The organism is Phenylobacterium sp. J426 (assembly GCF_024699945.1).
Lineage (GTDB): Bacteria > Pseudomonadota > Alphaproteobacteria > Caulobacterales > Caulobacteraceae > Phenylobacterium.
In genome coordinates, this window is the sequence record NZ_JAJOMY010000001.1 from 1,275,519 (window position 1) to 2,158,758 (window position 883,240).

The 883,240-nt window shown below is 69.3% G+C and carries 858 protein-coding genes, 12 tRNA genes, 3 rRNA genes, 93 pseudogenes and 2 riboswitches (2 of these 968 only partly in view); of the genes and pseudogenes, 509 read left to right on the forward strand and 457 right to left on the reverse strand.

The genetic code is table 11. From position 1 onward, the window contains the following. On the forward strand, positions 1-38 hold the 3' portion of the coding sequence (locus LRS10_RS06660; RefSeq protein ID WP_257836568.1) for an outer membrane lipoprotein carrier protein LolA. It extends 601 nt beyond the left edge of the window; 38 of the gene's 639 nt are visible here — the last part of the coding sequence; its start codon lies off the left edge, out of view; its stop codon occupies positions 36-38. Between the two features lie 229 nt (positions 39-267). Beyond that, positions 268-1,074: an exodeoxyribonuclease III gene (locus LRS10_RS06665; RefSeq protein WP_257836569.1), complete on the forward strand. Its 807-nt coding sequence runs from the start codon at positions 268-270 to the stop codon at positions 1,072-1,074. Positions 1,075-1,096: 22 nt separating this feature from the next. Here LRS10_RS06665 and LRS10_RS06670 read toward each other — a convergent pair whose 3' ends face one another. Genes LRS10_RS06670 through LRS10_RS06680 form a run of 3 tightly spaced genes read right to left on the reverse strand, consistent with a single transcriptional unit; the run spans position 1,097 to position 2,631 of the window. After that, positions 1,097-1,507: a retropepsin-like aspartic protease gene (locus LRS10_RS06670; protein WP_308237927.1), complete on the reverse strand. Its 411-nt coding sequence runs from the start codon at positions 1,505-1,507 to the stop codon at positions 1,097-1,099. A gap of 9 nt (positions 1,508-1,516) precedes the next feature. Further along, positions 1,517-1,897, reverse strand: a complete 381-nt coding sequence (locus tag LRS10_RS06675; RefSeq protein WP_257836570.1) for a hypothetical protein — start codon at positions 1,895-1,897, stop codon at positions 1,517-1,519. 50 nt (positions 1,898-1,947) lie between these two features. Beyond that, on the reverse strand, positions 1,948-2,631 hold the full coding sequence (locus tag LRS10_RS06680) for a response regulator transcription factor (RefSeq protein ID WP_257836571.1): 684 nt from the start codon (positions 2,629-2,631) through the stop codon (positions 1,948-1,950). A 48-nt stretch (positions 2,632-2,679) separates the two neighbouring features. Between LRS10_RS06680 and LRS10_RS06685 the strand changes: the two genes are divergently transcribed. Then, positions 2,680-3,183, forward strand: coding sequence for a L,D-transpeptidase (locus tag LRS10_RS06685; protein ID WP_257836572.1), 504 nt, complete (start codon positions 2,680-2,682; stop codon positions 3,181-3,183). On the opposite strand, the gene LRS10_RS06690 is transcribed toward LRS10_RS06685, so the two are convergent. Next, complete coding sequence (locus LRS10_RS06690; protein WP_257836573.1) at positions 3,180-3,854, reverse strand: YggS family pyridoxal phosphate-dependent enzyme; 675 nt, start codon at positions 3,852-3,854, stop codon at positions 3,180-3,182. The two genes, LRS10_RS06685 and LRS10_RS06690, sit on opposite strands and share 4 nt — an antisense overlap. Before the next feature lie 136 nt (positions 3,855-3,990). On the opposite strand from LRS10_RS06690, the gene LRS10_RS06695 reads away from it, so the two are divergent. Beyond that, complete coding sequence (locus tag LRS10_RS06695; RefSeq protein ID WP_257839097.1) at positions 3,991-4,458, forward strand: thiamine phosphate synthase; 468 nt, start codon at positions 3,991-3,993, stop codon at positions 4,456-4,458. On the opposite strand, the gene LRS10_RS06700 is transcribed toward LRS10_RS06695, so the two are convergent. Then, complete coding sequence (locus LRS10_RS06700) at positions 4,455-4,838, reverse strand: NtrZ family periplasmic regulatory protein (protein ID WP_257836574.1); 384 nt, start codon at positions 4,836-4,838, stop codon at positions 4,455-4,457. The two genes, LRS10_RS06695 and LRS10_RS06700, sit on opposite strands and share 4 nt — an antisense overlap. Positions 4,839-5,258: 420 nt before the next feature. Here LRS10_RS06700 and LRS10_RS06705 point away from each other — a divergent pair. From LRS10_RS06705 to holA, 4 genes and pseudogenes are all read left to right on the forward strand, one after another. After that, positions 5,259-5,582 (forward strand): annotated as a pseudogene (locus tag LRS10_RS06705) (DUF3576 domain-containing protein); the annotation flags it as partial. Between the two features lie 76 nt (positions 5,583-5,658). Next, positions 5,659-8,253, forward strand: coding sequence for a leucine--tRNA ligase (gene leuS / locus LRS10_RS06710; protein ID WP_257836576.1), 2,595 nt, complete (start codon positions 5,659-5,661; stop codon positions 8,251-8,253). Continuing rightward, the gene (gene lptE, locus LRS10_RS06715; protein ID WP_257836577.1) at positions 8,250-8,765 is read left to right on the forward strand and encodes an LPS assembly lipoprotein LptE; all 516 of its coding nucleotides are present in this window, start codon (positions 8,250-8,252) and stop codon (positions 8,763-8,765) included. Before leuS ends, lptE begins: the two co-directional genes overlap by 4 nt. Before the next feature lie 13 nt (positions 8,766-8,778). Beyond that, positions 8,779-9,835, forward strand: a pseudogene (gene holA, locus LRS10_RS06720) (DNA polymerase III subunit delta). 40 nt (positions 9,836-9,875) lie between these two features. On the opposite strand, the gene LRS10_RS06725 reads toward holA, so the two are convergent. The 8 genes and pseudogenes from LRS10_RS06725 to LRS10_RS06750 form a co-directional block, all read right to left on the reverse strand. Beyond that, positions 9,876-10,751 (reverse strand): ParB/RepB/Spo0J family partition protein, encoded by an 876-nt coding sequence (locus LRS10_RS06725; RefSeq protein WP_257836578.1) that lies wholly within the window; start codon positions 10,749-10,751, stop codon positions 9,876-9,878. 6 nt (positions 10,752-10,757) lie between these two features. Continuing rightward, a complete protein-coding gene (locus LRS10_RS06730) occupies positions 10,758-11,585 on the reverse strand; it encodes a ParA family protein (RefSeq protein WP_257836579.1) in 828 nt (275 codons plus the stop codon). After that, on the reverse strand, positions 11,569-12,210 hold the full coding sequence (rsmG, locus tag LRS10_RS06735; RefSeq protein WP_257836580.1) for a 16S rRNA (guanine(527)-N(7))-methyltransferase RsmG: 642 nt from the start codon (positions 12,208-12,210) through the stop codon (positions 11,569-11,571). Before rsmG ends, LRS10_RS06730 begins: the two co-directional genes overlap by 17 nt. Continuing rightward, positions 12,210-14,059: pseudogene (gene mnmG / locus LRS10_RS06740) on the reverse strand (tRNA uridine-5-carboxymethylaminomethyl(34) synthesis enzyme MnmG). The gene rsmG and the pseudogene mnmG overlap by 1 nt, the downstream one beginning before the upstream one ends. A gap of 89 nt (positions 14,060-14,148) precedes the next feature. Continuing rightward, positions 14,149-14,598: a hypothetical protein gene (locus tag LRS10_RS24980; RefSeq protein ID WP_374570930.1), complete on the reverse strand. Its 450-nt coding sequence runs from the start codon at positions 14,596-14,598 to the stop codon at positions 14,149-14,151. 35 nt (positions 14,599-14,633) lie between these two features. Next, positions 14,634-14,801 (reverse strand): annotated as a pseudogene (locus LRS10_RS24985) (GTPase); the annotation flags it as partial. 22 nt (positions 14,802-14,823) lie between these two features. Beyond that, positions 14,824-15,489 (reverse strand): annotated as a pseudogene (locus tag LRS10_RS24990) (tRNA uridine-5-carboxymethylaminomethyl(34) synthesis GTPase MnmE); the annotation flags it as partial. After that, positions 15,486-15,728 carry a DUF6489 family protein gene (locus LRS10_RS06750; protein WP_257836581.1) on the reverse strand — a complete coding sequence of 81 codons (243 nt, stop codon included), beginning with the start codon at positions 15,726-15,728 and terminating at the stop codon, positions 15,486-15,488. The gene LRS10_RS06750 and the pseudogene LRS10_RS24990, both read right to left, overlap by 4 nt. Positions 15,729-15,824: 96 nt before the next feature. Here LRS10_RS06750 and LRS10_RS06755 point away from each other — a divergent pair, with 96 nt between their 5' ends. Together LRS10_RS06755 and LRS10_RS06760 are read left to right on the forward strand one after the other, a co-directional pair. Continuing rightward, positions 15,825-16,520, forward strand: coding sequence for a dienelactone hydrolase family protein (locus LRS10_RS06755; protein WP_257836582.1), 696 nt, complete (start codon positions 15,825-15,827; stop codon positions 16,518-16,520). Beyond that, a pseudogene (locus LRS10_RS06760) lies at positions 16,520-17,489 on the forward strand (quinone oxidoreductase). The gene LRS10_RS06755 and the pseudogene LRS10_RS06760 overlap by 1 nt, the downstream one beginning before the upstream one ends. Positions 17,490-17,630: 141 nt before the next feature. Here the strand turns inward: LRS10_RS06760 and rho are convergent. The 4 genes from rho to hemE all read right to left on the reverse strand — a co-directional run bounded on the left by rho (position 17,631) and on the right by hemE (position 21,838). Next, complete coding sequence (rho, locus tag LRS10_RS06765; protein WP_257836583.1) at positions 17,631-19,064, reverse strand: transcription termination factor Rho; 1,434 nt, start codon at positions 19,062-19,064, stop codon at positions 17,631-17,633. A 238-nt stretch (positions 19,065-19,302) separates the two neighbouring features. Next, positions 19,303-19,764 (reverse strand): CopD family protein, encoded by a 462-nt coding sequence (locus tag LRS10_RS06770; RefSeq protein ID WP_257836584.1) that lies wholly within the window; start codon positions 19,762-19,764, stop codon positions 19,303-19,305. Then, positions 19,764-20,801, reverse strand: a complete 1,038-nt coding sequence (gene hemH / locus LRS10_RS06775; protein WP_257836585.1) for a ferrochelatase — start codon at positions 20,799-20,801, stop codon at positions 19,764-19,766. The genes LRS10_RS06770 and hemH overlap by 1 nt, the downstream gene beginning before the upstream one ends. Beyond that, positions 20,798-21,838, reverse strand: a complete 1,041-nt coding sequence (gene hemE / locus LRS10_RS06780) for a uroporphyrinogen decarboxylase (protein ID WP_257836586.1) — start codon at positions 21,836-21,838, stop codon at positions 20,798-20,800. The genes hemH and hemE overlap by 4 nt, the downstream gene beginning before the upstream one ends. A gap of 473 nt (positions 21,839-22,311) precedes the next feature. Between hemE and LRS10_RS06785 the strand changes: the two are divergent. The 5 genes and pseudogenes from LRS10_RS06785 (at position 22,312) to dnaQ (ending at position 25,968) form a co-directional block, all read left to right on the forward strand. Next, a pseudogene (locus LRS10_RS06785) lies at positions 22,312-23,194 on the forward strand (pyruvate, water dikinase regulatory protein). Next, positions 23,191-23,786 (forward strand): annotated as a pseudogene (locus tag LRS10_RS06790) (nucleoside triphosphate pyrophosphatase). The pseudogenes LRS10_RS06785 and LRS10_RS06790 overlap by 4 nt, the downstream one beginning before the upstream one ends. Next, positions 23,783-24,638, forward strand: a pseudogene (gene aroE / locus LRS10_RS06795) (shikimate dehydrogenase). The pseudogenes LRS10_RS06790 and aroE overlap by 4 nt, the downstream one beginning before the upstream one ends. Further along, the gene (coaE, locus tag LRS10_RS06800; RefSeq protein ID WP_257836587.1) at positions 24,635-25,231 is read left to right on the forward strand and encodes a dephospho-CoA kinase; all 597 of its coding nucleotides are present in this window, start codon (positions 24,635-24,637) and stop codon (positions 25,229-25,231) included. The pseudogene aroE and the gene coaE overlap by 4 nt, the downstream one beginning before the upstream one ends. A gap of 32 nt (positions 25,232-25,263) precedes the next feature. Beyond that, complete coding sequence (gene dnaQ, locus LRS10_RS06805; RefSeq protein WP_257836588.1) at positions 25,264-25,968, forward strand: DNA polymerase III subunit epsilon; 705 nt, start codon at positions 25,264-25,266, stop codon at positions 25,966-25,968. A gap of 31 nt (positions 25,969-25,999) precedes the next feature. On the opposite strand, the gene secB is transcribed toward dnaQ, so the two are convergent. After that, positions 26,000-26,482, reverse strand: coding sequence for a protein-export chaperone SecB (gene secB, locus LRS10_RS06810; protein ID WP_257836589.1), 483 nt, complete (start codon positions 26,480-26,482; stop codon positions 26,000-26,002). Positions 26,483-26,643: 161 nt separating this feature from the next. Here secB and timA point away from each other — a divergent pair, with 161 nt between their 5' ends. The 3 genes from timA to LRS10_RS06825 are packed head-to-tail and all read left to right on the forward strand — an operon-like array spanning position 26,644 to position 28,872. Beyond that, the gene (timA, locus tag LRS10_RS06815) at positions 26,644-27,264 is read left to right on the forward strand and encodes a TIM44-related membrane protein TimA (RefSeq protein ID WP_257836590.1); all 621 of its coding nucleotides are present in this window, start codon (positions 26,644-26,646) and stop codon (positions 27,262-27,264) included. A gap of 5 nt (positions 27,265-27,269) precedes the next feature. Continuing rightward, a complete protein-coding gene (locus tag LRS10_RS06820; protein WP_257836591.1) occupies positions 27,270-28,355 on the forward strand; it encodes an MltA domain-containing protein in 1,086 nt (361 codons plus the stop codon). Positions 28,356-28,365: 10 nt separating this feature from the next. Beyond that, on the forward strand, positions 28,366-28,872 hold the full coding sequence (locus LRS10_RS06825; protein ID WP_257836592.1) for a Smr/MutS family protein: 507 nt from the start codon (positions 28,366-28,368) through the stop codon (positions 28,870-28,872). Here the strand turns inward: LRS10_RS06825 and LRS10_RS06830 are convergent. The 7 genes and pseudogenes from LRS10_RS06830 to nth all read right to left on the reverse strand — a co-directional run bounded on the left by LRS10_RS06830 (position 28,869) and on the right by nth (position 33,649). Then, positions 28,869-29,198 carry a phosphoribosyl-ATP diphosphatase gene (locus LRS10_RS06830; protein ID WP_257836593.1) on the reverse strand — a complete coding sequence of 110 codons (330 nt, stop codon included), beginning with the start codon at positions 29,196-29,198 and terminating at the stop codon, positions 28,869-28,871. The genes LRS10_RS06825 and LRS10_RS06830 overlap by 4 nt on opposite strands. Then, positions 29,198-29,966 (reverse strand): annotated as a pseudogene (gene hisF, locus LRS10_RS06835) (imidazole glycerol phosphate synthase subunit HisF). Before hisF ends, LRS10_RS06830 begins: the two are co-directional and overlap by 1 nt. After that, the gene (gene hisA, locus LRS10_RS06840; RefSeq protein WP_257836594.1) at positions 29,966-30,688 is read right to left on the reverse strand and encodes a 1-(5-phosphoribosyl)-5-[(5-phosphoribosylamino)methylideneamino]imidazole-4-carboxamide isomerase; all 723 of its coding nucleotides are present in this window, start codon (positions 30,686-30,688) and stop codon (positions 29,966-29,968) included. Before hisA ends, hisF begins: the two are co-directional and overlap by 1 nt. Continuing rightward, entirely contained in the window at positions 30,685-31,320 is a 636-nt protein-coding gene (gene hisH / locus LRS10_RS06845) for an imidazole glycerol phosphate synthase subunit HisH (protein WP_257836595.1), read from the reverse strand. The genes hisA and hisH overlap by 4 nt, the downstream gene beginning before the upstream one ends. A 10-nt stretch (positions 31,321-31,330) precedes the next feature. Continuing rightward, positions 31,331-31,921 (reverse strand): imidazoleglycerol-phosphate dehydratase HisB, encoded by a 591-nt coding sequence (gene hisB, locus LRS10_RS06850; RefSeq protein ID WP_257836596.1) that lies wholly within the window; start codon positions 31,919-31,921, stop codon positions 31,331-31,333. A gap of 5 nt (positions 31,922-31,926) precedes the next feature. Next, complete coding sequence (locus tag LRS10_RS06855; RefSeq protein WP_257836597.1) at positions 31,927-32,916, reverse strand: adenosine kinase; 990 nt, start codon at positions 32,914-32,916, stop codon at positions 31,927-31,929. Positions 32,917-32,974: 58 nt separating this feature from the next. Further along, on the reverse strand, positions 32,975-33,649 hold the full coding sequence (gene nth / locus LRS10_RS06860; RefSeq protein WP_257836598.1) for an endonuclease III: 675 nt from the start codon (positions 33,647-33,649) through the stop codon (positions 32,975-32,977). Positions 33,650-33,726: 77 nt separating this feature from the next. Here nth and LRS10_RS06865 point away from each other — a divergent pair, with 77 nt between their 5' ends. Next, the gene (locus LRS10_RS06865; RefSeq protein WP_257836599.1) at positions 33,727-34,203 is read left to right on the forward strand and encodes a DUF2244 domain-containing protein; all 477 of its coding nucleotides are present in this window, start codon (positions 33,727-33,729) and stop codon (positions 34,201-34,203) included. 4 nt (positions 34,204-34,207) lie between these two features. Here LRS10_RS06865 and LRS10_RS06870 read toward each other — a convergent pair whose 3' ends face one another. The 5 genes from LRS10_RS06870 to hslV form a co-directional block, all read right to left on the reverse strand. Beyond that, positions 34,208-34,972, reverse strand: coding sequence for a M48 family metallopeptidase (locus LRS10_RS06870; protein ID WP_257836600.1), 765 nt, complete (start codon positions 34,970-34,972; stop codon positions 34,208-34,210). Positions 34,973-34,976: 4 nt separating this feature from the next. Continuing rightward, complete coding sequence (hslU, locus tag LRS10_RS06875) at positions 34,977-36,281, reverse strand: ATP-dependent protease ATPase subunit HslU (protein WP_257836601.1); 1,305 nt, start codon at positions 36,279-36,281, stop codon at positions 34,977-34,979. 17 nt (positions 36,282-36,298) lie between these two features. Then, a complete protein-coding gene (locus tag LRS10_RS06880) occupies positions 36,299-36,595 on the reverse strand; it encodes a nuclear transport factor 2 family protein (RefSeq protein ID WP_257836602.1) in 297 nt (98 codons plus the stop codon). 72 nt (positions 36,596-36,667) lie between these two features. Further along, the gene (locus LRS10_RS06885) at positions 36,668-37,153 is read right to left on the reverse strand and encodes a hypothetical protein (RefSeq protein ID WP_257836603.1); all 486 of its coding nucleotides are present in this window, start codon (positions 37,151-37,153) and stop codon (positions 36,668-36,670) included. Continuing rightward, positions 37,140-37,691, reverse strand: a complete 552-nt coding sequence (gene hslV / locus LRS10_RS06890) for an ATP-dependent protease subunit HslV (protein WP_257836604.1) — start codon at positions 37,689-37,691, stop codon at positions 37,140-37,142. Before hslV ends, LRS10_RS06885 begins: the two co-directional genes overlap by 14 nt. Positions 37,692-37,744: 53 nt before the next feature. On the opposite strand from hslV, the gene LRS10_RS06895 reads away from it, so the two are divergent. Further along, entirely contained in the window at positions 37,745-38,485 is a 741-nt protein-coding gene (locus LRS10_RS06895) for a molybdopterin-synthase adenylyltransferase MoeB (protein WP_257836605.1), read from the forward strand. Between the two features lie 4 nt (positions 38,486-38,489). On the opposite strand, the gene LRS10_RS06900 is transcribed toward LRS10_RS06895, so the two are convergent. Together LRS10_RS06900 and LRS10_RS06905 are read right to left on the reverse strand one after the other, a co-directional pair. Further along, entirely contained in the window at positions 38,490-40,505 is a 2,016-nt protein-coding gene (locus tag LRS10_RS06900; RefSeq protein ID WP_257836606.1) for a S9 family peptidase, read from the reverse strand. A 78-nt stretch (positions 40,506-40,583) separates the two neighbouring features. Next, complete coding sequence (locus tag LRS10_RS06905) at positions 40,584-41,570, reverse strand: D-glycerate dehydrogenase (protein ID WP_257836607.1); 987 nt, start codon at positions 41,568-41,570, stop codon at positions 40,584-40,586. A gap of 244 nt (positions 41,571-41,814) precedes the next feature. Between LRS10_RS06905 and LRS10_RS06910 the strand changes: the two genes are divergently transcribed. The 5 genes and pseudogenes from LRS10_RS06910 to LRS10_RS06930 all read left to right on the forward strand — a co-directional run bounded on the left by LRS10_RS06910 (position 41,815) and on the right by LRS10_RS06930 (position 45,094). Beyond that, positions 41,815-42,207, forward strand: coding sequence for an SH3 domain-containing protein (locus LRS10_RS06910; RefSeq protein WP_308237928.1), 393 nt, complete (start codon positions 41,815-41,817; stop codon positions 42,205-42,207). 56 nt (positions 42,208-42,263) lie between these two features. Beyond that, positions 42,264-42,779, forward strand: coding sequence for a 3-hydroxyacyl-[acyl-carrier-protein] dehydratase FabA (gene fabA / locus LRS10_RS06915; RefSeq protein WP_257836608.1), 516 nt, complete (start codon positions 42,264-42,266; stop codon positions 42,777-42,779). A 25-nt stretch (positions 42,780-42,804) separates the two neighbouring features. Next, a pseudogene (gene fabB / locus LRS10_RS06920) lies at positions 42,805-44,017 on the forward strand (beta-ketoacyl-ACP synthase I). A 47-nt stretch (positions 44,018-44,064) separates the two neighbouring features. Continuing rightward, positions 44,065-44,214 (forward strand): annotated as a pseudogene (locus tag LRS10_RS06925) (oxidoreductase-like domain-containing protein); the annotation flags it as partial. A gap of 58 nt (positions 44,215-44,272) precedes the next feature. Beyond that, positions 44,273-45,094 (forward strand): enoyl-ACP reductase, encoded by an 822-nt coding sequence (locus LRS10_RS06930; RefSeq protein WP_257836609.1) that lies wholly within the window; start codon positions 44,273-44,275, stop codon positions 45,092-45,094. Here LRS10_RS06930 and LRS10_RS06935 read toward each other — a convergent pair. The 3 genes and pseudogenes from LRS10_RS06935 to LRS10_RS06945 all read right to left on the reverse strand — a co-directional run bounded on the left by LRS10_RS06935 (position 45,091) and on the right by LRS10_RS06945 (position 48,439). Next, complete coding sequence (locus LRS10_RS06935; protein ID WP_257836610.1) at positions 45,091-45,699, reverse strand: TetR/AcrR family transcriptional regulator; 609 nt, start codon at positions 45,697-45,699, stop codon at positions 45,091-45,093. The genes LRS10_RS06930 and LRS10_RS06935 overlap by 4 nt on opposite strands. Next, entirely contained in the window at positions 45,699-47,315 is a 1,617-nt protein-coding gene (locus tag LRS10_RS06940) for a DHA2 family efflux MFS transporter permease subunit (RefSeq protein ID WP_257836611.1), read from the reverse strand. The genes LRS10_RS06935 and LRS10_RS06940 overlap by 1 nt, the downstream gene beginning before the upstream one ends. A gap of 9 nt (positions 47,316-47,324) precedes the next feature. Further along, positions 47,325-48,439: pseudogene (locus tag LRS10_RS06945) on the reverse strand (HlyD family secretion protein). A gap of 156 nt (positions 48,440-48,595) precedes the next feature. On the opposite strand from LRS10_RS06945, the gene LRS10_RS06950 reads away from it, so the two are divergent. Then, on the forward strand, positions 48,596-49,858 hold the full coding sequence (locus LRS10_RS06950) for a UbiH/UbiF/VisC/COQ6 family ubiquinone biosynthesis hydroxylase (RefSeq protein WP_257836612.1): 1,263 nt from the start codon (positions 48,596-48,598) through the stop codon (positions 49,856-49,858). A gap of 3 nt (positions 49,859-49,861) precedes the next feature. Here the strand turns inward: LRS10_RS06950 and LRS10_RS06955 are convergent, their stop codons facing one another. The 4 genes from LRS10_RS06955 to LRS10_RS06970 all read right to left on the reverse strand — a co-directional run bounded on the left by LRS10_RS06955 (position 49,862) and on the right by LRS10_RS06970 (position 52,255). Next, a complete protein-coding gene (locus tag LRS10_RS06955; RefSeq protein ID WP_257836613.1) occupies positions 49,862-50,068 on the reverse strand; it encodes a Trm112 family protein in 207 nt (68 codons plus the stop codon). Positions 50,069-50,077: 9 nt separating this feature from the next. Beyond that, positions 50,078-50,737 (reverse strand): LON peptidase substrate-binding domain-containing protein, encoded by a 660-nt coding sequence (locus LRS10_RS06960; protein ID WP_257836614.1) that lies wholly within the window; start codon positions 50,735-50,737, stop codon positions 50,078-50,080. Between the two features lie 13 nt (positions 50,738-50,750). Continuing rightward, on the reverse strand, positions 50,751-51,659 hold the full coding sequence (locus LRS10_RS06965) for a co-chaperone YbbN (RefSeq protein ID WP_257836615.1): 909 nt from the start codon (positions 51,657-51,659) through the stop codon (positions 50,751-50,753). Positions 51,660-51,733: 74 nt separating this feature from the next. Beyond that, positions 51,734-52,255, reverse strand: coding sequence for a prolyl-tRNA synthetase associated domain-containing protein (locus LRS10_RS06970; protein WP_257836616.1), 522 nt, complete (start codon positions 52,253-52,255; stop codon positions 51,734-51,736). A gap of 57 nt (positions 52,256-52,312) precedes the next feature. On the opposite strand from LRS10_RS06970, the pseudogene LRS10_RS06975 reads away from it, so the two are divergent. The 3 genes and pseudogenes from LRS10_RS06975 (at position 52,313) to LRS10_RS06985 (ending at position 54,609) form a co-directional block, all read left to right on the forward strand. Beyond that, positions 52,313-53,052 (forward strand): annotated as a pseudogene (locus tag LRS10_RS06975) (DUF6065 family protein). A 95-nt stretch (positions 53,053-53,147) separates the two neighbouring features. After that, positions 53,148-53,222: transfer RNA gene (locus LRS10_RS06980), tRNA-Gly, on the forward strand. Positions 53,223-53,325: 103 nt separating this feature from the next. Further along, complete coding sequence (locus LRS10_RS06985; RefSeq protein WP_257836617.1) at positions 53,326-54,609, forward strand: hypothetical protein; 1,284 nt, start codon at positions 53,326-53,328, stop codon at positions 54,607-54,609. Positions 54,610-54,617: 8 nt separating this feature from the next. On the opposite strand, the gene LRS10_RS06990 is transcribed toward LRS10_RS06985, so the two are convergent. The 4 genes from LRS10_RS06990 to LRS10_RS07005 form a co-directional block, all read right to left on the reverse strand. Then, positions 54,618-55,604 (reverse strand): hypothetical protein, encoded by a 987-nt coding sequence (locus LRS10_RS06990; protein WP_257836618.1) that lies wholly within the window; start codon positions 55,602-55,604, stop codon positions 54,618-54,620. A gap of 440 nt (positions 55,605-56,044) precedes the next feature. Further along, the gene (locus LRS10_RS06995) at positions 56,045-56,290 is read right to left on the reverse strand and encodes a glutathione S-transferase N-terminal domain-containing protein (protein WP_257836619.1); all 246 of its coding nucleotides are present in this window, start codon (positions 56,288-56,290) and stop codon (positions 56,045-56,047) included. Between the two features lie 84 nt (positions 56,291-56,374). Further along, a complete protein-coding gene (locus tag LRS10_RS07000) occupies positions 56,375-56,959 on the reverse strand; it encodes a hypothetical protein (RefSeq protein WP_257836620.1) in 585 nt (194 codons plus the stop codon). Between the two features lie 118 nt (positions 56,960-57,077). Further along, the gene (locus tag LRS10_RS07005; protein ID WP_257836621.1) at positions 57,078-57,482 is read right to left on the reverse strand and encodes an MAPEG family protein; all 405 of its coding nucleotides are present in this window, start codon (positions 57,480-57,482) and stop codon (positions 57,078-57,080) included. Between the two features lie 126 nt (positions 57,483-57,608). On the opposite strand from LRS10_RS07005, the gene LRS10_RS07010 reads away from it, so the two are divergent. Further along, positions 57,609-57,815: a KTSC domain-containing protein gene (locus LRS10_RS07010; RefSeq protein ID WP_257836622.1), complete on the forward strand. Its 207-nt coding sequence runs from the start codon at positions 57,609-57,611 to the stop codon at positions 57,813-57,815. On the opposite strand, the gene LRS10_RS07015 is transcribed toward LRS10_RS07010, so the two are convergent. The 3 genes from LRS10_RS07015 to LRS10_RS07025 form a co-directional block, all read right to left on the reverse strand. Beyond that, positions 57,812-59,086 (reverse strand): argininosuccinate synthase, encoded by a 1,275-nt coding sequence (locus LRS10_RS07015; protein ID WP_257836623.1) that lies wholly within the window; start codon positions 59,084-59,086, stop codon positions 57,812-57,814. The two genes, LRS10_RS07010 and LRS10_RS07015, sit on opposite strands and share 4 nt — an antisense overlap. A 68-nt stretch (positions 59,087-59,154) precedes the next feature. Beyond that, complete coding sequence (locus LRS10_RS07020; protein WP_257836624.1) at positions 59,155-59,517, reverse strand: hypothetical protein; 363 nt, start codon at positions 59,515-59,517, stop codon at positions 59,155-59,157. Between the two features lies 1 nt (position 59,518). Beyond that, complete coding sequence (locus tag LRS10_RS07025) at positions 59,519-61,438, reverse strand: potassium transporter Kup (RefSeq protein WP_257836625.1); 1,920 nt, start codon at positions 61,436-61,438, stop codon at positions 59,519-59,521. A gap of 164 nt (positions 61,439-61,602) precedes the next feature. Between LRS10_RS07025 and LRS10_RS07030 the strand changes: the two genes are divergently transcribed. Next, positions 61,603-62,403 carry an SDR family oxidoreductase gene (locus LRS10_RS07030; protein WP_257836626.1) on the forward strand — a complete coding sequence of 267 codons (801 nt, stop codon included), beginning with the start codon at positions 61,603-61,605 and terminating at the stop codon, positions 62,401-62,403. Positions 62,404-62,409: 6 nt separating this feature from the next. Here LRS10_RS07030 and LRS10_RS07035 read toward each other — a convergent pair whose 3' ends face one another. Then, positions 62,410-63,096: a MarC family protein gene (locus tag LRS10_RS07035; RefSeq protein ID WP_257836627.1), complete on the reverse strand. Its 687-nt coding sequence runs from the start codon at positions 63,094-63,096 to the stop codon at positions 62,410-62,412. Positions 63,097-63,159: 63 nt separating this feature from the next. On the opposite strand from LRS10_RS07035, the gene pyrF reads away from it, so the two are divergent. After that, positions 63,160-63,882, forward strand: coding sequence for an orotidine-5'-phosphate decarboxylase (pyrF, locus tag LRS10_RS07040; RefSeq protein ID WP_257836628.1), 723 nt, complete (start codon positions 63,160-63,162; stop codon positions 63,880-63,882). Here the strand turns inward: pyrF and LRS10_RS07045 are convergent. Beyond that, positions 63,879-64,088 carry a DUF1674 domain-containing protein gene (locus LRS10_RS07045; RefSeq protein ID WP_257836629.1) on the reverse strand — a complete coding sequence of 70 codons (210 nt, stop codon included), beginning with the start codon at positions 64,086-64,088 and terminating at the stop codon, positions 63,879-63,881. The two genes, pyrF and LRS10_RS07045, sit on opposite strands and share 4 nt — an antisense overlap. A 90-nt stretch (positions 64,089-64,178) precedes the next feature. On the opposite strand from LRS10_RS07045, the gene LRS10_RS07050 reads away from it, so the two are divergent. The 6 genes from LRS10_RS07050 (at position 64,179) to purH (ending at position 70,085) form a co-directional block, all read left to right on the forward strand. Continuing rightward, positions 64,179-64,577 carry a hypothetical protein gene (locus LRS10_RS07050; RefSeq protein ID WP_257836630.1) on the forward strand — a complete coding sequence of 133 codons (399 nt, stop codon included), beginning with the start codon at positions 64,179-64,181 and terminating at the stop codon, positions 64,575-64,577. Positions 64,578-64,621: 44 nt separating this feature from the next. Further along, positions 64,622-65,920, forward strand: a complete 1,299-nt coding sequence (locus tag LRS10_RS07055; RefSeq protein WP_257836631.1) for an RsmB/NOP family class I SAM-dependent RNA methyltransferase — start codon at positions 64,622-64,624, stop codon at positions 65,918-65,920. 71 nt (positions 65,921-65,991) lie between these two features. Then, a complete protein-coding gene (gene rpe, locus LRS10_RS07060) occupies positions 65,992-66,651 on the forward strand; it encodes a ribulose-phosphate 3-epimerase (protein ID WP_257836632.1) in 660 nt (219 codons plus the stop codon). Positions 66,652-66,658: 7 nt separating this feature from the next. Further along, the gene (locus tag LRS10_RS07065) at positions 66,659-67,804 is read left to right on the forward strand and encodes a heparinase II/III family protein (RefSeq protein WP_257836633.1); all 1,146 of its coding nucleotides are present in this window, start codon (positions 66,659-66,661) and stop codon (positions 67,802-67,804) included. A 46-nt stretch (positions 67,805-67,850) separates the two neighbouring features. After that, positions 67,851-68,378: a heparinase II/III family protein gene (locus LRS10_RS07070; RefSeq protein WP_374570933.1), complete on the forward strand. Its 528-nt coding sequence runs from the start codon at positions 67,851-67,853 to the stop codon at positions 68,376-68,378. A gap of 8 nt (positions 68,379-68,386) precedes the next feature. Beyond that, a riboswitch (ZMP/ZTP riboswitch) is annotated at positions 68,387-68,472 on the forward strand. Between the two features lie 23 nt (positions 68,473-68,495). Continuing rightward, positions 68,496-70,085, forward strand: coding sequence for a bifunctional phosphoribosylaminoimidazolecarboxamide formyltransferase/IMP cyclohydrolase (gene purH, locus LRS10_RS07075; protein ID WP_257836635.1), 1,590 nt, complete (start codon positions 68,496-68,498; stop codon positions 70,083-70,085). 31 nt (positions 70,086-70,116) lie between these two features. Here the strand turns inward: purH and LRS10_RS24995 are convergent. Together LRS10_RS24995 and LRS10_RS07085 are read right to left on the reverse strand one after the other, a co-directional pair. Beyond that, positions 70,117-74,971: pseudogene (locus LRS10_RS24995) on the reverse strand (NAD-glutamate dehydrogenase). 190 nt (positions 74,972-75,161) lie between these two features. Next, positions 75,162-76,280, reverse strand: a complete 1,119-nt coding sequence (locus LRS10_RS07085; RefSeq protein WP_257836636.1) for an AI-2E family transporter — start codon at positions 76,278-76,280, stop codon at positions 75,162-75,164. Between the two features lie 195 nt (positions 76,281-76,475). On the opposite strand from LRS10_RS07085, the gene LRS10_RS07090 reads away from it, so the two are divergent. The 4 genes and pseudogenes from LRS10_RS07090 (at position 76,476) to LRS10_RS07100 (ending at position 80,009) form a co-directional block, all read left to right on the forward strand. After that, a complete protein-coding gene (locus LRS10_RS07090) occupies positions 76,476-77,930 on the forward strand; it encodes a DUF853 domain-containing protein (protein ID WP_257836637.1) in 1,455 nt (484 codons plus the stop codon). Positions 77,931-78,010: 80 nt separating this feature from the next. Beyond that, positions 78,011-78,496 (forward strand): annotated as a pseudogene (locus LRS10_RS25000) (sialate O-acetylesterase); the annotation flags it as partial. 190 nt (positions 78,497-78,686) lie between these two features. Further along, positions 78,687-79,565 (forward strand): type I secretion C-terminal target domain-containing protein, encoded by an 879-nt coding sequence (locus LRS10_RS07095; protein WP_257836638.1) that lies wholly within the window; start codon positions 78,687-78,689, stop codon positions 79,563-79,565. 90 nt (positions 79,566-79,655) lie between these two features. Then, positions 79,656-80,009, forward strand: coding sequence for a hypothetical protein (locus LRS10_RS07100; RefSeq protein WP_257836639.1), 354 nt, complete (start codon positions 79,656-79,658; stop codon positions 80,007-80,009). An 83-nt stretch (positions 80,010-80,092) separates the two neighbouring features. Here LRS10_RS07100 and LRS10_RS07105 read toward each other — a convergent pair whose 3' ends face one another. Continuing rightward, positions 80,093-80,872, reverse strand: a complete 780-nt coding sequence (locus LRS10_RS07105; protein WP_257836640.1) for an SDR family NAD(P)-dependent oxidoreductase — start codon at positions 80,870-80,872, stop codon at positions 80,093-80,095. Between the two features lie 51 nt (positions 80,873-80,923). Here LRS10_RS07105 and LRS10_RS07110 point away from each other — a divergent pair, with 51 nt between their 5' ends. Then, complete coding sequence (locus LRS10_RS07110; protein ID WP_257836641.1) at positions 80,924-81,346, forward strand: YkvA family protein; 423 nt, start codon at positions 80,924-80,926, stop codon at positions 81,344-81,346. Here the strand turns inward: LRS10_RS07110 and LRS10_RS24385 are convergent. From LRS10_RS24385 to LRS10_RS07130, 5 genes and pseudogenes are all read right to left on the reverse strand, one after another. Continuing rightward, positions 81,330-81,560 (reverse strand): DMT family transporter, encoded by a 231-nt coding sequence (locus LRS10_RS24385; protein ID WP_308238016.1) that lies wholly within the window; start codon positions 81,558-81,560, stop codon positions 81,330-81,332. The genes LRS10_RS07110 and LRS10_RS24385 overlap by 17 nt on opposite strands. A gap of 298 nt (positions 81,561-81,858) precedes the next feature. Then, positions 81,859-82,179 (reverse strand): annotated as a pseudogene (locus LRS10_RS24390) (EamA family transporter); the annotation flags it as partial. A gap of 81 nt (positions 82,180-82,260) precedes the next feature. Further along, on the reverse strand, positions 82,261-83,112 hold the full coding sequence (locus LRS10_RS07120) for an SDR family NAD(P)-dependent oxidoreductase (RefSeq protein WP_257836642.1): 852 nt from the start codon (positions 83,110-83,112) through the stop codon (positions 82,261-82,263). 61 nt (positions 83,113-83,173) lie between these two features. Beyond that, the gene (locus LRS10_RS07125) at positions 83,174-84,175 is read right to left on the reverse strand and encodes an NADPH:quinone oxidoreductase family protein (protein ID WP_257836643.1); all 1,002 of its coding nucleotides are present in this window, start codon (positions 84,173-84,175) and stop codon (positions 83,174-83,176) included. A 63-nt stretch (positions 84,176-84,238) separates the two neighbouring features. Continuing rightward, positions 84,239-85,339: a hypothetical protein gene (locus LRS10_RS07130; protein WP_257836644.1), complete on the reverse strand. Its 1,101-nt coding sequence runs from the start codon at positions 85,337-85,339 to the stop codon at positions 84,239-84,241. A 135-nt stretch (positions 85,340-85,474) separates the two neighbouring features. Here LRS10_RS07130 and rlmN point away from each other — a divergent pair. The 3 genes and pseudogenes from rlmN (at position 85,475) to LRS10_RS07145 (ending at position 87,979) form a co-directional block, all read left to right on the forward strand. Further along, positions 85,475-86,651: pseudogene (gene rlmN / locus LRS10_RS07135) on the forward strand (23S rRNA (adenine(2503)-C(2))-methyltransferase RlmN). A 70-nt stretch (positions 86,652-86,721) separates the two neighbouring features. Further along, positions 86,722-87,144: a DUF350 domain-containing protein gene (locus LRS10_RS07140; RefSeq protein WP_257836645.1), complete on the forward strand. Its 423-nt coding sequence runs from the start codon at positions 86,722-86,724 to the stop codon at positions 87,142-87,144. A 4-nt stretch (positions 87,145-87,148) separates the two neighbouring features. Beyond that, entirely contained in the window at positions 87,149-87,979 is an 831-nt protein-coding gene (locus LRS10_RS07145; protein WP_257836646.1) for a serine protease, read from the forward strand. Here the strand turns inward: LRS10_RS07145 and LRS10_RS07150 are convergent. Continuing rightward, positions 87,976-89,676, reverse strand: a complete 1,701-nt coding sequence (locus LRS10_RS07150; RefSeq protein WP_257836647.1) for an MFS transporter — start codon at positions 89,674-89,676, stop codon at positions 87,976-87,978. The two genes, LRS10_RS07145 and LRS10_RS07150, sit on opposite strands and share 4 nt — an antisense overlap. A gap of 61 nt (positions 89,677-89,737) precedes the next feature. Then, positions 89,738-91,291, reverse strand: a complete 1,554-nt coding sequence (locus LRS10_RS07155) for a response regulator (protein WP_308237930.1) — start codon at positions 91,289-91,291, stop codon at positions 89,738-89,740. Between the two features lie 141 nt (positions 91,292-91,432). Between LRS10_RS07155 and LRS10_RS25005 the strand changes: the two are divergent. From LRS10_RS25005 to LRS10_RS07170, 4 genes and pseudogenes are all read left to right on the forward strand, one after another. Continuing rightward, a pseudogene (locus LRS10_RS25005) lies at positions 91,433-91,618 on the forward strand (response regulator transcription factor); the annotation flags it as partial. A 124-nt stretch (positions 91,619-91,742) separates the two neighbouring features. After that, positions 91,743-92,081 carry a hypothetical protein gene (locus tag LRS10_RS07160; protein ID WP_257836649.1) on the forward strand — a complete coding sequence of 113 codons (339 nt, stop codon included), beginning with the start codon at positions 91,743-91,745 and terminating at the stop codon, positions 92,079-92,081. A 190-nt stretch (positions 92,082-92,271) separates the two neighbouring features. Further along, positions 92,272-92,634 (forward strand): hypothetical protein, encoded by a 363-nt coding sequence (locus LRS10_RS07165; protein ID WP_257836650.1) that lies wholly within the window; start codon positions 92,272-92,274, stop codon positions 92,632-92,634. 106 nt (positions 92,635-92,740) lie between these two features. Beyond that, on the forward strand, positions 92,741-93,145 hold the full coding sequence (locus tag LRS10_RS07170; RefSeq protein ID WP_257836651.1) for a hypothetical protein: 405 nt from the start codon (positions 92,741-92,743) through the stop codon (positions 93,143-93,145). Here LRS10_RS07170 and LRS10_RS07175 read toward each other — a convergent pair. Next, a pseudogene (locus LRS10_RS07175) lies at positions 93,097-93,708 on the reverse strand (ATP-binding protein); the annotation flags it as partial. The gene LRS10_RS07170 and the pseudogene LRS10_RS07175 overlap by 49 nt on opposite strands. Before the next feature lie 113 nt (positions 93,709-93,821). Between LRS10_RS07175 and LRS10_RS07180 the strand changes: the two are divergent. Next, the gene (locus LRS10_RS07180) at positions 93,822-94,667 is read left to right on the forward strand and encodes a hypothetical protein (protein ID WP_257836652.1); all 846 of its coding nucleotides are present in this window, start codon (positions 93,822-93,824) and stop codon (positions 94,665-94,667) included. On the opposite strand, the gene LRS10_RS07185 is transcribed toward LRS10_RS07180, so the two are convergent. Further along, entirely contained in the window at positions 94,600-94,863 is a 264-nt protein-coding gene (locus LRS10_RS07185; RefSeq protein ID WP_257836653.1) for a DUF6471 domain-containing protein, read from the reverse strand. The two genes, LRS10_RS07180 and LRS10_RS07185, sit on opposite strands and share 68 nt — an antisense overlap. A 57-nt stretch (positions 94,864-94,920) precedes the next feature. Between LRS10_RS07185 and LRS10_RS07190 the strand changes: the two genes are divergently transcribed. Further along, positions 94,921-95,877 carry an IS1595 family transposase gene (locus LRS10_RS07190; RefSeq protein ID WP_257836654.1) on the forward strand — a complete coding sequence of 319 codons (957 nt, stop codon included), beginning with the start codon at positions 94,921-94,923 and terminating at the stop codon, positions 95,875-95,877. Between the two features lie 248 nt (positions 95,878-96,125). Here LRS10_RS07190 and LRS10_RS07195 read toward each other — a convergent pair whose 3' ends face one another. From LRS10_RS07195 to rsmI, 9 genes and pseudogenes are all read right to left on the reverse strand, one after another. Beyond that, positions 96,126-96,650 carry a hypothetical protein gene (locus LRS10_RS07195; RefSeq protein WP_257836655.1) on the reverse strand — a complete coding sequence of 175 codons (525 nt, stop codon included), beginning with the start codon at positions 96,648-96,650 and terminating at the stop codon, positions 96,126-96,128. Between the two features lie 354 nt (positions 96,651-97,004). Continuing rightward, positions 97,005-97,430, reverse strand: coding sequence for a hypothetical protein (locus tag LRS10_RS07200; protein WP_257836656.1), 426 nt, complete (start codon positions 97,428-97,430; stop codon positions 97,005-97,007). 159 nt (positions 97,431-97,589) lie between these two features. Beyond that, a pseudogene (locus LRS10_RS07205) lies at positions 97,590-98,507 on the reverse strand (YifB family Mg chelatase-like AAA ATPase); the annotation flags it as partial. Between the two features lie 162 nt (positions 98,508-98,669). After that, positions 98,670-99,614, reverse strand: coding sequence for a glutathione synthase (gene gshB, locus LRS10_RS07210; protein WP_257836657.1), 945 nt, complete (start codon positions 99,612-99,614; stop codon positions 98,670-98,672). Positions 99,615-99,678: 64 nt separating this feature from the next. Beyond that, a complete protein-coding gene (locus tag LRS10_RS07215; protein ID WP_257836658.1) occupies positions 99,679-101,247 on the reverse strand; it encodes a hypothetical protein in 1,569 nt (522 codons plus the stop codon). 68 nt (positions 101,248-101,315) lie between these two features. After that, the gene (locus tag LRS10_RS07220; RefSeq protein WP_257836659.1) at positions 101,316-102,758 is read right to left on the reverse strand and encodes an MBOAT family protein; all 1,443 of its coding nucleotides are present in this window, start codon (positions 102,756-102,758) and stop codon (positions 101,316-101,318) included. 132 nt (positions 102,759-102,890) lie between these two features. Further along, on the reverse strand, positions 102,891-103,706 hold the full coding sequence (locus LRS10_RS07225) for a transglutaminase family protein (protein ID WP_257836660.1): 816 nt from the start codon (positions 103,704-103,706) through the stop codon (positions 102,891-102,893). 27 nt (positions 103,707-103,733) lie between these two features. After that, the gene (locus LRS10_RS07230; protein ID WP_257839100.1) at positions 103,734-104,126 is read right to left on the reverse strand and encodes a YraN family protein; all 393 of its coding nucleotides are present in this window, start codon (positions 104,124-104,126) and stop codon (positions 103,734-103,736) included. Beyond that, entirely contained in the window at positions 104,126-104,929 is an 804-nt protein-coding gene (gene rsmI / locus LRS10_RS07235; RefSeq protein WP_257836661.1) for a 16S rRNA (cytidine(1402)-2'-O)-methyltransferase, read from the reverse strand. The genes LRS10_RS07230 and rsmI overlap by 1 nt, the downstream gene beginning before the upstream one ends. A 312-nt stretch (positions 104,930-105,241) precedes the next feature. Here rsmI and LRS10_RS07240 point away from each other — a divergent pair. Together LRS10_RS07240 and LRS10_RS07245 are read left to right on the forward strand one after the other, a co-directional pair. Beyond that, a pseudogene (locus LRS10_RS07240) lies at positions 105,242-105,481 on the forward strand (family 16 glycosylhydrolase); the annotation flags it as partial. Between the two features lie 226 nt (positions 105,482-105,707). Continuing rightward, a complete protein-coding gene (locus tag LRS10_RS07245; RefSeq protein WP_257839101.1) occupies positions 105,708-105,893 on the forward strand; it encodes a hypothetical protein in 186 nt (61 codons plus the stop codon). On the opposite strand, the gene hemW is transcribed toward LRS10_RS07245, so the two are convergent. Next, positions 105,890-107,008: a radical SAM family heme chaperone HemW gene (gene hemW / locus LRS10_RS07250; RefSeq protein WP_374569623.1), complete on the reverse strand. Its 1,119-nt coding sequence runs from the start codon at positions 107,006-107,008 to the stop codon at positions 105,890-105,892. The genes LRS10_RS07245 and hemW overlap by 4 nt on opposite strands. Positions 107,009-107,034: 26 nt before the next feature. Beyond that, positions 107,035-107,634 carry an RdgB/HAM1 family non-canonical purine NTP pyrophosphatase gene (gene rdgB, locus LRS10_RS07255; protein ID WP_257836662.1) on the reverse strand — a complete coding sequence of 200 codons (600 nt, stop codon included), beginning with the start codon at positions 107,632-107,634 and terminating at the stop codon, positions 107,035-107,037. A 392-nt stretch (positions 107,635-108,026) separates the two neighbouring features. Here rdgB and LRS10_RS07260 point away from each other — a divergent pair, with 392 nt between their 5' ends. Both LRS10_RS07260 and LRS10_RS07265 read left to right on the forward strand, forming a co-directional pair. Then, the gene (locus LRS10_RS07260) at positions 108,027-108,557 is read left to right on the forward strand and encodes a DUF2975 domain-containing protein (protein WP_257839103.1); all 531 of its coding nucleotides are present in this window, start codon (positions 108,027-108,029) and stop codon (positions 108,555-108,557) included. 1 nt (position 108,558) lies between these two features. Further along, positions 108,559-108,798 carry a helix-turn-helix transcriptional regulator gene (locus LRS10_RS07265; RefSeq protein WP_257836663.1) on the forward strand — a complete coding sequence of 80 codons (240 nt, stop codon included), beginning with the start codon at positions 108,559-108,561 and terminating at the stop codon, positions 108,796-108,798. Here the strand turns inward: LRS10_RS07265 and rph are convergent. After that, the gene (rph, locus tag LRS10_RS07270) at positions 108,795-109,511 is read right to left on the reverse strand and encodes a ribonuclease PH (RefSeq protein ID WP_257836664.1); all 717 of its coding nucleotides are present in this window, start codon (positions 109,509-109,511) and stop codon (positions 108,795-108,797) included. The two genes, LRS10_RS07265 and rph, sit on opposite strands and share 4 nt — an antisense overlap. Before the next feature lie 125 nt (positions 109,512-109,636). Here rph and hrcA point away from each other — a divergent pair, with 125 nt between their 5' ends. The 3 genes from hrcA to dnaN all read left to right on the forward strand — a co-directional run bounded on the left by hrcA (position 109,637) and on the right by dnaN (position 112,590). After that, positions 109,637-110,704, forward strand: coding sequence for a heat-inducible transcriptional repressor HrcA (gene hrcA, locus LRS10_RS07275; protein ID WP_257836665.1), 1,068 nt, complete (start codon positions 109,637-109,639; stop codon positions 110,702-110,704). Positions 110,705-110,717: 13 nt separating this feature from the next. Beyond that, entirely contained in the window at positions 110,718-111,350 is a 633-nt protein-coding gene (gene grpE / locus LRS10_RS07280) for a nucleotide exchange factor GrpE (RefSeq protein WP_257836666.1), read from the forward strand. Positions 111,351-111,471: 121 nt separating this feature from the next. Continuing rightward, positions 111,472-112,590 (forward strand): DNA polymerase III subunit beta, encoded by a 1,119-nt coding sequence (dnaN, locus tag LRS10_RS07285; protein ID WP_257836667.1) that lies wholly within the window; start codon positions 111,472-111,474, stop codon positions 112,588-112,590. 181 nt (positions 112,591-112,771) lie between these two features. Here the strand turns inward: dnaN and LRS10_RS07290 are convergent, their stop codons facing one another. Beyond that, positions 112,772-113,020, reverse strand: coding sequence for a zinc-finger domain-containing protein (locus LRS10_RS07290; protein WP_257839104.1), 249 nt, complete (start codon positions 113,018-113,020; stop codon positions 112,772-112,774). 154 nt (positions 113,021-113,174) lie between these two features. Here LRS10_RS07290 and LRS10_RS07295 point away from each other — a divergent pair, with 154 nt between their 5' ends. Continuing rightward, a complete protein-coding gene (locus tag LRS10_RS07295) occupies positions 113,175-114,128 on the forward strand; it encodes an ABC transporter ATP-binding protein (RefSeq protein ID WP_257839105.1) in 954 nt (317 codons plus the stop codon). 120 nt (positions 114,129-114,248) lie between these two features. Here the strand turns inward: LRS10_RS07295 and LRS10_RS07300 are convergent, their stop codons facing one another. Then, entirely contained in the window at positions 114,249-115,061 is an 813-nt protein-coding gene (locus LRS10_RS07300) for a GNAT family N-acetyltransferase (RefSeq protein WP_257836668.1), read from the reverse strand. Positions 115,062-115,199: 138 nt separating this feature from the next. Here LRS10_RS07300 and mutS point away from each other — a divergent pair, with 138 nt between their 5' ends. The 20 genes and pseudogenes from mutS (at position 115,200) to trmB (ending at position 137,366) form a co-directional block, all read left to right on the forward strand. Continuing rightward, positions 115,200-117,827, forward strand: a complete 2,628-nt coding sequence (gene mutS, locus LRS10_RS07305) for a DNA mismatch repair protein MutS (protein WP_257836669.1) — start codon at positions 115,200-115,202, stop codon at positions 117,825-117,827. 67 nt (positions 117,828-117,894) lie between these two features. Further along, complete coding sequence (locus tag LRS10_RS07310; RefSeq protein WP_257836670.1) at positions 117,895-118,842, forward strand: glycosyltransferase; 948 nt, start codon at positions 117,895-117,897, stop codon at positions 118,840-118,842. 20 nt (positions 118,843-118,862) lie between these two features. Next, entirely contained in the window at positions 118,863-121,676 is a 2,814-nt protein-coding gene (locus LRS10_RS07315; protein ID WP_257836671.1) for a [protein-PII] uridylyltransferase, read from the forward strand. A 12-nt stretch (positions 121,677-121,688) separates the two neighbouring features. Continuing rightward, a complete protein-coding gene (locus LRS10_RS07320) occupies positions 121,689-123,497 on the forward strand; it encodes a DEAD/DEAH box helicase (protein WP_257836672.1) in 1,809 nt (602 codons plus the stop codon). Continuing rightward, complete coding sequence (gene murJ, locus LRS10_RS07325) at positions 123,494-125,104, forward strand: murein biosynthesis integral membrane protein MurJ (protein WP_257836673.1); 1,611 nt, start codon at positions 123,494-123,496, stop codon at positions 125,102-125,104. The genes LRS10_RS07320 and murJ overlap by 4 nt, the downstream gene beginning before the upstream one ends. A gap of 145 nt (positions 125,105-125,249) precedes the next feature. Then, a complete protein-coding gene (gene trpS, locus LRS10_RS07330) occupies positions 125,250-126,284 on the forward strand; it encodes a tryptophan--tRNA ligase (protein WP_257836674.1) in 1,035 nt (344 codons plus the stop codon). A 54-nt stretch (positions 126,285-126,338) separates the two neighbouring features. Next, complete coding sequence (locus LRS10_RS07335; protein WP_257836675.1) at positions 126,339-126,818, forward strand: universal stress protein; 480 nt, start codon at positions 126,339-126,341, stop codon at positions 126,816-126,818. A 246-nt stretch (positions 126,819-127,064) separates the two neighbouring features. Continuing rightward, positions 127,065-127,640, forward strand: coding sequence for a NifU family protein (locus LRS10_RS07340; protein WP_257836676.1), 576 nt, complete (start codon positions 127,065-127,067; stop codon positions 127,638-127,640). A 32-nt stretch (positions 127,641-127,672) separates the two neighbouring features. After that, positions 127,673-128,317: a tRNA (adenosine(37)-N6)-threonylcarbamoyltransferase complex dimerization subunit type 1 TsaB gene (gene tsaB / locus LRS10_RS07345; protein ID WP_374569624.1), complete on the forward strand. Its 645-nt coding sequence runs from the start codon at positions 127,673-127,675 to the stop codon at positions 128,315-128,317. Between the two features lie 10 nt (positions 128,318-128,327). Next, positions 128,328-128,783: a GNAT family N-acetyltransferase gene (locus tag LRS10_RS07350; protein ID WP_257836677.1), complete on the forward strand. Its 456-nt coding sequence runs from the start codon at positions 128,328-128,330 to the stop codon at positions 128,781-128,783. A gap of 71 nt (positions 128,784-128,854) precedes the next feature. Beyond that, a complete protein-coding gene (locus tag LRS10_RS07355) occupies positions 128,855-129,226 on the forward strand; it encodes a Fur family transcriptional regulator (protein WP_257839107.1) in 372 nt (123 codons plus the stop codon). Positions 129,227-129,267: 41 nt separating this feature from the next. Continuing rightward, positions 129,268-130,612 (forward strand): annotated as a pseudogene (miaB, locus tag LRS10_RS07360) (tRNA (N6-isopentenyl adenosine(37)-C2)-methylthiotransferase MiaB). Further along, the gene (locus LRS10_RS07365) at positions 130,609-131,565 is read left to right on the forward strand and encodes a PhoH family protein (RefSeq protein WP_257836678.1); all 957 of its coding nucleotides are present in this window, start codon (positions 130,609-130,611) and stop codon (positions 131,563-131,565) included. Before miaB ends, LRS10_RS07365 begins: the two are co-directional and overlap by 4 nt. Next, positions 131,562-132,026: an rRNA maturation RNase YbeY gene (ybeY, locus tag LRS10_RS07370; protein WP_257836679.1), complete on the forward strand. Its 465-nt coding sequence runs from the start codon at positions 131,562-131,564 to the stop codon at positions 132,024-132,026. The genes LRS10_RS07365 and ybeY overlap by 4 nt, the downstream gene beginning before the upstream one ends. Beyond that, the gene (locus LRS10_RS07375; protein ID WP_257836680.1) at positions 132,019-132,909 is read left to right on the forward strand and encodes a hemolysin family protein; all 891 of its coding nucleotides are present in this window, start codon (positions 132,019-132,021) and stop codon (positions 132,907-132,909) included. Before ybeY ends, LRS10_RS07375 begins: the two co-directional genes overlap by 8 nt. An 8-nt stretch (positions 132,910-132,917) precedes the next feature. Next, positions 132,918-134,495: an apolipoprotein N-acyltransferase gene (lnt, locus tag LRS10_RS07380; RefSeq protein ID WP_257836681.1), complete on the forward strand. Its 1,578-nt coding sequence runs from the start codon at positions 132,918-132,920 to the stop codon at positions 134,493-134,495. 58 nt (positions 134,496-134,553) lie between these two features. After that, complete coding sequence (locus tag LRS10_RS07385) at positions 134,554-134,976, forward strand: helix-turn-helix domain-containing protein (RefSeq protein ID WP_257836682.1); 423 nt, start codon at positions 134,554-134,556, stop codon at positions 134,974-134,976. Between the two features lie 113 nt (positions 134,977-135,089). After that, a complete protein-coding gene (metK, locus tag LRS10_RS07390; RefSeq protein ID WP_257836683.1) occupies positions 135,090-136,310 on the forward strand; it encodes a methionine adenosyltransferase in 1,221 nt (406 codons plus the stop codon). Between the two features lie 8 nt (positions 136,311-136,318). After that, positions 136,319-136,681, forward strand: a pseudogene (locus LRS10_RS07395) (YkvA family protein); the annotation flags it as partial. Positions 136,682-136,691: 10 nt separating this feature from the next. Further along, positions 136,692-137,366: a tRNA (guanosine(46)-N7)-methyltransferase TrmB gene (gene trmB / locus LRS10_RS07400; RefSeq protein WP_257836684.1), complete on the forward strand. Its 675-nt coding sequence runs from the start codon at positions 136,692-136,694 to the stop codon at positions 137,364-137,366. 1 nt (position 137,367) lies between these two features. Here the strand turns inward: trmB and ppa are convergent, their stop codons facing one another. After that, the gene (gene ppa, locus LRS10_RS07405; protein ID WP_257836685.1) at positions 137,368-137,901 is read right to left on the reverse strand and encodes an inorganic diphosphatase; all 534 of its coding nucleotides are present in this window, start codon (positions 137,899-137,901) and stop codon (positions 137,368-137,370) included. Positions 137,902-138,135: 234 nt separating this feature from the next. Here ppa and LRS10_RS07410 point away from each other — a divergent pair, with 234 nt between their 5' ends. From LRS10_RS07410 to infB, 5 genes and pseudogenes are all read left to right on the forward strand, one after another. Beyond that, positions 138,136-138,534: a GFA family protein gene (locus LRS10_RS07410; protein ID WP_257836686.1), complete on the forward strand. Its 399-nt coding sequence runs from the start codon at positions 138,136-138,138 to the stop codon at positions 138,532-138,534. A gap of 127 nt (positions 138,535-138,661) precedes the next feature. Next, entirely contained in the window at positions 138,662-139,207 is a 546-nt protein-coding gene (rimP, locus tag LRS10_RS07415; protein ID WP_257836687.1) for a ribosome maturation factor RimP, read from the forward strand. 13 nt (positions 139,208-139,220) lie between these two features. Then, positions 139,221-140,945, forward strand: coding sequence for a transcription termination factor NusA (nusA, locus tag LRS10_RS07420; protein WP_257836688.1), 1,725 nt, complete (start codon positions 139,221-139,223; stop codon positions 140,943-140,945). Positions 140,946-140,966: 21 nt separating this feature from the next. After that, on the forward strand, positions 140,967-141,632 hold the full coding sequence (locus LRS10_RS07425) for an RNA-binding protein (RefSeq protein WP_257836689.1): 666 nt from the start codon (positions 140,967-140,969) through the stop codon (positions 141,630-141,632). Between the two features lie 69 nt (positions 141,633-141,701). Beyond that, positions 141,702-144,715: pseudogene (infB, locus tag LRS10_RS07435) on the forward strand (translation initiation factor IF-2). Positions 144,716-144,772: 57 nt separating this feature from the next. Here the strand turns inward: infB and LRS10_RS07440 are convergent. Continuing rightward, positions 144,773-145,285, reverse strand: coding sequence for a GNAT family N-acetyltransferase (locus tag LRS10_RS07440; RefSeq protein WP_257836690.1), 513 nt, complete (start codon positions 145,283-145,285; stop codon positions 144,773-144,775). Between the two features lie 64 nt (positions 145,286-145,349). Here LRS10_RS07440 and LRS10_RS07445 point away from each other — a divergent pair, with 64 nt between their 5' ends. From LRS10_RS07445 to LRS10_RS07475, 7 genes and pseudogenes are all read left to right on the forward strand, one after another. Beyond that, on the forward strand, positions 145,350-145,985 hold the full coding sequence (locus LRS10_RS07445) for a DUF2939 domain-containing protein (protein ID WP_257836691.1): 636 nt from the start codon (positions 145,350-145,352) through the stop codon (positions 145,983-145,985). Continuing rightward, a complete protein-coding gene (locus LRS10_RS07450; protein ID WP_257836692.1) occupies positions 145,886-146,665 on the forward strand; it encodes a dienelactone hydrolase family protein in 780 nt (259 codons plus the stop codon). Before LRS10_RS07445 ends, LRS10_RS07450 begins: the two co-directional genes overlap by 100 nt. Positions 146,666-146,766: 101 nt before the next feature. Then, positions 146,767-147,195: a 30S ribosome-binding factor RbfA gene (gene rbfA, locus LRS10_RS07455; protein ID WP_257836693.1), complete on the forward strand. Its 429-nt coding sequence runs from the start codon at positions 146,767-146,769 to the stop codon at positions 147,193-147,195. Continuing rightward, positions 147,195-148,125 (forward strand): annotated as a pseudogene (truB, locus tag LRS10_RS07460) (tRNA pseudouridine(55) synthase TruB). Before rbfA ends, truB begins: the two are co-directional and overlap by 1 nt. Before the next feature lie 18 nt (positions 148,126-148,143). Beyond that, the gene (gene rpsO, locus LRS10_RS07465; protein WP_257836694.1) at positions 148,144-148,413 is read left to right on the forward strand and encodes a 30S ribosomal protein S15; all 270 of its coding nucleotides are present in this window, start codon (positions 148,144-148,146) and stop codon (positions 148,411-148,413) included. Positions 148,414-148,655: 242 nt separating this feature from the next. Beyond that, positions 148,656-150,797: a polyribonucleotide nucleotidyltransferase gene (gene pnp, locus LRS10_RS07470; protein WP_257836695.1), complete on the forward strand. Its 2,142-nt coding sequence runs from the start codon at positions 148,656-148,658 to the stop codon at positions 150,795-150,797. A 176-nt stretch (positions 150,798-150,973) separates the two neighbouring features. Beyond that, on the forward strand, positions 150,974-151,378 hold the full coding sequence (locus tag LRS10_RS07475; RefSeq protein ID WP_257836696.1) for an HXXEE domain-containing protein: 405 nt from the start codon (positions 150,974-150,976) through the stop codon (positions 151,376-151,378). Between the two features lie 56 nt (positions 151,379-151,434). Here LRS10_RS07475 and dnaA read toward each other — a convergent pair whose 3' ends face one another. From dnaA to mutM, 5 genes are all read right to left on the reverse strand, one after another. Beyond that, on the reverse strand, positions 151,435-152,880 hold the full coding sequence (gene dnaA, locus LRS10_RS07480; RefSeq protein ID WP_374569625.1) for a chromosomal replication initiator protein DnaA: 1,446 nt from the start codon (positions 152,878-152,880) through the stop codon (positions 151,435-151,437). 516 nt (positions 152,881-153,396) lie between these two features. Further along, complete coding sequence (gene rpsT / locus LRS10_RS07485) at positions 153,397-153,666, reverse strand: 30S ribosomal protein S20 (RefSeq protein ID WP_257836698.1); 270 nt, start codon at positions 153,664-153,666, stop codon at positions 153,397-153,399. A 109-nt stretch (positions 153,667-153,775) separates the two neighbouring features. Next, positions 153,776-154,555, reverse strand: coding sequence for an enoyl-CoA hydratase (locus LRS10_RS07490; RefSeq protein ID WP_257836699.1), 780 nt, complete (start codon positions 154,553-154,555; stop codon positions 153,776-153,778). 29 nt (positions 154,556-154,584) lie between these two features. After that, the gene (locus LRS10_RS07495; protein WP_257836700.1) at positions 154,585-155,463 is read right to left on the reverse strand and encodes a TraB/GumN family protein; all 879 of its coding nucleotides are present in this window, start codon (positions 155,461-155,463) and stop codon (positions 154,585-154,587) included. A 7-nt stretch (positions 155,464-155,470) separates the two neighbouring features. After that, a complete protein-coding gene (gene mutM, locus LRS10_RS07500) occupies positions 155,471-156,370 on the reverse strand; it encodes a bifunctional DNA-formamidopyrimidine glycosylase/DNA-(apurinic or apyrimidinic site) lyase (RefSeq protein ID WP_257836701.1) in 900 nt (299 codons plus the stop codon). Between the two features lie 60 nt (positions 156,371-156,430). Between mutM and LRS10_RS07505 the strand changes: the two genes are divergently transcribed. Beyond that, positions 156,431-157,189 (forward strand): class I SAM-dependent methyltransferase, encoded by a 759-nt coding sequence (locus LRS10_RS07505; protein WP_257836702.1) that lies wholly within the window; start codon positions 156,431-156,433, stop codon positions 157,187-157,189. Positions 157,190-157,193: 4 nt separating this feature from the next. Further along, complete coding sequence (gene ubiB / locus LRS10_RS07510; protein ID WP_257836703.1) at positions 157,194-158,705, forward strand: 2-polyprenylphenol 6-hydroxylase; 1,512 nt, start codon at positions 157,194-157,196, stop codon at positions 158,703-158,705. A 2-nt stretch (positions 158,706-158,707) separates the two neighbouring features. Here ubiB and LRS10_RS07515 read toward each other — a convergent pair whose 3' ends face one another. After that, positions 158,708-159,277, reverse strand: coding sequence for a hypothetical protein (locus LRS10_RS07515; protein ID WP_257836704.1), 570 nt, complete (start codon positions 159,275-159,277; stop codon positions 158,708-158,710). Positions 159,278-159,406: 129 nt separating this feature from the next. Between LRS10_RS07515 and coaBC the strand changes: the two genes are divergently transcribed. Both coaBC and dut read left to right on the forward strand, forming a co-directional pair. After that, on the forward strand, positions 159,407-160,603 hold the full coding sequence (gene coaBC, locus LRS10_RS07520) for a bifunctional phosphopantothenoylcysteine decarboxylase/phosphopantothenate--cysteine ligase CoaBC (protein ID WP_257836705.1): 1,197 nt from the start codon (positions 159,407-159,409) through the stop codon (positions 160,601-160,603). Continuing rightward, complete coding sequence (gene dut, locus LRS10_RS07525) at positions 160,600-161,055, forward strand: dUTP diphosphatase (protein WP_257836706.1); 456 nt, start codon at positions 160,600-160,602, stop codon at positions 161,053-161,055. The genes coaBC and dut overlap by 4 nt, the downstream gene beginning before the upstream one ends. A 3-nt stretch (positions 161,056-161,058) precedes the next feature. Here dut and LRS10_RS25010 read toward each other — a convergent pair whose 3' ends face one another. From LRS10_RS25010 to LRS10_RS07540, 4 genes and pseudogenes are all read right to left on the reverse strand, one after another. Beyond that, entirely contained in the window at positions 161,059-161,775 is a 717-nt protein-coding gene (locus tag LRS10_RS25010) for an amidase family protein (protein ID WP_374570940.1), read from the reverse strand. Then, a pseudogene (locus LRS10_RS25015) lies at positions 161,763-162,494 on the reverse strand (amidase family protein); the annotation flags it as partial. The gene LRS10_RS25010 and the pseudogene LRS10_RS25015, both read right to left, overlap by 13 nt. Then, a complete protein-coding gene (gene dapB, locus LRS10_RS07535) occupies positions 162,494-163,264 on the reverse strand; it encodes a 4-hydroxy-tetrahydrodipicolinate reductase (protein WP_257836707.1) in 771 nt (256 codons plus the stop codon). The pseudogene LRS10_RS25015 and the gene dapB, both read right to left, overlap by 1 nt. A 132-nt stretch (positions 163,265-163,396) precedes the next feature. Beyond that, positions 163,397-164,011, reverse strand: a complete 615-nt coding sequence (locus LRS10_RS07540) for a glutathione binding-like protein (protein WP_257836708.1) — start codon at positions 164,009-164,011, stop codon at positions 163,397-163,399. A gap of 138 nt (positions 164,012-164,149) precedes the next feature. Here LRS10_RS07540 and LRS10_RS07545 point away from each other — a divergent pair, with 138 nt between their 5' ends. Continuing rightward, the gene (locus LRS10_RS07545; RefSeq protein WP_257836709.1) at positions 164,150-164,701 is read left to right on the forward strand and encodes a TetR/AcrR family transcriptional regulator; all 552 of its coding nucleotides are present in this window, start codon (positions 164,150-164,152) and stop codon (positions 164,699-164,701) included. Between the two features lie 62 nt (positions 164,702-164,763). Here the strand turns inward: LRS10_RS07545 and LRS10_RS07550 are convergent, their stop codons facing one another. Further along, positions 164,764-165,207, reverse strand: a complete 444-nt coding sequence (locus LRS10_RS07550; RefSeq protein WP_257836710.1) for a hypothetical protein — start codon at positions 165,205-165,207, stop codon at positions 164,764-164,766. Positions 165,208-165,430: 223 nt separating this feature from the next. On the opposite strand from LRS10_RS07550, the gene LRS10_RS07555 reads away from it, so the two are divergent. Further along, positions 165,431-167,722 (forward strand): NADP-dependent malic enzyme, encoded by a 2,292-nt coding sequence (locus tag LRS10_RS07555; RefSeq protein ID WP_257836711.1) that lies wholly within the window; start codon positions 165,431-165,433, stop codon positions 167,720-167,722. 94 nt (positions 167,723-167,816) lie between these two features. Beyond that, positions 167,817-169,123: pseudogene (locus LRS10_RS07560) on the forward strand (Hsp70 family protein). Here the strand turns inward: LRS10_RS07560 and LRS10_RS07565 are convergent. After that, positions 169,092-171,953, reverse strand: a complete 2,862-nt coding sequence (locus tag LRS10_RS07565; RefSeq protein WP_257836712.1) for a pitrilysin family protein — start codon at positions 171,951-171,953, stop codon at positions 169,092-169,094. The pseudogene LRS10_RS07560 and the gene LRS10_RS07565 sit on opposite strands and share 32 nt — an antisense overlap. Positions 171,954-172,041: 88 nt before the next feature. Beyond that, positions 172,042-172,707, reverse strand: a complete 666-nt coding sequence (locus LRS10_RS07570; RefSeq protein ID WP_257836713.1) for a glutathione S-transferase family protein — start codon at positions 172,705-172,707, stop codon at positions 172,042-172,044. A 75-nt stretch (positions 172,708-172,782) separates the two neighbouring features. On the opposite strand from LRS10_RS07570, the gene LRS10_RS07575 reads away from it, so the two are divergent. Next, on the forward strand, positions 172,783-173,811 hold the full coding sequence (locus LRS10_RS07575; RefSeq protein WP_257836714.1) for a LysR family transcriptional regulator: 1,029 nt from the start codon (positions 172,783-172,785) through the stop codon (positions 173,809-173,811). On the opposite strand, the gene LRS10_RS07580 is transcribed toward LRS10_RS07575, so the two are convergent. The 3 genes and pseudogenes from LRS10_RS07580 to acs form a co-directional block, all read right to left on the reverse strand. Then, positions 173,812-174,657 (reverse strand): small ribosomal subunit Rsm22 family protein, encoded by an 846-nt coding sequence (locus LRS10_RS07580; protein ID WP_257836715.1) that lies wholly within the window; start codon positions 174,655-174,657, stop codon positions 173,812-173,814. Between the two features lie 145 nt (positions 174,658-174,802). Further along, entirely contained in the window at positions 174,803-175,225 is a 423-nt protein-coding gene (locus LRS10_RS07585; RefSeq protein WP_257839108.1) for a hypothetical protein, read from the reverse strand. Beyond that, positions 175,199-177,130: pseudogene (gene acs / locus LRS10_RS07590) on the reverse strand (acetate--CoA ligase); the annotation flags it as partial. The pseudogene acs and the gene LRS10_RS07585, both read right to left, overlap by 27 nt. 128 nt (positions 177,131-177,258) lie before the next feature. On the opposite strand from acs, the gene LRS10_RS07595 reads away from it, so the two are divergent. Next, positions 177,259-177,741, forward strand: coding sequence for a hypothetical protein (locus LRS10_RS07595; RefSeq protein WP_257836716.1), 483 nt, complete (start codon positions 177,259-177,261; stop codon positions 177,739-177,741). 9 nt (positions 177,742-177,750) lie between these two features. Continuing rightward, the gene (locus LRS10_RS07600) at positions 177,751-178,500 is read left to right on the forward strand and encodes a creatininase family protein (protein WP_257836717.1); all 750 of its coding nucleotides are present in this window, start codon (positions 177,751-177,753) and stop codon (positions 178,498-178,500) included. A 7-nt stretch (positions 178,501-178,507) separates the two neighbouring features. Here the strand turns inward: LRS10_RS07600 and LRS10_RS07605 are convergent, their stop codons facing one another. The 5 genes and pseudogenes from LRS10_RS07605 to tsaD all read right to left on the reverse strand — a co-directional run bounded on the left by LRS10_RS07605 (position 178,508) and on the right by tsaD (position 182,465). Further along, the gene (locus LRS10_RS07605) at positions 178,508-179,587 is read right to left on the reverse strand and encodes a cell wall hydrolase (protein ID WP_257836718.1); all 1,080 of its coding nucleotides are present in this window, start codon (positions 179,585-179,587) and stop codon (positions 178,508-178,510) included. A gap of 145 nt (positions 179,588-179,732) precedes the next feature. Beyond that, the gene (locus tag LRS10_RS07610) at positions 179,733-180,101 is read right to left on the reverse strand and encodes a Rieske (2Fe-2S) protein (RefSeq protein WP_257836719.1); all 369 of its coding nucleotides are present in this window, start codon (positions 180,099-180,101) and stop codon (positions 179,733-179,735) included. Then, a complete protein-coding gene (locus LRS10_RS07615) occupies positions 180,085-180,372 on the reverse strand; it encodes a YciI family protein (protein ID WP_308237933.1) in 288 nt (95 codons plus the stop codon). The genes LRS10_RS07610 and LRS10_RS07615 overlap by 17 nt, the downstream gene beginning before the upstream one ends. 2 nt (positions 180,373-180,374) lie before the next feature. Then, positions 180,375-181,368, reverse strand: a pseudogene (locus LRS10_RS07620) (NAD(P)H-dependent glycerol-3-phosphate dehydrogenase). Next, entirely contained in the window at positions 181,365-182,465 is a 1,101-nt protein-coding gene (gene tsaD, locus LRS10_RS07625) for a tRNA (adenosine(37)-N6)-threonylcarbamoyltransferase complex transferase subunit TsaD (protein ID WP_257836720.1), read from the reverse strand. Before tsaD ends, LRS10_RS07620 begins: the two are co-directional and overlap by 4 nt. A gap of 74 nt (positions 182,466-182,539) precedes the next feature. On the opposite strand from tsaD, the gene hemC reads away from it, so the two are divergent. After that, positions 182,540-183,517 (forward strand): hydroxymethylbilane synthase, encoded by a 978-nt coding sequence (gene hemC, locus LRS10_RS07630; protein ID WP_257836721.1) that lies wholly within the window; start codon positions 182,540-182,542, stop codon positions 183,515-183,517. 5 nt (positions 183,518-183,522) lie between these two features. Here the strand turns inward: hemC and LRS10_RS07635 are convergent, their stop codons facing one another. Then, positions 183,523-183,666: a hypothetical protein gene (locus LRS10_RS07635; RefSeq protein WP_257836722.1), complete on the reverse strand. Its 144-nt coding sequence runs from the start codon at positions 183,664-183,666 to the stop codon at positions 183,523-183,525. Further along, entirely contained in the window at positions 183,666-184,904 is a 1,239-nt protein-coding gene (locus tag LRS10_RS07640; RefSeq protein ID WP_257836723.1) for an alpha/beta fold hydrolase, read from the reverse strand. Before LRS10_RS07640 ends, LRS10_RS07635 begins: the two co-directional genes overlap by 1 nt. A 189-nt stretch (positions 184,905-185,093) precedes the next feature. On the opposite strand from LRS10_RS07640, the gene LRS10_RS07645 reads away from it, so the two are divergent. The 29 genes and pseudogenes from LRS10_RS07645 to LRS10_RS07780 all read left to right on the forward strand — a co-directional run bounded on the left by LRS10_RS07645 (position 185,094) and on the right by LRS10_RS07780 (position 212,332). Beyond that, entirely contained in the window at positions 185,094-185,798 is a 705-nt protein-coding gene (locus tag LRS10_RS07645) for a uroporphyrinogen-III synthase (RefSeq protein ID WP_257836724.1), read from the forward strand. Next, complete coding sequence (locus tag LRS10_RS07650) at positions 185,795-186,661, forward strand: COG4223 family protein (protein WP_257836725.1); 867 nt, start codon at positions 185,795-185,797, stop codon at positions 186,659-186,661. Before LRS10_RS07645 ends, LRS10_RS07650 begins: the two co-directional genes overlap by 4 nt. Then, positions 186,658-188,169 (forward strand): heme biosynthesis protein HemY, encoded by a 1,512-nt coding sequence (locus LRS10_RS07655; RefSeq protein WP_257836726.1) that lies wholly within the window; start codon positions 186,658-186,660, stop codon positions 188,167-188,169. The genes LRS10_RS07650 and LRS10_RS07655 overlap by 4 nt, the downstream gene beginning before the upstream one ends. Before the next feature lie 53 nt (positions 188,170-188,222). Beyond that, a tRNA-Thr gene (locus tag LRS10_RS07660) sits at positions 188,223-188,298 on the forward strand. A gap of 649 nt (positions 188,299-188,947) precedes the next feature. Continuing rightward, a 16S ribosomal RNA gene (locus LRS10_RS07665) occupies positions 188,948-190,429 on the forward strand. Between the two features lie 190 nt (positions 190,430-190,619). Beyond that, positions 190,620-190,696 (forward strand) — tRNA-Ile (locus LRS10_RS07670). A gap of 85 nt (positions 190,697-190,781) precedes the next feature. Further along, positions 190,782-190,857: transfer RNA gene (locus LRS10_RS07675), tRNA-Ala, on the forward strand. A gap of 242 nt (positions 190,858-191,099) precedes the next feature. Next, positions 191,100-193,886 (forward strand): 23S ribosomal RNA (locus LRS10_RS07680). A 71-nt stretch (positions 193,887-193,957) separates the two neighbouring features. Beyond that, positions 193,958-194,072: ribosomal RNA gene (rrf, locus tag LRS10_RS07685) — 5S ribosomal RNA — on the forward strand. The 16S, 23S and 5S rRNA genes sit together here with 3 tRNA genes alongside, the layout of an rRNA operon. Positions 194,073-194,132: 60 nt before the next feature. Then, positions 194,133-194,209 (forward strand) — tRNA-Met (locus LRS10_RS07690). A gap of 176 nt (positions 194,210-194,385) precedes the next feature. Beyond that, the gene (locus LRS10_RS07695; protein WP_257836727.1) at positions 194,386-194,940 is read left to right on the forward strand and encodes a Plug domain-containing protein; all 555 of its coding nucleotides are present in this window, start codon (positions 194,386-194,388) and stop codon (positions 194,938-194,940) included. Then, entirely contained in the window at positions 194,828-196,720 is a 1,893-nt protein-coding gene (locus tag LRS10_RS07700; protein ID WP_257836728.1) for a TonB-dependent receptor, read from the forward strand. The genes LRS10_RS07695 and LRS10_RS07700 overlap by 113 nt, the downstream gene beginning before the upstream one ends. A gap of 229 nt (positions 196,721-196,949) precedes the next feature. Further along, a complete protein-coding gene (locus LRS10_RS07705) occupies positions 196,950-198,431 on the forward strand; it encodes a hypothetical protein (protein WP_257836729.1) in 1,482 nt (493 codons plus the stop codon). A gap of 70 nt (positions 198,432-198,501) precedes the next feature. Then, positions 198,502-201,237 carry a TonB-dependent receptor domain-containing protein gene (locus LRS10_RS07710; protein ID WP_257836730.1) on the forward strand — a complete coding sequence of 912 codons (2,736 nt, stop codon included), beginning with the start codon at positions 198,502-198,504 and terminating at the stop codon, positions 201,235-201,237. Positions 201,238-201,258: 21 nt separating this feature from the next. Further along, on the forward strand, positions 201,259-202,065 hold the full coding sequence (locus LRS10_RS07715; RefSeq protein WP_257836731.1) for a type II secretion system protein N: 807 nt from the start codon (positions 201,259-201,261) through the stop codon (positions 202,063-202,065). Between the two features lie 62 nt (positions 202,066-202,127). Beyond that, positions 202,128-204,128: a type II secretion system secretin GspD gene (gene gspD, locus LRS10_RS07720; RefSeq protein WP_257836732.1), complete on the forward strand. Its 2,001-nt coding sequence runs from the start codon at positions 202,128-202,130 to the stop codon at positions 204,126-204,128. Continuing rightward, positions 204,125-205,615 carry a type II secretion system ATPase GspE gene (gspE, locus tag LRS10_RS07725; RefSeq protein ID WP_257836733.1) on the forward strand — a complete coding sequence of 497 codons (1,491 nt, stop codon included), beginning with the start codon at positions 204,125-204,127 and terminating at the stop codon, positions 205,613-205,615. The genes gspD and gspE overlap by 4 nt, the downstream gene beginning before the upstream one ends. Next, entirely contained in the window at positions 205,602-206,273 is a 672-nt protein-coding gene (locus LRS10_RS07730) for a type II secretion system F family protein (protein ID WP_257836734.1), read from the forward strand. The genes gspE and LRS10_RS07730 overlap by 14 nt, the downstream gene beginning before the upstream one ends. A 158-nt stretch (positions 206,274-206,431) precedes the next feature. Further along, positions 206,432-206,812 (forward strand): type II secretion system F family protein, encoded by a 381-nt coding sequence (locus LRS10_RS07735; protein WP_257836735.1) that lies wholly within the window; start codon positions 206,432-206,434, stop codon positions 206,810-206,812. A gap of 8 nt (positions 206,813-206,820) precedes the next feature. Next, complete coding sequence (gene gspG / locus LRS10_RS07740) at positions 206,821-207,270, forward strand: type II secretion system major pseudopilin GspG (RefSeq protein WP_257836736.1); 450 nt, start codon at positions 206,821-206,823, stop codon at positions 207,268-207,270. Beyond that, positions 207,242-207,745, forward strand: coding sequence for a GspH/FimT family pseudopilin (locus LRS10_RS07745; protein ID WP_257836737.1), 504 nt, complete (start codon positions 207,242-207,244; stop codon positions 207,743-207,745). The genes gspG and LRS10_RS07745 overlap by 29 nt, the downstream gene beginning before the upstream one ends. Further along, the gene (gspI, locus tag LRS10_RS07750; RefSeq protein ID WP_257836738.1) at positions 207,729-208,094 is read left to right on the forward strand and encodes a type II secretion system minor pseudopilin GspI; all 366 of its coding nucleotides are present in this window, start codon (positions 207,729-207,731) and stop codon (positions 208,092-208,094) included. Before LRS10_RS07745 ends, gspI begins: the two co-directional genes overlap by 17 nt. Then, a complete protein-coding gene (gspJ, locus tag LRS10_RS07755; protein WP_257836739.1) occupies positions 208,091-208,681 on the forward strand; it encodes a type II secretion system minor pseudopilin GspJ in 591 nt (196 codons plus the stop codon). Before gspI ends, gspJ begins: the two co-directional genes overlap by 4 nt. Positions 208,682-208,761: 80 nt before the next feature. Beyond that, positions 208,762-209,242: pseudogene (locus LRS10_RS07760) on the forward strand (general secretion pathway protein GspK); the annotation flags it as partial. Positions 209,243-209,365: 123 nt separating this feature from the next. Continuing rightward, positions 209,366-209,647 carry a type II secretion system protein GspK gene (locus LRS10_RS07765; RefSeq protein WP_374570945.1) on the forward strand — a complete coding sequence of 94 codons (282 nt, stop codon included), beginning with the start codon at positions 209,366-209,368 and terminating at the stop codon, positions 209,645-209,647. Continuing rightward, positions 209,644-210,756 (forward strand): type II secretion system protein GspL, encoded by a 1,113-nt coding sequence (gspL, locus tag LRS10_RS07770; protein ID WP_257836740.1) that lies wholly within the window; start codon positions 209,644-209,646, stop codon positions 210,754-210,756. The genes LRS10_RS07765 and gspL overlap by 4 nt, the downstream gene beginning before the upstream one ends. After that, the gene (locus tag LRS10_RS07775) at positions 210,753-211,235 is read left to right on the forward strand and encodes a type II secretion system protein M (RefSeq protein ID WP_257836741.1); all 483 of its coding nucleotides are present in this window, start codon (positions 210,753-210,755) and stop codon (positions 211,233-211,235) included. Before gspL ends, LRS10_RS07775 begins: the two co-directional genes overlap by 4 nt. 228 nt (positions 211,236-211,463) lie before the next feature. Then, complete coding sequence (gene gspN / locus LRS10_RS25020; protein WP_374570948.1) at positions 211,464-212,039, forward strand: type II secretion system protein N; 576 nt, start codon at positions 211,464-211,466, stop codon at positions 212,037-212,039. Beyond that, complete coding sequence (locus LRS10_RS07780) at positions 211,928-212,332, forward strand: hypothetical protein (protein ID WP_257836742.1); 405 nt, start codon at positions 211,928-211,930, stop codon at positions 212,330-212,332. Before gspN ends, LRS10_RS07780 begins: the two co-directional genes overlap by 112 nt. On the opposite strand, the gene LRS10_RS07785 is transcribed toward LRS10_RS07780, so the two are convergent. Continuing rightward, positions 212,329-212,961 (reverse strand): A24 family peptidase, encoded by a 633-nt coding sequence (locus LRS10_RS07785; protein WP_257836743.1) that lies wholly within the window; start codon positions 212,959-212,961, stop codon positions 212,329-212,331. The two genes, LRS10_RS07780 and LRS10_RS07785, sit on opposite strands and share 4 nt — an antisense overlap. Further along, positions 212,961-213,488, reverse strand: coding sequence for a recombinase family protein (locus LRS10_RS07790; protein ID WP_257836744.1), 528 nt, complete (start codon positions 213,486-213,488; stop codon positions 212,961-212,963). The genes LRS10_RS07785 and LRS10_RS07790 overlap by 1 nt, the downstream gene beginning before the upstream one ends. A gap of 248 nt (positions 213,489-213,736) precedes the next feature. On the opposite strand from LRS10_RS07790, the gene LRS10_RS07795 reads away from it, so the two are divergent. Together LRS10_RS07795 and LRS10_RS07800 are read left to right on the forward strand one after the other, a co-directional pair. Next, a complete protein-coding gene (locus tag LRS10_RS07795) occupies positions 213,737-214,057 on the forward strand; it encodes a hypothetical protein (RefSeq protein ID WP_257836745.1) in 321 nt (106 codons plus the stop codon). Positions 214,058-214,321: 264 nt separating this feature from the next. After that, complete coding sequence (locus tag LRS10_RS07800) at positions 214,322-214,777, forward strand: hypothetical protein (RefSeq protein ID WP_257836746.1); 456 nt, start codon at positions 214,322-214,324, stop codon at positions 214,775-214,777. Here LRS10_RS07800 and LRS10_RS07805 read toward each other — a convergent pair whose 3' ends face one another. Next, positions 214,778-215,734, reverse strand: a complete 957-nt coding sequence (locus LRS10_RS07805) for an endonuclease/exonuclease/phosphatase family protein (protein ID WP_257836747.1) — start codon at positions 215,732-215,734, stop codon at positions 214,778-214,780. It abuts the gene before it with no gap. Positions 215,735-215,884: 150 nt separating this feature from the next. On the opposite strand from LRS10_RS07805, the gene LRS10_RS07810 reads away from it, so the two are divergent. Further along, entirely contained in the window at positions 215,885-217,525 is a 1,641-nt protein-coding gene (locus tag LRS10_RS07810; RefSeq protein ID WP_257836748.1) for an acyl-CoA dehydrogenase family protein, read from the forward strand. Here the strand turns inward: LRS10_RS07810 and LRS10_RS07815 are convergent. From LRS10_RS07815 to LRS10_RS07835, 5 genes are all read right to left on the reverse strand, one after another. Beyond that, positions 217,522-218,493 (reverse strand): CoA ester lyase, encoded by a 972-nt coding sequence (locus tag LRS10_RS07815; protein ID WP_257836749.1) that lies wholly within the window; start codon positions 218,491-218,493, stop codon positions 217,522-217,524. The genes LRS10_RS07810 and LRS10_RS07815 overlap by 4 nt on opposite strands. A 58-nt stretch (positions 218,494-218,551) precedes the next feature. Continuing rightward, positions 218,552-218,965 (reverse strand): hypothetical protein, encoded by a 414-nt coding sequence (locus LRS10_RS07820; protein WP_257836750.1) that lies wholly within the window; start codon positions 218,963-218,965, stop codon positions 218,552-218,554. A 90-nt stretch (positions 218,966-219,055) separates the two neighbouring features. Beyond that, a complete protein-coding gene (locus LRS10_RS07825) occupies positions 219,056-219,799 on the reverse strand; it encodes a Sir2 family NAD-dependent protein deacetylase (RefSeq protein WP_257836751.1) in 744 nt (247 codons plus the stop codon). Positions 219,800-219,994: 195 nt separating this feature from the next. Next, complete coding sequence (locus LRS10_RS07830; RefSeq protein ID WP_257836752.1) at positions 219,995-220,315, reverse strand: DUF167 family protein; 321 nt, start codon at positions 220,313-220,315, stop codon at positions 219,995-219,997. After that, complete coding sequence (locus tag LRS10_RS07835) at positions 220,279-220,584, reverse strand: YggT family protein (protein WP_257836753.1); 306 nt, start codon at positions 220,582-220,584, stop codon at positions 220,279-220,281. Before LRS10_RS07835 ends, LRS10_RS07830 begins: the two co-directional genes overlap by 37 nt. A 107-nt stretch (positions 220,585-220,691) precedes the next feature. Here LRS10_RS07835 and LRS10_RS07840 point away from each other — a divergent pair. Both LRS10_RS07840 and LRS10_RS07845 read left to right on the forward strand, forming a co-directional pair. Further along, a tRNA-Ala gene (locus LRS10_RS07840) sits at positions 220,692-220,767 on the forward strand. A 56-nt stretch (positions 220,768-220,823) separates the two neighbouring features. Further along, positions 220,824-221,603 (forward strand): metallophosphoesterase family protein, encoded by a 780-nt coding sequence (locus LRS10_RS07845; RefSeq protein WP_257836754.1) that lies wholly within the window; start codon positions 220,824-220,826, stop codon positions 221,601-221,603. 48 nt (positions 221,604-221,651) lie between these two features. Here the strand turns inward: LRS10_RS07845 and polA are convergent, their stop codons facing one another. From polA to LRS10_RS07860, 3 genes are all read right to left on the reverse strand, one after another. Continuing rightward, positions 221,652-224,534: a DNA polymerase I gene (gene polA / locus LRS10_RS07850; protein WP_257836755.1), complete on the reverse strand. Its 2,883-nt coding sequence runs from the start codon at positions 224,532-224,534 to the stop codon at positions 221,652-221,654. A 270-nt stretch (positions 224,535-224,804) separates the two neighbouring features. Continuing rightward, positions 224,805-227,300: a TonB-dependent receptor domain-containing protein gene (locus tag LRS10_RS07855; protein ID WP_257836756.1), complete on the reverse strand. Its 2,496-nt coding sequence runs from the start codon at positions 227,298-227,300 to the stop codon at positions 224,805-224,807. A gap of 283 nt (positions 227,301-227,583) precedes the next feature. After that, the gene (locus LRS10_RS07860; RefSeq protein WP_257836757.1) at positions 227,584-229,437 is read right to left on the reverse strand and encodes a methyl-accepting chemotaxis protein; all 1,854 of its coding nucleotides are present in this window, start codon (positions 229,435-229,437) and stop codon (positions 227,584-227,586) included. A gap of 385 nt (positions 229,438-229,822) precedes the next feature. On the opposite strand from LRS10_RS07860, the gene LRS10_RS07865 reads away from it, so the two are divergent. After that, the gene (locus LRS10_RS07865) at positions 229,823-230,869 is read left to right on the forward strand and encodes a DUF2332 domain-containing protein (RefSeq protein WP_257836758.1); all 1,047 of its coding nucleotides are present in this window, start codon (positions 229,823-229,825) and stop codon (positions 230,867-230,869) included. A 10-nt stretch (positions 230,870-230,879) separates the two neighbouring features. Here the strand turns inward: LRS10_RS07865 and gyrB are convergent. The 3 genes and pseudogenes from gyrB to LRS10_RS07880 form a co-directional block, all read right to left on the reverse strand. Next, positions 230,880-233,320 (reverse strand): annotated as a pseudogene (gene gyrB / locus LRS10_RS07870) (DNA topoisomerase (ATP-hydrolyzing) subunit B). A gap of 167 nt (positions 233,321-233,487) precedes the next feature. Next, entirely contained in the window at positions 233,488-234,636 is a 1,149-nt protein-coding gene (recF, locus tag LRS10_RS07875) for a DNA replication/repair protein RecF (RefSeq protein WP_257836759.1), read from the reverse strand. A 9-nt stretch (positions 234,637-234,645) separates the two neighbouring features. Next, a complete protein-coding gene (locus LRS10_RS07880; protein WP_257836760.1) occupies positions 234,646-235,581 on the reverse strand; it encodes a DUF808 domain-containing protein in 936 nt (311 codons plus the stop codon). 128 nt (positions 235,582-235,709) lie between these two features. Between LRS10_RS07880 and LRS10_RS07885 the strand changes: the two genes are divergently transcribed. Next, complete coding sequence (locus tag LRS10_RS07885; protein ID WP_257836761.1) at positions 235,710-236,507, forward strand: isocitrate lyase/phosphoenolpyruvate mutase family protein; 798 nt, start codon at positions 235,710-235,712, stop codon at positions 236,505-236,507. Here the strand turns inward: LRS10_RS07885 and LRS10_RS07890 are convergent. Then, positions 236,504-237,586: a GTP-binding protein gene (locus LRS10_RS07890; RefSeq protein ID WP_257836762.1), complete on the reverse strand. Its 1,083-nt coding sequence runs from the start codon at positions 237,584-237,586 to the stop codon at positions 236,504-236,506. The two genes, LRS10_RS07885 and LRS10_RS07890, sit on opposite strands and share 4 nt — an antisense overlap. A 72-nt stretch (positions 237,587-237,658) precedes the next feature. Between LRS10_RS07890 and dmeF the strand changes: the two genes are divergently transcribed. From dmeF to LRS10_RS07905, 3 genes are all read left to right on the forward strand, one after another. After that, positions 237,659-238,624, forward strand: coding sequence for a CDF family Co(II)/Ni(II) efflux transporter DmeF (gene dmeF / locus LRS10_RS07895; protein ID WP_257836763.1), 966 nt, complete (start codon positions 237,659-237,661; stop codon positions 238,622-238,624). Positions 238,625-238,643: 19 nt separating this feature from the next. Beyond that, positions 238,644-239,264 carry a serine hydrolase gene (locus tag LRS10_RS07900; protein ID WP_257836764.1) on the forward strand — a complete coding sequence of 207 codons (621 nt, stop codon included), beginning with the start codon at positions 238,644-238,646 and terminating at the stop codon, positions 239,262-239,264. 97 nt (positions 239,265-239,361) lie between these two features. Then, on the forward strand, positions 239,362-239,799 hold the full coding sequence (locus tag LRS10_RS07905) for a class A beta-lactamase-related serine hydrolase (protein ID WP_257836765.1): 438 nt from the start codon (positions 239,362-239,364) through the stop codon (positions 239,797-239,799). Here LRS10_RS07905 and LRS10_RS07910 read toward each other — a convergent pair. Continuing rightward, the gene (locus LRS10_RS07910; protein WP_257836766.1) at positions 239,796-240,206 is read right to left on the reverse strand and encodes a hypothetical protein; all 411 of its coding nucleotides are present in this window, start codon (positions 240,204-240,206) and stop codon (positions 239,796-239,798) included. The two genes, LRS10_RS07905 and LRS10_RS07910, sit on opposite strands and share 4 nt — an antisense overlap. A 113-nt stretch (positions 240,207-240,319) precedes the next feature. On the opposite strand from LRS10_RS07910, the gene LRS10_RS07915 reads away from it, so the two are divergent. From LRS10_RS07915 to LRS10_RS07925, 3 genes are all read left to right on the forward strand, one after another. Next, the gene (locus tag LRS10_RS07915) at positions 240,320-240,553 is read left to right on the forward strand and encodes a hypothetical protein (protein WP_257836767.1); all 234 of its coding nucleotides are present in this window, start codon (positions 240,320-240,322) and stop codon (positions 240,551-240,553) included. 93 nt (positions 240,554-240,646) lie between these two features. Then, entirely contained in the window at positions 240,647-240,850 is a 204-nt protein-coding gene (locus LRS10_RS07920; protein ID WP_257836768.1) for a hypothetical protein, read from the forward strand. Positions 240,851-240,852: 2 nt separating this feature from the next. Next, a complete protein-coding gene (locus tag LRS10_RS07925) occupies positions 240,853-241,119 on the forward strand; it encodes a hypothetical protein (RefSeq protein WP_257836769.1) in 267 nt (88 codons plus the stop codon). Position 241,120: 1 nt separating this feature from the next. On the opposite strand, the gene LRS10_RS07930 is transcribed toward LRS10_RS07925, so the two are convergent. Then, complete coding sequence (locus LRS10_RS07930) at positions 241,121-242,245, reverse strand: helix-turn-helix domain-containing protein (protein WP_257836770.1); 1,125 nt, start codon at positions 242,243-242,245, stop codon at positions 241,121-241,123. A 192-nt stretch (positions 242,246-242,437) separates the two neighbouring features. Between LRS10_RS07930 and LRS10_RS07935 the strand changes: the two genes are divergently transcribed. Together LRS10_RS07935 and LRS10_RS25025 are read left to right on the forward strand one after the other, a co-directional pair. Continuing rightward, on the forward strand, positions 242,438-244,399 hold the full coding sequence (locus tag LRS10_RS07935; protein WP_257836771.1) for a TonB-dependent siderophore receptor: 1,962 nt from the start codon (positions 242,438-242,440) through the stop codon (positions 244,397-244,399). Then, positions 244,383-245,219: pseudogene (locus LRS10_RS25025) on the forward strand (PepSY domain-containing protein); the annotation flags it as partial. The gene LRS10_RS07935 and the pseudogene LRS10_RS25025, both read left to right, overlap by 17 nt. Before the next feature lie 804 nt (positions 245,220-246,023). On the opposite strand, the pseudogene LRS10_RS25030 reads toward LRS10_RS25025, so the two are convergent. The 4 genes and pseudogenes from LRS10_RS25030 to LRS10_RS07955 form a co-directional block, all read right to left on the reverse strand. Continuing rightward, positions 246,024-246,710, reverse strand: a pseudogene (locus LRS10_RS25030) (acyltransferase family protein); the annotation flags it as partial. A 44-nt stretch (positions 246,711-246,754) separates the two neighbouring features. Next, complete coding sequence (gene recQ, locus LRS10_RS07945) at positions 246,755-248,593, reverse strand: DNA helicase RecQ (RefSeq protein ID WP_257836773.1); 1,839 nt, start codon at positions 248,591-248,593, stop codon at positions 246,755-246,757. 67 nt (positions 248,594-248,660) lie between these two features. After that, a complete protein-coding gene (locus LRS10_RS07950) occupies positions 248,661-249,131 on the reverse strand; it encodes a BLUF domain-containing protein (RefSeq protein WP_257836774.1) in 471 nt (156 codons plus the stop codon). A 65-nt stretch (positions 249,132-249,196) separates the two neighbouring features. Beyond that, positions 249,197-250,934 (reverse strand): annotated as a pseudogene (locus tag LRS10_RS07955) (amidohydrolase family protein). A gap of 158 nt (positions 250,935-251,092) precedes the next feature. On the opposite strand from LRS10_RS07955, the gene LRS10_RS07960 reads away from it, so the two are divergent. Continuing rightward, positions 251,093-251,218, forward strand: a complete 126-nt coding sequence (locus LRS10_RS07960) for a hypothetical protein (RefSeq protein WP_257836775.1) — start codon at positions 251,093-251,095, stop codon at positions 251,216-251,218. Here LRS10_RS07960 and LRS10_RS07965 read toward each other — a convergent pair. Then, on the reverse strand, positions 251,215-251,718 hold the full coding sequence (locus LRS10_RS07965; RefSeq protein WP_257836776.1) for a COG3650 family protein: 504 nt from the start codon (positions 251,716-251,718) through the stop codon (positions 251,215-251,217). The genes LRS10_RS07960 and LRS10_RS07965 overlap by 4 nt on opposite strands. A 45-nt stretch (positions 251,719-251,763) precedes the next feature. Between LRS10_RS07965 and LRS10_RS07970 the strand changes: the two genes are divergently transcribed. The 4 genes from LRS10_RS07970 (at position 251,764) to LRS10_RS07985 (ending at position 254,927) form a co-directional block, all read left to right on the forward strand. Then, entirely contained in the window at positions 251,764-252,891 is a 1,128-nt protein-coding gene (locus LRS10_RS07970; RefSeq protein WP_257836777.1) for a DNA cytosine methyltransferase, read from the forward strand. 98 nt (positions 252,892-252,989) lie between these two features. Beyond that, positions 252,990-253,979, forward strand: coding sequence for a cysteine synthase A (gene cysK / locus LRS10_RS07975; protein WP_257836778.1), 990 nt, complete (start codon positions 252,990-252,992; stop codon positions 253,977-253,979). Continuing rightward, positions 253,976-254,398, forward strand: a complete 423-nt coding sequence (locus LRS10_RS07980; protein WP_257836779.1) for a very short patch repair endonuclease — start codon at positions 253,976-253,978, stop codon at positions 254,396-254,398. The genes cysK and LRS10_RS07980 overlap by 4 nt, the downstream gene beginning before the upstream one ends. 31 nt (positions 254,399-254,429) lie before the next feature. After that, entirely contained in the window at positions 254,430-254,927 is a 498-nt protein-coding gene (locus LRS10_RS07985) for a GNAT family N-acetyltransferase (RefSeq protein WP_257836780.1), read from the forward strand. Here the strand turns inward: LRS10_RS07985 and LRS10_RS07990 are convergent. The 4 genes from LRS10_RS07990 to LRS10_RS08005 form a co-directional block, all read right to left on the reverse strand. Further along, positions 254,924-255,406 (reverse strand): OsmC family protein, encoded by a 483-nt coding sequence (locus LRS10_RS07990; protein WP_257836781.1) that lies wholly within the window; start codon positions 255,404-255,406, stop codon positions 254,924-254,926. The genes LRS10_RS07985 and LRS10_RS07990 overlap by 4 nt on opposite strands. Positions 255,407-255,429: 23 nt before the next feature. Next, positions 255,430-257,217: an acyl-CoA dehydrogenase C-terminal domain-containing protein gene (locus LRS10_RS07995; protein WP_257836782.1), complete on the reverse strand. Its 1,788-nt coding sequence runs from the start codon at positions 257,215-257,217 to the stop codon at positions 255,430-255,432. Positions 257,218-257,282: 65 nt separating this feature from the next. Then, positions 257,283-257,759 (reverse strand): MerR family DNA-binding transcriptional regulator, encoded by a 477-nt coding sequence (locus tag LRS10_RS08000; protein ID WP_257836783.1) that lies wholly within the window; start codon positions 257,757-257,759, stop codon positions 257,283-257,285. Positions 257,760-257,885: 126 nt separating this feature from the next. Further along, on the reverse strand, positions 257,886-259,568 hold the full coding sequence (locus LRS10_RS08005; protein WP_257836784.1) for a lysine--tRNA ligase: 1,683 nt from the start codon (positions 259,566-259,568) through the stop codon (positions 257,886-257,888). A 139-nt stretch (positions 259,569-259,707) separates the two neighbouring features. Here LRS10_RS08005 and LRS10_RS08010 point away from each other — a divergent pair, with 139 nt between their 5' ends. The 5 genes from LRS10_RS08010 (at position 259,708) to LRS10_RS08030 (ending at position 266,329) form a co-directional block, all read left to right on the forward strand. After that, the gene (locus LRS10_RS08010; RefSeq protein ID WP_257836785.1) at positions 259,708-262,308 is read left to right on the forward strand and encodes a TonB-dependent receptor; all 2,601 of its coding nucleotides are present in this window, start codon (positions 259,708-259,710) and stop codon (positions 262,306-262,308) included. A gap of 344 nt (positions 262,309-262,652) precedes the next feature. Then, positions 262,653-263,123 carry a hypothetical protein gene (locus tag LRS10_RS08015; RefSeq protein WP_257836786.1) on the forward strand — a complete coding sequence of 157 codons (471 nt, stop codon included), beginning with the start codon at positions 262,653-262,655 and terminating at the stop codon, positions 263,121-263,123. Next, entirely contained in the window at positions 263,120-264,112 is a 993-nt protein-coding gene (gene phnD / locus LRS10_RS08020; RefSeq protein WP_257836787.1) for a phosphate/phosphite/phosphonate ABC transporter substrate-binding protein, read from the forward strand. The genes LRS10_RS08015 and phnD (LRS10_RS08020) overlap by 4 nt, the downstream gene beginning before the upstream one ends. A gap of 254 nt (positions 264,113-264,366) precedes the next feature. Next, positions 264,367-264,636: a hypothetical protein gene (locus tag LRS10_RS08025; RefSeq protein WP_257836788.1), complete on the forward strand. Its 270-nt coding sequence runs from the start codon at positions 264,367-264,369 to the stop codon at positions 264,634-264,636. Between the two features lie 34 nt (positions 264,637-264,670). Then, entirely contained in the window at positions 264,671-266,329 is a 1,659-nt protein-coding gene (locus tag LRS10_RS08030; RefSeq protein ID WP_257836789.1) for a VCBS domain-containing protein, read from the forward strand. Here LRS10_RS08030 and LRS10_RS08035 read toward each other — a convergent pair. Together LRS10_RS08035 and LRS10_RS08040 are read right to left on the reverse strand one after the other, a co-directional pair. Next, a complete protein-coding gene (locus LRS10_RS08035; RefSeq protein ID WP_257836790.1) occupies positions 266,326-266,736 on the reverse strand; it encodes a PaaI family thioesterase in 411 nt (136 codons plus the stop codon). The two genes, LRS10_RS08030 and LRS10_RS08035, sit on opposite strands and share 4 nt — an antisense overlap. A gap of 5 nt (positions 266,737-266,741) precedes the next feature. Continuing rightward, a complete protein-coding gene (locus LRS10_RS08040; protein ID WP_257836791.1) occupies positions 266,742-267,161 on the reverse strand; it encodes a PaaI family thioesterase in 420 nt (139 codons plus the stop codon). 73 nt (positions 267,162-267,234) lie between these two features. Here LRS10_RS08040 and LRS10_RS08045 point away from each other — a divergent pair. From LRS10_RS08045 to LRS10_RS08055, 3 genes and pseudogenes are all read left to right on the forward strand, one after another. Then, positions 267,235-268,246 (forward strand): annotated as a pseudogene (locus tag LRS10_RS08045) (ligase-associated DNA damage response exonuclease). A gap of 48 nt (positions 268,247-268,294) precedes the next feature. Continuing rightward, on the forward strand, positions 268,295-268,474 hold the full coding sequence (locus LRS10_RS08050) for a hypothetical protein (protein ID WP_257836792.1): 180 nt from the start codon (positions 268,295-268,297) through the stop codon (positions 268,472-268,474). Positions 268,475-268,556: 82 nt separating this feature from the next. Then, a pseudogene (locus LRS10_RS08055) lies at positions 268,557-270,181 on the forward strand (cisplatin damage response ATP-dependent DNA ligase). Positions 270,182-270,241: 60 nt separating this feature from the next. Here LRS10_RS08055 and LRS10_RS08060 read toward each other — a convergent pair. Continuing rightward, on the reverse strand, positions 270,242-270,871 hold the full coding sequence (locus tag LRS10_RS08060) for an HAD family hydrolase (RefSeq protein WP_257836793.1): 630 nt from the start codon (positions 270,869-270,871) through the stop codon (positions 270,242-270,244). A gap of 92 nt (positions 270,872-270,963) precedes the next feature. On the opposite strand from LRS10_RS08060, the gene LRS10_RS08065 reads away from it, so the two are divergent. From LRS10_RS08065 to argE, 4 genes and pseudogenes are all read left to right on the forward strand, one after another. Beyond that, positions 270,964-272,766, forward strand: coding sequence for a dipeptide ABC transporter ATP-binding protein (locus tag LRS10_RS08065; RefSeq protein WP_257836794.1), 1,803 nt, complete (start codon positions 270,964-270,966; stop codon positions 272,764-272,766). A gap of 70 nt (positions 272,767-272,836) precedes the next feature. Next, a pseudogene (locus tag LRS10_RS08070) lies at positions 272,837-274,030 on the forward strand (threonine ammonia-lyase); the annotation flags it as partial. 112 nt (positions 274,031-274,142) lie between these two features. Next, positions 274,143-274,538, forward strand: a complete 396-nt coding sequence (locus LRS10_RS08075) for an FKBP-type peptidyl-prolyl cis-trans isomerase (protein WP_374570951.1) — start codon at positions 274,143-274,145, stop codon at positions 274,536-274,538. A gap of 33 nt (positions 274,539-274,571) precedes the next feature. Beyond that, positions 274,572-275,738, forward strand: coding sequence for an acetylornithine deacetylase (argE, locus tag LRS10_RS08080; RefSeq protein ID WP_257839112.1), 1,167 nt, complete (start codon positions 274,572-274,574; stop codon positions 275,736-275,738). Here the strand turns inward: argE and LRS10_RS24400 are convergent. Continuing rightward, positions 275,701-276,099: a hypothetical protein gene (locus LRS10_RS24400; protein WP_308237934.1), complete on the reverse strand. Its 399-nt coding sequence runs from the start codon at positions 276,097-276,099 to the stop codon at positions 275,701-275,703. The genes argE and LRS10_RS24400 overlap by 38 nt on opposite strands. Next, the gene (locus LRS10_RS24405) at positions 276,096-276,743 is read right to left on the reverse strand and encodes a glycosyltransferase (RefSeq protein WP_308237935.1); all 648 of its coding nucleotides are present in this window, start codon (positions 276,741-276,743) and stop codon (positions 276,096-276,098) included. Before LRS10_RS24405 ends, LRS10_RS24400 begins: the two co-directional genes overlap by 4 nt. Before the next feature lie 31 nt (positions 276,744-276,774). Between LRS10_RS24405 and rfbC the strand changes: the two genes are divergently transcribed. After that, on the forward strand, positions 276,775-277,329 hold the full coding sequence (gene rfbC, locus LRS10_RS08090; RefSeq protein WP_257836795.1) for a dTDP-4-dehydrorhamnose 3,5-epimerase: 555 nt from the start codon (positions 276,775-276,777) through the stop codon (positions 277,327-277,329). 179 nt (positions 277,330-277,508) lie between these two features. Here rfbC and queG read toward each other — a convergent pair whose 3' ends face one another. From queG to LRS10_RS08105, 3 genes are all read right to left on the reverse strand, one after another. Continuing rightward, positions 277,509-278,651, reverse strand: a complete 1,143-nt coding sequence (queG, locus tag LRS10_RS08095) for a tRNA epoxyqueuosine(34) reductase QueG (RefSeq protein WP_257836796.1) — start codon at positions 278,649-278,651, stop codon at positions 277,509-277,511. After that, a complete protein-coding gene (locus LRS10_RS08100; RefSeq protein WP_257836797.1) occupies positions 278,632-279,321 on the reverse strand; it encodes a glutathione S-transferase family protein in 690 nt (229 codons plus the stop codon). The genes queG and LRS10_RS08100 overlap by 20 nt, the downstream gene beginning before the upstream one ends. A gap of 74 nt (positions 279,322-279,395) precedes the next feature. Beyond that, a complete protein-coding gene (locus tag LRS10_RS08105; RefSeq protein ID WP_257836798.1) occupies positions 279,396-280,337 on the reverse strand; it encodes a cation diffusion facilitator family transporter in 942 nt (313 codons plus the stop codon). A 127-nt stretch (positions 280,338-280,464) separates the two neighbouring features. On the opposite strand from LRS10_RS08105, the pseudogene lpdA reads away from it, so the two are divergent. The 3 genes and pseudogenes from lpdA (at position 280,465) to LRS10_RS08120 (ending at position 282,641) form a co-directional block, all read left to right on the forward strand. Continuing rightward, a pseudogene (gene lpdA / locus LRS10_RS08110) lies at positions 280,465-281,872 on the forward strand (dihydrolipoyl dehydrogenase). Then, the gene (locus LRS10_RS08115) at positions 281,854-282,282 is read left to right on the forward strand and encodes a GNAT family N-acetyltransferase (protein WP_257836799.1); all 429 of its coding nucleotides are present in this window, start codon (positions 281,854-281,856) and stop codon (positions 282,280-282,282) included. Before lpdA ends, LRS10_RS08115 begins: the two are co-directional and overlap by 19 nt. A gap of 65 nt (positions 282,283-282,347) precedes the next feature. Further along, entirely contained in the window at positions 282,348-282,641 is a 294-nt protein-coding gene (locus LRS10_RS08120) for a hypothetical protein (protein ID WP_257836800.1), read from the forward strand. A 7-nt stretch (positions 282,642-282,648) separates the two neighbouring features. Here the strand turns inward: LRS10_RS08120 and LRS10_RS08125 are convergent, their stop codons facing one another. The 3 genes from LRS10_RS08125 to fsa are packed head-to-tail and all read right to left on the reverse strand — an operon-like array spanning position 282,649 to position 284,910. Next, complete coding sequence (locus tag LRS10_RS08125; protein WP_257836801.1) at positions 282,649-283,575, reverse strand: tyrosine recombinase XerC; 927 nt, start codon at positions 283,573-283,575, stop codon at positions 282,649-282,651. Beyond that, positions 283,560-284,243 carry a DUF484 family protein gene (locus LRS10_RS08130; RefSeq protein WP_257836802.1) on the reverse strand — a complete coding sequence of 228 codons (684 nt, stop codon included), beginning with the start codon at positions 284,241-284,243 and terminating at the stop codon, positions 283,560-283,562. The genes LRS10_RS08125 and LRS10_RS08130 overlap by 16 nt, the downstream gene beginning before the upstream one ends. A gap of 13 nt (positions 284,244-284,256) precedes the next feature. Continuing rightward, positions 284,257-284,910, reverse strand: coding sequence for a fructose-6-phosphate aldolase (gene fsa, locus LRS10_RS08135; protein WP_257839113.1), 654 nt, complete (start codon positions 284,908-284,910; stop codon positions 284,257-284,259). A 62-nt stretch (positions 284,911-284,972) separates the two neighbouring features. Between fsa and LRS10_RS08140 the strand changes: the two are divergent. Further along, positions 284,973-287,134: pseudogene (locus LRS10_RS08140) on the forward strand (primosomal protein N'). Positions 287,135-287,137: 3 nt separating this feature from the next. Here the strand turns inward: LRS10_RS08140 and LRS10_RS08145 are convergent. Beyond that, the gene (locus LRS10_RS08145; protein WP_257836803.1) at positions 287,138-287,935 is read right to left on the reverse strand and encodes a TerC family protein; all 798 of its coding nucleotides are present in this window, start codon (positions 287,933-287,935) and stop codon (positions 287,138-287,140) included. 499 nt (positions 287,936-288,434) lie between these two features. Between LRS10_RS08145 and LRS10_RS08150 the strand changes: the two genes are divergently transcribed. The 5 genes and pseudogenes from LRS10_RS08150 to LRS10_RS24425 all read left to right on the forward strand — a co-directional run bounded on the left by LRS10_RS08150 (position 288,435) and on the right by LRS10_RS24425 (position 290,494). Continuing rightward, positions 288,435-289,109 (forward strand): CHAP domain-containing protein, encoded by a 675-nt coding sequence (locus tag LRS10_RS08150; RefSeq protein ID WP_257836804.1) that lies wholly within the window; start codon positions 288,435-288,437, stop codon positions 289,107-289,109. A gap of 167 nt (positions 289,110-289,276) precedes the next feature. After that, positions 289,277-289,471 (forward strand): annotated as a pseudogene (locus tag LRS10_RS24410) (pentapeptide repeat-containing protein); the annotation flags it as partial. Between the two features lie 25 nt (positions 289,472-289,496). Further along, positions 289,497-289,547, forward strand: a pseudogene (locus LRS10_RS24415) (hypothetical protein); the annotation flags it as partial. Between the two features lie 175 nt (positions 289,548-289,722). Then, positions 289,723-290,064 (forward strand): pentapeptide repeat-containing protein, encoded by a 342-nt coding sequence (locus LRS10_RS24420; RefSeq protein WP_308237936.1) that lies wholly within the window; start codon positions 289,723-289,725, stop codon positions 290,062-290,064. Between the two features lie 16 nt (positions 290,065-290,080). Beyond that, entirely contained in the window at positions 290,081-290,494 is a 414-nt protein-coding gene (locus tag LRS10_RS24425; RefSeq protein WP_308237937.1) for a pentapeptide repeat-containing protein, read from the forward strand. On the opposite strand, the gene LRS10_RS08160 is transcribed toward LRS10_RS24425, so the two are convergent. Together LRS10_RS08160 and LRS10_RS08165 are read right to left on the reverse strand one after the other, a co-directional pair. Then, positions 290,491-290,949, reverse strand: coding sequence for a DUF488 family protein (locus LRS10_RS08160; RefSeq protein ID WP_257836805.1), 459 nt, complete (start codon positions 290,947-290,949; stop codon positions 290,491-290,493). The two genes, LRS10_RS24425 and LRS10_RS08160, sit on opposite strands and share 4 nt — an antisense overlap. Then, entirely contained in the window at positions 290,946-291,536 is a 591-nt protein-coding gene (locus tag LRS10_RS08165; RefSeq protein ID WP_257836806.1) for a TetR/AcrR family transcriptional regulator, read from the reverse strand. The genes LRS10_RS08160 and LRS10_RS08165 overlap by 4 nt, the downstream gene beginning before the upstream one ends. A gap of 66 nt (positions 291,537-291,602) precedes the next feature. On the opposite strand from LRS10_RS08165, the gene LRS10_RS08170 reads away from it, so the two are divergent. After that, on the forward strand, positions 291,603-292,877 hold the full coding sequence (locus tag LRS10_RS08170; RefSeq protein WP_257836807.1) for an MFS transporter: 1,275 nt from the start codon (positions 291,603-291,605) through the stop codon (positions 292,875-292,877). Positions 292,878-292,906: 29 nt separating this feature from the next. Beyond that, positions 292,907-293,785 (forward strand): alpha/beta fold hydrolase, encoded by an 879-nt coding sequence (locus tag LRS10_RS08175; RefSeq protein ID WP_257836808.1) that lies wholly within the window; start codon positions 292,907-292,909, stop codon positions 293,783-293,785. Here LRS10_RS08175 and LRS10_RS24430 read toward each other — a convergent pair. The 3 genes from LRS10_RS24430 to LRS10_RS08185 are packed head-to-tail and all read right to left on the reverse strand — an operon-like array spanning position 293,766 to position 294,992. Continuing rightward, entirely contained in the window at positions 293,766-294,266 is a 501-nt protein-coding gene (locus LRS10_RS24430) for a thioesterase family protein (RefSeq protein WP_308237938.1), read from the reverse strand. The genes LRS10_RS08175 and LRS10_RS24430 overlap by 20 nt on opposite strands. 16 nt (positions 294,267-294,282) lie before the next feature. Beyond that, positions 294,283-294,684, reverse strand: a complete 402-nt coding sequence (locus LRS10_RS24435) for a thioesterase family protein (RefSeq protein WP_308237939.1) — start codon at positions 294,682-294,684, stop codon at positions 294,283-294,285. Between the two features lie 53 nt (positions 294,685-294,737). Beyond that, the gene (locus tag LRS10_RS08185; RefSeq protein ID WP_257836809.1) at positions 294,738-294,992 is read right to left on the reverse strand and encodes a hypothetical protein; all 255 of its coding nucleotides are present in this window, start codon (positions 294,990-294,992) and stop codon (positions 294,738-294,740) included. 129 nt (positions 294,993-295,121) lie between these two features. Here LRS10_RS08185 and LRS10_RS08190 point away from each other — a divergent pair, with 129 nt between their 5' ends. Then, positions 295,122-295,943 (forward strand): cytochrome b/b6 domain-containing protein, encoded by an 822-nt coding sequence (locus tag LRS10_RS08190; RefSeq protein ID WP_257836810.1) that lies wholly within the window; start codon positions 295,122-295,124, stop codon positions 295,941-295,943. Beyond that, the gene (locus tag LRS10_RS08195; protein ID WP_257836811.1) at positions 295,940-296,698 is read left to right on the forward strand and encodes a molybdopterin-binding protein; all 759 of its coding nucleotides are present in this window, start codon (positions 295,940-295,942) and stop codon (positions 296,696-296,698) included. The genes LRS10_RS08190 and LRS10_RS08195 overlap by 4 nt, the downstream gene beginning before the upstream one ends. A 38-nt stretch (positions 296,699-296,736) precedes the next feature. Here LRS10_RS08195 and LRS10_RS08200 read toward each other — a convergent pair whose 3' ends face one another. Continuing rightward, on the reverse strand, positions 296,737-297,177 hold the full coding sequence (locus LRS10_RS08200; RefSeq protein WP_257836812.1) for a hypothetical protein: 441 nt from the start codon (positions 297,175-297,177) through the stop codon (positions 296,737-296,739). 244 nt (positions 297,178-297,421) lie between these two features. On the opposite strand from LRS10_RS08200, the gene LRS10_RS08205 reads away from it, so the two are divergent. From LRS10_RS08205 to LRS10_RS08220, 4 genes are all read left to right on the forward strand, one after another. Next, positions 297,422-297,934 (forward strand): MarR family winged helix-turn-helix transcriptional regulator, encoded by a 513-nt coding sequence (locus LRS10_RS08205; RefSeq protein ID WP_257836813.1) that lies wholly within the window; start codon positions 297,422-297,424, stop codon positions 297,932-297,934. A gap of 41 nt (positions 297,935-297,975) precedes the next feature. Then, a complete protein-coding gene (locus LRS10_RS08210; protein WP_257836814.1) occupies positions 297,976-298,809 on the forward strand; it encodes a TIGR00266 family protein in 834 nt (277 codons plus the stop codon). Between the two features lie 17 nt (positions 298,810-298,826). Further along, positions 298,827-299,237 (forward strand): VOC family protein, encoded by a 411-nt coding sequence (locus LRS10_RS08215; protein ID WP_257836815.1) that lies wholly within the window; start codon positions 298,827-298,829, stop codon positions 299,235-299,237. Positions 299,238-299,300: 63 nt separating this feature from the next. Beyond that, positions 299,301-299,612 carry an EthD family reductase gene (locus tag LRS10_RS08220; RefSeq protein WP_257836816.1) on the forward strand — a complete coding sequence of 104 codons (312 nt, stop codon included), beginning with the start codon at positions 299,301-299,303 and terminating at the stop codon, positions 299,610-299,612. Between the two features lie 40 nt (positions 299,613-299,652). Here LRS10_RS08220 and LRS10_RS08225 read toward each other — a convergent pair whose 3' ends face one another. Both LRS10_RS08225 and LRS10_RS08230 read right to left on the reverse strand, forming a co-directional pair. Then, positions 299,653-300,705: a deoxyhypusine synthase gene (locus LRS10_RS08225; RefSeq protein ID WP_257836817.1), complete on the reverse strand. Its 1,053-nt coding sequence runs from the start codon at positions 300,703-300,705 to the stop codon at positions 299,653-299,655. A gap of 102 nt (positions 300,706-300,807) precedes the next feature. Continuing rightward, on the reverse strand, positions 300,808-302,079 hold the full coding sequence (locus LRS10_RS08230; RefSeq protein ID WP_257836818.1) for a type III PLP-dependent enzyme: 1,272 nt from the start codon (positions 302,077-302,079) through the stop codon (positions 300,808-300,810). Between the two features lie 526 nt (positions 302,080-302,605). On the opposite strand from LRS10_RS08230, the pseudogene LRS10_RS25035 reads away from it, so the two are divergent. From LRS10_RS25035 to phnE, 4 genes and pseudogenes are all read left to right on the forward strand, one after another. Beyond that, positions 302,606-302,988 (forward strand): annotated as a pseudogene (locus tag LRS10_RS25035) (ATP-binding cassette domain-containing protein); the annotation flags it as partial. 18 nt (positions 302,989-303,006) lie between these two features. Then, positions 303,007-303,297, forward strand: a complete 291-nt coding sequence (locus LRS10_RS25040) for a hypothetical protein (protein WP_374571069.1) — start codon at positions 303,007-303,009, stop codon at positions 303,295-303,297. Then, entirely contained in the window at positions 303,294-304,307 is a 1,014-nt protein-coding gene (gene phnD / locus LRS10_RS08240; RefSeq protein ID WP_257836819.1) for a phosphate/phosphite/phosphonate ABC transporter substrate-binding protein, read from the forward strand. Before LRS10_RS25040 ends, phnD (LRS10_RS08240) begins: the two co-directional genes overlap by 4 nt. A gap of 2 nt (positions 304,308-304,309) precedes the next feature. Beyond that, complete coding sequence (gene phnE / locus LRS10_RS08245) at positions 304,310-305,113, forward strand: phosphonate ABC transporter, permease protein PhnE (protein ID WP_257836820.1); 804 nt, start codon at positions 304,310-304,312, stop codon at positions 305,111-305,113. Here phnE and LRS10_RS08250 read toward each other — a convergent pair. From LRS10_RS08250 to LRS10_RS08260, 3 genes are read right to left on the reverse strand one after another with little or no spacing between them, the layout of a single operon-like run. Further along, positions 305,110-305,562 carry an NUDIX hydrolase gene (locus tag LRS10_RS08250; RefSeq protein WP_257836821.1) on the reverse strand — a complete coding sequence of 151 codons (453 nt, stop codon included), beginning with the start codon at positions 305,560-305,562 and terminating at the stop codon, positions 305,110-305,112. The two genes, phnE and LRS10_RS08250, sit on opposite strands and share 4 nt — an antisense overlap. 1 nt (position 305,563) lies before the next feature. Further along, a complete protein-coding gene (locus LRS10_RS08255) occupies positions 305,564-306,580 on the reverse strand; it encodes an inorganic phosphate transporter (protein ID WP_257836822.1) in 1,017 nt (338 codons plus the stop codon). A gap of 12 nt (positions 306,581-306,592) precedes the next feature. Next, positions 306,593-307,237 (reverse strand): DUF47 domain-containing protein, encoded by a 645-nt coding sequence (locus LRS10_RS08260; protein WP_257836823.1) that lies wholly within the window; start codon positions 307,235-307,237, stop codon positions 306,593-306,595. Between the two features lie 177 nt (positions 307,238-307,414). Between LRS10_RS08260 and LRS10_RS08265 the strand changes: the two genes are divergently transcribed. Continuing rightward, positions 307,415-308,620, forward strand: a complete 1,206-nt coding sequence (locus LRS10_RS08265; protein ID WP_257836824.1) for an OprO/OprP family phosphate-selective porin — start codon at positions 307,415-307,417, stop codon at positions 308,618-308,620. Between the two features lie 4 nt (positions 308,621-308,624). Here the strand turns inward: LRS10_RS08265 and LRS10_RS08270 are convergent, their stop codons facing one another. The 3 genes and pseudogenes from LRS10_RS08270 to LRS10_RS08280 all read right to left on the reverse strand — a co-directional run bounded on the left by LRS10_RS08270 (position 308,625) and on the right by LRS10_RS08280 (position 310,901). After that, positions 308,625-309,722, reverse strand: a complete 1,098-nt coding sequence (locus LRS10_RS08270; RefSeq protein WP_257839114.1) for a glycosyltransferase family 1 protein — start codon at positions 309,720-309,722, stop codon at positions 308,625-308,627. 126 nt (positions 309,723-309,848) lie between these two features. Beyond that, a pseudogene (locus LRS10_RS08275) lies at positions 309,849-310,031 on the reverse strand (TetR/AcrR family transcriptional regulator); the annotation flags it as partial. A 54-nt stretch (positions 310,032-310,085) separates the two neighbouring features. Continuing rightward, positions 310,086-310,901 carry a UDP-2,3-diacylglucosamine diphosphatase gene (locus tag LRS10_RS08280; RefSeq protein WP_257836825.1) on the reverse strand — a complete coding sequence of 272 codons (816 nt, stop codon included), beginning with the start codon at positions 310,899-310,901 and terminating at the stop codon, positions 310,086-310,088. A 157-nt stretch (positions 310,902-311,058) separates the two neighbouring features. Here LRS10_RS08280 and LRS10_RS08285 point away from each other — a divergent pair, with 157 nt between their 5' ends. Beyond that, positions 311,059-311,694 carry a TetR/AcrR family transcriptional regulator gene (locus LRS10_RS08285; protein WP_257836826.1) on the forward strand — a complete coding sequence of 212 codons (636 nt, stop codon included), beginning with the start codon at positions 311,059-311,061 and terminating at the stop codon, positions 311,692-311,694. Positions 311,695-311,774: 80 nt separating this feature from the next. Here the strand turns inward: LRS10_RS08285 and LRS10_RS08290 are convergent, their stop codons facing one another. Both LRS10_RS08290 and LRS10_RS08295 read right to left on the reverse strand, forming a co-directional pair. Then, complete coding sequence (locus tag LRS10_RS08290) at positions 311,775-313,865, reverse strand: redoxin family protein (RefSeq protein ID WP_257836827.1); 2,091 nt, start codon at positions 313,863-313,865, stop codon at positions 311,775-311,777. 157 nt (positions 313,866-314,022) lie between these two features. Next, entirely contained in the window at positions 314,023-315,777 is a 1,755-nt protein-coding gene (locus tag LRS10_RS08295) for a DUF885 family protein (RefSeq protein WP_257836828.1), read from the reverse strand. A gap of 106 nt (positions 315,778-315,883) precedes the next feature. Between LRS10_RS08295 and LRS10_RS08300 the strand changes: the two genes are divergently transcribed. Beyond that, the gene (locus LRS10_RS08300; RefSeq protein ID WP_257836829.1) at positions 315,884-317,299 is read left to right on the forward strand and encodes an amino acid permease; all 1,416 of its coding nucleotides are present in this window, start codon (positions 315,884-315,886) and stop codon (positions 317,297-317,299) included. Positions 317,300-317,313: 14 nt separating this feature from the next. Here the strand turns inward: LRS10_RS08300 and rfbA are convergent, their stop codons facing one another. The 3 genes from rfbA to rfbB are packed head-to-tail and all read right to left on the reverse strand — an operon-like array spanning position 317,314 to position 320,146. Then, entirely contained in the window at positions 317,314-318,204 is an 891-nt protein-coding gene (gene rfbA, locus LRS10_RS08305) for a glucose-1-phosphate thymidylyltransferase RfbA (RefSeq protein ID WP_257836830.1), read from the reverse strand. Beyond that, positions 318,201-319,100, reverse strand: a complete 900-nt coding sequence (gene rfbD, locus LRS10_RS08310; RefSeq protein WP_257836831.1) for a dTDP-4-dehydrorhamnose reductase — start codon at positions 319,098-319,100, stop codon at positions 318,201-318,203. The genes rfbA and rfbD overlap by 4 nt, the downstream gene beginning before the upstream one ends. Next, positions 319,097-320,146, reverse strand: coding sequence for a dTDP-glucose 4,6-dehydratase (gene rfbB, locus LRS10_RS08315; protein WP_257836832.1), 1,050 nt, complete (start codon positions 320,144-320,146; stop codon positions 319,097-319,099). The genes rfbD and rfbB overlap by 4 nt, the downstream gene beginning before the upstream one ends. A gap of 322 nt (positions 320,147-320,468) precedes the next feature. Here rfbB and LRS10_RS25045 point away from each other — a divergent pair. Next, positions 320,469-320,825: pseudogene (locus LRS10_RS25045) on the forward strand (MATE family efflux transporter); the annotation flags it as partial. Between the two features lie 97 nt (positions 320,826-320,922). Continuing rightward, positions 320,923-321,837 (forward strand): MATE family efflux transporter, encoded by a 915-nt coding sequence (locus LRS10_RS08325; RefSeq protein ID WP_257836834.1) that lies wholly within the window; start codon positions 320,923-320,925, stop codon positions 321,835-321,837. Here the strand turns inward: LRS10_RS08325 and LRS10_RS08330 are convergent. After that, positions 321,834-323,057: a serine hydrolase gene (locus LRS10_RS08330; protein WP_257836835.1), complete on the reverse strand. Its 1,224-nt coding sequence runs from the start codon at positions 323,055-323,057 to the stop codon at positions 321,834-321,836. The two genes, LRS10_RS08325 and LRS10_RS08330, sit on opposite strands and share 4 nt — an antisense overlap. 79 nt (positions 323,058-323,136) lie before the next feature. On the opposite strand from LRS10_RS08330, the gene LRS10_RS08335 reads away from it, so the two are divergent. The 13 genes and pseudogenes from LRS10_RS08335 (at position 323,137) to LRS10_RS08390 (ending at position 333,000) form a co-directional block, all read left to right on the forward strand. Further along, positions 323,137-323,904 carry a crotonase/enoyl-CoA hydratase family protein gene (locus tag LRS10_RS08335; RefSeq protein WP_257836836.1) on the forward strand — a complete coding sequence of 256 codons (768 nt, stop codon included), beginning with the start codon at positions 323,137-323,139 and terminating at the stop codon, positions 323,902-323,904. A 162-nt stretch (positions 323,905-324,066) separates the two neighbouring features. Continuing rightward, positions 324,067-324,570, forward strand: a pseudogene (locus LRS10_RS08340) (acyl-CoA dehydrogenase family protein); the annotation flags it as partial. A 298-nt stretch (positions 324,571-324,868) separates the two neighbouring features. Continuing rightward, entirely contained in the window at positions 324,869-325,339 is a 471-nt protein-coding gene (locus LRS10_RS08345; RefSeq protein ID WP_257836837.1) for an acyl-CoA dehydrogenase family protein, read from the forward strand. Between the two features lie 9 nt (positions 325,340-325,348). After that, entirely contained in the window at positions 325,349-327,100 is a 1,752-nt protein-coding gene (locus LRS10_RS08350) for a class I adenylate-forming enzyme family protein (RefSeq protein WP_257836838.1), read from the forward strand. Between the two features lie 79 nt (positions 327,101-327,179). Beyond that, positions 327,180-327,749 (forward strand): NADPH-dependent FMN reductase, encoded by a 570-nt coding sequence (locus tag LRS10_RS08355; RefSeq protein WP_257836839.1) that lies wholly within the window; start codon positions 327,180-327,182, stop codon positions 327,747-327,749. Beyond that, positions 327,746-328,888, forward strand: a complete 1,143-nt coding sequence (gene ribB, locus LRS10_RS08360; protein ID WP_257836840.1) for a 3,4-dihydroxy-2-butanone-4-phosphate synthase — start codon at positions 327,746-327,748, stop codon at positions 328,886-328,888. Before LRS10_RS08355 ends, ribB begins: the two co-directional genes overlap by 4 nt. A gap of 60 nt (positions 328,889-328,948) precedes the next feature. After that, the gene (locus LRS10_RS08365) at positions 328,949-329,080 is read left to right on the forward strand and encodes a hypothetical protein (protein WP_257836841.1); all 132 of its coding nucleotides are present in this window, start codon (positions 328,949-328,951) and stop codon (positions 329,078-329,080) included. After that, positions 329,077-329,559 carry a pyridoxamine 5'-phosphate oxidase family protein gene (locus tag LRS10_RS08370; protein ID WP_257836842.1) on the forward strand — a complete coding sequence of 161 codons (483 nt, stop codon included), beginning with the start codon at positions 329,077-329,079 and terminating at the stop codon, positions 329,557-329,559. The genes LRS10_RS08365 and LRS10_RS08370 overlap by 4 nt, the downstream gene beginning before the upstream one ends. 31 nt (positions 329,560-329,590) lie before the next feature. Beyond that, entirely contained in the window at positions 329,591-330,316 is a 726-nt protein-coding gene (locus LRS10_RS08375; protein WP_257836843.1) for a DUF72 domain-containing protein, read from the forward strand. A gap of 130 nt (positions 330,317-330,446) precedes the next feature. Next, positions 330,447-331,229 carry a hypothetical protein gene (locus LRS10_RS24440; RefSeq protein ID WP_308237940.1) on the forward strand — a complete coding sequence of 261 codons (783 nt, stop codon included), beginning with the start codon at positions 330,447-330,449 and terminating at the stop codon, positions 331,227-331,229. Beyond that, a pseudogene (locus LRS10_RS25050) lies at positions 331,133-331,585 on the forward strand (M10 family metallopeptidase C-terminal domain-containing protein); the annotation flags it as partial. The gene LRS10_RS24440 and the pseudogene LRS10_RS25050, both read left to right, overlap by 97 nt. A gap of 128 nt (positions 331,586-331,713) precedes the next feature. After that, positions 331,714-331,977 (forward strand): annotated as a pseudogene (locus LRS10_RS25055) (calcium-binding protein); the annotation flags it as partial. Positions 331,978-332,316: 339 nt separating this feature from the next. Next, a complete protein-coding gene (locus LRS10_RS08390; RefSeq protein WP_257839115.1) occupies positions 332,317-333,000 on the forward strand; it encodes a DUF1013 domain-containing protein in 684 nt (227 codons plus the stop codon). A 149-nt stretch (positions 333,001-333,149) separates the two neighbouring features. Here the strand turns inward: LRS10_RS08390 and LRS10_RS08395 are convergent, their stop codons facing one another. Further along, positions 333,150-333,323: a YdcH family protein gene (locus LRS10_RS08395; protein ID WP_257836844.1), complete on the reverse strand. Its 174-nt coding sequence runs from the start codon at positions 333,321-333,323 to the stop codon at positions 333,150-333,152. 130 nt (positions 333,324-333,453) lie between these two features. On the opposite strand from LRS10_RS08395, the pseudogene LRS10_RS08400 reads away from it, so the two are divergent. The 3 genes and pseudogenes from LRS10_RS08400 to LRS10_RS08410 all read left to right on the forward strand — a co-directional run bounded on the left by LRS10_RS08400 (position 333,454) and on the right by LRS10_RS08410 (position 334,734). Then, positions 333,454-334,057 (forward strand): annotated as a pseudogene (locus LRS10_RS08400) (UbiX family flavin prenyltransferase). 2 nt (positions 334,058-334,059) lie between these two features. Continuing rightward, positions 334,060-334,503: a TIGR02444 family protein gene (locus LRS10_RS08405; protein WP_257836845.1), complete on the forward strand. Its 444-nt coding sequence runs from the start codon at positions 334,060-334,062 to the stop codon at positions 334,501-334,503. A 15-nt stretch (positions 334,504-334,518) separates the two neighbouring features. Beyond that, on the forward strand, positions 334,519-334,734 hold the full coding sequence (locus tag LRS10_RS08410; protein WP_257836846.1) for a YdcH family protein: 216 nt from the start codon (positions 334,519-334,521) through the stop codon (positions 334,732-334,734). Positions 334,735-334,743: 9 nt separating this feature from the next. On the opposite strand, the gene LRS10_RS08415 is transcribed toward LRS10_RS08410, so the two are convergent. Further along, on the reverse strand, positions 334,744-335,466 hold the full coding sequence (locus tag LRS10_RS08415; RefSeq protein WP_257836847.1) for a GGDEF domain-containing protein: 723 nt from the start codon (positions 335,464-335,466) through the stop codon (positions 334,744-334,746). Positions 335,467-335,620: 154 nt separating this feature from the next. On the opposite strand from LRS10_RS08415, the gene purE reads away from it, so the two are divergent. From purE to LRS10_RS08435, 4 genes are all read left to right on the forward strand, one after another. After that, positions 335,621-336,112 (forward strand): 5-(carboxyamino)imidazole ribonucleotide mutase, encoded by a 492-nt coding sequence (gene purE, locus LRS10_RS08420; RefSeq protein WP_257836848.1) that lies wholly within the window; start codon positions 335,621-335,623, stop codon positions 336,110-336,112. Positions 336,113-336,120: 8 nt separating this feature from the next. After that, complete coding sequence (locus LRS10_RS08425; RefSeq protein WP_257836849.1) at positions 336,121-337,203, forward strand: 5-(carboxyamino)imidazole ribonucleotide synthase; 1,083 nt, start codon at positions 336,121-336,123, stop codon at positions 337,201-337,203. A gap of 62 nt (positions 337,204-337,265) precedes the next feature. After that, on the forward strand, positions 337,266-337,655 hold the full coding sequence (locus tag LRS10_RS08430) for a hypothetical protein (RefSeq protein ID WP_257836850.1): 390 nt from the start codon (positions 337,266-337,268) through the stop codon (positions 337,653-337,655). Further along, positions 337,652-337,855 (forward strand): helix-turn-helix transcriptional regulator, encoded by a 204-nt coding sequence (locus LRS10_RS08435; protein ID WP_257836851.1) that lies wholly within the window; start codon positions 337,652-337,654, stop codon positions 337,853-337,855. Before LRS10_RS08430 ends, LRS10_RS08435 begins: the two co-directional genes overlap by 4 nt. Here LRS10_RS08435 and LRS10_RS08440 read toward each other — a convergent pair. After that, positions 337,840-338,499: a COQ9 family protein gene (locus tag LRS10_RS08440; RefSeq protein ID WP_257836852.1), complete on the reverse strand. Its 660-nt coding sequence runs from the start codon at positions 338,497-338,499 to the stop codon at positions 337,840-337,842. The genes LRS10_RS08435 and LRS10_RS08440 overlap by 16 nt on opposite strands. A 176-nt stretch (positions 338,500-338,675) precedes the next feature. Between LRS10_RS08440 and rpsU the strand changes: the two genes are divergently transcribed. Together rpsU and ftsH are read left to right on the forward strand one after the other, a co-directional pair. After that, positions 338,676-338,909 (forward strand): 30S ribosomal protein S21, encoded by a 234-nt coding sequence (rpsU, locus tag LRS10_RS08445; RefSeq protein WP_111275467.1) that lies wholly within the window; start codon positions 338,676-338,678, stop codon positions 338,907-338,909. 185 nt (positions 338,910-339,094) lie between these two features. Beyond that, a complete protein-coding gene (gene ftsH / locus LRS10_RS08450) occupies positions 339,095-340,981 on the forward strand; it encodes an ATP-dependent zinc metalloprotease FtsH (protein ID WP_257836853.1) in 1,887 nt (628 codons plus the stop codon). A 3-nt stretch (positions 340,982-340,984) separates the two neighbouring features. Here the strand turns inward: ftsH and LRS10_RS08455 are convergent, their stop codons facing one another. Continuing rightward, complete coding sequence (locus tag LRS10_RS08455; RefSeq protein ID WP_257836854.1) at positions 340,985-341,269, reverse strand: hypothetical protein; 285 nt, start codon at positions 341,267-341,269, stop codon at positions 340,985-340,987. 102 nt (positions 341,270-341,371) lie between these two features. On the opposite strand from LRS10_RS08455, the pseudogene folP reads away from it, so the two are divergent. The 3 genes and pseudogenes from folP to LRS10_RS08470 all read left to right on the forward strand — a co-directional run bounded on the left by folP (position 341,372) and on the right by LRS10_RS08470 (position 343,536). Next, a pseudogene (folP, locus tag LRS10_RS08460) lies at positions 341,372-342,158 on the forward strand (dihydropteroate synthase). A 9-nt stretch (positions 342,159-342,167) separates the two neighbouring features. Beyond that, positions 342,168-342,973: pseudogene (gene thiD, locus LRS10_RS08465) on the forward strand (bifunctional hydroxymethylpyrimidine kinase/phosphomethylpyrimidine kinase). A gap of 47 nt (positions 342,974-343,020) precedes the next feature. Beyond that, entirely contained in the window at positions 343,021-343,536 is a 516-nt protein-coding gene (locus LRS10_RS08470) for a nucleotidyltransferase family protein (RefSeq protein ID WP_257839116.1), read from the forward strand. Here LRS10_RS08470 and LRS10_RS08475 read toward each other — a convergent pair. Beyond that, on the reverse strand, positions 343,533-343,979 hold the full coding sequence (locus LRS10_RS08475; RefSeq protein ID WP_257836855.1) for a GNAT family N-acetyltransferase: 447 nt from the start codon (positions 343,977-343,979) through the stop codon (positions 343,533-343,535). The genes LRS10_RS08470 and LRS10_RS08475 overlap by 4 nt on opposite strands. A 74-nt stretch (positions 343,980-344,053) precedes the next feature. Between LRS10_RS08475 and LRS10_RS08480 the strand changes: the two genes are divergently transcribed. Next, entirely contained in the window at positions 344,054-344,866 is an 813-nt protein-coding gene (locus LRS10_RS08480; protein ID WP_257836856.1) for a PhzF family phenazine biosynthesis protein, read from the forward strand. Between the two features lie 55 nt (positions 344,867-344,921). Here LRS10_RS08480 and LRS10_RS08485 read toward each other — a convergent pair whose 3' ends face one another. Then, positions 344,922-345,314 carry a hypothetical protein gene (locus tag LRS10_RS08485; protein ID WP_257836857.1) on the reverse strand — a complete coding sequence of 131 codons (393 nt, stop codon included), beginning with the start codon at positions 345,312-345,314 and terminating at the stop codon, positions 344,922-344,924. A gap of 59 nt (positions 345,315-345,373) precedes the next feature. Continuing rightward, positions 345,374-345,715 carry a hypothetical protein gene (locus tag LRS10_RS08490; protein ID WP_257836858.1) on the reverse strand — a complete coding sequence of 114 codons (342 nt, stop codon included), beginning with the start codon at positions 345,713-345,715 and terminating at the stop codon, positions 345,374-345,376. Between the two features lie 249 nt (positions 345,716-345,964). On the opposite strand from LRS10_RS08490, the gene LRS10_RS08495 reads away from it, so the two are divergent. Next, positions 345,965-346,243: a hypothetical protein gene (locus LRS10_RS08495; protein WP_257836859.1), complete on the forward strand. Its 279-nt coding sequence runs from the start codon at positions 345,965-345,967 to the stop codon at positions 346,241-346,243. A gap of 213 nt (positions 346,244-346,456) precedes the next feature. Here the strand turns inward: LRS10_RS08495 and LRS10_RS08500 are convergent, their stop codons facing one another. Further along, positions 346,457-348,367 carry an ATP-binding protein gene (locus tag LRS10_RS08500; protein WP_374569629.1) on the reverse strand — a complete coding sequence of 637 codons (1,911 nt, stop codon included), beginning with the start codon at positions 348,365-348,367 and terminating at the stop codon, positions 346,457-346,459. 210 nt (positions 348,368-348,577) lie between these two features. On the opposite strand from LRS10_RS08500, the gene LRS10_RS08505 reads away from it, so the two are divergent. Together LRS10_RS08505 and LRS10_RS08510 are read left to right on the forward strand one after the other, a co-directional pair. Beyond that, positions 348,578-348,907 carry a hypothetical protein gene (locus tag LRS10_RS08505; protein ID WP_257836861.1) on the forward strand — a complete coding sequence of 110 codons (330 nt, stop codon included), beginning with the start codon at positions 348,578-348,580 and terminating at the stop codon, positions 348,905-348,907. Between the two features lie 81 nt (positions 348,908-348,988). After that, complete coding sequence (locus LRS10_RS08510) at positions 348,989-349,417, forward strand: hypothetical protein (RefSeq protein WP_257836862.1); 429 nt, start codon at positions 348,989-348,991, stop codon at positions 349,415-349,417. Here LRS10_RS08510 and LRS10_RS08515 read toward each other — a convergent pair. Beyond that, complete coding sequence (locus tag LRS10_RS08515; RefSeq protein WP_257836863.1) at positions 349,414-350,307, reverse strand: DMT family transporter; 894 nt, start codon at positions 350,305-350,307, stop codon at positions 349,414-349,416. The two genes, LRS10_RS08510 and LRS10_RS08515, sit on opposite strands and share 4 nt — an antisense overlap. Positions 350,308-350,527: 220 nt before the next feature. On the opposite strand from LRS10_RS08515, the gene LRS10_RS08520 reads away from it, so the two are divergent. The 3 genes from LRS10_RS08520 (at position 350,528) to LRS10_RS08530 (ending at position 354,118) form a co-directional block, all read left to right on the forward strand. Further along, entirely contained in the window at positions 350,528-351,676 is a 1,149-nt protein-coding gene (locus LRS10_RS08520) for a phosphoserine transaminase (RefSeq protein WP_374570958.1), read from the forward strand. Between the two features lie 66 nt (positions 351,677-351,742). Then, entirely contained in the window at positions 351,743-353,317 is a 1,575-nt protein-coding gene (gene serA, locus LRS10_RS08525; RefSeq protein WP_257836865.1) for a phosphoglycerate dehydrogenase, read from the forward strand. Positions 353,318-353,380: 63 nt separating this feature from the next. Next, positions 353,381-354,118: a glutathione S-transferase family protein gene (locus tag LRS10_RS08530; RefSeq protein ID WP_257836866.1), complete on the forward strand. Its 738-nt coding sequence runs from the start codon at positions 353,381-353,383 to the stop codon at positions 354,116-354,118. Here LRS10_RS08530 and LRS10_RS08535 read toward each other — a convergent pair. Together LRS10_RS08535 and LRS10_RS08540 are read right to left on the reverse strand one after the other, a co-directional pair. After that, positions 354,115-354,378 (reverse strand): MoaD/ThiS family protein, encoded by a 264-nt coding sequence (locus LRS10_RS08535; RefSeq protein WP_257836867.1) that lies wholly within the window; start codon positions 354,376-354,378, stop codon positions 354,115-354,117. The genes LRS10_RS08530 and LRS10_RS08535 overlap by 4 nt on opposite strands. A 10-nt stretch (positions 354,379-354,388) precedes the next feature. Further along, entirely contained in the window at positions 354,389-354,859 is a 471-nt protein-coding gene (locus tag LRS10_RS08540; protein WP_257836868.1) for a hypothetical protein, read from the reverse strand. An 817-nt stretch (positions 354,860-355,676) separates the two neighbouring features. Here LRS10_RS08540 and LRS10_RS08545 point away from each other — a divergent pair. From LRS10_RS08545 to LRS10_RS08555, 3 genes are read left to right on the forward strand one after another with little or no spacing between them, the layout of a single operon-like run. Next, complete coding sequence (locus LRS10_RS08545; RefSeq protein WP_257836869.1) at positions 355,677-356,465, forward strand: ImuA family protein; 789 nt, start codon at positions 355,677-355,679, stop codon at positions 356,463-356,465. After that, positions 356,380-357,930 (forward strand): DNA polymerase Y family protein, encoded by a 1,551-nt coding sequence (locus LRS10_RS08550; protein ID WP_257836870.1) that lies wholly within the window; start codon positions 356,380-356,382, stop codon positions 357,928-357,930. The genes LRS10_RS08545 and LRS10_RS08550 overlap by 86 nt, the downstream gene beginning before the upstream one ends. Then, positions 357,927-361,112 carry an error-prone DNA polymerase gene (locus LRS10_RS08555; RefSeq protein ID WP_257836871.1) on the forward strand — a complete coding sequence of 1,062 codons (3,186 nt, stop codon included), beginning with the start codon at positions 357,927-357,929 and terminating at the stop codon, positions 361,110-361,112. Before LRS10_RS08550 ends, LRS10_RS08555 begins: the two co-directional genes overlap by 4 nt. 9 nt (positions 361,113-361,121) lie before the next feature. Here LRS10_RS08555 and LRS10_RS08560 read toward each other — a convergent pair whose 3' ends face one another. Both LRS10_RS08560 and LRS10_RS08565 read right to left on the reverse strand, forming a co-directional pair. Then, complete coding sequence (locus LRS10_RS08560; protein ID WP_257836872.1) at positions 361,122-362,306, reverse strand: aspartyl/asparaginyl beta-hydroxylase domain-containing protein; 1,185 nt, start codon at positions 362,304-362,306, stop codon at positions 361,122-361,124. A gap of 41 nt (positions 362,307-362,347) precedes the next feature. Next, entirely contained in the window at positions 362,348-364,567 is a 2,220-nt protein-coding gene (locus LRS10_RS08565; RefSeq protein WP_257836873.1) for a TonB-dependent receptor domain-containing protein, read from the reverse strand. Between the two features lie 124 nt (positions 364,568-364,691). Between LRS10_RS08565 and LRS10_RS08570 the strand changes: the two genes are divergently transcribed. The 4 genes from LRS10_RS08570 (at position 364,692) to LRS10_RS08585 (ending at position 369,432) form a co-directional block, all read left to right on the forward strand. After that, complete coding sequence (locus LRS10_RS08570) at positions 364,692-366,197, forward strand: carboxylesterase/lipase family protein (protein ID WP_257836874.1); 1,506 nt, start codon at positions 364,692-364,694, stop codon at positions 366,195-366,197. 78 nt (positions 366,198-366,275) lie between these two features. Further along, positions 366,276-367,181 carry a Ku protein gene (locus LRS10_RS08575; protein ID WP_257836875.1) on the forward strand — a complete coding sequence of 302 codons (906 nt, stop codon included), beginning with the start codon at positions 366,276-366,278 and terminating at the stop codon, positions 367,179-367,181. A gap of 220 nt (positions 367,182-367,401) precedes the next feature. Further along, positions 367,402-369,033, forward strand: coding sequence for a M10 family metallopeptidase C-terminal domain-containing protein (locus LRS10_RS08580; RefSeq protein WP_257836876.1), 1,632 nt, complete (start codon positions 367,402-367,404; stop codon positions 369,031-369,033). A gap of 69 nt (positions 369,034-369,102) precedes the next feature. Further along, positions 369,103-369,432, forward strand: a complete 330-nt coding sequence (locus LRS10_RS08585) for a hypothetical protein (protein ID WP_257836877.1) — start codon at positions 369,103-369,105, stop codon at positions 369,430-369,432. Here the strand turns inward: LRS10_RS08585 and ligD are convergent, their stop codons facing one another. The 3 genes from ligD to otsB are packed head-to-tail and all read right to left on the reverse strand — an operon-like array spanning position 369,433 to position 374,203. Next, a complete protein-coding gene (gene ligD / locus LRS10_RS08590) occupies positions 369,433-372,048 on the reverse strand; it encodes a DNA ligase D (protein WP_257836878.1) in 2,616 nt (871 codons plus the stop codon). A gap of 59 nt (positions 372,049-372,107) precedes the next feature. Beyond that, positions 372,108-373,508, reverse strand: coding sequence for a trehalose-6-phosphate synthase (locus tag LRS10_RS08595; RefSeq protein WP_257836879.1), 1,401 nt, complete (start codon positions 373,506-373,508; stop codon positions 372,108-372,110). Then, on the reverse strand, positions 373,505-374,203 hold the full coding sequence (gene otsB, locus LRS10_RS08600; RefSeq protein ID WP_308237941.1) for a trehalose-phosphatase: 699 nt from the start codon (positions 374,201-374,203) through the stop codon (positions 373,505-373,507). The genes LRS10_RS08595 and otsB overlap by 4 nt, the downstream gene beginning before the upstream one ends. Before the next feature lie 203 nt (positions 374,204-374,406). Between otsB and zwf the strand changes: the two genes are divergently transcribed. After that, positions 374,407-375,870 (forward strand): glucose-6-phosphate dehydrogenase, encoded by a 1,464-nt coding sequence (gene zwf / locus LRS10_RS08605; RefSeq protein ID WP_257836881.1) that lies wholly within the window; start codon positions 374,407-374,409, stop codon positions 375,868-375,870. Here the strand turns inward: zwf and LRS10_RS08610 are convergent. Further along, a complete protein-coding gene (locus LRS10_RS08610; RefSeq protein ID WP_257836882.1) occupies positions 375,867-376,112 on the reverse strand; it encodes a hypothetical protein in 246 nt (81 codons plus the stop codon). The genes zwf and LRS10_RS08610 overlap by 4 nt on opposite strands. 34 nt (positions 376,113-376,146) lie before the next feature. After that, positions 376,147-378,051, reverse strand: coding sequence for a glycoside hydrolase family 15 protein (locus LRS10_RS08615; protein WP_257836883.1), 1,905 nt, complete (start codon positions 378,049-378,051; stop codon positions 376,147-376,149). A 161-nt stretch (positions 378,052-378,212) separates the two neighbouring features. Here LRS10_RS08615 and pyk point away from each other — a divergent pair, with 161 nt between their 5' ends. The 6 genes from pyk to LRS10_RS08645 all read left to right on the forward strand — a co-directional run bounded on the left by pyk (position 378,213) and on the right by LRS10_RS08645 (position 384,095). Beyond that, positions 378,213-379,625: a pyruvate kinase gene (gene pyk, locus LRS10_RS08620; protein WP_257836884.1), complete on the forward strand. Its 1,413-nt coding sequence runs from the start codon at positions 378,213-378,215 to the stop codon at positions 379,623-379,625. A gap of 18 nt (positions 379,626-379,643) precedes the next feature. Next, complete coding sequence (pgl, locus tag LRS10_RS08625; protein ID WP_257836885.1) at positions 379,644-380,318, forward strand: 6-phosphogluconolactonase; 675 nt, start codon at positions 379,644-379,646, stop codon at positions 380,316-380,318. Positions 380,319-380,413: 95 nt separating this feature from the next. Further along, the gene (gene edd, locus LRS10_RS08630) at positions 380,414-382,225 is read left to right on the forward strand and encodes a phosphogluconate dehydratase (protein ID WP_257836886.1); all 1,812 of its coding nucleotides are present in this window, start codon (positions 380,414-380,416) and stop codon (positions 382,223-382,225) included. Between the two features lie 3 nt (positions 382,226-382,228). Continuing rightward, positions 382,229-383,200, forward strand: a complete 972-nt coding sequence (gene glk, locus LRS10_RS08635; protein ID WP_257836887.1) for a glucokinase — start codon at positions 382,229-382,231, stop codon at positions 383,198-383,200. After that, entirely contained in the window at positions 383,197-383,832 is a 636-nt protein-coding gene (eda, locus tag LRS10_RS08640) for a bifunctional 4-hydroxy-2-oxoglutarate aldolase/2-dehydro-3-deoxy-phosphogluconate aldolase (protein WP_257836888.1), read from the forward strand. Before glk ends, eda begins: the two co-directional genes overlap by 4 nt. Positions 383,833-383,834: 2 nt before the next feature. Next, positions 383,835-384,095, forward strand: coding sequence for a hypothetical protein (locus LRS10_RS08645; protein ID WP_257836889.1), 261 nt, complete (start codon positions 383,835-383,837; stop codon positions 384,093-384,095). Between the two features lie 2 nt (positions 384,096-384,097). Here LRS10_RS08645 and LRS10_RS08650 read toward each other — a convergent pair whose 3' ends face one another. Then, on the reverse strand, positions 384,098-384,880 hold the full coding sequence (locus tag LRS10_RS08650; protein ID WP_257836890.1) for an enoyl-CoA hydratase/isomerase family protein: 783 nt from the start codon (positions 384,878-384,880) through the stop codon (positions 384,098-384,100). Further along, positions 384,877-386,043, reverse strand: a complete 1,167-nt coding sequence (locus tag LRS10_RS08655) for an acyl-CoA dehydrogenase family protein (RefSeq protein ID WP_257836891.1) — start codon at positions 386,041-386,043, stop codon at positions 384,877-384,879. Before LRS10_RS08655 ends, LRS10_RS08650 begins: the two co-directional genes overlap by 4 nt. A 71-nt stretch (positions 386,044-386,114) precedes the next feature. On the opposite strand from LRS10_RS08655, the gene LRS10_RS08660 reads away from it, so the two are divergent. Further along, positions 386,115-387,350: a CaiB/BaiF CoA-transferase family protein gene (locus tag LRS10_RS08660; RefSeq protein WP_257836892.1), complete on the forward strand. Its 1,236-nt coding sequence runs from the start codon at positions 386,115-386,117 to the stop codon at positions 387,348-387,350. Between the two features lie 50 nt (positions 387,351-387,400). Here the strand turns inward: LRS10_RS08660 and LRS10_RS08665 are convergent, their stop codons facing one another. The 5 genes from LRS10_RS08665 to LRS10_RS08685 all read right to left on the reverse strand — a co-directional run bounded on the left by LRS10_RS08665 (position 387,401) and on the right by LRS10_RS08685 (position 391,729). Then, positions 387,401-387,736: a hypothetical protein gene (locus LRS10_RS08665; protein ID WP_257836893.1), complete on the reverse strand. Its 336-nt coding sequence runs from the start codon at positions 387,734-387,736 to the stop codon at positions 387,401-387,403. Between the two features lie 182 nt (positions 387,737-387,918). Continuing rightward, complete coding sequence (locus tag LRS10_RS08670; protein WP_257836894.1) at positions 387,919-388,329, reverse strand: Zn-ribbon domain-containing OB-fold protein; 411 nt, start codon at positions 388,327-388,329, stop codon at positions 387,919-387,921. A 4-nt stretch (positions 388,330-388,333) separates the two neighbouring features. Then, positions 388,334-389,527, reverse strand: a complete 1,194-nt coding sequence (locus LRS10_RS08675) for a thiolase domain-containing protein (protein WP_257836895.1) — start codon at positions 389,525-389,527, stop codon at positions 388,334-388,336. Positions 389,528-389,943: 416 nt separating this feature from the next. Next, positions 389,944-390,633 carry a HEPN domain-containing protein gene (locus LRS10_RS08680; protein ID WP_257836896.1) on the reverse strand — a complete coding sequence of 230 codons (690 nt, stop codon included), beginning with the start codon at positions 390,631-390,633 and terminating at the stop codon, positions 389,944-389,946. Continuing rightward, positions 390,623-391,729, reverse strand: a complete 1,107-nt coding sequence (locus LRS10_RS08685) for a DUF262 domain-containing protein (RefSeq protein ID WP_257836897.1) — start codon at positions 391,727-391,729, stop codon at positions 390,623-390,625. Before LRS10_RS08685 ends, LRS10_RS08680 begins: the two co-directional genes overlap by 11 nt. A gap of 192 nt (positions 391,730-391,921) precedes the next feature. On the opposite strand from LRS10_RS08685, the gene LRS10_RS08690 reads away from it, so the two are divergent. Further along, on the forward strand, positions 391,922-392,545 hold the full coding sequence (locus tag LRS10_RS08690) for a recombinase family protein (protein WP_257836898.1): 624 nt from the start codon (positions 391,922-391,924) through the stop codon (positions 392,543-392,545). Positions 392,546-393,181: 636 nt separating this feature from the next. Here LRS10_RS08690 and LRS10_RS08695 read toward each other — a convergent pair. The 5 genes from LRS10_RS08695 to LRS10_RS08715 are packed head-to-tail and all read right to left on the reverse strand — an operon-like array spanning position 393,182 to position 397,992. Further along, positions 393,182-393,844, reverse strand: coding sequence for a hypothetical protein (locus LRS10_RS08695; RefSeq protein ID WP_257836899.1), 663 nt, complete (start codon positions 393,842-393,844; stop codon positions 393,182-393,184). A gap of 38 nt (positions 393,845-393,882) precedes the next feature. Then, the gene (locus LRS10_RS08700) at positions 393,883-394,230 is read right to left on the reverse strand and encodes a hypothetical protein (protein ID WP_257836900.1); all 348 of its coding nucleotides are present in this window, start codon (positions 394,228-394,230) and stop codon (positions 393,883-393,885) included. Continuing rightward, a complete protein-coding gene (locus LRS10_RS08705) occupies positions 394,187-395,749 on the reverse strand; it encodes a GIY-YIG nuclease family protein (protein ID WP_257836901.1) in 1,563 nt (520 codons plus the stop codon). The genes LRS10_RS08700 and LRS10_RS08705 overlap by 44 nt, the downstream gene beginning before the upstream one ends. Next, entirely contained in the window at positions 395,742-397,349 is a 1,608-nt protein-coding gene (locus LRS10_RS08710) for an Eco57I restriction-modification methylase domain-containing protein (RefSeq protein WP_257836902.1), read from the reverse strand. Before LRS10_RS08710 ends, LRS10_RS08705 begins: the two co-directional genes overlap by 8 nt. A 10-nt stretch (positions 397,350-397,359) precedes the next feature. Next, the gene (locus LRS10_RS08715) at positions 397,360-397,992 is read right to left on the reverse strand and encodes an SAM-dependent methyltransferase (RefSeq protein ID WP_257836903.1); all 633 of its coding nucleotides are present in this window, start codon (positions 397,990-397,992) and stop codon (positions 397,360-397,362) included. A 447-nt stretch (positions 397,993-398,439) separates the two neighbouring features. Between LRS10_RS08715 and LRS10_RS25060 the strand changes: the two genes are divergently transcribed. From LRS10_RS25060 to LRS10_RS08730, 4 genes are all read left to right on the forward strand, one after another. Beyond that, entirely contained in the window at positions 398,440-398,628 is a 189-nt protein-coding gene (locus LRS10_RS25060; protein WP_374570961.1) for a helix-turn-helix domain-containing protein, read from the forward strand. 531 nt (positions 398,629-399,159) lie between these two features. Then, the gene (gene istA, locus LRS10_RS08720) at positions 399,160-400,692 is read left to right on the forward strand and encodes an IS21 family transposase (RefSeq protein WP_257839117.1); all 1,533 of its coding nucleotides are present in this window, start codon (positions 399,160-399,162) and stop codon (positions 400,690-400,692) included. 9 nt (positions 400,693-400,701) lie between these two features. Continuing rightward, entirely contained in the window at positions 400,702-401,442 is a 741-nt protein-coding gene (gene istB, locus LRS10_RS08725) for an IS21-like element helper ATPase IstB (protein WP_257836904.1), read from the forward strand. Between the two features lie 175 nt (positions 401,443-401,617). Continuing rightward, positions 401,618-402,130 carry a hypothetical protein gene (locus LRS10_RS08730; protein ID WP_257836905.1) on the forward strand — a complete coding sequence of 171 codons (513 nt, stop codon included), beginning with the start codon at positions 401,618-401,620 and terminating at the stop codon, positions 402,128-402,130. A gap of 126 nt (positions 402,131-402,256) precedes the next feature. Here LRS10_RS08730 and LRS10_RS08735 read toward each other — a convergent pair whose 3' ends face one another. From LRS10_RS08735 to LRS10_RS08745, 3 genes are all read right to left on the reverse strand, one after another. After that, positions 402,257-403,504: a site-specific integrase gene (locus tag LRS10_RS08735; protein ID WP_257836906.1), complete on the reverse strand. Its 1,248-nt coding sequence runs from the start codon at positions 403,502-403,504 to the stop codon at positions 402,257-402,259. 212 nt (positions 403,505-403,716) lie between these two features. Beyond that, positions 403,717-403,806, reverse strand: a tRNA-Ser gene (locus tag LRS10_RS08740). A 132-nt stretch (positions 403,807-403,938) separates the two neighbouring features. After that, entirely contained in the window at positions 403,939-404,166 is a 228-nt protein-coding gene (locus tag LRS10_RS08745) for a hypothetical protein (RefSeq protein ID WP_257836907.1), read from the reverse strand. 309 nt (positions 404,167-404,475) lie between these two features. Between LRS10_RS08745 and LRS10_RS08750 the strand changes: the two genes are divergently transcribed. Continuing rightward, positions 404,476-404,760 (forward strand): glycine zipper 2TM domain-containing protein, encoded by a 285-nt coding sequence (locus tag LRS10_RS08750; RefSeq protein WP_257836908.1) that lies wholly within the window; start codon positions 404,476-404,478, stop codon positions 404,758-404,760. On the opposite strand, the gene LRS10_RS08755 is transcribed toward LRS10_RS08750, so the two are convergent. The 6 genes from LRS10_RS08755 to LRS10_RS08780 form a co-directional block, all read right to left on the reverse strand. Then, complete coding sequence (locus tag LRS10_RS08755; RefSeq protein WP_257836909.1) at positions 404,751-406,379, reverse strand: peptide ABC transporter substrate-binding protein; 1,629 nt, start codon at positions 406,377-406,379, stop codon at positions 404,751-404,753. The two genes, LRS10_RS08750 and LRS10_RS08755, sit on opposite strands and share 10 nt — an antisense overlap. Positions 406,380-406,418: 39 nt before the next feature. Next, positions 406,419-406,691, reverse strand: coding sequence for an usg protein (locus LRS10_RS08760; protein ID WP_257836910.1), 273 nt, complete (start codon positions 406,689-406,691; stop codon positions 406,419-406,421). Positions 406,692-406,797: 106 nt separating this feature from the next. Next, positions 406,798-407,175 (reverse strand): hypothetical protein, encoded by a 378-nt coding sequence (locus LRS10_RS08765; protein ID WP_257836911.1) that lies wholly within the window; start codon positions 407,173-407,175, stop codon positions 406,798-406,800. 5 nt (positions 407,176-407,180) lie between these two features. Continuing rightward, complete coding sequence (pncB, locus tag LRS10_RS08770; protein ID WP_257836912.1) at positions 407,181-408,446, reverse strand: nicotinate phosphoribosyltransferase; 1,266 nt, start codon at positions 408,444-408,446, stop codon at positions 407,181-407,183. After that, the gene (locus LRS10_RS08775; RefSeq protein WP_257836913.1) at positions 408,443-408,775 is read right to left on the reverse strand and encodes an NUDIX domain-containing protein; all 333 of its coding nucleotides are present in this window, start codon (positions 408,773-408,775) and stop codon (positions 408,443-408,445) included. Before LRS10_RS08775 ends, pncB begins: the two co-directional genes overlap by 4 nt. Next, positions 408,772-409,011, reverse strand: coding sequence for a hypothetical protein (locus LRS10_RS08780; protein ID WP_257836914.1), 240 nt, complete (start codon positions 409,009-409,011; stop codon positions 408,772-408,774). Before LRS10_RS08780 ends, LRS10_RS08775 begins: the two co-directional genes overlap by 4 nt. Positions 409,012-409,082: 71 nt before the next feature. Between LRS10_RS08780 and LRS10_RS08785 the strand changes: the two genes are divergently transcribed. Further along, the gene (locus tag LRS10_RS08785; protein WP_257836915.1) at positions 409,083-410,441 is read left to right on the forward strand and encodes an erythromycin esterase family protein; all 1,359 of its coding nucleotides are present in this window, start codon (positions 409,083-409,085) and stop codon (positions 410,439-410,441) included. A gap of 52 nt (positions 410,442-410,493) precedes the next feature. Beyond that, entirely contained in the window at positions 410,494-410,739 is a 246-nt protein-coding gene (locus LRS10_RS08790) for a DUF2339 domain-containing protein (protein ID WP_257836916.1), read from the forward strand. A 5-nt stretch (positions 410,740-410,744) separates the two neighbouring features. Here LRS10_RS08790 and LRS10_RS08795 read toward each other — a convergent pair whose 3' ends face one another. The 4 genes from LRS10_RS08795 to LRS10_RS08810 form a co-directional block, all read right to left on the reverse strand. Further along, entirely contained in the window at positions 410,745-411,170 is a 426-nt protein-coding gene (locus LRS10_RS08795; RefSeq protein ID WP_257836917.1) for a Dps family protein, read from the reverse strand. Between the two features lie 29 nt (positions 411,171-411,199). Then, complete coding sequence (locus LRS10_RS08800) at positions 411,200-411,421, reverse strand: DUF2061 domain-containing protein (RefSeq protein WP_257836918.1); 222 nt, start codon at positions 411,419-411,421, stop codon at positions 411,200-411,202. A 92-nt stretch (positions 411,422-411,513) separates the two neighbouring features. Next, positions 411,514-412,101, reverse strand: a complete 588-nt coding sequence (locus LRS10_RS08805; RefSeq protein ID WP_257836919.1) for a cyclopropane-fatty-acyl-phospholipid synthase family protein — start codon at positions 412,099-412,101, stop codon at positions 411,514-411,516. Beyond that, entirely contained in the window at positions 412,098-413,426 is a 1,329-nt protein-coding gene (locus LRS10_RS08810; protein ID WP_257836920.1) for an APC family permease, read from the reverse strand. The genes LRS10_RS08805 and LRS10_RS08810 overlap by 4 nt, the downstream gene beginning before the upstream one ends. Positions 413,427-413,613: 187 nt before the next feature. Between LRS10_RS08810 and LRS10_RS08815 the strand changes: the two genes are divergently transcribed. The 3 genes from LRS10_RS08815 to LRS10_RS08825 all read left to right on the forward strand — a co-directional run bounded on the left by LRS10_RS08815 (position 413,614) and on the right by LRS10_RS08825 (position 415,336). After that, positions 413,614-414,009, forward strand: coding sequence for a hypothetical protein (locus tag LRS10_RS08815; protein WP_257836921.1), 396 nt, complete (start codon positions 413,614-413,616; stop codon positions 414,007-414,009). A 28-nt stretch (positions 414,010-414,037) separates the two neighbouring features. After that, a complete protein-coding gene (locus LRS10_RS08820) occupies positions 414,038-414,613 on the forward strand; it encodes an alpha-ketoglutarate-dependent dioxygenase AlkB (protein WP_257836922.1) in 576 nt (191 codons plus the stop codon). Between the two features lie 102 nt (positions 414,614-414,715). After that, positions 414,716-415,336: a YceI family protein gene (locus LRS10_RS08825; RefSeq protein WP_257836923.1), complete on the forward strand. Its 621-nt coding sequence runs from the start codon at positions 414,716-414,718 to the stop codon at positions 415,334-415,336. Between the two features lie 54 nt (positions 415,337-415,390). Here the strand turns inward: LRS10_RS08825 and LRS10_RS08830 are convergent. Beyond that, positions 415,391-416,598, reverse strand: a pseudogene (locus tag LRS10_RS08830) (acetyl-CoA C-acyltransferase). An 83-nt stretch (positions 416,599-416,681) separates the two neighbouring features. Further along, positions 416,682-418,757, reverse strand: a complete 2,076-nt coding sequence (locus LRS10_RS08835; RefSeq protein ID WP_257836924.1) for a 3-hydroxyacyl-CoA dehydrogenase NAD-binding domain-containing protein — start codon at positions 418,755-418,757, stop codon at positions 416,682-416,684. Positions 418,758-418,889: 132 nt separating this feature from the next. On the opposite strand from LRS10_RS08835, the gene LRS10_RS08840 reads away from it, so the two are divergent. The 6 genes from LRS10_RS08840 to LRS10_RS08865 all read left to right on the forward strand — a co-directional run bounded on the left by LRS10_RS08840 (position 418,890) and on the right by LRS10_RS08865 (position 424,915). Then, entirely contained in the window at positions 418,890-419,678 is a 789-nt protein-coding gene (locus LRS10_RS08840; RefSeq protein ID WP_257836925.1) for an SDR family oxidoreductase, read from the forward strand. Between the two features lie 60 nt (positions 419,679-419,738). After that, the gene (locus LRS10_RS08845; RefSeq protein ID WP_257836926.1) at positions 419,739-422,723 is read left to right on the forward strand and encodes a YdbH domain-containing protein; all 2,985 of its coding nucleotides are present in this window, start codon (positions 419,739-419,741) and stop codon (positions 422,721-422,723) included. A gap of 39 nt (positions 422,724-422,762) precedes the next feature. After that, positions 422,763-422,957 carry a YnbE family lipoprotein gene (locus LRS10_RS08850; protein WP_257836927.1) on the forward strand — a complete coding sequence of 65 codons (195 nt, stop codon included), beginning with the start codon at positions 422,763-422,765 and terminating at the stop codon, positions 422,955-422,957. A gap of 5 nt (positions 422,958-422,962) precedes the next feature. After that, on the forward strand, positions 422,963-423,352 hold the full coding sequence (locus LRS10_RS08855; RefSeq protein ID WP_308237942.1) for a DUF1318 domain-containing protein: 390 nt from the start codon (positions 422,963-422,965) through the stop codon (positions 423,350-423,352). 260 nt (positions 423,353-423,612) lie between these two features. Next, the gene (locus LRS10_RS08860; protein ID WP_257836656.1) at positions 423,613-424,038 is read left to right on the forward strand and encodes a hypothetical protein; all 426 of its coding nucleotides are present in this window, start codon (positions 423,613-423,615) and stop codon (positions 424,036-424,038) included. A gap of 352 nt (positions 424,039-424,390) precedes the next feature. Next, complete coding sequence (locus LRS10_RS08865; RefSeq protein WP_257836655.1) at positions 424,391-424,915, forward strand: hypothetical protein; 525 nt, start codon at positions 424,391-424,393, stop codon at positions 424,913-424,915. Positions 424,916-425,163: 248 nt separating this feature from the next. Here LRS10_RS08865 and LRS10_RS08870 read toward each other — a convergent pair whose 3' ends face one another. Continuing rightward, positions 425,164-426,120, reverse strand: a complete 957-nt coding sequence (locus LRS10_RS08870; RefSeq protein WP_257836654.1) for an IS1595 family transposase — start codon at positions 426,118-426,120, stop codon at positions 425,164-425,166. Between the two features lie 87 nt (positions 426,121-426,207). Between LRS10_RS08870 and LRS10_RS08875 the strand changes: the two genes are divergently transcribed. Next, positions 426,208-426,441, forward strand: coding sequence for a DUF6471 domain-containing protein (locus LRS10_RS08875; protein ID WP_257836928.1), 234 nt, complete (start codon positions 426,208-426,210; stop codon positions 426,439-426,441). On the opposite strand, the gene LRS10_RS08880 is transcribed toward LRS10_RS08875, so the two are convergent. Further along, entirely contained in the window at positions 426,374-427,222 is an 849-nt protein-coding gene (locus LRS10_RS08880; protein WP_257836929.1) for a hypothetical protein, read from the reverse strand. The genes LRS10_RS08875 and LRS10_RS08880 overlap by 68 nt on opposite strands. A gap of 119 nt (positions 427,223-427,341) precedes the next feature. Between LRS10_RS08880 and LRS10_RS08885 the strand changes: the two genes are divergently transcribed. The 3 genes from LRS10_RS08885 to LRS10_RS08895 all read left to right on the forward strand — a co-directional run bounded on the left by LRS10_RS08885 (position 427,342) and on the right by LRS10_RS08895 (position 430,242). Continuing rightward, a complete protein-coding gene (locus LRS10_RS08885; RefSeq protein WP_257839118.1) occupies positions 427,342-428,163 on the forward strand; it encodes a DMT family transporter in 822 nt (273 codons plus the stop codon). Between the two features lie 88 nt (positions 428,164-428,251). Then, positions 428,252-429,004 carry a hypothetical protein gene (locus tag LRS10_RS08890; RefSeq protein ID WP_257836930.1) on the forward strand — a complete coding sequence of 251 codons (753 nt, stop codon included), beginning with the start codon at positions 428,252-428,254 and terminating at the stop codon, positions 429,002-429,004. Further along, positions 428,962-430,242 carry a methyl-accepting chemotaxis protein gene (locus tag LRS10_RS08895; protein ID WP_257836931.1) on the forward strand — a complete coding sequence of 427 codons (1,281 nt, stop codon included), beginning with the start codon at positions 428,962-428,964 and terminating at the stop codon, positions 430,240-430,242. The genes LRS10_RS08890 and LRS10_RS08895 overlap by 43 nt, the downstream gene beginning before the upstream one ends. A 23-nt stretch (positions 430,243-430,265) precedes the next feature. Here LRS10_RS08895 and LRS10_RS08900 read toward each other — a convergent pair whose 3' ends face one another. The 4 genes from LRS10_RS08900 to LRS10_RS08915 form a co-directional block, all read right to left on the reverse strand. Then, positions 430,266-430,829: a YidB family protein gene (locus tag LRS10_RS08900; RefSeq protein ID WP_257836932.1), complete on the reverse strand. Its 564-nt coding sequence runs from the start codon at positions 430,827-430,829 to the stop codon at positions 430,266-430,268. Between the two features lie 186 nt (positions 430,830-431,015). Then, positions 431,016-432,617, reverse strand: a complete 1,602-nt coding sequence (gene aceB / locus LRS10_RS08905; RefSeq protein WP_257836933.1) for a malate synthase A — start codon at positions 432,615-432,617, stop codon at positions 431,016-431,018. A gap of 110 nt (positions 432,618-432,727) precedes the next feature. Then, positions 432,728-432,934: a DUF4170 domain-containing protein gene (locus tag LRS10_RS08910; RefSeq protein ID WP_257836934.1), complete on the reverse strand. Its 207-nt coding sequence runs from the start codon at positions 432,932-432,934 to the stop codon at positions 432,728-432,730. A gap of 51 nt (positions 432,935-432,985) precedes the next feature. Further along, positions 432,986-434,578, reverse strand: a complete 1,593-nt coding sequence (locus LRS10_RS08915; protein ID WP_257836935.1) for an isocitrate lyase — start codon at positions 434,576-434,578, stop codon at positions 432,986-432,988. Positions 434,579-434,735: 157 nt separating this feature from the next. On the opposite strand from LRS10_RS08915, the gene LRS10_RS08920 reads away from it, so the two are divergent. Both LRS10_RS08920 and LRS10_RS08925 read left to right on the forward strand, forming a co-directional pair. Continuing rightward, positions 434,736-436,175, forward strand: a complete 1,440-nt coding sequence (locus LRS10_RS08920; protein ID WP_257836936.1) for a short-chain fatty acyl-CoA regulator family protein — start codon at positions 434,736-434,738, stop codon at positions 436,173-436,175. A gap of 92 nt (positions 436,176-436,267) precedes the next feature. Then, the gene (locus tag LRS10_RS08925; protein WP_257836937.1) at positions 436,268-437,500 is read left to right on the forward strand and encodes a TetR/AcrR family transcriptional regulator; all 1,233 of its coding nucleotides are present in this window, start codon (positions 436,268-436,270) and stop codon (positions 437,498-437,500) included. Here LRS10_RS08925 and LRS10_RS08930 read toward each other — a convergent pair. Next, entirely contained in the window at positions 437,497-438,486 is a 990-nt protein-coding gene (locus tag LRS10_RS08930; protein WP_257836938.1) for an NAD(P)H-quinone oxidoreductase, read from the reverse strand. The genes LRS10_RS08925 and LRS10_RS08930 overlap by 4 nt on opposite strands. Positions 438,487-438,580: 94 nt before the next feature. On the opposite strand from LRS10_RS08930, the gene LRS10_RS08935 reads away from it, so the two are divergent. Continuing rightward, entirely contained in the window at positions 438,581-438,784 is a 204-nt protein-coding gene (locus LRS10_RS08935; protein ID WP_257836939.1) for a DUF1192 domain-containing protein, read from the forward strand. Positions 438,785-438,900: 116 nt separating this feature from the next. Then, positions 438,901-439,425 (forward strand): DUF1465 family protein, encoded by a 525-nt coding sequence (locus LRS10_RS08940; protein WP_257836940.1) that lies wholly within the window; start codon positions 438,901-438,903, stop codon positions 439,423-439,425. Between the two features lie 34 nt (positions 439,426-439,459). Here the strand turns inward: LRS10_RS08940 and LRS10_RS08945 are convergent, their stop codons facing one another. The 5 genes and pseudogenes from LRS10_RS08945 to LRS10_RS08965 all read right to left on the reverse strand — a co-directional run bounded on the left by LRS10_RS08945 (position 439,460) and on the right by LRS10_RS08965 (position 441,119). Then, a complete protein-coding gene (locus tag LRS10_RS08945; RefSeq protein ID WP_257836941.1) occupies positions 439,460-439,825 on the reverse strand; it encodes a DUF1801 domain-containing protein in 366 nt (121 codons plus the stop codon). A gap of 10 nt (positions 439,826-439,835) precedes the next feature. After that, positions 439,836-440,240, reverse strand: coding sequence for a DUF1801 domain-containing protein (locus tag LRS10_RS08950; protein WP_257836942.1), 405 nt, complete (start codon positions 440,238-440,240; stop codon positions 439,836-439,838). Further along, positions 440,237-440,437, reverse strand: coding sequence for a hypothetical protein (locus tag LRS10_RS08955; RefSeq protein ID WP_257836943.1), 201 nt, complete (start codon positions 440,435-440,437; stop codon positions 440,237-440,239). The genes LRS10_RS08950 and LRS10_RS08955 overlap by 4 nt, the downstream gene beginning before the upstream one ends. Positions 440,438-440,450: 13 nt before the next feature. Continuing rightward, entirely contained in the window at positions 440,451-440,855 is a 405-nt protein-coding gene (locus LRS10_RS08960) for an SRPBCC domain-containing protein (RefSeq protein WP_257836944.1), read from the reverse strand. Next, positions 440,852-441,119 (reverse strand): annotated as a pseudogene (locus LRS10_RS08965) (ArsR/SmtB family transcription factor). Before LRS10_RS08965 ends, LRS10_RS08960 begins: the two are co-directional and overlap by 4 nt. A gap of 233 nt (positions 441,120-441,352) precedes the next feature. Here LRS10_RS08965 and LRS10_RS08970 point away from each other — a divergent pair. Next, positions 441,353-444,001, forward strand: a complete 2,649-nt coding sequence (locus LRS10_RS08970; RefSeq protein ID WP_257836945.1) for an Ig-like domain-containing protein — start codon at positions 441,353-441,355, stop codon at positions 443,999-444,001. Positions 444,002-444,021: 20 nt separating this feature from the next. Then, positions 444,022-444,885 carry a calcium-binding protein gene (locus tag LRS10_RS08975; RefSeq protein ID WP_257836946.1) on the forward strand — a complete coding sequence of 288 codons (864 nt, stop codon included), beginning with the start codon at positions 444,022-444,024 and terminating at the stop codon, positions 444,883-444,885. Positions 444,886-444,986: 101 nt separating this feature from the next. Here LRS10_RS08975 and rpmE read toward each other — a convergent pair whose 3' ends face one another. Beyond that, on the reverse strand, positions 444,987-445,211 hold the full coding sequence (gene rpmE / locus LRS10_RS08980; protein WP_257836947.1) for a 50S ribosomal protein L31: 225 nt from the start codon (positions 445,209-445,211) through the stop codon (positions 444,987-444,989). Positions 445,212-445,355: 144 nt separating this feature from the next. Here rpmE and LRS10_RS08985 point away from each other — a divergent pair. Then, a pseudogene (locus LRS10_RS08985) lies at positions 445,356-447,207 on the forward strand (ABC transporter transmembrane domain-containing protein). Here the strand turns inward: LRS10_RS08985 and LRS10_RS08990 are convergent. The 6 genes from LRS10_RS08990 to LRS10_RS09015 are packed head-to-tail and all read right to left on the reverse strand — an operon-like array spanning position 447,204 to position 452,370. After that, complete coding sequence (locus LRS10_RS08990) at positions 447,204-448,244, reverse strand: glycerophosphodiester phosphodiesterase family protein (protein WP_257836948.1); 1,041 nt, start codon at positions 448,242-448,244, stop codon at positions 447,204-447,206. The pseudogene LRS10_RS08985 and the gene LRS10_RS08990 overlap by 4 nt on opposite strands. A 31-nt stretch (positions 448,245-448,275) precedes the next feature. After that, positions 448,276-449,076 carry an inositol monophosphatase family protein gene (locus LRS10_RS08995; RefSeq protein WP_257836949.1) on the reverse strand — a complete coding sequence of 267 codons (801 nt, stop codon included), beginning with the start codon at positions 449,074-449,076 and terminating at the stop codon, positions 448,276-448,278. 47 nt (positions 449,077-449,123) lie between these two features. Beyond that, entirely contained in the window at positions 449,124-449,774 is a 651-nt protein-coding gene (gene thiE / locus LRS10_RS09000) for a thiamine phosphate synthase (RefSeq protein WP_257836950.1), read from the reverse strand. Between the two features lie 13 nt (positions 449,775-449,787). Beyond that, positions 449,788-449,934: a DUF2474 domain-containing protein gene (locus LRS10_RS09005; RefSeq protein ID WP_257836951.1), complete on the reverse strand. Its 147-nt coding sequence runs from the start codon at positions 449,932-449,934 to the stop codon at positions 449,788-449,790. After that, entirely contained in the window at positions 449,918-450,943 is a 1,026-nt protein-coding gene (gene cydB / locus LRS10_RS09010) for a cytochrome d ubiquinol oxidase subunit II (RefSeq protein ID WP_257836952.1), read from the reverse strand. The genes LRS10_RS09005 and cydB overlap by 17 nt, the downstream gene beginning before the upstream one ends. Continuing rightward, positions 450,940-452,370 carry a cytochrome ubiquinol oxidase subunit I gene (locus LRS10_RS09015; RefSeq protein ID WP_257836953.1) on the reverse strand — a complete coding sequence of 477 codons (1,431 nt, stop codon included), beginning with the start codon at positions 452,368-452,370 and terminating at the stop codon, positions 450,940-450,942. The genes cydB and LRS10_RS09015 overlap by 4 nt, the downstream gene beginning before the upstream one ends. Positions 452,371-452,529: 159 nt before the next feature. On the opposite strand from LRS10_RS09015, the pseudogene LRS10_RS09020 reads away from it, so the two are divergent. From LRS10_RS09020 to LRS10_RS09030, 3 genes and pseudogenes are all read left to right on the forward strand, one after another. Further along, a pseudogene (locus LRS10_RS09020) lies at positions 452,530-452,716 on the forward strand (bacterioferritin-associated ferredoxin). A 152-nt stretch (positions 452,717-452,868) separates the two neighbouring features. Further along, the gene (bfr, locus tag LRS10_RS09025; protein WP_257836954.1) at positions 452,869-453,354 is read left to right on the forward strand and encodes a bacterioferritin; all 486 of its coding nucleotides are present in this window, start codon (positions 452,869-452,871) and stop codon (positions 453,352-453,354) included. Positions 453,355-453,438: 84 nt separating this feature from the next. Next, positions 453,439-455,092, forward strand: a pseudogene (locus LRS10_RS09030) (MFS transporter). Here LRS10_RS09030 and LRS10_RS09035 read toward each other — a convergent pair. The 6 genes and pseudogenes from LRS10_RS09035 to tkt all read right to left on the reverse strand — a co-directional run bounded on the left by LRS10_RS09035 (position 455,055) and on the right by tkt (position 462,475). Further along, on the reverse strand, positions 455,055-455,333 hold the full coding sequence (locus LRS10_RS09035; protein WP_257836955.1) for a hypothetical protein: 279 nt from the start codon (positions 455,331-455,333) through the stop codon (positions 455,055-455,057). The pseudogene LRS10_RS09030 and the gene LRS10_RS09035 sit on opposite strands and share 38 nt — an antisense overlap. Before the next feature lie 96 nt (positions 455,334-455,429). After that, positions 455,430-456,515 (reverse strand): class II fructose-bisphosphate aldolase, encoded by a 1,086-nt coding sequence (fba, locus tag LRS10_RS09040; RefSeq protein WP_257836956.1) that lies wholly within the window; start codon positions 456,513-456,515, stop codon positions 455,430-455,432. 14 nt (positions 456,516-456,529) lie between these two features. Beyond that, on the reverse strand, positions 456,530-457,732 hold the full coding sequence (gene pgk, locus LRS10_RS09045) for a phosphoglycerate kinase (RefSeq protein ID WP_257836957.1): 1,203 nt from the start codon (positions 457,730-457,732) through the stop codon (positions 456,530-456,532). Positions 457,733-457,878: 146 nt separating this feature from the next. Further along, positions 457,879-458,889, reverse strand: a complete 1,011-nt coding sequence (gap, locus tag LRS10_RS09050) for a type I glyceraldehyde-3-phosphate dehydrogenase (protein WP_257836958.1) — start codon at positions 458,887-458,889, stop codon at positions 457,879-457,881. A gap of 410 nt (positions 458,890-459,299) precedes the next feature. Next, a pseudogene (gene purT, locus LRS10_RS09055) lies at positions 459,300-460,497 on the reverse strand (formate-dependent phosphoribosylglycinamide formyltransferase). Between the two features lie 3 nt (positions 460,498-460,500). Then, positions 460,501-462,475: pseudogene (tkt, locus tag LRS10_RS09060) on the reverse strand (transketolase). A 137-nt stretch (positions 462,476-462,612) separates the two neighbouring features. On the opposite strand from tkt, the gene LRS10_RS09065 reads away from it, so the two are divergent. Both LRS10_RS09065 and LRS10_RS09070 read left to right on the forward strand, forming a co-directional pair. Beyond that, on the forward strand, positions 462,613-462,903 hold the full coding sequence (locus tag LRS10_RS09065) for a DUF4164 family protein (protein WP_308237943.1): 291 nt from the start codon (positions 462,613-462,615) through the stop codon (positions 462,901-462,903). A 2-nt stretch (positions 462,904-462,905) separates the two neighbouring features. After that, entirely contained in the window at positions 462,906-463,241 is a 336-nt protein-coding gene (locus tag LRS10_RS09070; protein WP_257836960.1) for a cell division protein ZapA, read from the forward strand. Here LRS10_RS09070 and LRS10_RS09075 read toward each other — a convergent pair. Further along, a complete protein-coding gene (locus LRS10_RS09075; protein ID WP_257836961.1) occupies positions 463,238-464,194 on the reverse strand; it encodes a fatty acid desaturase in 957 nt (318 codons plus the stop codon). The two genes, LRS10_RS09070 and LRS10_RS09075, sit on opposite strands and share 4 nt — an antisense overlap. A gap of 377 nt (positions 464,195-464,571) precedes the next feature. On the opposite strand from LRS10_RS09075, the gene LRS10_RS09080 reads away from it, so the two are divergent. Next, the gene (locus LRS10_RS09080; RefSeq protein WP_257836962.1) at positions 464,572-465,153 is read left to right on the forward strand and encodes a 5-formyltetrahydrofolate cyclo-ligase; all 582 of its coding nucleotides are present in this window, start codon (positions 464,572-464,574) and stop codon (positions 465,151-465,153) included. Next, positions 465,150-465,986 carry a TIGR00282 family metallophosphoesterase gene (locus LRS10_RS09085; RefSeq protein ID WP_257836963.1) on the forward strand — a complete coding sequence of 279 codons (837 nt, stop codon included), beginning with the start codon at positions 465,150-465,152 and terminating at the stop codon, positions 465,984-465,986. The genes LRS10_RS09080 and LRS10_RS09085 overlap by 4 nt, the downstream gene beginning before the upstream one ends. Here LRS10_RS09085 and LRS10_RS09090 read toward each other — a convergent pair. Beyond that, on the reverse strand, positions 465,983-467,722 hold the full coding sequence (locus tag LRS10_RS09090; RefSeq protein ID WP_257836964.1) for an ATP-binding protein: 1,740 nt from the start codon (positions 467,720-467,722) through the stop codon (positions 465,983-465,985). The two genes, LRS10_RS09085 and LRS10_RS09090, sit on opposite strands and share 4 nt — an antisense overlap. Before the next feature lie 191 nt (positions 467,723-467,913). On the opposite strand from LRS10_RS09090, the gene LRS10_RS09095 reads away from it, so the two are divergent. Next, complete coding sequence (locus tag LRS10_RS09095) at positions 467,914-468,270, forward strand: phage holin family protein (protein WP_257836965.1); 357 nt, start codon at positions 467,914-467,916, stop codon at positions 468,268-468,270. Here the strand turns inward: LRS10_RS09095 and LRS10_RS09100 are convergent. Further along, the gene (locus tag LRS10_RS09100; RefSeq protein WP_257836966.1) at positions 468,267-469,076 is read right to left on the reverse strand and encodes an enoyl-CoA hydratase/isomerase family protein; all 810 of its coding nucleotides are present in this window, start codon (positions 469,074-469,076) and stop codon (positions 468,267-468,269) included. The two genes, LRS10_RS09095 and LRS10_RS09100, sit on opposite strands and share 4 nt — an antisense overlap. An 84-nt stretch (positions 469,077-469,160) precedes the next feature. Here LRS10_RS09100 and LRS10_RS09105 point away from each other — a divergent pair, with 84 nt between their 5' ends. Continuing rightward, a complete protein-coding gene (locus LRS10_RS09105) occupies positions 469,161-469,337 on the forward strand; it encodes a hypothetical protein (RefSeq protein ID WP_257836967.1) in 177 nt (58 codons plus the stop codon). Between the two features lie 7 nt (positions 469,338-469,344). On the opposite strand, the gene LRS10_RS09110 is transcribed toward LRS10_RS09105, so the two are convergent. From LRS10_RS09110 to groES, 3 genes and pseudogenes are all read right to left on the reverse strand, one after another. Next, positions 469,345-469,641 carry a DUF1905 domain-containing protein gene (locus LRS10_RS09110; protein WP_257836968.1) on the reverse strand — a complete coding sequence of 99 codons (297 nt, stop codon included), beginning with the start codon at positions 469,639-469,641 and terminating at the stop codon, positions 469,345-469,347. A 69-nt stretch (positions 469,642-469,710) separates the two neighbouring features. Continuing rightward, positions 469,711-471,354: pseudogene (gene groL / locus LRS10_RS09115) on the reverse strand (chaperonin GroEL). A 57-nt stretch (positions 471,355-471,411) separates the two neighbouring features. Then, entirely contained in the window at positions 471,412-471,699 is a 288-nt protein-coding gene (gene groES / locus LRS10_RS09120) for a co-chaperone GroES (protein ID WP_257836969.1), read from the reverse strand. 368 nt (positions 471,700-472,067) lie between these two features. Between groES and LRS10_RS24455 the strand changes: the two are divergent. The 6 genes and pseudogenes from LRS10_RS24455 to LRS10_RS09145 form a co-directional block, all read left to right on the forward strand. Further along, positions 472,068-472,853, forward strand: a pseudogene (locus tag LRS10_RS24455) (class I SAM-dependent methyltransferase); the annotation flags it as partial. A 118-nt stretch (positions 472,854-472,971) separates the two neighbouring features. After that, positions 472,972-473,265, forward strand: coding sequence for a hypothetical protein (locus LRS10_RS24460; protein WP_308237944.1), 294 nt, complete (start codon positions 472,972-472,974; stop codon positions 473,263-473,265). A 108-nt stretch (positions 473,266-473,373) separates the two neighbouring features. Continuing rightward, a complete protein-coding gene (locus LRS10_RS09130) occupies positions 473,374-473,766 on the forward strand; it encodes a hypothetical protein (protein ID WP_257836970.1) in 393 nt (130 codons plus the stop codon). A gap of 149 nt (positions 473,767-473,915) precedes the next feature. Beyond that, the gene (locus LRS10_RS09135; RefSeq protein ID WP_257836971.1) at positions 473,916-475,238 is read left to right on the forward strand and encodes an acyl-CoA dehydrogenase family protein; all 1,323 of its coding nucleotides are present in this window, start codon (positions 473,916-473,918) and stop codon (positions 475,236-475,238) included. 252 nt (positions 475,239-475,490) lie between these two features. Further along, on the forward strand, positions 475,491-476,246 hold the full coding sequence (locus tag LRS10_RS09140) for a TSUP family transporter (RefSeq protein ID WP_257836972.1): 756 nt from the start codon (positions 475,491-475,493) through the stop codon (positions 476,244-476,246). Between the two features lie 213 nt (positions 476,247-476,459). Then, the gene (locus LRS10_RS09145; protein WP_257836973.1) at positions 476,460-477,056 is read left to right on the forward strand and encodes a GNAT family N-acetyltransferase; all 597 of its coding nucleotides are present in this window, start codon (positions 476,460-476,462) and stop codon (positions 477,054-477,056) included. Here the strand turns inward: LRS10_RS09145 and LRS10_RS09150 are convergent. Both LRS10_RS09150 and tadA read right to left on the reverse strand, forming a co-directional pair. Next, positions 477,049-477,477, reverse strand: coding sequence for a DUF6265 family protein (locus LRS10_RS09150; protein WP_257836974.1), 429 nt, complete (start codon positions 477,475-477,477; stop codon positions 477,049-477,051). The genes LRS10_RS09145 and LRS10_RS09150 overlap by 8 nt on opposite strands. Then, the gene (gene tadA, locus LRS10_RS09155) at positions 477,474-477,923 is read right to left on the reverse strand and encodes a tRNA adenosine(34) deaminase TadA (protein WP_257839119.1); all 450 of its coding nucleotides are present in this window, start codon (positions 477,921-477,923) and stop codon (positions 477,474-477,476) included. Before tadA ends, LRS10_RS09150 begins: the two co-directional genes overlap by 4 nt. Positions 477,924-477,935: 12 nt before the next feature. On the opposite strand from tadA, the gene LRS10_RS09160 reads away from it, so the two are divergent. From LRS10_RS09160 to LRS10_RS09170, 3 genes are all read left to right on the forward strand, one after another. After that, on the forward strand, positions 477,936-479,141 hold the full coding sequence (locus tag LRS10_RS09160; protein ID WP_257836975.1) for a pseudouridine synthase: 1,206 nt from the start codon (positions 477,936-477,938) through the stop codon (positions 479,139-479,141). A gap of 3 nt (positions 479,142-479,144) precedes the next feature. Next, positions 479,145-479,708, forward strand: a complete 564-nt coding sequence (gene rsmD, locus LRS10_RS09165) for a 16S rRNA (guanine(966)-N(2))-methyltransferase RsmD (protein ID WP_257836976.1) — start codon at positions 479,145-479,147, stop codon at positions 479,706-479,708. 107 nt (positions 479,709-479,815) lie between these two features. Further along, positions 479,816-481,384, forward strand: a complete 1,569-nt coding sequence (locus LRS10_RS09170) for an ATP-binding protein (protein WP_257836977.1) — start codon at positions 479,816-479,818, stop codon at positions 481,382-481,384. Between the two features lie 4 nt (positions 481,385-481,388). On the opposite strand, the gene LRS10_RS09175 is transcribed toward LRS10_RS09170, so the two are convergent. After that, a complete protein-coding gene (locus LRS10_RS09175) occupies positions 481,389-481,790 on the reverse strand; it encodes a VOC family protein (RefSeq protein WP_257836978.1) in 402 nt (133 codons plus the stop codon). A gap of 71 nt (positions 481,791-481,861) precedes the next feature. Then, positions 481,862-483,729: pseudogene (mutL, locus tag LRS10_RS09180) on the reverse strand (DNA mismatch repair endonuclease MutL). Positions 483,730-483,780: 51 nt separating this feature from the next. Between mutL and LRS10_RS09185 the strand changes: the two are divergent. Continuing rightward, positions 483,781-484,728: a TraB/GumN family protein gene (locus LRS10_RS09185; protein ID WP_257836979.1), complete on the forward strand. Its 948-nt coding sequence runs from the start codon at positions 483,781-483,783 to the stop codon at positions 484,726-484,728. A 38-nt stretch (positions 484,729-484,766) separates the two neighbouring features. Here LRS10_RS09185 and LRS10_RS09190 read toward each other — a convergent pair whose 3' ends face one another. The 14 genes and pseudogenes from LRS10_RS09190 to LRS10_RS09255 form a co-directional block, all read right to left on the reverse strand. Further along, on the reverse strand, positions 484,767-485,315 hold the full coding sequence (locus tag LRS10_RS09190) for a DUF3035 domain-containing protein (protein ID WP_257836980.1): 549 nt from the start codon (positions 485,313-485,315) through the stop codon (positions 484,767-484,769). A gap of 79 nt (positions 485,316-485,394) precedes the next feature. After that, positions 485,395-485,898: a signal peptidase II gene (gene lspA, locus LRS10_RS09195; protein WP_257836981.1), complete on the reverse strand. Its 504-nt coding sequence runs from the start codon at positions 485,896-485,898 to the stop codon at positions 485,395-485,397. Further along, positions 485,895-488,807: an isoleucine--tRNA ligase gene (ileS, locus tag LRS10_RS09200; protein ID WP_257836982.1), complete on the reverse strand. Its 2,913-nt coding sequence runs from the start codon at positions 488,805-488,807 to the stop codon at positions 485,895-485,897. Before ileS ends, lspA begins: the two co-directional genes overlap by 4 nt. Positions 488,808-488,962: 155 nt before the next feature. Continuing rightward, positions 488,963-489,160, reverse strand: coding sequence for a hypothetical protein (locus tag LRS10_RS09205; protein ID WP_257836983.1), 198 nt, complete (start codon positions 489,158-489,160; stop codon positions 488,963-488,965). A gap of 200 nt (positions 489,161-489,360) precedes the next feature. After that, positions 489,361-490,308 carry a bifunctional riboflavin kinase/FAD synthetase gene (locus tag LRS10_RS09210; RefSeq protein ID WP_257836984.1) on the reverse strand — a complete coding sequence of 316 codons (948 nt, stop codon included), beginning with the start codon at positions 490,306-490,308 and terminating at the stop codon, positions 489,361-489,363. Beyond that, positions 490,305-490,727 carry a MaoC family dehydratase gene (locus LRS10_RS09215; protein ID WP_308237945.1) on the reverse strand — a complete coding sequence of 141 codons (423 nt, stop codon included), beginning with the start codon at positions 490,725-490,727 and terminating at the stop codon, positions 490,305-490,307. Before LRS10_RS09215 ends, LRS10_RS09210 begins: the two co-directional genes overlap by 4 nt. A 30-nt stretch (positions 490,728-490,757) precedes the next feature. Then, complete coding sequence (locus LRS10_RS09220) at positions 490,758-491,621, reverse strand: TIGR01459 family HAD-type hydrolase (protein WP_257836985.1); 864 nt, start codon at positions 491,619-491,621, stop codon at positions 490,758-490,760. A 45-nt stretch (positions 491,622-491,666) separates the two neighbouring features. Then, a complete protein-coding gene (locus LRS10_RS09225) occupies positions 491,667-492,923 on the reverse strand; it encodes an EAL domain-containing protein (protein WP_257836986.1) in 1,257 nt (418 codons plus the stop codon). 139 nt (positions 492,924-493,062) lie between these two features. Continuing rightward, the gene (locus LRS10_RS09230) at positions 493,063-493,485 is read right to left on the reverse strand and encodes a glyoxalase/bleomycin resistance/extradiol dioxygenase family protein (protein WP_257836987.1); all 423 of its coding nucleotides are present in this window, start codon (positions 493,483-493,485) and stop codon (positions 493,063-493,065) included. 75 nt (positions 493,486-493,560) lie between these two features. After that, complete coding sequence (locus LRS10_RS09235) at positions 493,561-494,829, reverse strand: RNA polymerase sigma factor (protein WP_257836988.1); 1,269 nt, start codon at positions 494,827-494,829, stop codon at positions 493,561-493,563. A gap of 4 nt (positions 494,830-494,833) precedes the next feature. Next, positions 494,834-495,226 (reverse strand): YciI family protein, encoded by a 393-nt coding sequence (locus LRS10_RS09240; protein ID WP_257839121.1) that lies wholly within the window; start codon positions 495,224-495,226, stop codon positions 494,834-494,836. A gap of 97 nt (positions 495,227-495,323) precedes the next feature. Next, positions 495,324-496,202: a 3-hydroxybutyryl-CoA dehydrogenase gene (locus tag LRS10_RS09245; protein WP_257836989.1), complete on the reverse strand. Its 879-nt coding sequence runs from the start codon at positions 496,200-496,202 to the stop codon at positions 495,324-495,326. A gap of 268 nt (positions 496,203-496,470) precedes the next feature. Then, a complete protein-coding gene (locus tag LRS10_RS09250) occupies positions 496,471-497,415 on the reverse strand; it encodes an electron transfer flavoprotein subunit alpha/FixB family protein (RefSeq protein ID WP_257836990.1) in 945 nt (314 codons plus the stop codon). Then, a pseudogene (locus LRS10_RS09255) lies at positions 497,415-498,165 on the reverse strand (electron transfer flavoprotein subunit beta/FixA family protein). Before LRS10_RS09255 ends, LRS10_RS09250 begins: the two are co-directional and overlap by 1 nt. A gap of 179 nt (positions 498,166-498,344) precedes the next feature. On the opposite strand from LRS10_RS09255, the gene LRS10_RS09260 reads away from it, so the two are divergent. After that, positions 498,345-498,623: a hypothetical protein gene (locus tag LRS10_RS09260; RefSeq protein ID WP_257836991.1), complete on the forward strand. Its 279-nt coding sequence runs from the start codon at positions 498,345-498,347 to the stop codon at positions 498,621-498,623. Here LRS10_RS09260 and LRS10_RS09265 read toward each other — a convergent pair. Both LRS10_RS09265 and LRS10_RS09270 read right to left on the reverse strand, forming a co-directional pair. Further along, on the reverse strand, positions 498,620-499,192 hold the full coding sequence (locus LRS10_RS09265) for a cob(I)yrinic acid a,c-diamide adenosyltransferase (protein WP_257836992.1): 573 nt from the start codon (positions 499,190-499,192) through the stop codon (positions 498,620-498,622). The genes LRS10_RS09260 and LRS10_RS09265 overlap by 4 nt on opposite strands. A gap of 10 nt (positions 499,193-499,202) precedes the next feature. After that, complete coding sequence (locus tag LRS10_RS09270) at positions 499,203-499,400, reverse strand: twin transmembrane helix small protein (RefSeq protein ID WP_257836993.1); 198 nt, start codon at positions 499,398-499,400, stop codon at positions 499,203-499,205. A 321-nt stretch (positions 499,401-499,721) separates the two neighbouring features. Between LRS10_RS09270 and LRS10_RS09275 the strand changes: the two genes are divergently transcribed. The 3 genes and pseudogenes from LRS10_RS09275 to LRS10_RS09285 all read left to right on the forward strand — a co-directional run bounded on the left by LRS10_RS09275 (position 499,722) and on the right by LRS10_RS09285 (position 501,714). After that, positions 499,722-500,372: a TetR/AcrR family transcriptional regulator gene (locus tag LRS10_RS09275; RefSeq protein WP_257836994.1), complete on the forward strand. Its 651-nt coding sequence runs from the start codon at positions 499,722-499,724 to the stop codon at positions 500,370-500,372. A 34-nt stretch (positions 500,373-500,406) separates the two neighbouring features. Further along, a complete protein-coding gene (locus tag LRS10_RS09280; protein WP_257836995.1) occupies positions 500,407-501,030 on the forward strand; it encodes a TetR/AcrR family transcriptional regulator in 624 nt (207 codons plus the stop codon). A 59-nt stretch (positions 501,031-501,089) separates the two neighbouring features. Beyond that, positions 501,090-501,714 (forward strand): annotated as a pseudogene (locus LRS10_RS09285) (glutathione S-transferase family protein). On the opposite strand, the gene LRS10_RS09290 reads toward LRS10_RS09285, so the two are convergent. Then, positions 501,711-502,505, reverse strand: coding sequence for an alpha/beta fold hydrolase (locus LRS10_RS09290; RefSeq protein ID WP_257836996.1), 795 nt, complete (start codon positions 502,503-502,505; stop codon positions 501,711-501,713). The pseudogene LRS10_RS09285 and the gene LRS10_RS09290 sit on opposite strands and share 4 nt — an antisense overlap. 58 nt (positions 502,506-502,563) lie before the next feature. Next, positions 502,564-503,472 (reverse strand): M15 family metallopeptidase, encoded by a 909-nt coding sequence (locus LRS10_RS09295; protein WP_257836997.1) that lies wholly within the window; start codon positions 503,470-503,472, stop codon positions 502,564-502,566. Between the two features lie 48 nt (positions 503,473-503,520). On the opposite strand from LRS10_RS09295, the gene LRS10_RS09300 reads away from it, so the two are divergent. After that, positions 503,521-504,483 carry a L,D-transpeptidase family protein gene (locus tag LRS10_RS09300; protein ID WP_257836998.1) on the forward strand — a complete coding sequence of 321 codons (963 nt, stop codon included), beginning with the start codon at positions 503,521-503,523 and terminating at the stop codon, positions 504,481-504,483. After that, entirely contained in the window at positions 504,407-504,607 is a 201-nt protein-coding gene (locus LRS10_RS09305; protein ID WP_257836999.1) for a L,D-transpeptidase, read from the forward strand. Before LRS10_RS09300 ends, LRS10_RS09305 begins: the two co-directional genes overlap by 77 nt. A 1-nt stretch (position 504,608) precedes the next feature. Here LRS10_RS09305 and LRS10_RS09310 read toward each other — a convergent pair. The 4 genes and pseudogenes from LRS10_RS09310 to LRS10_RS09325 all read right to left on the reverse strand — a co-directional run bounded on the left by LRS10_RS09310 (position 504,609) and on the right by LRS10_RS09325 (position 509,535). After that, positions 504,609-505,704: pseudogene (locus LRS10_RS09310) on the reverse strand (Rieske 2Fe-2S domain-containing protein). A gap of 17 nt (positions 505,705-505,721) precedes the next feature. Beyond that, the gene (locus LRS10_RS09315) at positions 505,722-507,320 is read right to left on the reverse strand and encodes an alpha-glucosidase family protein (protein ID WP_257837000.1); all 1,599 of its coding nucleotides are present in this window, start codon (positions 507,318-507,320) and stop codon (positions 505,722-505,724) included. 4 nt (positions 507,321-507,324) lie between these two features. Further along, positions 507,325-507,942, reverse strand: a complete 618-nt coding sequence (locus LRS10_RS09320; RefSeq protein ID WP_308237946.1) for an ATP-dependent Clp protease proteolytic subunit — start codon at positions 507,940-507,942, stop codon at positions 507,325-507,327. A gap of 116 nt (positions 507,943-508,058) precedes the next feature. Further along, positions 508,059-509,535 (reverse strand): annotated as a pseudogene (locus tag LRS10_RS09325) (M20 family peptidase). 75 nt (positions 509,536-509,610) lie between these two features. On the opposite strand from LRS10_RS09325, the gene LRS10_RS09330 reads away from it, so the two are divergent. Next, the gene (locus LRS10_RS09330) at positions 509,611-510,357 is read left to right on the forward strand and encodes an extensin family protein (protein ID WP_257837001.1); all 747 of its coding nucleotides are present in this window, start codon (positions 509,611-509,613) and stop codon (positions 510,355-510,357) included. Here the strand turns inward: LRS10_RS09330 and LRS10_RS09335 are convergent. Together LRS10_RS09335 and LRS10_RS09340 are read right to left on the reverse strand one after the other, a co-directional pair. Continuing rightward, positions 510,354-510,983, reverse strand: a complete 630-nt coding sequence (locus tag LRS10_RS09335) for a PQQ-like beta-propeller repeat protein (RefSeq protein WP_257837002.1) — start codon at positions 510,981-510,983, stop codon at positions 510,354-510,356. The two genes, LRS10_RS09330 and LRS10_RS09335, sit on opposite strands and share 4 nt — an antisense overlap. Continuing rightward, on the reverse strand, positions 510,901-512,265 hold the full coding sequence (locus tag LRS10_RS09340) for a PQQ-binding-like beta-propeller repeat protein (protein ID WP_257837003.1): 1,365 nt from the start codon (positions 512,263-512,265) through the stop codon (positions 510,901-510,903). Before LRS10_RS09340 ends, LRS10_RS09335 begins: the two co-directional genes overlap by 83 nt. Positions 512,266-512,426: 161 nt before the next feature. Here LRS10_RS09340 and LRS10_RS09345 point away from each other — a divergent pair, with 161 nt between their 5' ends. Then, positions 512,427-513,212, forward strand: a complete 786-nt coding sequence (locus tag LRS10_RS09345) for an SDR family oxidoreductase (protein WP_257839123.1) — start codon at positions 512,427-512,429, stop codon at positions 513,210-513,212. 102 nt (positions 513,213-513,314) lie between these two features. Then, positions 513,315-514,265, forward strand: a complete 951-nt coding sequence (locus LRS10_RS09350; RefSeq protein ID WP_257837004.1) for a CsgG/HfaB family protein — start codon at positions 513,315-513,317, stop codon at positions 514,263-514,265. On the opposite strand, the gene LRS10_RS09355 is transcribed toward LRS10_RS09350, so the two are convergent. Further along, entirely contained in the window at positions 514,262-515,431 is a 1,170-nt protein-coding gene (locus tag LRS10_RS09355) for an aminotransferase (protein WP_257837005.1), read from the reverse strand. The genes LRS10_RS09350 and LRS10_RS09355 overlap by 4 nt on opposite strands. A gap of 55 nt (positions 515,432-515,486) precedes the next feature. Here LRS10_RS09355 and LRS10_RS09360 point away from each other — a divergent pair, with 55 nt between their 5' ends. Then, a complete protein-coding gene (locus tag LRS10_RS09360; RefSeq protein ID WP_257837006.1) occupies positions 515,487-515,939 on the forward strand; it encodes a GNAT family N-acetyltransferase in 453 nt (150 codons plus the stop codon). A 67-nt stretch (positions 515,940-516,006) separates the two neighbouring features. Then, entirely contained in the window at positions 516,007-516,537 is a 531-nt protein-coding gene (locus LRS10_RS09365) for a hypothetical protein (protein WP_257837007.1), read from the forward strand. On the opposite strand, the gene LRS10_RS09370 is transcribed toward LRS10_RS09365, so the two are convergent. The 3 genes and pseudogenes from LRS10_RS09370 to LRS10_RS09380 form a co-directional block, all read right to left on the reverse strand. Further along, on the reverse strand, positions 516,420-517,103 hold the full coding sequence (locus LRS10_RS09370; RefSeq protein ID WP_257837008.1) for a hemolysin III family protein: 684 nt from the start codon (positions 517,101-517,103) through the stop codon (positions 516,420-516,422). The genes LRS10_RS09365 and LRS10_RS09370 overlap by 118 nt on opposite strands. An 88-nt stretch (positions 517,104-517,191) precedes the next feature. Beyond that, positions 517,192-519,024, reverse strand: coding sequence for a translational GTPase TypA (gene typA / locus LRS10_RS09375; RefSeq protein ID WP_257837009.1), 1,833 nt, complete (start codon positions 519,022-519,024; stop codon positions 517,192-517,194). A gap of 327 nt (positions 519,025-519,351) precedes the next feature. After that, a pseudogene (locus tag LRS10_RS09380) lies at positions 519,352-520,262 on the reverse strand (N-formylglutamate amidohydrolase). A gap of 103 nt (positions 520,263-520,365) precedes the next feature. Here LRS10_RS09380 and cpdR point away from each other — a divergent pair. From cpdR to LRS10_RS09415, 7 genes are all read left to right on the forward strand, one after another. Then, positions 520,366-520,722 carry a cell cycle two-component system response regulator CpdR gene (gene cpdR, locus LRS10_RS09385; RefSeq protein WP_257837010.1) on the forward strand — a complete coding sequence of 119 codons (357 nt, stop codon included), beginning with the start codon at positions 520,366-520,368 and terminating at the stop codon, positions 520,720-520,722. Positions 520,723-520,780: 58 nt separating this feature from the next. Then, positions 520,781-520,855, forward strand: a tRNA-Val gene (locus LRS10_RS09390). Between the two features lie 53 nt (positions 520,856-520,908). Beyond that, positions 520,909-521,472 carry a hypothetical protein gene (locus LRS10_RS09395; protein WP_257837011.1) on the forward strand — a complete coding sequence of 188 codons (564 nt, stop codon included), beginning with the start codon at positions 520,909-520,911 and terminating at the stop codon, positions 521,470-521,472. A gap of 210 nt (positions 521,473-521,682) precedes the next feature. Further along, positions 521,683-522,189 carry a hypothetical protein gene (locus LRS10_RS09400; protein ID WP_257837012.1) on the forward strand — a complete coding sequence of 169 codons (507 nt, stop codon included), beginning with the start codon at positions 521,683-521,685 and terminating at the stop codon, positions 522,187-522,189. A 106-nt stretch (positions 522,190-522,295) separates the two neighbouring features. Further along, positions 522,296-522,475: a hypothetical protein gene (locus LRS10_RS09405; protein WP_257837013.1), complete on the forward strand. Its 180-nt coding sequence runs from the start codon at positions 522,296-522,298 to the stop codon at positions 522,473-522,475. 111 nt (positions 522,476-522,586) lie between these two features. Continuing rightward, positions 522,587-522,775: a DUF3606 domain-containing protein gene (locus LRS10_RS09410; protein ID WP_257837014.1), complete on the forward strand. Its 189-nt coding sequence runs from the start codon at positions 522,587-522,589 to the stop codon at positions 522,773-522,775. A 169-nt stretch (positions 522,776-522,944) separates the two neighbouring features. After that, positions 522,945-523,823, forward strand: a complete 879-nt coding sequence (locus tag LRS10_RS09415; protein WP_257837015.1) for a Ku protein — start codon at positions 522,945-522,947, stop codon at positions 523,821-523,823. A gap of 104 nt (positions 523,824-523,927) precedes the next feature. Here the strand turns inward: LRS10_RS09415 and LRS10_RS09420 are convergent, their stop codons facing one another. From LRS10_RS09420 to LRS10_RS09440, 5 genes are all read right to left on the reverse strand, one after another. Further along, on the reverse strand, positions 523,928-524,080 hold the full coding sequence (locus LRS10_RS09420; RefSeq protein ID WP_257837016.1) for a hypothetical protein: 153 nt from the start codon (positions 524,078-524,080) through the stop codon (positions 523,928-523,930). Next, positions 524,070-524,483: a hypothetical protein gene (locus tag LRS10_RS09425; protein ID WP_257837017.1), complete on the reverse strand. Its 414-nt coding sequence runs from the start codon at positions 524,481-524,483 to the stop codon at positions 524,070-524,072. Before LRS10_RS09425 ends, LRS10_RS09420 begins: the two co-directional genes overlap by 11 nt. Before the next feature lie 82 nt (positions 524,484-524,565). Then, positions 524,566-525,273, reverse strand: coding sequence for an N-acetylmuramidase family protein (locus LRS10_RS09430; RefSeq protein WP_257837018.1), 708 nt, complete (start codon positions 525,271-525,273; stop codon positions 524,566-524,568). Further along, positions 525,270-525,620 carry a hypothetical protein gene (locus LRS10_RS09435; protein ID WP_257837019.1) on the reverse strand — a complete coding sequence of 117 codons (351 nt, stop codon included), beginning with the start codon at positions 525,618-525,620 and terminating at the stop codon, positions 525,270-525,272. Before LRS10_RS09435 ends, LRS10_RS09430 begins: the two co-directional genes overlap by 4 nt. A 3-nt stretch (positions 525,621-525,623) precedes the next feature. Next, the gene (locus LRS10_RS09440; RefSeq protein ID WP_257837020.1) at positions 525,624-526,022 is read right to left on the reverse strand and encodes a hypothetical protein; all 399 of its coding nucleotides are present in this window, start codon (positions 526,020-526,022) and stop codon (positions 525,624-525,626) included. A 66-nt stretch (positions 526,023-526,088) separates the two neighbouring features. On the opposite strand from LRS10_RS09440, the gene LRS10_RS09445 reads away from it, so the two are divergent. Then, positions 526,089-526,328 (forward strand): hypothetical protein, encoded by a 240-nt coding sequence (locus LRS10_RS09445; RefSeq protein ID WP_257837021.1) that lies wholly within the window; start codon positions 526,089-526,091, stop codon positions 526,326-526,328. 224 nt (positions 526,329-526,552) lie between these two features. After that, on the forward strand, positions 526,553-527,662 hold the full coding sequence (locus LRS10_RS09450) for an acyltransferase (protein WP_257837022.1): 1,110 nt from the start codon (positions 526,553-526,555) through the stop codon (positions 527,660-527,662). Here LRS10_RS09450 and LRS10_RS09455 read toward each other — a convergent pair. The 27 genes from LRS10_RS09455 to LRS10_RS09585 form a co-directional block, all read right to left on the reverse strand. Next, positions 527,632-529,812 (reverse strand): hypothetical protein, encoded by a 2,181-nt coding sequence (locus tag LRS10_RS09455; protein ID WP_257837023.1) that lies wholly within the window; start codon positions 529,810-529,812, stop codon positions 527,632-527,634. The two genes, LRS10_RS09450 and LRS10_RS09455, sit on opposite strands and share 31 nt — an antisense overlap. Next, positions 529,813-529,971, reverse strand: a complete 159-nt coding sequence (locus LRS10_RS09460) for a hypothetical protein (RefSeq protein ID WP_257837024.1) — start codon at positions 529,969-529,971, stop codon at positions 529,813-529,815. It abuts the gene before it with no gap. A 15-nt stretch (positions 529,972-529,986) separates the two neighbouring features. Beyond that, a complete protein-coding gene (locus LRS10_RS09465; protein ID WP_374569690.1) occupies positions 529,987-530,667 on the reverse strand; it encodes a glycine-rich domain-containing protein in 681 nt (226 codons plus the stop codon). Continuing rightward, on the reverse strand, positions 530,636-531,541 hold the full coding sequence (locus tag LRS10_RS09470) for a hypothetical protein (protein ID WP_257837026.1): 906 nt from the start codon (positions 531,539-531,541) through the stop codon (positions 530,636-530,638). The genes LRS10_RS09465 and LRS10_RS09470 overlap by 32 nt, the downstream gene beginning before the upstream one ends. Next, on the reverse strand, positions 531,541-532,449 hold the full coding sequence (locus LRS10_RS09475) for a hypothetical protein (protein WP_257837027.1): 909 nt from the start codon (positions 532,447-532,449) through the stop codon (positions 531,541-531,543). The genes LRS10_RS09470 and LRS10_RS09475 overlap by 1 nt, the downstream gene beginning before the upstream one ends. Positions 532,450-535,275: 2,826 nt before the next feature. Beyond that, positions 535,276-536,616: a tape measure protein gene (locus LRS10_RS09480; protein ID WP_257837028.1), complete on the reverse strand. Its 1,341-nt coding sequence runs from the start codon at positions 536,614-536,616 to the stop codon at positions 535,276-535,278. Further along, a complete protein-coding gene (locus LRS10_RS09485; RefSeq protein WP_257837029.1) occupies positions 536,613-536,876 on the reverse strand; it encodes a hypothetical protein in 264 nt (87 codons plus the stop codon). Before LRS10_RS09485 ends, LRS10_RS09480 begins: the two co-directional genes overlap by 4 nt. A 98-nt stretch (positions 536,877-536,974) precedes the next feature. Beyond that, complete coding sequence (locus LRS10_RS09490; protein ID WP_257837030.1) at positions 536,975-537,328, reverse strand: hypothetical protein; 354 nt, start codon at positions 537,326-537,328, stop codon at positions 536,975-536,977. Next, positions 537,328-537,750 (reverse strand): phage tail tube protein, encoded by a 423-nt coding sequence (locus tag LRS10_RS09495; protein ID WP_257837031.1) that lies wholly within the window; start codon positions 537,748-537,750, stop codon positions 537,328-537,330. The genes LRS10_RS09490 and LRS10_RS09495 overlap by 1 nt, the downstream gene beginning before the upstream one ends. 12 nt (positions 537,751-537,762) lie before the next feature. After that, positions 537,763-538,158 (reverse strand): DUF3168 domain-containing protein, encoded by a 396-nt coding sequence (locus LRS10_RS09500; RefSeq protein WP_257837032.1) that lies wholly within the window; start codon positions 538,156-538,158, stop codon positions 537,763-537,765. Positions 538,159-538,164: 6 nt separating this feature from the next. Beyond that, positions 538,165-538,689: an HK97-gp10 family putative phage morphogenesis protein gene (locus tag LRS10_RS09505; protein WP_257837033.1), complete on the reverse strand. Its 525-nt coding sequence runs from the start codon at positions 538,687-538,689 to the stop codon at positions 538,165-538,167. Then, positions 538,689-539,021 (reverse strand): phage head closure protein, encoded by a 333-nt coding sequence (locus LRS10_RS09510; protein WP_257837034.1) that lies wholly within the window; start codon positions 539,019-539,021, stop codon positions 538,689-538,691. The genes LRS10_RS09505 and LRS10_RS09510 overlap by 1 nt, the downstream gene beginning before the upstream one ends. Positions 539,022-539,023: 2 nt before the next feature. Beyond that, positions 539,024-539,203 carry a hypothetical protein gene (locus tag LRS10_RS09515; RefSeq protein WP_257837035.1) on the reverse strand — a complete coding sequence of 60 codons (180 nt, stop codon included), beginning with the start codon at positions 539,201-539,203 and terminating at the stop codon, positions 539,024-539,026. Between the two features lie 29 nt (positions 539,204-539,232). After that, positions 539,233-539,841: a head-tail connector protein gene (locus tag LRS10_RS09520; protein ID WP_257837036.1), complete on the reverse strand. Its 609-nt coding sequence runs from the start codon at positions 539,839-539,841 to the stop codon at positions 539,233-539,235. Positions 539,842-539,846: 5 nt separating this feature from the next. Next, positions 539,847-540,143: a Rho termination factor N-terminal domain-containing protein gene (locus LRS10_RS09525; RefSeq protein WP_257837037.1), complete on the reverse strand. Its 297-nt coding sequence runs from the start codon at positions 540,141-540,143 to the stop codon at positions 539,847-539,849. 54 nt (positions 540,144-540,197) lie between these two features. Further along, positions 540,198-540,611 (reverse strand): hypothetical protein, encoded by a 414-nt coding sequence (locus tag LRS10_RS09530; RefSeq protein WP_257837038.1) that lies wholly within the window; start codon positions 540,609-540,611, stop codon positions 540,198-540,200. Between the two features lie 63 nt (positions 540,612-540,674). Then, positions 540,675-541,970, reverse strand: coding sequence for a phage major capsid protein (locus LRS10_RS09535; protein WP_257837039.1), 1,296 nt, complete (start codon positions 541,968-541,970; stop codon positions 540,675-540,677). 87 nt (positions 541,971-542,057) lie between these two features. Continuing rightward, positions 542,058-542,960, reverse strand: coding sequence for a S49 family peptidase (locus tag LRS10_RS09540; protein WP_257837040.1), 903 nt, complete (start codon positions 542,958-542,960; stop codon positions 542,058-542,060). Beyond that, entirely contained in the window at positions 542,957-543,478 is a 522-nt protein-coding gene (locus LRS10_RS09545; protein WP_257837041.1) for a phage portal protein, read from the reverse strand. Before LRS10_RS09545 ends, LRS10_RS09540 begins: the two co-directional genes overlap by 4 nt. 13 nt (positions 543,479-543,491) lie before the next feature. Continuing rightward, positions 543,492-544,181: a phage portal protein gene (locus tag LRS10_RS09550; RefSeq protein WP_257837042.1), complete on the reverse strand. Its 690-nt coding sequence runs from the start codon at positions 544,179-544,181 to the stop codon at positions 543,492-543,494. Positions 544,182-544,265: 84 nt separating this feature from the next. After that, positions 544,266-544,454: a hypothetical protein gene (locus LRS10_RS09555; RefSeq protein ID WP_257837043.1), complete on the reverse strand. Its 189-nt coding sequence runs from the start codon at positions 544,452-544,454 to the stop codon at positions 544,266-544,268. Next, the gene (locus tag LRS10_RS09560; RefSeq protein WP_257837044.1) at positions 544,454-545,977 is read right to left on the reverse strand and encodes a terminase large subunit; all 1,524 of its coding nucleotides are present in this window, start codon (positions 545,975-545,977) and stop codon (positions 544,454-544,456) included. Before LRS10_RS09560 ends, LRS10_RS09555 begins: the two co-directional genes overlap by 1 nt. Next, positions 545,974-546,450, reverse strand: a complete 477-nt coding sequence (locus tag LRS10_RS09565) for a hypothetical protein (protein WP_257837045.1) — start codon at positions 546,448-546,450, stop codon at positions 545,974-545,976. The genes LRS10_RS09560 and LRS10_RS09565 overlap by 4 nt, the downstream gene beginning before the upstream one ends. Before the next feature lie 103 nt (positions 546,451-546,553). After that, positions 546,554-546,784 carry a hypothetical protein gene (locus LRS10_RS09570; protein WP_257837046.1) on the reverse strand — a complete coding sequence of 77 codons (231 nt, stop codon included), beginning with the start codon at positions 546,782-546,784 and terminating at the stop codon, positions 546,554-546,556. Positions 546,785-546,788: 4 nt separating this feature from the next. Continuing rightward, complete coding sequence (locus LRS10_RS09575) at positions 546,789-547,115, reverse strand: hypothetical protein (protein ID WP_257837047.1); 327 nt, start codon at positions 547,113-547,115, stop codon at positions 546,789-546,791. Between the two features lie 213 nt (positions 547,116-547,328). Beyond that, the gene (locus LRS10_RS09580; protein ID WP_257837048.1) at positions 547,329-547,847 is read right to left on the reverse strand and encodes a transcription termination/antitermination protein NusG; all 519 of its coding nucleotides are present in this window, start codon (positions 547,845-547,847) and stop codon (positions 547,329-547,331) included. Beyond that, on the reverse strand, positions 547,844-548,554 hold the full coding sequence (locus LRS10_RS09585) for a hypothetical protein (RefSeq protein ID WP_257837049.1): 711 nt from the start codon (positions 548,552-548,554) through the stop codon (positions 547,844-547,846). Before LRS10_RS09585 ends, LRS10_RS09580 begins: the two co-directional genes overlap by 4 nt. A gap of 11 nt (positions 548,555-548,565) precedes the next feature. Between LRS10_RS09585 and LRS10_RS09590 the strand changes: the two genes are divergently transcribed. After that, positions 548,566-548,988 carry a hypothetical protein gene (locus LRS10_RS09590; protein ID WP_257837050.1) on the forward strand — a complete coding sequence of 141 codons (423 nt, stop codon included), beginning with the start codon at positions 548,566-548,568 and terminating at the stop codon, positions 548,986-548,988. 17 nt (positions 548,989-549,005) lie between these two features. Here the strand turns inward: LRS10_RS09590 and LRS10_RS09595 are convergent, their stop codons facing one another. The 3 genes from LRS10_RS09595 to LRS10_RS09605 all read right to left on the reverse strand — a co-directional run bounded on the left by LRS10_RS09595 (position 549,006) and on the right by LRS10_RS09605 (position 552,376). Then, positions 549,006-549,713 carry a hypothetical protein gene (locus tag LRS10_RS09595; protein ID WP_257837051.1) on the reverse strand — a complete coding sequence of 236 codons (708 nt, stop codon included), beginning with the start codon at positions 549,711-549,713 and terminating at the stop codon, positions 549,006-549,008. A 306-nt stretch (positions 549,714-550,019) separates the two neighbouring features. Beyond that, positions 550,020-551,483 carry a DnaB-like helicase C-terminal domain-containing protein gene (locus tag LRS10_RS09600; RefSeq protein ID WP_257837052.1) on the reverse strand — a complete coding sequence of 488 codons (1,464 nt, stop codon included), beginning with the start codon at positions 551,481-551,483 and terminating at the stop codon, positions 550,020-550,022. Beyond that, on the reverse strand, positions 551,480-552,376 hold the full coding sequence (locus tag LRS10_RS09605) for a bifunctional DNA primase/polymerase (RefSeq protein WP_257837053.1): 897 nt from the start codon (positions 552,374-552,376) through the stop codon (positions 551,480-551,482). The genes LRS10_RS09600 and LRS10_RS09605 overlap by 4 nt, the downstream gene beginning before the upstream one ends. Before the next feature lie 580 nt (positions 552,377-552,956). Here LRS10_RS09605 and LRS10_RS09610 point away from each other — a divergent pair. The 10 genes from LRS10_RS09610 to LRS10_RS09655 all read left to right on the forward strand — a co-directional run bounded on the left by LRS10_RS09610 (position 552,957) and on the right by LRS10_RS09655 (position 559,747). Then, entirely contained in the window at positions 552,957-553,172 is a 216-nt protein-coding gene (locus tag LRS10_RS09610) for a hypothetical protein (protein WP_257837054.1), read from the forward strand. A gap of 520 nt (positions 553,173-553,692) precedes the next feature. After that, positions 553,693-554,337 (forward strand): helix-turn-helix transcriptional regulator, encoded by a 645-nt coding sequence (locus tag LRS10_RS09615; protein WP_257839124.1) that lies wholly within the window; start codon positions 553,693-553,695, stop codon positions 554,335-554,337. Between the two features lie 74 nt (positions 554,338-554,411). Continuing rightward, positions 554,412-555,710 (forward strand): hypothetical protein, encoded by a 1,299-nt coding sequence (locus LRS10_RS09620; protein WP_257837055.1) that lies wholly within the window; start codon positions 554,412-554,414, stop codon positions 555,708-555,710. Positions 555,711-555,819: 109 nt separating this feature from the next. Next, the gene (locus LRS10_RS09625) at positions 555,820-556,005 is read left to right on the forward strand and encodes a hypothetical protein (protein ID WP_257837056.1); all 186 of its coding nucleotides are present in this window, start codon (positions 555,820-555,822) and stop codon (positions 556,003-556,005) included. Continuing rightward, positions 556,005-556,223 (forward strand): hypothetical protein, encoded by a 219-nt coding sequence (locus LRS10_RS09630; protein WP_257837057.1) that lies wholly within the window; start codon positions 556,005-556,007, stop codon positions 556,221-556,223. The genes LRS10_RS09625 and LRS10_RS09630 overlap by 1 nt, the downstream gene beginning before the upstream one ends. After that, positions 556,208-556,585 (forward strand): hypothetical protein, encoded by a 378-nt coding sequence (locus LRS10_RS09635; RefSeq protein WP_257837058.1) that lies wholly within the window; start codon positions 556,208-556,210, stop codon positions 556,583-556,585. Before LRS10_RS09630 ends, LRS10_RS09635 begins: the two co-directional genes overlap by 16 nt. Next, positions 556,578-557,081, forward strand: coding sequence for a hypothetical protein (locus LRS10_RS09640; protein ID WP_257837059.1), 504 nt, complete (start codon positions 556,578-556,580; stop codon positions 557,079-557,081). The genes LRS10_RS09635 and LRS10_RS09640 overlap by 8 nt, the downstream gene beginning before the upstream one ends. 229 nt (positions 557,082-557,310) lie before the next feature. Then, complete coding sequence (locus LRS10_RS09645; RefSeq protein WP_257837060.1) at positions 557,311-558,546, forward strand: tyrosine-type recombinase/integrase; 1,236 nt, start codon at positions 557,311-557,313, stop codon at positions 558,544-558,546. Continuing rightward, entirely contained in the window at positions 558,543-559,043 is a 501-nt protein-coding gene (locus LRS10_RS09650) for a hypothetical protein (RefSeq protein ID WP_257837061.1), read from the forward strand. The genes LRS10_RS09645 and LRS10_RS09650 overlap by 4 nt, the downstream gene beginning before the upstream one ends. Next, positions 559,043-559,747 (forward strand): hypothetical protein, encoded by a 705-nt coding sequence (locus tag LRS10_RS09655; protein ID WP_257837062.1) that lies wholly within the window; start codon positions 559,043-559,045, stop codon positions 559,745-559,747. The genes LRS10_RS09650 and LRS10_RS09655 overlap by 1 nt, the downstream gene beginning before the upstream one ends. Here the strand turns inward: LRS10_RS09655 and istB (LRS10_RS09660) are convergent. Both istB (LRS10_RS09660) and istA (LRS10_RS09665) read right to left on the reverse strand, forming a co-directional pair. Next, a complete protein-coding gene (gene istB, locus LRS10_RS09660; protein ID WP_257836904.1) occupies positions 559,738-560,478 on the reverse strand; it encodes an IS21-like element helper ATPase IstB in 741 nt (246 codons plus the stop codon). The genes LRS10_RS09655 and istB (LRS10_RS09660) overlap by 10 nt on opposite strands. A 9-nt stretch (positions 560,479-560,487) precedes the next feature. Continuing rightward, entirely contained in the window at positions 560,488-562,020 is a 1,533-nt protein-coding gene (istA, locus tag LRS10_RS09665; RefSeq protein WP_257839117.1) for an IS21 family transposase, read from the reverse strand. Positions 562,021-562,229: 209 nt separating this feature from the next. On the opposite strand from istA (LRS10_RS09665), the gene LRS10_RS09670 reads away from it, so the two are divergent. After that, a complete protein-coding gene (locus LRS10_RS09670; RefSeq protein ID WP_257837063.1) occupies positions 562,230-562,490 on the forward strand; it encodes a hypothetical protein in 261 nt (86 codons plus the stop codon). A 45-nt stretch (positions 562,491-562,535) separates the two neighbouring features. Here the strand turns inward: LRS10_RS09670 and LRS10_RS09675 are convergent, their stop codons facing one another. Both LRS10_RS09675 and LRS10_RS09680 read right to left on the reverse strand, forming a co-directional pair. Then, the gene (locus LRS10_RS09675; protein ID WP_257837064.1) at positions 562,536-563,084 is read right to left on the reverse strand and encodes a GNAT family N-acetyltransferase; all 549 of its coding nucleotides are present in this window, start codon (positions 563,082-563,084) and stop codon (positions 562,536-562,538) included. A gap of 551 nt (positions 563,085-563,635) precedes the next feature. Beyond that, a complete protein-coding gene (locus tag LRS10_RS09680) occupies positions 563,636-564,283 on the reverse strand; it encodes a hypothetical protein (RefSeq protein WP_257837065.1) in 648 nt (215 codons plus the stop codon). Between the two features lie 712 nt (positions 564,284-564,995). Between LRS10_RS09680 and LRS10_RS09685 the strand changes: the two genes are divergently transcribed. Then, positions 564,996-567,968 carry a TonB-dependent receptor gene (locus LRS10_RS09685; RefSeq protein WP_257837066.1) on the forward strand — a complete coding sequence of 991 codons (2,973 nt, stop codon included), beginning with the start codon at positions 564,996-564,998 and terminating at the stop codon, positions 567,966-567,968. A 185-nt stretch (positions 567,969-568,153) separates the two neighbouring features. Then, positions 568,154-571,261 carry a TonB-dependent receptor domain-containing protein gene (locus tag LRS10_RS09690; protein WP_257837067.1) on the forward strand — a complete coding sequence of 1,036 codons (3,108 nt, stop codon included), beginning with the start codon at positions 568,154-568,156 and terminating at the stop codon, positions 571,259-571,261. A 70-nt stretch (positions 571,262-571,331) separates the two neighbouring features. Here LRS10_RS09690 and LRS10_RS09695 read toward each other — a convergent pair whose 3' ends face one another. The 4 genes from LRS10_RS09695 to motA all read right to left on the reverse strand — a co-directional run bounded on the left by LRS10_RS09695 (position 571,332) and on the right by motA (position 574,796). After that, complete coding sequence (locus tag LRS10_RS09695) at positions 571,332-571,751, reverse strand: DUF6491 family protein (RefSeq protein WP_257837068.1); 420 nt, start codon at positions 571,749-571,751, stop codon at positions 571,332-571,334. Between the two features lie 59 nt (positions 571,752-571,810). Further along, a complete protein-coding gene (mnmD, locus tag LRS10_RS09700) occupies positions 571,811-573,532 on the reverse strand; it encodes a tRNA (5-methylaminomethyl-2-thiouridine)(34)-methyltransferase MnmD (protein WP_257837069.1) in 1,722 nt (573 codons plus the stop codon). 79 nt (positions 573,533-573,611) lie between these two features. Then, complete coding sequence (locus LRS10_RS09705) at positions 573,612-573,809, reverse strand: hypothetical protein (protein ID WP_257837070.1); 198 nt, start codon at positions 573,807-573,809, stop codon at positions 573,612-573,614. Positions 573,810-573,926: 117 nt separating this feature from the next. Next, positions 573,927-574,796 carry a flagellar motor stator protein MotA gene (gene motA / locus LRS10_RS09710; protein WP_257837071.1) on the reverse strand — a complete coding sequence of 290 codons (870 nt, stop codon included), beginning with the start codon at positions 574,794-574,796 and terminating at the stop codon, positions 573,927-573,929. Positions 574,797-574,906: 110 nt separating this feature from the next. On the opposite strand from motA, the gene LRS10_RS09715 reads away from it, so the two are divergent. After that, positions 574,907-576,220 (forward strand): MFS transporter, encoded by a 1,314-nt coding sequence (locus LRS10_RS09715; protein WP_257837072.1) that lies wholly within the window; start codon positions 574,907-574,909, stop codon positions 576,218-576,220. Here the strand turns inward: LRS10_RS09715 and LRS10_RS09720 are convergent. Next, positions 576,217-577,512 (reverse strand): lytic murein transglycosylase, encoded by a 1,296-nt coding sequence (locus LRS10_RS09720; RefSeq protein ID WP_257837073.1) that lies wholly within the window; start codon positions 577,510-577,512, stop codon positions 576,217-576,219. The genes LRS10_RS09715 and LRS10_RS09720 overlap by 4 nt on opposite strands. 131 nt (positions 577,513-577,643) lie before the next feature. Here LRS10_RS09720 and ykgO point away from each other — a divergent pair, with 131 nt between their 5' ends. Together ykgO and LRS10_RS09730 are read left to right on the forward strand one after the other, a co-directional pair. Then, on the forward strand, positions 577,644-577,769 hold the full coding sequence (gene ykgO, locus LRS10_RS09725; RefSeq protein ID WP_012523667.1) for a type B 50S ribosomal protein L36: 126 nt from the start codon (positions 577,644-577,646) through the stop codon (positions 577,767-577,769). A 5-nt stretch (positions 577,770-577,774) separates the two neighbouring features. Further along, positions 577,775-578,377 (forward strand): HAD family phosphatase, encoded by a 603-nt coding sequence (locus tag LRS10_RS09730; protein ID WP_257837074.1) that lies wholly within the window; start codon positions 577,775-577,777, stop codon positions 578,375-578,377. Here LRS10_RS09730 and folE read toward each other — a convergent pair. Further along, the gene (folE, locus tag LRS10_RS09735) at positions 578,374-578,961 is read right to left on the reverse strand and encodes a GTP cyclohydrolase I FolE (RefSeq protein ID WP_257837075.1); all 588 of its coding nucleotides are present in this window, start codon (positions 578,959-578,961) and stop codon (positions 578,374-578,376) included. The genes LRS10_RS09730 and folE overlap by 4 nt on opposite strands. A gap of 133 nt (positions 578,962-579,094) precedes the next feature. On the opposite strand from folE, the gene LRS10_RS09740 reads away from it, so the two are divergent. Both LRS10_RS09740 and LRS10_RS09745 read left to right on the forward strand, forming a co-directional pair. After that, positions 579,095-579,364, forward strand: coding sequence for a DUF2312 domain-containing protein (locus LRS10_RS09740; protein ID WP_257837076.1), 270 nt, complete (start codon positions 579,095-579,097; stop codon positions 579,362-579,364). Then, the gene (locus tag LRS10_RS09745) at positions 579,361-579,681 is read left to right on the forward strand and encodes a hypothetical protein (protein ID WP_257837077.1); all 321 of its coding nucleotides are present in this window, start codon (positions 579,361-579,363) and stop codon (positions 579,679-579,681) included. The genes LRS10_RS09740 and LRS10_RS09745 overlap by 4 nt, the downstream gene beginning before the upstream one ends. On the opposite strand, the gene LRS10_RS09750 is transcribed toward LRS10_RS09745, so the two are convergent. Both LRS10_RS09750 and LRS10_RS09755 read right to left on the reverse strand, forming a co-directional pair. After that, positions 579,678-581,153, reverse strand: coding sequence for a sigma-54 dependent transcriptional regulator (locus LRS10_RS09750; protein WP_257837078.1), 1,476 nt, complete (start codon positions 581,151-581,153; stop codon positions 579,678-579,680). The two genes, LRS10_RS09745 and LRS10_RS09750, sit on opposite strands and share 4 nt — an antisense overlap. Before the next feature lie 124 nt (positions 581,154-581,277). After that, positions 581,278-581,886 (reverse strand): YitT family protein, encoded by a 609-nt coding sequence (locus LRS10_RS09755; RefSeq protein ID WP_257837079.1) that lies wholly within the window; start codon positions 581,884-581,886, stop codon positions 581,278-581,280. Positions 581,887-581,950: 64 nt separating this feature from the next. Here LRS10_RS09755 and LRS10_RS09760 point away from each other — a divergent pair, with 64 nt between their 5' ends. Further along, positions 581,951-583,393 carry a PLP-dependent aminotransferase family protein gene (locus LRS10_RS09760; RefSeq protein ID WP_257837080.1) on the forward strand — a complete coding sequence of 481 codons (1,443 nt, stop codon included), beginning with the start codon at positions 581,951-581,953 and terminating at the stop codon, positions 583,391-583,393. A 104-nt stretch (positions 583,394-583,497) separates the two neighbouring features. Further along, positions 583,498-585,651 (forward strand): PQQ-dependent dehydrogenase, methanol/ethanol family, encoded by a 2,154-nt coding sequence (locus LRS10_RS09765; protein WP_257837081.1) that lies wholly within the window; start codon positions 583,498-583,500, stop codon positions 585,649-585,651. On the opposite strand, the gene rocD is transcribed toward LRS10_RS09765, so the two are convergent. Continuing rightward, positions 585,557-587,764, reverse strand: a complete 2,208-nt coding sequence (gene rocD, locus LRS10_RS24465) for an ornithine--oxo-acid transaminase (RefSeq protein WP_308237947.1) — start codon at positions 587,762-587,764, stop codon at positions 585,557-585,559. The two genes, LRS10_RS09765 and rocD, sit on opposite strands and share 95 nt — an antisense overlap. 120 nt (positions 587,765-587,884) lie before the next feature. Here rocD and LRS10_RS09780 point away from each other — a divergent pair, with 120 nt between their 5' ends. Both LRS10_RS09780 and LRS10_RS09785 read left to right on the forward strand, forming a co-directional pair. Then, positions 587,885-588,310 (forward strand): Lrp/AsnC family transcriptional regulator, encoded by a 426-nt coding sequence (locus LRS10_RS09780; protein WP_257837082.1) that lies wholly within the window; start codon positions 587,885-587,887, stop codon positions 588,308-588,310. A gap of 15 nt (positions 588,311-588,325) precedes the next feature. Further along, on the forward strand, positions 588,326-590,116 hold the full coding sequence (locus LRS10_RS09785; protein WP_257837083.1) for a M3 family oligoendopeptidase: 1,791 nt from the start codon (positions 588,326-588,328) through the stop codon (positions 590,114-590,116). Here LRS10_RS09785 and LRS10_RS09790 read toward each other — a convergent pair. Then, positions 590,113-590,826 carry a helix-turn-helix domain-containing protein gene (locus tag LRS10_RS09790; protein WP_257837084.1) on the reverse strand — a complete coding sequence of 238 codons (714 nt, stop codon included), beginning with the start codon at positions 590,824-590,826 and terminating at the stop codon, positions 590,113-590,115. The genes LRS10_RS09785 and LRS10_RS09790 overlap by 4 nt on opposite strands. Before the next feature lie 107 nt (positions 590,827-590,933). Between LRS10_RS09790 and LRS10_RS09795 the strand changes: the two genes are divergently transcribed. The 7 genes and pseudogenes from LRS10_RS09795 to LRS10_RS09825 all read left to right on the forward strand — a co-directional run bounded on the left by LRS10_RS09795 (position 590,934) and on the right by LRS10_RS09825 (position 596,753). Further along, positions 590,934-592,073 (forward strand): acyl-CoA dehydrogenase family protein, encoded by a 1,140-nt coding sequence (locus LRS10_RS09795; RefSeq protein WP_257837085.1) that lies wholly within the window; start codon positions 590,934-590,936, stop codon positions 592,071-592,073. A 56-nt stretch (positions 592,074-592,129) separates the two neighbouring features. Next, positions 592,130-593,164 carry an alpha/beta fold hydrolase gene (locus LRS10_RS09800; protein ID WP_257837086.1) on the forward strand — a complete coding sequence of 345 codons (1,035 nt, stop codon included), beginning with the start codon at positions 592,130-592,132 and terminating at the stop codon, positions 593,162-593,164. 72 nt (positions 593,165-593,236) lie between these two features. Further along, on the forward strand, positions 593,237-593,479 hold the full coding sequence (locus LRS10_RS09805) for an aa3-type cytochrome c oxidase subunit IV (protein WP_257837087.1): 243 nt from the start codon (positions 593,237-593,239) through the stop codon (positions 593,477-593,479). 191 nt (positions 593,480-593,670) lie between these two features. Further along, complete coding sequence (locus LRS10_RS09810; protein ID WP_257837088.1) at positions 593,671-594,801, forward strand: Re/Si-specific NAD(P)(+) transhydrogenase subunit alpha; 1,131 nt, start codon at positions 593,671-593,673, stop codon at positions 594,799-594,801. Between the two features lie 3 nt (positions 594,802-594,804). Continuing rightward, positions 594,805-595,128, forward strand: a complete 324-nt coding sequence (locus LRS10_RS09815; protein WP_257837089.1) for a proton-translocating transhydrogenase family protein — start codon at positions 594,805-594,807, stop codon at positions 595,126-595,128. Further along, on the forward strand, positions 595,125-595,340 hold the full coding sequence (locus LRS10_RS09820; RefSeq protein WP_257837090.1) for a hypothetical protein: 216 nt from the start codon (positions 595,125-595,127) through the stop codon (positions 595,338-595,340). The genes LRS10_RS09815 and LRS10_RS09820 overlap by 4 nt, the downstream gene beginning before the upstream one ends. Beyond that, positions 595,337-596,753: pseudogene (locus LRS10_RS09825) on the forward strand (NAD(P)(+) transhydrogenase (Re/Si-specific) subunit beta). Before LRS10_RS09820 ends, LRS10_RS09825 begins: the two are co-directional and overlap by 4 nt. Positions 596,754-596,771: 18 nt before the next feature. On the opposite strand, the gene LRS10_RS25065 reads toward LRS10_RS09825, so the two are convergent. From LRS10_RS25065 to LRS10_RS09840, 4 genes are read right to left on the reverse strand one after another with little or no spacing between them, the layout of a single operon-like run. Further along, positions 596,772-596,921: a hypothetical protein gene (locus LRS10_RS25065; protein WP_374569716.1), complete on the reverse strand. Its 150-nt coding sequence runs from the start codon at positions 596,919-596,921 to the stop codon at positions 596,772-596,774. 49 nt (positions 596,922-596,970) lie between these two features. Next, positions 596,971-597,399 carry a hypothetical protein gene (locus tag LRS10_RS25070; RefSeq protein WP_374569718.1) on the reverse strand — a complete coding sequence of 143 codons (429 nt, stop codon included), beginning with the start codon at positions 597,397-597,399 and terminating at the stop codon, positions 596,971-596,973. After that, a complete protein-coding gene (locus LRS10_RS09835; protein ID WP_257837092.1) occupies positions 597,293-598,126 on the reverse strand; it encodes a hypothetical protein in 834 nt (277 codons plus the stop codon). Before LRS10_RS09835 ends, LRS10_RS25070 begins: the two co-directional genes overlap by 107 nt. Positions 598,127-598,154: 28 nt before the next feature. Next, positions 598,155-598,481, reverse strand: coding sequence for a helix-turn-helix domain-containing protein (locus LRS10_RS09840; protein WP_257837093.1), 327 nt, complete (start codon positions 598,479-598,481; stop codon positions 598,155-598,157). A 136-nt stretch (positions 598,482-598,617) separates the two neighbouring features. Between LRS10_RS09840 and LRS10_RS09845 the strand changes: the two genes are divergently transcribed. The 4 genes from LRS10_RS09845 (at position 598,618) to LRS10_RS09860 (ending at position 603,635) form a co-directional block, all read left to right on the forward strand. Beyond that, the gene (locus LRS10_RS09845; protein ID WP_257837094.1) at positions 598,618-599,619 is read left to right on the forward strand and encodes a hypothetical protein; all 1,002 of its coding nucleotides are present in this window, start codon (positions 598,618-598,620) and stop codon (positions 599,617-599,619) included. A 1,377-nt stretch (positions 599,620-600,996) separates the two neighbouring features. Then, the gene (locus LRS10_RS09850) at positions 600,997-601,620 is read left to right on the forward strand and encodes an autotransporter domain-containing protein (protein ID WP_257837095.1); all 624 of its coding nucleotides are present in this window, start codon (positions 600,997-600,999) and stop codon (positions 601,618-601,620) included. Between the two features lie 234 nt (positions 601,621-601,854). Further along, positions 601,855-602,745, forward strand: coding sequence for a M23 family metallopeptidase (locus tag LRS10_RS09855; protein ID WP_257837096.1), 891 nt, complete (start codon positions 601,855-601,857; stop codon positions 602,743-602,745). Between the two features lie 38 nt (positions 602,746-602,783). After that, entirely contained in the window at positions 602,784-603,635 is an 852-nt protein-coding gene (locus tag LRS10_RS09860) for an alpha/beta fold hydrolase (RefSeq protein WP_257837097.1), read from the forward strand. Here the strand turns inward: LRS10_RS09860 and tilS are convergent. The 13 genes from tilS to LRS10_RS09925 all read right to left on the reverse strand — a co-directional run bounded on the left by tilS (position 603,610) and on the right by LRS10_RS09925 (position 613,245). Next, complete coding sequence (gene tilS / locus LRS10_RS09865) at positions 603,610-604,836, reverse strand: tRNA lysidine(34) synthetase TilS (protein WP_257837098.1); 1,227 nt, start codon at positions 604,834-604,836, stop codon at positions 603,610-603,612. The genes LRS10_RS09860 and tilS overlap by 26 nt on opposite strands. Further along, entirely contained in the window at positions 604,824-605,666 is an 843-nt protein-coding gene (ybgF, locus tag LRS10_RS09870; protein ID WP_257837099.1) for a tol-pal system protein YbgF, read from the reverse strand. The genes tilS and ybgF overlap by 13 nt, the downstream gene beginning before the upstream one ends. Positions 605,667-605,678: 12 nt before the next feature. Next, a complete protein-coding gene (gene pal, locus LRS10_RS09875; RefSeq protein ID WP_257837100.1) occupies positions 605,679-606,236 on the reverse strand; it encodes a peptidoglycan-associated lipoprotein Pal in 558 nt (185 codons plus the stop codon). A gap of 69 nt (positions 606,237-606,305) precedes the next feature. Next, positions 606,306-607,592, reverse strand: coding sequence for a Tol-Pal system beta propeller repeat protein TolB (gene tolB, locus LRS10_RS09880; RefSeq protein WP_257837101.1), 1,287 nt, complete (start codon positions 607,590-607,592; stop codon positions 606,306-606,308). A gap of 23 nt (positions 607,593-607,615) precedes the next feature. After that, the gene (locus LRS10_RS09885; protein WP_257837102.1) at positions 607,616-607,906 is read right to left on the reverse strand and encodes a hypothetical protein; all 291 of its coding nucleotides are present in this window, start codon (positions 607,904-607,906) and stop codon (positions 607,616-607,618) included. Positions 607,907-608,033: 127 nt separating this feature from the next. Beyond that, positions 608,034-608,507, reverse strand: a complete 474-nt coding sequence (locus tag LRS10_RS09890) for a hypothetical protein (protein WP_257837103.1) — start codon at positions 608,505-608,507, stop codon at positions 608,034-608,036. Beyond that, positions 608,504-608,992, reverse strand: coding sequence for an ExbD/TolR family protein (locus LRS10_RS09895; protein ID WP_257837104.1), 489 nt, complete (start codon positions 608,990-608,992; stop codon positions 608,504-608,506). The genes LRS10_RS09890 and LRS10_RS09895 overlap by 4 nt, the downstream gene beginning before the upstream one ends. Continuing rightward, complete coding sequence (tolQ, locus tag LRS10_RS09900; protein WP_257837105.1) at positions 608,993-609,694, reverse strand: protein TolQ; 702 nt, start codon at positions 609,692-609,694, stop codon at positions 608,993-608,995. A gap of 55 nt (positions 609,695-609,749) precedes the next feature. Further along, entirely contained in the window at positions 609,750-610,202 is a 453-nt protein-coding gene (gene ybgC / locus LRS10_RS09905; protein WP_308237948.1) for a tol-pal system-associated acyl-CoA thioesterase, read from the reverse strand. After that, positions 610,199-611,233 (reverse strand): Holliday junction branch migration DNA helicase RuvB, encoded by a 1,035-nt coding sequence (gene ruvB, locus LRS10_RS09910; RefSeq protein ID WP_257837106.1) that lies wholly within the window; start codon positions 611,231-611,233, stop codon positions 610,199-610,201. Before ruvB ends, ybgC begins: the two co-directional genes overlap by 4 nt. 62 nt (positions 611,234-611,295) lie before the next feature. Beyond that, positions 611,296-611,910 carry a Holliday junction branch migration protein RuvA gene (ruvA, locus tag LRS10_RS09915; protein WP_257837107.1) on the reverse strand — a complete coding sequence of 205 codons (615 nt, stop codon included), beginning with the start codon at positions 611,908-611,910 and terminating at the stop codon, positions 611,296-611,298. 150 nt (positions 611,911-612,060) lie between these two features. Continuing rightward, positions 612,061-612,561 (reverse strand): crossover junction endodeoxyribonuclease RuvC, encoded by a 501-nt coding sequence (gene ruvC, locus LRS10_RS09920; RefSeq protein ID WP_257837108.1) that lies wholly within the window; start codon positions 612,559-612,561, stop codon positions 612,061-612,063. Between the two features lie 63 nt (positions 612,562-612,624). After that, complete coding sequence (locus LRS10_RS09925; protein ID WP_257837109.1) at positions 612,625-613,245, reverse strand: site-2 protease family protein; 621 nt, start codon at positions 613,243-613,245, stop codon at positions 612,625-612,627. Positions 613,246-613,473: 228 nt separating this feature from the next. Here LRS10_RS09925 and LRS10_RS09930 point away from each other — a divergent pair, with 228 nt between their 5' ends. The 3 genes from LRS10_RS09930 (at position 613,474) to LRS10_RS09940 (ending at position 615,716) form a co-directional block, all read left to right on the forward strand. Next, the gene (locus tag LRS10_RS09930; RefSeq protein WP_257837110.1) at positions 613,474-614,124 is read left to right on the forward strand and encodes a hypothetical protein; all 651 of its coding nucleotides are present in this window, start codon (positions 613,474-613,476) and stop codon (positions 614,122-614,124) included. Positions 614,125-614,211: 87 nt separating this feature from the next. Beyond that, positions 614,212-614,958, forward strand: a complete 747-nt coding sequence (locus LRS10_RS09935) for a hypothetical protein (RefSeq protein ID WP_257837111.1) — start codon at positions 614,212-614,214, stop codon at positions 614,956-614,958. Next, positions 614,955-615,716, forward strand: a complete 762-nt coding sequence (locus LRS10_RS09940) for a metallophosphoesterase family protein (protein WP_257837112.1) — start codon at positions 614,955-614,957, stop codon at positions 615,714-615,716. Before LRS10_RS09935 ends, LRS10_RS09940 begins: the two co-directional genes overlap by 4 nt. A 31-nt stretch (positions 615,717-615,747) precedes the next feature. On the opposite strand, the gene LRS10_RS09945 is transcribed toward LRS10_RS09940, so the two are convergent. After that, complete coding sequence (locus LRS10_RS09945; RefSeq protein ID WP_257837113.1) at positions 615,748-615,960, reverse strand: hypothetical protein; 213 nt, start codon at positions 615,958-615,960, stop codon at positions 615,748-615,750. Between the two features lie 168 nt (positions 615,961-616,128). Between LRS10_RS09945 and LRS10_RS09950 the strand changes: the two genes are divergently transcribed. Continuing rightward, the gene (locus LRS10_RS09950; RefSeq protein ID WP_257837114.1) at positions 616,129-617,289 is read left to right on the forward strand and encodes a hypothetical protein; all 1,161 of its coding nucleotides are present in this window, start codon (positions 616,129-616,131) and stop codon (positions 617,287-617,289) included. Between the two features lie 57 nt (positions 617,290-617,346). On the opposite strand, the gene LRS10_RS09955 is transcribed toward LRS10_RS09950, so the two are convergent. Both LRS10_RS09955 and LRS10_RS09960 read right to left on the reverse strand, forming a co-directional pair. Beyond that, entirely contained in the window at positions 617,347-617,982 is a 636-nt protein-coding gene (locus tag LRS10_RS09955) for a peptidylprolyl isomerase (protein ID WP_257837115.1), read from the reverse strand. 9 nt (positions 617,983-617,991) lie between these two features. Further along, positions 617,992-618,477, reverse strand: a complete 486-nt coding sequence (locus tag LRS10_RS09960; protein WP_257837116.1) for a hypothetical protein — start codon at positions 618,475-618,477, stop codon at positions 617,992-617,994. Between the two features lie 44 nt (positions 618,478-618,521). On the opposite strand from LRS10_RS09960, the gene LRS10_RS09965 reads away from it, so the two are divergent. Continuing rightward, positions 618,522-618,653, forward strand: coding sequence for a hypothetical protein (locus LRS10_RS09965; protein WP_257837117.1), 132 nt, complete (start codon positions 618,522-618,524; stop codon positions 618,651-618,653). Here LRS10_RS09965 and LRS10_RS09970 read toward each other — a convergent pair. Continuing rightward, entirely contained in the window at positions 618,650-619,411 is a 762-nt protein-coding gene (locus LRS10_RS09970) for an EcsC family protein (RefSeq protein ID WP_257837118.1), read from the reverse strand. The genes LRS10_RS09965 and LRS10_RS09970 overlap by 4 nt on opposite strands. Continuing rightward, positions 619,411-619,554, reverse strand: a complete 144-nt coding sequence (locus LRS10_RS09975; protein WP_257837119.1) for a hypothetical protein — start codon at positions 619,552-619,554, stop codon at positions 619,411-619,413. The genes LRS10_RS09970 and LRS10_RS09975 overlap by 1 nt, the downstream gene beginning before the upstream one ends. A gap of 109 nt (positions 619,555-619,663) precedes the next feature. Between LRS10_RS09975 and LRS10_RS09980 the strand changes: the two genes are divergently transcribed. The 5 genes from LRS10_RS09980 (at position 619,664) to LRS10_RS10000 (ending at position 621,110) form a co-directional block, all read left to right on the forward strand. Further along, positions 619,664-619,906 (forward strand): hypothetical protein, encoded by a 243-nt coding sequence (locus LRS10_RS09980; protein ID WP_257837120.1) that lies wholly within the window; start codon positions 619,664-619,666, stop codon positions 619,904-619,906. Continuing rightward, on the forward strand, positions 619,903-620,127 hold the full coding sequence (locus LRS10_RS09985; RefSeq protein WP_257837121.1) for a hypothetical protein: 225 nt from the start codon (positions 619,903-619,905) through the stop codon (positions 620,125-620,127). Before LRS10_RS09980 ends, LRS10_RS09985 begins: the two co-directional genes overlap by 4 nt. A 67-nt stretch (positions 620,128-620,194) precedes the next feature. Beyond that, positions 620,195-620,566 (forward strand): hypothetical protein, encoded by a 372-nt coding sequence (locus LRS10_RS09990; RefSeq protein WP_257837122.1) that lies wholly within the window; start codon positions 620,195-620,197, stop codon positions 620,564-620,566. Next, positions 620,566-620,838, forward strand: a complete 273-nt coding sequence (locus tag LRS10_RS09995; protein ID WP_257837123.1) for a DUF5985 family protein — start codon at positions 620,566-620,568, stop codon at positions 620,836-620,838. Before LRS10_RS09990 ends, LRS10_RS09995 begins: the two co-directional genes overlap by 1 nt. After that, the gene (locus LRS10_RS10000) at positions 620,835-621,110 is read left to right on the forward strand and encodes a DUF5985 family protein (RefSeq protein WP_257837124.1); all 276 of its coding nucleotides are present in this window, start codon (positions 620,835-620,837) and stop codon (positions 621,108-621,110) included. The genes LRS10_RS09995 and LRS10_RS10000 overlap by 4 nt, the downstream gene beginning before the upstream one ends. Here the strand turns inward: LRS10_RS10000 and LRS10_RS10005 are convergent. From LRS10_RS10005 to LRS10_RS10035, 7 genes are all read right to left on the reverse strand, one after another. Further along, entirely contained in the window at positions 621,107-621,580 is a 474-nt protein-coding gene (locus LRS10_RS10005; RefSeq protein WP_257837125.1) for an SRPBCC family protein, read from the reverse strand. The two genes, LRS10_RS10000 and LRS10_RS10005, sit on opposite strands and share 4 nt — an antisense overlap. Before the next feature lie 79 nt (positions 621,581-621,659). Further along, the gene (locus LRS10_RS10010) at positions 621,660-622,700 is read right to left on the reverse strand and encodes a sensor histidine kinase (protein WP_257839126.1); all 1,041 of its coding nucleotides are present in this window, start codon (positions 622,698-622,700) and stop codon (positions 621,660-621,662) included. Then, the gene (locus LRS10_RS10015) at positions 622,697-623,134 is read right to left on the reverse strand and encodes a response regulator (RefSeq protein ID WP_257837126.1); all 438 of its coding nucleotides are present in this window, start codon (positions 623,132-623,134) and stop codon (positions 622,697-622,699) included. The genes LRS10_RS10010 and LRS10_RS10015 overlap by 4 nt, the downstream gene beginning before the upstream one ends. Positions 623,135-623,153: 19 nt before the next feature. Next, positions 623,154-624,614 (reverse strand): CHASE3 domain-containing protein, encoded by a 1,461-nt coding sequence (locus LRS10_RS10020; RefSeq protein WP_257837127.1) that lies wholly within the window; start codon positions 624,612-624,614, stop codon positions 623,154-623,156. A 46-nt stretch (positions 624,615-624,660) separates the two neighbouring features. After that, positions 624,661-625,359: an MgtC/SapB family protein gene (locus tag LRS10_RS10025; protein WP_257837128.1), complete on the reverse strand. Its 699-nt coding sequence runs from the start codon at positions 625,357-625,359 to the stop codon at positions 624,661-624,663. A 65-nt stretch (positions 625,360-625,424) separates the two neighbouring features. After that, the gene (locus LRS10_RS10030) at positions 625,425-625,628 is read right to left on the reverse strand and encodes a hypothetical protein (protein ID WP_257837129.1); all 204 of its coding nucleotides are present in this window, start codon (positions 625,626-625,628) and stop codon (positions 625,425-625,427) included. A 3-nt stretch (positions 625,629-625,631) separates the two neighbouring features. Next, positions 625,632-626,378, reverse strand: coding sequence for a YebC/PmpR family DNA-binding transcriptional regulator (locus tag LRS10_RS10035; protein ID WP_257837130.1), 747 nt, complete (start codon positions 626,376-626,378; stop codon positions 625,632-625,634). A gap of 120 nt (positions 626,379-626,498) precedes the next feature. Here LRS10_RS10035 and LRS10_RS10040 point away from each other — a divergent pair, with 120 nt between their 5' ends. Continuing rightward, the gene (locus tag LRS10_RS10040) at positions 626,499-626,729 is read left to right on the forward strand and encodes a hypothetical protein (RefSeq protein ID WP_257837131.1); all 231 of its coding nucleotides are present in this window, start codon (positions 626,499-626,501) and stop codon (positions 626,727-626,729) included. Here the strand turns inward: LRS10_RS10040 and LRS10_RS10045 are convergent. The 8 genes from LRS10_RS10045 to LRS10_RS10080 all read right to left on the reverse strand — a co-directional run bounded on the left by LRS10_RS10045 (position 626,726) and on the right by LRS10_RS10080 (position 634,725). After that, positions 626,726-627,673 (reverse strand): hypothetical protein, encoded by a 948-nt coding sequence (locus LRS10_RS10045; protein WP_257837132.1) that lies wholly within the window; start codon positions 627,671-627,673, stop codon positions 626,726-626,728. The genes LRS10_RS10040 and LRS10_RS10045 overlap by 4 nt on opposite strands. Positions 627,674-627,724: 51 nt before the next feature. After that, complete coding sequence (locus tag LRS10_RS10050; RefSeq protein WP_257837133.1) at positions 627,725-628,297, reverse strand: hypothetical protein; 573 nt, start codon at positions 628,295-628,297, stop codon at positions 627,725-627,727. 53 nt (positions 628,298-628,350) lie between these two features. After that, positions 628,351-629,136, reverse strand: coding sequence for an SDR family NAD(P)-dependent oxidoreductase (locus LRS10_RS10055; protein ID WP_257837134.1), 786 nt, complete (start codon positions 629,134-629,136; stop codon positions 628,351-628,353). Between the two features lie 156 nt (positions 629,137-629,292). After that, positions 629,293-630,465, reverse strand: coding sequence for a DegT/DnrJ/EryC1/StrS aminotransferase family protein (locus LRS10_RS10060; protein WP_257837135.1), 1,173 nt, complete (start codon positions 630,463-630,465; stop codon positions 629,293-629,295). Between the two features lie 51 nt (positions 630,466-630,516). Then, positions 630,517-631,791, reverse strand: a complete 1,275-nt coding sequence (locus LRS10_RS10065; RefSeq protein WP_257839127.1) for an amidohydrolase family protein — start codon at positions 631,789-631,791, stop codon at positions 630,517-630,519. A gap of 73 nt (positions 631,792-631,864) precedes the next feature. Beyond that, complete coding sequence (locus LRS10_RS10070; RefSeq protein WP_257837136.1) at positions 631,865-633,445, reverse strand: AMP-binding protein; 1,581 nt, start codon at positions 633,443-633,445, stop codon at positions 631,865-631,867. An 81-nt stretch (positions 633,446-633,526) separates the two neighbouring features. Then, complete coding sequence (locus LRS10_RS10075) at positions 633,527-633,934, reverse strand: DUF2177 family protein (RefSeq protein ID WP_257837137.1); 408 nt, start codon at positions 633,932-633,934, stop codon at positions 633,527-633,529. Then, positions 633,934-634,725: a DUF1295 domain-containing protein gene (locus LRS10_RS10080; protein ID WP_257837138.1), complete on the reverse strand. Its 792-nt coding sequence runs from the start codon at positions 634,723-634,725 to the stop codon at positions 633,934-633,936. Before LRS10_RS10080 ends, LRS10_RS10075 begins: the two co-directional genes overlap by 1 nt. A 107-nt stretch (positions 634,726-634,832) precedes the next feature. Here LRS10_RS10080 and LRS10_RS24470 point away from each other — a divergent pair, with 107 nt between their 5' ends. The 3 genes from LRS10_RS24470 to LRS10_RS10090 are packed head-to-tail and all read left to right on the forward strand — an operon-like array spanning position 634,833 to position 636,929. Continuing rightward, on the forward strand, positions 634,833-635,270 hold the full coding sequence (locus LRS10_RS24470) for an FAD-dependent oxidoreductase (RefSeq protein WP_308237949.1): 438 nt from the start codon (positions 634,833-634,835) through the stop codon (positions 635,268-635,270). Beyond that, the gene (locus LRS10_RS10085; RefSeq protein WP_308237950.1) at positions 635,212-636,177 is read left to right on the forward strand and encodes an NAD/FAD-binding protein; all 966 of its coding nucleotides are present in this window, start codon (positions 635,212-635,214) and stop codon (positions 636,175-636,177) included. The genes LRS10_RS24470 and LRS10_RS10085 overlap by 59 nt, the downstream gene beginning before the upstream one ends. Continuing rightward, entirely contained in the window at positions 636,174-636,929 is a 756-nt protein-coding gene (locus LRS10_RS10090; RefSeq protein ID WP_257837139.1) for a DUF1365 domain-containing protein, read from the forward strand. Before LRS10_RS10085 ends, LRS10_RS10090 begins: the two co-directional genes overlap by 4 nt. Here the strand turns inward: LRS10_RS10090 and LRS10_RS10095 are convergent. Further along, the gene (locus LRS10_RS10095) at positions 636,926-637,693 is read right to left on the reverse strand and encodes a bifunctional 2-polyprenyl-6-hydroxyphenol methylase/3-demethylubiquinol 3-O-methyltransferase UbiG (protein WP_257837140.1); all 768 of its coding nucleotides are present in this window, start codon (positions 637,691-637,693) and stop codon (positions 636,926-636,928) included. The two genes, LRS10_RS10090 and LRS10_RS10095, sit on opposite strands and share 4 nt — an antisense overlap. A gap of 125 nt (positions 637,694-637,818) precedes the next feature. On the opposite strand from LRS10_RS10095, the gene LRS10_RS10100 reads away from it, so the two are divergent. The 10 genes and pseudogenes from LRS10_RS10100 to LRS10_RS10145 all read left to right on the forward strand — a co-directional run bounded on the left by LRS10_RS10100 (position 637,819) and on the right by LRS10_RS10145 (position 647,659). Then, positions 637,819-638,466, forward strand: coding sequence for a LemA family protein (locus tag LRS10_RS10100; protein WP_257837141.1), 648 nt, complete (start codon positions 637,819-637,821; stop codon positions 638,464-638,466). After that, positions 638,463-639,272, forward strand: coding sequence for a YgcG family protein (locus LRS10_RS10105; protein WP_257837142.1), 810 nt, complete (start codon positions 638,463-638,465; stop codon positions 639,270-639,272). Before LRS10_RS10100 ends, LRS10_RS10105 begins: the two co-directional genes overlap by 4 nt. Beyond that, positions 639,272-639,940 carry a TPM domain-containing protein gene (locus LRS10_RS10110; protein WP_257837143.1) on the forward strand — a complete coding sequence of 223 codons (669 nt, stop codon included), beginning with the start codon at positions 639,272-639,274 and terminating at the stop codon, positions 639,938-639,940. Before LRS10_RS10105 ends, LRS10_RS10110 begins: the two co-directional genes overlap by 1 nt. 174 nt (positions 639,941-640,114) lie before the next feature. Beyond that, positions 640,115-641,506: a sensor histidine kinase gene (locus LRS10_RS10115; protein WP_257837144.1), complete on the forward strand. Its 1,392-nt coding sequence runs from the start codon at positions 640,115-640,117 to the stop codon at positions 641,504-641,506. Positions 641,507-641,601: 95 nt separating this feature from the next. After that, positions 641,602-642,069 (forward strand): (2Fe-2S)-binding protein, encoded by a 468-nt coding sequence (locus tag LRS10_RS10120; protein ID WP_257837145.1) that lies wholly within the window; start codon positions 641,602-641,604, stop codon positions 642,067-642,069. A gap of 16 nt (positions 642,070-642,085) precedes the next feature. Then, positions 642,086-642,529: pseudogene (locus LRS10_RS10125) on the forward strand (molybdopterin cofactor-binding domain-containing protein); the annotation flags it as partial. A 574-nt stretch (positions 642,530-643,103) separates the two neighbouring features. Continuing rightward, positions 643,104-644,291: a xanthine dehydrogenase family protein molybdopterin-binding subunit gene (locus LRS10_RS10130; protein ID WP_257837146.1), complete on the forward strand. Its 1,188-nt coding sequence runs from the start codon at positions 643,104-643,106 to the stop codon at positions 644,289-644,291. 129 nt (positions 644,292-644,420) lie between these two features. Then, positions 644,421-645,656, forward strand: a pseudogene (locus tag LRS10_RS10135) (biotin carboxylase N-terminal domain-containing protein); the annotation flags it as partial. Next, entirely contained in the window at positions 645,601-646,824 is a 1,224-nt protein-coding gene (locus tag LRS10_RS10140) for a carboxyl transferase domain-containing protein (protein ID WP_257837147.1), read from the forward strand. The pseudogene LRS10_RS10135 and the gene LRS10_RS10140, both read left to right, overlap by 56 nt. Next, positions 646,781-647,659, forward strand: coding sequence for a carboxyl transferase domain-containing protein (locus LRS10_RS10145; RefSeq protein WP_257837148.1), 879 nt, complete (start codon positions 646,781-646,783; stop codon positions 647,657-647,659). The genes LRS10_RS10140 and LRS10_RS10145 overlap by 44 nt, the downstream gene beginning before the upstream one ends. A 1-nt stretch (position 647,660) precedes the next feature. Here LRS10_RS10145 and LRS10_RS10150 read toward each other — a convergent pair whose 3' ends face one another. The 4 genes and pseudogenes from LRS10_RS10150 to LRS10_RS10165 all read right to left on the reverse strand — a co-directional run bounded on the left by LRS10_RS10150 (position 647,661) and on the right by LRS10_RS10165 (position 652,696). Beyond that, on the reverse strand, positions 647,661-649,007 hold the full coding sequence (locus LRS10_RS10150; RefSeq protein ID WP_257837149.1) for a VWA domain-containing protein: 1,347 nt from the start codon (positions 649,005-649,007) through the stop codon (positions 647,661-647,663). A gap of 4 nt (positions 649,008-649,011) precedes the next feature. After that, positions 649,012-649,839 carry a MoxR family ATPase gene (locus LRS10_RS10155; protein WP_257839128.1) on the reverse strand — a complete coding sequence of 276 codons (828 nt, stop codon included), beginning with the start codon at positions 649,837-649,839 and terminating at the stop codon, positions 649,012-649,014. A 209-nt stretch (positions 649,840-650,048) separates the two neighbouring features. Then, positions 650,049-651,582, reverse strand: a pseudogene (locus tag LRS10_RS10160) (aldehyde dehydrogenase family protein). Between the two features lie 4 nt (positions 651,583-651,586). After that, the gene (locus LRS10_RS10165) at positions 651,587-652,696 is read right to left on the reverse strand and encodes a saccharopine dehydrogenase family protein (RefSeq protein WP_257837150.1); all 1,110 of its coding nucleotides are present in this window, start codon (positions 652,694-652,696) and stop codon (positions 651,587-651,589) included. A gap of 124 nt (positions 652,697-652,820) precedes the next feature. Here LRS10_RS10165 and LRS10_RS10170 point away from each other — a divergent pair, with 124 nt between their 5' ends. Then, entirely contained in the window at positions 652,821-653,246 is a 426-nt protein-coding gene (locus LRS10_RS10170; protein ID WP_257837151.1) for an Lrp/AsnC family transcriptional regulator, read from the forward strand. On the opposite strand, the gene LRS10_RS10175 is transcribed toward LRS10_RS10170, so the two are convergent. From LRS10_RS10175 to LRS10_RS10190, 4 genes and pseudogenes are all read right to left on the reverse strand, one after another. Further along, positions 653,243-653,629, reverse strand: coding sequence for an NAD(P)/FAD-dependent oxidoreductase (locus LRS10_RS10175; protein WP_257837152.1), 387 nt, complete (start codon positions 653,627-653,629; stop codon positions 653,243-653,245). The genes LRS10_RS10170 and LRS10_RS10175 overlap by 4 nt on opposite strands. Continuing rightward, positions 653,595-654,152, reverse strand: a pseudogene (locus tag LRS10_RS10180) (NAD(P)/FAD-dependent oxidoreductase); the annotation flags it as partial. The pseudogene LRS10_RS10180 and the gene LRS10_RS10175, both read right to left, overlap by 35 nt. 18 nt (positions 654,153-654,170) lie before the next feature. Then, positions 654,171-655,655, reverse strand: a complete 1,485-nt coding sequence (locus LRS10_RS10185; protein WP_257837153.1) for a CehA/McbA family metallohydrolase — start codon at positions 655,653-655,655, stop codon at positions 654,171-654,173. Between the two features lie 194 nt (positions 655,656-655,849). Continuing rightward, entirely contained in the window at positions 655,850-656,539 is a 690-nt protein-coding gene (locus LRS10_RS10190; protein ID WP_257837154.1) for a helix-turn-helix transcriptional regulator, read from the reverse strand. Between the two features lie 101 nt (positions 656,540-656,640). Between LRS10_RS10190 and LRS10_RS10195 the strand changes: the two genes are divergently transcribed. The 3 genes from LRS10_RS10195 to LRS10_RS10205 all read left to right on the forward strand — a co-directional run bounded on the left by LRS10_RS10195 (position 656,641) and on the right by LRS10_RS10205 (position 658,180). Continuing rightward, positions 656,641-657,030: a nuclear transport factor 2 family protein gene (locus tag LRS10_RS10195; protein WP_257837155.1), complete on the forward strand. Its 390-nt coding sequence runs from the start codon at positions 656,641-656,643 to the stop codon at positions 657,028-657,030. A gap of 67 nt (positions 657,031-657,097) precedes the next feature. After that, positions 657,098-657,748 (forward strand): NIPSNAP family protein, encoded by a 651-nt coding sequence (locus tag LRS10_RS10200; RefSeq protein WP_257837156.1) that lies wholly within the window; start codon positions 657,098-657,100, stop codon positions 657,746-657,748. Positions 657,749-657,763: 15 nt separating this feature from the next. Continuing rightward, on the forward strand, positions 657,764-658,180 hold the full coding sequence (locus tag LRS10_RS10205; protein WP_257837157.1) for a DUF1810 domain-containing protein: 417 nt from the start codon (positions 657,764-657,766) through the stop codon (positions 658,178-658,180). 4 nt (positions 658,181-658,184) lie between these two features. Here LRS10_RS10205 and LRS10_RS10210 read toward each other — a convergent pair whose 3' ends face one another. After that, positions 658,185-659,480: a cytochrome P450 gene (locus LRS10_RS10210; RefSeq protein ID WP_257837158.1), complete on the reverse strand. Its 1,296-nt coding sequence runs from the start codon at positions 659,478-659,480 to the stop codon at positions 658,185-658,187. 137 nt (positions 659,481-659,617) lie between these two features. On the opposite strand from LRS10_RS10210, the gene LRS10_RS10215 reads away from it, so the two are divergent. Continuing rightward, positions 659,618-660,691: a hypothetical protein gene (locus tag LRS10_RS10215; RefSeq protein ID WP_257837159.1), complete on the forward strand. Its 1,074-nt coding sequence runs from the start codon at positions 659,618-659,620 to the stop codon at positions 660,689-660,691. 7 nt (positions 660,692-660,698) lie between these two features. Here the strand turns inward: LRS10_RS10215 and LRS10_RS10220 are convergent, their stop codons facing one another. The 5 genes from LRS10_RS10220 to cpaB are packed head-to-tail and all read right to left on the reverse strand — an operon-like array spanning position 660,699 to position 667,451. Continuing rightward, a complete protein-coding gene (locus LRS10_RS10220; RefSeq protein WP_257837160.1) occupies positions 660,699-661,640 on the reverse strand; it encodes a type II secretion system F family protein in 942 nt (313 codons plus the stop codon). Between the two features lie 3 nt (positions 661,641-661,643). After that, a complete protein-coding gene (locus tag LRS10_RS10225; protein WP_257837161.1) occupies positions 661,644-664,019 on the reverse strand; it encodes an ATPase, T2SS/T4P/T4SS family in 2,376 nt (791 codons plus the stop codon). Further along, positions 664,019-665,182: an AAA family ATPase gene (locus LRS10_RS10230; RefSeq protein ID WP_257837162.1), complete on the reverse strand. Its 1,164-nt coding sequence runs from the start codon at positions 665,180-665,182 to the stop codon at positions 664,019-664,021. Before LRS10_RS10230 ends, LRS10_RS10225 begins: the two co-directional genes overlap by 1 nt. Further along, the gene (locus LRS10_RS10235) at positions 665,182-666,507 is read right to left on the reverse strand and encodes a type II and III secretion system protein family protein (protein ID WP_257837163.1); all 1,326 of its coding nucleotides are present in this window, start codon (positions 666,505-666,507) and stop codon (positions 665,182-665,184) included. Before LRS10_RS10235 ends, LRS10_RS10230 begins: the two co-directional genes overlap by 1 nt. A gap of 17 nt (positions 666,508-666,524) precedes the next feature. Continuing rightward, positions 666,525-667,451: a Flp pilus assembly protein CpaB gene (gene cpaB / locus LRS10_RS10240; RefSeq protein WP_257837164.1), complete on the reverse strand. Its 927-nt coding sequence runs from the start codon at positions 667,449-667,451 to the stop codon at positions 666,525-666,527. Between the two features lie 174 nt (positions 667,452-667,625). On the opposite strand from cpaB, the gene LRS10_RS10245 reads away from it, so the two are divergent. Then, complete coding sequence (locus LRS10_RS10245; RefSeq protein ID WP_257837165.1) at positions 667,626-668,561, forward strand: aldo/keto reductase; 936 nt, start codon at positions 667,626-667,628, stop codon at positions 668,559-668,561. A gap of 3 nt (positions 668,562-668,564) precedes the next feature. Then, complete coding sequence (locus tag LRS10_RS10250) at positions 668,565-669,782, forward strand: CoA transferase (RefSeq protein WP_257837166.1); 1,218 nt, start codon at positions 668,565-668,567, stop codon at positions 669,780-669,782. Here the strand turns inward: LRS10_RS10250 and LRS10_RS10255 are convergent. Both LRS10_RS10255 and LRS10_RS10260 read right to left on the reverse strand, forming a co-directional pair. Further along, positions 669,779-671,671, reverse strand: a complete 1,893-nt coding sequence (locus LRS10_RS10255; RefSeq protein WP_257837167.1) for an acetyl/propionyl/methylcrotonyl-CoA carboxylase subunit alpha — start codon at positions 671,669-671,671, stop codon at positions 669,779-669,781. The genes LRS10_RS10250 and LRS10_RS10255 overlap by 4 nt on opposite strands. A 2-nt stretch (positions 671,672-671,673) precedes the next feature. Further along, positions 671,674-673,267: pseudogene (locus LRS10_RS10260) on the reverse strand (carboxyl transferase domain-containing protein). A gap of 216 nt (positions 673,268-673,483) precedes the next feature. Here LRS10_RS10260 and LRS10_RS10265 point away from each other — a divergent pair. Both LRS10_RS10265 and LRS10_RS10270 read left to right on the forward strand, forming a co-directional pair. Then, positions 673,484-674,638, forward strand: coding sequence for an acyl-CoA dehydrogenase family protein (locus LRS10_RS10265; protein ID WP_257837168.1), 1,155 nt, complete (start codon positions 673,484-673,486; stop codon positions 674,636-674,638). A 14-nt stretch (positions 674,639-674,652) separates the two neighbouring features. Continuing rightward, positions 674,653-675,435: an enoyl-CoA hydratase/isomerase family protein gene (locus LRS10_RS10270; protein WP_257837169.1), complete on the forward strand. Its 783-nt coding sequence runs from the start codon at positions 674,653-674,655 to the stop codon at positions 675,433-675,435. On the opposite strand, the gene LRS10_RS10275 is transcribed toward LRS10_RS10270, so the two are convergent. After that, complete coding sequence (locus LRS10_RS10275) at positions 675,432-676,040, reverse strand: hypothetical protein (RefSeq protein WP_257837170.1); 609 nt, start codon at positions 676,038-676,040, stop codon at positions 675,432-675,434. The genes LRS10_RS10270 and LRS10_RS10275 overlap by 4 nt on opposite strands. A 99-nt stretch (positions 676,041-676,139) precedes the next feature. On the opposite strand from LRS10_RS10275, the pseudogene LRS10_RS25075 reads away from it, so the two are divergent. The 8 genes and pseudogenes from LRS10_RS25075 to LRS10_RS10305 all read left to right on the forward strand — a co-directional run. Further along, positions 676,140-676,349, forward strand: a pseudogene (locus tag LRS10_RS25075) (FAD-binding oxidoreductase); the annotation flags it as partial. Between the two features lie 25 nt (positions 676,350-676,374). After that, positions 676,375-677,622 (forward strand): FAD-linked oxidase C-terminal domain-containing protein, encoded by a 1,248-nt coding sequence (locus tag LRS10_RS10280; RefSeq protein WP_257837171.1) that lies wholly within the window; start codon positions 676,375-676,377, stop codon positions 677,620-677,622. Further along, complete coding sequence (gene glcE, locus LRS10_RS10285; RefSeq protein ID WP_257837172.1) at positions 677,622-678,773, forward strand: glycolate oxidase subunit GlcE; 1,152 nt, start codon at positions 677,622-677,624, stop codon at positions 678,771-678,773. The genes LRS10_RS10280 and glcE overlap by 1 nt, the downstream gene beginning before the upstream one ends. Next, positions 678,770-679,042, forward strand: coding sequence for a 4Fe-4S dicluster domain-containing protein (locus LRS10_RS25080; protein ID WP_374569750.1), 273 nt, complete (start codon positions 678,770-678,772; stop codon positions 679,040-679,042). Before glcE ends, LRS10_RS25080 begins: the two co-directional genes overlap by 4 nt. Before the next feature lie 80 nt (positions 679,043-679,122). After that, positions 679,123-680,064: a heterodisulfide reductase-related iron-sulfur binding cluster gene (locus LRS10_RS10290; protein ID WP_257837173.1), complete on the forward strand. Its 942-nt coding sequence runs from the start codon at positions 679,123-679,125 to the stop codon at positions 680,062-680,064. 366 nt (positions 680,065-680,430) lie between these two features. After that, positions 680,431-680,586, forward strand: a pseudogene (locus LRS10_RS10295) (DUF2391 family protein); the annotation flags it as partial. Positions 680,587-680,704: 118 nt separating this feature from the next. After that, positions 680,705-681,142: a TIGR02587 family membrane protein gene (locus LRS10_RS10300; protein ID WP_257837174.1), complete on the forward strand. Its 438-nt coding sequence runs from the start codon at positions 680,705-680,707 to the stop codon at positions 681,140-681,142. A gap of 92 nt (positions 681,143-681,234) precedes the next feature. Next, the gene (locus LRS10_RS10305) at positions 681,235-681,564 is read left to right on the forward strand and encodes a hypothetical protein (RefSeq protein WP_257837175.1); all 330 of its coding nucleotides are present in this window, start codon (positions 681,235-681,237) and stop codon (positions 681,562-681,564) included. A 9-nt stretch (positions 681,565-681,573) separates the two neighbouring features. On the opposite strand, the gene LRS10_RS10310 is transcribed toward LRS10_RS10305, so the two are convergent. After that, positions 681,574-682,647, reverse strand: coding sequence for an NADH:flavin oxidoreductase (locus tag LRS10_RS10310; RefSeq protein ID WP_257837176.1), 1,074 nt, complete (start codon positions 682,645-682,647; stop codon positions 681,574-681,576). A gap of 133 nt (positions 682,648-682,780) precedes the next feature. Between LRS10_RS10310 and LRS10_RS10315 the strand changes: the two genes are divergently transcribed. After that, positions 682,781-683,137: a DUF6152 family protein gene (locus LRS10_RS10315; protein WP_257837177.1), complete on the forward strand. Its 357-nt coding sequence runs from the start codon at positions 682,781-682,783 to the stop codon at positions 683,135-683,137. Positions 683,138-683,139: 2 nt separating this feature from the next. Here the strand turns inward: LRS10_RS10315 and LRS10_RS10320 are convergent, their stop codons facing one another. The 3 genes from LRS10_RS10320 to LRS10_RS10330 form a co-directional block, all read right to left on the reverse strand. Beyond that, entirely contained in the window at positions 683,140-684,186 is a 1,047-nt protein-coding gene (locus LRS10_RS10320) for an SO2930 family diheme c-type cytochrome (RefSeq protein ID WP_257837178.1), read from the reverse strand. Positions 684,187-684,190: 4 nt separating this feature from the next. After that, a complete protein-coding gene (locus LRS10_RS10325; RefSeq protein WP_257837179.1) occupies positions 684,191-685,411 on the reverse strand; it encodes a parallel beta-helix domain-containing protein in 1,221 nt (406 codons plus the stop codon). Between the two features lie 82 nt (positions 685,412-685,493). Next, positions 685,494-686,519 (reverse strand): adenosine deaminase, encoded by a 1,026-nt coding sequence (locus LRS10_RS10330; protein WP_257837180.1) that lies wholly within the window; start codon positions 686,517-686,519, stop codon positions 685,494-685,496. 95 nt (positions 686,520-686,614) lie between these two features. On the opposite strand from LRS10_RS10330, the gene LRS10_RS10335 reads away from it, so the two are divergent. From LRS10_RS10335 to LRS10_RS10350, 4 genes and pseudogenes are all read left to right on the forward strand, one after another. Further along, positions 686,615-687,637, forward strand: coding sequence for a mechanosensitive ion channel family protein (locus LRS10_RS10335; RefSeq protein ID WP_257837181.1), 1,023 nt, complete (start codon positions 686,615-686,617; stop codon positions 687,635-687,637). 65 nt (positions 687,638-687,702) lie between these two features. Beyond that, positions 687,703-688,677, forward strand: a complete 975-nt coding sequence (dgcA, locus tag LRS10_RS10340) for an N-acetyl-D-Glu racemase DgcA (protein WP_257837182.1) — start codon at positions 687,703-687,705, stop codon at positions 688,675-688,677. A 57-nt stretch (positions 688,678-688,734) separates the two neighbouring features. After that, a complete protein-coding gene (locus tag LRS10_RS10345) occupies positions 688,735-690,552 on the forward strand; it encodes a tetratricopeptide repeat-containing sulfotransferase family protein (protein ID WP_257837183.1) in 1,818 nt (605 codons plus the stop codon). Positions 690,553-690,636: 84 nt separating this feature from the next. Next, a pseudogene (locus LRS10_RS10350) lies at positions 690,637-692,718 on the forward strand (TonB-dependent receptor); the annotation flags it as partial. Positions 692,719-692,889: 171 nt separating this feature from the next. Here the strand turns inward: LRS10_RS10350 and LRS10_RS10355 are convergent. Next, positions 692,890-693,762, reverse strand: coding sequence for an enoyl-CoA hydratase-related protein (locus tag LRS10_RS10355; protein ID WP_257837184.1), 873 nt, complete (start codon positions 693,760-693,762; stop codon positions 692,890-692,892). A gap of 87 nt (positions 693,763-693,849) precedes the next feature. On the opposite strand from LRS10_RS10355, the gene LRS10_RS10360 reads away from it, so the two are divergent. The 3 genes and pseudogenes from LRS10_RS10360 to LRS10_RS10370 all read left to right on the forward strand — a co-directional run bounded on the left by LRS10_RS10360 (position 693,850) and on the right by LRS10_RS10370 (position 695,955). Further along, positions 693,850-695,193 carry an anthranilate synthase component I family protein gene (locus LRS10_RS10360; RefSeq protein ID WP_374569757.1) on the forward strand — a complete coding sequence of 448 codons (1,344 nt, stop codon included), beginning with the start codon at positions 693,850-693,852 and terminating at the stop codon, positions 695,191-695,193. Continuing rightward, a pseudogene (locus LRS10_RS10365) lies at positions 695,190-695,540 on the forward strand (aminotransferase class IV); the annotation flags it as partial. The gene LRS10_RS10360 and the pseudogene LRS10_RS10365, both read left to right, overlap by 4 nt. 106 nt (positions 695,541-695,646) lie before the next feature. Further along, positions 695,647-695,955, forward strand: coding sequence for an aminotransferase class IV (locus LRS10_RS10370; protein WP_257837185.1), 309 nt, complete (start codon positions 695,647-695,649; stop codon positions 695,953-695,955). On the opposite strand, the gene LRS10_RS10375 is transcribed toward LRS10_RS10370, so the two are convergent. Further along, positions 695,952-697,364 (reverse strand): short-chain fatty acyl-CoA regulator family protein, encoded by a 1,413-nt coding sequence (locus LRS10_RS10375; protein WP_257837186.1) that lies wholly within the window; start codon positions 697,362-697,364, stop codon positions 695,952-695,954. The two genes, LRS10_RS10370 and LRS10_RS10375, sit on opposite strands and share 4 nt — an antisense overlap. Positions 697,365-697,499: 135 nt before the next feature. Here LRS10_RS10375 and LRS10_RS10380 point away from each other — a divergent pair, with 135 nt between their 5' ends. The 4 genes from LRS10_RS10380 (at position 697,500) to LRS10_RS10395 (ending at position 700,114) form a co-directional block, all read left to right on the forward strand. Further along, entirely contained in the window at positions 697,500-697,871 is a 372-nt protein-coding gene (locus tag LRS10_RS10380; RefSeq protein ID WP_257839130.1) for a MerR family transcriptional regulator, read from the forward strand. Positions 697,872-698,011: 140 nt separating this feature from the next. Next, a complete protein-coding gene (locus LRS10_RS10385) occupies positions 698,012-698,605 on the forward strand; it encodes a hypothetical protein (RefSeq protein ID WP_257837187.1) in 594 nt (197 codons plus the stop codon). 49 nt (positions 698,606-698,654) lie between these two features. Next, positions 698,655-699,353, forward strand: a complete 699-nt coding sequence (locus LRS10_RS10390; RefSeq protein WP_257837188.1) for a cytochrome b/b6 domain-containing protein — start codon at positions 698,655-698,657, stop codon at positions 699,351-699,353. After that, positions 699,350-700,114 carry a molybdopterin-binding protein gene (locus LRS10_RS10395; protein ID WP_257837189.1) on the forward strand — a complete coding sequence of 255 codons (765 nt, stop codon included), beginning with the start codon at positions 699,350-699,352 and terminating at the stop codon, positions 700,112-700,114. The genes LRS10_RS10390 and LRS10_RS10395 overlap by 4 nt, the downstream gene beginning before the upstream one ends. Positions 700,115-700,118: 4 nt before the next feature. On the opposite strand, the gene LRS10_RS10400 is transcribed toward LRS10_RS10395, so the two are convergent. Beyond that, positions 700,119-700,562 (reverse strand): MarR family winged helix-turn-helix transcriptional regulator, encoded by a 444-nt coding sequence (locus tag LRS10_RS10400; RefSeq protein ID WP_257837190.1) that lies wholly within the window; start codon positions 700,560-700,562, stop codon positions 700,119-700,121. A gap of 42 nt (positions 700,563-700,604) precedes the next feature. Beyond that, entirely contained in the window at positions 700,605-701,387 is a 783-nt protein-coding gene (locus LRS10_RS10405) for an SDR family NAD(P)-dependent oxidoreductase (protein ID WP_257837191.1), read from the reverse strand. Positions 701,388-701,719: 332 nt separating this feature from the next. Between LRS10_RS10405 and LRS10_RS10410 the strand changes: the two genes are divergently transcribed. The 11 genes from LRS10_RS10410 to LRS10_RS10455 are packed head-to-tail and all read left to right on the forward strand — an operon-like array spanning position 701,720 to position 712,427. Continuing rightward, positions 701,720-702,871 carry a methyl-accepting chemotaxis protein gene (locus LRS10_RS10410; protein ID WP_257837192.1) on the forward strand — a complete coding sequence of 384 codons (1,152 nt, stop codon included), beginning with the start codon at positions 701,720-701,722 and terminating at the stop codon, positions 702,869-702,871. Next, positions 702,837-703,523, forward strand: coding sequence for a methyl-accepting chemotaxis protein (locus LRS10_RS10415; RefSeq protein ID WP_257837193.1), 687 nt, complete (start codon positions 702,837-702,839; stop codon positions 703,521-703,523). The genes LRS10_RS10410 and LRS10_RS10415 overlap by 35 nt, the downstream gene beginning before the upstream one ends. Before the next feature lie 5 nt (positions 703,524-703,528). After that, a complete protein-coding gene (locus LRS10_RS25085; protein WP_374569762.1) occupies positions 703,529-703,996 on the forward strand; it encodes a chemotaxis protein CheW in 468 nt (155 codons plus the stop codon). Beyond that, positions 703,984-704,952, forward strand: a complete 969-nt coding sequence (locus LRS10_RS10420; protein ID WP_257837194.1) for a chemotaxis protein CheW — start codon at positions 703,984-703,986, stop codon at positions 704,950-704,952. The genes LRS10_RS25085 and LRS10_RS10420 overlap by 13 nt, the downstream gene beginning before the upstream one ends. After that, positions 704,949-706,037, forward strand: a complete 1,089-nt coding sequence (gene cheB, locus LRS10_RS10425; RefSeq protein WP_257837195.1) for a chemotaxis-specific protein-glutamate methyltransferase CheB — start codon at positions 704,949-704,951, stop codon at positions 706,035-706,037. The genes LRS10_RS10420 and cheB overlap by 4 nt, the downstream gene beginning before the upstream one ends. Then, the gene (locus LRS10_RS10430; RefSeq protein ID WP_257837196.1) at positions 706,034-706,873 is read left to right on the forward strand and encodes a protein-glutamate O-methyltransferase CheR; all 840 of its coding nucleotides are present in this window, start codon (positions 706,034-706,036) and stop codon (positions 706,871-706,873) included. Before cheB ends, LRS10_RS10430 begins: the two co-directional genes overlap by 4 nt. After that, positions 706,870-708,807, forward strand: a complete 1,938-nt coding sequence (locus tag LRS10_RS10435) for a chemotaxis protein CheA (RefSeq protein WP_257837197.1) — start codon at positions 706,870-706,872, stop codon at positions 708,805-708,807. The genes LRS10_RS10430 and LRS10_RS10435 overlap by 4 nt, the downstream gene beginning before the upstream one ends. Then, positions 708,804-709,073, forward strand: coding sequence for a hypothetical protein (locus LRS10_RS10440; RefSeq protein ID WP_257837198.1), 270 nt, complete (start codon positions 708,804-708,806; stop codon positions 709,071-709,073). Before LRS10_RS10435 ends, LRS10_RS10440 begins: the two co-directional genes overlap by 4 nt. Positions 709,074-709,121: 48 nt before the next feature. Continuing rightward, positions 709,122-709,502 carry a response regulator transcription factor gene (locus LRS10_RS10445; protein WP_257837199.1) on the forward strand — a complete coding sequence of 127 codons (381 nt, stop codon included), beginning with the start codon at positions 709,122-709,124 and terminating at the stop codon, positions 709,500-709,502. Next, the gene (locus LRS10_RS10450; RefSeq protein WP_257837200.1) at positions 709,499-710,149 is read left to right on the forward strand and encodes a chemotaxis protein CheX; all 651 of its coding nucleotides are present in this window, start codon (positions 709,499-709,501) and stop codon (positions 710,147-710,149) included. Before LRS10_RS10445 ends, LRS10_RS10450 begins: the two co-directional genes overlap by 4 nt. Positions 710,150-710,153: 4 nt before the next feature. Further along, complete coding sequence (locus tag LRS10_RS10455) at positions 710,154-712,427, forward strand: PAS domain-containing sensor histidine kinase (protein ID WP_257837201.1); 2,274 nt, start codon at positions 710,154-710,156, stop codon at positions 712,425-712,427. A gap of 7 nt (positions 712,428-712,434) precedes the next feature. On the opposite strand, the gene LRS10_RS10460 is transcribed toward LRS10_RS10455, so the two are convergent. Next, complete coding sequence (locus LRS10_RS10460; RefSeq protein ID WP_257837202.1) at positions 712,435-713,052, reverse strand: chemotaxis protein CheC; 618 nt, start codon at positions 713,050-713,052, stop codon at positions 712,435-712,437. A 129-nt stretch (positions 713,053-713,181) separates the two neighbouring features. After that, complete coding sequence (locus LRS10_RS10465; protein WP_374569767.1) at positions 713,182-713,631, reverse strand: DUF1134 domain-containing protein; 450 nt, start codon at positions 713,629-713,631, stop codon at positions 713,182-713,184. Between the two features lie 417 nt (positions 713,632-714,048). On the opposite strand from LRS10_RS10465, the gene lepA reads away from it, so the two are divergent. Then, positions 714,049-715,857 carry a translation elongation factor 4 gene (gene lepA / locus LRS10_RS10470; protein WP_257837203.1) on the forward strand — a complete coding sequence of 603 codons (1,809 nt, stop codon included), beginning with the start codon at positions 714,049-714,051 and terminating at the stop codon, positions 715,855-715,857. 56 nt (positions 715,858-715,913) lie between these two features. Continuing rightward, entirely contained in the window at positions 715,914-716,171 is a 258-nt protein-coding gene (locus LRS10_RS10475) for an alkylphosphonate utilization protein (protein WP_257839131.1), read from the forward strand. Here LRS10_RS10475 and LRS10_RS10480 read toward each other — a convergent pair whose 3' ends face one another. Beyond that, the gene (locus tag LRS10_RS10480) at positions 716,172-716,375 is read right to left on the reverse strand and encodes a hypothetical protein (protein ID WP_257837204.1); all 204 of its coding nucleotides are present in this window, start codon (positions 716,373-716,375) and stop codon (positions 716,172-716,174) included. A gap of 44 nt (positions 716,376-716,419) precedes the next feature. Between LRS10_RS10480 and LRS10_RS10485 the strand changes: the two genes are divergently transcribed. The 8 genes from LRS10_RS10485 (at position 716,420) to LRS10_RS10520 (ending at position 721,643) form a co-directional block, all read left to right on the forward strand. After that, entirely contained in the window at positions 716,420-717,013 is a 594-nt protein-coding gene (locus LRS10_RS10485) for a Mut7-C RNAse domain-containing protein (protein WP_257837205.1), read from the forward strand. Between the two features lie 51 nt (positions 717,014-717,064). Further along, on the forward strand, positions 717,065-717,202 hold the full coding sequence (locus LRS10_RS10490; RefSeq protein ID WP_257837206.1) for an entericidin EcnA/B family protein: 138 nt from the start codon (positions 717,065-717,067) through the stop codon (positions 717,200-717,202). A gap of 70 nt (positions 717,203-717,272) precedes the next feature. Then, positions 717,273-717,494 carry a hypothetical protein gene (locus tag LRS10_RS10495; RefSeq protein ID WP_257837207.1) on the forward strand — a complete coding sequence of 74 codons (222 nt, stop codon included), beginning with the start codon at positions 717,273-717,275 and terminating at the stop codon, positions 717,492-717,494. A gap of 56 nt (positions 717,495-717,550) precedes the next feature. Continuing rightward, on the forward strand, positions 717,551-717,955 hold the full coding sequence (locus LRS10_RS10500) for a DUF983 domain-containing protein (RefSeq protein WP_257837208.1): 405 nt from the start codon (positions 717,551-717,553) through the stop codon (positions 717,953-717,955). A 913-nt stretch (positions 717,956-718,868) separates the two neighbouring features. Beyond that, positions 718,869-719,288 carry a hypothetical protein gene (locus LRS10_RS10505; RefSeq protein ID WP_257837209.1) on the forward strand — a complete coding sequence of 140 codons (420 nt, stop codon included), beginning with the start codon at positions 718,869-718,871 and terminating at the stop codon, positions 719,286-719,288. A gap of 84 nt (positions 719,289-719,372) precedes the next feature. Beyond that, positions 719,373-719,531 (forward strand): DUF3309 domain-containing protein, encoded by a 159-nt coding sequence (locus LRS10_RS10510; protein WP_257837210.1) that lies wholly within the window; start codon positions 719,373-719,375, stop codon positions 719,529-719,531. A gap of 72 nt (positions 719,532-719,603) precedes the next feature. Next, the gene (locus tag LRS10_RS10515) at positions 719,604-720,938 is read left to right on the forward strand and encodes an MFS transporter (protein ID WP_257837211.1); all 1,335 of its coding nucleotides are present in this window, start codon (positions 719,604-719,606) and stop codon (positions 720,936-720,938) included. 12 nt (positions 720,939-720,950) lie between these two features. Continuing rightward, positions 720,951-721,643: a DUF599 family protein gene (locus tag LRS10_RS10520; protein WP_257839132.1), complete on the forward strand. Its 693-nt coding sequence runs from the start codon at positions 720,951-720,953 to the stop codon at positions 721,641-721,643. A gap of 92 nt (positions 721,644-721,735) precedes the next feature. Here LRS10_RS10520 and LRS10_RS10525 read toward each other — a convergent pair whose 3' ends face one another. Further along, positions 721,736-721,996, reverse strand: coding sequence for an MmcQ/YjbR family DNA-binding protein (locus LRS10_RS10525; RefSeq protein WP_308237951.1), 261 nt, complete (start codon positions 721,994-721,996; stop codon positions 721,736-721,738). A gap of 9 nt (positions 721,997-722,005) precedes the next feature. After that, complete coding sequence (gene msrA, locus LRS10_RS10530) at positions 722,006-722,656, reverse strand: peptide-methionine (S)-S-oxide reductase MsrA (RefSeq protein WP_257837212.1); 651 nt, start codon at positions 722,654-722,656, stop codon at positions 722,006-722,008. Positions 722,657-722,803: 147 nt separating this feature from the next. Here msrA and LRS10_RS10535 point away from each other — a divergent pair. Together LRS10_RS10535 and LRS10_RS10540 are read left to right on the forward strand one after the other, a co-directional pair. Continuing rightward, positions 722,804-722,893, forward strand: a tRNA-Ser gene (locus LRS10_RS10535). Positions 722,894-723,257: 364 nt separating this feature from the next. Beyond that, a pseudogene (locus tag LRS10_RS10540) lies at positions 723,258-723,449 on the forward strand (IS5/IS1182 family transposase); the annotation flags it as partial. A 12-nt stretch (positions 723,450-723,461) separates the two neighbouring features. Here the strand turns inward: LRS10_RS10540 and glmM are convergent. Next, the gene (glmM, locus tag LRS10_RS10545) at positions 723,462-724,814 is read right to left on the reverse strand and encodes a phosphoglucosamine mutase (RefSeq protein ID WP_257837213.1); all 1,353 of its coding nucleotides are present in this window, start codon (positions 724,812-724,814) and stop codon (positions 723,462-723,464) included. 118 nt (positions 724,815-724,932) lie between these two features. On the opposite strand from glmM, the gene glmS reads away from it, so the two are divergent. Continuing rightward, positions 724,933-726,753, forward strand: a complete 1,821-nt coding sequence (gene glmS / locus LRS10_RS10550; protein ID WP_257837214.1) for a glutamine--fructose-6-phosphate transaminase (isomerizing) — start codon at positions 724,933-724,935, stop codon at positions 726,751-726,753. A 60-nt stretch (positions 726,754-726,813) separates the two neighbouring features. Here glmS and LRS10_RS10555 read toward each other — a convergent pair whose 3' ends face one another. Then, the gene (locus LRS10_RS10555) at positions 726,814-727,077 is read right to left on the reverse strand and encodes a hypothetical protein (protein ID WP_257837215.1); all 264 of its coding nucleotides are present in this window, start codon (positions 727,075-727,077) and stop codon (positions 726,814-726,816) included. Between the two features lie 185 nt (positions 727,078-727,262). On the opposite strand from LRS10_RS10555, the pseudogene LRS10_RS10560 reads away from it, so the two are divergent. The 4 genes and pseudogenes from LRS10_RS10560 to LRS10_RS10575 all read left to right on the forward strand — a co-directional run bounded on the left by LRS10_RS10560 (position 727,263) and on the right by LRS10_RS10575 (position 730,273). Next, positions 727,263-728,133, forward strand: a pseudogene (locus LRS10_RS10560) (UTP--glucose-1-phosphate uridylyltransferase). A gap of 145 nt (positions 728,134-728,278) precedes the next feature. Further along, complete coding sequence (locus LRS10_RS10565) at positions 728,279-729,091, forward strand: NAD-dependent epimerase/dehydratase family protein (RefSeq protein WP_257837216.1); 813 nt, start codon at positions 728,279-728,281, stop codon at positions 729,089-729,091. A gap of 5 nt (positions 729,092-729,096) precedes the next feature. Beyond that, positions 729,097-729,414, forward strand: a complete 318-nt coding sequence (locus LRS10_RS10570; protein WP_257837217.1) for a hypothetical protein — start codon at positions 729,097-729,099, stop codon at positions 729,412-729,414. Between the two features lie 3 nt (positions 729,415-729,417). Continuing rightward, positions 729,418-730,273: pseudogene (locus LRS10_RS10575) on the forward strand (SDR family oxidoreductase). Positions 730,274-730,342: 69 nt separating this feature from the next. On the opposite strand, the pseudogene LRS10_RS10580 reads toward LRS10_RS10575, so the two are convergent. Together LRS10_RS10580 and LRS10_RS10585 are read right to left on the reverse strand one after the other, a co-directional pair. Then, positions 730,343-731,176 (reverse strand): annotated as a pseudogene (locus LRS10_RS10580) (DMT family transporter); the annotation flags it as partial. Next, positions 731,173-731,922 carry an alpha/beta fold hydrolase gene (locus LRS10_RS10585; protein ID WP_257837218.1) on the reverse strand — a complete coding sequence of 250 codons (750 nt, stop codon included), beginning with the start codon at positions 731,920-731,922 and terminating at the stop codon, positions 731,173-731,175. The gene LRS10_RS10585 and the pseudogene LRS10_RS10580, both read right to left, overlap by 4 nt. A gap of 57 nt (positions 731,923-731,979) precedes the next feature. Between LRS10_RS10585 and LRS10_RS10590 the strand changes: the two genes are divergently transcribed. The 5 genes from LRS10_RS10590 (at position 731,980) to LRS10_RS10610 (ending at position 736,997) form a co-directional block, all read left to right on the forward strand. Then, the gene (locus LRS10_RS10590; protein WP_257837219.1) at positions 731,980-733,158 is read left to right on the forward strand and encodes a glycosyltransferase family 4 protein; all 1,179 of its coding nucleotides are present in this window, start codon (positions 731,980-731,982) and stop codon (positions 733,156-733,158) included. Beyond that, entirely contained in the window at positions 733,158-734,144 is a 987-nt protein-coding gene (locus tag LRS10_RS10595; RefSeq protein ID WP_257837220.1) for a glycosyltransferase family 9 protein, read from the forward strand. Before LRS10_RS10590 ends, LRS10_RS10595 begins: the two co-directional genes overlap by 1 nt. Positions 734,145-734,252: 108 nt before the next feature. Continuing rightward, positions 734,253-734,774, forward strand: a complete 522-nt coding sequence (gene infC / locus LRS10_RS10600) for a translation initiation factor IF-3 (RefSeq protein WP_257837221.1) — start codon at positions 734,253-734,255, stop codon at positions 734,772-734,774. Positions 734,775-734,782: 8 nt separating this feature from the next. Then, a complete protein-coding gene (gene bla / locus LRS10_RS10605; RefSeq protein ID WP_257837222.1) occupies positions 734,783-735,643 on the forward strand; it encodes a subclass B3 metallo-beta-lactamase in 861 nt (286 codons plus the stop codon). Between the two features lie 163 nt (positions 735,644-735,806). After that, positions 735,807-736,997 carry an MFS transporter gene (locus LRS10_RS10610; RefSeq protein WP_257837223.1) on the forward strand — a complete coding sequence of 397 codons (1,191 nt, stop codon included), beginning with the start codon at positions 735,807-735,809 and terminating at the stop codon, positions 736,995-736,997. Between the two features lie 2 nt (positions 736,998-736,999). Here LRS10_RS10610 and LRS10_RS10615 read toward each other — a convergent pair whose 3' ends face one another. Further along, positions 737,000-737,212, reverse strand: a complete 213-nt coding sequence (locus LRS10_RS10615; RefSeq protein WP_257837224.1) for a hypothetical protein — start codon at positions 737,210-737,212, stop codon at positions 737,000-737,002. 240 nt (positions 737,213-737,452) lie between these two features. On the opposite strand from LRS10_RS10615, the gene rpmI reads away from it, so the two are divergent. From rpmI to LRS10_RS10645, 6 genes are all read left to right on the forward strand, one after another. Then, positions 737,453-737,653, forward strand: coding sequence for a 50S ribosomal protein L35 (gene rpmI / locus LRS10_RS10620; RefSeq protein WP_257837225.1), 201 nt, complete (start codon positions 737,453-737,455; stop codon positions 737,651-737,653). Between the two features lie 13 nt (positions 737,654-737,666). Beyond that, positions 737,667-738,023, forward strand: coding sequence for a 50S ribosomal protein L20 (gene rplT / locus LRS10_RS10625; RefSeq protein ID WP_257837226.1), 357 nt, complete (start codon positions 737,667-737,669; stop codon positions 738,021-738,023). A gap of 114 nt (positions 738,024-738,137) precedes the next feature. Then, positions 738,138-739,247, forward strand: coding sequence for a phenylalanine--tRNA ligase subunit alpha (gene pheS, locus LRS10_RS10630; protein WP_257837227.1), 1,110 nt, complete (start codon positions 738,138-738,140; stop codon positions 739,245-739,247). Between the two features lie 12 nt (positions 739,248-739,259). Beyond that, complete coding sequence (pheT, locus tag LRS10_RS10635; RefSeq protein ID WP_257837228.1) at positions 739,260-741,686, forward strand: phenylalanine--tRNA ligase subunit beta; 2,427 nt, start codon at positions 739,260-739,262, stop codon at positions 741,684-741,686. A gap of 489 nt (positions 741,687-742,175) precedes the next feature. Further along, positions 742,176-743,036 carry a cytochrome c gene (locus LRS10_RS10640; RefSeq protein WP_257837229.1) on the forward strand — a complete coding sequence of 287 codons (861 nt, stop codon included), beginning with the start codon at positions 742,176-742,178 and terminating at the stop codon, positions 743,034-743,036. A gap of 149 nt (positions 743,037-743,185) precedes the next feature. Beyond that, positions 743,186-743,347 (forward strand): hypothetical protein, encoded by a 162-nt coding sequence (locus tag LRS10_RS10645; protein WP_257837230.1) that lies wholly within the window; start codon positions 743,186-743,188, stop codon positions 743,345-743,347. A 24-nt stretch (positions 743,348-743,371) separates the two neighbouring features. Here the strand turns inward: LRS10_RS10645 and LRS10_RS10650 are convergent. From LRS10_RS10650 to LRS10_RS10665, 4 genes and pseudogenes are all read right to left on the reverse strand, one after another. Further along, positions 743,372-744,677 (reverse strand): annotated as a pseudogene (locus tag LRS10_RS10650) (UDP-glucose/GDP-mannose dehydrogenase family protein). Positions 744,678-744,756: 79 nt separating this feature from the next. Next, complete coding sequence (locus LRS10_RS10655; protein ID WP_257837231.1) at positions 744,757-746,259, reverse strand: phosphomannomutase/phosphoglucomutase; 1,503 nt, start codon at positions 746,257-746,259, stop codon at positions 744,757-744,759. A 122-nt stretch (positions 746,260-746,381) separates the two neighbouring features. Beyond that, the gene (locus LRS10_RS10660; protein WP_257837232.1) at positions 746,382-747,353 is read right to left on the reverse strand and encodes an SIS domain-containing protein; all 972 of its coding nucleotides are present in this window, start codon (positions 747,351-747,353) and stop codon (positions 746,382-746,384) included. Then, positions 747,350-747,595 (reverse strand): hypothetical protein, encoded by a 246-nt coding sequence (locus LRS10_RS10665; RefSeq protein WP_257837233.1) that lies wholly within the window; start codon positions 747,593-747,595, stop codon positions 747,350-747,352. Before LRS10_RS10665 ends, LRS10_RS10660 begins: the two co-directional genes overlap by 4 nt. An 81-nt stretch (positions 747,596-747,676) precedes the next feature. Here LRS10_RS10665 and gpmA point away from each other — a divergent pair, with 81 nt between their 5' ends. The 4 genes and pseudogenes from gpmA (at position 747,677) to LRS10_RS10685 (ending at position 751,356) form a co-directional block, all read left to right on the forward strand. Beyond that, on the forward strand, positions 747,677-748,387 hold the full coding sequence (gene gpmA, locus LRS10_RS10670; RefSeq protein WP_257837234.1) for a 2,3-diphosphoglycerate-dependent phosphoglycerate mutase: 711 nt from the start codon (positions 747,677-747,679) through the stop codon (positions 748,385-748,387). Between the two features lie 9 nt (positions 748,388-748,396). Beyond that, the gene (locus tag LRS10_RS10675) at positions 748,397-748,846 is read left to right on the forward strand and encodes a bifunctional diaminohydroxyphosphoribosylaminopyrimidine deaminase/5-amino-6-(5-phosphoribosylamino)uracil reductase RibD (RefSeq protein ID WP_257837235.1); all 450 of its coding nucleotides are present in this window, start codon (positions 748,397-748,399) and stop codon (positions 748,844-748,846) included. 48 nt (positions 748,847-748,894) lie between these two features. After that, positions 748,895-750,161: pseudogene (locus tag LRS10_RS10680) on the forward strand (pentapeptide repeat-containing protein). 7 nt (positions 750,162-750,168) lie between these two features. Beyond that, complete coding sequence (locus LRS10_RS10685) at positions 750,169-751,356, forward strand: pentapeptide repeat-containing protein (RefSeq protein ID WP_257837236.1); 1,188 nt, start codon at positions 750,169-750,171, stop codon at positions 751,354-751,356. Between the two features lie 61 nt (positions 751,357-751,417). On the opposite strand, the pseudogene LRS10_RS10690 reads toward LRS10_RS10685, so the two are convergent. Next, positions 751,418-751,869 (reverse strand): annotated as a pseudogene (locus LRS10_RS10690) (Hsp20 family protein). A gap of 224 nt (positions 751,870-752,093) precedes the next feature. Here LRS10_RS10690 and LRS10_RS10695 point away from each other — a divergent pair. The 5 genes from LRS10_RS10695 (at position 752,094) to LRS10_RS10715 (ending at position 755,868) form a co-directional block, all read left to right on the forward strand. Beyond that, positions 752,094-752,528: a hypothetical protein gene (locus LRS10_RS10695; protein ID WP_257837237.1), complete on the forward strand. Its 435-nt coding sequence runs from the start codon at positions 752,094-752,096 to the stop codon at positions 752,526-752,528. Between the two features lie 64 nt (positions 752,529-752,592). Continuing rightward, positions 752,593-752,934, forward strand: a complete 342-nt coding sequence (locus LRS10_RS10700; RefSeq protein WP_257837238.1) for a hypothetical protein — start codon at positions 752,593-752,595, stop codon at positions 752,932-752,934. A gap of 100 nt (positions 752,935-753,034) precedes the next feature. Then, complete coding sequence (locus tag LRS10_RS10705; RefSeq protein ID WP_257837239.1) at positions 753,035-753,916, forward strand: class I SAM-dependent methyltransferase; 882 nt, start codon at positions 753,035-753,037, stop codon at positions 753,914-753,916. A gap of 127 nt (positions 753,917-754,043) precedes the next feature. Then, a complete protein-coding gene (locus tag LRS10_RS10710) occupies positions 754,044-754,349 on the forward strand; it encodes an SCP2 sterol-binding domain-containing protein (protein ID WP_257837240.1) in 306 nt (101 codons plus the stop codon). 229 nt (positions 754,350-754,578) lie between these two features. Next, positions 754,579-755,868, forward strand: a complete 1,290-nt coding sequence (locus LRS10_RS10715; protein WP_257837241.1) for an alpha/beta fold hydrolase — start codon at positions 754,579-754,581, stop codon at positions 755,866-755,868. A gap of 3 nt (positions 755,869-755,871) precedes the next feature. On the opposite strand, the gene hisN is transcribed toward LRS10_RS10715, so the two are convergent. Together hisN and LRS10_RS10725 are read right to left on the reverse strand one after the other, a co-directional pair. Beyond that, a complete protein-coding gene (gene hisN, locus LRS10_RS10720; protein ID WP_257837242.1) occupies positions 755,872-756,699 on the reverse strand; it encodes a histidinol-phosphatase in 828 nt (275 codons plus the stop codon). Between the two features lie 32 nt (positions 756,700-756,731). Next, a complete protein-coding gene (locus tag LRS10_RS10725) occupies positions 756,732-757,127 on the reverse strand; it encodes a helix-turn-helix domain-containing protein (protein WP_257837243.1) in 396 nt (131 codons plus the stop codon). 87 nt (positions 757,128-757,214) lie between these two features. Here LRS10_RS10725 and LRS10_RS10730 point away from each other — a divergent pair, with 87 nt between their 5' ends. Continuing rightward, on the forward strand, positions 757,215-758,159 hold the full coding sequence (locus LRS10_RS10730) for a lysophospholipid acyltransferase family protein (protein ID WP_257837244.1): 945 nt from the start codon (positions 757,215-757,217) through the stop codon (positions 758,157-758,159). Here LRS10_RS10730 and LRS10_RS10735 read toward each other — a convergent pair. The 3 genes from LRS10_RS10735 to LRS10_RS10745 all read right to left on the reverse strand — a co-directional run bounded on the left by LRS10_RS10735 (position 758,156) and on the right by LRS10_RS10745 (position 760,504). Next, positions 758,156-758,368 carry a DUF2093 domain-containing protein gene (locus tag LRS10_RS10735; RefSeq protein WP_257837245.1) on the reverse strand — a complete coding sequence of 71 codons (213 nt, stop codon included), beginning with the start codon at positions 758,366-758,368 and terminating at the stop codon, positions 758,156-758,158. The genes LRS10_RS10730 and LRS10_RS10735 overlap by 4 nt on opposite strands. A 28-nt stretch (positions 758,369-758,396) precedes the next feature. After that, positions 758,397-759,854, reverse strand: a complete 1,458-nt coding sequence (xseA, locus tag LRS10_RS10740) for an exodeoxyribonuclease VII large subunit (protein WP_257837246.1) — start codon at positions 759,852-759,854, stop codon at positions 758,397-758,399. Between the two features lie 146 nt (positions 759,855-760,000). Then, complete coding sequence (locus LRS10_RS10745) at positions 760,001-760,504, reverse strand: GcrA family cell cycle regulator (RefSeq protein WP_257837247.1); 504 nt, start codon at positions 760,502-760,504, stop codon at positions 760,001-760,003. Positions 760,505-760,764: 260 nt separating this feature from the next. On the opposite strand from LRS10_RS10745, the gene LRS10_RS10750 reads away from it, so the two are divergent. Then, positions 760,765-761,586, forward strand: a complete 822-nt coding sequence (locus tag LRS10_RS10750) for an ABC transporter permease (protein ID WP_257837248.1) — start codon at positions 760,765-760,767, stop codon at positions 761,584-761,586. On the opposite strand, the gene LRS10_RS10755 is transcribed toward LRS10_RS10750, so the two are convergent. After that, complete coding sequence (locus LRS10_RS10755) at positions 761,583-762,434, reverse strand: AraC family transcriptional regulator (RefSeq protein WP_257837249.1); 852 nt, start codon at positions 762,432-762,434, stop codon at positions 761,583-761,585. The two genes, LRS10_RS10750 and LRS10_RS10755, sit on opposite strands and share 4 nt — an antisense overlap. 179 nt (positions 762,435-762,613) lie before the next feature. Here LRS10_RS10755 and LRS10_RS10760 point away from each other — a divergent pair, with 179 nt between their 5' ends. From LRS10_RS10760 to LRS10_RS10780, 5 genes are all read left to right on the forward strand, one after another. Further along, the gene (locus tag LRS10_RS10760) at positions 762,614-763,105 is read left to right on the forward strand and encodes a hypothetical protein (RefSeq protein ID WP_257837250.1); all 492 of its coding nucleotides are present in this window, start codon (positions 762,614-762,616) and stop codon (positions 763,103-763,105) included. 285 nt (positions 763,106-763,390) lie between these two features. Further along, on the forward strand, positions 763,391-764,575 hold the full coding sequence (locus tag LRS10_RS10765) for an aspartate aminotransferase family protein (RefSeq protein WP_257839133.1): 1,185 nt from the start codon (positions 763,391-763,393) through the stop codon (positions 764,573-764,575). 11 nt (positions 764,576-764,586) lie between these two features. Further along, positions 764,587-765,510, forward strand: coding sequence for an ornithine carbamoyltransferase (gene argF / locus LRS10_RS10770; RefSeq protein WP_374570973.1), 924 nt, complete (start codon positions 764,587-764,589; stop codon positions 765,508-765,510). A 24-nt stretch (positions 765,511-765,534) separates the two neighbouring features. Then, positions 765,535-767,121, forward strand: a complete 1,587-nt coding sequence (locus LRS10_RS10775) for a serine hydrolase (protein WP_257837252.1) — start codon at positions 765,535-765,537, stop codon at positions 767,119-767,121. Between the two features lie 44 nt (positions 767,122-767,165). Further along, entirely contained in the window at positions 767,166-768,059 is an 894-nt protein-coding gene (locus tag LRS10_RS10780) for an Hsp33 family molecular chaperone (RefSeq protein WP_257837253.1), read from the forward strand. Here LRS10_RS10780 and metZ read toward each other — a convergent pair. Continuing rightward, positions 768,056-769,240, reverse strand: coding sequence for an O-succinylhomoserine sulfhydrylase (gene metZ / locus LRS10_RS10785; RefSeq protein WP_257837254.1), 1,185 nt, complete (start codon positions 769,238-769,240; stop codon positions 768,056-768,058). The two genes, LRS10_RS10780 and metZ, sit on opposite strands and share 4 nt — an antisense overlap. Positions 769,241-769,382: 142 nt before the next feature. Between metZ and LRS10_RS10790 the strand changes: the two genes are divergently transcribed. From LRS10_RS10790 to LRS10_RS10800, 3 genes are all read left to right on the forward strand, one after another. Further along, positions 769,383-770,402, forward strand: coding sequence for a 2'-deoxycytidine 5'-triphosphate deaminase (locus tag LRS10_RS10790; RefSeq protein ID WP_257837255.1), 1,020 nt, complete (start codon positions 769,383-769,385; stop codon positions 770,400-770,402). Positions 770,403-770,450: 48 nt separating this feature from the next. Further along, positions 770,451-771,833, forward strand: coding sequence for a TraB/GumN family protein (locus tag LRS10_RS10795; protein WP_257837256.1), 1,383 nt, complete (start codon positions 770,451-770,453; stop codon positions 771,831-771,833). A gap of 119 nt (positions 771,834-771,952) precedes the next feature. Next, positions 771,953-772,144, forward strand: coding sequence for a helix-turn-helix transcriptional regulator (locus LRS10_RS10800; RefSeq protein ID WP_257839134.1), 192 nt, complete (start codon positions 771,953-771,955; stop codon positions 772,142-772,144). Here LRS10_RS10800 and LRS10_RS10805 read toward each other — a convergent pair. Together LRS10_RS10805 and LRS10_RS10810 are read right to left on the reverse strand one after the other, a co-directional pair. Further along, on the reverse strand, positions 772,141-773,322 hold the full coding sequence (locus tag LRS10_RS10805; protein ID WP_257837257.1) for a class V aminotransferase: 1,182 nt from the start codon (positions 773,320-773,322) through the stop codon (positions 772,141-772,143). The genes LRS10_RS10800 and LRS10_RS10805 overlap by 4 nt on opposite strands. After that, positions 773,298-774,089 (reverse strand): tryptophan 2,3-dioxygenase, encoded by a 792-nt coding sequence (locus LRS10_RS10810; protein ID WP_257837258.1) that lies wholly within the window; start codon positions 774,087-774,089, stop codon positions 773,298-773,300. The genes LRS10_RS10805 and LRS10_RS10810 overlap by 25 nt, the downstream gene beginning before the upstream one ends. 1,274 nt (positions 774,090-775,363) lie before the next feature. On the opposite strand from LRS10_RS10810, the gene LRS10_RS10815 reads away from it, so the two are divergent. From LRS10_RS10815 to LRS10_RS10840, 7 genes and pseudogenes are all read left to right on the forward strand, one after another. After that, complete coding sequence (locus LRS10_RS10815) at positions 775,364-775,891, forward strand: SMI1/KNR4 family protein (protein WP_257837259.1); 528 nt, start codon at positions 775,364-775,366, stop codon at positions 775,889-775,891. A 627-nt stretch (positions 775,892-776,518) separates the two neighbouring features. Next, a tRNA-Gly gene (locus tag LRS10_RS10820) sits at positions 776,519-776,593 on the forward strand. A gap of 67 nt (positions 776,594-776,660) precedes the next feature. Next, a pseudogene (locus LRS10_RS25090) lies at positions 776,661-777,119 on the forward strand (LytR/AlgR family response regulator transcription factor); the annotation flags it as partial. A gap of 34 nt (positions 777,120-777,153) precedes the next feature. Continuing rightward, a complete protein-coding gene (locus LRS10_RS10825) occupies positions 777,154-777,546 on the forward strand; it encodes a LytTR family DNA-binding domain-containing protein (RefSeq protein WP_257837260.1) in 393 nt (130 codons plus the stop codon). Positions 777,547-777,708: 162 nt separating this feature from the next. Continuing rightward, positions 777,709-778,944, forward strand: a complete 1,236-nt coding sequence (locus LRS10_RS10830) for a TonB-dependent receptor (RefSeq protein WP_257837261.1) — start codon at positions 777,709-777,711, stop codon at positions 778,942-778,944. A 65-nt stretch (positions 778,945-779,009) separates the two neighbouring features. Continuing rightward, positions 779,010-780,785 (forward strand): TonB-dependent receptor domain-containing protein, encoded by a 1,776-nt coding sequence (locus LRS10_RS10835; RefSeq protein WP_374571072.1) that lies wholly within the window; start codon positions 779,010-779,012, stop codon positions 780,783-780,785. A 205-nt stretch (positions 780,786-780,990) separates the two neighbouring features. Further along, the gene (locus LRS10_RS10840; RefSeq protein ID WP_257837262.1) at positions 780,991-782,082 is read left to right on the forward strand and encodes a sensor histidine kinase; all 1,092 of its coding nucleotides are present in this window, start codon (positions 780,991-780,993) and stop codon (positions 782,080-782,082) included. A gap of 64 nt (positions 782,083-782,146) precedes the next feature. On the opposite strand, the gene LRS10_RS10845 is transcribed toward LRS10_RS10840, so the two are convergent. Further along, positions 782,147-782,314, reverse strand: a complete 168-nt coding sequence (locus LRS10_RS10845; RefSeq protein WP_257837263.1) for a hypothetical protein — start codon at positions 782,312-782,314, stop codon at positions 782,147-782,149. On the opposite strand from LRS10_RS10845, the pseudogene LRS10_RS25095 reads away from it, so the two are divergent. From LRS10_RS25095 to LRS10_RS10870, 5 genes and pseudogenes are all read left to right on the forward strand, one after another. Then, a pseudogene (locus tag LRS10_RS25095) lies at positions 782,238-782,540 on the forward strand (EamA family transporter); the annotation flags it as partial. The gene LRS10_RS10845 and the pseudogene LRS10_RS25095 sit on opposite strands and share 77 nt — an antisense overlap. Before the next feature lie 139 nt (positions 782,541-782,679). Then, a complete protein-coding gene (locus LRS10_RS10855; RefSeq protein ID WP_257837265.1) occupies positions 782,680-783,078 on the forward strand; it encodes a hypothetical protein in 399 nt (132 codons plus the stop codon). A gap of 52 nt (positions 783,079-783,130) precedes the next feature. Next, the gene (locus LRS10_RS10860) at positions 783,131-783,685 is read left to right on the forward strand and encodes a tetratricopeptide repeat protein (RefSeq protein ID WP_257837266.1); all 555 of its coding nucleotides are present in this window, start codon (positions 783,131-783,133) and stop codon (positions 783,683-783,685) included. A gap of 54 nt (positions 783,686-783,739) precedes the next feature. Then, entirely contained in the window at positions 783,740-784,129 is a 390-nt protein-coding gene (locus LRS10_RS10865) for a hypothetical protein (protein ID WP_257837267.1), read from the forward strand. A 45-nt stretch (positions 784,130-784,174) separates the two neighbouring features. After that, positions 784,175-785,011 (forward strand): neutral zinc metallopeptidase, encoded by an 837-nt coding sequence (locus LRS10_RS10870; protein ID WP_257837268.1) that lies wholly within the window; start codon positions 784,175-784,177, stop codon positions 785,009-785,011. A gap of 33 nt (positions 785,012-785,044) precedes the next feature. Here LRS10_RS10870 and LRS10_RS10875 read toward each other — a convergent pair whose 3' ends face one another. The 3 genes from LRS10_RS10875 to LRS10_RS10885 are packed head-to-tail and all read right to left on the reverse strand — an operon-like array spanning position 785,045 to position 787,214. Further along, a complete protein-coding gene (locus tag LRS10_RS10875; protein WP_257837269.1) occupies positions 785,045-785,758 on the reverse strand; it encodes an aspartate/glutamate racemase family protein in 714 nt (237 codons plus the stop codon). Then, positions 785,755-786,771, reverse strand: coding sequence for a D-cysteine desulfhydrase (locus LRS10_RS10880; RefSeq protein ID WP_257837270.1), 1,017 nt, complete (start codon positions 786,769-786,771; stop codon positions 785,755-785,757). Before LRS10_RS10880 ends, LRS10_RS10875 begins: the two co-directional genes overlap by 4 nt. Before the next feature lie 23 nt (positions 786,772-786,794). Then, on the reverse strand, positions 786,795-787,214 hold the full coding sequence (locus LRS10_RS10885; RefSeq protein ID WP_257837271.1) for a DUF6491 family protein: 420 nt from the start codon (positions 787,212-787,214) through the stop codon (positions 786,795-786,797). A gap of 97 nt (positions 787,215-787,311) precedes the next feature. Continuing rightward, positions 787,312-787,418, forward strand: a riboswitch (TPP riboswitch). A gap of 40 nt (positions 787,419-787,458) precedes the next feature. Here LRS10_RS10885 and thiC point away from each other — a divergent pair. Both thiC and LRS10_RS10895 read left to right on the forward strand, forming a co-directional pair. Beyond that, a complete protein-coding gene (gene thiC, locus LRS10_RS10890; RefSeq protein ID WP_257837272.1) occupies positions 787,459-789,294 on the forward strand; it encodes a phosphomethylpyrimidine synthase ThiC in 1,836 nt (611 codons plus the stop codon). A gap of 19 nt (positions 789,295-789,313) precedes the next feature. Then, positions 789,314-789,793 carry a hypothetical protein gene (locus LRS10_RS10895; RefSeq protein WP_257837273.1) on the forward strand — a complete coding sequence of 160 codons (480 nt, stop codon included), beginning with the start codon at positions 789,314-789,316 and terminating at the stop codon, positions 789,791-789,793. Here the strand turns inward: LRS10_RS10895 and LRS10_RS10900 are convergent. Next, positions 789,790-790,353 carry a class I SAM-dependent methyltransferase gene (locus LRS10_RS10900; RefSeq protein WP_257837274.1) on the reverse strand — a complete coding sequence of 188 codons (564 nt, stop codon included), beginning with the start codon at positions 790,351-790,353 and terminating at the stop codon, positions 789,790-789,792. The genes LRS10_RS10895 and LRS10_RS10900 overlap by 4 nt on opposite strands. Before the next feature lie 247 nt (positions 790,354-790,600). On the opposite strand from LRS10_RS10900, the gene LRS10_RS10905 reads away from it, so the two are divergent. The 4 genes and pseudogenes from LRS10_RS10905 to LRS10_RS10920 all read left to right on the forward strand — a co-directional run bounded on the left by LRS10_RS10905 (position 790,601) and on the right by LRS10_RS10920 (position 792,477). After that, positions 790,601-791,008 carry a hypothetical protein gene (locus tag LRS10_RS10905; RefSeq protein WP_257837275.1) on the forward strand — a complete coding sequence of 136 codons (408 nt, stop codon included), beginning with the start codon at positions 790,601-790,603 and terminating at the stop codon, positions 791,006-791,008. Positions 791,009-791,116: 108 nt separating this feature from the next. Then, a pseudogene (locus LRS10_RS25100) lies at positions 791,117-791,632 on the forward strand (acyltransferase family protein); the annotation flags it as partial. Between the two features lie 19 nt (positions 791,633-791,651). Further along, complete coding sequence (locus LRS10_RS10915) at positions 791,652-792,095, forward strand: acyltransferase (protein ID WP_257837277.1); 444 nt, start codon at positions 791,652-791,654, stop codon at positions 792,093-792,095. Between the two features lie 181 nt (positions 792,096-792,276). Beyond that, positions 792,277-792,477, forward strand: coding sequence for a hypothetical protein (locus LRS10_RS10920; RefSeq protein WP_257837278.1), 201 nt, complete (start codon positions 792,277-792,279; stop codon positions 792,475-792,477). A 272-nt stretch (positions 792,478-792,749) separates the two neighbouring features. Here the strand turns inward: LRS10_RS10920 and arsC are convergent, their stop codons facing one another. Genes arsC through LRS10_RS10935 form a run of 3 tightly spaced genes read right to left on the reverse strand, consistent with a single transcriptional unit; the run spans position 792,750 to position 794,621 of the window. Beyond that, positions 792,750-793,157, reverse strand: coding sequence for an arsenate reductase (glutaredoxin) (gene arsC, locus LRS10_RS10925; protein WP_257837279.1), 408 nt, complete (start codon positions 793,155-793,157; stop codon positions 792,750-792,752). 4 nt (positions 793,158-793,161) lie between these two features. Then, positions 793,162-794,232, reverse strand: a complete 1,071-nt coding sequence (gene arsB / locus LRS10_RS10930; protein WP_257839136.1) for an ACR3 family arsenite efflux transporter — start codon at positions 794,230-794,232, stop codon at positions 793,162-793,164. 50 nt (positions 794,233-794,282) lie between these two features. Then, entirely contained in the window at positions 794,283-794,621 is a 339-nt protein-coding gene (locus LRS10_RS10935; protein ID WP_257837280.1) for a helix-turn-helix transcriptional regulator, read from the reverse strand. Between the two features lie 342 nt (positions 794,622-794,963). On the opposite strand from LRS10_RS10935, the gene LRS10_RS10940 reads away from it, so the two are divergent. Continuing rightward, the gene (locus tag LRS10_RS10940; RefSeq protein WP_257837281.1) at positions 794,964-795,452 is read left to right on the forward strand and encodes an ArsI/CadI family heavy metal resistance metalloenzyme; all 489 of its coding nucleotides are present in this window, start codon (positions 794,964-794,966) and stop codon (positions 795,450-795,452) included. Between the two features lie 207 nt (positions 795,453-795,659). Here the strand turns inward: LRS10_RS10940 and LRS10_RS10945 are convergent, their stop codons facing one another. The 3 genes from LRS10_RS10945 to LRS10_RS10955 form a co-directional block, all read right to left on the reverse strand. Continuing rightward, the gene (locus LRS10_RS10945) at positions 795,660-796,613 is read right to left on the reverse strand and encodes a hypothetical protein (RefSeq protein ID WP_257837282.1); all 954 of its coding nucleotides are present in this window, start codon (positions 796,611-796,613) and stop codon (positions 795,660-795,662) included. A 96-nt stretch (positions 796,614-796,709) separates the two neighbouring features. After that, the gene (locus tag LRS10_RS10950) at positions 796,710-796,931 is read right to left on the reverse strand and encodes a hypothetical protein (protein WP_257837283.1); all 222 of its coding nucleotides are present in this window, start codon (positions 796,929-796,931) and stop codon (positions 796,710-796,712) included. Between the two features lie 376 nt (positions 796,932-797,307). Continuing rightward, a complete protein-coding gene (locus LRS10_RS10955) occupies positions 797,308-798,318 on the reverse strand; it encodes a hypothetical protein (protein WP_257837284.1) in 1,011 nt (336 codons plus the stop codon). 394 nt (positions 798,319-798,712) lie between these two features. Between LRS10_RS10955 and LRS10_RS10960 the strand changes: the two genes are divergently transcribed. Next, positions 798,713-800,500 (forward strand): long-chain-acyl-CoA synthetase, encoded by a 1,788-nt coding sequence (locus LRS10_RS10960; protein ID WP_257837285.1) that lies wholly within the window; start codon positions 798,713-798,715, stop codon positions 800,498-800,500. On the opposite strand, the gene LRS10_RS10965 is transcribed toward LRS10_RS10960, so the two are convergent. Further along, positions 800,497-801,987 carry a sensor histidine kinase gene (locus LRS10_RS10965; RefSeq protein WP_257837286.1) on the reverse strand — a complete coding sequence of 497 codons (1,491 nt, stop codon included), beginning with the start codon at positions 801,985-801,987 and terminating at the stop codon, positions 800,497-800,499. The genes LRS10_RS10960 and LRS10_RS10965 overlap by 4 nt on opposite strands. Before the next feature lie 59 nt (positions 801,988-802,046). Between LRS10_RS10965 and uvrC the strand changes: the two genes are divergently transcribed. Further along, entirely contained in the window at positions 802,047-803,942 is a 1,896-nt protein-coding gene (gene uvrC / locus LRS10_RS10970; RefSeq protein ID WP_257839137.1) for an excinuclease ABC subunit UvrC, read from the forward strand. Between the two features lie 63 nt (positions 803,943-804,005). Then, positions 804,006-804,629, forward strand: coding sequence for a CDP-diacylglycerol--glycerol-3-phosphate 3-phosphatidyltransferase (gene pgsA / locus LRS10_RS10975; RefSeq protein WP_257837287.1), 624 nt, complete (start codon positions 804,006-804,008; stop codon positions 804,627-804,629). Here pgsA and LRS10_RS10980 read toward each other — a convergent pair. The 5 genes from LRS10_RS10980 to LRS10_RS11000 form a co-directional block, all read right to left on the reverse strand. Beyond that, on the reverse strand, positions 804,626-805,054 hold the full coding sequence (locus LRS10_RS10980; RefSeq protein WP_257837288.1) for a YciI family protein: 429 nt from the start codon (positions 805,052-805,054) through the stop codon (positions 804,626-804,628). The genes pgsA and LRS10_RS10980 overlap by 4 nt on opposite strands. 76 nt (positions 805,055-805,130) lie before the next feature. Next, the gene (locus LRS10_RS10985; protein ID WP_257837289.1) at positions 805,131-806,501 is read right to left on the reverse strand and encodes an L-serine ammonia-lyase; all 1,371 of its coding nucleotides are present in this window, start codon (positions 806,499-806,501) and stop codon (positions 805,131-805,133) included. 42 nt (positions 806,502-806,543) lie between these two features. Continuing rightward, positions 806,544-807,452: a YwqG family protein gene (locus LRS10_RS10990; RefSeq protein ID WP_257837290.1), complete on the reverse strand. Its 909-nt coding sequence runs from the start codon at positions 807,450-807,452 to the stop codon at positions 806,544-806,546. A gap of 90 nt (positions 807,453-807,542) precedes the next feature. Then, positions 807,543-808,433, reverse strand: a complete 891-nt coding sequence (locus LRS10_RS10995; RefSeq protein ID WP_257837291.1) for a pirin family protein — start codon at positions 808,431-808,433, stop codon at positions 807,543-807,545. Positions 808,434-808,449: 16 nt separating this feature from the next. Next, on the reverse strand, positions 808,450-808,947 hold the full coding sequence (locus tag LRS10_RS11000) for an Lrp/AsnC family transcriptional regulator (protein ID WP_257837292.1): 498 nt from the start codon (positions 808,945-808,947) through the stop codon (positions 808,450-808,452). Positions 808,948-809,088: 141 nt separating this feature from the next. Here LRS10_RS11000 and LRS10_RS11005 point away from each other — a divergent pair. Next, positions 809,089-812,529 (forward strand): annotated as a pseudogene (locus LRS10_RS11005) (indolepyruvate ferredoxin oxidoreductase family protein). A gap of 220 nt (positions 812,530-812,749) precedes the next feature. Here LRS10_RS11005 and LRS10_RS11010 read toward each other — a convergent pair. Then, the gene (locus tag LRS10_RS11010; protein WP_257837293.1) at positions 812,750-813,613 is read right to left on the reverse strand and encodes a lipid kinase; all 864 of its coding nucleotides are present in this window, start codon (positions 813,611-813,613) and stop codon (positions 812,750-812,752) included. 118 nt (positions 813,614-813,731) lie between these two features. Between LRS10_RS11010 and LRS10_RS11015 the strand changes: the two genes are divergently transcribed. Next, positions 813,732-816,356 carry a glycoside hydrolase family 3 C-terminal domain-containing protein gene (locus tag LRS10_RS11015; protein WP_308237952.1) on the forward strand — a complete coding sequence of 875 codons (2,625 nt, stop codon included), beginning with the start codon at positions 813,732-813,734 and terminating at the stop codon, positions 816,354-816,356. An 8-nt stretch (positions 816,357-816,364) separates the two neighbouring features. On the opposite strand, the gene LRS10_RS11020 is transcribed toward LRS10_RS11015, so the two are convergent. Together LRS10_RS11020 and LRS10_RS11025 are read right to left on the reverse strand one after the other, a co-directional pair. Further along, positions 816,365-817,507, reverse strand: a complete 1,143-nt coding sequence (locus LRS10_RS11020; RefSeq protein WP_257837294.1) for a serine hydrolase — start codon at positions 817,505-817,507, stop codon at positions 816,365-816,367. Positions 817,508-817,690: 183 nt separating this feature from the next. Next, positions 817,691-818,650: a tetratricopeptide repeat protein gene (locus LRS10_RS11025; protein ID WP_257837295.1), complete on the reverse strand. Its 960-nt coding sequence runs from the start codon at positions 818,648-818,650 to the stop codon at positions 817,691-817,693. 494 nt (positions 818,651-819,144) lie between these two features. On the opposite strand from LRS10_RS11025, the gene LRS10_RS11030 reads away from it, so the two are divergent. Beyond that, complete coding sequence (locus tag LRS10_RS11030; RefSeq protein ID WP_257837296.1) at positions 819,145-819,795, forward strand: TetR/AcrR family transcriptional regulator; 651 nt, start codon at positions 819,145-819,147, stop codon at positions 819,793-819,795. 38 nt (positions 819,796-819,833) lie between these two features. Further along, the gene (locus tag LRS10_RS11035; protein WP_257837297.1) at positions 819,834-820,952 is read left to right on the forward strand and encodes an NAD(P)/FAD-dependent oxidoreductase; all 1,119 of its coding nucleotides are present in this window, start codon (positions 819,834-819,836) and stop codon (positions 820,950-820,952) included. Here LRS10_RS11035 and LRS10_RS11040 read toward each other — a convergent pair. Genes LRS10_RS11040 through LRS10_RS11050 form a run of 3 tightly spaced genes read right to left on the reverse strand, consistent with a single transcriptional unit; the run spans position 820,949 to position 824,931 of the window. Continuing rightward, positions 820,949-822,202: a PQQ-dependent sugar dehydrogenase gene (locus LRS10_RS11040; protein WP_257837298.1), complete on the reverse strand. Its 1,254-nt coding sequence runs from the start codon at positions 822,200-822,202 to the stop codon at positions 820,949-820,951. The two genes, LRS10_RS11035 and LRS10_RS11040, sit on opposite strands and share 4 nt — an antisense overlap. Next, the gene (asnB, locus tag LRS10_RS11045) at positions 822,202-823,902 is read right to left on the reverse strand and encodes an asparagine synthase (glutamine-hydrolyzing) (RefSeq protein ID WP_257837299.1); all 1,701 of its coding nucleotides are present in this window, start codon (positions 823,900-823,902) and stop codon (positions 822,202-822,204) included. Before asnB ends, LRS10_RS11040 begins: the two co-directional genes overlap by 1 nt. Continuing rightward, a complete protein-coding gene (locus LRS10_RS11050) occupies positions 823,903-824,931 on the reverse strand; it encodes a glycosyltransferase (protein ID WP_257837300.1) in 1,029 nt (342 codons plus the stop codon). It lies immediately after the preceding gene. A 95-nt stretch (positions 824,932-825,026) separates the two neighbouring features. Between LRS10_RS11050 and LRS10_RS11055 the strand changes: the two genes are divergently transcribed. The 9 genes and pseudogenes from LRS10_RS11055 to LRS10_RS11095 form a co-directional block, all read left to right on the forward strand. Then, positions 825,027-825,103 (forward strand) — tRNA-Met (locus LRS10_RS11055). A gap of 41 nt (positions 825,104-825,144) precedes the next feature. Next, positions 825,145-825,285, forward strand: a complete 141-nt coding sequence (locus LRS10_RS11060) for a hypothetical protein (RefSeq protein WP_257837301.1) — start codon at positions 825,145-825,147, stop codon at positions 825,283-825,285. A gap of 195 nt (positions 825,286-825,480) precedes the next feature. Continuing rightward, on the forward strand, positions 825,481-827,769 hold the full coding sequence (locus tag LRS10_RS11065) for a TonB-dependent receptor (RefSeq protein WP_257837302.1): 2,289 nt from the start codon (positions 825,481-825,483) through the stop codon (positions 827,767-827,769). A gap of 3 nt (positions 827,770-827,772) precedes the next feature. Then, the gene (locus LRS10_RS11070; protein ID WP_257837303.1) at positions 827,773-829,104 is read left to right on the forward strand and encodes an MFS transporter; all 1,332 of its coding nucleotides are present in this window, start codon (positions 827,773-827,775) and stop codon (positions 829,102-829,104) included. Continuing rightward, the gene (locus tag LRS10_RS11075; RefSeq protein ID WP_257837304.1) at positions 829,101-830,714 is read left to right on the forward strand and encodes a carboxylesterase/lipase family protein; all 1,614 of its coding nucleotides are present in this window, start codon (positions 829,101-829,103) and stop codon (positions 830,712-830,714) included. Before LRS10_RS11070 ends, LRS10_RS11075 begins: the two co-directional genes overlap by 4 nt. Continuing rightward, positions 830,711-831,805: an AMP-binding protein gene (locus LRS10_RS11080; protein ID WP_257837305.1), complete on the forward strand. Its 1,095-nt coding sequence runs from the start codon at positions 830,711-830,713 to the stop codon at positions 831,803-831,805. The genes LRS10_RS11075 and LRS10_RS11080 overlap by 4 nt, the downstream gene beginning before the upstream one ends. Further along, on the forward strand, positions 831,780-832,283 hold the full coding sequence (locus tag LRS10_RS11085) for an AMP-binding protein (protein ID WP_257837306.1): 504 nt from the start codon (positions 831,780-831,782) through the stop codon (positions 832,281-832,283). Before LRS10_RS11080 ends, LRS10_RS11085 begins: the two co-directional genes overlap by 26 nt. 32 nt (positions 832,284-832,315) lie before the next feature. After that, complete coding sequence (locus LRS10_RS11090) at positions 832,316-833,005, forward strand: TetR/AcrR family transcriptional regulator (protein WP_257837307.1); 690 nt, start codon at positions 832,316-832,318, stop codon at positions 833,003-833,005. A gap of 83 nt (positions 833,006-833,088) precedes the next feature. Continuing rightward, positions 833,089-833,950: pseudogene (locus LRS10_RS11095) on the forward strand (SDR family NAD(P)-dependent oxidoreductase); the annotation flags it as partial. Between the two features lie 106 nt (positions 833,951-834,056). On the opposite strand, the gene LRS10_RS11100 reads toward LRS10_RS11095, so the two are convergent. The 3 genes from LRS10_RS11100 to LRS10_RS11110 form a co-directional block, all read right to left on the reverse strand. Beyond that, positions 834,057-834,794 carry an outer membrane beta-barrel protein gene (locus LRS10_RS11100; protein WP_257837308.1) on the reverse strand — a complete coding sequence of 246 codons (738 nt, stop codon included), beginning with the start codon at positions 834,792-834,794 and terminating at the stop codon, positions 834,057-834,059. A gap of 212 nt (positions 834,795-835,006) precedes the next feature. Next, entirely contained in the window at positions 835,007-835,627 is a 621-nt protein-coding gene (locus tag LRS10_RS11105) for a class I SAM-dependent methyltransferase (RefSeq protein WP_257837309.1), read from the reverse strand. A gap of 33 nt (positions 835,628-835,660) precedes the next feature. Next, positions 835,661-836,704, reverse strand: coding sequence for a DUF2125 domain-containing protein (locus tag LRS10_RS11110; RefSeq protein ID WP_257837310.1), 1,044 nt, complete (start codon positions 836,702-836,704; stop codon positions 835,661-835,663). A 34-nt stretch (positions 836,705-836,738) separates the two neighbouring features. Between LRS10_RS11110 and LRS10_RS11115 the strand changes: the two genes are divergently transcribed. Then, on the forward strand, positions 836,739-837,275 hold the full coding sequence (locus tag LRS10_RS11115) for a gamma-glutamylcyclotransferase (protein WP_257839139.1): 537 nt from the start codon (positions 836,739-836,741) through the stop codon (positions 837,273-837,275). On the opposite strand, the gene LRS10_RS24475 is transcribed toward LRS10_RS11115, so the two are convergent. The 3 genes from LRS10_RS24475 to ftsE are packed head-to-tail and all read right to left on the reverse strand — an operon-like array spanning position 837,272 to position 840,249. Then, complete coding sequence (locus LRS10_RS24475) at positions 837,272-838,624, reverse strand: 1-acyl-sn-glycerol-3-phosphate acyltransferase (RefSeq protein ID WP_308237953.1); 1,353 nt, start codon at positions 838,622-838,624, stop codon at positions 837,272-837,274. The two genes, LRS10_RS11115 and LRS10_RS24475, sit on opposite strands and share 4 nt — an antisense overlap. 1 nt (position 838,625) lies before the next feature. Next, positions 838,626-839,516: an ABC transporter permease gene (locus tag LRS10_RS11130; protein ID WP_257837312.1), complete on the reverse strand. Its 891-nt coding sequence runs from the start codon at positions 839,514-839,516 to the stop codon at positions 838,626-838,628. Then, positions 839,509-840,249, reverse strand: a complete 741-nt coding sequence (gene ftsE / locus LRS10_RS11135) for a cell division ATP-binding protein FtsE (RefSeq protein ID WP_257837313.1) — start codon at positions 840,247-840,249, stop codon at positions 839,509-839,511. The genes LRS10_RS11130 and ftsE overlap by 8 nt, the downstream gene beginning before the upstream one ends. A 56-nt stretch (positions 840,250-840,305) precedes the next feature. Between ftsE and LRS10_RS11140 the strand changes: the two genes are divergently transcribed. From LRS10_RS11140 to LRS10_RS11150, 3 genes and pseudogenes are all read left to right on the forward strand, one after another. Beyond that, on the forward strand, positions 840,306-841,163 hold the full coding sequence (locus LRS10_RS11140) for a DUF3426 domain-containing protein (protein WP_257837314.1): 858 nt from the start codon (positions 840,306-840,308) through the stop codon (positions 841,161-841,163). Then, positions 841,156-841,683, forward strand: a complete 528-nt coding sequence (locus LRS10_RS11145; protein WP_257837315.1) for a phosphoribosyltransferase — start codon at positions 841,156-841,158, stop codon at positions 841,681-841,683. The genes LRS10_RS11140 and LRS10_RS11145 overlap by 8 nt, the downstream gene beginning before the upstream one ends. Before the next feature lie 9 nt (positions 841,684-841,692). Further along, positions 841,693-841,779 (forward strand): annotated as a pseudogene (locus LRS10_RS11150) (hypothetical protein); the annotation flags it as partial. Between the two features lie 25 nt (positions 841,780-841,804). Here the strand turns inward: LRS10_RS11150 and lysA are convergent. The 3 genes from lysA to argH are packed head-to-tail and all read right to left on the reverse strand — an operon-like array spanning position 841,805 to position 844,820. After that, positions 841,805-843,076 (reverse strand): diaminopimelate decarboxylase, encoded by a 1,272-nt coding sequence (lysA, locus tag LRS10_RS11155; protein WP_257837316.1) that lies wholly within the window; start codon positions 843,074-843,076, stop codon positions 841,805-841,807. Next, on the reverse strand, positions 843,073-843,396 hold the full coding sequence (locus tag LRS10_RS11160; protein ID WP_257837317.1) for a hypothetical protein: 324 nt from the start codon (positions 843,394-843,396) through the stop codon (positions 843,073-843,075). Before LRS10_RS11160 ends, lysA begins: the two co-directional genes overlap by 4 nt. Further along, positions 843,393-844,820, reverse strand: coding sequence for an argininosuccinate lyase (gene argH / locus LRS10_RS11165; protein ID WP_257837318.1), 1,428 nt, complete (start codon positions 844,818-844,820; stop codon positions 843,393-843,395). The genes LRS10_RS11160 and argH overlap by 4 nt, the downstream gene beginning before the upstream one ends. A gap of 39 nt (positions 844,821-844,859) precedes the next feature. On the opposite strand from argH, the gene LRS10_RS11170 reads away from it, so the two are divergent. Beyond that, positions 844,860-845,456 (forward strand): TlpA family protein disulfide reductase, encoded by a 597-nt coding sequence (locus tag LRS10_RS11170; RefSeq protein WP_257837319.1) that lies wholly within the window; start codon positions 844,860-844,862, stop codon positions 845,454-845,456. 19 nt (positions 845,457-845,475) lie between these two features. Here the strand turns inward: LRS10_RS11170 and LRS10_RS11175 are convergent, their stop codons facing one another. Further along, a complete protein-coding gene (locus LRS10_RS11175; RefSeq protein WP_257837320.1) occupies positions 845,476-845,889 on the reverse strand; it encodes a helix-turn-helix domain-containing protein in 414 nt (137 codons plus the stop codon). Positions 845,890-846,042: 153 nt separating this feature from the next. Here LRS10_RS11175 and LRS10_RS11180 point away from each other — a divergent pair, with 153 nt between their 5' ends. Beyond that, a complete protein-coding gene (locus tag LRS10_RS11180) occupies positions 846,043-847,020 on the forward strand; it encodes a hypothetical protein (protein ID WP_257837321.1) in 978 nt (325 codons plus the stop codon). A 138-nt stretch (positions 847,021-847,158) separates the two neighbouring features. Further along, positions 847,159-847,359, forward strand: coding sequence for a hypothetical protein (locus LRS10_RS11185; protein ID WP_257837322.1), 201 nt, complete (start codon positions 847,159-847,161; stop codon positions 847,357-847,359). 26 nt (positions 847,360-847,385) lie between these two features. On the opposite strand, the gene LRS10_RS11190 is transcribed toward LRS10_RS11185, so the two are convergent. From LRS10_RS11190 to LRS10_RS11220, 7 genes and pseudogenes are all read right to left on the reverse strand, one after another. Further along, positions 847,386-847,462 (reverse strand) — tRNA-Arg (locus tag LRS10_RS11190). A gap of 50 nt (positions 847,463-847,512) precedes the next feature. Then, the gene (locus tag LRS10_RS11195) at positions 847,513-847,662 is read right to left on the reverse strand and encodes a hypothetical protein (RefSeq protein ID WP_257837323.1); all 150 of its coding nucleotides are present in this window, start codon (positions 847,660-847,662) and stop codon (positions 847,513-847,515) included. A 60-nt stretch (positions 847,663-847,722) separates the two neighbouring features. Then, positions 847,723-848,310, reverse strand: a complete 588-nt coding sequence (locus LRS10_RS11200; protein WP_257837324.1) for a hypothetical protein — start codon at positions 848,308-848,310, stop codon at positions 847,723-847,725. A gap of 187 nt (positions 848,311-848,497) precedes the next feature. Continuing rightward, on the reverse strand, positions 848,498-849,013 hold the full coding sequence (locus LRS10_RS11205; protein ID WP_257837325.1) for a CarD family transcriptional regulator: 516 nt from the start codon (positions 849,011-849,013) through the stop codon (positions 848,498-848,500). A gap of 299 nt (positions 849,014-849,312) precedes the next feature. After that, positions 849,313-849,654: a ferredoxin FdxA gene (gene fdxA, locus LRS10_RS11210; RefSeq protein WP_257837326.1), complete on the reverse strand. Its 342-nt coding sequence runs from the start codon at positions 849,652-849,654 to the stop codon at positions 849,313-849,315. A 67-nt stretch (positions 849,655-849,721) separates the two neighbouring features. Then, positions 849,722-850,030 carry an RNA-binding S4 domain-containing protein gene (locus tag LRS10_RS11215; RefSeq protein WP_257837327.1) on the reverse strand — a complete coding sequence of 103 codons (309 nt, stop codon included), beginning with the start codon at positions 850,028-850,030 and terminating at the stop codon, positions 849,722-849,724. After that, a pseudogene (locus tag LRS10_RS11220) lies at positions 850,027-852,590 on the reverse strand (helicase-related protein). The gene LRS10_RS11215 and the pseudogene LRS10_RS11220 overlap by 4 nt, the downstream one beginning before the upstream one ends. A gap of 228 nt (positions 852,591-852,818) precedes the next feature. Between LRS10_RS11220 and LRS10_RS11225 the strand changes: the two are divergent. Beyond that, positions 852,819-854,648 (forward strand): DUF885 family protein, encoded by a 1,830-nt coding sequence (locus LRS10_RS11225; protein ID WP_257837328.1) that lies wholly within the window; start codon positions 852,819-852,821, stop codon positions 854,646-854,648. A 9-nt stretch (positions 854,649-854,657) separates the two neighbouring features. Here the strand turns inward: LRS10_RS11225 and mtnN are convergent, their stop codons facing one another. The 6 genes and pseudogenes from mtnN to LRS10_RS11250 form a co-directional block, all read right to left on the reverse strand. Continuing rightward, positions 854,658-855,368, reverse strand: a complete 711-nt coding sequence (mtnN, locus tag LRS10_RS11230) for a 5'-methylthioadenosine/S-adenosylhomocysteine nucleosidase (protein ID WP_257837329.1) — start codon at positions 855,366-855,368, stop codon at positions 854,658-854,660. A 28-nt stretch (positions 855,369-855,396) separates the two neighbouring features. Then, the gene (locus LRS10_RS11235; protein ID WP_257837330.1) at positions 855,397-856,530 is read right to left on the reverse strand and encodes an ABC transporter permease; all 1,134 of its coding nucleotides are present in this window, start codon (positions 856,528-856,530) and stop codon (positions 855,397-855,399) included. After that, on the reverse strand, positions 856,527-857,456 hold the full coding sequence (locus tag LRS10_RS11240) for an ABC transporter ATP-binding protein (RefSeq protein WP_257839140.1): 930 nt from the start codon (positions 857,454-857,456) through the stop codon (positions 856,527-856,529). Before LRS10_RS11240 ends, LRS10_RS11235 begins: the two co-directional genes overlap by 4 nt. Then, positions 857,453-857,698, reverse strand: a complete 246-nt coding sequence (locus tag LRS10_RS11245; RefSeq protein WP_257839141.1) for a hypothetical protein — start codon at positions 857,696-857,698, stop codon at positions 857,453-857,455. Before LRS10_RS11245 ends, LRS10_RS11240 begins: the two co-directional genes overlap by 4 nt. A 526-nt stretch (positions 857,699-858,224) precedes the next feature. Continuing rightward, positions 858,225-858,419: pseudogene (locus tag LRS10_RS24480) on the reverse strand (secretion protein HlyD); the annotation flags it as partial. Position 858,420: 1 nt separating this feature from the next. Beyond that, the gene (locus tag LRS10_RS11250; protein ID WP_257837331.1) at positions 858,421-859,056 is read right to left on the reverse strand and encodes a TetR/AcrR family transcriptional regulator; all 636 of its coding nucleotides are present in this window, start codon (positions 859,054-859,056) and stop codon (positions 858,421-858,423) included. A 269-nt stretch (positions 859,057-859,325) separates the two neighbouring features. On the opposite strand from LRS10_RS11250, the gene LRS10_RS11255 reads away from it, so the two are divergent. The 4 genes from LRS10_RS11255 to rpmB all read left to right on the forward strand — a co-directional run bounded on the left by LRS10_RS11255 (position 859,326) and on the right by rpmB (position 861,887). Continuing rightward, positions 859,326-860,018, forward strand: coding sequence for a M23 family metallopeptidase (locus tag LRS10_RS11255; RefSeq protein WP_257837332.1), 693 nt, complete (start codon positions 859,326-859,328; stop codon positions 860,016-860,018). Between the two features lie 43 nt (positions 860,019-860,061). Then, complete coding sequence (locus tag LRS10_RS11260; protein WP_257839142.1) at positions 860,062-860,430, forward strand: BlaI/MecI/CopY family transcriptional regulator; 369 nt, start codon at positions 860,062-860,064, stop codon at positions 860,428-860,430. Next, on the forward strand, positions 860,420-861,322 hold the full coding sequence (locus LRS10_RS11265) for a M56 family metallopeptidase (RefSeq protein ID WP_257837333.1): 903 nt from the start codon (positions 860,420-860,422) through the stop codon (positions 861,320-861,322). Before LRS10_RS11260 ends, LRS10_RS11265 begins: the two co-directional genes overlap by 11 nt. Before the next feature lie 268 nt (positions 861,323-861,590). Then, a complete protein-coding gene (gene rpmB / locus LRS10_RS11270) occupies positions 861,591-861,887 on the forward strand; it encodes a 50S ribosomal protein L28 (protein WP_257837334.1) in 297 nt (98 codons plus the stop codon). Positions 861,888-861,945: 58 nt separating this feature from the next. Here the strand turns inward: rpmB and LRS10_RS11275 are convergent, their stop codons facing one another. Both LRS10_RS11275 and cobT read right to left on the reverse strand, forming a co-directional pair. Continuing rightward, positions 861,946-862,941, reverse strand: coding sequence for an esterase-like activity of phytase family protein (locus LRS10_RS11275; RefSeq protein WP_257837335.1), 996 nt, complete (start codon positions 862,939-862,941; stop codon positions 861,946-861,948). After that, the gene (gene cobT / locus LRS10_RS11280) at positions 862,938-864,890 is read right to left on the reverse strand and encodes a cobaltochelatase subunit CobT (protein WP_257837336.1); all 1,953 of its coding nucleotides are present in this window, start codon (positions 864,888-864,890) and stop codon (positions 862,938-862,940) included. Before cobT ends, LRS10_RS11275 begins: the two co-directional genes overlap by 4 nt. A gap of 133 nt (positions 864,891-865,023) precedes the next feature. Here cobT and LRS10_RS11285 point away from each other — a divergent pair, with 133 nt between their 5' ends. Further along, positions 865,024-865,200: a DUF1328 family protein gene (locus tag LRS10_RS11285; protein WP_257837337.1), complete on the forward strand. Its 177-nt coding sequence runs from the start codon at positions 865,024-865,026 to the stop codon at positions 865,198-865,200. A 59-nt stretch (positions 865,201-865,259) separates the two neighbouring features. Here the strand turns inward: LRS10_RS11285 and LRS10_RS11290 are convergent, their stop codons facing one another. Then, entirely contained in the window at positions 865,260-866,441 is a 1,182-nt protein-coding gene (locus LRS10_RS11290; protein ID WP_257837338.1) for a DUF3089 domain-containing protein, read from the reverse strand. A gap of 164 nt (positions 866,442-866,605) precedes the next feature. Here LRS10_RS11290 and LRS10_RS11295 point away from each other — a divergent pair, with 164 nt between their 5' ends. Further along, positions 866,606-867,004, forward strand: a complete 399-nt coding sequence (locus LRS10_RS11295; protein WP_257837339.1) for an MAPEG family protein — start codon at positions 866,606-866,608, stop codon at positions 867,002-867,004. On the opposite strand, the gene cobS is transcribed toward LRS10_RS11295, so the two are convergent. Next, positions 867,001-868,002, reverse strand: coding sequence for a cobaltochelatase subunit CobS (gene cobS, locus LRS10_RS11300; protein ID WP_257837340.1), 1,002 nt, complete (start codon positions 868,000-868,002; stop codon positions 867,001-867,003). The two genes, LRS10_RS11295 and cobS, sit on opposite strands and share 4 nt — an antisense overlap. 91 nt (positions 868,003-868,093) lie before the next feature. Between cobS and LRS10_RS11305 the strand changes: the two genes are divergently transcribed. Beyond that, positions 868,094-868,966 (forward strand): TauD/TfdA family dioxygenase, encoded by an 873-nt coding sequence (locus LRS10_RS11305; RefSeq protein ID WP_257837341.1) that lies wholly within the window; start codon positions 868,094-868,096, stop codon positions 868,964-868,966. 177 nt (positions 868,967-869,143) lie between these two features. Here LRS10_RS11305 and LRS10_RS11310 read toward each other — a convergent pair. Further along, positions 869,144-870,226: pseudogene (locus LRS10_RS11310) on the reverse strand (MFS transporter); the annotation flags it as partial. Positions 870,227-870,318: 92 nt separating this feature from the next. On the opposite strand from LRS10_RS11310, the gene LRS10_RS11315 reads away from it, so the two are divergent. Both LRS10_RS11315 and LRS10_RS11320 read left to right on the forward strand, forming a co-directional pair. Continuing rightward, positions 870,319-871,461 (forward strand): pyridoxal phosphate-dependent aminotransferase, encoded by a 1,143-nt coding sequence (locus tag LRS10_RS11315; protein ID WP_257837342.1) that lies wholly within the window; start codon positions 870,319-870,321, stop codon positions 871,459-871,461. Positions 871,462-871,587: 126 nt separating this feature from the next. Further along, the gene (locus tag LRS10_RS11320; protein ID WP_257837343.1) at positions 871,588-873,087 is read left to right on the forward strand and encodes a globin-coupled sensor protein; all 1,500 of its coding nucleotides are present in this window, start codon (positions 871,588-871,590) and stop codon (positions 873,085-873,087) included. Here the strand turns inward: LRS10_RS11320 and LRS10_RS11325 are convergent. After that, positions 873,084-874,619, reverse strand: a complete 1,536-nt coding sequence (locus LRS10_RS11325) for an acyl-CoA synthetase (protein ID WP_257837344.1) — start codon at positions 874,617-874,619, stop codon at positions 873,084-873,086. The two genes, LRS10_RS11320 and LRS10_RS11325, sit on opposite strands and share 4 nt — an antisense overlap. Positions 874,620-874,720: 101 nt before the next feature. Further along, positions 874,721-875,581, reverse strand: a complete 861-nt coding sequence (locus LRS10_RS11330) for an MBL fold metallo-hydrolase (protein ID WP_257837345.1) — start codon at positions 875,579-875,581, stop codon at positions 874,721-874,723. A 72-nt stretch (positions 875,582-875,653) separates the two neighbouring features. Here LRS10_RS11330 and LRS10_RS11335 point away from each other — a divergent pair, with 72 nt between their 5' ends. The 3 genes from LRS10_RS11335 to LRS10_RS11345 are packed head-to-tail and all read left to right on the forward strand — an operon-like array spanning position 875,654 to position 877,294. After that, positions 875,654-875,986: a helix-turn-helix transcriptional regulator gene (locus LRS10_RS11335; protein ID WP_257839143.1), complete on the forward strand. Its 333-nt coding sequence runs from the start codon at positions 875,654-875,656 to the stop codon at positions 875,984-875,986. Then, positions 875,983-876,516, forward strand: a complete 534-nt coding sequence (locus LRS10_RS11340; protein WP_257837346.1) for a rhodanese family protein — start codon at positions 875,983-875,985, stop codon at positions 876,514-876,516. The genes LRS10_RS11335 and LRS10_RS11340 overlap by 4 nt, the downstream gene beginning before the upstream one ends. A gap of 4 nt (positions 876,517-876,520) precedes the next feature. After that, the gene (locus tag LRS10_RS11345; RefSeq protein WP_257837347.1) at positions 876,521-877,294 is read left to right on the forward strand and encodes a sulfite exporter TauE/SafE family protein; all 774 of its coding nucleotides are present in this window, start codon (positions 876,521-876,523) and stop codon (positions 877,292-877,294) included. On the opposite strand, the gene LRS10_RS11350 is transcribed toward LRS10_RS11345, so the two are convergent. Next, positions 877,291-877,947, reverse strand: coding sequence for a J domain-containing protein (locus LRS10_RS11350; protein ID WP_257837348.1), 657 nt, complete (start codon positions 877,945-877,947; stop codon positions 877,291-877,293). The genes LRS10_RS11345 and LRS10_RS11350 overlap by 4 nt on opposite strands. A gap of 52 nt (positions 877,948-877,999) precedes the next feature. On the opposite strand from LRS10_RS11350, the pseudogene LRS10_RS11355 reads away from it, so the two are divergent. The 4 genes and pseudogenes from LRS10_RS11355 to LRS10_RS11370 all read left to right on the forward strand — a co-directional run bounded on the left by LRS10_RS11355 (position 878,000) and on the right by LRS10_RS11370 (position 882,041). Continuing rightward, positions 878,000-878,271: pseudogene (locus LRS10_RS11355) on the forward strand (BolA family protein). A 67-nt stretch (positions 878,272-878,338) separates the two neighbouring features. Further along, positions 878,339-878,836 (forward strand): 2Fe-2S iron-sulfur cluster-binding protein, encoded by a 498-nt coding sequence (locus LRS10_RS11360; protein ID WP_257837349.1) that lies wholly within the window; start codon positions 878,339-878,341, stop codon positions 878,834-878,836. Then, positions 878,833-879,780: a xanthine dehydrogenase family protein subunit M gene (locus tag LRS10_RS11365; RefSeq protein WP_308237954.1), complete on the forward strand. Its 948-nt coding sequence runs from the start codon at positions 878,833-878,835 to the stop codon at positions 879,778-879,780. Before LRS10_RS11360 ends, LRS10_RS11365 begins: the two co-directional genes overlap by 4 nt. Further along, positions 879,777-882,041: a xanthine dehydrogenase family protein molybdopterin-binding subunit gene (locus LRS10_RS11370; protein ID WP_257837350.1), complete on the forward strand. Its 2,265-nt coding sequence runs from the start codon at positions 879,777-879,779 to the stop codon at positions 882,039-882,041. Before LRS10_RS11365 ends, LRS10_RS11370 begins: the two co-directional genes overlap by 4 nt. 180 nt (positions 882,042-882,221) lie before the next feature. Here LRS10_RS11370 and LRS10_RS11375 read toward each other — a convergent pair whose 3' ends face one another. Together LRS10_RS11375 and LRS10_RS11380 are read right to left on the reverse strand one after the other, a co-directional pair. After that, on the reverse strand, positions 882,222-882,605 hold the full coding sequence (locus tag LRS10_RS11375) for a response regulator (protein ID WP_257837351.1): 384 nt from the start codon (positions 882,603-882,605) through the stop codon (positions 882,222-882,224). Positions 882,606-882,808: 203 nt separating this feature from the next. Further along, positions 882,809-883,240 carry the end of an HlyC/CorC family transporter gene (locus tag LRS10_RS11380; protein WP_257837352.1) on the reverse strand. The gene runs 858 nt beyond the window's last position, so only the last 432 of its 1,290 coding nucleotides appear in the window; its start codon lies off the right edge, out of view — the gene reads right to left on this strand; it ends in the stop codon at positions 882,809-882,811.

An 883,240-nucleotide genomic window follows, 5' to 3' on the forward strand; every position in this document is an offset into this window, starting at 1 on the left:
ACCCCCGCCCGAAGAATGTCGGCCGCGGCAAAGTGTGATTTGATCACCACACTCAAGGCCAATTTCCCTGGCCTTTGACTTTCTGTCACACTGTTGCGATAGTGCCACTACGTCGCCCGCGCAGCTGTGCGCAGGCGTGTCCGTGCCGGAACCTATCCCCTCCCGGCGGCGGCATGAGAGACAACTTTCAACGCCCGGACGCCAGCCATCGTCCGGGCGTTTCTTTGTCTCGTGGCCCAAGGCGTCGCGACAGCCTAAATGGGCGGCATGCGCCTCCGCCTCTGCACCTGGAACGTCAACTCCGTCCGCCTCCGCGCCGAACAGGTCGCCCGTTTCGTGGCCGAACAGGCCCCTGACGTCCTGTGCCTGCAGGAGATCAAATGCCGTGAGGGCGAATTCCCGCGGAACGCCTTCGTCGAGATGGGCCTGCCGCACGTGCGCATCGCCGGCCAGAAGGGCTGGCATGGCGTGGCCATCGCCTCGCGCCTGCCGATCGAGGACGCGCCGAAGCTCGACGTCTGCCGCGAGGGCCACGCCCGCTGCGTCGGCGCCAAGGTGGCGGGCGTCGAGATCCACAACTTCTACATCCCGGCCGGCGGCGACGTGCCCGACCGCGTGGAGAACCCCAAGTTCGACCATAAGCTCGATTTCTACGAGAAGCTGACGGCGGAGCTTGCCAAGCGCGACAAGGCCCAGCCCCTGGCCGTCGTCGGGGACCTGAACGTGGCGCCCGGCGAGTTCGACGTCTGGAACCACCGGTACATGTCGAAGATCGTCAGCCACACGCCGGTCGAGGTGGAGGCGTTCGGAAAGCTCAAGGCGGCGCTGGACTTCATCGACCTGCCCCGCGAGACGACGCCGGAGCCTGCCAAGATGGCCTCGTGGTGGAGCTATCGCGCCGCCGACTTCCGCCAGTCGAACCGGGGCCTGCGGCTGGACCACATCCTGGTGACGCCCGGCCTGAGAGACGCCGCGTTCCGCCTGGGCGCCGCCGCCAGCCGCGTGCACGAGGACGTCCGCGCCTGGGAACGCCCGAGCGACCACGCGCCGGTGTCGGCGGATCTGGTGCTGTAGGGTTCAGGTCAGCGCAGGACGGTCAATCGACCGGCTTCGAGAAGTGGAAGAGGTCGCTTGGGCCATCATACCTGAAAATGAAATGCTTCAAGAACGAGCGACCTAATAGCACCGTGTGACTCGTCGGGTCCCATGGCACGGCATAGAGAGGAAGAGTTCTTTCGAACTCCAGCTCGGGTACACAGATGGCTCCGCTGTATACTTTAGCCGGAAACTGGCCGCCGCCGATGCCTCCGACAACGTCGTTGTCCACATGTCGCAGTTCGAGTCGCTTGGCGATGCTTGGGCTTAGAAGAACAAAATCTGCACCGGTATCGATCAGGCCGCGCACCTGAATCCCCGCATGGGGACTCCCCGGGAGCTTTACCCGCACATCAATCAGCGGCCCCTTGTACTGGATGGGGAGCGCTACATTCCCACCGGCGTCTCCCACAGCCGGTCTCTAGCCGTGTGAGGCTATGAACGGCGCCATCCCGCGCTGTTCTGAGGTGTGCCTGATCAGCACCTGCTCGTTAGAGAAATACTGGTCGGCGTAGCGTGCAGCTTCCTCGAATTCCGCAAATACGCGCACCAGCGCTTCCCGAGCGACTAGCGCCCACCCAGACTGGTTCTCCTCGATAAGTTTGGGACGCAGCCTATGGTACGCCTCAAGCTGCAGCTCTAGCGCGTCAGGCATGACTTGATCCTCGCGGTTCGGTACAATCCGATTCGCGAGCAAGAAGCGCAACGCTTCTCGCAGAATGTGATCCGCGCACGGGCGGCAACCCAGCGAATCACCTGATCTGAGCAGATCAACGGAATCACTCAACGAGAACAGCCGCAACCCCTCCGAGGGGCCAAGGCGCCGTCAATCGTGTGCGCTCTAGCGATACCTTACGGCGCCAGCTTGTAGCCGCCGGCCTCGGTCAGCAGCAGGCGTGCATTGGCCGGATCGGGCTCGATCTTCTGGCGCAGCCGGTAGACGTGGGTCTCCAGCGTGTGCGTCGTGACCCCGGCGTTGTAGCCCCAGACCTCGGCCAGAAGCTCCTCGCGGGACACGGCCTTCTCGCCCGCCCGATAGAGGTACTTCAGGATGTTGGTCTCCTTTTCCGTCAGCCGGATCTTCTTCTGCTTCTCGTCGATCAGCATCTTGGCGGCGGGACGGAACTCGTAGGCCCCGAGCCGGAAGACCGCGCCCTCGGAGTGCTCGTGGCTCCGCAGCTGGGCGCGGATGCGGGCCAGCAGCACGGCGAACTTGTACGGCTTGGCGACATAGTCGTTGGCGCCGGCCTCCAGCCCCATGACGGTGTCGTCGTCGCTGGTCGCGGCGGTGAGCATGATCACCGGGGCGGCGACGCCGTTGTCACGCATCTGCTTGCAGGCGTGGCGGCCGTCCATGTCGGGGAGGTCGACGTCCAGCAGCACGAGGTCGGGCTTGGCCTCGGCGGCCAGCCGGATGCCGTCGCCGGCCGTGGGCGCCTCGACGGTGTCGAAGCCCTCGGCCTGCAGCTGTTCGGCGATCGCCCCGCGAAGGTCCTGGTCGTCGTCGACGATGAGGAGGGTCTTGCGTTGAGCCATGGTTAGAACAAACACCATATGTCGTGCGTCGGGCAAAGGGTTTGAGCTTTGATCTTCACGGCGACCGCGGAGGGATGGCTGGATCTCGGCGACCGTAGGGTGCGCTGCGCCCTGGGACCCGCAGGGGTGGTCCCGGCGGCGGAGAAGCGCGAGGGTGACGGCGCCTCGCCGGCCGGCGTCTGGCCGATCCGCGAGGTCTGGTACCGGCCGGACAAGGGGCCGCCCCCGGCCTGCGGACTCCGCGTCCACGCCATGAGCGAGCACGACGGCTGGTGCGACGACCCCGCCGACCCGCAATACAACCGGCATGTGACCCTGCCCTACCCCGCCAGCGCCGAGCGGCTGTGGCGGGACGACCACGTCTACGACATCGTCGTCGTGCTCGGCCACAACGACGACCCGCCGGTCCCCGGCCTGGGCTCATGCATCTTCCTGCACCTGTGCAAGCCGGGCTTTCCGCCCACCGAGGGCTGCGTCGCCATCGCGCGCGCCGACCTCGAGGACCTGCTGGCGACCGCCCAGCCGGGCGATGCGGTGGAGATCCGGCCCTAAGCCTCGCCGCGGACCCCGAACACCGCCGAACCCACCCGCACGCTGGTGGCGCCGAAGCGGATCGCGGTCTCGAAGTCGTCGCTCATGCCCATGGACAGCTTCGAGAGGCCGTTGCGCGCGGCGATCTTCGCCAGCAGGGCGAAATGCGGCCCGGCCGGTTCGGCGGCGGGCGGGATGCACATCAGCCCCTCGACCGTCAGGCCGTAGATCGTCCGGCAGGCCTTCAGGAAGTCGTCGGCCTCGCCGGGGATGACGCCGGCCTTCTGCGGTTCCTCGCCGGTGTTCACCTGCACGTAGAATCGCGGCGACCGGCCCTGCCGCTGGACCTGGTCGGCGAGCGCCGTCGCCAGCTTCCCCCGGTCCAGGGTCTCGATGACGTCGAAGAACGCCACCGCCTCCTTCGCCTTGTTCGACTGCAGGGGGCCGATCAGGTGCAGCGTCAGGCCCTGCGACTTGCCCTCCCACCGCGCCATCGCCTCCTGGACGCGGTTCTCGCCGAACACCGTCTGCCCGGCCGCCAGGACCGGCGCGATCGCCTCCCACGGCTGCTGCTTGGAGACGGCGACCAGCGTCACCGTCGCCGGATCCCGCCCGCAGGCTTGCGCGGCGCGCCCGATCCGGGCGACGACATCGGCATAGGCGGCGGCCGACGGTTGAGGGGGAGCGGTCATTTCGGAAGGCTTCTGGACCCTGGAGCGGACGGCCCGGCTCTTACCGGCCCGCAGGCGCCTGCGGAAGAGCCTGCCCCACCTGCTGTTCTTCACCGACCCCGGCCGCACACCGGATCCCGTCGCCGCGGCCCTGCGCCTGCCGCGGGGCGCGGCCGTCGTCTACCGCAGCTTCGGCGCCCCGGACGCCGAGGCCGTGGCCCGGCGGCTGCTGGCGGCGGCCCGGGCGCGGGGGCTGCTCCTGCTGATCGGCCAGGACGCGGGCCTGGCCGCCCGGATCGGCGCGGACGGCGTCCACCTGCCACAGCGGCTCGCGCACCGCGCGCGGCCCCTGAAGCGCGCTCATCCGCACTGGATCGTCACCGCCGCCGCGCACTCGCTGGCCGCCGCGCGGACGCCGGGCCCCGACGCGGTGGTGATCTCGGCCGTCTTCCCGTCGCGCAGCCCCTCGGCCGGGCCGCCCCTGGGAGCCGTCCGCCTCGCAGCCCTGGTCCGCGCGGCGGGCCGACCCGCCTACGCACTGGGCGGCGTGAACATGAAAACGGCCCGACGTCTCAGGGACGCGGGCCTCATCGGTCTGGCGGCGGTGGAGGGCCTTAGGGCCTAGAACTTGAACGCGGTCTCGAGCCGGACCTTCGGCTGGTCGGCCGGCCGGGCCTGGTTCGGGCGCGGGGTGAGCTCCTGCTCGCCCAGCGCCACCGAGCCGCCCACCCGCAGCGACGGCGTGATGCGGTAGTAGGCGCCCGCCTGCACGTCGTTCAGCGTGGATTCGCGGCTTTCGGTCTGCTTCACGCCCAGCGTCAGGCCGAAGCGGCCCTTGCTGGCGTCGTACTGCATGATCTTGCCGGCGCCGGGCGCGGCGGCGGCGGGTTCGGACTTCACGGTGAAGTCGAGGCGCTTGTCCTTGTCGGCCGCATGCGCGACGCCGCTCACGGCGCCGAACAGCGCCGCCGCAGCCATGATCGCACCGGTACGTCCAACCGACATACGCAACATATAGCCCCTGAGCCCCGTCATCGCATCCCCCGGCCGCCCTTCGGCTACTGCACAGGTTCGCGATCTCGAGGCCGATTAGAGAAGCCCAGGCTGGGAGGTCAACCGACTCCGGCGTCACAGGGTCCCGGTTCGACGAAATCGCCTGCAGCTGTGGCAGACTCGCCACGCGATTCCTGTTTGGCGTCGCAGGCGGCGTTGTTATAGAGGGCGCGGCGCGGGGCGGCGCCGTGGCGCGGACGCGCCGCGGAAAGATCTTTGGAGACGGATGCATATGCCGTTTGTGCGCGGTGAGTGGAAGCGTGGCCTGATGATCGGCGCCGCGGCGCTGGGCGCCCTGGGCGTGGCCGCCTGCTCGACCCCCGACTGCCCTTCACCGGCGGCGACCGCATCGAAGCGCCGGCGAACGCCGCCATCTCCGTCAACGGCTACCTGTGGCGCGCGTCGCTCGACACGCTGTCGTTCATGCCGCTGTCTTCGGCCGACCCCTACGGCGGCGTGATCATCACCGACTGGTACTCGGCCCCCGAGACCCCGAACGAGCGCTTCAAGTGCACGGTCTACATCCTGGACTCGCGGCTGCGCGCCGACGGCCTGAACGTCGCCGTCTTCAAGCAGGTGCGCGACGCCTCGGGCAATTGGGTCGACCAGCCGGCCGCTGGCCAGACCGAGGCCGACCTCGAGAACGCCATCCTGTCGCGGGCGCGCCAGCTTCGACTTTCGAACATCCGCGGCTGATCCGCGCCCGTTCGAAGGTCGACGCCCCTGACCGCGGCCGTTGACCGGACATCCAACTCCAGTCCAAAGGCCCGTCATGGCCCGCTACAATCCCAAAGAGACCGAACCCAAGTGGCGTGAGCGCTGGGACGGCGCGAACGCGTTCCGCGCCGAGGCCGACCGCTCGCGGCCCAAGTACTACGTCCTGGAGATGTTCCCGTACCCGTCGGGACGCCTCCACATGGGCCACGTGCGCAACTACGCCCTGGGCGACGTCATCGCCCGCTTCAAGCGCGCCCGCGGCTTCTCGGTGCTGCACCCCATGGGCTGGGACGCCTTCGGCCTGCCGGCCGAGAACGCCGCCATGGAGCGCGGCGTCGATCCCAAGGCCTGGACCTACGACAACATCGCCCGCATGCGCGCCGAGCTGAAGGAGCTGGGCCTGGCGATCGACTGGGAGCGCGAGTTCGCCACCTGCGACGTCGACTACTACGGCAAGCAGCAGGCCTGGTTCATCGAGCTGTTCGAGCGCGGCCTCGTCTATCGCAAGGAAAGCGTCGTCAACTGGGACCCCGTCGACCAGACCGTGCTGGCCAACGAACAGGTCGTCGACGGCAAGGGCTGGCGCTCGGGCGCGCCCGTCGAGAAGCGCAAGCTGGCCCAGTGGTTCCTGAAGATCACCCAGTACGCCGACCAGCTGGTCGACGACCTGCAGGCCCTTGACCGCTGGCCCGACAAGGTCCGGACGATGCAGGAGAACTGGATCGGCCGCTCCAAGGGCTGCCGCGTCCGGTTCCGCTTCGCGGGCGAGGCGCCGGCCGGTCACGAGGCGGGGATCGAGGTCTACACCACCCGGCCCGACACCTTGTACGGCGCGAGCTTCGTGGGGATCGCCCCCGACCATCCGCTCGCCGAGCAGATCGCCGCCTCGGACCCGCGGGCCGCCGCCTTCATCGCCGAGGCCCGCAAGGGTGCGGTCTCCGAGGCCGACATCGAGACGGCCGAGAAGATCGGCTACGACACCGGCTTCACCGTGAAGCACCCGTTCGACCCGAACTGGGAGCTGCCGGTCTGGATCGCCAACTTCATCCTGATGGACTACGGCACGGGCGCGATCTTCGCCTGCCCGGCCCATGACCAGCGCGACCTAGACTTCGCCCGCAAGTACGGCCTGCCGGTGAAGCCGGTGGTGCTGCCGCCCGGCGAGGATCCCGCGACGTTCGACGTGGGCGACGAGGCCTATGTCGGTCCGGGGGCCATCTACAACTCGCCCGGCCTGGACGGGCTGGACGTCGAGGCCGCCAAGGCCCGTGCGGTGGAGCGCATCGAGGCCGCCGGCGAGGGCCAGGGCGCCACGGTCTATCGCCTGCGCGACTGGGGCGTCTCGCGCCAGCGCGCCTGGGGCTGCCCGATCCCGTTCGTCCACTGCGGCAAGTGCGGCGTCGTCGCCGTGCCCAGGGACCAGCTGCCGATCACCCATCCGGCCGATATCGAGTTCGGCAAGTCGGGCAATGCGCTGGAGCGGCACCCGACGTGGAAGCAGACCACCTGCCCCACCTGCGGCGGCCCGGCGACGCGCGAGACCGACACGCTGGACACGTTCGTGGACAGCTCCTGGTACTTCGCCCGCTTCGCCAATCCGCACGCCGAGGAGCCGATCGACAAGGCCGCCGCCGACTACTGGCTGCCGGTCGACCAGTACATCGGCGGCGTCGAGCACGCGGTCCTGCACCTGCTCTACGCCCGGTTCATCACCAAGGCCCTGGCCGACGAAGAGCGCCTGAGCGTCCGCGAGCCGTTCGCCGGCCTGTTCACGCAAGGCATGGTCACCCACGAAACCTACCGCCGGCAGAACGGCGAATGGGTCGAGCCGGGCCAGGTCGAGGTCGTCGTCGAGGGCAAGACCCGCCGCGCGGCCCTGGCCGAGGGCGGCGAGCCGGTGGTGATCGGCGACGTCGAGAAGATGTCGAAGTCCAAGAAGAACACGGTGGCCCCGGAGGAGATCTTCGAGGTCTACGGCGTCGACGCCGCCCGTCTCTTCGTGCTCTCCGACAGCCCGCCCGAGCGCGACTTCCAGTGGTCCTCGGCGGGGGTCCAGGGCGCTTGGCGCTTCGTCAACCGCGTCTGGGACGAGTTCGACGCCCACCCCGCCGGCGGCATCGACTGGAAGGACCCGCAGGAGGACGAGACCGACATCGCCCGCGAGCTGCGCCGCCAGACGCACCGCACGATCAAGGCCGTCACCGAGGCGATCGAGGCGTTCCGCTTCAACTCGGGCATCGCCCGGCTGTACGAGTTCCTGAACGTCCTGAAGGCCGCCCCGGTGATCGACGGCGACCCGGTGCTGCTGGCCGCCCGCCACGAGGCGCTGATGGCCTTCGCCCGTCTCATCGCGCCGTTCACGCCGCACCTGGCCGAGGAGTGCTGGGCCCACATCGGCGGCGAAGGCATGGTGGTCGAGGCCCCCTGGCCCGAGTTCGACCCTGCCCTCACCGAGGACGCGGTGAAGGTCCTGCCGGTCCAGGTGAACGGCAAGCGCCGCGGCGAGATCTCCGCGCCTGCCGGCGCCGAGCCGGCCGAGGTCGAGAAGATCCTGCTCGCCGATCCCGAGATCACCGCGCGGCTGGAAGGCCTGACGATCCGCAAGATCATTGTGGTCAAGGACCGGATCGTGAATATCGTGGCCGCATGACGAAGGCCGCGCTTCTCGCTCTCGCCGTCTCGACCGCGGCGCTCTCCACGGGCCTGGCGGGCTGCGCCGGGTTCACGCCGCTGTACGGCGAGACGGTGGTGTCCAGCCTGGGCGCCATCGATGTCGAGGCGCCGGACGGCCGCACGGGCTTCCTCATCCGCCAGCACCTCGACGACGCCTTCGCCAAGGGACGCAGCGGCCCCAAGGCCTACAGCATGCAGCTCGAGCTGGGCGAAGCGCGGTATCCTCGGGGCGTCCGGATCGACAACGTCGCCACCCGCTACGAATACGTGCTCACCGCCAACTATGTGCTGCGCGCGCAGCCCTCCGGCGCGGTAGCCAAGCGCGGCCGGGTTCGGGTCGAGCTGACCTACGACAGCGCCGACCAGCCCTACGCCTCGATCTCGGCCCAGCAGGACGCCCAGGACCGCGCCGCGGCGGAAGCCGCCCGCCGCATCGAACTGGAACTCGCCGTCTGGCTCGCCAACGGCGCCAGGCCGCCCCGAGCCTAGGCGGCCCCCGCCCGTGATCCTCAGCCGCCGGCCTGACATCGAGCGGTTCATCGGCAAGCCCGACGCCGCCGTCCGCGCGGCGGTGATCTATGGCCGCGACCTGGGCGTGGTGCGCGACCGCGGCCATGCGCTGGCGGCCAAGATCGTCCCCAACCCGGACGATCCCTTCGATGTCGCCATCCTCACGGAGGCCGACGTCGCAGACGATCCGCCGCGGCTCGAGGGCGAGCTTGCGGCGCAGTCGCTGATGGGCGGCCGCCGCCTCGTGCGCCTGCGCCTCTCCAACGAGAAGCCCGCCGCCGTCGACAAGGCGGTGGCCGAGGCCCTGGAGCGCCACGCGGCCGGCGAGCTCAACCCGGACGCCTTCTTCCTCATCGAGGCCGGGAATCTCGAGCGCAGCTCCCGCGCTGCGGAAGACCGGCGAGAAGGCTGCCGCCTGCGCCGTCATCCCCTGCTACGAGGACGAACCCGGCGACGTCGCGCGCCTCGTGCGCGAGCTGCTGGCGCGGGACGGGGTGTCCCTCAACGCCGACGCCCTGCAGATGTTCGTCCAGCGGCTGCCCAAGGAGCGCGGCGTCGCCAGGCAGGAGATCGAGCGGCTGGCGCTCTATCTCGGGCCGGGCAGCGGCGCGACGGCGACGCCGGCGGACCTCGAGGGCTTCCTGGGCGTCGAGCCCGAGGCCTCGCTGTTCGACGCGGCGGCCGACGCCTTCGGCGGCCGCCTCGCCGACGCGCAAGCCGGCCTGCGCCGCGCCGCCCAGGAGGGCGAGAGCGGCCCCGCCGCCGTCCGCGCCATCGGCATGCACCTGGGCAAGCTGCGCCGCACGCTCACCCTCGCCAAGGCCGGCGCCGGCCTGCAGGAAGCCGCCAAGGCCTCCGGCGTCTTCTGGAAACAGGAACGCGAGTTCCTCCGCCAGGCCCGCGCCTGGAGCCTGGAGGAGCTCGACCGCATCCAGCCCGAGGTGCTGGCCGCCGACAAGGCCTGCAAGACCGCCGGCAGCCCCGACCGCCTCATCGCCGAACGCCTCGCGCTCACCGTCGCCGGCCGGGCAAGGCGGCTGGGGTTGTAGCTCAATCAATCCCTCCCCTTCATGGGGAAGGAAAGCGGATCTACCACTTCGTCAGGCGGCGGCAGATCTCGTCCAGCTGCTCCAGGGTTGCGTAGCGGATCTTCAGCTCGCCGGCGCCGCCGCGGTCGGCGATGTCGACGCTCATGCCCAACGCGTCCTCGAGGTCGGCTTCCAGCGCCGCGGTGTCCGCATCCTTCGAACGCTTCGGCCCGCTGGCCTTCTTCGCGCCCTCCCCGCCCACGGGGCCTTGCGGCTTCGCCAGCGCCTCGGCGTCGCGCACCGAGAGGCCCTTGTCGATGATCTGCTCGGCGAGCGCTTCGGGATCGCCCGAGGTCAGCAGCGCCCGGGCGTGGCCCGCCGTCAGCTTGCCGGTCACCACGTACTGCTGCACCCGCTCGGGCAGCTGCAGCAGGCGCATGGTGTTGGCCACGTGGCTGCGGCTCTTGCCGACCCGCTCGGCGGCCTGCTCCTGGGTATAGGCCATCCGCCCCATCAGCGCGGAATAGGCCCGGGCCTCCTCCATGGCGTTGAGGTCGGCGCGCTGGACGTTCTCCACGACCGCGATCTCGAACGACAGGTTGTCGTCCACGTTGCGCACCAGGGCCGGGATCGCGTGCAGGCCCGCCTTCTGGCTCGCCCGCCAGCGGCGCTCGCCGGCGACGATCTCGAACTCGCCCGGCGTCTTCGGCGAGGGGCGCACCAGGATCGGCTGCAGCACGCCGCGTTCCCGGATCGAGGCTTCCAGCTCGGCGATCTCGGCGTCCGAGAAGTGCTGGCGCGGCTGGTCGACGTTGCGGTGGATCAGCTCGATCGGGATTTCCCGCACGCCGGCCTGCGGATCGGCCGCATGCTCGATCTCCTCGGCCTCGCCCAGCAGGGCCGAAAGGCCCCGCCCCAGTCCACGCTTCTCCGCCATGTCGTCCTAGCTCACCGCTTCCGCTTGCGACCGCTTCCGGCGCTCTCGCTCGCGCAGCACCACCTCACGCGCGAGCTTCAGATAGGCCTGGCTGCCGGCGCACTTCAGGTCGTAGACCAGCACCGGACGGCCGAACGACGGCGCCTCCGAGACCCGCACGTTGCGGGGGATCACCGTCTGATAGACCGTGTCGCCGAAGTGGGCGCGGACGTCGCCCGCCACCTGCTCCGACAGCGAATTGCGCCGGTCGTACATCGTCAGGATGACGCCCTGGATCTCCAGCGCCGGATTGAGGCTGCCGCGAACGAGATCGACGGTGCGCATCAGCTGGGTCAGCCCTTCCAGGGCGAAGAACTCGCACTGCAGCGGCACCAGCACGGCGTCGGCCGCGGCCATGGCGTTGACGGTCAGCAGGTTCAGCGACGGCGGGCAGTCAATCAGGACGTAGGTATAGGCGCCGCTCTCGCGGATGGGGCTCAGCGCGTCCCGGAGCTTGAACGAGCGGCGGGCCTGCTGGCCGAGCTCCAGCTCGACGCCCGACAGGTCCGGATCGGCCGGCACCAGGTCGAGGCCGGGGACCGAGGTCTTCACGACGGCCTCCATCACGGGCTTCTCACCCATCAGCACGTCGTACAGGGTGTTTTTGCGCAAGGCCCGTCCGACGCCGAGGCCGGTGGAGGCGTTGCCCTGCGGGTCGCTGTCGACCAGCAGCACCTTTTCGCCGACCGCGGCCAGGGCCGTGCCGAGGTTGATGGCCGTGGTGGTCTTGCCGACGCCGCCCTTCTGGTTGGCGACGACCAGGATACGCAAAGGTCTGTCAGACTTTACGGCCACGGCCCCGCTCCCGTCCCAGACTCTTCACCCGCACGATGCGGCCCCGCTCGTCACTCTTCGACGGTATGACATCCGCCTCGAATTCCCAAGATCTAGCGGCCTCGCTCATTTCGGCTGCTACATCTTGTCCCTTCAGGAAAAGCCCGGTCGCACCGGCCTTCAGGTAGGGCCGGGCATACCCCAACAGCCGCACGAGCGGCGCACAAGCCCGGGCGGTGACGATGTCCACAGCCAAGTCGAGGTTTTCCGCCCTGTCGTTGTGAACCGTGGCGGGCAGGTCGAGCAGGTCGACGATCTCCGCGAGGAACCGGCAGCGCTTGGCCATGCTCTCCACGAGGTGGACGTGGAACCCCTCACGGCCCTTCCCAAGGATCGCAAGCACGAGTCCCGGAAAGCCGGCGCCGGCCCCCAGGTCCGCCCAGACGAGGGCCTCCGGCGCCAGCCGCAGCAGCTGGGCGCTGTCCCACGCGTGGCGGTTCCAGAAGTCCGGGATCGTCTTCGGGCCGACGAGGTTCATCACCTCATTGCCGGCCGTCAGCTTCTCCAGGAACCGGCTCAGGTCGGCGACCTGGGCCTCGGTCGCGCCGGTGGCGGCGGCGAAGCTCTCCGCGTCGGTGACGACCATCAGGCGGCGCGGCGACGAACGTGGGCGAGCAGCGCCGTCAGGGGCCTGGGGTGACGCCCTCGATACGCCCGGCCTGGCCCAGCGTCAGCGGCCGCACCGTCGCCAGCTTCTCGCGCACCTCGTTCGACAGCCCGCCGATGGCCGCGTAGTCCAGATCAGCCGGGAGCCGCAGGTCCTCGTCCCGACGCATGGCCTCGGCGTCGGCGGCCTGGCGATCCAGATAGCCGGCGTAGGACGCGTCGATCTCCACCTGCTCGCGCACGGCCGGCGACCACTCGCCGATCTGCGGCCAGATGCGGGCCAGGTCTCCGAAGGCGATGGTCGGATAGGCGAGCAGCTGCAGCAGGTCCCGACGCTGACCGTCGGCCTTCACCGGCAGCCCGGCCTTCTGCGCCTCCTGGGGCGTGAGCTTGAGTTCCTGCGCCAGAGCCCGCGCGCCGGCGAGTTCGCGCTGTTTCACGTGAAACACGCCGGCCCGGCTGGACCCCACGACGCCCAGGTCGATGCCCTTGCCGGTGAGCCGCTGGTCGGCGTTGTCGGCGCGCAGCGTCAGCCGGAACTCGGCCCGGCTGGTGAACATGCGATAGGGCTCGGTGACGCCGCGGGTCACCAGGTCGTCGATCAGCACGCCGATATAGGCCTCGTCCCGGGCGAACTGGGCGGGCTCGGCGCCCGAGGCGGCGCGGGCGGCGTTGAGGCCGGCGACAAGGCCCTGGGCGCCGGCCTCCTCATAGCCCGTGGTGCCGTTGATCTGGCCGGCGAGGTACAGGCCCGGCAGGCGCTTCACCTCAAGCGTCGGATAGAGCTCGCGCGGATCGACGTAGTCGTATTCGATCGCATAGCCGTGGCGCTTCACCACCACCTGCTCCAGCCCGGGGATGGTCCGCAGGAACAGGTCCTGCGTCTCGGTCGAGACCGACGTCGAGATCCCGTTTGGATACACCGTCGTGTCGTCCAGGCCTTCGGGCTCGAGGAAGATCTGGTGGCTGGTCTTGTCGCGGAACCTGACCACCTTGTCCTCGATGGACGGGCAGTAGCGCGGGCCGCGGCCCGACACCCGGCCGCCATAGACGGCGCTCTCCTCGAGCCGCTCGGCGATGATCCGGTGGGTCTCTTCCGTCGTGTAGGTGATGCCGCACTGGATCTGCGGCACGGTGATCCTGTCGGTCAGGAACGAGAACGGGATCGGCTCGTCGTCGGCCGACTGCATCTCAAGCCGGTCCCAGGCGATGGTCGAGCCGTCAAGCCGCGCGGGCGTGCCGGTCTTCAGCCGCCCCATGTTGAGGCCGAGCGCATAGAGCCGGTCCGACAATCCGATGGCCGGCTGGTCGCCGATGCGGCCTGCGGGGATGCGGGTCTCACCCTGGTGGATGACGCCCTTCAGGAAGGTGCCCGTGGTCAGCACCACCCGGCCGGCGGAATAGGCCTCGCCGCTCGCTCCGACGACGCCGGTGACATGGCCGCCGTCGACCAGCAGGTCCTCGACCGCCTCGGCCTTGATCGTAAGGTTCGGCGTGGCGGCGAGCTCCGCCTGCATGGCCTCGCGATAGAGCTTGCGGTCGATCTGCGAGCGCGGGCCGCGAACAGCGGCGCCTTTCGAGCGGTTGAGCATCCGGAACTGGATGCCGGCCTGATCCGCCAGCCGGCCCATGACGCCGTCCAGGGCATCGATCTCCCGCACGAGATGGCCTTTCCCCAGGCCGCCGATGGCCGGGTTGCAGCTCATCTCGCCGATCGTCTCGATCTTGTGAGTCAGCAGCAGCGTGCGCGCGCCAAAGCGCGCCGCGGCGGCAGCCGCCTCGCAGCCGGCGTGTCCGCCGCCAATGACGATGACATCCCACTGGGTCATGAGGCGGCTCATATAGGGGAAGAGCGCCCGTGTTTCACGTGAAACGTCGCCGCGCACCCCGGGGTGGGTGTTTCACGTGAAACACCAACTCACTTGCCAATGCAGAAGGTCGAGAAGATCCGGCCCAGCACCGCCTCCGGATCGATGCGGCCGGTGATCCGGTCCAGCGCCCGTGCGGCCAGCCGCACGTCCTCGGCGGCGAGCTCGAGCGCCTCATCCTGCTGCAAGGCATGGCGCAGCCGCTGCGCCGCCTCCGCCAGCAGCTCCTTGTGCCGCAGCCGCGTGGCCGCCGGCGGCTCCGCCCCCGCCCAGGGCCTCGACGATCCGCTCGGTGAGCAGCCGCCGGATCCAGGCAACGTCGCTCGGACCCTTGGCCGTGATCTCGGCCGACGGGATGTCCATCCGACGCGCGACCTCGGCGGCCCAGGGCGCCGGCTGGCCCCACCGGCTGATCGCGCTTGGTGATCAGGCAGATATCGCCCTGCCCGACCTCGTCCGGCAGACCCGGCAGCTCGGACGACGACCCGTCCACCAGCCACAGCCGCAAATCTGCGCCCTCGGCCCAGGCCCGCGCCCGGCGGACGCCTTCGGCCTCGATCTCTTCCTCGGTGTCGCGAATGCCGGCGGTGTCGGCCAGCAGCGCCTTGTAGCCGCCCAGCACCAGCGGGACTTCGATGACGTCCCGGGTCGTGCCGGCGTGCGGCGTCACAATCGCGACATCCCGCTCGACGAGCGCGTTCAACAGCGTGCTTTTCCCGGCGTTCGGCGCCCCCCACCAGCGCGATGCGGTAGCCCTCCCGCACGCGCTCGCCCCGGTCGGCGTCGGCGATGTTCTTGTCGATGTCGCGGATCAGGGCTTCCAGCACGGGCCCCGCCCGCGCCGCGACGTCGGCCGGCACCTCCTCGTCCGGAAAATCCACCGCCGCCTCGAACATGGCCAGGGCCTCGGTCAGGGCGTCCGACCATCGGGCCTGCACCTGCGAGAGGCGCCCGCCCAGCTGCTCGAGCGCCTGGCGCCGCTGTTGCTCGGTCTCCGCATCGATCAGGTCCGCCACGCCTTCGGCCTGCGCGAGGTCGAGCTTGCCGTTCTCGAAGGCCCGCCGGGTGAACTCCCCCGGCTCCGCCAGCCGCAGCCCCGACGCCGCCAAGGCCTCGACCAGGGCGCCGACCACCGCCGTGCCGCCGTGCACGTGGAACTCGGCGGCGTCCTCGCCGGTGTAGCTGGCCGGGCCCTCGAAGAAGAGCACCAGCGCCTGGTCGATCTCGCGGCCGTCACCGTCGCGCAGCCGGCGCACGGAGGCCAGCCGCGGTTCGGGAACCGAGCCCGCAAGCGCCTCGACCGACCGCCGCGCGTCCGGGCCGGAGACCCGCACCACCGCCACCGCCGCGCGGCCCGCGGCCGTCGCCGGCGCGAAGATGGTGTCGGTCATTCCTTGGGCGTGGACCCGCCGAGGCCCGCTTCCATCATCTTGCGGAACTGCTCCTGGGCGCCGGTCCCGAAGCTCATCCAGTTCTTCATGAATTCCTCGGGCGACAGCAGCTGGATGTTGGCGTCGATCCGCTTGCTCATCTCCTGGACGAGGTGGTCGTTCAGGCCGCTCACGTCCGGCAGGCCCAGGAAGCGCCGCGCCTCCTCCGGCGTGCAGTCCACCTCGATCGTCATCTTCATGGCGTCTTGCCCTCGTACTGGAGTTCCATATGGCCGCGAGGGGCCGTCGCTTGCTAGTACCCTTGGCCGAAGGGCCTTGCATACGGGAGACCACACATGGGCGAACGCACCACCATCACCGCGCCGGACGGCGGCAGCTTCAGCGCCTACGTGGCCCGGCCATCGGTCGACAAGGCGCCGGCCGTCGTGGTGATCCAGGAGATCTTCGGCGTGAACAAGGTGATGCGCGACATCGCCGATGACCTCGCCGCACAGGGCTATCTCGCCATCTGCCCCGACCTATTCTGGCGGATCGAGCCGGGCATCGACATCACCGACCAGTCGGAAGCGGAGTGGAAGAAGGCCTTCGAGCTGTTCAACGCCTTCGACGTCGACCAGGGCGTGAAGGACATCGCCGCCACCATCAAGGCCGTCCGCGCCGGTCCGCAGTGCAGCGGCAAGGTCGGCGCCGTCGGCTTCTGCCTGGGCGGCTTGCTGGCTTTCCTGACCGCCACCCGCACCGACGCCGACGCCTCCGTCTCCTACTACGGCGTCGGCATCGAGAACCGCGTCGGCGAGGCTGAGAAGCTGACCCGCCCGCTGCTGATGCATGTGGCCGAGGAGGACCAGTTCGTCCCGAAGGAAGCCCAGGCGGTCTTACTTCAGGCGCTCGCGAACCACCCGCAGGTCGAACTCCACACCTACCCAGGGCGTGACCACGCCTTCGCACGCAAGGGCGGAGAGCACTACCACGAGGCCGACGCCGGTCAGGCCAACGCCCGAACCGCCGCCTTCTTCAAGGCCAACCTGTAATGCGCGCCGTCCAGTTCGCTCGTACGGGCGGGCCCGAAGTGCTGGAGCTGGTGGAGGTCGACACACCCTCCCCGGCGCCCGGCCAGGTGCTCATCCGCCATGAGGCGATCGGCATCAACTTCATCGACACCTACCACCGCAGCGGCCTCTATCCCGTGAAGCTGCCGCAGACGCCCGGCGGCGAGGCGGCCGGCGTGGTCGAGGCGATCGGCGAAGGCGTCACTCGGTTCAAGGTCGGCGACCGGGCGGCCTATTCCGGCGGCTTCGGCGGCTATGCCGAGGCCAATGTCGTGGCGGCCGACCGGGCGGTGAAGATCCCCGGACGGCGTGGACAGCCGCACCGCCGCGGCGTCGCTGCTGAAGGGCATGACCGTCGAGGCGTTCGTCCGGCGGTGCTACCCGGTCCGGGCTGGTCAGACCGTGCTGGTGCACGCCGCGGCCGGCGGTGTGGGCCAGATCATGGTCCAATGGCTGAAGGCCGTCGGCGCCGAGGTGATCGCCACGGTTGGCTCCGAGGCCAAAGCCGTCCGGGCCCGCGGGCTCGGGGCCGACCATGTCATCCTCTATCGCGAGCAGGACGTGGCCGCGGAGGTTCGGCGGATCACCGGCGGCAAGGGCGTGCCGGTCGCCTACGACTCGGTAGGCAAGGACACTTTCGAAGGCACTCTGAACAGCCTCGCCCGCCGCGGCTGGTTCGTCGCGTTCGGAAACGCGTCCGGTCCGGCCCCGCCGGTCGATCCGATCCGCCTGATGCGGGGCGGCAGCCTGGTGTTCACCCGGCCGACGCTGTTCGACTACATCGTCACGACCGAGGAACTCGACGCCAGCGCCGCGGCGCTGTTCGAGATGATCGGCTCGGGTCGGGTGAAGATCGAGATCGGCCAGACCTTCAAGCTCGAGGACGCCCGCGCAGCGCACGAGGCGCTCGAGCGCCGCGACACGGTCGGCGCAAGCCTGCTGATCCCCTGAAAACGGCCCTGTCTGTCGCGCAGGGAGACGTACCGATGCGCGGCCGGCGGAGTTAATTTCGCCACAGAGCCGATTTGCCAAAACAAAGGGGCTTCGGTCTCCCGAAGCCCCTGAAAATCCTCATCTTTCCAGATGACGCCGTTAGGTGTTCATCGACTGGAAGAAGTCGTCGTTGTTCTTCGACTGCCGCAGCTTGTCGAGCAGGAACTCGATCGCGTCCTGTGCGCCCATCGGGTTCAGGATGCGGCGCAGGATGTAGGTCTTCTGGAGATGATCCTTCGGCGTGATCAGCTCCTCCTTCCGGGTGCCGGACTTCAGCACGTCGATGGCCGGGTAGATCCGCTTGTCGGCCACCTTCCGGTCCAGGACGATTTCCGAGTTACCGGTGCCCTTGAACTCTTCGAAGATGACTTCGTCCATCCGGCTGCCGGTATCGATCAGGGCCGTGGCGATGATCGTCAGCGAGCCGCCCTCCTCGATGTTCCGGGCGGCGCCGAAGAACCGCTTCGGACGCTGTAGGGCATTGGCGTCGACACCGCCGGTCAGCACCTTCCCCGACGACGGGACGACGGTGTTGTAGGCGCGGCCGAGACGGGTGACCGAGTCCAGCAGGATGACCACGTCGCGCTTGTGCTCGACCAGGCGCTTGGCCTTCTCGATGACCATCTCAGCCACCTGCACGTGGCGGGTCGCGGGCTCGTCGAAGGTCGAGGAGATGACCTCACCCTTCACCGTGCGCTGCATATCCGTGACTTCTTCCGGGCGCTCGTCGATCAGCAGGACGATGAGATAGCACTCAGGATGGTTGGTCTCGATCGACTTGGCGATGTTCTGCAGCATCACCGTCTTGCCGACACGCGGCGGCGCGGTGATCAGGCAGCGCTGGCCCTTGCCCAGCGGAGCAACGATGTCGATCACCCGGCCCGAACGATCCTTCAGCGTCGGATCATCGATCTCCATCTTCAGCCGCTCATCCGGGTAGAGCGGCGTCAGGTTGTCGAACAGCACCTTGTGCCGCACGCTCTCGGGCGTCTCGAAGTTGATCTGGGTGACAGCCACCAGCGCGAAGTAGCGCTCGCCCTCGCGCGGGGCGCGCACCGCGCCGACGACCGAATCGCCGGTGCGCAGGCCGAACTTCCGGATCTGCGACGGGCTGACGTAGATGTCGTCCGGGCCCGGAAGGTAGTTGGCTTCCGGCGAGCGCAAGAAGCCGAAGCCGTCCTGCACCACTTCCAGGGTGCCGGACCCCGAGATCTCGACGCCTTCTTCGGCCAGCGTCTTGAGGATGGCGAACATCATGTCCTGCTTGCGCATGGAGTTCGCGTTCTCGACCTCCATCTTCTCGGCGAAGGCGAGCAGATCGGCGGGCGATTTGTCCTTCAGTTCCTGAAGGCTCATCTGTGACAGGCCCATTGCGGCGATGGCTTTGGCGGCCTCGCTGGGCTCGTCGTCAGCCTCGGCTTCCGGACCGGCGTCTTCCACCTGCGCGTCGGCGGCGTCCGCGACAGCTTCGGTCTCGATGACGTCCGTTTCCGAAACTTCGGCTTCAGGTGTGTCTTGGGTTTCGTCTTGCATTTTTGATTTCGCTTAGCAATTCACCCGAGCCCGGACGCAATCCGGGCGGGTGCTGGTGAAACGTGCGGGCGCCCTGTTCGGACACCGTTGTGGATTTCGGGAGCCGGACCGCTGCGCGTGAAAGCCGCGCGGGTCGGCGAAAAGGCGGGGCGCGCCGCTCGTCGCGACGCGTGCGGTCAGCAGGACCACATGCGGCCGGGGCGGTCAAGGCGCCGGAGGCCGCAGCCCATAGATGGGATCAGCGCGCGCCGAATTCCAGAACCACCGCCAGGACGGCCACCACCGCCAGGAGGAAGGGGATTTCGTTGGTCGCCCGCCAGAACCTGGCCGACTTAGGCCGCTCCCCAGCGGCGATGCGCTTGCGCGACTTCGAGAGGAAGCCGTGCCAGCCGGACAGGATGATGACCACCGCCAGTTTCACCAGGATCCAGGGTTGCAGCAGGAAGTCCCACCCTCGGCCTGCCACGAAGATGTGGAAATAGAGCAGACCGACCCCCAGGATCCACGTCACGGCCATGGCCGGATTGATGATGATCCGAAGGAGCTTCTCCTCCCACACCTTGAAGTGGGCGTCGAACTCGCTGCCCGGCGGCGCGGTCTCGGTGTGGTAGGCGTAGAGCCTCGGCAGGTACATCATGCCCGACATCCAGGCGATGACCGCGATGATGTGCAGCGCGCGCAGCGCATTGTACCAATCCATCAGGCCGCCCTCCCCGACACGTCGCCGTTCCGACAGGCGCACTTTCCATACTCCGCCGGGCACAACCAAGGCCCGAATGGCGCGGCGCCGGGCGGCGCCTGCTCCACCGCATCGGCGAGGGTGGCGATGAAGCCCGGCATGACCCGCGGCGTCGGCGCGCGGAGGTACGGCGCGACACCATTCTCCTTGGCCAGCTGGGCGTACTCATGGTCAAGCTCGACGAGGGTCTCGACGTGCTCGGAGACGAAGGCGATCGGGCAGATCAGCAGGCCCTTGCCGTCCGCACTCGCCTTCTGGATCTCGTCCTCTGTCGAGGGCTCCAGCCACTTCAACCGGCCGACCCGGCTCTGGAAGCTGACGCGCCAGTCGGCGAACTCCGGCAACAACGCGGCCACGGACTCGGCGGTCGCCCGCACCTGGGCTTCGTAGGGATCCCCGGCGTCCACCACCTTCTGCGGCAGACCGTGGGCCGAGAACAGCAGACGGACATTGGCCGGCCGGCCGGCGGCCTCCCAGGTCTGGCGAATGCCGTCGGCATAGGCCTGCGCGACGCCGGGTGCGTTCGGGTAGCAGCCGATGGTCCGGCTGCGGCCCGGCCCTCTGTAGGCTCGCAACCAGTCCCTGACTGACGAAGCCGTCGTCGTCGTCGAGAACTGCGGATAGAGCGGCAGCAGCACGATCTCGTCCGGGGCGAAGGCGGCCACCTGCTTCGCCGTCTCGTCGGCGCGAGGCTTCCAGTACCGCATTGAGATGAAGACGCGAGTTTCGACGCCCGGCGTCCGGCGGGCCAATTCGGCCTCCAGCGCCCGGGCCTGCGCTTCCGTCTCCGGCAGCAACGGCGAGCGGCCGCCCATGATCGCGTAGTTGGCCTGGGCGGTCCTCTCGCGGATGGTCGAGATCAGGGCGGCCAGGGCGTAGCGCGCCGGCGCCGGCAGCTGGATGATGGCCGGATCCCGGAAGAGGTTGAACAGGAAAGGCTTCACCGCCCTGAGGCTGTCCGGGCCTCCCAGGTTGAAGAGGACGACAGCCCGTCTCATGTTCTGACCGGTTTGCCCGTCACCCGGCCCACGGTCCGGGCGATGTGCTCGATCGGGGTGTCCGGCATGACGCCATGGCCCAGGTTGAAGATCCAGGGGCCGTCACCCCACTGCGCCAGCAGCTGCTCGACGCGCGCGTCCAGCGCCGGCCCGCCCTGGCGCAGCAGCAGATTGTCCAGCGCGCCCTGGATACAGCGCCCTTGCGCCTGCAGCCTGCGGCCAAGCGCGGCCGTCGCCTGGGTGTCGAGCGCGATGCCGTTCACCGGGACCGCCTCGGCGTAGTTCTCGACTTGCGCCCCGGCGCCGCGTGGAAACCCGATGATCGGCGCGGTGACGCCGGCAGCCCGCACCTTCTCGACGATGGCGGCGTGCGGACGCACCACGATCCGCTCGAAGACCTCTTCCGACAGCCCCTCGGCCCAGCTCTCGAACAGCTTCAGCGCCTGGGCGCCCGCCTTGGCCTGCATGACCAGGTAACGGGCGGTCGCTTCCACCAGCACGTCGAGCAGGGCGTCCAGCTTCTCGGGCTCGGCGTAGGCGAAGGCGCGGGCCTCCTCGCGCTGCGAGCCGCGGCCTTCCAGCATGTAGGTGGCCACCGTCCAGGGCGCGCCGGCGAAGCCGATGAGGGCGCGGTCGGGCTCGAGCTCGGCGCGGACGCGGGAGAGTGTCTCGCCAACGGCGGAGAGCCGCCCTGTGGACGCCTCGATCTGGTCGCGCAGGGACTCGATCGGCGGCAGCGGCTCGAGCTTCGGTCCCTCGCCGGCCTCGAACCAGACCTTCTGGCCGAGCGCCAGCGGGATCAGCAGGATGTCGGCGAAGACGATGGCCCCATCCATCGGGAAGCGCCGCATGGGCTGCAGCGTCGCCTCGGCGGCCATCTCCGGATGCAGGCAGAAGGCGATGAAGTCGGGGGCCTTGGCCCGCAGCGCGCGATATTCGGGAAGCGAACGCCCCGCTTGCCGCATGAACCAGATCGGGGGCCGGTCCTGCGGCTCGCCCTGAAGGGCCCGCAGGAGCTTGGGAGTGGGTTCGCTCATCGGGAGCCTTAAAGCGCGCCAGCCCCGCCGGCTCAAGCCCGGCCCGGGATGCCTCCTCTTCTCTTCAATCCTTAAGAATCTTGAAATGGGATGAGGAAGGAGAGGCTGAGCCTGTCGAGGACGTGGATAAGTGGATTGTCCCTGCGACGTTGGGTGCGTTGTCCCCAGCTCATCCCGACCCCGCCGCGAAAGTTCTCCCGTCCTGTGGATCGCGGGGATCGCCGGCCAACCCCTCGGCGCTTGTTAGGATTTCATTAACCGGTCCGGGGACGACCGGGCGCCGGGCGGTCGATTATCGACGCCTGTCGACATCCCGCGCCATAACGAAGCCGGGCCGTCCGACCCTGTTGGTTAAGGAAGCGTAAACCGCCCTTTTTCTCCCGCCCGTCCACCGCGACCTGGGACGCGCCCGCAGCGCGCGGCGCCTATCCCCATCAGCGCTCCCGTTCGCTAAGAGGAGGTCCACAGATTTCATCCCCAACTTCCTGGGTGCGACGGATTTGCCGACCACGACCCCCCAACGGCTCGCCACCTACTTCCACGTCCACCTGGTGTCGGACTCCACCGGGGAGACATTGAACGCGATGGCGCGTGCGGTGTGCGCCCGCTTCGAGAATGTGCTGCCGATCGAGCACATCTACGCCCTGGTCCGTTCGCAGCGGCAGCTGGACCGGGCGCTGAGCGACATCGAGGAGGCCCCGGGGATCGTCCTGCACACCATTGTCGACGACAAGCTGCGACATGCGCTCGAGGAAGGCTGCCGCCGGCTCGACATGCCCTGCATTCCTGCGCTGGATCCGCTGGTCAGCGCCATGCAGCGGTACCTCGGCGCCACCACCACCAGCCGGGTCGGCGCTCACCTGCGGCTGGACAACGACTATTTCAACCGCATGGACGCCCTGAACTACGCCATCGGACATGACGACGGCCAAGGCGGCCAGGACCTCGACCAGGCCGATGTCGTGCTGGTGGGCGTGTCGCGGACGTCGAAAACGCCCACCTGCATCTATCTGGCCCACCGCGGGGTGCGCGCCGCCAACGTGCCGCTGGTGCCAGGGCGCCCCCGTCCCCGAGAAGCTCTTCACGATGAAGAACACGCTGGTCGTGGGCCTCACCATCTCGCCCGACCGGTTGATCCAGATCCGCCGCAACCGGCTTCTCAGCCTGAAGGAGAACCGGGAGTCGACCTACATAGATGTGGAGTCGGTGAGGGAGGAGATCATCCACGCCCGCCGTACCTATGAGCGGAACGGCTGGCCCACGATCGACGTCACCCGTCGCTCGGTGGAGGAGACGGCGGCTGCGGTGCTGAACCTGCTGCACGGCGGCCACGGCCAAGTGGAGGTGCTGGGTTGAGCGATCCTATCATCCTGGCGTCCAAGAGCGCGGCGCGGCGCGCGGTGCTGGAAGGCGCGGGCGTGCCGTTCGAGAGCATCGTCGCCGGCGTCGACGAGGACGCGGTGAAGGCGTCGTTGCTGGCGGAAGGCGCGACGCCGCGCGAGATCGCCGACGCCCTCGCCGAGCTGAAGGCGATCCGGGTCGCCCGCGGCCGGCAGGGTTTCGTCATCGGCTCGGACCAGACGCTCGAGCTCGACGGCCAGCTCTACGACAAGGCCGAGAGCCTCGAGGCCGCCCGCGAGCGGCTCAGGTTGCTCCGGGGCAAGCGGCACAAGCTGCATTCGGCCGTCGTGGTGGCCAAGGACGGCGTGCCGATCTGGCGTGAGGTCGTCACCGCGACGCTTACCATGCGCGAGTTCTCGGACGAGTTCCTGGAGGCCTACCTCGTGAGCGAGGGCGATCAGGCGCTGGGTTCGGTGGGCTGCTACCGACTGGAGGGGCCCGGCGCGCAGCTTTTTCGCGCATCGAAGGCGACTACTTCGCTATTCTGGGCCTGCCGCTGATGGGCCTCCTCGACCTGCTGCGCCGCCACGGAGCTCTCGCCGCATGAAGCCGCCGATCACCGGCCGAACCGTCGTCGCGGGCGTCGCAGGCCAGCCCGTAGAGCATTCCCTGTCGCCCCTGATCCACAACACCTGGCTCGCCGCGGCGGGCATCGACGGTGTCTACGTACCCTTCGCCCCCTGACGCCGACCGCTTCGAGGTGTTCGTCGACGGCCTGCGTGGCGGGGCGATCCGCGGGCTGAACGTCACGATTCCCTTCAAGGAGGTGGCGCTGTCGATCGCCGATACCGTCAGCGAGCGCGCCCGCAAGGCGGCGGCGGCGAACCTGCTGACGTTCGAGCTCGACGGGCGGGTGACCGCCGACAACACCGATGGCGTGGGGCTGCTGGGCGCGCTCGCCGCGCAGGCGCCCGGTTTCGATCCCACGGCCGGGCCCGTCGCCGTCCTAGGCGCGGGCGGCGCTGCGCGCGGCGCGGTGGCGGCGCTCCTGACAGCGGGGACGCCACAGGTCCGCGTCATCAACCGTACGCTTGCCAAGGCCGAAGCCGTGGCGGGCGCCGTGGGCGCCGGCGCCGTCGCGTGCCCCCTCGATGCCGCCGACCAGGCGCTTCAGGGCGTGACGGCGGTGATCAACGCCACATCGGCGGGCCTCTCGGGGCAGCCAGGGCTGAACGTGCCGCTGGATGTGACCCCGGAGACCGCGGTGGTGATGGACATGGTCTACAAGCCTCTGGAGACGCCGTTCCTCTCCGAGGCCAGGCGGCTGGGGCGGCGCACCGTCGACGGGCTGGAGATGCTGATCCGCCAGGCGGCGCCGTCCTTCGAGACCTTCTACGGCGCCGTTGCGCCCTCCGAGCCGGATGTCCGCGCGCTCGCGTTGAAGGCGCTCGGCCAGTGAAAGTGATCGGACTTACCGGCTCCATAGGCATGGGCAAGTCCACCACGGCGGCCATGTTCCGGGAGGCCGGCGTACCCGTTTACGACGCCGACGCCGCCGTACATGACCTCTATGACCAGGGCGGGGCGGCCGTGGCGCCCGTCGGCGCGGCTTTTCCGGGCGTGGTGAAGGACGGTCGCGTCGATCGAGAGGAATTGCGCAAGCGCGTGCTGAGCGATCCGGCGGCCCTGCAGCGGCTCAATGGCATCGTCCATCCCCTGGTCGGCGAGGACCGCATTGGGTTCTTCAAGGCGGCGGAACAGTTGGGCGCGGACATGGTGGTCCTCGACATACCCCTGCTGTTCGAGACCAACGGGCACGAGCGGGTGGACTATGTGGTCGTGGTCTCGGCGCCGCCCGAGATGCAGCGCGAACGCGTCCTGGCGCGTCCCGGCATGACGCCGGAACGCCTCGACGCCATCCTCGCCCAGCAGACGCCTGACGCCGAGAAGCGGGCCCGCGCCCACTTCATCGTCGAGACCGGCAAGGGTCTGGCTCACGCCCGGGAACAGGTGTTCCACATCATCGCTGCGGTGCGCGCTTCCGCCGGTTGAAAATCGAGCGCGAAGCGGGTCATTGAAAGGTCATGGCCCGCGAGATCGTCCTCGACACGGAAACCACCGGCTTCGATCCCAAAACGGGCGACCGCCTGGTCGAACTGGCCTGCCTCGAGATCGAGAGCTTCGTGCCGACCGGCCGGTCGCTCCACGTCTACATAGACCCGTGCCGCGACATGCCGGCCGAGGCGGAGAAGGTGCACGGCCTGTCTACCGCCTTTCTCCGTGGCAAGCCGAGGTTCGAGCATCCCGAGGTGGTCGAAGCCTTCCTCGACTTCATCGGCGACGCACCGCTGATCGCCCACAACGCCGCTTTCGACCGCGGCTTCATCAACTGGGAGCTGGCCAACTGCAGCCGGCAGGAGATCCCGGAGCATCGCTGGGTCGACACCTTGGCCCTGGCCAAGCAGCGTTTCCCGGGCATGCACAATTCGCTGGATGCGTTGTGCAGGCGCTTCAAAATCTCGTTGGCCGAGCGCGAGAAGCACGGCGCGCTGATCGACACCAAGCTGCTGGCGGCGGTCTATCTGGAACTACGGGGCGGCCGCGAGCGCCGGCTGGAGCTGACCTCGGCCGTGGCTGCGGCCGCGGTCCACGCCGCCACCCGCAACGCCTATGGCGCCCGGCCACGGCCGCTGGCGCCGCTCTCCACCGAGGATGAACGCGCCGCGCACGCCGCCTTCATCCGCGAGGTCGTGAAGAGCGAAGAGCTCTGGAAGAAGTTCGGGATCTGATTTCCCTCCCCGATCAAGGGAGGGAAAGCGACTAGGCGTGGCCGACGTTTTCGGATTCCTGCGCCTTCCGCGCGGCGTAGACGCCGGCGAAATCGATCGGATCCAGCATGAAGGGCGGGAAGCCGCCTTCCGACGTCACGTCGGCGATGATCCGACGCGCGAAGGGGAACAGGAAGCGCGGGCACTCGATCAACAGCACCGGCTCCATGTCCTCGGCCGGAATGCCGGCGATCTGGAAGACGCCGCCATAGAGCAGCTCCACAACGAAGAGCGCGCCGTCCTCCCGGGCGGCCTTGGCCGAGAGCTTGAGGTCGACCTCGAAGAGCCCGTCTTCGCGGCCGCGGGCGTTCATCTCGACACCAAGGTCGATCTGAGGTTGGCCGCCGTTGCGCAGGGCTTCAGGCGCGCGGGGGTTCTCGAACGAGAGATCGCGAATGAACTGCGCGAGGATGCGGATGCCGGGGCCTTCGGCGGCTTCGGGTGCGCCCAGCGCGCCGGCGTCGATTTCGGACATGGTTCGGGTAAAATCCTGTTGGGGAACGCAGATGTTGGCGCCCGCTTGGGCGGCTCGGCTAACATGGGGTCTCTAGCGATGCAACGTCGCCCCTGACGGCGGCGTTCCGGCAGCCTATATAGAGGCGTTGGGCGGATTGTCCGAAGCGCTAAGGGATCGCGTTGCAAGTTCTCGAGCTGATCATCTTCGCCGGCCTCGCGGCCATCGTGCTCTACCAGCTCTACGCCGTGCTGGGACGGCGCGTCGGACGCCAGCCGGAAGACCAGCAGCCGCAGGCCGAGGCCGCGCAGGGACCCGTGCGTCCTGTCGACCGCGCGCCTGAGACCCTTGAGGAGGGCGTGGCGCTGACCGGTCTGGCCGCCGTGCGCGCACAGGATCCAAGCTTCGACGTCGGCCGCTTCCTGGGCGGCGCCAAGCAGGCCTACGAGATGATCGTGCGCGCCTTCGCCGAGGGCGACCGGGCGACGCTCAAGAACCTGCTGGCGCCCCAGGTGCTGTCCAGCTTCGAGGGCGCGATCGATCAGCGGGAGGCCGAAGGTCGGACCGAGAGCGTCGAATTCTTCCATGCGCCGCGAGCGGACCTGGAAAAGGCCGACGTGGGTCCTGGCGATGTGGCCCGCCTCACCGTCCGCTTTCTTGCCGAGTTCCGCAGCCGTTCGAAGGGCCCCGAGGGCGAAGCCGTGGACGACCGCCGCACTGCCGAGCTCTGGACGTTCGAACGCAATCTCAAGAGCCGCGACCCCAACTGGATGCTGGTCCACGTCGACGCCGCGGAGGCGTAAGCCCCTTGAGTCTGCGCCCGGTCCTGGGGGCCGCCGTGGCGGCCCTGAGCCTCGCCGCCTGCGCCACGCCCACGGCCGTTCCGCCGCTGGGTCCCGGCCCCGTCGCGCCGCACGAACCGCGTAAGCCGCCGCTGCCGCCTGGCCCGGAACCGGCGCGGCGGGTCGAGCTCACCACCCTGCGCGGCTGGGCGGCCGAAGATCACGCCGAGGCCTTCCGCGCCTTCCGCGAGACCTGCCACGCTGCGCGCCGCCGCGAACTCGCCGACGCCTGCGCCCGAGCCCGGGCGCGCGGGCCCATGGGGCCGTCGGACGCCCGCAGCTTCCTCGAAGAGGTGTTCCAGGCCGAGGCCCTGCCCGGTGACGGTGTCCTGACCGCCTACTTCGCCCCGGTTTACGCCGCGCGCCGCAAGCCGGACGCGGAGTTCAGCATGCCGGTGCGGCCGAAGCCTGCCGACCTCGTGAACGGCGAAGCCTATGCCGAGCGGGCCGAAATCGAGGCCCGGCCCGCAGCCGACGCCATCGCCTGGATGCGGCCCGAGGAGTTGTTCTTCCTGCAGATTCAGGGCTCGGGCGTACTGGTGTTCGAGGACGGGCGGCGGATGAAGGCGCTCTACGCAGCCACCAACGGCCGGCCCTTCGTCGGCATCGCCAATCCGATGCGCGACCGCGGCCTTCTTGGGCGCGACAACACCTCGGGCGAGGCGATCCGCGCTTGGCTGGCGGCCAATCGTGGCCCCGCGGCCGACGAGATCATGCGGCTCAACCCGCGCTACGCCTTCTTCCGGCTGGCGCCCGACGACGGCAAGCCGCCGGCGGGCGCGGCGAATGTCCCCTTGCCCGCGGGCCGGGCCATCGCGGTTGACCCGGCGTTCAACACCTATGGCGACGTCTTCTGGATCGACGGCGAGGCGCCGTTGCTGGCGGGCGCCTTCCCGACGTACCGCCGCCTCGTGACCGCGCTGGACACAGGCGGGGCCATCAAGGGCCCGGTCCGGGCCGACCTCTACCTGGGAGAAGGTCCTGCCGCGGGGACCGAAGCCGGCCGGGTGCGGCACACCCTGCGCATGTACCGGCTGGTCCCCAGGCAGTGAGGGTCCGGCGATGAAGCGGCCGCTCAAGCCGGATGAGCTGAGGATCTGGTCGCTCGTCGCCGCGACGGTCCACCCGCTGCCCGGCAAGGCCACGCCCAAGAAGCCGGCCCCCCAGAGCCTCGACGCCCCGGCGCGGATCGATCCCAAGGACCTCAAGACCCCGACGCCGCAGGCGGCGCGCGACGGCGTCGAGGACATCGAGCCAAACCGCAAGCACCGGATCGTCCGCGAAAGAGACCCGATCGGGGCGCGGATCGACCTGCACGGCATGACCCAGGATCGGGCCCGGGCGGCGCTGGAGGCTTTCCTTGGCCGCGCCTTCGACGAGGGCTATCGCGCCGTGCTGGTGATCACGGGCAAGGGCGTCCAGGGCGACGGGGTTCTGCGCAAGGCCGCGCCGGAATGGCTGGCGGCCAAGCACCTGTCCCACATCGTGGCCGGCGTTTCGGAGGCCCACCGCCGTCACGGCGGCGCGGGTGCGCTGTATGTGGCGCTGAAGCGCAGGCCGCGGGGCTAGCCCTTGCGCGCGGCCTTCTCGGCCAGGCCCGACGTCCCTTCGCGCATTTCCAGCCGTTCGGCGACCTCGTCGAGGCTGACGCCCGCCGCGGCGAGCACGACCAGCCAGTGGTAGATCAGGTCGGCGCTCTCGGCGGTCAGCGCCTCCCGATCGCCCTGCGCGGCGGCGATCACGGTCTCCACCGCTTCCTCGCCGAGCTTCTTGGCCGCCCGGTCGAGGTCGCTCAGCAGCTGCGCCGTGTAGGAGGCCGACGTGTCGCCGCCCCTTCGGCTCTCAATGGTGGCGGCCAGGCGGCCGATCACGTCGCTGAAGCGTTTGTGGGGCATCAGGCGGCCTCCTCGGTGATGCGCACGGGCAGGCCCTTGGCGGCCATGGCGGCTTTCACCTCACCGATCGAAACCTCGCCGAAGTGGAAGATCGAGGCGGCGAGCACGGCGTCGGCGCCCGGCGCGCACCGCGTCCACCATGTGCTGGGCGTTCCCCGCGCCGCCCGAGGCGATCACCGGCACGCCGACCGCGCCCGACACCTGGCGCAGCAGCTCGAGGTCGTAGCCGGTCTTGGCGCCGTCCCGGTCCATCGAGGTGAGCAGGATTTCGCCCGCGCCGTGCTTCACGACGTCGACGGCGTAATCGACCACATCCAGGCCGGTGTCCTCGCGGCCGCCATAGATGAACACGTGCCAGCGGTCGCCGACCCGCTTGGCGTCGATCGCGACCACGGTGGCCTGGCTGCCGAAGGCGTCGGCGCAGCCCGAGATCAGCGTGCGGTCCTTCACGGCGGCGGTGTTGATGCTGATCTTGTCGGCGCCGGCCAGCAGCAGCCGGCGTGCGTCCTCGACCTGGCGAATTCCGCCGCCGACGGAGAGCGGCATGAAGCAGACCTCCGCGGTGCGTGCGACGACGTCGAAGATGGTTCCCCGGTTTTCGTGACTGGCGGTGATGTCGAGGAACATCAGCTCGTCGGCGCCGGCCGCGTCGTAGGCCCGGGCCTGCTCCACCGGATCGCCGGCGTCGCGCAAGGACACGAACTGCACGCCCTTCACCACGCGCCCGTCCTTGACGTCGAGACACGGGATGACACGGACGTTGAGCATCAGGCGGCGATCCTCAGGGCCTCGGCCGGATCGATGGCGCCGTTGTAGAGCGCCCGGCCGAGGACAGCGCCGGCGATCGGCGTGCCCGCGCGGGCCTTCACCTTGACGAGGTCCTCGACCGAAGCCAGGCCGCCGGCGGCGATCACCGGGATAGCAACCGCGTCGGCGATGGCTCCAAAAGCGTCGACGTTGAATCCCATGACCGTGCCGTCCCGGTCGATGTCGGTGATGATCAGGGCGCCGACGCCGGCGTCCTCGAACCGCTTGGCCACCGTGATCGCGTCCAGATCGCTGTCGGCGGTCCAGCCTTGGACGGCCACCTTGCCCTTCCGCACGTCCACGCTCACGGCGATCTGCTCGGGGAACAGCCGCGCAGCCTCCAGCACGATCTCTGGCTGTTTCACCGCCACGGTGCCGAGGATCACCCGGCTGACGCCCGCCTCGATCCAGCGCTCGACGTCGGTCAGGGTGCGGATGCCGCCCCCGAGCTGCACCGGGATCGACACGGCCGACAGGATGGCCTCGACCGCGGCGGCGTTCACCGCCTCACCCTGCACCGCGCCGTTCAGGTCGACGACGTGGACCCAGTGGAAGCCGGCGTCAGCCCACTGCTTCGCCTGGGCCCCGGGATCGGTGTTGAAGACGGTGGCGGTGGACAGGTCGCCGTGAAGCACGCGCACGCACTGGCCGTCCTTGAGGTCGATGGCGGGATAGAGGATCACGGGCGCCACTCCAGGAAGTCGGCGAGGAGCGAGAGGCCGGCGGACTGCGACTTCTCAGGGTGGAATTGCACGCCGGCCATGTTGCCGTGCGCGACCGCCGCCGGGAAGCGGCCGCCGTGGTCGACATAGGCCGCCACATCCGCGGGATCCTTAGCAAAGAACGCGAAGGAGTGCGTGAAATAGACCGGCTTGCCGTCCCTCAGGCCTCGGAAGACGGGATGGTCGATGACATTCAGCAGGGCGTTCCAGCCCATGTGCGGGACCTTGGCCGCCGGATCTGCGGGTTCGATCCGCTTCACGTCGCCGGCGATCCAGCCCAGGCCCGCCGTCTCGCCAAACTCCAGGCCGCGCGTCGCCATCAACTGCATGCCGACGCAGATGCCGAAGAATGGCGCCCCCCGGCGTTGCACCGCCTCCTCCATCGCCTCGCGAACCCCGTCACGGGCCTCTAGCGCCGACATGCAGGCGGCAAAGGCGCCGACGCCGGGCAGGACCACCCGGTCCGCCTTGGCGATCGTTTCGGGATCGTGGGTCACGACGATGTTCGCCCGCCCGTCGGCGGCGCGGACGAGGGCTTTTTCGGCCGAGCGCAGATTGCCCGACCCGTAGTCGATCAGGGCGACGCTCTGCATGGATGGCTTCCTAGAGCACGCCCTTGGTGGAGGGGGCGTGGCCGTGGGTCTTGGGATCGAGCTCGACGGCCTGCCGCAGCGCCCGGGCGAGCGCCTTGAAGCCGCTCTCGGCGATGTGGTGCGAGTTGGCGCCGTACAGGCACTCCAGATGCACGCAAGCGCCGAGGTTCATCGCGAAGGCGTGGTGGAACTCCTTGAACAGCTCGGTGTCCATGTCGCCGACCTTCGGCGTTCGGAATTCGGTCTTCCAGATCAGATAGGGCCGGTTCGACAGGTCGATGGCGCAGCGCGACAGGGTCTCGTCCATCGGGATGTAGGCATGGCCGAAGCGGCGGATGCCCTTGAAGCCGTCGAGGGCTTCCTTGATCGCCTGGCCCAGCACGATGCCGGTGTCTTCCACCGTGTGGTGCATGTCGATGTGCAGGTCGCCCTTGGTCTCGACCTTCAGGTCGATGCCGCCGTGCCGGGCGAAACTATCCAGCATGTGGTCGAAGAAGCCGACACCCGTCGTGACCTCCGACACGCCGGCGCCGTCGAGGTCCACCCAGACGCGGATCTGGGTCTCCTTGGTGTCGCGGCGGACTTCGGCCGTGCGGCTCATCGTGGTCAGTACCCCTTGGATTCCGCCAGGTCCTTGAGCGAGACCAGCGGGCGCGGGCCGTAGTGCGAGATCACCTCGGCGGCGGCAAGGGAGGCCAGCTTGCCGCATTGCTGCAGCGGACGTCCCCGTGACAGGCCGAACATGAACCCGGCCGCGTATTGGTCGCCCGCGCCGGTCGTGTCCACGACTTTTTCCACAGGCTCGGCTGCGACGGTCAGGCGCTCGCCTTCCGAGAGGATGATCGAGCCCTTCTCGCTGCGTGTGACCGCGGCCAGCTTCACGCGCTGGCGCAGCGCCTCAGCCGCCTGGTCGAAGCTGTCTGTCTCGAACAGGGCGAGAAGCTCCGCCTCGTTCGCGAACAGCAGATCCACCTGACTTTCGATGAAACCCAGCAGGCCGCCGCGGTGTCGTTCGACGACGAAGCTGTCCGACAGCGTCAGGGCGATCATCCGGCCTGAGCCGTGCGCGAGGGCGGCCGCCTTGGCGAAGGCGCGCCGGGCGGCCTCAGCGTCGAACAGATAACCCTCAAGGTAGACGATCCTGGAGGCCTCGACGATGGCGTCCTCGACGTCGGAGTCCGTGAACTCCACCGACGCGCCCAGGAAGGTGCACATGGTCCGCTGGGCGTCGGGGGTGACGTTGATCATCGAGACGGCGGTGGCCGGGCCGCCGACCAGCGGCTGGTTCTCGAAGCGGGCTCCGATCTCGCGCATGTCGTGCGCGAAGACGCGCCCGAGCTCGTCATCGGCCACCTTGCCCATGAACGCGCCCTTGCCGCCGAAGCTGGCGAGGCCGGCGATGGTGTTGGCCGCCGAGCCGCCCGAGGCCTGGATTTCCGGCGTCATCTTCGCATAGAGAGCCTGGCTGCGGTCCTGGTCGACCAGCTGCATCGAGCCCTTGGCCAGGCCCTGGTCGACGATCCACTGGTCCGTCGTCGGACCGATCACGTCGACGATGGCGTTGCCGATGGCGGCGACGTCGTAGAGCTCTGGCATTGCTGGACTTGTTCCCCGGAGACGCTTCGGGCCGCTTACAGGGAAACGCCCTCTGCGGCTAGGTCCGGACGAAGAGATGGCGCGAGGGGCAGAGGTCGGCGACCGGGCATTCCTCGCACTTCGGCCGCCGGGCGACACAGGTGTAGCGCCCGTGCAGGATCAGCCAGTGATGCGCGCGCGTCAGATAGGGCTCGGGCACGATCGCCATCAGGTCGGCCTCGACGGCGTCCGGCGTTTTGCCGTTCGACAGCTGCAGCCGATGCGAGACCCGGAACACGTGGGTGTCGACCGCGATGGCGGGCTCGACCCGAAGTTCGTTGAGCACCACCGAGGCCGTCTTGCGGCCGACGCCGGGAAGGGCCTGCAGCTTCTCGCGTTCGAGCGGCGTCTCGCCGCTGTAGTCGTCCACCAGGATTTGGGCCATCCGGATGACGTTACGGGCCTTGGTGTTGAAGAGGCCGATCGAGGAGATGAAGGGCTTCAGGCCCTCCTCGCCGAGCGCCAGCATCTTCTGCGGGGTGTCGGCCACCTGGAAGAGCTTGGCCGTGGCCTTGTTCACCGAGACGTCGGTCGCCTGCGCCGAGAGCGCCACCGCTACCACCAGGGTGTAGGGACTGTCGTAGTCGAGTTCGGTGCGGGGATCGCTCTCGAGGCTCTCGAAGCGTGAGAACAGCTCGGCGATGCGCGCCTGCTCGGAGGGCTTGAGGGATCTGCGCTTGAGGGCCTTGGCCATGCCGCTAGATGCCCTGCGCCGCACGCGGCTCACAAGGGAGTGGAGCAGGGGGGGCAGGCGAATTATCCTCAGGCCCGATGATCTCGTCGCTGTACATGGATGCGGTGATCACCCCGAACCGCTCGCTCTCCGAGCGCGGCTTCGTGATCCTCATCAGCGTGATCACCCTGGCGAACGTCGCCTCCGCGGCGGTGTTCGTCGCCATGGGCGCCCACTGGGTGCCGATCTTCCTCGCGCTCGACCTGGCCGCGGTGCTGGTCGCCTTCCTGATCAGCTTCCAGCAGGCCAAGAACGTCGAGCGCGTGCAGGTCTCGCCGCACCGCGTCGTGGTCACCTACGAGACGCCGAAATGGACCCGGGTGGTCTGGGAAAGCCCCACGGCGTTCACCCGCCTGAACGTGGAGCGCGACCAGGAGGACGGCCGCGTGCTGGCCGTGCGGCTGGCGCTCTCGGGCCGGGAGACGCCGGTGGCCTCGGCGCTGAGCCCGCGGGAGCGCGCCGACTTCGCCCGCGCTCTGGAGGACGCCATCTGGCGCGCCAGGCGCGGCGGCTAGATCGTCAGGCCTGGGCCACCGCCCGTCGCAGCTCCTCCAGCCGCCGGCCGTCGGCCGGGTGGGTGGAGATCACCTCCGGCGGCTGGCCTTGCGCGTCCGGCCGCGAGGACATCCGCTCCCAGAACCGGACGGCGGCGGACGGGTCGAGGCCCGCCTTGCGCATCAGTTCGACTCCGACCCGGTCCGCCTCCAGCTCGTGTTTGCGGGAGTAGGGCAGGATCACGCCGAACATGGCGCCCATGCCGAGCGCGGCCCCGATCTCGGCCGCGCCCTGGCCGCCTTCGCCCGAGAACAGGATCTGGGCGATGGAGACGCCCGCATTGACGGCCAGCTCCTGGCTGACCCGCTCGGCGGCGTGCCGGGCGACGACGTGGCCGATCTCGTGACCCAGCACCGAGCCGATCTCGTCGTCGGACCCGGCGAAATCGAAGAGGCCGCGGAAGAAGCCCACGCGCCCGTTCGGCAGCACGAAGGCGTTGAACTCATCGGAATCCAGCACCTGGAACGACCAGTTCAGGTCGGTGCGGCCCGAGGCGCGGGCGAGCGGCGCCGCGATACGGGCCAGGCGCGCGTGCGCTGCCGGATCGCGCACCGGCGGCGCCTGGGCGACCACCTCGGACCAGGACTGGTCGGCAAGCTGGGCCAACTGGCCGTCGTCCACCAGCACCAGCTGGCTGCGACCGGTCGCAGCGTTCTCGCTGCAGGCGGCGACGGACAGGGCGCCCAGTCCTGCCAGCAGGCCCCGACGAGACAGGCAGACGCCACACATCGCGCTAGAGAATGAACTTCGACAGGTCGGCGTTGCCGGCAAGATCGCCGATCCGCTCCTGCACGTGGGCGGCATCGATGACGATGGCCTCGCCGGCCCGGTCCGCGGCGGAGAAGCTGATCTCCTCCAGCACCTTCTCGAGCACCGTCTGCAGCCGGCGCGCGCCGATGTTCTCCACCGAGCCGTTCACCGCCACGGCGGCGTCGGCCAGCGCCTCGACGGCGTCGTCGGTGAAGGTCAGCGTCACGCCCTCCGTGGCCAGCAGCGCCTGGTGCTGCCGGATCAGGTTGGCCTCGGGCTCGGTGAGGATCCGCCGGAAGTCGTCCCGGGTCAGCGCCTTCAGCTCCACCCGGATCGGCAGCCGGCCCTGCAGTTCCGGCAGCAGGTCGGAAGGCTTGGCCACGTGGAACGCACCCGAGGCGATGAACAGGATGTGGTCGGTCTTCACCGGTCCATGCTTGGTCGAGACGGTGGTCCCTTCGATGAGCGGCAGCAGGTCGCGCTGCACACCCTCGCGGGAGACGTCGGCGCCGGCCCGTTCGGCGCGGCTCGCCACCTTGTCGATCTCGTCCAGGAAGACGATGCCCTGGTTCTCGGCCAGCTCCAGCGCCTCGGTGGTCAGCGCCTCCTGGTCGACCAGCTTGTCGCTTTCCTCGGCGATCAGCGGGGCCCAGGCGCCCGAGACGGTCGTCTTGTGGGTCTTGGTGCGGCCGCCGAAGGCCTTGCCGAACATGTCCCCCAGGTTCAGCACCCCCATCGAGGCGCCGGGCTGGCCGGGCATGTCCATGGCGCCGAACGGCGACGAGGTGTCGGCGAGCTGCAGCTCCACCTCCTTGTCGTCCAGTTCGCCGGCGCGGAGTTTCTTGCGGAAGCTCTCCCGCGCCGCCGTGGAACCGGGGCCGGTGAGGGCGTCGAGGATCCGTTCCTCCGCGGCCGCTTCGGCGCGGGCGCGAACGCCAGACCGGCGCTTCTCGCGGACCATGCCGATCGCGCTCTCCACCAGGTCGCGGACGATCTGGTCGACGTCGCGGCCGACGTAGCCAACCTCGGTGAACTTTGTCGCCTCGACCTTGAGGAACGGCGCCTGTGCGAGCTTCGCCAGCCGGCGGGCGATCTCGGTCTTGCCGACGCCGGTGGGGCCGATCATCAGGATGTTCTTCGGCGTGACCTCGTCGCGGAGGTCGTCGGGCACGCGGCGGCGGCGCCAGCGGTTGCGCAGCGCCACGGCCACAGCCTTCTTGGCCTCGTGCTGGCCGACGATGAAGCGGTCGAGCTCGGAAACGATCTCGCGCGGAGAAAATTCGGTCATGTCGAAAGGCTAGATAGTCACGAATTGGCGGGCTTGGGAGGCGGCGGGGTTTCCAGAAGTTCGTCGAACAATAGACGCCAGCCGGCCTTGTCGTTCCGCCAGATGCGCACGTAGTGCCCGCGCCTGTCCGCGCCGTCCTTGTTCCAGCGCGCCGCGCCATAAGTCCACGCCAGGTCGCCGGCCGCCGAGGCGCTGCCGCCGAGCGGCGAATAGGCGATCGAGGTTGGCCGGGTCTCGAGCTCGGCCTCGATCTCGGCGCGACTGGTGGGCGGCCTGGCCTTCGAGCCGGTGATCCGTCCGTCGTCCGCGACCACCGCGAGGAAGGCTCTCCTTCACATCGGTGGCGGCGCGGGCGTGCAGCGCCTTCTCCGCCGTCGTGACCTCGGTCATCGCCTTGGCCGGCGAGCCGGCGCTGCGCTGCGAAAGCCTGGCGTAGGCGACCGGCGAGTCCTTCGGCGCCGCGCCCTCCGTGCTGCTCGGGGGCCGCCGCCGAACAGCCACCTCCACGAGCCGTCCGGCTGCTTCGCCCAGACGGTGAAGTACCAGGCCCTGGGCTGGCCATCGAAGGTGTAGGGTCCGGTGGTGAAGCCCAGGTCGCCCGAGCGGGCGATGCCCGCCCAGAGCGGCCACCAGACCAGAGGCGGCCCCTTGGGCTGTGGTTTTTCGAACACCGCCTTGGCCAGCTGCGGCTCGGGCGAGAAGACGATGCCGGTGGGCGCGGCGTGCTTGTAGAAGCTGCCTTGAACGCCGAGCTCCAGCCCGTCCGCCGCAAAGGCCCGCTCGGCGGCCACGACCGGCGCCGGATCGATGTCCTTGGCCAGTGCGGGGTTGGCGACCAGCGCCACGACGAGCGCGAGGCTAAAGCGCTTCAACCGTCAGCTCCCCATTGGTGTAGACACAGATCTCGGCGGCGATCGCCATCGCCTTGCGGGCGACCTGTTCCGCGTCGAGGCTTTCCACGTCCACCAGGGCTCGGGCGGCGGCGAGCGCGAAGTTGCCGCCCGAGCCGATAGCCGCAACGCCGTGCTCGGGCTCCAGCACGTCCCCCACGCCGGTGACCGTGAAGATCGAAGCCTCATCGGCGACGATCAGCATGGCCTCCAGCCGTCGCAGATAACGGTCGGTCCGCCAGTCCTTGGCCAGGTCCACGCAGGCTCGGGCGAGCTGTTGGGGATACTGCTCGAGCTTGGCCTCCAACCGCTCGATGAGCGTGAAGGCGTCGGCGGTGGAGCCGGCGAACCCGGCGATCACCCGCCCGCCCGCCAGGCGGCGGACCTTCCGGGCGGTTCCTTTGACGACGGTCTGGCCCATGGACACCTGCCCGTCGCCGGCGACCACGGTCTTCCCATTCTTCCGCACCGCCAGGATCGTGGTCCCGTGCCAATCCGGAAAGGCTGCGCTATTCGACATGGGCGCGATGTGAGCAGCGCGGCTCGCGAGGTCAAGCGAGGCGGGACCAAGTCATGACTTTCACCGACGAAGAGATCGAACGCTACGCCCGGCACCTGGTGCTGCGCGAGGTGGGCGGTCCGGGCCAGCAGAAGCTGAAATCCGCCAGCGTGCTGATCGTCGGCGCGGGCGGCCTTGGCGCGCCAGCCTCGCTCTACCTGGCGGCCGCGGGCGTCGGCACGATCATCCTGGCCGATCCGGACGAGGTCGACCGCTCCAACCTTCAGCGCCAGGTGATCTACGCCGAGGACGACCTCGGCCGGCCCAAGGTGGACGCCGCCGCCGACCGGCTGCACGCGCTGAACCCCCACGTCTTCGTCGCCGGCTTCAACGGCGCCTTCCATCCGGCCAACGCCGACGAGCTGATCGAGGGCGTCGACCTGGTGCTGGACGGCACCGATGACTTCGCCGTGCGCTTTGCGGTGAACGAGGCCTGCGTCCGCCACGGCAAGACCTTGGTGTCGGGCGCCATCGGCCGCTGGACCGGACAGGTGGGCGTGTTCGGCCGCCAGCCTTGCTACCGCTGCCTGGTGCCCGAGGTCCCACCGGACGCCGAAACCTGTGTCGCCGTCGGCGTCGTCGGCGCCCTGGCCGGCGTCATCGGCTCGATGATGGCCCTGGAAGCCGTGAAGCTGATCACCGGCGCCGGCGACCCCCTGGCCGGCCGGCTGCTGATCTACGACGCGCTGGCGGCCGAGACCCGCACGGTGAAGGTCGCCGGCGACCCCGAGTGCCCGGTCTGCGGAGGCGGCTGACGCCTCAAATGTGCTTGGCGATGAAGTCGGTGGTCTTCTCGATGATCGTCTTCCAGGTCTCGGCCGACCAGTTGCTGTGACCGACACCGGGCAGCTCCACATGCTCGACCGGCTTGCCGGCCTTCTTGAGGGCCTCGGCCATCAGCGCCGACTGCTTGGGCGCGACGATCGGGTCGTTCGAGCCGTGAATCAGCAGCACCGGGGCGGCGAACTCAGCAGCCCGCAGCCTCGGTGAGCTGTGCTGAAGCCGCGCCAGATGGACCTTCGGGTCCCCTACCTGGGTCGACCAGTACTGGTAGCTCGGCGAGTCCTCGCCATCCTCGCGCTCGGTCTTGAGCATTTCGATCAGGTCCGCGTCGCCAGCGATGGAGACGACGCACCGGTAGAGCTCGGGCCGCTTCACCGCGCCCATCAGCGAAGCGTAGCCGCCGTAGCTGGCCCCGCAGATCGCCAGACGCTTGGGGTCGGCAAGGCCCTTGCCGGTGACGAAGGCCACCGCGTCCTCAACGTCGTCCTGCATCTTGTCGCCCCAATGGCCATGGCCCATGGCGGCGAACGCCCGGCCGTATCCGCCGGAGCCCCGGAAGTTTGGCTGCAACACCAGCCAGCCCTTGGCCGCGAGGGCTTGGACGAATGGATCGAACTGATAGCTGTCGCGCCGCTCCGGCCCGCCGTGCGGCATCGCGACCATCGGCAGGGGCCCCGTGGCGGGACCGGCGGGCGTGGTCAGGTAGGCGGTGATCTCGAGCCCGTCTCGGGTCTTGAGCCGCAGGGTCTCCATGGGCGCCAGGCGCTCGGGTTCCAGCCAGGGCTGGAGGGTGGCGACCATGTGCAGCCGACGCCCCTCGCTGTCGTACAGCAGGTAGGCGCCGGGCTCCTGCGGACCGGAAGTCTTGATCAGCACCCGCTTGCGGTCGCTGCTGAGGTCGTAGACCTGCAGGTTGACCCGGCCCTTCGTGGCCTTGTCCACCGACTGGAGGCGCGTGGCGAGCGTCGGGTCCGTAAAATGGTATTCGAGGCGATCCCCCTGGGTGGTGAGGGCGACCAGGTCGAGCTTGTCGTCGATGAGCGAGCCATCGACGTCGCCCGCCAGCCGGCCGCCCGGAAGATCGCCGAACTCGAAGGTGCGTACGTCGAAGGTTCGGGCGATACGGAAGTTTTCGCCGCCGGGGCGCATCACCACGAGGAACTTGCCGGCTTCGCTGGACGGTCCGAGCACATCGAAGTCGGGCAGTTTGTCGAGTTCGTTCCGCCGGGCCCGCCGGATCAGCTTCCAGTCTTTCTCGCCCGGCGCGCGGCCGAAGATCGAGACCACCGTGCCGCGCCGGTTAGAGTCCATCCTCAGCAGCGGCTCGCCCTTCTGGGTGAACCAGGCGTCGGTGAGGGAGCTTCCGGTTTCCACCTGGGTCGCCACGCCGCTGTAGAGGTCGACCTTGTACAGCGCCGCACTGTTTCGCCGCGTGTCCCACGACTGCATCAGGACGGCGCGCGCGTCGTCGTGCAGCCAGTCGACCACCGTGGCCGCGTTGAACGCGCGGCGTAGCACCGAGCGGTTCTCGCTGAACAAGACGGTGGCGTCCTTCCCGTCGAGGCCGACGGCGATCACCCGGCGGACCGGATAGCGGACGAGATAGTTGCCGACCGGCATGAAGTAGGGGTTGCCGCGCGTGTCGGCCCAGATGGAAAGCCAGATCAGCAGGCGCTCGTTGTTGCCCCACTCGACCATATCGACCTGCTGTGGGCCGATGGGGATGCGGAGGGGTGCGGCCTCCAGATCCTTGAGGCGGCTGATGTAGACGAAGGCGGCGTCGGCATCGTCGCGCTTTTCCCGGCGAAGCACCGCCAGGTGCTCGCCGTCGGGCGAGATCGCCGCATCGATGACGACCGGCTCACGGAAAAGTTCGTCCAGGGTGTGCGGCTTTATCGCCGCCTGCGCCCCGGCGGCCTCCGGCGCGGTCCATGACGCGACAACAGGCGCAGCCGCAGCGGCGGCCACGACGGCCCGACGCGAAATCGACATCTGCGGAAGGCCCCCACCGAACGCAACACGGTAAGGGTGCAATCGGAACCCGTCGCTCGTCAACCGAGCGCTGACGCCTCAGAGCATCTGCGGCAGGACGCGGTCGGGCGGGCGGTGGCCGTCCATCCAGGTCTTGATGTTGATGATCACCTTCTCGCCCATGTCGACGCGCGCCTCGACCGTGGCAGAGCCCAGGTGCGGAAGCAGGACGGCGTTCTGCAGGTTCAGAAGCTTGGGGTTCACCGCCGGCTCGTGCTCGAACACGTCGAGGCCGGCGCCTGCGATCTTCCCCGCCTTCAGCAGTTCCGCCAGCGCATCCTCGTCGATGATCTCGCCGCGGGCGGTGTTGACGATGATGGCGTGCGGCTGGAGCAGCCTGAGGCGCCGCGCGGAGAGCAGGTGGTAGGTGGCGGGCGTGTGCGGCGAATGCACGCTGATGATGTCCATCCGCGCCAGCATCTGGTCGAGGCTGTCCCAATAGGTGGCCTCAAGCTCTTCCTCGATGCGGGGACTGACGCGCTTGCGGTTGTGATAGTGGATCTGCAGGCCGAAGGCCTTGGCCCGGCGCGCCACTGCCGAGCCGATGCGGCCCAGCCCGATGATGCCCAACCGCTTGCCGGTCACCCGTCGGCCCAGCATCCACGTGGGCGCCCACCCCTTGAACTGGCCGGCCTGCACCACGTTCGCGCCTTCCACGATCCGCCGCGAGACCGTCATCATCAGGGCCATGGTCAGGTCGGCGGTGTCCTCGGTCAGTACGCCAGGCGTGTTGGTGACCGTCAGACCGCGCTCGATCGCCGCAGCCACGTCGATGTGATCGACCCCCGCGCCGAAGTTGGCGATCAGCTTCAGCTTCTCACCCGCGTGCGCCAGCAGTTGCGCGTCGATCTCGTCGGTAATGGTGGGGGCCAGAACGTCGGCGCGCTTGACCGCATCGACCAGGGCCTCGCGGCTCATCGGCTGGTCGGTGACGTTCAGCTCGGTGTCGAACAGCTCCCGCATCCGGGTCTCGACCGAGTCCGGAAGCTTGCGCGTGACGATGACTTTCGGCTTGCGGGCGGCCATTCTTGCAAAAAGCGGGGTGCGACCTGAAAAGGGGATGTTCTGCGTCGCGTGCTTCGCGGCGCGCGATTGCTGACCCTTAGCAAAGGGGTCGGCGACGGCCAAGGCGAGGCGAAGGGGTTGAAGGCATTAGGCGCCGGGGGCGCCGAAGATCGGGGCTCTGGCCCTTGCGGCGGCGCTGGCTGCGGCCGGGGTCGCGCTGGCCGCCGACCGGCCGACGCCGTCCGGCCTGCCGGTGCCGCGCTATGTGACGCTGAAGTTCGGCAAGGTGAACGCGCGCGCCGGGCCCGGCGACGACCATCGGCTGCTGTGGGTCTACGGGGCCAAGGGACTCCCGGTGCAGGTGGTGGCCGAAACCGCCGAATGGCGCCGGGTCTGCGACCCGGAGGGCGGCCTGGCCTGGGTGCACAAGCGCGTCACCGACGGCCGGCGGGCGGTCATGAACCCTCAGCCGCAAGCCGTGGCCCTCTACAGGAAGCCGAAAACCGGAGCGGAAACCGCCGCTTACCTCGCCCCGCGATCCCTGGCCTCGCTCGTGCGTTGTCAAAAGGGCTGGTGCCGCGTGAAGGCCGACCGCGCCTCTGGCTGGGTGCGCGAGGGGGCCCTCTGGGGCACCGCCGAAGCGCCGCAATGTCGTTGAGGCGCAGGCGCGGCTCTGATAGGGCGGCAGGCCTCTAAAGCATACGGATGAACGCGATGAGCCCGGTCAAGGCGAAGGATCACTACAGCTTCGAAGAGCTGATGGCCTGCGCGCGCGGCGAGATGTTCGGCCCGGGCAACGCCCAGCTGCCCGCCCCGCCGATGCTGCTTTTCGATCGTCTGACGCACATCGACGATCACGGCGGCGAACACGGCCTGGGCTATATCGAGGCCGAGTTCGACATCCGTCCTGACCTTTGGTTCTTCGACTGCCACTTCCTGGGCGATCCTGTCATGCCGGGCAGCCTGGGCCTGGATGCGCTGTGGCAGCTCGTCGGCTTTTACCTGGGCTGGATCGGCGGCAAGGGCCGCGGCCGCGCCCTCGGCTGCGGCGAGGTGAAGTTCGCCGGCGAGGTCACGCCCGACATCAAGCTCGTCACCTACAAGATCCAGATGAAGCGGGTGATCAACCGCCGGCTGGTCATGGGCATCGGCGACGGCGTGCTGGAAGCCGACGGAAAGCCTATCTACACGGCGTCCGACCTGCGGGTCGGTCTCTATCAGCGGCCTTAAGAAGCCGCGGCAACGGAAGGAAGCCATGCGTCGCGTCGTCGTCACCGGGATGGGCATCGTCTCGTCCATCGGCAACAACGCCAATGAGGTGCTCGCCTCGCTGCGGGAAGCGAAGTCGGGGATCAGCGCCGCACCGGAATACGCCGAGCTCGGCTTCCGGTGCCAGGTCCACGCCGCGCCCCAGATCGACTGGGAGGCGATGGTCGATCGTCGCGCCGCCCGCTTCCTCGCCCAGGGCACGGCCTTCGGCCACATCGCCATGGAGCAGGCCCTCGCCGACTCCGGTCTGGAAGAGGGTGACGTCTCGAATGAGCGCACGGGGCTGATTGTCGGCTCGGGCGGCCCATCCACCCAGGCGATCATCCAGGCGGCCGAGATCACCAGGGAAAAGGGACCGAAGCGGATCGGTCCGTTCGCGGTGCCCAAGGCGATGAGCTCGGGCCCGTCGGCGGTGCTGGCGACCTGGTTCAAGATCCGCGGCCTGAACTTCTCGATCAGCTCGGCCTGCGCGACCTCCACCCACTGCATCGGCTCGGCCTACGAGCAGATCGCCATGGGCAAGCAGGACGTGATCTTCGCCGGCGGTACGGAAGAGCTGGACTGGTCGCTTTCGAACCTGTTCGACGCCATGGGCGCGATGAGCAGCAAGTTCAACGACACGCCGGCGAAGGCCAGCCGCGCCTATGACGCCGACCGGGACGGCTTCGTCATCGCCGGCGGTGCGGGCATCCTGGTCCTGGAAGAGTACGAGCGCGCGAAGGCCCGCGGCGCGAAGATCTACGGCGAGATCGTGGGCTACGCCGCCAACTCGGACGGTTTCGACATGGTCGCCCCCTCCGGCGAAGGCGCCCAGCGCTGCATGAAGCTGGCGATGGCCGACCTGGGCGGCCGAAAGATCGACTACCTGAACCCGCACGGCACCTCGACTCCCGTGGGGGGACCTCAAGGAGATGGAGGCCGTCCGCGCGGTCTTCGGCGAGAACGCGCCGCTGATCTCGTCGACCAAGTCGCTGACCGGCCACAGCCTCGGCGCGGCCGGCGCGCAGGAGGCGATCTACAGCCTCCTGATGCTGAACAACGGCTTCGTCGCCGAGAGCGCCCACATCGAGAATCTCGACCCGGCCTTCGCCGACCTGCCCATCGTGCGCAAGCGCGAGGACCGGCAGCTCGAGACGGTGATGAGCAACAGCTTCGGCTTCGGCGGCACGAACGGCTGCCTGGTGATGGCCCGGGTCTGACCCTGGGGCGAGCCTTGGCCGAGCTGCCGCCCGGAGTGCCGACCCCGCCGCGCGAGCCGACGCGCGACGAGTGCTGCGGCCGCGGCTGCGAGCCCTGCATCTTCGACTACTACGACCGCGCCCTGGACCGGTGGGAGACCCGCGTCCGCGCCCTGGGCCACGACCCGGCGCAGGTGCTGGCGGCGTATCGCGCGTGACAGGTCCGGGCCAACCGGCCTAAATCCGCGCCAAATCCGACCACGAAGGGAGAATGACGTGGCCGACGACTATCAGATGCCGACGGGCGACCTGATGAAGGGCAAGAAGGGTGTCGTCACGGGCGTGGCGAACCATCAGTCCATCGCCTGGGGCATCGCGCGGCAGCTGGCCGCCCAGGGCGCCGAGATCGCCTTCCTACACCTGCCGGGCATGGAGCGCCGGGTGCAGCCGCTGGCCGACGAGATCGGCGTGAAGGTGGTCGCTCCGGTCGACGTCACCGATGACGCGGCCATGGACGCCGCCTTCTCCACGGTGAAGGACGCCTTCGGCCACATCGACTTCTTCGTCCACGCCATCGCCTTCGCCAACAAGGACGAGCTGAAGGGCAGCTTCGTGGACAACACCACCCGCGAGGGCTTCCTGCGGGCGATGAACATCTCGGCCTTCAGCTTCGTGGACTGCGCGCGGCGCGCCGCGGAGCTTATGCCGGACGAGGGCGGCTCGATCATCACGCTCACCTACATGGGCTCGGAGCGGGCGATCCCGAACTACAACACCATGGGCGTCGCCAAGGCCGCCCTGGAGGCCGCTGTCCGCTACGCGGCCCGCGATCTGGGGCCCAAGGGCATCCGCGTCAACGCGGTCTCGCCGGGCGCGATGAAGACCCTGTCGCTGGCCGGCATCTCCGGCGGCCGCGGCATGCTGGCCAAGGGCCGTTCGCTCAGCGCCATGAAGGAAGACACTGCGATGGAGGGCGTCGCCGGCTGCGCGCTGTGGCTGCTGTCCGACCTCGGCAAGTCGACCACCGGGGAGTGCATCCATGTGGACGCCGGCTTCCACATCATGGGCTTCTCGGACGACGACGACGCTCAGGGCTAGACGGCGTAGGCCCGCATGAAGCGGCGGGCGGCCTCGGTCGCGATCCGATCGACGGCCGCCCCGTCCAGAGGGCGGTCGACGCCCAGCAGGGCGGCGGTCTGGTACGAGCCGATCACCATTCCGGCGAAGAATTCCGCCGCTTCCATCGGGTCCGGGCAAGCGACCCGGCCCGCGCGGGTCTCCATGTCGAGGAATTCGGCCAGGCGCACGCGGCTGGTGCGGGGCCCGGCCTGCCACACCGCCTGACCCAGTTCGGGGGCTTCGACCGCGCCCATCATGGCGACCCGCAGGAAGCCGCGCGAACGCTCGCTGAGCAGCTTGTCCAGGAGCACGCGGGCGAACCCGGCGAGCGCGGTCTCGGGATCAGCCGCGGCCTCCTCGGTCTCCAGCGGCGCCACCATCTCGTGAACCCGGCGGGCGGTCAGCGCCTGCACCAGCTCCGCCTTCGAGCCGTAGTGGTTGTAGATCGTCTGCTTCGAGACGCCGGCGCGGCGGGCGATCTCCTCCATCGAGGCCGAGATGCCGCGCTCGACGAAGATGTCGAGCGCCGCGTCCAGGATGGCCTCGCTCTTAGCGACGTCGATCTGGCCGGATACGCGCGCCATCAGTGACCTCCGCCCTGCATGGCGCCCGGCTTGCCGCCCCTGGCGAAGAACGACAGGAACGCCGCCAGCCAGCAGCCCAGGGCCAGGACCGCAAACGCGTCGCCGAACGCGAGCGTCTGCGCCTCGCGGCGCATCATCATGGACAGCGCCTTGCGTGCTCCGCCTTCGGGATCGGCCATCCCGCTCTCGGTCATCATCTGGGTCAGGCCGCTGTAGAGGCCCGCGGTGGTCGATTGCGTCACCGACGCCGCCGAGGCGATGTCGGCATAGTGCACGGCGCCCTGATGGCTCAGGATCGTCGACAGCATGGCCAGGCCGATCGCGCCGGCGACGTTGCGGATCAGATTGATCAGCCCTGAGGCGTCTTTCATCATCGTCACCGGCAGGCTGGCGACGGCCATTTGCTGGGCGGCGATCATGGCGATCATCGAGCCGACGCCGCGGACGATCTGCAGCACCAGGAACTCGTGAAAGCCCCAGTCGGGCGTCACGCGCACGCCTTGCTGGATGCCCCAGGCGCAGAGCGTGAAGCCGACGACCATGGCGATCCGCGCATCGACCATGCGGACAAGGCGCCCCGCCAACGGCGCGCTCAGGAACATGGTCAGGCCCGACACCAGCATGGTGTTGCCCACGTCGGACGACGAGAAGCCGCGGATCTGGCCCAGAAAGATCGGCAGCAGGAAGGTGCCGCCGAAGAGGCTGGCGCCGGAGATGAACGTCATCACGATGCCAAGACTGAAGTTGCGGTCCCGGAACGGCTTCAGCGACACGATCGGCTGCCAGTAGGTGAGCTGGCGCCAGATGAAGATCACCCCCGTGAGCACGGCCGTGACCGTCAGCCACAGGATCAGGTCGTCCTCGAACCAGCCCTCGCTGTTCCCCTCCTCGAAGACGTACTGCATCGAGAGCAGGAAGACCGTCATGAAGCCCAGGCCCCACCAGTCGATGCCCTTGGACAGGCTGGGGTCGCCGCGGTCGAAGTCGGCGTAGCGCCACACCAGGAAGATCACCAGCAGGCCCACCGGCACGTTGATGAAGAACAGCCAGCGCCAGCTGAGCGCGTCGGTCAGATGGCCGCCCAGCGTCGGGCCGACGGTGGGCGCGAGCGTGACGATCAGCCCCACGATGACGTTGGCGGTGATCCGGCGCTCGGGCGGGAACACGGTCATCGCCGTTGCGAAGATCGGCGGGATCATCGCCCCGGCGAACACGCCCTGCAGGGCGCGGAAGAAGATCATCATGCCGACCGAGGAGGACAGGCCGACCGCGACGGAGGTGATCAGAAAGCCGATGCAGGCGAAGACGTAGAACGACCGCGTCCCCCACATCTTCGTCAGGTATGCGGTGAGCGGCATGATCACCACCTCGGCCAGGAGGTAGATGGTCTGCACCCAGCTGATCTCGTCGGCGGTGGCGCCGATGCCGGCCTGGATCTGGGTCAGAGAACTGGCCACGATCTGGATGTCGAGCATGGCCATGAACTGGCCGATGACCATGCCGCCGAAACCCAGGAAGACCTTCGTCCAGTTCACCGTCGCGCCGTCCGAGCCCAGCTCGACCGGGTGGGCGGCCTTGGCCGCCTGACTGTCCGGATGGAGGACGGCGTCGCTCATGGATCGCGCCTAGCGCGCGGCGCTCTGGGGCTCGCCGGACGCCATGCGGGCCGGGATCTGTCCCGCCTCGGCGAAGCTGGGGCCGGTGTCGTCGCGGACGTCCACCTTCACCTTCAGCGAAAGGCCCGGCCGGAGCGCGCCGGCCAGCGGCTGGCTGCGGTCGACGGCGATGCGCACCGGCAGCCGCTGGGCGATCTTGGTGAAATTGCCGACGGCGTTCTCCACCGGGATCAGGGCGAACTCGGCGCCGGTGGCGGGCGCGAACGACTCGACCTTGCCCTTGATGGTCTGTTTGCCGAAGGCGTCGGCGTGGATCTCCACGGGCTGGCCGATCCGCAGCCGGGCGACCTGGGTCTCCTTGAAATTGGCGACCACATAGCTGTCGGACAACGGCACGACGCTCATCAGGGCGGCGCCCGGACGCACGTACTGGCCCGTCCGCACGCTGCGGGCGCCCACGACCCCGGCGCTCGGCGCCCGAACCTCGGTGCGGGTCAGGTCGATGCGGGCCTGTTCCACGGCCGCCCGGGCGGCCTCGGCCTGGGCGACGCTCTGGGCCCGGGCCGAGCCCAGCGAGGCGGCGCTCCGACGCTCGGCTTCCAGGGCGGCGGCGGCCTGGCTCACGGCGGCGTTGGCCTGCTGTTCGGCGGCGCGCGCAGTCTGGGCCCGCTGCGCCGAGACCCAGCCCTGGCTGGCCAGCTGGCCATAGCGGTTCAGTTCGGCCTGGGCCAGACCGGCCTCGGCGCGGGCGGCCTCCACCGCGGCCGAACGCTGCGCGATCATCGCCTGCTCGAGGCGCACCTTGTCGTCCACCTGCCGGACGCCAGCCTCCAGCGCCTGGGCCTCCGCCTCGGCCTGGGCGAGGCGCGCCCTGATCGTCACCGGATCGATGCGAACCAGGACCTGGCCTGGATGGACGGTCTCGTTGTCGTTGACCAGCACCTCGGCCACGTAGCCGTCCACCAGGGGGCCACGGTCACCGTGTCGGCCTGGACGAAGGCGTTGTCGGTGGTCTCGTAGCGCTGCTTGTCCATCCACCAAAGGCCGCCGCCGACCGTGACGGCGACGGTCGCGGCGCCGCCGGCTACGATCGGAACCAGACGCTTCCTGGAGAGCCCCGCCATGACGTCGAATCCTGAAATCGCAAAAGTGGACTGGACGGTCCAATCCAGGATTCAGATAGGCTGCGGTTCTGCAGCGTACAAGGTAAAAATGGACGCAGGCGTCCATTTTTCACGTGCGTCTGGCGGCGCGCCTCGCCGTGGCGTAACGGTCGACGCATGAGCGGACCTGCGGACACGTTCTCGGCCGACGTCATCATCGCTGGCGCCGGGATGGCGGGGGCGACCCTCGCCGTCGCCCTGCATCGCGGCGGCCTGAGGCCCTTGCTGGTGGATCCTGTGGCGTTCGACGCCCAGCTCGCGCCGACGTTCGACGGCCGCGCCTCGGCCATCGCCTATGCCGCCTACCGCCAGTGGCGCGCTCTGGGCCTGGCCGACGCCCTCGACCCGCACGCCCAGCGTATCGAGCAGATCCTGGTCACCGATGGGCGGACGCCGGGCGCGGCCGCCGGCGCCCAGACGCCGTACTTCCTCCGGTTCGATTCCGACGAGATCGCCGATCGTTCCGAGGGCGAGCCGCTGGGCTACCTGCTGGAGAACCGCCGCATCCGCGCCGCCCTTGCCGCCGCCGTCCAGGCCGAAGGCATTGAGGTGCTGGCCCCGGCCCGGGTGGCCGGCTGCCGCTTCACCGGCCGGTCCGGCGAGGTGACCCTGGCCGACGGCCGCGTTCTCGCCGCGCCGCTGGTGGTGGGCGCCGAAGGCCGCGGATCCGTGGTCCGCGAGGCGGCCGGCATCGGCGTGATCGGCTGGCCCTATGCTCAGACCGGCGTCGTGGCCACGGTCCGCATGGACCGCCCGCACGAGGGCGTGGCGCACGAGTACTTCCTGCCCGGCGGACCGTTCGCCATCCTGCCTCTTACCGACAACCGCGCGAGTCTGGTCTGGACCGAGAGCACCGCCCGCGGCGAGGCGCTGAAGAGCGCCAGGCCAGAGGTATTCCAGGCCCATCTGGAGCGGCGCTTCGGCGAGTTCCTGGGCGGCGTGACCGTCGAGGGGCCGGTGTTCACCTACCCGCTGTCGCTGCAGCTGGCCGAGCGGTTCGCGGGGCCGCGCGTCGCGCTGCTGGGGGACGCGGCCCACGGCGTCCACCCGATCGCCGGCCAGGGGCTGAACCTTGGCCTGAAGGGCGCCGCTGCGCTTGCCGAGGTGCTGGTCGACGCCGCGCGGCTTGGCGAGGACATCGGCTCGGAGGTGGTGCTGGAGCGCTACGCCGCCTGGCGCCGGTTTGACACGGTCACCCTGTCGGCCGGGATGGACGCCTTCGTGCGGCTGTTCTCGAACGACAATCCGGCCGTGCGGCTTGTGCGCGGCCTCGGCATGGCGGCGGTGAACCGCGTGGGCCCCGCCCGGCGCTTCTTCATGCACGAGGCCGGCGGCGCGGTCGGCGACCTGCCCCGCCTGCTCCGCGGCGAGACGCTTTAGCCCCTAGTCCGCGATCTCTCGGGCTTCCTCGGGCAGCATGATCGGCACGCCGTCGCGGATCGGATAGGCGAGCCTCGCCTGGCGGCTGATCAGCTCGCCCTTCTCGCGATCGTACTCCAGCGGGCCACGGGTGACCGGGCAGACCAGGATCTCGAGCAGGCGCGGGTCGATCTCGACCTCGATCTGGAGCGGGGGCAGGGCGTCTTCCATGCCGTCCCTCTACTGCAGCGGCTGGGCGTCGTCATCCGGCTCGCTGGCGTCGATCTCCAGCAGGGCGGTGAGCGTCTCGAAGCGTCCCGTCAGGTCTGGAGCCTCCAGCAGCGCCTGCTTCTCGGCTGGCTCGAACGGCAGCCCCATGCAGAGGCTGTTCACCAGCGCCTCCAGCGGCGCGGTGCTGGCCGTTTCCCAGTCGATGTCGAGCTCGCGCCGGTTCAGGTAGCGCTTCAGGGCGGTGGCGAACCGGTTGCGCGCCTCCGTGGGCGCATCGTATTCGGCGTCGCGGGAGAGGTCGGCCTCGAAGCGGTCGTACCTGGCCCGCAGCTGGCGGTAGGGCGTGCGCAGGATCAGCTCCTCGCCGGCGTCGAACCGGCAGACCCCCGTCAGCGTGATCAGGTAGCGCCCGTCCGAGGTCTCAGCATAGCTGGTGATCCGGCCCGCGCAGCCCACGTCGGTGAGGATCGGCCGGGTGCGGTCGCCGCCGGGGCGGGTCTGAATCATCCCGATCATGCGGTCGCCGGCCATGGCGTCGTCCACCATGTTCAGGTAGCGGGGCTCGAAGATCTGCAGGGGCAGGTCGCCGCCGGGCAGCAGCAGCGCCCCGTCGAGCGGGAACACCGGGATCACCTGCGGCAGGTCCGAGATCTTCCGGTAGGGCGCCATCGGCCGCCTCCGCCTAGCTGAACAGCAACGCCGAAAGCTTGCGCCGGCCCTGTTTGGCCACGTCGGACATGGGTCCGGCGGCCTCGAAGATGGTCAGCAGCTGCTTGCGGGCCGCGTCGTCGTTCCAGGCGCGGTCGCGGCGGACGATCTCGATCAGCTCGTCCACGGCCTCGTCCATGCGGCCCGCGCCGGCCAAGGCCTTCGCCAGTTCGAACCGGGCCTCGTGGTCGTCGGCGTTCGTGGCCAGCCGCTGCTCGAACTCGGCGGTCTCCGAAGGCGCCTCGTCCGCAATGGCCAGGGCGGCCCGGACGCCGTCCAGGTCCGGATCCTTGGCGCCTTCCGGAGCCATGGCCAGGATCTCCTGGGCTCGCTCCAGGTCGCCGGCCTGCTGGTACAGCCGGGCCAGGCCGCCCAGGGCCTTGAGGTTCTCCGGCTCCGCCTGCAGCACCTGGGCATAGGCCTGGGCCGCGCCGCCCAGGTCACCGAGCTCCAGCGATTCCTTGGCCATGCCGAGGAGCTGGTCGATGGGCGAGCCGCCGCCCTGCTTGGCGAGGCGATCGACGAACTGCTTCACCTGGCTGTCGGGAAGGGCGCCCATGAAGCCGTCCACAGGCCGGCCGTCGACAAAGGCGAACACCGCCGGGATCGACTGCACGCGCAGCTGGCCGGCGAACGCCGGGTTCTTGTCGATGTCGATCTTGACCAGCTTCACCGCGCCCTTCGCGCCGGCCACCGCCTTCTCGAGCGCGGGACCGAGCTGTCGGCACGGGCCGCACCAGGTCGCCCAGAAGTCGACGATCACGGGCGTGGTCTTCGACGCCTCGATGACGTCCGCGACGAAGCTCGCGTCGGTCCCGTCCTTGATGAGGTCGGCGGCGTTCACGCCGCTCGTACCGCCGGAGGTTTCCCCGATCAGGGTCATCGCCCGAATTCCCTCGCTCAAATTTCGTCTGCACAAACGCCTTGCGGCAAAGATGGTCGCAGCACCGCGCGGCTTCAACGCGCCGGCGCCATCTCCACCACGGCCATGGCCTCGAAGTCCACAACCATCGGCTCGACGCCGATCGCCGTCAGGAAGCGGCGGAAGGCTTGGTTGCTGACCGTGGTCGTCGCGGTATTCGTCAGGGGGTGGAAGTTGACCAGCTCCGCCTCGGCCAGGGTGCGGTCCAGGACGAAGCGCACGCGGCGGTCCCGGTCGTTGATCAGGCCAAAGGCGGTGACCGAGCCCGGCGTGACGCCGAGCGTCTCCTCCATCAACGCCGAGTTGCCGAACGACAGCCGCGCCGAGCCGATCACGTGGTGCAGGCGCTTCAGGTCGATCACCGCATGGCCCTCTGCGGAGACCAGCCACAACTGGTCCTTGGCGTCCTTCAGGAAGAGGTTCTTGGTGTGGGCGCCCGGGATCCGCGCCTTGATCTCCTCGCCCTCCTCCACGCGGAAGACGGCCGGATGATCGTGGGTGATGTGCTCGACGCCGTGCGCGGCGAAGAACTGGAGCAGGTCGTCGCGTCCCTTCATGCCGGCTGCATACCCGAACTGGACGGGAAGGCGAGGGGGGCTTTAAGGGTCGGGGCCATGGAACTCGAGTGCTATCCCGTCTCCCTGCGCCCGCCCGAGCTGGTCCCCGGCCGGCCGGACCGCGCCTGGATGGACAACTTCTCGGCCCGGCATCCCTATCGCTGCCTGCCGCTGTCGATGGCCAACACGTCCGGCTGGGAGCTGCTATCGCCGGTGGGCTTCACCGCCGAGTGGACTGGCGGCATCCACCAGCAGGACATCCGGCTGACGGCGGACCACCCGCATCCGGACTTCCACCACCTGGCCTCCAGCCACTTCAGCCACGGCGTGCTGACCTTCCACTCGGGCTATCTGTTCCGCACGCCCCCCGGCTGGTCGATGATGGTCATGGGCCCCCCAACCACATCAAGGACGGCATCCAGCCCCTCGCGGGCGTGGTGGAGACCGACTGGCTTCCGTTCCCCTTCACGATGAACTGGATCTTCACCCGGCCGGGCAAGGTGCGCTTCGAGAAGGGCGAGCCCTTCTGCTTCATCACGCTGATCCAGGACCATCCGCTGCACGAAATCCAGCCGGTGATCCGCCGGCTGGATTCCAATCATGAGCTTCGCCACCAGTACGACGTCTGGGAAAAGCACCGCTCGGAGTTCAACCAGAAGATCTTCCGCGGCGATCCGGAGGCCACCAAGGAGGCCTGGCAGCGGTACTACTTCAAGGGCGAGTTCCCCGAAGAGGTCGCGCCCGCGCCTGAGGGACACGTCAACAAGCGCCGCCTGAAGAGCCCCAAATTCGGCTGAGAAATTTCCCCTTTCCGGGCGCTTGCCAACCGAAAAGCCCTCTGCCATAAGGCCCGCCTCGCAATTGGAGGCCGGTCAAACGACCTCCGCGGAGCGCGGGCGTAGCTCAGGGGTAGAGCACAACCTTGCCAAGGTTGGGGTCGGGCGTTCGAATCGCCTCGCCCGCTCCATTTTCCTTCGGGAAAGCGAACACGAAGGCCGCCGGAAACGGCGGCCTTTTGCGTTGTGCTTCATCCATACGCTAGAGATGGCGCGGGGAGGCGGCGTCTTTTCTTGAACCACATCCTGGACCTGCCCGAGCTTGAGCGCGAGATCGCCGACGCCCCCGACTTCGACGCCTTCGAAGCGGCGCTGCGCAAGCTGACCGACCTGCGCCAGGGGTTTCGTGAGCCGGGGGTTTATGGCCAGAAACTGTATCTGAAGGGGCTGGACGACCTCATCCCGACCATCACCCGTGGCCTCAGCCTGCCCGACGTGCCCGGCGAGCGGTCAAACGCGCAGGTGGTGATCCTGGCGACCCGCTTCTACCGGACCGGCGGTCACAGCCAGGTGGCGTTCGACGTGGCGCGGCGCCTCGGGCCTGACGCGGTGACGGTGATCTTCACGGCGACCGATGAGGGCGAGCTCTCCTACCGCAAGCTGCTGGGAGGCCCCCACCGCACCGAACAGCTGCAGGAGCGCGCGTCTCTGGTGCTGAGCAGCGCCACGCTCACCGAGCGTATCCTTGAGCTCTACCGCCTGCTGCTGGCGCTCCGGCCCACCCGGATCATCCTGATGAGCCACCCGACCGACGTCGTGGCCGTGGCCGGGGCCTGGCCCTTCCGGGCGGTCACCGAGTTCCTGCATCACGCCGACCACGTCCCGGCGCTGGGCGCGACCCTGCCGTTCGCCCGGCACGTCGACCTCACCTTCACCTGCCATCAGGCCTGCCGCGCGGCGGGATTGGCCGCGGAATACGCCGGCCAGGCCGCGCCGGCTGCTGCAGATGCGGCGTCGGAGCGCGCCCCGGGCAAGGTCCTGCGGCTCGCCACCTGCGGCAGTCCGCACAAGTATGCCGGCCGGCGCGGCCATGCGTGGCGCGACTACGCCGCCGCGGCGCTGCGCCGCCCCGCGGCCGAACTGATCCACATCGGCACGGCGGACGAGGCCATGCGGCAGGACATCCGGTCCGCGCTGGAGGCGGCCGGCGTCGATCCGCAACGCTACGTCTTCGCCGGCGTCGTGCCGAGCCTCGGGCGCGCGCTCGTCGAGCGCGACATCGACGTCTACCTCTCGAGCTATCCCGAGACCGGCGCCCGCGCGAACCTTGAGGCGATGGCCGCCGGGATCCCCGTCGTGCTGCCGGTGGCGCCCGACGACGAGGCGCCTCTGACCCGCTTCAGCCTGCCGCTTCGCCGCTGGATCGAAGCCCGGACGCCGGACGATCTCCCCGCGGCCATTGATCAGGCGCTGGCGCTGTCCCCGTCGCTGCGCACGCCGGAGGCCCACGCGGAGCTGCGCCGCGAACTGGCCCGCTTCGACGATTACGTGGCGCTGCGGCCGTTGGCGCCGGTCTGAGCGCCCCCTTACCCGAACGGGTCCGGCTCGAACAGCGAACCTGAGGGCTGAGTGACCGCGGCGTCGGCGCCCCCGTGCCAGATGTCCGGCGGCGGCTCCCACCCTTCGAAGGGCGGCGTCCAGTCGGGAAACAGCGCGGGGTGGTTCCAGGGATCCTCCGCAGGATCGTGGGCGTCCGGCGGCAGCCCGCCCGGCGTCGGCTCGGAGCCGGAGGGCGCGCGCTGGGTGTAGCCTTCGGCGCGCCCGTGGGCCACGTACCAGTACTTGGCGTAGTCCTGGACGGTGTCGCCGCCCACGCGCTCAACCCAGGCGCTCGACTTGCGGTCGTTCTCCGGCCCGTAGAACTGCTCGAAGAAGGTTCGGAAGACGTCGGGGCGCTCGGCAAGAAGTCGCTCGACATTGATCGCCTCGGCGGCGGCCTTGTCGGTCTGGGCATAGCCCTCCCAGCGTCCGTACTTCTCGTACCAGTACTTGGCGTAGGCCTCCGGACCGTCTCCGCCGACCCGCTTCATCCAGGCGGTCGACTGCCGGTCGTTGTCCGCGCCGTAATAGGCTTCGTAGTAGGCGCGCAGGACGTCCGGCCGCTCCTGCAGGATCCGCTCGAGCGAGACGTTGTCCTGGGCGGTGGTCGGCCCTTGGGCGTAACCTTCGTACCGGCCGTGCTCGGCGTACCAGTATCTGGCGTAGGCTTCGGGCGTGGCCTCGCCGACCCGCGCCTGCCACGCGGTGGATTTCGGGTCGTTGCCTGAGCCGTGATACGCCTCGTAGAACGCCTTCAGGACGTCCGGGCGATCGGCAAGCAGGCGTGCGTAGTCGATCGAGGAGGGATCGTCGTGCCAGGCCGACGCCGTGGCGACCGGCGCCGCCTCCACGTCCGACCGCAGGATCGCGCTTCGTGGGGCCGGCTGCGCGGTCCCCGCCTCGAGTTCGTCCCTCGGCTGAACTCGGATCGTATGGCATCGGGCCCCCGGCTCGTTGTCGGTGGCCGGGAACATGTCAGCGCCGCGCGGCGAGACAACCATATGAAACTTATAAGCTTCGCAACGCTTTGCCTGGCGGGGGCGCCGCGTCGGCGGGGCTAGGCCGGAACGGTCGCCACCATCGAGGGCCGGGCGTTGAAGGTGTCGGCGAACGCCGCGAGCCGCGGCCGGCCGGAGCGCCAACCGAGATCGCCGAACCGGAAGTCGAGGTAGGAGAGGGCGCAGGCGGACGGCGATGTCGCCGACCTGTGGCCGTCCGCCGCTGGGCTGGAAGGCGGCTTCGAAGGCGTCGAGCGTGCGTTCGATCTTGCCGATCTGGCCGGCGTCCCAGTCCGCCCAGCGCAGCGGCTCGGGTCGTAGCGCGCGCTCGTAACGGGCCAGCAGGGCCGCATCCAGCAGGCCGTCGGCGGCGGCCTGGTCGCGCAGCGCCGGCCACCGCGCGTCGCCGCCGGGGATCAGACGCCCCCCGAGATATGGTCCAGGTATTCGACGATCACGCGGCTGTCGAAGAGGCCCGCGCCGTCGTCCAGCACAAGGGTCGGAACCTTGGTCAGCGGGTTGGCGCCGCTCACCTCGGCGTTGGAGCCGACCGGACTCACAGTGACGGAGACGATCTCGATGCGGTCGGCGAGGCCGGCTTCGTGGGCGCAGACGGCCACCTTGCGGGCATAGGGGGAGGCGCTGGAGGAATAGAGCTTCATGTCCCGGCCTTACGCGCTGGGACCGGACGCGGAAAGCCCCCCGGCGTCGCCGTCGGGGGGCTACAAGTTCACCGTACGCCGGCTCTAGCGCGGGGCCGGGTACTGGATCCGCGGGCGAAGGTTGTCGATCACGGCGCGGGCGTCGAAGGCCCGCGGATCGTCGATCGGCTTGGCGCCACGGCCCATCACCACCTCGGCGGTGGCCTCGAAACGGTCGACGGTGCGGACATCGACGCGGTTGGCCCAGAAGGGGTCGCCCCAGAAGGGATCCCAGGTGCGCCAGCCATAGCCGCGGCCGTAGTAGCGCCAGGACGGCCGCCAGTAGCCGTAGGTCGGGCCGTACCACGGGCGGTAGAACGGATCCGGCTCCACATAGGTGCGGGTCTGGCGGTCGGTGTTGCGGTCCACGATGGAGAACCAGTCGTAGCCCTGCTGGACCGTCAGCTCGGCGGCGCGGAACAGCAGATAGCCTTCCACCGTCTCACGCGAGGTGAGGGTGTTGCCCTGGAAGTTCACGCGGAAGCGGTTCTGCTCCAGTCGGAGCTCGGAATAACCCCCGGACGTCTGCTGGCCCGGAATATTCGGCTGGTATGGCGTCGGCGTCGCACAGGCGGCCAGGCCGGCCGCCAAAGCCAGACCGACGGCGAAAGCGGCTGATCTCTTCGACATTTTATGTCTCGAACTCGGAAGTCCCTCAGGGGACAGGTGTAAAGGCCCAAACCCGCAGCCGCAATTGTGGTTGCGGGCGCGATCATTTGCCCCGGCGGATGTGTCGTGCGTCCGGCGCTCAGGTCTGCGTCAGCACGATCACCCAGACGGCGCGGCCCAGCGCCCCGAACAGCAGCACCGCCGCCGCCAGAGCCTGGATCAGGAAACCCAGCTCGCGCTTGGCCGGGTCGCGGACGTAGCCCACCTGATAGGCGATGCGCCCGACGATCCAGATCAGCCCCAGCACCGCGGCCCACAGGTCGCTCCAGTAGAGGGCGAACAGCCACAGCGACGGCAGGAAGACGGGCAGCCACTCCAGGGTGTTCACATGGGCCCGGATCGTCCGCTCCAACACCGGGTCTCCGGTCATGGCGGGCGCCTGGATGCCGCACTTGCGACGGGCGCCGGCCACCTGCAGCCCCATCCAGACGTAGGTCAGCACCGCCAGCAGCGTGACGATGGCGACGTAGGCATGGCTCTGCATCCGGTGGATCCTCCCGATCTCGTACGGCCAAGCTTGGCGCCGGATCGCGCGGAGGGGAAGGGCGGCGGAACCCCGGCGGCCCGACCGCGCGTTTATCCGCCGTCAGACGGGCCGGAGGACACGGCGATGCAGGTGGAATCCGCGGCGATCCAGGACATCGACTACGACGTCGAGCGTTCCAAGCTGCTGGTCCGGTTCCAGAGCGGCGAGCAGTACGTCTATGTCGGCGTGCCCGGCGAGGTGCACCGCTCGTTTCTGGAAGCCGACTCCAAGGGCCGGTTCTTCCAGGCCGAGATCCGCGACAACTATCCCTACAACAAGATCGAGAACTAGCCGGTGTAGTGCTCGCCGTCCGGGATCTCGGGCAGCGGCTGCCCCCGGCGCCGGTCGCGGTTGGCCATCACCCGCAGGCGCAGGGCGTTCAGCTTGATGAATCCCTCTGCGTCCCGATGGTCATAGGCGACGGCGCCTTCCTCGAAGGTCACCAGCTCCTGATCGTAGAGCGAGTAAGGCGAGGTGCGGCCGACCACGGTGACGTTGCCCTTGTAGAGCTTCACCCGGACCTGACCCGCCACCGGCTCCTGGCTCTTGTCGATGGCCGCCTGCAGCATCTCGCGCTCGGCCGAGAACCAGAACCCGTTGTAGATCAGGCCGGCGTACTTCGGCATCAGCTCGTCCTTGAGGTGCATGGCGCCCCGGTCCAGCGTGATGCTCTCGATGCCGCGGTGGGCGGCCAGCAGGATCGTCCCGCCAGGGGTCTCGTAGACGCCGCGCGACTTCATGCCCACGAAGCGGTTTTCCACCAGGTCGAGACGCCCGATGCCGTTGTCGTGGCCCAGTTCGTTCAGGCGGGCCAGCAGGGCGGCCGGCGACAGCTTCTCGCCATCGATGGCGACAGGGTCGCCCTTCTCGAAGTCGATGGTGATGACGGTCGGCTTGTCCGGCGCATCCTCGGGCGAGATCGTGCGCATGTGCACGAACTCGGGGGCCTCGACCGCCGGGTCCTCCAGCACCTTACCTTCCGACGACGAGTGCAGCAGGTTGGCGTCGACGCTGAACGGGCTCTCGCCGCGCTTGTCCTTGCTGATCGGGATCTGGTGCTTCTCGGCGAAGTCGATGAGCGACTCGCGGCTGCGGAACTCCCATTCCCGCCACGGCGCGATCACCCGGATGTCGGGCTCGAGCGCGTAGTAGCCGAGTTCGAAGCGGACCTGGTCGTTCCCCTTGCCGGTGGCCCCGTGGCAGACGGCGTCCGCGCCGACCTGGCGCGCGATTTCGATCTGGCGCTTGGCGATCAGCGGCCGGGCGATCGAGGTGCCCAGCAGATACTGGCCTTCGTAGACCGTGTTGGCGCGGAACATCGGGAAGACGAAATCCCGCACGAACTCCTCGCGCAGGTCGTCGATGAAGATGTTCTCGGGCTTGATCCCCAGCATCAGCGCCTTCTCGCGGGCCGGACCCAGCTCCTCGCCCTGCCCCAGGTCCGCGGTGAAGGTCACGACCTCCGCGCCGTACTCGGTCTGCAGCCACTTCAGGATGATCGAGGTGTCCAGGCCGCCGGAGTAGGCGAGCACGACCTTCTTGACGGGCTTCTTGTCGGCCATGGGCGGCGGACCTTTGCGAAAAGAGAAGTGGGAAGTCGCGCGCCTTTAAGGGCAGGCGCGCCGCTGGTTCAAGGCCGGAGTTGCCCGTCCGCCTCGAGCGCCCGCGCGGCGGCGCGCATCCAGGCATAGTGCGCCAGCACGAACAGCGGCGCGAGGAAGGCGCGGAACAGGAACAGCAGCAGCTGCCGGTCGGGGGCGAGCTGCGGGTTGCGGGCGGCCGCCGAGAGCGCCAGTCCCAGCACCAGCGGGACCGCTACGGCCAGACCCACGGCCAGCGCGCGCCCGGCCCGGCGGCGGCTCAGGCCCCACGGCAGCGGCGGCCGGGCCGCCGGCGTCAGCTTTTTCCAGAAGCGCTGTGCGCCCGAGGCGATCATGGCCATGGCCACGATCCACATGGCGTCGCCCAGGATGGAGAGCAGGTTCAGCGACACGTCAGACCGTCACCTGGGTGCCGAGCTCCACCACCCGTCCTGGCGGGATCTTGTAGAAGTCGGTCGGATTGGCGGCGTTCTTCATCAGGAAGATGAACAGCTTGTCCTGCCACAGCGGCATGCCCGATTGGGCCGACGGCACCACCGATCGGCGGCCGAGGAAGAAGCTGGTGGCCATGATGTCGAACTTCAGCCCGGCCTTGCGGCACAGTCCCAGCGCCTTGGGCACGTTGGGGCTCTCCATGAAGCCATAGGTGATGATCACCTTCTTGAAGTCCTCGTTCAGAGGCTCGATGCGGATGCGCTCGGCCTCCTTCACCCGCGGCGTCTCCGCCGTCTGCACGGTGAGGATGATGTTCTTCTCGTGCAGAACCTTGTTGTGCTTGAGGTTGTGCATCAGCGCGACAGGCGCGGTGTCGGGATCGGACGTCAGGAAGATCGCCGTGCCCGGCGCCCGATGCGGGGCCCGCGCCTTGAGGATGTCGGCCAGCTCGCTCATCGAGACGCTGTCGCGCCGGGTCTTGTCGGTGAGGATCTGCGCGCCCCGGGTCCAGGTCCAGATCATCAGCACCAGCGCCGCCCCCAGCACCAGCGGCAGCCAGGCGCCCTGGGGGATCTTCAGCAGGTTCGAGGAGATGAACACCACGTCCAGCAGGCCGAAGGCGGCGGTGGCCAGCGCCGCCTGCCAGACCGGCCGCTTCCACATGTAGCGGACGATGTAGAAGAACAGCAGGGTGTCGACGAACATCGCGCCCGTCACCGCGATGCCGTAGGCCGCGGCGAGGTTCGACGAGGTGCGGAACATCACCAGCAGCACCAGCACGCCGACCATCAGGAACATGTTCACCTGCGGCACATAGATCTGGCCGGCCTGCGTTTCCGACGTGCGGCGGATGTCGATCCGCGGGAACAGCCCCAGCGACACGGCCTGCTGGGTCATCGAAAAGGCCCCGGTGATCACCGCCTGCGAGGCGATGACGGTCGCGGCGATCGAAAGCAGCCAGACCGGCCAGTAGACGACCGTCGGGATCATGTCGAAGAACGGGTTGGCCGCCGTTTCCGGGTGAGCCAGCACCATGGCGCCCTGGCCCAGGTAGTTGAGGATCAGCGCAGGCAGCACCAGCACGACCCAGGCGGCGCGGATCGGGCCTTTCCCGAAGTGCCCCATGTCGGCGTACAGCGCCTCGGCTCCGGTCACGGCCAGGAAGACGCTGCCCAGGATGACGAAGCCCAGGAAGCCGTTGTCGATCAGGAACAGCACGCCGTAGTGTGGCAGGAGGCCCCTGAACACCGAGAGGTCGTCCGAGATGTGGTAGAGGCCGAGCGCCGCCAGCACCAGGAACCAGGCCGCCGTGACGGGGCCGAACAGCTTGGCGACGCTGGCCGTGCCGCGGGACTGCACCAGGAACAGCCCGATCAGGATGGCCGCCGTGGCCGGCAGGACGAGAGGCGCGAGCCTCGGCCCGAAGCCGGGCAGCTCCTTCATCCCTTCCATCGAGCCCAGCACCGAGACCGCCGGAGTGATGATGCCGTCGGCGTAGAACAGCGCCGCGCCGAATACGCCCAGCAGGAAGATGATGGTCGACCGGCGTCCGGGGCTGACCCGCTGGGCCAGCGCCATGAGCGCGAGCGTGCCGCCCTCGCCCTTGTTGTCGGCGTTCATCAGGAAGATGACGTACTTGATCGTGACGATCAGGATCAGCGCCCAGGTGATCAGCGAGACGACGCCCAGCACCGCGAGCTCGGCCGTTCCGCCGCTCCGCGAATGGTGCAGCGCCTCGCGCATGGCGTAGAGCGGGCTCGTGCCGATGTCGCCGAAGACGACGCCCACCGAGCCGAGCGCCAGCGCCCAGAACTTCTCCTTGGGCGCGTGATGCGTCCCATCCGCTCCGTTTTCGGGAGCGCCGGCCGGATCAGCCATCCATCGTCTCCGGGAACCGACTCCGAGAAGTGTTCCCTTGGGCGGCCCCATGCCGTCACGCGGCGGGCGCGATACACCCAATAGGGGCGGCGTTCAATGCGCGGCTTGCGCAGCCGCGCGGCGCACGTATTGCTTGGCGCGGGCGTTCGAGGGGGTTTCCGACGATGGATCGCAGGCTGGCCCTGGTCACGGGCGCATCCGCCGGCATCGGCGCCGCCTTTGCGCGCATCCTCGCCAGCCACGGCTACGACGTGGCGCTCACCGCCCGCCGCGCCGATCGGCTGGAGTCCGTCGCCGAGGAGATCCGTCTGCGCTACGGCGTGGAGACGCTGACCGTCGCAGCCGACCTCGCCCAGCCGGAAGGTCCCGGCCAGATCCTCGATCACCTCACCGCCCACGGCCGCACCGTCGACGCCCTGGTCAACAATGCCGGCTACGGCCTGCCGGGGGCCTATGCCGAGACCCGCTGGGCCGACCAGGCCGCCTTCCTGCAGGTGATGGTCACAGCCCCCTGCGAGCTTGCGCACCGCGTGCTGCCGGGCATGGTCCAGCGCCGCTTCGGCCGCATCGTCAACGTCGCCTCTCTGGCCGGCCTGATCCCCGGGGCGGCGGGTCACACGCTGTACGCCGCCTCCAAGAGCCTGCTGATCAAGTTCTCCCAGAGCCTGCACCTGGAGAGCCTCGATGACGGCGTGCACGTCACCGCGCTCTGCCCCGGCTTCACGTTTTCGGAATTCCATGACGTGAACGGCACGCGGGCGATGGTCAGCGCCTCCACGCCGCCATGGATGTGGCTCGGGGCCGACGAGGTCGCCGCCGCCGGCTACGAGGCGGTGGAGGCCGGTCGCGCGGTCTGCGTGCCGGGAGCCCCGAACAAGGCCATCGCCGCCATCGCCAAGGCCCTGCCCGACGAATGGGGCCTGGCGCTCATCGCCAGCCAGGGCCAGCGCTTCCGCAAGCTCTAGGCGGCGCTATTCCCCGTAGGGGTGGGCGGCTTCCGGCGAGATGAAGCCGTTGGTGGCCTCGGCCAGGCCGGCGAACAGGAACTGCACCGCCAGAGCGCACAGGATCAGGCCCAGGACACGGACCACGATGGTCAGGCCGATCCGGCCCAGGATGCGCGAAATGATCGGCGTGGCCATGAAGGCCAGCACCGTCGCCACCGCCACCGCGGCGATCACGCCCACGCCGGTCGCCGCGCCCGACAGCCCGAACTGGCGGGCCTGGCTCGCATAGATCACGACGGTCGAGATGGCGCCTGGGCCGATCAGCAGCGGCATGGCGAACGGCACGATCATCCGTTCGAACCGACGTCTCGCCACGCTGCGCGGATCGCCCGAAGCCGCTTCGGCCGCATCGGCGAAGGTGGCGGTGAAGTCGTCGCGGGCCATTTCGAGGCCCAGGAGCAGCAGGATGATGCCGCCCGCGATCCGGAACGCGGGCAGTGAGATGCCGAAGAATTCCAGCAGGCTCAGGCCCGTGAAATAGAAGAACGTCAGGAAGCCGACGACGAACAGGCCGATGTAGACCGCGATCAGGGCGCGATCCCGCGACAGCGCGCCGGCCGTGGCGGCGGCGAACAGCGGCACGTTGCCCAGCGGGTCCAGCAGGGCGAACAGGGCGACGAAGAAGTTGACCGCGAACTCGGCCTGGCTCATGACGGCGTCTTAGCCTGAAACCTCGACCGCGGACCACCCCGCGGCTTTTGCCGGAGCCAGCCCATGGTCGCCGCAGCTGCGCATGCGCACGTCTCTCCCGCCGCCGATCCGCGCCTGATCGTGCCGCTGGACCTTCCCACCGTGGACGAGGCCCGGCGGATGGTTGAGGCGCTGGGAGACGCGGTCAGCTTCTACAAGGTCGGGCTGGAGCTGTTCGCCTCGGACGGCATGGGTCTGGCCCGCGAGCTGAAGGCGCAGGGCAAGCAGGTCTTCCTCGACTGGAAGCTGCACGACATCGGGACCACGGTGCAGCGCGCCGCCACGGTGCTGGCCAACGCCGGCTGCGACTTCCTCACCGTCCACGGCGAGCCCCAGGTGATGACGGCCGCCGTCGCCGGTCGCGGCGGCTCGGACCTGAAGGTGCTGGCGGTGACGGTGCTGACCAGCCTCACGGACGCCGACCTCGTCGAGATGGGCTTCTCCGAGAGCGCCCGCAGCCTCGTCGAGCGGCGCATCCGCCAGGCCATCGACGCCGGCTGTGACGGCGTGATCGCCAGCCCGCACGAGGCGGCGCTCGCCCGCAAGCTCGGTGGGCCGGATTTCCTGGTGGTGACGCCGGGCGTGCGCCCCGACTGGTCGGCGAAGAACGATCAGGCCCGGGCGGCGACCCCTTCGGACGCGCTGCGGGCCGGCGCCTCCCATATCGTCTGCGGCCGCCCGATCACCGCCGCCGCCGATCCGCGGGAGGCGGCGCTGCGGGTCGCGGCCGAGATGGCCAGCGCCTAGAAGTCGACCGCCAGTCCCTTCCGCTCCCAGTCTCCGAAGCGCGTAGGCTCCGGACCGGCCGGGCCGCCGTCTTCCGGCGCCGTCGGAGCAAGCTGCCCCTCGGCTTCCTTGCGGCGGGCTTCGGCCTCGGCGAGCGCCCGCTGGGCGGCGGCTGTCAGAACCTTGCCGGGTGCGGCGTTCGCGGGGATGTCGTCCATGCCGGCCATTTAGGCTCGCAGGACCGCGGAATCCATGCTTGCCTCGCTCGCGGAACGCGGGTTTATCGCGCGCCCACTCAAGCTTCGGGGGAAGCCACAATGTCTCGACTGACCACGGCGTTCTTCGCCGCCGCCGTCCTCTACGCGCTCGCCGGCATGGCGCTCGGCAGCTACATGGGCGCGACCCAGGACTTCGCCATGCGGCCTCTGCACGCCCACATCAATCTGCTGGGGTGGGCGGGTCTCGCGCTCATGGGAGCCTTCTACGGCGTCGCCGGGGCGCATGCGCCGCAGAAGCTGGGCTGGATCGTCTTCGCCGTCGCCAATCTCGCCAACCTGCTGATGCTGCCGATGGTCTACCTGATCACCCAGGGCAAGCCGCCGGTCGCGCCCGTGCTGATGGCCGGGGGAAATGCTGGCCTTGCTGTCGATCGTCCTCCTGGGGGTCTGCGTGCTGATGGCCGGCCGCCGGCCTGCCGCGGCCTGACGCCCGGCTGAAGAAGTCCTTGCGCCGGCCGCCCGTTGCAGGCAGGCCGGCGCCCGTGACCTCGACCGACGCCCCGACCGGACCCGAACACGCCGCGGGCCAGCCCGCGCGCGCCGCCGCCCTCGACCTGCTGGACGCCGCCCTGTCGCGCCGCGCCGGGCTCGAGGAGGGCCTGACCCATCCGGCCCTCGCCCGCCTGGAGCCCCGCGACCGCGCGTTCGCCCGGGCGCTGGCCATGGCGACGCTGCGCCACCTCGGCCCCATCGACGCCGCCCTGCAGGCCCGGCTCAAGAAGCCGCCGCCGGACCGCATCGTCCAGGTGCTCCGCCTGGGCGCCGCCCAGCTGCTGGTGCTGAAGACCCCCGCGCACGCCGCCGTCTCGGCGACCGTCGAGCTCGCCGCCCGGCAGAAGGGCGGCCAACCGTTCAAGGGCCTGGTCAACGCTGTGCTGCGCGGCCTGACGCGCGAGCCGCCGACGTTGGACGATCCGGAGCTGCTGGCGCCCCAGTGGCTTGCCGCCCGCTGGCGCTCGGCGTTCGGCGCCGATGCGGCCCGCGAGATGGCGGCCCTCGTCGCGGCTGAGCCGGCCACCGACATCACCCCGCAGGGCGATGTCGACGACCTTGTGGGCGAGCTGGAGGCCCAGGTCCTGCCGGGCGGTACGCTGCGCGCCGGCCTGAAGGGCGAGGTCTCCGCCTGGCCCGGGTTTTCCGACGGCCGCTGGTGGGTCCAGGACGCTTCGGCCGCGATCCCCGCACGCCTGCTCGATGTCAAGGCCGGCGAGACCGCCCTCGACCTCTGCGCCGCCCCTGGCGGCAAGACGCTGCAGCTGGCCGCCGCCGGCGGCCGCGTCACCGCCGTCGACAAGTCCGCCGGCCGCCTCAAGCGGGTGACGGAGAACCTCGCGCGCACCGGTCTGGGCGCCGAGGTGGTCACCGCCGATGCGGCGGAGTGGAACGACCGCCGCCGCTTCGACGCCGTCCTGCTGGACGCGCCGTGCTCGGCCACCGGCACCTACCGCCGCCATCCCGATGTCCTGTGGGTGGCGAGCCCGGCCGACATACCCAAGCTGGCGGCCCTGCAGTCGCGCCTGCTCGACGCCGCCGGCCGCCGGGTGAAGCCGGGCGGTCGCCTCGTCTACTGCGTCTGCTCGCTGGAGCCGGAAGAAGGCGAGGCCCAGGTGGCCGCCTTCCTGAAGCGCTCGCCCGAGTTCACGCTGGATGCGGTCGCCCCCGGCGAAGGCGGCGCCCCCGAGGCCAGCCGCCTCGACAACGGAACGCTTCGCATCCTCCCTCACCACCGTGACGGCGGAACCGACGGCTTCTTCATCGCCCGCCTGCGCCGCAGCGACTGACGTCCGCCATCGCCGCCGCGATGGGGAGGTAGCTCTGGCCTCTTCGGCCGCATCAGATTAAGGCGGGGCGCATGGCGGCGGGCACGATCATCGCACCTTCCATCCTGGCTTCGGACTTCTCGAAGCTGGGCGAGGAGGTTCGCGCGATCGAGGCGGCGGGCTGCGACTGGGTGCACGTCGACGTGATGGACGGCCACTTCGTGCCGAACATCACGATCGGGCCCGACGTGGTGAAGGCCCTGCGCCCGCATTCCAAGCTGCCGTTCGACGTCCACCTGATGATCTCGCCGGTGGACAGCTACCTCGAGGCCTTCCGAGCCGCCGGCGCCGACATCATCAGCGTCCATCCCGAGGCCGGTCCGCACCTGCACCGGACCCTGCGGCGCATCCGCGAGCTCGGCGCCAAGGCGGGGGTGGTCTTCAATCCCTCGACCGATCCGGCGGTGATCCAGTGGATCCTGGAGGACGTCGACCTGGTGCTGGTCATGTCGGTCAACCCCGGCTTCGGCGGCCAGAGCTTCATCTCCTCCCAGCTCCGCAAGGTCGAGGCCCTGCGCCGGATGATCGACGCGGCGGGCGCCGATATCATTCTCGAGGTCGACGGCGGCGTGACGCCCGAGACCGCGCCCCAGTGCCTCTCCGCGGGCGCCACGGCGCTGGTGGCGGGCTCGGCCGTGTTCCGCGGCGGGCCCGAACGCTACGCCGCCAACATCGCAGCACTCCGGGGCTGATCCCCGCATGGACGCCCTGACCCGACTGCCCGGCGCGCTCACGCTCCTGGCCGCCGGTGTCTGGACCGGGCGGCGCCTGGCCGAGGAATGGCAGGCGTCCCCCGTCTATCGCTGGGCCACGCCCAGGCCGGAGGGTCTCGGCGTCCAGCCCCGCGACCTGCGCCCCGCAGACCCGGCCGCCGGCAAGCGCATCCTGGCCGGCGCCTTCGTCCTCGCCGGCGCGACGCTCGCTGTCGGGCCGCGCGCCGATCCCTGGGACCGGCCCAGCCCCGACCGCCGTTTCGCCGTCCAGCTGCATCGCTTCGCCTGGCTGCGCGATCTGTTGGCCACTGGCGGCGAAGGCGTCACCGAGGGGTTGCGCCTGACCCTGGACTGGCTGCGGGTGTTCGGGGCCTGGAACAGCTTCGCCTGGGGACCGGAGACGCTGGAGCGCCGGGTGTTCAACCTCGCCTGTGCGGCGCGGACCCTCTGCGCCGGCGCTTCCGACGCCGAGACGGCCCGCATCGCCGCCAGCCTCGCCCGGCAGGTCCGCACCTTGCTGGATCAGGGCGGCGGGCAAGGTCGCGCCGCCGAACGCGCCTGCGCCGCCGCCGTGGGCGCCGCGGCGCTGTCGGGCCGCGCAGCCGAGAGCCTGCTCGCGACGGCGCTCGCCCGGCTCGAGAGGGCGCTCGACGCCGCGCTGCCGCCGGAAGGCGGACACGCCAGCCGTAGTCCACAGCAGGCGCTGGAGCTGCTGTTCGACCTGCTGACCCTCGACGAGGCCCTGACCCAGATGGGCCGCGCTGCGCCCGAAGCGGTTTCGCGCGCGCTCGACCGACTTGCGGGCGCTGTGCGGTTCTTCACGCTCGCGGATGGACGCCTCGCCGCCTTCCAAGGGGGCGAGGCGCTCGCGGCGCCCTATGTCGCCGCCACCGGCGCGGGCGAGGCGCCCGACGGGCGGGCGGCGCCGTCCGCCTGCAACGGCTACCACCGCCTGGAGGGTCGCGCGCTCCAGCTGATCATCGACACCGCGTCACCGGCGGAGGGCCCATGGAGCGCGGCGGCCTGCGGGCAGCCCCTGGCGTTCGAAGCGGTGGCCGGGGGCCGGAGGCTGATCGTGGGGGGCCGGCTGGTCGCCCGATGGCCCTGGTCCGCAGGCGCTTCGGGTCGCTGACGCCGCCTCCACCACCTCGCTGGGGGACCAGGCCTGCGGCGGACCGCTGCGCGGTTTCTCCGCCCGCGTGCTGGGCCCGCGGCTGGTCGGCGGCTGCGGCTTGGTCGAGACCCAGCGGCGCGAGGCGCCCGGCGCGGTCTGGCTCGAGACCGCCCACGACGGCTGGGCGCGGACGTTCGGCCTGCGCCACGAGCGGCGTCTGTACCTCGACGAGGCCAAGGACGAGGTGCGCGGCGAGGACCGGCTGACCGCGCTGAACGCCGCCAAGGGCCAGGACCGCCGCTTCATCCCCTTCACCGTGCGCTTCCACCTGCATCCCGAGGTCAGCGCGCTGATCGCCCGCGACCGCAAGAGCGTGTTGCTCAAGCCCGAAGGGGATGAGGCCGGCTGGTGGCTGCGCAACGACGCCCTGGACGTGGCGTTGGAGCCTTCCTTCTACTGCCAGGACGGCGAGCTGCGGCGCTCCCAGCAGATCGTCCTGCGCGGCCAGGCCCGCGCCGACGCGGGCGCCCGGGTGCGATGGAAGCTCTCATCAGCGGCGGCCCAGGTTGACCCCGGCAAGGCGCAGGCCTAATCGGCAGCGCATCGACGCGTGACTGGCGAATGAGGTGGGAAACCACCGGGAAGCGCGTCCGACCATAGACTCGCCGCTCGCCTGGGCTCTTCCTTCCATCGAAGCCAGGAGTCCGCCGTGCCCGCCGCCCCCGATTTCCCGCCCGCGCCCGACCGCGTCCCCGTCCGCCGCGCCCTGCTGTCCGTGTCGGACAAGGCCGGCCTTGTCGACTTCGCCAAGGCGCTCTCCGCCAAGGGCGTGGAGCTGGTCTCCACCGGCGGCACCCGCAAGGCCATCTCCGACGCGGGCCTCCCGGTGAAGGACATCTCCGAGCTGACCGGCTTTCCCGAGATGATGGATGGCCGGGTCAAGACCTTGCACCCTGTCGTCCACGGCGGCCTGCTGGGCGTGCGCGACGCCGCCGACCACAAGGCGGCGATGGACGAGCACGGCATCGGCGCCATCGATCTCGTCTATGTGAATCTCTACCCCTTCGAGGCGACGGTCGCGGCCGGGGCGGACTACGAGACGGCGGTCGAGAACATCGACATCGGCGGTCCGGCGATGATCCGCTCGGCGGCCAAGAACCACGGCTACGTGGCGGTCTGCACCCAGCCCTCCGACATGGAGGAGGTGATCGCCGAGGTCTCGGCCGACGGGACCACCTCGCTCGACCTGCGCAAGCGCCTGGCCGCACGCGCCTACGCCCGGACGGCGGCCTATGATGCGGCCATCTCGGCCTGGTTCGCCGCCGAGCTTGGCGACGCCGCGCCCGCCCGGAAGTCGATCTCCGGCGAACTCGTCCAGACCATGCGCTATGGCGAGAACCCGCACCAGGCGGCGGCCTTCTACCGCTTCCCGAACCCGCGGACGGGTGTCGCGACGGCCCGGCAGCTGCAGGGCAAGGAGCTCAGCTACAACAACATCAACGACACCGACGCGGCGTTCGAGCTGATCGCCGAGTTCGCTGACGCCGGGCCCGCCTGCGCCATCATCAAGCACGCCAATCCCTGCGGCGTGGCGACCGGCAGGAGCTTGGCGGAGGCCTACGAACGGGCCTTGGCCTGCGACCCCACCTCGGCCTTCGGCGGCATCGTCGCCCTGAACAGCCGCCTCGACGCCGCCACCGCCGCCAAGGTTCTGGAGATCTTCACGGAGGTGGTGATCGCGCCCGGCGCCGACGACGACGCGGTCGAGCTGTTCCGCAAGAAGAAGAACGTCCGCCTGCTGGTCACCGACGGCCTGCCCGACCCGGCCGCGGCTGGTGAGACGTTCAAGTCGGTGTCCGGGGGCTTCCTGCTTCAGGACCGCGACACCGCCCGCCTGACGCCCGCCGACCTGAAGGTGGTGACGAAGCGCAGCCCTACCGAGGCCGAGATCCGCGACATGCTCTTCGCCTTCACGGTCGCCAAGCACGTGAAGTCGAACGCCATCGTCTACGCCCGCGAAGGCCAGACGCTGGGCGTCGGCGCCGGCCAGATGAACCGCAAGGATTCAGCTCGCATCGCCGCCCTTCGCGCCGCCGACTTCGGTCTCGACCTGACCGGCTCGGCCTGCGCGTCCGAGGCCTTCTTCCCGTTCCCCGACGGTCTCATCCAGGCGGCCGATGCGGGCTGCACGGCGGTGATCCAGCCGGGCGGGTCGATCGGCGACGACAAGGTGATCGCCGCCGCCGATGACCGCGGCCTCGCCATGGTGTTCACCGGCGTCCGCGTGTTCCGCCACTAGGCAGCGGGGCGGGGCGTCCTGCTCCGCCCTCCTACCCCCGCCGCTTGCGGCCGCTCGCCGCCTCGGCCGCCAGCTCGCGCAGGGCGGCGTTGGCGATCGTCAGCTTGGCGAAGCTCCACGCCCCGCCAGCCGCCTCGATCTCGTCGATCGTCCGCGTCGCCGCCTGCACCTGCTCGCTCCGCAGGGCCGCCCAGGAGGCGACGGCGTCACGGGCGTGCCGCTCGTCCGCCCCGGCCTGCGCCGAGCCGGCGAACGTCATGACCGCCCGCGTCAGCTGCGCCTGCTCGGCGAGCAGGTCCTCGATCAGCCGGCGCAGCGCCGTCCGCTCGAACAGGTCGCCGGCCCGGAACTCGCCCGCCGCCGCCCGGAGGCGATCGAAGGCCATCACCTCGCCGGCAGCGTAGTAGAGGCGCGCCACGCTCGGCAGCGGCCAGCTGGACGCCTCGGCCAGGTCCACGAGGTCGGCGGCGGTGGTGAGCGGCGACAGCGCCGCCACCGTCCGGGCGATCTCCTCGGGCGCCCCGGCCTCGACGAGCTGAGCGGCCCTTCCGTCCACCGCCGCGCGCTCCACCGCCGGCAGGATGTCGGGCGTCAGCCGGTCCAGGCTCTTGAAGCCGGGTCCGTAGCGCTCGACCAGTTCGGCCACGGAGAGGTCCTCCCGCGTCGCCCGCCGGGCCAGCCAGAACGTCGCGCCGCGCAGCGAGGCGATCATCCGCCGGAAGAGGGCGAGCTGCGCCTGCGCGGGGATCTTCAGGTCCAGCGCCTGGACGGCGTCCCAGCGGGCCTCGAAGTCCAGCACCACCTTGGCGGCCTCGTAGCCGGCCATCAGGGCGGCGACGTCGCAGCCGGCCGCCGACATCATGCGGAACGGGAAGCTCGGCCCGCAGCGGTTGACCATGTCGTTGGCGACGACGGTGGCGATGATGTCCCGGCGCAGCCGATGGCGGCGGATCGGGTCCTTCCACTTGCGCAACGGCTTCGGGAAATAGCCCTCGAGCTGGGTCTCGAACCAGGGATCGTCGGGCGCCCGGCTGGCGACGATCTCCCGCTTCAGCTCCAGCTTGCCATAGGCCAGCAGAACCGCGAGCTCGGGCCGGGTCAGCCCGCGCCCCGCCTGCAGCCGCTCGGCGACGGCCAGGTTGTCCGGCAGACCCTCGACGGCGCGGTCGAGCCGGCCGCGGCTCTCCAGTTCGTTCATGAACCGGGCGTGCGGCTCGAGCTCGCCCACCGTGTCCATCTCGAGCAGGCTGAGCGCCAGGGTCTGGTCGTAGTTGTGCGCCAGCACGTGGGCCGCCACGTCGTCGATCATCGACTTCAGGAGCGTGTCACGACGCTTCCGCGTGAGGTCGCCGGTCCGCTCCAGCATCCCCGTGGTGATCTTGATGTTCACCTCGTGGTCCGAGCTGTCGACCCCCGCCGAGTTGTCGATGGCGTCGGTGTTCACCCGGCCGCCGTTCTGCGCGAACTCGATGCGCCCTGCCTGGGTCAGGCCAAGGTTGGCCCCTTCGCCCACCACCTTCACCCGCAGGTCGGCGCCGTTGACGCGGAGGGCGTCGTTGGCCTTGTCGCCGACCTCGGCGTTCGCTTCGGACCGGGCCTTCACATAGGTGCCGATGCCGCCCAGGTAGAGCAGCTCGGCCGGCGCCTTCAGGATCGCGTTGATCAGCTCGGCCGGGGAAAGCGTCTCGGCGGCGACGCCCAGCATGTCCCGCACCTCGGCGCTCAGCGGGATCTCCTTCAGGCTGCGGGCGAAGACGCCGCCGCCCTTGCTGATCTTCGTCCTGTCGTAGTCGTCCCACGACGAGCGCGGCAGGGCGAACATCCGCTCCCGCTCGGCGTAGCTGGTCGCCGGATCGGGGTCCGGATCGAGGAAGATGTGCCGGTGGTCGAAGGCGGCCTGCAGGCGGATCTGACGGCTGAGCAGCATGCCGTTGCCGAACACGTCGCCCGACATGTCGCCGCAGCCCACCACCGTGAACGGTTCGGACTGGATGTCCTTGCCGAGCTCGCGGAAGTGCCGCTTCACCGCCTCCCAGGCGCCCCGGGCCGTGATGCCCATGACCTTGTGGTCGTAGCCCGCGGACCCGCCGGAGGCGAAGGCGTCCCCCAGCCAGAAGCCGTAGCTCTCGGCCACGCCGTTGGCGATGTCCGAGAAGGTCGCCGTGCCCTTGTCGGCCGCGACCACCAGATAGGGATCGTCCCCGTCGTGCGGGACCACACCCGCCGGGTGCTGCACCTTGCCCTCGGGCGTCAGGTTGTCGGTGACGTCCAGCAGGCCCGACAGGAAGATCTTGTAGGCGCGGATGGCCTCGGCGCGGACCACGTCCGGCGTTCCGCCCAGCGGCAGCTGTTTGGGATAGAAGCCGCCCTTGGAGCCGACGGGCACGATGACCGCGTTCTTCACCTGCTGCGCCTTCACCAGGCCCAGCACCTCGGTGCGGAAGTCGTCGCGGCGATCCGACCAGCGCAGGCCGCCGCGCGCCACCGGGCCGAAGCGCAGGTGCACGCCCTCGACCACGGTCGACCAGACGAAGATCTCCCGGTACGGCTTCGGCGCCGGCAGGTCCGCCAGCTCGCCGCTCGCCACCTTGAACGCGATGTACGGCTTCGGCTGCCCGTCGGCGCCGGGCTGGTAGAAGTTGGTCCGCTGGATCGCCTGCACCAGCAGCGCGAGGCGGCGCAGCACACGGTCGTCGTCCAGGCTCTGGACGTCCTGCAGCGCCTCGACGATCTCGGCCATCACCGCATCGCCCTGCGCCTTGCGCTCGGCCACGCTGGCGTTGATCGCCGGATCGAAGCGGATGCGGAACAGGTCGAGGATCAGCCGCGCCACGCCCGGGTGGTTCGACAGCGCCTGCTCCTGCACCCGCTGGCTGGGATCCAGGCCCGACTGCTGGCGATAGCGGGCCAGCGCCCGGATCAGGGCCGCGTCGCGCCACGGCAGAGACAGCTCCAGCACCAGGCGGTTGAAGCCGTCGTTCTCGGTGCGGCCGGTCCAAACGGCGACCACGGCGGCCTCGAAGGCTTCCTTCACCTCCGCGAACACCAGGGGCGCCGCCGCGCGGATCCTCCATCTCGAAGTCGTGCACCCAGATCGGCGCGCGGCCTTCGCGGAGGATCGGGAAGCCGGCCTCGGCGATCGCCTTCAGGCCCATGCTCTCCAGGATGGGCAGCACGTCGGCCAGGTGCGCGGGCTCCCCGCAGCGGTAAAGCTTGAAGCGGAATTGCAGTGTCGAGTCCGCCGTGGTGCGGTAGGCGCGCACGCGGATCGGCTGGCCTTCCTCGAGGCCCTCGATCGCGGCCACGTCCAGCAGCGCCTCGGTCGCGTCGAAGCGGTCGCGATACCCGGCCGGGAAGGCCTCGCGATAGGCCGCGACGGTCTCGGCGACCTCCTCCGGGCTGCGGCCGCTGGCGCGGATCGCCGCCTCGAAACGGTCTTCCCAGGTGCGCGCGCCCTCGGCGATCCGCGCCTCGACCTGCCGCAGGTCGGGCCAGGTGTGGGCGCCGGGCGGGAAGCCCACGATGTAGTGCACGCGCGCCAGCGGCGTCTCCGAGAAGCTCGGATAGAAGGCCGAGATGCGCCCGCCGTAGGCCTCGGCGAGGATTTCGCCGGCCCGCTTGCGGATGTCCGAGTTGTACCGGTCCCGCGGCACGTACAGCAGCACCGAGGCGAAACGGTCGAACGGGTCGCGCCGCTCGAACACCCGCACCCGCGGGCGGTCGTAGAGGTGCAGGATGCCCTGGGCCAGCTCCAGCAGCTGGTCCTCGCTGGACTGGAAGAGCTCGTCGCGCGGATGGTTCTCGACGATGTTCTTCAGCCGCTTGGCGTTGTGGCTGCCCTTGGCGGCGCCGGCGCGTTCCAGCACGCGGGCCACCTTCTCGCGGATCAGCGGCACGGCCGAGGCCGGCTGGTCGTAGGCCTCGGCGGTGAACAGGCCGACGAAACGGACCTCGCCCACCGGGCGGCCGTCTGCGCCGTAGCGCTTCACCCCAACGTAATCCATGTAGCCGCGCCGGTGGACGAGGCTCTTCACGTTCGACTTGGCCACCGTCACCGGCGGGTCGACGGCGAGGCGGTCCTTCACCTGACCCATCAGGATCGCCGGTTCGTTGGCGCGGCGCAGCACGGTGCGCGCCGGGTCGCGCAGGACGCCCAGGCCATCCTTGGCCTGGTACAGCGGCTCCTCGGGGGCATAGTCGCCCGACTTCAGGCGCGGGTACTCGTAGACGCGGGCGCCCAGGAACACGAAGTGCTCGGCGTGCATCCAGGCCAGGAACGCCAGCTCCGCCTCGCTCGCACGTCCCGACGCCTCGAGCTCGGCCAGGGTCTTGCCCATCAGCTCGAGCATGTGCGGGAAGTCGTCGACGGCCGCGCGGACGTCCTTCAGCGTGGCCTCCACGCCCTTCAGCAGCATCTGCTCGCGATCCGCGCCGATCGGCTCCAGGATCACCTGGATCATGGACTCCCGCCGCGGTGTGCCCGTGTCGCCGCGCACGCCCGAGCGGTCGCGCTGGACGCTGACGATGGGATGGAACAGGGCGCGCACCGACAGGCCCTGGTCGGCGATCTCGCCCATGACGCTGTCCACGAGGAACGGCGCGTCGTCCTGCACGATCTCGAGCCGGTCGAGGCCGCCCGCCCGTTCGCCTTCGACCGGCGCGATGCGCATCTGGGGCCCGCGCCCGCGGCGCCGTTCGGCGAAGCGCCAGAAGCCGGCCAGGTTGCGGGCCAGTTCCGGTGCGGTGAGTTCCGGCAGCTCGTCGGCGGCGGCGTCGGCCGCGGCCTCCTGGGCGAAGGTCTTGGCCGGGCCTTTGGCGGGATCGTCGGCCAGCTCCGCGGCCAGCGCGCGAACCAGCGCGGTTCCGATCTTGGACTTGACGCTCATCGGGCGGCTCCCGCGAGAACGCCGCCGGAGGAGAGAGTCCGGCGGCGTGTGGTTCCGCCGTGGGGGGGCGACGGAACGCGGGGTGCTCGCTGCGCCCGCGGGGTTGGGGGGCGGACGCACCAGCCGGACGGAAACGCGGTCCGGCCAGCCTCAGATAGGAAGCGCAAGGTCAAGATTTAAGGCCCTGGTCTCAAGAACGTTTGGACCGACGGCCAGCGCGCTCCTTCGAGGCGCCGGCGTCGGGGGTTTCGTGCGGATGCTTGTTGCGGAGCTGGTCGGGATCGCCGTCGTCGGACAGCAGGACGGCGATCCAGCGCGTGCCGTCGAACTGCGCCAGGATGACCATCATCATGACCGTCAGCGGCGTGGAGAGAAACGCCCCCGTCAGGCCCCACACCACGCTCCAGAAGGCGAGGGCCAGCAGCAGGACGATCGGATCGATGTTGAGGCTGCGGCTCTGCATCCGCGGCTGGACGACGTTACCCACGAACATGGTGATGGCCTGCAGCACGGCCACGAGGACGATGGCCTGCCACAGGGTGGGGAACTGGACGAGCGCGAAGATCGGCGGGAGAGCCACGCCGACGATGCTGCCCACGATCGGGATGTAGGAGGCGATGAAGATGAGGATCGCCCAGAACAGCGCATTGTCGAGGCCGACGGCGGCCATGGCCGCCCAGGACGCGCCGGCGATCATCAGGCCGGTGACCGTCTGGACCCAGAGATACTGCTCGACGCCGTTGCGGATGCGCAGGAACGCCGCCACCGCCTCCTGCCGCTCGTCGCGGTTGGGGAACAGGTTGACGGCCTTGCGCTCCCAGCCGTGCCGGGACGCGATGATGAAGCCCAGGTAGATCAGCACGAAGACCGCGGTCGAGAGGAAGCCCTGCAGGCTACGGGCGACCTGCCCCAGGTAGCTGGCCGGGTTCAGCCGCTGGACCAGGTCGGTGACGGTCGGAGGCACGTCGATGCCCATCAGATCGGCAAGGCGCGCGATCACGCCGTTCAGGCGCGGCGCATAGGTCACCAGCTGCGTGGCGAAGTTCGTGGCGTTGTCGGCGACGAAGTAGGCCGCACCGCCGAAGATCAGAACGGAGAGGATGACCGCCAGTGGCGTGGCGGCGCGCCGGCTGACCCCGGGCAGCCGCGCCTGCAGCACGCGCGCGAAGCCGTCGATCATCACCGCCAGGAACAGCGCGAGCGCCAGCGGGGTCAGGATGTCGGCTAGCCAGTAGAGCGTCGCGCCGGCCGCGATGGCCGCCAGGATCACCAGGGCGTTTCGCGAAACCGTGTCGGCGGGTGCTGGCATGGGGTCGGACTGTCCGTGGCGCGGGGGCCGCCGTCAATTCGGGCGTGCTGTACCCGGCTTTGCGCCGAAGGGGGAGTGATTTTGCCCTTAACGGCGGAAGTTTCTGCAACGTTCGTTCGGCTTGACGCAAGGCTGGCGGGGCGCGCGCCCCGGGGCTAGCCTCGCCCGCGTGTTGTTTCCTGCTGGAGTTCGCCCATGGCCGACGGCGTCCTGATCGGGTTCTCGGATCATCCCGAGGCGCTGCGCCTCGATCGCGCAAACCGGCACGGCCTGGTTGCCGGCGCCACCGGCACCGGCAAGACCGTCACCCTGCAGATCCTGGCGCAGGGCCTGTCGGACGCGGGCGTGCCCGTCTTCGCCGCCGACGTGAAGGGCGACCTCTCAGGCATCGCCGCCGCCGGCCAGCCGAACGAGAAGATGCTGGCCCGCGCGCAGGCCATGCACCTCGACCTGCAGCCGCAGGCCGCGCCGGTGGTGTTCTGGGACCTTTTCGGCCAGGCGGGTCACCCCGTCCGCACCACCGTGTCGGAGATGGGCCCGCTGCTGCTGGCCCGCATGCTGGAGCTGAACGACGTGCAGGAGGGCGTGCTCACCGTCGTTTTCCGCGCCGCCGACGAGCAGGGCCTGCTCCTGCTGGATCTCAAGGACCTGCAGGCGGCGCTCAACCACGCCGCCGAGAACGCCAAGGCGCTCTCGGCCCGCTACGGCAACATCTCGCCCGCTACGGTCGCCACCATCCAGCGCAAGCTCCTGATGCTCGAGGACCAGGGCGGCGCCAACCTGTTCGGGGAGCCGGCGCTGCAGCTTTCGGACCTGATGCGCACCGACGGCTCGGGCCGCGGCTACGTCAATATCCTGTCCGGCGAACGCCTGATCTCGAACCCCAGGCTCTACGCCACCTTCCTGCTGTGGCTGTTGTCCGAGCTGTTCGAGGAACTGCCGGAGGTGGGCGACCCCGAGAAGCCGCGCCTGGCCTTCTTTTTCGACGAAGCCCACCTCCTCTTTCGCGACGCCCCGCCGGCCCTGCTGGAGAAGGTGGAGCAGGTCGTCCGGCTGATCCGCTCGAAAGGCGTAGGCGTCTATTTCGTCACCCAGAACCCCGCCGACATCCCCGACGCCGTGCTGGGCCAGCTCGGGAACCGCATCCAGCATGCCCTGCGGGCCTATACGCCCGTCGAGCAGCGGGGGCTGAAGGCCGCCGCCGGCAGCTTCCGGCCCAATCCGGCGTTCGACACGGCCCAGACGATCCAGGCGCTGGGCGTCGGCGAGGCTCTCGTGTCGGTGCTGGACGAGAAGGGCGCGCCGACGGTGGTGCAGAAGACCCTGGTCCGCCCGCCCGCGTCCCGGCTGGGCCCGCTCACCCCGCAGGAGCGTGCTCTGGTGATGGCGCAGAGCCCGGTGCGCGGCCTCTACGACGAGGCGCGCGACCGCGACAGCGCCTACGAGATGCTCCAGCGCAAGACGGCCGAGACTGCTGCGGCGCCGCCCGAGCCGAAGCCGGAGAAAGCCAGGCCGCCGGCGAAGGAAAAGCCCTCGGAGATCGAGACCATGGGCAAGGCCTTCGCCACCTCGATGCTGCGCACCATCGGCAACCAGATCGGCCGCGAGATCATGCGGGGTGTTCTCGGCGGCGTGCGACGGCGCAGATAACGTCGATCCAAGCGGAACTTTGAAGCCTCCTCCCGAGTCTCGCGTCCGACACCCTCGGAGCACTTGGGGAGCTGACAACCTTGGCCTTTGTCGTCTTCGCCGGCCAGTCGAACACCGGCGGCGCGTTCATGACTGCGTCCACGCTTCCCGCGGCGTGGCGTCCGGATCCGCTGACCCTGATCTGGAACGACGCCGCCCGGACCTGGGAGCCGATGAACCCCGGCGTGAACACCGGCTTCGGCCAGATGGCCGAGGCCTGGGGTCCCGAGGTGGCCTTCGCCATGCAGTTCCGCGCCGAGCACCCGGACGAGGTGCTGCGGATCGTGAAGTCGGCGTGGGGCGGCTCGCAACTCGCCCAGGACCACGGCCAGTGGAAGTACGACTGGTCGCCGGCGAGCCGGGACGAGATCTTCGACGGCACGACCCAGATGATCCTCCGCGCCGCCAACGCCGCGCAGGGGCAGCGCCCGGAGGCGGTGTTCTGGGGCCAGGGTGAGACGGACGCCGAAAACCAGGCCACCGCCGCGGCGTACGGCGGCAACCTGTCGGCCCTGTTCCAGGCGATCCGCGCCGAGTGGATGCAGGATCCGGACGGCCGCATCGGCTTCTACCGCATCAACTCCAGCGCGCCGAACGGCCCAGGTCCGCTACGCCCAGTCCGAACTGGACCAGGCCGACGGCGCCGCGGACAGCGTCGACGCCCGCGCCTATCCGCTGCTCGGCGACGGGCTGCACTTCTCCGCCGAGGGCTACCGGATGTCGGGCGAGGACTACTTCCGCCTGTTCCAGACCTGGCGCGAGGGCGGCGGCGCCGGCTCGGGCGACGGCGGGCGGGTGATCCACTCCAGCGGCCCGGGCGACGCGCTGATCGGCGGCTCGGGCGCCGACACCCTCCACGCCAGCCAGGGCCCCGACGTGCTGACCGGCGGCGCGGGGCCGGACGTCTTCGCCTGGACCGTCCAGCCCTGGTCGCCGGCGCGCGTCACCGACTTCGTCGTCGGCGAGGACCGGCTCGACCTCTCGGCCCTGCTGGACGCGGCCGGCTACACGGGCTCGGATCCTGTCGCCGACGGGTACGTCCTTCTGTTCGACGACGGCCAGGGCGGGACCAAGGTTCTCGTCGACGCCGACGGACCCGGCGGGGCCTGGGCCAGCTATGTGGTCCAGCTCGAAAAGGCCCAGGGGCTCACTTGGGCGTCACTGCAGGGCGGAGGCGCGCCGCCGCCGACCGCCCCGCCGCCCGCGCCGGCCGCCGACGGCGTGCGCCTGGAATCGCGGGGGCCCGGTGACGTGCTGGAAGGCGGGGCCGGCGCAGACACCCTGGTGGCCAGCCGCGGTTCCGATCAACTCTCGGGCGGCGCCGGGGCGGACAGGTTCGTCTGGACGGCCGAGCCCTGGTCGCCGGCCGAGGTGCGCGACTTCGCGCCGGGTGAGGACCGCTTGGACCTCTCCGGCCTCGGCCTCGGCGGGGACGCTCTCGCGGCCGGTCGGGTCCTGCTGCTCTCCGACGGCGCGGGCGGGACCAAGGTGCTGGTCGACGGCGACGGACCCGGCGGCGCCTGGGGCAACTACGTCATCCACCTGCAGGGCATCGCGCCGGGGCAGATCGGCGCCGCCGACTGGATCTTCAACTAGGCCGTCTTGCCACCGCTTGCGGTGGTGCTAGCGTTCGTCCCAAGCGCCGCGTCCGCCAAGCCGCGAAGACGGCGCATCGGGAGGTTCTTCATGCGCCTAGCGACCGTGGCCGCGCTCGCGGCTGTCTGCCTTGGATCCACCGCCGCAGCCCAGGCTCAGGCCCAGACGCCGGCCTCGCCGCCGGCCGTCCAGAACGTCGACGTACCCGCCTTCTGTAACGCCAACGGGCTCGCCGACGAGAAGCACCAGGCGGCCGGTTACGCCGTTCCCGCGGACAAGGGCGGCGGCACGCTGGAGTACGTCGACAAGTCCCGCGCCGAGTGCCAGCAGGTGGTCGGCAGGAAGCCCACCGGCCAGTACCGGCGACCGACCGTCTGCCCGCTGGGCGCCGGCCGCATCCAGCCCGATGGCGCCTGGATCTGCCGCTCCCAGAAGACGGGCTGAACGCGCGCCGGCGGGCGGCTCGAAAGAAAAAGGCCTCCGGCGATGCGCCGGAGGCCTCTTCGCTGGATAACCTTTGAAGCCGCTTAGCGCGGCGCCATCCGGATCGCGCCGTCCAGGCGCACGTGCTCGCCGTTGAAGTAGCCGTTCTGGATCATCTCCAGCGCCAGCGAGGCGTATTCCTCGGCGTTGCCGAGGCGCTTCGGGAACGGCACCGAGGCGGCCAGCGCCTCCTTCACCTGCGGCGGCGCGCCCTGCATCAGCGGGGTGTTGAAGATGCCCGGCAGGATGGTGTTCACGCGGATCCCGTCGCCGGCCAGGTCGCGGGCGATCGGCAGGGTCATGCCGACGACGCCGCCCTTCGACGCCGAATAGGCCGCCTGGCCCATCTGGCCGTCCACCGCCGCCACCGAGGCGGTGTTGACGATCGCGCCGCGCTCGCCGTCCACCGGCTCCAGGTCCAGCATGCCCTTTGCCGACTTGGCGATGCAGCGGAAGGTGCCGACCAGATTGATCTGGATGATCAGGTTGAACGCCTCGAGCGGGAAGTGCTTGGTCTCGCCCGTCTGCTTGTCACGGCTGGCGGTCTTGGCCGCGTTGCCGGTCCCGGCGCAGTTCACCAGGATGCGCTCCTGGCCGTGGGCGGCGCGGGCCTTGGCGAAGGCCGCGTCCACGTCCTCTTCCGAGGTGACGTTGCACTTGCAGAAGACGCCGCCGACCTCCTTGGCGACCGCTTCGCCCTTCTGTTCGTTCATGTCGAAGATGGCGACCTTCACGCCCTTGGCGGCCAGCGCCCGTACGGTCGCTTCGCCGAGGCCCGAGGCGCCGCCCGTGACGACCGCAGCGACGGATGAATTGAGTTCCATGAGCGCTCCGCTCCCCTATGATAAGGTCAAGTCGGCGAAGGCTTTAGCCCGATGAGCGCCAGTGAAAAAGCGTCACCCAACGTCAATGCCGAGTTCGATCCGTCCGAACCCATAGCGCCGGACCGCGCGCTGGTGCCCTCGGTCATGAAGATCAACGAGGAGCGTGTCGCCAAGGGCTTCTGGCCCAAGATCCGCAAGGTCGCCGCGCGCATTCCCTTCGCCAAGGAGGCGCTGTCGGTCTGGTACTGCGCCAGGGACGACGACACGCCCATCGCCGCCAAGGGGATGATGCTCGCCGCCCTGGCCTACTTCGTCCTGCCCACCGACGCCGTGCCCGACTTCATCGCCGGCCTCGGCTACACTGACGACGCCGCCGTGTTCGCGGCGCTGATGAGCGTCATCGGCAAGAACCTGAAGCCCAGCCACAAGGCCGCCGCCCAGCGAGCCATCGACGACCTCAGGTCGGACGGCTGAGCCTCGCCAGCCGCTGCTCGCGCCAGGTGATGAACAGCGTCGAGGCCACCACCACCCCTGCGCCGGCCAGGGTCCAGACGGTCGGGACTTCGTGGAAAAGGACGAAGCCGGCGCCGGCGGCGAACACCAGCCGGGTGTAGTCGATCGGCGCCATGGCCGCGGCGTCGCCCACCTGCATGCCCTTGATGTAGCAGGCCTGGGTCACCGTCCCCATCACCCCCCATGGCGCACAGCAGGGCCAGGTCCATCGGCTCTGGCCAGCGCCAGGTGAGCACCGCGCCGGGGATGGAGAAGACAAGGCCCAGCGTCATCGCCCAGACCAGCAGCACGGTCGGCGAATGATCCCGCGTCATCACCTTCATGCCGGTGATGGTCAGGGCGAACAGGAACGAGGCCGTCAGCATGGCCAGCGCCGGCAGGCCCACGGCGAAGCCCCCGTCGGCGCCCGGCCGGATCATCAGCAGCACGCCGAGGAAGCCCACCACCGCGGCGCCGATGCGCAGCGGCCCCACGTGCTCGCGCACCACCAGGGCGGCCAGCGGCACCAGCCACAGGGTCCGCGTGAAGGACAGCGCGTTCGCATCCGCCAGCGGCATCTTCTGGAAGGCGTAGAACGACAGGATCAGCGCGATCGTGCCGGCCGAGGAGCGGAAGAACAGGATGCCCGGCCGCGTCGTGTGAAAGGCCGCCCGGCCCTGCCTCAGGATGATCGGCAGCAGCACCGCGAAGCCGGCCGCCTGGCGGTAGAAGGTCTGCAGCGCCGCCGGATAGTCGGATCCCAGGAACTTGATCAGGGTCGTCATCGCCGTGAAGCCCAGCGCCGAGCCCAGCATCCACAGCGCGCCCTGCAGGTTCGGCGTCAGGCGCCGCTGCTCATGCCCCTCGACGATTCCGGCTTCATCGGTCACGGAGGCCTAGCTCTGGGCCGGCTGGAATTCGCCGAACAGCTCCATCAGCGGCGAGGCCGCCGTCTGATCCCAGGAATGCCGCGAGCCCACCGTGATGCCGCCGTCCACCACCAGGTGCTGGCCGGTGACGAAGGCGCTGTCGTCTGAAGCCAGATAGAGCGCCGCCTTGGCGATGTCCTCGGGCAGGCCGGCCTTGGGGATGGGCTGCGCCTTCGGCGCGTTCTCGGCCACGCGGGCGGCCATCTGGTCGGCGACCTCGCGCGGCAGGCCCAGGGAGGCGCCGAAGATCGAGGTGGCGATCAGGCCCGGGCAGATGGCGTTCACCCGGATCTTCTGCGGCGACAGCTGGGCCGCGGCGCAGCGGCTCATGTGGATGACGGCCGCCTTCGCCGATGAATAGGCGATCGGGCCCCAGCCGGCCTGCAGCCCCGCGATCGAGGCGGTGTTGATGATCGAGCCGCCGCCGCGCTCCAGCATCAGCGGCGTGGCGTGCTTGAGGCCGAGGGCGGGGCCGCGGACCAGGATGTCGAACACCCAGTTCCAGCGTTCGGGCTCGAACTCGGCCACCGTCCGCATCATGTCCGAGATGCCGGCGTTGTTGAACAGCACGTCCAGGCCGCCGAACGCCGACTTGGCCAGGCCTGTCGCCGCGGCGATGTCGGCCTCCTGCGTGACGTCGCAGCGGGCGTAGCGGACGGCGCCGCCGAACCGCTGCTCCAGCATCGCGCCCTTCTCGTCCTGGATGTCGGCGGCCACCACCTTCGCGCCCTCGGCGACGAACAGTTCCACCGTTCCAAGCCCGATCCCCGAGACGCCCCCGGTGATCAGCGCGACCTTGCCGTCCAGACGACCGGCCATGCCGCCCTCCCTGATTTGCTGGTTATCATTGATCAGTAGAAGGGCGGCCGCGCCGCCGCAACTAGTCGACCGTCACCACGACCTTGCCCATCGCCTTGCGGCTGGCCAGGTGCTTGATGGCGTCGGCGGCGCGCTCGAGCGGGAAGCGCTCGGACACGTACGGCTTGATCTTGCCCTGCTCGTACATCTCCATCAGCTCGGCGACGCTGGCGCGGTGCCGCTCGGGGTTCTTGCCGACCCAGGCGCCCCAGAAGACGCCCACGATGTCGCAGCCCTTCAGCAGCGCGAGGTTCAGCGGGATCTTCGGGATCTCGCCGGCCGCGAAGCCCACCACCAGGTACTTGCCTTCCCAGGCGATGGAGCGCAGTGCGGGCTCCGCATAGGCGTCCCCGATGGCGTCGTAGATCACGTCGGCGCCGTTCGGGCCCGTGGCCTCCTTGAACAGGGCCCCCAACGCCTTCTGGCTCTCCTTGTCGAACGGACCCCGCGGATAGACCACGCCGGCGTCCGCGCCCTTGGAGATGCAGAGGTCGACCTTTTCCTGGCTCGAGGCCGCCGCGATCACCCGCGCGCCCACCGCCTTGCCCAGCTCGACAGCCGCCAGGCCCACCCCGCCGGCGGCGCCCAGCACCAGCATGGTCTGGCCGGCCTTCAGCTGCGCGCGGTCCTTCAGCGCATGCCAGCTGGTGCCATAGGTCATGATGAAGGCCGCCGCCTCGTCGAAGGGCATGCCGTCCGGGATCTTCACCAGCCGCGCCGCCTCCAGCGCCAGCTCCTCGGCCATGCCGCCCCAGCCGGTATTGCCCAGCACCCGGTCGCCCGGCTTCACGTGGGTGACGCCCTCGCCGACGCTCTTCACGACGCCCGCGACCTCGCCGCCCGGCGAGAACGGGCGCTCGGGCTTGAACTGGTACTTGTCCTCGATGATCAGCACGTCGGGGAAGTTGACGCCGATCGCCTTCACCTCGACGACCGCCTGGCCGGGCTTGGCCTCCGGACTCGCCACGTCCTCGAGGACCAGGGTGTCCGGACCGCCGACTTGCTTGCTCAGCAGGGCCTTCATGAGCGCCTCTCCCAAATGGTGCAGGCGGCGACCCTAGCGGTGTCGAACGGATGTTTGAAGCCGTTACGCGACGAGCACCTCATTGATCGGCCGCCGCAGGGCGCGCGGCAGGCCGGGCCCCCGCCCGAAGCGCACCACCAGGTCGGGTCGCCGCCCTCCCAGGCCGAGCCAGTCTCCGAACGCTGCGCGGGTCGGCGCATCTTCGACGGGCTGGTTCAGGAAGGCGGTCTTCAGGCCCGCCGCGGTCGCCGCCAGCGCGAATCGGGTGTAGGCCCGCCCCGCCTCGACCCAGCCGACCGGGTCGTTTCGCGCGGCCGAGAACACTGCAAGACCCGCGGAGCTGCGCATCTGGCGGACGATCTTGTCGGTCTCGCCCTTCTCCGTGAACGCCAGTTCGAAGGCGACCTCGCCGAGCGCGCGCGGCAGGGTGGGGTTGCCCGAGGCGGCGGCGTAGAGGCCGTCGCCGCGCCGCGCGGCCTCGGCGCCGTCGAAGCGGATCCACTGCTTGAGCTCCAGCCGGAACGCCGCGTCCCGCACCTGGCGAGCGTTGGCCTGGACGATGAACTCGGTCGCCTGCTCCAGCCGGCGGCGGTCCGTCATCATCAGGAGCTCGGCCGCCCCGCCGGCGGCGCCCCGTTCGGCGCCCTCCAGGGCGGCGAGCAGGGCCGGCGCCAGGGGCTGGCCGTCGTATTCGCCTCGGGTCGAGGCGCGCCGCGGGATCGCGGCGGCCAGCGGAGCCTGCGCGGCGGGGGCCCGCGCGAACGCCAGGCGCAGCGCGCCGTCCGGCTCCATACCGGCCAGGACCCCGGCCCACCCGTAATGCGGGGCGGCCTGCAGCAGGGTCTCGGCGGCGCAGCCGAGGCTGGCGAACAGGTGATGGTCGTCGGGATCCACCACCGGCGTCCTGCGCGTCAGGTCGGGACGGATGCGGATCGTGTCCGCCCCGGCTTCGAACCGCCACGGCTGGGTGTTGTGGCTGTTGGCGGCGAGGGTCGCGGCGTGCGCCAGCGCCCGGACCGGCAGGCCGGGGCCTTCGCCCTCGATCAGGCGCCAGGTCCGCCTCACCGCGTCCTCGTAGCGGGGGCCGGGGGCGCAGGCGGCGAGCGGCGCGCCGGCGAGACCGAGGCCGGCGAGCCCGTGGGCGAAGTTGCGTCGCGTGACCATGCGGGCCTCCTGGGGCGCCAATCTGACGGCCGTCGGCGAGGGCGCCTTGACCTGCCTCAATCGGCCTGGCGTCAGCGATTTGGTGACGGGCCGTCTGTCACCTATATTCCCGACCCTCCAGCGAAGGACTTCCTCTTGGGCGTGACCCTCGATCTCAGCCGTGCGGCGGCGCAACCGCTTGCGCCCCGAAAGCCCAACCTGTCCGGCATGACCCGGGCGGAGCTGGCCGCCTGCCTGGTCGAGCTCGGCGTGGCCCGCCCCGAGAAGGCCCGCATGCGCGCCTCCCAGCTCTGGCGCTGGATGCACCACTACGGCGTCGTCGACTTCGACAAGATGACCGACGTCGCCAAGGAGACCCGCGCCGTCCTCAAGGAGGTCTGCACGATCGCCCGTCCGGAGGTGGTCGAGCGCCAGGTGTCGAAGGACGGCACCCGCAAGTGGCTGATCCGCATGGCCCCGGGCATCGAGGTCGAGACGGTCTACATCCCGGACGTCGGCCGCGCCGGCGCCCCTGTGCGTCAGCTCGCAGGTGGGCTGCACGCTCAACTGCACCTTCTGCCACACCGGCACGCAGGCGCTGGTCCGCAACCTCACCACGGCCGAGATCGTGGCCCAGGTTCAGGTGGCCCGCGACGACCTCGGCGAATGGCCCTCGCCCAAGGAGGACCGCCGCCTGTCGAACATCGTGTTCATGGGCATGGGCGAGCCGCTCTACAATCTGGACAACGTCGCCGCCGCCATCGACATCATCGCCGACAACGAGGGGATCGCCATCTCGCGGCGGCGGATCACCGTCTCGACCTCCGGCGTCGTGCCGCAGCTGCCGGAGCTGGGCGAACGCACCCAGGCCATGCTGGCCATCTCGCTGCACGCGACGAACGACGCGCTGCGCGAGAAGCTGGTGCCTCTGAACAAGAAGTACCCGATCGCCGAGCTGATGGCGGCCATCCGCGCCTACCCCGGCCTGTCGAACTCCAAGCGCGTGACGTTCGAGTACGTGATGCTGAAGGGCGTCAACGACAGCCCGGCCGAGGCCAAGGCGCTGGTCCAGCTGCTGCGCGGCATCCCGGCCAAGATCAATCTCATCCCGTTCAATCCCTGGCCCGGCAGCGAGTACCAGTGTTCGGACTGGGCCACGATCGAGCGGTTCGCCGCCGTTCTGAACCGCGCCGGCTACGCGTCTCCGATCCGCACGCCGCGGGGCCGCGACATCCTCGCCGCCTGCGGCCAGCTCAAGTCCGAGAGCGAGAAGCTGCGGGCCAGCGCGCGCCGCAAGCTGGAACAGGCGCCGGAAGCCCCCTCGGCGGACTGATCGAGGGCGCCTGACCTTCACCGTGCGGGCGTGCTAACGGTGGGGCCTCTGTTCCGGGGGAGTTCGCCTGATGCCCACGCCGTCGCCTGAGATCCAGGCCTTCGCCACCGGCTTCCCGATCACCCTGCTGCACATCGCGGTCACGATCCTGATCCTGCTGGGCGCGGCGGCGCTCTACATCCTGCTCACGCCGCACAAGGAGATCGCCCTGATCCGCGAGGGCAACGCCGCCGCGGCCGTGTCGCTGGGCGGGGTGATGCTGGGACTGTCGATCCCGCTCGCGGTCTCGCTGCAGGCCTCCACCAACCTGATCGAGATCGGCCTCTGGGGCGCGGCCACCGTCGTCGTCCAGCTGCTGGTCTTCCGGCTGGTCGACGTGATGCTGCACGGCCTGCCCAAGCGCATCCAGGACGGCGAGATGTCGGCCGCGGCCCTGCTGGTCGGCGCGAAGCTCTCGACCGCCGTGATCGTCGCCGCCGCGGTCACCGGCTGATCCGATGCACTTCCCGCGGCTGCCGGACTGGGTGGTCTACGCGGCCGTCGTGCTCGCGCTGCTGTTCGCGGCGCTGGGGCGCGGCGAGCGCGCCGACGCGCCGCCGCCGCCGCCGCAGGTCGGCGAGCCTCTGGGCGACACCGTCGGCCCGGCCTCGCCCTTCGACCCGTCGGTGGTCGTCGACGTGCCGAACCAGTCCGGCCCCGCCACCGGCACCGCCTTCGCCATCGCCCGCTCAGGCGCCTGGCTGACCGCCCGGCACGTCGTCGAGGGCTGCCCCCGCGCCGCGCTGGTGGTGGGCGAAGGGGTCGGCGTGGCGGCCACGGTCCAGATCGACCCGCGCGGCGAGGCGGCCCTGCTCTTCACCGAAGGCGGCGCCGAGCCCTTGCCGCTCGCGCTGGACGAGACGCTGCGCCGGGGCCAGCGGGCCTATCATCCGGGCTTTCCGCAAGGCGCACCGGGCGAGGCGACCTCGCGCCTGCTCGGCCGCGAAACCCTGCTGGTCCGCGGCCGCGGCGCCCGCTCCGAGTCGGTGCTGGTCTGGGCCGAGACCGGCCGCACGAAGGGCCTGGAGGGTTCGCTCGGCGGCCTTTCCGGCGCGCCGGCCCTCGACGCCCAGGGACGGGTCATCGGCGTGACGATCGCCGAGAGCCCGCGCCGTGGCCGCATCTACACCACCGCGCCCGAGGTGGTGCAGGCCACGCTGGCCGCCAGCGGGCGCAGGTTCTCAGGCGCCGGCGAAGGCGCGGCGCTGACGCCGCAGAACTACTTCTACGAAGCCGACGACCTGCGGCGCAGCCTGCGCGTCGCCCAGGTGGTGTGCCTGACGGACTAGGACTTTTCCGGCTTCAGGTCCGCCTGCCGAGCGGCGACGATGAAGGCCAGGACCACCGCCGCCACGCCGATCACCGCGGAATACAGGAAGAACATCACATACCCCGCGCCCAGGGCGCCTGGCGTCACCTGCGACTTCTCCATGGCGGTGGCGTAGGCCTCGGGGGGCAGCCGCAGAAACAGCGCCTTCAGGCCGCCCAGCGCGCCGCCGGCGTCCGCCGCCGCCGCCGAGCCCTCGACGATGCGTCCCGACTGCGAGGCGATCAGCTTGCCCGGCAAGGCGTAGAGCGACGAGAACAGGGCGTACTGGGTGGCCGTGAACCCCGCCGAGGTCAGGCTCGACATGTAGGCGATCAGGCAGGTGCCCGAGATGCCGCCGGCGACGTTGTCGATGCCGATGGCGACGAACAGGGCCCAGAGCTCGGGTCCCTGCAGCGCCAGCCAGGCGAACGCCAGGTTGCTGAGCGGGCCCGCGAACGCGCCGATCACCAGGGCGCGCATCATTCCCAGGCGGGCGACGAGATAGCCGCCGAGCCCCACGCCGATCACGGTCATGACCACGCCGAACACCTTCCGCGCCTCGGCGATCTCGGTCTTCGAGAACCCGAGGTCTGCGTAGAACGGGTTCATGATGTTGAGCACGAAGTCCGAGAGCCGGTAGACGCAGATCAGCGCCAGGATCAGCCCCGCGACGCCCCGATACCGGCGCAGGAATTCCACCAGGGGCTCGCCGAGGGCGGCGAACAGATAGACGCCCGGCCGGGTGCGCACGCCCGGGATCGGGCAGATGGCCAGGACGATCACCGCCAGCCCCGCCGCCACCGAGGCGAGCTGGACGTACACGCCCTGCGGCTTCATCTCCCAGGCGTTGCGGATCATGTCCGCCGCGTCCTTCGCGCCCTGGGCGCTGAACAGGGCCGCCAGCATCGAGGCGTCGGCCGCCAGCCCCGAGCCCAGCAGCAGCGCGCCCAGCACGAAGATCGCCAGCCGCGCCAGCCATTCGGGCGCCTCGAGCAGGGGCCGTTTGGGCACGCCCTCGGCATGGATCGAGCGGATCGTGTGGGCCTTCTCCCGCGGCGCCCCCAGGACGCCCGCCACCCCGGCCAGCATCAGCGCGGCCATGACGGCGTAGGAGAAGTTCCAGTTGTAGGCTTCGGCGAGCAGCAGCGGGATCGCGCCCGACACCACCATGGCGACCCGGTAGCCCCACTGGTAGGCGGCGGCCATGGCGCCCTGCTTCTCGGTCTCGGCCGCCTCGATGCGCCAGGCGTCGATGACGATGTCCTGGGACGCCGAGACGAAGGCGACGAAGGCGGCGAAGGCGGCCATCAGGCCCAGGTTCCTGGCGGGATCGACGCCGGAGATGAGCCACAGGCCGGCCATCACCAGCACCTGCAGCACCAGCATCCAGCTGCGCCGATGGCCGAGGATCCGCGTCAGGCCGGGCACGGTCGTGCGGTCGATCAGGGGCGCCCAGAGGAACTTCAGCGAATAGGACAGGGTGGCGAGCGCGAAGATCGAGATGACCTTCAGCGACAGGCCGGAGTCCCGCAGCCAGAGCGACAGCGTGTCAAAGATCAGCAGGTTCGGCAGGCCCGAGGCGAAGCCCAGGGCCAGCATCACCACGGCGCGGCGTTCGAAGAACACGGCAAGCGCCTGCCTCGCGCCTCGCTTGGGTTCCGCGGCTTCGGCGGTCATGAATTCTCCGGCGTTCGGTGCCCCCGGCGCCCCGCGGGGGCGCCCACCAGGGCGCCCGCCGTCAGCCGACCTTGGCGCGCGCCGCCGGGTTCGTCCAGCGGGCCTCATGGCCGCAGCCCGGTCCGGTCCAGCGGAGGAGGATCGCGCGCAGTGCGTCCGGCGACAGCGGCTTGACGAGGAAGTCGTCCATCCCCGCGGCCAGGCAGGCGCGGCGATCGTCGTCGAAGGCGTTGGCCGTCAGGGCGACGATGGGCGCGGCGACGCCGTCGGCCCGCATGCGCCGCGCGGTCTCCTCGCCCGAAAGCCCGGGCATGCGCATGTCCATCAGCACCAGGTCGAACACCTGCGCGCGGGCGGCGGCCAGCGCCTCCTCGCCGCCGACGGCGTGCTCCACGGTGCAGCCCTCGCGGGTCAGCAGGGCGCGGGCGAGCAACGCGTTGATGGGGTTGTCCTCCACCAGCAGCACGCGGGCGCCTGGCGCGGCCGCGGCGGCGATCCGGTCGTCGTCCCGGGCGTCTTCGGGCGCGCTTGCGGCGCCGGCGGCGACCAGAACGCGCTCGGACAGGGAGGCTCGCCGCAACGGCTTGATCAGATAGCCCGCGAAGCCGGCCTTGCGCAGCTCGGGGATGCGGTCGCGTTCGTCGGGCGCGAGAAGGACGATGGCCGTTCGGCCCTCGGGCGGCGTGAGCTGGCCGTCCCCGACGAGGGCGGCGTCGATCAGCATGACGTCCTCGTGGCCCGCCTTCTCGAGCACGTCGTCCACGTCGGGCCCGGAGACCGCATGGCCGCCGCTGGCGCGCACCTGCCGGCGGGCGGCTTCGCGCACGATGGCGTTGCCCGAGACGATGACGACGGTGCGGCCCTTGAGGGGCGGCGCCGGCTTCTCGGCCGCCGCCGCGGCGAACGCCGCCTCGAACCAGAAGCAGGCGCCCCCGCCGCCGATCGCGCCGCGCGCGCTCTCCACGCCCACCTCGCCGCCCATGGCCCGGGCGAGACGCCGGGCGATGGCGAGGCCGAGGCCGGCGCCGCCGAGATCGGCATGGCTGGCTTCCGCCTGGGCGAAGGCCTCGAAGATGCGGTCGCGGGCCGAGGCCGAGACGCCGGGGCCGGTGTCCTCGACGGTGAACCTCAGCCGGCCCGGCTCGGGCGCGGTGACCGCCAGCAGCACGCCGCCGGTTTCGGTGAACTTCACGGCGTTGCCGGCGAAGTTCAGCAGGATCTGGCGCAGCCGCCCTTCGTCGGCCCGCACGCAGCCGACGCCGGCCGGCGCCGCCCAGCCGATCTCCAGGCCCTTTTCCCGAGCCCGTGGCGACAGCAGCTCGCACACGCTGCGCAGCAGGCTCTCGACGTCCATCGTCTCGGGATGCAGCTCGACGCGTCCGGCGCCCAGCTTGGCGAAGTCGAGCACATCGTTGACGAGGGTCAGCAGGTGCTGGCCGCTCTCGCGGAGCGCCGCCACATAAGCCTGCTGTTCGGCGGTCAGCTTCGTGCCTTCCAGCAGGCGCGCCATGCCCAGCACGCCGTTCAGGGGCGTGCGGAACTCGTGGCTCAGCGACGCGAGCTGCTCGGCGCTGATCTGGGCGCGGCTGGGCCGGCGCTCGGAAAGGGGTCTCAAGGGTCTGCGCATCACAGGCAGCCTAGTCCCGGAGCGCTTAACGGTCGGTCAAACCGCCACACGTCGACGCGATCTGCGCCAACGCCTCGCGCTAAAGTAGACGGAACGCCAAAGCCGTCGTTTACTGTGGGGGTCATGTCGATGCGGAACGACACTGCCAACCATCCGGCCGAGCTGCTCACCCAGCGCGAGCGCGAATGCCTGCGGCTGGTCGACCAGCATTTGAGTTCCAAGCAGATCGCCCGCGAACTCGGCATGTCCAAGACGTCGGTGGACACCTACTGCGACCGCGCCCGGCGCAAGCTCGGCGTGCCCGACCGCTATGAGGCCGCCCGCCTCGTCCGGCAGCTCGACGTTAACCCTGTCCTGACCGGATCAGGACAGGACGCGATCAGGACAGACAATCCCGAGGCGCCCTGGCTGGATACCCCTGCAACCAACGGGGGACCCCATGGGCGACTGGCAGAACTTCGACAATCGCGCGGTGATCGGACGGGCGCTCCGCCTGCGTCGGGAGATCGACGACTTCGAGGCGCGCTGGCCGGCTCTGGTGAACCGGGAGGAAGCGCTTCCGGGCTTTTCCTGGACCCAGCTGGAGCGGCAACTCGTCGACCTGTCGGCGACGCCCGCCCAGGCGGACATGGCCCGGCACCTGGTTTCCGCGACGCGGAAGCTGGCGCCGTTCAAGCCGCCGGAAATGGTGCTGCGGGAAATCCTCTGTCTGACCTGGGTTCTCCTGGACGAGAACTTCCGGCCGGACACCGACCAGGACTTGGCGTCAATGAGCTAGGCCCTGTCGCGCGGCTGGGCGCCATCGTCGGCGTGGCCATCCTGACGGCCCTCGCGTTCGGCGGGGTGCTCGCCGGGCTCCACGCCCTGCAAGGCCTGGCCGCCTCTTAACCCAACGCCTGAACGGCGCCGAAACCCTGTTTTGTGAAACCTTAGGCGCGCCACGGATCGTGGCGCGATGGAGAGAGCTCATGCTCAAGCAACGTCGTATGGCCGCCGAGCAGATCGCCGGCGCTCTGTTCGAAGCCGAAGCCGCGATCGACGCCGCCCTGGCCAAGACCGCTCATCTCACCGGCGTGATGCCCAGCCTGCGCACCATGGCCGGCGCCTCGGCCCTCATCGGCCAGGACGCCGTCGAACGCGCCAGCCAGGCGATCATGGCCCTCGCCGAGGCGCGCCGCGCCATCGTCGAGACCCACAAGGAACTCAGCGTCGCCCAGAGCCAGGTCGGACTGGGGGCGGTCATGGTCGGCGAACCGGGCGAGAAACCCGCCCCTGTCGTCGGCTACGAGCGGACCGGCGGTCGCCGCCTGCGCACCGTCGCCGCCGCCTAACGCGTTTCCCTTCTTCCGGACTATTGGCATTGTGGGCCCCTGGCGTCGCGCCGAGGGCCCACTCTTGTCGTTTCAGCTCCCGCCTTTCGTCTGGCCAAGCACGGTAATGGCCGTCTGCGCCGTCGCCGCTCTGCGGGGGCGCAACGAGGAGCGACTTGCCGCCGGCGGGCTTCTCGCAGGCTGGGCGTTGACGATGGTCGCCTATCGCTATCAAGGCCACCAGGTCGAATGGGGCATCCTCCTGATCGACGTCGCCTTGCTGGCGCTCCTGGCCTGGATCGCGCTTCGGAGTGAGCGGTACTGGCCAATCTTCGCCGCGGGGTTTCACCTCCTGGCGGTCGTCACGCACCTCGCCCGCAGCGCCGATCCCAGCGTGACCGGCTGGGCCTACATCACCGCCGAGATCATCTGGGGTTACCTGCTGGCGTTCGCGATCGGCTACGGCGCCTGGACCGCGCCACGCTACGCCCAGGCCGGCGATCCGGCCCCCGCCGGCGCGACCCGGCGGTAGATCAGCGCCTCGGCGACGTGGACGCGGCGCACCGCGTCCGACCCTTCCAGGTCGGCGATGGTGCGGGCCAGCCTGAGCGTCCGGGTCCAGCCGCGGGCCGAAAGGCCGCCGGCCTCCGCGGCCCGGGCCAGGAGGGCCGACGCGGACTCGTCGAGCGCCGCGGCGGCCTGCAGCGCGTCGCCCTCCGCGCGAGAATTCAGCCCGCCGCGCTCGCCCTGCAGGCCGCGGGCCCGGGCCACGCGGGCGGCCGCCTCGGCCGTGCCTTCGGAGGGCGGCGGCAGGGCGAGGTCGGCGGCGGTCACCGGCGGGACCTCCACCTGCAGGTCGATGCGGTCCATCAGCGGGCCCGAGATCCGGCCCTGGTAGTCGGTCTGGCAGCGCGGCGCCCGTCCGCAGGCGCCCCGGCCGGGGCCGCCGGCCCCGCAGCGGCAGGGGTTCATCGCCGCCACCAGCTGGAACCGCGCCGGATAGCGCACATGGGCGTTGGCCCGGGCCACCACCATCTCGCCCGTCTCCAGCGGCTGGCGCAGGCTGTCCAGCGCCTGGGCGCCGAACTCCGGTATTATGTAGCAAACGCACCAAGGAAGGTGCGACCGCCGCCAGATGGAGCGGCGAGTATCATCGAAACCGATGCAGCTTCACCATGCGCCGGAGTCCGGCCATGATGCGCCCATGGGTGGGGGGCTATCTGGACTTGTGGCTTCGGCGTGCGTCAGACGACGCCGTCGCGTCCTTCTCCAAGGATTGGTGGCAGACGATCCCCGTCTTCGGGATCGGCTCCCTTCTTCAATTTTCCCTCTCCGGCAGCGCCGCTGTGAAGGAGGAGGCTTCAAGCTTCCTCCTCTACGGCGTGGCCGCCGTGATGGTCTGGGGCACGCTGAAGGTGGCGTTCTTCGCAATCACGGCGCCCTATCGGCTCTGGAAGGATGAGCGCCGACAGGTCCGGCATCTGACGCGGGAGCTTAGCCTCGCCACAGCCACCACCCACTCCAGGCTGCGCGTGGAACCCTCACCGCGAGTGAACTACGCTTGGTCAGAGAAGCAAGTCGAAGGCCGAAAAGGTCTCCTCAGTCCGATCAGGATCGGCTTTGAGGTGACGGTGAAGAACCTCAGCGACGAGCCGCTGTTGGACTGTCAGGTTTGGACGCGCAGCGCGCCAGCGGGCGAGGTCGCGAACTTCTTGACCCAAATGCCGTGGGTGCCAGCTAGCGGCGTCTTCGCCCTCCGTCCGCGGGAGGAGCTTAGCCACCCCCTGTATTGGACCGATCTAGAGACGGACGATCCGCGCCTGTCGTTCGTCTCCTACTACGAGCGCGACGGCCGGTGGCTGAGGGCTGAACATGCGCCGCACGTGATGCCGAACCATATCGTTGAGCTAGAGGTGCGCTCGATGAGCACGCCGCCGACCCGCCTGAAGTTCGTCGCCACGCGCGAAGGGCTCGATAGCAAGCTGGCTAGTCTTCAAGACGAAGAGTCGTCACTCCCATCGCGACAAGACACTGAACGAGGAACGCTCCCGTAAAGCCGCCTCGGCTGATCTTGTTGCGGAGGTTCGCCTCGGTTTCCTTGATACCGATGGCCGCAAGCTTCTCCACCAGACCGGCGTAGCTGATCTGGCGCTTCACCATCTCGCCGCGCAGCAGGCCCTTGGTGTGGGCGACCCAATCGCGTGTCGTCGCATCAGTCATGTTTATCATCATATCCGATGCGAAGGCCATTGACAACGATACATCGTGTCACTAGATCAGATGCAGACGCATCGGATTTGATGACAAATGGCCCAGCACTTCCTCCTCTCCGCCGCCGCTCGCAGCCTCTCCCTGGCGAAGGTGATGCGCATGACGGAAGACCAGGCGTTCGACGCCTTCCGGTCGATCCGCTGGGCTGACACCCAAGGCGATGCGGTCTGCCCCAGGTGCGGCTGCTTCGAGTGCTACACCTACACCGCCCGCCGCATCTTCAAGTGCAAGGGCTGCGGCTCGCAGTTCAGCGTCACGAGCGGGACCATCTTCGCCAGCCGCAAGATGGATCTGCGGGACATCCTGGCCGCGATCGCGATCTTCGTGAACGGCGCCAAGGGCCACAGCGCCCTCCAGCTCTCCCGCGATCTGGACTGCCAGTACAAGACGGCCTTCGTGCTCTCGCACAAGATCAGGGAGGCCCTGGCCGCGGAACAACGCGCCTCCAAGCTGGAAGGCACGGTGGAAGTCGATGGCGCCTACTTCGGCGGCTACGTGAAGCCCGCCAACCGCCGCGAGGACCGCGCCGACCGTCGCCGCAAGGTTCACCAGTCGGGCAAGCGTCAGGTGGTCGTGGTCGCCCGCGAGCGCGACGGCGAGACGCTGACGCACGTCGCCAAGACCGAAGCCGAAGGTGTTCCGTTCGTCCTCGGCAACGTCGAGCCGGGCGCCACCCTGCACGCGGATGAAGCCGGTCACTGGGATCACCTGGAAGCCCGCTACCTGACGAAGCGGATCAACCACAGCGAGGCCTACAGCACCCCGGAAGCCTGCACGAACATGGCTGAGAGCTTCTTCTCGCGCCTGCGTCGCGCCGAGGTCGGTACGCACCACCACATCGCCGGCCGCTACCTGGGCGCCTACGCCTCGGAAATGGCGTGGCGCGAGGACAACCGCCGGATCAGCAACGGCGAGCAGTTCCTGCTGGCCACCAGCTCAGCGCTGGCCCACCCGGTCAGCCGCCAGTGGAAGGGCTACTGGCAGCGGGGGTGAGTCACTGTGTCACGGCGCCTTTTGGCGCCGTTCCTGCTTGACCATGGCGGAACCGGACGCGCCCCCGGTTCCTTAGAGGAACCGCCATGGTCCCGCACCTACGACTCGTCAGTACTACGACCCCGCCCGAGCACCGCGAGCCCGACAACCTCACGGCATTTCTTGCCGCTCTTACCGAGGTGTCTGAGCGCTACGGCATTGCTATCTCGGACGGGGCCGAATTGTACGAGATGGAGCCGGACGACCGGCTATTCGCCTACCACTCGGACGCCGACAGCCGACTTAGCCGGTCCTAGTCGAACCGTCAGGCCGGTATTCGGCAGCGGAATGTGCGACGGCGGGTTCACGCCCCGCGTGGCCCGCAGCTCCGACAGCACCTCTGCCGGGTCCAGGGTCGTGCCGATCATCTGCTCGGAAGACGAACGCGGATTCTCGACCCACTTGGCTCGATAGACAATCAGGCCGGCGCCGATCTCTAGCGCGCGGAGCGCCAGCGCTCGCATGTAGTACATGTTGAACTGGCTCTCAGCGAGGGTCTGAGGCGCGGTCACGGGCACGCGGGCGAACGTATAGCCGCCGCTCGGCTTTCGACGCTCCACCTGCGCCTGGAAGCACCCTTGGATGGCGAGCTGGCCTGAAAGGCTGTCGTCATTACCGCTGCGGGCGGCTTCCAGGAGGAGATCGGGCCAGACGAGGGCGCCGCGCTCATTGAGGTAGTTGCTGATGTAGAGGCCGCGGGCGGGGTCGCTCTTCCCCTCATCAATGTCGGCCATGATCTCCGCGACCATGAGGCGGCGGGTTTCGTTATCAAGGTTCTCGAAGGTCAAAGACACGTTAGTTCACTTTCTGCGGCATCGCCGCGCTAAGTGAACCGGAAGCTTGACAAACAGATCAGAGGCGCCGAGGGTGCCCCTGCAAGTGATCCATCTCCTGCGCCTCCGGTTCGACGGATTTGCAGGAGGCCACCAAAAGATTCAGCCGTAGGGACCCCCATCCCTGCGGCTTTTTTCGTCTGAACAGCCTGCAACTCGACAAACTACGGCGCCGCTCGACGATCTCGGCGCCCCCTAAGATGTCGCAGGTAAATGTCGCAGGATACTTCTAGATATCTGAATATCTTTATTTCACTAGGTGGTGAGAACCCACCCCTTGTACTCCCCAGCCTGCGGGACTTCCTCAACCCACCCCTTCGCCCGCAGCTTGTAGAGCGCCGCGCCGACGCGTTTGCGGAACAGGGTGACCGTCTTGGCGTCGTCAGGCAGGCCCCGACCCGCAAGAATCTTGCGGGCCAGCCACAAGGAAGTTGCGGGCTCTCCGCAAGTTCTCAGCGCGGCCATCACGTCCCGGCGCATCTCGCCCTTGAAGGCTGCGTGCGGGCTCGGAACGGGCTTGGCGCGAGGTAGCTCCGCGTCGGGATCGAACAGCCTGATCGTGTGCTCTACGGCCTCCAGATCGGCCACCAGCCGGGCCAGGACGGCGCGGGTGTGCTCGATCTGGCCGGCTATCTCGCTGTGCTTCTCGCGGAGGCCGGAGACGGTGTTGGGGCGATCCATGCTATGCTCCGGGCGACGGCTCTTAGCTCAGGCGGAAGAGCGCCGGTTCACCCGGAGGCCCCTGTTCGAGACAGGGAGGGCCGTCACCTCATCCGATGAGCAATGCCATTATATCCGGTGACGTTGGTCGCGGTCTTGGTGTGTTTGCTACATAATACCGCCGAACTCGGGCAGCTCGTCCAGGAACAGCACCCCGTTGTGGGCCAGGCTGACCTCGCCGGGCTTGGCCTTCAGCCCGCCGCCGGTCAGCGCCGCCATGCTGGCCGAATGGTGCGGATTGCGGAACGGCCGGGCGCGGGTGAGCTGGCCCTTGGCGATCAGGCCGGCCACCGAATGCACCATCGAGGTCTCGAGCAGCTCCTCGCTGGTCAGCGGCGGCAGGAGGCCGGGAAGACGGGCCGCCATCATCGACTTGCCCGAGCCGGGCGGCCCCGAGAACAGCAGGTTGTGCCCGCCGGCTGCGGCGATCTCCAACGCCCGCTTGGCGTTCTCCTGGCCCTTCACGTCACGCAGGTCGGGACCGCGATCGTCGTCCAGCATGACGCCCGGCCTGGGCGCGGCCAGCATCTGCGTCCCGCGGAAGTGGTTCACCAGCGCGATCAGCGACGGCGCGGCCAGCACGCGGGTATCGCCCGCCCAGGCCGCCTCGGGCCCGCAGGCCTCGGGGCAGATCAGGCCCAGCCCCAGCGCGCCCGCCGCCACCGCCGCCGGCAGGGCCCCCGCCACCGGCGTGATGCGTCCGTCCAGCGCCAGCTCGCCCACCGCCGCCCAGCCGTCCAGCGCGTCCGGCGGGATCACGCCCATGCCGGCCATGATGGCCAGCGCGATCGGCAGGTCGTAGTGGCTGCCCTCCTTCGGCAGGTCGGCCGGCGCCAGGTTGGCGATGATGCGGCGGGCGGGCAGGGCCAGGCCGAGGCCGGAGAACGCCGCCCGCACCCGTTCGCGGCTCTCGGAGACGGCCTTGTCCCCCATGCCGACCAGGAAGAACTTCGCCTCGCCCGAGGTGAACTGCACCTGCACGTCGACGCGCACCGCCTCGACACCCGAGAACGCCAGAGTCACGACGCGCGCCGCCATCCCGATCCCAACCTGTTGTGGTCAAGCCAGACTTATCCACAAACCACAGCATGAAGCCCGGCCCGGATCAAGAACATAAGCGGAACTTTCAGAGAAAGTCAGAGATGTCTGTGGCTTAGGACTGCCTTTTGAGGAGCGCGCGGAACGTCCGCCGCCAAGTCCTCATCCCCGCCGCAGCGCCTCGATGCGCCCCCACATCACGTCCGATGCGTCCACCCCGGTGAACCGCTTCAGCGCGACCGCGCCGGTGGGTGAGGTGACGTTGATCTCGGTGAGGTAGTCGCCGATCACGTCGATGCCGACGAAGATCAGGCCGCGCGCCTTCAGCTCCGGCCCGATGGTCGCGCAGATCTCCCGGTCCCGCGCCGTCAGCTCCACGGGCTGGGCCTTGCCGCCGACCGCCAGGTTGGAGCGGATTTGGCCCTTCTCCGGCACCCGGTTGATCGCGCCCACCGGCTCGCCGTCGACGATCAGGATCCGCTTGTCGCCCTTCGTCACCGACGGCAGGAACTTCTGCACGATCACCGGCTCGCGGCCGATCTGGGCGTGCAGCTCCAGCATGGCGTCGATATTCGGATCGTCGGCCAGGTGGCGGGTCACGCCCGAGCCGCCCCTGCCGTTCAGCGGCTTCATGACGATGTCGCCGTGGCGGGCGCGGAAGTCGTAGATCGCGTCGCGGTCCTGGGTGATCAGGGTCGGCGGCTGCAGGCCCGGGAACCTGGTGACGAACAGCTTCTCGGGTGCGTTGCGCACCTCCCGGGGGTCGTTCACCACCAGCACCTGCGGGTGGATCGCCTCCAGGAAGAAGGTGGTGTCGATGTAGTGCATGTCGAACGGCGGATCCTGCCGCAGCAGCACCACGTCGAATTCCGTCAGCTCGACCTTGCGCCAGGGTCCGAGCGCGGCGTGGTCGCCGACCGTGCGCTGCACCCGCACGTCCCGCCCGCGGGCGAACACCCGGCCGTCCTCCATCGCCAGCTTGTCCGTGGTGTAGACGAACAGCGAATGGCCCCGCGCCTGCGCCGTCTCCATCATCAGGAAGGTGGTGTCGCCCTCGATGTTCACGCCCTCGATGGGATCCATCTGGACGGCGACCTTCAGAGACATGCGTTTCCCCGCTGCGGCTCAGGTCGTTCCGAGATAGGCGGTCCGGCCGGCGAGCGCCAGCCGCTCAGCGGTTGGCGATGGCGTCCTCGGGCAGGCTCGCGGCGTCCACGCCGGTCAGGATCAGCCGCGCGCCGGCCATTTCCACCACCGTGTCCGCGCCCGCCTGGCGGACGGTGAACGCCACACCGGTGTCGATCCGCACCGTGTCGCCCTCCTCGGCGCGGAAGTCGGTCACCCGGTCCACCCCCGCGCCCGCGAAACTGTTGAACACGTCGGCCCCCGGTCCCCCGGTGAGGATGTCGTCCTCCCGCCCGCCGTTCAGCCAGTCGTCCCCTGGCCCGCCGTCCAGCACGTCGCGGCCGCGGCCCCCGCGGAGGATGTCGGGTCCGTCGCCGCCCAGCAGGGTGTCGTCGCCCGGCCGCCCGTCGATCGCTTCGCCGGCCGCCGTGCCGACCAGACGGTCGTTGCGGTCCGTGCCCTGCAGATGGCGCCCCGGCGGCAGCGGCGCCTGAACCCGCAGCGCGTCGCGATTGGCCACCGCCCGTTCGATCCGTTCGAGCGCCTGCGGCGAGGCCGGCGGCGCGGGGCTGAGCGAGGTGTCGAGGCCGTTCTCCACCACCTCCAGCACCACGGCGTCGGGCCGGAACCGCTCGATCAGGTCCGGCCGCCAGGCTCCGTCCTGGTTGTGCGCCAGCACGATCCGGCTGAAGTGCGGATAGAGGAACGGCAGCAAGGCGTTGGAGAACGAGTCCATCGTCATCAGCAGAACCGGCCTGCCGGCCTGGCCGGTGTCGATGACGTGGGGCGCGGTCCAGTCCTGGCGCCCGGTCAGCCACGTGGTGCGGATCTGCGCCTGCGCCCGGGGATCCTCCAGCTCGGGATAGTCGATGGGGACCCAGCTCGCGACGCCCAGCATCAAGGCCAGGTTCCGGGGCTTGTTCGGATCACCCCGCCGCACCTCGGTGAAGCTCTCCAGCGGACGGGGGCCCTCGGGGCTGACGCCGCGCCGCTGCAGCTCGCGCATCAGCTCCGCATAGCCGACATAGGCGCCCAGGCCCGTCCAGTGGGTGTCGTTCGGCTCGTACAGCCGCAGGCCCCAGCGGGCCGGCTGCGCCATGGCCGCCTCCAGGCGCAGCACCGTGCCGGCGCCCGACGCCTGGGCCAGTCTGGCCAGCATGGCCGTGGGCCGGTTCGGATCGGGGCCGCGGTACCAGCGGGGGCCGTGCTGCGGGTAGACCAGCTCCTTGTCGGGCGGCGAGATCACCACGTACGGCACGCCCTGCGCCGCCAGGGCCTCGGTGCGTCCCGCCAGCCCCGCCAGCCAAGCGCGCGCCTCGGCGTCGGTCAGCGGGGGCAGGCCTCGCGCCGGGCCCAGATGGGTGGTGTCGTCGTAGAACAGCCAGCCGTCGCGGCCGACGATCACCCGCGGCGATCCCGACACGCCGAGCTTCATCTTGGCCAGGTTCAGGGCGCCGATCAGGTGCGGCCGCGCCGGGAACCGGTCGGCCACCCAGGCGTCGGCGGCCGTGCGGAAGGCCTCCAGCCCCGCCGGCGTGCGCGGCAGGACCGGCGCCTGCGCCAGGGTGCGGTTCTCGTCCAGGTCAGGGGCGCGGACGAACCGCGGGCGCCGCATGGGCGGCGGCGAGCACCAGCACGCTCGCCCCGATCAGCCCCGCCCAGTGTCTGCGCAGCGGGTCCACGTCAGAACCGGAAATAGAGGAAGGGGTTGAGGCTGGATCCCGCCAGATAGGCCACCGAAAGCACCAGCCCCGCGATCAGCACCGGCGTCGCCAGCACATGGACGGCCTGGGTGTCGAGGCGCGCCTCGAGGGTCGGCGAGGGCGGCAGCCTTGGCGCGTTCAGCCGCGACATCGCCCAGGGCAGGACCGGATAGGCGAACACGCATCCCAGGGCCAGCGCCGCCAGGACCTGATTGTCCAGCACCACCTGGGTCGCGACCGGCAGGGCCCGGACGCCGGCCGGATCGACGAGGGCGCCCCAGTAGCGCAGCGCCTCCGTCAGGCTCTCGTCGCGGAACAGCACCCAGCCGGCCATCACCGCCAGCAGCGTGTAGGCCGTCGCCATTGCGCGGGGCAGTCGCTCCAGCACGCGGCCCAGGCCGAAGCGCTCGATCAGCAGGAAGCCGCCGTGGAACAGGCCCCAGACGACGAAGTTCCAGGCCGCCCCGTGCCAGAAGCCGGTGAGCAGGAAGACGACCAGCAGGTTGCGCACCGTCTTCCAGGCCCCGCCGCGGTTGCCGCCGAGCGGGATGTAGACGTAGTCGCGGAACCACGACGACAAGGAGATATGCCAGCGCCGCCAGAACTCGGTCACCGACCGGGCCATGTACGGGTAGTCGAAGTTCTTCGGAAAGGTGAAGCCCAGCATGAAGGCCAGGCCGATGGCCATGTTCGAATAGCCGCAGAAGTCGAAGTAGATCTGCAGGGTGTAGGCCAGCATGCCCAGCCAGGCCGTGCCCACGTCGAGCGAGCCGGGGGGGCGAGTCCGAAGGCGTGGTCGGCCAAAGGCGCCACCGAATTGGCGATCAGCACCTTCTGGCACAGGCCGACGATGAAGTACTGGATGCCCAGGCCGATCCGGCCCGTCCGGCGGCGGTCGGCGTGCAGCTCGTCGCGGATATGGGCGAAGCGGACGATCGGCCCCGCGATCAGGTGCGGGAACATCAGGATGTAGGCCGCGAAGCGGGTGAGGTCGCGCTCCACGGTCACCTGGCGGCGGTGCACGTCGAAAAAGGTAGCTGATCAGCTGGAAGGTGAAGAAGCTGATGCCCAGCGGCAGGCGTGGGTCTATGGCCGGCAGCGGGTCGCCGGGCAGCAGCGCATTCAGGTTGGCGGCGAAGAAGCCCGCGTACTTGAACCAGCCCAGCACCGAGAGATCGATTGCGATCAGCGCGCCGAGCGCCAGCCGTCGGCGCGTCGGGTCGGCGAGGCCGTCCAGCGAGCGCGCGCCCGCATAGTTCAGCCCGATCAGGGCCAGCAGCAGGAAGACGTAGGGGCCTTCGCCCCAGGTGTAGAAGACGGCGCTGCCCGCCAGCAGAGCGCCCGTCCGCCAGCCGCTCAGGTAGTAGCCGAGCAGGAACAGGGGCAGGAAATAGAAGATGAAGATGACGGAGCTGAAGACCATCCGCCGTTGCCGCGCCCCGTCTCACGAATCGCGGGTCAGGATGGTCGGGCCCAAGCTTCGCCGCAAGCGCCGCAACCTGGCGTGGCGAGATGGGGCCCATTCGAGACTGTCGGGGGCAAGGCGGCCGCCTGCCTAGTTCAGGCGCAGCCTCACGCGCTCGCGCTGGGCGCGGGCCGCCAGGGCCGCACCGCCGTCGATCGAGCTCGCCCGCTGCAGAGCCTCCAGCGCCCCCGTCAGCGCGCCCTGACCTTCGCGCGCCGCGGCGACGTCCAGCCACGGCCGGTGATCGGCCGGATCCAGCAGGGCGCGGCGCAGCGCCGCCCGTTCCGCCCGCGGATAGTCGCGCACTGCGCTTGCCCGGGCGAAGATGATGTTCTGCAGCCGCATCAGCACCGCACGGTCGCTGACCGGCGCCATCAACCGGTCCAGCCGGTCGGCGACGTTGGGCGTCAGCCCCGCGTGCAGCGCCCGGCGGGTCAGCTCGGACGGCAGGACGACCCGGCCCTCCGAGAACGGGTCGAGCGCCAGCGGACCCTCCTCGGTCTCGATGCGCAACAGGAAGTGCCCGGGGAAGTCGACGCCCTGCACGGTCAGGCCGCAGCGGCGGGCGGCGTGCAGGTAGTAGATGCCCAGCGTCACCGCCAGGCCGCGGCGGGTCTCCGCCACGGTGATGATGTCGGCGTTGCCGAGCCCCTCGGTGGCGAACAGGTCGCCGGTCAGGCGCAGGTCGCCGGCCATGGTCTCGGCCAGGGCCTCCTCGGCGCTTTCCCGCTTCAGCCGCTCGCTGAGCCGCTGGACGCCGGCCTGAGCCATGTCGCGCGCCACGCCCGGATCGCGGGTCGGGTCCTCGTGCATCGCGCAGGCGATCGCCGCCTCCAGCAACGGGAACTCGCCCTCGGGGGCGGCGCCTGCCTCCAGCAGGATCGTCTCGGCCTCTTCGCGATCCATCCGTCTCTTAAACTGGGAATCCCGTCCTCAGGCGCCCTTCCAGGCGTCCGGAATATGCATAGGAAGCCGCCCGGGCGCGAGGGCCACGAGGTCGAGGCGAACGGACGCACCCTTCAGCCCCGGCCGCTTGGCCGCCAGGTTGGCGCCGGCGCGCCGCAGGCGATCGCGCTGGTCCGAGCTGACAGCGTCGAGCGCCGCGGCGAGGTTCCCGCGCCGCTTCACCTCCACGACCGCCAGCACGCGGCCTCGCACGGCCAGCAGGTCGATCTCGCCTTGCGGCGTCTTCAGCCGGAAGCCCAGGATGCGGTAGCCGCGCAGCATCAGCCACAGCGCCGCGACGACCTCGCCGCGTCGGCCCGACAGCCGGGCGGCCGCCCCGCGAGCGGTCCGCGCCGCAGCGCGGGAGGGCGGCGGGGCGATCACCGCTTGAGCTCCAGCGCCCGGCGGTACAATTCGCGCCGCGGCAGTCCCAGCGCCTTGGCCACCTCGGCCGCAGCGTCGGCGGGTTTCAGGCGGCCCAGCGCCTCGGTCAGCGCCGCGTCCGCATCGGCGGCGGTCGCCTGGACCTCGCGGCCCGGTCCGACCAGCACCACCAGCTCGCCGCGCGGCGCCTCAAACTGCGGGTCGGCGGCGAGCGCCGCCAGCGGTCCGCGGACGATGGTCTCGTAGAGCTTGGTCAGCTCGCGGCAGACCACCGCCTCCCGCGTTCCGCCCAGCACGTCGGCCATGTCCGCCAGGCTGTCGGCGAGCCGCGACCCGCCCTCGAAGAACACCAGGGTGGCGCGCACGCCGGCGATCTCGGCCAGGAAGGTCCTGCGCGCCGCCGACTTGGCCGGCGGGAAGCCCACGAACAGGAACCGGTCGGTCGGCAGCCCCGAGGCGGCGAGCCCGGCCAGCAGGGCCGAGGCGCCGGGGATCGGGATCACCGGGAAGCCCGCCTCCGCCGCCTCGCGCACCACGCGGTAGCCGGGGTCAGAGACGAGCGGCGTCCCGGCGTCCGACACCAGCGCCACGCGCCCTCCGTCGGCCAGCACCGCCAGCGCCCGCGGGGTGGCCCGGGCCTCGCCATGCTCGTCGCATCGCTCCAGCTTCGCCGACAGCCCGAACGCCTGCAGCAGCTTGGCGGAGACACGGGTGTCCTCGGCCAGCACCAGGTCGGCCTGGGCCAGCACGTCCAGCGCCCGCAGGGTGATGTCCCGCAGGTTGCCGATCGGCGTCGCCACGACGTAGAGGCCCGGCGCGAGCGGGGCGTCGTCGAGCGCGGGCGGGGGGTAGGGCGCGGGCCATGGTCCGAGGCTTCGCCGCTCCGGCCTGAGAACGCAAGCCGCATCCCCGCGCCGGGATGTGCATGCTAGGCCCCGGCCGTGACCCTGACGCGTCTCCTCCTGCTGTTCAGCCTGCTGGCCGCGCCCGCGCTGGCCTCGGAGCCGCGCCTCGTCTGGTCGGACGAGTTCGAGGGGCCCGTCCTCGACCGCGCCAGGTGGTCCGCCGACGTGGACTGCTGGGGTGGCGGCAACCACGAGCGGCAGTGCTACGTGGACCGACCTGCGAACCTGGCGGTCCAGCACGGCCTGCTGCGCCTCACGGCCACCCGTGATCGGACGACGGGCCCAGCCTGGCCTGCCCGGCTGGGCGGCGGCGGCTCGCGGTCGCTGCCCTACGCCTCCGCCCGTGTGCACACCCGTGGCAAGGCGGCGTTCCGGTACGGCCGGGTCGAGGTCCGCGCGAAGCTGCCCGGCGGCCAGGGGATCTGGCCCGCGATCTGGATGCTGCCCGAGCACGACGCTTACGGCCCCTACCCGCTGTCCGGCGAGATCGACATCGCCGAGGCGGTGAACCTCGGCGTCGCTTGCGAGAGCTGTCGGGACGCGGTGCACGGCGCGCTGCACCACGGCCGCTCCGCCCGTAGCGTCCGCCAGCGGGGCGGCGCGGGCGCCGCTCCCGGACAAGGACGCCTTCCACATCTATGCCCTGGACTGGACGCCGACCGAGCTCGTCTGGCTGCTCGACGGCGCGCCGTACCACCGCGAGCCCACCCGCCCGCCCTTCGACCAGCCCTTCCACCTGATCCTCAACCTCGCCGTCGGCGGCAAATGGCCGGAAGGCGCCGGACGGGGCGGCGTCGACGAGCAGGCCCTGCCGGCCACCCTGTGGGTCGACTGGGTGCGCGTGTACGTGCGGGACTAGGCCTCGGTCGCCAGCGCCGTCGTCAGGCTGTCCAGCACCCGCCGCCCGGCCGCCGTCGCCCGAAGGCGGTCCGGATCGTCGGCCAGCAGCTCCAGCTCGACCAACCGACGGACGACCGGGCTGTCGGGCCGCAGGTCCAGGGCCGCCACCTCGGCGAACGGCACGCCGTCCGCCACCCGCAGCCCGCCCAGCAGCCGCTCCTCCGCAACGTCCTGCGCGGTCAGCGGCTCGCGTTCCGACCGGCCCGCGATGTAGTCGGCCGGGCGGTCGGCGGCGGTCGTCGCCAGCCGTCCGGCGGCGGTGGTGATCCGGCCGTGCGCGCCGGGGCCCGCGCCGACGTAGTCATGGCCCCGCCAGTAGACGAGGTTGTGCCGCGAGCGCGCCGCGGTCCCCTTGGCGTGGTTGGAGACCTCATAGGCCTCGAACCCCTTGGCCTCGAGGACCGCCTGCGTCGTTTCATAGAGCTCGGCGGCCGGCTCCTCGGCCGGCGGGACCAGCAGGCCGCGGCGCACCGCGCGATCGAACGCGGTCCCGGCCTCGATGGTCAGCTGGTACGGCGAAATGTGCTCCGCGCCGAGGGCGACCGCCGCCCGCAGCTCGTCGGCCCAGGCCTTGGGTGTCTGGCCCGGCCGGGCGTAGATCAGATCGACCGACAGCCGCGGGAAGAGGCGCGCCGCCGTCTCTGCGGCCCGGCGACCTTCGGCCGCCCCATGGTTGCGGCCGAGCAGCTTCAGCGCCGCGTCGTCCAGCGACTGCAGGCCCAGCGACAGCCGGCTCACGCCCGCGTCGCGGAACCCCTGGAAGCGGCCCGCTTCGACGTCGGTGGGATTGGCTTCCAGCGACACCTCCAGATCCGCCGCGGGCGTCCAGAGCCGCTTTGCGGTCTCGACGATCTCGCCCGCCCACTCAGGCGCCATGAGCGAGGGCGTGCCTCCGCCGAAGAAGATCGACACCAGCTCGCGCGGACCGGTCAGCGTCCGCTGATGCTCCAGGTCCCGCACAATGGCGCGGGCGAGGTCCTGCGCCTCGGCCTCGCGGCCCCGGGCCCTGAAGACGTTGAAGTCGCAATAGGGGCAGATGCGCGCGCAGTAGGGCCAGTGGACGTAGACGCCCAAGGGGATCCCTTGGGGCGGAGGGGTCGTCACAACAGGGCGGCCTTGAGTTTCTCGAACGCCCGCGCGCGATGGCTCATGCCGTCCTTCACTGCGGGCTCGAGCTCGCCGAAGGTCTTGTTGAGACCTTCCGGCACGAAGATCGGATCATAGCCGAAGCCCCGGTCGCCGCGCGGCGGGAAGGTCAGCGTCCCGTCGATCCGGCCCTCGACCACCACGGCCGGACCGCCGGGCCAGGCCACCGCCAGGGCGGACGTGAACCATGCCGAGAAGTCCTCGGCGCCGGCCTCCTCCAGCCGGTCCTCGACCTTCTTCATCGCAACTGCGAAGTCCTTGCCGGGCCCCGCCCAGCGCGCGGAGTAGATGCCGGGGGCGCCGTCCAGCGCCGCGACGGACAGGCCGCTGTCATCGGCGATGGCCACCAGCCCCGTCGCCTCCGCCGCGTGCCGGGCCTTGAGCAGCGCATTGCCGACGAAGGTGCTCTCCGTCTCGTCGGGCTCGGGCAGGCCGAGCTCTCCCGCGGCCACGAGCTCGAAGCGGCCCTCCAGGATCTCGGCCAGTTCGCGGGCCTTGCCGGGGTTGTGGGTGGCGACCACCAGGCGGCTGCCGGGCTCCAGGCGCAGGGCCATCGCTTAACTCCATCTTTACGGGCGGCGGACCATAGCGCGCGCCCGTCGTGCTGCATTGCGAAAGTTTAATCAGATTACGCCCAATTCACGTGATCGAAAAACGATGCGGGCGTATCGATAAACACAACAAGTAAGCGTATCCACCCAGCCCCGATGCTGCAGCGCAGCATCAACATCAAGGAGACAGAAAAATGTTCGCCAACGTCATGTCCTTCGTCGACCGCGCCGCCATGAGCTTCGCGCTGGTCCTGGGCGCCGTGCCGATGCTGGCTATCGCCGCCGCGCAAATCTAGGTTCGACGCATGAAGTTCGTCAGACCCGTCCGGGCCGCCGCGTGGCTGCACGCCGGCCGGGCGGGTCAAGACGAGACGCTAGCGGGGTCGACCAGCATCATGCGCGCCTTGGGTCCGGGCTCGGTTTCGAGCTTCCTGAAGATCATCCTGGACGTCGTGTTCGGCGCGCTCTGGGTGCTGCTGTGCATCGTCGCCCTGATCACGGTCGCCGCCGTGCTGCTGAGCTTCAATCCCGACCTGCTCGCCGACGTGACCGTCAATTCCGAGGCGGGCGAAGTCCTCCGCCGCGGCCCGGTGCTGGCCGTCGGCCTTGCCGCCTTCGCCGTCTACTGCGCCGGCGTCCTGGTGATCGTGGGCTGCCTGCGGCGCATCTTCGCCACGCTCACCGCGGGCGATCCCTTCCATCCCGACAATGTCGCGCGCCTGCGCCTGATCGGCCTGATCCTGGCCGCCCTCGAACTGGGCCGCTACGCCCTGTGGGCGATCGGCGCCTGGGTGCTGCCGGGCGTCACCGACGTGGAGCCCAACTTCAGCCTCACCGCCTGGTTCTCGGTCCTGGTCGTCTTCGTCCTGGCCGAGGTCTTCCGCGAGGGCGCGCGCCTGCGCCGCGAAGCCGAGCTGACCATCTGACATGCCGATCCGCGTCAATCTCGACCGCGTCCTGCTCGACCGGCGCATGTCGCTGACCGAGCTCGCCGACCGCGTCGGCGTGACCATCGCCAACCTGTCGATCCTCAAGACCGGCAAGGCCCGCGCCGTGCGCTTCTCCACCCTGGCCGCGCTGTGCCGCGAGCTCGACTGCCAGCCCGGCGACCTGCTGGTCTACGAGGCCGGCCCCGACGATCCCCTCGACGAAGATCCTGAGGGCTAGCCCCCCACCGCCTGCCGCTGCAGCTCGCAGAGCTCGCCGATGCCCTTGCGCGCGAGGCTGAACAGCGCGTCGAACTCGGCCTGGGAGAAGCCGCGCTTCTCGCCGGTGGCCTGCACCTCGACGATGTCGCCATTGCCGGTCAGCACGAAGTTGGCGTCGGCCTCGGCGTTGGAGTCCTCCTCGTAGTCCAGGTCCAGCACCGGCGTGCCGGCGAACACGCCGCACGAGATCGCCGCCACCTGGTCCAGGATCGGGTCGGCCGCGATCACGCCCTCGTCCAGCAGGTATTTCGTCGCCAGCCGCAGCGCCACCCAGGCGCCGGTGATCGAGGCCGTCCGCGTGCCGCCGTCGGCCTGCAGCACGTCGCAGTCGACGGTGATCTGCCGCTCGCCCAGCGCCTTGAGGTCGGTGACCGCCCGCAGCGACCGCCCGATCAGCCGCTGGATCTCCTGCGTTCGCCCCGACTGCTTGCCGGCCGCGGCCTCGCGCCGGCCCCGCGTGTGCGTCGCTCGCGGCAGCATGCCGTACTCGGCCGTCACCCAGCCCTGGCCCTTGCCGCGCAGGAAGCCCGGGACGCCCTCCTCCAGGCTGGCCGTCACCAGCACCTTGGTGTGGCCGAAGCTGACCAGGCACGAGCCCTCGGCGTAGCGGGTGACGGCGGTCTCCAGCGTCACGGGGCGGAGCAGGTCGGGGGTGCGTTCGGACGGGCGCATGGGTCTGGGAACTTCCGGAAGGGCTTCGGCGCCTTGCGCCGACGGAGGTCGCGCTTATCCTAAACCTGAGAGGCGCCGTCCATGGGCGCCGCAACCCGCATCGCGACCAAGACCCCATTGGCCACGTGACACATCCGTTCCTCGCCCGCGGGCCGACCCTGACCGAACTGGACCAGCGCGCCCGCGAGATCTTCCGGCGCATCGTCGAGAGCTATCTCGAGACCGGCGAGCCCGTCGGCTCCCGCACGCTCTCCAAGGGCGGCCTGCCGCTCTCGCCCGCCTCGATCCGCAACACCATGCAGGACCTGACCCAGCTCGGCCTGCTGGGCGCGCCGCACGTCAGCGCCGGGCGACTGCCGACGCACGCGGGCCTGCGCCTGTTCGTCGACGGGCTGCTGGAGGTCGGCGACGTCGCCGAGCAGGAGCGCCGCAACATCGAGGCCCGCCTGATGGCCCATGGCGGCAACTACCAGGACGCCCTGAACGAGGCCTCGAAGATCCTGTCCGGACTGGCGGGCGGCGCGGGCGTGGTCGTCACCCCGGTCCGCGACGCGGGCGTCACCCACGTCGAGTTCGTGCCGCTGTCGGGCGAGCGCACCCTGGCGATCATGGTCTTCGACGACGGCACGGTGGAGAACCGGCTGATCCGCCGGCCGATGGGCGTCACGCCCTCGGCGCTGCAGGAGGCGTCCAACTTCCTGAACGCCCGCCTGCGCGGCCGCACCCTCGCCGAGGCCAAGGTCGACCTGCGGGCCGAGCTCGACCGCGCCCGCCGCGAGCTGGACGACACCGCAGCGCGCCTGGTGGAGGACGGCCTGGCGGCCTGGGGCGGCGGCGAGGACGACGAACGCGCCCTCATCGTCCGCGGACGGGCCAATCTGCTGGAGGACGCCGAGGCCATCGAGGACCTCGAGCGGGTCCGCTCGCTGTTCGAGGACCTCGAGCAGAAGGAACAGCTGATCCAGCTGCTGGACGGCGTCCGCGACGGCGAGGGCGTGCGCATCTTCATCGGCGCCGAAACGCGGCTGTTCTCGCTTTCCGGTTCCGCCGTGATCGCGGCGCCCTATATGACGGGGTCGCAGCGGGTGGTGGGCGCGATCGGCGTGATCGGCCCCGCCCGGTTGAACTATGCCCGGGTCATCCCGTTGGTGGACTACACCGCCCGCGTGCTTGGCCAGGTGATGAACGCGTAAGACCAGGTAGGACATGTCCGAAGACAACACCCCGCCCGAAGATCCGAACGACGGCTTCGACTTCGACGGCGCCGAGCTCGAGGCGCTGAAGGCCGAGAACCAGGGGCTCAAGGACCAGGTGCTCCGCTACGCCGCCGAGGCCGAGAACACCAAGCGCCGCGCCGAGCGCGAGGCCAACGACGCCCGCGCCTACGCGATCCAGAAGTTCGCCCGCGACCTGCTGGGCGTCGCCGACAACCTCGACCGCGCGATGACCGCCGCGCCCACCGACCATCCCGACGCGCCCGTGAAGAACTTCGTCGTCGGCATCGAGATGACGGCCAAGGAGCTGCTGGGCGCCTTCGAGCGCAACGGGCTCAAGAAGATCGACCCGGCCAAGGGCGAGAAGTTCGACCCGCACAAGCACCAGGCGATGATGGAGCAGCCCGGGACCGACGTGACCCCCGGCGGCGTCATCCAGGTGCTGCAGCCCGGCTACGAGCTGCTGGGCCGCCTCGTCCGTCCGGCCATGGTCGTGGTCGCCGCGAAAGGCGCCGGCGCGGCCTCGTCGGGCGGCGGTGGCGACGGTGGGTCGAACCCCTACGCCGCCAACGAGGATGGCGATCAGGCCCCCGGGTCTGGCGGGTCTGTGGACACCCGCGCCTAAAGCCCGCCGGCCCTCTTCCCCCGAGGGGGATTTTGGCTAATGTCGCAAGTCCCTTCCTTTCGGGGTGTGGGCCGGCGTTGCTGATTCGCGCCGGCCGCAAAAGGCGAGCCGGGACCTAAGAATGAAGCTGACGATCGAACGCGCCGCGCTGCTCCGGGCCCTGGGCCACGTGCAGAGCGCGGTGGAGCGCCGCAACACCATCCCGATCCTGTCGAACGTGCTGTTGTCGGCCGAGCGCGATCGCCTGACCTTCTCGGCCACCGACCTCGACATGGAGATCGTCGACGAGGCCATGGCCCAGGTCGACCAGCCCGGCCAGATCACCGCCCCGGCGCACACCTTGTACGAGATCGTCCGCAAGCTGCCGGAAGGCGCCGACGTCTCGCTCAGCTTCACGGGCGAGGACCCGCGGCTAACGGTCCAGGCCGGCCGCTCGCGCTTCAACCTGCCGGTGCTGCCGGCCGGCGACTTCCCGGTCATGTCGTCGGAGGGTTTCGGCGGCTCGGTGGCCGTCGACGTCAACGACCTGATCCGGCTGATCGACAAGACCCGCTTCGCCATCTCGGCGGAAGAGACCCGCTACTACCTGAACGGCCTCTATCTCCACACGGTGGTGGTGGACGGCTCGCCGCGCCTGCGCGCCGTGGCCACCGACGGGTCGCGGCTGGCGCTGGCCGACATGCCCGCGCCCGAGGGCTCGGCCGGCGCGCCGGGCGTCATCGTGCCCCGCAAGACGGTCGGCGAGGCGCGCCGCCTGCTGGAGGACGCCGGCGAGAGCGTCGAACTGCAGGTCAGTCCCCAGAAGATCCGCTTCGAGCTGGGCGGCGCCGCCCTGACGTCGAAGGTCATCGACGGCAACTTCCCCGACTATGCGCGCGTCATCCCCAAGGACAACAACCGCACGGTCATGGTCGACGCCAAGCTGTTCGCCCAGGCCGTCGACCGCGTGGCCACCATCTCGGCCGAGAAGAGCCGTTCGGTGCGCATGGCCATCGAGGCCGGCCGCGTCGTGCTGACGGTGCGCAACATGGAAGCCGGCCAGGCGGTGGAAGAGCTCGAGATCGACTACGACGGCGAGCCCTTCGAACTGTCGTTCAACGCCCGCTACCTGCTGGACGTCACCGACCAGATCTCGGGTGAGCAGGCGGAGCTGCGTTTCGGCGGCCCCAACGACCCGGCCCTGATCCTCGATCCCGCCGACGCCGACGTTCAGTACATCCTGATGCCGCTCAGGGTGTAGAGCGCATCAGTCCCTCCTCTTCAGGGGAGGGACAGGCCGCGAAGCGGCCAGGGTGGGGAGTGTCATTCAAGCTCGGGTGAGCAGGAGGGACCTCTTGGCAGGCCCAGCGCCCGGTCACGGCCCCCTCACCCGACGAGGCTTCGCCTCGCCACCCTCCCCTGAAGAGGAGGGCTGAGAACGCTCAGTGCCCGTGCGGGCCCTCGTACACGCCCGGCGCCAGCCGCTCGTCCTCAGGGCCTTCCGAACCTGCAGCCAGCACGAAGCGGCGGTCGCAGTACGGGCACTCGACGAAGCTCGCCTCGCCCATCTCCAGCCACACGCGCGGATGGCCCAGAGCGCCGCCGACGCCGTCGCAGGCGACCCGGCCCGACCGGACGATGATCGTTTCCGGCGCGGGGAAGTCGGGCGTCAGCGCCGGCTTGGCCGGCATCGGCTCCGGCTGCTTCTGGGCTTTGGCGCTCTTCGCGCTGACGAGTTTGCGGGCCATGGCCTGATCTGAACCTCTAGGCGGCCGCATGCTTGGCTCGGACGCGGCGCGGGCCTACCTATGCGACCGCGGCTTTCGCCGTCAACGACAGGTGATCATGGACCTTCCGGAATACGCGATCGAGGCCAAGGGCCTGGTCAAGACCTACGCCGCCACCAAGACCACGCCCGAGATGCGGGCGCTCAAGGGGATCGACCTGGCCATCCCCCGCGGTTCGATCTTCGGCCTGCTGGGGCCGAACGGCGCCGGCAAGTCCACCTTCATCAACATCCTGGCCGGCCTGACCCGCAAGACCTCGGGCACGGTCTCGATCTGGGGCCGCGACATCGACCAGCGGCCGCGCGACGCCCGCGCCGCCATCGGCGTGGTGCCGCAGGAGATCGCCGCCGACCCGTTCTTCACGCCGCGCGAAGCCCTCGAAGTCGCCGCCGGCATGTACGCCGTGCCGAAATCCGAACGCCGCACCGACGAGCTGCTGGCCGCCCTCGGGCTCGCCGACAAGGCCAAGGCCTATGTCCGCCAGCTCTCCGGCGGCATGAAGCGCCGGCTCATGGTCGCCAAGGCCATGGTCCACAACCCGCCGGTGCTGATCCTCGACGAGCCCACCGCCGGCGTCGATGTGGAGCTGCGCCGCCAGCTCTGGAACTATGTGCTGGAGCTCAACCGCAAGGGCGTGACCATCGTGCTCACGACCCACTACCTGGAAGAGGCCCAGGAGCTCTGCGACCAGATCGCCATCATCAACCGCGGCCAGGTCGTCGCCTGCGAGCCCACGACGACGCTGCTGCGCCGGATGGACACCCGAAACGTGCTGGTGACGCCGGAGGAGCCTCTGACCGCCGCGCCCGTCCTTCCCGGCTTCGAGACCAAGCTCGGCAAGGGCGGCGGCTTCTCGGTGAGCTATCGCACCGGCCAGTCCAGCGTGGAACAGGTGCTCGCCGCGATCCGCGCGTCCGGCCTGCACATCAAGGACATCGCCACCGAAGATCCCGATCTGGAGGACATCTTCGTCTCATTGACCTATGCCGCGGAAGAGGCGAACGCGGTCTAGTCCCTCCCCTTCAGGGGAGGGTGGCCGCGCCGCAGGCGCGCCGGGTGGGGGGAGTCATGGCCGGGCGCAGATCCGGCAGGCGGGACCCCCGGCCGACGGTCCCCCTCCCCTCGAACGTCTTCAGCATGGCCCGTCCTCCTCATGTCGAAGGACTATGGCCCAGCTCTGTTGACAGCAGTCTGTCAGCAGCTCACCTCCCCCGTCGCGCAGCGATGGCGGGAGGGGGACCGTTCGCCGAGGCCCGCGCAAGCGGGCTGAAGAGCGAATGGTGGCGGGGGCGGGCCTCAGGCGCAGCCGCTCGCCCCCTCCACCATCGGCTCTCCGCCTGCGGCCCGGCCGACGGTCCCCCTCCCGCCGCTGCGCGGGGGAGGTAAGAGCTACTCCGTGAGCTTCCCGATATCCCCCCCACCGATACGCCACCTCATAAAGCAGCGTCCCGCCGGGCCCCGGTTCGCGCCGCGCGGGCTCGGCCACGCCGCCGAGATGCTCGTAGAAGCCGCGCGCGCCGAAATTCTCGCGCAGCACCGAGATCATCAGCGACGTCGCGCCCTGCGCCGCCAGCGCCCGGGCGGTCTCGGTCAGCAGCCGGCGTCCGAGGCCGCGGCCCTGCGCTGAGCTCAGGAGGTAGAGCACGCTGATCTCGCCCTCGCCGGGAACGCCCCGGCGCGACGGCCCGGCCTGGGCGTAGCCCACCAGGCCGAACCGGTCGGCGGCGGCCAAGGTGATCGCGGGGGCCAGGCCCGGGCCCGCCCCAAGCTGCCTGTGGAAGCGCCGCGCCAGGGCGACCTCGCTCATCCGGGCGAGATAGCCGGCCGGCAACAGGCCGTTGTAGGTCTCCCGCCAGCTCTGGACGTGGACGTAGGCCAGGGCTTCAGCGTCGGCGGGGCCGGGCGGGAAGACCACAAAGGCGGGCGCGAGCGCGGGCTGCGGCATCAATCCACAGCTTGGCGTTCTCTCGGGCGGGTTCAAGGGGTCGCGGGACTCAAGCCGACCCGTTAACGTCCGCGCAACCTATGAACGCGCCCGCCCCCACCGCCGTCCCCGATCCCGCCGCCGGCGCCCTCGCCGGTCATGGCGCAGTTCTTCGACGCCAAGGCGCGCCAGCCCGATGCGCTGGTCTTCTTCCGGATGGGCGACTTCTACGAGCTCTTCTTCGAGGACGCCCAGAAGGCGGCCGCCGCGCTCGGCATCACGCTCACCGCCCGCGGCCAGCACGCCGGCCAGCCGATCCCCATGGCCGGTGTCCCGGCGCACGCCATGGAGGCCTATCTCGCCAAGCTGGTGCGCGCCGGCTTCAAGGTGGCGCTCTGCGAACAGCTGGAGGACCCGTCGGAGGCGAAGAAGCGCGGCTCGAAGTCCGTGGTCCGCCGCGATGTGGTCCGTGTGGTCACGCCGGGCACGCTGACCGAGGACGGCCTGCTGGACGCCCGGGGCGCGAACCGCCTGGCGGCCATTTCCGTGCGGGCGGGCGCCGCCGCCGTCGCCAGCGTCGAGCTCTCGACCGGCGAGGTGGAGTGCATGGCGGTCACGCTGTCGGGCCTCGCCTCGACCCTCGCCGCGCTTGGGCCCTCCGAAATTCTGGTCCCGGACCGCCTGTTCTCGGACGAGGGCGTCAACGCCGCGCTCAAGGCGGCCGGCGGTTTCGTGCAGCCGCTGCCCTCGGCGCTCGCCGAGCCCTCCGCCTCCGAGACCCGGCTGAAGCGCCTCTATGGCGTCGAGACCCTGGACGGCTTCGGCCAGCTCTCCGGCGCCGAGGTCTCGGCGCTCGGCCTCATCGCCGCCCACCTCGAGACGACCCAGGCCGGCAAGGTCCCCGCGCTCTCGCCGCCGCGCCGCGCGGGCGAGGCCGACGTCATGGTCATCGACCCGGCGACGCGGAACAGCCTGGAGATCGAGCGCACCCAGTCCGGCGCCCGCGACGGCTCGCTGCTCGCCGCCATCGACCGGACGATCACCGCGCCGGGCGCCCGCCTGCTGGCCTCGCGCCTGGCCCGGCCGCTGCTGGACCCCGCCGCCATCGACGCCCGCCTCGACGCCGTCGCCTGGTTCTGCGAGGCGCGCCCCACCCGGCAGAAGCTGCGCGAGTGCCTGCAGCGCCTCCCCGACATGGCCCGCGGCCTGTCGCGCCTCGCGCTCGGCCGCGGCGGGCCGCGCGATCTCGGCGCCTTGCGCGACGGCCTGACCACCGCCGACGCGGTGGCCGGACTGTTCGCCAAGACGAACCCGCTGGTGGAGCTGCCGGCCGAGATTGCCGAGGCCGTCGAGGCCCTCGACCTGTCGAAGCGTCCGGCGCTGGCCGACTTCCGCGACCTGCTGACCGCCGGCCTCGGGACCGACCTGCCGGCGCTCGCCCGCGACGGCGGCTTCGTCGCTGACGGTGTCCGCCCCGAGCTCGATCAGGCCCGCGCGCTGCGCGACGACAGCCGGCGGGTCATCGCCGCGCTGGAGGCCCGCCTCGCCGAGGACAGCGGCGTCGCGCTGAAAGTCCGGCACAACGCCGTCCTCGGCTATTTCGTGGAATGCACCGCCAAGGCGGCCGAGCCGCTGATGCAGCCGCCGCTGAACGCGACCTTCATCCACCGCCAGACGCTCGCCAACCAGGTCCGCTTCACCACCGTCGAGCTCGCCGAGCTGGATGCGAAGATCGCCCAGGCGGCCGAACGCGCCCTGGCCATCGAGGTCGACACCTTCGAAGCCTGGCGTGGCGCGGCCATCGCCGTGGCCGCCGACCTCCAGGCCGCGGCCGAGGCCGCCGCGCGCCTCGACGTCGCCTCCGGCCTCGCCGAGTGGGCCGAGGACGTCGGCGCGACGCGGCCTCTCGTCGACCGCTCCACCGCCTTCGAGGCCGAGGCCGCTCGTCACCCCGTGGTCGAGGCCGCCGTGCGCCGGGCCGGCGAGGCCTTCACGCCGAACGACTGCCGGCTGGACGGCGCGGGCGTGGTTTCGGCGAGGCTCTCCATCGTCACCGGCCCGAACATGGCCGGTAAGTCGACCTTCCTGCGCCAGAACGCCCTGCTGGCCGTGCTTGCCCAGGCGGGCTGCTTCGTGCCGGCGAGGAAGCTGCGCATCGGCGTGGTCGACCGCCTGTTCAGCCGCGTCGGCGCCGGCGACGACCTGGCCCGCGGCCGCTCCACCTTCATGCTGGAGATGGTCGAGACCGCCGCCATCCTCACCCAGGCCACGCCGCGGTCGTTGGTGATCCTCGACGAGATCGGCCGCGGAACCGCCACCTACGACGGCCTCGCCATCGCCTGGGCCTGCGTCGAGCAGCTGCACGAGACCAACCGCTGCCGGGCGCTGTTCGCGACGCACTACCACGAGCTCGCGGTGCTGGAGGGCCGGCTGGCCTATGTCTCCAACCTGTCCCTCAAGGCCAAGGAGTGGAACGGCGACCTGATCTTCCTGCACGAGGCCGGCCCCGGCCCCGCCGACCGCTCCTACGGCGTTCAGGTCGCCAAGCTCGCCGGCGTGCCGCCCGCCGTCGTCGCCCGCGCGAAGCAGGTTCTGGAGCGCCTGGAACGCGAGGCCGGCGCGCCTGCGCACCTCGAGGACCTGCCCCTCTTCGCCGCCATCGCCGAGCCCGAGGCGCGCTTCGGTCCGTCCAAGGTCGAGGAAGCCCTTGAGGCCCTCGACGTCGACGGCATGAGCCCCCGCGAAGCCATGGACGCCCTCTACCGCCTCAAGGGCCTGCTGGCCTGATCGCCGCGGTCGCATCGCCGGAGACGCGACGCTTGCGGGCCGCCGCCGCCTCTCCTAGTCGAGGACGATGAGCCGGATCCTCTATCTCGCGTTCCCGGCCGGCCGCGTGGCCGGCGGGCACAAGATGATCCTGCGGCATGTGGAGACGCTGCGCGAACTGGGCTTCGACGCTGCCGTCTGGACGCCGGCCGACGCCGTAGGCTTCGAGTGGATCGAGCACCGCTGTCCGATCGAGCGCGGCTCGAGCTTCCGCCGCGGCGACATCCTGGTCATCCCCGAGGACGCCAGCAACGCCCTGGCCGAGGCGTCGGGGTTTCCGCTCCAGTGCGTGGTCTTCTGCCAGAACCAGTTCGGGCTCGCGAGCCACGGTTTCGCGGGCGTCGACCGGTTCCCGCCCGAGCGATTCCCGATCTTCGTCACGCCCGGGCGCGTCTGCGGCGACACCGTCCGGCGGCTCTACCCGCAGGCCCGGGTCGAGGTGGTGCAGTCCTTTGCGGACGAGCGGGTCTTCCGGCCGCGCGAGGGACGCCGCCTGGCCATCGCGCTCACCCCGCGCAAGCGGCCGGGCGAAGCCAAGGTCATCCAAACGATGCTCCGGAAGATGCACCCGCGCCATGCCGGCGTCCCGTGGATCGAGCTCAACGAGGCCACCGAGGCCGAGGTGGCGGAGGCGTTCGGGACCAGCGCGCTGTTCCTCTGCCTCAGCCGGATGGAAGCCGCCCCGATGACGCCTCTGGAGGCTATGGCGTCCGGCGCGATCTGCGCCGGGTTCCGCGGCGTCGGCGGGCGCGAGCACTCCGACGACGCCAACGGCTTCTGGGCCGAGGACGACGACTGCGAAGCCGCCGCCGACGCTCTGGCCAGCGCCGCCGATCTGGTCGTCGGCGGCGGGCCCGCGCTCGAGCGCATGCGGCAGGCGGGCTTCGAGACGGCGCGCCGCTGGTCCTACGCCGCCTTCCGGCCGATGCTCGAGGCGTTCTGGGCGGATATCGCGCCGCAAGCGCGAACGCTCTAGATCGACTATATCAGCGCCACATGCCGCCCCGCCTGAAGCCCACCCAGATCGAATACGTCGTCGACGGCGTGAAGCTGCGCAGCCAGCTGTCCACCGCCGCGCTCGAGCATATCGGCGACGAGGCGGCCCAGCGCCGCGCGGCGCTGGAGATCCTGAAGGGCGCGCTGTTCCGCGGCCGGATGATCGCCAAGGAGCGGCTGGAGAACGGCGCCGGCGGCATCGAGACCGCCCGTCTGCTGTCCGGCGTCACCGACGAGGTGGTTTCGGCGCTCTACGACTTCACCACCGTCCACGTCTTCCGCGCCCGCAACCCCACCGAGGGCGAGCGCCTCGCGCTGATGGCGGTGGGCGGCTACGGCCGCGGCACGCTCGCGCCGTTCTCCGACATCGATCTTCTGTTCGTGCGCCCCTACAAGCAGACCGCCCACACCGAGAGCGTGATCGAATTCATGCTCTACGCCCTGTGGGACCTGGGCTTCAAAGTCGGCCATGCCTCGCGCACCATCGACGAGTGCGTGAAGCTGTCCCGCGAGGACTTCACCATCCGCACCTCGATCCTCGAGGCCCGCCGGCTGACCGGCGACGAGGAGCTCGCGGACGAGCTGATCGAGCGCTTCCGCAACGAGGTGGTGAAGGGCACCGGCGCCGAGTTCGTCGCCGCCAAGCTCAAGGAGCGCGACGACCGCCACGCCCGCGCCGGCGCCAGCCGCTACATGGTCGAGCCGAACGTGAAGGAGGGGAAGGGCGGCCTGCGCGACCTCAACACCCTCTTCTGGATCGCCCAGTACCTGCATCCCGGCGAGAGCCTGGAGAAGGTGATGCAGCTCGCCATCTTCGAACGGCGCGAGGTCTCCACGTTCATCCGGGCGCTGGATTTCCTTTGGGCGGTCCGCTGCCACCTGCACTTCGCCACCGGCCGCCCCGAGGAGCGCCTGACCTTCGACCTGCAGCCCGAGATCGCCCGGCGGATGGGCTACGGCGACCGCGGCGACGCCCCGGCCGTCGAGCGGTTCATGCGGCGCTACTTCCTGTTCGCCAAGGACGTCGGCTCCCTGACCCGCGTCTTCGCCGCCAAGCTGGAGGCCGACCGGGTCAAGACGGCGCCCCGGGGCATCAGCCGGTTCATCCCCGGCCGGTCCGTCAAGCGCAAGCCGCTGGACGAGCCGGGCTTCCACGAGATCGGCGGCCGTCTGGACGTCGACCCCGGCGTCTTCGAGCACGATCCGGTCAACCTGCTGCGCCTGTTCCGCATCGCCGACCAGCGCAATCTCGACCTGCACCCCGACGCCTTCACCGCCGCCTCGCGGGCGACCGGCCTGATCACCTCGGCGGTGCGCCGCGACCGCCACGCCGCCAAGGTGTTCCTCGACATCCTGGCGCGCGGCCGCGATCCGCGCACCACCCTGGCGCTGATGAACGAGACCGGCGTGCTCGGCCGCTTCATCCCGGAGTGGGGCCGCATCGTCGCCCAGATGCAGTTCAACATGTACCACTCGTACACGGTGGACGAGCACACCCTGCGGGCCGTCGGCGTCATCGCCGACATCGCCGCCGGGCGGCTGGCCGACGACCATCCGCTGGCGGTGCAGATCATGCCCCTGATCGCGGACCGCGAGGCGCTGTTCCTGGCCATGCTGCTGCACGACACCGGCAAGGGCGGGGCCGGCGGCCAGGAGGTGGCCGGCGCCCGGGCCGCGCGCCAGGCCGGCGAGCGCCTGGGGCTCGAGCGCTCCAAGATCGAGCTGGTCGCCTGGCTGGTCGAGCACCATCTGGTGATGAGCGACTACGCCCAGAAGCGCGACGTCTCCGATCCGCGCACCGTCGCCGACTTCGCCCGCATCGTTCAGACGCCCGAGCGCCTGCGCCTGCTGCTGGTGCTGACCGTCGCCGACATCCGCGCCGTCGGGCCGGGCGTCTGGAATGGCTGGAAGGGGCAGCTGATGCGCGAGCTCTACTCGGCCACCGAGGCGGTCTTCCGCGGCGGCCGCGGCTCGGACGCCGCCGCGGCGCTCAAGCGCTACCAGGAGAACGCCGCCTACGACGCCCGCGTGAACCTGGCCAAGGCCGACCCGGACGCCGAACCCTGGGCCGACGCCATGGAGGACGCCTACTTCACCGCCTTCTCCGAGGCCGAGGTCGCGGCCCACGCCCGCCTCGCCCGCCGCGCCCAGCCCTCCGCCGCTGAGGGCCGCATCCGCACCGATCTGAACGCCGCCGAGGTCGTGGTGGCCGCCGCCGACCGCCCGCGGCTGTTCGTGGACCTGGCCGAGGAGCTGACCGCCGCCGGGGCCAACGTCGTGGGCGCCCGGGTCTTCACCTCGCGCTCCGGCCAGGCGCTCGACGTCTTCTATGTGCAGGATGCGGTGGGGCGCCCTTCGGCGCCCATGATGCGCGCGCCCTGCCGAGATTGGCAGAGGCCCTGGCCGCGGCGGCGCGGGGCGCGCCGCAGCCGCGCGAGCCTCGCCGCAGTGCGGATCTCGGCCGCGCCGCCGCCTTCGCCATCACCCCCCACCGTCATGCTCGACAACGAGGCCTCCGAGACCTCCACGGTGGTGGAGGCCTCCGGCCGTGACCGGCCTGGCCTGCTGGCGGCGCTGGCCCGGCGCATCTCCGACGCCGGGCTCTCGATTGTCTCGGCGCACATCGACGGCTATGGCGAGCGCGCGGTCGACGCCTTCTACGTGGTCGATGAAACCGGCCGCAAACTCACCGACGCGCGGAAGGGCAACGCCCTGAAGTCCGCCCTTCTCAATGCGCTCACCGAAGCCGAGGCCGAGACCGGTCAGGCCCGCCGCGCCAATTTGCAGCGCGCCCGCGCCAGCGTCGCGCGCTAAAGGACCCCAACGATGCCCTTCCCCGATACGCACCCGGCGCTCAGCCGGGCCCTCGCTGCGCGCGGCTATGCCGAGCCCACCCCCGTCCAGGCCGCCATCCTCGAGGCCGAACCCCGCCGCGACCTGCTGGTCTCGGCCCAGACCGGTTCGGGCAAGACCGTGGCGTTCGGCCTCGCCGCCGCGCCCGTCCTGCTGGACGAGGCCGAGCGCTTCGGCCCGGCCGAGCAGCCGCTGGCGCTGGCCGTGGCGCCGACGCGCGAGCTCGCCCTGCAGGTCGCCCGCGAGCTGGAGTGGCTCTACGCCGAGGCCGGCGCGCGGATCGTCACCTGCGTCGGCGGCATGGACGCCCGCCGCGAGCAGCGGGCGCTCGCCGCCGGCTGCCACATCGTCGTCGGCACCCCCGGCCGCCTGCGCGACCATCTGGAGCGCGGCAACCTCGATCTCTCGGCCCTGAAGGTGGTCGTCCTCGACGAGGCCGACGAGATGCTCGACCTGGGCTTCCGCGAGGACCTGGAGGAAATCCTGGATGCGACGCCCGACACGCGCCGCACCTTCCTGTTCTCGGCGACGCTCGCCAAGGACATCGTCACGCTCGCCCGCCGCTACCAGCAGGACGCGCTGCGCATCGACACCGTGCGCCGGGACGAGCCGCATGGCGACATCGAATACCGCGCCGTCCGCATCGCGCCGAACGAGCTCGAGAACGCCGTCGTCAACGTCCTGCGCTATTTCGAAAGCCCCAGCGCCCTGATCTTCTGCGCTACCCGCGAGGCGGTGCGCCACCTGTACGGCTCGCTGCGGGAGCGCGGTTTCCCGGTCGTCGCGCTGTCGGGCGAGATGGGCCAGAAGGAACGCTCCGACGCTCTGCAGTCGCTGCGCGACGGCCATGCCCGCGCCTGCGTCGCCACCGACGTCGCCGCCCGCGGCCTCGACCTGCCCGATCTCGGCCTCGTCATTCACGCCGAGTTGCCGGTGAACAAGGCGACCCTGCTGCACCGCTCGGGCCGGACCGGCCGCGCGGGCCGCAAGGGCGTCTCGGTGCTGCTCGTCCCCTACACGCGCCGGCGCAAGGCCGAGATGCTGCTGAACGCGGCGGGCGTCGACGTCACCTGGTCCGGCGCCCCGACGGTCGAGGAGATCCGCGAACGCGACCAGGTCCGGATGCTGGAGGACCCGATCCTCACCGACGCGCCGTCCGACGAGGACCTGGCCCTGGCTGGCAAGGTGCTGGAGGGCCGCGCGCCCGAGGCCGTGGCCGCCGCCCTGGTGCGCCTCTACCGCCAGCGCCTGCCCGAGCCGGAGGAGATGTTCGAGCAGGTCCCGGATCGGGGGCCCGGCCCAGGGGCCGGCCCGCGCGAACGGCCGCCCCGCGAGCCCCACGTCATCGCCGGCGACGGCGTGTGGTTCCGCCTCCCGGTCGGCCGCAGCCAGAGCGCCGATCCCAAGTGGCTGGTGCCGCTGATCTGCCGTCTGGGCCACGTGACCAAGAAGGACATCGGCCAGATCCGCATCTTCGACCGCGAGACGAAGTTCGAGATCAGCCAGGAGGCCGAAGGCCGCTTCCGCGCCGCCGTTGCGGCCAACGACAAGGCCGAGATGCGCGTCGAACCGTCCGGCCCGCCCGGCGAGCGCCCGCCGCCGCGGGAGTGGTCCGCCCCGCAAGGGTCCGCCCGCGCATCGCAAGGGCGCATCAAACGACCGTGGGAACGACCGGGGCCCGCGCCGCGACAATGCCCGTGGCCCGGCGCCGAAGGGCGGGAAGCCGCACAAGCGCCCGCGCGCTTGACGCTCTGCCCGAAGCCGCCGAGCAAAGCTCCGTGAGCGAGAACGTCCGCGACATCCCCCCGAAGAAGGGCGGCCTGATCCGGTCGTCGATGATCTATTCGGGGCTGACGCTGGTCAGCCGCTTCATGGGGCTGGCCCGCGACCTGGTCATCGCCGCCCGGCTGGGCGCCAGCCAGACCATCGCGGCCGACGCCTACTATACGGCGCTCACCTTCCCGAACCTCTTCCGGCGGATGTTCGCCGAAGGGGCCTTCGCGGCCGCCTTCGTCCCTGACTACGCGAAGAAGCTGGAAGGCGAGGGCCAGGAGGCCGCCGACCGCTACGCTGGCGACGCCCTCGCCACCGTCGCGGCCTTCACCGTCCTGCTGACCGTCGTCTGCCAGCTGGCCATGCCCTGGCTGATGATGGTCTACAGCTACGGCTTCCTGGAGGATCCGGCGAAGTTCAAGCTGGCGGTGGTGCTCACCCAGATCACCATGCCCTACCTGCCCTGCATGGTGATCGCGTCGCTGTTCGCCGGCGTCCTGCAGGCCCGCGGCCGCTTCATCATCTACGGCTTCTACCCGACCATCCTGAACATCGTGATGCTGGCGGCGGTGCTGCCCCAGCGGGACCCGGAGACGGCGGCCTATGCGGCCTCGTTCGGGGTGATCGTCGCCGGCGTCAGCCAGGCGGCGCTCTGCTGGTGGGGGGCGCGCCGCATCGGGGCCCGCATCCGCCCCTCGCGCCTGAAGCTGACGCCCGAGATCCGCACCCTGGTCCGGCGCATGGTGCCCGGGATCATCGCCTCCAGCGCCACCCAGCTGAACCTGTTCATCTCGGCCATCCTCGCCAGCCAGGTGGCCGGCATGCGCGCCTGGCTGAATTTCGCCGAGCGCTTCTACCAACTGCCGCTGAGCCTGGTGGGCGTGGCCATCGGGGTGGCCCTGCTTCCGAGGCTCGCCACCGCCATCCAGCGGGCCGACCACGACGACGCCCAGGGCGCCATGGACCAGGCCGTGGTCTTCGGCCTGGCCCTCAGCCTGCCGGCGGCCGCAGCCCTGATGGCCATGCCGTTCTTCCTGCTCGACGCCTTCTTCTCGCGCGGCGCCTTCACCGCCGTCGACGCCGCCGCCTCGGCCAGGCTGCTGTTCCACTACGGCTGGGGCGTGCCCGCCTTCGTGCTGATCAAGATCCTGCAGCCCGCCTTCTTCGCCCGCGGCGACACCAGGACGCCGATGACCTATTCGCTGATCTCCATCGGCGTGAACATCGTCCTGGGCGTCGGCCTCTTCTACACCCTGGGCTTCGAGGGCATCGCCCTGGCCACGGCAGCGGCGTCGTGGATCACCGTGGCCCAGATGGTGAGCCGGCTCTGGCTGACCGACATCTGGCGGGCCTCGGCCCGCGCGATCGGCAAGATCGTCAGGGTCGCGGCCGCGTCCGCCGTCCTGGGCGCCTTGTGCCTCGTGGCCTCGCTCTTCCGGGCGCAGATCGAGGCGCCGCTGGGCTCCAAGGAGCTGGCCGTCATCCTCGTCTGCCTGGCCGGCGGCCTGCTCTACCCGGTCCTGCTGTTCGCCTTCGGCGGCGTCACCCCGGCCGAGGCCCGCGCGGCGCTGCGCCGCCGCAAGGGTGATGCGCCGGTCGCCACGCCGGATCTCTAGTTGCCGCCGGAGTCGCGGGCGGGTTATCTCGCCGCCATGACGACGCGGACGCGCAACAGCTGGCGATGGCGGCCGTGAGCCGCCGATCCCGATCCTAAGCCCGGGCCTTGCGCCCGCACGTCCATCCGCTCAGAAGCCCATCATCATGACCGATCAAGCTCCCGCCCCCTACGCGGGCCCCAAGCGCGTGCTCTCCGGCGTCCAGCCGACGGGCGACCTGCACCTCGGCAACTATCTCGGCGCGCTCGCCAAGTTCGCCCGGCTGCAGCACGAGCAGCCGACCTTCATCTTCGTCGCCGACATGCACGCCATCACCGTGTGGCAGGAGCCGGCCAAGCTGAAGCAGCAGGTCCGCGAGATCGCCGCCGCCTATCTCGCCACCGGGCTCGATCCCAAGGTGGCCGCCATCTTCGCTCAGTCGGCGGTGCCCGAGCACGCAGAGCTCGCCTGGATCTTCAACTGCGTCGCCCGCCTCGGCTGGCTCGACCGGATGACCCAGTTCAAGGAGAAGAGCGGCAAGCACAAGGAGCGGTCCAGCGTCGGCCTGTACACCTATCCCGTGCTCCAGGCGGCCGACATCCTGGTCTACAAGGCGACCCACGTGCCGGTCGGCGACGACCAGAAGCAGCACCTGGAGCTGACCCGCGACATCGCCCAGAAGTTCAACAACGACTTCGGGGCGCCGGGCTTCTTCCCGCTGCCGGAGCCCCTGACTCAGGGGCCGGGCGCGCGGGTGATGAGCCTGCGGGACGGCTCGGCCAAGATGTCCAAGTCGGACCCGTCGGATCAGTCGCGCATCAACCTGACGGACGACGCCGACGCCATCGCCGGCAAGGTGCGCAAGGCGCGCACCGATCCGGATCCGCTGCCCGAGACCGTTGAGGGCCTCGAAGGCCGGCCGGAAGCCAGGAACCTGGTGGGCATCTATGCGGCGCTGGCCGGCAAGACGGACGCCGAGGTGCTGGCCGAGTTCGCGGGCCAGGGCTTCGGGGCGTTCAAGCCGAAGCTGGCCGATCTCGCGGTCTCGGTGATGTCGCCGATCGGCGGCGAGATGCGCCGGCTGCTGGCCGATCCGGCCGAGATCGACCGCGTGCTGGAGGATGGCGCCCGCCGCGCCCGCGAGATCGCCGCGCCCGTGACGGCCGAGGTCAAGCGCCTCGTCGGCTACTGGGCCGGCTGACCGGCTGCGCGGCGCCCGCTTGCCTCCCGCAGCCGGGCGCCGCACCGTCCCCGCATGAGCACCAGCAAGCGCAAGTTCCTGGTCGTCGCCGACGACACGCCGGAGTTCCAGGCGGCGCTGCGCTTCGCCTGCCGGCGGGCGCGGTCGACCGGGGGCCACGTCGCCCTGCTGCGGTGGATCGAGCCTGCGGTGTTCGAGCACTGGTCGGGCGTGCGTGACGAGATCGAACGCCAGCAGCGTCAGGAGGCCGAGGCCTCGCTGCAGCAGTCCGCCGAGTTTGTCCTGGCCGAGACGGGCCTGCCGCCCGAGTTCCTCATCCTCAACGCCGACGGCGCCCGGGCGGCCCTGAAGCAGGTGCTGTCCGAGGACGAGGACATCAAGGTGCTCGTGGTGGCCGCCGCGGCCGGCGGACGGGGGCCGGGCCCGCTCGTCGCCTCGATCGCCAAGGACGGCGTGCGCTGGGGCGCCCGCAAGGTCCCCGTCACCATCGTGCCCGGCGACCTTACCGACGCCGAAATCGCCGACCTGGCCTGAAGCCCCTTCGCTTTTAGGGCAGGGACAGCGCGCCTCCGGGTCCGGCCGCATGGCCGGCCCGAGGATGAGCTCCGCGGGCAGGGTGGGTGCGTGTGATTCAAGCCTCGCGCCCGCAGAAGGCTCTCCGGGCCGGCTTCCGCCCGGTCATGGCGCCTCACGCGTCCCGCTAGCCTCGCCCCCCTTCCCGGAAGAGGAGCGATTTCGGGAACGCTTGCGCCGCACCCGCCGCGGGGCCACATCTGGCCCATGTTCATCCAGACCGAAGCCACGCCGAACCCCGAGGTCCTCAAGTTTCTGCCCGGGCGCGCGGTGCTCGCCGACGGCACGCGGGACTTCCGCTCGCCCGAGGAGGCCGCCGCCTCGCCCCTGGCCGCCGACATCTTCGACATCGAGGGCGTGCAGCGGGTGTTCTTCGGTCCGGACTTCCTGACCGTCGGCAAGCACCCGTCGTTCGACTGGCCGCATCTGAAGGCGCCGGTGCTGGCGGCGATCATGGACCACTTCACCTCGGGCCGGGCGCTGTTCGCGCAGGAGGGCGGCGAGGCCGGGGGCCACGACGAGGGCGTCTACGAGGGCGAGACCGCCCAGATCGTCGCCGAGATCAAGGACCTGCTGGACACCCGCATCCGCCCGGCCGTGGCCCAGGACGGCGGCGACATCCTGTTCCACAGGTTCGAGCCCGACACCGGCGTGGTGTGGCTGAACATGCGCGGGGCCTGTTCCGGCTGCCCCTCCTCGACCGCCACGCTGAAGTCCGGCGTGGAGAACATGCTGAAGCACTACGTTCCGGAAGTGACGCGGGTGGAGCAGACGCTCGGCTAGCGGAGGCCGCGTCCTTCCGCTAACCCCGCCGCATGATCGTCCTGGGGCTCGACACCTGCCTGAACGCCTGCTCGGTCGCCGTCCTGGACGGCGAGCGGGTTCTGGCGCATCGCGCGGAGGCCATGGCCCGCGGCCACCAGGAACGGCTCGCCCCGATGGTCCAGGCGGCGATGGCTGACGCCGGCCTCGCCTTCGACCGGCTGGCGCGCATCGGCGCGACCGTGGGCCCGGGCTCGTTCACGGGCCTGCGCGTCGGGGTCGCCTTCGCCAAGGGTCTGGGCTCGGCGCTGGGCGTTCCGGCCGCGCCGGTCGGCGTGCTCGAGGCGCTGGCGGCCGAGGCCGAGGGCCTCGTGGCGGCCGCCGTCGACGCCCGGCGCGACCAGGTCTATCTCCAGGTCTTCGACGGCGGTCACGCCCTGATGGCGCCCGACGTCCTGCCGATCTCGACCGCCGCCGCCCGGCTGGTGGAGCTCGCGCAGGGGCGGCCGTTGACGCTGGTGGGTTCCGGCGCCGCCCTGCTGTCCGACGTGGCGCCGCACGCGCGCCGCCTCGCGCCCGAGGGCTGCGACGCCCGCAAGGTGGCCGCGCTTGCAGCCGCGCGGGCGCCGGGGCCCCTGAAGCCGCTCTACCTGCGGGCGCCCGACGCCAAGCTGCCGGGCGGGCGCACGCCCGAATGAGCCGGGCGGCATGAAGCTCCGCGTCGCCGAGCCCGAGGACGCGCCGTTGCTGGCCAAGCTCCACGCCCAGGCTTTCGAACGCCCCTGGGACACAGCCGCCTTCGTCAGGCTGATGGCCGGCTCGGGCGCTTTCGGCTTGCTGGCCGAGGCCGAAGCGCCGCTCGGTCTGGTGCTCTGCCGCGCGCTGGCCGGCGAGGCCGAGATCCTGACCGTCGCCGTGCCGCCGCCGGCCCGCCGGCGGGGCGTCGCCAAGGCGCTCATGACCGCGGCGCTGGGCCTGGCGCGCGAGTCCGGCGCGCAGGCGGCCTTCCTGGAGGTGGACGTCGACAACGCCGCCGCCATCGGTCTCTACGAAGGCCTCGGCTTCGAGCGGGCGGGCCTCCGGAAGGCTTACTACGACCGCGGCGCGGCGGGGCGCGCCGACGCCCTGGTCATGCGTCTCGACCTTGGAACGCAAGGCCACTAGACCTATCCTTGCGTCAAAGGACTGGAGGGCCCGTGTCGGACCGCATCGAAAAGCTCTGCGTCGAAAAGGGCATGCGCATGACCGAGCAGCGCCGGGTGATCGCCCGCGTGCTCTCGACCTCCAGCGACCATCCCGACGTCGAGGAGCTGCACCGCCGCGCGCACGCCGTGGACCCTCACATCTCGATCGCGACCGTCTACCGGACTGTCCGCCTGTTCGAGGAGTCCGGCATCATCGACCGCCTGGACTTCCGCGACGGGCGCTCCCGCTACGAGGAGCACTCCGACGAGCACCACGACCATCTCATCGACATGAAGACCGGCAAGGTGGTGGAGTTCGTCGATCCCGAGATCGAGGCTCTCCAGGAGGCCATCGCCCGCAAGCTCGGCTACAAGCTGGTGGACCACCGGCTCGAGCTCTACGGCATGCCCATCGAGGACTAGTCGCCTTGCGTAGGGGCCGCGCGGACCCCATAACGCCCGCCATGTCCGAGACCGCGCCCGCCAAGCGCCTCTACATCAAGACCTACGGCTGTCAGATGAACGTCTACGACAGCGAGCGCATGGCCGACGTCCTTGCGCCGCTGGGCTATGGCATGACGGACGATCCGGCGGCTGCGGACCTGGTGGTGCTCAACACCTGCCACATCCGCGAGAAGGCCACCGAGAAGGTCTATTCCGAGCTCGGCAAGCTGCGCGAGATGCGCGACGACCGCCTCGCCGAGGGCGGCCCGCGGATGACCATCGCCGTCGCCGGATGCGTGGCCCAGGCCGAGGGCGAGGAGATCATGCGACGGCAGCCGGCGGTGGACCTCGTGGTCGGGCCGCAGGCCTATCACCAGATGCCCGAGCTGATCGCCCGCGCCCACCGCGCCCGCGGCGAGCGGCTGGCCGCCGACTTCGCCGCCGACGAGAAGTTCGACGCCCTTCCGGTGGCGCGTCGGCCGAACGGCGTCTCGGCGTTCCTCACGGTGCAGGAGGGCTGCGACAAGTTCTGCACCTTCTGCGTGGTGCCCTACACCCGCGGCGGCGAATGGAGCCGGCCGTCGGGCGACATCGAGGCCGAGGCCCGCAGCCTGGCCGAACAGGGGGTCCGCGAGGTCACCCTGCTGGGCCAGAACGTCAACGCCTACGCCGGTGACGGCGGCCTCGCCGGCCTTGTCCGGCGGCTGGCGATGATCCCGGGCCTCGACCGTATCCGCTACACCACAAGCCACCCCCGCGACATGGACGACGCCCTGATCGCCGCCCACGGCGAGGTCGAGGCGCTGATGCCCTATCTGCACCTGCCGGTGCAGGCGGGCTCCGACAAGATCCTGCGGGCGATGAACCGCTCGCACACCGCCGAGAGCTACCTCCGCGTGATCGAGAAGATCCGCGCCGCCCGTCCCGACATCGCGCTCTCCGGCGACTTCATCGTGGGCTTTCCCGGCGAGCGCGACAGCGACTTCGAGGCCACCCTGCAGCTGGTCCGCGAGGTGGGTTACGCCTCCTGCTTCTCGTTCAAATACTCCCGCCGGCCGGGCACCCCCCGCCGCCGCCATGCCCGGTCAGGTCGCCGAGGAGGTCAAGGACGAGCGCCTGGCCCGCCTCAACGCCCTCCTCGACGAGCAACGCCTGGCGTTCAACCGGGCGCAAACGGGTCGGACGCTAAACGTGCTGTTTGAGAAAGCCGGCCGTCACCCCGGTCAATTGGTGGGCAAGAGCCCCTATCTTCAGGCCGTGCATGTCACCGCCCCGGATCGGATGCTGGGCCAGATCGTTCCGGTGAAGGTTGAAAGCGCCGCCCAGAACAGTCTGGCCGGCGCGCTGGAACTGGAACCCGCTTGAGCCGCGCACCCGAATTCATCGCCCTGTCCGACGACGCCGTCCGCGCGGTCGCCGGCCTGAACAGCCGTCACGCCGCCCTGATCGAGGACGCCTTCGGGGTGTTGATCGAAACACCCGGCGGCGGCGTCTCCGTGAGCGGGGACACCAAGAGCCGCAACCAGGCCAAGAAGGCGGTGCACACGATCGCCGACCGGGCCGACCAGGGGCTGGAGGTGGCGGAGGCCGACGTGCGCGTCGCCATCGGCCAGGCCCGCGCCGGTTCCGCCGCGCCAGGAACCACCAACCTGCCGGTCGGTCGTCGGGGCCAAGTGGCCCCGAAGACGGCCACCCAGGCTCGCTACCTGCAGGCGCTCGCCGAATGCGAGCTGGTCTTCGGGCTGGGGCCGGCGGGCACGGGCAAGACGTTCCTGGCCGTGGCGCACGGCGCGGGCATGCTGCTGCAGGGGGCCGTTGACCGCTTGATCGTCTCGCGTCCCGCCGTGGAAGCCGGCGAGCGGCTAGGGTTCCTGCCGGGCGACATGAACGAGAAGGTCGACCCCTACATGGCGCCGGTCTGGGAGGCGCTCACCGACATCCTGGGCGCTGAGCAGCTTCGTCGCCGGCGCGAGAAGGGTGAGATCGAGGTGGCGCCGATCGCCTTTCTGCGCGGCCGCACGCTGAGCCACGCCTTCGTCATCGTCGACGAGGCGCAGAACGCGAGCCGGGCGCAGATGAAGATGGTGCTGACTCGGCTGGGCGAAGGCTCTCGTATGGCGGTGACGGGCGATCCGACGCAGATCGACCTCCCGAATCCCGCGGACTCCGGTCTCGCCCACGCCGTCGGGCTGCTGGATGACGTGAAGGGCATAGGCGTTGTCCGCTTCTCGTCTGAGGACGTGGTCCGTCACCCGCTGGTCGAGCGGATCGTGCGTGCCTATGACGCCGATGCGGCGAAGCGCGGGCGGACGGTTTGATCGACATCGAAGTCGAGGAGCCCGCCTGGGTCGCGACCCTGCCGGACGCCGAGGGCCTGACACGTCGCGCCGCCGAGGCCGCGCTGCTCAGCAACGGCGCGAACGCCGAGGGCCTGACCCTGCTGCTGACGGACGATGATGGCGTGCGCGACCTGAACGCCCGCTTCCGTGGCAACGACAAACCCACGAACGTGCTGTCGTTTCCGGCTGCAGCGAACCCCGAGAACCACCTTGGAGACATCGCTCTGGCCTTCGGGGTCTGCGAGCGCGAGGCGGCCGACCAGGGCAAACCGCTGGCGCACCATCTGCAGCATCTCGTGGTGCATGGCGTGTTGCACCTTCTCGGACACGACCACATGAGCGAAGATGAGGCTGAGGCGATGGAAAGCCTCGAGCGCGTCATCCTGGCCGGACTGGGTATCCCCGATCCCTACGCGGCTGGTGAGGGAGAGAATGACTGACGACCCTTCGAGTAGGCCCGGCCCGGGCCGCCGCCGTGGGCTGATGGCCCTCGTCGGCTTCTTCCGTCGCGCGGCCGAGCCGGCCAACGCCACGGGGCCCGAGCCGGAGACAGAGGCGACCGGCGAACTGGTGAACCAGGCCCGCGCCTTCCAGGACCTGCGCATCGAGGACGTGATGAAACCGCGGGCGGATATCGTCGCCGTGGACCGCAGCAGCAGCTTCGCCGAGGTCGTTGCGCGGTTCGTGGAGGCCGAGCACAGCCGGATGCCGGTCTACAAGGACACCCTCGACGAGCCGGTAGGAGTCGTCCACGTGAAGGACGTCTTCAAGCTGCTGGCGCGCAAGACCCGCAAGCCCAAGCCTGAGGACCAGATTCTGCAGGGCCGCTATCAGTTGGTGCGGAAGGTCCTGTATGTGCCGCCCTCGATGGCGGCGGCCGAACTGCTGGCTCTGATGCGTACGCGGCGTACGCACATGGCGCTGGTGATCGACGAATTCGGCGGAACCGACGGCTTGGTGACGCTCGAGGACCTGCTCGAGAAGCTCGTGGGCGAGATCGCCGATGAGCACGACGAGGAGGGTGACCTCGGCTTTAGCCCGATCGTCGAGGACGACGACGGCTGGATCGCGGATGGCCGCGCGCCTCTCGAGGAGCTGGAACACGCCATCGGCGAAGGGGTCGACCTGGCGCCCGAAGATCTGGACGAGGAAATCGAGACCGTCGCCGGTCTGGTGAACGCTCTGGCGGGCCGTGTGCCCCAGAAGCGCGAGCGGATCGACCATCCGGATGGCTTCTCTATCGAAGTGCTCGCAGCCGACCCGCGGCGGGTTAAGCGTGTTCGCGTGCGCCGGACGCCTGCAGCGGCTCCGGCCGAGGCCTGAGCCACGTCTTGAACCGTAACGGGCTTATCCGCCTCTGGGCGCTGCTGGGTGGTCTTGCCGCCGGCCTCGCCCATCCGCCCTTTGGCCTCCTGCCGGGGCTGCTCGGCTATGCGCTGATCCTCGCGACGCTGGAGGCGGACAGCCCAAGGCCGATGCGCTCGGCCTTCTTCCGCGGCTGGCTGGGTGGCGTCGGCTACTTCGGGATATCCACCTGGTGGATCGTCGAACCCTTCCTTGTGGACGTTAAGGTCCACGGCTGGATGGCGCCTTTCGGCATCGTCGCCATGGCTGGCGGGCTGGCGCTGTTCTGGGGCGTTGCGGCGCTGGTCTACCGTGCCCTCAGGCCGGAAGGCCCCTGGAAGGTTCTGGTGTTCGCCGGCTGCTTCGCGGGTTTCGAATGGCTTCGTGGGCATGTCCTCACCGGCTTCCCCTGGAACCTGCCTGGCGAGGCGTGGCGGGCTGGCGGCGCGCCATCCCAAGGGGCGGCGCTGGTCGGCGCATACGGCCTCACCTGGATCACTCTGGCCGTGGCCGCGGCGCCGGCTGTGTTCGGCTTCAGACTCGGTCGAAGTCCGGTGATCGCCACGTTGGCCCTGGCGCTGGCGGGTCTCGCCGGCCTCTACGGCTACGGCTGGAGCCGGCTGCGCGGGGAGCTTCCGGCTGCGCCGGCCGACGCGCCGCGCATCCGCGTGGTGCAGGCCGACATCGATCAGAAGGACAAGTGGAAACCGGAGAACCTGCGGCTGATCTTCGACAGCTACGCCGGTCTCACCCGGCGGCCCGCTGCTGCGGCGCCAGAGATCGTCGTTTGGCCCGAAGGCGCGTTACCGGCCGTTATTGACGACCTCATAGCCCCGGGATCGATCTACGGTCCGCTGCTGGTGGACGCGCTGCAGGAGGGGCAAACTCTCCTGATGGGCGCCAATCGCGCCGAACTCGCGCCGACTGCGGATGGCTTGGCCGATGTCCGCTACTTCAACAGTCTGGTGGCGTTCCGGCGCGAGGGCGGTGGCCTGCGGGTCACCGGCGTCTACGACAAGCACCGGCTCGTGCCGTTCGGCGAGTACCTGCCGCTCGGGGACCTGGCCACGCGGCTCGGCATTCGCAGCTTGGTGCACATGCCCGAAGACTTTTCGGCCGGTCCGCCGCCCCGGCCGCTTGCGCCCTGGGGCGCGCCGGCCCTGCAACCGTTGATCTGCTACGAGGCGCTGTTCCCCGGCTTCGTTCGGGCCGGCGCCGGACGCGAGGGAATCCGGCCGACGTGGATCCTGAATGTTTCCAACGACGCCTGGTTCGGCGGGACGAGCGGCCCCTTACAGCACCTCAACCTCGCCAGCTATCGCGCCATCGAAGAAGGCCTGCCGATCGTTCGATCGACGCCCACCGGCGTCTCGGCCGTGATCGACGGGTATGGCCGCGTGCTTCCAGGGGCGCGGCTGGGGCTCGGCGAACTCGGCGTGATCGATGCGAAGCTTCCGCCGCCGCTCGCCCCGACACTATACCACCGGCTGGGCGATGCGCCGTTCGGGGCGATGCTCGTGCTGTCCGCGCTGGCGGTTTGGGCGGGCCGCGTTCGTCGACCGTGATTATCTGACGCAGTCGCGGGATGGTTGCGATTCGGCGGAGCTTCGTTATGGGGCTTGCATGAACACTTTCGTCGAGATCGATCGCGACGCGCCGAACCCTGTGGACCGGCACGTCGGCCTGCGCATCCGCATGCGTCGCAAGGAGCTGGGGATGAGCCAGGAGCGGCTCGCCGACTCCATAGGTCTCACGTTCCAGCAGGTGCAGAAATACGAGCGGGCCACAAACAGGGTCAGCGCGTCCAAGCTGTGGGAGATGGCCCAGGTGCTGCGCACCAACGTCGGCTACTTCTACGAAGGCCTGGGCGACGGGAACGATGGCGGCTCACAGGTCAAGTCAGAGCCCTTCCAGGACTTCCTGCTTTCCAACGAGGGGCTGGAACTGGCGCACCTGTTCCCCAGAATCCGGGAGGCGCGGGTCCGGCGCAAGATCCTGGATCTCATTCGCGCCATGGCCGATGAGCCGGATACCGTTAGGGCCTGACCCGCCGCGTCCCTTGGCCGCTTGGCGGGACATAAAGATTTCTTTATAGGCTTGCGGACCGTTCGACGGCCGCCCGGGGTGTGCGGCCGCGCCAAGCCCCGGAGCTAAGCGTCTTGAGCCGTTCCAATTACATCTTCACCAGCGAAGCGGTGTCCGAAGGCCATCCGGACAAGGTCGCCGACCGGATTTCCGACACCGTTGTCGACGCCTTCCTGTCGGTCGAGCCGGAGGCGCGGGTCGCCTGCGAAACCCTGGTCACCACGAACCGCATCGTGCTGGCGGGTGAAGTCCGCGCCGGCAAGCCGGGCGGGTCGAAGGCCGAGAACAAGGCGCTGACCAAGGAGATCGTGAAGTCGCTGGAGCCAAAGGTTCGCGCCGCGATCAAGGACATCGGCTACGAGCAGAAGGGCTTCCACTGGCAGAAGGCGAAGTACGCCTGCCATCTCCACGAACAGTCCGCCCATATCGCCCAGGGCGTGGACGCGTCCGACAAGAAGGACGAGGGCGCCGGCGACCAGGGCATCATGTTCGGCTACGCCTCGGACGAGACGCCCGAGCTGATGCCGGCCACCCTGCAGTACTCGCAGAACATCTTGAAGCGCCTGGCCGAGGTGCGGAAGTCGGGCGAGTGCGTCGTGCTCGAGCCTGACGCCAAGAGCCAGGTGACGATCCGCTACGAGGACGGCAAGCCGGCCGAGATCCTGCAGATCGTCGTCTCGACCCAGCACAAGAAGCGACTAGGCGACCAGATCGCCACGCCGAAGCGCCTGGCCGAGGTGATCAAGCCGTACGTCCTGGAGGTCGTGCCGGAAGGCCTGATCACCCGGAAGACCAAGTGGCACATCAACCCGACGGGCCGGTTCGAGATCGGTGGGCCGGACGGCGATGCGGGGCTCACCGGCCGCAAGATCATCGTCGATACCTACGGCGGCGCGGCCCCGCACGGCGGTGGCGCGTTCTCGGGCAAGGACCCGACGAAGGTGGACCGCTCGGCCGCCTATGCCTGCCGCTACCTCGCGAAGAACGTGGTCGCCGCGGGCCTGGCGAGGAAGTGCACCATCCAGATCAGCTACGCGATCGGCGTGGCCCAGCCGCTGTCGTTCTACGTCGACCTGCACGGCACGGGCGAGGTCGACCCCGCGCAGCTGGAGAAGGTGCTGCCGGAACTGATCGGCGGCGCGACCCCGCGGGCGATCCGCCAGCACCTGGGCCTCAACCGTCCGATCTACGCCCGCACGGCGGCCTACGGCCATTTCGGCCGGACGCCCGACAATGAGGGAGGCTTCTCGTGGGAGAAAACCGACCTCGTCGACGAGCTGCGCAAGCTGACCTGATGGGCCTGAAGGCGTGGGCGCGCGCGCTCAAGCGTGACACCCACGCCGTCTGGCTGGCGGCAAAGGATCCTCGCACGCCGTGGCACGCCAAGGCGCTTGCGCTGGCCGTCGCCGCTTATGCGCTGTCCCCGATCGACCTGATCCCCGACTTCATTCCGGTGCTGGGACTGCTGGACGATCTGATCCTCGTCCCGGCGGGTCTGTGGCTGGCGATACGGCTCATCCCGGCCGAGGTGATGGCCGAGCATCGCACCGCCGCCGAGGCCGCAGCGCAGCGACCGGTGAGCCGATGGGCGGCGGGCGCGGTGATCGTGCTCTGGATTGTCAGCGCGGCGCTCCTCGCCCTCGCCGCGGCGCGCGCCCTGCGCTAGAGGGGCGCCCATGTCGGACAACCACCCCCCGCTCCGGTCGTACGGTCGCATCAAGTCGCGCGTCATCAAGCCCCGCCAGGCCGCGCTGATGGACACCCTGCTGCCGTCGATCCGGCCGCCGGAGGGGTCCTTCACGCCGGCCGACCTGATGCCGGGCGCGGCCGAGGCGTGGCTGGAGATCGGCTTCGGCGGCGGCGAGCACATGGCCGCCCAGGCCGCCCGCCGTCCCGAGGTGCTCATCATCGGCGCCGAGCCGTTCCAGAACGGCGTGGCCAGCGCGCTGCGCCACATCGACGAGCAGGGGCTGAAGAACGTCCGCGTCCACGACGGCGACGTGCGCGAGCTGATCGCCCGGCTGCCGGAGGCGAGCCTCGACCGCGTCTTCATCCTGTTCCCGGACCCGTGGCCCAAAGCGCGGCACAACAAGCGCCGGCTGGTGCAGCCGGACACGGTGGCCGAGCTGGCGCGGGTGCTGAAGCCCGGCGCGAAGCTGCGCTTCGCCAGCGACTGGGCCGACTACGTGGACTGGAGCCTGGAGCGGATCCTAGCGGACGGCCGCTTCCAGTGGGCCGCGGGGCGCGCGGACGACTGGCGGATCCCGCCGGCCGACCACGTCACCACCCGCTATGAGGAGAAGAAGCTGGGCGACTGCGCGCCCGTCTTCCTCGACTTCGTCAGGCTCTAGGTCAGTCCTTGGCCTTGTAGGCTTCGATCGAGGCGCGGATCAGATCGGCGGCCTCCTCCGGATCGGCCCAGCGCACGATATCGACGCTCTTGCCCTTCTCCAGGTCCTTGTAGTGCTTGAAGAAGTGGGCGATCTGCTCCGTCAGGATGGCGGGCAGCGCGCGCCAGGAGTCCACGCCGGCGTAGAATGGGTGGAGCTTGTCCACCGGCACCGCCAGGATCTTCTCGTCGCCGCCGGCTTCGTCGCGCATGATCAGGGCGCCGATCGGGCGGACTCGGATGATGGCGCCCGGCACCACCGGCGTCGGACCCACAACGATCACGTCCATCGGGTCGCCGTCGTCGGCGAGCGTGTGCGGGATGAAGCCGTAGTTGCCCGGGTAGTACATCGCGGTGTGCAGGAAGCGGTCGACGAAGATCGCGCCGGAGTCCTTGTCCAGCTCGTATTTCACCGGCTCGCCGCCCTGCGGGATCTCGATGATGGCGTTGACGTCGTACGGCGGGTTCTCGCCGACGGGGATCTTGGAGAGGTCCATGGGGAGGTGACCTTCAGGTGACACACAGAGGCGCGCTCTGTGGGCGATGCGCGGTCGGGAGTAAAGGGGCGCGAGGAATGAGGGGAGCCAAATGGTGCAGCTCTCGCCGAACGCCTCGCGTCGACGCGCCTTGCAGATGGGTTCACTTGTCAAAAATATCGCGGTCCGAGCTGCCACTTTGTTCACTGCGCCTCATGATGCCGCAACGAGCCAAGATTTTAGCGGGAGCCGAGAATGATCCGGACGGCGAGCTGTGAGTGCGGAGCCATGACGGCGACCTGCGAGGGCGAGCCGATGCGGATCTCGGTGTGTCACTGCCTCGACTGCCAACGGCGCACGGGCTCGGTGTTCGGCGCCCAGGCCCACTGGCCGGAAGATCGGGTCAGGCTTACGGGCGAGGCGCGCGAGCACACGCGGCGCGGCGACGAAGGCTACTGGTCCACCCGCTCGTTCTGCCCGACCTGTGGGGTGACCGTCTGGTACCGCATCGAGCGGCGGCCTGGGATCATCAGCGTGCCGACAGGCGCCTTCGCCGACCCGAGCTTTCCGGAGCCTGGGTTCAGCGTCTGGGAGGAGCGGCGGCATCCCTGGGTGCGGATCGAGACCGAAGGGCCGATCGAGCGGATACGGTAGGGGACTTCCAAGACCCACGCGCGTCCGCTATATTCCCCTCCAACATCGCTGATCGCGCTGGATAGCGCCTTCAAGCGGCGGGCTCCGGCCCGACCGCTTTTTTCTTTGCCGGAGGCCTGGGCCTTACATGCGCGGGAAGACCGCCGAGGACCTGAGATTGCTGGAGATGCTCGATCCCGTGGCCGAGGCCGCGGGCTACGAGATCGTCCGCGTGCGCCTGATGGGCGGCGAACGCAACGTGCGCCGCCTGCAGATCATGGCCGAGCGCCCGCAGGACGGGGACATGAACGTCGAGGACTGCGCCAAGCTGTCCCGCGCCGTGTCCGAGGTGCTGGACGCCGCCGACCCGATCTCGGGCGAATACACGCTGGAAGTCAGCTCGCCCGGCGTCGACCGGCCGCTGACCCGGCTGAAGGACTTCGACACCTACGAGGGCTACGAGATCAAGCTCGAGCTCGACCGCCTGGCCGAGGGCCGCAAGCGCTTCCGCGGCGTACTGGCCGGGACCGAGGACGGCCAGGTGGCCATCGACCTGGAAGGCGAGGAGGAGACGGCGCTCGTCCCCTTCGCCTGGATCGTCGAGGCCAAGCTGGTGCTCACCGATGACCTGATGAAGCGGGGCGCCGAGACGCGCGCTGCCCGCATCGCCGACGAACAACAGACTTCCGAGTAGAGGGACGAACCCCATGAGCCTGACCGGCATCTCCGCCAACCGGCTTGAACTCCTGCAGATCGCCGAGGCCGTGGCCCGCGAGAAGGCGATCGACAAGGAGATCGTCATCGAGGCGATCGAAGAGGCGATCCAGAAGGGCGCTCGCGCCCGCTACGGCGCCGAGCACGATATTCGCGTGCACATCGACGCCAAGACCGGCGAGACCACGATCAAGCGCGTGGTGACGGTAGTGGAGGACGACGCCCAGTTCGGCGGCGGCGTGGACGAGGACGGCAACGAGCTGCCGTTCGAAGAGCCGCCGGGCATCCTGCGCCTGTCGGACGCCAAGCGCCGCGACAAGGATGCGGTGGTCGGCAAGGTCTACGAGGAGCTGCTGCCGCCGTTCGAATTCGGCCGCGTGCAGACCCAGATGGCCCGCCAAGTCGTCATGGGTAAGGTCCGCGACGCCGAGCGCGAGCGTCAGTACGAGGAGTACAAGGACCGCGTCGGCGAGATTGTGAACGGCACCGTCAAGCGGGTCGAGTACGGCAACGTCGTCGTCGACCTGGGCCGCGGCGAAGGCATCATGCGCCGAGACCAGTCGATCCCGCGCGAGAACTTCAACATCGGCGACCGGATCCGCTGCTACATCTACGACGTCCGCCGCGAGACCAAGGGGCCGCAGATCCTGCTCTCCCGCGCGCACGGCGGCTTCATGGCCAAGCTGTTCGCGCAGGAAGTGCCGGAGGTCTATGACGGCGTCATCGAGATCCGCGCCGTCGCCCGCGACCCGGGTTCGCGCGCCAAGATGGCCGTCGTCTCGAACGACAGCTCGATCGACCCGGTCGGCGCCTGCGTCGGCATGCGCGGCAGCCGCGTGCAGGCAGTGGTGGCCGAGCTCCAGGGCGAGAAGATCGACATCATCCAGTGGAGCCAGGACGACGCCACGTTCATCGTGAACGGCCTGGCGCCGGCGGAAGTCTCCAAGGTCGTGATGGACGAGGAAGACGAGCGGGTCGAAGTGGTGGTGCCGGACGAGCAGCTGTCGCTGGCCATCGGCCGCCGCGGCCAGAACGTACGCCTCGCCTCGCAACTGACCGGCTGGCAGATCGACATCATGACCGAGAGCCAGGAGAGCGAGCGCCGGCAGCGCGAGTTCTCCGAGCGCACGGCCCTGTTCCAGGAAGCCCTGGACGTGGACGAGGTCATCGCCCAGCTGCTGGTCACCGAAGGCTTCGCCACCGTCGAGGACGTGGCCTATGTCGAGGCGGAAGAGATCTCGGCCATCGAAGGCTTCGACGAGGACACCGCCGACGAGATCCAGACCCGCGCCCGCGAGTACCTGGACAAGGAAGCCGCCGAGTACGACCAGAAGCGCCGCGACCTCGGCGTCGACGACGCCCTGCTGGAGATCGAGGGGATCACGCTGCCGATGGCGGTGGCCCTGGGCGAGGGCGGCATCAAGACCGTGGAAGACCTCGCCGGCCTGGTGCCAGACGACCTGCGCGGCTGGTTCGAGACCAAGAACGGCGAGCGCGTGCGTGAGCCGGGCATCCTCGAGAGCTTCGGCCTGGACGCCCAGGACGCCGAGCTCCTGATCATGCGCGCGCGCATCGTGATGGGCTGGGTGGAGGCGCCGGAAGAGCCGGAGATGGAAGAGGCACCCGAGGGCGAGTTCGCCGAGGGCGGGTTCGACGCCGAGCCGTCCGAAGATGCTGTCGCCGAGGCCGAAGCGGCCGGCGAAGCTCGCGACGCTTAAGGTCGGGTGAGGTGACCGACCATGGAGGCATCCGCCGCTAAGGCCCCATCCACCCTTGCCAAGGCGTCGCGAGAGCGACGGGACATTGTGTCGGGCGAGGTGATGGACGAGGCGCGGCTGATCCGGTTCGTGGTCGGGCCCGAGGGTCAGGTCGTGCCGGACCTGGCGCGCAAGCTGCCGGGTCGTGGCCTGTGGGTTGCGGCCGACCGGGTCGCGGTCGAAACGGCGGCGAAGAAGGGCCTTTTCGCCCGCGCGGCCAAGGCCAAGGTCCAGGCGTCGCCCGGCCTGGCCGATCAGGTGGAAATGCTGCTCAGGCGCCGGCTTTTGTCGGCCCTGGGCCTTGCGCGGAAGGCTGGCGACATTACCTCGGGGTTCGAGAAGGTCTCCTCCGCAATCCAATCCGGCAAGGCCGCGTGGCTGATCGAGGCGCGCGACGGCGCCGCCGATGGTCGCCGCAAGATCATGGCGATGGCGCGGAAACAGCAGTCGGCGCCGCGGGTTTTCGGCCTTTTCACCGCCGAGGAATTGGGTTTGGCCTTGGGCGGCGAGAATGTGATACACACCGCCTTCCTTGCGGGGCGAGCCGCCGAGCGCTGGGCCGAAGACGCCAGGCGCCTGGAGGGGTTCAGTCCGCTCCTTCCTGAGGATTGGCGCGAGGAGCCTATCGAGGCGAAGCGGGAGCCGTAGAGGTTTCCGCCTCGAACTGTTTGAAGACGTAGGGTCGGGATCCGCCCGACTGCTGAGTAAAGCGAGCGAATGAGCGACGAGAACAATAACGGCCGTAAGCCCCTGACCCTGAAACCGCGCGCCGCGGGTTCGGTCAGCTCGGGCACCGTGAAGCAGAGCTTCAGTCACGGCCGGACGAAGACGGTGGTCGTCGAGACCAAGCGCGCGCGCCCGCACGCCGCGCCCAGCGGCAACCTTGCCGCCCCGTCCAACGCGGAACGTCGCCAGTTCGACCCGAAGCCCGCGGCGCCCGCGCCGCAGGGCCAACGTCCCGCCCAGAGCGCACCGAACGACGGCCTCTCGGCCGAGGAACGCGCCGCGCGCCAACGCGCCATCGAACTGGCTCGCCAGCAGCAGGCGGCCCAGGAAGCCGAGCGCCGCGCCCGCGAGGAGCGCGCCCGCGCCGAGGCCGAAGCCGCTCGCGCCGCCCAGGCGGCGAGCCAGGCCGCCGCGAAGGCCGCCGAAGCTCCGGCTCCGCAGGCTCCGGCCGCGCCCCAGTCTCCCCCGCTCCAGCTGCGGCGGCTCCGGCTCCCCAGGCGCCGGCGTCTCAGGCTCCGGCCGCTCCCCAGGCCCCGGCAGCCCCGCCGGCCCCGGCCGCCCCGCAGGCCGCCGCAGGGCCGCGACCGGCCTCGCCGCAACCGTCGGCGCCGCGCCCGCCGCAGGGCGGCCAGACCCGGACCTATCAGCCCTCGGCGGATCGCCGCGACGATCGGCCGACCACGACGACCTATCGGCCGGAGCGCCCTGCCGGGCGCTTCGAGAACGCCAATTTCGGCCAGCGGGCGCCGCGCGCCGACGGCGATCGTCCGCGTCCGCCGCGCCGGGACGACGACCGCGGCCCGCGTCCGGACAACCGTGGCGATCGCCCGCAGGGCGCCCGGCCGGAAGGCGGCACCGTGCGCTACTCGGCGCTGGCGCCGCGTCCGGCGCCCGGCGGTCCGCGGGGCCCGGGTGGTCCCGGCGGCCCGCGCGGCCCGCGCACCGGCCCGGCTGCACCGCCGGCCACGCCTGAAATCCAGCGCGCGACGCGCTCGGCCCCGCGTCCGGGCGGCTCGGTCATGGACCGCCGCGACGATGATGACCGCCGCCGCGCGAACGACGCCGGCAAAGGCGCCATCAGCCGCGCCAAGGGCGCGCCGAACCGCCGCGAAGGCCGCCTGACAATCCAGGCCGTGGCCGGAGACAGCGAGGGGGCCGAACGTATGCGCTCGTTGGCCTCGGTTCGGCGGGCCCGGGAGCGTGAGCGCGAGAAGCGCAAAGGCGGTGTCCAGGAGCAGGCGCGCGTCGCCCGCGAAGTGGTCATCCCCGACGTCATCACCGTGGGCGAACTGGCCAACCGGATGGCCACCCGCGGCGTCGAGATCATCAAGTTCCTGATGCGTCAGGGCGTGATGCTGAAGATCAACGACGTCATCGACAACGACACCGCCGAACTGGTGGCCACCGAATTCGGCCACACCGTGAAGCGCGTGTCGGAGGCCGACGTCGAAGAGGGCTTCATCGGCGCGGAGGATATCGACGATCACCTGGAGCCGCGGCCCCCGGTGGTCACGGTCATGGGCCACGTCGACCACGGCAAGACCAGCCTGCTCGACGCCCTGCGCTCCACCGACGTCGTGTCGGGTGAGCACGGCGGCATCACCCAGCACATCGGCGCGTACCAGGTCCGCCTGGAGAACGGCCAGGCGGTGACCTTCCTGGACACCCCCGGCCACGCCGCGTTCTCGGCCATGCGGATGCGCGGCGCGAACGCCACCGACATCGTCATCCTGGTGGTGGCGGCCGACGACGGCGTCATGCCGCAGACGGTCGAGGCCATCAATCACGCCCGGGCCGCCGGCGCGCCGATCATCGTGGCGATCAACAAGATCGACAAGCCGGGCGCCGACCCGACGCGCGTGATCAACGAGCTGCTGCAGCACGAGATCGTCGTGGAAAGCCTGGGCGGCGACACCCAGGCGGTCGAGGTTTCGGCCACCGAGAAGATGGGTCTGACCGACCTCGTCGAGGCGGTGCTTCTGCAGGCCGAGGTGCTGGACCTGAAGGCCAACCCGGACCGCACCGCGGACGGCATGGTCATCGAGTCCAAGTTGGACAAGGGCCGGGGCGCCGTGGCCACCGTGCTGGTGAAGCGCGGCACGCTGAAGCGCGGCGACATCGTCGTGGCCGGCCCGAACTTCGGCCGCGTCCGCGCGCTGCTGAACGAGCGCGGCGAGCAGCTGAGCGAAGCCGGTCCTTCGGTGCCGGTGGAGATCCTCGGCCTGGACGGCACGCCCGATCCGGGCGAGCCCTTCGCCGTCGTGGAGAACGAGGCCCGCGCCCGCGAGCTCACCGAGTACCGCGTCCGCGTGAAGCGCGAGAAGGTTGGCTCGCCGGTCCAGGGCGCGTCCCTGGCCGACATGATGGCCAAGCTCGCCGACAAGAAGGTCTCGGAGCTGCCGGTCATTATCAAGGCCGACGTGCAGGGCTCGGCGGAAGCCATCGTGGGCTCGCTGGACAAGATGGGCACCGACGAGGTCCGCGCGCGGATCATCCTGTCGGGCGCCGGCGCGATCAGCGAGAGCGACGTGATGCTGGCGAAGGGCGCCGGCGCGCCGATCCTCGGCTTCAACGTCCGAGCCTCGAAGCAGGCCCGCGACCTCGCCGAACGCGAGGGCGTCGAGATCCGTTACTACGCGATCATCTACGACCTGCTGGACGACATCAAAGGCGTGCTCTCGGGCATGCTGGCGCCGATCCAGCGCGAAACCTTCCTGGGCAACGCCGAGGTCCTGCAGGCCTTCGACATCACGAAGGTCGGCCGGGTCGCGGGCTGCCGCGTCACCGAGGGCGTGGTCCGCAAGGGCGCGCGCGTCCGGATCGTGCGCGACGGCGTCGTCATCCTGGAGCTGGGTGTGCTCAAGACGCTCAAGCGCTTCAAGGACGAGGTCAACGAGGTGCCGTCCGGGCAGGAGTGCGGCATGGCCTTCGAAGGCTTCCAGGACATCAAGGCCGGCGACACGATCGAATGCTTCAATCTTGAAGAAGTAAAGCGTTCGCTCTAATCAGCCCCTGCTGCAAGCGATATGAAGCCCTGGGGACCTCTCCGGGGCTTCTTCGTATCAGGGCCGCTCCAGGCGGTAGACGGCGCTCAGTTCGCCGGGCTCTCCGGCTCCGATGTGGGTGTCGGGCTGGCGGACCATGCCAATCTTCTCGAGCACCCGCTGAGAGCCCAGGTTGTCGAGGTGGGTGAAGCCGATCAGGTGGTCCACGCTGGTGATCCTGAAGACGAAGTCCGCCACCCCGCGAGCAGCCTCGGTGGCGAGGCCCTGGCCCCAGGCCTCCGGCAGCAGGGCGTAGCCGAGCTCCAGCTCGCCGGTGTGCTCCCAGAAGCTGACGCCGGCCCGGCCGACAAAGCGGCCGTCGCGCCGGAAGGCCAGCCACTTGGAGTGGCCGCGCTCGGCCTGTTCGGCCACGAACTCGCTGACGGCTTCGCGGACCTTCTCGTCGGACCAGACGCCGCCGAAGTAGCGGCCGACTTCTGGGTCGCGGTGGAGGCGCGCCATCAGGTCGAAGTCGTCGGGCGTGAAGGGCCGGAAGGCCAGGCGCTCGGTAATCAGGATCGGTTCGGCCATGGGCGCGTGTTGTAGCGGCCGCTCGCGCGTTATGTCAGGGGAGGCGGAAAGAAGGAGCTCTTCGTTGCGCATCATCCTCATGAGCCTGCTGGCGCTGGTGTTGGCATCCTGCGCCTCGGTGCGGAAGCTGGATGCGGCGAACGACGTCCACGCCCTGCTGATCTCCATCCGCGACAACGACCAGGCGGCCTTCGACAGCCACGTCGACAGGGCGGCGCTGAAGGGCGAGATCGAGCGGCGCCTGGTGGCCGAGGGGGCGAAGGACAGCCGGCTGGGCGGGTTGGCAGCCATCCTCGCCCCCGGCCTGGCCGAGCTGGCGGGCGAGACGCTGGTCCAACCCAGCGTCTTCAAGTCCGTGGCCGAGCACTACGGCTATACGGCGCAGACGAAGATCCCCGGCCCGCTGGCCATTTCCCAGGCGCTCAAGCCCATGCCGGACGGCCGCATCTGCGCCACGCGGTCGAAGGGCGGCCCGTGCCTGCTGTACTTCACGCAAGGGACCGGACGGCCGCTGGCGGCTCTCGGGGTTCGAAGGCGAGGTGAAGGACTTCAAGCTGAAGGTCTGATCGCGCTAGGCTCGTCCCGGACGGGAGGGACCGCATGGGCTACCAACAGGCGCTTTCCGAGTACGAGACGTCCCGCTTCCGCCACAGTCGATGGACGCGGGATGTCTATCGCCGCGGCTCGGGGCCGGCGGTGATCGTGATCCACGAAATGCCCGGCCTGCACCCCGAGGTGATCCGCTTCGCCGACCGCGTGGCGGAGGCCGGGATGACCGTCTTCTGTCCGGTGCTGTTCGGCGTGCCGGGGCGGCCGGCGAACCATCCGGGCAGCCTGCTGACCATGCTGGGCGGACTTTGCGTCCGCTTCGAGTTCAACGTCTGGAAATCCGGGAAGTCGAGTCCGATCGTCGACTGGCTGCGGGCGCTGGCCCGGCACGCGCACGCCGAGTGCGGCGGCAAGGGCGTGGGCGCGGTCGGCATGTGCTTCACAGGCGGCTTCGCGCTGGCGATGGTGACCGAGCCGTCGGTGGTGGCGCCGGTGCTCTCGCAGCCGTCGCTGCCGATGCGGGACAAGGCGGCCATCGACGCCGGTCCGGACGAGATCGCATGTGCGCGCCGCCGCCACGCCGAGGAGGGGCTGAAGGTGAAGGGCCTTCGTTTCAAGGGCGACCCCTTCGTCACCGACGCGCGCTTCCGCACCTATGCCGAGGCGCTGGGCGAGGCCTTCGAGCCGACGAGCATCGATCCCGAGCACGCCAAGCCGGGCGGCCTTCCGCATCCGCATTCGGTGCTCACGATCAACCTGCGCGAGGACGGGCCGACCAAGCAGGCCGAGCAGGACGTGATCGCCTTCTTCCGGGAGCGCACGGGCGCCTAGGTCCCCTGGGGTGGACTTCCGAGCCCCACGCGCCTAGAAGCGCGCCCTTCGCCTGCAGGGGGACGTCCGATCCGTCCCTCAGGCCGTGAGGTTCTGAAGAGATGAAACGCCCCCAATCAAAGGGCCCCCAGGGGCCGTCGCAGCGCCAGCTCCGCGCCGGCGAGCTGGTCCGCCATGCCCTCGTGGAGATCTTCCGCGAGGAGGAGATCAACGACCCGGCCCTGGCCGGCGTCTCGGTGACCGTGACCGAGGTGCGGGTGAACCCGGACCTGCGCCATGCCACCGTGTTCGTGGAGCCGCTGGGCGGCGAGCATGCCGACGAGGTGGTCAAGGCGCTGAACAAGCACTCGAAGTTCGTCCGCGGGCATCTTGGGCGCATGATCGACATGCGCTTCACGCCCGACTTGCACTTCCGCCACGACGAGAGCTTCAACGAGGCCGCGCGGATGGCGAAGCTGTTCGACGATCCCCGCGTGCGCCAGGACCTGACGCCTCAACCGCCCTCGGACAGCTGGAAGGACGAGGACTGATGGCGCGCCGGAAGCGCGGCCAGGCGATCTCGGGCTGGCTGAACCTGGACAAGCCCTACGACCTGGGCTCGACCCATGCGGTGAGCCGCGTGCGGCGCATCTTCGATGCCCAGAAGGCCGGCCACGCCGGAACCCTGGATCCGCTGGCGACCGGCGTGTTGCCGATCGCGCTGGGGGAGGCGACCAAAACCGTCCCGTTCCTGATGGACGCCGACAAGGCCTACCGCTTCACCATCGCGTGGGGCCGCACGACCGCCACCCACGACCGCGAGGGCGCGACGCTGGCGGAGTCCGACCTCCGCCCCAGCGTGGCGGAGGTCGAGGCCGTGCTGCCCAGGTTCGTGGGCGAGATCCTGCAGGTCCCGCCGGCGTTCTCGGCCATCAAAGTGGACGGCGAGCGGGCCTATGATCTGGCGCGTGCGGGCGAGACGGTGGAGCTGGAGGCCCGGCCGGTGACGATCCATTCGGCGCGGGTGGCCGCCGCCGACGACGTCGATCACGTGACCATCGAGGTGGAGTGCGGCAAGGGGGACCTATGTGCGCGCCATTGTCCGCGACCTGGCCGACATGCTGGGCGCCTGCGGCCATGTGAGCGAGCTGCGCCGCACCCGAGTGGGGGCGTTCACCGAGGAGAACGCCGTCACGCTGGATATCCTTGAGGATTTAGGGCATAAGGCCCGCCAATCGGAGGCCCTGCTTCCGGTCGAGACCGCGCTGGACGACATCCCGGCGCTGGCCGTGACCGACGAAGACGCCTTCCGATTAAAGCAGGGACGATCGATCGTTCTCGTTCCCCGACAGGTCGAACAGGTGAAAGCCCGGCTCCGCCCGGGCGAACGCACCGTTTCGGCCACATCGGGCGGATCGGTGGTGGCGCTCTGCGAGATGCGTGCGGGACGGCTCGAACCCTCGCGCGTCTTCAACCTTTGACCAGAGCGGAGAAACCCGATGTCGATCACGGCGGACCGTAAGGCCGAACTCATCAAGACCCATGCCCGCGGCGAAGCGGACACGGGCAGCGCCGAAGTCCAGGTGGCGATCCTTTCCGAGCGGATTGCGAACCTCACCGAACACTTCAAGACGCACAAGAAGGACAATCACTCGCGCCGGGGCCTGCTGAAGCTGGTCTCCCAGCGTCGCTCGCTCCTCGACCACCTGAAGAAGTCCGACGCGGCTCGCTATCAGGACCTGATCGAGAAGCTGGGTCTGCGCCGCTAGTTGGTTTTCCGAGGGCCCCCGGGATCACCGGCGGGCCCTCGACGCATTTCCCGCCACGCCTCCGAGACAGGCCGGAGGACACCGTGGCGGGCCAGGGCGGCCCGGACGCCGGGCGCTCTTTCCATCCGTGAGGGTTCGACCGAAATCCTCGCCCCGCCTGTCTGACTGGAGAGGATTTCGGAAGTCCGACGCCCTGTCCGCCCCCGCCGGGAATACGCCCGCGGGATGAGAAAGAAGCCAAAATGTTCGATATCAAGCGCAAGACGATCGAGTGGGGAGGCAAGACCCTCACGCTCGAAACCGGCCGCATGGCCCGCCAGGCCGACGGCGCCGTGCTGGCCACCTACGGCGAGACCATGGTGCTGGCGACGGCGGTGTACGCCAAGAGCGCCAAGCCGGGTCAGGACTTCTTCCCCCTGACCGTCAACTACCAGGAGAAGTTCTACGCCGCGGGCAAGATCCCCGGCAGCTTCCCCCGTCGTGAGGGCGCGCCCTCGCAGAAGGAAACCCTTACCAGCCGCCTGATCGACCGGCCGATCCGTCCGCTGTTCGTGAAGGGCTTCAAGAACGAGGTGCAGGTCGTCACCACGGTGTTGGCCCACGACCTTGAGAACGATCCGGACATCGTCGCCATGGTGGCGGCCTCGGCCGCCCTGGTGATCTCGGGCGCCCCGTTCATGGGTCCGATCGGCGCCGCGCGCGTCGGCTATGTGAACGGCGAATACGTGCTGAACCCGACTCTCGACGAGATGAAGGAAAGCGCCATGGACCTCGTCGTCGCCGGCACGGCCGAAGCGGTGATGATGGTCGAATCCGAGATCAAGGAACTCTCGGAAGAGGTGGTTCTGGGCGGCGTGACCTTCGCGCACAAGGGCATGCAGCCGGTGATCGACGCGATCATTGAGCTGGCCGAACACGCGGCCAAGGAGCCCTTCGACTTCCAGCCGGAAGACACCGACGCCCTCAAGGCCAAGGTGAAGGACGTGATCGGCGCGGACCTGCGGGCCGCCTACCAGATCATGAAGAAGTCGGACCGCTACGCGGCGTTGTCTGCGGCCAAGGACAAGGCCGTCCAGACGTTCGCCAAGTCGGACGCCAATCCCGACGGCATCGATCCGCTGAAGCTGATCGGCGTCTTCAAGGAACTGGAGGCTGACATCGTCCGCCGCTCGATCCTCGAGACCGGCAAGCGCATCGACGGCCGGACCGTCGACCAAGTCCGTCCGATCCTCGGCGAAGTGGGTGTCCTGCCCCGCGCCCACGGCTCGGCGCTGTTCACCCGCGGCGAGACCCAGGCCTTGGTCGTGGCCACCTTGGGCACCGGCGACGACGAGCAGCTGATCGACGCCCTCGAAGGCAAGTACTACGAGAAGTTCATGCTGCACTATAACTTCCCGCCGTTCTCGGTCGGGGAGACGGGCCGCATGGGCGCGCCGGGCCGCCGCGAAGTCGGCCACGGTAAGCTGGCGTGGCGGGCGATCCGCCCGATGCTGCCGTCGTACGAGGAGTTCCCCTACACGATCCGCCTGGTCTCGGAGATCTTCGAGTCGAACGGCTCGTCGTCGATGGCCTCGGTCTGCGGCTCGTCGCTGGCCCTGATGGACGCCGGCGTCCCGCTGAAGAAGCCGGTCTCGGGCATCGCCATGGGCCTGATCCTCGAAAGCGACGGCTTCGCGGTCCTCTCGGACATCCTGGGCGACGAGGACCACCTCGGCGACATGGACTTCAAGGTGGCCGGTACGGCCGACGGCATCACGTCCCTTCAGATGGACATCAAGATCGCCGGCATCACCGAGGAGATCATGAAGAAGGCCCTCGAGCAGGCGAAGGGCGGCCGTGACCACATCCTCGGCGAGATGAACAAGGCCATGACGGCGCCGCGCGCCGAGCTAGGCGAGTTCGCGCCGAAGATCGAGTCCATCAAGATCGCGGTCGACAAGATCCGCGAAGTGATCGGTTCGGGCGGCAAGGTGATCCGCGAGATCGTCGAGAAGACGGGCGCCAAGATCGACATCGGCGAAGACGGCACGATCAAGATCGCGGCCGCCGACCAGTCGAAGATCGACGCGGCCAAGGACTGGATCAAGTCGATCGCCTCGGAACCCGAGGTCGGCGCGATCTACACCGGCAAGGTCGTGAAGGTCGTCGACTTCGGCGCCTTCGTGAACTTCTTCGGCGCCAAGGACGGCCTGGTTCACGTGAGCCAGATCTCGAACCAGCGCGTCGAGAAAGTCTCGGACGTCCTGTCGGAAGGTCAGATGGTCAAGGTGAAGCTCCTGGGCTTCGACGACCGCGGCAAGACCCGCCTCTCCATGAAGGTCGTCGACCAGGAGACCGGCGAGGACCTGTCGAAGAAGGAAGAAGCCGCGACCGAAGAGGCGTAGGCCTCGGACGTCACGGACGCGTTCGGAAGGCGGCCGGAGCGATCCGGCCGCCTTTTTTTTTTCGCGAGAACCACGCCGATGCCCAGGCGAGGGACGACGCGTCCGTCCGGCCACCTCTCCGTCCCTGAGCGGCGGAAGCTTCGCTTTAGGCGGGGCCGTTCGGGTATGCTCGTCGGATGGCCACCGTGCGCAGCCCTCGATCCCGCATCGCGCTCCTGCTGGGCGGGGCGTTCGTCCTGCACAATCTGGAAGAGGCGCTGGCCGTTCCCCGCATGTATGCCGCCATCCGCGGCCACTGGGGCGCGGCGCCGGAACCGCGCGCCTTCCTTGGCCTGCTCGCCGTCGCGACGCTGCTCGGCCTGGCGATGCTGGCCTGGGCCGGTGGAGGATCCGAGCGCCCCTTGAAGCGGACGGCGCTCGCTGGCCTCGCATGGATACTGCTGTTGAACATCCTGCTTCCGCACGTTCCGGCGGCGGTCGTGCTGGGCGGCTATGCCCCGGGCGTCGCCACCGCCCTGCTGATCAATCTGCCGGTCGGCCTGTTCGCCCTGCGCACCCTCCGCCAGACGCGTCGGCGCTGAACGCAAAAGGCCCGCCCTCGCCGGCGGGCCCTCCGTCGCTCTCCAAGTCGCCTGGGCTAGCCGCGCAGCTTGCGCAGCAGCACGTCGATGTCGCGCGCGATGGCGGCGTCTTCGGCCTTCAGGGCCTCGATGCGGCGCACGGCGTGCAGGACGGTCGTATGGTCACGCCCACCGAAGCGGCGGCCGATGTCGGGCAGAGACCGCGTGGTGATCTGCTTGGCCAGCCACATGGCGACCTGACGCGGCCGGGCGACCGCGCGGGCGCGGCGTTCGGAAATGAGGTCGGCCTGCTTCAGCGCATAGTGTTCGGCGACGGTCTTCTGGATCATGTCGACGGTCACCTTGCGCTCGGTGACCGAAAGATGAGGCCTGAGGATGCCCTGGGCCTCGTCCAGCGTCAGGCGGGCGATGTCGCCGCCCACGCGGGCCACCAGGGTGTTCAGGGCGCCTTCCAGCTCGCGCACGCTGTCGGTGAACCGGTCGGCGAGGAATTGCAGCACCTCGCCGCGCGCCGCGGGCACGAAGCGGCCCTGGGTGGCCAGGGTCTGCAGCTTGCGCTCCAGGATGCCCAGGCGAAGGGTGCGGTCGGCGGGCTCGATGCCGCAGACGAGACCCGCCTGCAGGTGCGAGCGCAGGCGCGGCTCCATCTCGGACAGCTCGGTCGGCGAGCGGTCGGCGGTCAGCACCACCCGGCGACCGTCCTCGACGAGGGCGATCAAGGTGTGGAACAGCTCTTCCTGCGTCTGGGTCTTGCCGGCGACGAAGTGCACGTCGTCGATCAGCAGCAGGTCGGCGTTGCGCAGGTCGTCCTTGAACGCCTGGGTCTGCCGGTCCTGGATCGCCTTGACGAAGGTCGTCGTGAAGCGCTCGGCGGTCAGATACACGACGCGCCTGTCCGGCGCGCTCTTCATGGCCTCCCAGGCCAGGGCGTTCAGCAGGTGGGTCTTCCCGAAGCCATAGGGCCCGTGGAACAGCACCGGATTGAAGTGGCCGTCCGACCAGTTGGCCACGCGGCGGGCCACGGCAAAGGCGAATTCGTTGGCCGGACCCGAGACGAAGGTCTCGAAGGAGAAGCGGTCCTGAAGGCCCAGAAGACGTCCCTGGCGGGCGGCGACGGGTGCGGCGACCTCCGCCTCCACCTCGAACACCTGCGGCGTCTCAGGCGCATTCGCCGCCGCCGGGGCGGGGATGGGCGTATGGGCGGCCATGCCGGCGGACTCCACTTCCATCCTGGACTTCAGGTCCAGCCTGCGACCCAACGGATCGTTTTGCGCCCAGAGCTCGCCGATCCGGCGCCACGCATGGCGGCGGATCCAGTCCCGCGCGACCCCGGTGGCGGCGACCACGCACACTTCCTCGGCGGTCTCCCGCAGCGCGGCCTGACCCAGCCACGAACCGAACGTGGCCTCTCCCAATTCGTGCTTGAGAACCTGGCAAGTCTTCGTCCACACGGCCCCTGCCGGCGCACTTGCCATAGCTCCCGCAGCCCCCCTGCTCGTCATCCCTAACGACCCCATCGAACATCGACGACGCGGCCGGGCCCCGAACCCCCAGCCAGCGAATTTTCCCAACGCAAACAGACTCTTATCCGGCGAACACATGTGCTCCGCCGGCGTCCCGCTGTGATCCGCGAGATCATTAAAAGACGCCTGTAAGACCGCTGAGACTAGTCGGGGGCCGTGGCCGGTCAACGGTGATTCTTCGCGCTGTCGACGGATATTTCGGTTGACTCACAAGCAGCCCCTTAGCGCCCAAGGGAAAGCCCAAAAAACCGGTCAGCAAGCTGAGCAGATTTGCCGCAGAGGTCGCACGGGTCGCAGGCGCCCGGTACAGTTTCTGCTCTCGGGAAACAGCCGAAATCGCGTCCGAAAAACCCGTATGGAAGTCCGCGTCGAGAGCACGCGAAAACGTGACCGTAGCGTGGTCCGGCGCGCACGAAAAAACAGCGCCCGGAGCCGGACGCTGTTTCCCAAAATCCTAGCGGTGAAGGTGGGGGCCGAAGGCCCCCGTCCGCAGCTTTAGGCGGCCGACAGCTTCTTCAGCTGGGCGGCCAGGCGCGACACCTTGCGCGAGCCGGTGTTCTTGTGGACCACGCCCTTGCTGACGGCGCGCATCAGCTCGGACTGGGCCTCGACGAAAGCGGCCTTGGCGGCGCCGGCGTCGCCCGAGGCCACGGCCTCGTCGAACTTGCGCAGGAAGGTGCGCACGCGCGAGCGGCGGGCGGTGTTCACTTCGGTGCGGCGGGCGATCTTGCGGACCGCCTTCTTGGCGCCGGGCGTATTGGCCATTCGTCTAAGCTCTCAAAACGGATCGCGCCCGGCCGGAACCGGGCGGGCAAAATTGGAGGCGCGGATATACGCAAGCCGCGCTCCCGGGTCAAGGCGAGTTGCGCCGCGCTCAGCGCCCCTTGAAGTCGGGCTTCCGCTTCTCGACGAAGGCCGCCATGCCCTCCTTCTGGTCCTCGAAGGCGAACAGCGAGTGGAACAGGCGGCGTTCGACGGCCACGCCGGCGGTCAGGGTCGTCTCGTAGGCGGTGTTGACCAGCTCCTTGTTCATCATCACCGCCAGCGGCGACTGGGACGCGATCTTGGCGGCGGCGGCCAGCGCCTCGTCCAGCAGCTTGTCGGCCGGGACGACGCGGGAGACGAGGCCCGCGCGCTCGGCCTCGGCGGCGTCCATCATCCGGGCGGTCAGCATCATGTCCATAGCCTTGGACTTGCCGACGAAGCGGGTCAGCCGTTGGGTGCCGCCGATGCCGGGCATGACGCCGAGGTTGATTTCCGGCTGGCCGAACTTCGCCGTCTCGGAGGCGATGATGAAGTCGCAGAGCATGGCCAGCTCGCAGCCGCCGCCCAGGGCGAAGCCGGACACGGCCGCGATGATAGGCTTGCGGAACTGTTCGATCCGCCGCGCCGCGGCGGTGAAGAAGTCCAGGGCGAACATCTGGGCGTAGGTCTTGTCCGACATCTCCTTGATGTCGGCGCCGGCGGCGAAGGCGCGGTCCGAGCCGGTCAGGACCAGGCAGCGGACGGCCTCGTCGGCCTCGGCGGCGTCCAGCGCCCGGGAGAGCTCGCCAAGCAGGGTGCTGTTCAGCGCGTTCAGCGCCTCGGGCCGGTTCAGGCGGATCAGGGTGACGCCCGCGCTGGGGCTCTCGACGATCAGGGTCTCGAAGCTCATGTGGCTCCCTCTTCGCTGGAGCCCGCGACTTACGGCCCCGTGACGGAATAGCCAAGCGCCCGCAGCCTCGCCGGCACCCCGCCTTCGCCGATCAGGTGGCCCATTCCCACCACCACGACGGTCCGTCCCTGGCCCTTCAGGCGTGTGTCGAGGGTGCGGACCCAGCGAGCGTTGCGGTCGTCGACGAGGCGGCGGAACAGCAGCGGCGATGCGCGGCGGAGCGGCTGCAGCGCCTCTCGGTCGATGGTCGCGATGTCGCCGGCCGCCCAGGCCGCGACCAGCTTGTCGAAGGCCTGCGGGTCTTCCTCCATTTCGCGCAGGGTCTCGCGAAGCGAGGCGATCTGCTCGACCTCGGGCGCCTCGTCGAAGATGGCGAGCTGTTCGCCGGGCGTCTCGAAGGCGCGGCGTCGCGCGGTGGCCGGAGCGGCGGCCTCCACGGCCTTCTCGACGCCGTTCTCCAGACCCGCCCCCGAGCGCCGGAAGGCGGCGCCGGCCAGGGCGAGCTCGGCGAGCCACGGCTCCAGGCGGTCGAGCATGGCCTTGTCCACGCCGTAGGCTTCGGCGACGCGGACCAGCCGGGCGGAGTCGGCCGGCGGCAGCCGGGTGAACAGGGACTGGCCCGGCGGCAGGACGCCGCGTTCCCCGGCCAGTCGAGCGCTCTCCTGTTCGGCGGCGGGGCCGGGCGGCAGCTCGAACCAGAGGTCGTCGGCGTGCCGCAGGGCTGCGGCGAGCGCCGGCGGTTTCCAGGCCATGCCGGGCGGCAGGACGTGGACCGATCCGAACAGCACCATCTCGGAGTCGGCGTCCTTCACTACCCACACGGGCGGGCCCTTCGGCGGCTGCGCGGCGGCGGGCGCGCTGGAGGCGAGGACGAGGGCGGCTGCGGCCGCCAGGACGCTGCGGATCATGGGCGGGTTATTTCTGGCAAACGGGGCAATAGAAGGTCGAGCGTCCGGCCTGGACCTGGCGGGCGACGACGCCGTGGCAACCGTCGTTTGTACAGGGGCGGCCCTCACGGTCGTAGACGCGGAAGCTGTGCTGGAAGTAGCCCAGGGCCCCGTCGGCCTGGGCGTAGTCGCGCAGGGTGGAGCCGCCGGCGGCGATGGCCAGGCGCAGCACCTCGCGAATGGCGTCGACCAACGGCCCGAGCTTCTTCGCCGGAATCTTGCCGGCCGGCTTGAACGGGCTGATCCGCGCCCGGTGCAGGGCCTCGCAGACGTAGATGTTGCCCAGGCCCGCGACGATGCGCTGGTCCAGCAGCAGGGTCTTGGGACCCTGTTTGCGGCCCTTGAACGCGGCCTTCAGACGCTCCGCGTCGAACGACTCTGACAGCGGTTCGGGGCCCAGCTCGGCGAACCACGGATGCAGGTCAATCGTGGCCGTGTTGACGAGCGCCATGTAGCCGAACCGGCGCGGGTCGTAATAGGTCACGCGCACGCCTTCGTCGGTCTCGAAGACGACGTGCGCGTGCTTGGGGTCCGGATCCGGCGCGTACTTTCTTGTTGGGCCGTCGATCGTCGCGCTCCGCGCTCCCGACCCGACGACGGCCTGGCTGGTGAGGGGATGGGCGATCTCGAAGCGGCCGCTCATGCCGAGGTGCATGACGAGGGTGTCCTCGCGGTCGAGGCGGGCCATCAGGTACTTGGCGCGGCGCTCCATCTTCACGACCGTGGCGCCGGTCAGCACCTGCACGAAATTGTCGGGAAAGGGGAAGCGCAGGTCGGGCCGGCGGGCCACGACGCGGACCAGCCGGCGGCCCTCCAGCACGGGGGCGAGGCCGCCGCGGACCGTCTCGACTTCGGGCAACTCGGGCATGGGTTCTCGCTTGGCACGGCCTTGCTGGTCAGTCGAGGGCTGAGCCGCTAAGACGCGCCCATGACCGGACCCACCGCCACCTTCGGCTTCCGCGATGTCGACGCCCGCGAGAAAGCGGGCCTGGTGCGCGGCGTCTTCGACCGCGTGGCCCGGCGCTATGACCTGATGAACGACCTGATGAGCGCGGGCGTGCACCGGCTCTGGAAGGACGCGACGGCGGCCCGGCTGAACCCGCAGCCTGGCGAGGTGATCCTGGACGTCGCGGGCGGCACCGGAGACATGGCGCGGCGCTTCGCGAAGATGGCGCGGCGGGTGCAGCTGCGCCGGGGCGGCGCCGACGCCCAGGTGGTGGTTATCGATTACAACGCCGAGATGGTTGCGCAGGGGATCGAGCGCGGCTTTGAGCCGGAGATCGTCTGGGCCGTGGGCGACGCCCAACGTCTGCCCGTGCCGGATCGCACGGCCGACGCCTATGTGATCAGCTTCGGGATCCGCAACGTGACCGACATCCCCGCGGCTCTGCGAGAGGCGAGGCGGGTGCTGAAGCCGGGTGGGCGGTTCCTGTGCCTGGAGTTCTCGCATCCGGTCACCGAGCCGCTGCGGAAGGCCTACGACGCCTATTCGTTCAAGGTGATCCCCGAGATCGGGGCGCGCGTGGCGGGCGACCGCGAGAGCTACCAATATCTCGTCGAGAGCATTCGACGGTTTCCCGACCAGAAGCGTTTCGCCGCCATGATCGGCGAGGCGGGCTTCTCCCAGGTGGGCTACACGAACTTCACGGCGGGCGTGGCCGCGCTCCACACCGGCCGGGCGATCTGAGGCCATGGCGGGGCCGGGCGCCTTCCTGCGGCTGATCGGGGCCGGCTGGACGCTCGTCCGCAACGACGCCCTGCTGCCGCGCGAACTGGATGCGCTGTATTCGACCGGCGTGCGGACGGCGGCACGGGTCCTCCGCCTGTTCTGCGGGCGCCAGGCCAGGATCGGGCGCCCCGGCGAGCGGCTGGCGCGCTCGCTCGAGCGGCTGGGGCCGGTGGCCATCAAGCTGGGGCAGCTGCTGTCGACCCGCGCCGACATGTTCGGCCGCGAGTTCGCAGAGGACCTTTCAAGACTGAAGGACCGGCTGCCGCCATTCCCCACGGCGGTCGCGCGGGCGGAGGTGGAACACTCGCTCGGCCGCCCCATCGAGACGCTGTTCGCCAGCTTCGGCGAGCCGGTGGCGGCGGCGTCGCTGGCCCAGGCGCACGATGCGGTCCTGCTCGACGGACGGCGCGTGGCGGTGAAGGTGCTGCGGCCGGCGATCGCCCGGCGGGTGGCCGACGACGCCGAGGTGCTGGATCTCGCCGCGCGGCTGATCGACCGCTGGGTCCCGCCGGCGCGGCGGCTCGAACCCAGGGGCTTCGCCGAGACGGTGATCCGCGCCACCGAACTGGAGCTCGACCTGCGCCTCGAGGCGGCCGGCGCGGACGAGATGGGCGAGGTGATGGCGCAGGACGGCTACATGGCCGCGCCGGTCGTCGTCTGGGACGGGGTCGGCAAGCGGGTGCTGACCATGGAATGGGCCAAGGGCCGGCCGCTCTCGGACGAGGGCGTCCTGACCGACCCGGCCTTCGACCGCAAGGCGCTCGCCGACAACCTGATCCGCGCCTTCCTCGCCCAGGCGCTGGACCACGGCGTGTTCCACGCGGACCTGCACGAGGGGAACCTGTTCGTCGCTGCGCCGGCTCAGATCACCGCGGTGGACTACGGCATCATCGGCCGCCTGGGGGCGCCCGAGCGCCGCTACCTGGCCGAGATCCTCTGGGGCTTCCTGAACCGCGACTACCCGCAGATCGCGCGGGTGCACTTCGAGGCCGGCTACGTCCCGGCCCGCCACAGCGTCTCGGCCTTCGCCCAGGCGCTGCGGGCGGTGGGCGAGCCGATCTTCGGCCGCGCGGCCGCCGACGTCCCGATGAGCCGGGTGCTGACCCAGCTGTTCGAGATCACCGCGCTGTTCGACATGCGGCTTCGGCCCGAGCTGGTGCTGCTGCAGAAGACGATGATGACGGTCGAGGGCGTCGCCCGGCGCATCGACCCGGAACACGACATCTGGGCCGCCTCCGAGCCTGTAGTCCGCCGGTGGATCGCCCGCGAGCTCTCGCCCGCGACCCGGCTGAAGCGCTTCGCCGGAGAGGCCGAGGTCGCCATGCGCAACTTGGCCCGCCTGGCCCAGAACCCGCCGACGCCCACCGCGGTGGCCGTGGTCGAGGAGCGCCGTGAAGCGCATCCGCTGCTCTGGTTCGCCCTCGGCGCCGTTGTGTCGGCGGCGGCGTTCCTCGCGGGCGTCGCGCTGGGCTAGGCCTAGGCGTCGTCGTCGGCGGCGCGGCGGGCTTGGCGGGTCTGGCCGCCCTGGGCGCGCCTCGCTTCGCGGGCCTTGACCTCTTCCCAGTAGGCGGGGCCGTCGTCGGGCTTGAACATGGTGCGCGGCGCGCCGTCCCTGGTCGCGATGGCGAAGACGTTGCCCTTGGGGTCGTAGAACAGGGTGTCCCCGTTCGTGCGGTCAAGCGTCAGCGTGCCGCGCGGCGGCTTCTCCACGAAGGCGTGGGCCTTGCGGACGAACTCGTCGAGGGTGTCGGCGCCGAAGGCCTCGCCGTTGCGCTCGAAGGCGCGCTGGGCGTTGGCCTCGGCCGAAAAGCGGCGGCTGGCGGACCACATCGGCTTGCCGTCGACCAGCTTCACCGGATCGTTGCGATGGTCGACGCGGCTGTCGCCGCCGGCCGGCGTATCGTCGCGCGCCGTCTCTCGGGGGACCGCCATCTGCGTCCCGGCAGCCTGCTGCTGAGCCACCGCCGAAGGGCCGTTGTCGCAGGCGGCGAGCGCCAGCACCGCTACGCCGGCGCCGACCAGCAGCGCCATCCTTACCCGGGCCATCTCGTTCTCTCCGTCCATAGTCGAGCTAGAACGAATGAAGAACACAGCTGCGTGGGTTTGTCGAGTCCCTGGCCTCGGTGCGCGGCTTCGCCTACATCAGGGCCCTCTTTCGCAAGGGGGCGGCGAGCCTTGGACGAGAAGCGGGTGCTCCTGATCGTCGGTGGCGGCATCGCGGCCTACAAGGCCCTTGAGCTGACGCGGCTGCTGCGCAAGGCGGGCGTAGGCGTGCGGCCTATCCTGACCCGGGCCGGGGCCGAGTTCGTCACCCCGCTGTCGCTGTCGGCGCTGGCCGAGGACAAGGTCTATTCCGAGCTGTTCTCGCTGACCGACGAGGCCGAGATGGGCCACATCGAGCTGTCGCGCTCGGCCGACCTGGTGGTCGTGGCGCCGGCGACGGCTGACCTAATGGCCAAGGCCGCGAACGGCCACGCCAGCGACCTGGCGTCGACGACCCTGCTCGCCACAGACAAGCGGGTGCTGATGGCGCCGGCCATGAATGTGCGGATGTGGGAGCACCCAGCGACGAGACGGAACCTGGCGACGCTGAAGGCCGACGGCGTACTGTTCGTCGGGCCCGACGAGGGCGCAATGGCCTGCGGCGAGTACGGCGAAGGCCGGATGGCGGAGCCGGGGGCGATCTTCCAGGCCATCCAGGACGCGCTGGCCGGCGCCGGCGCCCGCCCGCTGACAGGCCGGCGTGCGATCGTCACGGCCGGCCCGACGGCCGAACCGATCGATCCGGTGCGGGTGCTGACCAACCGCAGCTCGGGCAAGCAGGGCTACGCCATCGCCAGCGCGCTCGCGGAACTCGGGGCGGACGTGACGCTGGTCAGCGGGCCCACGGGTTTGCCGGCTCCGGCGGGCGTCACCCGCGTGAATGTCGAGACGGCGCGCGAGATGCTGGCCGCCTGCGAGGCCGCGCTGCCGGCCGACATCGCCGTCTGCGTCGCGGCCGTGGCCGACTGGCGTCCGGATAGCGTCGGCGCGGGCAAGATCAAGAAGGGGGCGGGCGCCCCGCCGGTCATCGGCCTGGTGGAGAACCCCGACATCCTGGCGACGCTCAGCCAGTCGAAGGCGCGGCCGAAGCTGGTGGTCGGCTTCGCCGCCGAGACCGACGACGTCGAGGCCCACGCCATGGCCAAGCTGAAACGCAAGGGCTGCGACTGGATCGTCGCCAACGACGTCTCGATCGAAGGCGTGATGGGCGGCGACCGCAACGCCGTGGCCATAGTCTCCACGGCTGGAATCGAGCGATGGGACGACGCGCCGAAAGCCGAGGTGGCTCGGAAGCTCGCCGCCCGCATCGCTGAGGAAATCTCGAAGTGAACCCGACCGTCCCGATCCTGCGCCTGCCCCACGGCGAGGGCCTGCCGCTGCCGGCCTATGAGACCGCCCAGGCGGCGGGCATGGACCTCCGCGCCGCGGTGGCGGACGGCGAGACCCTGACGATCAAGCCGGGCGCCCGCTCCGCCGTGCCCACGGGCTATGCCTTCGCGCTGCCGGCCGGCTACGAGGCGCAGGTGCGGCCACGCTCGGGCCTGGCGCTGAAGTCCGGCGTCACCTGCCTGAACACCCCGGGCACCATCGACGCCGACTACCGCGGCGAGGTGAAGGTGATCCTGGCCAACCTCGGCGAGGAAGACTTCCACGTCAGGCGCGGCGACCGCATCGCCCAGCTGGTGGTCGCGCCGGTGGTGCAGGCGGCGTGGACGGAGGTGCAGTCCCTGGACGAGACGGCGCGCGGCGCGGGCGGCTTCGGGTCGACGGGGTCGAAGTAGCCTTTAGAGCGGCGGCGGCTGGAAGCCGCGGATGTCCTCGTCGATGGACTGGGCCAGCGCCAACAGGCGGCCGTCAGCGCCCGGCGGGCCGATGAGTTGCGCCCCGATTGGCAGGCCCGATGCGCTGAGGCCCGCGGGCACCGCGGTGGCCGGGAGGCGCAGCGCCGCCGGAAGCGCGATCCACTGGAGCATTGAGACATATGGCCAGGTCGCGCCGTCCGAGCCCTTCAGGATGCGCTTCTGGAACGGCCGGGGGTCGTGCGGGAAGGCCGCGGTCGGGGCGATCGGCGCGAGGATCGCGTCGAACCGGTCGAAGAGGCCGAGGATCTCGTGGCGCAGCCGGGCGCGCACGGCGTCGGCGGCGAGCCAATCGGTGTGTCGGGCGGTGTAGGCCACCGTCATCGCTGCAGTGGACAGCGGGCCCGCCCCGCGGCGCAGGGCCAGTTTGGCCAGCGGTCGGGTGAACTCCATCGACCGGACCAGACGGGGCGGCAGGTCCTCGCCCAGAACCGCGCCCAGCAGCGTCTGGTAGGCGCCGAGCAACTGGTGGGCGTCGACCGGGCTTGTGATCGGCTCCACGCTCGCGCCAGCGGCGCCGAGCTCGCCGGCCAGACGCAGCACGGCGTCCCGAACTTGCGGATCGAGCGCGAACAGCGGTTCATCGACCCAGAGCGCGATGCGGGCCGAGGTGAGGTCGGCGCCGGGCGCCCGGGCCGCCAGGGGGCCCCCTCGATCACCGACAGCAGCAGCCGCAGGTCTCGGGCCGAACGCGCCATCGGGCCCACCACGTTGAGGTCGCGCTCGGCGAAGGAGCCCGGCGCCGGCGGCACATGTCCGCGCTGGCTGACCATGCCCCACGTGGGTTTGTGGGCGAAGACGCCGCAGAAGCTGGCGGGGACGCGCAACGAGCCGCCAATGTCCGACCCGATCTCGATCGGCGTGACCCGCGCGGCGAGGGCGGCCGCCGCGCCGCCCGACGAGCCTCCAGGAGTCCTCGCAGGATCCCAGGGATTGCGGGCCGCCCCGTAGAGCGGGTTGGCGCTCTGCCAGTCGGCCGCCATGACCGGCACATTGGTCTTGCCCCAGATGACGGCGCCGGCCTGCCGCGCACGCGCCACGGCGTCGGCGTCCTCGACCTGCCGACGGCGCAACTCGGCCAGGCCGGACGAGGCGGCCATGCCGGCCACGTCGAAGGTGTCCTTCACGGTCATGGGCACGCCGGCCAGTGGCCCCAGGGCGTCGCCCTTGGCGCGGTGGTCGTCGATGGCGCGGGCGCGGTCCAGAGCGCGCTCGAGATCGACGGCGACCACCGCGTTGAGGGTCGCGTGCGTCTGTTCGTGGCGGGAAAGGACGGCCTTCAGCGCCTCGACCGCCGACACCCGCTTGCCGGCGAGCGCCTGGGCCAGCGCAGTGGCGTCGAGCTCGGCCAGGTCGGCCACTAGGGCTTCATCCCGAGCACGTCCTGCATGTCGTACTCGCCGGGCGGGCGGCCTGCGACCCAGCGGACGGCGGCGAGGGCGCCGCGAGCGAACAGCGTCCGGTCGCGGGCGGAATGGCTCAGCGTGAGGATCTCGTCCTCTGCGGCGAACATGACGCTGTGCTCGCCCACCACGCCGCCGCCGCGGATCGCGGCGAAGCCGATCTCGCCGACCGGGCGCTCGCCGGTGATGCCCTCGCGGCTCTTGCGGGCGTGCTGCTCCAGCGTGACGCCCCGGCCCTCGGCGACGGCCGCGCCCAGCATCAGCGCCGCGCCCGACGGCGCATCCACCTTGCGACGGTGGTGGGTCTCGACGATCTCCACGTCCCAGCCCGCGGCCGGCAGCGCGCGTGCCGCCCGGTTCACCAGGCCCATCAGCATGTTGAGCCCCAGCGAGAAGTTGCCCGCGCGGACGATCGGGATGCGCTGAGCCGCCTCGGCGATGATCGCCAGCTGGCCGGCGTCGAAGCCGGTGGAGCCGATGACCAGGGCCTTGCCGGCGGCGGCCACCTTCGGTGCGAGTTCCGCCGAAGCCGGGGCGATGGTGAAGTCGACCACCACGTCGCAGGCGGCGATGGCGAGCTCAGCGTCCGTCAGGCCGTCGCCGGTCGCGCCGGGCTGGTCGAAGCGGCCGGCCAGGACGAAGGCGGGATCCTTCGACAGCGTATCGGTGACGACCCGGCCCATGCGGCCGAGGGCGCCGGCGACGGCGATCTTGATGGGTGCGGCCACGACGCCTCCGGGAAAACTCGGCGGAAGGTCACGCGAGCCGGGGCGCGGGGTCAAGGCAGGTGTGGGAGCGCCGCGACTCCCTCGCGGCGCTCCCGCCGAAGCCGCTGCCGGGGAAGGCGGCGGCCGCGGCGCTCAGGCGGCCTGGCGGTACTCGGCGAATTCCTCGCCGAGGGCGCGGGCGACGGCGGGGCGGGCGCGGAGCCGGTCGCGGTAGGCGATCACCGCCGGGTAGGCATCGAGATCAAACTGCACGGCCTGGGCCCAGTTGAGCACGGCGGCCAGGTAGGCGTCGGCGACGCTGAACTCGTCCAGCAGCCACTCGCGGCCGGCCAGGTGTTCATCAAGGTAAGCGAAGCGCTCGGCGCCGGCCTCACGCGCCACCATCTTCGCCGCATCGTCGAACCTCGGGCTCAGCAGCGGCGTGAAGACGAATTTGTGCAGTTCCGACGCGATGAAGTTCAGCCACTGCTGCAGGCGGTAGCGCTGGAACCCGGCCGGCGCGAGCTGCGCCTGAGGATAGGCGTCGGCGATGTACTGCAGCACCGCGGCGTTCTCGGTCAGGATCTCGCCCTCGGGTGTGCGGATCGCCGGCACCAGGCCCTTGGGGTTGATGGTGCGATAGTCCTCGCCTCCGGCGGTGCGGCCTGAGCGGGTGTCAACGCGGTGGAAACGCGGCTCGGCGCCGGCCTCGTAGAGCGCGATACGGCTGGCCAGCGAGCAGGCGAGGGGCGAATAATAGACGTCCATGGGAAGGCTGCGTCCTCTGCGGTTGATATTCGTACCGTTCCGCACAAAATAGCGGCGGTCAAGGATTGTTTGCGGAATGGTACAAAAAGGGCTCCGGCGCGGTCGCGCGGCCGGCCGCGCAGCTTCGATCCGGATCAGGTGCTGGAGAAGGCCCGCGCGGTGTTCTGGAACCAGGGCTATGCAGCCACGTCGCTGGACGACCTGGTCGCCGCCACGGGGCTGAACCGGCCCAGTCTCTATGCCGCCTTCGGCGACAAGCGCGCGATGTACCTGGCGGCGCTGGGTCGCACGCGCGACGAGGCGCTCGCTTCCCTCCGGCGGGGGCTGTCGGCCGACCGACCGTTGCGCGACGTGATCGCGTCCATCCTCGAGCGGGCGAACGAGGTCTATCAGGCCGGCGATCTGGCCCAGCGCGGCTGCTTCGTCACCGGAACCGCGATCACCCAGTCGGTGGAGGATCCGGAGGTCCGCGCGATCGCGGCCGGCTTCATCGACGCCACCGAGGCGCTGTACCGGGCGCGGTTCGAGAAGGACGCCGATCAGCTCGCGCCCGGCGTCCGGCCCGCGGCGGCGGCGGCCATGATCACGGCGACGATGCACACGCTGTCAGTGCGGGCCCGCACCGGCGCGGCGCGCGAGGCGTTGAAGCGTGTGGCGGACGCGGCGCTGGAGATGCTGTTCCCGCCATGAGAAAGGCGGCCGCGTCGCCGCGGCCGCCTTCCCACCATCGTCCCTCGTGGCTTCGAGGGAGCCTACTTCTTCAGCATCTGTTGGATCTCGGCCTGGGTGGCGTTGATCGTCGCCGAGCCGTCGGCGACGCCCAGGTTGGCCGCGTCGACCGCGAAGGTCTCGGCGCCCATCTTGATCGTGGCCATGGTCTTGCCGCCGTCGGCCTTGACGTCGCTGACTTGGCCGATGCTCGCGCCGGTCTTGTCCTTGACCGTCATGCCGGCCGTGACGCTGGCGTTCGCGCCGGCGGCGCCCGCATCGGGCGCGACGGCGCCGGCGTCGGCCGACGTGTCAGCGGTCGTTCCGGACGTCGAGCCGGTCGCGTCCCCGGTCGTCGCGCCTGCCTGTGCGCCCGTCGTCGCTTCAGCCGGCGGCGTGGAGTCCGCGGTCGAAGTGGTCTGGGCGAACGCCGGCATGGCGAGGCCGAGCGCCGCGACGGCCGCGGCGGCGGAAAGGACTTGTCTCATAGAGCATGCTCCCTGCACGCCCCCACACCCCTGCAGGGGATGAAACTGCCCACCGGCCGTACGGGTTCCGAGCGCACGCGAATTTGTCGGGGCATGGATTTCCGCCGGCGTCCGCTTCCCCAGCGTAAACTTATCTTCGGGGCAAGGTTGTTTACGGCCCCGCCGCTCTATAGGTTGCGCGCCTTCCTGACCCGCGCCCAGCCAAGGGGGCCCTGACGCGCGCATGAGCGACGCCGAGAAACGCACCTTCACCGACGAGGAGGCCCTGAGCTTCCACCGTCTGCCCCGCCCGGGAAAGATCGCCATCGCGGCCACCAAGCCGATGACGACCCAGCGCGACCTTTCGCTCGCCTATTCGCCGGGCGTGGCGGTGCCGGTGCTGAAGATCGCCGAGGATCCCGAGGCGGCCTACGACTACACGTCGAAGGGCAACCTGGTGGCGGTGATCTCGAACGGCACCGCCATCCTGGGCCTGGGCGACCTGGGCGCGTTGGCGTCCAAGCCGGTCATGGAGGGCAAGGGCGTCCTCTTCAAGCGCTTCGCCGACGTGGATGCCATCGACGTCGAGGTGGCCTCCAAGGACGCCGACGAGATCATCACGGTGGTGAAGAACATCGGCCTGACCTACGGGGGCATCAACCTCGAGGACATCAAGAGCCCCGAGTGCTTCCGGATCGAGACCGAGCTGCAGGAGCTGCTCGATATCCCGGTCTTCCACGACGACCAGCACGGCACGGCGATCATCTCGGCCGCCGGGCTGATCAACGCCTGCCACATCACGGGCCGCGACCTGAAGGACGTGAAGGTCGTGCTGAACGGTCCCGGCGCGGCGGGCATCGCCACGCTGGAGCTGATCAAGGCGATGGGCGTGCCGCACGAGAACGTCATCGCGGTCGATCGCAAGGGCGTGCTGTACCGCGGCCGCGCCGAGGACATGAACCAGTGGAAGTCGGCGCACGCCGCCGACACCGACAAGCGGACGCTGGCCGAGGCGCTGGAAGGCGCCGACGTGTTCATCGGCCTGTCGGCCAAGGGCGCTCTGTCGGGCGAGCTGGTCAAGAAGATGGCGCCGAAACCGATCATCTTCGCCATGGCCAACCCCGATCCGGAGATCACCCCGGAGGAGGTCTATGCGGTGCGCCCCGACGCCATCGTGGCGACCGGGCGGTCCGACTATCCGAACCAGGTGAACAACGTCCTGGGCTTCCCCTACATCTTCCGCGGCGCGCTGGACGTGCGCGCCCGCCGCGTGAACATGGAGATGAAGATCGCCTGCGCGAACGCGCTGGCCCAGCTGGCCCGCGAGGACGTGCCGGACGAGGTGGCCGCGGCCTACCACGGCACGCAGCTGAAGTTCGGGCCCGAGTACATCATCCCGACCCCGTTCGACCCGCGGCTGATCTGGTACATCCCGCCCTTCGTCGCCCAGGCGGCGATGGACACGGGCGTGGCCCGCAAGCCGATCGAGGACATGGACGCCTACCGCGCGGCGCTCGCCCAGCGGCTCGATCCCACGGCGGCGTTCCTCCAGAAGCTGCAGGGCGCGGTGCTGGCCGGGCCGAAGAAGAGGATCGTGTTCGCAGAGGGCGAGGAGCCCAGTGTCATCCGCGCGGCCTATGGCTTCCAGTCCAGCGGGCTGGGCGAGGCGATCCTGGTGGGCCGCGAGGAGCTGGTGCACGAGAACATGCGGCTGGTGGGCCTCGACCCTTCGGAAGCCAAGCTCTCGATCATCAACGCGCGCCTGTCGCACTGGAACGCCGACTTCACCGACAGCCTGTACAAGCGCCTGCAGCGCGAGGGCTATCTGCGCCGCGATGTGCAGCGGCTGATCAACCAGGACCGCAACGCCTTCGCCGCCTCGATGGTGGCGCACGGCCACGCCGACGGCATGGTCACCGGCGTGACGCGGGCCTACGACCAGGTGCTGGAAGAGGTGCTGCGGGTGATCGATCCCGCGCCGGACGGCCGGATCATCGGCATGAGCGTGGTGCTCGCCAAGGGCCGGACGCTGTTCATCGCCGACACCAACGTCACCGAGATGCCCGACAGCGAGGACCTCGTGGAGATCGCCATCGAGGCGGCCCGCGCGGTGAAGACGCTGGGCTACAAGCCGCGCGTGGCCTTCCTCTCCTACTCGGCCTTCGGCAACCCGATGGGCGAGCGCTCGGAGAAGGTGCGGCAGGCCGTGGCCATGCTGGACGAGATGGACGGTGTCGACTTCGAGTACGAGGGCGAGATGCCGCCCGAGCTGGCGCTGGAGCCGGAGCGGCGGGGCAACTATCCGTTCATGCGGTTGTCGGGCCCGGCCAATGTGCTGATCATGCCGGCCATCCACTCGGCGGCCATCTCGACGCAGCTGCTGAAGTCGATCGGCGGGGCGACGGTGATCGGCCCGATCCTGCTCGGCCTCGACAAGGCGGTGCAGATCTGCCCGCTGGCCGCCTCGGTGTCGCGCATCCTGCAGCAGGCCACGCTCTGCGCCTACGACCGCCCGTTGGCCGAGGTCGAGAGCTGATGCGGGCGGTCATCCGCAAGCTGTCCTAGAGGTCGCGCGCCGTTCGGGGAGCGGGCGATCCGTCGTCCGTCCCCCGCGAGAAGGAGCGTGATCCATGACCTGGCCCAGTACGGTCGGCATCGACTTCGGCACGACAAACACCGTGCTGGCGCTGGCAGGCGACGACGGCGCGGCGGAGCTGGTCCGATTTCCCGCCCCCGAGGGCGAGCTCTTCGCCTTCCGTTCGTGCCTGTCGTTCTACGCCCCGCCGGAGCTGCCGTCGCAGCGGTCCATCGCGGCGGGGCCGTGGGCCATCGAGGCCTATGTGGAGGACCCGGCCGAGACGCGGTTCATCCAGAGCTTCAAGAGCTTCGCGGCCCAGTCCAGCTTCAGCGAGACCCAGATCCTGGGCCGCCGCTACCGCTTCGAGGACCTGCTCTCCACCTTCCTGCTGAAGGTCCGCGACTATGCCGGCGAGCGGCTGGGGCGCATCCCCGAGACGGTGATCGTCGGGGCCCGGTGAGCTTCGTGGGCGCGAGCCCGGACGAGGCGCTGGCGTTGTCGCGCTACGAGACCGCGTTCAGGCGGATGGGCGTTCGCGAGGTGCGCTACGCCTACGAGCCGGTGGGCGCGGCGTTCTTCTTCGCCCGCGAGCTGGATCATGACGCCACCGTGCTGGTCGGCGACTTCGGCGGCGGCACCTCGGACTTCTCGATCATCCGCTTCGAGCGCCACGCGGGAGAGCTGCGCGCCACGCCGCTGGGCCGTGCGGGCGTGGGCGTGGCGGGCGACGCGTTCGACTACCGGATCATCGACCGGCTGGTCTCGCCCGAGCTCGGCAAGGGCTCGAGCTACACCTCCATGGGCAAGGTGCTGCCGACGCCGAACCGGTGGTATTCAACCTTCGCGCGCTGGGACCAGCTGGCGCTGATGCGGGCGAGCCGCGAGATGCGCGACATCCGCAAGCTGGCTCGCGACGCGGTCGAGCCCGAGAAGATCGAGCGGCTGATCGAGGTGCTGGACGAGAACCACGGCTACAGGCTGTACCGCTCGGTCTCGAAGCTGAAGGAAGCGCTGTCGTTCGAGACGGCGTCCGAGTTCCGCTTCCAGGCGGGTTCGATCGACATTGGCGCCCAGGTTTCACGGACCGACTTCGAGGCCTGGATCGCGCCCGAGCTTGGCTTGATTGAAGACGCCGTCGACCGGGCGCTGGCTGACGCCCGCCTCGAGGCGGCTCAGATCGAGCGCGTGTTCCTGACCGGCGGCTCCTCGCTGGTCCCGGCCGTGCGCGAGCTGTTCCATCGCCGCTTCCCGCGGGAGCGGATCGAGACCGGCGCGGAGCTGGAATCGATCGCCGCGGGGCTGGCGCTGATGGGCCGCGAGCGCGACCTCAGCGGCTGGACGATGCGGGCGCCTTCCTGAGGCTCGGGCTCTCGAGGTCGAGCTCGGCGGCAGGGATGACCTCGAGATTCGGTAGGCGCTGCTTCAGGCCGGCGGAGAAGGCCTTGGCGTCGCCAGCGACGATCACGCTCGCCTGGGCGGGATCGAAGACGCGGCGGGCGAAGGCCTGGACATCCGCGGCCTGCACCGCTTCCACCTTACGGGTGTAGAGGCTGACCTCGTCCAGCGGCACGTCGTAGACGGCCAGGTTGCCGAGGATGTCGGCGAGACCGCCGGAGGTGGCGAGCTCGCGGCCGAAGCTGCCGACCAGCACCGACTTGCGGGCTCTCAGCTCTTCGGCCGACGCAGGCTCGGCGGCCAGTTTGGCCATCTCGGCCTTGATCAGGTCCAGCACCTCGGGCGCGGACTCGTTCTTCGTTTGGGCCGCCGCCCGGAACGAGCCGGTGGTCCGCGCCGTCGAGAGGCTGGCGCGGGCGCCGTAGGACAAGCCGCGCTTGATGCGGATCTCCTGGTTCAGCCGGGCGGAGTAGCCGCCGCCCAGCACCGTCGAGGCCACCATGCCCGTGTAGTAGTCGGGATCGGTGCGGGCGATGGCCGGCTTCACCACGGTGACCGAGGCCTGCCCCGTGCCGGGCAGGTCGATCGCCACGGCCCGCGGCGTCACGCCGGGCCGGATCTGCGGCTGCGCCGGCGGCGGAGAGGCCGGTTTGGCCCAGTCGCCGAACGCCTGCTGGGCGAGCGCGAACCCCTGCTCGGGCGTGATGTCGCCGGTGAGCACCAGGACGGCGTTGTCGGGGCGGTAGTAGGTCCGGTGGATGGCCGACAGCGTCTCCGGCTTCAGACGCGGCAGGCTTTCGGGCGAGCCTTGCGAGGGGTGACCGAAGGGCGTCCCGCCGTAGATCACCGGGGCGGCGGCGAAGCCGGCCAGGCTGCCGGGCTGCTGGTAGGCTACCTGCAAGCCGTCCAGGGCCTGCTGGCGCTGGCGCTCCAGTTCCTCAGCGGCGAAGGCCGGGTTCCTGGTCACGTCGGCCATGATCGCGAGCGCGGCGGGCGCCTTGTCGGGCATGACGCTGAGGGTGACCGACGAGGCCTCGAGGCCGGCCCCAGACACCAGCGTCGCGCCGAGCGCCTCGGTCTGGCTGGCGATCTCCTGGGCCGAGCGCGTCCGGGTCCCTTCGGTCAGCATGCCGGCGGTCATCGCGGCGGCGCCGGCGAGGCCCTGCGGGTCGGCCCAGGCGCCGGTCTTCACCGTGAGGTCGGCGGTGATCAGCGGCAGGTCGGACGAGCGGGCGACGATCACGCGCAGGCCGTTCGGAAGCGTGCGCTCGGCCGGCTTCGGCAAGGTTGGCGGCAACGGTTCGCTCAGCGCCGGCGGCTTCACACGCTGAGCTTCTGGCGCGAGGGTGAAGACGGGGCCACGGTACTTGGCGAGGGTCTTCGGCGGGGCGGGCTTCGGCGGCTCGGCCTCGCCCTTCGGCCGCTCGCTTTCGGCGCGGTAGCGGATGGTCATCCGCGTCTCGTCGGCCAAATACTTCCGCGCCACGCGCTGGACGTCGGCCGCGGTCACTGCCTGCAGGTCGGCGAGCACCGTATTGGCCTTGGCCGCGTCGCCGGTCAGCATCAGCATCTGGCCGAGCGCGAAGGCGCGGCCGTCGATGGTCTCGCGTTCGCGCAGGCGCCCGGCGATCAGCTCGTTCTTGGCCTCCGCCAGTTCAGCGGCCGACGGGGGCGCGTCACGCAGGCGCTTCACCTCGGCCAGCAGGGCGGCCTCGCCTTCCTCGATCGAGTGGCCGCTGGCCATCACCGCCCCGACCATGAAGAGGCCGGGGTCCTGCGGCAGGTCGGCGTTGGACATCGCCTCGGCGGCGATCTGCTTCTCGTAGACCAGACTGTTGTAGAGCCGCGACGACTTGCCGGAGGACAGGATGGCGTCGAGCACGACGAGCGCGGCGGCGTCGGGGTGGGCGGCTTCGGGCGCCTGCCAGGTGATAGCCACGGCGGGCAGCGGGACATTGGGGCCATAGCCCTCGAAGACGCCGGCCTTGGTGCGCGCCGGCTCGCGGACGGTGACGCGGGGCATGGGCTGCGCGGGCCGCTTGAGGACGCCGAAGTACCTGTCGATCCAGGCGTTCAGCTGGGCCTCGTCGAAATTGCCCACGACGATCAGGGCGGCGTTGTCCGGCCGGTACCAGGTCTGGTGGAAGGCCCGGACATCGTCGATGGTGGCGGCGTCCAGCTCCTCGATATTGCCGATGCCGGGCCGCCTGTACGGGTGGACCGTGTAGCTGGCCTCGGGGACGTAGAGGCCGAACAGCCGGCCGTACGGCCGGCTGAGGTAGTTCTGCCGGAACTCCTCCTTCACGACATCACGCTCGGACTTGAAGGTCGCCTCGTCGACGACGAGCGACGAGAGCCGTTCGGCTTCGACCCAGAGTAGCCGCTCGAGGTGATTGGCCGGCACCACCTCGTAGTAGTTGGTGAAGTCATCCCAGGTGGAGGCGTTGTTGAAGCCGCCCACGTCCTCGGTCATCCGGTCGATGCTCTCGGCCGGCAGGTTGCGCGTGGCCTTGAACATCATGTGCTCGAAGAGGTGGGCGAAGCCCGAGCGGCCCTGGGGATCGTCCTTGGAGCCGACGCCGTACCAGACCTGGACCGTGACGTTGGGCGTCGCCTTGTCCAGCGAGGTGAAGACCTTCAGCCCGTTCGGCAGTGTCCGCTGCTTGAAGACGATCGGCGGGACCGCGGTCGAAGCGGCCGCTTGCGGCTGGGCGAGCGCGGCCGGGGCCAGGGCCGAGGTGGCGAGCAGGAAGCCGAGGCCGGCGCGGCCGAGGGGACGGAGGGTGCGGAGCATGGGGCGTCCAGGCTGGGGAAGAGAACCAGCCCAACACCTAGCACCGCACGCTGCCTGCGGAAGCTTACGAGTTCGTCACGCGCTCTGGTCAGGCCGCCTGCGCTGGCTGGCGGAAGAACGCCGCCATGCCGAAGAACCGCTCGAACACCTCGGCGAAGTGCGGCCGCGCCTGCATCCGGGCGATCCACCCGCGGATGTTCGGATAGGGCTCGAAGTCGAAGCCGGCGAGTTCGCCCAGCAGCACGTACGAGACGCCGAGATAGTCGGCCAGGGTGATCTCCTCACCGGCGACATAGGGCCGGGCGCCCAGCATGTGTCGGTCCAGCACCGCCAACCAGCGGGGTGCGTGCTCGGCGCCATACGCCTTCAGGCCCTGCAGCAGGGCGGGGTCCATGCCCTTCGGCACACCCATGTTCGGGTAGCAGACCATCATGCAGAACACCTCGTGGAACTGGCACGAGAACCACGAGATCGCCTCGTCCACGCGGGCGCGGGCCTGAAGGTCGGTGGGATAGGCGCCCGAGCCGGTCTTGCGCGCGAGGTACTTCAGGATGGCCGCGCTCTCACCGAGGGCGAAGTCGCCATCGACGAGGAACGGCACAACCCCGTTGGGGTTGAGCGCGAGGTAGGCGGGATCCTGGTGGCCGCCGGCCATCAGGTCGACGTGGACGATCTCCAGCGGCAGCTCATGTTCGGCGGCGAACAGCAGCACGGGCCGCGAGGTGGTCGAGATCGGGTCGCAATAGAGCTTCATGGCCGCCTTCGGACAATTGATCGCACCTGTTCGGCGACCGGGGTTCATTTTGAAGCGCGGGGGAGTACCTATGTCATGGCCAAGGCGCAAGCGGCGTCCTTGCAGGCAGGTTCTGCACAACTGCAGAGTTGGACCATGTACGACTGGAACGACCTGAAAGCCTTCCTGGCGGTGGCGCGCGGCGGCTCCACCCTCGCCGCCGCCAAGGCGCTGGGCGTCAACCAGACGACGGTGGCCCGGCGCATCGAGAGCCTCGAGGCGGCGCTGGCGCTCAAGCTGTTCGAACGGGGTCAGACAGGCAGCCGGCTGACGGAAGCCGGCAAGGACCTGGTGGCCGAGGCCGAGCGGGTCGAGCATGCCGCCGAGCGCTTCGGCAACCGGGCCGCGGGACATCAGCGCGGCCTGGCGGGCGTGATCCGGGTGACGTCTACCGAGATGATCGCCAACCTGATGCTGATGCCGGGGATCGTGGAATTCCGGAAGACGTACCCCGAGATCCAGACCGACCTGATCATCACCGACCGGCCGCTGGACATCCAGGCGGGCGAGGCCGACGTGGCGATCCGCTCCGGCGCGGCGCTGGCGATGTCGGACCTCATCGCCCGCAAGCTGGGCGACCACGAGTTCGCCCTCTACTGCAGCCGGGACTATGTGGCGCGGATGGGCCTGCCGACGCCCGAGACGCTGTGCGACCACGACCTGATCGGCGGGGAGCTGGAGATGGCGGAGGGGCCTGGCATGGCCTGGATGTTCCGCATGGCCGGCGGCAAGGCCCCCGTCAGCCGCTCCAACACCCTGAACAATCTGTTGCACGCCATCAAGGCGGGGCTCGGCGTCGGGCCGATGGCCTGCCAGGCGGCGGACCTGGAGCGGGACCTGATCCGCTGCTCCGAGCCGATCGAGGAGGCGCGCGGCTCGACCTGGATCGTCACGCGGCGAGACCTGAAGGACACCCCGCGGGTGCGCGCCTTTCTCGACTTCTTCGTGCCCTACCTGCAGGAGATGGGTCGCATGCGCGCCGAGCGCGGCCGCCGGATGCGAGAACAGGCCGAGGCCGCCAACGACGCCGCCCTGGCGGAAGGGCTGGGCGAAGCGGCGCCCTGATCAGTCGAAGACGTCGGCCCAGTCGAGCCGGCGTGCGCGGGCGTGGGCGGTCTTGTCGCGGCGGGCGACGAAGCGGCCTTCCGCGGCGCCGTCGGGCGTGCAGAGCCGCAGCTCGATGCCCGGCTTGCCGGCCCTGGGCGGGGCGAGCACGCGGGCGCCGCGCGTGGCGGCCGCGACCTGAGGGCGCAAAGCGACCAGATAGGAGAACTTCTCGTCTTCGAACGGCGCCTCGGCGCCCTTGGCCAGGCGGTGGTCGCGCGAGCGGGGCAGCCGGACCGCAAAATGGCACCAACCGGGGAACCCGTGGTGGCGCCCGTCCTCGCCCGCCAGAGGGCAGGCGGCGTGGTGTGGGCAGGGCGCCAGGATGACGGCGCCGTCCTGGATCAAGGCGTCGCGGGCGGCCAGGATGCGGGCGTAGCCGGCCGGTGTGCCTGGTTCAACCAGGGCCAACAGGCCCTCGGTGCCGGCCCACAGCCGACGGACCAGAGCCGCCTGCGCAGGCTGCGGGATCTCCGCCAGGGCGTAGCTCGCCATCACCAGGTCGCCCGGGGGCAGATCGGCCTCGGCCGTGAGGTCGACCTTGCGGGCGTCGGCGGCCGCCAGCGGCGCAGGTCCGTCCGCCGCAAGCCGACCGGCGAGGGCGAGGAATGGCGGGCTCGCGTCGAGCCAGGCGACGGAGGTCAGGGTCGGAAAGGCGTCCAGCGCCGCCCAGCTCCCGCCGCCGGGGCCCGAGCCGGCGTCGACGAGCCGCGCCGGGGCGAACTCTGGGGCCATCCGGCGCGCCTCCGCGAAGACCGCGGCGCAGGCGGCGTAGGTGGCCGGCAGGCGGGCGAGCGCATAGGCCAAGGCGTCCTCGGGCCCGCGGATGGCCGCCGCCGAGGTCCCGCCCGAGCGGTAGGCCGCGGTCGTCGCGGCGGCGCGTTCGGCAAGCGCCCTGCGGGAGACCCCTTCCAGCTCGCGCGCGATGGCGGCCTTCAGCGCGGGGGGAAGGTCAGGCGACAGTTTCGGCTCTGGACTTGAGGATGTCGTCGACCACGCCTGAATCCTCCAGGCCGCTGACGTCGCCCGCGGGCTGGCCCTCGGCGATGCGTTGCAGGATGGGGCGCACCACCTCGCCGGACGGCGTGCGCGGCAGGCGGCCGAAGTGGATCAGCCCCGGCGTCGCGCCCTCGCCCAGTTCGCGCCGCAGGATGGCGCGGATGTCGGCGCGCAGGATATCGCTGGCCTGGAAGCCGGGCTCGAGCGTGAGGAACAGCGCGAGGCCGTTCTTGCCGCCGTCCATCACCGCCGCCTCGGCCACCGGCGCGTTCTTGACCAGCAGCTGCTCGACATCTCCGGCGTGATGGGTCCTGCCGCCGACGTAGAGGACGTCGGTGTGGGTGCGCGCGGCGCGGTTCTGCACCAGGTCGTCCACCACCGCCGGGTCGGCCAGCGTCGAGGTGTCGCCGAGATTGCCCAGGTCGTCCTCGGCGATCTTGCGCAGGATGCGGCGCATGATCTTGCCCGAGCGGGTCTTGGGCAGGCCCGGCGCGAACTGGATGACGTCGGGCGCGGCGAACGGCCCGATCTCGCGGCGGACGAAGCCGCGCAGGTCCGCCTGCAGCGCTTCGCTGGACTCCACGCCAAGCTTGAGCGTTACGAAGCAGTAGATGCCCTGGCCCTTGATGTCGTGCGGGTAGCCCACGACCGCCGCCTCGGCGACGGCCTCGTGTTCGACCAAGGCGCTCTCGATCTCGGCGGTGCCCAGGCGGTGGCCCGAGACGTTGATGACGTCGTCCACGCGGCCGGTGATCCAGTAGTACCCGTCCTCGTCCCGCCGGGCGCCGTCGCCGGTGAAGTACTTGCCGGGATAGGTCGAGAAGTAGGTGTCGATGAAGCGCTGATGGTCGCCATAGACCGTGCGCATTTGGCCGGGCCAGCTGTCGGTCAGGCAGAGGTTTCCGGAGATCGCGCCCTCCAGCACCCCGCCGTCGGCGTCCACGAGCTGCGGCTTCACGCCGGGCAGCGGCCTGGTGCACGAGCCGGGCTTCAGCGGGGTGGCGCCGGGCAGCGGGCTCATCAGGCAGGCGCCGGTCTCGGTCTGCCACCAGGTGTCGACGATGGGGCAGCGTTCCTCGCCGACCACGCGGTGGTACCAGAGCCACGCTTCCGGGTTGATCGGCTCGCCGACCGTGCCCAGCAGGCGGATCGACTGCCGCGAGGTGCGCTTCACCGGCGCCTCGCCCTCGCGCATCAGGGCGCGGATGGCGGTGGGAGCGGTGTAGAAGATCTCAACCTTGTGCTTGTCGCAGACCTCCCAGAAGCGCGACGAGGTCGGGAAGTTCGGCACGCCTTCGAAGATCAGGGTCGTGGCGGCGTTGGCCAGCGGGCCGTAGACGACGTAGCTGTGGCCGGTGACCCAGCCGACGTCGGCGGTGCACCAGAAGATCTCGCCCGGACGATAGTCGAAGACGATCTCGTGGGTGTAGGCAGCCCAGGCGAGATAGCCGCCGGTGGTGTGCAGAACGCCCTTCGGCTTGCCCGTCGAGCCCGAGGTGTAGAGGATGAACAGCGGGTCCTCGGCGTTCATCGGCTCTGGATCGCAGGTGTCCGGCACGGTCTTCTTCAGGTCGCCGAAATAGATGTCGCGGCCCTCGACCATCGGGACTTCCGTCTGGGTGCGGCGCACGACGATGACGTCGGTCACGCCCGGGCAGGACTTCAGCGCCTCGTCGACATTGGCCTTCAGCGGCACGACCTTCCCGCCGCGCAGGCCCTCGTTGGCGGTGATCACGATCTTCGAGTCGCAATCCTGGATCCGGCCGGCGAGGCTGTCCGGCGAGAAGCCGCCGAACACCACCGAATGCACCGCCCCGATGCGGGCGCAGGCCAGCATGGCCGCCGCCGCCGCCGGGATCATCGGCAGGTAGATGGTGACCCGGTCGCCCTTCCGGACGCCCTTGGACTTGAGGACGTTGGCCCAGCGGCAGACCTCGGCCAGCAACTGCCTGTAGGTCAGGGCGTCATAGGCCGACCCGTCGTCGTTTTCCCAGATGACCGCGATCTGGTCGCCGCGCGCGGCGATGTGGCGGTCCAGGCAGTTGACCGAGACGTTGAGCGTCCCGTCGGCGTACCAGTTGATATGGAAGTCGTCCTTGTTGAACGACACGTCCTTCACCTGGGTGAACGGCGTCATCCAGTCGAGCCTGCGGCCAATATCGCCCCAGAAGCCTTCGGGGTCGCGCTCGGCGCGCTGGCAGGCGGCGTCATAGGCCGCGGCGTCCAGGTGGGCGCGTTTGGCCCACGCCTCGGGAACCGGGAAAACCTCGCCGTCTGACATGCCGCTCTCCGAAAGCTACGTGCACTCGGCTAAGGGAGTAGGCGCAGAGGCGCGGGCGCGCAACTCGCCGCAGGGACATGGGCGACGGCGCGCTTGCGGGGACTCAAGGCCCTCGGCATTTTCCGCCGATGCTTCGGATCGGTACGGTCGTGGCGCTGTCGGCGCTGGCGTTGGGTTTGGCGGGCTGCGACGGCCGCGCCCGAACCGACGCCGCGGCCACGGCCGAGCGGCTGCTGAAGGCCGTGGAGACTGGCGACCGCGTGGCCTTCGAGGCCGAGATCGACAGGTCGGCGGTGCGTGAGGACGTGCGCCGCCAGATGGTCGACTGGGCGCGCGAACGCGGCCTCGAGGTGGAGGGTGGCCCCTCCGAGTTCGCCCTCGACCGGATGATCAGCCCCGAGGCCGTCCGGGTGGTGCGCGCCGACGGGGGCGAGCCGCTCAAGGACCGGATGAAGGTGGAGGACGGCAAGGTGTGCCTGCCGTCGGACGCCGACGCCCGCCGTTGCCTGCTGACCTTCGGCAAGAGCGAAAAGCGCTGGCGTCTCGTGGGGATGCAGGCCATGGGCGTGACCGTCGAGGTCGCCCGGGCGGATCACCAAGCCGGCGATTAGGAGCCCTCCATGCTGCTGCACCTCTCAACCTGGGCCGAGATCGAAGGCTTCCTGAAGCGGTCGAAGACGGTGGTCGTGCCGATCGGTTCGAACGAGCAGCACGGGCCCACCGGCCTACTAGGCACCGATTGGCTATGCCCGGAGATCATCGCCCACGAGGCCCAGAAGAGTGGCGACATCCTGGTGGCGCCCACCTTCAACATCGGAATGGCGCAGCATCACCTGGACTTTCCAGGCACCATCGCGCTGCGCCCGTCCACCTTCATGCTGGCCATCGGCGACTGGTGCCGCAGCCTGGCGCACGCGGGCTTCGAGAGGCTCTATTTCCTGAACGGCCATGGCGGCAACGTCGCCACCATCGAGGCGGCGTTCTCGGAACTCTACGCCGAGGCCAGCTACGCCGGCCGCAATCGCGGCTTCGCCTGCAAGCTGAAGAACTGGTGGGACCTGGCGGGCGTCACCGCGCTGGCCAACCGGCAGTTCCCCACCGGCCACGGCAGCCACGCGACGCCCTCCGAGATCGCCGTGACCCAGTGGGCGTATCCGGAGAGCATCAAGACGGCGAACTACGCCCCGCAGATCGCGCCGACGGGCCCGATCCGCGAGGCCCATGATTTCCGCGCCCGCTACGCCGACGGCCGCATGGGCTCGGACCCCGCACAGGCCACGCCGGAGAAGGGCGGCGAGCTGGTGAAGGCCGCCGCGGCGGCGCTGCTGGAGGACGTGGCGGCGTTCGACGCCGAGCGTCCGCCCGCCTGACGTCGGCCTAGTACGACAGGCCCCCGCCGCTCTGGTTGAAGCTGGGCGGGGCGGCGATGCGGGGCGGGGCCTTGGCCTTGGGCCGTCCCGCCCAATCCAGTTCCTCCGGCTTCACGAGGGCCGAGGCCTCGGCGCCCACGACCTCGGCCGCGACGACCAGGTCCTCGGCCGGCGGCGCGACGATCTCGGGCGCAGCGGCCTCAATAGCCGGAGTCTGAGCAGGCTGGCTGCTCTCGACCGTCAGGGCGCCCAGCTTCATCTGCGCAGCGTCGCTGGGCAGGCCGTCCAGTTTGGCCATCTGCAGGGTCGCTTCGCCGCCCTCGTAGCGGCCGCCGAACGCCGGCGGCAGGCCCCAGCCGCCGGTCCAGCGATAGAAGATGTGCGCGCCGACCTGCGCCACCTTCAGGAGGTTGGGACTCCAGTACGGGGCGACATAGTTGGCGTGATAGTGGGTGGCGTTGCCCACCTTCTTCATGACGTAGCCGTTCAGCGCCGCCTTCGCGACCTGGCGGGCGCGGCTCCAGGCTGCCTCCTGAGGCGCCCGCCCCAGCGCCCCGTCGCAGGTGAAGGTGAACTGGCAGCCCGTCCGTCGTTCCGAGCCCTGGAAGACGACGCCGCAGACCGTGTTCGGATAGGCCGGGTGGCGCATGCGGTTGAGCACCACCTGGGCCACGGCGCGCTGTCCGTCCAGGCTCTCCCAGGCCGCCTCGTAGTAGATCGCCGCAGTCATGCAATCGAGCGCGCGGGTCTCGTCGATGACGCTGTCGGCCTTCAGCCGGAACGGCCTGGCGGCGGGGTTCGGCAAGGTCGAGATCGGGTTGGCGGCGTTCCAGAGGCGCGCCTGGTCCGGCGTCAGGTCCTGCAATCGGATGGAACCGCCTTCCGGCTCGGCAGCCGCCGAGGCGGGCGTCAGCTGGGCGGTGGGCGCAATGGCGGTCACCATGTCGGAAGATCGCTTCTGCGGCGCGTTCGGTGGCGCGGCGGCGATGGCCAGACCGGCGGTCATCAGCGCGACCACGGCCAGTTGAACGCCGGCCAGATGAGCGGCGTGATCTCGAAGCCAGATCCTGCGCAGATGGAGAAGCACGCCCCCGAACCCTCGGCCTTGCGGAAGCGTGACCGTGTACGTCGAAGAACGTGGTGACGCGAGTCTTAATTTTTACAGATAGTTAACCACTGGAGCTTGGCCGTAGGCGATTCCGCCAGCTGGACCAAAGGCTTGGCTGCGCCGGTCAGGCGGTGAAGACCTCGCCTTGCCGGACCTCGACCGGCCAGTCCGTCAGGCGGTCTCCGACGCATGGCCCGGCCACGCACTGGCCTTCCAGGCTGAAGAGTGCGCCATGGCCGGCGCAGAGGATGTGGCGGTCGTCGCGGGTCAGGTAACGGTCGGGCAGGCTCGACAGCGGCCAGCCGGCGTGGGGGCAGGAGTCCACGAAGCCGCGGACGGCTTCGCCCTGGCGCAGGAGGAAGCCGGCGAACAGGCGCGTATCCTCGCGGAAGCGGAAGCCCTTGCTGCCCGGATCGGCCAAGTCGGCCAGGGCGCAGAGGCGGACGCCCCGAGGCGGCCGCGCCGGATTGTCGGGCTCAGAGCGGCTGGCCAAAGGTCGCCTTGAACGGACGGAGCGTGATCGTGCCGAAGACGCCCGCCTGGGTGTAGGGATCGGCGGCGCTGAAGGCTTCGGCGGCGGCCTTGTCGGCCACGTCGAGAATGAAGAATGATCCCGCCATCTGCTCGGCGTCGTCGAACATCGGGCCAGCGACCTTCACCTTCGAGGCGTTGTCGCGGACGTAGGCCAGATGCCGCTCGCGGGTCGCCATGCGCAGCTCCAGCGCGTCGGGCTTGTCGAGGCACATCAGCACGAAGAGCGCCATGGTCAGTCCTGTTCGTCCTTGAGGGGGCGCGACAGCAGGCCCCGGATGGCGGTGTCGACGTCGGCCTCGCCGGCCAGGATGGCGGCGGTGGCCTCGCAGATGGGGGTCTCGACGCCGAGCTTGCGGGCGAGCTGGCGGACTGCGGGGGGCGGACGCCACGCCCTCGGCTACGGTGAGCTTGCCCGCCAGGGCCTGTTCCAGCGTCTGGCCGCCGCCGAGCGCGAGGCCGACGCTCATGTTGCGGGACTGGGGGCTGGAACAGGTGAGCACCAGGTCGCCGAGCCCGCAGAGACCCGCGACGGTCTCGGCCTCACCGCCCAGAGCCACGGCCAGGCGGGTAAGCTCGGCGAAGCCGCGGGTGATCAGCGCCGCATGGGCCGAGCGGCCGAGGCCGCGGCCCTCGACGATGCCGCAAGCGATCGCCAGGACGTTCTTCACCGCCCCGCCGGCCTCGGCGCCGATCATGTCGGTGGCGAAGTAGGGCCGGAAGGTCGGGGTGGCGATGGCCTCGGCCAGGGTCTCGGCGCAACCCGGATCCGGGCAGGCCAGGGTCACCGCGGTGGGCAGGCCGCGGGCGACCTCGCCGGCGAAGCTCGGGCCCGACAGCACCGCCGGGCGCGCGTGCGGTATGGTCTCGGCCAGCACGTCCGTCATCAGCTTCAGCGAGCCCTGCTCGACGCCCTTGGAGCAGAGCATGATCGGCAGGCCGTCGCGGGCGTGGGGCGCGAAGGCGGTGAGCGTCGAACGCATGTGCTGGGCCGGCGGCACGGCCAGGACGGCGTCCACCGCGGCTAGGTCGGCGTAGTCGCTCGTGGCGCGGATCGCGGGCTCCAGCGGCACGCCGGCCAGGAACGTCGCATTCTCGTGGCGGGCGTTCACCGCCTCGACCACCTCAGGCTCGCGGGCCCACAACACGACCTCGCGGCCCGCTCGCGCGCAGACCTGGGCAAGCGCCGTGCCCCACGCCCCGCCGCCGATCACCCCGATCCGGTTCATGCCTTGGCGCCCTTTCGGCCTGCGAGATGGGTGGGGCTGGCGGCCGCGGCGCCCTCGTCCAGCGGCCAGCGGGGACGCGCCACGGCGTCCAGCGGGTCGGAGAGGCCGAGCACAAGCCGCTCGGCGCCGGCCAGCGCGATCATGGCGGCGTTGTCAGTGCAGTAGGCGAGCGGCGGAGCGTGGAAGCTGAAGCCGCGGGCGGCCGCGGTCTCGGTCAGCCGAGCGCGCACCGCGCCATTGGCGGCCACGCCGCCGGCGACCACGAACCGAAGATCGTGGCCCTCGTGCTCCAGCGCATAGGCTTTCATCGCCCGGTCGGTGCGCTCGGCGAGCTGACTGGCGATGGCGGCCTGGACGGTGGCGGCGAGGTCGCGGCGCTCATCGTCGGTGGTCAGGCCCTCGGCGATGCGGGCGGCGGCGGTCTTCAGGCCCGAGAACGAGAAGTCGCAGTCCTTCCGGCCCAGCAGCATGCGCGGAAGCGCGTAGCGGGCGGGATCGCCGCCCTCGGCCAGCTTCTCCAGCGCCGGACCGCCCGGGTAGGAGAGGCCCAGCGTCTTGGCGATCTTGTCGAACGCCTCGCCCGCGGCGTCGTCGATGGTCGAGCCCAGGCGGCGGCAGGCGCCGACCCCGGCCACCTCCAGCAGCTGGCAGTGGCCGCCGGAGACCAGCAGCAGAAGGAACGGATAGGCGATCTCCGCGCCCAGCCGGGCCGACACCGCGTGGCCTTCGAGGTGGTTCACCGCCACCAGCGGCAGGCCGCGGGCCAGCGACACGGCCTTGCCGAACGACAGCCCGACCATCACCCCGCCCACGAGCCCGGGGCCGGCGGTGGCGGCGACGCCCGTGAGGTCGCCGTAGGTCAGCTCGGCGTCCGCGAGCGCGCGCTCGGCGATGGCGTCGATGCTCTCAACGTGGGCGCGGGCGGCGATCTCGGGCACCACACCGCCGAACGGCGCGTGCGCGGCGATCTGGCTGCCGACGACCGAGGACAGCACCGTGGCGCGGCCATCTTCAAGGCGCACGACGGCGGCCGCGGTCTCGTCGCAGCTCGTCTCCAGGCCCAGGACGATGTGAGGCGTGGTCGAGGTGTCGGTCATCCGGTTGCCGGGGGGCGGCCCGCTCCTGTAGCGAGACGCGTCTTGATGAAGGCCACCGAGGTAGACCGCCCACCGTGCCCACGCAACCTACCGCCCGCCCTGGACAGGTCCGCATCGGGGCCCGCGGCTCCAAGCTCAGCCTCGCCCAGAGCGGCACGGTCCAGCGCCGCATCGCCGCCGCGCTGGGTGTGGATCCCGACAACCAGGCCGAGGTCGACCGGGTCGCGCCGCTGATCGTCATCACCACGACGGGCGATCGCATCCAGGATCGCCGCCTGCTGGAGATCGGCGGAAAGGGCCTCTTCACCAAGGAGATTGAGGAGGCGCTGCTGGAGGGCCGCATCGACTGCGCCGTCCACTCGATGAAGGATGTGCCGGCCGATCTGCCCGAGGGGCTCTGCATCGCCGCCATCCCCGAGCGCGAGGATCCGCGCGACGCCTTCCTCAGCCGCGGCCCGGAGCGGCTGGAAGAGCTGTCGGAGGGCGCGATCCTCGGCACCGCCAGCCTGCGTCGCCAGGCCCAGTGCCTTCACCGCCGGCCGGACCTGAAGGTCCAGCTGCTGCGCGGCAATGTCGACACCCGCCTGGCCAAGCTGGCGGCCGGCGAGGCCGACGCCATCCTGCTGGCCTACGCCGGCCTGCGCCGGCTGGGGCTGGGACATCTGCCCACCAGCCTGATCGATCCCAAGGAAGCGCCGCCCGCGCCGGGCCAGGGCGCGCTGGCCATCGAGACGCGGGCCGCCGACCGCGACCTGCCGTGGGTGCAGGCGCTGCGCTGCGAGCCGACCACGCTGACCGTCGCCGCCGAGCGGGGTGCGCTGACGGCGCTGGAGGCCTCCTGCAAGACGCCCATCGGGGCGCACGCCTGGCTGGAGGGCGGGACCTGCAAGCTGATCGTCGAGGCCCTGACGCCCGACGGCGCGCGCCGCTTTCGACACAGCGGCGAGGCCGAGCTGGCGCAGCTGATGGACCCCGAGGCCTCGGCCCGCGCCCTGGGCGTCTCGCTGGGCGAGGCGATCAAGGCCGAGGCCGGCGACGCTATCGTCCTCTAGGCGCCTCAGGTCCGCCGCCGCAGCAGGAGCGGCAGCCCGAACACCAGCGGCAGCAGGAACAGCACCACCCGTCCGCCGGTCGCCATCCAGACCACCGCGCTGAGCCCGAGCCCGGCGGCGAGGATCAGCAGCGTCCCCCCGAGCCGCATCAGTGCCGGGCCTCGGGTCGGGAGGGCGTCTCGTCGCCGCTTGCGCCGTCGTCCGACCACCGCGGCTCTGTCCGGCGCGTCTCGGCGCCGCGGTCCGCCCAGGTGGCGCCGCGGGTGAAGACTTCGTCCGCGAAGCGGGCGATCACCTCGTTATAGACCTGCGCCAGCTCCATCGGCCCGAGGTGGCCGGCGCCCTCCACGCGGAACGGCCGGGCGCCCGGCGCGTCGCGCGCGATCCGCTCGCCGGCCGAGGGCGCGGTCACCAGGTCGCGGCCGCCGATGAACACCAGCGTGGGCACGGAAAGTCGCGGCAGGTCCGGGGTCGCGTCCCAACGCATCATGGCGAGGTTGCCCTTGGCCTGGACCGCCGGGTGGTTGCGGGTGGCGGCCAGCGCGACCTGTTCCAGCTGCGCGCGCGTCGGCCGGGTCCCGAAGCCGCCGAACCGCATGGCCACGTGTGTGCCGCCCGACAGGTAGCTCTGCCAGTTCATCGCCCAGACGAGCGGAGCCAGGGCGATGTCGAGCTTCATCAGCGGCGCCAGCACCGGCTTCATGGCGTAGAGCGCCTTGCCGAGAACGGTCGTGCGTGTGGGGTCGGTGTGGGTGGTGTTCTCGAGCACCAGGCCCGCGACCTCGGTTCCGAGCGCGGCGGGATGGCGACGGGCGAAGGTCTGCAGCGTCATGCCGCCGATCGAATGCCCGACCAGGATCGCCTGCCGCGGCGCGGCGTCCTGCACCACAGAGCGGAGGTCGTCGGCGAAGCCCTCGAGCGTGTAGACGCCTCCGCGCGGGCCCTTGGACTTGCCCAGTCCGGCGAGGTCGAACGCGATGACGCGATAGCGCTGGGCGAGCATCAGCCTCGCCTCGCGCCAAGTGCCGGCGTCGAGGCCCCAGCCGTGGACGAACACCAGCGCCGGCGCGTCGGCTGGGCCTGTCTCCTCGACGTGGAGGCGCGCGCCTGTGGGCGTCTCCACCGTCCGCCCTTCCGGCCGCCGGAGCCGGTCGCCGTCGTCGCCCTTCCGCGCCAGCAGCCACAGCACCGGCGCCCGCCCGAGGAACGAGACGGCCAGCAGGGCGACGCCCGTCCAGAGCCGCCATCCGACCTCGTCTTCATAGGCGACGCCCTGCGCCTCGAGCGTACGGCGCAGGTCCCACCAGGACCAAATCAGATAGCCGCCGGCCGCCAGCAGCGCCAACGAGATCAGCGCCATAAGACGCTGGAAGACTTGAAGAAGCATCGTCCACCTTGCGCAACACCCGGCTCGGGTAAGGCGCAGGTGGGCGGCGGGTTCCTACGGCCAAGCGTCGCTTTCTGGTCACGCTCGCGTGCGCATCTGTGACGGGTGCGCGCAGCGGGATTGAACCGGCGCGCGAGCGGCCGCAACGTCGTTCGCAAAAGCTAAACGGGTTCGACGCGACAAGGGATCATGGCCGCCCGACGTCAGAAGATTTGGATCACCCGGGCCCAGCCCGGCGCGGACGCGACCGCCGAACGGGTGCGGGCGCTGGGCCATGACGCCGTGGTGGCGCCGCTGCTGGCGGTGCGCATCTTGCCGAACGTAGAGGTCGACCTCACCGGTGTGGCCGCCCTGGCCTTCACCTCGGCCAATGGCGTGCGCGCCTTCGCCGACGCCTGCGGCGAGCGGTCCCTGCGGGTCTTCGCGGTGGGCGCGGCGACGGCGCAGGCGGCGCGGGTCGCGGGCTTCCGTTCGGTCCTGTCCGCCGACGGCGACGTTGAGGCGCTGGCCGAGGGCATCGGCATCCGCCGCGGTGAGATCAAGGGCGCCGTGCTGCACCCCGGGGCCGCCGAGCCGGCGGGTGACCTGGCCGGGGCGCTCGAAAAGCATGGGGTCGAGGCGCGGCGCCTGGTTCTGTACGAGACCGCGCCGGTGTCGCTGGCCGCCGAGCAGGTGGAGGCCCTGCTGAGCTGCGACGCCGCCCTGCTGCACTCGCCGCGCGCGGCCCAGGTGCTGGCGAAGGTGCTGAAGGCCCATCCCGCGCCTAAGCTTCGGGCGCTCGGCCTCTCGAAAGCGGTGGTCAAGCCGCTGCAGCGGACGGCGCTCGCCGCCAAGACCTATCCCCCGTTTCCGCTCGAAGCCGCCCTGCTCAACCTGATCGATCGCCGACCATGACCGCGCGCGCCAAGCCCGACGCTTCGCCCGGCCTGCCTAAGGACCCCGCCGAATACCGCCGCGCGCCCCTGGGGCTCGGTCTGTGGTCGCTGATGGCGCTCTGCCTTCTCTGCGTCCTGGCCGGGGCCGGCGTGGCGGCCTTCCTGCCGCGGTTCCTGCCGTCGCCCGTCGAAGCCCCTCGGAGGCCTGCCGCCGCTGTCGAGCCGGCGCCGATGCCCGCGGCGGCGGCGCCGCCGACGGCGAGCGCGGATGTGGCCGAGATCCGTCGGCTGAACGCCCGGATCGCGGCGCTCGAGACCAAGGACGCCCGCACGAGCGAGGCGGCCGCCTCACTGGTGGCCGCAGCGGCCCTGCTTGAGGCGACTCAGGGCTCGGCGCCGTTCAGCCGCGAAGTCGCCGCGCTGCAGGCGGTCGCCCCCGACCTTCCGGAATTGCCGGCTCTGGCCCGCATCGCCGCGGAAGGGGTGCCCAGCCGCGCCGCCCTGGCGGCGGACTTCCCGGCGTACGCCGCGCAGGCGGCGAGCGCGGCGCGGATTCCGGGGCCCGAGGCCAGGCTCGCCGACCGCCTGGTGTATGGGCTATCGCGCGTGGTCAGCGTCCGGCGCACCAGCGACGTCAGCGGTTCCTCGCCCGACGCCCACCTCGCCCGCGCCGAGCGGGCGCTTGGGGAAGGTGACGTGGCCGGCGCCCTGAGGGCGCTGGAGGGATTGCCGGCCGCAGCCCGCGACAGCCTGGCGCCCTGGCGGGCCAAGGCCGAACGCCGCGCCGAGATCGATCGGGCCGCCGAACGCCTGCGGGTGCGGGCGATGCGGGACCTGCGCGCCGCGGGATTGGCGGCGCCGGCTCAGGGCGGCGCGGCATGATCCGGGCCGCGATCGTCTTCTTCCTGGTGGCGGCCGTCGCCGTCGCCGTCCTGGGCCTGACCCGCGATGCGGGGACCGCGAGCGTCGAATGGCTGGGCTGGCGGGCTGACACGACCGCCGCCGCCGGCCTGTTGATCGCCCTGCTGGCGAGTCTCCTGGCGGCGGTGGTCTGGCGCACCACGCTGTGGATCCTGGACGCGCCCCGGCGCGCCGAGCTGGCCCGAGCCGAAGCGCGGCGGCGCCAGGCGGGCGACGTGCTGGCGCGCGGCTTCCTGGCGGCGGCCGGGGGCGACGGCTCCGAGGCGCGGCGGCTGGCCCGCAAGGCCGCCGAGCTGGCTTCGGACACGCCGGGGCTGGTCCGGGTTCTGGCGGCCCAGGCGGCGGAAGCCGCGGGCGATGTGGAGGAGGCGCGGGCGGCCTACACCGCTATGCTCGGCTTCCGCGAGATGCGCCTGGCCGGCCACAAGGGCCTCATGCAGCTAGCCTTGGCCCACGGGCAGCGGGAGACCGCGCTGCGCCACGCGCAGGAGGCCTACGGCGAGGTGCGCAGCGCCCGCTGGGCGTGGCGGGCGCTGCTCGAGGCGGAACTCGAGCGCGGCGACTGGGCCGGCGCCCTGTCGCTGGTGAAGGGCGCCCTGGATCGCAAGATCGTGCCGCCGGTGGTCGCCGACCGGGCCCGGGCCGCGCTGCTCGCCGCCTCGGCCGCCCAGCTTGAGCACGCGCCCGACGCCAAGGCCCGCGACCTCGCTCTTGATCACGCCGTTGAGGCGGCCAAGCTGCAGTCCGGTTTCGCGCCCGGCGTGGTGATGGCCGCGCGCCTGCTGGCGCAGGCAGGGAAGGTGGGACGGGCGGCGTCGACGCTGGAGAACGCCTGGCGCGCCGCGCCGCACCCGGCTCTGTGGCTCGCCTATCGCGACCTGCGCACCGACGAAACGCCTAGGGAAAGGGCCCAGCGGCTGGGGGACCTCGCCGCCGTCAATCCCACGCACCGCGAGAGCCTGATCCTGCATGTGGAACGGGCGCTGATCGGCGGCGATCCGGCGGCCGCCCGGGAAGCCGCCCTGGCGCTGGAGGCCGAGCCGCCCACGGCGCGCATCTGCGGCCTGATGGCCCGAGCCGCCTTCGCCGCCGGCCGTTCCGACGAAGCCCGCGTCTGGTTGGCGCGCGGAATCAGCGCGCCGCACGAGCCCGACTGGTCCGATCTCGACCCCGAGGGCCGGGCGTTCGCCTACCACGCGTCGGACTGGGCGCGGCTGGTCATCACCTATGCGGAGACCGGCGAGCTCATCCATCCGCGCCACGAGCGGGCGGAGCGGAGCCTCGGGGAGCTACCCGAGTTGCCGCTGGCCTATGATTCCGAGCCCATGCTGACCGAGCCGGTGCTCTATCCGCTCGAGGTCGACGAGGACGACGCCGGGCCGCCGCCGCGGCCCGAACCCCCGCCGGAGGGTCCGCGACGCCGCGCCGCGCGCCGACGCTTGGCGAACGGGCCGCGCTCCGCTAAATAGGCGCCTCTTCGCGGCGGCGCGCCTCGGTGCGCCGTCTGCGGGGGCCCTTGTGGGCCGCCTTAGCTCAGCCGGTAGAGCGGCGCATTCGTAATGCGTAGGTCAGGTGTTCGAGTCACCTAGGCGGCACCACTTCTCCTCAAGCAGTCTCCCGGACGAACCCGGCGCCCGCCCGCGGGGGCGGCTGTCGTCCGTGCGGTCGCCGTGCGCGCCGACGGGGCGCGGCCCCGTGGCCTGGCGAGCCGATTTCGGGGTGCGGCGGGCTGCCGCACCGGGGCGCTGAAAAAGGCTGTTGACCGCCAACGAGGGCGAGCCTAAAAGCCCGCCTCCGCCGACGCGGACCTCTCGGGGTTCGCAGCGCGGCGGGGAAGCCCCACTTGCGGTTCGGTCCAAACGAACCCATATGGGCGCTTCGGCCGAAGGGGGTCTTCCGGACTTCCCGTCGGCGGGCGGCTCAGCCGCCGAGGACGCCTCTGGCTCAACAGGCTTCGGCCGGCCAAGCGCCTCTCACCACAAGGCGCTCGACGCGCTGGGTCCAGCTCGCTGGGTCCGGGTCTTTGACATCGTTGAATTGGAAAGAGAAACGCAGGCGGCGGCGTCTTGGCGACAGTTAACCAGACTGTCTCGACGCTGACTGTGACTGCGGTCTCTTGAAGACACCATGAATATGGCTGGGCCTTAGGGTCTGGCTAGAATTTGTGGGAACTCGTCAAGAACTACGCAGACTATAGCCAGCCGATCTTTGAGTAGGTCGGTTACGCAGAAAGTCAGAACGTCAACTCAACCTGAGAGTTTGATCCTGGCTCAGAGCGAACGCTGGCGGCAGGCCTAATACATGCAAGTCGAACGGCTCTTCGGAGCAGTGGCGGACGGGTGAGTAACGCGTGGGAATGTGCCCTTTGGTACGGAACAACACAGGGAAACTTGTGCTAATACCGTATGTGCCCTTCGGGGGAAAGATTTATCGCCATTGGAGCAGCCCGCGTTGGATTAGGTAGTTGGTGAGGTAAAGGCTCACCAAGCCTACGATCCATAGCTGGTCTGAGAGGATGATCAGCCACACTGGGACTGAGACACGGCCCAGACTCCTACGGGAGGCAGCAGTAGGAATCTTGCGCAATGGGCGAAAGCCTGACGCAGCCATGCCGCGTGAATGATGAAGGTCTTAGGATTGTAAAATTCTTTCACCGGGGAAGATAATGACGGTACCCGGAGAAGAAGCCCCGGCTAACTTCGTGCCAGCAGCCGCGGTAATACGAAGGGGGCTAGCGTTGCTCGGAATTACTGGGCGTAAAGGGCGCGTAGGCGGACAACTTAGTCAGAGGTGAAAGCCCAGGGCTCAACCTTGGAAATGCCTTTGATACTGGTTGTCTTGAGTTCGGGAGAGGTGAGTGGAATGCCGAGTGTAGAGGTGAAATTCGTAGATATTCGGCGGAACACCAGTGGCGAAGGCGACTCACTGGCCCGATACTGACGCTGAGGCGCGAAAGCGTGGGGGAGCAAACAGGATTAGATACCCTGGTAGTCCACGCCGTAAACGATGAGTGCTAGTTGTCGGCATGCATGCATGTCGGTGACGCAGCTAACGCATTAAGCACTCCGCCTGGGGAGTACGGTCGCAAGATTAAAACTCAAAGGAATTGACGGGGGCCCGCACAAGCGGTGGAGCATGTGGTTTAATTCGAAGCAACGCGCAGAACCTTACCACCTTTTGACATGCCTGGACCGCTGGAGAGATCCAGTTTTCCCTTCGGGGACCAGGACACAGGTGCTGCATGGCTGTCGTCAGCTCGTGTCGTGAGATGTTGGGTTAAGTCCCGCAACGAGCGCAACCCTCGCCATTAGTTGCCATCATTTAGTTGGGCACTCTAATGGGACCGCCGGTGGTAAGCCGGAGGAAGGTGGGGATGACGTCAAGTCCTCATGGCCCTTACGGGGTGGGCTACACACGTGCTACAATGGCGACTACAGAGGGTTGCGATGCTGCGAAGCGGAGCTAATCCCTAAAAGTCGTCTCAGTTCGGATTGCACTCTGCAACTCGAGTGCATGAAGTCGGAATCGCTAGTAATCGCGGATCAGCATGCCGCGGTGAATACGTTCCCGGGCCTTGTACACACCGCCCGTCACACCATGGGAGTTGGCTTTACCCGAAGACGGTGCGCTAACCCGCAAGGGAGGCAGCCGGCCACGGTAGGGTCAGCGACTGGGGTGAAGTCGTAACAAGGTAGCCGTAGGGGAACCTGCGGCTGGATCACCTCCTTTCTAAGGATAGGCCTCCAGGACGCTCACGCTTCCTATTGGTCTTCCAAAGACACCAAACAGGTGCGAGGCGTCGCCGTCTCCGTTTCTCTTTCCGCTGACACCGCAACCGGCCAGGTTGACGGTGCGATCGCGCATTCGGCGCTGGGCTCCAGGTCTTCGGACGTGGCCAGGCGTCGAGCGGACCGCTTCAGGGCCTGTAGCTCAGTTGGTTAGAGCACACGCCTGATAAGCGTGAGGTCGGCAGTTCGAGTCTGCCTGGGCCCACCACACTCTTACGTATTGTGTGACCCTCGGGCGGGCGAGACGAAGATCAATGACGGCTCCCAGCTGCGGCCGGCTTCTTAGAGATTAAGGGGCCATAGCTCAGTTGGTAGAGCGCGTGCTTTGCAAGCATGAGGTCGTCGGTTCGATCCCGTCTGGCTCCACCACCTTCCTCGCATGAGGGCCTGCCGCGCGATCGCGGAAAGCAACGAGTTCCCGTTCCTCTCTGAAGAGAGGCGACGGCATCAGACATCGTGAATTGAAGGGTTCATCCGCCCCACCCCTGGGGTTCGAGGATGGATCCGAGATGACATCATCATCAAAGCAAAGACAAAGCGCATGTGTGGGCGCTGTCCGGGTTTCGTACCTCGGCCGGCATCTGTCCCCACGCATGAGTTTTGCTGAGAACGATCAAGCGCATAAGGGCTTCTGACGGATGCCTTGGCACTGAGAGGCGATGAAGGACGTGGCACGCTGCGATAAGAGCCGGGGAGGCGCGAGCACCCTTTGATCCGGCTATTTCCGAATGGGGAAACCCACCTTTACGGTCTGCGAATGTGAACTCTAGCTCCGGCTAGGGTTCTGGTTCGTAGGTCGTTGAAAGGTACATTGACCTGAATACATAGGGTTCAATGAGCGAACCCGGGGAACTGAAACATCTCAGTACCCGGAGGAAAGGACATCAACCGAGACTCCCGTAGTAGTGGCGAGCGAACCGGGACCAGGCCAGTGCTGTCGTGACATAAAGCCGAACGACTTGGAAAGGTCGGCCATAGCGGGTGATAGCCCCGTAGGCGTCAATTAGCGACAGACTCGAGTAGGGCGGGACACGTGAAATCCTGTCTGAACATGGGGGGACCATCCTCCAAGCCTAAGTACTCCTCAGTGACCGATAGTGAACAAGTACCGTGAGGGAAAGGTGAAAAGCACCCCGACGAGGGGAGTGAAATAGAACCTGAAATCGGAAGCCTACAAGCAGTCGGAGCCACCACGCGTGGTGACGGCGTACCTTTTGTATAATGGGTCAGCGACTTCATGTGCCGTGCAAGCTTAAGCCGTTAGGTGTAGGCGCAGCGAAAGCGAGTCTGAATAGGGCGAATAAGTACGTCGCATGACGACCCGAAACCAGGTGATCTATCCATGAGCAGGTTGAAGGCTGGGTAACACCAGCTGGAGGACCGAACCCGTGCCCGTTGAAAAGGTCTGGGATGACTTGTGGATAGGGGTGAAAGGCCAATCAAACCTGGACATAGCTGGTTCTCCGCGAAATCTATTTAGGTAGAGCGTCAGACGAATTCCTTGGGGGGTAGAGCACTGGATGGATGCGGGCGGCGCGAGCTGTACCAATTCTAACCAAACTCCGAATACCCAAGAGAACTATCTGGCAGACACACGGCGGGTGCTAACGTCCGTCGTGAAAAGGGAAACAACCCTAACCATCATCTAAGGCCCCCAAGTACTGGCTAAGTGGGAAACGATGTGGGATTGCTTTGACAACCAGGATGTTGGCTTAGAAGCAGCCATCATTTAAAGAAAGCGTAACAGCTCACTGGTCAAGCGATCCTGCGCGGAAAATGTAACGGGGCTCAAGCCAGTCGCCGAAGGTATGGGTGTGCGCAAGCACGCGGTAGCGGAGCGTTCCGTAAGCCTGTGAAGGTCGGTCGTGAGGCCGGCTGGAGGTATCGGAAGTGAGAATGCTGACATGAGTAGCGACAAAGAGTGTGAGAGACACTCTCGCCGAAAGTCCAAGGGTTCCTGCGTAAAGTTAATCTGCGCAGGGTTAGCCGGCCCCTAAGGCGAGGCCGAAAGGCGTAGTCGATGGGAACCAGGTAAATATTCCTGGGCCAGTTGGAAGTGACGAATGACGTAAATTGTCAGGGCTTATTGGATTGCTCCTGGCAGTGAAGTTGTTCCTGGAAATAACTCCAACAGAGACCGTACCCGAAACCGACACAGGTGGACAGGTAGAGCATACCAAGGCGCTTGAGAGAACTATGCTGAAGGAACTCGGCAAATTGCACGCGTAACTTCGGGATAAGCGTGACTCACCTTGCGCAAGCAAGACTGAGTGGCACAGGCCAGGGGGTAGCGACTGTTTATCAAAAACACAGGGCTCTGCGAAACCGTAAGGTGACGTATAGGGTCTGACGCCTGCCCGGTGCCGGAAGGTTAAAAGGAGGGGTGCAAGCTCCGAATTGAAGCCCCGGTAAACGGCGGCCGTAACTATAACGGTCCTAAGGTAGCGAAATTCCTTGTCGGGTAAGTTCCGACCTGCACGAATGGCGTAACGACTTCCCCACTGTCTCCAGCATAGGCTCAGCGAAATTGAATTCCCCGTGAAGATGCGGGGTTCCCGCGGTTAGACGGAAAGACCCTATGAACCTTTACTGCAGCTTCGCTTTGGCGTTAGCGGCAACATGTGTAGGATAGGTGGGAGGCTATGAAACCGGGGCGCCAGCTCTGGTGGAGCCAACCTTGAAATACCACCCTTGTTGCCGCTGACGTCTAACCGAGGTCCGTTATCCGGATCCGGGACATAGCGTGGCGGGCAGTTTGACTGGGGCGGTCGCCTCCCAAAGTGTAACGGAGGCGCGCGATGGTGGGCTCAGAGCGGTCGGAAATCGCTCGTCGAGTGCAATGGCATAAGCCCGCCTGACTGCGAGACTGACAAGTCGAGCAGAGACGAAAGTCGGCCATAGTGATCCGGTGGTTCTGTATGGAAGGGCCATCGCTCAACGGATAAAAGGTACTCTAGGGATAACAGGCTGATTTTGCCCAAGCGTCCACAGCGACGGCAAAGTTTGGCACCTCGATGTCGGCTCATCACATCCTGGGGCTGGAGCAGGTCCCAAGGGTTCGGCTGTTCGCCGATTAAAGTGGTACGTGAGCTGGGTTCAGAACGTCGTGAGACAGTTTGGTCCCTATCTGCCGTGGGTGTACGAAGCTTGAGAGGATCTGTCCCTAGTACGAGAGGACCGGGATGGACACACCTCTGGTGGACCTGTCGTGGCGCCAGCCGCGCAGCAGGGTAGCTAAGTGTGGAATAGATAACCGCTGAAAGCATCTAAGCGGGAAACTAACCTCAAAACAAGGCTTCGCCGAGAGCCGTGGTAGACCACCACGTTGATAGGCCAGGTGTGGAAGTGCGGCGACGCATGGAGCTTACTGGTACTAATCGCTCGATCGGCTTGATCGTTCTTATCAAAACTCATGAGAGCTTCGTCTTTGCTCTGCAGATGTCATCTCGAAAAACATCCGTTTCGTTGACCTGGTGGTTATGCCGAGAGGTCCCCACCCGATCCCATTCCGAACTCGGTCGTTAAGCCTCTCTGGGCCAATGGTACTTCGTCTTAAGGCGCGGGAGAGTAGGTCGCCGCCAGGTCTACAAAACGGATGCAGTCCAAGAACCCTTCAATCCACATCCACAAAACGCCCTCTTCGCCGCGGGGTGGAGCAGCCCGGTAGCTCGTCAGGCTCATAACCTGAAGGTCACAGGTTCAAATCCTGTCCCCGCACCCAAGAACAACGGCCCCCGCAACCGCGGGGGCCGTTTGCGTTTGCGGCCCAGGCGCCGGCGGGGCGGGCCGCCGTTCCCGGAACGCTGTCAGCCAAGCGTCACCGTGACGTAGCCGGCCCGTCAAACGCGGCTGCTACCGCCCTGTCCGACCCGAGGAGCGGGTCGCGGGGGAAGAACCATGAAGACGAAGCTTTGGGGCGGCGCGGCGGCGCTGGCGATGGCGCAGGCCATGGGCTGGGCGGCGCAGGCGGCCGAGGGAGCGGAGACGCCGGCGGAAACGGCCGCACCGGCCGCCTCGGTCGAGGAGATCGTGGTGCTGGGTCGGGGCGAAACCCGCCAGGTCCAGACGGTGGCCGGGGCGGAGCTGTCCCTCGAAGCGCCAGGCGCCAGCCCGCTGAAGCTGGTCGAGAAGCTGCCGAACGTGAACCTGCAGACGGCCGACCCCTTCGGATCTTACGAGTGGGCCGCGCGGATCTCGATCCGCAGCTTCAATCAGGGCCAGCTCGGCTTCACCCTGGACGACGTGCCGCTGGGCGACATGACCTACGGCAACCACAACGGCCTGCACATCAGCCGCGCCATCTCGAGCGAGAACGTCGGCGGGGTGGAACTGGCCCAGGGTGCGGGCGCGTTGGGACACCGCCTCGTCCAACAACCTGGGCGGCGCGCTGAAGTACGTCTCGCGCGATCCGGCCCCGGCATTTGGCGGCCAGGTCGCCGCGACCGGCGGTAGCGACAGCACCTACCGCGGCTTCGTGAGGCTGGAGAGCGGAGAACTCGCCACGGGCGCGCGCGCGTACCTTAGCTATTCCCATGGCGTGGCCGACAAGTGGAAGGGCGTGGGCGAGCAGAAGCAGAGCCAGGTCAACTTCAAGGTGGCGCAGCCGCTGGGCGAAGGCTCGCTGACCGCCTGGCTGAACGGGTCGAAGCGCCGGGAGAACGACTACCAGGACCTGTCGCTGGCGATGATCGATCGCCTCGGCGCCGACTGGGACAACCTGTCGGGCGACTGGGACCTGATGGTGCGGATTGCGGAGATCGCCAACAATCGAGGCGACACCGGCGTGACGCCGGCGCGTCCGGCGCTTGGAACCACCTATCCGGCCCCGATCCAGACGGCGGACGACGCCTATTTCAACGCGGCGGGCCTGCGGGACGACCTGATCGGCGCCGTCACCCTGGACCTGCCGGCGGGCCAGGTCTTCCGCCTCCGCGCGACGCTCTACGGGCACAACGACGAGGGCCAGGGCCTGTGGGCCACGCCGTATGTGCCGTCGCCCAACTACGGCGTCGCGGGCGCCACGACGAACGACGCGCCGATCTCGATCCGCACGACGGAGTACGACCTGAAGCGCTACGGCTTCATCGGCTCGGCCACGCTGGAGCTGGGTCCGCATTCGGTCAACGCGGGCGTCTGGTACGAGGACAATGAATTCAACCAGGCCCGCCGCTACTACGGCCTGAACCGCGCGGTCCCGCAGCGCGACTTCCTGCACATGCAGACGGGCGCCTTCCGCACCGACTGGGAATACGACTTCTCGACCACCACCTGGCAGTTCCATGTGCAGGACACCTGGACGGTCACGGGGGCCCTGACCGTCAACTACGGCTTCAAGGCGCTGTCGGTAGAGAACGAGGGCCGCACGGTCTTCGCCCGGACCGCAGCGCTCGTGAAGAACGGGACGATCAAGGCCGAGGAACGTTTCCTGCCGCAAGCGGGCGCGCGTTATCAGCTCAACCCGGACAGCGAGCTGTTCGCCGGCTATGCGCGCAACATGCGGGCCTTCCCCAGCTCGGGCACGTCGGGTCCGTTCTCGACCACCCAGGCCGGCTTCAACGCCATCCGCGAGACGCTCGAGCCCGAGATCTCCGACACGTTCGAGGCCGGCTGGCGCTTCCGGACCGCGGACGTCCAGGGCGTCATGGCCGTCTACCACGCCACCTTCAAGGACCGTCTCTTCGCGGTGCCGGTGGGCTCCGGTATTCAGGGCAATCCCTCGGCGCTGTCGAACGTGGGCGGCGTCACCGCGAAGGGGTTCGAGGCCGTGGGGACATGGGACTTCGCCGAGAACTGGTCGCTGTTCGGCTCCTACGCCTTCAACGACTCCGAGTACGACGACGACACCTTCGACGGGAACGGCCGCCTCGTCGGGGCGACCAAGGGCAAGGCGACGGTCGATACGCCCAAGCACCTGCTGAAGGGCGAGCTCGGCTACGATGACGGCGCGCTGTTCGGCCGCCTGTCGGTCTCGCACCTGTCGAAGCGCTACGTCAGCTATGAAAATGACGTGAGCGTGCCGTCGCAGACGGTGGCGGAACTCGCCCTGGGCTACCGGTTCTCAGGCGGCCCCCTGCTGGACGGCCTGGAGGCGCAACTCAACGTCTCGAACCTGTTCGACGAGGACTACATCTCGACGATCAATTCGAACGGCCACCCGATTCGCGGCGACAGCCAGACGCTGCTAACGGCGCCGCCGCGGCAGGTCTTCTTCACCTTGCGCAAGACGTTCTAGGCGCTCGCCCCGAGCGCCCCCACCGGGCTCCGGATGGCTCCGGAGCCCGGTCCGGATCGCGCCCGCGCGTCACGAAAGCTCTGCAACATCACTGTCACGGTTCTGTCGGGGGGCCTGTCATCGCCGTTCCCTAGAACCCGCGTGGGCAGGCGGGGGGACAGCAGGTCGCCGGTGCGATCTCGCGCTCTAGGTCTCGCGTCCGCCGTCAGAAGCCACGGTGGAGATCACGATGACCGGCGCGACCAAGTTCAAAACCCTCCTCGTCATGTCACTCAGCGCGCTGGCCCTGGCCGGCTGCGGCGGCGGCGCGGACAATGTCGCCTCGCCCGGCGAAGGCGCCTTCCCGCCCGGGTCGGGCGGCAACGGCGGCGGCAACAACGGCGGCAACAACCCGCCTCCCGGCCAGGCCGCGGCGGACTGCCCGACCGGCCTGGCGAACGTCGGCACCGTGGCCAACGGCACGCTCCGCGCCTGCCAACTGCCGTCGAAGATCGTCGGCAACCTGGTGCTCACCAACCGCGCCGGCACGATCTACGCCATCAGCGGCCGGGTGGACGTGGGCGACGACCGCGGCGCCGACCCGGCGAACCCGCTGCCGGGCTCGCAGCAGGGCATCCTGACGATCGAGCCGGGCGTCCGGCTCTTCGGCTCGGGCGGCCTCGATTACATCAACGTTCAGCGCGGCAACCAGATCTTCGCCGAGGGCACCGCGACCAATCCGATCATCTTCACCAGCCGCTCGAACATCGACGGCAACTCGGGCGCCGACCTGATCGGCCAGTGGGGCGGCATCGTGATCGCGGGGCGCGCCCCGATCGCCTCGTGCCCGGCCGGCACGACCCCGCCCAACATCAACTGCGTCGCCACCTTCGAGGGCGGAATCTCGCTCTACGGCGGCAACAGCCCAACCGACAACTCGGGCCGCCTGCGGTATATCCAGGTCCGCTACCCGGGCGTCGAAGTGCAGCCGAACCGCGAGCTGAACGGCATCACCATGCTGGGCGTCGGCTCGGGCACCACGGTCGAGTACGTCCAGGTGCACAATAGCTCGGACGACGGCATTGAGTTCTTCGGCGGCACGGTCAACGCCAAGCACGTCGTCATCACCGGCGCCGACGACGACTCCATCGATACCGACGAAGGCTGGCGCGGCGGCATCCAGTACCTGATCGCTCGCCAGCGGGCGAACGGCGGGGACCGCGTGTTCGAGATGAGCTCGGTGGGCGTACAGACCGCCCTGAACGCCCAGCCCAAGATCGCCAACTTCACCGCCATCGGCAGCGGCCGGGTGGGCGCGGGCGACATCTTCGTGCTGAACACCGGCACCGGCGGCCGGTTCATCAACGGCCTCGCGGTCTCGGCGAACGCGGCGACCGCCTGCCTGGACGTGGACACCGCCTCGACCGTCGCGGCCGCGCCGCGCTGGGACGCCGTGAACTTCTCGTGCGCGATCGCCTTCCGGAACGACACCGACATCGATGGCGCGGCCACCGCGGCGCTGTTCAACGCCGGCACGAACAACAACTCGGCCTATACCTCGTCGCTGAACGGCTTCATCAACGGCCCGAACGAGACCGCGCGTCCGGCCGTCGATCCGAAGGCCATCTATTCGTTCTTCGACACCACCAACTACGTGGGCGCCGTGCGCGACGCCAGCGACACCTGGTGGCAGGGCTGGACCTGCGGCCTGGCCGCCGGAAGCAGCTGCTGATCCCGCGGGGCGGGACCCTGAACGGGTCCCGCCCACCCCGCGCGCGTCGAATCCCAGAGGCGATCCTCACATGACCCAGATCCACCGCCCGCTCGCCGGGCTGCTCCTGTGCACCACGGCGCTGCTCGCGCCGGGTCTCGTCCACGCCCAGCAGGCGGCCCAGCCATCGGGCGCCGAGCAGGAGGTCGAGGAGATCGTCGTCCGCGGCAAGTACATCCCCGAGGTGATGCGCGAGACCTCGGAGGTCGCCTCGATCGTCACGGCCGAGGATCTGGTCCGGCAAGGCGACGACACCGCCGCCCAGGCCCTGACGCGACTGGCGGGCCTCAGCCTCGTCAGCGGTCGTTTCGTCTATGTCCGGGGCCTCGGCGAGCGCTACTCGTCGGCCCTGCTGAACGGTTCACCGCTGCCGAGCCCCGAGCCGCTGCAGCGTGTCGTGCCGCTGGACCTGTTCCCCTCCAACGTGCTGGCCGGCGTCAACGTCCAGAAGACCTATTCCCCGAACCTGCCGGGCGAGTTCGGCGGCGGCCTCATCGACCTGCGCACCATCGACGTGCCGGACGACGGCTTCGTCTCGCTGGGCGTCAGCGCCGGGATGAACAGCGAGACGTCGCTGAAGCGCGGCCTCACCTATTACGGCGGCGACAGCGATTGGCTGGGGATCGACGACGGGACCCGCGAACTGCCGGCGGCCATTCGCCAGGGCCTGGCGACCGGCAAGCGGATCGACTCGTCCAACTTCAGCGACCAGCAGCTCACGGTCATGGGCCGCAGCTTCCAGAACGCCAACATCAACCTCCTGCAGTCGACCAACGACGTCCCGCTGAACGGCAGCGTCGACCTCGCCGCGGGCAGGTCCTTCGCAATGGACTGGGGCAATCTCGGCGTCGTCGCCGTCCTGGGCTACGACTCGAGCTGGTCGACCCGCAACGCGATGCAGCAGGAAGGCGTCGTCGACCTCGAAGGTCTGTCGGTGCTGGAGGATCTGAACTCGTTCTCGACCCAGAACGACATCGTCATCAACGGCCTGACCCAGGTGGCCCTGGAACTGGACAATCACACCTTCAAGTGGACCAACTTCTACGTCCGCAACGTCACCAAGGAAGCGCGATCGGTCGAGGGTGAAAGCTCGCGCGCCTCGAACTACATCCGGGACGACTGGACGGCCTGGTACCAGCGCGAGCTGATCGACACCCAGCTGACCGGCCAGCACCGTCTGGGTGATCTGCAGATCGACTGGCGCGGCTCCTACGCCCGCACCGAGCGCGACGTGCCCTACGAGCGTCAGGTCCGCTACCGCCGGGTGGACGGCACGTACCTGCACAATCCGCAGTCGGACGCCAACTTCATCCGTTTCAGCGAGCTCGAGGATAAGGCGACGGGCTTCGGCGTCGACTTCAGGTACCGGCTCGAGAACCCGCTCATTGCGGACATGACGGTCTCTGCAGGCTACGCTTTCTACGAGAACGAGCGGTTCTCGGACAGCCGCGCCTTCCGGTTCACGATGAACCAGACGCCGTCCATCGCCTTCCAGATGCAGCGCGTCGACTTCCTCTACTCCGACTTCAACATCGGCCCGAACGGGCTGATCCTGCGCGAGGTCACGGGCTCGGAGGGCGCCGCCGCCTACGAGGCGAAGCTCACCACCAACGCCGGCTACATCCAGGCCGAGGGCGAGATCTTCCCGGCGGTGCGGGCCACGATCGGCGCGCGCTACGAGAGGGGCGAGCAGTTCGTTCGGGCGATCGATCTGTTCGCCGCGACCCGCGGCGACGGCCGCGAGCTCAACAACGACTATCTACTGCCGGCCGCTACGGTGACGTGGAACTTCGCCGAGGATCAGCAGCTGCGCTTCGGCGCCTCGAAGACCATCGCCCGCCCGCAGTTCCGCGAGCAGGCGCCGCAGCTCTATCTCGATCCGGAGTCCGATCGGACCTTCATCGGCAACCCGTACCTGGAGGACTCCGAGCTCATCAACCTGGACGCCCGGTACGAGCGCTACTTCGACCGCGGCCAGTTCGCCACGGTGGGCGTCTTCTACAAGGACATCGACAAGCCGATCGAGTCGGTCGTCAACGAGTCGGGGTCGGGCCTGCAGCAGAGCTTCCTGAACGCGCCGCAGGCCGTGCTCTTCGGAGTCGAGGCCGAGTTCAAGAAGTACTTCGAGCCGCAGTTCGACATGCCCTGGGTCAGCGGGCTGCGCTGGCTGGTAGCGGCGAACTACACCTACACCAAGGCCGAGGTGAAGGTTGACGACGGCGACGTGGTCTATCCGCGGACGGCGTTGGGCCAGCCAGCGCCGGCGGCCAACTTCGTCATCGACGGGAGCCCGCTGCAGGGTCAGTCCAAGCATCTCGCGAATGCGCAGTTCGGCTTCGAGAGCCAGGATGGCCTGACCCAGGCCACGCTGCTGGCGAACTACGCCAGCAAGCGGATCACCGCCCGCGGCCAGGCCGGAGCCCCCGATTTCGAACAGAAGCCCGGCATCCAGCTGGACTTCACCTTCCGGCAGAAGTTCGAGGTCTGGGCCCAGGAGTTCACGTTCGGCATCGAGGCGCGCAACCTGCTGGGCGAGGAGTTCGACGAGTACCAAGCGCGGCGGCGGCGACGAGATCAAGCTCAACAACTACGAGCTCGGCCGCAGCCTGTCGTTCAGCCTGTCGGCCCGCTTCTAGCGACATCGCCGACCGCCTGCGGCCACGCGCCGCGGGCGGTCATCCGCGCCGATCGGCGCTGTCACGGTAGCGTCACTCAAGCTTCACGCGATCGTCGGCGTCGTCCGCCAAAGGTTCGCCGTCCCGCCTGACTGGCGGCTACGGGGGATCGGTTGAAACTCCAGTTCCAAAGCTTCGCCGCGGTTCCTCCGCGGACGCTTGCGCGGGCCGGCGAGATCGCCCTGGCCGCGACGCTGGCGGTGGTCGCCGCCCAGCTCACGTGGAGGCTCGCCACGCCGGTCGGTCCGTTCGAGCCAGCGGGCCAGATGGCGGCGGCGGCGCCCGCGCCGCAGGCCGACCTATCCATCCTGGCCCAGTTCGACCCGTTCTTCCGGGGCGCCTCCTCCGTGGCGACCGCGGCGGAGTCGCCGTCGGGCGGCGGCCTGACGCTGTTTGGGGTGCGCGTCAGCGGCGAAGGCAAGGGCTCGGCGATCCTCGGCTCGGCTGACGGTCAGCGCTCGGTGCAGGTCGGCCAGGAGGTCCAACCGGGCGTCGTCCTGGCCGCTGTCGCGCCTGATCACGTGATTCTGCGCCGCGGGGGCGGCCGGCAACGGCTGGGCTTCCCGCAGCCGACGGGCGGCGGAGCTCTGATGCCCGTCGCCAGCTCGACGGTCCCCGCCGGCGCGGACTCCGGCCCGGCCATCGACCTTGATCGCCTGCTGGCCCAAGCCAGCCTGACGCCCCGTCTGCGCGACGGCCAGCCGGCTGGCTACCAGATTGTCCCGCGGGGCGGCGGCGACGCCCTGAGGGCCGCCGGCCTGCAGCGCGGCGACGTGCTCCTGTCCGTCGACGGGGTGACGCTCACGCCCGAGCGGGTGAGTCAGCTCCGCGAGGAGCTCGCCAATTCCACCGGCGCCGAGCTGCGCTTCGAGCGCGGCGGCCAGATCATGACCACCAGACTGCGGACGGCCCCCCAGTGAAACGCTCTTCCGCGAAACGCTCTTCCGTCCGTCGCGTCCTTGCGCTCGTGCTTTCGGCGGCGATGCTGAGCCCGCTCGCGCCCCCCGTGGCGCACGCCCAGTCGCAGGTGCTGAATCTGCAGGACGCCGACATCCGGATCTTCATCCAGGACGTGGCGCGGGTCACCGGCCGCACCTTCATCATCGATCCGCGCGTGCAGGGGAAGGTGTCGGTGGTCAGCCAGGAGCCGCTGTCGCGCAACGAGCTCTTCGATGTGCTGATGTCGACGCTGAGGGCCAACGGCCTTGTGGCCGTCCCGACCGGGTCCGGCGCCTATCGCATCGCGCCGGAGGAGGGCGCCGCGACCCAGCCGGCCAGCCTCGGCGCCTCGGCGGGATATGGATTCGCTACCCAGGTCTTCCGGCTGCGAAACCTGGATGCGACCTCGGCCGCCGACACGCTCAAGCCGCTGGTGGGACGGCAGGGCGCGATCCAGGCCGTGCCGCGCGGCAACATGATCGTCGTCGCCGACTATGCGGACAACCTGCGCCGGATCCGCGGTCTCCTGGGCCAGATCGATCAGGACCGCGGCGTCACCGAGACGATTACGCTGAAGTCGAGCTCCGCCCGCGAGATCGCGGGCGTGCTGAACGACCTTCTGAAAGGGCCCGGCGCCGATCCGGCGGCCCGCAACGGGGTGGTCTCGATCGTCGTGGTGGAGAGCAGCAACTCCATCATTCTGAAGGGCGAGGCCGAGGCGATCCGGCCGTTGCTCGACGTCGTCGCGGATCTCGATCGCCGCGCCGAGACGGCCGGCGACGTCCGCGTCGTCCAGCTGCAGCACGCCAACGCCGAACAGCTGGTCCCCGTCCTGCAGCAGCTCGTCGGCCAGCCGGTGACCGCCGCCTCGCCGGCGATGCCATCCGGCCGCAACCGCCCGGGCGCAGCCACGGCCGTCCCGGCGGAACCGCCGCCGGCCGCGACGGCCGCCCCGGCCGGACCCCAGCGCGCCAACATCGCCCGCTATCCCGGCGCGAACGCCATCGTCATCGCCGCCGACCCCGACACCCAGCGCATGCTGGCCGAGGTGATCCGCCAGCTCGATGTCCGCCGCCGACAGGTGCTGGTGGAAGCCATCGTCGTCGAGGTCTCGGACGAGGCCGCCAAACGGCTCGGCGTGCAGTTCGCGGTAGCCGGCCTCAACGGCTCGGCCATTCCGTTCACGGCCACGACTTACGGCAACGCCCAGCCCAACCTGCCGGCGATCATCGGCGCGGTCGCCGCCGAGAAGAACCTGCCGGACGACGACGACACCAAGGCGCTGCTGCGCGACGCCGCCGTGCGCTCGCTGCTGGGCGCGACAGGCATGACCGTCGGCGGCGGCGGCCAGATCGGCAACGACGCCCTGTTCGGCGTGGTGATCAACGCGGTGAAGTCCGACACCGCGTCCAACCTGCTGTCCACGCCCTCGATCATGACCCTCGACAATCAGCCGGCCACCCTGCTGGTCGGTCAGGAGGTGCCGATCACGACGGGCGAAAGCCTGGGCGTCAACAACGAGAACCCGTTCCGCACGATCTCGCGCCAGAACGTCGGCGTGCAGCTGGAGGTGACTCCGCAGATCAACGCCGGCGGCACCATCACGCTGTTCCTGCGGCAGGAGGTCTCCAGCGTCGCGGGGCCAGTCAGCAACGCCTTCAGCGAGCTGGTGCTGAACAAGCGTGAGATCGAGACGACGGTGAACGTCGACGACGGCGAGATCATCGTTCTGGGCGGCTTGCTCGATCAGAACGAGCGGGTGTCGGTCGAGAAGACGCCGCTGCTGGGCGATATCCCGGGTCTGGGAAACCTGTTCCGGGGCACGGCCAAGGCCAAGACCAAGACCAATCTGATGGTCTTCATCCGGCCGAAGATCGTGGGGGACGCCGCCCAGGCGCGCGCCGCCACCGCACCGAAGTACGAGTACATCGCCGACCAGCAGGCCGCCCGCGATCCGGCGCGCCAGGCCGAGCTTGAACGGCTGGTCCGCGACTACCTGCGCGCCGAGCCGCCGACGGCGCCGCCTCCGGCAAGCTCGAAATGACGGCCCCATCCCTCGCCCCCCGACTGGCCTACGCCTTCGCCAAGAAGCACGGCGTGCTGCTGCTCGAGTTCGGCGAGACGGCGGTTGTCGGTGTCCGCGAGGGGGCTGAGCCGGCGGCTCTCCTGGAGGTCCGCCGGGCGCTGCGAACGCCGTTGGCGGTCGAGCCCCTGGCGCGCAGCGATTTCGAGCGGCGGCTCTCCGAAACCTATGCGGGCCACGGGCTGATGGCGCCCGGCGAGGACCTGGAGCTGCCGGGGCTGGACAGCTTGGCCGACGACATTCCGGCCGCGGCCGACCTGCTGGACGCCCAGGACGACGCGCCGATCATCCGGCTGATCAACGGCCTGATCGCAGAGGCCGTGCGGCGTGGCGCTTCCGACGTGCACATCGAACCGTTCGAGGCCGCCCTGCTGGTGCGGCTGCGGATCGACGGCGTGCTGCAGGAGGTGCTCAACCTCTCGCCGCGCGTGGCCCCGCTGCTCGTCAGCCGCGTGAAGGTGATGGCGCGGCTCGACATCGCCGAGAAGCGGGTGCCGCAGGACGGCCGCATCTCGCTGGCGCTCGGCGGCCGGGCGCTGGACGTGCGCGTCTCAACTCTGCCGGCGCGAGCCGGCGAGCGGGTGGTGATGCGGATCCTCGACCAGGACCAGGCGCGGCTCGGCCTCGAGGACCTGGGCATGTCGGCGCGGGCGCTGGAGATCTTCGAAGGCGCCCTTCGCGAGCCCAACGGCGTGATCCTGGTCACCGGGCCGACGGGCTCCGGCAAGACCACCTCGCTCTACGCCGGGCTGTCGGTGCTGAATGACGCCACCCGCAACATCCTGACCATCGAGGACCCGGTTGAATACGCCTTCCAGGGCCTCGGCCAGACCCAGGTGAACACCAAGGTCGGCATGACCTTCGCCGCAGGCCTGCGCGCCATCCTGCGCCAGGACCCCGACGTTGTGATGGTGGGCGAGATCCGCGACGTCGAGACGGCGCAGATCGCGGTGCAGGCAAGCCTCACCGGTCACCTGGTGCTGTCGACGGTCCACACCAACGATGCGGCCGGCGCCGTGACCCGCCTGCGGGACATGGGCGTCGAACCCTTTCTACTGGCCTCCACCGTGCGGGCGATCGTGGCGCAGCGGCTGGTCCGGCGGCTGTGCCCCGAGTGCCGCAAACCCGAGCCGGCGGACGCGGCGACGGCGAAGCTGGCGGGCGTGCCGAACGGCCACCCGATCTTCCGCGCCGCCGGCTGTCCGGCCTGCGCGCAGACAGGGTATGTCGGCCGGGTCGGGGTCTATGAGGCGCTCCGCGTCGACGACAAGATCCGACGCCTGATCGGCGAGGACGCGAACGAGGCCGCCATCGCCACAGCCGCCTTCCCCGGCGGCGTCGGCACGCTTCAGGCCGAGGTTCGCCGCTACGTGGCCGAAGGGATCACCACGCTCGAAGAGGCGATACGGGTGAGCCGCCAGGAGGCTGACGAGCATGTCGGCGTTTGACTACGTCGCCCTGGACGGCGGCGGCCGCACCCGCCGTGGCGTGGTGGCCGCCGGAGACGAGCGTGCGGCCCGCGCGGCGCTCGAGGGACGGCGTCTCACGCCCGTCCGCCTCGCGCCGTCGGCAGCCGCTCAGGCAAGAACCGGCTTGCGGTTGCTGCCGGATCGCATCGGCACGCGCCAGCTGGCGCTGATCACCCGCCAGCTCGCGACGCTGATCGCCGTCGCCCCGCTGGAGGAGGCGCTGCGGACCCTGGCTCAGCAGGCCGAGCGGCCGGCGCCGAGGCGCGTGCTCTCCGGCACGCACGCCGCCGTGCTGGAGGGCCGCCGTCTCTCCGACGCGATGGCCCGCCAGGGCGAGGCCTTCCCGAGGCTGTACCGCGCAATGATCGCCGCCGGCGAAAGCTCGGGCGCCCTGCCGGAGATCCTGGAGCGGCTCGCCGACCTGCTGGAGAAGGACGAGGCGGCCCGCAGCCGCCTGCTTGTCGCCCTGATCTATCCCGCGGCCCTCGCGGTCACCGCGCTGACGGTGATCGCGGCCCTCATCACCTTCGTCGTGCCGCGCGTCGTCGAGCAGTTCGACAGCATGGGCCAGCGGCTGCCCCTGCTGACCCGGATCATCATCGCCATCGCCGAAGGGCCCGCGACTGGGGCTGGCTGATCCTGCTGCTGCTGGCCGCCGGGGCCGCCGGCGGCGCCTACGCTCTGCGCCGTCCGGAGCTGCGCCTGCGGTTCGACCGGGGGGTCCTGCGCCTTCCTGGCCTCGGCAAGCTGATCCGCGATCTGCACGCCGCCCGCCTGGCCCGCACGCTGTCGACCATGATCGCCAGCGGGGTTCCGGTGCTGGAGGGTCTGCTGCTCACCGCACCCACCGTGCACAACCGCGCCCAGCGTCTGGCCGTCGAGGACATGGCGAGGGCGGTGCGCGAGGGCGGCAGCCTATCGGGGGCGATGCGCAAGGTCGCGATGTTCCCGCCGATCCTCGTCTACATGACGGCCAGCGGCGAGAACGCCGGCCGGGTGGACGTGATGCTCGCCCGGGCCGCCGAGTACCTGGAGCGCGAGTTCAACGCCGTCGTCGCCGTGGCGCTAAGCCTGCTCGAGCCGGCGATCATCATCCTCATGGGCCTGATCGTGACGCTGATCGTCCTCTCGATCCTGCTGCCCATCCTGCAGATCAACACGCTGGCCTTCCGATGAGGTTCTCCATGCGCAAGCCCGCCAAGATCCCTGGCCGCCGCCCTTCCGAGGCGGGCTTCACCCTCGTCGAGGTCATGGTGGTCGTCGTCATCATCGGCCTGCTGGCCACGGTGGTGATGATCAACGTCCTGCCCAGTCAGGACCGCGCCATGAGGGAGAAGGCCCGTACGGACGTGGCGGTGCTGGAGCAGGCGCTCGAGACCTACCGCCTGGAGAATCTCACCTTCCCGTCGACCGAGCAGGGTCTGTCGGCCCTGGTCACCGCGCCGCCCGGGCTGACGCGGCCCGACCGCTACCGCGACGGCGGCTACATCCGCCGTCTGCCGCAGGATCCGTGGGGCAATCCCTACCAGTACCGCTATCCGGGCGAGCGCGGCCGTTTCGATGTCTATTCGTTCGGCGCCGACGGCCGGAAAGGCGGCGAGGGCGATGACGCCGACATCGGCAACTGGAGCTAGGCGCTCATGGCGACGGCCGGGCCGGTCGGATCGCGAGCGCGGCTTCTCTCTCGTCGAGATGATGGTCGCACTGGCGATCCTGGGGCTGTTGACGGGCGCGATCCTCATGACCCTGCCGCCGCAGGGGCCGCGCGTCTCGGACGAGGCCGAGGCGCTCGCCGCGCGGCTCGAGCACGCCCGCGAGGCGGCGCTCACCGCCAACCGCCCGCTCGAGGTGACGCTGGAGGCGGACGGCGTGGCCTTTCGCGAGCAGCGGCGGGGCGAGTGGGTTCCGCTGACCGAAGGGCCGTTCAAGCCGCGGCCGTGGCCGGAGGGGCTCTCGGTGGCCGTGGACTCCGACGGCCGTCGCGCGGTTCGCTTCGACAGCACAGGGGCGGCCGAGCCCGCGACCGTGCGGCTGACCGACGGCCGCCGCACGACCCGCGTCGTTGTCGACGCCCAGGGCGAGGTGCACGTCCGTGACGGCGCGCGCTGAAGACGGCTTCACGCTGCTGGAGATGCTGGTCGCGATGGCGGTGCTCAGCCTGGGCGCGCTCGCCCTGCTGAACCTGGCGGGCGAGAACACGCGTACCGCCGGCGTCGTCGAGGAGCGCTTTTTCGCGAGCGTCGTGGCTGAGAACCGGGCGATCGAGGCGCTCACCTCGACGCTGCCGCCGACCCTGGGCGAGGCGAGCGGGGCCGATCCGGCAGGCGGCCGCACCTGGTCCTGGACGATGCGCGCCAGCGCGGCCGCGGCCGGCATGACGCGTCTCGACGTACAGGTTCGCCCGCCGCAGGGCCGGGGCGTGGCCGGCGAGGTCGTCGCTTTCCGGGGGCCCGCATGAAGGGCTTCACGCTGGTCGAGATGATGGTGGCGCTGCTGATCTTCGGCCTGATCTCTGCCGCAGGCGTGGCGGTCATGAGCTTCAGCGTGGACAGCCAGAAGATCGTCCGCGTGCGGACCCATCGGATCGGCGAGTTGCAGCGCGCCCGCTCGGCGCTGAAGGCGGACCTCGCGCAGGCCGCTCTGCGGACCGTGCGAGATGAGGCCGGACGGCCCGTTGGTCGCGCTTTTGGCGGCGGCGAGCAGGAGGTGGGCGGACCGATGCTGCAGTTGGTCCGCCGCGGCTGGGACAACCCCGACGCCGATCCCCGCGCCTCGCTGCAGGCAGTCGAGTACCGCCTGCATGACGGTCGCCTGGAGCGCCGCGCGCGTCCCGCGCTGGACGGCGCGGCCTACGGCCCACCCCAGGTGCTGCTGAGCGGCGTGCGCGAAGGGCGCGTGGCGTTCCGGGTTCGCGGTGAGTGGATCGAGGCCCTGCCGAACGGGCCGCAGCAGCCGCTGCCCCAGGCCGTGCGGCTGGATCTGACGCTGGAGGACTTCGGCCCGCTATCGCAACTGTTCCTCGTGTCAGGCGAGCCGGCGACATGAGATGGCCAAGCGGGCCTGAGGCCGACGAACGCGGCGTGGCGCTGCTCAGCGTCCTGCTGCTGGTGGCCGTGATGTCCGTGATGGCCGTCACGGTGCTGGACGAGATCCGCTTCGGCGTCCGCCGAGCGGCCAACGCCGAGGCGGTGGGTCAGGCGCGGTGGTACGCCCTCGGGGCCGAGGCCCTGGCGCGCGGCCGCATCCGCGACCTGCTGTCGACGGATGCGAGAATGACGGGCTGGAGCGGCAAGACGGCCACCTTCCCGGTGGAGGACGGCCTCATCCGGGCGCGCCTCAGCGACGGCGGCAACTGCTTCAATCTCAACAGCGTCGTCCAGGGCCCGCCGGAGGGCCTGCGGCGCAACGACGTTGGCGTTCGCCAGTTCGTGAACCTCGCCCGCAGCCTCGGATTCGCCGAGCAGCAGGCCGAAAGCCTCGCCGCCGCCTTGGTCGACTGGCTGGACGCCGACCCGCTGCGGGAGAGCGGCGGGGCCGAGGACGAGAGCTACCCGAACTATCGAACCGCGGGCGCCCCTGATCGCCGAGCGCAGCGAGCTGCGCGCCATCCGCGGCTTCGACGACAGCGTCTATCGTCGCCTGCAGCCCTATGTCTGCGCCCTGCCGAGCCCCGAGCTGTCGCCGCTGAACGTGAACACCTTGCAGGAGGCGGACGCGCCGCTGGTCAGCATGCTGGGGATCGAGCCCCTGCCCATCCCCTTGGCGCGCCGGGCCATCGCGGCCCGCCCGGCCGCGGGCTGGAGCCGTGAGGACTTCTACACCCAGCCGGCCTTCGCCGAGACTCCGCTGGCCGCGGACGCCAACCAGCTCAAGGATCAGCCGACCTACTTCCGGCTCCACACAGACGTGACCTACGCCGACGCCGAAGCCGTCGGCAGCGCGCTCATGATGTTCGACCCTGCGCTCGGGCGCGTGGTGGTCGTCGCGCGGCGCTGGGGACCCGAAGAATGAAACGCACCCGCCTGATCTTCCTCCGCGCCGATCCGCAGACGCCGCCGGGCTATCTGCTGCTGAACGAATTCGGCGAGCCCGTCGGCCGCGGCCCCCAGCCGCTGCAGCCGGAGGCGACGGCCACGCCCACCACGGTCGTCCTGGTCGTGCCGGGAATCGAGGCCGTGGCCCGGTGGCTCACCCTGCCCGGCCGCAACGACCTGCAGGCCCGCGCCGCCGCACGGCTGCTGCTGGAGGATGAGCAGGCCGTCGCTGAGCCGATCCATGTGGCGCTGGGCGCCATCGAACCCGACGGGGCGCGCCTGGTGGTGTCGGCGGCCGAGGCGCGGATGCAGGCCTGGCTGGCCACGGCGCGCCTGCACGGCCTTGAGCCCGACATCGTGGTTCCGGATCATCTGCTGCTGGCCGCGCCGCTGGAGGCCGAGCTCGTGGCTGCAGCCTTGGACGGCCAGATCGTCGTACGCGGCGAGCGGCTGGCCTTCAGCGCCGAGCCGACACTGGTTGCGGTGATCCTGGGAGAGCGCGCCCCGCATCCGGTCACCGACCCGGAAGCCGTCGAGCGCCTGTTCGCCGAAGGCGCGGCGCGGATTCCCGTCAACCTGCTGCAGGGCGACTTCGCGCGGGCCGACGGGGCCCGCCCGGACCGACGCCAATGGATCCGGATGGCGGGGCTGGCCGCAGCGGTCGCGCTGTCTCCGCTGGTGCTGGACGCCGCCCAGGCGCTGCGTCTCACCTTCGCGGCGCGGAGCATCGAGGCGGACACCCGGGCGCAGGCGGCCGCGGTGCTGCCCGGCGGCCAGGCGATCAACGACCCCGTCGGCCAGGTAGCCGCTCGTCTCGACCGCCTTGAGCTCGCCGCGGGTGGAGGGCCGGCCGGCCTGGCCGCCCAATTGTTCCGCAACGTGCAGGGCCTGGACGAGGCGCAGGTCGAGAGCCTGGTCGTCTCCCCCGATGGGGCGCTGCGGGCCACGATCAGCCACGCCAACTACTCCGACATCGACCAGCTCTCGGACGGCCTGCGCCGCGAAGGCGTGGCGCTGCGGGAGGAGGCGACGCGGGATGAGGCCGGTCGGGTGGTGAGCGACGTGATCCTGGGCGTGCGCCGATGAACGGGCGGATGGAAGCCTGGTGGACGGGCCGCACCGCGCGAGAGCGGATGCTGGTGGCCGTGATGGGCGCGGCGATCGCGGCGTTCGCCCTCTGGTTCGGCGCTTACCGGCCGGTGGCTCTGGCGAAGGCCGCCGCGGAGCGCCGCTTCGACGCCGCCCTGGAGGAACAGGCGGCGGTGCGGTCCGCCGCGGCCCGGATCCGGCGGTTGCAGGCGCAGGCCGCGGCGCCGCCGGGCGCCGCGCCCGCCGCCGAGGCTGTGAACGCTTCGGCAGCGGCGGCCGGGCTGACGCTTCAGCGGATCGAGCCGGACGAAACGGGCGGCGTTCAGGTCGCCATCGGCGGCGTGTCTTCCGTGAAGCTGTTCGGCTGGCTGGCTGCGCTGCAGCGGGACTACGGCGTCACGCCGCGGCACCTCACGGTCATCAAGGACGAGGCCGGCGGCCTTTCAGCCGACGCCACCTTCGGCGGCGTCGAATGAGGACGACGGGTGTCATCGCTGCGGCCGCCTTTCTGCTGGCGCTGGTCGTACTGGCGCCGCTGCGCCTCGCGCTGGGGTGGACGAACGCAGACGCGGCCGGCCTGACCGCAGGCCGCGTCGAAGGCACGATCTGGTCCGGCCGCTTGTACGACGCGGGCTTTCGCGGCCTGAGGTTGGGGGGACGCCCGCGCCGGGCTGGACCCGTTCGGCGGCGGCCTGCGCCTGGCGATCGCCGGCGAGGTCGAGGGCCGGGGCCTGGTGAAGCTCCGCCGGCGCGGGCTCGGCCTGTCGGCGGTGGATGCGCGTCTGCCGCTCGCCCGGGTTGCGCCGGGGCTGCCGTTCGACGGCACGCTCTCGCTCGACCACCTGCGGGTCGACCTCGACAATGGTTGCCGGAGCGCCGCCGGTCGGGTCGCGCTGGAGGACGTTCGCATGCTCGCCGTCGACCAGCCGATCCGCGGCCTGCGCCTGACGGGGAACGCCGCTTGCGAGGGCGGTCGGCTGGTCCTGCCCATGAAGGGGGGACGGCGGTGGCGTCACGGTCGAGATCGCGCTGCGCATAGACGACGCCGGCGACTACGAGGCGGCGACCCGCGCGCTGGCAACGGAGCCCGCCGCGTTCGCGGCGTTGTCCGCCGGCGGCTTCGAACGCGGTCTGGACGGCTTCACCCGCACGGACCGAGGGCGCCTGGGTGCGGGCCGCTAGCCTTGCCCTGGCCCTGTTGGCGCCAGCTCCAACGGCCGCCGAGGGGCTGGAGCCGCTCGCGCCTTTGCCGCGCCTCGACAAGGGCGCCTGCGCCGTGACGGTCTGGAGCCGGTCAGAGGCGCGCGGGCCGATCCTGTTGATCGCCGGGGCGCCGCCGGTCGCCCGCATCCGACGTGACGGTCGGCTGAAGCTGCTGCCGAGGTCCGGCGCACCGGCGGGCGAGGGTCACCAGGTTTTCCGCGGCATGGGCCTGCGCCTGGACCTTGAGCTCGAGCTCAAGCCCGGCCTGGTGCTCCGCAGTCCGGCGCCGCCTGAGGGCGTTCTGACCGTGACCGATGCGAAGGGCGGCTCGACGCTGATCCCGGTGACCGCGCTGCCGCGCTGCGGCTAGCCGGAGAGCGGCCCGTAGAGCCAGGTCACCCAGATCCCCGCCGCGAGCCCGACCCCGAAGGGCAGGTGCTGATCGGCGCCGACGCGGCGCCCGGCGAGAGCGAACAGACCCACCGCCGCCAGTCCGCCGGCCGCAGCCCAGACGAGGACGGTGGGCAGGCCGAGCCACCCCACCCACGCCCCGCCGCCGGCCAGCAGCCAGGCGTCCCCGCCGCCGAGGCCCTCGCGCCCGCGCAGGCGCCGGAACGCCCAGGCCAGCAGCCGCAGCGCGAGGAACCCCGTCGCCGCGGCGATCGCCCCGGCCGTCAGCCCAGCCATGCCCAGCGCGGCCTGCACCAGCAACCCGGCGACGATCAGGCCGGCCGTGAGCGGCAGCGGCAGCCAAAAATGCTCCGCGTCAAGGACCGCGAGCAGCAGCAGCGTCCAGCCCATGAGCGCGCCCGCGGCGCCGAACGGCCCCGGGTGAAGCATCTGGGCCCAGAGCCCGAGGCCGGCGCAGGCGGCCGAGAACGCGGCCATCCGTCGGCGGGTGGGCGGCGCACCGCCCGGCAGCCGCACCGAGGCGCGGGCCAGCAGCGGGCCCGCCGCCACGCCCACCACGGCCGGGGCCCAGGTCCAGACACCGTCCATCAATCGCCGATCGCTTCCCAGACCTCGCTCGGGGAAACCTGGAACAACAGGCCGATCGAGCGCAGCGACGCGCCTTCCCGATAGAGCTTGCGGGCATAGTCCAGCTGGTACTTGGACAGCAGGTTCCGGCTGCCGCTCTTGAGGCTCGAGGCGCCGTTGGGCGTCCGGCTGGGGCGTCGCACCTCGTGGTCGGCGAGCAACGAGAGGACCTGCAGAACCGCCTCGGACGGGGTCAGGGAATGTCCATCGGCGTCTTCGCCCATGATATGGAGCGAGACGCCGACCTCGAGGAAGGTGCGGATCATCTGCGCCAGTTCGCCTGTCGTGCGCTGGAAGACGTCGAGGCTGTGCGCCAGCACCTCGTCACCGGGCTTCAGGCCGAACAGCAGACGGGCGAGGCGGCGCTGGGCTTCCGGCGTGGGATGGCCTTCCTGCAGGATCACATCGCAGGCGGCCGCTTCGAGCAGCCGTCTCTGCGCCGCCGCCGGGGGCAGGCTCGAACCTTCGCGGACGATGCCGTAGCGCACGGAGGAGAAACCCCACCCAGATGACAAGAGGGGCGCTCCCGCGTCAGCCGGCGCTCCCCCGCCGGGACTATCGACAGCCCATGCGACACAGCGGTGACGCTTCGATGATGGTGTTGCGAAGCTAGCACTCGCCCACACGCACATGTGCGACGATGACTGTCACAAAACTTTTGCAAAGCGCGACTATACGATGCAGTTTTCCTCCATCGCGGACATCCGAACCCGCGACGACTTGTGGAGGAAACAAGATGCCCATTGCCAGAGGCGTGGCGATGCTGACCGTGACGGCGGCGGTTCTCGTGGCCGGCGTGGCGGTCGCCAAGGAGGCGCCGAACGCCCAGAACGCGGCCCGGGACGCGGTCTTCATGACGGGGTCGACCGGAAAAACCCTTTATGTTTGTGAGGATACGGCGATGACGCGCAGGGCGTTCGCCCGCGAATTCGGCCAGGTGGAGTTCGTCACCGCGGACGCCGTTCGCGTCGACGGCCAAGCCTGGTCGGCGCCGAAATGCATCACCAGCGTCGAGGCGAAGCGCCTGAAGTTGAAGCGCGACACCAACCCGCGTTAAGGGCCCCGACAAGTTTTCAATGGCCTCGGGCAGGTCCGCCGATAGTCCGTATACAGACTAAAATCCTGCGTCGAAGTTGTCGAGCCTGTCGCCGGGCTTGTTTTTGCTGACTGGAACGTCGGCGAACCCCGACGGGCCGCTCCCGCGCGGTTCCCCCTCCCGCCCGGTGTGCGCGGCCGTCATGAATGTGACGCGCGGCCGTGACGCGCCTGACGTGCGACTCGCCTACCTCGGCCGCCATCCTGGGCTCGGGGAGCGGTTCGGATGCGGTTCGGGTCGAAGGTCGGCGCCGCGGCCGGCCCACTTGTCGTGCTGACCCTGGCGGGCGGCGCATGCTGGGCTCAGCCTGTCGCGCATCGTCACGAGGAAGCTCGCGCCGCCCTCGCCGCTCAGATCTGGGGGCAGGGACCGGGCACGACGCTGGATCCGCCGACGGCGGGCGGCGTTCGCCTGATCTATCAGTCTCCCCTGGGCCAGGCCGGCCTCGCCTATCTGCCAGGCGAGCGCACCGTTCACGCCGTCGCGTTGGCGCCGGACGACGATCGAATGTCACGCAAGAGGGCCAAGCTTGGCTACGCGATTACCGACGAGGTCGAGCTCTTCGTCGACCTCCAGAAGCGCAAGCCGTCCACGGCGGAGGAGGCGCTGGCTCAGGATTGGCTGCCGCCCGCGGCGCGTCGTCCGCGCACTTTTTCACTGGGGGTGGCGGCGCGCTGGTGATCAGCGATCGTCGGGACTGAGCCAGGCACCCGGCCCGGGTGCGGCCGCCAGGGCGATCGCCGTAGCCGCGGGCGCCTTCAGGGCATAGCGGACGAGATAGCCGTCATGGTCGGACAGCCGAGCCCCGGCCAGGCCATCGAAAGCCGCCTCGATCCTCAGCGGCCGGACGGCGTCGGGCCCGGGGCTCACGAACGCCTGCAGGTCCTGAGAACGCAGCCAGGGTTCGTCCTCCGTCGAGGCGCCGTCGCAGGCGGCGCTGCGGCGACAGAACTCGCTCACCACCTGATAGGGCCGCGCCTCGACGCGGTGGTAGTAGCGTTCGGGGGCGTTTCGGACGTTGAAGTCGCCGCCGATCAGCGCAGGGCGACCGGGCGTCAGATGCCGCGCGAGGAACGCCTGGAGCTCCTCGGTCTGGCGGTTGTGCGCCGCGCGCGCCTGCTCGGGTCGAGCACCGCTGGCGCGGCGTGAATTCATGTGCGTGTTGACGACGTCCACGACCTCGCCGTCCGCCTCCAGCCGGACCAGCATGACCCCTTTCGCGGCCAGGCAGTCGTAACCCGCGCAGGCGCTGTAGACGGCGTTGACCGTCGAGCGGATCGGCAGATCGCTCAGCACATGCAGTCCGCCCCCGGTCAGCTTGCCCAGCCCGCCGCGGCGAGGCCCCTGCGCCCAGTGGCGATAGCCGCTGGCGCGGACCAGCTCGGCCACCTCGCCGCGGAACCCCTCCTGAAGCAGGATGACGTCGGGCTGGCGCCCCTCGCGCCGCAGCGCGGCCAGCTCGGCGCCGATCGCGCGGAGGGCGTGCGCGCGGCCACGGGCGATCGGCCAGGGTAGCCCGCGGACGTTGTAGGTCAGGACGCTGATCTCCCGCCCGCCCGACGCCGGCGCCGTTGCTTCATATGTCGGCGACGGCGCGACAGCGGCGGCCGAGACGGCTGCGAGCATCGTCAGGACCATGGGCGGCTCCGGCGGCAGGCGTGGGCTGTGTGCCGTGCTTCGGTGACGCCGCGATGTCGCGCCGGTGACTGGGGCGTGACGCGGTGGCGGCGCTTGTTTTCCCTAGGGAAGGCCTGCCATGACCGGCTGGTCCAACACCCAGGAGGGGCCATGAGCGAGGTGCTGAGCCGGAGCGAGTCGGCGGTAAGGGCGCTGCGCCGCTTCCTCGCCGACGCGCGCACGGGGGTCGCCGGCGCGATCGCGCCCGCCGGAACGGTGGAGCTGGCGAAGCTGGACGCGGCCCAGCGCGGGGCGCACGCCTTCGCCTGGGCGGCGACGACCGTCGAGGCGCTCGCGCAGCTCCATAGCTGGGCCAAGCGCGCGCAAGCCGCCGGCGCGCTCGGCGAGGGCGAGCAGCTGATTCTGCGCATCGCCTTCGGGGAGTATGTCGCCCAGCTGCTGGGCGGCCTGCCCATGAGCCAGAACGAGCTCGCGCGGCCGTGGGACTTCGGCGCGGAGGAACCGGCGTCGGCGCTGGCGCGGGACCCCGGATGCGGCTGGTTCCTGGCCAACGGCAACACCCTGGGGACCCGCAAGGCCCTGGTCGAGAAGCTGGTCGCGGGCTGGCGGCCCTACGAGGGCCTCGGCGACGAGACCCTGGACGCCGTCCGCGATCAGTTCCGGCGCTTCGCCGCAGAGCGCGTCGCGCCGTTCGCGCATCGGTGGCACCTGGAGGATGTGCTGATCCCCGACGAGGTCGTCCGGGAGATGGGCGAACTGGGCGTGTTCGGCGTCTGCATCGACCCCGAGTACGGCGGCATGGGTCTCGGCAAGCTTGCCATGTGCGTGGTGTCGGAGGAGCTGTCGCGCGCGTGGATCGCCGCGGGGTCTCTGGGCACCCGCTCGGAGATCGCGGGTGAACTGATCGCGGGGGCCGGCACGCCGCACCAGAAGGCGCGCTGGCTGCCGAAGATCGCGTCGGGCGAGGTGCTGCCCACCGCCGTCTTCACCGAGCCGGACACCGGTTCAGACCTGGCCTCGCTGCGGACCCGGGCGGCCAAGGCTGCGGATGGCTCGTGGCGGATCACCGGCGCCAAGACCTGGATCACGCACGCCTCCCGCAGCGACCTGATGACGGTGCTGGTCCGCACCGACCTCGACACCCGCGGCCACGGCGGCCTGTCGATGATGCTCGCCGAGAAGACGCGCGGCGCGCCCGAGGATCCGTTCCCGGACGAGGGGTTGTCCGGCAGCGAGATCGGCGTGCTCGGCTACCGGGGCATGAAGGAATATGTCCTGGCGTTCGAGGACTTCGCCGTGCCGCCGGAGGGGCTGCTGGGTCAGGCCGAGGGTCAGGGCTTCAAGCAGCTGATGCGCACCTTCGAGGCCGCGCGGATCCAGACCGCGGCTCGGGCGACGGGCGTGGCCTGGAACGCCTTCGACCTGGCCCTGAAGTACGCGGTGGAGCGCCGCCAGTTCGGCCGGCCGATCGTCGAGTTCCCGCGCGTGGCCGACAAGCTGGCGCTGGCGCTCGTGGAGACCGTCGTCGCCCGCGAGCTCAGCTACTTCGCCGCCCGAACCAAGGATGAGGGCGAGCGCTGCGACATCGAGGCCGGCATGGCCAAGCTGCTCGCCGCCCGCGTGGCCTGGGCGAACGCCGACGCCGGGGTGCAGGTGCATGGCGGCAACGGCTATGCGCTGGAGTTCGAGATGAGCCGGGTGCTGGCCGACGCCCGCATCCTCAACATCTTCGAAGGCGCCGCGGAGATCCAGGCGCAGGTGATCGCCCGCGGGTTGATCGGCCGCGGCTAGGCGATTCCAAGCCGTTCCGCCTTGGCCACCAGCACCTGGGCCTGGCGGATGGAGGCGGCGTCGACCATGCGGCCGTCGATGGCCACCGCCCCGCGGTTCGCCCGCTCGCCCTCGGCGAGGGCCTCAGGGATCCGCCGGGCGCGGGCAACCTCGTCGGGACTCGGGCTGAACACCTCGTTGAGAATGGCGATCTGGTCGGGATGGATCGCCCACTTGCCCTCGAAGCCGAGGGCGGACGCGCGACGCGCGCTCCACCGGAGGCCTTCCGGATCCCGGAAATCCGCATACGGACCATCCACCGGCCGCACGCCGGCGGCGCGGCAGGCGACGACGATCCGGGCCAGCGCATAGTGCCAGGCGTCGCCGTAGTAGGGCGGCCGCGCCCCCATCTCGTCCGGCTCGGCGAGGATGCCGTAGTCCGGCACCGGACCGCCGATTGAAACGGTGCGGGCGCCGATCGACGCGGCATAGTCGCCGGGTCCGAAGTGCAGACTCTCCACCCGGGGGCTGGCGGCGGCGATGGCGTCGACGTTCTGCAGGCCCTCGGCGGTCTCGATCTGCAACTCCAGGCCGAGCCGGGGCCGTCCGGTAGCGGCCTCGATCTGGCCGAGCAGCACCTCCAGCAGGTGCACGTCGGCGGCGCAGCTGATCTTGGGGACCATCAGCAGATCCACCCGCGGCGCCTGCTCGGCCACCTCGATCAGGTCGCGGTACATGAAGGGCGTGTCCAGCGCATTGATCCGCACCGACACGGTTCGCGAACCCCAGTCGAGGTCCCGCAGCGCCTCGATCACCGTGCGGCGCGCCGCCGGCTTGTCCGGCGGGGCGACCGCGTCTTCGAGGTCCAGCATGACGATGTCGGCCGCCGAGCGGGCGCCCTTCTCGATGAAGCGGGCGGATGAGCCTGGCACGGAGAGCTGGCTCCGGTTCGGGCGGGCGGGGCGTCCAGGGTCCACGGCGTGCGTCATGGCCGTGGATTAGACCGAAGCCGACCCTGGGGCCAACAAGCGCCCACCGCGCGGTCGGTTAGAGCGCGGCGCAGGTCGTCGGGTTCAGCGGGGCGGTGTCGGCGCGCGTCCACTGGCCATCGACCTTGGTGAACTCCGCATAGGCCATGGCCGACTTGCCGGTCGAGCCGTCGGCGCTGGTGGAGGCGAAGCGCATGGCCGCCACCACCTTGGCCGTGACGCCCCTGGCGGTGTCCTCCGGCGTCAGGGGCATGGCCCCTTTGCAGGTCACCTCGAAGGCCTCGCAGCCCTTGCCGTTGTTCTTGGTGGCGCAAGCGGCGTTGGTGTTCTCGATCTCGGTGCGCCAGGCGGGGATCTGGGCGTCGAACCCCGCGTTCGGGTCGCTGGATCCGGCGGCCGGACCACCGTCGCCCGAGCCGCAGGCGGAGAGCATGAGGAGGCCGGCGACAGCGGCGGCAGTACGAAGCAGCAAGGTGGCGGAACTCCGGGAATCGTTGCGGAAGGCGTGGGCATAACGCGCAGATCAAGGCGCCGGTGTGACGAATTGTCCTCGAGGCGCGGTTTATCGGTCGGGCGCCGCTGCCGTCATCACCGGGCCGATCTCGTCGTGCAGCACGAGGTCTGCGTAAGGATCGAGCTCAGTGGGCTCGCGATTGACGATGGCGAGCCGGGCTCCGTTGCGCTTGGCCATCAGCGGGAAGCCTGCCGCCGGGTAGACAACGAGCGAGGAGCCGAGCACCAGGAACAGGTCGCAGGCCAGGGTCTCCGCCTCGGCGCGCGCCATCGGTTCGCGTGGCATCGACTGGCCGAACGATATGGTGGCCGTCTTCACCAGCCCGCTGCAGGATCGGCAGGCAGGCAGATCGCCTGTGGCCTCGTACAGCGCCTTCAGGTCCTCAAGCTCGTGCCGCAGACCGCACTCGAGGCAGGAGGCGTAGCTGGCGTTGCCGTGGAGCTCGATCACCTGCTGGGCCGGCACGCCCGAGGCCTGATGCAGATTGTCGACGTTCTGGGTGATCACCGCCGAGCACCTCCCGTCCGCGACGAGGCGGGCGACGGCCCTGTGGCCCGCGTTGGGCTCGCGGCCCACCCAGCCGGCGCGGCCGCTGAAGGCCCGGTCCCAGGCCTCTCGGCGCTTCGCCTCGCTCGCCACGAACTCCTGGAAATAGATGGGCTTCATCTTCGACCAGACGCCGCCGGGGCTGCGGAAGTCGGGGATGCCGGATTCTGTGGAGATCCCGGCGCCGGTGAACACCACCAGGCGGCGGGCCTCGGCGATCATCCGGGCGAGGTCGACGCGGGACATGGGGCCACGCTAGCCGGACGGGCGATCGGCCGAAAGCATTGAAAAGGGGGGGAGATCGGCCCGGCCGCGGTCGGGGGGATGCCAGGGGTGTTGGGCCGGGCCGATCTGGACCGCTCGTGTCCGACAGGCAAGTCGTTGAGCGATCGGCAGTAGAACCGCTTCTCAAAAAGCAAGTTCCCACCTGACCGCAAAAAATCAGCCCGGCGGCGTTCCGACGGCCTGCGCCAGGTGGGCGTCGGTTGCGCCGTCGACCTCGAGCCGTTTCACGCGGGACGTCTCGCCGGAGACGATACGGACCGACGAGCGGGAGACGCCCAGCGCCTTGGCGATCAGGGCGACCACGGCGGCGTTCGCCTGGCCGTCGGCCGGCGCGGCGCTGACCCGGACCTTCAGGACAGGCCGTCCGGCCTCGTCCGCGCTCCAGCCGTCGACGGCGTCGCGGCCGCCCTTGGGCGTCACCCGGACGGTGAGGCGCAGGCTCAGCCGATCAGGGCCTTCACCGGCGCCATGACCCACGGCAACAGGTAGATCTTGATGCCCTGGAGGATGAGGATGGCGATGATCGGGCTGATGTCCACGCCGCCGAGCGACGGGACGAACCGTTGGAACGGGGCCAATACGGGCCGGGTCACAGCGTCGAGGAACCGCACCACGCCATAGACGAACTGGTTGCGCAAGTTGATGACGTTGAACGCCACCAGCCACGACATGATCGCGCTGATGATGATCGCCAGGATCAGGAGGCCCAGGATCGCGTCGAGGACGAAGTGGATGAAGCTGCCCATGCCCTCCGTTTAGCGGCCTTTTGGCCGCAGGCAAGGCGAAGCGGAGCCGATGCCGGAAGCACACGCTTGACAGCACCCCCGCCAATCGCCTTATTCCGCGCCTTCCTGGGGCCGTAGCTCAGTTGGTAGAGCGCCTCGTTCGCAATGAGGAGGTCAGGGGTTCGACTCCCCTCGGCTCCACCAGGAACCTTCCCGCTTCGTTGTTCGTAAAGGCGCGGGACCCTATCCTTAGGCCTCACATGTTCGGCCTCTTCCGCAAGAAAATCCCCGAAGCGCGTCCCTCGACCGGCGGACGGCTGGTCTATGCCGTGGGCGACGTCCACGGGCGGCTGGACCTGCTGGGGCCGCTGCTGCGCGACATCGCCGAGGATGCCCTGGCGTCGCAGCCGGCCGAGCGGCCGCTGCTGGTGATGCTGGGCGACTATGTGGATCGGGGCCCGGACTCCAAGGGTGTCGTCGACCTGCTGCTCGAGATGAAGGGCTACGGCCGGCTCGAAACCCGGACGCTGAAAGGCAATCATGAGGAGGCGCTGCTTCGCTTCCTGCACGACCCGATGTTCGGCGCCACGTGGCTCGACAACGGCGGCGGCCCCGCGCTCGCCTCCTATGGCGTGCAGCCGCCCGCCTCGCGGACCGACCCGGAGGCCTGGGCCGAGGCCAGCGCCGCGTTCAACGCCGCCTTGCCGCCAGCCCACCGGGAGTTCTTCGAGCGCCTCGAGCTGATGACCACGGTGGGCGACTACGCCTTCGTCCACGCCGGCGTACGTCCCGGCGTGGCCATCGAGGACCAAGCCGAGCGCGACCTTCTCTGGATCCGCCAGGAGTTCCTCCAGGCGCCGGGACCGTTCGGGAAGGTGGTCGTCCACGGTCATACGCCCGCCGAGGAGGCCCAGATGCTGAAGCATCGCCTCGGCGTGGACACCGGCGCCTACGCCACGGGGGTGCTCACCGCCGTCCGGCTGGAAGGCGAGGACCAGCGACTGATCCAGCAGCGCGCCCGAAGGCCGCACGCCGCCTGACCGGGCGGGCGCGGTTCAGGCCGCCATTTCAGGGCATCCGGCGCATGGCTAGTGGGCGTCGTCCCAGTTGGAGGCGGCGCGCGCCTCGACCACCAGCGGCACCGAGAGCTGCAGCGCGGGCTCGGGCGCCGTCTCCATGACCCGCTTGGCGACGGCGATCACCGCATCCGCCTCGGCCTCGGGAGCCTCGAACACCAGCTCGTCGTGCACCTGCAGCAGCATCCGGGCCCTCAGGCCGGCCGCCTCGAGCGCGCCCGGCATGCGGATCATCGCGCGACGGATCACATCGGCGGCCGCTCCCTGGATCGGCGCGTTGATCGCGGCGCGGTCGGCGAAGCTGCGCTCGGCCTGGCTCTTCCCACGCGCGGCGGGGATGTGGACCTTGCGGCCGAAGATGGTCGTGACGAAGGCCTGGCTGCGCACCTGCTGCTGCATGCGGTCCATGTAGGTGCGGATGCCGGGAAAGCGCTCGAAGTAGGTCTTGATGTAGGCACCGGCCTCGTCGCGCGGGATCGACAGCTGGTTGGCGAGGCCGAAGGCCGAGATCCCGTAGACGATGCCGAAGTTGATCGCCTTGGCGCGCCGCCGCGTCTCGGCGGGCATGCCCTCGATCGGCACGCCGAACATCTCCGAGGCTGTCATCGCATGGATGTCGAGCCCCTCGGCGAACGCCCGCTTCAGCTGTGGGATGTCGCCGATGTGGGCGAGCAGGCGCAGCTCGATCTGCGAATAGTCGGCGCTGATCAGCACGTGCCCGGGCTCGGCGATGAAGGCCTTGCGGATCTTGCGGCCTTCCTCGGTGCGGATCGGGATATTCTGGAGATTCGGATCCTCGGACGCGAGGCGCCCGGTGGTCGCCGCCGCCATCTTGAACGAGGTGTGGACCCGGCCCGTGGTCGGGTTGATCGCCTCGACGAGGTTGTCGGTGTAGGTGCCCTTCAGCTTCGACAGCTGGCGCCAGTCCAGCAGGATGCGGGGCAGGTCGTGGCCCTGGGCGGCCAGATCCTCCAGCACCGAGGCGTCGGTCGAGGCCGCGCCCGTGCCCGTGGCCTTGCCGGCGGAGAGCCCCATCTCCTGGTAGAGGATCTCGCCGATCTGCTTGGGCGAGCCCAGGTTGAACGGCCGGCCAGCCAGCTTGTGGGCCTCGATCTCCAGTTCGCTCATGCGCACGCCGAAGTCGTTCGACAGCTCGCGCAAGCGCTGCGGGTCGACCTTCACGCCGGCCAGCTCCATGTCGACCAGAACGCGGGGCAGCGGCCGCTCGACGGTCTCGTAGATGGTCGTCAGCCCCTCATGCGCCAGGCGTGGCTTCAGGTGCTCCCAGAGGCGGAGCGTCACGTCGGCGTCCTCGGCGGCGTAGCAGGTCGCCTCGTTCAGCCCCACGTGCTTGAAGCTCTTCTGCGCCTTGCCGGTCCCGGCCACGGACTTGAAGCTGATCGGCTCGTGACCCAGCCAGGTCTTGGACAGCTCGTCCATGCCATGGCCTTTGCGCAGGCCGCCTTCCAGCGTGAAGCTGATCAGCATGGTGTCGTCGATGGGCGCGACGTCGATGCCGCCGTGGCGCTTGAGGACGGCCAGGTCGTACTTGGCGTTCTGGGCGACCTTGAGGACGCCCGGGTCCTCCAGCAGCGGCTTCAGCTTCGCCATCACCATGTCGATCGGTAGCTGATCGGCGGCCTCCTTGGCCTCGAAATCGAGGCCGCCGGTGGCTTCATGCTCGTGCTCGTGGCCGAGCGGGATGTAGCAGGCCTCGCCAGGCGCGACGGCGAGGGAGACGCCGCAGAGGTTCGCCGCCGAAGACGACAGCGCGTCGGTCTCGGTGTCGAAGGCGATGACGCCCACCTCGTAGGCCCGGGCGATCCAGGCGTCGAGCGTCGCCTCGTCGTGCACGCAGACGTAGCCATTGACGTCGATCGGGCCGTGCTTCGGCGCCTCCAGCTTACGCTCGGGCGCCGGTGTCGCGCCGGGGGCCTCCCCGTTCGCGGGCACCTTGCCGTCGCCTACCCGGCGGGCCAGCGTCCGGAACTCCATCTTCTCGAGGAAGGCGGCCAACTCTGCGGGGTTGGGATCATCGACTGCGAGCGCGTCGATGGGTTCGGGCAGCGGGGTGTCGCAGTCCAGCCGCACGAGCTCGCGCGAAAGCCGGATCTGGTCGGCGTATTCGATCAGGGTCTCGCGCCGCTTCGGCTGTTTGATCTCCGACGCGCGCGCCAGGAGGGTGTCGAGGTCGCCGTATTCGGTGATCAGCTGCGAGGCGGTCTTGATGCCGATGCCCGGGGCGCCCGGCACGTTGTCCACCGAATCGCCGCAAAGGGCTTGCACATCGACGACCTTCTCTGGCGGAACGCCGAACTTCTCGATCACCTGGTCGATGCCGATGCGGACGTTCTTCATGGTGTCGAGCATGAAGACACGCGGCCCGACCAGCTGCATCAGGTCCTTGTCCGACGAAACGATGATCACCTCGCCGCCCAGGTCGCGCACCTTGCAGGCGTAGGCCGCGATCAGGTCGTCCGCCTCGTACCCCGGCAATTCCAGCGCAGGCACCCCGAAAGCCTTCGTCGCCTCCCGCACCAGCGGAAACTGCGGAACCAGATCCTCGGGCGGCGGCGGTCGGTGTGCCTTGTACTGATCGTAGAGCTTGTTGCGGAAGGTCTCTTCCGAATGGTCGAAGACGACGGCCAGATGCGTCGGCGCATCCGCCTGGCTGCGCATCTCGACCAGCAGCTTCCAGATCATGTTGCAGAAGCCCGAGACGGCGCCGATCGGCAGGCCGTCGGACTTCCGCGTCAGCGGGGGCAGCGCATGGAAGGCGCGGAAGATGAAGCCCGAGCCGTCGACGAGATAGAGCCGGACCTTGGGTCCGTCCTGGGTGTGGTCGCGAGGGATGTCCGCGAGGGTCTGCGGCGCGGCGTCGAGCGTGTCGGTCATGCGGGGAAGATAGTGCGCCGGGCGAGCACGGTCACCCGCCCGCGGCATCCTCTATCCATGTCGTCCCGGGCGCCCTCGCGGCTCGTGGCCGGCGCGTCACAAAGAGACGCCCGCGCCTCCAGAAAGGCGCGGGCGTAATCCGTCGGCGACAGAGGCGAGGGGTGCGCCCCTGTGTCTCGGCGCCCGGGCGGCCGACGGCTCGCCGGGCGGAGTCGATTTCCGCGGGGACCGGCCGGAACGCGGGAGGAGCGTTCCGGCCGGCCGCGCCGATCAGAACCCGTAGCGGAGGGTTCCCGAGATGGTCCGGCCGTTGTTGGCGCGGCCCAGGACCACACCGTTGGCGGGCATGCTGGCCTGCAGCACGTTCACCACGGCGGTTTCGTCGAACAGGTTGTTGACGTTGAACATAAGCTGCACCCGCTCGGTCGGCCGAACCTGCACGAAGGCGTTGACCAGGGTGTAGCCCGGCAGCTTCAGCTGGTTGGTGTCCTGCGCGTAGCTGTCGGTGGTGCCGACGATGTTGGCGCCGACCGTCGCCCACTTCATCTCGAACTGCGGCGTCACCGAGAAGATCAGGTCCGCCTGGTGACGCGGCGTGTTGCCGATGAAGTTGGTGTTGGTCGGATCGCTGGTGATCTCGGCGTCGGTGTAGGTGGCGCCGGCGTTCACGCTGAACGGACCGTGGCGGACGATGGCTTCGAGCTCAACGCCCTTGGCCTTGTAGCCGCGGATGATGTTCTCGACCCGGATCGAGCCGTCGGGCAGGCTGTTGACCTGCACGTTGCGTTCGCCGGTCTTCGCCGAGAAGCCGGTGATGTTGAGCGTGACGCCCGACACCCGGTACTTGAAGCCGACTTCCGCCTGCTTGACAGTGTCGTAGGCGCTCTCCGAGTTGAGAAGCGCGCCCGTGTCGTAGTTGATCACCGGGGTGAACAGGATCTTGTCCGCCGAGGCGCGACCGCCGCGGCTATAGCGGGCGAAGGCCGCCATCGACTCGGCGATGCGGTAGTTCACGCCGGTCGAGTAGCTCAGGTAGTCGTAGTCGTAGTCGACCTTGCCCGGGCGGTTCAGCGGAAGCACCCCGGTCTTGGACTCGGCCAGCGAGATCGAACCGTTGCCGTTCACGTCGACCGAGGCGACGCCCACGCGGCCGCCACCCAGATCGGCGCCCAGCAGCGTGCCCTTCACATTGCCCATGTCGTAGCGCAGGCTGCCGCCGATGGCGACCTTGCCGAACCGGTAGTTCAGCGAGGCGTAGGGCGCGGCGACATCGTAGTTCATGTCGTAGTCGCGGCGGTAGAGGCCGTTACCGAGGCCGTAGCTGATGTAGCCGTCTTGGGTGGTCGGCACGCCGCCGGCGCTGCGGACGTTGACCAGGGCAGTGTCGCCGCCGCCGTTCACTTCCGTGAGGATGTTCAGGAACGCCCACTCGGTGTCGATGTCCTGCGACGAGGCGTAGAAGCCGACCGTGGTGGTCAGTTCGCCGCCGCCCATCTCCCAAACACGGCTGGCGCGCAGGTCGTTGGTCATGTTGTCGAGGCTGTTGGCCTTCACGTCGGTGTAGACCGACGACGTCAGCAGGCCGTTGCCGTTCAGCGTCAGCGGATTGATCGCCTGGCCGGCAAGCGGGCCCGTCGCATAGCTGAGGGTCGCGCCGGGGCCGCCGCCGTAGTTGAAGGCGAGCGCAACGGCGGGAGCGATGGCGATCGGCACCAGCGCATTGTTGCGGCCAGAGATGTCCGAGAAGCGGAACTTCTCGCTGATCGACCACCCGGCCACGTCGAACTGCGAGTCCAGGCCGATCGACTTGACCTTGGCGTGCTGGCCGTCGCGGAGATCATCCTCGCGGATCTTGTTCGAGGCGTCGGTGGCGAAGAGCCGGCTGTTGTACTTCGAGATCAGGGAGTCATCCTTGATGTCGAAGCCCGCGAGGCTCTTGAAGCTCGGGTCCGAGTTGGAGCCCGTGACCAGCATCGGCACGTCCTGATAGTTCGGCGTGCGGTCGTCCATCCACTTGCCGTAGATGCGGACGTAGCCGTTCTCGAGCTGCTTGGTGACGTTGACCTTGATCTGGCCGCCCTTGTAGGCGTCGAAGCCCACGTCGCGCGGGCCTTCGCCCTCGCGATAGAAGCCGCCGATGTGCATGCGCAGCGTGTCGCTGAGCTTGTAGCCGTAGTCGGCGTCGATGCGGTGCTCGCCGTAGTTCAGGCCCATGGTGGCCTGGACCGCGCCGCCTTCGACGTCGCCGGTCTTGGACAGCAGGTTGATGACGCCGCCGGGCGAGTTCGACGCGAAGGTCGAGGCCGAGCCGCCGCGAATTGTTTCGATCTGCGACAGGTTCAGGTCCGAGCGCAGGAACATGTCCGGGCCGAACTGCGAGATGTCGCCGAACTCCAGGACCGGCAGACCGTCCTCCTGGAGCTGCACGTACTTCGAGCCGTTGCCCGACATCGGCAGGCCGCGGATCGAGTAGTCGGCATTGCCCTCGCGGCCGGCGTGTTCGGCGCGGATGCCGGGAATGTTGCGCAGGACTTCACCCAGCGACCGGGCGCCCAGCACTTCGATGTCGTCGGCGCGGAAAGCGCTCGTCGAGGTGGCGCTGTCGAGAGGGCTGCGGCCCTTGGCGACGCCGGTCGAGAAGACCGCTTCGTCCTTCGCCTTGGCCCCCGCAGTCGGCATGGCGCCGTCGGCTTGTGCGCTCTCGGCGTGGGCCGGAGTCATAAGCAGAAAAGGTGCAATTGCCGCAGATAAAAATAGATGTTTCATCGCAAAAACTCTAGCTATCCCCGTGGTGTATTCGATTGCACCATTTTTCATCGCCAGGATGAGGAATAGGTAAAGAACAGAGCATCTAGTCAGCTCGAGCCTGCGACATTTTGACCTGGGAATTACATAAAGGTCTCAGCCTTCTCCGGTGGCGCGGCTTTGAGTTACACGTCCGAACGCGTATCGACCGCCGGCGTTACCCGCCGGCGGCCTGGATGCGGATCCGTCATTCGAAATTCGCTGTAGCCGGCGCCTCCCGTTGCAGGTCGGCGCCTGAAGCGGGCTAGCCGGCGAGCGCCAGGGGCGTCGCGTCGGACTCGCCGAAGTCAGGCCCCAGCGTCGCGTCGCCGTGCCGCGCATCGTAGCCGCTGGAGGCATAGCCGCCCGCCGAGCGCAGACGGAACCGCGCGACCAGGGTCGTCAGCTCGTCGGCTTCCGCCGCAAGGCTGCGCGCCGCTGCGGTCGCTTCCTTGACCATGACGGCGTTCTGCTGGGTCATCTGGTCCATGCTGGCGACTGCGCTGTTCACCTGCTTGAGGTTGTCGGCCTGGGTCTCGGTGCTCTGCGCGATCTCGTTGATCAGGGCGTTGGTGTCGCTGATCTTCGCGCCGATGAGCGTGAGCACCTCGCCGGTGTCGCCGACGCGGCCGACGCCGCTCTGCACCTGCTCGGACGAAGTGTTGATGAGCGCCTTGATGTCGCGCGCCGCGTCGCCCGAGCGTTGAGCGAGGGCGCGGACTTCCGAGGCCACGACGGCGAAGCCCTTGCCGGCGTCGCCGGCGCGCGCGGCTTCGACGCCGGCGTTCAGCGCCAGCAGGTTGGTCTGGAAGGTGATGCTGTCGATCAGGTTGATGATCTGGCTGATCTCTTCCGAGCTGGTCTGGATGGCGTCCATGGCGGTGATCGCCTCGGAAACGATGGCGCCGCCTTCCTTCGCATTGCCGTTCGCCACCTCGATGGCGCGGCGGGCGTCGGCGGCGCGCTGCGCCGTCTCGCCCACCATGACGGTGACCTGCTGGGTGGCGGCGTTGGTTTCCTGCAGGCGCGAGGCCTGCTGCTCGGTCCGGCGCGAGAGATCCTCGGAGGCCGAATAGATGTCGGCGGCGCCCGAATGGACGGTCTGGGCCGAACGGGCGACGCCCGAGATGCTCTGTTCGAGGCCCTCGACCGCGCTGTTGAACGAGTGGCGAAGCCGCTCGTATTCCGGCTCGAAGGGAGTGTCGATGATGTGGGTCAGATCACCCGAGGCCAGCGCGGCCAGGGCGGTGTCCAGGGTTTCCACGACCCGGCGCTGGGCGGCCTCGGCGTCGAGGCGGGCCATGTCGGCCTCGGCCTTCGCCCGGTCAGCCTCGGCCTTGGCGCGGTCGGCCTCGGCCTTGGCCAGGGCGGCGTCGCGGAAGACGAGCACGGCGCGCGCCATGTCCCCCAGTTCGTCCGCCCGGTCGGCGTCGACCGCGATTTCGTTGTCGCCTTGCGCCAGCTGCGTCATGGCCGCGGTCAGGGTCGTGATCGGCCGGGCGATGGTGCGGCTCAGCAGGCGCGAGAGGATCATGGCGATGGCGATGAGCGCGATCCCGCCGACAACCAGGGCGGCGATTGCGGTGACGATGGCGCCCTTCTGCCGCTTGCCGTTTTCCTCGATGCGCTTCACCTCGACGTCGCGGATGTCGCGCAGCGGCAGCACGGCGTCGCTGACCAGGACCTTCTTGCCCGCGTCGCGGACCAGTTGTTGCGCTTCGTCGCGGCGGCCGGCGCGGACGACCTCGATCATCCGGTCGCCCCAGTTCTTCCGCCACGCGACGGTCGCGACCCGCGAGTCCTCAAGCTGCTTCAGCATGGCCGGGTCGGTGAGCGTCGACTTCAGCTCCTCCGAAACGCGATCATACTCGTCCCGGCCCTCGTAGTAGGACTTCAGGTAGCTTTCGTCGCCCGTGACGAGGAAGCCCCGGAGCTGGCTGTTCTGTCGGAGGATGGCGGTCTCGAGCGCCAGGGCGTTCGCGTGGATCGCCTGGCTGTGATTGCTGCTCTCTGTGGAGGCGCGGATCATCAGGATGGTTGCCAGGAAGACCACCATCATGATCGCCGCCGACACGCAGATCAGCACGAACGACAAGCTGAGCTTCTTGGGAATGTTCATCGCGAGACCCGTAGCTGCCCTCAGAAACGACACATAATATGTGCAACAATCACATTTAATTCGGATCAATAACGCAATCTTCCGCAAAGTCTCCAATAGTGTCGCGGAGAAGACGTAATCGCCGATCGTGAGTAGTGGAGCTAATGCCTGTGTGTTGAATGGTCGTTAATGGCGATCTGGACTGGCATTCAACTTGTGGGACATAACGTCGCCCGCTCGTCTGCCTGAAATTCGCTTCCTTTTAAGATGTCCGCCTCATCAGTGATCTCCGTTCAGGGCGCGTGCGCGGCCTGACAGTTGGGACGACGCGTCAGCCGGGCGCGCCAGGACTTGGCGTCGCATTCGGGGTCGTCCGGGGGATAACGAGTATGCAGATCGAGTTTTCATGACGATGCTGGCGACCGCTGGCGCCAAGCAGGCCTTCGCGCGCCAGGCCCAAAACTGCCGGTCTACCGGTTCAACCTTCGTCGCCTCGGTGCTCGAGGCGGTCGACCGCCAGCTTTCGCATGCGCCGATCAGCAGCCGGCTCGTCCGCGACTGGCGAGGCGATCCGGCCGCCGCGGCCGTGGCGCTGAGGGTCAACGGCGCGCTGCACGCGCTCGCCCGGCGGGGCAAGCCGCAGTATCTCGCCGAGCTCTACCGCGGTGAACACGACGATTTCGACGGCGCCGTCGCGGCGGCCCTCTCGGAGGAAGACCAGTTCATCGCCGACTGGATCCGCCACCCGACCCAGACCAACGAGGTGGCGCGCGGCGCGGCCATCATGTCGGCGCTCATGACGGTCGCCGCGGCGCGGCCGATGCCGTTCGAGGTCCTGGAGCTCGGATCCAGCTGCGGGCTGAACCTCAATCTGGCGCGCTACGCCTACCAGCTTGGCGGGGTCTCGACCGGGGATCCGTCGTCGGCGGTTCGCATCGCGCCGCAGTGGCGCGGCGCCGACCCGCCGAAGGCCGAGGTCTCGATCGTCAAGGCGCGTGGCGTGGACCTAAATCCCCTCGACGCCGCGGACCCGGCGCACCGCGAGCGCCTGCTGTCGTTCACCTGGGTGGACCAGCCCGACCGGTCCCGCCGGCTGGAGGCGGCGCTGTTGACGGCGGTGGTCCATCCGCCCCGGGTCGACCAGGGCGACGCCAAGCTGTGGCTCGCCGAGCGGCTGGCCGAGCCTCAGCCGGCCGGCGTGTGTCGCGCCGTCGTGCACACCATGTTCACTCAGTACCTGAGCGATCAGGCTCGGCGCGAGCTGGCGGCGACGCTGGCCGCGGCCGGCGCGGCCGCGACGCCGGAACGGCCGCTCATCGAGATCGGCCTCGAATGGACGGCCGACCGGCGGGAGGTGCAGCTGCGCCTGGCCTCCTGGCCGGACGGCGAGACCACCGTGCTCGCGAAGACACATCCCTACGGGGATTGGATCGAATGGCTCGGCCCGCGCTGAACGCCGGCGCCTAGACGTCGACCTCCGCGTCCAGGGCGTTCTCCTGGATGAACTCGCGGCGTGGCTCGACCAGATCGCCCATCAGGCGCGTGAACATGTCGTCGGCGTCGTCGGCGTGGGTCACCTTCACCTGCAGCAAGGTGCGGGCTTCGGCGTCCAGCGTCGTCTCCCACAGCTGATCAGGGTTCATCTCGCCCAGGCCCTTGTAGCGCTGGATCGAGAGGCCCTTGCGGCCGGCGTCCATCACCGCCGAGACCAGGTCGAGCGGGCCGCGGATGGTGGTCGCCTTGTCCCGGCGGGTGAAGGTGGCGACGCCCGAGAACGTCTCCGACAGCTCCTTCGCCCGCTCGGCGAGGCGCCGGGCGTCGGCCGCGTGCAGCAGGATGTCGTCCAGGACGATCCGTTCCGAGACCCCCCGCTTGATGCGGCTGAACACGAAGCTGTTCTGCTCGCCCTTTCGCCCGACCAGCCGCCGTCGCCTTCCTCCGCGTAGAGGTCGAGGCGCTTGGCGGCCGAGGCCGGGTCGCCGGCGCCGTCGACGAACAGCCCGGCGAGCGCCGCCTGCTCGATGGCGAACGCCGGCGCCCGCGTGGCGAGGCGCTCCACATTCGCGCGGGCCGCCCGCGAGGTGTTCACCAGCCGCAGCAGGTCCTGGCCGATCAGCCGCTCGCCCGAAGCCAGCTCCAGCATCGCCCCGTCCGTGCCCTCGTCGACGAGGTAGGTCTCCAGTTCGCTGTCGTCCTTCAGATAGCGCGAGGACTTGCCCTTGGCGGCCTTATACAGCGGCGGCTGGGCGATATAGAGGTAGCCGCGCTCGATCACCTCCGGCATCTGCCGGTAGAAGAAGGTGAGCAGCAGGGTCCGGATGTGGGCGCCGTCGACGTCGGCGTCCGTCATGATGACGATCTTGTGGTAGCGCAGCTTCTCGATGTCGAAGTCGTCTCGGCCGATGCCGGCGCCCAGCGCGGTGATTAGCGTGCCGACCTGGTCCGACGACAGCATCTTGTCGAAGCGAGCCCGTTCGACGTTCAGGATCTTGCCCCGCAGCGGCAGGATCGCCTGGTTCTCGCGGTTCCTCGCCTGCTTGGCCGAACCGCCGGCCGAGTCGCCCTCGACCAGGAAGATCTCGGACTTCGCCGGATCCTTCTCGGAACAGTCGGCCAGCTTGCCGGGCAGGGAGGTGATGTCGAGGGCCGACTTGCGCCGGGTGAGCTCGCGGGCCTTGCGAGCCGCCTCGCGGGCGGCGGCGGCCTCGGCGATCTTCTGGACGATCATCTTGGCCTCGTTCGGGTGCTCCTCGAACCACGTCGAGAGGCCCTCGTTGACGAGGTTCTCCACGGCGGGGCGCACTTCCGACGAGACCAGCTTGTCCTTCGTCTGCGACGAGAACTTCGGGTCCGGCACCTTCACCGACAGAACGCAGGTCAGGCCCTCGCGGGCGTCCTCACCCGAGACCGAGACCTTCTCGCGCTTGGTCGTGCCCGAGCTTTCCGCATAGCCGGTGATGATCCGCGTCAGCGCCGAACGGAAGGCCGCCAGGTGGGTGCCGCCGTCCCGCTGGGGGATGTTGTTCGTGAAGCAGAGGACATTCTCGTGGTAGCCGTCGTTCCACCATAGCGCCATGTCCAGCTCGACGGTGTCCTTGCGTCCGCGCACCACGATAGGCGCCTTCATCAGCGGATGCTTGGCCTTGTCCAGGTGGCGGACGAAGGCCTCGATGCCGCCTTCGTAGCTCATGACCTCCTCGAAGGGCTCGGCGCCCCGGTGGTCCTTCAGCCAGATGGTCACGCCCGAGTTCAGGAACGCCAACTCGCGCAGGCGGTGCTCCAGGGTCTTCAGGTCGAACTCGATGAAGCGGAACGTGTCGAGCGACGGCAGGAAGGTGACCTCGGTGCCGGTCAGCGGCTCGCCGTTCTCGCGCATCGGCGAGGCGCCGGTCACCTTCAGCGGGCTTACCGCGTCGCCGCGTCGGAACTCCATCTCGTGCTGCTGGCCATTGCGATGGATGCGCAGCTTCAGGAAATCGGAGAGCGCATTCACGACCGAGACGCCGACGCCGTGCAGGCCGCCCGAGACCTTGTATGAATTCTGGTCGAACTTACCGCCGGCGTGCAGCTGGGTCATGATGACCTCGGCCGCCGAGACGCCCTCGCCTTCGTGGATGTCGGTTGGGATGCCACGACCGTCGTCGGTGACGGTGCACGAGCCGTCGGCGTTAAGGATCACCTCGACCCGGCTGGCGTAGCCGGCCAGGGCCTCGTCGATGGCGTTGTCCACCACCTCGTAGACCATGTGGTGCAGGCCCGAGCCGTCGTCCGTGTCGCCGATGTACATCCCCGGACGCTTGCGCACCGCGTCCAGGCCCTTCAGGACCTTGATCGACTCCGCGCCGTACTCGGCCGCGCCATTGCCATTGGTCTCGGGGCCGTTGGTCTCGGTTTCTTCGCTCATGTCGCGTCCAGCTGGAGCGCCGTCCCGCGGACCTGACGGACCGCGCATTTCCTGGCGCCTGATGCGAGGCCGCCGCGCCCGGCGCGGAGCCTATGGATTCTTCGCTACCTATATAGGGTTTCGGTCTGATTCTGCACGTCTTTCGGCGCGCGGAGGGACCCTGTGTCTCAGCTGGCCGGCGCGAAGCCCGCCGCGTCCATTCGGAAGCCCTGGGCGCGGCCTTCGAGCCCCTCGAACAGATGGTCGTCGGTGCCGGTCAGGAAGGCCTGCAGGCCCAGCGCCTCGATCTCATCGAAGAGGGCGGCGCGGCGCGTACGGTCGAGGTGGGCGGCCACCTCGTCGAGCAGCAGGATCGGCGCGGGCTGGCCTTCGACGCGGGCCAGCCGGGCGGCCTGGGCGAGCACGAGGTTGAGGATCAGCGCCTTCTGCTCGCCGGTGGAGCACTCGGCGGCGGCGCGGTCCTTCTCGGCGTGCACGACGGCGAGGTCGCCGCGGTGCGGCCCGGTGAGCGACCGTCCCGCGCCGGCGTCGCGGTCGCGGGCGGCGGCGAGCGCCCGGGCGAGCCGCGTCTCGATCTCGGGCAAGTCGGCCCCGGACGCCGCCAGCTTTTCCCACTCGCCCGTCAGCGACAGCTTCGCTTGCGGGAACGGCCGTTCGCCGCGGGTGTCGATCTCGGCCTGCAGGGCCGCGAGGGTCCGCGCGCGAGCCTGGGCCATGAGGGCTCCGGCCTCGGCCATGCGGGTTTCGAGGGCTTCGAGCCACGCCGGGTCCGCCGGGCCCAGGGAGGCGGCGTCGGTCAGGAGGCGCATACGTTCCCGCAGGGCCTTCTCATAGGCCTGGACGCGTGGCGCATGGCCGGGGTCGGCGGCGAAGACCAGCCGGTCGAGGAAGCGCCGGCGGTCCCCCGCGCCCTCCAGGAAGAGCCGGTCCTGGGCCGGCGTCAGCCACACCTGGCGCACGTACTCGGCCAGACGGCCGGGCGGCGCGGGCTCGCCGTCGATCCGGACAACGCGGCGGGCGGCGCCCGGCAGCTCGACGCCGGTCCCCAGCCGGGTTTCGTCGCCGTCGGCCGCGAGGACCGCCGAGACGGCCCAGGCGCGCCCCACGGCCTCGCCCGGCAGCCGGCGGCCAACCTCGGCGATGCTCGCGCCGCGCAATCCGCGCCCAGGGATCAGAAAGCTGACCGCCTCCAGCAGGTTGGTCTTTCCGGCGCCGTTCGGCCCCGCAAGCCACACGGGCCGCCCGTCGAGCGCCAGCTCGGCCGTCGCATAGGACCGGAAGTCCGTCAGGGTCAGGCGGGTGAGGGCCGTTCGCACCCGCGGGTCTTAGCCGTGGCGCTTGTGCGAGACCAGATGGACGACTCCGGCGATGATCCCGCCGACGATCAGTCCGATCACCGCCGAGACGAGGGCGAACGCCAGCCAGCTCGCCGCCGGCCCGACGCCAGGAAGCCTGGCGGCGGCCTCGGTGAGCGCGTGGGTGACCGCCGGGACCACCGGGGCGTGGTAGTGTTCCAGGCCGTGCAGCAGGATCCCGCCGCCGACCCAGAGCATGGCCGCGGTGCCGATGGTGGAAAGCCAGGCCAGCACGGTGGGCATGCCCCGCACCAGCCCGCAGCCGAACCGCTTGGTCCCCGCCCGCGGGCTCTTCGCGAAGTGCAGGCCGATGTCGTCCATCTTCACGATCAGCGCCACCACGCCATACACCCCGACGGTGATCAGCAGGCCGACGAGGGCGAGCGCGGCGGCCTGGATGGCTAGGGGGCGGTCGGTAAGCGTCGACAGCGCGATGGCCGTGATCTCGGCCGACAGGATCAGGTCGGTGCGGATCGCACCGGCGACCTTCTGCTTCTCGAGCTCCGCCGAGCCCAGGGCCATCTCGCCGATCTCGTCTGGAATGTCCTCGTGGCGCAGGGCCTCGATGATCTTCTCGGTCGCCTCGAAGGCGAGGTAGGCGCCGCCCAGCATCAGGATCGGGGTCACCGCCCAGGGGGCGAAGGCGCTGAGCAGCAGCGCGCCGGGCATCAGGAACAGGAACTTGTTCTTCAGCGACCCCAGCGCGATCTTCCAGACGATCGGCAGTTCGCGGTCGGGCGTGAAGCCGGTGGCGTAGCTCGGCGTCACCGCCGTGTCGTCGACGACCACGCCCGCCGCCTTCGCGCCGGCCTTGCCGGCGGCGGCCGAGACGTCGTCCAGCGAGGCCGCCGCCACCTTGGCGATCGCCGCCACATCATCGAGAAGGGCGACCAGCCCGGAAGCCATGCGACGTCTCCATCCTGAACGGGTCGCTCCCTAACGCGCCGATCGCGTCCGATTTCCGCGAGCAGCGTGTCACAGCGCTTCCCATATCAGCGTCTAAGCTGAACCGTGGAAAATGGGGACAGAGAGAGATGAGCCAGACCGCCAAGGCCGAAGCCTTCCGCAAACTGCACCGAGGCGCCGAGATTCTGGTGCTGCCCAACGCCTGGGACGCGGCCAGCGCCGCCGTCATGGCCGACGCCGGCGCGAAGGCGGTGGCCACCTCCTCGGCCGCCGTCGCCTGGGCGCACGGGTACGCCGACGGCGACCTGATGCCGGTGGACAAGGCGGTGATGACGGTGGCCGAGGTCGTCCGCGTCGTCGACGTGCCGGTCACCGCCGACTTCGAGGGCGGCTACACCGACGATCTGGGCAAGCTGGTGGAGAACGTCACCCGCGTCATCGAGGCCGGCGCGGTCGGGATCAATCTAGAGGACGGCGGCCGCTCGCCCGAGCTGCACGCGGCCAAGATCGAGGCGATCAGGACGGCGCTGGGCGACCGGCTGTTCGTCAACGCCCGCACCGACGTCTACCTGCGTGGCCTTGCCGAGGGCCACGCGGCCTACGCCGAGACGATCGCCCGCGCTGAGCGCTACCGTGCCGCGGGAGCGGACGGCATCTTCGTCCCCGGTCCCGCCGACGCCGACCTGATCGGCCGGCTGGCGGGCGAGATCCACCTGCCGCTGAACGTCATGGCCTGGCCGGGCATGCCGGCCGCGGCGCGGTTGCAGGCGCTGGGCGTGCGGCGGCTGTCCTCCGCGACCCACCCGTTCCGCCTCGCCTACGCCGCGCTGGCGCGGGCGATCGAGGCCTATGTCCGGGACGGGGACCCCGACGCGCTGGCCCGGGCCGCCGAGGGCGCGCCGGCGCTGCAGAAGCGCTTCAGCTAGGCGGCGATGCAGCTCTCGAAGCCGGCTTTCAGGCCGGCTTCGTCGAGGTTGCGCCCGATGAAGACGAGGCGCGAGTAGCGCTTGTCGCTCTCGCGCCAAGGACCTTGGAAGTCGCCCTCAAGGATCATGTGCACGGCTTGGAACACGAGCCGCCGGTCCTCGCCCTTCACGTCCAGGATGCCTTTGGCGCGGAGGATGTCGACGCCCTGCGTCTGCAGCACGTTGTTGAGCCAAGCCGTGACCTTGTTGGCGTCGATCGGTCGGTCCGCCGTCAGCGAGATGGAACTGATGCCGCTCTCGGCCACGTGGTCGTGGATGTGCCCATGGTCATGATGATGGTCGTGATGGTGGCCATGATCATGATCATGATGATGGTCGTGATCGTGGTCGTGGCCGCAGTGCTCGTCGTGCACGTGGCCCGGCTCGCCGTGCGCCGGGTTCAGGAACTCCGGCTGCAGCTCGGTAATCCGGTTCAGGTCGAAGGCGTGGCGGCCCAGGATGGCGTCCAGCGGCACGTTCGAACGTTGGGCGCGACGGATCGGCGCCAATGGGTTCAGCGTGCGAATGGCCTTCTCGACCTCGGCCAGTTCGGCCTCGTCGACGAGGTCGGTCTTGTTGAGGATGATCTGGTCGGCGAAGGCGATCTGCTCGGCCGCCTCCCGGGAATCCTTTAGTCGCAGCGGCAGGTGCTTGGCGTCGACGACAGTCGTCACGCTGTCCAGTTCGGTGCGGGCGCGGACGTCGTCGTCGACGAAGAAGGTCTGGGCGACCGGCGCCGGATCGGCCAGGCCGGTGGTCTCGACGATGATGGCGTCGAACTTGCCCTTGCGCTTCATGAGGCCGGAGAGCACGCGGATCAGGTCGCCGCGCACTGTGCAGCAGACGCACCCGTTGTTCATCTCAAAGACCTCTTCGTCGGCGCCGACGATCAGGTCGTTGTCGATGCCCACCTCGCCGAACTCGTTGACGATGACGGCGTACTTCTTGCCGTGGTCCTCGGAGAGGATGCGGTTCAGGAGAGTGGTCTTGCCTGCGCCGAGGTAGCCGGTCAGGACTGTGACGGGTGTCTTGTCGCTCATGCCGGACCATGTAGGGCGACAGCGCGAACTTATGAAGTGGCGTTCTCAAGCTGGGGTGTTATAAAGTAACACATGACGATCGCTGAGCGCCCCGACCTGCGACCCGAGCCGCTGGACTCGTTCCGGCAGGACCGGACCTATCTCGGCGCCGACCACCGGCGCAACGAGCGCCGCACCTGGCTGGTGACGGCGATCTGCGCCGCCATGCTGGTCGTGCTGGTGGCGGGCGGCGCCGTCACGGGATCGCTCGCCCTGATGGCGGCGGGCCTGCACATGGCCGCCCACGTGATCGCCCTGCTGGTGGCGGCAGGCGCCTACGCCCTGGCCCGTCGTCACGCGGGCAATCCGGCCTTCAGCTTCGGCACCGGCAAGCTGGGGTACCTCGCGGGGTTCGCGAACGCCGTGGTGCTGGCCGCGACCGCGGTGATCATCGCCGTCGAGAGCCTGGAGCGGATCCTCAACCCCCACATCGTCGACTACCATGGCGCCCTCCCGATCGCGGTGGGCAGCCTGGCTGTCACCCTCGTCTGCATCTGGCTGCTCCGCCCCAGCCATTCCCACGCGGCCCGCAACGACCCGGACGGCGACCTCAACCTCTCGGCCGTCCACCTGCACCTGACCGCGGATGCGGCCGTTTCGGTTCTGGCCGTGGCCGCCGTCCTCGTCGGCCAGCAGCTGGACTGGCGCTTCGCCGACCCGCTGGCCGGCCTCCTGGCCGCGGGCCTTGTCGCTCAGTTCGCGCTCAAGCTCCTGCGCCGGGCGGGCGCCGCGCTCCTCGACATCAACCCCTCGCCCGAACTTACCGCCGAGGTGCGCGCCCGTCTCGCCGCCGGGGGCGAGCAGGTCATCGACCTGCATCTCTGGCGCCTGGGGCCCGGCCACCACGCGGTCATCGCCGTGCTGGCGGCCGACCATCCCCAGCCTGCCGAGGCCTACCGCGCCCGGCTGGCGGGCCTCGCCGGCATTTCGCACGTCACCGTGGAGGTGCGCGGATCCGATCACGCGCACGATTGTGACCACGCTCACGCCCACGGTTAGGTAAGCTGGGAGCGTGCCGATGCGTATGTCCCGCCGCCGCTTCCGCAAGCCGATCCGGCCGCGTCCCCGCCTACTGGCGCTGAGCGCCGCCCTGTTGCTGACCGCCGCTGGGGCCGGCGGTTTCGCGGCCTATCAGAACGCTGCGCCCGGGCCGCAGGTCCGCCTGACCGGCGGGCCTCTGCCGGTGGCGATCCCCGTCGCGCCCCCGGCGCCCAAGGACCTGCAGGACGCGCTGAGCGCGCTGGTCCGCGCGTACGGCGAGGAGGTGGGTGTTGCGGTCACCGACGTCTCCGCGGGCTGGACGGCCGGCGTCGATCCCGATGGGCTCTACCCGCAGCAGAGCGTCTCGAAGCTTTGGGTCGCCATCGCCGTGCTGAAGGCCGCCGACGAAGGCCGGCTCGCCATCGACCAGCCGGTCGTGCTGCACGAGGAGGACCGCTCGGTCTTCTACCAGCCGGTCAGCTACAACATCCGACCCGGCGGCTACACGACCGACATCGAGGCGCTGCTGCGCCGGGCCATCGTCCAGAGCGACAACGCCGCCAACGACCGGCTGATCAAGGCGGCGGGCGGGCCCGGGGTCGTCGGCGAGGCCCTGGATCGCCTGCAGCTCGAGGGGGATCGCCGTCGGCGCCTATGAGCGCGACCTCCAGGCCCGGGTCGCCGGCCTCACCTGGCGGCCCGAGTACGGCACGGGCTGGAACTTCCAGGCGGCCCGCGAGCAGCTCCCGGCGCAGGTGCGCGAGGCCGCGCTCGCCGACTATCTCCGGGATCCCCTCGACGGCGCCCAGCCCGCGGCCATCACCCGCGCGCTCGCCCGGCTGCACAAGGGCGAGCTGCTGTCGCCTGCCGCGACCCAGCATCTGCTTGGCCTGCTGGCTGACGTCCGCACCGGCCCGCAGCGGCTCAAGGGCGGCCTACCGCCCGGCTGGACCATTGGCCACAAGACCGGCACCGGCCAGGACTACCGGGGCACCTCGGTGGGCATCAACGACGTGGGCCTCCTGACCGCGCCGGACGGCCGGACCTATGCGGTGGCGGTGATGATGCGGCGGACCCACAAGCCGGTGCCGCAGCGGCTGGAGCTGATGCAGGCTGTCACCCGCACGGTGGCGGCGCACTGGGCCGGCGACGGCCCGCAGCTCGTTACCGCCAGCCGGAACGCGGCCGACTAGGGCCGCTCGATCCCCTTCACCAGCGTCAGCTTGATCGGCTCGCCGGTCATGTCCTTGCCGGCCCACACCGCGCCGACGCCGCCGTCAGAGGGGAAGTCGGTGCAGTAGCTGACCGGGATCGGGATCGGCTTGGACTGCTTCAGGCACACCTTCTCGCCCTTCACCGACCATTTGCCGGAGTTCGCCTTGCCGCGCCGGCCGATGGCGTCCCAGGTGCCGTCGGGGTGCAGCCAGATGCGCTGATGCTTGCCGTCGGGATACAGCGCCTTGATCGTGTTGCCGAAGGCGGCCGGCACGCCGCGCGGTTCGGCGGAAGCCGGTTCGCCCGCCTGGACGTTCAGGCCCAGGAACGTCGCATAGGCGGCGACGGAGACGCGGACGAGGCTCAAGGTGGGTCTGGTGCGCATGAGGGACTGGAACGCAGAACGTTGAAATCGGCGCCAACAGCGGCTGGACTCGACACCTGCCCCGGCGCACGTGAACTGAAGCTGACAAGCTTGGCTGAAGCGACGAGGACTTGATGGACGACCAAACAATCCCGGCCGACGCCGAGCGGGCCGGCATGCTGGCGGCGCTGCACGCGGTGATCATCGGCATGCTCTCGACCCTGAAGCGCAAGGGCGTGCTCACGCCCGAGGAGGTCGATCACATCTTCGAGGCGGGGCTCGTCACCTTCGAGCGCGGCGACCAGGACGCCGTGAAACAGGCGGCCCAGCTGACGCTGCAGATCCTCGCCCGCTCACTGAAAGATTGATCCTGGAACCGGGCGGGTGACGCCTCCGTTGCCTTTCCCATGGCCAAAGCCGCCCGCAGAAGCCCCGATCGTGTGGAGGCCGCCGGGTTCTTCATGAGCCGGGCGCAGGAGGCGATCGACGCCGCCGAGGCGGCGCGCAACGAGGAGGCCTCGGCGGCCTTCTACAAGGAGGCCGAGACGTGGCTGTACATGGCCAGCCGCTGCCTCAATCCTGAGGGCGAGACGGCGCGACCCATGACGCTCGACGTCGCCCCGCCCCGGGTGCGCGGCGAGCGCCGCAGCTTCATGGAGGACTGAAGATGATCCGAGCCGCCACTGCAGCCACGCTCGCGGCCCTCGCCGCCGCGGCCTGCGCCGAGACGCCGGACCGGCAGGCCGCCGCCACCGGAACGAGGTCCGACACCTCGGCGAGCTCACCCATGACGGTCAATCCGGTAACCCCGGGGACTCCGCCGCCTGCGCAGGGGCAGGCGATCCCCTCGACTCCGCCGACGCTGAGCGAGGACCCGGCGCGCCAGACCGACGACAAGGCCATGCCGCCTGGCCCGGTCAACCCGGGCGCCTGAGTCAGGAGCCCGGGATCACCGGCGTCGCCGACAGGTTCGTGCGGCCCAGTCCCTCGACGCGGTACAGCGCGCCCTCGGGGCCGGGCGTCCTGGCCCGCAGCCGCTTCGGGTCGGCGGCGATCTCCGCCGCCTGCATGACGCCGATGTCCCGCGCCCCGGCGACGATCACGATGCGCTCGCCTCCCGGCGCCGTGAAGCTGGCGATATAGCCGTAATCGACGTTGGGGCGGCCGGCGTGCGCCGTGCCCGCGCCGCTGACGAAGGTCTCTCGGGTCCGGCGGTCGACCAGCTCGTCGTAGGTTTCGCCCACCTCGAAGCGGGAGCGCTCGAAGACAGGGTCGTGCAGCAGCCGCAGGGCTGAGAGATAGCCGACGTAGATCACGTCCGAGCCCTTCAGCATCTGCGGCGTGAGCTGGGAGGAGGTGACCAGCCCGACGCGGTCGCCGCCGGCCGCCAGCCGCCGCGCCAGGGGCATGATCTCGCGCAGCGCCAGCGTGGCGCCCACGGGCGTGTAATAGGTGTCGAGGTCGACGTACCGGCCCTGCAGCTCGGGCCGCGCCATGAGGAGGCTGTCGAGGTCGGCCGCCGAGTTGATGTCGAAGGCGCGGATCATCCGCTTCGGCCCATCGCCCTGCTCGGTGTCTCCGAAGATGTAGTAGTCGCCCACGACCACCAGCAGGGGGCGGTCCTGGCCCACGCCAGCCCACAGCGGCGCGGCCGCGATACGGTCGAGTTCGCGGGCCGGCGCCGTCGCGCGCGCAAGCCAGGCGCCCCCCAGCACCGCCATCGTGACCAGCAGCAGGGCCGCCGCGACCGCCCAGCGCCAGGGGCGCTCCTCCCGCGCGACGGCGCGGGGCTCCGGGGCCTCGATCAGAGCCAGCCGGTACTCGCCGAGCGGCAGCGACAGCCTCGGCGAGCTGTCGGCGTAGAAGTCGTCCAGCTTCTTGCGGAGGCGGTGGACATAGACCCGCACCGAGGCGTCGCCGGCGAGATCCACCGCGCGGCCGAAGACCTCGACGGCGATGTCGGCCTCGCGCACCGGCCGGCCCGCGACGGCCTGCTGCGCCAGATACTCGAACAGGCGCGAAAGACCCTGCGAACGTCCCAGAACGCCGCTGGCGCGCACTCGCGCAACCTCCGCTTCCAGGCCGTCCTCCGGGCCGTCCATACGTGCCTGTAACCCCCCTGTAACGCCGCCTCAACCGTAAAGTACGGGCCGCGCCGACGCGAGGCCCCTATCGCCGCCGCATTGCCAGCCGGGCTGGACTCAGTGTTACTTTATAACATAACAAATTAGCGCAGTTGAGAGGGGGCGGGGATGAAGGCGATCTGGCTGCTGGGGGCGGCGCTGGCCGCGCTGGGCTCGGGCGCGCGGGCCGAAGGCGCCGACGTTCAGGAGCTGGTGGTCACCGCGGCGCGGCTCGAGGAGACCCTGCCGCAGGAGCTCGCCCGCTATGGCGCTGACCTGTCGGTGATCAGCGAGGCCACGATCCGCGACAACCTTTACGTCGACATCTCCCAGGCGCTGCAGATGCAGACGCCTGGGGTCTTCCTCAGCCCCCGCAACGGCCCGTTCTCCTACGTCGACATCGCCATCCAGGGCTCGCGGACCGGGGATGTGCTGTGGCTCGTGGACGGCGTGCGGATCAGCAACCGCCTCTACACCTCGACCAGCCCGGCCGACACGCTGCCGGCCAGCATGGTCGAGCGCATCGAGGTGCTGAAGGGCGGCCAGAGCCTGTTCTACGGCACCCAGGCGGTGGCTGGCGCCATCAACGTCGTGACGCGCGCCTATTCGGAGGACTTCGACGGCCGCCTCACCGCCGGCGGCGACACGAACGGCGGCGTCCACGCCGACGTCTTCATCCGCGACACGGTGGGCCGGCATCGCTATGTGGCCTGGGTGTCGAAGGACGAGTCCGACGGTTACCGCACCTTCGACATCTTCCAGCCCAGCGCCACCGACCGCAGGCGCGGCTACGATGTGGTCAGCTTCGGCGGCAAGTACGGCGTCGATCTCGCCGATGGGCTGGCGCTGAACCTCTACGCCCAGCATGTCGACGCCCATCTGGAATATCCGAACCCGCGGCTGACCCGGCTCGCCTTCAACGACCGCGACGAGGAGATCGCCAGCGCCAGCCTCGACTGGACCGCCCGCGACGACGTCCAGCTCTCGGTGAAGGGCTACTACCACGACTGGGACAGCGTCTATTCCACGGTCAACAACGTGCCGGGCGACCCATCCGCGCCGCCGGTGATCGTCGATGACCTCACCTACTGGGGATACGAGGACTACGGCGTCCAGGCGCTGGCCAGGCTGAACCTGCACAAGGGGTTCGAGTACCAGCTGGGCTACGACTTCCAGAACTTCAACGGCCGCGACGAGGTGCTGCTGATCGCGCAGCAGACCGAGAAGGTTCATGCCTTCATCGGCCAGGTGCGCACGACCGACGACCTGTTCGAGAACCTGCGCTTCGCCGCCGGCGTCCGCTACAACCGGACCGACGAGACGGAGAAGACCGTCTGGAACGTCTCGGGTCGCTGGGATGCGACGCCCGCCGTCTACGTCGAAGGCATGGTGGGCACGGCGTTCATCCTGCCGAGCGCCGAGCAGCTGTTCGGCGTCGACCCCTGCTGCGCCGTCGGCAATCCGCAGCTGGACGCCGAGGAAAGCGCCAACGCCAGCCTGACACTGGGCGGGCAGACGGACCGGCTCACCTGGGAGGCCACCGCCTTCACCCGCCGGGTGAAGAACCTGATCGTCGACGAGGAACGGCCCGGCTTTCCGGACGGAATCTACGTGAACACCGACGGTGAGGTCCGCTTCCGGGGCCTGGAGTTGCAGGCAACGCTGCGTGTCACGGAAGCGATCGCCGCCCGCGCCGCCTACGCCTACACCCGCGCCCGCGCGGCGGGAGCCGGCCGCCAGTTCGATCGCGTACCCGAGCAACAGGTCAAGGCGGGGGTCGACTGGGTCCCCGCGGAGCTGCCGTTCGGCGCTTCAGCCAGCCTGCTGTGGGTGGGAGACGTGGCCTTCAACGTGTCGGGCTTCGGCCGCGTCGGCTACGGAAACTACACTGTCGTGGACCTTGCCGCCCATGCCTGGCTGGACGGCCCCGATCGCCGCCACAAGCTGACCGGCCGCCTCGAGAACGCCTTCGACGAAGCCTATGCGACGCGCGTGAATTCCGCGGCTCCGGACGTCCCGGGTCCCCGTTTCCTCTACCGCTTCCGCGGCGTGCCCAGGACCTTCCACATCAGCTATGCCTACAGCTTCTGACGCCAGGCCCGGAAAGCCAGTCGCCAAGCCCCGCAAGCCCTGGGCGCCACGGTGGCTGGTGGTGACCCACCGCTACCTCGGCATCGTCGTGGGCCTGCTGATGCTGCTGTGGTTCGCGAGCGGCATTGTCATGCTGTTCGTCCGCTGGCCGGAGGTTACAGAGGCCGAACGTGTGGCGGGCCTGCCGCCCATCCCGTGGGAACGCTGTTGCGACCTGACCAGCTTCGGGCCGGAACAGCCGTTGGCGGACGGCGTGATCGAGGCCGTCGCCGATCGGCCCGTGCTGCGCTCGGGTGGCGAGACCTACGACCTCGAGCGCGGCGGCGTGCTGAAGCCCCTGACCGAGGCGGAGGCCCGGGCGGTCGCGACGGCGCACACCGGCCGCATTCCGGACGCCGCCCGGCTCGTCGAACGCGACCAATGGACGGTCACCGGCTACTTCAACAAGCGCCGTCCCTTCTGGCGCGTGGAGATGGGCGACGCAGCCCGCACCGTCGTCCACGTTTCGGCCCGCACGGGCGAGGTGGCCCAGGCGACCACCCGCGCGGATCGCGTCTTGGCCTGGCTCGGCCCCATCCCGCACTGGCTCTATCCCAAGGCGCTGCGGGCGGACGCCAAGCTCTGGACGCAGGTGGTGATCTGGACCTCCGTGGCCGGCCTCTTCCTGACCGTCACCGGCATCTATCTCGGCCTGGTCGCCTGGCGCCCCTGGCGCGACGCACGGCTCTCGCCGTTCCGGGGAGCGGTGATGTGGCACCACCTGACGGGTCTCGCCGCCAGCCTGCTGACGCTGACCTGGACGCTGTCGGGCCTGCTGTCGATGCAGCCCTGGGGCCTGCTGGAGGGCGGCGACGATCCCGGCGCCGCGCGCTACCGGGAGGCCGCGATCACCGTCGGCGTCCTGGGTCAGGGTCTCTCCGACCTGAAGGGCCAGGATTTCGCGGCGCGGCAGGTGCGGCTGGTCCCCCTCGACGGCGGGCTGATCCCCGTGGCCGACGGCCGACCGCTCGGCGGTCCGCCGTCTCCGGCCGACCTGACACGCGCCGCGGCCCGGCTCGGGGCCGTCGCCTCGCAGGGCCTTATGGGCGCAGAGGACGCCTACTGGTACGGCCACCACGACACGGTGAAGCTGCCGATCTGGCGGGTCATCCGCGCCGACGGGACGCGCGACTACATCGATCCCGAAACCGGCGAGCTGCTGCGCAGCGTCGACCGGGCCGCCCAGGGCTTCCGCTGGTGGCACCTGGGCCTGCACCGGCTGGACGTGATCCCGGGCTTCGACCGGGGCGCCGGCTGGGCGGCGGTCATGACCCTCCTGCTGGCGTTCACCGGCGGCAGCGTCGGCCTCGGCGTCTGGCTCGCCTGGCGCAGGGCCCAGGCCGACGTCACCAGGCTCGCCCGTCTCCGGGGCGCCGCGCGGCTTGAGCCGCATCGCCGGCTTCTCCACCAGGAACCAGCTCGCCGCAGCAAACGGCAGCACCGCAAGGACGCCGGTGAGCACGTTGAGCTGTCCCATCAGCGCCAGCTGCTGCTGGATAGGGAAGGCGTAGATGTAGACGCCGTAGCTGAGGTCGGCCGGCAGCTTGCCCGGCCGCGAAAGGCCGACCACGGCTGTCGGCAGCGCCAGTGGCCCCACGAACGGAAACGCCAGGGCCGAAATCCCGCCCAGCCACAGCGGGACCTTCGTCTGGCTCAGCCAGAGCGCCGCGCCGGCGAAGAACAGGAAGCCGTTGCGGCCGGCCAGGAACGCGATCCGGGTGATCCGGTCGTCGGCCCATTGCGGTGTGGTCAGCATCAGCGACAGCCAGACGATGGCGCAGATCGCGGCGAGGCCGACCACCAGCTTCAGGTTGGCCCGCACCAGCATCAGCAGCAGGTAGCAGGCGAACTCGAGCCTGAGCGTCCAGAGCACCCCGTTGACGACGCCAGCTACGGGTGCGTCGGCGAAGACGCCCGGCAGCTCATAGGTCGCGGGGAAGAGCAGGGCGTTGCGCACCACGTAGAGCGCGGCGCCGCGCCAGTACTCCACCGGGGCCGCCGTGGTGAGGAAGCTGAGCAGGATCACCGTGACGATCAGCGAGACGATCAGCCCGGGTTCGATCCGCAGGATGCGCTTGAGCAGATAGCTCTTCGGGTCACGTTCGTAGCTGCCGGCGATCAGGAACCCGCTGATCACGAAGAAGATCGACACGCCGAGGGCGCCGAAGTCCTCGACCCCGCGGATCGTCAGCGGCGGCTGTCCCGACAGCGGGAAGGTATGGCTCACCACCACCAGCAGGGCCGCCGCCAGCCGCATGAGGTCGAAGTTCATGGTCCGCCCTTAGCATGCGTTGCCGCTGTCGCCGCAACGCGGGGCTAGGCTTCGAACCCGCCCACGACCTCGAGCACGGCTTGGCCGTAGTGCGCGAGCTTGGCCTCGCCGACGCCGCTGATCCGCTCCAGCGCCGCGCGGCTGCCGGGTCTTACCTGGGCGATCTCCGCCAGGGTGCGGTCATGGAAGATGACGTACGGCGGCACGTGCTGGGCCTTGGCCTCGCTGGCTCGCCAGGCCTTCAGGGCCTGGAACAGCGGCGCGTCGGCGGCCGACAGCGGCGGCTCCTTGGCCTTGCGGCGCGGCCGGCGCTGGGCCTCTTCCTCGATCTTGCGGATCACGACACGCCGCTCGCCGCGGAAGACGGCCCGCGCGCCATCGGCGTCGCCGATGCCTACCAGCGGCCGCCCATCGTTCGGGTCCTCCCGCAGCAGGCCCTCGAACAGCAGCTGCTCCAGAAGATCGCGCCACTGCACCGCCGACAGCTCGGCCCCGATGCCCCACGTCGAGAGACCCGCCTCCCAGTCGGAGACCTCCTTGGTCTTGCCCAGCAGGTGGTCCACCACGCGGCCGCGTCCGAACCGCCCGCCCAGCCGGTGGGCCGCCGACAGCGCCTTCTGGGCCGCCTCCGTGGCGTCGGTGGTCTCGACCTCGCCGCTGCAGAGGTCGCACTGGCCGCAGGGCTTGACGCCGGTCTCGCCGAAATAGCGGCGCACGCTCGCCGCCCGGCAAGCTGTGCCGTCCAGCATGGCGTAGAGCTGGCGCAGCTTCCGCGTCTGGACCTGTTTCACGCCCTCGTCGACGTCGCGCTCGCCGATGCGCCGCAGCGCCCAGGCCATGTCGGAGGCGCCGTACAGCGTGATGCCTTCGGCCGGATCGCCGTCGCGGCCCGCCCGGCCGATCTCCTGCCAGTACGCCTCGATCGAGGCCGGCGGATCGGCGTGGATGACGAACCGGACGTCCGGTTTGTCCACGCCCATGCCGAAGGCGATCGTCGCCACCATTACCGCGGCGTCCGCCTCGAGGAATCCCTCCAGCCGCTGGGTGCGCAGATTGCGGTCGAGGCCGGCGTGGTAGGCCAGCGCCGGAACGCCGGCATCGCGCAGCGCCTGGGCCAGCTTCTCGGTCCCGTCGCGCGAGCCCGCATAGACCACGCCCGACTTGCCCGGCCGCGCGGTGACCAGGTCGACGACCCGCTTGTCCTTGCCGCCCTTCTTCCGCTCGGCCGACAGGATCAGCTCAGGCCGTGCGAAGCTGGCGACGAATTCGGCCGAGTCCTCCAGCCGCAGCTCGGCGCGGATGTCTTCCCGGGTCCGGGCGTCGGCTGTGGCGGTCACCGCCAGCCGCGGTACGGCCGGGAACAGCTCGGCCAGCCGGCCCAGCATCCGGTACTCGGGCCGGAAGTCGTGGCCCCACTGGCTGACGCAGTGGGCCTCGTCGATGGCGATCAACGCCAGCGGCGTGCGCCCGAGGCGGTCCAGCATGTTGGGCTGCATCAGCCCTTCCGGCGAGACGTACAGCAGGTCCAGTTCGCCGCGTTCGATCCGCCGCCACGTCTCGGTGCGCTCGTGCAGGTCGATGTGGGAGTCCAGCCGGGCCGCGGCCACGCCCGACTGCTGCAGCGCCGCGACCTGGTCCGTCATCAGCGCGATCAGCGGCGAGACGACGAGGCCCAGGCCCGGCCTCATCAGGCTGGGGATCTGATAGCAGAGGCTCTTGCCGCCACCGGTGGGGAGCACCGCCATGGCGCTGCGGCCGGCGAGCACCTCGGCGATGACATCCGCCTGCAGGCCCCGGAAGTCCGCATGGCCGAAGGTCCGGCGCAGGATCTCGCGCGCCTCGGCGAGAGGCGAAAGCGGGCTTTGCGCGGCGGCGGCGTGCATCGCGCCCCTTATGGCGCAATTCGCCCGAAGGTCGATGCGACCTTTCCCTCCCAGAAGGCCGCGAAATCTAGGCTGTGCGCGCCAGCTCCGTTCGGCTCTGGATGCCGCGGACCACCTTCAGCAGCTTCAGCGCCTGGTCGCCGCCCAGCACCGCGAAGTCGATCTCGCGCTGGGACAGGGTCTTCAGGATGGCGTCGTCGGCGTCGCTCATGCGCCGCGCGCACATGTTCCAGTTGGCGAACTCGCGCATCGTCGCCGGTCCCGCCTGCAGAACGCGCGGCTCCTTGTGGCGGGGATCGTCGAGGATGCGGCGATAGGTGCTCATCACCGCCTCGGCCGGACCCTCCAGCGCCTGGAGGAACCAGCCGTCGTGGACGAGCAGCAGCCCGGTGATCGCGACGGCGCGGTTGTTGCGGATCGACGCCCGGATGATCTCGTCGACCTGGGCGTTCAGCCGGACGGGCTCGATCGCCTGCCGGCTGGCGTAGACGAGGCGGTGCAGGGTGCGAGAGCCGGAAATGGCGGAGTTGGCGGACACTCGGGGACGCTCCGGAAACGAAGCCGCCAGCTTAGCCGCCACCTCTTGAACAATCGCCTAACACGTTACTCCGCCGCCAGGCGCGCCGGAGCCGCCTGGCCCCCCGCGCAGCAGCCGACCGGGGAGGGCGCCGGTAGGCTCTCCGTCGCGGTAGGTGGTCTGACCGGCGACGACGGTCGCCACATAGCCCTCGGCGCGCTGGATCAAGCGGCGTCCGCCGGCCGGAAGGTCGTAGGCCACCTGCGGCGCGAAGAGCTTCAGCTGGTCGTAGTCGATGACGTTGAGATCGGCGCGATATCCCGGCTGAATGAGGCCGCGGTCGAACAGGCCGACGGTCTCGGCCGTATCCCGCGTCTGGCCCTTGATCATCTTCTCCAGCGCCAGCCTGGGTCCCCGCGTGCGGTCGCGGGTCCAATGGGTAAGATTGAAGGTGGGGAAGCTGCCGTCGCAGATCATGCCCACGTGCGCCCCGCCGTCCGACAGGCCCGGCACGCAGTCCGGATGGCTCAGCATGGCGTAGGCCGGGTCGAGGTTCTGGAAGGCGTAGTTGAGGAACGGCAGGTACAGCATGCCGCGCCCGCCGTCGGTCAGCATGTGATCCAGGGCGACCTCGGCCGGCTCGCGGCCCTCGCGCGCGGCGATCGCCGCGATGGTCATCTCGGACGTCGGCTCGTAGTCCGGTGTCTGCGCCATCAGGAACATGTTGTCCCAGGCGCGCGGCTGGCTGCCGGCGAAGCCTCGCCCGGCGGCCTCCTCGGTCAGCAGGCGGGCGCGGAAGCCGGGATCTCGCAGCCGCTCCACCTTGCCCGCCAGCGGCAGGTCGCGGATCTCGGCGAAGACCGAGTGCTGGCTGAAGGGATTCATGGTCAGTTCGAAGCCGAACAGCACGCCCACCGCCCGGCCCGCCACTTGCGCCCGGATCGGCAGACCGTCGGCGTTGGCCTGGGCCAGCCAATCCAGCATCATCCGGTAGCTGTCCGGTGCGCGGGGGCTCTGCACCAGGCTGAACGACAGCGGACGGCCCGAGCGCTCGACGATCCGGCGCAGCATGGCGAGCTCCTCGGCGGGCTCGGCGAAGTCCGATACGAGCTGCAGCACCCCCTTGCCGGCGGCGGCGAGACCCAGTGCGATGCCGGTCAGCTCGTCCTCGCCGGCGGTCAGCGTCGGCGTCGGCTGGCCGTCCGAGGTGCGATGGTTGAGCGTCCGCGAGGTGGAGAAACCTAAGGCGCCGGCCTCCGCCGCGCGCCGGGCGATGGCCGCCATGGCGTGGATGTCGGCCTCGGTCGCAGGCTCCCGGTTCGCGCCCCGTTCGCCCATGACGAACACCCGAAGCGCCGCGTGCGGCAGCTGGCTGCCGACGTCGACGTCGAAGCGTCGCCTCTCAAGTGCGTCGAGGTAGTCGGGATAGCTCTCCCAGTTCCACGGCAGGCCTTCCGAGAGCACCGGGAACGGGATGTCCTCGACGCCTTCCATCAGGCGGATCAGCCGGTCGTGGTCTTCCGGCCGGCACGGCGCGAAGCCGACGCCGCAGTTGCCCATGACGACGGTGGTCACGCCGTGCCACGAGGACGGCTGCATGCGCTCGTCCCAGCTCGCCTGGCCGTCGTAGTGCGTATGGATATCGACGAAGCCCGGCGTCACCAGCTTGCCGCGGGCGTCGATCTCCTCGGCGCCGGCGCCGGCCAGCTTCCCGACGGCGGCCACGCGGCCGTCCTTTACGCCGACGTCGGCCTCGTAGAGCGCGCCGCCCGTCCCGTCGGCCAGCGTGCCGCCGCGGACCACGAGGTCGAAAGCCTTCTCCATGGCCGGTCTCCCTGATCGGGCGTCTGTTCGCGCCCTGGTCGTCATCTAGCCGCGCGGACGCCGGGTCAGGTCAACGATCAAATGCCGGGTCCGCCGGGCTGGGCCGTAGGAACCTGGGGCTTTTGAAGGGGTTGCACGCCCTGGACGAGAGACGATCGATGCCCATCAAAGCCCTGCTGGCCCTCGCGGCCCTGGCCGTCGCCATTGGCTTCACCCTGCCCGGACGGGAAGGCGGCGAGGCGCAGGCGCAATCCGGCCAGATCCCGATGCTGGAACTCCGCTAGCCGCCGAGGTCCAGCGGCGCCCCGGCGCCGCCGATCGCGGCGCCAAGCGCGCCCTTCAAGGCCTTGCCGATGTCCGACGCCTTGGCGGCGCAGCCGTGCAGCGTCCGGCCGGCGAACTCGATCTCGGCGCTCATCGGATAGGTCCGGTCGCTCATGCCGTCCGAGCAGTCGCCCACCCGCAGGGTCACGGTCATGGCGGAGCCGTCGGCGGCGGTCGCCTTCCACACGCCCTGGCCGGGGCTGATCTCCGCCCCGGGCGCGGTCAGCTTCACGTTCGGATGATCGGGCCGGATCAGATCGAGATCGGTCCCGCGCAGGGTCAGGGACCAGAACGGCTCCGGGCCGATCGCCACGATGTCCTCGCCGAAGTCCGTGGCGGCGGGCGCGGCGGGCAGGGCGGCGCCCGGCGCATCCGCGGGCGGCGGCGCGGCCTCGCCGCCGGGCGCCTGCGGCTGACAGGCGGCGAGGAGCAGCAGAGCGAGCGGAGCGAAGAGGCGCATCGAGGCCTTCCCGGTTTCGGTTCAAATCAGGCTACCGTCGTTCCCGTGGGCGCGACACCCTTCAGCTTCTACGAGTTTTTCGCCGGCGGCGGCATGGCCCGGCTGGGCCTGGGCGCGCCCTGGACCTGCGCGTTCGCCAACGACTTCGACTCGGTCAAGGCCAGCACCTACCGGCTGAACTTCCCTGATGCGTCGGCCCATTTCCGCGAGGGCGACGTCTGGCGGCTCTCGACGGCCGAGCTGCCGGGGCAGGCCGACCTCGCCTGGGCCTCCAGCCCCTGCCAGGACTTCAGCCTCGCCGGCGCACGCGCGGGGCTGGAAGGCGGCCGCTCCTCGGCCTTCTTCGGCTTTTGGCGGTTGATGCAGGCGCTGGGGGCCGAGGGGCGCGCGCCCCGCCTGATCGTCATCGAGAACGTCACCGGCCTGCTCACCTCGCGCGGCGGCGCGGACTTCGCAGCCCTCGGTCAGGCGTTGGCCGAGGCGGGCTATGTCTTCGGCGCGCTCGAGGTCGACGCGGCCTGCCTCCTGCCCCAGTCGCGCCCGCGGGTCTTCGTGATCGCCTCGAGGGCCCCGCCGCCGCCGGGCCTGGTCGGGGACAGCCCCTTCCACACCCGCGCCGTGCGCGCCGCCCACGCCGCGCTGGGGCCGGCGCTGAAACGGGGCTGGGTCTGGTGGCGCGTGGCCGCGCCGCCCGCCCGCAACACCGATCTCGCCGCCCTGCTGGAGCCGGACGATGCGGTCGCCTGGCGCTCCGAGGCCGACACCCGACGCCTGCTATCGCTCATGGCCCCGCATCATCGGGCCAAGCTGGCGATGCAGCAGGGCCGCGCGGTCGGGGCCGTCTTTCGCCGGACCCGGGTGGAGAACGGTCACCGCGTGCAGCGGGCGGAGGTGCGGTTCGACGGCCTGGCCGGCTGTCTGCGCACCCCGCGTGGCGGCTCCTCACGCCAGACGCTGATCGTGGTCGAGGACGGCAGGGTCCGCAGCCGCCTGCTTAGTCCGCGCGAAGCCGCCCGACTGATGGGACTGCCTGACAGCTATCGGCTGCCGGCCCCCGCGACGGCGGCGCTGCACGTGGCCGGCGACGGCGTCGCCGTGCCGGTGGTCCGCTGGCTGGCCGAGCAGCTGCTCGAGCCGCTGCTCCGCCCGGCCGCCGTTCTGGCCGCCGAGTAAATCTAAAGGCGGCGCCAAGCACGGCGCCTTCCAAAACGCGGCGGAAGTTCTAGGGTCTCGGACCAGCTTCCCCAGCTTTCGAGATACCGAGACCCGCCATGGACGCCACCCCCGACAAGGTCTACGACGCCGCCCGCTTCCGCCGGGCCGGCCGGGGCAAGATCTACGACTCCATCCTCGACACCGTGGGCGACACGCCGCTGGTGCGCCTGCCGCACCTTACGCAGGCCTTCCAGCCCAAGGCCGAGGTGGTCGCCAAGCTCGAGTTCTTCAATCCGGTGGCCTCGGTGAAGGACCGGATCGGCGTCGCCATGGTCGAGTACCTGGAGGCGAAAGGCCTGCTCAAGCCGGGCGGCGTGATCATCGAGCCGACGTCCGGCAACACCGGCATCGCTCTGGCCTTCGTCGCCGCGGCCAAGGGCTACAAGCTCACCCTCGTCATGCCCGAGAGCATGTCGATGGAGCGCCGAAAGATGCTGGTCATCCTCGGCGCCAAGCTGGAGCTGACGCCCGCGGAGAAGGGCATGGCCGGCGCCGTCGCCCGCGCCCGCGAGCTGGTGGACGCCACGCCGGGCGCGGTGATGCCGCAACAGTTCGACAACGTCGCCAATCCGCTGATCCACCGCGTCTCGACGGCCGAGGAGATCTGGAACGACACCGAGGGCCGCGTCGACGTGGTGATCTCGGGCGTCGGCACCGGCGGCACCATCACCGGCGTCGGCCAGGTGCTGAAGGCCAGGAAGCCGTCCGTGAAGATGGTCGCCGTCGAGCCGGAGGCCTCGCCGGTGCTGTCAGGCGGCCAGCCCGGTCCGCACAAGATCCAGGGTATCGGCGCGGGCTTCGTGCCCTCCATCGTCGACCGCTCCGTCATCGACGAGATCGTCCAGGTTTCCAACGACGACAGCTTCGCCATGGCCCGCCGGGTCGCCGCCGAGGAGGGGATTCCGGTCGGCATCTCCTCGGGCGCCGCCCTCACTGCCGCCTTCGAGGTCGCCAGGCGCGACGACATGGCCGGCAAGCTGGTCGTCGCCATCGTGCCCAGCTTCGCCGAACGCTACATCTCGACGGCGCTGTTCGAGGGGCTGTGAGCCCCGGCTCCGATGTCTACAGCCCGGAGAAGCGCTCCGCCGTGATGCGGCGGGTTAAGGGCAAGGACACGACCCCGGAGCTGACGGTGCGCCGGGCGCTGACGCGGCTCGGCGCGCGCTATCGGCTGCACCGCAAGGACCTGCCGGGCAGCCCCGATATCGTGATGCCGGGTCGCCGCCTGGCGCTCTTCGTCCACGGCTGCTTCTGGCACGGCCACGACTGCCCGCGGGGCGCGCGCGTACCCAAGCAGAACCGCGACTACTGGACGGCCAAGGTCGGCCGCAACGTGGCCCGTGACGCGAAGAGCCGCGCCGAACTTCAGGCGCAGGGCTGGCGGGTGGAGACGATCTGGGAGTGCGAGCTCAAGGATCAGGCAGGGCTGCAGCGTCGGCTCGTCGACCTCCTCGGCACAGCTTGACCGTGTTGGGCCCAGCGCTCAGCTAGGCCCCATGAACATCAACATCCGTCCTCTGGACGCCGCGGCCGTCCCGCGCCTGGCCGAGATCCTGCGTGAGACCGTCGCCGCGGGCGGCTCGGTGCACTTCATGGATCCCGTGCCCGCGGGTGGGGCCGAGGCCTATTGGTCGGCCGCCGTCGCCGATCCGGGCCGGATCGTCCTGGGCGCCTTCCTCGAGGGCAAGCTGCAGGGCACCGTGACGCTGTGGCTCGACGCCCCGCCGAACCAGCCGTTCCGGGGCGAGATCTGGAAGCTGATGGTGGCGCCGTCCGCACGCGGGCGGGGTCTCGCCCGCGCCCTGATGCTCGAGGCCGAGCGGATGGCGGCCGAGCGCGGCCGCACCCTGCTGAACCTCGACACCGCCGTCGAAGGCGGGGCGTCGGAGCTGTATGAGAGCCTCGGCTGGACCCGCGCCGGCGTCATCCCGGATTACGCCTACAAGCCGCACGGCGGGCTGGTCGGCACGGCGATCTACTGGAAGAAGCTTTAAGCCGCCGCCGGGGCTGTCTCTTCCACCACCACCTCGGTCTTCACCGAATTGGCGATGAAACATTCCTCGTGCGCCGCGTGGTGCAGGGCGTGGGCCTCGTCTTCGGTCGGGCACGGGCCCTCGTAGGTGATCTCCGGACGCAGCGTGACGCGGGTGACGGCCATGCGGCCCTCCGCGTTCTTCTCCATCACGCCCACCGCCTCGTCGCGGTAGCGGGTGACGACGAAGCCCTTCAGCCGCGCGACATGAAGGAAGGTCAGCATGTGGCAGTTGGAGAGCGACGCCACCAGCAACTCCTCCGGATCCACCGCCCCCGGCGCCGCCCACTTGTTTCCGACCACGTGGGCGGAGGCCGTCGCCGGCATGACGTGCTCGGCGAAGGCGACGGTGTGGCCGCGGCTGTAGCGGCCCTTCAGGAAGTCGTCGGGCCCGGCGTCCGCCGCCAGGGCCCATTCGATCGTCGCGCGGTAGGTGGCCATGAAGGTCTCCGTCAGCCGGCCGTTCAGAAGGCGTCGGCGGGAAGCTTCATCATCAGATCGGCGCCCGTCTTGAGCTTGGCAAGACGGCCGCTGGTCTCGGGGAGGATGCGCTCGACGTAGTAGCGGCCGACCACCAGCTTGCGCTCGTAGATCGGGTCAGCGTCGCCGGCGGCGATCCTGGCCTGGGCCGCCTTGGCCATCATCGCCCACATGTAGGCGAGCGCTGTCAGGCCGAAGAGCTGCAGATAGTCGGTCGAGGCCGCGCCGGCGTTGTCCGGGTTGGCCAGCCCGTTCTGCATCAGCCACATGGTGGCGTCCTGCAGCTCGCCCTTGGCCCTGGCGACGCCGTCGATGAACGGCTTCAGGTCGGCCTGACCTTCGTTTTCCGCGACGAACTGGTCGAGCTCGGCGAAGAAGCTCATCACCGCCCGCCCGCCGTCCGCCGCCAGCTTGCGGCCTACCAGATCCAGGGCCTGGACCCCGTTGGTGCCCTCGTAGATCAGGGCGATGCGCACGTCGCGCAGGTATTGGCTGGCCGGGAAGTGCTCGGTGAAGCCCGAGCCGCCGTGCACCTGCATGGCGTCGGAGCAGACCTGGAAGCCGCGATCGGTCAGGAACGCCTTCACCACCGGGGTCATCAGGGCCATGTAGTCGCGGCCCTTCTGCTGCACGGCTTCGTCGGGGCTCGCATGCGCCAGGTCGCCGTGCAGGGCGGTCCAGGCCATGAAGGCGCGGCCGCCCTCGACGATGGCGCGGGCGTCCATCAGCATCCGCCGCACGTCGGGGTGGACGATGATCGGATCGGCCGGACCGTCCGGGTTCTTCGGCCCGGTCAGCGAGCGGCCCTGCAGGCGATCCCTGGCGAATTCCGCGGCGGCCTGGTAGGCGGCCTCGGCCTGGGCGATCCCCTGCAGGCCTACGCCGAGCCGGGCTTCGTTCATCATCACGAACATCAGCTTCAGGCCGGCGTTTTCCTCGCCGATCAGCCAGCCGGTGGCCTCCTCGTGGCTGATCACGCAGGTGGCGTTGCCGTGGATGCCCATCTTCTCTTCGAGGCCCAGGCACTTCACCGAATTGCGCTCGCCCGGGTTGCCGTCGGGGTCAGGGATGTACTTCGGGACGATAAACAGGCTGATGCCGCGGACGCCGGCCGGCGCACCCTCGATGCGGGCCAGCACTAGGTGCACGATGTTCTCGGTCAGGTCCTGCTCGCCGCCCGAGATCCAGATCTTCTGGCCAGTAATCTTGTAGGTGCCGTCCGCCTGCGGCACGGCCTTCGTCCGCAGGAGCCCGAGGTCGGTGCCGCAGTGCGGCTCGGTCAGGTTCATGGTGCCGGCCCACTGGAACGACACCAGCTTGGGCAGATAGAGCGCCTTCTGCTCCGGCGTCCCGCCGACGTGGATCGCGGAATAGGCGCCGTGGGTCAGGCCCGGGTACATGGAGAAGGCCATGTTCGCCGATGAGCTCATCTCGGAGAACGCCACGTTGACCACGTGCGGCAGGCCCTGGCCGCCGTATTCGGGATCGGACCCCAGCGCCGGCCAGCCGCCCTCCACCAGCTTTGCATAGGCGTCCTTGAACCCGGTCGGCGTCTTGACCGTGAAGTCCGGGTTCCAGGTGCAGCCTTCCTTGTCGCCCACCGAATTCAGGGGCGCGAGGACCTCGGACGTGAACTTGCCGGCCTCTTCCAGGATCGCATCAACAGTATCCATCGATGCGTCGGCAAAGGCCGGAAGGTTGGCGTAGCGCTCGAGCTGCAGGACGTCGCGCAGCAGGAACTGGTAGTCGCGGACGGGGGCCTGGTAGGGCATGCAAACTCCGGACGAAGCGTAGGGGGCTGTTCAGCCCCCCACATAGTCCGAGCAGCCCCGCCGAGCTAGGCTTCGCCGTGCTCCAGGTCGTCCAGGCGGCGGCGCAGCATCTGATCGTAATCGGCGGCGCGCGGCAGCAGGTCGGGCCGCGTCTCGGTCAGCCGGCGCTCCATCTCGCTGATGCCCTGCTGCAGCTGGGCGATCGCGGCGTCGATGTCGTTCTTCTGCTGCTCGAGGGCGACGATGCGCTCCTTGAACTTCCGCAGGCTCTTGGCGGCCTGGGCGGCGCCGTTCTCGTCGGCCTCGTAGAGGTCGAGGATCTCGCCGATCTCGGCCAGCGAAAGGCCCACGCGCTTACCGCGCAGGATGAGCTGCAGCCGCGCGCGGTCGCGGTACGAGTAGACGCGATTCATGCCGTCGCGGGCCGGCGTCAGCAGGCCCTTGTCTTCGTAGAACCGCAGCGCGCGGGGCGTGCATTTGAATTCCAGGCAGAGCTGCCGGATCGTGTAGGTGCGCAACGGACGGCGCAGGTCGGTAGGCATGGGCGATCCTCCCTATAGGTCTCGCAATGCCCCGGCAGCTAAGAACGGCCTTACGTTTACGTCAAGGGCACGTAAACGGTGATCACCTATGCCGCTCACCTAGGGTGAGTGGGAAGTGCGACCGCCTCAGGCGGCGATCAGTTCGCCCTTCAGCGCCCGCTCGATCAGCGCCACGGTCCGATCGATCCCGAAGATGGCGACGAACGAACCGAACCGCGGGCCCTGGCTCTGGCCCAGCAGCACCTCGTAGAGGGCGCCGAACCAGGCGCGCAGCGGCTCGAAGCCGGCGTCTTTGCCCACGGCGAACACCTCGTTCTGGATCGCCTCGGCGTCGGCCCCGGCGGACAGCGCCTTGAGACGCCGGACGAGGTCTTCCATCGCCGCCCGCTCCTGATCGGTCGGGGCGCGGAACCGCTTCGCCGGCCGGACGAAGTCCTCGTAGTAGTTCAGGGCGAAGCCCACCAGGCGGTCCAGCAGCGGCTCGCTCTCCGGCGTTGCGCCCGGCAGGTAGCGTTCCAGGAAGGCCCAGAGGATTTCCTTGGTCGAGGCGTCGGCCGCCGAGACCAGGTTCAGCAGCAGGCTGAAGCTGACGGGCGAGCCCTTCTCGGGCGGCGCGCCGCGGTGGACGTGCCAGGCCGGGTTGTCGAGCTGGGCGGCGTTGTCGCCCTCCGCCCTCTTCTTGTTCAGGGCGTCGAGGTGCGACAGGTACTCGTCCGTCGCCTTCGGGATGACGTCGAAATAGAGCCGCTTCGCCGACTTCGGCGATTGGTACATGTAGTAGGTCAGGCTCTCGGGCGCGCCGTACCGCAGCCATTCCTCGATCGTCAGGCCGTTGCCCTTGGACTTCGAGATCTTCTGGTTGTTCTCGTCCATGAAGAGCTCGAAGTGGAACGCCTCCGGCGGCTCGGCCCCCAGGGCCCGGACGATCTTGTTCGACACGCGGACGCTGTCGACAAGGTCCTTGCCCGAGGCCTCGAAGTCGACCTCCAGCGCCGTCCAACGGGCGGCCCAGTCGGGGCGCCACTGCAGCTTCACGTGGCCGCCGGTGACCGGGGTCTCGATGCGTTCGCCGTCCTCGTCCTGGAAGACGATGGTGCCCTTCTCGACGTTGCGCTCGAGCGTCGGCGCCTGCAGCACACGGCCCGTCTTGGGACTGATCGGCAGGAACGGCGAATAGGTCGCCCGGCGTTCCTCGCCGAGGGTGGGCAGCATGATGGCCTGGATGGCGTCGAAGCGCTCGAGGATGCGCAGCAGCACCTCGTCGAACCGGCCGGACCTGTAGGTCTCGGTCGAGCTCATGAAGGTGTAGTCGAAGCCGAAACTGTCGAGGAAGGCGCGCAGGCGGGCGTTGTTGTGGTGCCCGAAGCTCTCGTGCTCGCCGAACGGGTCGCGCACCGAGGTGACCGGCTTGTCGCGGTCCTCTTCCAGCATCTGCCTGTTCGGCACGTTGTCCGGGATCTTCCGCAGGCCGTCCATGTCGTCGGAGAAGACGATCAGTTGCGTCGGAATGGCGTCCTCGGTCAGCGCCCGGAAGGCGTTGCGCACGATGGTCGGGCGGGTCGCCTCCCCGAAGGTGCCGAGGTGGGGCAGGCCCGACGCGCCATAGCCGCACTGGAACACGACGGGCCTGGCCAGCGCCGGCAGGGTCTTCACAGCCTCGGCGAACTTGCCCTGGGCGAACAGCGCAGCGGCCAGGTCGCGCTCGGCGTCGGTCAGGCGCAGCCGCGTGATGCGGTCCAGCAGGATGCGGGCCTGTTCGAAAGGCCAGCTCTTGGCGTCGCGCGCCTGATGGGAAAGTCCTTGCAGCATGGCGCGCGGCCTAACCCCCGGGGCCGCCGGGCTCAAGGGATTTCACGAACGCCGTGCGTCGTAGGAGCGTCACATCGGCTTCGCCGCTGTGTCATGGGCCGAGCCTATGGACCCCTCCAAACCAAGAGGGGGTCTTTCGATGTCGTCCAAGCTGCCGAACCGCCGCGCCCAGCCGGCCGAATTTCTGGTGTCCGTCTCCGCGGCGGCCCTGGCGGCGGTCTTCGCCGCGCCTGCGTTCGCCGAGGATGCGCCCGCCGAGGTCGACGAGATCGTCGTCACCGGCCAGCGCGAGGCGCAGCGCGCGGCCATCGCCGTCAAGCGCGAGAGCTTCGAGGTGGTGGACGCCGTCTCAGCTGACGACATCGGCAAGTTGCCGGACCACAACACCGCCGCCGCGCTTCGTCGCATTCCGGGCGTCTCGGTCATGGAGGACCAGGGCGAGCCGCGCTTCCCGACGCTGCGCGGCCTGCGCTCGACCTACAACCGCACCACCATCGACGGCGCGGTCGTCGCCTCGGTCGACGAAAGCGGGCGGACCGTGCCGCTCGATATCGTCCCCTCGGTGATGGCCGGCCGCCTCGAGGTGGTGAAGACCGTGACGCCGGAGAACGACGCCAACGCCATTGGCGGCATCGTCAACGTCACCACCCGTAGCGCCTTCGACGTCGGTCGTCCGTTCTTCAACGCCATCGGCTCGTACGGCCACTACGAGCGGAGCGGCGACGTGCGCAACGACAAGCCCAGCTATCGCCTCGCGGCCGCCGGCGGCACGACCTTCGGCGCCTCCGAGGAGTGGGGGGTGGTCATCGGTGCCTCCTTCGAGCAGCTCGACTACGATATTCCGCAGGTCGAGAGCCAGGATCCCTCGGTGCGCGAGTACACCGCCGCCGGCGCCCCGGTCAGCTCGGGCGACCCCCGCGGCAACGGCATTCAGGTGCCGACCTTCCAGCGCCTGTTCTGGTACAACAACACGAAGCAGCGGGCGGGCGTGAACGCCAAGCTCGAGTACCGGCCGACCTCGGACTTCTCGTGGGTGGCCTCGGGCCTGTTCGCCAAGATGGAGGACGACGAGGAGCGTATCGAGCTGCGGCTCGAGCCCGTCGGCAACGTCGCCAGCCAGACGCCGACGTCGGGCGCCTTCGCGCGCGGCCGGGGCGTCATCCAGCTGAACCAGCCGATCACCCGTCGCGAGATCGCCCTGGCGCGCACCGGTTTTGAATGGCGGGTCGGCCCGCAGTGGAAGGCTGACGGCGACCTCGTCTATTCGCAGGCCGCCCTGGAGGTGCCCAACCACTCCGTGGAGTTCCGCACCACGGCGGCTCAGGAAGGTCTCTACGCCTTCACCTACGACACCGCGAACCCGCTGTTCCCGGTGTTCACGCCGACCAACGATGCGGCCTTCCGCAATGCCGCCAACTATCGCCTTCAGCAGCATCGCATCGCCACCACCGAGACCGACGAGGCCTCCTGGCAGGGCAGGGCCAACCTCGCCTACGAAAGCGATGACGAGCAGCTTAAGGCGAAGTTCGGCGCCGTGGTGCGCTCGACGACGCGCGAATTCCTGTCCCGGCAGACCAACTACACGGCCACGGGCGCCTTCGTGTACACGCTCGACCTGGTCGACAAGGCGGGCCCGAACCAGCTCATCGCGGGCCGCTACCTGCTCTCGCCGCGCATCGACGCGGACGCCGCCATGGACTTCTTCGAAGCCAACCGCAGCCGCTTCACGGTGTCGTCGGCGGTGAACAGCGGCGACTACGAAGTCCAGGAAGACGTCTACGCCGGCTACGGCCAGCTGGCCTGGGAATACGGTCCGCTGACTCTTCTGGGCGGGCTGCGCTTCGAGCGCACCGAGGTGGAGTCCGATGCTCTGCGCAATCAGGGCGGCGTGCTGAGCCCGGTGCGCAACTCCGGCGCCTACGACAACTGGCTGCCCAGCCTGCACCTGCAGTATCGCCTGACGGACAACTTCGTGATCCGCGCCGCCTGGACCAACACCATCGGTCGTCCGGACTTCGGCCAGCTCACCGCCGGCGAGACCATCGGCGCCGACGGCAGCCAGGCCACGCTCACCCGCGGCAATCCGGACCTCAAGGCGCGCGAGAGCGAGGGCTTCGACATCTCCTTCGAGTTCTACCCCGCCGACGGTCTCGTCTCGGTGGCGCTGTTCCGCAAGGCCATCAAGAACGAGATCTTCACGCTGTCGTCCCTGCAGACGATCGGCGGCGTCTCCACCATCGTGCGCGAGCCGCAGAACGCCGAGGACGCCAAGGTCGAGGGCCTGGAATTCGCGGTCCAGCAGGCGTTCACCTTCCTGCCCGAGCCGCTCGACGGCTTCGGCTTCAACGGCAACGTCACCTTCGTGAACTCCAGGGCCACCTACCGGACCAGTGCGGGCCTGCGCACCCGCGGCCTGTTCCAGCAGCCCGATGTCACCTCCAACGAGTCGATCTACTACCAGCGCGGACCGTTCGAGGCCCGGCTGTCGCACAACTACATCGGCGGCTTCCTTGAAACGATCGTCGACGCCGTCCCGAACTCCGACCAGTACTGGAAGGGCCGCCACCTGTTCGACGCCAGCGTCTCCTGGCGCGTCACCGACAACTTCACCGTCTTCGCCGAGGCGCAGAACATCTCGAACACCGGCCGCCAGGAAGTCACCGGCCCCGGCGCGCGCTTCCTGCAGGAATGGGCGAACTACGGCCGCACCTACTGGGTCGGCCTGGCGGCTTCGTTCTAAGGTGGCGGCGATGCGTGCGTTCGCGATCATACTGGCTCTGCTCGCGGCGGCTCCGGCCGCCGCCCAGCCTTCGCCGGCCGCGGAGGTGATCCGGCGCTACAAGGCGCCGGAGGCCACCCAAGGCGTGGCGGTGGACGCGCGCCACTTCTACGCCGTCGCCAATTCGCGCATCGCCAAGTACGACAAGGCTACAGGCGCCAAGGTCGCCGAGTGGTCGGGCGAGCGGAGCCGCTTTCCCCACATCAACTCCTGTGCCGTCATCGGCAAGGAGCTGGTCTGCGCAGCGTCCAACTTCCCCGAGGTTCCGATGACCAGCTCGGTGGAGGTCTTCGACCCCCCAGAGGATGGTCCACCTGCGGACTGTCTCGCTTGGCCAGCAGATCGGTTCGCTCACCTGGGTGGACCGCAAGGACGGCGCCTGGTGGGCGGCCTTCGCCAACTACGAGCAGAAGGGCGGCGAGCCCGGTCGCGGCCCGGCCTACACCCAGCTCGTCAAGTTCGACGACCAGTGGCGCCGGATGGAGGGCTGGTCCTTCCCCGCCTCGGTGGTCGAGCGCTTCAAGCCGATGAGCAGCTCGGGGGGTGGCTGGGGCGCCGACGGCCTTCTCTACGTCACCGGCCATGACCACCCGGAGCTCTACGTCCTCAAGCTGCCGAAGGGGGGCTCGAAGCTCGACCATCTCGCCACCATCGCGGCCCCCATCGAGGGCCAGGCGATCGCCTTCGACAAGTCCACGGATCGTGCTCTCTTCGGCATCAGTCGGCCGAACCGCGAAGTCGTGGCCATGCGCCTGCCGAAGGTGGAGGAAAAATGATCCGTCGCAGCCTGCTGGGCCTGATCGCCGTCGCGACGCTCGCCGCCTGCTCGAATTCCGAGGGCCCGGCGCAGACGAAACCGCTCAACTTCTCCATCCTCTCCGCCGAGAGCCAGCAGAGCGCCCAGGCCGAGTGGGAGCCGTTCCTGGCCGACATGTCCAAGGCGCTCGGCATGCCGGTGAAGGCCTATTACGGCTCGAACTACACCGGCCTGATAGAGGCCATGCGGTTCAAACAGACCGACCTCGGCTGGTTCACCAACCAGTCCGGCCTGGAGGCCGTGCGCCGGGCGAACGGAGAGGTCTTCGCCCGCTCGGTGAACCCGAACGGCGTCGACGGCTACGAGGCGGTGATCGTCGTGCCCAAAGGCTCGGGTCTGACGCTCGAAAAGCTGCTGGCCTGCGACCGCTCGATCAACTTCGGCATCGGCGACGCCAAGTCTACCTCCGGCACGCTCGCGCCGATGACCTATCTATTCGCCCCGCGCGGCATCGATCCGGAGACATGCTTCAAGACCGTCCGCTCCGCCAACCATGAGGCGAACCTCTTCGCGGTCAGTTCCGGCACGGTCGACGCGGCCACCAACAACACCGCGTCCATGGAGCGGATGGCGATGCTGGACACGCCCATCGCCAAGCGCACGCTGGGGTCGGTCGAGATCATCTGGCGCTCGCCGCGCATCCCCGAAGACCCGCTGATCTGGCGCAAGGACCTCGATCCCGCGCTCAAGCAGAAGATTGCCGACTTCATGTTCAGCTACGGCGTCGGCGATACGTCCGAGGCGGCCCGTCAGCGGGCCATCCTGGAGCGCATCCAGACCCTACCGTTCAAGGCCGCGGACGCCACCCACCTGCTCCCCGTCCGCGAGATGGAGGCGACGGGCGAGCTGCTGCAGGCCCGCCGCCGCGGCGATGCCGCCGCCGTGGCCAAGGCCGAGGCGGCCCTCGCCGAGATCCGCAAGGAACGTGCGGCGGTCGAGCCCAACTGACGGGCGCGAGTAAGTATTTCTCCGTAGCCGATCGAGATTCGCCCTTGGCGACCCGCCCAGATTGGGTGGGGGTCGCATCAAAATGAGTAACCCCTGGTTCGACCCCGGCCGGAGCGATGGCTAGTAGCCGCGCTTAACGGACGGATAACCCTGTCGTAGCGCCTCGCTGACCGCAAGTTGTGAAAACAACTCGCGGCGCCGCTCATGGTTGTTTGTCCAATATTTGTGACCGACAAGATGTCGAGGGGCCTCTGATGAGCACTGCATACGTTCAACTCGGCGGTGGCGCGCAGCCCGCCGTGACCGTCAAGATTACCGAAGTCGCCACCGGCGAATTCCGCTTCGAAGTCACTCAGTCCGGCCTCGTGGTCGGCGACCTGCGTGGGCTGTTCTTCGACGTGGCCCGGGAGGCGCTGGTGTCGGCGGCGGGGAACCAGGCGGCCGTTTCAGGCCTCGTGGCCAAGACTCAAGCCGGCGCGGTGATCGGCTCGGTCACCACCGCCGCCCTGGCCGACGGGGGATGACAGCGTCACCGGCGTGGGCGGGGGCGACAACACGATGAGCGGAGCCTTGGCCTTTGGCGGCGTCGGCCAGGAAGCCAAGGGCTATGACGTCGGGCTCGAGTTCGGCTCCGCCGGCATCGGCAAGGACGACATCGGCTCGGCCGCCTTCACCCTGAAGCTGCCCGGTCTGACCCTGGCCGACCTCGCGGGCCAGGACTTCGGCGTGCGGATGACGTCGGTCGGCGTCCTCGGCGGCGACCGCGGCGGCTCGGTGAAGCTGACCAGCGCCGCGTTCGTGGCCGTCGACGATGCGAACGAGGCTATCCAGGGCGGGGTTCGGGAAGACAGCGTCGTGGCCGGCGACGTGCTGCAGGACGTGGTCGCCACGCTCGGCGGCGGGCGCATGACCGAGACCGTCTCCTGGGCATCGCTCGACGGCGGCGCCACGAAGTTCGCCCTCGGACAGCCGCACGCTCTAGGGTCCACCGGCGCGACGATCGTGCTGAACGCCGACGGCTCCTATGTCATCGACGCCGAAGGCGCGGACGCCCTGAGCGCCGTTCAGAGCGTCCCCTTCGTGGTGACCTACGGGGTCGGCCAGACCTACTTCGACGCCGCGGGTCGCCAGATCGGCCAACTCGCAGAGACCTCGACGCTCTCGTTCGAGATCAAAGGCGTGAACGACGCGCCCGTCGTCAGCGGCGTCGTGGCTGGCGCGGCGACGGAAGACGGCGCCGTCTCATCGCTCGACGCCCTGGCCAACGCCTCGGATGTCGACAACGGCGATCGGCTCGCGGTGGTGGACCTGCCCGCCGACCTCCCGGCCGGCGTGACCTTCGACGCCGCCACGCAGACCTTCGCCCTGAACCCGGCCCACGCCGCCTATCAGAGCCTCGCCCAGGGTCAGACGACCACCGTCGTCGTCACCTATGGCGTGTCGGACGGCCTCGTCTCGACGCCGGCCAGCGTGCAGTGGACGGTCACCGGGACCAACGACGCCCCCGTCATCAGCGGCGCCGTCGGCGGCCTGGCCACCGAGGACGGCCCCAAGGTCACGCTGGACGCCCTCCAGAACGCCTCGGACGTGGACGCTGGCGCGAAGCTCTCGGTGGTGGTCGACCCGGCGGGCCTGCCGCCGGGCGTCAGCTACGACGCCGAAACGCACAGCTTCACGCTCGACCCGGCTCACGCAGCCTACCAGGCGCTGAACGCCGGCCAGTCGACGGTCGTCACCATCAGCTACGGCGTCTCGGACGGCATCGCCACGACGCCCGCGACGCTTCAGTGGACGATCGCGGGGGGCGACGAGCCGGTGGTCAAGCCGCCTGCCGCGCCCACGCAGGACCACTTCCCGCTGGCGCCGAAGGATCTGTCGCACGTCACCTTCTACTTCGACCTGACGGCGCAGGATCTCACCGACCAGGCGTTCTTCTTCGCCAAGGTGGAGACGCCCGGCTACGTCAACGACGACCTGGACGTCTGGTACGGCCAGGCGGTCGACCAGATCGTCGCCCTCAACCCGCTGCTGGCCCAGGCGCGGCTCGTCGGCGCGGCGCTCAAGTACGGCAGCGCCCAATCCGGCGGCGGCGAGTTCTACTACGCCCTGGACGGCGACCTCGACCAGGATCCGGTTCCCACCGGCCATCTCGTCCAGGGCTCGGAGTACAAGCTCTACGCGGGCGGCGTGACCTACGGCTACGACGACCTGTTCTAGTCCTGCCGCAGCAGGAAATGGCCCCGGAGCGCCGCCACCGGCGTTTCGGGGCTGTCCTGCCAGGCTTCCACATGCACGTTGGCGATGCGGCGTCCCACCTTCCTGAGGTCGGCCCGGGCGAACAGGTCCTGCGGCTTGCCGGGCCGCAGGTATTCGATCGTCACGTCGATGGTCTTGGGCATCCGCCGGGACGGCTCGGCGACGGCCAGCTGCGCCAGCGCCGTCATCTCCATGAACGCCCCGATCACTCCGCCATGCAGGGCGGGGATCATTGGGTTGCCGATCAGCCGCTTGCGGAACGGCAGGCGGGCGGTCAGCAGGTCGCCTTGCAGTTCGGCCTTCATGCCCAGGAACTTGATGTAGGGCGAGCGCTCCAGGAACGCGGCCAGCGCGGCGGATTTGTCCATCGGCCCTAGCCCCGGTTCAGGATGAAGGCGGCCTGGGCGGTGGCCACGAGGTCGCTCTGGTCCACGTCCCAGGCCTCGGCGCGGACGAAGGCGATGGAGCGGGTCATCTTGTAGCAGTGGGCTTCCGCGATCAGACCCGCCCGAGGGGCCGCCGGCCGCATGTAGTCGATCCGCAGGTCGAGCGTGGCGATCGGGAAGTTGATCTTGCCCGTGGCGTTCACCGCCATGCCGCAGCAGTGGTCCAGCAGCGCCGTGACGACGCCCGAGGCGATCACCCCGCTCTCGGGGTCGGCCACCAGGTCCTCGCGCCACGGAACCGACATCCGGCCCCGTCCGTCCTCGGCGCTCTCGAACTTCAGGCCGATCGCGGCGGCGTGCGGCGCCATGGTCATGGCGTGCCCCACCATCTTGCGGATGAGCTTCATGCCCCGGGCGTAGGGCGCAGACGCCGGGTCCGTCAATGCGGAGCCGAACGCGGCCTCCTACATTGTGAAGGCGATGATCCGTCCCCAGGACCTGCTCTGCCCCAAGCCCGAGGGCCTCTACTGCGCGCCGGGCGACTTCTACGTCGACCCCGTGCGGCCGGTAGACCGGGCTGTGATCACCCACGGCCACGCCGACCATGCCCGATCGGGCCACGGCACGGTGCTGGCCACGCCCGAGACTCTGGCGATCATGGGCGAGCGCTACGGCCGCGACTTTACCGGCCAGCAGCAGGCGATCGGCTACGGCGAGACGATCTCCCACAAGGGCGTCGAGATCACCCTCGTCCCCGCCGGCCACGTGCTGGGCTCGGCTCAGGCGGTGGTTCGCTGGAAAGGCCTGACCATGGTGGTCTCCGGCGACTACAAGCGAAGGCGCGATCCCACCTGCCCGCCCTTCGAGCCGGTGCCCTGCGACGTCTTCATTTCGGAGGCGACCTTCGGCCTGCCGGTCTTCCGCCATCCCGACGACCGGGAGGAGGTCGCCCGCCTCCTGCGGTCGGTTCAGCAGTTCCCGGAACGGAGCCACATCATCGGCGCCTACGCGCTCGGCAAGGCGCAGAGGATCATCCGCTTGCTGCGGGAGGCCGGCTGGGATCGCACCATCTACGTCCACGGGGCGCTGGAGCGGCTGAACGCCCTCTATCAGAAGCACGGCGTCGACTTGGGTCCGCTGGCCCCCCGCCACCGTGGCCGACAAGAAGAACTTCGCCGGTGAGATCGTCGTCGCCCCGCCGTCCGCCCTGCAGGACCGCTGGAGCCGTCGTTTCCCCGAACCGGTCGCGGCCTTCGCCTCCGGCTGGATGCAGATCCGCGCCCGGGCCAAGCAGCGCGGCGTCGAGCTGCCGCTCGTCATCTCCGACCACGCGGACTGGGACGAACTCACTGCGACGGTCGACGAGATCCGGCCGGGCGAACTGTGGATCACCCACGGCCGGGAGGAGGCGCTGGCCCGCTGGGCCGAGCTTCACGGGATTTCCGCCCGCGCGCTGGCCCTGGTGGGCTACGAGGACGAGGGCGACGACTAGGAACGGCGGGGCTCCGCTGGCGTTGGCTCCGGCGAAGAGGAGCCAAGCATGTCCGAAACCCCCAATCCCGGCAGCGCCGGCGGCGAAGGCGGCCCGATCAATCGCCCGCACGGCGAGGGCCTGCCGCCCAAGACCGGCGGCATGACGCCCGACCTCGGAACCGGCGACAGCCGCGATCCCGGCATGGCCGGTGGCGGCGACATCGGCCAGGATTCCCCGGCGGCATGATCGGCGAGGGTGACGACGGTCGGGACGTCTAGAATCTTGCGCGAATTTGGCGGCCAAGCTCCGCGACCCTAGCTTCTGATCCATGCGGGCCTTTGCCGAACTGCTGGACCGGCTGGCGCTGACGCCGTCGCGCAACGCCAAGCTGACGCTGGTGCGGGACTACCTGCGCGAAACGCCCGACCCGGACCGCGGCTGGGCGCTGGCGGCGCTCACCGGCGACCTGAGCTTCAGCGCGGCGAAGCCGGCGTTCATCCGCAAGGCCGTCGAAGAGCGCATGGACCCCCAGCTGTTCTGGTGGTCCTACGACTATGTGGGCGATCTCGCCGAGGCCGTGTCGCTGTGCTGGCCGAGGCGTCCGGGCGCGAACCGCGAGCCCGAGCTCTCCGAGGTGGTCGAGGCCCTGCGCACCGCCTCGCGGACCGAGGTGCAGCGGCTGATCGAGGGTTGGCTCGACGCGATGGACGGGCCGCGCGAGCGCTGGGCCTTGCTCAAGCTGATGACCGGCGCCCTGCGCGTGGGCATGACCGCGCGCCTCGCCAAGCGCGCCGCAGCCGAGATGGGCGGCGTGGAGCCGGCCGAGATCGAGGAGCTGTGGCACGCCCAGCACCCGCCCTACGAGGACCTGTTCGCCTGGCTCGAGGGGCGCAGCGCGAAGCCGACGTCCGAGAACCCCGGCCGGTTCCGGCCGGTGATGCTGGCCCAGGCGATCGACGAGGCGGTCGACTTCGCCAAGCTGGACCCCGCCGACTACGCCGCCGAATGGAAGTGGGACGGCATCCGCGTGCAGGCCGTCCACGAGGGTGAGGTGCGCAGGCTCTACACCCGCACCGGCGACGACATCTCCCGCACCTTCCCCGACATCCTCGACGCCCTCGACGATGAGGGCGTGCTGGACGGCGAGCTGCTGGTGATGCGGGACGGAAAGGTCGCCTCCTTCGCCGACCTGCAGCAGCGGCTGAACCGCAAGACCGTGGATGCGAAGCTGATGGCCCAGCACCCGGCCGCGATCCGCGCCTACGACCTGTTGCAGGAGGGGCCTGAGGACACGCGGGTCCTGCCGTTCGCCGAGCGGCGGAAACGCCTGGAAGCCTTCGTCGCCCGCCAGGCCAGCCCGCGCATCGACCTGTCGCCCCTGCAGCCGTTCGAAACCTGGGCGGAGCTCACCGAACTCCGGGCCAATCCCCCCGAGGGCGACCCGCAGATCGCCGAAGGCCTGATGCTGAAGCGCTGGGATTCGTTCTACGAGGCCGGGCGGCCGAAGGGACCGTGGTTCAAGTGGAAGCGCGACCCGTTCCTGGTGGACGCGGTGCTGATGTACGCCCAGCGTGGCCACGGCAAGCGCTCCAGCTTCTATTCCGACTACACCTTCGGCGTCTGGACCGAGGATGCCGCCACTGGCGGGCGGTTCCTGACGCCCGTCGGCAAGGCCTACTTCGGCTTCACCGACGAGGAGCTGAAGCAGATCGACAAGTTCGTCCGCGACAACACCGTGGAGCGCTTCGGCCCGGTCCGGTCGGTGCGCGCCGAGCCGCACGCGGGCCTGGTGTTCGAGGTCGCCTTTGAGGGCCTCCAGCGCTCGACCCGCCACAAATCCGGCGTCGCCATGCGCTTCCCGCGCATCAATCGTCTCCGCTGGGACAAGCCCCCGGCGAGGCCGACGAACTCGCCTTCCTGGAGCGCCTGCTCCAGCAGATGGAAGCGCGCTGACCTTTCCCTTCCCTTCAGGGCAGGGGCAGATCGCGAAAGCGACAAGGCGAGGTCCACCCCCTAACCGCTCATTCCCGCGAATGCGGGGACCCAGGCTTCCAGAACAGCGCCTGATCCCGACCTCCCAGGCGCCGCCGGGAGCTCAGAGCCGTGCTCACGCGGGCAACAGGTCCTCGTCCCGCAGGAATTCCAGCAGGTTCCCCCCTCGAACAGCACGCCGCGGACGCCGGCCCGGAGTGCGGCCTCCAGGTCGGACGGCTTGTCCCCGATCATCAGGGACGCCTCCCGGTCGATCGGCCAGTCCGCCATGGCCTGCAGCAGCATGCCGGGGTTCGGCTTGCGCAGCGGGGGGTCGGGGTGGCGATAGGCCTCCACCGGGGCCTCGGGATGCTGCGGGGCGTGGTAGAAGGCGTCGATGCGAGCTCCGGCCCGGGCCAGGTCTTCCCGCATCCGGGCGTGCAGGGCATGGACGTCGTCCTCGGGATAATACCCGCGTCCGACACCGGACTGGTTCGTCACCACGATCACCAGCCAGCCCGCGCGGTTGAACGCTGCGACCGTCTCGCGGGCGCCCGGGATCCAGGTGAAGTCCTCCCAGCGGTGGACATAGCCGCGATCCTCGTTGAGCACGCCGTCGCGGTCGAGGAACAGCGCGGGGCGAGAGAATGGATCCGGGGGCGACGGCGGCACGGCGGGCCTTATAGCCGAACCGGGCCGCCGCTCGATTTCATTTTGCGCGAAACCCGCAATAGGCTCTGACCCGCAGCCAGCCGGAGCAGCCCTTGGTACAACCCGTCCTGACCCTCGACGACCTGACGGTCGACTTCGACACCCATGACGGGGTGGTCGAGGCGGTGCGCGGCGTCACGCTGTCGATCGGCCGCGGCGAGACCCTCGGCGTGGTCGGCGAGAGCGGTTCGGGCAAGAGTCAGACCTTCATGGCGGTGATGGGCCTGCTTGCTCGCAACGGCCGCGCCGCAGGTTCGGCGAAGCTGCACGGCCAGGAGCTGCTGGGTCTGAAGCCGGCCGCGCTGAACCGCCTGCGCGGCGCGAAGATGACCATGATCTTCCAGGATCCGCTGACGGCGCTTACGCCGCATGTCCGCATCGGCGAGCAGATCGCCGAGCCGTTGCGGCTGCACCTGGGCCTGTCCGGCGCCGACGCCAAGGCCCGCGCCCGCGAGTGGCTGGACCGGGTGCGCATCCCCGACGCGGCGCGGCGGCTGCGGCAATATCCGCATGAGCTCTCCGGCGGCATGCGCCAGCGGGTGATGATCGCCGCCGCCATGGCCCCCGGCCCCGAGCTGCTGATCGCGGACGAGCCGACGACGGCCCTCGACGTCACCGTGCAGGCCGAGATCCTCGACCTGATGGCCGAGCTGCAGCGGGAGACGGGAACGGCGCTCGCGCTGATCACCCACGACATGGGCGTGATCGCCCGCCTCGCCGACCGCGTCTGCGTGATGAAGGACGGGCGCTACGTCGAGGAAGGCCCGGTCGGCGACATCTTCGCCGCGCCGAAGACCGACTACACCCGCGCCCTGCTCGCCGCGGTGCCGCGCCTGGACCGCGCCGACCGCGGCGGCCGCCCGACCCCCGCGCCTGTGGCGACGGACGCGCCGGTGGTGGTCGAGAGCCGGAACATGAAGGTTCACTTCCCGGTGCGCGAGGGCCTTTTCGGCAAGCCGCGCAGCCTGCGCGCCGTCGACGGCGTGTCGTTCCAGGTGCGCAAGGGCGAGACCCTGGGCGTCGTCGGGGAAAGCGGCTCGGGGAAGTCGACCCTCGCCCGGGCGGTGCTCAACCTCATTCCGCCGACTGAGGGCGCCGTGGCGCTGCTCGGCCGCGGCCTGTCGCCGGACGACCGCGACGCCTGGCGCAAGGCCCGCGCCGATCTGCAGATCGTCTTCCAGGACCCGCTGGCCAGCCTTGATCCTCGGATGACCATCGGCACCTCCATCGCCGAGCCTCTGACCGTCTTCCGGCCCGGGCTCGACCGCGCCGCGCGAGAGGCCGAGGTCCGCGCCATGATGGCCCGGGTCGAGCTCGACCCCGCCTTGATCAACCGCTACCCGCACGAGCTGTCCGGCGGCCAGAACCAGCGCGTCGGCATCGCCCGCGCCATGATCCTCAAGCCCAAGCTGGTCATCTGCGACGAGGCCGTGTCGGCCCTCGACGTCGGGGTCCGCGCCCAGATCATCGACCTGCTGATCCACCTGCAGAAGGACATGGGACTGGCGATGATCTTCATCAGTCACGACCTTGCGGTGGTGCGCGAGATCAGCCACCGGGTGCTGGTGCTGTACCTCGGGCGCGTCATGGAGCTGGCCGACCGCAACCGGCTCTACCAGGCGCCGCAGCATCCCTATACGAAAGCCCTGCTCTCGGCCGCGCCGATCCCCGATCCGGCGGTCGAGCGGACGCGGCAGCGGATCAGGCTCGCCGGCGAACCGCCCAGCCCGCTCGACCCGCGCGCCGCCTTCCGTTTCGCGCCCTCCCGGCTGCCGGTCGACCCGAACGCGCCGATCCTGGCGCCCGAGCTGAACGAGGTGGCGCCCGGCCACCTCGTCGCCGACTTCGACGCGTGAGGTCCGCTGCGTTGCAGCAGAGGCCGGCCATCGCTAGGTTGCGCGACCTTCCGAGGACCCCGCCCACGCCATGACCCTTAGCTTCGACGACATCCTGGCCGCAAAGCAGCGGCTCCAGGGTCATATCGAGCGCACGCCCTGCCGCCACTCACGGACGCTGTCCGAGATTACAGGCGCCGAGGTGTGGGTGAAGTTCGAGAACCTGCAGTTCACCGCCGCCTACAAGGAGCGCGGCGCGCTCAACAAGCTGCTGCAGCTCGAGCCCGAGGTGGCCAGGCGCGGCGTCATCGCCGCCTCCGCCGGCAACCACAGCCAGGGCCTGAGCTACCACGCCGCCCGCCTGGGCATTCCCGTCACCATCGTGATGCCCAAGGCTACGCCCTTCGTGAAGGTGCAGCAAACCCGCGCCCACGGGGCCGAGGTGGTGATCGACGGCGACGGCTACGACGAGGCCTCGGCCACCGCCCGCCGCATCTGCGAGGAGCGCGACCTCACATTCGTCCACCCGTTCGACGACCTGGACGTCATGGCCGGCCAGGGCACGGTGGCGCTGGAGATGCTGGAGGACGCGCCCGACCTCGAAATGCTGCCGATCCCGATCGGCGGAGGCGGGCTGATCGCCGGCATGGCCACGGCGGCCAAACACCTCAGGAAGGACATCGAGGTGATCGGCGTTGAGCCCGCGATGTTCCCGTCCTTCACCGCCAAGATGCGCGGTGTGGCCATGGCGCGGAACGGTGGCGGCTCGACCATCGCCGAAGGCATCGCCGTGAAGCAGGTGGGCGAGAACACCTATGGCGTCGCCCGGCCGCTGATCGACGACGTGCTGCTGATCGAGGAGCCCTATTTCGAGCGCGGCATCGCCCTCTACACCAACGTGGAGAAGACGGTCGCGGAGGGCGCGGGCGCGGCTTCCTTGGCGGCGCTGCTGGCCTATCCGGAGCGCTTCCGCGGCCGAAAGTGCGGCTTGGTCATCACCGGCGGCAACATCGACACGCGCCTTCTGGCCTCCGTGCTGACACGTGAGCTGGTGCGCGAGAGCCGCATCGTCTCCCTGCGCATAATCGGTGACGACCGGCCCGGCCTGCTGGCCAACGTCTCGGCGATCATCGGCCAGATGGGCGCCAACATCATCGAGGTGGCCCACAACCGCCTCGCCCTGGACGTGCCGGCCAAGGGCGCGGAGTTCGACGTGATGATCGAGACCCGCGACGCCCAGCACACCCAGGAAGTCATGGATGCGCTCCGCGAGCGCGGTTACCCCCGAGAGTTGTCTGAGCATGAAGCCCGTCCTGATCGCCGTCGCGGCCCTGCTGTCGCTCGCCGCCTGCAACAAGCCCGCCCTGCCCGACCAGTCGGCGGCGTCCCAGGCTTTCATGGAAAAGACCGTGAAGGAGCCTGGCGTCCAGGTGTTGCCGTCAGGCGTGGCCTACAAGGTCGTGCGCTCGGGCCCGGCGACGGGCCTGAAGCCCACCCTCGCCGACGAGGTGAAGGTCCATTACGAGGGCAAGCTGATCGACGGCAAGGTGTTCGACAGCTCGTACGAGCGCGGCCAGCCCGCGGCCATGCCGCTGCGCGGCCTGATCCCGGCCTGGCAGGAGGCGCTGGTCCAGATGCGTCCCGGCGACGAATGGATCCTCTACGTCCCGCCCGAGCAGGGCTATGGCGCCGAAGGCGCCGGCGGCGGCGAGATTCCGCCCAACGCCGCCCTGATCTTCCGCATCGAGCTGATCGACGTGCTGACCGGACCCGGTCGGGTCATGCAGGGGTAGCTATGCGCGTCCGGCAGGGTCTATGGCTTGGCGATGACGGCTGATCTCTACCCGTCCGCCAAGGACCTGCTGACCACGCTCGTCGGCTTCGACACCACCTCGCGCGGCTCCAACCTCGCCCTGATCGAATGGGTCGAGGCCTATCTCGACGGCCTTGGCGTGGCGCACCGGCGCGTGCCGAACGCCGACGGCTCGAAGTCCAACCTGCTCGCCACGATCGGCCCGGCCGCTCCGGGCGGCGTCGTGCTGTCGGGTCACACCGACGTGGTGCCGGTCGACGGCCAGCCCTGGAGCACCGACCCCTGGACCGTGGTCGAGCGCGACGGCCGCCTCTACGGGCGCGGCACCTGCGACATGAAGGGCTTCCTGGCCCTGGCGCTCGCCGCGGCGCCGGAGCTGTCGAAGAAGGCCCGCAGGCCGGTCCACCTGGCCTTCTCCTTCGACGAGGAGATCGGCTGCCTGGGCGCGCCGCTTATGATCGACGTCATCCGCCGCGAACTGCCGCCGCCGGCGCTGGTGGTGGTCGGCGAGCCCACTGACATGGTTGCGGTGAACGGCCACAAGGGCATCGCCACCTTCAAGGTCACCGTCACCGGCCGCGAGAGCCACTCCAGTCAGACCCAGCAGGGCGTCTCGGCGGTGATGGCGGCGGCCCGGCTGATGAACGCCCTGACCGATCTCTCCGAGCGGCTGGAGACCCAGGCCGATCCCGCGTCGCCGTTCACGCCCAAAGGCGCGACCCTGACCATCGGAATGGTCCAGGGCGGCACCGCCCACAACATCATCGCCCGCCACTGCGACTTCACCTTCGACCTGCGCTGCCCGCCTGGGATGAAGGCCGACGAGGTCCTGACGGATTTCCGCGCCCAGGTCGCCGCCATGGACGCCGCGCTGAAAGCCCGCGCCCCGGAGGCCGGCGTGGTGCTGGAGAAGCGCACGGATGTGCCGCCCTTCGCGCCCGAACCCGACGGGGCCGCCGAGGCCTTCGCCCGCCGGCTGGCCGGCGACAACGGCCCGCCGCGCGTCGTTGCGTTCGCCGCGGAGGCCGGTCAGTTCCAGGAGGCCGGATTCTCGACCGTGATCTGCGGACCCGGTTCGATCGCCCAGGCCCACCAGCCGGACGAATACGTCGAGGTCAACCAGATGCAGCGCGGCGCCAGCTTTATGCGCCGGCTGATCGAGTGGGCGGAAGAGGCCTGATCACCGCCCGACGGCGCAGGAGGTCGCGTGGGTCCCAGGTCATCATCCGGGCCATTTCCAGCGCCGATCTCCGCCGGGTCCTCTGCACCACGCGCCGCCGCGCGAGGACGGGGCCGAGCCCGGCCAGAGCAGCGCGGTAGGCGCGCAACGTCACGCCGAGGTAGGGGCGGTGCGGCTTGCGCAGGGCCACGTAGCTGGCCGCCATCAGATGGGCGGGCAACACCAGCGGCAGCAGCAGCCCGGGCGTGTCCTTCACCAGGACCCAGAAGCGGTTGCGATAGCCGTGGAAGAGCGCGAACTCCGATTTTGAGCCGCCGGACGACGCCGAACCCACATGGCGCACGACGGCGGATGGGATCACGACCGTCGGCTCCCCCCGCCAGTTGCAGCCGGTAGCCCAGATCCACATCCTCGCAGTAGCAGAAGAAGCTCTCGTCGAAGCCGCCGAGTTTCAGGAACAGCGCACGGTCGATCAGCATCGCCGCACCGCACGGGCTGAACACCAGGCCCTCCGGCGTGTCGCCCGGATCGGGCTGGAGGTAACCGCCGCGATAGGGGATGCAGGGCAGGCTCATCACGTCGCCCAGGCCGTCGAGCACGGCCGGGTCCTCGTCCAGCACCTGGCGCGAGGTGAAGCTGCGGATGCCGGGATGCCGCTCGGCTGCCGCCATCAGCTGCGCCAGCCAGTCCGGTTCGGGGGTAGGCGTCGGGGTTCAGCAGCACAAGCCAGCGGCCCCGACCCTCGCGCGCCGCCTGGTTGCAGGCCGCGGCGAAGCCGAGGTTGTCGGCGTTCTCGATCAGCCGCGTTCCCGGGACGATCCCGGCAGCGGCCCGCGCCTCGCCTTCCGGCGAGGCGTTATCGACCAGCACGAGTTCGAAGTCCTGGAACGTCTGGGCCGCCAGCCGCTCCAGACACTGCGCCAGCGTGGCGCCGCTGCGATAGGCGACCACGGCCACCGTGACGGCGGGGCTTTGCGGCTTGTGTTCGTCTGTCCGCTGGGCCATGCGGGGCTACCGGTAACTCCTGTAAAGCGACATGACCGTTACGCCGCTCGCCGACCTGCCTGACGTCCTGCTTATCACGCCCAAGCGCTTCGGCGACCTCCGCGGCTGGTTCTCCGAGACCTGGAGCCGAAAGGCCATGCTTGCGGCCGGCGTAGACACCGACTTCGTGCAGGATAACCAGGCCCTGAACGCGAAGAAGGGCACGCTGCGGGGCCTCCACTTCCAGAAGGCGCCGCACGCCCAGGGCAAGCTGGTGCGGGTGCTGCAGGGCGCGATCTTCGACGTCGCCGTCGACATCCGGGCGGGTTCGCCGACCTACGGCAAGTGGGCCGGCGCGACGCTGACGGCCGAGGCCGGCGAGCAGCTCTGGGTGCCCCGCGGCTTCGCGCACGGCTACTGCACGCTCACCGACGATACGATGCTGTTCTACAAGGTGGACGGCCTCTATGCGCCGGAGACCGAGGGCGGCCTCGCCTGGAACGATCCGGACTTGGCCATCGCCTGGCCGCTCGACGGCGAGCCGGTGCTCTCCGATAAGGACAAGACCCTGCCGCGTCTCAGGGATTTGGGGCCGGTCAGCTTCTAAAGGTTCGCTCTTTGTTCTTGGCTTCCGCGGTCTCCTGAAGGTGCGCGCGATCGACTGGTGCGACGAGCCAGAACAAGGTGTCGAGATCCCGCGTCTTCTCGCAAAGGTCCGGGCGACGAAGGCCATCGCGGAGCTGCCAGAGCTCCTCGGGCTCGACACGCTCGAATCCTAATAGCCGCTCAGGCTGTGAGGGGTTCGCCCGCCAGCCATTCCTCCCGGACCTCCGCCTCGCCCTCGACGGGCAGGCGCGCGTCGCGGACGACCTGGAAGTCCGCGTCCGGCAACAGCCGCGACAGGGCCCAGACGGCGGCGCCGCGCACCGACGCAGCCGGGTCGTCAAGCAGCCGCACGGCCTCTGGCGTCAGCGCCGGGTCGCCGGAATTACCGATCGCATAGAGGACGTTGCGGACGAAGCGGTCGCGGCCGATGCGCTTGACCGGGCTCTTGGTGAAGAGGGCGCGGAAGGCGGGGTCGTCGAGGCGCGATAGCTCAGCCAGAGTGGGACCCTTCAGCGCCTCGCGGGCGGCCAGCTTCTGCTCGCGGGCGCCTTGCGCGAACTTGTTCCAGGGGCAGACCGCGAGGCAGTCGTCGCAGCCGTAGATGCGGTTGCCGAGGGCCTGCCGGAATTCGCGCGGGATCGGGCCCTTCAGCTCGATGGTCAGGTAGGAGATGCAGCGCCGGGCATCGAGCTGGAACGGCGCCGGGAAGGCGTTGGTTGGGCAGACGTCGAGGCAGGCCTGGCAGGAGCCGCAGTGGACCGGCTCGGGCGCGTCCGGCTTGAGTTCGAGGGTGGTCAGGACCGAGCCCAGGAACAGCCAGGAGCCGAACTCGCGGCTGACGAGGTTGGTGTGCTTGCCCTGCCAGCCGACGCCCGCGCGCTCGGCCAACGGCTTCTCCAGCAAGGGCGCGGTATCGACGAAGACCTTCACCTCTCCGCCGAAGCGCTGCTGCATCCAGCCCGCGAGTTGCTTGAGCTTCTTCTTGATCAGCTCGTGGTAGTCGTCGCCCTGCGCATAGACGCTGATCGCCGCGCGATCCGCCTCCGCGAGCACGGCCAGCGGATCGTGCGTCGGCCCGTAGTTGACGCCCAGCAACACCGCCGAACGGGCGTCGGCCCACATGGCGCGGGCGTGGCGGCGACGCTCACGGGTCTCGGCCATCCAGCCCATCTCGCCGTGGCGGCCGGCGTCCACGTACTCGTAGAGCCGCGCCGCCGCCGGCCAGGCCTCGTCGATGTCGGTGAAGCGGCAGAGGTCGAAGCCGAGCGCCTGGGCTTCGGCGCGGATCAGGTCTTCGGCTGTGTCAGAAGTCGAGATCGTCATAATGCGGCGCGGGCGTCAGCCCCGGCCAGCGGTCCGTGAGCAACGGCCGGAAACACGGCCGGGATTTCAGTTTCATGTACCACGTCTTCACGCCGGGGAAGTCCTTCCAAGGCACGTCGCCGAAGTAGTCGATCACCGACAGGTGGGCGGCGCCGGCGAAATCCGCCAGGGACAGGCGCTTGCCGGCCAGCCATTCCCGGGTCTCGAGCAAGCCTTCCAAGTAGTAGAGGTGTGTCTTCAGGCCGTCGCGCCCCTGGCGGAGGTTGGCGAGCTCGGGGGCGCCCAGGCCCAGCAGTCGCTTCTCCATCTTCTCGTGCAGGATGTAGCCGCCGGCTTCGAACTCGAACTTGCGGTCGAACCAGCTGAGAAGCCGCCTCGCCTCGGCGCGCTCGGCGGCGTCCCGGCCCAGCAGCGGCGGTTCGGGAGCCGCCTCCTCCAGATGGTCGAGGATCGCCCGGCTTTCGCAGAGCACGAGCGGCTCGCCGCCGCCGGTCCGCTCCACCAGCACCGGCACCAGGCCGGAAGGGTTGAGCCGCGTGAGCTCCTTCGGCCGCTCCCAGTAACGCACCGGGCTCTCGACGAACGGAAGCCGCTTCTCGCCCAGGGCGAGGCGCACCTGGCGGGAGGCCGGGTCGAGGGGGAAGTGGTGCAGGGTGCGTTCGACGCTCATGGCTTCTCTGGGCGCGGCTTCTTCGCGCGGATCGATCTTCGCCCCAACTGCGCCCGGCCGCCTTAAGGGGGCGTTTACTGCGTTGGCGCTTCGCCTTCGGCGAACGCCCCGCCGTGGGGTTCGGCGCGGCCCCGCGGGTCGGCGTGGATCAGAATGTCCGCCGCCGGGAAGCGCTCCAGGATCCGCTTCTCGGCGGCCACGATCACCGAATGGGCGCTTTCCAGTGTCAGCTGCGGGTCGAGGTCGACGTGCATCTGAATGTGGATGTAGGGGCCCGAGGCGCGTGTCCGCAGCTGGTGCACGTCGGTCAGCCGGGCGTCCGCGGTGGTCAGGCGCACGATCTCAGCACGAGCCTCTTCCGACAATTCCCGGTCCATGAGCTGGCCTGCCGCCTCCCGGAAGACGCCGATGGCTCCCCACAGCAGCAGCGCCGCCACCACCAGCGCGGCTGCCGCATCGAGGCCGTTGAACCCCAGCCAAGCCGAGGCGGCGATCCCGCCCAGGGCGATGATGTTCGACGCGAGGTCGGACAGGTAGTGCGCACGGTCGCCCTGCACCGCCACCGACGAGGTCTGCCGCAGCACGTGGCCCTGCGCGGTGATCAGGGCGAAGGTGAGGACGGTGGAGACGACCATCACGGCGATGGCCCAGCCTTCCTGCCTCAGCGGATGCGGAGCCATCAGGTCGCCGACGGCTTCGCGGCCGATGAGGGCGGCGGACGCAAAAACGAGGCCGGCCTGCATCAGGCTGGCGAACGCTTCGGCCTTGCCGTGGCCGAACCGGTGCTCGGCGTCTGGCGGAGCGGCGGCGTACCTGACGGCGAAGAAGGTCCCCAGGGACGCGATCAGGTCGAGCGCGGAGTCGGCGAGAGACGCCAACAAGGCCGTCGAACCCGACGCCCACCAGGCGGCCGCCTTGATCGTCACCAGCGTCGCGGCGGTCGCCACGGACAGCAGGGTGATCCGCCGGGTCAGCGCCGCCGCCTCCGACGGCGCAAGACCGTGAATGCCGCTCATCCACGATCCATATCCTTGCCAAGCCTCGCCGCGAAGCGCGAAGGCGAGGCTGGGTGGTTGACCTTGGGCGCTCCAGGCCTAGGGTGCGCGCCCATTTTCTAGGCCCAACTCGGGGACCGGCAGGACCATGGCTGAGACCACCACCTACGACGTCGTCATCATCGGGGGGCGGCCCCGGCGGCTACAACGCCGCGATCCGGGCGGGCCAGCTGGGGCTGAAGGCGGCGTGTGTGGAGAGCCGTTCGACTTTGGGCGGGACCTGCCTGAACGTGGGCTGCATGCCGTCGAAGGCGCTGCTGCACGCGTCCGAGCTGTTCGCCGCGGCGGGCTCGGAATTCGCCACCCTCGGCATCGAGGTCCAACCCAAGCTGAACCTCGGCCAGATGATGAAGCAGAAGGCCGACAGCGTCGGCCAGCTCACGAAGGGCATCGAGTTCCTGTTCAAGAAGAACAAGGTCGACTGGGTGAAGGGCTTCGGGCGCATCGCCGGGCCAGGCAAGGTCGAGGTGAAGGCCGAAGACGGCTCAACCACGACCCTTGACGCCAAGCACATCGTCATCGCCACGGGCTCCGAGCCGTCGAAGCTGCCGGGCGTCGAGGTCGACCAGCAGCGGATCGTCGACTCCACGGGCGCGCTTTCGCTGCCGGAAGTGCCCAAGCATCTGATCGTCATCGGGGCGGGCATCATCGGCCTGGAGCTGGGTTCGGTCTGGCGCCGCCTGGGCGCCCAGGTCACGGTGGTCGAGTACCTGGATCGCATCACGCCCGGCATGGACGCCGAGGTGGCCAAGACCTTCCAGCGCTCGCTGACCAAGCAGGGCATGGAGTTCAGGCTGGGCGCCAAGGTTACGGGCGCCAAGCCGTCCAAGAAGGGTGTTTCGCTCACATACGAACCTGTCGCCGGCGGCGCGGCCGAAACGATCGAGGGCGACTACGTCCTGCTGGCGATCGGCCGTCGTCCCTACACCGAGGGTCTGGGCCTGGAGACCGTGGGCGTCACGCCTGACAAGCGCGGCTTCATTGAGACCGACCACTTCAAGACGAGCGCGGCGAACGTCTGGGCCATCGGCGACGTCACCCACGGTCCGATGCTGGCCCACAAGGCCGAAGAAGACGCGGTTGCGGTCATCGAGACCATCGCCCGCGGCTACGGCCACGTGGACTACAATCTCGTCCCGAGCGTCGTCTACACGAGCCCGGAAGTGGCCTGGGTCGGCAAGACCGAGGAGCAGCTGAAGGAGGAGGGCCGCGCCTACAAGGTCGGCAAGTTCCCCTTCACCGCCAACAGCCGGGCCAAGATCAACCACGAAACCGAGGGTTTCGTGAAGGTCCTCGCCGACGCCGCCACCGACGAAATCCTGGGCGCTCACGCCATCGGGCCGCAGGTCTCGGAAATGATCGGCGAGTATTGCGTGGCGATGGCCTTCCGGGCGGCGTCGGAAGACGTGGCCCGCACCTGCCATCCGCATCCCACCCGGTCCGAGGCGCTTCGCCAGGCCGCCATGGGCGTCGAAGGATGGACCATGCAGGCCTGATCGTCCGCCGGGCGCGAACCGACGAGCTCGACGCCTGCGCCGAGCTCTACGTCCGCGTGCTGCGTGAGACGTTCACCTGGCTGCCGCCCGAGCGGCACCGGGCGTCCGACTTTCTCCGCGCCGCGGAGGTCGAGGAGGTCTATGTGGCCTCTCGCGGCGGACGCATTGTCGGTCTGGCGGCCTTCTACCGACCACAGAACTTCCTCCACTCACTCTATGTCGACGACCGCGGCCGCGGTGTCGGCAAGGCGCTCCTCGACCACGTGAGCGCCGTCGCCGACGGCCCGGTGTCGCTCAAGTGCCAGGCGGCCAACCTGAAAGCCCAGGACTTCTACCGGCGCGAAGGCTTCCGCTGCACCGAGACGGGAGCCGACAACGGCGTCGCCTGGCTGCGCTTCGTGCGTGGCTGATTGTTCATTTGCCGCGCTCTGGCGGGGGCGCCATCCTCCGCGGCTTGAAGCTCAAGGAGGCCGGAATGCTCGCCCTTCTCGCCGCCGCCACCCTGGCCGCCGCACAGCCCGCGCCGGGAGCCGACATCAAGGTCTATCGCGGGCCGCGCGCCGCAGCGCTCGCCCAGGCGGACATGCTCTGCCGGCCCCAGGGCATGATCCACACCTTCGCCGACCCGGCGCTGCTCTATCGCAACGACGGCAAGGCCAAGGTCCAGGAACTCGCCGAGTTGCCGAAGGCCAACCACGAGAAGGCGGTCGCCCGCTCCGTCGCAGGCTGCGCAAACCCCCTGGTCGTGCAGTACGGCGCGGGCCGCTGAACCGTGCTCACGCGCGCGGGTGCGCTGAGGCGTAGGCGCTGAGCAGGGCGGCCGCGTCGACCTCGGTGTAGCGCTGGGTCGTCGACAGCGACGCGTGGCCCAGCAGTTCCTGGATCGAGCGCAGATCGGCGCCCCCGGCGAGCAGGTGCGTGGCGAATGAGTGCCGCAGCGCGTGCGGCGTGGCGCTGGCCGGCAGGCCGAGCCGGCCTCTGAGCCTCTGGACGGTCGCCTGCACATGGCGAGGGCTGAGCGGACCGCCGCGCCTTGCGCGGAACAGCGGCTCGTCCGGCGACAGGCCGAACGGGACGGCGGCCAGGTAGTCGTCCACGGCCTGCCGTACGGCCGGGAGCGCCGGGACGATGCGGGTCTTGGCGCCCTTGCCGGTGATCCGCAGCTGTTCGGAGATCGGCGCGTCACGGCGTTTCAGCGACAACGCTTCGGAGATGCGCAGGCCGCAACCGTAGAGGAGGGTCAGAACCGCCTGATCACGCGAGGCCTCCCAATCTTCGCGGTCGGGATCCAGCGCCGGTTCGGCGATAAGGCCGATCGCCTGATCCTCCGTGACCGGCCGCGGCGCGCCCGGCCTGACGCGGGGGCCGCGCACCAGGGCGATCGCCGCGTTGGGGGTGTCGAGCCGGCGGTCGACGAAGCGGTGGAAGGTGCGGATCGCCGACAGGGCCTGACTGAGCGATCGGGGGGAGAGCGGCGTCTCCCCGGCCCGCAGATGGGCGAGCCACGCGCGGACCTCGCCGGCTGTGATCCCGCCCAGATCCTGGACTGAGAGGCTCTCGCCGCGATGCTGCTCCAGGAACGAGATGTAGCGGCCGGCGGCGAAGCCGTACGCCTCCAGCGTTCGCGGCGAGCTGCGGCGCTCTTTGGCCAGGTGCTCGAGCCATGCCGCCCGAGCCTGGCTTGCGCTCAGAGGAGCGGCCATCGCTCCGCCGTACGCTCGACGACGCGGGCCAGGAAGGCCACGAGTTCCGTGCCCATGTCCGGGGTGAAGCCCTCAGGATCGTGCGAGCCGAACGCGAGAAGCCCTGTGCGCGAGGGCTCCCAGATCGCCATGCGGACCATGGCCATAGACTGGATCGCCTCAGCGCCTTCGCCGAACAGGCCGAGCGCCGTGGGTGCGAAGCCCATGCGGGCCAGGCGCTGCGTCCCGCCCAGGATCATGTCCACCTGGCCCTCGACCAACGGCCGCCAGCCAGCTGGCGATCGTCCGTCCGTCTCCAGGGCGACCACGCCCGCGGCGAGACCGAAGCGGGTGCGGGCGAGATCGTCGACGCGCCACGCGAGGTCCGAATGGTTGCGGGCGTCCAGCAGGTCGACGACGGCGCCGTGGGTCTGGGCCTGGGCCGAGAAATTGGCGCGCGCCGTTTCCTCGAGGAGCTGGCGCATTTCGGCTTCCCGTTGATGGGCGGCATGCACCCGGGCGAGCGCGGCAGGCCCGAAGTCGACGACATTGCCGGCGGCGACCTTCAGGCCGAGCTCGGCCAGCAGGCCGTCATCGTCACGGATGAACTCGGGATTGTCGGCCAGGAAGCGCCGGACGGCAGACGGCTCCAGCGGGGCCCCGAACATGTCGCCCTGGCTGCCGTCCATCGTGGTTAACCCCTCACAAGATGGACTGGCCGGTCTTGGCCCAATCCGCGAGGAATTGTTGAAGCCCCTTTTCGGTTAACGGGTGCTTGAAGAGCGCCTGGAAGACGTCGGGCGGGATGGTGGCGCAGTCGGCTCCGGCAAGCGCCGCTTCCGTCACGTGCTTAGGCGTACGGATCGAGGCGGCCAGGATTTCGGTGTCGTAGTCGTAGTTGTCATAGATCGCGCGGATTTCGGAGATCAGCTCCATCCCCTCGGCGCCGTGGTCGTCCAGGCGGCCGATGAAGGGGCTGATGTAGGTGGCGCCGGCCTTGGCGGCGAGCAGCGCCTGGGCGGCCGAGAAGCACAGGGTGACGTTGGTCTGGATGCCTTCGGCGCAGAATTCCGCCGTCGCAATCAGGCCCTCGCGGGTCAGCGGCACCTTGACCACCACGTTCGGGGCCACGCCGGCGAGCTTGCGGCCTTCGGCCAGCATCGTCTCGACGTCGACGGCGGCGACTTCGGCGCTCACGGGGCCCTCTACGATGCCGCAGATCTCGGCGATCACCTCCAGCATGTTGCGGCCGGACTTGGCGATCAGCGACGGATTGGTCGTCACGCCGTCGACCAGGCCGGTGGCGGCGAGGTCCTTCAGGACGGCGACGTCGGTGGTGTCGAGGAAGAGCTGCATCGGCATACCTTGGGCTTGTTCGGGCCGCTTGTAGCCGCCAAGAGGGGTGGAGCGAACCCCTGATGAGCCGCATCGCCTCCGTCCTTATACCCATGCCGCTGCCCGAGGCCTTCGACTACGAAGAGCCCGAAGGGATGGCGCTCGGCCTCGGCGATCAGGTGGCTGTGCCGCTGGGGCCCCGCCTGATCCGCGGCGTGGTCACGGCCCTGCGAGACGGGACCGGCGGCAACCGCCCGCTCAAGGCGGTGGCCGAACGCCTCGACGAGCCCGTCTTGCCGCCGGGGACTGTGGAGTTCGTGCAGTGGGCGGCGCGCTACGCGGTCGACGTCCCCGGCGCGCCGCTGGCGATTGCGCTTCGCGGCGCCCGCGCGCCGAGGCCGAAGCCGACGCGGGTGCTTGCGGCGACGGGCAGGGCGCCCGCCCGGGCGACGCCGGCGCGCGCCAAGGTGCTGGAAGCGGCCGCGGCAGGCCCGCGATCCGGCGCCGACCTCGCCCGCGCCGCTGGGGTGTCGCCCGGCGTGGTCAAGGGGCTGGTCGACGAGGGCTGCCTCGCCGAGCAGCTGGTGACGCCGGACATTCGGTTCGAGGTCCCGGACCTCGGCCGGAGAGGCGCAACGCTCAGCGCCAGTCAGGCGGCCGCGGCGACCGCGCTGTCGGAGATGGCGGCTGGGGGCCGGTTCGAGGTGGCCCTGCTGGACGGCGTCACCGGTTCGGGCAAGACCGAGGTCTATCTCGAGGCCGCCGCCGCCGCCCTGGCGTCCGACCCGCAGGCCCAGGTGCTGATCCTACTGCCCGAGATCGCGCTGACCCAGGCCGTGATCGCGCGGGTGACCCAGCGTTTCGGGGCCCGGCCTGGAGAGTGGCATTCCGACGTGACGCCGCCTGCGCGCCGGCGCGTCTGGGAGGCAGTGGCGTCCGGCGACTGCCGCATCGTGGTCGGCGCCCGCTCCGCGCTGTTCCTGCCATTTCGCAAGCTGAGCCTCATTGTCGTCGACGAGGAGCACGACGGCTCGTTCAAGCAGGAGGACGGCTTCATCTACCAGGGCCGCGACCTCGCGGTGGCTCGGGGCAAGATCGAGGGCGCGGCCGTGATCCTGGCCTCGGCGACGCCGTCGCTGGAAAGCCTCAGGAACGCCGAGGTCGGCCGCTACAGATGGCTGCGCTTGTCGGCGCGCCACGGCGCCGCCCGGCTGCCCGACATCGAGCTGATCGACCTTCGCGAGACGCCGCCCGAGACCGGGCGCTGGTTGTCGCCGCCGCTGGTCGCCGCCATGCGCGAGACCTTCGCGCGCGGCGAGCAGACCCTCCTGTTCCTGAACCGCCGGGGCTACGCGCCGCTGGTGTTGTGCAAGGCCTGCGGTGAGCGCATGACGGCGCCCGACACCGACAGCTGGCTGGTCGAGCACCGCTACTCCGGCCGCCTGGTCTGCCATCTGACCGGCTTCTCCATGCCGAAACCTGCGGCCTGCCCTCACTGCGGGGCGAAAGACAGCCTCGTCTCGATCGGACCCGGTGTTGAGCGTGTCGAGGAGGAGGCGCGTCACCTGTTTCCGGAGGCGCGAGTTGCGGTCTTCTCGTCGGACACGATCTTCGACGCCCGCGAGGCGCGGCGGCTGGTGGAGAGCATGGCCGAGGGCGAGATCGACATCCTGGTAGCGACTCAAGCCGCCGCAAAGGGCCACAACTTCCCGAAGCTGACCCTTGTGGGCGTGGTCGACGCCGACCTCGGCCTCCGCGGCGGCGACCTGCGCGCCGCCGAGCGGACCTACCAGCTGCTGGCCCAGGCGACGGGGCGCGCCGGGCGCAAGGATCGCCCGGGCCGGGCGTTGCTGCAGACCTACGCGCCGGAACACGCCGTGATGCAGGCGCTCAAGGCGCAGGATCGCGATGCGTTCGTCGAGGCCGAGATGGCCGAGCGCGAACTGGCCGGGCTGCCGCCCTTTGGACGGCTGGCGGCGGTGATCGCCTCGGGCCCCGACGCGGGCCAGCTCGAAGCGTTCATGCAGACCATGGCCCAGGCTGCGCCCAACACGCCGGGGGTGGAGGTGTACGGGCCGGCCGATGCGCCGCTGGGCCTGGTGCGCGGCCGCCGCCGCAAGCGCTTCCTGGTGCGCGCCGACCGGGGGTCGATCTCTCAGCCTACATGGCGGCCTGGCGCGCGAGGGTGCGGCCACCCGGGCAGATCCGGGTGGCCATCGACATCGACCCGTACAGCTTCCTGTAGCGCCTAGTGCTTCGTGTCGGCGGCGATCGCCTTCTTGCTGGTCGCCTTCCGGGCCAGCATGTTGAGGCCCTCGGCGGCTGCCGAGAACGCCATGGCGGCGTAGATGTAGCCCTTGGGCACGTGGAAGCCGAAGCCGTCGGCGATCAGGACCGCGCCGATCATCAGCAGGAAACCCAGGGCCAGCATCACCACCGTCGGGTTGTTGTTGATGAAGTTGGCCAGAGGATTGGCCGCCACCAGCATCAGGATCACCGTGATGATCACCGCCGCGAACATGATCGGCAGGTGGTCGGTCATGCCGACCGCGGTCAGGATCGAGTCGATCGAGAACACCAGGTCCAGAAGGATGATCTGGAAGATGGCGGCGCCCATGTTCGTCACGACCCTGCCGCCGGTGTCCATGACGCCATGGCCGTCCCCGGGCTCGACCTTCTCGTGGATCTCGGTGGTCGCCTTCCAGACCAGGAACAGGCCGCCCGCGATGAGGATGATGTCGCGCCACGAGAAGGCCAGTTCCCACATCGGTTCGCCATGCTCACCGATCGGGCCTTGCCAGGGCAGCGTGAACACCGGCTGCACGAGTCCCACGATGAAGGCGAGGGTGGAGAGCAGGGCCAGTCGCATGACCAGGGCCATCATGATGCCGATCCGCCGCGCCTTGGCGCGCTGATGCTCGGGCAACTTGTTGGACAGGATCGAGATGAAGATCAGGTTGTCGATCCCCAGCACCACTTCCATCACGATGAGCGTGATGAGGGCGGCCCAGGCGGCCGGATCGCTCAGCAGAGCGGCGATGTCCATGAACAGGCTCTCCTAGTGTTCCGGAGCTAGATAGCGCATCGGCGTTCCACGCCTAGCCCACACGTGCCTCCAGCGGCGGCGCCATATTTTTCGGCGCCATGGGCGGAAAATCACACGCCCGCCGATCGGCGCGCGCGCCCTCGTGACATTACCGAAAAGCAATCCAGCCGCCGCCGTGAGCTCTTGTTACTCTTTGTTTCAGCTATATCGCGAAAGACGATCTGAATAATTGTAAGTAAAATCTAGGCTGAGAGTGTGGTGTTCGTCAGCTTAAATACGAATGCTGTCGACCATGATATGGCATATCATGCTTAAATTTAGGAATATGAACGGCGCCGCGCCCTGCGAGTTCTGCGCCACGTCGTGGACATTCGTCCGGCGCGAGGGCTCATCCTGTGGATAAGTCGCCGCCACACGACGTCGCACCCGCGTAAACCCTCTTTTCACTCAAGTCCGGATAGGGTTATCCCTTCGCCCAGTGTCGGGGAGTAGCCCAAACATGCGCAAACGGACGAGGACCCTCGTGGGTTCCCTGGCCGCCGCGGCCGTCGTGGCCTTCGCGCCTGCCGGTGCGATCGCCGATACCTACTGGCAGTGCGTGCCGTTCGCGCGCCTGATCTCCGGCATCCAGATTTTCGGCGACGCGCGCACCTGGTGGGGTCAGGCCTCGGGCAAGTATGAAACGGGCTTTCAGCCGCGCGCCGGCGCGGTCCTGTGCTTCAAGCCGACCTCGCGCATGCAACTCGGACACGTCGCCGTCGTCAGCCAGGTGCTGACCGAGCGCGTCGTGCAGATCACCCACGCCAACTGGTCGCCGATCGAGGGCTCGCGCGGGAAGGTCGAGAAGGACGTCACCGTCGTCGACGTTTCGGCGAATGGCGACTGGAGCCAGGTGAAGGTTTGGTACGACCCGACCAAGGACCTGGGCGGCTCCACCTATCCCACGCATGGCTTCATCTATCCGGATGCGACGGCCAAGATGATGGCGGCGTCGGGCCTGACGAAGGTCCAGAACGGCATGATCGCCGTCGCACAGTCGGCGGCCAGCCAGATGGGCGCCGCCGTGCGTCCCGGCTCGGGCCCGATGGGCGTGCTAAGCCAGGCGGCGGACTCCACCGACCGGATTGCGGCCCTCATCGCGGCCGCGGCGCGCGGCGAAACCCCCGGCAGCTGATCCTCGGCCAGGCGACGGAGGCGTCTACATCTCGGCCGCGGCGGCGTTGTCGACGCCTCGCGCCCGCGTTGTACTTCGCGTCGTGCGGCGGACCGTAACCGCCGCTTAGGGTTGTCGCGAAACCGTTCCTTAAGCGCCGCGCGAGCATGGTGCCTTTCGAAGGTCCCATGCAGAGCCAAGCCCAACAGCACCATCTGGCGATCGACGCGCAGACGCTGAAAGAGGCGCTGGATGCGCATCAGCGCTATCTGGCCGGCCGTTCTGGCGGCCGTCGGTTCTCCCTGCCCTACGGCGATCTCTCCAACTGTTCGCTGGAAGGGGTCGACCTGCGCGACGCCGACCTCGCCGGCGCGAAGCTGGAGGGCGCGATGCTCTCCCCGGGCGAACATGGCGCGCGCCATCCTGTTCGGGGCCGACCTGCGCGAGGCCGATCTGCGAGGGGCCAACCTGAAGCGAGCCGACCTGCGTGGCGCCTGCCTGAAGGGGGGCGAACCTTGCCGGGGCCGAACTGGCCGGTTGCGACCTGCGCGAGGGGCGCATCGCCCTGCAGGACAAGCTGGACGGCTTCCGGATCCTTCGCCACGAGCATCGGCCAGGCGAGCTGAACTACGCCGTGCTGTCTGGGGCGAACCTCGCCGGCGCCCAGATGGCCGGAACCCTGGCCATCGCCAGCGACTTCACCGACGCCAACCTGGCTGGGGCCGTGCTCGCCGGCGCCCGGCTGACGCGCGCCGTGCTCGATGGCGCGGACCTCTCCGGCGCAGATCTCGGCGGGGCGGACCTCACGGGCGCATCGATGAAACGCGCCGTGCTGGCCGGCGTGAACCTCGACCAGGCTCGGCTGGATGACGTGGATCTGTCGGAGGTGCTCCGGGCTCCGCCGCCCATCGTCTATGTGGACGACCGCTCGCTCGACGAGGTGCTGGCCGACCACGAGGCCTATTGCGGAGTCTGACGGCGCGCGCGGGGCCGTGGTCAAGCTGGATCAGGTCGACTTCCGGCCGCTGCGGGCGCTCAAGCGCCGCAAGCTCACCGCGCTGATGGCGCCGCGTTCGATATTCTTCGGCATGGATCTGGAAGGCGCCCAGCTCCAAGGCGCCGATCTGACGGGCTGTGATTTCCGCGGCGCCGTCCTGCGTGATGCCGATCTGCGGGGAGCCAAGCTCACCGACGCCCAACTCATCCGCGCGGACCTGCGGGGCGCGAAAATGGGCCCCCTGATGATCGCGCCGGGCCGCTTCGTGCGCACGGATCTGACCCGCGCGACGCTGCGGGCCGCCGACCTGCGCGGCGCCTCGGCCACCAAGGCCCGGTTCCTGGAAGCGGACCTGAAGGGGGCGCGGATGGCCGGCTGCGACCTCACCGGCGCGGAGATGGAAGTCTAAGCGGGCCGGCTGGGCCTCAGGTCCTCGACCTCGAACTCGACAGCCTCGCACATCCGCTGAGCCACGATGCGCCGGTGGCATCCGCAGGCCTCCGCCTCGTAGCAAAGCAGGGCGGCCTTCTTGTCCTTAGCGATCTCGATGGCCCTGGCCAGATCAAGCTGGGCCTGCGGCTCCTTCAGATGTTCCTCGAAGATGGCGGTCATCTCGGCCGTCCGACCCTTGCGCGCGGCGTCGCGACCGGCCTTCGGCGTGCCCAGGCCGCGCAGGTGCACGTACTGGATTCCGGCGTCCTCGAGGCTGGACGACAGCAGGCCCTTGGAGAATCCCGCCCGACGCGACGCGGCGATAGCGCGGACATCGATCAGCACCTCGACACCGGCCTGCTTGAGGGTCTCGATCACCGCGGCCTGGGGCGCGGCCTCGTAGCCGATGGTGGCAAGCGGCGTCTTCGTCATCGCGTCTCCGCGCCGTAGGCGTCGAACAGGGCCTCGGCCGCCGCGGTGACCGCCGTCGCCGGGCCACCGGGGCCGAACAGCTGGCTCGAGACGAACACGCCCTCGATCAGCAACAGGAGAGCGTCCGCCAGCGCGTCGGGTTGCCGCGCGCCGATCTCACGGGCCATGCCGCGGAGCCTTTCGCGGAGCTCCGTCTTGTGTTCGACGGCGACCTGGCGGCCGGGGTGCGTCGGGTCCGGGTACTCCACGACGGCATTGGTGAGGCCGCAGCCGCGATAGCCGGCGACGTCCGCACGGCCGGCGAGCCCCTCGAGATAGGCCAGGATCTGCGCCCTGGGATCGCCAGGATGGGCCTCGGCGGCGGCGTCGAAATAGCTCCAGAAGTGGTTGCCTTGGTCGCGCAGATAGGCGGCGATCAGCTGATCCTTGCTTTCGAAGCTGCGGTAGAGCGTGGGCTTCGTCGCGCCGGCTCGCGATACGATCTCGTCTACGCCTACGGCGCGGGTGCCTTCGCGGTAGAACAGCTCGCGGGCGCTGTCGAAGATGCGATCAGCGGCTCTGGCGGCGGTGTCAGAGGATCTCTTCATGGTGCGGCTTGACGGGGTTACCGATCGGTACGTAAGTTCCGGCGCTGGAACGTACCGGTTAGTAACATGATAGCAGCGCGCCGGCCTTTCGGCCAGAACTATGCCTGGGTCGTGGCGGGGGTGACATTCCTCGCACTGCTTGCTGCGGCAGGCCTCCGCTCGGCGCCCGGCGTGCTGCTCACGCCCTTGCATGAGGGCTTCGGATGGGAGCGGCGCGAGCTCTCCGTCGCCGCCGCTCTCGGCATATTCCTCTACGGGCTTGTCGGTCCGTTCGCCGCGGCGCTGATGCAGACGCTGGGCCTGAAGCGCACCCTGCTCGCGGGGCTCGCGCTGATGAGCGCCTCCACAGGCCTCAGCCTGTTCATGACAGAGCCCTGGCACTTCCTGCTTACCTGGGGCGTGCTCTCCGGTCTCGGTTCGGGCGCTGTGGCCCTCGTCCTCGGCGCCGCAGTCGTCAACCGCTGGTTCGCGACCCAGCGAGGTCTGGTGATGGGCCTGCTTTCCGCCAGTACGGCGACGGGCTCGCTGATCTTCCTGCCCGGCATGGCCGCACTCGCCCAGGCCGGCGGGTGGCGGCCGGTGGTGATCGCCGTCTCGTTGGCCGCCGCCGCGCTGATCCCCCTCGTCTTCTTCCTGATGCCCGAGAAACCCGCGGATATCGGTCAGCGGCCCTATGGCGCCGCGGAGGAGCCGGCCGACGCGCCGCGCGGCCGGCCGGCGGACAGCATCAAGCTGGCGCTTTCCGTGCTGGCCCAGGCGGCGCGCACGCCGGCCTTCTGGCTACTGTTCGCCACCTTCTGGGTCTGCGGCTTCACCACCAACGGTCTTGTCGGCACCCATCTGATCTCGTTCTGCGGCGACAAGGGTCTGGTGCTCGTTCAGGCGGGCATGTTGCTGGCGCTCATGGGCTTGTTCGACATGGTGGGCACGACGGCGTCCGGCTGGCTCACCGACCGCTACGACCCGCGCCGCCTGCTGTTCATCTACTACTCGCTGCGCGGCCTTTCGCTGATGGCTCTGCCGTTCCTGGAGTTCAACGTGGTCAGCCTCAGCGTCTTCGCAGTGTTCTACGGACTGGACTGGCTGGCCACCGTGCCGCCGACCGTGCGGCTGGCGAACGAACACTTCGGCGAAAAGAACGCCCCCATCGTCTTTGGCTGGGTGGCCGTAGGCCATCAGACCGGGGCGGCGACCGCGGCGTTCCTCGGCGGCTTTCTGCGTGACCTGCAGGGCCGCTACCTCGAGGCCTTCGTGCTGGCCGGCCTCCTGGGTCTCGCGGCTGGCGCGGCGGCGCTCTGGATCGGCCGCTCGTCGCCTGATCCGCAGGTCGCGGCTGCCTGACCCCGCGTCAAGGTCCCTATAGGTTGCTGATGAACACGATGGTGCAGCTCGAACCGCGCGTCCGCCGCCAGTCCCTGCCGAGCCGCGGCGGCGACATCGCCTATCTGGACTTTGGCCCGGAAGACCGGTCGGTCGATCTCGTGTTCTCCCATGCCAACGGGTTCAACGCGCGCACCTACCGCACACTGCTGGCGCCGCTGGCGGACAAGCTGCGGATCCTAGCCATCGACCTGCGGGGCCACGGCGCCTCGACGCTGCCGGCGGATCCTGAGGCGCATGGCGGCTGGAACATGTTCCGCGACGACCTGCTGGCCTTCCTGGAGGCCGCCACCGACGGGCCTGTGGCGCTGGCGGGCCACTCGATGGGCGGCACTTCCAGCCTATTGGCGGCGGCCCATTCGCCGGATCGCGTGCGAGCTCTGGGCCTCTTGGATCCGGTGATCTTCGACTCGGCCATCGCCTCGAGAGGCACAGACGCTTCGCCGCTCTATCTGGGGGCGCGTCGCCGTCGCGCCGAGTTCCCGAGCAAGCAGGCGGCCTATGAGGCCTACCTTGGCCGCGGCGCCTTCCGGACCTGGGCTCCCGAGCAGCTGGCCGACTACGTCGAGGCAGGGTTTCGGTCGGCCCCGGCGGGCGAGGTGACGCTCGCCTGCGCACCGTTCTGGGAAGCGGCCAGTTACGCCACCCACAACTACGATCCGTTCGCCGCCTTTCTCGCCACGCGTTGCCCGATCCGGATCCTGCGGGCCGAGGCGGACTCCACGTGCCGGATCGAGGCCCATCAGACCGAGCTCGAGGCGACCGGTCGCATCTCGGTCGAGACGGTCTCCGGCACGACCCACTTCCTGCCGATGGAGCGGCCGGATCTGGCGCGTGAACTGCTGTCGGCTACAGCGAAAGTCCGCTGACGGCGTCGGCTTCGACGCGGGCGAGTTCGTCATCCGACAGCGAGATCATCTTCCGCGTCTCGAGGTCGAAGGAAACGGCGATCGCCTCGGCCGAGCCCCAGGCCCGACCGCTGGTCGGGTCGACCAGCCAGTGGACCAGTCGCCGGAACCGCGCGTCGCCGCCCGCAGAGCCTGACCGCAACTCCACTCGGTCTCCGGCCCGCGGCCAGTCGAGGTGCAGCAGCCGGTACTCCAGGGCGGCGCCGCCGACCTTGCGGTCGTCTCCGGCGCCAGGTCGCTTGCCCTCGAAGAAATGCGGGATGCCATCGGAGATCCGCGCCATCATCAGCTCGGTCCGCATCCGGCCGAACGCGTCGCAGTCGACGTCGCGGATGGCGCCGAGCGCCGTGCGCTTCAGGCCCAGTTCGTCGGCGCGCCCGAGGCTGGCCTGGCTCTCCACGGGATCAAGGCGGATGGATCGCGGCGCGGCCGGTTCCGGCACGCGCATCCTCAAGGCTTCAAGCCGGCGGCGGATCCCGCTCGGGCCAGGGGAAGGCGCGGCCGTCCCGCGGCGTCGCGTGCGCCACGAGGGTCTGGAAACTGGCCGCGAAGGCGCCGTCGCCGTGATGCATCAGGAAGGCCAGCCGCGCCGTGTCCTCATCGACCTCGACGACGCCTCCGGTCATGTGCAGCGCGGCCCCGGGACGCGCCTCTTTCAGGAAGCGGATGTGCTGGTCCCGGACGATCAGGGTGGCGCTGGCGTCGGGCGCGAAGGCGTGCGGCATGCCAAGTTCGGCGGCCAGCCCGACGAGCCCCTCGCTAGCCTTGGCGACGTAGAAGCCGACGTTCATGTGGCCCATGTGATCGCATTCCCAGGCGGCCACACTGCCCCGCCAGACCTCCACCCCGCCCGTCGTCACGCGAAACTCTCCCCGCCTTGCGGGGAGAGCTTAGGAAGCCTCGGCGGTCACCGCTAGCGCTTGCCTTCGACGGGATCGGCCCCCGGACCCATCCGCCCCTCATTGGCGGAATGCGGGACGCTCGAATCGCCCGCGCCTTGCCGCGGCTCTGGGTTTCCCGCGGCGAAGCTGCGATCTTCTCCGTCCACCGCGTCGTCCTGGCGCACGGCGGGGTAGCGTTCGGGCCCGCCCTTGTCGTCAGCCGCGTTCAACGGCTGGGCCGCATTCTCGCGGCGGCCTTCGCTCTGGATGTTGTCGTCGCCGGCCATGTGGATCTCCTCCTGTCGCATCGCAGACGAAAGCGCCCGCGCCGGGCCGATGTTCCGGGAGCGCCGGCGTCCTGTGCGGCGTCGCAGCCGTATCGTGACTGTGGCAAGGTAGCGCCGAGGGGAGAGTCCATGGCGAGAGCGAAGCGCATCCTGGTCCAGCGCCACGGGCCGGTGGTCCGGGTCACCCACTGGATCAATGTGCTGGCGGTCAGCCTGCTCCTGATGAGCGGCCTTCAGATCTTCAACGCCCATCCGGCGCTCTACTGGGGACACAGCTCGACCTTCGCCGAGCCATGGCTGGCGATCCGCATGGTGGAGACCGCCGACGGCCCGCGCGGCATCACTACGATCGGCGACCGCTTCGCCGACACCACGGGCGTCCTCGGCTGGACGGGGTTCGAGGGCGACCGTCGAAACCAGGCGTTCCCGGGCTGGGCGACCATCCCGAGCTGGCGCGACCTGGCGAGCGGCCGGCGGTGGCACTTCTTCTTCGCTTGGCTGTTCGTGATCAACGGCGCGGTCTATCTCGCGACCACCCTCATCAGCGGCCACCTGCGGCGCAATCTGCTGCCGAGCCGGGAGCAGCTGCGCCTGAGGCATGTGCTGCAGGAGATCGGCGCGCACGCCAGGCTGAGGTTCCCGAAGGGTGAGGCGGCGCGGACCTACAACGTTCTGCAGAAGGGCTCGTACCTCGCCGTCGCCTTCGTGCTGCTGCCGCTGATGGTGCTGACGGGGCTCTGCATGTCGCCGGGCTTCAATGCCACGGTCCCCTGGCTGATCGACCTCTTCGGCGGCCGCCAAGGAGCGCGGAGCGTGCACTTCCTGACGGCCGGCGCGGTCGTGCTCTTCGTGGTCGTGCACATTGTGATGGTCGTGGCGTCGGGCGCCTGGAACAACATCCGCTCGATGGTCACCGGCCGCTACGCCATCGACGAGGAGATCCGGCCGTGAACCGCCGCAACTGGCTGAGGGCCGCCGGCGCGGCGACGATAGGCCTGTGGGTGGGCGCCTGCGACCGGCTCACGAGGAACCCGAAGTTCATGGGCTTCATCGGCAGCGCCGAGAACCTCAGCCGCCAGGCGCAGCGCGCGGTGACTAACCGTGACGCGCTGGCGCGCGAATTCCCCGCCCGCATGATCTCGCCCGACTTCCGCGCCAATGGCACCCGCAGTCCGACCGACGCCGGCTACATCGCCCTGCGCGACGCAGGATTCGCGGGCTACCGCCTGGTGATCGACGGCCTGGTGGAGCGACCGCTCTCGCTCAGCTTGGCCGAGCTGCGCGCCGCGCCGGCGCGGACCCAGATCACCCGCCACGACTGCGTGGAGGGCTGGTCCTCCATCGGCAAGTGGACCGGCGCGAGGCTGGGGCCGCTGCTCGAAAGGGCCGGCCTGCAGCCGCAGGCGCGCTACCTCGTCTTTCACTGCGCCGACACCCTCGCCCCCGGCCCGGACGGCCGCTACTACGAGAGCATCGACCTCGTCGATGCGCGGCACCCTCAGACGATCCTCGCCTACGACATGAACGATGCGCCGTTGCCGGTCGCCCACGGCGCCCCGGTGCGTCTGCGGGTCGAACGGCAGCTCGGCTACAAGCACGCCAAGTACGTCATGCGCATCGAGGCGGTGGAAAGCTTCGCCCATCTGCATGGCGGCAAGGGCGGCTTCTGGGAGGACCGCGGCTATGAGTGGTATGCCGGGATCTGACGCGGCGAGCCGCCTGTGCCTGGGGTCGGTTCGGTGGCTCAGGCCGCCAGCTTCAGCCGCTCGACGATCTCGTGATGCGCGGCGATCATCCGGATCAGCGATGCGCGGACATTCCTGAGCTGCCGTACGCCTTCCGGCGTGATCGCCACCCCCCGCGACTGGCGCACGGCGCAACCCATCTCGATCAGCTCGTTCAGCTTGCGGCGGACTGTCTCTTTCGGAAGATGAATGGCCTGGGCGAGGGACAGGATATTCGTGGCCCGTGGAGTGAGGTCGGGCGTCGCCCGTTGGGTGAGCAGGGCCTCGGCGACCGCCGGCTCGGTATAGGCGCGCTGCGCGAGCGTCAGCAGGATCAGCAGGCGGTCGAGGTCGCCGTGCTCCTCGCGCGCCAGGGCCATGGTGTCGATCAGCGGCGCGAGCACGCGCGCGGCGACGGCAGGGTAACGCTCGGTGAGGAGCGCTTCGATGGGGGCCGCCATGGCGGGGCTCCAGTGTTTTTGCCGTCTGATCGACGGACATCCGCGAAACGCACACACAAAGGCAAGCCGCGAGGCCGCGCCGCTTAGGTAGGCGGCTGACACCGCGGGTCAAGCAACCCTGATTTGTGAGGCGCCCAGTTTGGGCAGTCAGGCCCTTCCCTGCCGATAGCGATAACGCGAACCAAGGCGAGGTCCCGTCGTGATTCGGTCAGGCGCGGGCCAGGGGATCAACCGAAGGGGCGGCATGCAGAGCAAGGCCGATACCGAGCCACACACGATCGACGGCGGCGCACGGGTCTTCTTCCTGCTTTTCCAGATGATGGAACGGCGTAACAGGGTCATCGAGGACATCCTTCGCCCGCATGGGCTGACCCTCCAGCAATGGCGGATCCTGTTGGGGCTCGGCTGGCTCAAGGTGCGGACCATGCACGAGGTGGCCGACGCGTTGGCGATCGATCGCACGGCGCTCTCCCGCGCGGCCGACAAGCTGGCCGAGCGGGGTCTGCTCACCCGTTCCGAGGTGGCCTACGACCGTCGGCTGACCGAACTTGCGCTGACCACCGAGGGCATGGCCGTCCGCTGCGAGGTGCTGCTCCAGGTCCGCGAGCTCGGGGCGCGCCTCCTGGCCGGGATCGAGCCTGACGCCGTGGCCGCCGCCGAGGAGCTCGCCGAGGGCGTGCTCGAGCGGCTGGTGGGACACCGCGCCGGGGCTCGGCGCATCATCGAAATGCATCCCGCGCCCCCTTCCCGCCGGTAGCGGGCGCCTTAGATTGGCGCCTCTCAATCGAGGAGCCCGCCATGACCCCCAGCCCCTGGACCCATCACCGCAGCGCCGGCGTCGCCGACGATGTGGATTTCGAGATAAAGGGACAGGAGCTCCAGTTCGTCGAGATCGAGCTCGACCCGGGCGAGAGCGCGGTCGCCGAGGCGGGCGCGTTGGTCTGGAAGGACGCCAGTGTCGAGATGACCACCGTGTTCGGAGACGGCTCGGGCGGCCAGGGCGCGGGCTTCATGGGCAAGCTGCTGGGGGCCGGCAAGCGGCTGATCACCGGCGAGAGCCTCTTCACCACCGTCTTCACGCACCAGGGCCAAGGCAAGGCCAAGGTGGCGTTCGCCTCGCCGACGCCCGGCGCGATCCTGCCGCTGCACCTCGCGGACCTCGGCGGGACGCTGATCTGCCAGAAGGACAGCTTCCTGGCCGCCGCCCGCGGCGTCTCCATCGGCGTCCAGTTCCAGCGCCGGATCATGACAGGCCTGTTCGGCGGCGAGGGCTTCATCATGCAGCGCCTGGATGGCGACGGCTGGGTGTTCGTCCAGATGGGCGGCACGGTGGTCGAGCGCGAGCTGGGGCCGGGCGAAGAGATCCACGTCGATACCGGCTGCCTGGCCGCCTACACGCCCAGCGTCGACTTCGATCTCGTCATGGCGGGCGGCGTGAAGAGCGTCATCTTCGGGGGCGAAGGCCTGTTCTTCGCCAGGCTCCGCGGGCCAGGCAAGGTCTGGGTCCAGTCGCTGCCGTTCTCGCGGCTCGCCGGCCGGATGCTGGCCGCCGCCGGCGCCACAGGCGGCCAGAACCGCGGTGAGGGCTCCGTGCTGGGCGGGTTGGGCGACCTGATCGGCGGCAACCGCTAGTGGCGATGAAGCCCTACGTGACCCTCATCACCCTAGGCGTCGATGATCTCGAGGCGGCCGTCGCGTTCTACCGCGACGGCCTGGGGTTCCCGACGGAGGGCATCGTGGGCGAGGAACTCGAGAACGGGGCCGTCGCCTTCTTCGACCTGCAGCCGGGGCTGAAGCTGGCGCTCTGGCCCCGGACCTCCCTGGCCGCGGACGCCAATATCGGCGTGACGCCGCGCAGCCCATCCGATGCCATGCTGGCGCACAACGTGCGAAGCGAAGCCGAGGCCGACGAGGTGCTGGAGACTGCGAAGGCCGCCGGGGCGGTCATCACCAAGCCGGGCCAGAGGACCAACTGGGGCGGCTACAGCGGCGTCTTCCAGGACCCGGACGGTCATCTGTGGGAGGTCGCCTACAATCCACAGATCCTGCCTCAGGACTGAGGCTTTCCTTCCGGAGGGTCAGAGGGGTTTAGCTCCGCCGCACAACCGGCCGGAGGAAGCCAGATGATCGTCGTCAGCGTGATGTATCCCACCACCGAAGGTGGGAAGTTCGACATGGACTACTACAACGCCACCCATATCCCGCTGGTGAAGGAAGCCTTCGGCCCGACCGGCCTGACGTCGGTGCAGGTGTTGCAGGGGCTGCCCGGCCCGGACGGTTCGAAGCCGCCGTACGTGGCGATCGCCAACCTGGTGTTCGAGAGCCCCGAGGCGCTCCAGAAGAGCATGGGCGGTCCGCGCGCGGCGGAAGTGGTGGGCGACATCGCCAACTTCACCGACATCGCGCCGAACCGGCAGCTGAGCCTGGCGAGCTGATGCGAAAACGGCCCCGGGAGTGATCCGGGGCCGTTCCGTACTACTTCGTGAAGAGGTCGTTCCAGCGACGCTTCTTCCGGGTCTTCCAGGCGCCGAGGTGCCAGGCGTTGGAGGCGATCAGCGGCACCACCGTCGTGGCCTCCGCGAACACCATCTGCTCCCAGGTCACGTCCACCTTGCCCCAGGAGCAGGCCTCCTTGAGCGTCGAGGACGAGCAGGCGCCGTCACGCACGTCCGCCACCGTGATCTGGATGGCGTACTTGTGCATGTCGACCTCGTGGCCGAGGATCTCGGCGCAGACCACGGTGTCCTGCGCGAAGTTCTTCGGCACGCCGCCGCCCACCATGAAGAGGCCGGTCGCGCCCGCCTTCAGCTTGATGTCGGTCAGTTCGCGGAAGTCGGCGATCGCATCGATCGTCATGTAGGGCTTGCCGGCCTTCATGCGCTCGACCTGGTGCTTCACGAGACCGAAGCCCGCCGAGGAGTCGACGAACGCCGGGCAGAAGATCGGCACGCCTTCGCGATAGGCCACCTCGATCAGGCTGTCGGGCTTCTTCGCGTTGCCGGCGGCCAGCCACTTGCCCATCTCATAGATGAACTCGCGGCTCGAGTAGGGGCGCGGTTCCAGCTGTTCGGCGATCTCGTAGATCGTCGCATCGCAGGCCTGCAGCTCTTCCTCGTCGATGTAGGTGTCGTAGATGCGGTCGATGTAGAGGTCGCGCAGGTCGCGGTCGTCGACGTTCGACTGGGCCTGATAGTGCTTGAAGCCGAGGGCTTCGAAGAAGTCCATGTCGACGATCGAGGCGCCGGTCGCGACGATCGCATCGATCATCCCGTACTTCACCATGTCCCGGTAGATGTGCATGCAGCCGCCGGCCGACGTGGAGCCGGCGAGCGTCAGCCAGGTCGAGCAGTCCTGATCCTCGAGCGACATCTGCCAGATGTCGGCCGCACGCGCCGTGTCGCGGCTCGTGAAGCTCATCTTGCGCATGGAATCGATGATCGGCCGGGCGTCGTACTGGTCGATCGCCACGTGCTCGACGGTGTTCGCGAGAAGCTCGGCTTTGCGGTTCGAGTTCACGGGAGCGTTCATTCTCAAAGTTCCCTTTGGGTTTGATCGCCCGTCGTCAAAAGGAAAGGCGCGACCGGGACGGAGCGACCGGCCGCGCCTATAACACTTGAACCCTGCGGGTTGTTACCGCTTGCGGCCCTTCTTGCCGGCCGCGCCCTTGGGACGCGACAGGCGGACGACCTTGCGCTCTTCCTCCTGACGCTCACGCGGCAGGCGGATGTTGCGTCCGGCGAGGCCGAACATCGACGCCATGGGGGCGTCGCCCACCTCGACCGTCTCGGCGTCGCCGAAGCCGTTGAAGCGGGTGTTCATCGCCACACCGTAGGCGCCGAGCATGCCGATCTCGACGTAATCGCCTTCCTGGATGTCTTCCGGCAACCAGAACGGCCCCGGCATGTGGTCCAGGCTGTCGCAGGTCGGACCGTAGAAACGGAACGGCTTCAGCGGCCCTTCCACTTCCTGCGCCGCGTCGCCTTCTCCCCGGAACAGCTTCACCGGGAAGGGCCACTTCACGTGCGCCGCATCGAACAGCGAGCCGTAGCTGCCGTCATTGAGGTACAGCGCGTCGTTCTTGCGCAGCTCGACCTTCGTCAGGATCGACGTCGACTCGGCCACCAGGGCCCGGCCGGGTTCGCACCACAGCTCGGTGTCCTCGTGCACGTTCATCTCGGCGAAACCGCGATGGATGCTGTCGGCGTAGTCGCTCATGTCCGGCGGGATCATGCCGGGATAGACCGACGGGAAGCCGCCGCCCACGTCCACCACATCGACCATGACGCCGGCGCGCACGATGGCGCGGTTCGCCTGGGCCATGGCCGCCTGGTAGGCGGTGGGGCGCATGCATTGGCTGCCCACGTGGAAGCTGACGCCCATGCGGTCCTGGGTCGCGCGGCGCGCGGCCAGCAGGAGGCTGGGAGCCTCCCACATGTCGACGCCGAACTTGCCCGACAGCGAGTAGGACGCGCCTTCCGCCTGGACGCCCAGCCGGACAATCAGCGACAGGTCGTCTGCGCCGCCCGTCGCCTCCAGGATCTTCTGGAGCTCCTCATGGGTGTCGAGCGCGAAAGTCTTCACGCCGTGGTCGAAGTAGGCCTGAGCGATCGCGCGCCGGCTCTTCACCGGGTGCATGAACGCCATGCGCGAGCCCGGCGCATGCTGGGCCACCAGCTCGATCTCGGGGACCGAGGCCACATCGAACGAATTCACGCCGCTCTGCGCGAGGGTCTCGATGACCCACGGCGAAGGGTTCGCCTTAACAGCGTAGAAAACGTCGCCTTGAAAACTGTCCTGGAACCAGCGCGCCGCTACGGCCACCACGCCCGGTCGCACAAGGGCGACAGGACGCTCCGGGGACCGCTCGCGGACCAGGTCCAGGGGCGTATGGTACGTCTGCACCTCACGCAACCCCCAACGGATTGTTGAACCCAGACCGGCGTTAGCAGCGCTTTTTAGGACTTCGGGTCCGCCGGAAGCCGCGCAAATAGGGGCGATTGACCCCGATGTAAAGTGCGAAGGACGTGCGACGGGCGGTCGCTATACCGAACGCGGGTCTCGCGAGGTGCTTAATAGGGCCTCACGCTTCCAGTAGAGATCAAGGTGAGCGCCGGGGAAGTTCGGGTCGCGCCCGCAGGCCGGCGTCGCGGCCTCCTGTTTCTGCTAGACTTTTGGGCCTCGAGTTCCACGGAAGCCTCTGCGGCGACATCGCATGCGTTGCCGGCTGGACCGCGGCCCGGCGGCCATGCCATGTAGCGCCACGCAGGCTGGCGCGGACGAGTGGTCCCGCCCACCTGCGCCGCCGCCACGGGGAAAGCACTACCTTCTGATGACCGAAGCCGCCGTTCTGTCGATACGGAACGCCTCCAAGACCTTCGGTCAGCGCCTTGCGCTCGACGGGGTCTCCCTGGAGGTTCGCAAGGGCGAGATGATCGCCCTGATCGGGCCGTCAGGCTCGGGCAAGTCGACCCTGCTGCGCTCGATCAGCGCCCTGCAGACAATCGACAACGGGGGGAAGATCACGGCCTTCGACTCTCCGGTGCAGGAGAACGGACGGGTCAGCGGCGGCGTACGCAGGGTGCGCACCCGCATCGGCATGATCTTCCAGCAGTTCAACCTCGTCGGTCGCCTGACGCTGTTCACCAACGTCGCCCTGGGATCGCTGGGCCGCATCGGCGTGATCCAAGGGCTGCTCGGCCTCTGGCCGGCCGAGACCAAGCAGGCGGTTATGGCCGCGCTTCATCGCTTTGGTCTCGCCGACTACGCCGGCCAGCGCGCCAACACGCTGTCGGGGGGCAGCAGCAGCGCGGCGCGATCGCGCGGGCCCTGGTGCAGAAGGCCAAGATCATCCTCGCTGACGAGCCGGTGGCCTCGCTGGACCCGGTGTCGGCCCGCCGCGTCATGGAGATCCTGCGGGAACTCAATGCTTCGGATGGCCTCACCGTCATCGTCACCCTGCACCAGGTGGACTACGCGCTGCGCTATTGCGAGCGGGTCGTCGCCCTGAAAGCGGGCAAGGTCGTGTATGACGGCCCGCCCAGCGGCCTCGACAAGCCGCGCCTCGTTGAAATCTACGGCCCCGAATTCGAGGACGTCTTCTGGGAAGGAGCGCCCCAATGATCCGCCGCACCCTGATCGGCGCCGCCCTGATGGCGACGCTCGCGCTCGCCGGCTGCGGCGACAACAAGGACACGGCCCAGGCTCCTGGCGGCACGCCGAAGGAGCTCACCTTCGCCATCCTGCCGGCCGAGGGCCAGGCGTCGATGGCGCCGCTATGGCAGCCGCTGCTCGATGACATGTCGGCTCAGCTGGGCGTGCCGGTGAAGCCGTTCTTCATCTCCAACTATACGGCCATGGTTGAGGCGATGCGCTTCAACCAGGTGCAGATGGGCTGGTTCTCGGCGGCGCCGGCGCTGCGCGCGACCGAGCGGGCCAATGGCGAGGTGCTGGGCCGCGTCGTCGACGCCAGCGGCGAGGGCACCTACAAGTCCGTGCTGATCACCCGCAAGGGCAGCGGTGTCACCCTCGACAAGGTGCTGCAGTGCGACCGCAGCCTGAACTTCGGCATCGGCGACGCCCAGTCGACCTCGGGCACGCTCGCGCCGATGGCCTATCTGTTCACGCCCCGCAACATCGACCCGGCCAAGTGCTTCAAGGCGGTCCGCTCGGCCAGCCACGAGGCCAACGTTCTGTCGGTCGGCACCGGCGTGCTCGACGTGGCCACCAACAACACCGTCGGCCTGCTGTTCAACCGCCGCCAAAAGCCCGAGATCGCCGAGCGTATCGAGGTGATCTGGGAGAGCCCGCCGCTGCCGGAAAGCTCGATCGTCGTCCGCAAGGACCTCGACCCCGCGCTCAAGGAGAAGATCCGCCAATTCTTCCTGACCTATGGCACGGGCGCCGATGAGGTCGGCGAGAAGCAGCGCAAGGTCCTCCAGGGATTGGCCTACGGCGGCTTCCGCGCCGCCGACGACGGCTACCTCGATCCGGTCCGGGAGATGGAAGCCGCCGAAGCACTGGCCGAAGCCCGCCGCTCGGGCGACCAGGGTCGGATCGCCAAGGCGCAGGCGAACTTCGACAAGATCACTGCCGCCGCCGCCCAACGCCGCGCGACGGCCCCGGCCCAGTAGACATGACCGCAGCCTCTCCCGCGGTTCCGCCGCCACCCACCCGCAGCCTGGTGCAGCGCGGCCCCGACCTGCTGGTCTGGGGCGCGGTGATCGTGCTGCTGATGATCAGCTTCAAGCCGGTCGAGGTGAGCAACTTCACCCGGCTGTTCACCAACTCCGAGAACATGCGCCTCTACGGCGCCGATCTGCTTCGGCCCGACTTCACCGAGTGGCGGACCTATGTCGCGCAGATGTGGCTGACCATCCAGATCGCGCTCTGGGGCACAGCCCTGGCCGTGATCGCCGCCGTGCCGTTCGGCTTGGCCTGCTCGCGCAACATCTCGCCGGTCTGGCTGCAGCAGCCGATGCGGCTGCTGATGAATTTCCTGCGGTCGATCCCCGACCTGGTGCTGGGCACCCTGTTCCTGGTGGCCGTGGGCCTCGGCCCGTTCGCGGGCGTCATGGCCCTGGCCATCAACACCGGTGCGGTGCTCGCCAAGCTGTTCTCCGAGGCGGTCGAGTCGATCGACAAGGGACCAGTCGAGGGCGTGCGCGCCACCGGGGCCGGCAAGCTGCACGAGATCATCTGGGGCGTGATCCCGCAGGTGGCCCCGCTCTGGACCAGCTATGCGCTGTACCGCTTCGAATCCAATTCGCGTTCGGCCACGGTGCTGGGCCTGATCGGCGCCGGTGGCATCGGCCGGCTGCTCTTCGACAGCATCAACGGCTTCGCCTACCACCAACTGTCGGCGATCGTGATCGTGATCATCGTGGCCGTGTCTCTGATCGACCTGCTGTCGCAGGCGATGCGCAGCCGGCTGCTCTAGGACTTCGGCTCGAAGGCGGCGAGGAGCTTCTTCAGCTCCTTCTCTTCGACGAGTTCGGCTGCGAAGGCGGGCGTCGTCCATCGGCGCTCCCGCTGGTCCTTTTCCGGCCATTCGGCCTTGAGTTCGGCCGCCTCAAGTCCATAGACGAAGACCCGCACGTGCTGGGTCCTGCCGCTGCGCAGGCGCTTGTCGTAGTGGTAGACGCCGATGGCCTTGCGGCTCATCGGACCGACCACACCAGCCTCCTCCAGCGCCTCCTGCGCCGCAGAATCCGCCGGTTTCAGTTTCTTGATCGGCCACCCCTTCGGGATCACCCAACGCTTCGTTTCACGCGAGGTGATGAGCAAGACCTCGACGCCGCTCTCGGAGCGTCGCCAGGGCAAGGCGGCGTACTGCGTCTTCGGCTCGCGGTCGGGCTCGGGGCGCAAGCGGTCGGCGGTCTTGTCCATTCTAGCCGAAGGTCCGATCCACGAAGCGGGCCAGCCAGTAGAACAGAGCGCCCGTCAGCCCGGCCATCGGAATTGTTACGATCCAGGCCCAGACGATGTTCTTGGCCACGCCCCAGCGCACGGCTGACACTCGACGGGCGGCGCCGACACCGACGATGGAGCCTGTGATGGTGTGTGTGGTCGACACCGGAATGCCCAGGTTGGTGAAGAAGAACAGCGCGACGGCGCCCCCGGTTTCGGCGCAGAAGCCCTGCTGCGGCGTCAGCTTTGTGATCTTCGAGCCCATGGTGTGAACGATGCGCCAGCCGCCGAAAAGGGTGCCCAGGCCCAGCGCCGCCTGACAGGTGATCACCACCCAGAAGGGCACGTGGAACTCGCCGCCCAAGTGCCCGTGCGAATAGAGAAGCACGGCGATGATCCCCATGGTCTTTTGCGCATCGTTGCCGCCGTGTCCCAGCGAGAACATCGCGGCCGACACGAACTGCAGCTTGCGGAAGACGCCGTCGGCGAACGCCGGCGTGGCTTTCACGAAAGACCACGACGCCAGCAGCACCAGCAGCAGGGCCAGGGCGAAGCCCAGGGCCGGCGAGATGACGATGCCGGACATCGTCTTCAGCACGCCCGACCAGACGATTGGGTCGAGCCCGGCCTTGGCTATCCCGGCGCCCAGCAGTCCGCCGATAAGCGCGTGGGAGCTCGAGGACGGGATGCCCAGCAACCAGGTCAGGACGTTCCAGAAGATGGCTCCGCCCAAAGCGCCGAAGATCACCGCGTCCGAGATGATCCCGGGGCTCAGGATGCCCTTGCCGATGGTGTTCGCAACGTGAAGGCCGAAGAACAGGAAGGCGATGAAATTGAAGAACGCGGCCCAGATGACGGCCCAGCGCGCCGAGAGCACGCGTGTCGAAACGATGGTCGCGATGGAGTTGGCCGCATCGTGCAGGCCGTTCAGGAAGTCGAAGATCAGGGCGACCCCGATCAGGAAGACCAGGATCAGGCTCACGCCGCCGATGTCCACGGGGCCTGCCTCTTAGAGGTGTTCGATCAGCACGCCGCTGATCCGGTTGGCCACGTCTTCCAAGCGGTCGACCACCTTCTCGAGGTGGTCGTAGATCTCGCCCCCGACGATGAACGCCATAGCGTCCTCGCGGGCCGGGCCGCGGTACAGCGCCTTCATGCCGTCGTCGTAGAGGTGGTCCGACTGTTCCTCGAGGCGGGTGATTTCCTCGGTTATGCTGTTCAGCTTCGAGGCATTGGCCTTCATCTGGCGCAGCAGCGGCACGGCCTCCGACGTGAGTTGCGCGGTGCGGACGATGACATCGCCCAGCCGAATCATGTCGGGCTCGAAGGCGCGCACCTCGAAAAGCGTCACGGCCTTGGCGGTCTTGTGCATCTGATCGACCGCATCATCCATCGAGCCGATCAGGTTGCGGATGTCGCTGCGGTCGAAGGGGGTGATGAACGTGCGGCGCACCTCCAGCATCACCTGCCGCGTCACCTCGTCGGCCGCTTCCTCATGCCGGGCGACCTGGGCGCAGAGCTCCGGCACCCGCGGTCCGCCGTCCAGCAACTCGCGCAGCGCGCCGGCGCCGTCGCAGATGGTCTTCGCGTGCGCCTCGAAGAGGTCGTAGAAGCCGCCCTCCTTGGGCATGATCGCGTTGAACCAGCTCAGCATTGCAAGCTCCCCCAAGCCGCAGGCCAAAACGCCGTGTACGGACGGACGCCTCTACATCGGCCACGTGTCGGGCGCCACCGCCTCCGTCACAAGAGCTTCATCGAACTGACGCGCCATCGTCGTCGAAACTTGCTCTTACCGTCGCACCTTCCGCCGCAGCCCGGAGCCCGCTCAACGATGTTCAGACCCAGGACCATTTCTCTGGCCGCGGCCGCCGGCCTGGCGCTGTCGCTGGGCGCCGCCGGCGCGCAGGCGGAAACCAGGGCCTACAAGGGTGCGCCCGAGTTCCAGTTCGGAGAGCTGAAGATCAAGCCGCGCGGCCGCCTTTTCCTCGACCAGGTCTGGCAGGACGTGGACCGTTCGGGCGGGGCGGACGAGAACCTGGACGATGGCCGCGTGCGGATGGCTCGGATCGGCGTTCAGGGCTCCTACGGCGACAAGCTCTCTTTCGTCGTCGAGGGTGACTTCGGGCTGGAACAGTCGAACTGGGAGGACGTCTACGCCGAGTACAAGCCTGCCGAAGGCGCCACGTTCACCGTGGGTCACTTCAAGACCGTGGCCCTCGAGAACATGACGTCCGACACCTATACGACCTTCATGGAGCGCGGGCCGTTCACCGACGTGCTGGGCGTCGGCCGCACCCTCAACCTGCAGACCAAGCTGAACGGCAAGACCTGGACCGCCGCCGCCTTCGTCCTGGGCGACAACATCAACAACCCCAGCGTGCCGTCGGACCGGCCTACCGGTTCCCAGGAGCAGTACGGCTTCGGCGCACGGGTGACCTACGCACCGGTCCTGACCGACACGACTCAGGCTCATCTCGGCGCCTGGGTGCGCCGCCGCGACCGGGCCGATCAGTCGAACTACAGCTACGGCGCGCGCAACAACACCAACTTCGGTTCGCGCTATGTCACCACCGGCGGCGTCGGCGTCCGGGACACGCAGGTCGGCCTGGAAGGCGCGCTCGTACACAAGTCCTGGTCCGTGCAGGGCGAATGGGCCAACGCCCACATCGAGCGGCTCCGCGACGTCGAGGACGACGTGCAGGTCTGGTACGTTTTCGCGAGCTGGTTCCCGACCGGCGAGAGCCGCCGCTATCAGGCCGACCAGGGCCAGTTCGGCCGGGTGAAGGTGAAGCGCCCCGTCACCCAGGGCGGCCCCGGCGCGGTGGAACTGGCGGTCCGCTACGACCGCGCCGATCTTACCGATGTGGGGACGCCCAGCTCCGGCGAATACGAAGGCTGGACCTTGGGGGCGAACTGGCACCTGCACCCGTACCTGCGGGTGATGGCCAACTACACGGCTTCGGAGAACCGGCTTCGCGCTCCGCTCCCGGATGTGGACGTGAAGACCTTCCAGGTTCGCGCCCAGTTCGACTGGTAAGCGCTCAGGCGATCTCGGGTCGGCGGCGGCGCACGCGGGCGAGCCTGCGCAGTCGCCGCCAGAAGCGGGTCTTCTGCGGCTCTGGATAGGGCTGCAGGTTGCGCACGAAGTCCTCGGCGCAGGCCCGCCAGGAAAACCCCTCGGCGAAGCGGCGCACGCCGTTGCGATCGAGTTTCAGCGCTTCCAGGCAGGCGTCGCGCAGCCCCTCCGTGGCCGAGGCGGCGAGGGCGCCGGCGCCCGAGCCCGGGATCAGGTCGATGGGGCCCGGCGCCGGATAGGCGGCCACTGGCGTGCCGGACGCCATCGCTTCGAGAATGACCAAGCCGAAGGTGTCGGTCAGGGACGGGAAGACGAACACGTCGGCGCAGGCGTAGGCGTTGGCGAGGTCCTGGCCGGACTTCGAGCCGGTGAACACCGCGCTCGGGTACTTGGCCTTGAGCTCGTCCAGTTGCGGGCCGGGGCCCACGACCACCTTCGTGCCCGGGAGGTCGAGGCTGAGGAAGGCCTCGATGTTCTTCTCCACGGCCACACGGCCCACGTAGAGGAAGACCGGCCGCGCCAAGCCGTCGAAAACGTCCGCCTCGTCGTCGCGCCGGGGTCGGAAGGTTTCGGTATCGACGCCGCGCGACCACGCCGAGATGTTGCGGAAGCCGTGACGCGTGAGCTCGTCCCGCATCGTCGGCGTCGCCACCATCAGTCGGCCGGACGGCTTGTGGAACCACTTCATGTACGCATAGCCGGCGGCCAGCGGCAGCGGCAGGCGGGCCGAGACGTATTCCGGGAACCGCGTGTGGTAGCTGGTGGTGAATGGCAGCTTCCACTCCACGCAGATCCGCCGCGCCGCCAGCCCGATCGGGCCCTCGGTGGCGATGTGGATGGCCTCGGGCTCGAACGCCTTGAAGCGCTCCTGCACCGGCTCGTAGACGCCGATGGCGACCTTGATCTCGGCATAGGTGGGCAGCGGGAAAGTCTTGAACATCCCCGGGTGGATCACCTCCACCGTGTGGCCCATTTCGCGCAGTTCCTGAACCACGCGCGTCAGGGTGCGGACGACGCCATTGACCTGCGGCTCCCAGGCGTCCGTCGCCAGGAGGATCCGCATGGGCCGTTGGGCGTCGCGCGGGGCGGTGATCGCCTCGCGCAGGCGGCGGTCCGAGCGGTCGGGCTTGATCCGCTCGGCTTCACCCATCGCCTGGGTCTGCATCCAGGCCCAGAAGGCGCCCAGCAGCGCCTCCTTGGTGGGGAAGTGGCGATAGACGGTGCGCTCGCCGACACCGGCGTCGCGGGCGATCTCGGCGAAACTGAGATCCTCGAGGGAGCGCGTCTCGAGCTGGGCGCCCACGGCCCGCAGGATCTGCTCGCGTGTCTCCTCCCGCTGGCGGTCGCGCTGGCTTGCGGAGGGCGTCCTCATGGCAGCGCCACTGTCACGAGTTGCGGCGGCAAGTCAACGAACGGCTGTGTCGGCTCAGGCCGCCAGGGGCTCTGGCGCGAGCTCGGGAAGCGCGGCCCTGCGGTCGATCACCGACCAGGACCGCAGCTGGGCCCATTCCAGGATCTCCAGCCGCCCATCCATGTGTTCGACCAGCGCCGTACAGCTCTCGACCCAGTCGCCGTCATTGACGTACTGAATGCCGTCGATCTCTCGCATCTCGGCCTTGTGGATGTGGCCGCAGATGACCCCGTCCACGCCCCGCCGGCGAGCCTCGGCCGCCACCGCCTGCTCAAAATTCTCGATGAACTGCAGGGCGTTCTTCACCCTCTGCTTCAGGAAGGCCGAGAAGCTCCAGTACCCGAAGCCCATCCGGCGCCGGACCCGGTTCGTCAGCGTGTTGGCCGCCAGAATCGCCCGGTAGCTCCAGTCGCCGACGAAGGCGAGCCACTTGGCATGCTGGACGATCCCGTCGAACTCGTCGCCGTGGGTGACCAGGAAGCGCTTGCCGTCCGCCGTTTCGTGGATGGCGTCGCGGGCGACCACGACACCGCCGAAGTGCACGCCGCAGAAATCGCGGATGCGATCATCGTGGTTGCCGGGGATATAGGTCACGGCTACGCCCTTGCGGGCGAGCCGCAAGAACTTCTGGACGACGTCGTTGTGGCTCTGCGGCCAGTACCAGCCGGACTTCATCTTCCAGCCGTCGACGATGTCGCCGACCAGGTAGAGCTGGTCGCACTCCATGTGCCGGATAAAGTCCAACAGGAGCTCCGCCTGGCAACCGCGCGTGCCCAGATGGATGTCCGACAGGAAGACGCTGCGGAAGCGATGAAGACCCGGATCGCTCAACTCTGAGCCCCTTGCGGCCGTGGATCGCACAGTCGCTAGGCTGATTGCATGTCAGTCCCGTGAACCCCCTTGAAACTGTAGCGCTGGTTTCCCTTGTCCTGTTAGGGATTGTCCCCGCTGAGCAGACCCTCCCCAGGTCGCCGAAACATTGGGTCCGATGGACGCCCGAACCTATCCCGCCAAGGCGACGCCAAAGTCGCAGCGGACACGCGCGCGCATCCTGGATGCTGCGATGCGGCTCTTTGCGGAGATCGGCTATGCGGCCGCGACCAACGCCGTGATCGCCGACGCCGCCGGTCTAACCCGCGGCGCGATGCTTTATCACTTCGCGACCCGGGAGGAGCTGGTCGAGGCGGCCATCGCGCATATCGAGCTGAGCCGCGCACGCCTGCTGGAACAGGCGGCCGCCTCGCCGCCGCCGGGCGTCGACGCCGCCGAGCATGCCATCGACAGTTACTGGACCCTCCTGCACGAGACCCCGTTCATCGCCTTCGCCGAGCTGGAGGCCGCGGCCCGCACCGATCCGATGCTGCGCGAGCGCCTGATCACCGCCCAGAGCGCCTTCGACCACGCGCAGCTTGGCGGCGACCGCTTCGGAGCTATGGTCCAGGCCGGTGCGGACCCGCGTTTCCAGACCAGCCGCGACCTGGGGCGTTTCCTGCTGGAAGGCCTTGCGCGGGGCGCCATGACCTACGATGAGGCGGCTCGCCGCGACCGCCTGATCGCGGTGGTGAAGCGGGCCGTGCGCATGCTGAACCGAAAGGGCGACATTCACGACATCTGGACCGAGTAGCCAGCCCTCTCCGCCGGGACGGAACGAAAAAGGCCCCGCGGTCGCCCGCGGGGCCTTTCCGTTAGGTCGGTGGCCGAAGCCTAGCGGCGTCCGCCGGGGCTGGCCGCCTGCTGCTGTTGCTGCTGCTCGGCTTGGCGCCGGCGCTGGAACAGCATCTGCTGCACCGCCGCCAGCTCGGCCTTCTCGATGGCGCCGGACGAGTCACGGTCGATCTGGCCGAAGAAGCTCGCCAGCTGCTTGCCGAACTGGCCTTTCAGCTCGGCCTTCTGCAGCTTGCCGTCGAGGTTGTCGTCCAGCATGCCGAGCATGCGGGTCTGGTTCATTTCCTCGTCGTAGGCGACCTGTTTCTTGGCGGTCTCGTCGATCCAGCGGTAGCGGAGCGCCGTGTAGAACATCTCCTCGAACGACTGGTCGCCCCACACGATCTCCTTGGTCGGATCCGGGTTGGCCGGGTTCCGCTTGGAGTTGTCGTACCAGTAGTGGGCGACGATCTTCGCGCCGGCCGGCACCTTCACCGGTTCGGCGAAGGTGTACTCACGCTGCCAGTTGAAGTCGTAGCGCGGCATCGAGAGCAGCATCTTCTTCGTGCCGTCCGGATAGTGAATCCACAGGTCCGAGGCGTAGCCGCGGTAGTGGGCGTGCGGGAAGGCCGAGTACAGCAGCGCTTCCTTGGGGAACTCGACGTAGGCGGTTTCCTTGTGGCGGGCCGCGCCGGCCGGGATGACGATGGTGTTGTCCACCACCACCGTGCTCCGCATCATCAGTTCAGGGAGCTCATTGTCCTTGTAGAAGTAGATCCCGATCTGGGACTTCTCCAGCTCCTCCTTGCCGTAGGGCGTGTAGTGGGCCTGGAAGGCCACGCCGCCGCCCGGGGGCAGGTAGGTGCCGACATTGGTCGGCCAGAAGGTGGAGTCCGCGCCCACGGCGTAGCCGCCGACGCCGGCGCCCCAGCGCATCTCGTTCGCCTGCTCGCCCGGCTTCGGCAGGTCCTGCGGCTTCACGTAGCCGGACAGATAGTGGTGGACGCCCTGGCGCGAGCCGATCTTGTAGGTCGACGCCTTGATCCACTTGCCCTCGGTGAGCGGGTTGGCCACCCAGGGACGCTGGTAGTCGACAACGCCCGAGGCCGGGATCTTGTAGGACGGGATGTCGAGGATCAGGTCCGGCTTGCCCAAAGGCCAATCGGCCACCTGCGGCCGCGGCTTGGCCAGCGGGTCGGGACCATCGCCTCGCGGCGCGCCGGCTTCGATCCAGTGCACCAGGGTCTTGATCTCGGCCTTGGTCAGGTCCTTGTCGTCCTTGAACTTGCCGACGTGCGGCGAGGCGTTCCAGGGCGGCATCCGGTCGGTGCGGATCACCTCGCGGATCATCGGCGAGAAGCCCTTCACCATCTCGTAGCTGGTCATCGAGAACGGCCCGATCGAGCCGGGCTGGTGGCAGCTCACGCACTTGGCCTCGAGGATCGGGGCCACTTCGTTGGCGTAGGAGATCTTGGTGTGTTGAGCCTTCTTCGCCCGCTCGGGGAAGTCGATCAGGCAGCCCGGCGAGGCCTTGGTCGAGGCCAGGGCGGGACGCCCGGCCAGCGTCGCGTCGATGGCGTCGGCGGTCCAGCTGTGGGTCGCGACGGCCTTCTGCACGCCGTAGTCGCGACGGTCGTCTAGCGGACCGCGGAACACGACCTTCCAGGTCTTCGGATCGATCACGAAGAACTCGCCGGTGCGGGTCACGCCCAGCTGTTCGCCGACCAGCTGGTTGGAATCCAGCAGAACGGGCACGTCGAAATTGTACTCGGCCGCCTCCTTGGCGATGGCCTCCCGGCTGTCCTGCAGGGCGGAGTTCAGCATCAGGAACTCGACGCCCTTGCCCTCGTACTTCGCCTTCAGCTCACGCACCGCCGGCGCGAGGCTGCGCGAAATGGGGCAGCCGTTGGCCTGGGTGATGATCACGATCGCCTTGGCGTCGGCCAGCCGATACAGCTCGTGACCCATCAGGGTCTCGTCCGGCAGCATGAAGTTGTCGATCGTCGCCGGCATGGCGGCCGAAGCGGTCTCGATCGCCGAAGCGTTCGCCGCGTGCGTCAGCGCGCTCGCGGCTTGGTCGTCCGTCGCGCAGCCGTAGAGCATGCCGGCCCCGGCCAGCAGGCCCAGCACGGAAATGCGTGCCTTCGTCATCCCAATCTCCTCCCAAGGCCGCGGCCCCTTTTCGAGGCTTCGGTCCGGTCCCTGAATTCGTGGTGGCACCCTATCGCAGCAGAACCACGTTGCACGAATATTTCTGAACAGCGTTCAGGCGCCGATTGTGATCGGCGATCAGGAACCTTCGCCAGCGTCAGGAGGCGGGGCCGCCGTAGCCCGCGATCCACGTGTCGACGCGGCTTTCCAGCACGCTCATCGGCACCGGTCCGGCCAGCAGCACGGCGTCGTGGAAGCGGCGGATGTCGAACTGGTCGCCGAGCGCGGTCTTGGCCTTGTCGCGCAGCCGCACGTACGTGAGCTCGCCGATCTTATAGGCGAGCGCCTGGCCGGGCCAGGACACGTAGCGGGCGACCTCGACATCGATGTTCAGCGGCGACAGGGCGCTGTTCTCCAGGAAGCAGCTCTTGGCCTGATCGACGCTCCATCCCTTCCAGTGCAGACCGGTGTCGGCGACCAGCCGGCAGGCGCGCCACATCTCATAGCTGAGCTGTCCGAACCGCTCGTAGGGCGTGCGGTAGATCCCCATCTCACCGGCCACCTTCTCGGAATAAAGGCCCCAGCCCTCGACGTAGGCGGAGTAGCCGCCCTCGCGGCGGAAGGCCGGCACGCCTTCCAACTCCTGGGCCAAGGCGATCTGCAGGTGGTGGCCCGGGACCGCCTCGTGCGCGGTGAGCGCCGGCAGCTCGTAGAGCGCGCGTTGGTTCAGGGCGTAGGTGTTGACCATGTAGCCGCCCGCGACCCCCTGCTCGGGGCTGCCCTGGAAATAGCGGCCGGTGGTGTAGCCTGCCTCGATCTCCCTCGGCACGGGACGGACCCCATAGGTCAGGCGCGGCAGCGTGCCGAACCAGCCGGGCAGCTGGTCGTCGATACGCTTGGCGATCTCGGAGGCCTTCTCCAGCAGGTCCTCGCGCGACGTGGCGTAGAACTGGGGATCCGTGCGCAGCTTGGCGAGGAAGCCCGGGAAATCGCCGGTCCAGCCGGCCTCCTTCATCACCACCTCCATCCGGGCCCGGATGCGGGCCACCTCGGACCTGCCGAGCTCGTGGATCTGGTCCGGCGTCAAGTCGGTGGTCGTGTGGTCTCGGACCACGAAGCGGTAATAGGCCTCGCCGTTGGGCAGGGTGCGGGCGCCCAGCCCCTTCCGCGCGGCGGGCAGGTAGTCCTTCTCCAGGTAGGCGATGAACTCGGCGCGCAGGGGACGCATGGCGTCGGCCGCCGCCTGGGCGCGGGCGCGCAGCTGCGCCTGCTCGGCGGCGGGAATGGTGTCGGGCAGCTTGGCCAGCGGTTTCAGCAGCGGATCCTCGGCCGGCGACGTCGCCTGGCGTTCCTTCAGCAGCCTGATCACCGCCTCCGTGGTCGTGCGGGGCTGGGTGAAGCCGGTCTTCACGCCACGGCGGACGTTGGCCACGTTGTCCCGCCAGTTCCTCGGCGCGGCCTCCAGGCGGCCGATCCAGGCAAGGGCGTCCTCGCGGGTCCGGACCGGCGTGATCGAGGCGAAGTAGTCCAGCGTGTCGAAGAATCCGCCGTCGCTCGAGATCGGCATGCGGGCGTCATCGAAGGCGATGCGGGCCAGGCTGGAGTCGACCGTCCAGCGCAGCAGGTCGCGGTTCAGCTTCGCCTCGTCGGTCAGCCCTGCATCCGCGATCGCGGCCAGGCGGGCGCGGAAGCCCTCCAGCGCGGCCTTCCGACGGGCGTCCGCCTCAGGGGTGACATCCGGCAGGCGGGCGAGCGCCGCGCGATCGCCGAGACGGCCGGCGGTGAACGGGTCCTCCTTCAGCCAGAAGGCCTCGTAGTCGGCGACCAGCCGGGCGACCGCCGCATCATCGGCGGCGGCCGGCGAGGCCAGAAGCGCCGTCGCCACGGCCAGGGTCGAAATCAGTCGGCGCATCGGAAGTCCCCCGCAAGATCCTTGCGCCCAAGCTGGCGCATCGCGGCAAGGCTTGTCCAGCGGAGGCGCACTGGGCATGGTCCCGCTTCGATCGGGAGGGTGTTTCATGAGCTTCATCACGCGCCGCAAGCCGCTGGGCGCCTCGCAGATGTCGGAAGGCGGAGACGCGCTGCGACGGACGCTGAGCTGGCCGCACCTCGTGGCCCTTGGCGTCGGCGCCATCGTCGGCACCGGCATCCTCACGCTGACCGGCGTCGGGGCGGGGCTGGCGGGGCCCGGCGTGATCCTGTCGTTCATGCTAGCGGGCGCGGTCTGCGCCTGCGCGGCCCTGGCCTACGCCGAGATGGCCACCATGATGCCCGCCGCGGGCAGCGCCTATACCTACTCCTACACCGTCCTCGGTGAGTTCCTGGCCTGGATCGTCGGCTGGAGCCTGATCCTCGAATACACCGTGGTCTGCAGTGCGGTGGCGGTGGGCTGGAGCGCCTATGCCGTGGGCTTCCTGCAGAACCAGGCGGGCCTCGAGCTGCCGCAGGCGCTGATCGCCGGGCCGCACGCGGGCGGCCTCGTCAACCTCCCCGCCGTCTTCATCGCCCTGGCCGTCGCGGGGCTCCTCCTGGCGGGCACGCGCGAGAGCGCGAACGTCAACTTCGCGCTCGTCGTGCTGAAGCTGCTCGCCCTGGCCGTCTTCATCGTCGTCGCCGGGATGGCCTTCAACGGTCAGAACTTCCATCCCTTCATGCCGAACGGCTTCCTGCCGACGACGAACGCCGACGGCACGCGCGTGGGCGTCGCGGCCGCGGCGGCGATCATCTTCTTCGCCTTCTACGGCTTCGACGCGATCTCGACAGCGGCGGAAGAGGCCAAGAACCCCGGCCGCGACCTGACGATCGGCATCGTCGGCTCGATGCTGGCCTGTACGGTGATCTATATGCTGGTCGCGGGCGCCGCGCTCGGCGCCATGCCCGCGGCCGAACTCGCGAAGAGCGAGGAGCCGCTCGCGCTTGTCCTCCGAACCCTGGGGCAACCGCTGGCGGCGGGGATGATGGCCGTCGTCGCCTTCCTGGCCCTGCCGACGGTCATCATGGCCTTCATGTTCGGCCAGAGCCGCATCTTCTTCGCCATGTCTCGCGACGGCCTGTTGCCGCGTGGGCTGGCCAAGGTCTCCAGCCGCGGCGTGCCCGTGTTCGTGACCATCTTCACGGGCGTGGTGGCTGCAGTCATCGCCGGCGCGTTTCCGCTAGGCGAGATCGCCGCCCTCGCGAACGCCGGCACGCTCGTCGCCTTCATCGCCACCGCGGCCTGCATGATGATCCTGCGCCGGCGCGAGCCGAACGCGCCGCGACCGTTCCGGACGCCGCTGTGGCCGCTGGTGGGCGTTCTGGCGATCGTGGGCTGCGTGTGGCTGTTCACCAGCCTGCCGCTGTCGACGATGCGCAACTTCCTGATCTGGAACGCAGCGGGCGTGGTCGTCTATCTCGTCTACGCCCGCACGCGCAGCCGGCTGGCCCTGCAGGGCTGACCGGCGCCTGAGGCCTATTCCGCGGGCTCGCCGGGCGGCTTCTCGGCGAGCTCGCGCAGGTACTTGCCGTATTCGCTCTTGGCCTGCAGGTCGGCGACCCGGATCAGCTCGTCGCGGCCGATCCAGCCCTGCTGATAGGCGATCTCCTCCAGGCAGCCGATCCGCAGGCCCTGCCGCTGTTCGAAGGTGCGGATCAGTTCTCCGGCCTGGATCAGGCTGTCGTGGGTCCCGGCGTCCTCCCAGGCGAAGCCGCGGCCCAGGAGCTCGACCTGCAGCTTTCCCTCTTCCAGATAGACTTGGTTTAGGGCGGTGATCTCCAGCTCGCCGCGCGCCGAGCGGGTGAGGGTCTTGGCGATCTCGCTGGCGCGGCCGTCGTAGAAGTAGAGGCCGGTGACCGCGTAGTGCGACTTTGGCTTCGCCGGCTTCTCCTCGATGGAGATGGCGCGGTGGTCGGCCGTCAGCTCGACGACGCCGTAGCGCTCGGGGTCGTGCACGGGGTAGCCGAAGACGGTGGCGCCGTCGGTCTGTTGGCCGGCCTTGGCGAGCATCTGGCTGAAGCCCTGGCCGAAGAAGATGTTGTCGCCCAGGATCATCACGCTGGGCTCGCCGCCGACGAAATCCTCGCCCAGCAGATAGGCCTCGGCCAGGCCGCCCGGAGTCGGCTGAACGACGTACTCGAACCGCACGCCGAACTGGCTGCCGTCGCCAAGCAGGCGACGGAACGCCGGCTGGTCCTCGGGCGTGGTGATGAGCAGGATCTCGCGCACGCCGGCCAGCATCAGCACCGACAGCGGATAGTAGATCATCGGCTTGTCGTAGACCGGCAGCAGCTGCTTGGAGACCGCCAGGGTCAGCGGGTGCAGGCGCGTGCCCGCGCCGCCCGCCAGGATGATGCCGCGCCTCATGCGGATTGAGCCTCTTGGGATTGCAGTTCGGCGACGATCTCGGCCACGGCCTCCCGCCACGGGCGGATCTGGATGCCGAAGGTCGCCTCCGTGTGACGGGTGTCGAGCACCCCGCGCAGCGGTCGGGTCGCGGGCGATGGCCGGTCGGCCGTCTTCTGCCCGCCCACGTCCGGCGCCTGCGGCCCCAGGGCGAGATCGAAGATTCCCTGAGCGAAGCCGCGCCAGCTGGTTTCGCCGGCATTGGCGAAGTGGTGCAGGCCGAACGCCGGGTCGCCGCACGACGCCTCGGTCCACCGCCGCGCCTGCGCGAGCATGAAGCCAGCGAGATCGGCGGCGCTGGTGGGGCGCCCGAACTGATCGTCCACCACCTTGAGGGGCTGCCCCTGGGCCGCGAGGCGCAGCATGGTCTTCACGAAGTTTTTGCCGTGAGCCGAGACCACCCACGAGGTGCGGATCACCACCGCCCGCGGACACGCGTCCAGCACCTTGCGCTCGCCCTCCAGCTTCGTCTCGCCATAGGCGTTCAGTGGATGGGTCGAGTCGTCGATCGCGTAGGGCGAGGTCTTGGCCCCGTCGAACACATAGTCCGTCGAGAAGTGGACCAGGGCCGCGCCGGCCGAGGCGCAGGCGCGGGCGATGGCGCCCGGGCTCTCGGCGTTCACCCGCCGGGCCAGCACGCCCTCGGTCTCGGCGAGGTCCACCGCGGTGTAGGCCGCTGCCAGGATGACGAGGTCCGGCCGATGCTCGGCGACCCGCCTCGCGCAGGCTTCGGGATCGGACAGGTCGGCCTCGGCCCGCGACAGGGCCGTGAGCTTCACGTGGTGGGCGTCGGCCTGCCTCAGGACCTCGCGGGCCAGTTGCCCGGTGGTCCCGAACATCAGGGCGCGGACACTCACCCTTTGACGAGCCCCAGGCGCTCCGAGTGGAAACCGCGCTCGCGGATGCGCTCCACCCAGCCGTAGTTGTCGACGTACCAGCGCACCGTCTCGGCGAGGCCCTGGTCCAGGGTCACCTTCGGCGTCCAGCCCAGCTCACGCTCGATCTTCGAGGCGTCGATCGCGTAGCGGAAGTCATGCGCCGGACGGTCCGTGACGAACTCGATCTTGTCGGCGTGGGCCGTGTTGGCCGGCGCGACCCTGTCGAGTTCGGCGCAGATCAGCTTGACGACCTCGAGGTTGCGATGGTCGGCGTCGCCGCCGATCGCATAGGTCTCGTGCAGCCGGCCCTTCTGCAGCACCGTCAGCAGGGCGTCGGCGTGGTCGTCCACATGCAGCCAGTCGCGGACCTGACGGCCGTCGCCGTAGACGGGGATCGACTTGCCCTCCAGCGCCCGGGTGATCACCGTCGGGATCAGCTTCTCCGGAAACTGGTAGGGGCCGTAGTTGTTCGAGCAGTTGGTGATCACCACCGGCAGGCCATACGTGCGGCCCCAGGCGCGGACCAAGTGGTCGGCGGCGGCTTTGGACGCCGAGTAGGGCGAGGTGGGGTCGTAGGGCGTCTCCTCGGTGAACTCCCCGTCCTCGCCCAATGCGCCGAACACCTCGTCGGTCGAGACGTGGTGGAAGCGGAAGGCGGCCCGGCCAGGCTGGTCCAGCTTAGCCCAGTAGGCCCGGGCGACCTCCAGCAGGACCGCTGTGCCCATGACGTTGGTCTGAACGAAGTCGATGGGTCCCTCGACCGAGCGGTCAACGTGGCTCTCGGCCGCCAGATGCATGACGGCGTCGGGCCGGTGCTCGGCGAAGATCGCCTCCACGCGGCTGCGGTCGCAGATGTCGGCCTGTTCGAACGCGTACCCCGGGTGGCGCTCCACCTCGGCGACGTTCTCCAGGTTGGCGGAATAGGTGAGGACGTCGAGGTTCACCACCTCGTGGCCTTCTCGGATCGCCCGGCGGATCACCGCCGACCCGATGAAGCCGGCTCCGCCCGTGATCAGGATCTTCATGCGGCCTTTCTGACGTTCGCTGCGCGGCGCCCCTGCCGCTCAAGAACTCACGTTCACCCCTCGGAAGCCCGTACTTACAGCGAAACGCAGGGGGCTCAACCCCGGCCCCGCCCGACGGCGGCCGCGCGGTGTTCCGCCGCAGTCGGGCGAATCGCGGTCATTTTCCGCAATATCGGTATGGATCGCGGGATTGCCGAGGCTTAAGCCACGGCCTGGGGATCTCGGGGAACGCGCCTTGCAGAGGACGGGGGCAACGGGCCGCACCGGGGTCGATCTGACGACGGGGGCGGTCGGCAAGACGCTGATCTTGTTCACCCTGCCGGTGCTGGGCTCCAACCTGCTGCAGTCGGTCAACGGCTCGGCCAACGCCATCTGGGTCAGCCACACGCTGGGCGAGGCCGCGCTGGCGGCGATCTCCAACGCCAATCAGATCTTCTTCCTGATGATCGGGGCGACCTTCGGCCTGACCATGGCGGCCAACATCCTGATCGGCCAGGCCATGGGGGCTCGCGATCAGGGCCAGGCGCGCCGGGTGATGGGCGTGGCCACAAGCTTCTTCCTGGTGGCTGGGGCCGGCATGGGGCTGCTCGGCGCCTGGCTCACGCCGGGCATCCTCGAGGCCATGGGCACGCCGCTCGACGCCCGCCCGCAGGCCGCCGCCTACCTGCGGCTGGTGTTCGCCGCCCTGCCGTTCCTGGTGCTGTTGAACCTGCTGATGATGGCGCAGCGGGGGGCTGGGGGACTCGCGCACGCCGTTCGTCTTCTCGATCCTGACCGTGATCCTGAACGTCGCCCTCAATCCGGTCCTGATCCTCGGCCTCGGGCCGCTGCCGCCGTTGGGCATAGCGGGATCTGCCGCCGCCACCCTCAGCGCAGAGCTGGTGACCCTGGGCGCTCTGATCGTCCATCTGCACCGCCGGGGCAGCCTGCTGGTCTTCCGGCCGTCCGAGTGGCGCCTGCTCGCCCCCGACCTCGGCATCATCCGGACGCTCACCTTCAAGGGGCTGCCGATGGCCTTCCAGATGATGGTGGTATCCCTGGCGGCGGCGACCATGCTCAGCCTCGTCAACGCCTATGGCTCGGCCACGACCGCGGCCTATGGCGCGGTCAGTCAGATCTGGACCTACGTCCAGATGCCCGCCATGGCCCTCGGCGCCGCAGTGTCCTCGATGGCCGCTCAGAACGTCGGCGCCGGCCGCATGGACCGCGTCGAGGAAGTGGCGCGGAAAGGGGTTCTGATCGCCGCACTCGGGACCACGGTGCTCGTCACCGTGCTCTACCTCGCCGAACCGTACGTCCTTCGCGCGTTCCTGCCGGGCGACAGCCCGGCGACGCCGATCGCGGTCCAGGCCAGCCGGATCGTCCTCTGGGGCTTCATTCCGTTCGGCATGGCCTTCATCTTCAACGGCGTGATCCGCGCCACGGGGGTGGTCTGGCCGCCTCTCCTGGCGATGGTCATCGCGCTCTGGGTCGTGCGCATCCCCTTCGCCAACCTCCTGCAGCCGAGCCTGGGCGTGGAAGCCATCTGGTGGAGCTTCCCCGTGGGCGCCGTGGTGATGGTTCTGCTCGCCGCCGGCTATTTCCAGTTCGGGAACTGGCGCAAGGCCCGCCTGCTGCCGGAGGCCGTGCAGGGGGAGGCGGCCGACACGGGGCTCGCCACGCCGGTGAAGGAAGGCGAGGCCGCCCGCTAGGCGTTGCTCTCCATCAGGGCCGCATAGGTGAGGGTCCTGAGCTCGCGGCGCACCGCGTAGGTCGAGGACGGGATCAGCTGGGTCATGAACACCGCCGTCACCTCTTCGACGGGGTCGACCCAGAACGCGGTCGAAGCCATGCCGCCCCAGTAGAACTCCCCCGTCGAGCAGGGGATCAGCGTCTTCGCAGGGTCGAACACGACGGCGAAGCCGAGGCCGAAACCGATGCCTGCGTTGGTGCTCTCCGAGAACAGCGAACGCGAGACCTGGGTCAGGTCGGCGCCCCCGGGCAGGTGGTTCGAAGCCATCAGGCGGATGGTCTTGGGCGCCAGGATGCGTGCGCCGTCCAGCTCGCCGCCGTTCAGAAGCATGCGGGCGAAGCGCATATAGTCGGCCGCGGTCGAGACCAGGCCGCCGCCGCCCGAGACCAGCACGGGCGCGCGGAGGAACGGGCTGGTCGTCGGATCATCCTGCAGCCGCTTGCCGCCGCCCGGCAGGGCCTCGTAACAGGCGGCGAAGCGGCTGCGCTGGTCCTCCCGGACCTGGAAACCGGTGTCCGTCATCTTCAGCGGGTCGAAGATGCGCGCCTTCAGCGCCTCGGCCAGCGGTTGGCCGGTCAGCTTCTGCACGAGGTAGCCGACGACATCTGTGGAGACGGAGTAGTTCCACGCCTCGCCGGGAGAGAACTCCAGCGGCAGCTTGGCCAGCGCCTGGATCATGCCCTCGAGGTCGAGCTCGCCGAAGATCGCGTCGAGGTTCTGCCTCCGGTAGGCGGCGTCGATGTTGGTCCGGTTCTGGAAGCCGTACGTCAGGCCCGAGGTGTGCTTCAGCAGATCGGCCACCTGCATCGGCCGTGCGGGCGGCGTCGTCAGGTAAGGCCCGGCGCCGGCCTGGAAGACGCCCAGGTTCGCCCACTCGGGGATATGCTTGGCGACAGGGTCGTCCAGGGCGATGGCGCCCTCCTCGACGAGCTGCATCAGCGCCACGCTGGTGACCGGCTTGGTCATGGAATAGATGCGGAAGACCGTGTCCTCGGCGAGCGCCATGCTCCGCTCGGGATCCTGTTCGCCCAGCACGCTCTGGTGGACCGTCTCGCCTCGCCGCGCCAGCAGGAACTGGGCGCAGGGCAGGCGGCCGTTGGCGATGTACTTCTCCTGCAGGAAGCGATCGATGCGGAAGAGGCGGTCGGGGCTGAACCCGAGGGACTTGGCCTTGCTCATGGCGGCTGTTTTGCCCTTGCCTTCCCCCGCGGTCGCAAGGCCGACGATGCATCTCACCGGATCGCGGAAGGATCAGCCGATGCAGACCGTCAGCTACGAACGGGATGGCCGAACCGCCATTGTCACCCTTGAGCGGCCGGAGCGCCGCAACGCGGTGGACGGCGCGACCGCGCGCCAGCTCTACGACGCCTTCAAGGCCTTCGACGCGGACGAAGGTCTGGACGTGGCCGTGCTCACCGGCCGGGGCGGCTACTTCTGCGCCGGCGCCGACCTGAAGGGGGTCGCGGCGGGCGAGGGCAATCCCGTGGAGCGGGAGGGCGACCTCGGACCCATGGGCTGCACGCGCCTGAAACTCGGCAAGCCCGTGATCGCCGCCATCGAAGGCCACGCGGTGGCGGGCGGGCTGGAGGTCGCCTGCTGGGCCGATCTGCGGGTAGCGGCGGAAGGGGCGGTGTTCGGAGTCTTCTGCCGGCGGTTCGGGGTGCCGCTGATCGACCTTGGCACGATCCGCCTACCGCGGCTGATCGGCCATTCGCGGGCCATGGACCTGATCCTGACCGGCCGGCCCGTGGAGGCCCACGAGGCGCTGGACATCGGCCTCGCCAACCGGCTCGCGGCGCGGGGCGAGGCGTTGAACGTGGCGCTGGAGCTCGCGCGTCAGATTGGGGCGTTCCCGCAGCAATGCCTCCGCGGGGACCGCCTCTCGGCTATCGAGCAGTGGTCGCTCGACTGGGACGCCGCCACCGCCAATGAGCTCGCCTACGGCATGGCCGTGCTGCGGTCGGGCCAGTCACGGGAAGGCGCCAGCCGCTTCGCGGCCGGCGAAGGGCGCGGCGGCGCTTTCTGAAGCCCGTTGCGCAACGCCTTACGCTGTAGATAATACGTCCGGGGATACCGATAATTCGAAACGCTGTTCAGAAAGGACAGCCCCCGGGGAGAGACGGCCATGGCGTGGGATTTCGAGACCGATCCCGAGTTCCAGAAGAAGCTCGACTGGATCGACGACTTCATGCGCGAGGAGGTCGAGCCGCTCTCGCATCTGGGCCTGGCGGCCTGGAGCTCCAAGGGTCGGGAGCTCTTCATCAAGCCTCTGCAGGCGCGGGTGAAGGCGCAGGGGCTCTGGGCCTGCCACCTCGGGCCGGAACTCGGGGGGCAGGGCTACGGCCAGCTGAAATTGGCGCTGATGAACGAGAAGCTGGGTCGCAACAGCCTCGCCCCCACCATATTCGGCTGCCAGGCGCCCGACACCGGAAACGCCGAGATCATCGCCCACTACGGCACGGAGGCGCAGAAGGCGCGGTGGCTGAAGCCGCTGCTCGAGGGCGATATCCGCTCGGCATTCTCCATGAGCGAGCCCACCGGCGGCTCGGACCCGCTGACCTTCCGCACGACGGCGGTGCTGGAGGGCGAGGAATGGGTCATCAACGGCGAGAAATGGTTCTCCACCAACGCCAGCCGCTCGAAGCTGCTGGTCGTCTATGCGGTGACCGACCCTGACGCCAAGGACCCTTACCGGCGGACGTCGATCTTCCTGGTCCCGACCGACACGCCCGGCGTCGAGATCATCCGCAACGTGGCCGTGGGCGCCGGCGGCGAGATCGGCGGCGGCAACGAGGGCTACGTTCGCTACGACAATGTTCGGGTGCCCTACGACGCCCTGCTGGGCGAGCGCGGCGCGGCCTTCGTGATCGCCCAGGTGCGGCTGGGCGGCGGTCGGGTGCACCACGCCATGCGCACCGTCGGCGCCTGCCGTCACGCGCTGGACCTGATGTGCCGGCGGGCCGTCTCCCCGCATGACGCGCGAGGGGCGCTTGGCCGACCTGCAGATGGTGCAGGAGCAGATCGCCGAGAGCTGGATCGCGGTGGAGAGCTTCCGTCTGCTGGTCCTGCGCACCGCCTGGCTGATCGACAAGCACAAGGACTACAACAAGGTCCGCAAGGACATCGCCGCCATCAAGGTGGCCATGCCCAAGGTCTATCACGACGTCGCCACCAAGGCCGCGCACCTGCACGGCGCCCTGGGCGTCTCGAACGAGATGCCCTTCATGCACATGGTGACGTCCAGCCTGGTGATGGGCATCGCCGACGGGCCGACCGAGGTGCACAAGGTGACGCTGGCCAAGCAGATCCTCAGGGATTACGCGCCCGAGAACGACCTCTTCCCGAGCTACCACATCCCGCGGTTGCGGGCGGAGGCGGAGAAGCGGTTCGCCAAGGAGCTGGCCGAGATTCGGGACCACTACGCCGGGCGTCGGTCGCCCGCGGCCGCCGAGCAGGAGTAGAGTGACGGGATGAGCGACAAACCCTGGCCGGTGATGAGCATCGCCGAGGCCCACGCGAAGCTGACGGGCCCCGGTTCGCCGTTCGAGATCGAGGAAGCTGTGATCCGCGGCGTTCGCACGCGAACGTGGAAACACGCGCCGCCAACGCTGCGCGACCTCTTCCTCAACGGCCAGCGGTTCAAGGATCGCGAGTTCCTGGTCTACGAAGGCGACCGCGCCACCTACGACGCCTTCAGCCGGGCGACGGTCACGCTCGCCCACCGGCTGATCGCCGACGGCGTGCAGAAGGGCGACCGCGTCGCCGTGATCATGCGCAACCTGCCGGAATGGCCGGTCGCCTTCTGGGCCGGTCAGCTGGTCGGCGCGATCGTCACGCCGCTGAATGCGTGGTGGACCGGCGCCGAACTCGAATATGGCTTGGCGGACTCCGGGGCGAAGGTGGCGATCGTCGACGACGAGCGGCTGGAGCGGGTCGCGGCCTCGCTCGACGGCCTGCCGGCGCTGCAGAGGGTCTATGTGACCCGCCATCCGGGCGGTGAGCTGCCGGCGCGCACCGAACGGCTGGAGGCGGTGATCGGCGCGGTCAACGACTGGAGCAAGCTGCCCGAACAGGCGCTGCCGGACGTGCCCCTGGCGCCCGATGACGACGCCACCATCCTCTACACCTCCGGCACGACGGGCAGGCCGAAGGGCGCGCTCGGCACCCACCGCAACATGACGTCCAACGTCGGCGCCGGCGGTATCTCGGCCGCCCGTAACTTCCTGCGCGCCGGCGAGCCGCTGCCGGAGCTCGATCCTACCAAGCTGCCCCAGCGGGTCTCGCTGCTGGTGGTGCCGATGTTCCACGCCACGGGCCTGTCCTCCACCATGGGCCCAACGATGAATTCCGGCGGCAAGCTGGTGCTGATGCGCCGCTGGGACGCCGAGCCGGCCATGAAGCTGATCCAGGACGAGAAGGTCACCGCCACCGGCGGCGTCCCCACCATCGCCTGGCAGCTGATCGAGCACCCGGCCCGGGCGAAGTACGACCTTTCGTCCCTGCTCAGCGTCGCCTACGGCGGCGCGCCGTCCGCGCCGGAACTGGTGCGCAAGATCGCCGAGACCTTCCCGGGCTCGCAGCCCGGCAACGGCTGGGGCATGACCGAGACGACGGCGACCTTCACCTCTCACCTGGGCAAGGACTACGAGGCTCGGCCCGACAGCGCCGGCCCCGCCGCTCCGGTGGGCGAGATGGAGATTCGCGACCCGGCCGACGGCCGTACTGTTCTGCCGACGGGGTCGGTCGGCGAGCTCTGGGTGAAGGGCCCGCAGGTGGTGAAGGGCTACTGGAACAAGCCCGAGGCGACGGCGGAGACCTTCGTAGACGGCTGGCTGCGCACCGGCGACCTCGCCCGCCTGGACGACGAGGGCTTCCTGTTCATCATTGACCGCGCCAAGGACATGCTGATCCGGGGCGGGGAGAACATCTACTGCGTGGAGGTCGAGAACGTCCTCTACGAGCACCCTGACGTGATGGACGCGGCTCTGATCGGCCTGCCGCACAAGACCCTCGGCGAGGAGCCGGCGGCCGTCGTCAGCCTCCGCCCCGGCGGCCAGGCGACGGAGCAGGAGCTGAAGGACCTGGTGCGCTCGAAACTGGCCGCCTTCAAGGTGCCGGTGAAGGTCGCCTTCTGGCCAGAGACCCTACCGCGGAACGCCAACGGCAAGATCATGAAGGGCGAACTGAAGGTCGCCTTCGCGGTCGAGACCGAGGCGGCCTGAGGCGGTTCCGCGCCGCCGCAGGACTGGCGCCGGCGCCTGAGGCCGCCTAGAGGTTCCGCATGACCTGCGGGATCACACCATGAGCCGGCCGCTGATCGTCGGCCTCGGCGGGACGTTGCGCCCGGGCTCGTCCAGCGAGCGCGCCCTGGCGGCCAGCTTGCGTCGATGCGAGGGCCTTGGCGCCGAGACGCGGCTGCTGGGCGGGGAGTTCATCTCCACGCTCCCGATCTTCGACCCGCGGCCGACGGACGTCACCGAGGCGCAGCAGGCGCTCGCCGAGCTGGTCCGCCGGGCCGATGGCGTCATCGTCGCAAGCCCGGGCTATCACGGCTCGATCTCGGGCGTGGTCAAGAACGCCCTCGACACCCTGGAACTGACACGCTCGGACGCCGCGCCCTATCTTTCCGGCAAGCCGGTAGGCACGATCATCACCGCTGACGGCTGGCAGGCGGCGGGCACGACCTTGAGCGCGCTGCGTGCCATCATACATGCGCTCCGGGGGTGGCCCACGCCGTTCGGCGCCGCCCTCAACGCCACCACCGACCTGTTCGACCAGGCCGGCGAACCGAAGGATGCGAAGGACGCCTGGCAACTGGCGACCGTGGCCGAGCAGGTCATGGACTTCGCGCAAATGAGGGCCCGCGCATGAAGCGCCCGTATCTCGTCACCTCGTCCGACGGCTCGGAGGCCGACGTCGTGAGTCAGGCCATTTCGCCGATCGAGGAGATCATCGAGGACGCCCGCAACGGCCGTCCGTACATCCTCGTCGATGCGGAAGACCGCGAGAACGAGGGCGACGTCATCATCCCGGCGCAGTTCGCGACGCCGGAGCAGATCAACTTCATGGCCAAGCACGCCCGCGGTCTGATCTGCCTGTCGATCACCGCCGACCGCGCCCGTCAGCTGCGGCTGCCGCCCATGGCCACCGACAATCAGTCGGGGCACGGGACGGCCTTCACGGTGTCGATCGAGGCCCGCGAGGGCGTAACCACCGGCATCTCGGCCCATGACCGGGCGCACACGATTGCGGTCGCGGTGGATCCGACGAAGGGGGCCGACGACATCGTCTCGCCCGGCCACGTCTTCCCACTGGTCGCCAAGGACGGCGGCGTCCTGGTCCGCGCCGGCCACACCGAGGCCGCGGTCGACATCAGCCGCATGGCCGGCCTCGTGCCCGCCGGCGTGATCTGCGAGATCATGAAGGACGACGGCTCGATGGCGCGTCTTCCCGATCTCGTCGCCTTCGCCCAGCTGCACGGCCTGAAGATCGGCACCATCGCCGACCTGATCGCCTACCGCCGCCGCACCGAGCGCCAGGTGGAGCGGGTGTTGGAGACGCCGTTCGAGAGCGCCTACGGCGGCAAGTTCCGGATGGTGATCTACCGCAACATCCTGGACCAGACCGAGCACGTGGTGCTCACCAAGGGCCGGATCGATCCCGACAAGCCGACGCTTGTGCGCATGCATCGGGTCGACCTGGCGACTGACATGCTGGGCGCCGTCGAGACGCGCCGGACCTATGTGCCCGACGCCCTGAAGGCCATTTCGGAACATAGCGGAGCCGGCGTCGCGGTCTTCATCCGCGACAGCAATCCGCACTGGCTTTCGGAGCGCTACGGCCAGCAGGCGGACCACAGGCACAATGTGCTGCGCGACTACGGCATCGGCGCCCAGATCCTGCTCGACCTCGGCGTCCGCGACATGCTGCTGCTGACCTCGTCCAAGACCGTCCTGCCGGGGTCCGGCGGCTATGGCCTGAAGATCCTGGGGCGCGTTCCGCTCGACTAGGCGACGCAAGTTGCAAAGCGTTCGCAGCAGGCTGATGATCCATCCTGTGGGAGGCCTGCCATGACCGCGCTGACGCTCGAGGACCTCGACCGGATCTACAAGCCGCCCGGCCAGCTTGTGCTCGACAAGGTGCTGGACCATGTGGATCGGCATGGCCGCGCCTTCATCGGCCTCTCCCCTTCTGCGTGGTGAGTTCGGCTGGGCCGGACGGCGCCATCGACGTCTCGCCAAGAGGCGGCGAACCCGGCTTCGTCCACGTCGGCGAGGGCGGGCGCGAGGTGTTCCTGCCCGACCGCCGCGGCAACAACCGCCTCGACGTCATCCGCAACCTGCTCGCCGGCTCCGGCGGCATCGGGATGATGTTCATGATCCCCGGGTTCGACGACGTCTATCGGGTCAACGGCAAGGTCACCGCTACGGACGATCCGGCTCTGCTGGAGAGCTTCGTGGAGTTCGGAAAGCGGCCGAGCCTCGTGCTGCGGGTGGCGGTGACGGAGGCCTTTCTGCATTGTCCGAAGGCGATCATGCGCGGCCGGCTGTGGGACCCTGAAGCGCGCGTCCCGCGGGACAGGCTGCCGACGGGCGCCGAGATGATCTACGACCAGCTCAAGCTGGGCGAACTGCCGGTCACCAACGAACAGATCATCGATAGCTACAAGACCCAGCTCTGAACCGAGGCCGCTCCGGCGCATTCCCGAGCCCATGGGCGAGCTTCGCATCGGCTGCTCAGGCTGGGTGTACAAGGACTGGACCGGCCCCTTCTATCCCGAGGGGACGAAGGACCGCGAGAGGCTCGCCTACTACGCCACGCGGTTCGACACCGCCGAGATCAACGCCAGCTTCTACCGATTGCCCTCCGAGGCGATGGTCGAGGGTTGGCGGGAGCGGACGCCCAAGAATTTCGTGTTCGCATGGAAGGTCAGCCGCTTCATCACGCACAACAAGAAGCTGAACGACTGCGCCGATCCCGTGGCTCTGGTCTGGGGGCGCATGGCGCCGCTGGGAGGGAAACTGGGGCCGGCGCTGGTCCAACTGCCGCCGATGCTGAAGCGCAACGACGATCGCCTGGCGGGATTCCTGAAGCTGCTGCCGCCGGGCCGCGTCACTGTCGAGTTCCGTCACCCCTCCTGGTACGATCCGGCCGTCTTCCGGCTCCTGTCGGATTTCGATGCTGCGCTCTGCATCTCGGACCATCACCACGCGCCGGCGCCGTGGGAGATCACCGCCTCCTGGGCCTATGTCCGCGGCCACGGCCCAGGCGGCCGCTACTTCGGCCGCTACGATGCGGCTGAGCTGCAAGCCTGGATGAACCGGATCGACGCCTGGCGCGCCGAGGGGCGAGACGTCTACGCCTACTTCGACAACGACATCAAAAGCGCCGCGCCGCAGGATGCGCTGGTCTTGAAGGCGCTTACGGCCAAGCGCTGATCCGTCGCACCCGCTCCGGGCTGAAATGCCGAACGGCGGCCACATATGGGCTGCGCGCATTCGGCGCGTTGTGGTCCGTCGCCTGTTCCTCTAACGTTTTGAAAGGGATGGGTTGGTTAGAGTGCGAGATATGCCGACCGAAACCTATCCTGTCTCGGCGTTCGACACGGCGTCGGAAACAACGCCGGAGCTAGGCCACGTCCCGCAGAGAGCGGAGCTGGCCTCGGGCTGCGGTTGCGCCCTATGCCAGGGTTTCGCCGTTTTCGATGACGGCGCCGTCGCCGTGCAGGGGTACCTGAACGCCGACGCCCGCGGTTCGTTCTTCGAAGGCAAGCCCAGCTTCACCATCGAGCGGGCGGCCAAGCAGCTCACGGGGTTCGACCCCAATACCGGCCAGCCGTACGGCGGGTGGGGCACGGTGGGGCAGCCATTCACCGTCAGCTATGCCTTCCGCGCCACCCAGCCGGCCAGCATGCCCAGCGACACGGCGGGCTTCTCGCGGTTCAACGCCGCCCAGATCACTCAGGCCGAACTGGCCCTGCAGGCCTGGTCCGACGTCGCAAATATCCGCTTCACGCGCGTAGGCTCCGGCACGTTCGGAGAGGGCGCTTATTCGAACAACGCCGCCATCCTGTTCGGCAACTACGCCTCGGGCGAGGATGGGGCGGCGGCGTTCGCCAACTATCCAGGCAACACCAGCGCCGGTTCGAGCGCGGGCGACGTCTGGATCAACAGCAGCATCGGCTACAACGCCAATCCATCGTTCGACAACCGGGGGCCCATGTGGTCGTGCACGAGATCGGCCACGCCATCGGTCTGGCGCATCCGGGCGATTACAACGCCGGGCCGAACGTCACCTTCAGCTACGCCCAGCACGCCGAGTACTACGAAGACAGCCGGCAGTACACGGTGATGAGCTACTTCAGCGAGGCCAACACGGGCGCCGATTTCGGCGGCCGTTACGCGGCCGCGCCGATGCTGGACGACATTGCCGCCGCGCAGATCGAGTATGGCGCCAATATGCGCACGCGGACCGGCGACACCGTTTACGGCTTCAATTCGACCGCCGAGCGGCCCTGGTACCTGGCGACGTCGGCGGCCAGCCGCGTGGTCTTCGCGGTCTGGGACGCAGGCGGGACCGACACCCTGGATTTCTCGGGCTATGGCGCGAACCAGCTCATCGACCTGCGCGAGGGTTTTTTCTCGAATGTCGGCGGGCTGACCGGCAACGTCGCCATCGCCAAGGGCGCGGTCATCGAGAACGCCAAGGGCGGCTCGGGAGCGGACAGGATCAACGGCAACGCCGAGGTGAATGCGCTCTTCGGCGGCGGCGGCGGCGACACGCTGATGGGTTTCGACGGAGCCGACTATCTCCGGGGGAGGACGGCGACGACAGCCTGGTCGGCGGCTCCGGCTTTGACGACCTGCACGGCAACCTCGGCAACGACACGGTGGTCGGCGGCGACAGCGAGGACTGGGTCGTCGGCGGCCAGGGCAACGACCGCCTCTACGGCGACGACGGCCATGATGTCGTGCTGGGCAACCTCGGCAATGACACCTGCGAGGGCGGCGCGGGCAACGACGTGGTCCGCGGCGGGCAGGGGAACGACGTCCTCTTCGGCGGCGACGGCTGGGACTTCCTTTCCGGGGACCGCGGCGACGACACCATCACCGGCGGGGCCGGCATGGACACCTTCCATACGTTCTCGGGGGGCCGGCCTCGATCGGGTGACGGACTTCAACTATTGGGAGGGCGATCGCGTCAACGTGCTCGCCGGGACCAGCTACACCACCTATCAGTCCGGCGCAGACACCGTCGTCGACATGGGCGGCGGCGACCGGATGGTGCTGGTGGGCGTCCAACTCTCCAGCCTGCCCGCCGGATGGATCTTCTCGTAGCGCTCACAGAAGATCGTTTTCAGCCGGAGCGATCCGGAATATATGACAAGGTCTCACCGCCCGGCCGAAAGGCCGGGCGCCTTCGTTTCTGGAATACCGAAATGACTCAGATCCTGATGCCCAAGGCGACCGCCGTCTGGCTGGTGGACAACACGTCGCTGACCTTCGACCAGATCGCCGATTTCTGCGGCCTGCACCCGCTGGAGGTGAAGGGCATCGCGGACGGCGAGGTGGCGCGCGACATCCGCGGCGCCGACCCGATCGCCAACGGCCAGCTCAGCCGCGACGAACTCGACAAGGCCGAGAAGAACGACAAGTACCGCATGGTGGCGCAGAAGAGCCGCCACGCCGAGCTGCTGAAGCCGGTCAAGAAGGCCCCGCGCTACACGCCGGTGTCGCGTCGTCAGGATCGCCCCGACGCCATCGCCTGGTTCCTGCGCAACCACCCGGAAGTGCCGGACAGCCAGGTCGCGCGTCTGCTGGGCACCACCAAGGCCACCATCGACCAGGTGCGCAACCGCAGCCACTGGAACAGCGCCAACATCAAGCCGGTGGATCCCGTGACGCTGGGGCTGGCCACCCAGCTCGAGCTGGACGCCGTGGTCCGCAAGGCCGCGGACAAGCGCGCCAAGGACGCCGCCCGTCGCGGCGAAACCGACCCCGACGGTCCGACCCTGCGTCCGGCTTCCGAGACCGGGGTGGTGGACGACGAGGATGATCGCGCCGAGGTCGAGCACACCGCCGAGTCGGTGTTCGCCGACGACGTGGACGGGGACGAAGACTAGGAGCTTCAGCCCTCCTCTCTAGGGGAGGGCGGATTCGTGCGAACGCGCGAGCGGGTGGGGAGCCTTGACTGGACGCAGAGCCGGCCGTTCGTCCCCACCCTGCTCGCTTCGCGAGCTGTCCCTCCCCTGAAGAGGAGGGACTCCTTGCTCTAGTGCACCTGTCCGCGAAGGGTCTCGATCTGCTCCTTCAGCCTGAGCTTCTGTCGCTTGAGTTCCTTGAGCCTGAGCTCGTCGGCGTACGGCCTGCGCATTTCGTCCTGAATGGCTTGTTCGAGAGACTGGTGGCGCGATCCGAGTTCACGGATCCGGGCATCTAACGCCATGGCTGAAGAGCCTCCTCGCTGGTGGACGGCAGGGAAGTGAACACCCGCTTCCCGGCGCTGTCAGATCACATATGTTTGCAGCCGGCGGGCGGAAGCTGCGCCGCGGCCTTGGGCGTTGGGGACCTTCCGCATGCCGACACGCGAACGCCTCATCGTGGGGATCTCCGGCGCCTCAGGCGTCGCCTACGGCCTGCGGGTGCTCGACGCCTGCCGCGATCTTGGGGTGGAAAGCCATCTGGTGGTCAGCCGCTCGGCGGCGCTCACTCTCGCTGACGAGACCGACATGTCCGTCGCCGAGGTGCAGGCGCGGGCCGACGTCGCGCACAAGGCGACGGATGTCGGGGCCTCGATCGCCTCGGGTTCGTTCCCGGCGCTCGGCATGATCGTCGCGCCGTGTTCAGTCCGGACGATGAGCGAGATCGCGACCGGCGTGACCTCGTCCCTCCTCACCCGCGCTGCGGATGTCACCCTCAAGGAGCGACGTACGCTCGTGCTGATGGTTCGCGAGACGCCGCTGCACCTGGGACATCTGCGCACCATGGTGCGGCTGGCCGAGATGGGGGGCGGTGATCGCACCGCCGCTGCCAGCCTTCTACGCCAAGCCGGCGAGCCTGGAGGAGATGATCGACCAGTCCGTCGGCCGCGCTCTCGATCTCTTCGGCCTCTCGTGGAAGCCGGTGCGGCGCTGGGGCCAGGATGTGGGGCCGGTCTCGGGCGCCGGCGGCGAGGCCTGAGCGTGGACATCTGGGACTGGGCTCTCGAGGCCTACGGCCGTCCCGGCGTCGCCGACGCCTGCCTCGCGTTGCAGGACGAGCACGGCCAGAACACGCCTCTCCTCCTTTGGGCTGTCTGGGCCGAGGCGTCCGATCCCGCCCTGCTGGCCCGGGCTGTTCAGGTCGCGCTGTCCTGGGACGCCGTCGCCGTGACCCCGCTGCGCCAAGTCCGCCGGGCCCTGAAGCCCGCGCATCCCCCGGTGGCCGACGCCGCGCGCGAGGCGTTGCGGGAGGATGTGAAGGCCGCCGAGCTGCGCGCCGAGCGGGTGTTGCTCGAGACGCTTGCGGCCCTCGGGCCGAGGGGCGGCGGCGCGCCGGCGTTGACGGCGCTCGACGCCGCGAGCCGCGCCTGGGGCAGGGCCATTCCCCGCGACGCGCTGGCTGTACTCGCCGGCGCCCTGGGTTAGGATCGCGCCGCGGCCATGATCGACTATTCCATCTTCTCCGAAGACGCCCTGTTCGCCCGCCTCCGCGAGCTGCAGCAGGACCATGCGGATTTCGACGCCGCGATCCAGGCCCTCGCCGCCACCCCGATGCCCGACCTGCTGCTGATCGGCCGGCTGAAGCGCAAGAAGCTGGCGCTGAAGGACGAGATCAGCCGCGTCGAGAGCTACCTGACTCCCGACATCATCGCCTAGCCGCCGGCTCTAGGGCGCGGCGCGCCTGGCCCGCTTGCGCGCGAACATCGCCGCGTCGGCCTCGGCCAGCAGCTGTTCCGGCTCGGCCTCGGCGCTGAGCTGGCGGACGCCGTAGCTGAGGTGCAGCGGAGCCGACCACTCGCCGAACGCCAGGGGCTGAGACTCGATCGCCCGCACAAGCGACTGGGCCTTGGCCTCGGCCACGGCGTGGTCGGCCTGGACGAGGATGACGCCGAACTCGTCGCCGCCCAGGCGTCCCACCAGGTCGCTCTCGCGCACATTGGCCTGCAGGCGCTCGGCTACGGCCTGCAGCGCCGCGTCGCCCGCGGCGTGGCCGAAGCGGTCGTTCACCCGCTTGAAGCCGTCGAGATCGAAGAACACGAGGCTGGCCGGCGAGCCGTAGCGTTGGGCGAAGGTGCGCACGCGCGACAGCTCGCGCAGGAATGCCCGGCGGTTCAGAAGCGGCGTCAGCGGGTCGCGATCGGCGAGGCCCTCCACCTCGGAAAGCCGGGCCTTCAACCGGCCCACCTCGCCCCGCAGGTCGTCGATCTCGCCCAGGAGCGTCTGGACCGCCGCGCGGACCGAGGGCGTCATCTCGACGTCGGCGATCCCCAGGAACGATACGCTGTCAGCCCTCTGAACGGGAGCTACGGCGCTGCGCTCGGCAGCCTCATGCAATGCGCGGGTGCGGATCTGCGAGAACCGTTCAACGCGGGCGCCGGTGATCTTCATGCTGCGATCTTCATGGGCGGGCGCCGGATTCCTTTCGCAGAATCAACGCGCGACGAAGGACTTTGGCGAAAGTAGCCGTGCTCGGTTGCCCGCGCAAAGGCGGCGTCTATACTCCGCGCCCTTCCGGTAGGGGCTGTCAGGACCTGAGCACGACATGAGCGCAACCGCCGCGCCCGTCGCCATCATCATGGGCAGCCGATCGGACTGGCCGATCCTGAAGCACGCCGCCGAGCTGCTGGAGGCGCTCGGCGTCGCCTACGAGGCCAAGGTGGTCTCGGCCCATCGCACGCCGGACCGGATGTACGACTTCGCAAAGACGGCGAAGGCGCGCGGCGTGAAGGTGATCATCGCCGGCGCGGGCGGCGCCGCGCACCTGCCGGGCATGACCGCATCGCTCACCGACCTGCCGGTGCTGGGCGTTCCGATCGAGTCCAAGGCGCTGAAGGGCATGGATAGCCTGCTGTCCATCGTCCAGATGCCCGCGGGAATCCCCGTGGGCACGCTGGCCATCGGCGAGGCGGGCGCGAAGAACGCGGGCATCATGGCCGCCAAGATTCTAGCCCTGTCGGACGACGGCGTGGCCGGGCGGGTCGCCGCCTTCGCCGCGCGGCAGACCGAAAGCGTCGCTGAAACCGTCGAGGACTGAGACCACCCATGGCCGCTTTTCCGCTCCCGCCGGGCTCCGTCATCGGCATCCTGGGTGGAGGGCAGCTCGGCCGCATGCTGGCCCAAGCCGCCGCCCGCCTGGGGTTCGATGCCGCCATCCTGGAGCGCGAGCACGACGCCCCGGCCGGACGCGTGGCCGCCCGGGTGATCGAGGGGGCGTATGACGATCCGGATGCGCTCGCCCGCCTGGCCGAAGTCGCCGGCGTCGTCACCTACGAGTTCGAGAACGTGCCCGCCGCCTCCGTGGAGCGCCTTGTGAGTCTAGGCGCCGAGGTGGCGCCCGGGCCGCGCGCGCTGGCGGTCGCCCAGGACCGCTTCGAGGAGAAGACCTTCCTGAACGCCAACGGCGCGCCCACCGTGGCCTTCGCCGCCGCCAATACGCCGGACGAGGCCATCGCGGCCGTGACGAGCATCGGCGCGCCGGCGCTCATGAAGACCCGCCGCGAGGGCTATGACGGCAAGGGCCAGCGCTGGGTCGAGCACGCCGCCGACGCCGCGCGCATCTTCGCCGGACTCGGCTCCGTTCCGGTGATCGTGGAAGCCCCGGCAGAATTCGTGCGCGAGCTCTCGGTAATCGCCGCCCGCGGCCGCGACGGCTCGACCGCGGTCTATCCGCTGGCCGAGAACCACCACGAACAGGGCATCCTGCGGCGCAGCCTGGCGCCGGCGCACGCCTCGCCGGCGCTCACGGAGCAGGCCGAACGCATCGCGCGTCGGGTGCTGCAGGGGCTGGAGTACGTCGGCGTGATCGGTATCGAGCTGTTCGAGCTGAAGGACGGCCGTCTGCTGGTGAACGAGATCGCGCCCCGCGTGCACAACACCGGCCACTGGACGCAGGACGGCTGCGAGGTGGACCAGTTCGAGCAGCACATCCGCGCCGTCGCCGGCTGGCCGCTCGGGCCCACCGCCGCCACGGCCCGCGTCGAGATGCTGAACCTGCTGGGCGACGAGGTGGACGGCTGGAAGAAGTTCGCGTCCGAGGCAGAGACCCGCATCCACCTCTACGGTAAACGCGAGGCCAAGCCCGGCCGGAAGATGGGCCACGTGAACAAGGTCAAGCCGCTACGCTGAATGTCAGGTTGACCTGACATTCCTTGCGTGTAAGGTTCTCCTGACATTTGCAGGAGGCCGCCATGGCCATGACCGCCGCCAACCGTCGCTACGTCCTCCGGACATGGATCTTCATGGGCGCCTACATCGCCCTCAATCTCGGCGCGATGTTCGACATCCTGGATAGCGTTCAACCGCCGGGAACATGGCTCCTGGCGGCTGCCGTCTCGGCGCAGATCGCGGGTCAGATCTGGGCGACGCTGGCGTTCATCCAGGAAAGCGACGAGTTTGTCCGCGCGCTCACGGCGAAACGGTTCATCGTCGCGTCCGGCGTGGCGATGTCGCTGTTCAGCTTCTGGGGCTTTCTCGAAAGCTATGCCGCAGCGCCCCACATTCCAGGCTGGATGATCTATCCGCTGTTCTGGGTGGCGTTCTGCTTCGCCTCGCCCTTCATCCGGTCGACCCGAGCATGAAGAACCGTCTGAAGGAGCTGCGCGCCGAGCGGGGCTGGACGCAGGCCGACCTGGGCGAGCGGCTGGGCGTCTCGCGTCAGGCGATCATCGCCATCGAGAGCGACAAGCACGATCCGTCGCTGGAGCTCGCCTACAAGATCGCTGCGCTGTTCGGCGAGCCTGTCGAGGCGATCTTCAACAATCCCTATTCGGCCGGCTGACGGCCGTACCGCATCCGGCTCATCGCCCCCGCCGCCTGGGTCAGCCAGTCGCCGGGCCTGAAGCCGCCGGTGGCTTTCCACTTCTCGTAGGCCATGACGTTCTCGATCCGCCGGTCGATGAAGTCGAGGGCGGCCTTGCGACCCGAGGAAAGCCGGATCGCGAAGGCGCCCGTCAGGATGCCGGCCAGGATCGCGCGCTTGGAGTAGTGGTTCTCATCGGTCGCCACGTCGCCGGCCCAGCGCCACAGCACGTCGGCGCTCTCCCAGGCGAGCTTGCCGCCCAGGTGAAGATTCTGCGGCAGGGTCAGCCAGCCCAGCCAGCGGCGCAGCGCCGGCTCATCGGTGGCGGCGGCGTCCAGACGAGCTTCGCAAGCCCGGCGGATGCGTTCGCGGATCTTCAGGCTATCGGGATCAACCTCAGCCAGCATCGCCAGCGCCCGCTGGTCGTGACGGCGCGACAGCAGGGCGGCAAGGTCCGCCGGGCCATGCGGCAGCAGGAGCTCGGTCTCGCCGGGCGCCAGGCCGAGCGCCTTGCCCGCATGCTTCACCATCAGGCGCGTCCAGCCGTGGGCGGGGCTGAGTTTCAACGCCTCGTCCAGGAGCTGCTGTTCGGTGGTTTCGGCCCAGGCCTGCGCGTCGGTCATGGGCCCATACTAACCGCTCGCGAAACCCTCGTCTCGGCGTGGACTCAGGCTCGCGCTTCTGCTATCTCGCCGCGCTCTAACCCGAAGGCCCTGCCTATCGGGCGCATGTTTTTTGTTTTGCTCGCCGCTCTTGACCGGGACGGGGCGGGCGGCCGAGCGATACAGGAGAGAGACCTCTGGTTCAGATTTTCGTCCGCGACAACAACGTCGACCAGGCCCTCAAGGCGCTGAAGAAGAAGATGCAGCGCGAGGGCTCGTTCCGCGAAATGAAGCGGCACGTGCACTACGAAAAGCCGTCCGAGAAGCGCGCCCGCCAGAAGGCGGAAGCCGTGCGCCGGGCTCGCAAGCTGGCCCGCAAGCGCGCCCAGCGCGAGGGTCTGATCGCGGCGCCGAAGAAGCCCAGCCGTTAGGGCTTCCTCGACCTGACTGGTCTTTGCAGAGGCCGCGCCGCCCGGGCGCGGCCTTTCGCATGTCTGGCCCCCAAGGCGAAGCTTTCCGCGGCGCACCGTCGCGTAATCCATGGCCTCGCTGGTGGAACAAGGGTCTCGCCCCTATCTTTAGGCCTTAAGAGAAGCTCGGAAGCGGTCCTGAACGGATGAACCTGCGGAATTTTGTGATCTGGGGCGTCATCGTCGTCGTCCTGATCGGCCTCTACAGCATGATGACCGGCGGCGGCCGCGGCGCGGCGAGCGCCGGCGAGCTCAGCTACTCCCAGGCCCTGTCGAAGGTGAACAACGGCGAGGTCTCCAAGGCGGTGATCCGCGGGCCGGCGGTGGAGATCACCGACAAATCGGGCAAGACCTTCACGACCATCACGCCGGTGGACCAGGAAGACCTGGTGAAGCGGCTGGAGGCCCAGGGCGCCGACATCGCGGTGAAGCCCGCCGGCGGCTTCACCTTCATGACGCTGCTGCTCAACCTGCTGCCCATCCTGCTCCTGATCGGGGTGTGGATCTTCTTCATGCGGCAGATGCAGGGCGGCGCGCGCGGCGCCATGGGCTTCGGCAAGTCCAAGGCCAGGCTGCTGACCGAGAACAAGAACCGCGTCACCTTCGACGACGTCGCCGGCGTCGACGAGGCCAAGGAAGAGCTGCAGGAGGTCGTCGACTTCCTGAAGGACCCGCAGAAGTTCCAGCGCCTCGGCGGCAAGATCCCGAAGGGCGCCCTGCTGATCGGCCCTCCCGGCACGGGTAAGACGCTGATCGCCCGCGCCGTCGCGGGCGAGGCCGGCGTGCCGTTCTTCACGATCTCGGGCTCGGACTTCGTCGAGATGTTCGTGGGCGTCGGCGCCAGCCGCGTGCGCGACATGTTCGAGCAGGCCAAGAAGAACGCGCCCTGCATCATCTTCATCGACGAGATCGACGCCGTCGGCCGGCACCGCGGCGCCGGCCTCGGCGGCGGCAACGACGAGCGCGAGCAGACGCTGAACCAGCTGCTGGTCGAAATGGACGGCTTCGAAGCGAACGAGGGCATCATCCTCATCGCCGCCACCAACCGTCCCGACGTCCTGGACCCGGCCCTGCTGCGTCCCGGCCGCTTCGACCGCCAGGTCGTGGTGCCGAACCCGGACATCAACGGCCGCGAGCGCATCCTGCGCGTCCACATGAAGAACGTGCCGCTGGCCGCCGACGTCGAGGTCAAGGTCATCGCCCGCGGCACCCCCGGCTTCTCGGGCGCCGATCTGGCCAACCTGGTCAACGAAGCCGCCCTGATGGCCGCGCGGAAGAACCGCCGCATGGTCACCATGCGCGACTTCGAGGACGCGAAGGACAAGGTCATGATGGGCGCCGAGCGCCGGTCCATGGTCATGACCGAGGACGAAAAGAAGCTGACCGCCTACCACGAAGGTGGCCACGCCCTGGTCGCGCTGAACGTTCCGGCCACCGACCCGGTGCATAAGGCGACGATCATCCCGCGCGGCCGCGCGCTGGGCATGGTCATGCAGCTGCCTGAGCGGGACAAGTTCTCGATGTCCTACGAGCAGATGACCTCGCGGCTCGCCATCCTGTTCGGCGGCCGCGTCGCGGAGGAGATCATCTTCGGCAAGGAGAAGATCACGTCCGGCGCCTCGTCCGACATCAGTCAGGCGACCAAGCTCGCCCGGGCCATGGTCACCAAATGGGGCTTCTCGGACCGCCTGGGCTCGGTGGAGTACGGCGAGAACCAGGAGGAGGTGTTCCTGGGGCATTCCGTCGCCCGCAACCAGAACGTCTCGGAAGAGACCGCCAAGATCATCGACGAGGAGGTTCGCCGCCTCGTGGAGAGCGGCGAGCAGGAAGCCCGACGCATCCTGACCGAGAAGCTGGACGAGCTGCATACCCTGGCCAAGGCCCTGCTCGAATACGAAACCCTGACCGGCGAGGAGATCGTCAATGCGCTGAAGGGCATCGCGCCCAAGCGCGACGACGCCGAGGCCAAGCGGCCTTCGGGCCCCGCGGTGGCGGTGCCCATCTCGCCCCGCCCGAGCGCGGAGCCGGCGTAAGGATCAGGCGGCCTTCGGGCCGCCTTTTTCTTTCCGGCGGGACAGAAGGTTCGGGAGTTCGCCGCGCCGTCGGCGACTGTCGCCGTCCGCGCCTTCGCGCGACAGCTGCTTGATCGCCTCGCGGAGGATCTTCCGGCCCCAGCGCGTCAGCGCGGGATCCGCCAGCTTCTTGCGCAGGGCTTCGGCCGCCCCTTCGCCGTGCCGGCGGGTTGCGTAAGCGGCCTCCGCTTGCGCCTCGCTCTGCAGCCAGCGCCAGCGGCGGTAGATCCGGAAAGGATTGAGCGTCATCGCGGCCGGTCTGCTATCAGAGTTTTGCGTCTCTGAAGTGAAGGTTGAGTTCGACGCCGCATGGTTGCAAACCGGCCAAAGGTCGCACCACCTATCCGGGTGATGGGCGTGCTCAACATGACGCCGGATAGCTTCTCGGATGGCGGATCCTTAGGCAGTGTCGAGGCTGGCCTATCGCGCGCTTTGGCGATGCTGCGGGCAGGCGCCGACATCGTCGACGTCGGCGGCGAGTCCACGCGTCCGGGCGCGGCGCCCGTTGCGGCCGACGAGGAGATCGCCCGGGTGGTGCCGCTGATCCGCGCCCTGCGGCAAGCCGCCGACGCCCCCATTTCGGTCGACACCATGAAGCCGGAGGTGGCCCGCGCCGCCGTCGCCGCCGGCGCGACCATCTGGAACGACGTCGCCGGCCTGCGGGGCGCCGGCAGCCTGGATGTCGCCGCAGAGCTCGGCTGCGAGGTCGTGCTGATGCACATGCAGGGCGAGCCGGGGATGATGCAGAAGGAGCCGCGCTACGAGGATGTGGTGGCTGAGGTGGCCGAATTCCTCCAGGGCCGGGCCGAGGCCGCCATCGCCGCCGGCGTGGCGCGAGATCGGATCTGGCTCGATCCAGGAATAGGCTTTGGCAAGCACATGACCCGCCACAACCTGCCGCTGCTGGCCGGACTGGAGCGGATCGTCGCCCTGGGCTTTCCCGTTCTGCTGGGCGTCAGCCGCAAGAGCTTCATCGCCGCGCTGGACGACGGGGGCGCCGGCCGACGCCCGTTTGGGCGGCTCCATCGCCGCGGCGCTGGCCGGCGCCGCAGCCGGAGTGCGAGCCGTTCGTGTCCACGATGTCCGCGAACACGTCCAGGCGCTTCGGGTCTGGCAAGCGATCGCCGCGGCGGGCTAAGGAGCGGCCATGTCCTCTCAACCCTTGGGCCGCGTGCTCATCATCGCCGGTTCGGATTCGGGCGGGGGCGCCGGCGTTCAGGCGGATATCAAGACCGTGACCGCCCTTGGCGGCTATGCGGCCACGGCGATCACAGCCCTGACGGTGCAGAACACCCTGGGCGTCACCGACGTCCACGCCGCGCCGCTGGCGATCGTGGAGGCTCAGGCCCGCGCCGTTCTCGACGACATCGGCGCCGACGCGATCAAGACCGGCATGCTGGGCGACGCCGCCACCGTCGACCTCGTCGCGCGGCTGATCGCCGATGCCGGCGCGCCTGCGGTCGTCGACCCGGTGATGGTGGCCAAGGGCGGCGCCTCGCTGCTCGCCGCCGACGCCGTCACGGCCGTGCGGGACCAGCTCGTGCCAAGGGCGGCCCTGCTCACGCCGAACGCGCCGGAGGCCGAGGCGCTGACCGGCCTCTCCGTCGCGACGACGGACGACCTGCGCCGCGCGGGCGAGGCGCTGCTCGCCCGGGGTGCGAAGGCCGTGCTGATGAAGGGGGGCACGTGGCCGGCGATCGTGTGGTCGACCTGCTGATGACGCCGGCCGGCGAGACGGTCTTCGAGACCGACCGGATCGAAACACGCAACACCCACGGCACCGGCTGCACCCTGGCCTCGGCCTGTGCGGCGGGCTTGGCCCAGGGGCTGCCGCTGACGGAGGCCGTAGCTCGCGCTTGGGCCTATGTGCAGGAGGCGATGCTGCGCGCGCCCGGCCTCGGCGCCGGTCACGGTCCGCTGGACCACGCCTGGCCGCTGCGGGGGCGCGCGTGAGACATCGTGACGAGCTCGAGGCGATCCTCCGCCGTTCGACGCCGCTGATGCAGGTGCTGACGACGGCCCGTGAGCTCGATCTTCCGGACTGGATGATCTTCTCCGGCGCCATCTACCAGCGCGCGCTCAACCACCTGACCGGGCGCGACCTGGACTACGGCATCAAGGACTACGACCTCGGCTACTACGACGCCGCCGACACCTCCTACGAGGCTGAGGATGTGGTGATCAAGCGCGCCGCCGCGGCCTTCGAACCGCCGCTGCGGGAGATGGTCGAGGTGCGCAACCAGGCGCGCGTCCACATCTGGTTCGCGCCCAAGTTCGACGAGACCTTCACCCCGCTTTCGTGCACGGCCGAGGCCATGGAGCGTTTCGTGGCGCCGCTGTTCGCGGTCGGCGCCCGCCTCGGGGCCGACGACCGGCTGAGCATAGCGGCGCCCTTCGGACTCGATGATCTGTTCGACCTGCGGCTGCGGCCCAATCCGCGCCGGCCGACCGACGCCTTTCCGCGCATCGCGGGCCGCCTGCGCGAGCGCTGGCCCGAACTCAGGATCGAGCCCTAGCGCCGGTAGACGTCGGGATCGCGGATCTCCATCCACCGGTCGACACCGGTCAGCTCGGTGAAGCCGAACTGCCGATAGAGCCCGTGCGCGTCGGCGGTCGCCAGGTGAAGCCGGCGCAAGCCCTGCAGGTCCGGGTGGGCCCTCAGATAGGCCATCAACCGCTTGCCTACGCCCTGGCCGCGATAGACCTCGTCGACGAAGACGTCGCAGACCCAGCCGAACGTGGCGCGATCGGTGACCACCCGGGCCATGCCGGCCATCTCGCCGTCGCGGGAGTAACAGCCGACCGTCAGGCTGTTGGCGCAGGCCTGCTGGAAGGTTTGAAGCGGGATGCCTTCCGCCCAGTAGCTCTCGCCGGCGATCCAGCCGTGCGCTCGCGTCAGGTCGAAACGCGCCGGCCCGTCGCTGAGCGTGAAATCGCCGTCTTTGACCTCGTGCGCCACGTTTACGTCCTCCAGGGCAGGCTGAACCGAACTGGCTCTTGCCCGCCGGCCGCGCCCGGTCGCAAGTGCCGGTCATGCGCCAGTGGACCGTCGACGCCTTCGCCGCACAGCCCTTCCGGGGCAATCCCGCCTGCGTGGTGGAGCCTTTCGACCGGTGGCCGGACGATGTGTGGATGCAGGCCCTGGCCGCCGAGAACAACCAGGCCGAAACCGCCTTCCTTCGGCGGACGGCCGACCCCGCGCGCTTCGACCTGCGCTGGTTCACCCCGACGCTGGAAGTGCCGCTCTGCGGCCACGCCACGCTCGCGGCCGCGCACGTGCTGTTCTCCGAACTCGGTCTCGCCGCCGAGCGTGTCGCCTTCGGGACGCAGTCCGGACCGCTGGCCGTCGCCCGCCGAGGCGAAGGGTACGAAATGGATTTCCCCAGTCAGCCGCCGCGCCGCATCGAACCGCCGGAGGGACTGGCCAAGGCCCTGGGCGTGCAGCCGCGCGAAGTCTGGGTCTCGACCTATCTGGTCGCCGTGGTGGACGACGAGGCTACGGTGCGGGCCCTGCGGCCCGACGTGCCCGGCCTGGCCGGCGTCGGGTTGGAGGCCAGCGGCGGCCCCGGCAACATCGGCGTCGCCGCGATTGCAGCGCCGGCCAAGCCCTACCAGGTCGTCAGCCGCTTCTTCGGCCCCGGCTGCGGCATCCCGGAGGATCCCACCACCGGTTCGCTGCACTGCATCCTTGCTCCCTTGTTCTCCGGGAAGCTGGAGCGCGCGAGCCTGGCCTATCATCAGGCCTATCCCGGCCGCGGCGGCGATCTGGAGTGCGAAATCGCCGGGGAGCGCGTGCTCATCCGGGGCCGCGCGGTCACGGTGCTGACGTCCGAGCTCCACGCATGAGAACGCCCCCGGATCGCTCCGGGGGCGTCTTGATCAGGCCGAGAGGGGGCGGCCCTTAGCGCCAGCGGTTGTTGTAGCCGTAGCGCGGATAGTTGTTCGTGGCCGCTTCGATCCGGTTCACCGCTCCGGCCAGGCGCTGGTATTCCCATTGGCTGGCCCGGCCGGTCTCGACGCGCCAGGCGAGGGGTTGAACCTCGCGCAGTTCACGCTGCAGCTGGCGGGCGTGGCCCCAGGAAATGCGGCCCTCCTGGGCGGCGTTGTTGATCCGCCAGCCGAGGCCGTCGACATAGCCGGTGGTCAGATTCCCGCGGTTGTAGCCGCGGTCATGGTTGCGCTCGTAGCCGCGGTCGTAGCCGCCCCAGGGTTGGGCGGAAGCGGCGGTCGCCATGGCTCCGGTCAGCATCAGGGCCGAGGCGCCGACGGCGGCGATGAAGTGGGTCTTACGCATAGCTCAATTCTCCTGAGATTTGTCCTGGCGGCGGCTGTGGCCGAGGCCGTGGCCGTGCCCTATCGGCGGCTGTATTGATGATCGCGACGTTCGAAGCGCAGCTGGGCTTCCAGGCGGTCGAACCGGCGGTCGAGATCGTTCCGCTCCCAGCTCGAGAGGCCGTTCACCCGGTAGCGAGCTTCAAGGCGGGCGATCTGGCGGAAGTCCTCGCGGAGGCGGTTGGCTTCGCGTCGGGTCAGGTCGCCGTGGCGGACGCCCTGCTCGATGCGCCGCTCGATGCGGTCCTGGCGCTGGTTGATGTTCTGCCAGCCGTCATTGTGGCGGTAGCCCTGGGCGGCGGCGGGCGCGGCAATGGCGGCGACTGACGCCAGGGCCGTGAGGGAGATCACCATCTTCTTCATACTCGGTCCTCCAGAACCATCTTTCGCGCCGCGACTGCGGCCTCGATGGCGTCAAGAAACCACGCCGCCCCTGACCCGAACCTGAGCTCGGCGGTTGTCTGGGGTTCAGCTAGCTGAGCGTCCTGTCAGGACCCGACGCGAGGCCGCGGGCGGTGGACGCGCCGTCGCGCGGCTGTGAATTGACGGTCAAGCCTTGTGGGGAAACCCTGGGTCAGGGACGGAACGCATCAGCCCAAGAGGGCGGCGATCATGAACGAGCAGGCAGCCGCTCAGGCGGTCAATTTCGCGATCCTCACCGCGCATCGGCTGGGCGAACCGCGCGTGCTGGAGCTCTCCTCGAGCCGGCTTCGCGAACTCCGATGCGGCGGCAAACCCGGCGACTTCAGCGGCGGCCCGCCCTGGACCTACCGCGGACTGCGGCTGTGCGAGGTCGAAGGGGTCGGCGGCCGCGTCCTGGCCTGGGACCGCGCCCGCGAGATGGAGGTGGTCCAGCCGATCCGGTGGCCGGCCGACCAGGCGCGGGCCTGAAACGGCTCAGTTCTTCCGAATCCGCATGACTGTTCTGCGGAAATGGGCGGGTGCGTCAGCACCAGCTCGCGCCCACATGGACGAGGCGAGAGACGGAGCCTCCCCATGAACATACTGCCCGCCGCCCTGTCCCTGCTGAGCGCCGGCTTCGCCGTCGTCATGGCGATCCCGATCGTCGGGCCGCATCTGCTCGCGGCGTTCTAGACGCGCGATCTACGCCGCTGAGCGCGCCCGCCCGATCGGCTGGGTCGTCGCCGCCGCGTTCAGCGCGCCGGAGATCGCGTCGTACAGCTTCGCGATTTCGATCGGCTTGGCCACGTGGGCGTCCATCCCGACGGCGAGGTACTCCTCGACCTGGTGGGTGAGGGCGTTGGCGGTCAGCGCCACGATCGGCGTGCGCCGGCGCTGCTCTTCCGCTTCGCATGCGCGGATCGTCTTGGCGGCGGTGATCCCGTCCATGACCGGCATCTGAATGTCCATCAGGATCAGGTCGTAGGCGCCTGTGCGCCAGGCCTCCACGGCCTCTTTGCCGTCAGGCACGATGTGCACGTCGATCCCCAGGGAGCCCAGCACGGCCGCCAGCACCTGCTGGTTGGTGGGATTGTCCTCCGCCGCGAGCAGCCGCAGGTCGCCATCGTCGTGCGACGGGGCGGCATCCGGCGTGTCGGCCGCGGCCGGCGCGCCGCGCTTCAGGGGCAGCTCGACCGTGAAGGTCGAGCCGTGCCCCTCCCGGCTCTCGACGTCGATCGAGCCGCCCATCATCTGGGTCAGCTCGCGGCAGATGGCGAGGCCGAGACCGGTGCCGCCGAAGCGGCGTGTGGCGGAGTTGTCGGCCTGGGTGAATTTCTCGAACAGGCTGGGCAGCTTCTCTGGGGCGATGCCCACGCCGGTGTCGCTGACCACGATGCGCAGGGCGCCGGCGTGGTTCACGTCGACGCGTGCCCGCACCTCGCCCTGGCTGGTGAATTTCACCGCGTTTGAAAGCAGGTTGCCGACGATCTGGCGCAGACGGTCGGGGTCCCCACGCCACCAGCCGCGGGCGGCGTCGGCCACCTCGACCGAGTAGGCGAGGCCCTTGCCCTCGGCGACGATGCTGAAGTTATCGCGCGCCTGGTCGAGCTCGGGCTCCAGTTCGAAGTCCTCGTCCATCAGCGTCAGCTTGCCGGCCTCGATCTTCGACAGGTCCAGCACGTCGTTCAGCACCGCCAGCAACAGACCGCCCGAGCGCCGGATCACGTCCAGCCGCTCGCGCTGGACCGAGGCCAGCTCGCCCATGGCCATCACCTCGGCCATGGCCAGGACGCCGTTGAGCGGCGTGCGGATCTCGTGGCTCATGTTCGCCAGGAACTGGGTCTTCAGCACATTGGCGGCGTTGGCGGCGTCACGGGCGCCTTCCAGCTCGCGCATGGCGCGCTTCAACTCGTCCTCCCGCTCGCCCAGCTTGGCCAGCAGGTGGTTGAAACTTTCGGTCAGGCTGTCGAACAGTTCGTCGCCGGCCTCCACCTTCACCGGCGCGAAGCGGCCGCCCGCCGCGACCTCGTGCATCGCCCTCGACAGCGTCTCGACCGGCTGGATCACGCGGTGCGCCAGACTGCGCGACAGGAAGAGGGCCAGGCCTACGCCGCCGAACAGCAGCACGGCCGTCAGCGCTGCGAACTTGGGCAGCATGGGCTGCAGCCGGGGTCGCTCGACCACCATTGTGAGCTGGCCCAGCGACTTGCCGTCTGAGACGACGGGCATCTCGAAGGTCTCGGTGTCGCTGCCGGGCGCATCGGCTCGATCGTAACGGGCGAGTTCACGCCCCTGCGGGTCCACCAGACGGGCGGAAACCACCGCGGGACTGGCTTTAACGGCGGTCAGGCTGGCGCGGCTGAACGGCTTGTCGTCCATCACCGGCGCCGCCATCTGGGCCGCGATCCCGGCCAGCCCCTTGTGCACCTGGTGGGATTGCGCCCGAGCCACCACCCACTGCTGCAGCATGAAGGTCAGGCAGGCGGCGAGCAGCACCACGACCGTGGTGATCACGCCCACGCGCGCGACGCGGGCGTGGAAGGTCGCCGAGGGCCTGGATACCCGGTCGACCTTCAGTGGTCGGTCTCTGGCAGGGACCTGTGGCGCGGACATGCCCTGTTGATATCGCCGATAATCCTAACGCTTCGCTTCCGTGTTCGCGCGCCGGGCGAACGCCGCTCTCGGGCCGGGTGAACTGTGTTCTCCGAGACACGCTATTGGAGCCCGCCCGGGAAATCGTGGTTAACAATCGATGAATCGTTTGCCTTAACCTTCACCATTCCTTTACCTTAACGGGTGTGGGCTAAACTGGAGGGTGTTCCGATGGAGAAGGTTTTCGTCGCGCAGCAAGTGGCCAACAAGCTGATCGCGACTGAGCATGCGGTCGACGGCGCTTTGGCCGAGGCGGCCGAGCTGATGAGCGCCATGATCGCGGCGCGTAAGGACGTGAACGCCTCGCTCGTCTTCGCCGACGACTGTCAGGTGAAGCTGATGGACGCGTTGAAGGCGCTGAGCGAAGCCCGCACCGCCATGGTGGGCGTGCACCACGAACTCTACGAAGCCAAGCTGCGCCTCGGCATCCGCACGAAGATGGGCCTCGAGGACAAGAAGATCGACAACGGCGAAGGCGTCACGCTTCGGCAGGCTGTCTGACCCCGGACGTTTTCGGCAACTCTCGAGTTGCAATACTTTAACTGGTGAGGGCGCCCTAATTCGGTTTAGGGCGCCCTGATCATGCCGACGTCACCTATCGTCCAACTCCTGCTGGCCCTGATCGTCCTGGGCTGCGCATTCGGCGTGTGGAAGGGCGACCTTCCCGAGCGGGTCGGCGCGCTGATCATCCTGTTGAACGCGGCCCTGACCCTCGCGGTGGGCGGGCTGCTGGACGACCATGTCGGCTATCTCTTCAACATGGTTCTGGACGGCGTCACCGCCGTCGCCTTCCTGTTGATGACCACCCAGTGGGGGCGGCTATGGCTGGGGGCCGCGATGCTGATCTATGCGGCGCAGTTCGCCCTGCGCTCCTATTATCTCGTCACCGACCGGCCGCACGACAACCTGCACGCGCTCATCAACAACGCCAACTTCATGGCCCTGGTGATCTGCGTCGTGGTCGGCACCATCGTCGCCTGGCGCAGGCGCGCCGCGCTCGCGCGGTCCTAGTCGCGCTTCGCCGCCGGCGCATAGGTCGTCAGCGCCACGCCCGCCAGGATCAGGCCGAGCGCCGCGAAGGCCGGCCAGCCGGGCCGTTCGCCGAGGATCGCCACGCCGAGAGCGGTGGCCCACAACGGCGCCAGATAGACCGCCATCGACATGAACACCGGACCTCGCCGTCGCACGAGGTAGACGAAGCCGACGCTCGCCAGTCCCGTGGGAAAGACGCCTAGCGCCACGAGCGAGAGCAGGGCGGGCGCTGGCGGGAGCGGCGGCAGGGGCTCCAGCGCCAGCGCTGCGGCGATCCCGAAAGCGCCTGCGGTGAGGCACATCATCAAGGCGCCCACCGACGACGATAGCGGTGGGGCGCGCTTGGTCAGCACATTGGCGACCGCGTAGAGCAACGCTCCGAGCAGGGCGGCGCCCAGCGCCTCGGCCTCGACCACCGCGTCGGCGGCCTGCAGCCGAGGCGCGACCAGGGTCGCCAGGCCCGCGAAGCCCACCAGTACGCCAAGTCCCTTGCGGGCGCTCAGCCGCTCTCCTGAGACGAACAGGTGGGCCAGAACCGCGGTGAAGATCGGCGAGGCGCCGTTGCAGATGGCGTTGACGGCGCTGGGCAGCCTCTGGGCCGAGAAGGCGAAGAGCGCGAACGGCGCCGCCAGACCCACGAAACCGATAGCGGCGTAGATCAGCCAGGCGCGATCATGCCCAGGCGGCGGGCGTTCTCGGCGACCGGCGACCACCAGGGCCAGGACCGGGGCCGCCACCATCAGCCGGCCCGCCGTGTTCCAGAACGGCCCAACGTGTTCGGTGGAAACGCGCAGGGCGGCGAAGGCCGAACCCCAGCAGATCACCAGGAAGGCGAGCACCAGCCAGTCGGAGGCCCGGGAGGTCGACATGCCGCGCTTGGACCACGCGCCGCCCAGCGCGCCAAGGGGCCGCGCCAAGCCCGCGGCGCAGCGTCGCTAACGGCCTCATCAGAAAAGTTTCTCTTGCACTGCAGCAAGAACGAGGGCTTCTGGCCGGCGGGCCACGCCCTCCCAACGGGGCGCTGCCTATCTGCAAGGATAGGAGACATCGCAGGTGACTACGCCTCCCCTCACCGGGGCCAAGCCGGCCATGCGCCCGGCTCGTCCCGAGTTCTCTTCCGGACCATGCGCCAAGCGCCCCGGCTGGAGCCCCGAAAATCTCAGCAACGCCGTCCTTGGCCGTTCGCACCGGTCGAAGATCGGCAAGGCGCGCCTGAAGGAAGCCATCGACCGCACCCGTGAGGTGCTTGAGGTTCCGGACGACTATCTGATCGGCATCGTGCCCGGCTCCGACACCGGCGCCGTCGAGATGGCGCTGTGGTCGATGCTCGGCCCCAAGCCCGTCCAGCTGCTGGCGTTCGAGAGCTTCGGCAAGGACTGGGTCACCGACGTGACCAAGCAGCTCAAGCTGGACGCCGAGGTGCTGGACGCGCCGTACGGCCAGCTGCCCGACCTCACGAAGGTCCACCCGGACGCCGACCTGGTCTTCACCTGGAACGGCACCACCTCGGGCGTCCGCGTTCCGAGCGCCGATTTCATCGCCGCCGACCGTGAGGGGATCACGATCTGCGACGCCACCTCGGCCGCCTTCGCCCAGACGCTCGAGTGGCCGAAGCTCGATGTGGTCACCTTCTCCTGGCAGAAGGCGCTGGGCGGCGAGGCTGCGCACGGCGTGCTGATCCTGTCGCCGCGCGCCGTCGCCCGGCTGGAGAGCTACACGCCGGCCTGGCCGATGCCGAAGCTGTTCCGCATGACGAAGGGTGGGAAGGTCACCCTCGACCTGTTCGAGGGCGCCACCATCAACACACCCTCGATGCTGGCCGTGGAAGACGCCATCGACGCGCTGAAGTGGGCTGCCGGGATCGGCGGCCTGGCCGAGATGAAGCGCCGCGCCGACGCCAATCTCGCGGTGCTCGCGGACTGGGTCGAGAGGACCGATTGGGTGGATTTCCTCGCCGAGGACCCCGCCATCCGCTCGAACACCTCGGTGTGCCTGAAGGTTGTCGATCCCCGCGTCACCGGCCTGCCGGCCGATGCGCAGGCCGACTTCGCCAAGAAGTTGGCCTCGGTGCTCGAGAAGGAGGGCGTGGCCCTCGACGTCGGCGGCTACCGCGACGCGCCTCCGGGTCTGCGGATCTGGTGCGGCGCCACCGTGGACACCGCTGACCTCGATGCGCTGACGCCCTGGCTCGACTGGGCCTTCGCGAACGTCGCCGCTTCCGAACTCGCCGCGGCCTGAGCCGCAGCTTCCCGTTCAAGACCTCCGGGCGCGTGGCGTCCGGAGGCGCATCATCGGATGTTTCCCATGCCCCGCGTTCTTATCGCTGACAGCCTCAGCCCCGCCGCCGTCGACATCTTCCGCCAGCGCGGCGTCGACGTGGACATCAAGACCGGCCTGTCCAAGGACGAGCTGATCGCCGTCATCGGCGACTATGACGGCCTCGTCGTGCGCTCGGACACCAAGCCCAACAAGGACGTCATCGCCGCCGCCAAGAACCTGAAGGTGATCGGTCGCGCCGGCATCGGCGTCGACAATATCGACATCCCGGCCGCCACCGCCGCCGGCGTCGTCGTCATGAACACGCCCTTCGGCAACTCGATCACGACGGCCGAGCATGCCATCGCCATGATGTTCGCCCTGGCGCGCCAGATCCCTGCCGCCGACGCCTCCACCCAGGCCGGCAAATGGGAAAAGAACCGCTTCATGGGCGTGGAGCTGTACGCCAAGACCCTGGGTCTCATCGGCGCCGGCAACATCGGCGGCATCGTCGCCGATCGCGCCCTGGGGCTGAAGATGAAGGTCGTCGCCTACGACCCGTTCCTGTCGCCCGAGCGCGCCGTCGAGATGGGGGTCGAGAAGGTCGAGCTCGAGGACCTGCTGGCCCGCGCCGACATCATCACCCTGCATACGCCACTCACCGACAAGACCCGGAACATCCTGTCGGCCGAAAACCTGGCCAAGACCAAGAAGGGCGTGCTGATCGTCAACTGCGCGCGCGGCGGCCTGGTGGACGAGGCGGCCCTGCGGGCTGGCCTCGAAAGCGGCCACATCGGCGGCGCAGGGTTCGACGTGTTCAGCCAGGAGCCAGCCAAGGAGAACGTGCTGTTCGGCGCGCCGAACCTGGTGGCCACGCCGCACCTCGGCGCCTCCACGAACGAGGCCCAGGAGAACGTCGCCCTGCAGGTCGCTGAGCAGATCAGCGACTACCTGCTGACCGGCGCCGTCACCAACGCCCTCAATAGCCCTTCGGTGACCGCAGAGGAGGCCCCGCGCCTGAAGCCCTTCGTGGCTCTGGCCGAGAAGCTGGGCGCCTTCGCAGGCCAGATGGTCGACTTCGGCATCAAGGCCGTCGACATCGCCTTCGAGGGCGAGGTGGCCAAGCTCAACACCAAGCCGCTCAGCGCCGCAGCCCTGGCGGGCGTGCTGCGCCCCATGCTGGCCGAGATCAACATGGTCTCGGCTCCGGCGGTGGCGAAGGAGCGCGGCATCACGGTCTCCGAGAGCCGCCAGGAGGACTCGCCGATCTACGAGAGCCTCGTGCGCATCACCGTCACCACCGAGAAGGGCAAGCGTTCGTTCGCCGGCTCGGTCCTGGCCGGCGCGCCGCGCATCATCGAGGTAAAGGGGATGGACCTCGACGCCCCGTTCGCGCCGCGCATGCTGTACGTCAACAACCTCGACAAGCCGGGCTTCATCGGCGCGTTGGGCGCGCTGCTGGGCGATGCGAAGATCAACATCGCCACCTTCAACCTCGGGCGCGTGGACGCCGGTGAGGACGCGATCGCCCTGGTTGGCGTGGACGAGGCCCCCGACGAGGCGCTGCTGGAGAAGATCCAGTCGCTGCCCCACGTGAAGGAAGCCAGGGCCCTTCGCTTCTAACTGGACCTTGTCCTCTCCCAGACCCGGTTCCACACCTTGGAGCCGGGTCTGGGAGGACGCCTCATGAAGATCGTCGGCTCATACGTCTCGCCGTATGTCCGCAAGGTGCTGGCCTGTCTCCAGCTCAAGGGCCTGGCTTACGAGATCGATCCGATCACCCCCTTCTACGGCGGCGACGCGTTCGAGCGCATCAGCCCGCTGCGGCGCATCCCGGTGCTGATCGATGGCGACCTGACGCTCTGCGACTCGTCCGTGATCTGCGCCTATCTCGACGAGGCCTATCCGCAGCGGCCCCTGCTGCCGTCCGAGCCGAAGGACCGGGCTCGCGCCCGCTGGCTGGAGGAGTTCGCCGACACCCGGCTCGGCGACGTCTTCATCTGGGGCCTGTTCTACCAGAAGGTCGTGCATCCCATCGTCTGGAAGCAGCCGGGCGATGCGGCGCGGATCGAGAAGACGCTCACCGCGGATGCGCCTCCGACCCTCGAGTATTTGGAGGCCCAACTGCCCGCCGAGGGCTTCCTGTTCGGCGAGATCGGCTTGGCCGACATCGCCGTCGCCAGCTTCTTCCGCAACGCCGCCTATGCCGGCTTTGAACCCGACTCCGGCCGCTGGCCGAAGACCGCCGCCTTCGTCGCGCGCGCGTTCGCCGACCCTGCGCTGGCGACGCTGGAGCCCTTCGAGCAGGCGCAGATCCGCAGCAGTCCGGCCGGTCGCCGCGCCGCCCTGCTGGAGGCGGGCGCGCCCCTCGCCGAAGAGACGCTGGGCGAGCCCGCGCCCCGGCCGGGCGTGATGACGCTCTAGCCGCCGGACAGGGCGCCGAAGATCAGCAGCTCCTCGCCTGGCCGCATGAGCCGCGACACGTCCCGCGTCTCGTCCTGGCCGACGAAGAGCCGCATGTGTTTCCGCACCCGGTCCTGCTCGTCGATCACCCGGAACTTCAGGCCCGGATAGGCGCGGTCCAAGTCGTCCAGCACCGCGCCCACCGTCTCGCCCACCGCCGTCACGCGCGTGACGCCGCCGGTGTAGGACGTGAGCTGCGAAGGCACGAAGACCGAGATCATGGGGGCAGCCTCACCGAGCCGGGGCCGCGACCACGGAGTAGATCTCCGGCAGGTGGGCGCAGATCTGACGCCAGCCCGCGCCCTCGTCGCCGCTCATCCAGATTTCGCCGCCGGTCGTGCCGAGATACAGGCCTTGCGGCTCGGCCCGATCCCCGCAGAAGGCCTGCCGCTTGACCGTGAACCACCCTTGCTCGACTGGGAAGCCACGGTCCTGACGCTCCCACGAGGCGCCGCCATCGCGGGTCCGATAGACCGCCGGCTTTCCGCCGGGGCTGACCCGCGGCCAGACGTCTGTGCCGTCCATCGGGAACACCCACGCGGTCTGGTCGCAGCGCGCGTGAGGCACGATCGAGAAGCCGATGTCGCCCACGTCGTCCGGCATCGCCTTGCCGATCCGCTCCCACCGTTCGCCGGGCCGGTCCAGCCGATAGATGCCGCAGTGGTTCTGCTGCCAGATGCGGTCGGGGTTCGTGGGGGGCAAGGGCGATCTGGTGGCTGTCCTGGCCGTACTCCGGGTACGGATTGGGGAGGAAGCTCGCCTCGACGTTCTGATTGAGCGGCCGCCAGGTCTCGCCCTGGTCGGTGGTCTCCAGCACGCCCGCCGAGCAGGTCGCCAGGTACATGTGGGCCTTGTCGCGGGGGGTCGATGGCGATTCCGGCGACGATGGCGCCGTCCGGCGTGCCGCCGTCGGGCGGCAGCCAGTCCAGGATATTCGGGTGCTCGTTCAGGCCCTTCACCCCTTCCCAGGTATCGCCCCCGTCGTCCGAGCGGAACAGCGCCGGCGGCGAGGTGGCCGCCCACCAGACGCCGGGCTCTTCGGCATGGCCGGGCTCCAGCCAGAAGGTGTGGTTCACCGAGCGGCCGTGCGGCTCGCCCTTCGGGAAGGCCGGCGGGCTCTTGGCCTCGGTCCAGGTCTCGCCGCCGTCGGTGGAACGCAGGATGGTGGGGCCCAGGTGGCCTGTAGAAGCCGCGACCAGCAGGGTCTGCGGGTCGCGCGGATCGGCCACGAAGTGGTTGACGATCTGGCCCAGGAACAGGGGACCTGTGGTGCGCCAGCTCGCGCGGCTGTCGTCGCTCCTCAGGATCCAGGCGCCCTTGCGGGTGCCGATCAGCAACTGAACAGGCTCGGTCATGTCTCGAAGTCCTCCCGACCGCAGGACGAACGATAACACCGCTTCCCGACACGCTCGCGCCGATTTGGTTGCTTGTGGAGCATGATGCGGGTGCGGCGTCCGCAACCTTGACTCCCTCCGGCTTGTTATGAGAACGAAACTGGAACGAAAGGAGTCCCAATCCCATGTCCGATTTTCGCGGCAAGCAGCTCGCTGCGCTGCAGGCGAAGATCGCCGCGCTGGAGAGCAGCGGCCGGCCGGACGTGGGTTGCCTGCCGTTCGGCGCGCCTGAGATCGACGTCTGTCTGCCGGGCGGCGGCCTGCCGCTGGGCCGCTGGCACGAGATCACGGGTGTGGGGATGGAAGTGGAAACCGGCGCCGCGCCGGCGGCCTTCACCGCGCTCGCCGCAGCCCCGCTCGCCCGGCGCGGCGAAGCCGTCTGGGTCATGCGGCGCGACGATCTTTGGGCGCCGGGCCTGATCGGCCTGGGCTTCCCCGCCGACCGCCTGATCTGCGTCTGCGCGAAGGACGACGCCGACGCGCTTTCGGTCACGGAGGATGCGCTGGCGACCGTGGGCGTCAGCTGCGTCATCGCTGAGGTCGAGGATGTGGACCTGACGGCTGGCCGGCGGCTGCAGCTCGCCTGCGAACGTCGGGGCGCCACGGGCTTCGTGCTGCGCCGCAGGCCGTATGGCGGCGGCGCACGCCAGGACGCCACGGGATCGGCGGCGGCGACCCGCTGGCGGATCGCGTCCGCGCCGTCCCAGCCGGCTGAGAACCTCTACCTAGGCGATCCCCGCTTCCAGGTCGTGCTGGAGCGCTGCCGGGGCGGGCGGACGGGCGCGTGGATCCTGGAGGCCGAGAAGGCCTATTCATGGGAGGCAGGCGATGTCGCGCATCCTCTGCGCCTGGTCGCCCCTGTGGGCGATCGCGAACTGGCGCCGGCGACACCCCGAACCCGCCGCGCCGCCTAAGGGCGACCCGGACGCGCCGTTCGCCCTCATCGAGACAGTGGCCGCCGTTCGCCGGCTGCACGCCGTCAATGCGGCGGGAAAGGCTCAGGGCCTGTCCGTTGGTCAGAAGGCGACGGACGCCAAGGCCCTGGTCCCCGATCTCGTCACCGCCGAGGCCGAGCCCGAGGCCGACGCCCGCGCGCTGAGCGAGCTGGTGGACTGGTGCGTCCGCTTCTCGCCCGCCGTTGCGGCCGACGGGACCGACGGCCTGTTCCTCGACATCACCGGCGTCTCGCACCTGTGGGGCGGCGAGGCCGAGCTGATGGCCGACCTGCGGACGCGGCTGAAGGCCAACGGCCTGCCCTTCCGTCTGGCGATCGCCGACACGCCCGGCGCGGCCTGGGCCATCTCCCATTTCGGCAAGGACGGGACGATCGCGCCACCGGGAGGGCAGGCCGCCCTTCTCGCCCCGCTGCCCCCTGCCGCGCTTCGGCTCGACCCCGACGCCGTCGCCCAGCTCCAGCGTCTGGGGTTCCGGCGTGTGGCCCAGCTGATGGAGATCCCCCGCGCGCCGCTCGGCCGCCGGTTCGGAGCCCACACCCTGATGCGGCTCGACCAGGCGCTGGGGCGCTGGGGCGAGGCGCTGGTCTTCCGCCGGCCGCCGACGCCCTGGGTCGCGCGCCTGGCCTTCTTCGAGCCGATCAGCGCGCCTGAGGACATGGCCCGCGTCACGGCGGATGTCTGCGCGCGGCTGTGTACGAAGCTCGAAACCCATGGCCAGGGCGCCCGCCGTTTCGAGGTCGGCTTCTGCCGCTTGGACGGCAAGGTGCTGCCCATCGAGGTGGGGCTGGCGGTCCCCGGGCGGGACGCGGCGCGCCTTGCCAAGCTTTTCGCGCCCAAGGTCGAGACCGTCGATCCGGGCTTCGGCGTCGATGCGGTCCTGGCCTGGGCGTATGAGGTCGAGCCGGTCTCGGGCCGGCAGGGCAATGCGCTGGGCAGCCTGGCGCCCGCGCCCGAAGACGGCCTGATCCCGCTCGTCGACCGGCTGGCCAACCGCCTGGGCCACGACCGCGTCTGGCGCGCCGCGCCCGTCGAGAGCCACGTGCCCGAACAGGCGGTCCGCCGGGCGCCCGTGCTGGAGAAGGCCAAGCGCGACGCCACGCCCTGGGACCCCGAGGCCCCGCGCCCCTTGCGGCTCTTCCGCCGCCCCGAACCGCTGGAGCAGGTGTTCGCCGTCACCCCCGACGAGCCGCCGAAGCAGTTCCGCTGGCGGGGGCGGATGCATCAGGTCCGCCGCGCCGAGGGCCCGGAGCGCATCGGCGAGGAATGGTGGTCGCGCGATATCGGCGACGTCTCCATCGCCCATGTCCGGGACTACTATCGCGTCGAGGACCAGGACGGCGGCCGCTTCTGGCTGTTCCGCGCCGGCCTCTACGGCGATCCTGAGGCCCCGCCCAAGTGGTGGCTGCACGGGCTGTTCGGATGACCCGCTACGCCGAGCTTCAGGCCGCCACCAACTTCTCCTTCCTGCGCGGCGCCTCGCATCCCTGGGAGCTGGTCGCCGGCGCCGACGCGCTGGGGCTGGAGGCGGTCGGCATCTGCGATCGCAACAGCCTGGCCGGCGTGGTGCGGGCCTGGCGGCAGGTGAAGGACCTGCGCGAAGGCGGCTCGAAAATCCGTGCCCTGACGGGCTGCCGCCTCGACTTCGCCGATGGGACGCCCAGCCTGCTGGTCTATCCCTCGGACCGGGAAGCCTACGGCCGCCTCACCCGGCTGCTAACCGCCGGCCAGCGCCGCTCGGAGAAGGGCCAGTGCGAGCTGCACTGGGAAGACTTCCTCGCCCATGCCGAGGGCCAGCTCGTCCTGGTGGTCCCGCCGGAGCGCCTCGATCAGGCGTTCGAGGGCGATCTTCGCCGGCTGCGCGGGGAATTGCCCGACGTGTGGCTGGCCGCGGCTAGGCGCTACGGCGCCCGCGACCTGCATCGCCTGTCGTGCCTGGCTGGGCTCGGCGAGGCCGCCGCCATCCCGATCGTGGCCACCAACGACGTCCTCTACCACGGGCCGGAACGCCGCCCGCTGCAGGACGTGCTGACCTGTATCCGCGAGAGCTGCACCATCCAGGAGGCGGGGCTCCGCCTCCAGGCTAACGCCGAGCGGCACCTGAAGCCCGCGGAGGAGATGGCGCGGCTGTTCGCCAAGTTTCCGGGCGCGGTCGAGCGCAGCGTCGAGATCGCCGAGCGTATCGGCTTCGATCTCGGCGAGCTGCGATACGAGTATCCGGACGAGCCTGTGCCGCCGGGCAAGACCGCCATCGAGCATCTTCGCGACCTCACCTGGGCCGGCGCGGCATGGCGCTTCTCCAAGGGCATGGGCGAAACCGAGCGCGCGACCCTCGAGAAGGAATTGGCTCTCATCGAGAAGCTCGACTACGCGAACTACTTCCTGACCGTACATGACATCGTGGCCTGGGCCCGGAGCCAGAACATCCTCTGCCAGGGGCGGGGGTCGGCGGCCAATTCCTGCGTCTGCTTCTGCCTGGGCGTCACCGCCGTCGATCCAACCAAGGACGATCAGGACCTGCTGTTCTCGCGGTTCATCTCCGAGAACCGCAACGAGCCGCCCGACATCGACGTGGACTTCGAACATTCCCGCCGCGAGGAGGTGATGCAGTACATCTACCGGCGCTACACCCGCGACCGGGCGGCAATCGTGGCGACGGTGATCCACTACCGGCCCCGCATGGCGATCCGCCAGGTCGGCAAGGCGCTAGGCCTGACCGAGGATGTCACCGCAGCCCTCGCCAGCACCGTCTGGGGCAGTTACGGCGACGGCGTTCCCGACGAGCACATTCGCCAGTGCGGCATCGATCCGGACGCGCCCGAAATCCGGCAGGCGACCACTCTCGCCCAGGTGTTGCTGGGTTTCCCGCGCCACCTGTCGCAGCACGTCGGCGGCTATGTGCTCACCAAGCGCCGCCTCGACGAGACCGTCCCGATCGGCAACGCAGCGATGAAGGACCGCACCTTCATCGAGTGGGACAAGGACGACATCGACGCCATCGGCCTGATGAAGGTCGACATCCTGGCGCTCGGCATGCTGACCGCCCTGCGCAAGAGCCTCGATCTCCTGGGCCTGGCCGACATCGCCGACATCAAGCAGGAGGACCCGGCGGTCTACGAGATGCTGACGCGGGCGGATTCCGTGGGCGTCTTCCAGGTCGAGAGCCGCGCGCAGATGTCGATGCTGCCGCGGATGAAGCCGAACAAGTTCTACGACCTGGTCATCGAGGTGGCGATCGTCCGGCCCGGGCCTATCCAGGGCGACATGGTCCATCCCTATCTGCGCCGTCGGGAAGGCCGGGAGCCGAGCAATCTGCCCAGTCCATCCCCCGACCACGGGCCTGCCGACGAACTGCACAAGATCCTCGGCAAGACGATGGGCGTGCCGCTCTTTCAGGAGCAGGCCATGAACGTGGCGATCACGGCGGCCAAGTTCTCGGAAACCGAGGCCGACCGACTCCGAAAGTCGATGGCCACGTTCCGCAACGTGGGCACCATCGGCGAGCACGGCGTGAAGTTCGTCGAGGGCATGATCCGGCGCGGGTATGACCCGGACTTCGCCCATCGGTGCTTCAAGCAGATCGAGGGCTTCGGCTCCTACGGCTTCCCCGAGAGCCACGCGATCAGCTTCGCCCTGCTGGTCTATGCGTCGGCCTGGGTGAAATGCCACCACCCGGACGTCTTCCTGGTCTCGCTGCTGAACAGCCAGCCCATGGGCTTCTACCAGCCCGCCCAGCTGGTGCGGGACGCCCGCGAACACGGCGTGGAGGTGCGGCCCCCCGACGTGATGGCCAGCGACTGGGATTGCACGCTGGAGCCCGACGACAACCACCAGAGGATCCGACCCGTCCGTCTGGGCCTACGCCAGATCAAGGGCCTGAAGGAGGGCGAGGTGACCGCCCTCGTCGAGGCGCGTGCGGCCGGCGCGGCCGGCATCCAGGCCTTCGCCCGCTGGCCGGGCGTCACCCGCCGCGCCCTGGAGCTGCTGTCGGAAGCCGACGCCTTCCACAGCCTGGGCCTGTCGCGGCGCGAGGCGCTCTGGGCGGTGAAGGGCCTGACCGACGACTTTGCGAGCTCCGCGCCCGCCCCGCTGCTGCGTCGGCAGAAGCTGAAGGAGGCGCAGGTCGAGCTGCCCTTCATGAGCCAGCCGCAGCACGTGGCCGAGGACTACCGGACCACCAGCCTGTCGTTGAAGGCCCACCCCATGAGCTTCTTCCGCGAGGATCTCACGCGGATGGGCGCCGTGCGCTGCGAGAGCCTGAAGAACGCCCGCGACCGCCGGAAGCTCGCCGTGGGCGGCCTGGTCCTGGTGCGCCAGCGCCCCGGCACCGCCAAGGGCGTGGTCTTCCTGACGCTGGAGGACGAGACCGGCATCGCCAACATCGTGGTCTGGAGCAAGGCGTTCGAAGAGAACCGCCGCACCGTGATGGGCTCGTCCTTCCTGGTGGTGGAGGGCCAGGTGCAGAGCGAAAGCGGCGTGGTCCATGTGGTGGCCGAGCGCTTCATCGACCTGTCCCACCGCCTGTCCGAGCTGCGCGACGACGAGGCGCCGATCGTCGCCCGCTCCAAGGTCAGCGGCCGCCTGATCCGCAGCCGCGACTTCCACTGACGCCCACGCTCAATCCCCCGTCGGCGGCGCCTCGCCATAGGCGTCCACCGCCTGCAGCGTGGCGCTGATGAGCTCGCGCTCCACCGTCGAAAGCTCCGGCCGCCAGACGTCGAAGATCATCACCACCCGCAGGTGTTCGGGGTTCCGGTTCCAGGCCTCATGCTCGATGCTGTCGTCGAAGATGCAGGCCTCGCCCACCGTCCACGGACGGGTCTCGGATCCCACGCGCATGGCGCAGTCGGGCGGCACGATCAGCGGCAGGTGGCAGATGTAGCGGCTGTTCATGAAGCCGTGGTGCGGCGGAATGTGCGCCCCGGGCCGGAGCAGCGAGAACAGCACCGACGGCGTCCGGCCGGGGATCTTGCACAGCGGCACGTCGGCCAGGGCCGCCATGGTCTTCGGACAGCGGGCGGCATTCTCCTCGACGACAGCGCCGTCCTTCCAGAGATAGAAGGCGCTCCACGCCGGATTGCCCAGCAGGCCCAGGTTGTCGAACGTCGGCCGGCCCTCGACAGCCTCCACGTAGGGCTCGAAGGCGGTCTCTTCCTCCAGGACTTTCAGCAGTTCGTCCCGGATGTCGTCGGTGGCGGCCTCGACGTCGTCCATCCAAGGAAAGTCCGCCCGCTCCGCCCACTCGATGTTCGGAAGCTCGGGGTAGTAGAAATACATCGGCTGCTGCAGATAAAGCTGCGTCTTGCCCAGCAGCAGGTCCAGCGCCTTGCGGGCCCGCCGCGCCTCGGGCCGGTCAATGCCGTGACGGGCCAGCGCACTCCGGAGATGCGCCTCGTACACTTGGCTGTAGCGCGCATGCATCTCGCGCGCGCGGGCCACCTCGCCCTGCAGGCCGGGATCAATCCGACCCATGCCGGCGAGCTTCACCACGGCGTCGTAGTAGGCCGAGGCGCTCTTGGCCTCACCCGAGGCCGCATAGCTGTCGGCCGCCATCAGCAGCGCGTGGGCGTTGCGCGGCTCCAGCTTCAGAGCCGCCTCCAACGCCCTGCGCTCGGCGCTCCGGTTGTCGAGCGCCCGGTGCGCCATCGCGACGCCGATCCAGACGGCGGCGTTCGGCTGCCCGCCTTCGATGATCCTGGAGAACAGCGCCAACGCCTCGTCAGCCCGGCCGGCGCGGAGCGCCTGGCCGCCCTCCCGCCAGGCGGCCTGCAGGATGGCGGGATCGGCGGCGGTCGAGCTCATGTCCCTTTGAGTCATGATCGCCGAACGCCGGTCAAGCCAGGTCACGTGGGCGGCGGGCCGCCGCCGAAGTCGAACCCGGGATCGGGACGACGCTGGCGGCCGAAGGTGTAGGTGAAGCCCACGAACACCCCGCGTTGGCTGAACCGGCGACGGGTCTTTCCCTGCAACGTCGGCGTGTCGAGGGTCTGCGTCTCCTTGAACGTGTCGAGCACGTCCTGGCCCGTGACAGTGAACGAGAGCTGGTCGTTGACCTTGCGGCGGTAGCCCAGGTTAAGCATCGAGAAGCCGCTGACATGGCCCTGGGCCGTCAGCCGCTTACCGTTCATGAAGCCGTTGATCTGGACGAAGTCCTTGGGAGTGACCTGCCAGTTGAGGTTGCCCCGGCCGCTCAGCGTGTAGCCGTCGCGCTTCTCCGCAAAGCCGAGCTGCGAGGCGTCGATCTCGTTCCAGTAGACGTTGCCGCTGAGATTGTAGGTCAGCTTGGGCGTCAGCCGGCCGTTGGCAACCAGCTCCAAGCCGCCCGACCGGCTTTCGTTGAGGTTCTCGCGGGTGGTGACGAAGACGCCGCCGCCTGCGTCCCGGACGAGGTCGCTGATGCCCTTCGAGCTCTCGCGATAGTAGAGCGTCGCCAGCAGGGTGCGGCCAGCCTTGCGGTACTGATAGCCCAGCTCAAACGAGTCCGTCTCCTGGGGCTCGAGAAAGGGATTTCCGCGTCGGTAGTTGAAGGGGTCGAGTTCGATCAGGAACGGATTCAGGTCATCGGCGGTCGGCCGCTGGATCCGCATGCTGTAGCTGGCGGTCAACTGCTGGCCCTCGGCCAGGGCGTATGACAGGTGCAGGCTGGGATAGACCCGGCTGTAGTCGTGCCGCGCGCGGAGCGGCCCGCCGACCACCAGGTCGAGGTCCAGATGGGTGTCCTCGAACCTCAGGCCGCCCAGCACGGTGACGTCGCCGAACGGCTGCTGATAGGTGACGTACGCCGCGTTGATCGCCTGCTCGTACTGGAACTCGTAGGTCAGCGCCGGCGCGACCGGCGGGTTCGGTTGGCCTGCGGGGCCGCGACGGCCGAGGTTCTCATAGACGTTGTCGTCATACTGCAGGGCGTAGCCCGCTTTCAGCTTGCCGTCGGCGGGCAGCGGCCGGGTGTAGTCGATCTTCACCTCGGTCTGGCGGGTGCGGTTGTCGTATTCGCCCAGCTCGATCGTGTCGGGCGACGCAGGCAGGATGAAGAGAGTCAGCGCCTCGCGATTCCGCTCCACCCGGCCGAATTCCTGGCTGGCGTTGACCACGAGCTCGTGGTCCTGGCCGTCGAACTTGCGCCGCCAGGTCGCCGACAGGTCGGCATTGTCGCGGCTCTGGTCGATGGGGATGACGCGATCCACCAGCCGCGCCAGTCCGCCGCCGGCGGCGTCGTATTCGAGATGGTCGTAGCCGAGGGAGCTTGGGCGGATGGAATGGATCATGGCGCTCAGGCTGATCCGCGATCTCGGATCCAGGTCATAGTCGAGGCCTCCCCGGGCCAGGATCAGGTCGATGCGGTTGGAGATCCGGCTCGACTGGCGGCTTTCGAGGAACTGGCCGCTAGCGGGGTCCAGCCTCTGGCGCACGTCGTCGATCTTCACCTTCTGCGTGTCGTGGCGATAGGTGAGGTCGCCAGACAGCGTGAGCTTTCCGTCGCTGCGGGAGCCTGAAACGCCGACGTTCCAGCGCTCGTCCGAGCCGACGTTGGCGCGCACCGAGCCGGAGGCGCCCAGCTTCCGGGTCTGCTTGGTCACCAGGTTGATGACGCCGGCAGACCCTTCAGGATTGAACGCCGCGGACGGGTTGGTGATCACCTCCACCCGTTCGATCTGGTCGGCGGGCAGCGCCTGCAGCGCAGCCGCGCGGCCTTCGCCCTGGAACATGGTCGAAGGCTTGCCGTCGATCATGATGGTGACGTTGCTGTCGCCTCTCAGGCTGACGTTGCCCTGCACGTCCACCTGCACGGACGGCACGTTGCGCAGTGCGTCGCTGATCGAGCCGGAGGTCGCCTGGAGATCGTTGGCGACGCCGTAGCTCTTGCGGTCGATGTCGACGCGCATGCCGCTGGACTGCCCCTGGACGACAACCCCCTCTACCGTCGCCGGTCTGCCCGCAGGTGGCTTGGCCGGCGGCGCTTTGGGTTCCGGTGTCTGCGCCGCCGCGCCCGAGGCCATCAGCAGGCCCGCCGCGCCGGCGAGCAGGGATGACCGCGCCGTCTGGCGCGTATGCGAAAAGGACAAGTGTCGTTCCCCCGAACGATGGTTCATCGTGGTTCGTGGTGAAGCTTAGCGGCGACTTTGTGTTGAACGGTTGCAGCGGCGCCATCTAGACGGGTTAAATCTTCGTCATGAAGGATTGCGGGTCATGCGCAGAGCTCTGATCGGCCTGGCGGCGGCGATGCTGGCCGCGAGCGCTCAAGCGCAAAGCCCGGAGGCCGCCGAGTGGCCGCGCGTGACCGTCGAAACCGGCGTCCTCGTCGGCGAGGCGAACGACCGCGCCAACGTCTTCCGGAACATCCCGTTCGCCGCCGCGCCGGTGGGTTCCTTGCGCTGGGCGCCGCCGGCCCCGGCGTCGACGTGGACGGGGGACCGCGACTCCGTGAAGCCCGGGCCTTCGTGTCCCCAGCCCATGAACGCCGACGGCACGCCCAATGGCGGGGGCGCCAATGGACCGGTCTCCGAGGACTGCCTGCAGCTCAACGTGTTCGCGCCGAAGCGGGCGAAGGGCGCGCCGGTGATGGTCTGGATCCATGGCGGCTCACACCGCACGGGCACCGGCTGGATCTACGACGGTTCCAACTTCGCGCGCGACGGGGTGGTCGTAGTCAGCATCAACTACCGCCTTGGCGCGCTCGGCTATTTCGCCCATCCGGCTCTGACTGCCGCGGCGGGCTCGCAGCCGGTCGGCAACTATGGCCTGATGGACCAGATCGCCGCGCTGCAGTGGGTGCAACGGAACATCGCCAGGTTCGGCGGCGATCCGAAGAACGTCACCGTCTTCGGCGAGAGCGCCGGAGGCATGAGTACGCTCGCCCTCCTCGCGACGCCGCAGGCCAGGGGGCTCTATCACAAGGCGATCGTGCAGTCGGGGCTTGGCTGGTTCGAACCCAAGACGCTGGCGGACCAGGAAAAGGCCGGCGCCGAGGCCCTGGCCAAGGCCGGTATCACGGCCGCGACCGCCGAGGAGCTGCGCGCCCTGCCGTTCGACCGGCTGGTGGCCGTCAACGCCCAATTCGCGCCGTTCACCGACGGCAAGATCATGACCGAGACGGCGACCCAGGCGCTGGCGCGCGGGACCTTCGCCGACGTGCCGCTGATCATCGGCTGGAACTCGGGCGAGGACAGCCTGATGGGCCCGGGGCCGTTGCCTGCCGCGCAGCTGTCGCAGATCCCGCCGATCGCCCGCGGGGTCTATCGCGACGAGGCGGCGGAGGGCGACGAGCGGCTGGCGCGGGCGCTGTTCACTGACCGCGTCTTCGGCGGCCCCGCGCGCTGGGTGGCGAGCCAGGCCGCGTCGGGCCAACCGGCTTGGCTCTACCATTTCAGTTATGTGGCGACGCGCCTGCGGCCGGCCGTGACCACCGCGGCGCACGCCGCCGAGATCCCGTACGTCTGGGAGTACTGGGGCCGCCGCACGCCGATGAGCCTCGTCAGCGACGAGGACAAGGCCTTGGCCACCCTGATGCACGCCTGCTGGGTCAGCTTCGCCAAGGCCGGCGCACCCAAGTGCGGGGCCGAGCCATGGCCGGCGTATGGCGCATCGGACCAACTCATGGAGTTCGGCGCCGAGAGCGGCGTGCGCACCGGCTTCCGCAAGACGCGCCTCGACGCGGTCCAGGCCGTGGCCCTCCCGCCGCTCGGACTGAAGTGAGGCCGGTCTAAGCGCCTGATCCGACTCGCGAACTGATTCGCCGCGGTGACGTTTCCGGACTCTGATCCGGAGACCTCAATGGCGACCCGTCCGACCTGGCAGGGCTATCTGCGCCTGTCCCTCGTGAGCTGCCCCGTGGCGCTCTACACGGCCACGTCCCGCCAGGGCGAGGTGCACTTCAACATGCTCCACAAGGAGACGATGAACCGGATCAAGATGATCCCCACCGATCCCGAAACGGGGCCGGTCGACCGATCCGAGATCGTCAAGGGCTTCGAGATCGAGAAGGGCCGCTACGTCGTGGTCACCCCCGAGGAGATCCAGAACGTTCGCCTCGAGACGACGCGCACCCTGGATATCGAGCGTTTCGTCGACCACGAGGACATCGACCGGCTGTACTTCAACGATCCGTATTTCCTGGTGCCGGACGGCGACATGGCGGTGGAGGCCTTCACTGTGATCCGCGAAGCGATGGAGAAGGCCGACAAGGTGGCCCTCGGTCGCCTCGTCATGCACCAGCGCGAGCGGCTGATGGCGCTGGAGCCGCGGGACAAGGGAATTCTCGCCTATACGCTCAGGTCGAAGCGCGAGGTGCGCGACGCCCAGGAGATCTTCGACCGCATCCCCGACGCCAAGGTCAACGTCCAGATGGTCGATATCGCGTCGCGGATCATCGAGCAGCAGGAGGGCGCCTTCGACCCCAGCCAGTTCAACGACCGTTACGAGGACGCGCTGCGAGCCCTGATCAAGGAAAAGGAAAAGGGCCACACCGTCACCGCCCAGGAACAGCCCAAGGAAGCCGAGGTCATCGATCTCATGGAAGCCCTCAAGCGCAGCCTGGGCGAAGGCGGTGGCGCGCGTCGGAAGCCGGCGCCCCGCGGCGGCTCGCGCGCGTCTTCAAGCAAGAAGCCTGCTGCTCCCAAGCCCGCTTCGAGCGCAAAGAAGCCTGCCGCAAAGAAGGCGCCGGCGAAAAAGCGCGCGTGAACAAGCTTTACTGTATCCAGACTGCAGTAAATCGTCGACGTTCAACTGATTGGTTATCAGTGAAAACTATCCAGTCCCGTAGCAATACGGGTTGCGCGGGTTCTACCTAAGGGTGTGAGCTCAACGGCAGAGCGGGGGCGAGAGCCCATCCGCGCGTGTCGGAGGGACCGCTCGGCGCCTCCGGCGCCCGGAGCACTCAAGCCCACAGGGTTCATAGGGAATGGAACGACTCTCGATCAGCGAACTCGCGCTCGCCGCGCCGACGGTGGGCGCCGACATCCTGCCGATCCGGCTGGACGACCTCGCCGGCCAGGCGACCTGGGCCGGCAAGCCCATCTTCACGCTGGAGCAGGTGATCGGCCAGCTCGATGGCGGCGCCGCCATCGGCGGGAAGACCATCACCTACACGTTCTTCGACGGGAAGCACCCGATCGGCATCTACCACAATCCGAACTACGCAGAGTATTTCCCGGAGCCCATGGGGTTCACGGCGTTCAGCGAGGCGCAGCGTGAGGCCGCCCGCCTCGCCATGGCGTTGTGGGACGACCTGATCGCGCCCTCGATCGTCGAGAAGAACGGCGCCGGCGCCGACATCACGCTGGCGAACACCTCGACCGGTCCCGCCCAGGCCTGGGCCTATTACGGTTCCAACAGCGGCCCGAAGTACCAGGGCGACGTCTGGATCGCGGATCCGGCCGAGAACTGGACGAACAACTGGCTGAACTACAACGGCTACGGGTTCACCACCCTGGTGCATGAGATCGGCCACTCCCTGGGGCTCAGCCACCCGGGCGAGTACAATTTCGGCGACGACAACGATGGCGACGGGCTGCCGGACCCGATCACCTACGAGGGCGACGCGTTCTACGCCCAGGACACCGAGCAGTTCTCGATCATGTCCTACTTCGATCCGCGGAAGTCGGGAGCCTTGCCCGTGGACGTCGAAACCGGTCTGCTGGGCAACGCCCAGACGCCGATGGTGCACGACATCTATGTGATCCAGCAGAAGTACGGCGCCGATCCGACCACCCGCGTCGGCGACACGACCTACGGCTTCAACGCGAACGCCGGCCGCGACATCTACGACTTCTCGTCCAACCAGACACCGTACTTGGCGATCTACGACGCCGGCGGCCATGACACTCTGGATCTGTCGGGCGCCGAGGCCGGCGTCTTCATCGACCTGCGGCCCGGCAGCTATTCGTCCATCGCGGTCCGGCCGACCCTCGCCGAGGCCAACGCGGCGACACAGGTCTTCAACGCGGCGACCGACGCCGCCCAGGGCGACTTCGCGCTATGGACCCAGGCGGGCCTGGACAACTTCCTGAACAGCATCTCCAACACCGTGGCCAACCAGATCGCCGCGTTCACCGGCGTCACCGGCGTGCGGGCGCTGTCCTTCGCGAACGTCGGCATCGCCTACAACACGGTGATCGAGGACGCCGTCGGCGGCTCGCAGCGCGACTACCTGGTGGGCAACCACGTCGGCAATCGGCTTACCGGCAACGGCGGCGACGACGTGCTGAACGGACTGGGTGGCGACGACACGCTGTCGGGCGGCGCCGGCGCCGACGAGTTCCGCTTCACTGCCCTTGGCGGGACTGACCGGATCACCGACTTCGAGCAGGGCGTGGACCGCCTGAACCTCAGCGAGATCGACGCCGACACCACGAGGGCCGGCGATCAGGCTTTCACTCTCGTCGCGGCCTTCACGGGGGTCGCCGGGCAGGCCGTGCTGAGCTACGCCGGCGGGCTGTCGACCTTGCGGCTCGACGTGAACGGCGACGGCCGCTCCGACCTCGACATCGTCATGACCGGCAGGGTGACCGACACCGGCAACTGGCTGCTCTGAGCGGAACCGCCGAACGTCCGCCGTGTTGCCTTCCAGATGGTCCAACCTCTGGAGTCGGCGATGCGGCGGATGTTCGTCCTGATCGGCGCGGGCTTGGTGCTGAGCGGCTGCGCCACATCTCCGCGGGAGACGGTGCTCACGCTCGACAGCACCGACCGCAAGTGGACCTCCAAACGTTGCGTGGAGGCGCGCAAGGAAGCGGCCCGGTTCGACGAGAACAAGGAAGGCCACGCCGTCATCAAGATCGTCGGGAACCTGATCGTGCCGTTCGCCGGGACCGCCACCTCCTTCGCCATGAACCGCCTGCGCGACGATGAGCGGGAGGAACTGAACCGCAAGATGAGGGCGGCCTGCATCTCCGACCCGCTCGGCGAGAAGCCGCGCGTTGCCACGCGCTAGCTATTTCAGCTTCCGGATCGCGTCCTTCAGCGGCCGCTCAGCGTCGCAATAGTCCGCCCACGCCTTGGTCTTCTTCAGCAGCGCCGGTGCGGTTCGGATCGTCCATTTCTTCGGGTCCAGGCCGGGCTTGACCAGATCCCAGGTCAGCGGGAACGACACCGGCGCCAGCGGCCGGCCCCGCGGCGAGAGCGGAGCCACCGCCGTCGACATCCGGTCGTTGCGCAGGTAGTCGAGGAAGATCCGCCCCTTGCGCTTGGCCTTGGCCATGTTGACCACGTACTTGTCGGGCGCATCGGCGGCGATCGCCAGGCAGACGTCCTGGGCGAATTTCTTGGCCGTCTTCCAGTCCATCTTCTTGTCCGCGGTCAGCGGAGTCACGACGTGCAGCCCCTTGCCGCCGGTGGTCTTGCAGAAGGCGACCAGCCCCAGCGCCTCCAGCCGTGCCTTCACCTCCAGCGCGCCTTCGATCACTCGGGTGAAGGGAATGTCCTCGTCCGGATCGAGGTCGAAGATCAGGCGGCCGGGAACCTCGGGCTGGAAGGGCTGGCAGCCCCAGGGGTGGTATTCCACGGCGCCGATCTGGGCCATCGCCGCCAGCGCCTCGATCCGGTCGATCTGCAGATAGGGCTTGTGGTCGCCGAACACCTGCACCTCGGAAATCAGGGCGGAGGAGCCCTTGCCGGCGTGCCGCTGGAAGAACCTCTGCTCGCCGGTGATGCCGTCGGGCATGCGGATGATCGAACAGGGCCTGCCCTTGATGTGCTCCATCATCCAGGGGCCGACCTCCTCCAGGTACCGCGCGAGATCCAGCTTGGTGACGACGCCACCCTTGCCGTCGTCCGGCCACAGCGGCTTGTCCGGGTTCGACAGGACCACGCCCATGACCACGTTGGAGCCGGCCTTCGACTTGGCGGCCGCCTTCAGCTTCGGGGAGGCTTTCGGCTCGGGTTCGGCGAGCTCGGTCTTGGCCGGGACTTCCGCCTCCACCTCCTTGGCGGGCTTGTCCTCGCGCAGGCCCTTGAAGCTGCCCTGGCGGACGTTGCCGTCGCCGGTGAAGCCGGCGAACTCGATCTCGGCCACGAGCTCTGGCCGCGCCCAGTTGATGTCGCCCGACTTCTTCGGCGCGTTCGGGCCAGTGAACGGGCTCTTCTCGGACGCGACCTTCTCCAGCCGGGGCAGGACGCGCGCTACGGTGTCCCGCCCGAAGCCGGTGCCGACGCGGCCGACATAAACCAGTCGCCCGTCCCGGTTCACGCCCACCAGCAGCGATCGGAGCTGACCGCGCTCGCCGGTCCACCCCCCGATCACCACCTCGTGCCCGGCGCGGCATTTCGACTTCTGCCAGGTGTCGGTGCGGCCCGACCGATAGGGCGCGTCGATACGCTTCGACACGATGCCCTCCAGCGACATGCGGCACGCCGACTGCAGCACCGCATCGCCCGCGGTCTCGAAGTGATCCACATAACGGATCCGGCGCTGCAACGGCTTGCCGGCAGCCTGGACCACCGCCTCCAGTCGCGCCTTGCGATCGCGCAAAGGCAGGTTGCGCAGATCCTCGCCCTCCAAAACCAGGGCGTCGAAGACGAAGAACACCAGATCCTGGGTCCTGCCCTCGGACAGCGCCGCCTGCAGGGCCGGGAAATCGGGCGACCCGTTGTGGTCGAGCGCGCAGGCTTCGCCGTCGTAGAGACCGTCCGGGAGGACCTTCGCGTCGCCGGCGATCTCCTTGAACTTGGCGGTCCAGTCGAGCCCCTTGCGGGTCTTCAGTGTGGCCTTCCCGCCTTCGACGCGCAGCTGCAACCGGTAGCCGTCGAACTTGATCTCGTGGACCCAGCCCGACCCCGGCGGCGGACGGTCGACGGACTTCGCCAACTGCGGGTCGACGAAGCCGGGCAGGCCGGCGGCCTTCAGCTTCGGCGGCGGCGCAGCCTTCTCGGCCGCCGGACGCGGCGGCTCCGTCTCGGCGCGGTTGGACTGCCAGACATCCCTGCCCGAGGCGCGGCCTCTGCCGGTCATGAACTTCGTCGGCCCCTTTCCCCGGCCCGTCTCGATCTCCTCCATCGAGCGCCCGGAGGCGACAGAGGTGGTTTCGCCCTCGACGAGCAGTTCGCCGTGATCCTCCAGCGACCAGCCGTCATGGTGCTTGATGAGCAGCCAGTTGTCGCGCTTCTCGCGCTCGCGCCGCTTCATCCGCACCAGCACCCACGAGCCCTTCAGCCGCTCGCCGTCGAGGGTGAACTTCAGGTCGCCCTTCTTCAGCATGGCGCGCGGGTCGCCCTCGGGCTCCCAATAGCCGCGGTCCCACAGCATCACCGTGCCGCCGCCGTACTGGCCCTTCGGGATGGTGCCTTCGAAGTCGCCGTAGTCCAGCGGGTGATCCTCGGTCTGGACCGCCAGCCGGCGGTCAGCCGGGTTCAGCGACGGACCCTTGGTCACCGCCCAGGACAGGAAGACGCCGTCCAGCTCCAGCCGGAAATCGTAGTGCAGCCGGGTCGCCGCATGCTTCTGGATGACGAACCGCAGGCGCTTCGACGCCTTGGTCCTGTCCGCGCCCGCCGGCTCCGCGGTCTTCGCGAAGTCGCGCATGGAACGATACTTGGCGAGCTTGTCGGCCACCGGTCACTCCCAAAGCTGCGCGGTGTCAACGCGAGCCCGGAGGCGCAAGTTGCCGGGCCTCAGCTGGCGAGGGCGGGTCGGGCCTGCCGAACGCCGGCCAGGGCCTGCACGAAGGCGTCCCGCCAGGCGGTGACGTCCTCGCGCTGGACGGTGTCGAACAGGGTGGTCCAGCGCCGCACCCGCTCGGCCTTGTCCATCGCCAGCGCTCGCCTGAGCGCATCGGCCACTTCCTCGGCGCTGTTCGGATTGATCAGCAAGGCGTCCTTCATCTGGCGGGCCGCGCCCGCGAAACGCGAGAGGATCAGCACGCCGGGGTCGTCCGGATTCTGGGAGGCGACATATTCCTTCGCCACCAGGTTCATCCCGTCACGGAGCGGCGTGACGAGGCCCACCCGGGCCGCGCCGTAGATGCCGGCCAGCTCGTCGCGTCGGTAGTTCTTGTTCACGTACCGGACCGGCGCCCAGTCGACATCGGCGAAGGCGCCGTTGATCCGGCCCGACAGGCTGTCCAGCCGCTCGCGGATCTGCTGATAGGCCTCGACCGACTCCCGGCTCACCGGGGCGATCTGCAGCATCAGCACCTCGCGGCGCATGTCCGGGTTTTCGGTGAGGAACCGCTCGAAGCCGAGGAAGCGCTCTTCCAGCCCCTTCGAGTAATCCAGCCGGTCCACCCCGACGATCAGATGCCGGAACACGGTGCAGGCGGTCATCAGGTCGCGCATGCGGCGCGCCTTGGCGTTCTTCAGGAGCCGCGCGAAGTCCTCGGCGTCGATGCCGATCGGGAATGCGCCCGTTTGCACGGTCTGGCCGAACGCCTTGAGCCGGCCGGGGCCCGGCTGCACGCCGCTGGCCTCGGCCACCACATATTCCTCGAAAGCGTGCTGGAAGTCGGCGGTCTGGAAGCCCAGCAGGTCGTAGTCGAACATCGACTCCACCAGCTCGCGATGCCGGGGCAGGTTGATGAACACCTGATGGGCTGGCCAGGGGATGTGCAGGAAGAACCCGATCCGGTTCTTGATCCCACGCTTGCGAAGCTCGCGGGCCAGCGGGATCAGGTGGTAGTCGTGGATCCAGATCAGGTCGTCCGGTTCTATCAGCGGGGCCAGGGTGTCGGCGAACCGCGCATTCACGCGCCGGTAGCCCTCGCCGTAGCTGCGGTCGAACAACGCGAGGTCGTTCCGGTAGTGGAAGAGCGGCCACAGCGTCTTGTTGGCGTAGCCGTTGTAGTACTCGTCGAGATCGGCCTCCTCGAGGTCGACCGTGGCGGCGGTGACGCCGCCCACCTTCTCGATGTTGAGCTGGCCGGTGAACTCCGGCGTCGTCCTGCCGCTCCAGCCGAACCACAGGCCCGAGTACTCCCGCAGCGCCGCGGCGAGCGCCATGGCCAGGCCGCCAACGCTTTCGTCACCCTCGCCGGACGGCGGGTTCACACGGTTGGAGACGACGATCAGCCGCGTCATGTGGCGGCCTCCAGCCAGCTCATCACCGCGTCCACCGTCTCCAGTCGGAAGGCCGCATGGGTCTGACGCGCCGGGCCCACCAGCACGCCGAAACCGCCCAGGCGACGGACTGCGTCGAAGCCGTGCTCGTCGGTGGCGTCGTCGCCGACGAACACCGGCGTGGCGCCGGCGAACCGTGGCGCTTCCATGAACGCGCGGACCGAGTCGCCCTTCGTCGGTCCGGGCGTGCGCAGCTCCTCCACCATGTCGCCCTCCTGAAGAACGAGGCCCGTCTCGGCGGCGATCTGATGGGCCAGTGCGCGCGCGTCGGCGGCGTAGGCGCGCGCCAGCCGGAAGTGCAGGGCGGCGCTGGATCCCTTCTCCTCGACCAGCAGGCCGGAGTCCTGCGAGGCGAACTCGCGCAGGCGGCGAACGCTGGCGGCCAGCTCCGGGTGCGGCGGGACCTCCAGCATCTGGCCGTCGAAGTCGCGCCGGACCAGGCCGTGCACTGCGGCCACGCAGGCCACGCGCCGCTCGAGGATGCGATCGACGTCGGAAAGCGTGCGTCCGCTGACCACCGCCAAACGACCGTCCAATCCCGCGTTCAACGCTTCGAGCAGCCGCGTGCGACGCGGTTCCGGCCGCACGTCCTGCGGCCGCGCGGCGATCGGCGCCAGCGTTCCGTCGAGATCGAGGAACAGCGCTGCGCCACCCAAGTGGAGTGGCTTGGGCGCAGGCAAACCGATCGTGAGAGCTTCTACTGACATTGAAGGACCCACCCCTGTGCCGGCTAAACGCACAGGCCGCGCTTTCGATCCGGCCGGGCTCGAACACGAAGCGTCAACCGGTCTTGACGTTCGGTCAGGCTTGGCGTGCTTTCGCGCTCCTCCTCCTCGAACGCCCACTGCAAGGAATTCTCATGGCCGAGACGCCGCAGGCTGACGCGATCGTGCTGTTTGGCGGCACGGGCGATCTCGCCAAGCGCATGCTGCTGCCCTCGCTCTACTTCCTCGACCAGGACGGCTTCCTGCCGGAGGGCTTCCGGATCGTTGCGACGGCCCGCCAGGACATGGGCCGCGACGCCTTCGTCGAATTGACGCACGAAATCCTAAAGGCTCGTTCCGAGGGCGTGGACGCCGCGGCATGGGACCGCTTCGCCGCGCGTCTCGACTATGTGGCGGCCGATGGCACGACTTCGGAAGGCGCTCAGGCGATCAAGGCCGCTCTGGGTTCGGCGAAGCTGCCGATCTTCTACCTGGCGATCTCCCCCAGCCTTTTCGAGAAGGTCTCGCTGTCGCTGAAGGCCGCCGGCCTGGCCACGGGCGACTCGCGCATCGTCCTGGAGAAGCCGATCGGCCGCGATCTCGAAACCTCGCGCCACATCAACGGGGTGCTGGGACAGGTCTTCGACGAACGTCAGGTGTTCCGGATCGACCACTACCTGGGCAAGGAGACCGTCCAGAACCTGATCGCACTCAGGTTCGCCAACACCCTGTTCGAGCCGCTGTGGAACAGCCTCTCCATCGACCACGTGCAGATCACGGTGGCCGAGACGGAGGGCGTCGGCGCTCGCTGGCCGTACTACGACGAATACGGCGCGCTTCGCGATATGCTCCAGAACCACATGCTGCAGCTGCTCTGCCTGGTCGCCATGGAGCCGCCGGCCGACATGGAGCCGGACTCGGTGCGAAACGAGAAGGTGAAGGTGCTGCGGTCCCTGCGCCGCTTCACCCGCGTCGACGCCGCCGACAAGTCGGTGCGCGGCCAATACACGCCGGGCGTGGTCGGCGGGAAGTCGGCCGACGCCTACGAGGCCGAGCGGGGCCAGAAGAGCGACACCGAGACCTTCGTCGCCTTGCGCGCCGACATCGACAACTGGCGCTGGGCGGGCGTGCCGTTCTTCCTGCGCACGGGTAAGCGGATGCCGGAGAAGCGCACCCAGATCTCCATCCAGTTCAAGCCCGTGCCCCATTCCATCTTCGGCCAGGCCTCGGCGCACGACCTCTCGCCGAACCGGCTGGTGATCGACCTGCAGCCGGACGAGGACATCTCGCTCACCTTGATGAACAAGGCCCCGGGCCTGAGTTCCGGCGGCATGCGGCTGCAGTCCCTGCCGCTGTCGCTGTCCTTGCTGTCGACCTACGAGGGCCGGGGCGGCCGCCGGCGCATCGCCTACGAGCGGCTGCTGCTCGACGTGCTGTGCGGAGACGCCACCCTGTTCGTCCGTCGCGACGAGGTGGAGGAAGCCTGGCGCTGGGTGGACGGCGTCGCCGACGCCTGGGCCGAGGCCCACATCGCACCCAAGCCCTATCCGGCCGGCAGCTGGGGTCCTTCGGGCGCCTTCGGCCTGATCGAGCGCTTCGGGAAGACCTGGTCGGACTAGCCGGTGTGCCCGGCCCGGGACACGGGCGTGGGTTCGCCGAAACGGAACGGGTCACGGTCCAGCGCCATCCGCACCTTGCTGATCTCGGACGAGGTCTCGAGCACCTCGACGATGTCGTAGAAGGCCCGGGCCTCGTCGAAGGCGCCGGGCTTGGCCAGCCGGTCGGCGGCCAATTCCTGAATTCGGCTGATGACGGCGTCCGCCGCCTCCAGCGCCTCGCGCAGCTTGGCTTCCTCGGTCATCCCGGCATTACCCGCCAAACCTGCAAAGGTTCCGCTACCTTACGCTCGCCCAGGGCTTTGAAAGCAGGGTCGCGCAGTTGATCAGGCCGACGAGCGAGTAGGTCTGCGGGTAGTTGCCCCAGAGCTCGTCGCCCTCGAACGAGATGTCCTCCGACAGCAGGCCGGCGGCCGTCCGCCGGTCCAGCATCTCCTCGAACAGTTCACGGGCTTCGGACGTGCGCCCGGAAAGCTGCAGCGCCTCGATCAGCCAGAAGGTGCAGAAGTTGAAGGCCGTCTGCGGCATGCCGAAATCGTCGGGGATCGCGTAACGCAGCATGAAGGGGCCACGCCGAAGCCCTTTCTCGACCGCCTTCATCGTCGCCTGCATGCGAGGATCGTCCGGCCGCACGAACCGGACGTCGATCAGCTGCAGCAGGCTCGCATCCAGCTCGTCCCCGCCGAAGGTGGCGGCGAAGCGGCCCTCCTTCTCGTTCCAGGCGTGGGTCTCGATGGTCTTGCGGATGACGGCTGCCTTGCCGTTCCAGTACCTGGCTCGGTCTGCCAATCCGAGCTTCTCGGCGGCGTTGCCGAGCCGGTCGCAGGCCGCCCAGCACATCACCGAAGAATAGGTGTGCACCGCCTCCCGCCCGCGGAATTCCCACAAGCTGGCGTCGGGCTTGTCGTGCAGCTCGAACGCCCGCTCGCCGATGGGCTCCAGCGCCTTGAAATCTTCCACGGTGGCCGGCCGCAGCAGGCGCTCGTCGAAGAAGGCCTGCACCGTGGACAGCACGATCTGACCATAGACGTCGTGCTGCAGGTGCTCGTGCGCCTGGTTGCCGACACGGACGGGACCGATGCCGCGATAGCCGGGCAAGTGCGTCGCGACCCACTCGGTCAGCGCCGGCTCGAGACCCACGCCATACACCGGCTGGACGTGGCCCGCCTTGTCCCGCTCCACCGCCACGGTGTGCAGCCCGGGCAGGTCGGGAACCGGCTCCGGCGGGCACTCGACGGCCGAAGGCAGGTCGCCGCGGCTCGCCTGGTCCACCAGGTTCCGCAGATAGACCAGGTAGTTCTCCAGCATGTCGGCGGCGCCCAGGCGGTTGAGGGCCTGGACCACATAGTAGGCATCGCGCAGCCAGCAGTACCGGTAGTCCCAGTTGCGTCCGGCGCCGGCCTCGTCGGGGTGCTCGGGGATCGAGGTGGTCAGCGCGGCGACGATCGCGCCCGTCTCCTCGTACTGGCAGAGCTTTAGGGTGATGGCCGCGCGGATCACCGCCTCCTGCCAATCGAGTGGCACCGAGAGGGTGCGGACCCAGCCCCGCCAGTAGTCGGTCGTCTCGCGCAACATGCCGCCTGCCACGGTGTCGACGTCGGCGTTCAGGCCCTCGTCCGGCCCGAGGAAAAAGCCGAGCGGCTTCTCGAGCCGGAAGATGCGCTCCTCCTGGACGTGCCCCACGGGGCAGTCGGTGGTCAGGCGCAGGGTGATCTGCGAGCCCACGTAGCGGATGTGGTTCGATCCCGCCGTCTGGTCGCAGGGCCGTTCGCCGTAGTTGGTCATCGGCCTCAGGCGCACGCGGATGCGGGGCGCTCCGGCGAGCGGCCGGACCAGCCTCACGAAGGCGAGCGGGCGGTATTGCCGGCCGAAGTGGCGGTAGCGCGGGCAGAAATCGATGATCTCGACGGCGCCGCCGTCCGCCGTGCGGATCTCGGTGCGAAGGATCGGGGTGTTCCGCAGGTAAGCCTGGGTCACCTGCGTCATGCCCTCGACATCGATGGCCCATAACCCGTGGGCGCTGTCCTCGCGCGGATCCTTCCCGCCCAGCAGCGCGCTGAAAACCGGGTCCCCGTCCACCCGCGGCGCGCAGGCCCAGACGAAGCGGCCGCAGCGGTCGACGAGCGCGCTGGCGGCGCAGTTGCCGATGGGGAACAGGTCCAGGCTCTGGCTCAAAGGGCGCATCTCCTCAAGGCAAGTACGATGGGGCCGACCCCGCCCCCGGTTTCCGCTCGACGTGAGCTAAACGTGATTGGATAACTTTGGCGCCGGGACCTCGCGAGTCGCTTCGTCAGTTCGTAGGTCCGAGCCCTCAAAACCCAAAGCTCAGAGCCCCGACGGAACGCATGATCCGAGCCCGCCGCGCCCGCATTGTCGCGACCCTTGGCCCCGCCAGCCGCGACCTGGACACGGTCCGCGCTCTGGCGCTCGCGGGCGCCGACGTGTTCCGGGTGAACTTCAGCCACGGCAGCCACGAGGACCACGCCCAGACCATCCGCAATGTGCGCGAGGCGGAGAAGACGGTGGGGCGGCCGATCGCCGTCCTGGCCGATCTCCAGGGCCCGAAGCTGCGCCTCGGCAAGTTCGAAGGAGACGCCACGGCGCTGGAGACCGGCCAAACCTTCCGCATCGACATGGACAAGGCCCTGGGCTCGTCGAAGCGGATCGGCGTGCCGCATCCCGAGGTGTTCGCCGCCCTGCGCGAGGGCTCGCTCGTACTGCTGGACGACGGCAAGGTGCGCCTGCGGGTCACCGCCCAGGGCCCCGACTGGGCCGACACGGTGGTGGAAGCCGGCGAGCGGCTGTCCAACCACAAGGGCCTGAACCTGCCGGGCTCCGCGATCCCGATCCCCGCGCTCACCGACAAGGACCGTAAGGACCTCCAGTTCGCCCTGCAGCAGGGCGTCGACTGGGTGGCGTTGTCCTTCGTCCAACGCGCCTCCGACATGGCCGAGCTGCGCAAGCTCGTCGATGGTCGGGCGGGCGTGCTGGCCAAGATCGAAAAGCCTGCCGCGCTCGAGGCGCTTGACGAGATCCTCGACCTCTCCGAGGCGATCATGGTCGCCCGCGGCGACCTGGGCGTGGAGCTCAACCCCGAGGACGTGCCCGTCGTCCAGAAGCAGCTGATCCGCGCCGCCCGGACACGCGGCATCCCAGTGATCGTCGCCACCCAGATGCTCGAGAGCATGATCCATTCGCCGACGCCGACACGCGCCGAGGCGTCCGATGTCGCCGGCGCGGTGTACGAAGGCGCCGACGCGGTGATGCTGTCGGCCGAGACCGCGGCCGGCGACTATCCGCTCGAGGCGGTCGGCATCATGGACCGCATCATCACCCGGGTGGAGCAGGACGCCCGCTGGCCCGAGCTCATGCGCGCCGAGCACGACGTGGGCGACGCCGACGCCCTGGTCGCCGCCGCTTTCCACGCGGCCGAAACCGCCTCGGTGAAGTGCGTGGCCGCTTTCACATTGACCGGGACCACCGCGATGCGGCTCGGCCGCGAACGCCCGGTGCAGCCGACGCTGGCGCTGACGCCGCGGCTGGCCACCGCCCGGCGGCTGGCCCTCGCCTGGGGCGTGGAGACCCGCGTGGTGCCCGACATCCGCGACCCCGAGGACATCCCGAAGCTCGCCTGCCAGGAAGCCCTGGCGTCGGGTCTCGCCGGCCCGGCCGAGCGCGTGCTCATCCTGGCCGGCCTGCCGATGGGCAGCCCGGGCGCGGCCAATATCCTGCGTCTGGCCCATACGCCGCGACGCTAGCCGCGTTAGGAAGGCGGGATGATCGAAACCTATCCGTCTGCGGCCGCCGCCGGCGACGCCTGCGCCCGCGCCATCGCCGACGCGCTGAAGGCGGCGCTTCGTCTGCGTGGCCGCGCAAGCCTCGTGGCGACCGGGGGCCGGTCGCCCGGGCCGGTGTTCGACGCCCTGGCGCACGCGCCGCTGGCGGAGGCGCTGGATTGGGCGCGCGTGGTGGTGACGCTCTCGGACGAACGCTGCGTCGAGCCGACCTCGCCCGACGCCAACGCCCGCGCGGTGCGCGAACGGCTCCTGGTGGGGCCCTTGAGGAAGGCGCACTTCCTGCCTCTTTGGCCCAAGCCGGAGCCGGCGGCGCTGGCTGCGCTCATGCCGTTTGACGCCGTGATGCTGGGCATGGGCGAGGACGGCCACATCGCATCGCTGATCCCCGGCGACCCCGGTCTCGAAGCGGGCCTCACCACAGATCAGCCGGTGGTCGACGTGCCCGCCGGGCTCGGGAAGCCGCCGCTCGCGCGGGTCAGCCTCAGCCTGCCGGCGGTCGCCGAGGCCCGCGCCGTCTTCCTCTTGATCGCCGGGGAGGCTAAGCGCGAGGTGCTGTCGCGTGTCCAGGCCGGCGAGGATCTGCCTGTCGGCCGGCTCCTCTCCCGGGCGCGGGTTCCGGTTCGTATCTTCTGGTCACCCGAGCATGCGGCTTGAAGCCGGCGTGCTCTCTCTTAGGAGTCAGGTCGGTTCCTGCGCCAAAGGCTGCGCGTTAGGGCAGTGAGCCGCCGTCGCTTTGAGGATTGAGGCCCATGCATCCGGTTACGGCCGAGGTCACCCAACGCATCGTCGAGCGTAGCCGCGAAACCCGCGCGGACTACCTCGCTCGGATGGAAGCCGCCCGCGGCCAGTCGCCGGGCCGCGGAAAGCTGTCCTGCGCCAACTGGGCCCACGCCTTCGCCGCCCAGCCCGAGGGCGACAAGGTCCGCATGCGGGACCCCAGCGCGCCGAACGTGGCCATCGTCTCGGCCTACAACGACATGCTCTCGGCCCACCAGCCGTACGAGCGGTTCCCCGACATCATCCGCAAGGCGGCTCGCGAGGTGGGCGCCACCGCCCAGTACGCCGGCGGCGTGCCGGCCATGTGCGACGGCGTCACCCAGGGGCGGCCGGGGATGGAGCTGTCGCTGTTCAGCCGCGACGTGATCGCCATGTCCACGGCCGTGGCTCTCACTCACGACGCCTTCGACGCTGCCTTGATGCTGGGCATCTGCGACAAGATCGTGCCGGGCCTGTTCATCGGCGCCGCAGCCTTCGGCCATCTGCCGGTCATCTTCGTCCCCGGCGGGCCGATGACGTCGGGGATCTCGAACGCCGAGAAGGCGCGGACGCGGGCCCTTTACGCGGAAGGCAAGGCCACGCGCGACGAACTGCTCGACAGCGAGATGAAGTCCTATCACGGCCCGGGCACCTGCACCTTCTACGGCACCGCCAACTCCAACCAGATGATGATGGAGATGACCGGCCTGCACCTGCCCGGGGCGGCCTTCGTCACGCCGAACACCCCGCTACGGGACGCGCTGACCGCCGCCGCACCGCGCCGCGCCGTCGAGATCCGCGATGGCGCCAACGACTACGCGCCCTTCTACCAGGTGATCGACGAGAAGAGCCTGGTGAACGCCATCGCGGGCCTCCTGGCCACCGGGGGCTCGACCAACCATACCCTGCACATCCTGGCCATGGCGCGTGCCGCGGGGGTCCAGATCACCTGGGAGGACATGGACGATCTTTCCCAGGTCACGCCGCTGATCGCCCGCGTCTATCCGAACGGCAGCGAGGACGTGAACGCGTTCCATGCCGCCGGCGGCATGGCCTACGTCACCCGCCAGCTGCTCGACGCGGGCCTCGCGCATGACGACGTCCTGACCGTCGCCGGCCAGGGACTGCGGCGCTACACCCAGGAGCCGTTCCTCGAAGACGGGCGTCTGGTCTGGCGTGAGGGCCCCGCGGCCTCGCTGGACCGCGATATCCTGCGGCCGGTGGACGATCCCTTCCAATCGAACGGCGGCATGCGCCTGCTCACCGGTCCGCTGGGCCGCAGCGTTCTGAAGACCTCGGCGGTGAAGCCGGAGCATCGGATCATCGAGGCCCCGGCCCTCGTCTTCGACGATCAGGACGCGCTGCTCGCGGCCCACAGGCGAGGCGAGCTGAACCGCGACTTCGTGGCGGTGGTGCGGTTCCAGGGGCCGAAGGCCAACGGCATGCCTGAGTTGCACTCGCTGACGCCGCCGCTGGGCGTTCAGCTCGACAAGGGCTTCAAGGTGGCGCTGGTCACCGACGGGCGGATGTCGGGCGCCTCGGGCAAGGTGCCCGCGGCCATCCATGTGACGCCCGAGGCCGCCGACGGCGGGCCTTTGGCCTATGTGCGCGACGGCGACATCATCCGCCTCGACGCCGAGACCGGACGACTGGAGATCAAGGTGGACGAGCGCGAACTGATGAGCCGCGACCCCGCGCGCTGCCCGCCTGCGGTTTTCGGCTATGGCCGCGAACTGTTCGGCTGGATGCGTCGGGCCGCGGGCCCGGCCGACACCGGCGCCTGTGCGCTGTTCGAGGCGGCCTGACGCATGAAACCGCACTACACCGGCCTGGTGGGCGACGTCGGGGGCACAAACGCCCGTTTTGCCCTCGTCGACGCCGAGGGCGCGATCCGCAACCCCCGCACCTTCGAGGCCAAGGCCTACGGCAGCCTGACCGAGGTGCTGGATGAGTATCTCGCGACAACCGCCGGCAAGCGGCGGCCGCCGCGCGCGGTGATCGCCGTCGCTGGCCCGGTCGTGGATGGCGAGATCGAGTTCACCAACCTCGAGTGGACGATCTCCGAAGGCGACATCCTCGCCCACTTCGAGTTCGAGGCGGTCAAGCTCATCAACGACTTCGCGGCCCAGGCCCTGGCCTGTCCCCGCCTGGGCGAGTCCGACCTGCGCCGCATCGGCCCGGATCGTGGCCGCGGCGGCTGGGATTGCCCGGTGGTGGTGCTGGGGGCCGGCACGGGCTTCGGCGTGGCGGGCCTCGCCCGCAGCGAGCGCGGCGACGTCGCCATCGCCACCGAGGGCGGGCACGCCGCCTTCGCCCCGAACGACGAGGTCGAAGTCGAGATCTGGCGCCGCCTCCGCCGGGAGCATGGCCGGGTCTCCATCGAGCGGCTGCTGTCCGGAGCCGGGCTCTACGACCTGTACGAATGCCTGGCCGCGCAGGCGGGCCAGACACCGGCCCTTCCCGACCAGGCCGCGGTGATGACCGAAGGCTTGGCAGGCGACCCGCTGGCGCGCGCCACGCTGGATCGCTTCTGCGGCATCCTGGGCGCTGTGGCCGGCGATCTCGCCCTGACCTTCGGCGCTCGCGGCGGCGTCTATGTGTCGGGCGGCATCGCGCCTCGCATGGCCGAGCGCCTGGACGCCAGTCCGTTCCGCGCCCGCTTCGAGGACAAGGGGGGCCTGTCGGACTACGTCCGCGACATCCCCACCTTCCTCGTCACCCACCCGTACGCCGCCATCGTGGGCGCGGCGCGCGAGCTCGAACAGATGGAACGCCTATGACGATCGCCAGCATCCTGAAGCGTGCGCCGGTCATCCCGGTGCTGGTGGTCGATGACGTCGACAGCGCCGTCCCCCTGGGCCGCGCCCTGGTGGCCGGGGGTCTCACCGTGCTGGAGGTCACCCTGCGCACGCCCGCGGCCATGGACTGCATCGCCGCCATGTCCGAGATCGAGGGCGCCGTGGTCGGCGCGGGCACGGTGCTGAACCGCGAGATGCGCCGGTCGGTCGCCGACGCCGGCGCGCAGTTCGCCGTCAGCCCGGGCCTGATCGAAGGGGAGGGACCCGACGGGGCGACGCCGTTGCTGCCGGGCGTCGCCACCGCCACCGAGCTGATGGCGGGCCTCGCCGCGGGCTTCACGCACTTCAAGCTGTTCCCAGCCAACATCGTCGGCGGCGTCGAGGCGCTGAAGGCCTTCCAGAGCCCATTCCAGCAGGCGACCTTCTGCCCGACCGGTGGAGTCAATGCGAAGAACGCCGGCGACTATCTGGCCCTGCCGAACGTCACCTGCGTCGGGGGCAGCTGGGTGGCGCCGGCCGACGCAGTGCGCGTCGGCGACTGGGATCGAATCACGGCGCTGGCCCGTGAAGCGGCCGCCCTGGCGCCGCAGGTCGCCTCTCCTGTGGAGGGCTGAGGATGGCTGAACGCCCCAACGAGCAGCTCCGCTGGGTGGTGACCGCTCGTGCGCGGCCGGGGGAGCCAGGCGAGGCCACGGTCAGCATCCTCGGCCGCAACGCCCTGATCCCCGAGATCAACTTCGACATGGCCGTCGACTGGCACCCGGGCGCGGAAGCGGCGGACGTGGAGGGGCGCGCGCTGGTGATCCTGTCCCTGCTCTTCAAAGAGCTCGCCGCCGAGTGCGAGCGGTCGGCGGGCGAGCGCTTCAACCTGGGCTGATCTTACCGGCCCACCCAGTTCCCCGGCCGGCGCTCGGCCACGGAACGGACGCCTTCCCTGAAGTCTTCGGTCGCACGCAGCAGCGCCTGCTCGCGGTGCTCGACGAAGGTCTGCGCCTTCACCGCAGCGGCCAGGCCCTCGCGAAGCGTCTTGCGCGTCGCGATGGTGGCCAGCGGTGCGTTCTCGGCGATCTCGGCGGCCAGCCGCAGCGCGGCGGCTCGCAGCTCTTCCGCCGGAACGACGTCGTCGCACAGGCCCCAGGCCAGGGCCTCCTCGGCCTTGATGCGCCGGCCGGTCAGGAACATGAGGCTGGCCCGCTGCGGCCCAATCAGCCGGGGCAGGGTGTAGGTGAGGCCGAAGCCGGGGTGGAACGCCAGCTTGGTGAAGTTGCCGACAAAGCGCGCTTCGGGCGCTGCGACCCGGAAGTCAGCCGTCAGCGCCAGGCCGAGGCCCGCGCCCACCGCGGCGCCCTGGATGGCCGCCACGATCGGCTTCTCGGCGGAGAACAGGCGGATCGCCTGGGCGTAGAGCGCCTGGACGCCATCCATCCCGGAGGCCACCTGGTCGGTGTCGGACGAGAAGTCGGCGCCGCCGCAGAAGGTTCTGCCCTCGCTCTGCAGCACGACCGCGCGGGCGGGGCCATGCGCGTCGACGTCGTTCAATGCGTCGGCCAGGTCGCGCATGAAGTCGACCGAGACGAAGTTGTGCGGCGGCCGGTTGAGCGTGACCACGGCGACGTTCCCGTCCATCGCGACCGTGACGTGTTCGCCGTAAGCTGACTTCATTTCCGTGTCCCCAAGAGGTTTCTGGCCACCACCCACTTATGGATCTCGGTGGGGCCGTCGTAGATTCTCATCGTGCGGAGCTTCGCCTGCATCAGCTGCAGGGGCAGCTCCTTGGTCACGCCCATGGCGCCGAACGCCTGCATGACCCGGTCGACTGTCTCATAGGCCATCTCGGTGGCGTACCACTTGATCATGCTGATCTCGGAGCGCACGTCGCGGCCCTGATCCAGCTTCCAGGCGCAGTCGTAGGTCATCAGCCGCGCCGCGTGGATCTTGGTCGCCGCCTCGGCCACCCAGAACTGGATCGCCTGTCGCTCGGACAGGGGCGCCCCGAATGTCTTCCGCTGAGGCGCGTACTCGATCAGCATGTCGAGCGCCCTCTGAGCCATGCCCACGGACCACGCCGCCATCTGGATGCGCCGCGTGCCCAGCCGCGTCTGCATCGGGGCGAAGCCGGCGCCCTCTAGGCCCAGCAGCTTCCAGCCCTCGACCCGGCAGCCTTCCAGGGCGATCTCGTAGGTGGCCTGGCCGCCCAGCATGGGAATGCGGCGCAGGACGTTGAAGCCGGGCGTGTCCCGGTCGACGAGGAAGGCCGATATGCCCCCGCGCGCGCCCTTCTCCTTGTCGGTCACCGCCATCAGGATCGTGAAGTCCGCGTGGTCGGCCCGGCTGATCCAGATCTTGCGGCCATCGATGATCCAGTCGTCGCCTTCGCGCACCGCGCGCGTGGTCATGCCGGCGGGGTCCGAGCCCGCGCCCGGCTCGGATATGCCGATCGCCGAGACCGTCTTCCCGGCCACGTACGGCGCGAGGTAGGCGGCGCGCTGGCGCTCGTCGACCGTCGCCATGAGCATGCGCAGGTTAGGGCTGTCGGGCGGAAGGGTGTAGGGCGTCACCGTCCGCCCCATCTCCTCCTCTACGCCGACCATGGCCACCATCGGCAGATCCGAGCCGCCCACGTCCTCGGGCGCGTCCAGGCCCCAGAGTCCGAGGTTCCGCGAGACCTCGTCGAGCCGCGCGTGCTCGGCGGTCGACAATCCCAGGCCGCCGCCCTCGGCTTCGCGGGCCATGACGCCCGTCTCCAGCGGCATCAGCTCGTCGCGGACGAACCGGGCCACCAGGTCCTTGAGCATGCGGTGGTCTTCGGCGAGCTCGAAGTCCACTGGCCTCCCCCTGCGTCGTTGTGGTGTTACTCGCATCATAACGATGCCCAGCGCACAGAGGAGGGGATCACGTGGCGGAAGCCAAGCAACTGGCGGAAAAGGCGACCGGGCCGCTCGCGGGGCTGCGCATCCTGGACCTGACCAGCGTGGTCAACGGGGCCTACGCCACCCAGATCCTCGCCGACCAGGGCGCCGACGTGATCAAGCTGGAGGATCCGGGCTCAGGCCGCGGCGACGGGGGCGACATCATGCGCTGGGCCGGCCACGTGCCCGACGGCGCGCCGCGCGACATGGGCCCCATCTTCCTGACCATCAACCGCAATAAGCGCTCGATCCTGCTGGACCTGAAGCAGGAGAGCGCCAAGCGGGCCCTGGCCCGCCTGATCAAGACCTGCGACGTGTTCGCCGCCTCCGTCCGTTACGAAGGCCTGAAGCGGCTGGGCCTGTCCTATGAGGAGGTCGCCGCCATCCGGGCGGACATCGTATATGTCCATGCCGCCGGCTATGGCTCGGACGGCCCCTATGCCGGCGAGCCGGCCTATGACGACCTGATCCAGTCGGCGTCCGGCATGGCCGACATCCTGCCGCGCACCGATGGGAACCCCGTCCCACGCATCCTGCCGACGCTCGTGGCCGATAAGGTCTCGGGCCTCTTCATGAGCCAGGCGATCACCGCCGCGTTGCTGCACCGGGCGCGGACCGGCGAGGGCCAGTTCGTCGAGGTCCCGATGCTGGAGTGCGTGACGAGCTTCTTGCTGGTCGAGCACCTCTACGACCAGGCCTACCAGCCGCCGACGGGCCAGTGGGGCTATCAGCGGGTGATCAACCCCAACCGCAAGCCGTTCCGGACCAAGGACGGCTGGATCGGATTGCTGCCGTACACGGATCGCCAGTGGGACCAGTTCTTCGACGCGGCAGGCTTCGGCGAGGCGGTGAAGTCGGACCCGCGGTTCGCGGATTATGCGACACGGGCGAGGCACACGCGCGAACTCTACGGCCTGATCGAGCAGGCGGCTGCGACCAAGACCACCCAGGAGTGGCTCGAGATCCTGAAGCCGCTGTCGATCCCGGTGGTGAAGACCAACACGCTGGAGGATGTCGAGGCCGACCCGCACCTGCAGGCCGTCGGCTTCTTCGAGATCTATGAGCACGATGCGGTGGGCCGCTATCGGGCCATCAAGCCGCCAGTGAAGTTCTCCAGGACGCCGTCGAACATCCGCCGCCATGCGCCCCGCCTGGGCGAGCACACCGACGAGGTGCTTCGCGAGGTGCTGGGCGAGGTGACGGCGGCGGCCGAGGCCGAATAGCGGAACGCGGCCGCCCGGCGCCGAGCCGGGGCGGCCGCGCGGATGCGGAGTTACTGCGTGGGCGGGGTCGTGCCGGTTGTCGTTCCGGTGGTCGTGCCCGTCGTTCCTGTCGTGCCGGTGGTCCCGGTAGCGCCCATCGTGCCGCCCGTGGCGGGATCCGTGGTCGTGCCCATCGTGCCGGTAGTGGTTCCCGTCGTCGTGCCGGTCGCGCCCATGGCGGGGTCGGTGGTCATGGCCGGGTCGGTGGCGCCGGTCATCGCCGAGGTGTCCGCGGCCGTGCCCATGGTGGCGGCGTCGGTGGCGGCCGGTTCCTCGGTCTTCTGGCCGCAGGCGGCGAGGCCGGCGGCCGCGAGGATGGCGGCGGCAGTCGTCAGTCGAAGCTTCACTCTGGATTCTCCCTGAACCGTATCCCCCGACCCTGAGGAGATCTTATCCGGGTTTTGGAGCTCGCAATATCGTGAATGTTACTTTTCGCCGCAGCAGCCACCTTATTTCGCTGCGCGATAGCGCCGCGAAAGCTTGGCCGTATGCTAGGATATCTTTTGATAATCCAGCGGAGCCGCCGGGTTTACTGCTCAGCTATGGGCGCGAAGACAGGCGCCGGGGGACCGTCGCCCTCGGTCGGCTGGAACCGCACCTTCACGCGCAGGCCGATCCTCAGCGCCTCGGGTTCGACGTCCACGAAGTTGGTCAGCATCCGCGGGCCCTCGTCGAGGGTGACGTAGCCTATCGCGTAAGGGCCCGTGGGCGAGCGCCGCATGATCGAGAACGTGTAGACCTCGCCCTCGCCGGCGCTCTCCTCCCAAACCGTCGCGTCGCTGGCGCAGAAGGGGCAGATCGTCCGCGGGTACCAGTGCGCCTTCGAACATGCGGTGCAGCGCTTCACCAGGAACCGGCCTTGGGCCGCGGCGTCCCAGAACGGCTTGCTCTCGAGGGTGACGGCGGGGGCGGGGATCGGACGGCTCATGACGTCGGACATCTCTCTAGGCCTCCCGTTCGAGGATCAGGGTCGCCGCCCCGTGGCGGATGCCCAGCGAGCCGCCGGTGCCGTGCGCCACGGCCAGGTCGCAGTTCGGCACCTGCACCTTCGGATGCGCTTCTCCGCGCAACTGGCGCACCGCCTCGATAATCTTCGTCATGCCGCCCCGGTTCGTCGGGTGGTTGTTGCAGAGCCCACCGCCGTCCGTGTTGAAGGGCAGCTTGCCGATGCCTGAGATGAGGTTGCCGTCGGCGACGAACTTCCCGCCCTCGCCCTTCCTGCAGAAGCCCAGGTCCTCGAGCTGCATCAGCACCGTGATGGTGAAGCTGTCGTAGATCGAGGCGTACTTTATGTCGGCCGGCGTCACGCCCGCCTCATCGAAGGCCCGCGGCCCCGACCAAACGGCGCCTGAATAGGTCAGGTCGATGTCGCCGCCCAGCACGCCCTTCGGCGCCTCCCCGGCGCCCAGCAACCGGACGCGTGGCCGGTCCAGGCCCCTGGCGACCTCGGGAGAGGTGACGATCACCGCCCCGCCGCCGTCGGTGACCACGCAGCAGTCGAGCAGGTGCAGCGGGTCCGAGATCATCCGCGAGTTCACCACGTCTTCCACGGTGACCACGTCCTTCAGATAGGCGTGGTCGTTCCACTGGGCGTGATGGCTGGCGGCCACCTTGATCCAGGCCAGCTGCTCCGAGGTCGTGCCGAACTCGTGCATGTGGCGCATGGCGGCCATGCCGTAGGTGTTGTGGGTCGAGCCGCCGTAGATGTGCTCGAAACCGGCCTCGGGCGGTCCGTCGGAAAGGCCGCTGCCCCCGCCGCCGGGACGGAGGCTCGCGCCCGGCCGATTGCCGCCGTTGCGCGGGCGCCCGGCGAGCGTGATCAGCGCCACCTGGCACTTGCCCGCCGCGATCGCCTGCGCCGCGTGGCCCACGTGCACGAGATAGGACGAGCCGCCGGTCTCGGTGGAATCCATGTGCCTGACGTTCCGCAGGCCCATGTAGTCGATCATCGAGAGGCCGCCGAAGCCCGGCGCATCACCGGCGCAGAAATAGGCGTCCACATCTGCGAACGAGAGGCCGGCGTCCTCCAGCGCACCCTTGGCGCACTCCGCGTGTAGCTGGGCGGTCGTCTTGTCGGGCGCGTCGCGGGTCGGGTGCTCGAAGGCCCCCATCACATAGGCCTTGCCCTTGATGCTCATGAGCCGCCCCCAGACCGTGTCTTCGAAGAATTCCCGCAGCGCCTTACCGCGCCCGGGGCGGCGGGCGCAACGCTGACCGAAGGGAAGTCGGCGACCCGGGCGCCGTCGCGGCCCGCGGCTGCAGGCGAACGCGACCGCCGATGAGGCTGCGCCGCGCCACGCGGGAACGGGCGCTGTGGTGCGCCCGGACGGTCGGCTGTCGAACTAGGAAATGGCGGAGAGGGTGTCCGCCCAACCACGTTATTGTTGCTCGCCTTTTGCCGCTCTCTCCCCTCCTTCCTACAAAGCTAACCACAATCGGCTACCGGGAGTCTGCTCGCAGCGGCGGAAGGCCAGCATGCCCGAGCCGATAATTGCGCTCGAGGATGAGGCGGTACTCGCAACCATACTCATTGATCGAACGCAGCGCGCGTAGGTCAGTGCCAGCAGACGTTGCCGCCGTGCGCCATAACGTGACGGTAGAACACCCGGTCAACCGCCCGGACGAAATCTGAAATATCTCGGAGTAGCCGCCTAACATCGCCGATAGTTAGATCGTCGGGCGAAGCATGCGCGATGTTGGTCCTAACACTTTGAAACCCTTCAATGAGGCCCTCCGCGTCACGAGATAGGATGCGCGACACCTCAGCATGGATGTTGTTGATACCGAGCCGATAGAAGAGGCGCTTCAGATTTTTATTGGACGGGTATGCCGTGTTTTCGTGCAGGTACACGCCGTTGATGTACGTCGGCAATTCCGCCTTGCCCTGCATGATATCCCAGAGGGCCGCTTTGGACTCTAACGCGCGGAATATCTTAGCCTCGTCTCCGGTCGACATATACGCCTCAAGAGACCCTGCGAGCGCCTTGGTGAAGTATCTTGCCCGAGCCGGGTGAGGCACCTTCGCACCAAGGTTATTGGCCTTCAGCTTCTGAACCCAGCCCTCAACGATCAAACGTATATAGGTCTCGAGCGCGGCGCAGGTTTGAAACACTGCGCACTGGAAGGTCATGTCGCGGACACCCCGGAGACTCGCGCCCAGTTTTTGAGCGGCCCGAGCTTCCTGAAGTAACTCTTCTACTCGGGCCTCGAAGTCGATGCGGTACGCGCTGCGGCTATACGGCATAGTTGTCAAGGAAGCCCTTAAACATATCAATTCGTGTTTTAACGGCAGTTTCGTCGCTAGTTGCCTGCCTGATACTGTTCGAGAACTTTTCATCTCCAAACAGGTCAGCGACTCGCCGCTGGAACGTCGCCGGGTCGACTTCTCCACTCTTGATAAGCGCACTTCCGGTCTCTGCAAAACCAATCATTTCGGCATCGTAGAGAGCGGCATTGAAGCCCGTTGGGCTTCCAAGGCTCTTGTCGTAAATCCGGAACGCGTAACGACCGAGTAGCTTATGTATAAGCTCGAGCGTATCTTGAAAGTCGCGCTCCCAGATTGCCATCTGTTCGGCACTTATTTTCTGATGCGTGGCGCTGAACGCATCTAGGAAGCTGGCAAGCGGCTTCTCGTATTTATCGCGCGCATGTCGAAAGGCGTAATACCGGAGGATCAACTCCGCTCCTCGCATTCTAGTATCTTTGCGCGTCCCCGTGATGGTCCGCCATGCATCACCCTTAGCTTGCCTATCGACAGTCTCGATAAGGAGCCCATGGTTGATGCCGTGGCGTAACTCTTGCGCATTTAGCTTTACTGAGCCGGTGTTTAGCCGCTCAAAGACATCAAACTTGATCTGCGGATGCGTTTCTCTGAGGATTGTAATACAGCGTATGGTGCGATTGTTTATATGATCCCTGAACCGCGGGTCTAGCGTGCTCCAGCTAAGACCATTTAGCTCCGGATATGTTGTTAGACCTTGAAGCTCAAATCCGTCGTTAAGGAAAAGCTTCAGGGACAAGAGGCGCTGATTGCCATCAATTACTAAAAGCTTGTTGTCTGATGTCTGGCTGAAATACACCACCGGAATGGGGCATTGGATAAGAAGCGACTCAATGAGGCGGGAAGCCTGATTGCGCGTCCAGACATATCCGCGCTGGAACTCAGGTATCTCGAGCTTGCCGTTGGCGAGATACGAATGAAGCGAAGAGACCGTTAGGTCGGCGGTTTCTGTGTGGAGACGCCTTTGCTCGGGCGGGACGTTTCGTAGTTCGAGCTCGTCCTCCTCCTGCACGATAGGGAAGAGGCGATCTGCCAGCGTCCGTTGATTTTCCACGCCCACTTTATACCCGCCGAATGACCTTAGATGCGTCCCAGTGTTGGCGAAGCTTCGCTTCCCATCAAGCGGGGTTCTGCAAACCGGAAAGGACCGCTTTCGATACCTTAGCGTTAGCCGTATCGTAAAATAGGCTTGACCCTAGTTTCGATGCGATTCAAAACCGATGCGGGTTTTGGATACGGATAGGGGCTATCGGTGCGAGTCTTCGCCTATTGCCGCGTAAGCACGGCTGATCAAGCCACTGCAAACCAAGTGGCCGAGATACGTAGCGCAGGTTTTCAGATCGACGAGCGTCGCGTAATCGAGGAGACGGTTTCCGGCTCCGTCCCCGCGCGCGAACGGAAAGAGTTTGCGCGGCTCCTAGACCGGCTTGAGCCCGGCGACGTGCTGGTTGTCACCAAGCTAGATCGGCTCGGCCGCAACGCTATGGATGTCCGCTCAGTGGTGGAGGCATTGGCGGCTATCGGTGTGCGGACGCATTGCTTGGCGCTTGGTGGCGTAGACCTAACGAGCGCCGCAGGTCGGATGACGATGTCCGTGATTGCCGCCGTCGCGGAGTTCGAGCGGGACTTACTAATCGAGAGAACGCAGGCGGGTCTTAGTCGCGCAAAGGCTAGCGGCGTGAAGCTCGGCCGCCGCGCCTCTTTAAGTGCTAGCGAGCAGAAGGAAGTTGTTAGGCTTCTAGGCGAAGGCGCGTCCCTCGGCGCATTAGCTAAGAGCTATGGGGTTTCCAAATCCGCTATCCAGCGCATAGCGGCTAAACGGTTAGCGCTAGCATCGGCCGACGTCAGCCGAAGCGCTGCTAGCGCTAGCGTCTAGCAATGCCATCTTACCAAGGCGCGCTCGACGGGCTTTGCGGTCCGTACGCTATCGTCAATGCACTAGAGCTATGCGGCCTCGGCCATCATCGCGAGACGCTGTTTCGAGCGGCTTGCTCGATATCACTTAGCTCAGCTTGGCCCACGCCCGTTTGGCTGGGCACCAGCTATTGCGATCTAAAGCGCATGGTCCGGGCGTGCCTTAGCAGCCCCGTGAATCGGCACGGCATAAGCGCGCGCTACCCGTTAGCGGGACGGGTTCCGGCTAGTAACCACCACTATTGGACGCGCTTCGATGAGGCATTTAGCGACCCACGCGCTATGTGCGGGATAATCGGCCTTCGCCACCCAAGCCAGCATTGGGTGGTCGCGCTGCCGGACGGCGGCAGGATCGCGTTTATCGACTCTTGCGCTGAGAGGCCGGTCTATCGGAAAAACCGCGCTGCTCTGTTCGCAGGTTTCCGCCGCCCAAAGCCGAGCCAATGGCTGGTAGATCGTAGTGAGCTAATAATCTTCCGCCGCTAACCCCCTGCCGCCGGACATCGGAGGCGTTGCAGCGGCGCGCTCGGTTCGAGCAAACAAGCAGCGACGTCACCCACTAAGGCGCCCTGCGAGTCCCGTACGCGCGCTCTGCGCACTAGCTCGCCTTCAGCATCAACGCGTTATCTTCCTTTGCCACGACCGTGTCATAGAGGCCGTAGTGCGTGAGGCCCTTGTGACTTTCGATTCCGCTATAGCGAAGGGAGGCATCTTCATATCGGCGGAATGCAAAAACAGCCTCATTCATCCGCTCTGTATTGAAGACCTTCAACCGAACCAACAGATGAAAGTCCGCAACCGTTAGGCCAGTTACCGCAAGGAACAAATCCGGTTCCAGCTTGGTGATCACGTCCTGAAGCGTGTTCTCTCGGAAATCGGTAAGATACATAAAGGCCGGAATGCGCGTCGCAAACTTGATAAGCTTCTCTTGTACAAGCTTTCGCTTGCTTTTGTATTCGCGCTCCTCCTCCGTGAGCTCTCTTTTCTCACCCGGAGTAAGCTCGCGTTCCTTGGCCTTACTCTTGAGTTCCTTGACCTTGCCGCTTTTGTTGATGATCGTTTCGATCACATTGTCGCCCAACGCTCGCCAGCCTTCGATACGTTCGACGGCCGCCATTGCCTCCGGGCTATCGAGCACGCGTCGAAGCGTGTCGTTGTCTACGTTGACTAGCAGAGCTGACTCCCACTTGCGGGCGAGCAGCGTGGCCGATGTGCCGGACATCGCAATGTCCAAGATCCCACCAGCATCGATTTGCGTCATGTTCGCGCCATCGTAGGCGAGCACTGGCAGGAAAGACACTAGTTCCCGAACAGCATTTTCGGGGTTTGGCTCCCCGGGGACAGGCCGATCCCGTACTCGGACAGCTGCCGCAGCGCGCGCGTCGGCGCAAAATCGAACACGAAGCAGACGGGCTTGAGGATTTCTTCCTCGTTAGGATTGTCACCGTTGGGATTCCTGATTGACCAAGGCGACTGCACTCGGAACGCCGCCTGAAAATACGTCTCCGGCGATTTGAGGTTGCGGAGCATCAAGATCGAGGACCATTGCGCCACCGTCACCCCGGTCGTCAGCTTGCCGCATGACAACGTGATGGTCTTGGAATCAAAGCCGCTGCCGATGGCCTCGCGAACCGGGGGGCAGGGCATCGAGGCCAGTTCCTGCTGAAGCTCCCGCGGCGACGATGACTTTGTAATCGTGCCAAAAGGTGTTGTGTCGCTCTGCTAAGAGGTTAGCCATCGCATGGCAGGCGGCCACGTTGGGCAGGAACCAGAACGAATGCTGCAGGTAGGGTAATAACCGTACGTCTGAATAGGGGAACGGGGGTCGCGTGCTGGTCTTTAGGCTTTCGACTGCGTGCGGCGCGTAGCCCCCACGAATGATGTCCAGCCATTTCTGCACATCGCTCTTATGTTTGAAGACTGCTGAGTCCGCTGCGCCAGTCGCTGCAAAGAACGCGTTCAAGTCAAATTCGTCGAACTCCCCGGCACTCGCAATAGCGAGCAGCTCGTCCGGCATTTGATAGGTGAGCAGCCGCATCTGGGGCAGCGCGCCGTAAGGGTTTCGCTTGCCGGGGTTCAGTGTCGCAAACTCGGCTTTGGCGCGCTGCTCGTCCGTATACGTCCAGTTGAAGATCTGCTCCTCAATGAACTCGCCGGTCGCTAGCGCCTTGAATGGAGTGCCGGAGAGATAAAGGTAAGCGCGGGTGGTGATTGGCAGAAACTCGGCCTCATGCTCCGAGAGCACGCTCAAGCCTTGGTTCACTTCGTCCAGATCGGCCGCGTACTCGAGGCTCGCTTCTCGCCGCGCAACTGCCGCATCTTCTCCTTCAAATAACTCCTTAGCCGTCTCCCGCCACGCGCCGAAGTGGTACTCGTCAAATACGACCAAGTCCCATTTGATCGTATGTAGCCACTCATTTCGGGCCTTGATGTTCCCTATACGGTCACGTCCGAGCAGATCTTGGAATGAGCCAAAATAGACGACAGGTTTGTCATCATCGATTTGGCTGGGGTCGCGACCGGAACTACGGGACAGATACTGCCAGCCGTCGAAATCAATGTGGTTTTCGAGGTCAGCCCGCCACGCATCCTCGACAGCAGGCTTGAAGGTCACCACCAGAACTCTCTTGGCACCCAGCCTCCTCGCAAGCTGGTAAGTCGTGAAGGTTTTTCCGAAGCGCATCTTGGCGTTCCAGAGGAACCTCGGGACAGCGTTGCTGTCCTGCTGCCAGCGAGACTCATAATACGCACGCGTCTGCTCCACAGCCTCCGCTTGCTCCCTGCGCGGCGCGAAGCTTTCGTGGTGCGTGCCTGTGAATTGCTGGCCTGAACGTAGCTCAGCGATCACCGTCCTCACGTCGGCAACGGTGCAGTGCATCCACTCGAGCTGGGGATTGGCAAAGCCTTTCCGCTTTAAAGCCTCGCGCACCGCATGATCAGTGATGATGCTTCCGTCATCCCTTTCAGCACTCTCGTCGAGTTCTATACTGAAATTTGTGATAGCAGCGGTCCTTAGCTGCTCATTAATACGCTGCTTCACATCACGGGTTGTCTGTCCGACTTTGAGAAGACCAGCGTGCTCCGCGTCTGCAATGGCATATGCATAGATACGCGGCCGCGCTTCCGGCTTTGGAGAGAGGATTTCCTCAATAGGAGGCTTATTCATCTTCGGCTTCACTCGAAGCGACATCGTCGAACAGGTCGTCGCTGTGCTCAGCCACCTGAGATTCTATGAACGCGATCTCCTCCGCAGTCAGCCCATACCGCTCGTAAAGCTGAGAGTCGGTCCAAACGTGGTCTAGCGGTAGATCCGGTATGAAGGCATAGACGTGTTTAGGAGCGTCTTGGGTCGACTTCCGAAGAGAAACAAGAAACCGGGCAAATCTGGTGCGAAGATAGCTCGCATAATTCCTTGCCTCACATTCAGAGTCGAAGAGGCCCGCGACTAGGTAACTCTCGGTACAAGCCGTTCCCGGCTCTGCGACAATCGGCTTGCTCAGAAATTTGGTCTCAACGGCGGCGCTTGTTCCCTGAACACGGGTCATCAGCACCTTCCATTTGTCGATCCACGCAGCGTTCGCTGGGATGTCCGCGCGTTCAACCCAGCTGATTCTCTGGGACCCGAAGAGCTTCACGGGATGAGCGAGGCGAGTGGGCTCCGCCTTGCCGTGGAAGAATGTGCGGAGTCCAAACGGCTTTTGGCTGGAGACACGGGCATCAAGGGTGGGCTCACCCTTCGCCCTGACCTTCTCTAGAATTGGCACGGCCTCGTTCCGCCGCACGAGGATGTCATATGCATCGAGATGACGAGCTACAGCAGGGCCGGTGGGCTCCCCGTCCCAAATCGTTTCAACTGTACAAGGTCCGTTGTGCTCGCGGTCCCAGACGAAGTACGAAATGCCACCTCGAATTTTGACGCCGGGGAACGCCTCGTAGAGTTTCGGATAATCTACGATAGCTCTGAGACGCTTATCTGACAGCATGCGCTCTCGATAACTGTCGAGCCCTTTGCCGCCCGCCATCCAACGCGATGGGGTAACGAACACGGCGTAGCGGGGCTCAAGCGCAAGCGCCTGTTCTACGAATTTCTGATAAATCGGTGCGGCGCTGGTACCGAAACCGCCGTCATCCAGCTGGTACGGCGGGTTGCCGATAATGACGTCAAACTGCATGTCGTCCCCAAACCACTCGGCCACCCGAGCGTGGATGTTATTCGTGTGGATAAAGGCATAGGCGTGGGTCTCCCTACCCTCGCCTCGGTCGAGCGTTTCCTTACTGGCTCCGCAGAAACTGCATCGATCGTTTCGCCAAGCATGCTCGGTACGGCCGAACCAGATATTGCCGTCGCTGTCGGCGAAGCTCCTCGCGATCGAGTGTTCGCCGTCGGCGTGCTTGGAGCAATAGAGGCTGCGGCGTGCGAGCAGGCTGGTTAGCTGCGTGATGCCGATGCCGAACAGTTGCCGCGTTAGAATATGATCAACCCGGCGCTGCAGGTCGGGGATCTCGTCCTTTAGACCATCGATGAGCCGGGTGGCGATTTCCCGAAGAAAGACGCCTGACTTGCTACAAGGGTCGAGAAAGCGGATCGAACTATCCGCCCAGATATTAGCGCCGCCGTTGCTCGCCGCCCATGCCCGAGCCAGTGCATCCAACATTCGATTGGCAAAATCCGGCGGGGTGAACACCTCGTCGTTCGAGAGATTGGCAATACAGGTCAAAACATCGGGATTGCGACCCCTCAGCGTGAACCCCGCCTGTGAACTCATGTGGCTCCCCCTAGGCATTCCCGCTGGCCAGATCACGCACGGTCATGGGCGGGTATGTCGTAGTAGGCTCGAAGATTTCGTTTCTGCCGACCCGGGCGAACAGCGATCCCTTCGCGCTAAAGCTAGCCATGCCAGTGAGCACATCGAGTCGGAAGTCCCGTCGCTGGAACTTACCCTTCCCGATGTAACCCCATTCCACAACGTTGATGGGTGCGCCGCTCGTCTCCCGCATGGTCATAGCGTCGCCATGCACGAGATTGAGCGAGAGCACGAAGGACGCTGCCCGATACATCTCGTCCGCTTCAGACACACTGAGATAGTCGGCGAAGACCTCCAGCATGTTCGTGCGGCATTCGGCGATGTTATCCGCCAGCAATTCGATCCCATAGCAGCACATCAACGCCAGCAGCGCGTAGTGCCGCCGCTCGAAGTCGGACTTGCCGAACCTCGACTCGACGGCAGCCAGCTTGCGCTGGAGAACTGGGACGAGGAAGTTGCCGCTGCCACAAGCGGGCTCAAGGAAACGAGCATCGATGCGCTCAGTCTCGCCCTTAACGAGGTCGAGCATCCTTTCGACCAGCCAGCTAGGCGTGAACACCTCGCCGTGGTCGGCGACGCGCTTCTTCGACTTGATCAAGCTCATCGACGATGCCCCGCTACAGGCGTCATCTGGACTCGATCTGCCGCAGGGTCGTTGCTTAGAGGCGTCGTGCGCAGGGCGAACTGGCGCGTAGAGCGGCGCATTTGGATGCTCGCGTGCGTCGGGGGTTGGCGGCGGCAAGAAGGGGCGATGGTAGTCAAGCCGGTCTATCGGCTCTGCGCGACGTCTCCAAGAGGCATCTCCGAGCCTTCGCGAGGCGGGAATCGCGGAACGCCGCGCACGCGAAGGTAGGGTGGGGTCGCCCGCATTTCCCGCCGCATCGACAACTGCATGACGCGCTGAAGGGTGGGGCGGGAGCCAAGCGCCAGTCTCGGCACGCATAGGCCCGACCAGCCCGCCTAATTTCGAGAACGGCTCCGATTTCGCAGAGTCGCTTTCACCAAGATCACCACAATGGAAAAGTTAGTACGGGGCTTCGTCCCGGCGTCTATGGCAGACCTACAGTTACTATCCGTCGATCAAGCGCTCGCGCTACTCGGGGTTGGGCGCACATCCTTCTATGAGTTGATATCCCAAGGCCGCATAGCACCCGTAAAACTAGGCCGCCGAACCCTTATAAGAGCCGCTGATCTCCAAACTTTTATCGCCGGGCTTCCACCTGTTGGAGGTGCGCTATGAAGCTCCGGTTAGACTCCCTTAGACCGCCCGAGGAAGAGTTTGATCTAAGGGTTCTTAAGCCTCGTTCGGCAGACCGACTGAGGCTTAGCGGCGCTAAGCCGCGCTCAACCTGCCTTCCTTCCGCTAACCGCCACCGGAATGAGGATAGGCTTAGGCTGGGGCGAGCTAGAAAGCTCCTTAAACGCAACCACCCTTCAGTCGATACCGAGCTTTTAGCAGGGCTTATAAGAACCCTGTCGCGTGGCGACGGAGAGCGAAGAAATGCGGGCTCGGCTACGGATTCGCGATGGGTGCAGGTTCGGGTAACCGGTGCGATCCTGCGGCTTCTAAGTGCGGATTCCGACGTGATCGCGCCCGCCGTTCCGATTTGATGCCGCCCACCATTCCGAAGTGATCCCGCCCACCGTTCCGGGATAACGCCGCCCAGGATTCCGGGATGATCCCGCCCAGGCGGCCCGGCGGTCCAGGCCTTCGCCGACGCTAGGCTCTCCTCCTTTCGAGGAGAGGCCGATGCCGACGGAGAGGATTGCGATGCGCCGCGTGCGCGAGATGTTGAGGCTGCGCCTGGACGCCGGGCTTGGCGGGCGGGAGATCGCCCGCCGGATGGGGATCGCCCCGTCGACGTTCCGCGAGATGACGCGGCGCTTCGAAGAATCCGGTCTCGCCTGGCCGTTGCCGTTGGATCTGACGGACAGCGAGCTGGAAGACCGGCTCTACGGCGAGAGCAGGACAAAGCAGGGCTTCCGTCGGCGCGCCGAGCCGGACTGGGCGGCGCTCAACCGCGAGCTGAAGAAGAAGCACGTCACCCTGCAGATCCTGTGGGACGAGTACATCGAGGCTTATCCGGACGGCTATCGCTACAGCCGATTTTGCGAGCTCTACCGCAGCTGGGAAGCCCGCCTGCCGGTGACGATGCGCCAGACGCATCTTGGCGGCGACAAGCTCTTCGTCGACTACGCCGGCGACACCGTGCCGGTGATCATCGACCGCCGCAGCGGCAAGACACAGCCGGCGCACATCTTCGTCGGGGTGCTGGGCGCCTCCAGCCTGACCTTCGCCTGCGCCACCTGGAGCGAGAAGCTCCCCGACTGGGTCGACGGCCACGTGCAGGCCTTCGCCTTCTTCGGCGGCGCGCCGCGGCTGCTGGTGCCGGACAACCCCAAAGTGGCGATCATCAAGGCCTGCCTCTACGACCCGCAGGTCAATCGCACCTACGGCGAGCTGGCCGCCCACTACGACACCGCGGTGCTGCCGGCGCGGCCCAGGCGGCCGCGGGACAAGGCCAAGGTGGAAGCCGCAGTGCGGATCGCCGAGCGTTGGCTGCTCGGCAAGCTGCGCCATCGACGCTTCTACAGCCTGGCCGAGGTGAACGCCGCCCTGGGCGAGCTGCTGGTCTGGCTCAACGAGCAGCAGGTCCGGCGTTATCAGCGCCGCACCCGTCGCCAGCTCTTCGCGGAGATCGACGCCCCGCGGCTTAAAGCCCTGCCGGCCGAGCCCTATGCCCTCGCCGAATGGCGCGTGCGCAAGGTGGGGCTGGACTACCACGTCGACGTCGACGGCCACTTCTACTCCGTCCCCTACCGTCACGCCCGCGAGACGGTGGAGGTGCGGCTCACCGCCCGCGCCGTGGAGATCTTCCTGCACGGCGAGCGCATCGCCGCCCACCTGCGTGGCTCCGGCGACGGCAAACACACCACGCTCAGCGAGCACATGCCGGCCAGCCACCGCCGCTACAGCGACTGGACCATCGAGCGGATCCTGAGCGAGGCGCGGGCCTGCGGCCCTTCCGTGGCGCTGCTCTGCCAGGTGATCCTCGAGCACCGGCCGCACCCCGAACAGGGCTTCCGCACCACGATGGGGATCGTGCGCCTGGCCAAGGTCTACGGCGTCGCGCGCCTGGAGGCGGCCTGCGAGCGCGCCCTGCTGGTGAGCGCGCGCAGCTACGGCGCGGTCAAATCCATCCTCGACAACCGGCTCGACGGCCAACCGGTCCGGCGGCGCGACGGCGAGGCCGGCGGCGCCGTCGCCCACCCCAACATCCGCGGCTCAACCTACTACCACTGAGGAGATCTGATGCTGACCCATCCCACCTTCGACCAGCTCAACGTCCTGGGCCTCCAAGGCATGGCCAAGGCCTTCCGCGAACTGCTCGACAACCCCGAAGCCGGCGGCCTGGGACATGCCGACTGGCTGGCGCTGCTGCTGGACCGTGAAACCGTGCACCGACAGGACAAGCGTCTCGGCGCCCGGCTCCGCCATGCGCGGCTGCGCCACCACGCCGTCCCGGAAGACATCGACTACCGCGCCCCCCGCGGACTGGACCGCGGCGTCCTCACGACGCTGCTCAAAAGCCACTGGATCGACGCGGCCGAGAACCTGGTGATCTGCGGCCCGACCGGGGTGGGCAAGAGCTGGATCTCCTGCGCGCTCGGCCACAAAGCCTGCCGCGACAACCGCTCGGTGCTCTACGTCCGCGTCCCCAAGCTCTTCGACGAGCTGGCGCTGGCGCACGGCGACGGCAGCATCGGCCGCCGCTTCAAGAGCCTGGGCGCCGTGCAACTGCTGATCCTGGACGACTGGGGCCTGGAGCCGCTCGACGCCCAGGCACGTCACGACCTGCTCGAGATCCTCGAGGACCGTTACGGCCGGCGCTCCACCATCGTCACCAGCCAACTACCGGTCTCGGCCTGGCACACCGTCATCGGCGAGGCCACCTACGCCGACGCCATCCTCGACCGGCTCGTCCACAACGCCCACCGCCTGGACCTCAGCGGCGACTCCCTGCGCCGCCCGAAACCCGCCGATCAGGCTTGACCAGCCGGCCGAACCCCAGACAGATGAAACCTGTCGATGAAGGCTGTGCCGCTGGGCGGCATCAGATCGGAACAGCGGGCGAGATCATCTCGGAATAGCTGGGCGGCATCGTCGGAATCCGCAGCTTCTAAGCGAGCTAGCCCCTAAGGGCTATCGCGCTTACGCCGCTACCGTCATGTCCTCGAAATGGGTCTTAAATCCCGAGGAGCTAACGGTAGATCGAGTGCTTAGCGTCCTAAGGGAGTTCGAAGAGAACTTTCGGCGCAAAGAGGCGCGAGGGCTAAAAGGCCACCTGATAGGCAAGCTGGATGGCGAGTTCGACGTCGCTAACGAGCTCTTCGTTCTGCATTTCCACTGCATATGCACCGGGGAAATGGCCAGCTTTCTTAGGGGCAGGGTGGCCAAAAAGCCCGCGTATCGCGGTAACGATTATATCGTTAGGCCAGTGCTCGTTAGGGCCCTTTATAACCCTGCCTTTCAGACTAGCTACATAAGCAAGACCCATTGGGTAAAGGGGACCAATAACGGCCTAAGAGGCGCAGATAGGATCCGCTATAGCGGTGGCCGCGTGCCAGAGCCGTTCGGTTCGCTTTATCTATCGGTGTTGAACGCCATCCCCTTATCCAAGCTCTACGTTTTTATAAACGTAGCTATTAGGAATGGCGTTCTAATCGATAACCTCGGCTAGAAACGCGTACCAATTGAAAGGCTTATCCCTCCTTTGGCTGCATCTAAGCTGCCTCTAAGGCCCTCCAGCGAGGGTCTATCTTTATCTACCCATACAATGCTGCTGCTGCTGCGCGCTTAGCCAAGCCTACCCAGCTTCGGATATGTCGCTGCTATCGCTGCTGTCGCTAGCTTCTAAGTCGAGCTTGCTAGCGCAATAGGCTGACCAGCTATCCATAAGCTCGATCCGTTTAGCCAACATGTCTCCGCGTCGATAGGCGGCCTCTACGGCGTTGCTAACGACATGGGCTAACGCCATTTCGGCTACGTCACGGGGTGTACTGGTCTGCTCGGCCGTCCAGTCGCGGAAGGTGGAACGGAAGCCGTGAGCGGTTAGATCGGATCGCTTCATCCGCTCTAAAAGCTTTAGCATCGACATATTGGATAAGGGCTTTCCCGTTTTAGCGCCGGGAAAGACATAGCCCTCGCTATCGATCGCGCCTTCCTCAGGGCTAAGCGGCTTGAGGACGGCAATAGCGCGGTCACTTAGCGGCACACGATGTTCCCGGCCGGACTTCATCCGTTCGGCCGGGACTATCCAAACCTTATTCGCGATATCGATTTCGCCCCACCTAGCGCCCAACACCTCCCCGGTGCGCGCGGCGGTTAGGATGGCGAACTCCAAGGCCTTAGCGGCCAACCCCGGCTGATCGCGCAAGGCCGCAAAGAAGGTCGGCATATCGACATAGGGAAGCGCCGGATGGTGCTTCACCTTAGACACTTTAGAACGGGCGGGCAGTTGGTGCGCTAAATGCCCCTTCCAGCGCGCGGGGTTATCACCGCTTCTAAGCTGCCTAGCTGCAGCCCATCCTAAAACGCACTCTATACGCCCTCTAACGCGGCTGGCCGTTTCGTTCTTAGCGCTCCATAGGCGCTGCCGGTTATTAGCGGCTCCCACCTCTTGCTCTAAGACCTGCATAACGAGGGCCGTATCGATAGCGGCAACGGGCAAGCCACCGATGATTGGATAGGCGTAAGCCTTAAGGGTGCTATCCCACTGGGCGGCGTGCTTATCGTTGCGCCATCCGTCGCGCTGTGAGGCGATATAAGCCTCTGCGCACTCCTTAAACGTCATAGCCTTGGTAGCAGCTCGCCGCTGAGCGAGCTTAGCAGCGTTGCGTGTCTCTATGGGGTCTATGCCATCTGCTTTTAGCCGCCGCGCCTCTAACGCACGGGTGCGCGCCTCCTTGAGGTCGATCTCCGGAAAAGGGCCAAGGCCCATTGTTCGGGCCTTTCCATCCAGCATGTAGCGGAGCACCCACGACGCGGCGCTTGGTGGCGCGACTCGCAGATACAAACCCGCTCCGTCGCAATGCATGCCCGGCTTCTTAGCCAAGCGGGGGGACTTCAATAGGCTTTAGCCTCGCTGACGCACGCGCCATCGCTCACCCTTCCTACAAAGGTTAGTACAAATCGATTGGGGATTTGGGCGAGCGTCGGCGGACGTGTGCGAACAAACGTCAGGACGGGTTTAGCTCTACCCGCCTGAAATATCGCATGTTTTTCGGACTTTGTCGAACGGGAGCGGTCGCTACCGAACGACGGTTGTGGCGGAGAGGGTGGGATTCGAACCCACGATACCCTTTCGAGTACGCCGCATTTCGAGTGCGGTACATTCAACCACTCTGCCACCTCTCCAACCGGGTGCTTGAGGCCCCTTGCGGAACCCCCTGCCGAGTGAGCGGCGGAAACTACTCATCTCGATCCGGGTCCGCAAGTGGGGTGTGACAGGATGTTTTTCCCCGCCGTTCGGGACCCGCCTGAGGAGCCTCAGTCGGCGTCGGGCTCGCCCTCACCGTCCATCGCCGTGCGGGGCCCGTCGGTGGAGCTCCCGGTGCGATGGCCGTCGGGCGTGATGCCGGGGGCGTCCCAGCTGTCGGGCTTGCCGTCAGGGCCCCCGAGCCCTCCCACGCCGTAGCCCTCGCGCTGGGCCGCGCCGCCGCCCGCGCCCGTGCGCGGCCCCGAACGTTCCTCTGTCTTGCGGATGTCGTGGCCCATGCGGACCTCCTCTGGCTTCCGTCCGACCAACCGCTGGGCAAGCGCCGCGTTCCAAGCTTGGCCATGGTTCATCGGGGAGTCAGTCGCGACCTGTCACAAGTCCGCCCACGGAGGCTGCTGCGTATCTGCAGGTTCCGGTCCGCGGCGGCTGGTCCCGCCGGGGTCGGGCCCCGGTTCTCGGAGACCGGGGCCCACAGTTCCGCCGCGAAAACGCCACCGACCGAGCTTGGCCTTCGGCCCGGGGCGGAAACCGAACGGCCCGGTCAGGGTTCTGGACCGGATGTCCGTGTGGAACTCGGAGAGCTTATGATGAAAACCAAGCTGATCGCGGCCGCGACGCTGGCCTGCAGCGCCCTTGCCTTCACCGCCGTACCGCTGACCGTGGAGGCCCGCGAGCGGGTCTATGTCTGCGACAAGAACGTGAAGAAGAAGTCCAACAATGGCACCCTGGTGGGCGCCGTCGCCGGCGGCGTGCTGGGCAATGTGGTCGCCGGCAACGGCGCCAAGACCGAAGGCACGGTGCTGGGCGCGGGCGTCGGCGCGGTGGCGGGCCACCAGATCGCCAAGAAGTCCTGCCGTTGGGTCTATCGCTGACCGGGCGTGAGGCACAGATAGCGCGCCCGATGGAAGTTGGGCGCGTTGTCCTGCCAGCCCGTCACGCGCCGGCTGACCAGGTTGCGGTTGACCACGAAGAACAGGGGCGCGATCCCCTCGTCGTCCAGCATCCGCTGCTCGGCCTGCGCCAGGATCCGGGCGCGACGTTCCAGGTCCGGCTCCTGGTCCGCGCGCCCCAGCAGCGCGTCGTAGTCCGGGTTCCTGTAGTCGCCGTAGTTCTGCGCCCCGGTGTCCGACTTCAGCAGGCCCAGGAAGGTCACGGGATCGTTGAAGTCCCCGTACCAGCTCATCGAGCCCACCTCGAAGTCGCGGTTGCGATAGGCGGCGAAGGCCACCCCAGCCTCGTTCTGGGCGATCGAGACCTGCACCCCGACGGCCCGCCAGTCCGCCTGCACCGCTTCCATCAGCAGCAGGGTGTCGGTGTTGTTCGGCGTGGTTATGGTCAGCTTCAGCGGCCGTTTGGCCGTAAACCCCGCCTCGGCCAGCAGCCGGCGGGCCTCGGCCTGTCGGGCCGGGTAACTCATGTCGGCCCAGCGCAGCCTGGGCAGGTCGCTCACGTAGTTGGCCGTCGTCGGCGGCACGAAGGAATAGGCGGGCTGCTGCCCCGCGCCCATCAGCTTCTGCGTGATGAACTCGCGATCCAGCGCCATCGACAGCGCTCGGCGCACCCGGATGTCCTGGAAGGCCTTCACGTCGCGCGTGTTGAAGGCCAGGTAGCCGGTCGCTAGCGACAGGCCGGTCCGCGGCACGCCGGGCATGGTCTTCTGCAGCCGTCGGTACCGGTTCGACTGGAAGCGGGTGTTCAGGTCGAGCTCGCCGCGCGCCACCCGTCGCTCGGCGCTGACCACGTCGGGTGAAGGATAGTAGTTGATGCGGTCCAGGCACACGTTCGCCGCGTCGAAGAAGTGCGGGTTCCGGACCGCGGTGATCCGATCGCCCAGCCGCCATGCGGCCAGCTTGAAGGCGCCGTTCGAGACGTAGCGGCCCGGCTGGACCCATCCGTCGCCGTATTGCTCGACGACATGCCGCGGCGCGGGGAACCAGCTCTGATGTTTGGCGATCTCCGGAAGATAGGGCGCGGGATGGACCAGGCGGATCTGCACCGTCCGCGGGTCGAGCGCGCGAACGCCGAGCGTTTCGAGCGGCGCCTTGCCCTCGTTCACGGCCTGGCCGTTCTCGATCAGGTACAGCAGCCAAGCGTAGACCGAGGCGGTCTTCGGATCGACCGTCCGCCTAAGGCCGAAGACGAAATCGTCGGCTGTGACCGGGCGTCCGTCCGACCACTTGGCCGCGCGCAGGTGGAAGGTCCAGACGAGGCCGTCGGGGCTGGTCTCCCAACGGGTCGCCATGCCGGGCACGGGCGAGCCGTCGGGCGCGTCGGTGGTCAGGCCCATCATCAGGTCGCCGATGATCGAGGCCTCGTCCACGAGGTTCGACTTCTGCGGGTCCAGCGTCTGCGGCTCGGTGTTGTTGCCGTACTCCAGGCAGACCTGCCCCACCGGGCAGTCGGCGCGCCGCACCTTGTCCTGGCAGGCGCCGAGCGTCAGCGGCGCCAGCAGGGCGGCAGCGAGAAGGACGAAACGAAGCGGCGCGATCACCCGCCGCATCAGTCCGCAGCGTCTGCGAAAAGTCGAGAGCTAGTGCAGCTTGAATTCGGCGCCCACCGCCTTCAGCTCGGCCGGCCGGATCAGCCGGTTGTGGCCCACGGTGACCTTGAACAACGGCCCGTCCAGCTTGTCGGTCCAGAAGTCGAGGAACTTCTTCAACACCGGAAATTCGGGGAAGATGTCGTAGTCCTGCCAGATGTAGCTCTGCAGCAGGGTAGGATGGTCGGGCAGGCGGTAGAGGATCTCTGCCGTCGTCAGGCCGTAGCCCTCCATCTGTTTCCGGAATGCAGGCGACACAAGCATCGAGCGACCTCCTCGGTGGTTCCGTCCACGGATGAGGATAGGTCTGATTCGTGGAGGAAGTTCCGAGTTAATTCAGGAGCTTAGCACTCAATGGCCAAGCCTGCTGCTAGCGGGGCTCTGCGAACAGCCGGGGCTCGAGGGCGATCGGGACCGGTTCGGGGAAGGCCAGCCATCCGCGCTCGCGGATCACGTCGTTGCTCTCCTTGGCCCGGCGGCCGTCCGCCAGGGACCAGGTGACGTGGTAGGTCGAGCCGTCCGGGCGGTCGGTGGTCCCGCCGATGCGGACGACCATCGCCTGAACCCCTCGGCGGTCGTCGGCCTCCCCGACGATCTCTCCGTGGGTCTCGGTCGGGAGTTTGGGGTGCGATGGCTTGAACGCCAGGGTGACATGATCGGCGACGGCATGCGCATAGCGCGGCGGAAACCGGCGCAGGAGCGCCTCGCGCTCGCCCCGGTCCAGGGCCCATCCGGTGAAGCGGCTCATGACGTCTAAACGCTCAAGCGTCGGGCCAGGCGCCCTTCGGCGCCGAACACGCGCTTGTATCGGTCGACCTCGGCCGGATCGCCGGTCGCCTTCTCCGGGTTGTCGGACAGCTTCACGGCCGGCCGGCCGGCCGCCTCCGTCACCTTGCAGACTAGCGAGATCGGCTTCAGGCCCGGCGCTTCCGCGCAGCCTTCCAGGTCGTTGGTGAGCTTGGTGCCCCAGCCAAAGCTCAAGGCTACGCGGCCGTGGAAGCGCCGGTGCAGCTCCACGATCAGCTCGACGTCCAGCGCGTCCGAGAACACCAGCAACTTGCCGGCGGGATCCCGGCCCTTCGCGCGCCACCAGTCGATCAGGGCCTCGCCGGCCGCGACCGGCGGTGCGGAATCGGGCCTCACGCCTCGCCAGTCGGCCACCCAGTCGGGCGCGTCGCGGAAGAAGGCCGCCGAGCCGAAGGCGTCGGGCAGCACGATCCGCAGGGCCTCGGGGTAGAGCGCCGCCCAGTCCTCCAGGGCCCGGTAAGGCGCGCGCTTCAGGGCCTCATCGTCCGCGGCGAGGGCAGCCAGCACCATCGGAATCTCGTGGCCGTTGGTGCCCACCGCCGGGAGGTCCAGCGCCTTGGCCAGCAGCATGTTGCTGGTGCCTCGGAAGCTCTGACCCAGCCGCTCGCGCATCACCTCTACGCAGGTGTGCTGCCACGCCAGGCTGTGCCGGCGGCGCGTGCCGAAGTCCGTCAGGACGAGGCCCGGCAGAGCTTTCAGCCGCTCGGCCTTGGCCTCCAGCCGCCCGAGCGCGCAGCGGTAGAGATGGTCGCGCTCCGTCGCCGACATGGCGCCGACGACGCCGCGAGCCCGGAGGGCCGAGACGATCGTCAGGGCCGGAATCTCCCACAGCGTCACGGCCGCCCAGGGCCCCTGAAACGACAGGGTCAGCTGGCCGCCACGACGGCCAAGCTCGTAGCCCGGCAGGCGCAGGGCCGGCAGCCAAGCCAGGAAGTCAGGCCCTAACAGCCCGCGACAGCCGTAGATCTCGGTGTCCGCGAGCCAGGCGATCTCGTCGGGGCCGAACGACAGCGTCCTCACGTGGTCGAGCTCGGCCCGCAGCTCGGCCTCGTCCACCTCCTCGGCCAGCCGAACCGCACGTGTCCGGTTCACCAGCGAGAACGTGACAGGCGTGTTCGCGTACCGTCGCCAGATCAGCTGCAGCATCAGCAGCTTGTAGAGGTCGGTGTCGAGCAGCGAGCCGATCAGCGGCCGGTCGTTCGCGTGCGTCATGGCGTGAACAGCTCCGGCCGTCGGACCCTCAGGGCCAGGATCAGCGCCAGCGTCTTCAGGTCCTCGATGCGGCGCTGGTCGAGCCAGGCCCACAGCTGGGCGAGCGGGATTTCCTCGACGGAGATCAGCTCGTTCTCGCCCGCCACGCCGCCGCCGTCGGTCACGCGATCGGCCTGGGTGTACTCCGCCAGGAACAGGTCGATCTTCTCGGAGGAGACCCCCGGCGAGGAGAAGGGCGACCCGACGGCGTCCAGTCGCGAGAGCTGGACGCCCACCTCCTCCAGCGCCTCGCGGATCGCGGTATCCTCAGGGTCCTCGTTGTCGATCATGCCGGCCGGCGCCTCCAGGAGCTCGGGGGGCCGCCCGCCCAGATGACCGGCGCGCGGGGCAGGTTGACCATCAGCGCGCAGCGGCGGACGGGGTCGTAGGGCAGAACCGCCGCAGCGCGGCCGTGATGCTCGATCTCGCGGCGGAAGGCCGTCCCGTCCGGCCCGGTCAGCGTGGCCACCATCAGGGTCGAGTAGCCCTGGTACACCGTCTCGACCTTGCGCAGTTGGACGGGCATCGCAGCTCCTGGGTCTCGACACCGGAACCGCGGGCGCGGCTTCAGGTTGCCTCCTGGCAACGGAGGTCGCCATGCCGGATATCGCTCGTCACGTCGAGGAGGCCCGCAGCGTCCGCGGCGGCCTGTCCGCCCTGTTGGCCGCCCGCGCCGAGCCGCTCCCCGAGATGGACGATCCGGCCTTCGGGGCGCTGTTCGACCGTTTCGCCGACGCCCGGGTGGTGCTGTTGGGGGAGGCCAGTCACGGCACGTCCGAATTCTATTGCGCGCGGGCGGCGATCACTCGGCGGCTGATCGAACGGCACGGCTTCAACGTCGTGGGGCTGGAGGCCGATTGGCCGGACGCCCGGGTGCTGGACGCCCGTGCTCGCCATCGGGCCCCGCCGCCGCGCGCCGCCGACGCGTTCCGCCGCTTCCCGACCTGGATGTGGAGGAACCGGGAGTTCGACCAGTTCCTGGAGTGGCTCTCCGACCACAACCGCTCACGGGGGCCCGCGGGCCAGGCGGGGATCTACGGCCTCGACCTCTACAATCTCGCCGCTTCGATGCGGACCGTGATCGACTATCTCGATCGGGAGGATCCCGACGCCGCCAAGGTGGCCCGCGAGCGCTACGGCTGCCTCACGCCCTGGGCCGAACAGCCGGCGGCCTATGGCCATTTGACGCTGTCGGGCCGCTACGCCGGCTGCGAGGGCGCAGTGAACGCGATGCTGCGCGAGATGCTGCAGCGCAGCCTGCACGATGGCGGCGGCGATCCTGAGGAGGCGCTGCTGGACGCCACCCAGAGCGCCCGCCTGGTGGCCGATGCCGAAGCCTACTACCGCGCCATGTACTACGGCGGCGCCGAGAGCTGGAATCTCCGCGACACCCACATGTTCGAGACGCTCCAGGCGATCCTCGAGGCCAAGGGGCCGGACGCCAAGGCCGTGGTCTGGGCGCACAACTCCCACATCGGCGACGCCCGCGCGACAGAGATGGGCGCCGTGCGCGAGGAGCTGAACATCGGCCAGCTTTGCCGCGAGGCCTATGGCCAGGCCGCGCGCCTCATCGGCTTCGGCGCCGACAGCGGTACGGTGGCCTGCGCATCCGACTGGGACGAGCCCGTGGAGGTGAAACAGCTGCGCCCCGGCCTGCCCGACAGCGTCGAACGGCTGTCTCACGGCGCCGGCATCAGCCGCTTCCTCCTCGACCTCCGCCCCGGCGTGCACGAGGACGTCCGCCAGGCCCTCGCCGACCCGCGTGTGCAGCGCTTCATCGGCGTCATCTACCGCCCCGAGACCGAACGTTGGAGCCACTACGCCGAGGCGCGGCTCTCCGAGCAGTTCGACGCCTGGGTCTGGTTCGATGAAACCCGGGCGGTGAGCCCGCTCGAGACAGCGGCGCCGGCGCCGGACGAAGGCGGCGCCGAGGACACCTGGCCGTTCGGCGTCTAGCTGCTAGGCTTGCCCCCGTCGCGCGGGGGGGCGGCGTTTTGGGGGCGGCGGCGTGACCTGCCTGCGGCGCCCTGCTGCTTGGGTGCATGGGCTCATCGTGCTGATGATCACGCTCGCCAAGATCTTCCTGTTCGACATGGCGCGACTGGACGGCGTCGTCCGGGCGGGCTCGTTCCTGGCGGTGGGCACCCTGCTGCTGGCCGCCGCGGTGCTCATGCGGCGGATCTCGGGGGCGACGGGCCTGTTCTTCGGCCTCAGCTCCAACGGGGCGCGCCTTGCCGACGCGCCCCAGGGCTAGGGCGATCAGCCCAGCGAGGCGCGCAGCATCCAAGCGTGCTTCTGGTGCGCCTCGACGCGGGCGTCGATGACCGCCGCGGTCACATCGTCGGCGCCTTCGCGCGCCGCCTTGGCGGTCTTGATCAGCGCCTCGTGGTCGGCGACCAACTCCTGCAACATGCCGGCGGCGTCCTTGTTCGGGTCACCGTCCTGGATGCCCGACAGGTTGCCGAAGCTGCGGTAGCCTTGCGGGGCCAACTCGCCCAGCGCGCGGATACGCTCGGCTACGGTGTCGATGGCCGTCCACATCTCGGTGTACTGCTCCATGAACATGGCGTGCAGCGCGTGGAAGTTCGGCCCGCGGACGTTCCAGTGATAGCCGTGGGTCTTCAGATAGACGGCGTAGGTGTCGGCCAGCAGCTTGGACAGGCCGTCCGCGACGGTGTCGCCCATATTCAACTCTCCCTCGATTGATCGGTCGGTCAGACGCTCGCCGGACGCCCTTGCGGCCGCCCGACAGCGCGGGCGGGCGCGAGCCGCGTCCACGCCCGTTCATGCAGCGCAAAGGCGATCGTCTGGAAGATGGGCTCGATCAACCCAACGGCCAGAGCCGCCCGCCAGTTCTGCGTCAGCGCGTAGGCGACCGCGATGGCGACGATCATGTGAACGACCGACCAACTGGCGGTCTTGGCGGCGAGGCGCATGCCGAACGTCCTTATTGAGAACGGTTCTTAATATAGCTGTCGCCGATCGAAACGCAACGATCCAGAGATAGTTTCTTTGGCCAAGCTCCCGGCTAGGGCTTTTTCGCCGGGACGGTCCAGCGGTAGATCGCATTGCCGCTGGGCATCATCTGCTCCTGCTCGGGGCGCCAGTCGCCCATGGGGAACGCGTGGCTCACGATCCGCGTGCCGGGCTTCAGCTCAAGCAGGCGCGGCATCAGCTTCTCGTTCAGGCTCGGCAACAGGTAGAGCGTGATCACGGTCGCATCGCTGAAGTCGGCCTCGAACAGATCTTCCTGTCGGAAGCGGACCAGATGGGTGACGCCGGCGCTCTTGGCGTTCTCGTTCGCCTCCCGGATGCGGTTGGGGTCTATGTCGATGCCGACGCCCTTGACGCCGAACTGCTTCGCCGCCGCGATCGGGATGCGCCCGTCTCCAGAGCCCAGGTCGTAGAGGACGTCGCCCGGCTTCACCTCCGCCAGCTTCAGCATGGCGTCGACCGTTTCGGGCGGCGTCGGCACATAGATGACGTCGGGGCCGCGGTCCGGCGGCGGCTTGCGGGCCGGGGTCTGGGCCTCGGCCTCCTGGACGGCGGGCGGCGCCTGGCAGGCGATCAGCGCCAAGGCGGCGGCGAAGAGATACGCTTTGACGGGTCCTCTCATGTGGACGTCTCCTCTCGGCGGGTTTTGAGCGGGATGAGCAGCAGTCCGCCGACCGCCAGCACCGCCACACCCAGAAGGGCGCCTCGGCCGGTGTAGGCAAGGCTGGACCACAGCAGATAGGCGTTGGTGGCGATGAACACGGCCGGCAGGACCGGATAGAGGGGCACGCGGAACGGCCGGGGCGTCTCCCCGTCGATGTGGCGCAGCCGGATCAGGGCCACGCCGACCAGCAGGAAGAAGCCCCAGAACACCGGGGCGGTGTACTCCACCGCCAGCCGGAATCCGTCGCGGGCCAGCGCGCCCGCCGCCACCAGGACGAGGGCGGCCACGCCCTGCAGGACGAGGCCGTTGCGCGGCGTGGCGGCGCCGGCGTCCCAGCGGCCGAGGAGGGCCAGCCTCGGATGATCGCGGCCGAGCGCCCAGGCGGTGCGCGCGCCGGTAAAGACCGTGGCGTTGGCCGACGTCAGGGCGGCGACGGCGACGATGGCTGAGACGAGCACCGCGCCGGTCGGTCCGAAGGCCAGGCGCATCACGTCGGCGGCGACGGCGTCCGAGCCGGCGACGCCGGCGAGGCCCAGCGCGCGGAGATAGGCCGCATTGGCCGCGAGGTAGAGGAGGGTGATGATCAGCAGGCTGGCCATCAGGACCGGCGCCATCCGGCGGCGGGCGTCCTTCAACTCCGCCGAGACATAAGCGGCCTCGTTCCAGCCGCCGAAGGTCAGGAGGACGAAGACCATCATCAACCCGAAGTGGGAGGTCTCGGCGGCGGCGTCTCCGGCCGGAACGGCCGGCGCCACCGCGAGGCCGGCGACGATCACCGCCGCCAGGCCTGCCACCTCAGCGAGCGTCAGCCAGGTCTGCGCGCGGGTCCCCGCCCGGACGCCGATCCACTGCACCGCGGTGATCACGACGACCGCGGCCGCCGCCCAGAGCGCGGACGAGAACGGGCCCAACGGCAGGAGCTGGCTCATGTAGTCGCCGAACACATAGGCCAGCAGCGCCACCGAGCCGGTCTGGATGACGGCCAGGCGGGCCCAGCCGTACAGGAAGGCGAGCCGGCGCCCGAAGGCGCGGGCGAGATAGTGATAGTCGCCTCCGGCGTGCGGATAGGCCGAGGCCAGTTCCGCGTAGCACAGCGCGCCGACCAGCGAGATCAGCCCGCCGGCCAGCCAGGCCAGCAGCACGGCGGGCACGCCGTCCGCCGCGCCCGCCACCAGTGAGGGAGTGCGGAAGATTCCCGCGCCCACGACGATGCCGATGGTGATCGCCATGGCCTCGCGGACGCCCAAGGTCTCGCGCAAGCCGCCCGCCCCGACCATGGCCATCCGCATCCTCCGAGGCGCGTCCTGCTTCCGGGCCGCAAATGCGGCCCAGGATGACCTGGCGGGTCAATCCGCAAACCTCGGGATGGGGCCGTTGCGCCATCACGGATCCGTGATCTCGCGTGAACCAAATGCGCATTTGTCTGTTGTGACCGGCTGATCGAGGGGCACGGACATAGGAGAGACGACGATGAAGACGCTCGCCATGGCCCTCGCGGCCGCCACGGCTCTCGCTGCAACCGCCGCCGCCGGTTCGGCCGCGGCCCAGCCGTCGTACGATCGTGGATGGTACGACCGCGGCTGGCACGACGATCGAGGCGAATGGGTTCACATCGAGCGCCGGAAGATGCAGCTCGATCGGCGGATCGAGCAGGGCCTGCGCTCGGGTCAACTGACGCCGCGCGAAGCGATGCGCCTGCGGGCCGAGTTCAACGACATCGCCCGCCTGGAATACCGCTACAGCCGCAACGGTCTCTCGCCGCGCGAGATGGCCGAGCTCGACCGGCGTTTCGACCGCCTGGCCGCCCAGATCCGCTGGGAGCGCCGGGACGACGACCGCCGCTACGGCTACAACAACCGCTGGTAACGGCGGTGAGCGCCACCATCTGAGGGCGATGGCCAACCTCGCCCAGCAGAGCCTCTTCGACCCTCCGGCGCCCGCCGCGCCGGAGGGTTTCGGCTTTCAGGCCGATTTCGTTACGCCTGTGGAGGAGGCGGCGTTGCTCGCGCGTCTGGCCGACCTGCCGTTCGAGCCGTTCCAGTTCCGGGGTTACGAAGGCCGCCGCCGGGTGTGTTCCTTCGGTTGGAAGTACGACTTCACCGGCCCTGGTCTGGTGGAGGCCCAGCCTTTGCCGGGCTGGTTGCTCCCCGTCCGAGACCGCGCCGCTGCCTTCGCGGGCCTGCCGCCCGACGCCTTCCAGCACCTGCTGATCAACGAATACCAGGCGGGCGCGCCGATCGGCTGGCACAAGGATCGTCCGGTGTTCGACAAGGTCGTTGGCGTGTCGCTGGGCGCACCCGCCGTCATGCGTTTCCGCCGCCGCGCCGGGGTGAAGTTCGAGCGCTTGAACGCACCGCTGCCGCCCCGCTCCGCCTACCTGCTGGACGGCCCCGCCCGCACCGAGTGGGAGCACAGCCTCCCCGAGGCGAAGGCCCTCCGTTACTCCCTCACCTTCCGAAACCTGCGCTGATCTTTTCCATTCCGGCAGAAGTCCTCCGCTCCGACCCGGGTTTATCTCTGCTCTGGAGGAGACGATCTGTCAGGCTCCAGTCGATCGAGAGGAAGCTTAGCCGTGCAGTTCCAGAAGTTCGCCGCCGGAGTCGCCGTCGCCGCCGTTGTCGTCTCTGCCGGCGTCGTCCAGGCGCAGGACGCCTTCACCAAGAAGCCGGCCGAGGTGCGCGCCGGCACCTACACCCTCGATCCCGAGCACTCGAAGATCACCTGGTTCGTGAACCACCTGGGCTTCTCGACCTACGCCGGCCAGTTCGCCGGCGCGACCGGGACGCTGACCCTCGACCCTAAGGCTCCGGCCGCCTCCAAGCTGGACGTGACGGTCAAGGCCGACGACGTGGGGACGCTGAACGCCGCCCTCGACAAGCATCTGAAGTCCGCCGACTTCCTTGACACCGCGAAGTTCCCGACCGCGACCTTCAAGGCCACCCGGATCGTCGTGAAGGGCGCCAACGAGGCCGACATCCACGGCGACCTGACGCTGCGCGGCGTCACCAAGCCGATCGTCATCGCGGCCGAGTTCAATCAGGCCGGCGTCAACCCGCTCGACAAGAGGTACACGGTCGGCTTCGACGGCGAGGCCAAGATCCGTCGCTCGGAGTTCGGCATCGCCTACGCCCTGCCGGCGGTCGGCGACGAGGTCACCCTGAAGATTGAGGCCGAGTTCAAGGCGGCTTCCTAAAGGCAAAAAAGGCCGCCCTCCCGGGCGGCCTCCGTTTTCAGGGATCAGGCTTGCTTAGAAGATCTCGAACAGGCCGGCCGCACCCATCCCGCCGCCGACGCACATGGTGACGACGCCGTACTTCGCGCCGCGCCGCTTGCCCTCATAAAGCAGGTGGGCGGTGCAGCGGGCGCCGGTCATGCCATAGGGGTGGCCGATGGAGATCGAACCGCCCGAGACGTTCAGCCGGTCATTGGGGGATGCCCAGCTTGTCGCGGCAGTACAGCACCTGGCTGGCGAAGGCTTCGTTCAGTTCCCAGATGCCGATGTCTTCGATGGTCAGGCCGTTGCGCTCCAACAGCTTCGGGATCGCGAAGACCGGGCCGATGCCCATCTCCTCCGGGCCGCAGCCCGCGACCGCCATGCCGCGGTAGGCGCCGAGCGCCTCGAGGCCGCGCTTTTCGGCTTCCTTGCGCTCCATCAGCAGCACCGCGGCCGAGCCGTCCGACAGCTGGCTGGCGTTGCCGGCGGTGACGAACTTGCCCTGGGGCACGTAGCGGCCGCCCTTGAACACCGGCTGCAGCTTCTGCAGGTCCTCCAGCGTCGTCTGCGGACGGTTGCCCTCGTCCCGGTCGAGCGTGATCTCCTTGTCGGCCGTCTCGCCGGTCTCCTTGTTGACCAGCACCTTCATCACCGTGGTGACGGGCACGATCTCGTCGGCGAACCGACCTTCGGCCTGGGCCTGGGCGGTCCGCTGCTGCGACTGCAGCGCGTACTCGTCCTGGGCCTCGCGGGATATGCCGTAGCGGTCGGCGACGATCTCTGCCGTCTCGATCATTGAGGTCCACAGCTCGGGCACGTTCTCGCTGAGCCAGGGGTCGAACGCCATGAAGCGGTTCGACTTGTCGTTCTGCACCAGGCTGATCGACTCCACGCCGCCGCCGATGGCGACCGGAGCGCCGTCGTTGATGATGTACTTCGCGGCCGTGGCCACGCCCATCAGGCCCGAGCTGCACTGCCGGTCGATGGTCATGCCCGAGACGGTGTTCGGCAGGCCGGCGCGCAGAGCGGCCTGGCGGGCGATGTTGTTGCCCGTCGTGCCCTGCTGCATGGCCGCGCCGAAGGCCACATCATCGATCTCGCCGGGATCGACGCCCGCTTGCGCCACGACGGCGCGGATCGACCTCGGCGGCCAGCGTCGCGCCGTAGGTGTTGTTGAAGGCGCCGCGGTAGGCCTTGCCGATAGGGGTCCGCTTGGCGGCGACGATGACGGCTTCGCGCATCGAGAAATCCTGACGTTACGTGAGGTGGAGCTTTGAAAAACGGCGGGTGATCCGGAGACCGCCCGCCGTTTGGGTTCAGTCTCTTAGGCCTTCAGGTCCGAGAACTTCTTGCCTTCGGAGACCAGCTTCTCAAGCAGCGCCGACGGCTTGAAGTCGTCGCCCATGGAGCCCTGGAACTCCTTCATCTTGGCCAGCACCTTGTCCGCGCCGACCTGGTCTCCGTAGAACATCGGGCCGCCGCGATAGACGGGCCAGCCGTAGCCGTTGACCCAGACCACATCGATGTCCGACGGGCGGATCGCCTTGCCTTCTTCGAGGATTTTCGCGCCCTCGTTGATCATCGGATAGACGCAGCGCTCCAGGATCTCCTCGTCCGAGATGGTCCGGGCGTTGATGCCCTTCGAGGCCCGGAAGTCCTGGATGATCTTCTCGGTGACCGGCGACGGCTTGGCCGTGCGATTCTCGTCATAGTCGTAGAAGCCGGCGCCGGTCTTCTGGCCGCGGCGATCCATCTCGCAGAGCACGTCGCGCAGGGTCTCGCCCTTCGAGTTCTCCTTCACCCAGCCGATGTCGAGGCCGGCCAGGTCGCTCATGGCGAACGGTCCCATGGGGAAGCCGAAGTCGTACAGCACCCGGTCGATGTCCCAAGGCATGGCGCCTTCCAGCACCAGCTTGTTGGCTTCGCGCTGGCGCTGGCTCAGCATGCGGTTGCCGATGAAGCCCGGGCAGACGCCGGCCAGCACCGCCACCTTGCCGATCTTCTTGGCCAGCTTCATCGACGTGGCGATCACGTCCTTGCCCGTGTGGTCGGCGCGGATCACCTCAAGCAGCTTCATGACGTTGGCCGGCGAGAAGAAGTGCAGGCCGATCACATCCTGCGGCCGCTTCGTGGCCGAGGCGATCTCATCGATGTTCAGGTAGCTGGTGTTGGTCGCCAGGATGGCCCCTGGCTTGGCGATCTGGTCGAGCTTGCCGAACACATCCTTTTTGATGTCCATCCGCTCGAACACGGCCTCGATGATGAGGTCGCAATCGGCGAAGTCGTCCATCGTCAGCGAGCCGGTCAGCAGGCTCATGCGCTTCTCGGTCTGCTCGGGCACGGCGCCGCGCGACCGCTCGTAGTTCTTGCGGATGGTGGCGAGGCCGCGGTCCAGGGCGTCCTGTTTCAGCTCCACGATCGTCACCGGGATGCCGACATTCAGGAAGTTCATGGCGATGCCGCCGCCCATGGTGCCGGCGCCGAGGACGCCCACCTTCTTGACCTCGCGCACCGGGGTGTCGTCCGGCACGTCCGGGATCTTGTTGGCCTGTCGCTCGGCGAAGAAATAGTAGCGCTGGGCGGCCGACTGCTGGCCGGTCATCAGCTGCATGAACAGCTTGCGCTCTTCGGCCAGGCCTTCCTCGAACGAGGCCGCGTTCACCGCCGCCTCGATGCACTTGATGTTGGCTTCCGGCGCGTCGAAGCCGCGGAACTTGCGGGCGTTCTTCTTGCGGAACTCGGCGAAGATCTCGGGCTTGCCCTTGGCCTCTTCGAGCTTGGTGTTGTTCTCGCGGACCTTCACCAGGGGCTTGCCCTCGGCGACGATCTTGCGGGCGAAGGCGATGGCGCCTTCCTTCAGCTGGCCTTCCTCGACCAGCTCGTCGACCAGGCCCATCTCCAGGGCTTCCTTGGCAGGCGCGTGACGACCCGAGGTGACCATCTCCAGCGCCTTCTCGACGCCGGCGATGCGGGGCAGGCGCTGCGTGCCGCCCGCGCCGGGCAGCAGGCCCAGCGCCACTTCCGGCAGGCCCAGCTTCGCCGAGGGGACCGCGACGCGATAATGCGCGCACAGGGCCACTTCCAGCCCGCCGCCCAGGGCCGTGCCGTGGATCGCGGCGACCACCGGCTTGGGCGAATTCTCCATTGTCGCCTGGACCTCAGGCAGGCTCGCGCCCTTCATGGCGCCGCCGAATTCGGTGATGTCCGCGCCGGCGATGAACGTGCGGCCGTCGCAGATCAGCACGATGGCCTTGGCGTCGCTGTCGATCGCCTGCTTGAAGCCTTCGTACAGGCCGTCGCGCACATTGGCCGACAAGGCGTTCACCGGCGGCGAATTCAGGGTCACGATCGCCACGTCGCCGTCGCGCGTCAGGGTGGTCACCGAATTGATCTCGGTCATCGAAGAGCTTCCCTCAAAATCGATGGCAGACCGCCTGTTCAAAGATGGCGCGGCCCGAAATTCAAACGCGTGTTATAGGCCTCGGCAGGTACGGCCAAGTCAATCGTGCCGCACGGGAAAAGGGAGCTCGGAATGGCGTCGGATCTGTTCTCGCTGGAGGGCCGGGTGGCCCTCGTCACCGGCGGTTCGCGCGGCATCGGCAAGATGATCGCCCGCGGCTTCGTCGAGCAGGGGGCGAAGGTCTACATCTCGTCGCGGAAGCCCGACGCCTGCGACGCCACCGCCGAAGAGCTCGGTTCCAATTGCATCTCGCTGCCGCAGGACATCTCGACGGTCGAGGGTGTGCAGCGCCTCGCCGCCCTGATCGCCGAGCGCGAGCCGAAGCTCGACATCCTGGTCAATAACGCCGGCGCCGCCTGGGCCGCCGACTTCGACGAATTCCCGGAGAGCGGCTGGGACAAGGTGATGAACCTGAACCTGAAGTCGCCCTTCTTCCTGACCCAGGCCCTGCACGGCGCGCTGACGGCCGCCGCCAGCGACGACCAGCCGGCCAAGGTGATTAACATCGCCTCGATTGACGGGATCGCGCTCAATCCGCTCGAGACCTATTCGTACCACGCCTCGAAATCGGCCCTGATCTACCTGACCCGCCGGATGGCCGCGAAGCTGATCAAGGACCGCATCGTGGTCACCGCCATCGCCCCGGGCCCGTTCGCGTCCGAGATGAACCGCGCCGCCCGCGACCACAGCGACGAAGTCGCCCGCCGCGTGCCGCTCGGCCGTATCGGCCGTGACGACGACATGGCCGCCACCGCCATCTTCCTGGCTTCCCGAGCCGGTGACTACGTGGTCGGCGCGACCATCCCCGTCGATGGCGGCGTAGCGCTGGCGACCCTCCCGCGCGAGGCGATCGCGGGCTAGGCGCTGAAATGCGGGGAAATGCGTTATGCAGGTCTCCGCATTGTCTAGCTGGTCCCGCCCTTGACCGAACCCGCCGCCCGCACCGTCCGTCCCCTGCGCCTGATCCTGGCGCTGGTGGGTGTGGCGCTGGTGGTGCTGGCGGCGCTCACCTGGCTCAACCGCCGGACGCTGGCGCGCGAGGCGCTGACCGGATGGCTGCGGTCCAAGGGCATCGCCTCGGAGGCCGAGGTGTACGCCATCGGGCCGTCCAGCTTCTCGGCGCGGCTCCGCGTCGGCGATCCCGCCCGTCCCGACTTCCAGGCGGCCCGCGCCGACGTCCGCTATAGGTTCAAGGGCGTGGCGGTGGAGGTGCTCTCGGTCACCCTGCGCCGGCCGGTGCTGCGCGCCTCCCTTCGCAACGGGCGGTTCAGCGTCGGCGCGCTCGACCCGCTGATCGAGGAATTCACCCGCCGACCGCCGCGCCCGGACGCCGCCAAGCCGACCATCGCCGTCGACGACGGCGTGCTGTGGCTGACCACCGACTACGGCCCGGTGAAGCTCACGGCGGACGCCTGCGTCGAGAACAACCGGCTGATGTCGCTCGCCGCCGTCGCCGATCCCGCCCGCCTGAAGGGTCGAGGGCTGTCCGCGGAGACCGGCCGCGCCACCCTAGCCGTCACGACCCGCGGGCCGCGGCTTTCCGTGCGTCTGGAGGCGCCCCTGACCGCCGTCGAGTCCGGGGCGCTCTCGCTGCGCCAGGCCCGCCTCGTCCTGACCGCAGATGCGCCTTATCCGGACATGGTCAAGCGCCGCAGCGATGGCGGCGTCACCCTCAGCGCCCGGCTGACCGGCCGGAGCGCCGCGCTGGCGGCGCACACGCTGGAGGCCTTCGAAGCCGACGCGGCCTTCGTCGGCCAGTCGCGCGGGTGGATTCCGGACCTCGCGCTGAGCGGCCGCGCCACAACCCGTCTCCGTGCTGAAAACGCCAAACTCGGGCCGGCCCGAGCCGTCGGCCTTCGCCTCGCTGCGACGAGCGAGGATCTCCAGTGGACACGGGCTGGCGGCGACCGGCTGGCGGCCGGCGTGCGAGCCACCGCCGTGCTGGATCGCGGCGCGGCCTCGGGCATGACCCTGACCCGCACGACCCTCTCCGCGGCTGGTCCGGTCACGGCCACGGCCGGGGGCGCGCGCGCCGCGCTGACGGGCAGCCTGGTCGGTCGCGGGGCCTACAGCGGCCTTGGCCCCGTGACCTCCGGCGACACGGGTGACCTGGCGGCCGTCAAGCGCGCCGCCCGCGGCTTTGGCATCGCAGCACCCCGCCTGGGTCTCACCCTCGCGCCCGGGAAGGCGCCGGCCCTGGCCCTTCCGCGGCCGGTGGTGCTGAAGCCCGACGCCGGCGGCGTGGTCACCCTTGCGAGCTCCGGAGCGAACGAATGGCGGCTCACCGCCCGGGGCGGCGGACTGCCGGAGATCGACGCGACGGCCCAGGATGTCCGCCTTGCCGACGGCGAGGCTTCGGCTGGCCTGAACCTGAAGGCGACCCTCTCGCTGGGCCCGCTGGAGCGCGCCCGCCTCGACGCCGGCGGCCGTCTCCGCCTCGCCGGCGGGGCGGTCACGCTCGTCGCCACCCGCTGCGCCCCGCTCGCGATCGACAGGCTCGAGTTCGGCGAGAACGATGTGGAGGCGGTCTCCGGCCGCCTGTGCCCGGGCGCGGAGCCGATGTTCCGCATGGCCGGCGGCGACTGGCGCATCGCAGGCCGGGCCGAAGCCGCCTCCGCCGACGCGCCGTTCCTGCAGGCCGGGGCCCGCGACGCCTTCGGGCCCGTGGCCCTGGAGCTCAAGGGCGGGCGGCTCGATGCTGACGCCCGCATCGACCGCGCCCGCCTGGTCGATCTCGCGCCAGAGCCCCGTTTCCATCCGCTGGCGCTCACCGGGATCGCCCGCGCCCGCCGCGACGCCTGGACCGCCGAGCTCGACATCGCCGCCGGTCGCCACCCCGTCGCTCACGCAGGGCTCGTCCACGACGGTCCGACGGGCCAGGGCCGGGTCGACATCGACACCGGCGTCCTCACCTTCGCCGACGGCGGCCTGCAGCCGGCCCAGATCTCTCCGCTGGCCGCCGCGCTTGGACCGCCGGCGACCGGCCAGGCGCGGTTCGAGGGCGGCTTCGCCTGGAACCCGGTTGCAGGCATCAGCGCCGGCACGCTCACCGTGCCGCGGCTCGACTTCGTCAGCCCGGCAGGGCCGATCACCAATCTCTCCGGCACGCTCGTCTTCACCAGTCTCGCGCCGCTGGTCGCGGCTCCCGGCCAGGTCGTCAGCGTCGAGCGGCTGGACGCCATCGTCCCGGTCACCGGCCTGAAGGCCGAGGTGGGGCTCAAGGACGACGTGCTGACCATCACCGGCGGCGAGGCCGCCGTCGGCGGTGGGCGGGTGAGGCTGGAGCGGCTCGAGCTGCCGCTCGATCCCGCCGCGACACGGAAGGGGCTGCTCGCCTTCGAGGGCGTCCAGCTCCACGATCTCATCGAGGCCTCGCCATTCGGCGACCGGGTGGAGTTCGACGCCGTTGTCTCGGGCCGTATCCCGTTCGAGACAGTGGGCCAACGGGTGCGGATCACCGGTGGCGAGCTCGAGGCCATCAAGCCAGGCCGGCTTTCCATCCAGCGCGAGGCCCTGTCCGGCGTGCAGACCGACCCGCAGCAGGTGCTGGCCGACGGCCAGCCGGTGCCGGACCAGGCCCAGGCCAACGCCGCCGTCACCGATTTCGCCTACCAGGCCATGGAGAACCTGGCCTTTAACCAGCTGGCCCTCAGCCTCAACAGCCGGGAGGACGGCCGGATGAGCGCGCTGTTCCACATCGTCGGCCGTCACGACCCGCCGAAGAAGCAGGAAATCCGGCTGGGCCTCATGGAGCTGCTACAGCGCCGGTTCCTCGACAAGCCGCTGCCGCTGCCTTCCGGCACCGGCGTGAACCTGACCCTCGACACGACGCTCAACCTGGACGATCTCTTGGCCGACTACGCCGAGTACCAGCGGCTTCGCAATTCAGGCCCGGTTCAGCCGTGACCTTGCAACACGAGACCTGATGAAAGGGAGACCGCCGCGATGATCCTTCGCCGACAGGCCCTCGCCGGAGCCGGGGCGCTCGCGCTCCTGGGCGCCGCGCTCGCCGCCTGCACGCCGACCGTCCGCGTGGAGGTCGCGCCGATCAACATCTACGCCAAGCTGGACGCTGACGTCCGGCTGCGCCTGGACGAGGACGTGAAGGCCCTCATCCAAAAGAACCCCGAGCTGTTCTAGGAGTCATGGCTATGAACCTCATGGGTCTCTCTGCTCCGGTCGGCGCCGCCGTCCTGGCGGCCCTGGTCGCCGCCACCCCGGTCGCCGCCCAGGCGATGAACGCCAAGGCCGCGGTCGACGCAGCCAAGGCCCAGGGCGTGGTCGGCGAGCAGGCGGATGGTTTCCTCGGCTTCGTGAAACCTTCGACCGACACCGCGCTCAAGGCTGCGGTGGACGAGATCAACGCCGGCCGCGCCCAGCTGTACCGCGAAGCCGCGGCCAAGAACGGCGTCAGCGTCGAGGCGGCCGGCGCCCTCGGCCTTCAACACCGTCGTCCAGTCGCGGCTGAAGCCCGGCGAGTTCTACAAGCCGGCAGGCGGCGGCTGGGTCCGCAAGTGAGTCGGGGTTCAGCCTGACCTTCGACGCCCGAGGGACGGACCTTGGCGGGGGGCTTTCACGGACTGAGCAGCAGGACGCAGGGCGTCCTGCTGATGTCGCTCGCCATGCTGATCATTCCGGTATTATGTAGCAAACACACCAAGACCGCGACCAACGTCACCGGATATAATGGCATTGCTCATCGGATGAGGTGACGGCCCTCCCTGTCTCGAACAGGGGCCTCCGGGTGAACCGGCGCTCTTCCGCCTGAGCTAAGAGCCGTCGCCCGGAGCATAGCATGGATCGCCCCAACACCGTCTCCGGCCTCCGCGAGAAGCACAGCGAGATAGCCGGCCAGATCGAGCACACCCGCGCCGTCCTGGCCCGGCTGGTGGCCGATCTGGAGGCCGTAGAGCACACGATCAGGCTGTTCGATCCCGACGCGGAGCTACCTCGCGCCAAGCCCGTTCCGAGCCCGCACGCAGCCTTCAAGGGCGAGATGCGCCGGGACGTGATGGCCGCGCTGAGAACTTGCGGAGAGCCCGCAACTTCCTTGTGGCTGGCCCGCAAGATTCTTGCGGGTCGGGGCCTGCCTGACGACGCCAAGACGGTCACCCTGTTCCGCAAACGCGTCGGCGCGGCGCTCTACAAGCTGCGGGCGAAGGGGTGGGTTGAGGAAGTCCCGCAGGCTGGGGAGTACAAGGGGTGGGTTCTCACCACCTAGTGAAATAAAGATATTCAGATATCTAGAAGTATCCTGCGACATTTACCTGCGACATCTTAGGGGGCGCCGAATCGTCGAGCGGCGCCGTAGTTTGTCGAGTTGCAGGCTGTTCAGACGAAAAAGCCGCAGGGATGGGGGTCCCTACGGCTGAATCTTTTGGTGGCCTCCTGCAAATCCGTCGAACCGGAGGCGCAGGAGATGGATCACTTGCAGGGGCACCCTCGGCGCCTCTGATCTGTTTGTCAAGCTTCCGGTTCACTTAGCGCGGCGATGCCGCAGAAAGTGAACTAACGTGTCTTTGACCTTCGAGAACCTTGATAACGAAACCCGCCGCCTCATGGTCGCGGAGATCATGGCCGACATTGATGAGGGGAAGAGCGACCCCGCCCGCGGCCTCTACATCAGCAACTACCTCAATGAGCGCGGCGCCCTCGTCTGGCCCGATCTCCTCCTGGAAGCCGCCCGCAGCGGTAATGACGACAGCCTTTCAGGCCAGCTCGCCATCCAAGGGTGCTTCCAGGCGCAGGTGGAGCGTCGAAAGCCGAGCGGCGGCTATACGTTCGCCCGCGTGCCCGTGACCGCGCCTCAGACCCTCGCTGAGAGCCAGTTCAACATGTACTACATGCGAGCGCTGGCGCTCCGCGCGCTAGAGATCGGCGCCGGCCTGATTGTCTATCGAGCCAAGTGGGTCGAGAATCCGCGTTCGTCTTCCGAGCAGATGATCGGCACGACCCTGGACCCGGCAGAGGTGCTGTCGGAGCTGCGGGCCACGCGGGGCGTGAACCCGCCGTCGCACATTCCGCTGCCGAATACCGGCCTGACGGTTCGACTAGGACCGGCTAAGTCGGCTGTCGGCGTCCGAGTGGTAGGCGAATAGCCGGTCGTCCGGCTCCATCTCGTACAATTCGGCCCCGTCCGAGATAGCAATGCCGTAGCGCTCAGACACCTCGGTAAGAGCGGCAAGAAATGCCGTGAGGTTGTCGGGCTCGCGGTGCTCGGGCGGGGTCGTAGTACTGACGAGTCGTAGGTGCGGGACCATGGCGGTTCCTCTAAGGAACCGGGGGCGCGTCCGGTTCCGCCATGGTCAAGCAGGAACGGCGCCAAAAGGCGCCGTGACACAGTGACTCACCCCCGCTGCCAGTAGCCCTTCCACTGGCGGCTGACCGGGTGGGCCAGCGCTGAGCTGGTGGCCAGCAGGAACTGCTCGCCGTTGCTGATCCGGCGGTTGTCCTCGCGCCACGCCATTTCCGAGGCGTAGGCGCCCAGGTAGCGGCCGGCGATGTGGTGGTGCGTACCGACCTCGGCGCGACGCAGGCGCGAGAAGAAGCTCTCAGCCATGTTCGTGCAGGCTTCCGGGGTGCTGTAGGCCTCGCTGTGGTTGATCCGCTTCGTCAGGTAGCGGGCTTCCAGGTGATCCCAGTGACCGGCTTCATCCGCGTGCAGGGTGGCGCCCGGCTCGACGTTGCCGAGGACGAACGGAACACCTTCGGCTTCGGTCTTGGCGACGTGCGTCAGCGTCTCGCCGTCGCGCTCGCGGGCGACCACGACCACCTGACGCTTGCCCGACTGGTGAACCTTGCGGCGACGGTCGGCGCGGTCCTCGCGGCGGTTGGCGGGCTTCACGTAGCCGCCGAAGTAGGCGCCATCGACTTCCACCGTGCCTTCCAGCTTGGAGGCGCGTTGTTCCGCGGCCAGGGCCTCCCTGATCTTGTGCGAGAGCACGAAGGCCGTCTTGTACTGGCAGTCCAGATCGCGGGAGAGCTGGAGGGCGCTGTGGCCCTTGGCGCCGTTCACGAAGATCGCGATCGCGGCCAGGATGTCCCGCAGATCCATCTTGCGGCTGGCGAAGATGGTCCCGCTCGTGACGCTGAACTGCGAGCCGCAGCCCTTGCACTTGAAGATGCGGCGGGCGGTGTAGGTGTAGCACTCGAAGCAGCCGCACCTGGGGCAGACCGCATCGCCTTGGGTGTCAGCCCAGCGGATCGACCGGAAGGCGTCGAACGCCTGGTCTTCCGTCATGCGCATCACCTTCGCCAGGGAGAGGCTGCGAGCGGCGGCGGAGAGGAGGAAGTGCTGGGCCATTTGTCATCAAATCCGATGCGTCTGCATCTGATCTAGTGACACGATGTATCGTTGTCAATGGCCTTCGCATCGGATATGATGATAAACATGACTGATGCGACGACACGCGATTGGGTCGCCCACACCAAGGGCCTGCTGCGCGGCGAGATGGTGAAGCGCCAGATCAGCTACGCCGGTCTGGTGGAGAAGCTTGCGGCCATCGGTATCAAGGAAACCGAGGCGAACCTCCGCAACAAGATCAGCCGAGGCGGCTTTACGGGAGCGTTCCTCGTTCAGTGTCTTGTCGCGATGGGAGTGACGACTCTTCGTCTTGAAGACTAGCCAGCTTGCTATCGAGCCCTTCGCGCGTGGCGACGAACTTCAGGCGGGTCGGCGGCGTGCTCATCGAGCGCACCTCTAGCTCAACGATATGGTTCGGCATCACGTGCGGCGCATGTTCAGCCCTCAGCCACCGGCCGTCGCGCTCGTAGTAGGAGACGAACGACAGGCGCGGATCGTCCGTCTCTAGATCGGTCCAATACAGGGGGTGGCTAAGCTCCTCCCGCGGACGGAGGGCGAAGACGCCGCTAGCTGGCACCCACGGCATTTGGGTCAAGAAGTTCGCGACCTCGCCCGCTGGCGCGCTGCGCGTCCAAACCTGACAGTCCAACAGCGGCTCGTCGCTGAGGTTCTTCACCGTCACCTCAAAGCCGATCCTGATCGGACTGAGGAGACCTTTTCGGCCTTCGACTTGCTTCTCTGACCAAGCGTAGTTCACTCGCGGTGAGGGTTCCACGCGCAGCCTGGAGTGGGTGGTGGCTGTGGCGAGGCTAAGCTCCCGCGTCAGATGCCGGACCTGTCGGCGCTCATCCTTCCAGAGCCGATAGGGCGCCGTGATTGCGAAGAACGCCACCTTCAGCGTGCCCCAGACCATCACGGCGGCCACGCCGTAGAGGAGGAAGCTTGAAGCCTCCTCCTTCACAGCGGCGCTGCCGGAGAGGGAAAATTGAAGAAGGGAGCCGATCCCGAAGACGGGGATCGTCTGCCACCAATCCTTGGAGAAGGACGCGACGGCGTCGTCTGACGCACGCCGAAGCCACAAGTCCAGATAGCCCCCACCCATGGGCGCATCATGGCCGGACTCCGGCGCATGGTGAAGCTGCATCGGTTTCGATGATACTCGCCGCTCCATCTGGCGGCGGTCGCACCTTCCTTGGTGCGTTTGCTACATAATACCGGATCATTCCGGGCGTCGACGGGCTCGCCAAGTACCTCTCGGCGACCTATTCGCCGCTGATGATCGGCTGGTGCAGCTTCCTCTGCGCCGCGTTGATCGTAACGCCGGTCGCGGTGAGGCTGCATGGTCGGGCGATCTTCCCGCAGCAGCATCTTCGGCTGCATCTCCTGCGGATCGTCTTCCTGCTCGCCTCGGCCACGCTCTACTACCTCGCTGTGGCCCGCATACCGCTGGCCGACGCGGTGAGCGCCTACTTCATCGGCCCCATCGTCGCCTCGCTTCTCGCGGTGGCGGTGCTGAAGGAGCGCTTCACGGCCACCAAGCTGCTCAGCCTGGCCCTCGGCGTCGCCGGCGCCCTCGTCATCCTGCAGCCCGGCGGCGGCCCGCCCGAGCCCGGGCTTCTGCTGGCTTTCGCCTCGGGCGTCGGCTTCGCCTGCTTCCAGGTCACCACCCGCAGGATCGCCGGCGGAGCGGCCCCTTTCCAGACCTTGGCTTTCCAGTACCTCGCCGGCGTGGTGCTGCTGGCGCCGCAAGCCGCGCTCAACTGGACGACGCCGCGCCCGGGCCACCTCTGGCTGTTCGCCGCCATGGCCGCCATCGGGGTGGCGACCCACATCCTGGCCGTCCTGGCCTATCGCCGGGCCGAGGCCTCGACGCTGGCGCCGCTCAGCTACCTCGAACTGCTGGGCTCCACCGCCATCGGATTCATCGTCTTCCGCGATCTTCCGGGCGGTCCCGTGGTCCTCGGCGCTGCCCTGATCGTGGGCGCGGGCATGATCCTGCTGCCGCGAAAACCGACACCCGCGCCCGACCTGCCCGCCGCTTGATCCAATGCGACGCAAGCGAGCCGAGCCATTAGCGGCTCGTTAGGGGACTCGCCTCGTCATCCTCGCGGGCGTACGCACGGAGGCGGGGATGGGCTGGCTCGAGCGGATCAACGGCCGCTGGTCGTTCGGAGCGCGGATCGCGCTGATCTGCGGATTGTTCGCGGCGCCCCTGGCCCTGCTCCTGTTCCTCTTCGTTCAGGCCAGCACTGCCCAGATCGCCTTCTCGGCCAAGGAGCTCGAAGGTTCGCGCTATCTCACGACCGTGTGGTCGGCGCGAGACGGCGGGGCCGCGCCCGCCGATGACGGCCGCTTCAACCAGGCGGAGGCGCTGAAGGCCTTCGTCGCGGCGGGTCCCGGCCTGCCACGCGCCGCGGCCGGCGCCGACCTCATCGCTGCGGTTGCGGACGGTTCGAACCTCACCCTCGATCCCGATCTGGACAGCTTCTATGTCATGGACGCCGTGACGGTGCGTCTGCCGACCACGCTGAAGGCCGTGCGCGAACTGGAGGCGGCGTACGCCGAAGGCCGGCGGGACGCCGTCGTCGTCGCAACCGAGCACCTCGTCATGGCCTCCGCCCAGGCGAACGCCTCCCTCGCCGCCGGGATGAAGAACAACGCTTCAGGCGCCACCCGCCAGGCGCTGGAGGCGCGGGCCACGGCCTTCGCCGCCGCCGCCGAGGCGACCACCCGTCAGAGTCAGGCCTTCCTCGCCGGCGCGAGCCTCGACCCCCGGCCTTTGCGAGCCTCGCCTCCGAGGTCGACCTCACTTGGCGGACCGCCAACGTCGAACTCGACCGGTTGCTCGGCCTCCGGATCGCCGCGTTCAAGCGTCAGCTCGTGATCAATCTGGCGCTCACCGCGGGCGCGGTCCTGGCTGCGGTCGCCCTGGCGTTCCTGATCACCCGCAGCCTCGCCCGCCGCCTCTCGGGTCTGCTCGCCGCCATGGGCCGGCTGAGCGCTGGCGAGACCGAGATCGACATCCCCTGCCTGGCGGACGCCAACGAGACCGGCCGTATCGCCGCGGCTCTGCAGGTGTTCCGGGAAGGCGCCCTCGAACGCAATCGACTGCAGGGCGACGCCGCCCTGGTCCACGAGCAGAACGCCGCCAAGCTTCGCGAGCTGGAGGCCAGCTTCGTGGCGGCCGGACGCGACCAGACCCAGGCTCTGGAAGCGCTGAGCGACGCCTTGGAGCGCCTGGCCGCCGGCGATCTGACCAGCCGCATCTCCATCGCCCTGGCCAGCGACTACCGCCGCCTGGGAGATCACTTCAATACCGCCGCAGCGGCCCTGCAGCAGGCGCTGGCGGCGATCGCCGGCAAGACCTCGCTCGTGCTGGCCAACTCCGGCGAGATGGCTGACGCCTCGGACCAACTGTCGGCCCGCACCGAGCGGCAGGCCGCCAGCCTGGAGCAGACGGCGGCGGCGCTCGAGGAGATCACCTCCACCGTCCGCCGCAGTTCCGAAAGCGCCGAGGCTGCGGCTCAGAGCGTCGCCGACGCCCGCCGTGAGGCCGAGGGCGGGAGCGAGATCATGGAGCAGGCCCGCCGGGCGATGGCCCAGATCGAGGCGTCTTCCGCCCAGGTCGCGGAGATCATCGGAACGATCGACGAGATCGCCTTCCAGACCAACCTGCTGGCGCTCAACGCGGGCGTCGAAGCCGCGCGGGCCGGCGAGTCCGGCAAGGGCTTCGCCGTCGTGGCGGCCGAGGTGAGGGCTCTGGCCCAGCATTCCGCCGAGGCCGCCCGCCAGATCAAGGGCCTGATCCAGGCGAGCGGACAGCAGGTGCAGGAAGGCGCCCGCCTCGTCGGCCAGACCAGCGAGGCGCTAGGCCGGATCGTGGGCCGCGTCTCCTCGATGGAGGCCCTGCTGCATGAGGTCTCGGGCGGGGCCCGCGAGCAGGCCACCGCCGTCGCGGAGGTCAGCCAGGCGATCCACCAGATGGACCAGATGACCCAGCAGAACGCCGCCATGGCCGAGGAATCCTCGGCGGCGGCTCAGGGCCTGCGAAGCGAAATGGGCGAGCTGGCGAGCCTGCTGGAGCGCTTCCACGTGCACCGGGGCGAGCGCGCCGCGGCCTGAGCCGATGGCCGCCCCGCAGCGGGCTACCCGCCAGACAGGCGGTGAAGGTCCTGATCGTTCGGCAGCTGGCCGGACGGTGTCGCCTGGTTGATGGCCTCCGGGAGCTCGCGCGCCAGCTCCGACAGCAGCGCTTCGCGCGGCATGCCGGTCTGTTGCTGCAGCTCCTGGATGGTGTCGTCGCCCAGCGCATCGGCCAGCTGGTGGGGCGTCACCTGCTCATTGTGGCCGCTGCCGACCCAGGAGTTCGCCTGCTGGCTCAGCCCGCGTTGCTGCAGTTGCCCGATGAGGCCGCCGAGGGCGCCAGCGCCGCCCAGGCCGCCCAGCAGGCCGCCCAGGCCCCCGAGCCCGCCGCCGCCTTGCCGCGCGTCGAAGCTGCGGCCTTCCGCAGGCCGGCTCTGCTCGCGCGCAGCCTTCACCAGCAGCGCCACCAGAACCCCCATCGCCAGCTTGCTGCCCATGCCGCCTCGCGCGCCACCGCCGAGCATTCCGCCGAGCGCTCCACCTAGCGGCCCGCCGCCCATGCCGCCGCGGCTTCCGCCCATGCCGCCGCGCATCGCGCCGCCAACGATCTGATCAAGCAATCCCATGTGGTCACCTCCTCACTGAGGGCGACCAACTGACGAGGGACCGCGTCGGTTCAGCCGGATTTCCGGATGAGGGGTCTCCGGGCTCACCGGGCAGGTTGTCCCCTCATCCCGCCTCGGCGGCCGAGAGAGACCCCTCATCCGACCCGCATCCGCGGGCCGCCGTCCCTGCGAGGGGACGGCGAACGGCTAGTCGAGGACGCGATAGGCCGGGAGGGTCAGAAACTCCTCCAGGGTCTCGCCCAGGCACATGTCGAGGAAGATCTTCTGGGCCTCGGCGAAGCGGCCCTTCGCGAAGGCGTCGGCCGGCAGCACTTGGCGCAGGCCGGCCAGCTCCTGGTCGGTCAGTTCACGCACCAGCTCGGGCGTGACCGCCCGGCCGTCGGACAGCGTGGCCTTGTGATACAGCCACTGCCAGATCTGGGTGCGGCTGATCTCGGCCGTGGCCGCGTCTTCCATCAGGTTGTAGAGCGGCACCGCGCCCCGGCCACGCAGCCAGGCCTCGATGTACTGGACGCCGACGCGGATGTTCTCCCGCAGGCCGGCTTCCGTCCGCTCGCCCTCGTGGACGCGCAGCATGTCCTCGCGAGTGACGGTGACGTCCTCGCGCAGCTTGTCGAGCTGGTTGGGCGTGGGCATCAGCCGGTCGAACACCTCCATGGCCACCGGCACCAGGTCGGGGTGCGCCACCCAGGTGCCGTCATGGCCGTTGGTCGCCTCGCGCTCCTTGTCGGCGCGCACCTTGGCGAAGGCCGCGTCGTTGGCGGCGGGATCGCCCTTCACCGGGATCTGGGCCGCCATGCCGCCCATGGCGAAGGCGCCCCGGCGGTGGCAGGTCTGGATCAGCTTGAACGAATAGGCCTGCAGGAACGCCTGGCCCATGGTCATCACCGCCCGATCCGGCGTCAGGGCGTCGGGCTGAGCCTTCAGTCGCTTGATGAACGAGAAGATGTAGTCCCAGCGGCCGCAGTTCAAACCGGCCATGTGGTCGCGCAGCTCATAGAGGATCTCGTCCATCTCGAAGGCGGCCGGCAGCGTCTCGATGAGCACGGTGACCTTGATCGTGCCGTTCGGAATGCCCAGCGCACCTTGCGCGTAGACGAACACCTCGTTCCACAGTCGCGCTTCCAGATGGCTCTCCATCTTCGGCAGGTAGAAGTAGGGGCCGGAGCCCGCGGCCAGCGATGTCTTGGCGTTGTGGAAGAAGTAGAGGCCGAAGTCGAACAGCGCCCCGCTCATCTCCTCCCCGTCCACCAGGGCGTGGGCTTCCGGCAGGTGCAAGCCGCGCGGCCTGACGATCAGCGTCGCGACCTTCTCCTTCAGCGCGTAGCTCTTGCCGGTCGTCGGATCGGTGAAGCCGATCTTGTCAGCCCAGCGGTCCTTCAGGTTGATCTGGCCGTCGATCATGTTGCGCCAGGTCGGCGAGGAGGCGTCCTCGAAGTCGGCCATGAACACCCGCGCGCCCGAGTTGAGGGCGTTGATGATCATCTTGCGGTCGACGGGGCCGGTGATCTCCACGCGCCGGTCCGTGAGGTCAGCGGGGATCGGCGCGACCTTCCAGTCGCCGTCGCGCACGTGCTTGGTCTCGGGCAGGAAGTCCGGCTTGGCGCCGGCGTCGAAGCGGGTCTGCCGCTCCTCGCGGAGCGCCAGCAGCTCCAGCCGGCGATCGTTGAAGCGGCGGTGAAGCTCGGCCAGGAAGGCCAGCGCCTCGGGCGTCAGCACCTCGGCGTCGCGGCCCTCGATCGGTTGGGTCAGCTGCACGGCGGGCCGCGTTTCGAGGTCGAGCGACATCGGGGATGCTCCAGGTCGGAGGGCGAAGAAAAAGCGGCTCCCCGCCCGGGCCCTCAGGAGAGGGGCGGGGAGCCTTCAGGCAACAGATAGCTGGCGATCGGCCCTGAAGCCTAGTTCGGCAGGACGAGGTGTTCGGTGGCGATCGCGTACTTGGCGGTGGCCGAGCTGCGAGTCTCGTCCGACTTGCTGCGCCAGGCCGCACGGGCCTCCTCGCGGCTGTCGTACGGGCCCAGAACCTCGGGCGGACCGTTCTTGAGGGACTTGAAGGCCGTACAGCTGTACTCGCCGCCGACGACCCAGAACCGTTCCTTGGTCATCATGGTCACTCCAGGCGGCCGGCCCTCCCGGGCCGGCGCCTCCTCCTGCGCTTAGGCGAACTGGTTCATCGTGTTGTGGACGCCGCCGGCCTTCAGGGCCGCTTCGCCCGCGAAGTATTCCTTGTGGTCGTCGCCAATGTCCGAGCCTGACATGTTCTGGTGCTTCACGCACGGGACGCCCTTGCGGATCTCCTCGCGCTGGACGCCCAGGACGTAGCCCAGCATGCCCTGCTCGCCGAAGTATTCCTTGGCCAGGTTGTCCGTCGACAGCGCGGCCGTGTGGTACGTCGGCAGGGTGATCAGGTGGTGGAAGATGCCCGCACGCTTGGCGCCGTCGGCCTGGAAGCTGCGGATCTTCTGGTCCGCCTCGATGCCCAGCGGGGTCTGGTCGTATTCGGCGCTCATCAGCTTGGCCTTGTCGTAGGCCGACACGTCCTTGCCGTCCTTCTGCCAGGCTTCGAAGACCTGCTCGCGGAACTTCAGCGTCCAGTTGAAGGACGGGCTGTTGTTGTAGGCGAGCTTGGCGTTCGGGACGACCTCACGGATGCGGTCGACCATGCCGGCGATCTGCTCGACGTGCGGCTTCTCGGTTTCGATCCACAGCAGGTCCGCGCCGTTTTGCAGCGAGGTGATGCAGTCCAGCACGCAGCGGTCCTCGCCCGTGCCGGCGCGGAACTGGAAGAGGTTGGACGGCAGGCGCTTCGGACGCAGCAGCTTGCCGTTGCGGGTGATCACAACGTCGCCGTTGCCGACCTGGGTCGCGTCGATCTCCTCGCAGTCGAGGAAGGCGTTGTACTGGTCGCCCAGGTCGCCCGGCTCCTTCGAGAAGGCGATCTGCTTGGTCAGGCCGGCGCCGAGGCTGTCGGTCCGCGCGACGATGACGCCGTTGTCGACGCCCAGCTCCAGGAACGCGTAGCGGACGGCTCGCAGCTTCTGGATGAAGTCCTCGTGCGGGACGGTCACCTTGCCGTCCTGGTGGCCGCATTGCTTCTCGTCCGAGACCTGGTTCTCGATCTGGATCGCGCAGGCGCCGGCCTCGATCATCTTCTTGGCCAACAGGTAGGTGGCTTCCGCGTTGCCGAAGCCCGCGTCGATGTCGGCGATGATCGGAACGACGTGGGTCTCGAAGTTGTCGATCTTGTCCTGGATCTGTTGGGCCTTCGCGTCGTCGCCGGCGTCACGCGCCGCATCGAGGTCGCGGAACAGGCCGCCCAGCTCGCGGGCGTCGGCCTGCTTCAGGAAGGTGTAGATCTCTTCGATCAGCGCGGGCACCGAGGTCTTCTCGTGCATCGACTGGTCCGGCAGCGGGCCGAAATCCGAGCGTAGGGCGGCGATCATCCAGCCCGACAGGTAGATGTAGCGGCGCTTGGTGGTGCCGAAGTGGCGCTTCACCGCGATCATCTTCTGCTGGGCGACGAAGCCGTGCCAGCAGCCGAGGCTCTGAGTGTACTGCGACGGGTCGGCGTCATAGGCCGCCATGTCCTCGCGCATGATGCCGGCGGTGTACTTGGCGATCTCCAGGCCGGTCTTGAAGCGGTTCTGCAGGCGCATGCGGGCCACGGCTTCCGGGTCGATCCCGTCCCACGCGCCGCCCTTGCTCTTCACGAGCTGGCCCATCTCGATGATGTGGTCTTGATACGCCATATGCCTCTTCCACGCTGAAATCCGGGGCTCTTTGACAAGCCGTCGGCGCCACTAACGCCTGAATTCCCTTAGGGTCGAGGCCCGAAGCCGAGGCAAAAGGCCGTGTTGTCACAGGAATACGTTGTCAAACTTGTAAAGCTGTGACAATCTTACAGCCATGGCGCTGGGATCCACCGACCGGAAGCTCTTTCTCGGCGCGCGGCTGAAGCGCCTGCGACGCGATCTGGGCCTCACGCAAACGCGCATGGCCGAGGATCTCGGCGTATCGCCCAGCTACCTCAACCTCCTGGAACGCAACCAGCGCCCGGTCACCGCCCAGGTGCTGCTGCGGCTCGCCGAGGCCTATGACCTCGACCTCAAGACGCTGTCGTCGGATCCGGAGTCGACCAGCGCCACGGGCCTCTCCGAGGTCTTCTCCGACCAGCTGTTCCGCGATCTGGGGGTCGCCCGCCACGAGATCAGCGAGGTGGCCGACAGCGCCCCGGCGGTGTCTGAGGCCATCGTCCGCCTTTACCGCGCCTACCTCGACCAGCGCCGCCTCGGCGAACTCGGCCATGCCGCCCGACCGGAGGAGGGCGCCTTCGAAAGCTCGGTGGTCACGCCGTCCGACTGGGTGCGCGACTACATCCAGGCCCAGAAGAACTACTACGCCGAACTGGAGGAGGCGGCCGACCGCCTCGTCACCGAACTCGCGCCCGAGCCGCAGGAGTTCGCCGCCGCCGCCCGCGCCCGGCTCCTCGAGCGGCACAAGGTGCAGGTTCGCGTCGTCCCGGTGGAGGTGCTTCCGGAAAGCGTCCGCCGCTTCGACTACCACCGCAAACGGCTGTTTCTCTCCGAGGTGCTGACGGGCGCCGGCCGTTCGTTCGCGCTCGCCTATCAGCTGGCGGTGCTGGAGAACGGCGAGCTTCTCAATGCGCTGGCCGACCGCGCCGCGCCGCCGGACCGTCCGACGCGCGCCCTGGTGAAGGTTAGCCTGGCCAACTACCTCGCCGCCGCGCAACTGATGCCCTACCAGGCCTTCCACGAGGCCGCCGAGCGCACCGGCTATGACCTCGAGCTGATCCGCGCCCGCTTCGGCGTCTCCTACGAACAGGCGTGTCACCGGCTGACCACGCTTTCGCGCCCGGGCGCCCGGGGTGTGCCGTTCTTCATGGTGCGGGTCGACAGCGCCGGGAACATCTCCAAGCGCTTCGCCGGCGGGACCTTCCCGTTCTCGCGCTTTGGCGGCGCCTGCCCGCGCTGGAACATCCACTCGAGTTTCCGCACGCCGGGCCGCATCGTCACCCAGGTGATCGAGACGCCCGACGGCCAGCGCTACTTCACCCTCTCGCGGACGGTGTCGCGCATCGCCACGCCCTACGCGGGGGAGGACTCGGAGCTCGCCATCGGCATGGGCTGCGAACTGAAGTACGCCGAACGGCTGGTGTATTCCCGTGGCCTGGACCTGAAGGACCCGGTCGCCACCGGCATCGGTCCGGCCTGCCGGATCTGCGAGCGGCCGGCCTGCCCGCAACGCGCCGCCGAGCCGATCACCCGGACCCTGACGGTCGACGACTTCACCAAGTCGATCTCGCCCTATCCGTTCGCCTCCACCTGATCGCAGATCACCCTCGGCCTGACGTAGGGTGACCCCTTTGCGCCTTGGCCGTTTCCGAGGCAGAAAGGCGTTTCAGGGGAGTAACATAGTCCATGGCCCAACGGAGCGCGGCGACGCGATCAACGGACCGGTTCGAACGCAAGCGCGAGGCCATCCTGGATGCGGCCACCCGCATCCTGAACCGCAAGGGCGTCAAGGGGCTCACCCTCTCCGACGCCGCCGCCGCCGTTGACCTCTCGACCACCAGCGTCACCTACTATTTCAAGCGCAAGGACGACCTGGCCGCCGCGGTGATCACCCGCGGCATCGAGGCCTATATCGAGATGGCCGAACGGGCCGTGGCCAAGCCGAACCCGGCCGACCGTCTGCACGAATTGCTGACCCTCTATTTCGAGCGCATGCGCCAGACGGTCGTGGAGGACGCCCCGCCGCTGCCGGTGATCTCGGACATGCGGGCGCTAAACGAGCCGCGTCGCGAGGAGGTCGCTCAGGCCTACGGCCGGTTGTTCCGCAAGGTGCGGCAGATCTTCGACGCCCCCGACCTGGCCTGGATGTCGCGCGGCCGCCGGACGGCGCGCACCCGCATGCTGATCGAGCAGCTTTTCTGGGCGCACAACTGGCTGTCCAAGTACGACCCCGAGGACTACCCGCGCGTCCGCGACCGGATGCACGACATCCTGATCAATGGTGTCGCCACAGAGACGGACGCCTGGACGCCCCAGCCGATCCGGATGGAGGAGCTGGCCGCCCGCGAGGGTCCGGAGCTGGCGCGCGAGACCTTCCTGCTGGCCGCCACCAAGCTGATCAACCGGCGGGGCTACCGCGGGGCCTCGGTCGACAAGATCTCGGCCGAGCTCAACGTCACCAAGGGCAGCTTCTACCACCACAACGACGCCAAGGACGACCTGGTGGTCGCCTGCTTCGAGCGCACCTTCGAGGTCATGCGCCGCGGCCAGCGGCTGGCCCAGGAACTGCCCGGCAGCGAGTGGGACCGCCTGTGCGCCTGCGCCGCAGCCCTTTGCGAATTCCAGCTCTCCGACCACGGCCCGCTGCTGCGCACCTCGGCCCTCACCGCCCTGCCCGAGCAGATGCGCCGCGCCACGGTCGAGCACGCGAACAGGGTCTCGGACCGCTTCGCCTCGATGATCTCGGACGGCATCGCCGAGGGCTCGATCCGCCCGGTCGACCCGGTGATCGCCGCCCAGATGCTCAACGCCACCCTGAACGCCTGCGCCGACCTCGGCGCTCTCGTCCCCGACGTCCGGCCGAAGGCGGCGCCGGCGGTGTTCGCCAAGCCGATGATGATGGGCGTCTTCCGCCACTAGGCGGTCAGGATCACCTTACCCACGTGGGCCCCGCCTTCGAGGTGGGCATGTGCGGCCGCGGCCTCTGCCAGCGGGAATGTGCGGTCCACCTGCGGCCGCACCTTCCCCGTCGCGATCCAGGGCCAAACCACCCGCTCCACCTCCGCCGCCAGCCGGGCCTTCTCGTCCGCGTCCCGAGGGCGCAGCGTCGAGCCGGTGATCACCGCCCGCTTCTGCATGATCCGGAAGATCGGCACGATGATCTCGCCGCCGGCCTGGGCGGCGATGTAGACGATCCGGCCGCCGGTCTTCAGGGCTTCGAGGTTCTTGGCGAAATAGTCGCCGCCCACCATGTCCAGCACCACGTCGACGCCGCCGTCCGCCTTCGCCGCCTCGGCGAAGTCCTGCGTCGAGGCGTCGATGGCCATGTCGGCGCCCAGCGCCAGCGCGGCGCGCGCCTTGTCCCCGCCGCGCGCGGTGGCGATCACCCGCGCTCCGGCGGCCTTGGCCATCTGGATCGCCGTGGTGCCGATGCCCGACGTCGCGCCGTGCAGCAGCAGGGTCTCGCCGGCCTTCAGCCCGCCATGCTCGAACACGTTGGCATAGACGGTGAAGACGGTCTCAGGCAGGCCGGCCGCCTCGTCGAACGACAGGCCGTCCGGAATTGGCAGGGCATGGCGCGCGTCGCAGACAGCGTACTCCGCGTAGCCGCCGCCACCCAGGAGCGCGCAGACCCGGTCGCCGGGGCGCCATCGGCCGCTGTTGGCGGGGACCGCTTCGACCACCTCGCCGGCCACCTCCAGACCCAGGGTCTCGGGCGCGCCGGGTGGCGGCGGATAGAAGCCGTTGCGCTGCACGACATCAGGCCTGTTGACCCCCGCGGCCCGCACGCGGATCAGCACCTCGCCCGCCTTCGGCTGAGGCGCCGGCAGACGCACGGCCTTCAGCGCCTCGGCCGGTCCGCGGCCGCCCTCGACGGCGATGGCGGTCATCTCCGTGACGGTCATGTGACGCTCCTGTATCTTGCCCAGAACTTGCGCTGGCCTCGGTTGCGCGGTTGGATAGCGCCCATTGACGGGGGCCGAAAGGGAGAGACAGGCGATGGAAGAGCCTGCTGACGTCCGGATCGCCCGCGGTCAAAGGCTTGCGGAGGTGGTCCGTGAAGATCTCGAGCTCTATGGCGCCGCCGAGCTTGAGGAGCGGATCGAGATCCTGCAGTCCGAGATCGCCCGGGTGAAGGCTCAGCTCGACCGCAAACGGGCCGGCCGCGCCGCCGCCGACGCGCTGTTCCAGCCCCGGGCCTGAGTTCAAGTCACCGGCGCCGCGCCGTTTCGCCGCTGTCCGGCGGATGGCACGACGGTTGCACGGGACGGCGTTGTACGGATCAAAAGCGGCCAGAACGCGAAAGACCAGAACACCAGATGTCCGAACCCAACGCCTTCGCCGCCGCTCCCGGGTCCCAGTGGCGTGCCGCCGTGATCCAGGACTTCGCCCGCTCCGAGCTCTTCGAGCGGACGTTCCAGGAGGGCATGGAGCTGGTCGAGGAGACCGCAGCCTACCTCGACGGCTCGGGTCGCCAGGAATCCAAGCTGCTCTCCCGCAACGCCGCCCTGGCCTATGCGTCCGAGAGCATGCGGCTCACCACGAGGCTGATGCAGGTGGCCTCCTGGCTGCTGGTCCAGCGCGCGGTCCGCGAGGGCGACATGCCGCCCACCGCCGCCTGCGAGGATCGCTACCGGCTCGCCGAGGAACAGGCCCGCGAGGTCCACGAAGGCGCCGAGGACCTGCCGGCGCCGCTGCTGATCCTGCTGGATCGCGCCGAGCGCCTCTACGAGCGCGTCCGCCACCTCGATCGCCGGATGTACGTCGAGAGCGCCGACGCCCCGGCTCCGGCGAACGCCGTGCTCAACCACCTGGATCGCCTGAAGAACGCCTTCGGGTCGTAGCGGGCGGTCGCCTCCCCCTGCAGGGACCCGGGCTCTACTTTGTCTTCGCGCGGTTGAGCTCGGCCGCGGCCATCACCAGCGCCTTGAACGCCGCGGCGTCCACGCTCACCCCCTCGGGGATGTCGATGGCGCGGCGCGTCGCGCCCTCCAGGCTGGCGTTGAACAGGCGGTCGGGGTCCGGCAGGGAGGCGCCCTTGGCGAAGGTCAGCTTCACCACCTTCTTATAGGTCTCACCGGTGCAGAGGATGCCGGCGTCTTCCCACACGGGCGTGCCGCCCCACTTCACCGTCTCCACCACGCCCGGCACGGCCTCGCGGATCAGGCCGCGCATCCGCGCCAGGGTGTCACCCCGCCAGTCGCCCAGGCTCTCGATCTTCGCGTCGATCTCGGCTGCGCTCATCGCCTCCTCCTCACATCCTTTCGCCCGGCAGCTTCGCCGCCTGTGTCACCCAGGCGGTGAACTGGGCCTCGTCGATGACGTCGTTCTCGTGTACGTGCCAGTACCGCGCCGACGGCGTTTTCGAGCCGACCGGCGGCGGCGGCTCGAGGAGCGCGCCCCGGAAGAAGGCCACCTTCACGTAGCGGTCGTAGCCGTGCAGGCTTAGGAACCAGCCCTCCTCGTCCGGCGCGCCATAGAGGGGCGAGTTCCACTTCACCGCCTTGCGCACCCCCGGCAGGGCCTGGGTCACCAGGGCGTCCAGTCGCGCCACGATCGCCTGCTTCCAGCCCGGCGTCGCGGCGATGTAGGCCTGGATCGGCGCCTCGCCGTAGCCCTTGGCGATCTGCGGGTTGCCTCCGGCCAGCAGTCTGGTCATGGCGTGCGCCGCAGATAGGGCAGGGCGAACATGTAGAGCCCGGTGAGCATCAGCGGGATCAGCGGGACCAGCGCCATCAGGCCGATCCAGGTCGCCTGCGCCCCCGTCGCCAGCGCGGCGATGTTGGCGATCACCGCCACCACGAACAGGATCGACAGCCAGCGATGGATCTGACGGATCCGGGTGTTCCAGGTCATGGTCGTCCTCCCTCTAGTCAATCCTGCCGAGCAGTTCGGCCAGGCTGTCGAAGAACCGCGGCCAGCCGCTCGTCGCACCCCGGTAGGCGCGCTCCTGGTCGGGTTTGAAGCCTACCTGTTCCATGCGCAGCCGGGCCCCGCCGGGCGTGGGCTCCAGCGTCCAGGTCACCGTGCTGACGAGGCCCAGGCCGTTCCAAGTGTAGGTGAGCGTCCGTTGGGGCTCGACCTCCAGAACCTCGCAATCCAGCACGCCCCAGTCGGCCGTGAAGTTGAAGCCGTGGCCGACTTCCGGCCGGAAATCGCTCTTCATCAGCCACTCGGCCATCAGGTGGGGCTGGGTGAGCGCCCGCCAGATCTTCTCGGGTGGGAACGGCAGCTCGCGCTCCACGACCACCGAGCGGATGTCGGCCTCACTCATTGGTCCATCCTCCTCAACAGGTCCTCGAGGTCGTCGAACTTGCGCTCCCAAAACCCTGCGAGCTCGCGGGTCCAGTCGACTAGCGGGGCCAGCGCCCCGATCTCGGCGCGGTAGTGGGTCTGCCGGCCGGCCTGGCGATCGCGCACCAACCCTGCCTGCTTCAGCACCGACAGATGCTTGGACACCGCCGGCTGGGAGACCCCCCGCCTGCGCCGTCAGCGCGCCCACGGTCTGCTCTCCCTCGCGGCAGAGCCGCTCGAACAGCGCCCGCCGCGTGGGGTCTGCGAGGCTACGAAAGAGGTCGTCGGGGGGAGGTCACTCATAACTCTCCGGCTATGCGTAAACTCATAACCCGCGGATTATGAATTTGCAACGACCCCGTAGAAATACGCCAGCAAAGCTTGGCCGGCGCGAGACGGTTGTTGTAGGACCTGCACTTTAGGTTGTGGCCTGTCGCCCTGTTCCGGCGGGTCCCGCGTGAGGGAGGGGATCCGCGCATGACGACCTCAGCCACCATCGGCGCTTCAGGCGTCAGCTACATCGACGCTCTGCTGTCGGGCGTGAAGTGGGGCGGCGGGGCGCTCACCATCCACTTCGCCACCTCATCCGCCTCGCTCGGCTACGCCCTCGGCGACAACAGCGCCTTCGCGGCGCTGTCGGGCCTCGAGGTCACCGCCTTCAAGTCGATCCTCGCACGGTGGGCGGAGGTCTCCGGACTGACCTTCACCGAAGTGGCCGACCCTGCGCAGGCGGACCTGTCGATCTACTGGTATCGCGCGGCGGACAATCCCACGGCGCGCGCGTTCGGCCCGGGCAATACGGCGCTGGCCGGCGACATCCAACTCGGCAGCGGGATCAGCGGGACCGACCTCACGCAGGCCGGGTCCTACAGCTACTTCATGGCGCTCCAGCAGATCGCCGTGGCCCTTGGGCTCAAGGACCCCGGCGCCGCCGCTGCGGGATTCCCGGAAGACGACGCCATGGCCGTCCCGGAGTCCGTCTTGAGCTCCGTCAGCTACGAGGGCGGATCCTCGGCTGCCTACACGATCGGCGCCGGCAGCTACCCGGCCATGCCGATGCTGAACGACATCGCCGCGATCCAGCACCTCTACGGCGTCAACACGAATGCACTGACCGGCAGCATCGGCGACACCACCTACACCTTCGATCCGAGCGCCGCGGTGATCTTCCGCGCATTGTGGGACGGCGGGGGCTTCGACACGATCAACTTCGCCAGCTACAGCGTCGGTCTCTCCCTCGACCTGCGGCCCGGCCATTGGAGCAATCTCGGCGGGCAGTACGCGACGCTGGATGCCGGTGACGCCGCCGTGAAGCCGCCGGGCAACATCGTGCTGCCTTACCTCCACAATGGCGGCGGGTATCGGATCGAGGCGGCCTATGGCGGCTCAGGCGACGACCTGATCCAGGGCAATGACGTCGACAACCTGCTGCGCGGCAACGGCGGAAACGACACGCTCAGGGGCGGCGGCGGGGTTGACACCCTGGTGGGCGGCGCCGGCTCCGACGCCTTCGACGTCTCCGAAGGTCTGGCCGGCGCGGTGCAGATCTCGGACTTCGTCGCCGGCGACCGCATCATCCTGCCGTTCGCGCCTTCGGGCGGGATCAGCCGGAGCGACGGCGCCGCCCTGACGGCGGGCCAGGTCTCGATCAGCTTCAACGGCTTCTACAGCGTCCTGAATGTCGGGCTCGACGCCACGCCCGGATACGACCTGCGCATCGTGCTGGCGAACAGTACGGTCTTCGACAACCTCAACCTGTCCGGCGACACGATCACCTACCAGGCGGACACTGTCGCACCGACGCTGACGGCCGTCTCTGGGCCGGCGGACAACGCCGTGAAGGTTCCACTGGACGCCACGCCGACGCTGCACTTCAGCGAGCGTCTCCTGCCCGGGACCGGGAGCTTCCAGGTGTACAACGTGACCGACGGCGCGGTCGTGCAGACCATCGCAGTCGGCTCAGGCGCCGTCAGCGGCTGGGGCACGGAACAGCTGACCCTGCAGCTCGCCGCCTTGCCCGAGGGCAAGATCATCGCCATCCGCTGGGACGCAGGCGTCGTGACCGACCTGTCCGGCAATGCGCTCGCCGCCGGCAACAGCGGCGACACCCTCTACAGCTTCACGACGAACATCCGGCCCACCGCGTCCGCCAGCGCCGGAGACCTGAACGTCGCAGCGGCCGGCGGCTCCAGCTACAGCTTCACCGTCACCTACAGCGACGCCGACGGGACGATCGACGGTGCGACCATCGGGCTCGACGACGTGACCGTCACCGCCCCGGACGCCAGCACCCTGACCGTCACCGGCTTCACCTGGAACGCCGGCGCGCGCACTGCGACCTACACCGTCGCCGCCCCTGGCGGGACGTGGTCGGCCGCGGCCGACGGCGTCTATCGGATCGGGCTGGTCGGCGGCGCGGTGCGCGACGACACCGGCGACGCGGTCGCCGCCGTGGGCGCCCTGGCCGAGTTCGAGGTCGATATGACGCCGCCGGCCATGCCGACCGTCGCCCTCGCCGAGGACACAGGTCGCCTGAACAACGACCGCATCACCTCGAACGGCGAGATCATGGTGAGCGGTCTGGAGCCCGGCGCGACGTTCCAGTTCTCTACCGACAGCGGCGGTCAGTGGACCACCGGCGGCGGAACGAGCTTCACCCTCCCGGCCGGGTCCTATGGCGCCGGCGTCGTTCGGGTGCGTCAGGTGGATGCGGCCGGCAATGAAGGCCCCGCCTGGAACCTCGCGGCGGTCACGGTCGACGCCACGGCGCCGCGCGTCCTTTCCGTCGAACGCGACACGCCCACAGGCGAGCTGACCAACGCCGACATCATCAGCTTCCGGGTGACCTTCGACGAGGAGGTTTACGGCCTCGCATCCGGGGTGACCCTGACCGGAACCACGGCCACCCTCAGCGGCTCCAGCGCCAACGGCCTGACCTATGTCTTCACCTTCTCGGGCGGCGACCTGGCCAACCTCAACGGCGTCGTTGGGCTCAGCTTCAGCGGTCCGTTCGCCGACGCCGCCGGCAACGCGCTGACGACGACGGTCGTCGGCGCGGACCAGAGCTACACTTTGGACAACCGCGCGCCTCAGCTCTCCTCCGCCACGGTCCAGGGGCCACGCTGACGCTCACCTTCGACGAGGCGATGCAGGCGGCGAGCGCGGCCGGCGTCACGGTCACGGCCGGCGGCGGCCAGGTGGCGGTGAACGGGGTATCGGTCTCGGGGGCAGCCGTCGTCCTGACTCTTGCTGCGCCCGTGGCGGCCGGCGCAGCCGTCTCGCTCCAGTACGACGGCGCCAGCGGGGTCGTCCTAGATCTCGCGGGCAATGCGATCGGGATCACCAGTGTCGCGGTCCAGAACCTCACCGCGGCGCCTGAACCGGAGGCGCCGCCTCCGCCGCCGCCCATCACCGGCAGCGCGGGCGACGACGTCGTGTTCCTCGTCGGCGGCGGCGCGACCTTCAGCGCCGGCGATGGCGCCGACGTGGTCACCGGCGGCGGCGGCGACGACTGGATCCACGGCAACATGGGCGAGGACACCATCCGGGGCGGCCTCGGGAACGACATCGTCCACGGCGGCCAGGGGCGGGACGCGCTTTACGGCGACGACGGCGACGATGTCCTGTTCGGCGATAGGGGCGACGACTTCGTCCACGGCGGGCGAGGCGACGACGTGATCGATGGCGGCGATGGCGCAGATATCCTGGCCGGCGGCCAGGGTAACGATGTGCTGCGCGGCGGGGACGGCGGCGATGTTCTCGCCGGCGATCGTGGCGACGATACGCTTGTCGGCGGCGCTGGCGCCGACCTGTTCCGCTTCGCCCCGGGCGGCGGAGCCGACATCATCACCGACTTCAGCGTAGCCGAAGGCGACGTCCTCCTCGTCGAGGGCCCTTACACCCTGTTCCAGCGAGGTGCGGACGTCGTCGTCGATCTGGGCGACGGCGGCACGGTCACGGTGCAGAACGCCCAGCTGGCGTGGCTGCCCGCCGGCTGGATCCTGAGCTGACCGCGCCTGCACGCGCGAAAACGCCGCGAAGGTCGCCCTTCGCGGCGTTCAGGTCCTTTGCCAGGGCGCCCGCCGTCGTCGGCAGAGCCGCCCGGAAGGCTCTATTTGCGCGTGAAGGCGCCGAACTTGGCGTTGAAGCGCGACACGCGACCGCCGCGGTCCAGCAGCTGGTGGCCGCCGCCCGTCCACGCCGGATGCGTCTTCGGGTCGATGTCGAGGTTCAGGGTGTCGCCCTCTTTGCCCATGGTCGAGCGGGTCTTGTAGGTGGTGCCGTCCGTCATCACGACCGTGATGAAGTGGTAGTCGGGGTGGATGTCCTGTTTCATCGCGTCGGCGCCTGACGTAAAGGAGCGGCCACCTCGAACAGCGGCCAAATTGGAACGGCCGCCGGCGAGGGCGGCCAAAAGGAAGCCGGGCGTATAGAGAAAGCCCGCCGGGATTGCAAGGTGTTGCGGAATGAGTGAGCCCCGATGAGTGAACCGGGGACGGCCGAGGTCTCGGCGCCGGGCAGGCCCAGCGCGGGCCAGACCCTGGCCCAGAACCTGGCGGAGGCCGCCGAGCGGCGCGGCCGCAGCCGCAACGTCGGCGCCCTGCGCCGTCTGCTGCCCTACATCGGCGCCCACTGGGGAGATGCGACCTGGGCCGCTGTCTTCCTGGTTGCGGCCACCGCGGCGACGCTGGGCATGTCCGGCGCGATCCGCCTTCTGGTCGACCACCTGACGTCAGCCCGAGCTAACCACGGCAGCGTCGACCGCTGGTTCCTGCTGGTGGGCGGCGTGGCGCTCGCTCTGGCCCTGTCCTCGGCGCTCCGCTACTTCTTCGTCACCAAGCTGGGCGAGCGCGCCGTCGCCGACCTGCGCAAGGCCGTCTACGCGCACATCCTCACCCTCGATCAGGCCTTCTTCCTGAAGACCCGGACGGGCGAGGTGCTGTCGCGCCTGACCACCGATATCGCCATCGTCGAAAGCCTGCTCGCCACCTCGATCTCGGTGGCCATTCGGAACCTGTTGATGCTGACCGGCGCGCTGATCATGCTGATGGTGGTCAGCGCCAAGCTCACCGGCCTGGTGCTGCTGTCCTTCCCGGTCGTGCTGGCGCCGATGTTCCTGTTCGGCCGCAAGGTGCGCAAGCTGACCGCCACGACCCAGGACCGTTTCGCCGGGGCGGTGGGCCACGCCGGCGAGAGCCTGGATGCGCTCGAGACCGTCCAGGCCTTCGGCCGCGAGGCCGCCGCCGCAACCACGTTCGGCGACGCGGTCGAAGAGTCTTTCCGGCTGTCGGTTCGGCGGATGACCGCGCGGGCGGTGATGACGGCCCTCGTCATCGCGCTCGTCTTCGGCGGCATCGTCGGCGTCTTCCAACTGGGGGTGCACGCGGGCCTGCGGGGCGAGATGAGCTGGGGCACGCTCTTCCAGTTCGCCTTCCTCTCGGTGATCGCCGCCGGCGCGGTGGGCGCGCTCGGCGAGACCTGGGGAGACGTCCAGAAGGCCGCCGGCGCCCATGGAGCGCGTGGGCCAGCTGCTGGACGCCCGGCCGGCCGTGGCCGCCCCCGCCCGGCCCGTCGCCCTGCCCGAGCCGCCGCGCGGCGAGGTCGTCTTCGATGCGGTCACCTTCGCCTATCCCGGGCGCCCCGAGCTCCCCGCGCTCAAGGGCTTCTCGCTGCAGGTGAAGCCCGGCGAGCGGGTGGCCCTCGTCGGCCCCTCGGGCGCCGGCAAGAGCACCGTCTTCCGCCTGTTGCTGCGCTTCTACGATCCCGAGGCCGGGGTCATCCGCCTCGACGGCGTCGACCTGCGCGACGCCGATCCCGTCGCCGTCCGCAGCCGCCTCGCCCTCGTCGCTCAGGAGAGCCCGCTGTTCTCCGGCTCGGCCCGCGAGAACGTCCGTTTCGGCCGGCCCGAGGCCTCCGACGCCGAGGTCGCCGCCGCCGTCCGCGCCGCTCACGCCGACGGGTTCCTGGAAGCGTTGCCGCAAGGCCTGGAAACGCCGCTGGGCGAGCGCGCCCGTAGCCTTTCCGGCGGCCAGCGCCAGCGTCTGGCCATCGCCCGCGCCCTGGTGCGAGGCGCCCCAGTCCTGCTGCTGGACGAGGCCACCAGCGCCCTCGACGCCGAGAACGAACAGCTCGTCCAGCACGCCCTCGACCAGGCGATGGAGGGCCACACCACACTCGTCATCGCCCACCGCTTGGCGACAGTGCTCAAGGCCGATCGGATCGTCGTCATGGACGAGGGGCGTGTCGTCGAGGAGGGGACGCACGCCGAACTGGTGGCGAAGAAGGGCCTCTATGCCCGCCTGGCCGCCCTGCAGTTCGGGGCGGCGGCTTAGCTAGGGTCTTCCGGCAGGTGCACGCATCCGCGATCCCGGAGCTTCACGGCGATCGCGGGGAAGTCGCTGAACACGCCGTCCGCGCCCCAGCAAAACAGCTCGTTCAACAGGACTTCCACGTTCCCATGCGCAGCGGGGCCGCCGGCGTTCCGCAGGATCGGCGGCAGGAAGTGGTTCTCGGCCCGGACGGTCCACGCGTGCACGAACAGCCCAAGTTCGTGAGCTTTGTGCGGGATGTAGGTCGGCATGCCTTGGGGCATGACCACCAGCGACCACTCTAACCCAACGCCTTCCGCGAAGCCCTTCACCTGCTGCAGACCGTCCGCGCTCAGCATGGAGAGCGAGGGACCTGGTCCGTCGGAAACGAGGAAAACGCGGCGCGCCTTGGACAGCCGGCCGAACGTCTTCAGCGGCTCGGCCTCGAAGCACTGGACGAAAACCTTGGCGTCGGCGCTGTTCAGGTCCGCGGCCTTCAGCGCGTCCGCCAGCCGAGCCTCCAGCGGCAGGCCGATCCCTGCGAAATAGGAGGGGTGTTTCATCTCGGGATAGACGCCGACGCCCTTGGCCTTCGCCAGCTTCACCACCTCCTCGAAGGTCGGGATGGCCTCGCGGCCGTCGAACTTCGTATTGGCCGGCCGCAACTGCGGCAGCCGCTCACGCGCCCGCAGGGTCTTCAGCTCCGCCAGCGTGAAGTCCTCGGTGAACCAGCCGGTCACCGGCTCGCCGTCGATGGTCTTGGTCGTCTTGCGCCCGGCGAACTCCGGCCGCGCCGCGACGTCGGTGGTGCCGCCGATCTCGTTCTCGTGCCGGGCCACCAAATGGCCGTCCTTGGTGGGAACGAGATCGGGTTCGATGAAGTCGGCGCCTTGGGTGATGGCCAGTTCGTAGGCCATCAGGGTGTGCTCGGGGCGCTCGCCGCTCGCCCCACGATGGGCGATGACGATGGGGCGCGTCTTGGCCGGAGTGACGGCCCGGGCCACGACGGGGGTTCCGGCGAGCGCGAGCGCGGAGGCGGCGAGGGTGCGGCGCGTGATCATGCCGCCACCTTAGCCGTCTTTGTGACAGCCGCTACTTCGCGGCGGCCTGCAGGCGGTCCAGCAGCAGCGGGTGGATGTCGAGGTTGCCGGCGACGATCGATCCCGCCTTCAGCATGTCCTCGCCGCCCTCGGCGTCGGTCACCTTGCCTCCGGCCTCGGTGACCATCAGCACGCCGGCCGCCAGGTCCCAGGCCTTCAGGTCGCGCTCCCAGTAGCCGTCGTAGCGGCCCGCCGCGACCCAGGCGAGATCGAGAGCCGCAGAGCCGAAGCGGCGCACGCCCGCGACCCTTTGGCTGATCTGGTGCAGCTCCTTCAGGAACTTCGCGTGCTGGCCGTGGCCCAGGAAGGGGATGCCGGTGGCCAGCACCGACTCGTCCAGCCGCTGACGGGCGGCGACCCGCAGGCGCTTGTCGTTGACGTAGCAGCCCTTGCCCTTCTCGGCCCAGAACAGCTCGTTGGTGGCGGGGTTGTAGGTGACGGCGGCCACGACGCCGGCGCCCTCGCGCTCCAGCGCGATGTTGATCGCGAAGTGCGGGATGGCGTGCAGGAAGTTCGTCGTGCCGTCCAGCGGGTCGACGATCCAGGTGTGGGTCTTGTCGGTCCCTTCGATGAGGCCGCGCTCCTCGCCCCAGAACGAATAGCCGGGGCGGGCCTTGGTCAGGGCTTCGAACAGCACCTGTTCGGCCTTGAGGTCGGCGGCGGAGACGAAGTCGGCGGGCGCCTTCTTGGCCACCTGCAGCTCGGCGAGTTCGCCGAAGTCGCGATTGAGGCCCCGCGCGGCCTTGCGCGCGGCGTCGCTCATCACTTTCAGCAGGGCGGATTGGGCGATCATGGGCGGCGGAACCTAGTTGCGGGCGCCCTGCAAAGCAAGGCGCGTGCTTATGCCCGCTCAGCGACGCCGGCCGCGATCTCGCGGTTGAACGCCGCCACGGCTGCGGCCGGGCCGTCGCCATGGCTCCAGACGCCGGCGGACACGGCCAGGAAGTCGGCGCCCGCACGGGCCAGCTCGCGGGCGGTCTGCACGGTAATCCCGCCGATCGCGACGCAGGGGACCTCCATGGTCTCCTGCCAGATGGTCAGGATCTCGGGTTCGGCGCGCGTGCTCGCGTCCTTGGTGGTGGTCGGGAAGAAGGCGCCGAACGCGACATAGTCCGCCCCGGCTTCGGCGGCCTCCATCGCCAGGTGGCGGCTGTCGTGGCAGGTGACCCCGACCATCCGGTCCTTGCCGACGATGCGCCGCGCCTCGGCGTATGAAGCATCCTCCTGGCCGATGTGCACGCCGTCGCAGCCGAGCTTGGCGGCCAGGTCCGGCCGGTCGTTGAGGATCACCGCCACCCCGCGCGAGGCGCAGATCGGCGTCAGCGCGTCCACCGCCGCCGCGATGACTTCGTCCGGCTGGTCCTTCAGGCGTATCTGCAGGGCCGCGACGTCGCCCGCGTCGAGGGCGTGCGCCAGGACGTGTCCGAACGCCGCCAGATCGTCGATCCGGGGCGGCGTGATCAGGTAAAGGCGGCAGAGCGGTTCGGCCATGCCGCCCTAGAGCCTACTTCAGCAGGGCTTTCAAGGCGTAGGCGACGGCGGCGGTGGCCAGCGTCCCCGCCGCCGCCAGGCCGAAGAACCAGGCCAGCCGTTTCCACAGCGGCGGCTGGGTCGCGCCCGGTTCAGGCGGCGGCTCAATGATAGCCGGCATCTTCGCTGACCTTGCCGCGGAAGACCCAGTAGACCCAGGCCGTGTAGCCCAGGATGGCCGGCAACAGGATCGCCACGCCCACCAGCATCAGCCCCAGGGCGTTGTCGGCCGAGGCGGCCTGGCGGAAGGTCATGTCGTAGGGGACGATGTTCGGGAAGAAGCTGATCGCCAGCCCCAGGTAGCCGGACAGGAAGATCGTGAAGGCCCCGAGGAACGGCCAGCCGTGGGAATGGCGGCGCAGTCCCAGGATCACCGCCGCCAGGCCCAGCAGCCCCACCGCCGGGATGGCCAGCAGGGGACCCAGCTCGCCGAAGTCGAACGCGCCGCCGGCGAAGCCCCATCGCGAGGCGATCCGCGGATGGACGAACAGGGTCGCGAGGCTCACGGCTCCGAGCAGCCCCGCCGTTGCGGCCGTGGAGATCCAGGCCCACCGTCGGGCGCGGCCGTGCAGCTCGTCCTCGGTCTTCCAGATCAGCCAGCAGGCGCCCAGCAGGACGTAGCCGGCCACCAGGCCCAGCGCGACCAGCAGGGTGTACGGCGTCAGCCAGTCGAATGGTCCGCCCGCGAACTGCCCCTCGGACACGGTCACGCCCTGAATGAAGCCGCCCAGCACCAGGCCCTGGGCGATCGTCGCCGCCAGCGAGCCGCCGGCGAAGGCGGCCGTCCAGAACCGCTTGCCGCGACGCCGGCCGCGCAACCGGAACTCGAAGGCGACGCCGCGCAGGATCAGCGCCAGCAGCATCATGATGATCGGGATGTAGAGCGCCGGCATAAGCGCGCCGTAGGCCGCCGGGAAGGCGGCGAACAGGCCGCCGCCGCCCAGCACCAGCCAGGTCTCGTTGCCGTCCCAGACGGGCGCCACCGTGTCCATCATCACGTCGCGCTCCTGGGCCGAGCCGGCGAATGGGAACAGGATCCCGATGCCCAGGTCGAAGCCGTCCAGCAGCACGTACATCAGGACCGCCACGGCAATGACGCCGGCCCAGATCAGCGGCAGGTCGAGGGTCATCGACGGGCCTCCTCTTCATGGGCGGCGGGATCCGGCGCGGCGCCCAGCGCATACCCCGGCGGTCGGGGCTTGATCGGCGGCTCGGTGTCCGCCGCCCCGGGCGGCAGCGGCCCGGCGGCGATCAGGCGCAGGATGTAGAGCGCGCCTACGCTGAAGACGACCGCGTAGACCACCAAGAAGGCCAGCAGCGAGGCCGAGACCGAGCCCGCGCCCACCGGCGAGACGGCGTCGGCGGTGCGCAGCACGCCATAGACCACGTAGGGCTGGCGACCGACCTCGGCGACGATCCAGCCCGCGATGACGGCCACGAACCCTGCCGGCCCCATGGCCACGCAGGCCCACAGGAACGGCCGGACGGCCTCGGGCCCCCGCCCCGGCCGGCGTCCCCGCAGAATCAGCCACGCGCCCCACGCGCCAAGGGCGATCATGGCGAGACCCAGGCCGACCATCACCCGGAAGGCCCAGAAGACGAGGGCCACCGGCGGCCGGTCCTCGGGCGCGAAGGCCTTCAGTCCCTTGATCTCCGCGGCGCTCTCGCCGGCGGTGATCCAGCTGCCGATCTTCGGGATCGAGATCTCCCACTGGTTCTTCTCGGCCGCCCGGTCGGGCCAGGCGGCGATGTGGAAGGGCTGCTCGGTGCGGGTCTCCCAGAAGGCCTCGATGGCGGCCAGCTTAGCCGGCTGCACCTGCAGCACCTCCTTGCCCGACAGGTCACCGACCACCAGCTGCAGCGGCGCGACGATCGCGAACATGCCCACCGCCATGCGCAGCGCCAGACGCGACTCCGTCTCCTGCGGCTGCCGCAGCAGCCGCCAGGCCGAGGCGGCGCCCACCACCAGCGCCGTGGTCAGATAGGCCGCCAGCACCATGTGGGCGAAGCGCTCGGGGAAGGTCGGCGAGAAGATCACCGACATCCAGTCCAGGGCCCGCAGCGTGCCGTCGGGCATCCGTCCGAAGCCCGCGGGATGCTGCATCCACGAGTTGGCCGAGATGATCCAGAAGGCCGAGATCAGGGTGCCGACGGCGACCGTGACGGTGGCGGTGAAATGCAGCCTGGGGCCCACCTTGCGCCAGCCGAACAGCATCACCCCCAGGAAGCTGGCCTCCAGGAAGAAGGCGGTCAGCACCTCGAACGCCAGCAGCGGCCCGATCACCGGCGAGACGATGGTGGAGAAGACGCTCCAGTTGGTGCCGAGCTGGTAGCTCATCACCACGCCCGAGACGACGCCCATCCCGAACGACAGGGCGAAGATCTTCACCCAGAAGAGATAGAGCGTCTTGAAGGCCTCGCGCCGGGTGGCGAGCCACAGCCCTTCCAGCACCGCCAGGAAGCTCGCCAGTCCGATGGTGAAGCTGGGGAAGATGATGTGGAACGCGATGGTGAAGGCGAACTGCAGCCGCGAGAGCAGAAGCGCGTCCAGGTCCATGCCCATCCCCGATCACTGCCGCCGCCCTCACGGCGACGCGCGGCAGTCTACAACGCGAACGTGATCTGCGACATTGCGCCGGATCAAATGCGAATGACTTGCAAAGGCGTTATCATCACGCTAGATCGAAACCGGACAGGCAGGAGCCCTCGCGCCCAAATGTACGTCTGCAACTGCAACGGCATCCGCGAACGCGACGTGCGCGCCGCCATCGCGGCCGGCGCCAGCCGCCCCGCGCAGATATTCAAGGCCTGCGACTCCCCAGGCCCAGTGCGCCCGCTGCGTCTGCGACATGCGCAAGATGCTGGACGAGGAGCGCGAGGCCCTGAAGTACGCCGCCGAATAGGCCGGAACCTCAGCCTTTTCAGCAACCGCAAGTCATTCGCAGCGAAAACTACAGTTTTCTTGGCAAGCGCAAATCACTTGCAGACATAGGCTTTGACCTGGTGCATCGCCCCGGGCATTCCCGCGTTCAGTGAATGGACGAAAGGTGCGGCGATGCAGGGCGACAAGGCGATCATCCGGCTGTTGAACACGGTGCTCACCAACGAGCTGACCGCAATCAACCAGTACTATCTGCACGCGCGGATGTACGAGAACTGGGGCTTCGCCAAGCTCGGCAAGATCACCTACGAAGAGTCGATCGGCGAGATGAAGCACGCCGACAAGCTCATCAAACGCATCCTGTTCCTCGACGGCCTGCCCAACCTGCAGGACCTGCACAAACTCTCCATCGGCGAGACGGTTGGCGAATGCTTGGCCGCCGACCTCGGCGTCGAGGTGCGCGGCCGCGCCGCCCAGATCGAGGCCATCAAGCTGTGCGAGGCTTCGAACGACTTCATCTCGCGCGAGGTGCTGGTCGAGATCCTCGACGACACCGAGGAGCACATCGACTTCCTCGAGACCGAGCTGTCGCTGCTCAAGAGCCTGGGCGAGCCCAACTACCTGCAGCGCGCCACGGGCGAGCTGGGCGAAAAGGACTGAGGCTCTCCTGACCTCCAGGGCGTTGCCAGCCTGACCATTCCACTCCTACGGTCTCCGGCAACGAGAGAGACCGGGAGGGTGCGTATGGCGACGGCGGAGGCTGCGGCTCCGGCGAAGGGCGGCAATGCGATGGTGGTCGCCGGCGCTTCGGTCGGCACCGTGTTCGAGTGGTACGACTTCTACCTCTACGGCTCGCTGGCCAGCTTCATCACCGCCCACTTCTTCTCCGGCGTGAACGAGGTCACGGGCTACATCTTCGCCCTGCTGGCCTTCGCCGCCGGCTTCGCCGTCCGGCCGTTCGGGGCCATCGTCTTCGGCCGCCTGGGCGACCTCTGGGGGCGGAAGAACACCTTCCTTGTGACCATGCTGCTGATGGGCCTGTCGACTTTCGTCGTGGGGCTGCTGCCGAGTTACGCGACGATCGGCGTCGCCGCGCCCATCCTGCTGATCGTCATGCGTCTCATCCAGGGCCTGGCGCTGGGCGGCGAGTACGGAGGCGCCGCCACCTACGTCGCCGAGCACGCCCCGCCCGGCAAGCGGGGCCTCTACACCAGCTGGATTCAGATCACCGCCACCGCCGGCCTGTTTCTCAGCCTGGTGATCATCCTGCTCGTCCGCACCCAGCTGGGGGAGGAGGCCTTCCGGGCCTGGGGCTGGCGGATTCCGTTCCTGGTCTCGATCCTGCTGCTGGGCGTTTCCCTCTGGATCCGGCTCAAGCTCAACGAGAGCCCCGTCTTCCAGAAGATGGCGCTGGAGGGGGAAGACCGCGAAGAAGCCCCTGGCCGAGAGCTTCGGCCGCTGGAGCAACCTCAAGCTCATTCTGCTGGCGCTGGTGGGCCTCACCGCCGGCCAGGCGGTGGTCTGGTACACCGGCCAGTTCTACGCGCTGTTCTTCCTCGAGCGGATGCTGAAGGTCGACGGCGCCCAGGCGAACACCCTCGTCGCCATCGCGCTGGCGCTCGCCACCCCGTTCTTCATCGTCTTCGGCTGGCTGTCCGACAAGATCGGCCGCAGGCCGATCATCCTCGCCGGCTGCCTGCTGGCGGCGCTCACCTACTTCCCGATCTTCAAGGCCATCACCGCCGCCGCCAATCCGCAGCTGGCCGCCGCCACGGCCAGCGCGCCGGTGACGGTGGTCGCCGATCCCGCGGACTGCTCGTTCCAGTTCGATCCCGTCGGCAAGACCGCCTTCGTCAGTTCCTGCGACGTCGCCAAGTCGGCGCTGGCCAACGCCGGCGTCTCCTATGTCAACGCCGCCGCCCCGGCCGGAACGGCGGCCAGCATCCGCATCGGCGCCGACACGCTCGCCAGCTTCGATGGACGCGGCCTGCCCAAGCCCGAGTTCGACGCCCGCAAGAAGGCCTGGACCACCGAACTCGGCGAGCACCTCAAGGCGGCGGGCTATCCCGCGAAGGCGGACCCCGCGCGGGTGAACACGCCGCTCGTCGTGGCCCTGCTGTGGCTGCTCGTCCTCTACGTCACCATGGTCTACGGCCCGATCGCGGCGGCCTTGGTCGAGATGTTCCCGGCCCGGATCCGGTACACCTCGATGTCGCTGCCGTACCACCTCGGCAACGGCTGGCTGGGCGGCTTCCTGCCGACGACGGCCTTCGCCATGGTCGCGGCCACCGGCAACATCTACTACGGGCTCTGGTATCCCATCGTGGTGGCGTCGCTGACCTTCGTCGTGGGCCTGCTGTTCATTCGCGAGATGCGCGGCGCCGATATCGAGGCCTAGGCGGGGGCGCGTCGGTGCGCTCCTTCCACCCGTGGCGGCCGGCGTAGAAGGCGAGGCCCGCAAGTACGGCGATGAGCACCGCCAGCAGAGCGCCGGCGCCCAGCAGGTAAGGCCAAAGCGGCCCCAGACTGCGGCCGCCGTCGGTCGGCAGGGAGACCTGATAGAACCCCCAGCCGGCGGCCACCGCCACGATCGCCAGTCCCAGAAACGCGAGCCCCAGAACGAGGGCGTGCCTGCGCATGGGCCCTCAACCGGCCGGGGGCGGCCGCGGTTCCGGATACGCAAACGGCCGCGCCGAAGCCCGGCGCGGCCGCTTTCGTGTTCTGTCGGGGCGCGCCTACTCGGCGGCGACCGCCGTGATGCCGATCTTGGGCGCCAGTTCGCCGGCGGCGTAGCGCTTGGCCATGGCCGACAGCGGGATCGGCTTGATCTTGTCGGCGTGACCGGCCGTGCCGAACTCTTCGAAGCGCTGGATGCAGACCTTCCGCATCGCCTCCTTGGCCGGCTTCAGGTAGCTGCGCGGGTCGAACTCGCCGGGCTTCTCGGTGAACACCTGGCGGATGGCCGCCGTGATGGCCATGCGGTTGTCGGTGTCGATGTTGATCTTGCGCACGCCGTGCTTGATGCCGCGCTGGATCTCTTCCACCGGCACGCCCCAGGTCTGGGGCATCTCGCCGCCGTACTTGTTGATCAGGTCCTGCAGCTCCTGCGGCACCGAGGACGAGCCGTGCATCACCAGGTGGGTGTTGGGCAGGCGGCGGTGGATCTCCTCGATCACGTTCATCGCCAGGACGTCGCCGTCCGGCTTGCGCGTGAACTTGTAGGCGCCGTGGCTGGTGCCCATGGCGATGGCGAGGGCGTCGACCTCGGTGGCCTTCACGAACTCGACCGCCTGGTCCGGGTCGGTCAGCAGCTGGTCGTGATCGAGCTTGCCCTCGAAGCCGTGACCGTCCTCCTTCTCGCCCATGCCGGTCTCCAGCGAGCCCAGCACGCCCAGTTCGCCCTCGACCGAAGCGCCCACCCAGTGGGCCATGTCGACGACGTTCTTGGTGACGCGGACGTTGTAGTCGTAGTCGGCCGGCGTCTTGCCGTCGGCCATCAGCGAGCCGTCCATCATCACCGAGGTGAAGCCGTACTGGATCGCCGTGGCGCAGGTGGCTTCGTTGTTGCCGTGGTCCTGGTGCATGCAGATCGGGATGTGCGGATACATCTCGGCCATCGCGTCGATCAGGTGCTTCAGCACGATGTCGTTGGCGTAGGACCGCGCGCCCCGCGAGGCCTGCATGATCACCGGCGAGTTGGTGGCCTCCGCGGCCTCCATGATCGCCAGCGCCTGTTCCATGTTGTTGATGTTGAACGCGGGCACGCCGTAGCCGTGCTCAGCCGCGTGATCGAGTAGCTGTCGGAGCGTAATCCGGGCCATCGCCTACATTCCCCTTACGATTGCAGGGCCGCCACTCCGGGCAGCTCCTTGCCTTCCATCCATTCCAGAAACGCGCCGCCGGCCGTTGAGACGAAGGTGAAATCGCCCGTCGCGCGCGCTGCGTTCAGGGCCGCAACCGTATCACCGCCACCCGCGACCGCCACCAGCTTGCCGGATCTGGCGAGCGCGGCGGCTTCCTGCGCAGCTTCAACGGTCGCCCTATCAAAGGGTTGCACCTCGAACACCCCGAAAGGCCCGTTCCAGATCAGGGTGCGGCACTGCGCCATTGCGGCCTTCACCTCGTCCAGGGTCGCAGGCCCGATGTCGAAGATCTTCTCCTCGGTCCCGACCTTGTCGTTCGCCAGGTCGACGGTTCGCGTCTCGACGCCGGGCTTGAGGTCGACCGCCACGACCACATCCGACGGCAGGATCACCTTGCAGCCGGCCGCCTCGGCCTTCTTGAGGATCTCGCGGGCGGTGTCGGCCATCTCCTTTTCACAAAGGGATCCTCCGATCTCGTACCCTTGCGCGAAGCGGAAGGTGTTCGCCATGCCGCCGCCGATCGCCAGGTAGTCCAGCTTGCCGACCAAGTTGTTCAGCAGATCGAGCTTGGTCGAGACCTTGGCCCCGCCGACGATGCCCAGCACAGGGCGCTTCGGATTGCCCAGCGCGGCGTCCAGCGCCTCCAACTCCTTGCGCATCTGCTCGCCGGCGTAGGCGGGCAGCCGGCGGGCCAGGCCTTCGGTCGAGGCGTGGGCCCGGTGGGCGGCCGAGAAGGCGTCGTTGACGTAGAGGTCGCCGTTGGCGGCCAGCGCCGCCGCGAACTCCGGATCGTTCTTCTCCTCGCCGGCATGGAAGCGGACGTTTTCCAGCAGGGCGACGCCGCCCGGCTGCAACCCATCCACGACGCGTTTCGCGTCGTCACCGATGCAATCCTCGGCGAAGGCCACCGGCGCGCCCAGCAGCTTCGACAGCGGCTCGACCACGGGCTTCAGGCTCATCTCCGGGACGCGCTTGCCCTTCGGCCGGTCGAAGTGGGCCAGCAGCACCACCTTGGCCCCGCCGCTGCGCAGCCTCTCGATGGTCGGGAGCGCCGCCCGCAGGCGGGTGTCGTCGCTGACGGACCCGTCCTGCATCGGCACGTTGAAGTCCACGCGAGCGAGGGCGCGTTTGCCCTGCAGGTCGGCGTCGTCGAGGGTCTTGAAGGTCTGGCTCACCGGAACATCCCAAACACGTCATCCCGGACGGCCGGAGGCCGATCCGGGACCCAGGGCTACGCCCGCGCGGTGGCCCATGGGTCCCGGCTCTGCGCTGCGCTCCGGCCGGGATGACGGCGAGGGGAAGCGCGGCGCGGCGGCCGTCTTCAGATCAGCTTGCCCATGGCGACGGCGGTGTCGCTCATGCGGGTCGAGAAGCCCCACTCGTTGTCGTACCAGGACAGCACCCGGCCGAGGCCGCCGCCGATCACCTGGGTCTGCGGCAGGGCCACGGTCGACGAGGCCGACACGTGGTTGAAGTCGGTCGACACCAGCGGGTCTTTGGTCACCGCCAGCACGCCACGGAGCGGGCCCGAGCCGGCGGCCGCTTCCAGGGCCTCGTTGATCTCGGCGGCGGTCACGGTCTTGCCCGGGACGAACTTCAGGTCGACGACCGAGACGTTCGGGGTCGGCACGCGGATCGAGCTGCCGTCCAGCTTCCCGGCCAGGGCCGGGATCACCAGGCCCAGGGCCTTGGCGGCGCCGGTCGAGGTCGGGATCATCGACATGGCCGCGGCGCGGGCGCGGTAGAGGTCCTTGTGCATGGTGTCCAGCGTCGGCTGGTCGCCCGTGTACGAGTGGATGGTGGTCATGTAGCCGCGCTCGATGCCGCACAGGTCCTGCAGGACCTTGGCCACCGGGGCCAGGCAGTTGGTGGTGCACGAGGCGTTGGAGATGATCAGGTCGTCGGCGGTCAGGGTGTCGTGGTTCACGCCGTAGACGATGGTCTTGTCGACGCCATCGCCGGGGGCCGAGATGATCACCCGCTTGGCGCCGGCTTCCAGGTGGGCGGCGGCCTTGTCGCGGGCGGTGAACAGGCCGGTGCACTCTAGCGCGATGTCGACGCCCAGGTCCTTGTGCGGCAGCTCGGCCGGATTGCGGATGGCCGTCACCTTGATCGGGCCGCGGCCCACGTCGATGGTGTCGCCGTTCACCGTCACCTGGGCCGGGAAGCGGCCGTGCACGCTGTCGTAGCGCAGCAGGTGGGCGTTGGTCTCCACCGGGCCCAGGTCGTTGATGGCCACGACCTCGATGTCCGTCCGCGCATGTTCGATGATCGAGCGCAGGACCAGGCGGCCGATGCGACCGAAACCGTTGATGGCGACGCGAACGGGCATGGGCGGAAATCTCCTGGCTGCGGCCTTTCGGCACGGGTGTGGCCGGGGTTCTTCCGGTCGGGGACGGTGAAGTCAACCCCCGGAAGAACACGAATGACGACAATGGATTGCGGGCGGCGCCGGTCCCCTGACCAGCCCCGCCGCCGCAACGCGCAAAGGTCAAGCCTGTTCCTTGAGAGAGAGCGCGTCGCCCTCCAGCCGCTCCCACCCCACTTCGCTCGTCCCCGGGCTCGTCCCGGGGACCCAGACACACCGATCCCTCAGCAACCGGCCGCGACCTCCGCGGCGCGCAACCGGCGCATGCCTGCGTCGATGGATGGCCGCGACAAGCCCCGCCATGACGATGGTGGAGGAGGGCCGTTCGCGCCGTTCGTGCTGTTCGCGGACCCGAACCAGCCCACGCAGAAGCCTCAGCCCCGAACCGGCCTCACCCTGCCGGCTGCGTCGCGCGCCCTTTCGCGCGCCTCATCCACGTCGGCGGCCCGCGCCAGGGCCACCCCCCATGCGCCGGCGCTCGAACGCCTCCGGCTTGCCGAACAGCCGCAGGTCGGCGCCCGGCGTGGCCAGCGCCTCGGCGACGCCCTCGAAGGCGATCCCTTGCGCCTCCATGCCGCCGTAGATCACCGCGCTGGCGCCCGGCTCGCGCAGGCTGACGTCCGTCGGCAGCCCCAGGATCGCGCGGGCATGCAGCGCGAACTCGCTGAAGTGCTGCGTGGCCAGGGTCACCAGCCCGGTGTCGTGCGGCCGCGGCGAGACCTCCGAGAACCAGACGTCGTCGCCCTTCACGAACAGCTCGACGCCGAAGAGGCCGAGCCCGCCCAGCGCCTCGGTCACCGCGCCCGCGATCTCGCGGCTGCGCGCCAGCGCCGCCTCACTCATCGCCTGCGGTTGCCAGCTCTCGACATAGTCGCCCTTCACCTGCCGGTGGCCGATGGGGGCGCAGAAGCTCGTCTCCACCGCGCCGTCCTTCAGGCTGCGGACCGTCAGCTGGGTGATCTCAAAGTCGAAGTCCACGCGGCCCTCGACGATCACGCGCGGCTGCTCCACGCGCCCGCCCTCGAGCGCATAGCGCCAGGCGTCGGCGATCTGCTCAGGAGCCTCCACGTAGGACTGACCCTTGCCCGACGAGCTCATGACCGGCTTCACGAAACAGGGGAAGCCGGTCACCTCAGCGGCGGCCTTCGCCAGTTCGGCCTCCGACGAGGCGAAGGCGTAGGCGCTGGTCGGCAGCGACAGCTCCTCGGCGGCCAGCCTGCGGATTCCCTCGCGGTTCATGGTCAGCTGGGCCGCTCGCGCGGTCGGGATGACCGTCGCCAGCCCCTCGGCTTCGATCCGCACCAGCTCGTCCGTGGCGATGGCTTCGATCTCGGGCACGATCAGCTGCGGCCGCTCGGCCTCGACCAGCGCCCGCAGCGCCGCCGCGTCGGTCATTGCGACCACGTGGCTGCGGTGCGCCACCTGCATGGCGGGCGCATCCGCATAGCGGTCGACGGCGATCACCTCGCAGCCCAGCCGCTGCAGCTCGATCGCCACCTCCTTGCCGAGCTCGCCCGAGCCCAGGAGCATGACCTTCAGCGCGGTCGGCGAGAGCGGCGTGCCGAGGCGCATGGCTCAGCTCAGCTTCGCCTTGGCGGCAGCGGCCACGGCTTCCGCGGTGATGCCGAAGTGCTGGTAGAGCGCCTTGTCCGGCGCGCTGGCGCCGAAGCCGGTCATGCCCACGAAGACCCCGTCGGCGCCGATGAAGCGATCCCAGCCCATGCGCACGCCCGCCTCGATGGCGACCTTCACCTCGGACTCGCCGATCAGCGTCTCCTGATAGTCGCGCGGCTGCGCCTCGAACAGCTCGAAGCAGGGAACGGACACCACGCGGGCGCCAATGCCGTCGGCCTCCAGCAGGTCCTTGGCGGCCAGCGCGATCGGCACCTCCGTGCCCGTGGCGAAGATCGTCACCTGGGCCGGCAGGCCGGCGGCGGCCAGCTGATAGGCGCCGCGGGCCGACAGGTTTTCGCCGATCGGGGTGGTGCGGACGGCCGCGGTCTTCTGGCGCGACAGGGCCAGCACCGAGGGCGTCGTCTTGGCGTCCAGCGCCAGCTTCCAGCACTCGGCGGTCTCCACCGCGTCGGCCGGACGGAAGACGTTCAGGTTCGGCATGGCGCGCAGCGAGGCCAGGTGTTCCACCGGCTGGTGGGTTGGGCCATCTTCGCCGAGGCCGATGCTGTCGTGGGTGCCCACGAAGATCGTGCGCACGCCCATCAGCGCCGACAGGCGGATCGCGGGACGGGCGTAGTCGCTGAACACCAGGAACGTGCCGCCGTACGGGATCACCCCCGCCGTGCAGGGCCAGGCCGTTCATGGCCGCGGCCATGCCGAACTCGCGCACGCCGTAGTTCACGTAGCGGCCGGCGTAGTCGGGGGCGTCGAACACCGGGGTGTTCTTGACGAAGGTGTTGTTCGAACCGGTCAGGTCGGCCGAGCCGCCGATTAGCTCGGGGATCTCGCCGAAGATTTTCTCCAGCACCGCACCCGAGTGTTGGCGGGTGGCTGCGGCTGGGGCCTTGGCCTCCGCATCTGCGATGAACTGGTCCAGGGCGGCGAACGCCGTCTTCGGCAGCTCGCCGGCCATGGCCCGCTCGAACTCGCCGCGCAGGGTCGAGGCGGCGAGCTTGGCCTCCCAGGCCTTGCGGGCCTTCGCGCCGCGTCGGCCGGCCGACCGCCAGGGCTTCAGGGCCTCGTCCGGCACGACGAAGGGCTCGTGCGGCCAGCCCAGGTTCTCGCGGGTCTTGACCACCTCGTCCTTGCCCAGCGCCTTGCCGTGCACGTCGTGGGTGCCGGCGAAGGTGGGCGAACCCTTGCCGATGATGGTCTTGCAGGCGATCAGCGTCGGCTTGTCCTGCTTCACGGCCCAGGCGAGCGCGCGGCGGATCTGCCCCTCGTCGTGGCCGTCGATACGCTTCGTAGCCCAGCCGGCGGCCTTGAAACGGGCCAGCTGGTCGGTGGCGTCCGAGATGCCGACGTGGCCGTCGATGGTGATGTCGTTGTCATCCCAGAGCACGGTCAGCTTGGCGAGCTTCAGGCGGCCGGCGAGGCTGATGGCCTCGTGGCTGACGCCTTCCATCAGGCAGCCGTCGCCGGCCACGACCCAGGTGCGATGGTCGACCAGGTCCGCTCCGAAGCGGGCGGCCAGGTGCCGTTCGGCCATGGCCATGCCGACGGCGGTGGCCAGGCCCTGGCCCAGCGGGCCGGTGGTCGTCTCGACGCCCGGCGTGTGGCCGAATTCGGGGTGGCCCGGCGTGTTGGAGCCGAGCTGGCGGAAGTTGCGCAGGCTATCCAGCGTCACCGCCTTCACGCCGGCCAGGTGCAGCAGGCTGTACAGCAGCATCGAGCCGTGGCCGGCCGACAGTACGAAGCGGTCGCGGTCGGCCCAATCAGGGCGGCTCGCGTCGTACTTCATGAACTTCGTCCAGAGAACCGTCGCGACGTCGGCCATGCCCATCGGCATGCCGGGGTGGCCGGAGTTGGCCTGCTCCACGGCGTCCATCGATAGGACACGGATGGCGTCGGCCATGAGCTTCGTCGGCGCGGGCATCGAGATCTTTCGCGAGTCGTTAACGGCGGGATGCGGCGCGCCCTCGCACGTGAGGGCCGAAGGGTCAAGAAACCGGCCAATTCCCAAGCGAGACGACGCGCTTTAGAAAAGGCCTGTAAGCCTTTGGGGAGTCATGCATGAACCCGGGCGAGAGCGCGTTGGACCTGGCCGCGAAGCGACTGGAGCGCGCCGTCCATCTTCTGGAGCAGAGGCTGGCCGAGAAGCTGCGCCAGGCCGGCGCCGAGGCCGGCGGCCTGTTCGATCAGGACCGCGCCAACCTGGCCGCCGAGCTGGACCGGGCGAGGGCGCGCGAGCGTGAGCTGGAAGAAGCCGGGGCGCAGGCCTCGCTCGCGCTTGGCAAGGCCATCGAAGAGATCAAGGCCGCCCTGAACGGGCAGGCCCCGATGGACAATGGGGCGGAGCACTAGCCATGGCTCAGATCAGCGTCGAGGTGAACGGCCGGCCCTATGCGGTGGGCTGTGAAGACGGGCAGGAGCAGCACCTGCAGGACCTGGCCAAGATGTTCGACCAGCAGGTTCGCCACGTCTCGGCCGACATGGGCCAGCTGGGCGACACCCGCCTGTTCCTGATGGGCGCCCTGCTGCTGGCCGATGAACTGGCGGACGCCAGGAACCGGCTCGCCGCCCTGCAGGTCGAGGTCGGCAAGCTCCAGGGCGAACGCTCCCGGGTCGAATCGAAGGCGGTCGCGGCGCTCGAGACGGCCGCCCGCCGGATCGAGAGGCTCGCGAGCGACGAGGCCGCCTAGCGGGTCCTGCGGATCAGGTGGCCCAGCGCCGGCACGAGCTCCGGCTGCTCTATCCGGCGATAGGCGTGATCGGCCGGCACGCTGGCCGCCAGCCTCGCGTGCGCGCGGCCCAGGTTGTGGTACGGCATCCGCGGGAGCAGGTGGTGGAGACCGTGGTAGCGCAGGCCGACCGGCGCCCACAGGAACGGCAGCATGGCCGGGGGCGGGACGTTCACGCTGTCGAGGAACTGGCCCTCGAAGGTCATCATGCCCCCGTCGTTCTCCCAGTAGTGGGCGACGGCGGTGCGCAGCTGGTTCACGAAGGCGAAGACGGCATAGATGCCGATGACGATGACGACCGCCCGCAGCGGGATCACGCCGGCGGCCGTCAGCCCGATCACCGTCCAGCTCCAGAGCCAGCAGGCGATCTCCTGCGCGAGCCACGGCGCCTTGGCCGCCCGGTCGAAGTCCTCGCGGGCGAACTCGGTGTTGATTGTCATCGCCGACGTCTTGGCGATGATCCATCGCCGCAGCGGCGGAAGCAGGAACGAGACCGGCGCCAACACAGCGAACCGCAGGATCACGCCTACCGGCGCCAGCAGGGCGATCAGCACGAAGCCCAAGAGGCTTCGAACGGGAAGACGCGCCAGGGGCATGTATTCGGGGTCGCGCACCGTGCCGTAGCGGTCCTTGGCATGGTGCAGCATGTGCACGCCCTCGTAGAGCAGCGAGGGCGTCAGGAAGGGCACGCCGACCAGCAGATTCCAGCCGAGGTGGAAGCCCGGCAGGTCGTCCCGCCGCTGGTGCGTCAGCTCGTGGATAAAGCTGACGGCGCGATACAGCGCCAGCACGCAGACCGCGCCAGCGGCGATCGCCCAGGCCACCGAGGCTGTCGTCGCAACCCAAAGGCTGAGGTAGGTGACCGCCGACGTCGCGATCAGGTCGGCCCAGTAGATGCGCGGGTTCGGCCGCATCAGGTCGCGCGTCAGCTCGTTCGCCCATCTGGCGAGGGACGGCGCGGCAGCGGTCGAGGCGGGCGAAATGGCGTTCACAGGGGGAGATGTAGAACCAGGGACGAGCCAGTTGAAGGGCGGTGACGCAGAACGGGCGATTGGCCGCGCTTGAGAATGGAGGTCTCGGCCACTACGTTGGACGGCGGCGGGTCCTGCTGCGGCTCTCGTCGAAGGCGACAATATTCCAGCGACCTTAATTCACTCAAAGGGAGCTGTCCCTGCCCGGGATCGTGGTCTCGGGTAAACGGCGCCCACCTGGTCTATCCAGGTCGAGGGAATTGAACTGACCTTCACGGCTCTTCGCGGCGCCGCCACCCATTTTGCCCTACAAGGGGCCGGTGACTGTCATCCCGGAAAAGACGGCGCTGCGAAAGCGCCTCCGCGGCCTTCGACGCGCGCTCGCCGCCGCGACCCCGAACGCCGCAGAACGCGCCGCCGAGCGACTGCCGCTCGACCGCCTGCCTGAGTTCAACAGCTTCTCGGGCTATGTCGCTCAGGGCGCGGAGATCGATCCCCTGCCGCTGATGCTGCGTCTGGCCGAGCTGGGCGCGGCGCCCGCGCTGCCCACCGCCGTCAGCCGCGACCTGCCGCTGGAGTTCCGGCTGTGGGACAGCCGCACGCCCCTCGAACCCGACGCCTTCGGCATCCCGGCGCCGCCGGCTTGGGCCGACGTTGTCGAGCCGGACCTCGTCATCTGCCCGTTGCTGGCCTTCGACCGGCGCGGCGGCCGCCTGGGCCAGGGCGCCGGCCACTATGATCGGACGCTGGCGAACCTTCGGGCGACCAAGCCTGTTTGCGTACTGGGCCTGGCCTACGCCGGCCAGGAACTGGACGAGATCCCGATGGAGCCGCACGACCAGCCCCTCGACGCCATTCTGACCGAGACGGAGTTCGTCCTGGTCGCTAAGGAGGCGCGATGAAACTTGCCTTCTTCGGCGATGTGGTCGGTCGATCGGGCCGCGACGGCCTCACCGAGTTCCTGCCCGGCTTGAAGCGCCGGCTGCAACTCGACTTCGTCGTCGTCAACGCGGAGAACGCCGCTGCGGGGTTCGGTATCACCGAGGCCACCGCGAACGAGCTGTTCGACGCCGGCGCCGACTGCCTGACGCTCGGCAATCATTCGTGGGATCAGAAGGAGGCGCTGACCTACATCGTCCGCGAGCCCCGGCTGATCCGACCGCTGAACTACCCGCCGCTGAGCCACGCGCCGGGTCGCGGGGCGCAGTTGTTCGACACGCCGTCCGGACGCCGGGTGCTGGTCGTGAACCTGCTGGGACGGGTCTACATGGATCCCCTGGACGATCCTTTCGCAGCCGTGGACCGTGAACTCGAATCCGCGCCGCTGGGCGCGGTGGCTGACGCCATCATCGTCGACATGCACGCCGAGGTCAGCTCCGAGAAGATGGCCATGGGCCATTGGTGCGACGGCCGCGCCAGCCTCGTCGTCGGCACTCATACCCACGTGCCGACGGCCGACGCCCAGATCCTGCCGGGCGGCACGGCCTACCAGACCGACGCCGGAGCCTGCGCCGACTACGACAGCGTGATCGGCAACCAGAAGGACGAGCCGCTGCGGCGGTTCACCACCAAGATCTCGGGCGGTCGATACAAGCCGGCCGAGGGGCCGGCGACGGTCTGCGGCGTGTTCGTGGAAACGGACGACCGGACCGGGCTTGCCAGACGCATCGAGCCGATCCGCGTAGGCGGCCGGCTGGCGCCCCACGTGCCCGTCCTGGACAGGATCGAGGCCTAGGCGACGTCCCGGTCTCGGCGACGATGCTCGAGCACGCGGAGGATGGTGGCGACGAGCTCAGCCTGACGGATGGGCTTGGTATGCAGGGCGTCGAAGCCTAGCGTGCGCAGTCGATCCTCCTCGCCCGGTCCTGCCTGGCCCGTCAGGGCGACAACGGGGACGTCCTGTGGGCCGGCGAGGCCGGCGCGGATGTGGCGCACCACCTCGACACCGTCGAAATCCGGCATGTGAACGTCCATCAGCAAGACGTCGAAGAGATCCGTCTGCACCCTGTCGAGAGCCTCGACGCCGTGCGCCGCCGTTTCCACCGACGCGCCTGTCGCTCTCAGGAGAGCGCGCGCGACCGCCAGGTTGATCGGATTGTCGTCGGTGACGAGGATGCGCACGTCCGACAGGCTGGACGCCACGCTCTTCGGGCTGGGCTGTGTGTCGACAGGGGTGATCTCGGCGGGCGGCAGCGGCAGGCGGACCCGGAACGTCGCGCCGTCCCCGGGTCGGCTTTCCACTCCGATTTCGCCGCCCATCATCGAACACAGCGTGCGACAGATCGAGAGGCCGAGGCCGGTGCCGCCGTATCTGCGCGCCGCCGAGGCCTCTGCCTGGACAAACGGACGGAACAGGCGCGCCGTCTGATCGGCGCTCATTCCGGGCCCAGTGTCCCGGACGAGGATCTCGACGCCGCTTTCGCCATCTGCCTGTAGCGAACGGTTGATGGCCAGTGTGACCCGGCCGTTGCCGGTGAACTTCAGGGCGTTGGACAGCAGGTTCTGGACGATCTGGCGGACGCGCGCCTCATCACCCTGGACGTAGGCCGGCAACTCCGGATCGATCTCGCAGATGAGCTCCAGGTTCTTGGCGGCTGCGGCCTCTGACCAGAGCTGAACGGACTGTTCGCCGAGGAGGCGGAGATTGAAGGGCGCTACGTTCAGCTCCAGCCGCCCGGCCTCGATCTTGGTGTGGTCCAGGACATCGTTGAGGATGTCCATCAATGCGTCGCCCGAGCGGATGATGGTGTCGAGGTATTCGCGCTGCTGGCTGGTGAGCTGCGTCGCCTGCAGCGCCCGCGCCATACCCATCACGCCGTTCATCGGCGTGCGGATCTCGTGCGAGACCATGCCGAGGAATGCTGATTTTGTTTCGCTGGCTTCCTTGGCCCGCCGTTCGGCGTCTTCGAGCGCCTGGGCGTTCTTCTTGGTCGCCCATGCGGCGGCCAGCACATAGGCAAGGGCCATGAAGGTGCCGAAGCCGACGATCATCAGGTCGCCGGGCTCGTAGCCGCCAAGCGCGAGCGGCAGGGCGAGCCACAGGAGGGCTGCCGGCGCGCACATGGCCAGCAAGGCCACCGGGGTTCGGGACGAGAAGCCGATCGCGTGGATCAGAACCGTGACGAGCACCGCGACGGCGGCCAGTCGCAGCGCCTCCTGGCCGGACACCCAGCCTCGCACGGCCAGAGCGCACCAGACGAGGCCCGCGAGCATCGTCAGCAGCAGGTAGGCCAGCCGCGCCCGCGGCGCGAGGACGCCGTCGCTCAGCGCCGCCCGCGAGACCAGCCGCGCGCCTGCCTCGGTGACAGCGAAGCAGGCGAACCAACCGATGCTCCAGAGCACGCCGAACGGCTGGATCGAAAGCAGCGCGGCGACCACGGCGGCGGCCGATCGAACCGTCAGCACCTCCCATCGCGTTCGCGCCACGATATCCAGGCGCTCGTCGAGCACCTTCCAGCGTGCTGCCGGCATAGGCCAATTCCCCCGAATGCCCCGCCGAGGCGGTGTCAGCGACGCCTCGGCGCGTTAACCTTAACCTTTGCTGCAGAGTCGGTCCAACGGAGCTGTGGAACGCACCCGCAAGTTGCGGGGACGACCGGCCAGCGGCGCGGCTGTTGTCTCGTCAAGACGGCGCTGTAGTCTCGGCCATGCAAGGAGACGCCATGCTGAAGTTCCTCGTCCGCGCGGTGTTCGCCGCCATCGGCCTCTGGATCGCCGCCAAGATCGTGCCCGGGGTCGAGGTCGAGAACACGGGCACGCTGGTCGTGGCCGCGATCCTGTTGGGCGTTGTGAACGCAATCGTCAGGCCGGTGGTCTTCATCCTGACCCTGCCCCTGACGATCGTGACGCTCGGTCTCTTCCTGCTGGTGGTGAACGCCGCGATGATTGGCCTGGTGGCCATGCTGCTCGGCGGCTTCCACGTCGACGGCCTGGTTCCCGGGGTGTTCGCGGCCATCGTCACCGGCGTGGTGAGTTGGATCGGCAACATGATCGCCCGCGACGACCGCGGGCGGCGCTAGCGACCTTCGAAGTTCGCCGGCCGCTTCTCCATGAAGGCGGCTACCGCCTCGCCAAAATCCTTGGTTCGCACGAGCGGCATCAGCTGCAGGAACACGTGGTGCACGTGCTCGTCGAAGCCTTCGGAGAGGCCCATGCGCATCATGCGCTTGGCCGCCTGCACGGCGAGGGGGGCGTTGGCGGCCACCTCCGCGGCGAGCCTGCGGGCCTCCGCCTGCAGCTGGTCGGCCGGCACGACGCGGGATGCGAGGCCCCAGGTGACCGCTTCCTCGGCGCTCAGCGTGCGGCCGGTGAAGATCAGCTCGGCAGCTTTCGACCACCCGACAAGCCGGGGCAGCAGCCAGGTGCCGCCGGACTCCGGCACCACCCCGCGCTTGGTGAAGGCGACGGCGAACTTCGCGCCCTCGGCGGCGATCCGCATGTCGCAGCCCAGGGCGGTGTCCAGGCCGTAGCCGGCCGCCGAGCCGTTGAGGGCGCAGATCGTCGGCGTGTCGAGGTTGAACAGCACGGTCGGCGGCGTGGAGCGCAGATCGAGGTTCGTGGGCGACGACGCCCCTTCGAGCCCGAGCTTGCCCTCGCTCGCGCCGCGCAGGTCGAGGCCCGCGCAGAACGCCTTCCCCGAGCCGGTCAGGATGATCGCCCGCACCTGGGGATCACGATCTGCCTTGAGCAACAGCTCTGCCAGCTGCCCCAGCATCGGGCCCGAGATGGTGTTCATCCGGTCCGGACGGTTCAGGGTGATGGTCGCGATATGCTCGCTGACCTCGTAGAGCACCTCGGCGTCGACGACGGCGCTGGAGTCGGCCATGGCGGATCCTTCCCTTGTCGTTCAGCGTAGACTAGCAGGGCGGCCGTTAGGTAAGGCGCGCGGAATTGATCTGGAGGCCGACCTGTGTCGATCGAGAACCATCCCGGCTACGCTCGCTGGAAAGAAGCCGAGGCGAAGCTCGAGGAGGCCAAGCAGATCCTGGACGTCGTGAGCACCGACGCCGAACGCGAGGTCGCCCAGCGGGCCGTTGACGACGCCCAGGCCGAGTACGACGCCGCCGTCGACGCCATCGTCGCCTGAGGGAGCGTCACGTTTCGATCTCGATCGAGAAGGCGGTGGTCTGACCCGCCGACACCTGTGCGCGTCGCCTGACGTCCGCCTTGACCGGCAGCAGGAACGATCCGCGCTTGCGGTCCGCGAAGAGCGAGGTCTTCCACCGGACCTCGCCGATGGCCGCGGTGACCCGCAGAGAGCCGAAGGGCGCGCGACGGCCGCCCACGGTGCGGATGCCTTCGGCGATATCCCGAGGCAAGGTGATGAAGTGCCAGGCGCCGGGCCCGTCATAGGCCCAGATCTCGGCTTCGGCTTCGTAGCGGAGCGACATCGCGCCTCGACAAAGAAAAAGGGCGGAGCCTCGCGGCCCCGCCCTCCGTCTTAGCGATGAAGCGCTGGATTAGAAGTCCATGTCGCCCATGCCGCCGGGCATGCCGCCCGGGCGCCGCCGGCGCCGCCCTTCTTGGGGGCTTCGACGATCGCGGCTTCCGTGGTGATCAGCAGGCCGGCCACCGAGGCGGCGTCCTGCAGGGCCGTCCGGACGACCTTCGCGGGGTCGATCACGCCGGCCTGGACCAGGTCGACGTACTCTTCCGTCTGGGCGTTGAAGCCGAAGGTGGGCGAGCCGTTCTCCAGGACCTTGCCGACCACGATCGAGCCTTCCACGCCGGCGTTCTCGGCGATCTGACGGATCGGGGCCTGCAGAGCGCGGCGCACGATGGCGACGCCGGCTTCCTGGTCGTCGTTGTCACCCTTGAAGCCGTCGAGAACCTTCGAGGCCTTCAGCAGGGCGACGCCGCCGCCGGGGACGATGCCTTCTTCCACGGCCGCGCGGGTCGCGTTCAGGGCGTCGTCGACGCGGTCCTTCTTTTCCTTCACTTCGACTTCGGTGGCGCCGCCGACGCGGATCACCGCAACGCCGCCGGCGAGCTTCGCCAGACGCTCTTGCAGCTTTTCCTTGTCGTAGTCCGAGGTGGTGTCCTCGATCTGCTTCTTGATCTGCGCCACGCGGCCTTCGATGCCGGCCTTGTCGCCGGCGCCGTCGACGATCGTGGTGTCGTCCTTGGTGATCGAGACCTTCTTGGCCTTGCCCAGCATGTCGAGCGTGACCGACCTCGAGCTTGATGCCCAGGTCTTCCGAGATCAGCTGACCGCCGGTCAGGATCGCAATGTCTTCCAGCATGGCCTTGCGGCGATCGCCGAAGCCCGGAGCCTTGACCGCCGCGACGCGCAGGCCACCGCGCAGCTTGTTGACCACGAGGGTCGCCAGCGCTTCGCCTTCGACGTCTTCAGCAATGATGAGCAACGGCCGGCCCGACTGCACCACGGCTTCCAGCACCGGCAGCAGCGGCTGCAGCGAGGAGAGCTTCTTTTCGAAGAGCAGGATCAGCGGCTCTTCGAGGTCGGCCTCCATCTTGTCGGCGTTGGTGATGAAGTAGGGCGACAGGTAGCCGCGGTCGAATTGCATGCCTTCGACGACGTCGAGTTCGGTCTCGGCGGTCTTGGCTTCTTCGACGGTGATGACGCCTTCGTTGCCGACCTTTTCCATGGCGCGGGCGATCATCTCACCCACTTCCAGGTCGCCGTTGGCCGAAATGGTGCCGACCTGGGCGATTTCCGAGTTGGCCGAGACCTTCTTGGCGTTGCCCTTGATCTCTTCGATGACCTTGGCGACCGCCTTGTCGACGCCGCGCTTCAGGTCCATCGGGTTCATGCCGGCGGCGACCGACTTCAGGCCCTCGACGACGATCGCCTGGGCCAGGACCGTGGCGGTGGTGGTGCCGTCGCCGGCCTTGTCGTTGGTCTTGGACGCGACTTCACGGATGAGCTGGGCGCCCAGGTTCTCGAACTTGTCCGACAGTTCGATTTCCTTGGCGACCGACACGCCGTCCTTGGTCGAGCGCGGGGCGCCGAAGGACTTTTCGATCACCACGTTGCGGCCCTTCGGGCCCAGGGTGACCTTCACCGCGTTGGCGAGGATGTTGACGCCGCGCAGCATGCGATCGCGGGCGTCGGAGGCGAAATAGACGTCTTTCGCAGCCATGATGGTTCTCTTCTCTCTAGAGGGTGTTCAGGAAACGGGTCCGGAGGCGCGCGCCGCTTAGGCGACCACGCCCAGGATGTCGCTTTCCTTCATGATGAGGAGGTCTTGGCCGTCGAGCTTCACTTCGGTGCCCGACCACTTGCCGAACAGGATGCGGTCGCCGACCTGGACGTCGAGGGCCACGACCTTGCCGCTATCGTCACGCGCGCCGGGGCCGACGGCGATCACTTCGCCTTCCTGCGGCTTCTCCTTGGCCGTGTCGGGGATGATGATCCCGCCCTTGGTCTTCTCTTCTTCCTCGACGCGCTTGACGAGGACGCGGTCTCCCAGGGGACGAAACGCCATGATGCTCTTTCTCCGTTCGAGACGGTGGTGGTTTGAGTTCAAGGTGACGTCAGCGCCGCCGGGCCGCCTGTTAGCAGTCTCGGCCTGTGAGTGCTAACGTCGGCTGCGAGGTAGGAAAACGGCTGTCGGGAGTCAAGACGGCGCCGTTGCAAAGCTTCGCCTTAACTCGCAAGCTCAACCTGGAACGGCGGCCGCTGGACCGACGTTCCTTCGGAACGTCGACATGTGGGGGAGAGGCGATGAGCCTGCAATCCGTCCTGCAGAATACGGTCCGCGAAGGCGATCTGACGCTGATCTTGCCTGGCGGCCGCAAGCTGAAGCTGGGTAACGGCTCAGGGCCCCCGCTGGTGGCGCGGATCACGAGTGCGATGTGGGCGGCGCGGATCGCGTCCAAGCCGGGCCTGGGGGTGGGCGAGGCCTATGTGGAGGGCGGTCTGGTTCTGGAACAGGGCGAGATCGCCCAGTTCATCGATCTGATCGGCGCTAACGCCAAGTTCAAGCCGCGCAAGACCCGCGGGCCGCTGGCGCGCTGGTTGCGCGACCGCCGCCGCGAGGCGAACCACCGCCAGGCGTCGCGGCGCAACGTGGCGCACCACTACGATCTCTCCAACGAACTCTACCGGCGCTTCCTCGACGAGGACATGCAGTACTCCTGCGCCTACTTCGCCCGGCCCGACATGACGCTGGAGGAGGCGCAACTCGCCAAGAAGCGACACATCGCGGCCAAGCTCGCTCTCGCGCCGGGCCTCAAGGTTCTCGACATCGGTTGCGGCTGGGGCGGCATGGCCATGACGCTGGCCGAAGAGGCCGGCGTCGAGGTCGACGGGATCACGTTGTCCACCGAGCAGCTGGCGCTGGCGCAGGAACGCGCCCGAGCGAAAGCGCTCGACGGCCGGGTGACGTTCTCGCTGACCGACTACCGCGACGTGCCGGGGCCTTACGACCGCATCGTTTCGGTGGGCATGTTCGAGCATGTCGGCCGGCCGAACTACCAGGCGTATTTCGACGGGATCGCGCGGCTGCTGAAGGACGACGGCGTGGCGCTCGTCCACTCGATCGGACGTCCGGAAGGGCCGAACGTCACCAACGCCTGGGTGGCGAAATACATCTTTCCGGGCGGCTACATCCCGGCGCTGTCCGAGGTCCTGCCCGCCATCGAGCGGGCCGGCCTGCGGGTCACCGACATCGAGATCCTGCGCCTGCACTACGCCGAGACCCCTGAAGGCCTGGCGCGAGCGGTTCGCCGGCCAGCGGGACGAGATCGCCGCCATGATGGACGAGCGGTTCTGCCGGATGTGGGAGTTCTATCTCGGCATCTCGGAGATGGCTTTCCGCCACCGCGGCCACTTCGTATTCCAGGTGCAGCTCGCCAAGCAGACCGAGGCGCTGCCCATCACCCGGGACTACATGGCCGAGGCCGAGGCGAAGCTCGGACAGGCGCGGCGCGCCGTTCCCCCTCGCGCGCGTCTTGACCCGAGCTTGGCTGTGGCGGCTTCTGGCCTCGCCGTGCTCGCGCTCGTCGCACCGGCGGCGACGATCGCCGCGAGGCGTCCGCTCTATCTGTGAGCGGGCCGGAGAAGTTGACCTGGGACGTAATCGACGCACCGCGTCCGGCGGGTGAGCCTTCCTGCGTCCGCGGCCTTCATGGCCGCTCGCCGAATAGGGAATCCCGCCATGAGCGCCATCCGTTCGACCTTCCTCCGCGCCGTGATCGGCCTCGACGCCGCCGTCTGCGGTCTCCTGGGAGCCGCGTTCGCGGCGGGCCTCGCCTCGGATATGATCGGCCTTACGCCGGCCTTCACCCAACCGCTCGGCGGCTTCTTGTTGGGGTACTCCGCCCTGCTGGCCTGGCTCGCCCTCAGGCCGCAGTTGCCGCGCCCGGCGGTCTGGGGCCTCGTCGCGTTCAACACCCTCTGGGCGCTGGAGAGCGTGCTGATCGTCGTCCTGGGCTGGGTGACGCCCAGCCCGGTCGGCCAGGCGCTGCTCTACGTGCAGGCGGCCGGCGCCCTGGGCGTGGCCGCGATGCAGACCCTGGCGCTCCGCATGGCGCCCCCTGTGGCCGCCTGAGCGCCGAGGCCGCGCCGCCTCCTCCCTGGCGGCGCGGCCGCTGCCCCAGCGTCAGCGGCGGGCATATGGTCCGTTGAAACGCTTGTTTGAACGTGGTCTGATGTCTTCAATCGCCGGCCGCCGCCGGCCCGTCGATTGGGAGCGACCAGATGACCATGACCGCCGAACGTGCGCAGTCCAGCTTCACGCTGAGCCCGCAGGACGAGCTGAACGACCTGCGCATGTCGGACAAGGCGCTGCCGCTCTACAACCAGGTGAAGCAGTTCATCAAAGAGGTGGTGGAGCCGGCGTCGGAAGAGTTCCATCGTCTCGGCGAAGGCCGGCCGGACATCTGGGACTACGCGCCCGGGCAGCTCGAGGTGCTGGAAGCCGCCAAGGACAAGGCCAAGGCTGCCGGCCTCTGGAACTTCTTCCTGCCGAACGCCGAGACGGGCGAGGGCCTGTCGAACCTCGACTACGCCTACATCGCCGTCGAGCTGGGCAAGAACCGGCTCGCGTCCGAGATCATGAACTGCGCCGCGCCCGACACCGGCAACATGGAGGTGCTGGAGCGCGTCGGCACGCCCGAGCAGAAGAAGCAGTGGCTCGAGCCGTTGCTGCAGGGGAAGATCCGCTCGGCCTACTGCATGACCGAGCTGAACACCGCCAGCTCTGACGCCAAGAACATCGACACGCGCGCGGTCCGCGTCGGCGACGAGTACATCATCACCGGCGAGAAGCACTACATCTCGGGCGCCGGGGACCCGCGCTGCAAGGTCATGATCACCATGGTCAAGACGGGCGGCGAGAACGACCCGCCGCATCTGCAGCAGTCGCAGATCCTGGTGCCGTTGCCCTGCGAGGGCGTGGAGATCATCGGCGGCCAGCAGGTGTTCGGCGACTACGATGCGCCGCACGGCCACATGCACATTCGCTTCAACAACGCCCGCGTGCCGGCTTCCAACATGCTGCTCGGCGAAGGGCGCGGCTTCGAGATCAGCCAACTGCGCCTGGGCCCGGGCCGTATCCACCACTGCATGCGCGCCATCGGCTCGGCCGAGAAGGCCCTGGACCTGATGGTGATGCGCGGCATGAGCCGGGTCGCCTTCGGCAAGCCGATCATCCAGCTGGGCGGCAACATCGAGCGCGTCAGCCGCGCCCGCATCGACATCGAGGCGATGCGCCTGATGGTGCTGAAGGCCGCCAAGGCGATGGACGTGCTGGGCAACCGCGAAGCCCGCGTCTGGATCCACATGGTCAAGGCGATGGTGCCCGAGCGCGTCTGCCAGATCATCGATGAGGCGATCCAGATGCACGGCGCGCTCGGCGTGTCGCAGCACACGCCGCTGGCCCGCATGTACGCCAACACCCGCACCCTGCGGATCGCCGACGGCCCGGACGAGGTCCATCACATGGTGGTCGGCCGCAACGAGCTGCAGCAGTTCCGCGAAGGCCCGCACGACAGCTCGATGTCGGCGGTGTTCCGCAACTAGGACCCGGCAAGCAGCCCAATAGAGTGAGGCCTCGGCTCCCGCCGGGGCCTTTTTCTTTGGCCGTGGCAAGCCTCGGTGTATGGCGGAGCTTCATGACGGCTCCGCACGCCATCATCCCAACCATTCCAGGCGGCGCTCGCCCGAGGCGGCTCGCAGCGCCCTTTCCGCTCCGCGCACGATGCGCTGGAGGTCCGCGATCCGGGGGAGCCTGTGCCTCCCCCGTGGGGCGGGCTCCTCTCCCGGAGACCTTCCATGACCTACTTAACGGGCGCCTTCGTGGTCGCCGCGGCCTTCGTGACGGCCGCCCTATCGGGCATCTTCGGCATGGCGGGCGGCCTCCTGCTGATGGGCGCGCTAGCCCTGGTCCTTCCCGTACAGGCCGCCTTCGTCACCCATGGCCTGCTCCAGCTCGTGGCCAACGGCTGGCGGGCTGTCCTGCATAGACGTCACGTCCGCTGGGACATCGTCGGCTGGTACGCGGCCGCATCCCTGATCGCGGGCCTGGCGGTGGGGATCCTGTCGTTCACGCCGTCCAAGCCGCTGCTGTTCCTGCTTCTGGGCCTGACGCCGCTGCTCACCTGGCTGCCGCAGAGGTGGATCAAGCTTGACGCCGCGCGGCCGCCGCAGGCCCTGCTGTCGGGGCTGACTGTCACCGGTCTGAACCTGACCGCCGGCGTCGCCGGGCCGCTGCTCGACATTTTCTTCGTCCGCACCGAGCTAAGTCGCCACGCCATCGTGGCTACCAAGGCCGCCACCCAGGTCTTCGCCCACCTCGCCAAGATCCTGGTCTATGGCGCGCCGCTGATCGGGTCGGCGGCGACGAGCGGACTGCCGCCGTGGCCGGTGTTCCTGGCGGCCGTGCCGCTGTCGATGGCGGGCACCTTCGTCGGCGGGATGGTCCTCGACCGCATGAGCGATGTGAACTTCAGGCGCTGGACCCGGTGGATCGTTACAGCCATCGGCGGGCTCTACCTGGTCCAGGCGGCCCGGCTGTTCCTGGCCGGCTGAGCAAAAAAAGGCCCGGTCCACAGGGGGCCGGGCCGGGAAGTTCATAGGGAGGAAACGCCCAGGATGGGCACGCCTTCAGGTATGTCTGGCGGCTGACGTTGCAAGGCGTCTGCTGCAATTATTTTTCGGCCCCGGCGACGCCAGCGGAGTGGTCTGGTCAAGCTTGCGGGAGTGGACCTGTCGAGCGGTCCACTTGGCGGCTAGGTCGCGCCCATGAGCACGCCCATCCATCTCGCGCCCCAGGTCCTGGAGAACCGCTTCGTCCGGCTTGAGCCGCTGGCCGAGCGGCATCGCGGCGACCTGCAGCAGGCCTGCTGGGCCGATCCCGACCTGTGGACGCAGCTCTATTCGTTCTCGATGCTGCCCGAGCAGTTCGACGCGACGTGGGACACGCTGCTGGCGGGCACGCTCGGCGGGCGCAGCCTGACCTATGCGGTGACGCAGGGCGGACGCTGCGTGGGCATGACCTCGTTCCTGGCGATCGATGCCGCCAGCCGGACGGTCGAGGTGGGCGGCACCTACTATGCGCCCCAGGCGCGCGGCGGAGCGGTGAACCCGGCGGCCAAGCGGCTGATGATGGCGCAGGCCTTCGAGGCGGGCATGAACCGAGTGCAGTACTGCGTCGATGCGCTGAACGCCCGCTCGCGGGCCGCCGTACTCAAGCTCGGCGCCGTCCAGGAGGGCGTCCTGCGCGCCCAGAAGATCACCTGGACCGGCCGCGTGCGCGACACTGTGGTGTTCTCGATCCTCGCCGACGAGTGGCCGGCCGCGCGCGCACGACTGGACGCGCGACTGGCGGCCTTCACCTGACGCGGGTGTAGCGCCACTCCTGGCGACGGACCTCGCCCTTCACCCGCCCCTCGATACCGGCGCAGAGGTCCTCGCCGCAGCGGCGGTAGAAGACCCGCTGTGGGAAGTCGTGCGCCGGATTCTCGAAGACCAGCTCGTCGTTCTTGCCCGGCAACAGCACGAAAGCGGTCGGCGGCTGGCCCTGGATCAGGGCGGTGAAGGTCAGACCGGCCGGCTCGGCGCTGATCGTCATGTGTTCTACGAAGGGCTTGCGACCCGGCCGGTTGGTCTGGCTGACGCCGGCCATGACGCCGTCGCGCGGCTGGAGCCAGGTTTCCTGTACGACGCCGCCGTCGCGGTCCTGCGTCCATGCGCCGGCGAGCCAGTCCAGGCTGGCGACATCGACGGCGACCGCCCCGGCGGCCAGCATGGCTAGGATCATGGCTTCGCTCCCTTGCGCCTGGCGCGGAAGAAGGCCTTCAGCATAGCCGAGCTTTCCTCGGCCAGCACGCCGCCCTGCACCTCGGGTCGCCAATGGCAGGTGGGCTGGTCGAAGAAGCGCGGACCGTGGACGACGGCGCCGCCCTTCGGATCCTCGGCGCCGAAAACGACGCGCCCGATGCGGGCGTGGCTGATGGCGCCGGCGCACATGGCGCAGGGCTCGAGCGTGACCACGAGGGTCAGGCCCGTGAGCCGGTAGTTGCCGACCTTCTCCGCGGCGGCCCGCAGCGCCAGCACCTCCGCATGGGCGGTCGGGTCGTGACGGCCGATCGGGGCGTTGCCGGCGACGGCGATCAGCTCGCCGGTCGCCGGATCCACGACGGCGGCGCCCACCGGCGTCTCGCCGGCCTCGGCGGCGGCTTGCGCGGCTTCGAGCGCGATGCGCATGGTGCGGCAGTCATGGTCCACGATCCCCTACGAACCGACCGCGCCCCTTCCGGTCAAGCCTCCGACGCCGACGACGCCTCCGCCGACGGCGCCGGCGAGCGCATCGCCAAGCTGCTCGCCCGCTCGGGCGTCGGCTCGCGACGCGATGTCGAACGACTGATCGAGGAGGGCCGCGTCGCCATCAACGGCCAGGTGCTGACGACGCCTGCGGTGAAGGTGGAAGCCAGCGACATCATCACCGTTGACGGCGCGGTGGTGGGCGAGCCCGAGCCGGTGCGCGTGTTCCGCTACCACAAGCCCGTGGGCCTGGTGACGACGCACAAGGATCCGCATGACCGTCCGACGGTGTTCAAGGCCCTGCCGCCGGAGCTGCCGCGGCTGATCTCGGTCGGACGCCTCGACCTGAACTCCGAGGGGCTGCTGCTCCTCACCAACGACGGCGGCCTGGCCCGGGCGCTGGAGCTACCGTCGACCGGCATCGTCCGCCGCTACCGGGCCCGGGCGCACGGCCGCATCACTCAGGACCGGCTGGACAAGCTGAAGGACGGGATCACCGTCGGCGGCGTGCGCTATGGCGCGATCGAAGCCCGACTCGACAAGGCCAAGGATGGGCCGCAAGGCGCGAACCTGTGGCTGACCGTGACCCTGCATGAGGGCAAGAACCGCGAGGTCCGCCGCGTTCTGGAGGCGCTGGGACTGAAGGTGAACCGGCTCATCCGGCTGTCCTATGGCCCGTTCGCGCTCGGAACGCTGGGCCTCGGCGAGGTCGAGGAAGTGGGTCCGCGGGTGATCCGCGAGCAGCTCGCCGGCTTCATCCTGCCGGAGAACATGCCCAAGGGCGACCGGCCGCAGTATCGCTCGCCGACGCGGAAGTCGCGGCGCGCCCAGGCCGAGACCCGCGAAACCGAGCTGGTTCCGCCGCCCAAGGAGAAGGCCAAGAAGGACTACAAGGCGGGTTGGGCCAAGCCGAAGGCCAAGGCGAAGCCACACGGCAAGGGGCCGCTGAAGGGCGCGGCGAAGGGGCCGCCCAAGGCGCTGGTCAGGGCCAAGATCGAGGGCAAGACCATCGGGTCCGTGCGCGACGCGGGGCCGAAGCCCGGCGGGCCGGCGGCGGCCGCCCGAAAGCCTGGCGGACGACAGCCGCAGCGCCCAGGCCAACGCCCGGCGTCCGGGCCCAGACCCCCGGCGCGCTCAGGTCCGCCGCGGCGCCGGAGCTGATCCATGCGCATCGTTTCGGGAGATTTCCGCGGCAAGGCCCTGGTCACGCCGCCGGGCCAGGGCACGCGGCCCACGTCCGACCGCGCCCGCCAGGCCGTGTTCAACATCCTGGAGCACGCCGCCTGGTCCGAGGGCGTGCGCGATCGGCGGGTCATCGACCTGTTCGCCGGCTCCGGCGCGCTCGGCTTCGAAGCCCTGTCACGCGGCGCCGCCTTCTGCCTGTTCGTGGAGACCGATGAGGCCGCCCGCGGGGCGATCCGCGAGAACGTCGACAACATGGGGCTGTTCGGCCGGACGCGCGTGCATCGTCGCGACGCCACCCAGCTCGGCGTTCGGCCCGGCGCGGACGGGCCAGCCTTCGACCTGGCCTTCCTCGATCCGCCTTACGGCAAGGGCCTGGCCGAGACGGTGCTGGCGAAGCTGGCGGAAGGCGCCTGGCTCGCGCCGGGCGCCTTGGCCGTGATTGAGCGCGGCGTCGCCGAGCCGCCGCTGGCCGTGGAGGGCTACGAGCTGCTGGACGCGCGGGAGTACGGCGCTGCCAAGGTCTGGTTCCTGCGACTGACCTGAGACCCGTCACGAAGGTTTCGCAAAAGGTTCACCGAACGGGGACCGTCGTCTAACCCCCCGTTAGTGTCATTCCACCTTTCCTCGCGCGGAATTTCGCGAGGCCGCGTATGACGTTGTTGCTGGATATTGCGCCGTTCATCTCGCCCGTCTCGCCCCACGCGACCGGGAGCGAGATCTACAAGCGCTTCCAGGCCGAACCGGACACCCTGGCCATCGCCGTGGTCGATTCCGAGGACCGGCCGCTCGGCCTCATCGAACGGAATGCGTTCCTCGTGCAGATGGCGGCCCAGTACGGCTACGCGCTTTGGGCCAAGCGCGCGGTCTCGCACCTGATGAAGACCGATCCGGTGATCGCCGACGGCGACGTCACGGTCGCCGAGTTCTGCGGCCGAATCCTCGAGGAAAGGCCGTCGGAGCTGCTGCACGGCTTCATCGTCACCTGCGGCGGCCGTTACGCCGGCGTCGGCACCGCGCTGGCCCTGCTGCAGGCGACCGGCGCGGCGGCTTCGGCCCATGCCCAGGAGATGAGCCGCCTCGCCCAGGAAACCCAAGAAGCCCTGGCCGCCAAGGGCCGCTTCCTGGCGGTGATGAGCCACGAGATCCGCACGCCCCTGAACGGCGTCCTCGCGGTGGCCGAGATCCTCCGGCGCAAGGCGAAGTCCCCGGAGCTTGCCCCGCTGGTGGACACGATCCTGGAGTCCGGCGGGGTGCTGCTGCGGCTGTTGAACGACGCCCTCGACCTCAGCCGCGCCGAGGCCTCTGGCCTCGCCCTCGACGAGGCGCCCGTCGCCGTTGCGACGCTACTGGACGACGCCAGCGGCCTGTGGGCGGCGCAGGCCGAGCTCAAGGGGCTCGCTTTCGAGGCGCGCTACGAAGGCCTCTCCGGCGTCTGGGCGCTGGCCGACGCCGGACGCCTGCGCCAGGTGCTGAACAACCTCGTCGGCAATGCGGTGAAGTTCACCGAATCCGGACGCGTGGACGTGCGGGTCGGCTGCGCTGTCGAGGCCGGCCATGTCCGGCTGTGGGGCGAGGTGACCGACACCGGCCCCGGTATCCCGGCCGAACGGCTGGGCGACATCTTTGAACCCTTCCACCAGACCGAGCAGGGCCTGCGTCAGGGCGGGGCGGGGCTGGGCCTTGCGGTCTGCCGCCAGATCGTCGAGCGGATGAACGGGACCATCGCCGCCGCCTCCGAAGGCCGCGGCGCACGCTTCCGCTTCGAGGTCCCGCTTCACCAGTTGCAGGAACCCGCGGAAGCGGCGCCGGCCGAAGCGGCCGACGAGCGGACGACGGAGGCGCTGCACGTGCTGATCGCCGACGACAACGAGACCAACCGGATGGTCGCCCGTACGCTCTGCGAGATGTTCGGCTGCACGAGCGAATGCGTCGAGGACGGCGCGCAGGCCGTGATCGCTGCGGCCACAGGACAGTTCGACCTCATCCTGATGGATGTGAAGATGCCGGTGATGGATGGGGTGGAGGCGACCCGCCGGATCCGGTCGCGAAGTGACGCCGTCTCGCAGGTGCCGATCCTGGCGCTCACGGCCAACGCCGATCCGGCTGACGCGGCCTTCTACCGTTGCTGCGGCATGAACGGCGTCGTCGAGAAGCCGGTGAAGCCCGAACGCCTGCTCGCGGCGATGAATGCGGTTCTCACCCTGGCCGAGGCCGCCTAGCCGCTCACCAGGTGATCAGGACGCTGTCGGCCGAGCGTTCGTGCGGGCCGTGATAGACGGCTTCCACGTTGTTGCCGTCCGGATCGAAGGCGAACGCGGCGTAGTAGCCCGGATGATAGTCGCGCTCGCCCGGGCCGCCGTTGTCGCGGCCGCCAGCCGCGAGCACCGCGGCATGCCAGCGACGCACCGCCGCCTCGTCCTTGGCCTGGAAGGCGAAATGCGCGTGGCTGTGGACGTCGGCAGGACCTTCGTCCACCCACAGCTCGTCGCAGAAGAAGTAGCCGTCCCCCTCGACCAAGGGCAGATCGAGTGCCTCCATCGAGGCCTTGTAGAAGCGTTTGGAGGCCTCGAGGTCCTTCACCCGCAGGTGCAGATGGTCGATCAGGCGGCCGCGGCGTGTCTCCATGGCTCAGCTCTCCCGTCAGAGATCGTAGAACCTACGACTGCCGCCGCAGGTTGCGGCGCGCGGCGGAGCGTTCAGCGGCGGCCGAAGAGGCGCTCGATGTCGGCTAGCTTGAGCTCCACATAGGTCGGCCGGCCGTGGTTGCACTGACCCGAGTGGGGGGTCGCCTCCATCTGGCGGAGCAGGGCGTTCATCTCCGGGGCGCTCAGCCGCCGGCCCGCACGCACGGAGCCGTGGCAGGCCATGGTCCCACAGACCTCCTCGAGCCTCTCCTTCAACGCCAGCGCCTGGCCGTTCTCCGCGAGGTCGTCGGCGATGTCGCGAACGAGCCCGGCGGCGTCGGTTTCGCCGAGCAGGGCCGGCACCTCTCGCACGAGGACGGCGCCCGGGCCGAAGGCTTCGACGACCAGGCCCAGGGCCTCGAGCTCCTCCGCACGGGCGATGACGCGCTCAGCCTCGGCCGGGTCCAGCTCGACGACCTCCGGCAGCAGCAGCGCCTGGCGGGCGACGCCGCCCTCGGCCATCTGGCGCTTCATCTGCTCGTAGACGAGACGCTCGTGGGCGGCGTGCTGATCGACGATGACCACGCCGTCGCGGGTCTGGGCGACGATGTAGGTCTCGTGCACCTGGGCCCGCGCCGCGCCCAGGGGATGGTCGACGGGATCGAAGGCGGGCGCCGGCTGAGCCGGATCGGCCAACCCCTCCGGCGCGCCGGCGGCGGGTTCGGCCCGGGCGGAGAGCTCGTTCAGGCCCGGGATGGACTGCACGGCCGCGGCGAGCGACCCGCCCTGGAACGCCCCAGACGGGGCCGGCGTCCAGCCGCCCTCGCGCCACGCCGAGAAGCCGGCCGCGGACGGCTGCGGCAGGGCCTGGGGACGGAAGCCCCCGAGAGCCGCCATCGAAACGGTCGTCGACGCGCGGTGGCCGGCGGCGGCCAGAGCATGGCGCAGCCCGCCGACGATCAGGCCGCGGACCAGTCCCGGATCGCGGAAGCGCACCTCGGCCTTGGCGGGGTGCACGTTGACGTCGACGAGGCCGGCGTCGAGCTCGACATAGAGGGCGCAGGCCGGATGCCGGTCTCGCGCCAGGAAGTCGGCGTACGCGCCGCGCAAGGCCCCCTGCAGGAGCCGGTCGCGCACGGGCCGGCCGTTGACGAACAGGTACTGGTGGGCCGCGTTGCCGCGGTTATAGGTCGGCAGCCCCGCGTAGCCGGAGAGCCGCACGCCCTCGCGCTCGTGGTCGATCAGCAGGGCGTTGTCGGAGAATTCCCGGCCCATGACCGCGCCCAGTCGGGCGAGGCGACCCTCCACGTCGTCGCTCTCGGCGGGCAGGCGCAGGGTGCGGCGGCCGTCGAGATCGAGGGCGAAGCTCACGGCGTGATGCGCCATCGCCTGACGCTTCAGCTCCTCGGTGATGGCGAGCGCCTCGGCACGCTCGGACTTCATGAACTTCAGACGCGCTGGCGTGGCGTAGAACAGGTCCCGGACCTCGACCCGCGCGCCGTGGGGGGCCGGGGAAGGCCGCGGGCGAGACCGCGCCCACCGCGCCGCCCTCCACGAAGATGGCGTAGGCGTCTGCGGCGCCGCGGGCGCGACTGGCGATCGACAGGCGTGACACCGAGCCGATCGAGGGCAGGGCCTCGCCGCGGAATCCCATGGTGGCGATGCGCAGCAGGTCGTACTCGCCGTCCTCGCCGGGATTGAGCTTGGACGTGGCGTGCCGTTCGACGGCCACCGGCAGCTCGTCGGGGGCCAGGCCCGAGCCGTCATCGGCGACGAGGATGCGGGTCAGCCCGCCGCCGTCCGCCTGAACCTCGATCCGCGAGGGCGCCGGCGTCCAGCGCGTTTTCGACCAGTTCCTTCACAGCGCTGGCAGGGCGCTCCACCACCTCGCCGGCGGCGATGCGGTTGATCAGTTCGGGCGGGAGTCTGCGGATGGGCATGTCAGGATTTCGCCGGGACCGTCCTACATAGTACGATTCCAGAGGTCCCCCATGTCGAACACCCGGCGCGCGCTCAATCGTCTCGCCTGCCTGGCCGCCGTCTCCGCGGCGCTCGTCCTGCCCGCAAGGGCCCAGGTTCCGCCGGCGCCCGTCGACCCGGACGCCGCCCTGGTGGAAGAGCTCGTGGTGGTGGCTCGCCTGCCCGGCCCCGCCTGGTGGCGCGTCTCGGACGGCGACACCGTCGTCTATGTGCTGGGCGTGCCTTCACTCGCGCCCAAGCGGATGGAGTGGGACCGGGCGATCTTCGAGAACCGGTTGGCGGGTGCAAACGCGGTGGTCCTGCCGTTCACCAACATCCGCGCCAAGGGCGTGGGCGTCCTGGGCTCGGGGCTGAACCTGCTGCGGCTGCGTTCGGGCGGCCCTTTCGAGGACCGGCTGGATTCGACGACGCAGCGCCGCTTCGTCGCGGTGCGCGAGCGGCTGGGCTATCCGGCCAAGCACTACCCGACGTCGAACCCGCTGGCGGCCGGCGTTCAGCTCGCCTCAGACTATCGCGAGCGATCGAACCTGACGACGACCGACCCCGCCAAGCTGGTCGAGCTGCTGGCGCGGCAGAGGGGCGTTCCGGTGGTGGAGAAGACCTACGACATCGGTCCGCTTCTGGGAGCGATCCTCCGCACCTCGTCGCAGGTGGGCCGGATCTGTTTCGACGAGGTGCTGGCCCAGGCCGAGGCCGGGCCTGGCGTGACGCTGCAGGCGGCGCGGGCCTGGGCCGCCGGGAACGTGCCCGGCGCGTTGGAGAACGAGCGGACCTACGAGCGCTGCCTGGCCATGGTCCCCGGCGGACGAGCGTTCGACGAGCGGATGAAGGCCGACACCGCCGCGGCGATCGTCGCCCAGCTGCGAAAGCCCGGCCATGCGATCGTGCTCGTGCCGCTGCGCCCCTGCTGGCGCAGGGGGGCGTGCTGGACCGCCTGCGCAGCCAAGGGTTCGAGGTGAAGACGCCGGCGGGGGATCAGCAGGCGTCGTGATCGCCCTTAGAGGCCTGGCAGCTTGATGCGGCTGGAGCCTTCGCGCTGGATGATGATCGGCTTGTTGCCGGTCAGCTTGGCGATGCGCTCGGCCTCGGCGGTGGGGTCGATGTTCTCGGCGATCGCGGGACCGGCGGCGACCTGGGTCGGCGCGTCCTTCTTCCAGAACATCACCTTGTCGGCGAAGCCCTTCTCCTTGTGGGCCACGTCGCCGAACTCGTCGTCGACCACGTAGCGGATCAGGGGATCGGCGCGCTCGGCGCCGGCGCGGGCCACCAGCAGCTTCTCGCCGTCGGACCGCAGCTCGGCCTCGCGCTGACCCAGCAGGGCGTTGCGGGCGGCGCTTTCGGGCTGCAGCTCCTGCGGGCGCGGCTCGCCGGGCGCGGGCGGGCGGAGGGCGTAGTCGGGCGGCACCACCAGCGGCGCCTTGGTGACGACGCGGAACTCGTCAGGGGTCACCTTCGACATGCCCAGCGCTTTCTGGGTCGACTGGCACCCCGCCAGGCCGACCGCCGAAAGCGCGGCGACAGCGAGGATCACACGGTTGACGCTCATGAACTTGAACAAGCTCCTTGGGCCGCCCCCGGCCACGAACGGAAGGGAATAAACCAAACGGACCGGTCCGCCAACGGCGTCACGCAGACGCGGCCCCGGGCCCTTCCTGCGCCGGCTGTTCCTTGCGCAGGCTGTCGAGCAGCAGCAGGACGACCCCGATGGTGATGCCGCTGTCGGCGATGTTGAAGATCCAGGGGAAGACGCCGATGCGGCTGACGTCGATGAAGTCGACCACGGCCCCGAAGCGGGCGCGGTCGATGGCGTTGCCGATCGCGCCGGCCATGACCAGGCTAAGACCCACGGCCGGCAGCCAGCGCCCGGCGCGGCGCGCCCACAGCGCCAGCAGGACGGCCACCGCAACCGAGAACACGACGAAGCCCCAGCGGACAATGTCGTTGCCGGCCTGGAAGAGGCCGAAGCTGACGCCGTTGTTCCAGATGCGGGTGATCTGCAGCGGCCAGACCACCTCGTGCGGCACCTGTTCGGGCAGGGTGAGCGCCCAGAGCTTGGTGATCTGGTCGAGGACGATCAGCACGAGGGCCAAGCCGTAGGCGGCCCAGCCGTGACGGGTGATGCGGCTCATGCGGAGGCCTTTCCGTGCGCCCCGTTCGCGCGCTTCGCATCCCAGGCCTCGACGGCGTTGTCGCAGCGTTCGCACAGGAATTTCGGCGGGCCGACCTCCGGCAGGCGGCGCCAGCAGCGCTCGCACTTGGCGTGGTCAAGGACGTGGACGGCGGCGGACATGTCGCCCGCCAAAGCGACCGCGGCGGCGCTGGTGCGGAACACCTCGGCCGGGTCCAGGCCCTCGAAGGCGGCGAGGTCGGCGGCGTCGGCCAGACTTACGCCGACCTCGGCGTCGAGCGCCGAGCCGATGGCCTTCTCGCGCCGCTTCACCTCCAGTTCGCCGGTGACGTGGGCGATCACGGCCTTCACCTTGGCCCAGCGCTCCGCCTCGGCGTCGTTGCGCCAGTCGGCCGGCGTGGTGGGGATCACCCGCAGGCAGTTGGAGTGGGCGTCCGGATAGCGCGTGGTCCAGGCCTCTTCGGTGGTGAAGGGGATCAGCGGGCTGAGCCAGGCGGTGAGCCGCTCGAACACCGCGTCCATCACCGTGCGCGCGGCGCGGCGGCCGAGGTCGTCAGGGCGGTCGCAGTAGAGGCTGTCCTTGCGGATGTCGAAGAACAGGGCCGACAGGTCGTCCTGGCAGAACTCCAGCACGGGCCGGATGACGTCCTGGAAGGCGTACCGCGCGTAGGCGTCCCGGACCTGGGCGTCGAGCTCCCACAGGCGGTGCAGGACGTAGCGCTCCAACGGCGGCATCTGCTCCAGTTCCACCGCCTCGTCGGCCGTGTAGTCGGAGAGCGCGCCCAGCATGTAGCGGACCGTGTTGCGCAGCTTGCGGTAGGCGTCGGACGTGGTCTGCAGCACCGTCTTCCCGATGCGGCTGTCGTCCGAATAGTCGATCATCGCTGCCCAGAGCCGGATGATCTCGGCTCCGTTATCCTTGATGACCTGTTCCGGGTCGACGACGTTGCCCTTGGACTTCGACATCTTCTCGCCGTTCTCGTCCATGGTGAAGCCATGGGTGAGGATGGCGTCGTAGGGCGCGCGGCCTCGGGTTCCGGAGCTCTCGAGCAGGCTGGACTGGAACCAGCCGCGGTGCTGGTCCGAACCTTCCAGGTAGAGGTCGGCCGGCCAGCGGGTGTGGGCGCGGTTCTCCAGCGTGAAGGCGTGGGTCGAGCCCGAGTCGAACCAGACGTCGAGGATGTCCTCGACCTTCTCGTAGCGGTCGGGATCGTGCGAACCCAGGAAGTCCGTCACCGGGCGGTTGAACCAGGCGTCGGCGCCCTCGGCGCGGATGGCGTCGACGATGCGCTTGTCGACCTCGGGGTCGTGCAGCGGCTGACCGGTTTCCTTGTCCACGAACATGGCGAGCGGCGCTCCCCAGGCGCGCTGGCGGCTGATCAGCCAGTCGGGCCGGCTCTCGACCATCGAGCGGATGCGGTTCTTCCCACCGGCCGGATAGAAGGTGGTGGCCTCGATGGCCTCCAGCGCCGCCTCGCGCAGGGTGCGGCCGCCGAGTTCCTTGGTGTCCACCGGCTCGTCCATCCGGATGAACCACTGCGGCGTGTTGCGGAAGATCACCGGCGCCTTGGAGCGCCAGGAGTGAGGATAGCTGTGCTCCAGCCGGCCGCGGGCCAGGAGGCGGCCGGCCTCGATCAGCTTCTCCATGACCGCGCCGTTGGCCGGGCCGAACTTGCCCGCCTTCTTGCCATCGGTCTCCAGGACCTTCAGGCCGCCGAACAGCGCGACATGCGGATAGTAGGCGCCGTCCGGATCGACGGTGTCGGGGATCTCGCGATGCCCGTGGGCCAGCCAGACCAAGTAGTCGTCAGCGCCGTGCCCGGGCGCGGTGTGGACGAAGCCCGTGCCCGCGTCGTCAGTGACGTGGTCGCCGGCCAGCAGCGGCACGGCGAACCGGTAGTGGCTGTCGAGGTTGGCCAGCGGGTGCTCGCACTCCATGCCCTGGCAGTCGACGGCCTCGACGCGTCGGTGCTTGGCGACCTTGGCCGCGGCCATGACGTCGGCCGCAAGCTTGTCGGCGACGATCAGGCGGTCGCCCGGCCGGGCCCAGGGCTCGAACTCGAGGCCCTGCTCCATCGCCTCGACCTCATAGACCGAATAGGCGATGTCGGGATTGTAGCTGATCGCCCGGTTGGCCGGGATGGTCCAGGGCGTGGTGGTCCAGATGACCACGCTGGCGCCCCGCGTGGCGTCGCTGCCTTCGGTGACCGGGAACTTCACCCAGATCGTCGGGCTCACGTGGTCGTGGTACTCGACCTCGGCGTCGGCGAGCGCGGTGCGCTCCACCGGGCTCCACATCACCGGCTTGGAGCCGCGGTAGAGCTGGCCGGAGGCCACGAACTTGTGGAACTCGGCGACGATGGCGGCTTCCGATCCGTAGTCCATCGTGGCGTAGCGGTTTTCCCAGTCGCCGATCACGCCGAGGCGCTTGAAGCCCTCGCGCTGGACGTCGATCCAGTGAGCGGCGTACTCCCGGCAGCGGGTGCGGAACTCGGCCTTGGAGACCTCGTCCTTGCGGCGGCCCTGGCTGCGCAGTTCCTCCTCGATCTTCCACTCGATCGGCAGGCCGTGGCAGTCCCAGCCCGGCACGAAGTCGACATCGTAGCCCAGCAGGAATCGCGAGCGGACCACGAAGTCCTTCAGCGTCTTCTGCAGGGCGTGGCCGATGTGGATCGCGCCGTTGGCGTAGGGCGGCCCGTCGTGCAGCACGAACAGCGGCGCGCCGGCCCGCTGACGCTCGGCGCGCATGGCCTTGTACAGGTCGAGCTCGGCCCAGCGGGCGAGGATCTGCGGCTCCTTCTGCGGCAGGCCCGCGCGCATCGGGAACGGGGTGTCGGGAAGGAAGACGGTCTCGCGGTAGTCGCGCCCATCCTTGGTGTCGACAGGGGGCTTTTCGGCGTCGTCGGCCATAACTCAATCCAGCAGGGTGTCGGTGATGTGCGGTGAACCCGGCGCGCGCTGGAGCTCGTCCGGCGGCGTCACGCCGGGCGGTTAATTCGCAAGCTCGTCCGACCCGAAGTCATGGGGCGAGGCTCTAACAGAGGACGCGGCCGAACCCAAGCGCGCTACGCGCCGAGGCTCCCGACAGCGATGAGGGTCAGCAACAGCAGACCGAACCCGCACGCGCTGAAGACGGTCCGCCAGAAGGGCGAGACATCCTCCTTTCCGTGGATCCTTGCCCAGCGCCAGTTCTTCCAGAACCAGAAGAGGAGGTAGAGGCCGGCGGTCGTGACCGACATCACCAGGAACTTGCGAGCGTCCACCGGATAGTAGCGGCCCTCAGCGGCGTAGGCGGCGTCCGCCCGCCGCGGCGCCGCGCCGGATGTCGCCCTCCGCGAGGGCGGCCGAGCCCCAGACCCAGGCCACCACAACGGCGACGATCGCAAGTGCGCGCCGCCAAGACCGAGATGTCATGAACACACCCGCGCTGATGCTGGCCCGCGGACCGGCGGCGCAAGTTAAGCTAGCCGAACTCCGGCATCAGCAGCGCGCGGGCGGCCTGCGCGTCGGCCATGACCTGCTGGGTCATGGCTTCCAGGCTCGGGAACTTCTCCTCGGGCCGGAGGAAACGGACGAGGTCGGTCTCGATGACCTGGTCGTAGAGGTCCTCGTCGAAGTCGAAGAGCCACACCTCCAGTAGCGGACGGGTGACGCCCTCCACCGTGGGGTTCACGCCGATGTTGGCGACGCCTGGGACTTCGCGGCCGTCGGGCAGGCGGGTGCGGGTGGCATAGACGCCGAAGCGCGGCGTCACATAATCCCCGAGGTCGATGTTGGCCGTCGGAAAGCCCAGCTTCCGGCCGAGTTGGCGGCCGCGCTGCACCGGCCCCTCGATGGCGAAGGGGCGGCCGAGAATCTGGGTCGCATCGTCGGGGCGGCCGTTGCGCAGCGCGTCGCGAACAGCCGTGGACGAGAACTTGTCGCCATGTTCGCCGACCGGCTCGGCGACCGAGACGCCGAAGCCCAGTTCCTGGCCGTAGACCTTCATGGTGGCGGGACTGCCGGTCCGGCCCTTGCCGAACGAGTTGTCGAAACCGACCGCCACGTGCCGGGCTCCCAGGCCCTCGTGGAGCACGGTCCGGGCGAATTCGCGGTCGGTCATGCCGGCCACCTCGGCGTCCATCGGCAGGACGTAGAGCACGTCGACGCCGAGCGCTTCCAGGGCGCGCGCCTGCTGGTCGGTCTTCATCAGGCGGAAGGCCGGCTCGTCGGGTCGGAAGTAGACGCGCGGATGCGGGTCGAAGGTGATGACGCCCAACGGGGCCTTCAGCTCGCCCGCGGCGCTCGCGGCGAGGGCGATCACCTGCTGGTGGCCCCGGTGGACGCCATCGAAACTGCCCATGGCCACCGCCGCGCCGCGGTCTTCCGCAGGCAGGTTCTTCCAGCCCCGAATGACGCGGATGCGCTTCATGCCGGCTTGCGAGGCGCGATGACGACGGCTTCGCCGTCGACGACGGCGCGGCCGCCGACTTCGCAGACGGTCTCCAGGGTGACGCGGCCGCGGCGCTCATCGAGCGCCTTGACGGTCACGCGGGCCGTGACGGCGTCTCCGATCCGAACCGGCCGGCGGAATGTCAGGGCCTGCGACAGGTAGATCGCGCCGGGGCCCGGGAGCTTGGTTCCGAGAACGGCCGAGATGTAGGCGCCCGACAGCATGCCGTGCGCGATCCGCTCGCCGAAGCTCGTGCTCTTGGCGTACTCGGCGTCGAGATGCACGGGGTTCTCGTCGCCCGAAACCTCGGCGAACGCGACGATATCGGCCTCGCCCACGGTGCGGGTCATCTCGGCCGCGCGGCCGATGCTCAGATCTTCGAAAAACAGGCCCTGCAAACTGGTCCCTCCGCCCGTGTCGCCGATGTCTTACCAGACGAGGTCGGGCATGGCCCAGGTCGCGGTCAGCCCCTCGACGCCCAGCAGGTGCTCGACGATCGCGAGGTCGAGCACGCCGTCGCGGACGGTCTCCTTGCCGTGGATGCCATTGGCGACGAACAGCACGTCCAGCGCCTGGGCGTTGGCGCCGCGGATGTCGGTCGGCAGCCCGTCACCAATGCAGAGCACGCGGCTCCGTTCGACCGGCCGGCCGAGTTCGGAGGACGCGGTCTGGAGCGCCAGTTCGTAGATGGCCGGGTGCGGCTTGCCGGCCATCAGCACCTGACCGCCCAGGGCCTCGTAGAGCTCCGCCAGGGCCCCGCCGCAATAGATCAGGCTGTCGCCGCGCTGGACCACGATGTCCGGATTGGCGCAGATCATCGGCAGCCCCCGGCCGACGGCGTCCCGGAAACGGTCGCGGTAGTCGTCCGGCGTCTCGTTCTCGTCGTCGAACGGACCGGTGCAGGAGATGAAGCGGGCCTGCTCCAGCGGGACAAGCTCGACGTCGAGGCCGGCGTAGAGCGGCCAGTCCCGGTCCGGGCCGATCTTCCAGAACGGACCCGGGGCGCGTTCGGCCAGCAGCGTGCGGGTGGCGTCGCCCGACGTCACCACCTGGCTGAAGCACTCGGCGTCCACGCCCAGCACCGCCAGCTGTTCGATGATCGGCGGATGGGGACGCGGCGCATTGGTGATCAGGACGACCGGGCCGCGCTCAGCTTTGAACCGCGCAAGCGCGTCCCGCGCCTCGGCGAAGCTCTCGCGGCCATTGTGGATCACGCCCCACACGTCGCACAGCACGACGTCGTAGCGGTCGGCGATCGCCGAAAGGCCCTTGGCCAGCGTCGGGGAGCTCATGCCTCGGGCGGTATCGACGCCGCCCGAGCGCGTCAATGACGAAGGCTAGCCGAAGGCGGCGCGGCGAAGCGGCGTCGGCGCCAGCACGCGGGGCGGCGGACCGGCCTCGGCGAGAACCTGGTCCTTGATGGCGCGCGGTTCGCCGAACAAATGGCCCTGGCCGTAGCCGATCTCGAGTTCGAGGATGTCGACCACCTGGCGCTCGGCCTCGACCTTCTCCGCGATCAGCTCGATGCCATAGCGGCGGGTCAGCTGCGCGAAGTCCTCCGCTGCGAGATCGGGGAGGGACTTCAGCACGAGACGCCCGTCGATCTCGACCAGCTCATCGAGCAGGCCCTGGGCGCCCACCTTCACGAACTTGACGTCGGCGCGGGCGAGATCCTGCAGGTCGAGGTCGAGGTCGACCACCTTGTCGAGGCTGAAGCGGAAGCCCAGTTCGGCCAGCTTGCCCATGTTGCGGGCCTCAATCGAGCCGCGGGCGTCGAACGCGGTCTGGCCGATCTCGAAGATCAGGGCGCCGGCGAGGTCGCGATTGGCCGAGAGCAGCTCCAGGAACTGCGGGAAGAAGCTCTCGTCGGCGAGACTGGCCATCGAGACGTTGCAGAAGATGCCGATGCGGCGGTCCTGCTTGGCGAGGCGGCGTACGATCTGCACGCAACGGAACAGCAGCAGGTTGTCGATGGCGGTGACAAGGCCCGCAGGCTCGGCCACCGTCAGGTACTCGGCGGGCATGATCACCCGGCCGCTCGGATCGCGCAGCCGCGAGAAGCTCTCGTAGAAGACCGTCTTGCGCTGGGGCAGGCCAACGATTGGCTGGAGGTAGAGGTCGACGCGGTTCTCGGCCAGCGCCTCACGGACGGTCTCGAAGAGGTTGGAGGTGCGGCGCGGCTCAGCGCCGGCCCGCGCTGGGAAGGCCAGCGGCTGTGCGGCGCCTTCCTCCATGCGCTGCTGCATCTTCTGGACGAGGCCCTCCAGCAACTGGACTTCGTCGGACAGCTCCTCGGATCGGGAATGGTCGGTCTCGACCGCCTCTGCCATCTGGGAGATCCGCGCGTCCAGCCGCTCCACCTGGTCGATCAGGATCATCTGCGCCTGGCGGACGGCGTCGATCTCGCCCTTGATGGCGCCGGCCTCGAAGGCGCGCGCGATCAGGCCGTGGAAGGCGAAGCACAGCCCCAGCCCGCCGATGAGCGCCGCCAGGCCGGCGCCCCAGCCGCCGCCGTTGCGCCACAGCGTGAGCGCGACGATCAGCGCGAGGCAGAGATAGGTCGCGCAGAGGAGCGCTAGCGTCAGCCGCCGCATGGGTCCCATCCGAATCACCTGCGAGTATCCGACGGGGAATCTCAGGAAGTCGAATGGATTAACCGTCGCAGCCGCCAAGGTTCGCCGGCGTCTGGCCAAGAGGTGCGGCGGCGGGGGGAGGACCGCCGCCGCGTGGCGTCTAGTCGCCGGCCTGGTTCATGGCCCAGCGAACGCCGAACGGATCGACGACCTCGCCGTAGTAGTCGCCCCAGAACATCTTCTGCGGCTCGGTGGTGGTGGTCGCGCCGGCGGCCACCGCGCGCCGATGCCAGGCGTCGATGTCGTCGACGATGAGCGTGAGGCTGAACGCCTGCGGTTTCTCGAAGGCGTGCCCGTGCTCGGGGTAGAAGTCCGACAGCATCACCGAGCTTCCGTTGACGTAGAGATGGACGTGCATCGTCCGACCCTGGTCATCGGGCGGCATCTGGGACGCGATCTCGGCGCCGAACGCCTTCACGTAGAACTCGGCCGCCCTAAGCGCGCCTTCGACGTTCAGATAGGCGACGACGCCGCCCTTGGTTTCGGCCTTTGCGGGGGCCTGGTGGTCCAGCGTGTCCGACATTACGGGTCTCCTTGTCCGTCCGGCCCGAGGACGAACCGGCGCGCGGGCTCCCGACAGTCGTCGAGGCCTTTCTTTTCAGGCGGCGCCGGGCTCGCTCTGCGGCGGCGCGTGCTCGGCGGCCAGCCTGTCGAGGTGCTGGCGGATGTGCGCCGCCTCGGCCGCGGTGTTGGCCAGCGAGATGGCGCGATCGAAGGCCTCGCGCGCTGCGGCGCTCCGCCCGAGTTCCAGCAGCAGCGCGCCCCGCAGGCCGTGGAAGTGGAAATAGCCGGCCAGGCGGTCGCCCAGCGGCTCCACCAGTTCGAGGGCGGCGGCTGGGCCTTCGACCTTGCTGACGGCGACGGCGCGGTTGAGGGTCACCACGGGCGACGGCGCCAGCCGCTCCAGCGTCGCGTAGAGCCGGTCGATCTGGGCCCAGTCGGTTTCGGCGGCCGAAGCGCTGCGGACGTGCAGCGCGGCGATGGCGGCCTGGATCTGGTAGGCCCCGGGGCGGCGGTGGCGCATGGCCTTGTCGATCAGCGCCAGCCCCTCGGCGATGGCCTTGCGGTCCCAGAGGCTGCGGTCCTGGTCCTCCAGGAGAACGATCTGTCCCTCCGCGTCGACGCGGGCGGGCGAGCGGGCGTGCTGGATCAGCATCAGCGCCAACAGGCCCATGACCTCGGGCTCGGCCTGGTACAGCCGCAGAAGCAGCCGGGCCAGGCGGATGGCCTCGCCGCAGAGTTCACTGCGCGCCGGGTTGTCGCCCGCCGAATAGCCTTCGTTGAACACGAGGTAGAGCATGGCCAGCACTGCAGCGACGCGCTCCGAGCGCTCGACGGCCGTGGGCGTGCCGAAGGCGACGCCGGCGGCGCCGACCTGGCGCTTGGCACGGGTGATCCGCTGCTCCATGGCGGCCTCGGTGACGAGGAAGGCGCGGGCGATCTGCTTCACCGACAGGCCGGAGACGATGCGCAGGGCGAGTGCGATCTGTTGCGTCGGCGGCAGGTCGGGGTGGCAGCAGATGAACAGCAGGCGCAGGACGTCGTCGCGGTAGTCGGCGTGGTCGATCCGGTCGGCGGCGCGCTCCTCGACGTCGTCGAGGTCGGAGAGGACCTCTTCGGACGGCAGCTCGGTCTGCTTCGATCGGCGGCGCACGCCGTCGAGGGCGGCGTTGCGGCCGACCATGATCAGCCAGGCGGCCGCGTCGCGGGGCGGGCCGTTCTTCGGCCAGTTCTTCATCGCCCGCAGGCAGGCGTCCTGGAACGCCTCCTCGGCGGTGTCGAGGTCCCGGAAGTAGCGCAGCAGGGCGCCGACGGCCTGGGGCCGGGCCGCCGTGATCGCCGCGTTGATCCAGGCCAGGTCCGTCACGGCGCTACGCGCTCACCTTCTCGGCGGCGTCGGCGGGCAGGGCGCCGGGCAGGAACAGCCGGATCGGGCGGATCTCGTAGGCGCCGCCCGGATTGGCGCGGCCGAGGTCACGGGCAATCTCCAGCGCCTCGTCCAGCGTCTCGCAGTCGATGACGTAGAAGCCGAGCAGTTGCTCCTTGGTCTCGGCGAAGGGGCCGTCGATGACCATCGGCGGATCGCTCTTGCGCAGAGTCGTGGCGGCCGTCGTCGGCAGCAGGCGAAGGGAGGGGCCGAGCTTGCCGGCCTCCGCCAGCCGGTCGTGGACCACGCCCAGCCTGGCCATGACGGCGTCGTCCTCGGCCTTCGTCCAGGAGAAGACCACGTCCTCGGCGTTGTAGCAGAGCAGGGCGTAGAGCATCGGCGCGTACCTCATCCGAACCTAAAGGACGGGGGAGGATAGGGCGGGCCGACAGGCGGCGGCGATCTTTTTCCCGGCCCGGCAAGGGCGGGGAAGGTCAGCGCGTCGGGACGGGCTTTTCGCCGCGATAGTCGTAGAAGCCGCGGCCCGACTTGCGGCCGAGCCAGCCGGCCTCGACGTACTTCACCAGCAGCGGGCAGGGCCGGTACTTCGAGTCCGACAAGCCCTCGTACAGCACGTTCATGATCGACAGCACGGTGTCGAGGCCGATGAAGTCGCCGAGCTCCAGCGGCCCCATCGGATGGTTGGCGCCCAGCTTCATGGCGGTGTCGATGGCGTCGACCGTGCCCACGCCTTCGTACAGCGTGTAGATCGCCTCGTTGATCATCGGCACCAGGATGCGGTTCACGATGAAGGCCGGGAAATCCTCGGCGTTCGAGGTGGTCTTGCCCAGCGACTTGGCGAAATTGACCGCGGTCTCGTAGGTGTCGGCGTCGGTGGCGATGCCGCGGATGATCTCCACGAGGTTCATCAGCGGCACCGGGTTCATGAAGTGCAGGCCGATGAACCGCCCGGGGCGGTCGGTCGTCGACGCCAAGCGGGTGATCGAGATCGACGAGGTGTTCGACGCCAGGATGGTGTTGGCGGCGAGGTGCGGCGACAGCGCCTTGAAGATGGCCTTCTTGACCTCTTCGTCCTCGGTCGCCGCCTCGATGGCGAGGTCGGTCTTGCCGATCGTCTGCAGCTCGGGCGCAGCCTTGATCCGGCCCAGGGCGGCTTCCATGGCCGCCGGCTCGATGATGCCGCGTGAAACCTGGCGCGTCAGGTTCTTCTCGATGGTCGAGAGACCCTGCTTCACCCGGTCTTCGCTGACGTCGTGCAGCAGGACGTCATAGCCGCCCAGGGCGCAGACGTGTGCGATGCCGGAACCCATCTGGCCGGCGCCGATGACGCCAACCGACCTGATCTGAACCATTCAGCCTTGAGCCTCGATACGGCGCCCCGCGGAGCGCGCCCGATCTTTGTGACGGCTTTCTAACATGCCCTGTGCGCGGTGCGGCAAGGCTTTTGCTGCGCCGCAGCACCGCTTGTTTCGCGCTGACGTCGGGGAAGGGTGGGTCCAGCCGAGGTCCAGGTCGGCGCGCACGAAAAGGGGCGGCCCCTGAGGAGCCGCCCCAATGTCGATCCGAGCGGGGTAGATCCTGCACGGGCCTGGCGGCCCGCCGAGACGACCCGCTGCGCAGTTACTTGCCGACCTTCGACAGCTCGTCCATCAGCTCGGGCACGGCAGACTTGTAGTCGGCGACCAGGCCGTAGTCGGCCACCTGGAAGATCGGCGCGTCGCCGTCCTTGTTGATGGCGACGATGACCTTGGAGTCCTTCATGCCGGCCAGGTGCTGGATGGCGCCCGAGATGCCCACGGCGATGTAGAGCTCGGGGGCCACGACCTTGCCGGTCTGGCCGACCTGGTAGTCGTTGGGCGCATAGCCGGCGTCCACGGCGGCCCGCGAGGCGCCCACGGCCGCGCCGAGCTTGTCGGCGAGCGGTTCGATGACCTTCTGGAACTCTTCGGCCGAGCCGAGGGCGCGGCCGCCCGAGACGACGATCTTGGCGCCGCCGAGGTCGGGACGGGCCGACTTCACGATCTCCTGGCCGACGAACTTCGCCTTGGCCGGGGCGGCCGGAGCGGCGATCGTCTCGACCGAGGCCGAGCCGCCTTCCGCCGCCGCCTTGAAGACGGTGGGGCGGACGGTGACGATCTTCTTGGAGTCCGAGGAGGTGACCGTCTCCAGCGCGTTGCCGGCGTAGATCGGCCGCACGAAGGTGTTGGCGTCGACGACGTCCACCACGTCCGAGATCTGGGCCACATCCAACTTGGCGGCGATGCGCGGGCTGATGTTCTTGCCCTGGGAGGTGGCGGGCGTCAGCACGGCGTCGTAGTTCGCGGCCAACGGAACCACCAGGGCTTCGAACGCCTCGGCCAGGCCCTGGCCCAGCTCGGCGCTCTCGGCGGCCAGCACCTTGCGGACGCCGGCGATCTTGGCGGCTTCCGCGGCGATGGCGGCGGTGTTCGTGCCGGCGACCAGGACGTCCACGTCGCCCGACAGCTTCTGCGCCGCGGTGACGGTCTTGTGGGTGTTGTCCCGGAGGGTCTGGTTGTCGTGATCGGCGATGACGAGAACGGCCATTAGAGGACCCCCGCTTCGTTCTTCAGCTTCATGACGAGGTCGGCGACGGTTTCGACCTTGACGCCGCCGGCGCGCTTCGGCGGCTCGGTGACCTTGACGACCTTGAGGCGCGGCGCGGTGTCGACGCCGAGCGAGCCCAGCTCCTTCACGTCGAGCGGCTTCTTCTTGGCCTTCATGATGTTCGGCAGCGAGGCGTAGCGCGGCTCGTTCAGGCGCAGGTCGGCGGTGACGATGGCGGGCAGCGTCACTTCGATCGTCTGCAGGCCCCCGTCGACTTCGCGGGTGACCTTGGCCGAACCGCCGGCCACTTCGGACGGCGCTGGCGAAGGTGGCCTGAGGCCACTCGAGGATCGCGGCGAGCATCTGGCCGGTGGCGGCGTTGTCGCCGTCGATGGCCTGCTTGCCCATCACGACGAGCTCGGGGTTTTCTTCCCCGATCAGCGCCTTCAGCACCTTGGCGACGGCCAGGGGCTCGAGATCCTGGTCGGTCTGGACCAGGATCGCGCGGTCGGCGCCCATGGCCAAGGCGGTCCGCAGGGTCTCCTGAGCCTGCGCCGGGCCAACGGACACGGCGACCACCTCGGTGGCGGCGCCCTTCTCCTTCAGCCGGACGGCCTCTTCGACGGCGATCTCGTCGAAGGGATTCATCGACATCTTCACGTTCGCGAGGTCGACGCCCGTCTGGTCGGCTTTCACCCGAGCCTTGACGTTGTAGTCGATCACCCGCTTGACCGGGACCAACACCTTCATGGGTTGCTAGCGCCTCAAATTTGCATTGCGAAAAAATGGGACGCCCGGGGCATAAAGCTTCCGGAGGGGTTTGCAAACCCGTCGCAGAGGCGACCTCGGGGCAACCGTCTTCGCAGGCGCCGCAATTCGGTCGCCGCGACCGGCTAGCGAACGTCGCGCAAGTTTTCTAGAAGGCCCGCATGAACCCCACGATCGAGCGCCTCAAGCTGATCTTCCTCGGCGTTTTCGGCCTGGCGGTCGTGGGCGTCGTGGTGTGGACGGTGGGTTGGGCGATCCCCGGCAAGCGCTGCACCGAGGCGAAGAAGTGGTGGGACGCCGGCGAGCGCGTCTGCGCCCAGCCCGTGCTGATCTCCGACATCACCGGTCGCACCATCCAGGACAAGCAGGCCGAGGCGGAGGCTCGCGCCGCCATCGGGCGCAGCGCGCCTCCGCCGGCTCCTGCGGCGATTCAGCCCTAGCGCGTCGCGCCGGACTTCCAGAACACCTCGGACCGGCCCCGGTCGTTGGCGTAGCGCGCCGCGACGAACAGCAGGTCGGACAGCCGGTTCAGATAGCGCATCGCCGGGCCGCTGACGGGGGCTCCGTGCTCGACGAGGCGGACCGCCTCGCGCTCGGCGCGACGGCAGACCGTGCGGGCCAGGTGCAGGGCCGCGGCGGCGGGCGACCCGGCCGGCAGGATGAACGACTGCAGCGCGGGCAGGGTGTCATTCATCGCGTCGATCTCGGCCTCGAGCCGCGCCACCTGATTGTCCGAGACGCGGAGCGCCTGGCCCTCGGCCTCGTCGGGCTTCGGCGGCGTGGCGAGGTCGGCGCCCAGGTCGAACAGTTCGTTCTGGATCCGCGCCAGCATGGCGTCGAACGTTGCATCGACAGGGTGCAGCCGGGCGAGGCCCAGGCACGCGTTGGTTTCGTCCACGGCGCCGTACGCCTCGACGCGCGGGTCGGACTTGCTCACCGACTGGCCGGTGGCGAGGCGCGTCTGACCGGCGTCGCCGGTGCGGGTGTAGATGCGGTTCAGGGTCACCATGTGCGGCGGCTCAGCCCTGCGACCGCCACCACAGCACGCCGGCCAGGATAAGGATGGCGACGAACTGCACGAGGACCCGCAGGCGCATCAGCTTGTTGGAATACGACCGCCCGAAGTCGCCGCCACGGAAGAGCGCATAGAGCCCGGCGGCGAGCACCAGCAGCAGCAGGCCCAGCACGGCGAAGATCACGAGATTCACTAGATCCATGCGCGCAATCTAGGCGTCGGCGAGCAGCGGGGCCATCGCAAACCCGAAATGGGCGCTTTGAGCTTGACTTGATGGTCGTTGATCATGTTCAACGAGCGTCGCTCCTGATCGAACGTTAGATTCGGCGGGGGCACGAACGAGAATACGCCATAAGGTTGCAGAGGGTGGAATGGCGCCGTCAGGCGCTTGGCTACAACCACGACGACCACCATGTTCGTGGGAATATAACGAGTTATCTGAACACGCTCACCGAGCGACGTCTCCCAGCGGCGCTCATTTGAGACAGGAACCCCCGGTCCCCCCGGACAGCCTAAGAGAACGATGAAGCACATCTCCCCGAACCAGGTCGCCGCCGAGTCCCCGGTCCGCGCCCCGACCCGTCGCGCCCTCGCCAAGCAACAGACCCGCGCCAAGGTGCTGGCGGCCGCCCGCAAGCTCTTCTCGGAAGAGGGCTACGAAGGCGCCACCATCCGTGACATCGCCGCCGCGGCAGGCATGTCGACCGGCGCGGTGTTCGCCAACTTCACCGACAAGTCGGACCTCTTCCGCGAGATCATGACCGCGGACACCGAAGCCCTGCTGGACTCCATGCGCGAAGCCGCCAGCCGAGGCCGAGGCGTCGAAGACGCTCTCCTGAAGGTCTTCATGGCCGGCTATTCCTTCTACAAGAGCCGCCTGCCGCTCGCCCGTGCAGCATTCGGCGTCTCCTGGACCCCGGACGGCGGCCCGGTGCTGCGCAGCCTGGGCCCGGTCCAGGGCATGCACGAGCTGTTCACCGAGCAGCTGAATCTCGCCATCGAGAACGGCGAGCTGCGGCAGGAGGCTGAGGCCAAGCTGCGCAGCCAGATGCTATTCGAGGCCTACCTTTCGAACTTCGTCCAGGCGATCTTCGAAGGCTGGAGCCTCGAGGCCCTGCAGGCCCGAGCCCGGGACCAGATCCGGATCCTGCTGGCCGGCGCCCGGCGCGGCTAAGCCTGAACGACCTGGGGGGGTCATGAAGGCAAGCGTGTCAACCGACGCGAGGCGGGCCGCCGCACGGCAGTCGCAGAAGGAAGCGACGCGCCAGAAGGTGCTCGCCGCCGCGCGGGAACTCTTCGACACCCACGGCTACCAAGGTGCGACGGTGCGCGACATCGCCCGTCACGCCGGGGTCGCCGTGGGGTCGGTATTCACGACCTTCGCGTCCAAGGGGGAAATCCTCTCGGAGGTGATGCAGAGCCGGCTGGACGGCCTCTACGGCGAGCTCGACCGAGTGATGCCGCATCTGCGCGGCTCCACGGCCGATCGGCTGCGGACGATGTTCGCCATCCACTTCAACTTCGAGGCGCAGCACGTGCGCCTGTTCCTCTCGCACATCGCCGCCGCCTACGATTGGACGCTGCCCCCCGCGGCCCGACCCTACGGACGCACGCCCAGACTGCAGGAAATCATCCACGAGTGCCTGCACAAGGGCGTGGAGGAGGGCGATGTCTGTCGCGAAGCCAACCTCCAGGAGATCGTCGACCTGCTCATGGCGGCCTACGCCTGGACGTACCGGCTGGTGGTCACGCGCAGCTACGACACCAACGCCCTGACCGAGGTCATGGACCGGCAGATCGGACTGATCGCCGAGGGCTTCCGGCCCCGCTGAACCGTTGCGCCGCCGCGGCGCGCGGGGCTTAGTCCGGAGGATCGCAACGGAGGCCCCCGATGATCGTCGTCCACCACCTCAACGACTCCCGCTCGCAGCGCATCCTATGGCTGCTGGAGGAGCTGGGCCTTCCCTACGAGATCAAGCGATACGAGCGGGACGCCGCGACGCGGCTCGCGCCGCCCGAGTTGAAGGCGGTGCACCCACTTGGGAAGAGCCCCGTGATCACCGACGCCGGGCGGACCGTCCACGAAGTCGGGCGCGATCGTGGATTACCTTGTGCGCCGCCATGGCGGGGGCCGACTCGCGCCGCCCGCGGACAGCGACGCCTACGAGGCCTACGTGCAGTGGCTCCACTACGCGGAGGGCTCGGCGATGCTGCCGCTGATGTTGCAGCTCTACGTCGGGCGTCTGGGCGAGGCGGGCGCGCCGCTGCAGCCGCGCATCGACAGCGAGATCGCCAATCACCTGGACTATGTGGAGCAGGCGCTCGGCAGCCGCGAATGGCTCATGGGCGAGTTCTCGGCGGCCGACATTCAGATGAGCTTCGTGGGCGAAGTGGCCCGCGCGTTCGGCCGGCTGCAGACCCGCCCGAGCCTGGCCGCCTGGGTCGCGCGCTTCCAGGCGCGGCCCGCCTATCGCAGAGCCCTCGAGGCCGGCGGCGCCTACAACTTCGCCGCCTAGAAGCTCGGCGGGAAAGGGTCGTCGAGGAGGCCGTCGAGAAAGTCGAAGACTGCGGCCTTGGTCAGGGCGTGCGGGATCGCCGAGAAGTGGTCGCAGCCGATCACCGTGACGCCACGCCCGTGCGGGAACGCCCGGGCGAGCTCCTCGGGATCGCCGGCCGTGTCGTCGCGCTGGCCGGCGACCACCAGCACGGGCATCGCCAGTCGGCCCAGATCCGCGGGTCGGAAGGGCGGGTTGCTCGTCCGGGCGAAGGCGGCGAGCGCCTTGCGATCCTCGCCCTGCTCGTCCGCGAAGTGGCGAAAGCTACGCAGCAGCGGATGGTCGATCGTCGCGGGGTCTTCCGCCAGCATGGCGTCCGACAGGGCCTGGGCCTGGTCCGGGCTGCGCGGCTCGAAGAACCGGCCGCCCACGCCGCCCAGGACGAGATTGGAAACCCGATCTGGGGCGGCCAGCGCGACCTGCAGCGCTGTACGGGTCCCCATCGAATAGCCGATCAGATCGAAGCGGCCGACGCCGAGCGCGTCCAGCAGGGCCAGCACGTCGCCGGCCATGGCCTCACGGGCGTAGGCCTCGGGCTCGCGCGGCTTGGCGCTCTCGCCGTGCCCGCGCTGGTCCAGCGCCACGACCCGCGCGCGCCGCCGCTCGAAGGCGCCGTACCAGCCGGTTCGGCGCCAACCTTCGTTCCGGTTCGAGGCGTAGCCATGAAGGAACACCGCCGTCCGCTCCGCGCCGCCCGGCGGCGAGATGTCGTCGTAGGCGATCTCGACGCCATTCAAGGTCAAGCTTGGCATGGTGCGGACCCTAGAGGCGCCACCTCGGCGCGTGCAACACAAGTTCGGCGCGAGCCGATCAGGGTTTCTCGCCCGTCCATTCCCAGTGCCACGGCTCGAACGGGTAGTTCACGAAGCCGAAGCGCCCGGCGTTGGCCAGCAGCCAGCGGTAGGTCGGCGTCTTGCTCATGAACAGGCGATTGGGATCGGCGCTGGAGTCGGGTCCGTACCCCGGCGCCTGCCCGACGTAGATGTCCATGGCCAGGCCTGTACGGTGGGGTGAGCAACGGGCGCGGGCAATGCCGTCACAATTGCCCTCCGTCGCGCAGCGTGCGGCGTCGGCGGCCGGCGAGCGGTACCCCGAGAAGATGGTCAGGTTGCGGGGATCGGCGGCGATCTCGGGGACCTGACGCGCTTCCGCGACCATCCGGCGATAGGCGGCCAGCGCGCCGGGCCGCAGCCACACCTGCTTGTTCATATAGCCCTCGTGCGGGCGAGCGGCCGCAATCTCGTTCGCCGTGTCCGGACAGATCCCCTGGGCCGCCAGGTTGACGACGGCGCGGCGCGTCTGCACCTCGGCCTTGACGAACTGGAAGTCGGCCTCGTCGAGCACGCCGTCGACCGGCAGCGACTTGCGATCCTGCCAGGCCGCGAAGGCGGCGGCGAACCCTTCGGTGTCGGGCGGGCAGGCGGTGCCGACTTCGGTCTGGATCAGCGGTGCGTAGGTCTCCCAGCCGATCTCGGTGCGCCCGAACGGTGACCAGACCTTCCCGCGCAAGGCGCTGGCGTTGGCCTGGGCCGCAGCGCGCCAGGCGGGGCTCTCGCATCCCGGGGGATCGGTCCGGCTCTCCGCCGTCCGGCCCGGTATGCCGGCCGGCGGGGCCTGCGCCTTCTGGGCCGGGGCGCAGCTCGTCACCCGGAACACGAGAAGCAGCAGCAGGACCACCGCCGCCAGGAGGGCGCCCAGGAACCTGAATGCGTCTCGCACCTTCACCATCAGCCGCAGCAAACGCGCGGCGCATCGGAGAGGTCCAGCATGAATTCGGCGAAGGCGCTTTTCCTGGCCGGCGCAGCGGCGCTGTCGCTGGCGGCGTGCGGCGAAAGAGCCGCCCAGACCGAACAGGCGCGAGCCCCGGACGTGAACCCTGCGCCGCTGCATGTTCCCCCGGCCGTCACGCCCTCGTCGAACCCGGTCGCCCAGGCGATCGACAAGGCCCAGTTCACGGGGCAGCCCCTCTCCGGCGAGGCGCAGCGCGCCCTGTTGATCCGGGCTCAGGTGCTGCTGGATCGCGCCCACTTTTCGCCCGGCGTCATCGACGGGACGGACGGCGAGAACATGAAGAACGCTGTCGCCGCCTTCGAGCGCGCCCGCAGCCTGCCCGAGGACGGTCTTCTGGATCGGGAGGTATGGAACCTGCTGGTGAAGGACGAGCAGCCGGTGATGACCGACTATGTGATCACGGAGGACGACGTCGCCGGACCGTTCGCCGAGAAGATCCCGACCGACTACAAGGAGATGGCCAAGCTGGAGAGGCTGAGCTTCACCAGCCCGCTCGAGGCCCTGGCCGAGAAGTTCCACATGGACGAGGCGCTGCTCACCGCGCTGAACCCTGGCGCCGACTTCGCCAAGGCCGGCACCCGCATCGTCGTCGCCGCGCCCGGGCCCGACGTGCTCGTCGCGCCGGTGGCGCTCGTCGAGGTGGACAAGGGCCGCAATCAGGTCAGGGCCTACGGCGCCGACGGCAGCCTGCTCGCGTCCTACCCGGCCACGGTCGGCTCATCCGACATGCCCACGCCCGACGGCGAGTGGGCGGTGAACCTGGTCGCCAACGATCCCCACTGGAACTACGACCCGAAAAAAACTGAACTTCGGCGACAAGTCGGCCGGCAAGCTGGACATCAAGCCGGGGCCGAACAATCCGGTGGGGGCAGTCTGGATCGACCTGACCAAGGACACGTACGGCATTCATGGCGCGCCCGAGCCGAAACTGGTGGGTAAGACCGCCAGCCATGGTTGCGTGCGCCTGACCAACTGGGACGCGCGCCAGCTGGGCGGAGCCGTGAAGAAGGGCACAAGGGTGGTGTTCATGGGATCCCAGAACCCCGCGAAGACCACGGCCTAGCTCAGCTCCGCCACTTCAGCACGGCGGCTTCGACGGGGTTGGCGAACGCCCGGCCCTCGCGGCGGCTGGCCGTCCATTCGCGCTTGAGCTGCTGGTACCACTTGGCCTGCCTGTCCGCGTCGTCGATCCACAGGAGCGTCGGATCGTAGCGAAGGCCCTCGTTCTGCAGGTCCACCATGTGGCCGTCCTGGCGCAAGAAGGCCCTGGCCCCCATGGCGATGAAGGGCTTGAGCAGCAGGAAGGCCGGGTGGTCGGACCAGACGATCTGAGTGATCCGCGTCTGGGCTGGATTGACCGGGGTCAGGCAGGTCAGGGACAGCACCTGCCGCTCGCCCACGGTGACGTGCTCCCAGCGCAGGCCGGGCAGGCGGAAGGTGATCTCGGTCAGCGGCTGGCCGCCGAGGATGGCGTAGGCCCGGCTGTTCTTCGACGGCTCGTGGCGGACCATCGTGAAGCCGGCGTCGCGGGGCTCGAACCGCTTGGCTTTTTCGTGCTGCGAATGCTTGGAGCGCCACCACCATTGCTGGTGCACGTAAGGGCCGTGTGCGGGGTCCATCAGGCCGACGACGGCGTGGTCGATGTGGGCGTCGAACACCATCCGGTCGACGAGCTTGGGCGCGCCGCCCACCACGCCCGGGAAGACCGGCGGCGGCTCGCCGGGCTCGGACCTCGGGTCAGCGCCGATCCAGACGAAAACCAGGCCCTGGCTTTCCTCGACCGGATAGCGGCGTACGCGGATGCGGCTGACGTCCATCGCCTGGTCTGCTGTGAGCGACGGGATGGCCGCGCAGGCGCCGTCGGCCCGGAAGCGCCAGCCGTGGTAGGGGCACTCGACGGTCTCTTGGCCGCCCTCGTCGTCGACCACCCGCCCGGCCGAGAGCGGCGCCGCCCGGTGGGGGGCAGATGTCGCGCAGGGCGAACAGCTCCCCTTTCCGGCCGCGGCCCAGCAGCACCGGCTCGCCCAGGATCTCGTGCCGGGCGAGCTTTCCCGGCTTCAGGTCGGACGAAAGGGCGGCGAAGTACCAGATGTCGGTGAGGAAGCCCTCGCCGAACTTCGCAGCGCGCGCCCCCGTGCTCTTGGTGTCGCCTTCGGCCATGGCCGCCTAATAGCGGCTCAGGCGAGTTTGAGGAACGCCGCGGCGTAGGGCGACAGGCCGATGGAGCCGCCACGCAGGTCGGCGTCGCCGGCGCGGACGTCCAGGAGGGCCGCGCCCGCGAGCTGCGGCGCATCCACGAAGCGGGGCTCGGCCGAGAAGTTGAAGAGGCAGGCCACAGCCTCGTCGCCGCGCCGTCGCACGAAGGCCAGGATCTGCCCGTCCATGTCGAGGAACTCGATCTCGCCCAAACGCATCGCCGCCGAGCTCTTGCGGAGCGCGATCATGGCGCGGGCGAACCACAGGACGGACTCCACGTCCTTCTCCTGCTCGGCGACCGTCAGGCCGCGATGCTCGGCGGCGGGCGGCAGCCAGGGCTGGCCGGTGGTGAAGCCAAGGGTCTCGCCCGGCTGCCAGGGCATGGGCGTGCGGCAGCCGTCGCGGCCGCCGTCATAGGGCCAGTAGAGGTCGCCGACGGGATCGCGCAACTGGTCCCGGGTCAGCTTCGCCTGCGGCAGGCCCAGTTCCTCGCCCTGATAGATCAGGGTGGTGCCCTTCAACGCCAGCAGCAGGGCGAACATCATCTTGGCGAGCTCGGGCGAACCGTCGCCGAAGCGGCTGGCGGTGCGCGGCACGTCGTGGTTCGAGAAGCTGATCGTCGGCCAGTGGATCGGGTAGTCGGCGAGGGTGCGGTAGTGCTCGCGCACGAAGGCGGGATCGAGCTGGCGGGCCAGCAGCATGACGAAGGTGTAGCCGCTGTGGAGGCCATCCTCGTGGCTGCAGTAGGCGCCGCAACGCGCCTCCTCCTCGGAGAACTCGCCGAACACGAACCGCTCGCCGTGCTTCTCCACCCGCCGACGGATGAGGTCCAGCATCTCGACGTTCTCGGGCAGGTTGGAGTCGTGCAGGTGGCGCTGCAGGTTGCCCGCGTGGCTCCATTCGTGGCGGGTCCGCGCCGCGACGGGGACCGGCGGGTTGTCGGTCAGGGCCTCGTCGTGGAGATAGGTGCCGGCGACGTCGAGCCGGAAGCCGCCGACGCCCTTCTCGAGCCAGTAGTCGAGCACGCCCAGAGCCGCCTCGCGGGCGTCCGGGTTACGCCAGTTCAGCTTGGGCTGCTGGCGCAGGAACTTGTGATGGTAGTGCTGGCGGCGCTTGGGCTGGTAGGCCCAGGCCGGCCCGCCGAACACCGACAGCCAGTTGTTGGGCGCCGTTCCGTCGTCCTTGGGATCAGCCCAGACATACCAACCGGCCTTGGGCCCGTCGTGGCCGCCGGTCAGGCTATCGACGAACCAGGGATGCTCGTCCGAGGTATGGCTGAGCACCTCGTCAAGGACGACCTTGAGGCCCCGGCGGTGGGCCGCGTCCAGCAGCCGCTGGAAGTCCTCAAGCGTGCCGTAGTCCGCCTGGACGCCCTCGAAATCGGCGATGTCGTAGCCCCAATCGCGGTTCGGCGACGGGTGGATCGGCGACAGCCAGACGCCGTCCACCCCGAGGCTCTCGATATAGTCGAGCTTCGCCAGGACGCCGCGGAGGTCGCCGTGACCGTCGCCGTCGCTGTCGAAGAAGCTGCGGACATAGACGTGGTAGAGGACCGCGCCCTTCCACCACGGCTGTGTCATACGATCAGACGTCCGAGGTGTTCGTGATGATCCGCGAGACGATGCCGTACTCGACGGCCTGCTCGGCGCTCATCCAGAGGTTCCGGGTCGTGTCCTTGTCGACCTTCTCGTAGGTCTGGCCGGTCTCGCGGGCGATCATGCGGTTCACGCGTTCCCGCATCTTGATGATTTCCTCGGCCTCGATCTCGATGTCCGAGGCCTGGCCGCGCACGCCGCCCGAGGGCTGGTGCAGCAGGAACCGGGTGTTCGGCAGGCAGAGCCGGTTTTCCTTCTTGGCGCCCAGGTAGATGTGCGCCCCCGCGCTGGCCACCCAGCCGGTGCCGATCACCTTCACCGGCGCGCCGCAGAAGCTGATCATGTCGTGGATGGTGTCGCCGCTTTCGACGTGACCGCCCGGCGAGTTGATGATCATCCGGATCGGGGCGTCGCTCTCCGAGGCCAGGGCGGTGATCTGCGCCGTCACGCGCTCGGCCAGACGCATGTCGATCTCGCCGAACACCAGGACCGTGCGGGACTTGAAGAGGGCGTTTTGGACCGGCCCCGCCGTCATCGGCATGTCGGGCAGGCGGCCCTTGTCCTCGTCGTCCCCGTCTTCGTCCATGTAGGCGGTCCACTTCAGCATGGCGGCTCCTTCTGGCGGGCGGGGCGCGATCGCGCCGCCGTCCCGCGGAAAACTCTCTTCCACCGAGTTATTGGTCCGAGCGGGTTCCGGCAAGCGGCAGGCCCCGCTTTTTCGGCTCAGCCGGCCGCGGTGGCGATCAGCCGGGCGTAGAACTGCACCATCTTCTCGAGGTTCCGGAGCGTGAGGTGCTCGTTGGTTCCGTGGATGAGCTGGACGTCCGAGAGCGCGAGCTCCACCGGCTGAAAGCGGTAGATGTCGCGGGCGACCGGCGACATCCAGCGGCTGTCGGTGGCGGCGGTCACCAGGCTGGGGGCCACCGGCGCGCCGGACACCGCCGCCGCGGTGGCCGAGACCAGGCTCCAGCCCAGCGAGGCCGTCGACGAGACGGCCGAGGGCGCGGCGGGCGCGCCGTTCCAGCTGAGCGTCACCGGCAGGTCGCCGACGGCGGACCGGGCCCGCGCCATGACGCTGTCGGGGGTGTCGCCGGGCGCGATGCGGTAGTTGATCCAGGCGGTGGCGTCCTGCGGCAGGACGTTCTCCTTCGGGCTGCCCTTCAGCATGGTGGGCGCGATGGTGGTGTGCAGCAGAGCCGCGCCAGGGGGGCGTGGCGCCCACCTGGGCCACCAGCAGCGGCCCGAACAGCCACTCGTTGGCGACGGCCATGCGGATCGGGAAGTCGGCGGTGGGGGCCAGCGCCTTCAGCATGTCGGCGCCCGGGCCGCGGAAGGCCATCGGGAACGGATCCTCGACGATGGCGGTCACCGCCTTCGCCAGGACGGCGACGCCGCCGGCATCCTTCGGCGGGGCCGAGGAGTGGCCGCCCGCGGCGTTGGCGGTGACCTTCAGGGTCGCATAGCCCTTCTCAGCGGTGCCGATGACGGCGAGCTTGCCCCCGGTGATGGGGTTGTCCTCGAGCACCACCAGCCCCTCGTCGAGCACGAACTCAGCGCTGACGCCGCGGGCCTTGAGCAGCCGGGCGGCGGCCTGGGCGCCCGAGCCCTGCACCTCCTCGTCGCCGCCCAGGACGAGGATGACCGTGCGCTTCGGCGTGAAGCCCTGGGCGGCCAGGGTCTCGATGGCCTCCATCAGGCCGATCAGCGAACCCTTGTCGTCGATGGCGCCTCGGCCCCAGACGGCGCCGTCGGCGATGGCGCCCGAAAAGGGCGGGTGCTTCCATTGACCCTCGGTTCCCGGCGTCACCGGCACGACGTCCTGGTGCGCCATGAGGATGATCGGCGCGAGACCGCGGTCCGAGCCGGTCCAAGTATAGACCAGGGTCTCGGCGTCGATCACTTCGCGCGACATGGCGGCATGGGCGGTGGGGTATGTGGTCTGCAGGAAGGCGTGCAGTCGGGCCCACTCGGCGAGCTGGTCGTCCGCGCGATCCTGGTTCCGGACGGTCGGAATCCGGATGGCGCCGCTGAGGTTGCGGGCCGCCCGGGGCACATCCACGACGATCGGCGGCGCGACCTCAACGTCGGAGGCGATCAGGCCGGCGGGCGGCCTGTAGGTGAGGGTGCGCGCAAGCACCACGGCCACGAGCACGAGCCCTATGGCCAGAAGCCCGAGCGCGATCCGTCCTGCCAGTTTCATGAGCGATCCTCCCCCAAGGCCCGAGCTTCGCCGTGTGCGGCCTGAACCGCAAGGCGCCCGGCCCGTTGCAGTCCAGTGCCGCGCCGTTTCCCCAAGCTGAAGCCGGTCCCGGCCGAGACCCTGGCGCTGGCCGGCGCCTGGACCGCGCTGGTCGACGTTGCCATCGCCAGCCTGCTGCTGCTGATCGCCGTCGACGCCTTCGCCCCGCCGCAGGACCTGCCGTGGAAGCCGCTGCGCCTGGATCAGCCGGTCGGCATGGCGACGGCGATCAAGTTCGGCCGGGCGGCGGGCGATCCGGCGCAGTGCCGGAAGGTCCTGGCCGACGGCGGGGTGAGTTTCGTGGAAGAGCCCGACCGGGACTTCGGGGATTGCGCGACCGAAAACACCGTCAGGATCCGGGACGGGGCCGCCGTGGCCCTGGCGCCGGCCGCGCCCGTCGTCACCTGCCCGGTGGCGCTGGGCTATGCGTTCTGGAGCCGCCACGTCGTGCAGCCCGCGGCTGAAGCCGAACTGGGCGAGCCGATCTCCCGCATCGAACACTACGGCAGCTACGCGTGCCGAAACATCTACGGCCGCGCCGAGGGACGGCGCAGCGAGCACGCCACGGCCAATGCCCTGGACGTGGCGGCCTTCCGCACCGCCTCAGGCCGGCGGGTCAGCGTGGTCGGCGACTTCCGCGACGAGGGGTCGAACGGCCGCTTCCTGCGGCGGGTGCGGGACGGTGGATGCGACTGGTTCCGGGCGGTGCTCAGCCCCGACTACAACGCCGCCCACCGCGACCACTTCCACCTCGACTTCGGCCGCTACAGCCTGTGCCGCTAGCGCTGGGGCCGGAACGCCAGCAGCATGTTGCCCGGGGCCTGGCCGAACATGCCGTACCCGGAGCCCACGAGGACCAGGCCGTTCACGCCGACGATGGAGGCTGCATCGAAGGAGCCGCCGCGCCCGGCGACGCCGTTCAGGCCTTGGAAGTCGCGTAGCGTGTCGTAGGTCCAGAGCCGCTCGCCGGTTCTCGTGTCGATCACGAACAGACGGCCGTCGAGGCTTCCCGTGACGGCGGCGCCGTCGATGATCGTGGGGGCGCCGGAGAAGCCGTAGAGGCGATCGCAGCGCGGCGCCTTCTTGCCGCGCTCGCCTTCGCACGACGGGGTGGCCGAGTAGTGCCACGCGATCTCGCCTGTGTTGACGTCCAGGCCGTAGAGCCCGGGCTGAAGCTTGGGATCGAACGCCTCGGCGCCGGGCAGGGGGCGGCCGATGTGCGCCACCGGCACGATCACCGTCTCGCCGTCCAGGCCGATGCCCCAGTGGATGCCGCCGTTGGGCGTGCCCGCGCCGATGTCGCGCCGCCAGACCACCTTGCCGGTGTCAGGCTCCAGCGCCCAGACCGTGCCGGACTTCTGGCCGGCCAGCACCAGTTCCTTGCCGTTCTTCAGCTTGGCCAGGATCAACGAGGCGCCGAAGTCGACGTCTCGATAGACGGTTTCGTTCGCCTTCACACAGTTCAGCAGCTCGGGGCCCATTGGGGCCGCAGCCGACGTTGAAGATGTCGTCCGGCGTGGCCTGGTGGCTCCACGCTTCGGTCCCGTCCTTCAGCCGGATGGCGATCAGGGCGTTGGTGTTACGGTGGGCCGGCGGCGAGTTGCTTTCGCCGGTGCCGAAGTAGATCAGGCCGCGCTTCTCATCGACCAGCGGCGAGTTCCAGATCGGCGCGCCGGATGGGCCCAGCAGCGGCTTGCCGTCACCGCGGTCCCGCACCGGTTGCGCGTCGGGCATGGTGTCATAGCGCCACTGCTGTTCGCCGGTTTTCGGATCCAGCGACAGGACATATCCGTGGTTGGTGCAGCAGGAGACGTTGTTGTCATAGGCCTGCATGATCTCGAACTGGCTGACCGGGACGATGATCCGGTCCTTCAGGACGCGCGGCGTGCCGGTGGTCAGCGAGTAGGAATAGACCCCCACCGGCTTGCGCCACAGCGGCTTGCCGGTGCGGGCGTCGAGGACGTGGACGGTCGTGTCGAGGCCCGAGAAAGCCAGGACCGGCGTGCCGTCGGCGATGACGCCGTAGGCCGCGCTGGTGCGCAGCGGCGCGCCGCCCGGCGTATTGTAGACCCACTTCACACAGGGCTTGGCTGGGTCGGAGACATCAAAGGCATACATGGCCGAGGCCTCGGCCACCGGCAGGTAGACCATGTTGCCGACGACGGCTGGCTGGGCCCGCATCATGGTCACGTCGGGGAACGCGATGCCCCAGGCAAGGTCGAGCTTGGAGAGGCCGGCCTTCGTCAGCCCGGTCTGCCTGGCGGTCAGCACGCGGGTCTGGCGCGCGTCGAAGCCGAAGGTGGACACGGCCGGCGCGCCCTTGCCCAGCGCCACCTTCGCGTTCGGGCAGGCCATGGCCTGGCTCCAGGTCTCCCTGCTGGCCTCGCTGCGGCCGGTGAGGTAGCCGATCAACTGGCCGCGCTCGTCCTCGCTGAGGCCGACGCCCTGGGCCTGCATCTTGCCCTGTGTCAGGGCGAAGCTGATCGTCTGGTAGCTCATCGCGCCCAGCGTCTCGCGGCTGGGCGACTTGGTCTCGCCGGGGTTGTCGTGGCAGGCGGCGCAGCGCAGCCGGTAGATCGCCTGGCCCGGATGCGGCATCTGGCTGGCGGTCTGCGCCCTCAGCTCCGTGCCCACCACGAGCGCGGCGCCGGCCGCCATCACGAGGGCCGCAAGCCCTGTCCAAACCTTCATAGCGTTCCCCCGGGTACTCGATGACGGCTCTCGGACCGGCCGTTTGTTTTTCGAAGATACGGCATCCTGGGCATCCGTCCACCTTGACCGAGGGACAACGTGCGGCGCAAATGCCGGCCACCAGTCAAACAACTGTTTGGGAGAGCGCCGTGAGCGAGACGATGGACAAGCTGAAGGTCGGCGCAGGCGGACTGTTCGACCTGACCGGCAAGGTCGCGGTGATCACCGGCTCGTCGCGCGGCATCGGCCGCGCCATCGCCGAGCGCATGGCGGAGCAGGGCGCCAAGGTTGTGATCTCGTCGCGCAAGGCCGGCCCCTGCGAGGAAGTGGCCAACCTGATCAATGAGAGCCGGCCGGGCCACGCGATCGCCGTGCCGGCGAACATCTCGTCGAAGGAAGACCTTCAGCGCCTCGTGGACGAAACCCGCAAGGCCTTCGGCAAGATCGACATCCTGGTCTGCAACGCGGCCTCGAACCCGTTCTACGGCAGCCAGCTCGACATCAGCGATGACGCGTTCGGCAAGATCCTCAACAACAACATCGTCGCCAACAACTGGCTGATCGGCATGGTCGCGCCCGAGATGCGCGAGCGTAAGGACGGCTCGATCATCATCGTCTCGTCGATCGGCGGCCTGCGCGGCTCCACCGTCATCGGCGCCTACTGCATCTCCAAGGCCGCCGACATGCAGCTGGCCCGGAACCTCGCCCACGAGCTGGGGCCGGACAACATCCGGGTGAACTGCATCGCCCCGGGCCTGGTGAAGACCGACTTCGCCAAGGCGCTGTGGGACACGCCGGAGGGCGAGAAGCGCGCCAGCTCCGGCACGCCGCTGCGCCGCCTGGGCGAACCCGACGACCTGGCCGGCGCGGCCATCTATCTGGCGTCGCGGGCCGGCGCCTGGACCACGGGCCAGACGATCGTCGTCGACGGCGGCACGACTTCCTAAACAGCTTCATCGCGTCTCGGGACGGGTTCGTCGCAACGGTGGCGAGCCCGTCGGGCGCATCACCTTAAGCGTCGTCTCCTTTTCAGTCGGGGAGACGATGTGATGCGCAAGGTTGCGCGGGGCGCCGCTGTGGGCGTCCTGGTTTCCGTCCTGGCCGCGGGGCCGGCCGCCGCCCAGTACGGGATGGACAAGAAGGCGCCGAAGACCGCGGCGACGCCCGAGCTGCCCAGGTGCGACAAGCCGCTCGGGCGCGTCGCCATCCGGGAGCCGGAGAACGACTGGTGGACGGGGCTGGGCCTCTCCAACCCGGAAGCGGTGATCAAGCTGTTCGCGATGCGGTCGGGGTGCCTGCGGGTGGTGGACCGCAACGCCGGGCTGGCCATGCGGACGGTCGAGGCCGAGCTGGGCGCCGGCGGCGACCTGCGGCGCGGGGCGAACGTGGGCAAGGGTCAGGTGGCCGCCGCCGACTTCTTCATCGTGCCTGACCTGGCCAATTCAAACGGCAATTCCAGCGGCGGCGCCATCGGGACCGCCGTGGGCGCGTTCGGCGGCCGACTGGGGATGGCCGGCGCGCTCGCCAGCGGCCTGACGGTGAAGAGCCAGCAGGCCCAGGCGCTGATCACCCTGGTTGACGCGCGCACGACCGAGCAGCTCTACGTCGCCGAGGGCGTCTCGAAGAAGACCGACATCGGGTTCGGCGGTGGCGGCTACTATGACGGCTTCGCCGCCATTGGCGGCGGCTACGGCAACACGGCGATGGGCAAGGTCGTGACGGCCGCCTACTTCAACGCCTTCGTCGACTTGGTGGGCTACCTACAGCGCAGCGCGCCGTCGGGCGCTGATGCCTCCCAGAACGCGGGGGTGCAGGCGCACAAGGTGAAACAGGCCGTGGTCATGCGCGCCGGCGCATCGCCCAAGGCCGCCGAGGTGCGCAGTTTCGCGGTCGGGGACCTCGTCTATCCCACCGGCCAGAAGAACGGCATCTGGTGGGAGGTCGACGACGAGAACGGCAATCGCGGCTGGGTCAGCTCGGCGATGATCGGGCCGGCCTAGGAACAGGCGCGGGAGAGGTCGCGCGCTTTCGCCAGGCGCGCGACGCCTTCGTCCAGCACGGCGTCGCCCTTCGAGAAGCAAAGGCGCACGATGCTGGTCACCGCGTCCTCCTCGTAGAACGCCGACACAGGGATGGCCGCAACGCCGGCCTCATGCACGGCGCGCAGGCAGAAGGCGCGGTCGGCCTCGGCAATCCCGGAGGCGGGCAGGTCGATGTTCAGGAAGTAGGTGCCCTGGCTCGAGAGGACGGCGAAGCCCTCGCGCCGCAAGCCCTCGGCCAGCCGGTCGCGCGAGGCCTCCAGGTCCCGCGGCATGGTCGTGAACCAGTCGCCGGCGTTCTCCAGGCCCCAGGCCACCGCGGCCTGCAGATTGGGCGGGGTGGTGAAGGTCAGGAACTGGTGGGCGCGGGCCAGGCTGTGGGTCAGCTCGGGGGCGGCGCACAGGAAGCCGACCTTCCAGCCGGTGAGGCCGAACATCTTGCCGGCCGAGCCGATCTTCACCGTGCGCCGGCGCATTTCGGGATAGGCGATGAGCGGCCGGTGGCGTGCGTTCCCGAACACCACCTGCTCCCAGACCTCGTCGCAGATGGCGACGACGTCGAAGCGGACGCAGAACTCCGCCAGCAGGGCGAGATCCTCGTCCGGCAGGACCAGGCCGGCGGGGTTGATCGGGTTGTTGAGGACGACGAAGCGCGTGCGCTCGCTGAACGCCGCCTCCAGCATTGTCCGCGTGAAGCGCCAGTCCGGCGGCGAGAGCCGCACCAGGCGCGGGACCCCGCCGGCGAGCCGGATCATCGGCGTATAGCTGTCGTAGAGCGGCTGGAAGAGCACGACCTCGTCGCCGGGCTGGATCAGGGCGAGGAAGGACGCGGTCAGCGCCTCGGTGGCGCCCGAGGTGATGGTGACCTCGCCCTCCCAGTCGAGGTCCAGGCCCTGGGTGCGGGCGTAGTGGCCGGCCACCGCCTGACGCAGCTCGGGCAGGCCGCGCATCGGCGGATACTGGTTGTAGCCGTGGAGAACGGCGTCTGCGGCCTTGGCGCGGATCGCCTCAGGCCCCAGATCATCGGGGAAGCCCTGGCCGAGGTTGATCGCGCCCAGGGTGCGCGCCAGGCCCGACATCTCCTCGAAGACGGTGGTGGGCAGGTTCGCGAAGATCGGATTGGCCATCGCCGCGAGTTTGGCGACAGAGTCGGCCGACCGCCACAGTTTCGGAGGGTTGCCCGTGGAGATCGTCGAATTCCAACCACAGCACGCCGAGGCGTTCCGGACGCTCAACGAGGCCTGGATCTCAAAGCACTTCACCCTCGAGCCGAAGGACCGCGAGGTGCTGGAGGACCCGCAGGGCAAGATCATCGCCACGGGCGGACGGATCTTCATGGCGCTCCAGGACGGCGAGCCGGTGGGCTGCGTGGCGTTGCTGGCCATGGCGGACGGCGGCTTCGAGGTGGCCAAGATGACCGTGACCGAGGCCGCGCGCGGGACGGGCCTCGGCCGCCGGTTGATGGAGCGCTGCATCGAGGCCGGGCGAGAGTCAGGCGCGACGCGACTGTACCTCGAGACCAACTCCAGCCTCGCGCCGGCGCTGGCCCTCTACCGCGCCATGGGCTTCCAAGCTTTGGAGCCGACCCACACCGACTACGCCCGGTGCGATGTCTGGATGGAAAGGCCGCTCTAGGCGCACGTCCTTAGTTGCGAACGATTATCAATAGCGGTAGCGTCGGAGCCTCAGTGAGGAGTCGGCCATGCTCGACCGCGATCCGCCATCCCTGCTCCACGGCGAGCGCCTGCTGATCGGCGCGATCCGGCGTCTGGCGCGGCAGTCCGGCTGCTCGGGCGCATTGGCCCACTTCGAGGACGCGTGCGGCTGGGCCGGGCCTGAGGCGTGCCGGATGCTGGAGGTGTTCCTGCAGCAGCTCGCCCTGCACGGGCGGCGGAGCTTGACAATCTCGCCGCCGGGCGTGGCGGCGCTGACCGCCGATGAGCGGGCCGTGCTGGACGTGTTCGGCTGCGCCCAGGCCGAGGCCTACGAGGCGATGGACGCGCGGCTGGAAGCGCTGTTGGGCGACCTGCCGCCGGCGCCGTTGGGAGCCGCGGCCTGCATGGTGGCCCAGACCCTGGCGGCAAACGGCTGCCTCGTCGAGGCGTCGAATGACGCTCAGTGCTGGGAGGCGAGCACCACGCCCAGCAACACCGCGGCCCAGTGGGCGCCGGCGGCGGCGACGACGTGGCCGTGCCAGATGGCGCGGGCGAACTTCAGGCGCTTGTTCACGTAGAAGATCACGCCGGTGGAGTAGAGCACGCCGCCGGTGACCAGCAGGACGAAAGCGTACCAGGCCAGGCTGTCGATGATCGGCTTCAGCGCGATGACGACGAGCCATCCCAGCGCGAGGTACATGGCGACCCAGAACTTCCGGTCGAGGTTCTTCAGCACCAGCTTGCCGGCGGCGCCCAGCGTCGCGATCGTCCAGACGGCCGCGGTCATGCCCCAGCCCCAGGCGCCCGGCAGGCCCAGGGTGAAGGGCGTGTAGGAGCCGGCGATCATCAGGAAGATTCCGGCGTGATCCAGCCGGCGCAGCGTGGGTCGGAAGCGCGGCTTGGCGAAGTTGTAGGCTGTGGAGAAGGCCAGCATGGCCAGCACGCCGGCCGCATAGATCGAAACGCCGACCACCTGGCTGATGGAGCCCTTCGTCACGGCGATGGTCAGCAGGACGATGCCGCCCACGAGCGCGAGCGTCAGGCCGACCACATGCACGACCAGGTCCGCGCACTTGGCGGCGGGGGTCGGATAGTGGCGCGGCGGATAAGGCTTTGCCGGGCAGGTTTGGGGCGTGTCGGTCATGGCAGGATCCATAGACCCTTCCCGTGTCACGCATGTGGCTGTCGCGTCCAGCCACATGCGGATCACATTCGATTGCCGTCTTTTGCGGCTAGTCTTCGCGCGCCCGCTTCTTCCGGAACGACGGGTTCAGCACTTCCTTGCGCAGGCGGATCGACTTCGGCGTCACCTCCACCAGCTCGTCCTCCTCGATGTAGGCGATGGCCTGTTCGAGGGTGAGGCGGCGCGGCGGGGTCAGGCGGACGGCCTCGTCCTTGCCCGAGGCGCGGACGTTGGTGAGCTGCTTGCCCTTGATCGGATTGACGTCGAGATCGTCCGAGCGGCTGTTCTCGCCGATGATCATCCCCTGGTAGGTCTTCTCGCCCGCGCCGACGAACATCACGCCGCGCTCTTCGAGGTTCCACAGGGCGTAGGCCGCGGTCTCGCCGTCGGTGTTCGACACCAGCACGCCCTTCGGACGGCCTTCGATCGCGCCCTTGTGCGGCTCATAGTGGCTGAACACGCGGTTGAGCACGCCCGAGCCGCGGGTGTCGGTCAGGAACTCGCCCTGGTAGCCGATCAGCGAGCGCGAGGGGCACATCAGCTGGATGCGGGTCTTGCCCGCGCCGGACGGACCCATGTCCTTGAGCTCGGCCTTCCGCGCCGACAGCTTCTCGATCACGATGCCGGTGTATTCGTCGTCGACGTCGATGACGACGTCCTCGATAGGCTCCAGGCGCTCGCCGTTCTCACCTGTCTGGTAGACCACCCGCGGACGCGAGATCGACAGCTCGAAGCCCTCGCGACGCATGTTCTCGATCAGCACGCCCAGCTGCAGTTCGCCGCGGCCGGCGACCTCGTAGGCGTCAGACCCCGGGGTTTCCGTCACGCGGATCGCGACGTTGGCCTCGGCTTCCTTCAACAGGCGGTCGCGGATCACGCGGCTCTGCACCTTGTCGCCTTCGCGACCGGCGAGCGGGCTGTCGTTGACGCCGACGGTCATCGAGATGGTCGGCGGATCGATCGGCTGGGCGGGCAGGGCATCGCTGACCTCGAGGGCGCACAGCGTATCGGCCACGGTGGCCTTCGACATGCCGGCGATGGCGACGATGTCGCCGGCCTCGGCGCCCTCGTCGACCGGCTGGCGCTTCAGGCCACGGAAGGCCAGAACCTTGGTGATACGGCCCTGTTCGATCTGCTTGCCGTCGCGGTCCAGGGCCTTGATGGCCATGCCGGCCACCGCCTTTCCGCTCTCGATGCGGCCGGTCAGCAGGCGACCGAGGAACGGGTCGCTCTCGATCAGCACGTTCAGCATGCGGAACGGCTTGTCCTTGTTGGCCTCGACGGCCGGCGGTGGCACGTGATCGACGATCAGGTCGAACAGCGGGCCCAGGTTGTCCGACGGCTGGTTGAGGTCCAGGGTCGCCCAGCCGTTCCGGCCCGAGGCGTAGATGTGCGGGAAATTCAGCTGCTCGTCGTCAGCGCCGATCGCCGAGAACAGGTCGATGGTCTCGAGGTGCACGCGGTCGGGATCGGCGTGCGCGCGGTCGACCTTGTTGATGCAGAGGATCGGCCGCAGACCCATCTTCAGCGCCTTGGTCAGCACGAACTTGGTCTGCGGCATGACGCCTTCCTCGGCGTCGACCAGGAGTACGCAGCCGTCCACCATGCCGAGGATCCGCTCCACCTCGCCGCCGAAGTCGGCGTGGCCGGGCGTGTCGATGATGTTGATCCGGGTCTCGCCGGCCTTCCCGTTCCACAGCACCGAGGTGCACTTGGCGAGGATGGTGATGCCCCGCTCGCGCTCCTGGTCGTTGGAGTCCATGGCGCGTTCGACCGTCGCCTCGTTGGCGCGGAAGACGCCCGATTGGGCGAGGAGCTGGTCGACGAGCGTGGTCTTGCCGTGGTCGACGTGGGCGATGATGGCGATGTTGCGGAGCGACATGGAAAGGGGGTTCTGGACGGCTGGAGTGGCGCGCCTTCTAGGGGAGAGCGGGCCGCGCCGCCAGCAAGAACTGACCGGCCGCGACCCTATGGCCTTGAAAATGATCGTGCGGAGGACGGGCCCTGCCGCAGGAAAGTCGGGCTGCATGCACGTCGCCTCGAGGCAGAAATTTCAGCCTCTTCCGACCGGCGTTGGTATTTTGATGCTCCGCACACTTGCCTTTTGTGCGCTGCAGCGTAAGTAGGGCTTCTAGGCGTCGCTGACGCCTTTGCCCTTCCTGGGCGTTTCCTCCCTATTGAACTGCCGCGCCTTCGGGCGCGGCTTTTTTTAGGCTGCCTTGAGGGCTGACCAGTCGGCCGCGGCGAGCATGCGGGTGAGTTGCTCGATGTGCGCCTTCAGGCTCGGAAAACCGCCCGTGGGCGCCAGCGTCACCTCGTCGAGATAGAGCGCGCGGCTGAGCTCGATCTGCAGCGCATGCGTGCGCCTTGCGGGGCGGCCGTAGTGCTCGGTCGTGTAGCCGCCGGCGTAGGGCGTATTCCGAGCCACCCGATAGCCGAAGGCCTCCAGTTCGCGCTCCACGCGGGTGGGCAGCACGCCGGCGCAGGCGGCCCCGAACCGATCGCCGAGCACGATGTCGCACGGCCGGTCGCGTCCGCCCGCCTTCGCCGCCGCGGCGGGCATGGAATGCCAGTCGACCAGGATCGCGACGCCGTGCGCGGCCTGGGCGTCGGCGAGCAGGCCTTCAAGCGCGCGGTGGTACGGCCGATGGGCCCCCTCGATGCGCTTGCGGGCCTCGGCGAAGGTGAGCTTGCGGCGGTAGATCTCCTGGCCTTCCGAGACCACCCGGGCGATGGCGCCGAGGCCGGCGGCGACCCGCGCGGTCCTTGCGCGGGCGAACTCGGGCAGTTCGTCGACGAACATCGCCGGATCGAGCTCGAAGGGCTCGCGGTTGAGGTCGATGTAGGCCCGCGCATAGCTGGCGGTGATCACCGCCGCGCCGAACTCTGGTGCGGCGGCGATCAGATCGTCCACCAGGGCGTCCTCGGAGCGGCGGATGCTGACGGCGTCGAGCGCGGCGGCCGACATCATGTCTTCCGGATAGAGCCGGCCCGAGTGCGGCGAGGCGAACACCAGCGGGGTCGGCGGGGGCGCGCCCTCGGCGCCGCGCGGCGCAGGGTGTAGGCCGGCGCGGCGTCCGCGTCCGGTTCGGCGTCGCCGAGGCGCTCCCAGGCATTCATCGTCCGCATTGAACGCCGAGCCCACGCCTTCGGTCAAAGGGTTCATCGCGAATTTACGCTTGGCCGGTTATGTTGGGCGTTCACTCCCGAGCCGACTGTCCCGATGCCCCGTATCCTCCTCGCCGAAGACGACGATTCCCTGCGAGGCTTCCTCGCGCGCGCCCTTGAGCGGGCGGGCTACGACGTGACGGCGTGCGCTGACGGCGACGAGGCCGCGACCTATCTGGACGAGCCGTGGGACCTGCTGCTCACCGACATCGTCATGCCGGGCCTCGACGGCATCGAGGTGGCGCGGCAGGCGGCGGCCAAGCATCCTGGCCTACGGATCATGTTCATCACCGGCTTCGCCGCTGTGGCCCTGGCGGCCGGCGAGAAGGCGCCCGCCGGCTCCAAGGTGCTGTCGAAGCCCATCCACCTGCGTGAAATCGTCACCGAGGTGGACCGGATGATCGCCGCGTAAGGCGCTTGCCAGCGGCCGGGGGCATGGGTATATCCCGCGCCTCCCGACGTACGGATATGGACGCGTAGCTCAGCGGGAGAGCACTACGTTGACATCGTAGGGGTCACAGGTTCAATCCCTGTCGCGTCCACCATCCCATTTTCTTCAATAAAAACAGCTGATTAGCCCGCGGCGGCTCGCGCCTCTTTGGCGGGCATGCGGAGCGTTGGTTCCCTGAATGGTTCCCGCTTTAGCGGCGGGGACTGCGCTGAGACGCGGCCGTTTTCCTCGGCCTGCGGTCGTGCTTTCCTCGTCCTCGTGAAGGTCGTTTCAGAGAAAGCTGAGCGCGAGATCGCCACTTACGAGGCCGAGCGACGCCTCGACGGCAGCTTGAGGGCGCTGGCGGCCAACATGCTCCGGGTCGTGCGTGGCGCGGGCCGGGCTTACGAGTTCAGCGGGCAGATGGCGGATGTTCTCGACGCGATGCAGGCGTACCGCGACGCGGCTGGCGTGTGGCCGTCGGACCAACAGCTCTCATCGGCGCTCAGGCTGCGTGAGCCCGACTACCTGGAGACGCTCCCGGAGCACGGGCAGGACCGCTTCTACGCCGAGCGAAGCATCGTTCGCGGCGCACTCCAGATCGCGGCGTCCGAGCTCCTCGGCCAGCAGACCCAGAAGGCCGCCGGCAGGGGACGAGTTGCGCCGGGGGCGCCAGGCCTTCGAGCGCGCCGTGGAAGCGACGCGTGCGGCTCCGGTGCGCGTGTTCACTGAGCGCCTGCCTCTGCGGCCCAAGCGTCAGAACGGCAAGCCGCCGAAGAAGCGCTAGGCTCGATTGTCTGTGTACACTTTTTGTTCTGGTTCTTGACGGCGGGCGGCCAAGGGCGCTTCAAACGGATCGGGTTGGCGCCCAGACCGAGAGCACGCGTGGGAACGCGAACGAGCCGCCGAACCCCCTTCGCCTGGGAAGCGACCATCGGCGGCATGGCCGCGCAGGGTGCCCGGGTCATCCGCATCTGCAGCGAACGAAGTTGCGGCCAAGGCTCCCCTGTGGACGTGGTCGCGATTCTCGAGGCGGAGGGGCCGAGAGCGACCTTATGGAATCGTCGCCCCGCTTGCCCGCATTGCGGCGAGCGCGGCCACTACATGGCGTCACCAGGAGCGGCGACGCCGTTCCGCCCGCTGCTGAGTGACGAGCTCTGGCAGGAGGCCAAGCGCCAGCTCCTCAAAAGCCTCAGTCTATCAAAGCTGGACGTGAAGCGGATCCAGAGCTTCGCCGAGCGGGTAACCTCGCACCTTCCTGACGCACGCGGGCTTTCCGATCTCGACGCGGGGATATTCGTGACGGCGCGGATCGCATCGACAGAGGAGGTGCCGAAGGCGCTCCGCTATATGGGTGAGTGGGCGGGCCGCGACCTGCTCTATCGTGAGCTCAACGCTGGCGAGAGGAGCGTCTGGCGCCGCCGACGTTCCGGGCCGCGGCCAGTCTAGTCGTGCCCGCTGGCGGCGTCCCAATCTGACCTCGCCATTGTCTCAGTTGACTCTGGCTGGCGCTGACACCGGTCGCGCGCACCCAAGGTCGTCGCTATGATGTGACATGGGCTATCTGCTTCACCGCATGACAACCGGCGGCATCGTCACCGAGCATTTTGCAAGCGCCACGGACGCATTGGCGCGGATGAGCGAGACCGCCAACGAAAATCCGCTAGTCGTGACTGACGAGGGAACAGACCTCGATATGGACGAGCTCGAAGCACTCGCGCTCAAGGAAAACTGAGGTGTCTAGAGAAGTCCCGCCGTGGGAACAGGCGCACCAGGCAGAGCAGACGCACGGCTGTTGAACCCGCCTCGCCGGCTGAGTCGTTCCTCCGCGCAGGAGGATGACCGAATGGGCGACGACAAGCAGAACGTGGGCGAGTCGGACCGCAGCCGGGTTTCAGGCTCGGAGCGCTATGAGGTCCGCTACTTCGCCGAGAAGCACGGGATTACCATGGAGCAGGCCGGCGAGCTGATCGGCAAGCACGACAACGACCGGGAGACGCTGGACCGGGCCGCGGAGCAGCTGGAGGGCGGCTAGAGCTAAGCCCTTGACGCGAATCACGAATCATCCAGACGGCGGCGCTTGTTAACGCTTTCAAACCCCTACATGGCGACTCCCGCGGCGCTGAGGCGCTGTGGGAGCGGCCTCGGCGCTGCCCAGCCCTCTTAGCGACGGGCCGCTTTCCCCATTCGTAGGAAGGAAGCCCATGGCCGCCCGTCCCGCCTGGAACGGACACCTCAAGCTGTCGCTCGTTACCTGCCCGGTCGCGCTCTACAAGGCCACCGAGGCGGCGAAGCGCGGCGTCAGCTTCAACCTGATTGATCCGAAGACCAACGACCGCATCCGCATGAAGCCGCAGGACGCTTCCGGCGAGGAAGTGCAGCGCTCGGACCTGGTGAAGGGCTACCAGGTCGACAAGAACCTGTACGTCACCGTCACCGACGACGAGCTGCGGGCGCTGAAGGTCGAGAGCAACGGAGCCATCCAGATCGAGCGCTTCGTGCCGGAAGCCGAGATCGATCGGCTGTACTGGGATCAGCCCTACTACCTCGTGCCGGACGGTGATCTGGCCGTTGAGCCCTACGCCGTCATCCGCGAGGCCATGCGCCAAGGCGGCCAAGTGGCGCTTGCCCGTGTCGTGATGAACGGTCGGGAGCGGCAGTTCGCGCTTGAGGTGCGCGGCAAGGGGATCGTCGCGCACGCCATCCGCACGCATCAGGAGGTGCGCGACGCTGGGGCATACTTCGATCGCCTGCCCGAGACGAAGCCTGACGCGGCGATGGTCACCATCGCCAAGCAGATCCTGACGCAGCACGCAGGCCCCTTCGACCCCGCCTCGTTCGTCGACCGCTATCAGGCGGCCGTGCTGGAGCTCGTGGAGCGCAAGAAGGCCGAGCAGGGCATCGTCCGCGCTGGCTCGCGTAGCCGCGAGGAACCGCGGGAGGCGCAGATCATCGACCTGATGGCTGCGCTGAAGGCGAGCCTTGGCGGTGGCGCTGCGACCTCCGGTGACCGGCGCAAGCGGGCTCCTGCAAAGGCGGCTGCGAAGCCTGCCCCGGCGAAGCGCACACGGAAGGTGGGCTGAAACGCAAAGGCCCCGCCAGCGCGAAGCTGACGGGGCCGGTGCAACATAGAAAGGGCGGCCAGGCAAGGCCGTGTGCCTCTAACTTTTGAGAGGCGGCGCGGGTTTCAGGGCGGCGCGCAGCTCACGTCCTGCATCCCGTTCGCCACCGCCCACCTGCACAGCCGGCCGACCTGCGCTTGCAGCCCCCTGCCCCAGCTGAGCACCGCCGCGCTGTAGTCGTTCGCGGCCTTCTCAGAGATCAGCGCCTCATCGGGCACTCGCGGCTCCGGCGGCGCCAGCAGATCGGCACGCGGGGGGTAAGCCTGATGCACCTCCGGCTTGCTGTGCGCGCACGCGGCACAGGTAAGCGAGGCGAGCAGCACTAGGGCGGTTGTCGTCTTCCTGGTCATCGGCTTTCTCCAGCTCCCGTTGCAGTTCGGCCATTCGCCGGGCGTCGGCGAGGCGTTGTTCGGCGGCGACCTCCTTGGCGGCGGAGTCGATCGTCACGGCGTCAGTGATTGCGGCGGCGCGGCGCTCGGCCTGGCGGGCGGCTTCACGGCGCTCCCCGACATGCACGGCGAGCATCCAGGCCAGGGTGAGCAGCAGCAGGCCCACGCCCACCCCGGCCAGGCCCGCGATCAGGCGGTTCGAGCGGATCCAGAGGAACGCGGTGGCGAGCATCCGAGGTATCTCCGTGCGAGAGGGACGTAGAAGGGCCAGACCAGCGCCAGGAGCAGCAGGAGGAAGGCCCGGCGGATCACGGCTAAGCGGCGTGGCGCGCGTGCGCCGAGGCGAGCTTCGTGTGGTAGCCGTTCGCCGCGTAGGCGGGTCCGTTGTACCGGCGCGCGAAGTCCTCCCACCGACCCTCGCGCAGTTCGTCGTCCAGCTTGTTCGAGATGACGAACTGGACGAACGCTAGAAGGTGCTCTCGCTCACTCCGACGCATGGCGGCCACGAAGGCGTCGACCGTGGGGAAGCCGCAGGCCTCGTGGTTGAAGCCCATGATCTGGAAGCGGCCGTAGCTGGCGGACTTATAGGCCGCCTCGCGGTCAAGGTTCGCTGCGTAGAGCAGTTGATCCCAGCGCTCAGCCTGGGTCTTCTTGTAGGGCTTCTGGCCCCACTTCGGATAGCTGACGCCGCCGTGCGTGCTGTCGAAACGATGGCCGGTCAGGCGCGAAAAGACGTGGGGCTCGAACAGAATGACCGGGCGGCCGTCAGGCCCAAAGCCTCGGCCATTGCTCTCGACGTCATCGACGGCGCGGATGGCGGCCACGTCGCACCGCAAGCGGGCGGCGGCTTCCGCATAGTCTTCCGCGAACAGACCGATGACGGGGCCATTTGCGGCGGGCGCAGCAGGGGGCGCCGCTGGGATTGGCGCAGGAGCCGCCTCGGCCTTGTTCAGCAACTCCCCTAGCCGGGCGATCAGCCGCCGGGCCTCGTCGCGCTCCTCTGTGGTCAGGGTGAGGCTCACGGGCGCGGCCCTCCATACATGGCAGGGTCTTCGGCGGGCTCCGCCTCACGGATCGCCACGTCCACGTCAGGCGCGGCGATGATCGCAGCGGCGCCCGGCGGCGGGGTGGCCGAGGCTTTCACCTTCTCCACTTCCGAGGTGTGCGCCGCGATCCGGGTCAGCTCGAAGGCCTTGCCGATGTAGAGCGCGCCGACGCCAGCGAAGACGCCGGTGATGAAGATCGCTCCGTCGTTACCGTCGCTGACCTTGTAGGCAATGACGACGGTAGCCCAGGACGCGGCGGCGGAGGTGAAGATGATCGCCAGGGGCCGGGCCAACTCGCCGATGAAGGACTTGATGTGCTCCATCGGTCAGTCCTCCAGCTTCGTGATCGTGGTCTTGCCTGCGGCGAGGTTGGCGAGGGACCGCTGGATGCCCGCAACCTCCCTCGCCGTCCTCTCACCGCTCTTCTCGATGTGGTCGAAGCGTATGCGGCTCTCGGTCCGCAGCTCCGTGAGCGCGTCGTTGAGGCGCTGCAGTATCCCTTCGTCGCGTTCGATGGTGGTGAGGCGCTGATTGATCGCCGCCCGGTCGCTCTCTGACTCCCGGCGGAAGGCGTCCATGCCCTCGGCCCAGCGCTTCAGCTCCTGGAACGCGTCCTGAAGCCCCTTCACCAGCTGCCGCATGGTGGCGATCACGGCGACGGCGGTGACAAGGTAGAAGGCAGCCTGCATCAGCAGGCCCAGCCACGGCGCGGGCGCGTGAGGCATCGTTCCATCCTGAACTAAGGGGTAAAAGGGGATGCCGCCGACGCCGGGCCGGAACGGGAGCGATCTATGAAGGTGCGCGAACTGATCGAAGCGCTATCGGCGTTCGATCCGGAGTTCCTGGTGATGATCCCAGGCCAGGCCGAGAACGTGGAAGTGCTCGACCAGGTGCTGTTGGACTGGGCCGCGCCTGAAGGCGGACGGCTACAGCTCACCTACCCTGATGAGCCGGGACAGCCGGTCGTGCGGATGGTCGGGCCGGAAGGGCCCGGCGAGGACTACTTCCGGAACACGGCGGCGGAGGACTGAGGTTGACCGCTTCCGCCTGAGGTGGCGTGCTTAGGCCGCCGAGCGTAGTCCCTCCGGTCCGCTCGGTAGGCCGGCGCGGAGGACGGAGCGCGCCGGCCACCTTTCCCGCTCATAGACGCGCAGCGAGAGCGGTGGCTGCGCAGAGGCAGCACACGCTGCGCTTGCACGATTTCCACTGCACCCGTCCCAAACCAGCGATATGCTGACGCTTGGGAGGCGACACTATGCAAGAGCGCGAAGGGCAGTTCGTTGAACTGCAGTCGATCCGAGCCCTTCTCGCGCCGGTCGTTCTGATCGAACACTGCCTGGGCTACTTCCGGACTGCTGAGTGGGTCGATACCGTCCGTTGGGCGCTGAATGATGAGGCGCTCCTTGTGACGTTCTTCACTATGAGCGGCTACCTGATGGCCCTTGCCGTCCTGAAGCGGGATGAGCAAGGAAAGAACAGCGCTACCGACTTCTACGTGCGCCGCCTATTCCGGCTCTATCCAACCATCTTGGCGGCGTCCGCGCTCAGTCTCGCCTACCTCCTGACGCTGCACTATGGCCGTCCCATTCCAGGCGCGTCCGAATGGATGCTTGACCGTTTCCAAGAAGACCGAATGACGGTCCTACATCTCGCGGCTAGCGCGGCCGGCCTGTTGGCCTTTCTCCTACCGCCGCTGTGGACCAACTCGGCTGAACTCGCGGGCTCAGCCCTGATGCCTTGGCTGCCGCACCTAATCCGTCGCCGCCTGTTCTGGGTCACGCTGGCCGCCCTCGGCATCGTCAGCGTCCTGGTGGGCTCCAGTACCTACTACGGGGTCGGTCTGTATTTGGTCGACTTCATGATCGGTGCGGCCGTTTGTGTTCTGCCGACCTGGGTTGGCGAGAGGCTGCGGGCCTCGAAGCGCCTAGCTTATGGAGTCCTGCTGATAGCGTTTGTCACACTCGCCTTCAGCGGGATGATCCTCCCGGAAGGCCATCATAGGCCTACTCAAATCCTCGCTTCGCTGGGCGCCGCTGCGATCTTGACGTGCATCACGACAGGGTCTGTTGACCTGCCATTCCTACGGACCAAATTCGGCACCTTCATGGGCGACATCGGCTTCGCCATGTACCTACTGCACTTCCCAGTGATGTGCCTGATCGCTTGGCCTCTTGCGTTGACCACGCTCGGTTCCGAAGCGAAGGCCTTCACCCTGGCCGGGCTCACCCTCGCGACGACGATCCCGCTTTCGTACCTGAGCTATCGCTATGTCGAGATGCCGGGACAGCGCCTCGGCAAGTGGTTCCTCGCGCAGCGCTGGAGCGCGTGGCTTTCTCAGCCCCGCTCCACCCAGACCACAGCGTAACTCGTCCCGATCGGCCATGCGTCGAACACGTAGGAGCGGTTGGCTGCCATCACCTTGTCCGCCCCCGTGTTCAGCTTGAGGCTCGTCCCGTGCTTAAGCGTGACGTTGCTGTTGCCGTAAACGACGAGTTCCTGCCCCGCCACACCGCCCGTGAAACTCGTCACGTCAGTCGCCGAGGCGTGCTCCAACAGCAAGCGGGTCGTACCCTCAGCGTTCGGGGTCGCACCCGAAGAGATGCGCCTCACAGCCGAAACAAACGCGACGCCCTGGGGTGAGAATGCATTCTGCCGGATCGCGCCGGTCTGGTGATCATAGGATCTTGGGTGGACCAGCTTGGCACGCCGAAGCGGTGCTCCCTCACTGCTGGCGGAGTAGTTGAAGCCGTAGCGATGGCGCTTAGTCGGGTCGTAGGTTCCGCAGCGCGCAACGGGGTTGATCAGAGTTCCGCCGGCGATCAGGGTACCGGCTGAGCCAGGCACGCCGACGAAACCGTCGTAGGTGTTATCGCGGGCTAGGCCATTATCGAGGGCGTAGCAGTTCCCGTACTGGCCCTCACCGGTGATCATCCCGTGGCCGAAGTTGCGCATCGCGCGAACTGCGTTGACGCGACTGATGTCAACAGCAAGGTCGACAAAGCCTACATCCGACTGCTCGGCATTAATCTCGTTGATCCAGTTGTTTCCGCCCCGCATCAGCACGCCGACCTCGCGGATAACGTCGCACGTGATCGTCCCGGTCGCGGGGCTCGCAGCCCCAGAGGCAATTATCGTCTGGAACGTCGTCGAAGACGGCACCGCCGTGACGTACTTGATGTCGTTGTAGTCGGCCTGGTTCGCGCCATACATGAAGACGATGTCGCCGACGACAATGCCGTGCGGAGCCGCGCTCGTGTACGTCGCAACCCCCGCGCTCTGCGTCGCCGTGACCGTCAGCGACTTGGACATGCCGGTGTTCGAACAGTAGCCCTGGACCCGCTCGATGTTGTGGTCGGCTCCATCGATGTCGACGGCGGCTTTAATCTCCTCAGGCACGCCGCCCATGAAGGCAAAGTTGGCCTGGATACGCCGGATCTCGGCGTTGGCCGCTCCGTCCTTCGTGCGGAAGCCCTGCTGGCCGGTGCGCGAGATGCTGAGGTCTTCGTAGCGGCCGTTGAAGCAGGCCACGTCCACCCCGATCTGGTCGGGCCTGCCCGGTCCTGCCCCGATCACATGCAGCTTGCGAAGGCTCGCCCCATACACCGTCTCGTCGGAGCCGATCACGTAGGGCGCGTCAGACCCGGCGCTGATGACGATGGAGGCCGTGCGACCGACAATCCCCGGATTGCCGATGGAGCAGTCGGTGTCCCCGATGAGCGCGACGCGGTCCGCCAAGGTCACGTCATCCGCGATCCGCGCGCCGCTGGTCAGGCTCGCCCGGCCGCCGCCACGGGCGTCGACATAGTCGATCAGGGCTTGCAGCGCCGCGCTGTCGTCCGTGCCGATCCAGCAATCCACGCCGGCCACACCGGGGGACGCCGCAGGGCTGACCGTCGCCGTCGTGTCGCCCGTCACGGCCGTAATGGTCCCGATGTAGCCGAAGGTGTTCGGGATGATCACCTTCTTGCCCACGTCCTCTGAGGTGAAGGACGCGCCCGGGACGGTCATGTTGCCCGTCCCGTTGGCGATGGTCGCGGCCGGGTAGTTGACTGCATCGACCTTCGCACCCGCCTGACGGTCGTTCGGATAAGGCTCCGACAGTTCCCACCAGGCCCCGTCGGCAGACTGGAACTTGCAGGCATGTGAGGGCTCCGCACCCACGCGCCTATAGAGAGCGCCGCCGCCGTCGCCGTGGGCGTAGTATCCACTCGTGCTGATCGTCTGGAATACAGACGGGATATTGGTCGCCGACCACGCTGCCCGCGTTCCCTTGTCTTCGGCCGCCGCAAGGGCCGCCGAAACCAGGCCTTCAGCGGCGTTCTTGGCCGTCGTTGCGCCCTGAGCAGCGGTCTCAGCGTCGAGCACGGCTGTCGCGAGCGGTTCAAGTTCGGCGGCGACGCTTGTCGCCGTGCCGGCCGCAGCTTCGGCGTCTGCCTTCGCTTGAACAGCAGCCTCGCCGGCGGCGAGTACAGCCGCGAACTCAGGCGCTTCCGAAAGAGGCCTGCGCGCTACCATCTATTCGCCCTCCGAGTAGTACAGCGCGCCGTCCTCGGGATCGCTGTAGTAGGTCTCTTCGTCTTCAGTGCTCACCACCCATGCCGCCCCCTCCGGCGGCACGAACAGATCAGCGCCCCGGGGGATCAGCCCCGGGCCGGTTCCGATACGGCGTGTCATGGTATGCTCCGAGGCTCAGCCGGTGACCGTGAAGGTCCCGTCGCCGGTGAAGGTGTGGACGGTCCACTCGCCGGAGGTCGTGATCGCCCCTCCAGTCGCCGTCAGGGTTCCTGTGCGGTACCGGGCCACGGCGCGGCCGGCCTGGCCCGGGAAGCCTTCGGCGCCCAGGCCGCCATTCCCTCCGCCGCCCTGGTTCGGCAGCGTCGATTGCGCCCCCGGCGTGCCGGTTGTGACGGACACCGCGCCGGCGCCGCCCGAGCCATATGTTCGTGTCGTCCCGTCGAAGTCGGAGGCAAGGCCAGGGCCGCCGTCCATGCCGGAACGTGGGCCGGCCGCGCCATCGCCGCCCTCGGGGGTCGGGGCCGACTGCAGACGGTTGTTGCCGTGAGCGCCGCCTTCCGCCGTGAGCACGCCAGCGATTACAGTGTCGCCGCCGTCGCCTGGGAACACGTCGTCGGGAGGGAGGATGTCCTCACCAGCATTCCCGCCCTGGCCGATGGTGACGGCGAACGACTGACCGGGCGTGACTGCGACGGTCGCGAACACGACTTCACCACCCGAGCCTGCGTCGACAGCGCCGCTGTTCCCCCCCCGCCGCCGCCGCCGCCGCCAACGCCCATCCAGCCCACGAGCCTGCTGGGCCTGAGCGCGCCACCGAACAGCATCAGTCCGCGAAGCCCTTGGCGATGCCGACACGCGCCTTGAAGGGGCTCAGCGAGCGGATGAAGCCGCTCACCACGTCCACCTTGCCCGCTGTCGCCGTGAGCACGCCATCGACGTCGCCGTCGAACTTGTAGCCGGCGTCCCAGCTGGCCTCGTGCCCGCCTCCCCCGCCCTGCTTGAACTCCAGCGTGAAGAACTGGCCGACGTAGCCGTTCTCGATCGGCGCGACGCTCACGTCTCCGGTGAGGGTGAACGCCTGCATCCACCCATCCGCCATGTCCGGCGTCAACGTACCTGAGACACCAGCGACTTCGTGGAAGTCGCTCGCCGCAGCAATCCCGGCCGGCGTTATGTTCACGTAGTCCGAGAGGAAGGCTCGGATCTCGGCGGCCGTAGCGCTGACGCCCAGCAGCGCGGCTGAGATGACGGCCCAGCGGTTGTAGGGGCCGCCCGTGCCGACCACGCCTGCCTCCGCCACCTCCACGGTCAGCGCCTGGCCCGCGATATTCGTGATGGAGCCGATCATCCGGCTCTCGACATCGCCCAGGTAGATCAGCACCACCTGCTCGTCATCTTCGAGGGTCCGGCCGCTCTCTTGCAGAACAACCGTCTTAACCCCCGCCGCCATAGTCAGGTTCGAATGCGAGGTGGCGACCTTCGTGGAGGTGGTCAGCGCCCCTTGCTGAGCCGCCAGGGCGGCGTTCTTGGCGGCTTCGGCGGCTTCGGCGTCCCCGTGTGCTTCGGTGGCGTTCGCGAAGGCGTTAGCGGCTAAGGCCACGAGCTGAGCCCGGAATCCCTGCAGCGCACCCAGGAAGGCGTTCGTGATGGCCACGAACACCGAGGCCGGCATGGTGCTGCGGTTCGGAGCCGTCGGCAGGACGTCAACGGGCGGGGGCGGCGTCGGCATCAGACCAGGCTCTCCAGATCAAGGCTGCAAAGGGCGAGAGACGGCGGGAGAGACAGCTCGACGTTGAAGTCCTTGAAGTAGCCAAAGATGGCGGTGGACCTGAACTCGCTGTCTCCGATCCAGAGGACCGGCTTGGCGCGGTACTGCGGAAGTAGGTCCATGAGCTCGTCGACGAACCCCATGGGCACGATCACGCTGAAGGAGGCGCGCCGGCGGTAGGCCTTCTCGACGATCACGAACTCGCCCCATGGCGCATCGCCCTTTGTGGAGAAGTCGCGGATGCCGAGGCTGGGGTTCCAGCGCGTATCGCCAAGCTTCCGTGCATGCCCGATCACGAGCGCGCCGCAGGACGGCTGGCCGCCTTCGTCGATCAGGCTCACCTCCACCAGGGAACCGGCGTAGCCTGCCGGCAGGTCCGTGAGGATCAGGTCGGGCAAGCGGACGATCGGTTCGAAAAAGTAGGCGTAGATGTCTGTTATGCCGCTATCGGAGATCAGGCCGAACGTGCGGTCGTAGACGACGCCATCCACATCATCGGTCACCACGACCTGGACGCTGGCGGCGTTGATGCTCAGCAGAGCCAAAGTATCGGCTCGCTGGTCTGCGGGCATTTGCAGCCCCACGCCCAACAGGTCGGGCGCGCTGCTCTTCGTCTGAAGGCCGCCGTCAAACATGGCCCAGGCCGGGGTGGGCCCCTCGGGCTTCCACCACGTGGGCTCACTCTCCGGCGTCTTGTCGGTGTTGTCGGCCTGAAGCGATCGGAACTGGAAGCGCACGCCCCCGATGACGCGGTAGCGCACCGCATCCACAGCGTAGGTGTCCTCGCTCGACCATGCCTCTACGGTGTCGGCGACGGTGGACGACACAAGCACGCTGTCATCGATGTAGGCTGGGCGGACCATCCTCATGCCGCATCTCGCTCCTTCGGCAGGCCGTCCACGTCCCAGCCGTCCAGCAGCCGCTGGATCTTGTTGGAGTTGATCAGCATGGCGTTCAGCTGCGGGCCGAGAGCGGCCACGACCGCGTCAGCGGCTCGCGACAGGTCCCCGGAGCCCGAGCCGCCCTTCAGCATCCGCGACGTCTCGGCGGCACTGTAGTAGCGAGCCGGCCCAGTCGCCTCGATCTCCGCGCCTTCCTCGCCCACCAGACGCAGGCCGCCGGGATGGAAGCCGCCACGCGCGTAGTGGCGCAGGCCAGCCGCGATCTCCGACTTGCCGGTGCGGGCGTAGTGCTCGCGCGCCGCTTCTTCCAGGGTAGCGCCAAGCTCTCGCATGACGCCGCCGGCTTCCCAGTTGGCCTTAAGATCGGGGTTGTTGGCGAGGTAGCGAGCCACGTCGATGCCGCCGGCCGCGCCGGGCGGCAGCGCCTCCAACTTCGCAAAGGCCGCGGCGAGGTTGTTCATGGCGAGCACAAGCTCGTCCACGCCGCTGGAGATGTTCTCCAGGGTCGCCAAAGCCGCCTCGGCGGCGTTCAGCTCGTTGGTGGCGATAGTCTCGGTGCTGGCGACGGCCGCCCGCACGGCTTGCAGATCTCGGCCGTAGGCCTCCGCCGTTGGCGCGACCTCCTCCGCCGCCTTCAGGTATGCCTCGGAGACGGACTGCAGGCGCTCCATGGCGTCGCGGTCCCTGGCCTTGGCCAGCGTGGCTGTGCGCTCGAACTCCACCTTCGCAGCCGCGTACTGCTGCTGCGGCGTGAGCATGGCCGAGGAACCGAGGAACAGCTCCTTGCGGAAGTCGCGAAGGGAGCCGGTGAGCGCCTTCAGCCGGGAGACGGTTTCCTGCAGCTCCTGACGCTGCTTCTGCCGCTGCGCCTCGACGATCCGGTCGACCTCGGCCTGCGCGGCAGCGACGTCCGTGAGCGCGAAATAGCGCGCCCTGAGGTCGGCCAATACCGGATCGATCGCGCGCAGCGCGGCGAGCTCGTCGGCCCGGCGGGCAGCCAGGGCTCCAGCCGCGTCACCACTCGCTTCCATGAGAGCGATCTCGAGCTCGCGCTTGCGGTTCGCGATGTCCGCGGCGCTGGACGTCTGGCCGTACTGCTTCTCGACCTCGGCGAGCTGCAACCCCGTCAGTTGGGCCAGCTTCTCCAGCACATCGAGCGACTGCTCGGCCGTCAGGTAGCCGGCCTTGACCGCCTCTTCGACGGCCTTGCGCTGCGCCTCTGCCGCACGCTCGACCTGCTGAATGTCGTACTTGCGCGGTTCGGTGAGCCGCAGGATTTCATCGGCGATGGACTGCCCGAGGCCTTGCGCCACCTGGTAGGCCTGGAGCGAGGCGGCGATCTCATCGAAGCCCTTGCCGGCGGCGAGCATCGACCGGACCAGCTTCTCCTGCGCCTCAGAGGCGAAGTTCGCGCCGTCCAGCATCGCCTTCACGGCGGCGTCCGTCGCTGCGGCCGCATCGCCCACGGCCGACGTCAGCGTGCGGCCCGATGCGGTGTAGACCTGGGTCAGGTCCCGCGTGCCGATGACAAGCCCAGTGATCGTGTCGCCGAGCTTGATACCGGCGGCCTCGAACGTCTTCTGAGCCTCCAGGATGGCGTCGCCGGCTGCCTTCGCGGCTTGCTCCGTCTCGCTGGTCCGCTTGTTTCCGCTGAGCGCGCCCGTGCGGAGGTCTAGGCCGGCCCCGGCGTTGGACGGCTTGCCGCCGACGTTGAGCAGCTTGGCGGCGGCGTAGAGCGCGCCGGCCGCCATCCCGATAGGGCCGAGCGCATACCCGAGTGCCATGGCGCCGCCGCTGAACGCGCCCAGCGCGCCCATGCTACCGGCGTTGAGCAGCATGCTGCCAACGCCGATGCCCATCCCGGCGAGCCCAAGCCCGCCGCCGATAGCCTGGCCGGTGCGCCCACCGATGACCTGGCCCGCGACCGTGCCGATGGCGCTGAGCCCGCCTCCGAGACCGCCAGAGGCGAACGCGCCACGGATCCCGCCGATCGTGCCGAGCAGGCCTTGCAGCGCGCCGCTCCAGTCACCGCGGGAGAGGCTGTATCGAAGCTGCTGAAAGCCGAAGAGCACGTCGTCGAGCGACTGAAGCAGGCTGTCGAGCTGCTCCTTCACGCCGTCGATGTTCTTGACGCCTTCGTTCCACTCCTTGGCGGTCCCGAAGACCACGGTGAAGTCGACCTTCTCCAGGTCGTCCGCGGCCTTCACGCTCTCCTGGCGGATCTTGGAGAGCATCCGGAGGATGGCGTCGGTGTATTCCTCGGCGCTGATCTCCCCGCCTTCGCGGGCAGCGTCGAGCTTCGCCATCGTCTCGGCGAAGGACTTCGCGTAGCGCTCTTCCTCGTTCAGCAGATCGTCGATGACCTCGCGAGCGTCGGCGAGCCGCTTTTCGCTGTCCTTCTTGGCCTCCTTGGCGGCCTTCTCACGGGCCTTGGCGGCCGCCTTTGCGGCCTTCTCCAGCTCCTTGAGTTCCTCCTCCGACAGCTCCTTCACGGCCGACGAACCAGCCTTGAGGATGCGATCGCTGCTCTCGATCGATTTCTGCGCGGCTTCGATAGCGGCGCGCGTCGCCTCGATGTCAGCCTTGGCGCGCATCACTGCGGGCGTGTTGATCGTGGGGCGGATCGTGCCGGCGGCGTCGCCGCGCGCGCTGAAGCGTTCCGCCTCGATGGCGCGGCGGTTCTCAGCCTCGATCTGGGCGAGGGTCGCGCGGGCGTCAGCGATCTTGGCCTGCGCCGACTTAATGTTCTCTTCGGCCTGCGCCTTCTTGGCGGCGGCGTTCTTGATCGCCTCTTCACGCTCCTTGCCGCTGGCGAGGGCGGCGGTCTGCGCAGCCTCGGCGTAAGCGTCGGTCGCGGCGCTGAGCGCCGTCGTCGTCTTCACGATCTCCTTGCTGGGCTGATCCATGGCGACCAGCGCCTTGTGGACCAGCCACACGGAAGTCGCGGCGGCGGTGAAGGCCACACCCCAGGGCCCGCCCAGCAGCCCGACCAGGCCCCCAGCCACACCGGTGGCCATCCTGGTCGCGACGGCGGCGCCGGTGACTGCCGTGCTGAACCGGGCTGCGGACGCGCTGGCGGTCAGGCCGGCGGCGGCCAGCCGCGTGTTCGCTGCTGCGGCCATGTCGGCGGCAATGGCGTCGCGCGCGGAGGCTGCGGCCTTGGCCGCCGAGGTGGCGACGAAGGCGGGCGCCGGCGGCGGCATAACGCACGCCCACCAGGGCGATCAGCGCGGTAGCCGTCGGGATGATCGTGTCGAGGTTGGCCGACAGGCCGGTGATCGCGCCGGAGACCCGCTGGGTCGCCGACAGCGCCTGGTCCGTCTGGCCGACGTACCGGCCGAGCGCGTTGTTCAGCACCGTCAGCGACCCGCCGATGGTCATGGCCGACTTGTCGGCCTGCGCCTCCAGGCTGCCGAAGCCGCGCAGCGCCGCCTCGAAGAACTCGCGGGAGGTGACCTCCCCAGCCTTCACCGCCTTGGTGAGCGCGCTCACCGACCCCTTGAAGCGATCCGAGCCGTTGGCCACGGCCTGGAGCAGCGGCCGGGCGGCGTCGATGAGGGAGTTGTACTCCTCGGCCTGGATCTTGGTGCCGCTGAGCGCCTGGGAGAGCTGGAGAAGGGCGCCGGCGCTATCGGCCGCGGAGCCGCCCTGCACCTTCAGCGCGGCGGCGACGCCGGTCGTGAAGCGCAGCAGCTGGTCCTGCGTCGCGCCAAGGTCTTTGCCCGCGCCAGAGAGACGGCCGAACAGCGTGCCGAGGCTTTCGAGCTCTACACCGTACTTCTGAGCGACGGCGTAGAGGTCGGCTTGGGTTGCGGCGAGCGCCTCGCCTTCCAGCCCCGCCGTCTTCAGCCGGTTGGTGAACTGGGTGTAGCCGTCGGCCAGGCGGGCTGTCTGGGCCGCGATGGCAGCGACGCCCAGGCCGGCGAGCGACGACGCCAGTAGATCGGCCGAGCGGGCGCTGGCGCTCATGGACGCGCTCATCCGCTCGGTTGAGCGCTCGATCTGGGTAGCGCCCGACCGTATGTTGCCGCCGAGGTTGTTCCAGGCCGCCTGCGCGCGCTTGGTCCCACTCTCGAACTGCGCAGAGTCCATGCCGAGGGCGGCATAGAGCGAGCTGATGGGCCCAGTGCTCATGGTTCCTGCCTCGGCTTGGAGCGTCGTTTCTGGAGTTGTGCCCCGCGGGCCTGCTGCGCTCCGGAGGCGGCCTCCCAGCGGCGCATGACGTGGTAGAGCTCAGGTCCGGTCTGGACCTTCGTCGGCTCCGTCTTCACCGAGCCTTCGACGAAGCTTTCGAGGCTCGGGAAGTCCTTGCCGCCGTGCGGCCTCAGCATGTGCCAAGCCAGGTAGCGGGCGTTCTTCCGATCCCGCTCGACCCGCTGGGCTCCGCCCCTCATCGCCAGCCGCGCAAGGCGCGGGGTCTGGCGCCAGTACAGGTCCGGCGCAAAGCCGAGCCCGCACCAGGCGGTGAAGAGCTGAGCCCAGGTCGGCGGGCTTACGCCTGGGGGGCGTCATCTCCGGCGTCCGACGCGCCTCCGTCCCCATCTCCGAACGCGAGCTTGAGGGCTTGGCCGATGTACTCGGTGGCCTTACCGCCCTTTAGGGCAGGGTCCTTGAGAAGTTCGCCGGCGTCCTTCAGCGGCAGCTTCGGATGGTGCTCGCGCAAACCCGCCCAGAGAGAAGCCCGAATGGCGCCGATGCGCCCCCGCGCCATCTGCACGCCGATCTCGGCGACGGACTTGTCGAGCAGATCCTCGAGCGTGCAGATCGCGTCGATCGAGAACTGTAGGCGGTAGGCCTCCCCCGAAGCTTCGAAGGAGACCACGCCCGTTTCAGGGTTGGCCGGCATCAGGCCGCCGAGCCCCGCACCACGGCGCCGGCGACCGCCAGCGTCAGCGTCGCCTCGGCCACGGCGGTGGCTTCGAGCGGCGTGTCGTAGCCGGTGGGGAACGCCGGATAGGTGAAGGTGATGCCGTTGGCCGTCACCCGAACATCGCGGGTCTCGCCCGAGGCGCGCCAGTCGACGATGAACTCGTCGGTGTCAGAACCCGGGACGAAGTTCATCGTCACGGTCTGTTCGCCGGGGTCGATGAAGCCCGGGATATACTCCCGAGTGTGGGCGGGGCTCTGCATGTGGGTGGCGTCCAGCCGCTCGCGCGACTCGTTCGGAAGGCCAACCGACTTGACCTCCTCGAACTCGAACCACGCGCCGGGCGATGCGCCATCGTGGACTTCAAAGGACGAGCCATAGCCCGTGATCGCGTCCGTCATTGCAGGTCTCCTCTAGCTGACGGTCGACCAGACCCGGACGTCCAGGCTGGTGCGGAAGAAGTTGGAAGGGGCGCCGCTGCTCGGAGCGCCGTCGCCGGCCTCGAAGCCATCGCGCTCGTTCTCGATGAAGACGCCCCGGAAGACCGCGTCGCTGAAGCCGCTGAGCGCGACCTTCACGGCGCGGGCGATGTTCTTGGCCTGCTCGTAGGTCGAGCCCCAGCAGTCGATCTGGACGACACTGTCCACGAGGCCGGACGCGCCCTTAAGGTGGTAGTCGGGCCGACCGCTTACCCGCCAAAGCGCCACGGCCGGCATGCCGCGTCGACGGCTCCAGGCGATCCGCTCCGCCGGCACGAGGGCGACGAGCGCCGTCGCCGCCAGAAGGCGGGCGCGAAGTTCGTCTTCCATGGCGGGTCAGCCCTTCGCGGCTTTCTTCAGCGCCCGCTTTCGGGCGCGCTCAGCGGCCTTCTCGATTTCGGGCCGAACCTCGGCCTTCATGATCTCCAAGGCCTCGCCCCACTTCGCCTCCATGGCGGGACGGATGTACGGCTGAGGTGGGTGCTTCGCCGTGCCGACTTCCTGCGGCCAGGCCTGCGCAACACCCTCCTCGACGCCGACGAACACCTCAGCGAACCGTGCAGGGTTCTCGCGGTTGAAGGCCCGCTGCGCCGCGGCAGCTTCCCGTCGCGTGGCTCCGCGCTTCATGGCCGCGGCAAAGGCAGCCTTCGACTGATGACCCTTCGGCTTCCGTGCCGATTTGCGGATTTTCGACTTCAGAACGCCGGATCGTTCCGGAGCCAACCGCACGGCCTCCTGATGCACAGGGTCTGCGGCCTTCAGGAGCGCCCGCTGAAGCACGTTGCGGGCTGTGGCCTTGTTGAGCTCGGCCAGCGCGGCGTCGAGATCGCGGAGGCCCTCGACCCTCACCTTGACCTTCATCAGCCTTCCTCGGCCGCAGCTGCGGTGATCTCGATTCCATCGCGCCGGCCGACTTCCTTCAGGCCGACGACGTCATAGGTCACCCCATCGCAGCGGACGCGGTCGCGCCGCTTGAGGCCGCGGGCGCGCTCGGTCGATCGGACGATGAAGCGGGTGGTGATGGTGGCGCCGAGCGCCTGAGCCCGCATGCGCTCAGCGTCGCTCACGTCCTGCTTGGAGGCCCAGACCGTGCCGATGTCGGTCCAGGCGTCAGCCGGATCGCCGAAGGCGTTCGTGCCGTCGCTCCCATAGCTCAGCAGCGTGAGCCGGCGATCCAGCTTTCCGGCGCGCATGATCAGGAATCAGCGGGCGCTGAGGGCTCGCCGTCGCCGACCGTGACCTTCGCCTTTGTCGGCTCCGCGATCTGCATGCGGACCAGCCGGTCTCCGAGTTCCTTGCTGACCTCGAAGACGTCGCCGCGACGGACCTTGAGCTTTGCGGACACGGGGTGGGGCATGAGGGCCTTCAGGCGCATGGGTGTCTCCGTTTTGGTGAGGGCGGGCCTCAGGCCCAGATGCGGTAAGGGGCGAGCAGCGCCTCGACGGTCGTGCTCATCTGCACGTCGGCGGCGACCGTACCGACGACGCCGGTCTCCCGGTTGGCGTAGAGGTCGCCGGTCATCAGCAGCACCGCGGCGGCGATCGGCGCGGGTACGGCGGCTTGCAGCTCGTCGGCGTCGGGATCGGCGGCGTAGCCTGCGCGGTAGCGGATCCTGATGGCGTCGGCACGTTCGCGCGCGGCGGGCCAGCGGGTATTGTACGCCGGGCGGAGCACGTAGCCCTCGGTCACCTCATAGGTGTCCGCGGTCAGCGTCTGCTCGACGCCCGAGGCGTCCAGGTACTTCACCGACACGACGTCGATGATCGGTTGGTACGGAAGGTCGATTGTATCGCAGCGGGCGCTCTCGAAGGCGCTCAGCCGCAGCTCAAGTGTTTGGGGGCCGATGGCTCGGCCAAGCCAGCCGCCGGGCCCGTCGATGTGCGCCGACGCGGCCGCGACGTAAGCAGCGATCAGGGCGTCGTCATCAGTGTCCGCCAGATCGACGCGCAGGTGCGTCTTCGCTGTATCGAGATCGATCAGCGGTTCAGGCGGGGTGATGACGACGACGCCCATCAGGATCAGGCCGCGCGCTCGGCCAGAGCCGTTTCAACGGCGGCCACGATGTCGGCCTTCTTGGTCGCGCCGGCCAGGTCGATGCCTTCCGCCTCGGCCAGAGCTTTCAGCTCGTCGACCGTCTTGGATGACAGGTCATCCTCAGCAGGCGCCCCGCCGCCTCCTTCGGTCTCGCGCAGGCAGTTCGCCTTCACCAAGCGCTCGATCTGCTCAGCCTCCAGGGCCGGCTCGATCTTGTCGCCGGGCGCGTATCGCTTCCCGGAGCGGTAGTCGACGAACTCATTGATGATCTTCAGGGCCATGTCGGCCTCCCTAGTGTAAGGGGCGGGCAGCGCCCGCCCCTTGCTGCGCTGCGCTTAACCGGCCGGGCCGTAGCGGCTGTGGCCGAGGATCGCGACCGCCGACACGAAGGCGTTGCCCGAGTTATTGGCCGGCGTGATCGTGAGGCGGAGGTACCGTTTCGAGCCGACGTAGCCGATCTTCCGAACGGCGTTGTCGTCGGCGAAGGTAAAGCCAGCGGCGGCTTCGGTGCCGGTCAGCTTGTCGTCTGGCACGGCCGCGGCGTCGGACAGGTTCGCCTGGTCGCCGTGCTCCACCAGGACAGTGAAGGTGGCGTCAGCATCGGCGAGGGCGCCGAGGTTGATGGCGAACATGCAACCGCCGAAGCCGGCGAGGTCGACGATCTGCGACACAAACGGGGTGTTGTCCGCGACAGCGGCGGCCGGGCTGATGGCCCGCACCACCTTCAGGGAGTTGGCGAGGTCGCGCAAAGCGATCTCCTTTCGATCTCAGGGGATGAAGGGGGCGGCCCGGCCAGAGCCGGGCCAGAGGGCTTAGGCCGGGACGTCGAGGCCCACGAACGGCGAGACTTCGTAGCCGTTCTCTTCCTTGATCGGGGCGGTGAGCCAGGGCGCGCCGTCCACGTTCCAGAAGATCTTGATGACCGTCTTGTTCTGGCGGAACAGGACGTGCTCGGACGCCGCCACAAACGGGCCGGACCCGTCCTTGATGACGTAGTACGACCAGTCGGCCAGCAGGATGTCGCCCTTGCTGCCGATGGCGGGGGCGCGGTTGTTCCACCGCACCGGATAGCCGAGCAGCGTGCCGGCGAAGCCGTCGACCGCATTGGCCTTCCAGATGTAGTGGCCTTCCGGGTCCACCATGGTCGCCAGCTTGGGCAGAGCCGACTGCGGCATCGACCACACCGGCTGGGTGCCGCCGCGCATCAACAGCCGCGCCACCATCTCCACCAGGTCGGCGTAGGTGACCGTGTTCGCGTTGGTGCGGTTGATGAACTTGGTGGCGACGGAGTTGAGCGCGCCGAGCGGCTGGGCGACCCCGGAGCCGCGCAGGAAGGCGTAGTCTTCGGCCGCCGTCACGCCCTGACGCATCAGGTTTTCGATGAAGGGGCTGGCCGCCTGCCAGTTGCGCAGGAGCTTGTCCGTCACCGTCACAGTGCCGGCGATCTCCTTCGGGGTGAGCGTGAACTCGCGCAGCTTGGCGTCGGTTTCGGGCTTTTCGTCGCCCTCGCCGATCCACTGGAAGTTCATGCCGCCGAACATGTTGCCCGGATTGGCGCCGGTCTGATCCAGCGCCGGCATGGTGATGCCGGCGTCCGGCGGGCTGCCGGCCGGGATCACCTGCGCACGTGGCCGCACGAGCGCGTCCTGCGGAGGCACGCTCATGATCGTCGAGCGGAACTGGGGCGGGATCATGAAGCCGCCCTGCGTATCGTTGTCCATCCGCAGCTCAGCGGCGATCTCGCCGTTCTCGCCGCTGGCGCCGACGCCCTCGACGAAGTTCAGGCGCGGGTCGTTCGGGTTAAACCGGACGGCCGACATGAACTGGCCAAGGTTCTCGAACTCCTTGGAGGCCGAGGGGCCCTGGGGTTGCACAACGCCTTGGCGGCGAGCCGCCGCGGGGACGACTTGGGCGCCAGCGGTCTCCGCCGCTTCGGTGTTCGCCAGACGCTCGATGCGGCGATCCAGGCCATCCAGCTCCGCCTTGAGGGCGTCGTAGGAGGTGGTCTCCTCGGCGGTGAAGTCCCGATCCTCGGCTTCGGCCGCTTCGATCATGCCGCGCATCTGGGCGACAAGCTTCGTGCGCTTCTCGCGCAGTTCCTTCAGCATGTGGTTGCTCCTGCTGGTGATCCGGCATGGGTTGTCGACCGCCTGCGCCGGAGCAGGTCGGGCCTTTCGCCGCCGAGGCGGGGAAACTCAGATCAGGTTGAGCGCGCGCAGTTCGCGCTGCGGCGCGCGGGCGCGCGCCTTGGTGGTGGGTTTCGATTGGACGCCGAAGCGCGCCAGGGTCTCCGACATGACGCCGACGCGGTCAGCCATGCCCTGGCTCACGGCCTCGCGGGCGAGCACCATGCGGCCCTTGCCATAGTTCTCGCGCACCAGGCTGGAGGAAACGCCACGGTTGGCCGCGAGCCGCTCGACGAACATGGCGTCATAGGCGTCGACCTGCGACTGCAAGTGCTCCCGGTACTCGTCCGTCATCGGCAGGTAGGGGGCGCCCTCGCCCTTGAACTCCGTCGAAGCCACCAGCGTCCGCTTCACGCCCAACTTCGCCAACGCCTCGCTCACGTCCTCATGCGCCGTCATTGCGCCTACGGAACCGACCCAACCCGACGGCGTGACCACGACCTCATCAGCCGCGCTCGCCACCCAGTAGGCGGCGCTGGCCGCGGTGGCGTTCACCTGCGCGACGATGGGCTTCGAGCCCCGCGCCGCGGCGATCTGAGCCGACAGCTCCTCGATGCCGTGCACGTTGCCGCCGGGCGAATCCACATCGAGGACGATGGCCTTTACGCCGTCGTCGTCGACAGCGGCCTGGAAGGCCTTGCTCAGGCCCTCCGCGCTCGTGCCGCCGGAGATGTCGCCCATCAGGCTCATGCGGTTGGCGATCACGCCGCGCAGCGGGATGACGGCGACAGCGCCCTCGCGGCGCGCGACAGCGGCGGCCGTCTGCGGTGCAATGCGGGCCTCGATCTCCTCGGCCGTGAACTTCACGCCGCTGGCTTGCAGGGCCAGGAAGTCGATCATCGCAGCGAGCTTGGCGGGGTGCATCGCCCAGATCTCGGACGCGACCGCCAGCAGAATGTGGGCGTACCTCATGCCGCCTCCGTGGGCTCGAGTGTTGCGACCTCGGCCGGCGCAGCGACGGCGCGCTCGATGGTCTGGAAGTTGACGGGCACGAAGTGGTGCTCGCCGATCGCGCCGATCCCCTCCTCGTCTTCAAGGGCGAGGATCTGGTTCGGCGAGAAGCCGCCGACCTCGAACATGGCTTTGTAGAAGGCGGCCCGCGCAGCGCTGTCGCCGCGCAGCAGGCCCTTCATGTTGTACTTCACGTAGAGGCCCTTCTCCCGCTCCTCCTCGGTGAAGAGCTTCCAGTTCAGCTCCTGCTCGTCGGCCGCGACCCACGGCGCGATGGTCTGCTGAACGAAGCCGATCATCAGCTGCTCGATCCCTGAGCCCCAGCTGGTGGTCTTCTCGTGGCTCTGCAGCAAGATGAGCGGGACGTCGAAGATCCGCGCGAGCTCGGCGATCTGAAACTCGCGGCTCCCGAGGAACTGGGCGTCTTCGGGCGGGATCATCGTCTGAACGAACTTCATCCCCTCTTCGAGCACCTTCACCCGGTGCGCGTTCTCAAGGCCGCCCTGACGCTCGACCCGGGCCGCGGGATCTCTCCGGCGCCGCCTTCGGCTGGCCATCCGCGCCGCGAAGGTTCGCGTGCGCCGTGGGGCTCAGCTTGCCTGGGTGCATCAGGAAGCCACCGCTCTTGGCGTCGTTCGCGAAGAACTTGGCGCCGAACTCCTCCATGGCGAACGCCATGCCCATCGCCTGCCGAGCCATTGCGACCTGCGAGAGGCCGATGAAGCCGTCGTGGCTCAGGTCCATCGTGTGGAGGACGTCACCATGATCGATGTCGATGGTCTCTCCGGCGATGTTCGTCCGAACCACCAGGCGGTCATCCGCGACCCGCACCGGCCGGGTCCGGTCTGGCAGGAGCGGCCAGAGGCCCACCGCCTCACCGCGGCGGTTACGCTCGATCTCGCGGTACCCGTTGCCCCACAGCAGGGCGTGACCTTGCACCGTTTTCCGGAGCGTGCGCGACGACATGAAGTCGTTGGGGCGAAGCCCGAGGCGCTGAGACATCGGGTGCTCGGTCACCCGCGCCACGGCGCCGTTGCCGGACCTCTGATAAATCCCCAGCGGAAAGGTTGAGATGGGGTTCGCGATGCGATTCACGCAGGCGTAGACAACCGGCAGCGTGAGCGCGTTGAACTCTGAAACCGCTACGCCGGCCTTGGTGGGGCCGCCGCCAAGCAGGCGCACGAAGAACCCATCCTGGGACAGCGACTGAGGCGTGCCCCAGTGCGCCGCCTCCGGCGCCCCTGAACAGCTGCGACAGGAAGCCCATCAGCCGCGCCGAACCGCCAGAACCGTGGCCGCGACCAGGGCCCCGCCCGACACAATGAACGCGAGCGGCAGATAGATCATGCCGAAGCCGACCGTGAGCAGCGCGAGGCCTGCGACGCCAACGATGTCCACACGGTCGATCCGGCGCCGAGCCTCCGGCGCCGGCGCAGATGCGTCGGTATCGCTCATCAGATCTCGATCTCCAGAATGCCGCGGCTCTCGTAGACGGAGGGGCCTTCGGGCTGTTCAGCACTTGTCGCCGCGGCCATGGCCATGACCAGGGCGACCATCCCGTCGATGCGGCCGGTGGACTTGGACTTGTCGAGCTTCCGATTGCCTGCGGGGTCCGGAAGGATCACCGCGTTTGCGGCGCACATCGTGAGCACTGGGTGCGCGCCGTGCCGAATGCGGCCGTGCAGGAACTCGATCTCAGCCGCATCAATCGCCGGCGCCATCGAGACGAAGCCCTGCCCGAACGGCTCGAAGGGCAGCTCGACGCCAAGCCGATCCAGCTCGGCTTGCAAGATGCTCATTCGGTGCCGGTCGAAGTTGATCTTCCGCACGTCCATGCCGGCGGTGAGCTCGACGATGTCCTTCGCTACGAAGCTGTACTCGACCGCTGGGCCCGGCGTGGCCTTCATGAAGCCGTCACGAACCCAGGTGTCGTACGGCGCCCGATCCCGGCGGGAGCGATCCACCAACGTCGCTTCGGGCGTCCAGAACACCGGCAGCAGGTGCCAGATCTCGTCCTCCTGCGCCGCCAGAACCAGCGCCGTAAGGTCCGTGGTGAGCGACAGGTCGAGGCCGCCGTACACCGGGTTGCGATGGAACACCCCGAAGTCGATCGGCTCGCCGCCAAGTCCCCACACCCGTGGACTGACGAACGGCGCGAAACGCGTCACCCGCTGGTTCAGGTAGAGGTTACGGAAGCTATTCTCCACCGACGGCATGCGCGACGCCTCAGCGGCTTTGTTCTCAATCTCGATCAGCGACCGGAACGAGCCCAGCGCCGGGTTCGCGTCCTCCCAAGCCTTCCGGTCCTGCAGGTCGGCGTCCGCTGCGGCCGCGTAGACGTGGCAGACGACGGTCGGATCCTTGGACCGCTGCGCGTCATCGATCCGGATCGACAGCATGTCGCCATCGCTCGGCGCCTGCGTCGAGATCACGAGCTGCAGCGCGTCGTCGTACGCGCCCTGAGCCGTCTCAATGGCCTCGATGAAGGCGTCGAAGTCGCCTCGGACCTGCCCCATCTCGTCGTGGATCGCGAGCACCGGCGAGAGGCCGTGGGCCGTGCCGGCCTCAGCGGCGAGCGCCTGGTACTCGGTGTTCATCGTCAGGCCGTGCAGGGTCTTCGCCGACGGCACCGGCCGAACGATCTTGCGCAGCTCCGGCGAGAGGCCGACCATCTTGGCGGCCAGGTTGTAGACGACGGCCGCCTGCTTTCGGCTACGGGCGCCCGAAACGATCTGACTGTTCTGCCGCGCCTCCGGGCCCACAAGGTGCGCCAACATGATCGCCGCAATGAGCGCCGACTTCCCGTTCTTCCGAGCAATCGACAGGATGCCGACGCGCGTACCCGCGGGATTGTCGTAGACCTCCAGGATGAACTTCCGCTGGAACGGCTCCAGCCGCATCGGCCGCCCGACGAGTTTCCCCTCAGGCGTCGGGCAGTACCGCTCGATGAACGCAATGACGCGCTGGCCTCGCGTCACTGCACCGTCGGCCGCGCAAGCAGATCGTCGCCCGCCAGCGGGTTGCCGTCCTCGATCTCCTTGGCCGCCGCTCGCCTCTTGCCTACGTCGCGCGCCTCGCCAGCGGCGCGGCCGTGGATGTTCAGCGACTGACGGGCCGCCTTGATCTGGGCGTGCAGCCCGTGGACCACGGCGACGCGCGGATTGGCCATCGGCCGCCCCTCCTCGGGCGTAAGCACCTCGCCCTCGCTTCTCAGCTGGCGCCGGTTCTCCACCAGCTGCGCCATCGCGTTCGCGAGATCCGAGGCGTATGCCAGGTCGTGCGCGGTCCACTCAGACCGGGCGCGCTGGCCGATGATGTCGTCCCAGAAGGGTCCGGCGTCGTCGTCAAGAGGGGCGTGCGCTGGCGGGCAGACTTCCCGCGCGGCTGTCACCATGACCTGAACCGCTGCCGCAGCGCTGTCGATGCGCGCCTTCCGCGCTCTACCAGCCATTCAACCTCGCCTCGGCGCGTGCGCGCGACAAAACTGGATTAGCGAAAATTTTGTCCGCCCCCGCCGGTCCCTGAGGCGAAAGGCGCAGACTTTCGACGCCCCCCTACCCGACGTCGAACTTGGGCCGGGGGCGCTCGTCGCTCGCCATCCGACTGATGATCGTCATCGACCCAACGCTGTGCAGCACCGGCGCAATCGCCACGCGCTCCCACTCGCGGTATCCGCGGCGCTCCCAGGCCCCAACGGCCCAGCCAATGTGCCTATCGCCGTCCATAAGCGGAACAATCACCCACTCTTTGGTCGGCAGCAGGTGGCGCTCGGTGGCGTCAGTCATCGTTTCACCTGTTCCACGGGTGCCGCGGGTCGAGCGGTCGGCCTGAGGCGTCGCATCCGATGATGTAACCGCGCCGTTCCTCCGCCTGCTTGGCGCCGTCGTGGTGCGGCTTGCACAGCGACTGGAGCTCACCGGTCCAGAACAGCCGCTCGTCACCCTTATGGGGGATGACGTGATCGGCGACGGTGGCGGCCGTGACGCGGCCGGCCTTGAGGCACATGCGGCAGAGCGGCTCGTTGGTCAGCTGCGCGGCGCGTCGTACGCGCCAGCGAGCTGTCTTGTACCAGGCGCGGTAGGTCTGCGCCTCAGGGCTGCGGTAGTCGCGCCTCATGTGGTCGCCCCGCGCTCGCGGTGAGGGTTTACGGCTTGGCGTGATGGTGTCGCCGGGCCGGGGCGATTTCGGACATTCTTCCCCTTCGGGGAGCCTTGGCCGCTTTGATGCCGATCGGCTGCGGAGGCCTGCGCGCTGGTGCCATACGGATCAAGAACAGCGGGCTTTCGCAGGGATAGTGCCATGCTTCGCGAGTCCGTCAATAGGTTGTGGTCACGCTGCCTGCAGGTGTCGGACGTCCACCGTCTTCTTCCGCGCCGGGAACGGCCCCTCGATGAGCAGCTTGGCTCGCTGGCCGCGTGGCGCTGCGAGTACGGTTGCGACGAACGACATGTAGGGTCCGGCCGTGATCTGCACCTTCTCGCCCTTGCGAGGGTGGTAAGCGTTCGGCTTCCTCGTTCGGGTGCTGTCGTAGTGGCCCGCCCGTTCGGCGATCTGCATCTCAAGAATCGCGGCGAAGGGGAACGCCACGGGTGTCAGTACGCCGCCGAGGTAGTAGCGGACGAAGCCCAGGACCGCGTCGATCTTGCGCACCTCAGCGAACCGATCCGGATCCGTGAGCACGAAGACATACCCCGGCAGCAGTGGCCGGGTGACCGCCTCGAGCACCCGGTTCACCTTCCGCGGCACGGTTTCGTGCGGCGTGAACACGGTGAAGCCCTTCTCGGTCAGCGCAGCCATCGCGGCGCCCTCCCGCCGCGTGGCGGTGCGGATGGCGTACCACTGGCTCATGCGGCGATGTCTCCGAACGGGATGTCGTCGCCTTCCGCCTTCCAGGGTCCCGCTGGCGAAGGCGGCAGCACCTTAGCGCCGGGGAAGGTGACCTTGGCCATCTGCAGCGCCTTCGGCAGCGCATCGATGACGTTGGCGACCTCGGCCAGCGTGTAGACGGCCAGGTGGCGGCCGTCAGCGATGACCTTGGCCTGCCAGAAAATCGCCGCGACTGCATCGTCGGGCATCTGGGCCCAGTCGATCTTGGCCGATCGGTGCGCCTTCTCCGCCTTGTTCAGCGCCCGGATGTCGATACGGCCGGCCTCATAGGCCTCGACGGCCTTGGCGTAGGCGAAGTCCGCAGGCGTCCGGACGCCAGAGCTGAGCGGGCCTTCCTCCTCGGTCTGGGCGTGCGCGAGCGACGGCGCGTAGCTGGACGCGGCTCGGGAGACCTTCACACCCGGCGCGGTGCCCAGCACCCGGCGGCTATGGCGGACCCAGAGGGCGGCATACCGCCGAGCCGCGCGGTGCTGCCCTTCGCTGATCCAGCCTCGGGCGAGCATCAGGTCCAAGGCGTTCTCCGCTTTCGAGATGTCGACCTTGGCGTCAGGGTCGTTCGCCGCCAGCAGCGAGCGACGGAGCTGGAGCACCCGTGCGTTGGGCTCTGGCGGCTTCAGCTTGCCGCCCGGAAAGCGAGCACCCTTCGAACGTGGACGGCCGCGCGCCATCAGAAGCTCCTGTGGAAACTGACGGACGGCTGGGCCGCCCCGGTGGAGGTGAGTTGCGGGTTGTGCTGGGCGCCCGAGGCGGTGAAGGTCAGCGCATGCCGAACTTCCTCGTCCGCATCATCGACAGCAAGGAGGCTGTCGGGATCTTCGCCGTCAGCGACATCGATGATCTGTTCTACTGGATCGACGAGGTGACCGACGTCTCCGCCTGCGAGTTCGCCGAGATCGGCAGCGGGTCGATCATCTGGGAGGGGCCAGCCAAGGCCATTCCCGTCGACCTCGACGAGATGCCCGACGACAACGATCCCACACCGGTCTTGGACAGCATCGGCGAGCACGCGCTCGGAGGTATGTGGTTCAACGGGCTGACCCAGACGGACCTGGAGTTCACGCCCTGCGCGGATGTGGCCGACATCGCAGCCAACGATCCGTAGCGGCCCGAGCGCGCTCATCAAGCTGTCGCCTGGCGAAGCGGGATCACCTCGGCCGTAAAGCCGTACTCCAGCAGCAGGTCCGACGGGACAAGGCAGCCAGTGCGACCCGGACGCGGACCAAGTTCGTCCTCGGGCCACCACAGGTCGCGCTTGAAGCCATCCAGCGCTCGGCGCCAGCGGGCGCCTTCGTCGAACGGAGCTGCCGGTGGTGACGTAGGCCGCGGTGGCGCGGCGTCGTCGCCGTAGTTGCCGTCCAGCACCTTGGCGAACGACGAGGCCTGAAGGAGGAAGTCGAGCGTCGCCTGGAAGGGGCGCTCGCCCGGTTTCCTCGGCGCCGACAGGCCTCGGAGGAACTTACTGCGGGCCACGCGCCCAAGCGCTTCGGTCCAGCCATCGAGACCGCTCTCGGCCAGGCGCTTCCGCAGCTGGCGCCGGCGTGCATCGTTCAGGGTGCGGGCCAGAGGCAGCCCGAGTTTGGCAGCGGTTTCGTTCCAGAGATCGAAAGCTCGATCCACCTCGCCCCCCGTGGGGGGTAGGGGGGTTATATCTTTCTCCTTCTCTTCTGTGTCCGATTCACGCGTGACATCGGCCTCTGTCACGCGTGACAGACCCTCATTGTCACGCGTGACAGCAGGCGTTTTGCCCGTGACCCGCTCGCGATAACGCCGTTGGCGCTCAGCATCGGCTTTGCGCTTGGTGGAGGTCGTTTCCCAGCGCTCGAGCACGACCTCGCACAGCGTCGGATGGTACCAGCGCCCGTCGCTGCAGAGCGTCCAGGGCCCATGATCTCGGCCTTCACTGCCGCGAAAGAGGCGACGTCGCGGCCGAAGCCGGCAAGGTCGGCGAGCTCGACGTCATCGTCTTGCAGCGAGCCAGCCGGCACGGCGTCGAAGGCATGCGCCCAGAGGTCGACGTTGCGGGAGCGCGCCAGGTCGCTCGCAGTCCGCCACCAGCGCGATCTGAGGAGGCGATGGTGATGGAGCTTGAACCAGTCATTGCCGGCCATGCTCACGTGAGCTGGCACGAGCGGGTCAGGCAGCGCGCGCATAGGAGCTTCCCTCTTGGGGCGGATCTTCGATGTGGTCGTATTCGGCGAAGTAGGTCTGGACCTCGCGACCGGCGGGCCCGCCGCGGACCTTGGGCATGAAGATGTCCATGCGCCGCCGGACCTCCTCGCACTTCATCTCCCACTCGCGGTACGCGGGATCGAGGCGGTCAGGCTCCTTGTCGCGGAGGTAGTAGACCTCCCGATAGACGAGCATGATCGCGTTGGCGTCGGCCTCGATCTTCCCGCTGTCGAGCAGGTCGCTCATCAGCGGGCGCTTGTCCTCGCGATGCTCGACCCCGCGGTTCAGCTGGGAGAGCAGGACGATGCAGATCCCGAGCTCGCGGGCGAGCTGCTTCAGCCCCTTGGTGATGTCGCCGATGACCGAGGCCTCGTTCCGACCGTGGGCCGGCGGCTTCTCCATCAGCTGGAGGTAGTCGACGAACACGGCCCCGAGATTGAACCTGCGTTTGAGCGAGTGGAGCCGCCGCCGGATGTGCTCCAGCGACAGGACCGGGGCGTCCTCGATGTGGAAGTTTGCCGGGATCTTCTCCTCGAGGCTGTCCAGCAGAGCCATGTCGTGCGCGTGGAGATCGCCGAGCATGTCGAAGAAGGGCACGGCCTGGGTTGGCGCGTGCATGAAGGACAGCTCCGACAGGCTTCGCTGGCTGAGCTCCTCCCGATCCATCTCAAGCGCGAAGTAGATGAAGTGGCGGTCTGGATTGCGCCGCGCGGCTGACATGGCCGTCGAGCGCGCAAGCGCCGTCTTCCCCTGCGCTGGCCTTCCAGCCAGGACGATGAGCCAGCCAGGCTGGAGGCCGCGGCAGCGGTAGTCGAAGCAGCGCAGCCCGGTCATCAGCCCGCGAGGCTTGCCGTTGGCCTGCTCATTGCGCATGCGGGCGAGGGTTGTTCGCGCCGCGGCTCGCGCGTCCACGAAGGCGCCGTCATCTGGCGCGTTCTGCTGCAGGACACCGGCGACAGAGCGCTCGACGTCGGTCAGGACGGTGTGAGCCGGGCGGTCCAGCTCCGACAGTGTCGCCTCACGCGCCTTGTCGGTCAGCTGCATGATGCGACGCCGCAGCGCGCGGTCCTGGAGCACCTCAACGTGAGAGGGTGCGGCCCAGATGGACGCCGCGCCTGCAAGCGCCTGGAGGAAGCCGAGCCCGCCTGCAGCCTTCAGGTCAGCGTCGCCCCGCAGGTCGGCGAAGACGAGGCCCGGGTCGATTGCGCGCCCTGCGCCCCGGTGGTTCTGGATGGCTGTCCAGACGCGGCGGTTCAAGTCGTCGGTGAAGTGGGCCTCCGGAACGGCAGCGACCAACTCGGCCACACCCTCGTCGCCCGATAGCGCGGCGCCGATCAGGAAGCGCTCGCTCTCCGGTGCGCTCAGGACCGCATCGCCGGCCACGGCGTCAGCGGTCTCCCGGTAGGCCTGGGCATAGTCGCGGGTCATGCGCGGACCTCGCGTGGGTTCGCCATGCCGCGCCGCAGCCCGCTCTGGATCGTCTTGCGGACGCCCTCCCAGCCGCCGTCGTCAGTGTGCAGGCCGCAGTCCTGAGCCGCCTGCTCCAGCGCCCCTATGGCGGCGTCCTCAGGCAGCAGATTCGCACCGACGAGCTCGCCGAGGTTGGCGGCGGCCTGGAACAGCCGAAGGTTCCGGCCGCCGGGCTTGTGCTCTGCAACGGCGCGGCACTCGGCGTTGATCGCTGTCTCGACGTAACGGCGCTGCCGTGCGCCGGCGTCCAGCCGGATCGGCGCGGCCGCGCGAGGAGGCGGCGGCGGCGGGATGAAGACGGTGCAGAGCCAGGCCGGCGGGTCCGCCAGGGGAGCGTCTGTCGGCTTCACGATCCAGGTGTATGCGCCCGTCGGCTTGCGGCTGGGTGGAACGGCCGCGGAGCCGTGCGTCGTTCGGATGTCCAGGCCGGCACAGACCTCCTTGGTCCCGTCCGGCCGATAAAGCTTCAGCGGCGCCCAGTTGCGGAGCGCCCGGGCCTTGTCGCTGAAGCGAAACCAGCGGTGCTCGCCGCCGGATGGTGTGCGGCTGCGCCATGTCGGCGGCAGCTCCCCGAACTCGGCTTCCAGCCGGGCGAGAGTGGCGTAGCCGTCGCCGCCCTCCTTGCAGTCGATGTCCAGGACGAAGACGCCGGAGGCCTCGCCTGTAGCGACGGCGATGTTCGCCGTGGGATGGGCCCGGGTCCAGCGACGCTGAACCTCCAGGATGTCCTTCGACGCGTCCTTGCAGCCATGTTCGAACCAGCCCTCGCGCTTGATGGGCGCGCGGCAGTCAGCGGCGACGCCAAACACGGCGAGACCCAAACGCGCATATGCTGTAGCTGGCTTCAGCACGGCCCGTCAGGCCGCGCCGCGGAGTGTGGAGACGTTCGCGGGGGGCGCCGAGCTTGTTGCGGAGATCGCTGAGCGCCTCGATAGCCTCCCCGATCTCGCGGTCGGCAACGATGCGCGCGGCGGCGTCGGTGGCCGGCACGGCCTGGACGGCGGCGGCGATGGCCTCGCCCGTCTCGCGCGCCGCAGCAGCGGCCGCCTTCGCCAGGGTGACCGTGTCCGCGGGGGGCCTGGACGGAGCGATCCAGGAGGAGCTGGTAGACCGACATCAGCGGAGGCTCGCCGCCGCCCTCGGAGAGGTAGAGCGCGTCCAGCGCCAGCGCCTCGCCAATAGTGGGCAGTCGGTCCATGTCCGGGTCGGACCAGTTGCGGACGGCGCGCTCGGACTTGCCCACAGCGTCCGCCATGGCGCCCCAGCCAACGCGGCCGGCGATACGGGTGACGGAGTCGGGGAAGGAGGCCGGCGGGCGGACCTTGGTCATGGGGTCACCGTGCAAAAGGGGAGGACCGATCGAACGCGACATTGCGGAGCTGAGCCGTCAGGTTTGCGGTGCCGCAGCGGGGCGGCGCAGACAGGGAGAGCGTGACCGTGTCGGAGGCGAGCGAGGCGGCCCGGAACTACGATGTCGGCATCCGATACTTGTCGGCGGCCCGCCGGATCACGGCGGCCACCCGGAGGCTCGACGACGAAGACGCCCGGGCAGCGCGCAAGCTTTCCGACCGCTTCACCGACAAAGGCCTCGCACTGCTCACGAGCGTGATGAGGCCTGCCAGAGCGCGCCCGGCGCAGGAGGGCTGAGGCGTGGAGGAGTGGCCGGAGATCGAAGAGGCGATCCAAGAGGGAGCGAAGGCGGGCGTTTTCCGACGTGCTGCGCGGTTGAACCTCGAAACTTCGGCTGTCTGGGAGCAATGCGCCGAGCTGCATAGTAACGCAGCTTCTGCGCTGCTTGCCTCGGGCCTGGGGGGCGTGGCGACGTCGTCCGCCGGTTGACTTGAGCGTGCGACGTGAGGTGCGACGCCAAGGTTAGGCCGCCGCTTTCGACGCGCTTCGCTCAGCGATGCTGACAAGCTCATCTGCTGTGATCCACTGGATCCCTCGGCGCGCGGCGGCGCGGACCACAGAGGCGAACCAGCCCGGCGGAATAGACCGGCGCTGCCACCAGGACATCGCGGTCCGCTCTTTGACCCCGATCTCGGCGGCGAACATCGCCACCGAGCCCCACGCTGAGATCACGTCTCGGAATGTACGCATGCCATTAGTTACGCGAAATGCGTAAGAAGTGTCAACGCAAGACGTGTATGAAGGCATCGGAGGGGAAATGAAGCCACACCAACGTCTCCAGCAGGCCCGCGCGCACGCCGGGTACCAGAGCGGAACAAGCGCCGCCGAATCCCTCGGCTGGAGCGTCAGTACCTACTTGGGCCATGAAAACGGGTCACGAGGCATGAGGCCTGAGGTGGCCAAACGATACGCGCACGCGTTCGGTGTGTCCTGGACGTGGCTCCTCGGCGGCGAAGAGTTTGATGAGGTTACAAATCTTCTTACTGGCATCCCTGTAGTTGGCATACTTGATCCCGAAGCTTTTCGGGTCGAAGGCGCAAAGCTTCCGGGCTACCCTGACGAAATCTACGCGCAGTTCGTGGGATACAACACCGCGGATTTGCGCGCCTTCTCTGTCTACGGGTCGTCTGATCTTCACTTCGTTATTGTCGCTGCGTTCGGTGACTGGACGCCTAGGGAGGGGGATGAGTATGTCATTCGACGCGTGGAGGCTGGTCGCTTTGAGTTCGCCGCCTGGCGGTTCGAACGCATCAACGGGCAGACCAAGATCGTCCCTGCTTATGCTCCGCATGTCTCGATCACTCCTCACGACGTCGATCTGCTCGATGGCGAAGGGACCTCGATTGAGGGTGTTGTGGTCGGGGAGCTCAAGGTGAAGCGTCGCGCACAAAGTCATCGCTAGCGAATCTACGCGTTTCGCGTTGACGTTGCCTACGCACTATGCGTACATCCTCCGTACTTATCACGGAGGACGCAATGAAGCTTGCCAATTCCCCCCACTACTCGATCGCCGACCAACCCGAAGGCGCGGCTGCGGCTGAGCGGACCGACGCCAGCCCGCAGACCGGGGCCTACGCCGCGGCGCAAGCGGCACTCGCCGCAGCACGAACTGAGGATGCCAAGCGCCGGGAGCGTTACGACGCAGTCGGCGCCGCCCTCGATGCGGCTGCCCCACTGCCTGCCATCCTGCAGGAGCGTGAAGGCAAGACGCGCTTCACCTCCACGCTGATGATCGAGATGTCCGATCACCCGTTCGAGCGGAAGGTGGAGATGGTGGCCGCCCTGAATGATTGGCTGCCGAAGCGCGAAGCGGCCAAGGCCGAGCTCGACTACGGGCGCATCAGCGACGACTACCTGTCGTTCGACGTTGCGGCGGTAGAAGACGCGGTGATCGAGTCGGCGCCAGAAACGCCGACCGAGCTGGCGCACAAGCTAGGGCTCGCCGCTTCGATCATTCTGGAGGTTGATCCCGAGCAGCTGGAAACGCCGGAGGGGCTCTCGGCCATCCTGTCTCGCCGGGACCGAGCCGACACGGCCGTAGTGCGGGTCTACCAAGATGCGCTGCGGCTGGCGGGCGCCCGCCCGGATTTGGTCGCGGCGCAGCCGTTCGACGTCGAGGCTTGGATCGACACGTTCGAAGCTCACCCGGGCCACCTCGTCACTGAGAGCGGCCGCGTCGAGTACCAGGAGCCCCTCGCTTGGGGCGCTCCCGATGAGGCCGAACTCCTGATCTCCGACCCGGAGGCGATCGAGCGCTACAACGCCTGGGTCCGCAGCCACTACAGCGACGAGGATTGGGAGGCGTCAGAGCGGGCCGGCACCACTGGATGGGCCGGCAAGCCGTTCATTCCGGCTCAGGTCGAAGCCATCCACGCCGCCTATCCTGAAGGGCCGGAGCGCGAACGTCTCCTGGCCTTGTGGGAACTGCGCCACGAGCGGCTGACGGGTGAGCCGCTCGGCGCCCACCTCTGGCGAGACCTCGCCGACTGGCAGAAGGAAGCGGTCCGCGCCTACTGCCGCGATAATCCCCTTTCGTTCCCGGCGAGCTGGCGCTGGGACGCCAGTGAGTGGCTCGAGGCCTTCGAAGAGGCCGGCGGTGTGATTGTGAAGCAGCCGGGCGGCGGCTTCATGGCCGGCGCCGATGTCCCAGGCTCATTCGAGACCCGCCGCCTGATGCGTCACCTCGACAAGCGCCTGCGGGCAGCCGTGGCAGATCTCCTCAAGAGCCGGGAGCACTGCCGCACCGCTGAGAGGCCGCTCGCCGCAGCCGAATAGGTTCGGTGCTGGCCTGGCCACCACCAGGCTGGTGCTTCAGCCCGTGCCGCCGCCCCTCGACGGGTCCGATAAAACGGGGCGGCAACCCTTCTCATTCCGGAGCAGCCACATGGCCGCCGACGATCCGATCGATCAGCTTCAGGAAAAGGCCTTCCTCGCCGGCCGCTATCATCAGGCCATCCAGGACGACCCGCGGTTGGCCGGCGGTCTCGGCCGCCTCCGCGACAAGCTCGCCGGTGAGGTGAACCAGATCGCCCGCCAGCTTCGAGCGAAGAGCCTGCAGGGCCGCGGCTGATGAGTCGTGCACCCGAGACCACGGCCGACGAGCTGATCCGCGAGATGCTCTTCGAGGCCTGTCTAGCCGGCGCCTATAGCGCCGCCATCCGCGCGGAGCCGAAGACCGCCGCCGGCTTCGGCGTGCTGAGGGCGAAGCATTCCAGGAAGGCTGCCGAGCTCGCCGCCCGGCTGGCGGCAGAGCACCCCGACAGGAGCGACCCGTGGGCGAAGCGCTGATGATCTGCGACGCGCGAGAGCTCCGCCTCTTCGAGCTCTCCGGCGACGGGTTCGAGCCGGCTCTCCGGCGCGGCGACATGCTGATGGTCGCGACGGCTGACGGGTTCACCTACGACGGCGACTATCTGCTCGAGGTCGAGGGTGAAGAGGCTGCCTACCGAGCCTCGGCCCGCGCCGGCGGCGAGATCGAGGTCTGGCAGCCGAACCCAAAGTACACGAAGCACCGCCTGTCGCGGGAGGTCTTCGCCCGGGCTTGTCGCGGGATCGTGGTTGCTGAGATCAGAGTCCGAGACCGGCAGCTGATCCAGGCTGTCCACGCTGGCCGCAGGACAGCCCGCGAGGAGGCGTTCGCCCGTGCGTGACCCCCTCATCAAGCGAGCCTGCCCCTTCTGCGGCGAAGCTGAGCATCTGCGGATCCATGACGCGGCGATCACGCGCCCGATCGTCGAGGGCGCTGACACGCGCAAGGGTCCTGATGGGCAGGAGGAGATGGAGGCAGTCGATGCCGTCGCCTGCGATGTCTGCGATGCCATGGCGCCGCTGGACGTCTGGAACGGTGAGCGCTCAGCAGCCGACTACACGGTGCTCCGGGACTTCGACGAGCAGGACGCTTCCAGGCCAGGAGCAACCGCTTCCCATCTCGCCGGCCGCGCTGACGACGATTGGTGGGAGCGGCTCAGTGAGGCTGACCGGGCTTGGTACACAACGACGCCTAGGCGCCACGAAGTCTACCACTTGGTTTCAAGCGTAGCCGCGGTTCTGTCGACCCTCTGCGAGGCGAGCGGATCGGCGGAAGCGACGCGGCGGATGGAACATCTGGCGGGAAAGTTGGCGAAGGCTCCGGGGATAATGTCGTGAGCCGCCGAGATCCGCTCGCGCGTGTACACCGCCGCCCGGAGCCTCCGGCCTGGCCCGACGACGACATGATGACCCTGAAGGAGGCCATCGCAGTCTTCTATCCCGACGGTCCACTGACCGTTGCCTCGTTGCGCACAGCCATCGCTCGCGGCGAGTTGACGCCGTACGTCGCCGGCGGGAAGCATTGGATCACCCCGGCGCAGCTGCGCGGGCTCTTCAGGCCGAAGTCATGTCAAGAAGACCGAAGGGGCCGCGGCTCCACCTCCGCGCCGGCCGGGTCCACCCCCGCACCGGCAAGCCGATCCCCGACATCTACTACATCCGAGACGGAGCGCTTGAACGCAGCACTGGCTTCGGTCCAGATCGGCTTGGCGACGCTGAGGCGGTCCTCTCAGCCTACCTGCTCGAAAAGCAGGCTCGGTCCGCGGGTCAGCCGGACGCCGACCCCGACCGCCCCCGTGCTCCCACTGAGGTCTTCGTCGCAGAGGTCCTGAGCCTCTACCTGGCGGAGAAGGCGCCGAAGGCAGCGGACCCGTCGGCTGTCGCCGCGCGGATCAAGGCGCTGGTGGGCTGGTGGGGCGACAAGCGCCTGTCGGACATCAAACGGTCGACGTGCCAAGCGTACGTCGCTCACCGGATCACGCAACCGATCGCCCAGGCAAAGGGCCCGAACCCGCGCCTGGTGACAGAGCAGGGCGCCCGGCGAGAGCTGGAGGATCTGTCGGCGGCAATCACCTACTACGACGGCGAGCACAAGCTGATGGTGAAGCCGAAGCTGTGGCTGCCGGAGAAGCCGGAGAGCCCGCGGGACGCGCTCACCCGGGCCCAGGCGGCCCGCCTGCTGATGGCGGCGAGGGGCTATCGTTGGGACGCCAAGGCGAAGCGCTGGTGCCGGCTCCGCGACAGCGGCCCCGCGAACCGGGCGCACATGAAGCGCTTCATCCTCATGGGCCTCTACACCGGCTCCCGGCCCGGCGTGATCCCGAAGGTGCTGTGGCAGGAGAGCCCCACTCAGGCCTGGGCGGATCTCGAGGCAGAGACGATCTTCCGACGCGGGAAGCGCGAGAAGGAGACGCGCACCAAGCGCCGGCCGATGGTGAAGATCCCGCCCAGGCTGCTGGCGCACATGCGGCGCTGGAAGGCAGCTGACGAGCGGCTGATGGCGCGGCGCGCCAAGGAAGGGCGGCCGTTTGCCAACGTTATCATACACCACGGCGGCGCTGCGCTGGCGGGCCGGGTGCGCCGCGGGTTCGAGAGCTGCGTGCGCGACGCCGGGCTATCGGCAGAGATCACGCCTCACTGGCTCCGCCACACGGCGGCGACCTGGCTGATGCAGAACGGCGTCGATCCCTGGGAGGCGGCCGGGTACCTCGGCATGAACCTCAAGACGCTGATCGACAACTACGGACACCACCAGCCGAGCCATCAGGCGGCCGCGAGGAAAGGTATCGAGAGGAAGGCATGAGCAAGCAGCGGCTAGAGCGCGTGGTCTATTGGAGCGGGCGGCAGTGGTGCGTCACGGAGGATGGCCTGGACACGATCTCTGGCGCCTACGAGATCGACGCCGAGCTTCTCGGACACCTCACCGAATGGTCGGGTCCCCCGATGGCGGAGCGTTTGCGCCACGTATGCGAGAAGAGCTGGGTCGACGTCGAGGACTTCGCCGCAGCTTTCGCAGTCGCACTACAGATCCACGCGGGGAAGTTCGCGCCCCTGCCAGAAGGAGCCTTCTTAGAGGCGCTCGAGGGCGCTCGCCGGGGTAGATGGGCCGACGACGAGTTTGACCGCGTGCGGCGAGAACGATCGTGGAAGACCGTCGACATGCAACGCAGTCAGGAAATCAGCAGGGAGGTTGATAGCCGCCTCAGGCAGCGCGACGCAGCGGGCGGGCTGCCATTCAGCCAAGTTCCCGATCCTGCGATGGCGGGGTCTGGGGTCGTTGCGAGCGACGAGGAGGATTGATGACGCTCGCACCGTCCAGCGGAGACGATCTACTGATCGAGCGTGCGGCACGCGCGCTCTACGAGATGCGACACGGGCGCGGCTCGTGGCACGCGCTTCTCCCCGCGCGCAAGGAAGCCGTGCGCGCAAGGTTACGGCGGCTCGCGCAGCAACTGCCTAGCTCCCCAATCGCAGGCGTTGATGAGGGGCGCAGAATCTCGGCGCTAGTTGAGGTCCGCGCACTGGGACACGCCATGATCACCGAGAAAAACATCCGCACGAGAGATGTGGGCTCCGCCAGCGAACTTCTCTGCCCCCGCTGCGGCGGCGGGAATCTGCATCATGAGATAGTGCGCGTGTTCGATCGTCACGAAGACGAGCACCAAACCACGGTCACTCAGGTGCGGGGCTCCGAAACAATCGTGTCCCATCAGCCGTCGGAAGGCTCGGGAAACCCGAGTTCGCGGCGGCACGGCCTGACCATCAGCTTTTTCTGTGAAGCATGCAGCCGCGGCCAAGGCGACGACGTCGTGCTGACGATCGCTCAGCACAAGGGGGCAACCGAGGTCTTATGGCGCTTCGAGGGAGGGAATGCGGATTCCGACGATGCCGCCCAGCTATTCCGAGATGATCTCGCCCGCTGTTCCGATCTGATGCCGCCCAGCGGCACAGCCTTCATCGACAGGTTTCATCTGTCTGGGGTTCGGCCGGCTGGTCAAGCCTGATCGGCGGGTTTCGGGCGGCGCAGGGAGTCGCCGCTGAGGTCCAGGCGGTGGGCGTTGTGGACGAGCCGGTCGAGGATGGCGTCGGCGTAGGTGGCCTCGCCGATGACGGTGTGCCAGGCCGAGACCGGTAGTTGGCTGGTGACGATGGTGGAGCGCCGGCCGTAACGGTCCTCGAGGATCTCGAGCAGGTCGTGACGTGCCTGGGCGTCGAGCGGCTCCAGGCCCCAGTCGTCCAGGATCAGCAGTTGCACGGCGCCCAGGCTCTTGAAGCGGCGGCCGATGCTGCCGTCGCCGTGCGCCAGCGCCAGCTCGTCGAAGAGCTTGGGGACGCGGACGTAGAGCACCGAGCGGTTGTCGCGGCAGGCTTTGTGGCCGAGCGCGCAGGAGATCCAGCTCTTGCCCACCCCGGTCGGGCCGCAGATCACCAGGTTCTCGGCCGCGTCGATCCAGTGGCTTTTGAGCAGCGTCGTGAGGACGCCGCGGTCCAGTCCGCGGGGGGCGCGGTAGTCGATGTCTTCCGGGACGGCGTGGTGGCGCAGCCGCGCATGGCGGAGCCGGGCGCCGAGACGCTTGTCCTGTCGGTGCACGGTTTCACGGTCCAGCAGCAGCGCCAGCCAGTCGGCATGTCCCAGGCCGCCGGCTTCGGGGTTGTCGAGCAGTTCGCGGAAGGCCTTGGCCATGCCTTGGAGGCCCAGGACGTTGAGCTGGTCGAAGGTGGGATGGGTCAGCATCAGATCTCCTCAGTGGTAGTAGGTTGAGCCGCGGATGTTGGGGTGGGCGACGGCGCCGCCGGCCTCGCCGTCGCGCCGCCGGACCGGTTGGCCGTCGAGCCGGTTGTCGAGGATGGATTTGACCGCGCCGTAGCTGCGCGCGCTCACCAGCAGGGCGCGCTCGCAGGCCGCCTCCAGGCGCGCGACGCCGTAGACCTTGGCCAGGCGCACGATCCCCATCGTGGTGCGGAAGCCCTGTTCGGGGTGCGGCCGGTGCTCGAGGATCACCTGGCAGAGCAGCGCCACGGAAGGGCCGCAGGCCCGCGCCTCGCTCAGGATCCGCTCGATGGTCCAGTCGCTGTAGCGGCGGTGGCTGGCCGGCATGTGCTCGCTGAGCGTGGTGTGTTTGCCGTCGCCGGAGCCACGCAGGTGGGCGGCGATGCGCTCGCCGTGCAGGAAGATCTCCACGGCGCGGGCGGTGAGCCGCACCTCCACCGTCTCGCGGGCGTGACGGTAGGGGACGGAGTAGAAGTGGCCGTCGACGTCGACGTGGTAGTCCAGCCCCACCTTGCGCACGCGCCATTCGGCGAGGGCATAGGGCTCGGCCGGCAGGGCTTTAAGCCGCGGGGCGTCGATCTCCGCGAAGAGCTGGCGACGGGTGCGGCGCTGATAACGCCGGACCTGCTGCTCGTTGAGCCAGACCAGCAGCTCGCCCAGGGCGGCGTTCACCTCGGCCAGGCTGTAGAAGCGTCGATGGCGCAGCTTGCCGAGCAGCCAACGCTCGGCGATCCGCACTGCGGCTTCCACCTTGGCCTTGTCCCGCGGCCGCCTGGGCCGCGCCGGCAGCACCGCGGTGTCGTAGTGGGCGGCCAGCTCGCCGTAGGTGCGATTGACCTGCGGGTCGTAGAGGCAGGCCTTGATGATCGCCACTTTGGGGTTGTCCGGCACCAGCAGCCGCGGCGCGCCGCCGAAGAAGGCGAAGGCCTGCACGTGGCCGTCGACCCAGTCGGGGAGCTTCTCGCTCCAGGTGGCGCAGGCGAAGGTCAGGCTGGAGGCGCCCAGCACCCCGACGAAGATGTGCGCCGGCTGTGTCTTGCCGCTGCGGCGGTCGATGATCACCGGCACGGTGTCGCCGGCGTAGTCGACGAAGAGCTTGTCGCCGCCAAGATGCGTCTGGCGCATCGTCACCGGCAGGCGGGCTTCCCAGCTGCGGTAGAGCTCGCAAAATCGGCTGTAGCGATAGCCGTCCGGATAAGCCTCGATGTACTCGTCCCACAGGATCTGCAGGGTGACGTGCTTCTTCTTCAGCTCGCGGTTGAGCGCCGCCCAGTCCGGCTCGGCGCGCCGACGGAAGCCCTGCTTTGTCCTGCTCTCGCCGTAGAGCCGGTCTTCCAGCTCGCTGTCCGTCAGATCCAACGGCAACGGCCAGGCGAGACCGGATTCTTCGAAGCGCCGCGTCATCTCGCGGAACGTCGACGGGGCGATCCCCATCCGGCGGGCGATCTCCCGCCCGCCAAGCCCGGCGTCCAGGCGCAGCCTCAACATCTCGCGCACGCGGCGCATCGCAATCCTCTCCGTCGGCATCGGCCTCTCCTCGAAAGGAGGAGAGCCTAGCGTCGGCGAAGGCCTGGACCGCCGGGCCGCCTGGGCGGGATCATCCCGGAATCCTGGGCGGCGTTATCCCGGAACGGTGGGCGGGATCACTTCGGAATGGTGGGCGGCATCAAATCGGAACGGCGGGCGCGATCACGTCGGAATCCGCAAGGGAAGGCATGAGCGACGGATTGAGCGAGCTGCACCATTCAAAGCGGGGCGTCGCCGTGCTTGCCACCTGCATCGTCCAGACGTTGAACGAGGGCGATCCGACCTTCCAGGAACGCTTCCTGAAGAAGCTGACGGACGCCTATTACGAGCTTCGCGACAACAGCGAAGGCGACCAGCGGAACGAGATGGAGCTGCTCTCCTGGACGCGGGAGTTGCTCACTGGGTTCAGCCAGTTCTCGGGGCAGGGCAAAGCGTTCTTAGAGCGGTAGCCGCAATCATTCCGGATGGCGTCAACGCCAAGGCGATGCGAGCGGTCAGGCTGCTTGTTGCTCGGCTTCGTCTAGCGCTCGGTTCGATGCCAGGATGGTCGGGAGCTCAAGGAACATCTTGCGCTCCCCTGGCGCGAAGCGTTGGAAGTCGAACTTTTCGTAGTATTCCGCCGCTTCCTCATCAACCGCATCGAGCGTCAAAGCATACGTTCCGGCGTTCGTGGCGATCGTCTCGACGCGGCGAAACGCGTCCCGCATCATCCGCTTCCCGATGCCCTTCTTCTTGAGCCGCCGGTCAACCCCGAACATGCCCAGGTAGACCGTGGGGACGGCCGTCATGTGCATGAAGCCGCCTTCTACTGCGAGCCCGGCTTCGTCGTGGCTGATCGTGCTTAGACAGAGGTAGTAGTACCCAACGATCCGCGGGTCGCCGTCGTGTGTCGCAACGAAGGCGCGAACGGAATAGGTGTCGTGCGCCTCGGCTAAGCGGGTGCGGCAGAACTGTTGGATTGGCTCGTAGGAGCAGCAGAATGCGTCAAGCCGATGCAGCCCGGTCAGCGGATCGACCCTGACCTTGTCGATGTCGAACGGCAATTAGCCCTTCCGTTTGGACACCGAGAGCGAGGCCAGGAGAGATTGGCTCGGCGCGCGCGGATGCCTGCACGCTTCCACGAAGCGAACGAAATCCGCCTTCCCGACCTTCTGGGCGGGCGAGATGCGATGATCGTCTTTCCGCAGGGCGGCCATGGCCGTGTTCTCCAGCGGGGGACGCATCCCCCTCAAAATCGTTATGCACTGCGCGTTGACAAACGGTCAACCGGGACCGGAACGCATCTCGTTCAGCTTAGTGCCGCGGGACTCTGATGTGGTCACGGTGCCCAGTGCTTCCAGGTCTTGTAGTCGCAGAGTTAGGCCACATCGTGGACAAAGCGGCGGGCAGTGAGCAGCTGGTTCCCAGTTATTTCCCGGAATGAGCGGAAACGTACGTGAACGTTTCGGGAAACCAGCAGACGAGGCGGCGAAGAAAATCAAGCTCTTAGCCGGAGCCCTCTACGTTGACATCGTAGGGGTCACAGGTTCAATCCCTGTCGCGTCCACCATCCCTCTCCTGAAAACCGAAGTTCTGAGCCCACTGGGCCCGCCGGTCAGGCGAGCCCCTTCTGCGGGTTGATCAGGTATTTCTCGCCGGTGGCCCGTCGGGCGTAGGCGCGCAGGGTCTCGATATCGAGCGCCTCCGCCAGGCCGATCTCGGCGGTGTAGTGGCTGGCGAAGGTGGTCTTCAGCTCGGACGCCACGCGCTGGCGCAGCTTCTGGGCGGCGTCTGCGCCGATCTTGGCGAGGAAGGGCGTCAGCAGGAAGCCGTTGACGCCCCACGAGAAGCCGAAGTTGCGCGTCAGCTCGGTGGGCCCGGTGTCGAGCCCGCCATAGATGTAGAGTTGCTTGAAGGTGTTGGAGCCGTAGCGGCTGTAGGCGGCGCCGCGGCTGGCGGCGATCTCCATCGCGGAAAGGATCTGGCTCCCCTGCTTGCCGCCGCCGATCGCGTCGAAGGCCAGGGTCGCGCCGGTGGCGGCCACCGCCTCCACCAGCTTTTCGAAGAAGGCCGGATCGGAGCTGTCGACCACCCACTCCGCACCCTGGTCGCGCAACAGCTTCTCCTGAGTGGCGCTGCGGACGACATTGACCAGCGGGACGCCGTCGGCCTTGCAGATCCGCACCAGCATCTGGCCCAGGTTCGAGGCGGCGGCGGTATGGACAAGCGCCGAGTGGCCTTCCCGGCGCATCGTCTCGACCATCGCCAGGGCGGTCAGCGGATTGACGAAGCAGGAGGCGCCGTCGGCTGGGGGTAGCGTCCGCCGGCAGCGGGAGCACGTCTGCGGCCTTCAGAAGGCGGAAGCGGGTGTACATGCCGCCGCCGATCATCGCGACGGTGCGGCCGAGCAGCGCCTGGGCCTCCGGCGAGGGGCCGGCTGCGATGACGACGCCCGCGCCCTCGTTGCCCACCGGCATCGACTGGCCCATCCGCGCCGTCAGCATGCGCATGGCGGGCTTGGGAATCTCGGCCGTCAGCACCGGCTGTTGGTCCGTACCCGATTTCCGAAGCGTCGAGAGGTCCGCCGGCCCGGTTAGGAGGCCAAGGTCGGAGGGGTTGATCGGCGAGGCCTCGACGCGCACCAGGATTTCGTCGGCCCCCCGGTTGGGGTACGGGCGCTTCGACCAGCGAGAGCTCCAGAGTCGCGTCTTCACGCACGAGCGTGCGCAGTTCTAGGCCTTGGTCTTGCGGCATGGGCGCCCTCCATTCGCGGGTTTCGCCCGCGCTCTGCAACGTCAGATAGACCTACGCCCGGTCGAGCAGAAGTCCTTTTGGGGCAAGTTGTTGCGCGCGCGCCGCGTTTTGGAAAGTTGGGTTGGTCGAACACCGAAATTTATGTGGCGCAGCTGCAATAAATAGTCCGTACTTCCTCTGCTCAGGCCGCCCATTCAGAGGCGCCGAGGGGAGGAAATCAGATGACCAAGAGCAGATTCTTCTGCAGCGCATCCGCCATGGCCGCCGCGTTGGCTTTCGGCGCGGCCGGGCAGGCCGCGGCGCAGGCCGCCCAGGCGACGGCCCAGCAGGGCGGAACCACCGTGGGCGAAGTCGTCGTCACGGGCTCGTTCATCCGCGGCACGCCCGAGGATGCGGCCTTGCCGGTCGACGTGATCAGCCAGGAGGACATCGAGCGGCAGGGCGCGCCCTCGACCCTCGAACTCATCAAGCAGCTTTCGGTGTCGAGCGGCGTGCTGGGCGACACCAACCAGTTCGACCCCCGCGCCCAGGGCTCGGAAGGTTCCGGCTCGGTGAACCTCCGAGGGCTCGGGGCTCAGCGGACCCTGGTTCTGATGAACGGCCGGCGCATGTCGCCCAACCCGTTCGGCCAGGCCGGCGCAGGCATCGTGGACACCAACACCATCCCCTCCGTGGCGGTGGGCCGCGTCGAGGTGCTGAAGGAAGGCGCGGCCGCGCTCTACGGTTCGGACGCCATCGGCGGGGTGGTCAACTTCATCACCCGCTCGGGCTTCGACGGGCTGGAGACGTCCGGCAGCTATCGTCTGATCGACGGCTCCAAGGGCGATTACACGGCCGGCGTGCTCTGGGGGCACGCCTGGGACAACGGCAACATCCTGTTGAGCGGCGGCTGGCAGCACCGTTCGGAGCTGAAGGTCACGGACCGCGACTGGGCGACGCGGCCGTTCGCGGAGAACCCCGAAGGCGGCTGGTCCGGCGGTTCCAGCGTGACGGGCTTCGTCCCGGTGACGCAGACCGCCGCCGGGGCCTGGGTGCCTCTGCTGCCCGGCGTGCTGGACGCGGGCTGCGGACCGCTCGGCGGCATCCCGGTCGCGGGGACCATCCCGCAATGCCGGTTCCACTACATCGAGTACGACAACCTCACCGAGAAGGAGGACCGGTACCAGCTGTACGGCGAGATCAACGCTGATCTCGCCGACAACCATCGACTGCACATCGAGGCCCTTTGGGCGAAGACCGACGTCCCGAACTGGAAGACCTCGCCGTCGTACCTGACGCTGCAGACGCCGACGGCCACCACCAACCCGACGGTCGGCTCGCTGACCCCGGCGGTGCTGGCTGGCTGGTTCGTGCCGGCGGCGAACCCCGGCCTCGTCGCCTACCGCGCGGCCAATCCGGGCGCGGTTCCGGCAGCGGCGACGGGCGTCCACTTCCCGGGGGTGTTCTACCGGCCGCTTTCGTTCGGCGGGAACGACATCTTCGGCGACCAGAACGAAGGGTCCTCCGAGGGGTTGCGTCAGTACGAGGCCATGCGCGTGTCGGGCAGCCTGCGCGGCGACCTGCCGTGGATGGGCATCGGCTACGACCTGGCCCTGACGTACGGCCAGCAGACCGGCCGCCGCACCGGCTACGACACCATCGTCTCACGCCTGCAGCTGGCGCTCCGTGGCTACGGCAGCGCGGCCAGTGGGGCGGCCGGCGGCTGCACCGCGGCGGAGACCAACAACTTTACCACCAACGCCGGCAACACGGCGATCGGCTGCTACTGGTTCAACCCGTTCTCGAACGCGTTCCCGGACAACGCCATCAGCGGTCAGCCCAGTCCGCAATACAACGCCGCCCTGGCCAACAACCCCGACGTGATCCGCTGGTTCTTCCAGCAGGTGGCCACCAAGCAGACCCAGCGCCTGTTCGTGGCCGATGCGGTGCTGAACGGAACGACGGGGATCGAGCTCGGCGGCGGCGAGGTCCGATGGGCCGGGGGCCTGCAGTTCCGGAAGGACGGCTTCGAGTCGGAGTACAACGACCTCAGCGACGTGGACGCGACGCCCTGTATCGACACGCCGATCACCGGCGCCGGGAACTGTCCGTCACGGAACGGCGCCCTCGTGTTCCTGGGCACCGGCGAAGAGGCGGACCTGGAGCGCTACGTGTGGGCGGCCTTCGCCGAGCTGAGCGTTCCGGTGACAGACGCCATCCAGCTGCAGTTGGCGATCCGCTACGAGGACTACGAGCAGGTCGGCACGACCACCAATCCGAAAGCCAACATCCGCTGGCAGCTGACGGACTGGCTCGCGCTGCGCGGCTCGGTGGCGACCACCTTCCGCGGTCCGCCCCTGACCCAGCTGAACCCCAGCAGCGTGACGGCCCTGTCGTTCATCGCCGGCTCCTTCCGGGCCATCGATCTGTTCGGCAACCCGAACCTCGAACCTGAGACGGCGGACAACTACAGCATCGGCGCCATCTTCAACATCAACCGCTTCAAGGCGACCGTGGACTGGTGGCGGTTCGACTTCGACGGGCCCATCGTCGGCGAGCCCTCGGCCTCGATCGTGAACACCATGTTCCCGGCGAGCGGACCCAACCAGTGCTCCAACGCGGCGCTCCGCTCTCGCTTCACGTTCCAGGGCGATTGCGCGGCGGCGAACATCGCGCGGGTTCGGACGCAGTGGGTGAACGGCCCCAACATCAAGACCTCGGGCATCGACGTCCTGGCCGATTACGATTTCGGGGAGGTGCTCGGCGGCGCCCTGCGGGCGGGCGTCTCGGCGACCTATACCCTCGAGTATAAGATCGCCGACGTGGTGGTCGAAGGCACGCGGGTCGAGCGCGCCTACGACGCGGTCGGACTGCTGAACTATCAGCAGATCGCCACCTCGCTGCCGCAGCTGAAGGGCTCCGGCTACGTCGAATACACCAGCGGGCCGCACAACCTGCGCTTCACCGTCAACTACATCGACGGCTACACGGATCAGCGCCCGACGATCAGCGGCGCCGGGAAGAAGATCGACGAGACCTGGCTCGCGGAGATCGACTACCGGGTGATGCTGCCCTGGGACACGACGGTCACGCTGTCGGTCGACAACCTCTTCGATCAGGATCCAGCCTTCGCCCGGCTGGACCTCAGCTACGACCCATTCACGGGCAATGCGCTGGGCCGAACCTACAAGGTGAGCGTGCGCAAGCGCTTCTGACCCGATCCACACCCAAGCCTCTTCGCGCCGCCGGGCCACCCGGCGGCGTTCTTTTGGTAACACGGGTACGATTCCGAAACTGGGTACGTTGCCGTACCGTAAGTTTGATGGAATTCTCGCTCCGCTCAGGGGGTGGTGCAGCCGTGCACAAGACGCGGCGGGCCTCCCTGAGGGGAGGAAATTCGATGACGAAACGCAGTTATTTCTGCGGCGGCTCTCTGCTGGCCGTCACCCTCACACTTGCTGTTGCTTCGCCGGTTTCGGCGCAGTCGACGGGCGCCCGCCCGACCGACGTGGAAGAAGTGGTCGTGACCGGCTCGTTCATCGCCGGCGCCCGCGAGGACGCCGCCCTGCCGGTCGACGTCACCACGGCGGCCGATCTGCAGAAACAAGGCTCACCTACCATTGTCCAGCTCGTGAAGGCCTTGCCGGCGGCGGCCGGTTCGATCGGGGAAAGCAACCGGTTCCTCGGGAACACCGCCGGCTCGGCGACGGTCAACCTGCGCGGCTTCGGCTCCAATCGGACGCTGGTGCTCATGAACGGCCGCCGCATGGCGCCTTCCCCGGGGACGGTGGCGCTCGCCGGCGTCTATGACATCAACCTCATCCCGCAGGCGGCGGTCGGCCGCATCGAGGTGCTGAAGGGCGGGGCGGCGGCGACCTATGGCTCTGAAGCCATCGGCGGGGTGGTCAACTTCATCACCCGCAGGGACCTCGACGGCTTCGAGGTCAGCGGCAACTACAACTACATCGACGGGTCCGAGGGCGATTACGACGTCAGCCTCGCCTGGGGCAGCCGGTTCGACCGCGGCTCGGTGCTACTGACGGCGGGCTACCGCCGGCGCAGCGAGTTGCGCACCACCGACCGCGACTGGGCGCTGCAGCCGAACGCCAACAATCCTCTGGGCGGCTGGTCGGGCGCCGGAAATCCGGGCGTCTATCAGTTCTTCAGCGTGGGTACGCCGACCGGCGCCGTGAACCTCGGCGGCGGCGTCTATGGACAGCCTCCGGCCAGCGCCGCGAACCCCGGCCGCAACATCACCCTGACCAGTTTCAACGACGCCGGCTGCCTCGAACTGAACGGATTCCGCAACGCCGCCGGCACCTGCCTCTTTCAGTACAGCCGCTTCGACAACCTGGTGAACGATGAGGATCACTACCAGGTCTACGGCGAGGTGAATTTCGACGTCACCGACGACATCCGGTTCCACGCGGAGGGCTTCTGGTCGCGGCACGACGTGCCCGACGAGCGGGTGTCGCCCACGCAGTCGACCATCGTCTTCCCGACGCCCATCGCGGCGTCCGGCGGCTCGCCCGGCGGCGGCACGTCGCCGTTCCCGGCGCTCGCGGCCAATGAGGCGTCGAGGTTCTTCATCCCGTTCGCCAACCCAGGCCTGCAGGCCCTCTTCGCCTCCGGCTGCGCGGGAATCGTGGGCCCGACCGCGGCGGTGACGCCGGCGGTCGTGTGCAACGCCATCCAGAACGGCGTGACCGCTTCCCAGACCGGCTGGCGGCCTCAGGCTTACGGCGGCAATCCGCTGTACCCGGACGGCGCCGATCACCAGCGACGGGCGGTGGACGCGTTCCGCGTCTCGGCCGGCTTCAACGGCAAGCTCAACGACTGGCTGAACTTCGACGCCGCCGTGACCTATATGGACGCCCGCGGGACCTTCGAGACGCCGGACGAGGTGACGAACCGCGTCCAGCTCGCCTTGCGCGGTCTGGGCGGGCCGGGCTGCAATCCGAACACGGGCACGCCGGGAGCTGGCGCCTGCCAGTGGTTCAATCCGTTCTCGAACGCGATCCAGGCCGACGCCGTCTATGGCGGGGTCAACCCCTACTACCGCCAAACGGCCGTGCCGGCGAACACCAACACCCGCGAGCTGTTCGAGTGGATGCACCAGACCATCGTGGCGGAGAACACGTCCCAGACCCTGGTGGGCGACCTGGTGTTCAGCGGCACGGCCTTCACCGTGCCCGGCGGCGACGTGCAGTGGGCTGCAGGGGCGCAGTTCCGCTACGACCGGCTGGCGATCAATGCGGTGGACGACCGCTTCAACATCGACGCCAATCCCTGTGTCGACGACATCGACGACGGCCTTCCCCGCTGCACCACGGCCACCGGGGTGACGAACTTCGTCGCGGCCGTCCGTGAGAGCGACCTCGACCGCAATGTGAAGGCCCTGTTCGGCGAGGTGAAGATCCCGCTGCTGGACAACCTCGATGTGACCCTGGCGGTCCGCTACGAGGACTTCGGCGGCTCGATCGGCTCGACGACCAATCCGAAGGCGGACGTGCGCTGGCAGGTTCTCGATTCGGTGGCCCTGCGCGCCTCGGTGGGCACGACCTTCCGGGCGCCGCCGCAGGCGGCCGTGAACCCCGGCTTCGCGCGCATCAACAGCGCCTTCACCGATCCCACGTCAGGCGCGACCCTCTATCGGCCCGCGGACACCTACGGCAATCCGAACCTCGATCCGGAGACGGCCGACTATTACAGCGTGGGCCTGATCTTCAACCAGAGTCCGGTCAGCGCGACGCTCGACTACTGGAGCTTCGCCTTCAAGGACGAGCTGACCACCGAGACGGCGGCGCGGATCTTCACCAGCATGTTCCCTTCGGCGTCCCCGGCGGCCTGGCAGTGCGGCAACGCCGCGTTGCGCAACCGCTTCACTTTCGCCGCGGGCACGACTTTCGTGGGGCCTGACGGCACGAACTGCCACCCGTCGAACCTGCTCGCCGTGCGATCCAACAACATCAACGGTCCGAGCGTCGATACGTCGGGCGTTGACTACCAGCTCAATCTCCGGCTGCCGGAGTATAGGGAGGTCGCGTTCACCGCCGGCTTCGAGGGCTCCTATCTGATCGAGTACAAGCGCGGCGAACTGAAGACCCTCGAGGGCACCGTCATCGAGGCGGCGCTGGACCGGGCGGGCAAGTCGGAGCTGGTCTCGGCGTTCTATTCGTACCCTCGGGTGAAGGCGAACCTGTTCCTCAACGCCAGCGTCGGCGGACAGAACCTGCGGGCAACCCTGCGGTATGTGTCCAAGCTCAGGGACCGGAACCACGACATCGACCCCGCGACCGCCGGCGTCCAGGAAGCCACCATCAAGGCCTACCACCAGCTCGACCTGACCTATCAGGCGCTGCTGCCGTGGGACACGACGCTGACGCTGAAGGTCGACAACGTGTTCGACAAGGATCCGCCGTTCGCGTGGAGCCAGTACAACTATGACTACACGCTGGCGAACCCGCTTGGCCGGGTGTTCGGCGTCGGCCTGAAGAAGCGGTTCTAGACGGCATCCTCCAGGGGAGCTTTGGGGCGCCGGCGACGGCGCCCTCTTTTTGCTGCGGTCGCGGGTGGGTTCAGGGCTTGGCCTTGGGCGGCAGGGCCGCGACCTCGGCCGGCGTCAGCTTGCGGACACGCCGGACCGTGCAGCGCTGCGGTCCGATCGTCGAGGGTACGATCAGTTCGGCGTCGAGGCCGGAGCAGATCGTCGAGCCGCCGCGCGACCGGATGCCGATCTGCTGGCTCCAGTCGATCTCGTGGCAGCCTCCGAACAGCTCCAGCCGGTAGATGTCCTTCACGCCAACCCGGACGTTGACCACCTCGTCATTCTCGGCGGCGAAATTGTTGACCTGGTTGGCCCAGAAGCACTGGCGCCTGGGCTTGGCGGCGTCGTCGGCCGGCGACTTGGCGGCGACCGGGGCGGCCGCGAGGGCCAACGCCGTCAAGCCAGCGCCGACCGCGAGAGCCCCGGCGGCGAGGCGGGTCTTGATGTTCATGTCTCGGTTCCTGGCAGGAATGTCCCCCGAGCGGCGCGAATATAGGCCGAGTACAGCAACTACGAAACCTCGCGTGCGGGGAAGCGAGCAGGGTCGACCAGCGCCTGCGCCTCGGCGGGGAGCGGCGAGGGCGCGCCCAAGGCCAAGGCGGCGACGTGGTCGGCCAGCAGCGGCGCCATGGCGAAGCCGCGCGAGCCGAAGCCGGTGAGCGCCAGCACGTCCGTCTGGCCGCTGACGCCGGCGATCGGCAGCCGGTCCGGCGTGACCGCGCGAACGGAGGCCCGCCCCTGCAGAGGGGCGTGCGCCAACTGCGCGGAGAGCTCGGGAAAGGCGCGGGCCAGACTGGCGAGGTTGCGAAGGTGGTCTTCCGGCCGCACGTCGCTGCCTGTGTCGTCCCGATCGTGGGTGGCGCCGAAGAGCGCGCCGTCGCGGGTGGGAAGCACATACCCGCCCCAGGCCGCGGCGAAGCCGATCTGCGCCTGCGAGGTCCAGCTCGCCTGGCCGCGGACCGGCTGCAGCGGCAGCCCCGGGAGGAGGATGCGCGCGCCCAGACCCGCCGCGACGATGACGACGTCGGCGTCCAGTTCCTCGATGCGGGAGACCGTGCGGCGTTCGACGTCGCCCAGCCAGGCCGCCAGGATGCGGGCGGGCTCGACCACCAGGGCGGTGCGCTGATCGAGGCAGATGGGCGCCGGACCGGCCAGGCGCGCCGCGGCCTGCTCTGTCGAGAGGAGGGCGAGGCTGCCGGGCTCGAACAGATCGGAGCCGGCGATCTTGCCGAACCGCTTCGGGTCGCGGTCCGACATGGCGAGCTGCAGCACGCCCTCGGCGATGATCGCCTCCGGCAGGTCGCGAAAGAGGGCCGCCGCCCGGGCGAAGGCTCGGGCGAACAGCCGAGCTGGAGCGCCCAGGCCGGCGTCGAGGCGCGGCGTGACCAGGGCGGCGGGGTTCCCCGACCCGGCGGCCCCAGGCCGGTCCGCCTCGACCACGACGACTTCACCGCCCAAGGCCCGCACCGCGCGCGCCGCCGACGCGCCGGCCACGCCCGCGCCGACGACGGCCACCCGTCGCGCGCCCGCGTCCTGAGCCTGACCGGGCAGACGGGCTTCGAGCCGTTCCCGCTTGCGGCCGAAGCCGGGCCGCTTCTCGACGGTGAAGCCGGCGGCGGCGAGGCCGCGGCGAACCTGGCCGGCGACCGTGAAGGTGGCCGCGTGGGCGCCGGGAGCCGAGCGCGCGCCGACCAGGCCAAGGACCTCGTCGGACCACATCTGGGGATTCAGGGCCGGCGAGAACCCGTCGAGGAACCAGACGTCCGCCCGGCCGGTCCAGCCGGAGAGGGCTTCGCTCACGTCGCCCACGAAGATGTCGACGATCGCGGCGAGCGTCGGCAGCTCGATCCGGTGGAGGCCGCGGGCGCGGCCCGGCCAGCGGGCGACCAGCGCCTGGACGATCTCCGCCAGCTCGGGCCAGCGCCCGAGCGCGCGGGCGGCCTCATCGGCGCCGATCGGGAAGCCCTCGACGGTGAAGATGTGCAACTGGCCGCCCGGGGGACGCGTGCGCCGCCAGAGGTCCAGCAGGGCCGCGATGTTCAGCCCGGTTCCGAAGCCGAGTTCGCCGACGACGAAGCGTCGCCGGCCCGCCCAGGCGTCGGGCAGGCCACACCCCTCCAGGAACACCGCGCGCGTCTCGGCCAGGCCGTCTTCCGCCGAGAAATAGACGTCTCCGAACAGCCGCGACCGCGGCTGGCCGTCATCGGTCCAGTCGAGCGGGCTTGCAGTCATGGGCTCAGGCGTCATCGGGCGCGGAGAAGGGCCGCCGGCCTGTGGGCGGCCCGGGTCTCAAGCGAGCCTGGCGAGGGGCTCAGTGCTTCTCGGCCGGGGCTTCGGCGGCCGGGGGCGTCGTCGGCGCTTCGCTTGCGGTGGTCGTGTCGCCCGCGGCCAGGGCCGCTTCGGCCGCGGCGGCCTCCATCGCGGCTGTGGCGTCGTCGGGCGTGGCTGCGGCCTCGGTGGTCGCGGGCGTCGTCCCCGCGCCGTCGCTCGACTTCGAGCAGGCCGCCACGGCCAGGGTGGTCAGGGCGGGCGCCGGCGATGAGCAGCTTGCGCAGGAGCTCGGCAGTCATGGACCTTGTCCTCTCTCGATGTGCGGCCGCTCTGGACGGCGCGCGACGCCGCGGATTTAGGCCTCGTTGGGGATGTTCGAAAGTGCTTCTTCCAACTCGAGGAAGCTGGGCTGGGCGCCGGACGGCACGTTGCCGCGGCCGATCTCGACCGAGATCTGCGCGGCGTTGCCGTGCAGGTGGGCGACGAGCACCGACTGAATGATGCGGTAGAACGCGCCTTCCTCCTCGACGACCTCCTTCATGCGGGTCGCGAAGGGCCCCACGAGGCCGTACGCCAGGAACACGCCCAGGAAGGTGCCCACAAGCGCGGAGCCGATCATCCCGCCCAGCACCTCCGGCGGCTCGGTGATCGAGCCCATGGTCTTGATGACGCCGAGCACGGCGGCGACGATGCCGAGCGCGGGCAAGGCGTCGGCCAGGTTCTGCATCGCGTGGGGCGGGGCCAGCGCCTCGTGGTGATGCTTCTCGAGCTGCTTCTCCATCGCATCCTCGACCTGGTGGGGATCCTCCAGGTTCATGGTCATCATCCGCAGCGTGTCGCAGATGAAGTCGATGGCGAAGTGGTCCTTCATGATCTTCGGGAAGCGCGTGAAGATCGTGCTCTCGGTGGGGTTCTCGATGTGGCTCTCGAGCGCGATGACGCCCTTCGACTTCATTGTCTTGGTCAGCAGGAAGAGCAGGCTGAGCAGGTCGCGATAGTCGGCGGGCTTCCACTTCGGGCCTGAGAAGATCTTCCCGAAGCCGCCGACGGTGCCCTTGATGACCGGTATCGAGTTGCCGATCAGGAATGCGGCCACGCCCGCGCCGCCGATGGCCATCATCTCATGGGGCAGCGCATGGAGGATCACCGCCATGTTGCCGCCCGAGATGATGTAGCTGCCGAACACGAGCGCGAACAGCAGCACGATGCCGATGATCTGGAACATGAGCTCCCCCAGAGGAGCCGGAAGCTTGAGGGTTAATGCTTAATGTGTCGTGAGCGCAGCCTATCCTTTGGGGTTTGCGCCGCCGCGCATCGGGCGTAAGCCGACCTCCGATGCCCAGCTCCGCGCCTCCCGGCGAAGGCCTGTCCCGCCGGCCGTTCACGATCATCTTCTGCGTGTCGCTGGCGACGGCGCTGGGCAACACCGGCCTGATCTCGGTGCTTCCGGCGATCGGGCGATCGATCGGCATTCCCGACCCCATGGTGGCGGCCATCTTCTCGCTGTCGGCCGTGCTGTGGGCGGTGTCGTCGCCCTGGTGGGCGCGGGCCTCGGACCGTTACGGGCGCAAGCCGCTGATGCTGGTCGGGCTCTCGGGCTTCATGGTCTCGATGGCGCTGTGCGGGGTCGTGGTCAGCGCGGGGCTGCGCCACTGGGCGGCGCCGATGGTGATCTTCGCCTTCTTCCTGCTGGCGCGAGCCCTGTTCGGCCTCTTCGGCGCCGCCTCGAATCCCGCGACCCAGGCGTACGTCGCCGAACGCACGGCGCCGGAGAAGCGGACCCAGGCGATGGCCAGCCTGGCCGGCGCCTTCGGTCTGGGGACCGTCATCGGACCGTTCCTGGCCCCGCTGTTCGTCTATCCGGTGCTGGGTCTGGCGGGGCCGCTCTTCACCTTCGCCCTGATCGCGGCGGCCATGCTGTTCGTGGTCTGGCGCTATCTGCCCGAGACGCCGGTGTCGGAGGAGGCCCGCCGTCCGCGTCGGCCGGTCGTCGCGGGAGCGGCGAAGGAGAGGTCGATGTGGCGCGATCCGCGTGTCACCCCGTTCCTGATCTATGGCTTCATCGTCGCCACCTGCCAGACAGCCCAGGCCCAGACCCTCGGCTTTCTGATCATCGACAAGCTCGGCATGTCGCCGACCGAGGCGCAGTACTTCATCGCCATCGCCATGATGTTCGGCGCGCTCGCCGGCCTCTTGGCTCAGTGGGGCATCATCCGCATGTTCCAGATGACGCCGCGCCAGCTCCTGCGCTGGGGCGTCGCCGTGGCGGCGGCCGGCAACCTGATCGTGGCTCTGTCGCCGGACTACTATGTGGTGGTGGCGGGCTACGCGATCTCCAGCCTCGGCTTCGGCTTTGCGCGACCGGGGTTCACCGCCGGCTCGTCCATCGCCGTCGGCATCGAGGAGCAGGCGCGGGTCGCCGGCGTGATCGCCGCCGTGAACGGCATCAATGTCGTGCTCGCGCCGTTCTTCGTCTGGCTCTACCAGCACATGGGCCCGGCGCCGTTCCTGCTGAACGCCAGCCTGATGGCGGCGATGCTGATCTACGCGTTCCGCAATACCCAGCTGAGGAACGCCGATCCCGAGCCGGCGAGCCGTGAGGCGGCCACCGCCGCCACTCTGGAGAAGCGCGACGAGGGTGGCGTCTAGCGACCGGCTCCGGCGTCGGCCTTCAGTCTCTGGACCATGTCGGGCGACAGGTAGCCGTCGGCGGTCAGGCCGCGGCTTTTCTGCCAGGCGCGGAGCGCGGTTCGGGTGTTCATGCCGACGACGCCGTCCGGCGTGCCGGCGTCGAAGCCCAGGGCGTTCAGCGCCCGCTGGGCGGTCATGCGATCGACAAGCGACATCGGCTGCTCCTGCGGCCACGGGCGCACGACGCCGCTGTCTCCTGCGAACCGATCGGCCAGCATCCCGACCCCCAGGGCATAGGCCAGGCTGTTGTTGTACTTCCGGATCGCGAAGTGGTTCGGGAACAGCAGGAACAGCGGCCCCCGAGCTCCGGCCGGCGCGACGAGCTGGGCCTGCGCCGTCGCGTCGGAGCTGCTCCAAGGCAGGCCGTCGGCGCGTCTTACGCCCTGTTCGGCCCATTGGGCCGGGGTCAGGCGCGGGCCCTCCGTCTGGGCGTAGTCGAAGTTGGCCGGGACGGTGACCTCCCGCGCCCAGCTCTGGCCGCGCACCCAGCCGGCTTTCGAGAGCAGGTTCGCGGCGGAGGCCAGGGCGTCGCCGCGCGAGCCCCAGATGTCCCGCTTGCCGTCGCCGTCGAAATCCACGGCCGTGGAGAGGAAAGTCGTCGGGATGAACTGGGTCTGGCCCATGGCGCCGGCCCAGGAGCCTTTCAGGCGCGCGCGCGGGTGCTCGCCCGACTGGATGATCTTGAGCGCGGCGATCAGTTCGCCCTCGGCCCAGGCCCGCCGACGGCCCTGCGCGGCCAGGGTGGCCACCGAGCGGATCACGTCCATGTCGCCCTGGATGGCGCCGAAGCCGCTCTCCAGCGCCCAGACGCCCAGCAGGATCTCCCGGGGCACGCCGTAGCGGTCCTCGATGGAGACCCACTCTGGCATATCGGCGCGACGGCGCTGTCCGATCGCGGCGCGGTCGGCGGTGACCACGCCCTTCAGATACTCGCTGACAGGCTTGGAGAATTCCGGCTGGCGGCTGTCGAGCCCAGCCACCCGCGGATCGGGTGTCAGGCCAGCCATCTCGCGCTGCAGGACGTCGGCGCGGATGCCGGCGGCCCGCGCGCGGCCCTGGAACTCCGCGGCCCAGGCGTCGAAGATCATGTCCCCGGAGGCGGTGGGTGGCGTGATCGGCGCGGCTGGCGCCGGCGGCGCGGGCGCCTCGGCAGGTGCAGCCGTGGGCGCGGGCGGAGGCGGAGCCGGCCTGGGCGGGCTGGCGCAACCGGCGAGAACGGAGAGGGCGATGAGGTAACGGCGACGCATCATCCGATATCTAGTGCTCGCTGAATCCGGTCCCAATCACAACGCCGTCAGGTTGACGAAAGGCGTATGCCCCCGTATATGCGCGCCCTCTTGTCGAAACCGGGGCGGCGACGCCCCCTCAGCAGTACACGGTCATGAAGGTCAGAAGCTCGCTCAAGTCGCTCAAGACGCGCCACCGCGACTGCAAGCTCGTGCGCCGCAAGGGCCGGGTGTACGTCATCAACAAGACCGACCCGCGCTTCAAGGCCAAGCAAGGCTAAGCCGCGTGCCGAAGGCCCTGCTGTGGGACTTCGGCAATGTCATCGTGCGCTGGGACCCGCGCACGCTCTATGCCAAAATCTTTGAGGAACCGGCCGACCTCGACCGGTTCCTTTCGCATGTCTGCACCATGGCCTGGCACATGGCGCACGACGCCGGCGTGACCTTCGCCGAGAACCGCGCCCGCCTGTTGCCCCAGCATCCCGATTACGCCGAGGCGATTCACGCCTGGGAGAGCCGGTGGTGGGAGATGTTCTCAGGCGCGATTCCTGAGACCGAAGCGGCGATCGAGGCGCTTCATGCTCGCGGCGTGCCGCAGTACGGCCTGTCGAACGTATCCCATGAAACGCTGGAAGGCACGCTGGCGCTGAGCCCCGCGTTCAGCCGCCTCGAGGGGGTGATCGCCTCGGGTGTCGAGGGCGTGATGAAGCCGGACCCGGCGATCTTCCGGCTGGTCTGTGACCGGTACGGTCACGCGCCCGGCGAGATCCTGTTCGTGGACGACAGCGCCAGGAACATCGCAGCCGCGCGCGAACTGGGCTTCGACGTGCACCACTTCACCGAACCGGCGGCGCTCCGGCCTGCGTTGGAAGCGCGCGGGCTGCTCTAGCCGCCGTTGCGGACGAGCTCGAAGAATTCCTGACGCGTGCGCGGGTCGTCGCGGACCTCGCCCAGGAGATGGCTGGTGGTGAGCCGCGAGCCCGGCGTGTTCACCCCCCGCATCGTCATGCACGAGTGCTCGGAGACGATGACGACGCCGACGCCCTTCGGATCGAGGATGTCCTGGATAGCCTCGGCGATCTCGGCGGTCAGCTTTTCCTGGATCTGCAGACGCCGGGCGAAGCCATGGACGACGCGCGCGAGCTTGGAGATGCCCACCACGCGGTTGCGCGGCAGGTAGCCCACGTGCGCCTTGCCAAGGAACGGCAGCATGTGGTGCTCGCAGAAGCTCACCACGCGGATGTCCTTCAGGACCACCAGCTCGTCGTAGCCGCCGACCTCGTCGAAGGTGCGCTCCAGGTACTCGCGCGGATCGCTCTCGTAGCCGGAGAACAGCTCCTTGTAGGACTTCACCACCCGCTTGGGCGTATCCAGCAGGCCCTCGCGGTCGGGGTCGTCGCCTGCCCATTCGATGAGCGTGCGCACCGCGGCCAGGGCGTCTTCTTCGCTGGGCCGGCGCTTGCCGTCGGACATGTCAGATCCCTCCGCGTCGATGCGTCTCAACGGCTAGCTTCTAGTCGAGGTTCATGGCCGCATGACAGCCCCTTCGCGGCCCGCTAAACACCGCGCCTTCCCTGTCGCCACCCACTTGAGATAGAGCTTTGCCATGGCCGACGACGCTTCCGCGCACTCCGACATCCTGAACGCCACGGCTCAGGGTCAGCTCAAGAGCATCATCGAGCGCGTCGAGCGCCTCGAGCAGGAGAAGGCCGAGATCGCCGAGCAGGTGAAGGAAGTCCTGGCCGAGGCCAAGGGCAACGGCTTCGACGTGAAGATCATCCGCAAGGTCATCCGGCTGCGGAAGCAGGACCGCGCCAAGCGGCAGGAGGAAGAGGCGATCCTCGACCTCTATCTCTCGGCGATCGGAGAGATTTGAAGCGTAAGGCTCCCCTTTCGCCCTACGAGGCCCAGAAGGCGGCCGCCAAGCGCGCCGCCCTCAACGCCCTGAAACGCGCCCGCCGGACCGCCGACAAGGCGGGCGTCGAGCTCTCCGACTGGGAGGGCGAATTCCTCGGCAGCGTCACCGAACGTGTGAAGACCTTCGGCCGCGCCTTCGGCGACCCCGAGAAGGGCGCGCCCGGCCAGGCGCTCTCGGCCATGCAGGCCGTGAAGCTGCAAGAGATCGCCGCCAAGGCGAAAGGCGAGAAGAAGGGCCTCCAGCGGAAGCCCTTCAAGCGCAAGTCCGAGGACTAGGCCGCGGCCTCGTCGGCCTCGCCGGCGCCCTTGATCAGACCTTCGAGCCCGTTCTCGCGGACCTTGCGGTAGAGCGTCGAGCGGCCGATGCCGAGGCGGCGGGCCACCTCGCTCATGTGGCCGGCGTAGACCTCGATGGCGTGCTGGATCAGGTCGCGTTCGATCTCGTCCAGCGGGCGGATATGGCCCTTATGGTCGAGGATGCGCACCGGGCTTTCCGGCATCGGCAGGGAGGCGGCCAGTTCAGCGGCTGACGGCACTGGCATCGGCGTGCTCAGCGCTTCCGGCGGCGGGGCGGCGATGCCGGAGATGGCCGGGAAGTCGTGCGGCTGCAGATAGGGCGCGTCCGCGAGCACGATGGCGCGATAGACTGCGTTCTCCAGCTGGCGGACGTTGCCCGGCCAGTCGAAGGCGGTCAGGCAGGCCAGTGTCTCAGGCGCAGCGCCGACCACAGCCTTCCCCTCTTCCACGTTGAAGCGCCGGACAAAGCAGTCGACCAGCGCCGGCACGTCTTCCTTCCGCTCGCGCAAGGATGGCGCCTCGATCGGGAAGACGTTCAGACGGTAGTAGAGGTCCTCGCGGAAGCGGCCCTCGGCGACGGCGTTCGACAGGTCGCGGTTGGTGGCCGAGACGATGCGCACATCGACCTTGATCGAGCGCTTCGAGCCGATCGGGTCGATCTCGCTCTCCTGCAACGCGCGCAGCAGCTTGACCTGCATGTCCAGCGGCAGCTCGCCGACCTCGTCCAGGAACAGCGTGCCGCCGTTGGCCTCCTGGAACTTGCCCAGGTGCTTGTCGGTGGCGCCGGTGAAGCTGCCCTTCTCGTGGCCGAACAGGATCGACTCCACGAGGTTGTCGGGGATGGCGCCGCAGTTGACGGCGACGAAGGGCTTGCCGGCGCGGTCGGACGAGCCGTGCACGGCGCGGGCGATGACTTCCTTGCCGACGCCGCTCTCGCCGGTGATCAGGATCGGGATGCCGGACTTGGCCGCGCGTTCGCCCAGCCGCTTGACCATCGTCATCGCGGGCGAGGAGCCGATCAGGTCGTCGAAGGTGGTGCGGCCGCTCGTGTGCTTCTTCAGCCGATCGACCTCGCCCTTCAGGGCGCCCATCGACAGCGCATTGCGGATGGACACGATGATCCGCTCGGGGGCGGCGGGCTTGACGAAGAAGTCGGTGGCGCCGGCCTGCATGGCCTGGACGACGGTGTCGATGCCGCCCGTGGCGGTCACGACGATCACCGGCTGGTTGAAGCCGCGCGCCCGCATCTCCGTCAGGGTGTCCTGGCCCGAGATGCCCGGCATCACGAGGTCGAGCAGGACCACGTCGGCGGTCCCGCCGGCGGCGAGGCGCGCGATCGCCTGATCGCCGGACTCGGCGTAGGCGACCGCGAAGCCTTCGCGCTCCAGGACCGCCTGGATCAGGCGGCGTTGTGTCGGGTCGTCGTCGACGACCAGGACCGTTTTGGCCATGTGAAAACACCCACCGGAATGTCTCGGCCGTCTTTCTGACGACCTGCGTTGTTGTCCCCGTTTGATACAGGGCAGCGGTAAAGGCGGGGTTTCGGAAGCCTGAGTCGGAGGTTAACGGCGGACCTTATTCGGCCGCGACGAGAACCGGCTCACGCGGCAGAGCCGGCAGGCTGAACCTGGGCAGGAAGAACTGCACGATCGGGCCGATCGCCAGTGCATAGAGCACGGTGCCCACGCCGACCGTGCCGCCCATGAGCCAACCGGCGGCCAGCACCGTGATCTCGATGCCGGTGCGCACGCGACGGAGCGGCCAGCCGGTCCGGCGGGCAAGTCCGGTCATCAGGCCGTCGCGCGGCCCCGGGCCGAGGCCCGCGCCAATATAGAGGCCGCCGGCGATGCCGTTGAGCAGGATGCCCAAGGCCAGGAACAGCGCGCGCAGCGGATAGCCCTCGATGTCGGGGACGAGCGGCGCGGTGGCGTCGACGGCCAGGCCGATGACGATGACGTTGGCGACGGTGCCGATGCCCGGCTTCTGCTTGAGCGGGATCCACAGCAAGAGGACAAGCGCCCCGATCAGGCAGACCACCAGGCCGAACGACAGCGGCGTCTGTTCCGTGACGCCCTCGTTGAGGACGCCCCAGGGCTCCAAGCCGAGGCCGGCCTCCAGCATCACGGAGATAGAGAAGCCGTACAGCACGAGGCCGGCGAACAGCTGGATGAGGCGGCGGATCATCATAGAGGCCAAGGTGGTCGCAACTGGCCTTGGATTAAATAGCCAGTGGATGTAGCGTGGCCTTATGAGCCCCCGCCGCATCCGGGCCGCCTCGCTCATGCGCCTGCTCGGCGCGTGGCGCGGGGACCAAGCCGGTCCCGCCTACCGCCAGCTGGCCGATGGCCTGCGCCTGTTGATCCTGGACGGCAGGCTGCCGCTCGACGTGGTGCTGCCGGGCGAGCGCGAACTGGCCCAGGCGTTGGAGGTCAGCCGGACGACGGTGACGGGCGCCTTCACCCGCCTACGCGAACAGGGCTTCCTGCAGAGCCGCCAGGGCGCGGGCGCGCGCACGCGGCTGCCCACCGGGCCGGGCCACCGCGACTCGGGTCCGCTGATCCGCCCGAGCGAGCCGGGCGTCGTCGACCTGACGGCCGCGGCCCTGCCCGCCGGGGACTTCGTGCACCAGGCCTACGCCAAGGCCATCGAGGCGCTGCCGGCCCACCTGCCGCATCACGGCTACGAGCCGGTGGGGCTGATGGTGCTGCGGGAGGCGGTGGCCGACCGCTACACCCGCCGGGGCCTGCCGACGACGCCGGAGCAGATCCTCGTCACCCACGGCGCGCAGCACGCCTGGGCGCTGATGTTGCGGCTGCTGACGGGGCCGGGCGACCGGGTGGTGATCGACCATCCGACCTATCCGAACGCCATCGACGCGATCCTGCGCTCGTCCTGCCGGCCGGTGCCGGTGAGCCTGCCGCAGGACGGCTGGGACTTGGACGGCGTGGTGGCGGCGTTCCAGCAGAGCGCGCCGCGGCTGGCGCACCTGGTGCCGGACTTCCACAACCCCACCGGCCGCTGGATGGACTTCGCCGGCCGCGAGGCGATCGCCGCCGCGGGTCTTCGGACCCGCACGGTGGTGGTGTTCGACGAGACCATGCTGGACCTGTCGCTGGAGGGGCCGCGGGCGTCCTACGGCTTCGAGGAGCCGCCGGGCGCGATCGTGCGCCTGGGTTCGACGGGCAAGAGCTTCTGGGGCGGTCTGCGCATCGGCTGGATCCGCGCCGAGCCCGAGATGATCGCAGCGCTTGGCCGCATGCGGGCCTCCATCGACCTCGGCACCCCCGTGCTGGAGCAGCTCGCCGCCGCCGCCCTCCTGCGGGACGACGAGGCGGCGCTGGCCGCCCGCCGGGCCGAGCTGCGCGAACGCCGGGACCGGCTGGTCAAGCTTGCGGCCGAGCGGCTGCCGGAGTGGCGGGTGGCGCCGCCGCCGGGCGGCCTGTCTGTCTGGGCCGAGCTGCCGGCGCCGGTGTCCAATGCGCTGGCCGCCACCTGCGAGCGGCACGGCGTGCGGATCGCCGCAGGCCCACGGTTCGGCGTCGACGGCGCGTTCGAGCGCTTCGTGCGGCTGCCCTTCACCCTGCCGGCCGAACCCATGGCCGAGGCGATCGATCGCCTGGCGCTCGCCTATGTCCGGCTGCGTCCGCAGGCGGCGAACACCTCGGAGGCGGTGACCCGCGCCGTAGTATGACGACTAGCTCTTACGCGGCGGCACGCTTGCCGCGGCGGCGATCCGGGGCATAGTTCCTCCCAAAAGCTGCGCCACGCGAATGAGCCGGCTGCTGGGAGGGCGAGATGAAGATCATCCGGTTCGGGCTCATTGCGGCCGCGGTGCTGAGCCTGGCGGCCTGCCAGAAGGCGGGGACGGCCAACGTCGACGGCAAGCGCATCGCCGAGGCCGACGCCAACGCCGAGTGGCTGTCCTACGGCAAGGGCTATTCCGAGCAGCGGTTCTCGCCGTTGGACAAGGTCAACGCCGGCAACGTCGGCCAGCTGGGCCTCGCCTGGTACGCCGAGTTCGACACCGACCGCGGCCAGGAGGCGACGCCGCTGGTCGTGGACGGCGTGCTTTACACCACGACGGCCTGGTCGAAGGTCCTCGCCTTCAACGCGAAGACGGGCGAGCGGCTCTGGGCCTTCGATCCAAAGGTGGAAGGGGCGAAGGGCTTCAACGCCTGTTGCGACGTGGTCAACCGGGGCGTCGCCATCTGGAAGGGCCGCGTCTACGTCGGCACGATCGACGGACGGCTGATCGCGCTGGACGCCAAGACCGGCGACCAGGTCTGGTCGGTGCAGACGACCGATCCCTCCAAGCCGTACACGATCACCGGCGCGCCCCGGGTCATCAAGGACAAGGTGCTGATCGGCAACGGCGGCGCCGAATATGGCGTGCGCGGCTACATCACCGCCTACGATGCGGCGACCGGCAAGCAGGCCTGGCGCTTCTTCACGGTGCCGAACCCCACCGGAGCCCCGGACGGCGCCGCCTCTGACAAGGTGATGCGTGAGAAGGTCAATGCGACGTGGTCCGAGGGCGAGTGGAAGAAGACCGGCGGTGGCGGAACGGCGTGGGACTCCATCGCCTATGACCCGGCTCTCGACCTCGTCTATTTCGGCATCGGCAACGGAAATCCCTGGAACCACAAACTGCGGTCGGGCGGGCAGGGCGACAACCTGTTCGTGTCGTCGATCCTGGCGCTGAAGCCGGACACCGGGGAGTACGCCTGGCACTACCAGACGACGCCGGGCGAAAGCTGGGACTACACGGCGACCCAGCACATCATCCTGGCCGACCTGACCATCGGCGGGCAACCGCGCAAGGTGCTGATGCAGGCGCCGAAGAACGGGTTCTTCTACGTCATCGACCGCGCGAACGGTCAACTGATCTCGGCCAAGAACTACACCAACATCACCTGGGCGAGCGGCGTCGACCTGAAGACGGGCCGGCCGATCGAGAACCCGGCCGCGCGCTATCAGCAGGCCTCCACCGTGCTGCAGATCCCGGGGCCCCTGGGGGCGCACAACTGGCAGCCGATGGCCTTCAATCCGAAGACCGGCCTCGTCTACATCCCCACTAACGTCACGCCGTTCGCCTATACCGACGACAAGGGCTTCGGCGTGAAACAAGGCGCCTGGAACACGGGCGTCGACTTCCTGACCAACGCCCTGCCGACCGACGCCGCGACGCTCACGGCCCTGACCGCCATGATCAAGGGCCAGCTGGTCGCATGGGATCCGGTGAACCAGCGCGCGGTATGGACCAAGGACCATCCCTACTTCTGGAACGCCGGCGTGCTGTCGACGGGCGGCGGCCTCGTCTTCCAGGGCGCGGCGGAGGGCCAGTTCCGGGCCTATGACGCCGCCAACGGCAAGGAGCTGTGGGCCTATCCGACGGGCAACGGGATCATCGCCGCGCCCATGACCTACGAGATCGACGGCGAGCAGTATGTGGCGATCATGGTGGGCGCCGGCGGCGGCGGCCAGATCTCGGCTCCGGCGTCGCTGCCCGTGCGGCCCAGGCTGCCCGGCCGACTGCTGGTCTTCAAACTGGGCGGTCAGGTCCAGGCGCCGGCCTTCCCGGCGCCGCCTGCCGCGGCCCCGATCGACCTGGCCTCGATGGAGCCGTCGACCGGCGACACGCAACGCGGGTTCGCGCTGTTCCACCAGCACTGTCAGGTCTGCCACGGCCCGAACGCCTCGGGCGCCTGGCTGCCGGACCTGAAGCGTTCGCCGATCACGGCCTCGGCGCAGAGCTGGCAGGCGGTGGTGATCGAGGGCGCCAACGCGCCGCGCGGCATGGCCAGCTTCGCGCGCTTCATCAGCCCGCAGGACGCCGAGGCGGTCCGCGCCTACGTCATCCAGGAAGCGCGGACGGCCGCGGCAGCGACGCCGGCGGCCGCGCCCGAGACCTCACAGGGCTCGCGCGTCGCGCCCGCGCCCAAGACCTGAGCGCGCTAGCGGGGAGAACAGCGTCGAACTGCTCGGCGATCCAGTCGGCCTGGGCGTCGGTCAGGATCAGCGGCGGGGCGATGCGAATGGTGTGCTCGTGTGTCTCCTTGGCGAGCAGGCCTCGGGCCTGCAGCGCCTCGCACACCCGCCGCGCGCCTCCAGCCTCGGGATGCAGCTCGACAGCCAGCATCAGGCCGCGGCCGCGCACCTCCTTGACGCCGCCGGCCTTGATGGCGGCGAGCTGGCCTTTCAACCGATCTCCGACGCGGGCGGCGTTCTCCACCATGCCTTCCTCCGTCAGCGCCCGCAGGGCCGCCCGCGCCACGGCGCAGGCCAGCGGATTGCCGCCGAATGTGGAGCCGTGCTCGCCTGGATGCAGCACGCCCATGACCTCGGAGTTCGAGAGCACGGCAGAGACCGGGTAGAAGCCGCCGGACAGCGCCTTGCCGATCAGGCTGAGGTCGGCCTCGATCCCCTCGTGCTCTTCCGCCAGCAGCTTGCCGGTGCGGCCGAGGCCGGTCTGGATCTCGTCCAGGATGAGGATGACGTTCTCGCGGGTGCAGAGCTCGCGGGCGGCCTTCAGATAGCCCGCGGGCGGGATGATGACGCCCGCCTCGCCCTGGATCGGCTCCAGCAGCACGGCCACCGTGTTCGGCGTGACCGCCGCCTCTAGGGCCTCTCTGTCCCCGTAGGGCACGACCTTGAAGCCCGGCGCGAAGGGGCCGAAGCCGCCGCGGGACTGCGGATCGGTGGAGAAGCCGACGATGCTGATGGTGCGGCCGTGAAAATTCTCGGAGGCGACGATGATCTCGGCCGCTCCGTCCGGGACCCCCTTGACCTCGTAGCCCCACTTGCGAGCCACCTTGAGCGCGCTTTCCACCGCCTCGGCGCCGGAGTTCATCGGCAGCACCTTGTGGGAGTTGGTCAGCGCGCAGAGCTCCTCGTAGAAGGCGGCGAGCTGGTCGTTACGGAAGGCGCGCGAGGTGAGCGTCAGCCGGCCGGCCTGCTCGACCATCGCCTGCAGGATTTTCGGGTGGCAGTGGCCCTGGTTCACGGCCGAATAGGCTGAGAGGCAGTCCATGTACCGGCGGCCTTCGACGTCCCAGACGTAGACGCCCTCGCCGCGCGTCAGGACCACGTCGAGCGGCTTGTAGTTCTTCGCGCCATAGAGCGACTCCAGGGCGATGTAGCTCTGGGTCAGGGTGTTCTGCAGGGCGATGTCGTTCATCGGACGGCTCCCTATTCGGCGGCGAGGATGGCGGCGGCGGGGGGTGCTCTTCCGGTCGAGCCGGAGCGTCATGCAGTAGGCGGCGCCGCCTGAGCGGATGAAGGGCGCGAGGTCGACCTCGACGAGCTGGTAGCCGCGGTCGCCGAGCTTGCGGCGGAGACTCTCCGGCGCGCGCGCCATGATCACGGTGGAGCCGACGTTCACGGCGTTGACGCACAGCGCCGCGGCCTCGTCGGCGTCGGCCTCGATCCGCTGCTGCTCGGGCACGCGCTCATGGATCGCCGCCAGGGCCTGGGGCGTGAAGGCCGCGGGATAGTAGAGCACCTGTCCGCCAGCCAGCGGGCAGAAGCAGGTGTCGAGGTGGTAGAAGGCCTCGGTGGCAAGCTCGAGCGGTACGACGTCGTGGCCGAAGGTTTTCCGCACGACCGACAGCGCCCCGCGGCTCGACCGCGGGCCGAAGCCACCCCAGAAGAAGCCGCGATCATGGTCCCAGATCGCGTCGCCGGCGCCCTCGTGGAACAGCCCGTCCGAAAGGTCGACGATCTCTCGCACCAGGCCACGGGCTTTCAGCCGCTGGAACACCGAGCGGAAGACCGCCTCTTCGCCCTGGCGTTGGGGATGGCGGAAGCGGGCCAGCAGCACCTTGCCATCGAGCACGACGGCCGCGTTGGCCGGGAAGACGAGGTCGGGCAGGCCCTTCACGGCGCCGATCACCTCGACGTGGGCGCCGGCCGCTTCCAGGGCCTGGCGCAGGGCGGCGGAGCCGGCGCAGGCCTGGGTGGCCTGCTCCGGCGTCCACGCATCCGGATCCATCCACGGGTTGATGCGATAGCTGATGTCGAAACAGCCCGGGTCGGTCATTACGAAGAACGGCCGGCCATCCATGCGGAACTCCCTGCAAAGCTTTTCACAAAGGAGCGTGGCCTAAGGCCGCGTTAGCGAAAAGCCGCAGCTTGTCTGCATAATGTCGTTCAGTTTAGCGGAGTGCCATAATACGCTAGCGATATGATCGACGATCTCGACCGACGACTGATCGCCCTCCTTCGCGCCGACTCGCGGATGCCGGCCGCGTCGCTCGCCCAGGCGCTGAAGGTCTCGCGAGGCACTGTCCAGAACCGGATCGACCGCCTCATGAGCCGCGGCGTGATCCAGGGGTTCACAATCAGAACCAAGCCCGAGATGGAAGCGAACCGGGTCCGGGCGATCATGTGCATCGAGATCGAGGGCGAGCGGGCCGGCGCGGTGGTCAAGGCGCTGCGCGGCTTTCCGGAGGTGGACAAGGTGCACTCCACCAACGGCCGCTGGGATTTGGTGGCCGAGCTGGACGTCGAGACACTGGCGCAGTTCAGCGAGGCGCTCGACCGGATCCGCGAGATCGAGGGCATCGCTTCGACCGAAACCTCGATCCTGCTGGCGACCCAGAAGGCCTAGGCCTATCTCTGGGCCATGAACGCGCCCTTCAAGACCGACGCGCTGCCTGAGTGGCGGCTGGACGACCTCTACGCCGGCCGCGAGGACCCGCGCATCGCCGCCGACCTGCAGGCAGCCGCCGACATCAACGCGCGGCTGGTCGAGCTGAAGGGGCGCCTCGTCGCGGCCCGCGCCGAACCGAAGCTGCTGGGCGAGCGGCTGGATCTGGGCGTGCAGCTCTATGAGGACGCCACCAATGCCCTGTGGAGCGTCGGCGCCTATGCGTCGCTGGCGGCGTCCACGGCGCGCAACGATCCGGCCTGGTCGAAGTTCGAGGCCGATCTCCGGAGCCGGTCGTCTCAGATCGCCGCGGAGAGCCTGTTCTTCAGCCTGGAGATCAACCAGCTGGAGGACGCCGAGATCGAGGCGGCCTTGGCGGCGCATGCGGCCGCCGCGCGCTGGCGGCCGTGGCTCCGGCGTGTGCGGCTGAGCCGCCCGCACGAGCTCTCCCCGGATCTGGAGCGGATGCTGATCGATCGCGGTCCGGCGGTCGCCAACTGGGTGCGCCTGTCGGACGAGACCCTGGCCGGCCTCAAGGCGAAAGTGGGCCCGGAGACGCTGACGCTGGCCGGGGTTCTCAATCGGATGTCCGATCCGGACGCCGGGCGGCGCAAGCAGGCCGCCCAGGCGCTGGCCCGGGCGCTGGCGCAGCGGAGCGCCACGCTCGCGCTGTGCCTGAACACGCTGGCCTTCGAGAAGCAGGTCGAGGACCGCTGGCGCAAATACCCGACGCCAGCCGCCGCGCGGCACCTCGCCAATGAGGTGGACGCCGACGCCGTCGAGGCCCTGGAGGCGGCGGTGGTCGAAAGCTACGAAGCGGTCAGCCATCGCTACTATCGGCTGAAGGCCAAGGTGCTGGGCAAGGACGCCCTCGACCATTGGGACCGCAACGCCCCGCTTGAGGCCGGCCAGCCGAAGACCTACGCCTGGGAAGAGGCGCGAGGCATGGTGCTGGAGAGCTTCGAGGCTCTGGCGCCGCGGTTCGCCGACACCGCCCGCACCTTCTTCACCCAGCCGTGGATCGACGCCCGACCCCGGGCCGGCAAGCAGTCCGGGGCCTATTCCCATCCGGTGACCGCCAACCGGCATCCGTACGTCTTCATGAACTACATGGGCGAGCGGCGCGACGTGCTGACGTTGGCACATGAGCTGGGTCATGCCGTGCACCAGACCCTGTGCGCGCCCCTGGGCACGCTCTTGGCCGACACCCCGCTGACGCTGGCGGAGACCGCCTCGATCTTCGGAGAAGGCCTGGTGTTCGAACGCCTGCTGGCGGAGGCGACGCCGGAAGAGCGCCGCGGTCTGCTGGCCGGCAAGATCGAGGACGGGATCAACACGGTGGTCCGGCAGATCGCCTTCCACCGCTTCGAGACCAGGTTCCATGCCGCCCGGCTGCAGGGCGAGCTGTCGCCCGAGGAGATCGGCGGCCTGTGGCTGGAGGTGATGGGCGAAAGCCTCGGGCCGGCGGTCAAGCTCAACAAGGGCTACGAGCACTACTGGGCCTATGTGAGCCACTTCGTGCACGCGCCGTTCTATGTGTACGCCTATGCTTTTGGCGACCTCCTGGTCCGCGGTCTCATGGAGAAGCGCCGTGAGGATCCGCAAGGCTTCGCGCCGCTGTACGAACAGCTGCTCGCGGCGGGCGGTACAAAGACCTACGTCGAGGCCCTGGCCGCTTTCGGGCTCAATCCGCGCGAGAAGGCGTTCTGGGCGGCCGGCATGAAGCAGCTGGAACGGCTCGTCGACGAGTTCGAGGCGTTAGTCTAGGCCGCGGCGTCGAAGGGCGCGAAGACGATCGGCCGCTCGTACGGGGCGTCGGCGACCTTCAGAACGTGCTTCAGCGTGCGGATGCTTGACGCCTCGCCGGTCATGGAGACGGCGCCCTGGGCGACGGCGTCCGCATAGCCCTCGTAGCCCATCCAGACGCGGATGAAGGCCTCAAGTTCGGCGGCGATCACAACCTGGACCTCCTTGCCATCGGGCGCCTTGAAGCAGACCTCCACGTCGTCGGCGCGCAGAACGATCCACCAGTACCGACGGGTGGCGTGAGCCTTGGGTACGCCGCGGAACTCCAGCCGCAGTACGATTTCGCGGTCGGGCAGGTCGCGAGGATCGATCTGGCGCTTCATGCTCCAGACCAGCATGGTCGGGTCCATGTCTGCGGGCCCCAGCCGGCCCTGGCCATAGCGCTGTCCCCACGCGGACATCATGACGATGATGTCCCGGAAGGCCTCGCCCGCGCGGGTGAGGCGATAGAGCTTGCCCTGAGCCAGTGGTTCGGTCGCCACCACGCCCGCGTCCTCCAGCTCGGTCAGGCGCTGGACCAGCAGCGCGCGGGACATGGTCGGCATCCCGCTGTGCACCTCGGAGAAGCGCTTGGGCCCAAAGCACAGCTCGCGCACGATCAGCGGCGTCCACCGCTGGGCGAAGATCTCGGCCGTCTTGGCGACCGGGCAGAATTGTCCGTAGCCCTTCATGCCTAAATCGTCGCTAGTCGAACGACGTTCGACAAGTTCATTCTTCGAACTGGAGGCGAGATCGCCGTTTGGAGAATGAGGGTTCTCAGAGAACGTGAGGATCCGACATGACCATCACCATGACCAAGCCCGCCGCTGTGAAGCCCGACTGGGAACGCCTTGCGCAACAGGCCGGTCCCGAACTCGCCGCCGGCGCCGCGCAGGCCGACGCGACCGATGCGTTCGTCGGCGAGAACCTGAAGATGCTGAAGGCGCGCGGTTTTCACACGGCCGGCGTCCCGGCCGAACTGGGCGGCGGCGGCGCAAGCCACGCCGAACTGGCCCAAATGCTGCGGACGCTCGCCCGCTACTGCGGTTCGACGGCGCTCGCGCTCTCGATGCATACGCACCAGGTGGCGGTTCCGGCCTGGCGCTGGCGGCGCACGCCCGAGGCCGTCGAGGGCCTGCTGAGGCGGATCGTCGCCGAAGAGCTGACGCTAGTCTCGTCGGGCGGCTCCGACTGGCTGGACGGCTCCTGCCGTGCAACGCCGGTGGAAGGCGGCTTCCGCGTGACCGGCCGGAAGGCGTTCGCGAGCGGCGCTCCGGACGGCGACCTGCTGATGACGATGGCGGTTCTCGACGCGCCCGAAGGGCCGACCGTCCTGCACCTGCCGATCCCGCTGAAGGCGGAGGGCGTCCGGATCCTGGACACCTGGCGCACCCTGGGCATGCGCGGCACCGGCTCGCACGACCTGGAGCTGGACGGCGTCTTCGTCCCTGAGGCGGCGGTGGCCGTGCGGCGCGCCGCCGGCAAATGGCACCCGGTGATGCACACCGTGACGCTGATCGCCTTCCCGCTCATCTATGCGGTCTATGTCGGGCTAGCGGAAGCGGCCCGCGAGACGGCGCTGGATCTCGCCGCGGTCCGCAAGTCGTCTCCCGACGTCGAACTTGTGATCGGCGAGATGGAGACCGAGCTCGCCGCAGCGCGGCTGGCGCTGGCCGACATGCTGGCCTGCGCGGCCGCCGACGAGCCGGGGGCGGCGGCCAGCAACCGCATCATGACCGGCCGCACCTTGGTCAGCCGCTCTGCGATCCGGACGGTCGAGAAGGCCATGGAGGCGGCGGGCGGCGCGGGCTTCTACCGCAAGACCGGTCTGGAGCGGATCTTCCGCGACGTGCAGGCCGCGCGCTACCACCCGCTGCAGGAGAAGGCCCAAAGCCGCCTCGCGGGCCGCGTGGCGCTGGGCCTCGACATCGACGGCTGACGTACCTGCGCTTCGACGCTTGCCATCTTTCAAACGCCCGTTAGACCTGGACGGGCATGGGCAACGACCTGACCGAAAAGCCGAAGGAATCCTATGACGACCGGCCGTTCCACACCGAGGGCCTGCCGCCCGAGGTGCGGGCGCCGCTCGCCGCCTTCAAGGGTGCGGAGCCGCCGGCTCCGCAGTGGTTCAGGGATGCGATCGCCGAAGAACCCGAGCGGAGCTTCGTTGTCGCCAACGGAACCCGGCTGGAACTGCTGACGTGGGGCGAGGTCGGCAAGCCCGGCTTGCTGCTGGTCCACGGCAACAGCGCGCACGCCGACTGGTGGAGCTTCATCGCGCCGTTCCTGGCCAAGGATTACCGGGTCGCCGCCTTCTCGCTGGCCGGGATGGGCGAGTCCGACTGGCGGGAGCGCTATGCGTTCACGGATTTCGCCAGCGACGCCGAGGCGTGCGCCCGGGCGGCAGGTCTTTACGAAGGCGGCGCCGCGCCGATCTACATCGGCCACTCGTTCGGCGGGGCGCAGGTCTTCTACGCTTCGGTGCAGAACCCGGCGCAGATGCGCGCCGCGATCCTCGTCGACACCGGCTTCGGCGGACCGCCGCCCGAGGTGCTCGAGGAGCGCCGGAAGAAGGCGGAGCAGGTCCGCAACATCCCGACCGCCGACCGGCCCAGCCGTGTGTACGCCACGCTGGAGCAGGCGCTGGGACGCTTCCGGCTGATGCCGCCGCAAGCGGCAGGCAATCTGTTCGTCGCCGACTTCATCGCCCGCCGCTCGCTGAAGCGGGCGCCGCTGGCCGACGGCTCAGGCGAGGGGTGGACCTGGAAGTTCGATCCCACGATGTGGGAGAAGCTGGATCGCACGAACGCGCCGTCCGCCGAGCGTGCGCCGCCGATCAATGTGCCGATGGTCCACATCTTCGGCGCGCGCAGCCGGATCATCGAACGGCGCAAGGCCGGCGAGCAGAGCTTCCTGGGCGAACGGGTGCGGGAGATCGAAATCCCCGAATCTGAGCATCACATCATGATCGACCAGCCCCTGGCCCTCGTGGCGTCGCTTCGCACCCTGCTGGCGACTTGGCCCGGCTGAGCCCTTGGCTTGAGCGATGCGGGCGCTTCGTGTAGCACCCGGCGCGAAGACTTCTTGGAGAGTGTGCTTCCGATGGCCGGACCGGCTTCCGACTACCACCGCGGCGAGATGGACATCGCCGAGCAGACCTCGACCTACAAGCTCGTCATGGGCATCACCAAGTGGGGTTCGCTCTACCTGGCCGCTGCGATCCTGGCGCTCACGATCTGGTTCTGCACCGAAGCTGGCTTCATGGCGGGCCTGATCTCGGCCGTCGTGCTCATCGTCCTGGGCACGCTCGTCCTGCGCGACAAGAAGGGCGGCGCGGCGCACTGAGCCGCCCGCAGCGGCCTGCGGTCGCACTCGAGGCTTGCCAGAGAGCGCGCGCCTTCCGATGGAAAGAGCGCGCCCTTCGGCGCCTATAGCTCACCTTAAAACGCTCGTTTGAATTCTGCTGTTCGGCGGCTGGACAAGTCCCGGAGCGCACCCCTATGGTCCCGCCCAATCAACAGGGGGGACATCGCGGCATGCCCGTCATCGCCGTCACCAAGGAGCGCCGCTCGGGAGAGACCCGCGTGGCTGCGGTTCCAGAGACGGTGAAGAAGCTGACCGCCGCGGGCTTCACCGTCGTCGTCGAGGCCGGCGCCGGTCTTTCCGCCGCCTTCCAGGACGCTGACTACGAAGCCGCGGGCGCCACCCTGGCCAGGACGCCCACGGACGCGCTTGGCCAGGCCGACATCGTCTTCAAGGTGCGCGCGCCGGAGCCCGAGGAGATCCAGGCCACGAAGAAGGGCGCACTGGTGGTCGCCCTGCTCAATCCGTATCAGGACAGGGCTACGCTGGATGCGCTGGCGGCGCAGGGCGCGACCGCCTTCGCGATGGAGTTCGTGCCGCGGATCACCCGGGCTCAGGTGATGGACGCGCTGTCGTCCCAGGCGAACCTCGCGGGCTACCGCGCTGTCATCGAGGCCGCCGAGGCCTACGGCCGGGCGCTGCCGATGATGATGACGCCCGCCGGCACCATCGCGCCGGCGAAGGTCTTCGTGATGGGCGTCGGTGTTGCGGGCCTGCAGGCCATCGCTACGGCGCGGCGCCTGGGCGCCGTGGTCACCGCCACCGATGTGCGGCCGGCGACCAAGGAACAGGTCGAGAGCCTGGGCGGCAAGTTCGTCGCCGCCGAGGACGAGGAGTTCAAGGCGGCCGAGACGTCCGGCGGCTACGCCAAGGAGATGAGCGCCGAGTACCAGGCCAAGCAGGCCGCGCTGATCACCGAGCACATCAAGAAGCAGGACATCGTGATCACCACGGCCCTCATCCCCGGCCGCCCGGCTCCCAAGCTGGTCAGCGCTGCTCAGGTCGCCTCCATGAAGCCGGGCTCGGTGATCGTCGACCTGGCCGTCGAACAGGGCGGCAATGTCGAGGGCTCGAAGCTAGGCGAGGTCGCCGTGGTCGGCGGGGTGAAGATCGTCGGCTATGCGAACCTCCCGGGCCGGATCGCCGCCGACTCCTCGGCGCTGTACGCCCGCAATCTCATGGCCTTCGCCGAGCTGCTGAAGGACAAGGAGGGCGGCTTCGCCCCCGACTATGAGGACGAGATCCTCAAGGCCGCGCTCGTCACCAAGGACGGCGCCATCGTCCACCCCTCGCTGAAGGGCTGATCCATGGAAGCCGTCGACCCCACCGTCTTTCGCCTGGCGATCTTCGTGCTCGCCATCTTCGTCGGCTACTACGTGGTCTGGAGCGTCACGCCGGCGCTGCACACGCCGCTGATGGCCGTCACCAACGCCATCTCCTCGGTGATCATCGTCGGCGCCCTGCTGGCCGCGGCGGCCTCGGGCCAGGGCGGCGAGTTGACGGGCAACGTGCTGATCTCGAAAGGGGCCGGCGCGATCGCCGCGGCCTTCGCGGCGGTCAACATCTTCGGCGGCTTCCTGGTCACCCAGCGGATGCTTGCCATGTACAAGAAGAAGGACAAGGGCAAGTGAGCGACGGCTACCGTCGCAACGCCGAGCTGTCCCGCGCGGCCATCGTCACCGCCGCCGGCGGGGCGGTGATCGCCATGTCGCAGCAGGCGGCGGTGGTGGGGCCTGGTCCCGCCGCGAAAGTCATCCTTTTGGCCGGCGGCGCGGTCGTCGCACTGGGCCTTCTATTCGCACTTCGCAGCCTGTTCGGTCGTCGGGGGGACGCTGACCAATGAACGCCAATCTCGCGGCCATCCTCTACCTCGTCTCGGGCGTGCTCTTCATCCTTGCGCTCCGGGGCCTCTCCTCGCCGACCTCCAGCCAGGCGGGCAACCGCAACGGCATGATCGGCATGGCGATCGCGGTCGGCACCGTGCTCGCCACGCTCTGGGGGCAGGGGGCGCTCGACGCCCTGACCCTGGCGCTGATCGCCGGCGGCGTCGCTATCGGCGGCGTCATCGGAGCGGTCATCGCCAAGCGCGTCGCCATGACGTCGATGCCCCAGCTCGTCGCCGCCTTCCACAGCCTCGTCGGCATGGCGGCCTGTCTGGTGGCGGTCGCCGCAATCCACACGCCCGAAGCCTACGGCATCGGCCATGCCGGGGCGATCCACAGCGTCTCGCTCGTCGAACTATCCCTCGGCCTCGCCATCGGCGCGGTGACCTTCACCGGCTCCGTGATCGCCTTCGCCAAGCTGAACGGCAACATGAGCGGCGCCCCGATCCTGCTGCCTGCCCGCCACCTGCTGAACGTCGCGATCGGCGTCGGCATCGTCGCCCTGATCGTGGTGCTGGTGATGAGCGGCGGCTCGGCGCTCTGGGCGTTCTGGGGGGATCTTCGCGCTCAGCCTGCTGATCGGCGTGACGCTGATCATCCCGATCGGCGGCGCCGACATGCCGGTCGTCGTGTCGATGCTGAACAGCTACTCGGGCTGGGCCGCGGCCGCGTTGGGCTTCACGCTCGAGAACACCACCCTGATCATCACGGGGGCGCTCGTCGGCTCCTCCGGCGCCATCCTCAGCTACATCATGTGCAAGGGGATGAACCGGAGCTTCGTCTCGGTGATCCTGGGCGGCTTCGGCGCCGACGACAGCGCGGCTGCGTCGGGCGGCCGGGTGGAGACCCGGCCGGTGAAGCAGGGCTCGGCTGACGACGCGGCCTTCATCATGAAGAACGCCTCGAAAGTGATCATCGTCCCCGGCTACGGCATGGCGGTCAGCCAGGCGCAACATGCGCTGCGCGAAATGGCCGACAAGCTGAAGGAGGAGGGGGTCGAGGTGAAGTACGCGATCCACCCCGTCGCCGGTCGGATGCCCGGGCACATGAACGTGCTGCTGGCTGAAGCAAACGTTCCCTACGACGAGGTCTTCGAGCTCGAGGACATCAACTCGGAGTTCTCGACGGCCGACGTCGCATTCGTGATCGGCGCCAACGACGTGACCAATCCGGCCGCCAAGACCGACCCGCAGTCACCCATCTTCGGCATGCCGATCCTCGACGTGGAGAAGGCCCGGACCGTGCTGTTCGTGAAGCGCGGCATGGCGTCTGGCTATGCGGGCGTCGAGAACGAGCTGTTCTTCCGCGACAACACCATGATGCTGTTCGCCGACGCCAAGAAGATGGTCGAGGGCATCCTCAAGGGGCTCTGACCCCCGTCAGGGGATCGATCAGGCGAACGGATCGTCCCAGCCGAAGCCGCGGCCGCCGCCCGGCGGAAGGCCGGCGGCCACCGGCCCGTGGGCGAGCGTCAGCAGGACGTAACCGTCGATCACGCCGTCACCATCGAGGTCGACCTCGACGCGGACCTGGGGACCCATCGGTCCCATCGTGGCGGGGCCAAACTCGCTGGTCCCGAAGTCGCCTGACTCAAAATCCACAGGCGGCGTGGTCGCGCCATCCCGCTCCGTGCCTCCGCCGCTCCCGGGAGCCAGCGTGGGCGGCGTCAGCGTCGCAGGCTCGCTCGTCGAAGGCTCGGCGGGGGGCGGCGGTACGGCGACCGGGCGGCCGTTCAGCACCAGGCGGTCGCCTTCCGCGACGTTGAAGTCCGTGACCACGCCAAGCAGAGTGTCGGCGCGGCCCAGCACATGAGGCGCGTTGATCACGAACGTATCCGCGCCCGGAGCCGCCCGTGGCGGTGACGCCGACGCGGAGCTCGAGCCTGTCGTCGCCCGCGCCGCCTTCCAGGAGGTCATTGCCGCCGCCCCCATCCAGCGTGTCGTCGCCGGCGCCGCCGATAATGCGCTCGTCGGCCGCGGTGCCGGTCAACCGGTCGTCGCCGTCGCCGCCCACGATCACTCGGGTCGTCTCGGCGGCGCTCGTTTCGCGGGGGGCTTTCCGTTCTGGTCCCCGCGGAGGGGGTCTCGAGCTTCGGCGCTTCGACGGCGTTTAGCGCCACCACCGTCGTGGCGACCGAACCGGCGGCGTCGCCGGCGGTCGGGGCGGCCGCCATCAGCGCGGCCTTCGGAGGTGCAGGCTCCGACAGCGCCGCACCCTGGATCGCGAGCTCGCGCTCCTGCGTCGGCGCCTTGACGTCCGGTGGGGGCGGCGGCGGGTCGACCGCCGGGGTCTCCGGCACGGGTGGGGTGGCGGCCTCGGCCGGGCCGGCGAACTCGACGGTCTCGTAGAAGAAGGCGGTGGCGATGACGAGCGCCAGGAAGGTCTGGGCCTGACGCCCGACCAGGCTGAACGGCACCACCACGGCGCTGTCCTCTTCCGCCTCGACCTGGCTGTTCAGGCGATCGCGCAGCGTGGCGTGCAGGTCGGCGCCCTCGCTCAGGGTGTCGTCCACCGCCGAGTGCACCACGAACTTGCCCTCGATGCGCGCCACGTGGATCAGGACGTCGCCGTTCTCATCGGTCACCACGCACCAGGGGTCGCCGGAATCGGTGGCCCCGAACACGGTCTCCACCCGCGCCCCGTCCGCGGTGAGGCGCTGGGCCAGCTCCTCCAGGCGCGCGCGCTCGGCGGCGGTCCAGTCGCCGTTGGAGCGCACGCGGGCGATGAAGGGAACGACGTCACCCATCGGGGCGGGAAGTCTCCTGGTCGGGCCGTCAGGCCGTGGCGCGGCCCTGCGCCGCGTCGGCTTCGAACAGCAGCCGGAAGAGTTCAGGTTCGTAGTAGCGGAGCAGGGTCTTGGCGAACTCGCTGGGATCGAGCCCCAGCGCCTGGGCCCACGCCGCTTGGGTCTCTATGGGGAGCCGGCCCAACCCGCTCTCCACCTGCGAGACGAAGGTGTAGTAGCGCAGGCCCACCTTCTCCGCCAGCTCAGCTTGCGTCAGGCCGGCGGTCTCGCGCGCCGTCTTCAGCCAGCGGCCAGCCTGCTGACGCAGGACCTTGATCTGGGCGGCCTTTACGGGGTCGGTCGCGGGTCTCGGCATCGGGGGTCCCTTCGGGGCCCTCGCGCCCCTTGCGGGCGGCGCGGGAGCGGACTACTACAGTTTTTCCGAAACAAATTACTACACAATGTGTAGCCGCGCGTCATCGGCTATCACAGCGCTCGAGAACGGGAAAGCAATGAAGCGTTTGTTCGTGTCGGCGGCCATGCTGCCGCTCCTTTATGCTGCCGGCGCCCAGGCGGAGACCAAGATCTCGACCGCCACAACCGCTCCAGTGCGGACCTCCACCGCCGCCAGCGGCCAGCCTGACTCACTGCTCATCGAGGCGAGCGGTTCGATCAAGCCGACCACGGCCGGCGCGGCGGTGACGATGGACTCCTCGCACGACGTCAAGAACGCGGGCGCGATCGGCTTCACTGGCGTGAACAACGCCGCCGGGGTTCTGCTGGTCGGCGGCCGGTCCGGAACGCTGACGAACACCGGTTTCATTGATCTTCTGGAGGACTACACCCCGACCGATGCCGACAACGACGGCGACCTCGACGGGCCCTTCGCGCAAGGCTCGGGGCGGTTCGGCATCCGGGCGACCGGTCCTGGGCCGTTCACCGGCAACATCGTCAACCAGGGCACGATCAGCGTTGAGGGCAACGACTCGGGAGGCATCTCCCTGGAGACGGCGTTGGCCGGCTCGCTGACCAGTTCGGGCTCGGTGTCGGTGGTGGGCGACCGATCCACAGGCGTCTCTGCGGCGTCTGTCAGCGGCGATGTCCGCATCACCGGCGCGGTTGCGGTGAAAGGCGAGGGCTCTCAGGCGGTCGTGCTGGGCGACGTGGGCGGCGGCATCGTGCTGCAGAACGGCGTCAGCGCCACCGGCTATCGGTCAACCATCCGCACCACGGACGACGCGACCCGCGCAAAGCTGGACGCCGACGACCTGAAGCAGGGCGGCGCGGCTGTGCGTCTGAGCGGCAGCGTCGCCAGGGGGCTGCTGCTGGATCGCCCACCGGCTGACGCCGACAAGGACGACAAGGACGAGGACGACGGACGGCGTCGAGGACGCGCTGGAGGCGACCGCCCAGATCGTCTCGGCCGGCGCCGCGCCGGCCCTCGACATCGGCGGCTCGGACGGCCACGAGCTTCGGTCGCGTGGGAACGGGCGAACTGGGCTATGGCATCGTGAACCGCGGCCAGATCGCGGCCGATGGGGTCAATGACGGCATCTCGGCCACAGCGGTCCGCATCGGTCAGACCGGCGGCGGGACCACGACGATCGATGGCGGAATCTACAACGCCAAGGCGGCGATCACCGCCAAGGCCTATGGGGCCGAGGCGACCGCCATCCTGCTGAATGCGGGCGCCGCCGTGCCCATTATCCGCAACACCGGCACCATCGCGGGCGATCAGGTGGGCGGCAAGCAGGACGGCCGCGGCATCGTGGACCTCTCGGGCAACCTGGCATTGGTGGAGAACTCGGGCGTCATCCGGGGCGCGGTAACCCCGAAGACCGGAGAGGCGGCGACGGCGCATGGCGTCGCCCTCGACCTTTCCGCCAATACGCTGGGCGCCGTGGTCCGCCAGGCGAAGGTCGCCACCGACGATACGCCCCAGATCGTGGGCGACGTGCGGTTCGGGGCCGGCGCCGACCGGCTCGAACTGCTGGGCGGCGTTCTTACCGGCGCCATGAGTTTCGGGGCTGGCGCCGACACGCTGATCATCGACGGCGAAGCCAGGGCGGCGGGTCGCCTGACCGACACGGACGGCGCGCTGGCGCTGGAGATCCGCAACGGCCGGCTGGCGGTCAGCAACACCGAGGCGATCGCCATCACGTCGTTGGACTTGGGCGCCAAGGGCGTCCTGGCGGTCACCATCGACCAGCAGGCCAACCAGGCGACGCGCTTCAACGTCGCCGGAACGGCGGCGCTCGCCGCGGGCGCGCAGGTGGAAGTTCAGCTGAAGTCTTTGGTCCGCGGCTCCCAGTCCTACCAGATCCTGCAGGCGCAGAACCTTCAGGTGGCCCAGACGGGGACCACGCTGGCGGGCGCGCCGTTCCTCTATCAGGCGGCGCTGCGCAGCGAACCGGGCGTGGGCGCGCTGTATGTGGACGTTCGGGCCAAGACGGCGGCCGAGCTCGGCCTCAACCGATCGGGCGGTCAGGCCTACTCGGCCGTGTTCAACTCGCTCGACACCAACGACGCCATCGAACAGGCCTTCCTCGCCCAAACGACGCAGGCCGGCTTCATGGGTCTGTACCAGCAGATGCTGCCGGACCACTCAGGCGGGGCGATCATGTCGGCCGCGGCCATCTCGGCAGCCGTTTCGTCGGCGACCTCACAGCCGATGGCCATCGATCGCGCCTCGGGCGTAGGAGTCTGGGCGCAGGAGATCCTGTTCGAGATCCGCCGCGACCGCACCGACGCCAATGGCTTCAAGTCGCAGGGCTTCGGCTTGGCAGGGGGCGTGGACCTGCTGGGCGATGCGAACGCCGTGGGCGTCACCGCGGCCTTCGTCGCCACCGAGTATCGCGACCGCGGGCGCCGCAGCCGGCGAGCAGGTGTCGATGAACGTCCTGAACGGCGGCGGATACTGGCGCTTCGACACCGGGGGCCTGCACGCCGACGCGCGGGTGGGCGTGGGTTACGCCTGGTTCGACGGCGACCGCAGGCTGGTGGGCGGAGGCCTCGATCTGCGCAGCGAGGCCGACTGGACGGGCTGGCTCGTCGACGCCCATGCGGGCGCCTCGTATACGGCGAACCTCGGCAAGCTCTACGCACGGCCGGAGCTGAGCCTCGATTACCTGCGGCTGTCCGAGGACGGCTACAGCGAGAGCGGCGGCGGCGCGGGCTTCGACCTGACTGTCGACAAGCGGAAGGGTGACCTGCTGACCGGTCAGGCGGCGTTGGCCGTCGGCTACCGGTTCGGCGAGGAGGTGTATTGGGCGCCTGAGCTGAAGGTCGGCTGGCGTCAGCGGTTGGCCGGAAGCCCCGGCAAGACCACCGCTCGCTTCGGTACGGGCGCGCCGTTCGTCCTCGACGCCGAGCAGGTGTTCGATGGGGGACTTGTCGTCCGCCTCGGCCTCCGTGGCGGTTCCGAAAAGGTGCTGTTCGCCATCGATGGCGGCGGTACGTTCGAGAGCGACTACAAGCAGTATGACGTCCGCGCGACGGTGCGCTTCCAGTTCTAGAGCGACAGTTTTCCGGCGGAGCCCGCATGTCGAATGACGTACGGGTTCCGCCGACGCTGAGTGTTCGTGGACGGTTCGAGCAGATCGCCAAACAACGGTTTGATGCTCGCCCAGTTTTTGCCTAGAAGCGCCGCCAGTTAACCACGCCTTACGCGGTTGGGTTCTGCCGAAGCTTGGCTGTCCGGGTCGGGGCGGTCCTGTCGAGATCCTCGGCGATAGGTGGAGTTGACAGCATTGACGGACCTGAGCTTGGCCCAGGACGGGCGCGTGCGGCACTGGCTGCTGGACGCCGCGCTGGGCGGCATCGTGGCTCTGGCGGCCATCACCCTGGCCCATGCCGCGCGCCCTGAGGCGCCCGCACCGCTCGCACAGGCCTCGCCCCCGGCGCCCGTCCAAGCCGCCCCAAGTCCGGAAGAACCCCCGATCCTGATCGCGTTCCAGGACCCCGTGCCCGGCCGCGTGGTGGTGTCCCCCTTCGGTTTGCGGCAGTTGCCGTGGGAAGAGGGCGGCCGGCTGCACGCCGGCGTCGACATCCAGGCGGAGTCCGGTGAAGCCGTCCGCGCGGCGGCTGACGGCGTTGTCGTGGAGGCCGGCCAGAGTTCGACCTATGGCCGCTACGTCGCGCTGAAGCACGCCGAGGGGCTGACCAGCTTCTACGCCCACCTGGGCGCCGTCTCGGGTCATCTCCGTCGCGGCATGGCCATCAAGGCGGGAGAAGCGGTCGGCAAGATCGGCTCGTCCGGCGTATCCACCGGGCCCCACCTGCACTTTGAGATCCGCGACAGCCGCGACCGTCCGCTGAACCCGACCCTGTTCCTCGGACGCGAGTTCGCGGAAGCGGGCGATCTCCCGCTACGCAAGGCGCAACGATTCGCGCGCACGGTGCGGATCGCCCAGGTGTCGACGATCCCGCAAAGCAAGCGCGCACTCATGGAGGCGAAGCTGGAGAAGCAGGAAATGGCCAAGGCGGTCCGGCTGGCCGAGAAGAGCGGCAAGGCTCCGCCGGCGGTTGCGGCGGATGCCGCGGGCGCGGCGCGCGACGCAGTCGCCGTCGAACGGTTCGAAGGACTGAAAGTGCTCCCCTCTGGCGACGACGGGCGACCCCGCGCGCAGATCACCTCCTAAACCTCGACGCCAGCGTTCAGGCGCCTCATAGGTCGGACGTGCGGGGCGAACTCATCGATATCGGCGGACGCCGCCTGCGGGCCGTGCGCCAGGGGCCGGCGGGCGGGCCGCTCGTCGTCTGCGAGCACGGCGCGTTCGGTTGCGCGGCCGACTGGGCGATCGTGCAGGAGAAGCTCTCCGACCTGGGCCTACGCAGTCTGGCCTATGATCGCGCAGGGATGGGTCATTCCGATCCCGGCCCCGAGCCGCGCGACGGTCGTGCGGCGAACGAGGACCTCTCCGCTCTCCTGGACGCCGCGGGCGAGACGGAGCCCTTCGTCCTGGTTGGGCATTCGATGGGTGGGCTGAGCTCGCGCTTGTTCGCCTTGACCCGCCCGGAGCGGGTCTCGGGCCTGGTTCTGGTGGACGCGGTGACGCCCGACGCCCTGGACCTCCCCGGTGCGTCGGCGGCGGTCGCGGCGTTCGGGCAACTGCTGCGGCTCGCTAGCTTCGCCGGACGCTTCGGCCTGATGCGCCCGGTGTCTCTGATCAGCGGCAACCTCATCGGGCTGACCGGTGAGGCCGCGCCCGAAAAACGGCGCATCCACGGCTCGGCGGTTCATGCGCGCTGGGCGGCGGCGGAAGTGCTGCAATGGCCCGCGACGGCCTCTTTGGCCGGCGCCGCCGAGTTGCCGAAGAATCTGCCGGTGGCGGTCGTCACCGCGGGCGCGGCCCATACCCGGAAGCCGCTGAAGGCGATCCAGGAAATCCCCGCGATGCGGTCACGGTTCGGGCACATCGACCACGTCGCCCGCTGCAACCACGCGAACCTGCTGGGGCCCCGCTATGCCGACGCGATCGTCCGGGGAGTCGAGCACGTGCTGGTCATGAATCCGGCTCGCGGGGGATGAGCCCCGCGGCGGCCAGGAAGCGGTCGCCGACTAGACTGCGTACCCGGACAGGGCTGTCCGCGGCGAGCAGGGGGCAACTCACCCCGCCCTCCGAGACGATCGCCGGCAGGGCGCCGCGCGCGCGGCGGGGAATGGTCTGTAGCCTCGCCTGTTGCGCCTTCGGCAGACGCGCGGCGATGCCGGCCAAGGGGCGAACGACACACGGCGCCGCGACGTCGAGCTCGAAGCGGCCGTCCCACACGCCGACGTGACCGGGCTGGAGATTCAGCGGGGCGAGGCCGCCTCGCGCGACTTCGCCGGCTTCGCGGAAGATTCGCACCTGCGCCTTATCCGCCTCGATGCGCGCGCCGGCCAGGGTCGCCGTCAATGGGGCGTCGCTGCGAAGGCTCTCGGCCAGGCGGGCCAAGCTGGACGCGGCCGGCGGCCGGCTTCCCCCGCCGGCGCAGACACAGGCCAGCCCGACGAACCGCTCGCCCTCGCCCTCGCCGAGCTCCGTGCGGGCGACCGTCAGCACGCCAAGCTGTTCCTCGAAGGCGAGTTCCAGAGGCTGGCCTTCGGCCACGCTGTGAGCGGGGTCCTCCGCCGCGAGCGGCCGGGCCCTGGCGCGCGCATACCGGGGGTCGGAGTTCGCCGGATCTTCGATCCAGGTTTCGCCTCGCTCCGCCAGCCACGCCCGCAACTCGGCCCGCCGGAGCTCCAGGAGCGGGCGCAGTAGGAAGAGCGCCCGCCCTTCCGGCCAGACAGGCGAAGGCGCCCAGGTCCGCGGCTCGGGCGTCGTCGCCCCGGCGTCGCGCATCCGCCGGGCCTCAAGCACGTCGTCGCCGGTGTGCCCCAATAGGATCACCACAGCGCCGGCCTGACGCGCGGCGTCGGCGATAAGGCGGTGCCGGGCGGCGCGCGCGGCGGCCGGCAGGCCGCGAACGGGCTTGTCGCCGCTCCACGTCAGCGCCTGGAAGGGGCGGCCGAGCCGCCGGGCAGTTTCCGCGCAGGCCGCGATCCAGGCCGAGCTCGCCGGATTCAGCTGATGGTCGACGCTCAGGACCAGGAGGTCGCGCCCCACGTCGTGCGCCCAGGCGTCAGCCATCAGCAGAAGCGCGAGGGAGTCGCCGCCTCCGGACAAGGCGACGGCGATCGGCCGGGCGCGGCTGGTCGAGAGCCTGCGGTCGAGATGGGCGCGCGCGCGGTCTTCTAGGCCGCGCACTTCGCCTGGGTTCGCGTCGAGGCCGCGCGGCTGGTGATGTTCGCCGGAGCCTTGGGATAGCGCTTGGGCAATTCGGCCAAGGTGCGGCAGGCATCCTGGGGCTTTTTCAGCGCAACCAGGGACCGGGCGAGCTCGACGACGGCGTCGGGCGCCCAGCTCGTCTGAGGCCAGCCGCGGATGGCGGCCAAGTAGGCGGCGGCGGCGTCGGTGTGGGCGCCACGCACCGACTGGGTCTTGCCCAGCCAGTAGCGCGCCTCCGGCGTGCGCTGGTGGTCGGGGAAGGCCTCGACGAAGCCTGCGAAGGCGGTCTCGGCGCCATCGTAGTCTCCCGACAGCATCAGCTGGCGCGCCCTGGCGAAGGCGTCGGTCGGATTGCCGACGGGGGGCGGGGGGGGCGGTGGAACGCCGCCGGACGGGGCGGCCGTCGCCGCCTGCTCGATCGCGGCGAGCTTGTCGGACATGCTCTGGAGCTGGGTCCGTAGGGCTCCGTTCTCGCGCTTGGCCTGCTCAAGCTCGAAGGTGGTGGTCTCCAGCGTGCCATTCAGGCGGCGCAGGGTTTGCTCCAGGTCGCCGATCCGGCTGGAGAGCTCCTCCATACGGGCGTCGGTGTCGGCGGGCTGCACCACTACCGGTTTTCCCGTGTCACGCATCTGGAAGACGATGCCGCGCAGCTCGCGGACGACCTTCTCCATCCGCTCCACGCGACGCCCATCGCGAGCGTCGAGCGGATCGGCCTCCGGCGCCGGAAACGGCGTCTGGGCGGAAGCGGGCGCCGCCGTCGCAAGGACGGTGAACGCCAGGAGGGAAAGGGCCAAACGGCTGCGCGGCATCGATCAGACCTCTTAGCGCGCGCCGCTCACGATGGCGGTGCGGGCGTTACGGTTACGCTGGTAGGCATCCTCGCTCGTGCCGGGGTCGATCGGCTGTTCCTTGCCGAACGAGATGGTCGAGATCCGGTCGCTGGTGACCCCGCGGCCGACGAGATAGTCGCGCACGGCGTTGGCGCGGCGCGCGCCCAGGGCGAGGTTGTACTCCCGGGTGCCGCGTTCATCGGCGTTGCCTTCGATGCGGACGCGGACGCTGCCGTACTGGCGCAGCCAGTTGGCCTGGGCGTCGAGAAGCGGGCGGGCGTCGCTGCGGACGTCGTGGCTGTCCAGGTCGAAGTAGACGCGGTCGCCGACATTGACGATGAAGTCCTGCGCCGAGCCGGGCGTGGCCGCAAGCGGCCCGCTGCTGACGGGTGGCGGCATGTCGCCGGGCTGCGCCGCAGGCGGCGGCGTGGTCGACGGCGCGGTGTCGAACTGCGGCTTCGGCCGGCTCGAGCAGGCCGCCACGGATGCCGCGGCCACCGCAATGAGCGCCAGGCGGTAAGCCGTGCTCCTGTTCACGTTACCAGACATCCTTAGGTCTCCTCGTTTCTCGTGATCGGTTTCATAGTCAGCGTCTATCGGGCGGGATTTTGGCGCAAGTCAGTTCAGCAGCGGCGACCACGCCGGGTCCGAGCCCGAGCCGGGGTAGGGCATGGGCTGTAGCACACGACCTGTGACATCCACGCTCCATAGCCGCGGCGCGCCGCCGGGCGTCTCCCGCGAGAACATCAGCACCCGGCCGTTGGGCGCCCAGGTCGGGCCCTCGTCCAGATAGCTGGAGGTCAGGAGTCGTTCGTCCGACCCGTCGGGACGCATCACGCCGATGTGGAACTGGCCGCCGGTCTGCTTGGTGAAGGCGATGAATTCGCCGGTCGGGCTCCAGACCGGGGTCGTGTAGCGGCCCTGTCCGAAGGAGATCCGGCGCGGGTTCGAGCCATCCGCCCCCATCACATAGATCTGCGGCGAGCCCGAGCGGTCGGAGTTGAAGGCGATCCGCGCGCCGTCCGGGGAGAAAGACGGCGACGTGTCGATCGAGGGGTCCGACGTCAGCCGCGTCGACGCCCGGCTCGCCAGGCTCATCACGAAGATGTCGCTGTTGCCTCCGCGTTCGACCGAAAACGCGACCCGGCCGCCGTCAGGCGAGAACCGCGGCGCGAAGACCATGCCCTGAAAGCTGCCGAGGCTCTCGCGACGGCCCGTTTCGAGGTTGAACAGATAGATCGCCGAGCCCTCCGGCCGCAGCGACATGTAGGTGATCTCCTGAGTGTTGGACGAGAAGCGCGGCGTCATGACGATGTAGGAGCCATCGGTCAGGTAGCTCGGATTGGCGCCGTCCTGGTCCATGATCGCCAGCCGCTTGATGCGCTTGGCCCGCGGGCCGCTCTCGGCGACGAACACCACGCGGGTGTCGAAGTAGCCTTTCTCGCCCGTCAGGCGCTCGTAGACGGCGTCGGAGATCTTGTGGGCGACCCGCCGCCAGTTCTCGGGGCTGGAGGTGAACTGCAGCCCCAGCAGCTGCTGCTCGGCGTAGACGTCCCACAGGCGGAAGTCGACGCGCAGCCGGCCGCCTTCGACCGTGACCTGGCCATTCACCAGCGCCTGCGCGCTGATCTGCTTCCAGTCGTTGAAGCGCGGCTGCACGGCGATGTTGATGTCGCGCTCGAGGTAGCCGGCCGGATCCAGCGGCCGGAACAGGCCGGAGCGCTGCAGATTGGCGCTGATCACCTGGGCGATGTCGGCGCCCTGCTGGCCGCCAAAGGCGGGGACGGCGATCGGCAGCGGCTGCAGGTCGCCGCGATTGACGTTCACCTCGATCTCGGCGCGGGCGGCGGGCGCAGCGAGGCAGAAGGCGAAGACGCAGGCGAGCGCGAGGATGAGGGGGCGCATGGTGAGGTTCCGGAGGGTTCTGGTCATTGCGAGGCGCAGGCTTCCCGGGCGTTGAAGTTCACCGCGATGCGCTGACCATAGTAGTCGCGCGACAGTCCGTGGAAGGGTGAAGCGGCATAGACGGCGCGTTCCGCGCGTTCGGCGGACGCTTGAGCCACCGGGGTCCGCGGGCCACGGATCTCAGAGCTCACCTGGCCCACCAGCTGTCCGCCCGAGCCGATGTTGAAGACGACGCGGACCACGACATCGCGGCCGCCCTCGACTTCGCAGTTGGGGTTCCAGCGGCGCTGCAGTTCTTCCACGAGCCCCTGCATGTCGGCTCCGGCGGCGAGGCCTGAGCCGGCGGTGTTGCGCGGCGTAGTCGAGGTTTCGGGCCGGCTGGGGCCCTTGGCCGCCGGAGAAGGCCGGCCTCCCGCAGGCCTGCTCTTCGACAGCGACTGTTCAAGGCTGGCGAAGAAGTCCTGGCTGTTGTCCGCCTTGGGAGCCGGCTTGGCCGGAGGGGCCTTGGTTGGCGGCGCCTTCGGAGCCGGCGTCGGGGGTGATTTCGGCGTGGGTGTCGGCGCGGGTTTTGGGCGCCGGCGTGGGCGGACTCGGCTTCGGCGGCGGCGGCGGCGTCGGCGTGGGCTTCGGCGCCGGGGGCGGCGGGGTCGGCGGCGCGGGCTGCGGTTGAGGCGCGGGCGGCTCCGGCGTGGCCGGCGCATCCGGGACGGGAGCCTCGGCCTGGGCGGTCTGTTCGGTGGGCCCCTCGATGGCTGGCCGCGTGTCGAGGTCGGGCGCGCTGGAGACGATGGTCACCGGCGTCACGGCGCCCACCTTCAGATCGCGGGCGCCCCAGGAGATCATCATGGCGGCGGCCACGCCCGCGTGCAACGCGAGCGAGCCCAAGGCCGCCGGAGAGACCTCCACACGCCTCACGGGGTCGAACGCTCCTCGATGCCGGAGGACGGCCCGCCCGTGTCGGTGATCAGGTTGATCGTCGTGAAGCCGGAGGTCGACAGCGAGGCCATGACCTGGGCGACGATCTCATAGGTGGCCCGGCCATCGGCGCGGACATAGATCGGTCGCTTGGTGTCGCCGTCGGTCATCGCCTGCAGCCGCGGCGCGAGGGTGGCGAAGGGAACCGCGTCCTCGCCGATGTGCACCGAGCCGTCGGAGCGGATGGAGATCGTCAGCGGCTCGGGCTGATCCTGGATCGAGCCGGCCTCGGTCTTCGGCAGCTCCACCGGTACGCCGGCGGTCAGCAGCGGCGCGGAGATCATGAAGACGATCAGCAGCACGAGCATCACGTCCACCAGGGGCGTGACGTTGATCTCGGAGAGTGCGCCGCGCCGGCCGCGGCCGTAACGGCGGCGACGCTTGGCCCCGCCCGCGGCGAAGGCGTCGTTAGCCGAAAGCGCCATCTAGGCCCGCTCCGCCAGTCGGCGCTGGATGGCGGTGGAGAGGTCGTCGGCGAAGCCTTCCAGCCGCGCCGTGTACTTGCCGGCCGAGGTGCTGAACGCATTGAACGCAACGTAAGCAGGGATCGCCGCAACGAGGCCGATGGCGGTGGCGAAGAGGGCCTCGGCGATGGAGGGGGCGACGATGGCGAGGGAGGTGTTCTTCTGGATGGCGATGGCCTGGAAGGCGTTCATGATCCCCCAGACGGTGCCGAACAGACCGACGAAGGGCGACGCGGTGGCGACGATCGCCAGGGCGCCCAGGCCGGCCTCCACCCGGGCGCTCTCGCGGGCGATGGTGGCGTCGAGGTGGCGGTCGATGCGCTGGATCAGGAAGGCGACCTGGCCCTCGGAGGCTTGGCCCTTCTGGCGGGCGTCGCGCCACTCCTTGAGCGCGCCCTGCAGCATGCGGGGCAGGGCGTGGCGGGGCTGGGCGCCGGCCTCGGCGGCGACGTCCTCGAGGCTGCGGCCGGAGGCGACCTGATCCTCGAACTTCGTGGCCTCGCGGTTCAGCGCCTGGAAGCGGAACAGCTTGTCGAGGATGATGGTCCAGGACCAGAGCGAGGCCGCCGCGAGCGAGATCATCACCAGCTTCACGACCCAGTCGGCCTGCATGAACAGGTGGAGGGCGTCGAAGCTCTCGGGGGTAACGGCGGCCGGGTCCATCGCGGTCCTTCTCTGGGGGGCGTTCGGTGGTGCTTGGCGGGGTTCGGTGGCGAACTTATGGCGGTGAAAACAGCGGCTTGAGCTGTTCGACGAGGCCGGGCGGCGGACGCCTGGCGCGGCCGCCGAGGCTGATGCAGGCGGCCTCCACGCGGGCCTCGGCGATGAGCTCCTGGCCGCGCAGGATCCGCTGGCTGACAAACAGTCGCGGCCCCTTCACGGAGTCGTAGGTGGTGCGCACCGTCAGGGCGTCGTCGACCCGGGCCGCCCGCCTGAAGTCGATGGCCATGTGGGTGACGGCGAAGGCCGCGGGTTCCGGCAGCTGGGCCAGGGCCTGGTGGCTGATCCCGCACACGCGCAGGAAGTCGCTGCGGCCCCGCTCAAAATAGCGCAGGTAGTTGGCGTGGTAGACGACGCCGGTGAAGTCGGTGTCCTCGTAGTAGATGCGCACCGGCAGGACGTGCTCGCGTCCGTCCAGCCAGCCGGCGGAGGGCTCGACCGACCGGCTCATTTGTCGAACAGGTCCGGCGGCGGACCGGCGCCCTGAATGTTGCGGGGCGCCTGCAGGCCGAGGTGCTCGTAGGCCTTGGCGCAGGCCATCCGGCCCCGGGGCGTGCGCTGGATGAAGCCCTGCTGCAGCAGGAAGGGCTCAATGACGTCCTCGACGGCGTCCCGGGCCTCGGCGATGGCGTAGGCCAGGGTCTCCACCCCGGCGGGTCCGCCCGCATAGTTCTCGATCAGGGCCCGCAGGTAGCGGCGGTCGAGCGCATCCAGGCCGAACTCATCGACGTCGAGCCGGGCGAGGGCCGCGGCGGCGGCCTGGCGGCCCACCACCTCGGCGCCGTCGGCGGCGGCGAAATCGCGCACGCGGCGCAGCAGGCGGCCCGCGACCCGTGGGGTGCCGCGCGAGCGGGCGGCGATCTCGAGCGCCCCGTCGGGGGTGAGCGCCATGCCCATCTTGGCGGCGGCGCCCAGGAGAACCTTCTGCAGCTCCTCGTGGGTGTAGAATTCCAGCCGGATGGGGATGCCGAAGCGGTCGCGCAGCGGCGTGGCCAGGAGGCCGGCGCGGGTGGTCGCCGCCACGAGGGTGAACGGGGCGAGATCGATGCGCACCGAGCGCGCCGACGGCCCCTCGCCGATGACCAGGTCCAGCACATGGTCCTCCATCGCCGGATAGAGGATCTCCTCGACGTTGGCGGCGAGGCGATGGATCTCGTCGATGAAGAGGACGTCGCGCGGCTCGAGATTAGTCAGGATGGCGGCGAGGTCGCCGGCTTTGGCCAGCACCGGACCCGAGGTGGCGCGGAAGTTCACCCCGAGCTCGCGGGCGACGATCTGGGCCAGCGTGGTCTTGCCGAGGCCCGGCGGCCCGAACAGCAGCACGTGATCCAGCGCCTCGCCGCGGTTGCGGGCGGCGTCGATGAACACCGAGAGGTTGGCCTTGGCCTGCTTCTGTCCGACGAACTCGGCCAGTGTCTGCGGGCGCAGCGCCTTGTCGGTGGGCTCGAAGGCGCCCGGTTCGCCGGACACCAGCCGGCTCACGGTCTCACCCCCGCAGTCCCTTCGGGCCAGCTCCCCGAGGGGGAGCGAGTTCGTTCGCAAGCTCACCGGCCAAGCTCCTGCAGCGCGGCCTTGATGAGGGCCGGCGGCTCGGCGTCGTCACCAAGGCGCAGGGCGGCGCTCTCGACGACGCGGCGCGCCTGAGGCTCGGCGATGCCCAGGCCCATCAGCGCAGCGACCGCCTCGCCGGGCGCGGACGCTTGGACAACCTGGGGTGACGAAACCTGGGCATGGAACGCCGCGACCGGGCCGTCGGTGAGCGGCTTGTCCTTCAACTCGACGATGATGCGCTGGGCAAGCTTGGGCCCGACGCCGTTCGCGCGGGCGACCGCAGCCTTGTCCTCGCGGGCGACGGCGGCGGCGAGCTCAGGCGGCGACAGCACGTCCAGAACCGACAGCGCCGCCTTCGGTCCGACGCCCTGGATGGTGCGCAGGATCACGAACGCCCGCCGCTCGTCGCGGCCCAGGAAGCCGTAGAGGGTGACGCCGGTCTGCTCGCCGAAAACGCTCTCGACGTGGACGACCGTCTCGTCCCCAACCGGCGGGAGGCGCGACAGCATCCGCGCGCCGCAGCGCACGACATAGCCCACGCCCATGACGTCGATCAGGGCCTCTTCCTCGCCGATCTCGGCGACGATGCCGCGCAGGCGTCCGATCACGGCGTGCGCTCCAGGCTTGAGAGGGGGGCGAATCACGTTCGGCATGCGTTCCCGCTGACCTACCGCGCGGAGGTTCAAAGGGGGAATCTTCGAAGGCGGCGGCTGACGGGAAGGTGAAGCGCAGCATGGGCGCAGCCCGGGCGGCTCTCGTCAGGCGACGCGGCGGGCCGTGCGGGCGTGGGCGTGGGCGATCGCGACGGCGAGCGCGTCGGCCGCGTCGGCGGTGGTCTTGCCGGCGGCGGGGAGCAGGCGAGCGATCATCCAGCCGACCTGGGCCTTGTCGGCGCCGCCGGTGCCGACGACGGCCTTCTTGACCACGGTGGCGGCATATTCGGCGACGGGCAGGCCGGCGCGGGCCGGCGCCACCAGGGCCATGGCGCGGGCGTGGCCCAGCTTCAGCGCCGACCGGGCGTTGTCGTTGACGAAGGTCTCCTCGACGGCGGCCTCGTCCGGAGCGTGCTCGGCGATGATCGCCTCGATCCCGGAAAGCAGGATCAGCAGCCGCTCGGCGAAGGGCAGGGTCTCCTTGGGCGCGATGACGCCGTGAGCGACGTGCGCCAGCCGCGCGCCCTCACAGGCGACGACGCCCCAGCCCGTGCGGCGCAGGCCCGGGTCGAGGCCGAGGATGCGGATGGGTCGAATCGCGTTCATCGTCTGTTCCAGCATGCCGCAGCTAAGGCAGGAATGCTTGCCGAAAGATGACCGCGGGCCTGGTCAGCGCCAGAACTGGAAGGCGTCGAATCCCCGGACGACGGCGATACGGTCGACTCCCGCCGCGGCGGCGAGGTCGGCGGCCAGGCCGAAGAACAGGCCGCCGACACCGGGCAGGAGCAGCAGGGCGGCCAGGAGGGCGATCATCGCCAGGCCCTCGGCCTTGTGGATCGCGGGGTCCCAGCGCTTGGGCAGGAACGGCCGGATGGCGTTGAAGCCGTCGAGGCCCGGGATCGGCAGCAGGTTGAGCAGCAGGGCGGTCGCCTGCAGGAAGGCCAGCAGGGCCAGGGCGTTGCCCAGCGGCTCGGGCCAGCTGGCGCGGGCCACGAGCGACAGGACGATCAGCATGACGAGCGTGGCGGCTGGTCCCGCCAGCGACGCCGCGGCCCGCCAGGCCGGGCCGCGCATCAGGTCGTGGCGCAGATAGACCGCCCCGCCCGGGAAGCCGATGCCGCCGAGCGCCAGCGCGATCAAGGGGATCACGAGGCTGGTGCCGAGGTCGCCGTAGCGTCGCGGGTCGAAGGCGAGATAGCCTTTGTCGCGGACCGTGTGGTCACCGGCCAGCCAGGCCACGAAGGCATGGCCGAATTCGTGCGCCATCACCGCCAGGATCCAGCCCAGCATCACGAACCCGAAGGTCAGAGGTCCCAGTGCCGCGCCCGAGCTTGCGCTGACGAGGCCGACGCCCAGGGCGACGAAGGCCGCGAGGATCGCGACGCCTATGAGGTTGTTGGGCGGGGCGGCGGGCGCGGGGGGCGTCGGCGGTCATGGACGCAATATGGACTGCGCCGTCCCGTGCTCAAGTCGACGCTGATGTTTCCGGTTTGTTCCAAGGGACCTTATGTTTCCGGGATGGAACGACCCACGCCGCGTCCAACCGCCACGCGGACCTTGGCGCCGCAAGGCCATCCGCCGGGCATCTACGCCAGCAAGTTCCACTGGCCGCTGGCGGCGCGCATCGCCGAGCGGATCGGCAACGGCGAAAGCCTGCGCGCGATCTGCCGCATGGATGCGTCGATGCCGACCGAGAAGACGGTGTGGAACTGGCGCAAGGCGCACCCCGACTTCGACGAGTTGATGGAGATCGCCCAGGCGTTCGCCCGCGCCCGAAGCCTAGCGGCGCAGGAGGCGCGCGACGAGGCGAGGCGCGTCGCCAAGGCCGAGGTCCGGCAGGCGCGCGGCTTTCGCCCCTTCCCCACGTGGCCGAACGGCTATTCCGAGGATCTCGCCGACGCCATCTGCGAGCGCATCGCCGTCAACGAGCCGCTGACCCACATCTGCCGCGACCCGGCGATGCCTTGCGTGGGCACGGTCTACAACTGGCTGCGGCGCTACCTGGCCTTCGTGGCCCAGTACCGGCGGGCGAAGTCGTTCGGCCGGGAGCTGCTGGTGGACCGCGCGCGCGACATGATGGGCGCCGAGATCGGGTTGCGGCGGGGACGCAAGATGTTGCGGGCGATCGACCGGGAGATCGCCCGGCTCTCACCCAAGCGCTACGGCTGAGCCCCAATTCGAGGGCGCCGGGGAAACGAACCCGCGCGGAAGCCATTTCTCTTCCGGTTGGAGTTCGACCATGCGGACGGAGCACGCATGAACGACATACAGGCCACGCCTGTTCTTGGGCCCGATCCGGCGCTGCCGCGCGCGGTATCGGGCGACCTCGAGGAGATCTTCCGGTCCGCGCCGCGGATCGAGCCGGGTCGCACGGGCGGCCGGGTGCGCAGCATCGCGGCGGCCCGCGACGGCGCGCGCGAACGGCGGCCGGCGCGCATGGGCGCCCTGGCGGCGACCGCCCTCGTCGGTCTCGCCCTCGGCGCGGTGATCGCGCGGCCGGGCAAGGTGGCCCCGGAGGCCCAGGCGGAAGCGCCGCGGCCGCAGCAGGTTGCGAGGATCGACGTCCCGCCGGTCACGCCGCCGCCGGTTTCGGCCATCAGGCCCGAGGCCGCCACGCCGGCCGCCCAAGCCCTGCCCGCACCCACGCCCTCGGCCACGCCCCGGGCCCCCACGGTCGAGCGGGTGAAGGCGACCCAAACCGAACGCCGCGATCCCCCGCGCACCAAGGCGAAGGCGTCTTCCGGCGGAGGCTACCACTGCAACGGGATGACCCGGTCGGCCGAGGCGCGCTGCGCCTACCCGGCGGTGCTGGCGGCCGATCGCAACCTGCGCGCCGCCTACGACCGTGCGGTGCGGGCCGGCGTGCCGCGTCAGGAGCTGGTCAGCTACCGCAGCCGGTGGGCCAGCCTGCGGCACCGGGCCGACGACCAGCCGGCGAAGGTGATCTACGGCTACCGCGCCATGGCGCGAGATCTCGACCGCCTGTCCGGGGCGCGCACGTGAGCGCCACGACCGACGGCGAACTGGTCTATGCCGTGGGCGACGTCCACGGCTGCTACGACCTGATGAAGGCGCTGCTGGCGAAGATCGCGGCGGATTCCGCCGCGCGCGCCGAGGGGCGGCGGCCGATCCTGATCTTCCTGGGCGACTATGTGGACCGCGGGCCGCAGTCGGCCAAGGTGATCGAGGCGCTGATCTGGCTGAAGCGCCGGCCCGACCTGGAGGTCCGGCTGCTGAAGGGCAACCACGAGCAGGCGATGCTGGCCTTCCTGGACGCGCCGGAGGCGAACCGGGCCTGGCTGGACTGGGGCGGCGCCGAAACCCTGGCGGCCTACGGCGTCACCCCGCCCGCGCGCGGCGAGGATCCGCTGGCCGTGATCCAGGCCCGGGACGCCCTGCTGGAGCGGATGCCGGCCAGCCACCTGCTGCTGCTGCAACGGCTGGAGCTGATGGTGGCGGTGGGCGGCTACGCCTTTGTCCATGCCGGGGTTCGGCCTGGGGCGGCCCTTGCCCAGCAGACCGAGCAGGATCTGCTGTGGATCCGGGAGGGGTTCCTCGATGCGGCCGGTCCCCACGAGAAGGTGATCGTCCACGGGCACACCTGGCTCGACGAGCGGCCGCAGCTGACCGAACACCGGCTGGGCATCGATACCGGCGCCTACCGCACCGGCGTGCTGACCGCGCTGCGTCTGGACGGCGCCGAGCGCGAATGCCTGCAGGTGGGCGAGGCGTGGGTGCGGAGCGAGGCGCAGCGATCCTGAGCCCATTTCCCCTTGCAGGGGACGGCAAGCGCTAGTCGTTGCGGAAGTAGCCGTTCCAGTCGGGCTCGCCGCGCAGGCGGCGGATGACGCGCTGCAGGCGTGGCCGGGTGAGCACGAAGGCCAGCCAGGCCCCGCCGAGCGCCAGGCTGATCAGCGCGCTCTGGAAGACGAGATAGGACCCGGCCAGCAGCAGCAGGGTCGTCACCGCGCAGAAGGCAAGGGCTCTGACGTCGCGTGCACGCATGCGGCTTCCCAATCCCCCTCCGGGCCCGGTCCCTCGGCCATTGTAACGTCGGAAGTCCGACAGTTGCTCCCGTGAAACACTCTGGCGATTGCGAGCAACGCCCAGGAATCGTAAGTTCGGTATGAAAGCCGCACGGACACGCGGAAAAGACATTCGGGGAGCTGAAACGTGAAACGCGCCGCCATCCTTCTCCTGGGCACGGCCCTCTGCGTCGCGCCGGTCGCGCTGACGGGCTCCATCGAGGCGGCCGCGCAAGCCAAGTCGACCGCCAAGGCGGCCTACAAGGCGCCGCGCAACGCCTTCGGCCAGCCGGACCTCTCGGGCTTCTGGACCAACAACACCATGACGCCGATGACCCGGCGCGCGAACTACGGCGACCGCCTCGTGTTCACGCCGGAAGAGGTGAAGCAGCTGGAGGCCCAGGCCGAGGCCGAGGTCGAGGAAGGCAACCAGCCGACCGATCCGAACGCGCCGGCCGAAGCGCGGCGCGAAAGCACCAACACCCGTCCCGAATTCGCGGCCGCCGGCGGCGACGTGGGCGGGTACGACCGCGGCTGGCTGGACCCGGGCCACAGCGTGATGCGGGTGAACGGCGAGCCGCGCACCTCGCTGCTGACCACGCCGAACGGGCAGTTCCCGCCGCGCAAGGCCGGCGCGCCGCCCGTGCCGGGCTTCGGTGGCGGCGGTCGCGGCGGCATGGGCTCGTTCGACAGCTACGAGACCCGGTCGCTGGGCGAACGCTGCATCATCGGCTTCGGGCGCAACGGCGGCCCGCCGATGTTCCCGAACGGCTTCTACAACAACAACTACGAGTTCATCCAAACGCCGGACACGGTGGTGATCCAGGTGGAGATGAACCACGACCTGCGCGTCATCCGGCTGAACGGCAAGCACCGCACCGATGGCGTGCGCCCCTACTTCGGCGACTCGATCGGCTGGTGGGAAGGCGACACCCTGGTCGTCGAGACCGTCAACATTCCGCGCAGCCAGCAGTTCGCCGGCTCGTGGGAGAACCTGAAGGTCACCGAGCGCTTCACCCGCGTGGGCGACAAGCGGATCCACTACCAGTTCACGGTCGACGACCCGACCATCTGGGAGAAGCCGTGGGGCGGCGAGTACGAATTCGCGCCGCTGGCCGGCCGGATCTTCGAATACGCCTGCCACGAGGGGAACTACGCCCTGCCGGGCATTCTCGGCGGCGCCCGGGCCGAGGAGCAGGCGGCGGCCGAAGAGGCGGCCGCCAAGGCCAAGGCGGACGCCGCCAAGCCGGCCGCCAAGGGCAAGGGCAAGGCGGCCGAGGTCGCCAAGCCCGCCACCGCCGGGGAATAGCCTCCAGGCCGGAGGGACGGAATGCAGCGGCGGCCCTCCCGGGCCGCCGTTTTGCTTTTAGGGGGTCACACGGCGGACGGTGCGGATGCGCACCGGCTTGACCAGCATCTCGCCCTTCATGGCGCCGACGCCGGCCTTGGGATCGACGGGCTGGCCCAGGATCTTCTGGGCGACGTCCAACCCTTCGGTCACGCGACCGAAGGCGGCGAAGCCCGGCGTCTTTTTCGGGTCCTTGGGATCGGCGTCGAGGTAGTCGTGATCGCCGATGACGATGAACCAGTCGGCCTGGGCGCTGCCGGGCGCGTGACGGCCCATGGAGATCGTGCCGGTGGTGTGCTTGATCCCCGTCTGGCTGTTGGGCTCGTGAGGCACCGGCGGCAGCACCTTCTTGGGATCGTTCTGCAGGCCGCCCTGGACGACGCCGTAGTCGTTCGGCGCATAGTTGGGGGGCTTTGACGCCCGGTAGAACGTCGCGCCGTCGAAGAGCTGCCGGTCGACGTACTTGAGGTAGTTGGCGACCGTCCTGGGCGCCTTGTCGGCATAGAGCTCGACCACGATCGGACCCTCGGCAGTCTCGATGCGGACCTTGGGGTTGGCGGGCGCCGGAGCCGGTTGAACCGCCTCCTGGCCGGCGGCGGCGGTCGTGACGGCGAAGGCGGCGGCGAGGCCCAGCAGGGCGCGGCGGATCAGCATGGCGCGAGCTTAGGCCGGGCCGCGGCAGCGGACCAGGGTGTCGGTCTGGCTGACGGTCCGCAGCCGGCCGCCGATCCGCGCGACGCCGGCAATGCGCCAGGCGCAGCTTTCCCGGACCCGCCCCTCCGTGGTGACACGGGTGCGGACGAACGCGCGGAGCGCGGCCCCGCGCCCCGAGGCCGACAGGACGACGGCGCGGACGTCGACCGTCTCGCGGACCTGCGACCGGGCGAGGGTGCGGGCGAGCTGGACACGCGCCTCCGCGAGGCTCGCCTGGCCGTACGGCACGACGGCGTTGTTCGACCCGAGCGCCTGCTGGGTGAACACCGCGCCCGGCGCGAAGGTCGCGGCATAGCCGTCGACATCGCCGGCGCCGAGCCGCTCGGCCTGGCGGGCGGCCAGCGTGCGGATCTCGGCGTCGGTGATCGTTTCGGCCGCCGCCGGCGCGGCCGCCAGGAGGGCGAGGCCCAGGATCAGGGGAAGCGGCTGCGGCATGCTGTCCATACGTATAACCCCAGGGTCGTCCGGCGGGCGCCGCCATGAGAACCAAAGGTATGAACCGCCGCGCGCCCCTCGTCGCCGTGAAGCTCTCCGCCCTGGGCGTGGCCGTATGCCTGTGCGCCGGGTTCTGGGTGATGGTCGCCGTGGCCGTCCGCGAACTGCTGACCTAGCGCCGGGCGTCCTGGCGCGCCGCGAGCCACCGCATCCGGTAGCCGTTCATCGCCGTCTCGCCCAGGCGCTGGGTGAGCCGCCAGTTGACCACCGCGCCCACCGGCGCGCCAATCACCGGGATCAGCTGGACCATCTTCGCCAGGTCAATGTGGTCGCGGTATTCCTGCTGGAACGTGCGCCAATCGAAGTGGGCGAAGTCGACCGGATGGGCGCGGTCGTCCCAGCCCTCGAGGCCGTGGAACACCCGCGCGCGGTTGTCGGCGCTGGAGAAAGCCAGCTCGAACAGATGCAGGATGTAGAGGCGCTCGGCGAACGCCTCGCCGTCGTGGCCGTAGGCGGCGGCCAGGTCGAACAGCAGGCGGATCTTGATGGCCAGCAGCGCCGGGAAGTCGGCCAGCGCCAGCCAGAAGCCGCCCGCGCCGGCGACGCCGCCTTCCACCGCGGCGATCCTGCGATAGTTCTCGATGATCTCCAGGGCCCGGCGGTCGCGTTGCGCCAGGCTGGCGTCGGCCAGCGGCGGCCCGGCGACCAGGTCCGCGCCCGTGAGGATGGTCCGGGTCATCCGCTGCATCACCTCGGTGACGGCGGCGTGGACCTTCTCCGGGGTGGCGCGGTTGATCCGCTGCTGGACGGCGCGGGCGCTCCTGGCCAGCGGCCCCGCCGGCTTCAGGACGCCGTCGCGCCAGTGGGCGACCTCCGCGGCCGCCCACGCCTCGTAGGCCGCCGGCGCGGCCTCGAAGGGCGGCGTCGCGGCCACTAGGTGAGCGTCTGCAGGAGCCAGGCGGCGAGGCCCGTCACGACGCTGCCGACGAGCGCGCCGCGCACGAAGGCGCCGTTCCTGTCCCACCAGATCCTGCGGGCGCGCATGCGCTGCGCGCGATCGACCTTGCGTCTCTGCATCTTCGCTCCCCCGGGCGGGCTTTTTCTAGCTGGCCGACACCGCCAGGGGAACCTTGGCCGTCTCCAGGGGTTCGGGTGCTCAAGGGAAATCCACAGCCGGGAGAAGTTCATGCGGATGGCGCTCATCCTCGCCGCCGGTCTCATCAGCCTTACGGCCTGCGACCGCTCGCCCCAGAACGCCGACGGCGCGACCGCCGCGGGCGATCCGGGCACGGCGGCGGCGACGGGGACCGGCACGATGGCCGACACGGGCAACGACAACGCCGGGGCGGACATCGGCGGGGCCGGACAGCTGGCCGAGCCGGGCGGCGCGACCGACGCCGGCGACGCCACCTCGCCGAAGAGCCGGTGAGCCTGCGGCTGCTGATCGCCGCCGGGCTGGTGCTGGGCGCGCCGCTGGCGGTCGGGGCCTGCGCCGGCTCGCGCGCCGCCGCGCCGGAGGAGGTCAAGGCCGTGGTGCTGGACGAAGGCTCGCGCCAGGCGGCCCAGGCGGTCGCCGCCCGCGAGGCCGACAGCAAGGAGGCCCTGGACGCCGCACCCGCGGCGGCGACCACGGAGTCGCCGCGCTTCTGATTTTGGGGTTGATCGTCGGGTTCCTGACTTTAGGTTCGGGGCCCTGCCGGTCGGGGGACGTTTCGACTTGTCCGATAAACCTGAGCTGGCCGCCTTCGTACGCGAGCACATCCGCTCCGTCTGGGCCGTCGAGCTGCTTCTGCTGTTGAGACGCGACGTCGACCGGCGCTGGTCGGCGGCCGAGCTCGTGCGCGAACTGCGGGCCTCGACCCCGCTGGTGAACGACAACCTGCAGCGTTTCGAGCGCAGCGGGCTGGTCGTGCGCGACGAGGACGACACCTGGCGGTATGCGCCGGCGATCCAGGTGCTGCACGACCTGGCGAACCAGCTGGAGGCCGCCTACCGCGAGCGGCCGGTGAGCATCATCAACATCATCGCGGCGCCGCCCGACCCCGTTCAGGGCCTCGCCGACGCGTTCAAGTTCCGGGGGGACAAGTGATGGACGAGATGGGCGGAGCCCTGGTCTATTTCCTGTGCCTGCTGGCCAGCGCGCTGTGCGCCGGCCTGTTGCTGCGGTCGTGGCAGAAGAGCCGCTCGCGGCTGCTGCTGTGGACCGCCCTGGCCTTCGTGTGCCTGGCGCTGAACAACCTGTTCCTGGTGCTGGACATGGTCGTGTTCCCGGACGTGTTCCTGTGGCCGTGGCGGCAGGCGACGTCGCTCTCGGCCGTGGCGGTGCTGATCTACGGGTTCATCTGGGAGGCCGAGCAATGAACCTCGACCCGGCCCTGCGCGGCTTCTTCGCCGGTTCCGTGACGCTGGGCTTCCTGGTCGCGGCGGTCTTCTTCATGAAGTTCTGGCGTCGAACGCGCGATCCGCTGTTCATGACCTTCGCGGCCGCCTTCACCCTGCTGGCGGCCAACCAGGCGGTGCCGCTGGTGTTCGACATCCCGCGGGAGGACCAGGCGCCGGTCTATCTGCTGCGCCTGGCCGCCTTCGCCCTGATCATCTGGGCGATCCTGCGGAAGAATCTGGCCCGCCGCTAGGGCGCTTCGGCCGTCGCCACCATGGTCTTCAGCACGCCGGCGAACATCTGGGCGCGGCGGGTCTTGTTGGCCTCGCGCTGTTCGGCGGGGATCGAGGCCTGGTCGAAGAACAGCGTGTAGACGATCTTCGAGGTCCTGGCGTCCACCGGCCGCACCTCGACCGTACCGTGATAGAGGATTTTCGGATCCACGTCGGCATAGGTGTAGGAGAGCGGGGTCCGGGCGACGATCACCTCCTCGACCCGTCCGGCGATCTTGCGCAGAGCGCCGACTTCGCGGTCGGTTCCCTGGGTGATCTCGCAAGTGGTCTTCATCCAGGCCCCAATGTCGCAGTAGCCGCCGACCTTCTTCCAGACCGTCTCGGCGGGCGCCTTCACGGCGGCCTCCTGGACGATCGAGACATAGTCGCCGGCGTGCGCGGCGGCCGGGGCGACAGCGAGCGCGGCCGCGGCCAGGATGAAGGCCTTCATGGTGTATCCCCCGTTTCGAAACTCTGGTTCGGCGGACACTGTGTACCAGGGTCGCACGAGCGCCAAGGGCGCCGCCGCGTCAGGCGGGGACGCGAACGATGGCGCGGACGCCCGAGTGGGCCGGATCGTAGGCGAGGTCGGCGCGCAGGCTGTTCGCCATGGCCGCGATCAGGCGGCCGCCCAGGCCCGTCCCCATGGGCGCGGCGCCGGGGGTCATGCCGCGGCCGCCGTCCTCGACCGTCAGGACGACCCCGCCGGCCGTTTCCGCCAGGCTGACGCGCACCTCGCCGGGCTCGGTGGGGGCGTAGGCGTATTTGCAGGCGTTGCTGACCAGCTCGTTGACGATGACGCCGAGCGAGATCGCGCGGTCGGTCTCCAGTTGCACGGGATCGACGCCCAGCACCAGCCGGCGCGGCGCGGCCGGAGTGGAGAACGTCTCCTGGAGTTCGCTGACCATCGCCTCGAGGTAGGGCTGCATGTCCACCGCTTCGACGTTGTCGGCCGTGTACAGCCGGCGGTGCACCTGGCCGATGGCGGCGATCCGGCGCTTGGTGTCCTCGAGCGCGGCGCGGGCGGCGGGATCGCCGACGTGGGACGCCTGCATATGCACCATGGCCATCACGAGCTGCAGGCTGTTGGCCACGCGGTGGTTGACCTCGCGCAGCATGACCTCGAGCCGCTCGTGGCTGGCGCGCAGAGCGGCTTCCGACTCGGCGTGCTGACGGCGAAGGCGCACCTTCTCCATGGCCTGGGCGAAGGCGCTTTCCAGCAGGTCGAAGAAGTCCTCGCCGACGGTCTTGACGACGTAGTCGGCGGCGCCGGCCTTCAGGGCGTCGACGGCGACGCGAGTCTCCTCCGAGCCGGTGACATAGACGATCGGCGGCGGGTCCTGGGCCTCGGCGAGGATGGCCTGGAGGGTGGCGAAGCCGCCCTGGCCGGGCATGTAGTGGTCGAGCGCAATGACGTCGAAATCGCCGGCCAGCGCCAGCTCGAGGCCGCGTTCGCCGTCCGCGGCCTGGGTGACGTCGTAGCCGCGACGGTCCAGCGCCTTGCCGACGAGACGGCGCAGGCCCTCGTCGTCGTCGACGTACAGGACTCGGCAGCGGCGACCGGTGGTCAGCTTTCGATCTCCGGCACCTGGATCACGGAGAGGAACAGGCCGAGCTGGCGGATCGCGTCGGCGAAGGCCTCATAGGCGACCGGCTTGGTGATGTAGACGTTGCAGCCGAGGTCGTAGCAGCGCTGGATCTCGACCTTGTCGTCGGTGGTCGTCAGAACCACGACCGGCGTCCGCTTCAGCCGCTCGTCCGACTTGATCTTGGCCAGGATGTCCGTGCCGCTCATGTCGGGAAGGTTGAGGTCCAGCAGCACCAGCGCCGGGCCGTGGACGTGGTCCTGGGCCGCCTCGTCCAGGTGCTTCAGCGCCGAGGTGCCGTCCGCGAAGTGCCGGATGGCGTTGGCGATGCCCGCGCGCCGGATGTTCTTCTCGATCAGCCGGGCATGGCCCTCGTCGTCCTCGATCATCACGATCGTGACGTGACGTTGTTCGCTCATGCCGCAGCCCCCTCGAGCGTCAATACGAGCGGCACTGAAAGGCGGAAGGTGGCGCCCTGGTCAAGGGCGGATTGCACGGACACCGTTCCGCCGAGGCGGTAGCCGAGGGCGCGCACGTGGGCCAGACCGATGCCTTCGCCGGGCTGATCCTGAGGCCCGAGCGGCGGAACAGCTCGAAGATGCGCTCGTGGTCCTTCGCGTCGATGCCGCGCCCGTTGTCCTGGATCTCGAACACCGCGCGGCCGTGCTGGGCGTAGCCGGAGACGACGATCTCTCCGGGACGGCCCGGCTTGAGATACTTCAGCGCGTTTTCCACCAGGTTCGAGAAGATCTGCTCGAGCGCAAGACGGTCGCTGACCACGTTGGGCAGGCCAGGTTCGATGCGGATGGTGGCGCCTTCAGCATCGCTGCGGTGCTTCAGGCTGTCGGCGATGCCCTCCAGCATCCGCTGGGTGTCGATCGACTCGGGCGTCAGGACCCGGCGACCTTCACGCGAAAGCCGCAGGATGGCGTTGATCAGCCGGTCCATCTTCTGCGTCGAGGTGCGGATGAAGCCGATCGCCTCGGGCAGGTCCTCGCGAACCGCCAAGCGGGCGTCGTTGCTCACCAGTTCTGGGACTTCTGCGTCGGCCTTCTCGATGAGGCCCGACAGCGGCTTCACCGCCGCCTCGAGCTCGCTGGTGAAGCCCATCACATTGACCAGCGGCGAGCGCAGGTCGTGGGAGACGATGTAGGCGAAGCGCTGGATCTCGTCGTTGGCGCGCTGGAGGTCGGCGGTGCGGGCGGTCACCTCGTCCTCCAGACCCTCGTTCAGCCGGCGGAGCTCGTCGCGCGAGCTGGCGAGGTCGCGCGTGAACCGCACGATGGTCCAGACCGTCCCGGCGCCCACGAGCGCCAGCAGGACGCCGGCCGCGATCAGGGTGCGGAACAGGTCGTTCAGCACGTCGCGGCGGGCCTCGTCCCGTTCGGTGAGGAGGCGTTGCTCGGCGTCGGCCATCTGCTCGGTCAGGGCGCGGATTCGCCGGGTGGCGATGACGGCGTCGTCGGTCGCAAAGTCGGCGACCGCCGGCCCGCCGGCCCGCGCAACGGTCACCGACTCTCGGATCGAGCCAAGCTGACGGGCCATGAGGTTGTGCAGCTCGGCGACATTCTCCCGCTGCCGAGGATTGTCGGCCGTCAGCGCGCGCAGCCGCTCCAGGCGTTCAGGCAGGTCACGGGCCGCCTCGTCGTAGACGGCGAAGAACGACGGATCGCGGGCCAGCAGGTAGCCGCGGCGCGCCGTCTCGACCCGCTCGGTCATGATCCGGAACCGGGAGATGGCGTCCTGCACCTGGTAGGTGTGGGAGACGAGGTCCGTGTAGGCGACGTTCCGTTGCAGCACGAGGCCGGCGGAGACACCCACGCCGACGAGCGTGGCGAAGCCGAGCAGGAAGGCGGCGATGACGAGCCGGTTGACCAGCTTCTGAGAGAGCGCGGGCATCGCGGCCATCTGCAAAGCGTGGCCGCTGCAGTCAAGCGCGTCGACGTCAGTCGTTGCGGGGCACGATCTCGAAGCGCAGGACGCGGCCGTCGTCGCAAAGGGCCTCGGCCAGGGCGCGGGTCTGCACGGTGCTGGGGCCGCGGAGGGTGGCGCCCAGTTCGATGGCTCCGCCGGCGCCCACGAGCTTGTGGCGGACCGAGCGCGGCTTGAGCTTCAGGCGCGTCATCAGGGCGTGGAAGTCGTCTTCCGGGAACACGCCGTCGCGCCGGTAGCGGACGGTGACGTCGATGATGTTGCTGGCCGGCATGTGCTCGTCGATCCACCGGAAGCCGACGAGGATGATCAGGGTCGCCAGGGTGCCGATGATCGCCAGGCCGAAGAACGACACGCCGTAGAGCGTCCCCAGGGCCGAGGTCACCCACAGCGAGGCGGCCGTCGTGAGCCCGTGGACCGAGAGCCCCTGGCGGAAGATCACGCCGCCGCACAGGAAGCCGATGCCCGTCAGGATGCCGTGGGCCATGCGCACCGGATCGATCCGGATGACGTCGCTGGAGGTCGTGCCCATCCACTCGGTCTGATGCACGGCGGCCAGCATCAGGAGGGCCGAGGCCAGGCAGACGAGGGTGTGGGTCCGCAATCCCGCGGGGTGGCCGCGCGCCTCGCGCTCCAACCCGATCATGATCCCGGCCAAACCCGCGCCGAGAAGGGGAAAAAGGTAGTCGGTGACCGGCAGCGTCATGTCCATGAGAGCGAATTACTCCGCGCGCGGAGCAGAATAGCGCAAAGGCGGCGCTTTCCGTTGCGCGGCCCTCACAGGAACATCGGCACGACGTAGAGGGCGGCCAGGACCACGGCGACGATCGCCAGGATCAGGCCCGCGCGCGGGTTGGAGCCCAGGAAGCCCTCCGACGGCCGCTTGGGCTTGGGCGGCGGCTGGCGCTTCGCCTGCTCGCGCGCCTTCCTGTAGCGCCGCAGGTCCGTGATCCGCGGATCGTCGTCTGGGCCCCGCGCCATCCGTCAGCCCGCCAGCTTCTCGAGTTCGTCGGCGTCGATGTCGGCGTTGAAGTAGACGTTCTGCACGTCGTCCTCGTCTTCCAGCGACTCCACCAGCTTCATGAGCGTGGCGACGGCGTCGCCGCTCACCGGCGTCAAGGTCTTGGGCCGCCAGGCGATGTTCGTGGACTTGGCGGGGCCCAGCGCGGCCTCGAGCGCATGGGCCACGTCGTTGAGCGCATCGAAGGCGGTCCAGACGGTGTGGCCGTCCTCGTCGGACTCCACGTCGTCGGCCCCGGCCTCGATGGCGGCTTCCATGACCTTGTCCTCGGAGCCGGCCTCGGCGCCGTAGACGATCTGGCCCACGCGGTCCCACATGAACGACACCGAATTGGTCTCGCCGAGGTTGCCGCCATTCTTGGTGAAGATCGCCCGGACATTCGCGGCCGCCCGGTTGCGGTTGTCGGTCAGCGCCTCGACGATCACCCCGACGCCGCCGGGGCCGAAGCCTTCGTAGCGGATCGCCTCGTAGGTCTCGGCGTCGCCCCCAATCGCCTTCTTGATGGCGCGGTCGATATTGTCCTTCGGCATGGACTCGGCCTTGGCGTTGGCCACCGCCAGCCGCAGGCGCGGGTTCATGTCGGGGTCGGGCATGCCGGACTTGGCCGCCACCGTGATCTCACGCGAGAGCTTGGAGAACAGCTTGGAGCGGGCGGCGTCGGCGCGCCCTTTCCGGTGCATGATGTTCTTGAACTTTGAGTGTCCGGCCATCGTCCGTCGATCAGTCTGCAGAATGGGAAGTCGGTTGGGCTTCTACCTCGAAGGCGCCGCTTCGCGGAACCCCCACCGGCTGGAAGGGTTAGCGCAGACAGCGTAGCCGGAGGTCCCGCCATGAGCCTGCCCCACGACGAGATCCTGCCTGAGGAGCCGACCGGCGAGATCGTCCATTGGATGGACGCAGGTCACCAGCGCGGCCTGCCCGGCGGCGTGCCCGCCGCAGCCACCACGGCGTTCCTGGTCGGCGTCGCGGCCACGCTCGGCGGCTTCCTGCTGTGGCGCTATCTCGCGCCGCGCCGCGAAGCCCTGCCGCCGTGGCGCTGGGGCCGCGGACCGCTGCACTAGAGGCCGGCGATCGCCTTCCCGCAGGCGGCGGTTTCCTCGGCCGTCATGCCCTGGCGCAGCTGCAGCCGGCGGATCTCCCGGTCCTCGTCGGCATAGGGCCAGTAGCGGATCGTCCGCTTGCGTCCGCGCGCGTCGGCCGTCTGGGCGACCACCTCGCGCGTCGTGTCGCCGGGCGTGACGCTCAGGCTGTCCAGCTTCATGCCGTTGCGCAGCCCGCTCATCCAGGCCGGGCCGCCGCGGCGCACGCCGCGCACCGTCTTCGCCGAGAGCGAGCCGGCATGGTCGAAGCCGGTGTCGAAGCCGTGGGTCAGGGTGGTGGTCGAGAGCAGGCAGCCTCCGAACAGGGCCTCGGGCGGCGTCACCCGTTCGCGGCCAGCGACGTAACGCGCGATGTCGGGGCGGAGGTTCAGCTGGGCGCCGCCCCACGCCGCGTTCAGCAGGCGATCGAGGAAGCCGGTCGTCTCGGCAGGAACGAGGGCGCGACGGTCGTGGGCGGCGGTGAGGACGTCGTCGAGGTCGCGGCCTGGGGTCGCCTGGCGAATCTGCTCGTCCCACTTCAACGCCAGCAGCAGGGCCCGGCTGGCGTCGGCGGCGCCCGGCGCGGCGTCATGGGCCTTGAGCGCCGCGTCGAATTCGGCGGCCGCGTCCTCCGGCGTCGCCAGCCCGGCTCGTAGCCGGGCGCGGACGGCCAGGAAATCGCCGAGGCCCTCGGCGATCCAGCCGTGCTGCGGCTCGGGCGTGGACGGCGGGGCGGCGAGGCTCCAGACCCAGCCCCGCATCCGTTCGCGCGCCACGCCGGCGCGCGCCTCCGGCGGGGCGTCCTTCACCGCGGGCAGGATCACCGCCAGGTACGGATCGGCCGGCGCCGGGGGCGGCGTCGGAGCCTTCGGCGTCGCCGCGCAGGCGGTGATCAGGAGGGCGGCGAGGAGGACGGCGGGACGCATGTCCGGGACCTTACCGGCTCGCGCGGCGAATTTGAGTCCCTCGCCGCGGTCTCAGGCCGTGAAGGCCGGTTTCCGGGCCTCCAGGACGATCCGGTATTCGGAGACCACGTTGTTGCGGCCGTAGGCCAGTTCCAGGACCTGCTCGCGGCTGAGCGTCCCCTGGCGGTGCTGGCTCGAATACGGCTCGTCCAGCACCGTCGTCGTGTCGCGGACGACGAAGTCCGTGCCGGTGTAGATGGCCAGCGGCGTGTTGGCCGCTCCGCCGGCGATCCACTCCTCGCACTGCTGGCGGTCGAACAGCTTCAGCATCGTCGGCGTGATGATGCGGACATGGGTCGGATCGTTGATGAAGTTGTCGTGCCGCGGGTGCGGCGCGTGGATCACGATCCGGCAGCCGGGCGCCGCGATCCGATACAGCTCCTTCATGATCGCCAGGAACACCTTCGGGTCTCCGCCCATGTGCTCCAGGGAGTGCAGGAAGAGGACCTCGGTGGCGCAACCGTCCGCCCAGGGCCAGGGCGTCTGCTCCAGGTCCCAGACCACGTCGGCGGCGGCCTCGGGCGCGGCGTCGACGTTGATGTAGCCGGCGCGGGGATTGCGGCCGCAGCCCATGTTGAACTTCATGGACCGGACCTATCGCCCGGCGCGGCGGCTTGGCAACCGTCGGCGCGCGCGGCTCAGCGCTTCTTGCGGACCACCGGGTGGGAGGTCGACAGGCCGCCGTCCACGGCGAGGGTCTGGCCGTTGACGTAGGAGGCGTCGTCGGAGGCCAGGAACAGCGCCGCGTTGGCGATCTCGATCGGCAGGCCGTAGCGCGTCAGCGGATTGAGCTGGCCGATCTTGTCCTCGTTGCCGCGGGCGCGGGCGCCGTCGAAGATCGGCTTGGTCATGCCGGTCTCGATGAGGCCGGGCGCAATGGCGTTCACCCGCACGCCCGTCCCGTAGAGCTCGTTCGCGGCGGTCTGCACCAGGTTGATGACCCCGGCTTTGGACGCCGAGTAGGCGACGCCGCCGGCGCCGGAGCGGATGCCGGCCACCGACGCCGTGCAGATGATGGAGCCGCGGCCGTTCGGGATCATGGCGGCCGAGGCGTGCTTCACACCCAGGAAGGCGCCGATCAGGTTCACGCGCAGGATCTCGGCCCAGTAGTCGGCGGTGGCCTCGTGCAGCGGGGTGAAGCCGCCGGAGATGCCGGCGTTGGCCCAGAAGACGTCGAGGCCGCCGAACTCCGCCTGGGCCCGGTGGACGAGGCTCTGGACGAAGGCGTCGTCGCCGGCGTCGCCGGTCAGCGCCACGACCTTGCCGCCGGCCTTCTTCACCTCGTCGGCGGTCTCGGAGAGCGCTTCGGCGCGGTCGGCGATCACCAGGCTCGCGCCCTCGGACGCGAACAGGTTCGCGGCGGCGCGGCCGATGCCGCTGGCGGCGCCGGTGATGACGGCCGTGCGGCCTTGCAGGCGGGCCATGGGAGCTCCCTTCAAACAAGCGTTTGATCAGGGATCGCATGGTGGAAGTGGGGTGGCAAGGCAGTTCCTCCCCATCAGGGGGAGGCGTCCGCTCCGAGGCGTTGGACGACCCCCTCAGTCGCTTCGCGACAGCTCCCCCGACGGGGAGCAACGGAGCTAGCCGTTGCGCTTCACGTGGTTGCGGATCGCCGCGATGATCCGGTCCTGGACGTCAGGCGCGAGGTAGGCGTGCATCGGCAGGCTGATGACCCGGCCGGCCTTCGCCTCGGTGACCGGCAGGCCGCCGGGCTGCGGATAGCCGGCGTACGGCGGCTGACGATGCAGCGGCAGCGGATAGTAGACCGCGGTGGGGATCGCCTGCTCGCGCAGGGCGGCGGCGAGGCCGTCGCGATCGTCGGTTTCGATGGTGTACTGAGCCCAGACACTGAGGCCGCCGTCGATCACCGTGGGGGTGGCCACGACGTCGGAGAGGCCTTCGGCGTACCGCTTGGCGACTTCGTTCCGGGCGGCGATCTCATCGGCGAAGATGGTCAGCTTCTGCAGCAGGACGGCGGCCTGGACCGTGTCCATCCGGCTGTTCGTCCCCACCCGCATGTTCATGTACTTGGGGTCGTGGTCGAAGGTCTGACCCTCGAGGTCGGACTTCACCGCCTGGCCGTGGACGCGCAGGGACACGAGCAGGTCGTGGAAGCGGGCGTCCTTCGACAGGATCGCGCCGCCGTCGCCGTAGCAGCCGAGGGGCTTGGCCGGGAAGAAGCTGGTGGTGGTCACGTCGGCCCAGTGGATCGGGTGCTGGCCGTTCAGCGTGCAGCCGAAGCCCTGGGCAGAGTCGGCGATCAGCTTCAGGCCGTGGCGCTGGGCGATCTCGAAGATGGCGGGGTAGTCGGCGGGCTGGCCGAACAGGTCGACCGCGATGATCGCCTTGGGGACGAGCTTGCCTTCGAGCTTCACCGCCTGGATGGCGGCTTCGAGCCTGGCGGGGTCGAGGTTGTAGGTGTCCGGAAGGATGTCGACGAACACCGGCGAGGCGCCGACCAGCGGCATGGCCTCGGCGGTCGCGGCGAAGGTGAAGGCCGGGCAGAAGACCGCGTCGCCGGGGCCGATCCCCCAGGCCATCAGGGGCAGGACGAGGGCGTCGGTGCCCGAGGCGCAGGAGAGCGCGTGCGGCGCCTGGCCGAAGGCGCAGAGCTCGGCCTCGAGCTGCGCGATTTCGGGACCCATGACGTAGGCGCCCGAGCGGACCACCTTGAGGATCGCGTCTTCCAGCGGCTGGCCAAGGCGCTGCCGCTGGGCCTGCAGGTCGATGAACGGAATCATGCGGCGGGTCATGCCACGCTGGGCAGGACCCGCCAAAACACGGTTGGTGACGCTGTGTTGCGCCTAAGGCTTGGCGACCTGACCACCCTTCATGACGAAGGAGACGGAGCGCAGGGTGTTCACGTCGGCCAGCGGGTCGCCCTTCACCGCAATGATGTCGGCGGCCTTGCCGGGGGCGAGCGAGCCGATCTCGTTGGAGAGGTCGAAGTGGGCGGCGGCGTTGACGGTGGCGGCCTGGATGGCCTCCAGCGGCGTGAGGCCGGCCTGGACCAGCAGGGCGAACTCGCCGGCGTTGTCGCCGTGGGCCGAGACGCCGGTATCGGTGCCGAAGGCGATCTTCACGCCGGCCTTGTGCGCGCGGCGGGTCATGTCGAGCATCAGCGGGCCGGCCTGCAGGGCCTTGGCGGTCTGGGCCGGGGTGAAGAAGTTGTTCGGGCCCTTGGCGATGCCGACCACGAAGTCGCCGGCCATCAGGGTGGGCACCAGGTAGGCGCCGTTCTTCTTCATCAGCGCGATGCCTTCGGCGTCGAGCCAGGTGCCGTGCTCGATGGAGTCGCCGCCGGCCTTCAGGAAGCTGGTGATGCCGTCGCCGCCGTGGGCGTGGGCGGTGACCTTGCGGCCCATGCGGTGGGCGGCGTCGACGATGGCGTCGAGCTCGGCCTGGGAGAACTGCTGGCCGAGGCCGGCCGCGGTGTTGGACAGCACGCCGCCGGTGGCGGTGATCTTGATGATGTCGGCGCCCTTCCAGACCTGCTCGCGCACCGCGCGGCGGCAGTCGTCGGCGCCGGAGCAGACCGAGCCCGGGCGCATCACGTGCATGAGGTCTTCACGGTAGCCGTTCACGTCGCCGTGGCCGCCGTGGACCGAGATGGCGGATCCGGCGGCGATGATGCGCGGACCCGGCACGTCGCCCGCGGCGATCGCCTTGCGCAGGGCGAAGACGGCTTCGTTGTCGCCGCCCAGGTCGGCGACCGTGGTGAAGCCTGCCATCAGGGTGCGCCTGGCGTAGCGGGCGCCGATGAAGGCCTGTTCGGCGGTCGACTGCGTGACCTCGTCGAGGCGTGCGGTCGGGCCCTGCTGGCCGGTGATGTGGACGTGGCTGTCGATGAAGCCCGGTAGGACGAAGCTGTCCTTCAGGTCGACCACCTTGCCGCCCGCCTCGGCGACATAGCCGTCGGCGACGCGGACGATGCGCCCGTTCTGGACGACGAGGGTCTTCTGCGTCTCGACCTTGCCCGAGGCGGGGTCCAGCAGGACGCGGCCAGCCTGGACGAAGGTGAGCGGCGCCTGCTGCGCCGGCGCCGAAGAGACGAGCAGGGCGGCGGCGAGCGCGCCCAGGACGAAATGCTTCACGGAAGACCCCCAAAACCTGAGGGGCGGATTTAACGTCCGGAAGCCGCGAAGGCCAAGCTCAGATCTGGCGGGCGCGGCCTTCCCAGTAGGGGGCGCGAACCTTGCCGCGCTGGATCTTGCCGGCCTCGGAGCGCGGCAGGTCGGCGGCGAAGTCGAGGCTGCGCGGGACCTTGAACGCCGGCAGGCTGGCGCGGGCGAAGTCGAGGATCTCGCGGGCGAGCGCCTCTGAGGGCTCGTAGCCGGGCTTCAGCAGGATGACCGCCTTCACCTGCTCGCCCCACTCGTCGTGTGGCACGCCGACGGTCGCGCTGTCGGCGACGGCGTCGTGCTTGATGAGCTCGTTGTCGATCTCCTGCGGGTAGATGTTCACCCCGCCCGAGATGATCGTCTCGGCGCTGCGACCGGTGAGGAACAGGTACCCGTCCTCGTCGAAGTAGCCGACGTCGCCCATCGTGAAGAAGTCGCCCACGCGCGCGGCGGCGGTCTTGGTCTCGTCCTTGTAGTAGGTGAAGCCGCCCGGCGGGAGCTGGTGATAGATGGTCCCGGCCACGTTCGGCGGGCACTCGTTCCCGGCGTCGTCGAGGATCTTGGAGCCCATCAGGACCGGCCGCTTGCCGACCGAGCCCGGCTTCTTCAGCCATTCGTGGCTGTCGATCATGAAGCCCGCGCCGCCTTCCGACCCCGCATAGTATTCGTTCAGCACCGGGCCCAGCCACTCGATCATGGCCATCTTCACCTCGGGCGGGCAGGGCGCCGCGCCGTGGACCACGTACTTCACCGAGGAGAGCTCGTAGCGGGCCTTCACCGCGTCGGGCACGGCCAGCAGCCGCTGGAACATGATCGGCACCAGGTGCAGGTGCGTGACCCGGCGCTCGTGGATGGTCGCGAGCGTGCGTTCGCTGTCCCACTTGTCGAGGAACACCAGGGTGGCGCCGGCGCCCATGGCGGCGCGGACGTCGAAGGCCAGCGGGGCGGCGTGGTAGGCGGGGCCCGCGCAGAGCTGGACGGAGGCTTCATCATAGCCGCGCGTCGCATACATCGCCTGGGGGACGATCACCGGGGTCGGCCGGAACACCCCCTTGGGCCGGCCGGTGGTGCCGGAGGTGTAGAGCATCTGGTTGCCAAGAACGGGATCGTCGATGTCGGACGCGTCGACGCCCGCCAGCGCTTCGTCGTAGTCCAGGAAGCCGGGAATATCGCCGGCGATGGCGACCTTGAGCCGGACGCCGGGGGCGTGAGCCACCGCGGCGGCCGAGGCGGCCACGCGGGCCTCGCAGAACACCGCCTTCGCCTCGCAGTCGTTGAGGATGTAGGCGATCTCGCCTTCGGTGAGGTGCCAATTCACCGGCGTGATCCGGAAGCCGCCTCGGAGGCAGGCGGCCAGCACCTCCACGAACTCCGCCCGGTTGGAGGAGACCAGGGCCACGGCGTCGCCGGCCTGAAGCCCTGCGCCCCGCAGCAGCCGGACCAGCCGATTGGCGCTGGCGTTCACCTCCGCGAAGGTTCGGGCCCGCCCGTCCGGGTCGATGACGCACGGCTTGTCCGGCTGAGCCTGCGCCCACTCGGCCAGGGTCATGCCGGTGAGCGCGGCGGCCTCAAGGCGCTCGACGAGTCCGGCCCGTTCCTTGACGGCGTCCATCACGCTTCCTCCCGCGCGGCCTTGCGCCGCTTGTCGTTGAGGAAACCATGACACGGGCGGGGCGCGCCCGACAATCGCCCGTCAGAAAATGCGGTACGCCCAACGCAAGGCGGCCCAGCCGGCGGCGGCGCTGGCGGCCGTCAGCACGGCGCCCCACGTCATGTCGATGACCGTCAGCCGGACCGACCACATCTTGAGCGTCGCCTGGTTGGTGAGGTCGTAGGTGGCGTAGGCGACGAAGCCGAGGGCGGCGCCGGTTGCGGCCACCCGCAGGAGCCCCGCATCACGGTTGGGCCAGACGGCCAGCAGCACGATGCCGGCGACATAGATCAGGTAAAAGGCGATGGCCGCGGCCATGTTGGGCTTGTCGGCCAGGAGGGGGCCGATGGCCGGCTGGTAGATGCGCGGGACGGCGGTGGTGAGCCACAGCGCGTCCAGCACGCCCATGACGAGTCCGGCGCCCAAGAAGGCGGCGAGGGCCTGCAGCATCATGCGGATCTCCTGAAGGTGGGGAAGAAGACGGGAACGCGCCGCTGATAGTCGCGATAGGCCTCGCCGCGGGAGCGCAACATGGCCTCTTCCAGCGGCGGTACGCCCGAGACGCGGGTCAGCAGCAGGTACATGACGGCCGGGGCGATCAGGGTGAGCCAGGACGCGGGGCGGCCCGGGTCGAGCGCGATCACCGGATAGGCCAGCCAGACGGCCCATTCGAAGACGTAGTTGGGATGCCGCGACCACGCCCACAGGCCGCGGTCCATCACCATGCCACGGTTGGCGGGATCGGCGCGGAAGCGGCGCATCTGGGCGTCGGCGACAGCCTCGCCGGCCAGGGCCGCCAGGAACACGACCACGGCAAGGCCATCGCGCAGGCCGAGCGGTCCGGGGCGCCCGGCCGCGGCCGCAACGCTGAGCGCCAGCAGGGCGGTGGCGACGGCCTGGGACAGCGCGAACTGCAGCATGCGACGGGGGTAGGCGGCGCCCCATTCCTGGCGGAAGCGGGCGTAGCGCGGATCCTCGTCCTCGCGCCCGGCGACCCGCGGGGTGAGATAGGCGCCCAGGCGGAGGGACCACAGCACGACGAGCCCGGCGACCAGCAGGCCGCGGCCGGTGTCGCCCGGTGTCACCAGCGCAGCCAGCGCCAGCGCCGCGCCCGAACCCCAGGTCCAGAAGACGTCGGTCCAGCCGCCATTGCGCCGACGACGGCCGTAGGCCCAGGCGGCGGTCATCACCGCCGACATCAGCAGCAGCGCGGCCAGGGCCGGGAGGAGGATCGATCCCATCGTCGTCCATACGGCGGCGCTGCGCTTCCGGACGCATCCGCCGCCCGCGCGGCTCCGTAGCTAGCCCGACCGCGCCCGCCGGGCGCCAATTGTTAAGGGGCCAGGACGTGGACGAGCATCGGTTTGGGCGGCGGCGGATCGCCGTGATCGGCGGCGGCATCGCCGGACTCTCGGCGGCCTGGCTCCTGTCGAAGCGCCACGAGGTGGTGCTGTACGAGGCCGACCCGCGGCTGGGCGGCCACGCCCACACGGTGGAGGTCCAGGGTGACGGCGGCCCTGTGCCGGTGGACACCGGCTTCATCGTCTTCAACGAGGCCAACTATCCGAACTTCACCGCCCTGCTGGCGCACCTCGGCGCACCCAGCCAGCACGCCGACATGGCGCTGAGCGTCTCGCTGGACGACGGCGCCTTCGAATACTCCAGCTACGGGGCGCTCAGGAATCTTCGCCCAGAAGCGCAACCTGTTCTCCGCCCGCTTCTGGCGGATGCTGCGGGACGTCACCCGCTTCTATCGGCAAGGCCCCAAGGACCTGGCCGCCCTTGAACAGCCCCTGACCTCGCTCGAGACCTATCTGGAAGAGAAGGGCTATTGCCAGGCCTTCCGCGACGACCACCTGCTGCCGCAGGCCGCGGCCATCTGGTCGACGCCGCTGAAGGAGATCGGGCGCTACCCCGCCGCGTCGCTGATCCGCTTCTTCCTCAACCACGGGCTGATGCAGGTGGTCGGCCGTCCCGCATGGCGGACGGTCGAAGGCGGCAGCCGGGCCTATGTCTCGCGTCTGGTCGAGGATTTCGCCGGCGAGGCGCGGGTGGGCGTTCGCGTGGCCGGCGTCCGCCGGGACGGCGCGGGCGCGGTGGTGCGTGACGCGCGGGGCGGACAAGACCGTTTCGACGAGGTGGTCTTCGCCACTCACGCCGACATTACCTTGCAGCTGCTCGAGGATCCGACGCCGGAGGAGCGGCGGCTGCTCTCGGCGTTCGGCTACAGCCGCAACCTCGCGGTGCTGCACACCGACCGGGCGCTGATGCCGGTGCGCCGTCGCGCCTGGTCGAGCTGGAACCACATCGGCCGCCGCGACGCGCCGGGCGAGGGCTGCGTCACCTACTGGATGAACCGCCTGCAGAGCCTGAAGGGCGCGCCGGACCTGTTCGTCACACTCAACCCCACGAAGCCCGTGGCGCCCGAGGCGGTGCTCCACACCGACGTCTATCACCACCCGCTGTTCGACAGCGCCGCTATCGCCGCCCAGCCGCAGCTCTGGAGCCTGCAGGGCGTGCGCCGGACGTGGTTCTGCGGCAGCTATTTCGGGCACGGCTTCCACGAGGACGGCCTGCAGTCGGGCCTGGCGGTGGCCGAGCAACTGGGCGGGGTCCGACGGCCCTGGACGGTGGAAAACGAGTCCGGCCGCATCCACGTGGACACGGGCGAGCCGATCGAGGCGGCGGCGTGATCTCGGGCCTCTATCCCGGCGTGGTCACCCATGCCCGGACGCGGCCTCGGGCGCACCGGCTGCGCTACCGGGTGTTCATGCTGCTGCTCGACCTGGACGAGGTCGACGCCCTGGACCGTGGGCTGCGTCTATTCTCGGCGGGGCGGCCGAACCTGATCGGCTTCGAACCGCGGCGGCACGGCGACGGCTCGGACCGCCCGCTCAAGGCGCAGGTAGAGGGGCTGCTGCGCGACGCCGGCCTGGCGGCCGGCGGGCCTGTGCGGATGCTGACCCTGCCCACCGTCCTGGGCCACGGCTTCAACCCGCTGACCGTGTACTTCTGCCATGGCGCCGATGGCGCATTGAGCGCCAGCCTCTACGAGGTCACCAACACCTTCGGAGAGCGCCACAGCTACCTGATCCCGGCGCGCGAAGCGCCGGTGATGCGCCAGGGCTGCGACAAGGACTTCTACGTCTCGCCGTTCATGGACATGGACCTCGCCTACGCCTTCCGGCTGCAGCCGCCGGGCGAGACGGTGCGGGTGTTCGTCGACGCCAACGACGCGGCGGGGCCCGTGCTCCAGGCGGGCTTCGTCGGCCGCCGCGCGCCGCTCACAGACGCAGCGCTCCTGCGCGCCTGGCTGACCCACCCGTGGATGAGCCTGGGCGTGCTGGCGGCGATCCACTGGGAGGCGCTGAAGATCTGGCTGAAGGGCGAGCGCCTGCGGCCCCGTCCCGCGCCGCCCCGCAGGGCGGTGACCGTCGTCGCCTAGGGTCTGCGGAACACCCAGAGGTCGCCGGCGCCGCCGAGGTCCTGCGGCGGGCTTGCGGGCTCAAGGCCGGCCGCCTCCGCGAACGGGGTGGGATCGGCCATGTAGTAGGTCAGCCGTTCGGGCGAGCGCTGTAGGGCGCGGCCAGAGGCGTCCGCCACCACGTACTCGATGACCTGTTCCAGCTTGCCCGGCGGTTCGCGGAAGCTGCGCTCGGCGACGAACAGAACGAGGCGCCGGCCGTCCGGCAGGGCGCGGTCGAAGACCGGCGCCTTCGGATTGACCGGCGGCAGGTTCCGCATCACGTCCAGCTTCGGCAGGTGGACCGCGAAGAGGCCGCCCGACGCCAGATGCCGCCCGGCCACGGCGAAGGTGTTCTTCCAGGCCGTCCCGGCCGGTACGTGCGCGAGGGTGAAGAACGGGCAGATCACCGCGTCGAACGTTCGCTTCAGATCCAGCGCCGTCATATCGCCTCGCCGGACCGCCATGCGGGCGGCGACCTCTGGCGGCAGCGTCTTCCGCCGCGCCTCCGCCCGGGCCAGCATGGCGGCGGAAAGATCGATGCCGACGACGGTGAAGCCGCGTTCAGCGAGGGCCTGGGTCACCCGGCCAGAGCCGGCGCCGAGCTCCAGCACGGCGCCGCCCTCTGGCGCGAGCGCCGCATAGAGGTCGACGTCGCCGGCCAGCGTCGCGTCTGCGGCGGTGATCTCGTCGTAGAAGGCGGCGCTCAGCCCGCCGTCGGCGTAGTAGGGCCGGACCTTGGCCATGCGTCAGGAACTCCGCCGCGCGGGGCGCGCTTTGGCCCTCTGATGGCCCGCGCGTTGCGCAAGATCAACGACGGGGCCACATACTGCATGGCCAAGCTGAGTCATTGGCCCACATGGGGAGCTCGATGAACACCCTTCTCCGCCGCCTGGCCCGCGTGGCCCTGATCGTCGCCGCGCCGCTGGCGCTCGCCGCCTGCGGGATCAACACCATCCCGACCAAGGAGGAGACCGCCAAGGCCCGCTGGGCCGACGTCCAGAGCCAGTATCAGCGTCGCGCCGACCTGATCCCGAACCTCGTGGCGACTGTGAAGGGGTACGCCGCGCAGGAGAGCAGCGTGCTGATCGCCGTGACCCAGGCGCGGGCAGGGATCGTCAACACCCCGGCGGGCCCCGAGATCACCCAGGATCCGGCCGCCTTCCAGCGCTACGCCGCGGCGCAGAACAACCTGTCGATGGCCCTGGTGCCGTTCCGGGTGCTGCAGGAGCAGTATCCGGACCTGAAGTCGAACACCAACTTCATGGCCCTGCAGAGCCAGCTGGAAGGCACCGAGAACCGCATCGCGGTGGCGCGGCGCGACTACAACGAGGCCGTCCGCGACTACAACACGAGCCTACGGACCTTCCCGACGGTGATCTGGGCCAACACCATCCATTCGGGCTCCAAGCCCATGCAGCTGTTCGAGGCCACGGCCGCCGCCCAGTCCGCGCCGACCGTCGACTTCTCGGCTCCGCCCGCGCCGGCGGTGACGCCCGGTTCGGCCCCGCCGCAATGAGCCGGTTCGCGGGAGCGCGGGGCCTCGTCCTCGCGCTCCTGATGTTCCTGGTCCCGGCTGGCGTCGTCGCCCAGCCCAAGTTTCCGCCGCTCACCGGGCGCGTGGTGGACAACGCCAATCTGATCTCGCCGCAGGTGGAGCAGGAGCTCGACCAGAAGCTGGCCGGACTCGAACAGTCGACCGGTCGGCAGGTGGTGGTCGCCACGCTGCCGGACCTGCAGGGCTACGAGATCGAAGAGTACGGCTACCAGCTGGGCCGCGCCTGGGGCATCGGCTCGAAAGAGCGTGACGACGGCGCCTTGCTGATCGTGGCGCCCAATGAGCGCAAGGTGCGCATCGAGGTCGGCTATGGCCTCGAGGGCGTGCTGACCGACGCCCTCTCCAGCGTCATCATCCAGACCGCGATCCTGCCGCAGTTCCGTGAAGGCCGCTTCGAGCAGGGGATCGTCGCCGGGACCGATCAACTCGTGCGGCAGCTTTCGCTGCCCGACGAGGAGGCGCGGGCGAACGTCGCCCAGGCGCAACAGGCGCAGGCCGCGCGCGCGAGCGGCGGCGGTTCGGCGATCCCGGTCATCTTCGTGATGATCGTCATCTTCTGGATCCTCAGCGGAATCCTGGGCGCGTTCGGCGGGCGCGGACGGCGGCGGCGCGGCGGCGGCATGTGGTGGCTCCTGCCGCTCATCCTCTCCAGCGGCGGCGGCCGTCATCGCGGCGGCGGCTGGGGCGGAGGCGGCGGTTTCGGCGGGGGCGGATTCGGCGGCGGCGGCGGGTCGTTCGGCGGCGGCGGATCCTCGGGGAGCTGGTGATGGAGAAGGTGCTGCTGAGCCCGTCGGACCGCGCGGCCATCGAGGCCGCCGTGCGCGAGGCCGAGACCCGCACCACGGGCGAGATCTATTGCGTCTTCGCGGAGGAGAGCTCGGACTATCGCGAGACGCCGCTCGCCTGGGCGGCGGGCGTCGCCTTGCTGGGTCCCGCGATCCTGCTGCTGGCCGGCGTGCACGTCGAGGCGCCCGACCTGCTGGGCGGCTGGACCGCGGCGCAGGTTTCGAGCGTGGCGGAAGCCGCGGCGCGCCGTGCGCTGATCGGGGCGGTCCTGCTTCAGGGCGCGCTGTTCGTCCTGGCCCTGGCGGTCGTCTCCGTTCCGGCCCTGCGCCGGGCCCTGACCCCTCGCGGGTTGAAGCGCGACCGCGTCCGACGCCGGGCGCAGGAACAGTTCGTCGCCAAGAACCTGCACGCGACCCGGGAACGCACCGGCGTGCTGATCTACGTCTCCTTCGCCGAGCACATGGCCGAACTGATCGCCGACGAAGGCATCGCCGGGGGAGGTGGAGCCACAGGTGTGGGACCGGGCTATGGCCGCCTTGACGGAGGGATTGAAGCGCGGCGAACCCGCGGCGGGCTTCGCCTCGGCCATCGGCCTCTGCGGCGACGTGCTGGCGGAACGCTTTCCTCCGCGTGCAGGCGACAACCCTAACGAGCTGCCAGACGCCGTAGTGATCCTCCCTAACCTCTAGGTCGCTGAAAAAACGGCGGATTCTACGGGGATTGCCCCCTTGCGCCCATTGGTGGAACGTTGTGAGCGTTTCCATCGCGACGTGCGCGCCCGCGCCAGGGGGCGTTCGCGAGCCAGGCACCGTTGGGAGCTCCGTTGGACGACGACCGGCCACGGCAGACCGCTGCTGCGCCCTCCTTCGCCGAGGCCGCCGATCTGCTGCGCCTGGGCGTGGCCTATCAGGTGATCACCCATCCCGACGGCCGGCGCGAGTTCACGGCGGTCGGCGAACTCGCCAGGGACCTGCTCGGGGTCGAGCCGGCCGACGCCATCGCCGATCCCTCGCGCCTCTACGAACGGGTCCTTCCCGAGCACCGCGACGCGCTGGCGCGGGCCGAGCACGACGCCATCGCCGGGCTTTCCCGCTTCGAGATCGAGGTGCGCATGCGCGGGATGGACGATCAGATCTGCTGGCGCCGCATCACCTCGACGCCGACGCCGCGGGCGGACGGCTCGGTGATCTGGAGCGGCATCGTCATGGACGTGACGCCGGCCCGCCGGGCGTCGGAGCGCCTGGAGGAACAGCGCCACCGCCTGGAAGCGGCTGTCGAGGCGACCGGGCTCGGCTTCTGGGAATGGGACGTCGTCCATGACCAGGTGACCTGGTCCGAGCGCAACTGCGAGATGTTCGGCCTGCCGCCGAAGCGGACCACCATGACCATCGAGCGCTACAACAGCCTGGTCCATCCCGAGGACCTGCCGGCGGTCCATGATGTCTATGCCAAGACCCGGGAGGGCGGCGGCGGCGACTTCGTGGTCGAGCATCGCACCGCGCATCAGCCCGGGCGGCTGGTCCGCTGGGTGCAGGCCCGCGGGCGGATCGTGCCGGCCCTCGATGGCGACGGCGTCAGCCTGGTGGTGGGGACCACCCTCGACATCAGCGAGCGCAAGGCCAATGAGGACCGGCGGGCGCTGCTGCTGGGCGAGCTCGCGCACCGCGCGAAGAATGGCATCCAGGTGATGATGGGGATCGTCAACCAGACGGCCCGCGGCGTCGCCTCGGCCGAGGAATTCCGCGACGTGTTGCTGGCCCGGCTGAAGGCGCTCGCGGACAGCCAGGACCTGGTCACCGCCTCGGGCGGACGGCCGGTTCCGCTGAAGGACGTGGTCGCCACGACCCTCAGCCCATTCGGCGATGGGCGGTTCGAGGTGGACGATCTCGGCGACGTGACGGTCGCCGGCGAGGTGGCGACCGCGCTGGCCCTGTTGCTGCATGAGCTTTCGACCAACGCGGTGAAGTACGGCGCCCTGTCGGCCCAGGCGGGCCATGTCGCCCTGCATCGGGGGCAGGAGGTCGAAGGCGCGGTGGTGCTCTGCTGGGAGGAGCGGGGCGGACCGCCCGTGAAGCCCGAGCGCCGCAAGGGGTTCGGCACGCGGCTGCTGGAGGTGGGCCTGAGCGCCCAGGGCGGCAGGGTGGAGGCCGCGTTTCCGCCGGGCGGTTTCGCGGCCAAGATTCACTTCCCCGTCGCCGAGACCAAAGGCGCCTGAGGCTGATGACCTTTTCGTAATGTGCGGCCGGCGCCTTGCGGCGGTCCGCGCCTGAGCCTTAGCATCGCGCGCGCCAGCGGGAGGAACTTGGGTCGATGGCTTATACGCTCAACGTCAACGGCAAGGCTCTGAAGGCCGACGTCGATCCGGACACCCCTCTGCTGTGGGTGCTGCGCGACAGCCTCGGCATCGTGGGACCGAAGTTCGGCTGCGGCGTGGGGGCCTGCGGGGCCTGCACGGTGCATGTCGATGGCCAGCCGATCCGCTCGTGCCAGACGCCGGTCGAGAGCCTGGGCAAGGCCAAGATCACCACCATCGAAGGGATCGGCGCGAGCGCCATCGGCAAGAAGGTGCAGGCGGCCTGGACCGAACTGGACGTCGCCCAGTGCGGCTACTGCCAGCCGGGCCAGATCATGTCGGCGACGGCGCTGCTGACCAGCAATCCGAAGCCTACCGACGCCGACATCGACGCGGCCATGGCGGGGAACATCTGCCGCTGCGCCACCTACGTCCGCATCCGCGCCGCCATCAAGCGCGCGTCCGGCCAGAAGACGGAGGCCTGAGGTCATGACGCACCAGATGACCGGCGCCTCGCGGCGCGAGATCCTGAAGACGGCCGGCGCGAGCGGCCTCGTCCTGTCGTTCGTGGTGGCCGGCAAGGGCCAGGCGCAGAATGCGGGGGCGGCGGCCGCCCAGCCGATCAACACCTACGTCCGCGTGGCGCCCGACGGGATCGTCACCATCGTCAACAAGAACCCGGAGATCGGCCAAGGCATCAAGACGATGCTGCCGATGCTGATCGCCGAGGAGCTGGACGTGGCGTGGGAGAACGTCCGCATCGAGCAGGCGGACAACGATCCCAAGGCCTACGGCCGCCAGTTCGCCGGCGGATCCATGGCGACCCCGCTGCACTGGGAGGAGCTGCGCCGGGTGGGCGCCGTGGCCCGGGCCATGCTCGTCCAGGCGGCGGCGACGGCCTGGAACTGCCCGGCCGGGGAATGCTCGACCACCCCCGGCATGGTGATCCACGCCAGCACCGGCCGGAAAGCGCCCTACGGCTCGCTGGCCGCGCAGTGCGCCAACGTCCAGGTGCCGGACCCGAAGACGCTGCCGCTGAAGGATCCCAAGGACTACAAGATCATCGGCCGGGCCATCCCGCAGTACGACACCGCGAAGATCGTGACCGGCCAGCCGCTGTTCGGCATCGACGTACGCCGGCCGGGAATGCTGTACGCGACCTACGAGAAGGCGCCGGTGTTCGCCGCCGGGGTGGCGGGGGCGGACCTCGCCGCGGCCCAGAGCGTGAAGGGCGTCCGCAAGGCCTTCGTGGTGAAGGGCGATTCCAACGCGCTGCAGCCGGCCGCTGGCCAGATCGGCGCGGGCCTGCTGCCCGGCGTGGCGGTGGTGGCCGACACCTGGTGGGCGGCCAAGAAGGGCCGCGACCGGCTGAACGTGAGGTGGGAGGCCCATCCCACGGCGCAGCAGTCCAGCGAGGGCTTCGCGGCCCAGGCCAAGGCGCTCGCCGCGGGCAAGCCGCAGCGCACGCCGCGCAACGGACGGCGACGTGGACGCGGCGCTGAAGTCGGCGGCGAAGACGGTGGAGGCGGCCTACGCCTATCCGTTCCTGGCGCATGCGCCGCTGGAGCCGCAGAACTGCACGGCCGAATGGAAGGACGGCAAGCTGGAGATCTGGGCCCCGACCCAGAACCCGGAACCCGGCCGCCAGCTTTGCGCCAAGACGCTCGGGATCAAGCCCGAGGACATCACGATCCACATGACCCGCTGCGGCGGCGGCTTCGGCCGCCGGCTGGCCAACGACTACATGGTCGAGGCGGCCTGGATCGCGCGCGAGGCGGGGGCGCCGGTGAAGCTGGTGTGGACGCGCGAAGACGACATGCGCCACGACATCTACCGCCCGGCCGGCTTCCACTTCCTGCGCGGCGGGGTGGACGCGCAGGGTAATGTGACGGCGTTCCACGACCACTTCGTCTCGTTCGGCGAGGGTCAGAACTTCGCGCCCAGCGCCGGGATGGGGCCAACCGAGTTCCCGGCCCGCTTCGTCCCGAACTGCCGGATCGACGTCAGCGTCATGCCGCTGGGCGTGCCGACCGGACCGCTGCGGGCGCCGGGCTCAAACGCCCTGGCCTTCGTCATGCAGTCGTTCATCGACGAGTTGGCGCACGCCGCCAACGCCGACCCGCTGGCCTTCCAGATCAAGCTTCTGGGCGACAAGGCGGTGGTCGGCGAGGCCCCGGCGGCCTACGCCGCGGGTCGGATGGTCGGCGTTCTCAAGGCCGTGGGCGAGATGTCGGGCTGGGCCCACCGGTCCAGGCTGCCGAAGGGCGAAGGCCTGGGCGTGGCCTGCTACTACAGCCACCTCGGCTATTTCGCGGAAGTCGCCCACGTGGCGGTCTCGCCGGCCGGCGAGGTGAAGGTGAAGAAGGTCTGGGTGGCCGCGGACGTCGGCCGCCAGATCATCAATCCGCACGGCGCCTTGAACCAGGTGCAGGGCTCGGTGCTGGACGGCCTGTCGGGGGCGTTGCACCAGGAGATCACCATCGTCGGCGGCCAGGCGCAGCAGTCGAACTTCCACGACTATCCGCTGATGCGCATCAACGAGGCTCCCGTGGTGGAAGTGCAGTTCCTGAAGACCGACTTCCCGCCGACGGGACTGGGCGAGCCGGCCCTGCCGCCGGCCATCCCGGCGCTGACCAACGCCATCTTCGCCGCCACCGGCAAGCGCATCCGCAGCCTGCCGATCAAGCCGGAGATGCTGAAGGCCTAAGCCGTCGATCGGGCGCGCCAGCCGATTGTGGGTTGGCGCGCGCCGAAGCCTGCGCATGATGCGTCCCAACAAGTGTTTGAGGGGACGCCGGTGAAGAAGCTGCTGATCGCCAACCGTGGCGAGATCGCCGTGCGGATCGCGCGGACCGCGGCGGAGATGGGGATCGAGAGCGTCGCCGTCTTCTCGGAGGACGACGCCGCCTCGCTGCACGTGAAGCGCGCCGACGCGGCGGTGGGGCTGAAGGGCTCCGGCCCCGGCGCCTATCTCGACGTCGAGCAGATCGTGGCCGCGGCTGTGGCCGAGGCCTGCGACGCCGTGCATCCCGGCTACGGCTTCCTGTCGGAGAACGCGGCGTTTGCGCGGGCCTGCGAGAAGGCGGGCCTGATCTTCGTGGGACCATCGCCCGAGACCCTCGAGCTGTTCGGCGACAAGGCGCGGGCCCGGGCGCTGGCCCAGGAATGCGGCGCGCCGGTGCTGGCCGGAACCGATGGGCCAACGACTCTGGACGAGGCGCAGGCGTTCCTGGCGGCCCAGGGGCCGGTGATGGTGAAGGCGGTCGCGGGCGGCGGCGGACGGGGCATGCGGCCGGCCACGACCGCCGACGAGCTCGCCGGGGCCTTCGAGCGCTGTGCGTCCGAAGCCCGGGCCGCGTTCGGCGACGAGCGGCTTTACGTCGAGCGCTTCCTACCTCGGGCCCGGCACGTCGAGGTTCAGGTGGCCGGCGACGGCGAGCGCATTGTCCACCTGTGGGACCGCGAATGCTCGCTGCAGCGCCAGCGCCAGAAGGTGGTGGAGATCGCCCCGGCCGACATGCTGCCCATGACGCTGCGCGAGCGGCTGTTCGCCCACGCCACGGCGCTCGCGGCGGCGGCGCGCTATCGCGGCGTGGGGACGATGGAGTTCCTGGTCGACGGCGACGAAGCCGTCTTCATCGAGGCCAACGCCCGCCTGCAGGTCGAGCACACGGTTACGGAGGAGGTGACGGGCCTCGACCTGGTGAGGCTGCAGCTGCAGATCGCCGCCGGCCGCAGCCTCAAGGACCTGGGCCTGATGCAGAGCTCCGTCCCTGAGCCGCGGGGCCACGCGGTGCAGGTCCGCGTCAACCTCGAGACCATGGCGGCGGACGGGCAGGCGCGGCCGGCCGGCGGCGTGCTCACGGCGTTCGAGCCCCCCTCGGGGCCGGGCGTGCGCGTGGACGGTTTCGGCTATGCGGGTTACGCCACCTCGGCGCGGTTCGACAGCCTGCTCGCCAAGGTGATCGTGCACTCCGGCGTGGGCGGGCTCAGCCGGGCGGCGGCCAAGGCCTACCGTGCGCTGTCGGAGTTCCGCATCGACGGCGCCCCGACGAACATCGCCTTCCTGCAGAACCTCCTGGCTCATCCGGCGGTCGCGGCCGGCGACGTGCATACCCGCTTCATCGAGGAGCACATGGGCGAGCTGGCCCATCCGCCCGAGGCGCATCCGAAGCTCTATTTCGACGCCGCGGCTCGCGGCGCGGAGGCCCGGCGGCCCGCGGAGGCAGAGGCGCCCCCAAGGGACGACGCCGCTGAAGGCGCCGCTGCAGGGCACGGTCATCGGCCTGCAGGCGCAGGTCGGCGATGCCGTCCGGGCCGGCCAGGCGCTGATGATCCTGGAAGCCATGAAGATGGAGCACGTGGTCGCCGCCGAAGCCTCGGGCGTCCTACGCCAGGTGGTGGCCCAACTGGGCGACACCGTGTTCGAGGGCGACGCCGTGGCGTTCCTGGAGCCGACGGGCGACGGCGATGCAGCGCAGGCGGCGGAGCAGGCGATCGACCTCGACGCCATCCGGCCCGACCTGGCCGAGGTGATCGAGCGGCATCGGCTGACCCTGGACGCGGCGCGGCCGGACGCGGTGGCGCGGCGGCGCCGGACGGGCCAGCGGACGGCGCGGGAGAACGTGGACGACCTGTTCGACCCCGGCAGCTTCAGCGAGTACGGGGCCATGGCCGTCGCGGCCCAACGGCGGCGGCGGACCCTGGACGACCTGCGCGCCAACACGCCCGCCGACGGGATCATCACCGGCGTCGGCGCCGTGAACGGCCACCTGTTCGACGAAGAGCGCGCCCGCTGCGTGGGCCTGGCCTACGACTTCACGGTGCTGGCCGGCACCCAGGGCCACTTCAACCACAAGAAGACCGACCGCATCCTGGAATTCGCCGAGCACTGGAAGGCGCCCGTGATCTGGTACACCGAGGGCGGCGGCGGGCGGCCCGGGGACGTCGACGGCGGCCAGCTGTCGGCCTCGTCGCTGGACACGACCAGCTTCACCACCTTCGCCCGGCTGTCGGGCCTCGCGCCGCGGATCTCGATCAATTCGGGACGCTGTTTCGCCGGCAACGCCATCTTCTTCGGCTGCGCGGACATCACCATCGCCACGCGGTACTCGAATATCGGCTTAGGCGGGCCGGCGATGATCGAGGGCGGGGGGCCTGGGCGTCTTCACGCCGGACGAGATCGGGCCGTCGGACGTGCTCTACGCCAACGGGGCGATCGACGTGCTGGCGCAGGATGAGGCCGAGGCGACGGCCGTGGCCAAGCAGCTGCTGGGCGTCTTCCAGGGCGCCGTCCCCGACTGGACCTGCGCCGATCAGCGCCGGCTGCGCCACCTGATCCCCGAGAACCGGGTGCGGGCCTACGACATCCGCGAGGTGATCCGCACGCTGGCGGACGCGGGCTCGTGGCTCGAGCTGCGGGGCGGCTACGGGCGCGGGATGATCACCGGCTTCCTGCGGATCGAGGGGCGGCCGATGGGGCTGATCGCCAACGATCCGCGGCATCTGGGCGGGGCGATCGACGCCGAGGGGGCCGAGAAGGCGGGCCGCTTCCTGCAGCTGTGCGACGCCTTCGACGTCCCCGTGCTGTCGCTGTGCGACACGCCGGGGTTCATGGTCGGACCCGAAAGCGAGAAGGCCGCCGCCGTGCGGCGCGGCTCGCGGATGATGGTGGCCGCGACCAGCCTGACCGTGCCGCTGTTCACGGTGGTGCTGCGCAAGGGGTATGGCCTGGGCGCCCAGGCCATGGCCGGCGGGGACTTCTCCGCGCCGGCGATGACCATCGCCTGGCCGACGGCCGAGTTCGGGCCGATGGGCCTGGAGGGCGCGGTGCGCCTCGGCTACCGCAAGGAGCTGGAGGCCGAACAGGACCCGGCGGCGCGACAAGCGCTGTTCGAGAAGCTGGTCGGCAAGATGTACGAGAACGGCAAGGCGCTGTCGGTGGCGTCCGTGGTCGAAATCGACGCGGTGATCGACCCGATGGAGACGCGGGCCTGGCTGGTCCGGGGGCTGAAGGCCTGTCCCGTCCCGCCGAAGCGGCCGGGCAAGAAGCGGCCGCACATCGACACCTGGTGAGCTAGTGCGGGACGTAGGAGCGGAGCACGTCGTCGATGACGCGCTCGAGTTGCTCCAGGGTGCCGCACTGCTTGGCCACGTGGCAGAAGCGGGCGTAGCGGTTCATGACGCTGTCGCCCTGGCCCCAGTAGCTCTCGGGCTCGGGGTTCAGCCAGATCACCGCACGGCTGCGGTCGTGGACCTGCTTCATCAGGTCGAGCCGCGGGTCGGCATAGTTCGAGCGGCCGTCGCCCAGGATGATCACGGTGGTCCTGCGGTCCAGGCGGTCGAGGTGGTTCTCGGCGAAATCGGCCAGCGCCTGGCCGTAGTCGGTAGACTGGAAGCCGATCTCCTGCAGCACCTTGAGGATCGCGCCCTCGACCTTGTTGGCGTCGAGGATGTCGGAGACCGGGATCAGCCGGCCGGAGAAGGCGTAGGCGTCCAGCCGTTCGACCACCTCGTTTAGCGAGTAGAGGAAGGTCAGCAGGAACTGGGCGAAGGCCGCGACCGACTTCGAGACGTCGCAGATCACCACGATGGACGGCCGGTCGACCTTCTTCACCTTCCAGGCGATCTCGAACGGCACGCCGCCGTGCGCGGTGGAGCGGCGCAGCGTCTTGCGGATGTCGAGGTGGCCGCGCTGGGCGGCGCGGCGGCGGCGGGCGTACTTGGTCGCCAGCCGCCTGGCCATCTTGCGGACCAGGCCCTGCATCAGGGCGTAGTCGACGGGATCGACCCCGCCGTCGGCGTTGAGCTGCTTGCGGACCAGTCGCTCCTCGCGCAGCTCGCGGGCGGAGCTCGCGGCATAGAGGTCGTGCTGGCGCTGGACGTAGGCCTGGGCCTGTTCGAACAGCCGGGCGCGGGCGGCGTCGAGGCGGTCGGCCAGGCCCTCGCCCTGGCCGTTGGGGAGCCGCCGGGCGCGGGCGATGATGGCCTCGATCTCCTCCAGCCCCATCTCCTCCAGCAGGCGGCGGGTCATGCGGCTGCGCTGGGTGGTGAGCCGGATCTCGGCCACGCCGGCGTCGCGGGCCGCCTCCTCCATGGCCTGCTGGATCGCTGCGGCGTCGCCCTGAAGCACGGCCTGGGCCAACGGGCTTTCGGCGACCTGCTCGGCCTCGCTGTCGCTGAGCGGGGCGGGCGGCGGAGTCTCGAGCGGCGTGCGGTCGAAGAAGGCCTCGAAGGTCGCGTCGAAGCGATCGACCTCCTCGGCCGACTTGGCCAGCGTGGCGCAGAGCGCGTCCTTGAACAGCGTCCGGTCAGTGAAGCCGGTCACCGCGACCGCCCGCGTCGCGTCGATCGCCTCGGCCGGCGAGACCCGGACGTCGGCGGCGCGGAGCGCGCGGAAGAACTGTTCGAGGGTGTGCTGCATGGGCTCAGCGCCGGTGGATCAGCTCCACGACCTGCGGCTCGATGGCGGCGATATCCTGCTCGAACTTCAGGATCACGTTCAGGGTGTCACGGACCATCTCGGGATCGAGGCTGTCGGCGTTGAGCAAGACGAGGGCGCGGGCCCAGTCCACGGTCTCGGAGATCGACGGCGCCTTGCGCAGGTCGAGGGTGCGCAGCGTCTGGACGAAGGCGACCAGCTCGCGGGTCAGCTTCGCCTCGACGCCCGGCACGCGGCTGGCGACGATCTTCTCCTCGAGCGCGGCTTCCGGCAGCGGGATGTGCAGGTGCAGGCAGCGGCGCTTGAGGGCGTCGCCCAGGTCGCGGACGTTGTTGGAGGTGAGGAACACCAGCGGCGGGGTCTTGGCCTTGATGACGCCGAGCTCGGGCACCGAGACCTGGTAGGCGGACAGGACCTCCAGCAGGAAGGCCTCGAAGGCCTCGTCCGACTTGTCGACCTCGTCGATCAGCAGGATGCAGCCGTCGTCCTGGCGCAGGGCCTGCATCAGCGGCCGCGGCTCGAGGAACGGCTCGGAGAAGAACAGGTCGCCCATGCCGTGCAGGCGGTCCATGGCGGCGTCCATGGACTTGGCGTCGGCCAGAGCCTCGCCCATCCGGTCCTTGAGGATTTGGGTGTAGAGCAGCTGCTTGCCGTACTTCCACTCGTACAGCGCCTTGGACTCGTCGAGGCCTTCGTAGCACTGCATGCGGATCAGCGGCTGGCCCAGCATGGTGGCGGTCGACAGCGCGAGTTCGGTCTTGCCGACGCCGGCCGAGCCCTCGACCAGGATCGGCTTCTGCAGGTTCACGGCCATGTAGAGCGCCGTGGCGATCCGGCGCGAGGCGATGTAGCCGACGCCCGCCAGGCCCTGGATCAGGGCGTCGACGGACGCGAAGGGATCGGCGCCGGAATTGGCGGCCGCGGGCGTGGAAACGGTCAAAGGAACGGCTTTCGAAATCGCGGGAAAGAACCTGGCGATTGTGCCAAGCGCCCTCCCGCGACGCAAACGGCCGTTTGAAGATGCTAGGGCGCCGGCTTGATCTCGAAGCTGACGCCCTGGGCCAGCGGCAGGGTCTTGCCGTAGTTCAGGGTGTTGGTGGCCCGGCGCATATAGGCCTTCCAGCTGTCGGAGCCCGCCTCGCGGCCGCCGCCCGTCTCCTTCTCGCCGCCGAACGCCCCGCCGATCTCGGCCCGAGGGGCCGATGTTGACGTTGGCGATGCCGCAGTCCGAGCCGCGGGCGGAAATGAACAGCTCGGCCTCGCGCATGTCGTTGGTGAAGATCGAGGACGAGAGGCCCTGGGGCACGTCGTTCTGCAGCGCGATGGCCTCTTCGAGGTCGCGGTACTTCATGACGTAGAGGATCGGCGCGAAGGTCTCGCGCTTCACGACGTCGGTCTGGGCGTCCATCTCGACGAGCGCCGGGCGGACGTAGAAGGCTTCGCCGGCCTCGATGCGCTCGCCGCCGTGGACCTTGCCGCCGGCCGCCTTGGCGTCGGCGAGCGCCGCCTGGAAGCCCTTGAAGCTGGCCTCGTCAATCAGCGGGCCGACGAGCGTGCCGGTCTCGCGCGGATCGCCCACCGGCACCGAGGCGTAGGCCGCCTTCAGGTTGCCGACGAAGGTGTCGTAGTGGCTTTCGTGCACGAACAGGCGGCGCAGCGTGGTGCAGCGCTGGCCGGCCGTGCCCATGGCCGCGAAGGCGACGCCGCGGATGGCGAGATCGAGGTCGGCGGTGGGCGCGATGATCGCCGCGTTGTTGCCACCCAGCTCCAGCAGGGCGCGGGCGAAGCGCTGCGCGAGCCTCGGGCCGACGGCGCGGCCCATCGCGGTGGAGCCGGTGGCGCTGACCAGCGGCACCTTCGGGTGGTCGACCAGGGCCTCGCCGACGTCGCGGCCGCCGATGATCACCGCCGAGAGCCCTTCCGGCGCGTCGCCGAACTTCGCGAGCGCACGTTCGAACAGCGCCTGGACAGCGAGCGCGGTCAAGGGCGTCTTCTCGGACGGCTTCCAGACGCAGGCGTCGCCGCACACGAAGGCCAGCGCCGAGTTCCACGACCAGACGGCGACCGGGAAGTTGAACGCCGAGATGATCCCCACCACGCCCAGGGGGTGCCAGGTCTCCATCATCCGGTGGTCCGGACGTTCGGTGGCGATGGTCAGGCCGAAGAGCTGACGCGACAGGCCGACGGCGTAGTCGCAGATATCGATCATCTCCTGCACTTCGCCGAGCGCTTCCGAGACGATCTTGCCGGCTTCGAGGGTGACGACCCTGGCGAGATCGGCCTTGGCAGCGCGCAGCTCCTCGCCGAACACGCGGACCAGCTCGCCGCGGCGCGGGGCCGGCACGTTGCGCCACGTCAGGAAAGCTTCGTGCGCACGCTCGACGGCGGCGTTCACCTGGGCGACCGGGGTGTCGTGGACGTTGGCCATCACCTCGCCGGTGACGGGCGAGCGGACGGCGCGGTCGCCGCCGGTCCAGAGGCTCTCGGCGACGCCCAGGCGCTTGAGGACGTCGGCGGCTTCGGTCTTCGCCGAAGCGATCTTGGCGGGAGCGTTCATCAGTCTACTCGGCGGCGGCGCGCAGGAGGTTGGCGTCTTGCGGCGCGTAATAGCGGCCGAAGCGGTTGGCGAGGAAGTCCGGAAGCGCGATGTCTTCCTGGCGGATGAAGCCGGTGGACGGCAGCGTGCCGTCGGCCAGCATGTCCAGCACCGCGCAGATGGCGCCGGCGGTGGTGATCTGGATGGCGCTCTTCAGCTCGCCGTAGATCTCCTGGGCGTAGACCTTGTTGACGTAGGTCTCCTGCATCAGCCGGCCGTCCTTCATCCCCGAGACGGTGACGAAGACGATGACCACGTCCTGCATGGTCGCCGGCACGGCGTTCTCCAGGATGTCCTTCAGGACGTCGCGGCGATTGCGCAGGTTCAGGTCGTTGAGCAGCGCCTTGAAGATCGCGGCGTGGCCCGGATAGCGGATGGTCTTGTAGTTGAGGTTACGGACCTTGCCGTCGAGGGTGTGGCAGAGCGTGCCGAGGCCCCCCGAGGTGTTGAACGCCTCATAGGTGACGCCGTCGAGGGCGAACTCCTCGCGCTCCTCCATCGCCGGCGTCTCGCGCGGCTTGCCGTTCACGATCGCCTCGCACGGCTCGCAGTACTCGTTGATCACCCCATCCGTGGACCAGGTGAGGTTGTAGTTCAGGGCGTTGGACGGATAGCGGGGCAGGGCTCCGACCCGCAGGCGCACGTCGTGCAGCTCGTCGAAGTGCTTGGCGAGGTCCCAGGCAGCGATGGTGATGAAGCCGGGGGCCAGGCCGCACTGGGGGATGAAGGCGGTCTTGCTGTCCTTGGCCAGTTCGCGGACGACGCGGCTGGACGCCACGTCCTCGGTGAGGTCGAGGTAGTGGGCCTCGGCGGCCTTGGCGGCGCGCGCGACGGCGGTGGTCAGGTGGTACGGCGCGCAGTTTACGACCGCGAAACAGCCGGCGATCCGCTCGGCCACGGCGTCGGGATCGTCGATGGCCATGGCCAGGGTCTCGACGCGGTGCCGGCCGTCCAGCGCCGTGAGCGCCTGGGCCGACTGGTCGAGGACCAGGACTTCGTAGCTGCCGGAGCCCGTCAGCAGATCGACGACGGTCGACCCGATCTTGCCCGCCCCGATGACGGCGACCTTGCGCATGCTCATGCCTCCCTGACTGGCAGCGAGTCAGGGTCCGCCACGGCCCAGCCATTTACAATTGGCGCCTCGGCGGAATGCGGCGCTATTCTGGGCGCATCGCCGACGCGCCTGGACGGAACGACGAATGGACGATCTCGACGAGCATCTTCTGGCCCGCCTGCGCGAGAACGCCCGCGCCCCGGTGGCTGAACTGGCCCGCGCCCTGGGCCTGTCGCGGACGACCGTCCAGAGCCGGCTCGCGCGTCTCGAGCGCAGCGGCGTGGTCGCCGGCTATTCGGTGAAGCTCGCGCCCAGCTATGCGGCGGGCCGCGTGCAGGCGTTCATCATGCTCACCGTCGAACCGAAGCAGGCCGCGGCGGTGACCTCGGCGCTGAAGCGGATGCCGGGGGTCACCCGGCTGCAGTCGGTGAGCGGGCCCTTCGACATGATCGCCACGGCCGAGGCCGCTGGCGTCGCCGAGATGGACGCCATCATCGACGAGATCGGCGCGGTGAAGGGCGTCGAGCGCACGAACACCTCGCTCGTGCTCTCCACCAAGTTCGACCGTTAGGCGAAGTTCCGGTCCAGGCTGTTGTGGACGTCGGTGGCGGCGATGGCGCCTTCGCCCTCCGCCGTCGAGATCTGGTTGAGGCCGCGGACGACGTCGCCCGCGGCGTAGAGGCCGGGCACCGACGTCTCCTGGTGGCTGCCGACGATCAGCCGGCCGCTGTCGTCAAGCTTGGCGCCCGCCTGGACGGCGAGTTGGGCGCGCGGCGTGACGCCGAGCGCGGAGTAGACGACGTCGAAGCTGCGCTTCTCGCCCTCCCCCGAAGTCGAAGGCGGTGATTCTCCGCTTCTGGATCTCCACGGCCGGGACCGCGCTCTCGATGATGTCGACGCCAGCCTTGTGGAGGTCGGCCGCCAGGGCCTTCGGCAACGGTTCGGCGCCCACATGGATGAAGGTGACGTCGCTGGACCAGGTGCGGATGAAGATCGCCTCGCGGGCGCAGTGGTCGTCGCGGCCGATGACGCCCACGCTGCAGCCTGTCACCTCGTACCCGTCGCAGATCGGGCAGATGCGGACGAGGCCCTTTTCCACCCCGCGCTCGAGGCCCGGGATCTCGGGGGCGTTGTCGATGACGCCGGTCGCCAGGATCACCTTGCGGGCGCGGAAGGTCTCGTCTCCCGTCTCAATGCGGAAGCCGGACTTCAGCGGAACCAGCCTTTCGACCCGGCCGGTCCGGATGTCGGTCCCGTACTTCTCGGCCTGCTTGCGCATCCGCGACAGCAGCGCCTTGCCGTTCACGCCTTCCGGGAAGCCGGGGTGGTTGCGGCTGCGCGGGATCCAGGCGGCGCGGCTGCCGCCGGACTCGATCACCACGAAGCGGCGGCGGAAGCGGGCGAGGTAGATGGCGGCGGTCAGGCCCGCGGGGCCGGCGCCGATGATCACGCAGTCGAGGAGGTCTTGGTCACCCATGGCGCGGCGGGAACGCGCTCAGGGGCCAGGCGGCTCCAGATAGATGGGATTGCCGAGGATCCAGAGCTTGCCGTCGGGCCCGCGGACGTCGATGCGCAGCCAGCCCCGCGCCCCGTCGGCGCGAAGCTCCAGCACGCGGGTCTCGCCGTCGGCGAAGGGCGCGGTGTCGGTGCGTATCAGCCCCTTGGCCGATCCGGCGAAGGTGACGTGGCCGCCGGCGAGACCTGCAGTCCGGAGCTCGACGCGGGCGACATCGTCGGCCTTCAGCTTCAGGACGCCGCCCATGTGGACGGCCTGGCCGCCGGCGGTGGCGGTGACGTCAAGCAGCCGGTCGCGCGTGCCCTCGACGTCGACGAAGACGCGCCCAGAGCGGATCCCCGCGAGCAGCGCCGGCTGCGACAGGTTCTCGGCATAGACGACGGTCGTCGGCGAACCGACGGACTGGACGCGATCCAACGGCGTGGGACCGTCGTGGTTGTCCGAGCCGCCGACGCCGGTGAGGCGGAAGCCTTGGTTGAGCCGGGCTTCCCAGAACGGAATGCCCGTGCCGGGGCCCTCGGCGCCGAACTTAAGGGCTCCGCCATTGATGGCTTCGATCGCGGCGACGCGACGCCAGTCAGTCTCGGCCGTCCAGCCGCAGCCCATACAGGCCTCGCCCGACGGCAGGCCGGGATGGTTCACCGAGATGATGCCGCCGGCCTTCTCGAGCTGGTCCAGGAGGGTCCCAAGCTTCGGCGCGCGGGGGCCGCCCAGCTGGAAGTCGAGCGGCGCTGTGGCGCCGAAGACGTTGGCGTGGCCCTGGAAGGTGGTGATCTCACGGCCGGGGATCAGCACCATCCGGTCGTAATAGGGCTGCAGCTCGGTGAGGCCCTGCTGGTGCGAGACGGTGTTGTGCTCGGTCACCGCGATGAAGTCCAAGCCGCGCTGGGCGGCGGCCTCGGTGGTCCTGAACAGCGGACAGGGGACCCGCGCCCCGCTCTGGGCTGCGCAGGAGCCGTCCGAATGGGCCGAGTGCAGGTGCAGGTCGCCGCGGTACCAGCCGGGCGTGTCCTTCAGGGGCGCGGTCGCGAAGCCCTGGAAGTCAGATGGCCTGCGCTCGAACCAGATTTTCGCCGTGTAGGGCGCCTTCGAGGTCTCCCGGATCGCCGGCACGCCCAGCACCAGCCTCCACTCGCCGGCCGGGATGGGGCCCGGAAGGTAGGACGGCGTGGCGTAGGTCTCGGCGACGACGAAGCGGCTCCTGGCGCCGCCGCTCCAGCCGCGGAAGCGGACGGAGTCGCGGACGCCCAGATCGATCACCGAGCGCTCCTCCCGGCCCTGGTAGCTGAACTCGACGGTGACGGCCGTGACGCCGGCCGGGACCTTGAACGGGACCTCGCGGTAGGTCGCCAGGTCCCTGTAGGTCATCTCGCCTGTCAGGGTGATGTCCTGGGCCGCCGCCCCGGAGACGCACAGAAGCGCCGCGACCATCGCCGCCGCGCCCCCGTTCCAGACCTTGGTCATGCCCCACATCGCCAGCGGTATAGCACGACCGCCTTGAAGGTCCGGCCAAGCTCGGGTCGGGCCAGGTCGTCCCGGGCGCCGGCCTCGCCGCAGATGAACTGGGCGGCCCGCGGGTCGCCCCCGGTGAGGCCGATCTCGTTCGTCAGGTTCGTGCCGAAGGCGAAGAGCGTGACGTGGTCGGCGATGCTGACGTGTCAGTTCTGCTGAGGTAGCGGTGCGAAGGTCCGCTCGAACGCGGGTCGGCCTGTGGGTGTGAACTGGACGACACGCACGCCGGGCGTCCGCCGCAGCCAGCCGAGCTCGCAGAGGCGGGTGAAGAGGCCCGAACCGAAGGCCCCGGCCAGGTGGCTGCGCCTCGCGCTCCAATCGAGGCAGGCCTTGCACAGGGGCCGCCGGCCGCTTTCCGGCAGCGCGACCCCGAAGTCTCGGGCGAAGGCGCGGCCGGCATCGGTCAGCCGGAGGGCGCCGTCGGCGTCACTCAAGCGCCCCTGGGCGATCAGGGCGTCGAGCATCGCCACGCCCGCATCGCCCGCGAGATGGTCGTAGCAGACCCGCGCCTGCCGCAGCGCCGGATCCTTCGGCCCTGGCCGGGCGCGGCGGTGGCCGGCCCGCTCGGCGATGACGATGAGCTGCTCGAGCGCCTCGGCGACGTCGGCGCCGGCGAGGACGAAATAGCTGTGGCGGCCCTGGCGGCGTCGGGTCAGGAGGCCGCCGTCCTCAAGTCGGGCCAGGTGCGCGCTGGCGGTCTGCGCGGTGACGCCGGCCTCGGCGGCCAGCTCTCCAGCGGTCAGGGCTTGGCCGCTCATCAGCGCGCTAAGCATGTTGGCGCGCGCCGGATCGCCGACCAGGGCGGCGACGCGGGCGATGTCGGGTCCGAGCTTCATCGGGCGCAGACTACCCCGGAAATCCGCCGGCACGCTTCGATGGAGGTCGAAGCGTCGGGCGTCATCCTGCGGTAAGCTGCGCCGTCACCGGGGAGCCGCACATGAGCCAGGCCGAGCTGCGCACCATCCTCACGGCCTATGCCCGCGCCTGGGAGGCCGGCGATGTCGCCACGATGTTCGGCCTCTACGCCGACGACTTCACGCTGCACTACGGCGGCCGCAACGCGCTGACCGGCGTTCATCGCGGCAAGCCGGCGGCGCTGAAGGCGCTGGGCGATTTCTCGCAGCGGACAAGGCGGCGGCTGATCCGCATCGTCGACATCATGATCGGCGAGGCGCGCGGCGGGCTGCTGGTGCGCGAGGCGGTGGGGCCGGACGGCGCCGAGGTGGAGCGGCTGTTCGTCTATTCGGCGCAGGACGGGAAGCTGGACGAATGCTGGGCCTACGACGCCGAGCAGGCGCTCATCGACCGGCTGGTCGGGGCCGGCTGACGCTTCGCTCGGCTCCGAAGCATCGGCGCAGCGTCGGGAGGTAGGGTCTTCGGGAAACGGAGACCTCATGACCGTCACCTGCTGCATCCGCTACGTCATCGATCCCTTCCAGCGCGACGCCTTCGAAGCCTATGCCCGCAACTGGCTCCGCATCATCCCGGCCTGCGGCGGGGAGCTGCTCGGCTATTTCCTGCCGCACGAGGGGACCAACAATGTCGCCCTGGCGCTGATCTCCTTCGAGAGCCTCGCCGACTACGAGAGCTACCGCGCGCGGCTGAAGACCGACCCGGACGGGCGCCGCCAATTTCCGGATGGCGCAGGAGAAGCGCTTCATCCTGTCGGAGGAGCGCACCTTCCTGACCCCGGTGCGCGGATGATCGCGGTGATCTTCGAAGTGGAGCCGGCGGCTGGGCAGCGGGGCGCCTATCTCGACCTCGCCGCCGGGCTGGCCTCGGGCTTGGCGGAGATCGACGGCTTCCTGTCGGTCGAGCGGTTCGAGAGCCTGAGCCGCCCTGGCCGGATCCTGTCGCTCTCGTTCTGGCGCGACGAGGCGGCCGTCGAGGCCTGGCGCGACCGCGCCGATCACCGCGCGGCCCAAGGGGCTGGGCGCAGCGGCGTCTTCCAGGACTATCGCCTGCGGGTGGCGGCCGTGACCCGCGACTACGGCCTGCACGAGCGCGGGGACGCCCCGGAGGACTCCCGGCGCCGCCACGGGTGAGGCTAGGATCGGAGGATGAGCGACCCCTTCGACCTGCAGCGCTTCGTGGACGCCCAGACCGACGTCCACGACCGCGCCCTGGCCGAACTGCGCGGCGGGGCCAAGCGGACCCATTGGATGTGGTTCGTCTTCCCGCAGATCGCTGGCCTGGGCCTAAGCCCGATGGCGCAGGCCTATGCGATCTCAGGCCTGGCCGAGGCGAAGGCCTATCTGGCCCATCCGGTCCTGGGCCCGCGGCTCATCGCCTGCACGGCGGCGGTCAACGGCGTGGAGGGGCGGACGGCGCGGGAGATCTTCGGCCACCCCGACGATGCGAAGTTCCGCTCGTGCATGACCCTCTTCGCCCACGCGTCGGAGGAGCCTGTCTTCCGTCAGGCGCTCGACACGTACTTCGGAGGGGCCGAGGATCCCCTGACCGTGGCTCGGCTCTAGAGCTTCAGGCCAGTTCGAAGCGGATCGGCAGGCGCTTGGGCCCGTTGACGAAGACGGCCTCGCTCATCGCCGGCTCGCCGGCGAGTTCCACGGACCTGAGACGCGGGATCATCTCTTCCCAAAGGATCCGCATCTCCATCTTGGCCAGGTGCTGGCCGAGGCAGAGGTGAGCTCCGTAGCCGAAAGCGAGGTGCTTGTTGGGCTTGCGGTCGACGCGGAAGGTGAAGGGGTCCTCGAACACGTCCTCGTCGCGGTTGCCGGACGCGTAGCAGAGCATCAGCCAGTCGTCCTTCTTGAGCCGACGGCCCGCGAACTCGGTGTCGGCGGTGACGGTGCGCATGAAGGTCTTCACCGGGGTCGTCCATCGGATGGACTCGTCGACCAGCCCCGGGATCAGCGACGGGTCGGCATGCAGCTTGGCGAGTTCGCCCGGGTGCTCGGCGAGCGCCCAGAGGGCCCCCGTCGACGACGAGGTCGTGTCGTGGCCGGCTGTGGCGACGATGATGTAGTAGCTCAACGCCTCGAAGTCGGAGATCGGCTGGCCGTCGATCTGGCTGTTGGCGATCACCGAACCCAGGTCGTCGGACGGGTTCGCACGCTTCCGCTCGGACAGCGCCCTAAAGTACTCGAAGAAGTCGGTGATGACGCTGATGTCGATCTTCTGGGGCGCGGCGGCGGCCGAGAAGTCGGTGTCCTTGTGCCGCGACAGCTCGGGATCCGCGGCGCCGAAGATCTCCTGGGTGAGCTGCAGCATCCGGGGCTCGTCCTCCTCCGGCACGCCCATGATGCTCATGATCACGTGCAGGGGATAGCCGAGCGCCACCTCCTTCACGAAGTCGCACTCCCCTCCGGTGGCGGCCATCTTCTCGACGGTCGCCTTGGCGATCACCCGGATCCGGTCCTCCATCTTCCGCAGGTTCTGCGGCATGAACCAGGCCTGGGTAAGAGCGCGGTACTTCAGGTGGTCGGGCGCATCCATGTGGATGAGGGTTCGGAGCAGATGCGGGCTCCCGCCCATCATCGCCCGGACCTGCTCGTCGATCGCCTTCGTGGTGAGGACCGGGTTGCGGTCGCCGTTGTGGAAGAGATCGTTCTGGCGACTGATCTCGAGGATGTCGGCGTGCTTCGTGGCCACCCAGAATGGATCGAAGCCTTCGATGACAGCCTGGCCGAACGGCTCGTTCTTGCGCAGCCAACGATAGGTCTCGTGGATCTGGCCGTTGGCGTAGGCCCAGGGCTGCACCAGGGTGTCGGCGTAGGTCGCCGGAATCCTATGGTCCTCGCGGGTCATCACGCTCATCGCGATATCCGTCCCGGCTGACGCGAGGTCAGCGCAGACGACGCCTCCCATTTGTTCTTATCTTCGCCGGCAGTTTGATACCCGCGTGCGGCCAGCGGCAAGACTGACGGCGCGTCAAGCGGGATGGGAGGAACGGCATGCTGACGCGGGGCGACGACTATCCGATCCACCAGACGCCGGAGCCGATCGCGTACGCGGGCTCGGACCGCAACTTCTACGACCGCTACTTCTTCAACGCCTATTCGCCGGACGGCGCGCGCTTCGTCGCCGTGGCCTTCGGAGTCTATCCGGCCCTGAATGTCGCCGACGCCCACGTCTCGGTGCTGGAGGGCGAGACCCAGCGCTGCCTGCACGCGTCGCGCATCCTCAACATGGAGCGCATGGACCTGAGCGTGGGGCCGATCCGCATCGAAATCCTTGAGCCGCTGCAGCGGCTGAAGGTGACGGTGGAGCGCGCCGAGGGCATCTCTGCGGAACTGGTCTTCGAGGGCCGCGCCTTTCCGATCGAGGAGCCGCGGTTCGTGAAGCGCAACGGGCCGCGCCTGTTTATGGACTACACCCGCCTGACCCAGAACTGCTTCGTGTCCGGGTGGGTCGAGGTGGATGGCCGGCGCTGGGACGCTTCGAGCTGGCTGGGCACCCGCGACCGGTCCTGGGGCATCCGGCCGGTCGGCCTGACCGATCCGCAGCCGACGCCGGGCGGCCAGCTCGCCGGCTTCTTCTGGCAGTGGACGCCGGTGAACTTCGACGACCGCTCGGTCTTCTTCCACGTCAACGCCGATCCCGACGGCAGACCCTGGAACACCCGGGCGGTGATCCTGCCGGACGGCGCGGGGGCCGACGGCGGCGTCCATGCTGAGGGCGCCACCATGGAGGCGCTGCTGCGCCAGGGTCTGCGGCACGCCGAGCGCGGGACGCTGACCATTCCGCTGGAGGGCGGCGCAGCGCGCGTCGACTTCGAGCCGGTGGCCACCTTTCTCATGCGCGGCATCGGCTATGGCGGCGAGTGGCGGCACGGCGCCCTGCAGGGCGAGCTCAGGGTGGCGCGCGAGGACATCGACGTGGGTGCGGCGGACATGTCGGCCATGGAGAACCTGCACATCCAGGCGGTCTCGAAGGCTGTGCTGCGACAGCCGGGGGAGCCCGAGCGTCAGGGCGTCGGGGTGTTCGAGCAGTTGATCCTCGGACCGTACAAGCCTTACGTCCTCTAGACGCCTCTCAGCCCAGCACCTTCACCATCCTCGCGCCGGCCGGCAGCATCAGCGCCACCAGGAGCGTCGGGAAGATGAAGAGGATGAGCGGCACGGTCAGCTTGGCCGACAGTCCCAGCGCCTTTTCCTCCGCGCGCAGCATCCGCTTCTGGCGCATGTCCTGGGAAAACACGTTCAGCGTCTCGCCGAGGCTGGTGCCCATCTCCTCGGCCTGGCGCAGCATGGTGGCCAGGGCGCGGGCGTCTTCGATGCCCAGCCGGTCCGCGAACGCGGCCCAGGCGTCCTTGCGGGCGCGGCCGGCGCGGAGCTCCAGCACCAGGAAGCGCAGGTGCACGGTCAGGTTCGGATAGCGGCGCTCCAGTTCTTCCGTCACGCGGGTGACGGCGGCGTCGAGCGACAGGCCAGCTTCGACCGAGGCGACCAGCAGGTCCAGCAGGTCGGGGAAGCCGTCGGCGTACTCCTGCTCACGCTTGGTCTTGCGGCTCTTCAGCACCTGATCGGGACCGTAGAGCGCCGCCAGCGACAGGCTGACGGCCAGGACCAGTCCCAGCAAGTTGCCGCCCTTGCCGATCATCATCGGCAGCGTCAGGAGCACGCCGACCGTGGCCGCCGCAATCAGCGTGGCCTTGACGCCCAGGAAGATCACCGGCGCCTCGCGGCTGTAGAAGCCCGCCTGCATCAGCCGCGAGCGCAGCAGCGACACCTTGGCCGGATCGCGGACTGCGCTCTGCTGGCCCAGCCGGCGCACCGTCGAGACGAGCTGTTCGGGCAGGAGCCCGCCGGCTTTCTCGATGGCGGGCCCGGAGACTCCGCCGACCACGGCGCCCGCCAGGCGGCTGCGCCGCATGGCCCGGACGCGCAGCTCGGCGACGCCGAAGAACGCGAGGCCGGCGACGGCCCCGCCCACCAGCAGAAGACCCAGGCCGTAGATGATGGTCTCGAGCGCCATGCCTCAGAGCCTCATGTTGATCATGCGCCGCATGACGAGGTTGCCGATGGCGATCCAGGTCACGCAGCCGATCAGCGACCATTTCACGACGGGCTCGTGGATCACGTCGCCGTAGAATTTCGGCGAGATCAGCATGATCATGCCGACGGCGATGAACGGCGCGGCCGTCAGGATCGCCGCCGAGGCGCGGCCCTCGGCCGAGGCGGCCTTGATCTTCAGTCGCATCTTGTGCCGCTCGCGGATCGTGGCGGCGTTCAGCTTGAGAAGACCCGTGAGGTTGCCGCCGGTCCGCTCCTGGAGCCGAACCGTCGCGGCGAACAGATCGACGTCGGGATGCTGACAACGCTCGGACATGCGCTCGATCGCCTGCTCGAGGGTCGCGCCGTACGAGATCTCGTCGGCGGCCATGCCGAATTCGGTGCCCACCGGATCGGCCATCTCGCGGCCGACAAGCGCGATGGCGGTCGGCACCGGATGGCCCGCCTCGAGGCTGCGGACGATGATCTCCAGGGCCTGCGGCAGCTGGAAGCCGAGCGCATTGGCGCGGCGGCCGGCCATGAACTTGAGGATCAGGACCGGGAGGCCGACGCCGGCGCCCAGGGCGCCCAGCGGCGCCAGCCAGAGATTGCGCGAGAGCACCGCCAGGCCCGCGCCGCCGATCAGAGCGGCCAGGAGGACATAGCTCAGCCACTTCTTCTGATCGTAGGGCAGCCCCGAGGCGACGATCAGGTCGGACAGCTTGCGAAGGGCGCCGCCGCTGCGCTTGCCGGCCGCGGTGAGCCCGCGCTGCTTGCGCAGTTCGACGACCAGCGCCTGGATGCCGCCGTCGACCTTCTCGGCGACCTTGAGACGGCGATTCACCACCCGCTTCTGGGCGGCGCTGGAGAAGATGCCGATGACGGCCTGGGCGCCGGCGAAGACCGCGGCGAAGACCATCACCAGGAAGATGGTGCGGGCGTCGATGGTCATCAGGTCAGGGGGCTTGGACGGGTCGAAGTTGGCGGTGTCGTAGGGAATGCCCCGGCGGAGCATCTCGTCGAGGCAGCGCGGGCGGAGGCCGCTGGCCCGGAATTCGCCGTGCACGGTTCCGTCGGCGGCGGTGTGGGTGCGGTTGAAGGTGAAGATGTCCTGCATCTGCACGACGTTGCCCTCCATGCCGACGATCTCGGTGACGTGGGTCACCTTCCGCTTGCCGTCGGCAAGCCGCATCACCTGGACCACCATGCCGACGGCCGAGGCGATCTGGGCGCGCATGGCCTCGGGGCTGATGTTGATGCCGCCCATGGCGACCATCTGCTCGAGGCGGCCGATCGCTTCGCGGGGGTTGTTCGAGTGGATTGTGGCCATCGAGCCTTCGTGGCCGGTGTTCATCGCCTGCAGCATGTCGAACGCCTCCTCGGACCGGACCTCGCCTAGGATCACCCGGTCGGGACGCATCCGCAGCGCGTTCTTGACGAGTTCCCGCTGGCGGATCTCGCCCTTGCCCTCGATGTTCGGCGGTCGCGTCTCCATGCGCACGACGTGCGGCTGCTGCAGCTGAAGCTCGGCGGCGTCCTCGATGGTGATGAGACGCTCGCCCTCGCTGATCGCCGACGACAGCGCGTTGAGCAGCGTCGTCTTCCCCGAGCCGGTGCCGCCGGAGATGACCGTCGAGACCCGGGCGCGGACCGCGCCGTAGAGAAAGTCGGCGACGGCCTGGGGCATGGCGTTGAACTCGACCAGCTTCTCGAGCGTCAGCGGCTTCTTCGAGAACTTGCGGATCGAGACCGAGGCGCCGTCGATGGCGATCGGCGGGATGGCGGCGTTCACGCGGCTGCCGTCGGGCAGGCGGGCGTCGACCATCGGCTGACTCTCGTCGATGCGGCGGCCGACGCCGGCGACGATCCGTTGCACGATGCGCAGCAGGTGGTCGTTGTCGCGGAAGTGGACGGGGGTGAGCTCCAGCTCGCCGCGGCGTTCCACATAAACCTGATAGGGGCCGTTGATCAGGATGTCGTTGATCGAGTCGTCCTTCAGCAGCGGCTCAATGGGGCCCAACCCCACCATCTCGTCATAGATCGAAGCGCCCAGCTCCTCGAGCTCGGCGGTGTTCAGCGCCATCCGTTCGGCGCGGGCGAACTCCACCACCTGTCCCATCACCTGGCGGCGCAGTTCGGCCTCGTCCAGCTTGTCGAGCTTGGCGAGGTCCAGTTCGTCGATGAGCTTGGCGTGCAGTCGCAGGCGGAGGTCGAGCCGCTTGGCGTCGGCCGCCGGCGGCGCCGGGCGCGGCGACTCCCGGGGCGGTTCGACGGGCGGCGGCGCGGGCTTGGCGATCGGCTTGACGGGCGGCGCTTCCGGCGCGGACGCCGCTGGCGCGCGGGCGAGGCTGAAGCGGCCCATCACGCCGCCTTCGAATTGCGCGCCGGCGCGCCGGCCAGGCGTTCGACCAGCAGCTGGACGTCCTTGACGATCTTCGACTTCGGCCGGTGCTGGGCGATGGGGCCGCCCAGATTGGCGGATGCGGCCGCAGCCTCCCAGTCCGAGCTGACGCCGGCCTCCGCCTTGCGCTGCAGGGCGCGCTCGGCCTCGGCCATGGACGGCGCGGGGCCGAACATGCGGCTGGCGAGGCGATTAAGCACGATGCGCGGCTTCAGGCCGGAGCCGAGGGCGTGTTCGATCTCGTCGGAATAGGCGCGTGCGGCGAGCAGGGCCGGCACGGTCAGCTCGGAGATGACCAGCACCTCGTCACAGCCGGCCAGCGCTTCCAGGGTCCACGGCCGACGATGGCGCGGCACGTCCAGGATCACCCAGTCGTAGCACTCGCAAGCCACCTCCAGCATCCGCAGCACCGCCTCGCGCGAAACCGCGTCGAAGGCGCCCGGATCACGCACGCCCGCCAGCAGGTCGAGCTGCTTGGAGATCGGCGTGATGAAGGCCTGCAGCATGGCGGCGTCCAGGCGCTCGGCGGCCTGGCCGAAGTCGGCGAGGCGCATCGCGGCCTGGGCGCCGAGGTAGGCGGCGGCGGCGCCGTCGGCGAGGTTGAGGTCGATCAGGCAGACGCGCTCGCCGGTCGGCCGTGCGGCCAGGGCGGTGGCGATCTCGATGGCAAGCGTCGTGGCGCCCGCGCCCCCGACGGCCCCCGTCACAGCCCAGCAGCGACTTTCGCCGGCGGCCTGCGGCGAGGCGGCGGCCGGGCCGGCGGCGGCCAGCAGACCCTGAACGGCGGAGAGCAGCTGCTCTTCGGTGAAGGGCGCTTCCAGAACGTCGGAGTTGTCCAGCCGCAGCAGGTTCCGGACCAGGCCCGTCGGCAGGCTCTCGCCCACGAGCAGCACGGGCGGACAGGATTTCAGCGCCGACAGCGTCTTCACCGCCGCGGCGAGGTCCGGCGCCTCCCAGGCGTCGGCGTCGATCAGCACCAGATCACGCGGTCGCAGGGGCAGCTCGGCCAGGTCGACCACACTACCCAGTTCGAGATCGGCGCCGGCCAGCGCCCCCTTGGCGTGAAGCGCCAGCGACTGACCCAGGGCGAGGATGCGGCGGCCTTGGAGACGGACGTTCCCCATCACTGAACTCCGTCCTGGGTGATCGGCTTGTCCAGCCCCTTGCCGTCCAGGATCAGCTCGCCGGCCGTCGGCTCGCGTCCGGGCGGCCAGTGAGTGGCGGCGGCCTTCTGCAGGTCGGCCTGGGTGGCGAAGCGGGGCGTCACGATGACGATCAGCTCAGTCTCGGCCTTCTTCCACCGCGACGAGCGGAAGAGGGCGCCCAGCACCGGCACCTCGGCCACGCCCGGCACCTGCCGCAGGGCGTTGGTGTATTCGCGCTGGAACAGACCGCCGATCGCCAGTGACTGGCCGTCCTTCAGTTCCACGGTCGTGTGGGTCTTGCGGACGATCAAGCCCGGCACGGTGAAGCCCTGCACGCGCAGCGAGTTGGTGAAGTCGAGCTGGCTGACCTCGGGTTCGACTTCCAGGCGGATCAGGCCGTTGTCCTGGACCACCGGCATGAAGGCGAGGGCCACGCCGTATTTGCGGAATTCCAGGCTGATCAGGTCGTCGCGCTGGGGCACGGGATAGGGGTATTCGCCGCCGGCGTGGAAGGTCGCGGTCTGGCCGGGGATGGCGACCAGGTTCGGGCGGGCGAGCGTGCGGATGACGCCCTTCTCCTCCAGCGCCGTGAGCTGCGCCTCGAGGCTGACGTTGCCCCAGCCGCCCGAGAAGGCCACAGCGCCGGCTGCGGGGCTGGCGCCGATCAGGCCGTTGCCGACGCCGACGGCCCAGGAGTTGTTGCCGACGACCGCGCGGATGCCGAGGTCCTGCAGCGCCGAGCGGGTGGCTTCCAGCACCCGGACCTCGAGGATCACCTGCTGCGAGGCGCGAACGCTGACGCGGGAGATCAGGCCGTCCGGCGCGTAACGGTGTGCGATGGCTTCGGCCTTGTACTGCACGCCGGTGTCGGACACCTCGCCGGTCAGCATCAGCGCCTCGCCGAGGTTGCGGACGCGGAGCGGCTCGTTCGGGAAGGCTGCGGCAAGGTCCTGCTGCAGGCCGTCGGCGTCGTAGCCGACCCGGATGTCGAGGACTTCCTGCAGCCGGCCGCCCGGGCCGAACACCAGCATGTTGGTCGAGCCGAACTCGAGACCCTGGACGTAGAAGCTGCGGTCGGAAGTCGCGGTGACCTTGGCGATCTCGGGCTGGGCCACGACGATCCGCGCAGCGGGCTGTCCGAGGCGGAACGACAGCGACTTGTCGCGGGGCACGTGGATCGAGCGGCGCAGGGCGGACTCGCTCTGCAGCTCCTGGGCCAGCGTTGCGCTCGGCAGCGCCGCGACCGCCGAGGCGAGCGCGAAGGCGCAGGCCATGGCGCCGAGAAGGGTGCGGGTCATAAGCATGGGGGAACTTCCGGACCTCAGGTCGTCGCCGTGGGCTTCAGCGCGGTCTTCATCGCCGGCGCGGCCGGCGGAGCGGCGTCGACATTGCGGGGCTTGCGGTCGCGCTTCACCGCCTCGCCTTCGACGACCAGGATGCCGTAGGAGACCGGCCCGCCGCTGCTCGGCCGCCGCACCGCGGGCGCGCCGCCGCCGCCGGCGCGCGGGGCGCCGCCCAACAGGAAGTCGGTGGTGCGCAGCGGGCCGGCGTCCGCCACATCGGCCTCGCCGGAGCGCCGCAACGCCAGCGAAAGGGTGCCGAGCGTCGAGGCGATCGAGAGCTTCTGCGATTCCTCAACCGACACTTCGATGGTGGCGGTGCTGGGCGTCGCCGGCTTCTCGGACGTGGGGTCGGCGTTCAGGTCGATGCCCAGGACGCGGGCGTTCTGGACGACGATGTAGGAGATGTAGTTGCGGTCGGGGCCTGTAGGCGTCAGGTCGCGCAGCAGCACCACGTCCACCCGGTCGCCCGGCAGGGCGTGACCGCCGACGCCGGTGGCGTCGCTGACCTTCAGCGTATAGGCGCGCATGCCTTCGGCGACTTCAGCCGCCACGGTGGGCCGGGAGCCCGGACCGGAAATCTTGGTCGGCAGGACGGGCTCGCGGGCGGCCATCGGCGTCAGCGCGACCGGCGCGCCCTTGTCCGCGGCCAGAACCTGCTCGATCGTCGAGAACGCACCCTGGGGCGCCAGATTGGCCGGCGCCTTGACGATGGTCAGCATGCCGGGCTGCAGCCGGTCGCCGTACTTGATCTCGCGGGAGGCGACGACGATCGGCACGCCCTCCTGGGCGGGCGCAACGGCGCTCTGGGCCGCGCCCCTGCCGGGCAGCACGGTCTTGGCGACCACCAGGGCGCCCAGGCCGAGCACGGCCGAGGCCGCGAGGCTTACGATGGTGACGACGCGCATCCGTTCTGGCTCACGACTTCAAGAATTCTTCTTTCGGATCGTGAGGTTAACGGCCGCGGACTTGCGATATCCCCAACAAACGCGGTGAACGTCCGCTAAGCATTTTGAACAACGTCGCTAGCCCGACCCAAGGGCAGGCGGTTACGGTCCGCCGCCATCTCGGGAGGACGTCCGATGCATCTGCGGCGGCTGGGGAATTCGGGGCTGAAGGTCAGCGTGGTCGGCCTGGGCTGTAACAACTTCGGCATGCGCATCGACGAGGCCCAGACCCAGGCCGTGGTGGACGCCGCGATCGCGGCCGGGATCAACTTCTTCGACACGGCAGACATCTATGGCGCCACGCAGTCGGAGGTGTTCCTGGGCAAGGCGCTCGGCCGCCGGCGCAAGGACGTGATCGTCGCCACCAAGTTCGGCATGGCGGTGAAGGGCGACCAGGCGAAGATGGGCGGCTCGCGCCGCTGGATCATGCAGGCCGTCGAGGACAGCCTGACCCGTCTGGGCACGGACTACATCGACCTCTACCAGTTCCATACGCCGGACGCCGATACGCCGGTCGAGGAGACGCTGCGGGCGCTGGACGACCTCGTCCGCCAGGGCAAGGTTCGCTACCTCGGCAACTCCAACTTCGCGGGCTGGCAGATCGCCGACGCCGACTGGATCGCACGCACCGAACACCTGAACCGCTTCGTCTCCGCGCAGAACGAGCTGTCGCTGCTGAACCGCAGGTCGCTGTTCGAGGTGCTGCCAGCCTGCGAGCGCTTCGGCCTGGGCTTCCTGCCCTATTTCCCGCTGGCCTCGGGCCTGCTGTCGGGCAAGTACCGGCGGGGCGAGGCCCCCGGGCAGGATACCCGGCTCGCCGCCTGGGGCGAACGCGGTCAGCGGGCGCTGACCGAGGAGAACTTCAATAAGGTCGAGGCGCTGACCGCCTGGGCGGCGGCCCGCGGCAGGAGCCTGCTGGACCTCGCCTTCGCCTGGCTGCTGGCGCAACCCTCCGTCTCCTCGGTGATCGCCGGCGCAACGCAGCCCGGGCAGATCGCCGCCAATGCCGCGACGGCGGACTGGGCGCTCACCGCCGACGAGGTCGCCGAAGTCACCAAACTGGTATCCTGATCCATGTACGACCTGCTCAAGGGCCTCCGCGTGGTGGAAGGCGCGGCCTTCGTCGCCGCACCCACCTGCGCCCTCTACCTCGCCCAGTTCGGCGCCGAGGTGATCCGCTTCGACAACATCGGCGGCGGGCCCGACTTTCGGCGCTGGCCGCTCGCGGAGAACGGCGAGAGCCTCTACTGGGAGGGGCTGAACAAGGGGAAGAAGTCGATCGCCATCGACCTATCCCGACCGGAGGGCCGCGAGATCGCCCAGGCGCTGGCGGCGGCGCCGAACGGCGAGGGAGAGGATGGCGGCCTGTTCGTCACCAACTTCCCGGTCGATGGCTTCCTGTCCTACGAGACCCTCTCGAGGCTGCGCCCCGACCTGATCTGCGTCCGCGTCATGGGCTGGGCGGACGGCTCGCAGGGGATGGACTACACGATCAACGCCGCGCTGGGCCTGCCGCAGATGACCGGACCGCAGGACGACCCCCGGCCGGTGAACCATGTGCTGGCCGCCTGGGACCTGCTGACCGGCGCCTACTGCGCCTTCACCCTGGTCTCGGCCCTGCTGGCCCGTCACCGCACGGGGCAGGGCCGCGAGATCCGGGCGCCGCTGTCGGACATCGCCGCCGCGACCATGGCCAACCTCGGCTTCACGGCCGAGACGCAGTTGCAGGGCCATCAGCGCCCACGCATGGGCAACGACATCTTCGGCGCCTTCGGCCGCGACTTCCGAACCGCCGACGGCAAGACCCTGATGCTGCTCGCCATCACGCCCAAGCAGTGGTCGAAGGCGCTGGAGGCGCTGGGGCTGAAGGATGCGGTCGCGGCCGTGGAGGCCGAACTCGGCGTCTCGTTCGCCACCGACGAGGGCCTGCGCTTCACTCATCGCGCGAGGCTCTACCCGCTCTTCGAGCAGGCGTTCGCGACGAAGACCCTGGCCCAGCTCGCGCCCGCCTTCGACGCCGGCGGCGTGACCTGGGGGACCTACCAGCCGCTGGAGGCGGCGCTGGACGACCCGCGGCTCTTCAAGGGCAATCCGCTGTTCCAGGACATCGCGCAGCCCAGCGGCCTGACCTATCCGGTCCCAGGCGCGCCGGCGACCATCCCGCAGGACGAACGCCTGCCGGTGCGGCCGGCGCCTCGGCTCGGGCAGCACACCGACGAAGTGCTGGCGGAGGTGCTCGGGCTGCCGTCCACCGAGATCGCGCGGCTGCACGACGCCGGCGTCGTGGCCTAGGCGGCGGACAGCCTCACCAGCACTGTTCCCTCGGTCACCTGGCCGCCGAGGCTGGCTGAGACCTCCTCGACCTTCCCGTCGAAGGGCGCCTGGAGGGCGTGCTCCATCTTCATGGCCTCGAGGACGACCAGCGGCTGCCCTTTCGTCACAGTGTCGCCGGCCTTCACCGAGACCTGGGTGACCTTGCCCGGCATCGGCGCGCGGATGGCGCCGTCGCCGGCCCCCTCGTCGGCGTCGGCGGCGGGCGGGTGGTCCTTGAAGACGTGGGCTTCGCCGCACTCGAAGACGACGATGTCCCCGTCGTCGGTGACGAGCACAGAGCGATCCGGCGCGTCGGGCCGACTCTCGCAGACCACCGCCCTGCCGTTGGCGAACAGCCGGACCCCGGGCTCCGGCTCGCGGTTCAGGCGGAAGCCGAACAGCCCCTTCCACGGATCGTCGGCTTCGCCCTCCTCGAGGGTCAGGGTGGCGGCGTCGGCGGCGGCGGATCGCGCGGCCGGCGAAGGCTCGCCCTGCTGGGTGAGGTCCTGCAGGCGCCGCTCGATGAAGCCGGTGTCGACGTCGCCGGCGATGAAGTCGGGTTCTTCCAGGCAGCGCACCAGGAAGCCGGCGTTGGTCTTCACCGGGTAGACCTCGACGGCGTCGCAGGCGTCGGCCAGTTCGGCGATCGCCTGCTCGCGGGTGTCGGCGTGGGCGATCAGCTTGGCGATCATCGGGTCGTAGAAGGGGGTCACCTCGCCGCCGTCTTCGACGCCGGCGTCGACCCGCACCCCCTCCGGCAGGCGGAAATGGTCTAGCGGTCCGGTCGAGGGCAGGAAGCCGGAGGCCGGGTTCTCGGCGTAGAGACGCGCCTCGACGGCATGGCCCGTGAGCGTGATCTGGTCCTGCTTCAGCGGCAGCGGCTCGCCCTGGGCGACGCGGATCTGCCACTCCACGAGGTCGAGCCCCGTGACCATCTCGGTGACCGGATGCTCCACCTGCAGGCGGGTGTTCATCTCCATGAACCAGATGCGGTCCGGCTTCAGGCCTTCCGAAGCGTCGGCGATGAACTCCACCGTGCCGGCGCCGACATAGTCCACGGCCTTGGCGGCGCGGACGGCGGCGGCGGTGACGGCCGCGCGGGCCTCGTCCGACATGCCGGGCGCGGGCGCCTCCTCGATCACCTTCTGGTGGCGGCGCTGCAGCGAGCAGTCGCGCTCGTAGAGGTGGACGACGTTGCCGTGGCTGTCGCCGAACACCTGCACCTCGATGTGGCGCGGGCGGGTGACGTAGGTCTCGAGCAGCACGCGGTCGTCGCCGAAGCTGGCGGCCGCCTCGCGCTTGGCCGCGCCGAGCGCCGCCGCGAAGTCCTCGGCGCGCTCGACCTTGCGCATGCCCTTGCCGCCGCCGCCGGCCACCGCCTTGATCAGCACGGGGTAGCCGATGCGATCGGCTTCCGCCTTCAGGGTCGCTTCCGACTGGTCCTCGCCGAGGTAACCCGGCGTCACCGGCACGCCCGCCTGGGCCATCAGCGACTTGGCGGCGTCCTTCAGGCCCATGGCGCGGATCGCGCCGGGCGGCGGCCCGATCCAGGTCAGGCCGGCCCTAGCGACGGCCTCGGCGAACTCGGCGTTCTCGGACAGGAAGCCGTAGCCGGGGTGGATGGCGTCGGCGCCGGCTTCCCTGGCCGCCTGGATGATCTTGGCCTGAACCAGATAGCTCTCGCGCGCCGGCGCCGGGCCAATATGGACGGCGATGTCGGCGTCGTGCACGTGGGCCGCGTCGGCGTCGGCGTCCGAGAAGACGGCGACCGTCTCGATGCCCATCTGCCGGGCCGTGCCGAACACCCGTCGGGCGATCTCGCCGCGGTTGGCCACCAGGATGGATCTGATCTCTTTCCGCTTGGCCATCATTACATCCGGAAGACGCCGAAGCGGGTTTCAGGGATCGGCGCGTTCAGCGCCGCCGAGATGGACAGGCCCAGGACGTCGCGGGTCTGGGCCGGGTCGATGACGCCGTCGTCCCAGAGCCTCGCGGTGGCGAAGTAGGGATTGCCCTCGTCCTCGTACTTCTGGCGTATCGGCGCCTTGAAGGCCTCTTCCTCGTCCGGCGACCACTTGTCGGCGTCACGGTGGACGGTGGCGAGGACGCTGGCCGCCTGTTCACCGCCCATCACCGAGATCCGGCTGTTGGGCCAGGTCCACAGGAAGCGGGGCGAATAGGCCCGCCCGCACATGCCGTAGTTGCCCGCGCCGAAGGAGCCGCCGATCAGGACCGTGAACTTCGGGACCTCGACGGAGGCGACGGCGGTGACCAGCTTGGCGCCGTCCTTGGCGATGCCGCCCGCCTCGTAGCGGCCGCCGACCATGAAGCCCGAAATGTTCTGCAGGAAGACGAGTGGGATCTTTCGCTTTGCGGCCAGTTCGATGAAGTGGGCCCCCCTTCAGCGCGCTCTCCGAGAACAGCACGCCGTTGTTGGCGAGAATGGCGACAGGGAAGCCCCAGATGCGGGCGAAGCCGCAGACCAGCGTCGTGCCGTAGAGAGCCTTGAACTCGTCGAACTTCGAGCCGTCGACGATGCGGGCGATCACCTCGCGCACGTCGTAGGGCGCGCGCACGTCCGGCGGGACGATCCCGTAGAGCTCCTCCGGGTCGTAGGCGGGCGGCTCGGGCTCGGCGAGGGTGACGTCCACCTGCTTCGTCGTGTTCAGGTTGGCGACGATGTTGCGGACGATGCTGAGCGCGTGCTCGTCGTCCTGGGCCACATGGTCGACAACGCCCGAGCGGCGGCCATGGGTGTCGGCGCCGCCCAGCTCCTCCGCCGTAATCACCTCGCCCGTGGCGGCCTTCACCAGCGGCGGGCCGCCCAGGAAGATGGTGCCCTGGTTGCGGACGATGACGGTCTCGTCGCTCATCGCCGGGACGTAGGCGCCGCCGGCGGTGCACGACCCCATCACGCAGGCGATCTGGGCGATGCCCTCGGCGCTCATCCGCGCCTGGTTGAAGAAGATGCGGCCGAAGTGGTCGCGGTCGGGAAAGACCTCGGCCTGGTGCGGCAGGTTCGCCCCGCCGCTATCCACCAGATAGACGCAAGGCAGGCGGTTCTGCAGGGCGATTTCCTGCGCCCGCAGGTGCTTCTTTACGGTGACAGGGTAGTAGGCGCCGCCCTTCACCGTGGCGTCGTTGGCGACGATCATCACCTCGCGGCCCGACACCCGGCCGATGCCCGTGATCACGCCCGCGGCCGGGGCTTCGTCGCCGTACATGCCGTTCGCGGCCAGGCCGCCGACCTCCAGGAAGGGCGAGCCCGGGTCCAGCAGTCGCATCACCCGGTCGCGCGGCAGCAGCTTGCCGCGGCTGACGTGACGCTTGCGGCTGTCCTCCGAGCCGCCGAGGGCGGCGCTGGCGGAGCGCTGGCGGAGTTCCTCGACGAGGCCCTGGTTCACCCGCGCGTTGGCGGCGAACGCCTCGGACGCCGGGTCGACGGCGGTGGAGAGCTTCCTCATGCGGAGGTCTTCTGATCCCTCTTGCTTGGCCCGTGTTGTCGGGCGCCGGGCGAACTTCTGCAAGCACGGCATCGCTTTCGGCGAACTCTTTCGTGGATTTGCCGGCGCGCGGCAGGATCATTCCCGGATCGGCTCTCGCCGTGCAATGTTGTTGTCGCGCGGGGCGGCGGTCCGCATGGCTAGGCTGACGCAGGGTTGGCGTGGCAGAGAAGCGGCGTGACGACAGAAACCTTCCCAGAGATCCGCGAGGCGGTCCGCAAGCTGTGCGCCCGCTTCCCCGGCAGCTACTGGCGCGAGCTGGATCGCGACCGGGCCTATCCGGCCGAGTTCGTCCGCGCGCTCACCGAGGCGGGCTTCCTGTCGGTGCTGATCCCCGAGGAATATGGAGGGTCGGGCCTTGGCCTGAAGGCGGCGGCGGCGATTCTGGAGGAGGTTCACCGTTCGGGCTGCAACGGCGCGGCCTGCCACGCCCAGATGTACACCATGGGGACGGTCCTGAAGCACGGCAGCGCCGCGCAGAAGCAGGCCTATCTGCCGGGCGTCGCCTCGGGCGAGCTGCGGCTGCAGGCGTTCGGTGTCACCGAGCCCGACGCCGGCACCGACACCACCCGCATCACCACCTTCGCGAAAAAGGTGGGCGAAAAGTACGTCGTCAACGGCCGCAAGATCTGGATTTCCCGCGCCGAGCACTCGGACCTGATGGTCCTGCTCTGCCGCACCACGCCGCGCGACGAGGCGAAGAAGCCGTCGGACGGCATGAGCGTCCTGCTGGTCGACCTGCGCCAGGCGGTGGGGAACGGGCTCACCATCCGCCCGGTCAGGACCATGCTGAACCACGCGACCACCGAGCTCTTCTTCGAGGACCTCGAGGTGCCGGCCGAGAACCTGATCGGCCAGGAAGGCCAGGGCTTCCGCTACATCCTCGACGGCATGAACGCCGAGCGGATCCTGATCGCCTCGGAGTGCCTGGGCGACGCCCGTTTCTTCATCGACCGCGCCGGGCAGTACGCCCGGGAGCGGACGGTCTTCGGCCGGCCGATCGGCGAGAACCAGGGCGTGCAGTTCCCGCTCGCCCGCGCCTACGTCCAGATGACCCAGGCCGGCCTGATGGTCGACCACGCCGCGACCCTCTTCGAGGCTGGCGAACCATGCGGAACCGAGGCCAACATGGCCAAGCTGGTCGCCTCCGAGGCCTCCTGGTTCGCCGCCGACATGTGCCTGCAGACCCACGGCGGCTTCGGTTTCGCCGAAGAGTACGACATCGAGCGCAAGTTCCGGGAAACGCGGCTCTATCAGGTGGCGCCGATCTCGACGAACCTCATCCTCAGCCACGTGGCCACCCACGTGCTGGGCCAACCCAAGTCCTTCTGAACGCGAGCTTCCGAATGAGCTTCCAGACGATCAAGGTCGAGGACGCCGCGCCGGGCGTCAGGGTCATCGCCTTCAACCGGCCCGAGGTGGCCAATGCGTTGTCCACCAAGATGGGACGCGAGCTGCTGGAGGTCTGGAGCGGCCTCGCCAACGACCACAGCCTGCGCTGTGTGATCCTGCGCGGCGAGGGCAAACACTTCCAGGCCGGCGCGGACCTCAAGGAGCGCAACGGCATGACCGACGACGAATGGGCGGACCAGCACCGCCTGTTCGAGGCCATGATCCGCGCGCAGCTCGCCTGTCCCGTGCCGGTGATCGCCGCGGTCCATGGGGCGGCCATGGGCGGCGGGGCCGAGATGACGCTGGCCTGCGACTTCGCCTATGCCGCGGAAGGCGCCCGGTTCGGCCTGCCGGAGGCCAACCTCGGCATCCTGCCAGGCCTGGGCGGCGGGCCGCTGCTGGTCCGCGCCGTGGGGCCGCGCCGGGCGCTGGAGCTGATCACCACGGCCCAGCCGTTCAGCGCCGAGCAGGCGGCCGAGTGGGGCCTGGTCAATGGCGTCGTGGCTGCCGACCAGCTCATGTCGCATGTGCTGGAGATCGCCAAGACCATCGCCACGAAGGCGCCGCTGTCGGTGCGCGGCGCCAAGCAGATCGTCCATCGCGGTCAGGACCTCGACTTGCCGCACGCGATGAACTTCGAACTCGAGATCTACAACAAGCTCTTCACCACCCAGGACCGGCGCGAGGGCGTCGCCGCCTTCAACGAGAAGCGCACGCCCAGCTTCGAAGGGCGCTAGAACTTCCACGCACAGGTGACGCCGGCGACGGGACCCTGCTTACCCATCGCGTCGGCGCCGCCCGCGGCGCGCACCTTGCAACCCTTCGTGGGCTTGCGGGCGAGGTAGGGCAGGTCCTCCTCGGCGTAGCGGCCGGAGGGGTCGAGCTTCAGTCGCGCGCCCGCGGCCATGCGGATCGAAGGGTCGCCGGCGAGCCGTTGCTGGCAGCGCTCCCGGGCCTGGGGACTCAGTCGATCGAGATTCGCCGGGCGGCAGTCCAGCAGGCCACGCAGCGCCTGGCGCCCCGGCGTGTCGTCCACCGCGAAGGGCGCCGGTGCGGGCGCCTCGACGCCCGGCGGCGTGGGGCGGCTCGGACGTACTGTGATCTCGCGCTGCTGGCGGTCGCCCACTTCGGCGCGACGGGGCGGCGCGGGGCGCTCGCGCGGCGCGCGACTGGGCCAGGGCGTCAGTTCCACGACCATGACCGGCGGCTCGACCGTCGCCGGGCGCTCGCCCAGCCGCCAGGCGAACAGCAGGAAGAGGCCGACGTGCGCCGCGACCGAGGCGGCGATCGCCACGGCCCTGCCGGTCGGGCGGCCGTTCGGTCGTCTAAGCGTCGTCCCCAACAGTCGAGCTCTCCCGCCGGGATCACGCCGTTCGGCCGGTGTCGAAAAGAAGGCCGTGGCGCTCGACGTGAGTCTCTGCGTACCGTCGCCTCCATGAGGATGCCCGCGCCGGAGCCCGCGCTTCTCGCCCGCAAGGCCGAGATCGTCCGCGCGTTGAAGCGCATCGTTCCGGGCGAGGGCGTGGTCGCCGAACCTGAGGCGCTGGTCCCGTTCGAGTCCGACGGCCTTTCCGCCTATCGCCAGACGCCGCTGGCCGTGGTGCTGCCGGAGACGACGACGCAGGTCGCCGAGATCCTCAAGTGGTGTCAGGCCGAGGGCGTGAAGGTGGTGCCGCGTGGCGCCGGCACGTCGCTGTCCGGCGGCGCCCCTGCCGCTGGCCGACGGCATCGTGGTGGGGCTTTCGAAGTTCAACCGCATCCTCGAGGTCGACTACGAGAACCGCTGCGCGGTCGTGCAGCCGGGCGTCACGAACCTGGCGGTCACCCAGGCGGTGGAGGCCGAGGGCTTCTACTATGCGCCCGATCCATCCAGCCAGATCGCCTGCACCATCGGCGGCAACGTGGCGGAGAATTCGGGCGGAGTGCACTGCCTGAAGTACGGCCTGACGACCAACAACCTGCTGGGCTGCGAACTCGTGCTGATGAGCGGCGAGGTCGTGCGCCTGGGCGGCAAGGGCTTCGATGCGCCCGGCTACGACCTGCTGGGCGTGGTGACCGGGTCAGAGGGCCTGCTGGGCATCGTCACCGAGGTGACGGTCCGCATCCTGCCGAAGCCTGAGGCGGCCGCCGCCCTGCTGCTGGGCTTCCCGTCGGTGGAGGCCGCCGCCGCGACGGTGGGCGACATCATCGCCGCCGGCGTCATCCCGGCCGGGCTGGAGATGATGGACAATCCGGCGATCCGCGCCGCCGAAGCCTTCGTCCACGCAGGCTATCCTGTCGACGCCGCGGCCCTGCTGATCTGCGAACTGGACGGCCCCGAGGCCGAGTGCGCCGACCTCGCAGGTCACGTGCGGGCGCTGGCCGCCGCACGCGGCGCCGACTTCGTCCGCATCTCCCGGTCAGAACAGGAGCGGCTGGCCTTCTGGGCGGGGCGCAAGGCGGCGTTCCCGGCCGTGGGCCGCATCGCACCCGACTACTTCTGCATGGACGGCACCATCCCGCGCCGCCAACTGCCGAAGGTGCTCTCCGCGATCCACCAGATGGCCCAGAGCTTCGGCCTGGGCGTCGCCAACGTCTTCCACGCCGGCGACGGCAACCTGCATCCCTTGATCCTCTACGACGCCGACCAGCCCGGGCAGCTGGAGAAGGCCGAGGCCTTCGGCGCCGAGATCCTGAAGCTGTGCGTGGCTGTCGGCGGCGTGCTGACCGGCGAGCACGGCGTGGGCGTCGAGAAGCGCGACCTGATGGGCGAGATGTTCGACCCCACCGACCTCGCCTGCCAGCAGCGGGTGAAGTGCGCCTTCGACCCGTCCTCGCTGCTCAACCCCGGCAAGGTCTTCCCGACCCTGCACCGCTGCGCCGAGCTCGGCCGCATGCACGTGCACAAGGGGAAGGTCGCCTTCCCCGAGCTGCCGAGGTTCTGATGCTGGCGGCCGCCATCCCCGCCCGCCTGCCGACGAGCGCCGAGGAGGTGCAGGCCCTGATCGCCGAGACGTCGGCGCACGGTCGGCGGATCGAGGTGATCGGCGGCGGCACCAAGCGCTCGATCGCGCCCGTGACGGCCGACGTTACGCTGTCGCTCGCCGGCCTCGACAAGGTGATCGACTACGCCCCGGACGAGCTGGTGCTGACAGTCCAGGCGGGGGCCCGGCTGGCCGACCTCGAGAAGCTGGTGGCGAGCGAGGGGCAAATGCTGGCCTTCGAGCCGCCGCGTTGGACGAGCCTGCTGCGGAGCTCAGGCGCGCCGACGATCGGAGGGGCGCTGGCCGCCAACCTCTCCGGTCCGCGACGCATCCGCGCCGGGGCGGCGCGCGACCACTTCCTGGGCTTCTCGGCGGTGTCCGGCCGGGGCGAGGTGTTCAAGGCCGGCGGCAAGGTGGTGAAAAACGTCACCGGCTACGACCTGATGAAGCTGATGGCCGGCTCCTGGGGCACGCTGGCCGTCCTGACCGAGGTGACCATCAAGGTGCTGCCCGCGCCGCGCGAGGAGACGACGCTGCTGCTGTTCGGCCTCGCCGACGCCCGCGCGGTTCGGGCGATGACCCAGGCGCTGAACGGTCCGTTCGAGGTCTCGGCCGCCGCGCACCTGCCGCCGTTCGCGGCCGGGGCCGAGCTGGCGGTGACGGCGCTGCGGCTGGAAGGCTTCGAGGCCTCGGTCGCCGCCCGAGCCGAGCGCTTGATCGGGAGCCTGCGGCCCTTCGGCCGCGTCGAGCGGCTGGACGCGGCCCACTCGCGCGAGTTCTGGCGCGACGTCCGCGAAGTCAAAGCCTTCGCGGGCGACCCACGTCCGCTCTGGCGCGTGTCGGTCCCGCCAGCTCATGGATGGCGGATCGGCGCGGAGGTCGATGGTGACGTCCTGTATGACTGGGCGGGCGGCCTCGTCTGGCTCCTGACCGACGCCGACGCGCCGGCCGTGGACGTCGCAGCCGACGTCGCCGGCGGCCACGCCTACCGCCTACGTGGTTCCGGGCCCGTGGTCATGCCGTCGGCCGCACCCCTGGACGCATTGAACGCGCGGGTGAAAGCGGCCTTCGATCCATTGGAGGTGCTCAATCCCGGACGGAGCGTCCCATGAACGCAGTCCTGCCCGACGGCGACAGGGATCAAGCTCGCGCCGAGATCCGCCGATGCGTGCACTGCGGCTTCTGCACGGCGACCTGCCCGACCTACGTCCTGCTGGGGGGACGAGCGCGACAGCCCCCGCGGCCGCATCGAGCTGATGAAAGCCATGCTGGCCAGCGACCAGCCCCCCGACCAAGGCGGCCGTTACCCACATTGACCGATGCCTTTCATGCCTGTCCTGCGTCTCGACGTGCCCCTCGGGCGTCGACTACGGCAAGCTGATCGACCATGCGCGCAGTCACATCGAGGCGACCTACCGGCGGCCCTGGCCGGAGCGGCTGCTGCGGGCGGCGATCCCAGCGGTGCTGACCCGGCCCCGGCGGCTATCGCTGGCGCTGTTCCTCGGACGGCTGGCCAAACCGATCGAGCGCTTCCTGCCGGCGGAGCTCGCGGCGATGCGCCGGCTTGCGCCTGCCAAGGTGGGCCGTCGCGCCAAGCCGGGAGTCGTGATCCCGCAGGCTGGACGGCGCAGCCGCGTGGCCCTGCTGCAGGGGTGTGTCGAGCCCGCCATGACGCCGCAGGTCCGTGAGGCCGCCGTCCGTCTGCTCACCCGGGCCGGCTACGAGGTGGTGTTCGCAGAAGGTGAGGGCTGCTGCGGCGCGCTCTCGCAGCACATGGGGCGCACCGATGAGGCGCGGACGCTGGCGCGCGCCAACGCCGCTGCCTGGACCAAGGTCGGGGGCGTCGACGCCATCATCACCACCGCCGCCGGTTGCGGCACGATGTTGAAGGGCTACGACGCGGTGCTGGGCGCGGACGGCGCACCGGTGGCCGCCAAGGCCCGCGACATCCTGGAGTTCATCGCCGAGGCAGGCCTGCCGCAGGTCGCGAAGGCGTCCGGGGCCGTCCAGGGGCTGAAGGTCGCCTACCACGCCGCCTGTTCGCTGCAGCACGGCCAGCAGATCAAGACCGCGCCGCCGGCCCTGCTTCTCGAGGCCGGTTTCGACGTGCGGCCGATCGCCGAGGGCCACCTCTGCTGCGGCTCGGCAGGGACCTACAACATCCTGCAGCCTGAACTGGCCGCCCGGCTGCGAGATCGGAAGGCCGCCAACATCGCCCGCACCGGCGCCGAGGTGCTGGCCGCGGGCAACGTCGGCTGCATGGCTCAGCTGGCGCCCGCGCTCGACATGCCTGTTGTGCATCCAGTCGAGTTGCTGGACTGGGCGACGGGCGGACCGCGTCCCGCCGCGCTGACGCCGGATGCGCCGTTCCGGCCTCGCGCGGCGATGGTGCAGTCGGACTAGAGCTGTCCGTACAGGATCAGGCCGCTGAGGTCCGGCATCTGAGGCTCCCGAAGGAGGCGCTGGTCGAGGGGGCGGGCCTTCCGGCTGACCTTCCGGATGGGCCGCCGCATGGGTTTGCGGAAGCTTTGCATCTGTCGCTCCGAGTTTTGACGACGCCGCAAAATACCCAGGCTTGACCACAGGTTCCGGCGTCGCGGTCACGTTGATGCGAGCCGGGCCGACCCAACGTTTGAACAAGCTTCGCCGTCCGGCGTTCAGACCGCGATGGCCGTCCGACTTGCGCACGAAGAGAGTTACGCCCGCGGTCTCGCGCGGGCCGCGGCGGGCGCGGTGATCTTCGGCCTTCCGCTAATGATGACCATGGAGATGTGGCAGTTCGGCTTCCACATGGACCGCGGCCGCCTGGCGCTTTTCCTGCTCGTGCTGGCCCTCACCGTCTATGGCGTCGCCCGCTTCGCCGGCTTCCGCGACGACACCGACGCCACGGATGACCTCCTGGACGCCCTGGCGGCGCTCGCGGTCGGGTTCATCGTCTCCGCAGCGATGCTGGCGCTGTTCGGTCTGCTGACGCCCGGCACAGGTATGCGGGGAGGCAGTCGGCCTGATCGCGGTTCAGGCGGCGCCTGCGAGCTTTGGCGCGGTGCTGGCCAACAAGCAGCTTCGCGGGCGCGACGAGGGCGAGCAGAAGGAGGATCGCGCGGGCTATCTCGGCCAGCTATTCCTGATGGCCGCCGGGGCGCTGTTCTTCGCCTTCAACGTCGCGCCGACCGAGGAGATGATCCTGATCGGCTTCAAGATGACGCCCTGGCATGCGCTGGCGCTGATCGTCGTCACGCTCGTGATCCTGCACGCCCTGGTGTTCGCCGTGGGCTTCGCCGGGCAGGAGACGCATGAGCATCCCGTGCAGGCGTTATTCCACTTCACCCTGGCGGGCTATGGCATAGCCCTGCTGGTCAGCCTCTACATCCTCTGGACGTTCGGGCGGCTGGATCCGCCGCTCAGCGACGCCGTCCGCTCGGTGGTGGTGCTGTCCTTCCCCGCCGCGCTGGGCGCTGGCGTCGCCAGGCTGGTCGTCTGATGGCTCCCCGCCAGCCAGCTCGAAGGCCGGCTCGAAGGCCGCTCGCGGAGCGTACGCCGATCGCCGAATGGACCGCGGCGAGCCTTGGCCTGATGCTGACGCTTGCGACGCTGGGGTACTCCGCTTGGGAGGCGTTCACCGGCGACCGAGGGCCGCCTGCGCTGCAGGTGAAGGCCGAGCCGCCGGAGCGCCTCGCGGACGGGCACGTCGTGCCGCTCGTCGTGCGCAACACCAGCGACGCCACGGCGGCCTCGGTCGAGGTGCGCGGCGTCCTCGAGCAGGCCGGCCAGGTCGTGGAGGAGCGCCGCGCGCGCTTCGCCTATGTGCCGGGCAAGGGCGAGGCGCGGGGCGGGCTGGTCTTCGAGCGCGACCCCGCGGCCTTCACCCTCCGCGTGGCCCCGGAGGGCTACGAGGAGCCCTGAACGTCCGGCCTAGGCGACCATCCGGAACGTGTTGCGCAGGTACTCGACGAATGAGGGACTGACGCCTTCCTTGGCCAGGTATTCCGGGCTGACCGGAACCGGGACCTGGGCGAAGGCCGGGTCTCGGGCGAGTTCCGGGAAGTTGTGATGGAGGATGGCGGCGCGTCCGATCAGGACGTAGTCGGCGCCCTTGTCCAGCATCTCGCGGGCGATGGCGGCGGTGGTGATCTTGCCGGCCACGCCCAGCTTGACGTCGCCGCGATCCAGGTCGGTGAAGAACGACATCAAGGAGCGACCCTTGTGCTCTTCCTCGGCGGGCTCCTTGAAGACGTCCCACAGCGACATGTCGAGGTAGTCGATCTTGCCGTCGCGCAGGATCTGCTGAGCGACCTCGACGATCTCGGACAGCTTCAGGCCGAACCGCTCGGGCGAGAGGCGCAGGCCGAGCTGGAAGTTGGGGCCGGTGGCCTGGCGCACCCCATCGATCAGTTCGAAGAGGATGCGCGCGCGGTTCTCCAGGCTGCCGCCGTAGCGGTCGTCGCGCCGGTTGATCTCGGGCGAGAGGAACTGGGCCAGGATATAGCCGTGGGCGCCGTGCAGCTCGACGCCATCGAAGCCCGCCTTCTCGGCCCGGACGGCGGCGGCGATGAAGTCCTGCACGAGTTGCTCCACCTCGCCGGTGGTCAGGCCTCGGGCGCCGGTGTCGGGATCATCCGAAGCGCTGACCGGCTGGCCCACCAGGTCGGCGGGCGATCGGTTGCCGGCGTGGTGCAGCTGCACCGAGGATCGGCTGCCGGTGGCGTTGATGGCCGACGCCAGCCGCGTCAGGCCCTCCAGGTGCTGGTCGCCGAACACGCCCAGCTGGCCGGGAAAGCCCTGGCCCTGCGCCTGGACATGGGCGGCGCAGGTCATGGTCAGCCCGAAGCCGCCCTCGGCTCGAAGGGTGAGCCAGCGGAATTCGTCGTCCGACAGCGTACCGTCGGGGTGGCTCTGCTGGTTCGTCAGGGGCGCCAGCATGAAACGGTTCTTGAGCGGCTTGCCGTGCTTCAGCGGCAGCGGATCGAACAGGCTTTTCTCGGCCAAGGGATAGGTCTCCTTGAGGTTGCCCGCACCTAGCCTGCTGACGCGGCGTCCGCGCAAGCCAGGGTTTCTGGAGGGGCTTTCAGCGCGGCGGGGCGCGGCGTAGGGTGTGGGCTCCAGAACGGAGGTCCGTGCAATGAAGGCCTTATCCCTCGCCGCCGTCCTGCTGGCCCTCGGGGCCGTATCTGCGCAGGCCCACCATGGATGGGCCGGCTATTCCGACCAGGAAGGCTCGGTCTCCGGCGCGGTCATCTCGGCCGATCTCGGCTCGCCGCACGGCGTGATCAAGGTGCGCACGGCGCAGGGCGTATGGGATGTGATGCTGGCGCCGCCCGCCGCCATCCAGCGGTCGGGCCTGACCCTTCAGGCGATACCGGCCGGAACCCAGGTGACGGCGCGCGGCCACAAGCGCATCGACGGCGGCTCCGAGATCAAGACGGAGCGGCTGGTCGTCGGCGACCGGACCTACGACCTCTATCCGGCGCGCCAATAGGCTCAGCGCATCTCGGCGATCCACTGCCGGACCAGAGCCAGGCCTTCCTCGTGGGTTACCGAACGCCCGAGCTCCGGCATCATCACGCCAGGCTCGTCCGAGGCCATGCGGTGGACGAGGATCGAGGCGTCCGGCTTGCCGGGCGCGATGGCCACTTCCAGCCCGCCTGAGCCGCGGCCCGCCGCCACCGGACGCTTGCCGAACCCGAGGGCCGGGCCTTCGGGCTGCTCCCACTGCAGGAAGAGGCCGCTGTTGGAGGCGATGGCGTTCGGGTGGTGGCAATGAGCGCAGTTGGCGTCGAGATAGGCCCGGGCGCGCGCCGCCACCGGCTCCGCCGGGTCGTCCCACCGCGCGATGCGGGGCGTCCGGGCCGGCGCAGGGGCTCCGCTGAGCAGGCCGGCCGTGGTCCAGTGCACGATCTGGTTCCGCCGGCCCGAGGCATAGGTGAAGTCGCCGTTCAGATTGCGCGCCTTGGGCCCGAGCGGGCTGATCGCCTTGTCGAGCTGGTGGCACTCCTTGCACTGGTTCTGGTTGGGGACGGCGTAGTCGATAGACCGCGTCCGGCCTTGGGGATCGATCACCTCGACGGGGATCCGTGCTCCGGCGCGCTTCAGCACAGCGTCGGTCTGTTCGGGATTCCAGACATAGGCCTGGGCGACCCATCCGTCGGCCTTGCGGATCAGCAGGCGGGTCTCCAGCGAGCGGACCCTTTCGTCCGGCCGGCGCAGGTCCGCCGGATAGGCGAAGGTCTTCACCAGCACCGCGCCGACCGGGAAATCGAAGCTCCCCTCGGCGCGGTAGGTGGCCTTCGCCCCCGGCGGCAGCCCGACGAACCGGTACTTTTCAGCGTAGTCGCTGAACAGCGGCGTGTTCAGCGCATAGGGCGTCAGTCCGGGGCCTGCCGCGCGGCCGCCGTCCTTCAGCGGCAGGCGGTAGTCCGAGAGCTTCGGCGCAGGACTGTCGGCGACGAGCCGGGTGTAGTCGGGGCCGGGCACGGGCGCCGCCCCCAGGCAGAGGAGCGCGGCGAGACCCGCCGCCAGACGCCGCATCGGCTCAGGCTCCGAGGTCTGCCTGGCGCTTGGGTAGGACCACGGCAGGCGGCTCGGGCGCTGCGGTGTCACCGACGGTCGGCAACACCTGCGGCCTGGCCTTGGCCAATTCGCCGGGTGACGGCAGGTTGAGGTTCATCACCGGCCCGTCGAGAAGCCGCACCTTTGCCGTCTCGCCGCCGTTCCAGGTCACCACTCCGTCCCACAACACGGGCGGGATCGAGCCGCCGCCCACCAGCGCCAGCAGCTTGCCGCCGTCGAACTGCGGGTCCCAGCCGTTCCGGCCGAGCTTGTTGTCGCGGACCACCACGTCGCGCGGCAGCGGGTTGTAGGTCTTGTCGTCGAATTTCTCGGTGTAGCTGACCAGCATCACCGCGGCCGATTGGTTGGCGTCCAGCTCGTTCTCGAAGACATGGACGTTGCGGTTGGCCATCACCATCACCCCGGTGCCGGTCGGCACGCTGGCGACGATGTTGCCCTTGGGCGCGAAGTTGGCGGTGTCGTTCTGGACCACCTTGTTGCGGAACACCCGGGTGGAGTGACCGCCCATCTGCGGCAGGTTCGGCAGGTCGAACACCAGAATTCCGCCGGCGTTCCGGGTCGCCACGTTGTCGAAGACGTCGGCGTTGTACGAGTTCTCGATCTCGATGCCAGCGACATTGAATTCGGCCCGGCTGCGCTTGACCACGATGTTCTTCGACTGGCCCACATAGATGCCGGCGTCCGAGGCGCCCTTCACCACCACGCGGTCGATCAGGACGTTCGTCGACGTCACCGGATAGACGCCGTAGGCGCCGTTCTTCTCGTTTGGCCCGCCGGTCCATTCCACGCGGACATTGACGAAGCTGATCTGGTCCGAGCCCTTGGCCTTGATGCCGTCGCCGCGGGTGTCCTCGACGGCGAAGTCGCGGACGGTGACCTTGTCGGAGGTGATCAGCAGGCCCTCGCCGGCGCCCTTTTGCCCCCTGAACGACAGTACGGTGGCCTCGGGCCCCGCGCCCTTCACCGTCACGTCGTCCACGTCCAGCGACAGGCCGTCGGTCAGGTCGAAGCGGCCGGCGCCCAGCTGCACCACGTCGCCGGGCTTCGCGTCGAGGAGAGCGGTCTGCAGGCGTTCCTGGGCGTCCGGACCGGCGGCCACCGCAATCGTCTTGGCCTGAGCGGCCCCTGCACCCAACGCGAACGCCATCGCCATCGGCGCGCAGGCGGTCATCATCCGGATCATGTCAGCTCCCTCCGTCTCGCCGGCGTCGTGACGCGCCGTTCAACTTTGGAAGTGACGTCGTTCCGCAAGCCGATGCAAGCCCTCAGGCGGCCGTCGTGCTCTTCGCCACATAGGCGTCGATGTCGGCCACGTGCCGCGCGACGGCTTCCGGCCCGAGGAAGGCGCCGGTGAAGCTGTTCTTGGCGAGCGTCACCAGCTCGTCGCGGGTCAGGCCGACGGCTTCCGCGGTTTCGGTCCAGTTCTGCGCGAGGTAGCCGCCGAAGTAGGCGGGGTCGTCCGAGTTGATGGTGGCCTTCAGACCGAGCGCCAGCATGCGCTTCAGCGGGTGCCGCTTGAGCTCGTCGACGACGCAGAGCTTCAGGTTCGACAGCGGGCAAACCGTCAGCGTCATGCCTTCCGCCACCAGCCTGCGGACCAGCGCCTCGTCCTCGAGCGCCCGGTTGCCGTGGTCGATGCGGTCGACGCCCAGGACATCCAGGGCTTCCCAGACATACTCCGGAGGACCCTCCTCACCGGCGTGGGCCACCAGCTTCAGGCCCCGCTCGCGAGCCGCCTTGAACACCTTGGCGAATTTCGAGGGCGGATGGCCGACCTCGGAGGAGTCGAGGCCGACCCCGAGGATCCGGTCCAGATAGGGCTCGGCCGCCTTCAGGGTGGCGAAGGCGGCGTCCTCGTCCAGATGGCGCAGGAAGCAGAGGATCAGGCTGGAGCTCATGCCGAACTCGCGCTCGGCCTGAGCCATTCCCGCGAGCAGGCCGTCGGCGACCACCTGGAAGGGGATCCCGCGGTCGGTATGGGTCTGGGGATCGAAGAACAGCTCCACGTGCCGGGCGCCGTCGGCGGCGACGCGGCCGAAGTAGGCGAGCGCCAGGTCGCGGAAATCCTCTTCCGTCTGCAGCACGCCCGCGCCCTGGTAGTAGATGTCCAGGAAGTCCTGCAGGTTCGAGAAGGCGTAGGCGGCGCGCACCTCCTCCACCGACCTGAACGGCAAGGCCACGCGGTTGCGCCTGGCGAACTCGAACATCTGCTCGGGCTCGAGGCTGCCCTCGATATGCAGGTGGAGCTCGGCCTTCGGAAGGCCGCGGATGAAGTCGGCGAGCGCAGTCATGCCGGGAGCATCCTCCCTTCCGCGAGTGGGTCAAGCGCAACCTTAAGGCGCGCGGCGGCCGGAACGCCGTCCGCCACCCCGGCGTTCGCCAGCCGATGGACCTCGACCGTTTGCCCGGCTTCGTGCTGTTCGCCATCGGCCGCACGCCGGTGACGCTCGGCGGCATCGTGGCGGGCCTGGCGGTGATCCTGGCCGGCATGCTCATCGCCCGGCTGGTGGGCGGGGGCCTCCGCCGGCTGCGCGGCCGCGCCCGGCACGGCGCCGCCGCCCTCTACATCGTCGAGAAGCTGGTCACCTATGGCGTCGTCCTGATCGCCATCATCGCCGGCCTTTCGACAGTCGGGCTGAACCTGTCGTCGCTCGCCGTGTTCGCGGGCGCCGTCGGCGTCGGCATCGGTCTGGGCCTACAGGGCGTGGTGAAGGAGTTCGTCTCGGGGCTGGTGCTGATCTTCGACCGTTCGCTGAGCGTCGGCGACTTCGTCGAGCTCGAGGATGGCAAGCGCGGCGTCGTGCAGGAGGTGGGCCCGCGCGCCGTGCGGATCCGCACCAACGACAACATCGACCTCGTGATCCCCAACTCGAAGTTCATCGAGGGGCCGGTGGTGAACTGGACGCTGCGGGGGCACACGCGCCGGATCCACATACCCTTCACCGTGGGCTACGGCTGCAACCGGGAGAAGGTCCGCGACGTCGTGCTGGAGGCTGCGCGCAGCGTGCCGTTCACCCTGCCCGAGACCGACACCGAGAAAAGCCAGGTCTGGATGACCGGCTTCGGGGCGTCGGGCCTCAACTTCGAGCTGGTCGTCTGGCCGACCCTGGAAGCGGTCAAGCGGCCGGGCGCGATGCACGCGGCCTACACCTGGGCGATCGCCGAGGGGCTCGAGCAGGCCGGCATCGAGATTCCCTTCCCGCAGATGGACGTCCGTCTCCGCAGCCTGTTCGGCCAGGAGGGCGAGGCGGCGCGGCGCGCGCTGCGGCTCGAACAGCCGTCGAACGAGGCTCAGGCGACCGAACCCGCGTCGCACACCGTCAACGATGCGGCGGAGGACCTCGCCCGTCCCTTCGCCGGGTCCGGCGAGGACCGGCCGCTGTACGACGATCCCGACCCGCGGACCTGAGATCGGCCGCCATACCGCCGCTTGAGGTCGACGGGCCGTCCAGGATCGGTGAGAAGGGGCGTCCGATGGCCCCGACGCTCTCCGCCCGTTTCGAGCGCCTGCCGCTCCGCGCGCCGTTCCGCATATCGCGCGGCGTGAAGACCCATGCCGAGGTGGTGGTGGTCGAGCTGTCGGACGGCGGTCTCACCGGCCGCGGCGAATGCGTTCCCTATGCACGTTATGACGAGACGCCCGGCAAGGTGATGGCGGCCTTGCGTGGGGACCCGGAGATGTTGATCGACTCCCTGCCGCCGGGGGCGGCGCGCAACGGCCTGGACTGCGCCTTCTGGGACCTGCTCGCCAAGCGCGAAGGCGAGGCGGTGTTCGACATGCTGGGCCGCATGCCGCCCGAGCCTGTCCCATCCGCGGTGACCATCAGCCTGGATGCGCCCGGCGGCATGGCCGAGGCCGCGGCGGCGGCCCGCGAGGCGCCGTTGCTGAAGGTGAAGCTCTCCGCCGACCGGCCGGCCGAGCGGCTGCTGGCGGTCGCCGAAGCCGCGCCCGCCGCCCGTCTCATCGTCGATCCCAACGAGAGCTGGACGCTGGACATCCTCAAGGCGATGGAAGCGCCCATCGCGCGCTGCGGGGTGGTCCTGGTGGAGCAGCCGCTGCCCGCGGGCCGGGACGCCGCCTTGGAAGGCCTGAGCTACCCCGCGCCCATCTGCGCCGACGAGAGCGTCCATACCCGCGAGGACTTGCCGGCCGTGCTTCGCCGCTACCAGGCGGTGAACGTGAAGCTCGACAAGGCCGGCGGCCTGACCGAGGCCGTGGCGCTGGCGCAAGCCGCCCGCGCCGAGGGCCTCTCGCTGATGGTGGGCTGCATGGTGGCCAGCTCGCTCGCCATCGCGCCCGCCTTCGTCCTGGCCGGCGAGGCGGACTTCATCGACCTGGACGGGCCGTGGTGGATCGCCGGCGACAGGCCCGGCGGCTGCCGCTTCGAGCGGGGCGTGCTCCATCCGCCACAGCCAGGCTTCTGGGGCGATCCGTCGCCTGCCGGTTGAGTTGACAGCTTGAGCGCATCGGCCGCTTCATCCGACGATGTCGTTCGGGGAGGGCGGGTGACAAGCGCGGCTGCAGAGCCTACCGGCACCATCGAGGTGGCGCTCGCCCACGCCGCGCATCTTCTCGCCCGCGATCCGGCCCTCGCCGAGAGCCAGGCGCGCGAGATCCTCAGCGTCGCCCCGGAACATCCCCACGCCCTGCGCCTGCTGGGCGCGGCCCTGCGGCGGCAGGGCGAGACCGAGGCGGCCGAGGACGCCTACCTGCGCTCGGTGAAGGGGTCGGTGCAGGACCCGCAGATGATCGCCGCCGCGAATGCCCTGGTGAACAACCGGCTGGCCTACGCCGAGCAGCTCTTGCGCGAGCGGCTGAAGGCCCAGCCTACCGACGTCGCCGCCATCCGGATGCTGGCCGAGACCGGCATGCGGCTCGGGCGGTACGAGGACGCCGAGAACCTGCTGGCGCGCTGCGTCGAGCTGGCGCCCGGCTTCACGCCCGCCCGGCACAACTATGCGACCGTGCTCTACCGCCACAACAAGCCGGTGGAAGCGATCCGACAGCTGGACGTGCTGCTGGCGGGCGACGAGCACAACCCCGCCTACCTGAACCTGAAGGCCGCCGCGCTTGGGCGTATCGGCGACTACGAGGACGCCATCGTCCTCTACGGGAAGGTCGTCGCCGCCCATCCGAGGCATCCCAAGACCTGGATGAGTTACGGTCACGCGCTGAAGACCGTCGGGCGGCAGGCGGACGCGGTGGAGGCCTACCGCAAGAGCCTGGCGCTGGCCCCCAACCTCGGCGAGGCGTGGTGGAGCCTGGCCAACCTCAAGACCGTCAGGTTCACGCCCGAGGATGTCGCCCAGATGGAGAGGCAGCTCGAGACGGATGAGCTCGCCGACGACGACCGTTTCCACCTGCACTTCGCCCTGGGCAAGGCCTACGAGGACCAGGGCGCCTACGAGCCGTCCTTCCGCCACTACGCCGAGGGCAACAAGCTCAGGAAATACGAGCTCTCATACGATCCGGAAGAGACCACCATCCACGTCCGGCGGTCCAAGGCGCTGTTCAAGCCGGACTTCCTGGCGGCGCGGACGGGCCAGGGGTCCTCAGCGCCGGACCCGATCTTCATCGTCGGCCTGCCGCGCGCGGGCTCCACCCTCGTCGAGCAGATCCTCTCCAGCCACAGCCAAGTGGAAGGCACGCAGGAACTCCCCGACCTCATCGCCATGGCGCGGAAGCTGGGCGGGCTGGCCAAGAAGTCATCGGCGGGGCGCTATCCTGACATTCTGGCGGAGCTTTCGCCCAAGGCGCTCTACGACCTGGGGGAGGAGTACCTCGCCCGCGCCGAGGTCCACCGGAAGCTTGGCCGGCCGTTCTTCATCGACAAGATGCCCAACAACTGGGCGCACCTGGGCTTCATCCACCTGATCCTGCCGAACGCCAAGGTGATCGACGCGCGACGCCACCCGCTCGGCTGCGGCTTCTCCGGCTTCAAGCAGCATTTCGCGCGCGGTCAGGGATTCACCTACGACCTGACCGACATCGGCAGGTACTACGCCGACTACGTGGAGCTGATGGCGCACTTCGACCGGGTGCTGCCGGGCCGGGTGCATCGCGTGATCTATGAGCAGATGGTGACCGATCCGGAGGCGGAAGTCCGCAGGCTGCTCGAATACTGCGGCCTGCCCTTCGAGGCGGCGTGCCTGAAGTTCTACGAAAACGACAGGGCGGTTCGGACCGCGAGCTCCGAACAGGTCCGTAAGCCAATCTTTACCGACGCCGCAGACCACTGGCGTAACTACGATATCTGGCTCGGTCCGCTGAAGGCGGCGCTGGGTCCTGTTCTGAACGCGTACCCGGAGGCGCCAGCGTATTAGGCCGCTTCAGCTCTCACTGGGGGAAGCATGAAGGCGAAGGATCGTAACGTGGCCCGCTGGTCGGCCGGCCTGATGGCCACGACCATGCTGACGGCCGTGGCCGCGCCCGCGGCGGCGCAGCAGGGCGGCGGCGCCACCCTCGAAGAAGTGGTGATCACGGCCCAGAAGCGGTCCGAGAACCTGCAGGACGTGCCGATCAGCGTTCAGGCGCTGGGCACGGAGCGCCTCGACCAGCTGCAGGTCTCCGACATGGCGGACTACGTGAAGTTCCTGCCGAACGTCACGGTCCAGGCGTCGGCGCCCGGCTTCAACACCATCTACATGCGGGGCGTCGCCTCGGGCGAGAACAGCAACCACTCGGGCCCGCAGCCGAGCGTCGCCGTCTACCTCGACGAGCAGCCGGTGACGACGATCACCGGGCCCCTCGACATCCACGTCTACGACATCGAGCGGGTGGAAGTGCTGGCGGGCCCGCAGGGCACCCTCTACGGCGCCAGCTCCCAGGCCGGCACGATCCGGATCATCACCAACAAGCCGTCGACCTCGGGCTTCGAAGCGGCCTACGACCTGGAGGTCAACAGCGTCGCTCACGGCGGCGTCGGCTATGGCGTCGAAGGCTTCGTGAACCAGCCGCTGGGCGAACGCGCCGCGGTCCGGCTGGTCGGCTGGGCGTCGCATGACGCCGGCTACATCGACAACGAGCAGGCCAGTCTCACCTATCCGACCGGGCCGGTGACCATCAACAACGCGGCCCTGGCCGAGGACGACTTCAACGAGGTCGATACCTACGGAGCCCGCGCGGCCCTGAAGATCGACCTCGACGACAACTGGTCGATCATGCCGACCCTGAACATGCAGCGGACGGAGGGCGACGGCGCCTTCTTCTACGACCCGGGCCGCGGCCGGCTGAAGACCGCCCGCTTCCGTCCCGACAAGGGCGACGACAAGTGGGCCCAGGCCGCGCTGACGGTGCAGGGGGCCGTCTCGAACCTCGATCTTGTCTATGCCGGCGCTTACATGAAGCGCTGGATCGACGGCGAGAGCGATTACTCGGACTACGCGTACTTCTACGACACGCTCTACGGCTACGGCGCGTACTGGTACGACGACGCCGGCGACAACATCGACATCAGCCAGTACATCCAGTCGAAGGACGTCTTCAAGAAGCAGAGTCACGAGTTCCGTGTCTCGACGCCCGCCGACCAGATGATGCGGGTGACGATGGGCCTGTTCTACCAGGAGCAGACCCACAACATTCAGCAGCGCTACAAGATCGACAACCTGGCGGACTCGATCTCGGTGACCGGCTGGCCCGACACGATCTGGCTGACCAAGCAGTTGCGGACCGACAAGGACTACGCCGCCTTCGCCGATGTCAGCATCGACGCCAGCGACAAGCTGACGCTGAACGCCGGCATCCGCTTCTTCAAGGCGCGCAACGGGCTGAAGGGCTTCTTCGGCTACAGCGACGGCTACAGCTCGCGCACCGGCGAGGCCGCCTGCTTCGGTCCCGAGATCGTCGAGGGTAGCCCCTGCACAAACCTGCTGCAGCTGACCGAGGACAACGGCGAGACCTACCGGCTCAACGCCCAGTACAAGTTCGACGACGACCGCATGGTCTATGTAACCTATTCCACGGGGTACCGGCCGGGCGGCGTCAATCGCCGCGGCGGCGACCCCTATCAGCCGGACTTTCTCAAGAACCTCGAGTTCGGCTGGAAGACCACCTGGTTGGAAAACAGCTTGCGGTGGAACGGCGCCGTCTTCAGCGCGAAGTGGGACGACTACCAGTTCTCGTTCCTGGGGCAGAACGGCCTCACCATCATCGCCAACGGCGGCAAGGCCAAGATGCGGGGGATCGAGACCGATGTCTCCTGGGCCGTCGCCGAGGGGCTGTCGATCAACGGCGCGGCCAGCTACATCGACGCCGAGCTGGACGAGGACTACCGCAACACCCCCGGCGGCCCGATCCTGGCGCCCAAGGGCCAGTCGCTGCCGGTCACGCCCAAGTTCAAGGGCAGCATGTACGTCCGCTACGAGTGGGAGGCGATGTCGGGCCTCGACGCCCACGTCCAGGGCGCGGTGGTCCACAACGGCTCGGCCTATCCCGATCTCCGTGCGGCCGACCGGGCGCTGGTGGGCAAGACGCCCGCCTACACCACCTTCGACATGACGGCGGGCCTGACCAACGGGTCCTGGCGGGTCGAGGCCTTCGCCAAGAACCTGTTCGACGAGGATGGGCAGGTCGACCGCTTCGTGGCCTGCGTGGTCTGCACTCGCGTCTGGGTCACCCCCCATCCGGCCGCGGATCATCGGCCTGAGGTTCGGCCAGACGTTCTAGGCGTCGGAAGGGGCGGCGGATCCAAGCCCCGCCGCCCGCTCCGGGATATCGGTCGAGACCTTGCCGGGGAACTTGGGCGGCCGCTTCTCGAGAAAGGCCGCCACGCCCTCCCGCACGTCAGGTCCCGCGCCCAGCTCCATCGACAGCGGGCCGTCGAGCTTCAGCAACTCCCACGGGTCGGGGGCGGAGCCGTACTGCCAGAGCATCTGGCGGGTGAGGGCTATGGAGACGGGCGCGGTGTGCTCGGCGATTTCCAGGGCGATCTCCTTGGCTCGGGTCAGCAGCCGCTCCGGGGAGACCACCTCGCTGATCAGCCCGCCGGCGAGCGCCTCCTCGGCCGGGATCAGCCGGCCTGAGAGGCACCAGCGCAACGCCTGCGGCAGGCCCACCAGCCTCGGCAGGAACCAGGCGCTGCCGGCCTCCGGCACCAGGCCGCGCCTGGCGAATACGAAGCCGAACCGGGCCCCCTCGGCGGCGATGCGGATGTCCATCGGCAGGGTCAAGGTCGCGCCGACGCCCACCGCCGCGCCGTTGATCGCCGCGATCGAGGGCTTGCGGCAGCGGAAGATCGCGCCGACGAAGCCGCCGTCGGACGGCCGCGCCTGGCCCGGCCCGGCGAAGGCCACGGACCCCTCGGCCCGCGTGTCGAAGGCGCCCGCGCCGGAGGAGATGTCGGCGCCCGCGCAGAAGCCGCGGCCCGCTCCGGTGACGATCACCACGCGCACCTCGTCGTCGGCGTCGACGCGCCGGAACGCGTCGGCCAGTTCCGCGCCCATCTGACCGGTGTAGGCGTTCAGCTTTTCGGGTCGGTTCAGGGTGACGGTCGCCACCGGACCATCGGTCTCGTAGATCAGGGTCTCGTAGCCCACGGGCGCCTCCCTAGCGCTTTGCCGGAAGGAGAGCCCCGTTGACGAGGCGGCAGGCAAGCAGGCCGCGACCGATGCTATACGGGCGCCGTGACCGCCGATCCCGCCAGCCAGACGCTCGCCCACGACGCGCACGCCTTCGTGGCGCGGATCGATGGGCCGTGGTGCGATCCTGTCGCCGCCATGGCCGCGTACGCGGATGAGGCCTACGCGGCGCTGCTGCTGTCCGGACGCGGCGGCTGGTCGTATCTGTTGCGCCGGCCCGACGCGGTCGGCGAGGACCTGCCGGCGATGCTTGGACCGCGTGCGGCCCAGGGCGACGATCCGCCGTTCCGGTGCGGGGTGCTGGGACTGGCGTCTTACGAGCTGTCCGCCCGGCTCGAGACGGTCGCGCCGCAGGCCCGCGATCCGGCCTGGCCGGACCTGACGCTCGCGCGATATCCCGCGCTGCTGGCCTTCCACGCGGACGACCGTCGGCTCGTCGCGATCGGCCGGGGCGGCGATCAAGCCCAAGCCGAGGGGCGGGCCCGCGATGCGATGAGCTGGCTCGAGGCGCCGCCGTCCGCCCCGCCGTCCGGCGGCCCGCTCGCCGCCGAGGTTGCGGTGTCGCTCGACGACCGGGATCATGCCCAAGCCGTGGCCGAGACCGTCGGCCGTATCGCCGCGGGCGAGATCTTCCAGGCCAACCTGGCGCGCGCCTGGCGCGGACGGCTGCGGTCAGGCCGCACGCCCTTCGACCTCTTCCGCCGACTGGCGAAGGCAAGCCCGGCCTCCTATGCCGCCTACCTGCGACTGCCGCGCCGCGCCGTGGTCTCCAATTCGCCGGAACGTTTCCTCTCCGTCCGCGGGGACGTGGTGGAGACGTGGCCGATCAAGGGCACCCGTCCCCGCGGCGGCGATCCGGCCGCGGACGAGGCGCTGGCCCGCGAACTGCTGGCCAGCCCGAAGGATCGGGCCGAGAACCTGATGATCGTCGATCTGATGCGCAACGACCTGGCCCGCGTGTGCGCGCCCGGCAGCGTCCAGGTCCCGGAACTCGCCAGCTTGCGCACCTACGCCAACGTCCACCACCTGGTCTCCCGCGTGCGTGGGCGGCTGGCGCCGGGGCGGTCGGCTTGGGACTCCTTCCTTGCCGCGTTCCCGCCGGGCTCGATCACCGGCACCCCGAAGCTGCAGGCCATGCAGGTGATCGCGCGCCATGAGCCGCCGCGCGGCCCCTATTGCGGCAGCCTGTTCTGGGCGGGCTTCGACGGCGCCCTGGAGGCCAGCGTGCTGATCCGCACCGTCGCCTTTGTGGAAGAGGCCGGCGGCTGGCGCTTCGAGGCCCGCGCCGGCGGCGGCGTGGTGGCCGACAGCGACCCGCACGCCGAGGCCGCCGAGACCCGACACAAGATCAGCGCCATCCTGGCGGCGCTCACCGGAGAGGGGCCATGAGCATCGCCCAGGAAGATCGCGGCTTCACCCTCGGCCACGGCCTCTTCGAGACGATCCTGTGGGACGGCGTCGAGCTGGTCCACTGGGACGCCCATCTCGACCGGCTCATGCGGGCCTGTCCGGTCCTTGGGCTGCCGGAGCCCGACCGTCTCGCCTGCCGTCAGGAGGCGGAGGCCGCCCTGGACCGGGCCGGGGCGGCGTCGCGCGCCGCGGTCCGGATCAACTGGAGCGCCGGCCCCGGCGGGCGTGGCCTCGACCTGCCAGCCGTGCTCGCGCCGCGGCTCACGGCGACCGCCGCGCCGACGGCGGCTCCTGCCGCGCCAGCCGTTCTGGCGACCAGCGCCGTCCGCCGGAACGCCGGCTCGCCTGCCGCGCGGCTGAAGACGCTGGCCTACCTCGACAACGTTCTGGCTCGCAGCGAGGGCGCGCGCCGCGGGCGGCGACGAGGCGCTGATGCTGAACACCCGCGGCGAAGTCGCCTGCGCCGCGGCGGCGAACATCTTCTGGATCGCCGGCGGCGTCGTCCGCACGCCGGCGCTCGACTGCGGGGTGCTGGACGGGATCATCCGGGCCGAGGTGCTGCGAGCCTGCGCCCGGCTCGGCGTCACCTGCGAGGAGGTACGGGTCGGGCCGGAGGCCCTCCATGGCGCCGCGGTCTTCCTGACGAACAGCCTGATCGGGGTGCGGCCCGTCACGCGTCTGGACGGGCGGGACCTGCAGGCCTCCGACCTCGTGGATCGCCTCGCCGAGGCCCTCGCCTAGTCCAGACGGAAAGGCACCGCCCGCCGTTCGTGCGGCGGAACCCGGAGCGGTCGATCCACAGGCGGGAAAGCGCGCTGCGGGCAATCGTTACGCTCGCAGATGCGGCAGCTCACCCCGATCCGCGCGGCGGGACCGGCAAGGTCGATCCCCTCGGAATAGACGAACTGGTGCGCGTGGCCGATCTCGCAGCCGAAGCCCAGCACGAAGTGACGGTCGGGCTCGAGGTAGCTGCCCGACGGCTTGGCCACGCTGCGGGCGACCGACAGATAGCGGGCGCCGTCCGGCATCTCGGCCACCTGCACCAGGAAGCGGTCAGGCGCGCCCACGGCCTGATGGACGTTCCAAAGGGGGCACGCGCCGCCGAACCGCGCGAACCGCAACCGCGTCGCCGAGTGCCGCTTGGTGATGTTGCCGGCGTAATCCATGCGCACGAAGAAGATCGGTGCGCCGCGCAAGCCTGGCCGCTGCAGGTTGGAGAGCCTGTGGCACACCTGCTCGAGACTGGTGTGAAAGGTCAGGCTCAGGGCCTCGATGTCGTGGCGCAGCGCCTGGGCGGTGGCCTGGAAGCGACGATAGGGCATCAGCAGCGCGCCCGCGGCATAGTTTCCGAGGCCCACCCGGCAGACGTCCACCGCCTCGGGTGTGCGGAACCGGGCCTGGGCGAGCTCCGCCTCGATCACCTGGGAAAGCTCCACGGCGGCCAGGTGGTAGGCGAGCTGAAAGGTCTGGGTCTCGGCCGGCTGGCGGGGGTTGACCCAGAGCGTACGGGTCTCGGGCTCGTAGCGCCGCATCAGCTCGCCGGCTGCGGCTCGCACGACGATCACGCCCTGCCGGCTCTTCAGCCAGGCGATGATCTTGCCGTCCGGCGGCTCGCCGTTGACGAGGCCGATCTCCTCGGACAGCGCCTCCGCTGCGCGATCCAGCGTGTCGACGTAGTTGTCGATGTCGTGGAAGAACTCGCGCACCTCCTCGTAGGGCAGGAGCGAACTGGCGGCCGTCGCCTCGTCGAGGGCGACGGCTTCCTCGGTCAGGTTCAGCCGCTCGGCAAGCCGCTGGTTCGCGCGGTGCAGGTCCAGGAAACGGCGCGCGAAGCCAGGGGCCTGCAGCGCGACGCGCCGGATCTCCGACAGCGCCACCGGCGCCCCGGGGTGCGCGCTCTCGGCCACGGCCTCCTTGAGGTCGGCGATCAGCCGCTCGTCCTCGCGCGCCTCGAACACCTCGGGCGCCACGCCGAAGGCTTCGGCGATGGAGACCAGCACGCGCGAGGTGACCGGCCGCTGGTTCGCCTCGATCTGCGAGAGATAGCTCACCGAAATGCCCAGCCGTTCGGCGCAGGCCTGCAGCTTCAGGCCCTGCTCCTGGCGCAGGCGCCGCACCTCGGGTCCGACGAACAGCTTGGCGATCGCCATTTCACAACTTCACAAAATGCGCTCGGGCAGGCGCCAAACCTTCGCACGTTCTCGTTTGAAATCCAGACTGAAAGGGCGCTTCCTCCCTCACCGAACGTAACCCTCAGTTTCGCAAAAACACAGACGAGGATGGAAATGCTCGGACGGCGCCCCGACAACCTGCACCACCTGCCCCGCCTGGGCTTTGCCGACGCCTGCCGCCTGTTCGGCATGACGCCGCGGGCGCTGCGCTTCTACGAGGAGAAGGGCCTGATCGAGGCCCGTCGTGACCGGCTCAACCACCGCTACTACGATGGCTGGACCCGCCAGAAGCTGGCCTGGATCTCGCGCCTGCGCTCTGTGAGCCTGCCGCTGCGCGACATCCGTCAGGTGCTGGAGGCCGACCAGCGCTCGGGCGCCGGATCCCAACTGGCGCTCCGCAAGCTGCTGGCCCGGCGCGAGGAACTGGCCCGCGAACTCGCAGCCGCCGAGTCCCTGCTGCCGAGCCTGCAGGAAGAGGCCGCCTAAGGCGCTCGCGCGCCGCTGGGGACGAGGTCCGCCGCGGCGCGCGGCCCAGAGGCGCGGTCCTTGAAGGGGCGGCGCGGCGAAATATGCTTGCAACAATCCCGCTATTATCTTGTGTGCAAGATAACTCGACGGGAGATCTCATGAACAGGTTCGCCGCTCTCGCGGGCGCTCTCGCGCTCGCCTTCGCCACATCCGCTGCGGCCCAGGCGCCGCAGATCATCCGCGGCGTCGTGACGGACGTGCAGGCGGAGAAGATCACCGTCCGCCCTAAGAGCGGCCAGCCGGTGACCGTGGGTCTGACGAAGGATTGGCGGGTGGCGGTGACCAAGCCGATCAGCGTGAGCGAGATCAAGCCGGGCAGCTTCATCGGTTCCGCCGAGATGCCGCAGGCCGACGGCACGGGACGATCGTTGGAGGTCCATGTCTTCCCGCCGGGCGTGAAGATCGGCGAGGGCCACTACGCCTGGGACAAGAAGAAGGGCTCCATGATGACCAACGGCACCGTCGGCAAGATCAACGTCGCCAAGGGAGGCCGCGAGCTCGAGGTCGACTACGGGACCGGCAAGCGGAAGGTGACGGTGCCGCGCAGCGTGCCGATCGTGCAGATCACCGACGGTCAGCGCGCACAGCTGAAGCGCGGCACGCCGGTCTTCCTGATCGCCGGCGCGGCGCCGGGCGGCCTGGTCACCAACGCCGTGACGATCGGCGAGGGCGGCAAGCCGCCGCCCATGTGATCAAGGGCCCGCGATGCCTCGGCCCGACCGGCCCTTGAAGAACGGGCGGGTGGCGATCTACCGCCACCCGATCCTCGTCCGGCTGACCCACTGGATCACGGCCCTGAGCCTTGGCCTGCTGTTGTTCAGCGGGCTGCAGATCCTCAACGCCCATCCCGCGCTCTACTGGGGCGAGGTCTCGCGCTTCGACCGCGCGTTCATCGCCTTCACGCCCGACGCAGAGGGCCGCGTCTTCCCGCCCTGGCTGACGCTGCCGGCGGCAGCCGATCTTGGCGCGGGGCGGCAGTGGCACTTCGCGGCGGCCTGGGTGCTGGTGGGGAGCCTCGCCGTCTACCTGATCTACAACCTGCTGGTCGGGCGACTGCGCCGCGAGCTGCTGCCGGGGCGGGCGGAGCTGGCCGGCGTCGGACGCTCGGTCCTCGACCACATGCGGTTGAAGTTCGACCACGGCGCGCGGCGCTACAATGTGCTGCAGAAGCTGGCCTATCTGGTGATCGGAGTCGTGATCCTCCCCGCGATGGTTCTGACCGGCCTCGCCATGTCGCCGTCGCTGGACGCGCTGCTTCCGCTGTCCGAAATGTTTGGCGGCCGTCAGAGCGCGCGCACGCTGCACTTCTTCGGCGCGGCCTCGCTGGTCGCCTTCCTCCTCGCGCATGTCGCCATGGTCGTGGCGGCGGGGCCGATCAACGAGATGCGCTCCATCCTCACCGGCTGGTTCGTCGTCCGGCTTGAGGAGAAGGCGCCATGACGCCGCCGCTGAACCGCCGGGCCTGGCTGTCGGGCGCTGCTGGCCTGGCTCTCGCGGGGTGCGATCGCGTGACCCAGGCGCCTGCGACGCTGTCGGGCCTCGCGGCCGTCGAGCGCTTCACCGAGTCCGCCCAGCGGCGAGTGGTCGGCCGACACATCCTGGCCCGCGAGTACCCCGAGAGCGCCATCTCTCCGGACTTCCGCGCCAACGGTACGACCAATCCCGACAATCCGGACTACCAGGCCCATCTGGCGAGCGGCTTCGTCGACTGGCGCCTCGAGATCGGCGGCCTGGTGGAGCAGCCGCTCAGCCTCTCGCTCGCCGACCTGCGGCTCGCGCCGTCGCGCACCCAGGTCACACGCCACGACTGCGTCGAGGGCTGGAGCTGCATCGGCAAGTGGAAGGGCGCGCGCCTTGGCCCGCTGCTGGACCGCGCAGGCCTGAAGCGTGAGGCGCGCTACCTCGCCTTCTTCTGCGCCGACACCCTGGAGCTCACCTTCGACGGCACGGGCGACTACTATGAGACCATAAGCGTGGTGGACGCCTACCATCCGCAGACCCTGCTGGCCTACGAGATGAACGACCGGACTCTGCCCGTGGAGCACGGTGCCCCCGTCCGCCTGCGGCTCGAGCGTCAGCTCGGCTACAAGATGGCGAAGTACGTCATGCGCATCGAGGCCATCGAGAGCTTCGACCACCTCGGGCGCGGCAAGGGCGGCTATTGGGAAGACCGCGGCTACCAGTGGTACGCCGGCATCTGAGCCGCTAGCTGAGGCCGTCGATCAGACGCTGGAGCTCCGCCTTAAGCCGGACCAAGTCGTCGTGCGGCAGCGGCAGCTGGCAATAGGCGCCGCCGGGAACGCTCATCGCCTCCGCGCGCAACGCCTGGCCCTCCGCCGTCAGGTCGACCAGCACCCGACGCTCGTCCTCCGCATCCCGGGTCCGGACGACCAGGCCCCGCCCTTCCAGGCGGGTGAACAGCGGCTGCAGCGTACCGGAGTCCAGTCGCAGGCGCCGCGACAGCTCGCCCATCGTCTGCGGGCTGCGCTCCCACAGCGCCATCATCGCCAGATACTGCGGATAGGTCAGGCCCAGCGGCTCCAGCAGCGGCCGGTACAGCCGGGTCACCAGGTTGCTCGCCGAATAGAGCGCAAAGCAGAGCTGCAGGTCGAGCTGCAGCGGGTCGAACTCGGCGGTCTCGTCGCTCATCGGAGCACCACCATATCGCTCGCGCGGCGAGGCGCCAGGGGGCTAGCGCGGCTGCATCCGGATGGCGCCGTCCAGGCGCACGTCCTCGCCGTTGAAGTAGCCGCAGGTGATCATCGTCTCGGCCACCTGGGCGAACTCCTCCGGCTGGCCCAACCGGCGCGGGAACGGCACCGATGCGGCGAGCCCGGCCTTCACGTGCTCGGGCGCGCGGCCGAGCAGGGGCGTGTCGAAGATGCCCGGCAGGATCGTGTTGACGCGGATCGCCTCGCCGGACAGGTCGCGGGCGATGGTCAGGGTCATGCCGACGATGCCGGCCTTCGAGGCGGTGTAGGCCACCTGGCCGATCTGGCCCTCCTCGGCTGCGACCGACGCGGTGTTCACGATGGCGCCGCGGTCGCCGTCCTCAAGGACCGGCAGGGTCAGCATGCCCGCCGCGCTTTTGGTGATGCAGCGGAACGTGCCGATCAGGTTCACCTGGATGATCCGCTCGAAGTTTTCGAGCGGGTACTCCTTGATTTCGCCCGTCTGCTTGTCGCGCGAGACGGTCTTGGCGCCGCCGCCCACGCCGGCGCAGTTGACGAGGATCCGTTCCTGGCCGTGAGCGGCGCGCGCCTTGGCGAAGGCGGCGTCCACCTCCTCGCTGGAGGTGACGTTGACCTTGCAGAAGACGCCGCCCAGTTCTCGGGCCAGCGCCTCGCCGCGCTCCTCGTTCAGATCGAACAGCGCCACCTTGACGCCGTGGCTGGCGAGCCGCCGCGCCGTCGCTTCGCCCAGGCCGGACGCGCCCCCGGTGACGACGGCCGAGATGCTGCTGTCGAGATGCATGCGATCGTTTCCCTCTGACCCCAAGGGGGCCAGTTCGGCCGGGCGCCGTCGCGGCAGTCCAGAGCCGATGCGCCGTGGGGCCCTGGAACCTTAAGGCAAAGCTTGTGTTCTGGACCTTGGAGGGGCTTGTTGCGCGGACGTAGGGCCGCGCCCCGTCGCGACCCTCATTCATTGCGTCCGGAGGGGCGCGCGGGGGATCGAAAATGGCGCTCGTAAAGCGTTCGACCTTGGCCACGCGGGGCGGGAAGAAGACGCCGCCGGCTGCGGAGGCGGTCCCGCCGGTCCAGGCCGCGGCGCCGGCCGCCGCGTCATCGCGCAGGCGCGCGGCCCCTGTGCGGAGCCAGACCGCGGCCGAGCGGATCGGAGCCGCGACCCAGGAACTCGCCAGCGGTGTCGCCGAGGCCGCGTCCGCCGCCGAGGAGCTGCGGCGCGCGCTGGAGCAGATCTCCGGCGCCGCCGAAGAGGCCGCCGGCGCGAGCCACGAGTCGCTAGGCGCCGTCGCCGCCCTCGCGGCGGCCTTCGCCCAGGCGCGTGAGCGGGCCGAGGCCTCCCGTCGCCGGACCGAAACCCTGCAGACCCTGATCGTCGAGACCGCCGCCCAGACCGAGGCCTCGGTCGCCGCCGTGCAGGCGAACGCCGAGCGCCAACTGGCTTCGGTGGAGGTCGTGGCGGGGCTGGAGGCTCAGGCCGCCGCCATCGGCGAGATCACCGTGGCGGTCGCCGAGATGTCCGACCAGACCAACCTCTTGGCGCTGAACGCCGCACTGGAGGCCGCACGGGCCGGCGATCATGGCCGCGGGTTCGCCGTCGTCGCCGACGAGGTGCGGGCGCTCGCCGAAACCGCCGAGCGCCGATCGCGCGACGTCGGCGCGCTGGCCGGCGAGATCCTCGATGAGGTGAGGGCGCTCTCGGAGCAGATCCGCGCGGCGGCCTCGCGGGCCGCTCAAGAGGCGACGGCCGGCGTCGAGATCTCCCGCGGCCTGACCGAAGTCCGGGGCCAGATGGCCGAGCTCGCCGACGGCGCGCAGGACATCCTCCTGGCCGCCGTCGAGGCCGACGGCGCCGCCCGCGAGGCGCAGCGTGGGGCCGAAAGCGTCTCCGCCGCAGCCGAGGAGCAGTCCGCCGCCGCCGCCCAGGCCCAGCGCGCCGTGCAGCAACAGGCGGCGTCGCTGGAGGAAAGTGACCGGACTGCGCACGCCCTGGCCGAAATGGCCGAGGCCCTGCAGTCGGGCGCCGCCGGCGGCGCGCGCCCAGGAAGTAGGGTCCGCCGCCGAGCAGCTTTCCGCCGCGGTGCAGGAACTGTCGGCCGCCGCCGCCGAGATCCTGATCGCTATCGACCAGATCAGCCGGGGCGCCCAGGGTCAGGCCTCCGCCACCCAGCAGACGAGCGCCGCCCTGGCCCAGATCGAGCGGTCGGCGGACCGGACCCGGGAGGTCGCCGAACAGACGGTGCAGGCCGCGGCCGCCGTCCAGGATCGCCTTGAGGCCAGCCGCGCCGCGGTGGTGTCTATGATGGAGGGGATAACCGCCGCCCTGGGCGACACCCGCGCCAGCTCCGCCCGCGCCGCCGCGCTTGAGGATGCGGGGCGTCGTATCGACAAGCTGGTGGACGCGATCTCGCTGATCGCCGTGCAGACCACCATGCTGGCGGTCTCCGGCGCCGTGGAAGCGGCGCGGGCCGGCGAGGCCGGCCTGGGCTTTGCGACGGTCTCCGGCGACATCCGCTCGCTCGCTCGCGAGTCCGCCGAGAATGCCGATCGGGTGAAGGATGTGGTCCGCGCCCTGCAGGCCGAGATCGCGGCGGTGCGGCGCGACCTCGACCAGGCGGCGGCGGCGGGCGAGGCCGAGGTCGCGAAGAACGCCGCGGTCAGCGAACGCCTGGCCGCCATATCCGGCGACATGGAGTCGGTCCGGGTCGGCGCCGAGGAGACCCTGCAGGCGCTGGGCGCGATCCTCAAGGCGGCTCGGGAGGTGGCTCTGGGCGCCCAGCAGATCGCCGCCGCGGCCGAGGAGGCCGGCGGAGCGGCTGTCGAGAGCGCCGCGGCGGCCCGGCAGCAGGCGCGGGGCGCCGAGGATCTCGCCGCCGCCATCGAGGAGATCGCCGAACTAGCCGACGCGCTCCAGGCGGAAGGCTGAGGTCGGTGTCGGCGGACGACGCACTCCTGACGTTTCGCGTCGGCGACCGGCGACTCGCGGTGGCCGCCTCCGAGGTGGCCGAGGTCGTCCGTCGACCAAGAGTGACGCGGGTCCCGCACGCGCCCCGGGCGCTGGCCGGAGTCGCCAGTCTGCGGGGCCAGGTGCTTCCGGTCGTCGCGCTCGACGCAGTCCTTGGAACGGCGGGCGAGGCCGGCGCCGCCGCACGTCTCGTCGTGCTGGACGGTGCGCCGCCACTGGGCTTGGCGGTGGACGAGGTGACGGGCCTGGCGGGCGGCGACGCGACGCCCGGCGCCCTGCTGGTCCGAGAGGCGCCGAGACCCGCGTCCTGTCTTTCGAAAGCCTGCTGCAGGCGGAGTTCGCCGGCCTTACCCGCTCGCGCGCGGAGGCCCGGAAGACGGACGCGACCTTGGAGGCCGGGGCCGCGGCGAAGGCGCCCGACGTGGCTTTGCTGAGCTTTCTGCTCTCCGATCAGCCCTACGCCTTGCCGCTCGAGCAGGTCCGGGAGGTGCTCGCCCTGCCGCCCGAGGTCGCCGCCCTGCCACGCACCGACGCGGCCATGCTCGGCGTCACCTCCCTCCGCGGGGCGCTGCTGCCGCTGGTTTCGACGGCCGTGCTCCTGGGCCTGGAGGCTGCGCCGCTGGGACCGCAATCGCGCGTGATCGTCGCGGTGCTCGGCGATGCGCGAGTCGGCCTCGTGGTCGACCGGATGACGTCGATCCTGCGAGCGCCGCCCGACGCGCTCGGCCCCGTCCCCCGCGTTTTGAACCGGGGCGCGGGCGAGGCGCAGGTGGACGCCATGCTGCGTCTGCCCGACGGGGCTCTGGTCTCGGTGCTCGCGCCCGAGCGCCTGTTCCGGGACGAGAGCGTAGCGCAGATTCTGGAAGACGGCCGGAGGGCGAAGGCGATGGAGACAAAAGCCCGGGCCGCACCGGCGGCAGCGCAGAGGTTCCTCGTCTTCAGCCTTGGCTCCGAGGCCTATGCCCTGCCGATCGCCGCGGTGGAGGAGGTCGTGCGCCTGCCCGAGAAGCTCACGCGGCTCCCCCGCGCGCCAGCCTATGTCACGGGCGTGATGAGCCTGCGCGGCGCGGTGATCCCGGTGATCGCCCAGCGCGAGCGGTTCGGCGTCGAGGGCGCCGCCCCGGCGGGACGTCCTCGGGTGGTCATCTGCCGCCTGGGCGAGCTCAGTGTCGGCTTCGCCGTCGACGCTGTGACCGAGATCCTGGAGGTCGCCGATGATCGCCTCGCCAGGGCGCCGGATCTGACCGGCGCGGGCGGCGTCTTCGACCGCGTGGCGCAGGTGGACGCCGACGGCCGGGTGCTGCTGGTCGTCGATCCCCGCGCCCTCCTGGAGAAGGCCGAAGCGGACCTGCTCGCGGACCTGCTGCGCGAGGCCCCGGCCGCATCGTGATCCGCCTGCTCGTCGTCGACGACTCTCCCCTTGTCCGTCGCCTGCTCGGCGAGCTGTTCCGCGCGGCGGGCGACTTCGAGGTGGCGGTCGCGCGCGACGGTGTGGAGGCGCTCGAGGCGCTGGTCGCCTTCAAGCCGGACGTGATCACGCTGGACGTCCAGATGCCCCGGCTGGACGGGATCTCCTGCCTGGATCGGATCATGGTGGAGCGGCCCACCCCGGTCGTCATGGTGTCGTCGCTGACGGGAGAGGGGGCGGCCGAGACGGTGGAGGCGCTGTCCCTGGGGGCTGTCGACGTGGTGCAGAAGCCGGGCGGCGCGATGTCGCTGGAAATCGGGACCTTCGGCCCAGGGCTGGTGGAGACGGTGCGGGCGGCGGCCGGCGCCCGCATACGCCGGTCCCATCGCCTGGCCGAACGCGTACGCGGCCTGTCGGGCGCGGCTGGGCCGAGGACGCGCCCGCCTCGACCTCGCCATCCCCCGGTTGCCGCGAAGGGCGCGGCGGGGGGCGGCGAGGGCCTGGTGCTGGTCGGCTGCTCCACAGGCGGCCCTCCTGCGCTCGACGCGCTGCTGCAGCCGCTGCCCGGCGACTTTCCCTGGCCGATCGTGGTGGCGCAGCACATGCCGCGGGCGTTCACCGGCGCGCTCGCGCGGCGGCTGGACGCGCTGTGCGAGCTGGATGTGGTCGAGGTGGTGCGGCCCACTCCGCTGCAGCCCGGCTGCGTCTACATCGGGCGCGGCGACGCCGATGTCATCGTCACGCGCCGCTCGAGCGGTCTCTTCGCGCTGGGCGCGCCCGCCGATCCGGCCTACCGCTGGCATCCGAGCGCCGACCGCCTGGTGGACAGCGCCCGCGAGGTCCTGCCCGCGGCGAACCTGGCCGGCGTGCTGATGACCGGAATGGGTAACGACGGCGCCGCGGCGATGACCCGCCTCTACGCCGAAGGCGGTTGGACGGCGGCCGAGGCCGAGGAGACGGCGGTGGTCTGGGGCATGCCGGGCGAACTCGTCAGGGCGGGTGGCGCGCGCGTTGTGGCGCCGCTCGAAGCCCTCGCCGACGCTCTGCTGGCGGCGGTCGCCTCGTGAGCGAGCCAAAGCTCACGCCCGCTGATCTGGAGCGGTTCTGCCGCTACCTCTACGACCGCACCGGCATGGTCTATGGCGAGAGCAAGCGGTACTACGTGGAGCGCAGATTGGCCGACCGCATGCGGGCCGTGCGCGAGAGGGACTTCGCCGCCTATTTCGCCCGCCTCCAGGCCGATGCGGGCGAGCTGGTGGCGTTCATCAACGCGTTCACGGTCAACGAGACCTACTTCTATCGCGAAGACCACCAGCTCCGCTGCCTGTCCGCCAACCTTCTCCCGGAGCTGGTCCGCGGCCGGGGCGCGGGCGACAAGGTCCGCATCTGGTCGTTGCCGTGTTCGACGGGAGAAGAAGCCTACTCCATCGCCATCTGGCTGTTGGAGAACTGGCCGATGGTCGACGCCTATCACGTCGAGATCTGCGGCTCCGACATCGACACCGCGGCCCTCGCCCAGGCCCGCCTCGGCCGCTACGGCGAGCGGGCGCTGTCCCGCTTGCCGGCCGAGCTCGTCGACCGCTACTTCGAGGCGCCTTTCCACGGCGAGCGCGAGATCATCGGCGACCTCAAGGAGTCGGTCGCCTTCAGCCCGGCCAACCTGATGGAGGGCTCCAGCCTCGCGCCGCACGGACGTTTCGACGTGATCTTCTGCCGTAACGTGCTGATCTATTTCGACGACGCCGCCCGCGCCCGCGCGGTCGACAACCTGTACACGGCGTTGCAGCCGGGCGGCTTCGTCTGCCTCGGCCATTCGGAGTCGATGACGCGCATCTCCGACCGGTTCAAGCTGCGGCGGTTCGCGGACGCGGTGGTCTATCAGCGGCCGGAGGACGACGCATGAGCGACGACCTTCTGTCGGCTTTCGTGGAGGAGGCCCGCGAACTGCTGGAGCAGGCGTCGCGCGATCTTCTGGCGTTGGAGGCGGCGCCCGCCGACGGCGCGGCGCTGGAGGAGCTCTTCCGCGGCGTCCACACGCTGAAGGGCTCGGCCGGGCTCGTCGGCTTCGATGCGATGGGGCGGGCCTTGCATGCGGCCGAGGATCGACTGAGCGAGGTGCGTCGCGGCGCGCGGGCGGTCGACGCTGCTTTGGTCGAGGCTCTGCTCGAGGTCGCCGGGCAAGCCGAGCGATGGGTCGAGGCGGTGGCGGCTGAAGGCGTCGTCCCGGCCGGAGAAGCCGAGGCGGCCGACGCGCTCTGCGCCCGCCTGGAGGCCGCGGCCGGGGGCCCTGTCGCTGAACGCCCGGCGGCCGCCACCGCGGCGGCCTCTGTCGCGTGGGCCGAGGCGCTGCGAGCGCAGGCGCCAGACGGGGCGGGCCACCTGATCGCATTCCGCTATGTGCCGGCTTCCGACAGCTATTTCGCAGGCGACGATCCCGTGTCCGTCGTGCGCGGCGTGCCCGATCTGGCGCTGCTGCGCGTCGCGCCGGCCATGCCTTTCGGGGAACTTGCGGCCTACGATCCGTTCGCCTGCAATCTGGTGCTGACCGGCGCCAGCCGGGCGCCGCTCGCCGCGGTCCGCGCCGCCTTCCGCTTCGTGCCGGACCAGGTGCAACTGGTCGAGCTGCCCGCCATCGAGTCCCCGGCGCCGCCGACATCCGGCGAGGGCCGGGCCCGTTCGATCCGCGTCGACGCCGGCCGCATCGACGCGCTCGCCGCGGCCGCCGACGACCTGGTGGTGGCGAAGAACGCGGTGGCTCATCTGGTGGCGCAGGCGGCCGGCTTCGCCCCCGCCGCCCTGGCCCGCGGTCTGATGGCGGCGCATGCGGACCTCGACCGCCGCGTGGGGCGGCTGCACGAGGGCATCGGGCGGATGCGGCTGGTCCCGCTGGCGCCACTGTTTCGCCGCTTCCCGCCCGTCGTGCGACAGATCGCAGGCGGCCTCGGCAAGCAGGTCGATCTGGTCATCGCCGGTGACGGGGTCGAGGTCGACAAGACGATCGTTGACGGCCTGTACGAGCCGCTCCTGCACCTTCTGCGCAACGCCGCCGATCACGGCGTCGAGCCGCCGGCGGCCCGCCGCGCGGCCGGTAAGCCTGTCCCCGCCGTCGTGCGCCTGTCGGCCGCTCCCGCCGGCGACGAAGTTCTGATCGAGCTGGCCGACGACGGCGGTGGACTGGACATGGGGCGTGTCCGGGCGACGGCCGCGGCGCGCGGCCTGGCCGCCGCCGAGGCGCTGGAGGCGATGTCCGACGAGGCGGCTGCGGACCTGATCTTCCGCCCGGGGTTCTCGACGGCTGCGGCGGTGACCGAACTTTCCGGCCGAGGCGTCGGTCTGGACGCTGTCCGCAGCCGCGTCGCCGCCCTCGGCGGGCGGGTGGAGGTCCACAGCGCCCGCGGCGCCGGAACCCGCTTCGTCATCCGCCTGCCGGTGCGCGTCCGGCTGGCGAGGCTGATGATGGTGCAGACGGGCGGCGAGACCTTCGGCGTGCCGCTGGAGACGGTCGTCGAGGCCACGCGGATCGCCCCTGAACGACTGACGCCGGTCCGTGCGGGACGTGCGCTCGTCTGGCGGGATCGGGCGGTGCCGCTGGTCTCCCTGGCCGGACTGCTCGACATGCCCGAACCCGCCGGGGAGCCGGACGAGCTCAAGGTTATGATCGTCCGTTCGGGCGACCAACTGGCTGCGGTTAGCGTCGACGCCTTCGGCGAGCGGATCGAGGCGCCGCTGCGCCCGTTGGCGGGCGTCCTCGCGCGAGTGCCCGGATTGCTCGGCAGCAGCCTCCTCGGCGATGGACGGGTGCTGATGGTGCTGGACGTGCCGGAGCTGATCGGATGACCGTACGGCGCGAGGGCGACGTGGTCTGGCTGGAGGGCGCCTGCCGGGTCGAGGAGGCCGAGACCGTCGTGGGCCTTCTGGGCGCCGGCATGCGCACCGTCGACCTTTCCCGCTGCCAGGCGTTGCATGCCGCGGTGGCGCAGGTGCTGCTGGCCTTCCGGCCGGCGCTACGTGGGGGCGCCGGAGGATCTCTTCCTGCGCGAGCACCTGCTCCCGGCGCTGACCGAGGGTGGCGGTCTGGCGACAAGCGGCCCCGACGGCGGTAAAGAAACTGGCCCTTCCGGAAGGAGCGAAGGGCCTGAAGGAGTAGCGAATTGACGACCGTCCTCATTGTCGACGACAGCAAGCTTGCCCGCATCGTAGTGGGCAAGGCCGTCGCCGCCCTGCAGCCGGAGTGGACCCGCGTGGAAGCCGGGAACGCCGACGAGGCGCTGGCGATCCTCGCCGCCCAGCCGGTCGACGTCGTGCTGCTCGACTTCAACATGCCGGGCAGGAACGGCCTTGAACTGGCCGAGGAACTGCGCGGCCGCTTTCCCGACATGCCGATCGCGCTCGCCACCGCCAACGTGCAGGACGAGGTCATCGAGCGGGCGCGCGCCACCGGGGCCACCTTCGTGCCCAAGCCGATCACCGAGGACGGCCTCCGCGGCTTCCTCTCCGGCGCGGCGCTCAAGCTGCGTCAGGCCGGCGCATGAGCGGCGGGGCCGCATACCTCAGCGACCTCGAGGTCGATGCGCTGACCGAGCTGGTCAACATCGGCGTCAGCCGCGCGGCCGCCAGCCTGCGCCAGATGGTGGGGCGGCAGGTCTTCCTCTCCGTCCCCTCGGTCGAGGTGGTGAGCCGCAGCGACGCCGTCACCCTGATGGCCGAGCGGGAGATCGGCGACCTCGTCGCCGTGCGGCAGGACTTCACCGGCGCCTTCGCCGGCCGGGCGCTGCTGATCTTCCCGGAAGCCAACAGCCTGGCGCTGGTCCGCGCCGTGACGGGCGACGAGCTCAGCGAGCCCGAGATGCGGGACCTCGAGGACGAGGCGCTCGCCGAGACCGGCAACGTCGTGCTGAACAACTGCCTGGCGACCATGGCCAACATGCTCCAGCGGCCGCTGGACATGTCATTGCCCGGCGTCCTGAGGGGCGCGAGCGCGCGCCTGTTCCAGCTTGAGGACGCCCCCGCCTCCGAGGGCGTGGTGCTGTTCCTGTACATCAACTTCGCGATCAGCGAGCGGGACATCCGCGGCTACATCGCGGTGCTGATGGACCTGCCGTCCCTGGACGCCCTGAAGACCCTGATCGGCGAGTTCATCGCTCGCGTCGTTGGTCCGTCCTCGGCGGCCGGAGCCTGAGGCCTTGGCGGCGGCGGACGCGGGAGAGAGCGGCGTGGATCCTGAGCCGCCGCTGAAAGGGGCCCTTGGCCTCTGGGCCTGGGATCTGGTGGGCGAGACGGTGCGCGGCGACGCCCGCTTCGCGGCCCTGCTGGGCGTGCCAGCCGAGGACGCGCTGGCCGGTCTGCCGGCGCAGGCCTTCTTCGCCCGGGTGCATCCCGATGACCGCCTGCGGCTGACCATCGCCGTGGCCGGCGTCGCCCAGGGCGCCGAGGTTTTCGCTCGCGACTTCCGCATCCCGGGCGAGGACGGCGTGCGCTGGGTCAGCGCCCGAGGCCGCGCCGAGCACCAGCCCGACAGGCGCCCGCGCGCCTTCACCGGCGTCCTCACCGATATCAGCGAGCAGAAGCGCGTCGAGGAGCGTCTGCGCATCGCCCAGGGCGCCGGCGGCGTCGGCACGTTCGAGTTCGTCGAAGGTTTTGCGACCGTCGCCGTCTCGGACCAGTTCTGCCGGCTGCTGGGCCTGCGTGTCGCCGCGAGCCTGCCGGTGCACACCATCAACGCCCTGGTCGAGCCGGACCAGCCGCCGCTGATCGGCGGGGCGGCGGAAGAGACCACCATCGACGCAGAGGTCCGCATCCGCCGGGCTGACACCGGAGAGGTCCGCTGGCTGGCGGTGCGCGGCGAGCGGCGGCCGGCCGCGGACGCCGTGGGTCCGACGACGCTCGGGGCCATCTACGACATCACCGCGGCCAAGGTCGCGGAGGCCCGGTTGCGGGAACTCGCGCGGACGCTGGAGGAGCGGGTCGAGGCCCGCACGCAGGAACGCGACCGGCTGTGGAACGCCTCGCGCGATCTCTTCGGCGTCGTGGGCCGGGATGGCGTGTATCGGTCGGTGAACCCCGCCTGGCGACGTCTGCTCGGCTACGACGAGGCCGACGTGGTCGGCCGCAGCTTCCAGGATTTCGTACAGCCCGACGATCTCGCCGCCGCCCAGCGTCAATGGGTCGGGGGCGGCGCCGGCGCGGCGCTCGAGGACTTCGACGCCCGGATGCGCGCCAAGGACGGCGCCTGGCGCTGGGTGAACTGGACGGTCATCCCGCAGGGCGAGGCCTTCTACGCCGTCGGTCGGGACGTCACCGAGCGCAAGCAGCTCGAGCAGCAGCTGCGGCAGAGCCAAAAGATGGAGGCCGTGGGCCAGCTCACCGGCGGCATCGCCCACGACTTCAACAACATGCTGACCGGCGTGCTGGGCGGGCTGGACATGATCCAGCGCCGGCTGAGCGAGGGCCGGATCGCCGACGCCGGGCGGTTCATCACCGGCGCCATTACGTCGGCCGAGCGGGCGGCGGCGCTGACCCACCGCCTGCTGGCCTTCTCGCGGCAACAGACCCTGGACCCGCAATCCGTCGACGCCAACGCCCTGGTGGGCTCGATGGAGGACCTCTTGCGCCGCACGCTGGGTGAGCGGATCGACCTGGCCGTCGAGCTGGACCCCGGTCTCTGGCGCACCGCCGTCGACGCCAATCAGCTCGAGAGCGCGCTGCTCAACCTGGCGATCAACGCGCGCGACGCCATGGCCGACGGGGGCAAGCTGACCATCGAGACCGCCAATGTCCGTCTGGCGGAGGGCGCCGCCGATGGCTTGGAGGCCGGCGAGTACGTCCAGCTCAGCGTCAGCGACACCGGAAGCGGCATGTCGCCCGAAGTGATGGCCCGGGTGTTCGACCCGTTCTTCACCACCAAGCCGCTGGGCCAGGGCACCGGGCTGGGCCTGTCCATGGTGTTCGGCTTCGCGCGGCAGTCGGGCGGCGACGTCACGATCTACAGCGAGGTGGAGCGCGGCACGACCGTGCGGCTCTACCTGCCGCGCCACCTGGGCGAGGATGTCCAGGATCTGGCGCGTCCGGTCGCCGCGGCGCCGCCCACGGGGTCTGGCGAGGCTGTATTGGTGGTCGAGGACGATCCGTCGGTTCGTCCGGTGGTGGTCGAACTGCTGCGCGAGCTCGGCTACGAGGCGATCGAGGTGTCGAGCTCGGAGGATGCGCTGCAGGTGCTGCGCTCGCCGCGCCGGATCGACCTGATGGTCAGCGACGTGGGCCTGCCGGGGCTGAACGGCCGCCAGCTCGCCGAGCGCGCCCGGGAGGCGAGACCCGACCTGCCCGTGCTGTTCATGACCGGCTATGCAGCCGGCGCCGCCCGGCGTTCGGAGTTCCTCGGGCCAGGAATGGAGATGATATCCAAGCCGTTCGCGATGGACGCGCTGGCCCAGAAGATACGGGAGATGATCGGCCGCTGAAGCCGGTTCAGGTCTCGCGCTCTACGAACTCGGCTACCAGCCGCTTCAGGGCGGCCATCGCCGCGAGGTCCATCAACAGCGCAATGTAGCCTCGGATCCGTCGGCCCCGCAGCGAGAAGTTGATATAGACGAACAGCACGGCGTCCTTGGAGACGCGCGGGAACAGCTCGCGGGCGCGCCCCTCCACCAGCTTCGGCGTCCCGATGCCGAGATTGCGGTGCAGCATGTTGGCGATCGTGCCGAGGCAGGACTGCAGCACGACGTTGCCCGTCTCCAGCAGGGCCTCGGGGGCCATGGCCGGGATATCCGCCGTCGGCACGGCGTCGCCCGAAACCGCCCGCACCAGTTCCAGGCTGTTGGACTCCGGGAAGATCAGCAGCGCCCGGCCATAGACGTCGCCCGAATAGTCCTGCTCAACAGCCACCATCTTTCCGATGCGGGCGCCGCCGACCATCTCCGAGGCCTGCTCGGGGGTGACCGTCGATACCGCCGGCACCGACAGCGTGACCGCGTCGCCGCACATGATGGCCAGACTCGCTGCAGCCCGCCCGACGCCGATGTTGATCAGCTCGGTCAGGGCGTCGAGTTCGAGATCGGTCAGACGAAGAAGGGAAGAGTCGGCCAAGCCTTCTCCATGGGGACGCGGGTACGTTAACGCAGCTTATAGCTTCGGACCGTCCACGGACAAATCCAACCTTCGTTCATGGACTGGTTGCGCGGCCGGCATAGGCGATCCGCCCGCCGGGCGACCGGTCTAGAAGGGCAGCACGTTCCGTTTGCGCGTGTAGGCGAGGTAACCCACGTTGGCGCCCAGGCGCAGGCCGACGCCGGCGCGGATGGGCGCCAGGGTCACGCCCGAGGCCTTTTGGTAGTTTACGCCCAGCCCGCCCACGACATAGGCCGAGCCTTCGACGCCCGGGAAGCGCTGGAAGATCATCGCCGGCTCGTAGAGGTCGTACACCAAGGTGAAGACGCGGCTGGCGTTGCCGCCGAAGTCCCAGCCGAGCGACGGGCCCTGCCAGAAGACCTCCATCGGCTGGCGGTCCTTCATGTAGAGCAGGCCGCGGCCGTACCGGCCGCCGACCACGAAGGCGCCGGAGCCTTCCTCGCCGGCGATATAGCCCGTCGGGCGACCGTTCCTGGCGAACAGGCGCTCCACGACGCCGCCCGCCGTCTCGGCGGTCACGCCCATGAAGTCCGACACGCCGCGGACGATCTCGTCCTGGCTGTAGGTCTTGTCTTCGTTGCCGGCCGAGTAGGTGGGGGGTCGGCGGTTGCGGGGCGGGCGGGCCTTCGGTGTTGGGCCCGCGGCCTTCGTTGTACGGATCCCTCGCGCCTGGCCGAGGCGGCGGGGCGGCGCCAGCCGGCGGCAACTGTTGGCTGGAGACGGTCTGGGCGCGCACCAGCGCGGGCGCGCCGAGCGCGACGATGCCGGTGGCGATGAGCGTGCGACGGTCCATGGGCGGCGTGCCTCCTTCGTAGCTTCCAGCTCCCGTCCCCGTGGCTCTGATTGCTCCAGGGCAGTTTAATGGCGGATTAACCACACGCCCCGTGACGCGACGCCGCGCGCCGTCGCCCCTTGGCCTCGCGGCGGCGCGGATATGTGCTAGAGGGCGGCGCAATGACGACTCCCCTCGACAAGATCCGCAACTTCTCGATCGTGGCTCACATCGACCACGGCAAATCGACACTGTCCGACCGTCTCATCCAGGAAACCGGGGCGCTGACCGCGCGCGAGATGAGCGAGCAGGTGCTCGACAACATGGACATCGAGCGTGAGCGCGGCATCACCATCAAGGCCCAGACCGTCCGGCTGCACTACAAGGCCGACGACGGCGAGACCTACGTCCTGAACCTGATGGACACCCCTGGGCACGTGGACTTCGCCTACGAGGTCTCGCGCTCGCTGGCCGCGTGCGAGGGCTCCATCCTGGTGGTCGACGCCTCGCAGGGCGTCGAGGCCCAGACGCTAGCCAACGTCTATCAGGCGATCGACAACAATCACGAGATCGTGCCGGTCCTCAACAAGATCGACCTGCCCGCCGCCGAGCCCGACCGGGTCCGCCAGCAGATCGAGGACGTGATCGGCCTGGACGCCACCGACGCCGTGGAATGCTCGGCCAAGTCCGGCGTCGGCATCCACGACGTGCTGGAAGCCATCGTCACCCGCCTGCCCCCGCCCAAGGGCGACCGCGAGGCGCCGCTGAAGGCCCTGCTGGTCGACGCCTGGTACGACCAGTACCTGGGCGTCGTGGTGCTGGTCCGCGTCTTCGACGGCGTGCTGAAGGTCGGCCAGAAGGTCAAGATGATGCAGACCGGGGCCCAGTACCAGATCGACCGCCTGGGGGTGTTCCGGCCGAAGCAGACCGACGTGGCCGAGCTCGGCCCGGGCGAGGTCGGCTTCATCACCGCGTCGATCAAGGAAGTGGCCCACGCCGCCGTCGGCGACACCATCACCGACGAGCGGAAGCCGACGACCTCGCCGCTGCCCGGCTTCCGCGAGGTGCAGCCGGTCGTCTTCTGCGGTCTGTTCCCCGTAGACGCCGCCGATTTCGAGGATCTGCGCGCCGCCATCGGCCGCCTGCGCCTGAACGACGCCAGCTTCACTTATGAGATGGAGACCTCGGCCGCCCTGGGCTTCGGCTTCCGCTGCGGCTTCCTCGGCCTGCTGCACCTGGAAATCATCCAGGAACGCCTCAGCCGCGAGTTCGACCTCGACCTGATCGCGACGGCGCCCTCGGTCGTTTACAAGATCAAGATGGCGCACGGCGGCGGCGAGATCGAGCTGCACAATCCGGCCGACCTGCCGGACCCGATGAAGATCGAGACCATCTCCGAGCCGTGGATCAAGGCGACCATCTTCACGCCGGACGAATACCTCGGCTCGATCATCAAGCTCTGCCAGGACCGCCGCGGCGAGCAGCGCGAGCTGTCCTACGTCGGCAACCGGGCCATGGTCGTCTACGACCTGCCGCTGAACGAAGTGGTGTTCGACTTCTACGACCGCCTGAAGTCGATCTCGAAGGGCTACGCCAGCTTCGACTACTCGATCGAGGCGTACCGCGCCGGCGACCTCGTGAAGATGTCGATCCTGGTCAACGCCGAGCCGGTGGACGCCCTTTCCATGCTGGTCCACCGCGACCGCGCCGAGAGCCGTGGCCGGGGCATGGTCGAGAAGATGAAGGAGCTGATCCCGCCGCACATGTTCCAGATCCCGATCCAGGCGGCGATCGGCGGCCGGATCATCGCCCGCGAGACCGTGCGCGCGCTGCGCAAGGACGTGACCGCCAAGTGCTACGGCGGCGACATCAGCCGCAAGAAGAAGCTCCTCGACAAGCAGAAGGAGGGCAAGAAGCGCATGCGGCAGTTCGGCAAGGTCGAGATCCCGCAGGAGGCCTTCATCGCCGCCCTCAAGATGGATGCGGATTGATGAGCGACGCAGGAAGCGGCGACGAGTTCGTCTACGACGAGGACACCGGCGAGTGGATCAGCGTCACCGAGGCGGCCGAGAAGGCCGCCGCGGCGGGGCGGGTCGAGGTGCGCGACGCGGTCGGCAACCTCCTGGCCGACGGTGACAAGGTGACGCTGACCAAGGACCTCGAGGTCAAGGGCGCCGGCCAGACGCTGAAGCGCGGCACGGTGATCCGTTCGATCCGCCTGACGGGCGACCCTCAGGAGATCGACTGCCGGCACGAGACCATCAAGGGCCTCGTGCTCAGGGCGGAATTCGTCAGGAAGCTCTGATTAGAGCTGGTTGAACTCGCCGCAGCGGCACTTCACCACCACATCGCGCAAGCGGGCCGCGTCAGTCTCGATCAGGATCAGGTCCTCGCACGCGCCGCACCGGTACGCCGTGCCTTCCGAGCCGGTGGTCACCTCCTGGGCCATGAGGACGGTGCGGCGGCCGACGAACAGGCCGGGGAAGGTACGCATCGGGACTTCGAGCACGCGGAAACTCCAGTTACTCAGGCGAGGCCGTTTCGCACCGCACAATGATCCTGGCAAGGTTTCGTTGCAGTGCGACAACGTCGTTCGGCCAAGTTTCATCAAACTGCCAAAATAACGGTCACACCGCGGCGCTTGATCCGAGCGGTGGTCCGGTGCGTTCTGGGCCCATGCGCTTCCTGTGCGACGAGATGCTGGCGCCGCTGGCCCGTCTCCTGAGGGCGGCGGGCTACGACACCTACCTGGCCTCCGATGGCGAGCCGGACGCGGGGTTGTTGAAGATCGCCCGCGAGGAGGGGCGCATCCTGTTGACGCGGGACAAGCGGCTCGCGGCGGCCGCGGCGGAATCGGTGCTGATCGAGGGGCGGGGCGTGGACGCCGAGGCCGAGAGCCTTTCGCGAGGCGTCGTCCTCGACTGGGGTTTCGCGCCCTTCACGCGCTGCGTCGTGGACAATGCCCGGCTGCGGGAGGCCAGCCTCGATGAAATCGATCGGATGCCCGAAAGCGCCCAGGCGAAAGCGGGGCCATTCCGAGCCTGCCCGGCTTGCGGGCGGCTCTACTGGCCGGGCAGCCATGTCCGGCGCATCGGCGAGCGGCTGAACGGGCTGACCAACGGCGCCCCAATGCCGCCGCAAGCTTGACTAGAACCCCGAGCTCTTCGACCTAGGACAGATCCCAGAGGAGCTCCCATCATGCGCAAACTGATCGTGCTCGCCGCCGCGGCCTCGGCCCTGCTGGTGGGCGCCTGCAACACCGTGGCCGGCCTCGGCCGTGACGCCCAGGCCGCCGGCCGCGCCGTCACCGGCGCTGCGGAAGACGCCAAGAACTAGCCGGCGGCTGGAGCGTAGGAACCCTGCGGGCCTCCCGAGGTTGGGTCCAGGACCAGCCAAGGAGGCCCGCATGTCCAGTTCGAAGCACCCAGCCCCCGGCGAAGCCAGCCCGCCCCGCGACGACCTGCAGGACGACCCCGGCATCGGCGCGTCCCGCGGCACGACCATGGCCGGCGAGGATCCGCACATCCTGCGCGAGGACGGTGAGAACACCGAAGAGGGCGATGTCGGCAATGACGCCGACGCCTTCGGCCGGCCCACCGCCCAGAACAGCCACCGCACCAACCCCTAGCCCGGGCTGCGGCCGAACGCCGTCGCCCCCTTTCGCGGGGGCGACGGAGCGGGCATATGCGGGCCATGGCCGAGATCGTCCATCCGCTTATGCGCTCCATCTCCCGCGGCGCGCGCCACAAGTGCCCGGCCTGCGGCGAGAGCCGCCTGTTCTGGCGCTACCTGAAGGTCATCGACCGCTGTGAGCGGTGCGACCATAGCCTGGCGCAGTATCCGGCGGACGACGGCCCAGCCTACCTGACCATCTTGCTGGTCGGTCACCTGATTGTGGCGCCGCTGCTGCTGTTCCCTATCGTGTGGGAAAGCGACCCGCGCTGGTCGCTGCCCATCATCCTGACCTCGATGGCGGTGATCACCCTGTCGCTCCTGCCCCGCGTGAAGGGCGGCTGGGTGGGGCTGATGTATGCGCTGGGCGTCAACGACCGCGATTCCAAGCTCCACACCGCCGACGCGGCTGACTGAGGGCCTGGCCGTGTAGGACAACGTGCCCGACGGGCGCAGCGATCTAGCGCGCGAATCTCAGCATCAGCACCGCCGCTTCAAGATTCTTGTTTTGTTCTTGGCTCGCCGTCTGAGCCGCGCTACCATTTCTGCGCGCTGGGTCGTGTAGCGTTCAGGCTCCAGAGCGCTCCACATCACATGAAAAGCAGGGGGCTCTTTTTGGGCCGGCGCGGGGGCATGGGCGAAAACATCGCTCAGTTCATGGAACGTCAGCGGCGTAGGGCCGCCCACCTCGGTCGAGAGGCGGAAGCGGCTGCACATGAAGCTTATGGGGCGGCCAGATCCGGAACGACCTAGATCCGAATGCGCAGCCCGACGCACCAACCTTTGCCGGCCAGCTTCAGCAAGCCTTCGACGTCGGACAGAATTATGGAGAGCTCGTCTTCGATGTCGGCTCGATGGCGGTGGGCGGCCCGGCGGCCAAGATGGTGAAAGGCTTCGACCGCGGAGCGAATGTAGGCAACGTGGCGAAGTACGCGGCGCAGGGGTTCAGTCCGAGGGCGGCAGCGCATCTCGCAGAGCCCTATCCGGCATCGAACATGGGCAGCCACCTCATCCCGCGACGAGCCAGGCTGCCAGCTCTGCTTGGGGGGCGGGGCAATCCCCCGCGATTACATGGATGGTCCATTCCACAAGTTGATCCCTCCGGGCATCAGCCGCGGCGACATGTACGGACTTCACTATGGCGTCGACCCGCGGTTCCACGGCACGGCGGTGCTCGGTGAGCGCTGGAGCGGAAGGGACCTCGGCTTGCAGCGGCACGGGCCAATAGGTCAGGTTGGTACGGGAGCCCCGCACCATTGAAAGCGCGGGTCGGCGGGGTGGCCGCAGCGGCCGGAGGCGCGATCGAATATCTGGAAGGGGATGACGGCGGATGGTGAAGCTGAGGCCGAACGTCTGGTTCAAGGCCGACCTCCCGTACGATGCCATCTATGCCGAGGACGGCAACGAGCTTCAGTTCGCCGGGCAGGCTGTCGCTCGAGTTGTCGCTGAAATGTTGAGAGCGCGAGGCTATCGCGTCGATGAGCCGGAGAATCAATACGAGAGCGGCTGGTCGTTCGAGGCGTATCGGGAGCGGCAGCGCTTTTGGCTGCAAGTCACCTTTATCGACGGCTACATCCTTCAGACGCAGGACATGACCTGGCGGCTCCTGCCCAGCAAAGCTGCGTTCGTTGGATTCCTTCGGGATCTTGAAGACGACCTGCAGAGCGATCCGCGCTTCAGCGAAATGCGATGGTGGGTGAAGGATTGGCCGCCCACGGCGGACGAGTCGTTTCGAAGCCCGGTCGAATGAGGCGCGGCAGCGCTCCGGAACCTCGGCTGTGCCGCGCACGTTCGAAGCTACGGCGCAGGTCGGGGACAGCACGAGGAGAGCTGAATGTCCCTTGGCACCATCCTGATCATCATCCTGATCCTGCTCCTGATCGGCGCCCTGCCGAACTGGGGTTATTCACGCGGTTGGGGCTATTTCCCCAGCGGCGGGCTGGGTCTGATCCTGGTGATCATCATCATCCTGGTCCTATTGGGGCGCATCTAGCGACGCGGCCCTTGGCGTTGGCCGCCGCTAACCCCTAGCATCCGCCCCCAAAGCCAAGTTGGGGGGAGATGCATGACAGCCACGGAAACGGGGGCTGACACACAGGCGCCGCCTGCGGTTACGGCCGTCGGGCTGACGCCGCTTCAGAGAGCGAAGGCGATCGTCGGCGGCTCGGCCGGCAACCTCGTCGAGTGGTACGACTGGTTCGCCTACTCGTCCTTCGCCCTCTACTTCGCGCCGCATTTCTTCCCGAAAGGCGATTCGACGGCTCAGCTGTTGCAGACCGCCGCGATTTTCGCGGTGGGCTTCTTCGCGCGCCCCCTCGGCGCCTGGCTGATGGGACTCTACGCCGACTGGAAGGGCCGCCGCGCGGCCCTGGCGCTGAGCGTCGGCATGATGTGCGCCGGCGCCGCGGCCATCGCGCTCCTGCCCGACGCCCGCCACATCGGCCCCTGGGCGCCGCTGGGACTGCTGGCGGCGCGCATCCTGCAGGGTCTCTCCGTGGGCGGAGAGTACGGCGCAAGCGCCACCTACATGTCCGAGATGGCCGGGCGGGCGCGGCGCGGCTTCTGGGCCAGCTTCCAGTACGTCACGCTGATCGCCGGCCAGTTGCTGGCCGTAGGCGTCCTGATCCTGCTGCAGAACGTGATGGACCGCGCGGCGCTCGAGGACTGGGGCTGGCGTCTCCCGTTCGTCTTCGGGGCGCTGCTGGCGGTAGTGGTCTTCTGGATCCGCAGCGGCATGGACGAAAGCCCGTCCTATGTGGCGGCCAAGGCGGAGGGCGCGCCGCGGGCCCAGACCATGATGCTGTTCACGCGCTACCCGCGCGAGAGCGCCATCATATTCGTCCTGACGGCGGCCGGCTCCTTGGCCTTCTACGCCTACACGACCTACATGTTGAAGTTCCTGAGCCAGACGGCCGGGTTCTCCAAACCCGTGGCCAGCGCCATCAACGGCGCGACCCTGGTGCTCTTCATGGTCGCCCAGCCTCTGTTCGGGTGGCTCTCCGACAAGCTCGGACGCAAGACGACCATCGCCTTCGCCTTCCTGGGCGGCGCGGTGGCGACCTACCCGGCGATGTCGGCGCTGGCCGGGACCACCTCTCCGACCGCGGCGGCGGGGCTGGTCGCTCTGCTGCTGCTCCTGCTGTCCGGCTACACCGCCGTCAGCGGGCTGGTGAAGGCCGAGCTCTTCCCCGCCCACGTGCGGGCCCTGGGCGTCGCCCTGCCTTACGCCATCGCCAACGCCATGTTCGGCGGCACCGCCGAGTATGTGGCGCTGTGGTTCAAGGGCGAGGGGATGGAGAGCGGCTTCTACGTCTATGTGTCGGTCATCATGGCGGCCGCGTTCCTGGTGGCCGTCCGGTTGCGAAACACCAACGTCCACAGCCTGATCAAGGAGGACTGACCCGTGCTGCAGATGCCGCCGCTCGACGTCGCCGCCTTCGCGGTCTTCGCGGTGGCGTGGCTGTTCTACGAGCCGCTGCTGACCCTTGTCGGCAAGCGGCGCGGCGGGGTGCTGAACACGGACATGACGGTCATCCGGGCGGCCTGGATGACCAACATGACCGGCCGCGATCCGCGGCTGATGGACGGCCAGCTGCTGGGGCATGCGCTGAACTCGGCCTCGTTCTTCGCCTCCTCCAACCTGCTGCTCATCGCGGCCGCCGCCGGCGCCCTGTTCGGCGGCGAGGCGACGTTCCGGTCCGTATCGGCGCTGGAGGTGATCAAGACCTCGTCGCGGATGCTGTTCGAGCTGCAGCTGGCCCTGGTGCTGGTGGCCCTGGCCCGCGGGCTGCTCGACTTCATCTGGTCGATCCGCCAATTCAACTACTGCATCGCCGCCATGGGGGCGGCGCCCGACCCGATGCCCGACGCCACCGATCGGGCCGCCTACGGGGCGGCGCTGTCGCGGCTGCTCAATCCGGCCCTGTCCTCGTTCAACGCCGGGGTCCGCGGCTACTACTTCGCCCTGGCGGCCGCGGCCTGGCTGTTCGGGCCCGTCGCCTTCATGGCAGCGACCTTGGGCGCCGTGGGCCTCCTGCTGTGGCGCCAGCGCTCGTCGCCGGCGGCGGCGGCGATCCGCGACCTGCGCCGGCTCCTCGAACGCTGAACCGCCGCTAGCCGAGGCCCAGTTCGGCGCGCGCCTTCCGGGTCAGCTTGGCGGCGACGAGCTGGTGGGAGGTGGCGAGCCAGTCGGCCAGGTCAGCCTCGCCGAGGTCCGCCAGGTCGACGATCACCCACTGGCCCTTGGCCAGGTAAAGGCGCCTGGCGGGCGGGCCCGCCTTCGGTCAGCGCCATGAAGCCGATCTCGCTGACCTTGAACGACACCCCCTCGTCGCCGCAGGTGGCAAACACCTTGCCACCGACCTTGTAGACGTCGTGGCCGCCCCACTGGACGACATGGGTGGCCGCGGGCTGGCCCAGCGCCAGCCGCGACACGGTCTCGTGCGTGACCGCCCCCACGAACCCCGCCTAGGCCTCGACGCCGACGCCGATCGGGCAGGTGACGCCCGTGCCGCCGATGCCGCAGTAGCCGTGCGGGTTCTTGGCCAGGTACTGCTGGTGGTAGTCCTCGGCGAAGTAGAAGGGCCCAGCGGGCGCGATCTCTGTGGTGATGCGGCCGAGGCCCGAGGTCGACAGCGCCTGCTGATAGGCCTCGCGCGAGGCCTCGGCTTCCGCCGCCTGGGCGTCGTTGGTGACCAGGATCGCCGAGCGATATTGGGTGCCGATGTCGTTCCCCTGGCGCATGCCTTGCGTGGGGTCGTGGTTCTCCCAGAACGTCTTCAGGAGGTCGCCGTATCCGACCACCTTCGGGTCGTAGACCACCAGGACCGACTCGGTGTGGCCGGTGCGGCCCGAGCAGACCTCCTCGTACGTCGCGTTGGGGGTGACGCCCTGCTGGTACCCCACGGCCGTCACGTGCACGCCGGGGATCTGCCAGAAGACGCGCTCCACGCCCCAGAAGCAGCCCATGGCGAAGTAGGCGGTCTCCAGACCGTCGGGGTACGGCCCCTTCAGCGGGCGGCCGTTGACGAAATGGGTGTCGGCGGTGGGCAGCGCGTTCGGGCGGCCCGGCAGCGCCTCTTCGGGCGTCGGCAGGTCGAGCGGCTTCTTGAAGAGCATGGGCGAAGGCTCCGGAAAGGGGGTCGGCCGACTAGATAAGGCCTCGCCGGGCCCGGCGCATCCCCGCCACTGGCGCCGCCGCGGCGAACCGCGCTTGCCCCGGCACGCGTCCTGACTATATTCGCGCCCTCTCCGCGGGAGCCGTGGGGTGAGGTGGCCGAGTGGTTGAAGGCGCACGCCTGGAACGCGTGTATAGGGGAAACTCTATCGAGGGTTCGAATCCCTCTCTCACCGCCAACGTTAGCTAGGCCCTTGATCTTCAAGGAAGTGCCTAGAACGGCAAGGAAAACAATGGCTTCGAGGCGGCCGAGTTTTACACTTGGCAAAACTGACGAGCCGATGCCGACCTACCTCACCAAGATCCAGGCAACCTACTACCACCGCCGCCCCTTCAGCGGTTTCTCCTGACACGCAACGGCAAGCCAAAGACTGAGTGGATGGAGAGCCTGCGGACCAAGGACAGGCGCACCGCCGAGCAGGCCCTACATCGCCGCAATGTGGAGTGGACGAACTGATCCGCGAGGCGGAAGCCCGCCTAGCGTCCATGCGGGCCGATCCCGCAGCACGACGCCGCGCACAGGCCGAGCGGGAGGATCACACCACGGGCAGCGATCGCCAGCAGCTCGCGGAAATGAGCGGCAAGGCCAAGGACGCCATGGGCGTGGAGCGCCTCGAGATGCTGGCCGACCGTGGCTACTTCTCCGGCGAGGAGATCCTGGCGTGCGAGCAGATCGGCGTGACGCCGCATGTGCAGAAGCCGCTCACCTCAGGCGCCAAAGCGGACGGCAGCTTCGCCCCGACGCGCCTACGCGGCCGCCGTCTTCACGGCGCCGGCGATCTCCTTGACCACCTGGCTGACCAGCTTGGCGTCGTCGCCTTCGGCCATGATGCGGATCAGAGGCTCGGTGCCGGAAGGTCGGATGACCAGGCGGCCGGAACCGTTCAACCGGGCCTCGGCCTCGGCGATGGCCTGTTTCACCTGGGCGTTCTCCAGCGGCTTGCCCGAGCTGAAGCGCACGTTCTCCAGCAGCTGCGGGACCGGTTCGAACTGGCGGGCCAGGGCGCTCATCGGCTTGTCGCTGACCTTCAGCACCGCCAGCACCTGGAGCGCCGCGATCAGGCCGTCGCCGGTCGTCGAGAGGTCGGAGAGGATCAGGTGGCCGGACTGCTCGCCTCCGAGGTTGAAGCCGCCCTCGCGCATCCGGGCCATGACATAGCGGTCGCCGACGGCGGTGCGCTCGAGCCTGAGTTGGCGGTCGGCCAGATAGCGCTCGAGGCCCAGGTTGGACATGACGGTGGCGACGACGCCGCCGCCCTTCAGCCGATCCGTCTTGGCGAAGCTGTCGGCGATGATGGCCATGATCTGGTCGCCATCGACGATCTGGCCCTTCTCGTCGCAGATCACCAGGCGGTCGGCGTCACCGTCCAACGCGATGCCGATGTCTGCGCGATACTCCTTGACCAGCTTAGACATGGCCAGCGGATGGGTGGAGCCGCACTCTTCGTTGATGTTGAACCCGTTGGGCTCGACGCCGACGCGGATCACCTCCGCGCCAAGTTCGTAGAGCGCCTCGGGGGCGACCTTGTAGGCGGCGCCGTTGGCGCAATCGATCACGATGCGCATTCCGGCCAGGCTCAGACCTCTCGGGAAGGTCGCCTTGGCGATCTCCACATATCGAGCCTGGCTGTCGTCGATCCGCTGCACGCGCCCCAGCTTGTCGGGCGGAGCCAGGTTCTCTTGCAGCCCCTGATCCATCCGGGCCTCGATCTCGAGCTCCTGCTCGTCCGACAGCTTGTAGCCGTCGGGACCGAACAGCTTGATGCCGTTGTCGGCGAAATGGTTGTGCGAGGCCGAGATCATCACGCCGAGGTCGGCGCGAAGCGAACGGGTCATCATCGCCACGCCGGGGGTCGGGAGCGGGCCGAACAGGCGCACGTCCATGCCGACGCTGGTGAAGCCCGCCACCAGGGCTGGCTCGATCATGTAACCCGACAGCCGGGTGTCCTTGCCGATCACCACCAGGTGGCGGCGGTCGTCTTTCGACATGAACAGCTTGCCGGCCGCCATGCCGACCCGGAGCGCAACCTCGGCCGTCATCGGATGGCGGTTCGCCTGACCGCGGATCCCGTCAGTGCCGAAATAGGCGCGCTTGCTCATCGGTCAGCCTCGAAACGTTTGGAAACTGAGATTTAGTGGCTCGGACCTTAGCCGATGCTAAAGCCGCAGCGTTACAGGGTCGAACCTTCGCCTCTAGCACAAGGAACGCGCGAACCACATGTGCGGCATCATCGGCATCGTGGGCGTCAAGCCCGTCCAGGACCGGCTGCTCGACAGCCTCAAGCGCCTGGAGTACCGCGGCTATGACTCGGCGGGCGTTGCTGGGATCGTCGACGGCAAGCTCGAGCGGCGCCGCGCGGCGGGCAAGATCCGGGCTTTGGAGGAGGTGCTGGCGGAAGATCCGCTGCGCGCCACGGTCGGCATCGGCCACACCCGCTGGGCGACGCACGGCGCGCCGACCACCAGCAACGCCCACCCGCACAAGGCCGGCCGGGTCACCCTGGTGCATAACGGCATCATCGAGAACTTCGCCGAACTCCGAGAGGCGCTGAAGGCGAAGGGCCGCACCTTCGAGAGCGAGACCGACACCGAGGTCATCGCTCAACTGCTCGACTGCGAGCTGGAGACCGGCAAGGCGCCCCTGGAGGCGTTCAAGGCCACCCTCGACCAGCTCACCGGCGCGTACGCGCTGGGCGTGCTGGTGGAAGGCGAGGACGGCTTGGTCATGGGAGCCCGCCGGGGCAGCCCGCTGGTCGTCGGTTACGGCGACGGGGAGATGTTCATCGGCTCGGACGCCCTGGCCGTCGGCCCGTTCACCAACCGGATCAGCTACCTGGACGAAGGCGACTATGTCGCCATCTCCCATGACTCGGTGCGCATCTTCGACGAGAGCGGCGCGCCGGCCGAGCGGCCGATGCGGACGGTGCCGGCCTCGGCCGCTCTCGTGGAGAAGGGCAACTACCGCCACTTCATGGAGAAGGAGATCCACGACCAGCCGGAAGGGTGCCAGCGCACCATCTCGGCCTATGTGGACACCATCACCAGCCGCGCCGCCGTCTCGGGCGACATCGACTGGGCGAAACTGGAGCGGATCCAGATCGTGGCCTGCGGCACGTCCTACATCGCCGGCCTCATGGGCAAGTACCTGATCGAGCAGATGGCCGACCTGCCGGTCGACGTCGAGATCGCCTCGGAGTTCCGCTATCGCCAGCCTTCGCTCCGGTCCGGTGCGCTTGCCATCGCCATGTCGCAGTCGGGCGAGACGGCCGACACCCTGGCCGCCCTGCGCTTCTGCCAGGCCAAGGGCATGCAGACGGCGGCGGTGGTGAACGCCACAGAGTCGACCATGGCCCGCGAGGTCGACGTGGTCTGGCCGATCCACTGCGGGCCGGAGATCGGCGTCGCCTCGACGAAGGCCTTCACCGCCCAGGTCTCGGTGCTCACGGCGGTGGCCATCGCCGCGGCCCGGGCGCGCGGCAAGATCGACGAGGCCGAGGAGCAGCGGCTGGTGAAGGTGCTGCTGGAGGCCCCGCGACTGATCGCCGAGTCCATCAAGCTGGAGGACGCGGTCCGGGCCATCGCCCAGGACGTCGCCAAGGCCCGGGACGTGCTCTACCTGGGCCGGGGGCCGATGTACCCGCTGGCCCTGGAAGGCGCGCTGAAGCTGAAGGAGATCAGCTATATCCACGCCGAGGGCTATGCGGCCGGCGAGCTGAAGCACGGGCCGATCGCCCTCGTCGACGAGCAGACGCCGATCGTCATCCTGGCCCCGATGGACAGCTATTTCGAGAAGTCGGCTTCCAACATGCAGGAGGTCATGGCCCGGGGCGGCCAGGTGATCTTCATCACCGACCCCGAGGGCGAGAAGCACGCGCCGAAAGGCGCGCGGGTGGTGGTGACGGCGCCGAAGTGCGACCCCTTGATCGCGCCCCTGGTGCTGTCGGCGCCGGTGCAACTGCTGGCCTACCACGTGGCCGTGCAGAAGGGCGCGGACGTGGACCAGCCGCGCAACCTGGCCAAGTCGGTCACCGTCGAGTAGCGCCAAGCAAAACGGCCGCCCCGAGGGGCGGCCGTCGAAATCCAGTCGTAGAACCGGAGCCTACTTGGGCGCCGGAGCGTCGGCCGGGGCCGTCGTGGTCGTCGTCGTGCTCTCGGTGGTGGTGGTCGCCATGCCGTCGGTCGCCGCGGGCGCGGCCGGATCGGCCGGCGGAGTGGTCGCCATCATGGAGTCGGTGGCCGCGGGCGCGGTCGCGGAGGCGTCGGCGGCGGGCGCGGCCGGAGCTTCTTCGGTCTTCTGTTGGCAAGCGGCCAGGCCAAGGGCCATGACGCCGGCGGCGGCGACAGTCAGAGTGCGAAGCTTCATTTTATCTGGCTCCCTAGGGGTGAATCCCCGTCGAGGACGGTGGCACAGCTTTGCCTGATCGCAAAATCGTGATCACACGGGCAAGGTCGCCGCGCCGGCCGGGATCGTCGAGCGTCCTGCGGCGTTCTGAGAGCCGCGAGCTAAAGCTGAGCTTCGGATGGTTCCGGGGCCTTCGGAGGGGATGAATGACCAAGCGTGTGCGTAAGGCCGTCCTGCCTGTGGCGGGTCTGGGAACGCGGGTGCTGCCGGGCGCGAAGACGACGCCGAAGAACCTGCTGAACGTCGTGGACCGGCCGATCCTGTCTTACATCGTCGAGGAGGCGCGCGCCGCCGGCATCGAACACTTCGTCTTCATCGTCGGTCGCGGCCAGGGCGCCATCGAGGACTATTTCGACGCCAATCCCGAGATCGAGCAGGCGCTGGAAGCCAAGGGCAAGACCGACATCCTGGCCGAGGTGCGGCGCGATATCCTGCAGCCCGGCCAGATGAGCTTCGTGCGCCAGATGGCTCCTCTGGGGCTGGGACACGCCGTCTGGTGCGCTCGCGACATCATCGGCGACGAGCCGTTCGCGGTGATGCTGCCCGACATGCTGATGGCGGCCACGCCGCCGGCCCTGGCCCAGGCGGTCGCCGCCTACGAGAAGACCGGCGGCAACATCGTGGTCGTCGAGCCGGCCCCCGAGGGCGAAGCCCACAAGTACGGCATCGTGGCGCTGGACGGCCAGGACGGCCGGCTGAACCGCATGACCGGCATGGTCGAGAAACCCGCGCCCGGGACCGAACCCTCCAACCTGTTCATTTCCGGCCGCTATATCCTGCAGCCCGAGATCTTCGAGATCCTGGAGACCCAGGAGCGCGGGCGCCGGCGGCGAGATCCAACTGACGGACGGCATGGCCAACCTGATGAAGGTCCAGGACTTCCACGCCCTGGAATACGACGGAACGACCTACGACTGCGGCGACAAGATCGGGCTGCTGCGGGCCAACGTCGCCTTCGCCCTCCTGCGCCCCGAACTGAAGGACGCCGCCCGCAAGGCGATCGAGGAGCTCCTCTGAACCGGCTTCCCCCGCCGCCCCGGGCGTCATATCCCTAGCAGCGGTGGGGGGCTTCCAGGACTGGGAGCGGGAATGCGGGTACTGATCCTCGGGGGCGACGGCTTCTGCGGCTGGCCGACGGCGCTGCATCTGTCGGCGCGCGGCCATGACGTCGCGGTCGTCGACAACGGCTCTCGGCGACAGAATCGACGAAGAGCTGGGCGCGGGCTCGCTGACGCCGATCGCGCCGCTGGCGGAGCGGATCGCCGCCTGGCGCGAGGTCTCTGGCCACGAGATCGCCGTTCACGGCCTGACCGTCGGCCGCGACTTCGACGCTCTGGTGGGGCTGCTGACTGGCTTCCGGCCCGACGCCGTCGTCCACTTCGCCGAACAGCGGGCCGCGCCCTATTCGATGAAGTCGGCGGCCCACAAGCGCTACACCATCGACAACAACCTGAACGCCACCCACGACATCCTGGCCGCGATCGTCGAAAGCGGTTTGGACATCCATCTGGCGCACCTCGGCACCATGGGGGTCTATGGCTACGGCACGGCCGGCGTGCCCATCCCGGAGGGCTATCTCACCGTTCAGGTCGAGGGCCCGGACGGCTGGATGCCGAGGGAGATCCTCTATCCGGCCAATCCCGGGTCGATCTACCACCTGACCAAGACCCAGGACGCCTTGCTCTTCCAGTTCTACGCGCGCAACGACGGGCTCCGGATCACCGACCTGCACCAGGGCATCGTCTGGGGCGCTCAGACCGCCGAGACGCGGTTGGATCCGCGGCTGATCAACCGCTTCGACTACGACGGCGACTACGGCACGGTGCTGAACCGCTTCCTGATCCAGGCGGCGCTCGGCTATCCGCTCACCGTCCACGGGACCGGCGGGCAGACGCGGGCCTTCATCAACATCCAGGACACGGTGCGCTGCGTGGAGCTGGCGCTGGCGCACCCCCGGCGCGCGGCGAGCGGGTGAAGGTGATGAACCAGATGACGGAATGCCGGCGTGTTCGCGACCTTGCGCGACTGGTGGCGGACCTGACCGGGGCGGAGGTGGCGCACCTGCCGAACCCGCGCGCCGAGGCCGACGAGAACGAGCTCTGCGTCGAGAATGGCCGGCTGCTGGGATATGGCCTGCAGCCGATCACCCTGGCGGAGGGCCTGCTGCTGGAGATCACCGAGATCGCGCGGGCCTACGCCCATCGGGCCGACCTCTCGAAGATCCCTTGCGTCTCGGCCTGGAACGCCGAGCGGGCGGAGGCCATCGCGGCCTCCTCGGCAAAGGTGGCCGCGGAGTAGCGCTTGCACCTGTTCGTCTTTGGCTATGGCTTCTCGGGACGGGCGCTGGCGCGGCGACTCCAGGCGCAGGGCTGGACCGTAGCGGCCAGTCACCGCGGACCGCCCGATCCGCTCGTCGCGGACGGCGTGACCCCGGTCCACGTCGAGGACCGGGACGGGTTGGCGCGCGCCCTGTCGGCGACCCAGGCCCTGCTCGTCACCGCGCCGCCAGGGGCCGAGGGCTGCCCGGGCCTGAACACCCTCGTGCCGGCGTTGGCGAGGGCCCGCGCCTTCCCCGACTGGACCGGCTATCTGTCCACCACCGGCGTCTATGGCGACCGGCGAGGCGGCTGGGTGACCGAGCGGAGCCCGCTGGCCGCCCAGTCGGTCGAGGGCGCCCGCCGCGTGGGGGGCCGAACGCGACTGGCTGGAGGTGGGCCGGGGCATGGGACTGACGGTCGCCGTATTCCGGCTGCCCGGCATCTACGGCCCCGGCCGCTCGGCCTTCGACCGCCTGCGCGACGGCCGGGCCAAGCGCATCGCCGCGCCGGGCCAGGTGTTCTCGCGGATCCATGTGGACGACCTGGCGGCCGGGCTGGCGGCTTCGATCTCACGGCCGCGGGCGGGCGGGATCTACAACCTGTGCGACGACGAGCCGGCGCCGAACCCCAACGTCGTGGCGTACGCCGCGACGCTGCTCGGCCTGCCGGTCCCACCGGAGATCCCGTTGGCCGAAGCCGGCCTGGGCCCTTCGGCCATGCGGTTCTACGCCGAGAGCAAGCGGGTCTCGAACGCGCTGGCCAAGGCCGAGCTCGGCTGGCGCCCCGCCTATCCCACCTATCGCGAAGGCCTGGCGCAGATCCTCGCCGCAGGCGGCTAGGATGGGGGCGTCCGCGGCCGATAGGCGGAGACGGCGATCCCGGCCAGGATCAGGGGCCATCCCCACGGCGTGGTGCGGACGGAACGCCTCGCCGAGCAGCAGCACGGCGAGGATGGCGCCGAAGATCGGCTGCAGGTGCAGGTACTGGCTGGCCCGCGCCGAACCGACCAGCTCGACGCCGCGGTTGAAGAACAGATAGGCCGCGAACGACGGCAAGGCGGCGATGTAGCCGATGCCGATGAGCGCCTTCGGCGAGAACTGCATCCGTGCGCCGAGCGCGGCCTCGAACGCGTAGAGCGGCGCGAGCGCCAGGGCGGACACGGCGAAGGTGGCCCACAACAGGCTGAGCGGATGGACGTCGGGCCGCCGGCGCAGGATGAGCGAGTAGATCGCATAGAGCACGACGCCGATCAGGATCAGGCCGTCGCCGGGATTAAGGCCGAGGTGCAGCAGGTCCCACGGCCGGCCGCCAGTCACCACCGCCAGCACGCCGACCAGGGACAGGGCCATGCCGGCCACCTGCCAGCGGTTCACGCGGTCCTTAAGCGCCAGCCAGCCGAACAGCATCACGAGCGGCGGGATGCCGGCCTGTACGACCACGCTGTTCAGGGCCGTCGTGGTCTGGAGGCCGAAATAGAGCAGCACGCCGAAGCTCGCGACGCCGAGCAGCGAAAGGGCGACCACGAGCCGCCAGCGGGCCTTCAGCACCGGGAGGTCGCGCCTCAGGTGCGGCCAGGCGAGCGGCGTCACCAGGGCGAGCGCCAGCACCCAGCGCCAGAACGACAGAGCCACCGGCGGCACGATGCCGGCGAGCGCCCGGCCGGCGATGGAATTGCCCGCCCAGAAGAGGACAGTGAGCGACAGCAGGAGCGGCGCCGCGCGCCAGAGAACTGCGGGGCTCAGGAGGCCACCTCGTCCAGAGCCGCGATCAGCCGCTCCAGGTCCTGTGGCCGCGACAGCCGATGGTCGCCGTCCTTGATCAGGGTGAAGACCACGTCCGGCCCCTTGATGGCGTTGGCGAGCTGCAGCGCGTGGCTCCACGGCACGTCGGGATCCTCGCCGCCCTGCAGGATGCGGACAGGAACCTCGATCGGTACCTCCTGCGCCTCCAGGATCGACCAGCGCGCGCCGTCCTCCAAAAGCTCGCGGGTGATCGGATAGGGCTCGCCGTACTCGCTGGGCCGCAGCCAGACGCCGTCGCGGGCGAGGTCGGCGAGGCCCTCCGGCGGGATCTGGGGCTTCATCAGCTTCTCGGTGAAGTCAGGGGCCGGCGCGATCAACACCATGGCCTTGACCCGATCGGGCTCGGCCATGGCCACCAGCGACGCGATCCAGCCCCCCATGGACGAGCCGACCAGCACGACCTGCCCGTCGTTGAGGGCCTCCAGCACCGCAAGGGCGTCTTCGCGCCAGCGCGTGATCGTGCCTTGGCGGAAGTCACCCGACGACTCGCCGTGGCCGAAGTAGTCGAAGCGGACATAGGCGCGGCCGGCGGCCAGGGCCCAGTCGGCCAGGGCCTGGGCCTTGGTCCCGGCCATGTCGGACTTGAAGCCGCCCAGCCAGACCACCGCGGGGCCTCGCCCCTCGACCTTGCGCCAGGCCACATGTTCGCCGCCCGGGCGCGCCAGATAACCGCTCGTCTCGCTCATGCCGACCTCTTAGCAGCCCCTCTTAGCTTCGGGGCCAACTCAGTTTAGAGAGGCCTCGTGCCCCTACACTCCGACTTCACCCTGCTGCAGGTCATCCCGGAGCTCGAGACCGGCGGCGCCGAGCAGAGCACCATCGACATCGCCCAGGCCGTGGTGCGCGCCGGCGGGACGGCGCTGGTCGCGACGGCGGGCGGTCGGATGACCTCTCGGCTCCAGGCCGACGGCGGCCGGCTGGCGCAGATGCCGGTGCAGACCAAGAACCCGCTGGTGATGTTGGGCAACGCCGCGCGGCTGGTGGCTCTGATCCGGCAGGAGAAGGTCTCGATCGTGCATGCGCGCAGCCGCGCCCCCGCCTTCTCGGCGCTCTGGGCGGCGCACGCCACCGGCACGCCGTTCGTCGCCACCTACCACGGCGTCTACAAGGCCAGGAGCGGGCTGAAGCGCTGGTATAATGCGGTGATGACGCGGGGCGACCTGGTGATCGCCAATTCGGAGTACACCCGCGACCATATCCTGGCCGAACACCACATCGACCCCGCCAAGCTGGTGACGATCCCCCGCGGCGTCGACTTCGACAGGTTCAATCCCGCCTATGTCGCGCCCGACCGTGTCGAGGCGCTGCGCACGGCCTGGGGCGTTGCGGCGGGCGATCCGCGGGTGAAGGTGCTGCTGGCCGGCCGGCTGACGCGTATCAAGGGCCATCTGACGATCATCGAGGCCGTGCGGCGGCTTGCCGCCAAAGGACGACAGGACCTGCTCGTCCTGTTCGCCGGCGACGATCAGGGGCGGACCGGATACAGCGAGGAGTTGCAGAACGCGATCAGCACAGCCGGTCTTCAGGAGGCCGTAAGGATCGTCGGCCATTGTGACGACATGCCTGCAGCCTATCTCCTCGCCGACCTCGCGATCCTGCCGACCACGGTGCCGGAGTCCTTCGGCCGCGCGGCGGTGGAGCCGCAGGCCATGTGCCGGCCGGTGATCGCCTCCAATCATGGCGGCGTGACCGAGACGGTGGTCGATGGCGTCACCGGCTGGCTGGTTCCGCCCGCGGAGCCCGACGCCTGGGCCGCGGCCCTGGCGGGCGCGGCCGACGCCGGCGCCGGCCAGCGGATGGAAATGGGCCATGTCGGGCAGAAGCGGGCCCGCCAGCTCTATTCGGTCGAGGCGATGTGCGACGCCACCCTTGCCGCCTACGCCCGCGTTCTCGAGGCCCGCAGCTCTCACGGCGGTCGCTGATGCCGCGTACGATCGAGCGCATCCTGGTCATCAAGCTGTCGGCGCTGGGCGACTTCGTCCTCGCCCTGGCGGCCATGAAGAAGATCCGCGAGGCGCATCCCAAGGCGCACATCACGCTGCTGACCACGCCCCCGTTCGAGGCTCTGGCCAAGACCTGCCCCTACTTCAACGCCGTCGACACCGGCGGCCGGCCCGAGAGCTTCCCCGAGTGGATGGCGCTCCGAAAGCGGCTGAAGGCGATGAATCTGAGCCGCGTCTACGATCTGCAGACGTCGGCCCAGTCGAACCGCATCTTCCAGCTGCTGCGGCCCGGTCCGCCCGACTGGTCGGGTATCGCGTTCGGCTGCTCGCTGCCGCACAGGAACCCGCTGCGCAACGGCATGCACACCCTGGAGCGTCAGGCCGACCAGCTGATGTACGCCGGCATCTGGCCCGACGCGCCGACCGAGCCTGGAACGGCGCCGGCGCCCGACCTATCGTGGGTGCTGCGGCAGGCGCCGGCCGAACGGCCCGTGCCGGGCGGCGTAAAACCCCGCCCCTACGTCATGTTCGTGCCCGGCGGCTCGGCGCACCGGATGGACAAGCGCTGGCCGCTGGAGAAGTACGCCGAGCTGGCGAAGATCCTGTACTCGCGGGGCTTCGACATCGTGATCATCGGCGGCCCGCAGGAGACCACCCTCGCGCACGCCATCCAGCGCCACACGCCACGCGCCCGCGACCTGACCGGCCGCACCGACTTCGGCCGGGTCGCCATCCTGGGGGCCAAGGCCGCGCTGGCGATCGGCAACGACACCGGCCCGCTGCACCTGGCCGCAGCCGCCGGCGCGCCGACGGTGGTCCTGTTCGGCAAGAGTTCCGACCCGACGCTGTCGGCGCCGCGGGGGCGCGTCGCCATCCTGCAGGCCGACAATCTGGCCGACTTGAGTGTGGCCCAGGTAGCGCAGGCGGCCAATTCTCTGGCGCCTGCCCCCTCTGCGCGACCTTGATACCGAAGTATCCCTTCGTCATATACTGACGGCACGCCCGGAGCGCTCGACGCGCACCGGCGTTTTTGCGTTTCAACAGCACCAGGAGCACTGCCTATTCGCCGCCCCATGAACACGCCGCCCGTCAAGGAAGGGCCGCGTATGAATGAAGAGATCCGCGTTCCTCGCGTCCTGCTCATCGACCAGCACGGTGAGAAGCAAGGCGTGATGCCCACCTCCGCCGCCATCGAGGCCGCTGAAGAAGCCGGCTTGGACCTGGTGGAGATCGTCCCCAACGCGGATCCGCCCGTCTGCAAGATCCTGGACTACGGCAAGTTCAAGTTCCAGGAGCAGAAGAAGAAGAACGAGGCGCGAAAGAAGCAGAAGGTCGTCGAGCTCAAGGAAATCAAGCTCCGACCCAATATCGACCAGCACGATTACGACGTGAAGGCGCGATCGATGCACCGCTTCTTCGAGGAAGGCGACAAGGTGAAGATCACCCTTCGCTTCCGCGGCCGGGAACTGGCCCACCCCGAACTTGGCATGAAGCTGCTGCAGAAGGTGAAGGCCGACTTTGAGCCGGTGGCCAAGGTCGAGTACGAGCCCCGCATGGAGGGCCGCCAGATGATCATGATCCTGGCCCCCCGCTGAGCCGGCGCGTGATCCGGCAAGCCTTCGGAATTCTGGGAGCGGCCGTCCTCGGGGCGGCCGCTTTCTTCATGCCGGCTGCTGCGCAGGAACGGGGCAACGAGCCGGTGAGGCCCTTCGCGGTCGCAGACGGCGTCTGGTGGGTCGGCGCATCCGACGTCGCCGCCTACCTCATCCAGTCGAACAAGGGCCTGATCCTGATCGACGGCGGCTATGCGACGACCGCGGCGCAGATCCTGAACAACATCCGCCGCCTGGGTTTCGACCCCCGGCAGGTGAAGATCATCCTGAACAGCCACGCCCACTTCGACCATGCGGCGGGGATCGCCCAGCTCAAGGCCGAAACCGGCGCCAAGGTCCTGGTCAGCGCCGAGGACGGCAAGCTGATGGCCCGGGGCGGGCGGGGCGACTTCTTCCTGGGCGATCGCTACCCCTACACGCCGGTGAAGCCGGACGGCAGCATCCGCGACGGCCAGAAGGTCAAGCTGGGCGAGCGCACGCTGACCGCCCACCTGACCGCCGGCCACACCCGCGGCTGCACCACCTGGACCTTTCCGGTGACCGTCGCCGGCCAGGTGCGCCAGGCGATGATCCTGTGCTCGAACAGCGTGCTCCCCGGCTACCGGCTGGTCGGCCAGGAGAGCTATCCCGGCATCGCCGCCGACTACGAGAAGAGCTACCGCTTCTGGCGCACAGCGCCCTGTGAGGTCTTCCTCGGCAGCCACGCCCAGTTCTTCGGCGCGATGGAGAAGGCCAAGTCCGGCGAGGCCGACGCCTTCGTCGATCCCGAGGGCTGCCGCGCCTATTTCGAGAAGGGCTATGCGGCCTTCCGGGCCGAGCTCGCGAAGCAGCAGGCCGCGACCGGCCGCTGAGGCCTGGCGGCAACAGCTCACGCCCCTTGGACGCGCGCCGGTTGTGGCTGCGGGAGCCTGAGCCTACCTCCACCGCCATGTCCCAGTTCGCACCGCGGGCGGCGACGCCGCACGCGTGCGCGCCGCCGCCCCCCGTCATTTCCGCAAACCGCCGGGCCGGGCCATGAGCGAGCTCGAGGAACGCCGGGCGCTTGTCGTCCTGCTGGGCGTCATCTTCCTGATGATCGCCGGCTTCGGCCTGGTCATCCCGCTGCTGCCCTTCTTCGCGCAGGCGTTCGACGCGCCGGCCTGGCAGGTGACGCTGCTGTTTTCGACGTTCTCGATTGGCCAGTTCCTGGGCGAGCCGTTCTGGGGCCGGCTGTCGGACCGCATCGGCCGCCGGCCCGTGCTGATCGTCACCATCGGCATGGTGGGCGTGAGCTATGCGGCCCTGGCGTTCGCCCCGAACATCGCCTGGGCCTTCGCCATCCGGTTCGCCAACGGCTTCTTCGCGGGCAACATCTCCACCCTGCAGGGCGCTCTGGCCGACATCACGCCGCCCGAGAAGCGTCCGCAGCGCATGGGGATCATGGGGGCGGCGTTCAGCGCGGGCTTCATGACCGGGCCCGCCATCGGCGGCCTCCTGGCCCAGCCGGGGCGCGGCGCCCTGGGCTTCCAGCTGCCGCTGCTCGTGGCGGCGGCCTTCGCCATGGCCTCGGCGGTGGCGGTCGTCCTCCTGGTGCGCGAGCGCCGGCCCGACGCCGCCCCGCTGCCGAAGGGGCCGAAACCCGCCCGCGTGCGCGACGCCTTCGCCCACCCGATCATCAGCCGCGTGGTGATGATCAGCTTCATCGTCGTGGTGGGTTTCGCCGGCATCGAGGCGACCTACGGCCTGTGGACCGAGGCCCGCTTCGGCTGGGGTCCGCGCCAGATCGGCCTCGCCTTCATGGGCATCGGCCTGTTGGGCGCGGTCTGCCAGGGCTGGCTCTCAGGCCGGCTGGCGCGCCGCTACGGCGAAGCCGCGACTCTGACGGCCGGCCTGGTGCTGATGGGGCTGGGTCTCATGGTCCAGGGCCTGTCGCCGACCTGGATCGTCGCGATGGTCGGCTTCGCGCTGGTGTGCGTCGGCCAGTCGATCTGCTTCCCGAACGTCTCGGCGCTGATCTCCCAGGCGGCGCCGGCGCATCGCCAGGGCGAGATGCTGGGCCTGAACATGAGCGGCATGGCGCTGGCGCGCATCGGCGGCCCGGTGCTGGCCGGGCAATTGTTCTCCCGGGTGGCGCCCGGCTCGGTGTTCGGCTTCTCGGCGCTGCTGATCCTGCCCGCCCTGTGGTTCGCCCTGCAGGTGCGGGCCAGGACCAGCCGCCCGGCCTGAGGCTAGGCCCGGATGTCCAGCACGGCGCCGCGGCTGGCCCCCTGGCCGCTGCCCTTGCCGGAGGGATCGCCCGTGGTCGACGAGCCTGACTCGGCCTCGGCGACCTTGTCGCGCTGGCGCTCGGCGCCCTGATCGGTCCGGTCGGTGCGTTGCGGCGCGACGGCCTGGGGATTGTAGCCGGGCGTGAAGGGCGCCGCGGGAGAGGTGCTCGACATTGCCTAGTCTCCGTCGCCGCGCGTGCCGCGGCCGGGGACACCCTGGTTAGGTCATCGCGGGTAACCGCTCTTTAAGAGTTGCGGTAAAAGGCGCGGAAAGCATGCCGGGCGGCGGGCCCGCCTTGCGCTTTGCGCCTCTTTCCGCTACTAGCCCGCCCCTTCGGAACCGCCTGGCCCCAAGGCATGCCATGGCGGTTCATCAACACGACCAGAGGACGGGGCGTCCGCGCTCCGAGTGAAATGCCGAAACTGAAGACGAAGTCGGGCGTGAAAAAACGCTTCAAGATGACGGCGACCGGCAAGCTGAAGGCCGGCGTGGCCGGCAAGCGCCACCGCCTCATCAGCCACAACGGCAAGTACATCCGTCAGAACCGCGGGACGAAGGTCATGTCCGAACAGGACACCAAGATCATCAAGTCCTGGCTTCCCTACGGCCTGTAAGGAGAACTGACAGATGGCTCGCGTCAAACGGGGCGTCACCGCCCACGCCAAGCACAAGAAGGTTCTCGAGCAAGCCAAGGGCTTCTACGGGCGCCGCAAGAACACCATCCGCGCCGCCAAGGCGGCCGTGGACAAGGCCGGCCAGTACGCCTACCGCGACCGCAAGGTCCGGAAGCGCAACTTCCGCTCGCTGTGGATCCAACGGATCAACGCGGCGGCGCGTCTGGAAGGCTTCACCTACTCGCAGTTTATCTTCGGCCTGAACAAGGCCGGGATCGAGATGGACCGCAAGGTTCTCGCCGACGTCGCGGGTAACGATCCGACCGGGTTCAAGGCCATCGCCGACAAGGTTCGCGCCGCGCTGGCTTAAGCCCTTGGGGATCCTTGCGATCCTTGAAGCTTCGAAGAGCCCTCCGGCCGAACCGCCGGAGGGCTTTTTGCTGCCTTCCGCTCCAGACAAACCTCCTCTAGAGCAACCGCCGTCATGACAGACCTTACCGAACTGCAGGCCGCCCTTCTGGGACGGATCGAGGCCGCGCAGGACATCGCCGCCCTGGAAGCCGTCCGCGTCGAGGCGCTGGGCAAATCCGGCTCGATCTCCGAGATGCTGAAGGGCCTGGGCAAGATGAGCCCGGACGAGCGGCGCGAGCAGGGCCCCAAGATCAACGGCCTGCGCGACGCGGTCGCCACCGCCATCGCCGAGAAGAAGGCCGCCCTGGAGACCGCCGAGCTCGACCGCAAGCTGGCGGCCGAGCGAGTGGACCTGTCGCTGCCGCCTGCGCCCGAGCGCCGCGGCCGCGTGCATCCGACGATGCAGGTGCTGGACGAGATGATCGCCGTCTTCGCCGACATGGGCTTCGGCTTGGCGGAAGGCCCCGACATCGAGGACGACTTCCACAATTTCACGGCGCTGAACTTCCCGCCCAAGCATCCCGCGCGGGAGATGCACGACACGTTCTGGCTTCCCGAGAACGAGGCCGGCGAGCGCAAGCTGCTGCGCACCCATACGAGCCCCGTGCAGGTGCGAACCATGCGGACCTCGAACGAGAAGCTGCCCGCCTGGATCGCCAACGGCCAGGCGCCGCCGATCCGCGTGATCGTGCCGGGCCGCGTCTATCGCTCGGACAGCGACGCCACCCACACGCCGATGTTCCACCAGCTGGAAGGGCTGGTGATCGACCGCGACATCCACATGGGTCACCTGAAGTGGACCCTGGAGACCTTCACGCGCCGCTTCTTCGAGGCCGATGGCGTCGTGACCCGCTTCCGTCCCCACCACTTCCCGTTCACCGAGCCGTCCTGCGAGATGGACGTGCAATGCGACCGCTCGGGCGGGTCGGTGAAGATCGGCCAGGGCGCCGACTGGCTCGAGATCCTCGGCGGCGGGATGGTGCATCCCAACGTGCTGCGCAACTGCGGGCTCGACCCTGACGAATGGCAGGGCTTCGCCTTCGGCCTCGGCGTCGATCGCCTGGGGATGCTGAAGTACGGCATGCCCGACCTGCGCGACATGTTCGCGGGCGACGTGCGCTGGCTGGAGCACTACGGCTTCTCGGCCTTCCAGGCGCCCAATTCGTCGACCGGCCTGAGCTAGGAGAGGAAGCGTATGAAGTTCACCCTTTCCTGGCTGAAGGAGCACCTCGACACGACCGCGACGGTCGACGAGGTCGTCGAGGCCATGACCATGGCCGGCCTGGAAGTGGAGTCCGTCGAGGACCCTGCCGCCAAGCTCGCCAAGTTCACGGTCGCCAAGATCGTCGAGGCCGTGCAGCACCCGAACGCCGACAAGCTCAGGGTCTGCCAGGTCGACACGAAGGATGGCCGCCTCGAAATCGTCTGCGGCGCGCCGAACGCGCGGCCCGGCCTGACCACCATCTACGCGCCGATCGGCGCGTATGTGCCCGGCAGCGGCATCACGCTGGAGCCGCGGCCCGTGCGGGGCGTGGTCTCCAACGGCATGCTGTGCTCGGCCAAGGAGCTGGAGGTGGCCGAGGAGTCCGACGGCATCGTCGAGCTGCCCGACAGCCTGCCGGTGGGCGCGAGCGCCGCCGACGCGTTCGGCCTGGAAGCGGTCATCGACTTCGAGGTGACGCCCAACCGCCCCGACTGGCTGGGCGTGCGTGGCATCGCCCGCGACCTGGCCGCCGCCGGCCTCGGCAGGCTGACGCCTGAGACCCCAGCACAGGTGAGGGGCGGCTTCCCCTGTCCGGTCGAGATCCGCGTCGACGGCGACGCCTGCCCGGTGTTCGCCGGCCGGGTGATCCGCGGCGTGAAGAACGGCCCGTCGCCGGCCTGGCTGCAGCAGCGGCTGACCAGCATCGGCCTGCGCCCGATCAACACCCTGGTCGATATCACCAACTACATCACCTACGACCGCGCCCGGCCGCTGCACGTCTATGACCGCCGGCTGATGGTCGGCGACGTCATCGAGGCCCGCCTGGGCAAGGGGCCGGCCGAGCCCTCGGGCGAGGACCATCCGACGCCGCACGCCCACAAGGACGAGCAGCTGATCGCGCTGGACGGCAAGACCTACGACCTGACCCCCGAGATGAGCGTCATCGCCGACGCCGACGGCCAGCGCCCGGTCGGCCTGGGTGGCGTCATGGGCGGCGAATCCACCGGCTGTTCGGACGAGACGGTCGACGTGTTCCTGGAGTGCGCGTGGTTCGATCCGATCCGCACGGCGCAGACCGGCCGCGACACCGGCATCAACTCCGACGCCCAGTACCGTTTCGCCCGCACCGTCGACCCGCAGTCGGTCGTGCCCGGCATCGAGCTGGCGACGGCGATGATCCTGGAGCTGTGCGGCGGCGAGGCCTCCGAGCTGGTGGTGGCCGGCCAGGCGCCGGCCCCGCCGGCGGCGTTCGCCTTCGACCGGTCGTACGTGAAGAAGCTGGCCGGCCTCGACCTGCCGGCCGCCGAGATCGACCGCATCCTCACCGACCTCGGCTTCGAGGTGTCGGGCGACCAGGTCACGCCGCCCAGCTGGCGCCGCGACGTGGAGGGCAAGGCGGACCTCGTGGAAGAGGTCGCCCGCATCGCCGGCTATGACAAGCTGCCGGCCGAGCCGCTGCCCGAGGTCCCGCCGCAGGCCGGCGGGGTGCTGACGCTCCGCCAGCGCCGCATGCGCGACGCCCGTCGCACGCTCGCCGCCCGCGGCTATGCCGAGGCGATCACCTGGAGCTTCCTGCGCCGCGCCTGGGCCGAGCTGTTCGGCGGCGGACAGCCCGAGCTGGTGCTGGCCAATCCGATTGCGTCCGACCTCGACTGCATGCGCCCCTCGGCCCTGCCGAACCTGATCGAGGCCGCCGCCCGCAACGCCCGCCGGGGCTTCCCGGACGCGGCGCTGTTCGAGATCGGCCCGAACTTCCGGGGCGACGCCCCTGGCGACCAGTGGAGCGCCATCACCGCGCTCGTGGCGCCGCACGCGCCGAGGTCTTGGGCCAAGGGCGCGGCCGACCCGCTGTTCGCTCTCAAGGCCGACCTTCTGGCCGTGCTGGACGAGGTGGGCGCCCCCGCGCTGCAGGTCGTGCAGGGCCAGAACGCGCCCTGGTGGCACCCTGGTCGCTCGGCCCGGCTGCAGCTCGGTCCCAAGGTGGTGATCGCCGAGTTCGGCGAACTGCACCCCCAGGTGCTGAAGGCCATCGACGCCGATGGCCCCATGCTGGCCTTCGAGGTGAACCTCGACGCCGTTCCCGAGCCCAAGAAGAAGGGCGGCGTGAAGACCAAGGCGGCGCTGGAGCTCTCGCCCCTGATGCCGCTGAAGCGCGACTTCGCCTTCGTGGTCGATGCGGCCACGCCGGCCGGCGAGCTGGTGCGGCCCATCGCGGGCGCCGACAAGCAGCTGATCGCCGACGTGCGGGTCTTCGACGTCTACCAGGGTCCCGGCGTGCCGGAAGGCCAGAAGTCGGTCGCCATCGAGGTGGTCGTCCAGCCGCGCGAGAAGACTCTTACCGACGCCGAGATCGAGGCGCTGTCGGCCAAGGTCGTGGCAGCGGCCGAGAAGGCGACCGGCGCGAAGCTGCGCAGCTAAGGCAGGGCCCGGCCGCCTGCGCAGGGCCCCGAAAGCGCGTGGAGACGCCCGAGACGCGGGCCCTCGCGGCGCGGCTTGCTGGCTGGGAGGTCGGAAACGTCTCCGCGCGTCCGCGGTCTTTCCGTGCAGCGTCGTGAGGGCTACCGGAACGACACCTCGCTCCGCCCGAAGAGCTCCAAGTTCTTATGTTGTCCTCGACCGTCGCAGGGCTGCGTGGCGAACGCTGAATTTCAGGATCCGTGAGCAGGATGCGCGAACCGGCGACTTCGCGAAGATCTCTGGATGATCTCCGGCGCCCCGAGATCGATGTGACAGCGGCCGTCGCGGTTTCGGGCCGCGGCGCAAGTCTGGCGAACGTTCTGCAAAGCCGCAGAGCGGGTCTGCAGCTCGCCCGGATTGTGCCGCTTCCCGAGCCTCTTTAAACGCCGCCGCTCCGCGAACGGTGGTCGATGTTGGCCCCCGCGGCAAGCAGGTGGGAAGCCGTCGATGATGCGTGTTTTGAAGGTTGCCGGCTATGCCTTGGCCGGCGTGGCGGTGCTTGTGCTGTTCGCGGCAGCGGGCGCCTTCGCGGCGTCCGAGGCCATGATCCGTTGGCCGGTCACCGGCGCGGACAAGACCGTCCGGCTGGTCTCGGCGAAGGCGGGTTCGGCCGAGCGCGGGGCGCGGCTCGCCCGGCTGAACGGCTGCCACGACTGCCACGGCGATAGGCTCGAGGGCCGGCTGTTCCACGACGAGATGCCGGTCTTGCGCGCCTGGGGGCCGAACCTGACTCGCGTCGCTGCGCGCGACAGTGACGCCGAACTCGACGCCGCGATCCGTCGCGGCGTCGGCGGCGACGGCCGCCGGCTCTGGGTCATGCCGTCGAACGCCTTCGCCCAGTTGAACGACCAGGAGACCGCGGACCTGATCGCCTACATCCGCAGCTTCCCGGTGACCGGCGAGGATCAGCCGCACCTTCAGGTCGGGCATCTGGGCCGCCTCGGCGTCCTGCTCGGGAAGTTCAGCTCAGAGCCCGCCATGCTCAAGGCCGGTCCGCCCATCCTTGCGGACTACGGACCGCAGCATGCGCAAGGCCGTGACGTCGCGCGCCTCTGCGTCGAATGCCATGGGCCGGACCTGAAGGGGATGCCGCTACTGAAGTCGCCCGACCTGACCATGGCGGCGTCCTACGAGGCGGCGGATTTCCAGCGGCTGCTGCACGACGGCGTCGCGGCCGGCGACCGCAAGCTGGAGGGCCTGATGGGGAGCATCGCGCGCACGCGGTTCAGCGTCCTCACCGACGCGGAGATCGCCGCCCTGTATGGGTACCTGAAGGCCCGCGCCGAGCGGGAGATCGCCGCCGCGCAGTAGTGGCTCGCGGGTTTGTGTCCCGGATTTCCGCCCTGGAACGCGTTTCGGATTTTCGTCCCGGCAACCCTACCCAGTCGTTACGGCTTGTGTCACTGTTGTCACAACCGCGGCCTCGAGCTGCGGACGAGAGCTAAGACTTGGGAGGATATATGCGGCGCGACCTCGCCCATTGGGGTGCGGCGCGGCAGGCGTGGCGCCCCGCCACCTCGATCGCCTGCCTCGCCTTCGTAGCCATGCTTGCCATCGCGTTCTGGGCCGGCGTCGTCTGGATCGCCCAGGCGTTCATGGCGCTGGGCGGCCTGGGATTCTGAGCCGCCCGACCCGCTGAACGGCCCTCAGGGCCGCCCGACGCTGGCGTATTCGAACCCGCGCGCCTTCATGTCGTCGGGCTTGTAGATGTTGCGCAGGTCGATCAGCACCGGCTTGCGCATGAGCAGCTTGATCCGGTCCAGGTCGAGCGCTCGGAATTGATCCCATTCGGTGACGATGACCAGAGCGTCCGCGCCCTCGGCCACGGCGTAGGGGTCCTCCCGGAAGTCCACCCCCGACAGCAGATGCTTCGCCTCCTCGACGCCTTCCGGGTCGAAAGCCTGAACGTTGGCGCCCTTGTCCTGCAGGGCCGGAATGATCGCGAGCGACGGCGCATCGCGCATGTCGTCGGTGTTCGGCTTGAAGGTCAGGCCCAGCACGCCGACCGTCTTGCCCTTCAACTCGCCGTCCAGCGCCTTCACCACCTTCCGCGCCATGGCCCGCTTGCGCTCGTCGTTGACCTTGACGGTGGTCTCGATGAGCTCGACCGGCGCGCCGTAGTCCCGCGCCGTCCGCACTAGGGCCAGCGTATCCTTCGGGAAGCACGAGCCGCCGTAGCCGGGCCCCGCGTGCAGGAACTTGCCGCCGATGCGGCCGTCCAGGCCGATGCCCTTCGCCACCTGCTGCACGTCGGCGCCGACCGCCTCGCAGAGGTCGGCCATCTCGTTGATGAAGGTGATCTTCATCGCCAGGAAGGCATTGGCCGCGTACTTGATCAGCTCGCTGGTCCGCCGGCCGGTGAAGACGATCGGGGTCTCGTTCAGATAGAGCGGCCGGTAGAGCTCGCGCATGACTTCGCGGGCCCGCTCGTCGTCGGTGCCCACCACCACGCGGTCTGGGCGCTTGAAGTCTTCGATCGCCGCGCCCTCGCGCAGGAACTCGGGGTTCGACACCACCGCCACGTCGGCGTCGGGCCGCACCCGCTTGAAGATCGCCTCGATCTCGTCGCCGGTCCCCACCGGCACGGTCGACTTGGTGACCACGACGGTGAAGCCGTCCACCAGACCCGCCACTTCCTCGGCCGCGGCATAGACGTAGGAGAGGTCGGCGTGGCCGTCCCCCCCGCCGCGAGGGAGTGCCCACCGCGATGAACACCGCGTCGGCCTCTCGGACCGCCGCCTTGGCCTCGGTGGAGAAGAACAGCCGGCCGGCCTTCACGTTCTGGGCCACCAGCACGTCCAGGCCGGGCTCGTAGATCGGGATGCCGCCCGCCTCCAGACGCTCGATCTTGCCCGCGTCCTTGTCGATGCAGGTGACGGTGTGGCCGAAGTCGGCGAAGCACGCGCCGCTCACCAGGCCCACATAGCCCGTCCCGATCATCGCAACCTTCATGTGGGTCCCCCGAAACTAACCCGTGCCGTTCAAAGACAATCGCCGCGGCGGATGCAGGAATCCTGCCGCGGCGATCGCGTCAGATTTCCTGGTTGTAGGCGCCCACCTGTGACCGTTTCGCGAGGCGCGGCTTCACCTCCTCGCGGAACAGCCGGCGCATGTCGTCGTCGGACTGGGTGCTTTCGACCACCACTACGAGTTCCGGCTTGTTCGACGAGGCGCGGACCAGGACCCAGGAGCCGTCCTCGAGCGCGACGCGCACGCCGTTCACGGTGACCAGGTCGGTGATCTTGCGGCCCAGGATCGTGCCGCCGGCGTTGGCGAAGTCGGTGTATTCGCGCACCACGTCGTCGACGACGCCGTACTTCTCCTCGTCGGCGCAGTGCGGGCTCATGGTCAGCGAGGTATAGGCGACGGGCAGGGCCTTTTTCAGATCCGAGAGCTTCTTGCCCGGGTTGCGGTCCAGCATCGACAGGATGGCGGCCGCCGCGACCAGGCCGTCGTCGTAGCCGCGGCCGATCGGCGGGTTGAAGAAGAAGTGGCCGCTCTTCTCGAACCCGGCCAGCGCGCCCAGCTCGGCGGTCTTGCGCTTGATGTAGCTGTGGCCGGTCTTCCAGTAGACCGTCTTGGCGCCATTGGCCTTCAGCACCTCGTCGGTGGCGAACAGGCCGGTCGACTTCACGTCGACGATGAAGGTGGCGTCCTTGTGCAGGGCCGACAGGTCGCGCGCCAGCATCAGCCCGATCTTGTCGGCGAAGATCTCCTCGCCCTCGTCGTCCACAACGCCGCAGCGGTCCCCGTCGCCGTCGAAGCCCAGGGCCACGTCGGCGCCGTACTTGCGCACCGCGTCGGCCATCGCGTGCAGCATCACGCTGTCTTCCGGGTTCGGATTGTACTTCGGGAAGGTGAAGTCGAGATCGCAGTCCATCTCGATCACGGTCGCCACGCCCATCCGGCGCAGGGCCTCGGGCGCGAACGCCCCGGCCGTGCCGTTGCCGCAGGCGGCGATCACCTTGAGCGGCCGCGTCAGGTTGGCCCGGCTGGCCGCATCGGCGATGTAGCGCTCGGCCACGCCCGGCACGTGCTCCACCGAGCCGCCGGGGCGCTGGACCCATTCACCCTTCAGCACGATCTCCTTCAGCCGGCCCATCTCGTCGGGTCCGAAGGTCAGCGGCTTCTGGGCGCCCATCTTCACGCCGGTCCAGCCGTTCTCGTTGTGGCTGGCGGTGACCATGGCGACGCACGGCGCGTCCAGGTCGAACTGGGCGAAGTAGGCCATCGGCGAGACCGAGAGGCCGATGTCCAGCACCTCGCAGCCCGCGGCCACCAGGCCGATGGTCAGCGCCTGCTTGATCGACAGCGAATAGGCGCGGAAGTCGTGACCGACGACGATCCGCTTCTGGCCCAGCTCCTGGATATAGGTCCCGAGGCCCAGGCCCAGCGCCTGCACGCCCAGCAGATTGATCTCGGGGCCGAACAGCCAGCGCGCATCGTACTCCCGGAAGCCGGTGGCCTTCACCAGCGGCTGCATTTCGTAATCGAAGGTATTCGGGACGAGGTCGGCGCGAGGGGCAGGCAGCATCGGCACTCCGGCGTTACGGGTCGCGGGTCTCTTTACTTGGCGGATCGATCCCCGGCCAGCCGAACGCATAAGGTCCAGCTTGGGTCCGCCATTCTCATTTGATCGGCGGTGGTCGCGACCGGCTACATCACGCCAGCGCGGAGCAGGTCGTGGACGTGCAGCACGCCCACCGGCTTGCCGCCGTCGACCACGAATAGCACCGTCACCGCCGGCGGCGGGTCGCTCATCAGCGCCAACGCCTCCGACGCCAGCATGCCGGGCGTGACAGTCTTCCGAGGCCCCGGCGTCATCACCTCGCCGGCGGTGTGGTCCAGCAGGCCCTCGATGTGGCGCCGCAGGTCGCCGTCCGTGATCACGCCAGCGAGGCCGCCGTCGGGTCCGGTGACACCCACGATTCCCCAGCGCTTCTCGGTCATCACCAGCAGCGCCTGGCGCATCGAGGCGTCCGGCGACACCAGCGGCAGCTCGTCGGCGCCGTGCATCAGATCGCCGACTGTCCGCAACATCGCGCCCAGCTTCCCGCCGGGATGGAAGACGTGAAAGTCCTGGGCCCGAAAGCCGCGGCGCTCCAGCAGGGCCACCGCCAGCGCATCGCCGACAGCGATCTGCAGGGTCGTGGAGGTGGTAGGCGCGTTGACCTCGGCGGTGGCCTCGCTGGTGTCGGCCAGCTGCAGGACCACGTCCGCCGCGCGGCCGAGGGCGCTGTCCGGATTGGCGGTGATGGCGATCAGCGGGATGTCGAACCGGGTGGCGTAGGCCAGGACGTCGGCCAGCTCCCGCGCCTCGCCCGACTTCGAGAGGGCGACGATGACGTCCTCGCGGCCGATCATGCCGAGGTCGCCGTGGCTTGCCTCCGCCGGATGGACGAAAAGGGCTCGCGAGCCGGTGGAAGCGAAGGTGGCGGCCATCTTCCGCGCCACGTGACCCGACTTGCCCATGCCGGTGCAGATGATGCGGCCGTGCTCGGCCGCGGCCAGCCGGTCGACGGCCCGGGCGAACGCCGCGCCCAGCGCCTCAGCCTGGATGGCGAGGGCCCGGGCTTCGGCCTCGAGCACCCGGCGACCGACGGCGATGGTCTCTTCGGGTGAGTTCATTGCGAGGGCGCGAGCGCCTGGTTCTGGATGTTGCGCACCGCTTCGCGGGCTTGGTCCGTGCGCCGCATGGCGGCTTCGTGTTCGCGCTTCATGGCCGCCTGAACGGCGGCGGTGCGCTGCACCGGCGGATGGCCGAACGGCGCAGGCGAGCGGTCGCCCAGGCCTTGGGGCCACACGAGCGCCAGCGCCACGGCGGCGAGGGCGCAGAGCGCAAGCAACGGCAGGTAGAGGCGATCCAGCATCGCGCGTTCTATAGCCCGCTGCGGCTTGACGGCGAAAGCCTCGGGTCCTAGCCGCAGGGCCTGTCGAAGAAGGAGCGCGCCTTGCCCACCCTGATCCTGCTGCGTCACGGCCAGAGCCAGTGGAACCTCGAGAACCGCTTCACGGGCTGGGTGGACGTCGACCTGACGCCCCAGGGCGAGGCCGAAGCGAAGAAGGGCGGCGAGCTGATCAAGGCGGCCGGCCTGCACATCGACCGGTGCTTCACCTCCGTCCAGACCCGGGCCATCCGCACCTCGTGGCTGGCGCTGGCCGCCGCCGGCCAGGCCTTCGTGCCCGAGACCAAGGACTGGCGCCTGAACGAGCGCCACTACGGCGGCCTGACCGGCCTCAACAAGGCGGAAACCGCCGAGAAGCACGGCGAGGCCCAGGTGAAGATCTGGCGCCGCAGCTACGACATCCCGCCGCCGCCGCTGGCCGCGGGTTCGGAGTATGACTTCTCGAAAGACCGGCGGTACGCCGGCGCGGAGCTGCCCGACACCGAAAGCCTGAAGACCACGCTCGACCGCGTGCAGCCGTACTGGGAGAGCGATATCGCCCCCCACCTGAAGGCCGGCGAGACGCTGCTGATCGCCGCCCACGGCAACTCGCTGCGCGCCATCGTCAAGCTGCTGTTCGGCGTCGGCGACGACGCGATCGTCGGCGTCGAGATCCCCACCGGGAACCCGCTGGTCATCGAGCTGGACGCCAACCTCAAGCCGACGTCCGCCCGCTACCTCGACGCGGCGCGCGCCACCGAGCTGCCGCCGATCTAGGCCGGAAGCATGACCGACGAGGATTTCATGCGCCGGGCTATCGCGCTGGCGGCCGCCCAGGTGGGCCGCACCGGCGACAATCCGGCGGTGGGGTGCGTGGTCGTCCGGGATGGTGAGATCGTGGGCGAGGGCGCGACCGGGGACGGCGGCCGTCCGCATGCGGAAGAACTGGCGCTTCGCCAGGCGGGCGAGTCCGCCCGCGGCGCCGTCGCCTACGTCACCCTGGAGCCCTGCGGCGCGCGGTCGTCGGGCGCGGCGTCCTGCAGCGAGCTGATGGCCCACGCCGGCCTGGACCGGGTGGTGGTGGCCTGCGCCGATTCATCGGTCTTCGCCGCCGGGCGCGGCGGAGCGCATCTGCGTGCATCGAACATCACGCTCGACCAGGGGTTGTTGAACGCGGAAGCCGCAGAGCTCTACCGGGGGTACTCTCCCGCTAAATCGCTGGAAATACGTCGTTAATTTGTAAGGGCGTAGCGTCGTTCGAATCGCCGCCGGACCCCGTTCCGAATGCCCGTCACGCACGCCCGCAGTCTCGTCAACGTCCGCCTCAGCCAGGCGGAAGCCGACGCGATCTGCGCCAAGCACGACCGCCTCTGGACGTCCAAGCCGGGCGGCGCGCGGGCTGTGTTCGCCTGGAAGGACCTGACTGGGCTCAACCTCGCCGGCCGCAATCTCTGCGACGCCGACTTCACCGGGGCCATCCTCACCGACTGCAACCTCTCCGGCGCGCGGCTGGACAATGCGACGCTGTTCGGGGCTGATCTTCAGAACGCCAGGCTGGTCGACGCGTCGCTGCGCCGCGCCGACCTGCGGGCCGCATCCCTGCGAAACGCCGACCTGACCGGCGCCGACCTGTTCGAGGCGGACCTTCGCGAAGGCCAGCTGGCCGCCGCCGACCGCAAGTTCGGCTTCCGCCGGCTGGAGACGGGCCAGCCCACCCGGCCCGGCGAGATGCAGGGCGCGATCCTGGCCGGCGCCAACCTGGAGCGCTCACGGCTGTCCGGGGTGATGGCCGTTCGCGCCGACTTCACCGACGCCATCCTCCGCGACGCCAAGCTGATCCGCGCCAACCTGAAGCAGGCCTCGATGAAGGGGGCGAACCTCTCGGGCGCCGACCTCTCAGGCGCGGATCTGGCCGGCGCCGACCTGCGGGACGCGGTCCTGGTCGGAGCCAAGACCCTCTCGTGGAACGTCATGGACGCCAACCTGGCCGGCGTGCTGACCGACGAGCCCGCGGGGGAAACCCGCCACTGGCATGCCCTACAAGAAGATGATCCGCGATCACGCCCGCTGGTGCGAGACCGACGGGGCCGAGGGCGCGCCGTCCGTGTTCGACGCCGCCGACCTGCGCGGCCTCGGGTCGATCCGGGGGTTCAATCTCACGGCGCTGTCCGGCAAGGGCGCGGTCTTCTACGGTCTCGACATGGAAGGCGTGCAACTCCAGGGCGCGCACCTGGAGAACGCGGACCTGCGCAACTGCAACCTCCGCCGTGCGGACCTGCGCGGCGCACGCCTCGTCGGCGCCAAGCTCTCAGGTTCGGACCTGCGCGAGGCCCAAATGGGGCCGCTCCTGCTCGGGGCCGATCGGGTGATGCCCTGCAATCTGACCGGCGCCCAGCTCAAGAACGCCGACCTGTCCTGCGCCGATCTGCGCCACGCCCTGCTCAATCAGGCCGATGTCAGCCGCGCCAACTTCCAGGGCGCGCTGCTTCGTCAGGCCAGTCTCACCGGCGCCGCCCGCCAGGGCGCCCGCGGCCTGGACGGCGTCATCTGACGTGACCATGCCGGCTCCCGTTCTCACCGGTCGCCGCCGCCTGAGCGAAGGCGAGCTGACGATCCTGCTCGACAACCACGCGCGCTTCACGGCCGGCAAGGGCGGCAAGCGCGTGACCCTGCCCTTCGTGGACTTTTCGGGCCTCGACATGTCGGGGCGCGACCTCGCCGGTGGCGATTTCACCGGCTCGGTGTTCGACGCCGCCCGCCTCTCGGGCGCGCGGCTCTCGGGCGCCAATCTGTCGGGCTGCGACCTCCGCCACGCCGACCTGCGCTACGCGAACCTCACCTGCGCCAACCTGCGCGGCGCATGCTTGGCGGGGGCCAATCTCACGGGCGCCAATCTGACCGGAGCCGATCTCAGGCCGGGCAAGTTCGCCACGCCGCATCCCTCCAAGGGATTTCCGGCGGTCGTCGAGGAGGATCGCGGCGGCCAGCTGGAAGGCGCGACCCTCGCCGGCGCCATCCTCGACCAGTGTCGCCTGGAGGGCCTGTTCGCGCCCGAGGCCGACTTCTCCGACTGCTCGATGGTTGGCGTGAACCTGCTACAGGCCAATCTGAAGGGGGCGGACCTTTCCGGCGCGGTGCTCAACGGCGCCGACGTGGCGGGCGCCAACTTCGAAGGGGCGGATTTCTCCGGCGCCGAGATCGTGGGGGTGGTGATGGCCGCGGCCCGCACCGCGGGCGCCAAGCTCGGCCAGATCAAGGAGCCGCCCAGCCGGCACGCTCTGCTCCGCTGCGCCCAATTGGTCGAACAGGCCCGTGGCCACGACGCCTGGGTCCGGTCGGGCGGTCAGCAAGGCGCCCCTGTCTCCTTCGCGGGCGAGGACCTGCGCCCCGCCGCCGACGCCCTGAAGGGCCTGCGACTCACCGCCGTCAACGCCCGCGGGGCCTGTCTCGCGGGCCTCGACCTCACCGGCGTCCATCTGCAGGGGGCCAACCTGGAGGACGCCGATCTCGTCGCCGCCGTGCTGGCGGGGGCCGATCTGCGCGGGGCCAAGCTGGTCGGTGCGAACTTCGCCCGGGCGGACCTCCGGGGCGCGCTCCTCGCGCCCCTGCCGCTCGGGCCCAACCGCGAGACTCCGACCAACCTACGGGGCGCGCGGCTGCGCCACGTGAATCTCGAGGGCGCCGATCTCACCGGGGCCATCCTCGAAGGCGTCGATTCCCGCGGCGCGCGGCCGGCGATCCGCTGACACGAAAAAGGCGGCGCCCTTGCGGACGCCGCCTCCTTCAACTGAGAGGCGGGAAGGGGCTTTAGGCCGCCTTCTCGCCTTCGATCAGCTTCGACTCGCCGGTGGTGATGGCGATGGTCCGGGGCTTCAGGGCCTCGGGCAGCTCACGCTTCAGCGAGATCGAGAGCAGGCCGTCCGCCAGGTTGGCGTCGGTCACCACGACGTAGTCCGCCAGCTGGAACCGGCGCTCGAAATTGCGCTCGGCCAAGCCGCGGTGCAGGTACTGCTTGGCCTCGTCGTTGGCGGCCTTGCGGCCCTGCACGGTGAGGAGGTTCTCCTTCACCTCGACGTTGAGTTCTTCGGGACGGAAGCCCGCCACCGCGATGTCGATGCGGTAGGCGTTCTCGTCGGTCCGCTCGATGTTGTAGGGCGGATACCCCGTGGCGGCGTCCGCGGCCGCGGTCTCGAGCAGCGAGGCCAGGCGGTCGAAGCCCACGACGGAGCGATAGAGGGGGAGAAGTCGATCGTACGCATGCGGTCACATCCTTCTTGTCTAAGCAAGGTTGCGAGTTGTGATGGGCGCGCGGCCGGACCTCGAAAGCGTCCGTAAGCGTGCCGGAAAGCCCGGACATCCAGCGCCTTCCGCGATTTGATTTAGGCGGCGCGAAACACGGTTCAAGGGCTTGCGCGGTCAGCTTGGCCATCTAGGCTCGCGCCCACAAAGCCCATCGCGAAAACGCCCTCAGGGAGGCCCCCGCATGCTCCGTCCGCTCCTCGCCGCCGCCGTCGTGGCCGCCGTCGCCGCGCCGCCCATGGTCGCTTTCGCCGCCGACGTCCAGCTCCAGGCCGCCGTCGCCGGCGCCCAGCGCAGCGAGGCGCACAAGGCCCGCGACGCGCACCGTCGTCCCGTCGAGACTCTGACGTTCTGGGGCCTGAAGCCCAAGCAGACGGTGGTCGAGCTGCAGCCGGGCTCGGGCTACTGGACGGAGATCCTGGCACCTTACGCCAAGGCCACCGGCGGGACCTACATCGCCACGGCCGCCGACCTGGACAACCCGAACCTGTCGGAAGCCGCCAAGACGGCCCGCGCCAACTTCGAGAAGAAGTACGCCGACGAGACGATCTACGGGAAGATCAGGTACGCCAACTTCGGGCCGGCCTCTGGGCCGCTGGGCGCCCCCCGGCTCGGCTGACCTCGTCATCACTGCGCGCAACATCCACAACTGGGCGACCCAGCCCGGACTGCTCGACAAGGTCTTGAAGGACGCTCACGCCGTGCTCAAGCCCGGCGGTGTTCTCGCCGTCGAGGAACACCGCAAGGACCCGAAGCCCGAGGCCGACAACTGGTCGGACGGGTACATGGCGGAGAAGACGGTGATCGCCGCCGCCGAGAAGGCGGGCTTCAGGCTGGCCGCCAGATCCGACATCAACGCCAATCCGAAGGACACCAAGGACCACCCGTTCGGCGTCTGGACCCTGCCGCCCACGCGTCAGAGCGCCGGGCGCGGCCAGCCGGCCGACCCCAACTTCGACCGCACCAAGTACGACGCCATCGGCGAGAGCGACCGCATGACGCTCCGTTTCGTCAAGGTCGGCTGAGGCTTCGCGCCTCGCCCCCCGACTTTGACGGTGGGCGCCGATCCGGCTAAGCCAGGGTCGGCCGGCTGCCGGGGGCGGACGCGCAAGGTTGCAGGGCAAGATGATCCTACTTTCCCGCCGGATGGTGCTGGCGAGCACGATCGCGCTCGCCGCTTGCGGCCAGAAGCCGGGCGAGGCCCCGGCCAGGAAGCCCGCCCCCAAGGCCGCCGCCGATCCGCGAACACTGGAAGGCGCCGTCGCCGGCGACTGGCGGCTGCCGGCCGACAAGGCCCGCGACGCCTTCCGCCATCCGGTGGAAAGCCTGACCTTCTGGGGTCTGAAGCCCGGCGCCACCGTGGTCGAGTTCTGGCCGGGCGCCGGCTGGTACACCGACATCCTGGCGCCGTACCTGGCCGCCACTGGCGGCAAGCTCTACGCCGCCCAGCAGCAAATCACCGATCCCGCCGACACCGCCACTCGCACGGTCTTCGACGCGTACGCCCGGCGGTTCAGCGGCAACGCCCGGCTCTACGGCAAGATTGAGTTCACCGTCTTCGGCCCCACCAGCGGCCCGGTGGCGCCGGCGGGGACCGCCGACCTCGTGCTCTTCCTGCGCAACCTGCACAACTGGATGGCCGCCGGGATCGCCGAGAAGGCCTTCCGAGACGCCTTCCTGGCGCTCAAGCCCGGCGGGGTCCTGGGGGTGGAGGAGCACCGCGCCAGCCCCGGCGGCGTGCCAGACCTGCTGGCCAGCGAGGGCTACGTCGAGCAGGCCTACGTCACCAAGCTGGCGGAGGAGGCGGGCTTCACGCTCGCCGGGGAGAGCGAGATCAACGCCAATCCGAAGGATACCAAGGACCACCCGTTCGGCGTTTGGACCCTGCCGCCGGTCCGCCGCACCTCCGCATTCGGTCAGCCGGCAGATCCCAATTTCGATCGCGCCAGGTACGACGCCATCGGTGAGAGCGACCGCATGACGCTGAAGTTCGTCAAGCCCGCCTGAAAGCGCGCCCGGGGCGTTTCAGGAGCGGCCAGCCTGCGGCAAACCGCGTAACGCGGTCACGACCCGTTTACACATTTCGCGCCTAAGGCGAAGCTCCCGTCTGAGTCGGGGGAGTGCGTGGGGGCGCATGGCGACGCTTGAGGAACTGACGGAACGCATTCGCGGCGCTGCGGCGTTGGGCGGCTTGTCGCGTTCCATCAAGCTCGACCTCAAGGGCGAGGGCGTGATCCACGTGGCGGGCTCCGAGGTCACCAACGACGACAAGCCGGCCGACCTGACGGTGCGCATTAGCCGCGCGGACCTGACCGCCCTGGGCAAGGGCGAGCTCGATCCGATGCGTGCGATGATGACGGGACGGATGAAGCTGTCCGACATGGGCCTGGCCATGAAGCTGCAGCCTGAGATTCAGGCTCTGTTTTCCAAGGCCGTGTAAGCGGCCCATCAGATGACGGATCCCGCGCCCCTTCTCGACATACCCGAGGACCCGGTCCCGCCCGGCGGCGTCGCCGAGTGGTTCACCGGCGGCGATGGGGCGAAGCTGCGCGCGGCGCTGTTCCACCCTGCCGGCCGCGCCCGTGGCTCGGTGGTGCTGTCGGGCGGCCGCACCGAACCCATCGAGAAGTACTACGAGACGATCCGCGACTTTCTTTCGCGCGGCTTCGTTGTGCTGGCCCACGACTGGCGGGGGGCAGGGGCTGTCGGCGCGCGCCCTGGCCGATCGGCTGAAAGGCCACGCCCGCGGGCACAAGGCCTTCCTCGACGACTTCCGCCGTCTGCTCGACCGCTACGAGGACCGGCTGCCCAGGCCCTGGATCGCGGTCGGCCATTCGATGGGCGGCTGCCTCACGCTGCTGGCCCTCGCTCATGGCGAGAAGCGCTTCGCCGGCGCGGTGCTCTCGGCCCCGATGTTGGGCATCCAGTTCGGCAAGGTCTCGCCCGCGGCCGCAGCCGTCCTCGCCCGGCTCAACGTCGCGCTCGGCCGGGCGGGTCGCTACACGCTTGGACAGGCCGGCAAGCCGTTCGACGAGGTCTTCGACGGCAACACCCTCACCCACGACCGGCGGCGCTTCATGCGCCACCGCGCGCAGATCGCCGCCATGCCCGACCTGGCGCTTGGCGCCCCGACGTACGGCTGGCTCGACTTCGCGATCCGCGCCACCGCCTTCCTCGCCCGGCCCGAGCGGCTGCGCGGTGTGACCATCCCTGTCGAGATCGTCTCGGCGGAAGAAGACCGGCTGGTCGACAATGCTGCGCAGCGCGCGGCGGCTCGAAATCTACCGCAGGGGCGGCTCGTGTCCGTGCCCGGCGCCTACCACGAAATCCTGATGGAGACGGACGACATGCGAAACGTGTTCATGAAGGTCTTCGACGCGCTCACCGGCAAGACTGCGCCGAAGCCCGCCGAGGCCCCGAAGGCTGCGGCTGCGACGCCGCCGAAGGCCGCCGAGTCGCCGACGCCGGTCGAGGCTCCGAAGCCGGCCCCGGCGCCCGCCGCGGCGGCTCCGGCCGCTACGACCGCTCCGAAGGCGGCCCCGAAGGCCGCCGCCGACAAGAAGCCGGCCGCGTCCAAGGCCGCCAAGCCGGCGACGGCCAAGAAGGCCTCCGCGCCGAAGCCCGCCACGGCCAAGGCCTCGGCCCCGAAGGCGCCGGCCACAAAGCCGAAGGCTCCCGCCAAGGCGACGCCGAAGGCCGCGGCCAAGCCCGCCGCCGCCAAGCCTGCCCCGAAGGCTGCCCCCAAGGCTGCCCCCAAGGCTGCGGCGAAGCCTGCTGCGGCCAAGGCTGCGCCCGCCGCGAAGGCGGCTCCGGCCGCCAAGCCCGCAGCGGCCAAGACGCCGGCCGCGAAAAAGCCCGCCGCGAAGGCGGCCGCCAAGCCTGCAGCCGCGGCCAAGACCCCCGCCGCCAAGAAGCCGGCTGCGAAGCCGGCCGCCAAGAAGGCTACGGCGAAGGCCTAGCCCTCAGGCTGCCGATCGTCTCAGGGCGACCAGCGCCTCCTCGAGGCAGGCGCGGTCGCCGGCGATGGCCACCTGGCCGCCCTTCGGGCCGACCGGCCGGCCGCGCCAGTCGGTCACCAGCCCGCCGGCGCCCTCGATCAGCGGGATCGCGGCGTCGATGTCCCATGCCTGCAGCCCGGCCTCTATGACCATGTCCATCGTCCCGGCCGCGACCATGGCGTAGGCGTAGGCGTCGCAGCCAAGGCGCGCCAGCCGCGCCGCCGCCCGCACCTGCGTCCAAGCTCCCAGCTCCGCGCCGTTGAAGCAGCCCTCCGGGTCCGTCGTGGCGATGATCGCGTCCGTCAGCTTCGGGCAGGGCCGCACCTTCAGCGGCCGCTCGCCGCCCCGGCTCACCAGCCGCGAGCCGGCGGCCGAGCCGAGATAGATCTCGCCCAGATACGGCTGGCCGATCGCCCCAAGCACCGGCTTGCCCTCGTGACGCAGGCCGATCAGCACGCACCACAGCGGTAGGCCGGCGATGAACGCCCGGGTGCCGTCCACCGGGTCCAGCACCCAGACGAACTCCGCGTCGGGCCGGTCCTCGCCATATTCCTCGCCGATCACCCCGTGGTCGGGATAGCGCTCGGCGATCAGCGCCCGGATCGCCCGTTCGGCGCCGCGGTCGGCCTCGGTGACCGGATCGAAGGCCTTGTAGCCGACGCCGCCCGGCACGCCCTTGTCGACCAGGCCGTGGTCGGCGCGGAACAGCGGCAGGATCGCCTGGCCGGCGACGTGATTGAGTTCGAGCAGGAAGGCGTCGAGCTCGGCGGCGAGGGCGGGAGACATCGGCATGGCGCCCGCTTTACCCCGACTTCGCGTCGACCTTAAGCCTGCGGCTCGGTCTCGCCTTCGACGTCCGCCGCGTTCATCGCCTTGGCCAGCTCTAGGAGGCGCCGACGCGGCCGCTCCCCGAGCGCATAGTAGGCGCGCACCAGCTCGTGGGTCTCCTTGCGCGCGAACAGGTCCAGGTCCTCCCCAGACTCCTCGTGCGACCGGCGTTGCTCGTCCGACAGGCCCTCGTAGAAGTAGCTCACCGGCGCATCCAGGATTTCGGCCAGCTGCCACAGCCGGGCGGCCGACATGCGGTTGGCCGCGCACTCGTATTTCTGAATCTGCTGGAAGCGCACGCCGCACGCGCCCGCCAATTCCTGCTGGGTCAGGCCCAGTAGTTTCCGCCGCCGCCGAAGCTTGCGGCCCAGGTGAAGGTCGATCTGGTCCATCCCCAAGACGCCCACGCTAAAGCCCCGTGTCCCGCTTCGGGACCCGTCTGGCCTTCCACCGCAAGTCGTGGGCCACTAAGGAGAGGCATGGCCGACAAGCGCGACCCTGCCCCCAGCTTCTCACAAGGGCTCGCCTGGGGACTGGAGGCGGCCGCCTTCGACGGGTTCTCAGCCTTTGCGCGGCTCTTTCCCGTGGACGCGGTTTCCGATTTCGGGGCCTGGCTGTTCCGCACCGTGGGACCGTTGACCGGCGCGCGCCGGGTGGCCGAACGGAACCTGCGGATCGCCTTCCCCGACGCACCTGACAGCGAGATCGCCCGACTGATGCGCGCCCAGTGGGAGGAACTTGGCCGCTGGATCCTGGAGTTCCCGATCCTCGACCGCATCATGGCCGATCCCTCGCGGGTCGTCGTGGAGAACGGCGAACGCCTGGCCGAGATCGCCGCTGGCGGCGGGCCCGCGGTCTTCATTTCGGGCCATTTCTCGAACTTCGAGGTGATGGCCGCCGCCATCGTCCGGGCCGGCGTGCCGTGCCAGATCACCTACCGGGCGATGAACAATCCCCTGGTGGACCAACGGGTGCGGAAGAACCGTTTCCGCTACGGCGTGCGCCTGTTCGCGCCCAAGGGGCTGGACGGGGCGCGCGAGCTGATGCGCGCGCTGTCCCGAGGCGAGTCCGTGGCCCTCATGAACGACCAGAAGTTCAACGGCGGCGTCGCCGCGCCGCTGTTCGGCCTCACCGCTCACACCGCGCCGGGTCCGTCGACCTTCGCCCTGCGGTTCGGCGCGCCGCTGCAGCCGATGAGCGTCGAGCGGGTGGGCCCGGGCGCGCGCTTCCGGGTCATCGTCCACGAGCCGATCCGACTGGTCGACACCGGCGACCGCGACGCCGACATCGAAGCCGGAGTCCGGCGCATCAACGCCTTCATCGAGGATCGCATCCGCGCCCGGCCCCATGACTGGTTCTGGGTCCACAAGCGCTGGCCGAACGAGGTCTATAAAACCGTCCCTCCTCTTCAGGGGAGAGACTAGGCGCGCGTCTCCCGCCAGCGCTGCAGCGCCTCGGCGGGGCCGGCGTAGGCCTCCTGCAGTTCGGCGCTCCAGTAGCGCAGCGCCTCCAGAGGCACCTTCTGGCCGGTGACAGCGCAGATCACATAGCGGCCAGGCTTCAGCACGGCGAAGTCGCCGTCGCCGTAGTGCAGCTTGGCGATGTCGGAGCCGGAGGGGTCCTGAGCGTTCATGGGCGGCTATTTAGACCTTCCCGGCGCCTCAGAACAGATCGCCCTGCTCCGGCGCGCCGCTCGCCGTCGACTTCGGCTTCCTAGCCGCCGGCCTGGGGGCGGGCAGGGTCTCGGGCGCGCCGCCGGCGCCGTCGATCACCGCCTGGCGGGTCACCGCGTCGCCGAACTTGATCGCCACCGCCTCGCCGCTGGCGAGCGCCGCGCCCGCGTGCACGATGGAGCCGTCGGCTCGCGTCACCCGGGCGAAGCCGCGCTGCAGGGGCCGGTCGGGATCCACGCTGGCGTACAGTTTCGCAAGGCTGTCCAGTCGTTCGCCCAGCCGCTCCAGGCGCCGGTCCATGCAGGGGCGAAGCCTGGCCGACAAGGCCTCCAGCCGATCTTTCTGCACCGTCTGCGGCCGCTGTAGCAGCAGCGGCGAGAGCCGGCTCGACACGCGCACCAGGTCGCGTTCGTGCGCCGCGGCGTTGCGCGACAGGCCCGCGCCCAGTCGGCCCGACACGATGCCGAACCGCTGCGCCGCCAACTCCACGAGGTCGGGCACGCGCTTCAACGCCCGGTCGGCGTGCTGCACCCGGCCGCGGCGATCCTCGACCATCCGCCCGGCGCAGCGATGCATCCGCGCGCCATAGTCCGAGACCAGGCCCTTCAGCTCGGCCAGCACCGGCGTCGCCATCTCGGCCGCGGCGGTCGGCGTCGGCGCCCGCCGGTCGGACACGAAGTCGATCAGGGTGGTGTCGGTCTCGTGTCCCACGGCGCTGATCAGCGGGATGGTGCAGGCCGCCGCCGTCCTCGCCAGCCCCTCGTCGTTGAACGGCCAGAGATCCTCCACCGAGCCGCCGCCTCGCGCCACGATCAGAACATCGGGCCGCGGAATGGCGCCGTTCGGGTCCAGCGCGCAGAAGCCGCGGATCGCTGCGCTCACCTGGCCCGCGGCGGCGTCGCCCTGAACCACCACCGGCCAGACGATCACGTGGCACGGCCAGCGGTCGCGGATGCGGTGCAGGATGTCCCGGATCACCGCGCCGGTCGGGCTGGTGATGACGCCGACCACGGCCGGCATCTCGGGAAGACGCTTCTTACGTTCCGGCGCGAACAGCCCCTCGGCGTTGAGCTTCGCCTTCAGCCGCTCCAGCTGAGCCAGCAGGGCGCCGATGCCGGCCGCCTCCATCGTCTCGATGACGATCTGATAGCGGGAGCCCTGCGGATACGAGGTGATCTTTCCGGTGACCACCACCTCCAGCCCCTGCTCGGGCCGGATCGACAGGTTGCGGACGCTGCCCTTCCAGACGACGCCGTCGATGGCGGCCTTATCGTCCTTCAGGGTCAGATAGACGTGGCCGTTCGAGTGGTGGGTGACCTTCGAGAGCTCGCCGCGCAGGCGTACGAAGCCGTAGGCGTCCTCCAGCGTCCGCTTCAGCGCGAAGGCCAGCTCCGAGACGGAGTATGGCTTGGCGTTGCTTTCGGTCGTCGTGGCCGCGTCGGTCATCGCCGGAACTTAACGATCCCGCCTCGTCAACGGGAGGGGATGAAATGGAAAGGGGCGCGCCCGAGCGCCGCGGGCGATACGCAACCCGTAGCGCGGACACGCCCCCCATCCCCAACGGATCGGTCAGGCCGCTTTCGCGGATTTCGTCAGATGTAGCGGCGCAGGCTGCGGGCGAGCTCGGCGGCGCTGGACTTCTTCTTCGTCTGGGCCGGCTGGTAGGCCACCTGGGCGTGCTCGTGGCAGTAGGGGCCGACCTCGTCCGAGCGGCGGCCGCAGAAGGTGAAGGTGTCGAGGGCCGGATCGCCGATCGGCCACTTGCACATGTGGGCGCCCAGCGTCAGCACCGTGGCCATGCCCGGAGCCTCTTCCACGTAGCGCACGGGGGAGGGCGCGGGCGTCGCGCTCACCGGTTCGGCGATGCGGCGCGGGGCCGAGGGGGCCGCCGTGGCGACACGCGCCGGGCGGGGGGCCTTGAACACCGTGCGCTGCGGCTTCGAAGGCGCGGCCCGGCCGGACAGGCCCAGCCGGTGCACCTTGCCGATCACGGCGTTGCGCGTGACGCCACCCAGTTGCTTGGCGATCTGACTGGCCGAAAGGCCGTCCTGCCAGAGCTTCTTCAGAAGTTCGACGCGTTCGTCGGTCCAGCCCATTACCGCCTCCCACCCGAGGGTTCGCAGACGTCCCCACGCCTGCAAGATTCAACATCTTGTGGCGCCCGGCTCTCTCGCCGCCCACCAACCACCATCAGTAGTAAACAACTCCCTAACGGCCACAATAGGCGCCCTCCCGGTCATCCACAGGAACTAGATGTTGGGTGCGACATGCGCGCGAATGTCGCGCATTGGACGGGCCGCCGCCGACACTGCGTGGCGGGGTTGCGGCGCGCGGCGCGCAGGCGCACATCTGCGCCATGCGAGACCTGCCTCCCGACGCCGAAGTCGTTCTGCCGCCCGCGCCCCGCGCCTATCCGGGCGTGAACTGGGAGGGCCTGAAGACCCTCTACGCCCGCGAAGTCCGCCGCTTCATGAAGGTGGGCATGCAGACCCTGGCGGCCCCGGTGGTCACGGCGCTGCTCTACATGCTGGTGTTCGTGGTCGCCGTCGGCGGGGGCCGTAAGGTGCACGGCGTCGACTACGGCGCCTTCGTGGCCCCGGGCCTCGTGATGATGCAGATCCTCTCAAACGCCTTCGCCAACTCGTCGTCGTCGCTGCTGCAGGCCAAGTTCAACGGCCTGATGGGCGACTTCCTCACGCCGCCGCTGACGCCCGCAGAACACGTCGTCGGCTTCGGCGCGGGCGCGGCGACGCGCGGCATCGTGGTGGGCGCCATCAGCCTGCTGGCGGTGCTGCCGTTCGCCCGGCTGCCGGTCTCCCAGCCCTGGGCGATCCTCTACTTCGGCCTGGGGGCCGCGCTGATCATGGCCTTCGTCGGGGTCATGGCCGGGCTGTGGAGCGAGAAATTCGACCACATGGCCGCGGTCACCAACTTCGTCATCATGCCGATGACCTTCCTGTCGGGGACGTTCTATCTCGTGGAGCGCCTGCCCGAGCCGTTCCGCACGGCGAGCCACTACAACCCGTTTTTCTACCTCATCGACGGCTTCCGCTACGGCTTCACCGGCGTGGCGGAGAGCAACCTCATGATCGGCGTCGTGATGACCGCAGTGCTGGTCTTCGCCTTGGGCTTCGCCTGCCTGCGGCTGTTCAGCGTCGGCTACAAGATCAAGACCTAGGCGCGGAGGAGTTGGCCCGGCGTCACCCCCAGGAGGCGACGCATCCAGCGGGCGAGATGGCTCTGGTGGGCGAAGCCGGTCTCCAGGGCGGCCTCCGCGATGCCGGTCCCGCCGGCGAGCAGCAACTCGCGGGCGCGGATCACGCGGCGCTCCATGACATAGGAATGCACCGACTGGCCCATGGTCCGGCGGAAAAGCGTCGTCAGGTGCGGCACGCTGATGCCGGCGACCTGCGCCAGTTCGTCAAGGCTGAGGTCGGCGTCCAGCCGCGTGTCGACATACTCCACCAGCCGCCTCAGCTGCGGCTTGGACAGAATCTGGCGGCGCGGCGCGACCGGCGCCAGGTCCTGGAGCAGGCGCGTCGCCAGGGCCGAGGCCAGGCTGTCGGCATGCAGGCGGCCCGCATGCTCCGGCGAGTCCAGCTCGGCGATCAGCGTCCGGACCAGATGCTCCACGAGCGGGTCTCGCGCGCCCAGCCGGGGCGCGAGCGCCCGCGCCGCCCCGGGGATCTCCAGTCCCTCGGCTGAGGCCTGCAGCAGCTCGGGGGACAGTCGCACCGAGACCATGTCGACGGGCGCCTGGTCCTCCCACGAGCCGTCGGCGCCGGCGGGGACCACGTCGAAATCGCCGGGAATCTGCAGCCGCCGCTGCTTCACGCCCTCGCACGCGCATTCGGCGGCGACCCCCTCGGCCAGGTAGAACAGCAGCCGGTGCTCGTCGAAGACGCCTCCGGTGTGGCGGCCGGGGCTTGCGCGCAGACGGCGTACGGCCAGGCCGCGCCATTGCCGCGCCGCGCCGTACTCCAGCGAGGGCTCGGCGACATCGGTGAACCGGAACGGATAGGTCATACGCGGGGGCCTCGGACCTCAGCCAGCGCCCATTCCCGCGCCGTGTCAAAGCCGGGGCGCCAGTCGGCGTCAGGCGATCATCGGTTCGTGCTCCGGGCTGTCGGATCGTGCGCGACCTCGCCCGACGACCCGGTGAACCTCCGGCTCCGTCATCGAGACCGCCAGGCAAGGAAGCGCCCATGACCGCCGCCGCCGCAACATCCCCAGCCGCGGGCCGGGCGACGCCGACCAGGATCGCGCTCGCCGGCCTGGCCGGCGGCGTCGTGGACCTCGCCTACGCCAGCGTCGTGGGCGCCGCGGCCGGCCGCTCGTTCCAACAGGTCTGGCAGGGCGTGGCGGGCGGCTGGATCGGCCCGCAGGCGCGAGAGCTCGGCTGGGCCTCGGCGGGACTTGGCCTCGCCACACACTTCGGCGTCGCCGCCGTGATGGCCGCCGCCTTTGCTCTCGCCGGCGGTCGCGCGCCCTCGATTTACCGTCGGCCCTGGACCTCCGGCGTTCTCTACGGCCTCGCCCTCTACGCCGTGATGTACCGGATCGTGCTGCCGCTGCGCTGGCCCGAGGCCTTCCCCCGCTGGGATGGCGCCCGCTCGATCGCCGACGTCCTGGCCCACGTCGGCGTAGGTTTGGCGATCGTCTTCGTCCTGCGCCACCGACGGCCGATGGCCGGGTGAGCCGCCGAGCCGCCGCTGGCTGTTCTTCGGCGTCCGCGCGGACTTTCTGACCCCAAACAGGAGACCGCGCGTCCGGGCGGGGGGCGGCGTGCTGTCCGAGGCCGTCTCCGCCCGCCCCTACGGGGCGACCGGCAGATCATTGACATCCCACCGTTCGAGGCCGAAAAGGCCAGGCCTTCCAGTCCCCGTGCCGTCCGCGCGGGGACGATGCCTTTTCGGAGGGCTCCTTCGTTGACCGACAAGACCGCCGGCCAGTCCGCCGCGCCCGTTCCCAGCGATCACATCATGGGCGTCTATGCGCGCGCCCCGCTGGCGTTCGAGCGAGGCGAGGGCTCGCGACTCTATACGGCCGAAGGCGAGGCCTATCTCGACTGCATGGCCGGCATCGCTGTCACCGCGCTCGGCCATTCGCACCCTAAGCTGATCCAGGCTGTGAAGGACCAGGCCGAGAAGCTCTGGCACACGTCCAACATCTTCCGCATCCCGAACCAGGAGAAGCTGGCCGACCTGCTCACGCGGAACACCTTCGCGGACGTGGCCTTCTTCACCAACTCGGGCGCCGAGGCGATCGAGTGCGCCATCAAGACGGCGCGCAAGCACCACTGGGCGAACGGGAATCCCGAGCGGATCGACATCATCGGCTTCGACGGCTCGTTCCACGGCCGGACGATCGCCGCCATCTTCGCCGCGAACAATCCGAGCTACGTCGAAGGCTTCGGCCCGCCGCCGCCCGGCTTCGTGGGCGCCAAGTTCGGCGACCTCGACGGGCTGAAGCGGCTGGTGGGCCCCACCACCGCGGCGATCCTGCTGGAGCCCGTGCAGGGCGAGGGCGGGGCGCGGTCCTGGACCGAGGCTCAGCTCAAGGGGATCCGCCAGCTCTGCGACGAGACCGGGACGCTGTTGATCTACGACGAGATCCAGTGCGGCCTCGGCCGCACCGGCAAGCTGTTCGCCTACGAGTGGGCCGAGGGCGGCGCCGATCCGGACATCATGGCCGTGGCCAAGGCGCTCGGCGGCGGCTTCCCGGTCGGCGCGTGCCTGGCCACAGCAGACGCGGCCAAGGGCATGACGCCCGGCAGCCACGGCTCGACCTACGGCGGCAATCCCCTGGCCATGGCCGTCGGCATCGCCTCGGTCGAGGAACTGGTGAAGCCGGAACTGCTCGCCCACGTCCGCGAGGTGGCGGGCTACTTCAACCAGCAGCTCTCGGGCCTGAAGGATCGCTTCCCCGACGTCGTCGTCGACATCCGCGGCAAGGGCCTGCTGATCGGCGTCAAGCTGGCGACCCCCAACCGCGAGTTCATGCAGCACGCCCGCGACGAGAAGCTGCTCATCGCCGGCGGCGGTGACAACTGCGTGCGCCTGCTGCCGCCGCTGACGCTCAGCCTGGATGAGGCCCGCGAAGCTATCGGCAAGCTGGAACGCGCCTGCGAGACGGCCCGGGCCAAGGCCAAGGCGGCTGCGGCGTGAGCGGCCAGCCGGTGCGGCACTTCCTCGACCTGTGGAAACTCGACGCCGCGGACATCCGCGCGATCCTCGACGACGCCCACGCCCGCAAGGCCGCCCGCAAGGGCTGGCCCAAGGGCAAGGCTGACGCCGACCGTCCTGGGGACGGTCGGACGTTGGCGATGATCTTCGAGAAGAACTCCACCCGGACGCGCTTCTCCTTCGACGCCGCCATGCGCCAGCTGGGCGGGTCGGTGATCATCTCCAATGCGGTGGACATGCAGCTCGGCCGCGGCGAGCCGATCGAGGACACCGCCCGCGTGCTGTCGCGGATGGTCGATGCGGTCATGATCCGCGCCAACGTCCACGAGGACATCGAGCGCTTCGCCCTGGCGTCCACTATCCCCGTGGTCAACGGCCTGTCGGACAAGAGCCATCCTTGCCAGATCCTGGCCGACCTGATGACGCTCGAGGAGCATCGCGGGCCGCTGAAGGGCAAGACCATCGCCTGGATCGGCGACGGCAACAACGTCTGCGCCAGCTTCATCCACGCCGCGCCGAAGCTGGGATACCGGCTGAAGATCGCCACGCCGGCCATCTACCATCCGGACCTCGTCGACCTTGCCCGCGCCGCGGAACAGCAGGGCCTGGTGGAGGCCGGCGACGACCCGCACGAGGCCGTCCGCGGCGCCGACTGCATCGTCACCGACACCTGGGTCTCCATGGGCGACACCGACCACGACGAGCGCTTCGAGGCGCTGGAGCCCTATCAGGTCGACGAAGCCCTGATGGAGGAGGCCGCCGCCAACGCGGTGTTCCTGCATTGCCTGCCCGCCCACCGCGGCGAGGAAGTGACCGACGCCGTCATCGACGGGCCGCAGAGCCTGATCTGGGATGAGGCCGAGAACCGCCTGCACGCCCAGAAGTCGATCCTGGCCTGGTGCTTCGGGGCCATCTAGCCTGACCGCGTGGTCCCGGGATCCATGAAGCTCGCCGCGTTCCTCGCCGCCGCCATCGTCGCGGCGGCCTGCCCGGCGCGCGCCCAGACCGCGGAGGACCTCGACGGCGTCTTCGGCCAGTTCTCCTCGTCCAGCGCGGGCTGCGCCGTCGGCCTCGATCGTCCGGGCGAGCCGCCGCTTACCCGCGCCTGGGGCATGGCCGATCTGGAACACGGCGTCGCCAACACCCCGGAGACGATCTTCGAGTCCGGCTCGGTGGCCAAGCAGTTCACCGCCGCCGCCATCCTGATGCTGGCCCGCGAGGGCAAGCTCAAGCTCACGGACGATGTCCGCAAGCACCTGCCCGAGCTCTGGACCTATCCGACGCCGGTCAGCATCGAACAGCTGCTCAACCACCTGGGCGGACTGCGCGACTGGGGCGACGTCGCCCAGCTGGGGGGCTGGCCCCGCACGACCCGCGCCTACACCAACGAGGAGGCGCTCGCGATCGCCTACCGGCAGCGGGCGCTGAACTATGCGCCGGGGTCCGAGTACGCTTACACCAACACCGGCTACATCCTCGCGGCCGAGGTGGTCCGCCGGGTCAGCGGCCAGACACTCTCCCAGTTCACCCAGGCGCGGATCTTCAAGCCGCTGGGCATGACCCGCACCCAGTGGCGCGACGACTTCCGCCGTATCGTGCCGGACCGCGCCATCGCCTATCGGGCCGGGCCGTACCAGGACATGCCGTTCGAGAGCGCCTACGGCCACGGCGGCCTGCTCACCACCGTGGGCGACCTGCTGATCTGGAACCGGGCCCTGGCCGCGGACGCCCTTCTGCCAGGCCTCTATGCCGAAATGCAGGTCCAGGCGGTGCTCACCGGTGGGCGCAAGGTCGCCTATGCCCGCGGCGTCTGGGTCGAACAGCGCCTGGGCCGCAAGGAAGTGGCGCACTCCGGCTCCACCGCCGGCTACCGCGCCTGGCTCGCCCACTATCCGGAGAGCGGCGTCTCGGTGGCGGTGCTCTGCAACACCGCCGAGGCCGACGCCGTGGGCCTGGGCCGACGCATCGCCGACTTCGCTATCCTGCCGCCCGAGGTTGCCGAGGAAGTCGCCTCGCCGACCTCGGTGAAGGAGCTCGAGGTCCGGCCCGGCGTCTATCTCGACGAGCGCACCGGCCAGGTCGGCCGTATCGTACGCGAGAACGGGACGCTTCGGCTCAGCGGCGGCCCGCTGGTCTATTCCGAGCGCGAGGCCAGCTATCGGCTGGGAGCCGACCGCGTCATCTTCACACCCGAAGGCTACGAGCGCCGCTTCCCGAACGGCGACATCTCGCGCTTCCGCCGACTGACCCGCCACGCTCATACGCCTGCGGAGCTCACCGCCGCCGCCGGCGTGTTCACGAGCGACGAGGCCCAGGCGACGCTTCGCCTCAGCTTCTGGCAGGGCAAGCTGATCCTCCAGCCCGCCGACAGGCCCAGCTATCGGCAGACCCTCGAGCCCCTCGACCGTGACACCTTCATCGTCCAGGGCGGGGTGGTGCGGCTGATCCGCGACGCCCAGGGCCAGGTCGAGGCGTTGCGCTTCACCACCGCCCGCGTCCGCGATCTGCGCTTCCGCCGGTCCCGCTGACGCACCGGGTCGCAAACCCGCCGACGCATCCTATATTGGCGCCCATGTCCAATCCTCCCGTTCCCGACGACCTGGTCGGCGCCTTCCAGATCGAGGGCGAGCCGGTGCGAGGCCGCGTCGCCCGCCTGGGCGCCTCGATCGACGAGATCCTGCAAGGTCACAACTATCCCGAGGCGGTCGCCAACCTGCTGGGTGAGGCCTGCGCGCTTGCCGCCCTGGTCGGCTCGAACCTGAAGTTCAACGGCCGTCTCATCGTCGAGGCCCGAGGTTCGGGCGCGGTGAAATACCTGGTGGCCGACTACGACACCTCGGGCGGGATCCGCGGCTACTGCCGTTTCGACGCCGACGAGGTCGCGGCCCTGTCCCGGGGCTTCCAGAGCCCCGGCGCCCGTTCGCTGCTGGCCGACGGCGTGTTCATCATGACGGTGGACCAGGGTTCCGACATGGACCGCTATCAGGGCATCACCGCCATCGAGGGCGAGACCCTGGCCTTCTGCGCCGAGCAGTACTTCGCGCAGTCCGAGCAGACGCCCACCCGCGTCCGCCTGGCCGTTGGCCCGGTCGACGGCGCGTGGCGGGCCGGCGGGTTCCTGATCCAGTACATCGCGGGAGACGACGCCCGCGGCTCGACGCTGGAAGCGTGGGAGCGCACCCAGGCGCTGTTCGAGACCCTCGGCGAAGACGAGTTGCTCGACACCGAGCTGAACTCCAACACCCTGCTGTGGCGGCTCTTCCACGAGGACGGCGTGCGCGTGTTCGGCTCGAAGATGCTGCGCGCCTTCTGCCGCTGCTCACAGGACCGCATCGAGACGGTGCTGAAGTCGTTCCCGGCCGAGGACCGCGAAGGCATGGTCGAGCCCGACGGCAAGATCCACGTCACCTGCGAGTACTGCAGCAAGGTCTACGCCGTGGAGCCCGCGACGCTGGAAGTGGCCTAAGCCCTATCCAGCGCCCGCGTCACGTCGCGCACCAGGTCCTTCGGCCCCTCGAGGCCGACGCTCATCCGCACCCAGCCTTGGGTCAGGCCGATCGCCTGGCGCTCTTCTTCCGGCATCGAGCGGTGCGTCGTGGTCGATGGATGTGTCGCCATCGACTTGGCGTCGCCGAGGTTGTTGGAGATGTCGACGATCTCCAGCGCGTCCAGGAACCGCCAGGCGGCCTCGAGACTGCCCAGGTCGAAGGCGATGACATTGCCGCCGCCGGTCATCTGCCGGGCGATCACCGCCGCCTGCGGATGGTCGGCCCGGCCGCAATAGACCACCTTCTGCGCCTTTGCGTGGGCGGCGATCGCCTCGGCGACCTTGGCGGCGTTCTCGGTCTGGCGCCGAACGCGCAGCTCCATGTGCTCCAGGCCCTTCAGCAGCACCCAGGCGTTGAACGGCGACAACGCCGGCCCCGTGTGCCGGTGCATGTCCTTGTAGGCTTCCGTCAGCAACTCGGCCTGGCCCAGGATCGCGCCGCCCAGCACCCGGCCCTGGCCGTCGATGTGCTTTGTGGCCGAGTAGACCACCACATCGGCGCCCAACTTCAGCGGCTTCTGGAAGACGGGCGTGGCGAAGACGTTGTCGACCACGAGCCTCGCGTTCGCGGCCTTGGCCACTTCGGCGACGGCGGCGATATCGGTCACCTCCAGCAGCGGATTGGCCGGGCTCTCCACCAGGAAGGCCTTGGTGTTGGGCCGGACCGCATTCTTCCAGGCCGTGATGTCGGTGGCGTCCACATAGGTGGTCTCGACGCCGAACCTCGGCATCCACTCCGACAGGATCCAGCGGCACGAGCCGAACAGCGCCCGACCGGCCACAATGTGGTCGCCCGCCCGCACCAGGCCCATCAGCGCCAGCTGCACCGCCGCCATGCCCGAGGCCGTCGCCCTGCACGCCTCGGCGCCCTCGATGAGCGCGAGCCGCTGCTCGAACATCTCGGTCGTGGGGTTGCCGAAGCGCTGGTAGATGAAGCCCGGCGCCTCGCCCGCGAAGCGGGCGTCAGCCGCCGCGGCGCTGTCGTAAGAAAAGCTCTGGGTGAGGAACAGGGCTTCCGAGATCTCGCCGTGCTCGGTGCGCATGAGGCCGCCGCGAACCGCTTGGGTCTCGATCTCCCAATAGCGCGGATCTTCCGCCATCACGGCCTCCATCACCTTCAGAAAAGCTGCGGTGAGGAACGCCCTGTCGTCTCTCCGGTCAAGGGCCGGTTGACGGGCCGCGGCCCCTTTCCGAACCGCAACCCTTGCCACGGCGCCGTTCTCGGCTAAGTCTGCGCCGCCCATGAGCGACATGAACCGCCCGGGCATCCTGCCCTGCCAATCCATCGAGAGCCTGATCGCCACCGGCGCGATCGCCTCCGAGACCCCGTTCGACACAGACCAGGTCCAGCCGGCCAGTCTCGACCTGCGCCTGGGCGCCCGCTGCTGGCGCGTCCGCGCCTCCTTCCTGCCGGGGCGCCACACCGTCCGCGACCGCATCCGCGACGTGGCCATGCACGAGCTCGACCTCACCAAGGGGGCCGTGCTCGAGCGGGGCTGCGTCTACATCGCCGAGCTGCAAGAGCGCCTTGCGCTGCCGCCCGGCGTCTCGGCCCGCGCCAATCCGAAGAGCTCCACCGGCCGGGTTGACGTCTTCGTCCGTCTGCTCACCGACGCCGGGGCCGCCTTCGACGACGTGGCCGAGGGCTACACCGGCCCGACCTTCATAGAGATCGCGCCGCAGACCTTCTCGGTCCTGGTCCGCACCGGCACCCGGCTAAACCAGCTGCGCCTCAAGCGTGGCGCGCCCGAGCGGCTGCGCATCGAGAGCGTCGGCGTCGATCTGACCGGCGGGATCGCCGGCTTCCGCGGGCGCCGTCATGCGGGCGTCGTCGACCTGGACCACGTCGACGGCCACGATCCGCGCGACTTCTGGGAGCCCTTGATCCCGCGGGACGGCCAGCTGCTGCTGGACCCCGGAGAGTTCTACATCCTGGCGTCCAAGGAGGCCGTCGAGATCCCGGTGCTGGAAGCCGCCGAGATGACGCCCATCGACCCTTCGGTCGGTGAATTCCGCGTCCACTACGCCGGCTTCTTCGACCCCGGCTTCGGCACCGACGAAGCCCACGGCAAGGGCTCGAAGGGCGTGCTGGAGGTCCGCAGCCACGAGACGCCCTTCATCCTCGAGGACGGCCAGACCGTCGCCCGGCTGGTCTACGAGCCACTCACCGAGCGTCCCACGAGGCTCTACGGCGACCTCGGGTCGCATTACCAGCGTCAGGGACTGAAGTTATCCAAACACTTCAAGGTTTGGGGCGAGTAGGCGCACGGACGACAGAGCCGGCGCCGGATCGGGGGGATCTTGGGCTGGATGCGTCGGGTCGCGGGCTTCGCGACCGCGTTGATCCTGGGGGTAGGAGCGGCGGGAGCGGCGGGGGCCGCTCCCGCGCTCTGGAAGGTTTCCGACGCCGACTCGGAAATCTACCTGTTCGGCACGCTGCACGCGCTGTCGCCGGCCGCGAAATGGCGCACCCCGGCCTACGACAACGCCTACGCCCGCGCCGAGACCGTCTGGTTCGAGGCCGACATGGGGCGGCTCGAACCCACACGGATCATGGGCATCCTGCAGCGGTACGGCATCGACCCCGAGCGGCGCTTGTCGCAGAAACTTGCGCCCGCCGACGTGGCCGTCCTCGCCCGCCAGGCCGACCTGCCCCGCATCGACCACCTCCGGCCGTGGGCCGCGGCCATGATGCTGACCATGCAGCCGGTCACCGGCCGCGGAGCCACGCTGGAGGCCGGCGCCGACCTTGCCATGACCCGCGCCACGCTCACCGGCGGCAAGCGCCTGCGCGCCTTCGAGACTCTGGAGGACCAGGCCCGGATGTTCGCCGGCCTGCCCGAGACGTCGGAGGTCCAGTATCTCACCGAGGTTATCCGCGAACGGGCCGGCCCGCGCTCGCCGCTGGCTGCGCTCTGGCCCAAGCCCGACCTCGAATCCGCCTGGCTGGCGGGCGACCTCGCCAGGCTGGGCCCGGGTCTCGTCGGCGAGATGAAGAGCAGCAACCCCGCCTTCTATGACGCCTTGCTCAAGCGCCGGAACGAAGCCTGGGCGGCCCAGCTCGTCGAGGCCCTTGGCGGCTCTGGCGTTGAACTCGTCAACGTGGGGGGCGCTGCACCTCGTCGGCGACGACGGTCTGCCGGCGCTGCTCGCCGCCCGCGGCTTCTCGGTCACCCGGATTCAGTAGCAAGCGTCCACGACAAACTGTCGTGGACGCTTGACAGCCTGGATGTGTCATGTTTCCTTGTCATCGAGACAAGGAGACTTGCTATGCCAAAACTTCTGCCCGCGGGCGTCGCACCCAAGCTCGGACTGATCGCTCTGGTGGGGCTTGCCGCCGGCCTGGTTCTGGCGCGCGGCGGCGGCGTCGACCTCCCGCCGGGGTTCCGCTTCGGAGTCCTCGCGGTCTCGCTGGCGATCGCCGTCTGGCTGACGCTCGCCTACTGGCGGCAGATCGACGAGGCGGCGCGCGAGGCTCAGAAGTCGGCATGGTTCTGGGGTAGCGGCTGCGGCGCTATCCTGGGCTTCGCCGGCGTCAGCTGGCTCGCCGCCCGCGACCCCACGCTCGGCGGTTGGCTTCCGGCAGACGCCTCGGCCGCGTCGCTCATTCAGACCGGGGGCGTCGCCGTGCTGGCCTGCCAGTGCGTCGGCTTCTTCGTCGCCTGGGCCATCTGGTGGTGGAGGATGCGATGAGCGATCGCGCCACCGGCCTGCTGCTTGCCGTCTCTGCCGTGATCGTGGGTCTATTCTGCGCCGGCTTCGCCGCCGCCCAGGTCATCCCCCCCTCAGGTCCTGCTCTCCGGGCTGCTGCCATGAAGAACCGACTCAAGGTGCTGCGGGCCGAACGCGACTGGAGTCAGGGCGATCTCGCCGACCGGCTGGGGGTTTCCCGCCAGAGCGTCAACGCGATCGAGACCGGCAAGTACGACCCGTCCCTGCCGCTCGCCTTCAAGATCGCCAGCGTCTTCGGCCTGCGGATCGAGGAGATCTTCCTGGAGGACTAGGCGAGCTCCCGGCACGCCACGCAGAACGCGTCGATGTCGGCCTCGTCGTGGTAGATCGACAGGCCCACCCGCAGGACGTCGTCCCGCACGTCGACGATGACGTCCCGCGCCCCCAGCGCCTGCTTCCAGGTGAGCGCCGCCGGATGCCGCAGCGCCAGGAACCGGGCCTGGGCTCCGCCGCCGGGCGGGTTGACCGGGACGGCCTCCGACAGCGGCCCGGCGTCGCCCGTCGCGATCTTCGCCAGCAGCAGCCGCTGCAGCCCCGTCGCGTGCTCGGCTACCGCCGGGGTGGTCAGGCCCTCGTCAGCCAGCATCCGCCCCGCCGCCACGAACCTATAGAGCCCCGACGGGTCGAAGGTGGCGCCCAGAAAGCGCTGGGCGTCGCGAGTGTAGCCAACTCCGCCGGGCGGCCCCTCCAGGTCGCCGAACTCGGCGTACCAGCCGGTCAGAACGGGCCGCGCGCCAAATCCGGGCGGCGCGTGCAGGAACGCGGCGCCTTCACCCGCCATGGCGTACTTGTAGCCACCCGCCACGTAGAAGATCCGGTCGGCCAGGGCGCCGAGGTCCGTCGGGACGGCCCGGAAGCCGTGATAGCCGTCGACCACAACCCACGGCCCGTCCGGCCTCGACAGCTCAGCAAGCTCCCAGACCCTGTCGAAGACGAAGCCGCTCTTGAAGAAGACGTGGCTCACAAAGATCAGGTCGAACCCGCCCGTCCTGGCGGCGTCCAGGAACCGCTCCGCAAAGTCCGCACCGTCGCTCGGGACCAGCGTCAGCTCGACCTCGCCCGCCTCGACCCAGCGCGCCGCCTGCCGCCGGAACGAGTGGAACTCGCCGTCGGTGGAGAGCGCCCGCACCGGCCGGGGCTCTATGGCTGACTTCAGCGCCATCAGCAGCGTGTGGGTGTTCGGCGCGAACACCACCGTGTCAGGCGAGGGGAGGGCGAGCTCGTCCGCCACCAGCCGCTGCGCCGCCGGGTAGACGTCGCCCAGCGCCTTGTCCCACTTCCGGTCGGCCAGCGCCGCCGCGTCGGTCCAGGCCTGCACCTGCGCGTCGAAGGTCGCATCCGGCCACAGGTGGTGGCTGTGCGCCGCCATGTGCAGCCGGCCCGGGGCGGCCGAGAGCGCGCGCGAGAACAGGTCCTTCCGGGCCGTCAAAGCTTCGTCCTCAGCGACCACAGCTCGGGGAAGCAGCGCCGTTGGAGCGTCTTGGCAAGATAACCCGCGCCATCCGTCCCGCCGGTGCCGGGCCGCCCGCCGATGATCCGCTCCACGGTCAGGACGTGCTTGTGCCGCCACGTCACCAGCGCGTCGTCCAGGTCCACCAGCTTCTCGGCCAGCTGGTAGAGCTCCCAGTAGCGCTTGGTGTCGCGATATACCTCCAGCCACGCCGCTTCCACCTCGGGCGAGGGGGCATAGGCCTGGGCGACGTCCCGCTTCAGCACCGTGTCCGGCACGGAGAGGCCGTGCTTCGGAAGCTGCGCGATCGCCACGTCGTAGAGGCTAGGCGCCTCCAGCGCGCCTTTGAGCTCTGCCAGCGCCTCGGGCCGTTCGGCGTGGAAGCGCAGGAAGCTGTCGTCCTTCAGCCCCAGCAGGTACTCCAGCGTCCGGAACTGGTGGCTCTGGAAGCCCGAGCTGGTCCCCAGGGTCTCCCGGAAGCTGAGGTAGTCGGCGGGCGTCATGGTCGCCAGCACGTCCCACGACAGCGTCATGATCGTCTGGATGCGCGAGACCCGGGCCAGCGCCTTGTAGGCCGGCTCCAGGTCGCCTTCCTCGATCAAGCGCTTGGCCAGGCCCACCTCGTGGATGATCTCCTTGAGCCACAGCTCCTTGGTCTGGTGGATGACGATGAACAGCAGTTCGTCGTGACGGTCGCTCAGCGGCTTCTGGCTGCTGAGGAGCTCGTCCAGCGCGAGGTATCGCGCATAGGTCATGGGTTCCGACATGGCCCGGAACCTAGGCCCGCCGCGTCCGCGATAGAAGCGTCGCCTGCAGCCCCTTGGCCCGGGCGATCCTCGCCGCTATGTTCCGCCGCCCGGCCGGTCCGATGGAGCCCGGCCGCGGAACGCGGGTGCGCCGGACCCAGCTTCCTCCATTTGCAGATCCGCCGCTGCATATCTGCTGCATCATTTTCGACATGGTAGCGGCGCCTCCGCATGCGCAGTCCCGCCTCGACCGCGAGGAATGTTCTTATTTTGTTCTTGACTCCTGCGTCGAGCTGAGCCATACTGGGCGCTGTGCTCGACGAGTGTGCGCGGGCCCCGCCCTCTCCTTAGTGCTCGAACGCAAAAAGGGGGAAGCAATGGCTGGCGCTCAGCTGGCGCGCTCTCGCGCGCCTGAAACTATGGATGAGTTCGTCGCTCGACGAAATCGCGAGCAGGCTCGGCGGGAAGCCGACTACGTCGCCCGCCAGGACAGATGGTCCGCGTCAACCCGGACGGGGCAGAACCATTCGGCCGTGCGACCTGGGGATGTCGTGGTGCTCGGTGCTCAGGCGCGGAGCGCTTGCTCCGAATCCAACCAGGAGGTCGTCGGCAGCATCCGCTTCGAGTCAGATGCAATCTGACGGGATCCGCTACGGCTCGCTCTATGCGCCGCCGCCTGAAGACCTAGCCGACCTGCGGCGGCAACAGGCTGAATTCGGCGAAGTTCGACGCAGGATCGACCTTCAGAACAGCTGGATGGCCGTGCCGGCGTTGGCGCCTGTGGTTGTTCCGCTACTAGCCGACGGCGCTGGGTTCTTGGCTGCCCGGGTGGCTGCTTCACCGGTCAGGAACGCTCCCCTGAGCTTCGCTGAGCGGGAGGTTGGCTTGGCGCCGAAACCGCGGGCTCCCGTTCGGCCGAGTCCTCGGTCGCAGGCGCTGAGCAAGGCAGAGAAAGGAGTCATCCGCCAAGGCGGGAGGGAGAGACTTGCCCGCGCCAACGGGATATCAGCGGCGGAGATGGAAGCAAGGGTTCATCACAGCCGGCCCTTGGAGTACGCGCACGTGTTCCCAAAGGCGGATCCGAACTCCTTGGCCAACCTCTGGGCGCTCCGAGACGCAGCGCACAAGATTGCATCGGCGGAATGGACGGCGTTCCGCGCGGCGCTCAAGGGCCGCGTGCCGACACAAGCCGAGGTCATGGCTGCGAAGCTCAGGCTCGATCGGCTCGTAGCGCAGTATATTCGTCGCCCCGGTGTACCAAGGTCCCGCACCCCCGTGGATGAGGGAGGCCCGCTTTGACAATCACCGTTCGTGAAGCGGCCGCAGCTCTGGAGGAGCTCGGAACCCTGCGTCGAACCCGAGAGGATCACTCTGCAAAGATCATCGACCGCGTTCGTGAATTACTCGGGCGCGAGCTGCCGCCAGACCTAGAGGAGTTTTATCGCCAACGGATCGCCCGCCTCGGCGATTTCGACGCGATCTTTCCCCATTGGAACCCCCGAGTTGGGTGGAAGCCGATGGCCACGCAGGTCACGGAGCTCGCCCATGTGAACGCGGTGCCGTTGTTCAACGACGGCTGCGGAAACCTGTTCGGCCTTGATCTCCTGTCCAGGAGTACCGCTCCAGCCGTCTACTTCTTCGATCACGAAGTTGGCTTCGAGAAGCCGGAGTACGCTGCAGGGTCGGCGCTGGGACCGTTCTTGCTGCTGCTCTCGCAGCACGATCAGGCCATTCAGGAAGGCCGAGCTCCCGGCTGGGAGCTGACGGTCGATCCTGACATCGATAAGTGTCCGCGCGCACCCCCCATTTGGCTGGCCGACTGAGGACGGCTGTACGGAAAGGGATGGCGCAGCGGTAGCTCGGGATGGCGCCAGGCATCGCATGTTGTCCTTGGCGGCCTGCGGCCGCATCCTCGCGGCTTTCCTGCTTCCGCAACTGGATAGAGCCATACGATCCTCGAAAGCGCTGAGTTCTGTTGGTGCGCATCGAATATGGCTCAACGAACTGACGGTGCCCGAGGCGCGCGGCAGGCCTGGTAGATCCTGATCGCCGCGCGACAACGCCGCAACGTCGTGGCCGAGCAGAAGCAGGCCCAGCGCAAGACGCTCACGCTCAAAGAGGCCCACGACGAGTACACGCAGGCGCTGCGCCGTCGGAATGCAGCTCCGCCGTTGCGGAGCAAGCGTTCCCCTCTACGGTCAGTCAGGTGCCGGTGTCGAAGCTGAGTTCCCGGCGGGCTTCACCCTTGCGGGGCCAATTGCAAATCCGTTCATACTCCCCGCGCTCGAACTCATCGGCACAGCCGGGTCAGGTTCAGTCTCGAACACGTGCCCGAACGTCCCCCGTCGCCTCCGGCGCTCCCCAATGCTACGTAGGCGCCACGTCATTTCCGCCGGCATCGCCCGCGGCCTTGACTCTTCGGCCCTAAGCGGTTGAAACCGCAGGCCTTCGCGGGTGTAGTTCAGAGGTAGAACGTCAGCTTCCCAAGCTGAATGTCAGGGGTTCGATTCCCCTCACCCGCTCCAAACTCCTGCTCTCATCAGCCGACGACGGGGTTCGACCGCGCACGTCGCGTCGGCCGAGTTGCGACGAATGCCGCGTTCTGTGCGACGAACGGCGCCGTCGGGCGCGACGAAGGCTGCTAGCGTTCGGACGGGGAATTTCGATAGGACCGGGTCCGGGGGCGCCGACCCGTGCGCCGCATTTCGCAGGTCGCCTAAGTTGCGTGTGCTTGTTGTCGACGACGAGCCGTTGGCCGCGGACTGGCTTGTGCGTTGTCTGAAGGGGCTGCCCGACGTGCGGCGGGTCGACTGCGCGGCCGACGGGGATGAGGCGATGGAGATGATCGCTTCCGAGACGCCCGACCTCGTGCTGCTCGACATCCAGATGCCCGGCCGAAGCGGCTTGGCCGTGGGGCGCGCCATCGCCGGCGCGGCCGGGCGCCGACCCGAGGTGGTGTTCGTCACCGCCTTCGCCGAGCACGCGCCCGAGGCCTTCGAGATCGAGGCCGTCGACTATCTGCTGAAGCCCGTGCAACTCGACCGCCTCGCCGAGGCCATCCGCCGGGCGCGGGCGCCGCCGCGACATGGCGCAGGCGTACGAGGCGGTCGAAGCCGCGCGGCCGCCGCCCGCCGATCCGCCGGCCTACGACGAGGAGCTGTGGATCCGCCGGCGCGACGGCTACGTCCGCATCCGCGTCGACCAGATCCGGCGCATCGAAGCTGCGCGCGACTACGCCCTGATCCACACCGCGACCAAGACCTACATCCAGCGCGCCACCATGTCGGAGCTTGCCGAGCGCCTGGACCCGGCCAAGCTGCTGCGCGTCCACCGTTCCGCCTTCGTCCGGCCGGACGCGGTGGCGCGGGTGGAGCGCTCTGGCCGCAGCGCCATGCGCCTGCACACCGAGGACGGCGCCGCCGTCGAGGTGGGCGTCAGCTACGTCAAGCGCGTCGCCGAGGCGCTCGGACTCGACTGAGCCTTCGCCGCACGCCCGGTCGCATTCGTCGCAAACCGTCACCGTACGGATCAGCGGCCTGCCATTTCCGCCGCAGGGGCGACGCCGCAGAGCGCCGCTTGGGGAATGGCGAGCGCGCGGCCGCGGACGGCCGCCGCTTCGCATGGCTGGAGAGCGATACACGTGAAGACTTCGACGATGCGGGGCCGCCTGCTGGCCTCCACCCTCTACGTCGGCGCCGCGGCGCTGGGGCTCGCGGTTCCGGCCGTCCTGCCGGGTCTGGCTGTCGCCCAGGACTACACCTCGGGCAACCTTTCGGGCCGCGTAGAGACCGCCGACGGCGCGCCTGTCGTCGGCGCGACGGTGACGGTGATCTCGGGCCAGGGCGTTTCGCGCCAGGCGACCACCGACGCCAACGGCCGCTACCAGATCACCGCCCTGCCGGTCGGCGCCTACGTCGCCGCCGTCGACGGCCCGGGCGGCCAACTCGCCGACCAGCGGATCAGCGTCCAGCCTGGCGGCTCCTCGTTCACCTTCACCCTGGCCGGCGGCACGGTGGAGGAGCTGGTGGTCACCGGCGCCCGCCAGACCCGCGACTTCGCCCGGACCGACATCGGCCAGGTCATCGATGTCCCGGAACTCTCCCAGCAGGTCCCAGTCGGCCGCTCCATCGCCAACGTCACCCTGCTGGCGCCCGGCGTCTCGCGGCCCGACTCGACCATCGCCGCCAGTTCGCGGCGCAACCAGTCGACGGTCGTCGTCGGCGGCACGTCGGCGGCCGAGAGCGTCTACTACATCAACGGCCTGAACGTGACCGACCTGCGGAACCTGCTAGGCTACGCCGACCTGCCGTTCGACGCCATCCAGTCGATCGACGTGAAGACCGGCGGCTACCAGGCCGAGTTCGGCCGCGCCACCGGCGGGGTGGTCAACATCGTCACGCGCTCGGGCTCCAACGAATGGCACGGCGGCGCGACCGTCGCCTACACGCCCAAGACCCTGTCCACGAATGCGCCCGATGCTTTCAGCGCTGGCGGCGTCGGCGTGTCGGGCGCTCGGGTCTACAACAGCGCCGCCAGCTACGAGGCCCTCGACAGCTCCGTCTATCTGAGCGGTCCGCTGCTGAAGGACCGGCTGTTCTTCTTCGGCCTCTACAACGCCCGCAAGACCACCGAGTACTTCGCCGTCACCTCCCTGGGCCTGACGGGCGAGAACCTCTACCGCGGCACCCAGAACTACACGAAGAGCGACAGCCCGCGCTGGCTGACCAAGTTCGACCTCAACATCACCGACCGGCAGCGCCTGAGGCGACGCTGTTCTCTGACGAGTCCGAGAACGAGCAGCGCTACTTCGACTTCGACGCCCGGCGCGGCCTCATCGGCGAGGGCCTGGGCTACACCGAGAAGGCCGGCGGCCTGAACCAGATCTACAAGTACACCGGCGCCTTCACCGACTGGTTCACCCTGTCGGCGCTCTACGGCGAGGTGAAGTCGGACCAGCAGGACGAGGGCGACCTCGTCGACACGCCGCGCGTCCGCGACCGGCGCACGACGACCACCGTCTTCCTGACGCCGGCCAACGTCGCCGGCTCGCTGCAGCCGATTGGCGAGGACGTGCGCAAGACCTACCGCGTCGACGCCGACGTCTATGCGGACTTCTTCGGAAGGCACCACATCCGCGTCGGCTATGACCGCGAGGACCTCAAGTCGACGGACGTCCACCTCTATAACGGCGGCTTCGCCATGGACGTCTTCTTCCGGACCGTGCCGGGCACCACCCTGCCGCCGCAGGCCTACGCCCAGACCACCTATTTCGGCTCGGGCGGCGAGTATGGGGCCAGCCAGACGGCGGCCTACATCCAGGACTCCTGGGACGTCACCGACACCCTTACCGTCCAGGCCGGGCTCCGCCTCGACCAGTACAACTACAAGAACCGCGACGGCGAGAGCTACATCAAGCTCGACGACCAGATCGCTCCGCGCCTGGGCTTCACCTGGGACCCGCGCGGCGAGGGGCGCGACAAGGTCTACGGCTCGTTCGGCCGCTACTACCTGCCGATCGCCACCAACACCTCGATCCGCGCGGTGTCGGGCGAGGATTTCCATGTCGAGTACCGCGCCGTCACCGTAAACCCCGACGGCACGCTGGCCCGCGACGCCAATGGCGTGCCGATCCTCGGCGCCCGCCTGCGCGACGACGCCATCTTCGCCCGGCCGATCGCTCCGGATCCGCGCGAGATCGTCAACGCGGACATCGACCCGATGTACGAGGAAGAGTTCATCCTCGGCTACGAGCACCAGTTCGACGGCGGCATGTTCGACGGCTGGCGCGCCGGGGTCCGCTACGTCCACCGCAACCTGGCCTCGACCATCGAGGACACCGACCTCGGCCACGGCGGCGTGCTCGACCGCTACTGCGCCCGCACCCGCGACGCCGGCTGCGCCATCGTCGACGACGCCACCGCCAACGACCGATTCAGCGGCCACTACGTCCTGATCAATCCGGGCAAGCCGATCCGGCTGATGCTGGACCTGCTGGGCGGCCCCGGCGGTGACAACCTTCGCGAGATCACCTTCACCCGGGAGGACCTCGCCCTGGAGAAGGCGAAGCGGAAGTACGACGCTTTGGAGTTCACCTTCGAGCGGCCGTTCGACGGACGCTGGGCGCTGCAGGGGTCCTACGTCCTGGCCAGGTCCAGGGGCAACTACGAGGGGGCGGTGAAGTCCGACATCGGCCAGACCGACGCCTCCATCACCCAGGACTTCGACGCCTACTTCATGGCGGAAGGCGGCCACGGCTACCTGCCGAACGACCGCCGTCATACGCTCAAGCTCTATGGCTTCGTCCAGGCCACGGAGCGGCTGCGCGTCGGCGCCAACTTCTACGCCCAGTCGGGTCGGCCGTACGGCTGCATCGGCTACCATCCGGACGATCCCACGCCCGGCAACACCCCCGGCGCCTGGTACTGCGTGCGCAACGGCGTGCCCACGCTGACACCGCGCGGGTCGGAGGGCCGCACCGACTGGGTGACGAACACCGACCTCAACGTCACCTGGGACATCGTCCAGGCGCGCGAGGGCTTCGGCTCGGTCAGCGCCGCGGTCGACGTCTTCAACCTCTTCGACGAGAAGGCCGTGACCCGCGTGGTCGAGCAGGGGGAGACCGGCGGCGCGCCCGGCATCGTGGTGCCGTCGTACGGCCAGCCGCGCTCGTACCAGACCCCGCGCAGCGTCCGCTTCACTCTGCGCTACGCATTCTAGGCGACCGATCACCCTGCGCCGCGCCTCCCCGGATGCGGCGTCAGGGCGGCGGGAGGGCCGTCCGCCCCGAATGCGGCCCTCCCGTTTCTTTCTGCGACGAGCGGCGGGTTTTCCGCGACGAACGGCGCGCCGCACGCGACAGGCGCCGTGCTAAGGTCCGCCGTCCCGGGCGCTCCGGGCGGAGACCCCGGCGTGAACGACGACCATGAAGGATAGACAGGGCGTCCGCCTAGCCTGGCAGGCCATGCTCTGGTGCATCGTCCTGTGGGTGATCAACCATAGCTTCTACCTCGCGCCCTTGCTCAAGCAGCGGGGCATCGACCGGTGGACCGCGCTCTACTTCGTCGGCTGCGCCGCGCTCGGCGTGGTCTTCTGCTTCAGCATCTTCGTCGGCCAGTGGAAGGCGCGGAACCTGCCCCGCGGCGGCCGCATCGCCGCCGCCGTCGGCTCGACGTTCGCCTCGCTAACCGGTCACACGATCGCCGACTCCTGGCTCTTCATGATCATGATGGGGCCGGACGCACCGGGCGGGGCCAAGCCGGGCTTTGTCCAGGAATGGGACCTGGTGCTCCTCACCAACTTCACCTCACTGGCGGCGGTGCACGTCATTTTCGCGTGCGCCGTGGCGCTGACGCTCGCCCGCATCCAGGCCGACGAGCGCGAGAGAACGCTCGCCGCCGCCCGGGCCGCCGCCCAGGAGGCCCAGCTCGCCGCCCTGCGCTTCCAGGTCAATCCGCACTTCCTGTTCAACGCCCTGAACGCCGTCACCTCGCTGGTCGGCGCCGGCCGCAATCCCGAGGCGGTGGCGGTGGTCAGCCGTCTTTCCAGCTTCTTCCGCGCCTCCCTGGGCGTCCCGCCGGGCGCCTCGGCGCGGCTTCAGGACGAGCTCGACGTCGTGGGCTCCTACCTCGAGATCGAGGCCGCCCGCTTCGGCGAGCGCCTGGCGGTCGAGATCGACGCGCCCGAAGAGCTCTACAGCGCGCTCATCCCGCACTTCCTGCTGCAGCCGCTCGTGGAGAACGCCGTGAAGCACGGCGTCGCCGGCTCCAAGCGCCGGGTGGCCGTGCGCGTCGCCGCCCGGGCGGAAGGCGAGGTCCTGATCCTCACCGTCGCCGACGACGGCGCGGCCACAGGACCCGCGCCGGTCGGGGCCGGCATAGGCCTGCCCAATGTCGCGGCGCGACTGGAGGCGCTGTTCGGCCAGAAGGGCCGCCTGGTCACCCGGCCGCTGAACCCCGGGTTCGAGGCCGAGGTCCGGATGCCGCTCGCCTTCGCGACGGTCAGCAAGGCGGCGTAGTCCTACCACCCTGACGAAGCGGGGCTGCGATGGCGAGGCAGGTTGACGCCCTCGGCGCATCCCCTCACACCGCGCCCGTGTCTTCCCCGCACCCGCACGCGCCGGTCCACCGGCCGCTCCTCGGCATCACGCTGCGCGTCGCCGCCATGGCCTGCATGGCGCTGCTTTCCGCGCTGGTGAAGTGGTGCGGTGACCGCGGCGTGCCGGTCTTCGAGATCATCTTCTTCCGCAACGCCTTCGCCTTCGTGCCGCTCGGGCTCTACATCTGGCGGACCACCGGCTTCGAGGTGCTGAAGACGCGGCGTCCCCTCGGGCACCTGCTGCGCTCGGCCGTGGGCCTGACCGGCATGGTCTGCGGCTTCTCGGCCGTGCAACACCTGCCTCTCACAGAGGCGACCGCCCTGCAGTTCGCCTCGCCCCTCTTCATGACCGCCCTGTCGGCCATGCTGCTGTCCGAGAAGGTCGGGCCCCACCGCTGGGCGGCGGTGATCGTGGGCTTCGTGGGCGTGATGATCATGGCCCGGCCGATCCCCGGCCACATGAACGTCGTGGGCGTCACCTTCGGCATCCTCAGCGCGCTCGGCGCCGCCGGCGCCCATGGTCGCCATCCGCCAGATCGCCGACACCGAACGCGGCCCGACCATCGTCTTCTACTTCACCCTCGGCGGCACGGCCGTGGGTCTCGTCGGCTCCCTGGTCGGCGGCTGGACCGTGCCCGACGCCCAAACGCTGGGCCTGCTGGTGCTTGCCGGCCTGATCGGCGGCGTCGGCCAGCTCTTCCTCACCGAGGCCCTCCGCGCCGCCCCCATCGGCGTCGTCGCCCCCCTTCGACTACACCCAGCTCGTCTGGGCCGCCCTCCTGGGCCTGGTCATCTGGGGCGAGCTCCCGCACCCGGCCACGGTCGTCGGCGCCGTCGTCGTGGCGGCCAGCGGCGTCTACATCCTCCACCGGGAGCTGCGCCGCTTCCGCGCGGCCGCCACCTAGCGGTTCATTGACAGACCTTCGTTACGGGAGGACCCTTCCGTGGTCCCTTCGGGAGCTCGTCCGATGCTGAAGATCCTCGCCTTTTCCACCGCAGCCCTGTTTCTCGTCGCCGGCGCAGCTGCGGCGCAGTCGGTCACGGTGCTGGGCGGCGGCATGGCCCGCGAATGCTCGAACGCGGCCCTGAAGGGCGAGTCCGATCGCAAGTTCGAGGCCGCCTGCACCCTCGCGATCGAGACGGAGATCCTGTCGAACAGGGACCGCGCCGGCACCTATGTGAACCGCGGCGTGCTCCGCCTGCGGCGCAACGAATACGTCGCCGCCCGCGGCGACTTCGATCGCGCCCTCGAGCTCAAGCCCGATCTCCCCGAGGCCTACGTCAACCGGGGCGCCGCCCTGGTCGGCCAGCGCCGGTACGCCGACGGGCTCGTCGATCTCAACAGGGCCCTGGAACTCGGTGTCGACGAGCCCGAGAAGGCCTATTTCAACCGCGCCCTGGCCCACGAGGGGCTCGACGACATGAAGCAGGCCTATTTCGACTACCGGAAGGCTCTCGAGCTCAGCCCGGACTGGGAAGCTCCCAAGAAGGAGCTCGCCCGCTTCACCGTGCAGGTGCGGTGAGCGACGGTCACGGCCGAGCTTGTTTCGCGGGGGGGCGGCGCCCACATCCGGCGCATGCGCCCGCTCAAAATTCCCGCCGCTTGCCTTGCCGCCCTCAGCCTGGGCGCGGTCGCCGCGCCGGCGGCCGCGCAGGATGTCGGCCAGCTCAACGGCCTCAACACGACGCTGCAGCTCAACGAGTTGCGCGCCCAGCAACAGCTCCTCCAGCAGCAGCAGGTGGCCCAGCACAACGAGTTGATGGCGCTCGAGGCCCGCCTGCGCACCGACCAGCACGTCGCCCGCATCCAGCAGGAGCGCCAGCCGGTGCGCCTGCCCGCGTTGCCCTATCCGGCGCCCGCCGCCGCGCTCGGCAGTCTCGACACCTCCAAGCTGCCCCAGATCCCCGACGCGGCGCTCGCCGCGTCCAACCGGCGGGTCCAGGAGATCTCCAAGAACCGCAACTAGCGCGGCCGCGTTAGGCTTCCGGTTTTTCGAAGCGGAGGCGATCTTATGCGCTGGGCTGGCGGCCGGGGTTCCGGCAACATCGAGGACCGGCGCGGCATGGGACCTGCCGGCGCCGTGGGCGGCCTGGGCGCGGGCGGCGTGATCCTCGCCCTCATCGGCTACTTCGTCTTCGGCATCGACCCGTCGACCACGACCCAGGTTCTGGGCGGCCAGAACGTCCAGCAGCAGGAAGGCGTGCGCGGCGGCCCCGCAGACGAGGCCGGCCGCTTCGTCGACGTCGTGGCCACCAACGTCGACGATGTCTGGAAACAGCAGATGCAGGGCTACCGTCCGCCGGACGCCGTCGTCATCTACGACCGAGCCACCGGCACCGGCTGCGGCATGGGCCAGTCGGCGATGGGGCCGTTCTATTGCCCCGCCGACCGCAAGGTCTATCTCGACCTCTCGTTCTGGCAGGAGCTGGAGAGCAAGTTCGGTGCGGGCGGGGAGGCGGCGCGCGCCTATGTCATCGCCCACGAGATCGGCCACCACGTCCAGAACCTGACCGGCGCCACGGACACCGCCCAGCGCATGGGCATGCGCGGCGCCGACAGCGGCGCGGTGCGTCTGGAACTCCAGGCCGACTGCTACGCCGGCGTCTGGGCCGCCCACGCCGCCGCCGTGTCGGGCGGCCAGGTCCAGCTCGACCCGCGCGACATCGAGGACGGCCTGCGCGCCGCCGCCGCCGTCGGCGACGACACCCTGCAGCGCCGCAGCCAAGGCCAGGTGGTGCCTGACGCCTTCACCCACGGCTCCTCTGAGCAGCGCATGCGGTGGTTCCGCACCGGCGTCCAGTCGGGCGATCCGGCCGCCTGCGACACGTTCCGGGCGCCAAGGCTGTAGATCCCTTCCTCCCGGGAAGGGGTTGGCGAGGCCTTATCCTCCCACCTGAGGCGCCGGCTCGAACCCGAGGCATACCGCCACGCAGCGCCGCGCCAGCAGGTCGCCCGGGTCCACCAGCTCGACCCTCACGTCCTCGGGATCCAGCACCAGCGGAACCTCGGTGCAGCCGGCCACCAGCACCTCGGCGCCGGCCTTCACCAGTTCGTCCGCGAAGCCCTTCATGATGCGCTTCACGTCATCGCCGTCGTCGCCGCTCTTGATCCGGTAGAGCGCTTCCATGAAGGCTTCCTGCCGTTCGGGCGGCAGGCTGACCAGGCCCATGCCGCGGGCGGCGAGATACTCCCGGTAGAGCTTGAGCGCGCCCTTGGTGCCCAGAACGCCCGCGCGCAGCGCGCCGCTCTCCTGGGCGGCTTCGGCTCCGAGATCGATCATGTCGATCAGTGGCAGTCCCGAGGCCCGCTGGATCAGGTCCGCGTGCGCATGCGCCGTGTTGCACGGCATCGCCAGCACCTCGGCGCCCGCGCCACGCAGGGCGCCCGCCATCTCGGCCAGCACAGCGCCGGCGTTCGAACCGGGGGGTGTTCCGGTCAGGGACGCGCGGATTGATGTCGGCCAGCACCCGGATGTGGTCCTGGTCGCGTTCCCCGGCGTATAGGCCTGCAGCCGGGCCAGGAACTCCAGCGTCGCCGCGGGGCCCATGCCACCCAACACGCCGAGCGTCAGGGCGTCGGCCGCGTCCTCGATCACAGCTTGCCGTCCAGTTCGCCCTGGTAGCCGAACAGGCCCTGGGCGCCGCCGGTGTGGAGGAACACCACCGTCTCGCCGTCGAAGGCGCCGGCGCGGGACAGCGCGATCAGGCCCTTCATCGCCTTGCCGGTATAGACCGGGTCCAGCAGGATACCGTCGGTGCGCGCCGCCAGGGTCAGGGCGTCGATCACGCCCTGGTCGATGAGGCCGTAGCCCTCCCCGACGTAGTCGCAGTCGGCCTCCACCATGTCGCGGGTGACGCGCTCTTCGAAGCCCAGCAGGGCGGCGGTCTCCTTGGCCAGCTTGAACACGTTCTCTTCCTGCTTCTCCTTCGGCGCGCGCACGCCGATTCCCAGCACCGGGATATCCGAGCCCATCACGGCCAAGCCCGCGACGAGACCGGCGTGCGTTCCGGCGCTGCCCGTGGCGGTGACGATACGGTCGATCTCCAGGCCCAGCTCGTTGGCTTGGGCGACCAGCTCCAGCGCGCATTCGGCATATCCCAGCGCGCCCACGCAGTTGGATCCGCCGCCCGGAATCACATAGGGCCGCCCTCCGGCCTCGGCCACTTCCTGCGCGACCTCGGCGAGCGCCGCGTTCATGTCGCTGCCGCCCGGGACGTGGCGGATCTTCGCGCCCAGCAGCTCGTCCAGCAGGACGTTGCCCGAGCGGTTATAGTCGACGGCCTGGCTGCCGGTGCGGTGCTCCAGGATGACTTCGCACTTCAGGCCGAAGCGCGCGGCCGCCGCCGCCGTCTGCCGCACGTGGTTCGACTGCACCGCGCCCTGGGTCACAAGCGTGTCGGCGTCGTTCGCGAGCGCGTCGCCGAGCAGGAACTCGAGCTTCCGGGTCTTGTTGCCGCCGCCGGCCAGGCCCGTGCAGTCGTCGCGCTTGATCCACAGCGTCGGCCCGCCGCCGTCGGGGGTGACCAGCGCCTCGGTGAGGCCGGGGAGCGGCTCCAGCGGGGTGGGCAGGTGGGCGAAGCGGACGGGATTATAGCGGGCGAAATGCATGCCTTCGCCCTAGCCCGTCGCGCCTACGGCCGCAATCGCCGCGGCAGGGCCTCCACCTCCGCGGGAGAGGCGCGGACGATCGACTCCACGATGCAGCGGCTCTCGACGCCGCCTCGGGCGATGCCGATGTCGAGGTCGATCGGCTTGCAGACGATGGCGCTGCCCGGTGGCTGCCGGATGATCAGCGGATCCGACGAGATAGAGCCTGCCAGGCACGAGCCGGCCATGGTCACGCGATAGACCTCGCCGCGGTTCACCCGCACCATGAGCGTCTGGTTGTTCACCACGGTGTGGTTGCGGATGTCCATGGTGCGGAAGCAGTCGGCGCCGCTCAAGGACGCCCCGGCGGGCGGCGGCGGCAGGACGGGCGCGGGCTCGGCCGGCGGATAGGCGCTGCAGGCGCCCAGAACAAGAACCAAGAGGATGGGGGCGGCGGCGTTCATGGCGTGTCTCCCTGGTGGCTCAACCTACTATGGCCGCGCCTGTTCCGAACCCTGCCATTTGAGCCTTCCCCCGAACCGCGTTCGGGCGTAGCGTCCGAGCCAATCCTCGGGGGTCGCGCTTGAGCGGCTGAGAGGTGGGTGAGCCCACGACCCGTCGAACCTGATCCGGGTCATGCCGGCGAAGGGAAGGGCCCGATCCAGACCCAACCTGCGCCCGTGATCCGTCCCGTTACGGAGCCACGCGATGAACAAGCCCGCCGGAACCCTCCAAGCCGCCGCCATCCCGACGGGAGAGCGCCCCGGCTCGAAGAAGGTCTACGAGCCGGGCAGGCTGTGGCCGGACATCCGCGTGCCGTTCCGCGAGGTGGCCGTCCACCCGTCGGCCGAGGAGCCGGCGCTGACGCTCTACGATCCCTCCGGCCCCTACACCGATCCTGTCGTGCGCATCGACATCGAGTCCGGCCTTTCCCGGACGCGGGAGCCTTGGGTCGTCAGCCGCGGCGACGTCGAGATCGTCGCCAACCCGCGCGCCGTGAAGCCGGAGGACAACGGCTTCGCGAAAGGCGAACACCTGGCGCCCGAGTTCACCGCTCCGCGCCGCGTCTATCGCGCCAAGCCCGGCGGCAATGTCACACAGCTGGAATATGCCCGGCGGGGCGTCATCACGCCTGAGATGGAATACGTCGCCATCCGCGAGAACCTCCGCCGCAAGGCGGCCGACGCCTTCATCCGCGACGGCGAGGACTTCGGGGCCTCGATCCCGGACTACGTGACGCCGGAGTTCGTCCGCGACGAGATCGCCCGCGGACGGGCGATCATCCCGGCCAACATCAACCACACCGAGCTGGAGCCGATGATCATCGGCCGCAACTTCCTGGTGAAGATCAACGCTAACATCGGCAACTCGGCCGTCCTCAGCCACGTCTCGGACGAGGTGGACAAGATGGTGTGGGCGATCCGCTGCGGCGCCGACACGGTGATGGACCTGTCCACCGGCCGCAACATCCACAACATCCGCGACTGGATCGTCCGCAACAGCCCCGTGCCGATCGGCACCGTGCCCATCTATCAGGCGCTGGAGAAGGTGGGCGGCGTCGCGGAGGACCTGACCTGGGAGGTCTTCCGCGACACCCTGATCGAACAGGCTGAACAGGGCGTCGACTACTTCACCATCCATGCGGGCGTGCGTCTCGCCTACGTCCCGCTGACCGCCAGCCGCGTCACCGGCATCGTCTCCCGCGGCGGCTCGATCATGGCCAAGTGGTGCCTGGCGCACCACAAGGAGAACTTCCTCTACGAGCACTTCGAAGAGATCTGCGAGATCATGAAGGCCTACGACGTCTCGTTCTCGCTGGGCGACGGCCTGCGGCCGGGGTCGATCGCCGACGCCAACGACGCCGCCCAGTTCGGCGAGCTGGAGACGCTGGGCGAGCTCACCCAGGTCGCCTGGAAGCACAATGTTCAGGTGATGATCGAAGGCCCCGGCCACGTGCCGATGCACAAGATCAAGGCCAACATGGACAAGCAGCTCGCGGTCTGCGGCGAGGCGCCGTTCTACACGCTGGGCCCGCTCACCACCGACGTGGCGCCCGGCTACGACCACATCACCTCCGCGATCGGGGCGGCGATGATCGGCTGGTTCGGCACCGCCATGCTCTGCTACGTGACGCCCAAGGAGCACCTGGGCCTGCCGAACCGCGAGGACGTGAAGGTCGGCGTGATGACCTACAAGCTCGCAGCCCACGCCGCCGACCTCGCCAAGGGCCATCCGGCGGCGCGCCTATGGGACGACGCTGTCTCCCGCGCCCGTTTCGAGTTCCGCTGGGAGGACCAGTTCAACCTCGGCATCGATCCCGAGACGGCTCGCGAGTACCACGACGAAAGCCTGCCGAAGGAGGCGTTCAAGACCGCCCACTTCTGTTCCATGTGCGGCCCAAAGTTCTGCTCGATGAAGATCAGCCAGGACATCCGCGACGCCGCGAGAGGGCAGAACGACGTGCAGACCGGCATGGACGAGATGTCGAAGAAGTTCCGCGAAAGCGGCGGCGAGATCCTCGTGCCGCTTACGCCGGCCGAATAGGACGCCCATCTCGGACGGCGTGGACACGCACCGCCTGCTGAAGGTCCAGTCGCCGGCCCTCCGTCTGGGAGGACGGCGGTTCGGGGCCCACACCTTCGTCGCGCACCAGGATGCCCAGGGCCGCATCGTCCGCGAGCTGCACGGCATCGCGCGCGGCCCCGGCGGCGCGCCGCTGCCGTTCCTGGGCGGTGTGGTCCCGTTCCGGCGCGAGGTGCTGTGGGGCGAGGACATCCCGCGCCGCACCGGCTTCTACGACCCGGCCCATCCGCAGGGGCCCCTGTTCGAAGGCTCGGCCGCCGAGGTCGCCGAACGTCTCGCCGCCGCCGAGGCCTGGCGGCAGGGGATCAACGCCCGCGCGCTGCGTTATCCGTGGCCCGCCGTCCGGTCCGGCAACTCCAACAGCTACTACGCCGCGCTGCTGGCGGCGATGGGCCTCGCGGACATCCGCCTGCCGGACGAGCTCTGGGCCCCCGGCGTACGCCGCCCGCTGGCCGCCTAGCGGCGGATCACCACCATAGAGTTGTCGCCCAACTGCACTGGCGGGCGATGAAGGGTGACCACCTCGTAGTTCAGCTGGGTGGTCTTCAGGTGGATGACCAGCTCGACCATCATGTCGATGGCGACATCCTCGATCACATAGAGCCCGCCGGGCTTCAGCCGGCGCAGGGAGTTCTCCAGCAGTGTGATCGCCGCCTGGGCGGTGTGCAGCCCGTCGTCGATCATCAGGTCGAAGTCGACGTCGCCCACCTGCTCCCACAGCCGCGCGATGGCCGCCGGGTCGGTCTGGTCGCACTGGAAGGTGCGGATCCGCTCCTCGGTGAACAGGATGTCCCCGTCAATGTCCGCGCCCACGATCTCGGCGTTCGGGAAGTAGCTGCGCCACAGCCTGAGCGATGCGCCCGGCTTGCCGGCTTCGCCCATGCTGGAGGCCAGCTCGGGGTTGTTCGTGCCCAGGCCGCACTCGAACACGTTCCGCACATGCTCGCGACAGTGGCCGAACAGCCGCTCGTAGAAGTCGGCATAGGTGTGCGGCGCCCACTTGAACGGCCGCCCCTTCATCGAGAACGACCCCCTTGTCGGTCCCGTAAGCCTCGCACAGCGCCGTCAGATAGCTGTTCTTCTGCACGTTGTAGTGCACCCGGTAACTCCGGTCGAAGTTGGCCTCCAAGGTGTCGCCCACCGCCGCATGCAGCATCAGGCCGCGGAGGTTCATCTTGATGAAGTCGGTCATGCGGGACGGTTAGCGCAAAGCCGGCCCCCCGCGCCACGGACCCGCTACACAACCCACGGCTGGTGGAACCTGTTAATGAGTTCTGCTTTTGTTCTTTCCGTCATGCCGCCAGCTCCGCCCGCCTCCGCCGCCAAGATGCGGCCGATCCCCGCCGCCGCCGAAGACAGCATCGGTGACTTCCAGAAGTATCCCGGCGCGCGCCTGCTGCTGGTCTGCGCCGCCTGTTCCTGGTGCAGGCCCTATAATCCGGAACGGGTCATCGCCCGCCTGCGCGAGCTGCGGACCGGCGGCTACGCCACCCGACCTCGTGGACTGCGCCCGCCGGGTCGGTTGGAACTGCCCGGCCTGCTCCCGGATGCGCTGGCGGATGCAGTTCGCTTGGCCGCCCGGCCTCGACGAGCGCGAGGTTCGCCGCCTCGCCAACCGCTACCGCAACTGACGCTGCGCCCCTGCGGCGTCGGCGCCGACATCACGGGCCTGTGATCTCGCGCCGGCCGTGCTAAGGGGGCGGTGATGCAGTCGGCAGCCCACCTCCAGGAGCGTCCAGGCACGCTCGTCTCGGTCCAGGTCCTCCGGGCGGTCGCCTGCCTGATGGTGCTGGTCCATCACGCCCGCAACCCGCGGCCCTGGCTGTTCGACCCTATGGTCGGCTGGAACCTCACCACCGGCGTCGACATCTTCTTCGTCATCAGCGGCTTCATCATGTACGCCGCCGCCCGCGGCGACGCCCCGGCCGAGTTCATGCGCCGCCGCGTCATCCGCATCGCGCCGCTCTACTGGATCGCCACGCTCACCTGGGCCGCCTGGCTCGCGCTGCGCGACCTGCCGACCCCGGACGCCAGCCATCTGTGGCTGTCGCTGGGCCTGATCCCGCACGAGAGCCCGATGCACGCGGGCACCGTCTGGCCGGTGCTGGTGCCCGGCTGGACGCTCACCTTCGAGATGGGCTTCTACCTGTTGTTCGCGCTCGGCCTCGCCGTGCGGCGTCTCGTGCCGGTGACCACGGTCGCCATCTGCGCCCTGGTCGCCGCGGGCTTCCTCTTCAAGCCCGAGGCGGCCGTCCTGCGGGCCTTCACCGGACCCATCCTGCTGGCCTTCCTGGCCGGGGTTTGGATCGCCTGGGCGCATGCGCGGGTTAGCTTCGCGCGGGCCTGGCCGCTGGCCGTCCTGGGGGGCCCTGGGCCTCGCCGTCCACGCCACCCCGCTCCTGGACCTGCCCAAGCTCTGGGTCGTGGCCTCCAGCGCCGCCCTCGTCGCCGGCGCGCTCGCCTTCGAGCCGATGCTGCGCGCCCGCCGCCCGAGGCTGCTGGAGCTGCTCGGCGACGCCAGCTACGCCATCTACCTGTTCCACACCCTCGTGCTGGCCATGGTCATGTGGCAGGGCCGCAAGCTGGCGCTGGAGGGCTGGCCCCAGTTCCTCGTGCTGATGGCGGTCGGCTGCGGCCTCTCCACCCTCGCCGGCGTCGCCATCCACCTGTGGATCGAGAAGCCGATGCTGAAGGTGCTGCTGCGCCTGCGCCTGCCCGGCCTCCCGGGACCGCGCCGGGCCGCCCCCGAAGCGGCGGGATAGACGTCCCGCGCACCCGGAACGCCCCCCGTGCTTTTACGGGGTCCTGGAACAGCTTCGCCGTAATGGGATTGATCCCTCGCGCCGCAGCTTCCGGCGCTTGTCTGGTCGACGACGTCCCTCTGGCCCGCTGTCAGTCCCCGGCGCGCGCCAGGGGGATTGTCCCGAAGCGTTGTCGGAGCCCATGGTTGACACCATCAGCATCTCTCCCGAAGGCCTGCGCTGGGCCGTCAAGCACAACGGCGGCGTGCTGGGGTTCGCCGAGACGGAGCAGGAAGCCCTCGGCGTCGCCCGCTCGCTGCTCGGCTGGCTGGACGAGCAGGGCCGCCTGGGCGAGCTCGTCACCGAATCCCGCTCCTGGGCGCCTCCGGGGTCCCAGGCTTAGCCCGCGAGGGCGATTCCCTCGGGCAGGGAGACCACGCCGCTGACGTCGCCCTCGCCGGCGATCGTCCGATCGGCCTGGGACCTCGGCAGCGGCGACTTCCACGAGCCTTCCCGATCGGCACCGCCTCCGCTGGATGTGCGGCCCATAGGTCACCATCCGCATCCAGCCGTCCGACTGCCGCGCCTCCGCGCACCTGATGAAATTCGCCTAGCGGTCGATTGCAGCCGTTGAGCCGGGCGCTGGAAGCGGGCCTTCGCCAGACCTCGCCGCTCCTAACGACGCACCACCTCACCATCCTCCTTCGTGAAGCTCTCGGGCTTTCGCTCCAGGAGGTCGAGCACAGCTTCGGACGGGCGCGTGAGCTTCGCGCCCAACGGCGTCACCACGATGGGCCGGTTCACCAGGATGGGATGCCGGACCATGGCGTCGAGCAGCGCTTCGTCGCCCACGTCGGGCGCCAACAACCCGAGCTCCGCGGCCGGCGTACCCTTCTCCCGCAGGATGTCGCGTGGCTTCGCGCCCATAGCGGCCAACAACTCCATGAGCTGCGGCCTCGTCCAGCCCGCCTGTAGATATTCGATGACTGTGGGCGCGTAGCCAGCGGCCTCGACCATCGCCACGGTATTCCGTGACGTGCCGCAGGCGGGGTTGTGGAAAATGGTGATCGGGAAATCGGTCATCGGCCTACCTCGTGATGGCTGGCGCGCATTGGGAGGCCACACGCCGGACGGCCGCGCCGCGCTCGTACCAGCCCTTGGAACGGTTCACGATGGCCACGACGGTCAGCATCACCGGCACTTCGATCAGCACGCCAACCACGGTCGCAAGCGCCGCGCCCGACGAGAAGCCGAACAGGCTGATCGCGGCGGCCACGGCGAGTTCGAAGAAGTTGCTCGCGCCAATCAACGCTGAAGGTCCGGCGACGCAATGGGCCTCGCCGGTGGCGCGGTTGAGCACATAGGCCAGGCCCGCATTGAAGTAGACCTGGATCAGGATTGGCACGGCGAGCATCGCGATGATGGCTGGCTGCGAAAGGATTTGCTCGCCCTGGAAGCCGAAGAGCAGGACGAGGGTGGCGAGCAGCGCCGTCAGCGACAGGGGGCCAATACGGGCGAGCACGCGCTGCAACGCGGCCTCGCCGCCGCGCCCAAGCAAAAGACCTCGGAGCGCCTGAGCCAGCACCACGGGAACGATGATGTAGAGCCCGACCGACAGGAGCAGGGTCTGCCAGGGCACGGTGATCGCCGAGAGCCCGAGCAGCAGCCCGACGATGGGCGCGAAGGCCACGACCATGATGGCGTCGTTCACCGCGACCTGGCTGAGCGTGAAGTGCGGCTCGCCCCGGGTCAGGTTGCTCCAGACGAACACCATCGCCGTGCAAGGGGCCGCCGCAAGCAGGATAAGCCCGGCGATGTAGCTGTTGATTTCACCGGCTGGCAGAAAGGGCCGGAACAGATAGCCGATGAAGAGCGCGCCCAGCGCCGCCATCGAGAAGGGCTTCACGGCCCAGTTGACGAAGAGCGTCACGCCGATTCCCCGCCAGTGCTGGCCGACCTGGCGCATCGCGCCGAAGTCCACCTTCATGAGCATGGGGATGATCATCAGCCAGATGAGCACCGCCACGGGCAGGTTGACCTTGGCGATCTCGGCGGAGCCCACGGCGCGGAATGCGGCCGGGAACAGGTGGCCTAGCGCTACGCCGGCTACGATGCATAGCGCCACCCAGATCGTCAGGAAGCGCTCGAAGCGGGACATCGCCTTGGGGCCGTCGGCCGGGGCGGGCGGTTCGATGGTCATCGGAGGGCTCAGGCTGCGCAGCAGTCGCGGGCCACCGTGGCGAGCGGACCGCAGATCTCGGGCGATCCCGCGCAACAGTCCTCCATCAGGAAGGCGAGCAAATCGCGCATGGAGCCGTACTCGGCGGTGTAGATGATCGACCGTCCCTCCCGGCGGGAGTTCACTAAGCCGGCCTGCGCGAGGATGTTGAGGCTCGCTGAAAGGGTGTTCGGGAGCACGTCCATCTGCCGGGCGATCTCCCCGGCCGGCAGTCCTGCGCCCCCCGCTTGCACCAACAGGCGGAAGACACCCAGGCGGCCCTCGTGGGCTAAGGCGGACAGCGCGGTCACGGCGGCTTTCGTTTCCATATTTCCTGATTACCCGAAATATACGACCGATTGAAGACGCTAGGGGCGGGCGCATGCTGACCTTGTGCCGGCCTGCGCGGCTCGGAGACGCTGCCGTCATCGCGGCGGGGTCGGGCTCCGGAAGCTCCCGGGCCGCCTCTTCCCTGAGACGGCGCCGGCTTGGGGCCCACGGAGCCCAAGGGCTTCAGGACCTCTGGGCGTGCATGAGAAGCACGGCAAGCTCGGCGGCGTGTGGCGCGACTGCGTGGTGATGGAGCGGCTGATCCCGGAAAATGTGACCTGACGCATTGACGAATCCATATTTCCAGAATAATCGAAATATAGATCGAAGGAGGATTACCCATGCAACGCATGCACCTGCACGTCAGCGTCCCTGACCTCGCCCAATCCATCCGCTTCTACGAGACGCTCTTCGGCGCGCCGCCCAGCGTGGTGAAGGACGACTACGCCAAGTGGATGTTGGACGATCCTCGTGTGAACTTCGCCATCTCCCAGCGCGCCACAGCAGCGGCCGGCGTGGATCACATCGGCATTCAGACGGACACGCCGGAAGAGCTTCAAGCCTTGTCCTTGCGCCTGAAGTCGGCTGGCGCGGACACCTTTGATCAGGAGGCGACGACGTGCTGCTACGCGAAATCCGACAAGACCTGGGTGAACGATCCGGCGGGCGTACGTTGGGAGACGTTCTACACCTTCGGTGAGGCGACCACGTACGGCGAAGACCCGTCGGCCGCAGCACTCGCTCCCCCCGCAGCGCTCGCTCCCGCCGCTGCGGCTTGCTGCGGAAGCGCGGCGCAGCCGAAGCAAGAAGCCGCGGCCTCCTGCTGCTGACCGGATCTCGCAACGGCCTCGGGCACACATCGCCCGAGGCCTCTAGCGTCGGCGAGGGCCAAAGGCATGAGCAGCCGGCCCGTCCTGGCGTTGGATCGCCGGTCACAACAACATTCCTACAGCTCGTAGCGGAGGCGCCGCGCCCCGCGAGCCCGCCTGCCTGCCGACCGCCTCTCGGCGGATCCTACGACTGTCCGCCGTCGACCCTCAGTGGATCTTTCCTCGCCGGGCTCCCGCGCCCTGAGGGCTCCGCGCGAGGCGTTCTTCGATCCGCTGGACGGTGGCGGGGTCGGCGGAGGTGCGGGCGGCCTCAAGCAGCTCTTCACGCGCCTGCGCCAGGTGGACCGCCGCCAGCGCCTCGATGTCCGCCGGATCCGGAGCCTGGTCGAAGCCCGGAAGCAGGGCGGCGAGCCGCGCCTCGGCGGCCGATCGGCGGTCGCGCTCGGCCGCGCGTTCAGCCTCCTCGGCCCGCATCATCGCGGCCGCGACCGCCGGCGCATCCGTTCGCGCCGCAAGATCGGCGGCTTCGTCCCAGGCGAGGGCCGCCGTGAGGACCTCGAGGCGGGCCAGCGGGCCGTCGCGGGGATCGAAGTCGACGACGCTCCGCGCCGCCTGCAGTTCGCCCAGGCGGGCGTAGGCGTTCGCCAGGGCGGCGATCTCCACCTGTACGATCGGGTCCGACCGCAGGCGGGCAAGCTCGGCCTTCCAGGCGTCCGCCGCCGCCAGCGCCAGCGCCCGGGACGGTCGCGGGCCGTCCGAGGGGGCCTTGTCGAGGGAACGGGCGACGAGCTGGGCATAGGCGACGGTTCTCGGCGACACCGTCTGCATATCGGCCATCAGGCGCGGGAGAAGGGGCGTGCGTCCTTCGAGCTGGGCGATGGGGCGCAACGCGGCCGCCGGCGCATGGCCTGAAGCCTCCGCCAGGATCGCCGCATCCACCGCCGCGTCACTGGCCTCAAGCTGCCGGGTCAGCTCAGCGAACAGCCTGTCCGGATGGTCTGCCCCAGCGGCCGTCCGCCGCTGCTGGTCCTGGCGCTGCAGGTTGTCGAGAACCTCGGACAGCGCTTCCACGGCCGCAGGCGAGGGCGCGGAGCTCGGAGCTCCCGGCGCGGGCTGGGCTTGGGCCGCAACGCCGGCGGCGAGGAGCAGCAGTAAGGACAAGGCCGCTGTTCGCATCCGAACATTCCTGCACAGCTCGGGAGGGCTTGCCATCCTGCGCCGTTCGGAGGCGGCCTGGCGCCGCCCCATGGTCGGTCGCTAGTCGCGGCTCTTGGCGCCGGCTTCGGCCTTCTCGGGCGCCGGCCACACGCGCACCGCCACGGCCACGCTGATCGAGCCGATCACGGCCGCGGCTGCGCCGCCCCATTGGAACAGGTTCATGCCGACGGCGGCGAAGTGGCCCGCCGTTGCGCCCGACAGCAGCACAAGACCCGCCGAGGCCCACTCGGCCACCAGCTGCTTGCTGATCGGTTCGGACATGCGGAACTCCCCACGGACGGTCGGCCGGATGGTCGGCGGCTGGATATGACGTGCCGCCGGTGAATGCCAAATGACGGCGCGGCGCGCGATGCGACCCGAGCGCGCATCGCCCAGATGCGCCACTAGCGTATTTTCCCGTGAGGCGACAGGACGCCGTCGCAATTTCCCCTGCGGGTTGTATATCGAGGGGGTCGAAACGGTACTTCGCCCGGCGCGCCCCCAAGGACGCCGGGCGTTTTTTTGGCCCGTTGCTTTGCCCGACGACGCGCCACGCGGCCTGGACCGATCCAAGCATGTGAAGAGGGCGGCGCCCGGACCGGACGCCGCCCTCCTGATCCCCTCCGGCGAGGGGGCCCCAACGGAAACGCGTGGCCGCCTATTGCGGCGGCGTGACGCCCGACGGCGCCGTCTCGGCCGGCGTCGGCACGGGCGCCGGCGTCACCGAGATGATCGGCGGGGTGCTCGGCATCGGGGCCGGCGTCGCCGTGGCCGGCGCGGTGGTCACGGCCGAGGCGCCGGTGGCGTCCGGCGTCGCAGCCGCGCCGCCCGAACCCGGGTTCAGGGTCGAGTAGGCCTGCGGGCCGGCCGGCAGGCTGGCGGTTCCGCTGGCGTCGATGCCCTGATCCGCGGCGCTGGCGGCGCCGGTGGCCGCGGCCGGGCGGGCGGGCGCGTCGCTCCGGACCTGGGCGGTGCGGATCGTGGACGTGCGCTCGGCGGCGGGCGTCGATGGCGCGGGCGTGGCCGCGGCCAGGGCGCCCGGAGCGGTCGAGGTGGTCGATGCCGAGGGCGTGGCCATCGCCGGCTCCGTCGTCATCGGAGCCTCGGCCACCGCCAGGCTGTCGGCGCCGGGCGTCAGTTCGGCCACGCCGTCCCCGCCGCGGGTGGCGTACCAGCCGGCGGCGCCCACGGCGCCGAGGGCCACGACGCCGGCCGCGATCGCGGCCATCGGCGCGCCGCTGCGGCGGGCCGGAGCGGCGGTGCGGGTGCGGCCGATCGGCGAGATCAGGCCCGCGTCGTCGTCCGCACGAGTCGTCAGGTCTGGGCGGCCGGTCATCGGGTCGGCCGCCATCGCCGCCGAGGCCGTGGTCGTCCCGTGGCGGGTCGGCTCATAGGTGCGCACCGGCTCGGCCATCGGACGGGTTTCGTGCAGCCGGGTCTCCCCCTTCGGGGTCTCGCCGATCGCGCCCTCGCCGGAAGGCTCGAAGCTGCGCGGCTCGGCCGCCACCGTCGTCGCCGCGCCCGCGGCGCTCGCGCGGCCCATGCCGCGGCGCTTCTTGCCGCGGGTTTCCCAGACCGGGGTGGCCGACATCAGCGGGGCGTCGGTTACAGCGTTGTCGTCCGACGAGCGGGCCCCATTGCCCGTCATGCCGGTATGATCCATGGACATTGTTGTCCCTCCAGAAAGTGTCGCTAAGTCAAAACGATGATCTGCGGGGCAAGTTCCATCTACAGCCAGCGTGAGCTGAGCTGTGGCGGAATAATGGCAAGTCATGGTGTGTGGGAAACTGTGGTCAAGCCGCCCCTGTTCTTCGGAAGGTATGGCCATATGTCTTGGGGCGTGCTGTTTCGGCGGCGTGCTCTTCCACTCGCCGACTGATCGGCTCAAGCCCAAGATTCGCCGCAATGCGGCGCGGCAGCCTGTAACGCATCGACGTCGCGCGTGTTGCACCGGCGCCGCGCCCCGCGCCTATGCGACCGGCGCGTCACTTGGCGCTGCAGGCCTCGCTTGACCGTTCGGGCCGGCCCTCTCCAAGCTTGCCGCCGTCACGTCGGAGGAATTGATGCGCCTCAAGGCCAGGCTTCAGCGCGAGTTGCGTTTCGTGCGCGGGCTGAACCGCACGTTGAAGCGGGTGAAGTCGATCTCGAAGGAGAGCACGAACCTCATCTGCGACGACCTGCAGGCGGCGATGGATGCTCACCGGGACCGTCGGGCGATCACCTTCGAGGGCCGCACCGTCAGCTATGGCGAGCTCGACGCCATGGCCAACCGCTATGCCCACTGGGCCAAGGGGCTGGGCCTACGCCGCGGCCAGGTCGTGGCGCTGTTCATGCCGAACCGGCTGGAATACCTCGCGGTCTGGTACGGCCTGTCCAAGGTCGGCGTCGTCACCGCGCTCATCAACAACCAGCTCGCCGGCCTGCCGCTGGCGCACTGCCTGAACATCTCGGGCGCCGCCCACGTCATTGTCGACGCCGAGACCTCGCCGGCCTTCGAGCAGGCCAGGACGCTCGTCGAGAAGCCGCTGCAGCAGTGGATCCTGGGCCCCGCCCACGGCGGCCAGCGCGATCTGGTGCAGGCGCTCAAGAGCTGCAGTCAGCTGCCGCCCGATCGTGCGGTGCGCGACGGCATGACCGCGGCCGACACCGCGCTCCTGATCTTCACCTCGGGCACCACCGGCATGCCCAAGGCGGCCCGCATCACGCACATGCGCGCCCAGCTCTACATGCGCGGCTTCGCCGGCTCGACCGGCGCCAAGGCGAGCGACCGCATCTATGTCGCCCTGCCGCTCTACCACGCGACCGGTGGCCTCTGCGCGATGGGCGCGGCCCTGCTGAACGGTGGCTCTATCGTCTTGCGACGCAAGTTTTCGGCGACCCACTTCTGGCCCGAAGTGGTCGCTGAGGGCTGCACCATGTTCGTCTACATCGGGGAGCTCTGCCGATACCTCGTCAATCACGAGGAGGTGCCCGACGAGACCCGGCACAAGATTCGCCTCGCCTTCGGCAACGGCCTGCGCCCCGACATCTGGCCGGTGATGAAGCAGCGCTTCCGCATCCCCGACATCCTCGAGTTCTACGGCTCCACTGAAGGCAACGTCAGCCTCTTCAACTTCGACGGCCGCGAAGGGGCCATCGGCCGCGCTCCGAAATGGCTCCGCAAGCGCTTCAACATCCGCCTCGTCCAGTTCGACGTCGAACAGGAGAAGGTTGTGCGCGGAACGGACGGCTTCTGCATCGAGTGCGGGCCCGGCCAGATCGGCGAGTGCATCGGCAAGATCGGCGGCGACGCCAGGGCCGAATACTCGGGCTACCTCGACCGCCAGGCCTCCGAGAAGAAGATCCTCCGTGACGTCTTCGAAAAGGGCGACGCCTGGTTCGCCACCGGCGACCTGATGCGGATGGACGCGGACGGCTACCTCTACTTCGTGGACCGGATCGGCGACACCTTCCGTTGGAAGGGCGAGAACGTGTCGACCAATGAGGTCGCCGAACGCCTGCAAGCCGGCCCAGGGGTTGCTCAGGCCACGGTCTACGGCGTGACGGTCGACGGCGCCGACGGCCGTGCCGGCATGGCCGCCCTGGTGGTTGGGCCCGAATTCGACATCAAGCTGTTCGGCGAGCACGTGGCTCGAGAGCTGCCCACGTACGCCCAGCCGCTGTTCGTCCGCATCCTACCCGCGATCGACACCACCGGGACCTTCAAGATCCGCAAGATGGATCTCGTCGCGGACGGCTACGACCCGGCCAAGATCAAGGGGCCCCTCTTCTTCCACGACCCCAAGAAGGGATATGTGAAGATCACCAGGACCGTCTTCGAGAAACTGTCGGCCGGAGCCGTGAAGATCTAGTGGGCTTCCGATAGCGGCAGGTTGATGCGGCAGACGAGCCCCTCCGGGCTGAAGTCGAGCACGGCCTCGCCCCCCAGAGCGCCTTTCAAGCTGCGCTCGATGAGCCGGGAGCCGAAGCCGCGCCGCTGGGGCGGCGCCACCGTCGGGCCGCCTCGCTCTCGCCACGACAGCTCTAGCGACTTCGCGCCGACCGCCCAATCAACCTCGATACAGCCTGCAGAGGTCGAAAGCGCCCCGTACTTGGCGGCATTGGTCGCAAGTTCGTGGAACAGCAGCCCGAGCGCCAGCGCCTCTGCCGGCGATAGCGCGACATCCGGCCCCTGGAGCCGATAGCGCTCCGGTCCGTACGGCTTGAACTCGACGCCGAGCACATCCCGAAGCTTGGCGCTGCGCCAGCTGGTGGCGGTCAGCAGATCATGGGTCGCCGACAGCGCCATGAGGCGAGATTCGAAGGCTATCCGAAACGTTTCCAGATCGTCGGCGGACCGGAGCGTCTGCGCCGCGATCGCCTGCACCGTCGCCAAGGTGTTCTTCACCCGATGGTTCAACTCGTCGACCAGCAGTTTCTGCTGGCGCTCGGCCAGCACCCGGCTGGTGACGTCGCTTCCTTCGACGAACACGCCCCAAGCCTCGCCGGAAGGCGCTACGATGGGCTGGAAGACGAAATCGACGAACCGCTCCTCCAGCGGGGCTCCGGGGGCGCGCTGCAGCCGCACGCTGGTGGCCTGGCCGACGTGAGGCTCCCGGGTCCGCATGACCTGTTCGAGCAGGGTGACGAACCCCTGGGCGCGCACTTCCGGCAAGGCGCTGTCGATCGGCAGGCCGATGACCTTCCGGTGGCCGATCAGTTGCTGGTAGGCGTTGTTGACGAGCGCAAAGGTCAGGTCTTCGCCTGTGAGCACCGCCATGAAACCAGGGGCCTGCATGAACAGGTCCCGCAGGCCCTGAGATTCCTGCATCAGCGTCTGATTGAGCGCCTCGGCCTCCTGAGCGCGCTGAAACAGGTCCGTTTCACCCGGCGCGGGCGCCGATCGGCCGCCGGGCCCGTAAGCCATCTCCTTCAGGCGCTGCAGTTCGGTGACGTCGACGGTGTTCTGGACGATGAAATCGGTGCAGCCATCGGCGGACACCAAGGGCACGTGCACCGCCGACCAGTACCGCATCTCGAAGCCGCCGCCTCGGCTAGCCGGGCGTTCGATGGGATAGGGGATGAGAGGCAGGGAGTCGGGCTGGCCTGTCGCCAGAACGCGCTCGAACGAGGCGCGCAGGCGGCGGCCGCTTTCGCCGTTGTCCGGGAAGGCATCGAAGATGTTGCGGCCGATGAGGTCTTCGCGCTCGCGCTCGAGGATTTCGCAATAGACGGCGTTCGCCTCGACGTAGCGGAGCTCGCGATCGAGGATCATGTACGGGCTGGGCAGGCGTTCGAAGAGCGCGCGGAAGTCCGGCGCGGCCACCGCGCCCGGCGCTACGTCGTCGATCGCGTGCATCAAACCCCCAGCCGAACTGATTCCCAACGTCCCACGGCCTCGCTTGTTCCTTCGCCGCACTGTCGACCGGCGCGAACCGGCCTATATGTTGCCCATGCTCGACAACGAGGGCGCCGCTGAAGGGCGCCCAGCTCATCAAGGACGAGGTCAAGCGGCTGCCTGACCGGCCCGGCGTCTATCGCATGATCGGCGAGGACGGCGAGGTGCTTTACGTAGGCAAGGCGCGCTCGCTGAAGAAGCGGGTGCTTCAATATGCCCAAGGTCGCTTCCACACCCAGCGCATCGCCCACATGGTGGACCTGACGCGGGCGATGGAGTTCGTCACCACCCGGACCGAGACGGACGCGCTGCTGCTCGAGATCAATCTCATCAAGCAGCTCAAGCCGCGCTTCAACGTCCTGCTCCGGGACGACAAGAGCTTCCCCGAGATCGTCATCCGGCGCGACCACGAGGCGCCGCAGTTGCGCAAGCACCGTGGCGCCCATTCGATCAAGGGCGACTACTTCGGCCCCTTCGCCAGCGCCTGGGCGGTCAATCGCACGTTGAACACGCTCCAGAAGGCGTTCCTGCTGCGGTCATGCTCGGACAGCGTGTACGAGACCCGCACCCGGCCTTGCATGCTGCACCAGATCCGCCGCTGTTCGGCGCCGTGCACGGGGCTGATTAGCCTCGACGACTACAATGGCCTGGTGAACGAGGCCGGAGCCTTCCTGCGCGGCAAGAGCCGCGCCGTCATGGACCGCATGGCGAAGGAAATGCAGGCGGCCTCCGAGGACCTCGAGTTCGAGCGCGCAGCGCGCCTGCGCGACCGCATCCGCGCCCTGGCCTCGGTGGCCCAGGAGCAGCAGATCAATCCCGAGACGGTGGACGAGGCCGATGTCTTCGCCCTGCACGCCGAAGGCGGTCAGGCCTGCGTCCAGGTGTTCTTCTTCCGCGCGGGCCAGAACTGGGGCAACCGGGCCTACTTCCCCCGCGTCGACAAGTCGGACGAGGACGCCGAGGTGATGAGCGCCTTCCTCGGCCAGTTCTACGACGACAAGCCGATCCCCAAGCTGATCCTGGTGAATCTCCTCCCCTCCGAATGTGAGCTGCTGTCCGAGGCGCTGGGCCAGAAGGCCGAGCGCAAGGTCGAGATCAGCCTGCCCCAGCGGGGCGAGAAGCGGCAGCTCGTGCAGCATGCGCTCACCAACGCCCGCGAGGCGCTGGGCCGGAAGATGGCGGAGAGCTCGGCTCAGGGGAAGCTGCTGGATGGCGTCTGCGAGGCCTTCGGCCTGGAGGCGCGGCCCGAGCGCATCGAGGTGTACGACAACAGCCACATCATGGGGACCAATGCGGTCGGCGGCATGATCGTGGCGGGGCCGGAGGGCTTCCAGAAGAGCCAGTATCGGAAGTTCAACATCAAGGGCTCCGACATCGCGCCGGGCGACGACTTCGGGATGATGAAGGAGGTGCTGAGGCGGCGCTTCTCCCGGCTGGTCAAGGAAGAGGAGGAGGGCGGCGAGGCCATCCGCCCCGACCTCGTGCTGATCGACGGCGGCGCAGGCCAGATCGCTGCGGTCATGGAGGTGATGGCCGACCTCGGGGTCGACGACATCCCGGTGGTGGGCGTCGCCAAGGGCCAGGACCGCGACGCCGGGATGGAGCGCTTCTTCATTCCCGGCAAGGAGCCGTTCCGCTTCGATCACAAGTCGCCGGTGCTCTACTACCTGCAGCGGCTGCGCGACGAGGCGCACCGGTTCGCGATCGGAAGCCATCGGACTCGCCGCTCGATGGATCTCAAGAAGAACCCGCTCGACGAGATCGACGGCGTGGGACCTGGCCGCAAGCGCGCCCTACTGCACACCTTCGGCTCGGCCCGGGGCGTCAGCCGCGCCTCGGTGGCTGACCTCGCCAAGGTGGAGGGCGTCAGCGAACAGCTGGCGCAGCGCATCTACGATCACTTCCACAAGGCCTGACGGCGGCGCGCGTGAACGGCTAAGCTTGGGAACGAACCCGCTGACCGGACGCTCGATTCCCTCATGAAAGCTCTGCCGAACATCCTGACGTCGCTGCGCCTCGTCATGGCGCTCTTCATGTTCGTGGCCCTGGCGGCGGCCGTGGGCGGCCTGCCCTACGTGTCCGAGCGACTCGATGTGCCCCAGCAGTTCGCGCTGCAGCGGTGGGCGGTGATCGCCTTCGTGGTGGCGGCCGTGACCGACTTCTTCGACGGCTGGCTGGCGCGTAAGCTGGACGCCACCAGCGTGTGGGGGGCGATCCTCGATCCGATCGGCGACAAGGTGCTGGTCTGCGGCGCCGTGCTGGGCCTGCTCGCGGCGGGCGACCAGAAGGCCTGGGTGACCCTGCCGGCCGGACTCATCCTGTTCCGCGAGTTCACCGTCAGCGCGCTGCGCGAGGTGGGCGCCGGCAAGGGCGTGAAGCTGCCGGTCACCCTGCTCGCCAAGTGGAAGACCACCCTGCAGCTCACGGCCCTGACCCTGGAGCTGATCGTCATCTCCTGGGGCGCCTTCAGCCTGCCGGAAGACATGGCGCTCCAGGGCGGGTTCGCCGCTTTCGCCCACGGCCTGTTCTGGCTGGCCGCGGCGGTCACGCTGATCACCGGCGCCCAGTATTGGGAGCAGACCCGGAAGGCGCTGACGGCCTAGGAGGCGACCTCGACCGCCTTCAGCTGCTTCTCGCGCCAGCCGATCTCCTTCTGGATGAGCTCGTCGCTGGCGACGCCGGCGAAGTCCTCGGGCTCGAAGAAGGGACGGATGTCGAACTCGCCTTCCTGGAACGGGGCCTTCTTCAGCCAGGCGACGGCGTCGTCCAGATCCTTGACCTGCCAGATCCAGTAGCCGGCGATCAGCTCCTTGGTCTCGGTGAAGGGCCCGTCCAGCACGACGGGCTCGGGCCCGTCGAAGCTGATGCGGACGCTGTCCTTCAGCGGCCTCAGGCCGGCGCCGTCGACCATCACGCCCGCGGCGATCAGCTGGTCGTTGTAGCGGTCCATCTCGGCCAACATCTCGGGCGACGGCATCTTGCCGGCTTCGCTGTCGGGGTTGGCCTTCACGATCACCATGACGCGCATCGTTTGTCTCCTGGTCAGGTCCCCATGACCTTATGCGCCCAGGACGAACGGCGCGCGCCGATCCCGACAATGGCGCTCAACATTCGGCCAGATTGACCGCCAGGCCGCCCAGCGATGTCTCCTTGTAGATGGCGCTCATGTCCTCGCCGGTGCGCTTCATGGTGGCGATGACCTTGTCGAGGCTGACGGTGTGCTGGCCATCTCCAAGGAGGGCCAGCCGGGCGGCGTCGATCGCCTTTACCGCGCCCATGGCGTTGCGCTCGATGCAGGGGATCTGGACCAGGCCGCCGATCGGGTCGCAGGTGAGGCCGAGATTGTGTTCCATGGCGATCTCGGCGGCGTTCTCGATCTGGGCGTTGGTCGCGCCCAGCGCCGCGGCGAGCCCGGCCGCGGCCATCGAGCAGGCGACGCCCACCTCGCCCTGGCAGCCCACCTCGGCGCCCGAGATCGAGGCCTTGGTCTTGTAGAGCGCGCCGATGGCGGCCGCGGTCAGCAGGAACGTTCGCCGGCCCTTGGGCGTCCCCTGGTGGAAGCGGTCGTAGTAGCGCAGCACGGCCGGCAGCAGGCCGGCGGCGCCGTTGGTGGGCGCGGTGACGACCCGGCCGCCGGCGGCGTTCTCCTCGTTCACGGCCAGCGCCCACAGGTTCACCCAGTCGAGCGCCGCCAGCGGATCGGCGATGCGGCGGTCGGCGTCCTCCACCAGGGCGCGCCAGACCTGGTTCGCCCGCCGCTGCACGTTCAGCCCGCCCGGCAGCACGCCGTCCGTGCGCATGCCGCGGTCGATGCAGGCGTACATGGCCTGCACGATCTCCTCGACGCCCGCCTCGACCTCGGTCTGCGGCCGACGCACCTTCTCATTGGCCATCATCAGCTCGGCGATGGTCAGGCCCGCGGCCTCGGCCATCTCCAGCAGCTCGGCGCCGGAGGTGAAGGGGTAGGGCGTCGGCAGGGCGCGATCGGGGCTGTCGTTGCGGCCCATTTCCCCCTCGTCGCGGACGAAGCCGCCGCCGATCGAGAAGTAGGCCCGCTCGCCCAGCAGCACGCCCTGGTCGTCGTAGGCGGCGAAGCGCAGGGCGTTGGGATGCTGCGGCAGTCGGGTGCGGCCTTCCCAGAGGATGTCGCGGGCTGCGTCGAAGCCGATCTCGCGGTGGCCGCCCAGCGGCAGCCGGCCGCTGTCGCGGATGCGCGCCAGCGCCTGGTCGGCGGCGTCGGGATCCATGGTCCGCGGCTCGAAACCGGCGAGGCCCAGGATGACGGCCCGGTCCGTGGCGTGACCGCGGCCGGTCAGCGCCAGCGAGGCGTAGAGCGTGGTCTCGACGCGGGCTACACGGTCGACCGCCTCGTCCAGCCAGCCGAGGAAGCGGCAGGCCGCCGTCATCGGGCCCATGGTGTGCGAACTGGAGGGGCCGATCCCCAGCTTGAAGAGGTCGAAGACGCTGACGTTCATCGCGGGGGTCTAACGTGCACGCCGATGGCGCTCAACCGGCGGTCAGTGCGTCTGGGTGATGGTGACGGTCTTGGAGAAGTCGCCGCGCAGGGCATCGCGCGCCCGCACGAAGACGTAGAGCCGGCCGCCGTCCCACCAGTTCATGTTGAGCGCCGGATCGCTGTCGATCTGCAGCAGCAGACGCCATTCCCGCGCGGCGCGGCGGATCGCGTCCGGAACGTCGTCATTGTAGTCCCGCGTGAGGCCTCGCCGCATGTACTCGCACTCGATCGCCATCTGCCCGCCCTGGATCTCGGCGGGATAGCCGCCGATGCGATGCTCGATCTCTTCGCCGAGGTCGCAATCCTCGAACGTGCCCCCTGCCTCGTCCTCCGCGTGATCGCCCAAGGTCGCGTAGTCGACCTCGAGCCAATCCAGGCTGGGGACGGAGTTGAACTTCATGAAGCCGACACGCCGCTCCTCGAACCGCCACTTATCAGGCGCTGGCTGGGGCGGCTCGGCCGGAGGTCCTGGGGGCTCCAGCGCGTAGAGAATGCGGACGACGTCTGGGCAGCCATTTCGCTCATCGTCGAAGAAGGCATAGAGCCGTCCTTCAGACGGCAGCCAATCCAGCTGCACGTGCGGCTGGAACGCGGCGAGATCAATCTGCGCGACGAAGATGCGTGGGCCCAGGTCGCCTGTTGGCCAAGGCGTCTGGGACGGGAGGTTGGGTTTACCGCCGATCTTCGAAAATCCAGGATCCCTAGCTGGAACGAGCAGCAGTGTCGGGCGCACAGCCCTGCGCATGCGCGCAAGCGCAGCGCGCCAGGCTCCGGCCGCCTCTGAGTTCCGGTTCGGGTTGGGGAACCATCGATCGCGCGCCTTACGAAAGAACCAGACCGATATGCTGCAAACAATGATGAGAAGCAGCCAGAAGCCGAACTGGATGGCTATCGCCTGCAAGATGCTCAAGAAGCCTCCGCCGAGCTCGGGTGAGCAGTGGGGTTCTGCGCTGACGCGTACCGCCGAAGACGTAGCTTTGCAAGAACGGAGCGGGAACGACTAGCTCATCGGGTTCGGCGGCGGGGCGGGTTCCGGCAGGGGGATGAACTCGCTGTCGTCGGCGTCGGGCAGCTTCATGCGGCCGGCCTTCCAGTCGGCCTTGGCCTGCTCGAGGCGGTCCTTGGACGAGGAGACGAAGTTCCACTCGATGAAGCGGGGGCCGATCGGCTCCCCGCCCAGCAGCATGACCATCGCGGGCGTCACCGCTGTGAACAGCACCGGCTGGCCGGGCTGGAACACCAGCATCTGACCGGCCTGGTGCTGGCGGCCGTCCACCTCGACGATGCCTTCGGCCACATAGGCCGCACGCTCTGGGTACTCGGCCGGGAGCTGCGCCTGGGCGCCCGCGGCGAGCCGCCAATGCACGTAGAACATCGGCGAGTGCGTCTTCACATTCGCCTTCGCGCCGAACGCCTCTCCGACGATCAGCCTGGCCCACAGGCCGTTCTCTTCATAGGTGGGCAGGTCAGAGGTCGGGTGATGAGCGAAGGACGGGTCGACTTCCTCGAATTCGACGGGCAGGGCGCACCAGGCCTGGATGCCGTGCATCTTGCCGCCCTCGGCGCGCAGCGTCTCGAACCGCTCGGAATGGGTGATACCCGAGCCCGCGGTCATCCAGTTGACCTCGCCGGGGTGGATCTTCTGGGTGACGCCCACGCTGTCGCGGTGGGTGATCTCGCCGTCGAACAGATAGGTGACGGTCGACAGGCCGATGTGCGGATGCGGGCGCACGTCGACCGTGCGCGGGAAGCCCGGGGCGAACTCCACCGGCCCCATGTGGTCGAAGAAGATGAACGGCCCGACCGTCCGGCGCTTGGCGTAAGGCAGCACGCGGCCGACCTCGAAGCCGCCGAGATCCTTGCGGCGCTGGTCGATGACGAGCTCGATCATCGGAATCTCCTAAGACCTAGGACTGCGCGCTCACATAGGGGCTGACGAGGCCCAGCGGCGCGGCCGTCGTATTCTTCACCGACCTTATGACAATCCGGCTCTCGATGTTGGAGACGAGGCCCAGCGAGAGGATCTTCTCGCGCAGGAAGTCGTCGAAGGCGTGCATGTCGCGCGTGACGATGCGGAGCTCGTAATCGGCGGCGCCCGTCACGGTGGCGCACTGGACCACCTCCGAGAGCTTGGTGATCGCCTGCTCGAAGGCGTCGAGGTTTTCCTTCGTCGGGAGCGACAGCTTGGCGGTGCAGTAGACCTCGAAGCCAAGGCCAAGCTTGTCCCGGTCGAGGATCGTCACGCGGCGCTGAATGACGCCTGCATCCTCCAGACGCTTGATGCGGCGCCAGCAGGGGCTGGAGGAAAGTCCTACGCGATCCGCGATCTCGGCGACCGACAGGCCGGCGTCGTGCTGGATGAGATCCAGAATCTTGGCATCCACGGCGTCGAGGGCCTCAGACAACTTTTCCTCCTTCTCCCGGCAGTCGAAAGCGTCGTTCTTGCCCCGGAACCGCACGGTCGGGGCATGCTTTTGGTAAGCAATTCCTCGGAACCTATATGATCTTGCAGGGCCGGAGGAAGGCCCGAAAGGAAGAAAATTGCGATGCGGCACCTGGATGTGACGCTCGACGACAAATTTCTGCTCACCGAAGGCCGGGTTTTCATCACCGGGGTCCAGACGCTGCTGCGGGTCATGATCGACCAGCACAGGTTGGATCGTGCGGCCGGCCTCAACACCGCAGGATTCGTCTCGGGCTATCGCGGTTCGCCCCTCGGGGGGCTGGACCAGCAGGCCGCCCGCGCCGCCAAGCACCTGAAGGCGGCCGAGGTCACCTTCAAGGAGGGCCTGAACGAGGACCTGGCGGCGACCGCCGTCTGGGGGGTCGCAGCAGGCGAACCTGTTCCCGGGCGCGCGTTACGACGGCGTGTTCGGCATGTGGTACGGCAAGGCGCCGGGCGTCGACCGTACCGGCGACGCCTTCAAGCACGCCAACTTCGCGGGCGTGTACCCGAAGGGCGGCGTGCTGGCGGTGGCCGGCGACGACCATTCGTGCAAGTCGTCGACCCTCCCGTCGCAATCGGAATACGCCTTCCAGGACTTCGAGATGCCGGTGCTGTCGCCGGCCGATGTGCAGGAGGTCCTCGATTACGGTCTCCTCGGCTACGCGATGTCGCGCTTCTCAGGCCTGTGGGTGGGCCTGATCGCGCTCGCCGACACGATGGACAGCGGCGCGACGATCGACATCAGCCTCGACCGCCACAAGATCACGTTGCCGGAGAACTTCCGCATTCCCGCGGGCGGCCTCGGCATTCGGCTGAAGGACCAGCCGCTGGACAAGGAGCGCCGGCTCCGCACGCAGAAGATCCCGGCGGCGCTGGCCTTCGCCCGCGCCAACCGCATCGACCGCGTGATGCTGGGCGGCAGCCGCCCCCGGCTCGGCATCGTCTGCCAGGGCCAGGCCTACAAGGACGTCATCGAGGCGTTCTCCGCCATGGGCATTAGCCCGGCGGAGGCCCAGTCGCTGGGCGTCGCCATCTACAAGGTGGGCATGCCCTGGCCGCTCGAGCCGACCGGCATCCGCGCCTTCGCCGCCGGCCTCGAGACGATGATGGTCATCGAGCACAAGCGGCCGCTGATCGAAACCCAGGCGCGGGCCGCGCTCTACGACCTGCCCGCGCACGCCCGCCCGAAGATCATCGGCAAGACCGACGAGAACGGCGGCCCGCTGCTGTCGGAACTCGTATCCCTCTCGGTGGCCGAGATCGCGCTGGCGATCGCCGACCGCCTGCCGCCCGGCCCGCACATGGAGCGGGTGCACGACTATCTGAGCCGGGTGTCGGCGGCCTCGATGGCGGCGGTGACGCTCTCGTCCGACCAGCAGCGCAAGCCGTTCTTCTGCTCGGGATGCCCGCACAACTCCTCGACCCGCCTGCCGGAAGGCAGCCGCGCGCTGGCCGGCATCGGCTGCCACTACATGGCGAGCTTCAACGACCCGTCGACGGACCTGACCAGCCACATGGGCGGCGAGGGCCTGACCTGGGTGGGCGCTGCGCCCTTCACCGAGGAGAAGCACGTCTTCGTCAACCTCGGCGACGGCACCTACAACCACTCGGGCTCGCTGGCGATCCGGGCCTCGGTCGCGGCCAAGTCGAACATCACCTACAAGCTGCTGTTCAACGACGCGGTCGCGATGACGGGCGGCCAGCAGGCCGAGAGCGGCTTCACCGTCCCGCAGATCACCCGCCAGCTCGCCTCGGAAGGGGTGAAGAAGGTGGTGGTCGTGGCCGCCGAGCCCGAGCGCTACGAGGGCGTTCGCGACCTGGCGCCCGGCGTCGACGTCTTCCCCCGCACCGACCTGATGAAGGTGCAGCGCGAGCTGCGCGATACGCCTGGCACCACGGTGCTGATCTACGACCAGGTCTGCGCCACGGAAAAGCGTCGTCGACGCAAGCGCGGCAAGATGGCCGCCGCGCCGATGCGGGCCATGATCAACCCGCTGGTCTGCGAAGGCTGCGGCGACTGCTCGCGCACAAGCCACTGCGTGTCCGTCGAGCCGCTGAACACCGAGTTCGGCCGCAAGCGGAAGATCAACCAATCGACCTGCAACCAGGACTATTCGTGCCTGGACGGCTTCTGTCCGTCGTTCATCACCCTGACCGGCGCCGAGAACGCGCACCGCGAGGCCATGCCGGCGCTGACGGCGGACTCGACGCCGCTGCCGACGTTCGAGGCGTTCACCGGCGTGAAGAACATCGTCTTCACCGGCGTGGGCGGCACGGGCGTCACGACCGTGGCCTCGATCCTGGCCATGGCCGCCCACGTGGATGGCCGCTCGGCCTCGGTGGTGGACATGACCGGCCTAGCCCAGAAGGGCGGCGCGGTGTTCAGCCACGTCCGCATCGGCGAGACGGAAGAGACGACGATCGGCGGGCGGGTGCCGGCGGCGAGCGCCCATGTGCTGATCGCCTGCGACATCCTGGTGGCGGCGGGCGCCGATGCGCTGTCGCTCTACGCCAAGGACCGGACGGTGGCGGTGGGCAACGCCGACTTCTCGCCGACGGCCGACTTCATCACCGACCGCGACGTGCGCTTCGACGCCGACGCCCAGGCCCGTCGCATCGCCGCGGCGGTGAAGAGCTACGACACCGCGCCCGCTCAGCATCTGGCGGAGACCAACCTCGGCGACGCGATCTACGCCAACATGATCATGCTGGGCTTCGCCTGGCAGAAGGGCGTGATCCCGGTCTCCAGCCGCGCGCTCTATCGCGCGATCCGGCTGAACGGCGTCCAGGCGGAAGAGAACCTGCAGGCCTTCGAACTCGGCCGGAAGGCGGCGTTCGATCCTCAGGCGAAGGGGCCGCGTGAAGATGACGTCGCCACCCCTGAGACCATGCCGCTGGAAGAGCTGATCGCCCATCGCGCGGCCGAGCTCGAGAAGTACCAGAACAGGGCCTACGCCCAGCGCTACCTGGACCGCGTCCGCAAGGTGCAGGCGGCGGAGGCGGGTCTCGGTTCGGAGGCGCTGACCCGGCAGGTGGCGATCAGCCTCTACAAGCTGATGGCCTACAAGGACGAGTACGAGGTCGCCCGGCTGCATTCGGACGGCCGCTTCGCCGCCTACAAGGCCGAAAGCTTCAAGGGCGGTCGCGCCAAGGTGTGGCTGGCCCCGCCGCTGCTGGCCCGCAAGGGGCCGGACGGCAAGCCGAAGAAGATGGCCTTCCCGGGCTGGACGCTCGACGTCGCCTTCCCGGTGCTGGCCAACCTCAAGGGGCTGCGCGGCACCCCCTCGACGTGTTCGGCTACACCGCCGAGCGCAAGATGGAGCGCGGGCTGATCGCCGACTTCGAGGGCCAGATCGACCGGTTGGTGGACGGGCTGACGAAGGACCGGCTGGCGACGGCAGTGAAGATCGCCGCCGTGCCGCAGCAGATCCGCGGCTTCGGCCACGTGAAGGACGCTTCCGTCGGCCCCGCCAAGACCGAGGCCAAGCGCCTGTGGTCGCAGTGGGAGAGGGTCGGCGCGCCGGAGCCCGCGGCGGCCTAGGTCTCGGCATGCCGAGCGACTGTGGCGACATAGCGGGTTCGGCCGTCCCGTCCGCCGAAGCTGGACAGGCGCGCAGTGCGGCTCACGACGCGCATCTTCGTCCTCCGTGCCACGCGGCTTCGCTCGACAGCGTCGAGCCGCCGAGCACCCGGTGAAGCCGGACCGGGCATGCGGCCGCGGCCACGTCAGGCTCTGACGGGCTCGGTCGGGCGGTGGCCGCCTAGGGGGCGAAGACCTCCACCGCTTTCGGCAGGAGGCTGAGCTCGAGGGGCGTCTCGGTGACGACGTCGCCGTCGAGGTTGACCGGCATCGGACGGTCGGTCCGCAGGGTCATGGACCGGGCTGTGGCGGTGCGCACCTCGTCCCAGCGAACATGCTCGCCGCGTTTGAAGAGGGGCGCGAGCAGGGCGACCTTCCAGAGACTGCCCGGCTCAAGGCTGTAGAGCATCAGCTGGCCGTCATCGATCTCGGCGTCCTCGCGCACCGCGACGCCCCCGCCATGGTAGCGCCCGTTGCCGATGGCGACCTGGTAGCTTTTCGTGTGGAGCTCGCAGCTGCCAGCCTGGATCTCGGCGTGGAACTGGCGGGCGCGGATGAGCACGCGGGCGGCCGCGGCGGCATAGGCGAAACGGCCGAGCGTGCGCTTCTCCTCCGCCCGGAGAGCGTCGGCGACATCGGCGGCGAGGCCGACGCTGGCGACGTTGAAGAAGGGGTGTCCGTTCGCGATCCCCAAATCTATGCGCCGCGTACGGCCGGCGGCGATGATCTCGGCGGCGCGGACGGGATCGGCGGGGATTTTCAGGGTCCGAGCCAGATCGTTGGCGGTGCCGAGCGGCAGGATGCCCATGGGCCTGTTCGCCTCGATCAGCGCGGACGCCGCGCCGGCAAGCGTGCCGTCCCCGCCGGCGACGATGACCAGGTCGGCCTCGGAGCCTTCCTCGGCGATCGCGGCCCGACAGGCTTCGGCCGACTGCGTGGGAAAGTCGCGCACGACGACGCCGGCCCCGGCCAGGCGAGCAGTCACCGGCGGGAGCCACGCGGCCGGCTTGCCGCCGTTGCGGACCAGAAGGGCTTGTCGCGTCACGGCGTCTCCAACGGCCGGGTTTGCAGAAGGCTCACTTGATCGTGGAGCTGATCGCTGGTAGCGCTATCATCAAGTGCGCCCTCAGAGGCGCCGACGAACATATCCTGGGAGGGAGTGCATGAGCCTCAAACGATGGCTGCTTTGCGGGGTGTTCGCGCTCATGGCCTCCGGGGCCGCCGCGCAGACCCAGGATTGGAAGAACCCCCAGCTCCCGCCGGAACAGCGCGCCGCCGACCTCGTCGCGCAAATGACGCTGGAGGAGAAGGCCGCGCAGATCGGCCACGACGCGCCGGCCATCCCTCGCCTGGGCGTGCCCAAATACAACTGGTGGAACGAGGGCCTGCATGGGGTGGCGCGCGCCGGCTTCGCCACGGTGTTCCCACAGGCGATCGGCATGGCGGCGACGTGGGACGCGCCGCTGCTGCAGCGGACGGCGGACGTGATCTCCACCGAGTTCCGCGCCAAGTACGTCGAGCGCGTGCATCCGGACGGCGGGACCGACTGGTACCGCGGGCTGACGGTGTGGTCGCCGAACATCAACATCTTCCGAGACCCGCGCTGGGGGCGGGGCCAGGAGACCTATGGCGAGGATCCGTACCTGACCGGAACGCTCGGCGTGGCCTTCATCCGCGGCCTGCAGGGCGCCGATCCGAAGTACTTCAAGACCATCGCCACAGCGAAACACTACGCCGTGCACTCCGGGCCGGAGTCCAACCGTCATCGCGAAGACGTGCATCCGAGCGCCTACGACCTGGAGGACACCTACCTGCCGGCGTTCCGCCAGGCGGTGACGGAGGGCAAGGTCCAGGCGGTGATGTGCGCCTACAACGCCGTCCACGGCGTGCCGGCCTGCGCCAGCGAGGACCTGCTGGAGATCCGGCTGCGCAAGGGCTGGGGCTTCAGGGGGCATGTGCTGTCCGACTGCGGGGCGGCCGCCAATGTCTACCGCGACGACAGCCTGGCCTGGGTGAAGACGCCCGAGGAGGGGATCGTCCGCTCGATGGGCGCCGGCATGGACCTGGTCTGCGGAGACTACCGCCAGGACTGGAACATGGAGGCCGGCGCGATCGTCGGCGCGGTGCAGAAGGGCATGCTGAAGCCTGCGGTGCTGGACCAGGCGCTGACGCGGCTGTTCGCCGACCGTATCCGGCTGGGCTTGTTCGATCCGCCAGCCATGGTCCCGTTCTCGAAGATCACGGCCGCCCAGAACGGGACGCCGGAGCACCGCGCCCAGGCGCTGACCATGGCCAAGGCGTCGATGACGCTTTTGAAGAACGACGGCCTGCTGCCGCTCAAGGGCGAGCCGCGCCGCATCGCGGTCATCGGCCCGAACGCCGATAGCCTGGATGCGCTGATCGGCAACTACTACGGCACGCCGCGAGAGCCCGTGACGGTGCTGGCCGGCATCAGGGCGCGCTTCCCGAAGTCCGAGGTGAACTATGTCGAGGGGACTGGACTGGTGGGGCCGGCGACGGCGCCCGTGCCCGACACGGCCCTTTGTGTCGACGCGGCCTGCCGGACCAAGGGCCTGAAGCAGGAAACCTTCGACGGCGTCGCCCTGGAGGGCCAGCCGGTGGAGACGAAGACCGTCGCCAATGCCGCCTTCGAGTGGACGGGCGACCGGCAGAGCTCGGCCCGCTGGACCGGCTTCATCACGCCCACGGAAACCGGTGAGCACCGGTTCCGCTTCGCCAGCGACAACGGCTATCGCGTCTTCATCGACGGCAAGCCGGTGGTGGAGGAGTTCGGCGTGGGCGACGCGCCCTCGATCTTCGACGGCGCGATCCGGCTGGAGGCGGGCGAGCGCTATCCGATCCGCGTGGAAGGTTTCCAGCGGGGCGTGAAGGGTCGGCAGCGGCTGATCTGGAGCCCGCCCTCGTCGAACGGCGACGACGCGGTGGCGGCGGCGAAGGCGGCGGACCTCATCGTGTTCGTCGGCGGCCTGACTGCGCGGGTCGAAGGCGAGGAGATGAAGCTGGAAGCGCCCGGATTTGCGGGCGGGGACCGCACCACCCTCGACCTGCCGGCGCCGCAGCAGACGCTGCTGGAGCGGGTGCACGCCACGGGCAAGCCGACAGTGCTGGTGCTGATGAACGGCAGCGCCATGTCGGTGAATTGGGCCGACCAGAACCTGCCCGCGATCCTCGAGGCCTGGTACCCCGGCGAGCAGGGCGGCCATGCCGTGGCCCAGGCGCTGGCGGGCGACTACAGCCCGGCGGGTCGGCTGCCGGTGACCTTCTACCGCTCGGAAACAGACCTGCCCGGCTTCAGCGACTACACGATGAAGGGGCGCACCTACCGCTATTTCCCGGGCGAGGTGCTGTACCCGTTCGGGCACGGGCTGAGCTACAGCAGGTTCGAGTACGGGCCCTTGCAGGTGAGCGCCCGCAGCGTCCGCGCCGACGGCGCGGTGACGATCTCGACCGAAGTGAAGAACGTCGGGCCCATGGACGCCGATGAGGTGGTGCAGCTCTACGTCACCCATCCGGGAAAAGGCGCGATCCGGGCGCTGCAGGGCTTCCAGCGCATCCACCTGAAGGCCGGCGAGGCGAAGACGGTGAGCTTCAGTCTGACCGACCGCGGGCTCAGCACGGTCGACGCAAAAGGCGTTCGGAGCATCGCGCCCGGAGAGGTCGAGGTCTGGATCGGCGGCGGCCAGCCGGTCAGCCGGCCGGGCCTCGCCCAGGCCGCCGGCGCCAAGGGCGGCTTCCGCATCACCAGTTCGAAGATGCTGCCGAAGTAGAAGGGGCTCTAAAGCCCCTTCGCCGCCTCGCGGACGTTGTTGAGGAAGGCCGTGCGGGCCATCGAGCGTTCCCGCTTGGTGGCCTCGGGCCAGGCGGCGTTGAGGACGATGACGATGCGGTCCTCGGGGAAGACGGTGACCGACTGGCCGAAGATGCCGCGCCCCTCGAAGGCGCCGCTCACCGGCATCCACCAGAAGTAGCCGTAGCCGCGCTCGGGCGCGCCGTTGGTGATCTGGGGCGTGGTGGCGCGGGTGACGAACTCCGGCGGGACGACCTGCTTGCCGGCCGCCTTGCCGCCGTCGAGCATGAACTGGCCGAGGCGGCCGTAGTCGCGAAGCGTCATGGAGATGCAGCAGCCGCCGCGTTCGTGGCCGGCGAGGTCGGTCACCCAGATCGCGTCGCGCTCCATGCCGTAGGGCTTCCAAATCTTTTCCGAGGCGTATTCCGAAACGCTCTTCCCGACCGCGTTGGAAACCAGAATGCCGACGAGGTCAGTCTCGCCGGTGTTGTAGGTGAACTTCGTCCCCGGCTCGTTGGCGCGGGGCAGTTTACGCATGTAGCTCACCAGCGGATTCACGCCCGGCTCGCTGATCGCCGTCCCGGCGCGGGCGACGTCGGAGTTCGGGTCGGTGTAGTCCTCGTTCCACTTCACGCCCGACGACATCATCAGGAGCTGGCGCACAGTGACGCCGTCGTAGCCCGAGCCTTTGAGCTCGGGGATGTAGTCGGTGACGAGGGCGTCCTCGCCCTTGATCTTGCCATCGGCGATGGCCGCCCCCACGAGCGTGGAGGTGACCGACTTGGCGACCGAGAAGCTGGTCCAGCGATCCTGCGGCTTCCGGCCCAGGGCATAGCGCTCAGCGACCACCTTGCCGTCCTTCAGCACGAGGAAGCCGGAGACGTTGTTCTCGGCCATGTAGGCGTCGGACAGCGCGTCGGGGAGCTGCTTGCCGGCCTTCGGCAGCGGCTTGGCCTTGCCCGCCTTGATGGTGTTGACGCGGTAGACGGTCTCGATCGCCGGATACCAGGCCTTCTGCTGCTCGGGGCTCCACTGGAGGATGGAAGGCACGCCCGGCTCCACCGCCTGTTGGGCGGCGACGGGCGCGGCGAGAACGGCGGCCGCGGCGGCGGCGAGCAGCAGGTGACGCATCTGGTTTCCCCCGGGATCCAATCGCTGATTATCGGCGGCAAGGTAGAGCCTGCGCCGGCAAAAAGAAGCCCCTGCCGGGGAGGGTGGCAGGGGCTCAGGGTCAGGCGGTCCCCCCGGACCAGCCAGGAAGGGGCGAGGACGGGCCCCGGGACATCGGGGCAGAGCCGCGGCCCGTCCCCGTGGCTACGCCGCCAGGCGGGTAGCCAATTCTGCGTGCGGAAGGGCGGCGGCGCGTTCGGCCTCCAGGGCGCGTTTCAGCGCCTCGTCCCCCGCGCGACCGGCGGCCGAGATCAGCGTCAGGTCGATGACGTCCCGCTGGGCGTGGCTGCCGCCGAAGCGGGCCGAACGGTTGCGGACGCCGCGCAGCAGCTCGCAGGCCTTGGCATAGTCGCCGCGGGCATAGGCGAGGTAGGCCTGGCACAGCGGCTTGCCCACTTCGCGGGCGAAGTAGGCGTTGTCGCCCGGGCCGGCGATGGCGGCGTCCTGGGCCTCGACGACCATCTTGGCGTCCTCGATGCGGCCGGCTGCGGCGTAGGCCATCACCGCATGGCTGTCGACGAAGGCCGAGCGGCCATGCGGCTCGGTGGCGAAGGTCTCGGCGACGACGTTCCAGCGATCGCCGACGTCGATCCCCAGCATTTCCAGCCGCCACAGCATGGCCGCCGCGTCCAGCATGTCGAAGGCCCGGTTGGACGGCTCGCCGAAGATCGGGCCATCCCACAGGCGCAGCACTTCCTCGGTCTCGCCGAGGCCCAGGTGGAAGAGCGCCAGGTGCCACCAGTTGTGGACCGCCAGCTGGCTCTGTGGCTGCCAGGCGGTGTTCTCGCGCGTCATCCAGGCGACGCCCTCGCGACGGCGGTCCTGCATCTCCAGCACATGGGCGACGCCGTGCTGGGCCCAGTTGTTCGTCGGCTCCAGCGCGACTGCGGCCCGGCCGCAGGCCTCGGCCTGGGCATACAGGCCCGTCTCCTCGTAGCCGAACGAGAGCATGCCCAGGATCGCGTGGTGGTCGGGCATGCCCGTGGACCACGCCGGCAGCGCCCGGGTGATCCGGTCGCGGAGCATGCGGCTGTCGCCCAGCAGGAAGTCGAAGGTCTGGCCGGCCTGCAGGGCCAGCACGTCGCGAGGATAGCTGATCGACACATCCTCGAGGATGCGCGCGGCGCCCGCGGAGCTCGCCGGCCAGCAGGCTGCCGAGCGCCGCCAGATGGCCGAGCTCGCGGCTGTTCGCGGTGAGATCCTTGGCCGCCTCGAAGGCCGCGACCCCCAGCATCTGGGTCTCGGTGTTCTCGCCGACAAGTGTCATGTAGGCCTTCAGCACATGCGCCATGACGAAGGCCGGACTGTCGGCGATGGCCTCTTCCAGCGGAGCCAGGCCGTCGCCGTAGAAGCAGTGATAGGCGTGCAGCGCCTGTTGGAATCTTTCAGCTGCGAACGCGCTGGCGCCGGACATTTCCAGCCCGTGATGGTCTCTGACCGACATCTTCATCCTCCTCGCTCAAGGGTGGTGAGGGATATTTGTTCGGCACGGTCCGCTCTAGGCGACGCGCGGTCGGTTCGCGTCGGTCAGAGATTCCTGTTATTTCATGTGGCGTTAGGTCGAGCCTGGAAGAGAGTGGTCCGCCGTGGACGGAGCCATGGACGTAAAAACTGTACCGAAGGTGCAGTCCGAGACCCGCACCAAGGGTGAGAAGACCCGCGAGCGGCTGCTCGACCTGGCGCAGGAGGCCGTGATCCGGAAGGGCTTCGGCGCCACCTCCATCGAGGAGCTGGTGGAGGCCGCCGGCATCACCAAGAGCGGCTTCTTCTACCACTTCAAGGACAAGGCCGATCTGGCCCGCCAGCTGGTGGAGCGCTACATCGACCGCAACCAGACCTTCCTTCAGGACATGGCGCGGCGCTCGCGCGAGCTGTCCGACGATCCGCTGCACAGCTTCCTGATATTCCTGAAGTTCTACGCCGAGGCCATGGACGACCTGGTCGACGACCATCCGGGGTGCATGGTCGCCACCATCACCTTCCAGGATCTGGCCTGGGACGGCGCCACGCGGGCGATGACCATCGACAGCGTGAAGACGTGGCGCGCGTTCTTCCTGGCCTGGCTGCAGGAGATCTCGGTTGCCTACCCGCCGAAAGCCAAGGTGGAGCTGCCGGCGATGGCCGACAACCTGCTGGTCCTGACCTACGGCGGCATGACCCTGGCGAAGGCGTTGCAGGACACCCGCGCGATCGGTCGCCAGGTGCTGGTGTTCCGCGAAACGGTGCGGCTCTGCTTCCAGCCGTCCTAGCTGTTTCCAACCGGCCGCTCAGGCGTTAGGCCCGTCGTATGGCCGAGTTCGATTTCGACGCCGTGGTGGTGGGGGCTGGCGCCGTGGGATTGGCGTGCGGTTATGCGCTGTCCAGACGCGGCCTCACCGTAGCCGTGCTGGAGCAGGACGCGGCCATCGGCCAGGGCGTCTCCTCACGGAATTCCGAGGTGATCCACGGCGGGCTCTACTATCCGACGGGCTCCCTGAAGGCGCGGCTGTGCGTGTCAGGCCGGCGGATGCTGTACGCCTTCCTGGACGCCCATCACGTGGCCTACGACCGCTGCGGCAAGCTGGTGGTGGCGACCCTCGAGGACGAGATCCCCCGACTGGAAGCGATCCTCGATCAGGCGACGACCAACGATGTCGAGGGCATGCGAATGCTCACGCGCGACGAGGCGCTTGCCCTGGAGCCGGAGCTGTCGTGCGCGGCGGCGCTGATCTCGCCGGAGAGCGGCGTCTTCGACAGCCACGGCTACATGCTGGCGCTGCAGGGCGAGATCGAGCAGGCCGGCGGCGCGGTGGTGCTATCCACGCCCTTCGAGGGGGCCAGCCCGCTCGCCCATGGAGATGGCGGTTTCAAGGTGCGGGCCGGCGGTGCGGAGCCCACGACGCTGACCTGCCGCTATCTGGTGACCGCGCCCGGGCTTTCGGCGCAGGGCGTGGCGGCGCACATCGAAGGCTTTCCGTCCGCCGTGATCCCCGAGGCCCACTTCGGGAAGGGCATGTACTTCCGGCTGCAGGGCAAGGCGCCGTTCGCCCGGCTGATCTATCCGCCGCCGATCCCTGGCGCGCTCGGCACCCATTATCGCCGCGACTTGGGCGGACAGGCGGTTTTTGGGCCGGATCTCGCCTACGTCGACGAGCCGAACTATGTCGTCGATCCCGGCGCCGCCGACAGCTTCTACCGCTACATCCGCAAATTCTGGCCGGGGCTGCCCGACGGCTCGCTCGCGCCCGACTATGCGGGCGTCCGACCGAAGATCCACGGCCCCGACGAGCCGCAGGCCGACTTCCGCATCGACGGCGTGGACGTGCACGGCATCCCCGGGCTGGTGACCCTGTTCGGGATCGAGAGCCCGGGGCTCACCTCGTCGATGGCGATCGGCGACGAGGCGGCCAGGACGCTGGGCCTCTAGCGCTTCGGCGTAACCTTCAGGACGCGGCCGTTGTCGTTGTCCGTCGCCAGGTAGAGCGCGCCGTCAGGGCCGACCACCACGTCGCGGAAGCGTTCGCCGACCTCGGCGAACAGGCGCTCCTCGCCCACCACCTTGTCGCCGTCCAGCGTGAGGCGGGTGATCCGCTTGTCGGCCAGGCCGCCAATGAACAGGCTGCCCTTCCAGGCGGGCGCGGCGTCATGGGTGTAGAAGGCCATGCCCGAGGGGGCGATCACCGGGTCCCAGTAGTAGGCAGGCTGTTCCGTGCCCGGCTTCCGGGTCGCCCCGGCGGTGATGGTGGCGCCGGAGTACTCGACGCCATAGGCGACGTCGGGCCAGCCGTAGTTCCTGCCGGGTCGGATGATGTTCAGCTCGTCGCCGCCCTTGGTGCCGTGCTCGACCTCCCACAGCTCGCCGGTGCGCGGGTGGAGCGCCGCGGCTTGGCTGTTGCGGATGCCCGACGCATAGACCTCCGGCATAGCCCCAGCCTGGCCGACAAACGGGTTGTCCCTGGGCGCCTGGCCGTTCCGGTCGATGCGGATGATCTTGCCGATCGCGTTGTCGAGCTTCTGGGCGTTGGGACGGCTCTCGTTGATCTGGCGGTCGCCGGTGGTGACGTAGAGCGTGCCGTCGCGGGCGAATACCAGGCGCGCGCCGAAATGGCCGCGCGAGGCGATCGACGGCTGCTGGCGCCAGATGGTCTGGACGGCCTCGAGCCGCGGCGCACCGCCGGCGGTCACCAGCCGGCCGCGGGCGACGGCGGTGTTGTTCTTGCCGTCCGCCTGACGCTCGGAGAAGGCCATGAAGACGAAGCCGGTCCGGGCGAAGTCGGGATCGACCGCGAGGCCCAGCAGGCCGCCCTGTCCGTTCGTGTCGACCGCCGGGACCCCGGCCAGCGGCTCCGACAGCTTGCCGTTCGCGAAATGGCGCAGGCGGCCGGCCTTTTCCGAGATCAGCAGCGAGCCATCGGGCAGGAAGGCGAGGCCCCAGGGCTTGCCGAGGCCGGTGACGTAGTCGGTGACCTCGTAGGCGACGTTCGCCTTCATTTCCGGCGCCCGGGTCTGGCCGGGAAGCGCCGGCGACTGGCCCTGCCCGTTCGGGCCGCCGGTCTGCACCGGCGCGCCGCCGGTTGCGCCCTTCGGCGCGGCGGACTGCTGGGCGCTGCTGGGCTCGCCCCCACAGGCGGCGAGGACGATGGCGGCCGAAGCGGCGAGCATCACGGTCTTGGTCATCAGGCAGGGGCTCCCAGCAAGGACTGAAGGGCGTCGGCGGGCGAGGCGCCTTCGAGGTGGATCAACGCCCAGAGGGCGAAGAACAGCAGCGGCCAGCGTCGGGCGCCGTCGCCGGCGCGTATTACGGCCGCGGCGTCCGGTTGGATGCGGCGGACCGCGTCGACCTTGGCCACCCGCGCGGCGAGGTCGGCGGCGCGGGGGGCGATCCAGGTGTCGACGGGCACGGTGAAGCCCTGCTTCTTCGCCCAAGGCTCGGCCGCGGGGCATGCGCGCTCCAGCCACTTGCGCAGCAGCCACTTGCCGTAGCCGCCCCGGACCTTGGCGTTGTCCGGCAGCGACCACGCGAAGCGGGCGACCTCGGGATCGAGGAACGGCGTGCGGCCCTCGAGCCCATGGGCCATCAGGCAGCGGTCGAGCTTCAGGAGCAGGTCGTTCGGCAGCCATGTGGCGATATCGGCCCACTGCGCCTGTTGCAGCGGCGTCAGGCCCGCCGGGGGCTTGGCGGCCGCGCGCCAGGCGGCGAGGGCGGCGGGGTGGGCGCCGCGCGGCTCGGCCGGCCGGCCCCCCATCCAGGCCGGGCGCAGGGCCCGGCGGTAGCGGCCGTAGCCGGCGAACAGCTCGTCGCCGCCTTCGCCCGTGAGAACGACGGTGAGCGTGCCTTTGGCCGCTTCGGCCAGCTTGTAGGTGGGCAGGGTGGCATAGTCGGCGGTGGGATCGTCCAGCGCCCAGGCGACCTGCGGCAGGATCCGCCAGAAGTCCTCTTCGCCGAAGCGTGTCTCGCGCCAGTCCAGGTTAAGCGCCCGGGCCACCCGCTCGGCCTGCGCCCGCTCGTCGGCGGCGCCCGCCACATCGAAGCCGCAGGTGTAGGCGGTGACCGGCCGTTCGTTGAGGCGGCTCATCAGGGTGGCGATGGCCGCCGAGTCGATCCCTCCCGACAGGAAGAGGCCATAGGGAACGTCCGAGCGCTGGTGGACGCGGACGCTGTCCTCGAGCACCGCGTCGAGCTCCCTGAGCAGCGCGGTCTCGTCGCTGCGCGCGGACACCGAAGGCTTCGGCAGGGCCGGGCGCCGGCGGCCCGACACGATGCGGCCGTCGCGGACCTCGACCACCTCGCCTGGGGCCAGGCGGCGCAATCCTTGGAACGGTGTGCGCTCGCCGACGATGTAGTTGAAGTCGAGCAGCTCACGGGCCGCCGCCTCGTCGAGCTCGGGGCGCATCAGGCCGGCGGCGAAGAAGGCGCGGGGTTCGGAGGCGAAGGCCAGGCCGCCCCCAAGGGCCAACGGGTGCTCCATGATGTAGAGCGGCTTGATGCCGAACGGGTCGCGGGCCAGGAAGGCGCGGCCGTCCGGGCCTATGAGGCAGAGCGCGTACATGCCCCGCAGCCGGTCGAGGGCGGCCTCGCCTTCGCGCGCGTAAAGGTGCAGCAGCGGCTCGAAGTCGGAGCCCGTGGCGGGTTCCAGGCCGTGATCGCGGACCAGCTCCACATAGTTGTAGATCTCACCGTTGCCGATGACCGCGCCGCCGGCGGCGTGCAGCGGCTGCCAGCCGCATTCCAGGTCGATGATCGAGAGGCGGGCGTGGGCGAAGGCGGCCCCTGGAAGCCCCTCGACCCGAACGCCGTCGGGGCCGCGGTGCCTGAGCGCATCGATCATCCTCTCGGCGACAGGCTGGCCGCCGAGCTGTCCCGCGATGCCGCACATCTACAGCGCTCCGAAGTCGGCGAAGAGGCTCTTCCAGCGGGCGACGACAGCCGCCTCGGAGAAGTCGGCGGCGACGCGCTTCTCGCCCGCGCGGGTCATGCGCGAGGCCAGCACCGGTTCGTCGAGCACCTGGCGCACGGCGGCGGCCAGGGCCCCGGCGTCGTCCACCGGGATCAGCAGGCCGTCCTTGCCGGGCGTGATCAGGGCCTTGGGGCCCTGGCTCTCGGCGGCGATCACCGGCAGGCCGTGGGCCCAGGCCTGGATCACCACATTGCCCAGCGGCTCGTAGCGAGACGGGAAGACGCACACGTCGGCGGCGCGATAGAGCGCCGAGGCGTCGGCCCGCCAGCCGAGGAAGCGGACGCGGTCGGCGACGCCCAGCGCCACCGCCATGCCCTGCAGCTTGGCCTCCAGCGGCCCGGCCCCTGCGATCCACAGGTAGGCGTCAGGGAGCTGGGCCAGCGCCTGGAGCGAGACGTCATGGGCCTTGGCCTCGTGCAGCCGGCCCATGCCCAGCAGGAGGGGCGCGTCCTTCGGCGTGTCCAGGCTGGCGCGGTCGAGCGCCGGCACGTCGCCGGGGGCGGTGGCGAAATTGGGGATGTGGGTCACGCGGCCGGCCGGCCAGCCCTGCGCCACGACCCAATCGGCGATGTCCTCGGTGTTGGCCACCAGGTGGTCGAAGTTCTTGTAGTACTTCAGATTGTAGTAGCCGCCGAGACGGCCGATCCGGGCCCAGGGTCCGCGGGGCGTATGTCGGGCCGCGCGGTTCATCCAGGCGAGCGCCACCTTCGCTCCCCGCACGGCGGCGAATCCCGCCGTGGCCGTGCGGGTGACGATGTCGATCGGGCCGCCGAAGGGCAGGGTTCGCACCGGGACGCCGACGGCCTTCAGGCGCGCCTCGCGGCCGGGGTGACGGCGGATCGCCGCGGCCTGCGGCACGCCCGCCCGCGCCAGCGCCTCCACGAGGCTGACGAAGTAGGTCTCGGCTCCGCCGTCGCCGGCCGTTCCCAGGAGGTGGAGGACGCTCATCGCGGGCGCGACCGTAGTGCGCAAATCGTCGAAGCCCAAGCGCTTGAAGCGGCGAAGACGAACCCCTATAAGCCCCACCTCGCGCAAGCGACCGTGGCTGGGTAGCTCAGCTGGTTAGAGCGGTGGATTCATAACCCACAGGTCGGCGGTTCGAGCCCGCCCCCAGCTACCACGGTCCTTCGCGAGGGCTCCCGACATCACCCGCGGACCTGCATGACCGAGATCCTGCGCCTGACGCCCGCGGAGATCCGCGCCATCGACGTCGAGCTCGAGCAGCAGGCGGCGGCGCGCTCGGTGTGGCTGCGGGCGGGCACGACGTCGCCCGGCGGCAAGGCGGGCGCTGCGACCTGCTGATTTGGGAAAGGCGCGGAACGCTTCATCGCGACGACGCCCGCAGTCTAGCAAAGACGCCTTCCGCCACTCTCATTTCGGAGATCCAAGTTATTCACACTCGCGATAGTGAGTGTTGACTCGCGGCTCCGCTTCATCGCATCGTCCGATTCATGACGGCCGGCGGGAATGACCGGCTGATAGGGAGGGAAGGCTGAGATGAAGCCGCTTCTGATGGGCTCGGCGTGCGCCGTGACCCTGCTCGCCGCTGCGCCGGCTCTGGCTCAAACCGCGTCGCAGGAGCCGCGCGCCGAGGGCGCCGCCCCGGTCGTCGGCGAGGTGATCGTCACGGCCACCCGCCGGGCCGAGCGGCTGCAGGACGTTCCGCTCAGCGTCACGGCCTATTCGCAGGAGGCGCTGACCGCCAAGGGCATCGTCGGCTACGAGGGTCTGGCCACCGAGACCCCGGGCGTGGTGCTGAACCGGCCCTCCGCCAACTTCAACAACTTCACGGCCCGCGGCATCGCCACCAACGGCTACGGCGCCAACCTGCAGAGCACGGTCGCGGTCTATATCGACGAACTGCCGATCTCGACGATCGGCAACACCACGGTGCTGGATCCCAATCTGTTCGATGTGGAGCGGGTGGAGTTCCTGCGGGGGCCGCAGGGGACGCTGTTCGGCTCGGGCTCGCTGTCGGGCGCCCTGCGCATCCTGACCAAGCGGCCGGACACGCGGAACTTCGACGCCGCGGCCCTGGTGGACATCGGTCTGACCGGCGACGACAGCCTGCGCCAGCGCTATAACGCCATGGTCAACGTCCCTCTGGTCGAGGACAAGCTGGCGATCCGCGCGGTCGGCTTCGTCCGCAAGGAAGAGGGTTACGTCGACAACATCGGCCTGGCGGCGAAGAAGAACTCGAACGAGTTGGACGCCTACGGCGGGCGGGTTGCGCTGCTGTGGGAGCCGACGGACCGGCTGTCGGTGAAGCTGCTGGCGTCCTATGAGGACAGCGAGCCCCGGGATTCCTCGCTGATCAATCCGCGCCTGGGCCACGACAAGCGCGCCACAGATCGCCTCGACCTCTTCCAGGGCCAACTGGTCAGCTACAACGCCACGGTCGAGTACCAGTTCGACGGCTTCCAGTTCACCAGCTCCTCGACCCTGTCGGGCTTCGACCAGAAGTTCTTCGTCGACCTGGCCGGCACCTTCCTGCCGGTGGGGGCCACGCCCACGCCGACCAGCATCGCCTTCGGCCTCGACGCCACGGCCTACATGGACACCTTCGTCGAGGAAGTCCGGCTGGCGTCTGACCCGGGCGGCAACTGGGACTGGGTGATCGGCGGCTTCTACCTCGATCGCCGCCTGGACGTTGACTACAACTACCGCTCGCGGCCGGACTACCTGGCCTTCCGCGGCTTCACCGGGCTGCCTGACGAATACTACCAGCGGCAGTACAACCACACGAAGTCGCAGGAACTCGCCGGCTTCGGCGAGATCACCTATCGGTTCAGCGACCGGCTGTGGGTGACGGGCGGGCTGCGCTACGGCGGCTTCGAGGCCCAGTCCTTCGTGGAGGGCGGCTACACCAGCAACTATCTCACCGCGGCGCTGACCCCGACGTACCAGGGACCCCTGGTCATCACCCAGGTGGCGCCGGTGACCGGGGTCAAGGCCAAGGAGACCGGCCCCTCGTACAAGATCAGCGTCTCGTACAAGCCGACGCCGAGCGTGACGACCTACGCCACCCTCTCGACCGGCTTCCGGACACCGGTCGTCAACGGCTTCGCGGGACGTCCCAGCGTGGTCAATCCGAACGACATCATCATACCGTTCGGCGCCGATTCCGACGACCTGACCAACTACGAGATCGGCCTGAAGGGTCGGTTCCTGGATGGGCGCCTGTCAGCCAATGTCGCCGCCTACTGGATCGATTGGAAGAACATCCAGGTGCAGGCCAACCGCGTCTCCGACTCGGTGCAGTTCGCCACCAACATCGGCGCCGCCTACAGCCGCGGAATCGAGTTCGAGGTGATCGCCCTGCCTATGGAAGGCCTCTCGATCGGCCTCAACGGCGCCTTCAACGAGGCCGAGGTCTCGAAGCTGACGCCGACCGAGGCGGCCATTTCGGGCGCTGGAGAGGGCGTGCGGCTGGCCTCGCCCCGCTTCCAGGGCTCGGCCAATATCAACTACGGCTGGGACCTGACGCCCGAGGCGCGCGCCAACCTGTCGGCCGTCGTCGCGCACGTCGGCAAGTTCCCGGGGATGTTCCCGTATGTCCCGGGCCGACCGGGCGTCCTGCAGCCGACCTACGACTACACCGACGCCTATACCAGCGTGAACCTGGCCTTCGCGGTCGCCTTCGACCAGTGGACCGTCGGGGCCTACGTCGAGAACCTCTTCGACAGCCGCAAGATCACCTACGTGCATCCCGAGGCGTTCCTCGTGAGCCGGTACGCCGAGCAGCGCCCGCGCACGATCGGCGTGCGGGTCGGCTACGACTTCTAGGACATGGCGCAACCTCCCCGCGCCACGGCCGCGGCGGGCTCCCCAGGGGCTTCCGCCGCGGCCGCTCCCCAGGTGCAGCCGCTGAACGGCGGCGGCTGGGTGCTGACGATCCTCTGTTTCGTCTACGTGCTGAACTTCCTGGACCGGCAGCTGCTGTCGATCCTGGCCAAGCCGATCCAGGACGACCTGGGCGTCACCGACGGCCAGCTCGGCCTGATCAGCGGCCTCTACTTCGCGCTGTTCTACTGCCTGATCTCGATCCCGGTCGGCTGGCTGGCCGATCGCACCAACCGGGTCCGCGTGCTGGCCTTCGCCTGCGGGCTGTGGAGCGCGGCGACCATGGCCTGCGGCCTGGCGGCCAACTATCCGCAACTGGTGCTGGCGCGGATGACGGTGGGCGTCGGCGAGGCGGGCGGGGTGCCGCCGTCCTACGCCATCATCACCGACTACTTCCCGCCCGGTCGGCGCGCGACCGCGCTCAGCCTCTTCAACCTCGGCCCGCCGATCGGCCAGGCCCTGGGTGTGGCGTTCGGGGCGGCGATCGCGGCGGCATACAGCTGGCGGGCGGCCTTCCTGTTGATCGGGGCCGTCGGCATCGTCGCGGCGCTGGTGGTGCTGTTCGGCGTGAAGGAGCCCGAGCGCGGGGGTCTGGACCGGGCGGCGGGCGTCGCGGAGAAGCCGGTCCCGGCGGGCTTCTGGCCGACCGTACGCAGCTTCTTCACGACGCCCACGCTGATCCTGGTCGCGCTGGCCAGCGCGGCGACCCAGATCGTCACCTACGGCGCCGGCAACTTCACGACGCTGTTCCTGATGCGCGAGAAGGGCATGACCCTGCCCGACGTGTCGCTGTGGTACGCGCTGGTGGTGGCCGTCGGCATGGGCGGCGGAATCTTCGTCTCGGGGCGGGTGATCGACCGGTATACGCGGCGGACCAAGGCCGCCTATGCGCTGATCCCGGCGCTGACGCTGACGCTCGCCGTGGCGCCCTTCCTGGCGTTCGTGTGGGCGCCGACCTGGCCGCTGGCGCTCGTGTTCCTGCTGTTCCCGACCTTCCTGAACTACTTCTACCTCTCGTCAGCCGTCGCCCTCGTCCAGGAGGAGGTGCGGCCGGAGCAGCGCGTGCTTTCCGGCGCTCTGCTGCTGCTGGTGATGAACCTGATCGGCATGGGCGTGGGTCCGACATTCGTGGGCGCGGTCAGCGATGCGGTTAAGGCAGCCCATCCGCAGAACTCGCTGCAGGTGGCCTTCTACGCGCTGACGCCGATGTACGCGGTGGCGGTCGGCCTGTTCCTGGCGCTGGCGCGGGTGCTCCGGCGCGAAGAGACCCTGGCATGAAGGCGTGGCTCGGCCTGGTGCTGGCGCTGGCGCTTGGGACCGCTGCGGCGGCGCGACCGGCGCCGGTCGTGGAGGCTCCCGCGGGCGCGGTGCGCGGTGAGGCGTCCGGGGGGCTGAACGTCTTCAGGGGCATTCCCTACGCCGCCGCGCCGACCGGCCAGCGCCGCTGGCGCCCACCGGCGAGGCTGGAGCCCTGGACGGGCGTGCGCGAGGCCAAGGACTTCGGCCCCGCCTGCCTGCAGCCGCGCATGCCGCCTGGCGGGCTCTATTCCAGCGAGCTGCCGCAGCTATCCGAGGACTGCCTGACGCTGAACATCTGGGGGCCAAAGGACGTCAAGGCCGCGCCCGTCATGGTCTGGATCCACGGCGGCTCGCTGACCACCGGCTCCAGCCGCGAGAGCATGTACGACGGCGCGGCGCTGGCGAAGCGCGGGATCGTGGTGGTCTCGATCAACTATCGGCTGGGCGTGCTGGGCTACCTGGCGCACCCGGCGCTGTCGGCGGAGAGCCCCGACGGCGTGTCCGGCAACTACGGCCTCCTGGACCAGATCGCGGCGCTCACCTGGGTGAAGCGCAACATCGCCGCGTTCGGCGGCGACCCGGCCAAGGTGACCGTTGCGGGCGAGTCGGCCGGCGGTCTGAGCGTCATGTACCTGATGGCTTCGCCGTTGGCGCAGGGGCTGTTCGACAAGGCGATCCTGCAGAGCGCCTACATGATCTCGACGCCCGAGCTTAAGACGCGGCGCTACGGGCTGGAGCCCGCAGAGGCGGTCGGCGCGCGCCTCTCGGGGCAGCTGGGCGCGGCAGACCTGGCCGCCCTGCGCGGCATGGACGCGGCCGAACTGATCGACAAGGCCCCGAAGGCCGGCTTCTTCCCGCTGGGAACCGTGGACGGCAAGGTGCTGCGCCAGCCGGTCGAGGTGTTCGACGCCGGTGAACAGGCGCCCGTGCCGGTGCTGGCCGGCTTCAACCAGGGCGAGATCCGCTCGCTGCGCCGCCTCGCGCCGCCGAAGCCCGCGGGCGCCGCGGCCTACGAGGCCGCGATCCGCGAGCGCTACCGCGACCTCGCCGACGACTTCCTGCGCCTCTACCCACCGAGCGACCTCGGGGAGAGCGTGCTGGCGACCACCCGGGATGCGCTCTACGGCTGGACCGCCGAGCGGCTCGTGGCCAAGCAGACCGCGCTCGGCAAGCCGGGCTTCCTGTACCTGTTCGACCACGGCTGGCCGTCGGCGCAGGCGCTGGACCTGCACGCCTTCCACGCCGCCGAGATCCCATACGTGTTCGGCACGCAGGATCGGACGCCAGCGGGATGGCCGAAGCCGCCCACTTCGAGCGTCGAGCTCAGGCTGAACGCGGCGATCCAGGGCGCCTGGGCGAACTTCGTGAAGACCGGCGCGCCTGGCGGCGGCTGGAAGCCGTACGGCGAGGGCCGCGCGTACATGGCGTTCGAAGACGCGCCGCGCCCGGCCGTCCGGCTGATGCCGGGCATGTACGAGCTGAACGAGGCGGTGGTGCGCCGCCGCCGCGAGGAGGGGCAGACCCCCTGGAACTGGAATGTCGGCGTCGTCTCGCCGGTGTTGCCGCCTGAGTATCCGGAGCGCCGATGATCGACGGAGCCATGCAGCCCTTCGCGCTGACGCTCGACAAGTTCCTGGAGCACGCCGCCAAGTGGCGCCCGACGTCGGAAGTGGTGACCGCCCGGGACGACGGGGCGATCGAGCGGATCGGCTATGCCGGACTGATGGCGCGCAGCCGGCGGGTCTCGGCGGTGCTGGCGGAGATGGGCGTCGGCCTCGGCGCGAAGGTCGCCACGCTCGCCTGGAACAGCCAGGCGCACGTCGAGGTCTGGTACGCCATCATGGGGATGGGCGCGGTCTGCCACACCCTGAACCTGCGGCTGACCGCGAACGACCTGGCGCGAATGGTCGAGCGCTCGGGGGCCGGCATCCTGATCGCCAGCGCCGACCAGCTGCCGCTGGCCCGGCGGATCGCCGAACGGACGCCGCAGGGCCTGAAGCTGCTGGTCATCGACGGGCCGGCCGACGGCAAGGCGATCGAGCTCGAGCCGTTGATCGCCGAAGCTCCGGACGGCTTCGGGTGGGGCGGCTTCGACGAGACGGCGCCTTGCGGTCTCTGCTTCACGTCGGGGACGACCGGCGCGCCGAAGGGCGTGACCTATACCCACCGGGCCAGTTACCTGCACACGCTGCGGGCGCTCCAGGTGGACACCATGGCGCTGTCGGGCGCGGATGCGGTGCTGGCGGTGGTGCCGATGTTCCACGCCAACGCCTGGGGCCTGCCGTTCGCCTGTCCCGCGGTGGGGGCCAAGCTGGTGCTGCCGGGCCGGAACGCCGACGGCGCGAGCCTGGCGAAGCTGATCCGGGCCGAAGAGGTCACGGTAGCCGTCGGCGTGCCTACGGTGTGGCTCGGCCTGCTGGAGCATCTCGAGGCCGAGGGCGCGCAGGTCCCGAGCCTGAAGCGCATCATCGTCGGGGGCGCGCCCATGCCGCCGGCGCTGATGGCCCGGCTGGAGGCGCGTCTGGGCGTGATCGTTCAGACCAGCTGGGGCATGACCGAGCTGTCGCCCTCCGGGACGGTCTCGGGTCCGAACGAGCCGCGGGACGCGGCGCTGTCCGGGCGTCCGGCGGTGGGCGTGGACCTCAGGGTCGCCGATGCCGGACGGCCGGCCGCTGCCTGAGCAGCGGAACACCGAGGGCCACCTGCACGTCCGCGGGGCCGCGGTGGTGGAGCGCTATTTCGGCGAGACCGCCAGGGCTGTGGACGAGGACGGCTGGTTCGCGACGGGCGACCTGGCCAAGATCGACGACGCGGGCAACCTGCAGATCACCGGCAGGGCCAAGGACCTCATCAAGTCGGGCGGCGAGTGGATCAACCCGGCCGAGATCGAGGCCGTGGTCAGCGCCTTGCCGGAGGTGTCGCTGGCCGCGGTGATCGGTCGGAGCGATCCGAAGTGGGGCGAGCGGCCGATCCTGCTGGTCGAGCTGCGCGAGCCGCGCGCGAGCGACGCCATGCTGCTGGACCCGCTCAAGGGCAAGGTGGCCAACTGGTGGATTCCGGATGCGGTTGTTCGTCTGGAGAGCATGCCGCTCGCGGCGACGGGCAAGATCGACAAGCTCCGGCTGCGGGCGGAGTACGGCGCGGGTCCCGCGACTTGACGCTGCCTGCGGCGCGCCCGAAAGAACGGTTCGTGCCCGAGACCACCAAACCCCGGCGAGCGTCGAAAAAGGCCGAGCAGCGCGCCGAGTCGATGGAGCAGATCCTGGACGCGGCCGAGCACCTGTTCGCCAGGCACGGCCTCTATGGGGTGACGCTGAAGGACGTGGCCAACCGCGTCGGCGTCCACCACACGCTGCTGAACTACTACTTCGAGGACAAGAAGAAGCTGTTCGACGCCGTGTTCGCGAGGCGCGCGGCGGTGACCAGCGAACTGCGCATGAAGGCGCTCGACGAGTACGAGGCCTCGGTCGCCGGCAAGCCCACGGTGGAGGGGGCGCTGCACGCCTTCCTGGACACCGACCTCGACCTCTACATCCAAGGCGGCGAGGGCTGGAAGAACTACGGCGCCCTCGGCGCCCAGGCGGCCAACACCACCGAAGGCGCCGAGCTGATGGACAAGCACTTCGATCCGGTCGTGCTGCGGCTGGTGGAGCTGCTGAAGAAGGCCCTGCCGGACGCCTCGGAAGAGGACATCTTCTGGGGCTACCACTTCGTCACCGGCGCGCTGATGGTGACGCTGGGCCGGACAGGCCGGATCGACAAGCTGTCGGCCGGGCTGTGCAAATCGGACGACTTCCCGGCCATCAAGCATCGCATGGCGCGCTTCATGGCGGCCGGGTTCCTCGAGATCTGCGAACAGCGGAAAGCCGCGCGCGGCTAGGCTCTCCGAGCCGACCCGGAGCTTCACGACAGGCAGGATATTCGCTAGCGTGTGAGTGAATAAAACTCGCAACGGGGAGCTGCATGTCTCTGCAAGGCCGCATCGCTATCGTCACCGGATCGGGAGGCGGCCTGGGCCGCGCCCACGCGCTCTACCTCGCATCAAGGGGCGCCAAGGTGGTGGTCAACGATCTGTCGCTGGAAGCCGCCGCCAAGGTGGCTGCCGAGGTTGCTGCGGCGGGCGGCGACGCGATCGCCGTCGCCGCCTCGGTTACGGACGAGGCCGGGGTGGCGGCCATGGTCGAGCGGACGCTGGCCGAGTGGGGCCGCGTCGATATCCTGGTCAACAACGCCGGCATCCTGCGGGACAAGAGCTTCGCCAAGATGACGATGGACGACTTCCGGCTGGTGGTGGACGTGCACCTGATCGGCGCGGCCATCTGCTGCAAGGCGGTTTGGGAGCCTATGCGGGCGCAGGGCTACGGCCGGATCGTGATGACCACGTCCTCGTCCGGGCTCTATGGCAACTTCGGCCAGGCCAACTATGGGGCGGCGAAGATGGCGCTTGTCGGCCTGATGCAGACGCTCGCCATCGAAGGCGCCAAGCACAACATCCGGGTGAACAGCCTCGCCCCGACCGCGGCGACCGGGATGACCGAGGGCGTGCTGTCTGAGGAGAGCCTGCGGCGGCTGGATCCGGCGCTGGTGAGCCCCGGCCTGCTGGCCCTGGTTGTCGAGGATGCGCCGACGCGGGCGATCCTGTGCGCCGGCGCCGGGAACTTCGCCGCGGCCCACGTGACGCTGACCGACGGCTTCTATGCCGGGGCTGGCGGACGGCGTCGGCGAGCGCGTAGCCGCGGGCTGGGACGCGGTGACCGACCGGGGGGGCGAGATCGTCCCGGCCTACGGCTTCACCCAGGCCGAGCGCGAGCTGGCCAGGGCCGGTTTCGCCCCCCGATGGCCTCGTGGTCGCCGGCGGCCGCTAGAGCCCAAGAAAACGCCCCCGGGCGTGGGGTCCCGGGGGCGTTCCAGTTCAGCTTGGACGGCCGCGCTTAACGGATCAGGCCCGCGCCGAAGAGCTTGGCCACCGAGCCCAGCGCCGCTCCCGACTGGTCACGCTCGCGGATCGAGCCGCCGAAGGTATAGCGGACGCCGACGCGGAAGGTGTCGGCCTCCACGCCCTTGGTGTCGAAGCGGTCGTAGCCGGCCAGGACGCTGAGCGGCGAATTGGCGATCTGGTACTCGGCCTCGACGCCGGCGTTCCAGGCGTCGTCGCCCTTGGCGGCCACGTAGCCCAACGATCCCTGCAGCTTGAAGCGGTCGGTGAAGTAGTGGCGCAGCTCGCCGCGGACGGCCCACAGATCGGCCTCGGACTCGTCGTCCGTGCCGTAGCCGGCCTGGCCATACAGGGTGGTGTTCGGGGCGAGGTTGGTCTGGCCTTCGACGCCCAGGCCCCAGAAGGTCACGTCGTCCGCCGCTTCCACGCCGGCGAAGCCGCCGAGCAGACCGCCGGTCAGGGCGGTATTCAGGTGGCCGGTGACGCCGAAGGTGGTGTCGCCGCCCTCGTAGTCGGTGATCGAGCCGTTGATGGCCGCGCCGAGCGAGCCGGCGTCGAAGCGCACCGAGCCTTCGCCCTGCCACACGTCGAAGTCGGCGTCGCCGAGGCCCGAGATGTCGACGTTGGTGTTCGCATAGTTGGCGCCCACATGACCGATGGTCTGGGCGTTGGCGGCCACAGCCGACCCGAGGAAGGCCACGACAGCGGCCGCGGCAAAGAGGTTCTTTTTCATTGTCAGTCCCAATCAACAGCCGGCGCAGAGCCGGGGGACGCGGGACCTATGTAGCGTCGGTGGAAGGCTCAAGGCCGAGCTTTCTCAGGCGCAAGTCTTTGCTGCTCACGTGTCACATTCGTGCAACAATCAGCCAGCTTACCTGATAGATGAAGTAAGGAATTCTGCAGATCCTGCAGATTACCGCAAATCCATGTTCTCGGGTCGGGGGCTTAGGCTGTCGCTTCGCCCCACTCGTTCCAGCCGAGCGGCCGGGGCGTCCTGGGCAGGTACATGGTGTCGCTGCGGAGAATTCTGAACCCCGCGGCGGCGATGGCGCCGGTGACCGGCCGCGTCAGGTGGCAACCGCCGGCGATGCGCTTCCAGACAGGCTCGATGCGTCGCTGCCAGGCCTGGACGCCTGGATCAGGCGCCAGGCCGTGCTCGCAGTAGAGGAACCGGCCGCCGGGCTTGAGCACCCGCCGGGCCTCGGCGAGCGCCTGCACCGGGCTGTGCACCGAGCAGAGGGTGAAGGTGCAGACGACGCAATCGAAGGTCTTGTCGCCGAAGGGCAGGGCCTCGGCCGTCCCGTCCTCGACCTTGACGCTTAGCCCCTCGGCGCGCGGGGCGGCCTCGGCGATGGAGCGGAGCTCCGGGGCGGGATCGACGCCGGTGACGCTTTCGACCTTGGCCGCATCATAGAAGCCCAGGTTCAGGCCCATGCCGATCCCGAGTTCCAGCACCTTGCCGGACGCCTGGGGTACGACCTTCGCGCGCTGCCTGGCGATCGGCGGCGCCGAGCAGGCGCACTTCAGCAGCTTCGGCAGCACGAGCCGTTCGTAAAGCGAGGCCATGGTCGCATTCCCCCCAAGTTCCTTGGGCGGAGCCTAGCGCAGTTCGTAGACCTTGGGCGCCGGGCCGAGAGCGACCGGTCCGAGCGTCGTCTGGCCGGCCTGGAAGTTGAGCGTGGCGTTGGCGACGTCGCCGGTCCCCGCCCGGGCCGCGGCGACCGCGGCCGCGGCGTCGGCGCGCTCCTGCGGGATGACGCCGGTCTCGCCCATCGCGCCCAGGGCGCGCGGCCCCTGGCGCAGGGTCACGTCCATCACTCCGGAGAGGCGACCGTCGGGGCCGACGGTGAACGTTCCGCGGTTCGCGCCGAGCACGGCCTCGCCCGCCGTGACGCCCGCTTCCCGCAAGGTCATACGACCGCCGGCCGAGACCCAGCGACGGACGGCGTCGGCCCAGGTCTCGCCGTTGAAGGCGCTGATCCGGGTCAGGGTCGCGTTCCACACGATGGAGACCGGCCGCTCGCCGGCGATGCGGCCGAGCAGGCCGGAGAGCCGCGCGCGGCCCTCGTCGACGCGGAACGAGACCAGGCCCTCGTCCACTTCCTTGTTGCCGCGGAGGTGGAATTCGACCTTCTTCGCCGTTTCGAGGCCGAACGGCTGGGCTCCGGCGCCGGGCTGGAACCTCAGGTCCGCGCCCTCGAACGAGAGCCGCGGCGGAACCTCGGCGGGATGGGTGAGGCTGGCGCGGATCACCTTGCCCTCGACGCGGACGGGGCCGCCGACGGGCCGCACGAAGGTGAGGCCCTGCGGCGCGGCGATGATCCAGCTGCTGGGCGAGGAGATGCGGGCGTCGGCCTCGAGCCGCGGCGCCTCGAGGCCCCAGCCCGAGGGTTCGCGGATGCGCGGCTCTTCCAGCACGACCGAAAGGCGGAAGGGATAGCCCCGGATGCCGCGCGTCTTCCAGGAGATGTCGTAGCCCGCCTGGCGCAGCGTCTCGACGCTCTCGTCCATCCGATCCCGGGCCTCGCCGCGCAGCCAGATCCAGCCGCCGGTCCACCCCACGGCGACGAGGATCGCCAGAAGCCAGGGGATCACCAGTCCGAGGCGGCGTTTGCGGGGCGGGGGCAGATCGTGCAGAGACATGCGTCGAAGGGCGGCTTTGGCTTCTTGGATCGGGATGGCGGACGAGCGTTGGGTCTTCGGCTACGGGTCGCTGATGTGGCGGCCGGGCTTCCCTTATCAGGCGCGGCGGGCGGCCACACTACACGGCCGGCGTCGGGCCTTCTGCATCTATTCGGTGCACCATCGCGGCACCTATGAGCGCCCGGGCCTGGTGCTGGGCCTCGCGCCGGGCGGCGCAACCCGCGGCGTGGCCTATCAGGTCGGCCGAGGCGACTGGCCGGAGGTCTACGCCTACCTCAAGGAACGCGAGCAGCCGACCGAGACCTACATCGAGGCCTGGCGCGCGGTCCGGCTGGCCGACGGGCGGCGGGTCGAGGCGCTGACCTTCCTCTCCGATGTCCACCACCCGCAGTGGGCGGGAGCCCTGTCGGTGGAGCGGCAGGCGGAACTGATCTCCGGCGCCAGGGGCCTATCCGGCCGCAACGTCGAGTACCTCCGCGACCTTGTCGAGCACCTCCGCGAAGAGGGCGTGCGCGATGCGGCTATGGAGCGGTTGTTGGGCCTGGTGGAGGCCCGCGAGCTGGCGGCCTAGAGCGCGTTCAGTTCCGCCGACCGCGTCTCGATCCGCTCCTCGAGGATGCGCATGAACTCCGCCCGCTTGAGGCCCGGCGGGATCGGCTCGAGGTATTCGAACACGATGACCCCCGGCTTGCGGATGAACCCGTGGGCCGGCCAATGGACGCCGGCGTTCGTGGCCACGGGGCAGACCGGCACGTCGAGCTCGCGGTACAGCGCGGCGATCCCCGGCTTGTAGTCGGGCTCGGCGCCCGGCGCCTTGCGGGTGCCTTCCGGGAAGATCACCACCTGCTGACCGCGCTCGAAGCGCTCTTTCCCCTCACGGATGACCTGACGCATCGTCCTGGAGCCGCCTTCGCGATCGACGACGATGCAGCCTGCCTTGGCCGCGTACCAGCCGAACCACGGGATCCAGGCGAGTTCCTTCTTCATGACGAAGGCGGTGCGCGGCAGCCAGGTGAACTGGGCGAAAACGTCCAGCATGCACTGGTGCTTGGGGGCGACCAGGGCGGGGCCGGCGGGGATGAACTCGCGCCCGCGGACCTCGACCCGGATGCCGCAGATCGGCAGCATGGCGGTGACGCCGCGACCCCAGAAGTGGAACATGGCGAAGGTCCAGTCGCGAGGCCCCAGCAGGACCGGGGTGGCGCAGACGGCGATCACCGCCGTCCAGAGATAGAACAGCGCCACATAGACGAGCGAGCGGACGGCGATCACGGATTGGCCTTCGGTTGCGCGGCGCTCAGCGGGGTCTGGCCGAGCGGGGTTTGGCGGGGGCCAAGCCCCAGCACCGCCTCGCGCGCTAGGATCGCCAGATACTTGCAATATTCCACCACCATCAAGCGGGCGGGCGCCGGGGTTGCGCCACCACCGCTTCGCCTTCAGCGACGGCGTGGGCGCCGCATACGTCTGCAGCCGCACGCCCGAACCATGGAAGACGGCGTTCAGCTCCAGCATGGCGCGGGGCATGTGGTAGTCGGAGGTGACCACGATCAGGCTGGCGTACCGCATGGCTTGCATCCAGTCTGCGGTCTCGCGGGCGTTGCCGACGGTGTCGGCGGCGTTGAAGCCCAGGTCGACGCAGCAGTCATACAGCCTCCGCACGGCCCGCGACACGTTGCGGATGTCCTCCCGCGTGGCCTCGCGGTTGACGCCTGAGACCAGCACCCGCTGGCCGTAGCCGTCCTCGAGCAGGCCGATGGCTGCGGCGAGCCGCACGTTAGAGCCGGCGCCGGTGAGCACGACGATCCCCTGGGCCGGGTCCGGAAGCGGGGCCGGCGTCGATTGCTGAACGCGGGCGGCGAACGCGAAGAGGCCGGCGAACCAGATCAGCGCCAGGACCAGGAAGGCGGCGACCGACTTCACGTCAGAGCGTCCGGATCAAGGCCGTCGCCGTCAGGCGGGCGGCGACCGCGGCGACCGCAGCGGCGATGAGAGGGCAGGGCAGGACCGCCAACAGGTCCAGCCAGGCGATCGGCAGGGCCGGCGTGATCCCCTCGCCGCCGCCGATCAGCCTCAGGGTCGCGCCGAGCGCCGCGGCGGCGGCCGCGCCGAGCGCCCCGGAGACCGCCGCGATGCGGGCGAAGCGGAGCTGGAAAAGGGCCGCGATATAGCCGTCCTCGGCGCCGGTGAGATGGAGCACCTCCACGACATCCTTGCGGGCGGCCAGGCCGGCGCGGGTCGCGAACGCGACGACGGCGGCGGCCGCCAGCGCGATCAGCAGGAAGACGCCCGAGCCGGTCCAGCGGACCACGCCGGCGGCGCGGCGGATGTCCTTGATCCAGATCGAATGGTCGTCGACGACGGTGTCCAGGCCCTGGGCGCTGAGGGCCGCGTTCAGCTGATCGGCGGTCGCGGGCTGCTCGCGTTCCAGGGTCACCGCCACCAGGCGCGGGACGGGCAGGTCCTCCAGGTCGGCGGAGTCCCCCAGCCACGGGCGGACCAGCTCATAAGCCTTCTCGCGCTCCAGCGCGCGGGCCTCGGCGACACCCTGCACACCCGCCAGCACCTCGGCAGCGCGGGCGGCCGCGGCGTCGGGCGTCTCGCCGCCGCGGGCGCGGACGATGACGGTGGCCTCGCCGGTGAGCTGATTGGCCCAGCCCCCGGCGGCGCGGTCGGCGGCGATCACCCCCAGCGCCGTCAGGCAGGCCAGGAAGCAGAGCACGGCCACCACGAAGATCAGCGCCGGGTCGCGGGCGTCCCTCTCCGGCAGGAAGGGCGCCGGCCGCCAGCGGGCGACGTCGAACGGCTCACTCATCGTCGGCCCTCGGGCGAGGGCCTTGGGGCCCCAGGGCGGTGATGCGGCCGTGCTCGAGGTTCAGCACCGGCTTGTTGGCGCGGGCGACGAGGTCCTGGTCGTGCGTGGCGATGACGATGGTCGTGCCCAGGCGGTTGAGCTCGACGAACAGGCGGAAGATACGTAGCGCCATCTCCTGGTCGACGTTGCCCGTGGGCTCGTCCGCGAGCAGGATCTCTGGGCGGTTGACGACGGCGCGGGCGATGGCCAGCCGCTGCTTCTCGCCGCCGGCCAGCGTCGGCGGCTGGGCCTGCATCCGCTTGCCCAGGCCCACCCAGGCGAGCAGTTCGGCGACGTCGTTGCGGTACTCGGAGGGCTTGTGCCCGGCGATGCGCAGCGGCAGGGCGGCGTTGTCGAACGCCGAGAGGTGGTCGAGCAGGATCAGGTCCTGGAACACCACCCCGATCCGCTGCCGGAGTTTCGGCAACTGCGATGGGTGAAGGCGCTGGGTGTCCTCGCCGAACAGGTGGACGGCGCCGGCGGAGGGCTTGGCCGCCAGGTAGATCAGCTTCAGCAGCGAGCTCTTGCCCGCGCCCGACGGCCCGGTGACGAAGTGGAACGAGCCGCGCGGCAGGGCGAAATTCAGATCGGACAGCACCTCGGGCCCGCGGCCATAGCGCATGGACACGGCGTCGAAACGTACGATGTCGTCGGCGGCCTCTGGGGCCGCTGCGTTATTCGGCTTTCTGGACATGGGGGCCGAAATCGGCGACCTCGGAGTGAGGGTGCTGGAGCGTCCGATTCGGCGTCATGATACTGACCTGTCCAGACTGCGCCACCAGCTATTTCGTGGACGATGCGCGCATACCGCCGGAAGGCCGGGTGGTGAAGTGCTCGTCGTGCGGCAATCGCTGGCGGGCCGAGCGCGAAGCGCCGGCCGAGGCGGCCTCGTCCGAACCTGAGATCGTCGCCGAACCCCCCGTCATCGAAGACGACATCGTCGCCGAGCCGGCGCCAGCCGCCCAGCTTCCGCCGGAGGACGTGGAGATCGTCGCCGAACCGGCCCCGGAGCCCGCCCTGCGCCGCCGCAGCGCTCGGCCGCCGCCGAAGCCCAAGGCCAAGTCGAAGCGCGGCGCCGTCATTGCCTGGACAGCGCTCGCGGCCACGGTGGTCGCCGCGGCCGGCGTCGTGGTGTTCCGCGACCAGATCGTCCGGATGGCGCCCGCCAGCGGTGGCGTGTTCGCCGCCGTCGGCCTGCCCGTGGACCGCCTGGGCCTGACCATCGGCGACGTGCGCTCGGTTGCGACCCTGCAGGGCGGACGGCCGGTGCTGTCGATCACCGGCGCTATCCGGAATACGCGGAGCGAGACCGTGACCGCGCCGCCGCTACGCGTCAGCATCCTGGATCGCTCGGGCAAGCCGGTGGCGGCCAGGATCGCCCGGCCGCTGAACGCCGATGTGCCGCCCGGCGCAACGCGCTATTTCGCCATCGCCATTGCCGATCCGCCAGCGGGCTCGGCCAGCCTCGACATCGTGTTCGAGGCGTCGCCGACGCCGACGGCCGTCGCCCCCGCCGACGCGGCGCAGGTCGACGCGCGAATGGGACCAGAGCCGCTGGACGCGACGCCCGCGCCCGAACACTCCGAGGCCGCCGCCGACCATGGCTGATCCGACGCCCGTCGTGCTCCTTTCCGAGGCCGAAATCGCCGAAAGGGTGGAGGCGCTCGCCCGCGCCATCGCGCCGCGGATCGACGATGAGACGGTGGCCGTCTGCCTGCTGACCGGCGGTCTGTGGTTCTGCGCGGACCTGATGCGGGCGCTGGCGCGACAGGGCCGCTTCGTGCGCTTCGATGCGCTGTGGCTCGCCTCGTACAAGGACGAGCGCCAGTCGAGCGGGCGCTGCGAGGTGCGCGCCGACCTGCAAAGACCGATCGCCGGCCGCAAGGCGCTGGTGGTGGACGACGTCTTCGACACCGGCCTGTCGCTGTCCGAAGCTGCAAGGCTGGTGCGCGACTCCGGCGCGAGCGAGGTGCTGACCGCGGTGTTCGCGTCCAAGCCCTGGCCCGCCGAACGCGCCATCCAGCCGGACTTCGTGGGCTGGAAGGCGCCGGCGCGCTTCCTCGTCGGCTACGGCATGGATGCGGCGGGGAAGATGCGCGGCCTGCCGTACGTCGGGGCGCTGGACTAGCCCCACGATTGCCATCCGGGCCGCAGCGAAGCGGAGAGCCGGGTCCCAGGGGCCGCCGCTCTGCAGAACCGCCTGGGTCCCGGATCGGCCTATCGGCCGTCCGGGATGACGGCTTCCGAAATCACGCCAGCCAGGGCGCGGGAGCCTCGCGCGCCAGCATGTCCTCGTAGCTCGGACGCGGACGGACAACCGCGAACTCGCCGCCCCTCACCAGGACCTCGGGAACCAGCAGGCGCGAGTTGTACTCGCTGGACATCGCTGCGCCGTAGGCGCCGGCGGTCATAAAGGCCACGAGGTCGCCGGAGTGCAGCGGCGGCAGGGCCCGGTCGCGGGTGAAGGTGTCCCCCGTCTCGCAGATGGGGCCGACGACATCGTAGGCGGCCAGCTCCCCGTCGCGGAGGCGAACGGGCCGGATGTCGTGGTAGGCGTCGTACATCGCCGGCCGCAGCAGGTCGTTCATGGCCGCGTCCAGCACGAGGAACCGGCGGCCTTCGGCGCGCTCGTGGACGTGGATCACCTGGGCTACGAGGACGCCGGCGTTGGCCGCGATCATCCGGCCGGGCTCGAAGGCGAGGCCCACGTCCAGCCCCTTGGTGGAGCGCGCGATCATGGCGGCGTAGTCCGCAGGCGAGGGCGGCTCCGGCTGGTTGAAATAGGGCACGCCCAGACCGCCGCCCAGGTCGAGGCGCTCCACCCGCATCCCCTCGGCCTGCAGCCGCTGGACCAGACCGCGCATCTTGCCGAACGCCTCCTCCATGGGAGCGAGGTCGGTGATCTGGCTGCCGATGTGGCAGGCGACGCCGACGGGCCGCACGCCGGCCATGTTCGAGGCCTTGGCGTAGAGCCGCTCGGCCTCGGAGAAGCTGACGCCGAACTTGCTGTCCGACTTGCCCGTCGAGATCTTCGCGTGGCCGCCGGCGCCTACGTCCGGGTTCACGCGGATGGCGATCTCGGCGCGCTTGCCGAGCCGCTGGGCCACCCGGTTGACCAGCTCCAGCTCGGGCTCGGATTCGACGTTGATTTCGGCGACGCCGGCCTCGATGGCGAAGGCGACCTCGCCCTCGGTCTTGCCGACCCCCGAGAAGACGATGCGCTCGGGCGGCACGCCCGCGGCCAGAGCCCGGCGCACCTCGCCCTCCGACACGACGTCGGCGCCCGCGCCCAGCTTCGCCAGGGTGCGAACGACGGCGAGGTTCGGGTTTGCCTTGAGCGCGAAGGCGATCAGCGGGTCACGGACGCCTGCCTCGGCCAGCGCCTCGCGCAGGACCGTGAAGTGCCGCGCGAGCGTCGCCGAGGAATAGACATAGACGGGCGTGCCGACGGCCTCGGCGATGCGGGCCAGCGGCACGTCCTCGCAGAAGAGCTCGCCGTCGCGGAGCTCGAAATGGTTCATCGGCGCGGCTGGGCGTACGGGTCGGGCAGCGCGCCCTGCGGCGCCGTGCGGGTCGGATTGGGCGAGGTGCCCTCGATCGGAAGCGTCCGCGGCGGGGCCGGATCGGTGCTGCGGTCGCGCGGATCCACGGTGTCGACCGGCCGGCTGGGGTCCTGCTTGCGCTGGGCGTCGTCGGCGTCCTTGGTCGTGTTGCGCTCCGCGCCGAACAGCGGGCCGGGGCGCTCGAGCTGGCCGACCTTGCCGCAGCCGGCCAGGGCGACCGCGGCCAGGATGATCACGGCCGGGCCGAGGACGGCGCCGATGTGGACTTTGCGGCTCATGCCAGGATTTCCTTCCAACGCTTGATCTGGGCCCGGACCTGCTCCGGCGACGTGCCACCGTAGCTCTTGCGGCTGGCGACGGAAGCCTCGGCGGTGAGCACGTCATAGACGCCCGAGGTGATGTCCGGGTTCAGCTTCCGGAGCTCGTCGAGCGGCAGGCCCGACAGCTCGACGCCGAGCTCTTCGGCCCGTTTCACGGCGGCGCCGGTCGCGTGGTGTGCATCGCGGAACGGCAGCCCGAGCTCCCGCACCAGCCAGTCGGCGAGGTCGGTGGCGGTCGAGAAACCTGACCCGGCGGCCTTGGCCATGTTGGCGATGTTGGGCTCGAGGTCGGAGACCATTCCGGCCATGGCCCGGAGGCTGAGCTCGAGGGCGTCGAAGGCCTCGAAGGTGGGGACCTTGTCCTCCTGCATGTCCTTCGAATAGGTCAGCGGCAGGCCCTTCATGACCACGGCGAGCTGCTGGAAGCTGGCCAGCAGGCGTCCGGCCTTGGCGCGGATGAGCTCGGCCGCGTCCGGGTTCTTCTTCTGCGGCATGATCGACGAGCCGGTCGTGAAGGCGTCGGAGAGCTTCACGAAGCCGAACTGCGGCGTCATCCAGATCACGATCTCCTCGGCCAGCCGCGACAGGTGGATGGCGCAGATCGCTCCGGCGGCCAGCGCCTCCAGGGCGAAGTCGCGGTCCGCGGTGCTGTCCAGCGAATTGGCGGTCGGGCGGTCGAAGCCCAGGGCCTGCGCCGTCTGGCGCCGGTCGATCGGGAACGGTGATCCCGCCAACGCGGCAGCGCCCAGGGGGCACTCGTTCATCCGTGCGCGGGCGTCGGCGAAGCGCGAGGCGTCGCGGCCGAACATCTCCACATAGGCCATCAGGTGATGGCCGAAGGTGACCGGCTGGGCCGGCTGCAGGTGGGTGAAGCCCGGCATGACGTCGCCGGCGTGGGCCTCGGCCTTGGCGAGCAAGGCGTTCTGGAGCGCCCGAAGTTGTCCGACGGTGCGGTCGCAGGCGTCGCGGACCCACATGCGGAAGTCCAGCGCCACCTGATCGTTACGGCTGCGGGCGGTGTGCAGGCGTCCGGCGGGCGTGCCGATCAGCTCGCGCAGCCGGGCCTCCACGTTCATGTGGATGTCCTCGAACTCGTCGCGGAACGGGAAGACGCCTTCGGCGATCTCGGCCTCTATGGTCGCCAGCCCCTGCTGGATGGCGGCTTCGTCCTCGCTTGAAATGACGCCCGTGGTGCGCAACATCGCGGCGTGCGCGCGGGAGCCGGCGAGGTCCTGCGCCGCCAGCCGCTTGTCGAAGCCGATGGAGACGTTGATCGCCTGCATCAGCTCGGCGGGCTTGTCGGAGAACCGCCCGCCCCACATGGCCTGGCCTTGGCCAGCCGGAGGGTTCCGGGCGGGCGCATTGGAGGAGTCGTCGGTCATATGAGCGAAGGTCCAGGGGCCACCAGGCCCAGAGGCGTCATGACGTGGGCCCTCTGGGGCGCAGCCCTGCTGGGCGTCGCCGCGGTTCTCTACATCATCGCTCAGGCTTCCTCCAAGCCGGAGCCGCCGACGGTGAATACCGGCCCCACCGCCGAGGCGCCGGCGGGCAAGACGCTGATGAGCAAGTGGGACGTGGCGAACGCCGGCCAGCCCGCCACCGACTACGTCTTCTACAATGAGGCCGGACGGCCGACGCGGATCGCCGATTTCAAGGGCAAGGTCGTGGTGCTGAACGTCTGGGCGACCTGGTGCGCGCCGTGCAAGATCGAGATGCCGACGCTCGCCCGGCTGCAGGCGGCCTACAAGGGCAAGCCGGTCGAGGTGGTCGCCGTCAGCATCGATTCCGAGAGCGCCGGGGCCGAGGCGAAGCTGTTCATCGCGCGCAACGACCCGCTGAAATTCTACCACGACCGCGAGATGAAACTGCCGTTCAAGACGACGCCCCCGATCCCTGGGGCGCCGACGACGATCGTCTACGGCAAGGACGGCCTCGAGATCGGCCGGGTGGCCGGGGAGGCCGACTGGGCGGGTGACGAGGCGCGCACCCTGATCGACAAGGCGCTGGCCGCGGACTGAGCCCGCGGCGGCGCAGCGGTCAGGCCGCTTCGACCTGCTTGACGGTCGCCTCCGGGGTCAACGCGCGCAGAAGGCCCACGAGCGACGAGCGGGCTTCCGGCGGCAACCGTTCATAGGCCGTCAGCAGCTCTAGCGCGCCGGGCGTTCGCATCCGGGTCAGCAGGTCGAGGTCACGGGCCGTCTCCTTGTCGGGCCCGTCGAAGACGTCCATCAGGTCGGTCACCCGGCACTTCAGCGCCCGGGCGATGAGCACCAGCCGCGAGAACGAGATGCGATTGGCGCCGTTCTCGTACTTCTGGATCTGCTGGAAGCTCACGCCGCACTGGTCGGCGAGCGCTTCCTGGGACATGCCGATGGTGCGACGGCGGATCCTGACGGCCGCGCCCAGGGCGATGTCCATGGGATCCGGCGCCTTCACAGACGTCTCGGACATTTTACCTCCTTCGGCCGATCGGCCCTCGCGGTTCAAGAACCGCGTTATCGGAACGTTGATGCAGTAAAGGCCTTTGTTGCAAATCTGAAAACCCCATACCCACTCCGCAAAAATACGGTGCAACCTGCGCCGTGCTTACGTGTTGGGTGAGTCATGCCTGGGGCCGCCAACGACGTCTGGTGGGATGATCTGCGGCAGGAAGCCGAGCTTCCGCCGCCGGAGCCGCCCTCGCGCCCGAAGGCGCCGCTGATCGTCGGGCTGGTGGCCGCCACGGCGGTCGCAGGCGGCGTGGGGTGGTGGCTGAGCAGTCCCGGCCAGACCTATTTCGACAATCCGACCCTTCAGACCGCGCCGGCCGCGATGCCGCGCGCGGCCACTCCCACGGCCGATGCGGAGCAGGTGCGGCGCGCCTACAACGACTTCGGCCAAGTCTACGCCGAGAGCGGGGCCGGTGGCCTTTCGCGGTTCGCCGAGAGTTGCGAGGCCTCGCTGCGGAGCGATCCGCGGATTCTCGACTTCTGCCTGGCCTTCGGGCTGTTCGCCGACACCGTCCGTGACCCGGTGGCCGAGCCGGCGGGCGACGCCGAGGCAAGACGTGTGGCGCTGGTGCAGACGGCCCTACCCGGCGCCGACCCGGAGGTTCGCATCGCCGAGGTGCGGCGGCTGATGCGCGACGCCGCCGGCTTCACTGCCGCCGAGGCGCAAGTGGAGGCGGCGCCGCCTGCGCCGGAGGGGGCGACGACCCGGCCCGTGGCTGTAGCCGCCGCGCCTGCGGTCCTGACGCCGCCGCGGCCCCCAGCGACTGCGGCCTCGCCGCCGGCGCGGCTCGCCAAGGCCGCTCCGCCGCGCAAGGCCGCCGCCGCGTCACCTTGCGGGCTGCGCCCGACGCCGGCCGAACGCCTGATGTGCGCGAACCCGACGTTGCGCGTTCAGGAGCGGCGCATGAAGGAAGCCTATGACCGGGCGCTGAAGGCCGGCGCCGATCCGCTGGTCGTCGACCGCGCCCAGGCGGAGTGGCGCGATCTCCGCAACGCCGCCGACAGCCGCGGCCAACTGGCCGATCTCTACGCCCGGCGAACTCGCGAACTGAACGCGGCGGCTGAGACCGCCGCGAACGCGCCACCCATCTGAACCGGCCGGACGTTAACCAGACCGGTTAAGCTCTTGGTGACCGAAGCACCGCCGACTCACCGGGTCGGGCCAGCAGCTTCGAGACCCATCATAGTGATCCGTTCTCATCCCCCATTCGACCACGGCGCGGCTCTGCGCGTGCCACCGCCGCACGACCAGCGGAGCTGGGCGATGCTGTGGAGCTGGCTGGGCGACGAGGCCCAGGCCGTGGCCGAGGCCGCCGCCGTCCAGGTGCGGACTCCAGAAGGGCCCGTCGTCGCGCACTGCGGCGACTGGATCGTGCTGTCGCACTCGGGCCGCTTTCATGTGGCCCATGCCGTCCGCTCCTGCGACGCCTAAGTCCCGCGCTCAACAGGACAGGCGCGTGGCGACCCGGGAGGGACTCGAACCCCCGACCTTGGCTTTAGGAAAGCCCTGCTCTATCCGGCTGAGCTACCGGGCCACGCGGGCGGGGTCTTACGGCATGACGCCCGCGGACGCCAGCCGCCGGCGCTAGCCGCCCTGGCCGGCGAGCACCAGCAGGCCGACGACTCCGATGACGGCCAGGATGACCACCACGATGAGGCTGAACTTCTCGGGCCCTCGTCGCTGGCTGCGCGGGTCGGCCGTTTCGTCCTCGCGTCGTCCTTCGACCTTGGCCATCGCATTCCTCCTGGCGCCCTTGGTCACAACCCCTGGCGGCGCGGCGGCGTTCCGGCGCGATCAACGTTCGAGGTGGCCTCTCTGGCGAGGCGGAATGTCGGCCTCGGCGCCCGCAACGTCCCCCGTGTCGATGTCGGCCGGCCGGCGCACCGCCACGGCCCGGCCGGGCCGTGGGGGTTTGTGGACCCGGAGCTCGATCCGGTGCTCGACCGCGACGTCCAAGCGGGTCTCTAGCAGCTCGGCCACCTGTTCAGGGCTGAGCTCTCCGCGCGAGACCTTGCCGCGGTAGGGCTCAGCCAGCACGACCTGCGCGTCCACGACCTCGAAATCCACGTCGTTCGCCTCGGCGAGGGGCGTCAGGTCCCAGCGCCGTGGGGCCATGGCGTCGAACCGCTTCATGACGTCGGGCGTGATCGGCCGGACCACCTCGGGATCGTCGAGGAACTGCTGGTGCCGGGGATGTGTCGCCTTGGTGGCGACCGTCGCCCCGTCGCGGCAGACCCGGTAAAGCTCGCGCATGATGGCCTGCAGGCGCTCGGGCGTCGGGCCGAGATACTCCAACGTCTTGAGCAGGCGCACCTGGTCGGCGAAGTCGGCGGGCCAGGGCCATGGCGTCCTGTTGAGGTCCCAGAGGACGTCCGGCCCCACCTCTGGGCGCCTGTCGACATTCACGGCGTCGGGTCGCGGCGCGAAGCCCGAGCCGAGGTTGAGCCACCGCGGCGGGCCGCGGTGAACGGCGCGGAAGATGTCGCTGCCGGCCGAGGCGCAGCAACCCGGCCCTACATACGAAAACGCCCGGCGTGAGCCGGGCGTCTCCACATCGGGTCGCGGGGGATCAGGCCGCGGCGGCCGGAGCCTTCACCAGCGACTTGTTGAGCATGGCGATGGCCGCCTCGCGGTCGATGCGCTCGATCGCGGCGACCTCGCGGGCCATGCGGTCCAGCGCGGATTCATAGAGCTGGCGTTCCGAGTACGACTGCTCGGGCTGGTTCTCGGCGCGGTGCAGGTCGCGCACCACCTCGGCGATCGAGATCAGGTCGCCGGAGTTGATCTTGGCTTCATACTCCTGAGCGCGGCGCGACCACATGGTGCGCTTCACCCGCGCGCGGCCCTTCAGGGTCGTCAGCGCCTTGGACACCAGTCCGGTGTCGGCCAGCGACCGCAGGCCGGCGGTCTTCGCCTTCGCCGTCGGCACGCGCAGGGTCATCTTCTCGTGGTCGAAGGTGATGACGTAGACCTCAAGCTTCAGACCGGCGACTTCCTGGGTTTCGATCCCCTGCACCTGGCCCACGCCGTGCGCGGGATAGACGACGTGATCGCCAACCGAGAAATCGTGACCGTTCTTGCTCATCGAGAAAATCCTCTCAAAACCATCTGTCCGGGCGCGAGCCGGAACGCCGACGCGAGCAACCGCCAAGGGACAAAGCCACCCGCTCCGCGAGGGAAATCGCGGCGGCGTCGTCACTCTTGAGCGGAAGTAGACCTCTTAAGACACCCTTCGTCCCGCCGGCGCGAACCGCCGGAGGACTGTTCTGTGTTGAGACGGCCAGGGGGGCAAGCCTCACTGCCACGTCGTCCATGACAGTATCACAAAATTCAGCGGAATGAAAGGCTTGGGCCGGCGGGCCCCAGGAACCGACGCTGTAGGGCTCAGGAGCCGCGGCCGGGCTTCTCCGAGAAGTACTTCTCGAACTTGCCGGTCTCGCGCTCGTATTGCTCCTTGTCGGCCGGCGGCTCGCCCTTGACCGTGATGTTTGGCCAGACGCGCGAGTATTCGGAGTTGATCTTCAGCCACTTGCCGTCGGCGTCGTCTTCCGTGTCCGGCTTGATGGCGTCGACCGGGCACTCGGGCTCGCAGACCCCGCAGTCGATGCACTCGTCGGGATTGATGACGAGGAAGTTCTCGCCCTCGTAGAAACAGTCGACGGGGCACACCTCCACGCAGTCCATGAACTTACATTTGATGCAGGGATCCATCACGATGTAGGTCATGGCGTGCAGATACTCCGGGCTGCCCCCCTTCGGGCGCGCGGGTTTTCCAAGTCCGGCGCCCCCGTTGTCAATGCGCGGACCGGCTCTCGCCTTCCGAAGAATTCTGCAAGGGCGAATAGAGCGTGCGCGCTTCCTCCGCCGGTCCGCGACGCTCGCCGAACGCTTCCACCTGCACCGCGATCAGCCGCCCGCCCAGCGCGAAGACCAACTGGTCGCCGAGCTTCACCGGCCGGGCCGGCTTGTCGAGGCGGTTCTCCTGGCCCAGGCGGGTGACGCGCACGCGCCCCTCTTCGATGAACTTCGCCGCCAGCGACCGGGTCTTGAAGAAGCGGGCGCGCCACAGCCAGACGTCCGCCCGACAGGAGTCCTCGCTCATGCCACAGCCTTGGCTTCGGCGCCCCGCTTCCTGCGACGAGGGCGACGGCGGCGCGCCGGGGGCGGCTCGCCCTTCAGGGCCGCCAGCGCGGCGAATGGCGAATGCGTCGCCGCGGGCTTCCCCGTCGCCTCCGCGCGCTTCTCGGCGCGGCGACGCCAGGCGGTCGGCTCGCCCGCCCTGGGGCGGTTCGCCGGCGTGAAGCCCAGACCACGCAGGATGGCGTCGGTCTCGGCCGCGCTCCAGCCAAGCTCTTCCCGCGCCTGGTCCGACAGGACGACGCCCGCGCCCTGCCGGGCCCCGGAGCGCAACAGCTCATCGAGTCGCTCGAGCTGTTCGACGGGTACGGCCAGGCCGCGCACGGCGCGAAGGCCGTGGGCGGAGAGGGTCCGCGGCGAGACCTGGTCCGGCAGCTTCGAGACCGCGCCTGCGGCGGGGCTGCAGCCTGGCGTCTCCCGGGCGGCGATCGCCTGCGCTAGCGCCCGGGCTTCGGGTCTCAGCAGGCCGGGCATGAACAGCGAAAAGGCGCCGATGCGGACGCCCAGGCCGCGGAGCGCGCGGCGTTCCACCTGGCTCAGCGCACGGGTCTCCTCGCGCACCTCGGCCCGATCCAGCACGCCGCCGGCCTCGATCAGGCGATAGGCGAGGCCGCGCGCCAGGCCCTTCACCTTGCCCTCCGCAACCGCGGCCTCGAGCTTGCGCAGCGGGGTTCCAGCCGCCGTGCGGCCTCGGCGGCGACGAACGCCTCGAGCCGGCGCTGGGCGCGCTGGCGGGCGGCCTCGTGGCCGAGTTCGCCCAGCAGCCGGACGCGCGGACTGAACGGCTGGCCGCCGGCGACCACCCCTGCCGCCTCGCCGCGCCAGAGGACGACGCCGTCGGGGCTGAGCTGAAAGGCCGTTTCATCGTCGGCGGCGAGCCGGCCCAGGCGCTTGGCGATCTCAGGGCCGACCGCGTGGGTCGCCGCAGCCCGCAGGGCTTTGGTTTCGAGGAAGCTTTCGCCCTCGGCCGGCTCGAACTGAACGCCCGACAGGCGGCCGACATAGTGGCCCTCCACCGTCACGGCGCCGTCCGCGCCGACGCCCGCCAGCATCTCTTCGCGCACGTTGAGCGCCCGCATCAGCGCGCTGGTCCGCCGGTCCACGAACCGGGCCATCAGCTTCTCGTGCAGGGTATCGGAGAGCCTGTCCTCCAGCTGGCGGGTGCGGCCCTGCCAGCCGACGGCGTCGTGCAGCCAATCGGGCCGGTTGGCGACGTAGGCGAGGGTGCGGACGCTGGCGAGGCGCTGGGCGAGGGCGTCGATCTCGCCGTCGGTGCGGTCGAGGTGCGCGTATTGGCGCGCAAGCCAGTCTTCGGACAGCCGGCGCCGGCCGCCGGTGAGCTGGAAGAAGAAGTCCTTCACCAGCCGGACGTGCTCGTCGGTCGCGGTCTTGCGGAAGTCGGGCGTCTGGCAGACGTCCCACAGCCGCAGCAGGTTGGTCTTGTCGCGGGCGCGGCGGGCGACGTCGGGGTCGTCGGCCAGCTGTCGCAGCGTGGTCTCGTCCAGCGCCTCCTTGGCGAGCTTCAGCCCCTCGCGGTCCGGCGTCTGCGCCAATGACCTGATCAGGGCGGGCAGGTTCGAGAAGTCGAGCTTCCAGTTCCGCCACTCGGCGCCGGCGACGGGTTCGAAGTGATGGTTCTCCACCGCCTCGACCAGGTCGGGATCCATGTCCTCGGCTTCGCCGGTCACGCCGAACGTGCCGTTTTTTCTGGTAGCGGCCCGCACGGCCGGCGATTTGGCCGATCTCCTGGGGATGCAGGAAGCGGGTGCGCTGGCCGTCGAACTTTCGCAGGCCGGCGAAAGCCACGTGGTCGACGTCCATGTTCAGGCCCATGCCGATCGCGTCGGTGGCCACGAGGAAGTCGACCTCGCCCGACTGGTAGAGCGCGACCTGGGCGTTGCGCGTGCGGGGGGGGACAGCGAGCCCATCACCACGGCCGCTCCGCCACGCTGCCGGCGGATCAGTTCGGCGATGGCGTAGACCCGGTCGGCGCTGAAGGCGACCACCGCGCTGCGCTTGGGCAGGCGGGTGACCTTCTTGGGGCCGGCGTAGGTCAGCCGGCTGAACCGGTCCCGGGTCTGGATCTCAGCGTGCGGCAGCAGGCGGCGGACCAGCGGCGCCATGGTCCCCGCGCCCAGCAGCATAGTCTCGCGCGTGCCGCGGGCATGCAGCAGGCGGTGGGTGAAGACGTGGCCGCGCTCGGGGTCGGCGCAGAGCTGGATCTCGTCCACCGCCAGGAATTCGACCTCGACCGACAGCGGCATCGCCTCGACCGTGCAGACGAAATACTGCGGCCGGGGCGGGACGATCTTCTCCTCGCCGGTGATCAGGGCCACGGCGCGAGGGCCGCGCAGCTTGACGATGCGGTCGTAGATCTCGCGGGCCAGCAGCCGCAGCGGCAGGCCGATCATCCCCGAGTGGTGACCCAGCATCCGCTCGACCGCGAGGTGGGTCTTGCCGGTGTTGGTGGGGCCCAGCACCGCGACCAGTCGCGGCGGCGCTGCGCCCGACGGACGGTCGCTCATGGCCTGAAGGTGGGATGTGCGGGGGAGTCGGGCAAGCGAGGCCAGTGAGGATCAGTCTTGCGAGCTGCAGGGATGCCTCGCGAGCGGGCCAACGCTTTGAACTCCTACGCCAATTACCTGCACCATTCCTGACGCGCGAATGGCCGTTCGGTTGCGCGCCTTAGCAATTGCGCACGCCGATGTGACGGCTAGGGTCCCGCCCACGCATCAGTTTCGGGGAATCCCCTCATGAACGCCTCCCGCCGTCAGATCCTGCTCACCGCCGCTGCGGCGGGCCTTGCCTCAGCCGCCCCGCTCCGGGCGCTTGCCGCGGCCGGCCCCGTCGAGGACGCCCGTCTGGCCGCCCTGCTGGACGCCTTTGTCGACGAGATCCTGCGCGAAAGTCCGCAGACCGCCACCGGCCTCGGCCTCGACAAGGGAAAGTACGCCGCTCTCAAGCGCCAGCTCAGCGACCGCTCCGCGGAGGGGCGACGCCGCGAGATCGCGCTCTACAGCAGCATGGGCCAGCGCCTCCGCGCCGTGCCGCGCGCCAGCCTCAAGGCCCGCGACCTGACGCTCTACGACACCGTCCTCTATGCGGCGGACGTGGGCGCCGAGGGCGGCCGCTTCGCCTATGGCCAGGACTACGCCAACCCATACGTCGTCAGCCAGCAGGACGGTTCGGTGGCCAACACTCCCGAGTTCCTGAACGCCCAGCACCTGATCGAAACCCAGGCCGACGCCGAGGCCTATCTCGCCCGCCTGGAACAGCTGGGGCCGCAGATCGACGCCGAGACCGAGCGGATGAAGGTCGCCGCGGGCCAGGGCGTCATCCCCCCGACCTTCATCCTGGCCACCACGCTGAAGCAGCTGACCGACGCCCGCGCGCCTGAGCCGGGCGCCACGCGCCTGGTAGGCTCGCTGGTCGAGCGAACGGCGGCCAAGGGCATGGGCGGCGACTGGCGGGGGCGGGCCACGGCGATCGTCGCTGGCAGGGTCTATCCCGCCATCGACCGCCAGATCGCCGCGATCAGCGCCCTGCAGCCGAGGTCCACGAACGACGCCGGCGTCTGGAAGTTCAAGGACGGCGCGGACTACTACCGGTGGGCGCTCAAGTACAACACGACCACCGATCTCTCGCCTGCCGAGATCCACGAGATCGGCTTGCGCCAGGGCCGCGAGATCGACGCTGTCATGGACGGCATTCTGAAGTCGCAGGGGCTGACGCAGGGCTCGGTCGGTGAGCGGATGAGCGCGCTCACCAAGGATCCGCGCTTCCTTTTCCCCAACACCGAAGAGGGCAAGCGGCAGGTCGTGGCCTACATCCAGGCCAAGGTGGAGGAGAGCCGGAAGCTGATGCCTCAGCTCACCAAGCTTGATCTGAAGGCGCCGGTCGAGGTGAAGCCGGTGCCGAAGGAGATCGAGGCGGGCGCGGCGCTGGGCTACATGAACTTCGCCGCCCTCGATGGCTCTCGGCCGGCGATCTACTACGTCAACCTGTCGGACACCGGGAACTGGCCCCGCTACACCCTGGCCAGCCTGACCATGCACGAGGCGCTGCCGGGCCACGCCTGGCAGGGCGCCTACCTCGCCGAGCGGAACGACCAGATCCACACCATCAGCTCGCTGATGGGCTTCGGGGCCTTCACCGAAGGCTGGGCGCTTTACGCCGAGCAGATCGCCGATGAGGCCGGGCTCTACAAGGACGACCCGTTCGGCCGGCTCGGCTACCTCCAGGCGATCCGCTTTCGCTGTGCGCGCCTGGTCGTCGACACAGGCCTGCACGAGAAGCGCTGGACCCGCGAGAAGGCGATCCAGGAGCTGGCCGGCGCCACCGGCCGTTCCGTCGGCGCGGCGACCAGCGAGGTCGATCGCTATTGCGCCAGCCCCGGCCAGGCCTGCGCCTACAAGGTCGGCCACAACGAGATCGTGCGCCTGCGAGAGAAGGCCAAGGCGGCGCTGGGGCCGAAGTTCGACCTGCGCGACTATAACGACGCCGTGGTGACGACCGGCGGCACGCCGCTGGCGGTCTTGGAGACGGTGGTCGACCGCTATATCGCGGGGGCCCGACAGGCTTAGGCGGCGCCGCTAGGCCAGGAGCTCCAGGAGGCGTTTGACGCAGGCGGCGGAATTCTTGGCCGCCATCGCCTCCATCTCGTTGAAGGTGATCTGGCTCTCCTCGCCGGCCAGGTCCGAGAGCGTGCGGATGACATAGAGCGGCGCGCCCCAGGCCTCGGCCACCTGGGCGACGGCGCCGCTCTCCATGTCGATGGCGTCGGCGCCCAGCCGGCCGCGCAACTCGTCCCGCGTCCGGCCGCAGTTCAGGAAGTAGTCGGCGGTGGTGATGCCGCCGAGCTGCACCGGATGCCCGAGCCCGGGGGCGACATCGTCGCGCAGGCGCCGCAGCGTCTCGACGACCTCCGCGCCCACAGGCTCCAGCCCGGCCTCAGGCGCGCCGAAAGGAATGACGCCCGGCCGCGTCGCCGTGAACCGGCCGGCCGTGACGATGCCGTAGTCGTGGACCGCCAGCCGGTCGGCCAGCAGCACTGCGCCGACCGAAAGCTCGGGATGCAGGCCGCCAGCGACGCCGGAGAAGATCAGGGTCGTCGCGGCGTAACGGTCCAGCAGCAGGGTGGCGGCCGATGCCGCATTGACCTTGCCGAGTCCGCTGCGCGTCAGCGCCAGGCCGCGGCCTGCCCAGACCTGGGTCTGGCCGTGCGTCTCGGGGGCGACGTCGAGATCGAGGACCGCGCGCAGGGCGGCGAGTTCCTCGGGCGTGGCGCAGAGTATGCCGATCATCGGCGCGTTCTAAGCCGAGTTCCCGGACCTAGTCCAAGGTTCGGCGATACCGGGCGACCGCGAGTGCGGTGACGACGCACACGAAGGCGATCAGCGCCGCGAGCTCCCGCCATTGGTCGCCGAGCTCCTGGCCCTTCAGGAGCGAGCCGCGGACGACCCGCAGGAAATGGGTGACCGGGATCACCTCGCCAAGCGCTTGGGCCCACACGGGCATGCCGCGGAAGGGGAACATGAAGCCGGACAGCAGGATCGACGGCAGCAGGTAGAAGAAGCTCATCTGCATGGCCTGGAGCTGCGAGCGGGCCAGCGTCGATATCAGGAAGCCCAGCGCCAGGGAGCCGATGATGAAGAGCGTGACGCCGCTTGCGAGACCCAGCCAACCGCCGGCCATGGGCACGCCGAAGAGCAGCTTCGCCAAAGCCAGGATCAGGACGGTCTGGGTCAGGCCCACCAGCACATAGGGCGCAAGCTTGCCCGCCATCACTTCCAGCGGCTCCAGTGGGGTGGAGAGGAGCGTCTCCATGGTCCCGCGCTCGGTCTCCCGGGTGACCGACAGCGCCGTCATCATCACCAAGGTCATCGACAGGATGACGCCCAGCAGGCCGGGGACGATGTTGTAGGCGGTGACGGCCTCCGGATTGTAGCGGCGGTGAACCACCACCTCGAACGGCGGCGCGCCCTGGCCTCGGGCGGCGAGCGCGCCCTTCAGATCGTGGGCCAGCGCGCGGTCCGGCAGGGCCGCCAGCGCCGCGACGGCTCCACCGGTGGCGGAGGGGTCGGTGGCGTCGGCCTCGATGAGAATTCGGGCTTCGTCGCCGCGGGCCACGCGGCGGCTGAAGTCGCCGGGGATGGTCACGGCGAACTGCACGTCGCCCCGGCGGAGCATCGCGTCCAGCTCGGTGGGGCTGCGCGCCTGGGCCACCATGTCGAAGTAGCGGGAGTTCCGGAGGCCCGCGATCAGCGAGCGGGCGTAGCGGCTGTCCTCCTGCACCAGCACGGCGGTCGGCAGGTGGCGCGGCTCGGTGTTGATCGCGTAGCCGAAGAGGGTGAGCTGAACGACCGGGATCATCAGCATCATGGCGTAGGTGATGCGGTCGCGGGTGAGCTGCTTGAACTCCTTGACCATCACGGCCGCGACGCGGCTCCAGGACAAGCTGGTCATTGGAAGTTGTCCTGCGAGCGGCCCATCAGCTGGATGAACACGTCCTCGAGCGTCGGAGGGACCTCGGTCCATCGGTAGGGCTCGCGTCGCCAAGGCGCGATGGCGGCAACCAGAGCCTGCCGGTCCTCTCCGCTGACGTGGATCGCGGCGCCGAACGGCGCGGCGGTTTCGACCCCGGGCCGCGCCGCGAGTTGGGCCGACAGCCGGTCCACGCCGGGGCCCTCGCCGTGGAAGGTGACGAGGCCCGAGGCGGCGATCACCTCGGCGGCCGTGCCGCGAGCGATCAGCCGGCCGTAGCTGATGTAGGCGATCTCATGGCAGCGCTCGGCCTCGTCCATGTAGTGGGTGGAGACGAGCACGGTCAGGCCGTCGGCGGCCAGCGCATGGATCTCGTCCCAGAAGGTACGACGCGCCTTTGGGTCCACGCCGGCGGTGGGTTCGTCGAGCAGCAGCAGCCGCGGCTCGTGTAGGGTCGCGGCGGCGAGGGCCAGCCGCTGTTTCCAGCCTCCCGAGAGCGTGCCGGCGAGCTGCCTGCGGCGCGCCGTGAGCCCCAGCCGATCCAGGGCGGCGTCCACGCGCTCGCGCCGGCGGTCCAGGCCGTATACGCGGGCGGTGAACTCCAGGTTTTCGGCGATGGTCAGGTCCTCGTAGAGCGAGAACCGCTGCGTCATGTAGCCCGTACGCCGCTTCACCTGGTCGGCCTCGGCGATGATGTCGACGCCCAACGCCGTTCCGGCTCCGCTATCGGGGGTGAGCAGGCCACACAGCAGGCGCAGCGTCGTCGTCTTGCCCGAGCCGTTGGGCCCCAGGAACCCGCAGATCCGGCCTTCCGCCACCTGGATCGAGACGTCCTGCACGACGTGTTTGGGTCCGAAGCTCTTGTTCAGGCCGTGGACATCGATCGCCAGGGCGGCGCCGGGGATCACGGCAGCGGCTCCACATCCACCGGCTGGCCGGGATTGAGCCGGACGTTCGGCTGCGCCTCGACGAGATAGACCAGCCGGTCGCGGGCCTCGCGGCTGTAGATCACCGGCGGGGTGAACTCGGGCCTGGGGCTCACATAGGCGATGCGGGCCGACAGTCCTTTCGCGCAGCCGTCGCAGGCGAAGCGGACCGTGCGGCCGACGCGATACGCCGAGAGCTCCCGCTCCGGCACGAAGAAGCGCACCTTGATCCGCGCATCGGGCAGCAGAGCAAGGATCGGCTGGTTGGCGGGGCGCCCATTCGCCGGCCTGGAAGAAGACATCCTCCACCCGCGCCGCCTCCGGGGCGCGCGGTGCGATGTCGGCGAGCCGGGCCTCGGCGCCGGCAAGGCCGGCGCGCGCCTGGCTGACGCGGGCGTCGGCGGCGCGCACCTGGTCCTCGCGGGCTCCCAGCAGGGCTGCGTCGCGCTGGCGTCGCGCGGCGCGGAGCTGGGCGTCGGCCGCCTGCGCCGCGGCGCGGGCGTCGTCGAGACGGCTCGGGGCATACCAGCCGCCGCGGACCAGGGGCTCGACGCGGCGCAGGTCAGCCTGGGCGTCGCGGGCGCGGGCCTCGGCGGCGGCGATGTTGGCTTCGAATACGGCGAGTTCGGCGGGTCGCTGGCCCTTGCGTGCGTCCTGCGCCTGGGCCGCGGCGGCCGCCTCTTCCGCCAACGCCTGGTCGCGCGCGGCCTGCGGCTGGGCGGGATCGACGAGGAACAGCGCCTGCCCCGCCGCCACCTCCTGCCCGCGGACCACATGCATGGCGCGCACCGTCCCGGCGACGGGGGAGGCGAGATGGAGCGGCTCGCCCTCGATGTAGCCCGAGAGCGTCCGAGCCGCACGGAAGCGGGGCGACAGGACCAGACCGGCGACGATCAGGGCGCCCAGCGCCAGCAGCGCGAAGGGCAGGATCCGGCGACGGTTCATCTCAGGCGCTTTCCGTGAGCATGCCGGCGAGCAGGGTGTCCAGATGCTGGGCCATCACGGCGGCGGGCTCGAACGGCGGCGCACCGATTGGGACGAAAGTTTCACGCCAGACGACCGTCAGCAGCAGCGGCGAGATGAGCTGCAGGGCGAAGATCCGCGGATCGCCCGCCTTCACCTCCCCCCGGACCTGCGCCGCTTCGATCGCGGCCGCCACGGCGCCCAGCGCCTGCGAGACGAGGTCGTCGTGCCAGACGCGCGCCAGTTCGGGGAAGTTGCGCGCCTCGCCGATGACCATCTTGACGACGCCGCCCACGGGGGTGGTCTCAACCACGCTCACGACGTGAGCCACCAAGCCGCGGACAAGGTCGGGGAAAGGACCGGGATGGGCGGCGGCGATGCCCCGGACCTGGGCGAGATTGGGCGCGACCACCTGCCCCACGACCGCTCGGAAGAGATCCTCCTTGGTCTCGAAGTAGAGGTAGAGCGCACCCTTGGAGACACCCGCGCGGGCGGCGATTTCGTCGAGCTTCGCGGCGGCGAAGCCCTTCTCCGCGAAGACCGCCATCGCGGCCCGCACGATCTCGGCAGGGCGCTCGGCCTTGCGCCTGCGGAACTTGGGCTCGCCCGCCTCCAACATCCGCCCTCCATAAATAACTGACGAGTTAGTTATTAAATGTGATGGCGCAGGCTTGCAAGCGCTGTTCGGCGAACGTCGGGGCTCGGGGCGGCGCGATGCCGCATCGCAAATGCTTAACGGGGCCCATTTTCGGCCCCGGTCGTAAGGCAAACGGCCTGGAACGCTCGCCGCCTCCGTGCGGCGCCCATAAGAAGCAACGGCCGATCCTGAAGCCTGGCGGCAAGTCCGGGTGCGATCGGCGGCATCGGTGAAAAAAGGGGTCTTCGCGAATGACGCACGACTGGCGCGCGCGCCTATCCGAACTGGCCAACGACCGTCGCCTGCAGGCGATCACGCTCGTAGCCGCCGTCGTGGCGACCGCGGCCGCGGCAGCACCCGTGCACACGCCCGATGGACCTCGGGCTGCGATCTTCACCGCCGTTGAACGCGCGGTGGCTCCGGCGGTTCAACCCGTCGAGATGGAACTGGTGTGGCAAGGGGCCGATGTCGACGGCGACGGCGCACCGGATTTCGCCAATCCCACCGGCAATGAGCCGCGCGAGCATGACGCCTACGGCTCCGGCCAGTTCGGCGCCTCCCGCGACGGCGGCGTGCGCCGCCACGAGGGTGTCGACTTCATCGCCACCGCCGGCCAGACGGTCGTGGCCCCGATCTCGGGCTACATCACCAAGATCGGCTATGCCTATGCCGGCGACGGCAATCTGAAGTTCGTCGAGATCAGCAACCCGGCCCTGAAGCTGGAAGCCCGGGCCTTCTACGTCGATCCCGACGTCGAGGTCGGCCAGACCGTCCGCGTCGGTCAGCCGATCGGCGAGGTGCGCTCGCTGCAGCGCAAGTACCCCGGCGGCATGACCGACCACGTCCACCTGGAGCTGATCGACCGGCGCGGACGCCGCATCGACGCCACGAACGTGATCACCGCGTCCTATCAGCCGAAGTCCGACTTCAGCGCCGCCGACTAAGCCGCGTTGACAGGTGGGGTTACAGGCGTAATCTCATCAGATGCTGCGTATCTCTCCGGCCGAAAGCCAGATCATGGCCGCGCTCTGGCAGGACGGCCCGATGTCGGCCGACGAGCTGGTGCGGAAGGTGGGCGAGCCGCAGCAGTGGGGCGAGGCCACGGTCAAGACGCTGATCAACCGGCTGCTCAAGAAGAAGGCCCTGAAGTCCGAGCGGGCCGAGGGCCGCACCCGTTACCGCCCGCTGGTGTCGCGAGAATCCTATGTGACGTCCGAGAGCCAGGGTCTGCTGGACCGCCTGTTCTCGGGACAGGTGGCCCCGCTGGTGGCTCACTTCGCCGAGCACCGGGCTCTCACGCCCGACGACGTCGCCCGGCTGAAGCGGCTGATCGCGGAGCTGGAAGATGGCGACTGACCTCCTCGAGGCTCTGGCCCGGGCGAACGTCGCCGGTTCGCTCGTCCTTCTCCTGGTCATCTTGGTCCGCCGCCCTGCGCGGCGGCTGTTCGGACCCGAGGCCGCCTACCTCCTGTGGGCTGCGCCCGTCGGCGCGGCGTTGCTGAGCCTGGCGCCCTGGCCTTTCGGAACGCCGTGGCCCGGCGCCGAACAGATGACGCTCCGGCCGCTGGTGGAACAGGCCTCCGACCTGCGTATCGTCGTCGCGCTCTGGCTGGCGGGCGCCGCGGCGGGCCTGGCGCTGGCCTGGCGGGCCCAGGCGGGCTTCGAGCGCGACGCGCGCGAGGGTCGCGCCGGTCCGGCGGTTTCGGGGTTCCTGGTCCCGCGTGTGGTGATGCCGGCGTCCGACCCCTATTCCGAAGAGGAGCGGCGGCTGATCCGGGCCCATGAGCGCGAGCACGTGGCGCGCGGGGACCCGAAGGCCAACGCCCTCGCCGCCGCGCTGCAGGTGGTCTTCTGGTTCAACCCGCTGATCCACTTCGGCGTGCGGCGGATGCGCGTGGATCAGGAGCTGGCCTGCGACGCCGCGGTCCTGAAGCGCTTCCCGAAGTCGCGGCGGGTCTATGCCGAGGCGCTTCTCAAGACCGAGCTGGCCCGGGCGCCGCTGCCGTTCGGCTGTCACTGGGGCAGCATCCATCCGCTGGAGGTCCGGCTGGCGGCCTTGAAGGGCGGCGAGCGCCGCGACCTGGCGGGCCTCTGGACCGCGGTGGCCTTCACGCTCTGCGCCAGCACGCTGACCTGGGCCGCGAAGCCTGCCCTGCCGGATCCGCCGCCGCGCGGCCCGCCGGCCGACACCCGGCCGTCGATGTCGGTCCTGCTGCTGGATATCGAACGGCCTGCGGTCGGTCGTTAACGCCCTCCGGCGGTGCGGGGGAACGCGGGTGAAACGAAGCATGACCGAATCACTGACTCGGCGCGATTCTGGCTTTCGTTCCCTACGAGATGTGGTGGTCGGTGCGCGCTCGAGCCACAAGGGCCAAGCTTGCGGCGGTGCGGCCAACCGGCTTTCCGCCCGCCTCGCCTTGACGCCGAAGGGCGCCTTCCTCTATATCGCCCGCTCCCCCGCGCGGCCGCCCAGCGTTCGCGTGTCCTGAAGTTTTTCCGCGAAGGTTATTTTCGCCATGTCGCGCCGCTGCGAAATCACGGGTGTTGGTCCGATGGTCGGCCACAACGTGAGCCACTCGAACATCAAGACCAAGCGCCGGTTCATGCCGAACCTGACCAAGGCCACCGTGCAATCGGAAGCCCTGGGCCAGAACGTGACCCTGCGCATCACCAATGCGGCGCTCCGCACGGTGGACAACAAGGGCGGCCTGGACGCCGTCCTGCTGAAGGCCCGCGACGAGGTGCTCTCGCCCCGCGCGCTGAAGATCAAGCGCCAGATCAAGGCCAAGCTTGCCGAGCAGACGGCGGCCTAAGAGCCTGACACCAGGTGTCGTTCCGGAAAGGCCGCCCTTCGGGGCGGCCTTTTCTTTTTCAGCCCGGTGACCAGTCGAACGCCAGCAGCAGGGTGCGCTGGTCGGTCTTGCGACCTTCGAAGGTTCCGAAGTTATCGTCCGAGACGAGGTAGAAGCGGATGCGTCCGCCACCCAGCGGGACGGCGGCGACGCCCTCGATGTTGTCGACCGTCAGAGGCCGGCGCAGCTCCAACGTGTCGACGGTCCGACCCTCGCGGTCGGTAAGCCTCAGGCGGATGAGGTTGCCCGTCAGCGGCGAGAAGCTGCGGAAGAGGTAGGCGCGGCCGCCGCCGGGCAGGGCGTCCATCGCGACCAGTTCGGAACCCTCCACGTCAACCCGCCCGTCGGGCGCGCAGCCGGTGGACAGCCGGCAGAGGAACAGCTCCCCTGTGTTCTCCAGGCCTACCCGATAGGCGTCCGGCCCGGCCTCGGGCGCGGCCATGGCGGCCTCCATGCCCTTGTTGTGCCGGAAGCTGGCCTGCGGCGCCGGCGCGGGCCGAGGCAAGCCGCCGTCGGGTGGGAAGGCGAGGATCCGGTCATGCTGCTCGAAGGTGACGATCAACGTGCCGTCCGCGAGCCGAGCGATTCCCTCCGAATCGTATTCCTCCTGGCCGCCCGCGTAGAGATCCGCGCCGGTGACGTCTCTCAGCGCCGTGATCCGCGCGTCGGCCAGGCCCGCGAGGCGACCTTGGGCGTCCAGCAAGATGCGCGCCTCAAGCAGGTCGGACTGGTCCCCGATGGCGATCAGACCGCCCCCCGGCTCCACCTTCAGGTCCGAGAGGCCGCCGAGGCGCGAGGTCTGCTGCGACGTGAGGACAAGGCCTCCGGCATAGATGAAGGCGCCGAGGCTGGTCCGGGCGGCGTCGGTCGGGTCGAGTGGAACCGGCTGACTGTCGATGGTGATGGCCGAGCCATAGGAAACGGGAGTCGGCGGAAGGCTCGCCGGCGCGCTGGCGCAGCCCGCCAGCGCCAGGGCGGCGACGGCGGCGGCCCAACGCGCCGTGCGCTTCCTCAAGCGGTCGCCCTCCGGACTTCCTTGAAGGTCGATCGGCGCGGCCCGCCCGCCTGCGGTCCCTGGGTCGAGGGCGGCGGCTGCAGCAGGCCGGCCGTCTTGCGCGTGACCGCCCGTGGCTCTTCCTCGAACAGCTCGGCCAGTTGCTCAACCATGGCGCCTGCCAGCTGCTCGACGTCGACGATGGTCACGGCGCGCCGGTAGTAGCGGGTCACGTCGTGGCCGATGCCGATGGCGATCAACTGCACTGGGCTCTTGGTCTCGATCTCGGTGATCACCTCGCGCAGGTGCCGCTCGAGGTAGTGGCCGGAGTTCACCGACAGCGTCGAATCGTCCACCGGCGCGCCGTCCGAAATCACCACCAGGATGCGCCGCTGCTCAGGCCGGCCGATCAGGCGCTGGTGCGCCCACATCAGGGCCTCGCCGTCGATGTTCTCCTTGAGAAGCCCCTCGCGCATCATCAGGCCGAGGTTCCGCCGCGCGCGCCGCCAAGGGGCGTCGGCCGCCTTGTAGATGATGTGCCGCAGGTCGTTCAGGCGGCCGGGCTGGGCGGGCTTGCCGGCCTTCAGCCAGTCCTCGCGCGAGGAGCCGCCCTTCCAGGCGCGGGTGGTGAAGCCCAGGATCTCGGTCTTCACGCTGCAGCGCTCCAGGGTGCGCGCCAGGATGTCGGCGCAGACCGCGGCCACCATGATCGGCCGGCCGCGCATCGAGCCCGAGTTGTCGATGAGGATGGTCACGACCGTGTCGCGGAACTCGGTGTCCTCCTCCTCCTTGAAGGAGAGCGGCGCGGTGGGGTCGATGATCACGCGGGTGAGGCGCGCGACGTCGAGGACGCCTTCCTCCAGGTCGAAGGTCCAGGAACGGTTCTGCTGGGCCAGCAACTTGCGCTGCAGGCGGTTGGCCAGGCGCGAGACCACGTTGGAAACCGAGGCCAGCTGCTGGTCCAGGTAGGCGCGCAGGCGCGTCAGCTCCTCGGCGTCGCACAGCTCCTCGGCGGCGACGATCTCGTCGTGCTCGGTGGTGAAGACCTTGTAGGTGACCGCCCGGTTGTCGCCCGACGGATCGGGCCGGGCCGGCTGGTCGCCTTCGCCCATTTCCGGAGGCTCCTCGGCGTCCTGCGCGTCGGGGTCCTCCTGGGCCTCCATCATCTGGCTGTCGGCGTCTTCGGCCTCGCGGCTCTGGGACTGATCCTCGTCCATCGCGGACTGCTGCGGGCTCTGGCTCTCGCCGTCGCCTTCGTCGTCGTTGTCGGAGGCGTCGGGCTCGCCCTCGTCCTCGCCCTGATCCTCCTGGTTGTCCTGCTCCGGCAAGTCGGACAGGTCATCGCCCATCTTCAGGTCGCGGATGATGGTGCGGGCGATCTTCGCGAAGGCCTGCTGGTCGTCGAGCGCTGCGGCCAGGCGGTCGAGATCCGCGCCCGCCTTCTCCTCGACCTCGGCGCGGAACATGTCGACCAGCGGCTTGGCGCTGGGCGGGGGCGGCTGCCCCGTCAGCCGCTCGCGCGCCATGAGGGCTACGACCTCGGCCATCGGCGGATTGGCCAGGGCCTCGGCCTGATTGAACAGCCGGCGCGACCAGGCCTGCTCCATCACCGCAGTCAGGTTCTCGCGGACCCCGCCCATGGCGTTGGAACCGATCGCCTCGATCCGCGCCTGCTCCAGGCCGTCGTACATCGGCTGGCCCAGAGCGGTCTGCGGCCGGGAGCGGGCGTGGGTGGCGGCGTCGTGGTGGGCGACGCGCAGCGCCATCTGGTCGGCCAGGCCGCGGATGCGGGCGGCCTCAGTCGGGTTCAGGTCGCGGGGCGGGTGCGGCAGCACCGCGCGGTTACCCTGCAGCTGCGGCCCCTCGCCGGAGTAGACGATCTCGAGATCCGGCGTTTCGGCCAGCGAGCGGGCGGCGTGCGCCAGCGCGCGCTTGAACGGCTCCAGGGGGCTTTCCGGGGACTTCGCCATCGCGTCCGTCTTAGATCAGGGCCGACCCGGCGGGAAACAAGGAAGTGGCGCCGGGATCCAGGGAACTCCCAAGGCAAAGCCGTGTTCTCAGCGGCGAGCCGCGTCGTGGCTCAAGTCCTGAGGAGAGAGAGCCATGCTTCGTTGGGCTCTGATCTTCGCGGTCGTGGCCGTTGTGGCGGCCCTGCTCGGCTTCGGCGGCATCGCCGGCGCTGCGGCGGGCATCGCGAAGTTCCTGTTCTTCCTGTTCGTGGTGGGCTTCGTGGTCTTCCTGGTCCTGGGCCTCATGGCCGGCCGAAAGATGACACGCTAGCAACCGCGCACGCTGCGGAAGAAAGAACGCCCGCCCTCGCGAGAGGGCGGGCGTTTTCGCTATCGGCGGGCGCGGTAGGCCTTCGACTGCTCGCCCACGACATCCACCAGGTTCCCCATGGCGATGTTGGCGTCGATGAGGTGCAGGCCCCAGTCCTTCAGGATCAGGTCGCCCGCGCCGACATCGCCGTTGATGTCGTCCGTGCGCGCGTCGGCCGGGTCGGCGTTGATGCGGGCCGACAGATAGTTGAACCCGTCCTTCGACACGCATTCGCCGGTGATCAGGCCGGGCACGGCCACGAAAGGCGTCGTCGGGTTCGGCTTGCCCTTCACCCACGTCGGCGTGGCGCCGGTGGAGCTGGCGATGTTCTCGCCGTTCGACAGGTAGGCCTTCAGCTCGCCCTTGCCGCCGCCCAGCGCCGCCGGGTTGGTGCAGGCCGCGACCATGCCGGGCTGCTGGACCTTGCCAAACCGGCTGTTGGCCGGCGGCGGCGAGGTTTCGCGGAAGGTCACGTAGCTGATCGCGCAGCCGGTCTGGGTCGCCGACTTGCACAGCGGGATCGTCTTGAACGTCCCCGTGTCCTTGTCGGCCTCGACCGGCAGGTTCGAGCCCAGGATCAGGGCCGCGACGAGCTGCTTCTGGATCGGCTTGCCCTCGACCTCGGCCGGGATCAGCCGCTGCAGCACGCCCGAGCCCTGGCTGTGCCCGATCAGGACCACGCCCCGACCCTTGTTCTCATGTGTCAGGTAGTGGTTCCAGGCGTCGACCACGTCCTGGTAGCCGGTGTTGCGCGTGGCCGGGTCGGTGGAGCCCGGCAGCGGCTGGCCGGTCATCATCGCCCGCAGGCCGGCCAGGGTGAACTGGCGGTACATCGGCGCGAAGATCCGGCATTTGGAGCCGAAGCGGGCCAGCTGCTGCTTCACCACGTTCAGCTCGGCGGGATCGGCCTTCAGGTCGGACAGCACGCCGGGATCGGTCGAGACCGTCGGATAGACGTAGAAGCAGTCGATCGGCGCCTTGGGGTCGGCCTTGAACTGTTCGACCCGGCTCGTGCCGTCGGCGTTGATGATGGTGGTGGTGAGGTCCACCGAACAGGCGTCGTTCGCCTTGCCCGGGTAGCACAGCCAGTTGGCCCTGTCCGCGTAGTCCGCCCGCGCGGTCGCGCCCGGCGCCTGCGCGTGCGCGACGCCCGCCAGCGCCGCCCCGGCCAGCGCCAGGGCGCCGATCAGCAGTCTCCCCATGGAAATTCTCCCCATCTTCGAAATTCAGGTTCGATGAATGGCGGGAGATTACGCGCCGGCCGTCTCGGGTCCATGCATTTCACCCGCGTAACGCCGGCGTCGAATTCGGTGGACGGAAGGCGCGGTGAGGGGCGCATGATCGCGTCAGGGCAGGAGGCGCAGCGATGACTCTCGAGATGTGGATGCTGTTCGGGGCGGGAATCCTGGGCCTCGTGCACCTCAGCGCAGCCTCGTTCACCTTCAAGGCGCAGGTCGGCAACGCCTACAGCGTCGGCGCGCGGGACGAGGACCTGAGACCGACCGGCGTGGCGGGGCGGCTGGATCGCGCCCAGCGGAATTTCCTCGAGACATTCGCCATATTCGCCAGCGCCGTGCTCATGCTGCAGGCGCTCGACCGCAGCGGCTCGTGGCTCAGCGAGGCCGGCGCCGTCATCTACCTGGTCGGACGCACCGTCTTCATGCCGCTCTACGCGGCGGGCGTTCCCTGGCTCAGGACGTTATCCTGGAACCTCGCCACCCTGGGCCTCGTGATGGTGATGATTGCGGTGGTATGGCGGCCCTAGGCCACCCGCACCCGAGCGGTGCTTTCCGGCAGGTCCTGGCCGAACGCGCGCTGGTAGAACTCGGCGACGGTGCCGCGCTCCAGCTCGTCGCACTTGTTCAGGAAGGTCATCCGGAAGGCGAGGCCGATGTCGCCATCGAAGATCTCGGCGTTCTGAGCCCAGGTGATCACGGTCCGCGGGCTCATGACCGTCGAGATGTCGCCGTTCATGAAGGCGTTGCGCGTCATGTCGGCCACGCGGACCATGGCGGCGATGGTGCGCTTGCCCTCAGGCGTATCGTAGCCGGGCGCCTTGGCCAGGACGATGGCGGCTTCCACGTCGTGGCTCAGATAGTTGAGCGTGGTGACGATCGACCAGCGGTCCATCTGGCCTTGGTTGATCTGCTGGGTGCCGTGATACAGCCCCGTCGTGTCGCCGAGGCCGATGGTGTTCGTGGTCGAGAACAGCCGGAAATGCGGGTTCGGGCGGATGACGCGGTTCTGGTCCAGCAGGGTCAGCTTGCCCTGCGCTTCCAGCACGCGCTGGATCACGAACATCACGTCGGGTCGGCCGGCGTCGTATTCGTCGAACACCAGGGCGATCGGCCGCTGGATGGCCCACGGCAGGATGCCTTCGCGGAATTCGGTGACCTGCTTGCCTTCCTTCAGGACGATGGCGTCCTTGCCGACCAGGTCGATGCGGCTGACATGGCTGTCGAGGTTCACCCGGATCAGCGGCCAGTTGAGGCGGGCGGCCACCTGCTCGATGTGGGTCGACTTGCCGGTGCCGTGGTAGCCCTGGACCATCACCCGGCGGTCGTAGGCGAAGCCGGCCAGGATGGCGCGGGTCGTTTCCGGGTCGAAGCGGTAGGCTTCGTCGAGATCCGGCACGTGAGGGTCGCGTTCCGAGAACGCCGGGACCTGCATGTCGAAGTCGACGCCGAACGTCTCGCGGGCGTTCACCGTCTTGTCGGGGACCAGGGAGATCAGCTTGTCTTCGGTGGTGTCGAAAGCGGCCATGGCAGCCGATTACTCGCTTGCCCGGACGGAAGCAAACGGGTGTTTCTAAAGGCGAGCGCCGCCGTTCGAGAGCCGCGCCCGGGAGGTCGTCATGTCGGCTGAGGCCCCGCGGAACTACCGCATCATTTCCGTGACGCCGGAGCCGTCCGGCTTCGGCGCCGAGATCACCGGCGTCGACCTCTCGCGCCCGCTGGCGCCCGAGGCGCTGGCCGAGGTCAAGCGCGCCTGGGCCGACCATGCCGTGGTCGCCTTCCCCGGCCAGCCGCTGAGCCTGGAGGCCCTGGAGGCGTTCACGCTCCAGATCGGGCCGTTCGGCGAGGACCCCTTCATCAAGCCGATGCCGGGTCATCCCAACGTGCTGGAACTGCGCCGCGAGCCCGACGAGAAGGCCACGAATTTCGGCGCGGGCTGGCATTCCGACTGGAGCTTCCAGCCCGAGCCGCCGGCCGCAACGATCCTGCGGTCCGAGGTCGTCCCGCCGGTCGGCGGGGACACGCTCTTCTGCGACGGCGCCCGCGCCTACGCGGCGCTGTCGCCGACGTTCCGCACGATGCTCGAAGGCCTGCGGGCCGTGCATTCCGCGACCCGCGCCTATGGCACGAAGGGCGTCTTCGCCCGCGAGACCGAGAAGCGGACCATGGAGATCATCGTCTCGCCCGAGGCGGACAGGAGCCTGACCCATCCGCTGGTCCGCACCCATCCGGTGACCGGCCGCAAGGCGCTCTACGTCTCGCCGGTCTACACGACCGGGATCGAGGGCCTGACCGTCGAGGAGAGCCAGGCGATCCTGGGATTCCTCTTCAAGCACATGACGCAGGCCGCGTTCGTCTACCGCCACAGGTGGCGGCCCGGGATGGTGCTGATGTGGGACAACCGCTGCACTGCCCACCTCGCCGAAGGCGGCTACGACGGCCACCTCCGGGTCATGCACCGCACGACGGTTGCGGGGGAGAAGCCGGTCTAATCCTCGTGTCTGGCCCTGGTCGCCGCCAGCCCTGCAAGGCTGAGGACGCCGGCCGCCACGAGATAGAGCCCAACGGGGGGCGAGGCCGCCACGGTCCGCCAGAGCCTGGGCGGCCATCGGCGCCATCCCGCCGCCGATGATGCCGCCGACGTTGAAGGCGATCGAGGCGCCCGAGTAGCGGACGCGCGGCGGGAAGAGGCTGGGCAGATAGGCGCCGAGCGGACCGTACACGAAGCCCATGGTGAACAGCGCCAGCGACAGCCACAGCCAGATCAGCGCCAGCGAGCCTGACCCCATCATGCCCCCCATCGAGGCGCCGACGGCGACGGTCGCGACGCAGCCGGCGATCAGGACCCGGCGGGTGCTGGATTTGTCGGACCACCAGCCGGCGATGACGATGCCGAGCGCAAGGAAGAGGATGGCTCCCAGCTGGACGCCCAGGAACGCCTCGCGGCCGTAGCCGAGCGTCGAGACGCCGTATCCGAGGGCGAAAGCGGTCGCGAGATAGAAGATGGCGAAGCAGGCCACGACGGCGAAGGTGCCCCCGACGAGCGCCCCGGGGTGGCGTCGCACCACCTCGGCCATCGGAACGTGCGCGGGCGGCGCCTCGGCCAGCGCCTTCTGGAAGGCCGGCGTTTCGGTGAGCTTCAGGCGGATCCAGAGGCCCAGGATCACCAGCACCGCGCTGAACAGGAACGGCAGCCGCCAACCCCAGGCGCGGAAATCGTCGGCGTCGAGGAACAGGCCGAGCAGGAGGAACAGGCCGTTGGCGGCGATGAAGCCCACCGGCGCCCCAAGCTGCGGGAACATGCCGAAGCGGGCCCGCCAGCCGGGCGGCGCGTTCTCCACGGCCAGCAGGGCGGCCCCGCCCCATTCCCCGCCGAGACCGAAGCCCTGACCGAAGCGCAGCAGGCACAGCAGCGCCGGCGCGATCCACCCGGCCACCGCATAGCTGGGCAGGAAGGCGATCAGCAGGGTGGAGACGCCCATCGTCAGCAGCGAGGCGACCAGCGTCGACTTGCGGCCGATGCGGTCGCCGAAGTGGCCGAAGAAGGCCGCGCCCACAGGCCGGGCGAAGAACGCCACGGCGAAGGTGGCGTAGCTGCTCATCAGCTGGGCCGAGGGCGAGGCGGCCGGAAAGAAGAGGTGCGGGAACACAAGCGCCGCCGCCGTCGCGTAGATGTAGAAGTCGTAGAACTCCACCGCCGTGCCCACGAGGCTCGCGGTGAGGACGCGGCGCGTCGAGTTGCTGGCCGTCACGATCTGCTCCCCCTGTTGTCCCGGCTTCGCGCCCCCTGCGCGAGAGGTCAAGCCGCATGGCCTGACGAGCCGCTTCCGGCTAGTTGAGGGTCATGAGCGACGTCGAACCCTTCTACGCCATCTCCATCAGCGGTCTGGCCCAGAAGCTGAAGGCCGAGGGCCGCTCCATTATCCACATGGAGTTCGGCCAGCCGTCCACGGGCGCACCGAGAGCGGCCATCGAGCGGGCGCACGCTATCCTCGACGAGGAGGCGATGGGTTACTGGGAAAGCGCGCCGCTGAAGGCGCGCATCTGCCGCCACTACGCCGAAACCTATGGCGTCGGCGTGGAGCCTTCCCAGATCACGCTCACCTGCGGCGCCTCGCCCGCCCTGGTGCTGGCGCTGTCGGCGACCTTCAGGCCCGGAGACGTCATCGCGATGGCGCGGCCGGGGTACGTCGCCTATCGGAACACCGTGCGGGCGCTGCGGATGACGGCGCTGGAGATCCCCTGCGGAGCCGATACGCGCTTCCAGCTGACCGCCGAGCAGTTGGCGGCGATCCAGCCGGCTCCGGCCGGGGTCATCATCGCCAGCCCCGCCAATCCGACCGGCACGGTGATCCCCGGCGACGAACTGGAGGCTATCGCGCACGTGTGCCGCGAGCGCGGCATCCGCATCGTATCGGACGAGATCTACCACGGGCTCAGCTACGCCGAGCCGACGCGCTCGATGCTGGAGTTCGAGCCGACGGCGATCATCGTCAACAGCTTCTCCAAGTACTTCAGCATGGCCGGCTGGCGGCTGGGCTGGCTGGTCGTGCCGAAGGCCGAGGCCTCTCGCGCCGTGGCCTACATGGGCGCGCTGTTCCTGACCGCGCCGGCGCTCGCCCAGCACGCCGGCCTCGTGGCCATGGACTGCCGCGACGAGCTGGAGGGGCACGTCGCCACCTACCGCCGCAACCGCGAGCTGCTGCTGGCGGCGCTGCCGGAGCTCGGCCTGGGGGAGATCGCGCCGCCGGACGGCGCCTTCTACATCTGGGCCGACGTGGGCCAGCTCACCGACGACAGCCTGGGCTTCTGCAAAGAGCTCCTGCAGGACACTGGCGTCGCCACGGCGCCCGGCATCGACTTCGACCCTGTCGAGGGACGTCACTTCATCCGCATGAGCTTCGCGGTCTCGACGCCCGAGATCGAGGAGGCGATCCGCCGGATGGTCCCCTGGTTCGCGGCCAGGCGCGCGTCGGCGGCCGCGTAGGCGCGCCGCCTCACACCGGCGGGGCGCGCGGCGAAGCGCCGCACCTCGTCCGAAACGATCGCAACTCGGCCTTAACGGGCGCGGCGCCTTGTCGGCGGATATCGCATCCCCGGAGTGAGTAGGTCAGTGAGCGACAAGTACGCGGTCCGCCAGAGGCTTGAGTTCATCGGGTTGGACAACGATGCGCGGGCGGCCTTGGCCCGCCTGAAGCCGTTCCTGGCCGACGCCGTCGGCCCGGCCCTGGACGGGTTCTACGGGAAGGTTCGCGCGACGCCCGAGGTGCGCCAGTTCTTCCGCGACGACGCCCACATCGCTGTGGCGCAGGGCGCTCAGTCGACCCATTGGACGCGCATCGCGGACGCCACCTTCGACGACGCTTACGTGCGCGGCGTGCGGACCATCGGCGAGACCCACGCCCGCATTGGTCTCGAGCCTCGCTGGTACATCGGCGGTTACGCTTTGATCCTGGAACGCCTGCTCCAGGACCTGATCGAGACGCGCTGGGCGAAGCGCGGGCTGCTGAGCGGCCGAAAGGGCGGCGAAGACGTCGGCCACGAGGCCGGAGTCCTGGCCAAGGCTGTGCTGATGGACATGGACTTCGCGATCTCGATCTACCTGGAGGCTCTCGAGGCCAAGCGCGAGCAGCTCGAGGCGGAGCGCCAGGACGCCGAGCGGCGGCAATCGGAGCTGGTGGCCGCGCTCGCGGACGCGCTGGCCCGGGTGTCGGCCGGCGACCTTCGGGCGCGGATGGAGGTGGCGGTGGCGCCGGAGTTCGACGCCCTGAAGCGTGATTTCAACACCGCCATCGCAACGCTGGAGCAGGCGATCGGCGCCGCGTCGGCGGCTTCGGACGAGGTCACCAAGGGCGTGGGCGAGATCGGCCTGGCCGCCGACCAGCTCTCGCGCCGCACCGAGCAGCAGGCGGCAAGCCTCGAGCAAACGGCCGCAGCGCTCGAAGAGATCACCGTCGCCGTGCGCCGTAGCGCCGAGGGCGCTCAGGAGGCCACGCGCTTCGTTGCCGCCGCCAAGGCCGATGCGGACGCCTCCGCCGAGGTGGTGCGTCAGGCCGTCGGAGCGATGGACGAGATCGCCGGATCCTCTCGCCGGATCTCCGAGATCCTTGGGGTCATCGACGAGATCGCCTTCCAGACCAACCTCCTCGCGCTGAACGCGGGGGTCGAGGCCGCCCGGGCCGGCGACGCGGGCAAGGGATTCGCTGTCGTGGCCTCGGAAGTGCGGGCGCTGGCCCAGCGCTCGGCCGACGCCGCCAAGGAGATCGAGGCGCTCATCGGCGCCTCGACCCGTCAGGTGCAGACCGGCGTCCAACTGGTCGGCAAGACCGGCGAGGCGCTGTCGGCGATCGTCCAGCGGATCGGCGCCATTGACACCATCGTCGGAGAGTCGGCCGCCTCGGCCCAGGAGCAGGCCCGCGGACTGGGCGAGGTGAATATCGCCGTCAGCCAGCTGGATCAGATCACCCAGCAGAACGCTGCGATGGTGGAGGAGACCAGCGCCGCGACCCAGTCGCTCAGCGACCAGGCGGCCGGCCTCGCCGAGCGCATGGGCGGCTTCCGGGTGAGCGGGGCTCAGGCCGCGACCGAACGGCGGTTGAGGGCGGTGGCCTAGATCCGCCGCTCCAGCCCCGCCCAGAACGGCTCGCGCAGCTTGCGTTTGAAGATCTTGCCGGAGTCCTCGCGAGGCAGGTCCGAGGCGAAGTCGACCTGCTTGGGGACCTTGTAGCCGGCGACGCGGGCCCGCAGGTAGGCTTTCACACCGGCCTCGTCGAGGTTGAAGCCGGGCTGCGGCTGGACAACGGCGTAGACGCCCTCGCCGAATTCCTCGTCGGGGATCCCGAACACGGCGCAGTCGGCGACGCCGGGCATCTTCAGGAGCTCGGCCTCGATCTCGGCGGGATAGATGTTCACCCCGCCCGAGATGATCATGTCCTTGGCCCGATCGCACAGGTAGAGGAAGCCATCCTTGTCGAAGGAGCCGATGTCGCCGGGCGCGATCAGGCCGGCCTTCTCGCTGGCCCGACGCTTGGCGTCGTCGCCATGGTAGGTGAAGTCGGCCATGCCGCGGATGCGGGCCACGACCTCGCCTACCTCCCCGGTGGGAAGGCTCTCGCCATCGGCGCCGATCACGCGCACGTCGGCCTCTGGCCAGGCCCGGCCGACCGTGCCCGGGTGCGCCAGCCACTCCTCGGAGGTGCAGAAGGTGACCGCCGAAACCTCGGTCGAGCCGTAGTACTCGTTGATGACCGGTCCCCACCATTCGATCATCGCGCGCTTGATCGGCGGCGGGCAGGGCGCCGCGGCATGGACCACGAACTTCAGGGACGACAGGTCGTAGCGGGCCTTCACCTCGTCCGGCAGTTTCAGCAGCCTGTGGAACATGATGGGCACCATGTGCAGGTGCGTGACGCGCTCGCGCTCGATGAGCTGCAGCAGGTCTTCCGGCTCGAACCGCGGCTGCAGGATGACGGTCGCGCCAAGGCGGGCCGCCGCCAGGCCGTAGGCGTTGGGGGCGGAGTGGTACATCGGCCCGGTCACGACGGTGACGATGTCCTGCGGTTCGCCGAAGCCCATGAAGCCGAACGCCCGGCCGATGATCGCGCCGGTGACCATGGCCTGTTCCGCTGTCGGCGGCGCTCGCCGCACGCCCTTGGGATGGCCGGTGGTGCCGGAGGTGTAGATCACGGAGCCGGGCGCCGCCGCGTCGTCCGCCGCCAACGGTGCGAATCCTTCGAGCCAGGCGCTCCAGTCGGTCATGCCCGGCGGCGTAGCGGCGGCGTCCATGCCGTAGGCCGCGGCGATCTCGGGCGGCGTGGCGACGACCAGCACCGGCACGCCTGGCGGCAAGGCTTCGCGGATCCCCGCGATGAGGTCGGCGTGGATGACGATGGCCCGGGCGCCGGAGTTCTCGAACAGATACCGCGCTTCGTCCGGCGTGTAGTGCCAGTTCACGGGCGTCGGATAGGCGCCGACGAGGCCCGCGGCGAAGCTCGCCTCGAAGAAGGGGAAGTCGTTGCGCAGGTAGAGCGCCACCAGGTCGCCGGGGCCGATGCCCAGGCTCGCCAAGCCAGCGGCGGCGCGCGCGGCCCGCTCGGAAACCGTGGCCAGGGAAAGCCGTCGCGATCCGCTGATCAGATCTCCCATCGCATCCTCCGTCGGCGCTCCAAGGCCCCCCCGGGGCGCTCTGCGGCGCCTCCGGATGAGACCTTAGCCGAGCCCTGGCGAGCCGCCAGCCTGCCGCCGCGTCAGGCCTGGGTGACCGGCAGCCGCAGATAGACGTGGCCGCTGGGCGTGGGCGGCGGAAGGGCGCCGGCCCGGATGTTCACCTGCAGGGACGGCAGGATCAGGGTGGGCGCGGCCAGGGACGCGTCGCGCGCCTGCCGCATGGAGACGAATTCGGCCTCGTCGATCCCCTCGTGGACGTGGACGTTGCGCGCCCGCTCCTCGGCCACCGTGGTCTCCCAGCGATAGTCCTGGCGACCGGACGGCAGATAGTCGTGACCGACGAAGACGCGGGTCTCGGGCGGCAGCGCCAGGATCTTCTGGATCGACCGGTAGAGGGTCGCGGCGTCGCCGCCGGGGAAGTCCGCGCGGGCGGTGCCGTAGTCGGGCATGAAGAGCGTGTCGCCGACAAAGGCGGCGTCGCCGATCAGGTAGGTCACGCAGGCCGGTGTGTGGCCGGGCGTGTGCAGCACCGAGAGGGTGAGCTCGCCCAGGGGCAGCGTCTCGCCCTCGTCCATCAGGACGTCGAACACCCGGCCGTCGTCGCTGACGTCGTCGGCCTCGAAAACGGGGATGAAGGTCTTCTGCACCTCGCGGATGTGCGCGCCGATCACGACCTTCGCGCCGGTCGCCTTCCGGATGTAGTCGGCGGCGGAAAGGTGGTCGGCATGGGCATGGGTCTCGAGCACGTAGACCAGGTGCAGCCCCTGGTCGCGAACGGCCGCCAGCACCTGGTCTGCGGAAGCGGTCGAGAGCTTGGCGGCCTTGGGCTCGAAATCGAGGACCGGGTCGATCACCGCGGCCGCGCGGGTCTGCGGGTCCCAGATCAGATGGGTGGCGGTGAAGGTCGCGGGATCGAAGAAGGTCTGAATGGTGGGACGCATCGGCAAGCCTCCTGCTTGTAGTGGGTATATATGAGCACTTGCTAATTTAGCAATATCGCATATATGACCGGCATGTTCGATCTCACCCGTTTCGACATCACCCGGTTCGAGGCCAGCGCCGCGGACGCCGCGAGGCTTCTGCGGGCGCTCGCCAACGAGCGGCGGCTGATGATCCTGTGCCAGCTCGTCGACCGCGAACACTCAGTCGGCGAGCTGCAGCCCCTCGTGGGCCTGTCGCAATCCGCGCTCTCTCAGCACCTCGCGGTGCTGCGCGAGGACGGCGTCGTGGCGACCCGCCGCGAAGGGCAGACCATCTGGTACCGGATCGCCGATCCCGCCGCCCTCAAGGTGGTGGCGACGCTGGCCGAGATCTTCTGTCCCCCGGAGATGAAGGCGAAACCATGAGCGCCACCCTGATTTCCCTCAAACCACAGGACGTCGCCGCCCGCCTGAAGGGCGGCGGCGCGGTCCTCGTCGACATCCGCGAGGCGGACGAGTTCGCCCGCCGCCACGTGAAGGGCGCGCTGTCGCGGCCGCTGTCGGACTTCGAAGCCGCGCACCTGACGATCGAGCCCGGCCGCGACGTGGTGTTCACCTGCCGCTCGGGCATGCGCACAGCGGCCAACTGCGACCGCCTCGCCGCACGCGTGGACGGCCCGGCCTACGTCCTGGAGGGCGGCGTCGACGGCTGGGCCCGGGCGGGCCTGCCCCTCCAGGAGGATCGCAAGGCGCCGCTTGAGATCATGCGGCAGGTCCAGATCGCCGCCGGCTCACTGGTCCTGCTGGGCGTGATCCTGGGCTTCTCGGTCCATCCGGCGTTCTTCGGCCTCTCGGCCTTCGTGGGCGCGGGGCTGGCCTTCGCCGGCGCCACCGGCTTCTGCGGCATGGCCCGCCTGCTGGCGCTGGCGCCCTGGAACCGGCCGCGGACGGCGTAAGCCCATGGACCCGCTCGCCGGACTGTTGGCCGTGCTCAGCGGTGCGCTCGTCGGCCTCCTGCTCACGGTCTTCGGCGGCGGCGGCTCCGTGCTGGCCACGCCGCTGCTGATCTATCTGGTGGGCGTGCGCGATCCGCACGTGGCCATCGGCACCTCGGCCGCGGCGGTCGCCGTCAACGCGCTGATGGGCCTTTCGGCCCAGGCGCGGGCCGGCCGCGTGAAGTGGCCGTGCGCGATCACCTTCGGCCTTGCGGGCCTCGCCGGCTCGCTGACCGGGGCGCATCTCGCCAAGCAGATGGACGGCCAGGCCCTGCTGGCGTGGTTCGCCCTGGCGATGGCGCTGGTCGGCGGCTCGATGCTGCTGCCCAAGCGGGGCGAGGGCGATCCGGCGGTGCGGCTCAATCCCCGGCTCGTCGCGCGGCTGGCCCCGGCGGGGCTGGTCACGGGGCTCGCCGCCGGCTTCTTCGGCATCGGCGGCGGCTTCCTGATCGTGCCGGGCCTGATGGCCGCCACAGGCATGACCCTGGCCCACGCGGCCGCGTCGTCCCTGGTGTCGGTGACCCTGTTCGGCGCTGCGACGAGCGCCAGCTACGCCGCGTCGGGCCTGGTGAACTGGCCGGTGTTCGCCGCCCTGGTGGCCGGCGGCGGGGCGGGCGCCCTGGCCGGCGCCCCGATCGCGCGCCGCCTCGTTTCGCGCGCCGAGGTGGCGCGGCGCATCTTCGCCCTGATGGTGATCACCACCGCCGCCTATGTCGCCTGGCGAGCCCTGGGGGCCTAGACCATGCCGGCCTTGCGCAGCGCCTGGTAGGCTTTGATCACGCGCTGCAGCTTCTGCTCGCCCGACCGGTCGCCATGGTTGGCGTCGGGGTGCAGGCGCCGGACCAGCTCGGTGTAGCGGGCGCGGATCTTGGCGCCGTCGGCGCTCTCCTCCAGGTCGAGGTCGGCCAGCGCATTGCGCTCGATCTTGCCGAGGTGGCGGCCTTCGGGCTCCGGCGTCCGGCCGTGCCGGGCGTGGCCGCCGAACAGCTCATGATAGTCCTTGAAGCCGCCTTTTCCGGCCTGGAACTTGTGGGTGAAGGAGGCCGCCTCGCGCGACATCCGGCCCGCCTTCATCTCCCAGGTCGGGCGGCCGCCGGTCTTGAGCTCGTCCTCCTGCCGGCGGCGGATCTCCTCCTCGGACAGGCCGGCGAAGAAGTTCCAGTTGCGATTGTACTCGGCCGCGTGCGGTTGGCAGAACCAGTAGTGCTCGTTGAGCATCTCCCGCGACTTGGGCGCGCGCGCCGTCGCCGCCTGGCGGCAGCCGGGATGGTCGCACGCCCGCTCCCCGGGCTTCAGCGCGTGCACGTCCTCGCTCCGCCGATCCTCCTCCTTGGAGGGCGGGCGAACGCGGATGTCGACGAACTTGGGCTTGTATTGAAACGCGCCGGGCATGGGCCAAGTATGGGGGCCAAACACATCCCTTCAAGAATTGAACCGCAGGCTGATGGGCGCCATAATCGAGGCCATCCGAAACAAGCTGACCGCCGCGTTCGAGCCCACCCGGCTCGAGGTCGAGGACGACTCTGCGCGCCACCATGGCCACGCCGGAGCGCGTCCGGGGGCGAGAGCCACTTCAACGTGACCATCGTATCGGCGGCCTTCGCCGGGACGTCGCGGGTGGCCCGCCAGCGGCTGGTCCACCAGGCGCTGCGCGACGAACTCGCGGGTCCCGTGCATGCCCTCTCCGTGAAGGCTCTGGCGCCCGGCGAGGGATAGGCGCCACACTGGCCCTCAAGAGCCGCCGCCGAGGACAACGGGCGTGGGGCCAGGCCAGGAGGGGCGCTTGCGGACCACCATCACCGTCAATGGCGAGGCGCGAACCCACGATCTCGACCCGCGCACGACGCTGCTCGACTACCTGCGCGAAACGCTTCGGCTGACCGGCGCCAAGAAGGGCTGCGACCACGGCCAGTGCGGCGCCTGCACGGTGCTGGTGAACGGCCTGCGCATCAACGCGTGCCTCTCGCTGGCCGTGGCTCATGACGGCGATGAGGTGGTGAGCATCGAGGGGCTCGGGACCCCCGACGCGCTGCACCCGATGCAGCAGGCCTTCCTGAAGCACGACGCCTTACAGTGCGGCTACTGCACGCCCGGACAGATCTGTTCGGCCGTCGCCATGCTGGAAGAGGTGGCCGCCGGCTGGCCCAGCCAGGAGACGGCTGACCTGACCGCCCCCGTCCTCCTCACGCCGGACGAACTGCGCGAACGGATGAGCGGGAACATCTGCCGCTGTTCGGCCTATCCGCAGATCGTCGCCGCGATCGCCGAGGCCGCCGGATGAGGCCCTTCACCTACGAGCGTGCGGCCTCGGCAGACGAGGCGGTCAAGGCCGCGGCCGCGACGCCCGGCGCGCGCTTCATCGCCGGCGGCACCAACCTGCTGGACCTGATGAAGCTGGACATCGAGCGGCCGCAGCACCTGATCGACGTCGCCCGGCTGCCGCTCGGCGCCATCGAACCGGCGGGCGGGGGGCTGCGCATCGGCGGCATGGCCACCAACAGCCAGGTGGCGGCCGATCCGCAGGTGCGGCGGCGCTATCCGGTCCTGGCCCAGGCGATCCTCTCCGGAGGCTCGCCACAGCTGCGCAACAAGGCCAGCGTCGCAGGCAACCTGCTGCAGCGCACCCGCTGCGCCTACTTCTACGACACCTCCAAGCCCTGCAATAAGCGGGCGCCGGGCTCGGGATGCGGGGCGCTGGAGGGCCTGAACCGCAACGCGGCCATCCTCGGCCAGAGCCACGCCTGCATCGCGACCCATCCGTCGGACATGGCGGTCGCCCTGGTCGCCCTCGAGGCCGAGGTGGAGACGCTGACGCCGTCGGGGGAGGCGCGGCGCTTTCCGCTGGCCGAGCTGCATCGGTTGCCCGGCGAGACGCCCCACGTCGAGACCCACCTGATCCCGGGCGAGCTGATCACGGCGGTGGTGCTGCCGCCGCCGCCGGCGGGCGGGCAGGCGTACCGAAAGGCGCGGGACCGGGCCTCCTACGCCGGCGGGCTCGCCAGCGTGGCCGTGGCCGGCGCCCGGCTGGCGCTGGGCATGGTCGCGCACAAGCCCTGGCGCGCGACCCAGGTCGAACAGGCTCTGGCCGCGGGGGCGACGCCCGCCGAGGCGATCGGGGAGGAGCTCAAGGACGCGGCCACCGCCGGACGCAACGACTTCAAGGTGACGCTGACGGCCCGGTTGGCCATGGCCGCCCTGGCGCAGGCCGAAGGAGACGCGGCATGAGCTCGGTGCGTGACTGGGAAGCCTCCAACCCGATCAAGGAGGGGCGGCAGGGCGTTTTCGGCAAGCCGGTGGACCGTTACGAAGGACCGCTCAAGGTCACGGGCGCGGCCCCCTACGCCTACGAGGTCGAGCCGCCGTCGCCCGCCGCCTATGGCGTGATGATCGGCGCCGAGATCGCGTGCGGCCGGATCGTCGCCGCAGACATCGCCGAGGCGCAGGCGCAACCCGGCGTGCGGCTCGTCTGGACCCATGCCAACGCCCCGGCCCAGGCCCCCAAAGGTACGCGCAAGCATCCCCGCAGCACCTCGCCGTCGCGGCCGGCGCTGGAGGACAACCGCGTCGCCTACTTCGGCCAGCCGGTAGCCTTCGTCGTCGCCGACACCCTCGAGCAGGCGGTGGGCGCCTCCCACCTTGTGCGGCTGAGCTACGCCGAAGAGCCCCAGAATTCCGACTTCCACGCCAGCCTCGCGGAGGCGGTCGATCCCCCGGGCGAGGAGGATGTCGAGATCGGCGATTTCGACGCCGGTCTTGCCGCTTCGGCGGTGAAGCTGGACGAGACCTGGACCACGCCGATCCAGAACCACGTCCAGATGGAGCCCTGCGCCACGACGGCCTGGTGGGATGGCGAGACGTGCGTCGTCCACACCTCGGTCCAGATGGTGAAGCCGGCGCAGCATGGCCTGGCCGAGACCCTGGGCATCGACCGCGACGCGGTGCGGCTGCTGACCCGCTACATCGGCGGCGGCTTCGGCGGCAAGGGCCAAACATATGACGACCTGACGCTGGCGGCGCTGGCAGCGCGGGAGCTGCGCCAGCCGGTGAAGGTGGCCTTCACCCGGCGCCAGATGATGCACGGCACGATCCACCGACCGGCCACGGTGCAGCGGGTCCGGCTGGGCGCCGATCGCGACGGACGGCTCAACGCCATGTCGATCGTGACCTGGACCCACTGCCACCGCGACGGACAGTTCACCGAACACGCCTCCAATTTCGCGCGCAGCCTCTATGCGGCGCCGAACCGGCTGACCGGCCATCGGCTGGTGAAGCTGGACCTGCCCGGGGCGGGTCCGATGCGGGCGCCAGGCGAGGCCTCGGGCACGCTCAGCCTGGAGTGCGCCATGGACGAGCTGGCCGAGCAGCTCGGCCTCGATCCCATCGAACTCCGGATCCGCAACGAACCGGAAGCCGACCCCGAGACGGGCAAGCCGTTCTCCATGCGCCAGCTGGTGCGCTGCATGACCGAGGGCGCCCAGCAGTTCGGCTGGGACCGGCGCAATCCCAAGCCCGGCCAGGTCCGCGACGGCCGGTGGCTGGTCGGCCTCGGCATGGCCGCGGCGATCCGCGGAAACTTCCTGCTGCCGGCCAAGTGCAGCTTCTCGGTGGACGTGGACGGCATCGTTACGGTGCGCCAGGGGATGACCGACATCGGCACCGGCACCTACACCGTACTGGCCCAGATCGCCGCCGAAACGCTCGGCGTGCCGCTGGAGAAGGTGCGGGTGGAGATCGGCGATTCCGAACTGCCGCCGGCGCCCGGCTCAGGCGGTCAGTTCGGGGCCGCCACGGCTGGCTCGGCGGCGCTCGACGCGGGCATGAACCTGCGCAAGGCCTTGGCGGAGCTGGCGGTCAACGACCCGGCCTCGCCCCTGCACGGTGCGGCGGTCGAGGCGGTGGCCTTCCATGATGGCCTCATCGCCGTGGAGAACCGGTCGGAGACGCTGGTCGATCTCGTCCGCAGGTCCGCGCCCCAGGGCCTGGCCGCCGAAGGCGAGATCCGGCCCGCCGCCGACGCACGGAACTGGAGCCAGCACACCTACGGCGCCCATTTCTGCGAGGTGGGGGTCGATCCGGTCACCGGCGAGACTCGCGTGCGGCGCATGCTGGGCGTCTTCGCCGCCGGCCGGATCGTCAACGCCAAGACGGCAAGAAGCCAACTGACCGGCGGCATGATCTGGGGCGTGGCCTCGGCCATCCACGAGGGCAATGCGGTCGATGCGCGCTACGGCTCCCTGATCAACCAGGACCTCGCCCAGTACATGGTCACCGTCCAGGCGGACCTCGGCGAGCTGGACGCCGTGATGCTCGACGAGGTCGACGACAAGGCCAATCCGCTCGGCATCAAGGGCGTGGGCGAGCTCGGGAATTCCGGCGCCGGCGCGGCCGTGGCCAACGCCATCTACAACGCATGCGGGGTGCGGGTGCGCGACTATCCGATCACGCCCGACAAGCTGCTGCCGGGGCTGATCCGCGCGGGCTTCTGAACCGGCAGATCGCCTCTATGCCGACTCGGCTGGCGCAAGGCCAAGCTCGTACCTATCTCCAGACCTCGAGTTGGAGACGGGACGTGAAGATATTGTTGTCGGTCGCCGCGCTGGTCGGGTCCGTGACCTTGCTGGTCCAGGACCTGACGGTCCGCGCGTTCGGCTACCTCTAGGCCGGACCTAGGCCCGCGCGGCGGCCGCCCGCAGTTCACCCAGCACGCGGGCCAGATCGCCTTCCCGGAACGGCTTCTGCAGCACCGGCGTGCCGCGGTCCGCGTCGCGCAGGCCCGCATCCCCATATCCGGTAGCGAAGGCGAACGGCGCCCCACGCTCGCGCAGGAGGTCGGCGAGCGGGAAGATCGGCTGGCCGCCGAGGTTCACGTCGAGAACGGCGCAGTCCAGGTCGACCGTACGCGCAAGCTCGATAGCCTCGTCCAGCCGCGAGGCCGGCCCCACCACCGTGCAGCCGAGATCGGCCAGCATGTCCTCGATCAGCATCGAGACCATCATCTCGTCCTCGACCACGAGGACCTTCAGGCCTTCCAGGCCCGGCGTATCGGTCATACCTACGGCTCCTGCCCCCGGGCGCCCGGGTGTCGTCGTGCATCGCTAAGCACATGCCGGAGCGCTTGAACAGCACCTGAACGCCCGTCCCGCGGATTGACAGGCATCCCGCGCCGGACCCTCCATCCGCGCACCCCTTCACGGCCAACGGCGAAGGTAACGGCAAGCTTCACAGTGGGTTCCCGGTTCGGCGAACGCAGAAACTAGTCGAGGCTTTCGTCGGGCTCCGGGGGCGAGATCGTCAGCAGGGTGAGCTGGTTGCCGCGCCGCTCCGCGACGCGGAAGCGGTGCCGATGGAAGGCGAAGGTTTCACCCACTTCCGGGATGCGCTGGCTTTCGTTGATCAGCAGGCCCGCGACCGTCACGGCCTCGTCGTCGGGCAGTTGCCAGTTCAGGGCGCGGTTGAGGTCGCGGATGGTGACCGAACCCTCGACCGAGACCCAGCCGTCCGCCTGCGGCGTCACGCCGGGCGCGACGACGTCGTGCTCGTCCTCGATCTCGCCGACGATCTCCTCGAGGATGTCCTCGAGCGTCACCAGGCCTTCCAGCGCGCCGTACTCGTCCACCACGAGCGCGAAGTGGTTCTGCCGCTTCAGGAAGGCGGCCAGCTGGTCCTTCAGGCTCGTGGTCTCGGG

Excerpts from the sequence above, each read along its gene's own strand:
- LRS10_RS06665 (WP_257836569.1), top strand. The coding sequence starts at position 268 with ATGCGCCTCCGCCTCTGCACCTGGAACGTCAACTCCGTCCGCCTCCGC.
- LRS10_RS06680 (WP_257836571.1), bottom strand. The coding sequence starts at position 2,631 with ATGGCTCAACGCAAGACCCTCCTCATCGTCGACGACGACCAGGACCTT.
- LRS10_RS06690 (WP_257836573.1), bottom strand. The coding sequence starts at position 3,854 with ATGACCGCTCCCCCTCAACCGTCGGCCGCCGCCTATGCCGATGTCGTC.
- LRS10_RS06700 (WP_257836574.1), bottom strand. The coding sequence starts at position 4,838 with ATGTCGGTTGGACGTACCGGTGCGATCATGGCTGCGGCGGCGCTGTTC.
- leuS (WP_257836576.1), top strand. The coding sequence starts at position 5,659 with ATGGCCCGCTACAATCCCAAAGAGACCGAACCCAAGTGGCGTGAGCGC.
- lptE (WP_257836577.1), top strand. The coding sequence starts at position 8,250 with ATGACGAAGGCCGCGCTTCTCGCTCTCGCCGTCTCGACCGCGGCGCTC.
- LRS10_RS06725 (WP_257836578.1), bottom strand. The coding sequence starts at position 10,751 with ATGGCGGAGAAGCGTGGACTGGGGCGGGGCCTTTCGGCCCTGCTGGGC.
- rsmG (WP_257836580.1), bottom strand. The coding sequence starts at position 12,210 with ATGGTCGTCACCGACGCGGAGAGCTTCGCCGCCGCCACCGGCGCGACC.
- LRS10_RS06750 (WP_257836581.1), bottom strand. The coding sequence starts at position 15,728 with ATGAAGATGACGATCGAGGTGGACTGCACGCCGGAGGAGGCGCGGCGC.
- LRS10_RS06755 (WP_257836582.1), top strand. The coding sequence starts at position 15,825 with ATGGGCGAACGCACCACCATCACCGCGCCGGACGGCGGCAGCTTCAGC.
- rho (WP_257836583.1), bottom strand. The coding sequence starts at position 19,064 with ATGCAAGACGAAACCCAAGACACACCTGAAGCCGAAGTTTCGGAAACG.
- LRS10_RS06770 (WP_257836584.1), bottom strand. The coding sequence starts at position 19,764 with ATGGATTGGTACAATGCGCTGCGCGCGCTGCACATCATCGCGGTCATC.
- hemH (WP_257836585.1), bottom strand. The coding sequence starts at position 20,801 with ATGAGACGGGCTGTCGTCCTCTTCAACCTGGGAGGCCCGGACAGCCTC.
- hemE (WP_257836586.1), bottom strand. The coding sequence starts at position 21,838 with ATGAGCGAACCCACTCCCAAGCTCCTGCGGGCCCTTCAGGGCGAGCCG.
- dnaQ (WP_257836588.1), top strand. The coding sequence starts at position 25,264 with ATGGCCCGCGAGATCGTCCTCGACACGGAAACCACCGGCTTCGATCCC.
- secB (WP_257836589.1), bottom strand. The coding sequence starts at position 26,482 with ATGTCCGAAATCGACGCCGGCGCGCTGGGCGCACCCGAAGCCGCCGAA.
- LRS10_RS06825 (WP_257836592.1), top strand. The coding sequence starts at position 28,366 with ATGAAGCGGCCGCTCAAGCCGGATGAGCTGAGGATCTGGTCGCTCGTC.
- LRS10_RS06830 (WP_257836593.1), bottom strand. The coding sequence starts at position 29,198 with ATGCCCCACAAACGCTTCAGCGACGTGATCGGCCGCCTGGCCGCCACC.
- hisH (WP_257836595.1), bottom strand. The coding sequence starts at position 31,320 with ATGCAGAGCGTCGCCCTGATCGACTACGGGTCGGGCAATCTGCGCTCG.
- hisB (WP_257836596.1), bottom strand. The coding sequence starts at position 31,921 with ATGAGCCGCACGGCCGAAGTCCGCCGCGACACCAAGGAGACCCAGATC.
- LRS10_RS06855 (WP_257836597.1), bottom strand. The coding sequence starts at position 32,916 with ATGCCAGAGCTCTACGACGTCGCCGCCATCGGCAACGCCATCGTCGAC.
- nth (WP_257836598.1), bottom strand. The coding sequence starts at position 33,649 with ATGGCCAAGGCCCTCAAGCGCAGATCCCTCAAGCCCTCCGAGCAGGCG.
- LRS10_RS06865 (WP_257836599.1), top strand. The coding sequence starts at position 33,727 with ATGATCTCGTCGCTGTACATGGATGCGGTGATCACCCCGAACCGCTCG.
- LRS10_RS06870 (WP_257836600.1), bottom strand. The coding sequence starts at position 34,972 with ATGTGTGGCGTCTGCCTGTCTCGTCGGGGCCTGCTGGCAGGACTGGGC.
- hslU (WP_257836601.1), bottom strand. The coding sequence starts at position 36,281 with ATGACCGAATTTTCTCCGCGCGAGATCGTTTCCGAGCTCGACCGCTTC.
- hslV (WP_257836604.1), bottom strand. The coding sequence starts at position 37,691 with ATGTCGAATAGCGCAGCCTTTCCGGATTGGCACGGGACCACGATCCTG.
- LRS10_RS06895 (WP_257836605.1), top strand. The coding sequence starts at position 37,745 with ATGACTTTCACCGACGAAGAGATCGAACGCTACGCCCGGCACCTGGTG.
- LRS10_RS06900 (WP_257836606.1), bottom strand. The coding sequence starts at position 40,505 with ATGTCGATTTCGCGTCGGGCCGTCGTGGCCGCCGCTGCGGCTGCGCCT.
- LRS10_RS06905 (WP_257836607.1), bottom strand. The coding sequence starts at position 41,570 with ATGGCCGCCCGCAAGCCGAAAGTCATCGTCACGCGCAAGCTTCCGGAC.
- fabA (WP_257836608.1), top strand. The coding sequence starts at position 42,264 with ATGAGCCCGGTCAAGGCGAAGGATCACTACAGCTTCGAAGAGCTGATG.
- LRS10_RS06935 (WP_257836610.1), bottom strand. The coding sequence starts at position 45,699 with ATGGCGCGCGTATCCGGCCAGATCGACGTCGCTAAGAGCGAGGCCATC.
- LRS10_RS06940 (WP_257836611.1), bottom strand. The coding sequence starts at position 47,315 with ATGAGCGACGCCGTCCTCCATCCGGACAGTCAGGCGGCCAAGGCCGCC.
- LRS10_RS06950 (WP_257836612.1), top strand. The coding sequence starts at position 48,596 with ATGAGCGGACCTGCGGACACGTTCTCGGCCGACGTCATCATCGCTGGC.
- LRS10_RS06955 (WP_257836613.1), bottom strand. The coding sequence starts at position 50,068 with ATGGAAGACGCCCTGCCCCCGCTCCAGATCGAGGTCGAGATCGACCCG.
- LRS10_RS06960 (WP_257836614.1), bottom strand. The coding sequence starts at position 50,737 with ATGGCGCCCTACCGGAAGATCTCGGACCTGCCGCAGGTGATCCCGGTG.
- LRS10_RS06965 (WP_257836615.1), bottom strand. The coding sequence starts at position 51,659 with ATGACCCTGATCGGGGAAACCTCCGGCGGTACGAGCGGCGTGAACGCC.
- LRS10_RS06970 (WP_257836616.1), bottom strand. The coding sequence starts at position 52,255 with ATGAAGGGACGCGACGACCTGCTCCAGTTCTTCGCCGCGCACGGCGTC.
- LRS10_RS06990 (WP_257836618.1), bottom strand. The coding sequence starts at position 55,604 with ATGTTCCCGGCCACCGACAACGAGCCGGGGGCCCGATGCCATACGATC.
- LRS10_RS06995 (WP_257836619.1), bottom strand. The coding sequence starts at position 56,290 with ATGAAGCTCTATTCCTCCAGCGCCTCCCCCTATGCCCGCAAGGTGGCC.
- LRS10_RS07000 (WP_257836620.1), bottom strand. The coding sequence starts at position 56,959 with ATGTCGAAGAGATCAGCCGCTTTCGCCGTCGGTCTGGCTTTGGCGGCC.
- LRS10_RS07005 (WP_257836621.1), bottom strand. The coding sequence starts at position 57,482 with ATGCAGAGCCATGCCTACGTCGCCATCGTCACGCTGCTGGCGGTGCTG.
- LRS10_RS07010 (WP_257836622.1), top strand. The coding sequence starts at position 57,609 with ATGCAGGTGGAATCCGCGGCGATCCAGGACATCGACTACGACGTCGAG.
- LRS10_RS07015 (WP_257836623.1), bottom strand. The coding sequence starts at position 59,086 with ATGGCCGACAAGAAGCCCGTCAAGAAGGTCGTGCTCGCCTACTCCGGC.
- LRS10_RS07025 (WP_257836625.1), bottom strand. The coding sequence starts at position 61,438 with ATGGCTGATCCGGCCGGCGCTCCCGAAAACGGAGCGGATGGGACGCAT.
- LRS10_RS07030 (WP_257836626.1), top strand. The coding sequence starts at position 61,603 with ATGGATCGCAGGCTGGCCCTGGTCACGGGCGCATCCGCCGGCATCGGC.
- LRS10_RS07035 (WP_257836627.1), bottom strand. The coding sequence starts at position 63,096 with ATGAGCCAGGCCGAGTTCGCGGTCAACTTCTTCGTCGCCCTGTTCGCC.
- pyrF (WP_257836628.1), top strand. The coding sequence starts at position 63,160 with ATGGTCGCCGCAGCTGCGCATGCGCACGTCTCTCCCGCCGCCGATCCG.
- LRS10_RS07045 (WP_257836629.1), bottom strand. The coding sequence starts at position 64,088 with ATGGCCGGCATGGACGACATCCCCGCGAACGCCGCACCCGGCAAGGTT.
- LRS10_RS07050 (WP_257836630.1), top strand. The coding sequence starts at position 64,179 with ATGTCTCGACTGACCACGGCGTTCTTCGCCGCCGCCGTCCTCTACGCG.
- rpe (WP_257836632.1), top strand. The coding sequence starts at position 65,992 with ATGGCGGCGGGCACGATCATCGCACCTTCCATCCTGGCTTCGGACTTC.
- LRS10_RS07065 (WP_257836633.1), top strand. The coding sequence starts at position 66,659 with ATGGACGCCCTGACCCGACTGCCCGGCGCGCTCACGCTCCTGGCCGCC.
- LRS10_RS07085 (WP_257836636.1), bottom strand. The coding sequence starts at position 76,280 with ATGCCAGCACCCGCCGACACGGTTTCGCGAAACGCCCTGGTGATCCTG.
- LRS10_RS07090 (WP_257836637.1), top strand. The coding sequence starts at position 76,476 with ATGGCCGACGGCGTCCTGATCGGGTTCTCGGATCATCCCGAGGCGCTG.
- LRS10_RS07095 (WP_257836638.1), top strand. The coding sequence starts at position 78,687 with ATGTCGGGCGAGGACTACTTCCGCCTGTTCCAGACCTGGCGCGAGGGC.
- LRS10_RS07100 (WP_257836639.1), top strand. The coding sequence starts at position 79,656 with ATGCGCCTAGCGACCGTGGCCGCGCTCGCGGCTGTCTGCCTTGGATCC.
- LRS10_RS07105 (WP_257836640.1), bottom strand. The coding sequence starts at position 80,872 with ATGGAACTCAATTCATCCGTCGCTGCGGTCGTCACGGGCGGCGCCTCG.
- LRS10_RS07110 (WP_257836641.1), top strand. The coding sequence starts at position 80,924 with ATGAGCGCCAGTGAAAAAGCGTCACCCAACGTCAATGCCGAGTTCGAT.
- LRS10_RS24385 (WP_308238016.1), bottom strand. The coding sequence starts at position 81,560 with ATGGGGACGGTGACCCAGGCCTGCTACATCAAGGGCATGCAGGTGGGC.
- LRS10_RS07120 (WP_257836642.1), bottom strand. The coding sequence starts at position 83,112 with ATGGCCGGTCGTCTGGACGGCAAGGTCGCGCTGATCACCGGGGGCGTC.
- LRS10_RS07125 (WP_257836643.1), bottom strand. The coding sequence starts at position 84,175 with ATGAAGGCCCTGCTGAGCAAGCAAGTCGGCGGTCCGGACACCCTGGTC.
- LRS10_RS07130 (WP_257836644.1), bottom strand. The coding sequence starts at position 85,339 with ATGGTCACGCGACGCAACTTCGCCCACGGGCTCGCCGGCCTCGGTCTC.
- LRS10_RS07140 (WP_257836645.1), top strand. The coding sequence starts at position 86,722 with ATGCCCACGCCGTCGCCTGAGATCCAGGCCTTCGCCACCGGCTTCCCG.
- LRS10_RS07145 (WP_257836646.1), top strand. The coding sequence starts at position 87,149 with ATGCACTTCCCGCGGCTGCCGGACTGGGTGGTCTACGCGGCCGTCGTG.
- LRS10_RS07150 (WP_257836647.1), bottom strand. The coding sequence starts at position 89,676 with ATGACCGCCGAAGCCGCGGAACCCAAGCGAGGCGCGAGGCAGGCGCTT.
- LRS10_RS07160 (WP_257836649.1), top strand. The coding sequence starts at position 91,743 with ATGGGCGACTGGCAGAACTTCGACAATCGCGCGGTGATCGGACGGGCG.
- LRS10_RS07165 (WP_257836650.1), top strand. The coding sequence starts at position 92,272 with ATGCTCAAGCAACGTCGTATGGCCGCCGAGCAGATCGCCGGCGCTCTG.
- LRS10_RS07170 (WP_257836651.1), top strand. The coding sequence starts at position 92,741 with ATGGCCGTCTGCGCCGTCGCCGCTCTGCGGGGGCGCAACGAGGAGCGA.
- LRS10_RS07185 (WP_257836653.1), bottom strand. The coding sequence starts at position 94,863 with ATGGCCTTCGCATCGGATATGATGATAAACATGACTGATGCGACGACA.
- LRS10_RS07190 (WP_257836654.1), top strand. The coding sequence starts at position 94,921 with ATGGCCCAGCACTTCCTCCTCTCCGCCGCCGCTCGCAGCCTCTCCCTG.
- LRS10_RS07195 (WP_257836655.1), bottom strand. The coding sequence starts at position 96,650 with ATGGCCGACATTGATGAGGGGAAGAGCGACCCCGCCCGCGGCCTCTAC.
- LRS10_RS07200 (WP_257836656.1), bottom strand. The coding sequence starts at position 97,430 with ATGGATCGCCCCAACACCGTCTCCGGCCTCCGCGAGAAGCACAGCGAG.
- gshB (WP_257836657.1), bottom strand. The coding sequence starts at position 99,614 with ATGTCTCTGAAGGTCGCCGTCCAGATGGATCCCATCGAGGGCGTGAAC.
- LRS10_RS07215 (WP_257836658.1), bottom strand. The coding sequence starts at position 101,247 with ATGCGGCGCCCGCGGTTCGTCCGCGCCCCTGACCTGGACGAGAACCGC.
- LRS10_RS07220 (WP_257836659.1), bottom strand. The coding sequence starts at position 102,758 with ATGGTCTTCAGCTCCGTCATCTTCATCTTCTATTTCCTGCCCCTGTTC.
- LRS10_RS07225 (WP_257836660.1), bottom strand. The coding sequence starts at position 103,706 with ATGGATCGCGAAGAGGCCGAGACGATCCTGCTGGAGGCAGGCGCCGCC.
- rdgB (WP_257836662.1), bottom strand. The coding sequence starts at position 107,634 with ATGGCCCTGCGCCTGGAGCCCGGCAGCCGCCTGGTGGTCGCCACCCAC.
- LRS10_RS07260 (WP_257839103.1), top strand. The coding sequence starts at position 108,027 with ATGCGCGCCTTGGGTCCGGGCTCGGTTTCGAGCTTCCTGAAGATCATC.
- LRS10_RS07265 (WP_257836663.1), top strand. The coding sequence starts at position 108,559 with ATGCCGATCCGCGTCAATCTCGACCGCGTCCTGCTCGACCGGCGCATG.
- rph (WP_257836664.1), bottom strand. The coding sequence starts at position 109,511 with ATGCGCCCGTCCGAACGCACCCCCGACCTGCTCCGCCCCGTGACGCTG.
- grpE (WP_257836666.1), top strand. The coding sequence starts at position 110,718 with ATGTCCGAAGACAACACCCCGCCCGAAGATCCGAACGACGGCTTCGAC.
- dnaN (WP_257836667.1), top strand. The coding sequence starts at position 111,472 with ATGAAGCTGACGATCGAACGCGCCGCGCTGCTCCGGGCCCTGGGCCAC.
- LRS10_RS07290 (WP_257839104.1), bottom strand. The coding sequence starts at position 113,020 with ATGCCGGCCAAGCCGGCGCTGACGCCCGACTTCCCCGCGCCGGAAACG.
- LRS10_RS07295 (WP_257839105.1), top strand. The coding sequence starts at position 113,175 with ATGGACCTTCCGGAATACGCGATCGAGGCCAAGGGCCTGGTCAAGACC.
- LRS10_RS07300 (WP_257836668.1), bottom strand. The coding sequence starts at position 115,061 with ATGCCGCAGCCCGCGCTCGCGCCCGCCTTTGTGGTCTTCCCGCCCGGC.
- mutS (WP_257836669.1), top strand. The coding sequence starts at position 115,200 with ATGGCGCAGTTCTTCGACGCCAAGGCGCGCCAGCCCGATGCGCTGGTC.
- LRS10_RS07310 (WP_257836670.1), top strand. The coding sequence starts at position 117,895 with ATGAGCCGGATCCTCTATCTCGCGTTCCCGGCCGGCCGCGTGGCCGGC.
- LRS10_RS07315 (WP_257836671.1), top strand. The coding sequence starts at position 118,863 with ATGCCGCCCCGCCTGAAGCCCACCCAGATCGAATACGTCGTCGACGGC.
- LRS10_RS07320 (WP_257836672.1), top strand. The coding sequence starts at position 121,689 with ATGCCCTTCCCCGATACGCACCCGGCGCTCAGCCGGGCCCTCGCTGCG.
- trpS (WP_257836674.1), top strand. The coding sequence starts at position 125,250 with ATGACCGATCAAGCTCCCGCCCCCTACGCGGGCCCCAAGCGCGTGCTC.
- LRS10_RS07335 (WP_257836675.1), top strand. The coding sequence starts at position 126,339 with ATGAGCACCAGCAAGCGCAAGTTCCTGGTCGTCGCCGACGACACGCCG.
- LRS10_RS07340 (WP_257836676.1), top strand. The coding sequence starts at position 127,065 with ATGTTCATCCAGACCGAAGCCACGCCGAACCCCGAGGTCCTCAAGTTT.
- tsaB (WP_374569624.1), top strand. The coding sequence starts at position 127,673 with ATGATCGTCCTGGGGCTCGACACCTGCCTGAACGCCTGCTCGGTCGCC.
- LRS10_RS07350 (WP_257836677.1), top strand. The coding sequence starts at position 128,328 with ATGAAGCTCCGCGTCGCCGAGCCCGAGGACGCGCCGTTGCTGGCCAAG.
- LRS10_RS07355 (WP_257839107.1), top strand. The coding sequence starts at position 128,855 with ATGCGCATGACCGAGCAGCGCCGGGTGATCGCCCGCGTGCTCTCGACC.
- LRS10_RS07375 (WP_257836680.1), top strand. The coding sequence starts at position 132,019 with ATGACTGACGACCCTTCGAGTAGGCCCGGCCCGGGCCGCCGCCGTGGG.
- LRS10_RS07385 (WP_257836682.1), top strand. The coding sequence starts at position 134,554 with ATGAACACTTTCGTCGAGATCGATCGCGACGCGCCGAACCCTGTGGAC.
- trmB (WP_257836684.1), top strand. The coding sequence starts at position 136,692 with ATGTCGGACAACCACCCCCCGCTCCGGTCGTACGGTCGCATCAAGTCG.
- ppa (WP_257836685.1), bottom strand. The coding sequence starts at position 137,901 with ATGGACCTCTCCAAGATCCCCGTCGGCGAGAACCCGCCGTACGACGTC.
- LRS10_RS07410 (WP_257836686.1), top strand. The coding sequence starts at position 138,136 with ATGATCCGGACGGCGAGCTGTGAGTGCGGAGCCATGACGGCGACCTGC.
- rimP (WP_257836687.1), top strand. The coding sequence starts at position 138,662 with ATGCGCGGGAAGACCGCCGAGGACCTGAGATTGCTGGAGATGCTCGAT.
- nusA (WP_257836688.1), top strand. The coding sequence starts at position 139,221 with ATGAGCCTGACCGGCATCTCCGCCAACCGGCTTGAACTCCTGCAGATC.
- LRS10_RS07425 (WP_257836689.1), top strand. The coding sequence starts at position 140,967 with ATGGAGGCATCCGCCGCTAAGGCCCCATCCACCCTTGCCAAGGCGTCG.
- LRS10_RS07440 (WP_257836690.1), bottom strand. The coding sequence starts at position 145,285 with ATGGCCGAACCGATCCTGATTACCGAGCGCCTGGCCTTCCGGCCCTTC.
- LRS10_RS07450 (WP_257836692.1), top strand. The coding sequence starts at position 145,886 with ATGGGCTACCAACAGGCGCTTTCCGAGTACGAGACGTCCCGCTTCCGC.
- rbfA (WP_257836693.1), top strand. The coding sequence starts at position 146,767 with ATGAAACGCCCCCAATCAAAGGGCCCCCAGGGGCCGTCGCAGCGCCAG.
- rpsO (WP_257836694.1), top strand. The coding sequence starts at position 148,144 with ATGTCGATCACGGCGGACCGTAAGGCCGAACTCATCAAGACCCATGCC.
- pnp (WP_257836695.1), top strand. The coding sequence starts at position 148,656 with ATGTTCGATATCAAGCGCAAGACGATCGAGTGGGGAGGCAAGACCCTC.
- LRS10_RS07475 (WP_257836696.1), top strand. The coding sequence starts at position 150,974 with ATGGCCACCGTGCGCAGCCCTCGATCCCGCATCGCGCTCCTGCTGGGC.
- dnaA (WP_374569625.1), bottom strand. The coding sequence starts at position 152,880 with ATGACGAGCAGGGGGGCTGCGGGAGCTATGGCAAGTGCGCCGGCAGGG.
- rpsT (WP_257836698.1), bottom strand. The coding sequence starts at position 153,666 with ATGGCCAATACGCCCGGCGCCAAGAAGGCGGTCCGCAAGATCGCCCGC.
- LRS10_RS07490 (WP_257836699.1), bottom strand. The coding sequence starts at position 154,555 with ATGAGCTTCGAGACCCTGATCGTCGAGAGCCCCAGCGCGGGCGTCACC.
- LRS10_RS07495 (WP_257836700.1), bottom strand. The coding sequence starts at position 155,463 with ATGATCCGCAGCGTCCTGGCGGCCGCAGCCGCCCTCGTCCTCGCCTCC.
- mutM (WP_257836701.1), bottom strand. The coding sequence starts at position 156,370 with ATGCCCGAGTTGCCCGAAGTCGAGACGGTCCGCGGCGGCCTCGCCCCC.
- LRS10_RS07505 (WP_257836702.1), top strand. The coding sequence starts at position 156,431 with ATGACCGGACCCACCGCCACCTTCGGCTTCCGCGATGTCGACGCCCGC.
- ubiB (WP_257836703.1), top strand. The coding sequence starts at position 157,194 with ATGGCGGGGCCGGGCGCCTTCCTGCGGCTGATCGGGGCCGGCTGGACG.
- LRS10_RS07515 (WP_257836704.1), bottom strand. The coding sequence starts at position 159,277 with ATGGCCCGGGTAAGGATGGCGCTGCTGGTCGGCGCCGGCGTAGCGGTG.
- LRS10_RS07540 (WP_257836708.1), bottom strand. The coding sequence starts at position 164,011 with ATGGACGTCTATTATTCGCCCCTCGCCTGCTCGCTGGCCAGCCGTATC.
- LRS10_RS07550 (WP_257836710.1), bottom strand. The coding sequence starts at position 165,207 with ATGAGACAAGTCCTTTCCGCCGCCGCGGCCGTCGCGGCGCTCGGCCTC.
- LRS10_RS07555 (WP_257836711.1), top strand. The coding sequence starts at position 165,431 with ATGAGCGACGCCGAGAAACGCACCTTCACCGACGAGGAGGCCCTGAGC.
- LRS10_RS07565 (WP_257836712.1), bottom strand. The coding sequence starts at position 171,953 with ATGCTCCGCACCCTCCGTCCCCTCGGCCGCGCCGGCCTCGGCTTCCTG.
- LRS10_RS07570 (WP_257836713.1), bottom strand. The coding sequence starts at position 172,707 with ATGAAGCTCTATTGCGACCCGATCTCGACCACCTCGCGGCCCGTGCTG.
- LRS10_RS07575 (WP_257836714.1), top strand. The coding sequence starts at position 172,783 with ATGGCCAAGGCGCAAGCGGCGTCCTTGCAGGCAGGTTCTGCACAACTG.
- LRS10_RS07595 (WP_257836716.1), top strand. The coding sequence starts at position 177,259 with ATGCTTCGGATCGGTACGGTCGTGGCGCTGTCGGCGCTGGCGTTGGGT.
- LRS10_RS07600 (WP_257836717.1), top strand. The coding sequence starts at position 177,751 with ATGCTGCTGCACCTCTCAACCTGGGCCGAGATCGAAGGCTTCCTGAAG.
- LRS10_RS07615 (WP_308237933.1), bottom strand. The coding sequence starts at position 180,372 with ATGGCGCTCTTCGTGCTGATGTGCCTCGACAAGCCCGACGCGCTGGAG.
- tsaD (WP_257836720.1), bottom strand. The coding sequence starts at position 182,465 with ATGACCGACACCTCGACCACGCCTCACATCGTCCTGGGCCTGGAGACG.
- LRS10_RS07635 (WP_257836722.1), bottom strand. The coding sequence starts at position 183,666 with ATGCGGCTCGGGGGGACGCTGCTGATCCTCGCCGCCGGGCTCGGGCTC.
- LRS10_RS07640 (WP_257836723.1), bottom strand. The coding sequence starts at position 184,904 with ATGCTTCTTCAAGTCTTCCAGCGTCTTATGGCGCTGATCTCGTTGGCG.
- LRS10_RS07645 (WP_257836724.1), top strand. The coding sequence starts at position 185,094 with ATGGCCGCCCGACGTCAGAAGATTTGGATCACCCGGGCCCAGCCCGGC.
- LRS10_RS07650 (WP_257836725.1), top strand. The coding sequence starts at position 185,795 with ATGACCGCGCGCGCCAAGCCCGACGCTTCGCCCGGCCTGCCTAAGGAC.
- LRS10_RS07655 (WP_257836726.1), top strand. The coding sequence starts at position 186,658 with ATGATCCGGGCCGCGATCGTCTTCTTCCTGGTGGCGGCCGTCGCCGTC.
- LRS10_RS07695 (WP_257836727.1), top strand. The coding sequence starts at position 194,386 with ATGAAGACGAAGCTTTGGGGCGGCGCGGCGGCGCTGGCGATGGCGCAG.
- LRS10_RS07705 (WP_257836729.1), top strand. The coding sequence starts at position 196,950 with ATGACCGGCGCGACCAAGTTCAAAACCCTCCTCGTCATGTCACTCAGC.
- LRS10_RS07710 (WP_257836730.1), top strand. The coding sequence starts at position 198,502 with ATGACCCAGATCCACCGCCCGCTCGCCGGGCTGCTCCTGTGCACCACG.
- gspD (WP_257836732.1), top strand. The coding sequence starts at position 202,128 with ATGCTGAGCCCGCTCGCGCCCCCCGTGGCGCACGCCCAGTCGCAGGTG.
- gspE (WP_257836733.1), top strand. The coding sequence starts at position 204,125 with ATGACGGCCCCATCCCTCGCCCCCCGACTGGCCTACGCCTTCGCCAAG.
- LRS10_RS07730 (WP_257836734.1), top strand. The coding sequence starts at position 205,602 with ATGTCGGCGTTTGACTACGTCGCCCTGGACGGCGGCGGCCGCACCCGC.
- LRS10_RS07735 (WP_257836735.1), top strand. The coding sequence starts at position 206,432 with ATGATCGCCAGCGGGGTTCCGGTGCTGGAGGGTCTGCTGCTCACCGCA.
- gspG (WP_257836736.1), top strand. The coding sequence starts at position 206,821 with ATGCGCAAGCCCGCCAAGATCCCTGGCCGCCGCCCTTCCGAGGCGGGC.
- LRS10_RS07745 (WP_257836737.1), top strand. The coding sequence starts at position 207,242 with ATGACGCCGACATCGGCAACTGGAGCTAGGCGCTCATGGCGACGGCCG.
- gspJ (WP_257836739.1), top strand. The coding sequence starts at position 208,091 with ATGAAGGGCTTCACGCTGGTCGAGATGATGGTGGCGCTGCTGATCTTC.
- LRS10_RS07765 (WP_374570945.1), top strand. The coding sequence starts at position 209,366 with ATGCTGGGGATCGAGCCCCTGCCCATCCCCTTGGCGCGCCGGGCCATC.
- gspL (WP_257836740.1), top strand. The coding sequence starts at position 209,644 with ATGAAACGCACCCGCCTGATCTTCCTCCGCGCCGATCCGCAGACGCCG.
- LRS10_RS07775 (WP_257836741.1), top strand. The coding sequence starts at position 210,753 with ATGAACGGGCGGATGGAAGCCTGGTGGACGGGCCGCACCGCGCGAGAG.
- LRS10_RS07785 (WP_257836743.1), bottom strand. The coding sequence starts at position 212,961 with ATGGACGGTGTCTGGACCTGGGCCCCGGCCGTGGTGGGCGTGGCGGCG.
- LRS10_RS07795 (WP_257836745.1), top strand. The coding sequence starts at position 213,737 with ATGCCCATTGCCAGAGGCGTGGCGATGCTGACCGTGACGGCGGCGGTT.
- LRS10_RS07800 (WP_257836746.1), top strand. The coding sequence starts at position 214,322 with ATGCGGTTCGGGTCGAAGGTCGGCGCCGCGGCCGGCCCACTTGTCGTG.
- LRS10_RS07805 (WP_257836747.1), bottom strand. The coding sequence starts at position 215,734 with ATGGTCCTGACGATGCTCGCAGCCGTCTCGGCCGCCGCTGTCGCGCCG.
- LRS10_RS07810 (WP_257836748.1), top strand. The coding sequence starts at position 215,885 with ATGAGCGAGGTGCTGAGCCGGAGCGAGTCGGCGGTAAGGGCGCTGCGC.
- LRS10_RS07815 (WP_257836749.1), bottom strand. The coding sequence starts at position 218,493 with ATGACGCACGCCGTGGACCCTGGACGCCCCGCCCGCCCGAACCGGAGC.
- LRS10_RS07825 (WP_257836751.1), bottom strand. The coding sequence starts at position 219,799 with ATGTCCCGCGTCGACCTCGCCCGGATGATCGCCGAGGCCCGCCGCCTG.
- LRS10_RS07835 (WP_257836753.1), bottom strand. The coding sequence starts at position 220,584 with ATGGGCAGCTTCATCCACTTCGTCCTCGACGCGATCCTGGGCCTCCTG.
- LRS10_RS07845 (WP_257836754.1), top strand. The coding sequence starts at position 220,824 with ATGTTCGGCCTCTTCCGCAAGAAAATCCCCGAAGCGCGTCCCTCGACC.
- polA (WP_257836755.1), bottom strand. The coding sequence starts at position 224,534 with ATGACCGACACGCTCGACGCCGCGCCGCAGACCCTCGCGGACATCCCT.
- LRS10_RS07855 (WP_257836756.1), bottom strand. The coding sequence starts at position 227,300 with ATGAAACATCTATTTTTATCTGCGGCAATTGCACCTTTTCTGCTTATG.
- LRS10_RS07860 (WP_257836757.1), bottom strand. The coding sequence starts at position 229,437 with ATGAACATTCCCAAGAAGCTCAGCTTGTCGTTCGTGCTGATCTGCGTG.
- LRS10_RS07865 (WP_257836758.1), top strand. The coding sequence starts at position 229,823 with ATGACGATGCTGGCGACCGCTGGCGCCAAGCAGGCCTTCGCGCGCCAG.
- LRS10_RS07880 (WP_257836760.1), bottom strand. The coding sequence starts at position 235,581 with ATGGCTTCCGGGCTGGTCGCCCTTCTCGATGATGTGGCGGCGATCGCC.
- LRS10_RS07885 (WP_257836761.1), top strand. The coding sequence starts at position 235,710 with ATGAGCCAGACCGCCAAGGCCGAAGCCTTCCGCAAACTGCACCGAGGC.
- LRS10_RS07890 (WP_257836762.1), bottom strand. The coding sequence starts at position 237,586 with ATGAGCGACAAGACACCCGTCACAGTCCTGACCGGCTACCTCGGCGCA.
- dmeF (WP_257836763.1), top strand. The coding sequence starts at position 237,659 with ATGACGATCGCTGAGCGCCCCGACCTGCGACCCGAGCCGCTGGACTCG.
- LRS10_RS07900 (WP_257836764.1), top strand. The coding sequence starts at position 238,644 with ATGCGTATGTCCCGCCGCCGCTTCCGCAAGCCGATCCGGCCGCGTCCC.
- LRS10_RS07910 (WP_257836766.1), bottom strand. The coding sequence starts at position 240,206 with ATGCGCACCAGACCCACCTTGAGCCTCGTCCGCGTCTCCGTCGCCGCC.
- LRS10_RS07915 (WP_257836767.1), top strand. The coding sequence starts at position 240,320 with ATGGACGACCAAACAATCCCGGCCGACGCCGAGCGGGCCGGCATGCTG.
- LRS10_RS07920 (WP_257836768.1), top strand. The coding sequence starts at position 240,647 with ATGAGCCGGGCGCAGGAGGCGATCGACGCCGCCGAGGCGGCGCGCAAC.
- LRS10_RS07925 (WP_257836769.1), top strand. The coding sequence starts at position 240,853 with ATGATCCGAGCCGCCACTGCAGCCACGCTCGCGGCCCTCGCCGCCGCG.
- LRS10_RS07935 (WP_257836771.1), top strand. The coding sequence starts at position 242,438 with ATGAAGGCGATCTGGCTGCTGGGGGCGGCGCTGGCCGCGCTGGGCTCG.
- recQ (WP_257836773.1), bottom strand. The coding sequence starts at position 248,593 with ATGCACGCCGCCGCCGCGCAAAGCCCGCTTTCGCCTCTCGCCGAGGCG.
- LRS10_RS07960 (WP_257836775.1), top strand. The coding sequence starts at position 251,093 with ATGCCCATCAAAGCCCTGCTGGCCCTCGCGGCCCTGGCCGTCGCCATT.
- LRS10_RS07965 (WP_257836776.1), bottom strand. The coding sequence starts at position 251,718 with ATGCGCCTCTTCGCTCCGCTCGCTCTGCTGCTCCTCGCCGCCTGTCAG.
- cysK (WP_257836778.1), top strand. The coding sequence starts at position 252,990 with ATGGACGCCACCCCCGACAAGGTCTACGACGCCGCCCGCTTCCGCCGG.
- LRS10_RS07985 (WP_257836780.1), top strand. The coding sequence starts at position 254,430 with ATGAACATCAACATCCGTCCTCTGGACGCCGCGGCCGTCCCGCGCCTG.
- LRS10_RS07990 (WP_257836781.1), bottom strand. The coding sequence starts at position 255,406 with ATGGCCACCTACCGCGCGACGATCGAATGGGCCCTGGCGGCGGACGCC.
- LRS10_RS07995 (WP_257836782.1), bottom strand. The coding sequence starts at position 257,217 with ATGCCCTACCAGGCCCCCGTCCGCGACTACCAGTTCCTGCTGCGCGAC.
- LRS10_RS08000 (WP_257836783.1), bottom strand. The coding sequence starts at position 257,759 with ATGCCTACCGACCTGCGCCGTCCGTTGCGCACCTACACGATCCGGCAG.
- LRS10_RS08005 (WP_257836784.1), bottom strand. The coding sequence starts at position 259,568 with ATGCTGCAAGGACTTTCCCATCAGGCGCGCGACGCCAAGAGCTGGCCT.
- LRS10_RS08010 (WP_257836785.1), top strand. The coding sequence starts at position 259,708 with ATGTCGTCCAAGCTGCCGAACCGCCGCGCCCAGCCGGCCGAATTTCTG.
- LRS10_RS08015 (WP_257836786.1), top strand. The coding sequence starts at position 262,653 with ATGGTCCACCTGCGGACTGTCTCGCTTGGCCAGCAGATCGGTTCGCTC.
- phnD (WP_257836787.1), top strand. The coding sequence starts at position 263,120 with ATGATCCGTCGCAGCCTGCTGGGCCTGATCGCCGTCGCGACGCTCGCC.
- LRS10_RS08025 (WP_257836788.1), top strand. The coding sequence starts at position 264,367 with ATGAGCACTGCATACGTTCAACTCGGCGGTGGCGCGCAGCCCGCCGTG.
- LRS10_RS08030 (WP_257836789.1), top strand. The coding sequence starts at position 264,671 with ATGAGCGGAGCCTTGGCCTTTGGCGGCGTCGGCCAGGAAGCCAAGGGC.
- LRS10_RS08035 (WP_257836790.1), bottom strand. The coding sequence starts at position 266,736 with ATGGACAAATCCGCCGCGCTGGCCGCGTTCCTGGAGCGCTCGCCCTAC.
- LRS10_RS08040 (WP_257836791.1), bottom strand. The coding sequence starts at position 267,161 with ATGAAGCTCATCCGCAAGATGGTGGGGCACGCCATGACCATGGCGCCG.
- LRS10_RS08050 (WP_257836792.1), top strand. The coding sequence starts at position 268,295 with ATGTCCGAAACCCCCAATCCCGGCAGCGCCGGCGGCGAAGGCGGCCCG.
- LRS10_RS08075 (WP_374570951.1), top strand. The coding sequence starts at position 274,143 with ATGGAAAAGACCGTGAAGGAGCCTGGCGTCCAGGTGTTGCCGTCAGGC.
- argE (WP_257839112.1), top strand. The coding sequence starts at position 274,572 with ATGACGGCTGATCTCTACCCGTCCGCCAAGGACCTGCTGACCACGCTC.
- LRS10_RS24405 (WP_308237935.1), bottom strand. The coding sequence starts at position 276,743 with ATGGCCCAGCGGACAGACGAACACAAGCCGCAAAGCCCCGCCGTCACG.
- rfbC (WP_257836795.1), top strand. The coding sequence starts at position 276,775 with ATGACCGTTACGCCGCTCGCCGACCTGCCTGACGTCCTGCTTATCACG.
- queG (WP_257836796.1), bottom strand. The coding sequence starts at position 278,651 with ATGACGATCTCGACTTCTGACACAGCCGAAGACCTGATCCGCGCCGAA.
- LRS10_RS08100 (WP_257836797.1), bottom strand. The coding sequence starts at position 279,321 with ATGAGCGTCGAACGCACCCTGCACCACTTCCCCCTCGACCCGGCCTCC.
- LRS10_RS08105 (WP_257836798.1), bottom strand. The coding sequence starts at position 280,337 with ATGAGCGGCATTCACGGTCTTGCGCCGTCGGAGGCGGCGGCGCTGACC.
- LRS10_RS08115 (WP_257836799.1), top strand. The coding sequence starts at position 281,854 with ATGGACCATGCAGGCCTGATCGTCCGCCGGGCGCGAACCGACGAGCTC.
- LRS10_RS08120 (WP_257836800.1), top strand. The coding sequence starts at position 282,348 with ATGCTCGCCCTTCTCGCCGCCGCCACCCTGGCCGCCGCACAGCCCGCG.
- LRS10_RS08125 (WP_257836801.1), bottom strand. The coding sequence starts at position 283,575 with ATGGCCGCTCCTCTGAGCGCAAGCCAGGCTCGGGCGGCATGGCTCGAG.
- LRS10_RS08130 (WP_257836802.1), bottom strand. The coding sequence starts at position 284,243 with ATGGACGGCAGCCAGGGCGACATGTTCGGGGCCCCGCTGGAGCCGTCT.
- fsa (WP_257839113.1), bottom strand. The coding sequence starts at position 284,910 with ATGCAGCTCTTCCTCGACACCACCGACGTCGCCGTCCTGAAGGACCTC.
- LRS10_RS08145 (WP_257836803.1), bottom strand. The coding sequence starts at position 287,935 with ATGGACATCGCCGCTCTGCTGAGCGATCCGGCCGCCTGGGCCGCCCTC.
- LRS10_RS08150 (WP_257836804.1), top strand. The coding sequence starts at position 288,435 with ATGCGCAAACGGACGAGGACCCTCGTGGGTTCCCTGGCCGCCGCGGCC.
- LRS10_RS08160 (WP_257836805.1), bottom strand. The coding sequence starts at position 290,949 with ATGACGAAGACGCCGCTTGCCACCATCGGCTACGAGGCCGCGCCCCAG.
- LRS10_RS08165 (WP_257836806.1), bottom strand. The coding sequence starts at position 291,536 with ATGAAGAGATCCTCTGACACCGCCGCCAGAGCCGCTGATCGCATCTTC.
- LRS10_RS08170 (WP_257836807.1), top strand. The coding sequence starts at position 291,603 with ATGATAGCAGCGCGCCGGCCTTTCGGCCAGAACTATGCCTGGGTCGTG.
- LRS10_RS08175 (WP_257836808.1), top strand. The coding sequence starts at position 292,907 with ATGAACACGATGGTGCAGCTCGAACCGCGCGTCCGCCGCCAGTCCCTG.
- LRS10_RS08185 (WP_257836809.1), bottom strand. The coding sequence starts at position 294,992 with ATGGCCGGCGACGACAACATCCAGAGCGAAGGCCGCCGCGAGAATGCG.
- LRS10_RS08190 (WP_257836810.1), top strand. The coding sequence starts at position 295,122 with ATGGCGAGAGCGAAGCGCATCCTGGTCCAGCGCCACGGGCCGGTGGTC.
- LRS10_RS08200 (WP_257836812.1), bottom strand. The coding sequence starts at position 297,177 with ATGGCGGCCCCCATCGAAGCGCTCCTCACCGAGCGTTACCCTGCCGTC.
- LRS10_RS08205 (WP_257836813.1), top strand. The coding sequence starts at position 297,422 with ATGCAGAGCAAGGCCGATACCGAGCCACACACGATCGACGGCGGCGCA.
- LRS10_RS08210 (WP_257836814.1), top strand. The coding sequence starts at position 297,976 with ATGACCCCCAGCCCCTGGACCCATCACCGCAGCGCCGGCGTCGCCGAC.
- LRS10_RS08220 (WP_257836816.1), top strand. The coding sequence starts at position 299,301 with ATGATCGTCGTCAGCGTGATGTATCCCACCACCGAAGGTGGGAAGTTC.
- LRS10_RS08225 (WP_257836817.1), bottom strand. The coding sequence starts at position 300,705 with ATGAACGCTCCCGTGAACTCGAACCGCAAAGCCGAGCTTCTCGCGAAC.
- phnD (WP_257836819.1), top strand. The coding sequence starts at position 303,294 with ATGATCCGCCGCACCCTGATCGGCGCCGCCCTGATGGCGACGCTCGCG.
- phnE (WP_257836820.1), top strand. The coding sequence starts at position 304,310 with ATGACCGCAGCCTCTCCCGCGGTTCCGCCGCCACCCACCCGCAGCCTG.
- LRS10_RS08250 (WP_257836821.1), bottom strand. The coding sequence starts at position 305,562 with ATGGACAAGACCGCCGACCGCTTGCGCCCCGAGCCCGACCGCGAGCCG.
- LRS10_RS08260 (WP_257836823.1), bottom strand. The coding sequence starts at position 307,237 with ATGCTGAGCTGGTTCAACGCGATCATGCCCAAGGAGGGCGGCTTCTAC.
- LRS10_RS08265 (WP_257836824.1), top strand. The coding sequence starts at position 307,415 with ATGTTCAGACCCAGGACCATTTCTCTGGCCGCGGCCGCCGGCCTGGCG.
- LRS10_RS08270 (WP_257839114.1), bottom strand. The coding sequence starts at position 309,722 with ATGCGGATCCTCCTGGCGACGGACGCCTGGGAGCCGCAGGTCAATGGC.
- LRS10_RS08285 (WP_257836826.1), top strand. The coding sequence starts at position 311,059 with ATGGACGCCCGAACCTATCCCGCCAAGGCGACGCCAAAGTCGCAGCGG.
- LRS10_RS08290 (WP_257836827.1), bottom strand. The coding sequence starts at position 313,865 with ATGACGAAGGCACGCATTTCCGTGCTGGGCCTGCTGGCCGGGGCCGGC.
- LRS10_RS08295 (WP_257836828.1), bottom strand. The coding sequence starts at position 315,777 with ATGCGCCGACTGATTTCGACCCTGGCCGTGGCGACGGCGCTTCTGGCC.
- LRS10_RS08300 (WP_257836829.1), top strand. The coding sequence starts at position 315,884 with ATGAGCTTCATCACGCGCCGCAAGCCGCTGGGCGCCTCGCAGATGTCG.
- rfbA (WP_257836830.1), bottom strand. The coding sequence starts at position 318,204 with ATGAGGCGCGGCATCATCCTGGCGGGCGGCGCGGGCACGCGCCTGCAC.
- rfbB (WP_257836832.1), bottom strand. The coding sequence starts at position 320,146 with ATGAAGATCCTGATCACGGGCGGAGCCGGCTTCATCGGGTCGGCGGTG.
- LRS10_RS08330 (WP_257836835.1), bottom strand. The coding sequence starts at position 323,057 with ATGAGCAAGGCCAAGTCCCTCGGGTTCAGCCCCGACCGCCTCTTCCGC.
- LRS10_RS08335 (WP_257836836.1), top strand. The coding sequence starts at position 323,137 with ATGCAGACCGTCAGCTACGAACGGGATGGCCGAACCGCCATTGTCACC.
- LRS10_RS08350 (WP_257836838.1), top strand. The coding sequence starts at position 325,349 with ATGAGCGACAAACCCTGGCCGGTGATGAGCATCGCCGAGGCCCACGCG.
- LRS10_RS08355 (WP_257836839.1), top strand. The coding sequence starts at position 327,180 with ATGAGCCGGCCGCTGATCGTCGGCCTCGGCGGGACGTTGCGCCCGGGC.
- ribB (WP_257836840.1), top strand. The coding sequence starts at position 327,746 with ATGAAGCGCCCGTATCTCGTCACCTCGTCCGACGGCTCGGAGGCCGAC.
- LRS10_RS08365 (WP_257836841.1), top strand. The coding sequence starts at position 328,949 with ATGACCGCGCTGACGCTCGAGGACCTCGACCGGATCTACAAGCCGCCC.
- LRS10_RS08375 (WP_257836843.1), top strand. The coding sequence starts at position 329,591 with ATGGGCGAGCTTCGCATCGGCTGCTCAGGCTGGGTGTACAAGGACTGG.
- LRS10_RS24440 (WP_308237940.1), top strand. The coding sequence starts at position 330,447 with ATGCCGACCGAAACCTATCCTGTCTCGGCGTTCGACACGGCGTCGGAA.
- LRS10_RS08390 (WP_257839115.1), top strand. The coding sequence starts at position 332,317 with ATGACTCAGATCCTGATGCCCAAGGCGACCGCCGTCTGGCTGGTGGAC.
- LRS10_RS08395 (WP_257836844.1), bottom strand. The coding sequence starts at position 333,323 with ATGGCGTTAGATGCCCGGATCCGTGAACTCGGATCGCGCCACCAGTCT.
- LRS10_RS08410 (WP_257836846.1), top strand. The coding sequence starts at position 334,519 with ATGATCGACTATTCCATCTTCTCCGAAGACGCCCTGTTCGCCCGCCTC.
- LRS10_RS08415 (WP_257836847.1), bottom strand. The coding sequence starts at position 335,466 with ATGAAGATCACCGGCGCCCGCGTTGAACGGTTCTCGCAGATCCGCACC.
- purE (WP_257836848.1), top strand. The coding sequence starts at position 335,621 with ATGAGCGCAACCGCCGCGCCCGTCGCCATCATCATGGGCAGCCGATCG.
- LRS10_RS08425 (WP_257836849.1), top strand. The coding sequence starts at position 336,121 with ATGGCCGCTTTTCCGCTCCCGCCGGGCTCCGTCATCGGCATCCTGGGT.
- LRS10_RS08430 (WP_257836850.1), top strand. The coding sequence starts at position 337,266 with ATGGCCATGACCGCCGCCAACCGTCGCTACGTCCTCCGGACATGGATC.
- LRS10_RS08435 (WP_257836851.1), top strand. The coding sequence starts at position 337,652 with ATGAAGAACCGTCTGAAGGAGCTGCGCGCCGAGCGGGGCTGGACGCAG.
- LRS10_RS08440 (WP_257836852.1), bottom strand. The coding sequence starts at position 338,499 with ATGACCGACGCGCAGGCCTGGGCCGAAACCACCGAACAGCAGCTCCTG.
- ftsH (WP_257836853.1), top strand. The coding sequence starts at position 339,095 with ATGAACCTGCGGAATTTTGTGATCTGGGGCGTCATCGTCGTCGTCCTG.
- LRS10_RS08455 (WP_257836854.1), bottom strand. The coding sequence starts at position 341,269 with ATGACGCTCAATCCTTTCCGGATCTACCGCCGCTGGCGCTGGCTGCAG.
- LRS10_RS08470 (WP_257839116.1), top strand. The coding sequence starts at position 343,021 with ATGCAGGTGCTGACGACGGCCCGTGAGCTCGATCTTCCGGACTGGATG.
- LRS10_RS08480 (WP_257836856.1), top strand. The coding sequence starts at position 344,054 with ATGCGCCAGTGGACCGTCGACGCCTTCGCCGCACAGCCCTTCCGGGGC.
- LRS10_RS08485 (WP_257836857.1), bottom strand. The coding sequence starts at position 345,314 with ATGCGTAAGACCCACTTCATCGCCGCCGTCGGCGCCTCGGCCCTGATG.
- LRS10_RS08490 (WP_257836858.1), bottom strand. The coding sequence starts at position 345,715 with ATGAAGAAGATGGTGATCTCCCTCACGGCCCTGGCGTCAGTCGCCGCC.
- LRS10_RS08495 (WP_257836859.1), top strand. The coding sequence starts at position 345,965 with ATGAACGAGCAGGCAGCCGCTCAGGCGGTCAATTTCGCGATCCTCACC.
- LRS10_RS08500 (WP_374569629.1), bottom strand. The coding sequence starts at position 348,367 with ATGTCCGCGCCACAGGTCCCTGCCAGAGACCGACCACTGAAGGTCGAC.
- LRS10_RS08505 (WP_257836861.1), top strand. The coding sequence starts at position 348,578 with ATGGAGAAGGTTTTCGTCGCGCAGCAAGTGGCCAACAAGCTGATCGCG.
- LRS10_RS08510 (WP_257836862.1), top strand. The coding sequence starts at position 348,989 with ATGCCGACGTCACCTATCGTCCAACTCCTGCTGGCCCTGATCGTCCTG.
- LRS10_RS08515 (WP_257836863.1), bottom strand. The coding sequence starts at position 350,307 with ATGTCGACCTCCCGGGCCTCCGACTGGCTGGTGCTCGCCTTCCTGGTG.
- LRS10_RS08520 (WP_374570958.1), top strand. The coding sequence starts at position 350,528 with ATGCGCCCGGCTCGTCCCGAGTTCTCTTCCGGACCATGCGCCAAGCGC.
- serA (WP_257836865.1), top strand. The coding sequence starts at position 351,743 with ATGCCCCGCGTTCTTATCGCTGACAGCCTCAGCCCCGCCGCCGTCGAC.
- LRS10_RS08530 (WP_257836866.1), top strand. The coding sequence starts at position 353,381 with ATGAAGATCGTCGGCTCATACGTCTCGCCGTATGTCCGCAAGGTGCTG.
- LRS10_RS08535 (WP_257836867.1), bottom strand. The coding sequence starts at position 354,378 with ATGATCTCGGTCTTCGTGCCTTCGCAGCTCACGTCCTACACCGGCGGC.
- LRS10_RS08545 (WP_257836869.1), top strand. The coding sequence starts at position 355,677 with ATGTCCGATTTTCGCGGCAAGCAGCTCGCTGCGCTGCAGGCGAAGATC.
- LRS10_RS08550 (WP_257836870.1), top strand. The coding sequence starts at position 356,380 with ATGTCGCGCATCCTCTGCGCCTGGTCGCCCCTGTGGGCGATCGCGAAC.
- LRS10_RS08555 (WP_257836871.1), top strand. The coding sequence starts at position 357,927 with ATGACCCGCTACGCCGAGCTTCAGGCCGCCACCAACTTCTCCTTCCTG.
- LRS10_RS08560 (WP_257836872.1), bottom strand. The coding sequence starts at position 362,306 with ATGAGCTCGACCGCCGCCGATCCCGCCATCCTGCAGGCCGCCTGGCGG.
- LRS10_RS08570 (WP_257836874.1), top strand. The coding sequence starts at position 364,692 with ATGCGCAGAGCTCTGATCGGCCTGGCGGCGGCGATGCTGGCCGCGAGC.
- LRS10_RS08575 (WP_257836875.1), top strand. The coding sequence starts at position 366,276 with ATGGCGACCCGTCCGACCTGGCAGGGCTATCTGCGCCTGTCCCTCGTG.
- LRS10_RS08580 (WP_257836876.1), top strand. The coding sequence starts at position 367,402 with ATGGAACGACTCTCGATCAGCGAACTCGCGCTCGCCGCGCCGACGGTG.
- LRS10_RS08585 (WP_257836877.1), top strand. The coding sequence starts at position 369,103 with ATGTTCGTCCTGATCGGCGCGGGCTTGGTGCTGAGCGGCTGCGCCACA.
- LRS10_RS08595 (WP_257836879.1), bottom strand. The coding sequence starts at position 373,508 with ATGACGCGGCTGATCGTCGTCTCCAACCGTGTGAACCCGCCGTCCGGC.
- zwf (WP_257836881.1), top strand. The coding sequence starts at position 374,407 with ATGGCCGAGACGCCGCAGGCTGACGCGATCGTGCTGTTTGGCGGCACG.
- LRS10_RS08610 (WP_257836882.1), bottom strand. The coding sequence starts at position 376,112 with ATGACCGAGGAAGCCAAGCTGCGCGAGGCGCTGGAGGCGGCGGACGCC.
- LRS10_RS08615 (WP_257836883.1), bottom strand. The coding sequence starts at position 378,051 with ATGCGCCCTTTGAGCCAGAGCCTGGACCTGTTCCCCATCGGCAACTGC.
- pyk (WP_257836884.1), top strand. The coding sequence starts at position 378,213 with ATGATCCGAGCCCGCCGCGCCCGCATTGTCGCGACCCTTGGCCCCGCC.
- pgl (WP_257836885.1), top strand. The coding sequence starts at position 379,644 with ATGATCGAAACCTATCCGTCTGCGGCCGCCGCCGGCGACGCCTGCGCC.
- edd (WP_257836886.1), top strand. The coding sequence starts at position 380,414 with ATGCATCCGGTTACGGCCGAGGTCACCCAACGCATCGTCGAGCGTAGC.
- glk (WP_257836887.1), top strand. The coding sequence starts at position 382,229 with ATGAAACCGCACTACACCGGCCTGGTGGGCGACGTCGGGGGCACAAAC.
- eda (WP_257836888.1), top strand. The coding sequence starts at position 383,197 with ATGACGATCGCCAGCATCCTGAAGCGTGCGCCGGTCATCCCGGTGCTG.
- LRS10_RS08645 (WP_257836889.1), top strand. The coding sequence starts at position 383,835 with ATGGCTGAACGCCCCAACGAGCAGCTCCGCTGGGTGGTGACCGCTCGT.
- LRS10_RS08650 (WP_257836890.1), bottom strand. The coding sequence starts at position 384,880 with ATGAAGTCAGCTTACGGCGAACACGTCACGGTCGCGATGGACGGGAAC.
- LRS10_RS08670 (WP_257836894.1), bottom strand. The coding sequence starts at position 388,329 with ATGTCCGACGTCATGAGCCGTCCGATCCCCGCCCCCGCCGTCACCCTC.
- LRS10_RS08675 (WP_257836895.1), bottom strand. The coding sequence starts at position 389,527 with ATGAGCATCAAGGGCAAGGCCTATGTGATGGGGGCCTTCGAGCACCCG.
- LRS10_RS08680 (WP_257836896.1), bottom strand. The coding sequence starts at position 390,633 with ATGCCGTATAGCCGCAGCGCGTACCGCATCGACTTCGAGGCCCGAGTA.
- LRS10_RS08695 (WP_257836899.1), bottom strand. The coding sequence starts at position 393,844 with ATGACGCAAATCGATGCTGGTGGGATCTTGGACATTGCGATGTCCGGC.
- LRS10_RS08700 (WP_257836900.1), bottom strand. The coding sequence starts at position 394,230 with ATGCCCTGCCCCCCGGTTCGCGAGGCCATCGGCAGCGGCTTTGATTCC.
- LRS10_RS08705 (WP_257836901.1), bottom strand. The coding sequence starts at position 395,749 with ATGAATAAGCCTCCTATTGAGGAAATCCTCTCTCCAAAGCCGGAAGCG.
- LRS10_RS08710 (WP_257836902.1), bottom strand. The coding sequence starts at position 397,349 with ATGAGTTCACAGGCGGGGTTCACGCTGAGGGGTCGCAATCCCGATGTT.
- LRS10_RS08715 (WP_257836903.1), bottom strand. The coding sequence starts at position 397,992 with ATGAGCTTGATCAAGTCGAAGAAGCGCGTCGCCGACCACGGCGAGGTG.
- LRS10_RS25060 (WP_374570961.1), top strand. The coding sequence starts at position 398,440 with ATGGCAGACCTACAGTTACTATCCGTCGATCAAGCGCTCGCGCTACTC.
- istA (WP_257839117.1), top strand. The coding sequence starts at position 399,160 with ATGCGCCGCGTGCGCGAGATGTTGAGGCTGCGCCTGGACGCCGGGCTT.
- istB (WP_257836904.1), top strand. The coding sequence starts at position 400,702 with ATGCTGACCCATCCCACCTTCGACCAGCTCAACGTCCTGGGCCTCCAA.
- LRS10_RS08730 (WP_257836905.1), top strand. The coding sequence starts at position 401,618 with ATGTCCTCGAAATGGGTCTTAAATCCCGAGGAGCTAACGGTAGATCGA.
- LRS10_RS08745 (WP_257836907.1), bottom strand. The coding sequence starts at position 404,166 with ATGGGCCACGACATCCGCAAGACAGAGGAACGTTCGGGGCCGCGCACG.
- LRS10_RS08750 (WP_257836908.1), top strand. The coding sequence starts at position 404,476 with ATGAAAACCAAGCTGATCGCGGCCGCGACGCTGGCCTGCAGCGCCCTT.
- LRS10_RS08760 (WP_257836910.1), bottom strand. The coding sequence starts at position 406,691 with ATGCTTGTGTCGCCTGCATTCCGGAAACAGATGGAGGGCTACGGCCTG.
- LRS10_RS08765 (WP_257836911.1), bottom strand. The coding sequence starts at position 407,175 with ATGAGCCGCTTCACCGGATGGGCCCTGGACCGGGGCGAGCGCGAGGCG.
- pncB (WP_257836912.1), bottom strand. The coding sequence starts at position 408,446 with ATGACGCACGCGAACGACCGGCCGCTGATCGGCTCGCTGCTCGACACC.
- LRS10_RS08775 (WP_257836913.1), bottom strand. The coding sequence starts at position 408,775 with ATGATCGACAACGAGGACCCTGAGGATACCGCGATCCGCGAGGCGCTG.
- LRS10_RS08780 (WP_257836914.1), bottom strand. The coding sequence starts at position 409,011 with ATGCCCGTCCAACTGCGCAAGGTCGAGACGGTGTACCAGGGCTACTCG.
- LRS10_RS08785 (WP_257836915.1), top strand. The coding sequence starts at position 409,083 with ATGCCGGATATCGCTCGTCACGTCGAGGAGGCCCGCAGCGTCCGCGGC.
- LRS10_RS08795 (WP_257836917.1), bottom strand. The coding sequence starts at position 411,170 with ATGGGCGACACCGTCGCGGACGGCCTGTCCAAGCTGCTGGCCGACACC.
- LRS10_RS08800 (WP_257836918.1), bottom strand. The coding sequence starts at position 411,421 with ATGCGCCTCGCCGCCAAGACCGCCAGTTGGTCGGTCGTTCACATGATC.
- LRS10_RS08805 (WP_257836919.1), bottom strand. The coding sequence starts at position 412,101 with ATGAGAGGACCCGTCAAAGCGTATCTCTTCGCCGCCGCCTTGGCGCTG.
- LRS10_RS08810 (WP_257836920.1), bottom strand. The coding sequence starts at position 413,426 with ATGGCCATGGTCGGGGCGGGCGGCTTGCGCGAGACCTTGGGCGTCCGC.
- LRS10_RS08815 (WP_257836921.1), top strand. The coding sequence starts at position 413,614 with ATGAAGACGCTCGCCATGGCCCTCGCGGCCGCCACGGCTCTCGCTGCA.
- LRS10_RS08820 (WP_257836922.1), top strand. The coding sequence starts at position 414,038 with ATGGCCAACCTCGCCCAGCAGAGCCTCTTCGACCCTCCGGCGCCCGCC.
- LRS10_RS08835 (WP_257836924.1), bottom strand. The coding sequence starts at position 418,757 with ATGACCGAGATCAATTCGGTGACCACCCTGACGCGCGACGGCGACGTG.
- LRS10_RS08840 (WP_257836925.1), top strand. The coding sequence starts at position 418,890 with ATGGCGTCGGATCTGTTCTCGCTGGAGGGCCGGGTGGCCCTCGTCACC.
- LRS10_RS08850 (WP_257836927.1), top strand. The coding sequence starts at position 422,763 with ATGATCCTTCGCCGACAGGCCCTCGCCGGAGCCGGGGCGCTCGCGCTC.
- LRS10_RS08855 (WP_308237942.1), top strand. The coding sequence starts at position 422,963 with ATGGCTATGAACCTCATGGGTCTCTCTGCTCCGGTCGGCGCCGCCGTC.
- LRS10_RS08860 (WP_257836656.1), top strand. The coding sequence starts at position 423,613 with ATGGATCGCCCCAACACCGTCTCCGGCCTCCGCGAGAAGCACAGCGAG.
- LRS10_RS08865 (WP_257836655.1), top strand. The coding sequence starts at position 424,391 with ATGGCCGACATTGATGAGGGGAAGAGCGACCCCGCCCGCGGCCTCTAC.
- LRS10_RS08870 (WP_257836654.1), bottom strand. The coding sequence starts at position 426,120 with ATGGCCCAGCACTTCCTCCTCTCCGCCGCCGCTCGCAGCCTCTCCCTG.
- LRS10_RS08875 (WP_257836928.1), top strand. The coding sequence starts at position 426,208 with ATGACTGATGCGACGACACGCGATTGGGTCGCCCACACCAAGGGCCTG.
- LRS10_RS08880 (WP_257836929.1), bottom strand. The coding sequence starts at position 427,222 with ATGGGTGGGGGCTATCTGGACTTGTGGCTTCGGCGTGCGTCAGACGAC.
- LRS10_RS08890 (WP_257836930.1), top strand. The coding sequence starts at position 428,252 with ATGGGCTGGCTCGAGCGGATCAACGGCCGCTGGTCGTTCGGAGCGCGG.
- LRS10_RS08900 (WP_257836932.1), bottom strand. The coding sequence starts at position 430,829 with ATGGGATTGCTTGATCAGATCGTTGGCGGCGCGATGCGCGGCGGCATG.
- aceB (WP_257836933.1), bottom strand. The coding sequence starts at position 432,617 with ATGTCGCTCGACCTCGAAACGCGGCCCGCCGTGCAGCTGACCCAACCG.
- LRS10_RS08910 (WP_257836934.1), bottom strand. The coding sequence starts at position 432,934 with ATGACCAAGGAACGGTTCTGGGTCGTCGGCGGCGAGTACAGCTGTACG.
- LRS10_RS08915 (WP_257836935.1), bottom strand. The coding sequence starts at position 434,578 with ATGGCGTATCAAGACCACATCATCGAGATGGGCCAGCTCGTGAAGAGC.
- LRS10_RS08920 (WP_257836936.1), top strand. The coding sequence starts at position 434,736 with ATGGCGCTGGGATCCACCGACCGGAAGCTCTTTCTCGGCGCGCGGCTG.
- LRS10_RS08925 (WP_257836937.1), top strand. The coding sequence starts at position 436,268 with ATGGCCCAACGGAGCGCGGCGACGCGATCAACGGACCGGTTCGAACGC.
- LRS10_RS08930 (WP_257836938.1), bottom strand. The coding sequence starts at position 438,486 with ATGACCGTCACGGAGATGACCGCCATCGCCGTCGAGGGCGGCCGCGGA.
- LRS10_RS08935 (WP_257836939.1), top strand. The coding sequence starts at position 438,581 with ATGGAAGAGCCTGCTGACGTCCGGATCGCCCGCGGTCAAAGGCTTGCG.
- LRS10_RS08940 (WP_257836940.1), top strand. The coding sequence starts at position 438,901 with ATGTCCGAACCCAACGCCTTCGCCGCCGCTCCCGGGTCCCAGTGGCGT.
- LRS10_RS08945 (WP_257836941.1), bottom strand. The coding sequence starts at position 439,825 with ATGAGCGCAGCCGAGATCGACGCGAAGATCGAGAGCCTGGGCGACTGG.
- LRS10_RS08950 (WP_257836942.1), bottom strand. The coding sequence starts at position 440,240 with ATGACCAGACTGCTGGCCGGAGGCAACCCGCAGATCGCCAAGGGCTAC.
- LRS10_RS08955 (WP_257836943.1), bottom strand. The coding sequence starts at position 440,437 with ATGACCTGGAACACCCGGATCCGTCAGATCCATCGCTGGCTGTCGATC.
- LRS10_RS08960 (WP_257836944.1), bottom strand. The coding sequence starts at position 440,855 with ATGAGTGAGGCCGACATCCGCTCGGTGGTCGTGGAGCGCGAGCTGCCG.
- LRS10_RS08970 (WP_257836945.1), top strand. The coding sequence starts at position 441,353 with ATGACGACCTCAGCCACCATCGGCGCTTCAGGCGTCAGCTACATCGAC.
- LRS10_RS08975 (WP_257836946.1), top strand. The coding sequence starts at position 444,022 with ATGCAGGCGGCGAGCGCGGCCGGCGTCACGGTCACGGCCGGCGGCGGC.
- rpmE (WP_257836947.1), bottom strand. The coding sequence starts at position 445,211 with ATGAAACAGGACATCCACCCCGACTACCACTTCATCACGGTCGTGATG.
- LRS10_RS08990 (WP_257836948.1), bottom strand. The coding sequence starts at position 448,244 with ATGATCACGCGCCGCACCCTCGCCGCCTCCGCGCTCGCGCTCGCCGGA.
- LRS10_RS08995 (WP_257836949.1), bottom strand. The coding sequence starts at position 449,076 with ATGATCGCCCAATCCGCCCTGCTGAAAGTGATGAGCGACGCCGCGCGC.
- thiE (WP_257836950.1), bottom strand. The coding sequence starts at position 449,774 with ATGGCCGAACCGCTCTGCCGCCTTTACCTGATCACGCCGCCCCGGATC.
- LRS10_RS09005 (WP_257836951.1), bottom strand. The coding sequence starts at position 449,934 with ATGCCGGCTATCATTGAGCCGCCGCCTGAACCGGGCGCGACCCAGCCG.
- cydB (WP_257836952.1), bottom strand. The coding sequence starts at position 450,943 with ATGACCCTCGACCTGCCGCTGATCTGGGCCGGCGTCATTGCCGTGGCG.
- LRS10_RS09015 (WP_257836953.1), bottom strand. The coding sequence starts at position 452,370 with ATGGACCTGGACGCGCTTCTGCTCTCGCGGCTGCAGTTCGCCTTCACC.
- bfr (WP_257836954.1), top strand. The coding sequence starts at position 452,869 with ATGCAGGGCGACAAGGCGATCATCCGGCTGTTGAACACGGTGCTCACC.
- LRS10_RS09035 (WP_257836955.1), bottom strand. The coding sequence starts at position 455,333 with ATGCGCAGGCACGCCCTCGTTCTGGGGCTCGCGTTTCTGGGACTGGCG.
- fba (WP_257836956.1), bottom strand. The coding sequence starts at position 456,515 with ATGGCCCGGATTACGCTCCGACAGCTACTCGATCACGCGGCTGAGCAC.
- gap (WP_257836958.1), bottom strand. The coding sequence starts at position 458,889 with ATGCCCGTTCGCGTCGCCATCAACGGTTTCGGTCGCATCGGCCGCCTG.
- LRS10_RS09065 (WP_308237943.1), top strand. The coding sequence starts at position 462,613 with ATGAACCCGGGCGAGAGCGCGTTGGACCTGGCCGCGAAGCGACTGGAG.
- LRS10_RS09070 (WP_257836960.1), top strand. The coding sequence starts at position 462,906 with ATGGCTCAGATCAGCGTCGAGGTGAACGGCCGGCCCTATGCGGTGGGC.
- LRS10_RS09075 (WP_257836961.1), bottom strand. The coding sequence starts at position 464,194 with ATGCGGCCGAACCCGCGCATCTACTGGGCCGACCTGATCGCGACGTCG.
- LRS10_RS09085 (WP_257836963.1), top strand. The coding sequence starts at position 465,150 with ATGAAACTTGCCTTCTTCGGCGATGTGGTCGGTCGATCGGGCCGCGAC.
- LRS10_RS09090 (WP_257836964.1), bottom strand. The coding sequence starts at position 467,722 with ATGCCGGCAGCACGCTGGAAGGTGCTCGACGAGCGCCTGGATATCGTG.
- LRS10_RS09095 (WP_257836965.1), top strand. The coding sequence starts at position 467,914 with ATGCTGAAGTTCCTCGTCCGCGCGGTGTTCGCCGCCATCGGCCTCTGG.
- LRS10_RS09100 (WP_257836966.1), bottom strand. The coding sequence starts at position 469,076 with ATGGCCGACTCCAGCGCCGTCGTCGACGCCGAGGTGCTCTACGAGGTC.
- LRS10_RS09110 (WP_257836968.1), bottom strand. The coding sequence starts at position 469,641 with ATGTCGCTCCGCTACGAAGCCGAAGCCGAGATCTGGGCCTATGACGGG.
- groES (WP_257836969.1), bottom strand. The coding sequence starts at position 471,699 with ATGGCGTTTCGTCCCCTGGGAGACCGCGTCCTCGTCAAGCGCGTCGAG.
- LRS10_RS24460 (WP_308237944.1), top strand. The coding sequence starts at position 472,972 with ATGGACGAGCGGTTCTGCCGGATGTGGGAGTTCTATCTCGGCATCTCG.
- LRS10_RS09130 (WP_257836970.1), top strand. The coding sequence starts at position 473,374 with ATGAGCGCCATCCGTTCGACCTTCCTCCGCGCCGTGATCGGCCTCGAC.
- LRS10_RS09135 (WP_257836971.1), top strand. The coding sequence starts at position 473,916 with ATGACCATGACCGCCGAACGTGCGCAGTCCAGCTTCACGCTGAGCCCG.
- LRS10_RS09140 (WP_257836972.1), top strand. The coding sequence starts at position 475,491 with ATGACCTACTTAACGGGCGCCTTCGTGGTCGCCGCGGCCTTCGTGACG.
- LRS10_RS09145 (WP_257836973.1), top strand. The coding sequence starts at position 476,460 with ATGAGCACGCCCATCCATCTCGCGCCCCAGGTCCTGGAGAACCGCTTC.
- LRS10_RS09150 (WP_257836974.1), bottom strand. The coding sequence starts at position 477,477 with ATGATCCTAGCCATGCTGGCCGCCGGGGCGGTCGCCGTCGATGTCGCC.
- tadA (WP_257839119.1), bottom strand. The coding sequence starts at position 477,923 with ATGCGCATCGCGCTCGAAGCCGCGCAAGCCGCCGCCGAGGCCGGCGAG.
- LRS10_RS09160 (WP_257836975.1), top strand. The coding sequence starts at position 477,936 with ATGGTCCACGATCCCCTACGAACCGACCGCGCCCCTTCCGGTCAAGCC.
- rsmD (WP_257836976.1), top strand. The coding sequence starts at position 479,145 with ATGCGCATCGTTTCGGGAGATTTCCGCGGCAAGGCCCTGGTCACGCCG.
- LRS10_RS09170 (WP_257836977.1), top strand. The coding sequence starts at position 479,816 with ATGACGTTGTTGCTGGATATTGCGCCGTTCATCTCGCCCGTCTCGCCC.
- LRS10_RS09175 (WP_257836978.1), bottom strand. The coding sequence starts at position 481,790 with ATGGAGACACGCCGCGGCCGCCTGATCGACCATCTGCACCTGCGGGTG.
- LRS10_RS09185 (WP_257836979.1), top strand. The coding sequence starts at position 483,781 with ATGTCGAACACCCGGCGCGCGCTCAATCGTCTCGCCTGCCTGGCCGCC.
- LRS10_RS09190 (WP_257836980.1), bottom strand. The coding sequence starts at position 485,315 with ATGAGCGTCAACCGTGTGATCCTCGCTGTCGCCGCGCTTTCGGCGGTC.
- lspA (WP_257836981.1), bottom strand. The coding sequence starts at position 485,898 with ATGAGCCGCATCACCCGTCACGGCTGGGCCGCCTACGGCTTGGCCCTC.
- ileS (WP_257836982.1), bottom strand. The coding sequence starts at position 488,807 with ATGGCCGACGACGCCGAAAAGCCCCCTGTCGACACCAAGGATGGGCGC.
- LRS10_RS09210 (WP_257836984.1), bottom strand. The coding sequence starts at position 490,308 with ATGAAGCGCATCCGCGTCATTCGGGGCTGGAAGAACCTGCCTGCGGAA.
- LRS10_RS09220 (WP_257836985.1), bottom strand. The coding sequence starts at position 491,621 with ATGAGCTCCCCGACGCTGGCCAAGGGCCTTTCGGCGATCGCCGACCGC.
- LRS10_RS09225 (WP_257836986.1), bottom strand. The coding sequence starts at position 492,923 with ATGCGGCGGCTGACGCTAGCGCTCCTCTGCGCGACCTATCTCTGCCTC.
- LRS10_RS09230 (WP_257836987.1), bottom strand. The coding sequence starts at position 493,485 with ATGTCGGACACGCTGGACCACCAGGCCCCCGCAAAGGCCGAAACCAAG.
- LRS10_RS09240 (WP_257839121.1), bottom strand. The coding sequence starts at position 495,226 with ATGCTCTACGCCCTGCTCTGCTACAACGCCGAGGACGTGGTCTTCTCC.
- LRS10_RS09245 (WP_257836989.1), bottom strand. The coding sequence starts at position 496,202 with ATGGTTCAGATCAGGTCGGTTGGCGTCATCGGCGCCGGCCAGATGGGT.
- LRS10_RS09250 (WP_257836990.1), bottom strand. The coding sequence starts at position 497,415 with ATGGCCGTTCTCGTCATCGCCGATCACGACAACCAGACCCTCCGGGAC.
- LRS10_RS09260 (WP_257836991.1), top strand. The coding sequence starts at position 498,345 with ATGAACCCCACGATCGAGCGCCTCAAGCTGATCTTCCTCGGCGTTTTC.
- LRS10_RS09265 (WP_257836992.1), bottom strand. The coding sequence starts at position 499,192 with ATGGTGACCCTGAACCGCATCTACACCCGCACCGGCGACGCCGGTCAG.
- LRS10_RS09270 (WP_257836993.1), bottom strand. The coding sequence starts at position 499,400 with ATGGATCTAGTGAATCTCGTGATCTTCGCCGTGCTGGGCCTGCTGCTG.
- LRS10_RS09275 (WP_257836994.1), top strand. The coding sequence starts at position 499,722 with ATGAAGCACATCTCCCCGAACCAGGTCGCCGCCGAGTCCCCGGTCCGC.
- LRS10_RS09290 (WP_257836996.1), bottom strand. The coding sequence starts at position 502,505 with ATGCCAAGCTTGACCTTGAATGGCGTCGAGATCGCCTACGACGACATC.
- LRS10_RS09300 (WP_257836998.1), top strand. The coding sequence starts at position 503,521 with ATGAATTCGGCGAAGGCGCTTTTCCTGGCCGGCGCAGCGGCGCTGTCG.
- LRS10_RS09315 (WP_257837000.1), bottom strand. The coding sequence starts at position 507,320 with ATGACACAGCCGTGGTGGAAGGGCGCGGTCCTCTACCACGTCTATGTC.
- LRS10_RS09320 (WP_308237946.1), bottom strand. The coding sequence starts at position 507,942 with ATGCTGAAGTGGACCGCCTACATGGACGAAGACGGGGACGACGAGGAC.
- LRS10_RS09340 (WP_257837003.1), bottom strand. The coding sequence starts at position 512,265 with ATGAAGGTTTGGACAGGGCTTGCGGCCCTCGTGATGGCGGCCGGCGCC.
- LRS10_RS09345 (WP_257839123.1), top strand. The coding sequence starts at position 512,427 with ATGGACAAGCTGAAGGTCGGCGCAGGCGGACTGTTCGACCTGACCGGC.
- LRS10_RS09350 (WP_257837004.1), top strand. The coding sequence starts at position 513,315 with ATGCGCAAGGTTGCGCGGGGCGCCGCTGTGGGCGTCCTGGTTTCCGTC.
- LRS10_RS09355 (WP_257837005.1), bottom strand. The coding sequence starts at position 515,431 with ATGGCCAATCCGATCTTCGCGAACCTGCCCACCACCGTCTTCGAGGAG.
- LRS10_RS09365 (WP_257837007.1), top strand. The coding sequence starts at position 516,007 with ATGCTCGACCGCGATCCGCCATCCCTGCTCCACGGCGAGCGCCTGCTG.
- LRS10_RS09370 (WP_257837008.1), bottom strand. The coding sequence starts at position 517,103 with ATGACCGACACGCCCCAAACCTGCCCGGCAAAGCCTTATCCGCCGCGC.
- typA (WP_257837009.1), bottom strand. The coding sequence starts at position 519,024 with ATGTCGCTCCGCAACATCGCCATCATCGCCCACGTCGACCACGGCAAG.
- cpdR (WP_257837010.1), top strand. The coding sequence starts at position 520,366 with ATGCCCCGTATCCTCCTCGCCGAAGACGACGATTCCCTGCGAGGCTTC.
- LRS10_RS09400 (WP_257837012.1), top strand. The coding sequence starts at position 521,683 with ATGGCCGCGCAGGGTGCCCGGGTCATCCGCATCTGCAGCGAACGAAGT.
- LRS10_RS09405 (WP_257837013.1), top strand. The coding sequence starts at position 522,296 with ATGGGCTATCTGCTTCACCGCATGACAACCGGCGGCATCGTCACCGAG.
- LRS10_RS09410 (WP_257837014.1), top strand. The coding sequence starts at position 522,587 with ATGGGCGACGACAAGCAGAACGTGGGCGAGTCGGACCGCAGCCGGGTT.
- LRS10_RS09415 (WP_257837015.1), top strand. The coding sequence starts at position 522,945 with ATGGCCGCCCGTCCCGCCTGGAACGGACACCTCAAGCTGTCGCTCGTT.
- LRS10_RS09425 (WP_257837017.1), bottom strand. The coding sequence starts at position 524,483 with ATGCTCGCCACCGCGTTCCTCTGGATCCGCTCGAACCGCCTGATCGCG.
- LRS10_RS09435 (WP_257837019.1), bottom strand. The coding sequence starts at position 525,620 with ATGGAGCACATCAAGTCCTTCATCGGCGAGTTGGCCCGGCCCCTGGCG.
- LRS10_RS09440 (WP_257837020.1), bottom strand. The coding sequence starts at position 526,022 with ATGCCTCACGCGCCCGCGCCGTGGCTGGGCCTGCTGATGCAGGCTGCC.
- LRS10_RS09445 (WP_257837021.1), top strand. The coding sequence starts at position 526,089 with ATGAAGGTGCGCGAACTGATCGAAGCGCTATCGGCGTTCGATCCGGAG.
- LRS10_RS09450 (WP_257837022.1), top strand. The coding sequence starts at position 526,553 with ATGCAAGAGCGCGAAGGGCAGTTCGTTGAACTGCAGTCGATCCGAGCC.
- LRS10_RS09455 (WP_257837023.1), bottom strand. The coding sequence starts at position 529,812 with ATGGTAGCGCGCAGGCCTCTTTCGGAAGCGCCTGAGTTCGCGGCTGTA.
- LRS10_RS09460 (WP_257837024.1), bottom strand. The coding sequence starts at position 529,971 with ATGACACGCCGTATCGGAACCGGCCCGGGGCTGATCCCCCGGGGCGCT.
- LRS10_RS09470 (WP_257837026.1), bottom strand. The coding sequence starts at position 531,541 with ATGCCGACGCCGCCCCCGCCCGTTGACGTCCTGCCGACGGCTCCGAAC.
- LRS10_RS09475 (WP_257837027.1), bottom strand. The coding sequence starts at position 532,449 with ATGAGGATGGTCCGCCCAGCCTACATCGATGACAGCGTGCTTGTGTCG.
- LRS10_RS09480 (WP_257837028.1), bottom strand. The coding sequence starts at position 536,616 with ATGAGCACTGGGCCCATCAGCTCGCTCTATGCCGCCCTCGGCATGGAC.
- LRS10_RS09485 (WP_257837029.1), bottom strand. The coding sequence starts at position 536,876 with ATGAGGGGCGGAGCCCAGCGGGTCGAGCGGGATCGGAAGAACGCCCGC.
- LRS10_RS09490 (WP_257837030.1), bottom strand. The coding sequence starts at position 537,328 with ATGCCGGCCAACCCTGAAACGGGCGTGGTCTCCTTCGAAGCTTCGGGG.
- LRS10_RS09495 (WP_257837031.1), bottom strand. The coding sequence starts at position 537,750 with ATGACGGACGCGATCACGGGCTATGGCTCGTCCTTTGAAGTCCACGAT.
- LRS10_RS09500 (WP_257837032.1), bottom strand. The coding sequence starts at position 538,158 with ATGGAAGACGAACTTCGCGCCCGCCTTCTGGCGGCGACGGCGCTCGTC.
- LRS10_RS09505 (WP_257837033.1), bottom strand. The coding sequence starts at position 538,689 with ATGAAGGTCAAGGTGAGGGTCGAGGGCCTCCGCGATCTCGACGCCGCG.
- LRS10_RS09510 (WP_257837034.1), bottom strand. The coding sequence starts at position 539,021 with ATGCGCGCCGGAAAGCTGGATCGCCGGCTCACGCTGCTGAGCTATGGG.
- LRS10_RS09515 (WP_257837035.1), bottom strand. The coding sequence starts at position 539,203 with ATGCGCCTGAAGGCCCTCATGCCCCACCCCGTGTCCGCAAAGCTCAAG.
- LRS10_RS09520 (WP_257837036.1), bottom strand. The coding sequence starts at position 539,841 with ATGGGCGTCGTCGTCATCACCCCGCCTGAACCGCTGATCGATCTCGAT.
- LRS10_RS09525 (WP_257837037.1), bottom strand. The coding sequence starts at position 540,143 with ATGGCCCTGAAGATCATCAATGAGTTCGTCGACTACCGCTCCGGGAAG.
- LRS10_RS09535 (WP_257837039.1), bottom strand. The coding sequence starts at position 541,970 with ATGCTGAAGGAACTGCGCGAGAAGCGCACGAAGCTTGTCGCCCAGATG.
- LRS10_RS09540 (WP_257837040.1), bottom strand. The coding sequence starts at position 542,960 with ATGAGGTACGCCCACATTCTGCTGGCGGTCGCGTCCGAGATCTGGGCG.
- LRS10_RS09555 (WP_257837043.1), bottom strand. The coding sequence starts at position 544,454 with ATGAGCGATACCGACGCATCTGCGCCGGCGCCGGAGGCTCGGCGCCGG.
- LRS10_RS09565 (WP_257837045.1), bottom strand. The coding sequence starts at position 546,450 with ATGGCTGGTAGAGCGCGGAAGGCGCGCATCGACAGCGCTGCGGCAGCG.
- LRS10_RS09570 (WP_257837046.1), bottom strand. The coding sequence starts at position 546,784 with ATGACTGACGCCACCGAGCGCCACCTGCTGCCGACCAAAGAGTGGGTG.
- LRS10_RS09575 (WP_257837047.1), bottom strand. The coding sequence starts at position 547,115 with ATGAGGCGCGACTACCGCAGCCCTGAGGCGCAGACCTACCGCGCCTGG.
- LRS10_RS09580 (WP_257837048.1), bottom strand. The coding sequence starts at position 547,847 with ATGAGCCAGTGGTACGCCATCCGCACCGCCACGCGGCGGGAGGGCGCC.
- LRS10_RS09585 (WP_257837049.1), bottom strand. The coding sequence starts at position 548,554 with ATGGCGCGCGGCCGTCCACGTTCGAAGGGTGCTCGCTTTCCGGGCGGC.
- LRS10_RS09600 (WP_257837052.1), bottom strand. The coding sequence starts at position 551,483 with ATGACCCGCGACTATGCCCAGGCCTACCGGGAGACCGCTGACGCCGTG.
- LRS10_RS09615 (WP_257839124.1), top strand. The coding sequence starts at position 553,693 with ATGAAGCCACACCAACGTCTCCAGCAGGCCCGCGCGCACGCCGGGTAC.
- LRS10_RS09620 (WP_257837055.1), top strand. The coding sequence starts at position 554,412 with ATGAAGCTTGCCAATTCCCCCCACTACTCGATCGCCGACCAACCCGAA.
- LRS10_RS09625 (WP_257837056.1), top strand. The coding sequence starts at position 555,820 with ATGGCCGCCGACGATCCGATCGATCAGCTTCAGGAAAAGGCCTTCCTC.
- LRS10_RS09630 (WP_257837057.1), top strand. The coding sequence starts at position 556,005 with ATGAGTCGTGCACCCGAGACCACGGCCGACGAGCTGATCCGCGAGATG.
- LRS10_RS09645 (WP_257837060.1), top strand. The coding sequence starts at position 557,311 with ATGTCAAGAAGACCGAAGGGGCCGCGGCTCCACCTCCGCGCCGGCCGG.
- LRS10_RS09650 (WP_257837061.1), top strand. The coding sequence starts at position 558,543 with ATGAGCAAGCAGCGGCTAGAGCGCGTGGTCTATTGGAGCGGGCGGCAG.
- LRS10_RS09655 (WP_257837062.1), top strand. The coding sequence starts at position 559,043 with ATGACGCTCGCACCGTCCAGCGGAGACGATCTACTGATCGAGCGTGCG.
- istB (WP_257836904.1), bottom strand. The coding sequence starts at position 560,478 with ATGCTGACCCATCCCACCTTCGACCAGCTCAACGTCCTGGGCCTCCAA.
- istA (WP_257839117.1), bottom strand. The coding sequence starts at position 562,020 with ATGCGCCGCGTGCGCGAGATGTTGAGGCTGCGCCTGGACGCCGGGCTT.
- LRS10_RS09670 (WP_257837063.1), top strand. The coding sequence starts at position 562,230 with ATGAGCGACGGATTGAGCGAGCTGCACCATTCAAAGCGGGGCGTCGCC.
- LRS10_RS09680 (WP_257837065.1), bottom strand. The coding sequence starts at position 564,283 with ATGGTCGAGACGATGCGCCGGGAAGGCCACTCGGCGCTTGTCCATACC.
- LRS10_RS09685 (WP_257837066.1), top strand. The coding sequence starts at position 564,996 with ATGACCAAGAGCAGATTCTTCTGCAGCGCATCCGCCATGGCCGCCGCG.
- LRS10_RS09690 (WP_257837067.1), top strand. The coding sequence starts at position 568,154 with ATGACGAAACGCAGTTATTTCTGCGGCGGCTCTCTGCTGGCCGTCACC.
- LRS10_RS09695 (WP_257837068.1), bottom strand. The coding sequence starts at position 571,751 with ATGAACATCAAGACCCGCCTCGCCGCCGGGGCTCTCGCGGTCGGCGCT.
- mnmD (WP_257837069.1), bottom strand. The coding sequence starts at position 573,532 with ATGACTGCAAGCCCGCTCGACTGGACCGATGACGGCCAGCCGCGGTCG.
- motA (WP_257837071.1), bottom strand. The coding sequence starts at position 574,796 with ATGTTCCAGATCATCGGCATCGTGCTGCTGTTCGCGCTCGTGTTCGGC.
- LRS10_RS09715 (WP_257837072.1), top strand. The coding sequence starts at position 574,907 with ATGCCCAGCTCCGCGCCTCCCGGCGAAGGCCTGTCCCGCCGGCCGTTC.
- LRS10_RS09720 (WP_257837073.1), bottom strand. The coding sequence starts at position 577,512 with ATGATGCGTCGCCGTTACCTCATCGCCCTCTCCGTTCTCGCCGGTTGC.
- ykgO (WP_012523667.1), top strand. The coding sequence starts at position 577,644 with ATGAAGGTCAGAAGCTCGCTCAAGTCGCTCAAGACGCGCCACCGCGAC.
- folE (WP_257837075.1), bottom strand. The coding sequence starts at position 578,961 with ATGTCCGACGGCAAGCGCCGGCCCAGCGAAGAAGACGCCCTGGCCGCG.
- LRS10_RS09740 (WP_257837076.1), top strand. The coding sequence starts at position 579,095 with ATGGCCGACGACGCTTCCGCGCACTCCGACATCCTGAACGCCACGGCT.
- LRS10_RS09750 (WP_257837078.1), bottom strand. The coding sequence starts at position 581,153 with ATGGCCAAAACGGTCCTGGTCGTCGACGACGACCCGACACAACGCCGC.
- LRS10_RS09755 (WP_257837079.1), bottom strand. The coding sequence starts at position 581,886 with ATGATCCGCCGCCTCATCCAGCTGTTCGCCGGCCTCGTGCTGTACGGC.
- LRS10_RS09760 (WP_257837080.1), top strand. The coding sequence starts at position 581,951 with ATGAGCCCCCGCCGCATCCGGGCCGCCTCGCTCATGCGCCTGCTCGGC.
- LRS10_RS09765 (WP_257837081.1), top strand. The coding sequence starts at position 583,498 with ATGAAGATCATCCGGTTCGGGCTCATTGCGGCCGCGGTGCTGAGCCTG.
- rocD (WP_308237947.1), bottom strand. The coding sequence starts at position 587,764 with ATGGATGGCCGGCCGTTCTTCGTAATGACCGACCCGGGCTGTTTCGAC.
- LRS10_RS09780 (WP_257837082.1), top strand. The coding sequence starts at position 587,885 with ATGATCGACGATCTCGACCGACGACTGATCGCCCTCCTTCGCGCCGAC.
- LRS10_RS09785 (WP_257837083.1), top strand. The coding sequence starts at position 588,326 with ATGAACGCGCCCTTCAAGACCGACGCGCTGCCTGAGTGGCGGCTGGAC.
- LRS10_RS09790 (WP_257837084.1), bottom strand. The coding sequence starts at position 590,826 with ATGAAGGGCTACGGACAATTCTGCCCGGTCGCCAAGACGGCCGAGATC.
- LRS10_RS09795 (WP_257837085.1), top strand. The coding sequence starts at position 590,934 with ATGACCATCACCATGACCAAGCCCGCCGCTGTGAAGCCCGACTGGGAA.
- LRS10_RS09800 (WP_257837086.1), top strand. The coding sequence starts at position 592,130 with ATGGGCAACGACCTGACCGAAAAGCCGAAGGAATCCTATGACGACCGG.
- LRS10_RS09805 (WP_257837087.1), top strand. The coding sequence starts at position 593,237 with ATGGCCGGACCGGCTTCCGACTACCACCGCGGCGAGATGGACATCGCC.
- LRS10_RS09810 (WP_257837088.1), top strand. The coding sequence starts at position 593,671 with ATGCCCGTCATCGCCGTCACCAAGGAGCGCCGCTCGGGAGAGACCCGC.
- LRS10_RS09815 (WP_257837089.1), top strand. The coding sequence starts at position 594,805 with ATGGAAGCCGTCGACCCCACCGTCTTTCGCCTGGCGATCTTCGTGCTC.
- LRS10_RS25065 (WP_374569716.1), bottom strand. The coding sequence starts at position 596,921 with ATGGGTCCCCAGGTCCGCGTCGAGGTCGACCTCGATGGTGACGGCGTG.
- LRS10_RS09835 (WP_257837092.1), bottom strand. The coding sequence starts at position 598,126 with ATGGGTGACGTCGTTCCCTTCATCGCCCGCGTGCGCTCCAACGGCGAC.
- LRS10_RS09840 (WP_257837093.1), bottom strand. The coding sequence starts at position 598,481 with ATGCCGAGACCCGCGACCGACCCCGTAAAGGCCGCCCAGATCAAGGTC.
- LRS10_RS09845 (WP_257837094.1), top strand. The coding sequence starts at position 598,618 with ATGAAGCGTTTGTTCGTGTCGGCGGCCATGCTGCCGCTCCTTTATGCT.
- LRS10_RS09850 (WP_257837095.1), top strand. The coding sequence starts at position 600,997 with ATGAACGTCCTGAACGGCGGCGGATACTGGCGCTTCGACACCGGGGGC.
- ybgF (WP_257837099.1), bottom strand. The coding sequence starts at position 605,666 with ATGCCGCGCAGCCGTTTGGCCCTTTCCCTCCTGGCGTTCACCGTCCTT.
- pal (WP_257837100.1), bottom strand. The coding sequence starts at position 606,236 with ATGTCTGGTAACGTGAACAGGAGCACGGCTTACCGCCTGGCGCTCATT.
- tolB (WP_257837101.1), bottom strand. The coding sequence starts at position 607,592 with ATGCGCCCCCTCATCCTCGCGCTCGCCTGCGTCTTCGCCTTCTGCCTC.
- LRS10_RS09885 (WP_257837102.1), bottom strand. The coding sequence starts at position 607,906 with ATGCAGGGGCTCGTGGAAGAACTGCAGCGCCGCTGGAACCCCAACTGC.
- LRS10_RS09895 (WP_257837104.1), bottom strand. The coding sequence starts at position 608,992 with ATGGCGCTTTCGGCTAACGACGCCTTCGCCGCGGGCGGGGCCAAGCGT.
- tolQ (WP_257837105.1), bottom strand. The coding sequence starts at position 609,694 with ATGGACCCGGCCGCCGTTACCCCCGAGAGCTTCGACGCCCTCCACCTG.
- ybgC (WP_308237948.1), bottom strand. The coding sequence starts at position 610,202 with ATGAGCCGGTCGGTCGAGCCCTCCGCCGGCTGGCTGGACGGACGCGAG.
- ruvC (WP_257837108.1), bottom strand. The coding sequence starts at position 612,561 with ATGAACGCGATTCGACCCATCCGCATCCTCGGCCTCGACCCGGGCCTG.
- LRS10_RS09925 (WP_257837109.1), bottom strand. The coding sequence starts at position 613,245 with ATGCTGGGCTGGATCCTGGCGGTGATGGCGCACGAATTCGGCCATGCC.
- LRS10_RS09930 (WP_257837110.1), top strand. The coding sequence starts at position 613,474 with ATGGAACGACCCACGCCGCGTCCAACCGCCACGCGGACCTTGGCGCCG.
- LRS10_RS09935 (WP_257837111.1), top strand. The coding sequence starts at position 614,212 with ATGAACGACATACAGGCCACGCCTGTTCTTGGGCCCGATCCGGCGCTG.
- LRS10_RS09945 (WP_257837113.1), bottom strand. The coding sequence starts at position 615,960 with ATGCGTGCACGCGACGTCAGAGCCCTTGCCTTCTGCGCGGTGACGACC.
- LRS10_RS09955 (WP_257837115.1), bottom strand. The coding sequence starts at position 617,982 with ATGCTGATCCGCCGCGCCCTGCTGGGCCTCGCCGCCGCCTTCGCCGTC.
- LRS10_RS09960 (WP_257837116.1), bottom strand. The coding sequence starts at position 618,477 with ATGCCGCAGCCGCTTCCCCTGATCCTGGGCCTCGCCCTCCTGGCGGCC.
- LRS10_RS09965 (WP_257837117.1), top strand. The coding sequence starts at position 618,522 with ATGAGAACCAAAGGTATGAACCGCCGCGCGCCCCTCGTCGCCGTGAAG.
- LRS10_RS09975 (WP_257837119.1), bottom strand. The coding sequence starts at position 619,554 with ATGCAGAGACGCAAGGTCGATCGCGCGCAGCGCATGCGCGCCCGCAGG.
- LRS10_RS09980 (WP_257837120.1), top strand. The coding sequence starts at position 619,664 with ATGCGGATGGCGCTCATCCTCGCCGCCGGTCTCATCAGCCTTACGGCC.
- LRS10_RS09995 (WP_257837123.1), top strand. The coding sequence starts at position 620,566 with ATGGACGAGATGGGCGGAGCCCTGGTCTATTTCCTGTGCCTGCTGGCC.
- LRS10_RS10000 (WP_257837124.1), top strand. The coding sequence starts at position 620,835 with ATGAACCTCGACCCGGCCCTGCGCGGCTTCTTCGCCGGTTCCGTGACG.
- LRS10_RS10005 (WP_257837125.1), bottom strand. The coding sequence starts at position 621,580 with ATGAAGGCCTTCATCCTGGCCGCGGCCGCGCTCGCTGTCGCCCCGGCC.
- LRS10_RS10015 (WP_257837126.1), bottom strand. The coding sequence starts at position 623,134 with ATGAGCGAACAACGTCACGTCACGATCGTGATGATCGAGGACGACGAG.
- LRS10_RS10020 (WP_257837127.1), bottom strand. The coding sequence starts at position 624,614 with ATGCCCGCGCTCTCTCAGAAGCTGGTCAACCGGCTCGTCATCGCCGCC.
- LRS10_RS10025 (WP_257837128.1), bottom strand. The coding sequence starts at position 625,359 with ATGGACATGACGCTGCCGGTCACCGACTACCTTTTTCCCCTTCTCGGC.
- LRS10_RS10030 (WP_257837129.1), bottom strand. The coding sequence starts at position 625,628 with ATGGCGCGGGGCCCAGACGACGATCCGCGGATCACGGACCTGCGGCGC.
- LRS10_RS10035 (WP_257837130.1), bottom strand. The coding sequence starts at position 626,378 with ATGGCCGGACACTCAAAGTTCAAGAACATCATGCACCGGAAAGGGCGC.
- LRS10_RS10040 (WP_257837131.1), top strand. The coding sequence starts at position 626,499 with ATGAGCCTGCCCCACGACGAGATCCTGCCTGAGGAGCCGACCGGCGAG.
- LRS10_RS10045 (WP_257837132.1), bottom strand. The coding sequence starts at position 627,673 with ATGCGTCCCGCCGTCCTCCTCGCCGCCCTCCTGATCACCGCCTGCGCG.
- LRS10_RS10050 (WP_257837133.1), bottom strand. The coding sequence starts at position 628,297 with ATGAAGTTCAACATGGGCTGCGGCCGCAATCCCCGCGCCGGCTACATC.
- LRS10_RS10055 (WP_257837134.1), bottom strand. The coding sequence starts at position 629,136 with ATGGCCCGCCTGCAAGGCCGCACGGCCGTCATCACCGGCGCCGCCAGC.
- LRS10_RS10060 (WP_257837135.1), bottom strand. The coding sequence starts at position 630,465 with ATGACCCGCCGCATGATTCCGTTCATCGACCTGCAGGCCCAGCGGCAG.
- LRS10_RS10070 (WP_257837136.1), bottom strand. The coding sequence starts at position 633,445 with ATGGACGCCGTCAAGGAACGGGCCGGACTCGTCGAGCGCCTTGAGGCC.
- LRS10_RS10075 (WP_257837137.1), bottom strand. The coding sequence starts at position 633,934 with ATGCTGCAGGCCCTCGCCGCCTTCTTGGGCGCCGGACTCGTCATGGGC.
- LRS10_RS10080 (WP_257837138.1), bottom strand. The coding sequence starts at position 634,725 with ATGGGATCGATCCTCCTCCCGGCCCTGGCCGCGCTGCTGCTGATGTCG.
- LRS10_RS10085 (WP_308237950.1), top strand. The coding sequence starts at position 635,212 with ATGCTGCGGGACGTCACCCGCTTCTATCGGCAAGGCCCCAAGGACCTG.
- LRS10_RS10095 (WP_257837140.1), bottom strand. The coding sequence starts at position 637,693 with ATGGCCAAGGTCCGGCCCTACTACGCCGACGGCGGGCTGAGCGCCGCC.
- LRS10_RS10100 (WP_257837141.1), top strand. The coding sequence starts at position 637,819 with ATGAACACCCTTCTCCGCCGCCTGGCCCGCGTGGCCCTGATCGTCGCC.
- LRS10_RS10105 (WP_257837142.1), top strand. The coding sequence starts at position 638,463 with ATGAGCCGGTTCGCGGGAGCGCGGGGCCTCGTCCTCGCGCTCCTGATG.
- LRS10_RS10110 (WP_257837143.1), top strand. The coding sequence starts at position 639,272 with ATGGAGAAGGTGCTGCTGAGCCCGTCGGACCGCGCGGCCATCGAGGCC.
- LRS10_RS10120 (WP_257837145.1), top strand. The coding sequence starts at position 641,602 with ATGGCTTATACGCTCAACGTCAACGGCAAGGCTCTGAAGGCCGACGTC.
- LRS10_RS10150 (WP_257837149.1), bottom strand. The coding sequence starts at position 649,007 with ATGCAGCACACCCTCGAACAGTTCTTCCGCGCGCTCCGCGCCGCCGAC.
- LRS10_RS10155 (WP_257839128.1), bottom strand. The coding sequence starts at position 649,839 with ATGGCCGTGAACCTGCAGAAGCCGATCCTGGTCGAGGGCTCGGCCGGC.
- LRS10_RS10165 (WP_257837150.1), bottom strand. The coding sequence starts at position 652,696 with ATGCGCAAGGTCGCCGTCATCGGGGCGGGCAAGATCGGGTCGACCGTC.
- LRS10_RS10170 (WP_257837151.1), top strand. The coding sequence starts at position 652,821 with ATGGACGATCTCGACGAGCATCTTCTGGCCCGCCTGCGCGAGAACGCC.
- LRS10_RS10175 (WP_257837152.1), bottom strand. The coding sequence starts at position 653,629 with ATGTGGGCGCCGAACCGTTGCCGAAGGCCCTGGCGGCCGACCTCCACA.
- LRS10_RS10185 (WP_257837153.1), bottom strand. The coding sequence starts at position 655,655 with ATGACCAAGGTCTGGAACGGGGGCGCGGCGGCGATGGTCGCGGCGCTT.
- LRS10_RS10190 (WP_257837154.1), bottom strand. The coding sequence starts at position 656,539 with ATGAAGCTCGGACCCGACATCGCCCGCGTCGCCGCCCTGGTCGGCGAT.
- LRS10_RS10195 (WP_257837155.1), top strand. The coding sequence starts at position 656,641 with ATGAGCCAGGCCGAGCTGCGCACCATCCTCACGGCCTATGCCCGCGCC.
- LRS10_RS10200 (WP_257837156.1), top strand. The coding sequence starts at position 657,098 with ATGACCGTCACCTGCTGCATCCGCTACGTCATCGATCCCTTCCAGCGC.
- LRS10_RS10205 (WP_257837157.1), top strand. The coding sequence starts at position 657,764 with ATGAGCGACCCCTTCGACCTGCAGCGCTTCGTGGACGCCCAGACCGAC.
- LRS10_RS10210 (WP_257837158.1), bottom strand. The coding sequence starts at position 659,480 with ATGAGCGTGATGACCCGCGAGGACCATAGGATTCCGGCGACCTACGCC.
- LRS10_RS10215 (WP_257837159.1), top strand. The coding sequence starts at position 659,618 with ATGCTGACGCGGGGCGACGACTATCCGATCCACCAGACGCCGGAGCCG.
- LRS10_RS10220 (WP_257837160.1), bottom strand. The coding sequence starts at position 661,640 with ATGGCGCTCGAGACCATCATCTACGGCCTGGGTCTTCTGCTGGTGGGC.
- LRS10_RS10225 (WP_257837161.1), bottom strand. The coding sequence starts at position 664,019 with ATGGGCCGCTTCAGCCTCGCCCGCGCGCCAGCGGCGTCCGCGCCGGAA.
- LRS10_RS10230 (WP_257837162.1), bottom strand. The coding sequence starts at position 665,182 with ATGGGGAACGTCCGTCTCCAAGGCCGCCGCATCCTCGCCCTGGGTCAG.
- LRS10_RS10235 (WP_257837163.1), bottom strand. The coding sequence starts at position 666,507 with ATGCTTATGACCCGCACCCTTCTCGGCGCCATGGCCTGCGCCTTCGCG.
- cpaB (WP_257837164.1), bottom strand. The coding sequence starts at position 667,451 with ATGCGCGTCGTCACCATCGTAAGCCTCGCGGCCTCGGCCGTGCTCGGC.
- LRS10_RS10245 (WP_257837165.1), top strand. The coding sequence starts at position 667,626 with ATGCATCTGCGGCGGCTGGGGAATTCGGGGCTGAAGGTCAGCGTGGTC.
- LRS10_RS10250 (WP_257837166.1), top strand. The coding sequence starts at position 668,565 with ATGTACGACCTGCTCAAGGGCCTCCGCGTGGTGGAAGGCGCGGCCTTC.
- LRS10_RS10255 (WP_257837167.1), bottom strand. The coding sequence starts at position 671,671 with ATGGCCAAGCGGAAAGAGATCAGATCCATCCTGGTGGCCAACCGCGGC.
- LRS10_RS10270 (WP_257837169.1), top strand. The coding sequence starts at position 674,653 with ATGAGCTTCCAGACGATCAAGGTCGAGGACGCCGCGCCGGGCGTCAGG.
- glcE (WP_257837172.1), top strand. The coding sequence starts at position 677,622 with ATGCTGGCGGCCGCCATCCCCGCCCGCCTGCCGACGAGCGCCGAGGAG.
- LRS10_RS25080 (WP_374569750.1), top strand. The coding sequence starts at position 678,770 with ATGAACGCAGTCCTGCCCGACGGCGACAGGGATCAAGCTCGCGCCGAG.
- LRS10_RS10305 (WP_257837175.1), top strand. The coding sequence starts at position 681,235 with ATGCTGACGCTTGCGACGCTGGGGTACTCCGCTTGGGAGGCGTTCACC.
- LRS10_RS10315 (WP_257837177.1), top strand. The coding sequence starts at position 682,781 with ATGAAGGCCTTATCCCTCGCCGCCGTCCTGCTGGCCCTCGGGGCCGTA.
- LRS10_RS10320 (WP_257837178.1), bottom strand. The coding sequence starts at position 684,186 with ATGCGGCGTCTGGCGGCGGGTCTCGCCGCGCTCCTCTGCCTGGGGGCG.
- LRS10_RS10325 (WP_257837179.1), bottom strand. The coding sequence starts at position 685,411 with ATGATCCGGATGATGACCGCCTGCGCGCCGATGGCGATGGCGTTCGCG.
- LRS10_RS10330 (WP_257837180.1), bottom strand. The coding sequence starts at position 686,519 with ATGACTGCGCTCGCCGACTTCATCCGCGGCCTTCCGAAGGCCGAGCTC.
- LRS10_RS10335 (WP_257837181.1), top strand. The coding sequence starts at position 686,615 with ATGGACCTCGACCGTTTGCCCGGCTTCGTGCTGTTCGCCATCGGCCGC.
- dgcA (WP_257837182.1), top strand. The coding sequence starts at position 687,703 with ATGGCCCCGACGCTCTCCGCCCGTTTCGAGCGCCTGCCGCTCCGCGCG.
- LRS10_RS10370 (WP_257837185.1), top strand. The coding sequence starts at position 695,647 with ATGCTGAACACCCGCGGCGAAGTCGCCTGCGCCGCGGCGGCGAACATC.
- LRS10_RS10375 (WP_257837186.1), bottom strand. The coding sequence starts at position 697,364 with ATGGCGATCGCCAAGCTGTTCGTCGGACCCGAGGTGCGGCGCCTGCGC.
- LRS10_RS10380 (WP_257839130.1), top strand. The coding sequence starts at position 697,500 with ATGCTCGGACGGCGCCCCGACAACCTGCACCACCTGCCCCGCCTGGGC.
- LRS10_RS10385 (WP_257837187.1), top strand. The coding sequence starts at position 698,012 with ATGAACAGGTTCGCCGCTCTCGCGGGCGCTCTCGCGCTCGCCTTCGCC.
- LRS10_RS10395 (WP_257837189.1), top strand. The coding sequence starts at position 699,350 with ATGACGCCGCCGCTGAACCGCCGGGCCTGGCTGTCGGGCGCTGCTGGC.
- LRS10_RS10400 (WP_257837190.1), bottom strand. The coding sequence starts at position 700,562 with ATGAGCGACGAGACCGCCGAGTTCGACCCGCTGCAGCTCGACCTGCAG.
- LRS10_RS10405 (WP_257837191.1), bottom strand. The coding sequence starts at position 701,387 with ATGCATCTCGACAGCAGCATCTCGGCCGTCGTCACCGGGGGCGCGTCC.
- LRS10_RS10435 (WP_257837197.1), top strand. The coding sequence starts at position 706,870 with ATGAGCGACGACCTTCTGTCGGCTTTCGTGGAGGAGGCCCGCGAACTG.
- LRS10_RS10440 (WP_257837198.1), top strand. The coding sequence starts at position 708,804 with ATGACCGTACGGCGCGAGGGCGACGTGGTCTGGCTGGAGGGCGCCTGC.
- LRS10_RS10450 (WP_257837200.1), top strand. The coding sequence starts at position 709,499 with ATGAGCGGCGGGGCCGCATACCTCAGCGACCTCGAGGTCGATGCGCTG.
- lepA (WP_257837203.1), top strand. The coding sequence starts at position 714,049 with ATGACGACTCCCCTCGACAAGATCCGCAACTTCTCGATCGTGGCTCAC.
- LRS10_RS10485 (WP_257837205.1), top strand. The coding sequence starts at position 716,420 with ATGATCCTGGCAAGGTTTCGTTGCAGTGCGACAACGTCGTTCGGCCAA.
- LRS10_RS10490 (WP_257837206.1), top strand. The coding sequence starts at position 717,065 with ATGCGCAAACTGATCGTGCTCGCCGCCGCGGCCTCGGCCCTGCTGGTG.
- LRS10_RS10495 (WP_257837207.1), top strand. The coding sequence starts at position 717,273 with ATGTCCAGTTCGAAGCACCCAGCCCCCGGCGAAGCCAGCCCGCCCCGC.
- LRS10_RS10500 (WP_257837208.1), top strand. The coding sequence starts at position 717,551 with ATGCGGGCCATGGCCGAGATCGTCCATCCGCTTATGCGCTCCATCTCC.
- LRS10_RS10505 (WP_257837209.1), top strand. The coding sequence starts at position 718,869 with ATGGTGAAGCTGAGGCCGAACGTCTGGTTCAAGGCCGACCTCCCGTAC.
- LRS10_RS10510 (WP_257837210.1), top strand. The coding sequence starts at position 719,373 with ATGTCCCTTGGCACCATCCTGATCATCATCCTGATCCTGCTCCTGATC.
- LRS10_RS10515 (WP_257837211.1), top strand. The coding sequence starts at position 719,604 with ATGACAGCCACGGAAACGGGGGCTGACACACAGGCGCCGCCTGCGGTT.
- LRS10_RS10520 (WP_257839132.1), top strand. The coding sequence starts at position 720,951 with ATGCCGCCGCTCGACGTCGCCGCCTTCGCGGTCTTCGCGGTGGCGTGG.
- msrA (WP_257837212.1), bottom strand. The coding sequence starts at position 722,656 with ATGCTCTTCAAGAAGCCGCTCGACCTGCCGACGCCCGAAGAGGCGCTG.
- glmM (WP_257837213.1), bottom strand. The coding sequence starts at position 724,814 with ATGAGCAAGCGCGCCTATTTCGGCACTGACGGGATCCGCGGTCAGGCG.
- glmS (WP_257837214.1), top strand. The coding sequence starts at position 724,933 with ATGTGCGGCATCATCGGCATCGTGGGCGTCAAGCCCGTCCAGGACCGG.
- LRS10_RS10555 (WP_257837215.1), bottom strand. The coding sequence starts at position 727,077 with ATGAAGCTTCGCACTCTGACTGTCGCCGCCGCCGGCGTCATGGCCCTT.
- LRS10_RS10565 (WP_257837216.1), top strand. The coding sequence starts at position 728,279 with ATGACGTCGCGGTCGTCGACAACGGCTCTCGGCGACAGAATCGACGAA.
- LRS10_RS10570 (WP_257837217.1), top strand. The coding sequence starts at position 729,097 with ATGAACCAGATGACGGAATGCCGGCGTGTTCGCGACCTTGCGCGACTG.
- LRS10_RS10585 (WP_257837218.1), bottom strand. The coding sequence starts at position 731,922 with ATGAGCGAGACGAGCGGTTATCTGGCGCGCCCGGGCGGCGAACATGTG.
- LRS10_RS10595 (WP_257837220.1), top strand. The coding sequence starts at position 733,158 with ATGCCGCGTACGATCGAGCGCATCCTGGTCATCAAGCTGTCGGCGCTG.
- infC (WP_257837221.1), top strand. The coding sequence starts at position 734,253 with ATGAACACGCCGCCCGTCAAGGAAGGGCCGCGTATGAATGAAGAGATC.
- LRS10_RS10610 (WP_257837223.1), top strand. The coding sequence starts at position 735,807 with ATGAGCGAGCTCGAGGAACGCCGGGCGCTTGTCGTCCTGCTGGGCGTC.
- LRS10_RS10615 (WP_257837224.1), bottom strand. The coding sequence starts at position 737,212 with ATGTCGAGCACCTCTCCCGCGGCGCCCTTCACGCCCGGCTACAATCCC.
- rpmI (WP_257837225.1), top strand. The coding sequence starts at position 737,453 with ATGCCGAAACTGAAGACGAAGTCGGGCGTGAAAAAACGCTTCAAGATG.
- rplT (WP_257837226.1), top strand. The coding sequence starts at position 737,667 with ATGGCTCGCGTCAAACGGGGCGTCACCGCCCACGCCAAGCACAAGAAG.
- pheS (WP_257837227.1), top strand. The coding sequence starts at position 738,138 with ATGACAGACCTTACCGAACTGCAGGCCGCCCTTCTGGGACGGATCGAG.
- pheT (WP_257837228.1), top strand. The coding sequence starts at position 739,260 with ATGAAGTTCACCCTTTCCTGGCTGAAGGAGCACCTCGACACGACCGCG.
- LRS10_RS10640 (WP_257837229.1), top strand. The coding sequence starts at position 742,176 with ATGCGTGTTTTGAAGGTTGCCGGCTATGCCTTGGCCGGCGTGGCGGTG.
- LRS10_RS10645 (WP_257837230.1), top strand. The coding sequence starts at position 743,186 with ATGCGGCGCGACCTCGCCCATTGGGGTGCGGCGCGGCAGGCGTGGCGC.
- LRS10_RS10655 (WP_257837231.1), bottom strand. The coding sequence starts at position 746,259 with ATGCTGCCTGCCCCTCGCGCCGACCTCGTCCCGAATACCTTCGATTAC.
- LRS10_RS10660 (WP_257837232.1), bottom strand. The coding sequence starts at position 747,353 with ATGAACTCACCCGAAGAGACCATCGCCGTCGGTCGCCGGGTGCTCGAG.
- LRS10_RS10665 (WP_257837233.1), bottom strand. The coding sequence starts at position 747,595 with ATGCTGGATCGCCTCTACCTGCCGTTGCTTGCGCTCTGCGCCCTCGCC.
- LRS10_RS10675 (WP_257837235.1), top strand. The coding sequence starts at position 748,397 with ATGACCGACGAGGATTTCATGCGCCGGGCTATCGCGCTGGCGGCCGCC.
- LRS10_RS10685 (WP_257837236.1), top strand. The coding sequence starts at position 750,169 with ATGCCGGCTCCCGTTCTCACCGGTCGCCGCCGCCTGAGCGAAGGCGAG.
- LRS10_RS10695 (WP_257837237.1), top strand. The coding sequence starts at position 752,094 with ATGCTCCGTCCGCTCCTCGCCGCCGCCGTCGTGGCCGCCGTCGCCGCG.
- LRS10_RS10705 (WP_257837239.1), top strand. The coding sequence starts at position 753,035 with ATGATCCTACTTTCCCGCCGGATGGTGCTGGCGAGCACGATCGCGCTC.
- LRS10_RS10710 (WP_257837240.1), top strand. The coding sequence starts at position 754,044 with ATGGCGACGCTTGAGGAACTGACGGAACGCATTCGCGGCGCTGCGGCG.
- hisN (WP_257837242.1), bottom strand. The coding sequence starts at position 756,699 with ATGCCGATGTCTCCCGCCCTCGCCGCCGAGCTCGACGCCTTCCTGCTC.
- LRS10_RS10725 (WP_257837243.1), bottom strand. The coding sequence starts at position 757,127 with ATGGACCAGATCGACCTTCACCTGGGCCGCAAGCTTCGGCGGCGGCGG.
- LRS10_RS10730 (WP_257837244.1), top strand. The coding sequence starts at position 757,215 with ATGGCCGACAAGCGCGACCCTGCCCCCAGCTTCTCACAAGGGCTCGCC.
- LRS10_RS10735 (WP_257837245.1), bottom strand. The coding sequence starts at position 758,368 with ATGAACGCTCAGGACCCCTCCGGCTCCGACATCGCCAAGCTGCACTAC.
- xseA (WP_257837246.1), bottom strand. The coding sequence starts at position 759,854 with ATGACCGACGCGGCCACGACGACCGAAAGCAACGCCAAGCCATACTCC.
- LRS10_RS10745 (WP_257837247.1), bottom strand. The coding sequence starts at position 760,504 with ATGGGCTGGACCGACGAACGCGTCGAACTTCTGAAGAAGCTCTGGCAG.
- LRS10_RS10750 (WP_257837248.1), top strand. The coding sequence starts at position 760,765 with ATGCGAGACCTGCCTCCCGACGCCGAAGTCGTTCTGCCGCCCGCGCCC.
- LRS10_RS10755 (WP_257837249.1), bottom strand. The coding sequence starts at position 762,434 with ATGACCTATCCGTTCCGGTTCACCGATGTCGCCGAGCCCTCGCTGGAG.
- LRS10_RS10760 (WP_257837250.1), top strand. The coding sequence starts at position 762,614 with ATGACCGCCGCCGCCGCAACATCCCCAGCCGCGGGCCGGGCGACGCCG.
- LRS10_RS10765 (WP_257839133.1), top strand. The coding sequence starts at position 763,391 with ATGGGCGTCTATGCGCGCGCCCCGCTGGCGTTCGAGCGAGGCGAGGGC.
- LRS10_RS10775 (WP_257837252.1), top strand. The coding sequence starts at position 765,535 with ATGAAGCTCGCCGCGTTCCTCGCCGCCGCCATCGTCGCGGCGGCCTGC.
- LRS10_RS10780 (WP_257837253.1), top strand. The coding sequence starts at position 767,166 with ATGTCCAATCCTCCCGTTCCCGACGACCTGGTCGGCGCCTTCCAGATC.
- metZ (WP_257837254.1), bottom strand. The coding sequence starts at position 769,240 with ATGGCGGAAGATCCGCGCTATTGGGAGATCGAGACCCAAGCGGTTCGC.
- LRS10_RS10790 (WP_257837255.1), top strand. The coding sequence starts at position 769,383 with ATGAGCGACATGAACCGCCCGGGCATCCTGCCCTGCCAATCCATCGAG.
- LRS10_RS10795 (WP_257837256.1), top strand. The coding sequence starts at position 770,451 with ATGCGTCGGGTCGCGGGCTTCGCGACCGCGTTGATCCTGGGGGTAGGA.
- LRS10_RS10800 (WP_257839134.1), top strand. The coding sequence starts at position 771,953 with ATGAAGAACCGACTCAAGGTGCTGCGGGCCGAACGCGACTGGAGTCAG.
- LRS10_RS10810 (WP_257837258.1), bottom strand. The coding sequence starts at position 774,089 with ATGTCGGAACCCATGACCTATGCGCGATACCTCGCGCTGGACGAGCTC.
- LRS10_RS10825 (WP_257837260.1), top strand. The coding sequence starts at position 777,154 with ATGGCGCAGGCGTACGAGGCGGTCGAAGCCGCGCGGCCGCCGCCCGCC.
- LRS10_RS10840 (WP_257837262.1), top strand. The coding sequence starts at position 780,991 with ATGAAGGATAGACAGGGCGTCCGCCTAGCCTGGCAGGCCATGCTCTGG.
- LRS10_RS10855 (WP_257837265.1), top strand. The coding sequence starts at position 782,680 with ATGGTCGCCATCCGCCAGATCGCCGACACCGAACGCGGCCCGACCATC.
- LRS10_RS10860 (WP_257837266.1), top strand. The coding sequence starts at position 783,131 with ATGCTGAAGATCCTCGCCTTTTCCACCGCAGCCCTGTTTCTCGTCGCC.
- LRS10_RS10865 (WP_257837267.1), top strand. The coding sequence starts at position 783,740 with ATGCGCCCGCTCAAAATTCCCGCCGCTTGCCTTGCCGCCCTCAGCCTG.
- LRS10_RS10870 (WP_257837268.1), top strand. The coding sequence starts at position 784,175 with ATGCGCTGGGCTGGCGGCCGGGGTTCCGGCAACATCGAGGACCGGCGC.
- LRS10_RS10880 (WP_257837270.1), bottom strand. The coding sequence starts at position 786,771 with ATGCATTTCGCCCGCTATAATCCCGTCCGCTTCGCCCACCTGCCCACC.
- LRS10_RS10885 (WP_257837271.1), bottom strand. The coding sequence starts at position 787,214 with ATGAACGCCGCCGCCCCCATCCTCTTGGTTCTTGTTCTGGGCGCCTGC.
- thiC (WP_257837272.1), top strand. The coding sequence starts at position 787,459 with ATGAACAAGCCCGCCGGAACCCTCCAAGCCGCCGCCATCCCGACGGGA.
- LRS10_RS10900 (WP_257837274.1), bottom strand. The coding sequence starts at position 790,353 with ATGAAGGGGCGGCCGTTCAAGTGGGCGCCGCACACCTATGCCGACTTC.
- LRS10_RS10905 (WP_257837275.1), top strand. The coding sequence starts at position 790,601 with ATGAGTTCTGCTTTTGTTCTTTCCGTCATGCCGCCAGCTCCGCCCGCC.
- LRS10_RS10915 (WP_257837277.1), top strand. The coding sequence starts at position 791,652 with ATGCGCGGGTTAGCTTCGCGCGGGCCTGGCCGCTGGCCGTCCTGGGGG.
- LRS10_RS10920 (WP_257837278.1), top strand. The coding sequence starts at position 792,277 with ATGGTTGACACCATCAGCATCTCTCCCGAAGGCCTGCGCTGGGCCGTC.
- arsC (WP_257837279.1), bottom strand. The coding sequence starts at position 793,157 with ATGACCGATTTCCCGATCACCATTTTCCACAACCCCGCCTGCGGCACG.
- arsB (WP_257839136.1), bottom strand. The coding sequence starts at position 794,232 with ATGTCCCGCTTCGAGCGCTTCCTGACGATCTGGGTGGCGCTATGCATC.
- LRS10_RS10935 (WP_257837280.1), bottom strand. The coding sequence starts at position 794,621 with ATGGAAACGAAAGCCGCCGTGACCGCGCTGTCCGCCTTAGCCCACGAG.
- LRS10_RS10940 (WP_257837281.1), top strand. The coding sequence starts at position 794,964 with ATGCAACGCATGCACCTGCACGTCAGCGTCCCTGACCTCGCCCAATCC.
- LRS10_RS10950 (WP_257837283.1), bottom strand. The coding sequence starts at position 796,931 with ATGTCCGAACCGATCAGCAAGCAGCTGGTGGCCGAGTGGGCCTCGGCG.
- LRS10_RS10955 (WP_257837284.1), bottom strand. The coding sequence starts at position 798,318 with ATGTCCATGGATCATACCGGCATGACGGGCAATGGGGCCCGCTCGTCG.
- LRS10_RS10960 (WP_257837285.1), top strand. The coding sequence starts at position 798,713 with ATGCGCCTCAAGGCCAGGCTTCAGCGCGAGTTGCGTTTCGTGCGCGGG.
- LRS10_RS10965 (WP_257837286.1), bottom strand. The coding sequence starts at position 801,987 with ATGCACGCGATCGACGACGTAGCGCCGGGCGCGGTGGCCGCGCCGGAC.
- pgsA (WP_257837287.1), top strand. The coding sequence starts at position 804,006 with ATGAAAGCTCTGCCGAACATCCTGACGTCGCTGCGCCTCGTCATGGCG.
- LRS10_RS10980 (WP_257837288.1), bottom strand. The coding sequence starts at position 805,054 with ATGCGCGTCATGGTGATCGTGAAGGCCAACCCCGACAGCGAAGCCGGC.
- LRS10_RS10985 (WP_257837289.1), bottom strand. The coding sequence starts at position 806,501 with ATGAACGTCAGCGTCTTCGACCTCTTCAAGCTGGGGATCGGCCCCTCC.
- LRS10_RS10995 (WP_257837291.1), bottom strand. The coding sequence starts at position 808,433 with ATGATCGAGCTCGTCATCGACCAGCGCCGCAAGGATCTCGGCGGCTTC.
- LRS10_RS11015 (WP_308237952.1), top strand. The coding sequence starts at position 813,732 with ATGAGCCTCAAACGATGGCTGCTTTGCGGGGTGTTCGCGCTCATGGCC.
- LRS10_RS11020 (WP_257837294.1), bottom strand. The coding sequence starts at position 817,507 with ATGCGTCACCTGCTGCTCGCCGCCGCCGCGGCCGCCGTTCTCGCCGCG.
- LRS10_RS11030 (WP_257837296.1), top strand. The coding sequence starts at position 819,145 with ATGGACGTAAAAACTGTACCGAAGGTGCAGTCCGAGACCCGCACCAAG.
- LRS10_RS11035 (WP_257837297.1), top strand. The coding sequence starts at position 819,834 with ATGGCCGAGTTCGATTTCGACGCCGTGGTGGTGGGGGCTGGCGCCGTG.
- LRS10_RS11040 (WP_257837298.1), bottom strand. The coding sequence starts at position 822,202 with ATGACCAAGACCGTGATGCTCGCCGCTTCGGCCGCCATCGTCCTCGCC.
- asnB (WP_257837299.1), bottom strand. The coding sequence starts at position 823,902 with ATGTGCGGCATCGCGGGACAGCTCGGCGGCCAGCCTGTCGCCGAGAGG.
- LRS10_RS11050 (WP_257837300.1), bottom strand. The coding sequence starts at position 824,931 with ATGAGCGTCCTCCACCTCCTGGGAACGGCCGGCGACGGCGGAGCCGAG.
- LRS10_RS11060 (WP_257837301.1), top strand. The coding sequence starts at position 825,145 with ATGACCGAGATCCTGCGCCTGACGCCCGCGGAGATCCGCGCCATCGAC.
- LRS10_RS11065 (WP_257837302.1), top strand. The coding sequence starts at position 825,481 with ATGAAGCCGCTTCTGATGGGCTCGGCGTGCGCCGTGACCCTGCTCGCC.
- LRS10_RS11070 (WP_257837303.1), top strand. The coding sequence starts at position 827,773 with ATGGCGCAACCTCCCCGCGCCACGGCCGCGGCGGGCTCCCCAGGGGCT.
- LRS10_RS11075 (WP_257837304.1), top strand. The coding sequence starts at position 829,101 with ATGAAGGCGTGGCTCGGCCTGGTGCTGGCGCTGGCGCTTGGGACCGCT.
- LRS10_RS11080 (WP_257837305.1), top strand. The coding sequence starts at position 830,711 with ATGATCGACGGAGCCATGCAGCCCTTCGCGCTGACGCTCGACAAGTTC.
- LRS10_RS11085 (WP_257837306.1), top strand. The coding sequence starts at position 831,780 with ATGCCGGACGGCCGGCCGCTGCCTGAGCAGCGGAACACCGAGGGCCAC.
- LRS10_RS11100 (WP_257837308.1), bottom strand. The coding sequence starts at position 834,794 with ATGAAAAAGAACCTCTTTGCCGCGGCCGCTGTCGTGGCCTTCCTCGGG.
- LRS10_RS11105 (WP_257837309.1), bottom strand. The coding sequence starts at position 835,627 with ATGGCCTCGCTTTACGAACGGCTCGTGCTGCCGAAGCTGCTGAAGTGC.
- LRS10_RS11110 (WP_257837310.1), bottom strand. The coding sequence starts at position 836,704 with ATGTCTCTGCACGATCTGCCCCCGCCCCGCAAACGCCGCCTCGGACTG.
- LRS10_RS11115 (WP_257839139.1), top strand. The coding sequence starts at position 836,739 with ATGGCGGACGAGCGTTGGGTCTTCGGCTACGGGTCGCTGATGTGGCGG.
- LRS10_RS11130 (WP_257837312.1), bottom strand. The coding sequence starts at position 839,516 with ATGAGTGAGCCGTTCGACGTCGCCCGCTGGCGGCCGGCGCCCTTCCTG.
- ftsE (WP_257837313.1), bottom strand. The coding sequence starts at position 840,249 with ATGTCCAGAAAGCCGAATAACGCAGCGGCCCCAGAGGCCGCCGACGAC.
- LRS10_RS11140 (WP_257837314.1), top strand. The coding sequence starts at position 840,306 with ATGATACTGACCTGTCCAGACTGCGCCACCAGCTATTTCGTGGACGAT.
- LRS10_RS11145 (WP_257837315.1), top strand. The coding sequence starts at position 841,156 with ATGGCTGATCCGACGCCCGTCGTGCTCCTTTCCGAGGCCGAAATCGCC.
- lysA (WP_257837316.1), bottom strand. The coding sequence starts at position 843,076 with ATGAACCATTTCGAGCTCCGCGACGGCGAGCTCTTCTGCGAGGACGTG.
- LRS10_RS11160 (WP_257837317.1), bottom strand. The coding sequence starts at position 843,396 with ATGAGCCGCAAAGTCCACATCGGCGCCGTCCTCGGCCCGGCCGTGATC.
- argH (WP_257837318.1), bottom strand. The coding sequence starts at position 844,820 with ATGACCGACGACTCCTCCAATGCGCCCGCCCGGAACCCTCCGGCTGGC.
- LRS10_RS11170 (WP_257837319.1), top strand. The coding sequence starts at position 844,860 with ATGACGTGGGCCCTCTGGGGCGCAGCCCTGCTGGGCGTCGCCGCGGTT.
- LRS10_RS11175 (WP_257837320.1), bottom strand. The coding sequence starts at position 845,889 with ATGTCCGAGACGTCTGTGAAGGCGCCGGATCCCATGGACATCGCCCTG.
- LRS10_RS11180 (WP_257837321.1), top strand. The coding sequence starts at position 846,043 with ATGCCTGGGGCCGCCAACGACGTCTGGTGGGATGATCTGCGGCAGGAA.
- LRS10_RS11195 (WP_257837323.1), bottom strand. The coding sequence starts at position 847,662 with ATGGCCAAGGTCGAAGGACGACGCGAGGACGAAACGGCCGACCCGCGC.
- LRS10_RS11205 (WP_257837325.1), bottom strand. The coding sequence starts at position 849,013 with ATGAGCAAGAACGGTCACGATTTCTCGGTTGGCGATCACGTCGTCTAT.
- fdxA (WP_257837326.1), bottom strand. The coding sequence starts at position 849,654 with ATGACCTACATCGTGATGGATCCCTGCATCAAATGTAAGTTCATGGAC.
- LRS10_RS11215 (WP_257837327.1), bottom strand. The coding sequence starts at position 850,030 with ATGAGCGAGGACTCCTGTCGGGCGGACGTCTGGCTGTGGCGCGCCCGC.
- LRS10_RS11225 (WP_257837328.1), top strand. The coding sequence starts at position 852,819 with ATGAACGCCTCCCGCCGTCAGATCCTGCTCACCGCCGCTGCGGCGGGC.
- mtnN (WP_257837329.1), bottom strand. The coding sequence starts at position 855,368 with ATGATCGGCATACTCTGCGCCACGCCCGAGGAACTCGCCGCCCTGCGC.
- LRS10_RS11235 (WP_257837330.1), bottom strand. The coding sequence starts at position 856,530 with ATGACCAGCTTGTCCTGGAGCCGCGTCGCGGCCGTGATGGTCAAGGAG.
- LRS10_RS11250 (WP_257837331.1), bottom strand. The coding sequence starts at position 859,056 with ATGTTGGAGGCGGGCGAGCCCAAGTTCCGCAGGCGCAAGGCCGAGCGC.
- LRS10_RS11255 (WP_257837332.1), top strand. The coding sequence starts at position 859,326 with ATGACGCACGACTGGCGCGCGCGCCTATCCGAACTGGCCAACGACCGT.
- LRS10_RS11265 (WP_257837333.1), top strand. The coding sequence starts at position 860,420 with ATGGCGACTGACCTCCTCGAGGCTCTGGCCCGGGCGAACGTCGCCGGT.
- rpmB (WP_257837334.1), top strand. The coding sequence starts at position 861,591 with ATGTCGCGCCGCTGCGAAATCACGGGTGTTGGTCCGATGGTCGGCCAC.
- cobT (WP_257837336.1), bottom strand. The coding sequence starts at position 864,890 with ATGGCGAAGTCCCCGGAAAGCCCCCTGGAGCCGTTCAAGCGCGCGCTG.
- LRS10_RS11285 (WP_257837337.1), top strand. The coding sequence starts at position 865,024 with ATGCTTCGTTGGGCTCTGATCTTCGCGGTCGTGGCCGTTGTGGCGGCC.
- LRS10_RS11290 (WP_257837338.1), bottom strand. The coding sequence starts at position 866,441 with ATGGGGAGACTGCTGATCGGCGCCCTGGCGCTGGCCGGGGCGGCGCTG.
- LRS10_RS11295 (WP_257837339.1), top strand. The coding sequence starts at position 866,606 with ATGACTCTCGAGATGTGGATGCTGTTCGGGGCGGGAATCCTGGGCCTC.
- cobS (WP_257837340.1), bottom strand. The coding sequence starts at position 868,002 with ATGGCCGCTTTCGACACCACCGAAGACAAGCTGATCTCCCTGGTCCCC.
- LRS10_RS11305 (WP_257837341.1), top strand. The coding sequence starts at position 868,094 with ATGTCGGCTGAGGCCCCGCGGAACTACCGCATCATTTCCGTGACGCCG.
- LRS10_RS11315 (WP_257837342.1), top strand. The coding sequence starts at position 870,319 with ATGAGCGACGTCGAACCCTTCTACGCCATCTCCATCAGCGGTCTGGCC.
- LRS10_RS11325 (WP_257837344.1), bottom strand. The coding sequence starts at position 874,619 with ATGGGAGATCTGATCAGCGGATCGCGACGGCTTTCCCTGGCCACGGTT.
- LRS10_RS11330 (WP_257837345.1), bottom strand. The coding sequence starts at position 875,581 with ATGCGTCCCACCATTCAGACCTTCTTCGATCCCGCGACCTTCACCGCC.
- LRS10_RS11335 (WP_257839143.1), top strand. The coding sequence starts at position 875,654 with ATGTTCGATCTCACCCGTTTCGACATCACCCGGTTCGAGGCCAGCGCC.
- LRS10_RS11340 (WP_257837346.1), top strand. The coding sequence starts at position 875,983 with ATGAGCGCCACCCTGATTTCCCTCAAACCACAGGACGTCGCCGCCCGC.
- LRS10_RS11345 (WP_257837347.1), top strand. The coding sequence starts at position 876,521 with ATGGACCCGCTCGCCGGACTGTTGGCCGTGCTCAGCGGTGCGCTCGTC.
- LRS10_RS11350 (WP_257837348.1), bottom strand. The coding sequence starts at position 877,947 with ATGCCCGGCGCGTTTCAATACAAGCCCAAGTTCGTCGACATCCGCGTT.
- LRS10_RS11365 (WP_308237954.1), top strand. The coding sequence starts at position 878,833 with ATGAGGCCCTTCACCTACGAGCGTGCGGCCTCGGCAGACGAGGCGGTC.
- LRS10_RS11370 (WP_257837350.1), top strand. The coding sequence starts at position 879,777 with ATGAGCTCGGTGCGTGACTGGGAAGCCTCCAACCCGATCAAGGAGGGG.
- LRS10_RS11375 (WP_257837351.1), bottom strand. The coding sequence starts at position 882,605 with ATGACCGATACGCCGGGCCTGGAAGGCCTGAAGGTCCTCGTGGTCGAG.